Annotated in this window: 758 protein-coding genes, 10 tRNA genes, 6 rRNA genes, 6 pseudogenes and 2 riboswitches (2 of these 782 cut by a window edge); of the genes and pseudogenes, 469 read left to right on the forward strand and 311 right to left on the reverse strand. The window is 36.2% G+C overall.

Annotation, left to right across the window (positions count from 1 at the left end):
* Together TYM08_RS04920 and TYM08_RS04925 are read right to left on the reverse strand one after the other, a co-directional pair.
* A protein-coding gene (locus tag TYM08_RS04920) for a divergent PAP2 family protein (RefSeq protein ID WP_422381857.1) crosses the window boundary here: on the reverse strand, positions 1–211 show its 5' end (the start). Its footprint begins 215 nt before the window's first position; 211 of the gene's 426 nt are visible here — the first part of the coding sequence; the start codon lies at positions 209–211; its stop codon lies off the left edge, out of view.
* Complete coding sequence (locus tag TYM08_RS04925; protein ID WP_422381858.1) at positions 212–1,108, reverse strand: decaprenyl-phosphate phosphoribosyltransferase; 897 nt, start codon at positions 1,106–1,108, stop codon at positions 212–214. It abuts the gene before it with no gap.
* A 20-nt stretch (positions 1,109–1,128) separates the two neighbouring features.
* On the opposite strand from TYM08_RS04925, the gene TYM08_RS04930 reads away from it, so the two are divergent.
* From TYM08_RS04930 to TYM08_RS04945, 4 genes are read left to right on the forward strand one after another with little or no spacing between them, the layout of a single operon-like run.
* Complete coding sequence (locus tag TYM08_RS04930) at positions 1,129–1,545, forward strand: GtrA family protein (RefSeq protein ID WP_422381859.1); 417 nt, start codon at positions 1,129–1,131, stop codon at positions 1,543–1,545.
* On the forward strand, positions 1,535–2,857 hold the full coding sequence (locus TYM08_RS04935) for an FAD-binding oxidoreductase (protein WP_422381860.1): 1,323 nt from the start codon (positions 1,535–1,537) through the stop codon (positions 2,855–2,857). The genes TYM08_RS04930 and TYM08_RS04935 overlap by 11 nt, the downstream gene beginning before the upstream one ends.
* On the forward strand, positions 2,854–3,594 hold the full coding sequence (locus TYM08_RS04940) for an SDR family oxidoreductase (RefSeq protein WP_422381861.1): 741 nt from the start codon (positions 2,854–2,856) through the stop codon (positions 3,592–3,594). The genes TYM08_RS04935 and TYM08_RS04940 overlap by 4 nt, the downstream gene beginning before the upstream one ends.
* Positions 3,595–3,617: 23 nt before the next feature.
* Positions 3,618–5,408: a glycosyltransferase family 39 protein gene (locus TYM08_RS04945; RefSeq protein ID WP_422381862.1), complete on the forward strand. Its 1,791-nt coding sequence runs from the start codon at positions 3,618–3,620 to the stop codon at positions 5,406–5,408.
* Between the two features lie 85 nt (positions 5,409–5,493).
* Here TYM08_RS04945 and hisF read toward each other — a convergent pair whose 3' ends face one another.
* The 4 genes from hisF to bfr (TYM08_RS04965) form a co-directional block, all read right to left on the reverse strand.
* Positions 5,494–6,255, reverse strand: a complete 762-nt coding sequence (hisF, locus tag TYM08_RS04950) for an imidazole glycerol phosphate synthase subunit HisF (protein ID WP_422381863.1) — start codon at positions 6,253–6,255, stop codon at positions 5,494–5,496.
* A 2-nt stretch (positions 6,256–6,257) separates the two neighbouring features.
* Positions 6,258–6,908: an imidazole glycerol phosphate synthase subunit HisH gene (gene hisH, locus TYM08_RS04955; protein ID WP_422381864.1), complete on the reverse strand. Its 651-nt coding sequence runs from the start codon at positions 6,906–6,908 to the stop codon at positions 6,258–6,260.
* Between the two features lie 188 nt (positions 6,909–7,096).
* Positions 7,097–7,687 (reverse strand): imidazoleglycerol-phosphate dehydratase HisB, encoded by a 591-nt coding sequence (gene hisB / locus TYM08_RS04960; protein WP_422381865.1) that lies wholly within the window; start codon positions 7,685–7,687, stop codon positions 7,097–7,099.
* 196 nt (positions 7,688–7,883) lie between these two features.
* Entirely contained in the window at positions 7,884–8,354 is a 471-nt protein-coding gene (bfr, locus tag TYM08_RS04965; protein ID WP_422381866.1) for a bacterioferritin, read from the reverse strand.
* Between the two features lie 308 nt (positions 8,355–8,662).
* Between bfr (TYM08_RS04965) and bfr (TYM08_RS04970) the strand changes: the two genes are divergently transcribed.
* Both bfr (TYM08_RS04970) and TYM08_RS04975 read left to right on the forward strand, forming a co-directional pair.
* On the forward strand, positions 8,663–9,130 hold the full coding sequence (bfr, locus tag TYM08_RS04970; protein WP_422381867.1) for a bacterioferritin: 468 nt from the start codon (positions 8,663–8,665) through the stop codon (positions 9,128–9,130).
* 177 nt (positions 9,131–9,307) lie between these two features.
* Positions 9,308–9,517: a bacterioferritin-associated ferredoxin gene (locus tag TYM08_RS04975; protein WP_422381868.1), complete on the forward strand. Its 210-nt coding sequence runs from the start codon at positions 9,308–9,310 to the stop codon at positions 9,515–9,517.
* A gap of 9 nt (positions 9,518–9,526) precedes the next feature.
* Here TYM08_RS04975 and TYM08_RS04980 read toward each other — a convergent pair whose 3' ends face one another.
* From TYM08_RS04980 to TYM08_RS05000, 5 genes are all read right to left on the reverse strand, one after another.
* A complete protein-coding gene (locus TYM08_RS04980; RefSeq protein ID WP_422381869.1) occupies positions 9,527–9,946 on the reverse strand; it encodes a bleomycin resistance protein in 420 nt (139 codons plus the stop codon).
* A gap of 93 nt (positions 9,947–10,039) precedes the next feature.
* Entirely contained in the window at positions 10,040–11,341 is a 1,302-nt protein-coding gene (eno, locus tag TYM08_RS04985; RefSeq protein ID WP_422381870.1) for a phosphopyruvate hydratase, read from the reverse strand.
* Between the two features lie 280 nt (positions 11,342–11,621).
* On the reverse strand, positions 11,622–12,125 hold the full coding sequence (locus TYM08_RS04990; RefSeq protein WP_422381871.1) for a DUF2867 domain-containing protein: 504 nt from the start codon (positions 12,123–12,125) through the stop codon (positions 11,622–11,624).
* Between the two features lie 28 nt (positions 12,126–12,153).
* Positions 12,154–12,684: a DUF1439 domain-containing protein gene (locus TYM08_RS04995; RefSeq protein ID WP_422381872.1), complete on the reverse strand. Its 531-nt coding sequence runs from the start codon at positions 12,682–12,684 to the stop codon at positions 12,154–12,156.
* Between the two features lie 191 nt (positions 12,685–12,875).
* Positions 12,876–13,691: an SDR family oxidoreductase gene (locus TYM08_RS05000; protein WP_422381873.1), complete on the reverse strand. Its 816-nt coding sequence runs from the start codon at positions 13,689–13,691 to the stop codon at positions 12,876–12,878.
* A 315-nt stretch (positions 13,692–14,006) separates the two neighbouring features.
* Here TYM08_RS05000 and TYM08_RS05005 point away from each other — a divergent pair.
* A pseudogene (locus TYM08_RS05005) lies at positions 14,007–14,108 on the forward strand (group II intron maturase-specific domain-containing protein); the annotation flags it as partial.
* 272 nt (positions 14,109–14,380) lie between these two features.
* Here the strand turns inward: TYM08_RS05005 and TYM08_RS05010 are convergent.
* The gene (locus TYM08_RS05010; RefSeq protein ID WP_422381874.1) at positions 14,381–15,061 is read right to left on the reverse strand and encodes a hypothetical protein; all 681 of its coding nucleotides are present in this window, start codon (positions 15,059–15,061) and stop codon (positions 14,381–14,383) included.
* Between the two features lie 2,002 nt (positions 15,062–17,063).
* On the opposite strand from TYM08_RS05010, the gene ltrA reads away from it, so the two are divergent.
* Positions 17,064–18,413, forward strand: a complete 1,350-nt coding sequence (gene ltrA, locus TYM08_RS05015; RefSeq protein WP_422381875.1) for a group II intron reverse transcriptase/maturase — start codon at positions 17,064–17,066, stop codon at positions 18,411–18,413.
* Positions 18,414–18,488: 75 nt separating this feature from the next.
* Here ltrA and TYM08_RS05020 read toward each other — a convergent pair whose 3' ends face one another.
* From TYM08_RS05020 to TYM08_RS05035, 4 genes are all read right to left on the reverse strand, one after another.
* On the reverse strand, positions 18,489–19,013 hold the full coding sequence (locus tag TYM08_RS05020; RefSeq protein WP_422381876.1) for a hypothetical protein: 525 nt from the start codon (positions 19,011–19,013) through the stop codon (positions 18,489–18,491).
* A 126-nt stretch (positions 19,014–19,139) separates the two neighbouring features.
* Complete coding sequence (locus TYM08_RS05025; RefSeq protein WP_422381877.1) at positions 19,140–19,430, reverse strand: DUF7684 family protein; 291 nt, start codon at positions 19,428–19,430, stop codon at positions 19,140–19,142.
* A 93-nt stretch (positions 19,431–19,523) separates the two neighbouring features.
* Positions 19,524–19,973 carry a hypothetical protein gene (locus TYM08_RS05030; RefSeq protein ID WP_422381878.1) on the reverse strand — a complete coding sequence of 150 codons (450 nt, stop codon included), beginning with the start codon at positions 19,971–19,973 and terminating at the stop codon, positions 19,524–19,526.
* A 465-nt stretch (positions 19,974–20,438) separates the two neighbouring features.
* A complete protein-coding gene (locus TYM08_RS05035; protein ID WP_422381879.1) occupies positions 20,439–20,756 on the reverse strand; it encodes a hypothetical protein in 318 nt (105 codons plus the stop codon).
* Positions 20,757–21,217: 461 nt separating this feature from the next.
* On the opposite strand from TYM08_RS05035, the gene TYM08_RS05040 reads away from it, so the two are divergent.
* A complete protein-coding gene (locus TYM08_RS05040) occupies positions 21,218–21,649 on the forward strand; it encodes a site-specific integrase (protein ID WP_422381880.1) in 432 nt (143 codons plus the stop codon).
* 3 nt (positions 21,650–21,652) lie between these two features.
* On the forward strand, positions 21,653–22,144 hold the full coding sequence (locus TYM08_RS05045; protein ID WP_422381881.1) for a tyrosine-type recombinase/integrase: 492 nt from the start codon (positions 21,653–21,655) through the stop codon (positions 22,142–22,144).
* Positions 22,145–22,304: 160 nt separating this feature from the next.
* Here TYM08_RS05045 and TYM08_RS05050 read toward each other — a convergent pair whose 3' ends face one another.
* Both TYM08_RS05050 and TYM08_RS05055 read right to left on the reverse strand, forming a co-directional pair.
* Entirely contained in the window at positions 22,305–22,937 is a 633-nt protein-coding gene (locus TYM08_RS05050) for an alpha-ketoglutarate-dependent dioxygenase AlkB family protein (protein WP_422381882.1), read from the reverse strand.
* A 127-nt stretch (positions 22,938–23,064) separates the two neighbouring features.
* Positions 23,065–23,928, reverse strand: coding sequence for a methylated-DNA--[protein]-cysteine S-methyltransferase (locus tag TYM08_RS05055; RefSeq protein WP_422381883.1), 864 nt, complete (start codon positions 23,926–23,928; stop codon positions 23,065–23,067).
* 105 nt (positions 23,929–24,033) lie between these two features.
* Here TYM08_RS05055 and TYM08_RS05060 point away from each other — a divergent pair, with 105 nt between their 5' ends.
* The 6 genes from TYM08_RS05060 (at position 24,034) to TYM08_RS05085 (ending at position 31,620) form a co-directional block, all read left to right on the forward strand.
* On the forward strand, positions 24,034–25,206 hold the full coding sequence (locus TYM08_RS05060) for a GNAT family N-acetyltransferase (RefSeq protein ID WP_422381884.1): 1,173 nt from the start codon (positions 24,034–24,036) through the stop codon (positions 25,204–25,206).
* A 159-nt stretch (positions 25,207–25,365) separates the two neighbouring features.
* The gene (gene gcvT, locus TYM08_RS05065; protein ID WP_422381885.1) at positions 25,366–26,469 is read left to right on the forward strand and encodes a glycine cleavage system aminomethyltransferase GcvT; all 1,104 of its coding nucleotides are present in this window, start codon (positions 25,366–25,368) and stop codon (positions 26,467–26,469) included.
* Positions 26,470–26,471: 2 nt separating this feature from the next.
* The gene (gene gcvH, locus TYM08_RS05070) at positions 26,472–26,858 is read left to right on the forward strand and encodes a glycine cleavage system protein GcvH (RefSeq protein WP_422381886.1); all 387 of its coding nucleotides are present in this window, start codon (positions 26,472–26,474) and stop codon (positions 26,856–26,858) included.
* Between the two features lie 414 nt (positions 26,859–27,272).
* Positions 27,273–30,146 carry an aminomethyl-transferring glycine dehydrogenase gene (gcvP, locus tag TYM08_RS05075; protein WP_422381887.1) on the forward strand — a complete coding sequence of 958 codons (2,874 nt, stop codon included), beginning with the start codon at positions 27,273–27,275 and terminating at the stop codon, positions 30,144–30,146.
* Between the two features lie 209 nt (positions 30,147–30,355).
* The gene (locus tag TYM08_RS05080) at positions 30,356–30,853 is read left to right on the forward strand and encodes a glycine cleavage system protein R (RefSeq protein ID WP_422381888.1); all 498 of its coding nucleotides are present in this window, start codon (positions 30,356–30,358) and stop codon (positions 30,851–30,853) included.
* A 71-nt stretch (positions 30,854–30,924) separates the two neighbouring features.
* The gene (locus TYM08_RS05085) at positions 30,925–31,620 is read left to right on the forward strand and encodes a hypothetical protein (RefSeq protein ID WP_422381889.1); all 696 of its coding nucleotides are present in this window, start codon (positions 30,925–30,927) and stop codon (positions 31,618–31,620) included.
* A 57-nt stretch (positions 31,621–31,677) separates the two neighbouring features.
* Here TYM08_RS05085 and TYM08_RS05090 read toward each other — a convergent pair whose 3' ends face one another.
* The 7 genes from TYM08_RS05090 to TYM08_RS05120 all read right to left on the reverse strand — a co-directional run bounded on the left by TYM08_RS05090 (position 31,678) and on the right by TYM08_RS05120 (position 38,479).
* Positions 31,678–32,994, reverse strand: coding sequence for an ATP-binding protein (locus TYM08_RS05090; RefSeq protein WP_422381890.1), 1,317 nt, complete (start codon positions 32,992–32,994; stop codon positions 31,678–31,680).
* Between the two features lie 32 nt (positions 32,995–33,026).
* Positions 33,027–33,695 (reverse strand): response regulator transcription factor, encoded by a 669-nt coding sequence (locus TYM08_RS05095; protein ID WP_422381891.1) that lies wholly within the window; start codon positions 33,693–33,695, stop codon positions 33,027–33,029.
* Between the two features lie 2 nt (positions 33,696–33,697).
* Positions 33,698–34,015, reverse strand: a complete 318-nt coding sequence (locus tag TYM08_RS05100) for a hypothetical protein (protein ID WP_422381892.1) — start codon at positions 34,013–34,015, stop codon at positions 33,698–33,700.
* Between the two features lie 266 nt (positions 34,016–34,281).
* Positions 34,282–34,605 carry a hypothetical protein gene (locus TYM08_RS05105; protein ID WP_422381893.1) on the reverse strand — a complete coding sequence of 108 codons (324 nt, stop codon included), beginning with the start codon at positions 34,603–34,605 and terminating at the stop codon, positions 34,282–34,284.
* A gap of 238 nt (positions 34,606–34,843) precedes the next feature.
* Positions 34,844–36,814 (reverse strand): glycoside hydrolase family 3 protein, encoded by a 1,971-nt coding sequence (locus TYM08_RS05110; protein ID WP_422381894.1) that lies wholly within the window; start codon positions 36,812–36,814, stop codon positions 34,844–34,846.
* Complete coding sequence (locus TYM08_RS05115) at positions 36,795–37,349, reverse strand: hypothetical protein (RefSeq protein ID WP_422381895.1); 555 nt, start codon at positions 37,347–37,349, stop codon at positions 36,795–36,797. The genes TYM08_RS05110 and TYM08_RS05115 overlap by 20 nt, the downstream gene beginning before the upstream one ends.
* Positions 37,346–38,479 carry an exo-alpha-sialidase gene (locus tag TYM08_RS05120; RefSeq protein ID WP_422381896.1) on the reverse strand — a complete coding sequence of 378 codons (1,134 nt, stop codon included), beginning with the start codon at positions 38,477–38,479 and terminating at the stop codon, positions 37,346–37,348. Before TYM08_RS05120 ends, TYM08_RS05115 begins: the two co-directional genes overlap by 4 nt.
* A gap of 695 nt (positions 38,480–39,174) precedes the next feature.
* On the opposite strand from TYM08_RS05120, the gene TYM08_RS05125 reads away from it, so the two are divergent.
* Positions 39,175–40,653 (forward strand): FAD-dependent oxidoreductase, encoded by a 1,479-nt coding sequence (locus tag TYM08_RS05125; RefSeq protein ID WP_422381897.1) that lies wholly within the window; start codon positions 39,175–39,177, stop codon positions 40,651–40,653.
* Between the two features lie 90 nt (positions 40,654–40,743).
* Here the strand turns inward: TYM08_RS05125 and TYM08_RS05130 are convergent, their stop codons facing one another.
* The 12 genes from TYM08_RS05130 to tcdA all read right to left on the reverse strand — a co-directional run bounded on the left by TYM08_RS05130 (position 40,744) and on the right by tcdA (position 55,076).
* The gene (locus TYM08_RS05130; protein ID WP_422381898.1) at positions 40,744–41,415 is read right to left on the reverse strand and encodes a prepilin-type N-terminal cleavage/methylation domain-containing protein; all 672 of its coding nucleotides are present in this window, start codon (positions 41,413–41,415) and stop codon (positions 40,744–40,746) included.
* A gap of 47 nt (positions 41,416–41,462) precedes the next feature.
* Entirely contained in the window at positions 41,463–42,140 is a 678-nt protein-coding gene (locus TYM08_RS05135; RefSeq protein ID WP_422381899.1) for a type II secretion system protein, read from the reverse strand.
* 4 nt (positions 42,141–42,144) lie between these two features.
* On the reverse strand, positions 42,145–43,248 hold the full coding sequence (locus TYM08_RS05140) for a hypothetical protein (RefSeq protein WP_422381900.1): 1,104 nt from the start codon (positions 43,246–43,248) through the stop codon (positions 42,145–42,147).
* Between the two features lie 9 nt (positions 43,249–43,257).
* Positions 43,258–43,932: a hypothetical protein gene (locus tag TYM08_RS05145; RefSeq protein WP_422381901.1), complete on the reverse strand. Its 675-nt coding sequence runs from the start codon at positions 43,930–43,932 to the stop codon at positions 43,258–43,260.
* Between the two features lie 7 nt (positions 43,933–43,939).
* On the reverse strand, positions 43,940–44,542 hold the full coding sequence (locus TYM08_RS05150) for a hypothetical protein (RefSeq protein WP_422381902.1): 603 nt from the start codon (positions 44,540–44,542) through the stop codon (positions 43,940–43,942).
* Complete coding sequence (locus TYM08_RS05155; RefSeq protein WP_422381903.1) at positions 44,535–46,196, reverse strand: hypothetical protein; 1,662 nt, start codon at positions 46,194–46,196, stop codon at positions 44,535–44,537. The genes TYM08_RS05150 and TYM08_RS05155 overlap by 8 nt, the downstream gene beginning before the upstream one ends.
* 3 nt (positions 46,197–46,199) lie before the next feature.
* Positions 46,200–47,402, reverse strand: a complete 1,203-nt coding sequence (locus TYM08_RS05160; RefSeq protein ID WP_422381904.1) for a type II secretion system F family protein — start codon at positions 47,400–47,402, stop codon at positions 46,200–46,202.
* A complete protein-coding gene (locus tag TYM08_RS05165) occupies positions 47,395–49,092 on the reverse strand; it encodes a GspE/PulE family protein (protein ID WP_422381905.1) in 1,698 nt (565 codons plus the stop codon). The genes TYM08_RS05160 and TYM08_RS05165 overlap by 8 nt, the downstream gene beginning before the upstream one ends.
* The gene (locus TYM08_RS05170) at positions 49,085–51,058 is read right to left on the reverse strand and encodes a tetratricopeptide repeat protein (protein ID WP_422381906.1); all 1,974 of its coding nucleotides are present in this window, start codon (positions 51,056–51,058) and stop codon (positions 49,085–49,087) included. Before TYM08_RS05170 ends, TYM08_RS05165 begins: the two co-directional genes overlap by 8 nt.
* 9 nt (positions 51,059–51,067) lie before the next feature.
* Positions 51,068–52,696, reverse strand: coding sequence for a pilus (MSHA type) biogenesis protein MshL (gene mshL / locus TYM08_RS05175; RefSeq protein WP_422381907.1), 1,629 nt, complete (start codon positions 52,694–52,696; stop codon positions 51,068–51,070).
* The gene (locus TYM08_RS05180) at positions 52,693–53,691 is read right to left on the reverse strand and encodes an ExeA family protein (protein WP_422381908.1); all 999 of its coding nucleotides are present in this window, start codon (positions 53,689–53,691) and stop codon (positions 52,693–52,695) included. The genes mshL (TYM08_RS05175) and TYM08_RS05180 overlap by 4 nt, the downstream gene beginning before the upstream one ends.
* Positions 53,692–54,299: 608 nt before the next feature.
* Positions 54,300–55,076 (reverse strand): tRNA cyclic N6-threonylcarbamoyladenosine(37) synthase TcdA, encoded by a 777-nt coding sequence (tcdA, locus tag TYM08_RS05185; protein WP_422381909.1) that lies wholly within the window; start codon positions 55,074–55,076, stop codon positions 54,300–54,302.
* A 152-nt stretch (positions 55,077–55,228) separates the two neighbouring features.
* Between tcdA and TYM08_RS05190 the strand changes: the two genes are divergently transcribed.
* The 8 genes from TYM08_RS05190 (at position 55,229) to TYM08_RS05225 (ending at position 60,183) form a co-directional block, all read left to right on the forward strand.
* Entirely contained in the window at positions 55,229–56,419 is a 1,191-nt protein-coding gene (locus TYM08_RS05190; protein ID WP_422381910.1) for an aminotransferase class V-fold PLP-dependent enzyme, read from the forward strand.
* Between the two features lie 3 nt (positions 56,420–56,422).
* Positions 56,423–56,815: a SufE family protein gene (locus TYM08_RS05195; RefSeq protein WP_422381911.1), complete on the forward strand. Its 393-nt coding sequence runs from the start codon at positions 56,423–56,425 to the stop codon at positions 56,813–56,815.
* A gap of 21 nt (positions 56,816–56,836) precedes the next feature.
* The gene (locus TYM08_RS05200) at positions 56,837–57,265 is read left to right on the forward strand and encodes a hypothetical protein (protein WP_422381912.1); all 429 of its coding nucleotides are present in this window, start codon (positions 56,837–56,839) and stop codon (positions 57,263–57,265) included.
* Positions 57,266–57,390: 125 nt separating this feature from the next.
* Entirely contained in the window at positions 57,391–57,681 is a 291-nt protein-coding gene (locus TYM08_RS05205) for a TfoX/Sxy family DNA transformation protein (RefSeq protein WP_422381913.1), read from the forward strand.
* Between the two features lie 181 nt (positions 57,682–57,862).
* Positions 57,863–58,297 (forward strand): ribose 5-phosphate isomerase B, encoded by a 435-nt coding sequence (gene rpiB, locus TYM08_RS05210; protein WP_422381914.1) that lies wholly within the window; start codon positions 57,863–57,865, stop codon positions 58,295–58,297.
* 99 nt (positions 58,298–58,396) lie between these two features.
* Complete coding sequence (locus tag TYM08_RS05215; RefSeq protein ID WP_422381915.1) at positions 58,397–58,996, forward strand: 3'-5' exonuclease; 600 nt, start codon at positions 58,397–58,399, stop codon at positions 58,994–58,996.
* An 18-nt stretch (positions 58,997–59,014) separates the two neighbouring features.
* Positions 59,015–59,713: an alpha/beta fold hydrolase gene (locus tag TYM08_RS05220; RefSeq protein WP_422381916.1), complete on the forward strand. Its 699-nt coding sequence runs from the start codon at positions 59,015–59,017 to the stop codon at positions 59,711–59,713.
* Positions 59,714–59,727: 14 nt separating this feature from the next.
* Positions 59,728–60,183, forward strand: coding sequence for a DUF6557 family protein (locus TYM08_RS05225; RefSeq protein ID WP_422381917.1), 456 nt, complete (start codon positions 59,728–59,730; stop codon positions 60,181–60,183).
* A gap of 4 nt (positions 60,184–60,187) precedes the next feature.
* On the opposite strand, the gene TYM08_RS05230 is transcribed toward TYM08_RS05225, so the two are convergent.
* Positions 60,188–60,772, reverse strand: a complete 585-nt coding sequence (locus tag TYM08_RS05230; RefSeq protein WP_422381918.1) for a pyridoxamine 5'-phosphate oxidase family protein — start codon at positions 60,770–60,772, stop codon at positions 60,188–60,190.
* 90 nt (positions 60,773–60,862) lie between these two features.
* Here TYM08_RS05230 and TYM08_RS05235 point away from each other — a divergent pair, with 90 nt between their 5' ends.
* Positions 60,863–62,326, forward strand: a complete 1,464-nt coding sequence (locus tag TYM08_RS05235; protein ID WP_422381919.1) for a PLP-dependent aminotransferase family protein — start codon at positions 60,863–60,865, stop codon at positions 62,324–62,326.
* A gap of 57 nt (positions 62,327–62,383) precedes the next feature.
* On the opposite strand, the gene TYM08_RS05240 is transcribed toward TYM08_RS05235, so the two are convergent.
* The gene (locus tag TYM08_RS05240) at positions 62,384–63,895 is read right to left on the reverse strand and encodes a di-heme oxidoredictase family protein (RefSeq protein ID WP_422381920.1); all 1,512 of its coding nucleotides are present in this window, start codon (positions 63,893–63,895) and stop codon (positions 62,384–62,386) included.
* A 475-nt stretch (positions 63,896–64,370) separates the two neighbouring features.
* Between TYM08_RS05240 and TYM08_RS05245 the strand changes: the two are divergent.
* The 4 genes and pseudogenes from TYM08_RS05245 to TYM08_RS05260 all read left to right on the forward strand — a co-directional run.
* Positions 64,371–64,607: pseudogene (locus TYM08_RS05245) on the forward strand (flavin reductase); the annotation flags it as partial.
* Positions 64,608–64,613: 6 nt separating this feature from the next.
* Entirely contained in the window at positions 64,614–64,748 is a 135-nt protein-coding gene (locus TYM08_RS05250; RefSeq protein ID WP_422381921.1) for a hypothetical protein, read from the forward strand.
* 1,114 nt (positions 64,749–65,862) lie between these two features.
* The gene (locus TYM08_RS05255; RefSeq protein WP_422381922.1) at positions 65,863–68,250 is read left to right on the forward strand and encodes a BspA family leucine-rich repeat surface protein; all 2,388 of its coding nucleotides are present in this window, start codon (positions 65,863–65,865) and stop codon (positions 68,248–68,250) included.
* Between the two features lie 91 nt (positions 68,251–68,341).
* Positions 68,342–71,026, forward strand: a complete 2,685-nt coding sequence (locus TYM08_RS05260; protein WP_422381923.1) for a BspA family leucine-rich repeat surface protein — start codon at positions 68,342–68,344, stop codon at positions 71,024–71,026.
* 536 nt (positions 71,027–71,562) lie between these two features.
* Here the strand turns inward: TYM08_RS05260 and TYM08_RS05265 are convergent.
* The 6 genes from TYM08_RS05265 to TYM08_RS05290 all read right to left on the reverse strand — a co-directional run bounded on the left by TYM08_RS05265 (position 71,563) and on the right by TYM08_RS05290 (position 75,309).
* A complete protein-coding gene (locus TYM08_RS05265; RefSeq protein ID WP_422381924.1) occupies positions 71,563–72,081 on the reverse strand; it encodes a DUF6942 family protein in 519 nt (172 codons plus the stop codon).
* Positions 72,082–72,086: 5 nt separating this feature from the next.
* The gene (locus TYM08_RS05270) at positions 72,087–72,497 is read right to left on the reverse strand and encodes a sirohydrochlorin chelatase (protein WP_422381925.1); all 411 of its coding nucleotides are present in this window, start codon (positions 72,495–72,497) and stop codon (positions 72,087–72,089) included.
* A gap of 13 nt (positions 72,498–72,510) precedes the next feature.
* On the reverse strand, positions 72,511–72,708 hold the full coding sequence (locus TYM08_RS05275; protein WP_425325076.1) for a Trm112 family protein: 198 nt from the start codon (positions 72,706–72,708) through the stop codon (positions 72,511–72,513).
* Positions 72,701–72,988, reverse strand: coding sequence for a membrane protein insertion efficiency factor YidD (gene yidD / locus TYM08_RS05280; protein WP_422381926.1), 288 nt, complete (start codon positions 72,986–72,988; stop codon positions 72,701–72,703). Before yidD ends, TYM08_RS05275 begins: the two co-directional genes overlap by 8 nt.
* 15 nt (positions 72,989–73,003) lie before the next feature.
* Complete coding sequence (gene cysS, locus TYM08_RS05285; RefSeq protein ID WP_422381927.1) at positions 73,004–74,377, reverse strand: cysteine--tRNA ligase; 1,374 nt, start codon at positions 74,375–74,377, stop codon at positions 73,004–73,006.
* Positions 74,378–74,451: 74 nt separating this feature from the next.
* A complete protein-coding gene (locus TYM08_RS05290) occupies positions 74,452–75,309 on the reverse strand; it encodes a 6-carboxytetrahydropterin synthase (RefSeq protein WP_422381928.1) in 858 nt (285 codons plus the stop codon).
* A gap of 239 nt (positions 75,310–75,548) precedes the next feature.
* On the opposite strand from TYM08_RS05290, the gene TYM08_RS05295 reads away from it, so the two are divergent.
* Complete coding sequence (locus TYM08_RS05295; protein WP_422381929.1) at positions 75,549–79,652, forward strand: PKD domain-containing protein; 4,104 nt, start codon at positions 75,549–75,551, stop codon at positions 79,650–79,652.
* Positions 79,653–79,908: 256 nt separating this feature from the next.
* The gene (locus TYM08_RS05300; protein WP_422381930.1) at positions 79,909–80,709 is read left to right on the forward strand and encodes a hypothetical protein; all 801 of its coding nucleotides are present in this window, start codon (positions 79,909–79,911) and stop codon (positions 80,707–80,709) included.
* A gap of 97 nt (positions 80,710–80,806) precedes the next feature.
* Here the strand turns inward: TYM08_RS05300 and TYM08_RS05305 are convergent, their stop codons facing one another.
* The 3 genes from TYM08_RS05305 to TYM08_RS05315 are packed head-to-tail and all read right to left on the reverse strand — an operon-like array spanning position 80,807 to position 83,639.
* On the reverse strand, positions 80,807–81,607 hold the full coding sequence (locus TYM08_RS05305; protein ID WP_422381931.1) for a YciK family oxidoreductase: 801 nt from the start codon (positions 81,605–81,607) through the stop codon (positions 80,807–80,809).
* Positions 81,608–81,617: 10 nt separating this feature from the next.
* The gene (gene ubiG, locus TYM08_RS05310; protein WP_422381932.1) at positions 81,618–82,316 is read right to left on the reverse strand and encodes a bifunctional 2-polyprenyl-6-hydroxyphenol methylase/3-demethylubiquinol 3-O-methyltransferase UbiG; all 699 of its coding nucleotides are present in this window, start codon (positions 82,314–82,316) and stop codon (positions 81,618–81,620) included.
* Between the two features lie 12 nt (positions 82,317–82,328).
* Positions 82,329–83,639, reverse strand: a complete 1,311-nt coding sequence (locus TYM08_RS05315) for a TRZ/ATZ family hydrolase (protein WP_422381933.1) — start codon at positions 83,637–83,639, stop codon at positions 82,329–82,331.
* Positions 83,640–84,206: 567 nt separating this feature from the next.
* Between TYM08_RS05315 and TYM08_RS05320 the strand changes: the two genes are divergently transcribed.
* Positions 84,207–87,179 carry a cellulase family glycosylhydrolase gene (locus tag TYM08_RS05320; RefSeq protein ID WP_422381934.1) on the forward strand — a complete coding sequence of 991 codons (2,973 nt, stop codon included), beginning with the start codon at positions 84,207–84,209 and terminating at the stop codon, positions 87,177–87,179.
* 100 nt (positions 87,180–87,279) lie between these two features.
* On the opposite strand, the gene TYM08_RS05325 is transcribed toward TYM08_RS05320, so the two are convergent.
* Both TYM08_RS05325 and TYM08_RS05330 read right to left on the reverse strand, forming a co-directional pair.
* Positions 87,280–88,161, reverse strand: coding sequence for a J domain-containing protein (locus tag TYM08_RS05325; RefSeq protein ID WP_422381935.1), 882 nt, complete (start codon positions 88,159–88,161; stop codon positions 87,280–87,282).
* Positions 88,162–88,167: 6 nt separating this feature from the next.
* Positions 88,168–89,412 carry a cystathionine gamma-synthase family protein gene (locus TYM08_RS05330; RefSeq protein WP_422381936.1) on the reverse strand — a complete coding sequence of 415 codons (1,245 nt, stop codon included), beginning with the start codon at positions 89,410–89,412 and terminating at the stop codon, positions 88,168–88,170.
* 162 nt (positions 89,413–89,574) lie between these two features.
* Between TYM08_RS05330 and TYM08_RS05335 the strand changes: the two genes are divergently transcribed.
* From TYM08_RS05335 to TYM08_RS05380, 10 genes are all read left to right on the forward strand, one after another.
* Positions 89,575–91,353, forward strand: coding sequence for a hypothetical protein (locus TYM08_RS05335; protein ID WP_422381937.1), 1,779 nt, complete (start codon positions 89,575–89,577; stop codon positions 91,351–91,353).
* Positions 91,354–91,882: 529 nt separating this feature from the next.
* Positions 91,883–93,422 (forward strand): 16S ribosomal RNA (locus TYM08_RS05340).
* 96 nt (positions 93,423–93,518) lie between these two features.
* Positions 93,519–93,595, forward strand: a tRNA-Ile gene (locus TYM08_RS05345).
* 130 nt (positions 93,596–93,725) lie between these two features.
* Positions 93,726–93,801, forward strand: a tRNA-Ala gene (locus tag TYM08_RS05350).
* 384 nt (positions 93,802–94,185) lie between these two features.
* Positions 94,186–97,087: ribosomal RNA gene (locus TYM08_RS05355) — 23S ribosomal RNA — on the forward strand.
* A 333-nt stretch (positions 97,088–97,420) separates the two neighbouring features.
* A 5S ribosomal RNA gene (rrf, locus tag TYM08_RS05360) occupies positions 97,421–97,535 on the forward strand.
* The 16S, 23S and 5S rRNA genes sit together here with 2 tRNA genes alongside, the layout of an rRNA operon.
* A gap of 199 nt (positions 97,536–97,734) precedes the next feature.
* Positions 97,735–98,031 carry a DUF1244 domain-containing protein gene (locus TYM08_RS05365; RefSeq protein WP_422381938.1) on the forward strand — a complete coding sequence of 99 codons (297 nt, stop codon included), beginning with the start codon at positions 97,735–97,737 and terminating at the stop codon, positions 98,029–98,031.
* 52 nt (positions 98,032–98,083) lie between these two features.
* On the forward strand, positions 98,084–98,971 hold the full coding sequence (locus TYM08_RS05370) for a flagellar protein MotY (RefSeq protein ID WP_422381939.1): 888 nt from the start codon (positions 98,084–98,086) through the stop codon (positions 98,969–98,971).
* A 25-nt stretch (positions 98,972–98,996) separates the two neighbouring features.
* Positions 98,997–99,386 carry an MAPEG family protein gene (locus TYM08_RS05375; RefSeq protein WP_422382813.1) on the forward strand — a complete coding sequence of 130 codons (390 nt, stop codon included), beginning with the start codon at positions 98,997–98,999 and terminating at the stop codon, positions 99,384–99,386.
* Positions 99,387–99,457: 71 nt separating this feature from the next.
* Positions 99,458–100,804 (forward strand): hypothetical protein, encoded by a 1,347-nt coding sequence (locus tag TYM08_RS05380; protein WP_422381940.1) that lies wholly within the window; start codon positions 99,458–99,460, stop codon positions 100,802–100,804.
* On the opposite strand, the gene TYM08_RS05385 is transcribed toward TYM08_RS05380, so the two are convergent.
* The 3 genes from TYM08_RS05385 to TYM08_RS05395 all read right to left on the reverse strand — a co-directional run bounded on the left by TYM08_RS05385 (position 100,801) and on the right by TYM08_RS05395 (position 104,543).
* On the reverse strand, positions 100,801–102,723 hold the full coding sequence (locus TYM08_RS05385) for a M48 family metallopeptidase (protein ID WP_422381941.1): 1,923 nt from the start codon (positions 102,721–102,723) through the stop codon (positions 100,801–100,803). The genes TYM08_RS05380 and TYM08_RS05385 overlap by 4 nt on opposite strands.
* Before the next feature lie 79 nt (positions 102,724–102,802).
* On the reverse strand, positions 102,803–103,396 hold the full coding sequence (locus tag TYM08_RS05390) for a LemA family protein (RefSeq protein ID WP_422381942.1): 594 nt from the start codon (positions 103,394–103,396) through the stop codon (positions 102,803–102,805).
* Between the two features lie 97 nt (positions 103,397–103,493).
* Positions 103,494–104,543 carry a coproporphyrinogen III oxidase gene (locus tag TYM08_RS05395; protein WP_422381943.1) on the reverse strand — a complete coding sequence of 350 codons (1,050 nt, stop codon included), beginning with the start codon at positions 104,541–104,543 and terminating at the stop codon, positions 103,494–103,496.
* A 159-nt stretch (positions 104,544–104,702) separates the two neighbouring features.
* Here TYM08_RS05395 and TYM08_RS05400 point away from each other — a divergent pair, with 159 nt between their 5' ends.
* A complete protein-coding gene (locus tag TYM08_RS05400) occupies positions 104,703–108,035 on the forward strand; it encodes a DUF2126 domain-containing protein (protein ID WP_422381944.1) in 3,333 nt (1,110 codons plus the stop codon).
* An 85-nt stretch (positions 108,036–108,120) separates the two neighbouring features.
* Here the strand turns inward: TYM08_RS05400 and TYM08_RS05405 are convergent, their stop codons facing one another.
* Genes TYM08_RS05405 through TYM08_RS05420 form a run of 4 tightly spaced genes read right to left on the reverse strand, consistent with a single transcriptional unit; the run spans position 108,121 to position 114,121 of the window.
* Positions 108,121–109,029, reverse strand: coding sequence for a transglutaminase family protein (locus TYM08_RS05405; protein ID WP_422381945.1), 909 nt, complete (start codon positions 109,027–109,029; stop codon positions 108,121–108,123).
* 9 nt (positions 109,030–109,038) lie between these two features.
* Complete coding sequence (locus tag TYM08_RS05410; protein WP_422381946.1) at positions 109,039–111,672, reverse strand: circularly permuted type 2 ATP-grasp protein; 2,634 nt, start codon at positions 111,670–111,672, stop codon at positions 109,039–109,041.
* A gap of 38 nt (positions 111,673–111,710) precedes the next feature.
* On the reverse strand, positions 111,711–112,673 hold the full coding sequence (locus TYM08_RS05415; RefSeq protein WP_422381947.1) for an alpha-E domain-containing protein: 963 nt from the start codon (positions 112,671–112,673) through the stop codon (positions 111,711–111,713).
* Entirely contained in the window at positions 112,673–114,121 is a 1,449-nt protein-coding gene (locus TYM08_RS05420) for a circularly permuted type 2 ATP-grasp protein (protein ID WP_422381948.1), read from the reverse strand. The genes TYM08_RS05415 and TYM08_RS05420 overlap by 1 nt, the downstream gene beginning before the upstream one ends.
* A 414-nt stretch (positions 114,122–114,535) precedes the next feature.
* Between TYM08_RS05420 and apbC the strand changes: the two genes are divergently transcribed.
* A complete protein-coding gene (gene apbC / locus TYM08_RS05425) occupies positions 114,536–115,360 on the forward strand; it encodes an iron-sulfur cluster carrier protein ApbC (RefSeq protein WP_422381949.1) in 825 nt (274 codons plus the stop codon).
* A 408-nt stretch (positions 115,361–115,768) separates the two neighbouring features.
* On the opposite strand, the gene TYM08_RS05430 is transcribed toward apbC, so the two are convergent.
* The 4 genes from TYM08_RS05430 to TYM08_RS05445 all read right to left on the reverse strand — a co-directional run bounded on the left by TYM08_RS05430 (position 115,769) and on the right by TYM08_RS05445 (position 118,679).
* Positions 115,769–116,608 (reverse strand): HDOD domain-containing protein, encoded by an 840-nt coding sequence (locus tag TYM08_RS05430; RefSeq protein ID WP_422381950.1) that lies wholly within the window; start codon positions 116,606–116,608, stop codon positions 115,769–115,771.
* 96 nt (positions 116,609–116,704) lie between these two features.
* A complete protein-coding gene (gene cpdA, locus TYM08_RS05435) occupies positions 116,705–117,499 on the reverse strand; it encodes a 3',5'-cyclic-AMP phosphodiesterase (protein ID WP_422381951.1) in 795 nt (264 codons plus the stop codon).
* A 119-nt stretch (positions 117,500–117,618) separates the two neighbouring features.
* On the reverse strand, positions 117,619–118,068 hold the full coding sequence (locus TYM08_RS05440) for a DUF1249 domain-containing protein (RefSeq protein ID WP_422381952.1): 450 nt from the start codon (positions 118,066–118,068) through the stop codon (positions 117,619–117,621).
* Complete coding sequence (locus TYM08_RS05445; RefSeq protein WP_422381953.1) at positions 118,056–118,679, reverse strand: NUDIX domain-containing protein; 624 nt, start codon at positions 118,677–118,679, stop codon at positions 118,056–118,058. Before TYM08_RS05445 ends, TYM08_RS05440 begins: the two co-directional genes overlap by 13 nt.
* A 63-nt stretch (positions 118,680–118,742) precedes the next feature.
* On the opposite strand from TYM08_RS05445, the gene TYM08_RS05450 reads away from it, so the two are divergent.
* Positions 118,743–120,074, forward strand: coding sequence for a TolC family outer membrane protein (locus tag TYM08_RS05450; RefSeq protein WP_422381954.1), 1,332 nt, complete (start codon positions 118,743–118,745; stop codon positions 120,072–120,074).
* Positions 120,075–120,149: 75 nt separating this feature from the next.
* Here TYM08_RS05450 and TYM08_RS05455 read toward each other — a convergent pair whose 3' ends face one another.
* Positions 120,150–122,735, reverse strand: coding sequence for a penicillin-binding protein 1A (locus TYM08_RS05455; RefSeq protein WP_422381955.1), 2,586 nt, complete (start codon positions 122,733–122,735; stop codon positions 120,150–120,152).
* A gap of 186 nt (positions 122,736–122,921) precedes the next feature.
* Here TYM08_RS05455 and pilM point away from each other — a divergent pair, with 186 nt between their 5' ends.
* The 11 genes from pilM (at position 122,922) to TYM08_RS05510 (ending at position 137,229) form a co-directional block, all read left to right on the forward strand.
* A complete protein-coding gene (gene pilM / locus TYM08_RS05460) occupies positions 122,922–123,086 on the forward strand; it encodes a pilus assembly protein PilM (RefSeq protein ID WP_422381956.1) in 165 nt (54 codons plus the stop codon).
* A 19-nt stretch (positions 123,087–123,105) separates the two neighbouring features.
* A complete protein-coding gene (locus TYM08_RS05465; protein ID WP_422381957.1) occupies positions 123,106–123,993 on the forward strand; it encodes a pilus assembly protein PilM in 888 nt (295 codons plus the stop codon).
* Positions 123,980–124,546, forward strand: a complete 567-nt coding sequence (locus TYM08_RS05470; RefSeq protein WP_422381958.1) for a PilN domain-containing protein — start codon at positions 123,980–123,982, stop codon at positions 124,544–124,546. Before TYM08_RS05465 ends, TYM08_RS05470 begins: the two co-directional genes overlap by 14 nt.
* The gene (locus TYM08_RS05475) at positions 124,543–125,154 is read left to right on the forward strand and encodes a type 4a pilus biogenesis protein PilO (protein ID WP_422381959.1); all 612 of its coding nucleotides are present in this window, start codon (positions 124,543–124,545) and stop codon (positions 125,152–125,154) included. The genes TYM08_RS05470 and TYM08_RS05475 overlap by 4 nt, the downstream gene beginning before the upstream one ends.
* 10 nt (positions 125,155–125,164) lie before the next feature.
* Complete coding sequence (locus TYM08_RS05480) at positions 125,165–125,695, forward strand: pilus assembly protein PilP (protein ID WP_422381960.1); 531 nt, start codon at positions 125,165–125,167, stop codon at positions 125,693–125,695.
* Positions 125,696–125,706: 11 nt separating this feature from the next.
* The gene (gene pilQ, locus TYM08_RS05485; protein WP_422381961.1) at positions 125,707–127,926 is read left to right on the forward strand and encodes a type IV pilus secretin PilQ; all 2,220 of its coding nucleotides are present in this window, start codon (positions 125,707–125,709) and stop codon (positions 127,924–127,926) included.
* A 3-nt stretch (positions 127,927–127,929) separates the two neighbouring features.
* Entirely contained in the window at positions 127,930–128,463 is a 534-nt protein-coding gene (aroK, locus tag TYM08_RS05490) for a shikimate kinase AroK (protein ID WP_422381962.1), read from the forward strand.
* Complete coding sequence (gene aroB / locus TYM08_RS05495; protein WP_422381963.1) at positions 128,438–129,535, forward strand: 3-dehydroquinate synthase; 1,098 nt, start codon at positions 128,438–128,440, stop codon at positions 129,533–129,535. Before aroK ends, aroB begins: the two co-directional genes overlap by 26 nt.
* A 32-nt stretch (positions 129,536–129,567) precedes the next feature.
* A complete protein-coding gene (locus TYM08_RS05500; protein ID WP_422381964.1) occupies positions 129,568–131,088 on the forward strand; it encodes an AAA family ATPase in 1,521 nt (506 codons plus the stop codon).
* Between the two features lie 205 nt (positions 131,089–131,293).
* Entirely contained in the window at positions 131,294–135,748 is a 4,455-nt protein-coding gene (gene gltB / locus TYM08_RS05505; protein ID WP_422381965.1) for a glutamate synthase large subunit, read from the forward strand.
* 59 nt (positions 135,749–135,807) lie between these two features.
* Positions 135,808–137,229, forward strand: a complete 1,422-nt coding sequence (locus TYM08_RS05510) for an FAD-dependent oxidoreductase (RefSeq protein WP_422381966.1) — start codon at positions 135,808–135,810, stop codon at positions 137,227–137,229.
* 201 nt (positions 137,230–137,430) lie between these two features.
* Here the strand turns inward: TYM08_RS05510 and TYM08_RS05515 are convergent, their stop codons facing one another.
* Positions 137,431–138,120, reverse strand: coding sequence for an ABC transporter ATP-binding protein (locus TYM08_RS05515; RefSeq protein ID WP_422381967.1), 690 nt, complete (start codon positions 138,118–138,120; stop codon positions 137,431–137,433).
* Positions 138,110–139,360: a lipoprotein-releasing ABC transporter permease subunit gene (locus TYM08_RS05520; RefSeq protein WP_422381968.1), complete on the reverse strand. Its 1,251-nt coding sequence runs from the start codon at positions 139,358–139,360 to the stop codon at positions 138,110–138,112. The genes TYM08_RS05515 and TYM08_RS05520 overlap by 11 nt, the downstream gene beginning before the upstream one ends.
* Positions 139,361–139,463: 103 nt before the next feature.
* Between TYM08_RS05520 and TYM08_RS05525 the strand changes: the two genes are divergently transcribed.
* Positions 139,464–139,991: a hypothetical protein gene (locus tag TYM08_RS05525; protein WP_422381969.1), complete on the forward strand. Its 528-nt coding sequence runs from the start codon at positions 139,464–139,466 to the stop codon at positions 139,989–139,991.
* 22 nt (positions 139,992–140,013) lie between these two features.
* Here the strand turns inward: TYM08_RS05525 and TYM08_RS05530 are convergent, their stop codons facing one another.
* Positions 140,014–140,325: a PilZ domain-containing protein gene (locus TYM08_RS05530; RefSeq protein ID WP_422381970.1), complete on the reverse strand. Its 312-nt coding sequence runs from the start codon at positions 140,323–140,325 to the stop codon at positions 140,014–140,016.
* Positions 140,326–140,437: 112 nt separating this feature from the next.
* On the opposite strand from TYM08_RS05530, the gene rlmB reads away from it, so the two are divergent.
* On the forward strand, positions 140,438–141,199 hold the full coding sequence (gene rlmB / locus TYM08_RS05535; RefSeq protein WP_422381971.1) for a 23S rRNA (guanosine(2251)-2'-O)-methyltransferase RlmB: 762 nt from the start codon (positions 140,438–140,440) through the stop codon (positions 141,197–141,199).
* Between the two features lie 54 nt (positions 141,200–141,253).
* Here rlmB and TYM08_RS05540 read toward each other — a convergent pair whose 3' ends face one another.
* From TYM08_RS05540 to rpoE, 4 genes are read right to left on the reverse strand one after another with little or no spacing between them, the layout of a single operon-like run.
* The gene (locus tag TYM08_RS05540; RefSeq protein WP_422381972.1) at positions 141,254–141,706 is read right to left on the reverse strand and encodes a SoxR reducing system RseC family protein; all 453 of its coding nucleotides are present in this window, start codon (positions 141,704–141,706) and stop codon (positions 141,254–141,256) included.
* Complete coding sequence (locus TYM08_RS05545; protein ID WP_422381973.1) at positions 141,703–142,671, reverse strand: MucB/RseB C-terminal domain-containing protein; 969 nt, start codon at positions 142,669–142,671, stop codon at positions 141,703–141,705. Before TYM08_RS05545 ends, TYM08_RS05540 begins: the two co-directional genes overlap by 4 nt.
* A 5-nt stretch (positions 142,672–142,676) precedes the next feature.
* Positions 142,677–143,246 carry a hypothetical protein gene (locus TYM08_RS05550; RefSeq protein ID WP_422381974.1) on the reverse strand — a complete coding sequence of 190 codons (570 nt, stop codon included), beginning with the start codon at positions 143,244–143,246 and terminating at the stop codon, positions 142,677–142,679.
* A 9-nt stretch (positions 143,247–143,255) separates the two neighbouring features.
* On the reverse strand, positions 143,256–143,840 hold the full coding sequence (gene rpoE, locus TYM08_RS05555) for an RNA polymerase sigma factor RpoE (protein ID WP_422381975.1): 585 nt from the start codon (positions 143,838–143,840) through the stop codon (positions 143,256–143,258).
* A 164-nt stretch (positions 143,841–144,004) separates the two neighbouring features.
* On the opposite strand from rpoE, the gene nadB reads away from it, so the two are divergent.
* Together nadB and TYM08_RS05565 are read left to right on the forward strand one after the other, a co-directional pair.
* Positions 144,005–145,570, forward strand: a complete 1,566-nt coding sequence (nadB, locus tag TYM08_RS05560) for an L-aspartate oxidase (protein WP_422381976.1) — start codon at positions 144,005–144,007, stop codon at positions 145,568–145,570.
* A 531-nt stretch (positions 145,571–146,101) separates the two neighbouring features.
* Entirely contained in the window at positions 146,102–146,344 is a 243-nt protein-coding gene (locus TYM08_RS05565; protein ID WP_422381977.1) for a hypothetical protein, read from the forward strand.
* A gap of 60 nt (positions 146,345–146,404) precedes the next feature.
* Here TYM08_RS05565 and infA read toward each other — a convergent pair whose 3' ends face one another.
* On the reverse strand, positions 146,405–146,623 hold the full coding sequence (infA, locus tag TYM08_RS05570; RefSeq protein WP_422381978.1) for a translation initiation factor IF-1: 219 nt from the start codon (positions 146,621–146,623) through the stop codon (positions 146,405–146,407).
* 75 nt (positions 146,624–146,698) lie between these two features.
* Complete coding sequence (aat, locus tag TYM08_RS05575) at positions 146,699–147,406, reverse strand: leucyl/phenylalanyl-tRNA--protein transferase (protein WP_422381979.1); 708 nt, start codon at positions 147,404–147,406, stop codon at positions 146,699–146,701.
* A gap of 82 nt (positions 147,407–147,488) precedes the next feature.
* Between aat and TYM08_RS05580 the strand changes: the two genes are divergently transcribed.
* The 6 genes from TYM08_RS05580 (at position 147,489) to cysG (ending at position 155,143) form a co-directional block, all read left to right on the forward strand.
* Entirely contained in the window at positions 147,489–149,834 is a 2,346-nt protein-coding gene (locus tag TYM08_RS05580) for a DNA translocase FtsK (RefSeq protein ID WP_422381980.1), read from the forward strand.
* 16 nt (positions 149,835–149,850) lie between these two features.
* The gene (locus TYM08_RS05585; protein ID WP_422381981.1) at positions 149,851–150,591 is read left to right on the forward strand and encodes a LolA family protein; all 741 of its coding nucleotides are present in this window, start codon (positions 149,851–149,853) and stop codon (positions 150,589–150,591) included.
* The gene (locus TYM08_RS05590) at positions 150,591–151,895 is read left to right on the forward strand and encodes a replication-associated recombination protein A (RefSeq protein ID WP_422381982.1); all 1,305 of its coding nucleotides are present in this window, start codon (positions 150,591–150,593) and stop codon (positions 151,893–151,895) included. Before TYM08_RS05585 ends, TYM08_RS05590 begins: the two co-directional genes overlap by 1 nt.
* A complete protein-coding gene (locus tag TYM08_RS05595; RefSeq protein WP_422381983.1) occupies positions 151,892–152,299 on the forward strand; it encodes a fluoride efflux transporter FluC in 408 nt (135 codons plus the stop codon). The genes TYM08_RS05590 and TYM08_RS05595 overlap by 4 nt, the downstream gene beginning before the upstream one ends.
* 53 nt (positions 152,300–152,352) lie before the next feature.
* Positions 152,353–153,633 (forward strand): serine--tRNA ligase, encoded by a 1,281-nt coding sequence (serS, locus tag TYM08_RS05600; protein ID WP_422381984.1) that lies wholly within the window; start codon positions 152,353–152,355, stop codon positions 153,631–153,633.
* A 139-nt stretch (positions 153,634–153,772) separates the two neighbouring features.
* Complete coding sequence (gene cysG, locus TYM08_RS05605) at positions 153,773–155,143, forward strand: siroheme synthase CysG (RefSeq protein ID WP_422381985.1); 1,371 nt, start codon at positions 153,773–153,775, stop codon at positions 155,141–155,143.
* Between the two features lie 97 nt (positions 155,144–155,240).
* Here the strand turns inward: cysG and TYM08_RS05610 are convergent, their stop codons facing one another.
* The 4 genes from TYM08_RS05610 to gloA are packed head-to-tail and all read right to left on the reverse strand — an operon-like array spanning position 155,241 to position 158,277.
* Positions 155,241–156,455 carry a hypothetical protein gene (locus TYM08_RS05610; protein WP_422381986.1) on the reverse strand — a complete coding sequence of 405 codons (1,215 nt, stop codon included), beginning with the start codon at positions 156,453–156,455 and terminating at the stop codon, positions 155,241–155,243.
* Entirely contained in the window at positions 156,452–156,958 is a 507-nt protein-coding gene (gene moaC, locus TYM08_RS05615; protein ID WP_422382814.1) for a cyclic pyranopterin monophosphate synthase MoaC, read from the reverse strand. Before moaC ends, TYM08_RS05610 begins: the two co-directional genes overlap by 4 nt.
* On the reverse strand, positions 156,952–157,851 hold the full coding sequence (locus TYM08_RS05620) for an SDR family oxidoreductase (RefSeq protein WP_422381987.1): 900 nt from the start codon (positions 157,849–157,851) through the stop codon (positions 156,952–156,954). The genes moaC and TYM08_RS05620 overlap by 7 nt, the downstream gene beginning before the upstream one ends.
* Positions 157,852–158,277 carry a lactoylglutathione lyase gene (gloA, locus tag TYM08_RS05625; protein WP_422381988.1) on the reverse strand — a complete coding sequence of 142 codons (426 nt, stop codon included), beginning with the start codon at positions 158,275–158,277 and terminating at the stop codon, positions 157,852–157,854.
* A gap of 111 nt (positions 158,278–158,388) precedes the next feature.
* Here gloA and TYM08_RS05630 point away from each other — a divergent pair, with 111 nt between their 5' ends.
* A complete protein-coding gene (locus TYM08_RS05630) occupies positions 158,389–160,050 on the forward strand; it encodes an alpha-glucosidase (RefSeq protein ID WP_422381989.1) in 1,662 nt (553 codons plus the stop codon).
* A gap of 64 nt (positions 160,051–160,114) precedes the next feature.
* Here TYM08_RS05630 and ptsP read toward each other — a convergent pair whose 3' ends face one another.
* Positions 160,115–162,394: a phosphoenolpyruvate--protein phosphotransferase gene (ptsP, locus tag TYM08_RS05635; RefSeq protein ID WP_422381990.1), complete on the reverse strand. Its 2,280-nt coding sequence runs from the start codon at positions 162,392–162,394 to the stop codon at positions 160,115–160,117.
* A 3-nt stretch (positions 162,395–162,397) separates the two neighbouring features.
* Positions 162,398–162,889: an RNA pyrophosphohydrolase gene (locus tag TYM08_RS05640; protein WP_422381991.1), complete on the reverse strand. Its 492-nt coding sequence runs from the start codon at positions 162,887–162,889 to the stop codon at positions 162,398–162,400.
* Positions 162,890–163,031: 142 nt separating this feature from the next.
* Here TYM08_RS05640 and TYM08_RS05645 point away from each other — a divergent pair, with 142 nt between their 5' ends.
* Positions 163,032–163,685: an HAD family hydrolase gene (locus tag TYM08_RS05645; RefSeq protein WP_422381992.1), complete on the forward strand. Its 654-nt coding sequence runs from the start codon at positions 163,032–163,034 to the stop codon at positions 163,683–163,685.
* Between the two features lie 75 nt (positions 163,686–163,760).
* Here TYM08_RS05645 and TYM08_RS05650 read toward each other — a convergent pair whose 3' ends face one another.
* The gene (locus TYM08_RS05650) at positions 163,761–164,741 is read right to left on the reverse strand and encodes an IS1595 family transposase (protein ID WP_422381993.1); all 981 of its coding nucleotides are present in this window, start codon (positions 164,739–164,741) and stop codon (positions 163,761–163,763) included.
* A 253-nt stretch (positions 164,742–164,994) separates the two neighbouring features.
* Here TYM08_RS05650 and TYM08_RS05655 point away from each other — a divergent pair, with 253 nt between their 5' ends.
* Both TYM08_RS05655 and TYM08_RS05660 read left to right on the forward strand, forming a co-directional pair.
* Positions 164,995–167,040, forward strand: a complete 2,046-nt coding sequence (locus tag TYM08_RS05655; RefSeq protein WP_422381994.1) for an FAD-dependent oxidoreductase — start codon at positions 164,995–164,997, stop codon at positions 167,038–167,040.
* A 254-nt stretch (positions 167,041–167,294) separates the two neighbouring features.
* Entirely contained in the window at positions 167,295–168,194 is a 900-nt protein-coding gene (locus tag TYM08_RS05660) for a DMT family transporter (RefSeq protein WP_422381995.1), read from the forward strand.
* A gap of 43 nt (positions 168,195–168,237) precedes the next feature.
* Here the strand turns inward: TYM08_RS05660 and TYM08_RS05665 are convergent, their stop codons facing one another.
* Entirely contained in the window at positions 168,238–169,278 is a 1,041-nt protein-coding gene (locus TYM08_RS05665; RefSeq protein ID WP_422381996.1) for a PstS family phosphate ABC transporter substrate-binding protein, read from the reverse strand.
* A gap of 298 nt (positions 169,279–169,576) precedes the next feature.
* Here TYM08_RS05665 and TYM08_RS05670 point away from each other — a divergent pair, with 298 nt between their 5' ends.
* From TYM08_RS05670 to TYM08_RS05720, 11 genes are all read left to right on the forward strand, one after another.
* Positions 169,577–170,338 carry a DUF3450 domain-containing protein gene (locus tag TYM08_RS05670; RefSeq protein ID WP_422381997.1) on the forward strand — a complete coding sequence of 254 codons (762 nt, stop codon included), beginning with the start codon at positions 169,577–169,579 and terminating at the stop codon, positions 170,336–170,338.
* Position 170,339: 1 nt separating this feature from the next.
* Entirely contained in the window at positions 170,340–171,731 is a 1,392-nt protein-coding gene (locus tag TYM08_RS05675) for a MotA/TolQ/ExbB proton channel family protein (RefSeq protein ID WP_422381998.1), read from the forward strand.
* A gap of 2 nt (positions 171,732–171,733) precedes the next feature.
* On the forward strand, positions 171,734–172,237 hold the full coding sequence (locus tag TYM08_RS05680) for a MotA/TolQ/ExbB proton channel family protein (RefSeq protein WP_422381999.1): 504 nt from the start codon (positions 171,734–171,736) through the stop codon (positions 172,235–172,237).
* A gap of 44 nt (positions 172,238–172,281) precedes the next feature.
* Positions 172,282–172,689: an ExbD/TolR family protein gene (locus TYM08_RS05685; RefSeq protein ID WP_422382000.1), complete on the forward strand. Its 408-nt coding sequence runs from the start codon at positions 172,282–172,284 to the stop codon at positions 172,687–172,689.
* A 2-nt stretch (positions 172,690–172,691) separates the two neighbouring features.
* Positions 172,692–173,324 carry an energy transducer TonB gene (locus TYM08_RS05690; protein ID WP_422382001.1) on the forward strand — a complete coding sequence of 211 codons (633 nt, stop codon included), beginning with the start codon at positions 172,692–172,694 and terminating at the stop codon, positions 173,322–173,324.
* A gap of 20 nt (positions 173,325–173,344) precedes the next feature.
* Positions 173,345–174,616 carry a tetratricopeptide repeat protein gene (locus tag TYM08_RS05695; protein WP_422382002.1) on the forward strand — a complete coding sequence of 424 codons (1,272 nt, stop codon included), beginning with the start codon at positions 173,345–173,347 and terminating at the stop codon, positions 174,614–174,616.
* Positions 174,617–174,810: 194 nt separating this feature from the next.
* Positions 174,811–176,118, forward strand: coding sequence for a hypothetical protein (locus TYM08_RS05700; RefSeq protein ID WP_422382003.1), 1,308 nt, complete (start codon positions 174,811–174,813; stop codon positions 176,116–176,118).
* A gap of 155 nt (positions 176,119–176,273) precedes the next feature.
* A complete protein-coding gene (locus TYM08_RS05705; protein WP_422382004.1) occupies positions 176,274–179,027 on the forward strand; it encodes a TonB-dependent receptor plug domain-containing protein in 2,754 nt (917 codons plus the stop codon).
* A 243-nt stretch (positions 179,028–179,270) separates the two neighbouring features.
* Positions 179,271–181,409, forward strand: coding sequence for an ATP-binding protein (locus TYM08_RS05710; RefSeq protein WP_422382005.1), 2,139 nt, complete (start codon positions 179,271–179,273; stop codon positions 181,407–181,409).
* Complete coding sequence (locus TYM08_RS05715) at positions 181,406–181,756, forward strand: response regulator transcription factor (RefSeq protein ID WP_422382006.1); 351 nt, start codon at positions 181,406–181,408, stop codon at positions 181,754–181,756. The genes TYM08_RS05710 and TYM08_RS05715 overlap by 4 nt, the downstream gene beginning before the upstream one ends.
* 9 nt (positions 181,757–181,765) lie before the next feature.
* Positions 181,766–182,212 (forward strand): chemotaxis protein CheX, encoded by a 447-nt coding sequence (locus TYM08_RS05720; protein ID WP_422382007.1) that lies wholly within the window; start codon positions 181,766–181,768, stop codon positions 182,210–182,212.
* Positions 182,213–182,258: 46 nt separating this feature from the next.
* On the opposite strand, the gene TYM08_RS05725 is transcribed toward TYM08_RS05720, so the two are convergent.
* From TYM08_RS05725 to TYM08_RS05755, 7 genes are all read right to left on the reverse strand, one after another.
* The gene (locus tag TYM08_RS05725; RefSeq protein ID WP_422382008.1) at positions 182,259–183,257 is read right to left on the reverse strand and encodes a cytochrome d ubiquinol oxidase subunit II; all 999 of its coding nucleotides are present in this window, start codon (positions 183,255–183,257) and stop codon (positions 182,259–182,261) included.
* Positions 183,250–184,593 (reverse strand): cytochrome ubiquinol oxidase subunit I, encoded by a 1,344-nt coding sequence (locus tag TYM08_RS05730; protein WP_422382009.1) that lies wholly within the window; start codon positions 184,591–184,593, stop codon positions 183,250–183,252. The genes TYM08_RS05725 and TYM08_RS05730 overlap by 8 nt, the downstream gene beginning before the upstream one ends.
* A gap of 81 nt (positions 184,594–184,674) precedes the next feature.
* Entirely contained in the window at positions 184,675–185,208 is a 534-nt protein-coding gene (locus tag TYM08_RS05735; RefSeq protein WP_422382010.1) for a GbsR/MarR family transcriptional regulator, read from the reverse strand.
* A gap of 202 nt (positions 185,209–185,410) precedes the next feature.
* Positions 185,411–185,839 (reverse strand): potassium channel family protein, encoded by a 429-nt coding sequence (locus TYM08_RS05740; protein WP_422382011.1) that lies wholly within the window; start codon positions 185,837–185,839, stop codon positions 185,411–185,413.
* A 94-nt stretch (positions 185,840–185,933) separates the two neighbouring features.
* A complete protein-coding gene (locus TYM08_RS05745; RefSeq protein ID WP_422382012.1) occupies positions 185,934–186,374 on the reverse strand; it encodes a hypothetical protein in 441 nt (146 codons plus the stop codon).
* 51 nt (positions 186,375–186,425) lie between these two features.
* Positions 186,426–187,472, reverse strand: a complete 1,047-nt coding sequence (locus TYM08_RS05750) for a CNNM domain-containing protein (RefSeq protein WP_422382013.1) — start codon at positions 187,470–187,472, stop codon at positions 186,426–186,428.
* A gap of 417 nt (positions 187,473–187,889) precedes the next feature.
* Positions 187,890–188,804, reverse strand: a complete 915-nt coding sequence (locus TYM08_RS05755; RefSeq protein ID WP_422382014.1) for a methylenetetrahydrofolate reductase — start codon at positions 188,802–188,804, stop codon at positions 187,890–187,892.
* A gap of 182 nt (positions 188,805–188,986) precedes the next feature.
* On the opposite strand from TYM08_RS05755, the gene TYM08_RS05760 reads away from it, so the two are divergent.
* The 7 genes and pseudogenes from TYM08_RS05760 to TYM08_RS05790 all read left to right on the forward strand — a co-directional run bounded on the left by TYM08_RS05760 (position 188,987) and on the right by TYM08_RS05790 (position 194,908).
* Positions 188,987–189,646: an NADPH-dependent FMN reductase gene (locus TYM08_RS05760; protein WP_422382015.1), complete on the forward strand. Its 660-nt coding sequence runs from the start codon at positions 188,987–188,989 to the stop codon at positions 189,644–189,646.
* 149 nt (positions 189,647–189,795) lie between these two features.
* Positions 189,796–190,017: pseudogene (locus TYM08_RS05765) on the forward strand (hypothetical protein); the annotation flags it as partial.
* Positions 190,018–190,177: 160 nt separating this feature from the next.
* Positions 190,178–192,100 carry a tRNA uridine-5-carboxymethylaminomethyl(34) synthesis enzyme MnmG gene (gene mnmG / locus TYM08_RS05770; RefSeq protein WP_422382016.1) on the forward strand — a complete coding sequence of 641 codons (1,923 nt, stop codon included), beginning with the start codon at positions 190,178–190,180 and terminating at the stop codon, positions 192,098–192,100.
* Positions 192,100–192,744, forward strand: a complete 645-nt coding sequence (gene rsmG / locus TYM08_RS05775; protein ID WP_422382017.1) for a 16S rRNA (guanine(527)-N(7))-methyltransferase RsmG — start codon at positions 192,100–192,102, stop codon at positions 192,742–192,744. The genes mnmG and rsmG overlap by 1 nt, the downstream gene beginning before the upstream one ends.
* A gap of 53 nt (positions 192,745–192,797) precedes the next feature.
* Positions 192,798–193,565 (forward strand): ParA family protein, encoded by a 768-nt coding sequence (locus TYM08_RS05780; RefSeq protein WP_422382018.1) that lies wholly within the window; start codon positions 192,798–192,800, stop codon positions 193,563–193,565.
* A gap of 20 nt (positions 193,566–193,585) precedes the next feature.
* Positions 193,586–194,470: a ParB/RepB/Spo0J family partition protein gene (locus TYM08_RS05785; protein WP_422382019.1), complete on the forward strand. Its 885-nt coding sequence runs from the start codon at positions 193,586–193,588 to the stop codon at positions 194,468–194,470.
* 15 nt (positions 194,471–194,485) lie between these two features.
* Positions 194,486–194,908: a hypothetical protein gene (locus TYM08_RS05790; protein ID WP_422382020.1), complete on the forward strand. Its 423-nt coding sequence runs from the start codon at positions 194,486–194,488 to the stop codon at positions 194,906–194,908.
* Positions 194,909–195,028: 120 nt separating this feature from the next.
* Here the strand turns inward: TYM08_RS05790 and rsd are convergent, their stop codons facing one another.
* Positions 195,029–195,505 carry a sigma D regulator gene (gene rsd, locus TYM08_RS05795; protein ID WP_422382021.1) on the reverse strand — a complete coding sequence of 159 codons (477 nt, stop codon included), beginning with the start codon at positions 195,503–195,505 and terminating at the stop codon, positions 195,029–195,031.
* 289 nt (positions 195,506–195,794) lie between these two features.
* Between rsd and TYM08_RS05800 the strand changes: the two genes are divergently transcribed.
* From TYM08_RS05800 to TYM08_RS05855, 12 genes are all read left to right on the forward strand, one after another.
* Positions 195,795–196,184 carry a flagellar basal body-associated FliL family protein gene (locus tag TYM08_RS05800; protein WP_422382022.1) on the forward strand — a complete coding sequence of 130 codons (390 nt, stop codon included), beginning with the start codon at positions 195,795–195,797 and terminating at the stop codon, positions 196,182–196,184.
* A gap of 188 nt (positions 196,185–196,372) precedes the next feature.
* A tRNA-Gly gene (locus TYM08_RS05805) sits at positions 196,373–196,447 on the forward strand.
* Between the two features lie 19 nt (positions 196,448–196,466).
* Positions 196,467–196,540, forward strand: a tRNA-Cys gene (locus TYM08_RS05810).
* Positions 196,541–196,614: 74 nt separating this feature from the next.
* Positions 196,615–196,700 (forward strand) — tRNA-Leu (locus TYM08_RS05815).
* 247 nt (positions 196,701–196,947) lie between these two features.
* The gene (gene gltX / locus TYM08_RS05820) at positions 196,948–198,444 is read left to right on the forward strand and encodes a glutamate--tRNA ligase (protein ID WP_422382023.1); all 1,497 of its coding nucleotides are present in this window, start codon (positions 196,948–196,950) and stop codon (positions 198,442–198,444) included.
* Between the two features lie 1,590 nt (positions 198,445–200,034).
* Entirely contained in the window at positions 200,035–203,868 is a 3,834-nt protein-coding gene (gene putA / locus TYM08_RS05825; RefSeq protein WP_422382024.1) for a bifunctional proline dehydrogenase/L-glutamate gamma-semialdehyde dehydrogenase PutA, read from the forward strand.
* A gap of 544 nt (positions 203,869–204,412) precedes the next feature.
* Positions 204,413–205,855, forward strand: a complete 1,443-nt coding sequence (gene putP, locus TYM08_RS05830) for a sodium/proline symporter PutP (protein ID WP_422382025.1) — start codon at positions 204,413–204,415, stop codon at positions 205,853–205,855.
* A 751-nt stretch (positions 205,856–206,606) separates the two neighbouring features.
* Positions 206,607–208,820: a BspA family leucine-rich repeat surface protein gene (locus TYM08_RS05835; RefSeq protein WP_422382026.1), complete on the forward strand. Its 2,214-nt coding sequence runs from the start codon at positions 206,607–206,609 to the stop codon at positions 208,818–208,820.
* A gap of 160 nt (positions 208,821–208,980) precedes the next feature.
* Positions 208,981–209,915 (forward strand): IS5 family transposase gene (locus TYM08_RS05840; RefSeq protein WP_422382027.1). Its coding sequence is split into 2 segments (ribosomal slippage): positions 208,981–209,287 and positions 209,287–209,915, totalling 936 coding nucleotides; the frame shifts between segments, so codons are not numbered across the junction.
* A gap of 587 nt (positions 209,916–210,502) precedes the next feature.
* A complete protein-coding gene (locus TYM08_RS05845; protein ID WP_422382028.1) occupies positions 210,503–215,659 on the forward strand; it encodes a hypothetical protein in 5,157 nt (1,718 codons plus the stop codon).
* A 434-nt stretch (positions 215,660–216,093) separates the two neighbouring features.
* Entirely contained in the window at positions 216,094–217,569 is a 1,476-nt protein-coding gene (locus TYM08_RS05850; RefSeq protein ID WP_422382029.1) for a hypothetical protein, read from the forward strand.
* Positions 217,570–217,740: 171 nt separating this feature from the next.
* Entirely contained in the window at positions 217,741–218,310 is a 570-nt protein-coding gene (locus TYM08_RS05855; RefSeq protein WP_422382030.1) for a hypothetical protein, read from the forward strand.
* Between the two features lie 232 nt (positions 218,311–218,542).
* Here TYM08_RS05855 and TYM08_RS05860 read toward each other — a convergent pair whose 3' ends face one another.
* Positions 218,543–219,424: a LysR family transcriptional regulator gene (locus TYM08_RS05860; protein ID WP_422382031.1), complete on the reverse strand. Its 882-nt coding sequence runs from the start codon at positions 219,422–219,424 to the stop codon at positions 218,543–218,545.
* Positions 219,425–219,579: 155 nt separating this feature from the next.
* Here TYM08_RS05860 and TYM08_RS05865 point away from each other — a divergent pair, with 155 nt between their 5' ends.
* The 3 genes from TYM08_RS05865 (at position 219,580) to TYM08_RS05875 (ending at position 220,968) form a co-directional block, all read left to right on the forward strand.
* Positions 219,580–220,302 (forward strand): outer membrane protein, encoded by a 723-nt coding sequence (locus tag TYM08_RS05865; RefSeq protein ID WP_422382032.1) that lies wholly within the window; start codon positions 219,580–219,582, stop codon positions 220,300–220,302.
* Positions 220,303–220,401: 99 nt separating this feature from the next.
* Positions 220,402–220,689, forward strand: coding sequence for a siderophore-interacting protein (locus TYM08_RS05870; RefSeq protein WP_422382033.1), 288 nt, complete (start codon positions 220,402–220,404; stop codon positions 220,687–220,689).
* An 87-nt stretch (positions 220,690–220,776) separates the two neighbouring features.
* Positions 220,777–220,968: an SIP domain-containing protein gene (locus TYM08_RS05875; RefSeq protein ID WP_422382815.1), complete on the forward strand. Its 192-nt coding sequence runs from the start codon at positions 220,777–220,779 to the stop codon at positions 220,966–220,968.
* 648 nt (positions 220,969–221,616) lie between these two features.
* Here TYM08_RS05875 and TYM08_RS05880 read toward each other — a convergent pair.
* On the reverse strand, positions 221,617–221,883 hold the full coding sequence (locus tag TYM08_RS05880; protein WP_422382034.1) for a hypothetical protein: 267 nt from the start codon (positions 221,881–221,883) through the stop codon (positions 221,617–221,619).
* Between the two features lie 519 nt (positions 221,884–222,402).
* Here TYM08_RS05880 and TYM08_RS05885 point away from each other — a divergent pair.
* The 13 genes from TYM08_RS05885 to TYM08_RS05945 all read left to right on the forward strand — a co-directional run bounded on the left by TYM08_RS05885 (position 222,403) and on the right by TYM08_RS05945 (position 249,776).
* Entirely contained in the window at positions 222,403–223,419 is a 1,017-nt protein-coding gene (locus TYM08_RS05885) for a phospholipase D-like domain-containing protein (protein WP_422382035.1), read from the forward strand.
* 405 nt (positions 223,420–223,824) lie between these two features.
* Positions 223,825–224,292, forward strand: coding sequence for a hypothetical protein (locus tag TYM08_RS05890; RefSeq protein WP_422382036.1), 468 nt, complete (start codon positions 223,825–223,827; stop codon positions 224,290–224,292).
* A 417-nt stretch (positions 224,293–224,709) separates the two neighbouring features.
* Positions 224,710–225,444 carry a DUF4238 domain-containing protein gene (locus tag TYM08_RS05895; protein WP_422382037.1) on the forward strand — a complete coding sequence of 245 codons (735 nt, stop codon included), beginning with the start codon at positions 224,710–224,712 and terminating at the stop codon, positions 225,442–225,444.
* Between the two features lie 679 nt (positions 225,445–226,123).
* On the forward strand, positions 226,124–227,659 hold the full coding sequence (locus tag TYM08_RS05900; RefSeq protein WP_422382038.1) for a hypothetical protein: 1,536 nt from the start codon (positions 226,124–226,126) through the stop codon (positions 227,657–227,659).
* Between the two features lie 1,163 nt (positions 227,660–228,822).
* Positions 228,823–231,660: a discoidin domain-containing protein gene (locus tag TYM08_RS05905; RefSeq protein WP_422382039.1), complete on the forward strand. Its 2,838-nt coding sequence runs from the start codon at positions 228,823–228,825 to the stop codon at positions 231,658–231,660.
* A 2-nt stretch (positions 231,661–231,662) separates the two neighbouring features.
* Positions 231,663–233,126: a DUF1501 domain-containing protein gene (locus tag TYM08_RS05910; RefSeq protein WP_422382040.1), complete on the forward strand. Its 1,464-nt coding sequence runs from the start codon at positions 231,663–231,665 to the stop codon at positions 233,124–233,126.
* A 422-nt stretch (positions 233,127–233,548) separates the two neighbouring features.
* The gene (locus tag TYM08_RS05915) at positions 233,549–235,819 is read left to right on the forward strand and encodes a carbohydrate-binding domain-containing protein (RefSeq protein ID WP_422382041.1); all 2,271 of its coding nucleotides are present in this window, start codon (positions 233,549–233,551) and stop codon (positions 235,817–235,819) included.
* Between the two features lie 397 nt (positions 235,820–236,216).
* Entirely contained in the window at positions 236,217–238,289 is a 2,073-nt protein-coding gene (locus TYM08_RS05920; RefSeq protein WP_422382042.1) for a discoidin domain-containing protein, read from the forward strand.
* A 155-nt stretch (positions 238,290–238,444) separates the two neighbouring features.
* Complete coding sequence (locus TYM08_RS05925) at positions 238,445–240,466, forward strand: discoidin domain-containing protein (RefSeq protein WP_422382043.1); 2,022 nt, start codon at positions 238,445–238,447, stop codon at positions 240,464–240,466.
* A 416-nt stretch (positions 240,467–240,882) separates the two neighbouring features.
* The gene (locus tag TYM08_RS05930) at positions 240,883–244,443 is read left to right on the forward strand and encodes a discoidin domain-containing protein (protein ID WP_422382044.1); all 3,561 of its coding nucleotides are present in this window, start codon (positions 240,883–240,885) and stop codon (positions 244,441–244,443) included.
* A gap of 4 nt (positions 244,444–244,447) precedes the next feature.
* Positions 244,448–245,893, forward strand: coding sequence for a DUF1501 domain-containing protein (locus TYM08_RS05935; protein ID WP_422382045.1), 1,446 nt, complete (start codon positions 244,448–244,450; stop codon positions 245,891–245,893).
* Between the two features lie 327 nt (positions 245,894–246,220).
* Positions 246,221–247,537: an IS4 family transposase gene (locus TYM08_RS05940; protein ID WP_422382046.1), complete on the forward strand. Its 1,317-nt coding sequence runs from the start codon at positions 246,221–246,223 to the stop codon at positions 247,535–247,537.
* 547 nt (positions 247,538–248,084) lie between these two features.
* Positions 248,085–249,776: an RluA family pseudouridine synthase gene (locus TYM08_RS05945; RefSeq protein ID WP_422382047.1), complete on the forward strand. Its 1,692-nt coding sequence runs from the start codon at positions 248,085–248,087 to the stop codon at positions 249,774–249,776.
* A 31-nt stretch (positions 249,777–249,807) separates the two neighbouring features.
* Here the strand turns inward: TYM08_RS05945 and TYM08_RS05950 are convergent, their stop codons facing one another.
* Both TYM08_RS05950 and TYM08_RS05955 read right to left on the reverse strand, forming a co-directional pair.
* Positions 249,808–250,404, reverse strand: coding sequence for a YqiA/YcfP family alpha/beta fold hydrolase (locus TYM08_RS05950; RefSeq protein ID WP_422382048.1), 597 nt, complete (start codon positions 250,402–250,404; stop codon positions 249,808–249,810).
* 83 nt (positions 250,405–250,487) lie between these two features.
* Positions 250,488–251,816 carry a cyclic peptide export ABC transporter gene (locus tag TYM08_RS05955; RefSeq protein ID WP_422382816.1) on the reverse strand — a complete coding sequence of 443 codons (1,329 nt, stop codon included), beginning with the start codon at positions 251,814–251,816 and terminating at the stop codon, positions 250,488–250,490.
* Positions 251,817–251,958: 142 nt separating this feature from the next.
* Here TYM08_RS05955 and TYM08_RS05960 point away from each other — a divergent pair, with 142 nt between their 5' ends.
* The gene (locus TYM08_RS05960; protein ID WP_422382049.1) at positions 251,959–252,927 is read left to right on the forward strand and encodes an IS30 family transposase; all 969 of its coding nucleotides are present in this window, start codon (positions 251,959–251,961) and stop codon (positions 252,925–252,927) included.
* On the opposite strand, the gene TYM08_RS05965 is transcribed toward TYM08_RS05960, so the two are convergent.
* The 7 genes from TYM08_RS05965 to purL all read right to left on the reverse strand — a co-directional run bounded on the left by TYM08_RS05965 (position 252,892) and on the right by purL (position 263,235).
* Positions 252,892–253,224, reverse strand: a complete 333-nt coding sequence (locus TYM08_RS05965; RefSeq protein WP_422382050.1) for a hypothetical protein — start codon at positions 253,222–253,224, stop codon at positions 252,892–252,894. The genes TYM08_RS05960 and TYM08_RS05965 overlap by 36 nt on opposite strands.
* Positions 253,225–253,429: 205 nt before the next feature.
* Entirely contained in the window at positions 253,430–254,050 is a 621-nt protein-coding gene (locus TYM08_RS05970) for a hypothetical protein (protein ID WP_422382051.1), read from the reverse strand.
* 98 nt (positions 254,051–254,148) lie between these two features.
* Positions 254,149–254,661, reverse strand: a complete 513-nt coding sequence (locus tag TYM08_RS05975; protein WP_422382052.1) for a hypothetical protein — start codon at positions 254,659–254,661, stop codon at positions 254,149–254,151.
* Positions 254,662–255,489: 828 nt separating this feature from the next.
* On the reverse strand, positions 255,490–256,482 hold the full coding sequence (locus tag TYM08_RS05980; RefSeq protein ID WP_422382053.1) for a hypothetical protein: 993 nt from the start codon (positions 256,480–256,482) through the stop codon (positions 255,490–255,492).
* Between the two features lie 372 nt (positions 256,483–256,854).
* The gene (locus tag TYM08_RS05985; RefSeq protein ID WP_422382054.1) at positions 256,855–257,427 is read right to left on the reverse strand and encodes a hypothetical protein; all 573 of its coding nucleotides are present in this window, start codon (positions 257,425–257,427) and stop codon (positions 256,855–256,857) included.
* 51 nt (positions 257,428–257,478) lie between these two features.
* Complete coding sequence (locus TYM08_RS05990) at positions 257,479–259,083, reverse strand: AAA family ATPase (protein ID WP_422382055.1); 1,605 nt, start codon at positions 259,081–259,083, stop codon at positions 257,479–257,481.
* Positions 259,084–259,314: 231 nt separating this feature from the next.
* A complete protein-coding gene (gene purL / locus TYM08_RS05995) occupies positions 259,315–263,235 on the reverse strand; it encodes a phosphoribosylformylglycinamidine synthase (protein WP_422382056.1) in 3,921 nt (1,306 codons plus the stop codon).
* Between the two features lie 488 nt (positions 263,236–263,723).
* Here purL and TYM08_RS06000 point away from each other — a divergent pair, with 488 nt between their 5' ends.
* The 3 genes from TYM08_RS06000 to mltF all read left to right on the forward strand — a co-directional run bounded on the left by TYM08_RS06000 (position 263,724) and on the right by mltF (position 268,150).
* Positions 263,724–265,061, forward strand: a complete 1,338-nt coding sequence (locus tag TYM08_RS06000; protein ID WP_422382057.1) for a GGDEF domain-containing protein — start codon at positions 263,724–263,726, stop codon at positions 265,059–265,061.
* A 48-nt stretch (positions 265,062–265,109) separates the two neighbouring features.
* Positions 265,110–266,540, forward strand: coding sequence for an MATE family efflux transporter (locus TYM08_RS06005; RefSeq protein ID WP_422382058.1), 1,431 nt, complete (start codon positions 265,110–265,112; stop codon positions 266,538–266,540).
* 119 nt (positions 266,541–266,659) lie between these two features.
* Positions 266,660–268,150 (forward strand): membrane-bound lytic murein transglycosylase MltF, encoded by a 1,491-nt coding sequence (gene mltF / locus TYM08_RS06010; RefSeq protein ID WP_422382059.1) that lies wholly within the window; start codon positions 266,660–266,662, stop codon positions 268,148–268,150.
* Between the two features lie 95 nt (positions 268,151–268,245).
* Here mltF and TYM08_RS06015 read toward each other — a convergent pair whose 3' ends face one another.
* From TYM08_RS06015 to TYM08_RS06025, 3 genes are read right to left on the reverse strand one after another with little or no spacing between them, the layout of a single operon-like run.
* Positions 268,246–268,683 carry a DUF2069 domain-containing protein gene (locus tag TYM08_RS06015; RefSeq protein WP_422382060.1) on the reverse strand — a complete coding sequence of 146 codons (438 nt, stop codon included), beginning with the start codon at positions 268,681–268,683 and terminating at the stop codon, positions 268,246–268,248.
* An 18-nt stretch (positions 268,684–268,701) separates the two neighbouring features.
* A complete protein-coding gene (locus TYM08_RS06020) occupies positions 268,702–270,072 on the reverse strand; it encodes an MATE family efflux transporter (RefSeq protein WP_422382061.1) in 1,371 nt (456 codons plus the stop codon).
* Positions 270,069–270,608 carry a DUF2239 family protein gene (locus tag TYM08_RS06025; protein ID WP_422382062.1) on the reverse strand — a complete coding sequence of 180 codons (540 nt, stop codon included), beginning with the start codon at positions 270,606–270,608 and terminating at the stop codon, positions 270,069–270,071. The genes TYM08_RS06020 and TYM08_RS06025 overlap by 4 nt, the downstream gene beginning before the upstream one ends.
* Positions 270,609–270,954: 346 nt before the next feature.
* Between TYM08_RS06025 and TYM08_RS06030 the strand changes: the two genes are divergently transcribed.
* Genes TYM08_RS06030 through TYM08_RS06040 form a run of 3 tightly spaced genes read left to right on the forward strand, consistent with a single transcriptional unit; the run spans position 270,955 to position 273,034 of the window.
* Positions 270,955–271,371: an HIT domain-containing protein gene (locus tag TYM08_RS06030; RefSeq protein ID WP_422382063.1), complete on the forward strand. Its 417-nt coding sequence runs from the start codon at positions 270,955–270,957 to the stop codon at positions 271,369–271,371.
* A gap of 38 nt (positions 271,372–271,409) precedes the next feature.
* On the forward strand, positions 271,410–271,946 hold the full coding sequence (locus TYM08_RS06035; protein ID WP_422382064.1) for a phosphatase PAP2 family protein: 537 nt from the start codon (positions 271,410–271,412) through the stop codon (positions 271,944–271,946).
* Positions 271,943–273,034: an MJ1255/VC2487 family glycosyltransferase gene (locus TYM08_RS06040; RefSeq protein WP_422382065.1), complete on the forward strand. Its 1,092-nt coding sequence runs from the start codon at positions 271,943–271,945 to the stop codon at positions 273,032–273,034. The genes TYM08_RS06035 and TYM08_RS06040 overlap by 4 nt, the downstream gene beginning before the upstream one ends.
* A 141-nt stretch (positions 273,035–273,175) precedes the next feature.
* Here the strand turns inward: TYM08_RS06040 and mutS are convergent, their stop codons facing one another.
* Complete coding sequence (gene mutS, locus TYM08_RS06045) at positions 273,176–275,809, reverse strand: DNA mismatch repair protein MutS (RefSeq protein WP_422382066.1); 2,634 nt, start codon at positions 275,807–275,809, stop codon at positions 273,176–273,178.
* A 353-nt stretch (positions 275,810–276,162) separates the two neighbouring features.
* Here mutS and TYM08_RS06050 point away from each other — a divergent pair, with 353 nt between their 5' ends.
* The 8 genes from TYM08_RS06050 to TYM08_RS06085 all read left to right on the forward strand — a co-directional run bounded on the left by TYM08_RS06050 (position 276,163) and on the right by TYM08_RS06085 (position 293,493).
* Entirely contained in the window at positions 276,163–278,958 is a 2,796-nt protein-coding gene (locus TYM08_RS06050) for a cellulase family glycosylhydrolase (RefSeq protein WP_422382067.1), read from the forward strand.
* 619 nt (positions 278,959–279,577) lie between these two features.
* Positions 279,578–282,448 carry a glycoside hydrolase family 5 protein gene (locus TYM08_RS06055; protein ID WP_422382068.1) on the forward strand — a complete coding sequence of 957 codons (2,871 nt, stop codon included), beginning with the start codon at positions 279,578–279,580 and terminating at the stop codon, positions 282,446–282,448.
* Between the two features lie 286 nt (positions 282,449–282,734).
* Positions 282,735–286,190 carry a cellulase family glycosylhydrolase gene (locus TYM08_RS06060; protein ID WP_422382069.1) on the forward strand — a complete coding sequence of 1,152 codons (3,456 nt, stop codon included), beginning with the start codon at positions 282,735–282,737 and terminating at the stop codon, positions 286,188–286,190.
* A gap of 236 nt (positions 286,191–286,426) precedes the next feature.
* Positions 286,427–287,335: a sulfate adenylyltransferase subunit CysD gene (gene cysD, locus TYM08_RS06065; RefSeq protein WP_422382070.1), complete on the forward strand. Its 909-nt coding sequence runs from the start codon at positions 286,427–286,429 to the stop codon at positions 287,333–287,335.
* The gene (cysN, locus tag TYM08_RS06070; protein WP_422382071.1) at positions 287,336–288,925 is read left to right on the forward strand and encodes a sulfate adenylyltransferase subunit CysN; all 1,590 of its coding nucleotides are present in this window, start codon (positions 287,336–287,338) and stop codon (positions 288,923–288,925) included.
* 973 nt (positions 288,926–289,898) lie between these two features.
* Positions 289,899–291,038, forward strand: a complete 1,140-nt coding sequence (locus tag TYM08_RS06075) for an SEC-C domain-containing protein (protein WP_422382072.1) — start codon at positions 289,899–289,901, stop codon at positions 291,036–291,038.
* 567 nt (positions 291,039–291,605) lie between these two features.
* Positions 291,606–292,553, forward strand: a complete 948-nt coding sequence (locus TYM08_RS06080; RefSeq protein ID WP_422382073.1) for a fumarylacetoacetate hydrolase family protein — start codon at positions 291,606–291,608, stop codon at positions 292,551–292,553.
* A gap of 118 nt (positions 292,554–292,671) precedes the next feature.
* Entirely contained in the window at positions 292,672–293,493 is an 822-nt protein-coding gene (locus tag TYM08_RS06085) for a fumarylacetoacetate hydrolase family protein (RefSeq protein ID WP_422382074.1), read from the forward strand.
* A 68-nt stretch (positions 293,494–293,561) separates the two neighbouring features.
* Here the strand turns inward: TYM08_RS06085 and TYM08_RS06090 are convergent, their stop codons facing one another.
* From TYM08_RS06090 to TYM08_RS06105, 4 genes are all read right to left on the reverse strand, one after another.
* Positions 293,562–294,233, reverse strand: a complete 672-nt coding sequence (locus TYM08_RS06090; RefSeq protein WP_422382075.1) for an energy-coupling factor ABC transporter permease — start codon at positions 294,231–294,233, stop codon at positions 293,562–293,564.
* Between the two features lie 22 nt (positions 294,234–294,255).
* Positions 294,256–294,401, reverse strand: a riboswitch (cobalamin riboswitch).
* 110 nt (positions 294,402–294,511) lie between these two features.
* Positions 294,512–298,039: a glycoside hydrolase family 6 protein gene (locus TYM08_RS06095; protein ID WP_422382076.1), complete on the reverse strand. Its 3,528-nt coding sequence runs from the start codon at positions 298,037–298,039 to the stop codon at positions 294,512–294,514.
* Between the two features lie 225 nt (positions 298,040–298,264).
* Entirely contained in the window at positions 298,265–300,433 is a 2,169-nt protein-coding gene (locus TYM08_RS06100; protein ID WP_422382077.1) for a glycoside hydrolase family 6 protein, read from the reverse strand.
* 576 nt (positions 300,434–301,009) lie between these two features.
* A complete protein-coding gene (locus TYM08_RS06105) occupies positions 301,010–301,600 on the reverse strand; it encodes a pentapeptide repeat-containing protein (RefSeq protein WP_422382078.1) in 591 nt (196 codons plus the stop codon).
* 281 nt (positions 301,601–301,881) lie between these two features.
* Between TYM08_RS06105 and TYM08_RS06110 the strand changes: the two genes are divergently transcribed.
* From TYM08_RS06110 to TYM08_RS06120, 3 genes are all read left to right on the forward strand, one after another.
* Positions 301,882–304,437: a c-type cytochrome gene (locus tag TYM08_RS06110; protein WP_422382079.1), complete on the forward strand. Its 2,556-nt coding sequence runs from the start codon at positions 301,882–301,884 to the stop codon at positions 304,435–304,437.
* 66 nt (positions 304,438–304,503) lie between these two features.
* Positions 304,504–305,925 carry a DUF1501 domain-containing protein gene (locus tag TYM08_RS06115; RefSeq protein ID WP_422382080.1) on the forward strand — a complete coding sequence of 474 codons (1,422 nt, stop codon included), beginning with the start codon at positions 304,504–304,506 and terminating at the stop codon, positions 305,923–305,925.
* A gap of 193 nt (positions 305,926–306,118) precedes the next feature.
* Positions 306,119–307,015: a hypothetical protein gene (locus TYM08_RS06120; protein WP_422382081.1), complete on the forward strand. Its 897-nt coding sequence runs from the start codon at positions 306,119–306,121 to the stop codon at positions 307,013–307,015.
* Positions 307,016–307,097: 82 nt separating this feature from the next.
* Here the strand turns inward: TYM08_RS06120 and trmL are convergent, their stop codons facing one another.
* Complete coding sequence (trmL, locus tag TYM08_RS06125; RefSeq protein ID WP_422382082.1) at positions 307,098–307,562, reverse strand: tRNA (uridine(34)/cytosine(34)/5-carboxymethylaminomethyluridine(34)-2'-O)-methyltransferase TrmL; 465 nt, start codon at positions 307,560–307,562, stop codon at positions 307,098–307,100.
* A 171-nt stretch (positions 307,563–307,733) separates the two neighbouring features.
* Here trmL and TYM08_RS06130 point away from each other — a divergent pair, with 171 nt between their 5' ends.
* The 10 genes from TYM08_RS06130 to TYM08_RS06175 are packed head-to-tail and all read left to right on the forward strand — an operon-like array spanning position 307,734 to position 318,440.
* Positions 307,734–308,678 (forward strand): hypothetical protein, encoded by a 945-nt coding sequence (locus TYM08_RS06130; RefSeq protein ID WP_422382083.1) that lies wholly within the window; start codon positions 307,734–307,736, stop codon positions 308,676–308,678.
* Positions 308,675–309,403 (forward strand): PilN domain-containing protein, encoded by a 729-nt coding sequence (locus tag TYM08_RS06135; protein WP_422382084.1) that lies wholly within the window; start codon positions 308,675–308,677, stop codon positions 309,401–309,403. The genes TYM08_RS06130 and TYM08_RS06135 overlap by 4 nt, the downstream gene beginning before the upstream one ends.
* Entirely contained in the window at positions 309,400–310,050 is a 651-nt protein-coding gene (locus TYM08_RS06140) for a hypothetical protein (protein ID WP_422382085.1), read from the forward strand. The genes TYM08_RS06135 and TYM08_RS06140 overlap by 4 nt, the downstream gene beginning before the upstream one ends.
* Positions 310,043–310,543, forward strand: a complete 501-nt coding sequence (locus TYM08_RS06145; protein ID WP_422382086.1) for a hypothetical protein — start codon at positions 310,043–310,045, stop codon at positions 310,541–310,543. The genes TYM08_RS06140 and TYM08_RS06145 overlap by 8 nt, the downstream gene beginning before the upstream one ends.
* The gene (gene mshL / locus TYM08_RS06150) at positions 310,536–312,131 is read left to right on the forward strand and encodes a pilus (MSHA type) biogenesis protein MshL (protein WP_422382087.1); all 1,596 of its coding nucleotides are present in this window, start codon (positions 310,536–310,538) and stop codon (positions 312,129–312,131) included. Before TYM08_RS06145 ends, mshL (TYM08_RS06150) begins: the two co-directional genes overlap by 8 nt.
* A 12-nt stretch (positions 312,132–312,143) precedes the next feature.
* Positions 312,144–313,253: an ExeA family protein gene (locus TYM08_RS06155; protein ID WP_422382088.1), complete on the forward strand. Its 1,110-nt coding sequence runs from the start codon at positions 312,144–312,146 to the stop codon at positions 313,251–313,253.
* Positions 313,254–313,272: 19 nt separating this feature from the next.
* Positions 313,273–314,418, forward strand: a complete 1,146-nt coding sequence (locus TYM08_RS06160) for a hypothetical protein (RefSeq protein ID WP_422382089.1) — start codon at positions 313,273–313,275, stop codon at positions 314,416–314,418.
* Complete coding sequence (locus tag TYM08_RS06165) at positions 314,415–315,320, forward strand: tetratricopeptide repeat protein (RefSeq protein WP_422382090.1); 906 nt, start codon at positions 314,415–314,417, stop codon at positions 315,318–315,320. Before TYM08_RS06160 ends, TYM08_RS06165 begins: the two co-directional genes overlap by 4 nt.
* Positions 315,317–317,230 (forward strand): GspE/PulE family protein, encoded by a 1,914-nt coding sequence (locus TYM08_RS06170; protein WP_422382091.1) that lies wholly within the window; start codon positions 315,317–315,319, stop codon positions 317,228–317,230. Before TYM08_RS06165 ends, TYM08_RS06170 begins: the two co-directional genes overlap by 4 nt.
* Positions 317,196–318,440: a type II secretion system F family protein gene (locus TYM08_RS06175; RefSeq protein WP_422382092.1), complete on the forward strand. Its 1,245-nt coding sequence runs from the start codon at positions 317,196–317,198 to the stop codon at positions 318,438–318,440. Before TYM08_RS06170 ends, TYM08_RS06175 begins: the two co-directional genes overlap by 35 nt.
* A gap of 79 nt (positions 318,441–318,519) precedes the next feature.
* Here TYM08_RS06175 and TYM08_RS06180 read toward each other — a convergent pair whose 3' ends face one another.
* Complete coding sequence (locus TYM08_RS06180) at positions 318,520–318,702, reverse strand: hypothetical protein (RefSeq protein WP_422382093.1); 183 nt, start codon at positions 318,700–318,702, stop codon at positions 318,520–318,522.
* A gap of 347 nt (positions 318,703–319,049) precedes the next feature.
* Here TYM08_RS06180 and TYM08_RS06185 point away from each other — a divergent pair, with 347 nt between their 5' ends.
* The 9 genes from TYM08_RS06185 (at position 319,050) to TYM08_RS06225 (ending at position 332,476) form a co-directional block, all read left to right on the forward strand.
* Positions 319,050–320,822: an acyl-CoA dehydrogenase C-terminal domain-containing protein gene (locus TYM08_RS06185; protein ID WP_422382094.1), complete on the forward strand. Its 1,773-nt coding sequence runs from the start codon at positions 319,050–319,052 to the stop codon at positions 320,820–320,822.
* Between the two features lie 437 nt (positions 320,823–321,259).
* On the forward strand, positions 321,260–322,999 hold the full coding sequence (locus TYM08_RS06190; protein WP_422382095.1) for an acyl-CoA dehydrogenase family protein: 1,740 nt from the start codon (positions 321,260–321,262) through the stop codon (positions 322,997–322,999).
* 120 nt (positions 323,000–323,119) lie between these two features.
* Positions 323,120–323,692 (forward strand): hypothetical protein, encoded by a 573-nt coding sequence (locus tag TYM08_RS06195; protein ID WP_422382096.1) that lies wholly within the window; start codon positions 323,120–323,122, stop codon positions 323,690–323,692.
* A complete protein-coding gene (locus tag TYM08_RS06200) occupies positions 323,692–325,725 on the forward strand; it encodes a hypothetical protein (RefSeq protein WP_422382097.1) in 2,034 nt (677 codons plus the stop codon). The genes TYM08_RS06195 and TYM08_RS06200 overlap by 1 nt, the downstream gene beginning before the upstream one ends.
* A complete protein-coding gene (locus TYM08_RS06205) occupies positions 325,726–326,205 on the forward strand; it encodes a GNAT family N-acetyltransferase (RefSeq protein ID WP_422382098.1) in 480 nt (159 codons plus the stop codon).
* Between the two features lie 18 nt (positions 326,206–326,223).
* Positions 326,224–328,326, forward strand: coding sequence for a hypothetical protein (locus TYM08_RS06210; protein WP_422382099.1), 2,103 nt, complete (start codon positions 326,224–326,226; stop codon positions 328,324–328,326).
* 193 nt (positions 328,327–328,519) lie between these two features.
* Positions 328,520–330,289, forward strand: coding sequence for a CHASE domain-containing protein (locus TYM08_RS06215; RefSeq protein ID WP_422382100.1), 1,770 nt, complete (start codon positions 328,520–328,522; stop codon positions 330,287–330,289).
* Entirely contained in the window at positions 330,286–330,714 is a 429-nt protein-coding gene (locus TYM08_RS06220) for a response regulator (protein ID WP_422382101.1), read from the forward strand. The genes TYM08_RS06215 and TYM08_RS06220 overlap by 4 nt, the downstream gene beginning before the upstream one ends.
* Positions 330,715–330,748: 34 nt before the next feature.
* The gene (locus tag TYM08_RS06225) at positions 330,749–332,476 is read left to right on the forward strand and encodes an EAL domain-containing protein (protein WP_422382102.1); all 1,728 of its coding nucleotides are present in this window, start codon (positions 330,749–330,751) and stop codon (positions 332,474–332,476) included.
* A 45-nt stretch (positions 332,477–332,521) separates the two neighbouring features.
* Here TYM08_RS06225 and hemN read toward each other — a convergent pair whose 3' ends face one another.
* Entirely contained in the window at positions 332,522–333,886 is a 1,365-nt protein-coding gene (gene hemN / locus TYM08_RS06230; protein ID WP_422382103.1) for an oxygen-independent coproporphyrinogen III oxidase, read from the reverse strand.
* Positions 333,887–334,034: 148 nt separating this feature from the next.
* On the opposite strand from hemN, the gene TYM08_RS06235 reads away from it, so the two are divergent.
* A complete protein-coding gene (locus tag TYM08_RS06235; RefSeq protein ID WP_422382104.1) occupies positions 334,035–334,529 on the forward strand; it encodes a hypothetical protein in 495 nt (164 codons plus the stop codon).
* A gap of 59 nt (positions 334,530–334,588) precedes the next feature.
* On the opposite strand, the gene TYM08_RS06240 is transcribed toward TYM08_RS06235, so the two are convergent.
* The gene (locus tag TYM08_RS06240) at positions 334,589–335,407 is read right to left on the reverse strand and encodes an aldo/keto reductase (RefSeq protein ID WP_422382105.1); all 819 of its coding nucleotides are present in this window, start codon (positions 335,405–335,407) and stop codon (positions 334,589–334,591) included.
* An 84-nt stretch (positions 335,408–335,491) separates the two neighbouring features.
* On the opposite strand from TYM08_RS06240, the gene TYM08_RS06245 reads away from it, so the two are divergent.
* The 7 genes from TYM08_RS06245 (at position 335,492) to TYM08_RS06275 (ending at position 342,919) form a co-directional block, all read left to right on the forward strand.
* Positions 335,492–336,688 (forward strand): sugar efflux transporter, encoded by a 1,197-nt coding sequence (locus TYM08_RS06245; protein ID WP_422382106.1) that lies wholly within the window; start codon positions 335,492–335,494, stop codon positions 336,686–336,688.
* Positions 336,689–336,779: 91 nt separating this feature from the next.
* Positions 336,780–337,730: a hydroxymethylbilane synthase gene (gene hemC / locus TYM08_RS06250; protein ID WP_422382107.1), complete on the forward strand. Its 951-nt coding sequence runs from the start codon at positions 336,780–336,782 to the stop codon at positions 337,728–337,730.
* Positions 337,727–338,458, forward strand: a complete 732-nt coding sequence (locus TYM08_RS06255; protein WP_422382108.1) for a uroporphyrinogen-III synthase — start codon at positions 337,727–337,729, stop codon at positions 338,456–338,458. The genes hemC and TYM08_RS06255 overlap by 4 nt, the downstream gene beginning before the upstream one ends.
* Positions 338,451–339,728, forward strand: a complete 1,278-nt coding sequence (locus TYM08_RS06260; protein ID WP_422382109.1) for a uroporphyrinogen-III C-methyltransferase — start codon at positions 338,451–338,453, stop codon at positions 339,726–339,728. The genes TYM08_RS06255 and TYM08_RS06260 overlap by 8 nt, the downstream gene beginning before the upstream one ends.
* A 2-nt stretch (positions 339,729–339,730) precedes the next feature.
* Entirely contained in the window at positions 339,731–340,861 is a 1,131-nt protein-coding gene (locus tag TYM08_RS06265; RefSeq protein WP_422382110.1) for a heme biosynthesis HemY N-terminal domain-containing protein, read from the forward strand.
* 298 nt (positions 340,862–341,159) lie between these two features.
* Positions 341,160–342,263, forward strand: coding sequence for a Fic family protein (locus TYM08_RS06270; protein ID WP_422382111.1), 1,104 nt, complete (start codon positions 341,160–341,162; stop codon positions 342,261–342,263).
* A gap of 68 nt (positions 342,264–342,331) precedes the next feature.
* Positions 342,332–342,919 (forward strand): hypothetical protein, encoded by a 588-nt coding sequence (locus TYM08_RS06275; protein ID WP_422382112.1) that lies wholly within the window; start codon positions 342,332–342,334, stop codon positions 342,917–342,919.
* A 54-nt stretch (positions 342,920–342,973) separates the two neighbouring features.
* Here TYM08_RS06275 and TYM08_RS06280 read toward each other — a convergent pair whose 3' ends face one another.
* The 3 genes from TYM08_RS06280 to TYM08_RS06290 form a co-directional block, all read right to left on the reverse strand.
* The gene (locus tag TYM08_RS06280) at positions 342,974–343,345 is read right to left on the reverse strand and encodes a glutaredoxin family protein (RefSeq protein WP_422382113.1); all 372 of its coding nucleotides are present in this window, start codon (positions 343,343–343,345) and stop codon (positions 342,974–342,976) included.
* An 83-nt stretch (positions 343,346–343,428) separates the two neighbouring features.
* Positions 343,429–344,175, reverse strand: coding sequence for an HAD-IIA family hydrolase (locus tag TYM08_RS06285; RefSeq protein WP_422382114.1), 747 nt, complete (start codon positions 344,173–344,175; stop codon positions 343,429–343,431).
* Between the two features lie 67 nt (positions 344,176–344,242).
* Positions 344,243–344,731: a hypothetical protein gene (locus tag TYM08_RS06290; protein ID WP_422382115.1), complete on the reverse strand. Its 489-nt coding sequence runs from the start codon at positions 344,729–344,731 to the stop codon at positions 344,243–344,245.
* A gap of 188 nt (positions 344,732–344,919) precedes the next feature.
* Between TYM08_RS06290 and TYM08_RS06295 the strand changes: the two genes are divergently transcribed.
* From TYM08_RS06295 to TYM08_RS06330, 8 genes are all read left to right on the forward strand, one after another.
* Positions 344,920–346,056, forward strand: a complete 1,137-nt coding sequence (locus tag TYM08_RS06295) for a porin (RefSeq protein ID WP_422382116.1) — start codon at positions 344,920–344,922, stop codon at positions 346,054–346,056.
* 130 nt (positions 346,057–346,186) lie between these two features.
* Positions 346,187–347,218 (forward strand): mechanosensitive ion channel family protein, encoded by a 1,032-nt coding sequence (locus TYM08_RS06300; RefSeq protein ID WP_422382117.1) that lies wholly within the window; start codon positions 346,187–346,189, stop codon positions 347,216–347,218.
* A 141-nt stretch (positions 347,219–347,359) separates the two neighbouring features.
* Positions 347,360–348,445 carry a D-alanine--D-alanine ligase gene (locus TYM08_RS06305; RefSeq protein WP_422382118.1) on the forward strand — a complete coding sequence of 362 codons (1,086 nt, stop codon included), beginning with the start codon at positions 347,360–347,362 and terminating at the stop codon, positions 348,443–348,445.
* Positions 348,446–348,452: 7 nt separating this feature from the next.
* Positions 348,453–350,204, forward strand: a complete 1,752-nt coding sequence (locus tag TYM08_RS06310; RefSeq protein ID WP_422382119.1) for a lysophospholipid acyltransferase family protein — start codon at positions 348,453–348,455, stop codon at positions 350,202–350,204.
* Positions 350,197–350,706 (forward strand): hypothetical protein, encoded by a 510-nt coding sequence (locus TYM08_RS06315; protein WP_422382120.1) that lies wholly within the window; start codon positions 350,197–350,199, stop codon positions 350,704–350,706. The genes TYM08_RS06310 and TYM08_RS06315 overlap by 8 nt, the downstream gene beginning before the upstream one ends.
* Entirely contained in the window at positions 350,706–351,443 is a 738-nt protein-coding gene (locus TYM08_RS06320; protein ID WP_422382121.1) for an NRDE family protein, read from the forward strand. Before TYM08_RS06315 ends, TYM08_RS06320 begins: the two co-directional genes overlap by 1 nt.
* Positions 351,444–351,471: 28 nt before the next feature.
* Positions 351,472–351,912: a YHS domain-containing (seleno)protein gene (locus tag TYM08_RS06325; protein WP_422382122.1), complete on the forward strand. Its 441-nt coding sequence runs from the start codon at positions 351,472–351,474 to the stop codon at positions 351,910–351,912.
* A gap of 878 nt (positions 351,913–352,790) precedes the next feature.
* Entirely contained in the window at positions 352,791–353,177 is a 387-nt protein-coding gene (locus tag TYM08_RS06330; protein ID WP_422382123.1) for a hypothetical protein, read from the forward strand.
* 27 nt (positions 353,178–353,204) lie between these two features.
* Here the strand turns inward: TYM08_RS06330 and TYM08_RS06335 are convergent, their stop codons facing one another.
* Positions 353,205–353,330 carry a hypothetical protein gene (locus TYM08_RS06335; protein ID WP_422382124.1) on the reverse strand — a complete coding sequence of 42 codons (126 nt, stop codon included), beginning with the start codon at positions 353,328–353,330 and terminating at the stop codon, positions 353,205–353,207.
* Positions 353,331–353,684: 354 nt separating this feature from the next.
* Here TYM08_RS06335 and TYM08_RS06340 point away from each other — a divergent pair, with 354 nt between their 5' ends.
* The 5 genes from TYM08_RS06340 to TYM08_RS06360 all read left to right on the forward strand — a co-directional run bounded on the left by TYM08_RS06340 (position 353,685) and on the right by TYM08_RS06360 (position 366,577).
* Positions 353,685–356,882 (forward strand): c-type cytochrome, encoded by a 3,198-nt coding sequence (locus tag TYM08_RS06340; RefSeq protein ID WP_422382125.1) that lies wholly within the window; start codon positions 353,685–353,687, stop codon positions 356,880–356,882.
* Between the two features lie 11 nt (positions 356,883–356,893).
* A complete protein-coding gene (locus tag TYM08_RS06345) occupies positions 356,894–358,273 on the forward strand; it encodes a hypothetical protein (protein ID WP_422382126.1) in 1,380 nt (459 codons plus the stop codon).
* 173 nt (positions 358,274–358,446) lie between these two features.
* Positions 358,447–361,716 (forward strand): discoidin domain-containing protein, encoded by a 3,270-nt coding sequence (locus TYM08_RS06350; protein WP_422382127.1) that lies wholly within the window; start codon positions 358,447–358,449, stop codon positions 361,714–361,716.
* Between the two features lie 9 nt (positions 361,717–361,725).
* On the forward strand, positions 361,726–363,096 hold the full coding sequence (locus TYM08_RS06355; RefSeq protein ID WP_422382128.1) for a DUF1501 domain-containing protein: 1,371 nt from the start codon (positions 361,726–361,728) through the stop codon (positions 363,094–363,096).
* Positions 363,097–363,217: 121 nt separating this feature from the next.
* Complete coding sequence (locus TYM08_RS06360; RefSeq protein WP_422382129.1) at positions 363,218–366,577, forward strand: discoidin domain-containing protein; 3,360 nt, start codon at positions 363,218–363,220, stop codon at positions 366,575–366,577.
* Between the two features lie 154 nt (positions 366,578–366,731).
* On the opposite strand, the gene TYM08_RS06365 is transcribed toward TYM08_RS06360, so the two are convergent.
* Complete coding sequence (locus TYM08_RS06365) at positions 366,732–366,980, reverse strand: hypothetical protein (RefSeq protein ID WP_422382130.1); 249 nt, start codon at positions 366,978–366,980, stop codon at positions 366,732–366,734.
* A 1,008-nt stretch (positions 366,981–367,988) separates the two neighbouring features.
* Between TYM08_RS06365 and TYM08_RS06370 the strand changes: the two genes are divergently transcribed.
* Positions 367,989–368,234, forward strand: coding sequence for a hypothetical protein (locus TYM08_RS06370; protein ID WP_422382131.1), 246 nt, complete (start codon positions 367,989–367,991; stop codon positions 368,232–368,234).
* Positions 368,235–368,677: 443 nt separating this feature from the next.
* On the opposite strand, the gene TYM08_RS06375 is transcribed toward TYM08_RS06370, so the two are convergent.
* Both TYM08_RS06375 and TYM08_RS06380 read right to left on the reverse strand, forming a co-directional pair.
* Positions 368,678–371,539, reverse strand: coding sequence for an HD domain-containing phosphohydrolase (locus TYM08_RS06375; RefSeq protein WP_422382132.1), 2,862 nt, complete (start codon positions 371,537–371,539; stop codon positions 368,678–368,680).
* Positions 371,540–371,840: 301 nt separating this feature from the next.
* On the reverse strand, positions 371,841–372,104 hold the full coding sequence (locus TYM08_RS06380; RefSeq protein ID WP_422382133.1) for an oxidative damage protection protein: 264 nt from the start codon (positions 372,102–372,104) through the stop codon (positions 371,841–371,843).
* 229 nt (positions 372,105–372,333) lie between these two features.
* Between TYM08_RS06380 and TYM08_RS06385 the strand changes: the two genes are divergently transcribed.
* The 12 genes from TYM08_RS06385 to coaE all read left to right on the forward strand — a co-directional run bounded on the left by TYM08_RS06385 (position 372,334) and on the right by coaE (position 382,010).
* Positions 372,334–373,449, forward strand: coding sequence for a GGDEF domain-containing protein (locus tag TYM08_RS06385; protein ID WP_422382134.1), 1,116 nt, complete (start codon positions 372,334–372,336; stop codon positions 373,447–373,449).
* On the forward strand, positions 373,403–374,209 hold the full coding sequence (gene cobK / locus TYM08_RS06390) for a precorrin-6A reductase (RefSeq protein ID WP_422382135.1): 807 nt from the start codon (positions 373,403–373,405) through the stop codon (positions 374,207–374,209). The genes TYM08_RS06385 and cobK overlap by 47 nt, the downstream gene beginning before the upstream one ends.
* Entirely contained in the window at positions 374,199–374,597 is a 399-nt protein-coding gene (mntA, locus tag TYM08_RS06395; protein ID WP_422382136.1) for a type VII toxin-antitoxin system MntA family adenylyltransferase antitoxin, read from the forward strand. Before cobK ends, mntA begins: the two co-directional genes overlap by 11 nt.
* The gene (gene hepT / locus TYM08_RS06400; RefSeq protein WP_422382137.1) at positions 374,584–375,006 is read left to right on the forward strand and encodes a type VII toxin-antitoxin system HepT family RNase toxin; all 423 of its coding nucleotides are present in this window, start codon (positions 374,584–374,586) and stop codon (positions 375,004–375,006) included. The genes mntA and hepT overlap by 14 nt, the downstream gene beginning before the upstream one ends.
* A 39-nt stretch (positions 375,007–375,045) precedes the next feature.
* On the forward strand, positions 375,046–375,687 hold the full coding sequence (locus TYM08_RS06405; RefSeq protein WP_422382138.1) for a precorrin-8X methylmutase: 642 nt from the start codon (positions 375,046–375,048) through the stop codon (positions 375,685–375,687).
* A complete protein-coding gene (cbiE, locus tag TYM08_RS06410) occupies positions 375,687–376,931 on the forward strand; it encodes a precorrin-6y C5,15-methyltransferase (decarboxylating) subunit CbiE (protein ID WP_422382139.1) in 1,245 nt (414 codons plus the stop codon). Before TYM08_RS06405 ends, cbiE begins: the two co-directional genes overlap by 1 nt.
* Complete coding sequence (gene cobI, locus TYM08_RS06415; protein ID WP_422382140.1) at positions 376,928–377,635, forward strand: precorrin-2 C(20)-methyltransferase; 708 nt, start codon at positions 376,928–376,930, stop codon at positions 377,633–377,635. The genes cbiE and cobI overlap by 4 nt, the downstream gene beginning before the upstream one ends.
* On the forward strand, positions 377,635–378,402 hold the full coding sequence (locus TYM08_RS06420; protein ID WP_422382141.1) for a cobalamin biosynthesis protein: 768 nt from the start codon (positions 377,635–377,637) through the stop codon (positions 378,400–378,402). Before cobI ends, TYM08_RS06420 begins: the two co-directional genes overlap by 1 nt.
* A 130-nt stretch (positions 378,403–378,532) precedes the next feature.
* Entirely contained in the window at positions 378,533–378,988 is a 456-nt protein-coding gene (locus tag TYM08_RS06425; RefSeq protein WP_422382142.1) for a DUF695 domain-containing protein, read from the forward strand.
* A 16-nt stretch (positions 378,989–379,004) separates the two neighbouring features.
* The gene (locus TYM08_RS06430; RefSeq protein WP_422382143.1) at positions 379,005–379,505 is read left to right on the forward strand and encodes a hypothetical protein; all 501 of its coding nucleotides are present in this window, start codon (positions 379,005–379,007) and stop codon (positions 379,503–379,505) included.
* 91 nt (positions 379,506–379,596) lie between these two features.
* Positions 379,597–380,124 carry a hypothetical protein gene (locus TYM08_RS06435; protein WP_422382144.1) on the forward strand — a complete coding sequence of 176 codons (528 nt, stop codon included), beginning with the start codon at positions 379,597–379,599 and terminating at the stop codon, positions 380,122–380,124.
* Between the two features lie 38 nt (positions 380,125–380,162).
* Positions 380,163–382,010 carry a dephospho-CoA kinase gene (coaE, locus tag TYM08_RS06440; RefSeq protein ID WP_422382145.1) on the forward strand — a complete coding sequence of 616 codons (1,848 nt, stop codon included), beginning with the start codon at positions 380,163–380,165 and terminating at the stop codon, positions 382,008–382,010.
* Between the two features lies 1 nt (position 382,011).
* On the opposite strand, the gene TYM08_RS06445 is transcribed toward coaE, so the two are convergent.
* On the reverse strand, positions 382,012–382,401 hold the full coding sequence (locus tag TYM08_RS06445) for a hypothetical protein (protein ID WP_422382146.1): 390 nt from the start codon (positions 382,399–382,401) through the stop codon (positions 382,012–382,014).
* A 368-nt stretch (positions 382,402–382,769) separates the two neighbouring features.
* On the opposite strand from TYM08_RS06445, the gene ychF reads away from it, so the two are divergent.
* Positions 382,770–383,864: a redox-regulated ATPase YchF gene (ychF, locus tag TYM08_RS06450; RefSeq protein ID WP_422382147.1), complete on the forward strand. Its 1,095-nt coding sequence runs from the start codon at positions 382,770–382,772 to the stop codon at positions 383,862–383,864.
* Between the two features lie 55 nt (positions 383,865–383,919).
* Here the strand turns inward: ychF and TYM08_RS06455 are convergent, their stop codons facing one another.
* The 3 genes from TYM08_RS06455 to prfB form a co-directional block, all read right to left on the reverse strand.
* Entirely contained in the window at positions 383,920–386,466 is a 2,547-nt protein-coding gene (locus TYM08_RS06455) for an EAL domain-containing protein (RefSeq protein ID WP_422382148.1), read from the reverse strand.
* A gap of 459 nt (positions 386,467–386,925) precedes the next feature.
* On the reverse strand, positions 386,926–387,135 hold the full coding sequence (gene rpoZ / locus TYM08_RS06460) for a DNA-directed RNA polymerase subunit omega (RefSeq protein WP_422382149.1): 210 nt from the start codon (positions 387,133–387,135) through the stop codon (positions 386,926–386,928).
* 113 nt (positions 387,136–387,248) lie between these two features.
* Positions 387,249–388,344 (reverse strand): peptide chain release factor 2 gene (prfB, locus tag TYM08_RS06465; protein WP_422382150.1). Its coding sequence is split into 2 segments (ribosomal slippage): positions 387,249–388,271 and positions 388,273–388,344, totalling 1,095 coding nucleotides; the frame shifts between segments, so codons are not numbered across the junction.
* 666 nt (positions 388,345–389,010) lie between these two features.
* On the opposite strand from prfB, the gene TYM08_RS06470 reads away from it, so the two are divergent.
* Positions 389,011–390,333, forward strand: coding sequence for a mechanosensitive ion channel family protein (locus tag TYM08_RS06470; protein WP_422382151.1), 1,323 nt, complete (start codon positions 389,011–389,013; stop codon positions 390,331–390,333).
* Between the two features lie 197 nt (positions 390,334–390,530).
* On the opposite strand, the gene TYM08_RS06475 is transcribed toward TYM08_RS06470, so the two are convergent.
* Positions 390,531–391,523, reverse strand: coding sequence for a hypothetical protein (locus TYM08_RS06475; protein ID WP_422382152.1), 993 nt, complete (start codon positions 391,521–391,523; stop codon positions 390,531–390,533).
* A gap of 73 nt (positions 391,524–391,596) precedes the next feature.
* On the opposite strand from TYM08_RS06475, the gene TYM08_RS06480 reads away from it, so the two are divergent.
* Entirely contained in the window at positions 391,597–392,229 is a 633-nt protein-coding gene (locus TYM08_RS06480; protein WP_422382153.1) for an SDR family NAD(P)-dependent oxidoreductase, read from the forward strand.
* A 110-nt stretch (positions 392,230–392,339) separates the two neighbouring features.
* On the opposite strand, the gene TYM08_RS06485 is transcribed toward TYM08_RS06480, so the two are convergent.
* From TYM08_RS06485 to TYM08_RS06505, 5 genes are read right to left on the reverse strand one after another with little or no spacing between them, the layout of a single operon-like run.
* Positions 392,340–393,347 (reverse strand): aminotransferase class I/II-fold pyridoxal phosphate-dependent enzyme, encoded by a 1,008-nt coding sequence (locus TYM08_RS06485; protein ID WP_422382154.1) that lies wholly within the window; start codon positions 393,345–393,347, stop codon positions 392,340–392,342.
* Positions 393,344–394,306, reverse strand: coding sequence for an adenosylcobinamide-phosphate synthase CbiB (gene cbiB / locus TYM08_RS06490; protein ID WP_422382155.1), 963 nt, complete (start codon positions 394,304–394,306; stop codon positions 393,344–393,346). The genes TYM08_RS06485 and cbiB overlap by 4 nt, the downstream gene beginning before the upstream one ends.
* Positions 394,303–395,832: a cobyric acid synthase gene (locus TYM08_RS06495; RefSeq protein ID WP_422382156.1), complete on the reverse strand. Its 1,530-nt coding sequence runs from the start codon at positions 395,830–395,832 to the stop codon at positions 394,303–394,305. Before TYM08_RS06495 ends, cbiB begins: the two co-directional genes overlap by 4 nt.
* On the reverse strand, positions 395,825–399,655 hold the full coding sequence (cobN, locus tag TYM08_RS06500) for a cobaltochelatase subunit CobN (RefSeq protein WP_422382157.1): 3,831 nt from the start codon (positions 399,653–399,655) through the stop codon (positions 395,825–395,827). Before cobN ends, TYM08_RS06495 begins: the two co-directional genes overlap by 8 nt.
* 23 nt (positions 399,656–399,678) lie before the next feature.
* Positions 399,679–401,370, reverse strand: coding sequence for an AAA family ATPase (locus tag TYM08_RS06505; protein ID WP_422382158.1), 1,692 nt, complete (start codon positions 401,368–401,370; stop codon positions 399,679–399,681).
* Between the two features lie 166 nt (positions 401,371–401,536).
* Here TYM08_RS06505 and arfB point away from each other — a divergent pair, with 166 nt between their 5' ends.
* Together arfB and TYM08_RS06515 are read left to right on the forward strand one after the other, a co-directional pair.
* Positions 401,537–401,947: an alternative ribosome rescue aminoacyl-tRNA hydrolase ArfB gene (gene arfB / locus TYM08_RS06510; RefSeq protein WP_422382159.1), complete on the forward strand. Its 411-nt coding sequence runs from the start codon at positions 401,537–401,539 to the stop codon at positions 401,945–401,947.
* 175 nt (positions 401,948–402,122) lie between these two features.
* Positions 402,123–404,579, forward strand: coding sequence for a hypothetical protein (locus TYM08_RS06515; protein ID WP_422382160.1), 2,457 nt, complete (start codon positions 402,123–402,125; stop codon positions 404,577–404,579).
* A 65-nt stretch (positions 404,580–404,644) separates the two neighbouring features.
* Here TYM08_RS06515 and TYM08_RS06520 read toward each other — a convergent pair whose 3' ends face one another.
* Both TYM08_RS06520 and TYM08_RS06525 read right to left on the reverse strand, forming a co-directional pair.
* Entirely contained in the window at positions 404,645–406,264 is a 1,620-nt protein-coding gene (locus TYM08_RS06520) for an HD domain-containing phosphohydrolase (protein ID WP_422382161.1), read from the reverse strand.
* A 184-nt stretch (positions 406,265–406,448) separates the two neighbouring features.
* Entirely contained in the window at positions 406,449–408,722 is a 2,274-nt protein-coding gene (locus TYM08_RS06525; protein ID WP_422382162.1) for a hybrid sensor histidine kinase/response regulator, read from the reverse strand.
* A gap of 309 nt (positions 408,723–409,031) precedes the next feature.
* Between TYM08_RS06525 and fabA the strand changes: the two genes are divergently transcribed.
* Complete coding sequence (gene fabA / locus TYM08_RS06530) at positions 409,032–409,550, forward strand: bifunctional 3-hydroxydecanoyl-ACP dehydratase/trans-2-decenoyl-ACP isomerase (protein ID WP_422382163.1); 519 nt, start codon at positions 409,032–409,034, stop codon at positions 409,548–409,550.
* A 17-nt stretch (positions 409,551–409,567) separates the two neighbouring features.
* On the forward strand, positions 409,568–410,785 hold the full coding sequence (gene fabB / locus TYM08_RS06535; protein WP_422382164.1) for a beta-ketoacyl-ACP synthase I: 1,218 nt from the start codon (positions 409,568–409,570) through the stop codon (positions 410,783–410,785).
* 89 nt (positions 410,786–410,874) lie between these two features.
* Here the strand turns inward: fabB and uvrD are convergent, their stop codons facing one another.
* Positions 410,875–413,013, reverse strand: coding sequence for a DNA helicase II (gene uvrD, locus TYM08_RS06540; protein ID WP_422382165.1), 2,139 nt, complete (start codon positions 413,011–413,013; stop codon positions 410,875–410,877).
* A 487-nt stretch (positions 413,014–413,500) separates the two neighbouring features.
* On the opposite strand from uvrD, the gene TYM08_RS06545 reads away from it, so the two are divergent.
* A complete protein-coding gene (locus tag TYM08_RS06545; RefSeq protein ID WP_422382166.1) occupies positions 413,501–414,379 on the forward strand; it encodes a phosphatase PAP2 family protein in 879 nt (292 codons plus the stop codon).
* Positions 414,380–414,392: 13 nt separating this feature from the next.
* Complete coding sequence (eptA, locus tag TYM08_RS06550; RefSeq protein ID WP_422382817.1) at positions 414,393–415,985, forward strand: phosphoethanolamine--lipid A transferase EptA; 1,593 nt, start codon at positions 414,393–414,395, stop codon at positions 415,983–415,985.
* On the opposite strand, the gene TYM08_RS06555 is transcribed toward eptA, so the two are convergent.
* The 5 genes from TYM08_RS06555 to rne form a co-directional block, all read right to left on the reverse strand.
* Positions 415,986–416,495, reverse strand: a complete 510-nt coding sequence (locus TYM08_RS06555) for an RNA methyltransferase (protein WP_422382167.1) — start codon at positions 416,493–416,495, stop codon at positions 415,986–415,988. It abuts the gene before it with no gap.
* Positions 416,496–416,580: 85 nt separating this feature from the next.
* On the reverse strand, positions 416,581–417,498 hold the full coding sequence (locus TYM08_RS06560) for a transaldolase family protein (protein ID WP_422382168.1): 918 nt from the start codon (positions 417,496–417,498) through the stop codon (positions 416,581–416,583).
* Between the two features lie 70 nt (positions 417,499–417,568).
* Entirely contained in the window at positions 417,569–418,267 is a 699-nt protein-coding gene (locus TYM08_RS06565; protein WP_422382169.1) for a M48 family metallopeptidase, read from the reverse strand.
* Between the two features lie 20 nt (positions 418,268–418,287).
* On the reverse strand, positions 418,288–418,500 hold the full coding sequence (locus TYM08_RS06570; protein ID WP_422382170.1) for a DUF3820 family protein: 213 nt from the start codon (positions 418,498–418,500) through the stop codon (positions 418,288–418,290).
* Between the two features lie 45 nt (positions 418,501–418,545).
* The gene (gene rne / locus TYM08_RS06575) at positions 418,546–421,146 is read right to left on the reverse strand and encodes a ribonuclease E (protein ID WP_422382171.1); all 2,601 of its coding nucleotides are present in this window, start codon (positions 421,144–421,146) and stop codon (positions 418,546–418,548) included.
* Positions 421,147–421,695: 549 nt separating this feature from the next.
* On the opposite strand from rne, the gene rluC reads away from it, so the two are divergent.
* Positions 421,696–422,679, forward strand: coding sequence for a 23S rRNA pseudouridine(955/2504/2580) synthase RluC (rluC, locus tag TYM08_RS06580; protein ID WP_422382172.1), 984 nt, complete (start codon positions 421,696–421,698; stop codon positions 422,677–422,679).
* Positions 422,679–423,686, forward strand: a complete 1,008-nt coding sequence (locus tag TYM08_RS06585; protein WP_422382173.1) for a S49 family peptidase — start codon at positions 422,679–422,681, stop codon at positions 423,684–423,686. The genes rluC and TYM08_RS06585 overlap by 1 nt, the downstream gene beginning before the upstream one ends.
* Positions 423,687–423,728: 42 nt before the next feature.
* Here TYM08_RS06585 and TYM08_RS06590 read toward each other — a convergent pair whose 3' ends face one another.
* A complete protein-coding gene (locus TYM08_RS06590; RefSeq protein WP_422382174.1) occupies positions 423,729–424,613 on the reverse strand; it encodes a hypothetical protein in 885 nt (294 codons plus the stop codon).
* Between the two features lie 120 nt (positions 424,614–424,733).
* Here TYM08_RS06590 and topA point away from each other — a divergent pair, with 120 nt between their 5' ends.
* Positions 424,734–427,412 (forward strand): type I DNA topoisomerase, encoded by a 2,679-nt coding sequence (gene topA, locus TYM08_RS06595; RefSeq protein ID WP_422382175.1) that lies wholly within the window; start codon positions 424,734–424,736, stop codon positions 427,410–427,412.
* A 54-nt stretch (positions 427,413–427,466) separates the two neighbouring features.
* Here topA and TYM08_RS06600 read toward each other — a convergent pair whose 3' ends face one another.
* The 5 genes from TYM08_RS06600 to flgJ all read right to left on the reverse strand — a co-directional run bounded on the left by TYM08_RS06600 (position 427,467) and on the right by flgJ (position 434,851).
* Entirely contained in the window at positions 427,467–428,366 is a 900-nt protein-coding gene (locus TYM08_RS06600; protein WP_422382176.1) for a carbon-nitrogen hydrolase, read from the reverse strand.
* Between the two features lie 8 nt (positions 428,367–428,374).
* On the reverse strand, positions 428,375–429,421 hold the full coding sequence (locus TYM08_RS06605; protein WP_422382177.1) for an agmatine deiminase family protein: 1,047 nt from the start codon (positions 429,419–429,421) through the stop codon (positions 428,375–428,377).
* A gap of 72 nt (positions 429,422–429,493) precedes the next feature.
* Positions 429,494–430,747: a flagellar hook-associated protein FlgL gene (gene flgL / locus TYM08_RS06610; RefSeq protein ID WP_422382178.1), complete on the reverse strand. Its 1,254-nt coding sequence runs from the start codon at positions 430,745–430,747 to the stop codon at positions 429,494–429,496.
* Between the two features lie 49 nt (positions 430,748–430,796).
* The gene (gene flgK / locus TYM08_RS06615; RefSeq protein WP_422382179.1) at positions 430,797–433,817 is read right to left on the reverse strand and encodes a flagellar hook-associated protein FlgK; all 3,021 of its coding nucleotides are present in this window, start codon (positions 433,815–433,817) and stop codon (positions 430,797–430,799) included.
* On the reverse strand, positions 433,817–434,851 hold the full coding sequence (gene flgJ / locus TYM08_RS06620; RefSeq protein WP_422382180.1) for a flagellar assembly peptidoglycan hydrolase FlgJ: 1,035 nt from the start codon (positions 434,849–434,851) through the stop codon (positions 433,817–433,819). Before flgJ ends, flgK begins: the two co-directional genes overlap by 1 nt.
* 258 nt (positions 434,852–435,109) lie before the next feature.
* Here flgJ and TYM08_RS06625 point away from each other — a divergent pair, with 258 nt between their 5' ends.
* The 3 genes from TYM08_RS06625 (at position 435,110) to TYM08_RS06635 (ending at position 441,206) form a co-directional block, all read left to right on the forward strand.
* Entirely contained in the window at positions 435,110–436,516 is a 1,407-nt protein-coding gene (locus tag TYM08_RS06625; protein ID WP_422382181.1) for a rhomboid family intramembrane serine protease, read from the forward strand.
* A 1-nt stretch (position 436,517) separates the two neighbouring features.
* Entirely contained in the window at positions 436,518–438,254 is a 1,737-nt protein-coding gene (locus TYM08_RS06630; protein WP_422382182.1) for a hypothetical protein, read from the forward strand.
* Positions 438,255–438,413: 159 nt separating this feature from the next.
* Positions 438,414–441,206, forward strand: coding sequence for a DUF2339 domain-containing protein (locus tag TYM08_RS06635; RefSeq protein ID WP_422382183.1), 2,793 nt, complete (start codon positions 438,414–438,416; stop codon positions 441,204–441,206).
* Positions 441,207–441,275: 69 nt separating this feature from the next.
* Here the strand turns inward: TYM08_RS06635 and gshA are convergent, their stop codons facing one another.
* The gene (gene gshA, locus TYM08_RS06640) at positions 441,276–442,835 is read right to left on the reverse strand and encodes a glutamate--cysteine ligase (protein WP_422382184.1); all 1,560 of its coding nucleotides are present in this window, start codon (positions 442,833–442,835) and stop codon (positions 441,276–441,278) included.
* 124 nt (positions 442,836–442,959) lie between these two features.
* Here gshA and ppc point away from each other — a divergent pair, with 124 nt between their 5' ends.
* Positions 442,960–445,578, forward strand: a complete 2,619-nt coding sequence (ppc, locus tag TYM08_RS06645) for a phosphoenolpyruvate carboxylase (protein WP_422382185.1) — start codon at positions 442,960–442,962, stop codon at positions 445,576–445,578.
* A gap of 641 nt (positions 445,579–446,219) precedes the next feature.
* Here ppc and TYM08_RS06650 read toward each other — a convergent pair.
* From TYM08_RS06650 to TYM08_RS06670, 5 genes are all read right to left on the reverse strand, one after another.
* Positions 446,220–451,013, reverse strand: a complete 4,794-nt coding sequence (locus TYM08_RS06650) for a sugar-binding protein (RefSeq protein WP_422382186.1) — start codon at positions 451,011–451,013, stop codon at positions 446,220–446,222.
* 278 nt (positions 451,014–451,291) lie between these two features.
* On the reverse strand, positions 451,292–451,858 hold the full coding sequence (locus TYM08_RS06655; protein ID WP_422382187.1) for a YcbK family protein: 567 nt from the start codon (positions 451,856–451,858) through the stop codon (positions 451,292–451,294).
* 269 nt (positions 451,859–452,127) lie between these two features.
* Positions 452,128–452,203, reverse strand: a tRNA-Phe gene (locus TYM08_RS06660).
* A gap of 20 nt (positions 452,204–452,223) precedes the next feature.
* A tRNA-Phe gene (locus TYM08_RS06665) sits at positions 452,224–452,299 on the reverse strand.
* A gap of 155 nt (positions 452,300–452,454) precedes the next feature.
* Positions 452,455–453,510: a 3-deoxy-7-phosphoheptulonate synthase gene (locus TYM08_RS06670; RefSeq protein WP_422382188.1), complete on the reverse strand. Its 1,056-nt coding sequence runs from the start codon at positions 453,508–453,510 to the stop codon at positions 452,455–452,457.
* Positions 453,511–453,645: 135 nt separating this feature from the next.
* On the opposite strand from TYM08_RS06670, the gene TYM08_RS06675 reads away from it, so the two are divergent.
* Positions 453,646–454,080 (forward strand): hypothetical protein, encoded by a 435-nt coding sequence (locus tag TYM08_RS06675; RefSeq protein ID WP_422382189.1) that lies wholly within the window; start codon positions 453,646–453,648, stop codon positions 454,078–454,080.
* Positions 454,081–454,428: 348 nt separating this feature from the next.
* On the opposite strand, the gene nhaB is transcribed toward TYM08_RS06675, so the two are convergent.
* A complete protein-coding gene (gene nhaB / locus TYM08_RS06680) occupies positions 454,429–455,964 on the reverse strand; it encodes a sodium/proton antiporter NhaB (RefSeq protein ID WP_422382190.1) in 1,536 nt (511 codons plus the stop codon).
* A 253-nt stretch (positions 455,965–456,217) separates the two neighbouring features.
* On the opposite strand from nhaB, the gene TYM08_RS06685 reads away from it, so the two are divergent.
* From TYM08_RS06685 to thiE, 7 genes are all read left to right on the forward strand, one after another.
* Positions 456,218–457,885: a hypothetical protein gene (locus tag TYM08_RS06685; RefSeq protein ID WP_422382191.1), complete on the forward strand. Its 1,668-nt coding sequence runs from the start codon at positions 456,218–456,220 to the stop codon at positions 457,883–457,885.
* Positions 457,875–458,387, forward strand: a complete 513-nt coding sequence (locus TYM08_RS06690; protein ID WP_422382192.1) for a hypothetical protein — start codon at positions 457,875–457,877, stop codon at positions 458,385–458,387. Before TYM08_RS06685 ends, TYM08_RS06690 begins: the two co-directional genes overlap by 11 nt.
* 136 nt (positions 458,388–458,523) lie before the next feature.
* A riboswitch (TPP riboswitch) is annotated at positions 458,524–458,638 on the forward strand.
* Between the two features lie 73 nt (positions 458,639–458,711).
* Complete coding sequence (gene thiC / locus TYM08_RS06695; protein WP_422382193.1) at positions 458,712–460,541, forward strand: phosphomethylpyrimidine synthase ThiC; 1,830 nt, start codon at positions 458,712–458,714, stop codon at positions 460,539–460,541.
* 2 nt (positions 460,542–460,543) lie between these two features.
* Entirely contained in the window at positions 460,544–461,641 is a 1,098-nt protein-coding gene (locus TYM08_RS06700; RefSeq protein WP_422382194.1) for an FAD-dependent oxidoreductase, read from the forward strand.
* Positions 461,634–461,849, forward strand: a complete 216-nt coding sequence (gene thiS, locus TYM08_RS06705; RefSeq protein ID WP_422382195.1) for a sulfur carrier protein ThiS — start codon at positions 461,634–461,636, stop codon at positions 461,847–461,849. Before TYM08_RS06700 ends, thiS begins: the two co-directional genes overlap by 8 nt.
* A gap of 3 nt (positions 461,850–461,852) precedes the next feature.
* Positions 461,853–462,641 (forward strand): thiazole synthase, encoded by a 789-nt coding sequence (locus TYM08_RS06710; RefSeq protein ID WP_422382196.1) that lies wholly within the window; start codon positions 461,853–461,855, stop codon positions 462,639–462,641.
* 13 nt (positions 462,642–462,654) lie between these two features.
* A complete protein-coding gene (gene thiE, locus TYM08_RS06715) occupies positions 462,655–464,070 on the forward strand; it encodes a thiamine phosphate synthase (protein ID WP_422382197.1) in 1,416 nt (471 codons plus the stop codon).
* On the opposite strand, the gene TYM08_RS06720 is transcribed toward thiE, so the two are convergent.
* From TYM08_RS06720 to TYM08_RS06755, 8 genes are all read right to left on the reverse strand, one after another.
* Positions 464,071–464,400: a hypothetical protein gene (locus TYM08_RS06720; RefSeq protein ID WP_422382198.1), complete on the reverse strand. Its 330-nt coding sequence runs from the start codon at positions 464,398–464,400 to the stop codon at positions 464,071–464,073.
* 114 nt (positions 464,401–464,514) lie between these two features.
* Positions 464,515–465,123, reverse strand: coding sequence for an urease accessory protein UreG (ureG, locus tag TYM08_RS06725; protein ID WP_422382199.1), 609 nt, complete (start codon positions 465,121–465,123; stop codon positions 464,515–464,517).
* A 39-nt stretch (positions 465,124–465,162) separates the two neighbouring features.
* Positions 465,163–465,834 carry an urease accessory protein UreF gene (locus TYM08_RS06730; RefSeq protein WP_422382200.1) on the reverse strand — a complete coding sequence of 224 codons (672 nt, stop codon included), beginning with the start codon at positions 465,832–465,834 and terminating at the stop codon, positions 465,163–465,165.
* Entirely contained in the window at positions 465,834–466,352 is a 519-nt protein-coding gene (gene ureE, locus TYM08_RS06735) for an urease accessory protein UreE (RefSeq protein WP_422382201.1), read from the reverse strand. Before ureE ends, TYM08_RS06730 begins: the two co-directional genes overlap by 1 nt.
* 90 nt (positions 466,353–466,442) lie before the next feature.
* On the reverse strand, positions 466,443–468,143 hold the full coding sequence (ureC, locus tag TYM08_RS06740; protein WP_422382202.1) for an urease subunit alpha: 1,701 nt from the start codon (positions 468,141–468,143) through the stop codon (positions 466,443–466,445).
* 10 nt (positions 468,144–468,153) lie between these two features.
* Complete coding sequence (locus TYM08_RS06745; RefSeq protein ID WP_422382203.1) at positions 468,154–468,462, reverse strand: urease subunit beta; 309 nt, start codon at positions 468,460–468,462, stop codon at positions 468,154–468,156.
* Positions 468,463–468,477: 15 nt separating this feature from the next.
* Positions 468,478–468,780, reverse strand: a complete 303-nt coding sequence (locus TYM08_RS06750; RefSeq protein WP_422382204.1) for an urease subunit gamma — start codon at positions 468,778–468,780, stop codon at positions 468,478–468,480.
* A gap of 10 nt (positions 468,781–468,790) precedes the next feature.
* Positions 468,791–469,669, reverse strand: a complete 879-nt coding sequence (locus TYM08_RS06755) for an urease accessory protein UreD (protein WP_422382205.1) — start codon at positions 469,667–469,669, stop codon at positions 468,791–468,793.
* Positions 469,670–470,069: 400 nt separating this feature from the next.
* Here TYM08_RS06755 and urtA point away from each other — a divergent pair, with 400 nt between their 5' ends.
* The 6 genes from urtA (at position 470,070) to TYM08_RS06785 (ending at position 476,664) form a co-directional block, all read left to right on the forward strand.
* Positions 470,070–471,359, forward strand: coding sequence for an urea ABC transporter substrate-binding protein (urtA, locus tag TYM08_RS06760; protein WP_422382206.1), 1,290 nt, complete (start codon positions 470,070–470,072; stop codon positions 471,357–471,359).
* A gap of 82 nt (positions 471,360–471,441) precedes the next feature.
* The gene (gene urtB / locus TYM08_RS06765) at positions 471,442–473,061 is read left to right on the forward strand and encodes an urea ABC transporter permease subunit UrtB (protein ID WP_422382207.1); all 1,620 of its coding nucleotides are present in this window, start codon (positions 471,442–471,444) and stop codon (positions 473,059–473,061) included.
* A gap of 3 nt (positions 473,062–473,064) precedes the next feature.
* Positions 473,065–474,213 carry an urea ABC transporter permease subunit UrtC gene (gene urtC / locus TYM08_RS06770; RefSeq protein ID WP_422382208.1) on the forward strand — a complete coding sequence of 383 codons (1,149 nt, stop codon included), beginning with the start codon at positions 473,065–473,067 and terminating at the stop codon, positions 474,211–474,213.
* A complete protein-coding gene (gene urtD / locus TYM08_RS06775) occupies positions 474,213–474,971 on the forward strand; it encodes an urea ABC transporter ATP-binding protein UrtD (RefSeq protein ID WP_422382209.1) in 759 nt (252 codons plus the stop codon). Before urtC ends, urtD begins: the two co-directional genes overlap by 1 nt.
* A gap of 27 nt (positions 474,972–474,998) precedes the next feature.
* Positions 474,999–475,694: an urea ABC transporter ATP-binding subunit UrtE gene (gene urtE, locus TYM08_RS06780; protein ID WP_422382210.1), complete on the forward strand. Its 696-nt coding sequence runs from the start codon at positions 474,999–475,001 to the stop codon at positions 475,692–475,694.
* Positions 475,695–476,067: 373 nt separating this feature from the next.
* Positions 476,068–476,664 (forward strand): CIA30 family protein, encoded by a 597-nt coding sequence (locus tag TYM08_RS06785; RefSeq protein WP_422382211.1) that lies wholly within the window; start codon positions 476,068–476,070, stop codon positions 476,662–476,664.
* A 93-nt stretch (positions 476,665–476,757) separates the two neighbouring features.
* Here TYM08_RS06785 and TYM08_RS06790 read toward each other — a convergent pair whose 3' ends face one another.
* On the reverse strand, positions 476,758–478,002 hold the full coding sequence (locus TYM08_RS06790; protein WP_422382212.1) for a DEAD/DEAH box helicase: 1,245 nt from the start codon (positions 478,000–478,002) through the stop codon (positions 476,758–476,760).
* A gap of 1,327 nt (positions 478,003–479,329) precedes the next feature.
* On the opposite strand from TYM08_RS06790, the gene TYM08_RS06795 reads away from it, so the two are divergent.
* Together TYM08_RS06795 and TYM08_RS06800 are read left to right on the forward strand one after the other, a co-directional pair.
* The gene (locus TYM08_RS06795; protein ID WP_422382213.1) at positions 479,330–480,004 is read left to right on the forward strand and encodes a hypothetical protein; all 675 of its coding nucleotides are present in this window, start codon (positions 479,330–479,332) and stop codon (positions 480,002–480,004) included.
* Between the two features lie 658 nt (positions 480,005–480,662).
* A complete protein-coding gene (locus tag TYM08_RS06800) occupies positions 480,663–481,073 on the forward strand; it encodes a hypothetical protein (protein WP_422382214.1) in 411 nt (136 codons plus the stop codon).
* 111 nt (positions 481,074–481,184) lie between these two features.
* Here TYM08_RS06800 and TYM08_RS06805 read toward each other — a convergent pair whose 3' ends face one another.
* Positions 481,185–481,586 carry a DUF3592 domain-containing protein gene (locus tag TYM08_RS06805; RefSeq protein ID WP_422382215.1) on the reverse strand — a complete coding sequence of 134 codons (402 nt, stop codon included), beginning with the start codon at positions 481,584–481,586 and terminating at the stop codon, positions 481,185–481,187.
* A gap of 18 nt (positions 481,587–481,604) precedes the next feature.
* Positions 481,605–482,300: a hypothetical protein gene (locus TYM08_RS06810; RefSeq protein WP_422382216.1), complete on the reverse strand. Its 696-nt coding sequence runs from the start codon at positions 482,298–482,300 to the stop codon at positions 481,605–481,607.
* Between the two features lie 105 nt (positions 482,301–482,405).
* On the opposite strand from TYM08_RS06810, the gene TYM08_RS06815 reads away from it, so the two are divergent.
* The 4 genes from TYM08_RS06815 to TYM08_RS06830 all read left to right on the forward strand — a co-directional run bounded on the left by TYM08_RS06815 (position 482,406) and on the right by TYM08_RS06830 (position 487,664).
* Complete coding sequence (locus TYM08_RS06815; RefSeq protein ID WP_422382217.1) at positions 482,406–482,939, forward strand: hypothetical protein; 534 nt, start codon at positions 482,406–482,408, stop codon at positions 482,937–482,939.
* 425 nt (positions 482,940–483,364) lie between these two features.
* Positions 483,365–485,830 carry a PKD domain-containing protein gene (locus tag TYM08_RS06820; RefSeq protein WP_422382218.1) on the forward strand — a complete coding sequence of 822 codons (2,466 nt, stop codon included), beginning with the start codon at positions 483,365–483,367 and terminating at the stop codon, positions 485,828–485,830.
* Between the two features lie 582 nt (positions 485,831–486,412).
* Positions 486,413–486,898, forward strand: coding sequence for a Fic family protein (locus tag TYM08_RS06825; protein ID WP_422382219.1), 486 nt, complete (start codon positions 486,413–486,415; stop codon positions 486,896–486,898).
* Positions 486,899–487,226: 328 nt separating this feature from the next.
* On the forward strand, positions 487,227–487,664 hold the full coding sequence (locus tag TYM08_RS06830; protein WP_422382220.1) for an HpaII family restriction endonuclease: 438 nt from the start codon (positions 487,227–487,229) through the stop codon (positions 487,662–487,664).
* A gap of 724 nt (positions 487,665–488,388) precedes the next feature.
* On the opposite strand, the gene TYM08_RS06835 is transcribed toward TYM08_RS06830, so the two are convergent.
* Together TYM08_RS06835 and TYM08_RS06840 are read right to left on the reverse strand one after the other, a co-directional pair.
* Positions 488,389–488,964, reverse strand: a complete 576-nt coding sequence (locus TYM08_RS06835; protein WP_422382221.1) for a hypothetical protein — start codon at positions 488,962–488,964, stop codon at positions 488,389–488,391.
* A 587-nt stretch (positions 488,965–489,551) separates the two neighbouring features.
* Positions 489,552–489,782 (reverse strand): hypothetical protein, encoded by a 231-nt coding sequence (locus TYM08_RS06840; protein WP_422382222.1) that lies wholly within the window; start codon positions 489,780–489,782, stop codon positions 489,552–489,554.
* Between the two features lie 189 nt (positions 489,783–489,971).
* Between TYM08_RS06840 and TYM08_RS06845 the strand changes: the two genes are divergently transcribed.
* A complete protein-coding gene (locus tag TYM08_RS06845; protein WP_422382223.1) occupies positions 489,972–490,805 on the forward strand; it encodes an HNH endonuclease in 834 nt (277 codons plus the stop codon).
* A gap of 128 nt (positions 490,806–490,933) precedes the next feature.
* On the forward strand, positions 490,934–491,806 hold the full coding sequence (locus tag TYM08_RS06850) for a hypothetical protein (protein ID WP_422382224.1): 873 nt from the start codon (positions 490,934–490,936) through the stop codon (positions 491,804–491,806).
* Between the two features lie 369 nt (positions 491,807–492,175).
* Here TYM08_RS06850 and TYM08_RS06855 read toward each other — a convergent pair whose 3' ends face one another.
* The gene (locus TYM08_RS06855) at positions 492,176–492,766 is read right to left on the reverse strand and encodes a DUF2971 domain-containing protein (protein ID WP_422382225.1); all 591 of its coding nucleotides are present in this window, start codon (positions 492,764–492,766) and stop codon (positions 492,176–492,178) included.
* Between the two features lie 16 nt (positions 492,767–492,782).
* Positions 492,783–494,354 carry a DNA cytosine methyltransferase gene (locus tag TYM08_RS06860; protein ID WP_422382226.1) on the reverse strand — a complete coding sequence of 524 codons (1,572 nt, stop codon included), beginning with the start codon at positions 494,352–494,354 and terminating at the stop codon, positions 492,783–492,785.
* A 257-nt stretch (positions 494,355–494,611) separates the two neighbouring features.
* Between TYM08_RS06860 and TYM08_RS06865 the strand changes: the two genes are divergently transcribed.
* Together TYM08_RS06865 and TYM08_RS06870 are read left to right on the forward strand one after the other, a co-directional pair.
* A complete protein-coding gene (locus TYM08_RS06865) occupies positions 494,612–496,186 on the forward strand; it encodes a DUF262 domain-containing protein (RefSeq protein ID WP_422382227.1) in 1,575 nt (524 codons plus the stop codon).
* A gap of 4 nt (positions 496,187–496,190) precedes the next feature.
* A complete protein-coding gene (locus tag TYM08_RS06870) occupies positions 496,191–496,694 on the forward strand; it encodes a HEPN domain-containing protein (RefSeq protein WP_422382228.1) in 504 nt (167 codons plus the stop codon).
* 261 nt (positions 496,695–496,955) lie between these two features.
* Here the strand turns inward: TYM08_RS06870 and TYM08_RS06875 are convergent, their stop codons facing one another.
* Complete coding sequence (locus tag TYM08_RS06875) at positions 496,956–498,617, reverse strand: glycoside hydrolase family 3 protein (protein ID WP_422382229.1); 1,662 nt, start codon at positions 498,615–498,617, stop codon at positions 496,956–496,958.
* A gap of 93 nt (positions 498,618–498,710) precedes the next feature.
* Positions 498,711–499,244, reverse strand: a complete 534-nt coding sequence (locus TYM08_RS06880) for a DUF2798 domain-containing protein (RefSeq protein WP_422382230.1) — start codon at positions 499,242–499,244, stop codon at positions 498,711–498,713.
* Between the two features lie 133 nt (positions 499,245–499,377).
* On the opposite strand from TYM08_RS06880, the gene TYM08_RS06885 reads away from it, so the two are divergent.
* The gene (locus tag TYM08_RS06885) at positions 499,378–499,806 is read left to right on the forward strand and encodes a MarR family winged helix-turn-helix transcriptional regulator (RefSeq protein ID WP_422382231.1); all 429 of its coding nucleotides are present in this window, start codon (positions 499,378–499,380) and stop codon (positions 499,804–499,806) included.
* A gap of 643 nt (positions 499,807–500,449) precedes the next feature.
* Here the strand turns inward: TYM08_RS06885 and TYM08_RS06890 are convergent.
* The 5 genes from TYM08_RS06890 to TYM08_RS06910 all read right to left on the reverse strand — a co-directional run bounded on the left by TYM08_RS06890 (position 500,450) and on the right by TYM08_RS06910 (position 505,493).
* Positions 500,450–501,016, reverse strand: coding sequence for a hypothetical protein (locus TYM08_RS06890; protein WP_422382232.1), 567 nt, complete (start codon positions 501,014–501,016; stop codon positions 500,450–500,452).
* Positions 501,017–501,505: 489 nt separating this feature from the next.
* The gene (locus TYM08_RS06895) at positions 501,506–501,793 is read right to left on the reverse strand and encodes a hypothetical protein (RefSeq protein ID WP_422382233.1); all 288 of its coding nucleotides are present in this window, start codon (positions 501,791–501,793) and stop codon (positions 501,506–501,508) included.
* A gap of 668 nt (positions 501,794–502,461) precedes the next feature.
* Positions 502,462–503,373 (reverse strand): hypothetical protein, encoded by a 912-nt coding sequence (locus TYM08_RS06900; RefSeq protein WP_422382234.1) that lies wholly within the window; start codon positions 503,371–503,373, stop codon positions 502,462–502,464.
* Positions 503,374–503,511: 138 nt separating this feature from the next.
* A complete protein-coding gene (locus TYM08_RS06905; protein ID WP_422382235.1) occupies positions 503,512–504,210 on the reverse strand; it encodes a hypothetical protein in 699 nt (232 codons plus the stop codon).
* Between the two features lie 497 nt (positions 504,211–504,707).
* Entirely contained in the window at positions 504,708–505,493 is a 786-nt protein-coding gene (locus TYM08_RS06910) for a hypothetical protein (protein ID WP_422382236.1), read from the reverse strand.
* Between the two features lie 484 nt (positions 505,494–505,977).
* On the opposite strand from TYM08_RS06910, the gene TYM08_RS06915 reads away from it, so the two are divergent.
* The 6 genes from TYM08_RS06915 (at position 505,978) to TYM08_RS06940 (ending at position 512,189) form a co-directional block, all read left to right on the forward strand.
* Positions 505,978–506,241, forward strand: a complete 264-nt coding sequence (locus tag TYM08_RS06915; protein WP_422382237.1) for a hypothetical protein — start codon at positions 505,978–505,980, stop codon at positions 506,239–506,241.
* Positions 506,242–506,331: 90 nt separating this feature from the next.
* Positions 506,332–506,532 (forward strand): hypothetical protein, encoded by a 201-nt coding sequence (locus tag TYM08_RS06920; RefSeq protein WP_422382238.1) that lies wholly within the window; start codon positions 506,332–506,334, stop codon positions 506,530–506,532.
* Positions 506,533–507,031: 499 nt separating this feature from the next.
* On the forward strand, positions 507,032–508,015 hold the full coding sequence (locus tag TYM08_RS06925) for a M28 family peptidase (protein ID WP_422382239.1): 984 nt from the start codon (positions 507,032–507,034) through the stop codon (positions 508,013–508,015).
* A gap of 176 nt (positions 508,016–508,191) precedes the next feature.
* Positions 508,192–509,634, forward strand: a complete 1,443-nt coding sequence (locus TYM08_RS06930) for a TldD/PmbA family protein (RefSeq protein ID WP_422382240.1) — start codon at positions 508,192–508,194, stop codon at positions 509,632–509,634.
* Positions 509,634–510,980, forward strand: a complete 1,347-nt coding sequence (locus TYM08_RS06935; protein ID WP_422382241.1) for a TldD/PmbA family protein — start codon at positions 509,634–509,636, stop codon at positions 510,978–510,980. The genes TYM08_RS06930 and TYM08_RS06935 overlap by 1 nt, the downstream gene beginning before the upstream one ends.
* A 411-nt stretch (positions 510,981–511,391) precedes the next feature.
* A complete protein-coding gene (locus tag TYM08_RS06940) occupies positions 511,392–512,189 on the forward strand; it encodes a hypothetical protein (protein ID WP_422382242.1) in 798 nt (265 codons plus the stop codon).
* 193 nt (positions 512,190–512,382) lie between these two features.
* Here the strand turns inward: TYM08_RS06940 and TYM08_RS06945 are convergent, their stop codons facing one another.
* Positions 512,383–512,601 carry a hypothetical protein gene (locus TYM08_RS06945; RefSeq protein ID WP_422382243.1) on the reverse strand — a complete coding sequence of 73 codons (219 nt, stop codon included), beginning with the start codon at positions 512,599–512,601 and terminating at the stop codon, positions 512,383–512,385.
* Positions 512,602–512,834: 233 nt separating this feature from the next.
* Entirely contained in the window at positions 512,835–515,399 is a 2,565-nt protein-coding gene (locus TYM08_RS06950) for an FG-GAP-like repeat-containing protein (protein WP_422382244.1), read from the reverse strand.
* Between the two features lie 576 nt (positions 515,400–515,975).
* Between TYM08_RS06950 and TYM08_RS06955 the strand changes: the two genes are divergently transcribed.
* From TYM08_RS06955 to TYM08_RS06965, 3 genes are all read left to right on the forward strand, one after another.
* On the forward strand, positions 515,976–517,535 hold the full coding sequence (locus TYM08_RS06955) for a hypothetical protein (protein ID WP_422382245.1): 1,560 nt from the start codon (positions 515,976–515,978) through the stop codon (positions 517,533–517,535).
* A 192-nt stretch (positions 517,536–517,727) separates the two neighbouring features.
* Entirely contained in the window at positions 517,728–518,348 is a 621-nt protein-coding gene (locus tag TYM08_RS06960; RefSeq protein WP_422382246.1) for a PaaI family thioesterase, read from the forward strand.
* Entirely contained in the window at positions 518,341–519,246 is a 906-nt protein-coding gene (locus tag TYM08_RS06965) for an SAM-dependent methyltransferase (RefSeq protein ID WP_422382247.1), read from the forward strand. Before TYM08_RS06960 ends, TYM08_RS06965 begins: the two co-directional genes overlap by 8 nt.
* Positions 519,247–519,507: 261 nt before the next feature.
* On the opposite strand, the gene TYM08_RS06970 is transcribed toward TYM08_RS06965, so the two are convergent.
* From TYM08_RS06970 to TYM08_RS06985, 4 genes are all read right to left on the reverse strand, one after another.
* On the reverse strand, positions 519,508–520,242 hold the full coding sequence (locus TYM08_RS06970; RefSeq protein WP_422382248.1) for a sulfite exporter TauE/SafE family protein: 735 nt from the start codon (positions 520,240–520,242) through the stop codon (positions 519,508–519,510).
* A gap of 257 nt (positions 520,243–520,499) precedes the next feature.
* Positions 520,500–520,991 carry a hypothetical protein gene (locus tag TYM08_RS06975; protein WP_422382249.1) on the reverse strand — a complete coding sequence of 164 codons (492 nt, stop codon included), beginning with the start codon at positions 520,989–520,991 and terminating at the stop codon, positions 520,500–520,502.
* The gene (locus TYM08_RS06980) at positions 520,988–521,527 is read right to left on the reverse strand and encodes a flavodoxin (protein ID WP_422382250.1); all 540 of its coding nucleotides are present in this window, start codon (positions 521,525–521,527) and stop codon (positions 520,988–520,990) included. Before TYM08_RS06980 ends, TYM08_RS06975 begins: the two co-directional genes overlap by 4 nt.
* A gap of 374 nt (positions 521,528–521,901) precedes the next feature.
* Complete coding sequence (locus TYM08_RS06985; protein WP_422382251.1) at positions 521,902–522,216, reverse strand: hypothetical protein; 315 nt, start codon at positions 522,214–522,216, stop codon at positions 521,902–521,904.
* A 579-nt stretch (positions 522,217–522,795) separates the two neighbouring features.
* On the opposite strand from TYM08_RS06985, the gene TYM08_RS06990 reads away from it, so the two are divergent.
* Positions 522,796–524,997, forward strand: a complete 2,202-nt coding sequence (locus TYM08_RS06990) for a TonB-dependent receptor domain-containing protein (protein ID WP_422382252.1) — start codon at positions 522,796–522,798, stop codon at positions 524,995–524,997.
* Positions 524,998–525,162: 165 nt separating this feature from the next.
* On the opposite strand, the gene TYM08_RS06995 is transcribed toward TYM08_RS06990, so the two are convergent.
* Genes TYM08_RS06995 through TYM08_RS07015 form a run of 5 tightly spaced genes read right to left on the reverse strand, consistent with a single transcriptional unit; the run spans position 525,163 to position 529,817 of the window.
* Positions 525,163–525,924, reverse strand: a complete 762-nt coding sequence (locus TYM08_RS06995) for an ABC transporter ATP-binding protein (protein WP_422382253.1) — start codon at positions 525,922–525,924, stop codon at positions 525,163–525,165.
* 56 nt (positions 525,925–525,980) lie between these two features.
* The gene (locus TYM08_RS07000) at positions 525,981–526,994 is read right to left on the reverse strand and encodes a FecCD family ABC transporter permease (protein ID WP_422382254.1); all 1,014 of its coding nucleotides are present in this window, start codon (positions 526,992–526,994) and stop codon (positions 525,981–525,983) included.
* Complete coding sequence (locus TYM08_RS07005; protein WP_422382255.1) at positions 526,994–528,004, reverse strand: FecCD family ABC transporter permease; 1,011 nt, start codon at positions 528,002–528,004, stop codon at positions 526,994–526,996. Before TYM08_RS07005 ends, TYM08_RS07000 begins: the two co-directional genes overlap by 1 nt.
* Before the next feature lie 22 nt (positions 528,005–528,026).
* Positions 528,027–528,941 (reverse strand): iron-siderophore ABC transporter substrate-binding protein, encoded by a 915-nt coding sequence (locus TYM08_RS07010; RefSeq protein ID WP_422382256.1) that lies wholly within the window; start codon positions 528,939–528,941, stop codon positions 528,027–528,029.
* Positions 528,942–528,956: 15 nt separating this feature from the next.
* Entirely contained in the window at positions 528,957–529,817 is an 861-nt protein-coding gene (locus tag TYM08_RS07015; RefSeq protein ID WP_422382257.1) for a siderophore-interacting protein, read from the reverse strand.
* A gap of 168 nt (positions 529,818–529,985) precedes the next feature.
* Here TYM08_RS07015 and TYM08_RS07020 point away from each other — a divergent pair, with 168 nt between their 5' ends.
* The 7 genes from TYM08_RS07020 to TYM08_RS07050 are packed head-to-tail and all read left to right on the forward strand — an operon-like array spanning position 529,986 to position 541,036.
* Positions 529,986–531,212, forward strand: a complete 1,227-nt coding sequence (locus TYM08_RS07020) for an isochorismate synthase (protein ID WP_422382258.1) — start codon at positions 529,986–529,988, stop codon at positions 531,210–531,212.
* Positions 531,202–532,866, forward strand: coding sequence for a (2,3-dihydroxybenzoyl)adenylate synthase (locus tag TYM08_RS07025; RefSeq protein WP_422382259.1), 1,665 nt, complete (start codon positions 531,202–531,204; stop codon positions 532,864–532,866). The genes TYM08_RS07020 and TYM08_RS07025 overlap by 11 nt, the downstream gene beginning before the upstream one ends.
* 47 nt (positions 532,867–532,913) lie before the next feature.
* A complete protein-coding gene (locus TYM08_RS07030; RefSeq protein WP_422382260.1) occupies positions 532,914–533,816 on the forward strand; it encodes an isochorismatase family protein in 903 nt (300 codons plus the stop codon).
* A 12-nt stretch (positions 533,817–533,828) separates the two neighbouring features.
* Positions 533,829–538,232, forward strand: coding sequence for a thioester reductase domain-containing protein (locus tag TYM08_RS07035; RefSeq protein ID WP_422382261.1), 4,404 nt, complete (start codon positions 533,829–533,831; stop codon positions 538,230–538,232).
* The gene (locus TYM08_RS07040) at positions 538,229–539,032 is read left to right on the forward strand and encodes an SDR family oxidoreductase (protein ID WP_422382262.1); all 804 of its coding nucleotides are present in this window, start codon (positions 538,229–538,231) and stop codon (positions 539,030–539,032) included. Before TYM08_RS07035 ends, TYM08_RS07040 begins: the two co-directional genes overlap by 4 nt.
* Positions 539,025–539,750, forward strand: a complete 726-nt coding sequence (locus TYM08_RS07045; protein ID WP_422382263.1) for a 4'-phosphopantetheinyl transferase family protein — start codon at positions 539,025–539,027, stop codon at positions 539,748–539,750. Before TYM08_RS07040 ends, TYM08_RS07045 begins: the two co-directional genes overlap by 8 nt.
* Positions 539,751–539,761: 11 nt before the next feature.
* Positions 539,762–541,036: an aminotransferase class III-fold pyridoxal phosphate-dependent enzyme gene (locus tag TYM08_RS07050; protein ID WP_422382264.1), complete on the forward strand. Its 1,275-nt coding sequence runs from the start codon at positions 539,762–539,764 to the stop codon at positions 541,034–541,036.
* Between the two features lie 50 nt (positions 541,037–541,086).
* Here TYM08_RS07050 and TYM08_RS07055 read toward each other — a convergent pair whose 3' ends face one another.
* Positions 541,087–542,160, reverse strand: a complete 1,074-nt coding sequence (locus TYM08_RS07055; protein ID WP_422382265.1) for a hypothetical protein — start codon at positions 542,158–542,160, stop codon at positions 541,087–541,089.
* A gap of 31 nt (positions 542,161–542,191) precedes the next feature.
* Complete coding sequence (locus TYM08_RS07060) at positions 542,192–544,087, reverse strand: TonB-dependent receptor plug domain-containing protein (RefSeq protein WP_422382266.1); 1,896 nt, start codon at positions 544,085–544,087, stop codon at positions 542,192–542,194.
* Between the two features lie 88 nt (positions 544,088–544,175).
* Here TYM08_RS07060 and TYM08_RS07065 point away from each other — a divergent pair, with 88 nt between their 5' ends.
* The 6 genes from TYM08_RS07065 (at position 544,176) to TYM08_RS07090 (ending at position 550,381) form a co-directional block, all read left to right on the forward strand.
* A complete protein-coding gene (locus TYM08_RS07065; protein ID WP_422382267.1) occupies positions 544,176–545,303 on the forward strand; it encodes a hemin-degrading factor in 1,128 nt (375 codons plus the stop codon).
* Positions 545,296–546,096, forward strand: coding sequence for a heme/hemin ABC transporter substrate-binding protein (locus tag TYM08_RS07070; RefSeq protein ID WP_422382268.1), 801 nt, complete (start codon positions 545,296–545,298; stop codon positions 546,094–546,096). Before TYM08_RS07065 ends, TYM08_RS07070 begins: the two co-directional genes overlap by 8 nt.
* A gap of 1 nt (position 546,097) precedes the next feature.
* Positions 546,098–547,111 (forward strand): FecCD family ABC transporter permease, encoded by a 1,014-nt coding sequence (locus TYM08_RS07075; RefSeq protein ID WP_422382269.1) that lies wholly within the window; start codon positions 546,098–546,100, stop codon positions 547,109–547,111.
* 9 nt (positions 547,112–547,120) lie between these two features.
* On the forward strand, positions 547,121–547,909 hold the full coding sequence (locus TYM08_RS07080; RefSeq protein ID WP_422382270.1) for a heme ABC transporter ATP-binding protein: 789 nt from the start codon (positions 547,121–547,123) through the stop codon (positions 547,907–547,909).
* A gap of 186 nt (positions 547,910–548,095) precedes the next feature.
* Complete coding sequence (locus tag TYM08_RS07085) at positions 548,096–549,646, forward strand: sensor histidine kinase (RefSeq protein WP_422382271.1); 1,551 nt, start codon at positions 548,096–548,098, stop codon at positions 549,644–549,646.
* Positions 549,647–549,676: 30 nt separating this feature from the next.
* On the forward strand, positions 549,677–550,381 hold the full coding sequence (locus tag TYM08_RS07090; protein ID WP_422382272.1) for a response regulator: 705 nt from the start codon (positions 549,677–549,679) through the stop codon (positions 550,379–550,381).
* Between the two features lie 55 nt (positions 550,382–550,436).
* On the opposite strand, the gene TYM08_RS07095 is transcribed toward TYM08_RS07090, so the two are convergent.
* Both TYM08_RS07095 and coaD read right to left on the reverse strand, forming a co-directional pair.
* A complete protein-coding gene (locus TYM08_RS07095) occupies positions 550,437–550,688 on the reverse strand; it encodes a YfhL family 4Fe-4S dicluster ferredoxin (RefSeq protein ID WP_422382273.1) in 252 nt (83 codons plus the stop codon).
* 1 nt (position 550,689) lies between these two features.
* Entirely contained in the window at positions 550,690–551,175 is a 486-nt protein-coding gene (gene coaD, locus TYM08_RS07100) for a pantetheine-phosphate adenylyltransferase (protein ID WP_422382274.1), read from the reverse strand.
* A 201-nt stretch (positions 551,176–551,376) separates the two neighbouring features.
* On the opposite strand from coaD, the gene TYM08_RS07105 reads away from it, so the two are divergent.
* Together TYM08_RS07105 and TYM08_RS07110 are read left to right on the forward strand one after the other, a co-directional pair.
* The gene (locus TYM08_RS07105; RefSeq protein WP_422382275.1) at positions 551,377–551,931 is read left to right on the forward strand and encodes a cytochrome b; all 555 of its coding nucleotides are present in this window, start codon (positions 551,377–551,379) and stop codon (positions 551,929–551,931) included.
* Positions 551,932–551,998: 67 nt separating this feature from the next.
* Positions 551,999–552,556 carry a YceI family protein gene (locus TYM08_RS07110; RefSeq protein WP_422382276.1) on the forward strand — a complete coding sequence of 186 codons (558 nt, stop codon included), beginning with the start codon at positions 551,999–552,001 and terminating at the stop codon, positions 552,554–552,556.
* 79 nt (positions 552,557–552,635) lie between these two features.
* On the opposite strand, the gene TYM08_RS07115 is transcribed toward TYM08_RS07110, so the two are convergent.
* Positions 552,636–553,184, reverse strand: a complete 549-nt coding sequence (locus TYM08_RS07115; RefSeq protein WP_422382277.1) for a YqgE/AlgH family protein — start codon at positions 553,182–553,184, stop codon at positions 552,636–552,638.
* Positions 553,181–554,110, reverse strand: coding sequence for an alpha/beta fold hydrolase (locus tag TYM08_RS07120; protein WP_422382278.1), 930 nt, complete (start codon positions 554,108–554,110; stop codon positions 553,181–553,183). The genes TYM08_RS07115 and TYM08_RS07120 overlap by 4 nt, the downstream gene beginning before the upstream one ends.
* Before the next feature lie 95 nt (positions 554,111–554,205).
* Between TYM08_RS07120 and TYM08_RS07125 the strand changes: the two genes are divergently transcribed.
* Positions 554,206–555,006 (forward strand): S1/P1 nuclease, encoded by an 801-nt coding sequence (locus TYM08_RS07125; protein ID WP_422382279.1) that lies wholly within the window; start codon positions 554,206–554,208, stop codon positions 555,004–555,006.
* A gap of 161 nt (positions 555,007–555,167) precedes the next feature.
* Entirely contained in the window at positions 555,168–555,374 is a 207-nt protein-coding gene (locus tag TYM08_RS07130) for a cold-shock protein (protein ID WP_422382280.1), read from the forward strand.
* Here TYM08_RS07130 and TYM08_RS07135 read toward each other — a convergent pair.
* Complete coding sequence (locus tag TYM08_RS07135) at positions 555,371–556,042, reverse strand: pseudouridine synthase (protein WP_422382281.1); 672 nt, start codon at positions 556,040–556,042, stop codon at positions 555,371–555,373. The two genes, TYM08_RS07130 and TYM08_RS07135, sit on opposite strands and share 4 nt — an antisense overlap.
* Before the next feature lie 158 nt (positions 556,043–556,200).
* Here TYM08_RS07135 and TYM08_RS07140 point away from each other — a divergent pair, with 158 nt between their 5' ends.
* The 7 genes from TYM08_RS07140 to fliJ all read left to right on the forward strand — a co-directional run bounded on the left by TYM08_RS07140 (position 556,201) and on the right by fliJ (position 565,477).
* Positions 556,201–558,417: an NADP-dependent isocitrate dehydrogenase gene (locus TYM08_RS07140; RefSeq protein WP_422382282.1), complete on the forward strand. Its 2,217-nt coding sequence runs from the start codon at positions 556,201–556,203 to the stop codon at positions 558,415–558,417.
* Positions 558,418–558,935: 518 nt separating this feature from the next.
* Positions 558,936–559,379, forward strand: coding sequence for a flagellar hook-basal body complex protein FliE (fliE, locus tag TYM08_RS07145; RefSeq protein ID WP_422382283.1), 444 nt, complete (start codon positions 558,936–558,938; stop codon positions 559,377–559,379).
* A gap of 17 nt (positions 559,380–559,396) precedes the next feature.
* Positions 559,397–561,112: a flagellar basal-body MS-ring/collar protein FliF gene (gene fliF / locus TYM08_RS07150; RefSeq protein WP_422382284.1), complete on the forward strand. Its 1,716-nt coding sequence runs from the start codon at positions 559,397–559,399 to the stop codon at positions 561,110–561,112.
* Positions 561,113–561,128: 16 nt separating this feature from the next.
* Positions 561,129–562,181 (forward strand): flagellar motor switch protein FliG, encoded by a 1,053-nt coding sequence (fliG, locus tag TYM08_RS07155; RefSeq protein WP_422382285.1) that lies wholly within the window; start codon positions 561,129–561,131, stop codon positions 562,179–562,181.
* A gap of 34 nt (positions 562,182–562,215) precedes the next feature.
* Entirely contained in the window at positions 562,216–563,661 is a 1,446-nt protein-coding gene (locus TYM08_RS07160) for a FliH/SctL family protein (RefSeq protein ID WP_422382286.1), read from the forward strand.
* Positions 563,654–565,033, forward strand: a complete 1,380-nt coding sequence (fliI, locus tag TYM08_RS07165) for a flagellar protein export ATPase FliI (RefSeq protein ID WP_422382287.1) — start codon at positions 563,654–563,656, stop codon at positions 565,031–565,033. The genes TYM08_RS07160 and fliI overlap by 8 nt, the downstream gene beginning before the upstream one ends.
* The gene (gene fliJ, locus TYM08_RS07170; RefSeq protein ID WP_422382288.1) at positions 565,034–565,477 is read left to right on the forward strand and encodes a flagellar export protein FliJ; all 444 of its coding nucleotides are present in this window, start codon (positions 565,034–565,036) and stop codon (positions 565,475–565,477) included.
* Positions 565,478–565,523: 46 nt separating this feature from the next.
* Here the strand turns inward: fliJ and TYM08_RS07175 are convergent, their stop codons facing one another.
* Positions 565,524–565,871 (reverse strand): carboxymuconolactone decarboxylase family protein, encoded by a 348-nt coding sequence (locus tag TYM08_RS07175; RefSeq protein ID WP_422382289.1) that lies wholly within the window; start codon positions 565,869–565,871, stop codon positions 565,524–565,526.
* Between the two features lie 425 nt (positions 565,872–566,296).
* On the opposite strand from TYM08_RS07175, the gene TYM08_RS07180 reads away from it, so the two are divergent.
* From TYM08_RS07180 to TYM08_RS07240, 13 genes are all read left to right on the forward strand, one after another.
* Positions 566,297–567,970 (forward strand): YncE family protein, encoded by a 1,674-nt coding sequence (locus tag TYM08_RS07180; protein ID WP_422382290.1) that lies wholly within the window; start codon positions 566,297–566,299, stop codon positions 567,968–567,970.
* A gap of 1,270 nt (positions 567,971–569,240) precedes the next feature.
* Positions 569,241–569,780: a TetR/AcrR family transcriptional regulator gene (locus TYM08_RS07185; protein ID WP_422382291.1), complete on the forward strand. Its 540-nt coding sequence runs from the start codon at positions 569,241–569,243 to the stop codon at positions 569,778–569,780.
* Between the two features lie 10 nt (positions 569,781–569,790).
* A complete protein-coding gene (locus TYM08_RS07190; RefSeq protein ID WP_422382292.1) occupies positions 569,791–570,351 on the forward strand; it encodes a hypothetical protein in 561 nt (186 codons plus the stop codon).
* Complete coding sequence (locus TYM08_RS07195) at positions 570,344–570,973, forward strand: GNAT family N-acetyltransferase (RefSeq protein ID WP_422382293.1); 630 nt, start codon at positions 570,344–570,346, stop codon at positions 570,971–570,973. Before TYM08_RS07190 ends, TYM08_RS07195 begins: the two co-directional genes overlap by 8 nt.
* Before the next feature lie 115 nt (positions 570,974–571,088).
* Positions 571,089–571,529 (forward strand): GNAT family N-acetyltransferase, encoded by a 441-nt coding sequence (locus TYM08_RS07200; RefSeq protein WP_422382294.1) that lies wholly within the window; start codon positions 571,089–571,091, stop codon positions 571,527–571,529.
* Positions 571,530–571,767: 238 nt separating this feature from the next.
* Positions 571,768–572,232: a GNAT family N-acetyltransferase gene (locus TYM08_RS07205; RefSeq protein WP_422382295.1), complete on the forward strand. Its 465-nt coding sequence runs from the start codon at positions 571,768–571,770 to the stop codon at positions 572,230–572,232.
* Positions 572,233–572,499: 267 nt separating this feature from the next.
* Complete coding sequence (gene vapB, locus TYM08_RS07210; protein ID WP_422382296.1) at positions 572,500–572,778, forward strand: type II toxin-antitoxin system VapB family antitoxin; 279 nt, start codon at positions 572,500–572,502, stop codon at positions 572,776–572,778.
* Between the two features lie 11 nt (positions 572,779–572,789).
* Entirely contained in the window at positions 572,790–573,185 is a 396-nt protein-coding gene (gene vapC / locus TYM08_RS07215; protein WP_422382297.1) for a type II toxin-antitoxin system tRNA(fMet)-specific endonuclease VapC, read from the forward strand.
* A 459-nt stretch (positions 573,186–573,644) separates the two neighbouring features.
* The gene (locus TYM08_RS07220; RefSeq protein WP_422382298.1) at positions 573,645–574,484 is read left to right on the forward strand and encodes a nuclease-related domain-containing protein; all 840 of its coding nucleotides are present in this window, start codon (positions 573,645–573,647) and stop codon (positions 574,482–574,484) included.
* A 27-nt stretch (positions 574,485–574,511) separates the two neighbouring features.
* A complete protein-coding gene (locus TYM08_RS07225; RefSeq protein WP_422382299.1) occupies positions 574,512–574,652 on the forward strand; it encodes a topoisomerase DNA-binding C4 zinc finger domain-containing protein in 141 nt (46 codons plus the stop codon).
* A 198-nt stretch (positions 574,653–574,850) separates the two neighbouring features.
* Positions 574,851–578,678, forward strand: coding sequence for an SIR2 family protein (locus TYM08_RS07230; protein WP_422382300.1), 3,828 nt, complete (start codon positions 574,851–574,853; stop codon positions 578,676–578,678).
* A 621-nt stretch (positions 578,679–579,299) separates the two neighbouring features.
* Positions 579,300–579,530: a TA system antitoxin ParD family protein gene (locus TYM08_RS07235; RefSeq protein ID WP_422382301.1), complete on the forward strand. Its 231-nt coding sequence runs from the start codon at positions 579,300–579,302 to the stop codon at positions 579,528–579,530.
* The gene (locus TYM08_RS07240) at positions 579,505–579,828 is read left to right on the forward strand and encodes a type II toxin-antitoxin system RelE/ParE family toxin (RefSeq protein ID WP_422382302.1); all 324 of its coding nucleotides are present in this window, start codon (positions 579,505–579,507) and stop codon (positions 579,826–579,828) included. The genes TYM08_RS07235 and TYM08_RS07240 overlap by 26 nt, the downstream gene beginning before the upstream one ends.
* 60 nt (positions 579,829–579,888) lie before the next feature.
* On the opposite strand, the gene TYM08_RS07245 is transcribed toward TYM08_RS07240, so the two are convergent.
* The 4 genes from TYM08_RS07245 to TYM08_RS07260 form a co-directional block, all read right to left on the reverse strand.
* Positions 579,889–580,230 carry a DUF6635 family protein gene (locus TYM08_RS07245; RefSeq protein WP_422382818.1) on the reverse strand — a complete coding sequence of 114 codons (342 nt, stop codon included), beginning with the start codon at positions 580,228–580,230 and terminating at the stop codon, positions 579,889–579,891.
* A gap of 267 nt (positions 580,231–580,497) precedes the next feature.
* The gene (locus TYM08_RS07250; protein WP_422382303.1) at positions 580,498–581,424 is read right to left on the reverse strand and encodes a hypothetical protein; all 927 of its coding nucleotides are present in this window, start codon (positions 581,422–581,424) and stop codon (positions 580,498–580,500) included.
* A 1,391-nt stretch (positions 581,425–582,815) separates the two neighbouring features.
* Complete coding sequence (locus TYM08_RS07255) at positions 582,816–584,159, reverse strand: IS1380 family transposase (RefSeq protein ID WP_422382304.1); 1,344 nt, start codon at positions 584,157–584,159, stop codon at positions 582,816–582,818.
* Positions 584,160–584,245: 86 nt separating this feature from the next.
* On the reverse strand, positions 584,246–585,235 hold the full coding sequence (locus TYM08_RS07260) for an IS110 family transposase (protein ID WP_422382305.1): 990 nt from the start codon (positions 585,233–585,235) through the stop codon (positions 584,246–584,248).
* A 339-nt stretch (positions 585,236–585,574) separates the two neighbouring features.
* Between TYM08_RS07260 and TYM08_RS07265 the strand changes: the two genes are divergently transcribed.
* A complete protein-coding gene (locus TYM08_RS07265; RefSeq protein ID WP_422382306.1) occupies positions 585,575–586,309 on the forward strand; it encodes a hypothetical protein in 735 nt (244 codons plus the stop codon).
* Between the two features lie 200 nt (positions 586,310–586,509).
* Here the strand turns inward: TYM08_RS07265 and TYM08_RS07270 are convergent, their stop codons facing one another.
* Positions 586,510–586,692 carry a hypothetical protein gene (locus tag TYM08_RS07270; RefSeq protein ID WP_422382307.1) on the reverse strand — a complete coding sequence of 61 codons (183 nt, stop codon included), beginning with the start codon at positions 586,690–586,692 and terminating at the stop codon, positions 586,510–586,512.
* A gap of 298 nt (positions 586,693–586,990) precedes the next feature.
* Here TYM08_RS07270 and TYM08_RS07275 point away from each other — a divergent pair, with 298 nt between their 5' ends.
* Positions 586,991–587,311, forward strand: a complete 321-nt coding sequence (locus TYM08_RS07275; protein WP_422382308.1) for a hypothetical protein — start codon at positions 586,991–586,993, stop codon at positions 587,309–587,311.
* 2 nt (positions 587,312–587,313) lie between these two features.
* A complete protein-coding gene (locus TYM08_RS07280) occupies positions 587,314–587,838 on the forward strand; it encodes a hypothetical protein (RefSeq protein ID WP_422382309.1) in 525 nt (174 codons plus the stop codon).
* 374 nt (positions 587,839–588,212) lie between these two features.
* Here TYM08_RS07280 and metF read toward each other — a convergent pair whose 3' ends face one another.
* The 5 genes from metF to TYM08_RS07305 form a co-directional block, all read right to left on the reverse strand.
* Positions 588,213–589,055, reverse strand: coding sequence for a methylenetetrahydrofolate reductase [NAD(P)H] (metF, locus tag TYM08_RS07285; RefSeq protein WP_422382310.1), 843 nt, complete (start codon positions 589,053–589,055; stop codon positions 588,213–588,215).
* A gap of 283 nt (positions 589,056–589,338) precedes the next feature.
* A complete protein-coding gene (ahcY, locus tag TYM08_RS07290; RefSeq protein WP_422382311.1) occupies positions 589,339–590,742 on the reverse strand; it encodes an adenosylhomocysteinase in 1,404 nt (467 codons plus the stop codon).
* A gap of 74 nt (positions 590,743–590,816) precedes the next feature.
* A complete protein-coding gene (gene metK / locus TYM08_RS07295) occupies positions 590,817–591,980 on the reverse strand; it encodes a methionine adenosyltransferase (RefSeq protein ID WP_422382312.1) in 1,164 nt (387 codons plus the stop codon).
* Between the two features lie 30 nt (positions 591,981–592,010).
* On the reverse strand, positions 592,011–592,964 hold the full coding sequence (locus TYM08_RS07300; RefSeq protein ID WP_422382313.1) for an ArsR/SmtB family transcription factor: 954 nt from the start codon (positions 592,962–592,964) through the stop codon (positions 592,011–592,013).
* A gap of 247 nt (positions 592,965–593,211) precedes the next feature.
* Positions 593,212–593,694 carry a DUF2798 domain-containing protein gene (locus TYM08_RS07305; protein ID WP_422382314.1) on the reverse strand — a complete coding sequence of 161 codons (483 nt, stop codon included), beginning with the start codon at positions 593,692–593,694 and terminating at the stop codon, positions 593,212–593,214.
* A gap of 131 nt (positions 593,695–593,825) precedes the next feature.
* Here TYM08_RS07305 and TYM08_RS07310 point away from each other — a divergent pair, with 131 nt between their 5' ends.
* The 3 genes from TYM08_RS07310 to TYM08_RS07320 all read left to right on the forward strand — a co-directional run bounded on the left by TYM08_RS07310 (position 593,826) and on the right by TYM08_RS07320 (position 595,460).
* Positions 593,826–594,236: a MarR family winged helix-turn-helix transcriptional regulator gene (locus TYM08_RS07310; RefSeq protein ID WP_422382315.1), complete on the forward strand. Its 411-nt coding sequence runs from the start codon at positions 593,826–593,828 to the stop codon at positions 594,234–594,236.
* Positions 594,237–594,335: 99 nt separating this feature from the next.
* Complete coding sequence (locus TYM08_RS07315) at positions 594,336–594,764, forward strand: thiol-disulfide oxidoreductase DCC family protein (RefSeq protein WP_422382316.1); 429 nt, start codon at positions 594,336–594,338, stop codon at positions 594,762–594,764.
* Between the two features lie 57 nt (positions 594,765–594,821).
* Positions 594,822–595,460 carry an HAD family hydrolase gene (locus tag TYM08_RS07320; RefSeq protein WP_422382317.1) on the forward strand — a complete coding sequence of 213 codons (639 nt, stop codon included), beginning with the start codon at positions 594,822–594,824 and terminating at the stop codon, positions 595,458–595,460.
* A gap of 265 nt (positions 595,461–595,725) precedes the next feature.
* Here the strand turns inward: TYM08_RS07320 and TYM08_RS07325 are convergent, their stop codons facing one another.
* Together TYM08_RS07325 and TYM08_RS07330 are read right to left on the reverse strand one after the other, a co-directional pair.
* A complete protein-coding gene (locus TYM08_RS07325; protein ID WP_422382318.1) occupies positions 595,726–596,007 on the reverse strand; it encodes a hypothetical protein in 282 nt (93 codons plus the stop codon).
* Between the two features lie 21 nt (positions 596,008–596,028).
* Complete coding sequence (locus TYM08_RS07330; protein ID WP_422382319.1) at positions 596,029–597,678, reverse strand: sulfatase-like hydrolase/transferase; 1,650 nt, start codon at positions 597,676–597,678, stop codon at positions 596,029–596,031.
* 99 nt (positions 597,679–597,777) lie between these two features.
* Here TYM08_RS07330 and TYM08_RS07335 point away from each other — a divergent pair, with 99 nt between their 5' ends.
* The 9 genes from TYM08_RS07335 (at position 597,778) to TYM08_RS07375 (ending at position 608,680) form a co-directional block, all read left to right on the forward strand.
* A complete protein-coding gene (locus TYM08_RS07335; protein ID WP_422382320.1) occupies positions 597,778–598,680 on the forward strand; it encodes a DUF1853 family protein in 903 nt (300 codons plus the stop codon).
* Positions 598,677–599,438 carry a HesA/MoeB/ThiF family protein gene (locus TYM08_RS07340; protein WP_422382321.1) on the forward strand — a complete coding sequence of 254 codons (762 nt, stop codon included), beginning with the start codon at positions 598,677–598,679 and terminating at the stop codon, positions 599,436–599,438. Before TYM08_RS07335 ends, TYM08_RS07340 begins: the two co-directional genes overlap by 4 nt.
* Before the next feature lie 399 nt (positions 599,439–599,837).
* On the forward strand, positions 599,838–600,410 hold the full coding sequence (locus TYM08_RS07345) for a hypothetical protein (protein ID WP_422382322.1): 573 nt from the start codon (positions 599,838–599,840) through the stop codon (positions 600,408–600,410).
* 162 nt (positions 600,411–600,572) lie between these two features.
* Positions 600,573–601,559, forward strand: coding sequence for an inorganic triphosphatase (locus TYM08_RS07350; RefSeq protein ID WP_422382323.1), 987 nt, complete (start codon positions 600,573–600,575; stop codon positions 601,557–601,559).
* Positions 601,552–603,330: a GspE/PulE family protein gene (locus TYM08_RS07355; RefSeq protein ID WP_422382324.1), complete on the forward strand. Its 1,779-nt coding sequence runs from the start codon at positions 601,552–601,554 to the stop codon at positions 603,328–603,330. The genes TYM08_RS07350 and TYM08_RS07355 overlap by 8 nt, the downstream gene beginning before the upstream one ends.
* Positions 603,331–603,398: 68 nt before the next feature.
* A complete protein-coding gene (locus TYM08_RS07360; protein ID WP_422382325.1) occupies positions 603,399–604,316 on the forward strand; it encodes an SPFH domain-containing protein in 918 nt (305 codons plus the stop codon).
* 9 nt (positions 604,317–604,325) lie between these two features.
* Positions 604,326–604,763 carry an NfeD family protein gene (locus TYM08_RS07365; protein ID WP_422382326.1) on the forward strand — a complete coding sequence of 146 codons (438 nt, stop codon included), beginning with the start codon at positions 604,326–604,328 and terminating at the stop codon, positions 604,761–604,763.
* Positions 604,764–604,851: 88 nt separating this feature from the next.
* Positions 604,852–607,710 carry a bifunctional [glutamate--ammonia ligase]-adenylyl-L-tyrosine phosphorylase/[glutamate--ammonia-ligase] adenylyltransferase gene (gene glnE, locus TYM08_RS07370; protein ID WP_422382327.1) on the forward strand — a complete coding sequence of 953 codons (2,859 nt, stop codon included), beginning with the start codon at positions 604,852–604,854 and terminating at the stop codon, positions 607,708–607,710.
* Positions 607,711–607,747: 37 nt separating this feature from the next.
* Positions 607,748–608,680 (forward strand): branched-chain amino acid transaminase, encoded by a 933-nt coding sequence (locus TYM08_RS07375; protein WP_422382328.1) that lies wholly within the window; start codon positions 607,748–607,750, stop codon positions 608,678–608,680.
* Positions 608,681–608,754: 74 nt separating this feature from the next.
* Here the strand turns inward: TYM08_RS07375 and TYM08_RS07380 are convergent, their stop codons facing one another.
* The 3 genes from TYM08_RS07380 to TYM08_RS07390 form a co-directional block, all read right to left on the reverse strand.
* Positions 608,755–609,675: a sensor domain-containing diguanylate cyclase gene (locus tag TYM08_RS07380; RefSeq protein ID WP_422382329.1), complete on the reverse strand. Its 921-nt coding sequence runs from the start codon at positions 609,673–609,675 to the stop codon at positions 608,755–608,757.
* A gap of 180 nt (positions 609,676–609,855) precedes the next feature.
* Complete coding sequence (locus tag TYM08_RS07385; protein WP_422382330.1) at positions 609,856–610,872, reverse strand: methyltransferase; 1,017 nt, start codon at positions 610,870–610,872, stop codon at positions 609,856–609,858.
* 75 nt (positions 610,873–610,947) lie between these two features.
* On the reverse strand, positions 610,948–612,975 hold the full coding sequence (locus tag TYM08_RS07390) for a methyltransferase domain-containing protein (protein WP_422382331.1): 2,028 nt from the start codon (positions 612,973–612,975) through the stop codon (positions 610,948–610,950).
* 257 nt (positions 612,976–613,232) lie between these two features.
* On the opposite strand from TYM08_RS07390, the gene fliS reads away from it, so the two are divergent.
* Both fliS and TYM08_RS07400 read left to right on the forward strand, forming a co-directional pair.
* Positions 613,233–613,652: a flagellar export chaperone FliS gene (fliS, locus tag TYM08_RS07395; protein ID WP_422382332.1), complete on the forward strand. Its 420-nt coding sequence runs from the start codon at positions 613,233–613,235 to the stop codon at positions 613,650–613,652.
* An 11-nt stretch (positions 613,653–613,663) separates the two neighbouring features.
* Entirely contained in the window at positions 613,664–613,999 is a 336-nt protein-coding gene (locus TYM08_RS07400; protein ID WP_422382333.1) for a hypothetical protein, read from the forward strand.
* Between the two features lie 118 nt (positions 614,000–614,117).
* Here the strand turns inward: TYM08_RS07400 and TYM08_RS07405 are convergent, their stop codons facing one another.
* Positions 614,118–615,908 (reverse strand): DEAD/DEAH box helicase, encoded by a 1,791-nt coding sequence (locus TYM08_RS07405; RefSeq protein WP_422382334.1) that lies wholly within the window; start codon positions 615,906–615,908, stop codon positions 614,118–614,120.
* Between the two features lie 147 nt (positions 615,909–616,055).
* On the opposite strand from TYM08_RS07405, the gene TYM08_RS07410 reads away from it, so the two are divergent.
* Positions 616,056–616,385: a hypothetical protein gene (locus TYM08_RS07410; protein ID WP_422382335.1), complete on the forward strand. Its 330-nt coding sequence runs from the start codon at positions 616,056–616,058 to the stop codon at positions 616,383–616,385.
* On the opposite strand, the gene TYM08_RS07415 is transcribed toward TYM08_RS07410, so the two are convergent.
* From TYM08_RS07415 to TYM08_RS07425, 3 genes are all read right to left on the reverse strand, one after another.
* Positions 616,367–617,329 (reverse strand): hypothetical protein, encoded by a 963-nt coding sequence (locus TYM08_RS07415; RefSeq protein ID WP_422382336.1) that lies wholly within the window; start codon positions 617,327–617,329, stop codon positions 616,367–616,369. The genes TYM08_RS07410 and TYM08_RS07415 overlap by 19 nt on opposite strands.
* A gap of 143 nt (positions 617,330–617,472) precedes the next feature.
* On the reverse strand, positions 617,473–618,153 hold the full coding sequence (locus TYM08_RS07420) for a TetR/AcrR family transcriptional regulator (RefSeq protein ID WP_422382337.1): 681 nt from the start codon (positions 618,151–618,153) through the stop codon (positions 617,473–617,475).
* Between the two features lie 204 nt (positions 618,154–618,357).
* A complete protein-coding gene (locus tag TYM08_RS07425) occupies positions 618,358–619,248 on the reverse strand; it encodes a nitrilase-related carbon-nitrogen hydrolase (protein WP_422382338.1) in 891 nt (296 codons plus the stop codon).
* 570 nt (positions 619,249–619,818) lie between these two features.
* Here TYM08_RS07425 and TYM08_RS07430 point away from each other — a divergent pair.
* Positions 619,819–620,283 (forward strand): annotated as a pseudogene (locus tag TYM08_RS07430) (methyl-accepting chemotaxis protein); the annotation flags it as partial.
* Positions 620,284–620,385: 102 nt separating this feature from the next.
* Positions 620,386–620,769, forward strand: a complete 384-nt coding sequence (locus TYM08_RS07435; RefSeq protein ID WP_422382819.1) for a CZB domain-containing protein — start codon at positions 620,386–620,388, stop codon at positions 620,767–620,769.
* A 79-nt stretch (positions 620,770–620,848) separates the two neighbouring features.
* Here the strand turns inward: TYM08_RS07435 and TYM08_RS07440 are convergent, their stop codons facing one another.
* Together TYM08_RS07440 and TYM08_RS07445 are read right to left on the reverse strand one after the other, a co-directional pair.
* Positions 620,849–622,204 carry a sigma-54-dependent transcriptional regulator gene (locus TYM08_RS07440; RefSeq protein WP_422382339.1) on the reverse strand — a complete coding sequence of 452 codons (1,356 nt, stop codon included), beginning with the start codon at positions 622,202–622,204 and terminating at the stop codon, positions 620,849–620,851.
* Positions 622,205–622,206: 2 nt separating this feature from the next.
* Positions 622,207–625,155 (reverse strand): ATP-binding protein, encoded by a 2,949-nt coding sequence (locus TYM08_RS07445; protein WP_422382340.1) that lies wholly within the window; start codon positions 625,153–625,155, stop codon positions 622,207–622,209.
* A gap of 71 nt (positions 625,156–625,226) precedes the next feature.
* On the opposite strand from TYM08_RS07445, the gene TYM08_RS07450 reads away from it, so the two are divergent.
* Genes TYM08_RS07450 through TYM08_RS07470 form a run of 5 tightly spaced genes read left to right on the forward strand, consistent with a single transcriptional unit; the run spans position 625,227 to position 629,823 of the window.
* A complete protein-coding gene (locus tag TYM08_RS07450; RefSeq protein WP_422382341.1) occupies positions 625,227–625,982 on the forward strand; it encodes a YIP1 family protein in 756 nt (251 codons plus the stop codon).
* An 18-nt stretch (positions 625,983–626,000) separates the two neighbouring features.
* The gene (locus TYM08_RS07455; protein ID WP_422382342.1) at positions 626,001–626,294 is read left to right on the forward strand and encodes a GIY-YIG nuclease family protein; all 294 of its coding nucleotides are present in this window, start codon (positions 626,001–626,003) and stop codon (positions 626,292–626,294) included.
* A gap of 25 nt (positions 626,295–626,319) precedes the next feature.
* A complete protein-coding gene (locus TYM08_RS07460) occupies positions 626,320–627,405 on the forward strand; it encodes a glycosyltransferase family 4 protein (RefSeq protein ID WP_422382343.1) in 1,086 nt (361 codons plus the stop codon).
* A 5-nt stretch (positions 627,406–627,410) separates the two neighbouring features.
* Entirely contained in the window at positions 627,411–628,589 is a 1,179-nt protein-coding gene (locus TYM08_RS07465) for a hypothetical protein (protein ID WP_422382344.1), read from the forward strand.
* Positions 628,582–629,823, forward strand: coding sequence for an O-antigen ligase family protein (locus TYM08_RS07470; protein WP_422382345.1), 1,242 nt, complete (start codon positions 628,582–628,584; stop codon positions 629,821–629,823). Before TYM08_RS07465 ends, TYM08_RS07470 begins: the two co-directional genes overlap by 8 nt.
* On the opposite strand, the gene queG is transcribed toward TYM08_RS07470, so the two are convergent.
* Positions 629,816–630,916, reverse strand: a complete 1,101-nt coding sequence (queG, locus tag TYM08_RS07475; protein WP_422382346.1) for a tRNA epoxyqueuosine(34) reductase QueG — start codon at positions 630,914–630,916, stop codon at positions 629,816–629,818. The genes TYM08_RS07470 and queG overlap by 8 nt on opposite strands.
* Before the next feature lie 87 nt (positions 630,917–631,003).
* On the opposite strand from queG, the gene tsaE reads away from it, so the two are divergent.
* The 10 genes from tsaE (at position 631,004) to TYM08_RS07525 (ending at position 642,333) form a co-directional block, all read left to right on the forward strand.
* Positions 631,004–631,525 (forward strand): tRNA (adenosine(37)-N6)-threonylcarbamoyltransferase complex ATPase subunit type 1 TsaE, encoded by a 522-nt coding sequence (gene tsaE / locus TYM08_RS07480; protein WP_422382347.1) that lies wholly within the window; start codon positions 631,004–631,006, stop codon positions 631,523–631,525.
* Complete coding sequence (locus tag TYM08_RS07485; RefSeq protein WP_422382348.1) at positions 631,525–632,841, forward strand: N-acetylmuramoyl-L-alanine amidase; 1,317 nt, start codon at positions 631,525–631,527, stop codon at positions 632,839–632,841. The genes tsaE and TYM08_RS07485 overlap by 1 nt, the downstream gene beginning before the upstream one ends.
* Positions 632,842–632,882: 41 nt before the next feature.
* On the forward strand, positions 632,883–634,826 hold the full coding sequence (gene mutL, locus TYM08_RS07490) for a DNA mismatch repair endonuclease MutL (RefSeq protein WP_422382349.1): 1,944 nt from the start codon (positions 632,883–632,885) through the stop codon (positions 634,824–634,826).
* A 2-nt stretch (positions 634,827–634,828) separates the two neighbouring features.
* On the forward strand, positions 634,829–635,800 hold the full coding sequence (gene miaA, locus TYM08_RS07495; RefSeq protein WP_422382350.1) for a tRNA (adenosine(37)-N6)-dimethylallyltransferase MiaA: 972 nt from the start codon (positions 634,829–634,831) through the stop codon (positions 635,798–635,800).
* A 470-nt stretch (positions 635,801–636,270) separates the two neighbouring features.
* Positions 636,271–636,897, forward strand: coding sequence for a bactofilin family protein (locus TYM08_RS07500; RefSeq protein WP_422382351.1), 627 nt, complete (start codon positions 636,271–636,273; stop codon positions 636,895–636,897).
* 92 nt (positions 636,898–636,989) lie between these two features.
* Positions 636,990–638,228, forward strand: a complete 1,239-nt coding sequence (locus TYM08_RS07505; RefSeq protein WP_422382352.1) for a hypothetical protein — start codon at positions 636,990–636,992, stop codon at positions 638,226–638,228.
* A 29-nt stretch (positions 638,229–638,257) separates the two neighbouring features.
* Positions 638,258–639,673 (forward strand): MotA/TolQ/ExbB proton channel family protein, encoded by a 1,416-nt coding sequence (locus TYM08_RS07510; protein WP_422382353.1) that lies wholly within the window; start codon positions 638,258–638,260, stop codon positions 639,671–639,673.
* Complete coding sequence (locus TYM08_RS07515) at positions 639,670–640,365, forward strand: OmpA family protein (protein ID WP_422382354.1); 696 nt, start codon at positions 639,670–639,672, stop codon at positions 640,363–640,365. Before TYM08_RS07510 ends, TYM08_RS07515 begins: the two co-directional genes overlap by 4 nt.
* 10 nt (positions 640,366–640,375) lie before the next feature.
* A complete protein-coding gene (locus TYM08_RS07520) occupies positions 640,376–641,830 on the forward strand; it encodes a hypothetical protein (protein WP_422382355.1) in 1,455 nt (484 codons plus the stop codon).
* 83 nt (positions 641,831–641,913) lie between these two features.
* Positions 641,914–642,333 (forward strand): DUF3127 domain-containing protein, encoded by a 420-nt coding sequence (locus TYM08_RS07525; protein ID WP_422382356.1) that lies wholly within the window; start codon positions 641,914–641,916, stop codon positions 642,331–642,333.
* Between the two features lie 74 nt (positions 642,334–642,407).
* Here TYM08_RS07525 and TYM08_RS07530 read toward each other — a convergent pair whose 3' ends face one another.
* Complete coding sequence (locus tag TYM08_RS07530) at positions 642,408–643,055, reverse strand: hypothetical protein (RefSeq protein ID WP_422382357.1); 648 nt, start codon at positions 643,053–643,055, stop codon at positions 642,408–642,410.
* 143 nt (positions 643,056–643,198) lie between these two features.
* The gene (locus TYM08_RS07535; protein WP_422382358.1) at positions 643,199–644,128 is read right to left on the reverse strand and encodes a sodium-dependent bicarbonate transport family permease; all 930 of its coding nucleotides are present in this window, start codon (positions 644,126–644,128) and stop codon (positions 643,199–643,201) included.
* A gap of 135 nt (positions 644,129–644,263) precedes the next feature.
* Here TYM08_RS07535 and TYM08_RS07540 point away from each other — a divergent pair, with 135 nt between their 5' ends.
* Together TYM08_RS07540 and TYM08_RS07545 are read left to right on the forward strand one after the other, a co-directional pair.
* Entirely contained in the window at positions 644,264–645,196 is a 933-nt protein-coding gene (locus tag TYM08_RS07540; protein WP_422382359.1) for a LysR family transcriptional regulator, read from the forward strand.
* Between the two features lie 180 nt (positions 645,197–645,376).
* Complete coding sequence (locus TYM08_RS07545; protein WP_422382360.1) at positions 645,377–649,048, forward strand: PKD domain-containing protein; 3,672 nt, start codon at positions 645,377–645,379, stop codon at positions 649,046–649,048.
* A gap of 101 nt (positions 649,049–649,149) precedes the next feature.
* Here the strand turns inward: TYM08_RS07545 and uvrA are convergent, their stop codons facing one another.
* The 5 genes and pseudogenes from uvrA to xseA all read right to left on the reverse strand — a co-directional run bounded on the left by uvrA (position 649,150) and on the right by xseA (position 655,787).
* Positions 649,150–651,984 (reverse strand): excinuclease ABC subunit UvrA, encoded by a 2,835-nt coding sequence (gene uvrA, locus TYM08_RS07550; protein WP_422382361.1) that lies wholly within the window; start codon positions 651,982–651,984, stop codon positions 649,150–649,152.
* Between the two features lie 100 nt (positions 651,985–652,084).
* Positions 652,085–652,339, reverse strand: a pseudogene (locus TYM08_RS07555) (DHCW motif cupin fold protein); the annotation flags it as partial.
* Positions 652,340–652,538: 199 nt separating this feature from the next.
* Complete coding sequence (locus TYM08_RS07560) at positions 652,539–653,405, reverse strand: DMT family transporter (RefSeq protein ID WP_422382362.1); 867 nt, start codon at positions 653,403–653,405, stop codon at positions 652,539–652,541.
* A gap of 168 nt (positions 653,406–653,573) precedes the next feature.
* Complete coding sequence (locus tag TYM08_RS07565; protein WP_422382363.1) at positions 653,574–654,086, reverse strand: fasciclin domain-containing protein; 513 nt, start codon at positions 654,084–654,086, stop codon at positions 653,574–653,576.
* 390 nt (positions 654,087–654,476) lie between these two features.
* The gene (gene xseA, locus TYM08_RS07570) at positions 654,477–655,787 is read right to left on the reverse strand and encodes an exodeoxyribonuclease VII large subunit (protein ID WP_422382364.1); all 1,311 of its coding nucleotides are present in this window, start codon (positions 655,785–655,787) and stop codon (positions 654,477–654,479) included.
* A 200-nt stretch (positions 655,788–655,987) separates the two neighbouring features.
* Here xseA and guaB point away from each other — a divergent pair, with 200 nt between their 5' ends.
* The 13 genes from guaB (at position 655,988) to thrC (ending at position 668,326) form a co-directional block, all read left to right on the forward strand.
* Positions 655,988–657,472 (forward strand): IMP dehydrogenase, encoded by a 1,485-nt coding sequence (gene guaB, locus TYM08_RS07575; RefSeq protein WP_422382365.1) that lies wholly within the window; start codon positions 655,988–655,990, stop codon positions 657,470–657,472.
* Positions 657,473–657,702: 230 nt separating this feature from the next.
* Positions 657,703–659,283 carry a glutamine-hydrolyzing GMP synthase gene (gene guaA, locus TYM08_RS07580; protein WP_422382366.1) on the forward strand — a complete coding sequence of 527 codons (1,581 nt, stop codon included), beginning with the start codon at positions 657,703–657,705 and terminating at the stop codon, positions 659,281–659,283.
* Entirely contained in the window at positions 659,274–659,747 is a 474-nt protein-coding gene (gene tadA / locus TYM08_RS07585; protein ID WP_422382367.1) for a tRNA adenosine(34) deaminase TadA, read from the forward strand. The genes guaA and tadA overlap by 10 nt, the downstream gene beginning before the upstream one ends.
* Before the next feature lies 1 nt (position 659,748).
* Positions 659,749–660,111, forward strand: coding sequence for a hypothetical protein (locus tag TYM08_RS07590; RefSeq protein WP_422382368.1), 363 nt, complete (start codon positions 659,749–659,751; stop codon positions 660,109–660,111).
* Positions 660,112–661,245, forward strand: coding sequence for a cell division protein ZapE (gene zapE / locus TYM08_RS07595; protein WP_422382369.1), 1,134 nt, complete (start codon positions 660,112–660,114; stop codon positions 661,243–661,245).
* 106 nt (positions 661,246–661,351) lie between these two features.
* Positions 661,352–662,350: a rhodanese-related sulfurtransferase gene (locus TYM08_RS07600; protein WP_422382370.1), complete on the forward strand. Its 999-nt coding sequence runs from the start codon at positions 661,352–661,354 to the stop codon at positions 662,348–662,350.
* Positions 662,351–662,630: 280 nt separating this feature from the next.
* Positions 662,631–662,882 (forward strand): 30S ribosomal protein S16, encoded by a 252-nt coding sequence (rpsP, locus tag TYM08_RS07605; protein WP_422382371.1) that lies wholly within the window; start codon positions 662,631–662,633, stop codon positions 662,880–662,882.
* Between the two features lie 17 nt (positions 662,883–662,899).
* Positions 662,900–663,430 (forward strand): ribosome maturation factor RimM, encoded by a 531-nt coding sequence (gene rimM / locus TYM08_RS07610; RefSeq protein ID WP_422382372.1) that lies wholly within the window; start codon positions 662,900–662,902, stop codon positions 663,428–663,430.
* A gap of 9 nt (positions 663,431–663,439) precedes the next feature.
* Positions 663,440–664,207 carry a tRNA (guanosine(37)-N1)-methyltransferase TrmD gene (gene trmD, locus TYM08_RS07615; RefSeq protein ID WP_422382820.1) on the forward strand — a complete coding sequence of 256 codons (768 nt, stop codon included), beginning with the start codon at positions 663,440–663,442 and terminating at the stop codon, positions 664,205–664,207.
* Positions 664,207–664,572 (forward strand): 50S ribosomal protein L19, encoded by a 366-nt coding sequence (gene rplS, locus TYM08_RS07620; protein ID WP_422382373.1) that lies wholly within the window; start codon positions 664,207–664,209, stop codon positions 664,570–664,572. Before trmD ends, rplS begins: the two co-directional genes overlap by 1 nt.
* A 145-nt stretch (positions 664,573–664,717) precedes the next feature.
* Entirely contained in the window at positions 664,718–665,557 is an 840-nt protein-coding gene (locus TYM08_RS07625; protein ID WP_422382374.1) for a DsbC family protein, read from the forward strand.
* 71 nt (positions 665,558–665,628) lie between these two features.
* Positions 665,629–666,930 (forward strand): homoserine dehydrogenase, encoded by a 1,302-nt coding sequence (locus TYM08_RS07630; protein ID WP_422382375.1) that lies wholly within the window; start codon positions 665,629–665,631, stop codon positions 666,928–666,930.
* A 4-nt stretch (positions 666,931–666,934) separates the two neighbouring features.
* Positions 666,935–668,326 carry a threonine synthase gene (thrC, locus tag TYM08_RS07635; RefSeq protein ID WP_422382376.1) on the forward strand — a complete coding sequence of 464 codons (1,392 nt, stop codon included), beginning with the start codon at positions 666,935–666,937 and terminating at the stop codon, positions 668,324–668,326.
* Positions 668,327–668,393: 67 nt separating this feature from the next.
* On the opposite strand, the gene TYM08_RS07640 is transcribed toward thrC, so the two are convergent.
* Positions 668,394–669,059 (reverse strand): TVP38/TMEM64 family protein, encoded by a 666-nt coding sequence (locus TYM08_RS07640; protein ID WP_422382377.1) that lies wholly within the window; start codon positions 669,057–669,059, stop codon positions 668,394–668,396.
* On the reverse strand, positions 669,056–669,865 hold the full coding sequence (locus TYM08_RS07645) for a sterol desaturase family protein (RefSeq protein ID WP_422382378.1): 810 nt from the start codon (positions 669,863–669,865) through the stop codon (positions 669,056–669,058). Before TYM08_RS07645 ends, TYM08_RS07640 begins: the two co-directional genes overlap by 4 nt.
* 68 nt (positions 669,866–669,933) lie before the next feature.
* On the opposite strand from TYM08_RS07645, the gene TYM08_RS07650 reads away from it, so the two are divergent.
* Positions 669,934–670,902 (forward strand): serine protease, encoded by a 969-nt coding sequence (locus TYM08_RS07650; RefSeq protein ID WP_422382379.1) that lies wholly within the window; start codon positions 669,934–669,936, stop codon positions 670,900–670,902.
* On the opposite strand, the gene TYM08_RS07655 is transcribed toward TYM08_RS07650, so the two are convergent.
* Positions 670,798–672,234, reverse strand: coding sequence for an aminotransferase class I/II-fold pyridoxal phosphate-dependent enzyme (locus tag TYM08_RS07655; protein WP_422382380.1), 1,437 nt, complete (start codon positions 672,232–672,234; stop codon positions 670,798–670,800). The two genes, TYM08_RS07650 and TYM08_RS07655, sit on opposite strands and share 105 nt — an antisense overlap.
* Before the next feature lie 134 nt (positions 672,235–672,368).
* On the opposite strand from TYM08_RS07655, the gene TYM08_RS07660 reads away from it, so the two are divergent.
* A complete protein-coding gene (locus tag TYM08_RS07660) occupies positions 672,369–673,277 on the forward strand; it encodes a PhzF family phenazine biosynthesis protein (protein ID WP_422382381.1) in 909 nt (302 codons plus the stop codon).
* Between the two features lie 16 nt (positions 673,278–673,293).
* Here the strand turns inward: TYM08_RS07660 and TYM08_RS07665 are convergent, their stop codons facing one another.
* Genes TYM08_RS07665 through TYM08_RS07680 form a run of 4 tightly spaced genes read right to left on the reverse strand, consistent with a single transcriptional unit; the run spans position 673,294 to position 676,589 of the window.
* The gene (locus tag TYM08_RS07665) at positions 673,294–674,400 is read right to left on the reverse strand and encodes a class I SAM-dependent methyltransferase (RefSeq protein WP_422382382.1); all 1,107 of its coding nucleotides are present in this window, start codon (positions 674,398–674,400) and stop codon (positions 673,294–673,296) included.
* Entirely contained in the window at positions 674,400–675,512 is a 1,113-nt protein-coding gene (trmA, locus tag TYM08_RS07670; protein WP_422382383.1) for a tRNA (uridine(54)-C5)-methyltransferase TrmA, read from the reverse strand. The genes TYM08_RS07665 and trmA overlap by 1 nt, the downstream gene beginning before the upstream one ends.
* A gap of 58 nt (positions 675,513–675,570) precedes the next feature.
* The gene (locus tag TYM08_RS07675; RefSeq protein WP_422382384.1) at positions 675,571–676,143 is read right to left on the reverse strand and encodes a hypothetical protein; all 573 of its coding nucleotides are present in this window, start codon (positions 676,141–676,143) and stop codon (positions 675,571–675,573) included.
* A gap of 5 nt (positions 676,144–676,148) precedes the next feature.
* Positions 676,149–676,589 carry a DNA polymerase III subunit chi gene (locus tag TYM08_RS07680; protein ID WP_422382385.1) on the reverse strand — a complete coding sequence of 147 codons (441 nt, stop codon included), beginning with the start codon at positions 676,587–676,589 and terminating at the stop codon, positions 676,149–676,151.
* Positions 676,590–676,646: 57 nt separating this feature from the next.
* Between TYM08_RS07680 and TYM08_RS07685 the strand changes: the two genes are divergently transcribed.
* From TYM08_RS07685 to TYM08_RS07720, 8 genes are all read left to right on the forward strand, one after another.
* The gene (locus TYM08_RS07685; protein ID WP_422382386.1) at positions 676,647–677,249 is read left to right on the forward strand and encodes an NUDIX hydrolase; all 603 of its coding nucleotides are present in this window, start codon (positions 676,647–676,649) and stop codon (positions 677,247–677,249) included.
* A 61-nt stretch (positions 677,250–677,310) separates the two neighbouring features.
* Positions 677,311–678,276, forward strand: coding sequence for a DUF4062 domain-containing protein (locus TYM08_RS07690; RefSeq protein ID WP_422382387.1), 966 nt, complete (start codon positions 677,311–677,313; stop codon positions 678,274–678,276).
* A 7-nt stretch (positions 678,277–678,283) separates the two neighbouring features.
* Positions 678,284–678,703, forward strand: coding sequence for a helix-turn-helix domain-containing protein (locus TYM08_RS07695; RefSeq protein ID WP_422382388.1), 420 nt, complete (start codon positions 678,284–678,286; stop codon positions 678,701–678,703).
* 290 nt (positions 678,704–678,993) lie between these two features.
* Positions 678,994–679,374, forward strand: coding sequence for a glutaredoxin family protein (locus tag TYM08_RS07700; RefSeq protein WP_422382389.1), 381 nt, complete (start codon positions 678,994–678,996; stop codon positions 679,372–679,374).
* Position 679,375: 1 nt separating this feature from the next.
* Positions 679,376–679,624, forward strand: a complete 249-nt coding sequence (gene tusA, locus TYM08_RS07705; RefSeq protein ID WP_422382390.1) for a sulfurtransferase TusA — start codon at positions 679,376–679,378, stop codon at positions 679,622–679,624.
* A gap of 82 nt (positions 679,625–679,706) precedes the next feature.
* Complete coding sequence (locus TYM08_RS07710) at positions 679,707–680,603, forward strand: hypothetical protein (RefSeq protein WP_422382391.1); 897 nt, start codon at positions 679,707–679,709, stop codon at positions 680,601–680,603.
* Entirely contained in the window at positions 680,600–681,490 is an 891-nt protein-coding gene (locus TYM08_RS07715; RefSeq protein ID WP_422382392.1) for a hydrogen peroxide-inducible genes activator, read from the forward strand. The genes TYM08_RS07710 and TYM08_RS07715 overlap by 4 nt, the downstream gene beginning before the upstream one ends.
* Positions 681,491–681,719: 229 nt before the next feature.
* Positions 681,720–684,104 carry a carbohydrate-binding protein gene (locus TYM08_RS07720; RefSeq protein WP_422382393.1) on the forward strand — a complete coding sequence of 795 codons (2,385 nt, stop codon included), beginning with the start codon at positions 681,720–681,722 and terminating at the stop codon, positions 684,102–684,104.
* 86 nt (positions 684,105–684,190) lie between these two features.
* Here the strand turns inward: TYM08_RS07720 and smpB are convergent, their stop codons facing one another.
* Positions 684,191–684,667 (reverse strand): SsrA-binding protein SmpB, encoded by a 477-nt coding sequence (smpB, locus tag TYM08_RS07725; RefSeq protein WP_422382394.1) that lies wholly within the window; start codon positions 684,665–684,667, stop codon positions 684,191–684,193.
* A 45-nt stretch (positions 684,668–684,712) separates the two neighbouring features.
* Here smpB and TYM08_RS07730 point away from each other — a divergent pair, with 45 nt between their 5' ends.
* Genes TYM08_RS07730 through TYM08_RS07740 form a run of 3 tightly spaced genes read left to right on the forward strand, consistent with a single transcriptional unit; the run spans position 684,713 to position 686,964 of the window.
* Positions 684,713–686,185, forward strand: coding sequence for a hypothetical protein (locus TYM08_RS07730; RefSeq protein WP_422382395.1), 1,473 nt, complete (start codon positions 684,713–684,715; stop codon positions 686,183–686,185).
* Between the two features lie 33 nt (positions 686,186–686,218).
* A complete protein-coding gene (locus TYM08_RS07735) occupies positions 686,219–686,650 on the forward strand; it encodes a type II toxin-antitoxin system RatA family toxin (RefSeq protein ID WP_422382396.1) in 432 nt (143 codons plus the stop codon).
* A gap of 38 nt (positions 686,651–686,688) precedes the next feature.
* On the forward strand, positions 686,689–686,964 hold the full coding sequence (locus tag TYM08_RS07740) for an RnfH family protein (RefSeq protein ID WP_422382397.1): 276 nt from the start codon (positions 686,689–686,691) through the stop codon (positions 686,962–686,964).
* Between the two features lie 40 nt (positions 686,965–687,004).
* Here the strand turns inward: TYM08_RS07740 and TYM08_RS07745 are convergent, their stop codons facing one another.
* The 5 genes from TYM08_RS07745 to TYM08_RS07765 form a co-directional block, all read right to left on the reverse strand.
* Complete coding sequence (locus TYM08_RS07745) at positions 687,005–687,706, reverse strand: response regulator (RefSeq protein WP_422382398.1); 702 nt, start codon at positions 687,704–687,706, stop codon at positions 687,005–687,007.
* A gap of 1 nt (position 687,707) precedes the next feature.
* Positions 687,708–689,126: a tetratricopeptide repeat protein gene (locus TYM08_RS07750; protein WP_422382399.1), complete on the reverse strand. Its 1,419-nt coding sequence runs from the start codon at positions 689,124–689,126 to the stop codon at positions 687,708–687,710.
* 1 nt (position 689,127) lies between these two features.
* Positions 689,128–689,718, reverse strand: coding sequence for a hypothetical protein (locus TYM08_RS07755; RefSeq protein WP_422382400.1), 591 nt, complete (start codon positions 689,716–689,718; stop codon positions 689,128–689,130).
* Positions 689,715–691,286, reverse strand: coding sequence for an ATP-binding protein (locus TYM08_RS07760; protein ID WP_422382401.1), 1,572 nt, complete (start codon positions 691,284–691,286; stop codon positions 689,715–689,717). The genes TYM08_RS07755 and TYM08_RS07760 overlap by 4 nt, the downstream gene beginning before the upstream one ends.
* 155 nt (positions 691,287–691,441) lie before the next feature.
* On the reverse strand, positions 691,442–691,810 hold the full coding sequence (locus tag TYM08_RS07765) for a hypothetical protein (protein WP_422382402.1): 369 nt from the start codon (positions 691,808–691,810) through the stop codon (positions 691,442–691,444).
* Between the two features lie 498 nt (positions 691,811–692,308).
* Here TYM08_RS07765 and TYM08_RS07770 point away from each other — a divergent pair, with 498 nt between their 5' ends.
* From TYM08_RS07770 to mazG, 6 genes are all read left to right on the forward strand, one after another.
* Complete coding sequence (locus TYM08_RS07770; protein WP_422382403.1) at positions 692,309–693,073, forward strand: hypothetical protein; 765 nt, start codon at positions 692,309–692,311, stop codon at positions 693,071–693,073.
* Positions 693,074–693,102: 29 nt separating this feature from the next.
* Positions 693,103–693,363 carry a hypothetical protein gene (locus tag TYM08_RS07775; RefSeq protein WP_422382404.1) on the forward strand — a complete coding sequence of 87 codons (261 nt, stop codon included), beginning with the start codon at positions 693,103–693,105 and terminating at the stop codon, positions 693,361–693,363.
* 100 nt (positions 693,364–693,463) lie between these two features.
* Positions 693,464–694,372, forward strand: coding sequence for a cysteine synthase CysM (gene cysM / locus TYM08_RS07780; RefSeq protein WP_422382405.1), 909 nt, complete (start codon positions 693,464–693,466; stop codon positions 694,370–694,372).
* Positions 694,369–695,754 (forward strand): 23S rRNA (uracil(1939)-C(5))-methyltransferase RlmD, encoded by a 1,386-nt coding sequence (gene rlmD / locus TYM08_RS07785; RefSeq protein ID WP_422382406.1) that lies wholly within the window; start codon positions 694,369–694,371, stop codon positions 695,752–695,754. Before cysM ends, rlmD begins: the two co-directional genes overlap by 4 nt.
* A 101-nt stretch (positions 695,755–695,855) precedes the next feature.
* Entirely contained in the window at positions 695,856–698,096 is a 2,241-nt protein-coding gene (relA, locus tag TYM08_RS07790; protein ID WP_422382407.1) for a GTP diphosphokinase, read from the forward strand.
* An 11-nt stretch (positions 698,097–698,107) separates the two neighbouring features.
* Positions 698,108–698,920 carry a nucleoside triphosphate pyrophosphohydrolase gene (mazG, locus tag TYM08_RS07795; RefSeq protein WP_422382408.1) on the forward strand — a complete coding sequence of 271 codons (813 nt, stop codon included), beginning with the start codon at positions 698,108–698,110 and terminating at the stop codon, positions 698,918–698,920.
* On the opposite strand, the gene TYM08_RS07800 is transcribed toward mazG, so the two are convergent.
* Genes TYM08_RS07800 through rsmI form a run of 3 tightly spaced genes read right to left on the reverse strand, consistent with a single transcriptional unit; the run spans position 698,917 to position 701,130 of the window.
* Complete coding sequence (locus tag TYM08_RS07800; RefSeq protein ID WP_422382409.1) at positions 698,917–699,810, reverse strand: lipase family protein; 894 nt, start codon at positions 699,808–699,810, stop codon at positions 698,917–698,919. The two genes, mazG and TYM08_RS07800, sit on opposite strands and share 4 nt — an antisense overlap.
* Positions 699,811–699,818: 8 nt before the next feature.
* Positions 699,819–700,241 (reverse strand): CopD family protein, encoded by a 423-nt coding sequence (locus TYM08_RS07805; RefSeq protein WP_422382410.1) that lies wholly within the window; start codon positions 700,239–700,241, stop codon positions 699,819–699,821.
* A gap of 34 nt (positions 700,242–700,275) precedes the next feature.
* A complete protein-coding gene (gene rsmI, locus TYM08_RS07810; protein ID WP_422382411.1) occupies positions 700,276–701,130 on the reverse strand; it encodes a 16S rRNA (cytidine(1402)-2'-O)-methyltransferase in 855 nt (284 codons plus the stop codon).
* Between the two features lie 67 nt (positions 701,131–701,197).
* Here rsmI and TYM08_RS07815 point away from each other — a divergent pair, with 67 nt between their 5' ends.
* From TYM08_RS07815 to TYM08_RS07855, 9 genes are all read left to right on the forward strand, one after another.
* A complete protein-coding gene (locus tag TYM08_RS07815; protein ID WP_422382412.1) occupies positions 701,198–703,048 on the forward strand; it encodes a penicillin-binding protein activator in 1,851 nt (616 codons plus the stop codon).
* On the forward strand, positions 703,032–703,460 hold the full coding sequence (locus TYM08_RS07820) for a YraN family protein (RefSeq protein WP_422382413.1): 429 nt from the start codon (positions 703,032–703,034) through the stop codon (positions 703,458–703,460). Before TYM08_RS07815 ends, TYM08_RS07820 begins: the two co-directional genes overlap by 17 nt.
* 2 nt (positions 703,461–703,462) lie before the next feature.
* Positions 703,463–704,038: an SIS domain-containing protein gene (locus TYM08_RS07825; RefSeq protein ID WP_422382414.1), complete on the forward strand. Its 576-nt coding sequence runs from the start codon at positions 703,463–703,465 to the stop codon at positions 704,036–704,038.
* A gap of 1 nt (position 704,039) precedes the next feature.
* Entirely contained in the window at positions 704,040–704,627 is a 588-nt protein-coding gene (locus TYM08_RS07830; RefSeq protein WP_422382415.1) for a BON domain-containing protein, read from the forward strand.
* Between the two features lie 93 nt (positions 704,628–704,720).
* Positions 704,721–705,896 (forward strand): DUF2868 domain-containing protein, encoded by a 1,176-nt coding sequence (locus TYM08_RS07835; RefSeq protein WP_422382416.1) that lies wholly within the window; start codon positions 704,721–704,723, stop codon positions 705,894–705,896.
* Positions 705,896–707,302 (forward strand): GTPase/DUF3482 domain-containing protein, encoded by a 1,407-nt coding sequence (locus TYM08_RS07840; RefSeq protein ID WP_422382417.1) that lies wholly within the window; start codon positions 705,896–705,898, stop codon positions 707,300–707,302. Before TYM08_RS07835 ends, TYM08_RS07840 begins: the two co-directional genes overlap by 1 nt.
* Before the next feature lie 61 nt (positions 707,303–707,363).
* Positions 707,364–707,786, forward strand: a complete 423-nt coding sequence (locus TYM08_RS07845) for an MAPEG family protein (protein ID WP_422382418.1) — start codon at positions 707,364–707,366, stop codon at positions 707,784–707,786.
* A gap of 335 nt (positions 707,787–708,121) precedes the next feature.
* Positions 708,122–709,366 (forward strand): malic enzyme-like NAD(P)-binding protein, encoded by a 1,245-nt coding sequence (locus TYM08_RS07850; protein WP_422382419.1) that lies wholly within the window; start codon positions 708,122–708,124, stop codon positions 709,364–709,366.
* A 103-nt stretch (positions 709,367–709,469) separates the two neighbouring features.
* Positions 709,470–709,907 carry an SRPBCC family protein gene (locus tag TYM08_RS07855; protein ID WP_422382420.1) on the forward strand — a complete coding sequence of 146 codons (438 nt, stop codon included), beginning with the start codon at positions 709,470–709,472 and terminating at the stop codon, positions 709,905–709,907.
* 80 nt (positions 709,908–709,987) lie between these two features.
* On the opposite strand, the gene TYM08_RS07860 is transcribed toward TYM08_RS07855, so the two are convergent.
* On the reverse strand, positions 709,988–710,995 hold the full coding sequence (locus TYM08_RS07860) for a tryptophan--tRNA ligase (protein ID WP_422382421.1): 1,008 nt from the start codon (positions 710,993–710,995) through the stop codon (positions 709,988–709,990).
* 324 nt (positions 710,996–711,319) lie between these two features.
* Between TYM08_RS07860 and TYM08_RS07865 the strand changes: the two genes are divergently transcribed.
* From TYM08_RS07865 to TYM08_RS07875, 3 genes are all read left to right on the forward strand, one after another.
* Complete coding sequence (locus TYM08_RS07865; protein ID WP_422382422.1) at positions 711,320–713,119, forward strand: hypothetical protein; 1,800 nt, start codon at positions 711,320–711,322, stop codon at positions 713,117–713,119.
* A gap of 302 nt (positions 713,120–713,421) precedes the next feature.
* Positions 713,422–714,012 (forward strand): transglycosylase SLT domain-containing protein, encoded by a 591-nt coding sequence (locus tag TYM08_RS07870; protein WP_422382423.1) that lies wholly within the window; start codon positions 713,422–713,424, stop codon positions 714,010–714,012.
* Positions 714,012–714,236 carry a DUF350 domain-containing protein gene (locus TYM08_RS07875; protein ID WP_422382424.1) on the forward strand — a complete coding sequence of 75 codons (225 nt, stop codon included), beginning with the start codon at positions 714,012–714,014 and terminating at the stop codon, positions 714,234–714,236. The genes TYM08_RS07870 and TYM08_RS07875 overlap by 1 nt, the downstream gene beginning before the upstream one ends.
* 77 nt (positions 714,237–714,313) lie before the next feature.
* On the opposite strand, the gene TYM08_RS07880 is transcribed toward TYM08_RS07875, so the two are convergent.
* Together TYM08_RS07880 and TYM08_RS07885 are read right to left on the reverse strand one after the other, a co-directional pair.
* Positions 714,314–715,084 carry a phytanoyl-CoA dioxygenase family protein gene (locus TYM08_RS07880; RefSeq protein WP_422382425.1) on the reverse strand — a complete coding sequence of 257 codons (771 nt, stop codon included), beginning with the start codon at positions 715,082–715,084 and terminating at the stop codon, positions 714,314–714,316.
* 65 nt (positions 715,085–715,149) lie between these two features.
* Complete coding sequence (locus tag TYM08_RS07885) at positions 715,150–717,159, reverse strand: RecQ family ATP-dependent DNA helicase (protein ID WP_422382426.1); 2,010 nt, start codon at positions 717,157–717,159, stop codon at positions 715,150–715,152.
* 501 nt (positions 717,160–717,660) lie between these two features.
* Between TYM08_RS07885 and TYM08_RS07890 the strand changes: the two genes are divergently transcribed.
* The 3 genes from TYM08_RS07890 (at position 717,661) to TYM08_RS07900 (ending at position 719,098) form a co-directional block, all read left to right on the forward strand.
* Positions 717,661–717,942 carry a hypothetical protein gene (locus TYM08_RS07890; protein WP_422382427.1) on the forward strand — a complete coding sequence of 94 codons (282 nt, stop codon included), beginning with the start codon at positions 717,661–717,663 and terminating at the stop codon, positions 717,940–717,942.
* 13 nt (positions 717,943–717,955) lie between these two features.
* Positions 717,956–718,624 (forward strand): cupin domain-containing protein, encoded by a 669-nt coding sequence (locus TYM08_RS07895; RefSeq protein ID WP_422382428.1) that lies wholly within the window; start codon positions 717,956–717,958, stop codon positions 718,622–718,624.
* 108 nt (positions 718,625–718,732) lie between these two features.
* Positions 718,733–719,098, forward strand: a complete 366-nt coding sequence (locus tag TYM08_RS07900; protein ID WP_422382429.1) for a YacL family protein — start codon at positions 718,733–718,735, stop codon at positions 719,096–719,098.
* A 68-nt stretch (positions 719,099–719,166) separates the two neighbouring features.
* Here TYM08_RS07900 and TYM08_RS07905 read toward each other — a convergent pair whose 3' ends face one another.
* Positions 719,167–719,955, reverse strand: coding sequence for a DUF547 domain-containing protein (locus TYM08_RS07905; protein WP_422382430.1), 789 nt, complete (start codon positions 719,953–719,955; stop codon positions 719,167–719,169).
* 202 nt (positions 719,956–720,157) lie between these two features.
* On the opposite strand from TYM08_RS07905, the gene TYM08_RS07910 reads away from it, so the two are divergent.
* Complete coding sequence (locus TYM08_RS07910) at positions 720,158–721,384, forward strand: DEAD/DEAH box helicase (protein WP_422382431.1); 1,227 nt, start codon at positions 720,158–720,160, stop codon at positions 721,382–721,384.
* A gap of 133 nt (positions 721,385–721,517) precedes the next feature.
* On the opposite strand, the gene TYM08_RS07915 is transcribed toward TYM08_RS07910, so the two are convergent.
* From TYM08_RS07915 to TYM08_RS07930, 4 genes are read right to left on the reverse strand one after another with little or no spacing between them, the layout of a single operon-like run.
* The gene (locus TYM08_RS07915; RefSeq protein WP_422382432.1) at positions 721,518–722,093 is read right to left on the reverse strand and encodes a DUF6151 family protein; all 576 of its coding nucleotides are present in this window, start codon (positions 722,091–722,093) and stop codon (positions 721,518–721,520) included.
* 55 nt (positions 722,094–722,148) lie between these two features.
* Positions 722,149–722,445, reverse strand: coding sequence for a hypothetical protein (locus tag TYM08_RS07920; RefSeq protein ID WP_422382433.1), 297 nt, complete (start codon positions 722,443–722,445; stop codon positions 722,149–722,151).
* 1 nt (position 722,446) lies between these two features.
* Positions 722,447–723,001, reverse strand: coding sequence for a MepB family protein (locus TYM08_RS07925; RefSeq protein ID WP_422382434.1), 555 nt, complete (start codon positions 722,999–723,001; stop codon positions 722,447–722,449).
* Positions 723,002–723,003: 2 nt separating this feature from the next.
* Entirely contained in the window at positions 723,004–723,201 is a 198-nt protein-coding gene (locus tag TYM08_RS07930) for a hypothetical protein (RefSeq protein WP_422382435.1), read from the reverse strand.
* 1,209 nt (positions 723,202–724,410) lie between these two features.
* Between TYM08_RS07930 and blaVMB the strand changes: the two genes are divergently transcribed.
* The 7 genes from blaVMB (at position 724,411) to TYM08_RS07965 (ending at position 729,951) form a co-directional block, all read left to right on the forward strand.
* Positions 724,411–725,166 (forward strand): VMB family subclass B1 metallo-beta-lactamase, encoded by a 756-nt coding sequence (blaVMB, locus tag TYM08_RS07935; protein WP_422382436.1) that lies wholly within the window; start codon positions 724,411–724,413, stop codon positions 725,164–725,166.
* Positions 725,167–725,251: 85 nt separating this feature from the next.
* On the forward strand, positions 725,252–725,587 hold the full coding sequence (locus TYM08_RS07940; protein WP_422382437.1) for a hypothetical protein: 336 nt from the start codon (positions 725,252–725,254) through the stop codon (positions 725,585–725,587).
* A gap of 518 nt (positions 725,588–726,105) precedes the next feature.
* Positions 726,106–726,549 carry a hypothetical protein gene (locus TYM08_RS07945; RefSeq protein WP_422382438.1) on the forward strand — a complete coding sequence of 148 codons (444 nt, stop codon included), beginning with the start codon at positions 726,106–726,108 and terminating at the stop codon, positions 726,547–726,549.
* A 782-nt stretch (positions 726,550–727,331) separates the two neighbouring features.
* Positions 727,332–727,862 carry a GNAT family N-acetyltransferase gene (locus TYM08_RS07950; RefSeq protein ID WP_422382439.1) on the forward strand — a complete coding sequence of 177 codons (531 nt, stop codon included), beginning with the start codon at positions 727,332–727,334 and terminating at the stop codon, positions 727,860–727,862.
* A gap of 263 nt (positions 727,863–728,125) precedes the next feature.
* Positions 728,126–728,527, forward strand: a complete 402-nt coding sequence (locus tag TYM08_RS07955) for a hypothetical protein (protein WP_422382440.1) — start codon at positions 728,126–728,128, stop codon at positions 728,525–728,527.
* Positions 728,528–728,987: 460 nt separating this feature from the next.
* A complete protein-coding gene (locus tag TYM08_RS07960) occupies positions 728,988–729,377 on the forward strand; it encodes a hypothetical protein (RefSeq protein ID WP_422382441.1) in 390 nt (129 codons plus the stop codon).
* A gap of 280 nt (positions 729,378–729,657) precedes the next feature.
* Positions 729,658–729,951, forward strand: coding sequence for a YciI family protein (locus TYM08_RS07965; RefSeq protein ID WP_422382442.1), 294 nt, complete (start codon positions 729,658–729,660; stop codon positions 729,949–729,951).
* A gap of 504 nt (positions 729,952–730,455) precedes the next feature.
* On the opposite strand, the gene ftsE is transcribed toward TYM08_RS07965, so the two are convergent.
* Both ftsE and ftsY read right to left on the reverse strand, forming a co-directional pair.
* The gene (gene ftsE, locus TYM08_RS07970; protein WP_422382443.1) at positions 730,456–731,124 is read right to left on the reverse strand and encodes a cell division ATP-binding protein FtsE; all 669 of its coding nucleotides are present in this window, start codon (positions 731,122–731,124) and stop codon (positions 730,456–730,458) included.
* A 16-nt stretch (positions 731,125–731,140) separates the two neighbouring features.
* Entirely contained in the window at positions 731,141–732,280 is a 1,140-nt protein-coding gene (ftsY, locus tag TYM08_RS07975) for a signal recognition particle-docking protein FtsY (protein ID WP_422382444.1), read from the reverse strand.
* 71 nt (positions 732,281–732,351) lie between these two features.
* Here ftsY and TYM08_RS07980 point away from each other — a divergent pair, with 71 nt between their 5' ends.
* The 7 genes from TYM08_RS07980 to TYM08_RS08010 all read left to right on the forward strand — a co-directional run bounded on the left by TYM08_RS07980 (position 732,352) and on the right by TYM08_RS08010 (position 739,405).
* Positions 732,352–733,305: a hypothetical protein gene (locus tag TYM08_RS07980; RefSeq protein WP_422382445.1), complete on the forward strand. Its 954-nt coding sequence runs from the start codon at positions 732,352–732,354 to the stop codon at positions 733,303–733,305.
* Positions 733,289–733,933: a 16S rRNA (guanine(966)-N(2))-methyltransferase RsmD gene (gene rsmD, locus TYM08_RS07985; protein WP_422382446.1), complete on the forward strand. Its 645-nt coding sequence runs from the start codon at positions 733,289–733,291 to the stop codon at positions 733,931–733,933. Before TYM08_RS07980 ends, rsmD begins: the two co-directional genes overlap by 17 nt.
* Before the next feature lie 421 nt (positions 733,934–734,354).
* The gene (gene rpsU / locus TYM08_RS07990) at positions 734,355–734,570 is read left to right on the forward strand and encodes a 30S ribosomal protein S21 (protein WP_422382447.1); all 216 of its coding nucleotides are present in this window, start codon (positions 734,355–734,357) and stop codon (positions 734,568–734,570) included.
* A gap of 80 nt (positions 734,571–734,650) precedes the next feature.
* On the forward strand, positions 734,651–735,100 hold the full coding sequence (locus tag TYM08_RS07995) for a GatB/YqeY domain-containing protein (RefSeq protein WP_422382448.1): 450 nt from the start codon (positions 734,651–734,653) through the stop codon (positions 735,098–735,100).
* 31 nt (positions 735,101–735,131) lie between these two features.
* Positions 735,132–737,120: a DNA primase gene (dnaG, locus tag TYM08_RS08000; protein WP_422382449.1), complete on the forward strand. Its 1,989-nt coding sequence runs from the start codon at positions 735,132–735,134 to the stop codon at positions 737,118–737,120.
* Between the two features lie 181 nt (positions 737,121–737,301).
* Entirely contained in the window at positions 737,302–739,140 is a 1,839-nt protein-coding gene (gene rpoD / locus TYM08_RS08005; RefSeq protein ID WP_422382450.1) for an RNA polymerase sigma factor RpoD, read from the forward strand.
* A 188-nt stretch (positions 739,141–739,328) separates the two neighbouring features.
* A tRNA-Ile gene (locus tag TYM08_RS08010) sits at positions 739,329–739,405 on the forward strand.
* 279 nt (positions 739,406–739,684) lie between these two features.
* Here the strand turns inward: TYM08_RS08010 and TYM08_RS08015 are convergent.
* The 3 genes from TYM08_RS08015 to TYM08_RS08025 all read right to left on the reverse strand — a co-directional run bounded on the left by TYM08_RS08015 (position 739,685) and on the right by TYM08_RS08025 (position 743,499).
* Entirely contained in the window at positions 739,685–741,904 is a 2,220-nt protein-coding gene (locus TYM08_RS08015) for a beta-glucosidase (protein ID WP_422382451.1), read from the reverse strand.
* Between the two features lie 140 nt (positions 741,905–742,044).
* Positions 742,045–742,485: a DUF2147 domain-containing protein gene (locus tag TYM08_RS08020; protein ID WP_422382452.1), complete on the reverse strand. Its 441-nt coding sequence runs from the start codon at positions 742,483–742,485 to the stop codon at positions 742,045–742,047.
* A gap of 78 nt (positions 742,486–742,563) precedes the next feature.
* Positions 742,564–743,499 (reverse strand): NAD-dependent epimerase/dehydratase family protein, encoded by a 936-nt coding sequence (locus tag TYM08_RS08025; RefSeq protein ID WP_422382453.1) that lies wholly within the window; start codon positions 743,497–743,499, stop codon positions 742,564–742,566.
* Positions 743,500–743,589: 90 nt separating this feature from the next.
* Here TYM08_RS08025 and TYM08_RS08030 point away from each other — a divergent pair, with 90 nt between their 5' ends.
* From TYM08_RS08030 to TYM08_RS08045, 4 genes are all read left to right on the forward strand, one after another.
* Entirely contained in the window at positions 743,590–744,510 is a 921-nt protein-coding gene (locus TYM08_RS08030) for a LysR family transcriptional regulator (protein WP_422382454.1), read from the forward strand.
* A 1-nt stretch (position 744,511) separates the two neighbouring features.
* Positions 744,512–745,165, forward strand: a complete 654-nt coding sequence (locus tag TYM08_RS08035) for an SOS response-associated peptidase family protein (RefSeq protein WP_422382455.1) — start codon at positions 744,512–744,514, stop codon at positions 745,163–745,165.
* A gap of 342 nt (positions 745,166–745,507) precedes the next feature.
* Entirely contained in the window at positions 745,508–746,308 is an 801-nt protein-coding gene (locus TYM08_RS08040) for a hypothetical protein (RefSeq protein ID WP_422382456.1), read from the forward strand.
* A 70-nt stretch (positions 746,309–746,378) separates the two neighbouring features.
* Complete coding sequence (locus tag TYM08_RS08045; RefSeq protein ID WP_422382457.1) at positions 746,379–747,275, forward strand: mechanosensitive ion channel family protein; 897 nt, start codon at positions 746,379–746,381, stop codon at positions 747,273–747,275.
* A gap of 160 nt (positions 747,276–747,435) precedes the next feature.
* Here the strand turns inward: TYM08_RS08045 and TYM08_RS08050 are convergent, their stop codons facing one another.
* Entirely contained in the window at positions 747,436–748,284 is an 849-nt protein-coding gene (locus tag TYM08_RS08050) for a LysR family transcriptional regulator (protein ID WP_422382458.1), read from the reverse strand.
* 158 nt (positions 748,285–748,442) lie between these two features.
* On the opposite strand from TYM08_RS08050, the gene rimK reads away from it, so the two are divergent.
* The 6 genes from rimK (at position 748,443) to TYM08_RS08080 (ending at position 753,074) form a co-directional block, all read left to right on the forward strand.
* Positions 748,443–749,354 (forward strand): 30S ribosomal protein S6--L-glutamate ligase, encoded by a 912-nt coding sequence (gene rimK / locus TYM08_RS08055; protein WP_422382459.1) that lies wholly within the window; start codon positions 748,443–748,445, stop codon positions 749,352–749,354.
* 58 nt (positions 749,355–749,412) lie between these two features.
* Positions 749,413–750,441 (forward strand): succinylglutamate desuccinylase/aspartoacylase family protein, encoded by a 1,029-nt coding sequence (locus TYM08_RS08060; protein ID WP_422382460.1) that lies wholly within the window; start codon positions 749,413–749,415, stop codon positions 750,439–750,441.
* Between the two features lie 70 nt (positions 750,442–750,511).
* The gene (locus TYM08_RS08065; RefSeq protein ID WP_422382461.1) at positions 750,512–750,961 is read left to right on the forward strand and encodes an ATP-dependent zinc protease family protein; all 450 of its coding nucleotides are present in this window, start codon (positions 750,512–750,514) and stop codon (positions 750,959–750,961) included.
* A gap of 162 nt (positions 750,962–751,123) precedes the next feature.
* Positions 751,124–751,864 carry a sterol desaturase family protein gene (locus tag TYM08_RS08070; protein WP_422382462.1) on the forward strand — a complete coding sequence of 247 codons (741 nt, stop codon included), beginning with the start codon at positions 751,124–751,126 and terminating at the stop codon, positions 751,862–751,864.
* Between the two features lie 193 nt (positions 751,865–752,057).
* Positions 752,058–752,426 (forward strand): MerR family transcriptional regulator, encoded by a 369-nt coding sequence (locus TYM08_RS08075; protein ID WP_422382463.1) that lies wholly within the window; start codon positions 752,058–752,060, stop codon positions 752,424–752,426.
* Positions 752,427–752,492: 66 nt separating this feature from the next.
* Complete coding sequence (locus tag TYM08_RS08080; protein WP_422382464.1) at positions 752,493–753,074, forward strand: NAD(P)H-dependent oxidoreductase; 582 nt, start codon at positions 752,493–752,495, stop codon at positions 753,072–753,074.
* Positions 753,075–753,122: 48 nt separating this feature from the next.
* Here the strand turns inward: TYM08_RS08080 and TYM08_RS08085 are convergent, their stop codons facing one another.
* The 7 genes from TYM08_RS08085 to TYM08_RS08115 all read right to left on the reverse strand — a co-directional run bounded on the left by TYM08_RS08085 (position 753,123) and on the right by TYM08_RS08115 (position 760,370).
* Positions 753,123–753,446, reverse strand: coding sequence for a Bor/Iss family lipoprotein (locus TYM08_RS08085; RefSeq protein ID WP_422382465.1), 324 nt, complete (start codon positions 753,444–753,446; stop codon positions 753,123–753,125).
* A 13-nt stretch (positions 753,447–753,459) separates the two neighbouring features.
* On the reverse strand, positions 753,460–753,747 hold the full coding sequence (locus TYM08_RS08090; protein WP_422382466.1) for a Bor family protein: 288 nt from the start codon (positions 753,745–753,747) through the stop codon (positions 753,460–753,462).
* A 123-nt stretch (positions 753,748–753,870) separates the two neighbouring features.
* On the reverse strand, positions 753,871–755,304 hold the full coding sequence (gene gatB, locus TYM08_RS08095) for an Asp-tRNA(Asn)/Glu-tRNA(Gln) amidotransferase subunit GatB (RefSeq protein ID WP_422382467.1): 1,434 nt from the start codon (positions 755,302–755,304) through the stop codon (positions 753,871–753,873).
* A 12-nt stretch (positions 755,305–755,316) separates the two neighbouring features.
* Positions 755,317–756,768, reverse strand: a complete 1,452-nt coding sequence (gene gatA, locus TYM08_RS08100) for an Asp-tRNA(Asn)/Glu-tRNA(Gln) amidotransferase subunit GatA (protein WP_422382468.1) — start codon at positions 756,766–756,768, stop codon at positions 755,317–755,319.
* Positions 756,769–756,783: 15 nt separating this feature from the next.
* Entirely contained in the window at positions 756,784–757,071 is a 288-nt protein-coding gene (gatC, locus tag TYM08_RS08105) for an Asp-tRNA(Asn)/Glu-tRNA(Gln) amidotransferase subunit GatC (RefSeq protein ID WP_422382469.1), read from the reverse strand.
* Positions 757,072–757,281: 210 nt separating this feature from the next.
* Positions 757,282–758,859 (reverse strand): 4Fe-4S binding protein, encoded by a 1,578-nt coding sequence (locus tag TYM08_RS08110; protein ID WP_422382470.1) that lies wholly within the window; start codon positions 758,857–758,859, stop codon positions 757,282–757,284.
* 14 nt (positions 758,860–758,873) lie between these two features.
* A complete protein-coding gene (locus TYM08_RS08115) occupies positions 758,874–760,370 on the reverse strand; it encodes a 2Fe-2S iron-sulfur cluster-binding protein (RefSeq protein WP_422382471.1) in 1,497 nt (498 codons plus the stop codon).
* A 317-nt stretch (positions 760,371–760,687) separates the two neighbouring features.
* Here TYM08_RS08115 and TYM08_RS08120 point away from each other — a divergent pair, with 317 nt between their 5' ends.
* Complete coding sequence (locus tag TYM08_RS08120) at positions 760,688–761,938, forward strand: GGDEF domain-containing protein (RefSeq protein WP_422382472.1); 1,251 nt, start codon at positions 760,688–760,690, stop codon at positions 761,936–761,938.
* On the forward strand, positions 761,939–763,270 hold the full coding sequence (locus TYM08_RS08125) for a GGDEF domain-containing protein (protein ID WP_422382473.1): 1,332 nt from the start codon (positions 761,939–761,941) through the stop codon (positions 763,268–763,270).
* A 41-nt stretch (positions 763,271–763,311) separates the two neighbouring features.
* On the opposite strand, the gene TYM08_RS08130 is transcribed toward TYM08_RS08125, so the two are convergent.
* The 3 genes from TYM08_RS08130 to TYM08_RS08140 all read right to left on the reverse strand — a co-directional run bounded on the left by TYM08_RS08130 (position 763,312) and on the right by TYM08_RS08140 (position 766,335).
* Entirely contained in the window at positions 763,312–763,554 is a 243-nt protein-coding gene (locus tag TYM08_RS08130) for a GlsB/YeaQ/YmgE family stress response membrane protein (protein ID WP_422382474.1), read from the reverse strand.
* A gap of 204 nt (positions 763,555–763,758) precedes the next feature.
* Positions 763,759–763,968 carry a DUF3185 family protein gene (locus TYM08_RS08135; RefSeq protein WP_422382475.1) on the reverse strand — a complete coding sequence of 70 codons (210 nt, stop codon included), beginning with the start codon at positions 763,966–763,968 and terminating at the stop codon, positions 763,759–763,761.
* 15 nt (positions 763,969–763,983) lie between these two features.
* A complete protein-coding gene (locus TYM08_RS08140; protein ID WP_422382476.1) occupies positions 763,984–766,335 on the reverse strand; it encodes a GH36-type glycosyl hydrolase domain-containing protein in 2,352 nt (783 codons plus the stop codon).
* Between the two features lie 151 nt (positions 766,336–766,486).
* Here TYM08_RS08140 and TYM08_RS08145 point away from each other — a divergent pair, with 151 nt between their 5' ends.
* From TYM08_RS08145 to hisG, 3 genes are all read left to right on the forward strand, one after another.
* The gene (locus TYM08_RS08145; RefSeq protein WP_422382477.1) at positions 766,487–767,338 is read left to right on the forward strand and encodes a helix-turn-helix domain-containing protein; all 852 of its coding nucleotides are present in this window, start codon (positions 766,487–766,489) and stop codon (positions 767,336–767,338) included.
* Positions 767,319–768,128: a DUF4380 domain-containing protein gene (locus TYM08_RS08150; protein ID WP_422382478.1), complete on the forward strand. Its 810-nt coding sequence runs from the start codon at positions 767,319–767,321 to the stop codon at positions 768,126–768,128. Before TYM08_RS08145 ends, TYM08_RS08150 begins: the two co-directional genes overlap by 20 nt.
* Positions 768,129–768,193: 65 nt before the next feature.
* Positions 768,194–769,036 (forward strand): ATP phosphoribosyltransferase, encoded by an 843-nt coding sequence (gene hisG / locus TYM08_RS08155; RefSeq protein WP_422382479.1) that lies wholly within the window; start codon positions 768,194–768,196, stop codon positions 769,034–769,036.
* 59 nt (positions 769,037–769,095) lie between these two features.
* Here the strand turns inward: hisG and TYM08_RS08160 are convergent, their stop codons facing one another.
* Entirely contained in the window at positions 769,096–769,479 is a 384-nt protein-coding gene (locus tag TYM08_RS08160) for a hypothetical protein (RefSeq protein ID WP_422382480.1), read from the reverse strand.
* A gap of 3 nt (positions 769,480–769,482) precedes the next feature.
* Positions 769,483–769,764, reverse strand: a complete 282-nt coding sequence (locus TYM08_RS08165; RefSeq protein ID WP_422382481.1) for a hypothetical protein — start codon at positions 769,762–769,764, stop codon at positions 769,483–769,485.
* A gap of 64 nt (positions 769,765–769,828) precedes the next feature.
* Here TYM08_RS08165 and dapE point away from each other — a divergent pair, with 64 nt between their 5' ends.
* Complete coding sequence (gene dapE, locus TYM08_RS08170; protein WP_422382482.1) at positions 769,829–770,965, forward strand: succinyl-diaminopimelate desuccinylase; 1,137 nt, start codon at positions 769,829–769,831, stop codon at positions 770,963–770,965.
* 66 nt (positions 770,966–771,031) lie between these two features.
* Here the strand turns inward: dapE and TYM08_RS08175 are convergent, their stop codons facing one another.
* From TYM08_RS08175 to TYM08_RS08185, 3 genes are read right to left on the reverse strand one after another with little or no spacing between them, the layout of a single operon-like run.
* Complete coding sequence (locus tag TYM08_RS08175) at positions 771,032–772,636, reverse strand: HD domain-containing phosphohydrolase (protein ID WP_422382483.1); 1,605 nt, start codon at positions 772,634–772,636, stop codon at positions 771,032–771,034.
* Positions 772,623–774,203, reverse strand: a complete 1,581-nt coding sequence (locus TYM08_RS08180) for an ATP-binding protein (protein WP_422382484.1) — start codon at positions 774,201–774,203, stop codon at positions 772,623–772,625. Before TYM08_RS08180 ends, TYM08_RS08175 begins: the two co-directional genes overlap by 14 nt.
* Entirely contained in the window at positions 774,200–775,033 is an 834-nt protein-coding gene (locus tag TYM08_RS08185) for a phosphate/phosphite/phosphonate ABC transporter substrate-binding protein (RefSeq protein ID WP_422382485.1), read from the reverse strand. The genes TYM08_RS08180 and TYM08_RS08185 overlap by 4 nt, the downstream gene beginning before the upstream one ends.
* 735 nt (positions 775,034–775,768) lie before the next feature.
* Here TYM08_RS08185 and TYM08_RS08190 point away from each other — a divergent pair.
* The 7 genes from TYM08_RS08190 to TYM08_RS08220 all read left to right on the forward strand — a co-directional run bounded on the left by TYM08_RS08190 (position 775,769) and on the right by TYM08_RS08220 (position 782,169).
* Positions 775,769–776,185 carry a type IV pilin protein gene (locus tag TYM08_RS08190; protein WP_422382486.1) on the forward strand — a complete coding sequence of 139 codons (417 nt, stop codon included), beginning with the start codon at positions 775,769–775,771 and terminating at the stop codon, positions 776,183–776,185.
* 11 nt (positions 776,186–776,196) lie between these two features.
* Positions 776,197–776,724 (forward strand): prepilin-type N-terminal cleavage/methylation domain-containing protein, encoded by a 528-nt coding sequence (locus TYM08_RS08195; protein ID WP_422382487.1) that lies wholly within the window; start codon positions 776,197–776,199, stop codon positions 776,722–776,724.
* Positions 776,724–777,149, forward strand: coding sequence for a PulJ/GspJ family protein (locus TYM08_RS08200; protein ID WP_422382488.1), 426 nt, complete (start codon positions 776,724–776,726; stop codon positions 777,147–777,149). Before TYM08_RS08195 ends, TYM08_RS08200 begins: the two co-directional genes overlap by 1 nt.
* Complete coding sequence (locus TYM08_RS08205) at positions 777,146–777,757, forward strand: PilW family protein (protein ID WP_422382489.1); 612 nt, start codon at positions 777,146–777,148, stop codon at positions 777,755–777,757. The genes TYM08_RS08200 and TYM08_RS08205 overlap by 4 nt, the downstream gene beginning before the upstream one ends.
* Before the next feature lie 15 nt (positions 777,758–777,772).
* Positions 777,773–780,052 (forward strand): hypothetical protein, encoded by a 2,280-nt coding sequence (locus TYM08_RS08210; RefSeq protein WP_422382490.1) that lies wholly within the window; start codon positions 777,773–777,775, stop codon positions 780,050–780,052.
* 192 nt (positions 780,053–780,244) lie between these two features.
* A complete protein-coding gene (pykF, locus tag TYM08_RS08215; RefSeq protein ID WP_422382491.1) occupies positions 780,245–781,654 on the forward strand; it encodes a pyruvate kinase PykF in 1,410 nt (469 codons plus the stop codon).
* A 221-nt stretch (positions 781,655–781,875) separates the two neighbouring features.
* Positions 781,876–782,169 (forward strand): hypothetical protein, encoded by a 294-nt coding sequence (locus tag TYM08_RS08220; RefSeq protein WP_422382492.1) that lies wholly within the window; start codon positions 781,876–781,878, stop codon positions 782,167–782,169.
* Between the two features lie 69 nt (positions 782,170–782,238).
* Here TYM08_RS08220 and TYM08_RS08225 read toward each other — a convergent pair whose 3' ends face one another.
* The 3 genes from TYM08_RS08225 to TYM08_RS08235 are packed head-to-tail and all read right to left on the reverse strand — an operon-like array spanning position 782,239 to position 784,010.
* Positions 782,239–782,694 carry a DUF6691 family protein gene (locus TYM08_RS08225; protein ID WP_422382493.1) on the reverse strand — a complete coding sequence of 152 codons (456 nt, stop codon included), beginning with the start codon at positions 782,692–782,694 and terminating at the stop codon, positions 782,239–782,241.
* A gap of 5 nt (positions 782,695–782,699) precedes the next feature.
* Positions 782,700–783,128, reverse strand: a complete 429-nt coding sequence (locus TYM08_RS08230) for a YeeE/YedE family protein (RefSeq protein ID WP_422382494.1) — start codon at positions 783,126–783,128, stop codon at positions 782,700–782,702.
* A gap of 9 nt (positions 783,129–783,137) precedes the next feature.
* Complete coding sequence (locus TYM08_RS08235; protein ID WP_422382495.1) at positions 783,138–784,010, reverse strand: MBL fold metallo-hydrolase; 873 nt, start codon at positions 784,008–784,010, stop codon at positions 783,138–783,140.
* Between the two features lie 423 nt (positions 784,011–784,433).
* Here TYM08_RS08235 and TYM08_RS08240 point away from each other — a divergent pair, with 423 nt between their 5' ends.
* The 3 genes from TYM08_RS08240 to TYM08_RS08250 are packed head-to-tail and all read left to right on the forward strand — an operon-like array spanning position 784,434 to position 786,890.
* The gene (locus TYM08_RS08240) at positions 784,434–786,101 is read left to right on the forward strand and encodes a SulP family inorganic anion transporter (protein ID WP_422382496.1); all 1,668 of its coding nucleotides are present in this window, start codon (positions 784,434–784,436) and stop codon (positions 786,099–786,101) included.
* Between the two features lie 25 nt (positions 786,102–786,126).
* Positions 786,127–786,456 (forward strand): beta-lactamase hydrolase domain-containing protein, encoded by a 330-nt coding sequence (locus TYM08_RS08245; protein ID WP_422382497.1) that lies wholly within the window; start codon positions 786,127–786,129, stop codon positions 786,454–786,456.
* Positions 786,453–786,890 carry a YiiD C-terminal domain-containing protein gene (locus TYM08_RS08250; protein WP_422382498.1) on the forward strand — a complete coding sequence of 146 codons (438 nt, stop codon included), beginning with the start codon at positions 786,453–786,455 and terminating at the stop codon, positions 786,888–786,890. The genes TYM08_RS08245 and TYM08_RS08250 overlap by 4 nt, the downstream gene beginning before the upstream one ends.
* 24 nt (positions 786,891–786,914) lie before the next feature.
* Here TYM08_RS08250 and TYM08_RS08255 read toward each other — a convergent pair whose 3' ends face one another.
* Genes TYM08_RS08255 through TYM08_RS08265 form a run of 3 tightly spaced genes read right to left on the reverse strand, consistent with a single transcriptional unit; the run spans position 786,915 to position 788,115 of the window.
* The gene (locus tag TYM08_RS08255) at positions 786,915–787,376 is read right to left on the reverse strand and encodes a GNAT family N-acetyltransferase (RefSeq protein ID WP_422382499.1); all 462 of its coding nucleotides are present in this window, start codon (positions 787,374–787,376) and stop codon (positions 786,915–786,917) included.
* On the reverse strand, positions 787,377–787,805 hold the full coding sequence (locus tag TYM08_RS08260) for a DUF1801 domain-containing protein (protein WP_422382500.1): 429 nt from the start codon (positions 787,803–787,805) through the stop codon (positions 787,377–787,379).
* Positions 787,806–787,809: 4 nt separating this feature from the next.
* Positions 787,810–788,115 carry a DUF1330 domain-containing protein gene (locus TYM08_RS08265; protein WP_422382501.1) on the reverse strand — a complete coding sequence of 102 codons (306 nt, stop codon included), beginning with the start codon at positions 788,113–788,115 and terminating at the stop codon, positions 787,810–787,812.
* A gap of 241 nt (positions 788,116–788,356) precedes the next feature.
* Between TYM08_RS08265 and pheS the strand changes: the two genes are divergently transcribed.
* The 3 genes from pheS (at position 788,357) to TYM08_RS08280 (ending at position 792,329) form a co-directional block, all read left to right on the forward strand.
* Entirely contained in the window at positions 788,357–789,373 is a 1,017-nt protein-coding gene (pheS, locus tag TYM08_RS08270) for a phenylalanine--tRNA ligase subunit alpha (RefSeq protein ID WP_422382502.1), read from the forward strand.
* Positions 789,374–789,384: 11 nt separating this feature from the next.
* Positions 789,385–791,766 carry a phenylalanine--tRNA ligase subunit beta gene (gene pheT, locus TYM08_RS08275; protein ID WP_422382503.1) on the forward strand — a complete coding sequence of 794 codons (2,382 nt, stop codon included), beginning with the start codon at positions 789,385–789,387 and terminating at the stop codon, positions 791,764–791,766.
* A 104-nt stretch (positions 791,767–791,870) separates the two neighbouring features.
* The gene (locus TYM08_RS08280; RefSeq protein WP_422382504.1) at positions 791,871–792,329 is read left to right on the forward strand and encodes a DUF6174 domain-containing protein; all 459 of its coding nucleotides are present in this window, start codon (positions 791,871–791,873) and stop codon (positions 792,327–792,329) included.
* 5 nt (positions 792,330–792,334) lie between these two features.
* Here the strand turns inward: TYM08_RS08280 and TYM08_RS08285 are convergent, their stop codons facing one another.
* The 6 genes from TYM08_RS08285 to TYM08_RS08310 form a co-directional block, all read right to left on the reverse strand.
* The gene (locus TYM08_RS08285) at positions 792,335–793,501 is read right to left on the reverse strand and encodes a glutathionylspermidine synthase family protein (protein WP_422382505.1); all 1,167 of its coding nucleotides are present in this window, start codon (positions 793,499–793,501) and stop codon (positions 792,335–792,337) included.
* A complete protein-coding gene (locus tag TYM08_RS08290) occupies positions 793,502–794,113 on the reverse strand; it encodes a DUF1190 domain-containing protein (RefSeq protein WP_422382506.1) in 612 nt (203 codons plus the stop codon).
* 24 nt (positions 794,114–794,137) lie between these two features.
* Positions 794,138–794,539, reverse strand: coding sequence for a DUF350 domain-containing protein (locus tag TYM08_RS08295; RefSeq protein ID WP_422382507.1), 402 nt, complete (start codon positions 794,537–794,539; stop codon positions 794,138–794,140).
* A gap of 15 nt (positions 794,540–794,554) precedes the next feature.
* Positions 794,555–795,220, reverse strand: a complete 666-nt coding sequence (locus TYM08_RS08300) for a YjfK family protein (RefSeq protein ID WP_422382508.1) — start codon at positions 795,218–795,220, stop codon at positions 794,555–794,557.
* Between the two features lie 170 nt (positions 795,221–795,390).
* The gene (locus TYM08_RS08305; protein WP_422382509.1) at positions 795,391–796,083 is read right to left on the reverse strand and encodes a PspA/IM30 family protein; all 693 of its coding nucleotides are present in this window, start codon (positions 796,081–796,083) and stop codon (positions 795,391–795,393) included.
* Positions 796,080–796,484, reverse strand: a complete 405-nt coding sequence (locus tag TYM08_RS08310; RefSeq protein ID WP_422382510.1) for a DUF2170 family protein — start codon at positions 796,482–796,484, stop codon at positions 796,080–796,082. Before TYM08_RS08310 ends, TYM08_RS08305 begins: the two co-directional genes overlap by 4 nt.
* 136 nt (positions 796,485–796,620) lie before the next feature.
* Here TYM08_RS08310 and TYM08_RS08315 point away from each other — a divergent pair, with 136 nt between their 5' ends.
* Positions 796,621–796,893, forward strand: coding sequence for a DUF6471 domain-containing protein (locus TYM08_RS08315; protein ID WP_422382511.1), 273 nt, complete (start codon positions 796,621–796,623; stop codon positions 796,891–796,893).
* A 16-nt stretch (positions 796,894–796,909) separates the two neighbouring features.
* Here the strand turns inward: TYM08_RS08315 and TYM08_RS08320 are convergent, their stop codons facing one another.
* The 6 genes from TYM08_RS08320 to TYM08_RS08345 all read right to left on the reverse strand — a co-directional run bounded on the left by TYM08_RS08320 (position 796,910) and on the right by TYM08_RS08345 (position 802,961).
* Complete coding sequence (locus TYM08_RS08320) at positions 796,910–797,317, reverse strand: YkgJ family cysteine cluster protein (protein WP_422382512.1); 408 nt, start codon at positions 797,315–797,317, stop codon at positions 796,910–796,912.
* 1 nt (position 797,318) lies between these two features.
* Positions 797,319–798,653: an MATE family efflux transporter gene (locus tag TYM08_RS08325; RefSeq protein ID WP_422382513.1), complete on the reverse strand. Its 1,335-nt coding sequence runs from the start codon at positions 798,651–798,653 to the stop codon at positions 797,319–797,321.
* A gap of 58 nt (positions 798,654–798,711) precedes the next feature.
* Positions 798,712–799,200 (reverse strand): 2-amino-4-hydroxy-6-hydroxymethyldihydropteridine diphosphokinase, encoded by a 489-nt coding sequence (folK, locus tag TYM08_RS08330; RefSeq protein ID WP_422382514.1) that lies wholly within the window; start codon positions 799,198–799,200, stop codon positions 798,712–798,714.
* Between the two features lie 6 nt (positions 799,201–799,206).
* Positions 799,207–799,602 (reverse strand): dihydroneopterin aldolase, encoded by a 396-nt coding sequence (folB, locus tag TYM08_RS08335; RefSeq protein ID WP_422382515.1) that lies wholly within the window; start codon positions 799,600–799,602, stop codon positions 799,207–799,209.
* Positions 799,599–800,627: a tRNA (adenosine(37)-N6)-threonylcarbamoyltransferase complex transferase subunit TsaD gene (gene tsaD / locus TYM08_RS08340; RefSeq protein WP_422382516.1), complete on the reverse strand. Its 1,029-nt coding sequence runs from the start codon at positions 800,625–800,627 to the stop codon at positions 799,599–799,601. The genes folB and tsaD overlap by 4 nt, the downstream gene beginning before the upstream one ends.
* A 174-nt stretch (positions 800,628–800,801) precedes the next feature.
* Positions 800,802–802,961: a beta-propeller domain-containing protein gene (locus tag TYM08_RS08345; RefSeq protein ID WP_422382517.1), complete on the reverse strand. Its 2,160-nt coding sequence runs from the start codon at positions 802,959–802,961 to the stop codon at positions 800,802–800,804.
* A 93-nt stretch (positions 802,962–803,054) separates the two neighbouring features.
* On the opposite strand from TYM08_RS08345, the gene TYM08_RS08350 reads away from it, so the two are divergent.
* The gene (locus TYM08_RS08350; protein ID WP_422382518.1) at positions 803,055–804,338 is read left to right on the forward strand and encodes a retropepsin-like aspartic protease family protein; all 1,284 of its coding nucleotides are present in this window, start codon (positions 803,055–803,057) and stop codon (positions 804,336–804,338) included.
* Between the two features lie 10 nt (positions 804,339–804,348).
* Here the strand turns inward: TYM08_RS08350 and TYM08_RS08355 are convergent, their stop codons facing one another.
* Complete coding sequence (locus TYM08_RS08355; protein ID WP_422382519.1) at positions 804,349–805,692, reverse strand: anthranilate synthase component I family protein; 1,344 nt, start codon at positions 805,690–805,692, stop codon at positions 804,349–804,351.
* Between the two features lie 110 nt (positions 805,693–805,802).
* On the opposite strand from TYM08_RS08355, the gene TYM08_RS08360 reads away from it, so the two are divergent.
* From TYM08_RS08360 to TYM08_RS08390, 7 genes are all read left to right on the forward strand, one after another.
* The gene (locus tag TYM08_RS08360) at positions 805,803–806,663 is read left to right on the forward strand and encodes an alpha/beta fold hydrolase (RefSeq protein WP_422382520.1); all 861 of its coding nucleotides are present in this window, start codon (positions 805,803–805,805) and stop codon (positions 806,661–806,663) included.
* Positions 806,664–806,665: 2 nt separating this feature from the next.
* A complete protein-coding gene (locus TYM08_RS08365) occupies positions 806,666–807,208 on the forward strand; it encodes a disulfide bond formation protein B (RefSeq protein WP_422382521.1) in 543 nt (180 codons plus the stop codon).
* A gap of 189 nt (positions 807,209–807,397) precedes the next feature.
* Positions 807,398–807,841, forward strand: a complete 444-nt coding sequence (locus TYM08_RS08370; RefSeq protein ID WP_422382522.1) for a type IV pilin protein — start codon at positions 807,398–807,400, stop codon at positions 807,839–807,841.
* 1 nt (position 807,842) lies between these two features.
* On the forward strand, positions 807,843–808,355 hold the full coding sequence (locus TYM08_RS08375; RefSeq protein ID WP_422382523.1) for a pilus assembly FimT family protein: 513 nt from the start codon (positions 807,843–807,845) through the stop codon (positions 808,353–808,355).
* Positions 808,355–810,139, forward strand: coding sequence for a PKD domain-containing protein (locus tag TYM08_RS08380; RefSeq protein ID WP_422382524.1), 1,785 nt, complete (start codon positions 808,355–808,357; stop codon positions 810,137–810,139). The genes TYM08_RS08375 and TYM08_RS08380 overlap by 1 nt, the downstream gene beginning before the upstream one ends.
* A complete protein-coding gene (locus tag TYM08_RS08385) occupies positions 810,139–810,765 on the forward strand; it encodes a PilW family protein (RefSeq protein ID WP_422382525.1) in 627 nt (208 codons plus the stop codon). The genes TYM08_RS08380 and TYM08_RS08385 overlap by 1 nt, the downstream gene beginning before the upstream one ends.
* Before the next feature lie 19 nt (positions 810,766–810,784).
* Positions 810,785–813,208, forward strand: a complete 2,424-nt coding sequence (locus TYM08_RS08390) for a hypothetical protein (RefSeq protein WP_422382526.1) — start codon at positions 810,785–810,787, stop codon at positions 813,206–813,208.
* A gap of 602 nt (positions 813,209–813,810) precedes the next feature.
* On the opposite strand, the gene TYM08_RS08395 is transcribed toward TYM08_RS08390, so the two are convergent.
* Positions 813,811–816,081 carry a glycosyl hydrolase family 28-related protein gene (locus tag TYM08_RS08395; protein ID WP_422382527.1) on the reverse strand — a complete coding sequence of 757 codons (2,271 nt, stop codon included), beginning with the start codon at positions 816,079–816,081 and terminating at the stop codon, positions 813,811–813,813.
* A 594-nt stretch (positions 816,082–816,675) separates the two neighbouring features.
* On the opposite strand from TYM08_RS08395, the gene TYM08_RS08400 reads away from it, so the two are divergent.
* Positions 816,676–817,227 carry a hypothetical protein gene (locus tag TYM08_RS08400; RefSeq protein WP_422382528.1) on the forward strand — a complete coding sequence of 184 codons (552 nt, stop codon included), beginning with the start codon at positions 816,676–816,678 and terminating at the stop codon, positions 817,225–817,227.
* 31 nt (positions 817,228–817,258) lie between these two features.
* Here TYM08_RS08400 and TYM08_RS08405 read toward each other — a convergent pair whose 3' ends face one another.
* Positions 817,259–817,432 (reverse strand): DUF6435 family protein, encoded by a 174-nt coding sequence (locus tag TYM08_RS08405; RefSeq protein ID WP_422382529.1) that lies wholly within the window; start codon positions 817,430–817,432, stop codon positions 817,259–817,261.
* Between the two features lie 96 nt (positions 817,433–817,528).
* On the opposite strand from TYM08_RS08405, the gene TYM08_RS08410 reads away from it, so the two are divergent.
* Together TYM08_RS08410 and TYM08_RS08415 are read left to right on the forward strand one after the other, a co-directional pair.
* The gene (locus tag TYM08_RS08410; protein ID WP_422382530.1) at positions 817,529–817,867 is read left to right on the forward strand and encodes a 5-carboxymethyl-2-hydroxymuconate Delta-isomerase; all 339 of its coding nucleotides are present in this window, start codon (positions 817,529–817,531) and stop codon (positions 817,865–817,867) included.
* 37 nt (positions 817,868–817,904) lie between these two features.
* Positions 817,905–818,711 (forward strand): D-hexose-6-phosphate mutarotase, encoded by an 807-nt coding sequence (locus TYM08_RS08415; RefSeq protein WP_422382531.1) that lies wholly within the window; start codon positions 817,905–817,907, stop codon positions 818,709–818,711.
* On the opposite strand, the gene TYM08_RS08420 is transcribed toward TYM08_RS08415, so the two are convergent.
* A complete protein-coding gene (locus TYM08_RS08420; RefSeq protein WP_422382532.1) occupies positions 818,708–820,315 on the reverse strand; it encodes an ABC transporter permease in 1,608 nt (535 codons plus the stop codon). The genes TYM08_RS08415 and TYM08_RS08420 overlap by 4 nt on opposite strands.
* A 156-nt stretch (positions 820,316–820,471) precedes the next feature.
* Entirely contained in the window at positions 820,472–821,485 is a 1,014-nt protein-coding gene (locus TYM08_RS08425; RefSeq protein WP_422382533.1) for an extracellular solute-binding protein, read from the reverse strand.
* Positions 821,486–821,732: 247 nt separating this feature from the next.
* Between TYM08_RS08425 and TYM08_RS08430 the strand changes: the two genes are divergently transcribed.
* Positions 821,733–824,429 carry a DUF1592 domain-containing protein gene (locus TYM08_RS08430; RefSeq protein ID WP_422382534.1) on the forward strand — a complete coding sequence of 899 codons (2,697 nt, stop codon included), beginning with the start codon at positions 821,733–821,735 and terminating at the stop codon, positions 824,427–824,429.
* A 5-nt stretch (positions 824,430–824,434) separates the two neighbouring features.
* On the forward strand, positions 824,435–825,706 hold the full coding sequence (locus tag TYM08_RS08435; RefSeq protein WP_422382535.1) for a DUF1552 domain-containing protein: 1,272 nt from the start codon (positions 824,435–824,437) through the stop codon (positions 825,704–825,706).
* 819 nt (positions 825,707–826,525) lie between these two features.
* Here TYM08_RS08435 and TYM08_RS08440 read toward each other — a convergent pair.
* The 7 genes from TYM08_RS08440 to TYM08_RS08470 all read right to left on the reverse strand — a co-directional run bounded on the left by TYM08_RS08440 (position 826,526) and on the right by TYM08_RS08470 (position 832,907).
* Positions 826,526–826,717 carry a hypothetical protein gene (locus TYM08_RS08440; protein WP_422382536.1) on the reverse strand — a complete coding sequence of 64 codons (192 nt, stop codon included), beginning with the start codon at positions 826,715–826,717 and terminating at the stop codon, positions 826,526–826,528.
* A gap of 369 nt (positions 826,718–827,086) precedes the next feature.
* A complete protein-coding gene (locus TYM08_RS08445) occupies positions 827,087–828,292 on the reverse strand; it encodes a glycosyltransferase (protein WP_422382537.1) in 1,206 nt (401 codons plus the stop codon).
* On the reverse strand, positions 828,289–828,729 hold the full coding sequence (locus TYM08_RS08450) for an RDD family protein (RefSeq protein WP_422382538.1): 441 nt from the start codon (positions 828,727–828,729) through the stop codon (positions 828,289–828,291). The genes TYM08_RS08445 and TYM08_RS08450 overlap by 4 nt, the downstream gene beginning before the upstream one ends.
* Positions 828,729–830,717, reverse strand: coding sequence for a carboxy terminal-processing peptidase (locus TYM08_RS08455; protein WP_422382539.1), 1,989 nt, complete (start codon positions 830,715–830,717; stop codon positions 828,729–828,731). The genes TYM08_RS08450 and TYM08_RS08455 overlap by 1 nt, the downstream gene beginning before the upstream one ends.
* Positions 830,718–830,873: 156 nt before the next feature.
* Positions 830,874–831,299 carry a phosphoribosyl-AMP cyclohydrolase gene (gene hisI, locus TYM08_RS08460; RefSeq protein WP_422382540.1) on the reverse strand — a complete coding sequence of 142 codons (426 nt, stop codon included), beginning with the start codon at positions 831,297–831,299 and terminating at the stop codon, positions 830,874–830,876.
* Positions 831,289–832,107: a metal ABC transporter permease gene (locus TYM08_RS08465; protein WP_422382541.1), complete on the reverse strand. Its 819-nt coding sequence runs from the start codon at positions 832,105–832,107 to the stop codon at positions 831,289–831,291. The genes hisI and TYM08_RS08465 overlap by 11 nt, the downstream gene beginning before the upstream one ends.
* The gene (locus tag TYM08_RS08470) at positions 832,107–832,907 is read right to left on the reverse strand and encodes an ATP-binding cassette domain-containing protein (RefSeq protein WP_422382542.1); all 801 of its coding nucleotides are present in this window, start codon (positions 832,905–832,907) and stop codon (positions 832,107–832,109) included. Before TYM08_RS08470 ends, TYM08_RS08465 begins: the two co-directional genes overlap by 1 nt.
* A gap of 66 nt (positions 832,908–832,973) precedes the next feature.
* On the opposite strand from TYM08_RS08470, the gene TYM08_RS08475 reads away from it, so the two are divergent.
* On the forward strand, positions 832,974–833,933 hold the full coding sequence (locus TYM08_RS08475) for a metal ABC transporter solute-binding protein, Zn/Mn family (RefSeq protein WP_422382543.1): 960 nt from the start codon (positions 832,974–832,976) through the stop codon (positions 833,931–833,933).
* 52 nt (positions 833,934–833,985) lie between these two features.
* On the opposite strand, the gene TYM08_RS08480 is transcribed toward TYM08_RS08475, so the two are convergent.
* From TYM08_RS08480 to TYM08_RS08490, 3 genes are all read right to left on the reverse strand, one after another.
* Positions 833,986–835,044, reverse strand: a complete 1,059-nt coding sequence (locus TYM08_RS08480; protein ID WP_422382544.1) for a mechanosensitive ion channel family protein — start codon at positions 835,042–835,044, stop codon at positions 833,986–833,988.
* 114 nt (positions 835,045–835,158) lie between these two features.
* Positions 835,159–835,356 carry a CPXCG motif-containing cysteine-rich protein gene (locus tag TYM08_RS08485; protein WP_422382545.1) on the reverse strand — a complete coding sequence of 66 codons (198 nt, stop codon included), beginning with the start codon at positions 835,354–835,356 and terminating at the stop codon, positions 835,159–835,161.
* A gap of 13 nt (positions 835,357–835,369) precedes the next feature.
* Positions 835,370–836,248, reverse strand: a complete 879-nt coding sequence (locus tag TYM08_RS08490; protein ID WP_422382546.1) for an alpha/beta hydrolase — start codon at positions 836,246–836,248, stop codon at positions 835,370–835,372.
* Positions 836,249–836,594: 346 nt separating this feature from the next.
* Here TYM08_RS08490 and TYM08_RS08495 point away from each other — a divergent pair, with 346 nt between their 5' ends.
* The 10 genes from TYM08_RS08495 (at position 836,595) to TYM08_RS08540 (ending at position 848,769) form a co-directional block, all read left to right on the forward strand.
* On the forward strand, positions 836,595–837,407 hold the full coding sequence (locus TYM08_RS08495) for a formate/nitrite transporter family protein (protein ID WP_422382547.1): 813 nt from the start codon (positions 836,595–836,597) through the stop codon (positions 837,405–837,407).
* Between the two features lie 55 nt (positions 837,408–837,462).
* On the forward strand, positions 837,463–839,202 hold the full coding sequence (locus TYM08_RS08500; protein ID WP_422382548.1) for a protein kinase domain-containing protein: 1,740 nt from the start codon (positions 837,463–837,465) through the stop codon (positions 839,200–839,202).
* A 49-nt stretch (positions 839,203–839,251) separates the two neighbouring features.
* The gene (gene cynS, locus TYM08_RS08505; protein WP_422382549.1) at positions 839,252–839,701 is read left to right on the forward strand and encodes a cyanase; all 450 of its coding nucleotides are present in this window, start codon (positions 839,252–839,254) and stop codon (positions 839,699–839,701) included.
* A 394-nt stretch (positions 839,702–840,095) separates the two neighbouring features.
* Positions 840,096–843,593 carry a chromosome segregation protein SMC gene (smc, locus tag TYM08_RS08510; RefSeq protein ID WP_422382550.1) on the forward strand — a complete coding sequence of 1,166 codons (3,498 nt, stop codon included), beginning with the start codon at positions 840,096–840,098 and terminating at the stop codon, positions 843,591–843,593.
* A 21-nt stretch (positions 843,594–843,614) separates the two neighbouring features.
* The gene (gene zipA / locus TYM08_RS08515; protein ID WP_422382551.1) at positions 843,615–844,568 is read left to right on the forward strand and encodes a cell division protein ZipA; all 954 of its coding nucleotides are present in this window, start codon (positions 843,615–843,617) and stop codon (positions 844,566–844,568) included.
* A gap of 2 nt (positions 844,569–844,570) precedes the next feature.
* The gene (ligA, locus tag TYM08_RS08520; protein WP_422382552.1) at positions 844,571–846,700 is read left to right on the forward strand and encodes an NAD-dependent DNA ligase LigA; all 2,130 of its coding nucleotides are present in this window, start codon (positions 844,571–844,573) and stop codon (positions 846,698–846,700) included.
* On the forward strand, positions 846,697–846,906 hold the full coding sequence (locus tag TYM08_RS08525) for a YheU family protein (protein ID WP_422382553.1): 210 nt from the start codon (positions 846,697–846,699) through the stop codon (positions 846,904–846,906). Before ligA ends, TYM08_RS08525 begins: the two co-directional genes overlap by 4 nt.
* The gene (locus TYM08_RS08530) at positions 846,903–847,376 is read left to right on the forward strand and encodes a DUF2489 domain-containing protein (RefSeq protein WP_422382554.1); all 474 of its coding nucleotides are present in this window, start codon (positions 846,903–846,905) and stop codon (positions 847,374–847,376) included. Before TYM08_RS08525 ends, TYM08_RS08530 begins: the two co-directional genes overlap by 4 nt.
* Positions 847,377–847,378: 2 nt before the next feature.
* A complete protein-coding gene (locus TYM08_RS08535; RefSeq protein ID WP_422382555.1) occupies positions 847,379–848,062 on the forward strand; it encodes a zinc metallopeptidase in 684 nt (227 codons plus the stop codon).
* Entirely contained in the window at positions 848,038–848,769 is a 732-nt protein-coding gene (locus tag TYM08_RS08540) for a DUF445 domain-containing protein (protein WP_422382556.1), read from the forward strand. Before TYM08_RS08535 ends, TYM08_RS08540 begins: the two co-directional genes overlap by 25 nt.
* Before the next feature lie 75 nt (positions 848,770–848,844).
* On the opposite strand, the gene TYM08_RS08545 is transcribed toward TYM08_RS08540, so the two are convergent.
* Positions 848,845–850,167, reverse strand: coding sequence for a DUF1501 domain-containing protein (locus TYM08_RS08545; protein WP_422382557.1), 1,323 nt, complete (start codon positions 850,165–850,167; stop codon positions 848,845–848,847).
* A gap of 7 nt (positions 850,168–850,174) precedes the next feature.
* Positions 850,175–852,904, reverse strand: coding sequence for a hypothetical protein (locus TYM08_RS08550; protein ID WP_422382558.1), 2,730 nt, complete (start codon positions 852,902–852,904; stop codon positions 850,175–850,177).
* 175 nt (positions 852,905–853,079) lie between these two features.
* Here TYM08_RS08550 and TYM08_RS08555 point away from each other — a divergent pair, with 175 nt between their 5' ends.
* From TYM08_RS08555 to dapD, 14 genes are all read left to right on the forward strand, one after another.
* On the forward strand, positions 853,080–855,650 hold the full coding sequence (locus TYM08_RS08555; protein ID WP_422382559.1) for an efflux RND transporter permease subunit: 2,571 nt from the start codon (positions 853,080–853,082) through the stop codon (positions 855,648–855,650).
* Between the two features lie 491 nt (positions 855,651–856,141).
* A 16S ribosomal RNA gene (locus TYM08_RS08560) occupies positions 856,142–857,681 on the forward strand.
* Positions 857,682–858,053: 372 nt separating this feature from the next.
* Positions 858,054–860,955, forward strand: a 23S ribosomal RNA gene (locus tag TYM08_RS08565).
* Between the two features lie 333 nt (positions 860,956–861,288).
* Positions 861,289–861,403 (forward strand): 5S ribosomal RNA (gene rrf / locus TYM08_RS08570).
* A 758-nt stretch (positions 861,404–862,161) separates the two neighbouring features.
* Entirely contained in the window at positions 862,162–863,691 is a 1,530-nt protein-coding gene (gene lysS / locus TYM08_RS08575) for a lysine--tRNA ligase (protein WP_422382560.1), read from the forward strand.
* Positions 863,692–863,703: 12 nt separating this feature from the next.
* The gene (locus TYM08_RS08580; RefSeq protein ID WP_422382561.1) at positions 863,704–864,183 is read left to right on the forward strand and encodes a hypothetical protein; all 480 of its coding nucleotides are present in this window, start codon (positions 863,704–863,706) and stop codon (positions 864,181–864,183) included.
* A 130-nt stretch (positions 864,184–864,313) separates the two neighbouring features.
* Positions 864,314–867,031, forward strand: coding sequence for a helicase-related protein (locus tag TYM08_RS08585; protein ID WP_422382562.1), 2,718 nt, complete (start codon positions 864,314–864,316; stop codon positions 867,029–867,031).
* 15 nt (positions 867,032–867,046) lie between these two features.
* Positions 867,047–867,544 carry a gluconokinase gene (locus TYM08_RS08590; protein WP_422382563.1) on the forward strand — a complete coding sequence of 166 codons (498 nt, stop codon included), beginning with the start codon at positions 867,047–867,049 and terminating at the stop codon, positions 867,542–867,544.
* Complete coding sequence (locus TYM08_RS08595) at positions 867,537–868,433, forward strand: SMP-30/gluconolactonase/LRE family protein (protein ID WP_422382564.1); 897 nt, start codon at positions 867,537–867,539, stop codon at positions 868,431–868,433. Before TYM08_RS08590 ends, TYM08_RS08595 begins: the two co-directional genes overlap by 8 nt.
* Before the next feature lie 93 nt (positions 868,434–868,526).
* The gene (map, locus tag TYM08_RS08600; protein WP_422382565.1) at positions 868,527–869,303 is read left to right on the forward strand and encodes a type I methionyl aminopeptidase; all 777 of its coding nucleotides are present in this window, start codon (positions 868,527–868,529) and stop codon (positions 869,301–869,303) included.
* Positions 869,304–872,000: a [protein-PII] uridylyltransferase gene (gene glnD, locus TYM08_RS08605; RefSeq protein ID WP_422382566.1), complete on the forward strand. Its 2,697-nt coding sequence runs from the start codon at positions 869,304–869,306 to the stop codon at positions 871,998–872,000.
* A gap of 5 nt (positions 872,001–872,005) precedes the next feature.
* Positions 872,006–873,199: a succinyldiaminopimelate transaminase gene (gene dapC / locus TYM08_RS08610; protein WP_422382567.1), complete on the forward strand. Its 1,194-nt coding sequence runs from the start codon at positions 872,006–872,008 to the stop codon at positions 873,197–873,199.
* Entirely contained in the window at positions 873,196–873,549 is a 354-nt protein-coding gene (locus TYM08_RS08615) for an ArsC family reductase (RefSeq protein WP_422382568.1), read from the forward strand. The genes dapC and TYM08_RS08615 overlap by 4 nt, the downstream gene beginning before the upstream one ends.
* 22 nt (positions 873,550–873,571) lie before the next feature.
* Complete coding sequence (gene dapD / locus TYM08_RS08620) at positions 873,572–874,591, forward strand: 2,3,4,5-tetrahydropyridine-2,6-dicarboxylate N-succinyltransferase (protein WP_422382569.1); 1,020 nt, start codon at positions 873,572–873,574, stop codon at positions 874,589–874,591.
* Between the two features lie 57 nt (positions 874,592–874,648).
* Here dapD and TYM08_RS08625 read toward each other — a convergent pair whose 3' ends face one another.
* Entirely contained in the window at positions 874,649–875,335 is a 687-nt protein-coding gene (locus TYM08_RS08625; protein WP_422382570.1) for a hypothetical protein, read from the reverse strand.
* Positions 875,336–875,630: 295 nt separating this feature from the next.
* Here TYM08_RS08625 and TYM08_RS08630 point away from each other — a divergent pair, with 295 nt between their 5' ends.
* Positions 875,631–876,857 carry an argininosuccinate synthase gene (locus tag TYM08_RS08630; protein ID WP_422382571.1) on the forward strand — a complete coding sequence of 409 codons (1,227 nt, stop codon included), beginning with the start codon at positions 875,631–875,633 and terminating at the stop codon, positions 876,855–876,857.
* 117 nt (positions 876,858–876,974) lie between these two features.
* On the opposite strand, the gene dksA is transcribed toward TYM08_RS08630, so the two are convergent.
* A complete protein-coding gene (gene dksA, locus TYM08_RS08635) occupies positions 876,975–877,382 on the reverse strand; it encodes an RNA polymerase-binding protein DksA (RefSeq protein WP_422382572.1) in 408 nt (135 codons plus the stop codon).
* A 230-nt stretch (positions 877,383–877,612) separates the two neighbouring features.
* On the opposite strand from dksA, the gene purU reads away from it, so the two are divergent.
* Both purU and TYM08_RS08645 read left to right on the forward strand, forming a co-directional pair.
* On the forward strand, positions 877,613–878,467 hold the full coding sequence (gene purU / locus TYM08_RS08640; protein WP_422382573.1) for a formyltetrahydrofolate deformylase: 855 nt from the start codon (positions 877,613–877,615) through the stop codon (positions 878,465–878,467).
* A 183-nt stretch (positions 878,468–878,650) separates the two neighbouring features.
* Positions 878,651–881,095, forward strand: a complete 2,445-nt coding sequence (locus tag TYM08_RS08645; RefSeq protein WP_422382574.1) for a GH36-type glycosyl hydrolase domain-containing protein — start codon at positions 878,651–878,653, stop codon at positions 881,093–881,095.
* Between the two features lie 88 nt (positions 881,096–881,183).
* On the opposite strand, the gene TYM08_RS08650 is transcribed toward TYM08_RS08645, so the two are convergent.
* Positions 881,184–881,624, reverse strand: a complete 441-nt coding sequence (locus TYM08_RS08650; protein ID WP_422382575.1) for a hypothetical protein — start codon at positions 881,622–881,624, stop codon at positions 881,184–881,186.
* A gap of 237 nt (positions 881,625–881,861) precedes the next feature.
* On the opposite strand from TYM08_RS08650, the gene TYM08_RS08655 reads away from it, so the two are divergent.
* Positions 881,862–883,721, forward strand: a complete 1,860-nt coding sequence (locus tag TYM08_RS08655; RefSeq protein ID WP_422382576.1) for an autotransporter assembly complex protein TamA — start codon at positions 881,862–881,864, stop codon at positions 883,719–883,721.
* Positions 883,721–888,382, forward strand: a complete 4,662-nt coding sequence (locus TYM08_RS08660) for a translocation/assembly module TamB domain-containing protein (RefSeq protein ID WP_422382577.1) — start codon at positions 883,721–883,723, stop codon at positions 888,380–888,382. Before TYM08_RS08655 ends, TYM08_RS08660 begins: the two co-directional genes overlap by 1 nt.
* Positions 888,383–888,976: 594 nt before the next feature.
* Here the strand turns inward: TYM08_RS08660 and TYM08_RS08665 are convergent.
* Both TYM08_RS08665 and TYM08_RS08670 read right to left on the reverse strand, forming a co-directional pair.
* Entirely contained in the window at positions 888,977–890,107 is a 1,131-nt protein-coding gene (locus TYM08_RS08665) for an ATP-NAD kinase family protein (RefSeq protein WP_422382578.1), read from the reverse strand.
* Positions 890,108–890,113: 6 nt separating this feature from the next.
* Entirely contained in the window at positions 890,114–890,476 is a 363-nt protein-coding gene (locus tag TYM08_RS08670; protein ID WP_422382579.1) for a VOC family protein, read from the reverse strand.
* 46 nt (positions 890,477–890,522) lie between these two features.
* Between TYM08_RS08670 and TYM08_RS08675 the strand changes: the two genes are divergently transcribed.
* The 3 genes from TYM08_RS08675 (at position 890,523) to TYM08_RS08685 (ending at position 891,331) form a co-directional block, all read left to right on the forward strand.
* Positions 890,523–890,969: a cyclic nucleotide-binding domain-containing protein gene (locus tag TYM08_RS08675; RefSeq protein WP_422382580.1), complete on the forward strand. Its 447-nt coding sequence runs from the start codon at positions 890,523–890,525 to the stop codon at positions 890,967–890,969.
* A gap of 90 nt (positions 890,970–891,059) precedes the next feature.
* Positions 891,060–891,135: transfer RNA gene (locus tag TYM08_RS08680), tRNA-Glu, on the forward strand.
* A gap of 121 nt (positions 891,136–891,256) precedes the next feature.
* Positions 891,257–891,331: transfer RNA gene (locus TYM08_RS08685), tRNA-Gly, on the forward strand.
* 214 nt (positions 891,332–891,545) lie between these two features.
* Here TYM08_RS08685 and TYM08_RS08690 read toward each other — a convergent pair.
* A complete protein-coding gene (locus TYM08_RS08690; RefSeq protein WP_422382581.1) occupies positions 891,546–892,529 on the reverse strand; it encodes an IS1595 family transposase in 984 nt (327 codons plus the stop codon).
* A 370-nt stretch (positions 892,530–892,899) separates the two neighbouring features.
* On the opposite strand from TYM08_RS08690, the gene TYM08_RS08695 reads away from it, so the two are divergent.
* Positions 892,900–893,832: a hypothetical protein gene (locus TYM08_RS08695; protein ID WP_422382582.1), complete on the forward strand. Its 933-nt coding sequence runs from the start codon at positions 892,900–892,902 to the stop codon at positions 893,830–893,832.
* Between the two features lie 55 nt (positions 893,833–893,887).
* Here the strand turns inward: TYM08_RS08695 and glgB are convergent, their stop codons facing one another.
* The 4 genes and pseudogenes from glgB to TYM08_RS08715 all read right to left on the reverse strand — a co-directional run bounded on the left by glgB (position 893,888) and on the right by TYM08_RS08715 (position 898,199).
* Positions 893,888–896,077 (reverse strand): 1,4-alpha-glucan branching protein GlgB, encoded by a 2,190-nt coding sequence (glgB, locus tag TYM08_RS08700; protein ID WP_422382583.1) that lies wholly within the window; start codon positions 896,075–896,077, stop codon positions 893,888–893,890.
* Between the two features lie 133 nt (positions 896,078–896,210).
* Positions 896,211–896,957, reverse strand: a complete 747-nt coding sequence (locus TYM08_RS08705; RefSeq protein ID WP_422382584.1) for a phosphoadenylyl-sulfate reductase — start codon at positions 896,955–896,957, stop codon at positions 896,211–896,213.
* A 153-nt stretch (positions 896,958–897,110) separates the two neighbouring features.
* A pseudogene (locus TYM08_RS08710) lies at positions 897,111–897,956 on the reverse strand (ISAs1 family transposase); the annotation flags it as partial.
* Positions 897,957–897,971: 15 nt separating this feature from the next.
* On the reverse strand, positions 897,972–898,199 hold the full coding sequence (locus TYM08_RS08715; RefSeq protein WP_422382585.1) for a transposase family protein: 228 nt from the start codon (positions 898,197–898,199) through the stop codon (positions 897,972–897,974).
* 432 nt (positions 898,200–898,631) lie between these two features.
* On the opposite strand from TYM08_RS08715, the gene TYM08_RS08720 reads away from it, so the two are divergent.
* Together TYM08_RS08720 and TYM08_RS08725 are read left to right on the forward strand one after the other, a co-directional pair.
* Positions 898,632–900,647: a PKD domain-containing protein gene (locus tag TYM08_RS08720; protein WP_422382586.1), complete on the forward strand. Its 2,016-nt coding sequence runs from the start codon at positions 898,632–898,634 to the stop codon at positions 900,645–900,647.
* Entirely contained in the window at positions 900,644–901,798 is a 1,155-nt protein-coding gene (locus tag TYM08_RS08725; RefSeq protein WP_422382587.1) for a hypothetical protein, read from the forward strand. Before TYM08_RS08720 ends, TYM08_RS08725 begins: the two co-directional genes overlap by 4 nt.
* Before the next feature lie 76 nt (positions 901,799–901,874).
* On the opposite strand, the gene TYM08_RS08730 is transcribed toward TYM08_RS08725, so the two are convergent.
* Positions 901,875–903,611, reverse strand: a complete 1,737-nt coding sequence (locus tag TYM08_RS08730) for a proline--tRNA ligase (RefSeq protein ID WP_422382588.1) — start codon at positions 903,609–903,611, stop codon at positions 901,875–901,877.
* A gap of 134 nt (positions 903,612–903,745) precedes the next feature.
* On the opposite strand from TYM08_RS08730, the gene TYM08_RS08735 reads away from it, so the two are divergent.
* The 7 genes from TYM08_RS08735 to TYM08_RS08765 all read left to right on the forward strand — a co-directional run bounded on the left by TYM08_RS08735 (position 903,746) and on the right by TYM08_RS08765 (position 909,919).
* A complete protein-coding gene (locus TYM08_RS08735) occupies positions 903,746–904,030 on the forward strand; it encodes a pyrimidine/purine nucleoside phosphorylase (RefSeq protein ID WP_422382589.1) in 285 nt (94 codons plus the stop codon).
* A gap of 174 nt (positions 904,031–904,204) precedes the next feature.
* Positions 904,205–905,173 carry a DegV family protein gene (locus TYM08_RS08740; protein WP_422382590.1) on the forward strand — a complete coding sequence of 323 codons (969 nt, stop codon included), beginning with the start codon at positions 904,205–904,207 and terminating at the stop codon, positions 905,171–905,173.
* Positions 905,174–905,320: 147 nt separating this feature from the next.
* Positions 905,321–906,079: a DeoR/GlpR family DNA-binding transcription regulator gene (locus TYM08_RS08745; protein WP_422382591.1), complete on the forward strand. Its 759-nt coding sequence runs from the start codon at positions 905,321–905,323 to the stop codon at positions 906,077–906,079.
* A 16-nt stretch (positions 906,080–906,095) separates the two neighbouring features.
* Positions 906,096–907,943 (forward strand): glutamine--fructose-6-phosphate transaminase (isomerizing), encoded by a 1,848-nt coding sequence (gene glmS, locus TYM08_RS08750; protein ID WP_422382592.1) that lies wholly within the window; start codon positions 906,096–906,098, stop codon positions 907,941–907,943.
* Positions 907,944–909,092 (forward strand): saccharopine dehydrogenase family protein, encoded by a 1,149-nt coding sequence (locus TYM08_RS08755; protein WP_422382593.1) that lies wholly within the window; start codon positions 907,944–907,946, stop codon positions 909,090–909,092. It abuts the gene before it with no gap.
* Positions 909,093–909,569 carry a DUF2269 family protein gene (locus TYM08_RS08760; protein WP_422382594.1) on the forward strand — a complete coding sequence of 159 codons (477 nt, stop codon included), beginning with the start codon at positions 909,093–909,095 and terminating at the stop codon, positions 909,567–909,569.
* Positions 909,569–909,919 (forward strand): DoxX-like family protein, encoded by a 351-nt coding sequence (locus TYM08_RS08765; RefSeq protein WP_422382595.1) that lies wholly within the window; start codon positions 909,569–909,571, stop codon positions 909,917–909,919. Before TYM08_RS08760 ends, TYM08_RS08765 begins: the two co-directional genes overlap by 1 nt.
* 305 nt (positions 909,920–910,224) lie before the next feature.
* Here TYM08_RS08765 and TYM08_RS08770 read toward each other — a convergent pair whose 3' ends face one another.
* Positions 910,225–910,995, reverse strand: a complete 771-nt coding sequence (locus TYM08_RS08770; RefSeq protein ID WP_422382596.1) for a substrate-binding periplasmic protein — start codon at positions 910,993–910,995, stop codon at positions 910,225–910,227.
* A 292-nt stretch (positions 910,996–911,287) separates the two neighbouring features.
* Here TYM08_RS08770 and TYM08_RS08775 point away from each other — a divergent pair, with 292 nt between their 5' ends.
* Together TYM08_RS08775 and TYM08_RS08780 are read left to right on the forward strand one after the other, a co-directional pair.
* Positions 911,288–912,556, forward strand: a complete 1,269-nt coding sequence (locus tag TYM08_RS08775) for an ABC transporter substrate-binding protein (RefSeq protein WP_422382597.1) — start codon at positions 911,288–911,290, stop codon at positions 912,554–912,556.
* Positions 912,557–912,558: 2 nt separating this feature from the next.
* On the forward strand, positions 912,559–914,967 hold the full coding sequence (locus tag TYM08_RS08780) for an ATP-binding protein (RefSeq protein WP_422382598.1): 2,409 nt from the start codon (positions 912,559–912,561) through the stop codon (positions 914,965–914,967).
* 23 nt (positions 914,968–914,990) lie between these two features.
* Here TYM08_RS08780 and TYM08_RS08785 read toward each other — a convergent pair whose 3' ends face one another.
* On the reverse strand, positions 914,991–917,567 hold the full coding sequence (locus TYM08_RS08785; protein ID WP_422382599.1) for a DUF6055 domain-containing protein: 2,577 nt from the start codon (positions 917,565–917,567) through the stop codon (positions 914,991–914,993).
* Positions 917,568–917,869: 302 nt separating this feature from the next.
* Here TYM08_RS08785 and ndk point away from each other — a divergent pair, with 302 nt between their 5' ends.
* The 6 genes in view from ndk to TYM08_RS08815 are tightly spaced (at most 21 nt apart) and all read left to right on the forward strand, a layout consistent with a single transcriptional unit that may run on beyond the window.
* On the forward strand, positions 917,870–918,292 hold the full coding sequence (ndk, locus tag TYM08_RS08790) for a nucleoside-diphosphate kinase (RefSeq protein WP_422382600.1): 423 nt from the start codon (positions 917,870–917,872) through the stop codon (positions 918,290–918,292).
* Positions 918,293–918,297: 5 nt separating this feature from the next.
* Positions 918,298–919,446, forward strand: a complete 1,149-nt coding sequence (gene rlmN / locus TYM08_RS08795; protein WP_422382601.1) for a 23S rRNA (adenine(2503)-C(2))-methyltransferase RlmN — start codon at positions 918,298–918,300, stop codon at positions 919,444–919,446.
* An 11-nt stretch (positions 919,447–919,457) separates the two neighbouring features.
* A complete protein-coding gene (locus tag TYM08_RS08800) occupies positions 919,458–920,261 on the forward strand; it encodes a tetratricopeptide repeat protein (RefSeq protein WP_422382602.1) in 804 nt (267 codons plus the stop codon).
* Positions 920,262–920,282: 21 nt separating this feature from the next.
* Positions 920,283–921,401, forward strand: a complete 1,119-nt coding sequence (gene ispG / locus TYM08_RS08805) for a flavodoxin-dependent (E)-4-hydroxy-3-methylbut-2-enyl-diphosphate synthase (protein ID WP_422382603.1) — start codon at positions 920,283–920,285, stop codon at positions 921,399–921,401.
* A 7-nt stretch (positions 921,402–921,408) separates the two neighbouring features.
* Positions 921,409–922,689: a histidine--tRNA ligase gene (gene hisS / locus TYM08_RS08810; RefSeq protein WP_422382821.1), complete on the forward strand. Its 1,281-nt coding sequence runs from the start codon at positions 921,409–921,411 to the stop codon at positions 922,687–922,689.
* A 16-nt stretch (positions 922,690–922,705) separates the two neighbouring features.
* A protein-coding gene (locus TYM08_RS08815; protein ID WP_422382604.1) for a YfgM family protein crosses the window boundary here: on the forward strand, positions 922,706–922,746 show its 5' end (the start). The gene runs 607 nt beyond the window's last position; the window shows 41 of its 648 coding nt (coding positions 1–41); its start codon is at positions 922,706–922,708; the stop codon falls past the right edge of the window.

Below are 922,746 nucleotides of genomic sequence, written 5' to 3' on the forward strand. Positions count from 1 at the left end.
CGACGGCAAAGGCAGGGTGTTCTATGCCTTCTTTTAGTCCAATTAAGCAAGTTGTAGAACTGACAATCGCACTGTGGTTACTGGGCATGCCACCATAACCAATTAAATCAAAAGCAAAACGTTTTGCTCGAATACAGTTAATTAAAAATTTACTGACACCAGTAACAAACCAAGCAACGAATGGAACGAGTAAATAAGAATAATCCATCATTTAAACTGCCACTGATATAGCTGATGGCCATAGTGCCCACATGCTGACACCGATCCAGCATAAAATACATACTATTAATTGCCAATCTGAGTAAAGCGCATCCGTTGGTGATTCACCTTCTTCGTTGGCCTCCACAATAAACCAGTATCTAAATAAACCAAATAATACAAACGGAATCGTCAATACCATGTCTTCATGTTTATCCATAACGAATAAACTATAAAATAAAAGTGCTGCAGTGGCGGCCATTTCAGCATAGCGCTCTACTAAACTGACTGTGTAATGCTCTAAAACTTTACGACCTTGGTCTCCTGATAATTGTAATTCTTGGCGGCGTTTAACGGCAGCTAAAAATAACGCCAGAGACAGGGTAGTCACAAACATCCAAGAAGATAAATCTACATCTAATGCCTCAGCGCCTGCCCATGTTCGTAAAACAAACCCAATGGCAATAATAAAAATATCCACAACAGGCTGATGTTTGAGCACAAAAGAGTAAGCTAAATTGAGAACTAAATATCCAGCAATCACTAGAATACTTTGAGGGTGAAATACAAACCCTAGCCCTAAACATGCATATAAAACCACTAATAACATAATGCCTTGGGCAGGTTTGACTATGCCTTGAGCCAAAGGGCGTGTTTTGGATTTTTTGGGATGTTTTCGATCCGCTTCAATATCGTGTAAATCATTTAATATGTATGTGGCTGATGAGGCACAGCAAAATAAAATCATCACAATTAAGGACTGCGTCACACTATGAAAATCTAGAAATAATCCAGTAAACATCAGCGGAGCTAAAACAAATGTATTTTTAATCCATTGTTTAGGTCGCATTAATCGTAATAAACCCAGTACAACGGTTTTCTTGCTAGGGGTATCAGTGGTAAAGTGCATGTTTTTTTAGCCGTAGTTCTATGAAAAGTTCAGTAAAATACACTAAATTAGTGTTGTTTGCCATCATCGCGATAATCAGCAATCTACTTGGTCAAGAGCTAAGTTTAACTTTTTATTCACAGCAATATTCGATAATGTTGTCGATTTTTATCGGCACTGGAACGGGCTTAATAGTAAAATACTGGCTTGATAAAACATTTCTATTTTCCTATCAAACCACAAGCGTAAAGCACGAAGGTAAAACGTTTTTCTTGTACACATTAATGGGAATCGTCACAACGTGTATTTTTTGGTTAACCGAATTGAGTTTTGAATGGATCTTTCAAGATAAAACCATGCGATATATAGGCGCAGTTTTAGGGTTAACTTTAGGGTATTACATCAAATATATTCTTGATGGAAAATTTGTATTTGTAGAGCAAAAAAATGAACAATGACACTCAAATAAGCAAAATCCAAAGCTGGGGAAATTTTCCCCAGGTGCAGTCTAAGCAATCTTTTTCTCGTTATATTGAAGATGTAAGAGCACAATTACTTAAACCTGAATCGTTAATTGCTAGAGGTCAAGGCCGAAGTTATGGCGATAGCGCGCTTGCCCCGGATACATTAAACACAACGTTAATGAATCAATTTATTGATTTTGATTCCCAAGCGGGTGAGTTAACTTGTTTTGCTGGCACTACCCTTGAACAAATATTAACTAGCTTCACCCCAAAAGGCTGGACGTTATTAGTGACCCCTGGCACTAAATACATAACAGTTGCTGGTGCAATCGCAAGTGACGTGCATGGAAAAAACCATCATTTTAAAGGCTGTTTTAGCCAGTGCGTAAAATCCATTACATTAATGTTGGCAAGTGGTGAGTTAATTGATTGCTCAAGTACATTAAATGCCGATCTATTTAAAGCAACCTGCGCGGGTATGGGATTAACAGGTGTTATTGTTAAAGTTACCCTGCAATTAAAAGCGACTCAAACCAGTTATTTTTTACAAGACACCTATAAAGCCAATAACATCAAACACGCTTTAGAATTGTTTGAGCAAAATCAACATTGTGATTATCACGTTGCGTGGATAGATTGTTTGGCAACCGGTGATCAATTAGGTCGATCTGTAGTAATGACGGCAACAGATGCAAACCGACAAGAACTTAAAATACATAAACCAGCTAAATTGAATGTCCCATTTTTTATGCCAAATATCACCATGAATTCGTTATCAATTGGTGCATTTAATAAATTGTATTTCAACAAAGCCTCAAACACACAAAACGAATTAGTGCATTACGATAGTTTTTATTACCCGTTAGATGGCATATTAAATTGGAATCGTTTATACGGTAAAAACGGCTTTGTGCAGTATCAATTTGTAGTGCCAAAACAAAATGGCTTAGAAGCATTAACCTTAATACTAGAAAAAATCGCCGCCTCCAAACAAGGCTCGTGTTTAACGGTATTAAAAGAATTAGGTGAAGCGAATGAAAACTATTTATCGTTTCCCATGAAAGGCTACACGTTAGCCTTGGATTTTAAAGTGACTCCCAAAATTTGGGCGTTATTGGATGAACTTGATGAATTGGTTTTAAAATACGGCGGACGTTTGTATTTATGCAAAGACGCACGTATGAGTGAACAAACCTTTAAACAAAGCTACCCTCAGTGGACACAATTGCAAAACGTACGTAAAGAGTATGGCAGTTTGCATAAATTTAATTCAACACAATCGAATAGACTAGGATTACACCCATGAAAAATATCGTCATTATCGGTGCAACATCAGCAATGGCCCAAGAAGTCGCAAAACAATATGCCGATCAAAGCAACCGTTTATATTTAGTGGCTAGAAACGAAGAAAAATTAAAAGTCATCGCCCAAGATTGTCGTGTCAGAAGTGGCCAAATGGTTGATGAGTTTATTGCAGATTTAACCGACCGTACCCAAATTAATAAAATGTTTGAAGACATTCAAACAAAGCTTCCACATATTGATGTCATGTTAGTTGCCCACGGCACATTACCAGATCAAAAACAGTGCGAACAAAATGTTGATAAGGCATTAAGAGCGATTGCTGAAAATGGTCTAAGTGCAATTAATATTTTGACCATTGCAGCTAATATATTTGAATCACAAAAAAGAGGAACAATTGCTGTTATTTCATCTGTAGCAGGCATGCGTGGAAGACAGTCCAATTATGTTTATGGCAGCGCAAAATCGATGGTTAGCACGTTTGTACAAGGTTTGCGTAATCGTTTATGTAAAAGTCATGTTCATATTGTGGATATTAAACCAGGGTTTGTAGATACCCCAATGACAGCTCATATTACTAAAAAAGGCGCATTATGGGCCTCAAGTGAACAAGTTGGCACAATCATCATAAGCGCAATTGATAAGAAAAAGAACACAGTATTCGCCCCATTTTTTTGGCGATATATTATGCAGATTATTACGTCAATTCCGGAATCCATTTTCAAAAAACTTTCTCTCTAATTTAATTACAATAAAGGTTTGTTATGAATCCACATTTCACTAAATACGGTTATTGGTATTTAACCGGAATATTATTTTTATTACCTGCTAGCTGGTTAATGGCAACATTGGTTAATTCATTCCAAGATGTGAATGGTCGAATGTTGTTTACTCATGCGCCTTTTCTCAAAACTAGTTTTACGCATTTTAGTTACTTTATTATGCTCACAGTTTTGGTTGTGTTTTTTATTTTGAATCTTTTATATTTTCAAAAAAAACAGATAGATTTTTTTAGAATATTAAAAACCCACGCCCTTGAACTTTCCTTTTTATTATTGGCAACAGTATTAGTTTATTTTTCAGTAGAACAAGAGCTTCGAGTCTTTGCTGATGAATCAAATTTAGCTGCCATAGCTAAGTCAATGACATACGACAACACCGTGTATAATTCGACAATGGGTAATTATTATTATCAAGATTATCGCTCTTTTAGTAATGTCACACCTAAACGCCCTTTGATATTTCCAACGTTAGTCGCAGTATTACATACTATTTCTGGTTATCGAATTGCTAATATATTTATATTAAATTCAATGGTGTTATTTGCATTGTTGTCCATTATTTATTTTATGGTCAAAACCCGCTTTGGACTAATTGCTGCGATTTCATCGGTATTTTTAGTATTAGCGCAACCCGTTGTTTCCATCACGTCTTCTTCTGGTGGATTTGATATCCTATCCACTTTATTTGCATTATTAACCTGTATTGCATTTGCCCGTTACTACAAAGAGCAAGATGCATTTTCATTAAGCATCTTAATTGTAACGTTTATTATTTTTGCTAACATACGTTATGAATCATTAATGTACGGCGGGTTAATGCTTGTAATGTTGTTGGTATTTAAACGAGTAAACTGGCTTTCTATCAAACAAAATTTAATATTGGTAGGGCCGATTGTTTTATGGTTGTCACCTACAATATGGCAGCGAATACTGACAGCCGGCACTTATGAAAATCCAGATGATCGTGGTGTGTTAGCGTTAGATTCATTATTTATGGATCATGTGAGTGGGATGCTGAGTAGTCATTTACGCTTTGATTTCTTTTTACCTTATTCGCCGATATTAACTTTTATTAGTATTGCAGTAATAATATTTTGGGTAGGGTTCCTAGTTATTAAAAATCAAACGGATAAAGCTGTGTTAGATGTATTTAAATCACCTTTAACATGGTTTTTAGTGTTGTGTTTAATAATTAATCTAATTGTGTTTTTAATGCATCATAATGGCCGATTCGATCACCCAACTTCTTTTAGATTTTATTTGATATTTTCAATTGCAATGTCGTTAATTCCCATTACTTTGTTCTATTTTAAAAATAAAAACTTTCAATATTCGTTATTAGGATTAAGTGTTGTATTGTTTTTGGGTTATCACTCAGCTGCGATTACCGATCGAAGTACCAAAAGTTTAACGTCTGAGCGAATTGTGAATTTTGTGAATGAAATTATTGATGAACAACCTAATAATAACTATATGTTGGTGGTTGATATTCCAGGACGATTTACTCCTCAAGATATTGCTGTGGTAAGTTTAGGCCATGCTAAAAATAATCATCATAATTTACAAAGAAATTTAGACACTTATTTATATCAACGAACAATCGTATTTCAACGAGTAAATTTATCTACCAAAGAACCTATTGAAAGTGATCAATTACCTGAAGGTTATGTTTTACAAGAGTTAGATGGGCTTAAAATCTCTGGAGGAGAATATTTAAGAGCCTCCAAAATGTTAAGAACCCCAAAAATTGAAAAAGAAGAAAGTAGCAAGTAAATAAATAGGAATAAAAAATGCCCTTTAAAGTAAGGGCATTTTTTTGTCTAAAAAGAGTAAATGTAATTGATCAGATTGAATTAATTCACAATCGCATTTCAATGCCAGCATCTTGCATCGCAAGTTTGGCCTCTTCAATACTGTATTCACCAAAATGAAAAATACTGGCAGCTAATACTGCATCTGCGTGTCCTTCAAGTACACCATCAATTAAATGCTGTAAATTACCTACACCGCCTGATGCAATAACCGGAATATTCACTGCATCTGAAACCGCACGAGTTAACGCTAAATCAAAGCCTTTTTTAACGCCGTCTTGATCCATTGATGTTAATAGAATTTCACCTGCGCCATAGTTTTCCATTTTGATTGCCCATTCAATGGCATCAATACCTGTGTCGTTACGGCCACCGTGAGTAAATATGTCCCACTTGTTTTCGCCAACTTGCTTAGCGTCTATCGCCACAACAATACACTGGTTACCAAAACGCTCGGCTGCTTCTTTAACAAATTCAGGGCGTTTTACCGCAGCTGAATTAATACCCACTTTGTCAGCACCGGCTCTTAGCATTCTTTGAATGTCGTCTAATTCACGAATACCACCGCCAACCGTTAAAGGTATAAACACTTCAGCTGCCATTTTACGAACGGTGTCTTCCATCGTATCTCGGCCTTCATGTGTAGCAGTAATATCTAAAAACGTAATTTCGTCAGCGCCTTGTTCGTTATAGCGTTTGGCGACTTCAACAGGATCGCCCGCATCTTTAATATCTAAAAATTGCACGCCTTTTACAACGCGGCCATTATCAACATCTAAACAAGGAATTATTCGTTTTGCTAAACCCATGATTATACTTTCCCATTCCAGTTGACGAAATTTTTCAATAATTGCAAACCTGCATCGTGAGATTTTTCAGGATGAAACTGAGTGGCAAATACATTGTCCTTTGCAATCACAGCACAAAAATCTTCACCGTAAGTGGTTTGACCCATCAAGTATTGATTGTCTTTTAAATGAGCGTGATAAGTATGCACATAATAAAAACGCGTGTTGTCTTCAATGTTGTTCCACAACGGATGCTTTTGAGTTTGCTTAACTTGATTCCAACCCATGTGAGGAATTTTTAATGCACGACCCTCTACATCATTGCCTGCATCAAAATGCACAACATCGCCTTCAAACACACTCAAACAGTTCACACCGTTGTTTTCTTGAGAGTGATTTAATAACGCTTGCATGCCCACACAAATACCTAAAAATGGCGTGCCTTTTTTGATGACTTCGTGAACGATTTTATCAACATTAAATTTAATCATTTCGCCCATGCAATCGCGCATGGCGCCAACGCCCGGTAAAATAACATGGGTCGCATTTAAAATAGTGTCGTGATCATTAGTGATGATTAGCTTCGCATTAGGCGCGACTTTTTCAATGGCTTTGCCAACACTGTGCAAATTGCCCATTCCGTAATCGATCACTGCAACAGTGGTTTGATTCATATTAGTAATTCTCAATTAATATGGTATTGAATATTTAAGGATAGGTGTAATCATGTTTGAGATTGTTCAAACAATGACAGTATTTAATTTTATGTAAAACGACGCCTAATGCGCGGCATAAAAACGGGAGTTTACACTTGTAAATGACCGTTTTTATAACAAAGCAGAAGGAGGTGTTTTATATGAAATTATAGAGCGCCTTTTGTTGAGGGTAGAATACCTTGCATACGCTCATCAGGCGTTGCCGCCATACGCAGTGCGCGACCAAATGCTTTAAACACGGTTTCGATTTGGTGGTGAGCATTGTGCCCACGTAAATTATCGATGTGTAATGTTGCGCCTGCATGGTTCACAAACCCTTGGAAGAATTCATAAAACAATTCGCAATCAAACCCGCCAACCGCACCTTTAGTAAAAGGAATATGATATTCCAAACCAGGGCGACCAGAAAAATCAATCACAACTCTTGAAAGCGCTTCATCTAATGGTACATAAGCATGGCCATAACGCGTAATGCCGACTTTATCGCCTAAGGCTATTTTAAACGCTTGGCCGATGGTAATACCTAAGTCTTCAGCCGCGTGATGATCATCAATGTGGTGATCGCCATTGCAATCAAATGTAATATCAATCATACCGTGACGACAAATTTGGTCGATCATGTGCTCTAAAAACGGCATTTTAGAGGTGAAATCTTTTTTGCCTGTGCCATCTAAATTGATACTAACGCTAATTTGCGTTTCTGATGTATTGCGGGTGACTTGCGCAGTACGAGCCATAACGTGCTCCTAAAAAAAGGGAAAAGTGAGATAAATGATAATGGCGGCAATTATAACTGGTTTTGTGGGTAAATTTCACCCTTTCTTGCGTTTTGTCAGGTGATCGATAAATCTTGAATAATAGGGGAGGGGATGTGCTTTAAAATAGAGAAAAGCGCTTATTATAATTGCTTATAAAAGCGCTAAACAAATGAGGTTATTCGCCCATTTGAGATTGTAAGTAATTAGCTAACCCTGTTTTTTCAATTAATGATAAATGCGTTTCATAATCATCAATCAACTCTTCTTCATCTTCTAATAATTCTTCAAGTAAGTCTCTAGAAACATAATCTTGCAATTGTTCACACAATTTAATGCTTTCACGTAATGTGCTTACGCAATCCAGAGTTAAGGCTAAATCACACTGCAACATTTCTTGTGCATTTTCGCCTATTTTTAATTTACCTAAATCTTGTAAATTGGGAAGACCTTCTAAAAACAAAATGCGTTCAATTAATTTGTCAGAACGTTTCATCGCATCAATGGATACTTTGTAATCAAACTTATTTAACGCATGTAAGCCCCAGTTTTTGAACATACGAGCATGTAAAAACGTTTGGTTGATGGCAATTAATTCATTAGATAAAACTTGATTTAATGCAGCGAGTACTTGGGTGTCACCTTTCATTTTTGGCCCTATTTAGGATTGAAAATATTCAATAATCATAGTGGTTTTTCAAATTAGCGCAACCTTAATTACTTGTTATATATGATTGTTGGCAACTGTTGGTGCATATTGGAAATGATAACGATTTTTATTCCCTCAAAAGGTCAAAAGTTTAATGAATATTTAATGGAAAAAAACGTATTTATCCGCTAATGTGTTGATCAGAATTTAGTATTTCATGTAATTGATTTTTTATTTGTAATAAATGATTGATGTTGAAATAAATGATTGATGTTGAAATAAATTTTAAAAATTAAAGAGGCCTGATTATGAAAGGTAACCAAATTATTATCGACGAGTTAAACAATTTACTTGAAGGTGAATTAACAGCAGTGGATCAATATTTCATTCATTCACGTTTGTATGAAGATTGGGGGTTAAGTAAATTATACGAGCGCATCAATCATGAAATGGAAGATGAAAAACATCATGCCGACTTAATGATTAAGCGAATTTTGTTTTTAGAAGGGCATCCAGACTTAACCAAACGCTCGCCTTTAAATGTAGGCACTGACGTAAAAACCACGCTGGAAAATGATCTTCAACTTGAATACTCGGTAGTAAAAGAGTTAAAGCGTGTCATTGGCATTTGTGAAGAGCTGCAAGATTATCAAACACGCGACATGTTACGTCAACAGCTAGAAGATACCGAAGAAGATCATACTCACTGGTTAGAACAACAATTGCGCTTAATTAAGTTAATTGGCATTGAGAACTATATTCAATCTCAAATGTGAGTTTAACGGGAATTAAAGTCGTCGCTTAATGTGAGCGACCCTTGAAATATAAGGCCTGCAGAGATGTAGGCTTTTTTTTGCACAAAATATATTTAATTTATTTGATAATCGTTATCATTTGCATTACCATTACCATTAGTTTAAATGTGATGTTAAGTACTTTTTAAGTGAGATGTTATGTACGTATGTTTGTGTAAAGGGATTACTGACTCCCAAATCAAAAATGCCATAGACGATGGCGCAACCAGCTTGCGTGCCATTAGAAAAGAGCTAGGTGCCATGACACAGTGCGGAAAGTGCGCTTGCCTAACTAAAGAAATCCTTAAAGATCAGCTTGCCACCAATAAAATGATGACAGCTAATGATCTGTTTTATGCTGCGATATAACTGAGTTTCTTAAGCATTTTGCCCGCGAGCATCGCAACAAAAACGAAATAAATACCCATCAGGATCTTTCACAATAAACTGTTTTTGCACAGCCACTTGGTCATTACACTGGTATTCTTTAATTTCCATTTCTAAATAAATATCATCCTTAGCGTGTTCTAATACTCGCTGATACATCAAATCTATTTCATTTACGTCCCACTGAAAATTCACACCGCGTCCGTAAGGTTTTTCCATTTTGTCAGTCAGCCATCTGCGACCAACACCGTCTATGCCTTCTGCCATAATGTCCACGCCATCAAGGGTGAAGTAGGCAAATTGTTCTTCTATGCGTTCGTATTTTACGGTAAAGCCTAATACGTTCACGTAAAAGTGCTTGGTGATGTTTATGTCTGAGCAATACAGTTCAGGTACTAGCTTGAGTGACATATTTTATTCCTAATGTCATTATTGTTATTTTTTATTTGACCCATAAAAAAACCACTCAATAGAGTGGTTTTTTTTTAATCTAACTAACAGTAATTACTTACCGCAGTTGATTTCTTTTAAGCCGTTGTAGATTGCTTTTTCGCCTAATTCTTCTTCGATACGTAATAATTGGTTGTATTTAGCAACACGGTCAGAACGACATAAAGAACCTGTCTTAATTTGACCAGCAGCAGTACCAACCGCTAAATCTGCAATCGTTGCATCTTCAGTTTCGCCAGAACGGTGAGAAATGACAGCAGTGTAACCCGCATCTTTAGCCATTCTGATTGCAGCTAATGTTTCTGTTAAAGAACCGATTTGGTTGAATTTGATTAAGATAGAGTTAGCAATACCTTTATCGATGCCTTCTTTGAAGATCTTAGTGTTAGTAACGAATAAATCATCACCAACGATTTGGCATTTTTTGCCTAATAATTCAGTTTGGTATTTGAAACCATCCCAATCAGACTCGTCCAAACCATCTTCGATAGAAGCGATTGGGTAATCGTTGCAAAGCTCACCTAAGAAGTCAGAGAATTCGTTAGATGTGAATTTTTTGCCTTCGCCTTTAAGGTTGTAGATGCCGTCTTCATAGAATTCAGAAGCTGCGCAATCCATCGCTAACGTGATGTCTTTATCAAAACCTAATTCGTAACCCGCAGCCGCAACCGCTTCTTTAATTACAGCTAATGCTTCAGCGTTAGAACCTAAGTTAGGAGCGAAACCACCTTCATCACCCACTGCAGTGTTCATGCCTTTTGCAGACAATACTTTTTTAAGTGCGTGGAAAATTTCAGCGCCCATACGTAATGCTTCAGAGAAGTTTTTCGCGCCAACTGGTTGAACCATAAATTCTTGGATATCAACGTTGTTATCAGCGTGCTCGCCACCGTTGATGATGTTCATCATTGGTACTGGTAAGCTGTAAACACCAGGAGTGCCGTTTAAATCAGCGATGTGAACGTATAATTCAACACCTTTTGCAATGGCTGCTGCTTTAGCTACTGCTAAAGATACGGCTAAGATTGCGTTTGCGCCGAATTTATCTTTGTTTTCAGTGCCATCTAAATCGATCATGATTTGATCGACTTTAGCTTGATCTAATGCGTCTTGACCGATCAATGCTTCAGCAATTGGGCCGTTAACAGCAGCAACTGCTTTTAATACGCCTTTACCTAAGTAACGAGACTTGTCGCCGTCACGTAATTCTAATGCTTCACGTGAACCAGTAGATGCGCCAGAAGGAGCAGCAGCACGGCCTTTAGCGCCAGTGTCTAATGTTACGTCAGCTTCAACAGTTGGGTTGCCACGAGAATCCATGATTTCGCGAGCTATAATCTTTACAATTTTAGTCATAATTGACTCCTAAGTTGATTCAACGGCAAGTGCCGATAATAAATAAATGTAATAAAACTACCAAAATAAGCAGATATATAACTCAATTGTGTTGTTTAGTTACAAAAAACAATGGCGCGCATTATAGAGAAAATTGAGTTAAAAAGCGATGCTTTGGTCAAATTTTGTCTGTAGCATTAATAGGTAGGTGTGTGCGGCAAGGGCGAGTAAAACGGCATATAAATGAGGTGATGAGTAAAATAGCGATTTTGCTAGTGCGGGTTGTTGTTTACGACAACCATCACACTTGTAATTTAGCCTTCAATTTACGCACAATAATTTCATGAATGGGTCTAACAGGAATCATATAGACACGACCAAAAAAGTTTTTGTTTTTAACGCTTGTTGTAATGATCAATTTATTAGTTTTGGCATCTTTAGAGGTCGTTTGAATAGAAACGAGTACGCCTAAGTGTCGATCAACCGAAGTTAACACCAACTCGTCAGTCTCACTGTATTGCACATCAAAGAAATCTAACTTGTCACCAATATCAGGTTTGGTAGTGGGTCTTATTTTAGAAAATCCATTAATCTGTTTAACACCAAATACTCGACTGATTTTATCTCTGATGAAAAAAGACGTGCTAAGCCACTTAGGTGTATCGTCCGTCATTTTTGCAAACGCACTAATTGCATCGATTCCTATTTCAATATGACACGAGTCCTGATGATAGTAATCAAGCTCTGACTTAGGGGCAATCAAAGCAATGTGCGTGTCGTTCTCTCGAGTGAAATTCAGTGTCATGTATTCTTATCTCTATTTTTTTAAAATATTACAAACCCATATTCATGACAACAATTAACGCTTCATCGACAATAGCCACTGATTTGATGCTTGCTTTAGCAAATTTTTGTTTTTGATCCTTTTCATCTAAAGTAAATATCGGATTTTTTTTAAGGCTGCTTTTTACAACAACATGTAATAGTTTTTTAAATATTGGAATATGTTTGTCTTTTACATTATCCATTATTAATTCCTCTATCACAGTCTTTCGTAGATAAAATTCACCTTCATCATGATCGTAAAATAATTTTGCTGAAACTTTACTTTTACCTATGGCTTGAAATTTTTTAAATATCAAAGCATCAAAATCAACCCAAAATTCTATTTGATTTAACTGTCCATTTAATGCTAGTAAAGGGTTGTTAATAATGGCTTTGCCAATTAAATTAGATTTTTCGACAGGCATGGATTTCTCAATTTGAGTTTGAATTGTTTGCTGTTTAATAGTCAACATATAAGGCGCGCAGAACAAATTCGATGAGGTAACTAACAATATTATTAAAATTAAATAGTATTTCATAAATGGCCTTTGAATAGGAATTAAATAATATTGATGAATATACCATGTTTTAAAATATCTAAGCATAGGTAGTCAAATATAAAAGAAATTTAAAACACAATAATTGAGCCTGAGTTATTAAAAGTAGGGTGGATTTAATGCGAAAAAAAAGCTGGATTTCAATTAAAATCCAGCTTCCAAAATTAGTTGAATTAAATAGTAGCAGCTGTCATTTTAGCTTTGATTTTTTTACTCACTTTTTTAATCAATTTAAAATATAAAGCAGGAATAAAACGCTTAATTTTCCAAAGTGTTTTTTCCGTACTATGAGTGAATATATACAACTGTTTATTTTTAACTCCGTCAAATAATGCTTTTGCCACTTCAGGAGCTTTAATTTTAGACGATTCCATCATTGCATTCACTCGTTCGATACTGCTTTTTTCGGTCACTCGCATTGTCTTAGTTAAATCTGTTTTGAAAAAAGCAGGGCATAACACGCTGACATGCACATTATGGGTATCTAACTCAGCATACAACGTTTCGGACAATGCAATGACAGCCGCTTTAGATGTATTATAAGCGGCCATAGATGGTAGATGTAAAAAACCAGCCATTGAAGCGACATTGACAATAGTCCCTTTACTTTGTTTGAGCATTGGAATAAAAACATTACAGCCATTGGCGACACCCATAATATTAACATCTAATGTCCATTTAAAATCCTGAATCAACAGTTTATCCATGTCACCACTTGAGGCAACACCTGCGTTGTTTATCAGGCAATCAAGCCCATTCCAGCGAGAGTGAATTTCTTGGCTTGCTTTTAGCCATTGACTTTCACAAGTCACATTCAATTCTAAAAAGAAGCTGTTGTTATTAAATTCAGAATTAAGTTGCCCAACCAATGCCTCACCTTTGTCTTTTAAAATATCTGCTACACAAACTGACCAGCCTTGTTGGTTATAATATTTTGCGATTTCAGCGCCTAATCCACTTGCCGCCCCTGTGATTAAAACTCGTTTCATGGTGTCCCTTATTTTTTGATTATGAAAGCCTGAGATAATAAATACTTTTCTTTAAAATACAATACTTTAAAATAAAACACTTTAAAATATAACATTAACGTACTTTTTTGTTTTCATATTTAGATAACATAAAAGGAACAAAATAATTTAATGAATGCGAGTTTAATTAATTTAATGACACTCATATACTAAATTTAAGAATGATTTTTGAAGTGTCTTGTTAAAATAGTGTCTTGTTAAAATAGTGTCTTGTTAAAATAGTGTTTTGTTAAAATAGTGTTTTGTTAAAATAGTTGAGTATCTAAAACCAGCGAATATATTCGAGGATGGATAAATTATTTTGGCATCGTAAAATATTATCAACTGTACTGTGATCTACATAACTGGATACACGCAAGAGTGAGAATGACATATTGACGAAAGTGACGAAAACCACGAACCAAAGTCGGAAATTTAATGAAACCCTCTTTGTTTTTTAAGAAGGAAAATGATTATTTAAAGAAAGCGGGTGGTGGTGGGGGTAGTTTCACTGCGCAACGGATGGATGAAACTTCACCACACTAAATGAAACGCCCTGTGCAATATGCTCCTGCATTGCTCTATTTCCTAAATCCATTTAGTCGAGTGCAAAGCCGCATGAAGGGTGTTGTAGGGCTGAGAGTGAGAGACTCTCGGCTACCCGATTAGGTTTACAATCCAAATACACTATTTAAATCTTGCCCTTGCTTAAGTTTTTCTAAGTTCCCATATAAGCTTGATTTATCAATGCTATCAACTAAAACTCTAGAAGCTTGATAGCTGGCAAGAGAAAAGTCGAATCTATTATTTTTAACAGACTCGATGTCCTTTAAGGATAAATCTATATTTTCTAATAAATAAAGATTCCTGTAATCAACCAGTAACGCCACCCCTTCGTTAAACCAAATAGGGACATTTAAGAAATGATTTAACCAACCAACCCTATGATGCACTTCTGCGTGTGTATACTCATGCGCAATAACATCAATATTTTGCCCTTTATGGCCAATAACAATACATTGACCAAGTGGAGTCAGTAATGCTTTACCGTAAGCATTTGAACCAAAATCAGCTGCTTCACTTTCATTTGTAGTGATAACCACTTTAGGATTAGAGATCATTTTACCAAAAGTAGTGTTAACTCTAGATTTACCAAGAGTGATTGTAGAAAGTAAGGTTTCTTTCTGATCAAGATTAAATGAGCTGCTAACAAAAATATTAGGTGCGATCTCAGAATAATTAGAATATTCAATAAACTCACATGCCAATGCATGCCTTTGAGTGAGCCCCGTTAAAACCAAAATAGCTCCAAAACAGAGTATCGGTATTAAAGATAATTTCAATTTTGACACATAACCTCCAAGTAAAAATAACGAGACTGTAGAAAAAATAACTTTCTTCAACATTCATTTTTAATTTAATTAATTTCAAACAGTATATTCATTCTTTGGACATTTTAGAAATGTTAATTTCATAAAAATATTTGAATTGCGCAACACAAAGAAGGTGGAGTGTTTTGCGTCGGTTTTAATTAGTTTGTTATACGTTTTTCGACTTAAACTTCAATATTTTATTATATATTAAATGAAATAAAATTGAGAACACTAATAAAATGGAAAAGCCAATGGACGCAAAATACAAATACATTCCAGTGTAAAAATAGATATATGGTGGATCTAGTCCATAGATAGACATTAAATATTTACCTAAAAAATAGGATAACAATATGAGACATGCAGAAACAATATAAATTAGATATTTTCTCATTGGTGCCCCCAGACGTATAACGAGGCTGTAGAAAAATTAACTTTCTTCAACACTCATTTTTAATTTAATTAATTTCAAACAGTATATTCATTCTCAGAACATTTTAGAAACGTTAATTTCACAATAAAATACTTAGATTGATTATCGTCATTTTCTTGAAAATTCGACGCATTCAAAATAACCGCTCTGAAACCCAATGATATCAAGGCGTACTAAGGGATTGTAGGTTGAATGATTGATATCAACTCCATCAAACCATCATTTCTTGTTCTCGATATTTCCATCCAATTCTTTTTAGAGAGCTTCCAAATTATGAATCATACAAAACATTAACCACTGACCATTTACTTTCTTCAGGCCCACAAATTCAATTTAGCCAACTTTTATCACAAATTAATAAAATACGATGGAACAAGTCTTTCATACTCTCATAAATTAAGAGGCACTATCCCGCTATGAGAACTAACGAAATCGGCGATGGTTGTAAAATGCGGTTGTTTACCCGCTGCAAGTGCAATGAATTTTAAATCAGTCTTACACTTGCACAGGGATGTGAATGGTAGAGCTAAGTCTGGAACAATTACCCGAAACGCGTTCACGCACTTCATAAAAAGCCACGACTTGAAATCATGCCACGGTAATAGGCATAAAAAATAACGCGAAGTAATAATGCTGGGTGATAGGCTTTACGACCGACTTTACTATTTTTATATGTGTCTAGGAATGCGGTTAAATCAATTTCATTTTCTAGAAGCTGATAAAGAAAGTACTCAAATGTATCATCACCTAAAACTTCTAGATACCAAGAAAAATTAAAGAGAAATCGAAAAAGAGGGATTGCTGATTTTAAGGGGAGAGGAATTAGTAGGAATAAAATTAGACATAAAATCGTTAATAATCTGAATTATGTCTATTTTACTAAAAAACAACTATAAAATCAGTGGTTTTTTAATTTTTCTAAAGCCTGAACGCTCTAATAAGCCGCGCAAAAACGCGGAGCCTTCATTGTGTATAATTCGCGAAGCGAAACACAATGAAGGCGGAGTGTTTTGCGTCGGTTTTAATTTGTTTTGTGTACGCCCAGCATGGGCATAATCTTATGAGGTGAAAGTCCTCTGTAGGAAAATCACCGTCGAAATAACTGTGTTATTAGACGATAACTACTAGTGAATGGCAAGGGCTTAACCGCGAGGTTTGGTCTGAAGGAAGCCGGACGCAAAATTGCGAGCTGATGAACAAGAACATCATATTAGGCGTAGGCTGGAGGCGAGTTGGCACAAGGCGACGAAGCCACGTGATTTAACGGCCACCGTAAATGATGCAGCAGTGCAATGAAAGTTTATGCTCTTATCTGGGGAGATCTGTTTAACAAGCGATCAGTAATTTACCAGTAAGACTCTGGTCAATAAGTGTCTTGGCTTTTGGGTGTCATCAACCCAAAAGAGCGAACCGATGAAAACCGATAGCGTCTTTGGGAGCAATCTCAATGATGATTAAACAGAAGTCAGCAGACGGCATAGTAGCCAAACGCCCATCGTAATGGTTGGGACAAGGTGAAGGCCTGAACATTTAGTGAAAGGAGGAGCCTTGTCACACTTGAAACAACGAATGCCGAACGGCAGTGACGTGAATCAGCGTATTGATATGAAGCCAGCCTTTAGCAATAATTTATTCGAACAGATGATGCGCCCAGATAATTTACAACAAGCGTGGAAACAAGTTCGAGCCAACAAAGGCGCGCCAGGAATTGACGGCATGACTGTCGATGACTTTCCTGAGTGGGTGAAAACAAACGAATGGCAAAAGGTAAAAGCGCAACTCAATTCTGGTGCGTATCAACCCCAACCTGTTCGGCGTGTAGAAATTGAAAAACCCGATGGTGGCAAACGAATGCTTGGCATTCCAACTGTCATCGATCGAGTGATTCAACAAGCCCTCACCCAAGTGCTTACTCCCCTTTTTGATCCCGATTTTTCTGAAAACAGTTTTGGGTTCAGACCGAATCGAAGCGGTCAACAAGCGGTAAAACAAATACACCAGATCATTAAACAGAATCGGAAAATTTCCGTGGATGTTGATCTGTCAAAATTCTTTGATCGAGTGAATCATGATTTATTAATGTCGTTAATTGGACAAAAAGTTCAGGACAAACAAATAAAGAAATTGATCGCAAAATACTTACGAGCAGGTGCAATGGTTAACACTAACGCAAGCCAATCGTACTTCCAAGAAACTCGAGAAGGTGTACCACAAGGCGGCCCATTATCGCCATTGCTGGCAAACATCATGCTGGATCCATTGGACAAAGAACTCGAAAAACGTGGACACCAATTTTCCCGATATGCAGACGATTTTATGATCGTAATAAAAAGTCAGCGTGCAGGTGAACGAGTGTTAAGCAGTATCACAAAGTATTTGCAGAATCGTTTGAAGTTATCAATTAACCTCAAGAAAAGTCAGGTAGTTAATGTCAAAGACAGTCAGTTTTTAGGGTTTACCTTTAAGCGCGGACATATCAAATGGCACGAGAAAACTTTGCATAAATTTAAGCAAAGAATTCGAAGACTCACCAACCGAAATTGGGGTGTCAGTATGAGCTACCAACTTTTTAAAACCAGTCAATATATTCGAGGCTGGATAAATTATTTTGGCATCGCAAAATGTTATCAACTTTGCTGTGATCTAGATAACTGGATACGCAGAAGAGTGAGAATGGCATACTGGCGACAGTGGCGAAAACCACGAACCAAAGTAGGAAAGTTAATGAAATTGGGAGTTCATTATAAGATGGCTATTAATTGTGGGACAACCAGTAAAGGCCCATGGCGCAGTGCGAAAACGCTCGGAATTAATGAAGCATTATCAAATGATTATTTAAAGAAGGCGGGTTTGGTTTCACTACGCGATGGTTGGATTAAGGTTCATCACACTAAATGAAACGCCCTGTGCGGAGCCGCATGCAGGGTGTTGTGGGGGCTGAGAGTTAGAGACTCTTGGCTACCCGATTAGATTCTAAGACCAGAATTTCCACCAAGGTTTTTTCGGGGTTTCAACGGGTTTTGGAGTCTCTTGTAAAATTACTTCAACATGCCGAACCTTTTCTTGAGATTTGCTAGATACTACATCTAAGTGTTCATCTGAAAAGTCACCACTAAAGGCAACCAACATTTCTTCAAGTGTTTCAGATAACATTTCGTCTGGACCGTTAGTCGAAATATTACCTATCGGACTCCCTTCAATTTCAAGTTGCCAAATTATATTTGATTCCTTGGAGATAGTTGCAAGAATTTCAATTAAATAATCAATGTCTTTCATGACTTTAGGCGATTCTTCTGATGGATCGAGTTCATTTCCTTCATCATCAAATAAATGAAATAATTTTGATGATCCAGATAGATCTCCATCAGATTCAAATAATGCGAAGGGTTCTATATACCAATCATATGATGATTCAAGATCTTTTACACTGTCTGCAATCTGCTCAATAGTTTTGTTGTTCGGATTTTCTTCAATATTATAATATATTGCCACGCCCATAAACTTTACTCCTAGAATCTAACGCTCAAATAAACCGCGCAAAAACGCGGAGCCTTCTTTGTGTATACTTCGCGAAGCGAAACACAAAGAAGGTGGAGTGTTTTGCGTCGGTTTTAATTTGCTTTGTTATATGGAAAACTCGCGAACTATACATTTAAATTTAGTTGAGAAGTTATTTGCAAATTCAATGACATCCTCAATAGATTCATCTGGATGACAAGTTGTAGTAATATACCGTGATTTTATACCATCACCTATTGCAAGTTCATCCATTACATTTTCCCATACTTCACAATCTTTACCAACTGCGCAAAATAATTCAACTTTATCATCCAAAAAAGTTAATAATAATTCGTCATGTTTCGGATCATAACCACTTTCAGAAATCAGAACGACTTTATACATTTTATTTGCCATATAACGCCCCAATAAGGGGCTAAAAATTGTTTGCTAAAATGTGTAGCGAAGCGAAACCGAGCAAACTGTTTTTAGTCCCTCTTAATTGGCTTGTTATGTTTTTACTGCGCTGATATATGACCAGTTTGATCTGATACCCGCAGCGTAAGACAAGCCGATTGCTAGCCAAACGGCTGAGCTTGATACCCAAAACCAAATACCTAAACTTACAACGTACGGACTATCAAATAGCATAGGGATGAAAAAACCGTACGAGCCTCTGATTATACATAAGGCGGCAATTAATATTAGGAATAACTTTAAAAATGGAAGTTTACGAATTATACCTGCACCAGAAAGTGCGTATAAAGACCAGCCTAAAAAGATACACGCTAAAATTAAACCAACAAAAGCTGGATACATAGAGCCAGATTCAGCTTGTTTAGCTAAATTTTCACCTGCTCCTGACGCTAAATACCAATCTGGTCCACCAATTATTATTGCTATGTGAAGTAAGCTACCAAGAAAGGTTAATACTGCACCAAAAATAAAACTCTGCTTCATCAGATGACTCCTTCCTAGAATGAAAACATAACGCCTCATTAAGAGGAAATTTATAGTTGGCTAATATGTTGAACGCAGTGAAAACAGCCAACTGTAAATTTTCCTGCTTTAATGCCTTGTTATATATTTTTTAAAAGCTTAACTAAATTAACCCGTTAAACCATTATTTGCAATATGAACTGCATCACCCACCACAACGTAAACCCGAACCTGATTAAAAGGAATTTACGCATTACATTATTTTATAAACTTAAGGTTTGATTAATACAAAACCAAAAGAATTACACACCAACTTGCTTGAAATACACAAATGCTCAGAAGCAATTAAAATAGAATTAGTTGTGGTATATAACGCTCTAATAAACCGCGCAACAACGCGGAGGCTTCTTTGTGTATACTTCGCGAAGCGAAACACAAAGAAGGCGGAGTGTTTTGCGTCGGTTTTGATTAGCTTTGTTATACGGGTTAGCTAGTGAAAAATTTTATATAGTATTCTTCATCATCGTCTTCATAATATTCTGATAATTCTCTAATTTCATTTAAAAATTCAGCACCTTCCAGCTTACGTATATCAGCTGTATACTTTATATTATAAGTTAATACTGCATCATCAAGTAATCCATCTAGATAATCTGGTTTCTTTACTAAAAATACTAAATCATAACCAGACTTTCCATATATTTTGGCTTGGTCTGTTGGGTAGAAGTCACCCATAAAATCTTTGATTTTTTCTTTAATCGTATCTTCTGCATCAATTATTGCTAAATATAAATACGCTGACATTTTTTATTTTTCCTGATAATTTATCGTATAACAGCTATATATACGACAAACGAAAAAAAATCCATTTGTCGTGTTATTTTTAAATTTAAGAGCGAACTATACCAATTGAGTATTCTCAAGTCTAGGCGGTAAAAGGGGGCGTGGCTTTATGGTTGTCTTTTATGTGTGATAATTACAAAAGAAAACACGTCATATTTATAAAGGGTGTCCGTTTGTACTAGATATAGCGTCATGTAATTGTGCTTTGAATCACCTATTTTTACTGGTTTACATTTCGTAATGTCGGTTGAACAAAGATAGTGCGTCATTGAAATTTCAAGCTGATAAAATTTTCTAAAACGACAGGTTTGAACAATCAGGATTGTTTAAATTACATTTATTTACAAAATTAACTTCTATATTTTTGCGTTATTTCATTTTACTGTTACTGTTTATATATACAGTATTGGGGGGTAGGTTTAATGAATTATAATCAGTTAGAAGTAAATAATGATATTGCTAAAGTAATACCTGAAAAGCCTATTAAATTGATGGATCAATTTCGTTTTTTCATAAGAGCAAAAAACTACGCGTTGAAAACTGAAAAGACATACTGCTATTGGGTAGTATCGTTTATTCGTTTTCATAAATTGCGACACCCCAAAGAAATGGGAGCAAATGAGATTGATCAATATTTATCCCATTTGGCAGTTAATGAGCATGTAAGTATCAATACTCAAAAAACAGCATTGAATGCTTTAATTTTTTTGTTTACTAAATATTTGAAAATTAAAATTGAGAAATTGGATTTTAGGTACAGTAAGCAAACCGTTAGATTACCGACTGTTTTTTCACACAATGAAGCAGTCAGTATTATTAATGATTTAACTGGAAGTACCGCATTGGCTGTTTAACTGATGTATGGCTCGGGTTTAAGGGTTATGGAGGTATGTCGACTCAGAGTGATGGATATTGATTTTGAGAATAATTATATTATCGTTCGTACATCAAAAGGTAATAAATGGAGGAAATGTTTATTACCTAATAATTTAATAGAAGACATCAAACAACGAATTATAAACACTCAAAAGCGGCACGAACAAGATTTAGAAGAGGGTTATGGAACCGCTTATTTACCTAGCGCGTTATCCAAAAAAAGTCCTAACGCCAGTAAAGAATTTAAGTGGCAATATTTATTCCCATCAAGGAAGCAAAGTGCAAATAGAATAACAGGTGAAATTCAAAGATTTCACATGCATGAACGAAAATTACAACGTGCGGTTTCTCAGGCTATTGCAAATAATCATATCCACAAAAAAGCAAATTGCCATACATTCAGACATAGCTTTGCAACTAGGTTATTAGAAAATGGCACGGACATTCGTAATATTCATGCCTACAGGACGTAGGTAGTAGAACTGTGTCTGGAACTAACAGTCGAAGAGTTAATGGGGCATTCGGATTTATCAACAACTGAAATTTATACTCATGTAGTCGGGGTCAAAGACCGCTCTATTGTGAGTCCAATTGATTTGTAGGTTACCTATAACAGTTTAAAAAAATATGCACTTATCTAACAGGATCAATAGTCGTTTTCCGTCCATCCGTAATCGTCCTAAACGTCAAATTAATTCGAGGCAGCTTACTCTTTAAATTAATAGGCAAGCTATGTAGCCAATATATTTGAGTTTTACCTTGCATCATCAACAAGCTACCAGCTTCTAATTCGATAGAGCAGGAGTGTTTTTTTGTTTTATGTTTGAATGAGAACTTTCGTGGCTCTCCTAAACTCAGTGACGCAATGCTCGTTTGCTCACCCAATACCGTTTCATCGTCACTGTGCCACGACATACCCTGTTCACCATTTTCATATAAATTGAGTAAACATGAGTTAAATTTTTGATTGGTTTTAGCTTCAACTATGGATTTTAATTCTAATAACTCATCTGTCCACTGATTCGCTTGTTTGGTGGTGCCAGAATAATGATAGGCATAGTTTTTATTTCCATACCAAGCAACTTTACGCTTAGTGGTTACGATCTTGCCATTAATTTGGACTTGATCATGTTGCCAGTTAATTTCTTTTAATAACGTTTCAAAATAATGTTGTGCTTCTTGTGCTGACAATATAGCGCCCAAGTAATTCACTTCACCCTGATAAAGCAAAAGGTTTAAATCTGGATCATTCTCAAATAAATTCATTTATTAACTCTGTGTGTATTTAAAGTTTTTACCTTAACTTATTTTCAGCCTCAAGCCTCAAGCCTCAAGCCTCAAGCCTCAAGCCTCAAGCCTCAAGCCTCAAGCCTCAAGCCACTTTCTTCATGCCTCAAACATCCGACTTTCTAAATCCCTGTTCCCACCCAATCATGGCTGTCTTTCTTGTAGTGCCCCACATATACCCACCCATTAAGCCCGATTGTTGTATCACTCGATGACAAGGGATTAAAAATGAAACAGGGTTGCTACCAATTGCAGTGCCAACTGCGCGAGATGCTTTTGGGTTGTGTATGCTCTGCGCGATATCACCATAGGTGCTTAATGCACCATTAGGAATAGTGAGTAAGGCTTGCCAAACTTTTAGCTGAAACGCTGTCGCTTTTAAATGTAATTTAATAGCGGGTAAATCATTCCAATCTTGTTTAAAAAAACTCAAAACATGGTGGTGGCTAGGATGCGTTTGTTGAATCAACGTTGCCTGTGAAAATCGTTTTTGCAGATCTAAAAACGCTGGTTGATTGTCATCATCAAAGCCCACATAACAAATACCTTTTTCAGTGGAAGCAATTAACACGTTACCAAAGAGACAGTCATACACATCGTATTGGATTACTAATCCTTTGCCTGATTGTTTGTATTGCCCAGGAGTCATCGCCTCAATATTAATATACATGTCATGTAATCGAGCTGGGCTTGAAAGGCCGGTTAATTCACTGGTATCTAAAATAGAGCGTTGCTTTTTAAGTAATGCTTTCGAGCTTTGCACATTGGTAAATTGTAAAAACTGTTTGGGGCTCACTCCCGCCCAATCACTAAACAATCGCTGAAAGTGAAAAGGGCTTAAATTTACATGCTTGGCAATGTCATCTAACGAAGGCTGTTGGGTTTGTTTATCTAATATAAAATCAATGGCTTTAGCAATGCGTGTATATTGCGAAGCGTGCTTGTTGTGTTCAATTGAATGAGGCTTCATAAGTAAGCTGTGTTTATAAGTTATCCACATGATAAAGGCACAAAGCTGGTTTTCCCACCCGAATCTTGCTTAAATTGCATTACTGTAGAATTAAGTCAGATTATTATGAGCAACCACGCAATACAATACCAAATTATCACAAGCATTAATGATGTTTCAGCGGCACAGTTAGATCGACTAAACACTCAAAACTGCCCATTTTTACAGCACGCATTCTATTTAAATTTAGAACAATCAGGTTGTATTGGTGAAGACTCAGGTTGGATCGCGCATTATGTCATTGGTTTATTAGATAATGACGAAAGCAAGTTAGTTGTGTTTGTCCCGTTATTTTTAAAAACACACAGCTACGGCGAATTTGTATTTGATTTTACATGGGCGCAAGCATACGAAAACAACGGGTTACAATACTATCCAAAGCTTCTTAACACTTTACCCTTTACGCCAGCGGTCGGCCCCAAACAATTAATTGATGTTAGTTGTGATGTGTTTGAGGTTAAACAATCTCTAAAACAAGTATTCAAACAAATTTGCAACCAAAACCAATTTTCATCCTGTCATGTATTATTTGATCAAGACGCAAAATCCTTTGCCGATGATGACTTTATGCTACGCCAAGACGTGCATTTTATTTGGCATAATCAACAATACCAACACTTTGATGATTTCTTAGCGTTATTTAAATCTCGTAAACGTAAAAACGTAAGTAAAGAGCGCAGAGTATTAAAAGAGCAGGGCATCAGTTTTGAAATTAAAGAAGGCGATTCAATAGAGTCTGAAGATATGAGTGTCTTCTATCAATTTTACCAACGTCAACATGCCAAATACAGCCGTTATAGAAGTAATACAGGGTATTTAAATCAGGCGTTTTTTAATCAATTATTACAAACCCAATCAGACTCATTAGTCATGGTGTGTGCAAAGTTAGATGGGCAAACCGTCGGTGTCGCCTTAAGTTTTAAAGATAACGATACGCTTTATGGTCGATACTGGGGTTGCTCTGAAGAGCATGAGTTTTTGCATTTTGAAACCTGTTATTACCAAGGTATTGAATATTGTATTAAAAACAATTTAAAAACCTTTGATCCAGGCGTGCAGGGCGAACATAAACTTAATAGAGGGTTTGTGCCTCATAAAACATTCTCAACTCACTACATTACCCATCCTGAATTTAAAGCCGCTATTCAAAATTTTGTGATTGAAGAAAGACAGCATTCTGATTTGTATTATGATGAGAAGTTAAGTGAGGTTGTGTTTAAGCTTGAAGTACAAAAATGAAATTTGTATTTTGAAGTTGGTTTTTGCGCCATATTTCGATTTATATCGCATTTTAAGGTTTCAATTATTATTGAATATACACACCTTTTTACATTGCAGAAGTGGTATTTAAGGCCAAAATGACTATAATTTGCATCCGATATTTTTATTGAGTTTTTTATGGGTTTTCAGACGGCACTTTTTGCCGCTCACGTAGCGGCAAATGCGAAATTAGTCGATTTTGGTGGTTGGGATATGCCCATTCATTATGGCTCGCAGTTAAAAGAACATGAAATCGTGCGTACCGACGCAGGTATGTTTGATGTGTCACATATGACTGTGGTTGATGTGGCAGGCCCACAAGCTAAGACGTTCTTACAGCGTTTATTAGCAAACGATGTAGACAAACTAAAAACAACCGGTAAAGCGCTTTATAGCGGCATGTTAAACGCAGATGGCGGAGTAATTGACGATTTAATCGTATATTTACTTGAAGATATGTACCGTGTTGTCGTCAATTGTTCAACTCGCGAGAAAGATTTGGCGTGGATGCAGCAAATTGGTAAAAAGTTTGACGTGAGCATTACTGAACGCCCAGAATTAGCAATGATCGCCGTTCAAGGCCCTAAAGCCATTGAATTGACTGAAAAAGTCATGAAGTGTAATGCTTTAGAATTATCCGTATTTCAAGGTGCGTTTTTAAACGATGCCCGTTTTGCTGATTGTTTTGTTGCCCGCACCGGTTATACAGGTGAAGAAGGCTATGAAATTATGGTGCACCAAGACAACGCTGAATCCATGTGGAATGCATTGTTAGAAGTAGGCGTAAAACCCTGCGGTTTAGGCGCACGTGACACGTTGCGTTTAGAAGCCGGTATGAATTTATACGGCAACGATATGGACGAAACCATATCACCAATGGCGGCCAACATGGCTTGGACCATTGCTGCAAAAGACGAGCGTAACTTTGTGGGTAAAGAAGCCGTTTTAGAAGAAAAAGAATCTCAACAACAAGGCAAATTAATTGGCTTGTTGTTAGATGGAAAAGGCGTCATGCGTTCTCATCAATCGGTTGTTGGTGAAAATGGCGATGTAGTTGGTGAAGTCACCAGCGGTACGTTCTCTCCATCATTACAAAATTCCATCGCAATGGCACGAGTGACAGGTAAGCTACAATCTACTTACCAAATTGATATGCGCGGACGTTTAGTCAACGCAAAACGAGTTACTATGCCGTTTGTTAGAAATGGTCAATCCATCTATAAATTAACTGAAGAGTCATAAACATGAGCAATATTCCTGGAGATTTAAAATACGCAGCCACTCACGAATGGGTTCGTGAAGAAGGCGATAACATTGTAACCGTCGGTATTTCTGATTTTGCTCAAGAGCAATTAGGCGATATCGTGTTTATTGAATTACCAGAAGTCGGTACTTCAGTTGAAGCAGGCGACGCAGTAGCCGTAGTAGAATCCGTTAAAGCAGCATCGGATATCTACAGCCCAGTAACCGGTGAAATCATCGAAGTAAACCCAGCATTAGAAGACGCACCAGAATCCGTAAACGAAGATTCTTACGACTACGGTTGGTTCTTCAAAATCCGTCAGTCTGAAGGTGGCGATTTAGAAGAGTTAATGGACGCAGAGTCCTACCAAGATCAATGCGAAGAATAATTTAACGGCATTCTTCACGTTTAAAATCGCTCTGCTCTTCGTTGGAAAATGCTCACCTACTCCAGTAGGCTCACATTTTTTGCCTCGATCAAAACGATTTTAAACGCAAATTATTGCCGTTAAATAGTTTGGTTTTCACGCAAAAATGACGCCTGCTCTTCGTCAGAAAATGCTCACCTCACCAGTAGGCTCACATTTTCTTTCTCGATCAGACGCCATTTTTACGCAAACTAAAGCGTTAAATAAGCGGTTTTAATTTAAAAAAAGCTTAATCTGTGAATTTGTTAAAATACAATTTCTAGCTTCTAGCTTCTAGCTTCTAGCTTTTCGTTTTAACACTGTTATACCACCCTTAAACCTCAGCGAATTTCGTCTGGGGTTTTATTATATTTACCTACCCAAAGATTTTTTCCTATGAACAAACACAATTTATTTTTTAACGATGATTTTTTATCTCGCCATGTTGGTAGTGATTCTGATGCGCGCCAAATCATGCTTGAGCGTTTAGGTGTTAGCAGCTTAGAGGCGATGATTGATCAAATCATTCCTAGCGATATCCGAATTTCGGCTCCTTTAAATATGCACCCTGCACAAAGTGAATTTGCGGCAATGGATGTGTTACGTGATATCGCTAAGCAAAATAAATTGGCGAAAAATTATATCGGGCAGGGATATTATGAGTGCATTACGCCACCAGTAATTGGTCGTAATTTGTTTGAAAATCCGGGTTGGTATACGGCTTATACACCTTATCAGCCAGAAATCGCTCAAGGTCGTTTAGAGTGTTTGTTAAATTATCAACAAATGGTTGTGGATTTAACCGGTATGGAAATGGCAAACGCATCATTATTAGATGAAGCAACAGCAGCTGCTGAAGCCATGTCGATGATTAAGCGTGCTAATCGTAAAAATAAATCAAACGTGTTTTTTATTGACGAACAATGTTTTGCTCAAACCATCGACGTTGTTAAAACTCGTGCGCCGGGTTTTGGTTTTGAAGTGGTTGTGGGTAATTGGGAACAAGCAAAAGACGGCGATTATTTTGGCGCGTTATTGCAATACCCAGGTAAAGAAGGACAGGTACAAGATCCAACAGATTTGATTGAAGCGTTACATCAAAACAATTGTATGGTGGCAGTGGCAACAGATTTGTTAGCGTTAATGGCGCTTAAATCTCCAGGGCAATGTGGTGCCGATGTGGTGTTGGGTAACTCTCAGCGCTTTGGTGTACCAATGGGGTTTGGTGGTCCACACGCGGCCTTTTTTGCAACAAAAGATGCGTTTAAACGTAATTTACCTGGCCGTATTATTGGTGTGTCAAAAGACACAGACGGTAACTTTGCATTGCGTATGGCGTTGCAAACTCGTGAACAACATATACGCCGCGAAAAAGCGAATTCAAATATTTGTACTGCGCAGGTGTTACTTGCAAACATGGCGGTGAGTTTTGCGATTTACCACGGTCCAGCTAGATTAAAAACCATTGCTCAACGTGTTAATGCATTAGCGAATTTGTTTGCACATTGCTTGCGTGATAGCGGTTTAAAAATTCAGCACGAACAATTTTTTGATACAGTGACGGTGAATGTTGGCGATCGTATTGATGCCATTAAACAACAGGCTAGTGAAAAATTAATTAACTTAAATTATTTGTCAGGCTCTAAAATCAGCGTGTCATTTAACGAAACAAACACAGTTGAAGACATTTTAGATTTAGCTGAATTATTTGTGGGTCCTCATTCTATTAATGGTGAATCATTAATAGAAAGTTTTGAGGCGTTTGCAACGTTAGATAATTCAGTTTTACGTCAAGATGATATTTTAACTCATCCAGTATTTAATACGCATCACAGCGAAACTCAAATGATGCGTTATTTAAAATCCTTAGAAAATAAAGATTTAGCCTTAAATCACAGTATGATTTCACTGGGTTCTTGTACCATGAAATTAAACGCAGCATCACAAATGCAACCTGTAAGCTGGCCTGAATTTTCAAACATGCATCCGTTTGCGCCAAAAGATCAAACCAAAGGTTACTTAGCATTAGTTGACAGCTTAACGGATTACTTAAAAGCCATTACCGGTTTTGATGCAATTTGTATGCAACCTAACTCAGGTGCGCAGGGTGAATATGCAGGTTTATTAGCCATTCAAAAATACCATGAAGCAAATGGACAGCCACAGCGTAACGTTTGTATCATTCCACAATCTGCTCACGGTACTAACCCAGCCTCTGCTCAAATGGCAGGCTTAAAAGTAGTCGTTAGTAAATGTGATGATTTAGGTAATGTTGATTTTGCAGATTTAAAAGCAAAAGTATTAGAAGTAGGGGATAACCTGTCATGTTTAATGGCAACGTACCCATCGACTCACGGTGTATATGAAAAAGGCATTAAAGAAATTTTTGCTTTAATTCATGAACACGGCGGTCAAGTGTATATGGATGGCGCAAACTTAAATGCACAGGTTGGTCTTGTACAACCTGCGCAACTAGGTGCCGATGTTTCTCACATGAACCTACATAAAACCTTCGCTATACCACATGGCGGCGGCGGACCTGGCATGGGCCCAATTGGTGTGAAAGCGCACTTAGCGCCGTTTGTTGCTAACCACAGCGTGACACCCATTGACGATGCCAGTGTCGGTAATGGTGCAGTCAGTGCAGCAGCCTTTGGTAGTGCCAGTATTTTGCCTATTTCTTGGATGTACATCGCATCTTTAGGTCAAAACGGTTTACCGTTTGCTACGGCTAATGCATTGTTAAACGCTAACTATTTAGCACAAGAATTAAAAGAAGATTATCCAATTTTATACAGCAACACAGAAGGTTGGGTAGCACACGAATGTATTATCGATTTACGTCCAATTAAAGCGCAAACAGGTGTAACAGAAGTAGACATCGCCAAACGTTTAATGGATTTTGGTTTCCACGCACCAACCATGAGTTTCCCAGTAGCCGGAACCTTTATGATTGAGCCGACAGAAAGTGAAAGCAAAGGCGAGCTAGATCGTTTTATTTTAGCCATGCGTACAATCAAACAAGAAATTCAAGACATCCATTTAGGTAAAATTGAATTAACTGACAGCCCATTAAGTTTTGCACCGCATACACAGCAACAAGTGCTTAACGATAACTGGGATCATAAATACACTCGCGAACAAGCAGCGTTCGGTGCGCCATACTTAAAAGAAAATAAGTTCTGGCCAACGGTTTCAAGAATTGATGATGTGTACGGCGATCGTAATTTGTTCTGTACCTGTCCCGCTATTGAAGATTACGAGTCGTAGCGCACATATCACTTGAAAAATCGCGCATTACTGCGTTGGGAAATGATCACTTACATGTGTAAGCTCACATTTCCCGCCTTGTTCTGCACGATTTTTTAAGTAATCAAAGCTACTTGATGTGGTTCGATTTATAAATATTGCTCTGTTTTTAATAATTAAAACAGAGCGCGATGAAAAAGAACATTAAACAACTCACTGAGGAATAAAAAATGGAAATGATTTTAACGGTCATGGCTGATGATAAAACCGGTATTGTTGAGAAATTGTCAGATATCGTAGCAAGTGAAAAAGGCAATTGGTTAGACAGTCGTTTAGCTCATATGTCAGGTAAGTTTGCTGGTATTATCAAAATTAACTGCGTTGATTCAAATGTGGATGAGCTCACTAAAAAATTATCAGACTTAAAAGCGGATGGTATTTTAGTTCAATGCGAAATGGCTCAAGCTAAAACTGAATCGCTTGAAGGGATTAAAATTGAAATCACAAGCCACGACAGAAAAGGCATTGTAAAAGAAGTGACAGCAACACTCGCATCTTTGAATGTGAATATTCTTGAGCTGCATACTAAATGTTATATGGCACCCATGAGTGCTGAATTGATGTTTAGCGCTGTTTTAGATATTCAAATGCCACCAGGGGTTGGTTTTGATCAAATCGAAGGTGCCCTTGAATCGTTAAGTGCTGAATTAATGGTTGATGAAATATAAATTAACCTTTTATAACTAATTTAAATTGTATAAATAGGCGATTCAATCGCCTAATTACTAGGAGTATTATCATGAAGTATATTGTTTTGTGTGTCTGTTTGTTTGTGTTTCAAAATGCATTTTCAAAGTTCAATCAATATGAATCGGAAGATTCAGTATTTTATAATTATATAGGGTTGGGGGATGTAAGATTATCTAGTGTAGAAATAGTCGGAGGTATTTATTCATTATTAAAAGAGAATAATTACAACTCTGAAGAAGATTCTTTTGGTATTAATATTAATGCAGGCTATTTAATTAATAAAAACCTATTTACTCAATTTTCCCATAATCACTTTAATATTGATCGACCTGATTTCACAAACCTAAGTTCAACTTCTATTTTGATAGGAGTACGCTCTGTATCTCGTTTAATTGATCCAATTGTAAATATTGCATTGATTCATTCTCAAGATTTTTATGACAATCAAATCACAAATGTATATTCCGCTAATATGTATGCAGGGATAAAACTAAAGGCTCCTCTTTTTGATCAAGTTAAATTATCAAGTGATTTAAAACTGAAGTACGGTATCTCGCAAAGAAACGGTGATATGTTAAATGCAAGAGGATTATTAATTGGTTCCGATTTATATTTATTGAATCATCTTTCGATTTTTGTGGATGTGCAATTGAATATTCTGAATTTTATCGATTACAGTGAAGTGGAGGATAGTTTGTTTATATTATCCTCAAGCGCAATAGCAGGGGTGAAATACGTTTTTTAATTTTTATGCTTAAAAGCTTGTGATCAACAATCGCAAGCTTACTTTAAATTATAATGTTTAAAAACTCATAACAAACTTAGCGCCACCCAAATCAGACTGCTCAATGCTAATCCCTGCATTATAGGATGATAATATATCCACAACCACAGACAATCCAATACCTTGCCCAGTTTGTTGAGTGTCAGCACGTTCCCCTCGTTGTAAAATTACCTGTCTGCTTTCTTGTGCAATACCTGGTCCATTATCTTCAATGATGATTTGCGTCACATCACTTGCTTCATTACAGGAAATTTTAATTTGATTGTCGGTGTATTTAAATGCATTTTCAATTAAGTTTCCAAATACTTCCATAGCATCGTCTTCATTAATAGGAACCATACAGTGATCAAATGCGACGTCAATTTTAACGCCTTTGTCTTGATATGCTTTATTCAAAGCATTCACAATACGCTCTACGCTACTAAAAATATCAATTTGGGTGATGCTTTTGTTTTTGTGAGAAATAACCGCGCGGTTTAATTGATAGCTAATGATGTCATCCATGCGTTTAATTTGTTCATGGATAATCGATTGTTTGTCTGCCACTTCAAGTGAGTTCATGACAGCTAGAGGGGTTTTTAAACTATGGGCTAAATCCCCTAGGGTTTTTTTGTAGCGCTCACGTTGCGCGCGTTCTGCTTCAATTAACGCGTTTAAATTAGTGATTACAGGTTCAACTTCGCTTGGATACTTACCTAGTAAAAATTCAGATTTACCCTGTTTAATGCGTTTTAAATCAATGGCCACTTTGCCCAATGGTTTAAGTCCCCAAAAAATAATCGTACCAAGTACTAATAATAAAAATACAGTTAGTGAGGCAAGCCATACGTACATTTGTTTGCGAAATGCTTGTTGTTGAATATTGAAATTTTCTAAAGATTGAAATACAACAAGTCGAAACGTGACTTGATTGCCTGCTAAATCTGTATTGGTGACTAATTCGTTGATATAAAAATAATCTTGAAACGTACCTGCTTCAACTGAGGGGTCAAAATTATTTGTAAAATTATCTAAATCCGGCACCCATCGTGAGGACCAGCTTTTCCAAACAAGGCTGTCTTTGTCATCAAAGGCTAAACCAAAGATTGATGAATTTTCATCATTAAATGCAAGTAATCCAATTGGGCGTAAGGGTAAATAAATATTGTTATCTCTGATTTCAGAGAGTTCTAAAATATTAATTTTTTGTTCGTGTAGCGTGTCGGTGCCACTTGCAATCACTGAATTATACAGTGCTTTGTTTAAAGCAAAACCTGTTGAAATACAAAAGATTATTAACAAAAAAAAGGCTGAAATTAACAGCCTTGATTGTAATGAATTAAAAATTTTACTCATTGACGCAGCCTTTAAAGAGTCTTTAAGGACAATTAATAATTGATTCGATAACCTTGTCCACGAACCGTGGTAATGGGTTTTAACTCACCGGTTGGATCAAGTTTTTTACGTAATCGACCTACAAATACTTCAATGACGTTACTATCTCGATCGTAATCTTGATCATATAAATGCTCGGTCAATTCAACTTTAGAAATTACTTTGTCTTTTTTTAGAATTAAATACTCTAAAGTGTTGTACTCATAAGACGTTAATTCAATTTCTTCGCCATTAACGCTTGCAACTTTTTTAGCGGTATCTAAACTGATTGCGCCTGCTTCAATTATTGGTGTCGCGCTTCCTGCACTGCGTCGCACTAATGCGTTTAATCGGGCAATTAACTCTTCATTAATAAAAGGTTTCACTAAATAATCATCGGCGCCTACTTCTAAACCGATTACTTTTTGTTGCCAGTTGGAACGTGCAGTTAAGATAATAATAGGGAAGGTTTTGCCTTCGGCTCGTAATGTTCGAATCAATTCAATGCCATTTACTTCAGGTAGCCCTAAATCAACAATCGCAACATCATAGTCGTATTCACGTCCGTGAAATAAACCGTCACGGCCGTTCATAGCTATGTCTACCGCGTATTTATTTTTTGTTAAAACTTGTTTTAACGCTTCTACTAGTCTTGGTTCGTCTTCGACAACTAATACACGCATGTTTATTGTTCCTCTTGTGCAACGATGGTTAAACCTGTTGAAAAATGGATTTTAATTACTTTTAATTGGCCCTTTTTATAAAGTTTCACTTCAGCGGTGTCTCTATCGTTTGGGCTGCGTTTGAATTTGATTATTTCCATTTTTGGATAATCACATTGTATCGCTTTAATTACCTCAGCTTCATTAATCAATGGTAAGTCAGCTTGGGTGCAAGGTTGAACTTTAAGCGTTTTGCTAAGTGATTGGTCGTACACAACCTTTGGTTCGGCAAATGCCCAGCTAGAAAAGGTTGCCAAAAATAATAAACTATAGATTTTCATAATGGCCCTAATTGCTTGAAAGTTAGGTAAGTGTGCCAATTTCGGCTCACTGATGCAATAACATGCTTTACAGTATGTTATCAGTTTAGTCTTTTTGGATGAACTTTAGCTGAACTCAGTCGAGGGAATTAGAAAAAGTGAATTTTTAATAAAATTGAAGTGTTTGTTATTATCAAAGAAAAAGCCCTATCAATATTCTAGGGCTATTTTAAAAAGTTGTTCGCTTTTGTATTAATTTTATCAACTATAAAATTTTAGGATACTCATTATTTATCTTCAGGGTCTATAGTTAGTCCTGTCTCAAAATCGACAATAATGTGTTTCATTTCACCTTTTGCGTATAACTTAACTGTCACGATCTTTTCGTTTTTATCTTCAAAATCCATTTTAATTACTTCCATACCTTTGTAATCGCATTCAATGGCTTCTTTTACTTGGATTTCTTTTGATAACGGTAAATTTTCATTTGTGCATGGCTGTTTTTTAAGCTGTTTAGCTAGCACTTTGCTGTAATACAGTTCGGGTTCTGCTATTGCAAAACTTGAAACAATAATCAGTAATAATAAAAATATTTTGTTTGGTTTAATCATAATTCTCACATGGTTTTAAGTGTTTAACCTAGTTGTAGCTTGATAATTTCGCCAACTTAACTTGTTTGGCGAACGCTAGCAGGTAAGGCAAAAATCTTCATTTAATAAGCCATCATTTAATAAGCCATCAATTAATAAGTCATTATAGTAGACAAACAATGAATTTTGGCTGAATGACCAGTGTTAGTTCATAATTATCCACTTGATTGATTTGAGTGTTTTATTAAACTCAAATCATTCAATAACCATTCATCAAATAATTAAGCCCATAACCAAAGGGGTACAGTGGATCATAAACATCGTTTCCCACATTTAATTCAGCATCAGTAGGGTTTTTTGGCCAGCTAAAAGAAAGCTTACCTTTAAAATCAAAATTCACTTCACCTGCATTATTTTTAAATATCACTTCTGCAATGCCATTACCTTCGCTACCAGGAAGCCATGCCGCTATAAAGGCATCCATTTGTTCAATTTCTTGGTTTAATACCATCGGTCGGCCTGATACAAAAATTCCCACAACAGGAATGCCAGCTTCTTTAAAGCGGGTTAATGCTTTTAAATCACGTTTTACACGCTCTTGGTACATCATTGTTATGCCGTCTTGGCTGCCTTGAATAATGCCAGATTCATCGCGGTCGCCCATCATTTCAGCGTATGGCGATTCGCCAAATACATAAATTACTACATCGGGCTTTTCATCGGGTTTAAATGCGCCAATGCGGTTGTATTTAGCTTGGCCACCTGCATCTGTGACTAGCTTTTCAATCCCATCAAAAATGGTACTTCCATTTGGAAAGTCTGAATTTGATCCTACATTACCTTGCCAATCTATTGTCCAGCCACCTGTTTGGTTGCGCATGCTGTCTGCTGATAAACCCGCCACTAATACATTTAAGTTTCGCTCTAGAGGTAATATTGCATTGGTGTTTTTAAGCAACACTAATGATTCGCGCACAGCTTGGCGTGCAACTGCTCGGTGATCAGCAGAACCTAATAATTCAGTTTTGTTTGCATAAGGACGTAATGACGGTTTGGTTTGCTCAAACATACCCATACGCATTTTTACGGTTAAAATACGTGAGACCGCTTCGTCGATACGCGCCATAGTGATTTTGCCAGATTTCACATCTTTGATCGTTCCTTCAATAAATCCTTGCCAATCATTAGGTACCATCATCATATCGATGCCTGCGTTAATGGCTTGAGGGCAAGACTTAGTGTTGCAACCTTCTACTTGAGCATGACCGTCCCAATCGCCAATCACAAATCCATCAAAACCTAATTCGCCGCGTAAAACGTCAGTTAACAATAGTTTGTTGCCATGCATTTTTTCGCCTAATGCTTTTGAATACGACGCCATAACCGTTTGAACGTTTTCATTAATAGCAGGCAAATACCCAGGCATATGGATGTCTTTTAATTCTTGGAGGGTAGATTGATTGTCACCTTGGTCATCACCATTTAACGTACCGCCGTCACCCACAAAGTGTTTTGCTGTTGCAATAATGTGGTTGTCAGCAAGAATGTGGTTGCCAGCAAGAGTGTTGGTTTTAAAATCGTTGTCACCTTGAATACCACGAATAATATCATCAGCTAAGTTCACTACAATACTTGGGTCTTCGGAATACGCTTCGTAAGTGCGGCCCCAGCGATCGTTTCGAGCCACGGCTAATGTCGGGGCAAAGGTCCAATCTTGCCCTGTAATGCGAACTTCAAGTGCTGTAATCTCACCAATTTTTTGCATTAGTTCTGGGTTATTAGCTGCTCCTAAGCCTATGTTATGGGGAAATATCGTTGCGCCAATGACATTGTTGTGTCCATGAACCGCATCGGTGCCCCAAATAATAGGAATACCGATTCGGCCGTTTTCTTTAGATATTGACGCTTCATAATATCCGTCAGCATAGGTTAGCCAATCTTCAATACTGGCTCGCGGATTATTATAAGGTTTGGATCCTCCGCCATTTAATACGCTACCTAAATGAAACTCTTTAACTTGGGCGGCAGTAATATTTGGGATATCAGCTTGAGTCATTTGACCGACTTTTTCAGCAAGGCTCATGGAAGCTACAAGGGCTGCTACTTTTTGTTCCATAGTCTGTGCGCGATTGCTTGTAACCGATGTGGTTTGTTGAGACTGAAAATTGGTTTTGCAAGCAAGAACACTGGTCGCTAAAATGGCAGCTGTACTAATCAGTTTGAGATTCATTTGTGCGTCTCCAGAAATTAAATTTTAAACTAAAAGGAAGGATCAACCATAAAAAAGGATCAATCAAATAATCAAATAAATTTTGGCTTTCAAGTTTGTTCAGTGTATAAAAAATAATAGTCAATATTAAGCAAAAAAACATAAACCAATAATTAAATATTACACATAAGCTGAGTATTAAAAAACAAATCAGAAGCGTATTGAAATTTCCAAAACCCAATGCATATAACGAATATTGATTTGAAAATAAAAACATCCCGTACAATAACGCCCCTAACATAATTATACTTAATTTAAAGTGTAATAATTTTTTAGGGTCTAATGCAATTCGCCAATCAAATAACCAGTAAACATAAAAAATGACACTTAATATGGATAGTTGAGAGAACCATCCCGTTAAGAAAAAAGATAACGAATTTCCCATGTATATAGGTGTAAAACAGACAATGGCAGACATACCAATTAACCATAATAAGGGCAGTTTTGTATGAAATGTTTTGATTAAAAACGAAAAAATAATCCAACTAAAAATCATGATGCATCCTCACTTAATAGCCAAGCTAAATTAAATTCAACTAAATAAATACTTTTTCGATTATGTGTATAACTTAATGCGATGTCGCCATTTTTTTTCATTTTTAAGCTTGGGTACGAATACTCAATTTTTTTACTTTTAGGTTTGGTTACACGTTTTTCAACCCATTTTTTGTGCATCCATGTTTTACCTTGATCAACACTTATAGCAAGTCCTAACGCTTGGCGTTTTAAATCTAAAGGATTGTAAGCCATTAACCATAAATTTTGTGTAATTGAAATGACATCAATAGACGCATTTGGATTGGTAAATACAGGGTTTTGAAAGTCATTAACTTTTATACCTGAATTATTTAAATTGATTTGCGCCACTTGAATATTACCAGCGGGTTTAGGGCGTTGAAGTACTTGAATGTTATGATTGTCCTGTATAACCAAAACAGGCGCTAAGGCTTCATTGGGTGATTTTATGCCTTGAATAAAATGAATGTTATTGTCAGTGTCTAGTTTTATTATCTGACTGGATGTTTGGGCTAGCTCATAATAAGCTGGTAACCATATTTCATTTTGTTGATTTAAAATAGGATGTGCACGTACTAAAGTACTGATATTAAAAAATGGAGTTGTAACTATGCGTTGTGCCTGATTCCAGCTAAAGCCATTATCATAAGAGTGCATAACATTTAACTGGCTAGTGGCCCAACCGCCAACACTGACCGAAACATAAATCATCATTAAATGATTGTCCTGTATTTCAGTAATAACAGCATTGCCCACTTTTTTTATGTATCGGTTTAAATCAACACTGGTTCTTTGCCTGTTGGTGACTAAAAATGGCGCATCCCATGTTTGGGTGTCGTGTGTAAATCGTTGGGTATATAGCCCCACATCAGTGTGACCTTCACGGGTACCTGCAAACCAAGACACTAATAAATCTTGGTTATGTAACTCAATCACATTAGAGCTATGAAGTGCAGGCCAAACATCCAAACCCAGTTGCGTCGATTGAAAAAATACTTCATCAGTAAATGCAATGGAATCAGTAAGTGAAGGAGTGAATTCATCTGATGTTCGTGGTTGATAGGCTGTCCAGCAGATAATAAGGCTAAATAGGATGAATAAAAGTTTCACGATGATCATGGCCGATAAAAAAGTAACGCTATTATATACGCTTTGAGCTTGATATGAATGGGCAGGGAATAAATTGAAGCAATTCTTTAGGATTTTTTAAATAAAAAAAACAAACGCTCATATATCATAAGGTTGCATTTAGTTGCATGGGTATAAAAATAATTCGAACTAATATTTAGCTTATGTTTTAAATTATTACTGTTGTTTAAATATTGCCCTTCTATGTGGTCGATTTTGAAGAAACAGTCGCCTTAATTTCTAGAATTTACTTGAATCTTTAGATTCTCTAAAATCAGATAGTTACATTCAGAGCAGTAGGAATTCAAAACATAGCCACTATTATTGTTTTTTTAATTCTAATAGTATAAAAAATAGACACTTATAGGGTTTAACTTATTGTTTTATATCATTTTTTACAGTGGTGGTTATAAAGTAAACAATTGGAATTATACTACTCTAGAAGTAATCAATGCTTTTAAAAACTTGTTACAAACACAGTTATCCACAGAAAATGTGGACAGATTATTTGACAAATCCACAATGCTCGACTTTTCGACACTCAACAAAGTTGATTTAGGCTTAAGTTTGGTTTTTAACTCTCTGTTAAATGTAGGTATAAGTTATAATATTAACAATAAGCTGATTTATCATGCCGCTAAAATGTATTGTCAATTCTGAAAAAGGCCCTTAAATACGTGTGTACCCATTCAAGTGATCAAGAGTCAAACAATTCTGAGTCTATCCAGTGGAGCATTTGCCAAATTTGCAGAGGCACCAGCAAAATCAATAAAGGTATTCGCAAAAAAGTGAAGCTACGTTATCAGCGTGAATTGTTAAAATTTGAACAATCAAACCATAAAGGCAATGGACCGATTAAGCCAAAAGGGCATTTAGAGCCTTGTAATAATTGTCATGGATCGGGTTTGGTGAAGGTTAAAAATAATCCTGAATCGCAACAAAACCAACCTCTAAATGATTATCCACATGTTGCAATAATAGGGGGAGGTATTGGTGGAGTGGCGTTAGCTGTGGCGTGTTTGCATCGTGATATTCCCTTTACGTTATATGAGCGTGATGTCAAGTTTACTGCACGTGCACAGGGTTATGGATTAACATTACAACAAGCAAGTCGTGAAATACAAGGGTTGGGTATTAGCGGGTTAAAGCAAGCAGTAATATCCACACGTCATGTTGTGCATGACACCCATGGTAAAATAATTGGTGATTGGGGGGTGAATGATTTAGATCCAGCAAATATTAAAGCGTCAGTGAATCGAACAAATATTCATATATCAAGACAATCACTGCGCTCGGCGTTAATTGAGCAATTAGGAGCAAATGAAACCATTAAATGGGGGCATCAATTACTTGATTTTGAACGCAATAAAGACAGTTCAATCTCATTACGATTTGAAGTGGGCGGCCAAATAAAACATTCCACTGCAGATCTTGTCGTAGGTGCTGATGGCATTCGAAGTTGCGTTCGAAAACAATTATTTGATGATCAAAAGTCTCCTCTGAAATATTTGGGTTGTATTGTGATATTAGGAATTTGTCAGTTAGATAATATCCAATGTGATGATCGAACGTTATTAAATGGATCGACCGTATTTCAAAGTGCTAATGGAAAAGAACGTATTTATATCATGCCCTATGACGAACAATCTGTGATGTGGCAATTAAGTTTTCCAATGCATGAAACTGAAGCAAAAATATTAAGTGCAAAAGGCGCACTTGTTCTTAAACAAGAATCCTTAAAAAAATGCCAATGGCATGATCCCATTCCTCAAATATTAAAAGCCACTCAAACTGATTTGGTTTCTGGATATCCTGTTTATGATCGGGAGTTGTTGCAATCAAATCAATTTGAAAAAGCAGGTAATACCACATTAATTGGTGACGCCGCTCATCCGATGAGTCCGTTTAAAGGGCAAGGAGCGAATCAAGCATTATTAGATGCTTTAGCGCTTGGGCGTGCAATAAAAAGAGGTTGCCGACCTGAATCTAATTGGCGAGAGAAGGGTATAAGAGAAACAGTTTTGAAAAATTTTGAATCTGAAATGATTGAACGTACTCAATCAAAAGTAGTTGAGTCTGCAAAGGCGGCGCAGTTTTTACATTCAGATGTTGTATTGGTTGAGGCGAATGAACCAAGAGGGCGGTGCTTAAAATAATAATATTTTTTTAATAGTTATTTTCAAAAATACAGTTGTGAAAAAGTGCTATTAAACACGTCCATGTGTCTAAACAATATATTAAATAATCTAGATTTTCATACAAACTGTATATAAGACTGCTTCACTATAAGGTGCGGCTAATACCGTTGTAGCTGGTGGTGTTGGTGCATTCCCTCCAGCATCGAGTGTTGCACGAAATGAACCCGTTGCGCCATTGCCATCATCCATTTGGTTGTCTAATGACATCGCCGCTTTTCCGTTTACAGAATTCAAACACACTTTCAATCCACCTAAATCACCATTAATTACACCTGTAGTAATACCAATTAATCCACCAAATGCATTTCTTGGTAATGCAGCTGTATCTTGGCTTCCAACTTCACCGGTAATAAACCCAGATGCTTTTAAATGCTGCCAAAAATTGTCATGCTCTCCACCTCCATCAAATGTATCATTAATCGCAGCGGTTAAAATACCATTACGGTTGCCCGCTTGTGTCACGTTAGCCCATGAACCACCGCGAGCTTGAATCGTTGCTAAGTTACCATCATCACCAGGAATTGCTCGGTAACGATCAATATAACCATTGTAAGCGGCGGCAATTGAATTCATATCGTTCACGCCTTTTTTAACTTTTGAATTCTCAATTAACTCGGTGCCTTTAAGTACGCCACCTAATAGCAGGCCGATAATTACCAATACAATGGCAATTTCAACAAGTGTGAAACCAGATTGCTTGTTCAGGGATATATTTTTCATAGTACTTTCTCGCAATTTATAGTCGTTCACTTAAGAGTAGTTACAATTTATAAATTTGTTTGAATAAATTGCAACATTAATAAATTAGGTGAAATCCAGCTTACAATGTCATCAAATTCAGACCCGGTAAGCTCTGTAGGAAATTTAGAAATAAATACATTATCAGCATCTAGGTTTTCTAACTGATCGGCAGAATTATAAATATTACGATCAGGCCCTACAGAAAAAATAACAGCCACCACCGATTGCGCAACCACATTACCAACTGTGCATGTTGAGTTTGTGCACACGTTAAAAGGTGAGGTTTGATTGTTTAAAGAAAGGCCCGTTGCAAACTGCCAAGCATTGACATCACTCAAGCTATATCGAATAGGCGATGCCCAGTAATCAATTAATTGTTGGTTGCTATCAAATTGGCCATTAATAGACAGCGTAACAGCAGGCACAAACCCATGTTCAGTGGTACAGGAAGAACCTGCTCCAGCAGTTCTGGATTCTAGGCCATTTGATGCAGCAGTGGCAGGGCAGGGTAAAAAACCGTTAATGGCACTGTAACCAATAATTGCATCGTGTATTTCATTTAAAAGTTGTTCTGTTTTTTTAATATTTTTATTTTTTTGTTGCGCGCTTAATGGTCCTAAAATACTGCCCAATAATAAACCCACCACCACTAAAACTATGGCTAATTCAACTAACGTAAACCCTTGGTTATTTTTGAAATTCATAACATTACTCCAAGACAATGATCAGCTGATCATTAAAAGTTGAATCTAAATGACGTGATAAAGAAAACTCAAAGGTGGCATCTAAATCATTATTGTCTCTTTCAAAATAGTCGACCATTGCAGCACTTGGGCGATTTTGTCCGCTTAATGGATTACCAGGTAAAAGGATGATTGAATTTGCAGAGAGCGTTTTAGCATTAACTAACGAAATACATTGATTCCCACTTGGCCCACAAAACACATAATGCAATTGAGCTTGCCAGTGCCTTTGCACCCACAAAGGTAAATTTAAACTTGTAGGACAGCCTGCCGCATTTGCAAAGGCATTGGCTTGGTCGGTAGGTAAAAATCCAAACTCAGTATTGATGTCACTATCAAAAGGCGATGCGGTTTGAGTTGACGCCCAAGGGAATTCATTGCAACTAGGTTGATTATAATAAGTTAATAAAGATTGTTTGACGTTAGCCCCTACAAACGATTCAACATGTCGCCAATAGTCAGTTAAAGACACGCTGAATATTTCATCGTTAAAATCGGTATTGGTTGAGGTGCTAATAAATTGAGTAAAATCATTATTAGCATTGATATCTTCAAAATAATTGATTGGATTATTGTTAGAGCGCACTTGATTATTAACTGGGGTATTTGCTTTTAATAAAACAAAAGCAACCGATTGATTATCAACAAAAATATTTGAATCTAAAGACGAATTTAAATTAACCCCAGTGATTATTCGCGTGTATTGTGGATCAACCCCATACCATAAAACGGCGCCAGAGGAATCTAAAATTCGCTCAGCGGACAGTGTGACATAAGGTAAATATCCTAGATTTCTCGTGCAATTTGATCCTTGTAAGTCAGAAATGCCATCGCCATTGATGTCAGGGCAGGGCAATAAACCAGGAGTAGATTGATTAATTGCGTATCCAATTATTTCTTTTTGGATATTAGAAATGGTTTTTGAATACACCTGTGATTGATCTATTTTTTGTCTATTGAGTGAAACAGATGTAATGATAGCACCAGTAAAAATAATCATTATTACCGCTAACATGGCAAGTAACGCGATGCCTTTTTGGTTGTTTAGAGTGTGTATTGTATTATTCATAATAGTCACTTAATTATCTTGTAATAATAATCGAGTGGTATCGTTTGTTTGTTTAATTAATTCTAATGTTTGTAAACTTGAGTTGGATATGGGTTTTTCGTCTTCTATATCATCTATGTAGTCATCTATGTAGTCATCTATATAGTCATCTTTTAAGTCATCAAATTTTTCATCTTTCATTGATTCAGGTTTAATGTCGTTTTTAGGAATCACTCTTTCATATAAGTACGATTCCACCACTTGGTTTTTATTAGCACTCCATATTTGACCAGGTTTGAGTACTTTTTTATTCGCTAATTCTTTAATTAATACTTCTGATTCATCAGATGAAAACGTAACGTTGTGATCTTTATTAGTCTGATTATCAACGCGTTTGCCATTGATCCAAACCACTTTAGTGCCATCTTCGCGGATGATCATGCCAGATACAATAATATCCTGAGCAGGTGCGCTTGTTTCAGTTTGAAATTTATCGATAATTTCTTTTTTAGATTCAGAATTAACTGGCGAGCCAGAAAACTCACCATAAAAATCACTTCTTGTTGCGTTTAAAATAACGCGCTCTTGTTTGGATGTAAATAATTTAGAAAAAGGCGTATCCCAAGATGTGTTTTCAGCACTTAATGCATGTGTTGATATAAAAACAAATATAACCAAATGAAGATGTTTAAATAATTGATTCATAATCCACCTACAAAGTTGTCCATTGTGTTGTGAAATCTTCTAAATAAAACCATTTTAATTTACAACTACCCGCCATGCCTGAATAGTTAAATTCATTAACTAAGCGTAATTCACAACTTTCTACACTAAATAATCCATCGGCATTATTGTGTAAATACTGTACCAAATGGTAAAAATCCCCTTCATGTAATATTTGAAAGTTCAAACTCATAATGGCAGTTTGAAAAGACACTTCAGGGTTTTCATATAAATCAATAAGTGAATCCGAAGGCGAAGACTGCTCTAATGTGAAATTTAATGCCGGTATATTGTATTTTTCTGATGCAGTCTTAAGGGTTTCTAGCCATTGCAATCGATTACCTTGGCCTATTAAACCCTGTTTTTTTAATTCTAAATAACGCGGGTAATACTCATTGAATAACTCTAATTGAGATACCGCTTGTTCATTGATATGCACTTGGGAAGCTACTCTGGTTTTTTGATCTTTATTTTCTTTGTAAGTGCCTATAAAAAAATATAATGAAAAAATCAAAAAAACAAAGGAAGTAGATAATATAGACAATCCTATAATATGTTTTTTATAATTGATTTCTTTTATTATATTATTCATAGACACCTACCAAACTTTCATCGATCGTCACTTCTGGGTCAAAAAATGGCGTGCCTTTTAATAATAAAAGTATTTCAAAACTATCGGCACCTAGCGCTTTAAAAACAAGATTTCTATCGGTTCCTTGTTGATCTGAAAAATTAGCGTGGTTTCTGATATCAACAGGGGCTTTAATTAACCAAAGCTTTTCAATAAAATCACTATTGTTAAACTGTTCAGTGAGTTGGTCCATGATCAAAACAGTTTGTCGATAACTTAAGTTGTTTTGGTTTAACCGCCCTTTAATAGTAAGCATAGGGTAACGAAGATTGTATTGGTCGTAATTGGGTTGGTCATAATACCCATTTCCATTATTAGAAGACTTCTCTTTGTCGACATCTTGTAATATTTGAATCAATGAGAGTCCGTGTAATTTTTCCCATGCAATATTTGTGATTTTGATGCGTTCAAACGAAGGCTTACTTAAAATATTACTTAATGGAATAAATGCATTTTCTAAAGATTGATTCGCTTCCAGTTGTAATTGATTTGAAAATAAAATATGTTGCTGCACTTTTTGTGCTGTATCAATTTGATTTTGCAGTAAATCGTATTGCTCTTGATAAACATTAGATAATGCGATTTTTTCTTTTTTTAACTCTTTGGTTTCTATGCTCATATTGTTGTTGATTGTGCCAATGCTGACAGCGGATAAAAACAAAGCAAAACTGCCCATGTAACTTAAGTTGTGAATAAATCTATTTAATGAGTAAACAAAATAGTTAGCCTGATCTTTTTTGTTACCATAAGGGTTTTCTCTAATAGGGTGGGTTGAACACAAATAAGAGAAAATAGCATCTGCATGCAAAACTTCATGAGTTTTGATCGACAATTTTTTTTGTACTTCTGACAATCCATAAAATCTAAAAGTGTATTCTTTGCTATCAATGTAATGACTTTTTGCTTCATCAATAAAATTGTCAGGTAAAATACAAATAACATCTAAATTATCATTGTATTTAATATACTGTTTATTAGTTAAAAATTTCTTTATCTTATCAACACTATGATCCATGTAGGATTCAGCGGTTTCTGAAATCACATCTTCATGGGAGAGCCTTACAATTCGAGATAAAATAAGTTTGCCATCTCGAATGTAGGTTTCTCTAAAAGCTGAGCGAATTTGACGCGAGATTAAGAGTGAATTTTTTTTCTTTGGAAATAATTTTTTAGCTAACTCTTCGCATAATATCGGTAAAGACCAAATGCCACTGACGGGTACTTTATTTTTTTCAATCACACCCATCCATGAATCGATCGATTCATCATTGGTAATGGCAGTAAACAGTAATTCTTCTTCTTTTCTGTCCCCTTTTAATATACGGATTTTTTGATGGTAGACAAAGTGTGCATTTCTATAGTGACGTTTTGTCATACGTTCAATCATGGATTTACGATCTTTACCTCGCAAAAAAGGCACATTAACAATTAAAAAATCTTCTTCAATAAGCTCTAATAAAATTTGAGTAGGCACCACATCACTTGCATGAATATATTGCTCAAATCCAATATGGCCTTGTTCGTCATTTTCAAATTCAAACGAATCAATTAAGGTGGAACCTTGCCATTCAAAAACTTTTAATCGATGGCTTGTGATGAAAAAATTACGTTTCATTAATCATCCTATATTGCCAATGGCATCCCAAACAGGCCCTAAAACCGACATCATAATCCAGCCTAATAATGTCCCCATCACCACAGACAAAATAGGCGATATAGCAGGCTCTATTTTGTCAATGGCACCTTGCACTTCACGATTATAAAAATAACTGATGTTTAATAACGACTCATCTAAGTTACCTGTACTTTCACCTACTTTTACCATTCTAATGACTAAAGGTGGAAATATTTGTGTTTGTTTAAAACTGTCACTGATGCCTTTGCCGTCTCTTATTTTTTTACCCACTTCACGTAATGCTTCTTCTAATACCGCATTGTCCATAAGGTTTTCACATATTTGTAATGCTCGTAATACATTAATACCTGAGGCATATAAAAGTGACATGTAATTAGCAAGGCGAGCCAGTTTTATTTTTAATAAAATATTACCAAAAATAGGAGCTTTTAATTTAAGGTAATCAAGTCTGTATTTTACTTTTTTACTGCGTTTACCCATTGTTTTTAATGTGTAAAATATAATAAAGGGCATAATAAAAATCGCCCACCAATAATTAATAAATACCCCAGACACAATAATAAGTGCTTTGGTATGAAAGGGCACTTCGCCACCCATCTCTAAAATAAACGGTAATATTTGAGGGACTAAATACACCATTAAAAACCCAGTCACCGCTAAAACAACAAGTCCCACAATGGCTGGATACGTTAATAATTTAACCGTTGCTGAAATTAACTCATCAATCCAGCGTAACGATGCACCCATATCTTTAAGTATTTTGTCTAATTCACCTGACTCTTCACCAATTTCAATTAACGAAATAAACACTTGGTCAAAATCATTTTCAAAATCTTTTAATGCCTCTGAAAAGGTTTTACCCCCTTGAATGGACTCTACTAAGCTAGACAATAAATCTCGATAATAACCTTCATCAGCGCTGTCACGTAAATCGGATAATCCATCTAATAACGGCACACCTGATTTTGTTAATTGCTCTAACTGCACCACCATATTGATGATGTCTTTTCGATTTAATTTTCTGGCGCCTAATCGAAATGCGCGTTGTTTGACTACTTTATAATTAATTAAATCTTGATCTTGATTATTAATTAACGCCTCAAGTTCAAACACATTATTGGCATGCATTCGACCTTCAAAGCTTTTGCCGTATTCGTCCATAGATTTGTATTTATATTCACTCATTTTGATTTAACCTTGCTGTTAAATCCACAACACGATTAAGCTCTTCTATGGTTGTGTCGCCTTCAATAATACGCTCAATGCCACTGTCAGCCATGGTTTTGAATCCCATTTTTTTGGCTTTGCGTTGCATTTCAATCATGGTGGCGCCTTTAGCAATTAACTCATCAATTTCACTGTTAACCTGTAAAACTTCCAATATTGATAAACGACCTTTAAATCCAGTTTGATCACAAAGCTCACAGCCTTTTGCGCTGTATATGGTTATGGGATCACTCACACCTAAAATAACCTGTTCATATTCTTCAGTGGTTTTTGCTTCTTTACAGTGTTTGCATAATGTTCGAATTAATCGCTGTCCTATAATCCCAATGATATTTCCTGCCATGATGTCGGGTTTTACACCGATGTCTTTTAAACGCGAGAATGAACCAAGTGCCGAGTTAGTATGCAAAGTAGTAAATACTTGGTGACCTGTCATCGCAGCACGAAACGCCATTTCAGCGGTGGCTTCGTCACGTACTTCGCCCACTAAAATAATATCGGGATCTTGGCGCATTAACGAGCGAATACCGCTGGCAAAATCCATTTTAGACACTTCATTAATAGAGGTTTGGCGAATCATATCCATTGGATATTCCACAGGATCTTCCAGTGTCATGATATTCACTTCAATGGATTTTCTAAAATTTAACATCGAATAAAGTGTGGTGGTTTTACCAGAACCCGTAGGGCCAGTAACTAAAATAATGCCTTCTGGTCGATTCATTAATAATTTTAATAATTGAAACGACTCTTCACCCATTTTCAAATTTTCTAATGGGACAATGCCTTTTGAGCGATCAAGTACACGTAATACAATATTTTCACCGTGGGTGGTGGGTTGCGCCGACACACGAAAATCAACAGGCTTACCAGAAATACGCAACGAAATACGACCATCTTGCGGTGTGCGTGTCTCGGCGATATTCATTCCCGCCATCACTTTTAGTCGTACCACAATGGCCGACCAATAATCTTTATGTAATGATCTAATTTGACGTAATACGCCATCTATTCGATAACGTAATCTTAAAAAGTTAGCTTCGGGTTCAAAGTGAATATCCGATGCGTCTTTTTTAACGGAGTCAGCCAAAATAGCATTCACTAATCGCACTAGCGGGTGAGAGTATTGACCGCCTTCTGCTTCTAATGCGTTGTAATCAATTTCACCGGTTTCAATTTCTTTTAAAATTTCATTAACAGATAATTCGTAACCATAAAACTGATCAATGGCTTGTCGAATATCCGCTTCGGTTGACAGCACAGGCGTAATTTCAATATCACGTGGTAAGGCTGCACGAATTCGTTCCTGTGCAATTAAATCTAATGTGTCGACCATGGCGATCACTAGATTATGGTTTTCTTTGTCATAACTAACAGGCACCACAGAATGTTTTTGTGCAATGTTTTTTGGGATGCAATCTAGGGCTTCTTTTTCAGGTAATAATGTTTTTAAATCAATACTGTCATTACCAATCACTTCGCCTAACACATCGCGCATGATGGATTCGGTCACAAACCCTAAGTCAGTAATGATTTGACCAAGTGGTTTATTTACCTTTCTTTTTTCTGTAACGGCAATATCAATTTGATCTTGGGAGATCAAACCACGCGCTAGTAATTGGTCGCCAATTCGAGGAGCATTACTCATAGATTTTTACCAGTTGGGTAACACGATTAGTTAAAATAACACTGTCTATAAAGTGTTTACTTTGATCATCTAAGGATTGAGCTTGCTTATAAAAACCCAATGCTTGTTTGGGTAAATTTAATTGCTCTAAACTAATTGCCAGATTATAGGCGTAGACTGCTTTGTCTGGTGAGTACTGCCATGCTGTAAAAAAGGCTTGTTGCGCGTCTACCCAATTTTGTTGTCTTGCGTGTAATGTGCCTTGTATAAAGTGTAAATGTGACGCTTTAGGATTTTGAAATAATATTTCATTAAGTTGTGATTTTAATTTATTAATATTTTCAAATTTACTCGCCGCTAAAATCATACCTGACAATGCAAGGGCGTCATTTGGTTGAATATTAATTCGTTGTTGATAATACTCAATCGCCATTGAATAATTTTGTTGTGCCATGGCAATGCCCGCTAAACCAAACTGAGCGTCACTGCTTGTAGGCTCAATGGATAGCGCATTTAAATAATGTTGTTTTGCGTTTTCAAAATTACCCAGTTGGTAAAACTGATAAGCGGTATAAATCGCATCTTGATAGGGGGAAATCGTTTCTTGTTTAATTGATAATGCTTTTGTTTGAATAGGTTGGGCAGTAATGACAGGTGTTGCTTTTATTGTTTTTTTTACTTTTACAGTGGCGGGGTTATTTTCTATAACGGTTTTTTTAACTGTGTTTACAACTGCAACAGGTTTAGCTGTCACTGGATCTATTTGACTAGATTTAATTGGTAAATCTAATACTTCAGTATTTGTGTTGCTTTTTAATGTGTTGGGACCATCTTTTATATTGGTTGATTGCTCAATATAGGTATTATTTAATTCAGGCTGAATTGTTGAGGTTTCAACACCATTTGAATTCAGTAGGTTTTTAGTGGTGCTTTGAACCGCATCTGACACAACAATAACGGGCGTGTCTACTTCAATGCTGTTATTGATATAATACTGATAACCTGTAAATGTCACTAACCCAATAATGCCTAATGAATACATCGCTATTAACTGAATTTTGTTATTTCTAGTTTTATTTAGGTTTTTCTTTTTAAGGTCGATGAACGCGATTGTTTGATTTTCTTGATCTCGAATAGATTGTTGTTTACGCTCATTTCTAACATCGTCATTAGTCGGCATTACAGGAACTTCATCTATTTCAGGTTGAATAATTTCCTGATCAGTGATGTTTTCTTGAATGTCTTGTAAAGGAGCTTTTACTATTTGAGGTGTTTGAGTTTCTTTTTCAGTTAAGTCACCAGTGGACTCTGTATGTATTTCAATAGTTGATGTGCTTTGGTTTGAATCTAACGGTTCGTTATGCGCTTCTATGGATATGGATTTGATCTCATTATGGGTATCATCAATGTTTGATTGATCAAAGGTCACATCATGATTTATGTCATCTGGTGTAGCCTCAATTTCATTATTTTTATTATCTAAAAATATTGAGAACTCTTCGTTTAATTCTAATTGATCATCTAAATCAAGATCTTCTTTTTCTAATTGCAACTCGCAAACGGTTGATATGTCTGTCTCTAATTCTTGTTTTACATCTAACATTTCTTGTTTAGGTTCGATATCACTTTTAACCAAGTTTTCATTAATGACTGCACTTGCGGATGCCGTTTTAATTGGAGAAGGGCTTTCAAAATCTTGATCGGTAATATCATCTGGTAAAGTCGGTGTTTTATGGGCGCCCATATGGCTTAAAAACTGATCTTTAATAAGGTCGGAATGTCTGAGTTTTTCTAATTTATTTTTATTGTTGTTTTGTTTAGAAATGGATTCTTGTTCACTTAAAAATGAGTTAATGGATTCTTCGTCAGATATAGAATCATCAACTTCGTTTTTATTTTGTGCCCCAGGTTCATTCACCGATAGCAATGCATCTCTTTTTTTCTTTTCTAGGGCTGCATTTTTCAAGGCATCTAATAAAATACTCATGATTCTCTCCTAATTAGTAGGGGTTAAATTAGTTTGAGAATTTGATAGAGGAAGATATTGATTAAATTGTTTAAAATCCCCGTTTAAATTTGCCTGATTCACCACAGTTGGGCGAATAAAAATTACCAACTCTGTCTTTTTAATTCGTTCGTCTTTATATTTAAATAACGAGCCAATAATGGGAATGCGACCTAAAAAAGGAATGCCTTTGTCGCCAGTTGACGATTCGTCCTGCATTAAACCACCAATGACCGCTATGTCTCCGGTTGCTACTTTTAACATAGACTCCACTTCGCGTACTTGAATAATTGGCACTTCGCTGATGACACCCACACGGGCAAGTTCAGGATTAGGGTCGCGAGCTTGGCCAATCACTCTTGAAATAGTAGGGCGAATATTTAACGTCACGTTTTCAGATTGCGAAATAAATGGCGTGACACTCATAACAAACCCTACAGGAACAGTCTGTATGGTTGTTTCATAAGTGACCACATCTGATGAAGTATCGTCGCCTGCTTCAATATTGACCCCTACTGTAAAGTACACCAAGTTATCGACCACTTTTAACAATGCAGTTTGGTTATTCAGTGCCATCACTTTGGGGCTAGACATAATGCTGACATTACCAAAAGTTTCTAAAGCGGTTAATGTTGACTGAATGGAGTCACTGCCTGAGTTATTGGTTTGTGACAGTGTAAAGTTTGAGCCTGCTGTTAAAGAGGTATCAATAAAAGATTGAGACACATTGGTAATGGTGTCTGATAACTGATCGCCTACTAATGACCAATTAATACCCGCTTGATAGCCTTTACTTAGAGTGACTTCAGCAATGGTGGCTTCAATTAATACTTGGCGTTGTGAGCTGTGTAAAATTTCATTTATAAATTCACTGATCACACGATGTTGTTTATTGGTTGCACGCACCGCTAAAATGCCTGTTTCTCTATTTGTGATGATGTTGTTATTGGATTCACTACTGTCTGAATCTTCTTGATCACCAGAAATAATCATAGCGACATTGTTTTCAATGCTTTGCCAAAACTGATTGTCACTGGTATTGCTTACATCGGTTGACGAATTGTTGCCACCAGAGCTGTTTGATTCTGCACCCGCACCTTGTCCTGTAGAGTTTATTTGTGTGGATACGGTTGAATTACTAGAGCTGGTACGGCTCATGTTTATATAATCAATGCTGTAGTTTTTTATAAAAGGCGTATCCATTCTTATTTTTAAAACGTCATTTTTTATGGAATAAATAATATTACTGTTATCTGCAATGCGATCTAAAATTGCAATTAATGGTTGTTCGATTGCATTAATAGTAATCGTGCCTGTCACATCATTATTAATATCTAAATTTAATTTTGCATCACGAGCTAATGAAAATAAAAGCTCATTAATAGGCACGTTGGATACAACCACTGTGTGTTTTTCTTGCTGTTTTAATAATTGTGGTTGTTGCAAAATTGGTGGGCTTGCCACAATTTGAGGTATCTGGCTTTTATCAGATTGCGGTTGTTGGTTTAAATGCCCAGTTGATAGACCATATAGATCGTCTATTTTTTTTTGCGAAAACATTTGAGATTGGCAACCCAATAATAAAATGGTCATACCGATTAAATAACTGATTATCTTCACAATGATTCCTCTGCTAAAACGATGGCGTCGGGTAAGGTTGACTGAGGTGTGGTTTCTATTGACAGTAAAGCGTCAACACTCGGATTTTGCAGTGTGATATATGGTTTTAAAAATATGGATGCAAACGCTAAACTTAATGCTAAAAAGAACATAATCATAAAGGCGGTGGTAATTGAAAAAGTTTTTTTATAAAAATCATGATCCATCGCCGCCAGTTTGACGTCACGTTTGGTAATGTTATGGCGATTTTCATTAAAGGCCATTAACAATATTTTATCTGCAATTAAATTCACTCTTCGGGTTAATCCAAAAGAATATTTTAAAATGGTTTTGGCTATTTTTTTATTAAAAATATCAGGGCCGGTGTAACCCACGCTGCGCATTCTAAAGTTTAGATAGTTGTGCACATCGTTTAGTGACAAGCTGTCAATGTTAATAGAATGAATAATGCGTTCACGTAATTGACGAATTTGTGGGTCTTTTAACTTTTCATCTAACTCAGGCTGGCCAAACAAAATTATTTGTAAAAGCTTATGCTCGTCGGTCTCTAAGTTACTTAATAAACGTATTTCTTCTAACGTCTCTAAGCTCATGGCCTGGGCTTCTTCTACTAATAGCACCACCCGTTTGTTTTCTAGGTGCAGGTTTAATAATGCCTGTTGGATAAGGGCAATGTGTTCAAATTTTGTAAGGTTCGAATCAATGGTTAAGCCCATTTCATGGGCAATAGCTAATACAGTTTGGTCAGGCGTAAGGCTAGGTGTGGATAAATACAGCCATTGGATATTGTCTTGTGAACGAGTAGGTAGCATACGACACAACATGGTTTTACCCGTGCCGACTTCACCCACCACTTTAGTGATGCCTTCGCCTTGTTCCACCGCGTAAGTCAGCAGTGACAGTAAAGCACCACGATCTGAGCCTTCAAAAAACAAGCGCGTATCTGGGGTGATATTAAATGGCGTTTTGTCCAAACCAAAGTGTTGCAAGTACATAGCCGTCTCATTAATTAATATAAAATTACATATATTTACAATATGTAATTTCAGTATAGACAATGATTTGGATTGTAAAGGTTTGGCTTTGTTTTATTTGGGTTGGAGTGAGGGAGAATCGGTGTTTAGGTTGTTTGGTTGTTCTGTAATTGGATAGGCTTAAAATAGAGATCTTTTTTTTGCATCTAGATTTGAGTCACGGATTCATTTGAAGGTCGTTTGTTTATATCTAATCAAGGCACTATCCCTTTGGATATTAATGAAGCTAATAGAGATTTTGATTGGGATTTTGATTGGGACAGGCAACCTAAGATGATCAAGGTTGAGTCTTATATTTGACATAGTCATTTAAAAATTAAAAACAAAGCCTCTGGATCTCCAACGATGATTTTAATTGGGACAGGCAACCTAAGATGATCAAGGTTGAGTCTTATATTTGACATAGTCATTTAAAAATTTAAAACAAAGACTCTGGATCTCCAACGATGAAACTGTTGAAGATGACGTGCGGGAAGATGAAAGCGGTTTAAAAGGCAAAATGAACAGGACAGGCAACCAAAGATGATCTGACATCCTTAGTTATTGTCATTGATTAGCAGTATAAAAAATTAAACCTCAACCTTCTTAGCTATTTTATTCAATATATGCCCAACAGCGCGCATACCAAAACTAGCGGTCACCGCCGTACTTGAGCCAAATCCAGTAGAACAATCCAATTTAATATTGCCTTCCATTTCCGATTTAGAATGACAAACCGTGCCATCAGCTTTGGGAAATCGTGCTTGCTCGGTTGAAAACACAAACTCAACGTCTAACTTACGCTTAGGGTTAGTAGAGTAATTATACTCACGACGTAACCAGTTACGGGTTTTTGCAGCCAATGCATCGTTAAAGGTTTTGAATAAATCGCAGATCTCAATTTTACTTGGATCAACCAAACCACCCGCGCCACCTGCGCATAACAATGGAATCTTGTTGCGTTTGCAGTGCCATATTAATTGCGCTTTGGGTTTAACCGAATCAATGGCATCAAAAATATAATCGTATTTTTCACCAATTAATTCACGAGTATTTTCACGTGTTAAAAAACAATCTTCTATATTGACTTTAATATCAGGATTAATGTCTTTTAAGCGCGCAGCCATCGCCTCAGTTTTTAACTCACCCACATTACTGGTTAATGCGTGTATTTGACGGTTGATGTTAGTGACACAAATATCGTCCATATCAATCAGGGTGATTTCACCAATGCCAGAGCGTGCAAGGCCTTCAGCCACCCACGAGCCCACACCACCAATACCAATGATACAAACATGAGTCTGCAAAAATGCTTGAAATACCTGCGTGCCGTACAAACGCTCAATGCCACCAAATCGCTCTTTCATAACCGTCTTAAAACAAAAAATTGGAGGGGGATTTTACATGGTTGTTTGCGGTATTGGTAGATAGCGCTCAATTTAAGTCATAGCGCTTTGGACAAGTGCGCAACAAAGTGAAATAGCCTACAATATGCCAAATTTCAAATTGGCCAAATGTTATGAATTTACGCGATGAGTTTCCTTTTTTTGCACAACCCAATGCCCCTGTATTTTTAGACAGCGGCGCCAGTACGCAAAAAACCAAATCTGTATTAGATGCCCTAGCACGCTCAAACGGCGTAGAGCACAGCAGTGTCCATCGCGGAAACTACGCATTAAGTCGTAAAAATACCGATGCGTTTGAATTAACCCGTAACTTGGTCACCCAATTTGTCAACGCACAAAAAGACGAAATAGTCTTCACAGCAGGCACCACCGCCAGCATTAATTTAGTCGCTTACTCATTTGTGCTACCCAACATTCAAGATCATCAGAACATCGTCATTACAGTAGCTGAGCATCACGCCAATTTAGTAATATGGCAACGCATCACGCAGCTGACTGGCTGTGAATTACGCTTTATAGAATTAGACGCACAAGGCCAGTTTGATTTAATACAAGCGGACAACCTAATAGACGAAGACACCTTTTTAGTGTCCATGACCCATGTCTCCAATGTATTAGGCAACCTACAGCCTGTAAAAGACTTAATCGACATCGCCAAACAAAATCAAGCTTACACATTAATAGACGGTGCTCAAGCAGTGTCGCATGTTGACGTCGACGTACAGTTTTTAGATGTGGATTTTTACGTATTTTCAGCACATAAAATGTATGGCCCGACAGGTTTAGGTGTATTGTTTGGTAAAAACGAATTATTAAATTCAATGCCACCGTTAATATATGGCGGCGCTATGGTAGCCTCAGTCAGTCGAAAGCAAACCACTTTTGCCAAACCCCCACACAGATTTGAAGCGGGCACAGCACCTATAAGCTCAGTTATAGCCTTTGCACACGCCATCGAGTTTTTAAACGAACACACCTTAGAAGAAATTCAAAACCATTCACAACAATTAACCGATTATACCTTTGAGCAATTAAACCAAATTAAAGACATTCAATTTTTATCTCCTAAAACAAGCATGGGCATCGTCGCATTTAATATTAAAGACATCCACCATGCAGATATAGCTATGTTGCTGGATGAACAAAATATAGCACTGCGCAGCGGGATATTTTGTGCACAGGTCTTGTTTGATTTTTACGAATTAAAAGGTGCATTGCGAATAGGCATTGCGCCGTACAATACCAAACAAGATATCGACTTATTTATCACCGCCCTTAAAAAAAGCATCGAGATGTTGAGTTAAATTATGTCAAACCAATTAAACGAATTTAAACAACAGTTCTCCCAAGTAAACGGGTTTGAAAATAAATATATGTTGTTATTAAAACTTGCCAAAACAGGTGAGTTTTTAGAGCCTGAATTATGTGTTGATGAAAATGAAATAGCAGGTTGCGAAGCTAAGGTTTGGATGTGCTCCAGCATGGTTGATGGGAAGGTACATTTCAAAGCCAATAGTGATTCACGCTTAATTAGAGCCATATTATGGATTGTGGTGAGTTTGGCTAATGATTCTGATCAGGCTGAAAATATTGACTATGTTTCTATTTTATTGGGATTTGGATTGGGCAATGTGGTGAGTCAGTCTAGGCAGAATGGAATTATGAAAATTCAGGAATCGATAGAAATGATATTGATTTGATATTTTTGAGAGTTTTATTATATGAACGTTGACATTAAATTTGATAATTTAAATGATTTTTTACTTGACAATAAATGTGTTGATTTTGCTTGTTACACTTATGAAAGTGGATATAGACAATGTGTTAGTAAAGAAAATTTTTTTGACGAAAAATTATTGGAAAGTAAGGTGAAGTATACATTTAAATCAGATTTTATGAATCCAATATTGTTTCCATACTACGTTCTGTATATCCCGAGTAAAGCATATCTAATGTTTGAGCGTAATAGCGAAACAATAATGGTCTGGGTGTGTTATACAGAAGAGGGATCTAGAAAAAATGGATATATGACTACTTTATTAAAAAAGTTAAAATTATTGAATCCAATAAAAGTAATTAAAATAGAAACGAACAGTAAATTTTTAAGAGAATTTTGTCCATCTATCGGTATTAAGTTAATAAAAAAATAGCTGTACGTTAATTTTTTACAAAGACATACTGGTTTAAGATTGTCGATATTAACAAACTATATTCTTAAAGTTATGCTTTGTTAGTTACTATTCACTTCTCAACTTTTTCTAATACAAGTAAAACTATGATAATCGAAGCATATAAAAATGAACCAAAAAGATTAAAAGACTTAAATGGATTCGGACCTCGTAGCGAAGAAATTTTAGCTTTAGTGGATATTCATTGTATTGAAGATTTTATGACAATCGAACCCTATGAGTTATATGCCATTCTTAAGCCGATGAAATCAATGGGTTTGAACTCGATTTATTCAATATTAGGTGCTAGAGAAAACATATCATGGTTAGAAATTAAAAATACACGAAAAACAGAAATATTAATGCGTCTTGATGATTTAGGGTTAGCGCCTAAGTAAACAGTTTCTATTGATGGAATATCATGGTTTTTCCAATTTAAGCTCTACAATCTAGTATAAATTGATGTGTTATACAGAGGGCTAAAGACGGTTTATATTAAAAAACAGGCCTCTTTTACAATGGCTCTAGCCCCAAATTTATAGTAAAATGCGCCAAAATTTAAACCCAACGAGATAACTCATGTCATTACCAAAAGTATTTTTCGCGAACGATCACGGTGCAAACGAACTTAAAGATGTTGTATTGGCTTATGTAGTAGAGCTTGGCTACGAAGTTGAAGATTTAGGCTGTGACGGATCTGAGAGTGTTAACTACCCAGACTACGCCGATTTAATGGCACAAAAAATTCTTTCTACTGAAAACTCGTTAGGCATTTTAATGTGTGGTACGGGTATTGGTATCAGCATTGCGGCTAACAGACATAAAGGCATTCGCGCGGGTTTATGCATGAATGAATTTATGGCAGAAATGACTAGAAAGCATAACGATGCCAATGTATTGGTGTTAGGCGGACGTGTTGTTGGGTCTGATTTAGGTAAAAGCATTGCTAAAACATTTTTAGAAAACGAGTTTGAGGGTGGCAGACACCAAACTCGAATCGATATGTTAGATTAATATCGATGTATAGAATTTCAAAAAAAGGGGTTCAAGTAATTGAATCCCTTTTTTTATGCTTACTGCATTATCAACTTATTAATCAATAGAACTTAAATTATGAAACCAATCGTCGTACTGGATTTTGAAACATCGGGCATGTCACCTGACTTTAATGATCGTGCTATTGAAATAGGCGCGGTAAAAATTGTGGATGGCGCGATCGTGGATGAATTTCAATCGTTGATGAATCCTGGTGTGTACATCAATGGATTCATTCAAGATCTAACAGGTATCAGCAATGACATGCTAAAAGATGCGCCACACAATTCACAAGTAATGACTCAATTCTATGAATTCATACAAGACAGTCATATCGTTGCGCATAATTTGAGTTTTGATAAAAAGTTTTTAGATGCTGAATTAGGTTTGGTTGATTTAGAATTTACAGGCAGTGCAGGTTGTTCACTTTTACTAGCAAGAAGAATATTACCAGACAGCCCAAACCATAAATTAGGCACGTTAGTGAATTATTGTCGTGTTCCAAAAAGTGGTCAATTTCACCGTGCATTAGACGATGCTAAAATGACGGGTTTTATTTGGTTAGCGATGATCGATAAAATTGAATCTAGCATTGGTAAAACCGTTAGCTTTGAAATGATTCAAAAAATATGTAAAACCCCAAAGAAAAAAATACCCGAATTATTAGCTTCAATATAGATATCAGAGGAAAAAAATATGTCTACTAAAATTTACGCCATCCCGGGCACATTTTGTAATGAAAATGTATGGGACGAATTAAAAAATAATTTACCGTCTGATATCGAAATAATTAATATTGAAATACCGTTTAAAAAATCTGTTGATAATATTGTAGATTCTTTAAATACTCTGTTACCAAAGGGTGCATTTAACTTATTGGGTTTTTCGTTTGGTGGCTATTTGGCCTCTGCGTTTGCAATTAAATATCCACATCGTGTTGAAAAATTAATGGTGGTGTCAGATGCATTAGACAAATTAGAAAATGCAGAAATAAACAATCGCAAACAATACGCTGAAATCATCAAAGAAGATGGGTTTAAAGGCTTAGACTCTAAAACCGTAATGGGTGTGTTACATCCTACTAAAAAATACAATACACAATTACGTGACAAAATTATTAGCATGAGCCATTCAATGTCCGACGGTGCAGCACAAAATCAATTATTAGCCACTAACACTCGAAAAGACTGTTATAAAAAAATCGGTCAATTAGCATCTCCTGTGTGGTTTGTAGTGGGTGACACTGACAAAACAGTAAACAATAAAATAATTTCGAAGGTGGTCAGTAAAAGTCATAATTTTGAATTAAAACAAATTAATCAGTCGGGGCATTTTTTACCGTTAGAGCAACCTGAAAAGTTGGCTGAAATTGTGACTAACTGGTTGGTGTCATAAAAAAAGGACAAGTAATGAAATTAAATGATTTGGTTGCGCAATATTCATGGAACGATATAGAGCAACCTTTTATTGATTATTATGGTTTTTATTTTAAAAAACATAATAAGCGAATTAAAAAAAAGAGATTGAACCGATTTAAATCTGCTTATGAATTGCTTCAAACGCTTAAGTGTCATGAGAATCATTGGCGAATACTGGTAACCAGTACTTTGGAAGATGGCGAGAATTATGTAGATGTCTCAAGTTTAAATGGAGAGCTTGTTAAAGATCAGTCCCATTATAATGCACAAAGAGATATTGAATATGCAGAAGATGAAGTCGGTTTTGATATAACGTTTACTTCGTGGGAGCAATGGCTAGGCATGCGTATTGAAAAATCTTCATTTGATGATTTTTCAAATGAAGAAATTGTCGCGCATTGCTTGTGGGAAATGACATTTAATACATTCGATAATCAAATTTCATAATTCACTATTTATGAAAAGGACAGGCACTGATCACACCGCTCCAAACAGGTAAGTCCATGTCTTCTTTTTCGTCAGTAGCACCGCCTGTTCTTGCTTTAAACGATCCTTCGTTAATAGTGAGCTTCATCAGTGCCGTGCCTTTACGCTCTTGTTTGCTGGGTGCCCTTACTTTCTCCCATCTGTCGGGTTCTATATTATTAATAATCTCTTTAAACGCATGATCAAAATCAACATCGTTTATCACACGCGTACCTGTGCAAAATAAAACCGCCGAACGATAATTAGCACTATGATGATAGGCCGATTTCGCCATGACCCATTCATCGGTTTGCGCGACACTCACACAAATTTCATTACCTTGCTCTAGCATTTTTTGTAATCGACTTTTATTAGCCACATGAAAATACAAATGCTGATCCACCGCCCAAAGTGTAATGGGAATAATCACAGGGCGGTTATCGCTTATAAAACCTAGGTGTCCCAATTTCACTTCATTAACTAATTGCGTCACTTTTTGTATGTCGTAACTGGCTCGTTTGGGTGCACGTTTGATTGTGCTGTGGGGACTGTGATTCATTAACTGGTTCATGTCTATTTCCTAATCTTAAATTATGTACAGATTATGATTCGAGATTGGAGTAGTATAAAGATCCAATTTTGTAATTTCTATGGTACCAATATGGAGGTGGCGTCTTTTCCTGCCTTTGACTTAAATAGCAACGAGCCCTTACAGCATCAAATTCACCAGCAATTTGTGAGCTTAATTGCCCAGGGTCGGTTAACCTCAGGCTTAAGATTACCCTCTACGCGAAAATTAAGTGAAATATTACAAGTCAGCCGAAACACCATTGTATTGGTGATCGAACAGTTAAAAATGGAAGGCTTTGTTTACAGCCAAACGGGGCGCGGCACGTTTATATCAAATGACATACCTGATGTAATATCCATTTCTAACACTCAAAAACAAGCATCAAAAACAACCAAACCTGAAAAACGATCTCAATTTATGGCGCTTTCGCAATTGGGTGAAACCATGAAAAAACTCAGCGTGAGTAGTGCGTTAACATTACCATTTACGCCTGGTGTACCTGATCTTAAACATTTCCCCCATAAAATTTGGCATAAGTTAGTAAGGCAACATCAAGACCGAACGGTGTTGATGGGGTATGACGACCCTCAAGGGTATTTGCCTTTACGTGAAGCGTTGGTGTCCTATTTGTCATTATCTCGAGGTGTAAATTGTAAAGCTGAAAACATATTAATTACTCAAGGCTCTCAGCAAGCTATTTCATTATGCAGTCAAATTTTATTAAATGAAGGGGATATGTTGTTACATGAAAACCCAGGTTATCAAGGAGCGAACCGTGCGTTTTCAACATCGAAACCGTTTGTGCAACCCGTACCGTTAAAAAATAACAGCATCGATGTGGATTGGATGATCAATCATTGTGAAAAATTAAGTGAATCAAAAATAATATACACAACCCCCGCGCATCAATACCCAATGGGTGGCTTGTTGCCTGCAAGTGATCGCTTGAGATTAATTAACTGGGCGACAGAAAATAATAAATGGATATTAGAAGACGACTACGACAGCGAATACCATTTTAACCATAAACCGATTGCGGCTATGCAGGGTATGACCAAACACAATAACGTGATTTACATGGGAAGTTTCAGTAAAACGTTATTTCCTGCATTGCGTTTGGGGTATCTTATTTTACCAGACGAATTAATAAGACCATTCACGGTTGCAAAGTCGTATTTAACAGGAGACTTGCCATTATTAAATCAAGCGGTGGTTGCCGATTTTATTATGCAAGGGCACTTTGTTAGACACTTGCGTAAAATGAGAAAACAGTACAAAGAAAAGTTTTTACATTTTGAACAACTTATCAATACAGTATTAAAAACTAAAGTAAATATTATTGCAGAAAGTGCAGGCATGCATTTGGTAATTGAAATTCCAAATATTAATGATGTGCAATTAAAAAATAAATTGTATGAACATGGATTTGGCAGTTCTGCATTGTCATCGTATTATTTAAATGATGAGATCAAAACGGGTTTGGTTTTAGGCTTTGCCAATACAACGGAAGAAAACAGAATGGATTTAGTTGAATTGTTAGATAAAATTTTATGATTTATTTAATAATAACAAGGCGTAATAAATACGCCTTGTTATAAGTATTAAAACAAATTACATAGGTTGATCATTCACTGTCATTGATTTTAAAAACTCAATAATGGCGTCTTGAGAGTATTGATCTAAATCAAAGTACGCATCACGAGATTCACGAGCGTCTCCACCATGAAAATGAATCGCTTCGGTTAATGTTGATAAATCACCACGATGACCATAAGGTGCTGAATCGCCAGCGTCCCATAATTTACGAGTTAAGAATACTTCAGTTGGGCGAGGGTAGGGTGTTTGGGTAAAATCATTAGCGTCGGCATAACCTAATATCGAACCTTGAGTTAATTGTTCATTACAAAAATGATCAAAATCTTCATCACAAAGATTATGACGTTTTAAATCTGTAAATGCATTGACCACAGCGCCTTGTTGGAATTTTTTAAGTTTGGCACCTTGTTGACCATCGTTAGTCATGTCCCAAGTATATAAATTGGCAACCTCATTTTGTTGTAAATTTCCTGCAGGGTTATATGGACTTGGTTCAACAAATAAACGAGACTCTAAAACTAATTCAGTTTGATGACACTCATTACAACCAATATCGCTAAATATTACTTCACCATCAGCTACGGCTTGTTTGGCTAATGGGTGGTTAGGAATATTTTGAGTTGGAATCGGTAATGATGCTTGGAATACTGTTATTGCAGTTATATCCCCCACGGTTAATTCATTTATTACACCATCTTGATCCGGGTCAGTATTTTCACCAAAGCGTTCAACAGTTTGCATGCCATGATGATGGTTCATTGCGTTGTTAGTAAATTCACGCAAACTCACAACCGCCCCTTTTTGATGAAACGGTTTAATGATTAAATCCCAATCAACCCCTTCAATTCCAGATGGATCAATTAATCCGTTCGCTAAAACGCTAATTTGACCAAACGATACACCTTTAGTGATTAAGTCTACAGTTACTGCTTGTCCTGTAGCTTGTGCTTGTTCAATCGCGTTGTCACGAATGTTGTGCATGTCTGCAGTCATTTCGCGAGATAACATCTCGATTGCACCCGCGCCAAACATGCCTAACGTGTTTCTTTCGTTTGAAAAATTAGGATCAATGGAAAATGTTACTGGATCTAATATTTGAGCTAATACAAACACGTTGGCTACAAAATCTCCAGCACCACCAGAAAATGGCTGACTATGGCAGCTTGCACATGAGCTACTGTCAGGGCCAGATGTTCTTAAAAAATCCGGTTGACCGTGTGGGTCACGAGGTGCACCGCCACCAGTGGAAGCTGGACGACCACGGCCATCTAAAAAGTTAAAGCGCGCATCAAAAATTAAGCGGCCTTGTTCGATTAAATCAAATTTATGAATCGAGCCATCTTCAATATCTTCTTGATCTAAATGAGTTTGCACCGCTGGAGTTTCACCTATTACAAAATCAGATTGATTGTTTTTATCGTTTTTAGCGAAGGCTGAACTTGAGGCTGCAATTAGTGCAATACATGGCAGTCCTTTTATTGTTTGTTTGATTGTTTGGGTAAGTTTATGTGTTGTATTAGTTTTCATGTGAATCCTCTTCTTTAATACTGCATCTCAGGATTTGAGAAGCGTACAGTTTAAAAGGATGTTTATGAATAATGAATTCTTTTTTTTTGTTATTGGGTTATTAAATTTTTATAAAAGGTAAATGCACATTAAATTGCTCAATTATCATGCGTTTTTGATGTGGTGCACCAAATTGATTTTAAATTTTAAATTTTTTATTTGGCAATTATATTCTTAACAATGTCAGTATTGGTATTTTGTCGATAATCAAAAGACGTGGTAATAAACGTGTTGGGATAATAACTGTTTTTCACATGAGCAATTTTGGGTGTCAGCCATTGCACTTCTTGATCATCAAAAAAACATAGCCCAAAACCTTTGCCCATTATTAATTGCAGGTTTTTCGTTTTTTACGGAAGCGAGATGTAATCCGCCTGTTTTACTTTATACACAGTCACTCAAAAATTGCAGTGGATAAAGACACCTTACCAACTTACTTGAGGCAGGTGATTGCGTAGTTAATATTGTAAATTCCGATCTACTCGAAAAAATGAATAAGACAAATGTAGCTGTTGAAAGCGATCAAAGTGAATTTGATTTAGCCGATATTAAAAGTTGTGCCAGTAATCAAGTTAACGTGTTATCCGTTAAAGACGCGCCCATTCGGTATGAATGCACATTAAGAGAAACAATGAGTGTCAGTGAATTACCAGCAGGTGGCACGGTAGTGTAATTGGATGTGAAAAGTATTTACGTACGAGATGATTTATATGTGGATAAAAATATTAATCAAGCGTTTGTTGATTCTGTGGGTAAGATGGGTGGAGATTATTTCAGTTTAACTGAAAAGCAAGTGGCACTTGGACGTCCTTAAAATTTGGCAAACTTATTTATGCTGTCTGCAAACATGTGATGTCTGCATTATTAACCAAAAGTTACCATCAGTTATGGCTTGTCGTTGATTACTAATAATAATCCCGTCATCTTCAACTGTTTTATCGTTGGAGATCCAGTAGCTTTGGTTAGTAACTAATGATTAGAATTTGCTGTTCTTTTGATGTTCGTAGGGTCGATATTTATATCGAAAGTAACAAATGGATGACCTTTCCGATTTTTTTGTCGGGAAGTTAACCTATATCACTGTAGACTAGTCATTAACAATGCTAATTTTGGATCCGACCCCAAATTATCAAAAGTGGGTGTCCCTTTTGGAGCTTTCCCTTTTGGAGCTTTATATCGAAAGTAACAAATGATCTTTTCGATTTTTTGTCGTGAAGTTAACCTAGTTCACCGTAGCCAAGACATTTCCAACGCTAATTTTGGATCCGACCCCAATATTTACGACCCCAATATTTACTTCCAAAGTAAAAAGTGGATGTCACTTCAGGTCTTACTTCAGGTCTTCGACAAAACTAATATGAGTTTAGTGGTGTAAAAGTGGATGTCCCTTTTGGTCTTTCCCAAATTATCAAAAGTGGGTGTCCCTTTTGGAGCTTTATATCGAAAGTAACAAATGATCTTTTCGATTTTTTGTCGTGAAGTTAACCTAGTTCACCGTAGTCAAGACATTTCCAACGCTAATTTTGGATCCGACCCCAATATTTACTTCCAAAGTAAAAAGTGGATGTCACTTCAGGTCTTTTTGATGTCACTTCAGGTCTTTTTACAAATGGACCCAGTGGCTTCGTAATTGATTTAGTCAAAAGTGGATGCCCCATTGGTTTTAGATGTCCATTTTGGTTTTATTTCTCGTCTCATTGAGTTTCCCTTTTGGTTTTTACTGGTAAATCTACAAACTTGCATGGGTCACTGTGATGGTTATTTCTAGACTATTCATCCCTTATGCATAGTAACTGTAAGTTGCAGTATCAATTTGTATACGAACAAAATTTTATGAACCTATAGGCTTTATTTAAAACATTAATATGTTTTAATCCACAGAATATACATCATTTAGAACGACATCTTTTAACAAGGAATAAATAACAATGAAAATTTTGTTAACACAGACACTAATTGTGGCTTTTGCACTAGTTTGTTGTGCTTGTATACCTCCTCCCGAACCTCAACCTGTTCCCATTCCTATCCCTGAAAATGATACAACAGCACCTGTGATTACATTATTAGGTGAAAAAGTCATTGAATTAGAAGTTTACACTGAGTTTCAAGATCCTTATTTCTTTACTAGTGACACCCAAGATTATGAAATTACCCAATCAGTATCAGGTGAAGTCTACACCCATGTATTAGGTAGTTATACCTTAACGTACCACGCAACTGATCGTTCAGAAAATCATGCTTTGCCTGTCACTCGTACTGTCAATGTCGTTGATACAACAGCACCTATTATAACGTTGAACGGTTTGGGAAAAATATTTTTTTATGCTCAAGATGAATACGCAGACTTAGGTGCAACCGTTAGTGATAATTACGATAAATCCGTCGTTATTAAAACATCAACGAATGTAGATTCAAAAAAGCAAGGTAGCTATATAGTGAGCTATCAAGCCATCGACTCATCAGGTAACGAGTCAGTAATTGAGCGTAATGTAACGGTGTTTGTTAGCGAACTACCAGAGCTCAGCATAAATGGAGATTCACACATTGAGGTTATTGTAGGCACGCCCTATATCGAATTAGGGGCCAATGCCACAGATGATTTTGATGGGCGGTTAGACGTAGCAATAATTGGTGAAGTAGACACACAAACGGTAGGTGAGTATGAATTAATTTACCAAGTCACTGACAGTCAGTATCAGCAAGTGGAACTAAAAAGAAACGTTACGGTAGTCGATGGACTAGAAAATTTTACCACTATCTGGCAAACCGATAATGAAGGAGTAAGTGAAAACAATCAAATCAAACTTGAAGTAAACCCCCAGCTTAATTATGACTACAACATAGACTGGGGTGATGGACAGGTTGATACAAATGTAAGCAGCGAAATCACTCACAGTTATGCTCAAACAGGGCAATACAAAGTTAGTATTACAGGGGGTTTTCCTCAAATTTATTTCTCTAATGGACCTTTATTGTCAGACGCTAAAAAAATAGAGTCAGTAGAAAGCTGGGGCGATAATATTTGGTTGTCGATGAAACAAGCCTTTTATGGCACTGACAATATACAGTTCAATACAACTGACAATCCAAACTTATCGATGGTGACGGATACGTCATATATGTTTGCAGATTCTAATTTTAATCAAGATATCAGTAGTTGGGATGTGTCTTCTGTTTTGGATATGAATCATATGTTTAATGCCGCAGTGGATTTTAATCAAGACTTAAACAGTTGGGATGTCTCTTCAGTGACAAATATGCAATCTATGTTCAAACATGCAACGGCATTTAATCAGGAACTTAATAATTGGAATCTGTCTTCGTTAACAAATTTGGCGGAGATGTTTTCGGGTGCCAGTTTTTTTAATCAAAATATAAATGATTGGGATGTTTCGTCTGTGACAAGTATGTTTAATATGTTTACTGATGCATACAATTTTAATCAACCCTTAAATAGTTGGAATGTTTCATCGGTTACAGACATGCACCAAATGTTTTATAACGCTCATCTGTTTAATGAAAATATCAGTGCTTGGGATGTATCCTCTGTGACAACAATGGCATTTATGTTTTATTCAGCAACCGATTTTAATCAGGATATTAGCCTTTGGGACGTGTCGGCAGTGACAAGTATGAACGCCATGTTTAAGGAAAGTAATTTTAATCAAGATATAAGTGATTGGGATGTTTCGTCAGTAATTACAATGTCAGAGATGTTTGCAACGGCGCAAAGTTTTAATTCAAATTTAAATGACTGGGATGTATCCGCAGTAACTGATATGAGAAGTATGTTTTCTGGTGCAGTGAGTTTTAACTCAAACTTAAGTAATTGGGATGTATCATTGGTAGAACAAATGGACGCAATGTTTTTTAGTGCTATAAAATTCGATCAGCCTTTAAATAATTGGAACGTGTCATCGGTTGGGAATATGCAAGGTATGTTTTCAAATGCCATAATTTTTAATCAAGATTTAAGCAGCTGGGATGTGTCATCGGTTAAAATAATGGGAGCCGGAGCCTGGTATGGTGATACCGGTATGTTCGATGGTGCCACAAGTTTTGATCAAAATTTAAGTGCTTGGAATATTTCTAATGTGGAAGAAATGGGTAAAATGTTTAAAGAAGTGACGCTCTCAACTGAAAATTACAATGCGTTATTACTGTCGTGGAGTAACCAAATACCACAAACAAACGTTGAGTTTGATGGTGGTAATAGCCAATACACTCAAGGCTCAATGGCTGAAATATCACGAACTGCATTAATGGATACCTTTAGCTGGGAAATTACAGATGGTGGGCCAGTCGTTTTACAATAAATCATTTAAAACGACGTACTTTTTAAAGTTAAATAATATTTATAGTTTTACAAATTTGTAGAAAACATACTTTTCAATTAGGAAAGAAATAATGAAATTTTTGTTAACCCCCATGCTGATATTGCTTTTTTCAACTGTTTTGAACAGCTGTGGAAATTCACCCGATACAACTGCGCCTGTGATGACCTTATATTATTTTTATGATAATACAGATGAAATAGAAGTGTATGGCACGTATATAGAAAACTCAGTCTTATTTTCTGATGAACAAGATTATGAAGAAGCCACAATGTGGATTACAGGTAAAGTAGACACTAATGTAGTTGGCAGTTATACATTAACCTATCACGCCAAAGACGAAGCTGGTAATTATGCCGCCCCCATTTCACGTACTGTTACTGTAGTAGACACAACTGCGCCCGTTCTAACATTAAACGGCAGCGAGCAAGTCACAATAGTAATGGGAAGTGAATACCAAGACATGGGTGCAACTGCTTATGATAATTACGATCAATCGGTGAATATCCAAACATCCATAAATGGTGACTTGCAAACAAAGGGCAGCTATATCGTTACCTATCAAGCAACAGACTCTTCAGGTAATCAATCACTAATTGAACGAAATGTAACCGTTTTAGACAGCCTGCCTCCCGAGATTTATTTAATTGGCGAACAACTAAAAACGGTATTTGTGGACACAGTTTTTGTCGATAAAGGCGCCATTGCATTCGACGATGTAGACAGTGAGTTAGTGATTACAACAATCGGTGAATTAGATATGCAATCTTTAGGTGAGTATGAATTAACATATCAAGTCACTGACAGTCATAATCAGCAAGTTGAAATAAAAAGAATCATAACTGTAGTGGATGGACACAATTATTTTAGAACATTATGGCAAACTGATAATGAAGGGTGGACAGAAGATAATCAAATTAAACTAGAAGTGAATCCAGAGTTTACTTATGACTTCAGCGTAGACTGGGGTGACGGATCGATCGATAGCCATGTAACAAGTGACATTTATCATGACTATTCTGAGCCAGGGCGGTATATGGTGACGATTTCAGGGCTTTACCCTCAAATGTATTTTAGAAAAAACATTAAAAACAGTAAATTCACAGATGCAAAAAAATTACTTTCCATTGAAAATTGGGGAGGAAATAATTGGTTATCAACGAAGCAAGCATTTTATGGGTGTAGCAATCTGGTGCTAAACGCCCAAGATGAACCGAATTTTTCTTTGGTTACTGATATGTCATATATGTTTGCAAACTCGGATTTTAATCAAGATATCAGTCATTGGGATGTATCGTCAGCGACTAATATGTCCTATATGTTTGCAAACTCGGATTTTAATCAAGATATCAGTCATTGGGATGTATCGTCAGTGACTAATATGTCATATATGTTTGCAAGCTCGGATTTTAATCAAGATATTAATAATTGGGATGTGTCATCGGTCACTGATATGTCCTATATGTTTTATGACGCCAAAAACTTTAATCAACCATTAGACGCTTGGGATGTTTCAGCAGTAACCAAAATGGCAGGCATGTTTAGAAATGCCCAAACGTTTAATCAAACATTAAATGATTGGGATGTGTCATCGGTGACAAATATGGGTGATATGTTTTATCAAGCCAGTAATTTTAATCAAGCGTTATACAGTTGGGACGTGTCATCGGTGACATCTATGAATGAAATGTTTTACGAAGCGGGCAGTTTTAATCAAGAATTAAATAATTGGAATGTGTCATCGGTAACGGATATGTCCCATATGTTTAAAAATTCTATATTTTTTGACCAAGCGTTAAATAATTGGGATGTGTCCTCAGTGACTGTTATGGATGGGATGTTTATGGGCGCAACCAAATTTAACCAAGATATAAATAATTGGAATGTGTCTTCTGTGACCAATATGGAAAATATGTTTAATAATGCCAAAATTTTTAACCAAGAATTAAATAATTGGGATGTATCTTCAGTTACGAATATGGGGGCCATGTTTCATTCTGCCAGTAGTTTTAACCAAGATTTAAGTAATTGGAATGTGTCATCGGTGTTAGATATGCAAGGTATGTTTCGTTTTGCCAGAATATTTAACCAACCTTTAAGTAGTTGGGATGTATCTTCAGTGAAAAGTATGGCTTCTATGTTTAGCTATACCGACAGTTTTAACCAAGAATTAAATAATTGGGATGTGTCCTCAGTGACCAATATGAGAAGCATATTTTATACAGCCCAAAGCTTTAACCAAGATCTAAACAATTGGGATGTGGCTTTGGTAACCGATATGTCTGGTATGTTTTATTCTGCTAGTCGTTTTAATCAAGACCTAAGCAATTGGGATGTGTCCTTAGTGACCAATATGAATGGCATGTTTGCACTTACCGATGGTTTTAATCAAGATCTAAGTAACTGGAATATTTCCTCAGTAAAAAGTATGAAAAGCATGTTCTATAATGCCGAACTTTCAACTGACAATTACGATGCGTTGTTAATGTCATGGAGTAATCAAATACCCCAGGATAATGTCTCTTTTGATGGAGGCCGTAGCGTATATTCAATTGACTCATTAGCGCAAACAGCTCGAACCACATTGATGGAAACCTTTGGTTGGAGAATTATTGATGGAGGGTCGACTGAAATGGCACCCGAAATCGAACCCGAACCCGAACCAGATTTGGGCAGTTTTAATCGGTACTTATTACTTTTGTTATTATGCTTAATAGGCTTTAGATCAAAGCAACGATCCCGACAGATAATCAGATAGCTACACAGAAACACAAAATAGGCTAAAAGCCCTTATGTTTTGTTTTTCGATTAGGGCTAGTACTTCAGTACTGGCCTTTTTTTGTTTCAAAATCCTTAAGAGAAGTAAAATCAACATCTAGGTTGAATAGTCATCAAGATTTCTTTGAATCTGAACCTTAGAATTCAGACCAATTGACTCATTGCCCATCATCTTCAGCAGTTTTATCCGATAAGTGCATCGTTTTACTTACCACATTCTTGTGAATATCCCGATATCTACTCTGACTTTTTTCTTTTAAATTTGTGAAAAATCTAGAGCAAGCGCTCGCCCACATCTCTGCATATGCAGTTTTAGTTTTTCGACATAAATGTCGACCCTACACGAACTAATATGTGGTAAGAACCAAGAGAGTTGGGGGTGTTGAAAAGTCGTTCTGATTTTTGTTTTCTTTTGATTTAATTAGAAACGAGAGCAAGCGCTCGCCCACATATTAGATTCCTATATCTCTACTGGATGCTTTTTAGTTTTGCTGAATAGCAATGACAGTTAAGTCTTCAAAATTTGGCAATGTTTTTTATGATGTTTGCAAATTCGGTGATGTCGGCATTATTAAATTGGCGGTAATCAAAATACGGGGTAATGAATGTGTTGGGATAATCGGCAAGTTTTACATGCGCGATTTTGGGGGTGATCCACTGAATGTCTGGTTCGTCAAAAAAAGATAAAGCAAAGCCTTTGCCCATTATTAATTGTACGTTTTGTGTTTTTGTAATGTCTATCGGATTTAAAATAAGGCTGTGTGCGCAGTGTGTTTGTAGTAAATATTCATTGCGTAGGCTTTGCCAGTCTTTAAATGTCATTGAATTGATTTCAAATAAAATTTTGGCGTATACGTTAAAAATTTTGCGCCAGCCATTGCCGTTATCTGAGTTGATCTGTTCGATGTCTTGATAACAAATAGGAGTGATTTTGTGAGGGTCTAGTGCTGTTGTAGAAGGAGTGTTGGCGCAATATACGGTAAATGTGCCGTCTGTTGCGCCAAAGCCTGTGTGCGGTGTTTTTAAAGGTGTCACTTTTTTTAATCGGATTGTAATGCGTTGACTAAAAAAGCATCCCAATCTTTTAATTCGGCTAGGTGTTCTATTAATTCAACGTCACAATCTACAAAGCGTGTTTGTAATTGTTGTTGAATCTTTGGTAGGTCGCTCACTAAGTGGTGACCCGGTGCTAAAAAATATGGAAATAATGTAATTTTTTTGCAGCCTTTTTTTATTAATACTTCAGCCTGTGCTTCAATTTTAGGATCGGTTAATTCTAAAAAGGCAGGTAATATTAAATCAAATTTGTTTGTTAACTGTGGTGCTACACGTTCTACCAAGTCAGCGACTGCTTGATTAGACTCAACGCGTTTACTGCCATGGGCAATCCAGATTAGACCATTCATTGTTGACTGGGTCATTGTTGGCTGGGTCGTAGTCGACTGGTTCATAGTTGTCCTGTTTTTATGCTTTTTTCAATTGTTCGTACTCTTCCAGTTCAATTTTACGCGCTTGTTCTTCAAGCAATACTGGAATACCGTCTTTTATTGGATAAGCTAAACGACTTGATGTGCATAGTAATTCTGTTTCATCGGCGCTTAAAGTGAGCGGTGCTTTTGAAACAGGGCAGGCCAAAATCGTTAAAAGTTGCTTATTAATCATTGGAATCTCTCTTGTGTGATTCGCATGAATGTTTTTCACATTCAGCTTGTTTACGTAAGTTTTTAGGAACTGGATCATATCCACTTCCACCCCATGGGTGACAACTTAAAATACGCTTAGTGCTTAAGTAGCTGCCTTTGATGGCTCCGTGCTCTTTTAATGCTTCTATGCTGTATGCAGAGCAGGTTGGTTCGTAACGACAATTTTTACCCAATAACGGGCTGATAAATAATTGATAAAACCGAATCAATTTAATTAACAGCCAGTTTATTGGGTTCATGTGAACTCTCTTAAATTATCTAACGCGCTGCCAAATTACACCTTCGCGGGTGTCTTTGATTTCTACGCCTTGGGCCAATAAGTCATCACGAATTTCATCAGACTTGGCAAAATCTTTGGCTTTTTTAGCTTCTTTGCGTTGTTCTATTAAGTCTAAAATCGTTGCTTCATCAATGCCGTCACCGGACTTAAAGTAACTGTCTACTTCTGTGGTTAATATGCCCATCAATTGCGCGCCTTGTAAAAACTGAGCTTTTAATAATGCTGTGTCGCCTTGTTTTTTATTCAGGTCAGTACTTAATTGATGCATGGCCGCAATGGCTTGTGGTGTGTTGATGTCATCAAATAATGCTATTGCTACTGGGTTGGTGGTAATGTCACTTGTGCTTGCTTCAATATCTTGAGTGTCACGTAATGTGCCGTAAAATTTATCTAATGCTTGTTGCGATTGCGTTAATAAATCTTTTGTCCAGTTAAGGGTGGTGCGGTAGTGAGAGGTTAATAATGCAAAGCGTAACAACTCACCATCGTGCTGTTCTAATAAATCACGTACCGTAATAAAGTTGCCTAATGATTTAGACATTTTTACGCCGTCGATATTTAACATGCCGTTGTGTAACCAGTAATTGACGTAATCTTGGGGTTCACTTTGGCAGCACATGCCTTGAATTTGTTCGTTCTCGTGATGAGGGAATAATAAATCGCGTCCGCCACCATGAATATCAATGGTTTTACCTAAGTGCTTGTTGATCATGGCAACACATTCTGTGTGCCAGCCTGGACGGCCAAAACCAAACGGGCTGTCCCAACCAGTGGTGCCTTTTTCTGATGGTTTCCATAATACGAAATCCATCGGGTGTTTTTTATAGCTTGCTACTTCAACACGCGCACCGGCTTGCATGTCGTCTAAGTCACGGTTAGATAAGTTGCCGTATTCGTTATGTGCCGTAACATCAAACAATGCGTGTCCTTCACTTTCGTAGGCATAACCTTTGTCGATTAACGACTGAGTAATGTCTAACATTTCTTGAATATGGTCGGTAGCTTTTGGCTCTAATGTAGGGGGTAAGTTACCCAAGTTTGCCATGTCTTCTTGGTATGCAGTGGTGTAGGTTTGAGCAAATTCGTAGATGTCTAGATCTTGCTCAGCCGCTGCTGCATTAATTTTGTCATCCACATCGGTGATGTTACGAGCGTAAGTTACTTTAGGGTACGCACTGTTTAAAACACGAAATAGACAGTCAAAAATTACCGCAGGACGTGCATTACCAAAATGAATGAAGTTATAAACCGTTGGGCCACATACATACATGGTGATGTTGTTTGCATCGATAGGTGTGAATACTTCTTTTTGCTTGCTTGCGCTGTTGTATAGTTTTATCTGTGTCATGTTTTATTTTCAGTTTTATAGGTGTGAATGGTAAATGTGTTTATAAATAGTAATCATCGTTGATCTGATTGTGATCAGCGGATGATTTGTGATATTGCGCCTTTTTGCACGCCTTCAAATGCTTTCACTAAAATGTCGTCATTTGGGTATTGCTCACCAAGTAAATCACATAAATGTTGCGCAATTAATTCAACCGTTGTGTCTGTTTGCATTAAATGACAGCGGTTTTGGTTTAAGCAAATACTGAAGAAACCCTGTTCGGCTTCATAGGCAAATTCATAAAATGATTGTCCGTCTTGCTCAAACGTAGATTTGATGTCTTCTTGGGTGCCGATGTAAATATCGTGAAACCACGTGGCGACTAAATTTTCAGCATCGCTATTTCGTTTTTGATCAATATTCACTTCGATTTTACTGCGATGACCATGGGCAATACGCTGACAATCGCCGAGGTGTTTTTTCAAACCGTGTGCGTAATGATAAAAATCCGTTGGAATGTCTTCGCAACGTAATTTAATTTCAACGCGTTTGACGTTACTTGGCATTAACGTGTTGAGATATTCTTCTAACATGCGTTCAACGGTTTTGATCTGTACGTCTTTCGATTCTATTAAATACACAGCCTCGCGAGGCGATTGGTATTTTAATGTCAGCACGCCATTGTGGTGATGTTCGATAAAAATCTCGTCATCTTTTTCAACAATGCTTAACCCTTCAGCTTGAACAGGCACAACCAGTTTATGGTCAATGCCAGAGTCGATGGCTTGTTTAATTTGTTTTTTAACGTGGCCAAAGTCAAATACCATGCCTTCGTCGTTTAACTCGCCAAATAATTTTACATCTACGATCCAGCTTTCACCAATGACGCCACGCTGGCGGTCAAAATAACAAAAATCGATTACGGTGAGCAGATCTACAAATAAGGTGGACATGGGCAAAATCGGATTATTTAAAGGGCGCGTATTCTACCAATTTCTTTGCTTTGTCGCGATGGTTTTTTAATAAGGGGCAGTATGTGATGACGTATATTCGTCAATTATTGTAAGGATTGTTGTAGTTTTGTGTACTGCATCAGGGATGAGTCACATTTTTGTCGAAATACACTATAGGTAAACACTCAGAGGTTGATAGAATGGAGATATTTTTAAATTTGTATAATTAGGTCTAAGTTATGTTAAAACGAGCCTGTATTTCATTAATTTCTGTATCTTTATTTTTCTCAAGTTGCGATCTTTCCTTAAAAGGAAGTGGCGGTGTAAATAAAGCACCATTAGCTGCTTTTACAGCAGTTGCCAAAGATGGACCGAGACAATTTTATTTTGATCCTTCTTCGTCTATTGACCCAGAAGGTAAGCAATTACAATTTACATGGGACTTTGGCGATGGACTGGAGTCGTCGTCATCTGCTGTTTTTCATACTTTTAGAACCTACGGAACCTTTACTGTTAAGCTTCGTGTCACTGATGATAAACACCAAACAGACACTGTCACACGTTTGGTTAATGTATTAAATACGAAGCCTGAGCCTTCTTTTACGATTGATTATCAAGATGGTACGGTTTATTTAGATGCATCTGAATCTTCTGATCGAGATGATGAATTTTCTGATTTGACCTTCAGTTGGCAATTTGGCGATGAATCTCCTGTGCAGCAAGGCGTAAAAGTGAGTCATGTGTATGCGTTAACGGGAGATTATCAAATTAGCTTAACAGTGAAAGATAGTTTTGGGGCGCAGAAAACCATACGTCAACGCCAGTTAGTGGATATAGCAAATGGTAATCATGCTCCAAGTGCAGAATTTACTAGTGAAGTGGATGACAAAACAGTCAGTTTTGATGCCAGCTTGTCAGTAGATGCTGACGATGATGAATTGACCTATTTGTGGGATTTAGGCGATGGGAGTATCTCTGATCAAATCCAATTTACTCATACTTATGAAGAATATAATGCACAGCCGTATCTAGTGTCTTTAACAGTCACAGACTCAGTGGGTAATAGTGATATTTATAATAAAAGTGTTGCGGTGTTCAGCAGCGCCCCCGTTATCGATACGCAAACTAACACAGATACTAATACCGAAACTAATACTAATACCGATTCCTCTACAATCACTGATACTTCTACCAATACTCAAACCGATACTCGTATTAATCAAATGCCAGAAGCCGCTTTTGAATTGTCATTGTCAAATCGATTAGTCAGTTTAGATGCATCCGATTCAGTTGATTTAGACGGGGATGTTCTAAGTTATACATGGGATTTTGGGGATGATTCTGTCAGCCAAACCTCTCAAAATTCTGAGTTTGAATACACTTATTCCGCGCCAGGCAGTTACACCATTACACTTATTGTGGATGATGGGCAACCTACAAACAATCAGGACAGAATCACTCAAAATGTCACGGTGATTAATACCAAACCCGTTGCAGATTTTAATTTTGTAAAGACGGATCAAACCGTAGAATTTTCAAATTTAAGTCAAGATATGGATGGCGATGTATTGACGTATTTATGGACATTTGGAGATGAACAAAACTCGCAAGAAAACTCGCCGATTCATGCATTCTCTGAATCCATTGCCTATGAAGTAAGTCTGACAGTGACTGACTCTTTTGGTGATCAGGATGTTACAGTTAAGGTGATTGATTTTTCAATTAATGAATCACCTAATGTTAAGTTTGAATTGGTTCAACAGGGCTATGTAATATCGTTAGATGCAAGCGCAACCACTGATCCTGAAAATGATGCCATGACGTATTCTTGGTCAATGGGTGAATCCACCATGATCAATGATGTCATCAGTTTTGAATTTATCTATGACCAACAAGGTGAATATATCATTGAGTTAACAGTCAGTGACGATCAAGGTAATAGTGCGTTGGTTTCTCAAGAAATCACCATCGCTTTAGAAACACTCTCTTATAATGAATTGTCACAAAAAATGGCAACCGATGTGATTGATGGATTAGGTTGTATTAATTGCCATGGTGAATCGCCTATGCAAGATAACAACTTGAGTTTTGCAGATGTCACACCTGTTTCATTACAAAACGGTGTGTTTGCGTATTTTGAATTAGATTTTAATGGCGATATTCATTTAAAGGGTAAGCCAAATGGGCAGTTTACTCATGATGGTGGATTTGTTTTTGAATTTTTGCCTCAATTGCGTGATTACTGGTTTGAATATGTGGATCAAACAAAAATTATTTGGAGTAATATCAACCGGGCACCGGTTGCGGACTTTGTGATTGCAAATCAAGTTGATTTATATGTTGCTGTTGATGCCAGTTCATCTTATGACGAAAATGGCGATTCATTGAGTTATCAATGGGTCTATGACAATCAAACATTAACAGGTCGTTCAGCTATTTTACAATTTTCACAAGCCGGCACATTTGATGTGATATTAAATGTAAGTGATGCTGAATTTACAAGTAGTAAAACACAATCGGTAACGGTTACAGATGACCCAAAAAATACCGCCCCGCGAGGGATTTATTCACTAACGCCCAACGATTTAAATGTGAATTTTGATGCAAGTGATTCAGACGATGCACAAAATGATCCATTGACTTTTGTGTGGGACATTGACGGTGTTATTTATAATGATGCAATTGTCGATCATGCTTTTGCACAAGCTGGTACTTATGCATTCGCCCTAATGGTAAGTGATGGTAATTTGACTGATAGCGTCACAGGTTCTATACAGGTGACTGAGTCCACAGTGGAAAATCAAGCACCATTAGCCTTATTAGAAGTGACATTAGAGGGGTCGAATTTACTTTTAAATGGATCTGGTTCCACGGACCCTGAAATGAATCCTTTAACTTATGTCTATTCGGTAGATGGGCAAACTTATTCGGGGGTGAATGCTACCCACCCAATTACTCAAACTGGCAGTTATGAAGTGCAAATGACAGTGACAGATGACGGTGGGTTAACCGACCAGGACAGCCAAACAATTATTGTAGAACAAATAAATCATCCGCCTGTGGCTCGATTTGTTTCATCAACCGATGGATTTGACATGCATTTAGATGCGAGTACTTCCAGTGATGAGGATGACGATGATCTAGAGTACATTTGGCAATTCAACGGACAAAACCCAACAGGGGTAATCGTCGACTACACGTTTAAGTTTGCAAATACCTATGCTGTTAAACTAACTGTGCGTGATGAATTTGGTTTAGAAGACACAATAACAAAAAACGTTTCCATTTCCGCACCTAGTAATTACAAACCAATAGCCAGCTTTGTGATGACGCAAAACTTTATGAACGTTTCTTTAGATGCGACAATGTCATCCGACCAAGATGGAGAAGTGGTCAGTTATCGATGGTTTATAGATGGCAAAACGTTTAATGGCAGTATGGTGGATTATACATTCAATGCTGAAGGAACTTATACAATCTCGCTCACCGTAGAAGATGACGGAGGTAAAACCGATTCATTTAGCGAAGATGTCATGGTTATGATTGATCAAAATGCAAATGAAGTGCCTGTCGCAGTAATTCTAACTTCAGTGCAAGCAGGGCAATACATTTTATTTAACGGACAAAATTCCTTTGACTCAGACACCGATGACACTTTAAATTTCACTTGGATCTTATCAACGGGTGATGTTTTTTACGGATCAAAATTTTATTACGAAGCAACCAATACTGAAGAAATTACCGCTCAATTAACGGTTAGTGATGCAAAAGTGTATACCACAGAGAATGAATCAATTACACCAAACGTTGGTACAATTGATCGAGATTATGATATTGAAATGTTTGAAATGGCATCTATAACATCCTGTGCAAGCACATGCCACACTGATTCACATCCATTTATTAACCGAAATGATATGACTGATTGGGATAGTGATTTTAGGGAACAATTAGCTAAAAGAGGAGCAACCTCATTATATGAATTTCCAACAGGTCAATCTGGTGGTCACGAAGGTAATAATGCAATTGGGACTGACAATTGGGAAAAGTGGCAAAACCTAATTCGTTTGGTCGAAGCAGATATGGACTCAACTAAAAATCAGCCGCCGGTTGCAGATTTTGACGTAAGCGTCACTGGTGACACGGTGACAGTCATTAATAAAAGTTTTGATCCAGAAAATGCGACATTAACGTATTTATGGGAATTTGGTGATTTTGAAACCCAAACTCAAGCGAATCCTACCCACACATATGTAACCGCTCGCCAATATGTTATTAAATTAACAGTTGATGATGGGTATACAACTAAATATAAAACTAAGTTAGTTGATATTAATTTTTAAGCTATTGATCTAACTTTTAAAAATAATAAAAAAGGTCAATCTCAATTGAGGTTGGCCTTTTTTATTGCATCAACTGTTTATCAATTCTTTTATAACAGCGTATTTTTTTTTCGTAACGAAACCGCTCGTTATTGCTTTTTATAATTTTTATTTTTAGGTATAGATTTATATTTGATGTTCAAAGACTTATCAAAAAGGTAAAGTGCATGAATACAATTTTTTGAAACAATTTGAAACAAAGTGATAGGTAACTTTTATGCCAGAACAAATAATCGACACAAAATTTATTCAAGCCGCCAAACAATTATTAGCCCGTAGGGTAGCTGGAACTAAAGCGAATGGTTTGCCAAATAATATTAAGCCTAACAATATTGAAGATGCCCTTGATATACATCAAGCAATGATTACGCTTTGCGAACAAAAAAATATTAAAGCAAATGCATGGAAATGTTTGTTGCCGATCAATGCTGACAAAATAATTATTGCGCCTATTTTTTCTGATACTGTTCAAACAGGCGATCAGTGCAAATTGATGTGTGATGACGCTAAGGCGAAGGTTGAACCTGAAATTGCGTTTGTTTTAAATAAAGATTTACCAGCAAAAGCGTTAGGGTATTCAAAAGGTGAAATAAATGATGCAATTGGCTCTGCTCATATGGCGTTAGAGTTAATGCAAAAACGCTTTGCTGATGATACGGATGTCAGTTTTCCTGAAATGCTTGCAGACTGTTTGGTGAATCAAGGTTTGTTTATTGGGCCACAAATTGATAAAGCATTAGCCTTTAAAGCCAATGTTATTTCATTGTCGTTTAAACAAATTGATAAAAATGGTGAAATAAATGAGCAAATATTTGAGGGTAAACATCCCAATGCGTTACCGCAATTACCTGTGTATTGGGCGATTGATTTTATGAGTAAACGTGGTACGTCATTTAAAAAGGGCGATGCGTTTACTACTGGATCGTTTGCAGGAATTGTTGAGGTGGATTTTGATAAAAAAACCGACATTGAATATGTTGGGTTGGGTAATTATAAAGTGGAGTTTAAAGAGTCTTAGTTCATTTAGTAACAGAAATGCTGATCGATATTATAATTATTTTGTTGATCAGCAATTCAAATTTTTTGATATAAAATGTTAGACCTATATTTTAAATTTACAATTCTTCAGTTAAAAAATCATCCGCATTAAATCGAATAGAATCGTAACCACGTTGAGTATTATTCACTAACAAACCATAAATAGCTGTTAATGTACTTGGCGGTTTTACCGAAGATGGATTTTCGCTAGGGTAGGCTTGTACGCGCATGTTTGTGCGTGTCGCTCCTGGGTTAACTGTAAATACTTTTGTACTTGTCGTATTTTCTAACTCATCATTTAATACTTGAGCAAAGCCTTCAATGGCAAATTTACTGACGCTGTACGCCCCCCAATATGCACGACCTTGATTACCTACACTGGATGTATTAAAAATTATACTGCTATCTGGTGTGTTATTTAATAAGCTCAATGCGTGTTTAGTTAATAAAAATGCGCCCTCAACATTGGTTTGCATAACCTGTTGCCAGCTTGATAAATGGATATTACTAATTGGAGTTTGTTGACCCAATACGCCAGCACAATGTATCAATGAATCAACTTTTTCAAACTGCTCACCAATGGCTTCAAAAATAGTTAAGGCTTGATTGTCATCTAATTTTTTAAAATCAATCGGTAATAAAACAGGCTCAGTGCCGCCTTGTTCAATAATTAAATCGTAAATGGCTTCTAGTTTTTTTTGTGTGCGTCCAAGCATAATGACCGTTGCGCCACGTTTGGCAAAGTCGATACTCAGTTGTTTGCCGATGCCATCTGAGGCACCAGTAATCACAATCACTTTACCGTTTACGGCTTGTTGATTATTAAAAAAACTTTTTTGATTAGTTTGACTTAAAAGTTGTTGGTAAAATTCGCTCATGTATTTTCCCTTAACCTTTGCATGTCATTAAATAATTTACGTCAACGTTGTCGCCTAAATCAAACGTCTTAAATAAAGGATGATAATGCATGCCTTTAGTGTCGATGCATTGTAATTTGGCAACACGCGCCATGCTTGAAAGCTCTGACGGTTTGATGAACTTTTTATAATCGTGTGTGCCTTTAGGGACTAATTTTAAAACGTATTCTGCACCTAATACCGCTAATAAATACGACTTAGGATTACGATTAATGGTAGAGAAAAAAACCGTGCCGCCAGGTTTTAAAAGTGCACGAACCGCATTAATGATCGATTGAGGATCGGGTACGTGTTCTAGCATTTCCATGGCGCAAATTACATCGTATTGTTGTGGCTCACGTTCTGCTAAGTCTTCAGCGCGAATGTGCTCGTAGTCGATGTTGTCGACTTGCTCGCTTAGTGCGTGTAATTGCGCGACATCTAATGAGGCTTTTGCCATGTCGATGCCTTTTACTTGCTTGGCGCGTTTGGCTAGGCTTTCGGTTAAAATGCCGCCACCACAACCTATGTCTAAAACGGTTTTGCCTGTTAGGTCGACTTGGGAATCAATATAAGCGACACGCACAGGATTTAAATCATGTAACGGTTTAAATTCGCTTTGAGGGTCCCACCAGCGGCTGGCTAATGCGGAGAATTTTTCTATTTCATGTTCATCGACATTGGTAGTCATGTTTATTCTCTTCTATTGTTGGCTGAGCTTATCTTGCCAGCTTAATACTGTTTGCATTAATGATGGCTCATCAATACTTAATAGGGTGTTGTTCTGCATTAAACACACGCCATTTACATACACGTCGCTGACTTGATGTGCTGACGTATTGTAAACCAGTGCCGATGCTATGTTGTACATTGGGGCATGGTTGAGGCTTTGGGTGTCAATAATACACAGGTCGGCTTGTTTGCCAATTTCTAAGCTGCCTATTTTAGCATCCATTTGTAAAGCTTTCGCCCCATTTATGGTGGCCATTTCGATCGCTTGTCTTGCTGACACGGCCGTTGCGTTTTTACTGACGCCTTTTGCTAATAATGCGCCAGTGCGCATTTCGCTGAACATGTCTAAATTGTTATTGCTGGCCGCGCCGTCGGTGCCTAAACACACGTTGACGCCTGCTTCTAATAAATCAAATACCGGGCACATGCCGGAGGCCAGTTTTAAATTGCTTTCAGGGCAGTGCACAATATGCACGTTATGCTCAGCAAACCATGATATTTCTTGGGCATTAAGTTGTGTCACATGCACCGCTTGTAGGTTTGAGTTTAATAAACCCAAATCTTTTAAGCGCTCAATCGGGCGTTTGCCTGATTTTTCCATGGCGTCATTTACTTCAAACTCGGTCTCATGAATGTGCATTTGAATCGGTAAATTATGCTGTTTACTTAATTCTAAAATATCAGTAAGTGGTTGGTCACTTACTGTGTAAGGTGCATGAGGTCCGAAGGCGATTTGGATTCGATCATGCGATTTGTATTGGTCTGCTAAAGATAGTGTTTTTTGAATATGGTCTTGCGCGTCTTTGGCCCAGTTGTTTGGAAAGTCGATAACAGGCGGGGCAATTTGCGCACGAATGCCTGACTGGTCTACGGCTTTTGCACAATCTTCTGCAAAGAAATACTGATCACTGAAAGTCGTCGTCCCGCCTTTAAGCATTTCTGCTATGGCCAACTGTGTGCCTGTATACACAAACTCATCGTTTACCCATTTACCTTCTGCTGGCCAAATGTGTTCGTTAAGCCAAGTGAATAGAGGAAGGTCGTCTGCGTAGCCTCGAAGCAAACTCATAGCTGCATGATTATGTGCATTAATTAGCCCAGGCATCACAATGTGTTTGGTTTTATCAACAATGGTGTTTGAGGTGTATTGGGTTTGCTCGTTTGGCAAAATCGCTTCAATGATGCCTTGGTTGATAATTAAACAGTGGTTTTTGAGGATATCAAATTCTGAATTAACAGTAACAATGTAGTTAGTTTGAATGATTAGCTCGGCGTCTTTCATTAGAGTGTCTGCTTTGTATTAAATGGCGCAAATAATACTGGAAATACCGACAAAAAATGAAGTATTTTTTCTTAAGTATCATGAAAGAATCTAAGCCAATATAGATAGAAACTGGTTTGGATTCATAAAAAACGTCGAGTTAGGTGTAAAGTTAATGAGGGATTTATGTGATGGTACTCTCATAACTGTAATTAATATGGTTGTTTACAAAAAAAATGAAAATATAAGGAGTAATCGTCTAAGTTGTGATGGGATTCGGGTTTTTTAATATTGACATTGTGAGAATAAATTTTAAATTTTTTTTATGTTATTTATCAAATTTTATTTTTTGAAATTAATAAAAATGGGTAATGATTGATGTTTAGTGGTTGCATATTGTTGCAATGATTTTGAAGGTTCCCCTTATATTATGAGTATGTATGATTTAAGTAAGCTTGGGATTGTTACTAATTATTGTTGAATTCAGACATTTGAACGGTTTATATCTTATTTTTCTCATTGCGTGAAATTGCTTGAAAACCCCCCTTTATAATAGAATGGAGTGATATTTATAAAGAAGGCAATATTATGATTAAGCATATAGCGACAGCATCTTGTGTAGCACTTTTGCTAGCAAGCTGTGATTCACTTCCTTTTAGTGGTGACGATACAGAGACTCAAACCAATACAAATCAGACGAATTCATCTCCAGTTGTGATGGATGCTACATTTACTAATGGCCAATTCATAGCTTCTGTAAGTGATGCTGATACACCAATTAATCAATTAACTTACACCTGGTATGTAGGTACTGAAGAAATCGGAACTGGTTCTGAGTTAATGTTATCAGATGTTACTGTTGCTCTGAGTGGGACTCATAATGTTCGTTTAGTAGTGAGTGATGGCTTGAATGTGTCAATTGAAACTATTCACGATGTTAATTTTGGCTCTGCATCTAATACTGGCAATACAGCACCAACTATCAGCTCTGCTAACTTTAATCAAAATACCAAACTATTAACTGCTGCCGCCTATGATAAAGAAACTGCCTCTTCTGAATTAAGTTATGAGTGGTCTGTTGATTCACAGGTGATTGGCAGAGGTGCGTCATTTAATATTGATAATTCTTTTGTCACACTTAACGGTACAAAATCCGTACTTTTAACAGTGAGTGACGGTGATAAAACGGCAACTCGACCAGTTAATAACGTGAATTTTGGTGATGACATTGATCCAACAAATGCAGCGCCTACGATTTCATCAGCAACGTTTAATAACAATGTGTTAACCGCTATAGCGACGGATGATGCAACAGGGGTTAATCAACTAATTTATGTTTGGTCAGTAAACTCGGTGGAGATTGGGCGAGATAGAATATTTAATATTGATAATTCACAGGTTGATTTAACGGGTGATCAAACTGTTACATTGGTAGTAACAGACCAAGGCGGTAAGTCTGCATCAACAACCGTGGTTGCAAATTTTGGTACAATTGTTATGCCTGCTGGTGATGAGAGTTATTCATCATTGAATGACAATTATGCGCAATATGACCTTTTTGAGATTGTTAACTGTGGTGTCAATCCTACGTATATTTATGGTGATTATTCGTCGGTGACGAGTGCGTCGGGGGCATCATTTGGAGATACTTGGAATCATATTGATTCTACAACTGGTCAGTGGGCAGGAATTGCTAAACAACCTAGTGATTATGCGATAGCGACTTCTTTAAGTTCAAATGCTGCAAATTGTAATAATCAGTCCACCCTTAATAATATTTTAGTTAAAAAATTCGGCGATTGGGATATGCAGCATGCGAATGGTTTCAATATAATTGTGCCTAATGATCCGACTTACGCTGATTTAAATATGTTGGTGATGGATATTTTTGTTGATTCATCTAATTCTGTGCTGCCAACGCCTGCAGAAATTTCTGCAACTTTCGGTTCAGTAATGTCTCAGTCCGATATTAATGAAATGACTGATGGTCAGTTTCATGTTGATGTGCAATTAACTTCGGATAATGCCTACTCAGCATCTATTGATTTAACTTTAGATGTTGCTACGCAGTTGGATAAGTGGATTCGAGTTGAAGTGCCAGTTCAAGATATGACTTTTTGGCAAGATGTTAATTATAATCGTGTGGGCCAAAATTGGGCTGATATGAAAAATATGACAGTTAATACTATTTCATTTGTAGCTGAAACAAAAAATCGTTTAGTTTATAGAAATTATAATCAAAACGGTTTTGATGCGAATACCGCTCCAAAATTATTTAAAGAGCAAGCTATTCAAATTAAGTACATTGAAATAATTGGATCGAATCAAACGAATCCAACTAACAATGCGCCAACTGTCAATATTGGCTCTAATCAAACAGTCAATGTTGGACAAATTGTTTCAATTAATTCAAATGTTAACGATGTAGATGGTGATAATTTAGATTATCAATGGAAAATCAATAACAATAATCATTCCACATCAAATAATTTCTCTGATTCTTTTGATCAAGCTGGTAATTATGATGTGTCTCTATCTGTTTTCGATGGAACGGTCACTACTACTGAAACTATCACTATAAAAGTTGAAAGTGTTGGATCTGCTTGTGCGCAAAGTGGTACACCTGTAGAAATGTACGGCGATCTTTATACTGACGGAAACAAGCTTAAAGGTTGTGGTGGTAAAGATGTTCAACTTCGAGGCATGAGTATGTTCTGGAGTCAGTGGTCAGGACAATTCTATAATAGTGGTGTGGTTGATACTTTGGTTGATGACTGGAAGGTAAATGCCGTTCGCGCTGCAATGGGTGTTGATGCAGATGCTGGATATTTGGACGGTGGTCAAGCAGCTGAGCTTGCTAATGTAGAGACTATGATTAACGCTGCTCTTAACAGAGGTGTTTATGTGATTGTCGATTGGCATACTCATCACGGTGAAGACGCTAATATTAAATCCAGTGCAATTACCTTTTTCGAAGACATTGCGCGTCGCTATGGTGATAATCCAAATATCATTTATGAAATCTATAATGAGCCTTTAGATGTAACTTGGGATGCAGTATTAAAACCTTATGCTGAAGATGTGATACGAGCGATTCGAGCAATCGATCCTGATAACTTGATTATTGCAGGTACTCAAAATTGGTCACAAGAAGTAGATGATGCGGGTCGTAATCCAATCACTAATTATCCAAACATTGCATACACAATTCATTTTTATGCTTGTACACATAAAGACGATATTCGTGCAAATGTTCAATCTGCAATTGATAATAACGTTGTGGTATTTGCAACAGAGTGGGGTATGAGTCAAGCAAATGGTGGTACTAACGGAACTTACCCAAATACTACTAATGACAATACAATTTGTGCTGATGAAACGACTAAGTGGTTAGATTTATTCGATGCTAACAATATATCTTGGTTTAATTGGTCGTTAATTGATAAAGAAGAGTCTTCAGCTGCATTGAAGCCCGGTGCATCAGTGACAGGTGGTTGGAATCCAAACTCGGATTTATCGCCTTCTGGACAATGGGTGCGAAATAAATTACGTAGCTATTAATAATAAGCCCCCTCAACGTTACTTTATTTTGAGGGGTACTAATTAAAATGTTACCCATAAAAAAAGCCTCAATTGAGGCTTTTTTTATGGGCTGAAAAAATTAAAAACTCAAACCATATTCTTTTTCAAATGCATCCACAATAAAATAGGTCAGCTCATTAAAGTCATTAAAATTATGGTTATTGTTTTCAAGTTGGATTGAATACCGTCCGCGCCAATTCTTTTTTAATGTCGCCTTTTGGTGTTTAGCAAAATATTCTATGGATTCTAGTGCAAGGGGTTGGTTTGTTTTTATAGGATGTTTGACGTAGCGATATAGGTTTTTAAAATGTTTTTCTTGTACTGATACGGAGGTGGGTATATTGATTTGAGGGTAAAGCTCATTGATCTTTTCGCGAACAGAACCAATTGTAATGCTTTTGCCCATAACTTTAATGTAGTTATTAACATTAAGTGCAGCTTGAACATGCTTGTTAATAATCAACTGTTCTGCAAACCATAAAATATCAGGATTTTTTCCAAAATATTTTGATAAATAAGCAAACTTCATTTCGTTAAAAATACGTTTGGATTCTGAAAACTTTTGACTGTCCAATAATTCTAGGCGAAATGCAAAAGCTAAGTTCCATGAAATTTTTGACAGGTGCGCAAATTGTGTTTTCAAAAGTGGAAAAAATCCTTCAGCGACATACCAATCTTGCTCAATAGGGTCCTTACTAAAAGGTTCTTGTGTTGAAAAATGAGTGGGGGTTGCATTATGTTTATTCGGATTGCGTTCTAGGTCATAAGCTCGACGTTTTTCTGTGTCCGACAATACATCATAGGCTTCATTGATTTCATAAATTTTTTCAGCAGAATTTGGGTCGGGGTTACGATCAGGGTGGTAAATGCTAACCAATGCTTTATAGGCAGCTTTAATTACTTTTAAATCGGCGTCTTCAATGACGCCAAGAGTGTCGTAATAATTTCTTTCTACTGACATATTTATTTAATCCTTTAAGGCCTGGGTGAAATCATCAATCAAATCTTGAGTGTCTTCTATTCCAATTGTACAGCGAATCATTTTATCGCCAATGTTCATTTTTTTGCGATTTTCTGGACCCATTTCATAAAAGATCGTTTGTGCCATAGGAAGTATTAACGTTCTATTGTCACCAAGGTGTGTCGCATTAATTGCTATGTCTAATTTATTTAATACTTTAATGACATCCACATCATCTTCAAGATCAAAACTCAATATTGCACCAAAATGTTTAAAGTGTTTTTTTGCAAACTCGTGTTGTTCGTGGGTTTTTAAACTTGGATGGTACACTTTTTTAATTTTAGGATGTGAATCTAAAAAAGCGGCGAGCTTGTTAGCGCTGTCGCATTGTCGATCCATACGAAGCGCCATAGTTTCACTAGCAAGGGCAATTTGATATGCGCTATCGGAACTAAGCGTGCCACCCATGTCGCGCAATGATTTTTTCTTTATTTGTTGCAGTCCCCAACTCTGAGAATTCCCTGTGCGGTAATTTTCAAATATATGTGGGTAGGTTTCCCAATTAAATAACCCTGTGTCGCTCACTGCTCCACCCAACACATTCCCATGACCAGAGGTATATTTTGATAAAGACGTAATAATTAAATGGGCATTGACGGATTTAGCTGAAAATAAATAGCTGGATGTCATTGTGTTATCGACTATATATAGAAGTCCATTTTCTTGGCAAAATTGTCCAATATTTTCTAAGTCAGGAATTTGGGTTCCAGGGTTGGCTAAAGTTTCTACAAATACAATTTTAGTTTGTTTAGTGGTTGCAGTTTTAACAGCGTCAACGCGGCTTGTGTCTACAAAGCTTACATTAATTCCAAAATTTTCTAGTGTTGTAAAAAAAGAATATGAATTGCCGAATAAATATTGGCTGCAAATTATATGATCACCTTGTTTGAGTAGGCTTAAAAACGTCGCGCTAATTGCAGCCATTCCGGTTGCAAAAGTCAATGAGCCGATTGAATCGTCAAGCATGGCTAATAAGTTTTGCAAGCTGTCGGTAGTTGGGGTTGATTGCCTAGCGTATGCGTGTCCTTTAGATTTACCTTGAAAAACATCGATGATGTCTTCAACTTTTTGGTATCCATATGGAACGCTATTGTATATAGGAGTATGAATGCTTCCATAAGAGGCATGATTATTCTGATTGTCTTGTTTAAATTGAAAATGAACAATCTTGGAAGTAAAGCCTTTAGCCATAATGAACTCGATTACTAAATATTTAGTTGTATCTTAGCTGAAATAATTCATTTTTTTTAGCATTTTATATTATTTATCGTTACACTGGCACACTAAAATTTGGGAGCCTCAATACGTGAATTTTAAGGACCCAGTTCATTTATCCTTTTCAAGGGAATTATTATGTTAAAAAAAATCGCAATTTTATTATTAGTAGTATTAAGTGGCTTAGTGGCTGCTAAGGTATTGAATTTACCTATCCCATTTTTAAATCCTAATCCAGGCGCTGATTCTGCATTAAGTAAATCTGATGCAAGCGACTCAAATAAAGAATCAAATATTTTGAATTTTGTGCCATCAGATAGTGTGGTTTATTTTAAAAGTGACACAAAATTAATGCATGCTGCAATGAAAGCTTCTAATGTGAATGCTATGTTTGAAAATCTAAAAGAAGAAGTTGGTTCTATGTCTGAATCAGAAGAAAAAATCATGGATTCTGTGATTACAACTTTTCTTGGTGTATTTTCTGAGCAAGGTGCCATTGAATTTGGTTTTGCAACTGATGGTGAATTGGCATTTTATATGGATGGCTTGTTCCCTGTTTTTAAAATTTCAGTTGCAGATCAAATAAAAGTTCAAGCTAAAATAGATGCATTATTAACTCAGTTTGATCAAGGTGTTGATAAAACTGAATTAAATGGTCAATTAATTCAAACATTAAATATTGAAGATGAAGCAAAAGTTGCATTTTCAGTTACCGATCAGTATTTAACTGTCACTTTTGCAGCAGCTGAAGTGGATTCTTCTTCTATTGCTGCTTTGGTTACTAATCAATTCAATGATCAGTCCGTAATTGCAACAGGTTCATTTTCTGCTGATAAATTAAAGTATGGGTTTAATGATAGCTTTGCAATGGTTGTTAATTTTGAGCAAATCGCATCAGCAATTGTTAACCCACAATCTAATAAACTGGGTCAACAGTTAGTGCAGTATGTACCTGAATCGCAAATGAGTTTTGCACAGGTTCAATCAGCTGAGTGTCAGGCCGATATTATGAGTGTAGCTTCGGCAATGCCTCGTTTAATAGCAGGTTACTCAATGTTAAATTTCGCTGAAAATAGAATTGAATCTAAAAGTTCGGTTGTTTTAGAAATATTAAATCCTGAAGTGACTAACATCTTAAAAATGTTTGTAGGGCATATTAGTTCAAATGCATTTTCACAAGATTCGCTTTTAAGTGTGGGTGCTGGGGTGGATGTTTCTAATTTAGCATCCGCTTTGGATCAATTAACGCAATTGATTCAAACAACAGAGTTTACATGTATGCCGCTTGCAATGGGTAAAATGTTCCTTCCTGAAGTGCCTTCTGAATTAGCATTTTTCGCAACAATGGCAGGATCTGTGAAGGGTTTGAGCGCTTCGATTATTGATGTTGATGTTGATTTTAGCCAAGGTATGCCAGCTCTTAAAACCTTAGATGCAATTGTTACTGTATCTACCGATGATGCTCAATCATTGGCCTTGATGGCGGCTGGTAATATGTTCGTAAGTTTTGATCCTTTAAATGGTGACGGGACTCCTAGTCAGCTGCAATCAATGTTCTTGCCGCCTGAGATTGAATTGTTTGCTGCGATTAAAAATAATTTCTTAACGGTTTATTCTGGCGATCAAGGTAAAAAAGTTGCGAATTCACTGGTGAATGAAACTTTAGAGCCAAATGCTTTTTTAAGTGTTGCAATTAACTTAGGTAAGCTATGGGCAAAAGAAGAATTATTACAAAATGCAATTGCAATGAGTGGTGGAATGGTTTGTGATGACCCTTCTGTTAGTGAGGCGGTTGAGATGATGACTAAAAATCATGGATCTGAATCTATGCAATTTACAATTAACGACTTTGGTATAGTTATATCAGACGAAGGAAATTTAATTACTTCAGATTCTGGTTTAACTATATGTCCTTAATGTAGTTGTTAAAGGCTTAAAGTCTATCATGAAATAATTATATAACCCCATCATTATGGGGTTTTTTTTGGATGATAATTAAGGTCGCACAATAAGAAATTATTATCTCCGGCTTTATTGGAGATTAAGTGATAATAATTTAAATTAATGGTTGATCTTTAAAGTAATTAGCGTACTATTCGCCTCCCTGTTAACGCAGGTGGATCAAAGCGAAGCACTTAGTGCTCTAAGCCATTGATTCAGTTGATAATTTTTTAAATCTAATTTGAAATTAAATTTAAAAAACATATTGACAAAGGTTTGCAACTCTTTATAATGCGCGCCTCGCTTAACGGCTCCAAGTGAACAGTTAAGCAAACGTTCTTTAATAATTAAACCAAACAATTTGTGTGGGCACTGGTTGAAGTCGAATAGCCGCTCCATGATCTACTTGTAGATTATGAGAGAGGCACAAAAAATTTGACTCAATTAGAGCTTACATAGTGAATTTTATTTACAGTAGTTTTAATAATAATGAGTATCTAGATATAAACTGAAGAGTTTGATCATGGCTCAGATTGAACGCTGGCGGCAGGCTTAACACATGCAAGTCGAGCGGAAACGATTCTAGCTTGCTAGAAGGCGTCGAGCGGCGGACGGGTGAGTAACGCGTAGGAACCTACCTAATAGAGGGGGATAGCCCAGAGAAATTTGGATTAATACCGCATAATGTCTACGGACCAAAGTATGGGACCTTCGGGCCATACACTATTAGATGGGCCTGCGTCGGATTAGCTAGTTGGTGAGGTAATGGCTCACCAAGGCGACGATCCGTAGCTGGTTTGAGAGGATGATCAGCCACACTGGAACTGAGACACGGTCCAGACTCCTACGGGAGGCAGCAGTGGGGAATATTGCACAATGGGCGCAAGCCTGATGCAGCCATGCCGCGTGTGTGAAGAAGGCCTTAGGGTTGTAAAGCACTTTCATTGGTGAGGAAAAGTTGATGGTTAATAGCCATTAGCCGTGACGTTAACCAAAGAAGAAGGACCGGCTAACTCCGTGCCAGCAGCCGCGGTAATACGGAGGGTCCGAGCGTTAATCGGAATTACTGGGCGTAAAGCGCGCGTAGGCGGTATGTTAAGTTGGATGTGAAAGCCCAGGGCTCAACCTTGGAACTGCATCCAAAACTGGCATACTAGAGTATTGTAGAGGGGTGTGGAATTTCAGGTGTAGCGGTGAAATGCGTAGAGATCTGAAGGAACATCAGTGGCGAAGGCGACACCCTGGACAAATACTGACGCTGAGGTGCGAAAGCGTGGGGAGCAAACGGGATTAGATACCCCGGTAGTCCACGCCGTAAACGATGTCTACTAGCCGTTGGGAAGCTTGTCTTCTTAGTGGCGCAGCTAACGCAATAAGTAGACCGCCTGGGGAGTACGGTCGCAAGATTAAAACTCAAATGAATTGACGGGGGCCCGCACAAGCGGTGGAGCATGTGGTTTAATTCGACGCAACGCGAAGAACCTTACCTACTCTTGACATCCAGAGAATTTAGCAGAGATGCTTTAGTGCCTTCGGGAACTCTGAGACAGGTGCTGCATGGCTGTCGTCAGCTCGTGTTGTGAAATGTTGGGTTAAGTCCCGTAACGAGCGCAACCCTTATCCTTATTTGCCAGCGAGTAATGTCGGGGACTATAAGGAGACTGCCGGTGACAAACCGGAGGAAGGCGGGGACGACGTCAAGTCATCATGGCCCTTACGAGTAGGGCTACACACGTGCTACAATGGAGCATACAGAAGGTTGCTAACCCGCGAGGGGGCGCCAATCCTCAAAGTGTTTCGTAGTCCGGATCGCAGTCTGCAACTCGACTGCGTGAAGTCGGAATCGCTAGTAATCGTGGATCAGAATGCCACGGTGAATACGTTCCCGGGCCTTGTACACACCGCCCGTCACACCATGGGAGTGGGTTGCAAAAGAAGTGGCTAGTCTAACCTTCGGGGGGACGGTCACCACTTTGTGATTCATGACTGGGGTGAAGTCGTAACAAGGTAGCCCTAGGGGAACCTGGGGCTGGATCACCTCCTTAAACGATAAGACTTTGATCAGTGTTCACACAAATTGTTTGGTTTGACGATATAGAGAAATGGTTTTCTAGACCAGAAAGTTCGGTCTAAGAATATCTAGGCCTGTAGCTCAGCTGGTTAGAGCGCACCCCTGATAAGGGTGAGGTCGGTGGTTCAAGTCCACTCAGGCCTACCAATTTTTTCGAATTACTTCGTTAGTCAGCTCGTCGCATAGTAAACTATGCTTCCTCGCTAACTGGCTCGTACTTCAAAAAAATAACCAGATGTTTTAGTTGTGTAATTATTGCAAAATTAAAAGCCATCATGGGGCTATAGCTCAGCTGGGAGAGCGCCTGCTTTGCACGCAGGAGGTCTGCGGTTCGATCCCGCATAGCTCCACCATTATCTATATCATTATTGATTTGAGATATCAGTTTTAACTGGATACGAAGTCGCTTAATTTCATTTAAGCAGTGTCTATTTAAAACTGATTTTTTATCAGTATCGTTCTTTAAAAATTTGGAAAATGAAAACAAGTTTTATGTATTGAAAGACTGTAAGCGCCATTTATGACACTTACATGAAACAATTATTTAAAAACTGAGTTTATATACAAGCGTTGTGCGAAAAAATATCGTTATAAAATGTAATAAATGAAAAAGAGAGATTGAGCGAAAGCTCAAAACCTTGAGTATCACCAAGAACATTATTGGCTTTGTGCATATAACCTAAGTCTTGTTGATCCAATCGTAAGATTGAGTCAATGCAGACTGTTTAGGGTTATATGGTCAAGTGAATAAGCGTACACGGTGGATGCCTAGGCAATTAGAGGCGATGAAAGGCGTGGAAATCTGCGAAAAGCTCGGGGGAGGCGATAACATCCTATAATCCCGAGATTCCTGAATGGGGAAACCCAACCGTCATAAGGCGGTTATCTTTACCTGAATACATAGGGTAAAGAAGCTAACCCGGAGAACTGAAACATCTAAGTACCCGGAGGAAAAGAAATCAACCGAGATTCCCTAAGTAGCGGCGAGCGAAAGGGGACTAGCCCAAAAGTTTGTATAGTTTTAGTAGAAGGCTCTGGAAAGTGCCGCCATAGTGGGTGATAGCCCCGTATACGAAAGAACTATATACATGATACACGAGTAGGTCGGGGCACGAGAAACCTTGACTGAATATGGGGGGACCATCCTCCAAGGCTAAATACTCCTAATTGACCGATAGTGAACCAGTACCGTGAGGGAAAGGCGAAAAGAACCCCTGTGAGGGGAGTGAAATAGATCCTGAAACCGTGTACGTACAAGCAGTGGGAGCCTACTTGTTAGGTGACTGCGTACCTTTTGTATAATGGGTCAGCGACTTACATTCAGTAGCAAGGTTAACCGAATAGGGGAGCCGAAGAGAAATCGAGTCTTAATAGGGCGTTGAGTTGCTGGGTGTAGACCCGAAACCGAGTGATCTATCCATGTGCAGGTTGAAGGTTGAGTAACATCAACTGGAGGACCGAACCCACTACCGTTGAAAAGTTAGGGGATGACGTGTGGATAGGAGTGAAAGGCTAATCAAACTCGGAGATAGCTGGTTCTCCTCGAAAGCTATTTAGGTAGCGCCTCGGACTTATACCACAGGGGGTAGAGCACTGTTTGGGCTAGGGGGTCATCCCGACTTACCAACCCCATGCAAACTCCGAATACCTGTGAGTACTATCCGGGAGACACACGGCGGGTGCTAACGTCCGTCGTGGAAAGGGAAACAACCCAGACCGTCAGCTAAGGTCCCAAAATCTATGTTAAGTGGGAAACGATGTGGGAAGGCTTAGACAGCTAGGAGGTTGGCTTAGAAGCAGCCACCCTTTAAAGAAAGCGTAATAGCTCACTAGTCGAGTCGGCCTGCGCGGAAGATATAACGGGGCTCAAACATAGTACCGAAGCTACGGATTCTTATTTATAAGAATGGTAGAGGAGCGTTCTGTAAGCTGTTGAAGGTGAATCGAGAGGTTTGCTGGAGGTATCAGAAGTGCGAATGCTGACATGAGTAACGATAAAGGGAGTGAAAAACTCCCTCGCCGGAAGACCAAGGTTTCCTGTCCCATGTTAATCAGGGCAGGGTGAGTCGACCCCTAAGGTGAGGCTGAGAAGCGTAATCGATGGGAAACGGGTTAATATTCCCGTACTTGTTATAGCTGCGATGGAGAGACGGAGAAGGTTAAGTGATCCAGGCGATGGTTGTCCTGGTTTAAGGTAGTAGGTAAGGGGATTAGGCAAATCCGGTCCCCTCTCTTTAGTGAGAATACTGAGAGCCGAATACGGTGAGTCTACGGACTCCGAAGTCACTGATACCATGCTTCCAGGAAAATCTTCTAAGCTTCAGGCTATAACGAATCGTACCCCAAACCGACACAGGTGGTCAGGTAGAGAATACTAAGGCGCTTGAGAGAACTCGGGTGAAGGAACTAGGCAAAATGGTACCGTAACTTCGGGAGAAGGTACGCTGTTGCCGGTGATGGGACTTGCTCCCTAAGCTAGCGACAGTCGAAGATACCAGTTGGCTGCGACTGTTTATTAAAAACACAGCACTGTGCAAACACGAAAGTGGACGTATACGGTGTGACGCCTGCCCGGTGCCGGAAGGTTAATTGATGGGGTTAGTCTTCGGACGAAGCTCTTGATCGAAGCCCCGGTAAACGGCGGCCGTAACTATAACGGTCCTAAGGTAGCGAAATTCCTTGTCGGGTAAGTTCCGACCTGCACGAATGGCGTAACGATGGCCAAACTGTCTCCACCCGAGACTCAGTGAAATTGAAATCGCTGTTAAGATGCAGTGTATCCGCGGCTAGACGGAAAGACCCCGTGAACCTTTACTATAGCTTCGCAGTGGACTTTGAATGTATTTGTGTAGGATAGGTGGGAGGCTTTGAAGCAGCGACGCTAGTTGTTGTGGAGCCAACCTTGAAATACCACCCTGATACATTTGAGGTTCTAACTCAGGTCCCTAATCGGGATCGAGGACATTGTGTGGTGGGTAGTTTGACTGGGGCGGTCTCCTCCCAAAGAGTAACGGAGGAGCACGAAGGTTGGCTAATCCTGGTCGGAAATCAGGAGGTTAGTGCAATGGCATAAGCCAGCTTAACTGCGAGACAGACAAGTCGAGCAGATACGAAAGTAGGTCATAGTGATCCGGTGGTTCTGAATGGAAGGGCCATCGCTCAACGGATAAAAGGTACTCCGGGGATAACAGGCTGATACCGCCCAAGAGTTCACATCGACGGCGGTGTTTGGCACCTCGATGTCGGCTCATCACATCCTGGGGCTGAAGCCGGTCCCAAGGGTATGGCTGTTCGCCATTTAAAGTGGTACGCGAGCTGGGTTTAGAACGTCGTGAGACAGTTCGGTCCCTATCTGCCGTGGACGTTTGAGATTTGAGAAGAGTTGCTCCTAGTACGAGAGGACCGGAGTGAACGAACCTCTGGTGTTCCGGTTGTCACGCCAGTGGCATTGCCGGGTAGCTAAGTTCGGACGGGATAACCGCTGAAAGCATCTAAGCGGGAAGCCTCCTTCAAGATGAGATCTCACTGGAATTTAATTCCCTAAAGGGCCCTGGAAGACTACCAGGTTGATAGGCAAGGTGTGTAAGTGCTGTGAGGCATTGAGCTAACTTGTACTAATTGCCCGTGAGGCTTGACCATATAACGCCTAAGCTGTTTACTAAAATCGTTCCATACGATTTTGAGTATTTCCTCCATCCGTGGAGGGCATACAGACTTAGCGTTATATGAGCTGAATTGTAGAGATATGATGAAGTGAATGAAGCTAAGAAAGATATTTTAAGCACGAAGTTTGTGTATAAACTAAAGATAAATACTGTATAATGAGCGACGTAAGTTACTTGAAGTACAGACATAAAACTTAAACTTATTTTCCGAATTTGGATGAAGGTTGCATATTGAGATGAAGGTTAAATACGAAAGTGTTTAATAAGAGTTAAAATAGCTAAGACAACTGAAACCCATAAAGAATTGTTTGACGACCATAGAGCATTGGTACCACCTGACCCCATCCCGAACTCAGAAGTGAAACGATGCATCGCCGATGGTAGTGTGGGGGTTCCCATGTGAGAGTAGGTCATTGTCAAACGCCAATTAAGTCTAATTTATTCATCCGTGAATAAATTAGAAGCTTGGTAAACAAGACAGCGGAAGGAAACCTTCCTAGCTTGTTTAGTCGCAAGACAGGCTCCAAGCCCGAACATGAAGAGCCCCGTCAGGTTATCCTGGTGGGGTTTTTTATTGCCTTGCGTTTAATGAATTTTAAATAAATTTATATCGAGAATAATATGAACATAGATAAAAAAACTCAAACTGAAATAGAAGCGGCGACGTTTAGAAAATTACTGCAGCATTTGGATAACCATAAAGAAGTTCAGAATATTGATTTAATGATTACAGCTGACTTCTGTCGCAATTGTTTAAGTAAATGGTTTGTAAGCGAAGCTGAAAAATTAAACACAGAAGTTTCCATTGAAGATGCACATCAAATTGTTTATAAAATGCCTTACATTGAATATAAAGAAAAATTTCAAACACCTGCTACGGTTGAACAATTGAAAGCATTCAACTCAAAAAAGAAATAGTGGCAAACACTTTGCAAATAGTTAAATGAATACCGACTAAGAGCAAAACAGAATGTGGATTTCTAGATCATTGGCAATAAATTGCCTAATAATATGGTTAGGTGTTTTATGGGTAGGGCAAACTGTTGCCCAGACACGTGAATTTAATGTACCTATTCAAGATGCTGTGTGGCAAACAGAGTCTTCTATTTTTTCTTGTTATTTTAGACAGCCTATCGCGCAACTTGGGTTTGCAACATTTTTCCATGAAGCAGGGGAGGAACTATATTTTTATATTGAATCAGAGCACGAACCGTTAGCTAAATCAAAAGCAAATTTAACCATTGAGGCACCCAATTGGCGAGCTTCAGCTCGTTCTGTATTTTTGACAGAAATAGATGTTCAATTTGAAGAAAAAAAATATGTTAAAATTTCATCCGAATTTTCACGTAGAATGATGGCTGAATTGATCCAAGGAATGGCTCCAACAATTACAGGACAGGCAAGATATCAAAACGAAAGTGTGCGTATTCAAGTTTCACCTGCTAGTTTTAATAAATATTATCCAGACTATCAGGCATGCCAAGCGCTATTGCTTCCGGTCAATTTCGGTCAAGTTGAACGAAATATTTTATTATTTGACCCAGGTAAAGAGCAGTTAAGTAAAGATGTCAGGGATAAATTAGATGATATTGCTTTATATATTCTAAGTGACCCTAAAGTAAATGCGATCTACATAGAAGGTCATACTGATTCTGATGGAACTCGATACTTTAACCGTCGTTTATCTGAAAAACGATCTAATTTTGTGTATGACTATTTAATCAAAAAAGGCATCGGTTCAGATTTAATTAAAGTGGACTATCATGGAGAGCGATATCCGGTTGCCAATAATGATACTCGTGAAGGCAAAACTCGAAACAGAAGGGTGACCCTTCGTTTAGAGCGCGAAGAAGATTAAATGAGAAAGTAATATGTTTATTCCTATGTTTGTTTTAGTACTGTTAACGTTTGTTGTCGGTGGGTTTACTTTATTTTTCAGAGTAAAAAGTGTAGTCAATAAACAACTTAGCATAAAATTCTTTCAAACTATGCAATCTGAGCAAGTGCCACAAAATGTTATAAAATCAACAAGGTGTTTTAATAATCTATTTGAAATACCTGTCTTATTTTATGTGGTGTCCAGTTTGTATATAACACAAAGCATCCAAAATGATTTGGTTCTAATATGTGCATGGGGATTTGTTGTTTCAAGAGTTGTTCAGGCTTGTATACATTTGACTAATAACAATGTGATTCACAGAATGCTTTCATTTTGGTTAGGGTGTTTTTTTATTCTAGCAATGTGGATTAATTTGTTGTTTTATTTTTTATAAATAGGATACACTTGTCGCGCCTTTTCACAGAAGGCATAAAAAATGCCTTCAACTATTGCTTGGGGGCAAACATGAAACACTTCCTACCTTTGTTTTTTACGACTTTTGTTCTAACACTTCCTTTATTGATTTCTTCATTTTCTGCGCAAGCGGCCAACCTTATTAATTCGATTTTAACCGGACGATATTCTTATATTGATTTGGCTGCGGTGTCTTATGGTTTTTTAATGGTAATGAGTATTGGTTCAATTTCCCAAGGCGGAATTGGTGCTTTGTTACCTAGCATGCAAAAAGCCATTAAGGAACAATCGCATTTAGCTTTATATGCCAATATCATAGCGTTGTTGGGTTATGTATTGGTTTCACTTTTAATATTTGTAGGATTCTATTTACTTACATTTTATTTAAATGTCACGAATGAATATCAACAAACCATTCGTTTGTACTTGTTACCTATGATCATTTTTTTAATTGCATTACAATTGTTAAGTTTTGCTGTGAATATTTTAGTCATTACTGAAAAAATTAAAATTATAGCCATGTTTGGGTTGTGTGCAACAGGGTTGGATATCATTACAAGTAGCGTTTTGGTGCATGGAGTTGTTATAGATCAAGTGATTTTTATTCAGCAGTTAGGTGCGACTGGCGCCGCAATGGGTTCGATGTTCGGTAGTTTATGTGTGACGTATTTGGCCTATGCGTATTTATATAAAACAAAGGCGATTCAATTTAAAATTACAACTGAATTGTTTCAGTTATCTCATTTTATTCAAGCATTTCATTTACTAAAAATGTCATTACCAGCGGGTGTTGCTGCATTATTTGGTTGGGGGTTGATGTTTATTATCACAATTTGTTTAACCTTTACATTTTCTGCTGAAAAAAATATTGCAGCAAATCAAGTGTTATTAATTTTAAGCGGATTGTTACTTGTGTTTATTAAAGTCAGTTCATCGATTATGGTCAGTCAGTTGTGTAAGCGCACAGAGCAATCGTTGGGAAATAAACAATTTATGATTCAACATTTAATTGGTTATCCTTTATTTTATGCAATATTATTGGTTGTTTTATTATCTAATTTTGAAATAATAGTTCAGTTAATCACTCGTGAAGCAGGGGTTATTTTATTACTTGAGTCCATAAAGTATGCACTTGCTTGTTATGTATTATTAAACTGTTTTGATAATATTTTAAATAATTATTTAGTAAGTAAGCAAAAAAATAGCTTTATATTAAAGGCCCAAATCATAAGTTTAATTGTATTTTTAGGATATCTAATAATAGATTATGTTTTATTTGGCTGGACGTTAAATAGTTTGTGGGTAGGGTTGTTAGTTGAACGAAGTGTTTTACTTATTTTGAAAATAATCCGTTTGAATAAAGACCAACCTTTGAGTTGGTTTTTTAAGTTAATTTAGTTCACTAATAAAACGGGCATAGGGCAATCTAAAATGATGCCCAATGCTCTAAAAATTTGAGCTTCGTTTTCATCTAACACACCATCAAATTCAATGGTTTTTGCAATGCCTTTTAATAAAATAGGTTGCTCCAACGCTTTAAGTTGTTTGATTTTAGAAATACTTGATTCTAAAAATGAAAGTGCTGAGGTTTTTTTGTCGAATATTTCAATAATGCCTTGTGGGTAAATTCTTTCAAACCCTGCTTGGGCTGCTTGTTGTTGATGCTCACTGCTAGTGCTTTGTATTAGGGCATAAAATAAGTCCCTTACTGCCTGCTCACTTTCATGCAAACTTAGAGTTTGTTTGGTAACTTTAGGTGTATAAACGGCGTGTAATATTTGAAACACACACCATTCAAAAATATCAATTTTATGATCTGCATGAATTAAATGTTTGCAGTGGTGCATAAAGTTTTTAAATTGTTCAGGGGATTGATCTTTTAGCGAGTTGGCGGCTAATTGAATCAGTGTCAACTTATCTAGGGAGTTTAATCCTTGTGATTCTGGTAATAATTTTAGATAAGCACTAAAAAGATTTGAATTTATGTTTGTTTCTAAATATTTATTTTGAGTATTTAAAACGTCCAAATTATTATGGGTTAATATTGTAAATACTAAACATTGAGCATCAAATGGGTGATGACACGCTTCTTTTAATATTAAAGGAAGGCCAGTTAAAATAATTTCAGCTTGAGCCAAATGTGCATGATCAAACTGTCCGATATTTTCAATTGTTTGCCCAAGCGTGCTTAACGGTACAATACTTTGTTGTGGGTCTAACTCAAAAACGTCATTGACTGTTTTTGTGGGTTCAGGTTGTGTTTTGTGTTGAATGTTTGTCTCGTTAAACAATAATGCTTCGCTGTAGCCATGCGGATAAATACGTTTAATGCGATCTTTAATCGGTGGGTGAGTGGCAAACCATCCTGAAAATAAACCCGTTGCACCAGCACTAAAATAGAAGTGTCCAAATTCTTTTGCATTTGATGACTCCAATATACTGCTTTGGCTTTGTTTTCCAATCACATAAAGCGCAGATCCAATGCCCTGTTTATTGCGTGTAAATTGGACTGCAGAAGCATCAGCTAAAAATTCACGCTGTCTTGAAATTGCCGCTTTAATTAAATTTCCAAAAAACACACCAGCATAACCAAACACTAATAACAGTAATCCTAAAATGGCTATTTTAGAACTGCCATCACTTCTTTGGGAGCGGTTCGATGAATGTCTAGAATATCGAGAGCGTCGTGAGCCCACAATTAATTCACCTAATAAACCAATCATTAATATACCGTGTAACACCGCTAATAATTTCATGTTAATGGACATATCTCCATGATAGATATGGCTAAATTCATGGGCGATGACACCTTGTAGCTGGTCTCTATTTAGTGCATCTAACAAACCTTGAGTGACACCTATAATGGCATTGTTTGTACTGTGTCCTGCTGCAAAGGCATTTAAACTAGGCTCAGGTAATACATAAACCTTTGGCATGATAATGCCAGAGGCAATAGACATTTCTTCGACAATATTTAAAAGTACTTTTTGTTGAGCGTTGGCATTATCAAAATTGATAGCGACGCCGCCAAGTTTTTGCGCGACATAACTGCCTCCTTTACTGACTTCTATATATTTAAATAAACTACCTGCCCCTACCACAATTAAAATGCCAAAGGTGATGTAAAACATTTGTAATGAAAAAATTCGATCGTTTAATCCCGTTATAAAACTGCCATCGTGATTTTGACCAAAATAAAATAAAGCGTGAATGGCTATGACAGTCACTAGAATTAAAGACAATACAGCCAATACAAACAGTATGATCAGTTTATGTGTGGATCGTCTTGCTTGATCTTGTTCTTCAAAAAAATTCATAATAGTCTTAGTTCACATGAAGTTGGTGAAAACGGATGAATGCATTGCAAAAAAAAGACGCACAGGGCGTCTTCGTTGATCAAAAAGAAACTTTTGGCGCTTCTTGGATAAGTTGAGTGTCTGCAAATTCAAGTAATTGCGCATCTTTAGTGTGTCCAAAATTATTAGCAATAATAATATTTGGAAAACTTTGACGATAGGTATTGTATTGAGTCACAAAGTCATTAAAGCCCTGTCTTGCAAATGCGACTTTGTTTTCAGTGCTGGATAACTCTTCAGTTAATTGCATCATGTTTTGATTCGCTTTTAGATCAGGATAGCTTTCAAACACCACATTTAATTTACCCATTGCTTGAGTCAGTGTGTTTTCAGCACCTGCTAATCCTTGAATCGCACTTGAATCAGAAGGATTTTTTGCCGCTTCTTTTAAACCCGAAACGGCACCGTTTCGTGCTTCAATGACTTGAGTCAATGTTTCTGATTCGTGATTTAAATACGCTTTTGCGGTTTCGACTAAATTAGGTATTAAATCATAACGACGTTTAAGTTGAACTTCTATTTGAGCAAACCCATTTTCATAACGGTTTTTTAATGCCACCAGTTTATTGTATATGCCAATGAGCATAAATATGACAACAACGATGATGGCTAAAGTGATCAGTGAACCAATCATAATACTTCCCTTGCTATTAATAAATTGTAAACAATGATCATAAAAGCATCTGGATATAAATCAAGTAACTTTATACTAATTTGCGAGAGCGATACGCTTAGCTTGTTTTGCCATTATGATTACGAACAGTAGGTGGAACAACAAATCCTTTTGCTTGTAAGTGAACAGCATCGGGATTATTTTTGTAAAAAAGGCGTAATTGGTCAACTAGTGCCTGTTTTTGCTTGTCATTGATTAAACAATGTTCTGATTCATCTAACACTGACAATAAACCCTGCATAAGTGGCTTGTGTATGTCGGGTAATTTTTCTATCCAGCTTTTTAGTAAAACTGTATTTATTGTCGCAGGAATTGAGCCTAATGTTCCTACATCGTTTTGATTATGGGCCAATAACCCTGAAGTCGTGCCACGATCTAAAGTGAGTACTTGCAAAAAATACAACGAATGGTAATTCAGCTGATTAATTGATTCTTCTGTTGTGGCTTTGCGCTGTTCAAAATTAGAGTGATAGAAAATTTCACAGTAAGCATCTATGACTGCTTTACCAAATTCCAAGGCTAATTTTGAATCTTGTTCCCAATCTCCGCTGTCATGTTGCTCTAAATAAAAGTGGGTAACACCACGATGTCGATCCAACGCAGGGATGAAAAAATACGCATCACCTTGTTTTTTTGCAAAGTCATACAGGTCTTTTGCGACGGTTTTCATGGCATTTACAAAAATATTTTCAAATAAATCGTTTTTATTTGAAGGGTTTAAATCCGCCATTATTCGCCAATAACCATTGCCTTTTTTTCTTTCAGTAAAACTGATATGCATGTGCATAGACGGTGATAATGGGTGAGCAGGATGAATAATAGTTGAGACGGCTGTTGCGCTATTTAAGGGCTTTTGTGGCGAATCTTCATAAAATACTTGGGACAAATTAACCGATGCACGGTTAAATAATGTGTCCGTTGCCATCATACGACAGCCCCCGCCATGTAAGCCTTCATCGCGTAGCCATTCAACTGGTTCAAAGTCAGAAAAATCGCTTTTTAATAATGCACCTTTTTGAGACAAACCCTGCACAAAATAATGCTGTAAATGTTCAATGATTTTATATGTTTTTTGTGCCAATTCTGACTGAGCAAGTAAGCGAGACATGCAAACCCTTAATAAATAAAATAGGAAATGAAGTCTGCCTTTTTCTTAATCGACTCGCAAGGCCATTTGTGGGTATATACATCAATAAAAAATCATACTCATTGAATGCAAACTGTGATTTAATTCAAATTATTATCTATAAAGAAGTTGAGGAAAAATATGGCTGTTACAGTTGGTATTACGCATCACACTGCTTATGAATATGATAAACCTATTAACATGGGCCCTCATGTTTTTCGCTTAAAACCCGCCGCACATTGTCGAACAACGATCAAAAGTTACTCTTTAAAAATTACACCCGAAGATCATTATATAAATTGGCAACAAGATCCGTTTGGAAATTATCTTGCTAGGGTGGTATTCCCAGAGAAAACGAAAAGCTTTTCATTTACTGTGGATGTGGTCGCACAATTAGACATCATCAATCCGTTTGACTTCTTTTTAGAGACCACTGCTGAAAAATTTCCTTTTAAATACGAGGAGCGTTTAAAGGCCGACTTAAATTCCTATTTAGAGTTAGAAGAAACAGAAGAAGCGTTTAAGTATTTTGTCGAAGGACTAAAGCCTGAAAAACCAATGGTGACTGCGGATTTTTTAGTGGCGATTAATTCTAAAGTAAATCAATTATTAGATTATACGATTCGATTAGAGCCGGGTGTTCAAAGTTGTGATGAATCTATGGATAAAGGGTCGGGTTCTTGTCGAGATTCTGCTTGGTTATTGGTACAAGCATTTCGTTATTTAGGATTAGCGGCTCGATTTGTTTCTGGGTATCTTGTTCAACTATCCCAAGACGAAAAATCTCTTGATGGTCCAAGTGGTCCAGATGAAGACTTTACGGATTTACATGCTTGGTGTGAAGTTTATGTGCCAGGAGCCGGTTGGATTGGCTTAGACCCAACTTCAGGTCTATTTGCACAAGAAGGTCACATACCATTAGCATGTACACCAGAGCCATCAAGCGCGGCTCCAGTAACAGGCGGCATTGATGAGTGTGAAAGCGAATTAGATTATTACAATAAAGTGACACGCTTAATTGAGACACCTCGTATCACTAAACCTTATCGTGACGATCAATGGCAAGATATTGAAGAATTAGCCGTTCAAGTTGAAAAACAACTGGTTGATCAAGATGTGCGTTTGACTATGGGTGGCGAGCCTACTTTTGTGTCTGTCGACGATATCGAATCCGACCAATGGAATACTGATGCCGACGGTGAAGATAAACGTAAAATGGCTTACGAGTTATTTTTAAAAATGCAGGCGCATTATACAAAAGGTGCCATGCTGCATTTTGGTCAAGGTAAATGGTATCCAGGTGAGGCACTGCCTCGTTGGCAGTATGGGTGTTATTGGTTAAAAGATGGACAAAAAATTTGGAAAGATCAGCAATATTTAGCTGACATCAACAAACAGTATCCAATCAAAGATTCCAATGTAAAATATTTTCCAATTTTATTAAGTAAGTTGTTGGGCCTTGCTCCAGAATGCGTTGTGCCTACTTATGAAGATGTGCTTTATCATTTATGGCAAGAAGGGCAAATGCCTGTTGACCCAAGTCCAGAGCAAGACGGTATGTTGGATTCAATGAGTCGTAAAGGCTTTTTGCAAAAATTAGAAAAAGGCTTAGATAAAGTCGTCGGTTACGTGCTTCCCATTACTTGGGATGAAACCGAAGAAAAATGGCAAAGTTGTATTTGGAATTTTAGGCGCGAATATTGTTTCTTAGTGCCTGGTGAATCACCAGTGGGTTATCGGTTACCGTTATCTAGTATTGTAGAAGATGAAGAACTACAAGAAAATGATCCGTTTGCAATTGAAGGGGCGTTGACACTCAATAATCACAAATATAAAGATCGTGGTTATGTGAGTAAAAGTATCATTAAAACGGCGATGTCATTTGAAATTCGTGATCAAAAATTATATGTGTTTATGCCGCCACTTAGTAAAATTGAGCCGTATTTGGCACTTGTAAATTGTGTAGAAGAAACCGCGGTTAAGCTTAAAATTCCTGTTGTATTAGAAGGGTATGAGCCACCACACGATCACAGAGTACAAAAATTTGCAGTGACACCAGACCCTGGTGTGATTGAAGTGAATGTGCATCCTGTTGGCAGTTGGAATGAGCTGAATAAAAACATGACAGACTTATATGAGCTGGCGCGTTCTTGTCGATTAAGTACTAACAAATTTATGGTTGATGGTAGACACACAGGAACAGGTGGTGGTAATCACGTAACTTTAGGTGGCTCTTCGCCAAAAGACAGTCCGTTTTTACGCCGCCCTGATGTCCTCAGAAGTTTTATTACTTATTGGCAACATCATCCAGGTTTAAGTTATTTATTCTCTGGTTTGTTTATTGGTCCTACTTCTCAAGCACCTCGTGTGGATGAAGCAAGAGATGAAGCATTATACGAATTAGAAATTGCCTTTGCTCAAATGAAAACTGGTGAGAGTGATCAGCCGTGGTTAGTTGATCGATTATTAAGAAATTTATTAACGGATTTAACCGGTAATACTCATCGTGCTGAATTTTGTATTGATAAATTGTATTCACCAGATTCGCCAACGGGTCGTTTAGGTATTGTGGAATTTCGTGGTTTTGAAATGCCGCCGCATTCTAAAATGGCCTTGATGCAAATGTTATTAATTAGAACGTTGCTTGCGTGGTTTTGGAAAAAACCTTACCACAAACCATTGGTTCGTTGGGGCACACAATTGCATGATAAATTCTTGTTGCCGCATTATGTAGAGCAAGACATTCAAAACGTTTGCCAAGACTTACAACAAGAAGGGTTTAAGTTTGATGAATCGTGGTTTACGCCATTTTTTGAATTCCGTTTCCAAATTTGCGGCATTCGTCAACTTGAAGACATGCAAATTGAATTACGTAATGCAATCGAACCTTGGCACGTATTAGGTGAAGAATCAGGCGGTGGCGGTATGGCTCGTTATGTGGACTCCTCACTAGAGCGTGTACAAATTAAAATAGATAACATGACAACCAATCGTTATATTTTAAGTTGTAACGGACGACGTGTACCATTAAAAGAAACCACCACAAAATCTCAAATGGTTGCAGGTATTCGCTTTAGAGCATGGCAACCACCAAGTGCATTACATCCAACTATTGGCGTACATGCACCGTTGATATTTGATTTGTATGATACGTGGAACGGCAGAAGTGTCGGCGGATTTACATATCATGTGACGCATCCTGGTGGACGAAGCTTTGAGCAAAAACCGGTGAATGATTTTGAAGCAGAAGGCAGAAGACAAGTTAGATTTGATCAAAACGGTCACAGCATTCCTCCAAAAGACACACCTGTTCAAATGACGTATGACGAAGCTGGGCAGTATCAATCTGAATTAGTTCGTAACGTCACCACTCATGAAGCGAAGAAATCATTTACTGTACCTGCTGAGGAATTAGGCAATAGCGATTATCCAAATACTTTGGATTTACGTAGAAATGCACATATTGTTAGTTAATATGACAGGCATAAAATGAAGACAAAAAAATGCGGATAAATTATCCGCATTTTTTTGTTCTAAATTTAATAAACTGTCTAAAAAATTAGAAGTTAGTCAGTAAGGTTTTTAGTCTTTCTTTGGGAAAACGATGTACATCTACTCTGACATTTAATATCGGGTTGGCATTCCCTAAATAAACACCTTTTAAAGGTGTCACGTCATCAAAGTCTCTTCCACGAGCTACCACAATATGTTGGCCATTTGGGATGGTGTTGTTTGTGGGATCAAAATCTAACCATCCAAAATCTGGAATATACACACTAAACCATGCGTGGGATGCATCGGCACCGCGAAGTTTTTTTTCACCTTTAGGTGGGAGTGTTTCAAGGTATCCACTCACATAAGCACAGGCAAATCCCATTGATCGCAAGGCACTAATGGCTAAATGTGCAAAATCTTGGCAAACCCCTTTTTTAGTTTTTAACACATCAGCGACAGTGCTATTTACGTTTGTTGAATTAGATGCATAAGTGAATTGTTCAAAAATGGTTGTCATCAAAGCAGAGGTCGCTGCAATCATACCTTTGTGCTGAGCAAAACAGGTTTGGGCTAAAGTAAATGCTTCAAGCTCTAACGGGATGCGATTTGAAGCAAAACAAAATTGACGGGCAAATAAGTCATCTTCAGATTTTATTTTTTTTAATCGGTCCAAAATGAATGCATGGTCCACATCATCTACAGGAGGAATCAATGCATTGACTTCTACAATGCTTTTTGAGGTCACACTTAATTTTTCATGGGGCTCATCTAAGGCAAAGTATATTTTTTCATTTGAAAAATAATCTAATGAGCGAGTGTATTTATCTACATTGGGTGTGCATTCTAATTTCCAAGCTAAACAAGATTGGCTGGTTTCATTTCTTGGGATTAAATATCCAACATTTTGGGCTTGGTTAATATCAAATGGATACACATACTCAGTGGTGTGTTCTATTTGGAAAAAATCTGACATGGGTTTTCCTTATCGCATAGAACGTGATTTTTGAGTATGTATGAAACATTTGGCACCAATTTCATATGCGACATTCTCTAAAATAAGTTGAGTATGATTAATTAACGTTTTTAGGGATTGAATATCATCACTAGGAATCGTTAATATTTTTTGGACATCAATAAGTTGTACCTGTGTATAAGCATTTAAAATTGATCGTTCTGCATCGGTTATTTGACCATTTTTTTCATCAAATATAATGCGAACATGCTCTAATAATCTTGCCAAACCAAATGCCATGCCTCTTGGGTTAAATTTGTTCAATAAAATATAATTTAAGACACTATAGCTGTCCATATCGGCTCGATAATAACGTCTAAAGTTCATGGTGTTATCATTGCAACTTAAAATGGCGGCAAGTAATTCATTTTCGTTATCTTTATGTTGATCAATATCCTGTGCAATGGTGTTCGAAACTAAATGACTTAAATTGATAGAGCGCTCCAATAATCGACCTACATCTAACATGCGCCAGCCATCATCGTGATTCATAGAATCCGCAATTAATCCATTTAAAGCTAAAAGTGAAGTTAATAACGTTTCACAAGAGCGTAATAATCCGACTAATCGATGGTCTTTTGCAGCGTCACGGGTGAAGTTTGATATATCATCAATGAGTCGCCAGCTATCATTGGACCAAACATCACGGCTATGAAATGCCGACTGATTAAATAAATTCAATACATTAAATAACCCACCAGAGACCTCTGGATTTAATGCAATGGTAAAAATATCATCGGTAAAATCAGAATCTTCGTCGTTATCGTCATTATTAGAATTTAATTGTGCTTGTCGTTGTGTCTGTTGTTGGAGTTGTTGCTGTTGTTGACTTTGTTTAATGTTTTCTGCATTTATTTCAGGTTCAACAATGACTTCTTCAGCAGGCTCAACATAAAATGTAAATTCTTTTAAGGAATTTAAAATACTTAATCCTGTATCGTTTAATCGACCGTCTTCGTTAAAGTTTTCAAAATAATTACGAATAATTTGACGAATCATTCTTGCAATGATTTCAGCTCTTTGAGAGTAACGCCCCAACCAAAATAAATTTTCAGCAGTACGACTGGTGATCGAACGCGTATTTGGCGGTGCAAATTGTTGTTTCGATTGGTTAGAAACAAAAGGCAATAATGGACGGGATTCACTTGCGCGAACCCATGTGTCTTTATTAATAGCGCCATTTTGTGTGCTAACCACACCTTGATTATTTTTGGTTGCCACACAGGCTAATCCACCAGGCATTAAACTGTATGTTTTATCTTTAGCTGTTAAAAATGTACGTAATACCCCATTTCTTGGTTCGAGCTTATCGGTTTTCCAAGTGGGCATTGTGGAGACGTTTAGCATTTGTTGAGCAACATATAATGTTGGGTTTTTTAGAATGGTTTGAATTAATGATTCTTTTTCAAGTTCGGATAAGGTATTACCAAATTGAATCAATTCGCGCTTGTAAATGTGTTTGATTACCATGCTATCAATATTTTCAAATACGTGTTTTTGCGCTTTTTGTTCACCACACCACCAGGTTGCAACACTGGCAATTTTTAATTTTTCTTTTAATAAAAATTCGCAGCACCCTTCTAAGTAAGGGTAGAAACCAGGGTTCTCTAAAATCCAAGAGCCAATTGGGTTCACGACAATTACTTTTTTCTGACGAACGGATTCTAATAATCCCGGGACACCAATAAATGAGTCGGGTCTTAATTCTAATGGATCTGAAAATTGATCACTGATTCGACGTAAAATTACATCAACTTTTTTAAGTCCTTGTAGGGTTTTAATCCAAACATAACCATCGCGAACCACTAAATCGTCGCCTTGAACTAACGTATAACCTTGATAGTTAGCAAGATACGCATCTTCAAAATAGGTTTCGTTTGAGGGTCCTGGTGATAATAAAACAATAGTAGGGTGGGTGTTTTGTGCAATATCAATTAGGGTTTTGTGGGTTTGTTTAAAATACGTTGCAAGTCGGTGTACTTCACAGTGACGCATTAAATTTGGATAAACCTGACTCATTGCAATGCGCGTTTCTAAAGCATAACCTGAGCCTTGGGTGACTTGCATACGATCAGATAATACCCACCATTGATTGTCAGCGCCACGCACCAAATTAAATGAACACTGTAAAATTCGGTGAATACCAGGTAATTCAATACCCATTGCATTTCGGTTGAAACCAGGGTGTTGATAAATTAAATCAGCAGGTAATATACCTTCTTTGATCAATCGTTGTTCCCCATAAATATCTTTGTACATTTCATTAAATAAATGTGCGCGCTGTACTAGCCCTTCATCTAATGAGTCCCATTCGACGCCGTCTAATATTAAAGGGCAAGGATCTAAATCCCATGGTCGATTTTGACTGCTGTTTTCGGTATAGGCGTTAAAAGTTACCCCATTTTCATCGAGTACATTTTTTAATTCTTTTTTACGCATTTTAATTTCATTTACACCCAATTTTTCTTGGGTTTTCATGAAATCTCGCCAATGGGCACGTACATTACCGTTTTCGTCAACTAGTTCATCAAACGTCAAAGGGCTATCTTCACGATAGCCCTCTGCGATAGTTGAGTATTTTTTTAAATCACCTTCAACTGCCATGGTGTAATTTCAACTCTGTATTAAGTAGGGTTTTAACATTAGGATGCTTCTTCATAAACCATTGAAAAGTATTGTTTATAAACCACATCGTGTAATTTGCCTAATTTTAGCTGTAAATCATCCATTTGTTCAGTAATATCGTCAAATGAAGATTCAGCGCATTCGTGTACCCACTGTTTAATTGTTAAAATTGTGAGTTTAACTTCATCGCTATTAGGTAAACTGTCTGTAAGGCGCTCAAGTTTTTCAAGGCTAAACATAATCGTTTTAGGAAGGCGTATTTCTTCTAATAAAAAACGTATAACACTTTCTTTATTCACATCATCTGGATTTAAACGTCTAAATGATTGCGAACAGCCCAGTGCTTCAAGGGCATTCAACCAAAATGCACTATGGAAGCTTTCACTGGCTTCTTGCATGGGTTTATTTTCAAAAGCGACCAGGGTTGCTTTGGAGTCGATTACACGACTGATCATATCAGCGCGCTCTATTAATTGACCTAATCGAAAAAAATAATAACAATCACTTCGTTCCATATTATTAATAATAATACCAATGAACTGCTCGCAACTATTACGTAATTTATCACAATAGCGTATGCGACCTTGGCGTGTTTCTAATAAAAGTTGGTTTTCTTTAATGAAATAATACGCATTATTGATCACTTCCCAGCTAGCTTGAGGTAATAATTCTTTACTGTTTCGTACGATCTGTCTTGTGGATACTATTGATGAATAAATGGAGCTTATATTATCAATGTCACCGATAATATTTTGCATCACAAAACTTTCAGAAGATTGACTGCTTTGAGCTTGGCTTTGAGATTGACTCTGCTCAGGCCAGTTCCCCAATACCTCAAACAATGACGTCCATTTTAAATCAACTGATCTTGGGGTATCCAACATCATGTCATAAGTAGATTTAACTAAACGAGAGGTGTTTTCAGCTCGTTCGATATAACGACCCAACCAATATATATTTTCAGCGACTCTAGCTAACATTATGCTTCTCCCGTATTGATGATCCAAGTGTCTTTACTGCCGCCACCTTGTGATGAGTTTACAACCAAGGATCCGCGTCTTAATGCCACACGAGTTAATCCACCGTTAGTTACGTACGTGTCTTTGCCTTGTAAAATAAAAGGGCGTAAGTCAACGTGACGAGATTCAATAGCATCGCCGCATAAAGTGGGAACAGTTGATAAGCTCAATGTTGGTTGGGCAATATAATTACGTGGGTTTTCTTGAATTAATTTTCTGAATTTTTCAATTTCAGCTTTGTCGGCATGTGGACCGATTAGCATGCCATAACCACCAGATTCACTGGCGGGTTTAACCACTAATTTTTCTAAATTTGCCAATACATATTCCATGTCTTCAGGTACAACACAAAGATAAGTAGGCACATTTTTTAAGATCGGTTCTTCTTTTAGATAATATTCAATCATCTGAGGCACATACGAATACACCACTTTGTCATCTGCCACACCGGCTCCTGGTGCATTAGCAATGGCGACATTGCCTTTTTTCCAGACATCCATAATATGTTCGACACCCAACATCGATTCTTTATTAAAAACAGCAGGATCTAAAAACTCATCATCAATTCGACGATAGATAACATCCACTTTTACAAGTCCATAAATGGATTTTAAAAATAGAAAATCATCTTTAACGATTAAATCATCACCTTGAACTAAATAGGCACCCATTTGCTGTGCTAAATAACTATGCTCAAAATAAGCTGAGTTAAAAACACCAGGTGTTAACACTGCAATGGTCACATCTTTTGTTGTATTTTGTGAAATATCAATCAGCATTTTACGTAATTGATTAGGGTATTCGGCATTGGATAAAATATCTTGTTCGGCAAACACTTCGGGAAATATTCGCTTCATCACGTTTCGGTTTTCAAGCATGTATGACACACCAGAAGGTACGCGAAGGTTGTCCTCTAATACGTAAAAATCGCCTAAATGATCACGAACTAAATCCGATCCACAAATATTTGCCCACACACCATTATATGGTGAGATGCCTTTGCACTCTGGACGATACCCTTTAGATTGCTCAATCACATATAGCGGAACAATGCCGGCTTTCACAATATTTTGATCGTTATACACATCATCAATAAAACAATTTAATGCTTTTAAACGTTGAGTTAAGCCTTTTGTGGTTTCTTGCCATTCATTTAACGGGATTAAACGTGGAATTAAATCAAATGGCCATTGACGATCTATGTTTTCGCCTTCGCTATAAACTGTAAAACTAATGCCCATTTCTTTGATGCATAGTTGCACGTCTTTTTGTCTGGCGACAAGTTCAGAGGGTGTCATCTGGTCAAGAAAATCACCAAGTTTGGAAAATTGTTTACGTGTATTACCATTAGAATCGATTAATTCGTCAAATATAGGGATAGGATTGTTTGATTCATCTATCAGTGACATTCGAATAACTCCAGTAAGAAAGGGTAAATGATACTTGTTTAGGTAATAATCAACTTTTGTGATAGTCCGATTATTATTAAAGAGTACAAAAAATAATTCTGTTTAATCTATAGATAAAAGGGATCTTTTACAAATGATTAAACATAATCATTGGAATATTAGTAACTTAGCAATGGTTGAAAGATCCATTATTTCTTACTTAAACAATATACATGCCATGATTTTTCATTCCTTTTATTATAAAGATTAATAAACAAATAAATGCATAACATTAAAAAGCAATATAAAAAATCAACCATTTTAAACTCGTTTACAAAGCTGTTATTCAATGCAACGGATGCTTATAATACCGCTTAAGTTTTTTCTTAATCTTTATAAATACATAATCAAACCATATCTCAAATAGGTTCAAAAATGAAAAATCAAAGCATTGCGTCTTTAGCAAATGTAAAAAATATTGTTGCGGTGGCATCAGGTAAAGGTGGGGTGGGTAAATCCACAACGTCAATCAATTTAGCATTAGCATTAAGTAAGTTAGGATTAAAAGTAGGTTTGTTAGATGCGGATATATATGGGCCAAGTGTCGCTAAAATGCTGGGCGCGCAAGATAATGTGAAGTTGGAACCGTTTAACGAAACCTCATTAAACCCATATATGCAGTATGGAATTAAAGCCATGTCCATTGCGTTTTTGTCCAATTCAAAAACACCGATGGTTTGGCGTGGACCGATGGCAAGCAGTGCATTAAATCAAATGATTGCACAAACCTACTGGGGCGAACTTGATTACTTAATCATCGATATGCCACCAGGCACCGGAGACATTCAATTAACCATTTCACAAAAAATAGCTCTAACCTGTGCCGTGATTGTCACCACGCCTCAAGAGATTGCTTTGCTAGATGCGCAAAAAGGCATTGAAATGTTTAAGAAAGTTAATGTGCCTGTGGCGGGTATAGTTGAGAACATGAGTCTACATATTTGCACCAATTGCGGTCACAAAGAAGCCATTTTTGGTTCAGATGGAGGCGCGCGCCTAGCAAAAGAATATGAGACACAAGTATTGGCGACCATGCCTTTAGATAGAAGTATTCGAGAAAATGTAGATTTAGGTAAGCCAACGGTTCAAGCGGACCCTGATTCAAATATCAGTAAATTATATGAATCAATGGCCAAAAACTTAATTCAATATATTGAGCAAAACACTTCAGATGAAACAGTAAACATCTCTTTTGAGTAAATTGGTTAAAGTGCTTTAAGAAAAAATTGAAAAGAAGATGGAATTAAAAGGATGAAAGAATTAAGACACCTAAAGTAATACCAGAGTTAGTTTGGCTGTCTTAATTGAACTTTATTAATTGAACTTTATAGTATTTTTTTTGTGAAATTAACTTTTTTAAAAAGTGTTGTGAGTATGAATTTACTGTTTGAAATTAATTGTGAGGGATTGAAGTTTTTACAGTCTCTCACGTTAGGATTCACCAACGGGTAGCAGACTATTGCGACCGTTTCAATTTGGTGGACGAAACTGTCAAGGTGCTTTCCAAACGAGATACTGGTGTTTTTTCTATATCTTAACTTCGTTACACCAATATATACCTAATTTGTTACAGGGTTCATTATAAGTCAAATATTCTGATTTTCGAGCTTAATCGAATTGATGTTCTGTTTGAAATATGAGTTCTTCTAAATCTGTTTCATCAATCTGTAAAAACGATTCTATTCCTTCTTTTATCGCACTCCATTCACTTTCATTTTCAATATTGCAATGTTGAAAAACACAACGACGAGCAATTTTTAAAATTGTGAAGATAGTTAAAGCTTCTTGGCTTAATTCGTCGCTCTCAAATATTCCATCACAATCAAATACATAAAATATCGCTTCAACCTGTGAAGGAGTTAAATCCCATTGTTGAGCAATAAATGCGGATAAAGTAGTGTGAGACGTTTGATAAAGTGAACGTTCTTGTTTGGCGACGGCATCCCATCCTTGGCATTGATGGATTTCAAATGTGTTTTGATATCCTTCAAAATTCTCATAGAGTGTAGGCACGCCAGACATATGAAATAAACCTAAAACATAGGCGCTATCGCCATATTCAGGTTTATCTAAAAAATGCGCTATATTAATCGCCGTATGGGCAATTTGAGCTGAAAGTTGCCAAAATGTGCTTAATTTATGTGTGTTTGTGAATGTGCCTTTAAGTGCAACTGTTTTAACAATTGAAAAAACTCGATTAAATCCTAAAAGCATCACAGCTTGTTGTATGGAAATAATATTCGTTTGTCTTGCAAATAATGGGGAGTTAACAATTTTTAACACGGCGGAAGCGACCCCAACGTCTTCAGATATCCATTGGGAAATTAAGTACATGTTTGGCTCATTTTTTTTAGCTTCAGTAATGATGTTTACTAATATTTTAGGCCTTACAGGTAAATGCATTTTGGACAAAAGGATTTGTTCGGATGTTGTGATTGTGATTGGCATTAAAACTCAACATATTTATTAATAATATATTGAGCATAGTCTAAAAGAAGAAACTTTATGTGAAATATAAAAAACACAATACGTTTATTATATAGGCTAATAACCTTCGCTTTGATGATCAACATGGTAATTGTCGATATGGACTCGATCAATTCCAGTTGTAAATGTGCCGTCTTGATTTAACTCAAACCAACGATAACCAGGTAGAAGGTCATCTAGTTGATATTGCTGTTGTTTGGGTTTGAATTGAAAACAAGTCGAAGGCGTAGACATGTATTCAATTTTATTGATTTGTTTTTGGCTTTCTTGATGTACATGCCCCCAAGTTATGATTTTAACTTGATCATGTTGATGAATTTGACCTAACAAAAATTCGCTGTTGCGAATGCGTTGAGTATCAATCCAAGCGCTATCCATTAAAATTGGGTGATGATGAAAGCAAACCAATGTTGGTTTTTTATGTTCATTTAAATACTCATTCATTTGTTCAATACTAGCAGGCTCTATATTGCCATGGACTTTTCCGTAAACACCAGAATTAAGCATGATGAATTGCCAGCCACCCAATTCAAAATTTGGGTTTTCAAAACCTTGAGTGTCTGCATCTCGCATCGAAGGTAGGCTATCGTGATTTCCCGGTATCCAATGAGTCGGGCAATCAAAGTTTTGGCACATGACTTCAATGAATTTACGATAAGTGTGTAAATTGTGATCTTGTGCGATATCTCCTGTCACCAAAATCAGATCGATTTTAGGGTGATTTTCTTTAATTGACTCAATAGCCAATGAAAAACTGGCAAATGTGTTGATACCCTGCAATGAACAAACTTCATCTTGAAATAGGTGGGTATCGGTAATTTGTATCACTTTTAATTTCTTTGGCTCAGTCACTTTGAATTTTTGCTCTTATTTCCAATTAGGGGCTGTTTTTTATGTTGTGATTTTTACACAACTAAAAACTAATATATAGACCACTGTAAGAGATTATTCCTTTGTTTGGTCGATTTAATTTAGCTTATGCTTATTTTTTTGCTGTGTATCCCAAATTTCACTATAGACATTAGCCATTGTTCTAGTAAATCATTTAGCTGTTCTTTTTCATTTACCTGATGCATTTGTTCGTTTGGGTACGGGTACGAACCTTTAAATTGTTTTCCATGTTCGCAAGCAACTATTTCTGCCATTTTGACATCAAAGTACATTCTTAAATGTAATGTGAAATTATGAAATGCGTCGGTTAATGTTTCATGTTTGATTTCAAATGACATACAAAGTGTGTATTTGTTTCTCTCTGTAATATTAAAAATCGCACGATGGTTTGAGGTTTCCAATCCAATACAATGGGAGTCTTGATCATGGATGGTAGGTAGTAATTTAATCAGACGCCAAAAATTTTGCTCTTGTTTTGCATTTTGAGCAGCTATATCAGGGATGTATTTTTTTTTATTCAAATAAGCCATAGTTTACGTATTTTTTCTTCGTTGATTATTAACCATTGTAGACTGATTAAGGTGGAGGCATTATTTATTTTGCCTTGGTTAATCATGTCAAATGCTGCTTGCTTTTGTAATACGACCACTTTTATATCTTCGGACTCTGCTTCAAGTCCATGTGTGCCAAAGGCTGTGTTTGAATCTACCTGGGCAATAAATAGATGAATGGTTTCGTTTGTGCCACCCGGTGATGACTGATATTGCGTGATTTTACTGAGATTTTTAATATGAACACCTGCTTCTTCAAAGGACTCACGGTGAGCCACCTCTTCAGGAGCTTCATCTTTATCTATTAATCCAGCTACGACTTCTAAAAGCCATGGATTTTGTTGCTTAATTGCACCCACTCTAAATTGCTCAATTAGCACTACTTTATCCAACACTGGATCAAATAACAGTACACATACTGCATCATGTCGCAGCAGTAACTCTCGTTCGATAGTTTGTTGTTTTCCGTCATACCGTTCATGCTCAATAGTTAATTTATCTAATTGATAAAAACCTTCGTACAAAACGGACTGTTGTTTGATGCTGAATTTCATATTATGCGGTGACTTATGGCAGTTGATTTCATTCATATTTAAGGCAAACTGAGCGCCAATTTGCGAACCAAAGAATTTGGCCAATAGGATAACAAACTTATGTTTAAAAAACTCACTTTAACTGCTTGTGTAGCGATAGGTGCACTTCCTGCTTTTGCTCAAGACGATTTGTTAGGTGTGTATAATCACGCTTTGGAAAATAACCCAACATTAAAAATGGCTGTTATACAAAATGAAATGAGCCAATTAGGGGTGAAAAGCGCATTTGGTAATTTATTGCCTTCTATTGGTGCAAGCGTTGGGTATTCTGTTGGTGGGAATGCAGATAATAATAGAAATGCAAATATTGATTTAGATGATTTTGAATTTAATTTATCAGAGGGTAGCCTTGATTATAATATTAGTGTTTCACAAAATATTTATAACAAAGCAGCAATTGATGCTTACGCCGCCGTAAAAATAAATGCAAGTAAAGCCGAGTTAACTTTGTTAAAGAGCCAGCAAGATTTAATTATGCAGGTAGCGACCCAATATATAACGACGTTAAAAGCATATGATAGTTGGATGACCGCGAAGACAGGTTTAACAGCCTCTTTGCGTCAAAAAGAGCAAGTTGAAAAGCGATATGAAGTCGGTTTGGTTGCTATTACGGATTTGCAATCTGCAAAAGCGAATTATGATTCAATGAGAGTTAGTGTAATTAGAGCGAGAGCGACTTATGATCAATCCCTATTAGCACTTTCTAATATTGGTGGTCAAAAATATAAAGATATTCAACCACTTAGTGCTGAATTTATGCCGTTAACTGAATTAAAATCGCTAGGTGTTTGGGTAGATTCAGCTTTAAAAAATTCGTTAGAAGTGAATATTGCTCAACATGAACTGAACCAACAACAAAAATCTTTACAAGCTTATAAAGCAAAACTTTTACCTTCTTTATCTGGTAGATTAAGCTATAGCTATTTTGACAAATTTGAAAATAATTCAAATGGAGATAACTCTTCATCTACGAGGTTGGCCTTAAGTTTGGATATTCCAATTTACAATGGAGGTGCTTTTAGAAACGATATTAAAACCGAAGAATTAAAGTTAAGTTTAAATTCTGAAAGTCTTTCTCAGACTGTCTTAAATGTACAGGCAACAATTGAAAATTTGTATCGTCAAATTTCTGCGGATTTTGAAAACATAGAAGCCCAAAAACTTGCAATTGAGTCAAGCCAAAGTGCTCTGAAAGCGACTCAAGTTGGTTACGATCAAGGCAGTCAAACAATTGTAGAATTGTTAAATGCACAATCAAATTTGCTCAATGCTAAATTGACTTTATCCAATGCAAAGTACGATTTAATTATTAATCAATTTAAATTACGCCAAAGTGCTGGAGTTTTGTCGTTAGCTGATATTGAGCAGTTAAATGCTTCGTTAATCCAATAATAATTGGTTAGCGTACCCTAAAAAACCTGACTTCAGTCAGGTTTTTTTTGCTTTAAATTTAAGTGAAATAGTGTTTTAAAATAGCATTTCAGGACTTTGTATTTCAGATGAGTCCTCAGTTGTATCCTCTCCATTGATTTGTCTTTCAAGTCGTTCCGTTTCATCAATTATGATATCTACTTCAATGTCAGATGCTTGATTGGATTGGGAGGTGGGTGCAAAAGATTCTCTAAATATTTCTTGTGTAGAGTTACTTTGACCAGGGTGCGCAAGCAATCCAGTAGAAGGGTCTATTCTTAAACTAATGATTCCTGGGGGTTGAGAGAGTTTATTGCTGGGTTTGCCCTCTAGGGCCACTTTCATAAAATCAATCCAAGCTGGAAGTGCGGCGCTGCCACCAAATTCACCAGTACCAAGTGGGATGCTTGAATCGTGACCTATCCAAACGCTTGCTACGTAATCACCATTAAAACCCGTAAACCACGCATCAACCGCATCATTGGTTGTACCGGTTTTACCTGCTAAATCGTCTCGATTAAGTGCTTTATTGGCTCTTGTCGCGGTACCTCGAATAACGACATCCTGTAATATGTTTTGCATGATAAACACTTCTTGCTCAGATAGAACTCTTGGTGCATATGGATTTTCTTTTAATGAAATCGGTTCAAATACAATCGGATCTTCAAGGGCGAAAGTTGTACCAGATGACTCAGAAGTAGGTGAGGGTTGGCTAATTTGATCTTTTTTGTTTTCTCCCATTGTTAATTCGTAAGGTGTTGGGGTTTCTAAGCAGTCAGAGCAAATTTGTTTTGGATTAGCTTGGAATAAAATATTGCCGTGCCTGTCTTCAATTCGATTAATAAAATAAGGCTCAACTTTGTAACCTCCGTTTGCAAATGTGGCATAGCCTGTGACAATTTGAAGAGGTGACATAACTGTTGAACCAAGAATTAATGTTAAATCTTTATTCAATTCTGATGCATTAAATCCAAATCTTTGAGTAAAGTCCGCAGCATAATCGATTCCTATATCCCTCAGTAATCGAACTGCAGGAATATTTCTTGATTGGTAAAGTGCTTGGCGAAGGGGGATTAAACCTAGATAGCGATCTCCTGCGTTTTTTGGTCGCCATATACCAGCATCTCCGCCATTATTTAAGATTAATGGCGCGTCGTTAATTAACGATGAGGCAGAATAGCCTTTGTGTAATGCTGCGGTGTAAATAAACGGTTTAAAGTTGGAGCCTGGTTGGCGTTTTGCTTGAGTCACGTGATTAAATTTGTTGGATTTGAAATCGTAACCACCAACTAGTGAAACAACGGCACCAGTTTGGGGGTTTAAAGCAACCAATGCTCCAGAAACTTTAGGTATTTGAGTTAATTTCCATTTTTTTATACTGGGATCAAATACAACTCTTATTAAATCACCAGATTGTAAAATGTCCGAAGCGCTGTTTGGTGCTTCAGATTTTGAAAAAGTGGTTAAAAATCGACTTGCCCATTTTAATTCGTCCCAGTCTATATTGATAACTTCGTCATTTTTTAAAATTGCTTGGATGGATTTTTCATCGACATTGATCACGACTGCAGGTGAAAGTGATGCGACTTTAAATTCTTTTTTTAAAGATTGCTTCCAAATGTTTAATTTATCGTTAAAACTTAAAGTATCTTCAGTTTCAAAGTGTTGCTCTGCACCGTGATAACCGTGGCGAAAGGTGTAGTTGTCTATGGCATTCTCTAACCCAAAATTACCAGCATTTTGTAATTTAGACTCTATGGTTGTGTAAACTTTAAAGCCTTCAGTGTAAGCACTTTCTAGTGAATAATTTTCAACAACATAGGCTCGTGCCATTTCAGCTATGTAATCAGCACTTAAATCTGGTGTGTTGTTAGATTTTGATGCCGTTACAGGTGAATTAACTGCTGTGTCGTATTCTAGTTTAGATATGAAATTTTCATCTAGCATTCTACCTAAAACAACATTCCTTCTTTTTTTGGCATTTTCTGGGTAGGAGATTGGGTTGGCATAAGAGGGTGATTGATGAAGTCCTGCAATCATCGCAAGTTCTGCTAAAGTTAAGTTGTTTAAGTTTTTACCATAATAGACATCGGCGGCAGCTTGTATGCCATAAGAGTTATGCCCAAGAAAATGTTTGTTTACGTATAATTCAAAGATCTCTTGTTTTGACAGGTCTTTCTCTATTTGAATGGCTGTAATGATTTCGGCAAATTTACGTTGAAATGTTTTTGCTCTGGTAAATAAAATGTTTTTAACAACCTGTTGAGTGAGGGTAGATCCGCCACCTTGTTGTTCGCCTGTTGATAATAATTGTGCAATTGAGCGCAGTATACCGTTTAAATCAATACCATTATGGTATTCAAAATGTTTATCTTCAGTGGCAATAAGTGCTTGAACAAATTTTACTGGGATTTGTTCGTAGGTGACAGGGGTTCTGCGTTTTTCTCCAAATTCTGCAATAAGGTGATTGTCGTTTGAATATACACTTAATGGGATTTGTAATTTATGTTCTTTTAATTTGTTAATGTCTGGAAGCTCTGGAGCTAAAACAATGTAGATACTAGAACAAATGAGAACGATGACACAAACAGACATAAAAATAGATAATGATATAAACTTTGCAAAAATGATGGTTAATTTCATGTTTTTCCTATAAAACTAGGGGAATCGGTTGAAAGTTAGTAAATTAGGGGGGTATTATAAAGCAATCCCCAGTTTTTTATAGATTGCGAATTAAACAATAGTATTATCTAATAGTTCATAATATTAATTAATTGTAACTAATTAAAGAAATAACAAGTTTTAGTTATTAATAGGAAATCACCTGTAATGGCTTCATTGAAAAGTAAAGATAAAAGAATTTTAGGTGTTGATATTAGCTCGACATCCGTAAAAATGCTTGAAATTAGTCGAGGCACTGATGGGTTTCGCGTTGAATCATATGCGGTAATGCCTTTGCCTGAAAATTCTGTTGTAGAAAAAAAATGTAAATGACATTGACGCAGTCGCCGATGTGATTAAACAAGTTTTGACTAAAAGTCGTACCAAATTAAAGCAAACAGCGGTTGCTGTTGCCGGATCTGCGGTAATCACTAAAACCATTGAAATGAATGATGGTATGACTGAAGATGAAATGGAGTCCCAAATTCAAGTCGAAGCAGATCAATATATACCATTCCCTTTAGATGAAGTTGCTTTAGATTTTGAAGTAGCAGGACCAAGTCCAAAAAATGATGGCATGGTTGAAGTGTTATTGGCTGCATGTCGAAATGAAAACGTTGAAAATCGCGAAGCTGCTATTGAATTGTCGGGACTTCAATCAACTGTGGTTGATATTGAAGCTTTTGCAATGGAAAGATCGGTAGGATTACTTCAACCTCAATTCGAAGATGAAGAAAATTTAACCGTTGCCGTAGTAGATGTAGGTCATACCATGACTACTCTAAGTGTGATTGCTGATGGTAAAACCATTTATACTCGTGAGCAATTATTTGGTGGTAAACAGCTTACTGAAGAAATTATGCGCCGATATGGTGTGACTCACGAGGAAGCGGGTAAGGCTAAAAAACTTGGCGGTTTGCCAGATGATTATGAATCTGAAGTATTAAGACCATTTAAAGATGCTGTAGTGCAGCAAGTCAGTAGATCTTTGCAGTTTTTCTTTGCCGCTTCATCTTATAACGATGTGGATTACATAATTTTAGCTGGTGGAACAGTTGCAATATCGGGCCTTTCAAACTTAATTGAAGAGAAAATCGGTACTAAAACGATTATTGCAAATCCATTTGCAAATATGACGGTGGCACCTAGAGTGAACGCCGTTTCCTTGACTAATGATGCTCCCTCGTTGATGGTTGCTTGTGGACTTGCATTAAGGAGCTTTACAGATGGCAAATATTAATTTACGCCCTTGGAGACAAGAGCGTCGCGATCGACTTAAAAAAGAATTTATTAATATATTGGTTTTAACCTTTATTTTAAGTGCGGCAACCGCTGCTGGGTGGTACTTTTATGCAAATAAAGTTCTAGCAAATCAAAAAACACGGGTTGAGCTGATTAAATCAGAAAATAAGGTGTTATTAGCTAGAATTGAAGAGATTAAAAAACTTGAGCAAAAGAAAGCGAATTTACTTCGACGTATGACTACCGTTGCACAGCTAAATAGTAATCGATCTCAACCTGTTGAAGTATTTCAAGAGTTTGTCTCGCTTGTTCCAAAAGGTGTGTATCTTACTGAGTTAACCAGAAAAGGTGATGGAGTGTATTTGTCAGGTATTGCTGATCGAGTAAGTTCAGTATCGGATTTCTATCGTTCAATCGAATTATCAACTTGGATTAAAGAGGAATATGTACCAGGTTCCGTAAAAAGTAGAAATCCTGGTAACCCAAATGATGAATCTGTTGTATTTAGTATAAATTTGCAACTTGAAAACAATCAAGAGGGCGAAAAATGAATGCCAAAAAAATGATTGATGAGTTAAAACACTTTGATGTAAACACATTAAACGATCCTCAAACTTGGGGTACTTTGCCAGTTATAGTAAAGGGTATTTTTTGTATTTTACTAATAGCCATCGTTTTTGCTGCTGGATATTTCGGTATAATTAAAAAAACCTATGAAGATATTGAAACTCAAATAAAGAACGAAGCAAATGAAATGAAGACCTTAAAAGTTAATGCAGGTAAAGCTGCGGGACTTGAAAGGCTTAAAGAACAATTAAGTGAAGTAGAAGCAAAAATTCAAGATTTTACTGGTAAGCTTCCTAAAGTTGTGGATATTCCGGGTATGATGGATGATTTAAATTCATCCGCAACAGAAAACGGTTTGGAAATGGGGGATTATAATTTCTTAAAATCCGTGCAAAGTGATGAGTATAAAGTTTCTCCAGTTACAGTTAATTTAAAAGGCAGTTATCACGAATTTGGTACCTGGATGTCCTCGGCAGCATCATTACCTAGGATTGTAACGTTGCATGACTTTACAATTAAAAAACGAAATAACTCAGATGTGCTAGACATGGTTATTACCGCAAAAACTTACAGCTCGAAAGATGAAGAATAAGGGGGATAACATGAAAAAATTACTAATCGTTTGTGTGCCGCTTATTATTACAAGCTGTATGAATTTAAATAACAATGAAGATCTTAAAAAAGAAATTCAAGATTCTATCAAAAATGCACCCATTAAAATAAAACCAATTGAAACGCCAGAGGATCCAGTTGAATTTGTGTATTCAGCTTCGGGATCTAGAAGTCCGTTTCAAGCTGAAAAAGCGTTATTACCAATTGAGGAAGAGCAGGCAAGTTCAGTATTTCCTGAAGCGGATCGTACTCCCGAACCATTAGAGGGTGTTCGAATTGAAAATATTAGCATGGTCGGAACGCTAAAAAATGAAGATGGCGAGTTAATTGCTTTGGTTAGAGTAAGTGGTTCAGATCATTTGACAGGTGTACATCCTGTTAAAACCGGTGATTATTTAGGTTTGAATCACGGTAAAATCGTTTCAATTCATCTTTCGCATATTGCGATTAATGAAATTGTGTCTCAAGGTAAAAATCGCTGGCAGAATCGTGCGAGAACATTACAGTTAATCAATCAGTAGTTGGTGGAAAAATGAAAATAATGAACTTCAACAATCTTAATACAGTGAAACAAAATATTTTTGTTCGTTTTTTTACTGTCTTGTCTATGACTTTGGCTTTTACTCAATCAGCATTTTCTGCAGATCTAGTAAATATGTCAGTCAGTAATACATCTAATGAAACTGCTGAGGTGCGCATGGTGTTTAATTCAACTGCACCGCAAATAGAGCATTTTCTTATTGATAACCCAGCTAAACTTTCAATTGATTTAATTGAAGCTACCAGTGCACTGGATAAAAAAAGTTTTAGCTACAATAGTGGTTTAGTCACATCTGCTTTTGTTTTGCCTGTGGATGGCAAAGTTCGAGTGGTTTTATCTTTAAATGATTCTGTACAATTTAAATTAAATAAGTCCAATCCTAATGAACTGATTTTTGTATTAGGAAAATTATCCGCTGCAGATTTACTGTCTTCAGTTCCTGGAAATGATGTAGTAGCGGATTTGGTGATTGAAGATGATGCCTCTGAGGGGGTAGTGATTTCAGATACCACATTAAATTTAAATAACGCTGCCAGTGCTTCAAGTATATCAGTAGGTGGTAAACCTATGATTCAAGATATTGACTTCAAGCGAAGTGAAGATGGTTCAGGTCGGATTTTAGTTAAATTTAATTCTTCAAAAGTGAATTCGGACATAAAAAAAGACGGCACAGATATTATAGTTTCTTTTGATCAAGTTAGTGTTCCACAGTCCATTGTTCAAAAATTAGATGTGGTTGGTTTTGGTACACCTGTTCAAACATTTGAAACTCGTACTAACGCAAACGGGACGTCAATTATTATTAAGGCTACAGGCGATTTTGACCAAATTTCATATCAAATTGAAAATCAATTAGTAATTGAATTTAAACCCTTAAGTGTTGCTGAAGCCGACAACTTAAGAAAAGAGCAGTTCCCATTTACAGGTAAACGTATCAGTATGAATTTCCAAAAAATTCGTGTTTATGAGGCGTTAAACATTCTGGCTCAATACAATAATTTAAATTTAGTTGCGGATGATATTGAAGGTGAAATTAGTTTAAAACTTGATGATGTACCTTGGGATCAGGCGCTTGATGTGATTTTGAAAATCAAAGGGTTAGATAAGCGTAGAACTAAAAATGTGTTATTAGTGGCTGATGCTGACAAATTGGCGCAAGATGATTTGAAAAGAATTGAATCTGAACAACAGGCCGTTGAGTTACAGCCTCTTTATACCAAATATATTAAATTAAATTATGCGGATGCATCGGATATACGTTCAATTTTAATGAATATTTCAAGCGTGCAAAGCTCAGCTGCGGCAAGTGCTTCTGAAATCTCGGGTGGTGCTAGTTTTGTTTCATCTCGTGGTACATTATCCATTGATGATCGTACAAATATATTAATTGTGAATGACACAGCGGAACACATTGCACGAATTCAAGAAGCTATTGAAATCTTTGATGTTCCGGTAAAGCAAGTTTCAATTGAAGCGCGTGTTGTAGTGGCGAGAACATCAATTGGTAAAGAATTTGGTGTGCAATGGGGTACTGATATCGCTCCAATAGGTTTAGGTGGAACGAATAATCTATTACTTGGCGGTAATTTAACGACAACTAATGATATGCGTGACGGTGCTTATACTTATAATGCTCCAAATAGCTTAACTGTCGGTTTACCTGCTACAACAGGTGCTCAGAACTACGCATTTGGTATTGCATCAAATAACTTTGCACTTGATTTAGAATTATCAGCATTAGAAACAGCAGGTAAAGCTGAAGTGGTTAGTCAGCCAAAAATTGTGACTGTTGATGGTCAACAAGCGAATATTCTATCTGGTCAACAAGTACCATATCGTTCTTCTGACGGATCTACAGCATTTAGAGATGCTGGTTTGTCATTAACTGTAACTCCTCGTATTACTCCTGATAATTCGATGTTTTTAGAGCTAACAGTGACTCAGGATTCTGTTGGCGCACAAACAAGTGACGGGTTGTTAATTGACACTAACAAAATTCAAACCCAAGTATTGGTAAAAAATGGTGATACTTTGGTGCTTGGTGGTGTTTATCGTGTTGAAAGTGTTGAGCAAAAAGAACAGGTTCCGTTTTTAGGAAATTTACCAATTATTGGGAATTTATTTAAACGCTCTTCTATTCTTGAAGAAAAAAATGAACTATTAATTTTTATTACACCACGTTTAATTGATGATGGAATCGTTTCTCAATAAATCATGAGTAAAAATATTATACTAATTGGGCCGATGGGTGCTGGCAAAAGCACCATCGGCCTTTTGCTTGCTGATGTGATCGGGTGTGAATTTAGAGACTCTGATAAAGAAGTTGAAGATAAAGCCGGTGCGAATATACCTTGGATTTTCGATGTTGAAGGTGAATCTGGTTTTAGAGAAAGAGAATTTCAGGCCATTGAATATTTAACAAGCGAAAAGAATATTGTCATTGCAACTGGTGGCGGTGCTGTAATTAGAAAAGAAAATAGAGATTTGTTGTCTAAGTATGGTTGTATTGTATACTTGAAAACAAGCGTTGAGCAGCAACTCTTAAGAACCCACAAAGATGCAAACCGACCCCTGCTGCAACAAGATGATCCCAAAAAAGTATTAACACAATTGTTAAAACAAAGAGAGCCACTATATATTGAGTTAGCGGATCTTATTGTAGATACAAATGCCAATACTCCCAAACAAATCGTAGAAAAAATAACTGAATTTAAACAAACATATGACTTATCAAACCCTGAATGTTGATTTAGCTGAACGCAGCTACCCTATTTTTATTGGTCCAGATTTATTAAATAAATCGGAATTATTCACACCTTATATTTCTGGAAAAAAAGTATTAATTGTCACAAATCAAACGGTCGCCCCTTTATATTTAGAACGACTTAAATCCAGCTTATCAAGTTTTGAATTAGATGAAATTATATTACCTGATGGTGAACAGTATAAAACGTTAGATACTGTGAATTTAATATTCACTCATTTATTAGAGAAAAAGCATTCACGAAAAACAACTTTAATCGCTCTTGGTGGTGGTGTAATTGGTGATATGACAGGGTTTGCAGCAGCTAGTTTTCAGCGGGGGGTGGATTTTATTCAAATTCCTACCACCGTATTGTCCCAGGTAGATTCCTCTGTTGGCGGTAAAACAGGAGTTAATCATAAATTGGGAAAAAATATGATTGGTGCTTTTAAGCAGCCAAAAGCAGTGTTTGCAGATACTAATACCTTAAAAACCCTACCAAATAGAGAATTATCTGCTGGTATTGCTGAAGTGGTTAAGTATGGACTGATTACTGATTATTTGTTTTTTGAATGGTTAGAGAAAAACATTTTAGAGCTTTATTCTTTAGATGAGCGAGCTGTACAGTATGCAATAAAGCAATCTTGTTTAGTGAAGGCCGACATTGTTAATCAGGATGAAATGGAGTCTGGTGTAAGGGCATTGCTCAATTTGGGGCATACATTTGGTCATGCCATTGAAACTTCGCTTGGTTATGGGAAATATTTACATGGTGAAGCGGTTGCAATTGGCACAGTAATGGCTTCTTATTTAAGTGTGCTTGAGGGCAATATAAGTTTTGAAGATCATCTTAGGATAATTAACCTGTTTGAAAAAGTGAATCTCCCCGTTGATTCTCCAGTTGAAATGCAAGTTGATGATTTTGTTGAAAAGATGTCAATAGATAAGAAAGTAGTGGATGGCAAGCTAAGATTGATATTGTTTAGTAAAATGAGTCAGGCAATAATTAGCGATACTTTTGATCACGAAAAACTAATGAAAACATTGGCAACTAAGAATTTTCGTAATTTAGATTAATATAAAAAATTGTTAATTAAAAGGGATTCAAAATGGAGTATCTTGATTATTACGGCCTTGAATTTAATCCATTTGAATTGCCTGTGGATGCGATGTTTTCAACAGCAGGTGGTAGAGGACATTTGCTGGAAAAGATAGAGCACCTTGTCGCTTTTAGTGAATTTAATGTGTTTATTTATGGGCAGCAAGGTATTGGTAAAACTAATTTTTTAAAAAATCTGGTTTGTGTTCCTAGTTCTATGTGGAAAAGTGTTTATCTTCCTGTTACAAATGAAACGAAATTAGATGATATTTTAAAATCCGTATTATTAGAATATGAATTAACCCTTTCAAAAAATGCTTCACTTGAAGTTTTCGCTGCAGAAGTTTGTGAGAATCTACAGTCTGAAGGTTGTTCAATTTTATTATTATGCATTGATGATGCTCATCTATTGAATTCAGAAATTTTTGAACAGTTCATTAAATTAAAAATGAATTTTGAAAAGTTTGAAATACAATTGAAAGTTTTATTTGCAGGTGAGCAGAGTTTATTGGAGGCAAATTGTGAATATGCTGAAGATACAGATCAATCTTATCATTTATTTTTAAAATCATTGTCTATTGAAGAAACTAAATCCTATTTGACTTTGTACTTTCAAAAAGCAGGTCGTTCGGAAAAAATCCCCTTAAGTTCGTTCGATATAAAAAGAATTTATGAAATGAGTCAAGGGATTCCTGCAAAAATAAATCTTTTAACTCCTGAGTATTTAATTCAATCACTTGATCAGCCTGTTAATCGTTCACAGTTACCTATTATAATAGTGTCTGCGGGTGTTTTTGGGTTAATACTTTTAATTTCAGCTTTTTATTTTAATCAACAAAATCAATTGGAAGATCAAAGCTCAAGTCAGACTACTCAGTTAGAATTGATATCACAGCCTACTAGTGATGAAGTTTTAGCGAAGGCAAATTCTGTGTTAGAAAAGCTTCAACAAGCTAGTGAACATCAATTACTTTTAGAAGAACAGAAAGAAGAAGTGGTGCAGCAAAACCCAGAAATAATAAAAAATGAAATGGAAAATATAAAAGAAATTAATCCTGAATTAGAGTCAAAAATCACCCAATTAAATGAAGTTGATGAGTTGGATATAATTATTAATGAACCTGGAGCTGGTTTGCAAGTTGAAAATAAAATTGCAAAATTACCCGTCGAAGAGGTTTTAGATATTGCACAACCTTTAATAAAACTTTCGCAAAGTGATCCGCAAATTGTTGAAAAAACGGATCAAGAAAATGAAAACGATTGGTTTTATGTTAACTCAGGTTGGACTGTGCAAGTAATTGGATCGTATAACGAGCAGAGTATTGTTGATTTTATAAATGATTATAAACAATTTGAATGGCATAAATACAGACGAGTTTTAAACAATAAGGATTATTATGTTGCCGTTTTAGGTTTATTTGAAACGAAACAGCAAGCGCAGCAAGCTTTGTCTCAAGCCCCTAAAATCATACGAGATATGGATACTTGGACGCGCACAATTGATTCAATAAGACCTTTGTTAGATCCCTGATAAAAAGTGACCAAACACTCATAAATTTGAATATAACATGATCTGTGTGTATTATACCTTGCCCATTTCTGCGTTGCTTATTAAAAACCGATTGGGGAAGGCGCATCTATTTATGTTCATTTATTGATTAAGACGCCAAGAGATTATAGGTATGTTCCTTAGGATGTATCTGATGTATTTGATTTTGAATTAAGAGTCCTATCCGATGAGTAAAGGTTTGTATAACCCAAGCGAATTTAAAGATAACTGTGGTTTTGGTTTAATTGCGCATATGCATGGCAAGCAAAGCCATCGTTTGTTAAAAACTGCAATTGAATCCCTAACTTGTATGACCCACCGTGGCGGTATTGCTGCAGATGGTAAAACAGGTGATGGTTGTGGTTTATTATTACAAAAGCCCGATGCCTTCCTTAGAGAAGAGTCCACGTCTTTATTTTCCCATGAATTAAATGAGCGTTATGCCGTAGGCATGATTTTTTTAAATGCTGACGATATCAAGGCAAATATTGGTCGAGAAGCGGTAAATGCTGCTTTAGCTAAAACAGGGTTGAATGTCGTGGGCTGGAGAGAAGTGCCTATTGATACTTCTTTTTGTGGCCCAATGGCTTTAGCTTGCTTGCCAAAATTTGAGCAAGTTTTTGTGGAAGGACCAGATTTAACTTCTGAAAAATTTGCTGTAGAGTTATTTAGAGCTCGTCGCTTTGCTGAGCAAGCAATGGTTGCAGTTGCCGACTCGGATTTTTATATTGCGAGTTTATCTGAGCAAACAATTTCCTATAAAGGGTTGGTTATGCCAGTGGATTTACCTGGTTTTTATCAAGACTTGGGTAATGAAAAGCTAGAAACAGCAATCTGTGTTTTCCATCAGCGTTTTTCTACCAATACCGCTCCAAAATGGCCTTTAGCACAACCTTTTAGAATGTTGGCTCACAATGGTGAAATTAATACTGTTGAAGGCAATCGAAACTGGGCGCGTTCTCGTGATACAAAATTAGTCAGTAAATTAATTCCAAATGTTGAAGAGTTATTACCGATTGTAAATACAACGGGATCGGATTCTTCAAGTATGGATAATTTACTTGAAATGCTTGTTTTGGGTGGTATGAACATATTCCAAGCTTGTCGAACAATGATTCCACCTGCATGGCAAAATGTTGAAACTATGGATTCTGACCTACGAGCGTTCCATGAATTTAATTCAATGCATATGGAGCCATGGGATGGCCCTGCCGGTGTTGTATTAACTGATGGTCGTTATGCTGTATGTTTATTGGATCGTAATGGTTTACGTCCGTCACGTTGGGTCATTACTAAAGATGGCTTTATTACTTTGGCATCTGAAATTGGTACATACAATTACAAGCCTGAAGATGTGATCGCAAAAGGTCGTGTAGGACCTGGCCGCATTGTTGCTATTGATACGCAAACTGGTGAATTTCTACAAACTGAAGAAATCGACAATAAATTAAAGTCGACTCATCCATATAAACAATGGTTGCGTGACAATGCAGTTCGTGTAACAGCAAGACTTCATGAAAATGAAAATGAAGAGAAAAAAGTCGATAAAGATCAACTTAAATTTCAAATGAAATTGCATCAAGTATCTTTCGAAGAGCGCGATCAAGTTTTGCGTCCATTAGCCGAAACTGGTCAAGAAGCAATTGGTTCGATGGGTGATGATACACCCATGGCGGTTTTATCTGCGCGTATTCGAAATGTAGGCGACTATTTCCGCCAACAATTTGCCCAAGTAACCAACCCACCAATCGATCCTCTGCGTGAAGCAGTTGTCATGTCTTTAGAGACAATATTAGGTGGTGAAGGTAATTTATTTTACCCTGAAGCGCATCATGCAAAACGTATAATCTTAGGTACACCAGTATTATCGCCTTTGAAATTCAAACACATCCTTTCTCAAAAAGATCCATTGTTTGCAAATGCTAAAGTTGAGCTTGGTTACGATCGAAACTTAGATCTTAAATCTGCAATTGAAGCAGTATGTGATCAAGTTGAAGATCTAACTCGATCAGGTAAGGCGATTATTGTGTTATCTGATAGAAGCATTAGTAATGATCAGTTAATGATTCCTGTCTTAATGGCTTCTGGTGCTGTTCATCACCGTTTATTAGATAAAGGATTGCGTGCTGATTGTTCTATTATTTTAGAAACAGGCTCAATACGTGACCCGCATCAATTTGCTGTAGCATTTGGTTTTGGTGCAACTGCTGTATTTCCATATTTAAGTTACAAAGTAATTGATGACTTATTGGACACAAAAGAAATACTAGGAGACCGATTTGAGCTGCATAAAAATTATCGTAAAGGCATAAATAAAGGCCTTTATAAAATTATGTCTAAAATGGGTATTTCGACCATTGCCTCTTATCGCGGTGCGCAATTATTTGAAGCGATTGGTCTAAACGAAGACATTTGTAATATCTGTTTTAAAGGGGTTGTATCACGAATTAAAGGTGCAAGCTTTGATCATTTCAATCAAGAGCAAATCATGCTTAATGATTTTGCTAAAAAAGCAAGAAAACCGATATTACAGGGCGGGAATTTAAAATACGTTCATGATGGCGAGTATCATGCATTTAACCCAGATGTGGTTAAAGCAGTGCAAGATGCCGTTCAAACAGGTGATCGTAAGTACTACAATAAATATCGTGATTTAGTAAACTTGCGTCCGACAGCAACAATTCGTGATTTATTATCAGTTAAGTCAGATCGTAAACCTATTAGAATTGATGAAGTAGAGCCTTTAGAATCAATGTTTAAACGTTTTGATTCAGCAGCAATGAGCCTTGGTGCATTGTCACCGGAGGCCCATGAAGCGTTAGCTCAAGCAATGAATGAATTAGGTGGTCGTTCAAACTCAGGTGAAGGCGGGGAAGATAAACGCCGTTACGGCACTATTAAACGTTCAAAAATCAAACAAGTAGCATCAGGTCGTTTTGGGGTGACCCCAGAATACTTGCGCAGTGCTGAAGTAATTCAGATTAAAGTGGCTCAAGGTGCTAAACCTGGTGAAGGTGGTCAATTACCAGGTGGTAAAGTGAACCAATTGATTGCATCTTTGCGATTTTCTGTTCCAGGTGTGACATTAATTTCTCCGCCACCGCATCATGATATTTATTCAATTGAAGATTTAGCTCAATTAATTTATGACTTGAAGCAAGTAAATCCGAATGCATTAATTTCAGTTAAGTTGGTATCTGAACCAGGTGTAGGCACGATTGCCGCTGGTGTTGCTAAAGCATACGCTGATTTAATTACTATTTCTGGCTATGACGGTGGCACCGCTGCTTCTCCTTTGACATCTATTCGCCATGCAGGATCTCCATGGGAGCTAGGTTTAAGTGAAGTTCACCAAACATTACGTGGTAATGATTTGCGTGGAAAAGTTCGAGTTCAAGCTGACGGTGGTTTAAAAACGGGTTTAGATGTTTTAAAAGCCGCTTTAATGGGGGCTGAGAGTTATGGTTTTGGCACAACACCAATGGTTGCATTAGGTTGTAAATATTTACGTATTTGTCATCTAAATAACTGTGCAACAGGCGTGGCAACTCAAAACGAATACCTTCGTGAGAAACATTACATCGGCACCGTGCAAATGGTTAAACATTTCTTTACGTTTGTAGCTGAAGAAGTGCGTGAATTGTTAGCATCAATGGGTTATCGATCCATTCAAGAAATTGTTGGTCGAACTGATTTACTTGAACAAAATAGTGGTCAAACGGATAAGCAAAAACACATTGATTTAAGTGCTTTGTTATTCAGTGATCAAATTCCTGCTGAAAAACCACATACTTGTGAAGTTGTTAAAAACGAGCCATTTGATAAAGGCGAAAAAGCCGAAGCCATGGTTAATGAAATATTGCCAGCTATTCAGGCCAAATCAGGTGGAGAATTTGAATACCATATTGGCAATTGTGACCGTTCAATCGGTGCAAGATTATCTGGTGAAATAGCTGCGTTATATGGCGATTTAGGTATGGTCGACGCACCAATTAAATTGAATTTAAAAGGTATTGGAGGACAATCATTCGGCGTATTTAATGCAGGTGGTCTAAATCTAAGTCTTGAAGGCGATGCAAACGATTATGTTGGTAAAGGCATGGCTGGCGGAGAAATATCCATTTTCCCTCCAAAAAATTCCGATTTCCAAACTCAAGAAACTTCCATTATCGGTAACACCTGTTTGTATGGTGCTACAGGCGGTGAATTATATGCTGCGGGTTGTGCCGGTGAACGATTTGCTGTGAGAAACTCGGGTTGTGTGGCAGTGATTGAAGGTGCCGGAGATCATTGTTGTGAATACATGACAGGTGGTCAAATTACTGTGTTAGGTGAAACAGGCACTAACTTTGGTGCGGGTATGACTGGCGGTTTTGCTTATGTGTTAGATATTAAAAATGATTTTCACGATCGAATTAACAGTGAATTGATTGATATTCATCGTATCAATAACGAAAACACTGAAGGGCATCGTGAACATTTACGCGCTCAAATAGAACGATTTGTTGAAAAAACAGGTAGCGCATGGGGACAGGAGATTCTAGCTAATTTCGATGATTATCAAGCGAAATTCTGGTTAATTAAACCTAAAGCCGCAAGTTTAAGTAAGTTATTAAACCACACCCGCGCTCGTTCAGAGTGATAAAGTAGTAATGGTTCATCTGAACGGATACTCATGAGAGTTGAAGTAGGTAAAAGAATATGACAAAAAGATTAAATAACGATTTCCAATTTGTAGATGTTGGACGTAAAGACCCTAAAAAAATTGCATTATCAAAGCGAAAGCATGAATTTGTTGAAATATACGAACCTGCAAGCCTTGATCATACAGCTGATCAGTCACACCGCTGCTTAGAATGTGGTAACCCTTATTGCGAGTGGAAATGCCCCGTGCATAACTACATTCCAAACTGGTTAAAACTGGTCAGCGAAGGCAATATTATTGAAGCGGCTAATTTAAGTCACGAAACTAATTCTTTGCCAGAGGTGTGTGGGCGTGTTTGTCCACAAGATCGTCTGTGTGAAGGTGCTTGTACATTAAATGATGGTTTTGGTGCCGTATCTATTGGTAATACTGAAAAATATATTACAGATACTGCAATTGCTATGGGTTGGAAACCAGACATGAGTCAGGTGGTTAAAACTGATAAACGTGTTGCCATTATTGGTGCTGGACCAGCTGGATTAGGTTGTGCGGATATACTTATTCGTAACGGTGTAACGCCTGTTGTGTTTGATATGAATCCAGAAATTGGTGGATTACTAACATTTGGTATTCCTGAATTTAAATTAGAAAAAACAGTGATGTCTACGCGTCGCAAAATCTTTACTGAAATGGGTGTTGAATTTAAATTAAACACAGAAATTGGTAAAGATGTGCAAATGCAAGAGTTGTTGGATAACTACGATGCAGTGTTTATGGGCATGGGAACATACACATACATGAAAGGTGGTTTCCCAGGTGAAGATATGGATGGTGTTCATGATGCACTTCCATTTTTGATCAGTAATGTTAATCGTTGTTTGGGTTTTGAAAAAGATTCAAGTGATTACATTGATGTGAAAGGTAAAAAAGTGGTTGTACTAGGTGGTGGTGACACTGCTATGGACTGTAACCGCACATCTATTCGTCAACAAGCAACCAGTGTTACCTGTGTTTATCGTCGTGACGAAGAAAACATGCCGGGTTCGCGCAAAGAAGTCACTAATGCAAAAGAAGAAGGCGTTAAATTTAAATTTAACCGTCAACCAATTGAAATTGTTGGTGAAAATGGGGTGTGCAAAGGCATTAAAGTCGTCACCACTAAATTAGGTGAACCTGATGAAAATGGTCGTCGTCGCCCAGAAGTTGTAGAGGGTTCTGAAGAAATCATTGAAGCAGATTCTGTGTTAGTAGCGTTTGGTTTCCGTCCAAGTCCGGCTGCTTGGTTTGGCGATTTTGATATCCAGTTAAATGATTGGGATGGCGTAATCGCTCCAGAAAAAGCGGAATTCCCGTTCCAAACGACCAATAAAAAAGTATTTGCTGGTGGAGATATGGTTCGTGGATCTGACCTTGTGGTAACCGCTATTTGGGAAGGTCGTGAAGCTGCAAAAGGTATTTTGGATTATTTAGATGTTTAAACTTTCTTAAACCTAAAAAACTTAAATAAAAAAGCACTCAATTGAGTGCTTTTTTTTTGCTTATATGAAAAATTCACTTGCAAATATAAATGATAATCATTATCATCTTTGTTGTTAGTCATTGGGTTGGTTTATTTGGGTCGAATAAATAAAATGTCTAACTGCCCTGATCTTGCTGGGTCCAAGATCGGGGCTTTTTATTTAAAAATCTTCAGTCACTTCAATGAGTTGACCATTTTTAAGTAAATAGCGCTTGGGCAAACCATTAGCTAAATCACGGTTGTGTGTCACAATAATAAACGTGGCTGGGTGTTGTTGGTTAAGTTGCACGATCAATTCATGGACTTGCTGTGTATTGTCATCATCTAAATTTCCTGTAGGTTCATCCATTAAAACCACATCTGGTCTGTTAACCAGGGATCTTGCAATTGCAACACGTTGTCTTTCTCCGCCAGATAATTCAGACGGTTTATGGTTATAACGATGGGAAAGTCCAACTTGATCCATTAATTTTTTTGCGTATTCAGTTTGATCATTACTTGGTTTTTTTGAAATGGAAATAGGCATTAAAACATTTTCTAATGCAGAAAACTCGCTTAACAAATGATGGCCTTGAAAAACAAACCCCATGTGTTTATTTCGAAGGGAGCTGATCTTTGTTTCATTTGTCTTATTATAAGATTGCCCAACTAATAACACTTCCCCTTCAGTAGAAATATCTAAGCCAGCAAGCATGTTTAATAATGTTGATTTCCCTGATCCAGAAGCACCCATAATTGCAATAATTTCACCCTCATTAAATGAGGCGTTTATATTATTTAATACAACTTGAGTTTGGCTGCCAATTTGGTATGACTTGGTTAAATTAACGCATTGTAAATTACACTTCATAACGTAATGCCTCTGCTGGTGGAACATGTGCTGCTTTTCTTGAAGGTATGATTGTCACTAAAAAACTTAACTTTAAGGAGAATAAACAGATTAAAAGAATATCTTCCATTCTTGGGTCTGAAGGAAAAGTTGAAGTGAAATAAACGGTTGGATCTAATACCTGGAATCCAAACGCTACTTCCAAAAACCCAATGATTTCAGATAAATAATAGGCACATAAAGTGCCGATTAACGCGCCAGCAAAAGTACCAATGACACCAATGAACGTCCCTTGAACTAAAAATATTTTCATAATTTGATTTGGTGTTGTGCCCATGGTTCTTAAAATGGCGATATCACCTTGTTTGTCATTTACAACCATCATTAAACTGGTCAATATATTAAAAGAAGCCACCGCAATGATGAGTGAAAGTAAAAGGACAATCATTTTTCGTTCCATTTGAATCGAGGCATATAAGTTACCATGCATTAATGTCCAGTCATTGACTCTAAAGTTTCGATCAAATAAGTCTCGTACCTCTCTTGCATATTGATTTGCCATAAATAAATCATCCGTTTTAATCTGAATGCTCATGGCGCTATTCTTAGGTAAACGTAGCAGACTTGCAGCATCTCTGATGTGTATTAATGCGCCATTTTCATCAATTTCTGAGCGAACGTTAAAAGTGCCAATTAAAGTAAATCGTTTGTCCATCAGGTCAACGCCGCTAAAATTAATACTGGTTTGTTCGGGTACAATCAATTTAACTTTATCGCCAATAAATAACCCTAAACTTGCTGCCATCGACTGGCCAAGAATAATGCCAAAGCGATCATTTTCTAATTTATCTAATAACTCTTGGGAAATGGTTGATTCATCAAATCCTGTATTTTCATAAAGATCAGATGGTTGAATGCCTTGAACTACGGCACCACGATTATTTCTATTGGATGCAAGTAATCCTTGAACTTCGGTAAAGCCGCTTGCGGCGGTGACATGAGGATGAGATTGTGCTTTTTTTGCACTTTCCTGCCAGTTTTCAATAGGAAATTGATCAAATAAAACCGCATGAGGGACAAAAGAAAGTACTTTGTCTTTTAATTCTTTTTCAAATCCATTCATAACGGATAACACAATAATGAGTGCCGCAACACCCAAAATCATCCCGAGCATTGAAAAAATAGTTAAAAAAGATAAAAATCCATCTCGTCGTTTCGCCCGTAAAAAGCGCAATCCAACGTACCAGTGAAAATGATTCATAATATTCCTGAAATTAATAAAAGTTAGGTATTATCGCCTACACTTAAAAGAAGCACAAAGCTAAATACAGTATTGTTTTAATGGTTTGAATTAAGGGTAAGGTATGGACAACGAAAGAAGAGAATATTTCCGTGTAACGACCAATGCATTTGTTGCGGTTGCCCCAATTGATCAAGACCATAATTCGATCCCCGAATATTTTCCTAAAATCAGTCAGTTTACGCTACACCAGCAATTAGAAGAGATTAACAATGATTGTTTTGAGCAGCTTAATTTATTAAAGGACAAAACTGCTCATAAAATTTTAAATTTACAAAATCAAAAAATCGATATTGTATTAAAACTGGTGCAACAAAAAGCAATTGAAAGTGCTAATTTAGTCACTCAGTCAATTGAAATTGGTGAGGGTGGGATGTCTTTTGTTTCAAAAGACGTTTATGGATTAAATACTGAATTAGCAATAATGGTGATTTTTACACCCAGTTATCAGGTAGTGTATTGTCAGGGTACTTTGGTAGATCAATCCTCACAGGATAAATGCCATATCCAATTTGAGAAATTAGCTGAAACACAAAGACAAAAATTGGTTCAACATTTAATGAAAGAGCAAACGGCTCAACGTTCTAGTTGAGCCAATTAAAGTCAATCAATAATTACTGAATAGTATTTTCTATTAATTGCCCATCTTGGTAAGTATCTAGCAATAATAAACCACAACCTAATCTATCTTTTCTGACCACTTCAGCAGTCATGACCGGTGGTGTGTAATTTAATCCTTGAAACTGGATTCGTACAATATTTCCAATATTCAAATGTGAACTTTGGTCTTCTTCTAAAATGACATAAACGCCATTTTCTGAAAAGTCAAAGGATCGTGCAATAATATCGGGTTGATTGTTACATAAAATTGAAATCGGAGCGTTTAAATTGACGCGCTGAAATTGTCTTTGGTTGGTCGGGTTCATATTTCACTCTTTATTAATTTATGCCGTTAACAAATTTATAAAATAATTATTAAATTCGTCACCAATTTAAGTATTCCTTAAGTATAATGACTTTTTTTAAAAGGGTAGTGAAATGTCGGAAGAAATTGTATTTGGTATACATGCGGTTAAGTCGTTATGTGAAAGTCCTAACCCTAGAGTTCGTGAAATTATCGTGCAAGAAGAGCGGAAAGATCAGCGGGTTAAGGCCCTTTGGGATTTAGCAAAAGAGAAAAAAATTCGCATTAAACGCGTGAATAAACAAAGCTTTTTTAGATCCATTGATTTACATAAACTTGGGGATTCAACTCACCAAGGTGTGTTAGCGTTTTGTACGCAAATAGAGCAATTTCAAGAAAGCCAGTTAGATGAAGTACTTGGAAAAGCAGGGAAAGATCCATTGGTGCTTGTATTAGATGGTGTAACGGATCCTCATAATTTGGGTGCATGCTTACGAAGCGCGGATGCTGCGGGGGTTGCTTGTGTGATTGTGCCAAAAGATAACTCAGCTCAACTAACGTCAACGGCGTTAAAAGTAGCTTGTGGTGCAGGCGAAAACATCCCTTTATTTTTTGTAACCAATTTGGCTAGAACTTTAAATGAATTAAAAGAAAAGGGGTTTTGGTTAACTGGGACCGCCGGAGAAGCGACAACTTATTTATATGATGCTGATCTTTCTGGATCTCGTATTATTGTGATGGGTGCGGAAGGCGACGGCATGCGTCGATTAACGAAAGAAACCTGTGATGAGTTAGTAAAATTACCAATGCATGGTTCAGTTAGCTCTTTGAATGTTTCAGTTGCAACGGGCATTTGTTTGTTTGAGGTGGTTCGACGTAGAATGAAAAAAGCTTAATATTATGTTTGTAGTGCAATCCAATAAATCGAGATTGCCTAAAATTATTCGTATTTAGGCAATTTTAATTAATTTTCGACGAAGTTTTGGTTCGAAATTCTCACCAGTATTTATTTGATTATTTAATAAAGTGATAGATGCAAAACCCATAGCTAAGCCAATTAAGCCAATTAAGCTAACTGCAACATCATGTAAATTTAATAATGATGCCGTTAATGCAAAAAACATCATCATCAATAAAGGCATTAAGTACATTATTAATGCGGCTAATACTAAGCTGTTTTCAGGTAAAATTAATTCTACTTCTTCGCCAATGGAAACTGTTTCATCTGAAAAAATAGTGATATTATTTTTTTTAACCTGTTGTTCTTCATCGCCAATTTTGGATAATAATGCTTGTCCGCATCCACTTTTTGCTTTGCAAGACTGACATGAAGCACTTCTTACGGTTTGTAAAGTGATTTGATTGTCAATTATTGATTCGACCCAAGCATTTTCAACGATCATGGTGTTATTTCTTCATCAGTAAATTCAACAGATTGTGCTATTTTTTGCAAAGCTTGTATAGGAACTTCGCCTAATATGGATATTAACTTTTGATCTTTAACCGTTACTAAAATATTTGTAGCGCCCATCGTTTTAATTGATTCTTCAATAACACTTGAATTGTTTGTTTTATTGGAAATAAACACCGAGAAATTATTTAAACCATCACTGTACGTATAGTTTTCATAATGATCTGATCCAGAATGAATGGTCAAACTATTCACTAACACAAAATTGTTCGGACGCCATGTAATTGGTGAAACTAACCCAGGTTGCATCCAGCTATCAGATTGTTTGAGTTTTGAAACAATTGTGCTGTGTTCATGTGTTTTTTCATAAGTGGGCAGAGTAACAAACTCCCCCTGTTGTTTGATTTCAATATCTATGAAACGATATTCTTCAATGGTTTGATTTTTAGAGTCAACCATAGCAATTTTTAGTGGCAATGCGGATGACTCTTCAATCCATATTCGATAACTATGACGCCACTGGTCTGCATTTAATTCTAATACGATTGCTTGATGGCCGCATATTCGCTCTTTTGGTTGCAAGCTGATTTCATAATTATTGAGCAATTGATCGCTGTTTAAATTGGCAAATATTGAAAAGGGCGAAGGTTTACTTATGTGAGTTAATTGAGGTTTTAATTGAGATGGTGTCACTTGAATAATCGAAGTTTCATTAGAAATGATTTCAATACCATCTTGGTCTAATTGTAAAATCCGTTCAACGGATTGATTGTTTTTATATGTGTGTTGTAGGTAATAGGCAAAGAGTTTATCTTCGCCTCTAACAATATACGTGCCTTGATAATCGCGCTCGGTTATGGCGTTACCCATGCGATCAAACCACATGGTTGCCATATTGGCTTGTGAGTAAGCGCATACTAATAGTCCAATAATCAAACCAAAAGCTAGTCTACGCATTTTAATTACTCAGCCGATTTCCATTTAACTTCAACTTGTGTTGAAGGATCAATTGTCGTACCAAATGAAGTTTGAGAAGAGTGCTGTTGGAAGTGCTCTTTTAATTGTTGCTGAATGAACAAACCTTCTTTGCCAATTGGTGTGGCAACCGGATTGCCAGTTGCCATCACACTGGTGTTTTGAAGTTGTCCAGTTGGCTCAATTTCAAAACTATTAATGCCAAGCACAGTCGCAGCGCAAACACTTGCAGCAATCGTTGCTGAACCAATCCATTTTTTAGAACGAGTGAAAAAAGTGGCATTGGCCGGTACTTGTTGTTCAACAATAGGCTTGGCATTAATTTGATGAACAGCAAGCGTGTCAATTTCCCCTTGAGCGTAAAGGGCCTGGTTAACTTGACTTAAAACATCAAAACTCTGCTCACCTTGACATGAACTATGTCCAGCAGCTACTTGCTTCCACTGAGTGATTTTGTCTGGGTGACTGTCCATCGCTTTTAGAAGGCGTTGAATGTCAATTGAGCTTGCTTCATCATCTAATAGAGCGGAAAAGCTTTCGTTTATTGGGTCGGTCATTATCGGCTCCTATGCAGTTTTACTGCTTAAATGGTGAATGGATTGGTCAACTGAGGCGCGTGCTCTGAAAATACGCGATCGAACGGTGCCTATCGGTGTTTCCATCGCAACAGCAATTTCTTCATAACTTAAACCGTCAAATTCACGTAAAGTTAATGCGGTTTTTAAATCTTCGGGTAATTGCGCAATTGCTTTATACAATTGGTCCTCCAGTTGTTGAGTAGCTAAAGCATTTTCAGGAGTTAGGCTATCGGCTAATTTTTCAGCGCCTTCATAAGAGTGCGCATCGCTGATATCTACATCCCATTGAGGGACTTTTCTTGAACGTGCCATTAAGTAATTTTTAGCGGTGTTAATTGCAATACGGTAAATCCAAGTGTAAAAAGCGCTTTCGCCGCGAAAATTATTCAAGGCTTTGTATGCTTTAATAAAAGCGTCTTGCACCACGTCTTTGATTTCATCGTGGTCCTTTATATAGCGGCTTACTACGCTGCCTAATTTGTTTTGATATTTAAGAACTAATAGGTCAAATGCGCGGTTATCACCTTGCTGAACGCGTCGCACTAATAGCAAATCCGGGTTTTCAACAATCATGAGATAATCTCGTTTTTAAAAGTAATGTTATGACTGGGGTCGTCGTTAAAAGTTCTTTATTTTGATGAAAACTTTTGGATTTACCACTTCTTTTTGTAATAAGTTCTATAAATTCACAGTTAAGTTGCATAAAATCAGCGTACTTTTATAAAAATGATGATGTTATGGATTTTGATGTTCTTATTATTGGTTCAGGTGCTGCGGGTCTAACGCTTGCCTTAAATCTTGAATCCACTAAAAAAATTGCGATTGTGTGTAAAGCGCAATTACTGGATGGCTCCTCATCTAAAGCGCAAGGTGGTATTGCTGGCGTATTAGATGAGCTAGACAGTTTTGATGAACATATTGCTGACACATTAAACGCAGGCGCAGGATTGTGTGATAACCGTGCTGTGAAATTTACCATTCGAAATGGCACTGACGCATTAAATTGGTTAATCAATCAAGGAGTGCCTTTTAGCTTAGAAGGCAAGCAACTTCATTTAACTAAAGAAGGTGGACATAGTCATCGTCGAATTATTCATGCTGCAGATGCGACAGGTTATGCAATTAGCTCAACTTTGATAGATAAAGTCAAAAAACGCCATAATATCACATTACTTGAACATCACAGTGCTGTGGACTTAATTACCACGCGTAAATTAGATTTACCTGGCAATCGATGTATTGGTGCTTATTTATATAATATAAAAAAAGAGTCCGTTGTGACCATGCGAGCGCACCATGTTGTACTAGCAACAGGTGGTGCAAGTAAAGTGTATCTATATACCTCAAACCCAGATGGTGCCTCTGGTGATGGTATCGCAATGGCTTGGCGAGCTGGATGTCGCGTAGCTAATATGGAGTTTAATCAATTTCATCCCACTTGTTTATATCACCCAAAAGCCAAAGCCTTTTTAATCACGGAGGCCATTCGAGGTGAAGGTGGGCATTTGACATTACCCAATGGTGATCGATTTATGCAACATTACGATGAGCGCAAAGAGTTAGCGCCACGTGATATTGTCGCCCGAGCCATTGATAATGAAATGAAGCGAAAAGGTTTAGATCACGTATTTTTAGATATTAGTCATAAATCCAGTGAATTTGTCACTTCTCACTTTCCAACTATTTACCAAAAATGTTTGAAATATGGCATAGATATGACAAAAGACCCAATCCCAGTAGTGCCTGCTGCCCATTATACTTGCGGTGGAATTATGACCGACTTAAATGGTAAAACAGATATTTCTGGCTTGTTTGCAATTGGTGAATGTACATATACGGGATTACATGGCGCGAATCGATTAGCAAGTAATTCATTATTAGAGTGCATTGTATTCGGCAGAAGCGTGGCAAAAACCATTAACAACAGTTTTGATGAACAAGAGTTTGATGATGTACCTTTATGGGATGAGTCATTAGTGACCGATTCAGATGAAAACGTAGTCATCTCACATAACTGGGACGAAGTTCGTCGATTTATGTGGGACTATGTCGGTATTGTGAGAACGGATAAACGTTTATTGCGTGCCCAGCATCGAATTAAACTATTACAAACTGAAATTCAAGATTTTTATAGTAACTTTAAAATCAGTAATGATTTATTAGAATTGCGAAATCTTGTTCAAGTAGCAGAATTGATGATTGAGTCAGCTTTAAAGCGAAAAGAAAGTCGAGGATTGCATTTCACTTTGGATTACCCAGAAACCAAAGATGTGGCAAGAATTACTGTTTTAAGGCCAAATTGATTTGTAAAAAATAGCATGTTGAAAGTATTGTATTGTGGTTATAAAACATTTGATTAAATTTGAATTTGTTGCAATTACAGAGTAAAACAAGCTTTGATCAGCGTTTTTAGTGATTTAAATTCATTATTACCAGGTTGATTGAAAAAGTTAGTTGTTAACTTTTACAGTCAAAAGCCGCATTTTTGTGGCTTTTTTTTGCGGTGTAAAATTGAGCAAAGCAGCAGTTAAGGGTAAATAATGGAAATATTTTTGAGTTTTTTCTTTTCAATTCAAAACATAACGAAATATATTTAAAATAATATGTAAATTTATGTGAACAATTTTTTCCTCTGCCAATAAAACGTTACAGAAATTAACCTATAATCCGTCAAAAACCCTAAAAAAATAGAGAAAAAACGGACAGTTTTGACCCACATAACTAATCGAACTTAAAACAGTTTTATTAACGTTTTTTATTACATTCAATTTAAAAAAAGTTAACTATCTTTCTTACTATGAATAAATTGTTCGATTTTGTAAGGGAAAGTAATTATGACTAAAACAGCAGAAACATCATTAAAATTTAAATACGCAGATACTTCTTTTATTGGCAGTAAAGAAGAAGAGTCATTAGTAGAACGCACACTTACTTCAAGGACACGTTTACGTGATGAAATGGAGGCAGATATTGAGGCGTTTATTAATGGTGGAGGAGAGATTCAATTGGTTGCTAAAAATATGCGCACCGATATTCCTAAAAAACCACAATCCAACTATGGTGCAAGACCCATTTAAACGATCAGATACAAAAAAGGCCGCTAATATAGCGGCCTTTTTTATGCGTGCTCGTTAAAATTAACGTGCGCGGTATGTGATACGGCCTTTGGTAAGATCGTAAGGTGTCATTTCTACTTTTACTTTGTCGCCAGTTAAAATGCGAATGTAGTTTTTACGCATTTTACCCGAAATGTGTGCGATAACGACGTGGCCGTTTTCTAATTCCACACGGAACATTGTGTTTGGAAGTGTATCAATGATCTCACCTTCCATTTCAATGACATCTTCTTTAGCCATGTTCAAACCTTAATTTGTTAATAAAATATTGAAAGGCGCGCATTCTGCCTGAAAAGTGACCATTTTTCAAAGGTTTTAAATAAAACATTCATTAACAGTCAAAAAAGCTTCAGGCCAAGGTCTTTTTTTATGGTTTGTCAGGGTGTTTATTTGATTTTCGAACAAATTGCGTGAAATTTGTACAAATCCTAGTGAGTTTAAATAATCGTTTTCAACTTGCCCATCAATTAATTCAATACCTAATGTTTTGCAAAGTTTGCACAAACCCACAAACGCATATTTTGAGGCATTGGTCTGAAGGCTAAACATTGACTCTCCAAAAAATACACCACCAATATGCAGTCCATATAAACCCCCAATCAATAGATTATCTTGCCAAACTTCCACGCTGTGAGCATGACCGAGTTTATGCAGTTCAGTGTAAGCATCAATGATATCTGGACTAATCCAGGTATTGTCTTCGCGAAGATCACAGCAATATTGAATGACTTCTTCAAAGGCGGTGTCCCATTTAATGGTGTAATCGACCTTTTTAGCGGATTTTTTTAAACTTTTACTAATATGCATGTCACAGGGTAGGCATACGGTTCTTGGATTTGGTGTCCACCATAAAATGGGCTCTTCGGGGCTGAACCATGGGAAAATCCCCTTCTTATAGGCATTGAGAAGGCGTTGTGGGCTTAAATCTCCCCCAAAGCATAACAGGCCGTCAGGTTCGCTCAACGCTAAACTTGTTGGGGGAAATTCAAGATTGGTTAAGCTTAATTGTGCAATATTAATCATGTTAATGTTTTTCGTGTACCGATTACCTGTTATAACAGGTAAAATGTTTTATTTCGTTAATTTATTATCATAAGGTAACTTTGTGTCAGTAAACAATCAACTCAATGAAGAGCAATCTACAGAACATCGGGCCGTTACTAATCGAATTGAGCTTGGTATTCAAGAAGGATCTGCACTAATTTTCCTGTTGGCAGGTGTGTTTTTATTTTTATGTTTAGTCAGTTATGACGCAAATGATCCTGGTTGGTCGCATATTGGTGACTCTCAAATAGTACAAAATTGGTTAGGCTCATTTGGCGCTAAATTGTCTGATGCCTGTTTCAGTTTATTTGGTGTGGTGTCTTATTTATTTCCATTTTTATTTTTATCCCATACTTTTCAAACCGTAATTTTACGCAATCGAAGTGGCCAAATTGATTTTAAGATGGTTGCGCTGCGTGCTTTAGGGGGCGGCGTTGCTGTGTTGTCTGCTTGCGCATTAGCAACAATGCATTTTATTGAAACTAATGTGAATTCATCCGGCGGAATTTTAGGACTTGCAAGCTCACAAGGGGCATTAAGTACTTTGGGTGTATTAGGTACAACCATGATTTATTTTGTGTTGTTACTTGCAGGACTCACATTAAGTTTAGGGATATCTTGGTTAAATGTAATTGATAAAACTGGCGATATTACAATTGGTATTGCTAAATGGTTTGCGCAAAAAATTAGAAGCTATCGTTTAAAGCGTGTTGAGATAAATAATCAAAAAACAGCATTAGAACAACGTAAAAGCAATGTCGAGATAAGAATTGCAGAGCAGCCAAAGCGAAAAGAGCCACCTCGCATCGCACCTTTAAAACCAAAAGCTGAAAAATCTGTTCGAATCGAATTAGAAAAACAGTCCCCTCTTGATTTATTTGAAGAAACTTCCAAGCCTGAAGGTGAGTTACCTTCATTAGGTTTATTGCATCCAGCGGATAATGACCAAACCCAAGGGTATAGTGCAGAGTCGTTAGAGGCCATGTCGCGTTTACTTGAAATCAAGTTAAAAGATTTTGGTGTTTCGGTTGAGGTGGTTTCTGTGGCGCCTGGACCAGTCATTACCCGATTTGAAATTCAGCCAGCTCCAGGAGTGAAAGCCAGTAAGATTTCAGGATTGTCTCAGGATTTAGCGCGCTCGTTAGCAATGGTTAGTGTACGAGTGGTAGAAGTGATTGCAGGTAAAACCGTTCTTGGGATTGAAGTGCCAAATGAGCACAGAGCAATTGTTAGATTGTCTGAAGTACTGGAAACTAAAATGTTTGATGAGGCTAAATCCCATTTAACCATTGCGTTAGGCCATGATATTAGTGGTGCGCCAGTGATTGCTGATGTGGCTAAAATGCCACATTTATTAGTGGCAGGTACAACAGGCTCCGGTAAGTCGGTCGGGGTGAATACCATGTTGTGTTCACTTTTATACAAATCAACACCAGAGGATCTTCGTTTAATTTTGGTTGATCCAAAAATGTTGGAATTGGCAATTTATGAAGGTATCCCCCATTTATTAACACCAGTAATTACCGATATGAAAGATGCCGCTAACGGCTTGCGTTGGGCTGTGGGCGAGATGGAACGACGCTATAAATTAATGTCTAAAGTAGGCGTGCGTAACATGGCAGGCTTAAACAAAAAAATTGTCGATTCATTAAAAAATGGTGAGCCTTTAAAGGATCCACTTTGGGATCCGGCTCAACATATTGATGGTTCTGTTCATCCAATTTTAGTAAAACTGCCTTCCATTGTGATCGTAATTGATGAATTTGCCGATATGATGATGATGGTAGGAAAAAAAGTGGAAGAGTTGATCGCACGTATCGCACAAAAAGCGCGTGCAGCGGGGATTCATTTGATACTTGCAACTCAACGTCCATCTGTGGATGTGATTACAGGTTTGATTAAAGCGAACGTACCGACCAGAATGGCGTTTCAGGTTTCCAGCAAAATCGATTCAAGAACAATTTTAGATCAAGGCGGTGCAGAGCAATTATTAGGTCACGGTGATATGTTGTATTTACCACCTGGTTCTGGTTTACCAATTCGTGTCCATGGTGCATTCGTTGACGATGATGAAGTGCATAGAATTGTGGATGATTGGAAACAGCGCGGACGCCCAGATTACATTGATGAAATTTTAGCGGGCGATGCAGAAGAACAATTAAGCGTCGCAGGTATCGATGCTGCGCCTCGATCTGAAGACCCAGAAGCCGATGCTTTGTTTGATGAAGCCATCGCTTTTGTTACTACAACAAGAAAAGTCTCCATATCTTCAGTTCAACGTAAATTACGTATTGGCTATAACCGAGCTGCTAACTTAGTAGAAGCCATGGAAGCGGCAGGGGTCATTACAGGCCCAGGTCATAATGGTTCACGAGAAGTCATTGCTCCGGCTCCAGTAGAATTCTAAACAGGAAAAAACCAACATGAAAAATAATTTAAAAAAACTGACATTAGCATTAACTGTATGTTTACCAATTTGTGCATTTTCAGGTGTGCAAGGTGATGTAAACATTCAATCAACTCAAATTCCATCACCATTAATGCCAGCCCAAGAATCGCAAGCACCTGTCAATAATGAAATATTGATTGATCATTCAGAACAAGACACTCAATTGTTTATTGGAATAATCAGTTCCATGCAAACAATGGAAGCAAAATTTGAACAACTGAGTATTAATAATTATCGCCAAACACAGCAAAGTTCATCGGGTGTATTTAAAGTAAAAAAACCTGGGAAATTCGCTTGGCTTATTGAAAAACCGTACGAGCAATATATTTTAAGTAACGGTAAAAAAGTATGGGATTACGATGTGGATTTAGAAGAAGTGAATATTTCTAAAGTGGATGCACAAAACAGTCAAATGATGGATTTATTGCAAAGCGATAAAGAAGCGTTATTACTAAGCGATTACGCTATAAGTGCCGATCGATACGCAAGTGAAACCGTATTTACCTTTGTACCAAAATTAGAAAATAGTGAAATTGCCCAAATTTATATCAGTTTTGTAGGCAATGTTTTAAATTCTATTCGAATACAAACGGATTTAGAGCAGGCAACAATTTTTGAGTTTTCAGATGTACAAACCAATATTGAAATCAAAGACAGTGTGTTTGAATTAGCCATACCTGATGGAATTGATGTTTATGATGAAACGCTTTTCTAATGGATTTATTTGAAACAACTAATGAATTTGCCCCTTTAGCTGAACGTATGCGCGCAAACTCGTTAAATGAATACGTCGGCCAGCAACATATTTTGGCCAGCGACAAACCTTTGTATAAGGCGTTAACTCAAGACAAAATACATTCCATGATTTTGTGGGGGCCACCGGGGGTGGGTAAAACCACCTTGGCTAAATTATTTGCAAAGCAATCTCAGTGTTATTTTCATAGTATCAGTGCAGTATTGGCTGGTGTAAAAGAAATAAAAGAAGCGGTCGAACAAGCCAAAATGCGTTTGCATCAAGGTCGTAAAACAATCTTGTTTGTAGATGAGGTGCATCGGTTTAATAAGTCTCAACAAGACGCTTTTTTACCCCATGTTGAAGCGGGCACCTTTGTGTTTATCGGTGCTACTACTGAAAATCCCAGTTTTGAATTAAACTCGGCATTATTGTCTCGAGCTCGAGTGTATGTATTACAATCGCTTCAACCAAGTGAATTAATTCAATTACTGAACCGTGCTAAAAATGATGAGCAATTAAAAAATAAATCCATCAGTGATGATGCAATAGAATTAATTGCTCAGGCCGTTGATGGCGACGCTAGGCGCGCATTAAATCTATTGGAGCTTGCCTGCGATTCTTCTGATGATGTGAACATTGAATCGGTAACGGGGTTGTTAGAACATTCTCCAAAACGTTTTGATCAAAAAGGCGACCGTTTTTATGATCAAATTTCTGCATTACACAAATCCGTGCGTGGCTCCTCTCCAGATGGTGCGTTATATTGGTTTTGCAGAATGTTAGATGGCGGCTGTGACCCTATTTATGTAGCAAGGCGAGTCGTGCGAATGGCCAGCGAAGATATTGGTAATGCCGATCCGCGTGGTTTAAATCTAGCTATGAGCGCATGGGACGTGCAAACTCGCTTAGGCAGTCCAGAAGGTGAGTTAGCTATAGCGCAAGCTATTATTTATTTAGCCTGTGCACCCAAAAGCAATGCCGTTTATAATGCCTACAATCAAGTGCGCAAACAAATTCAAACTCAGCCTGATTATGATGTACCATTACATATCAGAAACGCACCAACTAAGCTAATGAAAGATTTAGATTACGGCGCGCAGTATCGTTATAGTCATGACGAAGAGCATGCCTATAGCGCAGGCGAAAATTATTTACCTGAAGACATCAAACGCAGTGAATTTTATAAACCCGTTGATCGAGGCTTAGAAATTAAGTTAAAAGAAAAACTTGATTGGCTAAAACAATTAGACCTACAAAGTCCAAATAAAAGATACGAATCATGAATTTTCAAATATTAGCCATTGCCTTAGGTGGCGCAACAGGCGCATTAGCGCGTTATGGTGTTGGCACTTTAGTGCATAAAACTTGGATGCCATTTGGAGTGTACACAGGTACATTTATAGCAAATAGTTTAGGTTGTTTCATTATGGGGTTGGCTTTTGTGTATTTTGATTTAAAATACAGCGCATTAACTTCATCAAACGAAGCGCTAGTGGCCATTCGACAATTTTGTATGATTGGATTTTTAGGCGCATTTACCACCTATTCATCCTTTTCGTTGGACGCATTTAAGATGTTACAACAGGGGCAAATATTTCATTGGGGTATTTATATATTTTCCACATTAATTGTGAGTATTGTGTCCTTAATGATCGGTGTATTCATCGCAAAATTTTTACTAACATAATTAAAATTGTTCAATATGAATTGGACACTTACCTTTAATAAACAGGATTCTCCATGCTAGACGTAAAACTGATTCGTAAAGAAACCCAAAAAGTTGCGGATTTACTTAAGAAAAAACATTTCACATTAGACGTAGAAAAATTCAACGAATTAGAAACGAAACGTAAATCCGTTCAAGTAGAAACAGAAAGTCTACAAGCTGAAAAGAAACGTCAATCCAAGCAAGTAGGTTTGTTAATTAAAGAAGGCATGTCACCAACTGATGCCAAAGCACAAATTGCCGATGAAATTGCAAAAATCAGCAAGCAATTAGATGAAAAAGAAGACGCGCTAAAAGTAATCCAAGCTGAGCTTGAACTGTTTTTAAACGACATTCCTAATATTCCATCCGTTGACGTACCAGAAGGCAAAACAGAAGAGGACAATCAAGAAATATTAAAATGGGGCGAACCTGCCACTTTTGATTTTGATGTGTTAGATCATGTGGATTTAGGTGAACAAAATGGCGGGCTGGATTTTGAATCCGCCGCTAAATTAACAGGCAGTCGCTTTAGTGTTATGACAGGCACAGTGGCAAGAATGCACCGTGCGTTAATTCAATTTATGTTAAATACCCATACAAACGAGCATGGTTATAACGAAATTTACGTACCATACATGGTTAACGCCGATTCTCTAATGGGAACAGGACAATTACCAAAGTTTGCTGAAGATTTATTTAAATTAGAAGGTGAGCAAGAATATTATTTGATACCTACCGCTGAAGTGCCTGTTACTAATATGGTTCGCGGCAAGATTTTAGATAATAAAGAATTGCCAATTCAGTATGTGTGTCATTCACCTTGCTTTAGATCAGAAGCGGGAAGTTACGGTCGTGATACTCGCGGTATGATTCGTCAACATCAATTTGAAAAAGTAGAATTATTACACATCGTCAAACCTTCAGAATCTGATGCTGCATTAGAAAAATTGGTCGGTGATGCTGAAAATATTCTTAAACTTTTAAATCTACCATACCGTAAAGTGATTTTATGCGGTGGAGATACTGGTTTTAGTGCATACAAAACTTACGATTTAGAAGTATGGTTACCCGCACAAAATCAATATCGTGAAATTTCTTCATGCTCAAACATGGGGGATTTCCAAGCACGTAGAATGAGTGCACGCTACCGTGATGAAGATGGTAAAACACAATTGCTACACACATTAAATGGATCAGGCCTAGCAGTAGGTCGTACATTAGTAGCGATTCTAGAAAACTACCAGCAAGCAGATGGTCGCATCGCCGTGCCAGAAGTGTTAAAACCTTATATGGGTGGTGTTGATTTTTTATAAGCTAAAAAATTGATAAAATTAAGACTGCTTTCGCAGTCTTTTTTTTGGCTTGAAGAAAAGCGAGAATAATGAATATCATAAATTGGCTAACGCCGTCGTATTTGCTAAAATCGCGCTTTATTTTTAAATAGTGATTTACATGTCTCAATCATACATTCCATTATCAATCAGCTTAACCCGCCAACCATGTTTAGTGATTGGGGCAGGTAATATTGCATCCAGCCGAGTTGAAAAATTAGTTGAAGCTGGCGCGGTTGTGACCGTGATTGCATCGAATATTGACGCTCGAATCGAACAAATGAGAGATGTTGAAATCATAAAACAGCCATATGCGAGCATGGATTTATCAAAATATAAATTAGTAGTGATTGCTACCGATAACGATGAAGCAAACCAAACAGCGTTAAAAGACGCGCAACGCGGCGGTTGTTTAATCAACAGTGCGTTTGATGGTTTGCAAGGTGATGTGATTTTTCCTGCGATTATCAAGCGTGGATTGTTTCAATTAGCATTAACCAGTCAAGGCGTGACACCCACATTAACTCGTTTATTACGTGGATGGTTAGAAGCACGCATTCCGTTTGGTGTGTCTAACTTGGCTCAGTTTGCCAGCGAAAACGCAGGCACAATTAAGAAACGATTCAAAACCGAACAACGTAAATATTTTTGGCAGTCATTGTTTCATGGAATAGCAGGGCAAAAATTAATGGATGGCGATCAATTATCATTGTCAGAAGTTGATGACTTAATTGAAAAGGCCGATGAATATAAACACAAAGGCGAAGTGTATTTAGTAGGGGCAGGTCCAGGTGACCCTGAGTTATTAACTTTTAAAGCGCTTCGTTTAATTCAGCAATCTCAAGTGGTGTTATACGATCGTTTAGTGTCCCAAGAAATTCTAAACATGATTCCAGCTGATGCGAAAAAAATTAATGTCGGCAAAGAGCGCGACATGCATTTAGTGCCTCAAGGTGATATTAATCAGTTATTGGCCGATGAAGCGAAAAAAGGCCAGCGTGTACTTCGCTTAAAAGGCGGTGATCCATTTATTTTTGGTCGTGGTGGCGAAGAGATCGAATTGTTATTTGATCAAGGTGTCCCATTTCAAGTGGTGCCAGGCATTACCGCAGGCGCAGGTTGTTCAAGTTATGCAGGCATTCCGTTAACTCATCGTGACTATTCACAATCAGTTCGTTTTATTACAGGACATTTAAAGAACGGAACATCTGATTTGCCGTGGCATGAATATCAATACGGTAATCAAACCTTGGTGTTTTACATGGGCTTAAAATCGTTGCGAATTATCTGTGAGCAGTTGATATTAGCTGGCAAACCCAAACAAACACCGATTGCATTGATTCAAAAAGGCACCACTAAAGATCAAAAAGTTTGGACAGGCACATTAGAAACTATGGCTGATGATATCCAAAACGAAAAAATCCAAGCTCCGACATTAATTATTATTGGCGAAGTAGTGAAGTTGCGTGAGAAGCTTGCTTGGCGAGGGTAAGATTTATTTGTTTTGAATTAAGTGTTTAAAGTTAATGTATTTTCTTTGTATTAAACGTTACGAATTTTCAAGAATGGTAATAAAATTGATAAGGGAATTATTGATATATGGGTAATTTCCAAAGGGCTTGTTTTATCAATTCAATCTCAAAAGATTGTTTGGATTTAGCAGGCGCTTCGATCCCGTCTTCAAATAAATCATCTTCTAAAGTTAATTTACTAGTTGATACGTTAATAAAAAAATCACCTTGTTGATTTGATTTTATTTTATTAAATAAAACATCCGAAAATACAATCCCTGCTTGATTGGCCATGACGTCGCTGTAACTAAATTTAGTCGCACGGGTAGTTGCGTCGTTATTTTCTTTTACTTCTCCCATATATTCTGAAAAATTACTGCCACCGATTTGCTCTAAAAAAGCGGAGTAAATAAAGTGTTTTGCCAAATCATATCGGTTTTGTAAAGTAAGCTTCACTGATGGTGAATTTAAATTCAAATTTAATAAACGGTTTGCTTGCGCAGTGTCAACACTTGCAAATAAAACAGACCAAAATACAATTCGATCCGATGGGTGTTTTAATTGATTGGTTAAATTAAATAAAACTAGCATCGCCTGTTGTAAGCTGGATTTCGAATTACCCATTGTTTTTAATTGATTTTGAAAAGTAATATAAATGTTAGTAATTTGGGTGTTTGTATGGTTGTTTGATTGATTTAAACTATTTGAAAGTCTTTCATTCCAAGTGTATTTAATGATTAATGTGGAATCTAAAACGGTTAAAAATATATTTTCTTTAGTCAGTATTGATTCTAAACCCTGTTGTTGAATGTGATTGGTGATTTTTTTGTTAAAAAAGTTTTTAGTGAAAATTGGAAAAACATGATGTTTTATTTCAATGGAATCAATTGGTGTTTGAAAGTTATTTAATTTAATTGAAAATTTTACTGGGATGTACCGGGTTGTAAAGTATAAATCAATAGGGTGTTCGATAGATAAATCTATTGAATCTTGGTTTAATAAAAGTGTTGATCGGGTGTCTGTGTTTTTAAACGTTTGAATTAATGAAAATATCAATGCTGTTTGTAATTGAGCTTCAGTGAATTCAATTACATAAACTTGCCCATTAATATGATAACGATTGTTAAATGTGTCGATTGTATTTTTGATTTCTAAAGATTGTTGAAAACTTAAAGTATTTTTATTGATAGTCGCATTGGATGACGTGAAGTAAAAAAAACCTCCCACTGCAAATAACAAAATAAGAATACTAATAAATAATATTCGTTTAAAAAGTGTCTTCAGTAATCTCATTTTATATCGCTTGGTAGAGATGAATTTGGATCAAATTTCCAATCACCACTTTTTCCACCGCTTTTTTCTAAAACACAAATTTGATCAATGCGCATTGTTTTATCTACCGCTTTGCACATATCATAAATTGTCAATGCCGCAACGTTAACGGCACATAAACTTTCCATTTCGACGCCTGTTTGCGCTGCAATTTTGCAAGTAGCAAAAATTATTACGCTGTGATTTGAATGATCCAATTCGATATCTACTGTCACTTTTGTCAGCATAATAGGATGACACAATGGAATTAAGTCCGGACATTTTTTCGCAGCTTGAATGCCAGCAATACGAGCAATAGCTAATACGTCTCCTTTTTTATGACCCCCAGTTGCTAGTAATTCAAACGTATGAGCTTGCATACTTACAATTGCTTGTGCTGTAGCACTTCGGCTTGTAATGGCTTTATCGCTCACATCCACCATGTGTGCCTGACCTTTTTCATTTAAGTGAGTAAGATTCATGATTCGTATATCGTATTTAATGTTCGTTGAAGGCCGCGTCGCCATGGTAATTGCTTAATGCCAAAAGTATGTAATAGTTTGGTGCAATTAAGGTTTGCATATTTTATATGAGTTAATTGTGCCACTGTCGGATTAGATGCAATTACTTGTTCTGTAATAATTGAATCGTATTTTTTGGATCCGTTTATAATCGCTTTGGAAAACTCTAAAAAGTTAGTTTGATCCGATCCACCATAATGGTAAATTCCCCAAAGCGGAACATCAGCTTGGCAATTTATTTGATCTAACATCGCAACTATGACTCGGGCACAATCTACATTATGGGTTGGATTAAAATAATGCAATTCAGAAAAATATAATGTTTTGTTATCCTTGGCTAAAGTCAGTACGTTACTTAATAAATTATTGCCATGTTCACTAAAAATCATTCCGGTTCTTAAAATAATGGCATTCCCGCCCACTTGCATGATTTTTTGTTCGGCTTTGTGTTTTGTTACACCAAAATGATTAATTGGATTTGGGTTATCGCGTTCTGTGTATCCTGCTTTTCGTTCTCCATCAAATACTTGGTCGGTAGATAGCTGAATCAAAACCTTGTCAGTACGAACACATAGTTTTGCGATGTTTTCACAGGCTAATGTGTTCACCTCAATGGCTTCTTTGGCATGTTCTTCTACGTATTGCATATCATTTAGTGCGGCGCAATTAATCACAAATAACGCATCGGATTCTGTAATGACCCGCTCTAAAGCAAAAACATCTGTAATGTCTAATCGGTGAACTCTAGGAAGGTTTGGTTTAATATCAAATGCTTGAAAAAAAATACTGTGCTCATCAAATTTTCGCATTAATGCCGTGCCGACTTGGCCACTTGCACCTAAAATTATGACATTCATTTACCAGCTTCCTGTATTAGGCATAGACGCCCATGGCTCTGTAATGGGTAAATCATCGCCTTTTTGTAATAGTTCGATTGATATACCATCTGGACATTTAATGAATGCCATATGACCTTCTTTAGGTGGTCTTAAAATGGTAATTCCATTTTCAATTAACGAATCACATAATTTATAAATGTCATCAACTTGATAGGCTAAATGACCAAAATTACGACCATTATCATAAGGTTCTGTTTGATCCCAGTTATAAGTAAGCTCTAATGCAGGTGTGTCAGGATGTTCATCGGTTGCCAAAAACACTAAAGAAAAACGACCGTTTTCAAAGTCTCGGCGATTGATTAATTTTAAACCCAATAAATCGCAATAAAAGTGAAGGGAGGCGTCAAGGTCAACAACGCGAATCATGCTGTGTAAAAATTTCATAAGGTTCTTAATTGATTTGCAATGCTACATAATACTCCGCTGATGAAAAAATTCTAGACTCAAGTTCGAACCAATCTATAATGAACCTAATTATTTCAATAAGGCAAGCATATGACAGTTTCAAATAATTCAAATTGGTGGCGTGGCGCAGTCATTTATCAAGTGTATCCTCGCAGTTATTTAGACAGTACAGGTACTGGTGTAGGTGATCTAAAAGGGATAACAAGTAAATTAGAATACATTGCTAGTTTGGGCGTAGATGCTGTTTGGATCTCACCATTTTTTACGTCCCCTATGAAAGATTTTGGTTACGATATCTCAGATTATTGCGATGTGGACCCTATTTTTGGCTGTCTTGCTGATTTTGATGTCTTAATTGAAAAAGCCCACTCATTAAATCTTAAAATAATGATCGATTTAGTATTGAGTCATTGTTCAGATGAACACAAATGGTTTAAAGAATCCCGCTTAAGTGATAACAATGATAAAGCCGATTGGTTTGTTTGGGCTGATGCAAATGACGATGGCAGTGTACCAAACAACTGGCAGTCAGTTTTTGGCGGTGCCGCTTGGACTTGGGACTCTCGTCGTAAGCAATATTATTTGCATAACTTTCTTACCAGTCAGCCTGATTTAAATTTCCATAACCCTGAAGTGCAACAAGCGTCATTAGATACGGCTGAATTTTGGTTAAAGCGCGGTGTGGATGGATTTAGATTAGATGCAGTGAATTTTTATTTTCATGATCAACGTCTTCGTAATAATCCACCAAGAGTTGAAGTAACCGAAGGGGCTATTGGGGTGCGACCTGATAATCCATACGGATTTCAAATGCATAAATACGATAAAAGCCAGCCTCAAAATGTACGCTTTTTAGAAAAATTTCGTTCACTATTAGATCAATACCCAGGCAGTGCTACAGTAGGTGAGATTGGTTGTGATCATTCCATTGAAACTATGGCTGCTTATACAAGTGGTAATAATAAATTAAACATGGCGTATTCATTTGATTTATTAACCGAAGAAAAAGGAGCACCATTTTTAAAAGGTACGATTTTAAGACATCAAGAAAAATTATTGGATGGTTGGCCTTGCTGGTCAACAGGTAATCATGATGTTCAAAGAGTCATGACTCGTTGGGCCGATAAAGGCACAGTTGAAAAGCAAACGGATTATGATGCTAATAATCAAAAAGATATCGAACGCGGTTTGGCATATTTGGCCAGTACAACCTTGGCACGTGGTTCGGTATGTTTGTATCAAGGTGAGGAGTTAGGTTTTACCGAGGCTAAGTTAACTTATGAAGATTTGGTTGACCCTTATGGGCTAACTTTTTGGCCTGAATATCAAGGTCGTGATGGGTGTCGTACACCTATGGCTTGGACAACGGATCAACCAAATGGTGGCTTCTCTACTGCGAAGCCATGGTTGCCTGTAGCATCGAGTCACATTAAAAATAGTGTAGAGGCTTTAGAATTACAGCCTGAAGCGATTTTGCATCATTATCGAGATATTTTAAATTGGCGTAAACAGCATGAAGTATTGCTTGATGGTGATATGGAATTTATTGACGGTCCTGAGGATGTTTTATTTTTTGTTCGTAAAAATGATAAACAAACATTGTTGTGTGCGATTAATTTATCAAATAAAGAGCAAACTATCGATGCGACACATTATGAATGTCAATTAATGGCAATTCCTAAATCCTTTGCATTGCTGGAAACGGGCAAAAATACTTTGGCACCTTGGCAGGTGAAAGTTTGTCAGTTGTAACTTTCACGAAAAAGCCCCTTAACTGTTGTACAGTTAAGGGGCTTTTTTATTGCTACGGATTTAATTAATTACTATCTCGAATACCAAAGTGTTTGAGATTCATTCCAGAGCGTTTCAATTCTGCTTTTACAATTGCTTGTACAATAGACTCATCGTCGACTTTCATTACTTTTTCAACTAATTGTTGAGCAAAAGTTAAAGAGGTTTCACGGATGACCGCTTTTATTTTCAATAAACTTGCGGCATTCATTGAAAGCTTTTGATATCCCATGCCCATTAACAATATTGCTCCAACCGGATCACCTGCAATTTCACCACAGACACTTACAGGTGTATTTGTTAATTTTGCTTGGTCAATTATATGTTTAAATGACATCAATACAGCAGGGTGTAACGATGAATATAACTCAGCCACACGAGGATTATTTCGATCGACAGCCAATATGTATTGAGTTAAATCATTTGAGCCAACGGATAAAAAATCACATTCTTTTGCAAGATGATGAGCTTGATAAACCGCTGCGGGTACTTCAATCATTACTCCAATTTCTGGTTCAACAATTTCTAATCCGTCTTCTCGTAATTCATTAATGGAGCGATGAATTAAATATTTAGCAGTTTGAAGCTCGCTAATAGAAGTGATCATAGGTAGCATGATTTTTAGATTATTTAACCCTTCACTTGCTCGAAGCATAGCGCGAAGTTGAACCAAAAAGACTTCAGGGTGATCCAGTGTGATTCTAATACCGCGCCACCCTAAAAATGGATTGTCTTCCACAATTGGTAGATAGGGTAAAGATTTATCTCCCCCAATATCCAATGTGCGCATAGTCACAGGGTGAGGGGCAAAGATTGATAATTGTTGGCGGTAAATTTCTGCTTGTTCAATCTCAGAAGGGAAACGACCAAATGTCATAAACGGCACTTCGGTACGATATAAACCAACACCTTCAGCACCTAAATCTTGTGAGCGTACAACATCACTCATTAAACCTGTGTTCACAACTAATGACATTTTATGATTATCAGTTGTGATGGCTGGCTTGTCTTTTAGATTTTCCAATCCTTTAACTAGGAGCTTTTCATCTTCAACTAATTGTAAGAATAAGTTACGTTTTTCATCGGTTAAATTCGCATAAACATGGCCAGAATAACCATCAACGACTAACTCTTTACCTTCTAAAGCGCGAAGCGGTAAATCCACGGCCCCCATAACAGTAGGGATACCCATTGCACGGGATAAAATGGCTATATGAGAATTGGCAGAGCCTTGCATGGACACTAAGGCAACCACATTACGTGCTTGAAACTCTCCAAGCATGGAGGGGTTAACTTCTTCACCTATGACAACCGCACCGTAAGGGATTTCTGTTGGAGCTGAATGGTTTTTTTGTAAATGGCTTAAAACTCGTTGACCTAAATCACGAATATCCGAGGCGCGTTCTCGTAAATACGCATCTTCCATTTCATTAAAATGTTGCTCATAACCTTTAATCACTTCGCATAATGAGCCTTGAGCCCAATTGCCTTCGCGAATGCGTTTCACCACTTCTCCACCAAGTGCGTGATCTTCTAACATACCTAAATAGACATCAAACAATGCACGTTCTTCAGGTCGTAATGCATCTGCTAAACGCTCTCCAGCTTTGGAGATATCCTCACGAACTGCATCGAGCGCTTTCATAAAAGCTTGTTCTTCGGTGTCAATATCGGTTATGGCTTTTGTTAAGGATACGGATTTTAAATCTGCAGATGGAGTACAAACGTAAGCAATGCCCACTGCGATACCAGATGCGCCACGTACACCATCAAAGCGAGAGTTAAAAGCAATTTGACCCGAGAAATGCTTTCCTTCAACCACACCTGATGCTTCAGCTTGCGCAATCGTGCCTGCAATTTGGGCTGAAAGGGTGACTAAGAAAGCTTCTTCAGATTCATTAAACTTACGAGTATCAATGTTTTGAATAACCAAAACACCCAACACTTTACGTTGATGTATAATTGGTACAGCAAGCATCGATTTAAATTTATCTTCACCAAGACCAGGAAGATAGTGGAATTCAGCATGGTTTTGAGCATCTTCAAGGTTAATAGGTTCTTCACGAGAACCTGCTAACCCTACAATACCTTCAGTTTCACCTAAAGATACTTGGCCGATAGCGCGTTTATTTAAACCATCGGTCGACATCAATACGTAACGACGTTCTTCAAAATCAAATAAGAATAAAGAACATACATCGACTTCTAGGTTTTGTTTTACGCGTGAAGTAATCAAATGCAGAATCGCGTCAAGATTTCCTGCGTTTGATACTTCTTGAATTATTTTGCGTAAAATCGTTAACATTATTTAGCCATTTTGTTGTGTTATTGTATTAACTCTTGGAGCAAGCTCTTTAAGCGCCAGTCTGTATACATCTTTTTTAAAAGAAACTACCTGTGCCAAAGGGTACCAGTAGCTCACCCAGTCCCAGCCATCAAATTCAGGAGTATCACCTAAAGTTAGATCGATTCTGCTGTCAGGACAATTAATTTGTAGTAAAAACCACTTTTGTTTTTGACCAATGCAAATAGGGAGGTTTTGGTACCTCACCATTTTTTTCGGTAAGCGATATTTTAACCAACCGCGGGTACAAGCAATAAGTTTTACATCATCAGGGTCTAAACCGACTTCTTCGTTAAGTTCTCGGTACATCGCCTGTAATGGGGTTTCATTAGGATGGATGCCGCCTTGTGGAAATTGCCATGCATCCTGCCCAACACGTTTTGCCCAAAGTACTTGCCCTTTAGTATTGGCTAAAATAATACCGACATTAGGTCTAAAACCATCGGCATCTATCATATCTCAGCCCTTATAAATTTATCATTACCGCCATTCTTCCATATATAGAATAAAACACCAAGTAATTGTTGGCAATTTACGTAAATTGTTGTTTATTACCGAAATCGACAGTATTGTACTCATTTTTTTTCGGTGAAATTCAATGGCATTAGCAATTTTTGATTTAGATAACACATTAATTAATGGCGACAGCGACCATGCGTGGGGCAACTTTTTAGTTGATCAAAAAAAGGTAGACGCTAAAGTTTACGAACAAGCCAATCATCAATTTTATTTGGATTACAAAAATGGTGTGTTAGATATTAATGAGTATCTACATTTTTGTTTAAAACCTTTGGCAGTGTATTCGCAGGATGAATTAACAGAATTGCATCAATTATTTATGGATACAGTTATCAGTGACATGATGCTTGATCAAGCAAAAGCCCTATTAAAGAAGCATAAAGACCAAGGGGATTATTTGTTAATCATTACAGCAACAAATGAGTTTGTGACAGGCCCCATAGCAAAGGTTTTGGGTGTCGATGATTTAATCGCCAGTCAATGTGAAATAATAGATGGTAAATACACAGGCAAGCCAACAGGTACACCTAGTTTTCAAGATGGTAAAATCACACGATTAAATGAGTGGCTAAAATCAAATCCTATGGATTTAGAAGGCAGTTATTTTTATTCAGACAGCCATAATGATTTACCATTGTTAAAAATGGTGACCCATCCAATCGCTGTGGATGCCGATGAAACATTAACGCAATATGCGAAAGGTCAAAATTGGGAAATCATCAGTCTTCGATGATTATTTGTAATCGCTTCAATTTTGTATCTATTCAGCACAACCCGTAACTGCTCAAATTGTAATCAAATTATATGGCTATGTTTCAAATTTATGTTGCTGCACCTGTAACAGTTTGAATTCAAACAGTTTTTCGCTTTCGCTCTTAATGTCGCTAGAAAAGGTCTGATATTTGTGCCAGTCCAGCATTCTAAACCAACCCAAATACTTCGCTAAATACTTACTGGCCACTCCATGCATCTTCAAATACCAACGCTTTAACTGACTGTGATAATTATTGATATTTTGAATATGATACAAACTTTGCTGTGTTTGATTGTTGGTTATCACCACATGATGCAAATGATGTTCTTTACAAATTTGATTATAAGCCGGCTGCCCATCGGTACATAAAACAGATTCGTCGGCAATTTTGCAGCCTAAACATTGATTGATTTCAGCGCCATTTACATGGGTTAATATTTGATCAAATTCATGATGATTTCGATCTTTAGCGGTTAACACTGCCACCCAATCGTGCTGATTAATGCCAGGGGTGGATGCTTTAGATCCTCGCTGCCTTGCAGGTCGGTTTAAGTTTCGCTCGCCTTTTTTAGATTCTCGAAAATACGTTTCATCTGCTTCAATAACACCTTCAAGCCTTGATTCATAGGTGTTTTGAGTAGCATTCATAAAACGATGACGCCAATTAAAAGAGGTGGTCACACAAATATTTAAATCTTTTGCGCAACGCCGAATGCTATCTTGGTCAAGCATGTGCTCTAAGTATTTTTGCCAAAGCTCAGGTTTGTGCTGATAAAAATAAGCACTGCCTCGAGTGCACACAAAACTTTTGCGACATTCGTTGCAAAAAAATCGCTGCCGGCCATTACTAAAACCGTATTTTCGCAAGCGGTTGCTTTGACAATGAATGCATTTTGAGTGGGTAATCACTTCTTTAGACAGCCGTGTAAGAATGGGATTTTCTTGTGCAGATAAAGCGGTGGTTAGAGTTTGTTTTTGAACAGGATCGAGCTTGCTTACCTGCTTAAGTATGTTTTGAAAATGCTGTGGATTCATAGGCTATGTCATTGTGGGTGTATAAATCTCAGCTTAGATCAGCATTATGATTTTGCATCCTGCCACAACAATTTAAAACATAGCCAAATATATTCCAATCAACTCCAGTTTTTAATTCCTCTTTTTTATCACATACCAAAACACGATAATAAAATAGCCACGTAACAATCCAGCTAAAATTCCAAAACAAAGTGAAAAACACTATTTACGACTAAACTGAATTCTATTAAACGTATAAATATGGGAGTACTGCGTGAGTCAATCGAGTTTTAATGTTTTGTTTAAGCCAATTAATGCATTAGACGTCAGGATAAAAAACCGCTTTATTATGGGCTCGATGCACACTGGGCTAGAAGATCATAAAAAGAATTTTGATGAATTGGCGCAATATTACAAACTCCGTGCTCAGGGCGGTGTGGGTCTGATCGTTACAGGTGGTTTTGCTCCAAATGTTACGGGGTGGGCAGTGCCTTTTTCTGGTACGTTACAATTTTCATGGCAGGTGAAAACCCACAAAAAACTTACCGATGCAATTAAAGGTTATGACTGTAAATTGGTTCTGCAAATTTTACACACAGGTCGGTATGGGTTTCATCCGTTTATTAAAAGTGCAGACACATCAAAAGCACCTATTAATGTGTTTACTGCCAAAAAACTCTCGACCAAACAAGTTCAAAAGCAAATAAATGCGTTTGTGCGCTGTGCTGATTTGTCAGCTCGTGCGGGATACGACGGGGTTGAGGTGATGGGTAGTGAAGGTTATTTAATTAATCAGTTTTTATCCAAAAGAACCAATAGTCGAGATGATGTGTACGGCGGCTCATTAGAAAACAGAATGCGCTTGGCCGTTGAAATCGTCTCAAAAATCCGTGCAAATCATCCTAAGCAGTTTCTAATTATTTTTAGATTGTCGATGGTGGAGTTAGTTGAAAACGGTCTAACATTACCTGAAATAATAATTGTTGCTAAAGCAATAGAACAAGCCGGTGCCAGTATCATCAATACAGGTATTGGCTGGCATGAAGCGCGTATTCCTACCATTGTGACTCAAGTGCCCAAAGCGGCCTATGCGCATTTTACTGCGGCTATTAAACAGCAAGTGAGTATTCTGGTTTGTGCCAGTAATCGAATTAATACCGCTGAAGTTGCAAATGAAATTGTGCAAACAAAACAGGCCGATTTAGTCTCTATGGCAAGACCCTTTTTGGCAGATCCTGATATTGTGAATAAAATTAAGGACAATCAATTAAGTGATATCAATCATTGTATTGGCTGTAATCAAGCCTGTTTAGATCATGTGTTTGTTAAAAAACGCGCTAGCTGTTTAGTGAACCCGCTGGCTTGTTATGAAACCCAGTTTGATTTAACGAAAGTAAAACAGCCAAAACAGATTGCCATTGTTGGAGCGGGACCAAGTGGATTAGCCGCTGCATACTATGCGGCACTTAAAGGTCATTATGTCAGTTTGTTTGAAAAATCCAATCAACTAGGTGGCCAGTTTTTATTGGCGCAAAATATTCCTGGTAAAGAGGACTATTTATTTACCATTGAATATTACGAGCAACAATTGGCTAAATTAAACGTACAGGTTTTTTTAAATAAACCGATTTTAGATAACAGTGAGTTAGATCAATTTGATCACATACTGAATGCCACAGGAATAATACCGCGAGATTTAGGCTCAAAATTTAAAGGTGAAAACGTATTCAGCTATGAGCGATTATTAAAGTGCGGATCTGCAGATGAGTTAATTCCTAAGCAGTCATCAGTAGCGGTTATTGGCGCTGGAGGCATCGGTTTTGATGTATGTGAATTTTTATTAAGTGATCATATTAATGAGGGCGAGCATAATAATAAATCCATTGATCAAAATAAAATCAAACATTATTTTAATTACTGGGGGGTAGATCAGCAATCGGGTTTATTAAAAACAGACGTGAGTCCAATTACTCCTATTAGAAATATAACTTTATTACAGCGTAAAAATGAAAAATTAGGTAAATATTTAAGTAAAACAACCGGCTGGGTGCATCGTCTAAACCTTAAAAAAGAAGGGGTGAAACAAATAGCGGGGGTGAGTTATCAAAAAATAGATGAGCAAGGTTTACATATAATCAAAGATGACAAACCTGACATCATCAAAGCGGATTATTTTGTTATTTGTGCAGGGCAAGTCAGTGTTGAACTTAATATTCAAAACGACAAAATGCAATCGATTGGTGGGGCACTTAATGCAAATCAATTGGATGCGAAAGTGGCTATTAGGCAAGCGTTAGAATGGGCCATTAGTATAAATTAAAATTAATAACTTGATCTATTTAACTTTTAAAGTTATTTTTAAAAGACGTAGCACATTATTCAATTATTTTTTCAGAGAATCACATGAACATTCAACACTCACATAACCGAAAATGGCAAGCCAGTAAACGTAAACGTTAATTCGTGGCATGTTATTTCGTGCTGCGTTTTTTTGCGGCATGATGTGAGTTCCTTTTAAATATCTTCCCCTCCTAAAACGCAGCCAACTCTTTTTATATCTATAAGAATTAAAAAATGAAAATTGGCTTTATCTATATCGTAAGTTACACCTTTATCATGGCGTTTAAATCCGTGATAATTAAATTATTGATGGCACAGGGTTTTAATACTGTCGAAATCATGATGTTAAGAAATATCATTACTTTTACAGTAGTAAGTATTGCGCTTTTTATTATGTATAAACTCAAAAAAATCCACATCGAGTCTTTTAAATCCATCGCTTATTTATTGGTCATAGGTTTATTAGGTTTTCATATCAGCAGTTTTTTAGACTTATACAGTTTAAATTATATTTCAGTGAATCTAGAACGACTAATTGTGCATTTGTATCCGTCATTGGTGTGTTTGTTTTTAGTGATTAAAAATGGAAGACAGGCAGTAACTAAAGATCAGTGGCTGGCAATGGGTATTATTTATTTGGCAACGGTTGTGTTTTTTGGTTTTGAATACAAAGCGAATGAATTTGCGTGGTTTGGAATGTTGCTTGCTTTTTTTGCCGCTGTATTTTATGCACTCTATTTTGTACTTATTGAGTCCAGTGTTAAAAAATACGGAGGCACTCAGGCAACGTTGTTTTCTTTGCCTTTGGCAAGTATGACAATTATGGGGCAATTTATTATTGTAGATGGCGACATAGATTTTGATTTGTTTGGTCATCAAACTTTATTATTAATTGTAGTATTAGGGGGTGTAATTGGGGTGGGGTCTATGTGGTTAATTAATAGTTCTATTACACGTTTTGGTGCCTCTAATACGGCTATTATTTCTAGTTTAGGCCCATTTGTGACTGCTGTTATTGCCTGGCTTATTTTGGGTGAGACTTTAAATGTTTATCAAATGTTTTCAATGGGTGTCGTCGTAATAGCCATGTTTAAACTTAGTAAACCACAACGTACCACAATTAAACCCGTTTAATAAATAGTCCCATTAATGGGACTATTTTAAAAGTAAATTGTACTTAGAATGAAATAGGCGTTAAGTTTTTAACATTACTTCTAGCTGTCGCCTTTTCATCTTCACTTAAACTAATAATGCCTTTGTCTAATAAATAACCATCATCACCAATGGATTTTTCGCTGACAAATTCAGTCATAAATTGTCTTAAACCAGGAATGACATCCACATGTTTTTTCTTGACATAAAAATATAACGAACGTGAAATAGAGTATTCGCCACTGGCAATGGTTTCAAAGCTTGGATACTGACCGTTGATAGACGAAGCTTGAACTAAATCTCTGTTTTGATCTAAAAATGAGTAACCAAAAATACCTAACGCTTCAGGATCCGCCACTAATTTTTGCACGATTAAATTATCGTTTTCACCGGATTCGATAAACGCACCGTCTTCACGAATAGAATGGCAAACGGCACGGTATTGTTCAGTGCTTTTGTATTTTAATTTGTCTAACCAATCAAAAGATTTACAGCCATCTTCTAATGCAATTTCATTAAACGCATCACGAGTACCAGAGGTTACTGGAGGACCTAACACTCGAATTTTAATATTCGGCAAAGACGGATTCACATCTTTCCAAGTTTGATAAGGATTATCAATTAACTTGCCTGGTCGTTTACCTGGCACTTGACGCGCTAAGGCTAAAAATATATCCCGTGTAGTTAAACGAAAACGTTCTGCTTTGTTTGAGTTTGCCAAAGCAATCCCATCGTAACCGACCAATACTTCAATAATGTCATCGATACCATTTTTTTTACACAATCCAATTTCTGATTTTTTTATACGGCGTGATGCATTGGCAATATCAGGATAATCGCTGCCGACACCTTGGCAAAATAATTGTAAGCCTCCACCTGTTCCTGTTGACTCAACAGTTGGTGTACTGAATTCAGAAGTTTTACCAAAACGCTCTGCTACTGTAGTAGCAAATGGATAAACCGTTGATGAACCCACAATGTTGATGGTATCACGAGCTAGGGATAATCCGCTGCAAACTATGGTAGTTGCAAAAATAGTGAGATTGATTATTTTAAATTTAGGCATGTTATTTCTCTAATAAAGATTGTTAATTTTTTGCGCATAATATGACACTTATGTGACAGTTTTCTTACAGCTATGAAATAAAACAAGGTGAGTTTGCAATGACTGATATGAATAAAAAATGAATAAGTGTCGCTGTCATTTTTTTGTAATAAATTTTTAACAAATCTGTCATAAAACCTTCAATAAACTGTCATCTAAATCCTCATAATAGCGCGGAATAAATTAATCATTAAATTCAAATTACAAAAACAAATACAAAATCAAATACCATTAAAATCAAAATACATTAGGCATCTCCATGAAATTACGCAACGCGTTATTGGCTGCAAGCATTTCCATTGCATCAACGCCATTATTTGCTCAAGTTGAACCCGCACAAATTATGACTGAAATTGAAAAAAATATTAAAGACAGTCAACAATCTCAAGTAAAAATTGATACATTAAATCAAAGTACTTTAGCCTTATTTCAAAAGTTTCAATCTGAATTAAAATTGGTTGAAGGGCTTCAGGTTTATAATGTTCAATTAACTGAACAGGTAAACGCGCAACAACAAGATATTAATATTTTAGATGAATCAATAGATAAAGTGACACACATTGAACGCCAGTTAATGCCTTTGATGCTACGAATGATTAAAGCATTAGAATCATTTGTGATATTAGATCTTCCTTTTTCGTTAAAAGAGCGTAATGAGCGAATTGTATTTTTAGAAGAGGCGATGATTAATCCTGAAATTACAGTTTCAGAAAAACTTCGCCAAGTATTAGAAGCTTACCAAGTTGAAATGCAATATGGATCTATGATTGAAGCGTATCAAGATAATATCACAGTTAATTCACAAAATTTGGAAGTAGACATATTAAGAATAGGCCGAACAGCTCTGTATTTTCAAACCCTTGATAAAAAACAAAGTGGAATTTGGAATGTGCAGGATAAAAAATGGACAACGGTTAGTGATGATTTTAATAATACCATTCGAGACGGTATACGAATTGCGCGTAATCAATTACCAGCAAGTTTAATGATGTTACCTGTCGCTGCAGTTAAGGAGCAATAAAATGAAAAAAATATTCGCATGTATATTAATTTGTGTGTCATTTTCAAGTGTTGCGCAAACTGATTTAGAAAAATTGATGCAATCTGTTAAGCAGGGAAATGTTGCTACTACTGAAATAAATAAAAAGCGTGAACAAGAATTTTTAAATGAAAATGATAGCCGTGAAAAATTGTTTGAAAATGTTCAGGTAGAAAAAGAAACTCAAGAATCATTATCAGATTCTCTAGAAAGTCAATTTGAGAAAAATGAAATTGTATTAGTTGAAAAACAAGAATTATTAAATAAACGCCTGGGTACGTTAAAAGAAATGTTTGGTGTGGTTCAAGGATCGGTTGGGGATGCTTCAAGCCACTTATCAAACAGTTTAACCAATTCCCAGATTAAAGGTCGCCAAGATTTTTTGATGCAGCTAAACGCTAAAATGGGAAAAAGCACTCAATTACCCGAGATTCATGAACTTGAAAAACTATGGTTAATATTACAAGAAGAAATGACTCAATCTGGAAAAATAGTGCAATTTACAGCCGCAGTTTCAACACCAAGCGGGCAAACGGTTGAAAAAACAGTGACACGCATTGGTGGATTTAATGTGGTAGCTGATGGTAAATATTTAAGTTATGACGTCATCACCGGATCATTAGTAGAACTGGGTCGTCAACCATCATCAAGATTTTTAAATGGTGCAAAAAATGTTGAAAAGTTTGATGGATCTATTACTGGATTTGGTTTTGATCCAACAGGTGCTAAAGGAGGTGGATTATTAAAAGCACTTATTAATGCACCTAACTTAAAGGAGCGAATCAAACAGGGTGAGCTAGTCGGTTATGCAATTTTAACCATGTTAGCATTTGGTGCAGTAATTTGTGTGTGGCGTTTGTTTTCATTATTTATTATGAGTATGAAAGTGAATGCCCAATTAAAAGATATTAACAAGATAGATATTTCTAATCCACTAGGTAGAGTGTTATCCGTTTTTAATGCTAACAAAACATTGGACACGGAAAGTTTAGAGTTGCGAATTTCAGAACAAGTACTTGCTGAAATGCCAAAAATTAATGCAGGTCTTTCAATGATTAAATTTATGTCGATGGTAGCACCATTAATGGGATTACTTGGCACTGTAGTGGGTATGATTTTAACATTCCAGGCGATAACCATATTTGGCGCGGGCGACCCTAAAACAATGGCTGGTGGAATTTCTAGTGCATTGATAACAACAGTTTTAGGTTTGGTCGCTGCGATTCCATTATTATTTTTCCATTCATTATTATCATCTAAAGCACGTGAGATGATTATGATTTTAGATAAACAGTGTTTGGGGTTAATTGCTCAACAAATTGAACAAAATCATAACCAAAATGAAAACTCCACACAAAACAGTGTAAGAGTGTAATCATGGAATGGATGATTGCACTGGAAGGGTTTTTTAATAAGGGAGGCAATGTTTTATGGTTAATTTTTTTTGTTGCTACCTGTTTGTGGATGTTGTGTTTAGAGCGTTTTTTGTATCTTTGGGTATTTATCAAACAAGATGAAAAAACTATATTTGAAACATGGAAAAAACGTTCGGATCATACAAGCTGGTTTGCATTGCAAATAAAAGAAAACTTAAATAATCAGTTAATAGTGATGTTACAAAAAAATATTAAATTAATTGCAACACTTATTGCGCTGTGCCCTTTATTTGGTTTATTAGGTACCGTGACAGGCATGATTGAAGTGTTTGATGGAATGAGTGTGAACGCTGCAGCAGATGCAAAATCTATGGCTTCAGGGGTTTCTAAAGCAACTATTCCCACTATGACTGGTATGTCCATTGCGTTATTTGGATTAATAATGAAAACATTTATTGATCGTAAAGTAGAGCAGTTAACTCATAAGATTGAAATCGAAAAATAAATTTAAGTAATGTTGAATAAAAAATTCGAAAAAGGTGAATTATTATGGCTAGAAAATTAGCCTCTCAAACAATAATAGAAGAAGAAACCGCCGTAGATTTAACCCCAATGCTGGATGTGGTTTTTATTATGTTAATTTTCTTTATTGTGACGGCGTCATTTATTAAAGAAACCGGTGTGGATGTTCGACGTCCTGAATCATCTAGTGCTAACCAGGTGCAAAATTTAAGTATATTGATAGCCGTTAAAGAAAATGGTGAAGTATGGATGGACCGTCGTCGTATAGATATTCGTCAAGTGCGTGCAAATATTGAACGACTACGTGCTGAAAACCCTAAAGGTTCTGTGGTGATTCAAGCAGATGGCAAGTCGACAACCGATGTAGTGGTTAAAGTATTAGATGCTGCACGCGAAGCTGGTGTGTTAGATGCTTCTTTGGCGACGAGTGAATAAGCATGATCAATCAATCTGGATTAATTCGTTATGCAGTTTCAGGTAGTGTAGCTTTAGCCATCAGTTGCGCATTATTTTTACTTTTAAACTATATGATTTTAAGTAAAGATCATTTGGATTTGGATAACAAAGCAGAGCGTATTGTTGATTTTATACAAATACAAACTGAAATTACGGTTATCGAAAAAGAAATTCAAAAACCACAAAAACAAGAAGTGTTGGAGCCAATGGATTTAGATATTCCATTAGCGCCGATGGATAACAATAATAATGTGGATAACGGTGTGAATTTTTCAGTTTCTGATTTTTCAGCAGGCATTGATATTGGTATGGGAAGTTCATTAACCCCTGGAGATGAAGATGGTGACGCTATTCCAATAGTGCGTGGGCAACCAATTTACCCACAAGCAGCTGCAAAAAAAGGATTGGAAGGATATGTGACACTTAAATTTACTATTTCTGAAACGGGGTCAGTAAGGGATGTCACAGTAATTGATGCTAATCCTCAAAATGTATTTGAGCGTTCAGCAATTTCTGCGGTGATGCGATATAAATATAAACCGAAAAAAGAGAATGGTGTGGCAATACAGTCTGTGGGTGAAGTTGTAACATTGAACTTTACACTGCAACAATAAGAGAAGAGCAGAGAAGAAAAATGAATAACAATATTAAAATGAAGTCTATTTTTGCGGTTATTTTGTTGTGTGTGTTGTGGTTAAGTGTACTTCCTGCAATTGCAATTGAGCGAACAGTTAAACCAATTACAGCAAAAGCATTGCGTAATTTATCCTTAGCTCAACAATATATTGATGAAAAAAACTTTGAGTCAGCATTAAAAGAATTACATATATTGGAAGCAGGTGAGGCGCGTTTAAATGAGCATGAAATTGCAATGACTCATAGTTTACTTGGATTTATTGCTTACACAAACGAAGATATCCCAAATGCAATTTCCCATTATCACAAAGTGATACAACACGCTAAATCCATCCCTGAAAATTTAGAATACTCAACGGTATTTGGTTTAGCTCAATTGTATTTTGCGCAAAAAAAATTCGATGGTGCAGTAAAGTTTATGCGTCATTGGTTAAGGTTGACTGAAACTGAGTCAGTGCAAGCGCAATTATTATTGGCGCAATCATATTATCAATTAAAAAAATACAAACTGGGTATAGCTCCAATCAAGGAAGCCATACGCATTAATCAAATTAAAGATAAGCCCATTGATGAAAACTGGTTACTACTTTTACGTGTTTTGTATTATGAAAATAAACAACCAGACATGGCGATTAAAACCATGCATGATTTGATTAAGTTAAATTCAAAAAAAGAATACTTTATTCAATTAGCATCGTTATATGGCCAGCAAAATGAAATATCCAAGCAATTAGAAATATATGACGCACTATATAAAGACAATCGTTTAGATAAAGAAAGTGAAATCATTACCTATGCAATGTTACTTGGAAATAATCAATTGCCATTTTATGCAGGTAAAGTGTTAGAAGATTCAATAAATAATGAGCTTATTGAAAAAAATTATAAAAATATTGTGATGGCAGCGGATCAATTTGCAGCCGCTTATGAAACTGAAAAAGCAATTAAATTTTATAAGATGAATCATCAATATTTTGATGAAACAGGAAAGTCTGCTTATTTTGCAGGACGATTATCCTCAGTTTTACAAAATTGGGAGCAAGCTAAAGAATATTTATTCATGGCGATTAATAAAGGTCAGTTGGATCGCGAAGACCAAGCTCGAATTATGCTTGGTGTTGCATTAATGAATTTAAATGAGTTTGATGCCGCAAGAGTAGAATTTTTAAAAGCAAAAGAAGATAACCGCTCCTTAAAAATAAGTAATTCCTGGGTGAAATATTTAAACTCTCAGCAGCGTCATGTGGAGTCTATTGAAAAATACCTTTAAATTTATCAATAATTAAAGCCTGATTGATATCAGGCTTTTTTTTACTCTGTAAGAAAATAGAAGGGAAATAATTTAATAAAACTGTCATAAAAAATCACTCATTTTGTCATATTAAAAATTTAAATTAGCGCCAACTTTTGAAAGAAGAATCTTTTAAAACTTAATTTTAAAAACATTAATTAATAGGTAATAAAATGAAATTTAATAAATTAACATCAGCGATTCTTTTGTCTGCTTCAGTATTAGCATTGGCATCTTGTGGAGAAGAAGATGACAAAGTGGATGAAGTAGTAACTGGTTGTGGTGGAGTAGCAACAGCAACAGCAATGAAAGATATGTTAAATGGAAAAGAAGTATGTAAATTAAGTGGTGTAATTAATGAAGATATTACATTAACCAGTGATAAATACTGGGCATTAGAAGGCGTAGTAAAAGTGGGCGATGATAATAAGACATCTACTCAAGAAAAAGACACGACAATCATAATTGAAGCAGGCACAACGGTTGTTGCTGTTTCTGGTCAAGATGTGTTGGTTGTCAGTCGTGATGCACAGATTCAAGCGGTCGGTACGCCAGCTGATCCAATTACATTTACTCATTGGGATGATGTAAAACTTGGAGATAATTTTGTTGAAGCTAAAGGTTTATGGGGTGGCTTAGTAATTAGTGGGTACGGTGTTTCTAACCAAGGTGTTAACCCTGAAGGTGAAGGTAACTCAGGTTTTTATGCAGGTACTAACAATGCAGATGATTCAGGTACTTTAAAATATGTAGTGGTTAAATACTCTGGTCAAAAAATTGGTGAACTAAACGAATTAAATGGTATTGCATTTCAGGCAGTAGGATCTGCAACAGAAGTAGATTATGTTCAAGTGCATATGTCTCTTGATGACGGTGTTGAATTTTTTGGCGGTGCAGTGAATGCTAAACATTTAGTTTTAACCGGTAACGATGATGATTCTCTAGATGCTACTCATGGTTTCCAAGGTAAATTGCAATACGTTTATATTGAACAAGACGCTTCTGGCGATCGTGGTATTGAAATTAACTCTGAAGAAGATGATGGTTCAATGCCAACTGAAATCTCTATGCCACAAACTGATGTGAAAATTGCTAACTTAACGGTTATTGCAAAATCAACAAACGAAGATGGCGATGCTGTTAAATTCCGTGCTCGTGCAATGGCTACTTTAGTCAACGCATATATCACTTCAAACGGTACTAAAAAAGATTGTTTAGAAGGCGGATCTGAAGCAGTTGTGACTGCAACAGCGACTGTTGTTTCAAACTGTACTGCTAACTTATCAAAAGGTGCTGTGACTTACACTGATGGTGAAGTTGAAGGAACAGATATGAACACAACATGGACTGGAAATGAAGTTGTTGTGTCAGGTGTAACGGCTGTTGATGCTTCTATTACTGATGCATTCTTTGATGCTGCTCAATTTACAGGTGCGGTTGGATCAACTGACTGGACTTCTGGTTGGACTGTTGGTTTATAAAAACTAACGTTTAAAAAAAGGAAGGCTTTGCCTTCCTTTTTTTGTTTGTATAAAACAATTAGGTTTCAAAAATAGCTTTCTAAAAAAAGTTTTTATAACAAGAATTTTTCTTAGAGAACCATAAAAAATATTAGATATTTAGAAAAGGCCTAAAAATGAAGTTTAAGAAGTCTGTGCTAGCAATGGCGATTATTTCAACACAATTGTTGGTAGCGCAATCCGTTTTAGCAGAAGAAGAATTTTCAATTGATGATTATTTTAGTGATTACGATGATCTGTATGAGGAAGAACAAACTGGTGAATTAGACAAGCCAAGCGATCAACGCAATGAAGAAGTGATAGCAGAAGAAATAGAAGATGCAGAAATTGTCGAGCCACAAAATCTAGAACAAAATCTAGAACAAAATCAAGACATACAATATTCACAAGCAACCGATGATGAAATTGAAAACGCAGAAGAATTAGACGTAACGGGTTATTTTATTCCCGATGAGAAAAAAGAAACCTCACAAATTGCCAATGTATTAAGTTTCGATGACATGGCAAAAACTGGCGATTCAAGTGCCGGTGATGCCTTAAAGCGTGTCTCTGGTTTGTCACTTGTGGGTGGCAAGTTTATTTATGTGCGCGGGTTAGATGATCGATATTCATCTGCATTATTAAATGGAGCCGTATTACCTTCACCCGAGCCAAATAAAAAAGTGGCACCAATGGATATATTTCCAACCAACGTGTTAGAAAGTGTACTAGTGCAAAAAACCTACTCACCTGAATTTCCAGGAGAATTTGCAGGGGGTATTATTCAAATGCGCTCTAAAGCCTTACCTGATTTACCGTTTACAAAAATATCCTTTGGGGGCGGATTTTTAACCGGCTCTACTTTTGCAAATGGCAGTTATAACCCAGGTGGAAATTATGATTGGTTAGGGTTTGATGATGGCACCCGAGGTATGTCTGACACTCTTTTAACGGCCATTGAACAAAGTGGAACACGTATTATTTCCACAGGCCCTGATGCCGTTGATAATATAGAAGAAGTCGGCGAGTCATTTTATCGAAAATATACACCGTCACAAAATACAAACTTACCGCCAGTTTCATTTAATATAGCCTATGGTAATCGCTGGGATATGGGTCAAAATTCTTATGGTTTAGTAGGAAGTTCGTCCTATTCGTATTCTGCTAAAAATCGCGAAGAAAAACGCTTTAAGTTTTCAGGTGACGGCGAGCAAACTGGTTTTTATGATTATAATTACACAACCGAAGAAGTCAGTTTAAATGCAATGTTAACTGGTGGGGTTGAGATTGGATTTGATCACGCTATTAAATTTACAAGTTTATTTATTCAGGACGCTCAAGATACCGCTTCGATGAAAGTCGGAAACTGGAGTCAAGATACCGACCCTGAAGATACCCGTGAAGATTATTTTGTGGAGTATATTTCAAGACAGCTAATTTCTAATCAAGTGGACGGTAAACATCAGTTTGATTTGTTTGATGCATTTTGGAAATTAAATTATTCCCAAGCCAATCGCGAAGCGCCTAACACCGTTGCCTATGGTTATGTTGTCGATGAAAACGGTGATAGTTCTTTATACACTAACACTGATGATATTAAACATGCATGGTTTGATATGAAAGATAGCGTTTTGGATATTTCATCGGATGTGGAGCATCATATTTATAAAGGGCAGTTAGAGGGTTCAGTGAAAGCTGGTGTGGGGTTGTTATATAAATCTCGATATTCAGATGCACGTCGTTTTCGCTTTGAGCAGCAGGTACCAGGTTCAATCAATATTACTAACGTGACACCTGAAGAAATTTTAATTGATGAAAATATTCACGGATCGAACTCAACGGGATATTTATTAAATGAAACAACGACACCTACTGATAATTACACTGGGGATAAATTTGTATTTTCTGGCTATACACAGTTAGATTATCCTTTTGATGAAACTATGCGAGGTACGGCAGGCGTTAGAGTTGAAAGTGTGAATCAATCGGTTATTACAAGAGATATTTTTAATTCCAATGCAGACATCAAAGGTACCTTTGAACAAATTGATATTTTACCTGTAATGACAGGCACGTATATTTTTTCAGATGCACAACAAATGCGCTTTGCATATAGTCGTACAGTAGCAAGACCTGATTTTAGGGAAATGTCCAGTGCGCGATATTATGATGTGGAAACAGGCAATCCAGTTGCAGGTAATCCTGATTTATTGCCAACGACAATTGACAGTATTGATACCCGTTTTGAATGGTATGGAAAAAATGATCGAGAATTTACCTTTGGTGCCTTTTTTAAATCCTTTGAAAATCACATTGAAAAAAGTGTAAGAGCGGGCTCTGAAGGTCTAGTCACTTACATGAATTTATCAAGAGCAAATAATTTTGGTTTTGAAATTGAAGTAAAAAATGATTTAGGTTTAGCAAAGAGTCGACTATCTGATTTTTATGTGTCCAGTAATTTAACTTATATTAACTCAACACTTTCATTAACCGATGAAGAAAAAGGTGTGATGACTAATAACAAAAGACCGATGCAAGGTCAGTCGGATTGGCTAGCTAATATTCAAATGGGTTATGACAATATAAATACAGGCACACAGGGTACATTGGTATATAACTACACAGGCAAGCGTGTAGATGAAGCCGGTCGTGACGGTTATGAAGATGTGTATGAAGATGGACGGGGTACGTTGGATTTTATTTATAAGCAAAATATTCCAGGTCAAGTAGGTTTGGCTGTGTCTTTTAAAGCTAAAAATATGTTAAACGGAGCGCATACTTACTCTCAAGGTGGAAATGTTGTGCGTGAATATCAAGAAGGGGCGAAGTTTACGATCTCTATTTCTAAAACTTGGGAAGCGTTACCAATTGATATTTGGTCAGATGACTAAGTTTTTGTTTCAATTGTTTTAAAGGAATTGTTTTAAAGGAATTGTTTTAAAGGAGTTGTTCTACAGAAATTGTTTTATGTTAATAAGCATAACTAAAGAAAGGGGCTTCTGCCCCTTTTTTAGTTATATTGTCATATAACTGTCATGTTTTTTGAATACAATCCGCGTTTTATTTTAAATGAGATGGGTTATGAAAATTTTCTTTGGTAAGTATCGATTAATTGTTTTTCAATACTTGCTTTTGTGATATTCGACGCTGCAGTATTATTTTTAAATATCAATCAATCCTATAAATTAGCAAATGATGCCCATGCGATACATTTAGCCAATCGTCAAGAATCATTATTGCATAAAATGCATGCGGGATTATTGAAAGCTCAAAATGATATTTATACCAATAGTATTGATGCGAATTCGGATTTTGAAGAGTTAGAAATACCCTATCGACAATTTGATGAAGTAATTGATTCTTTTTATTATGGCGCATCTTTAATAGGGCTAGATCAAGGAAATGATCAATTATTAAACGAGCAAGATTATCGACAGGCAAATGAGCAAGCATTAATTCAAATGCAATCCATGTGGCAGCAATATCGACATATTATTTCATTGATTGCATATTCCAACTACACAATGGATTTGTCAAATCCTTACGAGGTGGCACAGCTTAAGTTGAAAATAGAAATGGCATTGCAGATGTCCGATCAATATGTGGGTAAGTTAGCAACGTTATCCACAGAGTTTGCCAATTCTGTTGAATCCTTTGCAGAGCAAAAAACAAAAGACATGCGTTTGTTACAACAGATATCAATTGTATTATCAATTTTGTTTTTGGTGTTCATTCTATTTTATGCAGTTCGTAAAATGAGTAAGTCAGATGAAGTAACTAAAAAAGTCCAAAAAGAATTGGTCTTAATTTTAGATACAGTGGATGATGGTTTATTTTTGTTAGATGAAGATAATATTATTGGTAATCAATATTCAAAAAATTCTAAAAAAATAATATTTGAGAATAAAGATGAAAATGATTTTGTTGGTCATGATTTCTTAGAGTTAATCAAGTCGCAAGTCAGTGAGCAAACATTACAAGAAGCTGAATCTTTTTTACATGTTATGTTTTCGCAACATGCTGAGGTGGAGCTGTTAACTCAATTAAACCCACTGAATAAAATACAAACGCAAATGTATGATGCTAAAACTCAAAATTTTGTCACACGATATTTGAATTTTGATTTTATCCCAGCGAAAGAAAAAGGGCGTTTGAAGCACTTATTGGTTAAAGTGACTGATATCTCAAAACAAATAGAATTGGAATCAGCATTAAAGAAAATTGATGAAAGTTCGAATATGGATTTTCAATTATTATTATCTTTACTTGATTCTAATTCTCAGGATTTATTTGATTTTATTAAAAATATTCAGAATTCATTAACAAAAATAAATTCGGTATTGCAAAATCAAGACAACGATTCATTTAGTTTAATTCGAAAGTTAAACGAAATATCAGCAATTACGCATAAAGTGAAAGGTGAAGCGACAACGATTAATTTGCCTGTTTTTGTAGCCCAAATTCATGATTTTGAGCATATTATTGTGACGCTACGAGATCAAAAAAATATTCAAGCTAATGATTTGTTGCCAATTACTGTAAAACTAAAACAAACAAGAGAATTCAGTAATAAGGTTTTACAGTTAGTAAAAAGCTTAAATGGTAATGATCGTATTATTCAAAATGAAAATAAAATATCTAAAGTTTCTGCCATTGATAGTGCTATATATCCATTTCATCCATTTGAAAATTTGGCGAGTGTGGTTTCTAAAGATATGGGTAAGTCCTTAAGATTGGATTTGAATGAGTTTAATAAAAAGGATATTCCTAATTCAATTAAAGAAGATGTGGATCAAATATTAACTCAGCTAATAAGAAATAGTGTGTGTCACGGAATCGAGAGTAAATCTTTGCGGTCTGCTTTAGGTAAATCTTTTGAAGGCGTGATTAAAATTACTTCTAAAGTTGAAGGTAATCAATTAATACTGAGCATTAAAGATGATGGTCAAGGTATTAATGTAATGAAAATTAAAGCCAGAGTATTAAAGTCTAAATTAATGGATGAAAACACTTTAAGCAAAATTTCACATAAAGAATTAATACGATATTTATTTAATCCAGGTTTTACCACTGTTGACGCTCAAGATACTACCCATGCAGGTCACGGAATAGGGTTATATAGTGTGAAGCACTTAATTAATAATTTGAATGGGAAGCTCTTTTTGAAATTTAAGCCACGCGAATATACAGAATTTAAAATATCTATAAATTTAGATGCTAAAGATAATAAAGAATTATCTAATTTTTTTAACATTTCATCGGAGGCAGTATGAAAATTTTAATTGTGGATGATTCTTTAATTATTCGTAATAAAGTTGAGAGATTTTTAGGAAGTGAGCACAGTTATGAAATGGCAATTGATGGGGTAGAAGCGCTTGAGTTTTTTAATCAACAATTACCTGATTTTGTCACTATGGATTTAACAATGCCAAATATGGAAGGTGTTCAATGTATTGGCGAAATACGTAAAATTAACAGCAGTGTAAAGATTTTAGTGATCTCTGCATTAGATGATAAGTTAACCGCGCTTGAAGCCATTAAAAGTGGTGCAAATGGATTTCTAGGAAAGCCTTTTACAGAAAAAGAACTAGCAAATGCGTTAACTGTATTATTTAAATAAGAGGCAATAATGAAACAACAAGAGATTCAAGTGTTTATAGAGGGTGTTAAACATTATTTTAAAAAAGAATCCAATATTGAGGCAAGTGTAGGTACGCCATACTTGGTTGATTCTAAAGATTCTCCTGCGTTATCTTATACTGGCATTATCGGTATTTCAGGCGAGCGTAAAGGCTGCGTATATTTTACAGCGCCTTCGGTAATGTTAAGACACTTATTAGTGAGTATGGGTGAATCAGTGCAGTCGGATCATTATATTAGTGATTTAACTGGCGAAGTAGCCAATACTATTTCAGGAAACGCAAAAAAATCCTTTGGCTCACAATTTATGATCAGTGTGCCCATTGTGGTTAAGGGTGTACCCGATCAATTACAGTTACCCAAAGACATTGATGTGTATGTCGTGCCTATGAGTTGGAAGTCTTATGATGCAAATTTGGTTGTGTGTTTAGAGTAAACAGTAGGCAAAAAAAATCACTCAAAAGAGTGATTTTTTATTTATATTAATCGTAATTTAAATCTGTTGCCTTACCTCTAAATATCCAATATGAAAATAAGGTATAAGCAATTATTAAAGGCAATACTACTGCCACACCATAAAAGATGATACGCAACGATTCTATGCTAGAAATACTCTCTGATGCGAGCATTTGTCCTGGTACGACGTATGGAAAATAACTGAAGGCAAAACCGACTGCAACTATTAAATATAAAACGATGGTCATTAAAAATGCACTGTAATCATTTTTTATTTTTTTGTTTTCAAGGATTTGTTTAAAGTGGTAATCAATGGTCATGTACATATAAAAAGACGCCATTAATAAACCCAACATTAACATTAATCCTGTAAAGCTTAACCAACGTTGTGCGACGTCTTCTTTAAAATATAGATTGGTACTGCTGATAATGATCATGCCAATAATAAATACGTATCCTGCAAACTTTCCCCATTTAGCTGCTTGTTGTTGTAATTCGCCTTCTGTTTTATACACCAACCATGCACTGCCAATTAACATATAAGCGGCACTGACACCTATTGCACTGAGTAATGAAAATACGACACTTTGTATTGTATTTTCAAATCCCATGACATACATACCTAGCATGTAACCTTGCATTAACGTAACGACAAGTGAGCCAATTTTAAATACACGGTCCCATCTGTTTTTGTATTGCGTTGGGGCTTTTGCTCTAAAGTCAAAAGCGACACCACGCATAATTAAACCAATTAATAAAAACGTAGCGGGTAAATATAAGTGGCCTAAAACCAGTGAGTGTGCATTTGGAAACGCAATTAATAATATGCCGACCGCAAGTACTAACCAGGTTTCGTTTGCGTCCCAAAATGGCCCAATGGTGGCAATCATTTTGTCCCGTTGCGGCTCGTTATCCATGGGCATTAAAATACCAACACCCAAATCATAACCATCTAAAATTGCATAAATAAATATCGATAACGCCATCAGTCCTAAAAAAATGGTAGGTAAATATTGATCAAACATAATTTGCTCCTAATTCATCGGGGGTATGATTATCTTTTGCCAGCTGAATTTTTTTACGTGTTAAATAATAAATGGTATGAATATAGGCCACCAATAATAAAGCATAAACTGATAAATATAATATTAGTGAAAGTCCAACATGAGAAGCAGGTTGGTCAGTTACCGCTTCAGCGGTAGTTAAAATACCTTGAACTAAGTAGGGCTGTCTGCCAATTTCTGTGACATACCAGCCTGCCAAGCTTGCGATCCAACCTGAAAAAGTCATAAGCGTGAATAATCTTAATGAAAAGGTTGGGAATGCTTTTTTTCTTACTAGATAAAATACACCTATAAGTGCACTTAAAAGCATAAGTCCGCCCATGGCTAACATGATTCGAAAACCAAAAAACAACGGCTTAACAGGTGGGTGTTGTTCAAAATCATTTAGACCTTGAACTACGCCTTTTACATCATGTTTTAAAACCAAGCTGCCTGCATTAGGAATAGCAATTTCAAACTTATTTGATCGTGTTTGTTCATCTGGAATAGTAAACAGTACAAAAGGAATATGGCTGTCTGTTTCCCATATAGCTTCCATGGCGGCGATTTTTTGTGGTTGGTGTTCTAAAGTGTTTAAGCCGTGCATGTCACCGACAATAAATTGTAAAACAATCAGCACTGCTGAAAAACTTAATGATGTTTTTAAAGATTGTTTCGCATCGTCTTGATTTTTATATTTCAATAAACGATACGCACTGATTCCAATCACAAGAAAACAAGCGGTTAAACCTGAAGCAATAAGAGTGTGAGTTAAACGATATGGCATGGAAGGATTAAATATAATTTCAAACCAACTGGTTGCATGTGCCACGCCGTCGATCATTTCAAACCCTGCTGGTGTGTGCATCCAAGAATTAAGGGCGATGATCCAAAACGCCGAAAGGGTAGTACCAAATGCCACTAAAAAAGAGGCAAGTGTATGTAGCCAACTCGGCACACGTTTCATACCAAATAACATGATACCTAAAAACGTCGCCTCTAAGAAAAACGCAGTTAATACTTCGTAACCTAAAAGCGGCCCTGCGATATTACCGACTTTTTCCATAAACCCTGGCCAGTTAGTACCAAACTGAAACGACATGGTAATGCCAGTTACGACACCAAGGGCAAAAGACAGGGCAAAAATTTTGACCCAAAATTGATAGATGTCCATCCAAATTTGTTTCCCTGAAAGGTTAAAACGTAATTTGAAATAAAATAACATCCAGCCAAGGGCGATGTTAATCATGGGAAATAAAATATGGAAGCTAATGTTCGCTGCAAATTGAATACGAGAAAGCATCAATGTTTCTAACATGTTGTGCACCTGTTTATAAAAAAATTTTCTAACGATTCAAAATTTGAGGAAATAACTTTGAATCGTTACAGAATGTTTCTATTAAAAGAACTTATCTTTCAGTTTTAAAACTTTTCCAACCTGTCCTCCAATTTTTAAAAGAGTTTTGATTTGGTCAGGCTCTAGGTATTGAATTTGCTGTAAGGACTGATCCACCATTTCTAATAATTCTAACGACTCTTTCATTTTTTCATGAATATAAGTATCAGGATTGGATGTGGAGGACATCATTTGGCGACGTAACATAGTCAGTGTCGGCTCAATTTCACGCTTACGTCGTTGATTGGCAATTTGCATCGACAACTGCCAAATATCACCATTGGCTTTGTAATAAATTTTACGCTCACCACTGACCGGTTCAGTGCTGATTAACTGCCAGCTTTGTAATTCTTTAAGCCCCATGGATGTATTGCCGCGTGAAATAGTCAGCATTTCACTGATTTGATCGGCATTAAGCGGGGCTTCATTAAATATCAAAAGCGCAAGCATTTGACCAACGGTGCGGTTAAAGCCCCAGTGACCACCCATTTGTCCAAAGTGTACGACGCAGGTTTGTAATTCTTCGCTTATTTTCATTTGTTTGAACTTTCAGTAATTTCTGAAACTTTAGTATTTAATTGTGAGTAGTGCAAGTTCTTTTTAGGGTTATTTGGTGGGTAGATTGAATGTGTGGTGATTAAGGAGGGGGGAAGTGTGTTTGTGCAGGTTGTTCTTTAACGTCAACAAAGCAATTTAGTTTTGTTCCCGTAAACGGCAACCTACTATGGTTTGAATGGGGTTACTCTTTTTCCCAATGACGCTGCATTTCAAGATATAAAAATGAGGCGGTCCAAGTGATTAACACAAGTCCTGTTAACGATTCAATTCCAGTTAAGTAGCGAAGATTGCCAACAGGTTCAATGTCGCCAAAGCCTACGGTGCTAAATACGGTAAATGAAAAGTACGCGCAATCCATGAGTGTGCCTGTGAAATTCCCTGTTAATTCTCCCCAGCTGTCACTGTGGTGCATAAAATAATAGGCAATGGCAAAACACCAAATTTCAACTGCATGGGCGACAAGCGCAACCAAGACACCCACTACAATTCGGTAGCGATGAATAATTTTCATTTTAGGCATAATGAGGGTGATGCGATATAAAAATTCATAATGAATAATCACCGCTAAACCAACGACGAGACTGTGAATGATGAAAACGTAAAAGATCATGTTTTGGTGACCGTAAATTTGTATTGATTAATAATAGCAGTGAATGGTTTATTTGCCTGTCTCACAAATGTTTAAAATAGCTTGGGCGGTTTGCTCAATGCTCATATTTGAATTGTCTGCTATGTCCAAAGCTGGGTTGCACAAATCCTTGTTGGTTTAATTCGTCGATTCTATTTAGTACCCAATTAGATAACGCTCTATTACCGCGATTGGTTTTTAATACATCTAACCCAGAAAATAATGTCACAGCTACATGTTTGATTTGTGTGTCTTTTAATAACGCGCAAGCAAAGCCGTAATTTTCGTCATTAATGGGATAGCTTATAACCGAATGTATAGAGGCTTGGTCAAAATTGATCGTAATATCGATGGCATTTTTTAAGGTTAAGTTGATGGATTTTTCTATTGGCATCCTGCGGGTAAATTCCCTTAAATCATCCCCTTTAATGTGGGTAAAACCACAGTCCAAGTCTTTTATATACTTGGCTGTAGTGGTTTTACCTGAGTTGATGCATCCATTTAAAAATATAATCATGGTTAATAAATAGGCTTAATTAAAAGAGGGGGGCCTGAATATTATAAAATACTATTCATGCAGTTTGTTTTTTTGTGCACGAAGTCGTTCTCTATATTTTCCTTTTGCTAAGGCTTGCATATCGGTAACGGTATCGCTTTCGTCTATTATTTCACGACCTATCAATGTTTCAATAGCGTCCTCTAAAGAAACAATCCCTGAGGTTTGTCCGTATTCATCTTCAACTATAAATAAGTGCATCCTATTTTTTAAAAAAAGATCGAGTAATTTTGTCACTGCCAGTTTTTCGGATACGCGTTTAATTGGAATGACAAAGTCTGTAATGGGGGCGTCTGCATGCCCTGAGCGTTCGGCTTCATATAAGCTGTTTCGTAATATTTTACCTTTAATATCGTCAATGTTCTCGCCAATAACGGGTATCCTAGAAAACTGAGTGGTCGATGGTAGGTCTAGGGCTTCTTTAACTGTGAGGGTGTCCTTCAATATATGAACGACGGTTCGCGGCGTATAAATATCGACTGTTTTTATTTCTCTTAACGTTAATAGGTTAGCTAAATAGTCATTCTCTTGGGTAAATAATGTGCCATCTCGATGGCTAAGCGATGCCAGGGCGATAATTTCTTCACGTGTGATTTCGTTATCTATATTACGGTTAAATACACGTGTAATGCTTGTGGCTAACCAGACTAAAGGGAAAACTAATTTTACTAACCATAAAATAACAAATGCAGAGGGTACAGCCAGCGTTCTCCAAAAAGTAGCCCCTAAGGTTTTAGGTATGATTTCTGAAAAATACAGGATTGCTAGTGTTAATAATACAGCTATAAACGTTTCCCATTGTGTGCCAAAAACTTTTACACCTTGAGTACCTACGCCTGCCGCCCCCATTGTGTGAGCAAAGGTATTTAATATTAGAATGCTCGATAGGGATTCATCTAATTTATCTTTTACTTTACTTAGAATTTTACCCGATAACGGTTTTGATGAACTCACTTGCTCAACATAGCTGGGAGTGATGGAAAGTAACACAGCTTCTAAAATTGAACATAAAAATGATATGCCAATGGCGATTAATAAATATATAATTAAAAGTGTCATGTTTAAGCCTTAAATAAAAGGGTATTTTACCCAGTATTGAGTTGTAAAAATACCAAGTAAACGAAAAAATCGTGAATTGTCATTTTCAGCTTAAACTGGGCCAGATTAAAGGCGCCTCATAACAACACAACTAAAATTTCTTCAGTGAGACAGTGTTGCATAAATGTTGCTGCGGTTGACGATGCGAAATGACAGGTCCTTTCGAGTCAACGTACAAAGTGTTTATGCCACTGCCCCTACTAAAAGTTCCTCTCCAGTAGGGGAGGAGAAACCTTAATACACTCGACTTTGTGCTCCTGCAAAGTCTAATTTGATGTTTCCTTAAATCGATTCGTTGCACTACTTTGAAATACGCCGTTATTACTTCATCAGCAAGCCCCGACTAATAAAATGTCTGAAAGCCTGAATTTATCTTAGTTATTTAGAGGCTTTAATTCCTTGAATACGCTTAACTAAATCGATAGATGCTTCAATTTCGACTTTACGTACGGATACTGATTCAATGTTACAACCAATCGTAATGCCTTTATTATCAGCAAATTCTTTTAATTCTTTAAAGCATTTTTCGCTGTAATCGACGCTGGTTTGTAAAATATCCCCCGAATTTAATAATTCATTTTCTAGCCAGCGAGGAATGCTGATGCCTAACCATTTCATAAACTGTAATGTTTTAGCAGAACCACAAGGCGTTAGGGTGAATAAAATCGGGGCAAGTTCTAAGTTGTTGGCTTTTGCGTGATAGTAATAATCACTTAAGAAATTTTTAGACGCTTCCACATCGTAAACCCCTTGGGAGATAAAAAATGAACAACCCTGTTCGATTTTTTTAAATACACGTAAATGCTCGTCTTTTTTAGAGTCATGACGCTCTGAAATCACAACACCACCCATTAATGAGTCGGCATGAGTTTGTTTTTTAAGCTCGTAAGCTTCATTCATTTTCATGCTAACAGACTGGCTTTTAGATGCTGCACCTACAAAAACCGATAAGTTATCTTTGTTGGTTTCAATAAAATGGCTTAATTCGGGTTTGGAGTATTTGCCCACTGCACGATAAATCACCTGTTGAACGGACAAATCTTGTAAGTAGTCTTTGCCATATTCAAAGGCGTCTAGTGTTTCCATAAAAGGAAATGGGCGCTCGTCTTGTGTGCGAGTCTCTTCGTCTTGAATGTCGTAAATGACCAGACCGTCTACGTTAAGCGGTAATAAACGCTGTTTTTGTAGATCTGCAATTTCTTTTACTTTAGCCGGATCAGTGCCTTTTTTAGGAGGCGTGATGCCATATAGGATGATGCCAGATTCTTTGTTTTTGATTTTTTCAGATAACATGGGTTGAGCCAAATTCGTTGAGTTGGGGGTATTTTATATGATGTGGTGAATTTTGCTATGGGGTGGGGGATTTGTCTCCTAAATTAGAGTGTTATTTTATTTTGAGTTAGTTAATGTCACTGTAGCGACATAAATACTATTCAAGTAAAGTAATCGCTAATATTGGATTGAAAATAAAGAGTATGAAATTTTTACTTATATTAGGCTCGGTGCGAGATAGTTCGCCTCCTAAACCTGCGCGCCTTGGTTTGCGAATCGCTCGTGCCTGTCTTAAATGTTTGAATGCACATTACGCTGAGCATCAATTTGAATTAATTGACCCCCTTGATTATCCATTTGAGTCTATTTTTAAACCGCATTTTTCTTATGCAAAAAATAAAGTGCCCGACGCATTAGAGCTCGTTTCTAAAAAAATTCAATCAGCGGATGGTTATATTATGTTGAGTCCTGAATATAATCATAGTATGAGCCCTGCGTTAGCTAACTTATTAAATCATTTCGGCAGCTCATTATTTTCATATAAACCCAGTGCGATTGTTACGTATTCTGCAGGGCAATGGGGCGGGTTACGTGCTGCAGTGGGTATGCGTAGTTTTTTAAGTGAGCTTGGGTGTCTTCCTGTTTCGGCGATGATTCATGTGCCTAATGCGCAAAAGGTATTTATGGAAGATGGTAATATGCAAAGTGATGAAAGTCAGAACTCATGGTTTGATTATTTTTCACGTACGTTTAATCAATTGGTTTGGTGGGCGCATGCATCACAAAATCAGCGCGAGGTGATTGATCCGAATAAAATGATTGGTGATTTTAAGAAAGATCCTTCTGAACGTAATGGGCCTTAATTGTTTGTTAGCCTTAGCCTTAGCCTTAGCCTTAGCGTTAGTTGTCAAGTCATTAAGTAATTACTCTGGCGTAGGCTATGTTTTGAATTGTTGTGGCAGGATGCAAAATCATAATGCTGATCTAAGCCAACAATCAAACGCAGCAAAGTTTGTATCATATTCAAAATATCAATAATTATCACAGTCAGTTAAAGCGTTGGTATTTGAAGATGTATGGAGTAGCCAGTAAGTATTTGGCGAAGTATTTGGGTTGGTTTAGAATGCTGGACTGGCACAAATATCAGACCTTTTCTAGCGACATTAAGAGCGAAAGCGAAAAACTGTTTGAATTCAAACTGTTACAGGTGCAGCAACATAAATTTGAAACATAGCCATGGCGTATTTAACTACACTTTGCGTATTCAATATCATGTATCTAGCGTCATGAACTGTCCCTTAAATATTCTAGCTTATCCGTTAATAAATCTTTACTGCCAAACACTTGAAACTCACGTATAATAGCGCCCTTTTCTATATTTTGTGAGTAAGATTGTGGATTTTCCTACACGTTATGATGTGATTGTGATCGGTGGTGGTCATGCGGGTACTGAGGCGGCTTTGGCTGCAGCGCGCATGGGTTCTAAGACTTTGTTGTTGACCCATAATACTGAAACCATTGGGGTAATGAGCTGTAACCCTGCTATTGGTGGTATTGGTAAGAGTCATTTAGTTAAAGAGATCGATGCATTAGGTGGTGCGATGGCAACCGCTACGGACAAAGCTGGGATTCAATTTCGTGTATTAAATTCACGTAAAGGCCCTGCGGTTCGAGCGACTCGTGCCCAAGCGGATCGTTCATTATATCGAGCGGCTATTCGTGAAATTGTGGAAAACCAAGAAAATTTACAAGTTTTTCAGCAAGCCTGCGATGATTTAATTGTTGAAGGCGACACTGTAAAAGGTGTGGTTACGCAAACAGGCATTAAGATATTTGCTGAGACCGTTGTGTTAACAGCGGGTACGTTCTTAGGTGGTGTGATTCATATTGGTATGGACAATCATCAAGGTGGCCGAGCAGGCGATCCGCCTTCAAATGCATTGTCTAAGCGTTTACGCGAATTACCATTTAAAGTCGATCGCTTAAAAACAGGCACACCTGCTCGTATTGATTCTCGTAGCGTTGATTTCTCTGTGATGACGGAACAGCCTGGCGATACGCCATTACCTGTGATGAGTTATATGGGTAATGTTGCACAGCATCCAAAACAAATCAGTTGTTTTATTACTCACACAAATGAAAAAACCCACGATATTATTCGCTCAAACCTTGATCGCTCACCTATGTATGCAGGTGTTATTGAAGGCATTGGCCCACGTTACTGTCCGTCTATTGAAGACAAAGTCATGCGTTTTGCTGATAAAACCAGCCATCAAATTTTTGTTGAGCCCGAGGGCTTGAGTACGTTTGAGTTATACCCAAATGGTATTTCAACAAGCTTGCCGTTTGATGTGCAAATGGATTTTATTCGCTCAATGAAAGGGTTTGAAAATGCTCACATTACTCGTCCAGGTTATGCCATTGAGTATGATTATTTTAATCCACAAGATTTGCGTCAAACCTTAGAAACTAAATTATTAAATAACCTGTATTTTGCTGGCCAAATCAACGGCACAACCGGTTATGAAGAGGCGGGTGCTCAAGGGATACTTGCAGGTTCTAACGCAGCATTGCGTGCTCAGCAAAAAGATCCTTGGATGTTGCGCCGTGATGAAGCTTATATTGGTGTATTGGTTGATGACTTATCCACATTGGGTACTAAAGAGCCGTATCGTATGTTCACAAGCCGCGCCGAATACCGTTTGATTTTACGTGAAGACAATGCCGATTTGCGTTTGACTGAAAAAGGCCGTGAAATTGGTTTAGTTGACGATAAGCGTTGGAGAGCATTCAGTGAAAAACGCGAAGCCATTGAAATTGAAAAACAACGTTTAAAAGACACATGGGTCAGACCGAATACCGAGCTAGGTGATGAGGTCAGTAAATTACTTGAAAGACCGATGGCGCGTGAATATTCAATGATGGACATTTTAAAACGTCCAGATGTAAGGTTTAAAGATTTGCAAAATATCCATGGTGCGAATCCTTTGGCGGATGATGTGGCTGAGCAAGTTGAAATTTCAGCTAAATACGACGGATACATTAAGCGCCAGCAAGAAGAGATTGATTTGTTACGTCGCCAAGAAAATATGCCATTACCTGATGATTTCACTTACGACAATATCAGTGGTTTGTCCAACGAAGTGAAACAAAAATTAAACGATATTCGCCCTGCAACGTTAGCGCAAGCGTCACGAATTTCAGGTGTGACACCAGCTGCGGTGTCTTTGTTGTTAATTCAATTAAAAAGACATACATCAAGTAAAGCCAATACAGCAACCGCTTCTACGCCATCTACAGCAACAGGGTCAGTTTGATGTCACAAGATTTTAAAGCAAGATTAGAGCGTGGGTTTAGTGAATTAAAACTAGCAACCACGCCTGAGCAAGTAGAGCAATTACTGGCTTACCACACGTTATTAATTAAGTGGAACAAAGCTTATAACTTAACGGCGATTCGTGACCCAATGGAAATGATTGATCGTCACTTGGTGGACTCGTTAGGCATTATAGATTTTCTAGATGACATTAAACGTTTAATTGATGTAGGTACAGGCGGTGGCATGCCGGGTATTATTATTGCGATTATGCGTCCTGAGATTCATGTCACATTGTTAGACAGTAACGGTAAAAAAACACGTTTTTTACAGCAAGTGGTTATGAGTCTTAAGCTTTCAAATGCCAAAGTGGTTCAGTCTCGTTTAGAATCGTTTCATGTTGAAAACGAAGATTTATTTGATTGCATTACATCAAGAGCGTTTGCGACGTTACAAGATATGGTCGATAAATCCCATACTTTGTTGGCATCTAGCGGACAATATTTGGCAATGAAGGGAATTAATCCCGTTGATGAGATATCTCAATTGCCTTTAGGCTTTAAAGTGAATAAAGTGTGTCCTTTATCTATTCCTTTTGCCGATGGTCAGCGTCATTTAGTTAGTATTGTAAGAGACGCAAGCTAACCTCATATATTTTGGATTCATCGAGCAAAACTATTTAACGGATCATCAAGCGCATGGCAAAAATTTACGCAATTACCAATCAAAAAGGGGGTGTAGGTAAAACCACTACATCCATCAATTTAGCCGCTTCTATGGTCGCAATGAAACGTAAAGTTTTATTGATCGATTTAGACCCACAGGGAAATGCGACTATGGGCAGTGGTGTTAACAAACATGATGTAGAATTAAGTGTCTACGATTTATTAACCAGCTCTGTGCCATTGACTGACATTATTTGTTCAAGTGAATCAGGTATTGATGTGATTCCGGCTAACTCTGATTTAACCGCTGCTGAAGTTGAGCTTTTAAATTTAGACAATAAAGAAATGATATTGGCTAACAAAATTAATGAAGCGAAGGGTAAGTACGATTATGTATTTATTGACTGTCCACCTTCATTAAATATGTTAACCGTGAATGCCTTGTGTGCATCTGACGGGGTGATTATTCCTATGCAGTGTGAGTATTTTGCGCTTGAAGGGGTAGCGGATTTAATTCAAACCGTTGAAAATATATCGTCCGTTGCCAATACAAAATTAGAAATTGAAGGGGTGTTACGTACAATGTACGACCCTCGAAATTCATTAACCAAAGATGTTTCAGAGCAATTAACTGGCTTTTTTGGTGACAAATTATACGAAACGGTGATTCCACGTAATGTGCGATTGGCAGAAGCGCCAAGTTACGGTATGCCTATCATTCAATACGATAAAGCGTCCAAAGGTGCGATGGCTTATTTGGCTTTAGCGGGTGAAATTCTTCGACGTCATAAAACTAATTAAATAGTAAAAGGGAGACCGTAATGTCTGTAAGAAAAAGAGGCCTTGGTAAAGGGTTAGATGCTCTTTTAAGTAGCCGAAATGACATCAGTCTAATCAGTGAAACAGCAGTTGAAAAAGTAGCTGATGGCACATTGAGGCAGGTACCAGTAGAGTTTATTCAGCGTGGCAAATATCAGCCGCGACGTGATATGTCAGCAGATGCATTGGAAGAATTGTCAGCGTCAATTAAAGCACAGGGCGTGATGCAGCCAATTGTGATTCGTCCTATTGATTCAAAAGACGAGCGTTATGAAATTATTGCCGGTGAGCGTCGTTGGCGTGCAAGTCAATTAGCAGGGTTAGATTCAATTCCTGCTGTGATTCGTACAGTCAGCGATGAAGATGCTATCGCGATGGCGTTAATTGAAAATATTCAGCGTGAAAATTTAAATCCAATGGAAGAAGCCATTGCGTTACAGCGCTTAAAACAAGAGTTTGAATTAACTCAGCAGCAAGTTGCTGATGCGGTGGGTAAGTCTCGAGTAACTGTGACGAATTTATTGCGTTTAATTGCGTTAACCGATGATGTTAAGCGTATGTTGGAGCATGGTGATCTTGAAATGGGGCACGCTCGAGCATTATTAAGTCTGTCTGAAAAAGATCAAATTCATGCAGCCAAACAAGTTGTAGCAAAAGGATTGACGGTTCGTCAAACTGAATCATTAGTGCGTAAGCTTAATCAACCAGATGTGGAAGTGCAGCCAAGTCAGCAAATGACTGCCAATGTTAAATCATTAGAAACCAGTTTGGCGCAAAGATTGGGTGCAAGTGTGGATATTAAGCATAAATCGAAAGGTAATGGACAGTTAGTGATTAAATATAATAGTCTTGCTGAGTTAGATGGCATTTTAAAGCACATTAAATAAAAGATAGGTGAAGAAATGAAAAAGGTTGTTTGGTTGGTTGGATTGTATGCGGTGATTACAATCGTGCATGCAGGTAAAAAACTAACTGAAAATGAAATTTATGATTTAAAAAATCCTTATAAAGCAGAGCTTAAGTATAAGCGATTTGAATACTGCAAAAACGGATTGATTCCTTTTCGTTCGATTGCTACTACGCCAAAAGCTGATCTTGACTCCAGTGTTGGGTTTTATGAATTTGATGCTGAAGATTTAAAATACGCTCAAACCAGAGTGATTCAGTTAGCTGTGACTCAAGGAAAAAAATACAACGGAAAAAAAATCGATAAAGTGATCGGTAATTTTTGGAATGAATGTCTTGAGTTACCATTAGAATTTTTTAAAGACGATCAAGTTGAATCAGATGCTTTAGAGTATGAAGAACTTGAGTCTTTGTTGTAACAAATAGGTTTAAAAATTATTGAGAATGTCTGAATGTTCTGTGTAGGTATTCTTGAGGTAATAAAAAAGGAGGCGATGCCTCCTTTTTTGTGCCTAACTAACTAAATTGATTGTATCTGGTTAAGCAATGAGTTCACGATGTGACTCGTGCAAACTATGAATTAATTGGTCTTCTTTTTGAAATCTGTCTTCTAATAACTCACCAATTGTCGATAATTCTAAATGCAGCTCGTTTAAATGTTCGCTGGTGTTTTTATCGTTGCTGTATTTATCATTAAAATCTAATAAATCTTGCGTATTCACTTTTAGTTGTGGGTAGATTTCTTTTGCAAGTTCTATTGAACCATCATCGAATTCTTTCGCCTCTTTAAATAGCTGCTCATACACTTCAAAGTGACCAGCAGAAACGTAATCCATCATCATTTGACAGAACGCTTTTGTTTTTACTTCTATAGAGGCGTCAATTGGTGTGTACTGATCTAAACCTTCAATTGCACAGTAAAGTAAAATTACTTCTTGGCGCTCATTTAACCAACGATCTATTAACTCGTGGACGCCACCCCATAGTTCTTTAGCATTTTTACAACGTTCTAACATAGTGTGTATGCTCCCTAATTAAATAACAGTGGATGGAATATAAAGATTGCAGGTCGCAGGGACAAGCATTTTATTTTGTTATTTCACATATATTTGAACTTGATTTATTTTGGATTTGAACATTATGCTGTTTCAGCCTATTTATGCTAACTAGATGTTATATAAATTAAGGTTTTTAGGTCAAAATTGTTTTAACTTCTTAAGTTGCAAATGGATAGTTGGGCATGAGTCTTTCGTTTTAATCGAGCTGTGCTAATCTCAATATAAGTTAAATATAATTGGATAGGCTATGTTTAAAGTACTAAAAAGCGTCAGTTTGGTTATTTTGTCTAGTTTGGTTTTAACGCCAATGGCATTTTCTAGAGAGTACGTGGAAATCAAACCGGAATTTATTGTGAATTACGGTATGGATCAAAAACTGCATTTTATGAAATTTGAAATGTCACTTAGGTTAGAAGACAGTGCAGATGCGTTAGATGTAAATATCCATGCTGATTTAATACGGCATGAAATGATTATGTTAATGAGTCGCCAGGAAACTTCAGCCATAAATTCAGTAGAAGGTAAAATCGAAATTCAAGAACAAGCATTAGAGGCTATTCAAAAAGTATTTTTGGAAGAATTTGGAAAAAAAATGGTTGATCGTGTGTTGTTCCTAAATTATATCGTTCAAAAATAAAGTATAAAAATCAAATAGTTACATCATTTATGGTGAAATTTGATTAAATAATAAACAAAATGATAAATAAATCACCTAAGTTGTTATTTTTAAAAGATTTTTTAAAAAATATGGTTGACTCTGCCAGTAAAAACATTAATATACGCACCACGTTAACGCAGTGACCCACTGAGTTAACAAGTTTGTAAGCGGGAATAGCTCAGTGGTAGAGCACAACCTTGCCAAGGTTGGGGTCGGGAGTTCGAGCCTCCTTTCCCGCTCCAAATTATAGGCCATGTTAGTGGCTGGATAGCAAAGTGGTAATGCTGTGGACTGCAACTCCGCCATCGTCGGTTCGATTCCGACTCCAGCCTCCAATTGCAGTCTAAAGTATGTAGCAATATTAGTTACAAGTAGGACACCAAATCCTACTATAAAAAAGTCCCTCGATGCCCGGGTGGTGAAATTGGTAGACACACAAGACTTAAAATCTTGCGACTTCTGGTCGTGCCGGTTCGATTCCGGCCCCGGGCACCACGTTTTAAAAATCCCCTATTATAAAATAATTATTTCAATCTGAAATACATTAACTTCCCATTATTATCTATTAAAAATTTCAAATGTTCATTTATTACGTTCAATTAAATATTCAAAAGTCTTAATTGTGTCTAGCTCATTTTATTAAATTAGCTACTTGATGCATGTTGTGAAAAGTTTTCTTAATTTTTGGTGGTTGATTGCGTATAATACGCCCTTTTTCCAAACTGAATTTTGAGAGCTCTAAATGACAAAAGTTCGTACTCGAGTAGCGCCTTCCCCAACAGGTGATCCGCACGTAGGCACAGCCTATATCGCTTTATTTAACCGCGTATTCGCAAAAAGCCAAGGCGGTGAATTTATATTACGTATCGAAGATACGGATCAGTCGCGCTCCACGCCAGAATCAGAGCAATCCATTATGGATTCTCTAAAGTGGTTAGGATTGGATTGGGATGAAGGGCCGGATTGTGGTGGTCCTCATGAGATTTACAGACAGTCAGAGCGTAAAGAAATTTACCAAAAGCATTGTGCAGACTTAGTTGAAAACGGCCATGCCTTCCATTGTTTTTGTAGCACTGATCGTTTAGATCGTTTACGTCGCGAACAAAAAATCAATTCACAACCAACAAAATACGATGGTTTGTGCAAAGGTTTAACAAAAGAAGAAATTGCTAAGCGTCATGCTGCAGGCGAAAAATCCGTAGTGCGTATGGATATTCCTGTTGAAGGCGAATGTATTATTCATGATGAATTACGCGATCCCATTGCTGTTGAATACAAACAAATCGACATGCAGGTTCTTTTAAAGTCTGATGGTATGCCGTCGTATCATTTAGCCTGTGTGGTTGATGATCACTTAATGGAAATTAGTCATGTGATTCGCGGTGAAGAGTGGATCTCATCGACACCTAAACATCTGTTGTTATACCAATACTTTGGTTGGACTCCGCCAAAATTCTTCCACTTACCTTTATTGCGTAACGCAGATAAATCAAAGTTAAGTAAACGTAAAAACCCTACTAGTGTGGATTATTATCGTAAAATGGGTATTTTACCTGAAGCGTTAATTAACTATTTAGGCATGATGGGTTGGACGATGCCAAAAGGCGAAGAGAAATTCTTATTACAAGAAATGATCGATAACTTCGATATTTCTCGTGTTTCTCTTGGTGGTCCTGTTTTTGATGTTGAAAAACTAGAGTGGTTAAATGCTCGTTACATTCGTGAAAACTATTCAACGGATGAGTTTGTAAGTGTATTAAAAGAATGGGCGTTCAATGAAAAGTACATCAATCAATTTATGCCATTAGTGCAAGAGCGTGTGACAAAATTGTCTGATGTGGCACCATTGGCAGCATTTTTCTTTTCGGGTATGCCAAAAATTAACGAAGAAAGTTTTGCTCATAAGAAAATTGATTTAGACACCATTAAGAAAATTTTGCAATTAACATTGTGGAAACTAGAAACTCAGCGTCATTGGGATAAAGAAAATATCATGGCCGATGTAAAAGCCATTGGTGAACATTTGGAAATTAAATTCCGTGATGTGTTGTTTCCAATGTTTATCGCAATAGCTGGCACAAGCCAATCAGTATCCGTTTTAGAAGCGATGACGATATTAGGGCCAGACATCACTCGCGGTCGTTTGCGCTTTGCTGTAGATCTTTTAGGTGGGTATTCTAAGAAACAATTAAAAACATTGGAATCAGAATTCACAAAGATTGCTGCGTTTTTAGATTAATTGAGCAGTTTTAATTAAAAACTTATTGAGTAGTTTTATATCAGGGGTTTCCAAATAAGGCTGAAATTTGCACATAAATCAAACATTAATTGTATTTTGTTTGATTTATGTGCATTTTTTTTGCCGATTCATAATCACTCATTGGCATAAAAAATTCACCTAAATATTTAAGCGTTATTTCAGGTTTTAAATAATCCTTGGAATCATTTAAGGATTATATTTATGTTACTTCGTAATACGTTATCACTTTTTTATAATGGTACGTCATTTCTTTTTTCTTTCCTTTTTTCTTTCTTTTTTTCTTTCTTTTTTGGTTTACATTAGTTTTAACTTAAAAGCAGGGTCGATAATAATTAATCTGAGGGTTGGGTATTTTATTGTTAGCGCCATTAAAAGTACTCGATCTTTTTTGAAGAATATACCTGTATCTGTGGGGTGTTTCTAATTACTGATTCGGTTTTTTGCTCGTATGTTGTTACTTGAGTGTCTTTTTTTATTTTATAAGCTTGATCTAGAAATTATTTAATAACTCTTCTGCTTTTCGATTGACATATTCTGAACCAAAATGACTTTGAGTCCTTTAAATTTTGGAAGTTAATGATTTGATCTTATTTTCTTATTTTCTTATTTTCTTATTATGGAATTAAATATTGTTCACGGATTTTTTATCGATTCTTTATTTTTAAATTGCGTAACCTTATCTACTGGGTCGATTTGATACACACTTTTTTCCAAAATTGACTTGGTACACCTTGCTAATCCTTATGAAGTCAATATTTTTTTGCCTGGTGTTAACTTTGAATATTTTGATTTTGTGTTGTGAATGTTTGCGCTTGTTGTATGTAGGTTTTTGATTGACGAAACTTTTGTTTTTGGACGGGGTATTTTTGGACAAGGTATATTGGGGCGATGTATATTTTGGAAAGGAGTATCTAAAATTTTTAATTTTATTATTTTTCAAAAGTATGTTTGTATAATTTTTTTATAACATGTTTACATGGATGTTAAGAAGATGTTTGGTCTTTAAGATTATTAATATATCGGACTAATTTTTTTTACTTCATTTATTTTTGTGGGTGTCAATTTTGCATTTATGGTTTGTTTATGTTCTATTGGTAAGGCGAGTTAATTACTGGCAGGATGGAAGTGATTTTTTTCATTAGAAATTGAATAATTGCACCTTTTTTATACGTGTTCCTGTTATGTTATAAAATTTTATAGGTTTTTTTGATAAAAGATACCATACATTTTTTATCAAAATTACGAAAAATGTAACGTTAATATTTCCTTGATAAAAGATTCAAGGGCTTGAAGCTTTCAGGTTGTTTGAATTCATAATCGGTTTCATTGTATGGTTATGAACGAAATACGCTCTTTATATTCATTTCATGGTGTAGTGAACTAATAAGAGTGAGCTAATAAGAGTGAGCTGATTAGATTTAGCTCATTTTATGTTGGACAAGGCTGGGGGATCTTAATCCCGTAAATAAGGTTTTAATCGACTAGGCTGAAATGAAGGAATATAAATTCAGTAACGTGCTGGGTACTCCAGCAAACTATAAATACAACAATTCTTTTAAGGGCAAACTTATGCTGTATAACGAACCGTTCAATACTGACTGTCCTATACGTCAGAAAATCCGCGAGTATTATCATATCGATGAAAATGTGGCCGTTGATCATATATTGCCTTTAGCCGAAGTAAACGTCAGTGCTCGAAGTCGCGCTTGGGAGCGCGCTCGTAAGATGGCGTTACAAATTCGTAAAGATGAAGCAGGTAATGGTGCAATTGACGCGTTATTAAAAGAATACACATTATCAAGTGAAGAAGGTGTGGTGTTGATGTGCTTGGCTGAGGCTTTATTGCGTGTCCCCGATCATCATACTCAAGACACATTGATTCGTGACAAAGTGTCTCAAGGTAAATGGAGCAGTCATTTAGGCAGCAGCGATTCGTTATTTGTTAACGCATCTTCATGGGGACTATTAATTACAGGTGCCATGGTAAATTACAGCGATTCACGTAAAAAGGACAGTTTTGGTTTATTAAAAAAAGTCATTGGTCGATTGGGTGAGCCCGTTATTCGTAAATCAATGAACTATGCAATGAAAATTATGGGCAAGCAGTTTGTTATGGGTGAAACCATTAAAGATGCAACCGTAAGAGCAGCAACAAAAGAACAGCAAGGTTATGTGTATTCTTATGACATGCTTGGCGAAGGCGCGCGCACCATGGCGGATGCTGATCGTTATTTTAAATCCTATCAAAATGCCATTGATGTGATTGGCAAAGTGGCTCAAACATCTGGAAAAAATGACCCTCGTAAAGTGCCTGGTATTTCTGTGAAACTTTCTGCGATTCATCCTCGTTATGAATTTGTGCAAAACGAACGTGTCATGAATGAAATAGTACCCAAGCTTAAAGCACTATGTTTACAGGCTAAAAGTTATAATATTGGTTTAACGGTTGATGCAGAAGAGTCTGAGCGATTAGAGATTTCTTTGGATGTCATTGAAGCTGTTTTTATGGATAAAGAATTAGGCAATTGGGCAGGGTTTGGTATTGCTCTACAGGCGTATCAAAAACGCGCATTGTTTGTGGTCGATTGGTTAAGACAATTAACCTTGCGTGCGGATCGAAAAATGATGGTGCGTTTGGTGAAGGGCGCATATTGGGACAGTGAAATTAAACATGCGCAAAAAGATGGACATCAATATTTCCCAGTGTTTACACGTAAGTCTTCAACAGACGTGTCGTATCATGCTTGCGCTAATAAATTATTAGAATACCGAGACAGTATTTATCCACAATTTGCCACTCATAACGCTTATACCGCCGCCACCATTGTTGAATTAGCAGGAGACGATAAAGACGGTTTTGAGTTTCAGTGTTTACATGGCATGGGAGATTCTTTGTATGATCAAATTGTACTGAGTGAAAGTATTCAATGTCGTATTTATGCACCCGTAGGACGACACGAAGAATTATTGGCTTATTTAGTTAGACGTTTACTTGAAAACGGCGCGAACTCTTCTTTTGTTAATGCCATTGTTGATGAGTCTCAACCGGTTGAAACGTTATTGGCCGATCCAGTTGAAAAAACTCAGCGCTTAAAAGACAAAACCAATCATCAAATAAGTAATCCGTTAGATTTGTATCAAAACACAAAAGGGTTAGGACGTGAAAACTCTAAAGGTTTAGATTTAACAGACATTCAAAAAATTACTGAATTAAAATATACATTAGATACTTGGTTTGATAAAAATCAGTTAAATAATACAACGACTGACAAAGATGCAGTAGCGGTTAAAAATCCTGCTAATCATAATGAAGTGATTGGATTCGTGCGTTATCACAATAAAGATGACATGCAAAAAATGATTAATACCGCACAAGGCACATTTGAATCTTGGTCGCATACTCCAGTCGAAGAGCGTGCAAGATTATTAAATAATATTGCAGACATACTTGAAAGACACACACATGAATTAATTGCGTTGTGTATTAAAGAAGCAGGCAAGGTTGCACAGGACGGCATTGACGAAGTAAGAGAGGCGGTTGATTTTTGTCGTTACTACGCAAACCAAGCCATTGAACTTGAAACAGATGAGCGACTACAGGCTCGTGGTGTCGTGTTATGTATTAGCCCGTGGAATTTTCCGTTGGCAATATTTTTAGGTCAAATTGCAGCGGCTATTTCTACAGGTAACACTGTAATAGCCAAACCTGCTGAACAAACCAGCTTGATTGCACTGCGCACCATTGAGTTATTGCATTCAGCAGGACTGCCGCAAGGTGTGGTACAAATAGTGATTGCAAGCGGTAAATTAGTTGGCGAAATTATTGTACCTAATGACCATGTTCAAACGGTGATGTTTACTGGATCCACACAAACCGCCACAATTATTTCACAAATTTTGGCAAATAGAGGTGGTGATCAAGTGCCGTTTATTGCAGAAACAGGTGGTCAAAATTGTCTGATTGTGGATTCGACTGCCCTGCCTGAGCAAGTGGTTGACGATGTGATTTCATCGGGTTTTCAATCTGCGGGACAGCGTTGCTCTGCTTTGCGTGTCTTGTATTTACAAGAAGATATTGCTGATACTGTGATCACTATGCTGACAGGCGCCTTAAAAGAATTAACAATAAGTGATCCACAAAAATTAAGTACCGATGTCGGTCCTGTTATTGATCAAAAAGCGTTAACCGCATTAACGTTACACAGTGATTATATGCAAACTCATGGACAGTTATTATTTCAATGTGAAATTTCAGATGAAGTTAGTGCTAAATTATCTGAAAATGAACATTTCTTTTTTGCTCCAAGACTTTACGAAATTAAAAATATTAATGTATTAAAGCATGAAGTATTTGGCCCCTGTGTGCATGTCATAAGATTTAAGGGGGAGGAAATAGAGCAGATTGTTGATGACATTAACAGCACTGGTTTTGGTTTAACTATGGGTATTCATACTCGAATAGAGCAGCGCGCATTTGATTTGGCTAAATTGTCACGAGCAGGCAATGTGTACATTAATCGAAATATGATTGGTGCCACAGTAGGTGTACAACCGTTTGGCGGCCGAGGTCTGTCAGGTACAGGACCAAAAGCAGGCGGGCCCAATTATTTAACGCGACTAGTAAAAGAAAATGCGACACCGACAATTGAACAAGCTAATTTAATACCTTCACAAATGGCGGTATTTGATGGTGATGAGCAATCTCAAAAACAAGCTAATGTGTTTATGCAACAAGCTAGCAGTGCAGAAAAAAGCTGGCGCTTAACTGAATTAAACACACGAATATCCTGTATGCGCCAATGGCTTGCAAAAATTGCTCGTGTAGAAAGCGTAGATGATTTTGCCGATGATTTAGAGCGTACATTAACTGATGCACGCTCTCAATTAATAGACATTGAAAAACGATTAAAAACCCCCACAATTTTACCCGGGCCAACAGGTGAAACGAATGTGTTGTTTTTAGAAAATCGCGGCAATATTACCTGTTATGCAGATGAACATGTGAGTTTTCATTTTTGGTTATTATCTATCGTAACGGCATTAGCAACAGGTAATACAGTGATTACGGTTGTCTCAGATTTGTATTACGATGAAGCCATTGCCTTTAGAGAAAAATTCAGAGACATTCACGACGATGAACATATATTTCAAGTTGCCAGATTATGTCATTTATCAACATTGTTAGCGCATCCAGATTTAGCGGGAATAGTAGTAAACGGAAAATGTCAGTGTAAACATTATATTAGTGAGCAACTGGCAAAACGAGAAGGTGCAATTTTGCCTGTCATTAGTTCTGAATATTATGATAATTTGATTCAACGATTATTAACTGAAAAGACAGTGAGTGTCGATACAACTGCGTCTGGTGGTAATACATCACTTATGACCTTGGAAGAAGATTAAGAATTAAGTCTGAAGTATCAATCCTACAAAAAAATGTAGGGTTGATATTTATATCAAAAAAATAAATTAAAAAATGAAATGGATGCATGAATAATTATTATTACCTAGAAAAAACACATTGAGTTCACAATAAAAAAATATTAATTAATATAATGGGATAAGTGTATTTTTTTCATTTTATATTAAACCTTTTTTAGTGCTTGTTTTAGTGTATGGTTTAAAGGGAATTTAATATTCATTAACTATGTGTTTGGAATCGGCTTTATTATTAGCAATATTTCATAGCATATAAATTAATGAGAAATGAAATAAATTTTTATTTTGGGTAACTTGTCACTGTCTAATACTTGTATTAAGACAAGAGTTTTTTATTGTTGTTCAATGAGTCAGCATAAAAAATTGATAGTTTACAAATTTACTTTGAGTAAGTTTTTATACTTTTTTGGAGAGATGCAGCACTGGTTAATGTTAATCAGATTGCTCAAAACACGCTGGCTAGTGAATGCTCGCTATGCCAGAAAAAATTAATCAACTGGAGACAATTATGACTTTATTGTATGCACAATTTGGCTTGTATTTAATTATGATGCTGGGCATCGGGTATTACTCGATGTTAAAAACGAAAAATAACGAAGGGTTTATAATTGGTGGGCGAACGTTAGGTCCAGTGACAACAGCCGTCAGTGCTGGTGCATCAGATATGAGTGGCTGGTTAATGTTGGGCTTACCAGGGGCGGTATTTGCTGGAGGATTAAGTGAAGGACTATGGATCTCTATAGGCTTAATTATTGGTGCTTATACCAACTGGGTTGTGGTTGCAGCAAGAATTAGAACGTTTAGTGAACAGCTTAAAGCGTTTACATTACCCACTTACATAAGCAATCGATTTGAAGACAATACAGGTGTACTTAAAATAGTTTCTGCCGTAGTTATTTTATTTTTCTTCACGCTTTACGTAGCATCAGGTCTTAAAGGTGGCACGTTATTATTTGCACATACATTTGATGCAAGTGAGCAAACTGCAATGATCATTACAACGTTAGTGATTGTCTCGTATACATTCTTAGGTGGTTATTTAGCAGTATGTTGGACCGATTTAGTTCAAGGTATTTTGATGTTTTTTGCATTAGTATTTTGTGCGTTACTGGCTTATTTTGCCATTGCAGGATCAGAAGTGAGCATTGCAGAAATAAATCCTAAAGCGTTTGCATGGAAAACCGGCTCGTTGTTAACGGGTGCTTCATTAATGGCATGGGGTTTAGGTTATTTCGGACAGCCACATATTTTAGCTAGATTCTTAGGTATTAGAAGTGCAGAAGATGTTCCTGCTGCAAGAAGAGTGGGTATGACTTGGATGATCGTTGCTTTGATTTTGTCAACTTGTATCGGCCTAGTCGGTATTGGTTATGCAGAACTTAATGGTTTAACGGGTTTGACAGGTGAAGGTGGAAATAGCGAGCGAATTTTCTTAGCACTTTCAAGTGCGGTATTTAGCCCATGGATCAGCGGTATTATTTTAGCAGCTGTATTAGCGGCGGTAATGTCCACTGCAGATTCACAATTATTAGTGTTAAGTTCTTCGTTAACAGAAGATTTATCATTATTTAAAAATGTGTCTGACGAGAAAAAAGCATGGATCAGCCGATTTGGTATTGCTGGGTTTGCATTAATTGCGTATGTGATTGCTGCGAATGATACTGGTAGTATTTTAGGTATGGTGGGTTATGCGTGGAGTGGTTTTGGTGCTGCGTTTGGACCGTTAATTATTCTTTCATTAGTTTGGAGAGACACAACAAAATACGGTGCCATTGCAGGTATTGTAATTGGTGCACTTTCTACGTTTATCGTTAAGAACTTTGTATCATTTGAAGGGCATTATTTCTTTGAACTATTACCAAGTTTCTTTATTGCATTTATTAGTATTATTGTGGTTAGTACATTCACTGCTAAGCCAAGTGAAGCGTTATTGAATAAACTTAAGCTATAAATCACAAATCTTAAATCACAAATTTAGAATTGTTTAGAAATTAAAACAAAAGCGTATAATCCAAAAGGGTGTGCGCTTTTTTCAAAAAAATTGAGCAACTTAATAAAACACTAAGGTGGCCCTTGTTTAGAATCTCAAGCATCCAATAAAAATTCTAATTTTTTTATTTGAAATATTGACTCAATATTATACCGATTACTTTTACCTGTATTTATTCGAAATAAAGCATAGACTTAATTAAGCAAAAACTTCTGCATAATTATAGTGGTTTTAATTGAAATCCTTCATTTCTAAAACTGTCAATATTTATTTGACCTTGTCCGCATCCAATAATGTTTTAATTAATATTTGGTTTAACAACTGCAAAGGTAAAATGATTTATAATTATTGAAGAATTATTAAATGAGTAAAGTCTCTCATTGCGCCAGATGATGAAAATTTCTATATTGATTGGTTGATTGGTTGATTGGTTGATTGGTTGATTTTGAAATTAATGAAAAAAATCACCATAATTTTTTGGATTACTTAGTTGTTTAAATCAAAAGGCCTATCAGGTTTGAATTATAAATATATGACATGCAAATCATGTATCATTTTTGCTATGAACAAAAAATATGCATCATATTAGACTGAGATTGAATTTTTACTAATGTCGAGGTTTGTGAAACGCTTCCAATTCTTTTATTTTTATTAAAAATATATTGTGATAGCATTGTTTTTTTACTCATTCAGAGTAAATAAGGAAGGATATATGAAACGCTTATTCAATTGTGTACTTGTGTTAAATTTTTTAATTATTATTTCCTCGTGTGTTGGTAGTAATAATCAACCAAATTCAACAGATACCCAAACAGATACCCAAACAGAAAATAGCAAACCTACTATTTCACTAAATGGTAATGCTGTGATTGATATTTCTGTGTTTACTCAATACACCGACCAAGGTGCAATAGCAAAAGATGAAATGGGTGGAACCGTTTCAGTGGTTACATCCGGCTCAGTGATCAATGATGTAATCGGCACTTATATCCTTACTTATACCGCCACTGACTCCCAAGGTAATCAATCAAGTTTAACTCGTACAGTAAATGTCTTGGATACTACCGCACCTAGCATTGAACTGATTGGTCAGAGTAGTACCGACTTGTTAGTCGGTAACATATATTCTGAACAGGGTGTGGATGCAGCAGATAACTATGACAACGAATTGCAGTTGGTGGTGTCTGGTCAAGTTGATAATACCTTGCTGGGCGCTTATGACATTACTTATCAAGTAATGGATCAGTCGGGTAATGCTTCAAATATTTTGACACGAACTGTTAATGTTATTGACACCATTTCGCCAAGTATCGAGTTGATTGGTTTAAATGAAGTTAATATTGAAGTGGGAACTGAATATCAAGAATTAGGTGTCAATGTAACCGATAATTACAATACTGACCTACAAGCCAGCCTAACAGGTCAAGTGAATGCTGCACTTAAAGGACGTTACGTCATCAGTTATCAGGCAGTGGATTCATCAGGTAATGTCTCAAATATCGTGACACGCACAGTGAATGTTCGTGATCCTGCCTCTCCTTTAATTACATTAATCGGAGAAAATAATATTGAATTATTAATCGGTGAAAATTATCAAGAACTAGGTGCACTGGCTAAGGATAATTCTGGGGCAAATATAAACGTTGTTATTTCTGGCGAAGTTAATAATCAAATAGCGGGCAGATATGAAATTACCTATCAAGCAACCGATCAACAGGGAAATCAAAGCAATATCTTGCGTACAGTTATTGTTAAAGAATTCAGAGCGTTCATTACCACCTGGCAAACAGATATGGATGGTGGAGTTGATAAAGAGATTACACTAGGGGTTAGCTCTGATTATGATTATAACTTCACAGTAGATTGGGGGGACGGTCAACAGGAATCTAATATAACATCCAGCATTGTTCATGCCTATGATCAAGTTGGCACTTATTCAATCAGCATAACAGGCTCGTACCCACTGATTAATTTTAGTGATGATTGTAGTAAGTTAAAGTCCATTGAACAGTGGGGGGATATGCAATGGCAGTCTATGCATCAAGCATTTATGGGCTGCACGGATGTAAATATTGTGGATATTGACGCCCCAAACTTATCCGAAGTGTCGGATATGTCCTATATGTTTTCACTGGTGTATTTATTTAATCAAGATATTGGTCATTGGAATGTATCTTCAGTAACAAATATGGAAGGTGCTTTCAAATATGCGTTTAGTTTTAATCAAAATTTAGATAATTGGGATACGGCTTCTGTGACGAATATGCAAGAGATGTTTTTTTCAGCCGCTGATTTTAACCAGAGTATTGAAAGTTGGAATACTTCTGAAGTAACTAATATGAGTGGAATGTTTAGAGAAGCGAAAAGCTTTAATCAAAATATTAATAACTGGAATGTATCATCGGTAATCAATATGAATGAAATGTTTAATAACTCAGAGCATTTTAATCAACCATTGGATAAATGGGATGTGAATTCCGTAAAGTCGATGTCTAGAATCTTTAGAGGGGCTGTTAATTTTAATCAAAATATCGCAAATTGGAATGTATCTAATGTGACGAGCTTTAGTGGGGCATTTAATGGTGCAACTCAGTTTAACCAAGATTTAAGTGCTTGGGTTGTATCTTCTGTTACTGAAATGAGTTCAATGTTTGCCTATTCAGGTTTTGATCAAGATATCAGTCTTTGGGATATTTCAAGCGTTAAATTTATGAATGGTATGTTTGATGAAACCGAGCTTTCAACAGTAAACTACGACCTGTTATTAGTATCATGGAGCAATCAAATGCCACAAGATGGTGTAATATTTGGAGCTGGAAGCAGTCGCTATAGTGCAGGGTCAATAGCTCAGACTGCTCGTACTGCTTTGATTGAAACTTTTGGTTGGGCTATCTCGGATGGTGGTGTAGTTGATAATGTTCAATAATCCTAAAATTTGAATTATTGATAAGATCCGTTAAATTAAAAAAATTAACGGCTCTTTTATTTGGAAAATAATATTAGTCATTTTTTAATTTAAGGAAACTCTGTTTAAATAATGCTAAAATATGAGTGTCTATTAATTTTAAATAAAACCTATATATCACATGAAACAACTCAGCTTTACAGACGCAGAATCCCATTTAAAACGAAAACAAACTCGAAAAGAAAAATTCCTTAATCAAATGGAAGGACTTGTTCCTTGGGGCGTTTTTCTGCCTATCATCGAGCCATTTTATCCAAAAATGTATAAAAAAGGTCGTCAGCCTTACCCGCTTGAAACGATGCTTCGTGTTCATTTAATGCAAAACTGGTATACGATGAGTGATCCATCAATGGAGGATGCACTTTATGAAATTGCATCCATGCGACAATTTGCTCGATTAGAATTAACACATAAAATTCCTGATGAAACACCATCTTAAAATTTAGGCATTTGCTTGAGAAGCATAAATTACAAGAAAAAATGCAACAAGCCATGAACCAAATTATGGTTGATCAAGGTGTATTATTAAAAGAAGGGACACTGATGGACGCCACAATTATTCACGCATCACCTTCAACCAAAAACAAATCGAAAGCACGCGATCCAGAAATGCATTCCTGCAAAAAAGCGAATCAATATTATTTTGGAATGAAAGCGCACGTGGGTGTCGACATGTACACAAGCGTGGCGCACAGCATGACATTTACATCGGCTAATCATCATGATGTGACCGAAGCGCATAATTTATTGCACGGTGATAGCGGATATTTAGGTGCGGATCAGCGTGAAGAAAATAAAGATGTTTCAGCCCAATGGCTGATCGCAGAGCGACCAAGTTCATTGGTAAAAAAACACGGGACGGGCACAATTTACAATGACAAAAAAGCCACGGAAAAAATAAAGGCGCAATTAAGAGCGAAGGTGGAACATATTTTTAGAATCGTAAAGTGTCAGTTTGGATTTCGAAAAGTGAAATACAAAGGGCTGGCAAAAAATGCGGCACAGCTGACGATGTTATTTACGTTAGCCAATATTTATATGATGAGGAATTTATAAATGAACTAGGCGAGTTACGCCTAGAATTTGGCAAACCAGCCAAATTCTAGGAAGTATGCGAGTTTTTTCGCAATTTCAGGGTGTTTTTTAGAAAAAAATTGTAAGATTTTTTTATTGAGTCTTTAGGATTCTAAATCAGAGATTCCTTAATATTATTTAAAGTATAAATTAATTTCTACTTTATACTAACAATCAGGTAACAAAAAAATTGATTAAAATATTAAATATAATTTATTAATAACAATTATGTTATAAACTTAATACATAACAGATTGGAACTTACTATTTTGATATAAATAATTAGCTTTGAAATATTATTGATTTATTACATGTTTATTACAGTTCTATTAAATTTTAAATATTTAATTGTCTTTAAATAATTAGTGTTGGATAAGCTTTAAAAATAGTACTTAAATTACGCTTCAATCTATTACAAATAACTATGTTTATATATGTTCATACTTTATAATTTATATGCATGTCTATATTTTTGACCAAAGGTTTGGTCAATTAAAATTTTAACCAAAGGTTTGGTGGATAAAGTATAGCTTGCTTAAATCATATAAATAATAAGGTAAGGGTAAGTTATGGAGTTTTTAAAGATTGTGGAAAATATATTGTTTTCCCAAAACAAAACTAAAATTAAGAGGATGTTGTTTCGAAAGAAAATGTTTGCTTCAAAAGGAAGTCATTTAATTCTCAACGCAAAAAAAAAGTTTGATGCATCGGAGAATATATTTTATAAAAATAGTTTGAGTCATTTAGGTACATTTGTATCTAGCGTAATATTTGGCGTAATCGCATTACTAGTTACACCTGTTGCTATTGCTTTGCCATTAGGTACAAATTGGGTTGATTCAAGGGACGATTTTCAATCAGCTGATGAATGTTCAGGTTGTCATAGCACTCAATTTGAACAATGGCGTTCTTCAATGATGGGGTATTCATCTATTAGTCCACCTATTCATGCGCTTGAAGCTGTTGAAAATCATGAAAATGCTTTTGGTGCAGGTCATGGTCGATTAACTCGAACCGATGGTGCAGATTACGGTGTATTAAGAACTGAAAATCAACTATTTTGTCAAAAGTGTCATGCGCCTGTAGCCGTTCTCACAGACGCATTTGAAGATGTTGTTTTTGATGCAAATACGCTAATTGGAAATAAAGATATGGATGGTAATCCGTTGATTCCTGATTCGCATACACGATTGGTTAATATTGCAAACGACACAAGTGAAAACTTTACAGATATACAAAAAAGTAATGCAAAAGTCGCCACTGAAGGCGTGACCTGTACTGTTTGTCATAGTATGGATGGACAAAATATATACAATGGAGCAATAGATAATCGACCTGGTTTTGAGGTGGGTACAGCTAATAGTGGTTATTTAATTGAGCGCCACAAATCAAATGATACATCTAACCGAATGTATTTTGGACCATTTGATGAAATTGCTGGTGGCGTTTTTGCCGATTTATCAAGTGCATTTCAAATGTTTGCCCCTCACTTAGCAGATGTAACAGAGTTCGCGGCACTACCAACTTCCCCTACTTCACATACAAATTTACAAAATGTTAAATATATTGGTGAAGATGGCTTGCAACGGCCTTATATTAAAACTGGTGAAATGTGTGGCAGTTGTCATGATGTACGTATACCAGCACCAGACTTAAATGCCGATATTGCAGATTCTGATAAAGACCCATTTAGACGCGTAGAAAATTTATTTTCGGAGTGGCTAAATAGCCCGTGGAATAATAATGATAATACGTTTAACAAAGTCAAAATAGACAATTCAGCAGCTAATCAGCCTGGCAATAATCGATTTACTTATTATACCGATAGTATCCACCGTTATGCCTATGATGAGAATAGTGATATTTATGATGAAAACTTGGCTTACGCAGCATTTATCGATCCTGGGTTACGAGAATTAGAAAATCATATAGCAAATCCGCGCGAACCCGCTAAAACTTCCACTGGTGCTCAAGTTTATAATGCCGCTGGTGATAAAATGAAACGAATTACAACCTGCCAAGATTGTCATATGTCAACTTACATGACCGACCCTGATGCTAAACCTGGTGACTACAAAATGGGTAAAGTTTCAACCTTTTCTGATGATATTGAAGAAATTAGTAATCATCGCTTTATTGGTGTTGATCGGTTCTTAACTCATGAATTGCCAGCGATTGATCCAACCGCTCCAGGCAATAATGGTCTAGCGAATTTCGATATCTCAGAAATCCCTATTGGAACAACAGCTTTCAATGATTTTATGGATAAAGATAATGTTAACTCAACTTTAGATTTTGATGGTGGTGATATATTTGACGCTCGTGAAATTCTATTACAAAAAGCGGTGGATTTTAAAGTTATCTCAGCTGAAGTGGATACAGTAACTAACACTTTGCCAATTAAAATCTCAGTAGAAAACGTAGGGGCGGGTCATAATATTCCTGCAGGTTTATCACAAGAGCGTCAAGTTTGGATTGAATTGGAAGTGTTAAAAGGTGAAGGTACCGAAGATTCTCCATATATCAATGTTTATACATCAGGTGCATTAACTCAATTTTCACACAATGCAGCAGATGAGATAATAGATAGTAATGGTCAAACATTATCCACACAAAACCAAGTTGCAGCTACAGAATTTAATCCATTTGGGCCTGAGCGTTATAATAAAAGCCATTGTGGTGAATCCAACGGTGAAAAAGAATATGAATGTGATTTAGGGGCATTTTACGCGAAATTGGATGAGCGATTTAATATTAAGGTGGATAATGGTGTTTATCAATTATTTGATGGTTTGGATGCTAACTTACGTGATAATGGTGTGAATTCAGGGATATTAGCTGACGGCACCAATTTAGGTCTTGTGAATTATCAAAATGGCTTTACGTTAGGGTTAGATGTAAATGGAGATCCAGCCTCGCAAACTCAATTACCTGAAGTATCAAGAGTTAAAGTAATGACTCAATTTATTGCCGACAGCATTGTGAACTCTAATGCATTAAAACCTTTTGAAAAGCGTATTGAGCAATATGATGTTCCACTTGATGGTCATACTGGACCGTTTACGATCAATGCACGTTTGCGATTCCGTCCATTACCTGCTGAATTTTTAGAAAACCTAAGTAGAGAAAATGGTTTGGCTGCTAGTCGAATTGATGCAGAAGTCATTAAGAAAAACAAAGTAATCGAAATGGAAAATGACAGTTGTATCAGTGGAAGTCGAGCGACTGCAACCCATCGTGCTTGTAGCCCTGTAAAGAGTGTTGATATGGCGTATAGCAGAAGCTGTGCTATTTTAGAAGATAAAACAGTGCAATGTTGGGGCAGTGGTGCATTTGGCGTGCTTGGAGACAGCATTACAACCTCTCATTTCGTATCGACACCACAGTTAGTGCCTAATTTGAGTAATGTCACTATGCTCGCAGTGGGACTCTCAACGAGTTGTGCATTATTATCAGATTCACGAGTTAAATGTTGGGGACTTGCTAGCTATGGCGAATTTGGTGATGGGAATACAAATAATCATTATAGCTTAATTCCTAAAACCGTAAAAACCACATCAGGTGACGAGCTAACTGGAGTTAAGGCTATTTCTGCTAAATCCAGAACAGTTTGTGCAGTTATGAATGATGATACCGTACAATGTTGGGGCGATAATCGAGATGGAATTCAAAATAATGAAAATGGATACCCTGTTGTAGTGCCAGATTTGTCAGGTGTAACACAAATGGATACTGGATTTAATAATAGCTGTGCAATCATCTCCACTGGTGAAGTTAAATGTTGGGGGAATGGGATTTCTGGATCTTTAGGGGATAATGATTTATCAAATCATTTTGAGGCTTCGCCTGTCACGGTTCAAGGGATAGATTATAGAGCGGTAAATATTGATACTGGATATTATAATTCGTGTGCAATTCTTGAGAATGGTTCGGTAAGTTGCTGGGGACAAGCTCATCTAATACAAACCAATTCCCACACTGCAAGAACTGTAGATAATTTACTTCTAGAAGCAATAGATATTGCTGTGGGTCAAAGTCATGCCTGTGCAGTACTTATTGATGGTTCTGTGAAATGCTGGGGAGCTGACAGTCATGGTCAATTGGGTCAAGATACTGTAACAGGTGCATCTGAACTTTCGCCTGTTCCAGTACAAGGGGTAAGTAATGCTGTTGCAATTTCTGCAAGTGATAAGCAGACATGCGCGATTTTAGCTGATGATTCTGTAAAATGCTGGGGCTTAGGTGAAAGTGGTCAAATTGGTGATGGCGGACCGATATCTGTTGGTAAAACATTCCCTACACCTACCACTGTTGTGGGTTTAGATCTTAGTGTTGAAATGACTAGCTGTGAAACTGAATCTGATAATATGGTACCTGATTGTGACATGAGTATCGTAAGTTCAGTAAATTGGATCGCGATGGCTAATTCATCTGCGGTGGTTCAAAATGTATTTGATGGAAATGAAATGCAAATTGATATTGGTAATGCCGGTAATGAATTTTGGCATGCACAGTCTGTGATTTCAGTACCAACTCAAGCAGGAACTTACATCCTTAATTTTGAAGCACGAGCAGAAAGCGATCGAAATATAACGGTTAATTTCGGTGAAGGTGGGAATGATTATACGAGCTATTTCCGTGAAGAAATTGCACTCACTACGCAAATGCAATCATTTACTCGGGTAATAGAAAATGTTCCAGTTGATAATCTTGCACGCTTAGATATTAATGTTGGTGCGAATGGTGGTTTAAACGAAACTGCCGATGTTTTTCTTGATAATGTCTATTTATCATTACAGCAAGAAACAGGAACGGGAACGGGAACAGGAACAGGAACAGGAACAGGAACGGGAACAGGAACAGGAACGGGAACGGGAACGGGAACTGGAACGGGAACTGGAACTCAAGATTGCAAGACTATAACAAGTAATATTATCCCAAATTGTAGTTTTGACAATCCGTCTGCTACAAATTGGCAGTATTTTGCTAATGAGGGTGGTTCAGGTCAGAATATTTACGATGGAAATGAATTACAAATCGCCGTTTATAATCCTGGTAATGTATTTTATGGAGTGCAGGCAGTCACTGCCTCACCTACTCAAAGTGGTGATTATACGTTAACGTTTGAAGCTCGAGCTGAAAGCAATCGAGTCATGACAGTAAACTTGGGTATGGGCGGAGGCGCTTGGACATCTTACTTCCGCGAAGAGGTAAATCTTACGACTCAAATGCAGACTTTTAGTTTTAACATTCCAAATGTTCCTACTGATAATATTGCTCGTTTAGACTTTAACGTAGGTATTCATTCTAGTGGCAATAATAATGCGAATGTTTTCCTAGACAACGTTAATCTGGCGATAGTCGGTACAGGCACAGGTACAGGCACAGGTACAGGTACAGGTACAGGTACAGGTACAGGCACAGGTACTTCATTTGCATGCGACTTAAGTAACTCCGTCAGTATCTCAGCGGGAGGACAATTGTCAGTCACACAAGGCGATTGCATTAAATATGGCCACAATTCGGGTAATCTTCAATTAGGCACTTGGAGTGGTAGTGGAAGTATTTTGTATGATGTACAAAACTGTAATGGTGTTGTTCAAGAAAATGTTATGCAAACACTGAATTCGTATACAAGCATCAATACTGGTACGAATAATTGTGATCATTATATTCTTGTTAAACAGGCATCGAGTAGTTTCCAACTTCAATTTAATAGTTGGTAGTATGAGTTGAGCATAGTCAAGGTTACGCTCAGTATTTATGTTTTATGTGAATTACTGAGTGTAAGAATTGATTTAGTTTTTACATAATAAATAGAGTTATATAAATTATTTATTTTTGGCTTTTGCTTTCGGGCAAAGGCCTTTTTTATGAAATTTCAACATACAGTGAATAATAGTTTGTACTCCTTCTGTAATCCATAAATTAAGTGCAATGATGTAGTTCCTGAGCCCATTCAAATATTGAATGTATTGGTTTAGAAAAATAAATTGATAAAATACAAATTACTTTTTATTCAGTCATATTAGACATTTAGATATTCCATACGCACATAAAATTGGTTGTTAAATTTATTAATATTCAATTATGAGACGAAACGCTGTATATAAAACTTGATAGTTTTATATAATTTGTTTTTTTTGAATGGATAATCAAAATGCGAACAATCATTACTTTTTTTCTACCTTTGATTTTGGTAATAATGCCATCAATAGTGTCGGCACATATCTACTTAAAACCAGACGGGAATGTGATACCCAGAAATACAAATGGTGTAACCTGTGATGTGCCAGGGACTTATCATGCAATCTTTGAGTCTAACTCAACGGTTGATATTTTGTATTCGGTGGGTATTCAACATGACCCATTTGAAATGTATTTAATTGATAATACAGATGAAAATATTATTTATACTTTAGTTGAAAATATACCCGACATTAAAGGATTAAATACTCAAAGTATTACTTTTCCTGATATTGAATGTGCATCCTGTACATTAAAATTAAGTCAAAATGCGAGCTATTCTTCTTGTGCAGATATTACGTTAACTCGTCGTGAAAATATTTTGCCGACAAACTCTGTCAGTCACATTATAAGTACGCAAACAGATCAATCAGTATTTTTAGAATGGGATAACCCTGATAATATTAATCAGGTCATGATTTTACAATCTGATTTTTATATTGAATCTACACCGGACTCGACAAAACAATATCAAAATGGTGATGAGATTGATGGTGCAACTGTTATTTTTTTAGAAATTAATGACACTTATAATGTGAATGGATTGATTCCACAAACTGATTATTATTTTCAGTTTTTTACTAGAAACATGGCCGGTAATTATTCAAAAGTGAATCCATACAAGGCTACAACGGCTGAAGTAATTAATAATCAACCGATGATTTCTCTTGAGGATATCAGACTACAAAGTGATGGTGTTTGTGAGCAGGCCATTAATATTGTTGCCACAGTGACTGATGTAGATGCCGGTGACATGCATCAGATTCAGTGGGTAACGAACCCAGTATTAGAAAATCAAAGCACTGATCCGTTAGAGTTTTATAATTCTTCAAGCATCAATGATGGTACTGAAAAGCAATTCGAAATAACTGCAGTTGTGACTGATAATGGCGCGCCCATTAAAACGCATTCTCAAGTATACAATTTTAGCTGCGCAGCAGATCCTAACTTAATAGAAGATGAGCCAATAGCTGAAGCTAATCATGCACCTAAAGTTGTATTGATAGCAGGTATTCAATCTATTTATGGTTGCGAAGATATCGTTGAGGTATTTGCTGCAATTGAGGATGAAGATGAAAACGATACGTTTACAGTTAAGTGGTCAGTAGAACCAGAACTAGAAAATCAAAGCCTAGATCCCCTTGTGTTTATGAACAGCACCGACACGAGTGGGTTACAATCTAAGCATTATAAATTTACGGTAAATGTGACTGACTCAGGAGTACCTGCTCAAATAAGTACCAAAGAGTTTGATTATGTCTGCGAGCCTCATCCCGATCAGGGGCTGGTAATAGTTGATAATGAATTAAGTTTAGGTGGGTTGTCTCATATTTATTTGTGGATACTAGCGATATTTGCAATGGTTATGAGATTAAAACGTAAAGTTTAAACTTGCTTTGGGCGAGAAATCGCCCAATTTTCAATTTTTTAACAATTTTATGCCTGCACCTTAAAAAATGAGAAATCTTCAGCAACCCCTCATCAAAATATCCACTAAATTTTACATTTTGTAATTTTTTGACTTAACTTATAAATGAACATTCATTAAATGAGGTTAAGTATGTTAAGTAACTTTCAAAGTGAAGTGGCTAATCGGATTGTAAAATACCTTCCAATCGAAGGGCAGTTATCCATGCATTTTTACGATAATGGATTCAATTGTGCTCGAGCCCAGCAACGGATTTTAGATCATTCTTTACAAACTAATTACAATGCAATTTCAGGTTCTACTGAAAAGCAATTTGTATTATTTACCTTACCCAAAGATAAAAATCACATGTTTATAATGTTCTGTAATGGTGATAATCGGTTATTAGCAAAGGATTTGGCTAATTTACAGATGTACAGCGAAGCAAAAGAGCAAATAAGCAGTGGTCATTCCATTGAAGCCGACAACTGGTATATCAAACAATTTGGTTGGAGCGATTATTTGATAGCGCCTGTGGATTTTTCAGGACATGCACTTCCCGATGTTTTAGAAATTCAAGAGCGAAAAGTGCAAGTCAATTTAATCTTTCCTATTTCAAGTAAAGAAAAAGCATTAAAAGATGAAAAAGGCACTGAAGAATTGTTAGAGCAATTTATGTTGCAAAATCGTGATATTTCGAATGTGACGGGTCTGATGCACTAGCGTATTTTAAAAATTAGAAAGTTAAAGATTGATATGCTGAAGTGAGTAATTTAAATACATGGATGTTCAAGAAAAACACTTATTTCAATTTTTAGTATTAATATCTATTTAAATATGACACTCAATAAATTCGAGTCGAATTTTATAAATCACTTTTTATGAACGATGCATGTTTGCAAGGTCTACTTGGAAAAAATGTTCTTTCAGCGTTGACTTAATTCTTTTTTAATTTTCACTCACTACGTCCCGCAATAAATCGAACCAACATTAATGTTAAGTTTTCTCTGCGTGATTGATCAGGCCATATGGCGTAGTAACCTAATGGTTTTAAATCCCATTGCGGTAATATTTGCACAAGTTCACCGGTTTCTAAATGAGACTTTATTGCGTGTTCGGGCAATATTGTGAGTCCTAAATTTTGTAATGCTAAATTTAGTAAAGCTTCGGCGCTGTTGGCGCTGATTCTTGAATGTTCTGAAATACTGACGGCTTCGCCTGCTTTTGATGTGAAATCAATAGTGTTGTTGCGCATTTGAAATCGTACCCAGTCGGCGTCTTTTAAATCCGTTGGATGTTGCACCTGCGCAAATTGTTTTGCGTATTGTTTGCCCGCCACGAGCATGCGTTTACTTTCACCTAATTTACGCGACATCATCGAGCTGTCTTTTGGCCAGCCTACTCGAATACTTAAATCGAGCCCTTCTTTGACAATATCCATGACTTGGTCGGTATAAAACAATGACAGCGACACCTCAGGATACAACTTAGCAAACTCGACGATGGCGTTGGTGATTGTGGAATGCGTTAAAAATGCAGGCAGCGACACTTTAAGTGATCCCGCTGGTTTTTGTGAAGTGGCATTTAATTCGTTGATGCCTGCCTCAGCATGGCGAGTGACTTGAGCGGCATGTTCATAAAATTTACTGCCTTCGGTGGTTAAACTGAGTTTTCTTGTGGTTCGATAGAAAAGCGTCACCCCTAAAAATTTCTCCAAATCTGAAATGGTTTCACTGACTCGCGACGGCGCAAGGCCAAGTGATTTGGCCGCTGCGCGAAAGGATTGTTCATCGACCACTTTTGTAAACACCGCCATATGGCGTAAATAATTAATCATTGTTCTGTTTTTCGGAATTATAAAATCTAATTATTGCATATATTCAGATCAATAATTAAGAGATATATTTCATACCGTCTTATTAACTTAATCAAAAGCGCTTTGCCAGCAACCGTTGGCAGCGAAATGATTGAATATTCTATTTTGGAGAATGTATGAAAACGTTAAAAAATACTGTCTTATTAAGTGCTGCGATGACTCTGGCTGTTCCTTCTTTTGCTTTGGCTGAAGGCTTGTATGTGACGGGGCAATTAGGCGGCAATTTACAAACAAGTGCGGCAATGCCTTTTGGTCAAAACATTGCAACCGATGCGGATTTTCCAGCAGAGTTTGATGGCGGCGCAGGTTTGCAAGCAGGCTTAGGTTTAGGTTATGCCATCAGTGATACATTGCGTGTTGAAGCACGTTTGGCTTATCAAAAAAGCCGCTTTGATGACACGCAAATGGGCACGGGCGCACGTGATGGCGAAGAGTATATTTTAAATGGTGGTGTGGCCAGTACGTCGTTTACCGTTGAAGGGTTTTACGATTTTGATTTAAGTGGATCCATTACGCCATTTGTGAAAGCTGGGCTAGGGGTTTCAAGTAATAGTGTCACTGCGCGTTTAGGTGGCGAAGGCGTGGCTGCATTTGATGCATTTGATGGAGAAGAAGATGGCTACTATGATGCATATGCAGATGAAACCAGCACCGCGTTTACTTGGAATATTGGTACAGGTGCCAGTTTCGATGTATCTGAAAAAGTCGCGCTATTTGGTGAATATCAATTTGCATCTTACGGTGATGTGCAAACCGGTCAAGACTCTTTTACTGATGGCTTTAAAATTGATAACGTGTTGCGTCACTCAGTTGTCATTGGCGCCCGTTTTAATTTTTAAGCATCATTGACATGCTTAATCATCGTACTTTAGAAGTGAGATATTTTTGAATGTAAATGTCTACTTCTAAAGTGATCTGAACTCAAAGAGGAATAAGAAATGGGACCTAAAATGAGAATGACTCAAGTGAGTCGAATTGAAAATTTAAGCCAGCATATGACGCGTATTGTTTTAACAGGGGATGAGCTGAGTGATTTTCCTGTTGCACAAGAAGGGGCGCATGTTAAATTGATTTTTCCAACATCGGGTCAGTCCAAACCGAAATTTAATTTGTTGACAGGCAAAAAAAATATGCGCTCGTATACCATTCGAGCGTTTGATCCACACACAAAAGAATTGGCAATTGATTTTGCTGTGAATGATCATCAAGGCTTAGCTTCAAACTAGGCATTAAATGCAAAAATAGGCGATTTTTTAGGCGTAGCGGGACCTGGGCCAACAAAATATACCGATTACTGCGCACAATGTCATTTAATCGTGGCGGATTTAACCGCATTGCCAGTAGCGGCTGTGTCATTAAAAAAATTACCAGATCATGCAAAAGGGTTTGCGTTCATTCAAGTGCCAAAAAAAGACGACATTCAAAACATTAAAGTGCCAGAATGTGTGCAACTTGAGTGGGTCATTGGTTCGTATGAATCACGCAATGTGTTATTAGAAAAGTAAAAGAAATAAAATGGTTAGACGGGCATCCTGCTGTGTTTATTGCCACTGAAGCATCCCATATGAAAGCGATTAAAGCGTTGATAAAAAACCAACCGTTTTACCAAAAAGCACTCACCTATGCATCAGGTTAGTGGAAGGAATAAATCAATTACAGGCGCGGATTCCAAATCCGCCCTGACAAATCAAAATGTAGGTTGCGGATTCATTCGCAAAAAAACAAACCAACATGTTCACCTGTAGGTTGCGGATTTATTCGCAAAAAACACTATCATCATTTTTCGGAATGAATCCCGAACTTACAGTCCGTGACTATCATCATTTTTCGGAATGAATCCCGAATCAACATATGGATGCCGTATCCAACGAATAATTGTAGGTTGCGGATTCATTCGCAAAAAAACAAACCAACATTTTTACCTGTAGGTTGCGGATTTATTCGCAAAAAAACAAACCATTATTTTCACCTGTAGGTTGCGGATTCATTCGCAAAAAAACAAACCAACATTTTCACCTGTAGGTTGCGGATTTATTCGCAAAAAAACAAACCATCATTTTCACCTGTAGGTTGCGGATTCATTCGCAAAAAAACACATCAAACCGCAGGGCGCGGATTCCAAATCCGCCCTTGCGAACCATTCCAAATCCGCCCTATGTAATGTGGAGCATTAAAAACCAAAAACTATCAGGCTTTATATTCAACCCAAACAATGGCAGCGCTGCTTGAGAAATTAAAATGCCGCTGATCGTCACAAAGATCATTAATGCGTAGAGTAAAAAATCCCAAAACACATTAAAGCGATTTTCAATGGAAAGTTGTTGAAAGAAACGTTTGGGGATGGCTTTGATCCAGTCCCAATGTAATAAAATATGAATCACAAAAGGAATCAAATAAATAAATGATACCCACTCATGCACGACCGCCAGTTGCCATTGGTGCAGAGGCGATGACAAAAAATAGTAACAGTAACAGTAACAAGTCAAATACGTATCGCACTTTGATCGGGCGATGGGTCCAGTTTTTCATATTAAACCTTAATTGAATTAGGATTTTTAATTGTAGAAAGGTAATGTGTGAAAAATATGGATATTGTTGGCAATGAAAGACGAGATCCTGTTATTTAATCATCATAATTAGTTATGCGGTATAAAATAAAAATCCCTTAAATAAATATGCATTAATTTTTAAATCAAATATCTAAAAGTACGCTATGCAGCATTGATAATAATCAACCTGCGCCACATCGCTTTACACAGTATTTAATTTTGTAATTAAAAATTAAATAAAGCAACGAGTTAAAAAAACACTTGCTCAATAGACTTGATTAAATTTCACAGGTATAGTCCAATTTTTAAATTAACAGTAACCCCGTAAGTGATGTGAAATGTCAGTTGTGGTATATATCTGTAATGTACTATTCGTAATCTGAGTGAGTCATGGCATCCTTAACCGATAGAATAAAACATCTAATTAATGAAATTCAGAAATTTCCACTAGGGGAGTGTTCTCCTTCTGATGATCCTGATAAACAATCTGCTTATGTCTACGCTTTTCTTGATCTAGCTCGAAGATTTGTTGGTTCTGCTAAGAGAATAGACAGTGAATTATTAGTAATTGAACTAAATAAAATAGATCTAGATATTCAAGTAATAACTGAGGCATACGAACTTAAAGCCGAATTACTGAATGTATCAGATCTTATTGAAGATTTAAGTGATGACCCAAATTCAAAATTAGAAGCAAAAATTACAATATCTCCTGCAACTGCAAACGAATTACTTAAAATTATAACTAACAACTTAGTAAGTGAGTCAGCAAATAACTTGCCGTTAATAAGCGTTGGTTATGGTTTAAAAGAAGGTGATATATCTGAAGCATTTGTAAGTAAAAAGAATTATATCCACTCTAGAACCTGTCATTTATCGCCAGCTGAAATTTTATCCATTGCCGAAAAAATGGCGTATAAATACCCAAATACTGAGCTTGAAGTTATTCTTAGTAATATTCGAGACTCCAATGAACGTTTAAATGTTATTTCCAAATTTGATGATATTAAATCCCTTTTGACTAATGAATTAACTAAAGCAAAGTTCACAATATGGGTTGCTGTAGCATGGTTCACTGATAAGGATTTAGCTAACCTTCTATATAAAAAGTCGAAAGAAGGACTGAATATTCAGATTATAATTAATGGAGATAAAATAAACTCAAAATTATCTACAAAACTAAGTAGTTATTTTGAAACATATCTTGTACCTGAAAGTAATCGAAAACTGATGCACAATAAGTTTTGCGTCATTGATCTTAATAGAGTTATTCACGGTTCATATAATTGGACAAATAAAGCGCAATACAATAATGAAACAGTTAGTCTTATTGAAAATAGGGCTGTAGCCGTTGACTTTGCAAACCAGTTTGTAAAGTTAAAAAAAGAGCTAAAATTTCCGAATTGAATTAACATAAACAGCGCATTAAATCTGACGTCATACATTGTCCTATTTTTTCTTAAAAAGACAATAATGAAAAAAGTCAATCAATATATTTCACGAGCGTTTAGGCTGTATAAAATAAAAAGTCCACTTATTTTATAGTGATTTTTCAGTAAAATATTCATAATTCAGATCATTAACCATTTTATGATTTTTTGAATGTATCATAATTTGGTGGTTCATTTAAAATGGTTGGAAGTAATTGAAGTAAAATTATGATGTTTAAATTAAATGCCATTTTGTGAAATTAACGTTTCTAAAATGTTCTGAGAGTGAATATACTGTTTGAAATTAATTAAATTAAAAATGAGCGTTGAAGAAAGTTAATTTTTCTATAGGCTCGTTATGAACTGAGGAGAGATCGTGCAGATGTTTGATATTTCATGGATGGCTATATTTAAGATAATGGGAGCTGGTGCTTTCACTTTTGTTGTCCTTCCTTTATTGCTCGTCTTAAGAGACATGCTTCTACATAAAGCTATTAGCAAGTGGGTATTGACGGATGACCTTAATAGTCTCATTAGAATGTGTGAGAATGATCGTTGGTTCCTGAATAACAAATACAACAAAACAAATGGTGTGGTTTACGGTTCCGAGTCAACAATCTACAATATTGATGATAAGCCAGTGACAATTGAGGAATTTGATACATACGAGAAAGGTAGAAGTTTTCATTCAAAGCGTTTTGAATTTGCAGATTCAAAAATTGTTATGAAACACAATCTGATCACTTGGCTTACAAGGCACTACAAACAAGCGGGTGGTGGCAATCCAATTCCATCTCTACGGGAATCATATTACAAAACTGCTGGTGCACATGAAAATAATAAAACCTAACAAGGCACTCAAGCAGGGAAAATAACAGTTGGTTTTTGCTTCAGCGTCGCTTATTTTAACCGACTGTTATTTGACTCTTAGTGAGGCGTTCAGGTTGTAGGGAAATTAAAAAACGACTAGGTTTTTAGTGAAATAGTCGTAATTCAGTTAATTGATTTATGCTTAATTTCATTCCCTGCCATTCCTCTCCCTTAAAATCTACAATCTTTTTAATCTCTCTTAATTTTAATATGTCTAGAGTTTTTGAATGTATCGAACTTTCAAAAAAATGACGATAATCAAATTAAATATATTTTTGTGAAATTAACATTTTAAAAGTGATTAGAGTATGAATATACTGTTTGAAATTAATTAAATTAAAAATGAGTGTTGAAGGAATTGGTTTTCTACAACCTCGTTAAGTGTTTGGATAAATCGATGAGTAAAGATCACTATGTTCCCCAATTTTATCTACGCAGATGGGCTAGAGATGGTATTATCTGCTCTGCAAAATGGGAAAAAAAGAAAGGAGAGTTATATTGGAAAAGTCTTTCAACAGCATCTGTCGGATATAAGTCAAATCTATATGAACAAGTAGAAAAAAAGTTCTTCATGCCCCTAGATACTAAGGCAGCTAAGTTCATTAATCTCTTTAACGAGTTTGATGGACAGAACCCACGAAAGAAAATTTTATCTAAAGAGGATTCTGAATTATGGGCGAAATACATACTGGCTCAATATATTCGGACTCCAAATAACGTTGATTCCATTTGTAATAATTTTGCAAAAGTAGGCATGGATATAATTTCAGCAAAAGATCAGCTGCCAAGTATTATTGAAAATAAGCGTGCTGTAAGAGATCTTTGTAATATGCAGTGGGTTTTTGCCACAATTTCCACTGATTGTGAAATTATTACTTCAGACAACCCTCTAATTTTCAAGCCCAATAATTTAGCACATAAAAGTTGTGTAATAATATTGCCTATGGGACCAAAGTCATTTTTCTTAGCCACACACTCTCAAAATATGCCACATTTTGAAATGAACCAAAGAAAAATGGTAGCTTGCATTAATCAAGAGATTTTAATATCAGCTAAAGAAAGAGTATTTATCCGAAGTAAGTCATCAATACAAGAAAGCTTTATTAAAAAGCATTGGCCAGTATGCACCTAATAAATATGTAACGTAAATTTATCAGATCTTACATGTTACATATCAGTCTTTATTTTCAAATTTTTAACCGATCGACTTACTGTCGCTTAGCTCACACCAAAAAATAAAATTAAAGTAACTGTCATGTTTGGGCTCGGCTATATATGTAGGTCGCTAGCTTGCTGCGACAAAGCTAGCTAGTTTGTAGAAATAATAGCGGGCAAGTCGCTTGTATTTACAATACTTTTTATTATGCACTGCCTCTTTCTTAGGAATGGGATTTTAGTTTGAAAATTGCCATTCAAAAAATGATTAGTTTTGTCGCAGCAAGCATACGACCTACAAAAAGGAAAATATTAAGTTCACCCATTAGAAAAAAACCGTCAATAGCGAAGTAAATTTCTTTACTCTTTTTCATATCGCCTAAAAGACATGCAGTCTAATCAATTTTTAGGGTCGCCCTCTCTATTTGAAATCGACACTCAATCCAATAGTTAATTAATTTATTTTACAATTCTTTAGAAAGGTTCATTTAACTCAACCCCCAATCTATCTTGCATGTTGTTATATTTTGAGGGCATTGATCACACTTAAATTATAAACTGTCTAAAAACTGTAATATCTTGTGTCATACAGTTCTTTTCCAATAGGTTATTAAGTATTATCTGTCATATTCAATTTATCAAAAAACTGGCAACTTATGATGACAATTCAAATGTTTCGCAATCAACTAATTGGCACGGCTCTTCTAAGTTTCATTCTATTATTAAATGGGTGTATTGAATCTTTACCGACAACCGATCATTCAGAAACAAATGACTCTCAGACTCAAACCGATATAAATGTAGAGACTGAATCTGAAACGATCATTGGAACGGGCACAGAGACTCAATCTGAAATCGATACCATCATGCAGACTGATACAAACATTGCAACACAGTCGCAAACCCAAACCCAAACCCAAACCCAAACCCAAACCCAAACCCAAACCCAAACCCAAACCCAAACCCAAACCGATGTAACAGTGAATGAAAATTATTTGTCGGTGCCATTGTCTGCCAGCATTACAAAAGTACAACCCATGACTGGAATCGTTTTTTGGGAGTCTAATTCTAATGCGTTACAAGAACTTGGCGATGCTGTGCAACTTGAGTTTTCTTATTTAATTTATAGCGATGTGATTCAATCAGAAGGCGTTTATGATTGGTCTGAATTTGATGCATTATTAAATAAAGTTGAAAATAGAGGGCATCAATTAGTTTTGCGTTTTCGTTATACCTACCCAGGTGAAACCGTTGTGTCGGTGCCTGAATATATAGTCAATCAAGATGAGTATAATTTAACGTATGCCAATGTTGAATCACAAAATACATTTTTACCTGATTGGAGTTTTTCAGGATTAGAAGATTTTACTTTAGAGTTTTTTGAAGTGTTTTCAAATCGCTATGATGCGGATCCAAGACTTGCAAAGATCCAAGTGGGGTTTGGCTCGTACAGTGAATATCATTTATATGATGGGCCTTTAGATTTAGGTGTGAATTTTCCAAGTAAGCAATTTCAAACAAACTTTTTAAATCATCTGAATGATAGTTTTGAAACCACACTTTGGTCAATTTCAATTGATGCAGCAAGTGACGAATATTCCCCTTTTGCAAATCAAAATGAATTATTAGAGTTAGACTTTGGTTTATTTGATGATTCGTTTATGCATGAAACCCACTCTGAAACTGATCGCGAATATAATCGAGCGTCATGGTTGTTTTTTGGGAATGATCGTTATGAAAATAATATGCAAGGTGGCGAATTTAATTATTACAGCAATTACGATCAAAAAAATGTTTTAACATTACCCAATGGTCCTTGGGGCACAGATTTTGAAACGTTTTCAAGCTTATATAATTTATCTTATATTATTGGCAATGATCAGTTCGAATATCAAAGTGTGGCAAGAATTGAACAAGCAAGTCAATCAATGGGATATAAATTTAATGTGGATATTTTTGAAGCATCGGATATAAAAACAAGAGTAGTAATTACCAACCAAGGCATCGCGCCCATTTATTATGACGCGTATCCAACAGTAGATTCAATTCGATCCGAAACATCGTTAAAAGGACTATTACCTAATGAAAGTCGTGAATTTATAATTGAAACAGGAGGTGAAAACCCAACATTAACAATTGAAAGTGATCAAATACTGGATAGCCAAACAATTGAATTCTCAGCTTATTTGTAAATAAGTGCGATTAAATAAGTGCTATTTAAAAGGTGCCTTTTAAAAAGATGACAGTCAGGGCGAAAAAGGAATTTGCCCCTACGGAAAATAGGTATTCATCCCGGCCAGGACGATGATCTATTATGACGCTTATAAAAAAATTGCCATACTTAAATTAGAAGGGTGGTATAAAATTAAGCGTTGCCTCTAAGTGTATTAAATAAAAAGACGTGAGATGATCAATCAAATATAAACTAACGTTTTAAAAACCTGCTATACAGGTAAAAAGATCATCAACCTGCATCAGGGCTTTTTACAGGCAAAAATTTTCTTGACTATGACACCCGAACAAACATTTTAAACATTTATTTGGTCATTAGGTATAGCCGGATTATTGTTGTTTTCTGCCATTCTTCTCTCTGCTGTAACTAAGTTAAACGGCAATTCGGTAACTGCTGAAAATGATGGTATTGCATTTGATAACTCAGGATTTGTCAATATTTTTAAGTTTTTTAAAAATAAATCGGATGATAAATAATGGCTAGTAAGGAAATTAAAGCAGGGCGAGGGAGTCTGGCATATGATGGATTTGGCATAAATAATAGCCCGAACTTCAACCTGAATCACATGGCTAGATTCGGCTCACTACTTAACCCTTTCTAATTTCGTAACTTACAAAAATTTAAAGAAACCTTTCATGTCTGTTCATAAATTTAGGTTTTTAAAAATTTATGACTTGTCATAAATAAAATTATAAAAATAAATCCGATCACTGACTTTTTATCGTAATAATTATAGGAGGAATTATATTTAAAAATTCTGAATTTAGATGATCCTGTAAATATATTTGGGAACTTAAAATTCCTTATCTATAGTTCTTGTCTATAGTTCTTGTCTATAGTTGTATTTTGTAAATAAATCTATTTTATATAGCTGATTTTCTTTAAATATGTCTCATTAAAAAAACTCACAAAATGTTACACTCTGTTAGATATATTCTATGCATATAGATATATTTCTTTTTCCCTCTGTGACACTCTGTCACATATCAACTGAGTCTCATTCTTTAAAATTGATTGTGTTTGGTTTGTTAAACAGAACACAATTCAACAGAAGTTAACAAGTAACTGCTGGGGTTTTGCATGATACTTAATGCTTCTTTTTTAGTCCTAAGAATAATAATTATGCAAACTCAATTAAGAACTCTATTTAAATATTTGTGCAGCTTTTGTGTGTTTTTGTTTTTGGCAGGTTGTGGTGAACCTACTCAATTACAAACCGGCGATAATATTGCTACAAATACCCAAACAGATTCAGTTACTAATACTGATGAAGCCACACAAACTGACACCGATACTGAAGCTTCGAGCACAGTGACTCAAACTACAACTGAGACTGAGACTCCAGTTGAAATTACCCAGCTGCCAAGTGCTGATTGGATCTTAAATGCATCTAGAAATGTTGAAGAGTTAGGGCTATTAATTGATGGCGACATCACTACACGTTGGGCAACTAAGCAAGTTCAAACACCAGGGCAATGGATCAGCATTGATTTACAAGATGCATACCTGATTGAATCCATTGATTTAGACATGGGTGCAAGCGTAGATGATTACCTGCAAGGCTATGAAGTTTACATCTCTGATGACGGTGTAAATTGGGGCGACGCCATTGCAAGCGGCGTGGGTTCTGCTGTGATGACCATAGAGTTAAATCAGGTAAACACACAGTATATTCAAATCGTGCAAACTGGCAGTTCGACTAATAAATGGCTATCGATTCATGAGCTAACCATTAACGGTGCGCCAACAGATGGCGATATAACAGAAACGATCACTGATACAGAAACCGATACAGACACAGGTGCTTATATCTGTCCAACGATGGAAACCTTATTGTCGGATCTTAACTGTACAAACTCCGCGTGTCATAGTGTGACACCAAGCCAGGCAGCTAAAATATCCTTAACCGGTTCTATTGAAGATTTAGCGATTCGTTTTAATGATACCGCGTCGGTAAGTTCGAACTGTTCCGAAGAAAAAGTCATTGATGTCGCTAACCCAAGTGAATCTTTATTACTTAAATTAGTGAGCCCTCATTCTGGAAGTCAATGTTCAAACAAAATGCCAGTGGGTTCTGACGGCGTAACCGATGACCAATTTAAATGTTTTGAAGCTTGGGTAGAAGAAATTGCCAATACCAATGTAGATATTGAAGATCCAGATGCTGAGCCATTTGTATCATTAACGGGGTTTTCTTCTTTAAACAAAGTGAAGTCCTTTTTACATGGTGGTGCAGTCACTGATGCTGAAATGAATACCGGATTAAATGATAACGGCGATTTAGACATAGTTGAGCTTCGCTCAATGATCCAGCAATGGATGTTAACGTCAGAGTTTGATGCAAAAATCAGCGACTTTTTACAGTTAACGTTACAACAAGAAAACACAGGCACCGACGGTGGGTACGTTGCAACATTGGATGCGTTAAGTAATAACTTAGCTCTGGGTGGATTCTTAGGCTTAGAAATGATTGCTGACCTTGAAGAGAGTTTTGTTCGTACTGCTTTGCGCATTGTAAAAGACGGCAGAGACTTCAGAGAAATTGCGACCACCACTACTTGGGATGTGACCACATCGGTATTAGTGGCGATGTCCTATCACGATTACCAAAACCGTCGTCCGTTTTTACGCGATGAAGAAAATCCAGGTATTTTAAGACAGTATTCGTATTTTGAAGATGGCGATTTTGATGACTGGCGTCAAATTACGTTTACCAAAAGTGATACTCAGGCTTATTTCAATTTAGGTGACCCAGCAACGGCCGGTAACTTACGGGCCCTTGTTGATGGTGATTCTGTTGCATTTAAATCACCACGTGTTGGCTTTTTAACCACCATTCCTTTTTTCCAAAACTGGGACAGTAATGTGGGTAATAAATTTAGGGTAACCACCAACCAAGCAATGATTGTGGGTACAGGTTTAACTTTTGAAGCAGGGGACATAACTGAAGAAGGTGATCTTTCAGGGTTGGATGTGGAACACGCGGGCGCAGATGAATGTTTTGCCTGTCACAGACTCATGGACCCAATGGGGCAAGTGTTTAGAAATACTTATGGCATCAATGGTACGCGTGCTTTAAATACTATGGGCGACACACCTGCTGCGTTTGCATTTTTTGGTGCAACCAGTGAATTAAATGACATGTACGATTTAGCCCAAGCCATTCACGATCATCCAAACTTTGCAAAAGCTTGGACAGCCAAATTATGTAACTGGGCAACGTCAACGCAATGTGATCAAACCAGCGATGAATTTAAACGTTTAGTCAGTGCATTTGTTTCGAGTAATTATCAATTAGATGATTTGATTTTAGAATTATTCTCATCGCCATTGGTGACTTACAGCGAATACATAGATGGCATTCAGCCTGCGCCAGCAGTGATATTAAATAGAACGAATCACTTCTGCCAAAACATGCAAGTGCGTTTAAAACAAGTACGTACAGCAAACGGTGTCGGTGAATCGAATTCAACAGATTTATGTAATCTGTCTGCGAATATTCAAGAAAAAGCTGGGCTGTTAGCGCAAGACGAATTTTCTCGCGGTGCATTATTTTTAACTCAAGCGGTCACGTTAGATCCGTTTTTAACTTCGGGTTACAACCAACTGTGCGAAGAAACGCAAAGCTATATGGTGGCGGCTAACGCAGGAGTAGACGGTAATAATAATTACAATAAATTCTTTGATCAAAATGATGAAACCACGTCCATAGAAAACATGACGTCGTTTATTTTGGGATATCCGCCTTCTCATGCTCAGCATGATATCTTTAAAGATTCTTTGCAAAAAATGTATGACATTCATAGAAGCGGAACGCTTTGTTCGGACACTGGGCAAGATATAGTAGATGCAAATGCTGACGGTGTGGTTTGTGGTTTAGGTTCAAATAGAGCCACTGCACTAAAACAAGTTTGGATTGCTGCCTGTTCAGCGCCAAGTGTTATGTCGATAGGGTTTTAATTATGAAAAACATATTTAGTAAAAATAAAAAAACAAATGCACCCAAGCTTAATCGAAACATAAGTCGTCGCGATATATTAAAAAACGGCATGAGTGGCGCAGCTGCATTTTCATTACGCTCTATGGCAACAGGTTTACCTGTCGGCTTTTTATTAAGTGGCGCTATGCCTGCATACGCCGCACAAGCAAAAGATCAAAAATTAATATTAGCCATGAGCGATGATGGTGAGTCTATCAATTGTTATGCACCGGGTACGTATTCATCTGATGCATCCAATGCATTATCAACCATTGAAAGACCCACTACAGCACAATTAGGCACAGGCGTGTTAGGCACCATAAATGGTAACGATGTGACTGCTCTGGATTTTTCAGAGATGGCTTCGTTTAATTTGGGTGACACTCAAGTGGATGCAGCAAGATATTTGTCGTATTTACCAGAAGACTTACGTGAGCGTTTAGGATTCTTTCATTTACGCACAGCGGCCAACGGGCATCCAGAAGGTCCAAATGTACATGGTGTGCATGGTGGTTTAACGGCAGTAAACGGGCGTGGGGTTGAAGAAATTCAATCTGCATTAATGCAAGAAATGCAGTTAAATTCACTGAACCATAACAGCTTATTAACCACACCGATGGTGTTGGGAAATGGCCGAGGCTTAGCGACACTTAAAAATGAAGGCATCGCCATTACCCGTTATTCACCTCTTGATATTAAGAATTTATTTTTAGGTGGCGAGGCAAGCGTAGATTTAAATAATATGAAGCGTTTGTATGAAAATACAATTGACTCAATGTATCGTGATATCAAACAAAACGGCAGCACGGCGCAAATGAACTTTCTAGATGCTCATGCGTTATCACGTTCGCAAGCGGTAATTTTAGGAGAGGAGTTAGGGGATTTATTAAGCAGTATTACCGGTGAAACCAATACCGACCAAGCATTGGCATCTGTCGGATTAATAAAAGCCAATCTAGCGCCAGTGGTTGTCATCCGATATGCATTCAGTGGCGATAACCATAGTGATACCGATTTAAGTGGTGAGGTTGCAGCCAGTATTGAACAAACTAATGCCATCGTTCAGTTATGGGATTTATTAAAAACCGAAAACTTACAAGACGATATTAACTTTGCCACTTACGATATTTTTGGTCGAACCTTTGGCAGAAATTCAGAAGGTGGGCGTGATCATCACAACAGTCATTGTACCAACTTTATGTTTGGCTCAAACGTAAAAGCTGGAGTGGTTGGTGGTGTGGAAGCATGGGATAATTCAGGTATCCGCATAGCACGCGCATCGGGCATTAACTCCACAACGGGATTAATGGCTGACGCCGACATATCACTTGACGAAACATTAGTGGCGTATTGTCGAACATTAATGGCCATGCAAGGTATACCAGAAGAGCGAATTGCTATTCGATTGCCAAGCAGTAAAACCGTATATGGTGCATTGAAATCGTAAATTGTATTTGAATTAAAAAAGCCATCTTTTTAGATGGCTTTTTTTTGGATGATATTTTTTGAAGAGATAATTAAAGTGTCACTTTTTTAAATATAAAAAGTCCTTTAAAAGATAAAATCATCATTCGTTAATAGCAGTATTAGTTGCTAATTTTTTTAACTCTTATTATTTATAATGCATTATATATTCGCTTTAACGTTCGCAAAAAAATTACAAAACATAACATTTGATGGCTTTATTTTTAGTGTATTTCTTATTTTATGGGTGACACGGTGTAATTTGTTTTAAAACTCATTCTCATTTTTTATTATTAACCCAAGGCTGTTGATAAACCCTTCTCAGTTTAAGTTTTTATAAAAGATTTATGTATCCTTAAGATTTAACATTTAAATCTATTAAAACTTAAAACTGGGCTGGCTTATATGAAATTTATCACTACATTAAACTTAACGTTATTGGCCATTGCCATAAATGGTTGCCAAGTAGAAAAAGATAATGTTCCTGAAGAGAGTCAAACTCAAACAGACACCCGTTTTGAAACACAAACACCTACTGAAACCGAAACAGTGACTCAAACTGTAACTGAATCTGAAACGCAAACCGAAACAGTGACTCAAACTGAATCTGAAACAGAAACAGAAACAGAAACAGAAACAGAAACAGAAACAGAAACAGAAACTCAAACAGAATCTGAAACTGAAACTGAAACTGAAACTGAAACAGAAACAGAAACAGAAACTGAAACTGAAACTGAAACTGAAACTGAAACTCAAACCGAATCTGAAACCAAAACCGAAACCGAAACCGAAACTCAAACTCAAACTCAAACTCAAACTCAAACTCAAACTGAAACTGAAACTGAAACTGAAACTGAAACTGAAACTGAAACTCAAACAGAAACAGAAGTTGAAATTCCCTCTATTTTTACAGTACCAGCAAGAATTGAAGCTGAGTATTTTGGACGGTATTTTGATACAGAAGGCTTAAATAAAGGTCGTGTATTCAGAACCGATCAAGGCGTAGACATTCAAGTTTGTGAAGACACTGATTGCGGCTATAACATCGCATGGACAGAAGATGGTGAATGGCTTGAATATGACATTAGTGTTGAATCAACCGGTGTTTATGAAGCGCAAATTCGATTAGCCACACCCAATGATTCATCACACTTAAATGCGTTAATTGATGGCAATATTGTAGGCAACCATTTAGTGCGATCTACAACTGCATGGCAAGTATGGGACACCCAAACTATTAATCTTGGGTTGTTAAGTCAGGGCGATCATACGTTGCGTTTAAATATAATAACCGGTGGCGTTAATATTAATTGGTTAGACATTGTGGATGTTAGCGATGCAAATACACCACAAGGCTGTACTGAAATAAACTCACTTGAAGCGCTTGCGCAATATTTAGATGTCAGTGATGCCTGCATCAAAATGCAACCAGGTACGTATCAATTAGACACCAGCAATGTGGGTGAAGGTTTATTATTTTCAAATCCATCGGTTCTACTTTTTACAGGATCAAACAATACATTTATTTTTGATGGCGTCACATTTGAATACGACACCAATGTCTTTCGTCAATTTGGCAGACTGGCTGTTTGGGAATTTCATGTGGTGGGTAATAACAACCAGTTCAGAAATTTAACCATAGTCGACATCGGAAATATCGCCCCTTATCAAACAGCTGAATCCATTATTATGGATGGTGAAGATAATTTAATTGATGGGTTCAGCGTAACGGTAAGAGGTTCATACCCTTATGGTTATGGTGATATTTTTGGTAAAGGTTCAACACGAGTGCTCAATCATAGAAAACACGCAGGGGTGTTATTGCGCGGCGAACGTAATCACTTAAAAGATCTTGCTTTATATATGCGCGCTTACGGTCATGGTGTGTTTGTACAAGGCGGCAACGATGTATTAATTGAAGGGGTTTATGTTGAAGGTGAGCTTAGTACGGTGAATGCGGTGCTAGCAGAAGCCGGGACAGGCACAGATGCAGATAATGTTGATTTCTTAACGGTTTGGGGATTTAACTTAGATGAGCAAACAGAAAATTATCATTTTAGTTTACAAGAAGATGGCATTCGCTCTTATGCAGATGGTTTAAATTACGCAACAGGCGAAACCAAAGATTCAGGCAACGTATCAGTGATCGATTCCAAAGTGAAATTCATGCGATCAGGGGTCACCATTGGATGGGCGCGTGGTGAAAAATTTGTTGATAACGCAACCGTACTTGGCAATGAATCTGGCTTTTGGGTAGGCTCAAATGCAACCGTATTAAACTCTCGCGGCGACACATCTGTTGGACCATTAATTTCAGAAGATGTGTATAGAAATGACTCAAACATTGAAGTGACCATTTTAGATAATGTGATTGAAAAAATTGGCAACACGCCATCGTTTTACATAGGAGGTAATGGACATGACATTACAATTAAAGATGGCACAACCACTGTTAATTCAGGCATTAATATTCAAGTGGGAGGGATTCGATACGGTCACAGATGGTTGTCTGGTTCAGTACAATTACCGCCAGAATTTGCAGCGGACAATATTGCACTTGATAACCAAAGTGAATACCCCGTAACTTTAGAAAACACATCATCAAGCACAAGTGGCACATCATGTGGTGCAGTGACTGATTTGGGTATGAATAATGACGTGCAAACATGTGATTAAAATATATTAATTATAGGTTAAATGAGAAAAACCATTCCTGAAAAGGCACGTTGGTTTTTCTCATTTTTTTTGATTTTGTTTCTCGTGTTTTTGAAAAGACAGTTTGAAATTGATTCAATTTACTCTCATTTATTTCTTGTTTTTAATGCTTACTATTAAAGCGCACCCTTACAAAGAATTACACCGTGTAACAAATTTGAACTGTATAGATAGGTTATTTCTAATTATCGATATGACACTCTGTCACATCTTTTAAACTTTATTCTCACTTTTAACTAATATCCTCAAGTTGATGTTAAACCCTTCTCAGTTTAAGTTTTTATAAAAGATTTATGTATCCTTAATATTTAATATTTAAATCTATTAAAACTTAAAACTTAAAACTGGGCTGACTTATATGAAATTTATCACTACATTAAACTTAACGTTATTGGCCATTGCCATAAATGGTTGTCAAGTAGAAAAAGATGATGCTCCTGAAGAGAGTCAAACTCAAACAGACACCCGTTTCGAAACACAAACACCTACAGAAACCGAAACAGTGACTCAAACTGTAACTGAATCTGAAACAGAAACCGAAACAGTGACTCAAACTGTAACTGAATCTGAAACGCAAACCGAAACAGTGACTCAAACTGAAACCGAATCTGAAACTGAAACTGAAACTGAAACACAAACGATTACAGAAACAGAATCTCAAACTGAAACCGAATCTGAAACGCAAACGGTTACAGAAACTCAAACCGAAACCGAAACCGAAACCGAAACCGACGTCGACGTCGAAACTCCTGCCGATCCTATCGTAATTTCAGGGCAATTAGATCGCCAAGCTTGGGTGTTAGATGCCTCGCACAATACAGCAGACTTATTACTTTCAGTAGACAGCGTTGCCAGCACAAGATGGACAACCAAAGAATTACAAGCGGATGCGCAATGGCTAAGCATTGATTTAGGCGACTATTACACCATCAACACCATCAAACTATCTCACACAGAAAGTAGCGAAGATTACCCGCGTGGTTATATCGTACTCACTTCTGTTGATGGAATAAATTGGGACACAACCATTGCAACTGGCGTTGGCACAAGCGGTGTGACAACCATTAATTTTGAAGACACTGATACTCAATATATTAAAATTGACCAAACAGGCAGCGATGAAAACAGCTGGTGGTCAATCCATGAAATTGATGTGATCAATCAAATTGATACCAAAGCTGATTGGACAGTTCAAACGTTAAGCGAGCTTCGTGATGCCATTACCCAAGATAATCAAACCATCATTATGCGCTCTGGTAACTATTCAATTGCAGACCTACCAGAAGGCTCAAGAAACTTATTATTTTCAGGTTCCAACAACACCATTGATTTAGTGGATGTCTATGTTGATGTGCCAGTTGGCAGTACAGCGCGTGAAAATTATTTAGTAATGGAAGGCTCAAACAACACACTTCTTGGTGGCACATTTGAAGACACCTACGCAAGAGAAGATCAAGAAATCACTGATTTTGTAGGCTATAACATTGATGGTTCATTATCTTATGGATTGAGAGGCGATCCAGTTATGGCAATACGAGGCGACGCTAATTTAATTGATGGCATTCACTTAACGGTGCGTGGTTCATTCCCTTATGGCTATGGCAGTACATTTGGTATTGGTGCTGGCAACACATTTGGTTTAAGTAAGCGTTGCGGAATTGTGGTTACTGGTGTGGGCACAACGATTGATCATGCTGTATTACAACAGCGATCATTTTGTCATGGCATCTTTATGCAATCCCCAGCTGATAACACGACAATCAGAAATACTTTAGTTGAAGGCGCTGTTCGTGAAACCAACGACATGTTAGCTGAAACGTCAACCGACAGTTTACCTTATCGAAATGGTTATTTAGACAATGACGGCAATCCAATTCCTGTAGATGAAATGCACTCTTTATCTGAAGATGGCATTCGAGTTTACTCAGGCGGCGGAAGTGTCGTCGTAGAAAATACAGTCGTTAAAAAAATGCGTGGTGGTTTCAGATTGTGGTTAGCAACTGAGGTAACCATTACCGATTCAAGTGCCATTGATTGTGGATTATCTAATTACAATCTTCCAAGAAATGCAAATGTGATTAACTCAAGTGGTAACTTCTCAAATGGTCCATTACATGATTTTGCGGGTGCAAATCGAAGTGGGCAAAATTTAGAATTAACCTTATTACCTTCACCTGATGCAGTAGGTGCTCATGACATTATGAATATATTACATGACAGTCATACTATTGTGTTCCATCGTGCAGACGGCCCAATCGACAGTGACGAAACTCGAGTCATTAGGGTTTCAGGAAATAACTCAACCATCACAAACGAAACCGAATACACGATTATTTTAGAAGAAGGCACTAGCGGTAATACAATTATTAGTGCGGGTGACGTAATTGATAATGGTGATAATGATGTGACGTTAGTTGAACTTGAATTATAAAAAAAATGATAAAACCTGCTCAAATTATTTTGATTGGGTTCTAACAAATTTTAAATGTTTTTCAAAAAATCCCGTTTTAATATTTTAAAAAAATTAAAAAAAATTAAAAAAAATTAAAAACACTTAAATTATTTCACGCTAAATGGAGCGCAACGATGAAACTCATAACCTCATTAAATTTAACCTTGTTGGTAATTGCTATTAATGGCTGTCAAGGTCTAAATGACGATACACCAACTAAAAACGACAATTCTAATAACGAGAGTCAAACAGATTCTGAATTAAGTACACAAACTTTGACAATGACGCAAAGTGAGACAGCCACACAAACGGATACATCATCAGAAACTCAAACTCAAACTCAAACTCAAACTCAAACTCAAACTCAAACTCAAACTCAAACAATGACCGACTCAGAAACGGTTACTGAAACAATAACAGAGACAGTCACTGAAACTATCACTCAAACAGATACGCAAACTCAAACAGACACAGCGACCGACCCAATTATTGTCGATGGTCAATTAGATCGAACAAATTGGATTTTAGATGCGTCCCACAATACTGACGATTTATCATTAGCAGTAGATAAAAGTGCAGGCACAAGATGGACAACAGGCGAAGTACAAAATGACACTCAATGGCTAAGCATTGATTTAGGTGACTATTACACCATCAACACCCTCACTCTTTCTTATGTAATCAGCAGTGAAGATTATCCTCGCGGATACAACGTATTAACTTCAACTGACGGCATCACTTGGAACACCACCATCACAACAGGGGTGGGCACAACTGACTTCACCACCCTCACTTTTGATGACATCAACACTCAATATATTAAAATTGAACAAACCGGAAGCGACGCAAACAGCTGGTGGTCTATCCATGAAATTTCAGTGGCTAATCAAAGTGACACCTTACCCGACTGGACAGTGGCAAACTTACAAGAATTACGCGAAGCGGTAACGTTAAATGATCAAAATATTGTGCTTCGACCTGATATTTATTCCATTGAAGAATTAGCGGATGGCGAGCGACATTTTCTTGTGTCAGGTAGCAATAACACCATTAACATTACGGGCTCTTACATTGAATTTCCTGTCAGCATCAATGCCAGCGTGGCGCATTTTTATTTTTCAGGAACAGGCAATACATTAATAGGTGGTACATTAGAAAATACCTATGACAGTGGGTTGTTAGAAGTAACCGATTTTGTAAGCTACAACAAAGACCGAGATAATCTTGCTCAAGGTGGCAAACCCCACATGGTAATAGCAGGTGATGACACGACCGTCTTAGAAACAAAAATGATTGTTAGAGGATCGTTTCCTTACGGTTATGGCAGTTATTTTGGCATTGGTGGAGGCAATAGTTTTGGCTTAGACAAACGTGCTGGCATACAAATTAACAGCGCCAATACAATTTTGGACGGCATAGAGCTTTACATGGAAGCGTTTGGTCACGGTATTTATATTGGACCTGGCGAAGGGGTAATTTCAGATAATACAATTATTCGTAACACCCATGTAGAAGGTTTAATACGTCATACCAATGACTTACTAGCAGAGCGCGGCGGGTTAATGGAAACCAATAACTATCTTGATAGCGACGGCAATCCTATTCCTGCAAACGATGCAGAATCATTATCTGAAGACGGTATTCGAACCTACCCAGATGCAGGCAGTGTGATTGTTGAAAATTCAGTTGTTAAAGGTATGCGTGGCGGAATTCGTTTGTATAACGCAAGTGTTGCAACCGTCACCAATTCAGCAGGTATTGATAACCGACTAAGCAATTTCCAAATGAGCAGAAATGGCGTGGTCACTTCATCATCTGCAAACTTTACATACGGCCCAGCTTTATGGGTGTCTAACTTTAAGCAAACCCAAGAAGTCGACATAACAATTATCCCTTCACCAAACGCGGTAGGTGAGCATAACATTGCGAATATAGAACGTGAAAACAATAAAATTATATTGCGTCGAACACCTGGTCCAGAAGACACTCAAGAAACACGAGTAATTAGTGTCACAAATAATGGATCAGAAATTACTAATTACACAGAATACACAATAGTATTAGCAGAAGGTACAAGTGGAAATACAATTATCAGTGCAGGTGAAGTGATTGATAATGGTGATAATGATGTGACGTTAATTGAATTAGAATTATAAAAAAAATGTTAAAACCTGCTCAAAATATTTTGAGTGGGTTTTAACAAATCTAAATTGTTCCTCATAAAATAATACACCTTATTGTTTTAATTATTTCCAATAAATTTAAAATCAAAATGTTACACGATGTAATACAATAATACGGTATAAATAGTGTATTTCTGATTGTGAATGTGACTTGGTGTCACAGGTGCGCCCGTCACAGACTGAATCTAAAGGCTTTGATAATTTGCTTAATCGTTCTCGTTTTGATTTGTTTGCGTGTGAAATATAATTTTTTTTATAGAATAATCACCCAAAGTGTTAAGCGTTATTTTTAAAACGTCATTCGGCTTTTGAATCGTCCTCACAATAATAAGTTGTGTATCGATGTAATTAAATATCATTTTTTTCATAAACATGAAACAGGCAAACACATGATCAATACACTATCGCTACCAATAAAAATTATTATTCCTTTATTGATACTGTCCCTTGCAGCTTGTCAGCCTAGTACGGTTATTGATGCCGATCCAATTGAAGATGGCAAAACTCAAAGTACAACCGATATCAGTACTGGAACACCTACCGATACAAGCGCACAAACAAGCACACAAACAAGTATCGTGACCAATACGGACTCAAATACCGAAACGCAAACCGATGCAACACCGTCACCTAGTAGCGACTCAGTTGTCACAATTTACTCTGAATGTGACTATAAAGGCGAGCGTGTTGAATTGGCTTTAGGCAAATTGAGCACCAGTGATTTAACTGCTAATGCTATTGGAAACGATGCTATTTCATCCATCTCTATTCCAAGCGGCTACATTGTGACGTTGTTTGATAATGATTTAGAAGGGGATGCCATTGTTAATACTCAATCAAGCAACTGCTTAGACAATGAGAATTTTAATAATCAAACCAGTTCTGTCTCTGTGGACATTAATCCTGACAGCGTGAGTTTATTACAAGGCCAAAGTGATTATGCCGCTTGTACTTTATGTCATGGCGATGAAGGTGATGGACTTTATAAAATTGAAGTGAACGCCTGTGTTAAAACTGACTGCACAGATTTAACTGTTCTTGCGTTGTATATCGAATCTGATATGTCTTCAAATACCACAAATGGTTGTGGGTTAGATGTAGAAAACATTGCATCAAGCTGCGCTGCGACGACTGCCGCTTATATTCAAAATCACTTTAGTACTGACCGCTCAAATACGACCCCTAATCCAGAAACAAATACTGAAACCGATTCAAACACCCAAACGGATACTGTCATTGAAACAGAACTAGAAACAGACACCCAAACAGAAACAACGGGTGACCCGATTGAAGTTAGCCCAATCGATCACTCCGCTTGGCTGTTAGATGCCTCTAGTAACACAGCCGATTTAGCATTATTAATTGATGGCGATATTTCTTCGCGCTGGACATCCAAACAATATCAAACGCCGGGTCAGTGGATCAGCATTGATTTACAAGATGTTTATGTTGTGAGCACAATTGAATTAGACATGGGTACAAGTGTGGATGATTTCCCGCAAAGTTATGAGGTGTACGTATCTTATGACGGTGCTAACTGGGGTACGGCCATTGCAACGGGTGTGGGCTCGGCTGTGACTGTTATTGAATTTGATCAAGTAAACACTCAATATATCAAAATCGTTCAAACTGGCACCTCTTCGACTAAATGGTTGTCCATTCACGAAATCAACATAAGCGGTGCGAATGCTTTGGATTCAACGGATACTCAAACCGACACCACTGTCGACCCAGAACCTTACGTCTGCCCAGACATTCAAGCGCTCATGTTGCAGTCCGATTTAAACTGTACCAATGCTGCCTGTCACGCATCTAGCCCAAGTCAGTCTGCACAAATTTCATTAACTGGCACCGTTGACAGCATTGCTCTTCGTTTGGCCGATGCAGATTCGATAAGCAAAGCCTGTTCGGATCTTGGTGAGAAAGTCATAGACAGCCAAAACCCTGAAAATTCATTGTTATTAAAATTAGTGGACCCCAACTCTGGCGATCAGTGTTCTCGTAAAATGCCAGTAGGCAGCGATCACGGCGTAACCGAAGATCAATTCGCTTGTTTTGTTAATTGGGTGGATGAAATTGCTGCGGCAGCTCCGACAATAGTTGAGCCTGAACCGATATTTGAAGCGGTTCCTGCTTTAAGTGCATTAACCAAAGTTAAAGAGCTTTTACATGGTGGCGCATTAACCATTGAAGAAGTGGACAGCATTTACATTTCGGACACGCAAATTAATCAAGATCAGTTAAAAGCGGCCATTGAAGATTGGATGACCACGCCTGCTTATGAGCAAAAGTTTAAAGCGTTTTTACAATTAGCTTTACAGCAAAAAAACGTGAACACCGATATGGTTTACGCCAACCAATTTGACACCATTGTGACGGCAGCCAAAAACAACGGGTATATCAGCAACACAAAAATGAAAGCCAATTTTGAAGAAAGTTTTGTGCGTACTGCATACAAAATCGTGTCACAAGGTGGCGACTTCAGACAAATTGCCAATACACGAGATTGGGAAGTGACCACTGCATTATTGTGGGCATTAAGTTATGGCGACGAACAAGCCAAAAATCCAGGAGGTACACGCTTTAGAGCATTTGTGCATCTTTGTGGTGATTTATATACAGATGAAGATGTGGATTGTGGTGAGACAGACGATTACGCCGATTGGCGTACCGTCACGCTTACACAAGGCACGGCAAAAGCAGACATTGAACAATCGGCCGCCCTTGCACAAAGTCTGCGCGAAGTCCCTGCTGGTGGAAGCTTTGCATTATTAGCACCACGTGTTGGTTTTTTTACCACACCTGTATTTTTCCAAAGTTGGGAATCTAATGTGGGTAATCAATTTCGAGTCACGGCAAACCAAGCCATGATTGTCGGTTTAGGTTTAAGTTATGAGTCAGGTGACGTGACGCCATCAGGTGATTTATCAGGTTTAGATGTCGCCCATGCAGGCGAAGACAACCCAGAATGTTATGCCTGTCATCGAATGATGGACCCAATGACACAAATCTTTAAAAACCATTATCACGTGTTTAGATCTCGTGCGATTCCCACTGCTGGTAACACGCCTGCGTCATTTGCATTTCATGGCTATGAAGCGGATCTTGATACCATTGATGATTTGGGCCAAGCGATTTTTGATCATCCCCATTTTTCTACCGGATGGACAGCCAAATTATGTAACTGGGCATCATCCAAAATATGCGACGAAAGCGGATCAGAATTTAAACGCTTAGTAGGCGTGTTTGAACAAAGTGATTACAACTTAACAACCCTAGTCATCGAAATGATGTCGTCGCCTTTAATTACAGGCATCGACTATGTTGATGATTTTGCAACGACTCAACCAAGCATTGTATTAAATCGCACCAACCATTTTTGTACCACCCTAGAGACACGCTTAAACCAAGTACGCGCCAGTCAAGGCTTACCTGATTCAACGTATGCGAACATTTGTAACTCCACTGCAGACTCCATTGCTGCTTCAAGTTTATTACCAGAAGACGGCTATACACGCGGTACGATTGAGTTTGTACAATCGGTGAGTTTCGATCCGTTTTTATCCGCAGGTTACAACCAGCTATGTGAATCCATGGAAGTGTATATGGTACGAGCAGGAGCAGGAAGCGGTGGCGATGCTAAATACAATGCTGTATTTAACTCCAACCAAGTTGACCAAAGCATTAATGAATTAATCACTTACATCATGGCGATACCACAAGCATCAAACGATTATGAACCAACCTATACCGCTCTAAGAAGAATGTATGACATTCACAATCATCAAACCAGTTGCCTCGACGCTGGACTTGATCCGGTGACAGCAAACCAAGGGTTAAGTGGAGACGATTTACAATGTGGATTTGCAGCTGCAAGCACAGCAGAAGCGTTTAGACCACTTTGGAATTTTGCATGCTCATCTCCCTCTCTACTTGGCTTAGGACTATAAAACGATGATTACTAAAATAATGAAAAAATCGACCAAACAAGCATTAAATCGTCGTCAGTTTTTAAGTGGAAGCATGAAAGGCGCCGCCAGTTTATCGTTAAAATCCTTAGCGACGGGTTTGCCAATTGGATTTATATTAGGTGGGCACATGCCAGCGATGGCAGCCGAAGGCGACAGTAAAAGTTTAATATTGGGTATGTCAGATGATGGACAACCATTAAATGTATACGCGCCGGGTAGCATAAGTTCAGATTCAACCGACCCATGTTTTGTGATTGAACGTGCCGATGAAGCAGGACTTGGCGTCGCAAGTTTAGGCAACATAAACGGTAACGATATTTTCGCGTCAGACTTCTTTACACCTTCAACAATCAGCATGGGTGAACAATCAGTAGTGGCACCTAATATTTGGTCAAATGTGTCACAAACATTGTTAGATAGAATGCAGTTTTTTAATTTAAGAACTGGAGCAAATGGACACGCAGAAGCACAGCGCGTCAGAAACGTAAACGGGACACTTTACGGTGCAGACGGTCGAGGATCCGAACAAATACAATCCGCCATCATGCAAGAATTAGCCTTACAAAACGCAAGCTTAAACAGCGTATTAACCACACCATTAATCCTAAGTGGCGAAGGTGGACGACTATTAACATTAAGCCAAGAAGGCGTGCCCATAAACCGCTACACCCCACTGGATATAAAGTCATTATTCTTAGATGAAGCGGCCGCCGAAATTGAACAGATGAATCAAGTGTACGACGAGACGCTTGATCAGGTGTATAACAACATCAAACAAAACGGCACCGCCGCCCAGAAAAAATATCTAGACACTTATTTGTCATCAAGAGTGCAAGCAAGTTTATTAGGTGATCGTTTAGGAGACTTATTAAGTGACATCAACGGCGAAACCAAAAACGACCAAGCACGAGCGGCCGTTGCATTAGTAGAATCAAACCTATCACCTGTGATTGTCATACGATATGAATACGGCGGAGACAACCATGGTGACGAAACCTCATCAATCGAAACCAGCCAAACGATTGAACAAATAAACAACCTAGAATCCATGTGGAGCTTAATCCAAACCATGGGATTAGAAGACAAAGTGAACTACGCCACCTACGACATATTTGGGCGAACACTTGGTAAAAACTCAAGAGGCGGACGCGATCATCACAACCAAGCTTGTGTAAACATGATGTTTGGCTCAAACATACAGCCGGGGGTTATGGGCGCAGTAGAAACATGGGTCAATTCAGGAGCAAGATTGTTACGTGCATCGAGCATCAACTCCACAACAGGCCAAAGTGTTGATACCGACATAGACGCAAACGACACATTAACTGCATATGCCAGAACATTAATGGCAAGTGTGGGGGTGAGTGAAGAACGCATCGATTTACGTTTTAGTAGTGCAAAAACCGTTTATGGTGCGTTGAAATCTTAAATTGTATTTTGAATAAAATAGCCATCTTTTTAGATGGCTTTTTTGTGGGACAGTGTCAAATCGTTAAAACAAACATGCTTGTAATTGCCCTGCATTGATCCACTTAACGACATCGTGTCGTCATCGGCAACAATCCTGGGGTCTGGTCTGAATGGCACTGCATTAAGCAACTAATGGCTTATACATAAATAAAGGACAGCTAGGAAATATAGTATAATAGATTCACCACAAACCAATACTATATGACCTAGCTGATGAAATATTCTAACACTAAATCTACTAAAAACCCCCCTTAAAATAATTGATAATTTTAACTTCATCGATATCATGAGTGACTCGACTATCAAACCTATTATTGAACAATTCCTACCCGAGTATAGAGAACGAATTTTCACCCCAACAATTACTCTATCACTATTCTTAAAACAAGCATTTAGCCCAATTAGTTCCTGCACCAATGCCGTAAATAATTTTATAATTGAAAACAAAGAAAAACTGCCTAATAAAGTGAGTAACTCCACAGGATCTTATTGCAGAAGCAGGCAAAAGTTGCCTATCGAAATGATTCAAGCATTAACCAAACACACAAGTATGGAAGTGAAATCTAATCTAGAAAAAGAATATGATGTTAGAGGAAATATTTATCTAATTGATGGTACTACATTTTCGCTTCCTGATACTGAAAAAAACCAAACTAAATACCCACAACAAAAAGCACAAGCGGAAGGTTTGGGCTTTCCCATTTGTCGTGCATTAGGTGTATTTTGCCTTGAAAGTGGTGTTGCAATAAATGCAGAAATTGCACCTTTCAAAGGTAAAGATGCAAGCGAGCACCATATGCTAAGAAAATTAATAGACACCTTCCAAGCAGGTGATTTAATTGTTGGAGACTCCTTGTATAGTAGCTTTTGGCTAATTGAACACTTTCAGCGTAATGATATTGATTTTGTATTTCAGCAAAATGGTCAGCGCAGTAAAAAGTCTGATTTTAGAACAGGTAAAAAGCTAGGGAAAAACGATCATATTATTGAATATAAAAAACCTCCAAAGCCAGAGTGGATGAGTGCTGAAAAATATGAAGGCATACCCAAAACAATCAAGGTTCGTGAATTAAAAGAGCAGTATAAAATATTAGTTACTTCGTATAATGATGTTAACGAATACCCTTCTGAAAAAGTAAATGAAATATACAAAAGACGATGGAATATTGAATTAGATTTTAGAAATTTAAAAACAACTATGTCACTATCTCAATTAAGTTGTAAAACGCCTGAAATGTGTGAAAAAGAAATTTGGATATATCTATTGGCTAATAATATTATTCGAATATTTATGATGCAAACTTCAATTAATTATAAAATAAAACCAAGAACGATTAGCTTTAAATGCACACTTCAAATATGGAATAAAATACTGGATAAGTTTGAAAATCCATTGGCTGTAGTCGCTGATTTTTTATATTTAATGACGAGAAATAGAGTTGGAAATCGACCAGGAAGAATAGAGCCTAGAGCAAAGAAACGACGATCGTCTGCTTACACCTTACTGATGGTTCCAAGAGAAGTGGCGAGAGAGAATGTACGTAAAAACGGGCATCCCCCTAAAAAGAGAAAAAACACTGGTGAACGTGGTGGTAAAGCTTAATGCAGTGCCATTCAGGCCTGACCCCTAAATTCTGATGTTTGCAAGAGGTGGTTTTGTTGAATTGACGAATAACTCACTTTATTGATTAATCAATATATAGATCGACTCAAGTCATTTTATTTTCATCACCATGATTTTCTTTGCATTGTCATCAACGGTTTGTTTGGCGTTGGCTGAATACGCAGTATTGGATTTTATATCAATTGAACAGATAAGTAATATTTTCAACCCTTTTTCGGCAATGTAAAAAAGGAAGGTGCAATCAAATAATGAATAACCAAATAACGAAAAATATACACAAGATAAAAAAAATAAATCCCATATATACTTAGTGCCCTATGAGCGGAGTGATTTCTGCTGATTCTAATAAAATTTCTAAAGTAAATAATATGAATGTAATTGTCGTTGCTATTTTACGTTCGCTGATCTATTGGTCACCATGAAAGTTGCTGAAAAAATTTAATTAAAAAGTTAAAATAGCTTAAATTCTGATAATGATTGTATTAATAATGTTGAATTATTTATTTTTAATTGAGAAACGCATTCCATGGATCTAACAAACCAGACAAAACCACATTGCTTTACAGCATTTAAAACATCAATTGCGCATTGTGATATACCTACAAGATTTACGTTTCCTTTTTGCTACCAGCCAAATGAATTAAGCTTAATTGCAACGCAAGAGCTGCAAACCTTTTTGTCAACTGACTTAAAATGGTCAACAGGTGATCGAGGCTTGGGTAGAATGTTTGGTGTGTTGGTGGTTAAAAATAAAAACAACGACATCGGATATCTCAGTGCTATTTCAGGTAAGACAACCAATGAGATGACATTAAATAATTTCGTACCCCCTGTGTTTGATATGGATATCACCACACAAGATAAATCTTATACAGGCGAACAAGCCGTTATCAATCAAATAAATACTGATATTAAACGATTAGAAGGTAATCCAGACCTTCTTAAATTTAAGCAAGACTTAGACAATAAAACCAAAAAATATGAGCAGGATATTGAACTTAAAAAAAGACAAATGACTCAAGATAAAAAATCGAGAAAAGCATTACGTTTAACTCAAAAAGAAACACTGTCTGCTGATGATTTTAGAGAATTTAGTCAAGCGTTAGATAAAAATAGCGTTGAACATAAATTGCAATTAAGGGATTTAAAAAATAGTTGTCAAGCCAGTATTGATGATACCCAACAAAAACTTAATACCCTTACAAGTGAAATAAATCAATTAAAAGAACGTCGAAAAAATAAATCATCGGCATTACAAAAATTAATTTTTCAACAATTTAAATTTTTAAATAGTAAAGGAGAAATAAAAAACTTAATAGACATATTCGGCCCAACACCAAGAGGTGTACCTCCATCGGGCGCAGGCGGTTGTGCTGCACCTAAATTATTACAATATGCCTTTCAGTGGGATTTACAGCCAATAGCCATGGCTGAGTTTTGGTGGGGCGAAGCACCGAAATCAGAAATTAGACAGCATGGTAATTTTTACGGAGCCTGTTTAGGAAAGTGCGAACCAATATTAGCTCATATGCTAGAAGGGATGGTTTTGGATGATAATCCATTATTAGATAATCCAGCAGAAGGTAAAGAGTTAGTCATCATTTACCAAGATAAAGATTTGTTGGTGATCAACAAACCCGCAGAGTTTTTGTCGGTGCCGGGTAAAAATATTCAAGATTCAGTGTATACAAGAATGAAATCACTTTTTCCAAACAATGAGAGTCCATTTATTGTGCACAGACTCGATCAATCCACATCTGGATTAATGGTCATCGCACTAAACAAAAAAGTCCATAAAAAACTACAAAAACAATTTATAGAACGAAGTGTTAAAAAATCTTACGTTGCTTTAATTGAAGGCGACTTGAAGCAAGATCAAGGTGTCATTAACTTACCTTTACGTGGTGATTTAAATGACCGACCTAGACAGTTAATTTGCCAAGTCAATGGTAAACCATCTGAAACATCATGGAAGGTGCTAGAGAGAATTGAGACTACAGGACAAGTAAGAACCAAAGTACAGTTATTTCCAATTACAGGACGCACCCACCAACTACGAGTACACTGTGCGCATTCATTGGGTTTAAATATGCCGATAGTGGGTGACGATTTATATGGAAAAGTTGAAAACCGATTGCATCTACATGCGAATACATTGGAGTTCATGCATCCTAATACCAAAGAAAATATGACGTTTGAAATTGAGAGTGAGTTTTAGCTGTTCAAAAATCAGAGTAGTTCGGGATCTTCTACTTTTGAGTACTATAAAACCGATGTTTGATTGATTTTTCAAGACGTTCAAAATTCTCAAAACGATGACCGCCAGTTTTAAAAATTGCACAGGGGTATCGATTACCAACTAGTTTAAGTGATACATTGCTATCCAATATTTCGTCATCAAGGGCGAATATATGAAGCACGCTGGTGTTAACTTCCTCGATACTGACACTGTATTTGGGATAAGCTTTTAAGTCTTCCTGCGTTACCTCAATATTCACTTCATTGCTTGGATCGTTATCAAACTTACTATAAATCCCTGTTTTAAGTGTCTTGTATGGTGCAAGTGACGGGTTAATCGCCACAGTGATTAGATCATGTTTGACGGCGGCCCAACGCGCCCAAAACCCGCCAAGTGAAGTACCAACAAAACCTTTGATGTTTTTAGCACCAATTTTTTCAACAATATCTTTAATGGCCTTAGCCGCATCTACTGGTTTGTGTGGCTCATATTTCAGACCAAAGACTTCACATTCAGGAAAGAAGTTTTTAATGTGTCCAACTTTAGATCCGTTTTCGTTACTTCGAAACCCGTGTAAGTAAATGATGATTTTTTTTTGTGGGGTCATTTTGTTCTCATTTGATTAATGCAGTATTTTAAAAAGAGGGTGTTGTATTTTAGATATTCAAAAAGTATTTTATTTTTTGTTTTTTAAATTTTAGTTATTTTCCCTGCTTCAAATTTAATGAATTTATCGGCTAAATGAAAATAATTATCATCATGAGAAATGATCACTACAATTTTACCCTGTAGTTTAAGCTCAGGTAATAATTTAGAATAAAAATATTTTTTAAATACAGGGTCTTGATCTGCAGCCCATTCATCATATACACAAATTGGTGCATTTTCTAAGTAAGATTGTAATAACGCGATTCTTTTTTTCTGCCCCTGGGATAGATCCATTGTTGATAATATTCCATTTTTTGATTGTAATTTTTCATCTAATTTAAGAACTTTTAAATAGTCCATTATGATTGAGTCATCTGCTGGATTACCTTTTTCATCCAATAATTGTTGGAATAATGCAAAGTCTGAAAATATAGTAGAGAAGTAATTTTTATATTGCGCCTGACTCATGCTCTCACCTAATAATTCATCATTAACATAAATATTGCCTGATTGAGGGGGGTACAAACCAGTTAATAACTTTACAAATGTTGATTTACCACTTCCATTTCCTCCAGTTATAAATGTTATTTCGCCAGACTTTACTGTTAATGTTATTGGGCCAAGAAAGAAATCATCCCTTTTATTTTCATGTGTTTTACTATATTTAAAACAAACATTTTTAAAATGAATAGAGTTTACTTTCTTTTTAATTAATTCTTTAGTTTCTGAATCTGTTAATGTGAATTTATCAACTTCTTCTAATTCCAAATTGTCTATTTTTTTTAAAGAAACACGCACTTTAGCGATTTCTCCAGATATACTAGCAATATCTTTAAGTGGTGGAACTATGTACATAATCAGTAATACGAAAGATATAATTATGTTTATTTCCATGTTGGGTAAATATTTGCTGCTGCCATAAACTATGACACCAATTAATAAGAAAAATATTACGCCTGTAAAACTATTGTATAAAACAATTATTGATTGTGATGTGGTACTTGATTTTCTTATTTTTTCTAAAATTGGAGACACTTCGTTATCATGAAAATATTGTCGTCTATTTTTATTTAAGTGGATCTCTTTGCCTCCATTATTAATAGCTTCAATATTTGAAAAAAATGAATCTAAGTTTTCACGTAATTTTTTTAGATTAGGTATCAATATTTTTGTCAGAATTTTAACTATTGCCGAAGTCACCACTAAACCAACAACAACCACTAAAAATAATATTAAGGATTGATGCATCATGTATCCAAGACATACTAAAATAGTAATAACATTAAAGGTAAACGACGGAATCATCATCAATCCATGTCCAAGGTTAGTTACATCCTCTTGCATGACAGCCATTATTCGATGATTTCCAATTTATTCTACTTTTTCATAGCTAGTGGATATTATTCTTTGTATCGCGGATTCAAATCCGAAGTGCATCATCTAACAAGGTAGAAAAAGAGGTCAGCTGAAGGTAAGCTCATAATCTTTTTCTCCGGCAAGAGATGAAGTGATTATGAGTATAAACCCACAGCTAACCTATGAACAAAGATGCCAGATCTACGCATTAATTAAAAGTGATTTTTCACAAAGAAAAATTGCAGAAATTATTAATGTCAATCAATCCACAATTAGTCGAGAGCTTAAACGCAACACAGGCGAACGCGGTTATCGGTACAAACAAGCACAGAAATTGACTGATAATCGAAGGGAAAATGCTTGTAAACCAACAAAGATGACTAAAGAATTGATCTTAACTATAGAGACTAAAATTAGATTGGATTGGAGCCCTGAACAAATCTCAAATTGGCTTCTTAAAGATGAGGCGACACTCATCAGCCACGAAAGCATCTATATTCATATTTGGAAAGATAAGCGTGCAGGTGGTGATTTATACACACACCTTCGTCGAGTTGGAAAAAAATATGATAAACGCCGTAATGGAAAATCAACACGTGGACATATTAAAAACCGAATCAGTATTGATGATCGGCCATCCATTGTTGATTTAAAATCCCGCGTGGGTGACTGGGAGATTGATACCATAATAGGAAAAGGACACAGTGGTGCATTAGTTACTATTGTTGAGCGTAAAACAAAATTTACAGTCGCTGCACAGGTAAAAAGCAAAAGTACAAAAGATGTAACAGCGGCAACAATTAGGCTACTAGAACCTTACAAAGACCTTGTTCACACGATTACAGCAGATAATGGAAAAGAGTTTTCTGGACATGAAGAAATTAGTAAAGCACTTAACGCAGAAATTTATTTTGCGCACCCATATAGTTCCTGGGAAAGAGGGTTGAATGAAAATACAAATGGATTAATTCGCCAGTATTTTCCAAAATTCACTGACTTTAAAACTGTTAAGCAGCAAGAGGTAGATTGTGCGATTAAAAAAATAAATACAAGGCCAAGAAAAATACTGAATTATGAAACGCCATATGATTTAATGCATGAATATCAAGCAGCATTCGCTGCATAGATTTTGATGCACTTCGGATTTGAATCCGCGTATTAAAGATAAACGGATTTCTTTTAAAACTTTACCACTTAAGCGTAATAAGATGTTCTGTGCAATTATATTGGTTGAAATTACCATAAAAGAGGCAAGTGCAAATATTAAAAATGAGTATTTAGGTATACCGTTTAATTCTTTAAAACTAGCAATAACTTCTGAAATTATTGTTAGCATTGCAATTCCAGAAAATGCACTGACACCACTAAAAAGTGCCGCTATTATTAAGCTCCATTTAAAACGTTTTAATAAATTTACAAACATACATCCTCGTTAGTTATCCAATTCTCAATCTGATTTTATAGTAGCAAATTATTTTTCCTATGTCGCAATATTGTTCAGTTGTACAGCATTCTTTGACATTGCACATAGAGTTGGATGCCACTTATAGCTATATGGATTATGAATGGTTGTGTCAGATTTGTGATGCAACCTGCGTTGATGTTAATAAGCATTAAGTAATATAAATTTATCTATTAAATGCGAGTTTTAAACCAAAGGCAGAGTTTTGTCCGACACCATAATAATAATTGAAAGGGATGATGTTAATGTTTAACGATAATCCGTAAAGGCTGATTAGTTGCAAATCTATTTGAGTATTTATGCCGTAGTGTGTACGTGTATAGGATTCAGAATTGTCGTAAGTTAAGATGCCATATTCGTAGATTGTATGAGTATCATCAATATCTGCAATTAATAATGCTGGACCAGCGGATATTGAAATATTGTGATAATTGTATTTGTATAATAAATTTATACGGTTGAATGAATCACTAATGATAATGCCTTTAGTTTCATGATAAGGATCTGGTGGTGCATTCGGAAGTGCTCCAGCACCTTGTATAGGTTCATACTCTTTAAGGTGAACTCCTTCTTGCTCAATTAAAAAATGCATCTCATTTATACTGAACTCAAGCCCAATTGCAATTGAGTTTCCATGATTAACGTCATTAAGCCATTGATTGTCACGTTGCAGATATTTATTGTAATTCATGAGAAAATCAGTATTAGCTCTAAAGCTAACACCTTCTAGTTTAAAAGCATGTAGCTTGGGACTTAAAATTAATAATAAAAAAAAGATGTATTTCATGGGGTTCACCTAAAATATTTTTATATATTTAATTGTTTTTAATGTCCATTTATTTTGGCGTAAAATCTATGTTTATCTCGAATTAGTGAACTGGGTGGCTAAGAATTCGTAAGGTTGGTTGATAGATTTTTCATTTTTCTAGAAGATACAAAAGTTGGTGCGATGCAAAAGTGGGTGTAAAAGTGGGTGTCACTCTTGGTCTCAATATCTGCAATTAATAATGCTGGACCAGCGGATATTGAAATATTGTGATAATTGTATTTGTATAATAAATTTATACGGTTGAATGAATCACTAATGATAATGCCTTTAGTTTCATGATAAGGATCTGGTGGTGCATTCGGAAGTGCTCCAGCACCTTGTATAGGTTCATACTCTTTAAGGTGAACTCCTTCTTGCTCAATTAAAAAATGCACCTCATTTATACTGAACTCAAGCCCAATTGCAATTGAGTTTCCATGATTAACATCATTAAGCCATTGATTGTCACGTTGCTGATATTTATTGTAATTCATGAGAAAATCAGTATTAGCTCTAAAGCTAACACCTTCTAGTTTAAAAGCATGTAGCTTGGGACTTAAAATTAATAATAAAAAAAAGATGTATTTCATGGGGTTCTCCTAAAATATTTTTATATATTTAATTGTTTTTAATGTCCATTTATTTTGGCGTAAAATCTATATTTAACTCGAATTAGTGAACTGGGTGGCTAAGAATTCGTAAGGTTGGTTGATAGATTTTTCATTTTTCTAGAAGATACAAAAGTTGGTGCGATACAAAAGTGGGTGTAAAAGTGGGTGTCACTCTTGGTCTTATGCAAAGATGCAAAAGTGGGTGTCACTCTTGGTCTTATGCAAAAGTGGGTGTCACTTTTGGTCGTAACATACTCAATCAAATCGTCAACCAGATGATCGTATGTTTAAATTAATATCAAAACGGCAAGTCTGCAATCAAACCAGAAGGATACAAAAGTGGGTGTTACAAAAGTGGGTGTCACTTTTGGTCTTACTTTTGGTCTTTCATCACTTTTGGTCTTTCACTTTTGGTCTTACATTTGATCCATATTAGTAAGATTAATAGTTCGGCAATAGCGGGATATACTACTTAAATAATGAGAAGGTGCCTGCCCCGCTGCCAAGACTTTTCTCACTTTGCTGTTGCCTGCCTAAAGTCAGTTGGTTTAACCGCGTGTTATATAAGTTGTTATGTTGATACCAAACTAAATGACAGTCAAATATACATTCCGGGCAAAGATGTCTTTCATGTACGGTTTGGTGTGTATGATCCTAATTTAGGTGATCCTACTAATAATATGTTAGTTGAGGATAGGCACATTCGAATGGCTTATGGAAAAGATTATATTGACGTTTGGCCTTAAAAAGGTAGGGCTGACTCCAAAGGAAGTGATTCACTTAAAGTAAGTGTGAATGTTGATTGTATTATCCAAATAACGACTTCGCCTTTTTCATACCTGCAGTTTTGTTGATGTCGCAATGCTTCATTGCATTACAAATACTTTTAATAGAGCCAACCATCCTATGAAATTGACTGCCATAATTTTGTGCACTATATAAAAATTCATTGGGGTCAATATTAAACTCTAATAGCACCGATGGTGTGTTTTTATTGATCGAGGATTTATTGTCTCGTAATTGTTTTCCTGTCCATTCTACTAATTCAATATAAGAACTCACTTTAATCGGAATGTCATTTTTTTTGGTTCTAGAATAATTCCCAGTTAATTTTGATAACTCTTTAGGTTGCGTGTTTACATTATTAATATTTTTGGCTTGTTTTGCTTTTTCATAACGTTTTTTAATAGACGTAAATTCTGATTTTTGAATGGTCTTACTCATATTTGCACGAATAGGGTTTAAGTCCACGTATGCCATGCACGTTAATAATGCTTGCTCATCTAATAACGCTTGTGACTTAAAACGAGACTCCCAAAAACGACCTTTACAGTCGTCTTCTTTGTTAGCAATACGCGCCAAAGGCTCGTTAATATTACGCATAAACCAACTAATATCATGTAGTTTCTTACGGCAGTTTTCTGCAAATTCTAAAACTAAATCAGATTCAATTTCAGTTAAATTTTTCCCTTTTACATAAGACTTAGATAATTCCGTGCCTTTGTAAATTTTGTGCCAGCGAGTTACCACCTCCAATGGAGTCCATATATCAGAAACGCTTTTGTGTACATCCAAAATAACATGGTAATGGTTACTCATCACCGCATAAGCGCAAACATCAATGGCAAACACAGTGGTTAAAAAAAGAATTCGATCTTCAATCCATTTTCTACGATCAATCTTGTTTGGGTCATCTTTTGAATGATCATCAAGGATGAATGCTTTTCTAACCGTGCGTGTACAACAATGGAATTTAGAAGTTAAAGATAGATCTATCTGGGCGGAGCGTTTAACAGCCATAATCGAAGTCATTTAATTGGGTGGTTTATTTAAATGTAGATGATATTGGCTATTTTGCACATTCATAATTGTAATGATTTGTTTCAAAAGTGGGTGTCACTTCTGAACTTGTTTGGTGTCACTTCTGAACTTGTTTGTTCACTTCTGAATCTCTTTGCGGCTTCGAAATCTGGCAGAAAGAATATAGTTAGCATAAAAGATAGCGCGCATAACACGAAAAATAGACTGCAAATCCATTTTAAGCCTGTGATGATTTTAATTTTCATATTTATACTTTCCTAGGTTACTGATATTCAAAAGTGGGTGTCACTTCTGAACTTTGTTTCAAAAGTGGGTGTCACTTCTGGTCTGACTCTTCTGAATCTTTGTTTATTATTGCTCAAAGGAGGTGGCACTTCTGAGTTTATAATAAATGCGACTAGTTTGTTGTTCATCGTTTGTAATCAGGAATCTATTAATTTTTACTTCACTGTCTGCGCTTGGGAAATTTTCAATAAGACGTTCGGCCACAGTCTCATTGCAGACTTTTGTTTTTTTAGTATGTTTATTAATGTTTTTTAAAGATTCAATTAAACCTAAAATTTGATGTTTCGTACCAATAAGAATAGCTTCATCCCAACCGAATTCACAGGTGATAATGGGCCCAATCAAAACACTTTTCTTGCATATATCAACCAAACCTAAACTGATTTTTTGATGTAATCTACTTGTTTGTTGATCATCTGTAGAAATAATTAGCCAATCGAATGATATATCTCCAAAATCACTTTCAAGTTGATAATTCAATATGTTTTCATCGCTTAATTTTTCTTTAGTCAGGTTGTTTAATGCTGTCGTTAAAAGGTTTATAAATTGTATTAATTCACTTTCTGTAAAAATAAAAGATACCAAACCTTCTTCGTTCGGGTAAGTCATCATAGGGCCTTGGTATAAATCATCAATCATATAGCTCTCTAATATTAAAAGTGGATGTCACTATTGGTCCTATTCTGAACTTTATATTTCTGGTAGTAATGAATTTAGAAAAGCAATGCATTCTTTTTCATGAAGTGAAAGGTTGTTAGGTCGAGAGTTAAAAATTTTCCATAATTGTTTTTTGTAAATATCTTCGGAAACTCCTAGTGTTGATATTGCTTGGCCAAGTATAGTTTTTCCAGGGAATATTTTAAGAGTGTCTTCAAAATCTTCAAGTGCTGAATTACAATCAGCTAATATCTTTGTGAAAATGGAATTTGGATTGAATCCCCAGTTTGATGGATCTAACTTTTTATTGAAATCATTTTCTATAGTTTCTAAATCTTTGTTAGGTTTAACAGAATTTAAAATAGGTGTTAGTTTGAATTCTACAAATTTTTTACTACGTTCAAGAACAGTTTTGTTGAAATCAATACCAGATAATACCTTTTCTATTTTTATTTTAAATTCCTTCCACTTATTCTCTATTTCATGTGATTCATTTCCAAGTGATTCAGCAACTGCAAAAAATATTTTCTTGTGTGTTAAAATTGACTCTAATTCATGATAGGGTAAAACGTTAATATTTGAAGAGAATTTTGTAAAGTATTCATCAGGCCAATAATCTCTATCAATAATTCCAGAGACTTTTAAGCTAGAGAAAATATTATTGTCAGTCATGGCTTCAACACATTGGATTACGCGTGAACAACTTTCAACGGGAATGACTGCAATATCAGAATTATACCATTTAGAATAAAAGTCAATATCCATTTTGTTTGTAAGAGTGCCTTCACAAAAAAGAATTTTACTTGTTGAAATTGAAAAGGATGCGGCACCTAAAATTGTTTGAAAAATTGAATCTGGTAATATATTACTATATTCAATTATCTCTATGTCATTAGGGTTGTTTACTGCAATAAAACTTGCATTATTACGAGTTAGTGCAAAGTGGAGGTCATGTGTAACATAAATGAATCTGCAATCTTGACGATAATTTTCTAATGTGTCCCAGATTAATCTCGCTAGTTGGGTATGAAAGTGTATTTCAGGTTCATCAATAATTATAATGCCCTCTTCTGCAGAAATAACGCGGACTATTAAATATAATGCAGCTCTTTCTCCAGCAGATAGACGACTTATACTGAAATTGGTTTTGGATATGTGTGCTGCATTAGCGGTAGGGTTGTTAGTGCTAAAATCAATTTTCCGTTTGGGGAATAACTCTGCCCATATTTTTTCAACTATATCAAATCTAGTTTGAGGGGCTATTGTTTCAGGGTTTAATTTGTGATCTCTCAGAAATTTAATTGCGATATTACTTTCTTCTTCCTTGAATTTCTCGGAAAATGCTTTGAAGTCATTTGCAAGCCCCCAAGGGTGAGATTTTTGTTGATCTGTTATTTGTGAATATGATTTGGTTCGGTCGTTTGTATAAGGGTCCATTGTGATTTTATCGGGTAAAGAGATATTTCTATGTGCACCTATATAGTCACATTTTTTTTGTTTAGATAGTTTGACTGCAAAAGTTGTTTTCCCTGAACCATTTGCTCCAATAATAACAATTGGTTTTTTTCCTTCCATAGTTTTTTGATTTACATTTACTCCATATTTATCATCAGATTTTGTATTATTTGGCTGAGTCATAATTTTTTCCTTTTAACGTTGTTAAATTAATCGTTATTCAATGGCAATTTTATTTACTAGAAAAAATGTCAAGGAGTAATTTTGAAGTACATTTTATCATTTTAAGCATACTAAATACTTTTCAATAAAAAACCCCAATAAGCAAAGCCGCTTGGGGTTCTTTCTTTTTTAACTAATCAGCACAGGGATGTGCGTCTGCGTTAGCTTTTAATTTCTTCAGGGAAGAAGAAATTAAACTTGAGAGCCAACCCACTTACGCGCATTACGGAACATACGCATCCAAGATCCATCTTCTTCCCAAGCATCTGGTGCCCATGAAGTAGTCACTGATCTGAATACACGCTCTGGATGAGGCATCATGATTGTTACACGACCTGACTCGTTAGTTAAACCTGTAATGCCGTCAGCTGATCCATTTGGATTCAACGGATAGCTTGTGGTTTTTTCGCCACGGTTATCAACAAAGTTGACAGCCACTAAACCTGAATCAATGGCTGCTTGCTGTGCTGCGTCTGATTTGAATTCTGCGCGACCTTCTCCGTGTGCTACGGCGATTGGCATTTTAGAGCCAGCCATGTCGCTGAAGAATACTGAAGGGCTGCTTTGTACTTCAACCATTACTGTGCGCGATTCAAATTGCTCTGATTCGTTTTTAACAAAATGTGGCCACTGTGACGTACCCGGAATGATTTCTGCCAAGTTTGATAACATCTGACAACCGTTACATACGCCTAGTGCAAATGTGTCTTCACGCTCAAAAAACGCTTTGAATTCGCTGCGTGCTAACTCGTTAAATAAGATTGATTTTGCCCAACCTTCACCAGCGCCTAATACGTCACCGTATGAGAAACCGCCACAGGCTACTAACCCTTTAAAGCCTGCTAATGACACACGACCCGAAAGAATATCGCTCATGTGTACATCTACTGCGTCAAAGCCTGCTTTGTCAAAGGCTGCTGCCATTTCGATTTGGCCGTTGACACCTTGCTCACGTACGATGGCAATTTTTGGTGGTTGCTCGCAATCTTCATTAATGTCAAAACAGATGTCTTCGTTTACGTCATAGGTTAAATCAGCAAACAAACCTGGGTTGGATGCGTCTAGGTGTAAATCAAATTCTTGTTTTGCGCATTCTGGGTTGTCACGACGTGCTTGCATTTGGTAGCTGGTTTCTGACCAGAAACGTAAATACTGTGTACGCATGTTGGCTAGCACTTCTACTACACCAAAGTTAAAGCGAACATGGTCGTCTTGGTTTAATGTACCTATAACGTGTGTGCAATCGCCTAAGCCTGCGCCTTCAAATTGGTACAATACTTCTTCAAGTTCGTTGTTATTTACTTGAATCACCGCACCTAATTCTTCGTTGAACAATACGTCTAAGCATTGGTCCTCGAAGTCAGTTAATGTTTCTAACTGAATGTCGACACCCACGCGACCTGCAAATGACATTTCACAGATAGTGGCAAATAAACCGCCATCAGAACGGTCATGGTAAGAGATGATTTTGTCATCGCCATTTAAGCCTTGGATCACAGCAAAGAAGGCTTTTAAGTCTTCTGCGTCATCTAAATCAGCGGGCGTGCTGCCGATTTGGTTAAATACTTGAGTTAGGGCAGTGGCACCTAAACGGTTTTGGCCACGACCTAAATCAATTAATACTAACGACGTCTCACCTTGGTCAGAGCGTAACTCTGGTGTGATGGTTTTACGTACGTCGGTGACTGGTGCAAAACCGGTTATGATTAATGAAAGCGGAGAGGTGACTGATTTTTCAGCGCCGTCTTCGTCCCATTTAGTACGCATGCTCATTGAGTCTTTGCCTACTGGAATAGTCACGTCTAGCTCTGGGCATAATTCCATGCCGACTGCTTTAACGGTTTCAAACAATGCTTGGTCTTCGCCAGGGTGACCGGCAGCTGCCATCCAGTTTGCTGATAATTTAATATCGGCTAATTTTTCAATTTTAGATGACGCTAAGTTGGTGATGGCTTCGCCTACTGCTAAGCGACCACTTGCTGGTGCATTCAAAATAGCCACTGGCGTACGTTCGCCCATAGCCATTGCTTCGCCTGTGTAACCTTCATAGCCTGAACAGGTTACCGCAGCGTTAGCTACTGGAATCTGCCAAGGGCCAACCATTTGGTCACGGTTAACTTGACCGGTAATCGAGCGATCACCAATGGTGATTAAGAACGACTTACTGGCAACAGCAGGTAATTTTAATACGCGTTCTGCGGCAGTCATTAGGTCGATATTTTTACGAATGAATTCGCGTTTTTTGTAATCGGTTGTGTCAAAGCTGCGTGACATTTTTGGTGGTTTGCCAAGTAATACGTCAAGGGGCATATCCACTGGGTTGTTACCAAAATGCGAGTCACTTACGGTTAAGTGTTTCTCTTTTACTGCTTCGCCAATCACGGCAAACGGACAACGCTCACGTTCACAGATTGCTGTGAATTCTGCTAGCTTGTCTGGAGTAATGGCTAATACATAACGCTCTTGAGATTCGTTACACCAAATAGCCAATGGCGACATACCCGGCTCGTCGTTTGGAATGTTACGGATTTCAAAACGACCGCCTAAGCCGCCGTCGTTTACTAATTCTGGGAATGCGTTAGACAAACCACCTGCGCCCACGTCATGAATAAACGCGATAGGGTTGGTCTCGCCTTTTTGCCAACAACGGTCAATCACTTCTTGGCAACGACGTTCCATTTCTGGGTTGTCACGCTGAACCGACGCAAAATCTAAATCTTCGTTGCCGTCTTTTGAATCCATTGAAGATGCTGCACCGCCACCTAGGCCGATTTGCATTGCTGGGCCACCCAGTACAATAAGCTGAGAGCCTACGGGTACTTCGTCCCATGCTTTATCAACATGATCGGTTTTGATGTTGCCGTAACCACCTGCGATCATAATTGGCTTGTGGTAACCACGTACTTCCATACCGTTTACTGTGTCGACTGTTTGCTCATAAGTACGGAAATAACCGTTAATAGCAGGACGACCAAATTCGTTGTTAAACGCAGCGCCACCTAGTGGGCCTTCAATCATGATGTCAAAAGCAGACACAATACGTGTTGGCTTGCCGTATTTAGATTCCCATGGTTGTTCGAACCCAGGAATGTTTAAATCCGAAACCGTAAAACCGTTTAAACCTGCTTTGGGTTTACCGCCAGTACCGGTTGCGCCTTCGTCACGAATCTCGCCACCAGAACCCGTCGCCGCACCAGCAAAAGGGGCAATAGCCGTTGGGTGATTGTGTGTCTCAACTTTCATTAAGATTTCTACGCTTTCAAAGTTATAACCGTATTGATGGTCTTCGCCTTGAGGATAAAAACGCGATGTTTCAGAACCACGAATAACCGCAGCGTTATCTTTATAAGCCGACAGAATATCTTCTGAATAGTTTTTGTAAGTGTTTTTGATCATTTTGAATAATGAATGATCCTGTGCAACGCCGTCTACTGTCCAGTCTGCGTTGAAAATCTTATGACGACAATGCTCAGAGTTGGCTTGAGCAAACATCATTAATTCGATGTCGTTAGGGTTACGCTCTAATTTGATGAAGCTTTCTACAAGGTAGTCCATTTCGTCATCAGCTAGGGCTAAACCTAAGTTACGGTTAGCTTCTTCTAATGCAGGTTTGCCTGCATTTAAAATATCAACGCTGGCAACTTTGGCAGGCGTTGCTTGCACAAACAACTGGCTCATTGAGCTTTCATCAGTTGTGATGGTTTGCGTCATACGGTCGTGTAGAAACGATTTCAAAATTTTTGTTTGCTCAGCATCTAATGCTTGGCTGGCATGAACCGTATATTTAACCGCACGTTCTAAACGTTTGATTTGGGTTAAACCACAGTTGTGCGCGATGTTGGTCGCTTTACTTGCCCAAGGCGAGATCGTGCCTAAACGAGGCGTGACATAAAATACATCGCCTTCAATTACTTCGCTTGATTGCTTTGGTCCGTAAGTCAGAATCTTTTCTAATACTTGTGTTTGCTCGTCATTCAAGCTTTCGGTGGTGTCTGCTAAGTGTAAAAATTCAGCATACACTGCCTGTACACTTGGTAATTGAGTTTGAATTTGAGTCAGTAAACGTTGACGACGAAAAGTTGATAGAGCCGGTGCTCCACGCAATTCAAGCATGTTAGATACGCCTTAAGATAGTTGGCCAAAAGTTGTTGATAGAAGGCTAAGAGTCAATGAAATCAGAGCCTAAAAATTTGCGCGCTATTCTACCTGATATTTAGAACAAAAGCAGTAGGGCAGTTGGGTTGATTACGAACTGTTACCAAGAGTGTATTTTACGAAGAAAAGACGGATATAACACTGGGGTAAAGGTGGTTTTGTCTCAATAGTTTGAAGGGTAAAAAATGATGGGCAAGAATTGATTTGGTTTCAGTGGCTGTTTTGATTTAGTTTCAGTGGTAGTCGATTCATAGCAAAGAAAGTGAAAGGTTTTCAAATGATTGACTTTTCATTGATGAGTTTACAACAAAAAAGCAATAAATTTAACAGGGTTCATATTTTACATTCTTAGATCAATATGCGTAAATGAGCAAAACGGTTTAAGTGGATGTGAGGATGTGCATTCGTTTAATACAATGGAATTATTAAATTAACCTGGTTAAATTATGCGTCAATTTATTAAAAGCACAGAATTAAAGTCAATTTCAATTTGGATGATTAGCACTTCAATTTTATCTGTAGTTGCGTTGTTTTGTTACACCTTAATCCCAAATAAAGTATTAGAACTTGTTCCTATTAACCCTGAAGGAAATATCCTGTTTTATGATGGGTTATCAAATGGAACAACCACTGGTAAGTGGATAGATAAATCCAGTAATAGTTTTGAATGTATTGTCACAAAAGGCATTCAGTGGAATTATTGTGGTTATCAATTTGATGTGGCAGATTTTTTTATGCCTGTGGATCTATCTCAATATAATATTTTAAAAACTAAAATTAATTATTCGGGAACCCAGCTTAATAAAGCGGTACGTTTAACGTTTCGTTCAGTTGAACCGTCAATCTCAAAGCCAAATATTATTAGTTCATTTAAACATATGAACGTTGAATTAGAAAAAAATGAATTAAAACATGAGGTGGTGTTAACTAAGCAAGAATGGTCCATTTCTCGTTATTGGGTGGACAAAAATACAGTACCAAGAAGTAAGCATAATCTAGATTTTAGTAGAATTATTCAATTATCAGTCGATTTAACGCAACCGATCGAACTGGGTCATCACATGATTTCTGTGGAATACCTTACCTTAGAAGGCGCATGGATTTTAAAAGAAACTTGGTATTTAGTGATCATCATTCTTTGGATGGGAATTAATTTTTTTATTATTTCTCATCGAGTCGTAAAGTTAGATTACCGTGTTCATAAAGATATTGAGCAAATCACAGCATTGTCGGGTTATACCAATATCTTAAAAAATCAGTCTGAGAAATATAAGGCATTATCAGCAACTGATAGTTTGACCGGCGCTTTAAATCGATACGGGTTAAATAATTTCGTGACCGATCTATTTCCTAATAAAATTTTGACAGGCGAAGTGTCAATTTTGATATTAGATTTAGATCATTTTAAAAGCATTAACGATTCTTATGGTCATAACATTGGTGATGTAGTGCTGAAAAAAATATCTAAAGTGATTATTAGTATCATCCGTTCAAGTGATGGTTTTTGCCGTTGGGGCGGTGAAGAATTTATAATGTTTTGTCCAAATACTGATGAAAGCGAGGCAACAAAAATAGCTCATAAAATTCGTAAATCCATCAGTGATTTGATATTTTACACGGATAATAGAGTTGATTTTAATGTAACTGTCAGCATCGGTGTTGCTCAAGCGTATTTAAATGAACATTTTGATGAATTATTTAAACGTGTCGATAAAGCGCTATATGTAGCCAAGCATTCTGGCAGAAACCGAGTTGATCAGGCTGAGTCTGAAGAGGTTTATTAAGCCTCAATTCTAAATTCTAGATTAAATTTTTTGTAAACGGGTGCACTAATGAATGAGTTTGATAATAAACCAATAGGTGACACTCAATCCCTTACTCAATCCCTTACTCAATCCTTTACTCAACCCCTTTCTGAATCCCATTCCCACGAAAATACAGCGATAAATGGGCCCATTTTTTCTACTTTTCTTAAATTTTTAATACCTTCTTTAGTTGGCATTATTGCAATGTCAACTGCAGCAATTGTCGATGCGATATTTATTGGCAATTATGTAGGGGCTCAGGCATTAGCCGCTGTCAATTTAATTATGCCGTTTATGTCGCTGTTATTTGGTATAGGCCTGACTTTGTCAATTGGTGGTTCAGTACGTGCAGGTAAGTATATAGGTGAAAATAATAATCGTGCTGCCAGTGCTATTTTTAGTAAAACCTTAATTGTCATGAGTGCACTGGCTATTTTAATTTGCGTAACAGGGTTTGTTTGGCATGAATCTTTGTTTAAATCCTTTGGTGCAAATGAAATTGTATTACCATTAATGGCTGAGTATTTTTTGCCGTTACTGCCATTTTTAGTGGCACAAATTATTACCATTGTGTTGTATTTTTTTGTAAGAATAGATGGACATCCAAACTTGGCAGCTACTGCATTGGCATTAGGCAGTGTTCTTAATATTGCATTGGATTATCTTTTTATTGTGGAATTTGGCTGGGGCTTAAAGGGGGCTGCTTTAGCAACAGGATTAGCTCAGTTGATACCCATGCTGATATTAATGAGCTATTTTTTAGATAAAAATCGAAAACTAATGCTTTCATTTAAGCAAACTAAATGGTTTGAAGTGTTCAGCGCTTTATATAACGGATTGTCTGAGTTTGTTAGTGAAATTTCAGCAGGGGTGATTGCATTTATTTTAAATTGGTTATTAATAACCTCTGTAGGGGTCGAGGGGGTTGCAGCCATTACGGTTGTAAATTATTTGATCATGGTTGGATTTATGATGTTTTTTTCAGTTGGGGATGCTTGTCAGGTCATCATCAGTCAGAATTTTGGTGCTAAAAAAATAAAACGAATTGAGCACTTTTTGCGGTTGGCGTTTATCATAACTGCCCTGGTAAGTGTTATGTGTATTGTCCCATTGTTAGTATTTACTGAAGTTTTGATTGCGGTGTTTCTAGAGCAAACAGCCCTTGAAACTATGATTTTAGCCAAACAATATGTTGAAATTATTTGGATACTGTTCTTGTTTGTTGGATTTAATATGGTGATCAGTGCTTATTTAACTGCTGTGCATTTGCCTGCTCAATCAGCCTTTGTTGCTATATTTAGAGCGTTAATTTTACCTGGTGTGTTATTACTTGTGTTGTTTTTATTCATAGAGGATGTGCATTTTTTATGGGCATTGCCATTGGCTGAGATATTGAGTTTTGCGCTTGCGTTAGGGTTGTTTGTTAACCATCAACCTAAAAAACGAATCAGTCAATGACTGAGGCTGCAAATCTGAATGTTTAGGTCGATTGTCATAACCTGATCGTTAAGAGAACAAATCATTGCAAATCAAATAGGTGCAATTACAATACAAACACTCAATTAAAAATCAATTTTATGATCTTTAAACACTACGCCATACAGCAATTATCTATATTCCTTTTTGGGGTAGCATTGTTGTTGGGGGTGCTTTACCTGGGTTATGAAAAGCGAAATCATTTAAATGAGGTTACTGCAAGGCAAACATTGCGCATTGCTGTAGTGGTTAACCCTTCTGTTTATTGGCCTGAAAGCACTGGCACAAAAGGTTTTGAGTTCGATTTAGTTGAGCGTTTTGCGAAGTCTAAAGGTCTAAAAACTCACTATCAAGTGGTCGATACTCGAGAACAGTTATTACGCGCAATTAATTTAGATACCGCCGACATTGCTATGAGTGGGCATACGGTGATGTTTAATCAAAAAAAACCTATAGGTTATGCTTCTTATCTTGATAAAAATCATTTAGATCGATCCCAAACAACGCTGCCTATTTTTCCAGCAATTGCTCAAGTGTTATATCACTCCACCTATTTACCTCAAGGCTCAGAAATCAACAATATAGAACAGCTTCAAGGTTTAAATATTACCGTTGCAAAGGGCTCCCCCTATTCAAAATTAGTAGAAGTATGGAAACAACAATGGCCTGAAATTAAATGGCATGAGCTTGAAGGTCATAGTATTGATCTTATGAAATTATTGGATGAAGGGTTAACGGATATTGTGATATTACCTTCTACTGAAGTGCGTATAAATGAAGTGTATTTTCCTGATTTAGATATTGCATTTGATGCCACCGATGAGCTCCCAATTGTGTGGGAATTAGGCATCGATCGAGATTCGTCATTGCGCATCAGCATAAATAATTTTATTTTAGAGATGAAAAATAGCGGTGAATTAAATGTCATGATTGAACGTTATTTTGGACACTTAGATCAAGGGCCATATTATGTAAATCCTGTTCGATTTGAAAAACTTATTAAATCACGTCTAACCCAGTATCTTCCTTTATTTCAAAAATCAGCTGCAGATAATGGCTTAGACTGGCGTTTGTTAGCGGCGATCAGTCACCAAGAATCCCATTGGCGCACCAATGCTATTTCACCAACAGGGGTGCGTGGTTTAATGATGCTCACAAGAGCCACCGCTAAAGATATGGGGTTTGATAATCGTATTAAACCTGAAAACAGTATTGAAGGAGGCGCTCGTTATTTGAAGTCCCTTAAACGACGGTTATCAGATGAAATAGTAGAACCTGATCGTACTTGGTTTACCTTGGCATCGTATAATGTTGGAATGGGCCATGTAAATGATGCACGAAAAATTTGCGAAGCGTTAGAAAAGAACCCTAATAGTTGGTTAGATGTGATGGAGTGTTTGCCGCTGTTAAGTGATCCAAAATGGTATAAAGATACAACCTATGGAAAAGCAAGAGGAAATGAGCCAGTCACCTATGTGCAAAATATTAGACAGTATTACGATTTACTTAAATGGCATTTTGGTGAAGAGCTAGAAATAGAAAGTAATATCAGTAAACCTCAAATAGAAATTTCAGTGCCTTCGGGGTTGTGATTTTTCAGTTTGAAATCCTTGACTTAAAAATAGTAAACATCAGCAATCCCTTGCGCAATGTTCCAAAAATTTTATCACTTTTCACATACTACTTATCATTTACCAATAATCAAACCTAACTTAATTTTTTCTTTACGAATATAAATAGAGGTTGCAAAAAACTGAACTAAAAGTGTGACACTTAACAAACCACCAATAATACGATCAGAAAACTGCTGGGCAGATTCAAGTATGGTTGGCTCGCCATAGTATGTGTTAAATGCAACCACGCATGTATAAATCAAATACAGCATAATCACGTAACACATCCAAGACAGGCTTTTGATGTTTTTGCTTAAATACGCAGGAATAAACGCCAATAAAAAAATCACTTTAATTAACGAAAATATCACCACACCACTGATTAAACTCGATTGAGGCATGTCATTATATTTAACCTGAATTAAGCCATTACTTAATGTATGACCAACAAACAATAATACGACAGCAATTAAGCTTGCCACTGAAATTTTGAAATAAGTTAAACTGCTCACGATTGATTTGCCTTTAAGTTAGTTTGAGAAAGAAAGTTGATCGTTAGATTTTACACTTAAATGCTTGAACGCTATAGCGATAAATGCCAGCGAAATCACAAAGGTAATAATGTCAGAAATTGGAAATACCCACCAAATTTTAGTGACATCAAATACAATAGGCACAATTAATAACCCAGGAATAATCAATAGATACGTTTTTAAAATTGATAGAAGAAATGCAGGTAATGCTTTACCAATTGCCTGAAAATAAATAGCAAACAATCCCGTCGCACCGGTCACAGCAAAGCCTAAATAAGAATACTTAACAATGTGAATGCCTTCTTGAATCATCATTGGATCATCGGAAAATAATCGAAAGATGGGTTGGGCAAAACTAAGCATAATTACACTGATCACTGTGCAATAAATACTGGTGACGATCACTGCAAAATTTGTGGATTGCTTGACTCGATCAAATTGATTCGCTCCATAGTTAAAGCCGCAAATTGTTTGGTATGCGATGGTCATGCCGATCATTGGGAAAATGAAAAACATATATAATCTGCCATTTAAACCATAGGCACTAATGATATGATCTGAATTTTCTAGATTAGAAAACAAAACCAAATTCACTATAAAAATCATCAATGCAATACCAAAATGACTAAAAAATATAGGCAAACCTAAGGAGATAATATTTACAGTTCGCTCAAGTGAAAAATCGAAAATTTTAAAATTTAATTTAACGTATGTTTTATTATTGAGATAAAAATACAGCATCAATGCTAATGAAATACTTTGCGCTAATATCGTCGCTAATGCGACACCCATCACACCTAAGTCCAAAACGTAAATCGCAATCGGATCAAAAATAATATTTAAGATGGAAGATAATAAAATAGACAGCATCAAAAACTGCATTTTTCCTTCGGCGCGCACTAAATCATTTAAAGCACTTAATAGCATGATAATGGGGGTGCTGTAGATAATTGGATATAAAAAATCAGTGGCATACGGACGCAATTCATCGGATACATTGTTTGCTAAAAAATGCGCACCAAACAATAATAAAACAGGAATTAATACTGCGCTTAAAATCAATGCCATCCATATTCCGCTCATGGCTGTTTTTTGTGCCTGCTCCAAATCTTTAGCCCCTAATAATCGAGCGACAATAGACGATGTACCTGCGCCAATTAATCCAGCAATGGCAAACACCGCCATTTGAATTGGAAACACTACCGACACGCCACCCATGGCAAATTCGTTTACGCCTTTGGTGACAAAATACGCATCGACAATGTTATACAACCCGCCGACGATTAATCCTAAAATAATAGGAATCGCCATTTTGAAAAACAGCGGTTTAATTGGCTCGTTACCTAATTGAAACGTTTGTTTACTCATGATTCTAACTCAGCAAATTTCTGTAAAATAAATGATTTTAACGTGGGTTCCCAAGACTCAATCGCGTCAACAAACTCATCGTATTTTAATTGATAAATCGCGCGGCTGCATTGCTCAAACCCTGGTTGATCGCCCACGCATTGATACAAAAACTGATCCAATTTTTGTTGTTTAATCAGCATTAAGTCCGACTCAGGCGAGACAAGCATGGCTTGGTCTATTAATTTACGAATGGCCCCAGATGCGCCGCCTTGTTGAATCGACAACCACTCCCAATGCTTGGGTAATAACGTCACTTCTTTAGAGCGCACGCCCAATTTAGGTCGTCCACGTTTAGCGGTGGGTTGGATTTGTTCGCTGTCTAATACCTGCTGTTGACTAAGGTGCCAAGGAGCATTGATGCGTTGTAATGTGTCGCATTGTATAACAAATGGCTCGTTTCCATTGCGTGAATGTTCGTAACTTTGTGTTACCACCTCATCCCACGAACCCTTAAACCACTGGTTTTCAATGGATTTTACAAAATATTGCTTCATTTTATTTTACCCAGATAAAAATAATAAAATAATTTTACCCCGATAAAATAAAAATGCAAGAATATTCATTTAATTAGAGCAAAATTTAAATACTCCTTTTTATAACTCTGCAGCTTACATCCAAGATTGCACAGTTTCGGGTTGTGCAAATAGTTACCGCTTTTTTTTAAAATACGGTTTCAACCTTTCAAATAACTGCTTATTATGAGGAAAATAATTTGGTTGAATATTATTTTCAGATTCATAAATATTCACCAAACTGTCATAAAAAAGTCATATAACCCTGTTTAAATGTTGATCATTGTTTAAAACTAATGCTCAGCATTTAACTGTTTTAGGAGTCAAAATGCTGGATAAACGTTTACAAAATGATTGTTTAATTATTGCGCAATCATCAATGAATTATTTGTTGCTAAATAAAGATGCAAATTATCCTTGGGTGATTTTAGTACCCAAGCAAGAAAATATAAGTGAACTGTTTGAGTTAAGTGAGCAAGATCAATGGCAATTAAATTTAGAGGTTAATCTGGTTGCTGCGCGATTAAAAAAAGCATTTCAAGCAGACAAAATGAATATTGCAGCAATTGGCAATGTAGTGAATCAATTGCATGTTCATATTATTGCGCGTTTTAAACTGGATTCGGTTTGGCCAAAACCAGTTTGGGGGGCAATTGAAGCAAAACCGTATGCAGAGAAACAACTCAAAAACACAGTTGAGTTAATCTTACATGCAATAGATGATTTAGATTTTTCACGCGAATGAGACACTAACCAAAACGTGCTCATTTGAAGGAGATTGACATGAGCACAATAAAAATTTTTCAAAAAGTACATGGATTTGACTGTATTACTTTTAATTGGTGTATGGCATTAAAGCACCGTGAGTTGATCACACAATTTAGCAAACTTTTATCAAAATCAGCGGACGGATTAAGCTATTTAGTTTTGGGCGTGATTTTTTTATTAATCAATTATCCTAATAATAAATATGTATTTATTGCTTTGTGCGTTGCTTTTATTATTGAACGTAGTATTTATTTTGTAATAAAAAATGGATTTAAACGCAACCGTCCAGGCAGTGCAATTGAAGGATTTGAAATGTTTATTAAACCCAGTGATCAATTTAGTTTTCCTTCGGGTCATACCTCTGGGGCGTTTTTGTTTGCAACGTTTATTGTTTTTTTATTCCCTGAATTTATTTGGGTGGCTTATACATGGGCGGCATCCATCGCCTTTTCAAGAATATTTTTAGGAGTGCATTTTCCAACTGATACCGTTGCAGGAATGGTAATTGGCACGGTGGTAGGAAAACTAGTTATAACAGGATTATTAGTATGAATATTTTATATGCAGTACAGGGTACAGGAAATGGACACATTTCAAGAGCGCGTTCGATTGTTGGAAAATTAAAAGAGCAAGGTGCATCGGTGGATTTTGTTTTTTCAGGGCGCGATAACAAGGAAGATTATTTTGATATGGAAGAATTTGGCGATTTTAAGGCGTTACATGGTGTGCGTTTATGTATGGACAAAGGTCGATTAAATATTTTAAAAACGATAACAACATTTAGTTATGCAAAACTCAAAAAAGAAATAAAATCGTTGGATTTATCTAAATATGATTTGGTATTAACTGATTTTGAACCAATCTCTGCTTGGGCGGCAAAACAACAAAATGTGCCTTGCGTGGCAATTGGACATCAATATTCATTTGGATATGATGTGCCATGTGAAGGGGACAGTTTATTAAGTCGATTTATTTTTAAATATTACGCACCAGCTGATCGTCATATTGGATTTCATTGGCATCATTATAATGCACCCATATTACCACCATTGATTCATATCATTGATAAAAAGATTCAAGCAAGTGTTGTAAAAACCAATCAATGTTTAGTGTATTTAGTCCATGAAAACAGCCAAGAAATGATAGTGTTGTTACAACAATTACCTGAAATACAATTTGTATATCACTGTAAAGATATAGATCCTGGTATATACGCAAACGTGACAGTTAAGCCTTTTAGCCGCGAAGGATTTCAAAGAAGTTTACTTAAATGTAATTACATTATCACAGGTGCAGGATTTGAATTTCCATCTGAAGCGCTGCAACTTGGTAAAAGTATTATGGTTAAACCCGTTAAAGGGCAGATGGAACAGTTATCTAACGCTAAGGCATTAACGCAATTGGGTTACGCTACAAGGATAGAAAAATGGGACATTCAAACGATTCGTGATTGGTATCAATCCAGTGAACAAGTAAAAGTCAGTTTTCCAGATATTACTGAGGATATTGCAAAATGGGTGATTGATCCTAATTTTGAAAGTATTGACAGCATTACCAAACGATTATGGAAAGAAGTGAAAGTCAGTAAAGTTGAAAAAGAAGAGGAGTTTAATCTTTCGGCAATTTTAGGGATGGCGTAAAGTCGTATAAATACGCAATTAAAATATTTTAAAAGGAAGGAAGGGCTGCAAATTTTTTGTTGTTCTTCATTTATTTATTTATCACCATTTGCTCGAACCCCTTTATGAAAATAATGGGGTTCGAGCTTTTTTTAAGTTGAATTAAAGTGTGTTTTTCAATTGATAAATTAAATCCAACGCTTGTCTTGCAGTTAAATCATCGGCATCGGTATTGTTTAATAAATCCAAAGCAGGGTGCGACACTGAAAATAAATCATTTTGCAAAAACTCAGCGGCTGCTTTTTCTTTTTTGGTTTTGCTTTTTGGTGCCGGTCTTTCTTGTTCTTTTTCTTTTTCTTTTTCTAAATTCTCTGATTTATTCGATTCACTTAATGCCTGTCCAATTTCTAACTCATGTAATTTTGCTTTCGCTTGATCAATCACATTAAACGGAACGCCTGCTAGTTTTGCTACTTGTAAACCGTAACTTTGACTCGCGGCGCCTTTTTCTACTTTGTGCATAAAGATGATTTTGTCATCGTGTTCGTGGGCTTTTAAATGCACGTTAGATGCTAGTGAAAACTGATCAGGTAAGTGGGTCATTTCAAAATAATGCGTGGCAAACAATGTGAAACTTTTGGTTTCTCTTACTAGTTGCTCGGCACTTGCCCAGGCTAATGACAAACCATCAAATGTGGATGTCCCGCGTCCTACTTCGTCCATCAACACTAAGCTGTTTTGCGTGGCGTTGTGTAAAATGTTGGCAGTCTCTGTCATCTCAACCATAAATGTTGAACGGCCAGATGCGGAGTCGTCGCTTGATCCCATTCTTGTGAAAATACGATCAATAGGACCCACTTTCATACTTTGTGCGGGCACGTAACAGCCTGTGAACGCAAGTAATGTACAGATCGCAGTTTGGCGCATATAAGTGGATTTACCGCCCATGTTTGGACCGGTGATGATCAACATTTTATTGTCTTCATCTAACAAACAATCATTAGGAATAAACGCACCGTCGATGATTTGTTCAATCACTGGGTGTTTGGCTTGTTTCATTTCTAAGCAGTTTTTGCTCGTTAATTCAGGGCGAACTAAGCCTAGAGTTAAGCTTCGTTCGGCAAAACAAGTTAATGTATCTAACGTGGCTAAGCCTAAGGCGCATTGTTGTAATCCAACAATTTCTTTCGCACATATTTGAACCAACTCGTCGTAAAGCATTTTTTCGCGGGTTAATGATCGGCTTTTTGCGCTCAGTGCTTTGTCTTCAAATGCTTTTAATTCTTCGGTAATAAAACGCTCTGCATTTTTTAATGTTTGGCGGCGCGTGTAATTTGCTGGCGCATTGGCTGATTGCGCTTTACTGATTTCAATGTAATAACCGTGTACTCGGTTGTAGCCCACTTTTAATGTCGAGATGCCTGTTTTTTCGCGCTCTTCATTTTCCATTTTTAATAAAAAATCATTCGCGTTGGTATTCAGTCCGCGTAACTCATCTAATTCTTCATCATAACCTTGTGCAATCACACCGCCGTCACGCACAACCATTGGTGGGTTTTCGATGATGGCTTTTTCAAGTAAGGAGACTAACTCATCAAACTGTTGAATTTGTACGCTTAGATTTTTAATTAAAATTTGGTCGATGTTTGATAATTGGGTTTGTAATTCTGGTAAACGAGCAAGGGCATCACCTAAACGAGATAAATCTCTTGGGCGGGCTGAGCCTAATGCGATGCGCGATAAAATTCGTTCAATATCACCAATGGGTTTGATGGTGGATTGAATCGCTTCAAATTGATATTGATCAAGTAACGATCCAATCGCATCTTGGCGCATTTGTACGGCTTTAATATCGCGAAGCGGTCTGTGTAACCAACGCTTTAATAATCGGCTACCCATTGCGGTACAGGTTTTGTCCAATAACCAACTTAATGTGTATTTGTCTTCGCCTTGAGAGTTAACGTCAATTTCAAGATTTAAGCGTGTCGCAGGATCTAAAATAATCGCCTGATCATTGTGCTCATACTGAATGGCTTGTAAATGAGGTAAGTCGCCACGCTGAGTTTGCGTCACGTAATGAAATAACGCACCCGCGGCCGATACAGCAATGGCTTTGTCGCTTAAATCAAAACCTGATAAATCTTTGGTTTTGTATTGGTCGGTTAGTAATGTTGTACAACTGTCTAAATCAAATAACCAAGGGTCGAGTGTTTTTTTATGTTCAAAATCTAAATCTTCATTTTGTTCACACAGACTTTCTGTAGTTGGGCAAATTAATAACTCGGCAGGTTTTAAACGTTCTAACTCGGCATTTAATTGCTCAGTATTACTCAGTTCAGTCACAATGAATCGACCGTTACTCACGTCCATGGACGCTAATCCAAATTGATCGTTTTTACTAAAAATACAACTGATCAAATTGTCGCGACTTTCATTTAAAAATGCTTCGTCGGTAATGGTGCCGGGCGTCATAACACGCACCACTTTTCGCTCAACCGGACCTTTAGAAGTAGCAGGGTCGCCTACTTGTTCGCAAATGGCGACGCTGATGCCTGCTTTAACTAATCGGGCGATGTAATTTTCGGCGGCGTGATACGGCAGGCCACACATGGGTGTTGGGTTAGCGCTGCCTTTACCGCGCGCGGTGAGCGTGATGTCTAAAAGTTGAGAGGCCTTAATGGCGTCTTCATTAAATAGCTCGTAAAAATCCCCCATACGATAAAAAACCAAATCATTTGGGTGATCTTTTTTAATCGAATTGTACTGAATCATCATTGGGGTGAGTGGTTTTGACATGACTTGCCTGAATACTGTTAAAAGAAGGGGCGCATAGTACTAAATAACGAGGTGGTTTTTAAGCTGGTTATTCATAAAAGTTCAAAATTACAGAGAAATTGAAAATTAACACATCAAAGCAATTGTTAGAAAATTACTACTTTGTACAGAAATACTTTAGTAATGTACGTTTATTTCATTCTTTGGTATTGGTTGGTAATTATACAAATACAATTTTGGAAAGTTACTAAGGAAGTATTTTTTGAATGTGGATAATTGTTCGCAGCATGTGCATAAAGATCAAAAGTGAACTAAATGTTTCGATATGATTTATGTCGGGTTTAACCCCTAAAATTAAATTTAAGGTGAACATTATGATTTTTAATAAAACAGCTTTGGCCATTGGTTTGGCTTCAGCGCTTGTACTTGCTAGTTGTGCTAAGAAAGAAGTAAACCAAGCACCAACAATGAGTATAAGTGCAAATAATAGCACTTACATTGTTACAGCTAATGATGCTGATGGTGATACGTTAATTTATTCGTGGTCTATTGGTGGTGCAAGCTACGTAGATACGCCAGTTTTTGATACTGAAGACGCCAATATACCTTTTACAGGTATTCAAGTTGTAACTGTTAAGGTGATGGATAGTGCTGGAAATTCAGTTTCACAAGAAGTGACGATGAATTTTGGTGGAACTGGCTCTGGCACTGGCACTGGCACTGGAGCTGGAACTGGAACTGGAACTGGAACTGGAATTAGCACTGGAACTGGAACTGGAACTGGCACTGGAACTAGCACTGGAACTAGCACTGGAACTAGCACTGGAACTAGCACTGGAACTAGCACTGGAACTGGCACTGGTGTAGGTCCTGTGGTAGACGGTCCTGCCGATGTAGTGGTCGATGCTAATGATTTGGCAGCTGCGATTGCAGCTGCGACCGGCCCTGGTGAAGCAGTGTCTGGTAATGTGATCTATACACCTTTAGCGGATGGGCAAGTACCTGAAGATGTACCAGCGCCAAGAGTAATCACAATTGATGAAAACGATAATGTAGTCGAGTATAAATTGCCTCGCCCTCATACGTTTGATTATGGTTTACCCCTTGGTTCGGGTTATGTTTTAGATGATTTTAATGATAATGACCACCAAAATAACGTGGGTGGCGCAATGGGAACAATGCATTGTGAAAACTACACTGAAGGTGGCGGGTACTGGTATGTGTTCGCTGGTGAATCATCAACCATTACCAATAAAAATGGTCTGCCAATTAATGCTTATAATATCATTGAGGCAGTACAAGATCGTAATCTAGAAGTGAATATGAAAGCAGGTTCTGGTGATAATGGATATGCGGGAGTAGGCACCAATATTGTGTTTGAAGAATACCCAGTGCCATTAAGTGGATTAACATCGGTGACGATTGTGGCAAAAGGTTCTGGTGAGGTGGTTCCTATGTTTGAACCGGATCGCGTTTCTTTAGGTTTAGATGCAGCTTCACTGGGTCAAGCAGAGCCTGACTGGGGGAATTACGCAGCTGGTCCAATAACTTTAAGTAACTCGTGGAAAACCTATACTATTTCGGCAAGTGATTTTATTGGTGAAAAATATTCATTATTAGGTGGTGAGGATGGTGGTGATACTACTTTATTGGGTGAAGGCACAGCGACTAAGTTCTTCTTCCAAATTAAAGATGGTGCAACCGCAACGATTGCAATTGATTCAATTAAGTTTAACGGCAGTTTAAGTATTGCTGATATCGACTACAAAAAAGAAGGCGTGCCTTCGGTTGAAGATTGTGGGTTGATAGCAAGTCTTGAAGATGGCTCGTATGTACAAGGTACACCGTCATTGATTCCTGATTATTACATTGATTGGGCAGCGACAGGTGATATTGCAACTCCTGATGCAGTAACTGCTGAAGATTCCCCTGTTGCAAATGGATCTACTGGTAAGTCTAACTGGTTACGTGTTGATGGCTCTAAAATGTACGATAGCAACGATAATCAAGTGCGCTTAACGGGTGTGAACTGGTTTGGTTTTGAAACACGCGCAATGATCCCGATGGGATTATGGTCTGCAGACGAAGATGGTCGTACCTATAAAGAAATGTTAGATCAAATCAAAGCGCTTAAATTTAATACAGTGCGCATACCATTTTCTGACGAGGTGATAACTCGTTCTACAAATGGTGATTTAAACTTTGAAGATCACCCTAAAGTGTTCTCAATTGATTTAGCGGCTAATGGTTTAGAGCCAGGAGATAATCCGTTAGACTTGATGGATCTTATTGCTAATTACGCTCAAGAGATTGGCCTTAAAATCATCTTAGATTCCCATTCACGTGGTAGTGATGGCTATTTAGTAGAAGGTTACTGGTTACCTGAAGAAAGTGCTGAATTCCAAATTACTTATGAGCAATGGGTTCAAAACTGGAAAGATTTAGCGGATCGTTATAAAGATAACGACGCGGTTGTTGCTATGGATCTAAATAATGAGCCACATTTTGATGCTTATTGGGCAGATGCTGGTGAAAACGGTAAGACTATTGATGAAACCCATAACTGGAATGAAGTGGCGCAAGAATTGGCTAAAAATATCTTAGATATTAATCCAAATGTGTTAATCATTGTTGAAGGCGTTGAGCGTACTCATGACGGCGCAACGGCACTGAATTCATACTGGTGGGGTGGTAACTTGCAAGGTGTAGAGCAAAACCCAATTAACTTAGGTTCTGCTGCACGCAATGCGAAACTAGTTTACTCGCCACATGTATATGGCCCTGAAGTGTATGTTCAGCCTTGGTTTAAAGACTCTAACTTCCCTAATAACTTAAAATACATCTGGGAAGACCGTTTTGGCTTTATTAATACAAACAATACAGGTCATATGTTGATCGGTGAGTTTGGTATAAAAAATGATATTCCAGGTTCGGTTTCAAATGCATGGTTTGAAGAGTTCTTAGCCTACATGGGTGAGCGTAAAGATGGATATTCTTGGACGTTCTGGGCTTGGAATCCAAACTCAGGGGATACTGGTGGTATTTTGAAGAATGACTGGGAAGCGGTTAATGACTGGAAGGTTGAATATTTAAATGGGACGCGCTCAATTAAAGGTCAGCCAGGAGTTAACTTAATGGCACCGTTAATTGGTAACTTAAATGGAAAGTAAATAGTTTCAATTTTAAATAAGTAAATATGTAGCCCTGAAATTCACGTTTCAGGGCTTTTTTTTGCCAGTTTTTTAAGGTTAAGATCAAGTTTGATTTGGATATGAAATATATTAGAGCAGTGTCTTTGAATTCATATTCACTGTTTCTCAGTTTTAAACGCTTTTAATTATATTATTAACTGAGAAATAAAAGTCTCAGGCGAAGGGGGGAAGGCTTTTTTGTTTGTATTATTAAATGGGTTTTTATGTATAAATTGTAATTTAAATTGGTACTACTAATACAAAATAATGTAAAGTGGCAAATATACACAGTATGTGCCTAAAAGGGTGTCAAATATGTCGATTTTGACAGAAAAATATTGACAACTTGATTAAATTTACTCAGATGGAAGTGAATGTGGCTACAAAAAAGTAAGAAAGTGTAAAGAAATAGCGCTTATTTGTAGTGATATTCGTTATTTGAGTAAAGGTATGAAAGTTTAGTTGATAAACTGGGTACGTAAAGTCAAAATTGTGCCAGATAGTTCACAAAATGTATAAAAAAACAGAAACAAATGAGTAAAGTTCGATATCATTCGTCTCGGATTTACTCCCTGATATGTAATTTTAAGGTGAAAATATGATTTTTAACAAAACGGCTTTGGCCATTGGTATGACTTCAGCACTAGTGCTAGCGAGTTGTTCTAAGAAAGAAGAAAACCAAGCTCCAACAATGAGCATAAGTGCAAATAATAGCACTTACATTATTACAGCAAGTGATGCTGATGGTGATGCATTAACTTATTCTTGGTCAATTGGTGGTGTAAGCTACGGTAATTCACAAGTTTTTGATACTGAAAATGCTAGTATCCCTTTTACAGGTAGTCAAGTTGTTACTGTTAAAGTAATGGATAGTGCTGGAAACTCAGTTTCACAAAACGTAACTATGAATTTTGGTACTGTTGGTACAGGAACTGGAACTGGAACTGGTACAGGAACTGGTACAGGAACTGGTACAGGAACTGGAACTGGTACAGGAACTGGTACAGGAACTGGTACAGGAACTGGAACTGGTACAGGAACTGGTACAGGAACTGGAACTGGAACTGGTACAGGAACTGGAACTGGAACTGGAACTGGTACTGGTACTGGAACTGGAACTGGTACAGGTACAGGAACTGGTACTGGTACAGGAACTGGAACTGGTACAGGAACTGGAACTGGAACTGGCACAGGAACTGGAGATAATTCGCAAGCTGTAATTGATGCTTTGGAAGATTACGATAGTTCTGTTGCTGTTAGCTCTGAAACAAAAACGGCGGCACAGGCAGTATTAGCTGCATATGATGGATCTGTTCCAGTTCCTGCTGATGTTCAAGCAGCTGCATTATTGCTTAAAGTTGAAATTGGTGAAGAAATTTCTGGTAACGTAATTTATACGCCAGTCCCAGACGGTCAGGTTCCTGATGATGTTGCAGCACCAGTTACAGTTACTGTTGATGCTGATGGAAATGTAACTTTAGTTGAGCTGCCTCGTCCTCATATCTTTGATTACGGTACTGACGAAGGATTTATTTTAGATGACTTTGCAGATAACGATCATCAGAATAATTTAGGTGGAGCAGTGGCTACTTTGCACTGTGAAAACTACACAGAAGGTGGTGGTTATTGGTATGTGTTTGGTGAAAAAGGCGAAACACAAATTGAAAATGCTGCTGGTTTATCAATCAATGCATATAACATCATTGAAGCAGTTGATAACCAAGAATTGCATATCAAAATCAATGGTGGTGCTTATGCTGGTGTTGGTACGAACTTAGTTTTTGAAGAATACGAAACTGATTTAGCTAATCTAGAGTGGATTGAAGTAACAGTTAAAGGTTCGGGTACAACTTCTGCAATGTTAGAGCCTATTCCTGAATTTAAACCAGATTGGGGTAACTACACTGCGGGTGAATTCACTTTAACCAGTTCTTATCAAACCATTCGTTTTGATGTAGCTGACTTTGTTGGTGAAGAATATGATCCTTCTATTGCAGATCATAATTTTGTAGGTGATGGTAAAAAAGCAACTAAATTCTTCTTTCAATCTAAATCAGAAAGTGGCGTAAATGTTGAAATTTATATTGATAAAATTGAATTTGGCGGAACGAATTTAAAAATTGCTGATATAGATTATAAGAATGAAGAAGCTAAATCAGTAGCTGAATGTGATTTAGATCAAACTACTTTAGATGTTCCAGCTGTTGCAGAATACCCAGCTATTGATTACGCAGATTTTGCTGCCACTCATGGTGAACTTGGACAGCCAAATGATGTGATTACATCTTGGCCTGTACATTCTTTAGCCTCTACAGGCCAGCCAAATTGGTTGACTCGTGATGGTCGTATATTACGTGATTCGCAAAGCCGTCCAGTGCGTTTAACTGGTGTTAACTGGTTTGGTTTTGAAACTAAAGCGTTAATCCCGATGGGTATTTGGGAAGGCGGTCGTACAATTGATGGCATGCTAGGTGATATGGTTACTCAAGGTTTTAATACTGTACGTATTCCATTCTCAGATGAAGTGATTGCTGGTTCATTAAATGGTTCTATCATGTTAGGTGACTTAGATATCGACCTTTCAAATAATGATGGTTTGACCGCTACTGATACGCCATTAGACTTGATGGATGTAATTATTGAGAAAGCATCAGCACTTGGCTTGAAAGTAGTTCTAGATTCTCATTCTCGTGGATCGGATAAATACTTAGTTGAAGGCTACTGGGAAGGTGATTATGGCACTCCTGATTTTGGTTCAGAAGAAAAATGGATTGAACATTGGGTGATGTTAGCTAATCGATATAAAAATGAAGATGCGGTTGTAGCATTCGATTTAAATAACGAGCCTCATTTTGAATCAGCTTGGGGATCAATGGATTCTGATTACAACTGGAATGAAGCGGCTGAGCGTGCTGCAAATGCAATTCAAGCTGTTCATTCAGATGTGTTAATCATTGTTGAAGGTGTTGAACATTTGCTAGGTAATCAAGAGCCAGATGATGCACAAAAAACATTGAACGCATACTGGTGGGGTGGTAACTTGCAAGGTGTGCATGATAACCCAATTAATATCACTGATAATAGTAAGTTGGTTTATTCTCCACATGAATATGGCCCTGAAGTTTATACTCAACCTTGGTTTAAAGATTCAACATTCCCGCGTAATATGCCTTATCTATGGGAAGATCGTTTTGGCTTTATTTATCAAGAAAATATTGGTCATATGTTTGTAGGTGAATTTGGTATTAAAAATGATATTCCAGGTTCGGCATCTAATATTTGGTTCGATAATTTTGTTAAATACATGTGTGATCGTAAAGAAGGGTTTTCTTGGACATACTGGGCTTGGAATCCAAACTCAGGAGATACAGGTGGTATCTTAGGTAATGACTGGACTGAAATTAACGACTGGAAAGTCGATAAAATTAAAGACTGTCAAGCACCAATGATTGGTAACAATAACGGTTAATTATAAATTAAGCGTTAATTCCCTAAAGCCTCAATGCTCTGGCATTGAGGCTTTTTTTTGTCTAAAGAACAGATATTACATTCTAATAACATTTGGGGTAATTTAAAGATAATTAAGTAGAACCTTTTTAAACATTTGTAAAGTTGATACAATCTCGGCGATTTTTTTGAACTGCGTCTCAAATTTTTTCATTTTGCAAATGATTAAATTACTTGAGCGCCCAATGGGAACAATTTAAATAATCTATTTGAATGTTCACTGTGCATCTAATTAAAAAGTGATAAATATGATATTTAGCAAAAAAGCACTAATAGCAGGGCTTTCATCTGCTCTAGTTTTTACTGGTTGTATAAAAGATTCAGATGAGTCTTCTGAAATAAAGAATAAACCACCCACTGTGCAAATAAATGTAGGTGATGGTTTTTATACGGCTGCAGCAACTGATCCTGAAGAAGATTTGTTGACTTATTCTTGGGAGGTCGCAGGTTTAAGTTATGGGCAATCTGAAACTTTTACACCGAGTCAAACAGGATTACACGGTGAAAAGTTAGTTTCTGTTATTGTTACAGATGCTGCGCAAAACCAAGTTACAAAAATAATTTCAATAGATTTTGGTGCTGTTATAAATCTTGCACCAACTGCTGATCCAATTTTATCAGGATCTATTTTGACGGCTAATGCAAAGGACCCTGAAGGTGGCAACTTAACTTATGTTTGGAAAGTTGGTGCTGTAGAATTAAGCGAACAAGAAACATTTGATATTAATGATGCGCCAGTAGAAATTTTTGGTGTTCAAAATGTTGTATTAACAGTTAATGATGGTAACTCTGAAGCGCACTTTACAGTTGATGATGTCGATTTTGGTGAAGCACCCAATAATCTACCTGTAATTGTGATGGGTAATTCAATTACAGCATTAACCGGTGAGTTGTTCCAGCTGAGTGCTTCGGCAACGGATGCCGATCAAGACATGCTGACATTTAGTTGGGTATTAAGTGATGGTCAAACCGCAATGGGAGAAACTCCTAGTTTTACTATCAATGTTGAAGATGAATACATCGCAACATTAACTGTTTTTGATGGGGCTGATACGGTAAAGCAAACAGTTAATATCTCAATTACAGAACCAAATAGCATTCCAGTTATTACATTGGCAGAAGCAACGGATACTGAATTAAATGCCGCTGCAACCGATGATGATGCAGAGGATGTATTAATCTTTACTTGGTCAGTTGGTCAAGCTGAAGTGGGTGTGGGTACAACAGTATTATTATCCGATGCGCCATTTTCAATTGTTGGCGTGCAAGATGTGTTATTAACTGTTACAGATGGCGAAGACTCAGTTTTCTCACTTTTAACAGGTGTGGATTTTGGTACGCCAACGAATGAAGAAATTGTTGAAGAATATAACGGTGAGCTTCCTGTTGTTGATCAAACCATTATTGATTCCGCTGAAGCAATTTTGGCTGATTATGATGGATCATTACCTGTTCCAGAAAACGTCACAAAGGCAGCTGCATTAATTTTAGCTGATACAACCGGTCAACAAGTTTCAGGCGGTGTGATTTACATACCAACTGAAGAAGGTGGTCAGCCAACGGCTCCCTATTTAGTTCAAGTCAAACAAAATGGCGATGTTGAATTAGTGGCATTACCGGTACCACATATTTTTGATTACGGTACTGAAAATAGTTTTATTTTAGATGATTTTGCAGACAACGATCACCAAAATAATTTAGGTGGCGCAGTCGGTACCTTGCATTGTGAAAACTATACCGAAGGTGGGGGTTATTGGTATGTGTTTGGTGATGCGGCAACCACTATTGTTAATAATGTGAATATTCCTATCAACCCTTACAATATTATTGAAGCGGTGAGTAACCAAGAATTGCATTTGAAAATGAATGTTAATAAATATGCAGGTGTTGGCACTAACTTAGTATTTGAAGAATATGAAACGGACCTAACGGGAATCGAAACAATTGAATTAACGGTTAGAGGTTCAGGTAAATTTATACCTATGTTTGAACCGATTCCAAGTATAAAAGGCAATTGTGATGATTGTTGGGGTAATTACGCTGCATATAATGGAGCAATCGGCACACCCTATGAGTTAACTTCATCTACCAATAAAATAATAATTAATGCTTCTAGTTTTGTTGGTGAACAGTATTCCCAGCTTGATGGATCAGCAGATGGTGGTACACAGCATGATTTTATTGCTGATGGGTCAAAAGCGACTAAATTCTTTTTACAGACAAAAGATGAAGGTCAAAATTTTGAAATTTATATTGAAAAAATTGAATTTAAAGGAACGGGTTTAAGTATTGATGATGTTGGCTATAAAGGCATGACTAAAGCTGAATCTGAAGCAGAAATTGCTCATTGTGATTTAGATAAAACCGCATTAGATGTACCTGTTGTGGCTGAACATCCAAACCTTGATTACGATGCGTTTGCCATTAAATACGTTGATTTAGGTCAGCCAGATGAAACAGTGAATACTTGGGTTGCCCCTTCGTTAACAGATACTGGCACGCTTAATTGGTTAAGTGTTGATGGTCGTGTGTTAAAAGATTCTAAAGGTAATCCAGTGCGTTTAACAGGTGTAAACTGGTTTGGCTTTGAAACCAAAGCATTAATTGCAATGGGTCTTTGGACTGGTGGTCAAACCATTGATGATATGTTGCAGTCTATTGTAGATGAAGGGTTTAATACAGTGCGTATTCCTTTTTCTGATGAAGTCATTGCAGGGTCACAAAACGGATCAATTTTATTAGAAAATCTAGATATTGATTTAACCGCTAATCCAATTGCTGATCAAGATGGTGACAATATGCTTACCCCACTTGATTTATTAGACGTAATCGTAGCAAAAGCCAGTGCAAAGAATTTGAAAATTGTTTTAGATTCTCACTCACGTGGATCAGATCAATACTTGGTTGAAGGTCATTGGGTAAGTGATAATCCAACTGCCACATTTGGCACAGAAGAGCAGTGGATTCAAAACTGGGAAATGTTAGCGTTACGTTATAAAAATGAAGATGCTGTTGTGGGTTTTGATTTGAATAACGAGCCACATTTTCAGGCAGCTTGGGGTTCTAATGAGGCTTCTGATAACTGGAATGAAGCAGCAAAACGAGCAGCGGATCGAATCCAAGTGATCAATGAAAACGTGTTAATTATTGTTGAGGGTGTTGAGCATTTAAATGGCGATCAACAAATGGATGATATGCAAAAATCACTAGAGTCATATTGGTGGGGCGGAAACTTACAAGGCGTAGTAAATAACCCGATTATCCTTACTAGAGATCAATCAAAATTGGTTTACTCGCCACATGAATACGGGCCTGAAGTGTATACTCAACCTTGGTTTAAAGTAGCAGGATTCCCACGTAACTTACCTTATTTGTGGGAAGATCGTTTTGGCTTTATCTATCAAGATAATATAGGTCATCTGTTTGTAGGTGAGTTTGGTATCAAGCATGATATCCCAGGTTCTGCTTCAAATATTTGGTTTGAGAGCTTTTTAGATTATATGTGTGCTCGTAAAGAAGGTTTCTCTTGGACTTATTGGGCTTGGAACCCTAACTCAGGCGATACAGGTGGTATCTTAGGTAATGATTGGGAGCAAATTAACGGTTGGAAAGTTAATCTGCTTCAAGGCTTAAATGCCGATGGATCAAATAATCCAAACAGAGAGAATTGCCAAGCACCATTAATTGGTAACAATAACGGTTAATTATTAATTAAACGTGAATTACCTAAAGCCTCAATGTGAAAGCATTGAGGCTTTTTTTTATGGCTGGAATAATCAGGTTGATCAAGCTTTTGGCTATCAATATATAACCTGTGCTTATACATACTCAAAATTTCATAACTCTAGTACAAACAAATATAAGACCGAGCTTTTTATAACTCATTGATATTGATACAATCCGCGCCAATTTCCACTATTCACATTTATAGGTTTGCAGTATGAATGATCATCGCTTAACCCATTTAAAACAGCTTGAGGCAGAAAGTATTCACATTATTCGTGAAGTGGCTGCTGAATTTGATAATCCAGTAATGTTGTACTCCATCGGTAAAGATTCCGCTGTGATGCTGCACTTGGCTTTGAAAGCGTTTTATCCTAGTAAATTACCGTTTCCAGTGTTGCACGTAGACACTAACTGGAAATTCAAAGAGATGATTGAGTTTCGCTCAACCATTGTTGAGCGTTACGGTTTAGATTTAATTGTTCACCAAAACCAAGAAGGTTTGGATATGAACATCAACCCATTTATTCATGGTAGTGCCAAGCACACAGACATCATGAAAACCCAAGGTCTAAAACAAGCTTTAGATAAGCACGGTTTTGATGCCGCCTTTGGTGGTGCACGTCGTGACGAAGAAAAGTCTCGTGCAAAAGAACGTATTTATTCGTTCCGTGATGCTAAACACCGTTGGGACCCAAAAAACCAACGCCCAGAATTATGGAACATCTACAACGGTAAAGTGAACCAAGGCGAATCCATTCGTGTATTCCCATTGTCTAACTGGACAGAGCTAGATATTTGGCAGTACATTCACATGGAAAACATCCCATTAGTGCCATTATACAAAGCAGCAATGCGCCCTGTGGTTGAACGTGACGGCACGTTAATCATGGTTGATGACGATCGTTTTGTCTTTGAAGAAGGCGAAAAACCCGTTGATAAAATGGTTCGCTTTAGAACATTAGGCTGCTACCCATTAACCGGTGCAGTTGAATCAGAAGCCACGACATTGCCTGAAATTATTCAAGAAATGTTATTAACCTCAACATCAGAACGTCAAGGTCGTGTAATTGATAGCGACTCATCGGGCTCGATGGAGAAGAAAAAACAAGAGGGGTATTTCTAAATGTCACACCAGTCTGAACTGATCGCACAAGATATTAACGCGTATTTAAAACAACATGAAAACAAAGAGCTATTGCGCTTTTTAACATGTGGTAACGTTGATGATGGTAAATCCACATTAATCGGACGCCTACTTTATGATTCAAAAATGATCTACGAAGATCAACTAGCCGCCATTGAATCAGACAGCAAAAAAGTCGGCACAACCGGCGAGAAAATTGATCTAGCATTATTAGTAGATGGATTAGCCGCCGAGCGCGAACAAGGCATTACCATTGATGTGGCTTACCGTTATTTCTCAACAGAAAAACGCAAATTCATCATTGCCGATACACCGGGCCACGAACAATACACACGTAACATGGCAACCGGTGCATCAAACTGTAACGTAGCGATTATCTTAATTGATGCGCGTTACGGCGTACAAACACAAACAAAACGTCATAGTTTTATTGCGTCATTACTAGGCATTAAGTCAGTGATCATCGCAGTAAACAAAATGGATCTTTTAGATTTTTCTGAAGAAAAATTTGAAGAAATCAAAAAAGATTACAACGAATTTTCAAAAGATCTAAACCTAACGGACGTGCATTTTATTCCGATGTCAGCACTAGATGGCGACAACGTAGTAAACCGCTCAACGCGTTCGCCGTGGTACACCGGCCAAACCCTAATGGAAACATTAGAAAGCATTGAAATTGATGTGGAAATTGAACAAAACTTCCGTATGCCCGTGCAATGGGTGAATCGTCCCAACCTAGATTTCCGTGGATTCTCAGGCACCATCGCAGCGGGTGAAGTTAGCGTTGGCGATACATTAGTAGTGATACCATCGGGTAAAACCTCTAAAGTAAAATCCATTGTCACCTTTGATGGCAACTTAGAAACGGCCTTTGTAAAACAAGCCGTTACGATTTGTTTAGAAGATGAAATCGACGTATCACGTGGTGATATGTTAGTGAAACCAGGCCAAGAGCCGTTAGTGGACAACAAAATTCAAGCGAACATGGTTTGGATGATCGAACAGCCACTAGTTACCGGTAAACAATACGATTTCAAATTAGGCGCAACGACATCTTCTGGTGCAATCAGTGACATCGAATACAAAATCGACGTAAACACATTAGAAAAACAAGACGCAAACAAATTAGAGTTAAACGAAATTGGCGTATGCCAAATTAACCTAAACAAAGCGTTTGCCTTTGATGCCTACAGCACAACACGTGGCACAGGTTCATTCATTGTGATTGACCGTCTAACAAACGTCACCGTGGGTGCGGGCATGATCCTACAAGGATCATCTAATGATGAAGTGATTGCAGTAAGTGATACCGAACGTGAACGTCGTTATTCACAAACTGGCGCCATTATCAAAGCAGCCAACGAACAAGTAGCCACAGAACTTGAACGTCGTTTATTTGATGCTGGACACCTAGTTGTTAACCTAGAAAATGCAGATCAAGCACTATGCGAAACCTTCAGCGCACAATCCATGTTAGCGATTACGTTAGCCGATGTGAAAGCCGATATAGAAGCAAAAACCGCAATGGACGCATTTGTAGAATTAACCGCTAAGAAAATTTTGAAGTAATTTTTTTAGATTTAAAAAAGCCTTCGTTTAGAAATGAACGAGGGCTTTTTTGTGGGTGGGTATTTTTGATTTATATTGATGTGGGTGATGGCTTGCCTTCACAACTAACTGTCTTGAAAAGTAGGTATTCAATTTAGCTTGATTAGTAATTTTGGTTATGAAGTAATTAGACTCATTTTCTTGGTTGTCAACTTGAGCAGTTTTATTGTTGCTTACAGGAGGTAAGTAAGGAGTGAGAGCATGCTTAAAGGGATTTAAGTTGTAGTAATTGTAGGAGCATATTGATAAGGACATGGAAGTTTGGCTTTGGTTGGGGAGGTAAGTGAACGTTTTGCCAGTTGAATAACTAGGTGTTTAAGAGTTTGCTTTTTGCTAAAGTGGTATGAAACAGCGACTTGATTTATTCTGTTTTTTAGCCGCTCTGACCTTCTTGAAATTAACAAACGGAGGTTTTTTTGGCGGGAATAAATTGAATTGGTGTATTTGGTTGTAGGTCAGAGGTTTGCCCTGACAGCTAATATGTTTTGGAAGGTGGGGAGGGCTTGCACTTATGATGTGTTGTGGGTGTCTATGCCAGGTTTAAAACTTTGACCCTATGCATTGCTCGTTTTCTTGGTCGTCATTTTCAACAGCTTTATTGTTGGATGTCCAGTGGCTTTGAGTGGTAAAGTGCGTCGATCACTTTTCTATGCTTAGTAAGGATTTAATAACAAGGTGTCTAGTAGGTTATTTTTTGCTAAAGTAATGTGAGGTAAATGAATTGACTCCTTTGCTTTTACTTTTTCGACTATTCATTGGTTATTAGTATTTCGTTATAATCCATATTTAATTACTGAACGATAAATTATTTATAATAAGGAGTGTTGTTATTAAAATTTTCATTAATAATTTCCCCAAACCAGTTAGCAAGCTAGTTCCAGTTGGAAATACTGGAGAGAGAAATGTAGGTCCTACCATTTTAATGGGATTTGATATGGGTGGTGATATTAAAGAGATGTATTACAATGCATTAAGTAAATTCTTTTTAAGCTTTATTATTTATGATGAAGTTATTATTACAGATAGTGATTTTAAAATACTAGTATCTAAAATAGGGATAGAAAATTGTCTTGCTCTGTTAGATTCTAAAAAATTAAAATTAATATATGATAAAATTGACGTAGGAATGGAATTTTTGAATTCAAATGGTTCAAGATTAAAATTTACAAATCAATTTACCACGATACCATTTATAGAATATATTGATAGAAACTATAAAGAATTTTCAAATAAAAAGTCATTAAAACCCAAGTTTATTCAATATATGGATAACGCTTTATTAAAAAATATTCAATCATTAGACGCAGGTGCTGATAATAGTGTTTATGATAATGCATATAAAGAATTGATTAATGAGGTTAATTCATCGGATATATCTAAAGAATTTCTTTCAGGTGTTGAATCGATCCATGATATGGATCCATTCCAATCAACGAAGACAAATAGATTATTCAATGCTTTAAAAGGATTTTCTTTCCAGGATAAATGTGGTGCGGAAGTTATTTTGCAAGATGCTTTTTCGAAAGAGTATCTTAATAGTAAGTTAGCTTTTTTATTTAGAGGTGAGTCTATAGATAAAGTTGATTTATTTAGTGAAATAACAAAATCGAAAGGAATACCCGATTTTTATCATTTATTGCAAAAAAATATTATTGGTATTCATGATATTGTTGAGTTTGCAACTTCGAAAAAATCTAAATTTTTCATGGATTGGTTTGCTGATGAAAATGTTTCTAAAGAGGATGTGTATTTTAAATTGATGGCCTCTAAAAAAGAAAGAGTAACCAGTAAGGGAGTTAGATGGTTGTTTCCTAATATTGTGGGTCTTGTAAACCCTGTGTTAGGTGTTGTTGCGTCAGGTGTCGATAGTTTTATTGTAAATAAAATAGTGAAAGGATGGAATCCTAATATTTATTTAGATGAATTCCTTAAGTCTAATATTGATATTCTGATAAATGATAATGAAAAGAAGTTGAAAAAACGTGACATAATAAATCGCTTTGGTTCTGTAAAGCCTAATTCACCTTGTCCTTGCCAAAGTGGGTTGAAATTTAAAAAATGCCATGGATATTAAACCACTGGGGTTGAGTCCCCCATCACCCAAATGGTGTTTGGTGGACGCGACCCTAAATCACGCGTAAGCTAGATTAAAAAGAGCCTTCGTTTAGAAATGAACGAGGGCTTTTTTGTGGGTGTGTAATGTGACAAACTAATATGAATTGGAAGCTGGGTGGGAGCTTGCTCTTGATAGTTTTATGGGGCTATGAGACCTGTAGCTAAAGATATGCCAAGCTAACAACCAACACTGGGGTCGCGTCGTACGCCGTTACCGGCAATATATCTAGCAGGTTAAAGTCCTGTCCTAGGAATTACTCATTCACCTAGGTAGCACTGAAAAGTAGTGTTCAAGTAATTGGATGCTGTAAGAAATCAACGGGGTCGCGTCTTACAATTGACATAGACACCCACATAAATAAAGGTCAGCACTTCAGTGTCGGCCTTTTTTGTTTATCTAAAGCGTAAAGTCGTTGATTGGGTTTAGCTTCTAAATGACGGATGATTTCTCAAAAAATAAGTAGCCATATAAAACTAAAGCAGTTAAGTTTTCGTATAGTTAAAAAATACAAAACGAGAGATGCATATGAAATTTTTAATCGTAATAGTAACACTGAGTTTAGCTGGATTTAGTTTTGCCAAAGATAACCAACCCCCAGAATACTTTGCAAGGTATCAAATAAATCAAACTATCGGTTTTGGTCAAATATTAGATGATAAAATTCAACCATTAATTGGTGATTTATTTCAGCAATTTGAAAAATCAGGCGAGCCGATTTCTTTAAAAGACGTCACTTTATTATTACCCACACAACCTCAATCGGTATTTGCAGTGGGCATGAATTTCGCCAGTCACTTGTCATCACCTTCTAATGCGCCGCCTCCGTTATTCTTAAAATTACCTTCCTCATTGATTACGGCAGGTAAGAATATCGAATTACCTAAAGATGCCACAAACGTGCATTTTGAAGGGGAGTTGGTGTTAATTATTGGCAAACAAGCTAAAAACATTTCAATAGAAGAGGCAGATGATTATATATTTGGAGTGACCGTTGGTAATGATATTACCGAGCGAAATTGGCAGAGTTCAGACTTACAATGGATGCGTGCAAAAGCAATGGATGGATTTGGTCCAGTAGGTTCAATCATGGCAACAGGGTTGGATTATAACAATCTGTTATTAACCACCAAACTAAATGACAAAATCGTTCAGCAAGAAAATACAAAATTTATGATTCACAAACCTGCAAAGGTAGTGAGTTATTTGAGTCAGTATTTTACATTGATGCCAGGGGATTTAATTTATATGGGCACACCTGGGCGCACGCAATCTTTAAAGCATAATGATAAAATATTGGTGAGTATTGAAAAAGTTGGAATGGTTGAAAATATGATAGTAAGAAAAAATCATCGAGGTCGCGTCTTACAATTGACAAAAAAATCATCGGGGTCGCGCCTTACATTTGACATAGACACCCACATAAATAAAGGTCAGCACTTAGGTGCCGGCCTTTTTTGTTCATCTAAAGCGTAAAGTCGTTGATTGGGTTTAGCTTCTAAATGAAGGATGATTTCCCAAAAAATAAGTAGCCATATAAAACTAAAGCGGTTAAGTTTTCGTATAGTTAAAACATACAAAACGAGAAATGCATATGAAATTTTTAATCGTAATATTAACACTGAGTGTTTCAGGATTTAGTTTTGCCAAAGATAACCAATCCCCAGAATACTTTGCAAGGTATCAAATAAATCAAGCCATCGGTTTTGGCCAAATATTAGATGATAAAATCCAACCATTAATCGGTGATTTATATCAACAATATGAAAAATCAGGCGAGCCGATTCCTTTAAAAGACGTCACTTTATTATTGCCCACACAGCCTCAATCGGTATTTGCAGTGGGTATGAATTTCGCCAGTCACTTGTCATCTCCTTCTGATGCGCCGCCTCCGTTATTTTTAAAATTACCTTCCTCATTGATTACGACAGGTAAAAATATCGAATTACCTAAAGATGCCACAAACGTGCATTTTGAAGGAGAGTTGGTGTTAATTATTGGCAAACAAGCTAAAAACATTTCAATAGAAGAGGCGGACGATTATATATTTGGAGTGACCGTTGGCAATGATATTACTGAGCGAAATTGGCAGAGTTCAGACTTACAATGGATGCGTGCAAAAGCAATGGATGGATTTGGCCCAATAGGTTCAATCATGGCAACAGGGTTGGATTATAACAATCTGTTATTAACCACCAAACTAAATGACAAAATCGTTCAGCAAGAAAATACAAAATTTATGATTCACAAACCTGCAAAGGTCGTGAGTTATTTGAGTCAGTATTTTACATTGATGCCAGGGGATTTAATTTATATGGGCACACCTGGGCGCACGCAATCTTTAAAGCATAATGATAAAATATTGGTGAGTATTGAAAAAGTTGGAATGGTTGAAAATATGATAGTAAGAGAATAAATAAGAGCGAGTCAGAAATAAAAAAGCCCTCAACTGTTTCCAGAAGAGGGCTTTTTTATGAGAAATAATTAAGCTTTATAAAGACGAGTATTCACAAACAAGCTAGAAATTGGTTTTAAGCGTTTAGCTGCAAACAACAGTGCTAAATCTGCAACCGGCTCAACAATAATTACAGTTAAGTATGCTGCAGCAAATACACCTACATTCACAAACGTTTCAACCGCAAAACCTTGGCCGTAAAACGCCCAAAACATTACCCACGCCACAATACCTGATTGGTAAATCGCCGATAATTTTAAAGTCTGTGTGTATGTTAAATCACTATATGCGGTGTTAGGGTCAATAAATTTAGGCGCGATGGCGGCCATTGCAAATAATGGTACTAACAATGTGGTGATATTCATGAAGTACTGAGGCAAGTCGGTTTGTGCAAAAAATAAACTTTGTATCAATAAACCAAATGTTAAACCCAAAGCGGCAGGGGCCAATGAAAATAACAAGAAGATTGAAGAGCCCAAAATCAAATGCACTTCTGAAACGCCAACTGGTTGTTTAGGGAAAACTTCAAAAAACACCAATACCGCAACGGTAGCTAATAGTGTTTTAGTGGCTAATGATGCGACGCCATTTTGCTTAACATGGCTAGTAATGTGTTTGCTAGAAACCACAAAGGCAGTAGCGGCAGTAGCAAGGCTTAATAAAATTTTAGCGCCGTCAACGACACCTGGTTCGATATGCATAATAATTTCCTGTATTTCGTGCGAATAAATAATTAATGATACGGTCATCTGACTTGCATGTTCAATTAATGGACAGGCTCACAGTTGCGCAGACAGCGTAGGATTCACACCTACTTCCCCGATGCTCTGTAGTGTAATCGTTTTGATGTATAACGCAATTTTAATATTTTTGGTTTAATGGTTTTTTAACCGGTAGGAGTCGTTATATTTTTTAAAAAATTAGAAATGGCCCAATAAAAAAACCGACATAAGTCGGGTTTTTTGATTAAACTTTTAGATTAGTCGTAATCCGACTCACCAAGCGCTGGATATGCATGTTCAATTAAATTTAAAAATTGGTAATGGAACCATTCGCCTGCATGAGGAGCTAAATAAGGCGCGACATTTATAGGTTCAAATTGACTTTCCCCTGGCATGCACATTGGATCCAATGCTTTAAGTGAATAATCAGGGTTAGTTGCAGAGTCATAGACATTATATTCTATTGGGTCTAATGCATTGATTTGGGCATTAGTGAATGAAGCATAATCAAATGAAACTCCGTCTGATACGCCAGGTAAGGTTACCCAATAAAATGCATCCAAATGAGGGCGTGAAGAATCAGGTGAAGATTTTGGGGCTTCGCCAATGCCTGCATTTTTAGGATTGCACCAGTGCTCACGATGAGCTCGCTTATCGACACGCTGTGATGAATCCGTACCTTTAAAGCCTTGTCCAACAACCGGGCGGTTATTTGATCCCCAACCATTTCGCGATGTATCGATAATAAACCCGGGATCAAATGTAGGTTTTAAGTTTCGAATGCGAGCATTAAATGCATCAATATAAGTGAATTCATCCACCGCTTGATTCCATTCATAGAAGTCAGACAATGCTTCGCGATCATCTGCTAAATTTGAAATTAATGGTTCTTCAATTGGAATGTAATCAGAGGTGTTGCTTGAAAAACCTCTTACTTTATCAAATCCTGATATTCCATCGGCATTAGCGCCATCAATCAATTTTAAGAACCCATCCACACTACGTTTTAAGTTTGTTCCTTCTGAAAGGGAATTATCCCAGCCAAGTTTGGCTGAATGTGCTATGTCGATGTATTGATAAACGTTACCGACATGAGCTAAATCGTTGATTGCTATTTGGATACCTGCTCCATAAACACCTAAGTCAGATTCTAATCCTACTTGAGTGTAATTTAATAAAGTGTCGCAATAGGGTATGCCGTCTGTTGTTGTAAAACCAGGAATAACGTAAGCAGGGCCATCAGGATTTATATTACTGTTAATGATCATATTAGGATAAGAATTAGGTTCAAGAATTGTCACAATCCGTAGATTTTGATATTCGACTTTAGATTGTAATACTTCCACAATTTTACCAATGTAATGAACTTTGTAATTGTACAAACCATTTAAGTCACCAGGCAAAGTGCTGCCATCTGGTAAACCTATTTCAAACAATTCACGATTAGATGAATAAGAAGCACAATCCCGATCCGGTAGATTGTAAAGTACTAATACAACACTCATAGGTGAAATGGCGTCAGCGCCATTGTTAGAGTCAATTTGGGCGAAATAGTTTTGTTGAGAAATTGCAGCATCTAAATGCGCTTCTAGCGAACGTTGTCCTTTATCAGATGAGCCTGAAATCATTTCAATAGAGTCAAGCCAAATAGCAGAGGGTTGACGTTGAAGGTATTTAATTTTTTCAGCCATTGCGTGGTTGTTTTCAGTTAGCATAAGTTCTAATGAATAATCCATTTTGGCTAGGTTATCTGGGTTGATGTAAAAGTAGGCATTATCAAATGGGTTGTCAGCAGTTTGTAAGCTTGCTCCTATATTACCGATCATTTGTTGGTTTAAAGGGATGCTGCCATCGTAATTACTGACGGCTTCAATGGCATCGATTACAGGTGTTGCAAAGTTATATGTGAAAATATCCACAACGGATAGCCCCCTAGAATCGGTAACAGTAAGAACGATGTTTTGGGTTGTCATCAATGCATCAAATATTTCAGAATTTAGATCTAAAAAGGATTCTGTGCTCACAGTGGTGTCATTGATTTCCCATTGATATGACAAAGTATCATTTTGTGCATCGAAGGCATTTGCAAAAAGCACAGAGTTTACATTTTGAAAGTTAATAGTTGGTGCAGTGTTGGTTTGTGTCGTTGTTCCAGTACCAGTACCAGTTTCTGTATATGTTTCAGTTTCTGTCAGGGTTTGGGTGTTTGTTTCAGTAGAATTGCCAAAATTGTAAAAAATATCTACTACTATAAATAAGCCCTTAGCGTCGGTTACGGTTAATTCAATTTGTTGATTCCCCGAAAGTTCAGTTGTATTCGTATCAAAAAATGGATTTGTGCCATAATTCACTTCATTAATTACCCAAGTATAAAAAAGTGCATCATTTTGTGCATCTTGAGCATTAGCAAAAATTATTGCTCCAGAGATGAAAGGTGTAGCAGTAGGTGCTGTATTTTCTGGTCCAAAATCATAGTTTATGTGCGAAATAAATACCCCACCGCTCGGATCCGAAACAGTTAATGAAATCGTTTCAATACCATATAAATTTGTCAGTTCAGCTAAATCTAATGTGCCACTCGTACCAATTTGGACTCCTTGAATTTCCCATAAATAGTTCAGGACTTCATCATCAGGATCCGTTGCATTTGCTAGTATTGTGGTGCCAATAATTATTGGATTAGCTGAAGGTTTGATGTTAGGTGCTGCACCAAAATCATAAATTAATGATTTGGATTCACTTACGCCGAATTCATCTGTCACCGTAAGTGTAATTATTTGCGTCCCATAAATATTTATGTCAAAAAGTGGTAGCGTTTCATTATTACCGACGGATATATCATTTACAGTCCATAAATACGATAAAGTATCATTTTGAGCATACTGAACATCAGATGAAATGAACGCCCCACTTATTTCAATATTAACAGTAGGGGCTGTATTGGGGGGGCGGCCAAAATTGAAAGGGATTTCTTTGGTTACAAAAAGACCTTCAGGGTCAGTCACAGTCAGAACGATTGTTTGTTCGCCGTAAAGATTTAATATCGTTAAGTCTAATATTTCATTGCTACTAACTTTTATATTATTAACCTCCCACGAATAAATTAAAGCACTATCTTGTTCATCATTTGCATTCGCAAAAATAACAGCACCTGAAATTGATGGTTCAGCGGTAGGTGCAGTATTGGGATTAGGGCCAAAATCATAAATAATAGGAAAAATGACTTGGTGTCCAGCAGAGTCATTAATAATTAATGAAATATTTTTTTTGCCATAAACACTTAATGTAGTGGTATCAAGTATTGTTGCAGTTGAAATGACAGAGCCATCCATCAGCCATAAATATTTGAGATTATCGTTATCAGCATCAACTGCATTAGATATGATGGAAGTACCTTCTATATTAGGCTGCGCAGTAGGTGGATAATTTTTTGGAGGCGTTTGTATTATTGGTTTAGGTGTATAACTAATATGTTTAACAACCTTTAATCCTTCTTTATCGGTCACGGTTAAAGTGATTTTGGTTGTATCTGTGATATTAATTAAATTGTTCATATCTAAAGTAGAGTCGGTACTCACTACTTTATCATCGATGCTCCAAGAATATATTAAAGAATCTTTTTGAGCATCCACTGCATTAGAGCTAATGACAGATCCAGAGATTTCAGGAGAAGCGGTAGGAGCAGTGTTCGTCTCAACTGAGTTGTTATTTGTTTTTTCTTCACAACTTGAAAAAATGAGTGCTGCGCTCAATCCTAAAACGAGTACAGATTTATTAGATATCATATTATTAGCCTTATAAATGAAATTTACACAGAGCTTTTTATGGATGAAAGTTGTGCTGTTTTAAAAAGTGTTGATCATTGTCCATGGTTTACATTGGTTATTTTATATTATTTAATTTTTTTTTCATAACGTGAATTTTATGTTTGTTTTGGCCATTAATTAATTTTGTCAATTCAATAAAAAACCCGACAAAAGTCGGGTTTTTTTGGTTTTAATACTTAAGAGTTAGTCGTAATCAGACTCACCTAATGGTGGGTAAGCTCTGTCAATTAAATCTAAATACACTTTATGGAACCAGCCACCAGCATGTGGCGATAATCCATCAAACGGCGCAGTTGGAACACCTTCACGATCAGAGTTTGCAATACACATAGAGTCTAATTGTTTACCTGCATAGATTTCTAAATTAGCACTATCAACTACAGCTTTATCTATATCATCCAATGCGTTGTACTTAGCATTTGGAACGCCGTTATCAAAGTATTCATTCACATCAAATGAGATACCATCGGCTTCTCCAGGTGGTTTCATCCAGAAGAATGTATCTAAATGAGGGCGTGAAGAATCTGGGTTTGGTTTTGGAACTTCCCCAACACCAGCATCTTTAACATTACACCAGTGGCCACGATGTGGGCGTTTATCTACACGTTTTGAATCGTCCGTGCCTTTAGTTCCTTGACCAGGAACTGGGCGATCAGGGCCACCCCAACCATTTCGAGCAGTATCAATGATGAATCCAGGCTCAAAACCAGGTTGTTGTGAACGCACACGAGCATTAAACATATCAATATAAGATAATTCGTCAACTGCATGGTTCCATTGATACCAATCTTGTAACAACATACGATCAGCTTCAGCATTAGAAATTAAAGGCTCTTCTACTGGCGTATAGCCTGAAGTATTTGAACCAAAGCCGCGAACTTTATCAAATCCACTTTTACCATTAGCATTAGCACCTGCAATTAAATCTAAGAAGCCTTTTACACCACGCTTAAGGTTTGTATCGTTATCCATTGAATTATCCCAGCCTAACCAGCCGGCATGTCCAATGTCTAAGTATTGGTAAACATTACCTACGGTGTCTAATTCGTTAATAGCAATTTGTAGACCTGCACCATATACCCCTTGGCCTTGAGCTAAATCTTGCTGTGTATAAGTTAATAAAGTATCACAGTAAGTATCGCCACTTGGCGTAGTTAGACCAGGTACAACAAGCGATGGCCCGTCAGGATTTAATTTAGTGTTTGTAATCATATTTGGATAGGAATCTGGTTCTAACATTGCAACGACACGTAGATTTGCGTATTCAGACTTAGATTTTAGAACCTCTACAATTTTACCGATATATTCTGTACGGTATTTATTTATTCCATCTAGATCACCAGGAGGCGTAGAACCATCAGGCTTGCCAATTTCATACAATTTACCGTTTGATGCATAAGCGGCACAATCGCGATCAGGTAAGTTATAAATAATAATTACAATGGTCATTGGCGCAATTTGGCCATCTTTTTCAGCATAAAAGGCTTGTTGTTCTACAGCTGCATCCAGATGACCTTCTAACGTACGACGACCTACATTATCAGCGTCAGTGATCGTTGCAGTAGAATCCATCCAAACCGCAGAAGGTTGGCGCTGCACATAGCGAATTTTGTTCGCCATATCTGTATCGCCATCAGCAAGAACGATATCCAATGAATAATCCATCATTGTTGAGATGTCAGGGCTCAAATAGAAGTATGTATCTGCAAATGGGTTTCCTGTAGTTTGTAAAGACGCTCCGGGTTTACCAATTACTTTTTGACTTAATGGGATCGTGCCTTCATACGTTGAGTCATCAATGATGGCTGTATTTGGAGTGCTTGTGCCTGTTCCAGTTCCAGTTCCAGTGCCAGTGCCAGTGCCAGTGCCAGTACCTGTTCCAGTTCCAGTGCCAGTGCCAGTGCCAGTTCCAGTTCCAGTTCCAGTTCCAGTGCCTGTTCCAGTTCCAGTTCCAGTTCCAGTTCCAGTTCCAGTGCCAGTGCCAGTTCCAGTGCCAGTTCCAGTACCAGTACCTGTTCCAGTGCCTGTTCCAAAATCAAATTCAACTGCCTCAACAGTTTGTAATCCACTTGAATCAGTAACTGTTAATATGACTGTTTTTTTACCAGTCATTTGTGAAAATTGAGACATGTCAATTATTGGATTGCTACCAATTGGTGAATTATTCATTTCCCATAAATAAGTTAATGTATCACCTTCAGCATCCTTAGCATTTGAATTAATTGCACTGCCAATAATCATTGGTGAGGCAGTAGGTGCTGTATTAGCAGGAGAGTCATCAGGTGATGAGCAACTGGCTAAAATTAATGCCGAACTTAACCCAAGGGCTAATGCGGTTTTATTAAATATCATATAATGTACCTTCAATTAGATAGAGGGATTTTTAAATTTTAAAACACGTTAAACTATTAACACAGCATTGTGCTTTGAGAAATATTCTACTTTAAAATTCTGGAATATCCTTTAGAAGAAAACGTTGCAAAATGTTGCATAGAGATTTGTTGCACAAAATAAATCTTAAAAAGTGAACTGGTTAAAACTTTTTTGTGTTTTTTGTGAGTTGGATTTGTATTTATTAGTAATAAAAATATATCTTTTAAATTTTTTTTATGTTTGTTCATTGAATGTGTGTGGGTGTTACTTTTAAATTTAAAATCAAAATGAATTTACCTTTAAAGTAAATTGAATGTTTATTTTTCGTAATATGGTTCTATTAATGTTAACTACTTTTATATGGGGTATTTCGATATATTAGTTATAAGGCGAAGTTAAACGAGTTTAAGTGCCTGATTTATAAGCGGTGTTTTTTTTGAATAAGGATGGGGTTTTTTTAGTATTTATAGATATGTTTTTGAATGTTGTATTTTATAATAATAAAGCAGAGTTTAATGTGGTTAACTAAACTCAACTTTGATCATTGTGTAGAAACTAAATAATTTCGATTTCCAATCCAAATAGTAAATTAATTGCTTCTTCCTTACTGAATTTTGCCTGTTTAATATTGTTGATTCTGACGTCAATTTGATATTCGTAAGCAGATTCAAAATTTGTTGATTCTAAATTGGTATTTGAAAATTGACTAAACGAAAAATCACTCGAACTAAAGTCGGATTTAGAAAAATTTCCTTCTCTAAAATCTACTCGATGCACACGACAATCGTGTAAAACAATTTCACAAAGTTTTAATGCGTAAAATGAATTATCGGATAAATTGCATTCAAAACATTTAATAGGGCTGGTTGTATTAAATTGTGACCACCCCACTTTTGTCCAGTCAATCCCTATCATTTTACATTGAGCAAATTCCACATCACTAAATGTTGAAAAACTAAAAGCTATGTTGGATAAGTTGCAGTTTACAAATTGGCAATTTATAAATTTACAACTGCGAAATTCAGCAAATTCAAAATTGCAGTTTTCAAATGTGCAACAATCAAACTCAATGGATGAAATTTTGTTGTCACTTTCGTCTATTTTACTAAACGTCTGTTCGTAATATTCAGGTTGATCAAAGCTCATAAAGCGGCCTGTTAAATAAAAATAATTATGTATTATCAGTGTAATCATGCATTTAGCAATTGAAGTTTTGTGTTTGTCCGACACTTTTAGATTGAAACAGTTATCAAAATTCAACAAAAAACCATTCATTACGCTTACTTGCAATGAATTACAAATTAGTTAACTTGTTGATTTTAAACGGTTTTTTTGGTTTTTTGAAGATGCAGAAATATAAATTTACGAATGCAGGATCAGTTATTGTTTGCTAGCTTTATAGCACAAAATTACTTTTGAGGTCTGATATGTCTAAATCAAATTTTACTAATACGATGCAGTTAATAGTGATGCTCTGTTTGACTGTATTTTTAGTCAGTTGTGGCGTGGACGAATTAAAGGATGAGTTTGATAGTGATTTGGACGCAACGGATCAGCAAAGCGACAATACAACCACTGACTGGGAATTTTCTGCTCAATTGGTTGCATCTGGTGAGCAAATTTATATCGCACAGTGCACCACATGTCATGCATCCGATGGCAGTTTACCAAGTAATGGTAAATTAATTGGTTGTGCAAGCTGTTCAAATCAATCGACATTATCCGCGCGTATCAGCACAACGATGCCGCCTTCTGATTCTGAACTAGTGACAGGAAGTGATGCTGATGCTGTAGCTGCGTATGTGCTAACTCAATTTAATAGCGAACAGGCCAATCACGACACAACAGAAAGCTCAATTTTAAAAATTACCAATAAAGAATCGGCATATAAAATGGCATTTGATTTAGTCAGTAAAGTGCCAACAGCTGATGAAGTGGCAGCCTTTGAAGCAGGTAATCGATCTGAGGTGTTGGATCAATGGCTCGATAGTGAGGCATTTTATACGCGTTTAATGGACATCTATAATGACCAAATGCATACGGATCGTTTTCATTCTAAATATGAACGCGAATCTAATTATTCAAATGGACGTGATTTACTAACACTTTGCGATCGTGGACGAGCTGGCACCTGCAATAATTCAAATGCCGAAAGAATGCGTTATTATCCAGATATTTATTGGTGGGAAGATTTACCATATGAAGGATTGCTTGCGGATTTAACCAACGACGCCATTGCAAATGAGCCACTACAAATTATTCGATATGTTGCCAAAAACGATCGACCTTTTAGTGAAATATTAACCGCAGATTACGCATTGGTAAACGCATTTTCAGCAAGGGTGCTTCATCCAAATACTTTAGATGGTGAGGCATTGAGTCTTGATGCATTTGATAAATTTGCTGCCCCATTAATTGATGTAGAATTCACAGATGAACAAACCATGGAAGTTTCAACTATTCAAGTTGCAGACGTGACAGAAATTAAAGCTGGATTTAAAACATTAAACTTATCGCGTTCATCAGATTTACAGCTACGACCAAGTGATGGAACCGATTCAGATTTCAGAGATTTTTTAGTGGATTACCCTCATGATCCAAGTCATTTTATTCCAGTAAAAGTGTCTCAAAACGGCACCGCGCTTCCACATGCGGGTATTTTATCAACCCCTGCATTTTTAAATTTATACACCACGACCCCTACAAATATGAATCGTGCACGAGCGCGTTTTGTTTATAAGTTATTTGCAGCTACCGACATTTTAGCCATTGAAGGTAATCGTGATGCGAGTGTCATTGATTTTTCAGATTCTATTGGTTCAATGGATCCAACTAAAACAAATGAAGACTGTTTAGTTTGTCATCGCCGAATTGATCCGGTTGCCGATGCATTTAAAAACTGGTTATACAGTGGCGCGTATAAAAATAGCGCGTGTTCAGTGTCCAGTAATAATTATGAATGCACGACTATTCCAAGTGTGGGTATCGGATTTGAAGGCACATTGGCACCTGTATTTGGAACTAATTCTGTGGATGCGAATGCTTTACAATGGTTGGCAGGGCAGGTTACTCAAAATCCATTATTTGCCAAAAGTGTAGCAAGTACATTGTTTACCGGTTTTACAGGGCGAGAAGTCTTATCTTTAAACAATGACATGAATAATGCGTACCAAGCAAGTTATGAGCAACAACAAACCGTCATTAACGCAATGGTTAAAGCCTATAACGATAGTGGCGAAAACGTGAAAGCCGCTGTAAAAGTGTTGTTAACCAGTGATTATTATTTAGCGGATGCCGTCGAGGGAAGTCAGCTGGATTATCAAGTAATTGGTTCTGACCGTTTATTAAGCCCAGATCGTATCCAAGCAAAAATACATGCAATTACAGGACACCTATGGTCTCAAGTAGAAGTCGATGACAGCTTTAGAATGCATTTAGGCAATCGAAGTACTTGGCGATTATATGGTGGGGTGGATCATAACAACACCAAAACCGCACCAAACGAACAGGGTGGAATTATGGTGGCGATGCAACAACGAATGGCCAATGAAATCGCCTGCTTTATGACCGCTCAAGATTTTTATCGAACACCTGAAAATCGAAAACTATTTGAATTGATCGCATATGAACCAGCACGAGCAGATACAGAAGAAAACTTTTATATCGCTACTGAAACGCAAGTTAAACAAACCTTAGTGAATTTACACTTAACTTTATGGCATCAAGAAGTAGCAATTGATTCTGATGAAGTGGATATGGCTTACCAGTTATACCAAAGTGTTTTACAACTGGGGCAGCAAAAACGCTTAGTTGGACAGGCAGGTCGCGATTTATCCTACTTATGTCGTGTGGATTACGATCCTGACAGTAATGAATTACTTGAAGGTGAAAACAGAGTCTACAAAGATACTTCATATGCAATTCGAACTTGGGCGGCGGTACTTAACTATTTCTTAAAAGATTTTGAGTTTTCACATTTATAACATCACATAAAACGTGACAGTGAAAAACAAACATCAAATAGTTAACCCAATTTAATAGGTAATATTATGAACACAAATCGTAGAAACTTTATTAAAAACATGACCCTTTCAAGTGGGATGATGACCATGCCATTAGTGGCACAAAATGCTGTAGCAGCTGGCAGTAAACCTGATCAGTTTTTTGTATATTATCATTGTTCAGGTGGATGGGATCCAACCAGTTTTATTGATCCAAAAGGCGATGCGGATCGAGGTGATAACCGAGGTGATGACAGCCGTGTAAATAAATTTACAGCCGATCAAATATTGCAACGAGGCAATTTACGCTATGCACCGTTGTGGATTAATAATGCGTATGTCGATGATGCCAATATAGGTGTCACTGATCCTGATGAAATCTTAAGCGACGATGAATTTGCATTAAATACATTAAATGATGCGTTAAATGCAGATGCTACTATTCGAACTGCTGCACAAGAAGGATTGTACAACGCCTTTGTGTATCGTTATCAAAATAAATTACGTTTTATTAACGGCGTGAATCATCAGACCAACAGTCACCAAACTGGTGCGCGTAACGCAACCAGTGGCACTAATGGTGATGGGTATCCAAATTTTTCTGCGTTATATGCAGCGATGTTTGATGGCGAATTACCGATGGCATTTATTACAGATGGGCAGGGTTATAACTTTACCGCAGACTTGGTGCCAGAAAGCCGATTAGATGATGTAAATAATATCAGCTACATCACAGACACCAACAAAATTGATGCAAATTATAATTACTACGACGCGGATATTTACGATTTAATTGAAAACAGTCGTGAGCAACGCAATCAACATTTGTTAAGCAAAACAGAATTACCTTCAAAGTTACGCAGGGTTCAATTAACTCAAGCAGCAAAAGCAGGAGGCGAATTACAACAATTAATTGATGCATTAAGTGTGGATGGGTCATTGACTGTGACAGGTTTAAATAATCAACAACGACAAATGTCTATTGCCGCTGCCAGTTTTGCAAATGGCCTTGCCGCAAGTTGTCATATTGCCAGTAATGGTGGATTTGATACTCATTCAAACAGTGATAATGGGCAGTCAGCAAATATGCGTGAAGTATGCGCTGACTTACATCATTTGTGGCAGCAATTAGAGTCCAAAGGCATAGCAGATCAAACCACTGTTATAGTGGGCTCAGACTTTGGTCGTACTCCGTGGTATAACACCAATAACGGCAAAGATCATTGGAATGTTAGCTCCATGATCGCAATGGGAAATGGTGTGACAGGCAATAAAGTGATCAATGGCACCGATGCATTAGTAAATGCAGTACCAGTCAACTCTAATACATTAGAGCCAGATGCTAATGGTGTCATACTTACCCCAGCTCACGTGCACCAAGCGTTACGACAATTATTTAATGTCACAGGTTCAGGTGTAGATGCTGCCTTTGCATTAGATGCTCAAGTGATTCCTATTTTAAATGGTTAAAAATAAATATCTCAAAAAAGGCTGACTACATAAAACGTAGTTGGCCTTTTTTTTTAATTTTTAACATCTAGAAGTTAGTTTAATGTTTGATCACAGAAAAAATCAAAATATAATAAGTAATGTTTTTTATTTACTTATTTGTGGCAAGAATATACCATGCACGAATTCATTAAACAGTTAAACGAGAATCAACATGGAAAACATTATACAACAAGGGATATTTGCCTTAGCAAGTACGAACAATAAGCAAAAAGACAATTGGTTTTTAGGTCATATTGGAGCTTCTATTATTGCAGGTGGTTTGTTTTTACATAGAAAGTTTGTAGAAAATCAAGACACTTATCAGGCAATTTTGACCAGAGCTGAAGACGAAATAAACAAAAACAAATCATTTATTATTCAGTTTGATAATAATAATTTATTAAGCTATAAACAGTCGATGCAGATCATTGTTAATGCCATTCAAAAACAAAAAAATCAACTAATGGTCGACGGACATAATGTGATTTTTGCCGCATTGGTAATCGATGCCATTAATGAATTTAAAATTTCACTAAGCGAAGAAGTGATTAACAATATCGTTAACGTACTTGAAAATTGTCAAAACGACAACCCAAAACGATATTATTCAATAGATGATCACACAAAAATACCCGCCCCAAAAACGGATATAATTGACTGGAATGGATTTTATAAAATGGTGATTGATAAAAGTGTCACTAATGTTTTTCACGATATTGACGGGTATTTTTTAGCAGGTTGCAAGTTACACGGTATTACCTTTGCCCATGCTATTTCTATTTTCAAAAAATTAGAGCATCATCAATTGGCGAACTCGTTAGCTAAACAACTATTAAAGAAAATAGAATTAAGTGAATTGCATCCAAAAGAAAATGTTACAAAACTTGTACCTTATAAATTTGATGTAAATGAATTAAGGGTTTGGCGTGATGTTGAAGGTAATGATAATGCGCATCAAATAAAATTAGTGCATAGTTTTTATGAATTAGCTCAAACATTAAATGTACCTACTTCAAAATTAGATGGATTGTGGGGAGTGTTTAAAGCCGTTAGAAACAATGAAAAATAAAACTGAATATTAAAAACAAACTCACTTTTAAGCGAGTTTGTTTATTTTCACACATTTAAGTTAAATGTGATTTTTTGTCAAATTAAGCCCCGCCAACAAACCCCATTTGTCTCCAAGCTTCATAAACAATAATCGCTGTGGTATTAGATAAGTTCAAACTGCGACTATCTTGTTTCATAGGTAAGCGTAACCAATAGGGTTGACCAATTGCATCAAGAACATCTTTTGGTAATCCACGAGATTCAGGGCCCAACACTAAATAATCGTCGAGTTTAAAACCTGCTTGATCGTGTCCGGTTTGGCCTTTTGTCGTGAGCGCAAACATTCTTTTTGGCTGGCAGGTGTCCACAAATGCTTGAAAGTCTTTGTGAATTTTAACATTGGCAAATTCGTGGTAATCCAAGCCTGCACGTCTGAGTGCTTTATCATCCATTTTAAACCCTAAAGGTTCAATCAGGTGTAGCTGTGCACCAGTATTAGCGCATAGGCGAATTATATTGCCGGTATTTGGTGGAATTTCTGGTTCAAATAAAACTACGTTTAACATCATTTCTCTTTATATTTTAAAAAAAGTTTACATCGTAAATTTTCGTCTATGCTGATTTATAAGGGCTCAAAAACCTATCGGTGTGAGATCTTAAAGAATTAGGCTTATAAGCACAAAAAAAGTGATTAAAAGCATGGCATAGATGTTTTAAAGAGGAAGTTTACTCTGAAAATGAAGTTCAAGCCAAATAATCAACCCACGCGCATGATTTGTTTTGAAATAAAACAAGAAGGCATTGCGATGGCAATGGTTGAAATTAAACGAAATGAACCGGCGATTATTCATGCAAATGCATGGATTGAGACGAAGAAATTCACTGTGCAAGAAGTGCAAAAAGTGATTGCTGAGTACAATTTAAAAGATTGGCCAGTAAGCATATTGTTACCAGAAGAGCAGTACCAAATTCGCTTGGTTGAAGTGCCTGATGTGGACGAAGATGATGTCGTTGATGCTATAAAATTAAAAGCTAATGACTTTATTTCTTATCAAATTGATGATGCGTTTGTTGATGTGCTGCCTATGCCTGAAAAAGCATTTCATGGGCGTCGTAAGATGGCTTTTGTTGTGATAGCAGAAGCAGAGCCAGTAATGGCAACCATCGATATTATTAAGCAAACAGGCTTAAGTGTGCATAGCGTAGATATAGCAGATCAAGCGCTGAGGAATTTGTCTAGTTATTGTAATAAACATCATAATTCAGGATTGTTATTAATCAGTTGGCAACATAGCCAAATCAACTTATGTCACGATCATAATTTAGTTGTGAATCGAAAAATTGATATTGGCAGTTTAGGATTGTTAGCAGAAGATCAGCCAGTAGAAAATCAACTGTCAGACAAAATTCAACACGATTCATTGGTGTTGGAAATTCAACGATCAATGGATTACTTTGAAAGCCAATTAGGATTAGGGGTGATCAATGAAATTTCGATTCTTTCGTTAATGGAATTGCCCAATTCTATCTATAATTTTTTAAATGATAATTTTAATGCAAATATTCATTATGTTGATATTGACGATGTATTTGTAATGGGCAAACAAAGTCAGCCTGAAATGTTGAGTCAATGTTATCAGGCACTAGGAGGGGCATTGCGCTATCACGGTGGAGTAGCATGAGTTCAATTCATAAGTCTCAAGTTAATTTATACCGTGAAAATGAAATCCAAAATAATGTTAAATTCAGCACATCCGCTTTATTTAAATTATTTATATTTCTAATGGTGGTGTTTGTAAGTTGGAATGCCTTTTTGTATATCCAACTTAATTTAGCCAAAGTGAGCACCCAGCAAGCATTTATACAGCAGCAGAATCAATATCAAATTTTAATTGACTATCAACAGCAGTTTCCAAATAAAATTACAAGTCTTAATTTAACGAATGTCCTGGAGGCCAAACAAAGTATATTGGCTGAAAAACAAATGATATTTGATGCGTTAACCTTTAGTGAAAATTCATCATTTATTGGATTTTATTTGTATTTTGATGCATTGGCAAAGGCTGATATAAATAATTTATGGTTAACAAATTTTACATTTTCCGATGCAATGCAATCAATGAAAATCAATGGTGTTGCTAAAAAAGCTACCGATGTAACGGATTATCTAAAATCTTTGCAACAAACTATTTTTTCAGGCTCAACTTTTAATGGGATTCAACTTTTTCCATTAAATGAAACTCAAAATGCCATCAGTTTTGAAATTAGTACGTCACAAGATTTCAAAGTCTCTAAAGAAAATACTCAAAAAAATGTAACCATAAAAACACCTAAGTGGTCTTCATTGGAAGAAAATTCAATCCGTGCTAAAAAATTAAGTGACAGTTTAATTGGAGGTGAACAATGATTAAATTGAAGGCACAAATTTATAAAATTACCACCAAATTAAATGAGGTTCCCATTGCGCATCGATTGTTTATTGCATTTATGCTGTGTTCAGCTATTTATGGGTTAAGTATCTTAACAGCAGTGGTGTTAAATTTTAATACATTGGAGCAAGTAAAAAAACAAGAAACTAAGTATGTGAATCAAGCCAAGCAGTTTGAATCTGATTTAACAAAATTAAAAGCCTTGGTGAATCAACCAGAAAAAGCATCATTAGAAGAAAAAATAAACATCACGGAATCAAAAATAAAAGAAGTGGACAGTCAAATAGAATTGATTACACGATTATTAATTGATCCAAAAACCATGACGTTACTTTTAGATTCTATAGTCAGTAAACAAGATCATCTTACGCTGGTTTCGTTAAAATCTGTTGACCATATCAAACAAGAAGCGCTGGGTTTATATCAGCACCAATTAGAAATAACGGTTGAAGGCAGTTTTTTAGACGTTGCTAAGTACTTACATGATTTAGAAGGTATGCCCTATAAAGTGTATTGGAAAAGCATTGATTATCAGACGATTAACGGTGCCAACACTTCACCTAATGCAGTGGTTGTATTAACGATTTATACATTAAGTCGTCAAGGAGGGTGGTTGGGTGTCTAATAAAAAAGGTATTCAAGATATTAAAATGATTAGAGGTGGGTGTTGTTTAATTATTTTATCTGTTTTGTGGGTATTCAGTGTCGAGTCATTTGCTCATACAAGCGCACATATTAAAACTGATCCAACAAAAAAAGATTTTAATTTAAACGAGATGGCAACAGTAAAAGCTAGCGTTCTAGATAAATCCGACTCTACTAAAGTTAAAAATAAAATAATAACTGAGAAACCAGTGATACCAATAGATGTGCAATACCATTTAGATTCAATTAGTTCAATTGGCGATAAAAAGCGCGCATTAATCAATAATAAATGGAGCGAAGTCGGCACAAAAATAGGTGTTATTGAATTGATGTCAATTCACACAACAAGCGTGATTGTAAAAAAAGACGATCAAACTTATGAATTGAAATTAAAACAATCAAAAAGTGTATTTGAAAAAAATAATCAAAATAAAGAATCAACCATTAAAGCAGTAGGTGATGAAAATGAATAACCCACATTCAGAAAGTTTTTATTCAAAAAGGTGGAGTTCAAATAGTATGTATGTCGTGTTATTGATGATGTCGTTTTGTTTGTTTGGCTGTGCTTCAATTGAAAAACTCGATATTCAACAAGAAAACTTTATGGATTCAAAAAATGAATTTGATCCAAATTTAAATGATGGTATTGATTATGATGGTATTGATGATGATGCAATGTTGAATTTGTTGGATGATAATATTATTGAAGAACAACCTGTTGAATTAAAATTAAGTTTTGATGTAAAACAAATGCCCGCTGCAATGTTTTTCGAAGATTTATCAAATAGCATTGAAATGAATATTTTGGTTGATCCAAGTGTGAGCCAGCGAATTACATTAAAACTTGATCAAGTCAGCTTGTCGTCTATTTTTAATGCCATTGAAGATAGTTATCATTTGGATATTAGAAAACACGAATATGGATATCGTGTGTTACCAAATTCTATTCAAACTCGAATTTTTACCATTAATTATTTGAATATTGCACGTAAAGGTAAATCCGATACGGGTGTCAGCAGTGGCAGTATTTCTGGTGAAAATACTCAGTCAAGTAAAGTAGAAACAAGTTATAACAGCGACTTTTGGCAAGAGTTAGAGCAAACTTTAAAAATGATGGTTTCTAATCCGTCCCCAAATTCTGTTGTGGTAAATCCACAAGCTGGCATGGTGATTGTGAATGCATTAACCGATGAACTAAAAACCATTGAATACTTTTTAAATAAAACAGAATTAAGTTCCAATAAACAAGTGATTATTGAGGCAAAAATATTAGAAGTCAGTTTGTCAGATCAATATAAAACAGGCATTAATTGGAATACATTTGCAAGTCAAGTTTCGCAAATTGGCAGTAATATTTTTAGCGGTAATCTTGATGGTAATATCGTACCACCAGTTAGTGATATAGGGGGTGTGTTTAATTTAAATGTGAATGCTGGAGATTTTTCAGGCATTTTACAATTGTTACAACATCAAGGAGAAGTTCAAGTGTTATCTACGCCAAGAATTTCTACTGTGAATAATCAAAAAGCAGTCATTAAAGTGGGCACAGATGAGTTTTTTGTGACGAATGTTTCGACAAACTCTTCTGATTCTTCCGATGACAGTGCATCAAGTACACCAAGCTTAAGTTTAACACCTTTCTTTTCTGGTATTGCTTTAGATGTGACACCACAAATCAGTGAAAATAATGAAGTGATTTTACATATTAAACCTTCCGTTACGGAAGTCGTTGAAAAAACGAAAGTCATTTCAATAGATAATAAAACTTACCAACTGCCTTTAGCATTTAGTTCGATTCGAGAATCCGACAGCATCATACGTGCTCAATCTGGTGAGATTGTCATATTAGGTGGATTATTACAAAACAAACAAAATAACAGTCAAACAGGGTTGCCTTGGTTTGCAAGGTTACCCATTATCGGAGGTTTGTTTGGCCAAACACAAGATGTGCGCGCAAAAAGTGAATTGGTGATTTTGCTTAAACCAATGGTCGTTGATGCCGATACATGGCGTCATGAAGTAGAAAAAACATTTGAGACTACTCAGTTTATTGAGAAGTAATTAGGAGTCAATATGTATACTAAATTTTATGGTCTTGAACAAATGCCATTTTCCATCAGTCCGGATACTTCATTGTATGTGAATTTACCTTCTCATAATCATTGTATGGAATTAATGAAATTCGCTATTGAATCAGGTGAAGGTTTTTTAAAAATTACTGGGGACGTTGGAACAGGTAAAACGATTTTATGTCGTAAAATTTTACATTATTTGAAACGTTGTAAATCAGAAGTAAGCGCTGAAATTGAACCAGTCAGTATTCAAAAAAGTGAAGTCAAACAGAAAAATAAAGTCGCGGTTAATGCAGGTGGTCAATATTCTTCAGGCACAATTCAAGTTAAATCTTCAATTAAAGATTGGGTGAATGAATATATTAATATTCCCAATCAAGAGAAAACTTTAAAACAGCAGGAAGAACAAAATAAATACGTTTGTGTTTATATTCCAAATCCTACCCTAAGCAAACGAGGTTTATTTCGACTTTTAGCAAAAGAATTAAAAGTGGATATCTCAGATCACATTACCGTTGAAGTTTTAATAGAGCGAGTGCATGCAAAGATATTAAATTTAAACTTAACCCATTCAAGTGTGGTTATTTTAATAGATGAAGCTCAATCGTTACCTGAGGAAACTCTGGAAGCGTTGAGGCTGATTACCAATTTTGAAACTGAAACTCATAAATTAGTCCAAGTGATTTTGATGGGACAAAGCGAACTGGATGAGTTATTAAATCAACATCGTTTTAGACAGTTGCGCCAACGAATTACGTTTAGTTTTCACCTTGACTCATTAACGGTTGCTCAAACTAAACAATATATTATGCATCGGTTAGGTCGATGTGGTTACAATTCAACTGGGATTTTTACAGAAAAACAATTTCATTTGATTCATAAGTATTCTAAAGGAATACCAAGAATGATTAATGTCTTATGTCATAAATGTTTATTGTATGCATTCTCACAAAACAGGAAAAAATTACAAAATACAGATATTAAACTTGCCATATATGACGATGAATTATTTGAACAACCTTCATATCAATCGGCTTTTTATTATTCAATTTTTGGTTTAATGACATTGAGTATTTTTACTTTGGCATTATGGTATAACTTCATTGTATAACTTCATTGTGTAGGCTGATATGAGTCATTATTCTGATATTTTAGATAATATTCATGCATTAAAAGCTACGAAACAATACGTAGGGTTTAACCCTATGTCGCAAAAAAATACAGCGCCTGATAATTTGAAGTTTATCTATGTGATTATGGCAGTGATAGCTTGTTTTTGTTTGGCTGTAATAATTTATATATGGGTACATAATTCTCAAAATGTTGGGGTGAGTTTGTCAAGTGTTGATTTAGTTACGAAAAATTCATCACTACAGAATATGCAACATAATCAAAGTGATATTAACCAAAAACAAGCAGGTGTTGAGTATGAGAATTTTGAAAGTTATGAGAGTAATGAAAGTTATGAGAGTAATGAGAGTAATGAGAGTCATGCGGAAACTTTTAATGAAACTTCTAACGAAAGTTCAAGTGCAGCTATAAATAAAAAGTCATCAAAATCAGTTGATTCCAAAATTAGTTTAATAATCCGAGATCCAAAAAATAGCATTGATCGTGAAAAAAATGAATCTGTATTTGGTGATGTTTATCCAAAAGTTACATCTGATGTGATAAATAAAAATATATTTGAAAAAAGTGACATAAACAATAAAGACAATTTAGATAATCGTATAAAAGAATCAAAAGAGTATTCTTCATTTGAAACCAATTCAGATTCGAATGTTTTATTTAGAACCAGTAATCAATCAAAACGCTCTGAGTTAAGTTCAGCTGAATTAAATTCAGCTGGGTTAAATTCAGCTGGGTTAAATTCAGCTGGGTTAAATTCAACTGAGCTAAATTCATTTGTTCAAACCTCTGCAAAAATGGATGTTCAACAAATATTGAATATGGTAAAAGATAAGAAATTTGATCAAGCTTTAGCGCAATCAGTGTATTTAAGTAATATGCAAAAGATGATGGTCCAAGCTAAAGTATTTGAGCAAACTGATCCAGATCAGGCAATTTTGCTATATCAAAAATTAATTCTAAATGAAAATAGCCCCATTGAGTATGTGTTAAAACTGGCAATATTAAATGAAAAGGTAGGTAATATTAACCAGGCATATTATTTTTATGACATGTTTGAAAGACACAATACTCAAGTAAATAAAAAAGTCCAGATTTTTGTTGAAAATAAAATACATAATTTAAAGAAGATTAGGAGTCGTCAATGAATTCTGATTCCTCAAAAGATAAAGAAAAACAATCCCTTTTAAGGGTTGAAGAAGATTCTGTGTTAGCGAATATATTGTTGGACTTAAATCTTGTTACAGAGACTCAAATTGATTTTGCAAACGATAAAATTATGCAAGGTGATCCAAGGCATATTGGATCTATTTTAGTTGAAGAAGATCATATTTCAAAATCCAAACTGATTACGACGATTGTAAAATATATTAATTTGCCTAAAGCACAGACCATGCTTGAAAAAAAGATTCTCCAACGTCAACAGCGTAATAAAAATGTAATAGGAAAAGGAATTGAAAATAATGTATCGCCCTATGTAATGGACGATTCAAAAGTGAAACAGGATTTATACTTTCATAATGGAAATGTTGAAATACTAGGGCCGGAATTAGACATTACACCATTTAAAAAATGCAAAATGGATGAGTTGCAAGTAGCGCAAATGGCACTAATGTTATTAGCGGAACAACAATGGGAAGAAACAGAAGAATATCTTATTGAAGCGATACATGACTTTCCTCAATCTGTCATTCTTCGTTATCAAATTATTTGGCTTTATAACGTTACTGGATTTCAAATCAAAGCCATTGAACACATTAGACTGATTGAAAATCAAGAAGTTGAAGAGGTGGTCGTATTTGAATTATTAGCCTGGACGATGCTTAAAAATAAAAAATATTTAGAGGCCATTCGCTTATATCAGCAGTTAAGTAAGTCAGAAGAAAAACAGTCAATTTGGTTTTATTTATTAGCGTATTGTTTATATCAAGAAAAACTTTATAAACAAGCGCGTAAAGTATTCAGTTATTTTTTAACTTTGGGATACGATTCAAATGATGTTATCAATAATGCAAATCAATATTTGGAAAAAATACAGGGGCAGTTATGACACAACAAAAACGGATTCGAATCGGTGATGTATTAGTTGACGAGAATATAATCTCTAATGACCAGTTAATGCTTGCTTTACAAGAACAAAAAACATCGGGGCACAAAATTGGACGTGTTTTGGTTGATATGGGATTGGTTGAAGAAAAACAATTATTAGAAACATTATCCAAACATTTGCGTTTACCATTTATAGAACTTAGACACTTTCAATTAGATCAAAAAATCATCAAACAATTACCTGAAAATAATGCACGTCGTTACCGAGTATTATTGTTGTCTAAATTAAATGATCAAACCATGCAATTGGCAATGGCCGATCCTATGGACTTGATGGCCATTGATGAGATTCAACGCATTATTGGTAAAACAGTCAGTCCAGTTATTGTCAGAGAATCTGAATTATTAGCGACGTTAGATATTGTTTATCGCAAACAAGATGAAATTGCTGAAATTGCAACTGAATTAGAAGGGGAGTTAAGCGATAGCGATTTTGATTTAAATAACTTAGCGGAACAAACTGACGTAACAGAAGCGCCTGTTGTGCGTTTATTACAATCTATTTTTGATGACGCAGTTCAAGCGAAAGCCTCAGATATTCATATTGAACCTGATGAATCTTCTATTCGAGTGCGTATGCGTATTGATGGCGTACTGCAAGAGCAAATAATGAAAGAAAAACGCATTGCAAGTGCCTTGGTGTTGCGTTTAAAAATTATGTCAAATTTGGATATTTCAGAAAAACGACTCCCACAAGACGGTCGATTTAATATTCGAGTTCATGATAAATCCATGGACGTACGTTTATCGACATTGCCCACTCAATATGGTGAGTCTGTGGTCATGCGTTTATTGGATCAATCTAATGCATTATTGACATTAGAAAAATTAGGCATGCCCGAGGATATTCGTAAACGTTATGAATTATTAATTGAGCGTCCTCATGGTTTAATTTTAGTCACTGGGCCAACGGGCTCTGGTAAAACCACTACCTTGTATGCCTCTTTAAATAAATTAAATAGCCCTCATCGAAAAATCATTACCGCTGAAGATCCAATTGAGTATCGTTTGTCTCGAATCAATCAAGTCCAAGTGAATAGTAAAATTGAATTATCATTTGCAAGTATTCTACGCAGCGCATTACGTCAAGACCCAGACATTATTTTGGTAGGGGAAATGCGAGATCAAGAGACCATTAATATTGGTTTACGTGCGGCATTAACCGGTCATATGGTGTTATCAACCTTGCACACAAATGATGCTATTTCTAGTGCTTTACGATTAGCGGATATGGGGGTCGAGCCATTTATGGTGGCTTCAGCATTGCGCGGAGTTGTCGCTCAACGCTTAGTTAAAAAAGTTTGCATAAATTGCAAACAACCCTATACACCTACTGCTCAAGAAAAAATGTGGATGGGACATTTAGAAAAATCCTTTAAAAAAGATATATCCACAAGTGATAAAATTCAAATTAATGATCAACTGACGGATTTAGACCCAACTGAAATGTTAACGATGGATCAATCGGTGGAGATAAATAATGAGATTTTGGAACTGGATGAACCAGATGTGATAAGCCATTTAGAAAAAGAAAATATCGATTCAGTTAGTAATCCAATCACTACACAAACGCAGTTTCAATTTTATAAAGGAACGGGTTGTTATCAATGCAATAACACAGGGTATTCTGGGCGAATTGGGATTTATGAACTACTTGAGTTTAATGATGAAATGTTAACGCATTTAAGAAATATGGATCATAACGGATTTATAAGATCTGCAAATAACCATCCTTATTTTATTAGTTTGTCTGAGCGAGCATTAATGTATGCACGAACTGGTGAGACGGATTTGACTGAAGTATTTAGAATCAGTAGTGACTTGGAAGATCGAAGCAATGATGAAATATAAATACAGAGGCCAAGATGGTTCGGGAAATTCAGTTACAGGACAATTACAAGCAAAATCCAAACACGATGTGCTCAATGAATTAAAACGAAAACAAATTATTCCTATTTTAATTTCACAAGACAATGGCGGTTTTGATTTAAGTTTTGATATTTCATCTGTTTTACCTAAGCCTAAAATCAAAGAAGATGACTTGATTATTTTTTCAAGACAGATGTATGCATTAACTCGATCGGGTATTGCCATAACAAGAGCCATCAGTGGATTAGCTCAGTCCTCACGATCCGCTCATTTAAGAGAGATATTGATTAAAGTAAATAGCAGTCTAACAGGGGGTAATACACTAGCAAACAGTTTGTCTGCTTATAAATATGTATTTGGAGAGCTTTTTATTTCAATGGTGCATGTAGGTGAAACTACTGGTCGATTGGATTTAGCCTTTAAACAATTAATTGATCATCTTGAGTTAGAAAAAGAAACACAGAAAAAAATGAAATCCGCCACGCGTTACCCAATGATGGTCACCATTGCAATTGCTATTGCATTAGTTGTAGTTAATTTATTCGTGATTCCAAAATTTGCAAAAATATTCAGTAAATTTGGTAATGAATTACCAATGCCTACCAAAATATTAATGGGCACCAGTGAGTTTTTTGTACAATTTTGGCCACTGCTTTTAGCGGTGTTAATCATCAGTATAATTTCTTGGAAGATTTACGTTCGTACTGAAAAAGGCATTTTATTTAAAGACAGCTTGATATTAAAAATTCCAATCGTAGGTCCTATTTTTACAAGAATCACCCTTGGAAGATTTGTAAGGCCCTTTGCTATGATGCTGCATTCTGGTGTGCCAATGTTACAAGCACTAAGTGTTACTGCTCGGGCAGTTGGGAATCAAAAAATAGGCAATGCAGTATTGAGTATGAAAAATGGTATTGAACGGGGCGATACTCTTTTAAAAACAGCAGCCAGTACAGGTGTTTTTAATAATTTAGTATTACAAATGATGGCCGTAGGGGAAGAAACTGGGCAGGTAGCTGAATTATTAGAAGAGGTTGGGGATTTTTACGAGCAAGAAGTAGAGTACGATTTAAAGCGACTGGCTGAATCCATAGAACCAATTTTGTTGGTGTTTATGGGGGTTATGGTTTTAGTGCTTGCGCTGGGTATCTTCTTGCCAATGTGGGATTTAAGTTCAACCATGGGTGGGTAATAATTTTATTTCAAGCAAAAAAAACGAGATTAAATTCAACATTTAATCTCGTTATAGGGATATACAATCCATTAAAATTTCAAATAGAAGCAGTGTAGCGAACTTTTAGTGACGCTTTGTTAAATAACTGCCCATTAATAGGAAATGCTAATAAATACCCGTCTTTTGGGTAATTAGCGCTGACCATATAACGATGTCCTCGTATTTTTATTTCATCACCAATGTATTTTTTATGCCATTGTTCTTTTTGCATTGTTTCCATTGTCCCTTCCCCTAATGCTAACTGTGGAATGTTATATTTTCTATATCGGCATTTTGTTATTTGGCTTTAATATTATTTTTACATTTGTTAACTCATCTTCCTTTTTTATGATGATTACACACTCGATGTTAGTCATGAAAGTATAAATGAGAATATAAAAAGAAGTATAAAAGTGACTTTAAAATGACTTGATTCACTATTTACACAGATATTCGTTTGTAACTCGGCATAGTTAAAATCACTGACTATACTTATTGTTACAAATCTGATTGTTACAAATCTGATTGTTATAAACTTATTGTTACAAATATTTTTCTTAACTTATTTGACCATATTCTGGAGTCAATATGCACCAATACAAAGCGCCCATAGAAGACATTCATTTTGTTTTAGATAGTTTAGATTATTCAAAACACTGCCAAACCATAGGAGCAACAGAGGCCAGCGATGATATGGTTGAAGCCATTTTGGAAGAGGCTGCAAAATTTTGTGAACAGGTATTAGCGCCTTTGTATCAAGTGGGAGATCAAGAAGGCTGTCAATTTGATAACGGTGTTGTAACAACGCCTACTGGTTTTAAAGCTGCTTATGAACAATGGGTTGAAAATGGTTGGCCATCTCTTGCACAAAAAGAAGAATTTGGTGGGCAGGGTATGCCTGAGTCGTTAGGCAATGTGATCAATGAATTAGGTGGAAGTGCAAACTGGGCTTGGGCTATGTATTCAGGTTTAAGTCATGGGGCAATGAATACTTTAGAAATGCATGGAACAGACGAACAAAAAGAAGAATATTTAACTCCACTAGTGAGTGGGCAATGGACAGGCACAATGTGTTTAACAGAACCTCATTGTGGAACAGATTTGGGATTATTAAAAACCAAAGCGACACCACAAGATGATGGCAGTTATAGCATAGAGGGAACTAAAATTTTCATATCTGCAGGTGAGCATGATTTAGCAGAGAACATCGTTCATATTGTAATAGCAAGGATGCCAGATTCTCCAGAAGGCAGTAAAGGGATTTCTTTATTTGTGGTACCAAAGTTATTAAATGGTGAAGCCAATCATGTTAGTTGTGGGTCGTTAGAACATAAAATGGGCATACATGGCAACGCAACCTGTGTGATGAATTTTGACGGTGCAAAAGGGTTCTTAATAGGTCCGAAAAATAAAGGGCTAAATTGCATGTTCACCTTTATGAACTTCGCAAGATTGGCAACAGCGGTTCAAGGTTTAAGTACTATGGAACTGGCGTATCAAGGTTCACTTGCCTATGCAAAAGACCGTCGTGCTATGCGTGCGATGACAGGAACAAAATCCCCAGACCAACCGGCAGATTTAATTATCGAGCATGCAGATGTGCGACGTATGTTATTAACACAAAAAGCCTTTGCAGAAGGTTCGCGTATGTTGATATACCAATTAGGTATGTTTGTGGATATTGCCAAACAAGAACAAGATAGTCCTGAAAAAACAAGAGCCGATGAATTTTTAGGATTATTAACGCCAATCGCTAAAGCATTTGTTACTGAGGCAGGGTTTGAATGTGCAAACTTAGGAATGCAAGTGTTTGGTGGGCATGGATATATTAAAGAATGGGGCATGGAACAAATTGTTCGTGATAGCCGTATCTCAACATTATATGAAGGCACAACAGGGATTCAATCTTTAGATTTACTGGGGCGAAAAGTGCTGTCTAATCGAGGGCAGGTATTAAAAAAATACACAAAAGAAATGCAAAGTTTTTGCAAACAAGCTAAATCCATAAAAGAAATGAAACCTTTTACGAATCGCTTAATAAAAATGAGTAAAGAATGGGGGTGGATGACACTTAAAATCGGATTAAAAGCGCGTAAAAATCGAGACGAAGTCAATGCAGCATGCGTTGAGTATTTAATGTATTCAGGTTATGCAGTACTTGCTTATATGTGGGCGCAAATGGCATATAAAGCGATGCAAGCATTAGAAGATCCAAATTGTGAAAACAAACAACAGTACATTAATAAAATACAAACCTGTGAATTTTATTATGAGCGTCTATTGCCAAGAACCCGCGGATTTAAAGATTGTTTGTTAGGTGGATCAAAAACATTGATGCAAATGTCTGCGGATGATTTTTAAGTTGCTCTTTAAGTTGCTCTTTAAGTTTAATTAATCGAAAAGATGATTAATTAAACGCTTGGTGAACATTCTGGCTGAAGGGAACCTTCTTTGAATGTTCAGTCGCTCTTTAAGTTTAATTAATCGAAAAGATGATTAATTAAACGCTTGGTGAACATTCTGGCAGAAGGGGACCTTCTTTGAATGTTCAGTCGCTCCTTAAGTTTAATTAATCGAAAAGATGATTAATTAAACGCTTGGTGAACATTCTGGCAGAAGGGGGACCTTCTTTGAATGTTTAGTCGCTCTTTAAGTTTAATTAATCGAAAAGATGATTAATTAAACGCTTGGTGAACATTCTGGCAGAAGGGGACCTTCTTTGAATGTTCAGTCGCTTTTTGTGCTTTTGTGCTTTCGTGCATGGGTAAGGTTTTTTATATTATTGTTTAGAGGTTTTTATGAGTATTTACCAAGCGCCTATTGAAGATTATCAATTTTTATATCGTGACGTTTTTAAGTTAAACGAGTTTTGGCAGCATTCTACTAACTTTACCGATGCCACTGACGATATGGTGGATTCTATTTTAGATGAAGCTGACAAAATTTGCAGGCAGGTATTGTTGCCTATTAATGCCTCAGGTGACGCAGAAGGTTGTCATTTTGATTTAACACAAACCCCACCTGTGCATACACCCAAAGGATTCGTAGAAGCCTATCAATCATTTTCTGAAAACGGCTGGTTTGGTTTGTGCGGTTCTCAAGAATATGGTGCCATGGGATTTCCAAAATCCGTAGGAGTTATGTTTGAAGAAATGCTTTACGCAACAAATTGTTCATTTACGTTGTATTTGGGGTTAACCACAGGCGTTTCACAAGCATTACTTAATCATGCAAGTGATGAATTAAAGCAAAAATATCTACCTAAGTTATACAGTGGTGAATACTCAGGAAGTATGTGTTTGACTGAACCCCATGCAGGTACAAATTTAGGATCCATTCGTACTAAAGCGGTACCAATTTCAGCAACAGACCAATTTGAAATTACAGGTAATAAAATATTTATAACAGCAGGAGAGCACGATCTAAGTAAAAATATTATTCATTTGGTTTTAGCCAGAATTGAAGGTGAGCCTGAAGGAAATAAAGGCATTTCATTATTTTTAGTCAGTAAATTTAATGAAGATGAGCAAGGTAATTTAACCAATAATAATCATGTGCAATGTACAAATATTGAACATAAAATGGGCATCAAAGCCAGTGCTACCTGTGCGTTAAGTTTTGAGAAATCCAAAGGAGTGTTAATTGGTAAAAAAAATCAAGGGCTACAAGCGATGTTTACCATGATGAATTTTGAACGATTATCTATTGCCGTACAAGGTTTGGGATTAGGGGATATCGCATGGCAAAATGCACTTGAATATGCAAAAGAGCGTGAGCAGGGCCAAACCAAATATGGGAATAATTTATTAGCATTTGGCGATGTGCGCAGAATGCTTAAAGTTCAAGAGGTATTATCTCAAGGCGCTCGTTGCTTAGCGATATTTATTTCTCACAAATTAGATCAATACAAAGACACTCAGGATGAAAAAATAAATAGTCAGGTGGCTTTGTTAACCCCAGTTGTTAAGGCTTTTTTAACCGACAGAGGGTTTGAATCGACAGTGCTAGCTCAACAAATATATGGCGGTCATGGTTTTATACAAGAAACCGGAGCTGAGCAATATGTGCGTGATGCACGAATTGCTCAAATTTATGAAGGAACAAATGGTGTCCAGGCTCTTGATTTTTTAGGTCGAAAAGTGGCTTTTGATCAAGCTGTTGTATTGAAAAAATTCACAAATGAGCTATTTGCTGAAATGCAAACGTGGCAATTAGAGGATCAATTTGTCAATTACAGTGAACAATTGGAGTTGGGCTTTACTGAGTTTTTGAGTTGCACGAATAAGTTATTAGCGCAAAAGGATAAATTGGATTTTACAATTAATGCAGTTTGCACCGATTATTTGGATGGGTTTGGGTATTTGATGTATGGTTATTTTTATTTAAAAATGATTAATCAAATTGACTCTGGCTCTCAGCGAACTGAATTTATTGAAAATAAAAAGCAAAACACACACTTTTATTTCCAAAAACTCTTCACACGAATGAAAATGCATGTCCAAAATGTGAATAACGGTGCACAATCTTTACTGCATTAATATCCAGTTTTTATTTTGAGTATAAAAATATACTCTAAGTTTTGATTATAGCGTTGTAATAGCGTAGAAACCCTTGCCTGTAGTATGTTAAAGTGCCATCTTTTGTTAGGAAAACACAAGATGGCACATTTAATATCTAAAACCCTTCCCTTCTTTGTGTTGGGTGCTTTCTCCAGTTCCCATGTATTCGCTGAATCTGTTACTCGTTCAATTCACTTTGATGCCTATCAGGCATATTTAGGTAATGTTGCCATGGAAATTAATTTTCCTATTAGCGATAATATTTTATTTGGTGGTCAGGTCAATTCTGGGAATCATTATTTTGATAATGAACCCAATCATATAATTAAACAAAGACAGTCAACAAATGGATTTAGGCTGGAGTACAATTTCAGTGGAATAGGACAATCTGGAATAATTGCAGACAGTACTTTTGGCAAAGGATTATTAGTAGATCAATTTTCAAAAGATGGAAATAAATGCGAACAAATTCAAGATTATTTCTATTCAAGTTTTGGCGTGGGTTATAAAGCAATGATCACCAAACAAATAGTGATTCGTGCTTCTTTAAAATACCAATCCACGATAGAGCCTAAAATCAATACGGTGTGTCAATCTACCAGTTACAACGAAGTGATTTCTCAGCCCGTTGCTGAAGTCATTCCTGAAATCACAATAGGAATGCAATTATAATGATAAGTTTAAAGAAGGCGAGTATTGGGATTTTCAGTTGTTTGTGTATTAGCGTTTCTGCATTTGCGGCAAAAACAACACAGGAATTTTTTGATTTTTCAAAGCAAAATGCCCCAATAGATACCTTGATGTATATTCAATCGAGCTTTTCCAAAAATAATTTAGATCAAACAATTGAAAATTTAAACGACGAGCGTGTTTTTCATAATGAACAGTTGTCTGAATTAACTAAGTTTTATAGAAGTATATTGTTAGATATGAAAAATTATATTTCTAACGATCAATTAAATCAGTTAATTCAAGATTATGGTTTTACCCAGACTATCGATTATGCAGTTTACTTTGAAGGTCCTGCTCCTGTTTTGCATATATCACTGAATGATGCCAATAAATTTTCAAATAAAGTTCAGGAAAATTTAAAAAAAAATGAAATAACTTTTACAAATAGAAAAATTAAAGGGCGTGATTTTTTAGTATCGGATATCCTCTTAAAAAACGTTGATGTGATGAATGTAATATACATTCAGGAATCAGTTGCAACATTTGCTGTTATTCCTAAAAACTATAGCGATGAACAAATATTAAATGTAATGGGGGTGATAAAAGGTGAACATAGTTTATATACACAACAAACCATAACTGTAATGGAGAATAAATACGGTTATAAAGACGTTTCTTCAGGGTTTTTTAATATCAAACAAATAGCTCAAACACTTTTTGGAAAAAATGAAAGCATTAGTAGTGAATTTTTATTCGGTATTGATAAAAAAATTGATAGCCAATTAAGCCAAGATTGTAAAAATGAAATACTGACATTAATAGATACTACGCCAATATTTATGTTTGGATATAAGCAAAACTCGCTATCGGCTACCAATATGTCTTTTGATGTTTCAGGATTATTTGAAATCAATGAATCTTCTTTAAGAAATGAGCTGAGTTCATTAAGTGGGCATTTAATGCCGATTAATCCAGATGCTGCGTTTTCACTTTCAGTTGGTTTGAATATTAATAATTTAATATCAACTGCAACTGCATGGCAACAACGAGCTAAAAATACTAAATATAAATGTAACGCTCTAGCAAATATTATGACGGTGCTAGCAGATGAGTCTTATTTACAATTTGTAGCGCTATTAAGTACGGTACAAAGTATAAAAGGTCTGCATGTTTCTTTTTATGACTTAGATCTTTCTGAATTTTTAATTGGGAAAATGAAAACCGATATGCTTGTAAGTGTGACAAGTGAGTATCCACAATTATTATTGTTATTAAGTAAAACCGTACCGTTTTTATCTAATATTAAAATTCCAATGGATGGCAGTTCAACAATTGTACCCACTTCTATTAACTTTGATCCACCTTTAAAAGCTTCGATGCAAGGCAAACATATTTTTGTTTATTCAGGTGACCAGTCTGAGCAATATGTGTCTCAATTAGCCAATGTTAAAATTAATAAACAAGGAATCACTAACGCCTCTGTGGATTATGTAAAATTTACAGATGTCTATTTGAATAATTTACAATATATTGCTCAAAGCTCAAATAAATCTCAAAGTAAATGCATTGACGAGTATAAAAATTTTCTAGATTTTAAAAACTTAGAAGCTAAAATGGGATTTGAATTTAAAGCAGACAATCAAGGAGTGTTCAGTGATTTAAATATGAGCACCAATAATGAAATTGTATTTGATTCGATCAAAACTGGTAAGTTAGATGTGATGCATTTAAATACAGCTTGTCAGTGGGAAATTCTTGGTAAAGAAACATTTAATAAAGATAACACCGGTGGATATCAAGTCAAAGATTCAAACAATCAATGTGATTTATCAGTTGTTGAATACTCATGGAGTATCAATGAAAATGCAATTGATATTGTCGAACATAAAAGTCAATCTCGCGAACATTGCCAGCAAGAATTACAAGCGAGTGAAAATAATCAATACAGTTGTTTATTATTAGAAAGCACACAGGACGGATTTATTTGTTATGTTCAAAAAGACGGGATTGTGGATTTATATAGGTATCAATAGATGTTTCATATCGAAAAAGTAAATTATGAAGATGCAAAGCAAGCAGAAGAGTTATTGTTTCTATTAAATGAATACGCAATGGATGTTATGGGCGGCGGGGAGCCAATTTCAGCTTACTGTCGAATCCATTTAATTGATCAGCTTAGAAAAAATGATTCTGCAGTTTCATTTATTCTGTACGATGAAAAAAAAGCAATTGGTTTTGCAAATTGTTTTATGGGATTTTCAACGTTTGCCTGTAAGCCATTATTAAATATCCATGATTTTGCTGTAATAGGAGATTACCGAGGTAAGCACTTAAGTCAAAAATTATTACATGAAATAGAGCAATACTCTGATTTAAAAGGTTGCTGCAAAATAACATTAGAAGTATTAGAAAATAACGTAGCAGCTAAAAAAGCCTATTTAAATTACGGATTTAAAGGTTACGAATTATTAGAAGACAGTGGGCCAGCTGAATTTTGGCAAAAAATAATTTAAACAATAACGAGAAAAAACATGAAAAAAATGAAAATATTAGGAATCGTATTAATTATCGCTGTATTTGGATATGTAGTAGGTGCTCGTTATACAAACGACTCTAAAAATGTATTAAATACCATGCGTCAACATGCACCTGCACATACATTAATGTATTTAGAGAGTCAGTCTAATTCTGCATTTATAGAATTTATGGATCAATATATAGAAACCATCAATCAATTAATCCCTGAATTAACTGAGCAACTAGATACTTCTCTCATGCCAGAAAAATTAGCTGAATTTTATAGTGGTTATTTTGAATTATTCAGTACTTTATCTAAAGATGGTATGGCTGGAATGTATGAGAAATTTTCCATTGCATTAGATGGATACAGTGTATTTTATTTAGATGGTTTAATGCCTGTCATGCATGTTGAAATTATCGATAAAGAAAAATTCGAAATGACTTTTAACGAATTTTCAAAATCTTTGCAATCTATTACTGTGGCATCAGTAAACGTAAAGGCTTGGCCAATTCCTGGTACCGATTTAAAAGTGGTAATTCATAACAATGAACAATTCGTTACCATTGCTTTGATTGATGATAAATTTGATGAACAACGAAAAGCCAAAATATTAGCACTCACAGCAGAGGAACAATCTATTATTGATACTAAAGAGCTTGTGCGTATTAATGAGCAATATCAATATAATATGGTTCAAGGCTTTATTAATATTGAACAAATTGTTGCTTCTTTATTAGGAGAAAATTTAAACGTTGAGCAAGATATTAATGCATTTGGTTTTGACAGGTTAGATAGCATCAATGCTTCAATTAGCAATGAATGTAAAAATGAATATTTACAAATTATTAAAACGACACCTAAAATTGTTTTTGGAGCAAAAAACATTGTTTTGACTCAAGATAATTTAACAATGGATTTTAATTCAACATTAGAAATTCATAATTTGGAATTAGCTCAAAGTTTAATGACGTTAAATGGACATATTCCAGAATATGTGAATTCGACGGATGCGATGTTCAGTTTTTATTACGCATCTGAACTTTCCAATGTGGTGGGTTTTATGAATAAATGGGTTCCAGTATTAAGTTCAAGCACTTTTGAATGCGATCATTTATTAACCTTGCAAGAAAATGTGTCCCCTTCTTTAATTTCAAAAGCTGCATTAGGCATGCAAATGGTTAAAACAATTAAATCAATTGGCGGTACTTTATTTAATGCAGACTTGGGTAAAATGAATGACTTTAAAGGTTTGGATGCATTAGTGTCTGTTCATTCTTCAGATCCTAAAAATTTAGCATTATTAGCTTCGAATGTTCCGCAATTGCAAGGAGTGAAAATCAGCCAAACTCCCGCTGAAATTCCTTTAATGAGCATGATGTTTTCAGATGAAGAAGCATTTGTACAAATAGCTGGTAATGCAATTGTTGCTTATTCAGGCGATCAATCACAATTATTAGTTGAACAAATAAGCGCTGAATCTTTAAATCAAAATGGCCTAATAGCGATGCGTATTGATTATGCCGATTATATGGATTTGATGATGGGCGCAATATATAGCGGAAATTTAAGTGGTGTATTAAGTGCTGATCAATGTTTGAACTCTTACAAAAGCATGAGTTTAATGAAAGATTTCATAGGTTATATGACAATGAATTTCGCATTTAGCGAAAATGGCTTTGAAATGAATTATTCTTTGGAATATAACAAAGTGCAATTACAAGACAGAATTGAACCAGGCACTTATGAGCTAACGATTTTTGATGATTGTTCTTGGACCGATCCAGATAAAGAAATAATTCATTCAAATGGGACTGGATATTATGAAGTAACCGAAATTGATGAGTACAGTGATGAGTCTTGTATCATCATTCAGGCCGATTACAATTGGACCCAAGAGAATAATAGTTTTAAATACACAGAAACTAATTATGAGTATCGTGATTATTGCGAAGATGAGTTCATAAAAGAGGACGTTAGTGTGCTTGAATCTTACGATTGTGAAATATACAAAATTAATGCAAGCGGGTTTGAATGTACCTATTATGATGAAGAATATGACATGCGTTCTTTATATCGATATCGTTTAATGGACAAGGAAATACAAACTCAATAAATTAGAGTTAAATAAATAAACGAGCAGGCTTAGAAATAAGACCTGCTTTTTTTATACCTTGAATTTATATTAAAGCTGGTTTTGAGCTTAGAGTTTAGTAAAGATAAAATAGAATAACAAAAACATACTAATTATTTCATAATCTTTCGCATGTACTACACTTTATATATGGTCGTTTTTAACAAAAATTTATATGAAATTAGGGGCTGAATTGGAATATATTGAAGATAGTGATTATAAACAATTAGTGAAATCATCAAAGTTAAATAAAGTGCATTGGTTTATTATTAGTTTTTCTTTGATTCTCACTCTTTTTGTTTGGCAATTTTTAAAGTTTCAAGTTGAAATTCGTAAAGCTGATAAATTCAGTCTTTATGCGGATCAAACTATTTTATTAATAGAAGAGCGTTTAAATTTATATAAAAATGCACTCACAAGCGCAAAGACCTTTGTAGACAATGCCGGAAAGAGTTTCGATCACTCTAAATGGCAGGAATTTTCAAATATCTTAAAAATAGAAGAAAACTATCCCGGTGTGAATGGAATAGGGGTGATTTTTAAAATTAATGAAGACAATCTCGATGCGTTTACAAAACAACAGCAACAAACACGTCCATATTTTGGGGTTTATCCTAATACTGAATCGAAAGAAAAATGGCCAATTACGTTTATTGAACCAGAACTTCCAAATTTTAAAGCGATAGGGCTTGATGTTTCTTTTGAAAAAAATAGGTTGGCGGGTGTAAAGAAAGCAGTTGAAACGGGGCAGCCGACTATAAGTGGCCCTATTGTGCTTGTTCAGGATGCCAAACAAACACCAGGGTTTTTATTTTATGTGCCTTTTTATAAAGACGGGCTGACGTATAACTCCAAACAAATGCGTGAAGACAATGTTTTGGGGGTGGTTTATGCCCCGTTTATTATGAGTGACTTAATGATCGGGTCTATTTCTCATGATAATTTATTTGTAAGCTTCGCTATTTTAGATGGTGATGATGTGTTGTATCAAGATGAGAATTTACCTACTGCTCATGAAGCCTTTTTAACAAAGAGTATAACTAAAAATGTGTTTGGCAGACAGTGGGTATTTAGTGTTACAACAAATGATAGTTTTGAAAATTCGAACACCAATAATCAACCATTATTTGTTTTGATAGGTGGGTTGATAATTAATATTTTATTATTTTTATTATTTATATTTTTAGCAAAATCTAACAAGCTTGCATTAAGTTATGCCGATTCCGCATTAAAAAAATTGAATGAAAAAACAGTGATGCTAGAGAACTCAAATCACGATCTTGAGCAGTTTTCATATGTGGCCTCTCATGATTTAAAGTCTCCTATAAATAGTATTAATCAAATTGGACAGTGGCTAGAAGAAGACTGTGGCGATATTTTACCTGATAAATCTAAGGAGCATTTAAAGCTGTTACGATCTCGTACTGCCCGCATGATGAAGTTACTTGATGATATTTTGAACTACTCAAGAATCAAACAAATTAATTCTGATTATGGGGAGGTTAATTTGCGTGAATTTGTGGAAGATATTTTAAGTGTGTATGACTTAAAGGAGCGATACGTTATTGATGTGGAGAATAAAAGTATTTTCGTACAAAAATCCCCATTAGAAATTATCTTAAGAAATTTAATAACTAACTCAATTAAACATCATGACCAAGACCATGGAACGATCGTCATCCATCACGAACTTTCAAGCTTAAACCATCATGTTTTTACTGTGAGTGATGATGGACCTGGAATACCTGAAGATTTATACGATAAAGCACTTGAAATGTTCCAAACTTTAAAATCAAGAGATAAAGTGGAAGGAAGTGGGATGGGGTTGACGATGATTCAAAAAATCATTTCTCAAAATAAAGGAACCTTTGAGCTGCTTCAAAATAAACCTAATGGGTTAGTTGTTAAATTTTCATTACCCAATCAAATTGAGGATAAAGCATGAATACACCTGCACAAGAAGTCACATTGTTTCTAATTGAGGATGATGATGTTGATGCTATGATGATAGAACGTAGCTTCGAAAAAAACAAAATTGCCAACAAAATTGTAAGAGCGATTGATGGCGTGGATGCATTTGAGAAGTTAGAAAGTAATTTTGTTACTAATCCTTTTGTGATTTTACTGGACTTACAAATGCCGCGTATGAATGGATTAGAATTTTTAACGAAACTTCGCGCAAATGATAAATACAGTGCTTTGGTGGTATTTGTATTAACCACTTCTGAAAATGAAAATGACATTCTAGCGTCATACAAACAGCATATTTCCGGTTATTTTGTAAAAGGTAAAGTAGGCGATAATTTTATAGATATTGTGAATACGTTAAATAGCTATTGGAAAATTGTACACCTTCCAAATCCCGTCTAAGCTTAATATACTAATACTAAAAGGTTTTGTGTTAATGAAAATATTAATTGTCGATGACGACCCCGTTGACAGAGAACATATTTACCGTAATTTAAAATTTTCTGATTCTAATATGGATATTCAAGAGTCGGATGATTTAAACGATGCGCTGGAGCGTATAAAAACCAATGAATTTGATGTGGTGTTATTGGATTATAATTTACCGCCTACTAATAGCTTAGAATTGATTTTAGAGACTAAAAATAATCATGCCATTGCAACTGTGCCTATTATCTCAATCAGTAATAGCTCAGATGAAAGCATTGCGCTTAAATGCATACAATCCGGTGCATTAGATTACTTAGTGAAATCTGAAATCAATTCATTTCGATTACATCGATCCATCATTAATGCTAAAGCTCGATTTCAACTTGAGCAAAAGCTATTAACGAGCTTTGAAAATGCTAAGGAGTTATCTGAGCACGATGCTTTGACGGGTCTAGCTAATCGTTATATGTTTGATTTAACCTTAAAAAGTAATATACAGCTGCATTTTCGTGAAACTAAAAACCTGGCCTTGTTGTTTCTAGATTTGGACCATTTTAAATATATTAACGACGAACATGGGCATGATGTTGGGGATGTTTTTCTTATAGAGGTCGTGAAAAGGATGAACTCATGTATACGCTCTAATGAGTTCTTAGCAAGGATAGGGGGGGATGAGTTTGCAATCACATTAACCAATTTATCAGACCCGCAATACGCAAATAAAGTCGCTTTACGTATTTTGGATTCATTAAATGATCCCATTCAAATTGGCGAGTTGTCATTACAAGCCAGTGTTAGCATTGGAATATCCGTATTTCCAAGAGACGGTAACGATTCTCAGGATATATTAAAGCACGCGGATGTCGCTATGTATCGCTCCAAAAGTAAGGGGCGTAATCAACTTTCATTTTATGCTGAAAATATGCAAGAGGCATTTTTACAACAATATGAAATGACAAATAGATTAAAAAATGCATTAGTAAGTGATGAATTTCATCTTGTTTACCAGCCCGTTATCGATATGAAAAGTGCTGGTTTAGTTGGAGCTGAAGCGCTGTTAAGATGGAGTTATGATTCTAACGATATCAGCCCTGATATTTTTATACCGATCGCTGAAAAGTCAAAAACCATCAATGAAATTGGTCAGTGGGTGTTAGATAACGCATTAAAGCAATTGTCGGTTTGGCATAAGATTGATAATTCAATGTTTATGTCGATTAATTTGTCGCCAATTCAATTAAGTGATCAGAGTTTGATCCCTTTTATTAAAGCGTGTTTAGATAAGTATAAAATTAATCCTGAAAAAATTAAGTTAGAGCTTACAGAAACCGCTTTATTATTGGATAACGAAAAGAATCTATCTATGATTCAATCGTTAAAAAAACTCGGATGTTTAATTGCCCTTGATGATTTTGGCACAGGATACTCATCGGTGACGCACCTTTATTCTTTTCCAATTGATACGGTTAAAATTGATAAGTCTTTAATGCCTACGTTTTCTAAACACCCGGATACATTAAAGGTTACTAAAGGATTAGTGGCGATGATAAATTCATTGAATTTAGATATTACAGTAGAAGGGGTAGAAACGACGTATGATCTTAATTTTTGCCAAGGTTTAAATATTAATAATATTCAAGGGTTTTATTATGACCAGCCGTTAGAGCCTGATGCGTTTAAAGATAAATATTTAATAAAAAGCAAATTTCATTATTTATTTAGCAGACATAAATAGTGGGTTAACGAGCACTATTTATGTCTTAGTTTAAACGGTCTCTAACTACAGCACTTTAGAAAAACTAGGAATTATATTGTTCAAATAGGCATCAAATTTCATGCAAATTGGACGAATCATTAATTTACCAATATTGGTGACTTCAATACTCTCATCATCCACTTTAATTAACCCTGAGCGAATTAAATCATCTAACGAGTTTAACTCTGATTTAAAGTATTGCTTGAAGTCGATATTAAATTTCACATTTATTTCATGAAAATTAACCGTTTGAGCGCAACTTAATAAGTTAATGACTTTTTGTCTGACTAAATCATCATCACTTAAACTCACACCTTTGTTTATTGGAAATAAACCATCGTCTACGCTTTGTTCATAAAGCGCTAAATCTGAATGATTTTGCCAATAAAATGGGCCCATTTTACTGATGGATGAACAACCTAAAGCCAATAAATCTAAGTTGCCACAGGTTGCGTAACCTTGAAAATTTCTTTGTAACGTTCCATTTTGTTGAGCTTGTACTAACTCGTCTTCTGGTTTTGCAAAATGATCCATTCCAATGTATCTATACCCTGCGTTTTCCAATTTCACAATACTTTGGCTCATCATCTCAAGTTTTTCCCCAACTGAAGGTAATTGATTAGTATCGATTCGTCTTTGCGGTTTAAAACGTTCTGGCAAATGAGCATAATTGTAAACAGCAATGCGATCTGGATTTAAATCGATGACTTTATCGATAGTATTTAAAAAGCGTTGAGTTGTTTGTTTTGGAAGGCCATAAATCAAATCAAAATTTATGGATGAAAAATCAAGTTTTCGCAGTTGGTTCAATAATGACTTAACCATCGATTCTGGTTGAATACGGTTAATGGCTTGTTGAGTCAGTACAGAAAAATCTTGAACACCAATACTTGCTCGATTAAAGCCGAATTTCTTAAGCACTAATAAATGTTCGTCACTTGTTGCACGAGGGTCCAACTCTATTGAGTATTCCCCTTGGTCGGACATATTGAAATATTGTTTGATTAAATTTAATAATCGAGTGAGTTGATTAGGAGTTAAAAAAGTAGGGGTACCTCCACCAAGATGCAATTGCTCAATAACTCGATGACCGAAGGTGGTACTGTATATTTGCATTTCTTTTTCAAGCTTGTCTAGATAGTGATCTGCTTTGGTGTGATCTTTTGTTGCCACTTTATTACATGCGCAATAAAAGCAAATATGCTCACAAAAGGGAATGTGAATATATAACGAAAGCGGCTCGGTACGACCAATCTGCAAATTTAACACTCTTTGAATGTTATTTTGCGTGATTGGGTCAAATTGCAAGGCCGTTGGGTAGCTTGTGTATCTTGGGCCAGAGACATTATATTGTGTGACTAATGTTTTAATTTGTTGGTTGTTATACACAGAAGCATCTTCAATTATTAAAAATTAAAGTTTAATGTAATAATAGGCATTCACAACGCCTATAAAGTGGTATAAATGGCGCTCATTATTGGTCATTGCTCTTTTTTGCTGAATTCATCACAGCTTTGTTTTTATAAAGGTTTTAATTATGAGAAAAATACTAACAATCGGTTTGTTTATGTTAATTGTGCCTTTTGCATTTTCTAAACAGTCCATTTCCGATGCAGAAGCATTGAATTTCTTTAATTTGTATCAAAAAATGATTCAAGAACGTTCCACCAATGTGATGCAATTACTTAGTAAAGATGTGCAGCTATACAGTAAAACATTGACCGCTAATGGCACAACCTATGTCACGCAATATGATATTGAAGAGGTTTTGAAATTTATTAGGGCTGTCCAAGCTTTTATTTATTTAAATAAAGAAGAAAGTGAATTTGAAAAAATCGCACTAACTAGAAAAGCCGATCAAGTTATAATTCGTGCGCAGCGCTTTTCTACAACCAATTGTTATCTAGATAAAGAGTATTACGTCATTATTGAGCGTGAGCGTAATTTTATAAAAGTAATGGAAGAAATGATCACTATTGATCAAACCAAAAGTTGTGAATCGTTAGAGAATATTGATTTAAAAATTAAATAAATAAAATTGCATTAAATGTAAAACCAGAATCTAAAAAGATTCTGGTTTTTTTTTAGGTATTAATAATTATCCCATTGTGGACACCAAGGTCCATCAACTAAACGTTTTTTCTCATCTATTGTTTTAATGGTTTCAATTTCAGAAAAACTTAGTTTAATTTTTATCGCATCAAAATTTTCTTTTATACGATCAAAAGATCTAGCAGCAGGAATAACACTGTAATTTTGAGACATTAAAAAAGCTAAACTTATTTGCGCAACGGTTGCATTATGATTTTTCGCAATTTCTGTAAGTACTGGGTGTCCCATTATTTCACCACGGGCTAGGGGCGAATAAGCTGTCAGTGGAATACCTAAAGATTTACAATGTTCAACGATAGGGGTGTTTTGCATTAATGGATGTATTTCAACTTGATTAGTGATGATCTTTCGATCCCCAAGTAACGAAATAGCTTGATCTAATAAGCTAATTGTGAAATTTGATAATCCAATGTTTTTACATAAACCCATGTCATACACCTGTGCAAATTGCGCGATGTAATCTTCCATATCGTATTCACCACCAATAGATGGGTAATGTAATAATAATAAATCCACTTGTTCTGTTTGAAGTTTTTCTAAACTTTCTTTTACTGTACCTAATATTACATTAGGTCCAAAGTTTTCAGGTTTAACTTTTGTTGTAAGAAATATTTCTTTTCGATCAACTTTGCTTTCTGCAATTGCTTTGCCTACTGCTTGTTCATTATCATAACCTTGAGCGGTATCAATATGACGATACCCGATTAATAATGCATCTTGAACACTTTGATACGTTTCCAATTCGGTACGATTCCACGTACCAAAACCCATCAATGGTAATTTGTTTTCTGAATTCATTTAAAAACCTGATTTAATTTACGTTGTGCGTGTATTTTAAAGTATACTGCGCGCTTTTTTTGTATGTGGGTTAACAAAAATTTTATGCAACGATTGCAATTTTTTTCAAAATTTGGCCGGGCTGGTAATTGGTTATTATTGGCAAATGTTATGACCGGTTCCACGTTTGCTTTTATTATACCTGTGATGAGTTATTTCTTTTTGGATCAAAAGGGAGATGGGTTAAATGCAAGGCCCATTGATTTTTTAATTTACCTAGTGGCGATTACTTTTTTTGGTACACTTTGTAATCAATTCATGGGTCGAATGGCTGATAAAGGGCATAGTTCTAAATGGATTTATATTTTTTCTATGGCCTGTTCGGCGATTGCTACATTGCTTTATGCCAATATTGAATCGGTATATTTAATTTTTGTTGTAGGTATTGTGTTTGTAAGTTTAGGCAGCGCAGCAGTGCCTCAAATTTTGACTGTATCGAGACAGTATGCTGATCAAGCAAATATTGATGTCAATCAATTTAATTCAGTGTTAAGAGCTTCTTTTGCTGCAGGGTGGGTGATCGGTTCAAGTTTTTCCTATGAATTGATTGCTCGCACTGGGTTCTCTGGTGCGTTTTATGGGTCGAGTATTGTCAGTGTACTCGCGATTATTGTGGCACTGTATGCGTTGCCTAATTATCACAAATCCAAAGAACATCGTACAAACGGTAAGCCTGATTTTGTTCCGTTGGGGTTTTGGTTATTAATGGGAGTCATGATTATTGGAAATGTAGCAAATAGTTTGTATATGTTGTCGATCCCTTTGATTATAACTAATGAATTGTTATTGCCCGAATCGTTGCCAGGAAAATTATTTGCAATTGTCGCATTTTTAGAAATCCCTTTTATGTTGTATTCGGCAAAATTAGCCATTCGCTTTAATCGATATCACCTTGTTATGGTCAGTTTTTTAATGGGACTTATCTTTTATTTAGGCATTTATTTTGCGACTCAAAGCTGGCAATTTATGGTTTTGCAAATATTTAATGCAGCGTTTATTGGTATTTATGCGGGGCTTGGTATATCCATTGTGCAGGATCAACTACCAAAATTTGTAGGGTTTACTTCTACAATGTATACCAATTCATTAAGAATAGGCTCAACATTAGGGGCGGTTGGTATATTTGTTGTGGGTGAATTTTTCACTTATCAGGCTGCTGTTTTAGCCGCATTAGCCTGTATGTTACTGTGTTTGATTGGTTTGATTTTATTACAAGCCAGTCCTACACAAAAAAGCGTTTGAACCAAAGCACATAAGTTATATGGGTATATGGATTTACCCTGTAAAATCCGTATGATAGTGGCAATATTATTTAAGTGTTGAGCCATCTATTATGAAAGAGTTACGAATCGCCACCCGCCAAAGCGCCCTTGCTATGTGGCAAGCAGAAGATCTTCAAACAAAATTACAAAATTTATACCCAAATATAATCATCACTTTAGTACCTATGGTCAGTCGTGGAGATCAAATATTGGATGTCGCGTTATCTAAAGTGGGTGGAAAAGGATTATTCACAAAAGAGCTGGAAGTCGCCATGCTAGAAAATCAGGCGGATATTGCTATGCATTGCATTAAAGATTTGCCGATGTACTTTCCTGAAAGTTTAGATTTATACACGATCACTGAAAGTGAAGATCCAACGGATGCATTTGTATCGAATAAATACGATCATTTTGATCAATTACCACAGGGTGCGATTGTAGGAACTTCAAGCTTACGTCGGCAGTCTCAAATTTTAGCGAAGCGACCAGATTTAAAAATCGAATTTTTGCGCGGAAATGTTGGCACACGTTTAGGTAAATTAGATGATGGCCAATACGATGCCATCATTTTAGCAACCGCAGGTTTAATTCGTTTAGAGCTGCAAGAGCGTATTAAACATAAATTAGATACTCACATGTGTTTGCCAGCTGCAGGTCAAGGTGCATTGGGTATTGAATGTCGAATTGCAGACACTGAAATTCATAAATTATTAGCCCCCTTGCACCATGTGGATACTGCCATTCGAGTCTATGCAGAACGTGCGTTAATTAAACATTTAGAGGGCGGTTGTCAAGTTCCAATAGCTGGGTATGCACAAATCGAAAATGGCAAAATTTCTATGGAGGCTCGAGTAGCAGAAGTTGATGGTTCAGTGGTTTATATAGAAAAAGCTCAGAGTGATTTAACGGATTCTTATGAACAAAATGTCATCATTGCTGAAAAAATGGGGAAAGACTTGGCGATAAAATTAGTCGAACAAGGTGCAGATGCGATTCTTGAAAAATTAAAAGCCGATTTATGAGTCAAATTTTCATAACACGGCCAGAAGGGCAAGCTGATGAATTAATGCATTTGCTGAATCAAAGCAAACACAATTCAAAATCGTTTGTACATTGGCCTCTTTGTAAAATTGAAAATATTGAACTCACTGGAAAAGGGCAAACATGGTTGTATGAATTTGATTTATACGACTATGTATTTGTTGTTAGTAAACATGCTGCGTATTTATTGTGTGAATTTTTAGATGAGCGTTGGCCAATGTTACCCATTGGGCCAGAGTTTATTTGCCCAGGAAGTGGAACAGCAAGCGTTTTGAAAAAATATGGAATTATTGCGAAATTCCCTGATCAACAAATGGACAGTGAAGGTGTATTAAATCTAGCGATGTTCACGGATGAATCATTATCAGAGAATAAAAAATGGTTAGTGGTTTCAGGAAAAGGTGGGCGAAGAAAAATATCTGCAAAATTAATGGAGCATAACCAACAAATTGATGAACTAGATTTGTATGAACGTATACTTAAACAAAACCTACCAAACAAAGCATTTAATAAAAATGACGTGATCGTCATTACATCTAAAGAGTCATTGATACAAGCACAAAAATTATTAGGTGATCGAACACAACAATTAAATTTATGGGTACCAAGTAATCGAATTAAACAATCTGCCCAGAACTGGCAAAATGTTTTAATTATGAAAAATGCCTCCGATCAAACAATTATTCAAACGGTTGAAAGTCATGAGTGATCAAAAAGATTTAAACGAAAAACAAAAAAAAGAAGCCGCTGAGGAAAATATAGCGCAATCAGCACAAAACCATGCTGAAGAAATCATCGAACAAAAACAAACTCCAGAAAAGGGAAATGACGAAATAGACTCTGATGATATTTTAAAATCTGAAGAAGATTTAGAAATCAAAAAAAATGAATCCACCAATACTCAATTTGATGATTTATCCGAAAACCCCTCTGGTGCACAAACAAGCAAATCTAAAGAAAATGAATCCAAATCCAAAACACATCCCTTAAAATCATATAAATTTATAGTGATTTTAATATTGATAGTTATGTGTGGTGTGATTGTTTTTTACCTTTCGCAAAATTTTAAAAAACAAGATCAGGAAATTTTATTATTAAAAAATGAGTTGAATACTCAAATTAAAACGCTTGATGCAAAGTATAATTATCAGCAGGCCATTGATAAATTAATTGCTCAAGATGCAAAGCTTCAAGCTAATATTATTGCTGTGTCAGCAATTGATAATACAACATTGCAAACTCAGTTAACTGCGCAAAATAAAGAACTTGAAATACTTCGCCAGCAATTAATTCAAGCTGCTACTCAATTTAATCGTAGTGAACAATTCAAAACCATCGAATGGCAGTTAGCGGAAGCTAAATATTTATTAAGAATTGCACAACAAAGAATAGTAATGGAAAAAGATGTAAATAGTGCATTGTCGGTAATAAAAGCAGTGGATGATTTATTTGTGAATACAGGCGATGTGAGTTTGTATAATTTACGTGAAGTCTTAGCGCAAGATAAAGCTGCATTAGAATCTGTTAAGTCTGTTGATTTAGAAGGCGTTTATATTCAACTTGGTAATATACGTAATCAAGTAGAACAATTTAATTTCGTATTGAATTTAAACACTGAAAACACTCAAGAAAACAAAAGTTTTATGCAACGAGTTATGTCTTCGATTAAGGTTCGTGATATCAGTGAGCAATATGTTGGGCAGTTAGATCCTGTTTTGCACAATATTGCCAAACAAACATTGGTGTTAATGCTTGAGCAAGCACAGGCGGGTTTATTAAATAATCAACAAGATGTATTTGAATTGGCCGTTAAAAAAAGCAAAACACAATTAAATCAATATTTCTCAAATGAAGCTCAATTTGATTGGATGACTCAACAATTAAATTCCATTCAATCACTACGTTTAAATCAGAATATTCCTGATGTTTTAAATAGTATAAATGCGTTAGACCAATACCTAATTAACTTGAGTGAATGAAAATGAAATTAATTATTAAAGTAATTTTGTGGTTATTATTTATCGGTTTGATGGCATTTGTTGGTCAAAATATGATGAATACTCCTACACATGTTCAAATTATATTAGGATCAAAACTAATAGAAATGAGTTTATGGGTGATGTTGGTTGCGGTATTAGCAATTAACTTATTTATTTATTTAGTTGTAAAATCTGCCAGTTTAATTCGCCCTGTTGAAACTTATTATCGTTGGAGAGAAAAAACAAAAACCAAAAAAAGTTATCGTTTTTTAGCTGAAGGATTATATCAATGGTTTGACGGGAAAGAAAAAACAGCTGAAAAACAAGTTCTAATGGCAAAAGTACAACAGCCAATCTTATCTCAATTAATGTTGGCGTACCTAAAGCATAACTATCAGGATGCCATAAAAGAAGTTGAAAAAGTCGATGCTCGATTTGTGCCATTTTTACATTGGATGCAATTACAAAATTTAAATTCCCATGCAGATTTTATGAGCGTATTGCCTATTTTAAGAGAAGATACATTAATTTATAAAAAAAATGCGCATTATCTAAAAACCGCTGTACACATTTTTTTAAATACAAATCAATATGAACATCTAGTCGGTTTATACAGTAATATTGAAAAATTATTACCACAAAATAGCGAAGCCTTAAATACTCAAATTTCAATTGGCTATCTGACTCAATGTCAACATGAGCCTAGCGGTTCACAGATGTTAGTAAAACGATTTAAGAATTTGAATACAACTATGCAAAAATCAAGTGCAGTGTTAGAGCAGTATTCCATTATCGCTGCAAAATTATTAGAGCCTGCACTGGGTGTTAAAATCATTCATAGTGCTGCTAAAACAGTATTAACGACAAAAATGGTGAATGCGTTTCATCAATTACCAATTGAAGCTCATGAAAAACTTAAACAGATTGAAATTTGGTTACAATCTCATCAAAGTTTATCTGTGTTGCATTTGGTTGCATTTGAAAATTGTGAAATTTTAGATTTAGCCGCCAAAGCCCAGGTTTATATTGTCAGTTACCACGAACTTGAAAAAACAATTGAGTCTAAAATGCGATTAATGTCCTATTACAACGAAAAAAATCAGTCTCTGCAGGCATTAAAGTTATTACAGTGATTGTGTTTAAAATTTGAACAGGTATTATTCAATCTAAGACGTGTTATTTAATAACACTGTTTTGAATCGTTCATGTTGAATGCTTCATGTTGAATGCTTCATGTTGAATAGTTCATGTTGAATAGTTCATGTTGAATAGTTCATGTTGAATAGTTCATGTTGAATAGTTCATGTTGAATAGTTCATGTTGAATAGTTCATGTTGAAGGGATAGCCCAAGTGTCATGTATTCGCTTATGGTTTAAACAAGTAGATTTTTTAACTTCCCCAAAATCCGCATTAAAGTTTAAGGTTAAAGTATGTTTATATGGCAGCAATCGAATTGGCCAAATTTTGAATATAAAATTGAAGAATTAGACGATTTACTCAATGAAATTGTGAAATTACAAAATCGAATCAGTAAACAGGTTATTTCTCTACATTCTCAAGATTTATATGACATCCAAAAGAAAAGTCTAGTAAATAATGTGTTTTTATCAACACATTCTAAAGATGAAGGTGTTGATCTTTTAAGTATTGAAGATTGTGTAAGTGTTTACTTACTAAAAGAAAAGGCCACGCATACTGCTTTAAGTATTGAGAATCCATTGTTAATTCAAATGTTTTCTAAAGTGATGGATGACTTGCATTTACCCATCACTCAGTCCAAATTGTACCAGTGGCATGCCACATTATTTGCGCAATCTACAGATCAAAATATAGGTGAGTTAAGAAGACAATCCACTCATGAAATGTCTCATAAAACCTTAAAATATATAGCCCCTCCCAAAGAAGAATTAACCAATCAAATTCAAAAATTTAAATTTTGGTTTAATGAACCTTTTGAAAATGATAAGCAAAATATTGTAAGAGCTGGCATTGCGCATTTCTGGTTTATTACACTGCATCCTTTTGAAGATGGAAACGGTCGAATTGCTCGTGCATTAACGGATCGAGCATTGGCTCAAGCCAAACCTGAAAATGCACATTTATATTCCATGACCCCCGCAATTGATGCAAATAAAACCAAATATCAGTCGTTATTAATTCAAACACAACGATGTCAGATGAAAAACCAACAATCAAACCCAATGGATATCACTCAATGGCTTGAATGGTTTTTGCACAATTTATATGAAGAAATGCTTAAAGTATTACCTTTTATTGAATATAAAAATGCTCAAGATTCTTTCTGGTTATCTCATTCTCAAACGGTGTTAACTCAACGGCAAGTTGATGTTTTAAATAAAATTGCAAAAAATGCAGATTTATTTGTTGATGGGATTAATGCAGGCGGTTATCAAGAGTTAACAGGAGTCAGTAAAGCCACTGCAACTCGTGATCTAACAGGGTTGCAAAAAAAAGGGTGTTTAAAAAAAATGTCCAGAGGTGGACGCAGTACTCGTTATCGACTCAAATATTAGACAACAAACCACCCAAAAGCGTAATATGTATCAATTACAAAATAGTAACAATCTAACAGGGGAATAAGATGAAAAAAGCACTCGTTATTGCAAGTTTATTAGCATCAATCAGTGGTTTCACTCAAGCTGAAGGTGCAGATCCAATTGAAGCAAGAACTTTTTTTGAAGTTGAAGCGGGTTTGGCAAGTTTAAATCAAACACAAGCAACAACTGAAGGCTTTGATTCCAATGCAATTTCAGTAAGTGGTTCTGCGGGGATTATCCTAGGATATTTTCGTGGTGGTATTGGTGCAATCGGTATTTTACCTAACGACTCCGACATTGGAAATTTATTCGATGATGAAGGCTATGTAGTGGCAAATCCATCAATTGCATTTGCGGGTTTTAACGCGTTTGCTGGGGGTCGTTACGCATATTTAGATAAGTATGAATTTAATTTTGATGTAGGTTTATCAACTATGAGTCATTTTCAACAGGGAAATGATGTAAATATTCAGCAAAGCTCACTAGAATCAAATGGTGGATTATTCATTCGCCCAAGCTTCAATTATTACATTACGTCATTTTTTGGTATTCACGCATCTTATCAACAAATGATTGGTTCTGAAACCACACTAAAATCCACATTTTCTGCTGGTACTGTATTTAAGCTTTAATCAAAAAAATATCAAAAAAAAACCAATCTTTGATTGGTTTTTTTTTGCAATTCATTAACTGGCTTTAGGATCTTGTTCAATATTTAATAATTTTCTAATTCTAGATTCATCAAATCCTTTAATCACTTGATTGCCAATAATGATTAACGGCGTGCCACGACCTTCAAGTTTTACAAACGTATTATAAGCTTCTTTGTTAGATGATATGTCGTATTCAAAATACGCAATAACATTTTGACTTAAAAGTTTGCGGGTTTTTTTACAATAATGACACTGAGGCGTCCCATAAATAATGACTTTTGCTTGTTCAATAGAATGCACTTGCGTTGATTCGTAGCTTGATGTGGTTGCAGCTACAGCAATAAACGCTATCAGTCCAAGCAACAAAATAAAAAACATGGCATAAATTGTTTTTGTAGGGTTCATAAGTTATTCCAATAAAATTAAAAATATAAAACTATAGAGTTAAAAAGAGCCATTTAGTTACAATTGTTTGTAAATAAAAACTATTATTCAAAAAAATGTAAATCGGTGAATTCTGTAATGCAAAAATCCGGCTGGCAATGTTTTTCATCACCTACGTGATACTTTCCTGATTGAACTAAGGCAGTTTTAAAGTTAACTGCTTTTGCACCTTGTATATCAGTTTGATAATCATCGCCTATTACCAATATTTCTAGATCTTGATTTTTAAATGAGTGGCTTGCATTTATAAAATAATCAGTCGATGGTTTACCAATCACGTCAATTGTTGTTTGAGTGATCGATTCAATCAACGCGACAAAGGCACCAGTATCAATTTGTTTATGACTGTTTTTTAAATAAAATAAAGAACGCGACGCAGTTATGATCGGTATGCCTTTTTGCGCAAAGTCGATGATGTTTTGTAATGTACAATAGCCTGCGTCGTTTTTTTCAAAATCTAATAAAATGATGATTTCTGGACAGATTGAATTATGCTCACAGTGAATTTGCTGCACTTCTAATGTTGACCCAATGATTAATCCAGTTTTAATGCGTTGAGTAGCTAAATAAATATTAATGGCATCGATCGGTGAATAAAGTTGATTGGCAGTTATATTAATACCTATGGCATTTAATCTATTAATTTGGGACGGTTTATCAATAATGGAATTGGTCGCCAACAAAAAATCATAATGTTGATTTTGTAATTGTTGAATAAATGCGACACTATTATTAATGGGTTGATCATTTTGAACAATGGTCCCATCAATATCAATAATGAAATTGTACATACAAAATCCTTAGGTTTAGAAAAACAGGTCTTTTAAGGCAAGCTAAAAAGACCCATCATCGGGTTATTTATGCTTCGTCGTCGTCTTCTTCATCGCCTTCAAACATATCAAAAAATACACCTGCAATATCTTGCGGCATAACTTCTAACCAGCGAGGCATGACCTCTTCGTAACTTTTACCATCTTCATCTTCAAAATCTACTAAGTCACGAAAGGTTTTAGAATGATCATTAATGGCGAAATACTCTTGATATCCTTCTTCGTGTTCGATTAATGCGTAGATCTCAATGCCTTTACCTAATTCTACGATTTTATTTAATAACTCAATCCAATTTGTACCCATCGTATCAATAAACAAATATTCATCTATAGACTCTAAGCCCTCTTGCTCAAATTGTTGGGAAGTAAAACTTTCAATGATTGCTTCGTCTTGAATGTTCGCGTGTTTAAGTAGTTTTTTGATCAAATCAGCAGCAATGATTTGCTTGCTTTTTAATAAATTACTATGAAGGATTAATGGAAGTTTTACTGCAATTGAGCCAAATGCTTCAGCCATGATGGTATCTCGTTATATTAGTAGTATGAAAAATGCCATATTATCACATTAGATTCAAAGGTATGAATGTTGTTTTATAAGGATAAACGCTCAAACGGCTTAACATGTATTATTTGATGTTCTAACATTTTTCATATTGAATGCACTAAACCTAGGCTTTATATTGACTGTCATTATGAAAATATTAAGTGAATCGTAAAATGTATGAATGTTTTAGAAAATTACCTCTATTAGTTATTGGGTTGACATCAATTACATCATTTGGCTTTGCATTTGATAGTGAGGCTGAATCTTTATCAAATCAACACCATAACAATCAAGAAACGCCAATAAAAATATCTGGCTCAATATCATTTGATGGGTCTTTATTAACCAGTCAAATGGCCAGCGAAAATTTAACTCAGGATTTGTATTTAAGAAAACTAAAATTAGGCTTTGAAAAAGAATTTATTGAAAATTGGATGGTAGAGCTAACGCTAGATTTAGAAGAAGATGCCGATGTGAAATTGGACGATTATGCCATAAGTTATGGCGCAATAAACGATTTAGATATTGCAGTAGGGGTCGTTGATATTGAATTAGGGTTACAAAATAGCACAAGCAGTAAAGTGTCCAGTACATTGGAAAAAGATCTAGGTACCAATGCGTTAATTCCCAAAGGAAAATTTGGGCTAGCACTTCAGTGGCATCAAAAACACTATTCGGCTTTTTTTAATATGTTTGAGTCCAACCGTGATTTTAATACGGGAAATAATACATATGGGCTTTCGGCAAAATTGAATTATGTATTTTCCAAAGATTATCATTTTGGGGTGAATGTCGCGTTAGTGGATTATGGCAGCCAGCTTTTTGAGATTAATGCAAAACCTGAATTAAATCTAGCTGATGATTTGATTCAAAGTGATGCCTTTAGAGCGCGTTCATTACGCTTTTTTGCATTAGAATACGCACAACGATATAACCAATTAAATCTACAATCTGAAGTTATGTGGTTATTTGTAACAGCGGATCAAGAATTTAATCCAGTCAATCCTAATTCCAGTCATTCAAGTGCGTATTTACAAGCTAGTTATTTTGTAAAAGGCGATGCCAATAAATTCAAAAAAGGAAATTATGCAAAGCGATCAGATACCCAGCATGCTTTAGAGTTAGTCACACGATTAAGTGGTTTGTATTTGCAAAATGAATCGATCACTGAGTCTATGGTGAATGTATTGATTGGCGTAAATTATTATGTAAATGATGATATTAAGTTAATGGGTAATATGGTGATTGTAAAAGATTATGGGCCAGGTTTTGCTGCACGAGCGCAAATCGCGTTTTAAGTCAAGATGACAGCTAAATGTTTATTGATCAAACATTCGGTTTCTTAATAAAACGGTTAATGTTATCGTGAAAAAAACGCCTAGGTATTATACTTAGGATTATGTCCATTTAATTATATAGAATTGAATTATGCTTATAGATTGGTTAGATAATATTTTTCAACATTTCCCGACACTAATACAACTGAGTGTATTTGTAGGCAGTATATTTTTTGTTAAATGGTGGATGCTAGGATCACGTTTGCAACTGGGAGCTGAAGCAAAACTTCCTCGTCAGGTTTTATTTTTCTTTATTAGTATCGTTATTTTTGTTGGTTTGATTTTAGTGCTGAATGTACCAGAATCCATCAAAGGGCAAATATTAAGTTTATTAGGGATTTTATTGACTGCTGTGATTGCATTGTCTTCTACAACATTTGTGGCAAATGCAATGAGTGGCCTGTTATTAAGAATGATCAACAGTTTTAAGCCTGGTGATTTTATTAAAGTGCAAGGGCAGTTTGGTCGAGTCACACAACGAGGGTTATTTCACTGTGAAATTCAAACAGAAGATCGAGATTTAACTACAATTCCTAATTTATATTTAATGACGAATAACGTCAGTGTAATTCACAAATCTGGTACGATTGTGTCAGTGAGTTTGTCATTAGGTTATGAATATCATCATCAAATTATTGAACCATTATTATTGAAAAGTGCACAGGACACCCAATTAACTGATCCATTTGTGATGGTGACTGAGCTGTCGGATTTTTCTGTTTCTTATAAAGTTGCGGGTTTTTTAGAAGATGTTACTAAAAATTTAACAGTTCGTTCAAAATTACGTAAAAACATTTTGACAGTTTTGCATTCAAATAATATTGAAATTGTCTCTCCAAATTTCGTTAATCAACGAGTGTATGATTTGGCGGCACAATTTATTCCTAAAGCTCAGCCTACAATGAATCAAGTGTTAAAAAATGAATCCATAGCAGAAGATATTATGTTTGATAAAGGCCAATTAGCTGATGAAATTGAACAATTAACTTATGAAAACTCTATCGATCAAGCCCATATGATGCTTTTACTTACATCTGTTGAAAATCTAGAGGATGAAACAATTAAAGATCAACTTTTGAAAAAAGTAGAATCATTAAAAGAGTCTAAAGACGCTCAGTCATAGAGCAGGGCGAAATACTTAATACCGCATAAGGAAAATGCAATATAAATCAATAAATACAAAACTGTGTAAATAATTTGACATTTTTTTGTAACAAAGCTTAATAAGGTGAATCTTATAGTCAACTATTAAAGATGTATGACTATGAATTCACCATTTATCTCACCTGGAATGCCACCACTAGATCAAAAAGGTAAGCAAACTTCATTTTTTGAATTTTGGCCAATGTGGCTGATGTACCTGCCTGTTTTTTTTATGTGGATTATTTGGGCCATTCGATATCGTTCATTAACTTTACCTTTAATTGCCAATCCAAAAATTAATTTATCTGGAATGGTCGGTACTCCAAAAAGCGACATATTTAATATGGCGGGTGAATTTGCAAAATCGTCCATTCTGGATTGGTTTGTGGTTCATCAATCTAAGTATTCATATCAACAGATCGTTACTCAAATGCAACATAAAGGTTTTTCATTTCCGATTGTGGTTAAGCCAGATATTGGCTGTCGTGGAACCGGAGTGAAATTGATTAAAACCGAGCAAGAATTAAAAACAGTTTTAACTACTTACAGCGAAGATTCACCGATAATGGTACAGAAATTGTCGGATTTTGAAGCAGAAGTAGGTTTGTTTTATGTGAAATTGCCTGGGCAAAAAACGGGCACCATTCAAAGTATGGCATTTAAATATAGCCCTTATGTGGTGGGTGATGGCACTTCAACGCTTGGAGAGTTATTGCAAAAAGATGATCGTGCAAAAGATCTTTTGGATATTTATCAAAACAGTTGCGATTTTGATTTGGTGTTAAAACCTGAAGAACCGCATAAACTGGTTTTTTCTGCTAGTCATTGTCGCGGTGCAATTTTCAGAGACGGTATTGAATTTAATACTCCAGAGCTTGAAGCGCAACTAGATAAAATTATGTCGGATATTCCCGATTTCAATTACGGTCGATTAGATGTGAAATTTAAAGATTTAATGTCTTTGCAAAAAGGTCAGACATTGCAAATTGTCGAAATTAATGGTGCAGCGTCAGAGTCGCTTCATATTTGGGATCGTAATGCGAATTTAAATCAAGCATTTTGTGCGTTGTTATGGCAATACAAAACATTATTTTTATTGGGTAAACAGGCTCGCGAAAAAGGAGTTAAGACGCCAGGAATAAAAGCGTTAATCAAAGCATGGTTACACGAACGAAGTTTAGTTAAATTTTATCCAGTTAACGATTGAGAATGATATGTCAGTAAATAACCCATTTAGAATTCCGTTAAAAAATAATTTAGTGGCGAAATCATTAGAGATGATTTTAGGTTTAAAGCCGTTGGCGCAGCATTATGATCTTCGTCCACAAAACCTAGATGCAACTGCATTTTTAGCATATACCCAAGACGCATTAGGTTTAGAAAGTTGCAGAATTAATTTTGAAGAAAATCTGAAAAAAATTCCAAAAGACGGACCGTTAATTATTGTGGCAAATCATCCTTTAGGTGGATTAGAAGGCGTAGTATTAAGTCAATTATTACTTAAATATCGTCCAGATTTAAAAGTATTAACGAATAAATTACTGACACACATTCCTGAATTTAAAGAATTATTCATAGGTGTAAATGTACTTGCCAAGGACGCAAAGGCTGAAAATTTTAAAGGCATTAAAACGTCAAGTAAGCACTTATCTAACGGTGGTGCGTTGTTGATTTTTCCTGCGGGAAAAGTCTCGTCGTTAAATATTAAAAAATTGCGCATTGAAGATATAGCATGGAATCGACAAGTGGGACTTTGGGCAAAAAAATACGAATCTAATGTATTGCCAATTCGAATTAATGGCTTAAATAGTTTTAAATTTTATCTATCGGGTTTAATTCATCCACGTTTACGAACCTTATTATTGCCTCGTGAATTTGTAAATAAACGCGGTAAACACATTGATATCTCAATTGGTAATATCATTGAACCAAAAGAAATTAAAGGTTTAAGTGATGCCCAAGCCCTCACAAATTACTTTCGGTTGTGTACAGATTTATTAAAAGACAATACTTCAAAAAAAGGCATCATCCCTGAAGGGCAAAATCATTTGCCTATCTCCAAACCACCAGAACGAGATATATTAGACTGTGCAGTGAATCAATTATCAGAATATAGGTTAATAAAGTTTAAACATTATTCAGTTTATTGTGTGCCAGGTAGTGAAATTGGTGTCATCAGAAATGAATTGGCATTTGCAAGAGAGCTCACATTTCGCACCGCCAATGAAGGAACAGGGCAGCTTGAAGATTGGGATGAATATAATGAATATTATCTTCAGTTGTTTGTTTATGACCATACCAACAAAAAATTAGCAGGTGCTTACCGTATGGCTGAAACATTTAAAGTGTTAGACAGTCATGGTGTGAAAGGGTTGTACAGCAATAAAATGTATAACTACGATGAAAAATTATTACGTGACATTGGCCCTGCTTTAGAAGTTGGTCGCTCGTTTGTTCACCCAGATTACCAAAAAAGAACCGCTGTTTTAGATTTATTATGGAAAGGCATAGGTACCTATGTTGCTCTAAATAATCAGATTACTACGGTATTTGGTGGTGTAAGTATCTCTCAAGAATATTCAGAACAAGCCCGTGTGTTTATTGCAGATTCTATGCTGTCGAGTTTTAAATTCGATCGAGTAATTTTTAATGTAGCGCCTAAAATTCCTTTGAAAGTAAAAAGTAAATTATGGAGCTCTGAGCACCTTTATAGTATTGGTAATGTGCCGTTATTTAATAAATTATTAGGTCAGTTTGAGCAGGGAAAAGTGATTCCTATTTTGATCCGACATTATTTAGCGCTCAACGGAAAGTTTGTTTGCTTTTCAGTGAATCAAGATCTAAATGAATCATTAGATGGTTTGATTTTGGTTGATTTTGCGACCATGCCGGCTAAGTATTTAAAACGATATTTAGGTGAGCAAGGCTCAATAGAATATAAAAGAAAGTGGAGTATTAATGATTGATTTAGTAAGAGCGAGCGTAGAAACAATACAGGAACTCGAATATATTTTAAATAATTTAGACGAGCAAACCTACGGGGAAATTGGCACTAAAACCAGTTTTAGCGTGGGTCGTCATCTGCGTCATATCGTTGGATTTTACATTGCACTGCAAAAAAGCAATCAAGATGGTGTGGCGGATTATACCGTTCGCCAACGAAATAACGTGATCGAAACCGATCTTAGTATTGCAAAAGAACAGGTTGAATCTATTAAAAACTGGTTGCCTACACTTGAAAAAGACAAGTCTATTCAAGTTAAAACTGAGATTCAACAATCGCAAACAGTAGACTTAACAATTACATCTTCATTAATTCGTGAACTTGCATATATTAGCGAACACAGTATTCATCACATGGCCTACATTAACTTAATGCTCAAAACCATGGGTATTAATTTAGAAAAAGAAGTGGGCGTCGCTCCAAGTACGGCAAGTTATCTAAGAAATCAAAAGGCAAATGCATAATGTGTACAGTTAGCGCATTTTACGATCAAAGTGGCTTAGTGGTTACAATGAATCGGGACGAGCAGCGCACAAGACATGAAGCTTTGCCTATAGTTAGTCAAACTATGTTATATCCGGTAGATGAAAAACAAGGTGGCACCTGGATGGGTGGCAATCACAATCAAGTCATTATGTGTTTGTTAAATTTATATGAGCACGAGTATTTTGTTGGAGAACAATCAAGAGGTAACATCATCCCTGAATTATTGGAATTAAAATCCTTTGATGCTATTACTGTTTTTTTGCAATCTCAGTTTGACCCATATTTATATTCTGCTTTTTCACTGTTAACATTTTATAAAAACCAAGTATTTAAAAGCAAATGGGATGGCATAAGTTTTACTCATGAATTAAGTAACTTAGATCCTTGGTATTTTTTTACATCTTCAGGGTTAGATTCACTGAATGTACAGTCAGGTCGGCATATACTGTTTGATCAATACAAAACAAAAGGGGCGGACTTTAAACAAGCGAGCAAACCCACATCAATACCCAGTATTCACTTAACCTATGTTAAAGGCAATGAAACCCAAAGCTGTTTTGTGCAACGTTTAAAAGTGCATACCAAAAGTATTTGTCAGTACTATGCTGATGAAAAGACTATTAAGTTTCATTATTACCCTGAAAATTTAATAGTTGAATATATTAATAATCCAACCATCAATCCAAGTTTATCAAAGGTGTTTTTCTTGGAATAACATTCTGCTAAATCAAAAGAGAGTCATTATGAATAAATTTTTAGTCGCAATTTCTGTATTAGTTGTCAGTGTATTTAGTCATGCAAAACAAGATGTATATACGTCTTTTGCTAGTGATGAAGCCATTAAAGGTTACGATCCTGTAGCATATTTCACTCAAAATGAGGCCGTACAAGGCAGTGATGATTTTAGTTTTAATTGGATGGACGTAACCTGGTTATTTGCTTCCAAACAAAACCTTGATTTGTTTAAATCGAATCCTGAAAAGTACAGTCCTCAGTTTGGTGGGTATTGTGCTTTTGCTATGGCAAGTGGTAAAAAAGTAAAAATTAACCCTAAAAACTTCTCAATCATAGATGATAAATTGTATTTAAATTACAACTCTAAAGTGCAACAAAATTGGTTGAAAGACAGCGAAGCGTTAATTAAAAGAGCAAATGATGTTTGGGTGGACTTTGCTGAATACTGACATGTTGGTAGCAGCTTATTTTTCGCTATGTTTTACATTTGTGTTGCTATAAACGTAACTGTTTGATTTTAAATGGTTTTTAACAATAGCAAATCTTACTCGAATATTGCATGTATTGTACTATTTATCATGGCTTTTGCGGGGTTTGTAAAAAATGCGTTGAATGCTGCAACAACAATTTAAAACATAGCCTTATTTTTTAATTAGGCTGCTTTTTTATTGGTGTCAAAATACTTCAATAATTGCTTTCGTTCCTAAGAAAGTACGCCTCAAAATCACTACATAATGTTAAATGAGAATAATTAGATTGTGATTACTTTAAATTAATAATGTAACCGATTGTGAATAGATATATTTATTACTTATATTAAATGTAAATTAATTTACTTTTAATTTATGAGTTTTGTATTATTAGTTATGTATTATTTGTTTTATTTTATATTTATAATGTATTTTTTTTGGTTAAAGTGTAATTAAAATATACCATTTAAGTAATAATTATTATGATTTTTCAAAGTTAATGACTAGTTAAATGACTAATTAAATTGCTGAATTACAACTAATGATGGTTGTATATGTTACATTAATGACACAGGGTGTAATATATGTAATCGTTTTAATGCTCGGTTTCACAAATAGTACTTTAATTTATATTCCAAATGAAAAACATCCTATATATTCGGCGCAACTTCTTTAGAAAGCATAATTTAAAAGTAATAAAAATAGTAAATTATTTTCTTGTTACTTTTTATATTTTTAAGTGATTTTTTGATAAAAATTTTTTTCACGATTTTGCTTTGTTTAGTCTTAATACTTAAAATTAATCATTGATTGAAGTTAACGAAAATTAGTATTTATCAAATTTATTGAGGTCAGTTGTGAAAAAATCAGAAGATAATGAAGGTGTTTTAGAGTCCAATTATGAGAAAATTTCGAGCCATGATATCCAAGATTCTGAGCAGATAAATTCTTTGCAACTGTTGCAAAATATCGAAGTTGAATATATACAATCCGACAAGGTACTAGATTGTGAAAATGTAATTAATAAATATGTGATTCCAGATAAATATTTAGTCAAAGATGAAGGGGTAGATTTGACCCAAGAACCAAATTTAAAACAATTACTAAAAAAAGAACTTTCTCAAGAATTGATCTTAAAGGAAAAATTAAAAAGAGATATAGGGCTAAAACAAAGATTTAACAGAAAGCTTATTCGAAAATTAAAAAAAGAAATGACAGTATTAAAAAGTCAATATATTAAATAAAAAATTTGACGGTTGGAGTTATTAAATTTATTTGTTTAACCATTTTATAATGTCCATGTCCATGTCCATGTCCATGACCAAATCCAAATCCAAATCCAAATCCAAATCCAAATCCAAATCCAAATCCAAATCCAAATCCAAATCCAAATCCATGTACTGGTCCTAACTTGATCCTAAAAGGAGAATTATCTGTTGTTGAATAATTATTTATAAATACGATTGTCTTAAAATTTTATTGTAATTATGTTTTGAATTGTATTTTTTATTTTTTTTGTCTGGAGTAAGTTTGTTTTAAGTAGGGTTTTGTTCGGGTGTTTTTTATTAAAAATGTGCAAATTATGTAATTTTTATTAAATTTATTTACTCGTATTGTGATCAAAAGTATGTGTTTTAAGTTTTGGTTCACAATTTATTTATTAGGTGTATTGATTGAATACTTTTATGAGGTATGTTTTCAAAATAGTTCCATTTTATTAATTTAAATTTTTTATTTTTTGAGGTGTTCCCATGAACAAAATTATATTCTTATTTGTAATCATTTATAGTCTTACTGGATGTGGTTCGGATACGAAAATTGAAAGTGTTGATAATTATTCGAATAATGATGCAGAACAAACAAGTGTTAATTCTGAATTAGAAACTGATTTGAATACAAGTATATTAAATCCAAATGAGACCGAAACTGGGAGTGGCTTCGATATTAATAACGGCCAACGCCTGTTTGCATCCTCTGACTGCTCTGGTTGTCACATCGACAAGCAAGACGGTACAAGTGCTGGGGTTTTTCCTTTTGATGTAAATGCCCTTAAATTTCCAAATAGTGATGATTATTCGCAAGCCACCCAAGCAGAGCTGGCTCGTTATATAGAGCTAACCATGCCCACTACAGACCCAACGCAATGTGACGCAGCTTGTTCAGCCGATATTGCGCAATACTTATGGTCATTTTACGTAGCAACGCAAACACCTGTTAAGACCGAAACGCCTGCTGAAACCGAAACACCTGTTGAGACTGAAACCGATACTTCTGTTGACCCATTAATGGGTTACTCACTTAAGTCATCCGAAAAAGAATCTTTTAATTTAATTGGCATTTATAATGTTGCCTACGGTGCTAATGGTGAGTTTGAATTTTTAAATAATCAAACAGGCCAACTTACTTGTGCAAATGAAACATTTGGCAAAGACCCAATTCCTGGCGTTAAAAAAAGCTGTTACGTAGAATTTGTAGCGCAGTTTTCAACAGATTCTGAAAAATTATTTAATGAAAAAACCTGTAACCTTTGTCACTCACAAGGCAAACAACTCCCTAATTTAGCGCAATTAATAAATAACAATACCCTTGTAAATGTAATTCATACACAAATGCCAGTTAATAATATTACTGCCTGTGTCGATGACTGTGCAGAAATCTTGGCTCAATACATTATCAATAGATTTTCTTCAAATATAACTGAAACAGAAACGCAAACTGAAACTCAGACAGCAACAGAAACCATAACCATAACTGAAACTGAAACTGAAACTGAAACTGAAACTGAAACTGAAACTGCAACTGCAACTGAAACTGAAACTCAGACAGAAACGCAAACTGAAACAACTGCCGACATTGGAAATGGAAAACGTTTATTTGCCTCTGCTGTTTGCTCCCAATGCCATACCGATGAATTAAACGGAAGTGTATCTGGTGTATTTCCTTTTAATGTTAATAATTTAACATTTTCAAAAGGCGATGCTTACGAAAAAGATTCTGAAGCTGAACTAGCGCGTTACATTAAAGAAACGATGCCTAATTCTGATGCCACTGTGTGTCGAGAAATTTGCGCAAGAGATATTGCTGCTTATCTATGGACGTATTATTCACCTGAATCACAAACTTCTGAAATTTATGAATTACGCCCTGAGTCTTACTTACGTAAAGCAAAAAATATTTTAACGGGCCTTGCTATTACACAAGACGAATTAGTCGCGGTTCAAGAAGATCCTGCTGCTATGGATTTATTAGTGAGACAGTGGGTAGAGCATCCTAATTTTATGACAAAAATTGAGCCTTTTATAAAAGACAGTTTACAAAGTCATACTCAAGTTGGTCGCTTGCAAGTCCCACCGTTTATTTTAGGAACCGAAGCGGCTGCTGCCATTATTTTAAGAGGGCAAGACCAAGACATTTATGAAAATATTAGTAGCTACGCTCATCGTACCTTTATGAAAATTGTTGAAGATGAACAACCTTTTACTGATTTTGTCACAACCGAGCAATGGCAAATGACCCCTGCATTAATGAGTTTTATGATTGCAGGTGATGCAAAGCCTGCTAAAGATGATGAAACATTAACACTTAAAATTTCAGATTGTGACCAAACGGTTCCACTGGCTAAAATGGTAAGAGATCGTTTTTATTGCATACCTCAAGCAACCGTTTCTTCTATCCAACGAGATTTTATAAACAATAGAGACATAGGTGGCATGTGGGCAAGAATCATGACTGCAAATGGTATTGGTCAAAACGGTACGGTTAAAATAATGAAACCAAGTGATTTTAATACTTGGAAAACCGTAACAATAAAACCAATTACTGCTGACACACCAAAAGATGCCATCATATCACCTTTTGATTTAGCGGAACTACGAAATGCAGACACAATTTATGTGAATGTACCTCGCCCTGGATTTTTTAATACGTTCCCATTTTTAACTAAATGGCGTACCAACGTTGATAACGAATTTCGTGTAACGGTTAACCAAATGTTAATTGTGGCTTTAGGTAGCCCAATATCTATTGGCGATGACTCAATTCCATTTAGCACCATTGGTCTTGATGAAGAACACGCAAGCCAACCTGATTGTACTGCGTGTCATCAATTACTTGATCCGATGCGTGACTACTTTATGCGTGTCTATGATGCGAACTGGTCAAAACCTTTAAATAGAATATCGCCTCGCATGCCAAGCTTTACCTTTTCTGGACACTCTGATGATAGCGGACCAGAGCTAACTGATTTAGCACGTGCTATTTCTGAGCATCCTCAATTTGCTGAGGCCTGGGTTGTGAAACTTTGTATGTACACAAACTCAACACCATGTTCAACAAGTGACGACGAAGTACAGCGTGTTGCTCAAATATTTAAAGATTCCGATTTTAACTTTAAAGAATTAGTGATTGCGTATTTTAGTTCTGACTTAATTAAAACCCTTGTTGAAAATCAAACAACACTGGCAACCCCTTCAATTACGTCTGTTACCAGAAAAAATCATTTTTGTTTCAACTTAAAATCGCGCATGGCAAAAGTGGCCGGCAAAACCAATAATTTATATGAGCCATGTAATGACTCAAAACTGAATGTAAATAAAGTAGCGGCAGGTTTGCCATCTGATGAATGGGTTCGTGGTAATGAACAACCCGATCAACCGACGATTCCTGATTTATTTCATTATTCAGCTAGTGAAGGTATTTGTTTGAATGTTGCAAAAAATAAACTAGGCAGCGCTGAAATGCCAAACGGAACGTACCCGGAATTTAGAGATTATTTACTAGAAGACATTATGGGTGTCGTGCCTGCTGATGCTTATTACGACAGAACAGCACAAATTTTAAATCAGCATCACAATGCTGCTCGCGAACTTGGCGCTGATAAAACACAACGCTTTGTATCGTTATTTACATTGGCTTGTAGCTCGCCATTTCTAATTTCAATTGACTTTTAAGGGGCATTGCCATGAATGAATTACGTAGAGATTTACTAAAATACATAAGTACTGGCAGTGCAACGGTTCTATTAAGATCAGTTGTCTCAGGTATTCCTGCTGCTGCATTACTGACTATGTCAGCACCATCAATGGCGGCTAACTCTAGAAATGAAGAGGCCATGCCTCCGCAATTTTTAATGTTCAGTATGCGAACTGAAGGCGACCCAATGAACATTAACTGTCCTGGATCTTACGATTCAGGTGTTGATGTTGTGGTTAATAATCCTAGCCCTAAATTAGCACCTGTTGAGGTTTCACTTGGTGGTCAAATACATAGAGCATCGACGCCTTGGAGCACTTTACCCCAATGGGCTTTAGATCGAACGGCATTTATTCATCACAGAACTTACCAAGGCATTCATTCGCAATTTGGTAACGTGATGGAAATGGTGGGTAAAACGCGCGGCCCAGAAGGCGAAGCGAATTTTCCAGATCATTTGTCCTCAATCATTTCTCATGCAATGGCTGAACCTGATCGTTTTGGCACCATTCAAAGTCGCCCTATTCGTTTTGGCGGTGGCGGAGTTAAATACCAAAACCAATCCGTACAAGAAATGTCGCCTTCTGCATTACAAAGTTTGTTTGATGCGCCTAGCGGTGTTGAAAAGCAATTGCAAGATTTACGCGACCAAGAAGTTAATAAATTTTCAGACATGCTTAAACAAACGGGTAATAAAAAAGCGAGTAAATCTCAAACATTATGGCTTGATCAACACATTCGCTCTAAAGAAGAATTGCGTTCGTTAAACATACAGTTACTTGAAGGTTTTACTAAAATAAACAGTGGCGATTTACATGACCAAATTGATGCAGCGCTGCTTTGTTTTAAATTAAATCTATCATCTGTTGCAACCATTGGCATTCCATTTGGTGGTGACAACCATAACGATGAAGATTGGGAAAACGAAATTAACGGCACAATAAGTGGCTGTAATGATATGACATATTTTTTCAATCGTATTGAAGCTGAAGGCTTAAAAGACCAAGTAACCTTAGCAAATTTAAATGTATTTGGTCGTACATTCAGACAAATAAGAACAGGGCGTTCACATAATGCTGAGCACCATATGATGGCGATTACAGGAGCCAATATTAACCCAGGTGTCATCGGTGGGTTAATGCAAATAGGTAGTGATGCTGGTGCAACGGGCATTAACAGTTTAAGCGGTGCCTCAACCAATAGCGGTGATATACCTGCAACAGAAACGTTAGAGTCAGCAGCAAAAACATTAGCCTTTGCTGTAGGTGTTTCAAAAACTGTTATTAATACTCGTATTCAAGCAAAAGGTGAAAATTCACAAGGTGCGCCTGTAGGTAAAATTATTCATGCTGCAATAAAAAACACCTAGTTTAAAAAAGCCGTGTTCAACATTTTACACGGCTTTATTTTGATATTTTAAAATCTAAAAAAATCACCACTGATTTGAGTTGTAATAAATATCAATAAAAATGGATGATGGTATAAATGAATATTCATCTATGTGACTTAACACCCTAATCAATAATAAAATCGAGAACTGATATGAAAAATATCTTAGCTATTTTTGTTATGACTTTTATTTTTATAAGTTGTGATACAAATACATCCCCCGTACTAGATCCCACCAATAATAATGGTGATTTTATTTCAACAATTTCAGAAACTGAAACAGCAGCTGAAACCCAAACACCTGTTGAGACCGAAACGCCTGTTAACACTGAAACACCCGTTGAGACTGAAACGCCTGTTGAAACCGAAACACCTGTTGAGACCGAAACACCTGTTGAAACCGAAACCGATATTTCTGTTGACCCATTAATCGGTTACTCACTTAAGTCATCCGAAAAAGAGTCCTTTAATTTAATTGGCATATATAATGTTGCCTATGGTGCTAATGGCGAGTTTGAATTTTTAAATAATCAAACAGGCCAACTTACTTGTGCAAATGAAACATTTGGCAAAGACCCAATTCCAGGGGTTAAAAAAAGCTGTTACGTAGAATTTGTAGCGCAGTTTTCTACAGAGTCTGAACAATTATTTAATGAAAAAACCTGTAACCTTTGCCACTCACAAGGTAAACAACTTCCTAATTTAGCACAATTAATTGATAACAATACTCTTGTAAATGTAATTCATACAGACATGCCAAAAAACAATGTGACTGCCTGCATTGATGAATGTGCAGAAACATTGGCTCAATACATTATCAATAGATTTTCTTCAAATCTAACTGAAACTGAAACAGAAACGCAAACTGAAACTCAGACAGAAACAGAAACAGAAACAGAAACAGAAACAGATATTAATCATGTAACGATCGAATCAACAAACTGGATATTAACCTCAAGTCACAATGAAGCAGATATTTATAATCTAGCTGATAAAGACATGAATACTCGTTGGGCTACAAAAGCAACGCAAATACCTGGTCAGTGGATTAATATAGATTTGGGTGAGTCTTATTTTGTAAGTAATATAGTAATGGATCACAACCTAAATCCGGACGGTTTTCCAAGAAGTTATGACGTTTCTTATTCTAATGATGGCATAAATTGGATTGATGCACTTACCGATCAAATTGGCACATCCCCTAAAACAATCATCAGCCTTGATAATATTACTGCGCAATATATTACCATTACGCAAACCAGCACTTTTGATAGTAGATGGTGGTCGATTCATGAATTAAGTATTCAAGGCGAACTTAGTGGAATGACGGTTGAACCACCCAAACCAGTAGAACCTTCCGTTTTATTTGAAACAAAAGGTTGTGCTAATTGTCATGCTGGTGGCGCTCAATTACCTAATTTAACCAGTCGAGTTGAAAACGATACTTTAATTTCTACAATCACTAATAACATGCCACCGACAAATCCAATTGACTGTATCGACGACTGTGCAACCTCATTAGCGAACTACATTAAAGAACAATTTTACGTACCCACAAGCACAGAAAGTATTCAAAAATCTGAAGTGCCTATTGAATCGGTGATGCGTAAAGCAAAATTGTTAATCAATGGTTCAGCATTAACCAATACCGAATTAAATACGGTTAAACTGGATGCATCAGCAATGCCTGACTTAATTCGTCAATGGCAACAAACCGCTGGCTACACTGAAAAAATGGAATGGTTTTTAGAAGAAAACTTACAACTTGCCCATGAGCTAGGCCCTGATGAATATATTGGACAATTACGCGGGTACATAAGAGCAAACATACCAACACGATATATTAATCAAACCATTTATGAAAACGGTCATGAGTCTGCAATTAAAACAATTATGGAATTAATTGTTCAAGAAAACAAACCGTTTACAGACATTGCTACTCAAGACGAATGGATGATGACACCTGCGCTTATGAGTTTATTTTTAGCCATTGATCACCCGAATGAAAAACAATTATTAGATTTTAAAATTGGCGTAGATTTATCTGAAGAAGAAAAACAATACACCATGCAACAAAAAATCAATACCCGTCGCTTTTACTTTCCAGCACCACAAGGGCAAACAGGGTTTATTAATCAAAGAGGCGATTACGACACGCTTATAACTCGTCCTGAAATTGCATTTGTTTGGGGAGCATTAAATCAGTATTCCGATCAAACAAGTGGGGGGAATCAATTTAAATTATTTAAACCTCAAGATTATACAAATTGGAAAAAAGTCAAAATTGTTAAAGCAACCGATGAAAACAGACCTATACGTTTTTGGGATTTACCCGCAATTCGTCAAACTGATACCTTGTATTTAGACACTGAAAGATTAGGATTTTTTACGCACCCTAACTTCTTTGCACGCTGGGAAACTAACGATGACAATCAATGGCGAGTTACCATTAACCAGGCATTAATTACTGCATTAAATCAAAGCTTTGCTGGTGATGATGTGTCGATCACTATTAATGAAGATGCCATTACACCTGACCATGCGGCCCCTGGTACTGATTGTTATGGGTGTCACCGTTTGTTAGATCCAATGCGAAATTATTTTAGAAATAATTTTGATGACAGTTTTGGTAAACCAAGAACACAGGCTGAAAAAGCAGCCATTAAACAGTCTGCATCATTTAGCTTTAATGACCATGTCGAAATGGGCAGTTCATTAAAAGACTTAGGTAACGCACTTGCTACGCATCCAAACTTTGCTAAAGGCTGGGTACAAAAATTGTGTTTTTATGCTAACTCACAAGACTGTGTTGAAACAGATGAAGATTTTATTGCGGTAAGTGAAGCATTTAAAACGTCTAACTTTAATTTTAATGAATTAATTGTTGAATTTTTTAGCTCAGATTTGATAGCAAAAAATATTGAAGAACAATCAGATCGCGCACAACCTGCCTATGCGTCAATCACTCGCAGACAGCACATGTGCGAATTATTGCAACAACGTTTAAGTAATTACTCTGGAAATGATGTGGACCCCTGCGTTGACACTAACAATCAAATTAAAATATTAAGTGAAAGTATTCCTGAAGATACTTGGACTCGTGGCGCATTAAAACCTGCCACTCCCACACGCCCTAATATGTTCGCTTATGCCACGATGGAAAATATGTGTCGACGCATTGCTGTGTACTATTACAACAAGCCTGAATTTCCTGTTCTTGCTATTGACGATTTTTTAGATCAATACTTATTGCCTGAAATTATGGGTATTGCTTCTAATGATTCAAGATTTGATGTGATTCGCGCAGGTTTGAAAAATCATAATGACAACCTTGCCAGTATTAATGGAAATTTATACGAGCGCTTAATTTCAGTTTTCACTTTAGGCTGTACGTCTGCCTTAATATCTTCAGTCGATTTTTAGGAGACACTCATGAAAAAATTAACATCACGCAGAGCACTTTTAAAAGCAATGAGCGCACAGGGCGGGTTATGGACAACTCGATCTTTTGCAACCGGACTGCCAATGGGCGTTTTACTTGGTGCAATACCATCAGACGAAGCCATTGCAGCAACAATTGATCATCCACAGTATTTAATGATGGCACTGAGTCATTTTGGCGAACCAATTAACAATAACTGTCCTGGAGTTTATGACACAGGATTAGATGGCGTGCATCACAACACACAACCAAGCATGGTCGCTCAAAATGTTGAGTTAGGCTCTGGCACTTATCGAGCAGCGAAACCTTGGGCTGATTTGCAAAAAAGCGTACCTTGGGCCATGGATCGAATGAGTTTTATTCATCACGATACACGCACTAATATTCATGCACAGTATTCAGGTGTCATGAAATTAATGGGCAGCTCTCGTGGACCAAACAGTGAAACCAATTCGCCTGAATTTTTACCATCGATATTATCAGCAGCTTTGCAGCCAATTCATCAAACCATTCAAGCACCACCATTATATTTAGGTGGCCCTGAAGTGGATTTTGAAGGACAGGCAATTGGTCAAATCAACCCTAGTTCTATGAAAACATTATTTCCTTCTTTTAATAATAGAGATCAATTAATTCGAGAAATGCGTGACGCGGATTTAATGGCGTTAAATGAACAACTCAAAAAAACAGGCACTCGCAAACAAAAAGCATGGCTTGATGATCAGGTGCAATCGTTAGTAGAAGTTAGAAAACTCAATGAAGAACTTATTGCAAAATTTTCAGAAGTAAAATACGAAGATAAAAATTTAGGGTTAATCGATGCTTCAATTATTGCCTTTAAATTAAATATGACCTCAGTAGTAACACTTAATTTAAATTTTGGTGGCGACAATCATATTGACCCTGGTTTACTAGATGAAGCCAACGGCACAGTGCAAAGTTGTAAAGAAATGGTACACATGTTTGAAAGTCTTAAAACACATGGTATGGAAGACAAAGTCACTTTTGCAGCCTGTGGCGTTTTTGGCCGTACATTACGAAAAGTAAAAAACGGTGACGGTCGTGATCATAATTTACATCACCATGTGACAGTACTAGCAGGTAAAAATGTGAAGTCAGGTGTTATTGGTGGATTGCGCGAATTTGGTGGAGACTTTGGTGCGATGCCAATTAATTCCACAACGGGGGCTGGTGATATGAATGGTGATATTCCACTTGATGAATCATTAGAAAGTGTGGCTAAAACCATTGGCGCGGCATGCGGCTTAAAACCCTATGCAATGAATCGACGCATTAAACGTGCAGGCGCAGATGGTGACTCAAACGTGGGTAAAATAATTACGGCTGCGATAGTGAGTTAATTAACAATAAAGGCATTTTTTAATTTTAAAAAATGCCTTTTAATAATTATAAACCCTCTATCTAAAGTCCAAAAAAATCTAGAAAGGATTATTTTAAAATAATTTAAAGAGTAATAACAACATGAATAATCATATAGTACTAACGAGTGCACTTTCTACCGCTTTAATATTTTCATCCTGTGGTGATAGCACTGAAGATGCCGTTACACCTACTGATGTAACTGATACTCAAACTCAAGAAACAACAACACAAACTGGGTCAGAAGTTTTAACACAAACTGAATCAGAAACTAAAACCGATACACCAACTGAATCGGAAGTACCAACACAAACACAAACTAAAACTAAAACTGAAACTGAAACTGAAACAGAAGTGATAACCGAGACTCAAACAGATACAACCATTGCTCCTGTTTTAATAAATGGCGTTTGGATCAGTGCTAGTGCAAGTGACGAAAATTTACCTGTTAATGTTTATGATCAAGACATTAACACTCGCTGGTCTGCTCAAGGTATTGGTCAATGGATTCAATTTGAATTTAACGACACACAAACTCTTGAAGGATTAGATATTGCTTTTGTAAAAGGCGATGAACGCACCACTGATTTTACTTTTGAATATTCATCAGATGCATTGCAATGGACTGAAATTTCAACTCATACATCAAGCGGCGCATCGTTAGATTTTGAATACTTTGATATTAACCCAACGAATACTCAATTTTTAAGAATAGTGGGTGGCGGTAATTCAATTTCAGATTGGAGCAGTTTAGCTGAAGTAATCTTTTATTTTGACGAAGATAAAGTGATTACACCTACTCAAACAGAAACAGAAACAGAAACAGAAATTACCGTTGAATATGATTTGTATTCACAAACCGGTGAAGATGATCTTTGGATGGATGTGCTTGCCAAAGATAATTTACAACCATTAGGGCAAACCAGTACTACCGGTGTTACAGGATCCATTATCAATGTTAAAAATGCATTAGTTGAAACCACGCCTTATGCTAAAAATGCACAACTTGGTGAGCATTTAAAATTACATACAGTGGCAAATTCAGACATTGATTCCAATGATTTTTCTAAATGGAGTCGTTGGTATCAAGAAGATGGCGACACTCAAATATTTCGATTATTTAAGTCAGAAGAAAACACAAGAAACTCAAGAGCACTTGCCGCTAGAAGCGAGGTATATAGTCCACAAAATCGTTGGAATGTTGAAGCTGGGGTTTGGCGAGAATTTCAAGCACGCTTTACAATTATCAACGCAAAAGGCTGTGGGTTTGAGCATACTTGTTCGTTGATGCAAGCCAAAGGTAACGAAGTAGATCACTGGTCGGTAATGTTACGTTTAGATGGTGATGGACACTTATGGTTTAAACCAAGAGTGGGCGATACTTTTATTGTTGCGCGTAATATGGAAGGCAAAGGCATTGATTTACGAGTGCGTGATAACGGTTTAGATTATGAAATGTACGTTGACGGTATTTTAAAAGGCACCGGTCAATGGGAACGTACTGATGAAATTGGCTATCGTTGGGGTCTTTATATTGGCGCAAGCGAAGTGGTTGATGATGTCATGATATTTGTGTCGGGGGTTAACATGTTTTCATCTCAACCGCCTGCTGGATATATTTTTGCCGCTCATCCTAATGAAGAAATACACATCAAAGGACAGATGGATATTGCATGGGGCATTGACGGGGATTTTGTTTATTTAAATAATCAAACTGAAAATATAACCTGCGAAAATTCTTCTTTTGATTTTGATCCCGCTGTTGGTAAAACAAAGCAGTGTTTCACAAAAGTATCCGACAACAATGATGCTCCAGACGGCTTTACTTTTATAGCAAACGGACAAGCATATTTTGATGTTGTCGGCACAATGGATATTGCATTTGGTGCAGAAGGCAAATTTAATTATCGCCGCAATCTTCATGCTGACTATCCAAACACACTGACACTTCAATGTAATCGTGCAAACTTTGGCGACCCGATTCCTAGTGTTAATAAAAAATGTTATTACAAATCCGTGCCCGCTTCACAAGCACCCAGTGGTTACGAATGGGTAGCTGACGAAGGTAAAGAGGTTATTATTAATGGCGAGGCTAATCTTGCTTTTGGTACTAATGGTGAATTTGTATATTTAAATAATCAAATCGGAAGCGTGATGTGTAACAACGCAAGCTTTGGTAGTGATCCTGTACCTGGAGTACGTAAAGCGTGTTACCTACAAGATTTATTTGTAGTTTCTACAACCCCTACTCCAGATCCCGATCCTGAAGAAGTCACAACTAACGGCATTAAACATCCTGGAATGATGACACCTATTTCTCAATTAAATATTTTAAAAACACGCTTTGCGAATGGCCATGCTGTGACAATAGCGCGAGTTCAAGAAATGTTTGATTTAATTAATCGAAATGGACGCCGTATTAGAAATCCTGAACAAGAAAATTTTGCAGCAGGTGGCGCAGGGTTAATTTATTGCGGCAGTTACAACAAAGATAAAAACGGTGAGCGAACCGTGCAAGCTTGTAATTGGCCAACTGAAGATGGCATTGACGTTTACACCCTAGCGTTATTAGGGTTTATTACAGGTGATGCACAGTACTCTGAAGAAGCCATGGATTATTTAGAATCTTGGACAAACACAGATAATTTTCGAGGCTTTGATCCAGAAGGCTCAAATGCAGCATTGCAATATGGCTGGGTATTACCGTGGTATGCAAATGCCGCTGAAGTGTTACGTTACACTTATGATGGCTGGACAAATTCCCATACTCAAGATATGAATGCATTCACCAATCTAATGCTACCTCGCGTGACTGGCGACAAAGATGGCGCAGCTAATAATTGGTTACACGCTCGTATTGAAGCGCATATGAGTGCTGCCATTTGGTTAAGTAATAAAAACATGATGGACAAAGCGATCAGTCGCTGGAAAGAACACACGCCATCTTATATTTATATTGCCGCAGATAATGGCATACCCGTAATGCCTACGTCGTCCAAAAGTGCAGAAAAAGGTATTCGTGCTTGGGACACAAATAAATTTGTACCGGGCATGACTTTAGAAACCTGTCGTGATTTAGTTCATCAAGATTTAGGAGTACGTGCCATTATCAATACATTGGTGTTAGCAAAATCACAAGGCATTGATATCACCCAAGGCAATGATAATGCCGAACGAATTAGAAAATATATGGAAGTGCAACCAAAATGGGGACAGTCACGTCAATCAAATCCAGATGGTGTTTGCAAAAATCCAGTGGTCATTCAAGGCAATGATACATCGGGTCGAATGCTAAAAGACAATACCGTGCGTTTTCCAATGCCACTTGCTCATGTATTATTCGCCACAGACAACCGACCTTTAAATTTAGCGTTACAAGATATTGAAAAAAGCTCAGCTACCACTGCTCAACGTTGGATTAAAAAATGGGAATCTTTATATGCGTCTACTTATTTTGATTAATTTATAGATTTTTTATTTCAAGCTTCGCATCATTAATTGATGCGAAGTTTTTTATTAGAGATAATTATTTTATAACCTTAAACTCTCCCTCCTGATTTCGAAACCCAAGTACAAACCCAAGTAGCACTTTTACTTACATTTTAAAAAATAACAATTAATTATACGGTCTTGAGCTGCCTGTCCAAGCAGCGTCTATGTAATTATCAAACATCCACGCTACTTTTTGTCGGTCTTTTAAATCATCACTAAAGGCCATATCTGCACAATCTTTAGCGAATATTTCATCAGATTTGTCAATCCAATTTGTTTCACATAATTCAACGGGGCTCTGGGCACAGGCTGAACTGGCGATACCCATTGCAACAGCAGTGGACATGATCGTTTTTTTAACACTATTGAACATACATTTTCCCTTTCTAATATATTAGAAACCAACTAATTGTTGGTGTTTGTTTAATTGAAAAGCAATTTTATATTGGCTATGTTTTAAATTGTTGTTGCAACATTCAAATCACTTTTTACAAACTCAGCAAAGGCATTGTAAATAGTACAATGTATACAATATTTGAGTAAAGTTAGCTAATACACAAAACCATTTCAAATCAAACAGTTACGGTAATAGCAACACAAATGTAAAACATAGCGTTTATATTGCTTGAGGCAGCTTTACTTTGAAAGTTAAAAAATATTTCTAACTAAAGCTCTTAAAACATTCTAAAGGATTATGCATGTCAGACAATAGCAAAGATTCATCTAAATAGACTTCAATCATGATTCAATTATTAGGCGATGAGACAAAAATCAACTCCTGAAGAAGGGGATCATAATGTACATTTCTGTGCTACATAAACTCAGTGTGCGCAAATGTAATGATGGCAGCATCGGTAACATGGGGCCGGCACATTTGAAGATGAAGTACTTTGTAAAATGAATTACAAGAAATATTTTTAAAAAGTAGGGCTGAGTTGCAGTATTTAGTAAATGTTTGCGTTATTATGTAAGCGCTTACATAAAAAGGTGAGGAGGGGGGGAATTCATCAAAAATATATGTTCTTACAAATAAACTCTAGGCATGAATTTTTAGCGAAACCGATGTATTTAGTGTTTTTTGCTGATTCCTTTTTGGTGTAGAGCAATAATTAAAATCAAGTTCCATAAATCTTTCACTACCGACTATAAGCATCAATTGTAATGGCTTTGATACAAATGAAGGCGAAGTCTTTGCTGCAACAGGCCATATGAATTTGGCTAGTAGGGCTGACGTAAATTATTCTTATTTATTAAATCCACTCGAAAATGCTGACTGTCTTGTATTTTGGATTGGTGTTCGACTTATTTAAGGTGTTTACCATGCATGTTATACAAAATGTGATGTCAGAAAGAGAAACATCACCCATACAGGATCAAAAAAATGAATCAAATACTTAAGCAAAAGCTGCAACAGGATCATAGTCACAGACAATCACAGTCAAAGGATTTAGAATTGAAACTTCGACTGCAACAGGAATTGAATCTGTTGCAGGGACTTCCAAAAGAAATGTTACCAACACCTATTTTGAATTCAGATCCTACAGAGGCAAAGACACTGTTAGAAAAATTAAAACTGGAATTGAAGCAGCAAGGGCAGTGCAAACAATTACATCATCCGATTCTTTAGGTTTTTATAAATAGTCCAAGTTGATGAATTAATTGTGCGTGATATTTTTATGACTTAAGACGTTGAATCTAGCTTCTAACTTTAAATAACTAAACAGTTAAATTTTTATCTCAACGAGAAAAATGTCAATTTATCAAACGAATTCTTTATAACAGGATAGATGTATTTTAATCTTAGTAAATATTCGTCAAAATTCATAAAATTGGTTTGAGTTTAGATAAAAAAATAGAGCTTTAAACCCTAAGTGATATGTTTAGTTGATGTGTTTGAGGGTATGTGTTTGAGGGGATGTGTTCGCTCATTTATCCAATGGAAAAGATTCAGAAATCAATAGATAAATGAGGAAATTTTAGACTGTATTTTTACGCAGCAGACAGGAAATATTAGTTAGTTGCAATTGAATAAAAAAGTACGTATTCGATTTCTATTTTGAATTAAGCTATTCAATGTATTCCAGCGATATTTAATATTTCTGTAGTATTTACCTCATCAATTTGAGAAGGCGATAAATATTTTTCAGCGTATTGTTTGTAGGTACCTGTGGTAACAAATAATGAAAAAATCGATGCATCAATTTGATTATGTTTCACCATATTTGCCATGATGGATAACGATTGGGTTAAATTTTTAGCCTCTTTATATGGGCGATCACATGCGGTTAATGCTTCGAAAATATCCGCTACAGCCATAATGCGTTCTGGAATGGTTAATTCACTTGCTTTTAATTTTCGTGGATATCCTGTTCCATCCATTGTTTCATGATGATTCCCTGCAATGTTAGGTACATTTGCTAACTCTTCAGGTAACGGTAACGATTGAAGCATTTTTATGGTTTGCACCATGTGGTTGTTCATAATAAAGCGTTCTTCGTTAGTTAACGTTCCACGTTGAATACAAAGATTATAAATTTCTCCACGATTAAATTCGTATTTAGGTAACTCCATATCAAATCCCCAAATATTTTTAGGATCATCTTTTTCAACATGAGGTTTTCGTGCGCCCCATTCAATCAGTTGTTCTGGTTTATCATCTATTAAATATTCAGTGGCAGGAAGGTGGTCGGCTTTTTTAATTCGACTGGCTTCATCGTAAGACAAACCAATGGTTTTACTAAAATGTCGCTGCCAAGTTTGCATGCCAATTTGTTTGATTTCTTCAATGGTTTGCTCATCTGTAAATTCCGCTCCAATGTTGGTTTTGGCTAATAATTCAAACTCTTTTTGTAATTTTTGCTGTTGTTGTGCACGTTTAAACAAGAGCGTAGTTTCGTCTTTATTTTGATTTAATCCTTTTAAATATTCGATTTCTACATCGCGCCATAATACTTCAAAGCGAGTGCGTATTTCGTGAATGCGATTATAAATTGTTTCCAGTTTTGTTGCTTTATCCACAACGTATTCCGGACTTGTGATTTTCCCACAGTCATGTAACCAAGCTGCGGTTTTAAATTCGTGACGTTGTAATTTATTCATTGTGAAGTGTTCAAAATCTACAGCGTCAGAGTCAATTGCAGCATCTACGATTAATTCTGCTAGGACAGGCACACGCTCGCAATGACCACTTGTATATGGGGATTTTGCATCAATGGTGTCTGCAAGTAATTTTACGATTGAATCTAATAGGGCTTGTTGCGCTTGAATATGATTGCGTGTTGAAATTGCCGTTGCTGCTGATCCTGCAATTTCTTGAATGAAGTTATCTAACGAAATATTTTTTGAAACAATATGATCTGGCAATTCTAATATTAAAGCACCAAGCATTTTTTCATTGTGATCAATTAATGGTGCAACAAACAAATGCTCATTATTAATTTCAATGGTATTTTTTAGTTGGGACTTTATTTTTTTCCAATTCTCATATTTAAGATCTATGCTGTCTGGAAAAATCAAATCAGTGCTGGTTGCTTTTATCATTTTTGACTGATCATTGTGAAATAAATACACCACACCAGATTTAGCAGAGGTAATGGCCATTAAATGTTGAGCAATATGATCAAGAGTCATTTCTCCATTGGGAGCTTGGGCTAATTTATTTGAAATCGCTTGAAAGTTTTTAATGGCTGCAGCCATGTGAGAAGTTAAATCTGCAAGCAGTTGTACTTCTTTTACATTGGATTTCACATCAATTTTTGTATCGAAATTAAATAAACTTAACGCAGTGACTTGTTCAGCCAAGGCTAACAGTGGGCTTGAAACTTGTTTGGCAATGATGCCACTTAAAGAAATTAAAATTAAAATGATGACACCTGATAATGTCAGTTGCTTAATCATATGAGCATTCACTTCAGAAAATAATTCTGATTCCGACACAGCAAATAATAATCGCCAGTCACTCATATTTTGCCCTACAGCTAAACTTAGGCCATACCAGTTGCTTTTATTGACCTCTAGTTTTGTTAATTGCGCAATGGTTTGAGTTTGTTCAGATAATTGAGTTAAAACAGAAACATCTAAATCTGTAATTTTGGCTAGATGGCTATTGCCTTGTTCATCTTGCTGAATCAGTTTTGAGCTGTCTGAATAAGCAATAGCATTGGATTGAACATCTATTAACGCAAGTTGTGTGTGCTGTGAAGGTTGTAATGCTTTTAAAACATTAGATAGATCTCCAAGCGCCGCATCCACACCTACTATAGCACCGGTATTAATATTACGTTGTGCAAACGTTAGCCCTACTTCTTGAGTGGTAAAAAAGATATAAGGTTTAGTGATGATTGTGTCAGTGCTGCTGGATGCAGATTGAAACCAGGGTCTTAAGCGAGGGTCATATTGATAATCTTCAGGTTGAATTTTATTGATGATATTTAAATTTTCATCATAGACAAACCAATTGACTTCTTGAATTTTTCCATCAGATTGACGATCGATGGCTTGTAATAAAAATTTTGCTTGTGGACCTAATCCGTATTGATCTTTTAATGCTTGAGAATTAACAGTGCGTAATAGAAAAAAATCTCCATCGTCATAGCCAAAATAAATCGCACTGAGCAGTTTGTTCATTTCTAATGTTCGAACCAGCACTTTTATGCGCAGTAATCGAGATTCAAAATCCGTTGAAGCAGCAAGTGGATCAAGTTCCAGTAATTGAACCATTTTAATGACAGGATCTGTGATTTGCACAATGCCACTATCAATGGCTTCGGTCATAATTAATGCGGTGCGTTCTACTTGTTCAATTAAAGTGTTGCGATTATTTACATAAGAGATGCTTACAAGTGCTACGGCTAATACAAGCATGCACATAATAATTGAGGCACCAACAAATGCCTGCAAACTTATTCCCTTTTTTAAAAACGGCTTAATCATGATTATTCCTAATTAAATTACTGGATAATTCTAACTATCCCTTTTTCACTAAATGAGATAAATATTGGCTCGAAGTAAAGGCTGTTTGATAGGAGGTAACTGATTTAGAGTTTAGCCGAACATTATTAGAATTGTGTATAGATAATGTGAGAAATTTATAGGATTTTATATGGAAAAGAAACGAGAAATTTACAATCAAGTGGTTTAAAAATATTACTCTTATTGAGCAGTTTTGTTTGGGTTACAACATAAAAAGGATGCATCATTACATTTAATAGCATCCTGATTTAGTTAAATTGATTTATTCTTTGAACCCTTCAGCCTGATCAAAGTCTTCATTAGTAAGAAATTTGTCCATCTGTTCTAGTAAGTATTTTCTGTGTTCAGGATTCATAAGGCTCAATTCTTTTTCATTAATTAAGCGAGTTTGATGATCTTGCCACTGTTTCCATGCTTGTTTGGAGTAATTGGCCAATATTTCATCGCCTTTGGCGTTAGGCATAGGCGCAAAATCTAAGCCTTCTAATTCTTTGTTTAGTTTTTTACAAAATACAATATTACTCATGATTGTGTTCTCTTTTATTTAGGCAGCATAGGTATTAAACTATAGTTGCCTTTTATATGGCATGAAACATGAAGGATAACGTCAAAATAACTTTACTTCATCAATTATATGTATCAAATTGTTAAATTAGACACTTTGGACAATGTTATCAGTTAAAGGTGTGTTACTTTGGTACAATCAAATATTTGGCGTTATTTTATTAGTCACTTAAGGGTTCATTTGGGGCATTATGAATATTAATTTAAGGAGAGTGCGTTCACGTAGAGTGGGGCGTGCAATACTATACGCATCATTCATCAAACATGTTTTTTTGTATATTGTCTTTTTGCTTAGCGGCTGGTCTGTGATGGGGGTAATGGGGGCAATGATGCTTTTATTTATCAGCGCGTCAATGTACTTTGAAAGTATAGAGAAAAGACGTTATACCTTCTTTTTGATGTTGACCTCCATGTTATTTTATTGGATTGGAGCCGAGATTTTATTGGGTTCTCAATATGGTTATCATCATGTTATTTGGCCTTTAGTCGTAGTGATGGTTTTACTGGATGTATTACATGGTAAACCATTATATGCAATGCTAGGATTATGTGTGGCAGTGTTAGTGGGTACTTACTTTTTGCCAGAAGTTGGTATTTTAAATGTCGCTTCCGACAATTTAATGACATTTTTCAACCTTTTCTTTCTTTTGGTATCCTGTTTGATTGTGATTCCAGTGATGGTTTACTTCCATCAAAGTAATATTGAAGTGCTTCATAAGTTGAACGAACAAGCCAATACTGATGAATTAACCAGTCTGTATAACCGCCGAAGAATGCTAGAAGACATCAATTTGCAGCAAGCGCTTAGTGAACGAAATGATGGAAGTTTTAGTTTGATTTTGGGAGATATTGATTTTTTCAAGCAATTAAATGATACCTTCGGCCATGCTGCAGGCGATGCCGCTTTAAAACATTTAGCAAAATTACTTAAAGATACAGTACGCAAAACAGACAGTGTGTCTAGATGGGGCGGTGAAGAATTTTTAATATTATTGTCTGGGTCCCACGAAAAAGAAGCCTTGCACTTTGCTAATACTTTAAGAGAATTGGTTGAGAAGCAAAAAATAGAATACGATCATAAACAATTACAAATTACATTAAGTTTTGGGGTGGCGCATTATAAAATGGGTCAAACTATTGAACGCACCATACATAATGCAGATTTAGCGCTGTATCAGGCTAAAGTTCATGGCAGAAATAGAGTAGTATTACACCAGCCATCCATGAAACATATGCCTAGTTCTGTCAAACAAAATGAAAATGCAATCAAAAATAACGCCCACCAAAAAGACGTTGAGTCCGTATAAAATATTAATATTAGGCGGGACTTCTGATGCCAGAAGACTCGCCACCTCTCTTATCAACTCCCAAATTGCTGTTATTTATTCCATCGCGGGATTAGTGCGCACTCCAGATTTAGCCTGCCAGATTCACATTGGCGGATTCAGTCAATATGGTGGAATGCAACATTATTTAAAAGATCAAGACATCCAATGTGTACTAGATGCCACTCATCCATTTGCTGTGAATATATCCAATAAAGCTCAGCAGGCCTGTAGTCTTTGTCAAACCCAATACATTCGATTTGAAAGGCCGCAATGGAACCAGTATCCCAATGATAAATGGACATCAATAATTCAATGGTCAGAAGTGTTTGGGGCACTCAAACACCAAAAAAACGTCTTTCTAACCGCAGGGCAAACCCCTCACGATATTCTTGTTAAATTATCTAAACAAACCAAAAATCTATTTTTACGTACTGCAGTTCAACCCAAAGAAGCATTACCAAACAACGTTAATTGGATAAAAGCAATCGGCCCGTTTGATCAAGTAAGTGAACAGCAATGGTTGAAAGATAACCAAATCGATTTGATTATCAGTAAAAATAGCGGAGGGCAGGCCACTTATGGCAAAATAGCCGCCGCACGCGAGCTGGGTATTGATGTGATCATGTTTCAGCGTCCAGCTATTTTACATGTGCCATCTGATCAATCGTTTGCATTTAATACTCTAGATCAATGCATCGAACATATCTGCAATCTAAATGGGTCGATTTATGAACATTAAAAATATCATTGTTGAAAAATTAATCTTAATAGAGCCCGAAATTGAACTGATTTATTTATTTGGTTCGATGGCCTCTAATACAAACAAAGCCCAAAGTGATGTAGATGTGGCTTTTTTCTCTCAAAAGAAAATAGACAATGTACAGAGATGGGAGATAGCACAGTCCTTAGCGTTAGTGCTTAATATGGATGTCGATTTAGTTAATCTTGATGAGTGCTCAACCGTAATGCGTTTTCAAGTTGTGACGGAAGGTATGGTGTTATATGACAAATTTGATAAAGCTGATATGTTCGATACTACAACCATCAGCATGTACCAACATTTACAAGAAGCAAGAAAGCCAATGATTGATGATTATATGGAGCGAATGAGTCATGCAAAAAGATAAATCAAACATCGATGGTGTTCTGTTAAATAAGTCGGCCACCATTGTTCGATGTTTAAAAAGAATCAACGAAGAGTTTTGTGATTCTGAAGAATTTAAAATGAATTTTACCAAACAAGATTCCGTCGTTTTAAATTTACATCGCGTATGCGAAGCCAGTATCGATATGGCAAATCGTTATATCCGTTTGCATAAGTTAGAACTCGTACAAAGTGCACGAGATGCATTCGTAATTTTGCATAAAAATCACATCATTGATCAAGTACTTAGTGAAAACCTACAAAAAATGGTTGGGCTTAGAAATATAGCGGTACACGATTATCAGTCTTTAAATATTGAAATCGTGAAATCAATCGTAAATAAACATTTAGTTGATTTCGAAAACTTCAATCAAGTCATGTTAAGCGCTTAATTTTCTTATTTTAAACACCCTTTAGAAAACTATTAAAAAATGAATTTTATATACGAACCCAATCCTCAAAAAATTGAAGAAAAAAGCTTTCAGTTAATTCGTGAACAAACGGATTTAACTAGCTTTGACAAAGAGCAAACACAAGTTGTGATGCGTATCGTACATAGCGTGGGTTTGCCTGAAGTCGCCACATTAGTTCGCTTCAGCCCCAATGCTTGTCAAAAAGGATTAGAAGCCATTAAAAATAACGCCGCCATTTTGTGTGACGTTGAAATGGTCAAACAAGGCATAACTAAACGATTGATTTCAAAAGAACCCTATTGTTTTTTGAATCACCCAGACGTACCAGCGCTTGCTAAAAAAATTAAAAACACACGCACCATGGCGGCAATGGATTATTGGACACCCTATTTAAAAGACTCCATCGTTGTGATCGGAAATGCCCCCACTGCGTTATTTGGTTTATTACAAAAAATAAAAGAAGGCGCAGACAAACCCGCTTTAATTATTGGCATGCCAGTAGGGTTTGTAGGCGCGGCAGAATCTAAAGATGCACTGTGGCAACACTTTGAAGAGTTAGGGTTAGAATGCATTACCTTATTAGGTAAACAAGGTGGCAGTGCGGTTTCTTCTGCTACTGTTAATGCGTTATTACGTTGTCATGCAGGAATGTATTTTTAATGAAAATTTATGTGATTGGCTTGGGTGTACAACAGCATTCTGATTTTTCAAAAGAAGTGGTTGCTGTCTTAAATTCTGCAGATGTCATTTTTGGCTCACCGCGCCAACACGAAGTGATCAATCATCAAATTAATCATACGCGTACACAAGCCTTACCAAAATTATCAATGCTGAAAGAACAAATCACAGAACATAAAACCATTGTGATATTAGCCTCGGGCGATCCGCTTTATTATGGCATTGGTCGATGGGTGTCACAGCAGTTTGAGTCTGATCAATTAGTTTTTTACCCTGCTGTTTCAAGTATTCAATCTGCCTGTCATCAATTAGGTTTGTCATTACAAGACTGTGAAGTCATCAGTTTACACGGCCGGCCTTTATCAAATATCAAACGCAAATTGTTAGCCCATACTAATCTTGTAATTTTAACGGATCAAAACAGTCAGCCCAAACATTTAGCAAATGAGTGTTTAATAGCAGGGCTAACCGATGCGATTATTTATGTGTGTGAACAATTAGGGTATGCCGATCAAAAAGTAAAATCATTTACGGTTGATGAATTATTAAAAACCGATATTAAATTTGATCCACTGCATGTGAGTGTTATAAAAACAGGACAACAAACTTCAAAACTACCCAGTTTTCCAGGGTTTGAAGATCATCTATTTATTACCGATGGTGAATCAGGAAAAGGTATGATGACCAAGCGCGAAGTGCGTTTGAATATACTGTCGTTATTGTCAATTCAAAACCAAGATGTAATTTGGGATGTGGGCGCAGGGTGTGGTTCAATTTGTGTCGAATTGGCGTATTGGAATAACAATACAAATATTGTAGCCATTGAGCATCACCCAGAACGTTTAGAGTGTCTACAAGCTAATAAACAAAAATTTGGTGTGAATAATTTATCGATTGTTAATGCTAAAGCACCAAGTGGTTTTGCGAATCTTCCTAAACCCAATAAAGTATTTATTGGTGGGAGCGGGGGGGAGTTAAACGAAATTTTAAAACAAGTTTGGCAAACTTTACCCATTGGCGGACTACTTGTAGCCAGTGCCGTCACTGAAAATACAAAACATCAATTACTTGAGTTTATGCAAGCACAACAACTCCACCAACAATGCGACAGCCAAACCTTTCAAATTGCAGTAAGCCAGTCAAAAAAATTAGCAGGGCAAATTATGTATCGACCAAATTTACCAGTGACCCTGTTCAAGCTAACAAAAACGGAAATCACACAATGAGTGTATATATAGGCTGTTTTGTAGGGGTAGGCGTGGGGCCGGGTGATCCAGAATTAATGACACTTAAAGCGGTAAGGCATATTGAATCAGCCGACGTGATTGCGTTTTTAGTCAACGATAAAGGCCATTCTCAAGCCAAAGACATTGCAAATTTATTTATTGAATCACAAACGCTATTGCCAATTTTAATGCCTATGGCTGATGATGCAAAAGTAGGCGATGCCGTTTACGACCAAGCAAGCGAACAGATACAATCGCTTTTAGATGACAACAAAAAAGTGGTGTTTTTATGCGAAGGCGATCCGCTTTTTTACGCGTCATTTACTTATTTATTATCACGCTTAGATCATAACTCAACTTTAGTTGTACCAGGCATCAGCTCACCACAATCTGCTGCCTGTGCATTACAACATCCATTAACTATGTTAACAGAATCGTATTGTGTGATTACAGGTAGGCACGATGACGCGTTTATTGAATCGACTTTAAAAAATTACGATTCAATTGTGATTATGAAAGCAGGACGCGCACGAGTTAAAATACTTAACTGTCTAGAAAATTCCAACCGATTAAATGAGGCCAAATATTTAGAATACATCGGTCGAGATAATGAATTCATCGAAGAAGACGTCACGCAATTAGACAAACAGGCCGGGCCGTATTTTTCAATGTTTGTAGTAACCAAAAAAGATAGGCCAAGATAATGAGCGTATTAAAGGTGTGTATTATTGCGCTAACGGAACAAGGGTTAATTCTTGCTAATCGCTTAAATTCATTAGTTGAAAACAGTGAAGTATTATACAAACCAAAACCGTTTACCCAAACCGTTCAAGAGCATTTTAAACAGGGTCATCGTTTAATATTTATCAGCGCAACGGGTATTGTGGTTCGAACATTAGCGCCAGTATTGCAGGACAAATATAAAGATCCCGCAGTATTGGTATTAGACGAACAGGGTGAGTTTGTGATTCCACTGTTAAGTGGGCACGAAGGTGGCGCCAATGATTTTGCTGCAACAATTGCAAATAAAATAAATGCTAAGTTAGTACAAACTACCGCTAAAGCTTACGTTAAACCTATTTATACAATTGGATTAGGCTGCGAGCGAAACTGTCCTATTTCTTTTGTGCAATCGTTAATCACACAAGCACTCTTCGATGCCAATCTAGAACTAAGCCAAATAAAAAGCATCAACAGCATCGATATTAAAGCGGATGAACAAGCGTTTATGGCATTAAGTACATTGCTCAATATTCCATTCAATACATTTGATGTACCTACATTACAAACGGTAGAAGATCAGTTAAGCATTAAATCGGATTATATATTTCAAACCGTGGGGGTGTATGGCGTGGCAGAATCTTCCGCACTTTGTGGGGCGAGTAAGATCACAGGTAATGAATCAGAATTAGTCTTAAATAAAATCAAAAATACAAAAGCCACTGTGGCCATAGCAAGAAGTTACCCATAACCTACCCGAAATTTACTGTAGGTTCGGGATTCATTGTGAAAAAACATTCAAAAATCAAAACCATTGAACTCAACCCCAAAAACTGGATAATTCCCCTCCAAATCAATCAACCTAAAAAGTGATCAAAATCGTGTCAGAGCCTAAAAAAGTAAGCATTACCGTCCCTGTAGAAAGTTATGAATTAGTTGAATTGAAGGGTAATAATAAACCAGCAATTTGCTTAGTTAATAAAAGCTTAGTCGCGTTTAAACACCAAGAAGTATTTCCATGGTTTTGTACTCTTACATTAGATTTACAAAATTTAGATGACAAAGACATGCCGACGGATGCTGAAAAAGAAGTACTAAATACGTTTTTTAAAAAATTAGATGTCGAATTAAAGAAAAATCACAACGCATTGTTTGTTGCCCGTGTAACATGGAATAAAACACAGCAACTTGTGTGGCGTTTGCACGACCCTGTGATTGCCGATGATTTTATTCAAAGCATTATTGAAACTGAAGATCACCCAAGAGCATTTGATTACGCAATTAACCAAGACCCAACTTGGAATAAATCAAAGTGGTTATTGGATCCTTTGAAATAATATTGAATCATAATTTATGAATACATTAATATTTCAAATACATATTGAACAGTGGGATAAAGGTCAAAAAGCACCAGATGAAGTAATGTTAGGTGAATACAAAACTCGATGCTTTCCCATTCAAGCCAAACCCAAATTTTTCATATTAAATTCAAACTGCATAATTGATCGTCATAGTAATAGTGATGATCAATCAACAGATGCAATAACACGCAAGCTTAAAACCAGTTTGTTAAAAGATGGCTCTGTGATGTTAGAGCAATTTTTAGTTAAAGCGTCTGATGGAATTATTGAGTTAAGTTATCAACATAAAAATGGACAGTTAGAGTTAATAGGACAATTGAATGATGGCTGGTTACAAGCGAGTTTTACTTGGCGTAAATCTGTGGAGCAAGATAATCAGATTTTTTGGCTTTATGAGAAAGTGACACTTAATGCTGCTTTTGTGGAAGAATTTGAATGTGATTATTTTTTAAGTCATGGCCCTCAAAAAAGTATACAGATTGAAAGTGAGTAAGGCGGTTTGGTTGGCTTACCCTTGTTTATTGTTGCTAATTAAAATCTAAGTTAGAATGTCCATCCATATATTAAATATTAATGGATACACAATGCGTATTACGATCACCTTTATTTTAACACTTCTAATCAGTCTAAAATCATTTTCAAACCCACCTGAAATTATTAAATTAACCGATACGCTTTCATCAATACCCGGTGTTATAGATGTTGAAATTGGTAAATTAGATATTGAAGAAATAGAAGAAGATCATTTTGGTTTACTTCCGTTTGCTGAATATCCATTAGGTGCCATATCTCGAACGCAAGGTGGTAAAGATAAAGAACTAGTTATTTATATGGATTTCAAAATCACTCCCGATGCAAAAGGACTTCGTGCACTTGAATTTATTTCTTGGTGGGTCAAAGATGAAGCACGCGCAGGATCACCTATGCAAATTAGAAGTGTTGCTCTTCCACCTATTATAGGTCAATTTGGAAATACATTGAAATTCACGATTGATTATTTTTATATCGATCCTAATCAAGATATTAAAAAATTGATATCAACCATAGGTGAAATAGCTGATGATTTAGAATTAATGATTGAGCTATATAAAGATGTTATCTTTAAAGACTAATATCAACAATCTAACCTCTCAATGCTGGGTGTAATTAAATGATTAAAATCGGAATAACCGGATCAATTGGAAGCGGCAAATCTACTTTAGCCAAGCACGCATCGGTTGAATTAGGCATTGCTGTTTTTGATGCAGACCAAATAGTTAACGATCTGTATTCTGATAATGATGATTTAAAGACATTCATTAGAAATAATTGTGGTGATGATTTTATTCAAAATAATCAAGTGGATCGCAATAAACTAAAAACAATTTTATTAGACCCGAAGCAAATCGCGCTTTGGAAATCCATCGAGCAAGAAGTACATAAGCTTGTTTGGCAACAATATGAATTATTTGTTGCGCAACAAATCAAAGCCGGCGCATCCTTTATAATCGCAGATATTCCGTTTTTATTTGAAACAAAAAGCGAATCGTATTTTGATTACAGTATTAATGTGTTCTTACCTTATGAGCAACAAAAAATACGAGCACTCAATCGTCAGACACCCAAATTAACGTCAGCCGATTTTGAAAAACGTTATTCTGTATTTATGCCAATTGAACAACGAAATATCCGAGCAGATTTTGTTGTCGATAACTCAGGTGAGTTAGAGGCAAGTGTATTGCAGCTTCGATTGTGTTTAGCTCAAATGGTTGATTGTCATAAAATTGAATCCGAGCCATTAAATTATAATACCTCTGCTGTTTATGTCGGTTCGTTTGACCCTATGACACTTGGACATGTAGATGTTGTAAAAAGTGCTGCAAAAATGCCATATCCTAAATTGTATGTGGCCATTGGAATTAACCCAAATAAAAAACCGATGTTTACTGTAGATCAACGACTTGCCATGATCGAGCGAGAAATGGATCGCGATGTTCGTCCGTTTTTAGGCGCAAATCAAGAAGTGATCGTGACCGCATACGAAGGCTTAACGGTCGATTTTATGGAAAGTGTCGGTTCGTCATTTTGTGTGCGAGGTTTACGTGGCATTAAAGACCTTGAAGAAGAAGGGGATTTAGCGGCGGTTAATAGAGGTTTGTTTGCAGATTCTTTAACCGAGCCTGGGGTACAAAGTTTTTCACAAGCTTATTTTGCTACGACTAATCCAGATTTACGTCATGTGTCCTCTTCGTTTGCTCGTGGAATTTGTTTGAATACCAACAAAGACTTGTCGTTATTACGGTATGTGTCTTCTGATGTTGCAGCTAAAATGATTGCAAAGCGCGATCAAATCAATAGAGCTAAAAATAGTTACAGAACACCCACAAAACAAGAGGTGAATCAGCTTGAATTAATTTGGAATGCATTACCAATAGGTGATTCATTATTAGCGAATCAAATATTTTTAGACCTAATGAATCATTATAGTGAGTCACACCGTACCTATCATAATATAGGGCACTTAGTAGAATTGTTTGAGTATTTTGAACAGTATAAATATAAACTAAATGATCCTACTTCTGTTGCAATGGCTTTGTTTTTTCATGATGTGATTTATGACGTATCAAGTTCAAGTAACGAAAAAAATAGCACAATATATGCACGTAAAGCCCTTAAAAAATTAAATGTAGATGTAAAAATTATTGATCGTGTTGAAGCGCTTATAAACATGACGGCTTCACATGATGTGACTGATAATGATGAAGACTCGAAACTGTTTCTTGATATGGATATGGCAATATTAGGTGTATCAAATACCCAGTATATTAAATATTGTAAAGCAGTGGAATGTGAGTATTTATCTCATTATTCAATCGAACAATTCAAAAAAGGACGAAAGGATTTTTTATCAGTTTTTAAAGAAAAAGATAGAGTGTTTCTAACGGATGAGTTTGAAAATACACTGGGTGAAAATGTGTTTGTGAACATTAAAAGTGAGTATCTTAAATTGCAGGGGTAATTTAATTTTTATTTATAACCCAATTTAGATCAGCGTTTTTATTAAAAAAATCTTCCTTTGAATGGTAATTAGCATGTAATCGAGTTACCCATGCTTCATAAGCTGGGTAAATGGTTTGATAGTCTTTTATTAGGTTTATTGACTCATCTGAAGAATAGGCGATGACAAACCCATTGGTTTGATGATGTAAATCTATAATGATGAATTCATTGTTTGTGAAATTTATTCTCTTACCATTTAATGGTGTGAAATATCCCTCTGTTTTAAATGAGTGTTTAATTGTTGATATGGATTTTTTAATGTTTCTTGATTGTGATGTAAAGTGTGAAGTGGCAAGTATCATTATGCTGATAATAATTAAAATTAAAGAATATGCTAAAGGTTTATTCATTTCAAATTGTTAGTTAGTAAAGAGTGTCAGGATTAGGCTTGATTTTATTAAGTTAGTTCCGTGTCAAAAGAACAGTACTCTGGGTTTTAAATAGTAATAATGACTAATTTAAATTATTTAGGATTAAAAGTTGGATTCAGTCTATAAAATCAACTATTTTCAGAACCTTTGACCAGTATTAAGTATTAAGCTTGGGATTATGTGTGCTGCTCTTGATATCATAATTAATTGATTAATATTGTAACTCAGTGTCAAGTCCAAACACCTCAAAACCACCTCTATATTTCCCCTCACTTTTTGCGTACAATGCGCGTTTTTTTTACAGCAATAACGGCTGTATCTACACACAGAACATAGAGGCGATCAAAATGGGTATTAAATGTGGCATTGTTGGACTTCCAAACGTTGGTAAATCCACGTTATTTAATGCGTTAACTAAATCGGGTGTTGGGGCGTCAAACTTCCCATTTTGTACCATTGAGCCAAACACGGGTGTGGTAGCCATTCCTGATCCTCGCTTAACGGCATTGGCTCAAATCGTTAAACCTCAAAAAACCATCGCAACTACAATGGAGTTTGTTGATATTGCAGGTTTGGTTGAAGGTGCATCTAAAGGTGAGGGTCTTGGTAACCAGTTTTTAGCTAATATCCGCGAAACAGATGCCATTGCGCACGTTGTACGTTGTTTTGAAGACGATAACGTGATTCACGTTGCTAACAAGATTGACCCTGCTGATGATATCGACATCATCAACACTGAATTAGCATTAGCGGATTTAGAGTCAATTGATAAGCAAATTTTTCGTTTAGCGAAAAAAGCAAAAGGCCAAGACAAAGAAGCCATCCGTCAGATTGAGATTCTTAAAAAAGCTAAACCACATTTAGAAGCTGGAAAGCCATTACGTTCTTTAGAGTTGGAAGAAGAAGAAGCGTTATCGTTAGATAAAGAATTCCACATGCTAACGATCAAAAAGACTATGTACATTGCTAATGTTGATGAAGATGGTTTTGAAAATAACCCACATTTAGATGTTGTGCGTAAAATTGCTGAAGAAGAAGGCGCAAGTTTAGTTGTAGTATGTAACCAACTTGAAGCTGAAATCTCTGAATTAGAAGACGAAGAAAAATTAGAGTTTTTAGAAGGCATTGGCATGACAGAGCCTGGTTTGGATCGTGTGATTCGAGCAGGTTATGAATTATTAGGTTTGCAAACTTACTTCACAGCAGGTGTACAAGAAGTACGCGCTTGGACTGTGAAAAAAGGCGCTACTGGCCCACAAGCCGCTGGTGTTATCCATGGCGATTTCGAACGTGGATTCATTCGAGCTGAAACCATCGCTTATGATGATTTTATTGAGTTTAAAGGCGAGGCGGGTGCGAAAGAAGCCGGTAAGTTACGCGCTGAAGGTAAATCTTATATTGTTAAAGATGGTGATGTCCTTCATTTCTTGTTTAATGTTTAAGCATTAAGTATTAAACAAATAAGGGCTTTCGCCCTTTTTTTGTATCTGTCATTTATTAATTATTCTTTAAAAAGTCAGGCTGATCCATGGGTTGTTGGACATAGTATCCTTGAAAGTATCGAATGCCACTGTCCCATAAACTTGAAAACTCATCGGCGGTTTCTACGCAACTTGCTACGATATGAATGTTATTTTCTATTAAATGTTGAATCACCGATTGTTGTAATTGGGTTTGTGCATTCACTAATTGTGGTTTGATTGTGGGTTCAATTTTTATATACGACGGTTGTAAAATATTAGTGATTTTTACTGTGGTTTCATTTAAATCACTATGATCAATACAAATTGAGCAATTAAGTTGTTTGACTTTTTCTGTAAAAATTCGTGCTTGTTCAAAATGTTTGATTACCCAAGGTTCGGTTAATTCAAATATGATTCTATTTTTTCCCATTAATCGATGACTGGTTAATTGATTGCTAAACCAGGGTAATATTTTATTTAAATTGTCTTCTTCAGTATTGTTTGATGGTAGTAATTTTAAAATTAAATCCGCTTCTTGAGATATTTTATTATGGGAGCTTAATTCTGCTAGTGCTTTTTGAATGATTTTACGATTAAACTCATGGGCTAAATCCTGTTGGATGATAATAGGGAAAAACAAACCAGGATCAAAGCAAAGGTTATGGTTGTCACATAATCGCGCATAGGCTTCAAACACTGCGAGATTTTTCTGAACATCTACAATTGGCTGATATTTCATAAAAATACCATCGTTTTTAAATGCTGAGACAATATCTGCTTTTGTTGGATCTTGCTGTGTGGAAATTACTTTTTGTCCTTCTAAATTTGAATTTTCTGTGTTGCTATGATGGTCTGGTAAAATGTTTTCTGTCTGGATCGCATTGTTTGTTTCGTTTAATAAAGTAAGACTAGAGGTATTGATTGAATTTGAGATACGCATGATTTTTATCGATTGTGAATTACTTGGTATTTGTCTAAGTACTGAATCGGTGAAATCAATTATGGTATCTAAATTATGAGTATCGTTTATTTCTGATCCAACGCATTGGAATATAAGTTTTAAATCATAAGGTTTGGCAAAAAAATGTAAATTTGAAAGTGTGTCTGCAAGTACTGTTAACTCTTCAATGGCATGATGTTCATCAATAATTTCTTTAATTAATAAATAATCAAATATTCCATTTTGGCAAACAATATCATTGTTTAATAATAATGCTTCTAAAGTTTTTTTAGTGATGTTTGCAAGTTTTTGTTTTTGGCTGAACCCTAAATGATCAATAGGATTACCATTTGATAAATAAGAAATTTTAATATTAAAACAAAAATGTGAGGCTGATTTTTGGTCTATTTTTAAATGATTGAATATATATTGATACTCATTTAAAAACGATTCTGTGCTGAGAATTTTTGGAAATTTTTCTTCGTTAATATCAATGTTGTACATGGATGTTAAATGTTGTGCTAACGGTTGTGCTAAATGTTGAGTTAAATGAATTTGATGCTTACCTAGTATATAAATTCTATTGGTTAACTGATCAAAACGTTTTGCGCAGTCTGTCATATTGTGAACCGCATATTTTATTAACTTTTCACCAATGGTGTTATTAGGTTTGGTTGATGCATAAAATATTGGTAATAAACAGGTTTGTGGGTGGCTTTGTAACAGTTCAACTAATTCAATGGTGATTCTTTGTTCAATATCAAATAATAAAACGATCTGTGCTTTTTGCTCGATGCAGTCATAAACTAACTCTAAGGGGGTCATTGCACAATGTAGATTGATTTTGCGCTGTTGCATAATTGAACATAACGCATCGGTTTGTTTCGCGTGAATAAATAACCCAACAACATTAATTGTGGGCGACTCATTTTGCGAAGGATCAATTAATGCATTGAATTGACTCTCCAAAATTGGGACTTGTAAAAAGTCGGTACATTTAAAACGAATGGCATTTAAACGAATATGTGCATCAGTTCTTGGGCTTACGGCAATAACGTTTTTGCATTTTAAATGAATGTCTTTAATGTAAATGAATGAATCTTGATTAGGAATACTTTCATCTAAATAAACAAGTACGGCATCAAAGGATTGTTGTTCAAGTTGTTTTTGTAAAAGTTCAAAGGTATGAAACACAGAAATGTTAGCGTTGGGTTTTTCGGTAAAAATATGATCAATCTTTTCTTTATTTTTAGATTTAATTAATAGAGCAACGTGAAATTTTATTTGTTTTGGTTGGCTTTTTTCACTGGTAATGGATTCAATGGTTTTTGAGCCGCAAAGGGTATCTATTTTTTTTTGGATTTTTTTAAACTCATTAATATCTGGTGAACGTTTTTCATTTAAAATATCTGAAAATAGGCGATGGATGTCCACTGTTTGGTAATATAAATCAAAATATTGTTGCTGCTCGCTGATACTAATTAGCTTAAGAAGGGTTTTATCAAGATTATTGAAAGTGGATTCAACCCAGCCAACGTTTACTAGTTTATTCCAGATTGTCTGTATTTTTTGTAAGTGCACAGGCAGTTGACTCAAAAATTGAGTGTTGTCATGTTGTTTGTGATTCAACATATTGCTCATTGAAATCTCTTTTTTAAAAATGAATGTTGAAGTATTTATCTATGACCATGTAAAGCTAGGTCATAAAAATTTAGGCTTTTATTAATGTGTATTAATAAATCGTTTTTAGCTTTAGTAAGTATAGGAATTAATCGGATTAAAAAGGGTAAAAAAGTGTTAACGCAAATGAATATGGCGCCTAGAAATCTAAGGTGTGAATATCTAAAAAAGTCAGAAAACTGTTATTAGAGAAGGGTGTATGTAATAAATTGTAAATAAATTTTAATTTAGGTTAAGCAGTTGATGCTTAATGATTTGATTGGTTATTTGTTGTCATCAATGGTGGCTATGATGTTTTGATTAGTGATCGTGTGATTTAATGGAAATCAGGAGGGTGGCAGTTGTTTTTTACTTTGAGTTGTTCAAAAAAAAGCCAGTATTCACTGGCTTTTTTTATTTGATACTCGTTAATTTAAAAATTTACGATTCAATTCTTTTTAGTATGCTTGGTCCAACTTTGCCTTCTGCAATTTCACGTAAAGCGATAACAGTCGGTTTGTCGTTTTCTTCAGGAACCATTGGCTCGTGGCCACCTGTAGCAATTTGGCGCGCACGTTTTGATGCAACCATGATTAATTCAAAGCGGTTATCAACGTTTTCTAAACAGTCTTCAACAGTAACTCGTGCCATGTTGGTGTTCTCCTCAATGCTGTTTGCGCAGCTTAAATTAATAAACAGCGCATTTTACTGATTGTAGCTAAATGTACAAGTAAAATTACCATTTAGCTGCAATCTATGTTAACTCAAAGCCCTTTTTTAAGGGACGCTTCAATAAACTTGTCCAATCCGCCGTCTAATACGTTCTGTGTGCTAGAGCTTTCAACGCCTGTTCTCAAGTCTTTTATGCGTGAAGAGTCAAGCACATACGAGCGAATTTGGCTGCCCCAACCAATGTCGGATTTGCTGTCTTCTAACGCTTGGCTTTCAGCATTTCGAATTTGTAATTCACGCTCATATAATTTTGCACGAATTTGTTTCATGGCTTGGTCTTTGTTTTTATGCTGAGAGCGCTCGTCCTGACACTGAGTAACTACACCTGTTGGTACGTGAGTAATACGTACCGCAGATTCGGTGGTGTTAACGTGCTGACCACCGGCGCCTGATGCACGGTATACATCAATGCGTAAATCCGCAGGGTTAATGTCGATTTCAATATCATCATCAATTTCAGGGGAAACAAACACCGAACAAAACGAAGTGTGACGTTTGGAGTTAGAATCAAACGGCGATTTACGAACCAAACGATGCACGCCTGTTTCGGTGCGCAACCAACCATAAGCGTACTCGCCTTCAAAGTGTATCGTAGCTGATTTTACCCCTGCAACATCACCGGCTGAACATTCTGTTAGTTTGACTTTAAAGCCTTTTTGCTCGCCAAATCGTAAAAACATACGCAGTACCATTTCGGCCCAGTCTTGTGCTTCAGTTCCGCCTGAGCCCGATTGAATATCCAAATACGCATTGTTGGGGTCCATAGGGTTTGAGAACATACGGCGAAACTCAAGCTTAGCAAGCAATGCTTCTGTTTTACTTAGCTCAGATTTGACTTCATCTACACTGTCGATGTCTTCTTCTTCTACGGCCATGTCTAGTAATTCTTCAGCATCAGACAGCGCTTGATCCATTTCTTCAATGGTTTTCACAACCATTTCTAAAGAAGAGCGCTCTTGGCCTAAGGCCTGAGCTTTTTCAGGATCGTCCCAAATGGCAGAGCCACCTAGTTCTAATTCAACTTCGGTTAAACGTTCTTTTTTGACATCAAAGTCAAAGATACCCCCTGAGAGTATCAGTACGGGTTTGTTGGTCTTTAATTTGTTCGCGAATCGGATTAACTTCCAAGGCAAGGCTCCAGAATAAATGTATGGTTTAAAAATGCGCGATTTTAACGGTTGGCGGGGAATTAGGGAAGGCTATATTGATTTAATGATAATTTTTGGATCTGACCCTAGGCTAAGAAATGGATGATGACTTGCCTTTACAACAAAGCAGGGATCGATTAAAACCGAATTTGGATCTGACCTTAATACCTGAAAGTGGATGTCACTTCTAGTTATCTAAAAGTGGGTGTCACTTCTAGCTTCACTTCTAGCTATCCTAGTTAATATCTAAAAGTGGGTGTCACTTCTAGCTTCACTTCTAGCTATCCTAGTTAATATCTAAAAGTGGGTGTCACTTCTAGCTATCGGTGTCACTTCTAGTTATCTTTACAGTGTATCCAGAAATTAATAAGTCATATTTTTGGGGTTGGTAAAAATAGACTCAAATTACTTCGTAGAAACGATTGGTAATGCTGCAACTGAAGATTTAGTTAGAAAGTTTGTACAAAATCTATCAATTAATCGAAATGTGGATTGTAAATAGATTCATGCGACCAGCTTGACTTGTTTTAAAGCACGTCGCTTATAGCGGGATAGGCAGGATTTTTATGTAGATTTCATCGGAGGTTTTATTATAGTCTGTATGGGATTAAGTAAGCACTTTGACTGTTTTTTATAGGAAAAATACATGAATTTTGAATTTCTAAATGAGTACTTCGCGCAAATAATACAAAGCGTTGCTCAACATATGTCTCAATCCACTACTTATTTTCAATTAGTCGCGATGCTCGCTGTGTATCTGATCGCTTATTTGTGTTCAAAACACATTCGCAAAAGACTGAAAATAACCAGAGATGAGCCGATTATAGGAGCACATATATTACTTAAATTAATCTACCGAATAGGTGGGGCTTTTTTTCCTATTCTGACTATTTTGTTGCTGCGAATTATGATGGAAGTGATGCAAAACTTACATTATCCCGTTTGGATTATTAACGCTGCTTTAATAATAGCGGTATTATTGTTTTACAATTCAATGGTGAAAGTGTTTGTGCCTACTAAAGGTGTCGCATTTTTATTTCGTTTGGTTGGTTTAATCATTTTAGTCCTACATTTTTTGGGTTTTTTAGGTCCTGTAGTTTCAATACTGGAAACCATATCGCTATCGATAGGTAATTTTGAATTATCTGCTTATGGCGTGGTTAGAGTATTTATTTTCGGTGGATTTTTATTTTGGCTAGGAAGGGTGTCAAATAGTTACGGCCAAGAAGTGATACGTAAACAAAACTCTTTGGATGTTCGCACCAAAGAAGTGTTCTCAAAACTTTATGCTGTCGGGTTATTCTGTGTTATTGCCATTTTATTATTGAACGTGATGGGGGTGAATTTAACCACTTTAGCAGTATTTGGTGGGGCAGTAGGGGTGGGATTGGGATTAGGGTTGCAGTCCATCGCTTCTAATTTTATTTCAGGAATTATCATTTTACTTGATCGATCATTAACGGTAGGGGATTTTGTTGAATTAGATGATGGGCGCAAAGGGTTCGTACGCGAGTTTTGCATGCGTTATGCCGTTTTAGAAACTTACGATGGTAAAGATATTCTTGTCCCAAATGAAAAATTTATTTCGTCATTATTGATTAACTGGACACATAAAGATCCAAAGCAGCGTTATCGAGTGGATTTTACAGTGCCCTATGTAACCAATGTTCGTGAGATGGTTGAATTTATAAAAGTTGCAGTCGCAAAACACCCGCAAGTCATTGCTGAGCCAGGCACGCCATTTGAGGAATTACCCGATTGTGAAATTGACAGTTTTGGTGATTCAGGCGTAAATATGTTTGTTGAATTTTGGATGGCAGGCATAGATGATGGGAAAAATCGAGTAGGTGGTGATTTGATGTTAATTATCTTGGAAACATTAAAAGAAAACGGGATTGAAATGCCGTTCCCTCAACGAGAAGTTAAAATTTTAAATGATAATATGCAGGCTGTTAAAAAAGTGGAATGATCTCACTTTGATTTTACATTTGCAGTGCGATTGAATTTTATGATTCTTCTAATAAATTCGATCGTACACAAAGTTTGTAATTATTATGGTTAAACAGTCAAAGTTGGCAAAAGGATGCATTAGGCACCATGTGAACTTGTAAGTTGTTCGAAAATATAAGTGAGTAACTTTCTCTTAATTTTCCCTTAACTCGTTGATTATCCAAATAACGACTTCGCTTTTTTCATGCCTGCTGTTTTATTAATATCACAATGTTTCATCGCATTGTAAATACTTTTAATTGATCCAACCATGCGATGAAATTGTTTACCATAATTTTGCGCACTATATAAAAACTCATCAGGGTCAATATTCAACTCAGTTAATAATGAGGGCGTATTTTTGTTGATCGACGCCTTATTGTCTCGTAATTGTTTTCCTGTCCATTCCACTAACTCAATATAAGCGCTGACTTTAATCGAAATATCATTTTTCTTGGTTGTAGAATAGTTTCCCGTTAATTTTGATAACTCTTTAGGTTGCTGATTAACGTGATTAATATTGTTGGCTTGTTTTGCTTTTTCATAGCGTTTTTTAATTGAAGTGCATTCTGATTTTTGAATGGTTTTGCTCATGTTTGCACGAATAGGGTTTAAGTCTACGTAAGCCATGCAAGTTAATAATGCTTGTTCATCTAATAATGCCTGTGACTTAAAGCGAGACTCCCAAAAACGACCTTTGCAATCATCTTCCTTGTTAGCAATACGCGCCAAAGGTTCGTTAATATTACGCATAAACCAACTGATATCATGTAGTTTTTTACGGCAGTTTTCAGCAAATTCTAAAACTAAATCAGATTCAATTTCACTTAAATTTTTGCCTTTTACATATGATCTAGATAATTCAGTGCCCTTGTAAATCTTGTGCCAACGGGTAATTACCTCCAATGGTGTCCATTCATCTGAATTGCTTTTGTACACATCCAAAATAACATGATAATGGTTGCTCATCACGGCATAAGCACAAACATCAATGGCAAACACAGTGGTTAAAAAAAGAATACGATCCTCAATCCATTGTCTACGATCAATTTTGTCTGGATCATCTTTTGAATGATCATCAAGGATGAAGGCTTTTCTGACTGCGCGTGTACAACAATGGAATTTTGTGGTTAAAGTGAGATCAATCTGTGCGGAGCGTTTAATAGCCATAATCATCGTCATCTAATTGAGTGGTTTATTAAAAGATAGATGAATTAGGCAGTTTTGCACCCTTATAATTGTAATGAATTGTACAAAAGTGGATGTCACTTCTGGGTATCTCACTTCTGGGTATCACTTCTGGGTATTCTTCCAAAAGTGGGTGTCACTTCTGGGTATTTTCACTTCTGGGTATTTCACTTCTGGGTATTCTCAAAAGTGGGTGTCACTTCTGGGTACAAAAGTGGGTGTCACTTCTGGGTATCCTTATAATGCCGGTATTTTACGTGACGAAACATTAGGTGTGTTAAATGTTCAAAGCATAAACGATCAATTTCAAACCAATAGTCTAGCGCCGTTATTAGTCACTGAATCGCTGTTAGATTCATTAATGGATCAGCAAACTCTAAGCAAGGTAGTATTTATAACCAGCCGTATGGGTTCAATTACCGACAATACTTCGGGTGGTCGTTACGGGTATCGTATGAGTAAAGTGGCATTAAATATTGGCGCTAAATCTATGAGTGTCGATTTAAAAGACAATAATGTTGCGGTTGCTATTATTCACCCTGGTTTAGTGGGCACGGATATGATCGGTGGAGTGGGTAATTTAACACCCGATGAAGCGGCTCAAAGTATTAACGAAAGAATTGATGGTTTAAGCCTAGATAATACTGGTACTTTTTGGCATTCAAATGGTGAAGTGTTGCCTTGGTAGGATGTTGAAAGTTATAAAATATAGAAACTCAAAAGCTAGTATTTAGCTGCTAGCTTTTTAGTTTTGTCAGAGCAAGCTCATGACCTACATTGTTTAGCTAAAGCTATGTTCTAACCTAGACCTACTCGAATCAAACTACTTGAATCATCCACCTCAATCAACCGCAACAAAACCCCACGTTTAGCATAATCCTCAAAAATATCTTCCGCCTGAACACGATCCAATAAATAACTAATAAACAACTCACTAACAAATACCTGCGAAGCAACTGCTTGAATGTTTTTAAACTCGGCTTGTGTGTCTTTATTTTTTTGTAAAATGTTATGCAGGGTTTGCTTGTGAAACTCGGTGTCTAACAGCGCTTGTGTGGCGATGAATTGAGTGGGGCTACTAACGGTCCATTTACCAATCTGTTCGTTTAATAGGGTCAATATAGATGGTTGAGCGAATACAAAACCTAAGCGCAATCCTGCCAAACCAAAGAATTTACCCACTGAGCGTAATACAATTAAGTTTTTGTGTTGATTGAGTTTTTCTAAAATACTAGGGCGTGAACTTGAATCAATAAACGCTTCGTCGATAACTAAAAAAGCATCGTTGTGTATTTGTTTTAAAATGGTTTCGATCTGTTCAAAACTAAACACTATGCCCGTTGGATTATTCGGTTGAATAATTAATACGTGGCTAGGTTGTTTATTTAATGCGTTTTTTATTTCGTCAAAGGCTTTATCCACATTAAAGCTTGAATACATGTCTGTTTGAAATTGTTGTTTAGCAAAATGAAAGCGGTGTTCTTGATAACCGGCAAATGGAATGAGTACGTTATCCACAGTACTTATTTGTTTGAGTAATACGGGCAATTGTTCGATGGCGGTTTGACTGCCGGGTACAGCTAAAAAGTGATCCACTTTGTAATATTGTTTGACTGCCTGTGTGAATTTAGGACACTCATATGGCAGTCTTGCGTAGATTGATTGCGGCACTATAGGCACCGGGTATATAAACGGACTGATGCCTGTGGATAAGTCTGTCCATTGATCGATTGGAATATTATATAGCGTGCTTGATTGTATTAAGTTGCCACCGTGATTTAACGTTTTGGGTGTGTTGTATTTCAAAATTGTTTCCCAAATAAGTCAACGATCAAAACTAATGCCACCCATAAATACACACTTCTGTTTAATAACCCACAAGCGTCGATTATTTTTTTAGGAGTGGCTTTGGTGACTGTGGTTTCTTTTGGGCCTAATACGTCTCGGTCTTGCCATTGGCCATGATACAAAGCACCGCCACCTAATGAGACGTTTAATGCACCCGCGCCTGCTGCCATTACCGGACCTGCATTTGGGCTTTTCCAATTGTTGCCCTGTTGTTTCCAGTAAACAATTGCGTCGCTGTAGTTGCCCATTAATGCATAACTTAATGCGCTGATTCTGGCAGGTACAAAATTTAAAACGTCATCCAGTCTTGCGGCAAACCAGCCAAAGTATAAAAACTGATTGGTTTTGTATCCCCACATGGCATCGAGTGTGTTGACCATTCTGTAAAACACGGTCATGGCGCAGGCCGCTTCTATTGAGAAAATAAAACCAAACGCAATAAACCAAAAAATAGCTGAAAACACAGCGTCTGCTCCGTTTTCTAATATGGATTCTATGGTGGCTTTGCTTATACTTTTTGCATCTAACTCTTGGGTGTCACGGCTGACTATTTTACCTAATTCAATTCTTGCTTGTTCAATGTCGCTGTTTTGTAATGGGGTGATAATGTTTTTGGCGTGTTGAATTAAACTTGTCCAACCAATGCATAAATATAAAATTAAACTCGCAATGATGATTAATGCAATTTGATTTTGAATAAACATGAGCGTGACATAAATTAAAACGGCTACGGGTAAGGTGATTAATAAATGTGAAAAAACACCTAATATTCTAAGCTTAAAATGATGGGCGTGTTTAATATTGAATTTTTGTTCAGCCCAATTTGCTAAATTGCCAAACCCAACAAGAGGATGATATTTTTTAGGCTCACCAAATAATCGATCAAACAATAAAGCTAATACAATATAAATAATCATGGGTTTATTCCTAGGCATTGTTTTATTAAATGGACATCAAATACTTTTTCAACTTCTTGGCTTAAGTATTCGATTTGTTGTTCTTTGAATGCTTGATAATCAAAATTTACTGCACTTTCTATGTTTGTGTTTGAGCTGAAGTCTGCCCATTTTAAAAATGCTGGCATAAATTGTTTAGAGTCAAATATGCCGTGTAAATAAGTAGCAATGATTTGTTTGTCTGTACTGATAGCACCTTCTTTAATGCTATTAATTAAACAAAACGGTTGATCAAATGCTTTGCCTTCACTGATGCCTGCATGAATCTCATAGCCGGTGACATCAAAACTTTCGTCATTTAACACGCAGGTTGCATTCACTTGGGTAAGTGTTTTTTGATCGGTTAATGTGGTTTGAATATCTAGTAAATTTAGGCCGTCTTTTTGTGCTACTTCAGACTCAATATGCTTAGGGTCTAAAATTTGGTTGCCTAGCATTTGTAAGCCACCACAAATCCCCATCACTTTTCCGCCATAGCGTAAATGTTGGTTTATTTTTTTGTCCCAGCCATTTGATGTTAACCAAGTTAAATCGGCAATCACAGATTTACTGCCCGGCACAATAATGACATCGGCATTAATGCATTGCTCTGGAGTTTTACATAAACTTAAATTAATTTGAGGGTGCACAGACAGTGCATCAAAATCTGTGAAGTTACTGATTTTAGGTAATGCGATGACACATACATTTAATGCATCTTTTGAATTGTTTTTGGAGTTGTTGTTAGAATTTAAATTACCTAACTGCATCGAGTCTTCTGCTTCGATGTGTAAGTTTTCAATAAATGGAATCACTGCTAATACAGGTACGCTTGTTTTTTGTGTTAACCAATCGAGTCCCGATTGTAATAACGACACGTCACCGCGAAATTGATTGATCACAAACCCTTTGATTCGACTTTTTTCTGAGTCAGACAATAATGCGTAGGTGCCGTATAAATGTGCAAACACGCCACCACGGTGAATGTCTGCCACTATAATTACCGGACAATCAATGGCTTCTGCAAAACCCATGTTAGCCAGATCATGTTCACGTAAATTAATTTCAGCAGGACTTCCTGCGCCTTCAACAATAACAATGTCGTGCAAATCGTTTAATTGTTTGTGACTGTCGATGACTTCATTTAATAAATTGGGTTTGTATCCGTGATACACCTTCGCGTCCATGTTACCAATGGATTTACCGTGTACGATCACCTGCGAGCCTGTCTGGCTGTTTGGTTTTAATAAAATAGGATTCATTAACGTGCTGGGTTCTAATTTACAGGCTTGAGCTTGTACGGCTTGTGCGCGTCCTATTTCCCCACCTTGAGCCGTCACTGCGCTGTTTAACGCCATGTTTTGAGGCTTAAAAGGCGCGACATTAAAATTGTTGTTTCTTAAAATTCGGCAAAGGGCAGTCACCAAAATACTTTTACCCGCATCAGAGGTTGCACCTTGCACCATTAATGTGGCTTTTTGATTGCTTTTTTTTGCGGTGTTATTCATTGCTGAACCCTTCTTTTTTCTGATCAATGTCTGCTAATAATTCTTGTAATTTTTGTTCGTATTCTTGACTGTCTTGCCACATGCCACGTTGAATTGCTTCAAGCATTCTCTCGCTCATTTCTTCTAATGCGTTTATGTTACTGTCTTGCATAAAGGCTTGGTTTTGTTCGTCAAAAATTAAACTGTCCGCGACTTTTTTATATTGATAGTCATCAATAAAATCGGTGGTGGCATCAAATGCAAATAAATAATCCACGGTGGCGGCCATTTCAAATGCGCCTTTGTATCCGTGAGTTTGCATCGCTTCAATCCATTTTGGATTTAATACACGCGAACGTAAAACTTTGTTTAACTCTTCTTTTAACGTGTTTATTTTTGGTTTAGCAGGATTAGAATGATCGCCATGATACACCTGAGGTTGTTTGCCACTTAATGTAGTAACCGCGTTTGCCATGCCACCTTGAAATTGATAATAATCATCAGAGTCTAAAATATCGTGTTCACGGTTGTCTTGATTTTGGACGACTGCCTCTAATTTACTTAAGCGATGTACGAAGGCATCTTTAGCCTCAACGCCTTCATTAAAATGATTACTATAAGCAAAGCCACCCCAATTGACATAAGCGGTGGCCAAATCAGATGACTGCTCCCAACAACGTTCGTCGATTAAGCCTTGTAGGCCAGCGCCATAACTGCCGGGTTTGCTACCAAATACTCGAAAGCTGGCTTGTTGTTTGGCTTCAATTTTTGAATACCCTTCTTGCAGTAATTCTTGTTCGCGCTTTTTGATGTTGGCTTTAATGGTATTGGATTGATCGGGTTCTTCATATTGGGTTAACGCAATGACCGCGGCATCAAATAATTTCATCACACCCAAAAATGCATCTCTAAAAAAACCAGACACTCTTAAGGTAACGTCGACTCTTGGTCGATTAAGTAACATACAAGGAATGATATTAAAATCGATCACACGGTTAGCGTGCTCGGACCAAATTGGCTCGATGCCCATTAATGCAAACGCTTGGGCAATATCGTCACCGCCAGTACGCATGGTAGACGTACCCCAAACAGAAATACCAATTTGATTTGGGTAGTCGCCTTCTTCTTGTAAGTGTCGATCAATTAATGCTTGAGCAGACAGTTTACCTAATTGCCAAGCGGCAGGAGTAGGGATGTTTCGATTATCTATAGAGTAAAAGTTTCGTCCTGTGGGTAGGCAATCTAATCGGCCTCTTGTAGGCGCGCCACTTGGTCCTGGCGGCACCCATTGATTATTTAATCCTGAAATTAACGCTTGAATCTCTTGAGTCTCTGATTGCTTTAACCATTGTAGAAGTTGGTTTTTAGCAAACAAAAGTGTCTCAAAAGTATTAGGGAAGTCTTGTTTAATTGAATTTAAATCATTGTTTTGTTGATTAATGTTTAAAACAAAATCCTGCATCCATTGTAATGCTAACGCTTCTAACCTGTCTTTAGTATGTTGCTGATGAAACCAAGTTTGATCGCTTATGTTGGCTAGAATATCAGGTCGTTTAGATTGCCAAATTTGGGTGTCTGCGTCTAACGGATTAAACACTTCGCCATCTACTATTAAGTCTAAATCTTTACTCAAGTTATTTAAAATACCTTGAGTATGAATTTGCGTACCGTGAGGTAAGCGTAACAACGCGACCATGGTATGAGCGATTTTGTCTTGGTTGGGCAGTTTGCCTAAAATATGCAGGCCATAACGAATTTGTGAATCTTTGATTTCACATAAATAACTGTCAAGGGCTTCTAGGCATTCTTGTTCGTCAGTGTCATTGTCTCCGCTTAAAGATACTTCATCTAATAAATTTGTGCTTTTTGCCAGTTTTAAAATTTCTTCTTTTAGCCAATTTTCACGGCGTGGATCTAGCCCCATGGCTTGATAATATTCATCCACTAATGATTCTAACTGCGCCAATTCTCCATAGCTTTCTGCTCGAGTCATGGGCGGCATTAAATGATCGATAATAACTGCTTGCGTGCGGCGTTTGGCTTGAGATCCTTCGCCGGGATCATTAACAATAAACGGATAAAAATTAGGCATAGGGCCTAATATTAAATCGGGATAACATTCGTCAGACAATGCGGTGCCTTTGCCCGGTAGCCATTCTAAATTACCGTGTTTGCCCACATGCACAAACGCGTGCACGTCATAAATAAATCGTAACCAAAAATAAAATGCCAAATAATTATGCGGTGGCACTAAATCAGGGTCGTGATAATTAGCCGATAAGTCTTCGTTGAACCCACGAGCAGGTTGAATACCAATAAACTGTTTACCCAAACGAATGCCCGAAATCATAATGCGATTGTCTCGGCATTTAGGATCCGTTTCAGGCTCGCCCCAGCGCTGTATAATCGCGTCTTGATTTTTTTGTGGTAATTGTTTGAAGTAGTGTTTGTAGCTGTCTAACTCCATTGATTGCCAGCAGGGTAAATAATGCAGGGAATTTGGATTGTTGGTGACCACTTCTAATAACGCTTTTATTAAGCCGTCGCCATCGTTTGGAATATTGTTGATGTCGTATTTGTTTTGCTCTAATGCGTTTAAAAATTCGATAACAGAATTGGGTGTGTCTAGTCCAACGCCATTGCCGATTCGGCCGTCTTTGGTTGGGTAGTTGGCAAGAATAATGGCAAGTTTTTTATCTTGGTTTTGAGTGTCACCTAACTCAATCCATTTTTTTGCCAGTTCAATAATAAACGTGGCGCGCTCTTGATGTAATTGATAATGCACAATATTTAATTGGGTAGTTTCATCAAAATGATTGTTTTCTTTGAAGCTTAAACTGCGGGTAATAATGCGCCCGTCCATTTCAGGGAGCACCACTTGCATGGCTAAGTCGCGACCAAATAACCCTATGTTAGAGTCTTTCCACGTTTGTGAGTCTGAGCTTGATAATATTAGTTGTAAGACAGGTAAATTGTTTACAAATAACGATTCATTATTTTCAATATGACTGCAAAACCCTGTAGCGTTTAATACAATTTTTGCGTTTGTCTGTTCAATTAATTCATTAATTAATAATAACGAAAAATTATCTTTTAAGGATGTAATGGCAATTGGCAGAATATTTAAATTTGTATTATTAGCCGTTTCTATAAAGGCATCAAACATTTTTGTGTGTGCATTTAATACATGGCTTTTATAAAAAATAAAAATAGCTGTGGGTGCTTGCTTATTTATTTGTGCTTGCCAATGTTTAACATGTGTTTGTATTAATTGTTTGTTGTATATAAATGCATTGGGTGTCTGTTTGGCCTGAGGCGTTGAACACAATTCAAAGCTTTGGTTGTTGACACAATATTGTTCGATGAATGTATAACAATTATGAATGTTGTCCACGCCACCTTCACGAATGTAACGCCAAATTAAATAAGCGGCGCTTTTGTGTTGTCCGTTTAATTCAAACAGGGCAGGGTCGTCTTGGTCGTCGCCTGCAATTATGATTAACGTACGATTTTTGTTTTTGTGTTGAAGGGATAGTGCCCAATTTTGTAAACGTTCGATACCATAAGTGAAATAATTTACGCCACCTAATAAAGAAATAATGACGACTTTAGATTGGTCTAATACTTTGTGTTCGTACAAATCAAACGCGGCAGGTTTGGTGAGGTTCATCCAATTGGCAAGGCGTAAACTGAAATTAGGTTTAAACGAATTTATGCCTGCACTTAATAAAGATAATTGACTGTCAGCCGCACTTAATATCACCACGTCTGCAGGTGATTGGTCTAAGTCGATGATGCCTTCTTCGTCGGTGAAACCGCCGGGACTTGCTGCTAGTAGATGCATCTACATGTTCCAAAAATTAAGTTTTACAGTGAAATATATTGAGCGTTTAAGACTTTTGCAATGTGTTCGCATTTTGAACGTTTAACGACACTTGAATCTAAATCTACGACAACCATGTTCTCGATCGGTTGTAATGAATTAATATCTTCATTAGTACGACCATCGGTTAACAGATAAGTGAAAATGGTTAATTCTGGCGTTTGTTTGATGAGTTTTTTTTGCCACAAATGAAGTTGTAAAAGGGATTGCACAACAGGGGTGCCACCACCTACGTCAATGGTGTTTAAAAACGGCTCAATATCTTTGGGGCTTTTGACAATGTTGAGTTGTTGTTTGAATAATTCTTTACCAAAACTATGAATGCAAATCTTTTCTCTTGCTAAGTACGCTTGATTAGCAATGGCATGAATCACACCTTTGGATTTACTTAAGGTCTTGTTTTGTAGGGTAGATGCGGATGTGTCTAGCAATACCATGTGTAATACACTGGCTTGTTCTTCATTTTTATTAAACACTAAATTGTTTTTTAATTTAGATGTGTCTGTGCTTTTGCTTTTTTTAAAACTTTCGATCCAGCTTATATTATTTATGCTGGTCTCATTTTTATTTGATTTTAAATGTTGAGAGGATTCGGTTTTATCTTTTTTTTTAATCTCAATATTTTTGATATTGGGTATGGTTAAATTCTGTTTTAGGATCTCGTTGTGGGATTTTTTTTCCATGCTTCCCCAGTCTTCACCTTCGCCTTGATTTGAATTTTTGTTATTTTGTTCGGGCGAAGTGTTTTGATCTTTATTGTTGCTTTGAGTCTGTTCGTTTTCTTTTTTTGACGGTGGTGTTTGAGGATTAGTTGGCGGTATTGTTGGTGGTGTCGTTCTTCTGTGGTTTAAAACAAAATCTGATACCGCATCAATATCTGTTTGATCAACGCTCAATTTACCAGACCAAGCCGCATGTGCGGTTGCCGCTTTACTTAATATAATGTCAGCGCGCAGACCTTCTACGCCAGCGTCAATACAGATGTTGGCAATGATTAATAAATGCTTGTCGTCTAATTCTACTTTAGCTAATACTGATTGTGCGTCTTTTATTTTTTGTTTTAATTGGGTTTGTTCAGCTTCAAAAGTTTGCACAAAAGTTTGTGGGTCTGAACTAAATGCCTGTGTTTTTTTAATAATATTGACACGGCTTTGGGCGCTGTTGTTGTGGGTTAAATCCACCTGAAAAGCAAAGCGGTCTAATAATTGGCTGCGAAGTTGGCCTTCGTCTGGATTCATGGTGCCCAGTAATATAAATTGTGCGTCGTGTTCGTGGCTGATGCCGTCACGTTCAATTTTATTTACACCGCTTGCCGCGACATCTAATAATTGATCCACCAAGGGATCGGGTAATAAATTGACTTCGTCGACATACAAAATACCTTGATGGGCTTTTGCAAGAAGCCCTGGTTTAAAGTCGACTTGTTTGTCTTGAAATACTTTTTCTAGATCCATGGTGCCAAGTAACATATCGACACTGCAACCGAGCGGCAAAGTGGTAAAATTTGCATGTTGTTCAGTGGTGATCAGATCGGCCATTGAGCGCGCTAATGTACTTTTTGCACTGCCTTTGTCGCCACTGATTAATACGCCCCCAATTTTAGGGTCAACGGCATTTAACAATAATGCTAATTTTAAAGACTCAAGGCCTTCTACTGCGGTAAACGGAAATATCATAACAAAGACAGGTTTGGTTAAAGTGAGGCGTAGTTTAATGGGTACGTGTTTATTGTCCAGACAAAGCCATCATTTGGCTGTTTTTTGTGTACAATTGGCGCATTAAATCAGCCTAAAATACAAATGCGCGTTCATAGCTCATGTAATTGATGAAACAGGAAAGACGATGAATATTAATTCTCACCTTGTATTACGAGAATCGGATTATGAAATTACCCCCATTCGCGCCCAAGGTGCGGGGGGGCAAAATGTCAATAAAGTGTCTTCCGCGATTCATTTGCGTTTTGATATTCATGCTTGTAGTTTGCCGGATTATTATAAGCATCGTTTACTGCAAATTAAAGACAGTCGCATCACCAAAGAAGGGGTGATTGTGATCAAAGCGCAACAACATCGTACGCAAGCAAAAAACAAAGCAGATGCCATTGAACGATTGGCTCAATTTATTGAAGAAAATACCCGCCCCATTAAACGTCGAGTGGCCACTAAGCCTTCTCGAAACTCTATGCGTAAAGTGTTGGACAAGAAAAAACAACGCGGGCAGACAAAACAGAATCGACAAAATTACGGTTATTAATAATTTGCAAACAATTAATAACAAAACAGCAAAGAAAAGTGCTTGAAAATCTACTAAGTTACAAAATATTGACGGTATTGTGCCGTTAAGTTCACAATATATCGTTCTGCTTATAGACGTATGGTTTCAGTTTTATACAATCGGCCAGATATAATACAAACCATAGGTAATTCTAATGTATAACAAAACCCTAAGCGCACTTTTAACCAGTGCTTTATTAATTAGTTGCACGCCTGAAGTCGAAGATGACAATAAAGCGCCTGTATCGAAATACACAGTTAATAATAATTTACTTATTGCAAGCTCAACGGATGATAGTAATTCTGGTTTAAAATATGAATGGAGTGTAGGTGGCACTTCAGTCAGTACAGGAAATTATTTAGATATCTCAGGTTTTCCGGCTGGTTCATTAGTCATTTTAAAAACTACGGATTCTCAAGGTTTATTTAATGAAACTATTTATATGATTCCTGGGGTTGGTTCTCAAACAACCACTGAAACTAATACTGACAATACATCTGAGACTCAAACTGAAACTAATACTGATGATACATCTGAGACTCTAACGCAAACCAATACTCAGTCTGATACCGATACACAAACTAAAACTGTTACTAATACTCAGTCAGATACAGATACAGATACAGATACAGATACAGATACAGATACAGATACAAATACAAATACAAATACAGAACTGCCGATTAACCTTCCTCCGGTTGCAAAATTTACTATTGCAGCAACAGACTTGACAGTAATGGTTAACGCCAGTACTTCATCGGATCCTGAGATGTTCAATCTTACCTATGCATGGGAATTTTATAATGCAAATGGTCAATTAGTGAAAACCGATGATACTCCATCTTCTAGCTTTACATTCGCAAATGCAGGGTTGATGAATGTGAAATTAACGGTTACTGATTCAGAAGGTCAGTTAGATGAACTATCAAAACCGATCGATATAATAGTTGAAACAAATACTCAAACACAAACAGATGATTCGATTGGTGATTGTTCTGATAATACTTTAGATTTCTGTGCCGATTTTGAAGATCAGCAATTGCCTAATGCATTATCTGCTGCAAATAACTATTCTTTCGATAATATTGGTTATAACAGCGATTACTCAGTAAAAGTGACCGCTGCAAATAGTTCTAATCCTGGTTTTTTCCAAATTGTTCCGCCTGCTGCAGATTTTTGGACACGTGTATTTATGCGTTCTAGTGGTGATTCAGCTGGAAATGGTTGGGGAGGCGATGATGAAGGATTTGCAAGAGCACACGGTGTTTTGCTTAAAGGTGTTGAAGGTAATGCACAAATGCGTGTTGGTGATCATCGCTGCCAGTTGGAGATTAATCGTGATGGTGGTTCTGGACATTTAGGTGATGATTTAGAAATGACATCAGGTAATTATGGGGCAGATGGAACAATATGTAATGATACGATTGGTGCACGAATGCAGCCTAATGAATGGTATTGTTTAGAAGTGCATTTCAATGGTCCAGAAAGTGAAATTCAAGTATTTTGGGATAATCAAAATGTTGAACAATTACACGTAACTGCTGATCGTACTTGGACTAATGAAGATAAACCACCAGGAGGTCAGTATTCGCAAAATGCAGATCAACCTTGGGGTCCATATAACTACGATTATTTTGCCTTTGGATATGAAAGTTTTAATAATAATGGTGCACCAAATATATCATTTTGGTATGACAATGTTGCCGTTTCAACACAGCGCGTTGGGTGTGGCGGTGATTACACAATCAATGAAACATTAGATGAATCAACTAAGTTGCAACCAACCAGTAATGGTTATCCGTATACTGAATCTACAGGTGGTAACACTGATACAGAAACCATGACAGATACTGATACCGATACTGAAGTGAGTACTGGTGATTTAGGTAATGGAACGATTATAGCCTATGAAAACTTTGAGGATGTAGCTGTAAATGCAATACCTTCTGATTGGTCTGTTTTCAAGCAAGCGCATTTAGATTCAAATGTATATGTAGTAGATGATAAATCTGCTTATGGTAATAAATCATTAAGATCAACCACTAAACCTAATGATGGCGATCAAGCTATTATTAAAGAATTACCAGCTGATCAAGATACTATTTATGTGCGTATGATAATGAACTCTGCCTTTGATATAGGTGCGCCATCTACTGGTAAAAACCATAGTCATTTCACTACTTTGCAAACAGTACAAACAAATCAATACGATATTTATTCCGTTGAACAACAAATTCGAGTTGGTGATGCGAAAGGTACTCTTGGATTAAATGAAAAACATACAGATGGTGTATATCCATTATATGAACATTGGAATGGGCATCCTACAAATTATATCCATGCTGATACATGGACATGTGTAGAAGTGGCATATTTAAATGCTGACCCAGTAAAATCCGCATTTAAAATGTGGGTCGATGGTGAGCTTTTTGTTGATGTATTGGGAGATGAATTCCATGTAAACCTTGCAAAAGGGGATAAATGGTTAGATGGTGTTTTTCAGTTTGTTGGTATTGGGTGGTATGACTGGGGCTTTAATGAAATAAATACAATTTGGTATGATGAAGTAGTTATTTCTACAGACCGAATTGGATGTAATCCTCCTGGTTAATTGATTCATATTAAAAAAGAGCCGAAAGGCTCTTTTTTTTGTAAAAATTTCAATTCAAATAAAGGTTAAATATAATTTTCTACATTATCCATAGTTACATCCAACTGAAAATCCAACATATGGGTTTTTGCATAACCTACCCACTTTCCGCTTTTCAAAAATAAATCAAATACATCAGGATCAATATGCCCTTCATTTTTCATACGTTTTAAAATTGAAAATGCTTCAGATAGTGCCATAGGCTTTTTATACGGACGTTCTTTTGCTGTAAGGGCTTCAAATATATCGGCAACCCCCATAATGCGTGCGGGAATAGAAAGTTGGTCTCTGGTTAATCCTTTAGGGTAGCCTTTACCGTCCATTCTTTCATGATGGCCGCCTGCGTATTCTGGGACTTTTCGTAGATTTTTAGGAAACGGTAAAGCTTCTAATACTTCAATAGTAATGTCGATATGACGATTAATGGTTTTGCGTTCTTCTTCGTTAATGGTGCCACGGGTAATACATAAATTATCAATCTCATCTTGATGTAACATGGGCTCTAAATCTCCCTCGATATTTTTGTATTGATATTTAGCTATTTTACGAACCCTTTTTTTAAATTCTTCACTCATGAATTCTCCTCCTTTGTTGATAAGGCTTAAAAATTCAAAATCCGACCGGTATTGTTGCTTTATTTGTTTGATATCAACTTCTAAGTTTTCACTGTTACCATCAATCATTGCTTGTTTATAAAGTTGAATCTCTGCGTTACTGATTAATGCGGCAAATCGTGCTTTGATAGAATCGATGCCATCTAAAAGTGTATTGAGTTTGGTACCTTTATTGATTATCGAATCGGGGGTGGCGAGTTTTCCGCAATCGTGCATCCAAGCTGCGACTTTTAATTCATACCATTGATCTTGATTGAGGTTGAATTCTTTAAAATATCCGTTTGTATCTTCGCAAGCCGCCTGTGCGATTAATTCAGTTAAAATAGGTAATCTTTGGCAGTGGGCTGACGTATGAGGCGATCGCACATCGATTATTTTTGCTAATGATTGAATAAAAGCATCAAGTAATTCTTTGTGGCTGTGAAGTAATATTTGATTTTCAAGTGCTGTTGCTGTGTAACCGGCCATGGCTTCTATTAATGCTTCATTATCGGAGCTAAATTCAATAATTTCGTCCGTTAAGTCGTCTTTGGCATTAATCAGTTGCAATACTGCGATGACTTCATTGTTATGATCTAATAAAGGAATAGTCATAAATGATTCAGATCGATATCCATGATTTCGATCAAAACGTTTTGTTCCAGAAAAATCAAATTCGTCGGTCAGATATACATTTTTTATGTTCACAAGTTGTTTGTTTAAAGCGACGAAGGTAGCCACATTATGGACATTAGGCTCACCGTTTTCATAAAGTTTTAGATGATCAATATTTATATCATCCCCAGCGTAAGCGTTTAGTCGGATGCCTAATGACTTGTTTGACATTACAGAGAATTTCAATTTTGCTTTTTCATCTTCACCTGACATGACGTACAGTGTGCCGCCATCAGCGTTTGTTAAACGCTGTGCTTCTATTAAAACTGCCTCAAACAATGAGGGTAAATTTTTACATTTGGCGAGATTTATCAGAATAGCTTGAGTATTAGCAGTGAAATCAATATCTAGTGCCATAAAAGATTGTGGATTGCTCATAGTGGTTGTCTTCATCGTCAATGTCATTACCTGCTAGACAAATTACGCCTTGGTCTTTGAATTAATTATAAAAAGTTAGTAAAAATAATGAGTATTCATTTAATACTAACTTAATTTGTTTTTTAAGATTTGAACTAAGGCTCAAAAAATTAAAAATATAACTATATTTAGGTATAGCGGTTAATTAATGATCTTGCCTTAAAATCATATCGAGTTCTTTTGGTTTTATGGGTTTTAAAATTTGTTGATCCATTCCACAATCAAGTATTTTTTGTTTGTGTCCTTGATAGGCATGAGCGGTTAAAGCAATGATTTTGAGGTGTGGGAGATGGTTTGCTTTTTCATATTCTCTCCACTGAATTACTGCGTTGTAGCCGTCTAAAACAGGCATATCACAATCCATGAGGACTAAATCATAGGTTTTTGATTTGAGTTCATCTAGCGCTTGTTGGCCATTATTTTTGATCGCATATTTGTGCCCTAAATTACTTAGGAGTTTGGATATGATTAATTGGTTTATTGAATTGTCTTCTGCAACTAAAATGTCTAAGCTTTTTTGCGGTTTATTATGGATTTCAATATTTGTGTCAATGTCATCGCACTTTTCAAGCTCAATAGTAAACCAAAAAGTCGAACCTTCATTGATGGTGGATTCTACATGAATTTCTGCCCCCATCGCTTTGGCTAATTGTTGAGTTATAAAAAGCCCTAAACCCGTGCTAGTTTGAGATGAATTACCATTAGAATCTGCCTGTTCATAAGGATTAAAAATACGTTGGATATTTTCTTCACTAATGCCAGCGCCTGTATCAATAACTTTAAACCGATACATATTATGTGTACGGTAAACTAAATCCACATCTAGGGTTATGCAGCCTTGTTGCGTAAATTTAATGGCATTACCTAATAAATTTCCAATAAGTTGTCTTAAACGATCTGAGTCAGCTTGAACAAATTTAGGTACGCCTTTTCCAATTAAAATTTGAGTTTGAATTCCACTTCCATTTAATTGAGTAAATAAACTGCTGCAAATTGAATGAATTAAATCATGTAAATTAGTAGGGTGTAGATTGATTGAAAATTTACCTGCATTGATTCTGGAAACATCTAATAAATCATTTATAACAGTTAATAGTGCCGTCGCACTTTGATGAATCATGTGGTTGTAAGTTTTTGTTTGCCCTTTAAGCATTGGAGTCATCAAATGACTGAGTCCTAAAATACCATTTAAGGGGGTTCTTAGTTCATGGCTGACTTTTGCAATGATTTCACTTTTAGCCTTGCTTTCATGTAATGCCTTTTTTCGTTCTTTGTCGATGTATCGAATTCTAAAGGCGATTGCGCTAGCAAAAATTAACATTTGGGCGCCCATGACAATTTTTAATGTATTCCATAAATTATTAATATCAAAGGGCATTAAGCCGATAATGCTCATTGTTATAATTATGCATAGGATAATAAAACTGGTAATGGAACAAATAAAAATTAGGCTAATAGGGTCTTTGTGGATGTAATAATGAATTAAAGAAATAACTGGGACGCATAAAAAAGTAAGTAATAAAATACACAGTGAGATAAAAATTGAAACATGAATAGATACAAAAAGTGCAATAAACAGTGCAGTGAAATTTAAATATAAAATTGCTTTGGAAAAGTATTTGAATAGTTTATTTTCTTTTTTGATATTTAAGAAATTTAAGCATAATAAAATAATTGAAAGTGAAACCAGTGGAACTGCTATTTTTCCAGATAACGCATTTAAAGTAGGGGTGTGTGGCCAAATATACTGAAATAAAATACCATCCATATAACCAAATTGAAGCGCAACTCCAACTGTAAAAAAAACATAACTTAAGTAAATAGGATCTCTAATAATACTTAAATAAAATAAATGATAGAGCGTTAATGCAAGGAAGAATCCATAGAATAAGCTTGAAGTAAGGTTTAAGCTTAGTCGTTCATTAAATGCATGTTTTGGTGTGTTTAAAGTTAAGGGTAAATCAAAATAGCCATTTTGCTTGATTTTGATCCAAATTGAATGGTTACCCTTTAGGGATAAATCAATATCAAAATGATTGTGTGATGTTGACATGAATTGATCAGTATTGAACGCAAGGCTCATACCTATTGGTCCCATGTGGAATAATTGTTGATCAGGTGTTTGATGGTAAAGCTCTAAATAAGTTAATGTTGAATTGCCAAATGCTATTACGTAGGTGTCTGAAATTGCTTGATTGGTGACTTCTAATTCAAATTTCACCCAAACTGTTTTATCAATTAATCCAAGTGATAATGCGGTATCGGGACTGGGGAGCCATTTTGTTGTTGTATCTTGTTGGATATCAGTTATCGATTCAATTTCGGCAAATCGCCACGATACATCATCAATTAATTTAAATTGCTCACTTTGGTCAATTACTACCCGCGCAAAACCGTACGAATTTATCGTAAAATACATTAGTGGAATTGATAGTAGCAACATCAGTTTTTTGAAACGCAATTTACTCTTCTCTTGTGATGGTAAGCATCTTCCTTGAACCTTATTCAATAGTTTGTCAAATTTTTTCAAATGAACAGATTCATGGATCTTTTTAGTATAGAACCTAAATTGAGGAATTTGTTTGAATTGCAGCTTTTAACGTAAAAAATCATAGCAAAATATAGTGAATTACTTTATTGTTGGCGCTTTTTTTGCGATGACTACTAGGTTGGCGAACGTTTAAGTTTACCTGCTGTCCACATAGAATATTTTAAAATGGGAATCAAAATGAGTGAAAGACCGAGTTCTTTAGAAAAAGAGCAATTATTAGATTGTGGTTATGGGCGTATGTTTGGCGAAGGTAATGCAAAATTACCAGTTGGTAACATGCTAATGATGGATCGCATTACAAGTATTACTGCCGATGGCGGTGAGTTTGGTAAAGGCGAAATTATTGCTGAATTAGACATTAACCCTGATTTGTGGTTTTTTGCATGTCATTTCCCAGGTGACCCGGTAATGCCCGGTTGTTTAGGTCTAGATGCTATGTGGCAGCTAGTTGGTTTTTTCTTAGGCTGGAAAGGTAACTTAGGTAAAGGTCGTGCTTTAGGTGCTGGCGAAGTTAAATTTACTGGTGAAGTATTACCCACTGCTAAAAAAGTCACTTACCGTTTACAAATGACACGTGTTATCGAGCGTAAATTGGTAATGGGTATTGCTAACGGTACCGTTGAAGTAGATGGCGAAGTTATTTACACAGCAAAAGATTTACGTGTTGGTTTATTCACTAAAGATCAGTCACAATAAATAATAAAGGGGTGAGCATGAGACGTGTAGTTGTTACGGGTATGGGTATTGTTTCTTGTATAGGAAACGATTTATCTACAGTTACTCAATCTTTGAAAGAAGGCCGTTCAGGCATTAAATTTAAAGAAGAATATAAAGAAATGGGCATGAGAAGTCATATTGCAGGTAGCTGCGATATTGATTTGTCAGAACACATAGATCGTAAAAGTTTACGTTTTATGGGTGAAGCTGCTGGTTACTCTTATGTCGCAATGCAGCAAGCAATTATTGATTCTGGTCTTGAAAAATCAGAAGTGTCGAACGTACGAACTGGTTTAATTGCTGGTTCTGGCGGCGCTGCAAGCTCATCTCAAGTTGAATCTGCTGATATTTTACGTGAACGTGGATTAAAGCGAGTGGGTCCTTATCGTGTGACTCAAGTAATGGGTTCTACGGTTTCGGCTTGTTTAGCAACACCATTTGAAATCAAAGGTGTTAACTATTCAATTACATCTGCATGTGCAACCAGTGCACATTGTATTGGTAACGCCGTTGAGCAAATTCAACTTGGCAAACAAGATGTTGTGTTTGCCGGTGGTGGTGAAGAAGAGCATTGGACATTGTCTGTATTGTTTGATGCCATGGGTGCGTTAAGTACTAAATATAATGACACTCCAGATAAAGCGTCTCGTCCATATGACGCAGATCGTGACGGGTTTGTTATTGCAGGCGGCGGCGGAATGGTCGTACTTGAAGAGTTAGAACATGCATTGGCTCGTGGCGCGAAAATCTACGGTGAAGTCACCGGTTATGGCGCAACAAGTGATGGCTACAACATGGTTGCTCCTTCTGGTGAAGGCGCGGTACGTTGTATGCAACAAGCAATGAGTACAGTTAACGGTCCAATTGACTACATTAATGCTCATGGCACATCGACTCCTGCAGGTGATACTGCTGAACTTGGTGCAGTAAATACTGCATTTGGTGATAACGTTCCAATGGTTGCATCAACTAAATCTCTAACGGGTCACTCGTTAGGTGCAACAGGTGTTCAAGAAGCAATTTATTCATTATTAATGATGGAAAATAACTTCGTAGCGGCATCTGCAAACGTTGAAAACTTAGATCCTTTAGCGGTTGACGCAAACATCGTAACTAAAATGCGTGACAACATGACACTAAATCGTGTGATGTCTAACAGCTTTGGTTTTGGTGGCACTAACGCGACATTGATCATGGATAAATACAACGCTTAATTATTTAGCGATTATTTAATCCAAAAAAAGCCTGAATGTTTCGATATATTCAGGCTTTTTTTTGTTTGAAATTTGATGCTGTTAGTTTGTTAAACAGCTTCGAGCTTAGCAAATTGGAGCATCAGCCATTTGGTGCTTTCTATAAATTGAACTTCAACTCGCGCATTAGTACCAATACCTTCACAAGATAAAATAACGCCTCTGCCAAATACAGGATGGTTCACATCTTGACCCAATTGAAAGCCCGAGTCACTCATGATTTCTTTTGGCGTTTCTGTAAACATAACAGGGCGCGACACTTGAGAATTTAATCGAATCTCTTGTAAATGTTCATTTGGAATTTCTCTAATAAAACGCGATGAAGCATTGAATTGCTCGTTACCATATAAGCGACGACTCTCTGCATAAGAAATGCACAAATGTTTGCGGGCGCGAGTGATGCCAACATAACAAAGACGGCGCTCTTCTTGTAAACCGTCGGGGTCATCCATCGACATTTTATGAGGAAATAATTGTTCTTCTAGTCCTGCTAAATAGACTCGGTCAAATTCTAACCCTTTGGCGCTGTGCAATGTCATTAAACTCACTGCTTGTTCGTGAGTGTCTGCTTGATTGTCTCCTGCATCAAGTGATGCCTGAGAAACAAATTCGGATAAATCACTATTGTCGCTTTCATTTATAAAACTGGCAGCAGCCGATACAAGCTCTTTTAAGTTTTCTACGCGAGTGCGGCCTTTTTCGCCTTTTTCTTTTTGGTGATGCGCAATTAGGTTGGATTGTTTGATGATAAAATCGGTGATTTCTGCCAAATTCATTTCATCGCTTTGGCTGTCGATGTCATTAATTAATGTTAAAAACCCTTCAATTGCCGAGCAAGCGCGATTGGGTAAAATTTTATGTTCAACAATTTGTGATGCTGCTTGCCAAAATGATATGCCTTGGTCACGTGCAAATATTCGCATTGTATCAATGGACTTATTACCAATGCCTCGAACAGGCAAATTAATAATGCGTTCCATGGCGGTGTCGTCATGACGATTTAACATCATGCGTAAATAACACATTGCATTTTTAATTTCTAAGCGGTCGTAGAATCGATGCCCACCAAAAATGCGATAAGGAATCGACATGCGAATTAAATGCTCTTCAATTACACGTGATTGTGCGTTTGAGCGATACAAAATTGCCATTTCATTAAACTCATCGCTTTGCCCGTCAATGTCATCGGCTATAAAACGCGCTTCATCATGTTCGTTATAAGCGGCATATAAACGAATGGTTTCGCCATCTTCATCATCGGTCCATAATTCTTTACCTAAACGACCAGAGTTATTATCGATCACGGCATTGGCTGCTTTCAAGATATGTCCGCTTGAGCGATAGTTTTGTTCAAGTTTAACGGTTTCTACTTTTGGAAAATCTTCGCTGAAACGTAAAATGTTCTCAACTTTTGCACCGCGCCATCCGTAAATGGATTGGTCGTCATCACCCACTACCATTAAATTTGCGTTTTCTCCACAAAGCACTCGAAGCCAAGCGTATTGAATGCTGTTGATATCCTGATACTCGTCCACCAATACATGACGAAAGCGTTCTTGGTAATGTTTGAGTACCTCTGGATTGTTTAACCATAATTCATGGGCGCGAAGTAATAATTCTGCAAAATCCACCACGCCAGTTTGCTGGCAGATTAATTCATATTGTTCGTAAATTTTGAGCATGCCTTGTTCATGAAAATCAGAAGAAGGTGGAATATGTTTGAATCGTTTGCCTTCATCCTTTTGGCCGTTAATGAACCATTGAGCGGATTTAGGTTGCCATTTTGTGTCGTCTAAATTTAAGTCTTTTACGATTCGCTTTACAAGACGCAATTGATCATCGCTGTCTAATACCTGGAATTGCTCAGGTAATTTGGCTTCAACGTAATGGGTTTTTAATAATCGATGAGCAAGGCTGTGAAATGTGCCGACCCACATGCCCTTTGGTGGTTGCATCATTAATGATTCAATTCGAGAGCGCATTTCCTTGGCAGCTTTATTAGTAAAGGTAACGGCTAACACGCCAAAAGAGCTGGCTTGACCGGTCTCAACTAAATAAGCAATGCGATGCGTTAATACTCGAGTTTTCCCGCTACCGGCACCTGCAAGCACTAAAGTGTGTTGACTGTCGGTACAAACCGCTTGGCGTTGAGGTTCGTTCAGTGGGTCAATAAGGCGAGAAATATCCATTGCTATAAAATACCTGTACAAAAATACAGGTAGTTTAGCATTATTGGGTTTTAAGGTTAAGCAAAAAAATAATAAGTGAGAAGTAACTTTAACTTTTTATTCTTTGAATAATATTCTAATTGAGCCAGGTTAACACAGTGGATTTGTGAAACTTTCTTATAAGTCTTTGGGGGGGCTGTCTCCTTTTTAATTATTAATATAAGTAGGTGTATTGCTTGATTCTACACAATATCACTAGAAGTGATGTCATGGCAGTTTGTGCAGGAGGTTGATTTATTAGCAGAAAGCCTATTAACACAAAGCCTTTTAACACAAAGCCTATTAACACAAAGCCTATTAACAAAAACAACAGCTTCTCAAATTTTGCTTATTCTGGATTAACTTCAATATTGTCAGTTTATTAGTGAATCAACTTGATTCAAAGATCCTTAAGTATCAATTTAGAAAAGGACTAATTATAATAATTATTTTTTATCGACACTTAATTATGAAGTCACTTGAAATTCTGCAATCTATAAACTCAACGCATTATAATGCTAAGTGGACACTTAGTACTTGGTTATATTGGTTAATTGTGCCTGTCATGTTGATAATATCTGTATTATTCGTATTTTTACTCAATGCAGATGAGATTACTCGAGCTGGATATTGGGGGATGCAAATTGATTTTTTTATAAAAATGAATGAAGTATTGTCATTTTTACCAGATTCGCTTTGGTTAAATATGACATATTTAGGTGATGGTGCGGTGATTTTTGCATTGTTCTCATTTTTAATCATTGTTAGAACCCAGATTTGGGCAGCTATGTTTGGATCAGCAGTCTGTGCTGGATTAATGTCTTATTTTGGAAAAAAAGTGTTACATATTCCAAGACCCGCAGGTGTGTTGGATGTTGAATTATTTAATGTGATTGGGCGCACACTTAAAGGATATAATAGCTTGCCCTCAGGTCATTCAATTACTATATCAGTGACTGCAATAGCCATTCTAGCTACATTGTATGCTCATCCAAGTTTGTTAAAACATAAACTCATATTGGGTGTTGGTTTGTTGATAACATTAGTATTTTGTTTATCTCGTGTGGCTGTTGGTGCGCATTGGCCATTAGATATTATTAGTGGGTTAGCCTGTGGTTGGATTGCAGCATTAACTGGCGTCACTTTAGCGCGCAAATATCCTAGGTGGTGGCAAAGCATGCTTGAAGGTAAAAGATTATATATTTCAGCAGTAATTTTATTATTGTGGGCGCTAGGGTTAATTGTTCGAGCGTTTGATGAAATCGCAGCGGCTCCTGTTTTGATGGTGTCCGCATTTATGGCACTTTGTGTGTCGTGTGTATTATTTAATAAATCAATAAAAGGATAATCCATTGTCCAGAATGTTTGTATTTAAAGAATCTAATCCAAAGGGATTATTTGCAAATTGGAAAGTAGGGCCATATCAATTTATATTGTTGGTGTCTTTTATTAATGTTTTAGTTTTCCACAAACCATTATTTGACTTCACCTCTACTAATCTAAATATTTGGTCATTTAATGGTTTGCAAACGTCAATAACGCTTATATTGGTCCCCTTTATTTTCTCAGCTGTTTTTTTATATTTTGCAATGATGATACACCGTCATGTAGCAAAAACATTGTTCATCCTTTTAATAATTACCAATTCTGTCTTTTTATACTATATCGAAACTTATAACATTATCTTAGATAAATCTATGATGGGGAATATTTTTAATACTGATCGTGAAGAGGTTGCTAATTTAATTACTTATAAAGTATTTGTTTACCTTTTCTGTTATGGCTGTATACCCAGTTTTCTGTTGTTTAATTTAAAATGCAAACCTGTAAAACGAATTAAGCTGACTATTCAAATCATAGGTACTTTCTTTGGTGTCCTATTGTGGATATTTTTAACTTATAAAACAACTTTGTGGATCGATAAAAATGGTAAGCGATTGGGGGGCTTGGTGCTTCCTTGGTCTTATGTAGTAAATGGTCTAACCGTCCAAATTCCAAAATATTTAACGCCTCCAGAATTAATTTTATTGCCCGAAGCTACTATAAAAGCAACGGATAAGACTGTAGTTGTGCTTGTGTTTGGCGAAACCGCGCGCGCTAAGAATTTTGAATTTTATGGATATGAGCGTGACACTAATCCTAAATTAAAAGAAGTAGGAGCAATTGCGTTAAAAAATGCAAAGGCGTGTACAACTTACACCACTGGTTCATTAAAATGCATGATGAGCCATGTTAAACCCAGCTCTAAAAATTACGAACCACTACCGAATTATATGGTTAGAAATTCAGTAGAAGTATGGTGGCGTTCTAATAATTGGGGGGAAAAAAATATTGAAGTTAATGATTATAAAAAAGCAAAAGAGCTTCGTGAAAACTGTAAAAGCGATGGTTGTTTTACTGATGAAGTGTTGATGCGTGGCGTAATTGAGGGGATTCAAAATTCATCGAAAGATCAAATACTCGTCATTTTGCATCAATCTGGAAGTCACGGACCGACTTATTATAAAAAATATCCGAAGTTTTTTGAAAAATATACGCCAGTTTGCAAGTCTGTCGAACTTAATACTTGTAGCGAACAATCGTTGATAAATGCCTATGATAATACAATTTATTATACTGACTTTGTTTTGACATCCGTTATTGAGCAATTAAAGCAACTGAATGATTATTCGACAGTTATGATTTATGCTTCGGATCATGGTGAGTCTCTAGGGGAGTCGGGGTTGTATTTGCATGGTACACCAAAGCAGTTTGCTCCTGATGTACAAATTGATATCCCTTTTATTGTTTGGATGTCTGATACCTTTAAAGCGTCGCATCAAATTACTGAAGCTCAGTTGTTGGAAAAAGAATCTCACACTCATCAAAATATTTTCCATAGTGTAATGGGTGCATTTAAAATGCAAAGTGATATTTATCAACCTGAGTATGATATTTTCAATCAAAAACAATAATTATTTATCAATCTTTAAATGGTTATTTACATCACGACTTTTCTTAATTAATGCATCGTGATCGATTGGTTTTTTTTGTTTAGCCATTCGGTCATAAAGCACAACATTGGTTGTTGCTGCTAAATTCATGCAACCAATGGTTGGAATATATACAACATGGTCTGCTGATTTTACAATTGACAGATCAATGGATCCATCTTCTGGACCAAATACATAAATAGCCTGTTCGGGGTGTTTAAAGTCTGGTAAAGCAATTGCTCCTTCAACTAATTCAATACAAACGATTTTTGATTTACTTGTTTTTAATGTTTGAATGTTTTCGATTTTATTTAAGGGGATTGTTTGGCTGTGATTTTTGGTGTCTTGTTGGTATTTTTGTGCGCGTTCAAACCGATCACCTGTGTAATAAATTGCTTCAGATGCATAGCAGCCTGCCGCCCGCATAACTGCACCCACATTTGATGGGCTTTTCGGGTTGCATAATACTATGGTGCTTTTGGGTCTATTCATATCAATACTAATTTTGAAAGTGTTTAAAAATTATAAAGTAATTAATTTTTTGTATGGGGATAAGTTTAACATTTCTACACGATGATTAATAAATACTAATTAACGTCTCTAATTTGATTTGGTCATTGATGAATCCTTCAATACCCTGGGCGAGTTTTTCTTTGGCCATTGTGTTTTGTTCCATGGCCGCTATAAAAGACTGTTTGTCGAGTGCTTTGTTTCTAACTGATGATGTTTGTGCTTTAAGTTGGCGTGTTAGTGGTTGTTCTATCTGTTTTAATTCATCAAGAAGTACTGGGCTGATGGTTAATTTATCACAACCTGCTAATTGAATAATTTGCCCAGTATTTCGAAAGCTCGCTCCCATAATAATGGTTTGAATGCCTTGTGATTTAAATTGTTCGTAAATACTTTTAACCGATTTTACGCCTGGATCATTTACGCCGTTTTCAATTTTCTGTCCCTGTGCTTGATACCAGTCTGTAATTCGCCCAACAAATGGAGATATAAGTGTTGCATTAACATCTGCCGCAGCAAAAGCTTGGGTGTCACAAAAAATGAGTGTGACATTACAATGAATACCCTGTGATTCTAAAATATTAACCGCTTGTATTCCTTCCCATGTTGCTGCAATTTTAATTAATATTCTTGATGTGTCCACGCCTTCTAATTTGTAAAGTTCAATTATTTCTTTAGCTTGAATAATTGTTTTTTCAATATCAAATGAATATCTGGCATCCACTTCTGTAGAGACTAAGCCTGAAATACTATTAAAAATATTGGTTCCAATTTTAACGATTAAACGATTGGTAATATCGCTTATTTGAGAGAATTCTTTGCGTAATTGTACGATGTATTCATCATATAGACCCGATTGAATCGCTTTTAATACTAATGATGGGTTAGTGGTGGCATCTTGAGGGGTAAGTCTTTGAATGTCATCAATGTCACCAGTATCGGCAACTATCTCTGTCATGGTTTTTAATTGAGTTAAAATGTTCACGGAAATTACCAGAAAATTATGAATAAGTTATCCCAATACTTACTTGAATGACAAAGGTTGTAAAGGAGTTTTAAGCTCGCATGAGCACTTCTGCATTTTTCTTGAGCCATTGTTCAGCGTATTGAGTGTGCTCACATAAAGAGTGAGTTAATCGCCAAAATTTTTTGGAGTGGTTTTTTTCAATTAAGTGTGCGATTTCATGACAAATTAAATATTCCAGTATCATCGGCGGAGCCATCAAAATGATCCAATTAAATTGCAATCGTTGATCACTGGTACAGTGCCCCCATTTTGATTGAGTACGCTTGCATGTAATGGATTTTACTTTCGGATGTTTGTTGTCGTTAAGTCGAGTAAGACAGTGAGTCACTAAATCAGGCATCATACGATTTGCTTGATGGTGTAACCACTTTAAGTATTGTTGTTGAATTTGGGTTGCATCATTAGGGTTTGCTTTGAGTGTGATTTCATTATTTAGCAGTAGTCCAATGTTTTTTTGCTTGGTATTGCATAAGATTTTATATTGTTTTCCCATATACCAAACCAAACCATTTAATTGGTATTGATTGAAGTCAATATCTGGTTTAACTCCAATCATTTTTCGTTTTATCCATTCTTGTTTACTGAGTACAAAGTTATGAATGTAATTTTGATCAGCATCGGTTGGTGCTTTGACAATTACATCTTGGAAATGAATTTGAATAGAAATGGATTTTCGTTTAGCAGAAAGTTGGAGTTGGTACTGGATGCCGTTAGGTAGGGTAAACATAGAAGTTTTTTAATGAGATTTTATTTATTTTTTAATGGTTCAAGTAAGTGTTCTAATCCATTAATGCGAATTTCGATCATTAATTGCATTAATGCACCCAATTTACCAGCTGGAAAGCCTTTTTTTGAAAACCAAATTAAATAATGCTCAGGAATATCACAGATAAGCTTGCCTTTATATTTACCAAAGGGCATCGTTGTTTTTGTGGTTTCTAATAATAGTTCAGGTGTCATAGGCAAATACAAAAAAGCAGCACTTTTCAGTGCTGCTTTTTATAATCAGTTAGCTGATTTATCTTTTTCAGATTGGTTATCAAATAATTCTGGTTGAGAATTATTCTTTGCTGCTGCTTCTAATTCACGACGCTTAACTTCGCGTGGGTCGTTATAGGCGCGAGCGCGTTTGCGTGGTTTAGGTGCATCTGCTTTCGCTTCTTTTACTGCTGGTTTGTTATCTGCAACAGGTTCTGCTTTAGCAACGGGGGCTTTTTCAGGCTCGGCACTTGGTTTGATTTTAGGAGTCGTAGCCACTTTTGGTGCTTGTTCTGCTTTTACTTCTTTTTTCTCAGCTACTTTTTCAGCCGTCTTTTCAGACTTAGACACTTTTTCAGGCTTAGGTGCTTTTTCTGTTTTAAGGGCTCCATCTTTAACTGCTGTTTTTTTAGCTTCAACCGGTTTAGTTGATTCTGTTGACTGAACTTCAACAGCAGCAACGTTTGCAGTATTTTCTTCTAAAAATGAACCCGCATTAGCTTCTGTAACTTTTGGTTTTGACTCAGGGCGTTTGCGACGATTTGGAGAGCGTTGCTTACGATTCGCACCTACATCTTTGTTATCAATGCGACCTTGTTCGTCACGTTCTGGACGGCGATTTTTTGAAGGGACGGTTTTTTCAGTACCTTCAGGTTGGTTCGTACGGTTGTTGCGACGATTGCGTGTGTCTTTTTTAGGTCTTGCGTTTTTTGACTCTTGAACAGTTGATTTTTCATTTGCTTGAGTCGGTTTTTCAGCTGCAATATTTGGTTTTACATCGTTCTTATTGTCGTAACGTTCGTTGCGATTGTTGCGGCTATTGCGATTGTTGCGGCTATTGCGGTTGTTTGGCTTTTTGTTTGAATTACGACGATTCTGGTAGTCTTCTTTTTTCGTTGATGTGGTCTTTTTTGTGTCGCTTGTTTCATCTGAGCTGAAGATTGATTTTATTTTCGACCAAAAGCCTCCTGTTTTTTTACTTTCTGCTACCGCAGGTACTGCAGTTGTGGCTTGTACAGGTGTAGGAGCATTTGCAATCGTCGAGCTAATAGCCGCTTCTTGATGATGTGTTTTATGCTGTAGTACTTCTTCTTGTTCTGCGTTAGTGTTGTCTTCAAGTTTAATTGCGAAGCTATCCTCAGGATGAGAAACCGTTTCATCGTCATCACGTAGGCGAATTACTTCATAATGCGGAGTTTCCATGTGTGGATTTGGCACAATTAATACATGAACTTTATTGCGTTTTTCAATTTCAAAAATTTCCGCACGTTTTTCATTAGACAAGTAAGTGGCTACTTGTAATGGCACGATAGTACGAATTTGAGCGGTGCGTTCTTTTGCGGACTCTTCTTCGATTAAGCGTAAGATCGCTAAAGATAATGACTTAACATCACGGATTGAACCTTGACCTGAACAACGCGGGCAGGTAATGCCGTTTGATTCACTCAAAGATGGGCGCAAACGTTGGCGTGACATTTCTAATAGGCCAAAACGAGAGATACGACCAATTTGGATGCGTGCGCGATCCGCTTCAGCGACTTCTTTGATTTTGTTTTCAACTTCACGTTGATGACGAGACTGTGCCATATCGATGAAATCAATCACAATCAGTCCGCCCATATCACGTAAACGCAATTGACGAGCAATTTCTTCGGCCGCTTCAATGTTTGTATTAAAAGCGGTTTCTTCGATATCGGTGCCTTTTGTAGCACGAGCCGAGTTAATATCGATTGAAACTAATGCTTCTGTCGGATCAATAACGATTGAGCCGCCAGAGGGTAATTTAACTTCACGCTGGAAAGCAGTCTCAATTTGAGATTCAACTTGGTAACGGTTAAACAATGGCACATCATCTTCGTATAATTTAACGCGAGCTTCGTAATGAGGCATCACTTTACGTAAAAATGCGATGGCATAATCGTAAGTTTCTTTGTTATCAATTAATACTTCAGAGATGTCTTTGCGTAAGTGATCACGGATCGAACGCATGATGATGTTGCTTTCTGCAAGGATCAAAAATGGCGCTGGTTTTTTAGCGTTCTCTTCTTTGATTGAATCCCAAATGGATAACAAAAAGTTTAAATCGTTTTGTAAATCTTCGCTGCTTTTACCAATTCCTGCAGTACGAACAATGATGCCCATACCTTTTGGGATGCTTACGCCATTTAATGCTTCGCGTAACTGTTGGCGCTCTTCGCCTTCAATGCGACGTGAAATACCGCCAGCTCTTGAGTTGTTAGGCATTAATACTAAATAACGACCAGCTAGACTGATCATAGTTGTTAAAGCTGCGCCTTTGTTGCCACGCTCTTCTTTATCAACTTGAACAATTACTTCCGTGCCTTCAGCAAGGGCATCTTTAATTGAGATACGACCCGATGGTGCGCCGTCTTTGTAGTATTCGCGAGAGATTTCTTTAAGTGGAAGAAATCCATGACGTTCTGCCCCGAAGTCAACGAATGCGGCTTCTAAGCTGGGTTCAATACGGGTGATTCTGCCTTTATATATATTGGCTTTTTTTTGCTCACGAAAACCTGATTCGATATCTAGGTCGTACATTCTTTGCCCATCAACAAGGGCAACACGCAACTCTTCAGATTGAGTTGCATTAATTAGCATTCTTTTCATGCGATTTTACTCGATTAAACAAGTTATCGCTTGCCGGATTTGTGCTTGGCAATTAAATTACCTGCGCTCACGCGCAACCCCAGATTTAGTACCTCTGGCGGTTAAATGTACAATGTATCTATGTTGTAGTTACAAAGTGATTGACAGTTTGTGTCATGTAATAAAATTGGCCTGATGTTCTTTGTCATGCGGATAGAGTCTGATGTTAGGAATTAATGTCACTGAAATCTTTATTAATTCAGGCTTCCTGTAGTTGCTCTTTTTATTTATGGCTTAATCTCGGTGCAAAAAAGCGACCTCTGCATCCATAATTGTCCGCTGCTTTCATCAGCACAAACCATAAGCAAGCAATATCTTGGTATGGTTTGTAAAGGAACTACATAAGTGTAGAGTTCCATATAATTTTTGGCTTGTTGCCTAGCTTGGTGCTCGATAAATTAAAGTGCGAAGATCAAAATTTTTATGTACAACTGATCTTTTTCCAAGGTGAATGGAATATAGCAGTAAAAACCTTATGCTTCAAACATCTATATGCATTAAACTATGCAGATGAGTAAATTAGACCCCAAATTTAGTGTTGTCCAATATTTGGACATTGATGAAAATCATCATAATCAACGCGTCGATAATTATTTATTAACATTATTGAAACGCGTTCCCAAAAGCCACGTTTATAAACTTTGCCGTAAAGGTGAAGTAAGAGTGAACAAAAAACGTGTTAAACCCGATTACCGTCTGCAAGAAGGTGACATCATTCGACTTGCTCCTGTTAAAATGGATGAGAAAACCGTGAAGCCAATCGCAACGGCAGGTTTGTTCATGAAAGATCAAATTTTAGATAGTATCTTATATCAAGATGATTTTATTTTAGTGATTAACAAACCTTCTGGACTTGCAGTGCATGGTGGATCTGGCATTAGCTTAGGATTGATTGAGTCCTTAAGACAAATTTTTCCAGAGCAACGTTACCTAGAATTAGTGCATCGGTTGGATCGAGATACTTCAGGTGTTGTCCTACTAGCTAAAAAGCGCTCCGCATTAACTTATTTGCATGAATGTTTTAGAGCCAAAAAAGTCAATAAACAATATTGGTGCTTTGTAAAAGGTACTTGGCCCAATCGCGTGACTTTAGTCGATGCCCCTCTTAAAAAGAATGATTTACAAGGTGGTGAGCGAATTGTTGTTGTGGATGAAGAAGGTAAATCCTCACAAACTCGCTTTAGAATTCTTAAGAGATACGAGCGATACACGTGGGTTGAGGCTTCGCCGATTACAGGTCGAACCCATCAGATACGTGTACATTGCGCCTCTCAAGGACACCCTATTATTGGTGATGTAAAATATTGTGATGAACCAACAAATAAAATTGCAAAATCAGTAGGGGTCAAACGATTGTTTTTACATGCCGCTTCATTGCGATTCCCTCATCCGGATACAAGAGAGTCAATGGAAATTAAAGCGCCCCTTGATAATAAATTACTGCAAGTGTTAAATAACTTACCCGAAAAAACAGCACAAAATAGGAAACCATAATGTTGAATGATTCGAATTTAGAACAAAATGCACAACCTGATTCCAAAAATGACCAAATGGCAATTATGTCAAAACAAATTGATATGATGGGGTTGACCCTTAATCAAGTCATTAAAGAACAGCGTTCAAGTCGGCGGTGGAAAATTGCTTTGAGGGTTGTGAAATATATTTTGGTGATGTTTGTTGTGTTTGCTTTAATTGGATTAAGTGATCAAGGTGCAGATAAAACAACAATCAGTACTGGAGGGCATGTTGCCGTTGTCAGTATCAAAGGCACTATTGCTGATGGTGAGCAAGCCAATGCATCAGATATTAACAAAGGTTTACAAAAAGCGTTTAAACATAAAGATTCAAAAGTGATTGTGCTATTGATTAATTCTCCAGGTGGATCACCGGTGCAATCTAATTATGTAAATAATGAAATATATCGATTAAAAGCACTTTATCCTTCAAAGAAAGTTTATGCGGTAATAAGTGATACCGGAGCAAGTGGTGCTTACTTTATTGCGGTAGCAGCAGATGAAATATATTCTGACCCGGCCAGTATTGTTGGTTCAATTGGTGTTACTGCTGCAGGTTTTGGCTTTGAAGGTCTGATTGAAAAGCTTGGTATTGAGCGTCGTAAATTTACTTCAGGTGAGCATAAAGGGTTTTTAGATCCATTTTCTCCCGTAGATGAGGCCGAGCGTGAATTATTTGCTAAAACTTTACAAACCGTTCATGACCAATTTATTGCAAAAGTAAAAGAAGGTAGAGCAGATCGATTAGTTGAAAACAGTAAGATGTTCTCAGGATTGTTTTGGAGTGGAGAGCAAGCTTTAGAATTAGGATTGATTGATGGTTTTAAAACATTAGGAGATATCACAAGAGAGGCCGGGGTATCACAAGTGATTGATTTTACTGTGCAGCAAGATCCATTTGAAAAGTTTTTTGGAAGTGTAGGTGCCAGTATCTCTTTAAAAGTGATCAATGAGCTGTCTGAGCAAAAAAGCACCATTCAATATTAATTATTTATAAAGAGTCTAATAAGTTTGACTCTTTAATATTCCTCATTCGTTCCCATCGTTACCTTCAGTTTTTTTTACTGTTGTTAATGGGTGGGAGTTCTCTTCCCTTTCTAAGCGTTTTTCTTTTTCTCGTTTTTTCTCTTCTTCTTCTGAATTAAAAATTTTAGATATTTTTTTTGAAATACTTTTGATTTGTTCAGTTTGATTGTCAAAATTAACATCCGTACTTAGTAATAATTCTTTTGCATGTTTGTAATAAGATGCGGCTGTGATTTTGTCGTATTTTTGTTCGCATTTGTTCCCTTGTAATAAAAATGCATCGACTTCAGATTGCACTTTGAGGCGCCTTAAGCGTGTAATATGTTCAGATCCTTCATATTCGTTTAATAATCCTTGTGCAATAAATCCCTTTAAATAGGTAATTGCTTTACCTGTATGTCGTTTTAAAATACTGATTTGGTGATCATTTTCAGGTACACCAACTTTAATAGGCAAAGTTTCTGCTAGTTTATTTTTTTTATTTTCGTAGTGTTCGAGTAAAATGTGATTTTCTTGGGTGTTTTCAAGTGAGATGACTTTTTGCATCAGGGATATGATATGACTATATATAGTAGTAAGAAGGCTGACATTTGCATCATACATATTTAAGGTGGTGCAAATATCTTCAATGTCGGTAATCTGTTGTTTGACGGTGCGCGCTTTGGATCTTGCTTTTTTGGCAAGCTCTTCTCTGTGTAAGATTTGTTTGCTAAACCATAGCCCAGAAACCAGTAAGAAAAATAGTATAAATCCAAGTACAACAAATAGCATAATGATACCTCTATCGCAAAATCTCACATTCTTAAGCTTAGCAGTTAGAAATTTATTTTTTAAAAAATCTTGACCCCGCGGGGGGAAAAAGGCGATAGTCTGCGCGAATTTGTCCATAAGGATGCGTCCTTTGCGATAAAATAGTGCATTATATTACGTTCAATTAACGCTAAATTGTAAAAATGCATCTACAGTTAATACAAAAAATTACGAAAAGAATTGGAAATATATAACGTCATGGGTAAATCATTAGTTATTGTCGAGTCACCTGCAAAAGCCAAAACGATTAATAAATATCTTGGTTCAAATTTTGTAGTTAAATCATCAATTGGTCACATTCGAGATTTGCCAACTTCTGCTAAATCAGAACCAGTGGATCCAAAAGAGCGCGCAAAAGCTGCAGCGATCACACGTAAACTTTCGCCTGATCAAAAAGTTATTCATAAAGCGAAAAAAGCAAAAGAACAATTAATCAATCGTATGGGGGTCAATCCTGAAAAAGACTGGGAAGCCAAATACGAAATTTTACCAGGCAAAGAAAAAGTCGTTGCCGAATTAAAAAAATTAGCTGAAAACGCTGATTTTGTCTATCTCGCGACCGATTTGGATAGAGAGGGGGAGGCCATTGCGTGGCATTTGCGCGAATCTATTGCTGCCGCTCCTGAAAAATACAAGCGCGTTGTGTTTAATGAAATTACCAAAAAAGCAATTACAGAAGCCTTTGAAAAGCCAGGCGAGTTAGATATGGCAATGGTGAATGCTCAACAAGCACGTCGATTTTTAGATCGGGTTGTTGGCTTCATGGTTTCACCACTTTTATGGGCAAAAGTGGCTCGTGGTTTAAGTGCGGGTCGAGTTCAATCGGTTGCAGCTAAATTAGTGGTTGAGCGTGAACGTGAAATTCGTGCATTCATTCCCGAAGAGTTCTGGGATTGCCAAGTTAATACCAATTACAAAAATAAGCAGTTATTGTTAGAAGTAGCACGACAGGGTGACTCTGCTTATAAGCCAACCAATAAAGAACAAAGTGATGCCGCAGTTGCCGTATTAAACGCAAGTGACTTTATTATTAAAGCGCGTGAAGATCGTCCAACAAGCTCAAAACCTTCAGCACCTTTTATTACTTCAACGCTTCAACAGGCTGCAAGTACGCGCTTAGGTTTTAGTGTGAAAAAAACCATGATGATGGCACAACGTTTATATGAAGGCGGTTATATTACTTATATGCGTACTGACTCTACAAATTTAAGTGCTGAGGCAGTTGAAAGTGCGCGTGATTATATTAATGGGCAATATGGGGAAGAATATTTGCCCGCAGAGCCAATTCGTTATGGTAGTAAAGAAGGCGCGCAAGAGGCCCATGAGGCGATTCGTCCATCGAATGTTGAATTAACCAAAGACGATTTAGTTTCTCAAGAAAATGACGCACTTCGTTTGTATCATTTAATTTGGGCGCGTTTTTTGGCTTGCCAAATGACACCGGCAAAATATTTAAGCTCAAATATTATTGTTCAAGCCAGTGAATTTGAATGTAGGCTAAAAGGTCGTATTTTAAAATTTGATGGTCACACTCGTGTATTACCGCCAGGTGGTAAAAAAGAAGAAGATGTAATTTTACCAGATGTGAATGTATCGGATAAGTTAGAGTTAGTTGAAGTATTACCCAAACAACATTTTACAAAACCAGTCGCGCGTTTTACAGAGGCTGCATTAGTAAAAGAATTAGAAAAACGAGGTATTGGCCGACCATCTACTTATGCATCGATTATTTCTACGATTCAAGATCGTGGTTATGCCAAAGTTGAAAGTCGTCGTTTCTTTGCCGAAAAAATGGGGGATATTGTTACCTCTCGTTTAGATGAAAGCTTCAACGAATTATTAAATTACAATTTTACAGCGTCAATGGAAGAGCGTTTAGATGACGTAGCTAAAGGTCAAAAAAATTGGAAAGATGTATTAAATGAATTCTATTTAGACTTTACCAAACAACTTGAAAAAGCATCTGGTGAAGAAGGTGGAATGCGTTTGAATGAACCGACTTTAACTGATATTGAATGTCCAACTTGTTCGCGCCCGATGACGATTCGTACAGGCACAACAGGGGTTTTCTTAGGTTGTTCGGGTTATGCATTGCCTCCAAAAGAACGTTGTAAATCAACGATCAACTTAGTTAGTGGAGATGAAATTGTTGATTTAGACGCAGAAGATGAATCTGCCGAAACAAAAGCACTAATGAATAAACGTCGTTGTGATATTTGTGGCACAGCAATGGAAAGTTACCTAATCGATGAAAAACGCAAATTACATATTTGTGGTAATAATCCAGATTGTGAAGGGTTTCATGTTGAAGCGGGTGAGTACAAAATTAAAGGTTATGATGGTCCTTCATTAGACTGCGACAAATGCGGTCATGAAATGCAATTAAAAGATGGTCGTTTTGGTAAGTATTTTGGTTGTACGGCAGAAGAGTGTAAAAACACCCGTAAACTGTTGAGAAACGGAGAAGCAGCGCCACCTAAAATGGACCCAGTGCCAATGCCTGAGCTTAAATGTGTGAAGGTGGATGACACATATATTTTAAGAGATGGTGCCGCTGGAATGTTTTTAGCTGCAAGCCAGTTTCCTAAAAATCGTGAAACCCGACCGCCTTTGGTGAAAGAAATTTTACCACACAAAGATGCCATTGATCCTAAGTATGAATTTTTATTCAGTGCACCTGTGAAAGACAAAGCAGGTAATCCAACGGTAATTCGTTATAGTCGTAAAAATAAAGAACAATACGTTATGACAGAAGTGGATGGAAAAGCCACGGGTTGGAAGGCGACGTTTGAAAGTGGTAAATGGATCATTGATGATAAAAAAGTCAAAGTTGTAAAAAAAGACTCAAAGGCTACTAAAGAAAAAGCTAAAAAATAGGTTTTCTATTTTAGCAACAAAAAAGGCTTCTTGTTTTGGCAAGAAGCCTTTTTTTTAATCTCTAAATCGTTGAGTTAAATCATTATAAGCATCAATTCTACGGTCTCGCAAAAAAGGCCAAATTCTTCTGACGTTTTCACTACGCTGCATATCTAAGTCCGCTAAAAGTGTGGTTTGAGATTCACTATCAGCTTTTACTAATATTTCACCTTGAGGCCCACAAATAAAACTATTTCCCCAAAATTTAATGCCATCATTATCATCGACAGCCGCTTCACTTTTTTCAAATCCTACACGATTAGCTACAACCACAGGCACACCGTTTGCCACAGCATGAGATTGCTGAATAATTTGCCATGCGTTTTGTTGACGAATTTGTTCATCAGACTCGTCGTTTAAGTCCCAGCCAATTGCAGTTGGGTACAATAAAATTTCAGCGCCTTTTAAGGCCATTAAACGAGCCGCCTCAGGATACCATTGATCCCAGCAAACTAAGACACCCAATTTTCCGACACTTGTCTGAATCGGCAAAAACGGGTTTTGATGATCCCCAGGGGTAAAATAAAATTTTTCATAAAATCCTGGATCATCAGGAATGTGCATTTTTCGATATTTACCAATGACACCTAGATGTTTGTCAATCACCAAGGCTGTATTGTGATACAAACCTGCACTTCTTTTTTCAAAAATACTGATCACTAAAACAATATCCAACTCTAAAGCAATCGCACTAAAATGCTGTGCCGATTTTCCATCAAGGGCTTCTGCTTGATCAAAGTGATCGGTGTTTTCTGTTTGGCAAAAATATAAACCAGAATGTAATTCTTGTAACAGAATTAATTGCGCACCATCTTTAGCCAGTTTACGAATTTGAGATTCACTATGGTTGTGATTGTCTTGTTGATTGTCATTGCAGCATTGTTGAACAACACCGACTTTTAATGTATTTTTCATAGGTTTTTTTAAAATTCAGGGTTTAATGTGTGTTGAGGCAATTGCATGGTAATACAGTGCAAAGAGCCGAATTGTTCAATCAAGGTTCTGCAATTAACAGGCACAATTGTGTATTGTGGTAGTTTTTTTGTTAATAACTCAATTACAATTTTATCATTGTCACATTGATAAATAGGGACAAATATATGTTGATGACTGATTAAAAAATTCACGTAACTAGCTGGTAGCCGTTCACCATCTGCATCAAATTGAGCTTGTGCTAAGGGAAGTTCGATTAAATTATATGCACAGCCATCTAGTGTTTTAAATGATTCAAGTTCAAACTTCATTTCGGTTAATGCATCAAAATGCTCATCATTTTTATCGGTGCAACCTTGAAACACAATAGTGTTTTCGTTTACAAATCGTGCAAGGGTGTCAATGTGTGCATCGGTATCGTCTCCAGCTAAGTGACCAGATTGTAACCATAAAACACGCTTAACATTTAAGTGTTCAATCAGTTGTTGTTCGATCTGTTGCTTGCTTAAATGTTTATTACGATTGGGATTTAACAGGCAAATTTCACTGGTTAATAATGTGCCTTTTCCATCTGTTTCAATGCTTCCGCCTTCTAAAATAAAATCAATATTTTTTAAAGGTTGATTGAAAAACTGGATTGCTTCGAGTTTGGAATTAATTTGATTGTCCTGTGAACTGCCAAATTTATCGCCCCAAGCATTAAACGTAAAATTTAAACTTTGTGGAATAACTTTGTTTTGAGTATCAGTTAGGGTGATCACCCCAAAATCACGTGCCCAGGTATCATCATAATTAATATTGATAAAACGGATATTTTGTAAGTTGACTTGTTCAGATAATAAAGATTGCTCGATGCTGATTTGATCTAAACAATCATCAATTAAGACGATCATCTTGGTAATCGGGCTGATTTTACTAACTAATTCAATATAGGTTTGATTCACCTGTTCAAACCAAGGTTGCCAATCTGTGTTTAGGTGAGGCCAAGCAATTAAAATGGCATCTTGATTTTGCCATTGGGCTGCAAAACGAAGCATACAGTCATCCAGTTTTAAAAGGACGAATTGTTGTGCTAAACGCGTTTAAATTCAAGTGAAAATTAAAAGCATTTACCTTAAATAATCAAACAAACTTAATGCAGTGACTTTTGCGTAAGATTGTTGAGAAGCCTCTAAAACAAAACTTTCCATTTGTAATTGACTGACGGCCTCAGCAAAATCGATGTCTGCAATTTTGGATCTTACTTCTTGTGCCACTAGTTTTAATTCGGCATGTAAGTTTTCCGTAGATTCCGTTGTGTTAAGTCTTGCACCGATTTGCGCGCGAACTTCAGAAATATTAACCGTTGTGCTATCCAAATTTGTTAGCGTGTCATCCAGTAAATTGCTTAAGGTATTTCTGTCATCTGGATTATCTTCCAGGTTTTCAAGGCCGTATAAGAATTTTTCAAAGGTATCTAAAATGCCCTGTTTTTGCGTGGTTTGAATTACAAAGTTGTCCCCAGTATTGGGTGAGCCTGTAATGGATATTTGCATGCCTGAAAACTCAATGGTGCCATTACTTGAAAAAGGCACATTATTTAAGCCGTCTATCACATGATTATCGCTGCGTCTTCTAACGGTGTAATTGGCTTTTGGAGGCTCTACATCAAACTCGTGATTAAATTCTATAATTGCATCATCTGGAAATAACGCATCAAGTTTTTCTTGGTCTGTTGTGATGCCAGAGGAAATTACTGGTGTCGGTTTACCTGTGTTGGTATCAAACCCGTAGGTATTAAATGTATTTTTCGTGGCGTCAATATCTAAAAATAATGATTTTCCTGAATCACTGGTTGCAACTGTGGTTGTGGTGGCAATTTGTAAAAATCGCTGTCCTTCATCACCTTGATATTTGTATCCACCACCTGGATTTTTAACAAAGGGTTGTGTTTGTCCATTAAATCCAGAAAATAAATATTCACCATTTGAATCTTTTTTGTTCATGTTGGTGAATAATTCTTCAACACGTTGTTTGACTTCAAGTGCAATGGATTTTCGATCATCCATCGTGTACGCGCCGTTACCTGCTGCAACCGTTAATTCTCTGATTCTTGAAATGCCATCTTCAATGCCTGAAATAATGCCTTCTTCTTGTTGTAAGCGTGATGTGACATAAATGGTGTTATTTTGATATTGATTAGTCAAAGCAATTTCTTGGTCAAGTTGTAGCACACGAGTAGACGCGACAGGATCATCTGCGGGGGTTAAAATTCGCTTACCTGTTGAAATTTTTAATTGCGTGTCATTCACCGCCTGAGTGAGTGACATCATTTTATTGATACCCTGACCAAAAATTTGATTGGTTGAAATACGTCCTGTCATAGCAGTCTCGCTTAAATTATCTGTTCAATTAATGGTTATCTGATAATGATTATCTGAAAGTTGAAATCAGCGTATCAAATAATGATTGTGCAATTTTGATTACTTGAGCAGCAGCATTATACGCCGTTTCAAAACGAATGAGTTTGGCTGCTTCTTCATCTAAATTGACGCCACTTACAGCATCACGATCATTGGTGTTTTGTTCTAAAACCGATTGTGCGGCTTCTTTATTAATTTGTATTTGTCGCGTTCTTGTACCGACTTTGCTGACTAATTCTGAGTACGATTCATTTAATGTCTGTCCACCATTTTGTTTGTTCAACACATCTTTTAATTCAATCGCAACCATTTGCAATGCATTTCGATTATCACTGGATCCATCGTGGTTAAAATCAATTGTAAATTGATCGCCTTCTTCTGGGCGCCCATTAATATTAAATTGAAATCCAGGAAAAATGGGAAGTGCTTCGGGAGTGCCTGAGAATAAATTACCAAAAGGTGGTTCAGTGTTCATCGTCAGTCCGTCAGCTAAAACCACATCAAGTTTGCCCCCAATGGTGATTTTTTCAGAATCATTGGTGCTCCAGCCCTTTAAGGTTTGAAACGTTTGAAAACTTAAGTTGCCTTTATTAGTGATTGATACTTTTATATCGGCAGGGTAGGGAATTTGTTCATTAATTTGTTCGTGAATTGCTTGCATGACTTCATCGCCAGTTGCAAACGAACCGGTGATCTCAATTTGTTTTGTGCCGTAACCTGGTAGATTAAATTCGTATAAATAAGGTCCTGCATCATCAAAATTAAACCCTGCATTTTTAGATAATAAACCGCGCGTACTCTCGCCAACATTGGTTAAATTGATCAACTCCCCATTGCCAACTTCAAAGCTATCTCCAGGCACCGATAACGATGGATCGCTGCGATCACCTTTCATTTCAATTTCAATATCTAATCCAATATGTTGAAAAATGGTCACTGTTTCACCGTCACTTTTCGCAGTAAATCCTAGATTTTGTAATTCGACATTATGGTTGATTCGATTTGCAATAAAATCCGGCGTAATGGGGTCTGGTACGATCTCTTCAAAACCTGCTAAAAAATCACTTTGAGACGGACCGAAATTTGTTTGAGTGATTTCAACACCATTGATGTAAATATCCATAGGATTGTCAGGGGCATAGGGTGGGGTGCCAGAAGTGAAATTTGTCATCACAACTTGATTACTTGCACGAGCATTCACGCCTTCAATGGTATTTAATCGTGCAGCGGTTTCATTGGCCGGCAATCCTCCAGGCAATGAAAGTACAGGATCTTGAGTTACAACTTTAGTGATTGGGTCAGTTCTAGAAATATAAATGCGTTCAGGGTTAAAACCATTGGTTGGGGTTGTGACTTCGTCATTCACATCTTGATAAAATGGCCTTACAGGTAACCCACCTCGAAAAGATTGCAATAATGTTGAGCCATCATCCTCGGGCATAATTGCGTTACTTACTCCTGGCACAAAGTTTAAATGTTCCAAGGGCGGGTTTAACGATTTTGGATTTAACGGGTCTGTGTTGTCAAAAATGGAATACCGATTATCACTTTCAAACACAACAATTAAAGGAGGAGATAAATCATTGCCTTCTTTAAACATGGCAGTATCTTTACTGATCATGACACCTTGGTCAATCACTCCAGAGCCTTGATTGCCTAAACTAGTGCTTGCTTTGACTGGCATTGCAAGGGCAACTTGAGAGGGTTCAGCAATGACAGCTTTAAATTGTGCGGCTGCATGGCGTAATGGTTGAATTCGAAACACATCTTTTGCTTGAAACGACCCTGCTTCTAAAGTGAGTTTTAAGCCTTCAAACTCTATGCTTTCAGGGAAAGACCCCATAAATGCGCCTTCTTTTACAACGGTATCATCGCTGATTCTTGTTACTTTATATTCAAAATCTTTTGGGCCAGTGAATTTCAATTCATAATCTGAAGTAGTCAGCAGTGTATTGTCGGTGATCTCTACGCTTAGTATTCTGTCATTGGGCATTTGATTTTCGCTACTTGCTTGAACACGATCACGAGTTAATTCAGGTGCGTTTAAATCTTGAAAAATATCCTCACCAAAATTCCCATCTAGATCCAAGCCTAGTCTGTGTTGTTCGTTTAATTCAGAAGAAATAGCAATGGCAACACGACCAAGGGCATTCATAGAGGTATCTAACATTTGAGCACGAAAAGTAAGTAATCCGCCTAGTTGTCCCCCAGTAATTTTTTCAGTTAAATTTAATTGTTCAGTAGGAGAAGTGAACGTGACATCTTTTCTTGATGGATCAGTATCTCCAGCAATGGTGTCCAACCGTCCTGTATCAAATTTCAAAACCAATGACTGCCCATTACCTATTGAAATATCGTAAATACCATCGTTATCAATTACTTCAATATTGATCTTTTCGGATAACTCTCTTACCAATTCATCTCGTTTGTCTAGTAAGTCATTAGGCGCTTTGTAATCTAAATTCCCTGTTGAAAATGCAATACTTTGATTTAACTCAGCAATGCCTTCTGCAAGCACATTAATTTCATCTGTTAATGCCAACACTTGCCCGTTTATGACTTCGTTTTGTGAATTGAGTTTTTCATGAATGGTATTAAATCGATCAGCTAATGACTGAGCTTGTCCAATAAATACCTGTCTTGTTGGAATGTAAGCTGGATTATCTGCCGAGGATTGTGCTGCTGCAAAAAATTCAGCCAATGCGGGAGTCAAACCCGTTCGTTCATCCGCCATTAATCGATCTATCTGTTCGACATTGGTTTCGTAAGATTCCAGAGAATTAAAACTTTGAGTGCTGTCGCGAATTTCGGCAGTTAAAAATTCATCTGTAATGCGTCTAATTTGAGTGACTTCCACCCCTGCGCCAATATAGCCTGCGCCAGTGTATTGAGCATTGGCTGTATGAGTTACCACTTCTTGTCTTGTGTAGCCTGCGGTTGTGGCATTTGAAATATTATGCCCAGTTGTTGCAAGTTGCTTTTGATTGGCTTGCAAGCCTGAAATACCGATACTCAATAAAGAAACGCTCATTAGAACTCTCCTTTATCAGTATCACTGCTTGAGATATCCATCGCCAAAATCATTTCATTAAACATGGCGCTTTTGGAGATGGCGCGAATTTTTTGGCTATAATTAGGATCCGTTGCGTACCCAGATTGTTGAATATTTTCAATGTATTGATTTGGGTTGGCTAGGGCATTTTGATAACGTTCACTGCCTTTAATAAATTCAACATAATCTTTAAACGATTCAGAAAAATTATCATAGACTCTAAACTCATCCATTACATTTTTTTTGATTCCGTTTTCATATTCATGAGTCATGACTTCTGCTGTTTTGCCTTCCCATGAATCTTTGCTTTTAATACCAAATAAATTAAAACTTATTTCTCCATCATTATTGTTAAATATTTTTTGACCCCATCCGGTTTCTAATGCTGCTTGAGCTAATAAAATTTTAGGATTGATATTTAAGTTTTCTGCTGCATCTTTTGCCATTGGCCAGAGTGTTTTTACAAAATCCATAGGTGAGTCAATGGTGCGTTTTTCATGATATTCTTGAGCGGTTGAATCGGTTTTTCCAAGTTTGGGTTTATTAATAAAAATATCCAATGGATTTAAATGTTTATAATGATCTAATCCTTTGTAATCTTTATCGTTCAGTGTTCGAATGGAGTTGTCACCAAGATTAAAGCCTTGATTTGCTTCATCAATAGTATTTAATTGAATGGATGCTAAATCTTCAGGGCTTGATGCTTTTGATTTTAATTGTTCGTATAAAACATCAGCAACGCCGAATCCACCTTGTTGGGACAGAGTTAAACTTAATTGTTCATCATACATGTCCTGATAAAAATCCGTCTCTTGCGAGTTAAACATAGAATCTTTACCTAATACTTCGTTTGCTTGGCGCATAGAGCTGAGCATCATGTTCACAAACATTGATTCGAATTGCTTTGCCACTTGTTGTAAAGCGCCATCTTCATCACTTTTACTTTGTGTTTTTAAGCTGTTTAATCCTGCTAAGTCATTGTAGACAAAGGCACGGTCAATATTTGCTGTCATGTGGCCAACTTTTGCCGCTGTGGGCAGATTGTCAAAGATATATCTTCCAAAGCAAAAGCTGTTCCTAATAATTAAACTCAATGAGTGTAAAAATAAAATATCCATACGGTAAGTAGCATTTAATTTACAGTTAAAGGACATTAAGTTAGATAAAACGCTGGTAGAATAGGGTGAATCGAATTTCACTCGTTGGAAAATAATGTGAAATCTGTCACAATGCGTAAATTAGCGATTTAAAATTTAACTTAGGAAAAGTGCATGATTCTATTACCTACTGAAAAACGCTTAGATTGGTTGCGTGCGCCAATAGTGTTAATGAGTATTGTTTTTTTAAATATTGCTGTATTTTTTTTGTATCAAACTCAAGATGCTAAAAAATATTCTGATGCTTTACATCAATACACTCAAGGACAAACCAATTTTTTTGCAAATGAACGATCTGCTTATTTTGATTATTATCCTGATTACTATGATTCAGTGGATCAAATCACTCCTTACGAAATTTTATTTGACGATGAGTTTTATATTTATTTTAAGGAAAATTCTTATATTGAAATGGATCAATGGCAATATGATAATTATTTTTATCAAAGAGATGAAATTCAAAAATTAATATTATCAAACAGTGCATCGTCATTTGGTTATATACCCAGTAATTTCGAAATCACTCGTGTATTTACTCATATGTTTTTACATGGGGATATATTTCACTTGTTGGGTAATTTATTTTTCTTGGTACTGTGTGGGTTTGCAGTAGAAGCAGCTATTGGGCATTTACGTTTTTTATTATTTTATATGATTTCGGGCATTGGGGCTGTATTCGCTTTTGCATTATTTGATTTAAATAGTACTACTGCGTTGATTGGTGCGTCAGGGGCCATTTCTGGTGTGATGGCAATGTATCTTGTTGTTTTTAAACTCAAAAAGATAGAGTTTTTTTATTGGTTTTATTTTTTCGTTGGATACTTTAAAGCACCCGCGTTATTAATTTTACCCATTTATATTGCAAATGAAATCTATCAATATTTGACTATGGAAGGATCGAATGTCGCGTTTATGGCCCATGCTGGTGGGTTTGTAACTGGTGCGATTTGTTTGGGGGGAGTGCAATTAATATATCCTAAAACAATTGATATCGAATATATCGAAGAAGATGATGTTGAATTTGAGCGTTTGCAAAAACTTGATGCTATTTATAATCGCATTGAAGCTTATCGATTTAAAGAGGCAAGTCGATTAATTCGTACTTATCAAATGGAATATGAAGACGATGAAAATTTAAAGTTAATTCATTACCATATGCTTGGTCTGCAACAGACGCAAGAGGCTAAAAATAGCAGAACACGACTTGCTATAAATTTGCTATCGCAAAAGAAAATCGAAAATAAAAATTTACCTACAATTGCTAATATTTGGTCAAATAATTCAGAAGTAAAAAATCAAATGGATTTAGAAAAGTTACGCCGATTAGCGTGGCGTTTATGCGATTATAAAGATTTACAACACGCTGAAGAAATTACTGTACATCTAGTAGAAAACAAAAATGACGATTCGATTATTGCATTACTACAAAAACTAGCTAAAGAATTTGCTGAACAAAATAATCAACCTAAACGAATAAAATACTTAAAGTTAGCTCAATCTATTCACGCTCAGGGAATGTAACATGATTCATTGCAAATACCACCCAAGTAAAGACGCGACCTATTTTTGCAAAGTTTGTAATGTGGATTGTTGTGACCAATGTACAGATGTGAGCGAATATTTGGACGAAAACCGCTGTTTTAAATGTAATAGCCATATGCAACAGGTGAAACAAAATCAAATAAAAAAACCATTTTGGCGTAGACTTCAAGCCAGTTTTCGTTATCCATTAGATATTAAAACTTTAGGTGTCATTGCATTGTTTGTTTTGATATCGGGTTTGATTCCTTCATTGCCATTTAAATTTATTCTTAGTTTGATTGTGTTTGGCACATTATTTAAGTATTTATTTACCTGTCTTAAACATACCGCCATGGGAGAGTTTAACCCACCTGATCCAATAGATGCGATTGAAGGTGGCTTTGTACTGGCATTAAAAGTAATTGGTCTTTTTGTGGTGTTGGCTTTTGTCATTAAATTTATGTTTGATGTGATCAATTATCAACTTGCAGCAATTGTTACGTTTGCCATTTTTCTATTATTGCCAGCAATCGTTATGGTGTTAGCTTTGACAGATTCCTTAGTTGAAGCGTTAAATCCAATGAATGTCATTCACGCTGCCGTTCAATTGGGATTACAGTATCTTGTGTTTCTAGGTTTTATATTTGTCATGATCGGTTCCGCTGAAGTATTGAATTCAACGATATCTTTAGTGTTTCCTCAAGCTTCCAGTTTTTTATCGGCATGCGTGGGTATTTATTATTTAATAGTTGCGTTTCATATTATGGGTTATATGGTTTATGAAAACCAAGGTAAGCTTCTAAAGCAAGAATCCATGTTAAATGATAGCGATAAGGATCAAAGAACTCCGGCTCAACGAGCATTAGCTAAGGCAAATATCTTTGTAAAAGAAGGATTGTTTAATCATGCTGTTAGTGTATTTGATCAAGGTATAAAAGATTCCCCACAGGATTATCATCTACATACTAAGTATTTTGAATTTTTAATGGCTTGCCATGCATCAGATCAAATGTCTAAATTTGGTGGAAGATATTTAAATCTACTTATAAAAACTCACCGGAATGAACGAATTTATTCAACCTATAGAAATATATTAGAGTTGACGGGTTCTTTTCAAATTAATTTATTACAAAATAAATTAATTGTTGCTAGAGCATGTTATGAGAGGGGGAATAATGTTCAATGTGTGAAGTTGTTAAATGGCGTCCAAAATTTACACAAAGACGATCCGGATTTAATTGAAGCATTTCAATTATTACATGATGCATTGATATTTATACCAGGACAGGAAGAAACGGGTAAAAAAGTAAGAGCGCATTTGAAGGCGCTAATTTCAAAGAAAAAAGGTCAGGATTCATTAGTTGATCGTAAAGGACTTGTTACTGATACTCGTATAGCTGCAATTAAAAATACAAATGAAACCATGCGTAATCAAACATCAGAATCGTTAGATGATAAAATCAAACTTACAAAAAAAGATATGGAACAAGCAAGAAATGAACTTTCTAGAAATCTCAAAATCTCACCTGAAAATTATTTAAAGCAACAAGAAGATTTAGATGCGCCTTTGACTTTAGAGGGTGAAACTGATCAATCATCAACTTCAAAAGTTCACACGTCCCCCTTTGATTTCGAGTCAACTGAAAAAGAGGAAGGTTCAGATTCATCAAAACGATCGAATACGTCCAAATCAACCAATAAATATCAAGATGATTTCTCACCAATCGAATTTAATTAATATCCGAATGCCTTACTCAGTTTAAAAATGCGCTCAATTTTTATTGTAAACTCATTTTTTGCTGATTTTCCAAATCGTTACTTCACAGATTTTAATATTGAAGTAGTGCAAAAATCATTCAGCTGATAAGATCTTTCTTTTTAAAATTAAGGTTAGGGCGTGTTTGAATTATTAGGATTACTTGGGTTTATCTTTACAGGAGCCTTATTGTTAGGAGTTATCTTTGCTTGGATTGTTTTTTTTGATCATAAAAAAACAAAACTAAGACTATTTCAGTTAGAGAGTGAACTTGCACAACTTAAATTAAAAAACATTTCTGAATCCAATTCTGAATCCATTTCTGAATCCAAAGTTGAAGAAGTTGAAGAAGTTGAAGAAGTTGAAAAAGTTGAGCAAATACAAAACTTAATAACCAATTTAAGTGACACTCAAACACTAATAGATGAAACGACAAAGGTTGACGATGAACAACTATTGCCAAAACCGATCCTTAATGAAAAAGTCAAAAAAAATCCTTCAGAAAATAGTTTACAACTATCAGAAGTAAACACCTCCCAAGCGTATAAATCGTCTCAACAATCCCGCTTATTCTCTACAACTGAGTCAAAGGTTCATCAACCTAATGCAATTGAGCACTTTGTCGCTTGGGTCATTACAAATTGGATGGTGAGTGTTGGTGGTTTAAGTGTTGCCATAGCGGGTGTGTTTTTAGTTAAATATTCAATGGATCAAGGTTATTTAAGCCCAGCTTTAAGAATTAGTTTTTCTATTATGTTTGGATTGATACTTCACGCTGGGGCATATTATTGGATGAAAAAGTCCAAACAAGTAATAGCATCGATCTCTGCTTTAGCAGGTGCGGGCAGTATCACTATGTACGCTGCCATTTTAGCAGGGTTGCGAATGTACGATATGTTCCCATCATTGATTGTATTTTTATTGTTGGCTGTCATTTCATTATTAACTATGGCTTTAGCGCTTGTATATGGGCCTATACTAGCGGTTATGGGAATCATTGGTGCTATGGTTGTTCCATTATTAGTTGGTAGTGATTCTCAGGGCGGTATTAATGATATTTTAATTTATATTCTTGTGATCAGCGCATCGGCTCAATTTTTAATTAAAAAAGTGAATCGTTCTTGGTTGCATATTTTAGTATTAGTGGGTGCTTTAATTTGGTGGGCACTGACGTTTACTCATTTTTTAACGCCTTTTAGTCATCTATATTTGACCGGTTTATTATATTTGTTTGTCTCAATACCCTATGCAAATTATTCATTAATGCAATGCTTTATGCCAATCAATATTCAACCAGATCAAGTTTCGACAAATGTCTTTCAAAAATTAACATTAGGATGTCAGCTGTATTTACTACCAATAATAACCATTGGTGGTATTTTAATTGCGCAATGCATTTCAATTATTTATGAGCCTAATTGGACGCGTTCACTATTGATTTGGTTGCCTATGTTTACAATTTTATTGTTTATATATAGAGCTAACTCCGTTTTAAGATTGTTGCCTTGGGTGATGTTTTTAGGTTATTTAATCAGTATCTTTATTACCAGTTTATTTGCTTCAAATTTACACACAGACAATATAATAGTGCTGTATTTAAGTATTGCTTTATTGATGTCTTTGACACTGTTTACTAATAGAGTGAATTTAATAAATCAAGTAAACAGGGTGATTTGCTATGAAGATGCCATGCAATCTGCACTGATGGTATTTGCTCCGTTAATGAGTATCGCTTTAATATATTGGTCATTTGAATCTCAATTAACCTTATTTAATTGGGCGATTTTGAGTTTATTAATAGGTTTAAGTTATTTGGCTTCATCGCTAAATCAATTACAAAAAAACAATCCATCAATATTAGTAATATGGAGCATGATTGCCTCCCATTTTGCGTTTGCTATGACATTTGTAATGTGTTTTGAACAATTCTATTTAACTTTAGCATTGGCTTGTCAGGTACTTTCGTTAGTGTGGATGTTTAAACGGTATCAACTAAATCATGTGAATTTTTTAGTAAAAGCACTTTTGGCTGTCATTATAATTCGTTTAACTTTTAACCCTTGGTTGGCGCAGTATGATAGTACGGTTCATTGGACATTATTTACTTATGGCGGCTCTGTTTTATTGTTATTTATAGCAAGTAGAATTTGTGTTGAAACTAAATTAAGACAATGGCTAGAAGCAGCCACATTACATGTCTTTGTATTATTTTTTAACGCAGAGATGCGTTACTGGTTATATGATGGTGATATTTTTAGTTATGCATTTAGTTTTACAGAGGTGTATTTAAATATGCTGATGTTTGGCTCTGTGGCTTGTGTGTATCACGTGCGTAGTAAATTTGCACAAAGTCTTAAAGCAATCTACCAAATAGCTTCACAAATATTAATTGCATTAAGTGTGGTGAGTTATTTTATTATTTTAATTCCTAAAAACCCATTGTGGAATGTTGATGCCATTTCATCTTTTCCAATTTTCAATGGTTTATTGCTGTCATTTGGGTTGGCTACGGTATTGTGGTTTGCAGTTAGTAAAGTGTTTGAACAAAAATATCAAACTGGATTTAAAGCTTTAGCTGCTTTTTCGGGATTTGTTTATATTTCTATGAATATCCACCATTTATGGCAGGGGCAATTAAATATTGAAGCGAATATTTCAATAGCAGAACAGTACACGTATTCCATAGTCTGGTTGGTTATAGCGGTGTCAGTGTTTGTTCGTTCAATTTTAAAAGATCAAACTGCGCTATATAAAGTGGCGGTAAGTTTTTTGTTATTTGTTATTGGTAAAATATTCATAATGGATATGAATGCTCTGGAAGGGATTTTAAGAATTTTATCATTCTTAGGACTTGGATTATGTTTGTTAGCTTTAGCTGCATTACATAATTGGTTAAAGAATTTGAATAGCTCAGATGAGAAAGCGCTAAATTAAATGGTTTAGGTTGTGTGTGAATAAAAAAACGAGCCACCGATCACGTTGACTCGTTTTACATGTAAAAAATCAGCCGTTTAAGTATTCTTTTAAAAATACATCAAAACTCACATTATCAGTAGATTCAATCTCTTTTTGATCAATGATTGATTGCTCACTGAGTTGATTAAATGCCTTTTGGGTAACCTCAGGTAAGTCTAGTTTTTGAAAATACGCTTTATGTTCATTCGCCAAACTTTGTCCTGCTTTTAAAAATGAACCTTGATGTGCGCTTATATGTTTAAGCAATAAATAAGATGGCGTATATTTATTATCATGAACTTTTTTAAACTGTTGTTGGATTGCCTCTTTAGTACCAGTTTCAAAATTTTCAACAACATCTGCAATATCATTTAAACTTTTGAAAATAGTTTCAGCTTGTTTAATCAGAGGTGTTTCTACATTATCAATTAGCAGTGTTAAGTTTTGATCACGGCCACGTTGCGTGACTCTTTTTGTATTTTCAGCCACTTCTTCACATTCAATGTCATCTATTTTGTCTTGTTCGGATAATAAACAATATGTTAAAAAGACATCGAGAAATTTCATTTGGCTTTCGTCTATCCCGCAAGGCATGAACGGATTTAAATCTAAACATCGTACTTCAATATATTGAACGCCTCGGTCTCGTAATGCTGCAATGGGTTTTTCACCGGAATTAGCAACACGTTTTGGGCGAATATCGCTGTAATATTCGTTCTCGATTTGTAAAATGTTTTCATTTAATTGCTTGGCTTGATCTCCATCTTTTAATCCGATTTTTTGATATTTAGGGTAAATGGTTTTGATGGCTTTGCTTAATGACGCTGTATAATTTTCTAGCGTGTTATAACAAATATTTAAAGATGATTGTGCGTTGTTTGAATAACCAATATCACTCATACGCAAACTTGTGGCCATAGGCAAAAAATCGGTGTCTTCGCTTAATGTTTCTAATTTAACTTGTTCGCCAGTTTTAAAGCTTTTGTCTAAAGCTGGTGATGCACCAAATAAGTAAAGTAGTAACCAAGAGTGGCGACGAAATCCACGAATTAAATGAAAATATTGTCTTGATATGAAACTTTGCATATCTTCTGTGTTGCCTTTGTGTTCACTAAAGGCTTTCCAAAAATCATCAGAAAATGAAAAGTTAAAATGCAAACCTGCAATTGCTTGCATCATTCTGCCATAACGATGCCATAGACCATGGCGATATGCCGTTTTTAGCTGTCCTATATTAGAGCTGCCATATTGGGCGATATTTATAGCAAGCTCATTAGGCACAAAATTTGGCATGCTAGCAGGCCATATTGTTTGTTCGCCAAGATGTTGATAGGAGAATTGATGCAATTGAGTTAAATGCTCGATGGCATCTTTTGGTTTTTTAAAAACAGGGGTAATAAATTCAAGTAAGCTTTCTGAATAATCAGTGGTAATACTTGGGTGCGTTAATGTAGAACCTAATGCTTGTGGATGTGAATTGTCGGCAATTTTACCGCTTGCTTCGGTACGTAGACCTTCTTTCTCGATGCCATGAAAAAAACTTACGACATCTTCGCTTTGCTTGGAAAGCCAATCTAAATTACTTTGAAAGTCCAATAGGATACCCATTGTAGAATTTTGTCAAATGAAGCCCTGATATAGGGCGAAAGAACTATTTTTCAAGTCAACCATTTAAAAAAAAGTGAAACACCCTTATATTAGGGTTTCATAAATATTTTCAATGAGGATCAAAATGTCTTTAATTCCAGAAACGTTACGCGATAATGTCCGCTTATTGGGCGATTTACTTGGGGAATCCGTTAGTAATTATGAAGGATCCGACATTTTAAAAATCGTCGAAGCCATTCGCCAGTTTAGTAAAAAAGCAAGCACAGATGATTCGATTGGAACGGATGAATTGCATGAAGTATTGGCTCAAGTAGAAGACAAAGACATTTTACCTGTTGTGCGTGCATTTAATCAGTTTTTGAATTTGGCGAATATTGCAGACCAAGAACATACGGCCAGTCAAAAACCAAATGTTGATGAGCTAGATCAGTTATTTAAAAAATTAAGTGACTCGCACGGTAAATCCAAACTGCAAGAAGTATTAAGTAAAATCAAAATTGAGTTAGTGCTTACTGCTCATCCTACAGAAGTATCACGCCGAACGTTAATTCACAAATACGATCAAGTCGCGACAAGTTTATCTAACTTACGCCGCACAGATTTATTAGATTATGAAGTGAATGAGCAGCAACATAATTTAAAGCGTTTAATTGATGAAATTTGGCAAACTGATGAGATTCGCACCGAACGTCCAACTGCCTTTGATGAAGCAAGATGGGGATTTGCAGTCATTGAAAACAGTCTTTGGAAAGCTGTGCCTCAATTTATGCGACACTTAGATTCCGTTGCTCGCAAACGCGTTGGCCAAGGTTTAGATTTAAGTGCAACGCCATTTTCGTTTTATTCTTGGATGGGGGGCGATCGCGATGGTAATCCAAATTGTACACACGACATCACACAAAAAGTGATTTATTTAGGTCGTTGGATGGCAGCAGATTTATATTTAAATGACATTCATGCTTTAGCTGGTGATTTAAGTATGACCGATGTCAGTGCTGAAGCAGCTGAATATTTAGGTCAACCTTCAAGCACGCCTTATCGAGAATTATTAGTATCTGTTAAACATCGTTTGGAAATGACCAAACAATTTTGTGATGATCAATTAAGAGGAAAAGAAAACTTTACCCATGAAGATCAATTATTGACCAAAAAATCTCAAATATTAGATATTTTAGAATTATGCTACCGCTCCTTAAACGAAGTTGGCTTAGATAAAGTTGCTAATGGACCATTGCTAGATAGTATTCGTCGAGTGTATTGTTTTGGTATCAATTTATCACCATTAGATATCCGTCAAGATGCGCAGCGACATGTTGAAGCTATTTCTGAAATTTGTAATTGTCTTAATATTGGCGATTACGCCAATTTCACAGAAGCGCAGCGTCAAGAATTTTTATTAAAAGAGTTGCAATCGAATCGTCCATTATTACCTATTCATTTTGAACCAAGTGCAAATGTTAAAGAAGTATTGGATACCTGTTTTGTTGTGTCTAAACAACCTCAAGAGTGTTTGTCCCATTACATTATTTCAATGGCGCAACAACCATCAGATGTGTTAGCTGTCGCGTTATTATTAAAACAAACTGGTATGAAATGGAATATGCCTGTCGTGCCATTATTTGAAACGCTTGACGATTTAGATCGTGCGCCAACTGTAATGGGTAAATTATGGCAAAATGAATGGTATCGTGAATATTCAGCTCAATGGCAAACGGTGATGATTGGGTATTCTGATTCCGCAAAAGATGCTGGCAAATTAACAGCTACATGGGCGCAATATAAAGCACAAGAACAATTAGTAGCATTAGCTGAACAAAACAGCATTGAGTTAGTGTTGTTCCATGGACGTGGTGGTACGGTTGGACGTGGTGGAGGACCAGTAGCTAAAGCAATGGCTTCACAACCTCCAGGTTCTGTAAAAGGTGTGATTCGAGTGACAGAGCAAGGCGAGATGATCCGATTTAAATTTGGTCGAGCAAGGGTCGCGTTTAATTCATTCAATGACTATATGATTGCAAATATTCAAGCAACACTTGCTCCAGATGAAGCGCCTAAACAACAATGGCGTGATCTAATTGAACAAATGAGCACCGAATCTTTAAGTGCATATCGTAAAGTGGTAAGAGATGATCCTAATTTTGTGCCTTATTTTAGAACTTTAACCCCCGAGCAAGAACTAGGTAAGTTGGCATTGGGCAGTCGTCCAGCTAAACGAAAAGCAACAGGTGGTGTAGAAAGTTTGCGCGCAATTCCGTGGATTTTTGCTTGGATGCAGGTTCGATTGAATTTACCTGCTTGGTTAGGTGCAAGACAGGCATTGCAATTTGCACACGAAAATCAAAAAGATGTATTAGACGATATGATTAAAAACTGGCCATTTTTTAACAGTTATTTAGATCTATTAGAAATGGTGTTGGGTAAAGCTGATTTACCAATTAGTGCACATTATGAAAAAGAGCTCGTAGCAAAAGAGATTCAATCATTAGGTGTCACATTACGTACAGATTTAGCTGAGTTAATTAATTTAATGAATCTGTTAAAAGGACAGTCACAATTACTCGAAGGGGACAAGATACTTCAAGGTAATTTAAAAGTGCGTAAACCTTATATTGATCCATTAAACTTAATGCAGGTTGAGTTGCTCAAACGTGAACGTCAGTCTGGTCAAATTAGTCCTGAGTTGGAGCAGGCACTTAAAGTGACGATGACAGGTATATCTGCAGGTATGCGTAATACTGGCTAATAAATGTTTGAATTTTGAATTAATATAAAAGAGGCGAAAGCCTCTTTTTTTTGGTTTTTGACTAAATATTAAAAAAAACGATTCGAAAATATTTTGCATGATCAATGTTAGCTTATTTCGAAGGTATTTATTTAACACAATTCTAAGATTATCCATTGTGATTTTGTGTACTATTTTATTAAACCATATATTTGATTTAATAATGTTTTTAAAGTCGCTAATAGAGAGGAATTATTTTTCTGTTTTATCGTTTGGGCTCTGAATTAGTTCAATTCTTGATATAGTGATTGATTGACTATGCCCATTGTTTGATCGTCTAAGTTTGATTGACCATGTTTGATCGACTGTGTTTATCGACTAAGTTTGATTAACCATGTTTGATCAGTCATTTTTGATAGACCATTCACATTAGCTATAGCTAAAAAAACGAGTAAGCATAAGACCTGTTTTGTTATTTCATGGTGTTGCACAGTTTTCGTGTCTTCTATAGTACGCTGTTTGTTGAAAAATTCGGCAATTTTTTTAGAGAGTAAAATGCACTAGAGCAAAAGAGGTGAATCATGACTGGCTTCTTTAGGGTGAACCATTTGAGTTTTTAAAATAAAAATGGCGCTAAAAAGCGCCAATTTAAATAGAGTTTATTATTTAACTAATAAATTTAAAGTACCGTATCCATCAGCATTTAAGTATCCCTCATTGTTTGTGTGACCTTGTGAGTCTACAGAGCCAATAAAGTGCTCTCGATTTCCGCCTGTGTCACTGTCGTTGTATGATGCAGTAAACCCTAATACTTTATTTTCATATAACACTTCAGGATCAATTGGGCTGTGTGGTTGGCCATAGGGATTGAATTCGTCAGAATAAACTTGAATTTTAATTTCCCAAATATGAGTATTTCCCGTGCTTAATAACACTTTAGATATATGCTCTTCTGGAAGTGCGACTGATGTTCCAAATGGAGAATAAGGCGCATTTTCAATTGGGAGGTGATATGCGAATGCATTAGCCTTTCCACTTTCGTATACAGTGCCACCGGATTTGTCTTCGTCTAAAAATATTTCAACGGTGTCGTAAGTGTGGTCGTGACCAGCAATTAGTTTGTCATCAATAATTTCAAACAGCATATACAAATAGCCTTCGTCCCAAATCACTTTAAATTTACCTGTGAAATCTTCAGGAGTTGGTTCGTTTAGGTTTAACCAAAGCACATCAATCACTTGCCATTGTGAAACGTTCCAAGCGTTATCATCAATAATGCCGTCTATAACAGGTGGTGTGCCTGTTTTGTAAGCGTTATAGGTATTGCTTTGTGCTAACGGGGTATTTGTGTCACAGGTTTGTTGTGTTACTACTGGCAGAACTGACATGGAAGGATTGTTGGCCTTAATGGCTAAAATATCTTCACAATTTAATAATGTGTTACTAACATCCAGTGATTCTAATACTGGGAAATCTAACCAATCAAGATCACCAATGGCGTTTTCTGAAATATTTAATTCAGTAAGGTTGATTAAGTTTGTATTGGTGAAGTGAGTAAAATTATTATTTTGAATATTTAAAATCTTAAGTTCCGATAAGTATTCAAAAGATAATTGATTGATATTGTTTCCTGAGATATTCAACTCTTTTAATGCAAGACTGCTATTGATAGTTAAGCTTTCTATATTTGCATTACTTAAATCTAGAGTGATTAAATTTTCAAAGTTTTCTAAACCTTCCAGCGAACTTACCGTTTGATTTGCACAATTAAGCGATGTGATTTCTAATGCATAGCTTAAATTTGTATTTAATAAACAGGCTTTTAAGTTTTGATCGGTCACTTGCTCAGCGGCATCGGAAGTTAAAAGTAAATAGGGGTCGGTATTATTTGAAATAATCTCAATGGAATCGGTAATACTCTGGCCGCTTAAATGCGTCACGCTTAATTCAAACGTAACGATTTCTTGGCTGGTGGATTCTGGAGTCATAAAAGAGGTGGTTAGCTGATTATTTGTTGTTAAAAAAGTAGCAATGCCAGATGTTTGTGTCCATTTTACAGAAAGGATTTCATTTAAATTTAATGATGACTGTCCAGTTAAATTAATAAGTGTATTCTCATCGGCAGAAATATCTTGTCCAGCATCAACAGAAAATACATAGGTCAAAGGATTGATTGTTATAACGATGTCTTTACTTGCTGTTTGATGATCGGAATTCATTACCGTCAGGTTAAATCCATAGCTACTGGTTTGGTAAACTTCATCAGCATCAAAACTTAGAGTTAAAAAATCATCGTTATCAATAGTTATTAAATCACCTGAAGTTTGTGTCCATAAAATTGAAGTTAAATTGTCAGTGTCTTCATTTACAAGAGCGCTGATATTGACAGTTGAAGTGGCAAGAAATTGATACTCATTATTTAAGCTAATTGTTAATGGGGTAGTCATATCTTCAATGGTAATGATCACTTCTTTAGTGGTAGTGAGTAATTCATTGTCAGTGACCGTTAAAGTAAAGGTTACTTGAGTTTGTTGAGTCACTTCTGGTGCGGTAAATATTAATGTGCCATATTCATCGCTTGTAAAATTTATGGTTGTCCCGCTAGTTTGGCTCCAATAAAAATCAGTTACGCTTCCGTTTGTGTCATAAAACGATACAGGAATTGAAACTTCATCGAAATTATTAACAGTAACTGGATGGATATCTTCAATAACAGGGTAATGCAAAATTGAATCAACTAATGTTAAATCACCAAAACCGTCTGCGTTTAAATATCCTTGGTTTGCTAAGTGGCCTGGGCTGTTAACCGAACCTATGAAGTGTTCACGAACTGAGGAGCCATCATTGTCGATATAAGAGGCACTAAAACCTAACTCTTTACCTGTGTATAAAGTAACAGGAGTATGTATTTCAGCATTTTGATTGGCAGAGTTATTATCATAGTTATAAGTGTCATCATAAATATTGATTCTTACTTCCCAAGTATGATGAGTACCATTGCTGATAATTTGACTTGTTATATGCTCATCAGAATATGTAATGGGTGATCCGTTGCGAATATCAATAGCACGACCATCTAAGCCAATGTGATAAGCAAATGCATTTCCATCTGAATTGTATCCATTATGATCGCCACCTGAATGGTCTTCGTCAATGAATAATTCAACGGTGTCGTTAAAGAAATATTCATGACTAGAATCTAATGAGTCATCGATGATGTCGAATAACATATATAGCGCATTTTCGTCCCAAATCACTTTGAACTTTCCGCTGAAATCATCTGGAGTCAAGTCATTAGAATTACCTTCCCATATTACTCCAATAGACTGCCAATTCGCTTCATCCCAAAGTTGTGAGTCCATGACACCATCAATAATTGGTGCTCTAACCGTTTTGGGTGCACTGTATGAATTACTTAAAACAGGCGGTTGATCATTACAGTTTGTAAAAGTAGGAGTGAATGTCACATTTGGATATTGTGTTATTAATGCATTAATTTGATTACAACTAAAATCGGTGTTGTTTAAATTAATGCTTTGTAATGAAACCAAATAATCAAAACTTAAAACGCTAATAGGGTTGCTTGATAAATCTAAATGGACAATGCTTTGCATGTTGGTTGTATTAATTTCAGTTAATGCATTGTTAGATAATACAATGGTGCTAATGGCATTATGGTCAGCAAACATAAATGTATTATCGGTGTTATTTAAATTGTGGTTATCAAAACGGATACTTGTTAAGTTTTCAAAAGCATCTAAACCTGTTGTGTTATTTACGCTTAAAGTTGAGCAGTTTAATGTCGTCAGCTCATTTGTGTAAGTTAGATTAAGATCATTAATACATTGTTTTAACTCATCATCCACAATATTAATTAACACTGATGAAATTAATGTATCTTGCTCGAGAAGATTATTCACTGTCACGTTTACTGTATCTGTAATGCTGCCACCATCAATGTCAATTAATTCAACTTGAAACTCTAATGTTTCAGTTTCCATAACATTAGGGGCTATAAATTCACTTTCAAATAAATTATTTGTAATTAAATTTACCATCGTTCCAGAAATCTGTGTCCAATTTACGCTTTGAATCTGCGACTGGTCCATTAAAGAGCTTGCTAAAAGTGTAACTACAGATAGTTCATCTGTTGTCATATTTTCTGGAGCCATTACCAAAGGTATGATCGTTACCGGATTTGCAGTAATAGTGATGGTTTTTGATGCAGTTTGATTGTCATTATCTTTCACTGTAAAGGTGAATTGATATTCAGTTTCAAGGCTTATATCAGGAATGCTAAATGTTAATTTGCCGTTCGCATTATCGGTAAATAATATTGGATTTCCAGAAGTTTGAGTCCAATGCGCAGATATGATTGAGCCATTGCTGTCTGCATAAATTGCGGATATTGAATGTGTTGTAATTTCATCAACAGATAAATCACTTATTGCTTCGATAGTTGGTTCAATATTAACTTGAGCAATGTTTAACAGCGTTGTGGCTGTGTTGGTTAATCCGTCATTATCTGTGACAGTTAGACTGAAATGCAATTCAGTGGTTTGATTTACTTCAATTGCATCAAAAACTAAGTGCTGTTGATTCAAAATAGAGTTGCTTAAATTTAATTGAATTGTGTCGGACGCATCTTGTGCCCATTGATAATTAACGATGCTGCCATCAGTATCGGCTGAAGTTGAGTTGATTGTAATTTGCTCTAATTCGTTAAAGGTATAAAAAGTATCTAGCGAAACAGAAGGCTTCTTTGCTTGGAATAGTATCGTAATAACTGTGTTAGCCTTTGCGGTGAGTTGGTCGTTATCAGTAATGGTTAATTCAAAATTGAATTGAGTATCTGTTGTTACTTCAGGGGCTGTAAATATTAATAAGTTGCTTTTTAAAGTAGGGTCACTTAAATGTAGTTGGATTAAATCGTCCTCAGATTGTTTCCATAAATATTGTTCAATTGTGCCATCTTCATCATAAGCTTCGATATTAATGACGACTGTACTTAATTCTTTGGCTGTCACAGATTCGTTTATTAATAAAGTGGGGGGAATAAATGATTGTTCTGATTTTTTAATTGAAACAAATATCTGTGTTTGATCGGTTTTATTTTCATTATCAGTGGTGATAATTAAAAAAGTAACGGTTCGATCAATTTTAGATTCTGGAACATCTAAAATTAGCAAAGTGTTATTAATAATGTTTGCATCAATTGGAAAATCTAAATGGGTTTGTTGTGTGGCTGTCACGGACTTGATGCTGCCATCTGAATCCGAAGCAGTAAATGTGATGCTGTCTTTTTTTCCAGATAAAACATTAATTTGTGTTTCTATTTCAATAGTTGGTGCTTGATTAGAGTTGGTAGGTGTTTTTTCAGGGTTGATCATTTGGTTAACTGTATCGCAGCTGTTTAGCGCAAAACATACAAATAATAGTGAAAGGTGCTTAAGCATTTAGAATCCTTGAGAGTAATAAAACTCGATAATTTGATGTACTAATTCATTTTGCTTTTAGTGCAAAATTTGCGAGGGAGATTGTATATTTTTGTGATAAATATCTCAATTGGGTTTGAGGTGCTTTTTTGATGTATTGGAGGGTGTATGTATTTGTTAAATATTTTTAAGTCATAGTTTTGTTTGTTTCTTTAATGATATGTAGGTTTCTAGTGGGGGGATTCTTGTTGATCGTTTATTTGATTGTATTGTTTTAAAGTCTTGTAGCTTGCGAAAAATCAGCCCCAGCTTCTTAATCTGCCAGTATCTAGGTGTATAAATCCGCTAGAGGTGTATTTGCCGGTACCGCCAATTTTCATAGATTGGCTAATTTTGAATAAATCCTGAGTGCGAATACCCTCAACTCTAAAGTCTATTGCGCGCCCTTGCATGTGTAAGGATTTTTTTGCAACACCAGTGGAGGTGGAGTTTAACATTTTGTTAGTAATTGGGCTTCTGTAACCTGAAATGATTTGAATGGGGGTGTCGGTGGATTTGGCTAAAACAGAAGTGCAATGTTGTTTGATGTTGGCAAGTCCAAGTAGTAGCTTTATATCCATTATTGCACTTTCGTTTTGGCGAAAGTCTCTTAATAAATGATGTACTTTTGCTAGATTCTCTGTAATGGGTTGGTTGTCACTAAAAATGACATCGTTAAAGTGTTCACCTGTATGGATGTTATACAGGTTTAACTCAATATCCTCAGCTTTACTTTTTGATTGTAGTAGGCTTTTTGTTTGCGCAAACACATTGGTTGGCAATATAAAACATGATGAGCTTAAAATTAATTGACGACGATTTAACATTAAATTACAAATTCAAAAAATAAAAATCGAATTCTATCAGTACTTGTATTTTAGGAAAGCCTAATTTGTTAGCTAAGTCATTGAATTTACAGTTATTGGTGTGAAATTGTTTCGTAGGCTAGGTTGAGTGCGGTCTAGAGGGTTTGTAACGGAAGGTTATTAATTGTAACAAGATGTAACTGATGTTTAGTTGAGGATGATTTAGTGGCGTAAAGCGTCTTTTGCTTTTTGATGGGCGAAAAAAAACCGCATTATGCGGCTTAATAAAATGGTGCCCAGACACAGAATCGAACTGTGGACACAAGGATTTTCAATCCTTTGCTCTACCGACTGAGCTATCTGGGCACGTTGCGATGAAGTATAAATGGTGCCCAGACACAGAATCGAACTGTGGACACAGGGATTTTCAATCCCTTGCTCTACCGACTGAGCTATCTGGGCGACTTCAAAGCGAGGCGTATTAAACGAATTTTTGAACCAAACGTCAAGGGCTTTTTTGCTAAATGATTGATTTTTCTGTGTTTTTTATTAAAAAATCAAATTTTGAATAAAAAAAGGCCAGTAAAAACTGGCCTAAGTTAGAAATGTTTTAAAGATTAACGGTTTGGTAAAACGTCTTTTAATTTAGCGTGCATATCTAAAATCATTTTTTCGGTGGTATCCCAAGCAATACACCCATCTGTTACAGAAACGCCATATTCCATATTATCTGAAATACTTTGATTTCCAAAGCCAATGTTACTTTCAACCATTAAGCCAATAATGGATTTATTGCCTTCTACTATCTGATTCACAACGTTCCCGGCTACAAGTGGTTGTAAGCTTGGATCTTTGTTGGAGTTTGCGTGTGAGCAATCAACCATGATGCTAGGTGTGATTTTTGCTGCTTCTAACTCTTTTTCACAAATGCTGACATTTACAGAATCATAATTAGGTTTTCCTCCGCCACCGCGAAGTACGACGTGTCCGTATTTGTTACCCTTGGTTTTAATGATGGCCACTTGGCCTTCTTCATTAATACCTAAAAAGCGATGCGGATGGCTAACGGATTGTAATGCATTGATCGCAACAGTTAATCCGCCATCGGTGCCGTTTTTAAAGCCTACAATTGAAGATAAGCCAGAAGACATTTCACGATGAGTTTGCGACTCAGTTGTGCGAGCGCCAATTGCAGACCATGCGATTAAATCCTGTAGGTATTGCGGGGAAATTGGGTCCAATGCCTCAGTTGATGTTGGGATGCCCATTTCAGAAACATCTAAAAGTAATTGACGTCCGATATGTAGACCTTTTTCAATTTGAAAAGAATCATCCAAATCTGGGTCATTGATTAGCCCTTTCCAGCCTGTTGTAGTACGTGGTTTTTCGAAATAAACACGCATCACTAATAAAAGTGTGTCATCGACTTTTTCACTTAATTCTTTTAAGCGTTTAGCGTAGTCAATTGCTGCATCTGTATCATGAATAGAGCATGGGCCGATAACTAAAAAGATACGCTTATCTTTGCGATCTAAAATGTTACGAATATCTTGACGACCTTGATCGACAACGGCTTGTGCTTTTGCAGTTAAAGGGATCTCAGCTTTAAGCTGGTGAGGTGTAATAAGTAACGCTTGAGATTCAATATTGATATCTTCTAATTCTGTTGACATGTTTTTTCCAAATAAAAATTGAAAGAATAAAAAGGGATAGTTTACTGATTTTTACGTTTAAAACCACGGAAAAGTGGTAAAAATGTCAACAATTGCTATAAAGAAGGGGTAGGTTTTGTTTTTAAAGGCTCGAATATGGCTAAATCGAATGATAATTGGTTGTTTGGTGTTGTGATCGCATTAGGAATATTTTTTTTAGTGCTGGTTTTGACAATTTTTTTAAAAGGTGTGATACAAGAGCGTAAAGCTAAAGAGGTAAGTGAAAGTGGGTTGCAATTTGGGCCTGAGGGAGTGAAAAAAGGGGATTATTCGTTGCAGCAAGCCTATTTGGTTTGTAAATCTAAAGTAGAGTCCTTAGATTATTTGGATATTCATTCTTTGAGGTTAGATGGGCAGTCAAGTCGTTTTGACTCAAAAGCTAATCAATTTATTGTATTTTTAGATGTTGATATCATTCGAGATGATGAAATAATCGATGAATTTGCACGATGCCATATTTCAGCTTTAGATAACTCGATCACTGAATTTCGTTTAAAAGGCAATCGCAGTCTTTTTGGGGGCCTTAAATGAAATAGATTAAATTCAATAATCTAAATGATTACAAGGAGTAACCATTTTTTTACCATTGTAATAGTGTTTTCCTATCGTTTGATTTTCAGTATTCTTTAATTGTATTAATTTATGTTGATCTGTTTAATTATAAACATTTCACTGGGTTGTTTCGCAAAGGTTAACTTTTATTAATTTGTGATCAGGTTATAAGTGTTTTAAGTGTAATGATTTAATGCAAGGCTGGAGGGTTTTAAAGAGGGTAATAAAATAGCTAGTAAAAGGGTATGTGATTGCTAACTAATTAGGAAGGCTAGCTAAAGGTGTAACTAAAAAGGCGTAACTTTAAAGTTACGCCTTTTTAGTTAGCTAAAGAAGAAATGTCACGCAGATATATCCTAATGTGCCCATCACAACCGTGTAGGGAAGTGCCATCCAAACCATTTTTCCGTAGGATAATCTTAAAAGTGGTGCGGCGGCAGAGGTTAATAAGAATAAAAATGCAGCCTGCCCATTTGGGGTTGCAACACTTGGCAGGTTGGTACCAGTGTTAATAGCCACGGCAAGTAGCTCAAATTGTTCTTTGCTGATACTTCCTGCTTGTAATGCTCTATCAATTTCACCTATATATACAGTTGCCACAAAAACATTGTCACTTATTGCCGATAACACACCATTAGCAATGAAAAACATCCCAGGCTGGGAAGCTTCAGGTAAGGTAAGAACCCAGGTAATCATTGGAGTAAATAAGTGTTGATGATCAATTACAGCAACTATGGTAAAAAATACAACAAGCAATGCGGTAAATGGCAGGGCTTCTTCAAAGGATTTTCCAATTTGATGTTCGTCAATGGCTCCTGTAAATGCGGTTAATAGTATAATGACTGCAAGGCCAATTACCCCTACTTCTGCAAGGTGAGTTGCAAGCGCTACCACTAAAAAAACGGCAACAAGAGCCTGTATTATTAAATTGGCTTTTTGGTGGGTGGTTTGTTTCTTTTCCTTTAAAGTTTGGTCATCTAATAGTATTTGATACACACTTTTTGGAATCGTATCGCCGTAACCGAATTTTTTAAATACTTCTAAAGCAATACAAGTGAGTAAACCTGCAAACAACACTGGAACGGTAACAGGAGCCATACGTAACGCGAATTCAATAAAATCCCAATGGGCCTTACTTGCAATGAGTAAATTTTGTGGTTCGCCAACTAATGTCATTGATCCACCTAATGCCGTTCCAATTGCGCCGTGCATAATTAATGATCGAAGAAAGGATCGAAATTGATCTAAGTCCGCTCGGTGAATTTCTTGTAAGTGCTGATCATCTGAATGATCGTGACTGTGATTGAAATGTTTACCAGAAGCAACTTTGTGATAGATAGAATAAAAACCAACTGCCACGGAAATTAAAACGGCTGTAACGGTTAAAGCATCTAAAAATGCTGAAAGTATTGCGGCTGAAAAAGAAAAAGTCAGTGCAAGTAGGATTTTATTTCTGATTTTTAGAAGTAATTTAGTGAAGGTGTAAAGTAATAAATCCTTCATAAAGTAAATGCCAGCCACCATAAACATAAGCAATAACAACACAGGAAGGTTGTTTTCAATTTCATGCATTACCGATAAGGTTGCCTCGAAGCCATGTCCAGACTCGTTACTCCATGACCCCGTCATTCCAATTGCAACTGATTCAATTGCAAGTAAGCCCCCTGGAATTAATGGGTAACATTTAAGCGCCATGGCGAGGGTGAAAATAAACTCAATCACTAAGATCCATCCAGCTGCGGTGTGATTGATCGTAAATATTATTGGATTTAGGATTAAAAATCCGATAATGGTTAACTTATACCATTTAGGGGTATTGCCCATGAAATTGTGGAAAAACGAAGCGGATAGTGAGTGTTTCATACTGTGATCCTAATTTAATTGATTTTGATAGAAAAAAAATCTGCAAAATCGGCGTCAATTATATAGTATATGGTTCAAATTCAATGGTCGGCATCAGAAATAACCAGTCAAACTTTGACTGAGGCTACAATTTAGGAAATCGTAGCTGTTAATTTATGCCCCTATATAGCACGATAGCACAAAATAATTTGAGAGTGGTTTTTCCGCTTCTTTACAGCACATTAAAACGATATTCGATCTTTAAAGGTTTTCAATGGCAAATACAGCGTCTTTTAAAGCAGTAAAACAGGAATTAGAAAATACGTTAACTCAAGCTCAAATAGCGCTTGAGGAATTTTCGACGGATTTAAACAATTTATCAGCAATTGAGCGCTGCATAGAGCTTATCAGTCAAAGTCGAGGTATTTTTGTAGTCATCGAAGATAAAGGCGCATCGCTTTTAACTGAAGAAATGATACATTTGCTAAATATGTTACCTATTGATGGTAAAGTGGATAAATCAGCATTAGCAGAACAATTTGATGCAATCAGTCAAGCAATGATTATTCTTCCTAGATATTTAGAGTATTTGGATGCTAATCCAATCGATTTACCTTTATTGCTAATTCCTACTATCAATGGCATTCGTAAAATAAGAAAACTATCTTTATTAAAAGAAAGTCATTTCTATGAATACCAATTAAAAGATTTCAAAAAGCCTGCAAGCAAAGCATTTAAATTCACTGATCAAACCTCAGTACAATTGCGTAGTTATCGTCAAATGTACCAAGCAGCTTTTTTAAGTGTGTTAAATGGCGAAAGAACCAAAGCGGCATTAAAATATATGTCCCAAGCTTTGTTGCGAATTGATCAAATCTGCGCAGATAGCGAGATTGCGCCCATGTTTTGGGTGGGCAGTATTGCATTAGAATGCATGGCACATTCAAATGCACAGATGCAATTTGAGCGTAAAATATTTTTAATTCAAATCGATAGAAGTATCGCAAGATTAATTAAAAATGGTGAATCTGAATTTTCTATTGAACCGTCACGTTCTTTAGTGAAAGAAATGTTGTACTTGATTGCAATTATGAATGAAGATAATGCAAACGTAATCCAAGTCAAATCACTTTATCAATTAAGTGAAGTCAAATATTTTGAAAATCAAATACAGCAGCAGCGTGAAATGTTGTTCAGTCCTGGTAAATCAACTACCAATTCTTTATCAAAAGCCATATATGAAGATTTAGAAATCATTAAAGATATGATTAATACTGCGGCAAGGGCTGAAGGTAAAGACTTTGATTCAAAGTTGGCTGCTCAGTTGATGAATAAAATAGTTGAAGTATTGGCGATAATTGGATTGCCAAGTCCAAGTAATGTATTAAAACAGCAGTCTGTAATCGTTGATAAATTAGATGAGTCTAAAGCAGTAAGCTCTGAAACTCTAAATGGTGTGGCAGATGCAGTGCTATATTGTGAAACGGCAATTGCTCGAATCAAAAGCGGAAGCCAAGAGCAATATACAGGAATGGATGAAAAACAAATTGCGATTTTGACGCTTGTTAAAGAAGCTAGAGTTGTATTAATCGATGAAGCTGAGTCTGGTTTGTCTCAAGCTAAACGTGCTATTTCATTATTTGTTGACTCACAAGATGATAAAAATCATTTAACCAATGTTCTTGAAACTTTAAATAGTGTTCGAGGTGCATTGATTTTCTTAGATTGTATCGATGCTGCAAATTTAGTCGCAAAAGCCATGAATTTTGTTCACCTTAAATTATTAGAGGGGGATCAATTTCCGGCAAGTGAAAAGCTAGAGGCTTTTGCAGATGGTATTTCTAGCTTAGAGTTTTACCTTGAAGGGTTGTTAGTTGAACAAAAGCCAGATGAAAAAGTATTGGCCATGACCACAGAGAGCTTAAATCAGCTTGAATACTAATAAATTAAATTCAGTCCCACTTTTTATTGATTTAGAAGCGTCAGGTTTTGGGCGTGGTAGTTATCCCATTGAAGTGGGTGTGGCTGATGAAAATCAAAAAGTAATGAGTTTATTAATAAAACCAGAAGATCATTGGACTCATTGGGATGAAGGTGCTGCTGAAATACATGGAATTTCAAGAGATGTATTAATGAAAGCTGGAATCAGTGCGAAAGATGTTGCTTTAAGCTTAAATGAAAAATTTATTGGTAAAATTCTGTATTCAGATGGTTGGTCGTTTGATAGCAGTTGGTTAGGGTTGCTGTATAATGATGTGGGGATTTTTCAGCGTTTTAAATTAGAGACCGTAACAAAAATATTAACTCAGGCTCAGTTAGAGATTTGGGATAAAACCAAAAAAGAAATCGGCGATGCCATGAATCATACTCGTCACCGAGCAAGTGTTGATGCAAAAATATTGCAGCAAACTTATATTAAAACCTTAGAAATCACTTCAAAATAAGACTGATTCGTTCTGGTTAGTCTTTCTAAAATTTCAAAAAAATCTTTTAAATAAATAATTAGATCGAATCTATAAAATAAAATAAAATAATTATTTTATTACGTGAGTTCGATATTTTTTATGTTACAATTTTCTCAAGATCTTGTCGGGGTGCCCGTTTGCTTAAATGCATAAAGGGCTGAGACCAAAATATTGGACCCGTTGAACCTGATCAGGTTAACACCTGCGTAGGAAACAAGAAAGAGCCTCAATGTGTCTCCAAATTTGGCATTCTCTTATTTTGTTCGTGCGCGTTTTCTTTGTATTATTTTAAAGAGTAACGTTATGACTTCTCCTATTTCTAAAAACGCTAAAATCACCCGTGAACCTTTATCTGGTTCAAAAAAAATCTATATTGAACAAGACAATATTCGTGTTCCGATGCGCGAAATTACGTTAAGTGATACTAAATTATCCAACGGCACCGTCGAAAAAAATCCGCCTGTACGATTATACGATTGCTCCGGTCCTTATACTGATCAAAACATTGAAATCGATGTAAAAAAAGGACTGCCCCGTACTCGTGATCAATGGGTAAATGATCGTGAAGATACAGAAATATTAGACAGTCATACCAGTAGTTTTGGTGCTGTGCGAGATCAATCTTTATTATTTGAGGACATTCGTTTTCAATCAAAGGCAAAAATTCGCAAAGCAAAACCAGGCAAAAACGTCACCCAAATGTATTATGCACGTCAAGGAATAATTACTGATGAAATGAAATACATCGCACTGCGTGAAAACTTAGTAGCCGCGCAATCTGATGATGTAGGTCAGCACCCAGGGCAAAACTATGGCGCTAATACGCAAAAAGAAATCACAGCAGAATTTGTAAGATCAGAAGTCGCGGCAGGTCGTGCCGTGATTCCAGCAAACATTAATCACCCAGAATTAGAACCGATGATTATTGGTCGTAACTTTTTAGTTAAAGTAAACGCAAACATTGGTAACTCTGCGGTTACATCAAGCATCGAAGAAGAAGTTGAAAAATTAGTTTGGTCTACACGCTGGGGCGCTGACACGGTAATGGATTTATCAACCGGTCAAAATATTCATGAAACACGCGAATGGATTATGCGTAACTCGCCAGTGCCAATTGGTACGGTTCCCATTTACCAAGCACTAGAAAAAGTAAACGGCGTCGCTGAAGATTTAACGTGGGAATTATTTCGTGACACGTTAATTGAACAAGCAGAGCAGGGTGTCAGTTACTTTACCATTCACGCAGGTGTTCTTTTACGTTACGTACCAATGACTGCTAAACGAGTGACAGGTATTGTTTCGCGTGGTGGTTCAATCATGGCTAAATGGTGTTTAGCGCATCACGAAGAAAATTTCTTATTTACACACTTTGAAGAAATTTGTGAAATCATGAAAGCTTATGATGTGACATTTTCATTAGGTGATGGTTTACGTCCAGGTTGTATTGCCGATGCAAACGATGAATCACAATTTTCAGAATTAAAAACATTAGGTGAGCTTTGTAAAATTGCATGGAAACATGATGTGCAATGTTTCATTGAAGGTCCAGGTCACGTGCCAATGCACATGATTAAAGAAAATATGGACGAGCAATTAAAACACTGTGACGAAGCGCCTTTTTATACATTAGGCCCATTGGTGACAGATATTTCTCCAGGTTACGATCACTTTTCATCAGGTATTGGTGCGGCCATGATCGGATGGTTTGGTTGTGCGATGTTATGTTACGTGACACCTAAAGAGCATTTAGGTTTACCTAATCGTGATGATGTTAAGCAAGGTTTAATTGCTTATAAAATTGCAGCCCATGCCGCTGATTTAGCAAAAGGACACCCAGGTGTTCAAGTTTGGGACAACGCAATGAGTAAAGCGCGTTTTGAATTTCGTTGGGTAGATCAGTTTAATTTAGCGATTGATCCTGATACTGCCATTGCTTATCACGATGAAACGTTACCAAAAGATTCTGCTAAAGTGGCGCATTTTTGTTCGATGTGTGGCCCGAAATTTTGTTCAATGAAAATCTCTCAAGAAGTACGAGATTATGCCGCTGCTAAAGAAGAAAAAGAAAAAGGCATGTTAGAGCAATCTGAAAAATTCAAAAAAGAAGGCAGCGAGTTGTACCAAGAAGTTTAATTATGATTGAGTCAATGAAACAGGTTGCCATTGTAGGTGCAGGTTTAGTTGGGAGAATGCTTGTTTGGCGATTGTTAAACGAGTACCCCGATTTAAATATTCACTTGTTTGATAAAGATGATTTATCACAATCAACAAGTGCTGCGCAAACAGCCGCTGGTATGATCAGTCCATTAAGTGAATTGTGCGTCAGTGATCGAGCAATTTACGATATGGGGTTGGCAGCTTTAACTCAATGGCCAAATTGGCTTAAAAAGTTAGAGCAGCAAACTGGGCGAAAAGTCGATTATCAATCTTGCGGTTCCATCGTGTTGGCTCATGCATTAGATCAAAATGAATTAACACAGTTTCAACAGGAAATTGATTTTAAACTCACACAACATGATCTAAATAAGCAGCCATACAAGTGGTTAGATAAAACTCTGCTTCTTGAAAAAGAATCAATGATTGGTCAAAATTTTGAGTCAGGATTATTTTTAAACGACGAAGCCTATATTGATAATCGTGAATTATTGACATCACTTAAAACATTTATTTTAAACAATCATATTACTGTTATTGATAATTGTCAGTGTGACATTGTGGATAACGTTGTTGAATTTGACGATAAAAAATTAAAGTTTGATTTTGTATTTGATTGTCGTGGAATAGGCTCGAATGTGGAAAACTTACGCTCTGTGCGCGGCGAAGTGATGCATGTTGAATGCAAAGAAGTAAACATCAAACACGCGATTCGATTTATGCATCCAAGATATAAGCTATATATTGTGCCTAAACCGAATCATCGTTATGTAATTGGTGCGACTGAAATTGAAAGTCATGACAACAGCCCGATGAGTTTACAATCCATGATGGAATTAGGCAGTGCACTTTATAGTGTGCATCCTGCCTTTGCTGAAAGTCGAGTGTTAGAAATTGACGCTAATTTACGACCTGCTATGTTAGATAATAATCCTGTCATAAAAATTAGTAATAATGTGATGTGTGTAAATGGTTTATATCGACATGGATATTTACTGATTCCCGAAGTGATTAATACAGTAATGAATATTCTAAAAAAACAATCACATCAATATCATTGGATGGTGTCCTATGAATGAGAACAATATAAATATAAGTGTCAACGGCGAACAAAAAACCGTAGAAAAAAATAAAAATTTGAGTGAAATTTTAACATTTTTAAATATTGAAAAACGCATGATATCCATTGCGGTCAATTCCGATTTTGTGCCTAGAGAACAATATAAAGAATTAATCATTAATGAAAAAGACGCCATTGATATTTTAACCCCTATTGCAGGTGGTTAAACGATGGAAGATTTGAAGTTATATTCAAAAACGTTTTCAAGTCGTATTTTAATTGGTACAGCCATGTATCCTTCGCCACAAATAATGTTAGATGCAATCAAACAATCAGCATCAAACATTGTGACGTTAAGTTTGCGTAGACAAAACCCAAACGAGCAGGGTGGAGAACAGTTTTGGAAATTAATTCAACAAACAGGCTGTGAATTATTACCCAACACCGCAGGGTGTAAAACCGTTCAAGAAGCGGTGACATTAGCTAAAATGTCTCGTGAAATATTTAATACCAATTGGATTAAATTAGAAGTGGTGGGGGACGATTACAATTTACAACCTGATCCATTTTTAACCGTAGAAGCGGCTAAAATATTAATTAAAGACGGGTTTGAAGTGTTGCCATTTTGTACTGACGATTTAGTATTTAACTTAAGATTATTAGATGCAGGTTGTGAAGTATTAATGCCGTGGGGCTCACCCATTGGCACAGCTAAAGGTTTAATGAACCCTTATGCATTGCAAACATTACGTGAACGTATAGATCATGTACCTATGATTATTGATGCCGGTTTAGGTAAACCTTCTGATGCCTGTCTTGCTCTTGAAATGGGATTTGATGCCGTATTATTAAACACCGCCATTGCCAAGGCAAATGATCCCGTACGTATGGCAAATGGGTTTAAGTCGGCAGTAGATGCCGGAAGAGATGCGTATCTTGCTGGAAAAATACAATCCAGACAAACCGCGCAAGCATCGACACCTACAATTGGTATGCCGTTTTGGCATCAGCAAAAATAATAGACACATTAATATGAAAACCATTTGGACCATTGCCGCTTTAGATAGTGCTGGTATTTCTGGAATATCAGCAGATACAAAAGTATTTAACGCCTTTGATTGTATCACTTGTAATATTGCCACAGCAGTAACTGCACAAAGTGTCGATCAATCTGTTTCATTACAAAAAATAAACGCTCAAATATTAAAAGATCAATTAAACGTATTGTTAAAAAAACATAAACCCGATGCCATTAAAATGGGTGTGTTGGTCGATGTTGAGCAAGTAAACGTGATAGCGGGATTCTTAGCACAACATCAATTAAATGTTCCAATTGTTTACGATCCTGTTTTAAGTGCCAGCAGTGGATTGTCTTTTAATCAATTAAGTTTGCAAGATTTAAAACCACTTTTAAAATTTTTCACAATCATTACGCCAAATTATGATGAGTTTGAATGGTTGTGTCATAAAAATATTGAGCAATTATTTCAAACGGGTGTGAAGGCTGTTTATGTCAAGGGCGGTCATCATGATGTTTCTCAAGACTATATTGTGGATCAACTTTGTATTAAAAGTGAACCCGATTTATATTTCCATAATATTAAACAAGCTAAAAAAGTTAGAGCCACAGGTTGCAGCTTTTCAAGTTTGTTGGCCGTATTTCTTTTAGAGTATCCAATCAATGATGCCATCACCATGGCAAATGCAAGTTTACAAAAATCAATTAAAGACACTCACGTTTCAATTGATGGGTTTTATATTTTAAAACAATTTAGTAAAAGTGAAGATCTAAATGATTTTCCAGATGTGTCGCATCATGTATTAAATAAACAGCAAATACCGTTTGAATTGTGCGAGCCACTTGGATTATATCCCGTGGTAGACAGCGTTAAATGGATTAAGACCTTAGCGGGCTGGGGAGTTAAAACCCTTCAAATACGCATTAAAGATCAAGCAGGCGAGCAATTAGAACAGTCGATTAAACAGTGCGTTGAGATATGTCACAAACATAATATTCAATTTTTTGTAAACGACTATTGGGAATTGGCAATTAAATATCAGGCATATGGTGTGCATTTAGGGCAAGAAGATATTCAAATTGCAGATATCGAAGCCATAAGAAAGGCGGGTGTTAAAATTGGAATTAGCACGCATGGAGAGATGGAGTTTTGCATCGCTAAAAGTATTAAACCGAGTTACATTGCTATTGGTGCAATATTCCCAACAAATACAAAAGAAGTGCAAGTGGTAGGGTTAGATAATTTAAATAAATGGGTGACTATTTTAAAAGTGCATTATCCATTATGTGCGATTGGGGGTATTGGGTTTAATAATATTGAGACAGTGTTGAAATCTAATGTGGGTTCAGTTGCATTGGTGAGTGCTATTTGCAGTGCGGATAATCCAGAATTAGCTACACAAAAATTATTGAGTTATTTTAATTTATAATTAATTTTGAATTACCTTATCATTTGTAATCCAATTACTTTGTGTCTTTTTCCCTAATGGTGTTAATTCATTTACGGTAAGTGGGCCAGTATGGCATGAACTACAAATCAGGTCAGGTTGAGTATCTGATTTTGATTCTACTACGTCATGTTCATACGAAGTAGTAGGAAGAATTCCTCCAGTTGAAACATATTTAGATTGAGATTCAGCATGGTGTTTTCCATTCAATGACGTGAAACCATTTGTAATAGGTGTCGGTTTAATTTTTTTATCACAACCAAGTAATATGACTGAACTGATCAAAGTGAAAACTATAAATTTTGTTGGCATGTTAACTTCCTTTATTTTTAATTTGTCATCCTCGGTATCTTTTCGTCGGGGATCCAGTGACTTAAAATTACTATCACCTTCGACGATTTAATTGTCAAAGGTGATAATAATAACTTACAACATTCCTTGAGTTTCAATAAACGTAATAATCTCATCAAGGGCAGTTTGGTTTTTCATGTTGGCAAACACAAACGGTTTGTCGCCACGCATTTTTTTAGCATCACGATCCATCACATCTAACGACGCACCAACTATGGGTGCTAAATCAATCTTGTTTATGATTAATAAATCCGATTTAGTAATGCCAGGGCCACCTTTACGTGGAATTTTATCACCAGCTGAAACATCAATCACATAAAGGGTTAAATCTGATAATTCAGGACTGAATGTCGCACTTAAATTGTCACCACCACTTTCAATAATCACTAAATCTAAATTTGCATGGCGTTGTTGTAATTCGTCAATGGCCGCTAAGTTCATGGAAGCATCTTCGCGAATGGCGGTATGAGGACAGCCACCGGTTTCAACACCCATAATACGATCTTCTTCTAACGCATCATTACGCAATAAAAATTGAGCGTCTTCTTTTGTATAAATATCGTTTGTCACTACGGCCATATTGTATTTGTTTCGAAGTTTTAAACACAGCTGAGTGATTAAAGCGGTTTTACCAGAACCCACGGGTCCACCGATGCCGACGCGTAATGTTTGTTTTGATGACATGTTGTTTACCCTTTTTAAATTTGTTAAATATTTTGTTTGTTATGAACGAAATAATCGACTGTACTGATGTTGGTGTAGGCTACTTGATAACGCAAAGATAGGTAACGAATTACCCATGGTTTCAAAATTTAAACCATTTGCTATCTGTATTGCTTGTTCTATATCAGGCATTAATTTTTGTAAAATTCGTTGCATTTGTGTTTGGCCAAGGGGTTTTATTTTGCCTGATGCCGCCACTTGGTTTTCACACCACGCCCAGCAATATCCCATTAAAATACTGTGAGTATCCATTTTGTAATGAGAGCTGGCTAATGCAAACCCTAGTGCCACAGTAGGTTTGTTTAAAAAATCAGCATCATATTGAATGTCTTGATTTTTTAACAACAACAATAATGCTTTGCCTACTTGCTGGTCTTCAGTCCACAGTTCTTTGGTTTCTCTACTGGCTAATAATGTGAAATTAATTTCTTTTAATAGATGCGCATCATTATTTTCAATGGCTGTTTTCATTTGTGCAATGCAAGGTAAGTCCCAGTGAGATATAGAATGAACTAATACAGATTGAATCCATTTATAAATGTCTTCTTCTGTTTTTAGCCATTGTTCATCAATGGCATATTCAATGCCTTGAGAATAAGCAAAATTACCAATAGGTAATGCTGGCGATATTAAATTAAATAATTGCAAAGAGCTTAATAGCGAAGTGTTCATTAATGGCTGTGCTCACTGGTTACTTTGTTAGCTAATGTGTGTTCTGCAGAATGATCTAAACCGTCGTTATGAGAGTGTCCGCCAAATTCACCATAAGCACCGTTTAATGGATTAAACGGTAATTCAACTTCAACTATTTTTAAATTGTAATGTTTACACAAATCGGCCAAGACATGATCCGATTGAAATAAAAGCGTAAGAGGTTGTATTTCAAGGGTTAAATGACGATTTCCTAGGTGATAACACACGGTTGAAAACGTTAACCAGTCATCACAGGTTGCTTGCATGACTAATTCTTTTTTGGCTTTGATTTTGTAAAACTGATTATCTTCAGTCGCTACAATAAATCCATCAGGTAATACATTCCCGCGAGGTAAAAATAAACCAATGTCTGTACCGTCAGTGGTTTGTGTTTTTAAGCGTGCTTTTTTTCGATCATCAAATGTTAATTCAATGACACCTTGGATTTCACCATGACAGTGGTCACCAATGACTTTTGTTATTTCAATGACAGACATACATAACCTTTGTAATTTGTAAGCTCGGGATTTATTCCGAGACTAATATCGTTTTTAAAATATTTTCACAATTAATTTCGAACCTACACATCAAAATAAAAAATATCGTTGAGCTAACGGCAAATCTGTTGCTGGCTCACAGGTTAATAACTGTCCATCAGCTTTTACTTCGTATGTCTCAGGGTCAACCGTAATGTTTGGTTGATACGTATTATGAATCATATCTTGTTTGCTGATGTTTCTTGTATTTTTACAGGCAACTAAATTTCGTTTGATATCAAACTTTGTTTGAATATCCAAATCAATTGAGGCTTGTGAAACAAAGTGCACAGAAGTTTGCGATGGTGTTTTACCATATGAGCCAAACATTTTACGATAATGTACAGGTTGAGGTGAAGGAATCGACGCATTTGGATCGCCCATTGCAGCCACTGCAATCGCGCCACCTTTTATAATGAGTGTCGGTTTTGTTGCAAAAAATGCAGGTTTCCATAACACTAAATCTGCAAGCTTGCCTTCTTCGATTGAACCCACTTCATGAGAAATACCATGAGTGATACAAGGGTTAATTGTGTATTTAGCAATGTAACGTTTAACACGATTGTTATCACTAAATTCACTGTCGCCCTCTAATGGACCACGCTGAACTTTCATTTTATGAGCGGTTTGCCAAGTACGTATCACGACTTCACCTACACGACCCATTGCTTGAGAATCAGACGCAATCATCGAAAAAGCCCCTAAATCATGCAGTATATCTTCAGATGCAATGGTTTCTTTACGTATTCTAGAATCTGCAAATGCCACATCTTCTGGAATGTTGGCATCTAAATGATGGCACACCATTAACATATCTAAATGCTCGTCCACTGTATTAATAGTGTACGGGCGAGTAGGGTTGGTTGATGACGGTAAGACATTTGATAAACCACAGGCTGTAATGATATCCGGTGCGTGTCCACCACCTGCGCCTTCAGTATGGTATGTATGAATCACACGATCTTTAAATGCACCAATGGTGTCTTCTACAAACCCGGACTCATTTAATGTGTCGGTATGAATCGCCACTTGCACGTCGTATTTATCTGCGACACTCAAACAGGTATCAATTGATTGTGGTGTGGTGCCCCAATCTTCATGTAATTTTAAACCCATGGCGCCAGCGTCAAGTTGCTCTTCTAATGCCATTGGTAAACTTGCGTTGCCTTTACCCAAAAAACCAAAGTTCATAGGAAAGTCATCACAAGACTGAAGCATCATTTTTAAATGCCAAGGCCCTGGTGTGCATGTTGTTGCATTTGTGCCTGTCGCAGGTCCTGTTCCGCCACCAATCATGGTGGTCACACCAGAGGCTAATGCTTCATCAATTTGTTGAGGGCATATATAGTGAATATGACTGTCTACGCCACCTGCGGTTAAAATATTGCCTTCACCTGCAATTACTTCTGTACAAGGGCCAACAATAATATCAACGTTATCTTGAATGTCAGGGTTGCCAGCTTTACCAATTTTACTGATACGACCGTCTTTTATGGCAACGTCGGCTTTGACAATACCCCAATGATCAATGATTAGTGCATTAGTAATCACTGTGTCAGGGGTGTGTTTTGAGTCTAATTGTGACTGTCCCATACCATCACGAATGACTTTGCCTCCGCCAAATTTAACTTCGTCGCCGTAAGTAGTGAAATCTTTCTCAACTTGTACCCATAATTCAGTGTCGCCTAATCTAACGCTGTCACCAACGGTAGGGCCAAACATGTCTGTATAACTTTTACGATCAATTTTCATAATGTACCCCTTAAGCTAATTTGCCTTGCACAAGACCACGAAACCCATAAATGGTTTTGGTGCCTGCATATTCCACTAATTCAATTTCACGAGTTTGGCCCGGCTCAAATCTTACTGCGGTGCCTGCTGCAATGTTTAAGCGAAAGCCTTTAGTGGATTCACGATCAAAATCTAATGCAGCATTGGTTTCATAAAAATGATAATGACTGCCTACTTGAATTGGGCGGTCACCCGTATTGGCAATAGTTAACGTTAAAGTTTTACGACCGACATTTATTTCAATGGCCTGATCTTTAATTTTGTATTCACCTGGAATCATGATTCGCTCCTTAATTTACACAATGGGATTATGAATGGTGACTAATTTAGTACCGTCAGGAAATGTTGCTTCGACTTGTACATCGTGAATCATTTCAGAAATACCAGGCATCACTTGTTCAATACTTAACACTTCACGACCTTCACTCATTAATTGAGCAACGGTTTTGCCATCACGTGCGCCTTCCATTACCCATGCACTTATAAAGGCAATAGATTCTGGATAGTTAAGTTTTACGCCCCGAGCTAATCGGCGTTCTGCTAATAAAGCGGCTGTGAAAATTAATAGTTTATCTTTTTCTCTAGGTGAAAGTTCCATAAAGGAGTCCTCATGTATTCCAAATTCGTGGTGGACAGGCAGGGGTGTTTTTTGCAATGGGGCGTAATGTTTCCCAGACCTGTTTAAAAAGTGTTTGTGCGTGTGCGGCATTATTGCCTAAATATCGGGCAATTAATAATCCGTTTTTTTGTGTCAGTGCTATATAGAAGTCTTCGTTTTTTTGAATTTCGAATAATTTCTTTTCAAGATTTTCAATCAAAACAGAGTTTTCTTTATTTAAAAATATTTCGCTGTAAGCATAGAATGTTCCAAATACAGGATAGTTAGAAAACCCAGCGGGGCTTTTAAATAATTCACTTTGTGCATTAAGTTGATTTCTTTCGATATGAATTAATTGATCATCACAAAAAATACGCACATTTTGATTAATGTAACCTGTAGAAAAGTGCTCACCACTTTTAAGTCGACCTAAACAAAAGGTGTCCCAGTAAAATAACGTAGCTGACTTGTGTAAATGAATATCGCAAAAGTTATTGGCTTTTGCGCTATCAAATACAATGGTTTCTTGGGGGAGGTATTCAATACAACTTTGTTCGTCAAGGATAAGTGTGGTTTTTTGTAGTTGAGTTTGTTCTAAGGTTTTTGCACCATAAAATTTTCCAGCAGCGGGGGTGGTGAGCAAACATTGTGCATTGTTTTGTGCATGTACATTAATTTGCACATCATCCCCTGCAACAAATCCTCCTGGGGGGTGAAGGATGTACAAATGTGGGCATAAATCCGATTCTGGATAAAAAGGACGTTGTATGCGTAAAGGGCCATTATGGTGGCATTTTGTTAATACGGATTTAGATAATTTACGCGTTAAGCAAAGCGATAAACTGGCCTTCCAGTATTTATTTTGAATAATTTTAGTTGCTATAGTCATGACACTATTATGCCCATTATCAAATTCTTCACAACAATATTTTTTACTAACAATGTAAGAAATTGGGGATAATTAAAAACAAATCGCACCAAAAAGAATAGATCAATCCAGACAAATAAAACTTTGTCTGGATTTGGTGCGTTTTTTCTAGATCGTTACTTTAAGTGTTTTTTTTTGGTGCACGATAAAATAAGACTGATCAATGAGTATCGTCAAATTTGAATGAAATAATTAAGAAATTAAAGTCTTCAAAGTTTTTTAAACCCTTTAAATACAGGGGATTTAAAATAATATTTGTTTTAAATATTTAAAATAAATAAATTGGCACAGCATTTGTAATAGGCTACTTCGAGGAAATATACAAATTTCTTATTTCATAAACTTAAAGGTGAGAATCACAATGAAAACATTGATAAAAAAAGCAGCACTTTGTGGTGCAATTGCATTAACTGCAGGTGTAAGTGTTGTAGCACAAGCGGCTGATACTATTAAAGTAGGTGTCCTACATTCACTATCTGGCACCATGGCCATTTCTGAAACCACATTAAAAGATACCGTTTTGATGATGATTGAAGAACAAAACAAAAAAGGCGGTTTGTTAGGTAAGCAACTTGAAGCGGTTGTGGTTGACCCTGCATCTAACTGGCCTTTGTTTGCTGAAAAAACTCGTGAGTTAATGGAAAAAGCAGATGTGGATGTTATTTTTGGATGTTGGACTTCAGTTTCTCGTAAGTCAGTATTACCAGTAATTGAAGAATTAAACGGTTTATTATTTTACCCAGTACAGTACGAAGGCGAAGAGTCTTCTAAAAACGTTTTCTATACAGGTGCTGCGCCAAACCAACAAGCGATTCCAGCTGTTGATTACTTAATGAATGAAGTCGGTGTGAAACGTTGGGTGCTTGCAGGTACAGATTATGTTTACCCACGTACAACAAACAAAATCTTGGAAGCTTACTTAAAATCTAAAGGTGTTTCTGATGCTGACATCATGATCAACTACACACCTTTTGGACACTCAGATTGGCAGACAATTGTATCTGACGTTAAAAAATTCGGTTCAGCTGGTAAAAAAGCAGCCGTAGTTTCTACTATTAATGGTGATGCAAACGTTCCTTTCTATAAAGAATTAGGTAACCAAGGTATTTCTGCTGAAGACATTCCTGTTGTTGCTTTCTCAGTTGGTGAAGAAGAATTATCTGGTTTTGATACCACTCCATTAGTAGGACACTTAGCAGCATGGAACTATTTCATGAGCGCTGAAAGTGATATCAATGACGAATTCATTGATGCATGGGTTGAGTTCACAGGTGATGAAGATCGTGTAACCAATGATCCAATGGAAGCAACTTATATCGGTTTTAAAATGTGGGCAGAAGCAGTTGAAAAAGCAGGCACAACTGATGTGGATACAGTTCGTGCAGCAATGTATGGAATCACAGTGCCTAACTTAACCGGCGGTTATGCAGTTATGAATACAAACCACCATTTAACTAAGCCAGTATTAATTGGTGAAATCACTGCAGATGGCCAATTCGATATTGTTTGGGCAACTAAAGGTGGCGTAATTGGTGATGCTTGGACAGATCATTTAAAAGAATCGGCTAAGTTAGTTGCGGATTGGACTGCACCAATTTCATGTGGTAATTACAACATCTCAACAGGTGTATGTTCTGGTCAAAATTATTAAGAAATAAAAAAAGAAAAATATACAAGGCAGCTTTAAGCTGCCTTATTTTTTACAAGAAGTTAAAGAGTTAAGGTTGTTTTCTATGATCACATTTTTAAGAAATGGGTTAACAAGAAGCTGTCAAATTGCATGTATGATGTTATTGGCTGTTAGCCAAGTTACGTTTGCTGATCAGTTTGATGAAATTACACAAAAATTATTAGACAAAGATTTCGATGTAAAGGCCGCGGCAATAGATGAATTAGCGGTTATCGAAGATGAGCGTGTTAGAGCATTATTTGAAGGATTAACTGAATCTACCGTTTATTATATTAAAAAAACAAACCAAATTGGTTATTACCAATTAGATGAAAAATCAGTGACATTCACCACTTTATTAGAAGGTGAGGTTATTGATGATTTATCAAAGCGTTCTTATAAAAAAATCACCACAAATAATGCATTACGTGGCCAAATAAAATTGCACTTAGCGGCATTGAATATCTTATCAAAAGAAGCAGATGTGCGTTTAACCGCAATTGATTCAATGTTGAAATCTCCTGATCCTTTGTTATTAGATATATTAATTAAAGCGCAAAAAATCGAACAAAACAGAAAAGTAAAAGCGCTTATTGAATTAAATATTGCTTTGATTCATGTAGAAAGTGAAAACGAAACTGAAAGAAATGTGGCATATAAAGTTTTAAGTGAATCATTGCATGAAGCTGCAAGAATTAAGTTAACTGAAATAAAAGATAGTGAAACTCAAAGTTCAGAAAATATAAAGTTTGCAACCAAGGCTTTATTAAAAATTGAAGATAAATTGAAATACTTAAAATTCACCGAAAACGTATTTTTTGGTTTAAGTGCGGGTTCGGTTTTATTATTAAGTGCCATCGGTCTTGCTATCACGTTTGGCGTGATGGGAGTAATCAATATGGCTCACGGCGAAATGATTATGATTGGCGCATACACAACGTATGTGGTGCAGTTATTAATGCCTGATCATATTGCATTAAGTATTGTCGTTGCTATTCCAACTGCATTTTTAGTCAGTGGACTCATTGGTGTGATTATAGAGCGAGGCATTATTCAATTTTTATATGGCCGGCCTTTAGAAACATTATTAGCTACATTTGGCGTAAGCTTGTTTTTACAACAAGCCGTACGTAGTATTTTTTCAGCGTTAAACATGCCTGTTATTACTCCAGACTGGATGAGTGGTTCTATCGAAATTAACGATGCATTATCTTTCACGTTTAACCGTTTATACATCATTATTTTTGCCTTAATGGTATTTATAGGTTTGCTCATTATATTAAAACGTACATTCTTTGGTTTACAAATGCGAGCTGTTACACAAAATCGTAAAATGGCGCGTTCAATGGGGATTCGTTCAAACTGGGTTGATGCAATGACATTTGGTCTAGGTTCGGGTATTGCAGGAATTGCTGGGGTGGCATTAAGTACCATAACTAACGTAGGTCCAGATATGGGACAGGCATATATTATTGACTCGTTTATGGTCGTGGTATTTGGTGGTGTCGGTAATTTATGGGGTACGTTTGTAGCTGCAATGAGTTTAGGTGTAGCCAATAAGTTTATTGAACCATTTGCAGGTGCTGTATTAGCAAAAATTATTATTTTGGTTTTTATCATTATGTTTATTCAAAAAAGACCTCGAGGTTTATTCGCCTTGAAAGGTCGTTCGGTGGAGGGGTAATTTATGCAAGCTTTAAAATCTATATTTTTTCCATCAATAAACGATGCAGCAAGCCGTCGTATGATAATGACGTTAGCTGCAATAATGTGTGTCATTCCAATTTTAAATTTGCTATTTGCAGAAGACAGTTTTTTTCATGTGAGTAATTATACAATTAACTTACTAGGAAAATATTTTTGTTACGCTATTTTAGCAGTCGCTCTTGATTTAGTTTGGGGATATTGCGGTATATTAAGTTTAGGTCACGGCGCGTTTTTCGCATTAGGCGGTTACGCAATGGGCATGTACTTAGTGAGACAATACGGCGTGACCATCGAGGCTACCGGAGAAGTCATTCCTGAATTTATGATCGCAATGGGAATAAGTGAATTGCCATGGTTTTGGTATGGCTTTGATAACTTTTGGTTTGCGTTATTAATGGTGGTATTAGCACCAGGATTATTAGCGTACTTGTTTGGTTATTTCGCTTTTAAATCTCGAGTTTCAGGTGTGTACCTTTCTATTATTACTCAAGCGATGACGTTTGCTTTAATGCAAGGATTCCGTTTAGGTGAATTAGGATTTGGCGGCACAAATGGTTTAACAGCGTTTAAAGAAATTTTAGGGTTTGATATTACATCGGATATGACACGTTTGGTTTTATTTATGTTGACTGTCTTTGTGTTATTGTTAGCACTTATGTTGTCCAAATTTATTACTAAATCCAAAGCAGGTCGTGTATTAGTTGCCATTAGAGATGCAGAGCCTAAAACACGATTTATTGGTTATAGAGTAGAGCATTACAAATTATTTGTGTTTGTTATTTCTGCTGCACTTGCAGGTATTGCTGGTTCATTATTTGTCTCGCAAGTGGGAATTATTAACCCAGATGAATTCAGTCCATTAAACTCAATTGAAATTGTAATTTGGGTTGCCTTAGGCGGTCGTGCCACCATTTATGGTGCCATTATTGGTGCGGTATTAGTAAATTACGCTAAAACAGTATTTACAGGTTTGTTCCCAGAATTTTGGGTGTTTTTATTAGGAGGCCTGTTTGTTGTTTCAACACTGTTCTTCCCTAAAGGGATTGCAGGCATGTTTTCAAATACAAAATTTCAATCTTTAATGGGTGGCATTAAACAAAAAATGTTCTCTAAAAAAGGAGACGCATAATGGTTAATAAGCATTTAGATAATAATGGTATTTTGTATTTAAGTTCTGTGAGTGTCAGTTTTGATGGGTTTAAAGCGATTAATAATTTAAACCTAATTATTGAACCTGGTGAAATGCGCGCGATCATTGGGCCAAATGGTGCGGGTAAAACCACAATGATGGATATCATTACTGGTAAAACCCGACCAGATGAAGGTGATGTGATTTTTAAATCAAAAGTCGATTTAACAAAATATGATGAAGTACAAATTGCAAACATTGGTATTGGTCGTAAATTTCAAAAACCCACTGTTATAGAAACATTAACCGTATTTGAAAACTTAGAAATGGCCATGGCTGGACGACGTACAGTTTGGCAGTCATTAATTCATAAATTATCAAATGAAGACACTCAAAAAATTAATGAAAACCTAGCGTTAATTAATTTAAGTGAAGACGCACAACGTTTAGCAGGAGATTTATCTCATGGTCAAAAACAATGGTTAGAAATCGGCATGTTGATTTTAACGGAACCAGAATTGTTATTAGTGGATGAGCCCGCAGCGGGAATGACTGATGAAGAAACCATGAAAACCGCCGAGTTATTAAAAGAAATTAATAAAACTCGATCAGTTGTTGTGGTTGAACACGACATGGATTTTATTCGTGCTTTGAACTCTAAGGTGACGGTTTTGCATGAAGGTCATGTATTAGCCGAAGGCACATTAGATCAAGTGCAAAGTAATCAACAGGTCATCGATGTTTACTTAGGCCGATAAACCTAAGTTAAAATATAGGTAAATAATATGTTAGAAGTTAAAAATATGAATTTACATTACGGCGCTTCGCAAGCGTTGTATAACGTAAACTTAAAATGTGAAATCGGAAAAGTAACCTGTTTGCTTGGTCGTAATGGTGTTGGTAAATCATCAACACTTAGAAGTATTACAGGGCAACATCCGGCATCATCCGGTGAAATTATTTATGACAATAAATTAATTAACCAAATGAGTTCAGAGATCCGTGCAAAAAACGGCATTGCCTCTGTGCCTCAAGGGCGTGAAATATTTTCACAATTAACGGTGCATGAGAATCTAATGACCGGTTTTTCAGCATTACCAAGAAAACAAAGAAAAATCGATAGTGAAATATATGATCTATTTCCTGTTTTAAAAGATATGTTACACCGTCGAGGTGGCGATTTATCAGGTGGACAGCAACAACAGCTTGCCATTGCTCGTGCATTAGTTATGAAGCCAAAATTGTTAGTGTTAGATGAGCCAACAGAAGGCATTCAACCATCTATTATTAAAGACATTCAATTTGTTATTGGTTATTTACGTGACCAAGGCGAAATGAGTATTTTGTTGGTTGAGCAATTCTTTGAATTTGCATGGGACCTAGCCGATGACTTAACGGTTTTAGATCGAGGTCAAGTGGTATTAAGTGGCGCAAAAGCAACATTAGATAAAGAAAAAGTAAGACAGGCAGTAATGGTTTAATATATTAGTACAAAGGTTTGGGCTATTGTTCAAACCTTTATTTATTGTTTATGCAATTTAAATTTAGTTTCATCAGCCAAATCTAATTTCTCCATATTTTATACCTATTCAGAACAATGTGTCACTGCTCAGAAAGTGATTAAATTTTAACTGAATAGTTATCTTGTTATCAAATTGATATTCTCTATACCTTCTACAATAAAATTGTAAATCATAATATTACATTGTTACTCAAATGCTTATAAGAAACTTTGATCAAATTAAATAAAACCAAAATTGAATACTTCACGTAAAAGCATATTCATAACTCCTAAATATTTGAATATTGGCAACTAAGTAAAAAACTTGTCAATATGCTTAGAGGTAAAAAAATATGCATGCTTGGGTAGCAATATCAAAACTTTTTTTAATATTTATATTAATTATCATCAGTGGGGCGTCTTATGCTCAAAACAAATTTACAAATACCTTTGTTCTAAATTTTACAAATGATCTTAGTTTAGAAAGAAAAAATTGGTTGATTGTAAATGACAGTGTAATGGGTGGTTTAACAAACAGCGATATTGATTTGGAAGTTGGTAAATTAGTGTTTGCTGGGAAGTTGTCTTTAAAAAATAATGGTGGGTTTGCATCGGTCAGAAGGCGCTTGATTGATAACGAAACCAATCAAGCGGATTATGTGAAACTGATTATTAAAGGTGACGGTCGAGCATATAAAATTCGTTTTAGGCTCAATGGTTATTTAGATGGTCTCGCTTATGAACAAACTATACAAACTAAATTAAATGTTGTTGATACCTATGTTTTACATGAAAAGGATTTTGAAGCGGTTTATCGCAGTCGAATATTTAACGGTGACGATGCGTTTGATCTTCAGGACGCACTACAGTTTGAGATTATGTTGACTGACAAAAATGAGGGCGAATTTTATTTAGAATTAATTGAACTTAATTTTTTAACTAACAAATAAATCTAGGCAAACCTTCATTGAAAATAGACTTAACGTGATATTTATTGAAGGTTTGACATAAATTTAAAATACAATTTTAAATATAGGTACACATTATCGGCGAGGACGGCGACCTTTAGAATTGTCTGAGTATTTTTTCTTATGGCGTTTTTTATCTGATGCGTTTTTGTTGTTGTCTTCAAATGAATTTTGCCCAGGCTTTTTAGTTAAATCTAACTCGTAACCGGGTAAACATTCTTGAGGTAATTTACTGTCTAGTACTTTTTCAACGGCCTCTAATAACCATTCTTCACCACGGCTTAATAACGAGACAGCCAAACCTGTTTTGCCTGCGCGTCCTGTTCGGCCTATGCGGTGGATGTAATCTTCTGCTATATAAGGCAACTCAAAATTGATGACGTATTGTAAATCGACTATGTCTAATCCACGTGCTGCGACATCGGTTGCTACTAATGCACGTGCGCTGCCTTCTTTAAATTGGGCTAATGCTTTGTTTCGTGCACCTTGAGTTTTGTCACCGTGAATCGACACGGCTTTGATGCCGTCTTTGCACATTTCTTTGGCTAACAAATCGGCGGTTTGTTTGGTGCGGGTAAAAATTAATACCTGTCGCCAATTTTTCATGCCGATTAAATGCGACGTTAATTCTCGTTTTCTGTCTTCATCCACTGTGTAAACAATTTGTTCAACTTCAGCTGCCGCAGCATTTCGCTCGCTCACTTCAATCAGTTTTGGATCATTTAATAATGTTTTACTCAAATCAAAAATTGCATCGTCAAAGGTGGCAGAGAATAATAATGTTTGGCGGTTTTTAGGGGCACGTTTGAGTATATTTTTGATTTCTGTTTGAAACCCCATGTCTAACATTCTGTCGGCCTCATCAAACACTAAATACTGTAAATCTTGTAACGAAACAGACCCATTTTCAATGTGATCTAATAATCGACCCGGTGTGGCAACGAGTACTTGAGCGTCGTTTGCAATTTGTTTGGCCTGTGGTTTAATGCTGACGCCACCGTAGGCAAGGGCGATGTTTATTTGAGTAAACTGTGAGTAGTCTTCAAAACTTTTAAATACCTGTTGGGCAAGTTCACGAGTAGGGGTGAGCACCAATACGCGTAATTTTTTATCAACGGATTGTTTTTTATCTAACAAACTTAATAACGGCAAAGCAAACGCTGCGGTTTTACCTGTGCCGGTTTGTGCACCGGCCATAATGTCAGAGCCCGCAAGTATGGCAGGAATGGCTTGTTCTTGAATGGGGGTGGGGGTTTCGTAGCCAGATTGCGTGACGGCTTTTAATAGATTGGGGTTAGAAATTAATGATGAAAAGGTCATGTAGTGTTTCGCTTGTATATAATGTGCGCATTATACCAGTTATTACTTAGTTTCCGAGTTTGGTTTTGTAGTCACTCAAAAGAAATGCATTTGTACTGGTATATGTATTTTATCGATATGTTATTTATACCGTTATGATATTTTCGGTTGGATTAAAAATGAAGGGTTAAAGAATTTGCAGGGTGAACAGCCACGCCCAAATAATCGAAAACTGCATCGTAACTTGTCCAGCATTTATGCAAGTAAACACTCATCTCGCAGATAGCAAATAAAAGTGGGTGTCAGTTTAAAACCATCAGTTTAAAACCAAAAAGGCTAATCCTTTTGGTTAACAATGTAGAGTATATTCAACCTGTAAGTTCCGGATTCATTCGGAAAAAACAAACCACACTCTGTAAGTTCCGGATTCATTCGGAAAAAAACAAACCCAATCTTTTAAACCCACTATCAAAAACACCATCAAAACACACTCGATAAATACGAGGAATATAAATAAAAAGTGAAAAAGGGTGATCCTTTTGGTTGACGATGTAGAGTATATTCAACCTGTAAGTTCCGGATTTATTCGGAAAAAATAAATCCAATCTTTTAAACCCCCTATCAAAAATACAATCAAAACACACTCGATAAATGTGAGGAATATAAATAAAAAGTAAAAAAGGGTGATCCTTTTGGTTGGATCGGGAACCAGAGTTGGGCTGTATTAATCAGTACTTATTACTTTTGTTATTATGCTTAATAGGCTTTAGATCAAAGCAACGATCCAGGCAGATAATCCAGAGGGTTTGAAATTGAAGCGGGCGTGGGGTTGATATTGATATCAATGGAATTCATAAATGGATGTCACTTTAGGCTTTTCACTTTAGGCTTTTTTTTGGATCCGACCCCAATTTATCCTACTCCTGGTTCTCAAAAGTGGGTGTCACTCCTGGTTCCATAAGTGGATGTCACTTTAGGCTATAAGTGGATGTCACTTTAGGCTTATCTTCATTTTCAGCAGATTCACCCCAGATAATCCAGGGGTTTGAAATTGAAGCGGGCATGGGGTTGATATTGATATCAATGGAATTCATAAGTGGATGTCGCTTTAGGCTTATCACTTTAGGCTTAGAAACAAGGATGCTAACTTAGACGTTATGCACAAATTGGTTTTTGCTATTTTGGGTTGAGTTAATAAAGATAACAAAGCAATATAATAAAAAGCGGCTAAATTCCACATCACTTTTGAGTCGTTTAAAAATTGCAAATCGTATAAATTACTAACATTAAAATAAAAAACGACTGCTATTATTAATGATAAGATTTTTTTAAATTTACAGGTTAATACATGAAATTATTATTTATATTTGGATTGGCACTCTTAAGTCAGTTTGCCCATGCAAAAATCAGCGTTGCAGTTGATGAAGGATATATCAATAACTCATTGGCAATGGATGATGATCTAATTGAGGCTTATCGGCGAGTGGGGGTTGAGGCCGAAGTTTTCGTACTGCCACCAGAACGTGCAATCGAGCGGACAATATCAGGTGCATTTCAAGCCCTTGATGCACGGTTGCTCAACCCACAATCTTTACCTGGATTAATTGCAATACCCGAACCCATATATAAAAGCCTGCATTTTCACATTTACTCACTAAATAACCTACCACCAATAAATAATTTTAAAGATCTAGAACAATACACAGTTGGGTATGCACGAAACCAAAAAATATTTGAACAAATTCTTATTGATCAGCCAAATTTAAATACCTATGAAGCAACTGATTATGCGAAATTGTACCGTGGGTTAGAATACGGGCGTGCAGATGTGGTATTTGTTTCAGAAGAAGCTATGAATGGCATTTGGACAGATGCGCAAATTCAAACTGTATTTCAAATAAGTCCAGAGCCGATATTAACTGCAAATTTGTACCATCATATTCATCCTGATATCGCGTACTTGTTAGAGCCACTTACTAAAGTAATTAGACAAATGAAGCTTGAAGGCTATTTTGGTGGGTAATTTTTTGCAGTTAGTGTTAGATTGATTAAAATTTATAATTGATATAAAAGTGGGTGTCACTTCAAAATATCACTTCAAATAGGTGTCATTTCAAAATACGCCGTTTGCTTAAAATGCAATCTACATCAAAATTTGCACTTAAATTAATCTGTGCAATGAACATTTCAAAAGTGTTTTGAGAATGAATATACTATTTTAAAATTATTGAAGAAAAAGTAGGCGAGGTGTATGGTGCGTTTGATGAGATCTATGCGCCAATGCGAAAAGCCTCGATGACTTACTTACCCGCTTAGGAGAAAGTTGAAATGAATAAGCAAAATTCAAACAAGGAAACTGAATCTGTTGAATGTGTATTTCCTAAGGAGCGATGCTGATGTATAGAAATGTACCAGGCTTATATTGTTTTCCCGACTTTTTTTCAAGTATCGAATGTAAATCAATACGAAACGATGCATTGGCCATTCATGGCAAGTTGCAAAATATGATAGGTTCGAGTCAAAAGAGTGAATCGACTTCTGTCCCGCAACCAGATTTAGTCAAAAGTAACCAACATAACCTAGCAAGTGAACAGAAGTTCATTCGGGCTAGATTACTTGATAGCGACCAGCGCGAACTTAAGTGTGAATACTTTACCGAATACGGTGATCAAGGGCACGAGTTGGCGTATTTTCGGGGCAATGGAAATCTGCCTCAGTTTGCATTGCACATGCTGCCATCGATTCAACAGATGATCGATTCCTTAGAGAATGAAATAATTGTTGTAAAAAAACAGTGGCGTTTGACGATGAACTTCTACAAGCAGGTCGAAGGCGCGGTGTCGGGCTTTGCGTTTCATGTGGATATTCCTGCAAATGGTGTTGTGACGATGATTCTGAATATTCAACGCCAAGCCAATTTTCAGATTACAGATGGCAATAGAGTCGAGGATATAGTGTTGCCTGTCGGGGCGTTATTATTGCTAAGTGGCGAAAGCCGATATCAATGGAAGCATAGAGTGTTGGCATCACATAACCCTCAGTCTGCAAACGGTGAAATAGAGCGTATTTCTTTGGTTCTTGGTGTCCAGTAATTATTATTGCACACACTATTAATGGGTCGCGTTCATCTACATAGACAACCAAATAGTGACATCCGCTTTAGTTGTTCAATTGCATCTTAGACACAACAAATATTCCTAAACTTACAAACGCAACCACAACAAACATAACAAAGACGAGCACGAGCCAGTTAATCGAACCGCTTCGCGTGTCAGAAGTAGTGCCGACTCCGCTGGGTTTTTAGGATTGTAATAGGCTTTTGTTTTTTGGCCGGCTGGAAATTGTTGACTGAGTTGTTCTGCTTCTAATTTTGAATCAAAAATTTTAGGCAACCCCGCATATAAGGTATTACCTGTGTAGTTTTGCCCTTTAACGCTATAACGGTAGTTTGTAGTAAGCTTGTAATCAGTGGTGTTGCTGTTAGCCATTGCACTATTGGGGCTGTAGTAAAGCGCAGCTATGTTGTTATTTACAGCTGTGGCATCAATAGGTGTCCAGTTTTTACTTTTTAACAGGATTACGATACTCACAATGGCTGTAAACATGGCTAAACCGACGGTTTTTTAAAATGCGTATTTTAAACCTAAATCCATACCTGTCATGCTATCTTCAACTCGAATGTTAAATTCTAAATAGGGTTGAAAATGTTCAAAGTCCTCTAGGTAACCCATGAATTTAAATTTTAGTTTAGAATTTAATCGTTCATCTTGAATATTTCTTTGGCTGAATCCCAAAATTAAAAACCCATTTCTACGTACTTTTTTATCAACCATTACAAAGGTGGTTGATAAACCATATTCATAACCGGCTTTGAAATGATCGCCCATTAATGATGGCATGATGCTCTCTATTTCTGGGTTTGAATTTCTCTCTAATACAGTGACCAAATCCGCGTAGGCGGATAGTTCTAATTCTTTACTACGATTAGATAAGAAATAAAAAATAATGGGTTTTCTTAAACCTAAACCTGCATTTAGTTCGGTTCTGCTTCCTAAATTATAAGATTCATTTTTAAAATCTAAATATCTTGAATATTGACGGATACCTCCATGAGTATACACATTATTAAGCAGGAGATAATGGCCTTGAGCACTGATTCCAAAACCACCGGTTGTGGTCTGTGTATTAATATATTGTCTGTCTACAACAAAACCAACATCCACAGAATTGAAATAGCGTTCCGTATAAAGGGAGGTGTTTTTAGTGGCTAAACCGAAGGAAGAAAGTGAAACTAAAATAATAAATAGCAGTGTTTTCATTTTAACATTCTATGTAATTGTTTGATGTTATGTTAGCATTAATCAAACATTTAGACACTGAAATTTAAACGGTTTTATAATCTTAAAATGAATTTGGAGCATCACGTGAAATTGTCAATATTTTTAATACCTATCCTGTTTTTAGCAAGCTGTTCATTTATTCCGGTGTCTAGTAGCCAACATTACAAAAGTGATGAAGTAAAAAGTGCTGAGTTTGCCACTATTACGACTGAGACCAGTTTCTCACAGAGAATCGATATCAGTGAAGCCATGAGTAAAAAGTTAACACATTATGATGTCACGTTAGTAAAAAACCCCATAATCACTAAAATTAATGACATGCCTTACAAAAATAAAAATGGCAAAACCAAAGATGCATTTAAATCACGATTTAATTTAGACGTGCCTATTGGCGAAACGTCCATTACACATGCTAATAAAAATTATTATTTTGAATTGACAAAAGACCATGTGTACGTCGTGATGAATATTTATTACGACAGTTCGACAGGTATTTCAAGTTACACAAGTCGATCAACTACTTTTAGAACGAAATGGAAGTCACAATTTATTGTATTCGATTTAACCGATAATAAGTTGGTGGATATCAGGGTTGTTCGTAGCAGTAGCGACATATAATGGTTTTATTTAATATTTACATACTTTCGTTATGCCGGAAAAGTCGGTAGAGCAAGTTATTGAGAGTATTAATAAAGATCACTTGGTTAAGTGGGGATAATTTGTTGTATTCTCTCTTAAAAATCAACTTAAAAACTGTCATTTTATGAGTGCTTCAACCTCATGGTTTGATATAAAATATCCATGGTTTGACTAAATATTAAGTGACGATATTGAGTCACTAACATGTACTTATCAAACAAAAATTAATCTATTCAATTCGTCTTCCAGCCATTCCACTAATACATACATCATCATGCTTTTGTATAATATCTGTTAGCATCTTAAGGGTATACTGTTGTAAATACAGACAGAGTTCTCACTAATACTTTTCAAATTAATTATAATTAGCGCCTCATAATTAAATTATATTAAAAGGCATTAATATGAAATTACTACCCATAACCATGTGCATAAGTGCAACATTATTTCTTAGTAGTTGTTTAGAGGATTTAAGAAATAGCTTAGTTGACGATACAACTACAGATGTAAGTACATCAACACTAAGCACGACAGACACTTCTACTCAAACTTCAACCGACATGACAACTGACACGCATACTCAAATTTGTGCAGCTCTTGCTTCCCAGGTCATATTTTCTTATCAAATAGTTGAGAACAACGTAGTTAAATTTGATGCGTCATCTAGTTATATTGCCGATTGTTCAAATGCGGTATTGTTTGATACTTATAATTGGGATTTTGGTAACGGCACTCAAATACAAACCAACTCACCCATCACAACGGTTCAATTTGACGATGCTTCCGTTTCATATTTAGTGACACTTAGTCACGAAAGTGGTATTTCGTATTCAGCGACTATTCAACCACAGCTTGAAGATTCAGTGTCTGATTTGGAATGTGCGCAAACCACTTCAATTATTCAATCTCAAAACGAATCAGTAATTACTTTAAGCGCACAACTTGAGTCTAATTGTGAAAATACATCCTTAGGTTTTTCATGGGATTTAGGGGATTCTAATTTTGCTGATGGGCAATCTATAACACACGAATACAATCAAGGCGGCCAATATAACGTGATGTTAACCGTTGAGGCGAATGAAGGGATTGCTACTCACCAATCAGCGGTTTTTGTACCTGTTATTGATTCATGTTCTCAAGAGCTACGTAATCTTCCACCAATTAGCGCTTTCCAATTTTCTGCCAACTCAACGGTGCTCACATTTGAAGCCAACTCAACAACCGATTGTGATGAAGTATTAAATTACCTTTGGGATTTTGGTGATGGCAACACGCACATCACTGATTCAGAAACGATCTCCCATACATACTCTGGTGCTGGCACTTATGTAGTTTCACTAAAAACAATAAGCTCTTCTGGGGAATTTAATATTTCCACTCAAACCATTACGGTTAATGAATTAACTTACGAAATTAAATACGAATCTTTATTTCCAGGAAGTGATGAAGTCAGTTTCTATATTGACATACCACAATACGAAAACAGCGAATTAATATTTGATTGGTATACAACAGGTGGGCATGCAGGTACTCAAGCAGAATTTAATGTGCTATTTCAAAATGTAGGCACTTATATTGTAGTGGGATCTGTATATGGCCCCAATGGTTTTAATTTACGATTAGAATTAAATTATGACGTGTCCATCACTTTTTGTTCTTATGCACCCATAGCTGCACCGCAGCTTCCTGTTTTGAACACCCTTGTAACGGACTTGACTGTCGAGCTATCTATAAATTCATTAACCTCAGAGTGTCATAATCCTTTTATAGGTGTCGACTTTGGAGATGGATCGGAAATTGTAGAAAATAATGATCCCAGTGCAAGCGAGTCATTCACTCATGTTTATGAACAAGCAGGTCAGTATACAATTCAAGTTATGACAGAAGCAGGCGTGGTCGATGCAGTCGTTGAAGTAACAGAGCCTCTAGTGTGTGTGCCAAATGATACTGCATATTTTACAGTTGAAATGCTAAACGCACATGATTTCAAATTTGAAGCCACTTATGGTGTGGGTTGTTTAAATCATTTTAGTTGGGATTTTGGCGACGGCACAACACTTAGCACAAATGAAGGTACCGTTGAACATCATTTTGAAGAATTAGGTGAGTACAATGTTATGTTGTCACGTGGTGGTGAGCAACACTATGTTGCAAAAGTAGTCGTGACTGATGAGTTGTCTTCCTCAGAATACATAACATTGGACTTTAACTATGGGGTTGATGACCAATCAACGTTAAGCATGTACGTTATTGCAAGCATTCAAGAGTTTAATAATATGATACCCCCCATTGACATTGATCCGTATATTTATGAAAACGAAGCGCTAGCGATAGATGAATCAGAACCGTTATCTGAATTAGTGCTCATCGTACCACCATTAAATAATTACGAATTTAATTATTCAATCAATACCGGTGAGGGTATGACATACGCATCTTATCCATATTCTGCATATGGGTATTCTATTTCACATGAATACGTAGCAGGGGGGACTTACCCAATAAATATTTCAGCTTCCAATTATCTAGGACAAATGATCAGTGTAGATTTAGATATGTACATTAGACATGAAGATAAAATTTTAAGCGACGTCACATCAAGTGTGGTGGGTGGGCAAGTATTTTTAAATGCTGAGACTTCATTTAATTTTGATGAAGAAATTGCCGTAGCGGTCCAATACTCATGGGATTTAGGCGATGGCACTATTTATTCAGGCTTAAACTTAAATCAGCTTCAACACGTGTATTCAGAAGTTGGCCAATACGATATAACCGTAACCATGCAAACCGAATATAAATCATTGGAACTGGTTAAAACCTTGAGTGTCGACATCATAGATTTAGACGTACCCATTATTATTGTTCATTAATATAAATTATTTTTAATAAATAGTAATAAAAATCAAAGCCAATCTAAAATATTTTTAGATTGGCTTTTTTATTAATAACAAAAAATAATGATTGTAGGTTGGGGATTTATTCCCAAAAAGTCAGTAAGTGCATCCTAAGGTATCAAATATTTTCTGTAATCATCATTGATCAATAACACTCCATCACATTCCCTTCTAAATACTCACCCAACTCCCATTAAAACTCAAACAGAACATCATCTTTATTCTTACTGGAGAGTCTGGTTCAAAAAATATTAAATGAAGCTAATACATTGTGAAAAATAAAAATGCAGCCAGTTTTACTTGATTAAAAGTTAGTGTTGGCCTGATATTATTGATGACTGAAATGGATTCTAGAAAGGGAGGTGTAGGATTGATATTTATATCAATGGAATTAAAAAGTGGATGTTCCTTTCGGTATGTTGCAGTGAAAATTTTGGATCCCCCCCTCAAATTTTTGAAAAGTGGATGTCCCTTTTGAATGTTATCCAGGCAGATAATCCAGAGGGTTTGAAATTGAAGCGGGCGTGGGGTTGATATTGATATCAATGGAATTCATAAGTGGATGTCACTTTAGGCTTTTTTTGTATCCGACCCCAATTTATCCTTTTGGATCCGACCCCAATTTATCAAAAGTGGGTGTCACTCCTGGTTCTTCACTCCTGGTTCTATTATGACAATATTCAAAAAGTACGTGACACTCAAGATTGGGAGGCTTGGTTGCTATACATGCTAGAAGGACTGATTGATACAGCTAAAAATACAATCTCATTAATCAGCGAAATTAAAACACTCATGGCTGATTACAAAAAAAGAATGAAAACCGATCTGAGTAAAATTTATCGCCAAGAATTACTCAATAATTTATTTTACCACCCGTACACCAAAATCGAATTTGTGATGGACGAATTAAACGTCACACGTATCACCGCCACCAAATATTTAGAACAATTAGTTGAGCATGGCTTTTTACAAAAACAAAAAATTGGCCGCGCAAACTATTACATCAATCAACCATTATGCTCGCTTTTAATGAGGCACAGTTAAAGCCGATGTAATGCAAACAGTGGAATATGAATTGGATTGGATTGGATTGTGTCGATTAACGCATGCAATCTTCTGTGACAAATAAAACCAAGCCCTCAATTGAGGGCTTTTTTTTGCCTGTTTGAAAAGGATGTTGCAGGTAAATGCAGTCAATTAAACCCCGTTAATCTTTGTCATACCTTTTTGATCTCAGGTACGGCTGTCCATCTTAATTAAATCCTATTTAAACTCATGGTTAACCAACCAGTAATGCTAACTATAGTCTGTAGAAAACATAAAAAAATCGTTCAAACTCATTATCAAACTAGACATAAAATAGAGATACTGAATGATTAAATTTGAAATAAAATCCAATAACCAAATCATCCAATCCAAAATCTTGCATTGTAATTTAACTCTTATAGATAGTGATTTACCTGAAATAATTATTTTTATCATGAATCTCAATTTCAAACATATCAGCCTGTTTGATTTAATAAAATTATTAGAAAATGAAAACCCAATTAAATACGACGACACTCAGGGGCATTGGTTTTATTATGCAAAACTTATTAAATTTGTGAATGCGGTGTTAGGTGGTGTGAATGCAAATGATGTCTGGACAGGTATAGAAAACAAAAGGTTTAGTTTGTTTGAGTGCAATAACCTTCATTGTGATTTTGACTTGGCTGTTTTGGATTGCGCCTATTTTGAGCGAGTGTTGTTGGGTGATGGTACGTGTAAATTGTTGGTGCATTTGAATATTGAATGCAGGGAATCTGACTAACTGCATAATCTAATGGGTGTTGCTAATTGTTTGCGTAGGTCTGCCTTTAGGCTGTCAAACTAACCATGTTTGAAGTTAAGCCACGGTTCTCACGTTCAATTCAACACAGTAACAAACTCACCAACCACCCGCATACCCTCACAATCCTCTTCATGAATCACAATGTCTTTAAATTGTGGATCGGTTGAATTGGGTTTCAGCAATATAAATGGAGAAAGTTTTGGATCCGACCCCAAATTATCAAAAGTGGATCTTCCTTTTGGATCTTGCCCGTCATCTTCAGCAGGTTGATCGCTGGAGTTCTAGTGGATTTGTGACTGATTTGGACAAAAGTGGATGTCCCTTTTGAGTTACTGTAGGTCGAAAGCTTGCTACGACAGAACTAATATCGGTTTAGTGGTGTAAAGTGGATCTCAATTTTGGATGTTTTATAATCCAGTTATCTTCAACTGCTCTATCGTTGGAGATCCAATGACTTTGGTTGTATACAATGAAATGTAGGTTGTCGCTTGCCCTGACAATTGTCTGAATGATCAAGGTTGAAAAGTGAGTGTCACTTCAGGTTACTTCAGGTTAGTCCTTTGATAGTGGCCTTGCGATCAATGACTCTGCCCCTTAGATTTACTGAGATTTAGAGCCAAGGACAGTATTGTGAAGAAAGTGACTTGACCCTGCGCACTTATTTATCAAGACGTCATTAAAAATAAGAAATAGTCACAATATGTTATAAGCCAGTAGTGATGCCGAAAGAGAACTGATTCCCCAAAAGACTCTCAGTAATGCTTATTTTGCAATCTATATAGAATCCGAACCTAGTAGAAAAATTATTATCAAGTAATTGCGTCGGGCCCCAAAACCGAACTAATGGTTTTAAATATAAGCCTTCAGGGACAGAAAAATTTATATCATTTCTTGAAATAAATATTTTTTCTGTGCCAAGTAAAATACTCCAATTAATCCGCTTTTTAGGAGAGGCAATCAACCCAGCTTCAAAATAAAATATGTGCGCATTTAGAATACTTGAACCGGAATTTTGACGATCACCTATATAAGTATAGTTATATCCAATAGAGGTTTCAAATCGATTGTTAAATAGTACATCAAAATTTCCGCCCATAGCAAACCCATAATCTGCTAATGAATTTGATGCTGCAATCTCTTCATCAAAATTTAGAAAATTGATTCCCATAGCATAAGGAGCTGCGATGTTAACGCCCGTAAATTCTAAACCTTTAGATATGGAATATAAAGGGGCTAGCAGAATTAGTATTAACAGTATTTTTTTTATATTCAGAATCATATTTCTAGCCCACTTCCCGATTGACGGAATTAGAAACCTAAATTATCTAATAAAACTGGGAAGGAGAATAGCATCTAATAAGTAAAATAACCTTTCATTTATGGGAGGCAGCACAAACCTTATTCTATAATAAGGTCGCTATTGAGGCCTTTTTCATTTCTATAGGAGCAACAAATGTCACTTAAATTAAAACTTAAAACACTACCAAGACTGCAACTACCAAGACAGACTGAATTAAAAACTCACGCTATTAACTTTTTGTATTTACTATGTGTGTTAATCTAGGTGATTACTGATTTTGAAAACATATTTGAAAGTTTTTAATAATTTATCACTAATTACTTTATTCTAAATATTACATTAAGAATAAAGTAAAACAGAAAAGTTTCAGCAGTTTTGGATAGAGTGTGTTTGGAGCTAGTGTTGGGTGATGCTTTTAAGTTGGTGCTGCATTTGAAATAGAATGATTCGGATTAATTTAAAAACCAGAAGTTATCGAGGGCAAGCACTCGCCCACAATGAGTAAATAAAATAGTAGGCTGCCTTCAGGCTGTCAAACTAACCCTATTTGAAGTTAAACCATGGTCTCAATGTAAATCAATTAACACAGTAACAAATTCACCAACCACCCGCATACCCTCACAATCCTCTTCATGCAGCACAATGTCTTTAAATTGTGGATCGGTTGAATTGAGTTTCAGCAATATCACTGAATGTTCCCACTCACCAGTATCAGAGATTCTTTTTTCACTGGCGTAGGTTTTAATTGTAAATGATGAGTTATATTCTTCGTCATGTTTACCGTAATTTTCAATCAATACAATTTTACCATTTTGAGAACCTCCGCGAGATTGTTTTTGAATAAAAGAAATAATAAGTTAATATGAGTGTCCATTTAAGGTATGCAGTAGCAGGTCTGGTTGATTTTTAATTAGAATGAAAAATATGAATGACACTGTTTAACTTTCATTAATTAAACGTAAAAGTAAGCTTCAAAGGGGTAGGGTATGGATTCGAATGTAGCAGTTAAATTATCTAAAGTTATTGAGAATTATAGTAATTCATCAGATTCTTTAGTTATTGAAAAAAAAGAACCTAAAAAATCATTAGCTAAATTTCATCATTGGGCAAATGGAAAAACATTTGAAGCTGGTTTTTTAATTAGTAACTCACAGGGGCAGAATATTTGGTTACTACTCATGAAGTGGCATACAAATAATGGGTTTTATTTGGTGTTATATCCAGAGGATAGATCAGGTCCTGTCGCAGAAATACACGCCATAAGTGATGATTTTAATTCATTAACATGGAAGTATATGCCTTCAAAATCAGATGGAAGAAATATAGAAAGAAAAGAATACTTTGAAAAATTTAATCACGATTTAAATATAAGTTTTCATATACCATCAAATAACTATGAAACAAGTATATTTCTTGAAAGTCTAACAGGGCTATTTAATCTTAGGTTGAAATCAGATGAATTAGATGAGGATACACCAGCATATCGAGATGGATTTCCTGAAGGGCTTTTAAAAGAAAAGTTGCACAAATATAAAGAACGCAATACCGAGCTAATTAGAGAAGTAAAAAGAGAGGCGTTAGATAAATATAAAAAATTAGAATGCGAATGTTGTAATTTTAATTTTTCAGATACATATGGAGATTTAGGGGCTGAATATATTGAGGCACATCACCTTAAGCCCATTAGTTCATTGAAGGATGAGGGAGATTTAACAAACAAAGCCGATATTGCACTAGTTTGTTCAAATTGTCATCGAATGTTGCATAGAAAGAGACCTTGGTTAGGTATTGGTGAATTGAAAGAATTATTAAATAGCTAATATACTCGATGTACTTAGTTAGCTATTGTTGGACTGGTTAGTTCTTGTTTTGTTTCATAAAATAAGCAATACAATTAACTGGCATACTTAGAATGAAGATAGTCAAAATTTTAATATTGGAAATAAAAATGAATGAAGTAGACGAAAGAAAAAAAGTAGATAAAGTAATTGTAAGTGGTAGGAAGTTATGGGCGATTTTAGGTGCTATATTAGCATTGAGCGCTCCGTATGCTCACTATTATGGGTATTCATATTTGAAGGGGAAATTATTAGGTGTTGGCTTCTCTGACCCTCAAGTTAATTTAAATTCATTTGATATGTTGGGAATATTTTTCTCAACTACAGTAAATCCTGTACTTGATATCTTAAATGGTTTTTTGAATTTCCAAGATTTTAAATTTTTTGTAGTGATATTTATTATTTCGGTTCCATTTGTATTACTTTATTTGAAATCTAAAAAACAAAAGAGTAAAAAGATAGATGAGTTTAATAAGGGAAATGAAAAAACTGAAGATAATTTCTATAAAAAAGATGTGCGAAAAAATAAAATAAATAGTAAGAATAAACTGAAAGATTGCATGCTTCTATCTTTAGATGTGATTGATATTTGGCTTCGAGGGGTGTTTGTATATCTTTTAGCTATACTGGTAATTAGTTTAATCGTATGTATACCTTGGTTATTCGGTTTAAGTGGTAAGATGGTTGGTTATCAAGAAGGTCGAGAAATGTTGGAGGCGAACCGTTGTGAAATAATCCCAGATGATAAACTGGAAAGTTATAAAAAAACAAACTCACATAATAAAATACTATTAAACTGTGTTGTGGTTTATTTTAAGAATAGTAATGATAAAGAAGTTATTAAATTAACGGGTGTAAAATTACATCGAAATAAGAATGGTATAGTATATTTTTTGACGGAAAATAAAGCTATTGAAATAAATTCAAAAGATATTATAAGTACCGAACGATATTTTTTTGAAAATGAATTTTATGTAAAATAAGAGTGACCCCCACAATCCAATAATCAGAAATTAGTGATTTTTTGAACAAGTATGTATTGTTATTTTTAATAAAATGGGTGGAGGGGAAAGTATTCCTAACACTCATTCAAACGCCAAAATATAATTAAAAATTTACTATCTCAATATTGTAACTTTCTTTCTTTAATTTTGCCTTTTTTAATATGATATTAGGGTTAACTGAGTGGGCTATATTTTTTATCAATGTTTGTTGGTCGTCTGGCATTTTATCACCGACGACTATTTCTAATAATGAGTTTGGGGTGTAACTGTGTGAGTTGTTTTTATTAAGGCTGAGGATTCTAATTTCGTTTTCGTATTTCCATGATTTTGATTTTGTGGAAATTGAAGTTAATAACTCATCCAAAATGAAAAGTCATTAGTTCCAAATAGGGAGCTTGATTTAAGAAGTTTGCTTATTTTAAAGGTGTTAGGTTTTTCTTTATATTTTACTTCAGCGAATGTTTGTTTTTGATTTTGTGAATAAGTAAATTTCGATTTAATTTTTTCTCTGTCAAATACCATACAAAATCCTCGTAATCCATCGGCATAATGGGACCACATTAAGTTTTCATAAATAGGATCATTATTTTGTGTGTGTTGAGACATACAGAATATTTTTGAAGATTTCATTATATCTAATGCTATTTCCATTTCTTTTTTTGCTGCTTCCACTAGGAATTTACGAGTTCCAATTTCGTCTTCTGTACATTGTATGTCATTTAAGAATTTTTCTTTTTCCTTTGTATTAATGTTTTTGTCTTCATTCCATGAAATGGTTTTAAACTTTTTAAATTCAGGTTCAGTTATTGACTTATCAATTTTGCATGCCCCTTCAAAGGGATCATTAAAGTCATTTAAGCTTGAGAACCAAAAATTCGAATTAGCTAATGAGCTTAAACTATATGTATCGACAGATCTGAATTTATACAACTTAGACATTTATTGTATCCTTTGATTAGTCGTTTGTTTTATCTAATAACTCTTTGATAGTTTCACCAAGCGCAAGCCCTAGTAGCGGAGGTACAGCATTACCAACTTGAGTATATTGAGGTACTTCAAATCGTCTCATCTTTCCACCAGTTGTAACTTTAGATCTAAATTCATATCCATCAGGAAACGATTGGATTCTAGCCATTTCACGTACTGTTAGTGTCCGTAACTCGTTTTCATCGTAATGACAGCCGTCATCAGGTATAGAGAGTGCAGCAGGTGCGGGCAGCTCTCTTATTAATGCTTTTTGTGTTTGTTTTTTTGTTGAATGCGATTGAAAGAAGATAACTAGATCAAATGCAGTTTTGATTTTTTTTAACTTACCGTCTTCTTGTAAAAATTTAAACCCTTTTAATTGGCTCCATGCTAAATCCGTTAATACGGTAGTTTTGCCTTTTAAAACATCGGTGACTTCTTTTCTAATAGGTTTGTCACATTCGTTTAGTATTTGATAAATTCTAAATCTGCGTTTAACTAATTCATTATTATTACGTGGTTCGTGGTTTGATAAAGGTTGATCTGTAGGGATTATTTCACTGAAAGTTTCATTTAATTGTTCGATATAGTTTGAAACAGGGTCAGGGTGTTTAAATTTAATATCTCCTAACGCATCTTCCACTGAAACTTGATCTTTGTTTACTAGATTATGTAGAAAAGATTCTTCGAAGTAATGTAAATCAAGTGGTTTTTGAGCATCAAAATATCTGAAGTCAGTAATGTTGGTGTCTACACCTTTTTTACAGTTTTTGAGCAGGTTTAATCCATAAGAAAAAAGTTCAGTTTCTAATTCATCAAAATTTTTAGAAATTTCATTAAATACATTTTTTCGAACACCAATCATAATAAATCGTGGTCGGTTTTGTGCAACTCCTGCAAGCCTTGCATTGATGTGCAAACATAAAGGCACATAGCCTTTTTCAGCAAAAGCTTTAGACACTTCAAACCAAGCATGATAGCTAATGCCGTCTTCTTTAAATGGTCTTAGTATTCCAGTGACATTCTCTAGTAGTACAATTTTAGGGCGAACGTGATCCACGAATTGTGCAAATTCCCATGGTAATGAGTTTTTATCACAATCTTTTTTGCGTAAACCAGCAAGGCTAAAGCTTTGGCAGGGTGGTCCACCAGACACTAGATCGACACCTGTACTCGCAAATCCTGTTTTAAGGGCGTTAGAAAACTTCTTGTTTTTAGCTAATAGTTGATTCAAATGAATGATGTTACCCACTACTAAATTGCCTTTAAGCTCATTGATATTCGACGGTATATCTGAAATACCTTCATTAAGCTCAGGGTAATGGAGTGGGTTTTCTCTCAAGCGCTTGGTAAGGCTGTCGTGTCGACTGCTAATCCAGAAGGTTCTTTCTGCTTTCCTGTCAGATTCTCCTAATTCCTTTAGGTTTTCATTTAATAGGTTGTATGCAAATGTCTCAGAGGCCATTGGTGATAGTTCATTGGCTAGTTTTAATGTGAATCCTGCTTTCTCTAGGCCTAGACTTAATCCGCCGCAACCAGAAAATAACTCAATATGGTTCAATTTCAATACCTCTAATACTTGATTGGAGGTATTCTAATTCAAATTGTTCTGTAAGTCCAGGATTGTTATGTTGCGTTGTATAAAATAATATAGGGCAATAATAGATTGTTTTATTATTTACGAGTTCAACAAATAGGTTTAAATATTAGGTATAATAATTTTGCTTGACTATATATCTATTGGTGTTGAGCCGAACAGTTTTATTACCCTCGAATTATTTCAAAATCTTGTTATTGATCAAAAAAGGACCCTTAGTTATGAATGTTAGAGATCTTACCCCTGCTGAATCTGAAAAAATTGAAGTCTTAAAAAGTTCAAAAATCGATTTTGAATTATTATTCTTAACTGATACAGCGCTAAATAAAAGTATTTTAGATGCTACAGCACCTGTAGTTGAATTATTAAAAAATAAACAAGTACATAACTATGATTCTCAGGTTAATGGTTCTGAACACAAAGTAATGCTGCCATGTATTATTTTGAGTAATGGTGTTCTTGAGGAAACTAAAGCTTCGCTATACCGAGCAAATACTAGGGGGGATACACGCTTTTGGCCTGGGAGATTTCATAATTTTGCCTCACACGATCAGGTTTTTGCATTATTTATCGAAAATAACAATATTGTAGTTTTAAATTTATCTGACGGTGAAGTGCTTGATTCAAGTGAAAACTCTGCCGTATTTGAAATATTAGATCGTATTAAATACGATTCAACTGAATTTATCGGTGTTCCAGAATTTGGGGATGAGACAGAAGTTGATGACCCAGTTAGTAGTGAACTTGATGAGCCATCTAGATTCGAAGTGTCAAGTTATGGTTGGGATAGTGATGTTGAAGGACTTGTGAAAAGACTGAATCGAGGTGATATTAAATTACCCCGTTTTCAACGTGGTTTTGTTTGGAGCCCTGTAGAACAATCTAGATTTATTGAATCCTTGATACTCGGATTGCCTGTGCCAAATATCTTTCTTGCACTTGATCGTGACACCAAAAGTTTAAATATCGTAGATGGACAACAACGACTAAAGACACTTCAGCGATATTTGGGTGGTGAATTTGCAATATCTAACAGCAAAAAAATTCATGAGGATCTTCGTGGTTGTTATTACAATCGTAATGTTGCTAAAGGGAAAAAATCTAAAATATTAGATGATGCTGATGAGAGGACATTAAGTGATTCTATTTTACATAGTATAGTGATAAAGCCTGATCCTTCGTCGGATAGCCTTGAATACGGTCAGGAATATAATAACGCAGTAGTGCAGATATTCAGAAGATTGAATACGAGTGGAAAAGCTTTGCAACCTCAAGAGGTAAGATCGTGTATTTTTTATGGTGCATTTGATGAACTTATCCATGAGTTAAATGATAACAAAGCGTGGCGTGAATTTTTCGGTGCCGTACATGGTAGGTATAAGGATGTTGAAACTATTTTGCGTTTTTTTGCATTGTATGAAAATTTCGAAAATTATAAAGCGCCGATGCCTAGTTTTCTCGATAAATATATGGAGAAAAACCGTAGTATAGATAATGTCAAGAAATCAGAATTGAAAGATATTTTTGAAAGTGTGATAACACTTCTTTTGGATGCTTGCGGTCCATTGTTATTTAAAACAAGTACAACTTTTCTTTTATCAAAATTTGATGCAATAACTGTTGGTTTAGCGAAAGCTTTACATGAAGGTGTTACTTTTGAAAATTCTGAAATTATTTCTAAAGTAGAGCAGTTACTTGAAAATAAGGCTTACATAGACTCTACAGTTGAGTTTATAAATGATACTGGTAATGTAACTGGTAGAATTAAAGCAGCAATAGAAATATTTAAAGGGTAGAGTTATGGCATCTCAATCTCGTTCACGTTCACGTCATCAAGCTCATGACAAATACAGGCAAAGAATTAATCAATTATTTAATACCTATGAAAAAGTTGTGGATCTAGAGGAACAGGCGCATAGCGCAAAGTATCTGGCGGTTCTAATATCTGGGTATCTAGAGCAAGCGATAAAGGAATTGTTATTGCATTATACATCTCAGGGGGCTATGTCTCAGATATCAAATTATGTTGAACAAACATGGCCAATATCTAGAAATATGAAAACCCAAAATATAAAAATGATTCTTAGTCAATTTGATGAAAAATGGGGTGATGATTTTCAGTGTTTATTTGTAAATGATGAGAAAAAAAAAGGGCATATTAATTCAATAGTTGAATGGCGTAACAGTATTGCTCATGGCAAAGAAGGTAATACCTTAGGTGTGACAATTGTATCTGTTAAACAAGCATTCAAAACAATTATAGAGTTAGTTACATTTGTTGAGAGTAAAGTCAAACCACAATAATAAACAGGCCTAGGGTCTAATAAACAGGCCGAGAAGTGAAGGGGTTAGAAGTGAAGGGGGTCAAGTCGCTTGCTTCACAAAGGAAACCAATGGGGTCAAGACGTAAATTTTATATAGACACCCATAAATAATCTTCATCGGTGTCGATTCTATAATCTTGACTATTTTAAATTAAAGGTTTTAGATTCCCCTCCCCTCAGGTAGCATAAATAAGATAACTTTATGTACAACTAAATGAGAAAAAACAGTTGTGTTATGTCATTAATATTTCAACTGATCAAGTCCGCAAAATGGATCAATGGCCGCTTGATCATTAAAATTAATTTCACCTACTAATGCATCCACCACTGCTTGTTGTACATCAGAATTCGGGCAGTATGCATTAATATAGACAGGCACAGAAGGTGCGTCATACAGTAAATATGGATGTCCAAATGATACCATTACTGTTGGTAAGTCAACCCAAGGACGGTACATTGATTCCATAAACCCTGCGTGTAATGACAACCAATCTATGTATATTCTGGATTTTAATAAACCTGATTCATTAGAAAATAAATATAAAATCCAATCATAGTTTTCGGGTTGTAATGAAATGCCTGCTTTAAACTCTACTACCTCAAATCCTTTTTTAATTAACATTTCATTTACTTGTAATGGGATAGGGTGCGGTGAAAAAATATTTTTGATGCCTTCGGATATAATTAATACTCGTTTTTTTGATTCAACAGTAATGGGTAAGAAATCGGATTTATTTTTAACGAGATGTGGTGTGCTTCGATTTATTTTTTTAATGTTTTTGGCGTAATCCGATTGGGTTAATTGTTTGAAGGCATCAACTGATAAATCCTGTGATGGGTGATGTAAATTTAAAGAGGCTTTCATGGCTAAAATTCGTAATACTGATTGCTCTAATCGAGCTTCAGATAATTGACCGTTCCGTAATCCATTTAATAAAAAGTCAAAATCTTGTAATGGATCTTGGCAAAATAAAAGCATGTCACATCCGTTTTCTATGGTTTCGACGCACACTGTTTCTCGATTACTAAAGCTGCTCACGCCAGCCATGGTAGAAGCATCAGAGACGACTAATCCATTAAAACCAAGTTCATCACGTAATAGGGTTTGATTAAGGTGTTTGTTAATGCTCGCTGGACGCCACCATTGTTCTTGGTTGTCTTCATATAATTTTGTGTATTGTGGTAGTGCAATGTGGGCAGACATAACGGCTTTTACATCATTATTAATCGCGGATTGATAGAGTTTGCCAAAACTTTGATCCCATTGATCTTTTGTCATGGGGTTAACCGTAGTAACCAAGTGTTGATCTCGGTCGTCGAACCCTTCACCGGGCCAATGTTTAACGGTGGCGGCAATATTATTTTGTTGTAAAATCTTAATGTTTGCCTGACTCATGCTTTTAATTAAATGGATATCACTGCCATAAGAGCGAGTGCCTACAATGGCGCTTTTAAATTTTTTATTGATGTCTATCACCGGTGTAAAAGACCAATTAATGCCAAGTAGTTTGGCCTCTTGTGCAATGACATTGGTGCAATAATCAACCGCTTTTTTATCGTTTAATCCGGCTAATGCTAATTGATTAGGCACCTGAGCACCAAAAGAAAAACTCATGCTGCCCCCTTCTAAATCAGAACTGATTAATAATGGGGTGTTAGATAAGTGACGAATTTTGTTGATGGTGTTTATTTCAGTTTCTAAACTGCCTGTGACAAATTTGGTAATAGCACCAGGTTGAATTTTTTTAATCATCGCTAATTCATCTGGTGAGTTTTGCATCACCATTAAATTAAATAGCTGACCTATTTTTTGTTCGGTTGTAAAGTTTTTGTAAGTATCTTTTACCCATTTAATTGCTTGTTCATCTAAATAAAATGGGGCTTGTTTAAATGTGTTTAACATAAATATCTCTTTTTAATAATATATAAAGGTAAGTGGCATTGTTTTAGTCGTTTAGAAATATTGAATTATTCGTTTGATGTTCATGAGGTGTTTTTAACTGGCCATGAATTTTTCTAGTTTGGGTTTGATCGTTATCGTCATCACCACACTTAATAATATTCCAATAGGAAGCGCAGTTAAAAATCCATTAAGCCAAGCATCAGCGTATAAATTAATATCCGAAAACCCAATATTACTTGCCGCAGTTGTCGCCGCCATAATGGATTCCATCATGATTGCCATCATCACACCCACAACTAAATTCTTTTTAAAAGTGGATAAATTAGGTAATAATTTTCCGACTATATAACTATTTGCTGTCATCAAAATAAAACCTGAAGGCACTAAAAAACAAACAGCTAATGCAAATGAGGTTAACCAATTTATAAAAAAGAGATCGGTGTAGCCTAAATTGACAAGCGTCATAATCCCCGTTAAAGAGCCAGCCATTACCGTCACAATCGAAATGATCACCATTATTTTGTACAAGAGGGGTGTTTTCTTTCGTTTGTTTTTTATTGGCTGCGATGAAGAATTAGAATTAAATGTTGAAGTAGCCGATGGTTCTGTTTGTGAAGATTGGTTCATATCTAACGTCCTGATTGTGTTTGCTGTTATGCAAACTTGAATTGCTATATAATTTATCTTATTTATTATATAGTTGACATCATCAATCATAATTGAGTTGGTTGACTTCGTCAATCAAATACAAGGTAATTTTATGTCACAGCTTAACCCCGTCGATGTTACATTTCGTTTAATGTATGAATTAAAGAAAAGTATTCATCGTCAGATGGGTTACTTAGATTGCAGTCTAAACCCTGGGGATATTAATGTATTAAAGGAAATTGCATCCCATGATGGAAACATTACAGCGAATGAAATTGCGAATTTATTAAATCGAGATAAAGCACAAATTACACGAATACTTATTTTATTAATTAAAGAAAACATGATTGAAAAACAAGCCAACCCCAATGATAAGCGTAGTCAATTTTTAGTTATGACCAACAGAGGTAAGGCGATACATCAACAGATTTCAAAAGTAGATCAATTGATGTTAGAGCAATTAGGTGAAGGTTTAAGTAAACAAGAATTGCAGACTTTCCAAAATTTGGCTGAGAAAATGATTTTGAATTTAGAGGTTTGAAGTCTCTTTACAGTCAAAATCCATCACATCGTCAAGGCTTGCAAACACCAAATGTAAGTGAAGGGGTCAAGTCGCTTGCTTCACAATACTTTTGAAATGAAAGAAAATCTTAGGCGTAGAGTGGCCGAGGGTCTGGCTTTATGTTTGACATAGACACCCAGAAATAAATAAATGAGATCTGGTTTACAAGTGAAGGGGTCAAGTCGCTTGCTTCACAATACTTTTGAAATGAAAGAAAATCTTAGGCGTAGAGTGGCCGAGGGTCTGGCTTTATGTTTGACATACACACCCAGAAATAAATAAATGAGATCTGGTTTACAATTTACATGACAGTTAAAAAAGGCTGAGATATTAAGCTATCTCAGCCTTTTCTGTTTTAGGTGTAGTATCAGGTGTTGTATTAGTTTTTTGTACAATTGAAGTTTTTAATTCAGAGTTGGGCGCGTGTTATTATGGCCGAGGGTCAGGTCTTTATTTTGACATAGACCCCCAAATAAAATGCTTACTCAAAACCTAGAGTAAGCATTTAAACACCTAATAAACCCAGCCACATACCCAATCAACTCGAACACCGGGGGGGCAAGGCTCAGGCCTTTAGTTTGACATATGAATGGAGGTGATTACTTTTTCTTTTATTAAGGTTCTATAAGCTCAATATCTCCTTGCATTGTTCACATGTTTTACCGAATTCGTTTGTTTTTATAGGAGTGAGTTTATTATCAGAATAATCTTCGTAAGATCGAATTGAAATTAATATTCTTTCAAAATCTTTAGAGAAAGATTTGTGATTCAATGCTGCTATTTTCATCATTTGTACATCAAATTTTAATTCATCATTTTTCGTTCTTAACATTAGGCTATTAAAATTACTAAATTTCTTGTCTTTCTGGTATAGGTCTGTTTGTTTAAATACTTCAATATCAAGCACATATTTAGATAATACCATTGATAAATTGTCTATAATTTCAATTATTTGATCATCTGTAAAATGGGTATAGTACAATCCAGCTTGATACATATATTCTGTAATATATATAGTGTTACTACTATTTTCTAATTTCAAAATATCATTATAATGAGTTAAAAAATGATCGGCGCCCTCGATTGAATTAAACCCTCTGCCATGTTCATGCTTGTGTTCAACCTCAAGTAAGTCAGTCATTCCGAATTGAGAAAAAATGCACAATAGAAAAATTAGTAAAGCTTTCATTTCAATATCCGTTAAAATTAATAAATCTTAATAATTTTATCAAATAAAAAACTCGGAGTCACACATTAGTAAGTCGAGGAGGGCATGCCTTGCATTTTAAATGCAGGCCAGTGGTGTCAGAGTAATTGAAATATTTAACCGCGAGGGGGGCAGATAGTCGTTTGTGTAGCTGAAAAAATAAAGGGATCAAGTCGCTTGCTTCAAAATACTTTGGAAATTAAAGAATAACTTAGGTGTAGAATTTTGATCAGTTTTTAGCAAACTAGTACTACGAAGGCCGTGCCCTCCAATAGTCTTTTATGTAGCTTAGAATGGTTGAGGTTGGTTTTTAGATTAACACACAAACACTTGGTCAGTCAGGTGAATGATTAGTCCGTTAGATAGGTTAGATTTTACTTGCTCAGAACATGATTAAAAACATCAAAATTAAGTCTTAAAAAAGACCTGTAATAAAAATCAATACAGGTCTGTAAAGATAAAAATTAGCAATTAAGGAGCCATTACTTTTGTCTTTTCTTCTTGAGCTGCTTCTGCAGTATAAACCGTATCAGAGTCAATAAGAATGCTGTTTGCAGGCTTATTAGTTGATTTGTCACAGTCTTCGCTTGATTTACCCATACCACTTCGGGTTTTAGTTATTGTGTCCCAATTTCCATCTCCTGTTGTATCCCAAAAACAACGAGTTGTGCCACTACTTTTTGAAGAAGTCACTAGATCGGCTGCTAATGCCATATTAGAGCATAATAAAATGGCTGTCATTGATAAAACGGCTTTCATATTTTTTCCCTTATTTAAAGTATGAGTTCAGTTTCTAAGAAACTTGTTGATTGTAGTAAGCATTTTTTTAAATTCCATAAATGCTCTTATAAGTTAAAAATAAAAATGCCAGAAGTCAAGCCTTTAGCTTGATCTAAACACTTAAAAATCAGGCAGTTTGGTATGAAACTAATGTCCGGTAATCGAAAAGGTCGTGTCGCCCATGAGCCATATATTAAGTGGGGGGATGCGACGCTAATGTTAGATAGTCTAAGATGATCATAATAACTTGAAAACTAAAATCTAAGTCTCGCCCTATAGATTGGACTATTCTGGCAATCAATAGCTATGAATTTATATTTTGACGATATAAATGTCGATTATATCGTCAAATAAAGAAGAGACATTTTTATAAGGGGTTCTTTTTACAGTCTCCATTTTCACGTATTCATACCTTCACTACTTAAATAGCTTCTCCGATGCACACAATGGTTCAACATGGACACTTAATTAATTACCAATCATAGGTTTAAGCAGCAAGTTGATATAGGTGATTTTTATAATTATTCAAAACTATCGAGAGCAAGCGCTCGCCCACATTGTTGGATTGTTTTCCCTGTATTGTTTTAATAAATAACTTCCTTGTTGCTATAAGTACTGGCACAGCGATCAATTAATGAATGCTCGTTTTAAATGGGCATTCCGTAATTTAACTGATGTATTAATATTCTAAATTGATTGTGTTTGTCTTTTGGGTATATTAGTTGAGTATCTGAAACTTGCTGGCACCAGTTTTTAAGTTTCGGTGCGCTGGCGATGTTTGTGGCGACCTCTTTTGACTGACAGGTGACTAATTTAAAGTCCCCTTTATTGTTTACTGCACTTTTATTTGATTCCATTGTTTTAAAAAATGACTCAATTGAATTAGAGAAATATGGCTGGGTGTCTCTATTTTTTAAAAATGATTGTAACTCATTAAGGTCGCCACCATTTTCTAGGTATGACAAAATTTTATCACTGGATAATACCCATAAGTTTTGCTTTTTTTCTTCTGCGTAATTGGTTAGAAATATTTTTTCATTCACACTGGGCGGTTGTTTAAATTGAATGTTGTGCCGACCAACAAACTCTAAATTGGTTTGAGATACTTTTTTAGTTTGTATATAGCTGTCCTTTATTTTTAATACATAGGCACCTAGTGGTGTTAAGCGTAAATAAGCCAAGCCGTCATAGCGTGACAGGCAGTCTAAATCCCAATAATTTTCACTACTGAAATAATTGTCTGTTGATTCTGTTGGGTGACAATAAGCGATATCAATTAAGCCTAACGTAAAAAAATACTCCATAAGTAAACAGCGCATATAGGCTGTGACTAAAAATTCACCATCATAAATTTCACCATAGTGTTGATCACCTATGTATAAAAAACTAGGCTCCTGTGTAATAGGTAGAAAATCTTTGTTTGCGATCATCAGTCGTATAAACTCGTTGATATGCAGCCATTGATTAATAGGGCATTGTTTCAATGTATTAATGCAATTTTCTCTTCTTAATAAAGCGGGAGTGAAATATTTTTGCCCTTTGCCTTTTTGGCCTTTCACTTCATCGATTCGACTGAATTCATCCTGTTTGCTTTTTTGTTGCCAATCCCAAAATAACGCCTTAATGATTTCATGAAATGCTTGGTCAGTCGGGAATTTTTTTGTATTGATCGTTAATTCAGTTGTTGTCTTTTTTATCTAGGTGGATGTGCTTAATATTTGTATCCAGCCAAATGAACAGATTGAGGTTAAATGAATGTCACCGTTATTTGTTACTTTATTGTACGGTTCATTAACCTGAATAGATAAATTGTCAAGTAACGCTTTTGAAGGTAAACCAGTTTTTGCGCTGACTTTTAGTTTATTCAGTTTCATCATATTAAGAAAAATATTGAAGTCATTTTCAATATGGTTGATTGAAGTATTAACTTCTAAGGTGTCATCTTCTAATTGGGTTACGGTTTCTAGTTTAAATGTGGGTGGTAATTCAATGTGTGGTTTTATGATGGTTAATAAATCTTGGGGAATGCGATAACTATAAGTAATTCCTCGTTCAGGGTAAAAAAATACAGAAAATATACTGTCATATCGGCCTGTATAAGCGGTTTTCGACGTGTTAGTAGGAAATGGCTGCTTATATTTACTGCTAAAGCTAAATTCATCGATATAACCATTATAGTTATGAACTGATTCTTGTAATGCTAACTTTTGATGTGGAGTTAACGTTTTGTAAAGGGTGGTTAGTATTTTTTTATCGCTTAGGTTTGAAAATAATAGCTTTGCAATATCTGCCTTTCTAGTTGGTTTGGCAGCGCTATTTAATATTGGTAATGCCTTCAAACGTTTTTTAAGTTCGTTTACAGTAATATTATCAATAAGGTCGTTAAAGTTAGTCATGTCATTCCAGCTGGTTTGAATTTTAAGCGTATTTTACCTGATAAATTTAACGAACGTTAAAAAATAAGAAGGATTGTGAAAAGTGAAAACTGTTCTTGGAAGATGTAGAATCTGCGCTCTACGTTTTTGGATTTGTTTTTGCGAATAAATCCGCAACCTACATTTTGACACATACACTCATAAATATTACTTACTTAATTCATAGAAAGAGAATAATGAAGTAATATTTTTTACAACGATTAGAGGTGGATTTGATTTATAACGTCAAAATTTTAACTTATTTATTCTTTTTAAAGCATTCGACTTTTTCTTGATTTTTATTTTGTCTTTGTTTAAACGGTTATGTATTTTATAATTTGATCATTATTCACTCCCTTAAATGTAGTTGTTATTTATGTCCTATTCTTCGTTTCAAAAAACAGATCATTCACTTAACCCTAAAATAATTAAAATTTATCAAAAAGGCGAAATCACCGATTACACTTATGCGGCTTGGCTTATTTTTTAATGCGTTCTTTATAGAATAAGTCTAAGCATTGAATCATAGAAAGTGCTGGATGGTTTTCTAAATAAGTAGTTAATGAGCTTTTAACAAAATTAGTATTTTGTTTATGTTTTAATGCGAACGCCTTACACAATTTCTCTTTTTGTTTTTCAATAATAAGCTCTTCCATTTCTTGATGATAAGCATTGATCGCTTGATCAAAATCGATATTGTTATCAAGCAATCGTTTTTTCAAAACACTGATATTGATTCGATATTGCTTGGCAGCATACTGAAGTGCGGATCTAAATTCTTCAAACTCTTCACCAAATACTGTAAACGTTTTAGGCTTACTCGCTTTATTATGATACACAGTACCGTCTAGTTCATATTCATAACCTGCAAACTGTATTCTGTCGTCTGCTTCTTTACCTAGTGCTATTCCTGCTTTTATGGATTTTATAAAATCGACAGATAAATCGTCTAATTCATCTACTTCCCAACGTTCATAAATATTGAGTGCTCGTTTGTATGTTTTCTTTATGGATTTATTAATGTGTTTTTTTCTATTTTCGATTACGGGAATACGACAATCCATTAAAAACGAATGGCATTCTTTACAGCATTGGACAATGGCGAATGCGCATTCCTCGTTTGTTTCTAAATAAAACGTTAAGTCACTTTTTTGCGGGATGTAATCGTCAAATTTTGATTCAGCTTCGCAGCCACAGTAATAACATACACCATGATACTTAACGTTTACAGGAATTGCTTTGGAATAATACTTATTTTCTTCCATTGTTTTACTTATTCTCTTTTTTTGCGATATTTGGTTGGTGCAAATTTGACAAGGATTATAAAGGGTTGTTTTAGCAGATTATAGGGTGTGGGTTGAATGTTAATTATTTATTTCGATTTTTATAATTTAAATAGGTGCTGTAAAAGAATAGGGTGCAACTATTAAGTGGTGGACGTACCCCTATTGGGGACTTAATTTTTCATGGCATCTTCAAAATACGAGGGCAAGCGCTCGCCCACATTTTTTGATTTTTTCGATATCGATAATTTCTTCTGCATTATTCTAATGGATTACTCCATGTAGCTATAAATATCACCCTACAGATAAATATTTTATTACCAAGTAGGTCGTTGCAATTTCGCACAATCAGCTTGTCTAAGGGCTAGGTTTTATCTTTAATATCGAGTATAAATAGAAAGGTGAATGTATTAGTTGTTGTCAGTTGATTTTGGATAAATGGTCGGTGTCATTATAGGAGTAGGTTATGCAAGGTAAAATAAGTAAACCCAATCAAGCAATCATCGGTAGTGCGTTTGGCGTGGTGGTGTGTTTGGGGCTGTATATGTTAATGATTAATAGAGGGTTGCCCTTTTTAAAAGATGAATTTGTTGTGATGCATGGACAAAATATTGCAACGCCTGTTTATATTGAATCCACAGCGCCTATGTTTTTATATGCAATACCTGTATTTGTTATTGTGGGTTTGGTTAATTTTTTTATTTTAAAAAAGCGTGAAAACAAAGGTTAGTTTTTAGGGCGGGTATCTATTCTTTACATTCAATAAAAGTAATGCTGACGTGTTGTGTTTTTTATAATCGCGGCACGAAGATAGAAGTTTATGTTTCTTACTTTATCAACCAATTATTACGATGCTTTGTTGCTGTCATGGGCTAATCAAATTCCACAACAACATGTCATGTTTGATGCGGGTAATAGCCAATCTACAAAAGATTCCCTTGCGCAAACTGCGCGTAATGCATTGGTGGATACATTTGGTTGGACAATAATGGATGCGGGTTCTGTGGAGTCTGTGCGGTAAACGCATAGTGATGAATGTGAATTAATTTAAATGAAGGGTTAAGTTTGTTGTTTCAAAATGATAATTGCTAATCCTGTTTCGTTAAGTCGTAATGACTTAACGACATCATCAAATTTTGATGAATTAAGACAGTGGCATTTTGATGTCCAGCCAAAGTAGATAAATAAATGGACACTTATAAGTTGTTGTGCATTGTGATCTACAATAAGTTGCATCAACTCGTGATCTATTTGTTTACGTATAGTAGACCTTTAGCAGGCGATTCTACAGAAATAGTTATTGATTTTGTTATCGTTACCTTTAAAGCACAGCCCTATTGGTGGCTTTAAAATCTAAGTTAAATTTGTGAGGGTATGGGATGTAAAGGGAAATAAAAATTACAGCGTTAAGAAAATAGATTTATCAATTATCGCAGTATGTTGACCTGACTCAGGTGGTAAGTTTAATATAGCGCGATGAGTATACATGATTTAAAAATAACTAAGATAGGATTAATTTTATGTTAAAAAAAATAGGTAAGAGTGCATTATTTTTCATCTTAATGTTAGTTATTAGTGCTTTGATTATTGTGATAGCCGTTAGCAGACCAACATTGGTCAATAGCGTAGAGGATCAAACTGAATTGTTTGTAGATAAGGATATATTACAAAAGCATGTCATCTATTTAAGTGAAACTGCTTATCCAAGAAATTATATTAATACTGATAATTTAAATATAGTAGCTGATTACATTAAAAATGAGCTCAGTCCTTACTCTGAAGATATTAGTTTTCAACCCTATAAAGTAGGTGAGCGTACTTACAAAAATGTGATCGTAAAATTTGGCCCAGATACGGATGAGATTATTATTATCGGTGCACATTATGACACCCATTCAGACTTACCCGGAGCTGATGATAATGCCAGTGGCGTAGCAGGACTTATAGAGCTGGGGCGTCTGTTAAGTACAATAGAATTAAAACGACAAGTATTACTGATAGGGTACACCTTAGAAGAGCCGCCTTTTTTTAATACTGAACATATGGGCAGTTATGTGCATGCCGCTTCAATAAAAAATAAGACAGTTAAACTTATGGTGTCACTTGAGATGATTGGTTATTTCAGTGATGAACCAAATTCTCAAAAATTTCCGATAGATCTTATGGGATTAATATACCCTACCGTTGGAAACTATATTGCTGTTGTAGACACATTATTGGCAAATAATGCTGCTGGTTTAAAATCTTCGATTAACAAATATACCGATTTACCTGCTTATTCAATTAATGCCCCGAGCACTATCGTAGGCGTTGATTTTTCTGATCATAAAAATTATTGGGCGTTTGGTTATCCCGCTGTGATGCTAACAAATACCTCATTTTACAGAAACACGAAATATCACACGACACAAGACACCCACGACAGGCTTAATTACGACTTAATGGCTAAAGTGGTTTATGGGTTATTTAAGTATGTTGAAAAAATTGGACGTGAGTCGTTATAAAGTTGATAAAATAACAATTCATTCAAATATCAAAAAAGGTCACGAATATTGTGACCTTTTTTACATCTGTCAAAACCTATGGCGCAAGTCATTATCTAATCAACATGCATCCAAATCTACCCGCACTGTATCGATAAGCACTAATTTACTATCAACCCAAATCTAAGCTAAACTCAATGCCAGTAAACCTACTGTTTTCCAATCCATTATCGATTAATGAAGGAGTCTCTATTTTGTTAGATAACCATGTTGCACAAAAAGTCATCGACCATGCTTTAAGCTTAGGTGCCGACTTTGCTGAAATTTTTATTGAACGCCATTTAACCAGTTCGGTTAATACTTTAAGTGACAAAGTAAAAACCGTAAATTCCGGTATTGATTTTGGTATTGGTTTGCGTTTGTTTTTTGATAACAAAGTGCTTTACGGTTACACCAATGATTTAAACGAAGAAGAGTTAAAACGCATTGTCAGCGAGTTAAGCGCTAAGGATCGACGCGACCCTAAAACCACAAGCGAAAGTTTTAATTACTTAAAATTTGACGACATTCACCCTGCAACGATGCCTTTAGAAAAAGATTTTTGCGTGCCACAAAAGGTAGAGTATTTATTAGCGGCCAATAGTGCAGCTCAATTACAGGCTGACAAAATATCTCAAACTATGGGATTTTGTGTACAGCGCCAACAAAATATTCAAATTTTTAACTCTTTAGGTTTAGAAGCTAAAGACAGTCGTCATTATACACGAGCAGGTTTAACCGTTGTGGTCAGCTATAACGGCGAGCAAGCCACGGGCAGTTGGAACGACGGCGGCCTTGTGGGTTGGGAATTAAACCAAGGCATTGATGCAAAAGCGACAGGTGTCGAAGCTGCGCGCCAAGCCATGGTGAATTTGTCTGCCAAACCCTGTCCGTCTGGCAATATGCCTGTGGTAATTGGCAATGGTTTTGGCGGAGTGATATTTCATGAAGCCTGTGGACACTTATTAGAGACCACTTCGGTGGCTAAAAAAGCATCGGTATTTCACGATCAAATGGGTGAAATGATAGCAAGTGAAGTGGTGAATGCAGTGGACGATGGTTGCATGGCAAACGAATGGGGGTCTATCAATATTGACGATGAAGGCATGCCAACACAGAAAACCCAATTGATTAAAGATGGCAAACTGAGTAGCTTTTTGGTTGATAAAATGGGCGCACAACAAACCGGGTTTGAACGCACAGGATCAGGTCGTAGACAGTCATATAAATACGCACCAGCATCACGTATGCGCAACACGTTTATAGAAGCCGGTAACGACTCGTTAGACGATATGATTGGCAGCATTGAAAAAGGCATTTTTGCGTCCCACATGGGAGGCGGTTCGGTGCAACCGGGTACGGGAGAATTTAACTTTGCAGTAACCGAAGGCTATTACGTTGAAAACGGAAAAATTCTTTATCCTATTAAAGCGGCCACGCTTATTAGTACTGGCCCTAAAGTGTTAAAACAAATTAGCATGGTCGGTACGGACTTTAAACTGGCCTGTGGTATGTGTGGATCGGTCAGTGGGTCAGTGCCCACAACCGTAGGACAACCCGCTATTAAAGTGGATGATATTTTAGTGGGAGGTAACGCGTAATGAGCCAAACTAATCATGCAAACCACGCTAGACAAGCACAAAAAATACTAGACAGTATCAAAAAAAATAACGCCACAGGTGACGTTATTATTGATGCGGGTAATTCTTTATCACTTAAAGCCAATAAAGGGGAACTAGAAGAATACAAAGTAAGCTCTAGCCAAATCTTTGGTGTGCGTGTCATTAAAGACAATAAAGTAGGCACTGCTTATAGTGAAGCAAGTGACGATGATGCTTTAGAGTTAATGGTGCAACAAGCGATTCAAAACGCGGGATTTTCACAGGCTGAACCATTAGAGATGATCAATGCACAAACGGATCAATTAAGCTCTGATGAGCGTATTTTAAACCCAGAAGACAATACATCAACCGATGAAAAAATTGCGTTTTTGTTTGAATTAGAATCAAGCGTATTGGCAGGTAAACATGTTCAGTCGGTGCCATATAACGGTGTAAATAGCACAAGCTCAAGTCGATCCATTTATACAAGCTCTGGTTTAACCGCGTTTACACAACAACGTTTCAGCAACGCTTATGCATACGCATTAGCTAAGCAGGGTGACAACAATACCATGCAAGGCCACGGGACATTAGGCCGAAAATTTAGTGAATTAGACTTAAACAGCGTTACTAAAAAAGTGCTGAATGATTGCGAATCAATGTTGTTGGGTAAACCCATAGCGTCTAAAAATTACGACGTGATTTTTGACGAAGAAATGATTGTGAATGTCTTTAACGTATTTTCAATGGCCCTAAATGGACGCAGCGCAAAAGATGGCGTTAACCCATGGCGTGAAAAAGTCGCTAAACAAGTAGCGAACAATCAATTAACTATTTTGGATAATCCACTAAACAAACAGGGTTTTGGTTATCAAACCTTTGATGCAGAAGGCTTTGCCAACCAAACCACTCATATCATTAAAAACGGCGAACTTAAAACGTTGCTACACAATTCAGTGACAGCAAAACACTTTAATGTCGCAAATACATTTAATGCCAGTCGTGGACCTAAATCAACATTGGGCGTCAGTGGCGTGCAAATGGAAATCAAACCAGGTACAGGGCAGGGTGAACTTTATGAGGGTGAGTATTTATTGATCACAGATCTTACAGGCATGCACTCTGGCGCTAATGCTATTTCAGGTGATTTTAGTTTTGGGGCGTCGGGGTATTTGTGTAAAGACGGTGAAAGATTACAAGCTGTACGTGGTATTACAGTGGCGGGTAATTTTTATCAAATGCTTAACAATATTAAAGCAATTGGCAATATTCAAAAATGGAATTGGACAAAGTCTGATTTGGTGGTGGATATTCGTTTTGCTGATTTGTCGGTGAGTGGTAAGTAGGGTTATTTATCTTGTAGGTTGATAGGACTAATATGGGGTAAATGGTTTACTCTCTGACAACCCAAAAGTGAGGACAACCCAAAAATGAGTGTCACTTTTGGGTTGTGGGTTGTGACGTTGAAATTATTTTGATGGGTGAGTTATTTAGTGCGTTTACTAAAATAAAATTACTGGATAACTAAGAGGTTTCAGTACAATTACGCAGCTACTTTTAATTGTTTATCGCGATATTTACTTTCTCAATCTATTAAAAATAACGATGGATTTAAAGAATGGGGGTGGTAACTGTTGATATGAGTATTTGAATGCGTTTAAATATACTATATCGATAAAGTTATTATGTCGTTCATTCAGTTCATTCAGTTCATTTAGACTATGGATTGAAGTAATATTAATGGAAATTGTAAAAACATGTTCTTAATAAATAATGATATACAAAAGTTAGTACCCTTTAATAAATTATCTATTAAATTTTTTGTTAGATTCTGGAATGCTCCTTTTAATATTTGTTTGAAATTCTTCTTTCGATTTTCGATAGCATCAATACTATTAGTATTAATTTATAAGAGCTACGCCGAGTTTGCGAAGTCTTTTATTTGGCAGGATGAAATTGATTATTCATTTGATATAAAACCGAGTTTTATATATAAATATGTAATTGATAGTTTAGATTTTATTGTGTTTGTATTGATGTCTGGTTTTATTGTTTTTATTAAAGAATACGATAATGATAATGCATTTATACTTAAACAGATTACTTTAAGGATTGTTGTATGGATTAAAAAAATTTTTGTTCTTTGTATTTTATATTTCTTACCCATTTCGATAATTTATTTATTGAGTGATCTTTTAAATTTGTTCGATGTGATTAATAGTAACTTTGCTATAAAAATTATTTTAAATTTATTTCTTTTTACATTGCTTAGTTTGGTCGCTTTTGCACCGTTATTGTTGCTGATGAAATCTGAGTTAAGTGTGGTGCAATCAATAGTGGTTGGAACTAAAGCTTTATATGCTAATGCTGTTTATGTAGTTTTATTTGTATTGTCACAGTTGATGTTATTAGTAACAGGATTGTTCTGTGCTATCAAATTACTCGATTTTTTTATGGTTTCTTATCAGGTAAAAGGTCTGTTTACATATATTTCATATTTTTATTTATATGGGGTATTTTCCGTGCTTTTTATTGAGTTGTTTGATGAAAAGTGATTTATTGTAATGATTAGTTTGACAGTATAAATACAGACCTACAATTTTGTATATCGATAATTACTTGGCTTTGGCAACTTGCGTCTAACTACCAAATACATCACTTTATAAGCCTTGCATTCTCCTAATAAACCACTTCCTGTGAAACTAATCAAGGTGATCCACTTTTAATAACATAATTATTTCAAAACAATCAATCATCATCCTGCAAAGGGATTGAAGATTCTCCAGAATCCAGACTCATCAATTTTTGTGCAATGCCTGATTTATCATCACTTGATAAAATAATTGTCTCGGATGCAGGATAAAAAATATGCTGATCTTTTGCAGCATTAAATTTAATTCTGCCTAAGATACTGCCTTGATCGTTTATGCAATCTAGATCGTTTTGAATTGGCCAAAATAGCACCATTTGACACCTCTTTTTTATGTTGATTAATTACTTGGTAAATAATCGATGATTTTGGCGTGCAAATTATATAGTTTGTTTATTAAAATCAAGGGTTAATGTATTTCTATAGTTTTTAGATTGATTAGTTTGACTGCATAAATACAGACCTACGATTTTCCGGTCCTATGTTTTTCGGTATAAATATCGACCCTACGTTTTGTGTAGGGTTGATATTTATATCAATGTTTTTTTTGTTAATCCACCCAAAAATTATCAGGATCGGCATCATCAATATTTAGCACACCATCACCATCTTTATCAGGATCTTGTGCATCGGCAAGACCATCTAAATCAATGTCTGACACGATTACTATTTCAAATATTTTAGAGGTTTCATATCCTCCTTCTATTGCAATGATTTCAACAAAATAGCTGTCATTGATTCCATAATAATATACGGATTCTCTGAAGGTTATGGTTTGGTTATAAACATCAATATCAAATAAATCTTCGTCATGACCAAAACCTGTTTCATAAATAATACTGTCAGAGTCTAAATCTAACGCTTTGAATTTGAATGATGTTTGTGTGCCTTCTAGTTGATAAAATGTGCCGTAACCAAAGTTTTCGTAAAAGGCAAAGTCTGTATTGTTTGATGTTGCCATTACGTCCATGTCACCGTCTTGGTCGTAATCGGCGGCTACGGCATTAATGGTTGTCCCGTTTAACATCTGTGGCTGAACGTAGTCAGAGTTAAGGCTATAATCGGTTGCTATGTCGTACACTAACCATTGTGCAGTTTGTTGATCGTAGACTGATCCAAATAAATCTAAATCGCCATCGCCTTCTACATCTAGTGCGCTTAATTTTGTGCCTATCACATTTTTAGCAAAACTTTGTTCAATAAAGAACCGATCATCGTCATGATTTTTGATTACGGTTAAATCTTCTGATGTATTGGCAATAATATCGACTAAGCCGTCTGCGTCATAATCTACCGCAGTTAAGTAGGCGGCTTGGTAGTAATCGGTATTTAAAAAATTGTCTGTAAAATCTCCAGTTGAATCTTGTTTTAAATAACGGATCGCTAATAATTCTGTGTCGCTGTAAACAATGTCTTGTAATCCATCGCTGTTGGTGTCGGTTATGACAAAATCAAAAACAGGATTACCACTATTTAAAAGTACATTTGGTGTAAAGTTTGCGCGACCGTCGTTTGTGTATAACACAAATCGGTTGTCGTCTAATAAACGAATAATGTCTAAATGTTGGTCGTCGTTTATGTCGGCTAATTTAAAGGTTACGCCTGTGTATAAATCATCAACTAACAAGTACTCTTCAAATCTATAATCGTCAAATCGTTGGTTGTATTGATTGTCAAAAATCCAAATGGCACTGTCGTTGTTGGCGCTTAATATAAAATCTATGTCGCCATCTTTATCAAAATCCATTAACTGCATAGTGTTAAGATCTAATGAAGTGGTGAACAATAATTGATGATCAAATTGTCCCTGTCCGTTATTTTCTAATAAAAATACCTGTTCGTTGTAGTTGCTACCAACAATGTCCATGTCGCCGTCAAAGTCAAAATCGATATTGTATAAGTGTCTATCTATTAACGTGTCACCATTGTAAGTGCTTTGATGATGAAAAAAACCTTCAACAAATTGGGGTACTTGTGATTGTCTTGAATTAAAACTGTCGATGTCAGATGCGTTTAATACACCGTCGTTATCAATGTCAGGATCTGAATTGTCACCAATTAAATCTCGATCAAAATCTGCCCACTCTAATGGATCCGTTGGAAATAAATCTGAATTGTTGCCTACGCCATCATTGTCGGTGTCGTATTGTTCGGTTGGATCATTATCAAAACGATCTGCGTTGTTGCCCACACTGTCGTTGTCGTTGTCGTATTGTTCTGAAGGGTCGTTATCAAATACATCTGCATTATTACCCACGCCGTCTAAATCGCTGTCTAACCATTCTGTTTGATCATTTGGAAACGCATCTGCATTGTTGCCTACGCCGTCGTTGTCGGTGTCAAATTGTTCTGTCGGATCGTTATCATAACGATCAGCGTTATTACCCACGCCATCTAAATCGCTGTCTAACCATTCTGTATTATCATTTGGAAACGCGTCTTTGTTGTCGCCAACGCCATCTAAATCAGAATCTTTTGTTTCGGTTGGATCATTTGGAAAAGCATCATTTTGATTTAAAACCAAATCGCCGTCTCGATCAGTATCAGAATTATCGCCAATTAAATCGTTGTCTAAATCTGCATGTTCTGTTGGATCATTTGGAAAACGATCAATGTTATTACCATATCCGTCTGAGTCAGTATCTAAATGCTCGCTTCGATCAAAAGGGAAGGCATCGATATTGTCACCATATCCATCACGGTCGCTGTCTTTTTGTTCGGTAGGATCATTTGGAAAGACATCTTTATTGTCGCCAGTGCCATCTGAGTCACTGTCTTTTTGCTCGAAAGGATCATTTGGAAAGGCATCACTATTGTTGCCTAGGCCATCTAAATCGTTATCATATTGCTCTGTTGGATCATTTGGAAACACATCTTTATTGTCACCGATTCCATCTAAGTCGGAATCTTTTGATTCCGTTCTGTCATTTGGAAACACGTCTTTATTGTCGCCCACACCGTCTGAATCGGAATCTTGAGTTTCAGTGGGATCATTTGGAAAGGCATCAAATTGATTGCGCACACCATCATTGTCAGTATCTTGGTTTGAGGTTGGGGTTTGATAACATGATGACAGTGCAAGAATGCAAGTTAAGGCGATCAGTGAGGTTTTCATGTGGGCTTTCCGAATTAAGAATTTTTTATACAATAGCGTTTGGATGCTGAATAACGGCTTAAGAACTAAAAATAAATTTCGTTAAAATAGGGCAATACTTTGAAAATAATTAACTTATTTTTTTTGTTGCACAGATCGCCCAATTGTTTTTTATGTATATAAAAGAGACAGGTATCGTTTGACTATTTGAAATTATGGACTAAAGTTATGACGTTTTTTAAACAGGAGGGAGTGTGTTGAATATAGATGTTAAGGAATATTCACTCATTTTCAATAATAAAATTAATAATTAATGTAACTATTTAGCTCACCCTAAATTTGCACAGATCTGCGTTTAAATATCATCAAAAGTTTGTCTGGAATAAACATTAACGATGATTGTTCGGCTCTAAGGGGAGTACAGGATGTGCGCAATATTTACCTAACTGAACCCAGATTTTTTGCCCTGTTCTGTACAAATTTGATCGCAGCAGGAATGTAACTTATTAGGGCAATTCAGGAGCACATTGCCGATCGCAATCTGAGCAGTTATGGACTGCGCTGAATAGATACAAATTAATTAAAAGGGAAACCAAAATGAAGCAATTTATAATTTCAGTAATTTGTGCAAATTTTTTAATATTAAGTAGTTGTATGTGGGCGCCATTAAATGGTGCGGTACTTTCTGGCAACAGCCAAACTATACCGATTAATATAAGTGGCGCATATTCAAAGCCGAATATGCCAATTACTATTGAAGGTTATAATATGGCAAATGCCAGTTGGGAGGTAATTGGTCAGGCAACCACTAATTCAACAGCTAACCTTGATAATGATAAAGGACAGTTATATTTTTTTAATCAAACAGTCACTGCAGGCAATCTTTGGGAGCAAGATGGTATTATGCAAGTACGAGCATATTCTATCGATGGAGGAAGAAAATTCTATTTAGTTACCTTTGATGATTTTGGTTGTTTGGTGGATAGATTAAATGCGGGTGACACATATAGCGATGCAGGCATTGCTTGTGCAAGTTATAACACTTCTATTGTTACTCTTAATGATTCAGGCAATACACCCGATTATGATATTAGTGTTAACCCTTTCTTGTCTGTGCGAACACCATCAGGAAATATTGATTATGATTGCAGTGATAATATTTGTGAGCAAAAAGAATATTACGCAGCGACTAATACGCCAAGCACGTTTACTGGTTGGTATTTAGATAGTACATTTTCTGAACCATTTTTGATTGTTAATAAGCCTATAGTGCAAAGCTTTTCCCCTTTAGTTCAGTTTTTATCAGCTTCAGCACAGTATTATAATGCGTTTGATTTAGGATTTGGACGCAACATGAATTGTAAAAAGTCTTTTAATACGGGTCGAGTATCCTGTTATGTTAAAAACCATGGACAGGTAGTCATAGATGATCATGTTACGGCTATTGCGGATGCCATCAGTGGTAATAATTTAGTTGCAACGGTTGTTATGAATTACGAACCAACGAGTAATAATAACGCCGTTACTTTTGCTGCATATAATTCAGCAGGCACGTTACTTAATGATGTTCAGTTAGATAATCAAGGCGTCAAACCTATGCCAGGGTTATGTTTAAATTGTCATGGTGGCAATTATAATGCTGCAACTAATTCAATTACAGGGGCCAATTTTTTACCTTTTGATTTAGATAATTTTTTATATTCAGATGTTGATGTTACTAAATCCCAGGCCGCCCAAGAAGAGTCATTTCGAAAGTTAAATCAAATAATTTCATTAACTAATGTACCAACTGACATGGCTGGTATTATTAATGGGTGGTACGATAATAATTTACAAACAGCTAACCAAACATTTAATGGAGAGTACTATCCAAATGATTGGGTAAATTATAAAGTGGTTTATGATGAAGTGGTAAAACCTTATTGCAGAACTTGTCATGTTGCAATGGAGCCTTATCGGGATTGGGATAGTGCATCTGAATTGGCAGGATACTCTAGTTATGCGCTGGATTTAGTATGTAATGATAATGCAATAAGTAGAATGCCTCATGCAGAATTAACCATGGATAAATTTTGGAAAAGCAGTGGGCGTGCGCATTTAATTGCATTTATGCAAAAAGAAGCGGGTTATCAAGTCACTGAGTCTTGCGCTCCCTAAACATTAACAAGATAAGAACATTTAAGCTAAGCACATTTAAGGTAAGGATAATTAAGTCAAACATTAAATATGTTTGGCTTAATTTGTTTCTTAATTGTATTTTTAATTGTGTTAAATTATATGTTTGTGTATTTTTGAATTTAGGTCATGGATACTTGTTCCGTTAATCAAACCAACTTATATGGATTTTTGATGTTTAGTAATTTTCCCGATGTAGCAATGTGTTTAGTATTAATAAAAAAAATGGTTTTAAAATTTAAAAAATCAAAAAATATAAAACCAGATAAGATTGAATTGGAAAATATATTTATCCCACCTGGAACTCAATCTCAAGTATTTAATGGGTTTGTGACCTCTCAATCGAATGCGTATGGATTGGCAATTAAAATTCATCATGAAAAAAATGGGGGGGTTGGATGCAAATGGCAACCTTCGTCGAATTATGAAGGGTATCCAAAAATATTGCATGGTGGAATTAGTTTTGCAATTTTGGATGAATTGCTAGCCTATGCCATTTTTAAAAAATTTCAAACCTATTCAGTTACATTAAACAGTAAAGTGACATGGCTTGGAAAAGTAAATATTAATTCTGAAATTTCAGCGAAAGCACAAATTAAGAAAAGGTTTTGGCGATTTGTTCGTGTTCAAGGTGAAATTCATAACCATAGAGGGCGTAAAGTGGTCGATATGAATAGTTTATTTTATATACCCTCAAAAGCAGAGTTTAAAGGATTGGTAAATATTTCTATGCTACCAAAAGAAATATTACCTTTTTGCGGCAGCGATCAAATAAAAGAGAGTGATTATGAGTGAAGAGCTTTATGAAATACTTAAAGAAAAACAAGGATTAGATAGAAATTTATATCAAAATTTTAATAAAAAAGAGCAGGAGCGAAGGGTTGCTTACCATTATGAAGTGGACGCTAATTTTTTTAAAATATTAACGGGAGGAGAATGGAATGTGTATTCCTCACCAATGGGGTCGTCCGAATTTTCGTTAAACGATGCCCAAGAAAGAAAATTAGATGAGTTTGCAAAATTAATGAAATTAAAACCAGGGATGACCATTCTTGAAGTTGGATGTGGATGGGGCGGTCCGTTAGTGTATTTATGTCATAAATATCATGTAAAAGGTGTGGGCATAACATTATCTGAAAAAGCGATTCCTGTGGCGACGCAAAGAGCAAAAGACTACGGGGTGGATGCACAATTTTTTGTTAAGAATTGGCAAGATTTAGATAATGATAATAAGTTTGATGCTATTTATACTGACGAAGTGATTGTGCATTTTAGTGACTTACAGGGATTTTTTAATAAAGCTAAAACAATTTTGAATCCAGAAGGTATATTAGTTAATAAAGAATTGCATTTTAAACATTCAATTCATAAGCATTCCATGGATAATTTAAGTGCCCATATTAATCGTATGTATGGTTATTCTGGAAATTATCGGACATTATTGGATGAACTGAGTATGATTGATCATGCAGGTTTTCAATTAGAAAAAATTATTGATATACCAATTGAAGATTATCGTTATGCGATAGAAAATCATTGGATTAAAAATATTAATAGAAATAAAAAACACCTTGAAGAATTAACCAGCAAACGACATGTATATGATATTAAACTGTATCTAAAAGGCATAAATAAAATATTTCTAGCTGATGTTTTCGGTTTACATATAGTCGCTGTAAAACCTAATTTTTAAATTTATAAAATACTTCGATAAAAAAGTCTTTTTTATCGAAGTAAATTTGTGTAAGGAATAGCTAGGTTGAAAGTGTTCCTTTTCAATTTGAATCAATAAAATGTAAGTCTCATGTGAAACAAATTTGTTATCGCTGTATTGTTACAAGTTGAATGAATTTTTCAGGAAACGAAACTGTTAGTGAATTTAATAGTAATCTGTTAAACACATTCTAAATTTTCTAGTATTATCTTTACTTTTATACATCCGCGATCTTTATAATTATTCAGTAAATTGTATAAAATGTTGTACCACCCCAAGCATTGCAATACTTGCACTGAAAATACACACTATTAATAATAATTGTCTGAAATATTTTTCAGTATAAATTCGTAATTTTTTACCGATATAAAATGCAATAAACGCAATGGGGGTGAGTGTTAAACCAGTAATCCATAAGTGAGAATCCATCAGTCCAGCAAGTTGATATCCCACTAATGAAGTAAAACAAGCAAACACAAAATACCCTGATAAATTAGCTCGAGTGTGATTGGATTTTCCATGTTGCATGACAATGGCCATTGGTGGGCCACCAATAGATGTTGCAGAACCTGCGATGCCTGAAAAAAAACTGGCCACTGACATATTTAAAACAGTGGAGTTAAAAGGTTTAATAAAAATAGTAACGAAAATTGCAACAAACACCATCAGTGTGATTATAAGTTGTAATATAAATGTTGGCATTAATGCAACTAACGCAACACCGATTACGGTTCCTGGTACGCGAGTAATATAGGCAGGTAACATAAATTTCCATTGAATATCGGATCGTAAATTAGTGGCATTTTGTACGCTTAAAAACAGTGCAACAATGGTGATCACGCTTGGAACATATTGCGGCGCAAACAACATGATAATAGGTGCTGCAACAATAGCCATGCCAAATCCAAGAGCAGTTTGAAGTACACAACCAATAAATAAAGCTAACGCAGTGCCTTGCCAATATACATCAAACATAACATGCCTTTAAATTTTAATAATTGAAAATCATCACTTTGCCAGCTCCTTTAATTGGATACAACTTGTATTTTTATAATCCATAGTAATGCAGTATTTATCCATAAACTGACACTTCATTGTGGAAACATCATTGTCGACATATCATGTCGCTGTCTGCTTAACATCTGTTTTTCATATTGCTCGTTTAGGGAGGTCGCAATATAAAAAATCCAAACAAACCAAACAAACCAAACAAACCAAACAATCCAAACAATCTAGTTTAAAACATATTGTTGTTTTTCTTCCATGGCAAATAAAATATCAATCCAGTGTTTACAGTTTTTTAAATCAGAATATAAAATGTCCATTAATGGTTTTATGTTAGCTTTAATTTGAGACTCACTTATGTGTTCTTTCAACATAAAATATATGACATTTAAATAGTCACTATTTGAAAAATCTGTATTTTTATTTAAATATGTGTTTCTAAAACAATAAGCAATTTCAACGCTAATCATCATAAACTGATTGATGACTGTTTTATGGTTATTCGATAAAACAAGCATATGTTCGCTAATATGTAATGCTTGTTGGTATAGTTTAATAGCATGAGACCACTTATTGTTTTTAACATGTGTACGTGCTTCAAAAAAAAATTGAGACCACATAGACTTTAATTCTGTACTGCTTAAATCATTACAATGGCAAGTTAAATGATTAGTAAAAGACTGATCATGATGTTCTATTTTTTCATTTTTAATGTTCATGAAATACTCTCAAATTCGTTAGTTATTTTACTAATCCATTGCTGGATTCGTATATCTGATAAATCAAATTGTTGATCTTCATCCAGTGCCAATCCACAAAATTCTTGATCGTTTTCAATACAAGCCCTTGATGCATCAAATTCATAACCCAGCGTGGGCCATTTTCCAATAAAATTTGCCCCAGTAGGAAGTAATTTTTCATATAACCAACCCACAGCATCAATGAAAAAATCTCCATAACCAAATTGATCGCCTAATCCATAAATAGCAACTTTTGATTGGCTTAAATCTAATTCAGATAACTCATCTTCTAATTCTTCCCAGTCTTCTTGTATGCCACCAAAATCCCAAGTTGGAATGCCAAAAATCAATAAGTCATATTGATAAAACGTGTGTATATCAGCATCAATAATATTATGAATATCAATTTTTATATGAATTTCTAGAAAATAGGCGGCAATTTTTTCAGCCACTTCTTGGGTGTTGCCAGTATCGGTTCCATAAAAAATAACAATTTTTGCTTGTTGTAGAATCATGTCAATCTCGAAGAATACTTTGTTTTAGGGTGAATAAATTCAATAAATAAAATTCGTATAGTAATTATTAATATGCCTATTAATAAACAGAAAATAACGGATGCAAAATATTGATACAGCACTAAATTAGAATGCGAAAATTCAAATAATGGAACATTAAAAGGTATTATTAATAATGTTGAAAATAATAGAAATAAATAAAAATATTTTGATTTCATTTTAAACTCCGTTATTTGAAAAATTATGAAAATTATAAGCCGAACATAAACTTTTAGCATATCGTCTGATTATTTTGAATTCAGGTAGGCTGTGTCTATATTTTTTTAAAGAATCTATCCAGCTATGTTTTAGCTGCTTGGTTGCTTTTAATGCACTTAATTGTCTGTACTTAAAATGATGGCAGATTTTAAAAATTGGTATGCAATTTCATATTGCTCGCAGCCTTTTTTTGACCAATTTAACTCAAAATAACAATTTGCTAAAAGACAATGGCTTATTAAAATTCTATTCACTTTAACTTGCATTTGAGTATTGTCGATAAATGAAGTTACACAATGGATGTTATGCTTTGTATGTAGCATGGCATTAGCTTGTTTTAAAGCTTGTTCATAATGACCTAGTGCAAATTCAAAATTTTCATCTTTAAATTCACGATTGCCATTGTGTATAAATGCGTCCCAAATTTGCATGATTCACCTCTATGATTTAATGCCTAAACTGTGTTTAAAAAATTTATAAGTCTGTTGGAACTCATAAAATATGGAAGTATTAATTACTTTGATTTGACAATTTGTCTTACCAGATAACCCTTTTTTTTGTTCATATTCTTCACACTCTTTTAATCTAAAAAGAGGGATGTTGATTAAGTCTAAACAGTTTTGTCGATATGAAATGGGTAAGCATTCATCGCAAATAACTTCGAGTAATAGGCAGTATTGGTCTATATACATGCGGTGATATTCTGTATTGGAATCGCAAGGAACTTCACAAAACTGAAGCCAATGTTTAATGGTGCAATAATAATTGTCATGTCTGTTATTAGGAATTAATCCGTTCCTAATAGCGTGACGTAATTGCCCCTGACTTTGAAAATTCCTGTTTAAAGCGGCGGTATGTTTCATTTGGCTTTTCTCTCATTAATCTTAATGATAATCATTATCACTAAGGTAATCCTATTTGTCAACTACGGAAATTAAAATAAATAAAAATTGCAATCTAAATGATAACCATTATCATTACTGCAAATTCCAAACTAAGAGTATTAATAAATGAACTACAAAAACGTACCGTCGACATTGTTGGGGGCATTGGCTATTTATGGATTTGCTGGTGTTGCCATTGCAGAGCAATTGCAGGCTACAGAACAATCTCAACCTATAACTGTTGAAGCTGTTGAAGCTGTCGAATCTATAGCAACTGTTGAACCTAATGCAGCTCAAAAAGGTGAAGCAAATACAAATTCAGTTATCCTTGATGAAGTACAGGTGTATGCACCTGCAATTGAGTCAGATGTTTTGATTTCGCAACAGCAGTTCAACAAAAAATCCCCTTCAACTCTGGCTGAAATTTTTGATAATACCCCTGGTGTTGGTGTGGGTGGTGGTGAATTACCTATGGCTCAAAAAATATTTATTCGGGGTATGGATGATATTATGCTGAATGTTATGGTTGATGGTGCATCTAGAAATGGTGAAATTTTTCACCATCAATCACGCATAGCTATTAATCCAGATATTTTAAAAGCAGTGGAGGTTAATGCTGGTGTAAGTTCTGCTTTAAATGGGCCAGGTGGATTAGGTGGGAATGTAAATTTTGTAACAAAATCGCCTTATGATTTATTAGCAACAGAGCAAAAATTTGGTGGCACAGCAAAAGTTGGTTATGACTCTACCAATGATGGGTTGCAAACAAATTTAAATGTATTTGGCACTATCACTGATTCCGTCGGTTATTTATTTTCCATCACTAATAATAGCGCCGATTCTTATGAAAACGGAAAAGGCGAAAGCACTAAATATACTGATTTTAATCAGTTAGATTTGTATGGAAAAATCGATGCTTTTATTGGTGAATCCCAAAACTTAATTTTAAGTGTAAATAAATTAACAGATAATGGTAAGCGTAATGAACGAACTCAATTTGATATTGATTATCGAGGAGCGGGTACACCTGTTGATCAAGAATTTTCTACTTCAGCAATGACAGCAAATTATTCTATTGAAACAGACATTCTAAATTTAGAAGCCACTTTGCACTCAAGTGATTCTGAATTGAAAATGACACGAGCAGATGACTCAACATTAGGTGGTACCAACAAAACCATTGGTTTTGATGTACGTAATGCTATGGATGTCCAAGATCATTTAATTGTTGGTGGATTTGATTTAAATAGTAATACAAGTACGCCATTAAATGACGCTTATACACAATGGGCGCAGCAGGCACAATTAAACGACCCTAGCGCTGTTAATATTCCTCAAAGTATGAAATCTGATGAAGCCCTTGTAATTGGGTTGTATGTTCAGGATAAATGGCAAGCACTAGAGAGTCTTGTTTTAGATTTTGGGACACGTTTAGATTTTTATTCGTTAAATGATAATTTGGAAAATGAACATAAAGTTTCGGGTTTTAGCCCTAATTTGTCAGCTGTGTATTCAGTGACTAACAATTTTGATGTGTTTGCTAGTGGTGCGCATGTTGTCAGAGGTGTGGGTGCAAAAGAGGCGTTATTAATAGATTATCCAGGTCCTACTCCACCGATTCCAGGATTTACTGCAATTAACTTTACCAATGTATATGTTGAGGATATTGAAGCTGAAAAAACAAATACATTTGAAATAGGAAGCTCGTTCGTTATTGAAAATTATTCAATTAAAATAAATGTTTTTCAAACAGAAATTCAAAATTTTGTAGGATACTTAGGTCGCGAATTAGCAGTTGACGCAAACGGTGATAGCACGACAACATGGTTATATAACACTAATGACAATATTGGTGATGCTAGCATGTCTGGTTTTGAGTTGAGTGTTGGGTATAAAAATGAAACAATTTCAATCCAAGCGAATGTTTCTGATAGCGCTGGTACAATCACAAATGAGGCCGGTGAAGAGCGTGTGCTAAATGATGGTGATTTTGGTTTAGGAACAACGGTTGGAATGAGTTCAAATTTAGCGGTTGATTATTATATTAATTCTATGTATTTAACATTGGGGTTAAATACTAAGCATGCTCAAGAAGAATCCTATGATATGGATGGAACTGAAATTGTAAAAGAAGCGTACCTGGTTCATGATTTATATCTGTCATGGAATCCTAAGAAAGTTGAAAACTTAAATTTAAAATTAAATATTGATAATGTGACAAATGAATATTATTTTGATCACACTACTTATCATTCTGGAACTACTCCTAATTATGGATTGGCAGAAGCTGGCTTAAATGTTGGGTTAACAGCAAGTTATAAATTCTAATATTTAAAATTAAAAAAAAGACGCAATTTGCGTCTTTTTTTTGTTCTGTAATCTTTATAACTTAACTTTTATGGGTCCATCAGTTCACATTCAAATTTGCAAAATTTTATCACAAGTTGAATTACTACGGATAATGCTGAATAAATACACGTTAATTAAAAAAACCTAGGAGGCAACAATAATAGGGGCGTGGTTATGTTGTACAAAATCACAATTCACATCAAACAAGTCACTGATTAATTTTTGATTCATTATCTTATTTGTTGGGCCAAATCCAATCTGCTTGCCTTGTTTTAATGCAAGAATTTTATGGCTAAATCGTACCGCGCAATTAAGGTCATGTACAACCATAATGACGGTTTTGCCATGATCAGCAAGGGTTTGAATCATTTGCATGACTTCATGTTGATGACCAATATCCAATGCACTTGTGGGTTCATCTAATGTAATAATTTGAGTCTGTTGCGCTAAAATCATAGCAATCCAAGCGCGCTGTCTTTGCCCTCCAGATAAACTAGACACTAGTTTGTGTTTAAATTCCAATAGCCCAGTTTGGTTTAATGCCTCTTCGACTATTTTTTTATCTTGATTGGTAAATTGATTAAATAATCCTTGATGTGGATGCCTTCCATAACTGACTAAATGAAAGACATCCAAACCTTCAGGGGTATAAGCAGATTGTGGCAAATGGGCTAAGACAGTTGCCAATTCTTTTTGTTTGTATTGTTTTATTGATTTCTCGTTAATGCTAACTTGCCCAGAATCAAAGGGAATTAAACGACACATTGCTTTTAATAGGGTGGATTTTCCACATCCATTTGGGCCAATGATGCTGATTATTTCTCCAGGTTTTGCATCAAAATTGATGTCATGTAAAACCTTAGTTTGTTGGTAGCTAACATTTAAATTTTGTATGGATACATTCATAATGTTGATAACTTTTAAAATGGATTTCAATATTTATTTCGAATTAACAGTGCTGTTTATTTTTTTAGCAGTATAAATAATAACAGAGGCCCACCAATTAATGTGGTCATAATACCTGCTGGAATTTCATTGGGCAGTACTGTGCGAGCGATGGTATCTGCTATTAATAAAATAATGGCACCTATTAACATGCTTAAAACCAAAGCAATGGCTGGTGGTTTAATAATACCTGTTGCAATAATGGGGGCTATTAATGCTAAAAAGGCAATTGGGCCTGCGACGCTTACACTAAAACTTGCAAGCATTAATGCTATAAAATATAAAATAAATTGCAGTAAATTTGTGGACACTCCTAGGCTTCTTGCAGTATCTGTATGAAAATTTAACATTGGTAATTTTTTTTGTAAAAAAAATAAAACGGGAGTAATCGCGATTAATGTTATTCCAATGCCCCATAATTGTTTGAATTCTACGGCATTTAATGAGCCAAGTGACCATAAAAATATAGCGCTTGCGTGCTGTAAATCTGTTGTGGCTAACATTAAATCATTTAATGCTCGGATCAGAGCGCTTACACCAATGCCTAGCATGATAAATTTATATCCGCTTTTGTCTGAGCGTCCTGTTAATAATAAAAGAGTAACACTTGTTAAAATGGCTCCAAAAGGTGCTACCCACCAAGGTCCAAGTTGTGCAGTAGCGCTAGTGACAATAAAAATCATTAAAGCAAAAATGGCTCCATCAGTGATGCCTAAATATTCTGGGTTTGCTAGTTTGTTACGTGCCACTAATTGAATTAAACAACCACTTAATGCCAAAGTGGAACCAATGACAACTGCGGCCAGTACTCTTGGAAAACGCAATTCACCAATTATAAAATTTGTTTTAAAGTTGGCTTGATCAATTAGCCCTAACATAGATTGCAATGGACTGATGTATTGATTACCAACACATAAACATCCAATAAATATAATGGCTAAAAGTATAAAAAAAATAAGATGGATATTGAATTTTAATAAACGCGATTGCATGACAGAAACGACGATGTCTTTTTGATTGGAGTCGTGCATTATAATTTTCCTTTTTTATTATTAAAAACGATATATATTAAAAAAGGCGCGCCAAATAAAGCAAGTAAGACACTCAAAGGAGCCTCAAAAGGTTGGATGATTAAACGTGATACGATGTCAGCACTTAAAATTAATAATGATCCAATAAGCATGGAAAATAGCATTTGATTATTAGGATGATGTCCAAAAAAGAAACGAGCAAGATGTGGTGCAATTAATCCTAAAAATGCAATAGGTCCAGCAATAGCTACTGAGGCTCCTGTTAGTAAAGCGACACTTAATGCAATAAAAAATCGAATGCTGTCGGGGTGATGCCCTAAACTTTTGGCGTTATCATCACTTAATAAAAGTGCTTGTAAATGCTTGCTTAAAATAAACACAATACTGATGGCAATTAAAATTGCAGGAATGATCCAGATAATATTCTCAAATTGAACGCCAGATAATGATCCTAAAACCCAGAAGCGATAATGATCAAAACTGAATTGGTAAGTCAGCATGATTAAAGCACTGATGCCACTAAACATAGCTGAAATAGCAATGCCTGATAGAATTAGACGTATAGGTGTCATTAACTCACTGGTTCGAAATTGAGCAATTAATAAAACGGTAATCGTACCTATTAGTGCACCAATAAATGCAAATATTAAATAAGTTAAGCTGCTTTGAGCTGAAAAAAAAGTAATGCCAATAATCACTCCAGTTGAAGCGCCGGCATTCACACCTAATAAACCACTTTCAGCTAAAGGGTTACGAGTAATGATTTGCAATAATGCACCGGATAAGCCAAGTGCACTGCCAACTAAAATTGCAGCTACTAATCGAGGAAGGCGATACTCAAATATTACCATGTGCAGATGAGCGTTAGTTGTGTCACGAGTTATAAACTGATTGATGCTATCAAATAAGCTATATTGACCTGCACCTAATCCAATTGATAGAAACGAAAAAACGCAAAGCAAAAGCAATGCGCTAATTAATGACACCTTAAAATACAAAGGTTTTTTCATTTTAAATACATTAAATTAAAGTTTATAAAAGATTCAATTCAATAAAATCAAGAATTTGCATGGCACCAATTGGCCCACCTAAACTGGTCCATACAGAACCATCAACCGCTAACGCTTTTTTATTTTTAACTGCATTTAATTGCATAAATGCAGGACTTTTAAATCCATCAAGCATTGCATCAACGGATTCGCCATGATTGTCTAATGTGCCTATGAATAAATAATCCGCATCAATTAAATGCAAATTTTCAAAACTTAATGGTTGAGAATGGGCTTGGCCATCTTGATGTTGTGCCTTTGGTCTGTTTAATCCTAATTCTTCTAAAATGGTGACCGCAAAGGCTTGATTTAACATGTAAGCTGGACCTTTTGGGTTCCATCTAACAATGCTGATTGTCTCGATATTTTTTTCAGATAATCGATTTTTTATATCTGCAACTCGTGCATCGTATTTTTGCATAAATGCTTTGTGTTCAGCTTGTTTATCTAACACGTTTGCAATTTTTTTAAATGATACCTTCCAGCTTTCACCTAAGCTATAAGTTGCAACGGTAGGTGCTAATTGACGTAATTTTGCCATAACAGGTGGAATCGGAACGCCGCCGGCTAGTATTAAATCGGGTTCTACTTGTAGTATTTTTTCAGCATCTGGCTGGTAGAAATTACCCACAATGACTAAATCATTATTATAATTTTCTAAATACCGTGATGGGACATTTTGTCCGCGTCCATTTGTCGTTCCATATGGTTTCATTCCTAATGCATACATTGCATCTAAATCAATTTCGCTGACAACTAATATTTTTTTAGGTGCATCAGGTATGGTAACTTCAACAGACTGGTCGTCAATGATTGTTCTGTTTGCCAAGGCACTTAACGTGATAAGACTTGATAATAAGAATGTGGAGCTTGATTTTATTACTGTATTAAATTTCATATTTTTTCCTCTAAGTTAATATTCTTCATCCATCACAACATGGCGTGCTTGATGATATTGCTCTTCGTTTTGGCCATTTGCCCAATAGGGTACGGCGTACAATAACGATTTATTTAAATTGTATTTTTGCTTCAATGTGTCACGTATTGCCACTACTTGGCTGTGTTCCCCTCCAATAAATGCACTGACAGATTCAGCAAATTCAGGTTTGATTGCATTGATGGTTTGTTCAATTAATAAGCTTGGTTGATTATTTTTTTTGACAAGCCATGTAACATTAATGCATTCACTTACATTTAATTTTTGAATGTCTTGTTTATGTTTTACTTCAAGAAAAACATCGGCATGTTGGTTGGGTGGCATGTTTTCTATCAATGCAATAATTGCTGGAATGGCGGTTATATCGCCAGCCAAAATATGCCAGTCAGCAGGGGCTAATATTGGATATGGGCCGCCAGGTCCTGCTACACCTAATTTATCACCGATTTGACATTGCTTGACCCAATCGCAGGCAGGGCCTGGGTGGTCATGAAGTGCAAATTCAACTTGTAACGTCAGTGTGGTTGGATCAAATTTTTTAACTGTGTAGGTGCGAGTTATGGGTTTATTTTGCTTACTTGGCCACATAACTTTGCCCTTTTCTAAGTAGGGTAAATCCGGTTGAGTTTGATGAGGCAACGGCAAAAAAACCTTTATATGATACGCATGACTGTCAATTGGAAAACCAAGTAATGGATCACCGGATAAGTAGACACGCATTAAACTATTACCAACAGATTCTAATTTACTCACAGTTAATAGCATCGGTGGTCTGCGAGCAGGTTGGTGGTTGGCTTTTAGCTGAGTGATTAATTGAGTTTGTTGTTTTTTGTTCATAGTAATAATCTAAATGAGAATTATTAACATTTATATCATCTTATCCATATAGTTACAATTGGAAAACTGAAAATCGTAATTATTTTATCTAACATCACCATATGTATTGATAATCTAAATAATAATCATTATCATTCATTTAATTCGTATTTTTAATAAGGGAATTTTATGAGTAATGTGATTGATCAAGTATCAGATAAAGTAAGATCTGTTCGTTCTGAAAAAGAGTCGAATAACCTGTTAAGCCAATTTGTCAATAATGAGGATGTGTATTTTTCTACCACACAATACGCTTTATTAGTTAAACCGCCATTTGCTGCAATGGGTTCAACTAAGCATTCCACTTTAAGTAAATCGGTTCATGACGGATTAGATTTTCTTAAAAAAATAGGGGTTGAAGATTGTATATTGGTAGGGGCTGTTTCATTTGATGTTGAGCACGAGTCGCAATTATTTGTGAGTCGTAATTTTAGTTTTGATCATAATCATACTCGAACCTATGTTAATGATAATTCAAGGGCACCATTAATAGCCAAGTCAATTGTAGAAATTCCGAGTAAAGCAGAATTTAAAAAGGGGGTAGAGAATGCATTATCTCGTTTTGAGCGAAATGAGTTACAAAAGATGGTGTTGTCACGCACTTTAAATATTAAATTTGATCAGGATATTCAGATCAAAAAAACAATAGAAACTTTAGAGCAAACTAATCAATCCGGTTTTGTGTTTGGAGTGAAAATGTTCAGTGAGCATTTGCAGCACAATCAAACCTTAATTGGTGCGAGTCCTGAATTATTATTATCCAAACGAGGAAATAAAATTTCTGCTATGCCGCTTGCAGGGTCAGAACCTAGAGGAAAAACGGATTCTGAAGAAACGATATTATCACAAAGATTGTTGACCTCTGAAAAAGATCTACGCGAGCATGCGTTAGTTGTTGAAAGCATCAAACAGGTACTTACTCCTTTTTGTAAATATTTAAATATTCCTGATTCCCCATCATTGATTAATACTCCTACTATGTGGCATTTAGCTTCAAGTATTGAGGGAGAATTAAATAATGCTGATGTTTCATCGTTAGATGTCGCATTAGCCATGCATCCGACACCTGCAGTTTGTGGGTTTCCCAAAGCAGTAGCAAGACAGGCAATCAGTGAAATTGAGAGCCATGAACGTGGTTTGTTTACAGGTATGGTTGGGTGGAATGATGCAAACGGCGATGGAGATTGGGTAGTGACTATTCGATGTGCAACAGTTGAAGGAAAAAATGCAACATTGTACGCAGGCGCTGGAATAGTAGCGGGCTCCTCTGCGGAAAAAGAATATCAAGAAACAGGGGCTAAATTTAATACGATGCTGAATGCATTTGGTTTAAAAGGACGGTTAAATGAAAAATGAATTAAATGGTTTTGTCGATTGGCCTGAAGATTTTAAGCAAAAGTATAAACAACTTGGTTTTTGGTCTGGCGAGTTTTTAGGCGATATGATTGCGCAATCTGTTATTAATTGTCCAGAAAAAATTGCTATCATTGATGGGAGTCGGGCTATTAGTTACCAGCAATTAAATCAAAAATCTAATCAATTGGCGTTAGGTTTTAAATCAATTGGTTTGGTTATGGATGATGTCGTGGTGTTGCAATCACAAAATCAAATTGAATTTTTTGAAGTGTTGTTTGCATTTTTTAAAATTGGAGTTAAACCAATTTTGGCGTTGCCAGCTCATCGGTATTTTGAAATTGATGTATTTTGTAAGATTTCTCAAGCTAAAATGTATTTGGCAATTGGTAAGGAGCAATCCAATCAGTACGCGCAAATTGGAAATAAGATTAAACAAAATTACAATGATAAATTAATTGTGTGTCTGTCAGATGAACATTTAATTGTAAATGACTTTATTCAATTAAATAGTTTATATCATGATGATTCATATCAAAAAGATATGACAAATTTAAATGCAGAAAAAATAGCATTATTCCAATTGTCTGGTGGCACAACAGGGATGCCAAAATTAATTGCTAGAACACATAATGATTACCACTATAGTGTCAGAGCAAGTAATGAAATTTGTGGCATCACTCAATCTACTGTGTATTTATCTGTTTTACCGGTTATGCATAATTTTTCATTAAGTTCACCAGGTGCGCTTGGGGTTTTGTATGCGGGTGGGACGATTGTTTTATCAAGCCCTACAATTGCTAACCAGGCTTTTGAGTTAATTGAAAAATATAAAGTGACAATAAGTGCCTTAGTGCCTCCTTTGTTATTAACATGGTTGCAACAATTAAAATCTGATTCTAAATTGGATTATTCTTTAGAGTCATTGGAGGTGTTACAAGTAGGTGGCGCTAAGTTAAGTAAAAATGTTGCTACTGAAGTTAATAAGATATTTGGTTGTCAATTACAACAAGTGTTTGGGATGGCGGAAGGGTTAGTCAATTACACTCGATTGTATGATAGTGAGGATATTGTAAATTCAACACAAGGACGTCCCATCAGTGAAGCTGATGAAGTGATTGTGGTAGATGATAATGATCAACCACTTGAATTTGGTCAAAGGGGACATTTGTTAGTAAGAGGTCCATATACAATTAGGGGGTATTACAAAAACGAAGTTCACAATAAAACAGCATTTACTAATGATGGGTTTTATCGAACAGGGGATATTGTTACGCAAAATCATAATGGATATATTACGGTTGAAGATCGAAGTAAGGATCAAATAAATCGTGGAGGTGAAAAAATTTCAGCGGAAGAAATTGAAAATCATTTAATAAATAATATCCAAATATTTGATGCGGCAGTTGTGGCAATGCCTGATGAATTTTTGGGTGAACGCAGCTGTGCGTTTTTAATTATGGATACGTCCTATGAATATGTAAGTGATTTTATTTTGAAAAAAACACTGCTTCAATATTTGAGGTCCATAGGAATTGCCGATTATAAAATACCCGATCGATTTGAGATTTTAGATGCGTTTCCAAAAACGAAATTTGGAAAAGTGAATAAAGTCGCTTTGCGTGAAATGATCAATAAAAAAATAAATTTAATTTAACAAATAATAAATCTACACACTTAATAATATTCTTTATAGGCTTAGCTATGTCAATCCCAAAAATAACACAATATCCATTGTCAGGTGCACTTAACAATATCGAAAATAAAACCACGTGGAAAATTGATCCAAAAAAATCCATATTGTTGATTCATGATATGCAAAATTATTTTGTTAATTTTTATGATGATAATGGTGAATTAATTAAAACCATCGTGAATAATATTGTTGAATTAAAAAAATGGTGTGTACTACATGCCATTCCTGTTTTTTATACAGCACAACCAGGAAATCAAGATCAAAAAGAGCGTGCATTACTGACTGATTTTTGGGGTAAAGGGTTAGATGGATCTGATAATAAGCCTGATATTATCGATCAACTCAAGCCAACAGATAACGATGTCGTATTAAATAAATGGCGTTATAGCGCCTTTAAAAAATCTAATCTTGAACAAACAATGAAACAAAGTGGGCGCGACCAATTAATTGTTTGCGGTATTTACGCACATATTGGTGTGCTATCAACTGCATTAGACGCCTTTATGTATGATATTAAACCGTTTGTTATTGCTGATGCCGTAGCGGATTTCACACAAGAAGAACACACAATGGCCATGCAATATATTTCAAAACGTTGCGGTAATGTGTATACGCTTGAGCAATTAAAAAAACAAATACCGTCTAAAAATAAAGTAAGCCTTGAAGCTATTTGTAATGACGCAGCGGTGGTGCTTTCTATGCCTGTTGATGAAGTTGATGCAGATGAAGAGTTTATGTATTTAGGGTTAGATTCGATTCGTATGATGACTTTAATTCAACAATGGAATGAAAAAGGATGGGGTGGCGATTTTTCACAATTAGCTCAAGCGGCAACCCTACGGGAGCTATACAATGTATTGGTAGCACAAGCGTCTATTGATCATGATGAAATTCATTCTGAGTTAGCTTAAGTGAGTAAAGTCATGAAATCGTATGAATTATTAGATTCTCAGTTAGGTATTTGGTTAGGCCAGCAAAAGGTGGGCGATTCATCTATTTATAATGCCGCTGAATACTATGAAATTAATGGACAGATTGATATTGATAAGTTTATCTGCGCGACAAATTTAGTAGTGAATCAAGCAGACTGTTTGTTTTGTGTATTTACAATGGCTGATACACAGTTACAGCAAACGCGATTAGAATCTTCCTTTGAATTGCCTGTCATCGATCTTAGACAAAAAAATAACCCAGAACAAGAAGCGTTACGCTGGATGCAAGTTGCAAGAAAACAAAGATTTGATTTACAACATGGCCCTATTTTTTCAATGGCATTAATTCGTCTTGATAATGAGCGTATGTACTGGTTTCAAAATATCCATCACATAGCCAGTGATGGGTATAGTTTTTCATTACTCAGTCAAAAAGTAAGTGATGTATATCAGGAATTAATAGTTGAAAATTCTATTAATGAAGCTGCTTTGTTTGGTGAGTATGAGTCATTGATTGAAGAACAAAATAAATACAAACAATCCAAAGCATTTGAAAAAGATAAAGAATTTTGGCATAAACAATTAATTAATATGCCAACGCCTCATTCATTGTGTGAGTCTTTAGATGATAATGTTGGTTTTGCTTCTCAAAGCATTAAATTAACTTATGAATTTAGTCAGGCAATTTTTAGTAAAATTCAACAGTGCAGCACTGAGCATAAAGTGATGTGGTCTGATTATATCTTAGCAAGCGTTGCTATGTTAATTGCAGAATTTAATGCTCAACCACATGCAGTTTTAGGCCTGCCTGTTATGTCACGAATGGGCTCAAAAGCAATTAATGTTCCGTCTATGATAATGAATATCGTGCCGATTACATTATCGTTTTCAATCCAATCCACCTTTGAAGAAATATTAGCCTTAACCAGTAAAACCGTTTCTAAGACTCGCCCTTATTTTCGTTATCGATATGAAAACATGAAAATGGATCGGTTAAATTTAGAATCACAAGACAAAACGGCCAAAAAATTATTTGGTCCTGTTGTGAATATTATGCCTTTTTCAAGACGATTGATTTTTTCAGAAGCGACGGTTGATTATCATAATTTAAGTGCAGGCCCCGTTGAAGATATTTCCTTTGGTTTTTCTCTTAATAAAGATCAACGATTGATATTAAATTTAGAGGCAAATCCTGAACGATATACACAGACTCAACTAGAAAAAATATTAAATGATTATTTAGTGTTAATCGAAACCGTCGCCTTTAATGTTTTATCAAAACCAAAAATTAAAGTAGATGATTTGTCGTTTTATCAATCTGATAAAATATTGGATGAAAAACTTGGGGTATATCCATTATTATTACAACAAGCGAAGGCGTATCCGTTTAAAGATGCCCTTTTATTTGAACATTACCAATACAATTTTTCTCAATTAATTCAAGCAATTGACCGTATGGTGTATGTATTAGAGCAACATTATGTCGACTCTGGTCAAAATGTAGCCTTTATAGTCAATCGATCAGATATTGCCATTATAGGGATGTTTGCTTGTTTAAAAATGAAAGCCAATTTTGTTTTTTTGGAAACCACCGCGCCAACAAATAGAAATGATCAAATTTTAAATTCAACTCAACCTGCTTTGGTTATTATTGATGATAATGAAAAATATAATAAGTTAGAATTTTCAACGTTAACAATTGACACAATAAGAAAGCAATTAAATAAAACTTCAGATTATTTTATTAAAGATTACGGATCATATGAAAAATTAAGTGATTATACTGCCTATTTAATTTTCACATCAGGTTCAACAGGTCAACCAAAAGGCGTAGTGATCAATCAACAAGCATTAACAGATTTTGTGCTTGCATCCAAAAATGAATATAAATCAGTGTATAACGATACTTGGTTACAGTTTGCTCCATTACACTTTGATGCTTGTATTGAAGAGATATTTGTCAGCTTATGCAGCGGTGCTAAATTAGTTGTACGAAATGATGACATGATTCAATCACCTTCTACTTTTATAAAACAATGTGAATTATTTTCGTTAACTGTATTAGATTTGCCCACAGCGTATTGGCATGAGTTAGTTTATGCCATGCAAGATCAAAACTTGTGTTTACCTTCTTTAATGCGAGTTGTGATTATAGGTGGTGAGGCGGTATCACAAACAACCGTAAAAACTTGGCTGTCATTAGATACACAACATATCAATTTATTTAACACCTATGGGCCAAGTGAAGCCACCGTTGTCGCCACCGTTGCTAATTTAACTAAACGCCAACAAGGAATTGGTTTGCCATTAAAGGGGCGGGCAGTTGCGGTTGTGGATGCCAAGTTAAATGTAGTACCAAAAAACCAAGAAGGAGAATTATTGTTATTAGGTGTAGGTTTAGCGGATCAATATTTAGATAATTTTGAACAAACAAAACACGCATTTATTGATTGGGTGCATCCTGTTACGCAAAATATTATGCGAGCTTATCGCACTCAAGATCGTGTGAAAATGCTAAAAGATAATAATATTGAATTTATTGGGCGAAAAGATGATCAAGTAAAAATAAGTGGTGTACGCATAGAGCTGGGTGAAATTGAAACAACCATTGCAAAACTTGATGGCATCAAACAAGTGGTGGTTTTAAAACATATTCACCTAGATGTCGCATATTTAGTCGCTCATATTGTTTGTTTGGATAAAACGTACACAAATCTTTATAGCGATATTTCAAATTTAAGACGGGCTCTTAATACTCGATTGCCAAAAGCGATGTTACCTTCATCGGTTATGATGCATCATTGTTTTGATAAAACAGCTTCAGGTAAAGTGAATAAAAAAATATTAGCCCAAAAAAGTGTTGTTACACCTAACAATCAACAACAATATGACGATGAAGTATTAAATAAAATAATTAAAGTATGGTCAGAAGTATTGGGGAATCCTCATATTAAACCACAGGATGATTTTTTTGTGTTAGGTGGTCATTCGTTACAATCTATCCAAGTTGCTAATCGACTTAGTAAGATATTTGAACTTAATATTTCAATGAATGTGATTTTTAAAAATCCAACGGTTTTAGACTTAACCGATTATATTAAATCCAATTTAAGTAATTATGACACAGTTCCAATGGATGATTTAAAACAAAAAAATGAAGTACATCAATTAATAAAAAATGATTTAGACTATTTTAAAAATAGTACTTTTATAAAACAAAATATTGATAACTCTTCTAAAATTAATGATAAAAAACAATCTATTTTACTGACTGGTGCAACTGGTTTTGTTGGGGTTAAGTTATTATCCAAGATATTAAATACGACTCAATTTAATGTAATTTGTTTTATTAGAGCAAAAAGTATTGAAGACGCTAAATTAAAACTGCATAACGCTTTAGCGCAACAGTCAATTAACATCAATACAAATAACATCAATACAAATAACAGAATAACTATTGTATTAGCTGATTTAGAGTTAGAAAATTTTGGGTTAGATTCGATCTTTCTCAGTGAACTGGCCAGTCAGTGTGTGGCGATTATTCATAATGCAGCCAATACCTCAGTGATGCGAGATTATCAATCCTTACGAAAATGCAATGCAATCAGTACGCAGCAGTTATTAAATTTAGCACAACAATACGATATAAAATTTAATTTAATTTCGACAATTTCAGTTTTGGCAGGTGCACATAAAGATAAAATAGATTCCCAAGGGTATGTAAAACAACACGATGGTTTGCAAGATGGATATCAACAAAGTAAGTGGGTGTCTGAAGAATGTGTTCGATTAGCTTCTGCTAATGGTTTGCATACATCAATTTATCGACTTGCACGAGTGACGGGTTCATTGAAAACCGGTTATGTAAATAGTAAAGATATTGTGTGGTCGATACTTAAAGTAGGATTAAAACATAAAGCTTTGCCAGATTTATCTTTTGAAGAGCCTTGGAGTACTGTGGATGATGTGGCTGCTTTTGTGATCAAAGATGGTTTGTCTGAGTGTGTTAATAGTGTGTTTAATGTATTGCCTAATCAAGATGTGGCACTTAAATGGGTGTATGACAATATTCAAAATCATGCATCATTTGAACGTACTAAGCTTTCGATTGTATCGGTGTCTAGTTGGTGTGAGAGCATTCGTGCTCTGGGTGATGATGAGGATTTGCCAATTCTTAATTTTTTTGAGCAACGAAAAAGTTTACCAAAATTACATGAAAGTCATTTTAGAATAAATCAAATAGGTTTAAATGAACGATTAAATCACTTAAATTTAAGTATATTAATGATAACTAAACAGCAATTTTATCAATACCTAGAGTATGCCATTAAACACAAATTAATTGATTGTGAAAATAATGAAGACATAATAAATAATAGCAGTGTGTTGATATGAGCTTAGTTGAAACTAAAAATGAAAATACGATGCGCTATAAATGTTTTAATAATAACATTGCTTTGGTGACAGGGGCTCAACGAGGTATTGGTTTAGAAGTTGCCAAACAATTGCATTCACAAGGTGCCATTGTAATCTGTTTGGATGTTAATTATCCCAATAAAACATTAATTGAAGTCTCTACTCATTTTTATAATGTGTATGCTGATGTAGCGGATATAGATTCAATACATTCACTTATTGAAACTATTGAAAAAGATATTGGGCCAATAAACTACTTAGCATCGGTGGCCGGTATATTAAGAGTCACGTCACTTTTAGATATTGATGAGAACACATTAGATGCTTTAATAGAAGTGAATACTAAGGGTGCATTTTTTATTTGTCGTAATGTTGCATTAAAAATGAAGTCGAGAAAAAAAGGAAGCATAGTGGCAGTAAGTTCAAATGCCGCAAGCACACCAAGAATAAATATAGGCGCTTATGGCGCATCAAAATCTGCACTGAATATGTTAATTAAAACCCTGGCATTGGAAGTTGCGCCTTTTAATATTCGTTGTAATTTGGTTTCACCTGGTTCCACATTAACTAAAATGCAAACCGATTTTGCAAGTGGACCAGATGCACAAAAATCCATTTTAAACGGAAGTTTAGAACAATTTCGTTTAGGTGTGCCACTTAATAAAATGGCAACGCCAGAAGATATTGCAAACAGCATTGTATATTTATTATCTGAGCAAGCCTTGCAAATAACCATGCATGATTTGGTGGTGGATGGTGGGGCAACGTTAGGTGTTTAATTTAACTAATGATTATTCATTACAACGTGTAAAGATTGATGATTGTCATTTATCGTTATATTTGAATACCTATCAAAAGTCCTATCTGAATGTTAATGATATGGCATTTATGGCAATGACATATCTTTCATTATTTGAGTTAAATACATTTCATAAATTTAATTACTTATTTTTAAAGTATGACTATTTGGTAAGGTGTATTTTTTTAAAAAAAATATTTAAAAATATATTCGGTATAGAAATATGTGAAGAACATTTACACAGAAATAAATACGGAAAACCTTTTTATTATGGTCAATCTAATCTTTTTCAATTTAATATTTCTCATAGCACCAATGATAGAGAATCTGCCATTATTTTTGTATGTCTAGAAAAAATGAGTGGATATGAGCAGGATATACAAATAGGGGCTGATATTGAATTGAATTGCTGTTCAGTCGAACATTATGAGTTTATCAGTCAAGTATTGAGCCAGATGAATTATGAATTAACCATTGAAATGCATCACTTGAATCGATATTGGTCGATCATAGAAGCTTTGGGTAAATGTATGGGTAAGGGACTAAGTAGTCAATGGGAGCAGTTAACCGTAAAAGATATTTCACAAAAACGATCCGTATTTATAAATAAATTTGATAATAATGAATACGTGGTCGAATCCGTTTTTATTAAAGATTTAAATCACTATGCATATATATGCATTAATCGAAAAGTATAGAGAGGCTAGTCATGACCGTATTAGATAAGCAATTTATGAATGAGGATGTTAAAGAATTAGACTTAACACAATCCATTGCATTAGCAGAAAAAAATAAGCAATACATCGCTGGGTTTACTCAGTCTATGATGAAAAAACCAGAGCAATTTGCATTAGGTAAGTTTCCTGTTTTTATAAAATCAGGACATGGAGCGGTGGTTGAGGATTTAGACGGCAATCAATATGTCGATTTTATCTGCGGATTAGGCGCGAATATGCTTGGGCATAATCATCCTGTTGTGAATCACGCAATTTTAGAAAACTTAACCAATGGTATTTTACATTCATTACCCGCACCTGTTGAAGCAAAAACAGCCGAACGTTTAGTGAATATGATTCCTAATGCACAGATGACCCGATTTTTTAAAACCGGGGCAGATGCCAATTCAGCAGCGATTCGATTAGCAAGATATCATAATAAGAAAAACGAAATCATAACGGTAGGCTATAACGGATGGCACGATCATTTTATGTATGACACACCAGGGGTGCCTGAATCTTTAGAGTCATACACAACACGCTTGCCTTTATTTACGCCACCAGATGAAGCAAAATTATTTGAAGCGATTAATCAAAAACATGAATCTTTAAGCGCGGTGTTATTATCGGTACCTTATAATCGAGAATTAAGTCAGGAATTTTTCAAGACATTAAGAACATTGTGTACTGAAAAAAATGTTTTGTTGATTATAGATGAAGTGGTCACGGGATTTCGTTTAGCGCGTGGCGGTGTGCAAGAATATTTTAATGTGAATGCCGATCTTGTTACTTTTTCAAAAGGCATTGCTGCAGGTATGCCGTTGTCGGCAGTAACCGGTAGTACTGAATTAATGAATAAATTAAATGATTTACAGGTGTCCACTACATTTGGTGGTGAAATGTTGTCCCTTGAAGTATGCGATGCTGTTTTAAAAGAGTATCAAGAATCTGATTATATTTCCCATATCCATCAATTAGGAAAACGTTTAAAAGATGGTGTGAATAGCGTTGCTCAATCGTTAAATGTATCATTAAAAGTAGTGGGTTATGATTGTATTCCTATGTTTTTATTTGCACCTAATCCTGTAGAACATGTGAAAATGGCGGAACCTTTTTTAGCCGCAATGGCTAAGCGAGGAGTCATTATGAGACGAGATGTTAATTTTATTTGCACGGCTCATACGGTTACTCAAATTGATCAAACCATTGAGTCTGTTAAGGGTGCTTTACAAGAAATGATTAAAAATGGAAGCTTGACTGTTCAATAAAAAAAGTAAAAAAACCGATGATAATCATCGGTTTTTTTTAATTGTTATATTTATTTTATTTCTTGGAAATTTATTGTGATGACAGCAGAAGTCCCATCTATTTCGTCGTAATAGTTAGCCACTTGAAATGCATAATTAGTGCTAGCTTCATCACTTGCATCTGTATCAATTACGTATGTTCTAAAGTTTGGCCATAATTCATGTCCACCTGCTACGCCATATGCATACCAGCTGTTTTCAGAAACCGCACCTTTCAAAGCGTCAGCAAAAAATGAATAACCAAGGCTTGCCATTTTTTGTGCTTCGGTTAATTCTGCATCATCTATTAAATCAGATGCCATGGTTAATGCATTTGCTGTAGCTTGATCAATCACTTGATAATACGCAGAACCTGATACAGAAATATTAATTGAATATCCATCAACGATTGATCTGATGTCGTAGTTTTGTGTTGCACAATCTACTGTTGCAGCTTCGCTTAAATTAAAACAAACATCGCCAGCAAATGACACTTCAAAGGTAGAAGGTGTTGTTGAAAATTGAGTGTCATCGTTTAATTGTGAAAATACTTCAAATGTGTATGTGCTTGTTTCTGCGTCATATTGCGTTGCATGTATTTTTGCAAACTCATTAAATGCACTATTAGCTACCACATACCAGCTTTCTGGGTTTGCTGTAATGGCGTGTGTGACTGGGTTGTAGATGTACCAGCTAGAATCAATCGCGTAACTCATTTCATCTTTTAAAAATGATAGTGTTGATAGATCATAAGCGGTGGCTAATGCCATTGCTTCTTGTTCTGCATCTGCTGACACAAAAGAGCTAGCGATTGCGGCTCCATCTGCATCGTAAAAACTTTCAGGGGTATTGGCTAATGCTATTTGTGCTGAATCGGACCCAGAGATGGCTGTTCGTTTTACCATGATGTCCCAGTCATCAGCATCGGTTACTTCCCTTGAAGTATCAAAATCAACATAAGCAAATTCAGTTTGGCTGGTCGCATCAATGACAATGCTTGAATACGCATGGGTCGTTGTTTGTGTTTCTGTCTGTGACGTTTCTTCTTCTGGTTCACACGCTACAAATACGGTGGCAATGCTAGATAGTAATAATAGTTTTTTCATAATGGTTCTCGTTTAGTTTTTTACGTTTGATTTAAGGATTAAATGAAATATGCACGGCGAGTTCTAAACCTGAATTGGGTCTACTATCGCCTGTTATTTCAGGGTTTTTGATTTGATTGGTTAAATTATTAAGGGCAACATTCATGGATAACGTTTTGCTTAAGTCTTGTTGCCAGCTAACATTTACTAATACAACATCAGGTTTAGTTTCAAGCACTGAGTTAATGGCGTCTGATTGCCAAGCAATTTGTGTTGTGAAAAATTGATTGTTTTTTAACTTCCATTTGGCGTCTGCTTTTATTTTTTTATTAGGCTTGTTGATCATTTTTGTTTGATCAATTAGGTACGTTGCTTGTAATAAGTTTGTCGACCATGAAAGATCTAGAGCGTCATTGCCTGTCCATTTTATTTGACTGTCAATACCTATAATTGAAGCTTTGCCATTGTTTATATTGATATAAGAGTCGATGCCATTGTCGATGCTGTCATCTAATGTTTGTTCAATTAAATCGTCTAAGTAATGTGCGTACAGGGTATGAGAGAGATCAAAATTATGAGTAATGTATTGCCATTGTAGTTGGCTTGAAAACGACGTTTCTGGTGTTAAATCTTTATTACCAATGACTTCATAACCATAAATACTGTGATCAAATATAAAATGTCGTTCTTTTAAATCGGGTACCCGATAACCAATACCTGTGGACGCTTTGATAATATTGTTAGCGTTAACGTCCCATCTAATAGCCATGTTAGGACTATTAAATACACCAAAATCAGAATCAAATTGAACGCGAAGACCGCTTTGTAGACTGACATAATCTGATAGGTACCAATCATGTTGCGCGTAAAGTTCAATAGATGATTTATTTTGAGTTTCACTCAGTTCATTCGTTAGGGTAGTGATGCCTCTTTTTGTTTCCTCTTTTATTTGTTCTAAGGATTCTGCGTGACTAAATGCACCAACTAATACCGAAGCAGTGGTGAACTCGATGTTTTTTTGAACGTTTGCTTGAATAAAATGTGAGGTGATTTCTCGATTAAAATCGTTTGAATCCGTTGTGGATATTACATCTTGAATGGATTGTGCATTTAAATATTGATATTTTGAAGATGCTTGCCAATCTTTTTTATTGTAATTAAGTTGTAGAAACCCTCTATTTTCATTTTCAATTTTATGTTTATCAATGGTGTTGGTTGCTACTTGGTATTCAAATGGACGAGTCAGTCTTTTTATATTTAATTGGGTTTGTAATGTTAAATTCTCTTTTGATATTTTTTCATTTAACAGTATTCGATATCCGCTGGATTGCTCTGATTCATTAGACTCTTTGTTTAGTTGGCTTTGAGAATAATTATTCACCTGAACATGATGAGAAAAATTCAGGTCATTTATGCTTTGTGCGTAATGTATTTGCGCCGATGTATCACCTAAAATACTTGTGTGTTGTTTGTGGGTTTTGTAGTGAACCGACCCACTTGGAAGTGCGGAAGATGCAGTAGGTTTACTCACCAAATTTATAACGCCACCCAATGCTTGCGATCCATATTGACTCGACGCATTGCCTTTAATTATTTCAATTCTTAAAATATTTGCCATGTTGATGTCGTTTAAATTAACCGCTTGCCCGCTTGGGTTAATGGCCAGTCCATCAAGAGTAATCAGGACATGATTACTATCCATACCATTTAAATTGACCGCTGTTCCATCTTGTCCGTGCATGGAATAGGTATCAATAGACCCACTTTTTTGCAGCACATCTTGTAATGAAATGCTGTCACTGGTGATGTTTATCACCTCAACATTTAAATTACTTAAATGTATAGGTACGCCCGTTTTGTCTGCCTGAATCGTTACATCTCCCAAATCATAGGCATGACAGAGTGCTGAGAAAGGAATGAGTAACGCTGATAAATGTGAAGATTTCATAATGTTATTGCAAATGCTAATGATAATGATTATCATTTAAACTTAAAGTTTGGCATCGGTCAACTATTTTTAACAAATGAGGTCAGTTATGAGTGTTCAACAACAAATTATTCAATCAAATTTAAAACAGCAATCCCTTAAAAAACAATGGGATGATTTTTTAATTGAAAACCCTAAAAAACGAATTCGTGATGTTGCTAAATCTTTAAATGTCAGTGAAATGGAATTACTGGCTACTGATTTAACTAAAGGCGTTTGGTGTTTAGTGGGTGATTTAAAATTAATGGCTAAAGAATTTAAAACCCTGGGTAAAGTGTTCTCATTAGTTAGAAATGAATGGGCCGTAAATGAAAAAACAGGCACGTTTAAAAAACTTGCAGGCATGGAGCATGTGGGTTTATTTTTAGGCGAAATGGATCAACGATTATTTTTTAAACAATGGGCTTATGGTTTTTTTGTGAATCAAAATGATAAACAAAGTATTCAAATTTTCGATAGAAACGGCGATGCGGTATTAAAGCTTTATAAAAAAGATGAAACGAATGAATCAGTATGGAACGATTTAATTGAAAATTTTAAAGATGAAGTGATTGATATACTTGAATTTACAGCGCCTGAAATTGAAGAAAAAGAAAAGCCAGTGGATATCGATGCCGTGCAATTTTCTAAACGTTGGGCGGCCATTAAAGATGTGCATCAATATGCTCAGTTATTACATGAATTAAACATGACTCGCCAGCAAGCATTCGAAAAAGTGCCCAAAGAATTTGCACACCGTTTATCTAAAGAAGATGTATTACCTTTGATTCAAGACATTCAAAAACAACAAGTACCCGTTGTATTGTTTGTGGGTAACAAAGGCGCCATTCAAATATTTACGGGTAAGTTTGAAAAAATCGTATTAATGGATAAGTGGTATAACGTATTTAATAAAGACTTTACGTTGCATTTAGATAGCTCAGGTATTGATCAGTTTTGGTTAGTCAGACGACCAAGTGCGTATGGTGTGATTTCATCCGTTGAAGCATTAGATAAAGACGGCAATACCATTATGCAAATTTTTGGTGAGCGTGCGCCTAAAGATTTAGAGTTAGAATCTTGGAGAGAAATTTTAAAAGGTTTCCAAATCAATAGTGTAAACGATACACAAGCATTATTAACGGATATCAATAAAAATAATGAATTTGTGACAACCAAAGAGGTGGCTCATGGGTAAGTTAATTTTAACGTTGTCGTTATGTTTAACCTGTTTTGTTGTTGCTGCAAATGAACGATTAGTTACCATTGATGGTGCCGTGACTGAAATAGCGATTGCATTAGGATCTCAAGAAAATATTGTGGGAAGAGATTCTACTTCTTTGTATCCAGCATCTATTCAAGTTTTGCCAGATGTAGGGTATTTAAGAGCATTGTCTGTTGAGGGTGTATTGTCTTTAAAGCCCAGTATGATTTTAACCACTACTGATGCAGGCCCAATTGAAACATTAGACACCCTTAAAAAAATGGGAGTCGATATGCATATTTTGGAAAATACCTATTCGGTCAATGGCGTGTTAGATAAAATCAAACAGGTCGGGCGTATTTTAAATAAAGACACCCAAGCCATTGCGTTAATTAAAAAAATACAAACCAATGTTGATAAAATTGAAATTGCTCAAAATAATCCAAGTGTTTTATTTGTTATGGGTGGAGGTGACCGTGGTTTTATGGCGGGAGGTCAACATACCAGAGCAGACGCTATGATTAATATTGCTGGCGGTAAAAATGCGATGGCATCAATAGTGGGGTATAAACCCATTACACCAGAGGCGATGTTAACGATTAATCCTGATGTGATATTTTTGCTTAGGAGCAGCCAAAGTGCAGATCAGTTTTCACAAAACTTCAGTATTAAAAATACGAAGGCAGCCAAAAATAATAAAATATTTGATATCAGCGATTTAGACTTATTAACCTTTGGTCCTCGTATTGATGAGTCTATCAAAACGATGGTTGAATTGATTAAATAACATGAATATAAAAATGGTCAGCACAGGGTTAATTGTAATTTTATTGAGTGTCTGCATTTTATCATTAATGATTGGTGCCTATCCCATTGAGTTTAAATCCATTTTACAGATTGTATTTCGATTTAATGTTCAAAGTATTTACCCTACCGATGAGGCTGTTCTATTACAGGTGCGTTTACCTAGGTTAATAATGGCTATGTTAATAGGTGGCTCATTAGCAATTTGTGGCGCTGTCATACAAGGGTTATTTCGTAACCCTTTGGCAGATCCTGGGTTGATAGGGATTAGCACGGGAGCGATGTTGTTCGCCATTTTTACTATTGTGTTTGGTGGAGTTTGGTTAAGTGCTTCAGTGCAAGCATACGCATTACCTATTTCGGGTTTTGTTGGAGCCTGTTTGGTGACGTTTATGGTTTATCGATTATCCACAACCAATAACCATACAGATATAACTATTATGCTTTTGGCAGGCATTGCCATTACCGCTTTAGGTGGCGCGTTAACGGGCATCATTATTTACATGGCGGATGACAACCAATTACGGGATATTACTTTTTGGAGTATGGGCAGTCTTGCTAATTTAGATTGGCATGATGTGATGATCACTGCTCCTGTCTTGTTGGTGTGCGCTTTTGTGTTGACTCGCTTCGCAGGCCCATTAAATTTAATGTTAATGGGGGAATCAGTATCTAAACACTCTGGTGTGGATGTCATTAAATTAAAAAAACGCATTATCATGATTGTCGCATTAATGGTCAGTATCTGTGTGTGTTTAAGTGGGTTGATTGGTTTTGTAGGATTGGTTTGTCCTCATATTGTGAGATTAGCCGTGGGTCCTGATCATAAAAAAGTGATTCCATTAAGTGCTGTTTTGGGTGCTTGTATGTTGTGTGTCGCCGACTTATGTTCAAGAGTGATCATCGCCCCTGCTGAATTACCCATCGGTATTATTACCGCTTTAATTGGTGCGCCATTTTTTATGTGGTTATTAGTGAAACAAAAACAAACGAGTTAAGAGAATACAATGCTTAAATTAAATCAAGTCAGTTTTAAAATTGGAAAGCGTATAATTTTTAATGATGTCAGCTTTGAAGTCAAACCCGGTGAATTAGTCTGTTTACTAGGAGCAAATGGCGCAGGTAAATCAACCTTGCTTAAAAGTATTTGTGACGATGTAACATTCAGTGGCGATATTTTATTAAATGATGTCAACCTTAAGAATTTCAACTTGGCTTCACTTGCCAAAATACGATCCGTCATGCCTCAAAAAGTAAATCTTAATTTTGCCTTTTCGTGTTATGAAGTAGTGAGTATGGGCAGAAGTGCACATAATCAAATATTAGATGACACTGACAAACGTATTATTAAAAAATGTATGCTGTTATGTGGCGTGTGGTCATTTTGTGAGCGTCGTTATCCTTATTTGTCTGGTGGTGAGCAACAGCGTGTTCAATTAGCACGAGTGCTTGCGCAAATATATTTAGACGGAGGGGATTCTCAATCGCAACCTAGGTTGTTGTTACTTGATGAATGCACCTCCAGTTTAGACCCTAAGTTTCAGCATCAAGTGTATCGAATTTTAAAATCTCTAAAAAATCAAAATATAGCCATTTTGAGTGTCGTGCATGATATTAACTTGGCAAGCCAATATGCCGATCGAATTTTGTTGTTAAGTGACGGACAGTTGATAGAAGATGCGAGTCCTTCTTATGCGATTAATACACAAAGCATGCTGCAAACCTATGATTTACATACACAGGTAATAAAGCATCAATGTGTTGATCGCCCAGTGGTGATTGCGTTGGAGCAGTAAAATGAATCAATGCATTATTTATGTGTAAACAAAGATGTTAGGGTTATGTAAAGCTGTCTGATAATTCTCAAAAATTTATAATACTATGCATTTTGATAATTTTGACTGGCGCTCATTTTGAAATTGAAGAATAATGCAAGGATGCGAAAATTATTTTTAAAACTCTATTTTAAGATGTTTCTGACTATGTTGTTGTTAGCGGCTATTGGTGTGTTGGCATTTACAATGTTATCACAGCGTCAGCAGCAACACTTTTTACAGAAACAAACCCTCATTATGGTTGAACAGATTCAAGGGTATTTTGCTGCCAAATATAAAGATAAGGTGTTGGTTGGGAATGTTTCAGATAGTTTGTCAAATGAATTACTCGTTTTACAGCATTCATTTGGAATGCATATATCACCGAGTAAAAAACAAACTGGCATAAATTCTTCTTTTTTAATGATCGTAAAACCTAACAATGTAATCGATGTTTGGTTTGATGTACTTTTAAATAATCAAAAACAAGCGGTAAAGTGGCGATACAGTTACACCCAACATCAGTGGATAACTCAATTAAGTGAATTAATTTCAGCACAATTTCAATTGGAGACCTTTGACTCTCAAAATCAATTGTTCAATTGGGTCGCGCAATATCCTTCTAATGATCAATTAATGATTTCTTTAAAGCCTTTTGATTCTAATCAATTAACCGAACATCAAATAAATCAAATGTTAATGCAATTGCCTGTTTTTGAAATGGGTGATGCTAATAATCAAAATATTGTTGTGTATAAACGGTTAGATAATCATTGGGTGTTAACAATTGAAATGCCTGTGTATTTAGGTAGACAATCCATTGAAATTTTATTGTATACATTAGCCATGGTTATGTTTGTTGGGTTGTTTGTGTGTATTTTATTTATTCGACCTATTGAAAGTAAAATTGCTAGACTGTTAAAAAGCTTAGACAAATTTGAATCCGCCAAAGATGAGCCTTTACTGCCTATGCAATTAGAGGCCATGCACAAACCTGAAGATGAGATTGCTCAAATAAGTAATAAGGTATCGCAAATGATGCAAAGAATGCATCAACTAGCTAAAGATCAGCAAGAAATGACGCGAGCAGTATCGCATGAGTTTAGGACTCCCATCGTAAAAATGGGATACCATGTTGAATTATTAGAATGCGATTTGCCAAAAGACGATTTTAGTATTTTGGGTATAAAGCAAAATATGAAAGAGTTGCATAGTTTAGTGGATGAACTCTTGTTATATTCAAGTTTGGAACAAGGTTTTCAAGTTCGATTCGAAGAATTTGATATTAAACATGCTGTTGAAAATTTAATCGAACAATTGCATACAATCAATCAATGTAAGTTAAATTTAATGATGTCTGAACAGTTTATCATTAAAGCCCATGAAGGATATTTAGTGCGTGCATTGCAAAATTTAATCACTAATGCACAGCGTTATGCTCAAAATCAAATCAATATTTATGTTGAACAAATTGGCAGTCATGTTCATATTCGAGTAGAAGATGATGGGCCTGGTTTAACAAATGAACAAAAACAAACGGTGTTTGAGCCATTTACTGTCATTGAAAAAAGCAGAAATAAAAAATTAGCAGGTCATGGTTTGGGATTGGCAATTGTTAAGCGCATTGTTTTGTTTCATGGTGGAAAAGCATTTGTTGATGAACCTAAACAATTAACCGGTGCAAGTTTTGTTATGGTGTTTCCAAAGCGTGCTATTTGAATTAATCCCTGAAAAACACAGGAGAATAAAATGAACCCACATATTGTATTAGTTGAAGATGATGAGGATTTAGCAAAACTCACTCAGAATTTTTTAATTCGTCAGGGGTTTGAAGTCAGTATTGTCACTGATGGATTATTAGCGATTGAACATATATTGAAAGTAAATCCTGATGTGGTGTTATTGGATATTATGTTACCAGGTTGTGACGGTTTAGAAGTGTGTCGTAAAATTCGTTCAAGATTTTTTAATCCAATAATAATGCTAACAGCAAGAGATGATCAAATTGATCAAGTATTGGGTTTGGAAATTGGCGCGGATGATTATATTTCTAAATCCGTAGAACCTCGTTTGTTAGCAGCACGCATAAAAGCAATTTTACGTCGTGATGAAGTGGTAAAACATGGTAAAAAAGCGTCGGTGTTAGATTTTGGCAATTTGGTGTTTCACTCAGGCGCGCGTGAAGTTCGTGTGTTTAATAAACCCATAGATTTAACGACACCTGAATACGATTTACTTTGGATGTTGGCAAAAAATGCAGGGTTTGTTTTATCAAGAGAGAAAATATTTGAATCGTTAAGGGGGATTGAATACGACGGGCAAAACCGATTGGTTGATATTACAATTTCTCAAATTCGTGCAAAATTAGATCATCCAAAACGAATTATTACTGTACGAAATAAAGGATATTTATTTTCAGATCAGACAGATTTAGATGAACATTCAAAGCAGTAAACCAAAGAAGATCAGGCTCTTTATTACATTATAATGTGATAAAGAGCCGAATGAATTAGATTTGATCCGTTAATACTAAATATTTAGCCATTAACTCATCTTTGGACTCAACATGGTTTTCATCTTTAGGAATGCAATCGACAGGGCAAACTTCAACACACTGTGGTTCGTCATAATGCCCCACGCATTCAGTGCATAAATTTGGATCGATCTCATATATTTCAATGCCTTCGGTAATTGCTTCATTTGGACATTCTGGTTCGCACACATCGCAATTAATGCATTCGTCGGTAATTAATAACGCCATTTTATTTCTCTTGGTATTTAACTTTTAGTGCTGTTTGTACAATAGGATGAACAAACTTGGAAACATCGCCATTTAACATTGCAATTTCTCTAACAAACGTAGAAGAAATAAAAGAATGTTGTTCGTTTGGTGTCAGAAATATGCTTTCGATTTGAGGGGCTAATACTCGATTAATATTTGCCATTTGAAATTCATATTCAAAATCACTGACCACTCGAAGGCCACGAATAATGCCGCATGCATGGTTATTTTTAGCAAGCTCTACAAGCAATCCAGTAAAACCGATCACTTTTACATTTTTAATATGGGATAGGATTTTAACGGATAAATCGACGCGTTCTTCAAGGGTGAATAACGGCTTTTTACTCGTGCTTTGGGCAACAGCGACGATGACAGTATCAAACATTTTTGCCGCTCGTTCAACAATATCCATGTGGCCAAATGTAATTGGGTCAAACGTTCCAGGGTAAACTACCGTGCGAGTCATGTTGTGTTCTTTAAGAAAAAAGCGGATTCTAACTCACTGAACTGCAGTACTCAACTATCTATATAACTCTCTATATAACTCACTATATGGTTGAGCTGCTGTACTCATATTGCAAATATGCACAATATGATTGGCAAAATTAGGCTTTGCCTTTGCACAAAAGCCTATTAATCTTATTACACGTTTTTAAGGGAAAGACCGATGATTAAAAATACAGAAACTTCTTATGGCTTAGTTGCAAAATTGCTCCATTGGCTTAGTGCTTTAGTGATAATTTTTATGTTTGGCCTTGGGTTATACATGATGGATTTATCCTATGGTCATCCATATGAAAAAAGCTCATTAAGTTTGCATCAATCCATAGGTATGAGTTTTTTCATTTTGTGGACAGTAAGACTTATTTGGAAGTTTTTGAATCTTTCACCAAAACTGGCTCAAGCTGACTCAACAATTAAAAAATTGGAAAACTTCGCTGCTCATGCAGTACATGGGTTGCTTTATGTAATGATGTTTATAATGCTGTTTTCTGGCTACTTGCTTGCCATTACTGATGGGGCTGGCAGCTCATTTACCTTTTTTGGATTATTTGAAGTGCCTTCGTTGGGCGAGTTTTTTGAAGAACGCGCTGATATAGCCGGATTGATACACGAAAAAATGGCATGGGCTTTGATTGTATTAGCCGGATTGCATGGCCTTGCTGCTTTAAAACATCACTTTATTGATAAAGATGATACATTAAGAAAGATGACACGCTAAAATTTTAACCGCCATTAAGGCAAACCATTAACTGACTATTAAATTTGATTTAATACTGGAGAGTTTCATGAAAAAATTACCATTGGCTTATGCATTAGTTGCAGCTTTAACTACATCGATTGCAGCAAATGCTGCTGATTATAATATTGACCAAACTCATACGACTATTGAGTTTAAAGCCAGTCATTTAGGCTTTAGTTATGTGATTGGTCGATTTGATGATTTTGAAGGCACATTCTCTTATGATCCTGCAAAACCTGAAGCTTCTAAAGTCATGGCAACAATTGATACCACAAGCATCAACTCAAACCATACCGCTCGTGACAAACATTTAAAAAGCGATGATTTTTTAAATGCAGCTAAATTTCCTGAAGCGACGTTTGTTTCAACTAGCTTTAAGGTGACTGATGAAGATAATGCGGTAATGATGGGTAATTTCACTTTAAATGGTGTGACTAAGCCTGTATCTATTGATGTAGCGAAAATCGGCGAAGGTAAAGATCCATGGGGCGGATATCGCGCAGGATTTGAAGGTTCTTTTGAATTTGGAATGGATGAGTTCGATTTTAAAAGTAATTACGGTAAAGTGATGATCGATATTACTGTTGAAGGTATTAAAAAGTAAGTTAGTTTTTATTTGAGTGGCACGAATCATAGAGAGGAGTTTCTGTGATCGTGCCATTTTTTTGTTAATTGTTTATGAATTAACAGTTACCACCAATTTCTGAGAGCATGGATTCATCGATTTTTAATTTTTTAAGCGCGTGCTTTCGTAAATCTTCGATTGGGCTATCCCAAATTAATTTACTGTCCGCTTCAACACAAAGCCAAATGTTTTCTGCTATTTCTTCCTCTAATTGATTTTCTGTCCAACCGGCATAACCTAAACAGCTAATGTATTCAAATGGCCCTAATCCAAAGGCAATCGATTTTAACGTTTCCATCGAATTGCTTAATGCAATGTCAGGATTAAATAAATTTGCACTGTGATCAACACTGGGTTTGTATAATACAAATGCCTGATCTTGACCAACAGGGCCTCCGTATCTTAAATTTTGATTGTCATCTAATTGCGTTTCTATATCTGCCTGTTGCATTAGCATTTGCATATTCATATTAATGGGTTTGTTTAAAACAAATCCAAACGCGCCTTTTTCATCGTGTTCGGCAATGTATATAACAGAGTGTTGAAAATGTGGGTCGTCCATTTTAGGCATGGCAATTAAGAAGTTATGATTTAAATATTGAGTCATAATTGATTTCCTATCCAGTTAAACAAATCGCTCATGGCATCTTGAGCGCTTACGTCGTTAAAAATCTCGTGCCTTGCATTTGGGTAGGTGAGAGATTCAAATTGATTATTTTGTTTACTAAGTGATGTTTTTAATCGATCAACGCCACCTTTTAAATGTGCGTTACAACAAAATTCCCCTTGTTGTAATAATATTGGAAAGTGGAAATGATGGTTTTGTACTTGATTATCTAAGCTGCTTAAACAGGATAATAGCCCACTCCACATGCCATTAGTTGGTATAAAACCACATAATGGATCTTGTAAGTATAGGTCAACTTCTTCAGTTTTTGAGGACAGCCAATCAAAAGCGCTTCGATTTGGCTTAAAAGGTTTGTTAAATGCTGAAAATGTTAGCTCATCAAAAAATTCACTTTTTGCTGTTTTGCCTTTGATTTTACATAAAGTTTTATTAATCAATGTAGCGGCTAAAATCATGGGTTTAGTATTATAACCGCTTCCTGAAAGTATTAACCCATCAATAGATGGGTTATTTCTAATACAGTAATCCAGGGCTATATATGAGCCCATTGAGTGGCCTAATAGGAATGTTTTTAAATTAGGTGCGATGCTCTCGCGTAATTCTAAAATAAACTGAATGCGCTCGGACATTTGGGTAAATGGACCGTCTAAATGGCCTAACTGTTCGCAGTGCTCACCATGACCAATGTGATCCCAAGCTAACACGTTGATATTTTGTTGGTTAAAGTACTGGGCGAATCTTTCATAGCGTTCGCTATGCTCAGCAAGGCCATGTGCAATTAGCAGCCATGCTTTAGGTTTTGCTACTAACCAGGCTCTATAGTGAATGTCGTCGTTTTCTTGTTCTAACCAGTCAGCTAAATATTGCATCGCGTCCTTTCCTGTAAAAAATTGTAATTCTGACAAGCTTTACTTCTAAAATACATCAGAATTTTTAAAAATGTGTAAATGGTCTAGTCTTAAAGAGAATTATTGAAATTTTGAGGTTGATTTTGCACAAATTGAAAGCTGTATTTTTAATTATATTTTTGTTCTTTAATGTGCAATGTGTGCATGCTTTTGATGAAAATGGCCATAGAGTGATTGCGCAAATAGCTTTATCATATTTATCTAGTGACGCTAAAAAAAGATTAAGTGTTATTTTTGGTGAAGATTATCAGCAACTCTTTTTAGAAGCTCCGGATTATATTGCAATTAAAGAGCAAAATTTAGACAGTAAATGGATGAAAAATCTGCATTATGTCTTTTTTAATGCAGAGGATGAATCCTTTGATCCTCAAACACATTGTCCACATAATCAGTGTTCTGTTGCTGCGGTTTTAGAATCTAAAGTGGTGTTGCAAAAAGCCAAATATTCCACCACACAAAAACGGCAGGCTTTACGTTATTTGGTGTATTTTATAGGGGATATTCACATGCCAATGAATAATGGCTTTTTAGTGGATCGAAGCGGAAATAAAATTCAACTGCAAAAAAATGATTTGTCATATGTCAGTTTAAACTGGGCTTGGAATAAAGGCTTGATGATCGAAAAGGATCAAAAATGGTTTGCATTAAGTGGTCAATACAGAAAAAGTATCGACAGGGAGCAAATCCAATTATGGAGTGAACAGGTAGAACCAGCTCAATGGGCAATTGAGTCACATCTATTAGCAAAAGATTTTGGTTATAGATTAGCCCAAAATAAACGTTATGATTCTGTGTTTATAAAGGAAGCTATGCCTGTCTTTGATTTGCAGTTAAAAAAAGCAGCAATCCGCTTGGCAACTATGCTCAATCAGCTTTATTCTGCAATTGATTAAATGTGGCGTTGAATAATATTAGAACTGGGCTATAATAAAAATGCTTGAAATTAAGAATAATTTTTGTGCTCATTGTTATTCACGTTTACGTAAATGTCTCTGCTCATAAATAGTGATTTCTTGTTCTTGCACGTTTAAATTTTTATTTACAGGAAAGAGTTATGTCTAGCAATGTCGGAACCGTAAAATGGTTCAATGAAGCAAAAGGCTTCGGTTTTATCGAACAAGAAAATGGCCCAGATGTGTTCGCACATTTTCGTGCAATTAACGGTTCAGGTTTTAAAACGTTACAAGAAGGCCAAAAGGTTACTTTTGAAGTAACTCAAGGCGAAAAAGGCCCACAAGCTGAAAACATCGAAGTAGTTTAATCTTTTTTTGATGTCTTGAATTTTGAAGGTCTCTTCTTCTGGAATGGGCCTTTTTTTGTGGCTGAGTGTTTTGTATTTCTTGGATGATTCATGTTTTTAATTGCACTTTTGATTATTGCAGGCGCAGGGTCATCAACCATTAATACCTTTAATTCTCCAGGAGCCAAATCTTGTACTTGCCAGTCACCAATGGCACTTCTTACTAAACGCAAACATGGAAAACCAACATTTGCGCACATTCTTCTTACTTGTCTGTTTCTGCCTTCTTTAATTTTTAGCTCAATCCAACTTGTGGGGATATTCTTGCGTTCTCTAATTTCTCTGTGCCATAACCAAGTAGGTGGCTCGATGATTGTGCACTTTGCAGGAAGTGTGAATCCGTCCTTGAGTTCTACGCCATCTTGCAAGGATTGTATGGCTTGATCAGTGATTTCACCTTCAACTTGCGCTAAATAGGTTTTTGCGGATTTGAATTTTGGGTTGGCGATTTGTTGATTAAGTGCGCCGTTGTCAGTGAGCAGTAATAAGCCTTCACTGTCGTAATCTAATCTACCTGCTGGATACACTTTTTTGATTTTTATAAATTCAGCTAAAGTTTGTTTGCCATCAATAGGGCTAAATTGAGACATCACTTTAAACGGTTTATTGAAGAGAATTAATTGTGCCATATTTTGATCTTTTTTTAGACTATGTTAGCTGGTTCACATCTGATATAATACCGCGCCTAAAACAAGCGGTCTATCAACCTCTTAAATAGACTTAGATTTATAAGCCAAAAGCTTATAAAAACAAGCAAACTTCAACCCTTTTTATTCTAGGAACACTCATGACATCGAAGATTATTTATACGCAAACTGATGAAGCACCTGCGTTAGCAACTTACTCATTTTTACCCATTGTACAAGGCTTTGCAAAAACAGCCGGTGTATCGGTTGAAACCCGTGATATTTCTTTATCCGGTCGTATCATTGCTACGTTCCCTGAAGTATTAACTGCTGACCAAAGAATCTCTGATGCACTTGCTGAGCTTGGCGATTTAGCTAAAACACCCGAAGCAAATATCATCAAATTACCTAACATCTCTGCTTCGGTTCCTCAATTAATTGAAGTTATTAAAGAGCTTCAAGCTAAAGGGTATGCATTACCAAATTACCCAGAAGAGCCAAAAACCGACGAAGAAAAATCCATTCAAGCACGCTATGACAAAATTAAAGGCTCAGCCGTAAATCCAGTTTTACGTGAAGGTAACTCAGATCGTCGTGCTCCTGGAGCGGTTAAGCAATTTGCTCGTGTTAATCCTCATTCAATGGGTGCTTGGTCTAAAGATTCTAAATCATCAGTAGCAAGCATGACTTCAGGGGATTTCTTTGAAAGCGAAGTGTCTACAACGATTGAAAAAGCAGGTTCAGTTAAAATTCAATTAAATACAGGTTCACAAACCGTTGTATTAAAAAAATCAGTACCTGTACTTGAAGGTGAAATCATCGATGCCGCGGCATTAAGTGTTTCTAAATTACGTACATTTATTGCTGAACAAATTGTTGAAGCTAAGAAAAATGATGTTTTGTTTTCATTGCACATGAAAGCTACCATGATGAAAGTATCGGATCCAATTATTTTCGGTCACGTTGTTGAGGTGTTCTTCGCACCCGTATTTGAAAAATACGCCGAAACATTTGAAAAGTTAGGCGTAGATACCCGTAACGGTTTGGGGGATGTGTACTCTAAAATTAAGTCTTTAGATGAAGCGACTCAAACGCAAATTAAAGCGGATATTGATGCGGTTTACGCAGATGCACCTTCAATTGCGATGGTAGATTCTGATAAAGGCATTACAAATTTACACGTACCAAGTGATGTGATTGTTGATGCATCTATGCCTGCAATGATTCGTGGTTCGGGTCAAATGTGGAATGCCCAAGGTAAGCAACAAGATACAATGGCTGTGATTCCAGATCGTTGTTACGCGGGTATTTATCAAGCAACTATTGATTTTTGTAAAGAAAATGGAGCGTTTGATCCCTCAACAATGGGTACAGTTCCAAATGTTGGTTTAATGGCTCAAAAAGCTGAAGAGTACGGCTCGCACGACAAAACTTTCCAAATGCAGCAAAGTGGTACAGTTGAAGTGGTAGATGACTCTGGCGTGGTATTACTTTCACAAAAAGTAGAAGTAGGTGATATCTTCAGAATGTGTCAAGTTAAAGACGCACCGATTCAAGACTGGGTAAAATTAGCGGTTAACCGTTCTCGTTTATCTGGTATGCCTGCAGTATTTTGGTTAGATGCGAATCGTGCGCATGATGCGCAGTTAATCAAAAAAGTAAATGCATATTTACCAACTCATGATGTATCGGGGTTAGACATTTCAATCATGGCACCAAATGAAGCAACCGTTCATGCTTGTGGTTTAATTAAAGAAGGCAAAGATGTTATTTCGGTAACAGGTAACGTATTACGTGATTACTTAACCGACTTATTCCCAATTTTAGAATTAGGTACTTCGGCTAAAATGCTGTCTATTGTCCCACTAATGAATGGCGGCGGATTGTTTGAAACAGGCGCGGGTGGTTCAGCTCCTAAGCATGTTCAGCAATTAGTTGAACAATCTCATTTGCGTTGGGATTCACTGGGTGAGTTTTTAGCATTATCGGCATCATTTGAACATTTAGGTTTAACAACTGATAACGCGAAAGCGATGGTTTTGGCTAAAACATTGGATACTGCTACAGGTACTTTCTTAGCAAATAACAAATCACCTTCTCGTAAAACAGGTGAGTTGGATAACCGTGGTTCTCACTTCTATTTAGCTATGTACTGGGCTCAAGAATTAGCAGCGCAAACTGAAGATGCTCAATTAAAAGCATTCTTTGATAAAGTTGCTGGTGAGTTAGTTGCTAATGAATCTGCAATTGTTAAAGAGTTAAATGATGTGCAAGGTGTTGAATCTGATTTAGGTGGTTACTATAAATTAGATGAAGCAAAAGCTGAAAAAGTCATGCGTCCAAGTGCGACACTTAATAAAATCGTTGATTCAATCTAAGCATTGATCCATTCTAAGCATTGATTCAATCTAAGCATTGATTCATAAATAGTTAAAAAAAGGCTGATTTAATCAGCCTTTTTTGTGCCTGTCGTTTATAAATTTGATATGAAATTATGGATGATATAAGAAAAAATCTCGTTTTATAATAATTAAGTGTCCCCATTCTATAGCCCTTCTTTTATTTTCGATTAACTGAAAATCGATTCTTTTAACTTAAAAAAATACATGACTCAATTTTAAAGTGACATTCTTTTCCTGTACGGCAACTCTTGGCCTTGTGTTTGCATTTGACGTTTTACGAAGAAAATTAGTCAATGTAATGACAATTTAATATTTATATTAAATGGGGTGTAAAAACCGGGAACAAAAGGGACTTTCTTTGTGGCTTGGTTGGGACGAATCAAGTGGGAGTATGGAGTCAGGATGATTGCTTTATTTAAAGCGACACCTACAAAATAACAGGGCAAGTGTTGAGTAGGTGAATTTTTTTATTTGAGATAAGTTAGGGGGCCGAAATGAGCGTAGATCGAATGGACATTAGTCAAGTGTTATCACAAATGCGTGCATTAAAAGCTCAGATGCCTTCTCAACAATTAAATATTAATCCCGTGCAAAATGATGCGTTTAAACAGCAACTTAATCAAGTGCAGCAAGAAGTTTCAAACGTAAATAAGCCAGATTTTTCCCGAGTGAATTCAAATACAGATGGAATATTACCTGTAGAAAAAGATGAAGGACCTTCGTTTGGTGATATGTTCAAATCTGCAATTGATTCTGTAAATGATAGTAAAAGTCACGCTAATGATTTGTCATCTCGTTATGAGCAAGGCGATCCAAGTGTTGATTTACCTGAGGTTATGATTGCCCTTCAAAAATCATCCGTTAGTTTTCAGGCCATGACTCAAGTACGCAATAAAATGGTAGAAGCGTACAAAGAAATCATGAATATGCCTTTATAACCGAGTAATAGATAATTATGGATCAAGCACAAGCGTCACCTGGTGATATGGAGGGATCAAACCCTCCAATGCTCGATACAGTCAACGCTGAAAGCGCGGCGGTAAGCACGAAAAAAATACATCCTATTGTAGCGGGTTTTAGTAAGCTTACTATGTTGCGTCAATTGGGTTTATTAATTGGCCTGTCAGCTGCCATTGCATTAGGCATTGGCATGGTGTTATTTACTCAAAGCGAAACTTATAAACCGCTTTTAAATTCTGCTAATTCCTATAATACAAAAGAAGTGATTCAACTTCTGCAACAACAAGACATTGATTTTAATATGAATCCAGTATCTGGGGTGATATTGGTAACACAAAGTGATCTTCATAAAGCTCGTTTAGCTATAGCGGGCGCCGACTTAGCTACCGATGACTTATTGGGTTATGAATTATTAGATCAAGACCAGCCACTTGGTACCTCTCAGTTTATGGAAAATACTCGTTACATGAGAAGTGTAGAAGGGGAATTAGCCAGAACCATCGCATCCTATAATTCTGTAAGATCTGCACGCGTGCATTTAGCATTACCAAAAAGAAGTGTGTTTGTGCGTGATAAACGTAAGCCTACTGCATCGGTTATGGTCGAATTATTTGCAGGTGGACAGTTAGAATTTGATCAAGTCAAAGCCATTAAAAATATGGTGTCTGCTTCTATTTCAGAGTTGAATCCTGAAGATGTAGTTGTGACAGATCAAAAAGGACATTTATATGAAAACAACGAAGAACAAACCCAAGAAGAGCTCACTAAAAAACAATATGACTTTACACGTAAAATTGAAAACGATCGGATCAGTTCGATTAACTCTATTTTATCGCCAATTTTAGGAGCCAATAATTTTGAAGTATCCGTTAATGCACAGGTTGATTTTACAAAAGTTGAGCAAACGGATGAATTATATAATCCTGATTTATTAACCATTCGATCACAACAAACTTTAAGCGAAACCAAAACCGGAGAACAAAATGGTGGGGTGCCTGGTGCGTTAACCAATCAGCCGCCATTAGATGCACAAGCCCCAGAAGAAGCTGGAGCAGGTGACGCAGCAAATGCGCCTCCTACAAGCACAAAAGACCAAGCAACCACCAATTATGTAAATGATAGAACATTGCGTTATTCAGAACATGCAACCGGACAGGTAAAAAGATTAACAGTAGCCGTGGCGATTAATAATTTAACCACAGTGGATGCAGAAGGAAATTCTGTCACAGAGCCTTGGCCTCAAGAGTCATTAGATAAATTAAAAATCATTGTTCAAAATACAGTTGGGTTTGATATTTCTCGTGGCGATTCTGTTGATGTGATTAATTCAGAATTCAGAGCCCCGATTGTTGCACAGGAGTTACTTAATTTTTGGGAGCAACCTTGGTTTTGGGATAACGCAAAACAAATATTAGGCGGCTTGTTTGTATTAATTATGATTTTTGGTGTGCTTCGCCCAGCAGTTAAAAACCTAATGGAAAAAGGTGAGGATGAAGAGTCGGATGAAGACGATGCACTTGAATTATTAAATATTGATGAAGAATCCATAACCGATGATAAGGTGACACTTTCAGGCGCAGATGAGTTTTTATTGCCTGGACCTTCAGAGACATTTGAGCGAAAACTCGATGCACTTCGTGGGTTGATTGCTGAAGACCCAGGTCGTGTGGCTTTAGTATTGCGTAAATGGATTATGGCCGATAAACAATGATAATAAGCAGACAGTCATGAGTGAAAATAAACCACCAGATAGCCAAGAAACCGCTTTAGCTAAACGTGTACTTGAGCCTGTCTCAAATCTTGAGCGTGCCTCGATATTATTGATGAGTATTGGTGAGTCCGATGCTGCAGAAGTGTTAAAACATATGGGCCCAAAAGAAGTGCAACGTGTGGGGACATCCATGAGTGCATTAAATGAAATTAGTCAAGAGCAAGTCGAAAGCACCGTGCATTTATTTTTAAATGATGTGGGGGGGCAAACCAGTTTAGGTATTGGTGCGGATGAATACATTCGAGCAATGTTAACCAAAGCATTAGGTGAAGATAAAGCAGTTTCATTAATTGATCGAATTTTATTAGGCGGCAATACCACAGGTTTAGATACCTTAAAATGGATGGAAGCGCGAGCGGTTGCCGATATTATTCGTCACGAACATCCGCAAATTCAATCCATTGTGATTTCCTATTTAGAGCCGGATCAATCCGCAGAAATTTTATCGAATTTTCCTGAAAAAGTGCGTTTGGATATCATCATGCGTATTGCTGCATTAGATACCATTCAGCCTGCTGCATTAAGTGAATTAAACAGCATTCTAGAGCGTCAATTCTCAAGTTCTGCTGGTGCGCAACAAACCACATTGGGTGGTGTGAAAACAGCGGCTGATATTATGAACTTCCTAGAAAGTGGTGTTGAAGCTGAAATTATGGATGGCATCAAAGAGGTGGATGAAGATTTGGGTCAAGAAATCGCCGACTTGATGTTTGTGTTTGATAACTTAATTGATGTGGATGATCGCGGAATTCAAACATTATTACGTGAAGTATCAACCGATGCGCTTAAAATTGCACTTCGTGGTTGTGACGACTCATTGACTGACAAAATATTGGGTAATATGTCTAAACGTGCTGCGGAATTATTACGTGATGATATGGAAGCGTCAGGCCCAGTTAAAGTCAGTGATGTTGAAACTGCACAAAAAGATATCTTGTCAATTGCTAGAAGAATGGCAGATGCAGGTGAAATTATGCTTGGTGGTGGAGGTGGCGAAGGCATGCTTTAAATGCCTTCTTCGCTTCAATTAAAAAGAGAATAAAATGCCAGAGATTCCTCTAAAACCAGAAGATCAAGAATTGTGTCGTATTCATGATTATGAATACGAACAATGGGGAGAGCAAAAAGAAAAAGCCAAACCAAAAGCAATGAATGCTGAAAAAAAAATAAAACCAGAAGAGAAGCCAAAGTATCCAACCATTGACGAGTTGCAGAAAATTCGTGACGATGCTTTTAATGAAGGATTTGAGTTAGGTTATAAAGAAGGTATTGCAAAAGGAAAAAAACAAGGCGAGGCTGATGGGTTTGAATCAGGTAAAAAAGAAGGTCATGAAGAAGGATTAAAGGCAGGAACCGAAAAAGGGTTGAAAGACGGTTTTGACCAATCAAAAAAAGACGTTGAAGACACCTATTTAGTAAAATTTAAAAAACAAAATGAAATTTGGCAAAGCGTGATCGATCGATTAAAACAAAGTATTGATGAGCAAGATGAAAACATAAAATCATCTTTGACACAGTTGATTGTTCAAATTTGCCGCGGCATTTTTGTGAAAGAAATGGCATTAAAACCCGAGCATATTTTATATATTGTGAAGCAAGTATTGGATGCGTTACCAAATGACGAACAAAAATTACAAATATTTGTAAATAGTGATGATCATGCAGAATTAGAAAAAGTTATGGATTTTCACCCTAATCAAGAACTGCAATACAATATTGATGATGCATTACAAAGTGGGGGGTGCATAGTTAAAGCTAAGTATTCTTATGTGGATTATTCATTATCAAAACGTTTTCAAAACCAGTTAAAAGATTTAATGGAATCCGTGACAGAGTTAGATTGGGATTGCATCATTAACTTGCAAAAACCATTGCCTGAAAATGACATCATTGAAGAACTTGAGAATGAAGAACTTGAGAGTGAAGAACTTAAGAGTGAAGAACTTGAGATTGAAGGTGAGTTAATAGTTGAGGATGAAATAGAAACTGAAGAACCTCAAATCGAAGATAAAGAGTCCGTTGAATATGATGGATCAGTTAAAGACGAAGAAATATCAGCAGAGTTAAATGAGCCGACTACTAAAGAAGAAAGAAATCAAGAAGCTGAAGAGCTTGTAACTGAAGAGCTTGAAACTGAAGTTGTACAAAGTGCTGAAGATAATAAAAAAGAACTAGACAACAAAGAACAAAGTCAAGAACCATCGTTGACAGAAACAGAAACAGAAACAGAAACAGAAACAGAAACAGAAACAGAAACAGAAACAGAAACAGAAACAGAAACAGAAACAGAAACAGAAACAGAAACAGAAACAGAAACAGAAACAGAAACAGAAACAGAAACAGAAACAGAAACAGAAACAGAAACAGAAACAGAGCAAAGTAAAGCTGAAACATTAGATCAACAAGAACAAGAAAAAGAACAAGAAAAAGAAAAAGAACAAGCCGAACAACTGAAAGACGAAATAAAAAAGGACGATAAAAATGTCTGAAGTCAGTGACTTTTTTACCAAACAATCTGAGATGATGGGGGAACAAAAACCCTTAGTAGAAGGCAGATTAACTCGAATGGTTGGGTTAACAATGGAAGCTTTGGGTTTGCAAGTCACCGTAGGCGATCGTTGTTTAATTGATGACGGAACAAAAAAAATTGAAGCTCAGGTCGTTGGATTTGATGCAGGTAAAACATACTTAATGCCGTTGCAACCTTTGGTCGGTTTAAAATCTGGGGCAAAAGTCATTCCTATCAATCAAGATGAACCGCTAGCCATTGGGGATGAATTATTAGGCCGAGTAGTCAATGGTTTTGGTGAGCCAATTGATGGCAAAGGGCCTTTAACCTGTCGTACGCATCGCTCATTAGATGGCGAATATATTAATCCATTACATCGAGAACCTATTAGACAACCACTAGATGTTGGCATAAAAGCGATTAACGCCATGTTAACCGTAGGACGTGGACAGCGTTTAGGATTATTTGCAGGCTCAGGTGTAGGTAAATCAGTTTTGTTAGGCATGATGACAAAATTCACAGAAGCAGACATTACCATTGTGGGGTTAATTGGTGAGCGTGGACGAGAAGTAAAAGAATTTATTGAAGATATTTTGGGCGAAGAAGGGTTAGTCCGATCTGTGGTTGTCGCGTCTCCTGCTGATGACGCGCCATTATTACGATTACGCGCCTCCCAATATTGCACCACCATCGCAGAGCATTTTCGTGCTCAGGGTAAAAACGTTTTATTACTGATCGATTCATTAACCCGTTATGCCATGGCGCAACGTGAAATTGCCTTAGCCATTGGCGAGCCACCTGCAACAAAAGGGTACCCGCCATCGGTGTTTGCAAAAATCCCTCAATTAGTTGAGCGAGCAGGTAATGGAGAAGCAGGGGGAGGATCGATTACTGCGTTTTATACAGTATTAACAGAAGGGGATGATCAACAAGATCCAGTAGCGGATTCTGCCCGCGCAATTTTGGATGGCCACATCGTTTTGAATCGAGCGATTGCGGAGCAGGGGCATTATCCAGCAATAGATATTGAGCAAAGTATTTCTCGTGCTATGCCGCAAGTGGTTGACGAGGTGCATTTGCAAACGGCTCAACAATTTAAACAGATCTTTGCTAAATATCGACAAAACGAAGATTTAATCACCATCGGTGCGTATCAAAAAGGCAGCGATCCACAGCTTGATCAAGCAATTTTAATGGTGCCGCAAATGAAAGCGTTTTTACAGCAAAGTCACAAAAAAGCAGAACCCTTTAAAGAATCACTACAACAATTTGTTCAAGCCATGCAACCTCCAGCGCCACAAAAACAACCATTAAAATCAGGACAAAAACAAGCAGGGGGCGTCAGACGATAAATGAAACCACAATCCCAGCGTTTTTTAATGGTCTTAAAAGTATATGAACAAAAAGAGAAAAAAATGTCAGACATGTTGCGTGAACTCACCATTCAAAAGCAACAAGAAGAAGAGAAGTTGACACAGCTTTATGACTATCAAAAACAATACGAAGCCAATTTTCAAATAGAAGCAAAAAAAGGCATTACAGGGTCACAGCTGCATTCACAACAACATTTTATGGCGCAACTAGATGATGTAATTAAAGGTCAACACAAAGCACTAAACGATCAAAATCAGTACTTAGAATCTGTAAAAGAAAAATACATGCAAATGTTATTTAAACGGCAAAATTTTGAAAAACTCATCACTAAAATAAAAAATAAAGAACAGTATCAATTAGATAAAGTTGAACAAAAACTAATGGATGAACTGACCTCACAAATGATGCGACGTCAGTATTAAACGAAAAACCAGCGATTGCTGGTTTTTTTATATTCAAATACCCCCTTTAGTTATTTTGCGTAAACTCATCAAAAGCGCGTAAAGCGTCCGCGGCATACATCAACGCAGGACCGCCTCCCATATAAACACACATCATTAATACTTCAGCGATTTCATCACGAGTAGCACCTAACTTAATTAACGTTTTGATATGAAACCCAATACAGCCATCACAATGCTGTGTGATTCCAATTGAAAGCGCGATAAACTCCTTGGTTTTTTTATCAATTAACCCGTCTTTAGTCGCCGCAGCCGACATCGCATAAAACCCTTTCATCCCCTCTGGCATAGCCTTTTGCAATTCACCCGCATATTGAGAAATGTCTTTGGTGATGGATTGATAGCTTTTAGTCATGGGTTGCCTTTATATTAAGTTTAATTTAATAGTTACATTTAATATTCTATTCGGATTTAATTGTATAGCTTTATGGCATAAGTACGATATGCCTGAATGGGTAGGTGGGTTGTTAGCCGTAGGGTGGATTCCATATCCGCCATTTTCTACGCGGCCGATATAAAAATTGTAAGAAATATTTATTTTTCATTATTGTCCATGTCAAATATAAAGCCCACCCGAGATAACAATGTGAGTGATAGTTTCTAGTCATCTTCAACTGTTTTATCGTTGGAGATCCAGTGGCTTTAGTCTTTGCTTTCAGATTAAAAGTGGATGTTTGTTTTGGTTTTACGATATCTTTACTTGTGAATAAATGATTAAGTAATGTTATTATGGTATGAATCTTCAAACCCATTAAAATAATAGTTAATCAAAGGAAAATAATGAAATCGGTATTTGTTTTTTTAATCCCCTTTATTGCGATAATGACATTCATAGGCTGTTCAGAAATTGGTAATGATAACGCAGGTAATGTGCTTGCTGAGCAAGACGTTAAGGCAGACTTTTTTCAATTTACAGACGCAAATGATGTGCAGCCAACACAATTAATTGAAAGTAATGAAGTAGTTGTTACTGGAATTAGTGGGAACGTGGCAGTCAGTGTAATTGGAGGGAAATATAGTATTAATGGTAGTAATTATACTAATAATAATGGTTACATTAATAATAATGACTCGATCAAAGTTCGAGGGGTGTCTTCTGATCTATATGGTGTCTCGAATAATGTAGAATTAAGTATTGTCAATGCTTTTTATAATTTTAAAATCACCACAAAACAAGTTCCTGTTATTGGTGTTGAAGATGTTAATTATGAAAGTAATAATGAAATATCTACATCAATTACTGCTTATAAAGATGAGGTTTACAATGATTTAACTTTTGTTATTAGTGAAAATATAGTTGATGTGGATCATTTTGAATTTTCAGTTAGCTTTGAAGATCAGGAAATAATTGCGGATCAAAGTATTAATATAATTGATAATGGACACTCTAAGAAGATTAGCTTTACTCCAAGTTCAGTTGGTCAAACTGTATTAACTGGACTATTAGTAAATACATTAACGAATGAATCGTTAATAACGACATTGACAGTGAATGTCGTTGAATTACAAATCAAAGCAAATTTGTTTGCTGCATCTAACTCTAGAGATATGGTTCATAACCCAGCTAACAACACTCTATACATTACAGATGGGAGCGATGTGCTGCATTATGACTTGTTATCTGGCCAGTTACTGGAAAGGATAAGTGTCGGTGGAAATTTAATTGGTATCGATATTAATCAAAATAATTCACAGTTAGTTGTGGCTGACGGAACAAGATTTGAGAATACAAGTAGTCGATTTGATGATGAAGTTAACCTTTATTTTATTGAAATTGATTCTCATGTGGTTTCTTCTATGGTTATAGACGCAGAGTTTGGTGAGTCGGGATCTTATTCAGTGTTATATTTACCCGATAATAAAATAATGTTTACCACCGATTATGCTGGCTCTGGTGGTGTTTTAGTAAGGATTGTTGATTTAGGGTCAGATGCGGTTTTATATGAAAGAAGCATTGAACAACGAACAATGTTAAATGCTAATAATGACAGATCAATCATCGTGCTTTCTGAATCAAATAGTAGTGCTGGGCCATTTGGTATTTATAATATTGAGACCAATTTAACAAAGCGGGGTCGAACCGATTCATTTTTGTATGATATTTCCATCGATCGAAATAATGAGTTTGTGGCAATTCCTAGTATTATGTCTTTGAAAATATTTGATAATATTGGGAATTTAATAATAAGAATTGATTCAGAAAATTATGGCATACCTTTGGGGGTGGCTTATAGTCCTGTTTCAGATTTGCTTTTTGTTCCATGGGCAGATAAATCTAGTATTGGTATATTTAATTCAATAACAAATGAATTTGTTGAGAATATTTCAATTCCGCATATTATGAATTGGCATAATAATAAAGGTATGAATGACGGGCGTATTAAAATTTCAAAAGATGGGTCTCTAGGGTTTGTTCAGGTTGTGGGGGGGATTCATAGTTTTATAATTCAATAAAAAAACTAATGGGGTCGAAGCTGAATGAGACTATGTTAAGCCCCGAAGGCATATAAAAAAGGTCTGCAGAGCTAAAACTCCCTTAAAAAGTAACAAGACAGTCAGTGATTACGATCCAGTCAGTTTCATTGATTTTTTTCATAAAAGGTTAGTGTAATTAATTTAAGAGATAATCCAGTTGGTTTTTTGGGTAACTATGTCAAATGTAAGACTCGACCCCGACATACTGAATCGAGTAATATTAAATCAGTAAATATTGTTAGTTATTAGCTATTTTAGAAGGTCAAGTTATAGCTTAATTCTTAATAAGATGGATAATAAATGAACATAGAGCATCTACTTTGAATATGATTGAATTAATTGGCAATTCGGTACTGGGGGGAAGTGAATATTGAAATATTTTATTTGTCCTTGTTGTGATAAAAAAACATAACAATCAAGCAGAAAATAATACTGATTTTTAAAATTGAGTATAAATGCCATGAATGCAATGAGGCGATATCCGTCTGGAGTGGATATGAAATAATAGGTCGCTTTTCAATTCCGGGGATCGCAATATACATATATTCAATTATGCCAATTGTTAAGAATGAGTGGAATTTATTAACAATATTTATTTCATTAAGCCTTTCTACAATACTATATTTCATAATCGGTGTTTTATTTATATCAATTAACAAAAAATAAAGTACAAAAGTGAGTGTCACTTTTGAGCGTCTTGTGAGCATCTTTCTAATGGGTTAGTTGTGAGTCAATTATGGATCCGACCCCAATATTACGACCCCAATATTAACCTGTAGGTTGCCTTTTAAGGGAACAAAACAACGGTAAGTCAATATGGATAATTACTCGTCATCTTCAGCAGGTTTATCGCTGGAGATCCAGTGGCTTTGTAATGGGTATGGCGAAATGAGCATCTTTCTATTGGGTTGGCGTGTGTCAATTTTGGATCCGACCCCAATATTATTAAAAATAAAAACGTAGGGTTGAGCTTTAGCTAAAACACTAAAGTGGGTGTCCCTTTTGATCTGTGTGTCAATTTTGGATCCGACCCCAATATTATTAAAAATAAAAACGTAGGGTTGAGCTTTAGCTAAAACACTAAAGTGGGTGTCCCTTTTGATCTGTCCCTTTTGATCTGCTTTTGGGTGGTTGATAGTCTTATTAATGTTAATCTTGAGATGGTTGTGAAATAGTTATTTTTATCATGTTGACCGATCGGTCAGTAGTGGGTAGTATTGTGCTTAACTTAATGTAAAAAACAAATCAAATGCATACTACAAAATTGAAAATATTAAATCACACTATCCAATTGATTGGTGAGGAAGGACTATCAGGATTAAGTGCAGGTAACTTAGTCAAACAAATAGGCATAAGTAAATCAACAATATTTCACCATTTCGAAAGTATTGACCAGCTCTTAATTGAATCGTTTGACTTGCTTATTGAGCAATTATTTATACAACAAGATGTAAAATACCCTTCATCGCAAGAGTATTTAGATGCTTTGGGTGAACAAACATTATATGCCTGTGAACATTATAATAAATTCATTACTGCTTATTTTATGTTTTTCACGAAATCTATTTTCAATAATGACATTAAACAAAAACTAAAAAGATCAATTAATAAATTTAAATGCAATATGAAAAATGACTTGTCAGCCTATTTTTCTAAAGAAGAGGCTGAAGACTATGCCGAATTAATATTCACTAGTTTAGATGGTATGGCTATTCACTTTTTAATCTTTAAAAATAACCAAAAATTCATGAAGTCTTGGAAACTTTTATCAAATAAACTAATAACGTAGGGCTTTAATTATGTGGTTAACAAATGATATAAATATCATTAAATCTATGCATGATGTGTTTGGGTTAAAACAGAGTGTATTTTCAATTCTTTCCATTTTTAGCTTCTCTATACTCAGTACCATTTTATTATTGTATATCGGATGGGATTTTTTAAGTGAATTAGCGTTATGGAAAACAATCGTTGCAATGGTGATTGTTTTAGATATTAATGCTGGATTAATTGCCAACTTTACAAAGGGTACTAATGATTTCTACCAAAATGAACCTAAAAAAAGATGGATCTTTATCTCGATTCATTTCCATGTATTAATTGTTGCTTGGCTGTTTGAAGTTGAAAGTTATAGTGCAGTCGTTATTTCTTGGGTGGCTACAATATCAGTTGCGTCGATGCTGAATATATTGAAAAGTAGCGCGTGGAGTTCAATGCAGAGAATAGTCGCTGCAGTGTGTCTAGGGTTGGGCTTAATTTTAATCATGGTTTTAAATTGGTCGAATTTAGTTTTACAAATAGTGGCTATGTTGTTTTATATTAAAGTGGCTTATAGCTTTTCGGTTAACCACTATGAATAATATACAGTATTATGAATTAACAAAAGCAGACGTAAAGCAAGCTGTTGATTTAATTGAATTAAGCTTTAGGCAGGATCCAATGTTTTTGTCTATATTTAGAAGTATAAAATGTCGAAAGTTTTTTATTCATTATTTAATCAAACAAAATAATATTATCGGTGGAGCAACAACTGTTGCGATTAGTCAAAATAAAATGGTCGCTGTTTATTTATTAAAACCCTATATTGCTAATCGATTTATTAATTTTCTAAAAGAATGCCAAGCGTTTATAGTCTTTTTACCACTTTTATTTAAGATTGGATTAAAATCAAGCAAACAGTTAAATGATTATTATAAAATAATTTCAAAAACAAAACCTAAAGGCCCACACTCATACCTCACTTTAATTGCGGTGAGTGATCATGCGAAGGGGCGAGGTGTGGGAAAAATGGTTTTACAAAATATTATTGAGCGACTACAAATTGAAAACAAATCTCAGGCATTGTTACTAGACACTGAAAACAAAGAAAATATCGGATTTTATGAACATTTAGGTTTCACACTAACTCAAACTAAATCCGTCAATGAACTTAATATTTACTCTATGAAAAAAGTTAGTTCAGACATCCAAAATAAAAACTAGGCTAATCCCCAAAAAAGAGCATTTTTTGTCCAAAATCTCAAAATCAAAACTAATCAAGATACCCAAGGTAAACCCTATAAGTTATTATGAATATCTAATTAATGTGGAAATAAAAATGGAATTCATAGAATTTAATAGCAATAGCCCACTGTATGAAGAAACAATGGAGCTTCGATATCACACCTTCTTTAAAAATTTTGGTTTGCCTAAGTCAGTCACACCCGATGAGCTAGAACCAGAAAGCATTCATTTGGCGTTGCTAAATCAATCAGAAATTCTGGCTTATGGTAGGTTGTCACCACTTGAAAATGGTGTGTTTAGAATCTCTCAAATCATAGTGCCTGAAATGCATCGTAAAATCGGCTATGCGACAGCACTGCTATTAAAGCTCATAAAACGTGCTCAGTCACTTGGGGCGACTAGCATTCAATTGAATGCTCAAGTATCGGCACAAAAGCTCTACGAAAATTGTGGTTTTGTTGCTAGTGAAAAACCATACAAAGTAAAACTAACAGGCGTTGAACACGTAAAAATGGTGGCGACACTATCCACGTAACAGGCAGGTAGCATTGCCACTTTGTGGTCACAATTTTTGGTGTAACAACCAAATTGATAATCTAGAAAAAGTAAATGAATACGAGAAACGCTTTCAATTGAACTTGCACAAAAATCCTATAACAAAGACGATTAAAACAAGGCAATTAAAGCGGACACCCAAATCTTGGCTGGTGCTCGTTGCTCATAACCATTATAGCCAAGTATTTATTGCCGTTTATTACGGCGTCAGGTGTTTGATGAAAACGATTGAAAAAATCTCTTACCGTAAGGCGACTGAGAAAGACATTCCACAGCTTATTGAACTTCGTATCAAACAGCTTATAGATGAAGGATACCCTGAAATCAGAGACATTCGTCACGAGTTGCAAACGTATTTTGCAAACAGCTTAAGTAATGGCTCGCTGGTTTGTTGGCTTGGGCTCAGTAACGATATAATTATCGCCACTGGTGGGCTTTGTTTTTATCAACTCCCTGGTTCTTTTTCTAATCCAACTGGAACCAATGCGTATATAACCAATATGTACACTGACGATCAATTTCGTAAACAGGGCATTGCATCATTATTAATTGATAAACTTTTAGTTGAGGCAAAAGAACGAGGCTTTGTATCTGTAAAACTGCATGCATCAACCCATGGAAAAAGTGTTTACGAAAAAGCGGGTTTTGTAAAAGCGGACGGTTATATGGGATTGACGTTTTGAGTTTTACCATTAAGTAAACTAATTAATCCTATGCGTTAAAATAGGGTGAATCGATAGCAAGCTAAACCAGACAACCAAAGTAAAACTTAGGCTAATCCCAAAAAGATTAGCCTTTTTTTGTACAAAATTTCAAAATCAGGACTAATCAAGCCGCCATAAAAAAACCAACAAATCATTATGGTCACCTCACAATCCATGCTCATCAACCGCCAATATCCATGATGTACAAGAATAAATGGAACAAGTTCGAAATAATGTACATACTTGGTGAATATAGCAATTGTGTTGCAACAACAGATAGGCGGAACCATCATGGCTAAAGGCAGTATTTTTACAAACAATCGAACCCAAGCAGTGCGATTACCTGCGCAAATGCGTTTTGATGATGATATAAAGCAGGTAAGTGTCAGAATCGTAGGTAAAGAGCGTATTCTTTGCCCATTAGAGAACACCTGGGACAGTTTCTTTATGCAGGATCAAAGCGTAGATGACGATTTTATGTCAGAGCGTGCCGAGCAAACTGAAACAAAGCGTGAGTCGTTTTAATACTCAAATATATGCGCAATACAAACATTGTCATATACATTATAAAGCGCCGCCCAATTGAAGTATTGACTCAGTTTAATAACCACCAAGGACAATTATGCATTAGTAGCGTGACCTTGGCGGAGTTAATTCATGGGGTTGAAAAAAGCGAAAGACCTGAGCACAACCTTAAGCAAGTAGAAGATTTTATTTCACGCTTAGAAGTGCTTGATTATCAAAGTGGTGCCGCGTTTCATTATGGTGAAATACGAGCGAATTTAGAAAAAAAAGGCACCACCATAGGTGTGAATGATTTGCATATTGCAGGGCATGCTCGAAGTGAAGGGTTGATTATTGTCACAAATAATTTAAAAGAATTTGATCGCGTAGAAGGATTGCGTTGTGAAAACTCGGTGGCAGAGCACTAGTTTAATATTGGCGCCCAATAAAATAGAGCTCGATTTAATCGAGCTTTTTTTGTGCCTGTTGGTTATAGAAGAGGAAAGCTTCACTCGTCATCTTCAACTGTTTTGTCGTTGGGGATCCAGTGGCTGCGGTTTTAGTTTGATGGTTAAAAGTGAAAGGGCAGTCAAAATGTGGGTGATGGCTTGCCTTCATAACTATCCTAAAAAAAATTTGGATCCGACCCCAATATTGCAAAAGAACAACAAGAAGTACCAAAAGTGGATGTGAATTTGGGTTCTTGTTTTCCTCTAGATTGCCTTTTAAGAGAACAAAAGCAACGGTAAGTCAATGTGGGTGAGTGCTTGCCCTCATGGGAAATAATTCAAAAGTGGGCGTCGCTTTTGATAGCTATTGGGTTTTTTGAACGCTCTTTGTTGTATAATTAGATTCACTAAAAAACAAGACACTCTCAAAGGGAATGCATGGAAATCGAAACGTTATTAACCCCACTGATTAAACCCTTTGTATATTTTGTAATATTTTCAATTTTTGTGGCAGTGATCAAGTCTGCTTGGTTCAAAGGTAAACTAGGGGAGTTTAAGGTTAATCTATTGCTGAAGTTGTTTCTAAATAAAGCACAGTATCATCTAATTAAAAATGTCACGTTACCGACCTTTGATGAATCAGGTCAGCACAGCGGAACCACACAGGTTGATCATATTGTAGTGAGTGCATTTGGTGTGTTTGTGATTGAAACCAAACATTTTAAAGGTTGGATATTTGGCAGTGAGTTCCAAAAGCAGTGGACACAACAGATTTACAAACATAAATCGAGATTCCAAAACCCGTTACTGCAAAACTACAAACATTGTAAAACCATAGAAAACCTGTTGGGTTTAGATGGCACTGACAAACAAGACAAGACCAAACGTTTGATCAAAAGCTTGGTGGTATTCACAGGCAGTGCTGAGTTTAAAACCGAGCTTCCAACGAATGTGTGTTATGACTCAAAACTGATTAAAACAATTAAAGGATTTAAAACCCAATTATTAGACGCACAGCAAGTGGCAAAAATAATCGAACAGATAGAATCTGGCCGATTAAAGCGTGGGTTTGTTACTGACAAACAACATGCCGAGCATGTGAAGGTACTTGTTAAAGACAGTCAGTCAAGAGGCGGGAAAAGAGATAGTCAAAGAGTTACCCAAAGAGTAACGTCGTCAGGTAAACATGACAGACAGGGTGGTTTGAAGCGGGGTAGTAGAGTGGGTAGTGAGGTGGTTAGGTCTGAGATTGCTCGTGAAACTAGCGCTCAAGACTAGGCTAACCATAATTCAACTGATGGTGTTTTGATTGCTGATGTTGAACCTGAGTGTCCTAAATGTGGTGGGGGGATGGTGAAACGTCAATCTAAAACAGGTCAGTATGCAGGTGTCCCGTTTTTTGGGTGTTCGGCTTTTCCTAAGTGTCGAGGTTTGGTTCGGGATTGAAGTTGGCTGAAGCCTGAAATCGTGATTTTATAACGCTTTTCCGTTGAACTTAATGGCTGATGGGGGACGCGACTTCGTTATTTCCGGAAAGAGCTCAGTTGCTCAGACTCATTTCATGTTGGACAAGGCTTAAGCTCTTGATAAAGAAGTCTTTAGTGTAATATATTAACGGGAATATATATTTAATAAGACTTTTTTATGAACGATATCCAAATACCTGACTTTCTAAAAAAGTCCTTAGCTAGTGGCGAAGTTATTCCTTTGATTGGTGCTGGTGTTTCAATGTCAATTAAAACCAAGGAAGGTGAAAAAGCATTTCCTTCTTGGTCCGAATTACTTTTTAATGCAGCAGAAAAGCTAGAGAAAGAAGATAGTCAACTTGTTAAGCTTCAAGTAAAAAGAGGGAAGCTGCAACGCGCGGCTGAAGAAGCACAGGAGCTTCTAACAGGTCGTCCTTGGGGGGACTTTCTTAACTCACAGTTTTCTATTAATTTCAAAGAATTAGATGTTAGAGGTAAAGCGCTTCCTAAAGCTATTTGGCGATTAAGTAATAGAGTTGTCACTTTGAATTATGACAAGGTTCTTGAATGGGCTCACGAAGAATCTGCAAATTTATGTGTTTTTGACAATTCTAATTGCACTCAACTTTCAGAGTTTTCAAGACCAAGTCAACAAGAGATGCTCTGGCATTTGCACGGCACAATTGAACACCCAAAACACATGGTACTTACTCCGCAATCATACCACCGCTTATACGAAGAAGAAGCTGAAAAAAACTACAAAGCAGCGCTTACCAAGTTTAGAGAGGTGATTAGCAATAAGATCATTCTTTTTATTGGTTGCTCACTTGATGACGCAGAACTACTCGCTGAAATAGTGAAACAAAACGAGCTATTTGATGGGAATACTGGCCCTCATTATGCGCTGGTAAGAAAAACGGATGAACAGGAAATCAAGTCTAAGTTAACAGATAGTCATGTTCAAACCATTACTTTTAGTGATTTTGGTCAACCACTTATTGATGCTGTCACACAATTAGCTGAATGCAAAAAACAGCAACAGCTAGCAATCAATAATGAAAAAGAACTTAACCAACAACCTAAACTTGACAATGACAAAGAACAAAAAAAGAAATTCAATAAAATAAGCCTGTTTACGGCCTCACCTTTAGATAAACCATTAGATGAAATTGATATCATCGCAAAACTTAAAAAATATAAATACCCTATTTTTCAACAAGCTTTCACCGAAAATAACCTAATGCAAGCCGATGATTACTCAATTATTTTATTACTCGCCAAGAAAACGAATGGCGGACTTCTAATTGAAGATGATAATGCTTGTAGTGATTATTTAACTATTGAGGAGTTAGAACAAAACTTGCCAGTGAATGCTAAATTAACAGTATTGATAACGGACAAGTTACTTAGTGAGCAAGAACTAAAAACAATTAACTTTCCTTTGCTTGTTTTACCTGTATTAAATAAGCAGGGGAAAGATTTAAACATTCTAGATAAATTAACTCACCAGCTGTTTAAAAAACAGGATATTAAACCCTTTGTTGATAAAGAAGACATTCAATTAGTACAAGTTAGCGACGAGTTATTGAAGTCACTTAACCCTGAAAATCGAAAGGATTGGTTGAAGCATAATCCTGTATTACCCCGTGATATTAACTCAAGTGAGCTACAAGGTTTTACTGGGCGATTATCTGATTTAGCTGATATTAGTCAAAAACTTACCAAAGCGGCGAATGGCCAAAGATTATTAACCATCAAGGGGAGTGGCGGGCTAGGAAAAACTACGATAGCAAAAAAAGTTGCATTAGAATTAGCCAATCGTGGCCGCTTTGATGCAGGCGTTTACTTTGTTGATTGTGAAAGTATAACCAGCGTAAATCAACTTGAAATGCATATAGGTGAAGCTTTTAAATTACGCTCCGCTGATGATTTATTTGGCTACTTGGCGCAACATCACGATCAGCTTAGTCGCTTGTTGATTTTTGATAATTTAGAAAGTTTGCTGTATTTAAAAAAATCTGACAAACAGCAAAACAAACAAGCTGTAGATCAAGTTAAAATTTTGTTATCACGTACTTTGATGTATGCGAACGTATTAGTGACCTCAAGAGAGATTATGAACACTGAATGGGAAGATGTGCTGTCGTTCAGGCAAATGGAATCTGAAGAGGCGCTAACCCTATTTAATCGTTTAACCAAAAATAACTATCTCAACGAAGATGATCAGGGCTATGTACGTAGGAAAATTTTAGAGCCGCTACTTAACAATAATCCGTTAGCTATTAAACTTATTTGTGATGGCATGCCTAATGGTAAGTGCTTAAAAGGGTTGAAAAAAGAGTTAGAAGATGACTTTTTTGGTAAGGTCAAAGAAGAAGATTTAATCTTGATGTTTGACGATGAAGTTGACGCTAATATTAACCGCCAAGAATCGCTTTACGTTTCTATTCTATATTCATATGAAACGCTAAATAATAGTCAGAAGAGAGCGCTTGAATCATTTTCTCTATTTCCAGATGGTATTGACTTAAAAACCTTTAAGGCTTTGGTAGCAGAAAGCAAAAAAAGTGACCGAAACCAATACGAGAATAAATTTAAAAAACCCGTTAGCGACAAAGATATTACGGTACTTGCAAATAAATCATTAATTGAAAGTAATAATGGAATTTATTCTCTACAGTCTGTCATTCAACGTTTTTCCCGTTTTCGATTTGACCAAAACACTCAAGAAAAAGATAAGATTGAACTTTTTAGAGGAGCACTTCGTTATAATGAGAAAACGCTGGAGTTTATTCAAAAATTAGAGAGAGTAAATAAAAAAGCAATCCCTCTATTTCTTTCAATCGTAAATAACTTATTCGCTGCAATTACCTATGGAACTAAAGAAAATGTTGTGAGAAATTCAGAAGAAATAGAAGATTATTTTCATATGGTAAGAGCAATTAAAAACTTATCAATTACATTGAACTTATCTCACGACTTTTTAACCGTACTTAATGAAAATGCTATTGAACATCTCATCACTGAAAATAATAAAGAACAGCTAGAATTAGCATGGCAACTATTTAAAGTTAGCTCTATGTATTATAACGGGGAATTTGATACTGCGTACAGCCAGTTAAATTCATTAATCCCTGTTAAGCTATTAATGACTATCTATGAAAATGATGAAAATGATGAACTTAATAATATAATTTATCATACGGCGCAACACGTATATTCCATGGAAGGTGATATTATCAATAATGTTTTGCATATTGAAAAGTTTAATCAGTATCGCTATTTTACGTTAGTAGCATCTCAAGTACAAACAGCAATGAATGTTGAGCCATTGATGAAGCTGGTTATTCCTGACTTAGATTACTTCGAAGCGCAAAGTTATTTAAGTGAGGGTGTAGACCTTAATCAAATAAATAAAGTGATTGATGAGTTGCACGAGAATGAACATTTAGACCGAGTAAATTTAACTTATATTAAGTCACGTGATGAGTATGTGAATTATGAGGTTATCGAAAAATTAGTTAATGTAAACCCTTATACGAGAGGTTTAAAAAGACTGATGTATGCACTTTCATTTGAACATAAATTACTTGCTGAAGAGGCTAACCCTGAAAAGAGTATTCCTGACGAGCATAATATCGAATTAAATAATAGGGTTATCGGTTATTATCAATCAGCATTAACTGATTTAAAGCATATCAAATTTTACTACGTGCAAGCACTTTATTTTTATGCGAGGTTTCTACAAAAAACAGATAATAAAAATTTCGAAAAAGTCTATGAAAACGGATTACAATTAACGAAAAAACACCATTATCGTCTTTGGCAACATAAGTTTCATTTGTTGAAACAGCCAGCATTAGGGCCCTATAAACCTGAGAACTATCCTCTACCTGATAATCTTGACCTTTCTCCATTAATTGAAAAACAAGTAAAATGGATAAAGGATAATTATGGTACAAGCTTGAACCCTTTTAACAAAATAGGCCGAGGATCAGGCCTTTAGTTTGGAAAGCTAATTAGAGTGTAAAGGGGTCAAGTCACTTGCTTCACAATACTTTAAAGAGAATTAATTGAGACTTCCACTTTTAGTTTTCTAAATCAAACTAAAAAGCCTCGGTCATGCATGTGACTGGGCTTTTTTTGTGGATTGTCGTTTACGGCAACAAGACTAATGATGATTCTGTGTTCCCCTGAAGGGCAACCTACAAAAGATCAAAAGTGACAGCCACTTTTGAATGTTTCCTCATTTGCTTTTCACACCCCAACTATTTCAACTTACTAGAAACAGCCAACAATATATCTGCCAAATCTAAAACCCGTGCAACGTAACCATCTTTATAGTTATGAGTTTGTTCTGACTGTCCTGTTAGATTTTGTTCAAGTCCATCAATAGGCCGAGGGTCAGGCCTTTAGTTTGACATAGACACTCAAAAACCAAGAGGGACAGTGTAACTTGAAAACTAAAATCCAAGTTTCAACCCTCTAGATTGGGTCTGTCTGACACTGAATAGCCAAGTATTCATTCCTCAAATTACATAATGTTACATAATATCGAAACAAAAGATTTGAATATGCGATCATTTGTCGCTATTATCGACAAAACCTTGAAAATTTGGAGGCCGTTATGGCTGTAAGCGTTAGATTAGATGATGAGTTCGTTCAGCACGCAAGAGTGCATGCAGAAGCTGAAAGTCGCTCTGTGCCTAAGCAAATTGAATATTGGGCTAAAGTGGGACAGATGATGATGGATAACCCCGATCTGTCTTATGAGTTTGTGCATGAAGCGCTATTGGCGACTTCTGAAATGAATCTAGGTTTGGTGAAACGATATGAGCGACGATCTAAAAAAGTTTGAGGTTTATGAATCGAGACGTTTCACTAAAGCTTTGGATAAACTTTCTGAATCGCATTTAGTGATTGTGGAAGATGAGATTGAAAAAATTATTGCCGATCCTGAACTAGGGACGCAAAAAAGGGGCGACCTATCACATCTTTGGGTGCATAAATTCAAGATGGATCGGCTTGAGGTGTTGTTAGGGTATAGTTGGTTTGAAGGTAAGCTGGAAATGTATTTATTAAATTTTTCTTCTCACGAAAACTTTTATGATGGAATGAAAAAAAGTCGTAAGGCTGATATGAAATTAATGAATTAATATACGATCAAAAGTGACAGCCACTTTTGAATGTTTCCTCATTTGCTTTTCACACCCCAACTATTTCAACTTACTAGAAACAGTCAACAATATATCTGCCAAATCTAAAACCCGCGCAACGTAACCATCTTTATAGTTATGAGTTTGTTCTGACTGTCCTGTTAGGTTTTGTTCAAGTCCATCTATGAGTTTGTGTAATTTTTTATCGTGCCAGCCTAGGGATTTTTGTAATGGGTCGGTGAACATGCCTGTGTACGATGCGATCATGCCTAATACTATGGCCACGCCTCCTGTGCTAAACATCACTGCCATTTTGCTGGCCGCTGTTGGCAGTAATGAATAATACACCGCGCCCATTGAGTTACCCAGTGCAAATGGGAGTACGGCAGAATAAATAATGATTGGTGTATTTAATTAAATAACTTCGAGAGCAAGCGCACACCCACTTTTTTAGTTTTTTTTCGACTTGAATGTCTACCCTACGAATATTTGTTTAATGTTGAATTGTTAATGTTTATTTTTATTTTATATAAGTGAGAGGGGGGGGATTGGTTAAATCACTTGATGAACAATACTTTCCATCTTCCACAAAAAAGACCTGACAACCAGGCCTCTATACCAACATACCAACAAATTATCCAAAATCAAAAAACATAGATCTTTTGTAATCTAACCTGTTTTGGCAGGTAAGGGGATGCCCATTTTTCTTCGATGGTAGCCAATTATTTGTGGGGGGATGTCGGTTGATCTTGATATGTCGCTGTCTGGTATTTTGCCTAATTTTTTAATGATTGATGCAGTGAAGTTATATTTACTTTTTCTTGTTCGCTCAAAAATTGGGATGCCGCGTAATTGACGGTGCAGCCTAATAATGTAACGCGCTCGTTTGTATTTTTTTGATATATTGAAATCGGTGTCGTTGCCTAATTCTTGTATCGCCTCATCACACAAATGGGGTGTGCGTGTAAGATTGCCTGTGCCATAGCTCGGTATTTTCATTAATATTCGTTTTGTCGATGTACTTAGCTCACTGATGCCAAATGTTTCGGCAAATTCTATATCGGGCATTTCGCCTAAATATCGTAACATTTGATCAGTCCAATTGATGGGGGCACGCTCACTAAAAGGCTCAATGCCTATTGAATTTCGAAATGCAGTGATGGAGCAGCCAGACAATCCGATAATAGGCGCAAGCTCTGTGTCATGCATGGTGCCTAGTAATGATAACTCGTGTTCAGTCCAGTGATGTGGCGAATATGAACCTTTAAATTTTGCAAGAGGGGGCAGGCTGTAAGGTTTGATACCTAATTGTGAGCGTTTATTTTGGATGACGTGTTTTTTTGTACGCCATTTGGCGGCAAGGTTTGTGTCATAAGTAGTGCCTAGTAATTTGATTTTACTAGGGCTCCATACAAATTCAATTTTTGTATCGTTAAATATTTTAATACTCTTGCTTTGGCGTAATCTTTTAACGTGGCGACTTGAGAGGTTAAACTTACCTGCTAGGTCTTCGTCACTGAGCTTACCTAAAAGTTTAATGAATTTATTAAATTGTTTTTTGGGTAAATCTTGAATTTTAAGGTGATTGTTTTTCATGGTATTCCTTCTTATTCTCAGTATTATTGAAATGCATATTAATTAGTTAGCAAATTTTATACCTGCTTGATTTTTATGTGTTTTAGGAAGGGGGGGGGGATTGAGATAAATTAATAGTGAATTTGTATTAGATTTTTATACCGTTAACTTTAAGGGTTAAACGGGACTTCTTGATATACCAATATTGGGCGCAGTATGATTGATCAAAATATTAAAGAGGTTACATGTGTTTTCGACTCAATGTGGATTGGGGTTTCCCTAATGGATCGAATGTTGAAAATAATGTTCATTTATAATCTAACGGATACAATACAAAAGTGGGTGTCACTTTTGAGAATACTTGCTACTAGAAATTGAGAAAAACACTGAGTAACAATGTGAATACAGAATAGGGCGGATCGCTTGTTTCATGATACTTTGCAATTAGTATTGTGAAGCAACTGATTTACCTGTTTTTCTGTGGAATGGGCGACACAATCCCGTGAATGTGCGCTGCTCTTCAAAAGTGGATGTCCCTTTTGGCTAATTTGTTGATTGATGTGTATACATTTATAGAGTAGTTAATTAAAATATAGATTACTTTGGCTGTGTTACAATCCCAGAAATGTTATGAATTGTACAAAAGTGGGTGTCACTTCTGGTCCCACTAAAGTGGATGTCACCCATTAGAAAATCCCGGTCAATAGTCGAAGCGAAATTCTTTACTCTTTTATAGTAAATTAATAATTTCATCTTCGGTTCGTTATAACAAGTATGGCCCTAAAATTTACTATTGTTGGTGTCACAAATACACACCAGTCACCCATCTGAATTAAGGCACTTGAATGAAAACGATAAACGGTAACATTCGCCCTTGGCTTTCGCTTCAGTAATTATTTAGTACCTCAATAATGTCCAAGTGATTTGCAATTTCTTGCATGACACTTTTTATAGGATTCAAACATATTGTTTGTCCTAACACTTTATGGCTCACATCGAAGGCATATTTGCTTTTTCAAACGCTTTAAATGAAGGTTAAACGAACGGTTTAATCACTTTTATGGTTTTACCAACACCCACTATGAACTCGTCCGTTTAACCTAACTGGTTTAGTTATTCATTTTGAATAACCAAATGCTTTTTCGACATCAAATTCTATGCCGTCTTTTAATATGTCCTGAATCCAAAGCATCGATCATTTAATATCGTAAGAACAACCATATCTTTTAAAAATAATATAAACCAATTAATAAACCAAACTTTAAACCAATTTTTAAACTTATTTTATTTTTAAATCTGTGCAATCATACTATTTTAACCGCCATTGCTACACTACAAAAACAGATATACATGACCCAATCATTTTGATTAGTCACATTTCAATTCTATCTGTTTGTTTCAATTTTTTTTTGTTAATTCATTAATAATTTACGGTGCAATTTTTCGAATATAATAAAATTTACATTGTACCGACCAAATGCGAGTTTTATACGCCGACTACTTTTAATAATTCGTACCGCTACATACATCAATTCTTGAATGACTGTTTTTATTCTTCGTCTTTTCGCTTTTTTTCGTTTCGGAGAATCGGGTCCTAATAATCCATTTTGACCAATCCAGCGCAAAATATTATAGGCCAACATGCTGCATCCTAACACCAATGCGTTTGTGTCAAACTTTCCTGATGGCAGTCGCTCTATATCCATATCGGTTTTAAATTCACTATGAAATTGTTCCGATGTTCCATGATCACAATATAATTGAATGATTTCTTCATCACTGAGCAGTAAACTCGTCCACCAACCTTGTATTTCTATTTCAGGAATTAAAATATACTGACCAAATTTATCAATACTACGTTCAATTACTTGCATGACACGTTGAATTTTATAAGTGTGGCCACGCCAAACTCGCTCTTCTTCAATGCGAAATAAGGAGACACGTTTGCCTTCTCTAGGATATGTCCATGTGTTTTGTTCGTCTGCAAATTTTAGCCATTCATCTTTATTTTGTTTTCTTGGGTTCCATTTAATTAAAAAATCAACATCATTTTTTTCAGCATTATTTGCGTTGTGATCAAGAATTACATCAATATTTTCGATGGCGTCATTACCACTATCAAGCCGTAAAAGTATGGGCTGATTTGTGATTTTCTGTGCTGATTTAAGTGCATCTTTAAGAAATTCAGGCGTGCCACTTTGGCAGTGTTGCTTACCTTCGCGTAGTTCAAATTTAATACAATATCCTTCCTGTCCTAAATATGCAGGCATGGGTGCATAGCCATCATGGCCCTTATAAGTTCTGGACACGCCTTCTTTTTTACTGCCACTATTATCCATAGGTGTCACATCAACATCCAGTGGTCTGTGTCCTGTATATATGGGTGTTAATTCTGGTTTGATATTTATTAGAAAATCTAAATTTGCTTTTTCAACTATAGGTAAAAATGATTTTGCGTAAGTGTCCATGCGTTGGCGCAACGTAGATTCAGAAGGAATTTCTTGAACATCCATTGCATGAGTAAAATAATATTCACTCTCAATAGTGTTAATCGCTTCGAAGTCATTTTTGCCAATACACAATAAAGCCGTATAGATTTTAATAATGTCGGAATGTTTTGTTCCGTGACGAAGTGGTATGAGTTTATCAATGCTATTTGTTAAGTTTGTGTATTTTTTAATTGCTAGACCAATTAAAGATAGGCCACCATGACTGATTATGTCTGCATCGGATTTTTCTAGAATAAACTGTTTCATATCGCACTTATTGGGTGAGTTTTAATGCGGGGTATTTTAACAAAAAAAATACTTATATTAAGAGATTAATCTGTGAATCATGCAATTTAAGTTACGGATTCAGGTATGTAATAACACGCTCTTGCTAATTTATGCGCGACTGCCTTTCTAGCAATGACGGCATTCGTTTTTGCTAATTTTCTTTGATAGAATCTTTTGACTGTGTCATTAAATCTTATTGCAAAATTGGCGGCTTCAATAAATGCCCAGCAGAGATATTTGTTGCCATTTTTTGTATTGGTTTTCGCTTTTTTCTTTCCGTTACTGTATCTGGCACCTGAAACTAATCTGCAGTATGACGCATATTGACCCACTTTATTAAATCTAGAAATATCAACCGTCTCAAGTGTGATTGTTAAACCCAATATTAATCCTATCCCGTTAATGCTGGTTATTCTGACATATCGATCGTCCAGCTTGAGTTGAGTTTTTAACTTATTTTCAATCAATTTTATCTGTTGTGTTAAGCATTGAAGAATACTTAAATTACTGATGACAGCCAGTTGTGTATTGGTGTCTTCAAAGTCTAATTCTACTTTATCGGATTTTAATTTTTTGATTTCATTATTTGTCATTCTAAGATTAATATGTCGCTCATATAAACCTTGTATAGATAGTAAATGTTTTGTGTTTTCTTGAACAAGTTGCATTCGTTTTCTAAGTAAATCACGTTGCATTCGTTGTTGTTTTGGGTAGATATAACCAGTAGGTAAAATATCAAGTTTTAACATTCGAGCAAGCCAATTAGCATCACTATCATCATCGGCATATTTCAAACCAGAATATTGCTGGATAGCGGTTGTGTTCGCCAGGTGCATTTTAAAGCCTGCATTCATTAATCCATCAACAAGCCAGTACCAGTTATAAGTGGATTCAACGACAAGTCCGACTAGGCCATCTGAATAAGGTTGTAAAGTTGAAATCATTAAGTCGATATTATTTTTAATCTTCTTCTTAAAGATCACGGTTTCGTGTTCGTCGATGATATTGATAACACAATTATTTGAATGCAAGTCGATTCCACCATATAGTTGCATGTTAAGCCCCTTTGTTTTTCGTTAAATTAATGTATTTGCACACTTATTATAACGAAGCTACTTAGGGGCTTTTCTATATGATTATCACTTCTGGGTTTGCTAAAGTGGATGTCACTTCTGGGTTTGATTTAAACTTGAAAAAGACGGGTATTTGATACTAAGTGATGAGAGTTAGTCAAAAGCGTTATTTTAGATGTAATTATTAGCAAAAGTAGGTGTTATTTATGGGTTACATTGATGTTTAATTCTATAAGAGGCTAATATTGACCTGATTGGTTTTACAAAATATGTAAGATTAAGGTTGGTGGAAATGTAAATCGGAATTATAAAAAGGTAAATATGAAAATAATAATGATACTAAATTGTATGTTGCTATTAGGTTGTCAGCAATTAATCACTAAGCAAGAGCTTGTGCCTCAAAGAGAAAATACTCTGGTTTTGTCAGATGAAAATACGAAATTGATTGCATCTATAAGTAGCGGAATAGTAGGGTTGAATCTCAGTTTAAAAGATATATACATTGCAAAGGATGAAAGTAAGTACAGTAAATTAATAAAATTTCGTTGTACAGATAATGTTTCAGAAACACGTTCAAATAAAACATTTGAAATAGTTGTATCCGAAAATAACGAATATTTAGGTAGCTTTCAATGGAATCGATGTTTAATAAATTCAATAGCTGGGAATTTAGGTTCCATATATTTTAAAGGGCTGGGTCTAATTGAAATTTATGAAAGTAATGAATATGAAAATGGTATGAATGCAATTAGAGATGTTTTAGATTTAAATGCTAAAAACATTAGTATAGGACGCGAGTTTGGTTCACAGGCCATTGTATTGACGAAACTTGAAGTTGAATATGTGCATAGTGGTAAAAGTAAGCTTTCTTTTAAGGCTGAAGGTTATTTGAAGGATGATATTAATCAAAGGTTTGAATTGAAAACAAAAATGCCATTTTTTATTAATTCATTAGGTGTAATTGTTGAGCAAGGTGAAATTTTGTTAATTGGTAAAGATCAAAAGTATATTTTATTTAATTATGATTCAGGTGGTAATGTGAGTTTATTTAAATAATTATCCCTCAAAAATGGGTGTCACTTCTAGATGTTATATATAGCTTGTATTTAGTGAGTGTCTAGTTGACAGATATTTGCTAAGGTACTGTGTAGTAATCGATCGATTCCTTGTGCGTAAGTGGTGCTCATTATAGGGTACTGATAAAATTTAAAATAAATCTGGACTGATATACATGTTTTTTAAAAAAGGGAAAATACTTAATTCACTTCAATACAATATTGATAAAAATATTGACGAAACTCTGTATAAGAATAATGTACAAAAGTGGGTGTCACTTCTGGTCCGTTTAAATAATTATACCTAAAAGTGGGTGTCACTTCTGAGTTTTCTTTTCTTGAGCCTATTTTCTGGATGTACCAATGTACAAAAGTGGGTGTCATTTCTGATTTACATGATTCTAATCAGCTTATATTTTTTGAATAAAACCTAAGCCTTTTTTCTATATTTGGCCGATGGTTATTCTGATACCTCTCTTTGCGAAGCAAATTTCGCCTTAGCGAAACCCTTGGGGCGGGTAGTTCACTTTTTTCTGATTTTCCTGGCACTTCATACAAAAAAGTTTATAAAAATTTTGAAATAAAATATATTTACCTGTCTATCTTTTAGTATCTGATGATTGATATTTGTTAAAGTGATCGGTACTATTAATACTCAATTTTTAATTTATGGATTTATTAAATGGGTATTAATGAAAGAGAAAACATATTAGCAGTTATTAATTTTTTTTGGGGAAATGGAATGACTACTTCCTCTGCGATAAATGATAATGTAGCTCTAGTAGTATATAAGGCATTAAAAGAAGCAGGAATTTGTTCGGATTCTATGGATCTTGTTCCTAGACCTGCATCAGGAATCCCTTCTACAAAATGGGTTGTTAAACAAGTCGCTAAAGCTGGTAAAAGAGTGTTAGATGGAGATCCTTCTGTTTATAATTCGTGTAAAAATCAAGTGGCAGCTTTGTATGGGACAGAGCTTCGAATGGCGCTATCAGGGTTGTAATTATGAAAAAGCTCCTTTATGTTTTAATTTTTGCATTAATTTTAATTTCAGCAATTTGTGCAAATCTATTCCTTAATCAAAATTCCGAATCAAGAGTGGATGTTCACTACTTGGGGATGAATTTCAGTGTTCCAAGCAATCATATGTTAATTGGATTGATTCAAGGAGGGAATGATTTATTGGTTTTAAAGTATGGAGATGAACTTAGTAAGCAATACATTGGGTTTACCAATGAGTCTAAACCTTCAGGCATTGATTACCAATGTGAGTTACAAGAATTTTATCATGATGTTTTTACAGAAGCTGTAAATTCAAATTGTAATGCAGAGGAAATGGGCGCTTTTAAGAAAGTGTTTTTATCAAATAATGAATTTGGTCAATGGAAAAATAATGATTTTATTTCATATTATATTTCTGGTGATAAAGGTGTGTTCTTATTTGTTATACTTAAGGAAAAAGTAATTCGAATTAATTCAGATTATCTTGCTTTGCAAGAACTTAAAGAAATCGTTCTGCAACATCTATGAATATAAGTGAATTGGAATAAATTTCCACTCAACGATCCCGCACCTTGATGCGGGATTTTTTTAGCAATCAAATTTATGAAACTATTTCTTCTTGCAATCGCCTCTCTAAATTAAATTGTTTAAATTTATGATTTTCAAGTAAATACTTTAGTCGTTTACTTCGAGGTATGAGCCTATCCAGTTTATCCGAAAAAATATCTAGAAATACAGGATGAAAAACAACAGCCACAATCGTGGATGTTTGTAATCAATGGAGGCTTGCGAGTAAATTGAAAGTTGAATTTAATGGATAGAAATTTATTATCAATAAAAACCGAATTAAACAACAATTAATTCGGTTTTTTCTATAAGGAAAAATTATCAACAACAAGCAACTAAACACTAATCCCCAAATTCTTACAAATCTGTAAGTTAGGCTCAACCGAGTTCATAGAATAAAAATGCAACCCAGGCGCGCCACCTTTAATAAGTGTCTCACTCAACCGAGTAACAATCTCAACACCCAACTTTTGAGCACTATCCGCATCATTTTCATAAGCCTCAAACTGCTTAGACATCCATATTGGAATATCCGCACCACATGACTTTGAGAATCTAGCTAGATTTTTAAAGTTTGTGATTGGCATGATTCCGGGAATGATATCAATCTCTACGCCTTGTGCGTGTACTTTGTCTCTAAAATTAAAATACGCATCGGCATTAAAAAAGTATTGCGTGATGGCACTGTCTGCGCCCGCTTTTACTTTTGTCACAAAGTTGTTGATGTCTTGGTTGTAGTTGTCTGCCTGTGGGTGCATTTCAGGATAGGCTGCGACTTCTAGGTGAAACTGGTCGTTGTAGTTTTCTTTTATGAAGGTTACTAAGTCACTTGCGTAATCAAATTCGCCTGCGGTTGAGTCCATGCCTTCTGGTAGGTCTCCGCGTAGGGTGACGATTCGGTTGATGCCGTTGTCTTTGTATAAATCTAACAACTTAGTTAAGTCTTTTTTGCTGTTGCCGATGCATGTTAAATGCGGGGCAGTGGCAATGCCTTTTTTGTGAAAATCCAAAACCGTGTTAATAGTACGTTCTTGCGTGGTGCCGCCTGCGCCGTATGTCACACTAAAAAAGTCAGGATTTAATTTACTTAGCTCGGCATGTACGCCTTGAAGTTTTGTGTGTCCTGCGTCAGTTTTTGCGGGAAAAAACTCAAAACTGAATTGGTTTACTTTGTTCATTTTATTCACTTTCACATTTATTTATCATTTTCGAGGCGAAAAAATAGAGTGCTGTTTAATCATCGTTAAACAGAAAATGATAAGTTTTTAAATTGAGTTAAGCAGAAGATAAAACTTAGCGGCTGAAACCGCTAAGTTTTTGGAATCCTTTATATAAAGAATTCCATTTGGAATAGAGTATATTTTTTAAGTTCGAGGCATAAAATGTGAGCTTACCCATTTCTTAAAAAAGAGTTAAGTGATCATTTTAAAACGAAGAAATTAGAAAATATAATCGTTCCAATTAGTACTTGTAGCTTTCTGGCTTGAAAGGGCCGTCCACCGGTACGTTAATGTATTCTGCTTGAGTTTTCGTTAACTTAGTTAACACACCAGCAAAGCCTTTCACCATTTCTGCTGCTACTTCTTCATCTAATTTTTTCGGTAATACTTTTAGATAAAGGTTTTGTGATTTTTCTGCTTCTGGTAAATCTGCAAATTTTGCCTCGAAAAGATACATTTGAGCCAATACTTGGTTAGCAAATGAACCATCCATAATACGTGATGGGTGTCCCGTTGCATTACCTAGGTTCACTAAACGACCTTCTGATAATAAAATCAAATAATCATTTTCTGCTTCGTTACGAATGACTTTGTGAACCTGTGGTTTTACTTCGTCCCACTTGTAGTTTTTACGTAAAAACGCTGTGTCGATTTCGTTATCAAAATGACCGATGTTACATACTACTGCTTTTGATTTGATGCTTTGTAACATGTTGCTGTCACATACATTTGCGTTACCAGTAGTGGTTACGATCAAATCAGTTGAACCTAAAAGTGTAGTGTTGATGCAATCGATTTTGCCAGTGTTTATTCCGTCGATGTATGGAGAAACCACTTCAAAGCCGTCCATGCATGCTTGCATTGCACAGATTGGGTCAATTTCAGATACACGAACAATCATGCCTTCTTGGTTTAATGATTGAGCAGAACCTTTACCCACGTCACCGTAACCAATGACTAGTGCTTTTTTGCCTGCTAATAAATGGTCAGTACCACGTTTGATTGCATCGTTTAAAGAATGACGACAGCCATATTTATTGTCATTTTTAGACTTAGTTACCGCATCGTTTACGTTGATTGCAGGTACTTTTAATTCGCCTTTTTCTAACATTTCTAATAAACGGTGAACACCAGTGGTTGTTTCTTCAGAAATACCGTGGATGTCGTTTAATAATTGTGGGAAACGGTTATGCACCATTTCTGTTAAGTCGCCGCCGTCATCAAGAATTAAGTTTGGCTCCCAAACCACGCCTTCTTTTTCTACAGTTTGTTCGATACACCATAAAAATTCTTCTTCAGTTTCGCCTTTCCATGCAAATACAGGAATGCCCGCTGCTGCAATGGCTGCTGCTGCGTGGTCTTGAGTAGAGAAGATGTTACAGCTAGACCAACGAACACTTGCACCTAATGCAACTAGTGTTTCGATTAAAACCGCAGTTTGAATTGTCATGTGGATACAACCCATAATGGTTGCGTCTTTTAATGGTTGCTCGCTTAAATAACGTGTGCGTAATGCCATTAGTGCAGGCATTTCTGATTCAGCGATTTCAATTTCTTTACGGCCATAAGCAGCCAGTTGATCAAATTCTTCTTGAGTTTTTGCGCTTACTTTAAAATCTGTAAACCCATTTGCGTTAATAGTCATGTGTTATTCCTGTAAATAATAATTAAGTTTGTAAAAAAAGGCGGATGTTCTGTCCGCCTTTTTAGAAATATGAATTAAAGCTTAGCTGCTTTTTTTAATGTGTCAGCTTTGTCTGTTTTTTCCCAAGTGAAGCTTTCTTCTGTACGGCCAAAGTGTCCGTAAGTTGCCGTTTTTTGGTAAATAGGGCGACGCAAATCTAACATTTCGATGATGCCATGTGGGCGTAAATCAAAATGTTCACGTATTAATATAACTAATTCGTGATCAGGAAGTTTGCCTGTGCCAAATGTATTAACAGAAATTGAAGTAGGCTCTGCAACACCAATTGCGTAAGACACTTGAATTTCACAACGATCCGCTAAGCCTGCTGCTACGATATTTTTTGCTACATAACGACCTGCGTATGCTGCTGAGCGATCCACTTTTGAAGGATCTTTACCCGAGAACGCTCCGCCGCCGTGACGCGCCATTCCGCCGTAAGTGTCCACAATAATTTTACGACCGGTTAAACCGCAATCGCCTACAGGACCGCCAATTACAAAGTTGCCAGTAGGGTTGATGTGAAATAATGTATCAGCGTGTAGCCATTTTTCTGGTAATACAGGTTTTATGATTTCTTCTAAAACCGCTTCACGTAAATCGGCTAATTTAATGTTTGGGTTGTGTTGTGTTGAAAGTACAACTGCATCAATGGCAACGGGTTTTCCGTCAGCGCCATAGCGAAATGTCACTTGAGATTTAGCGTCTGGACGTAACCAAGGCAATGTGCCGTTTTTACGAAGCTGCGCTTGTTTTTCAACTAAACGATGGGCGTAAGTAATCGGTGCTGGCATTAACACGTCAGTTTCGTTTGATGCATAACCAAACATTAAACCTTGGTCGCCTGCGCCTAAATCTTTGTCGTTTGCTTCATCAACGCCCATTGCGATGTCAGATGATTGCTTACCAATTGCGTTTAATACCGCACAGCTTGCGCCGTCAAATCCAACGTCTGAAGAGTTGTAACCAATGTTGGTCACTACGTCGCGAACTAAGTCTTCTAAGTCAACATAAGTAGACGTACGAACTTCACCTGCTAATACAACCATGCCTGTTTTTACTAACGTTTCAACGGCAATACGTGAATGCGGATCGTCTTTGATGATGGCGTCAACCACAGCATCAGAGATTTGATCGGCCATTTTGTCTGGGTGTCCTTCTGATACTGATTCAGAAGTAAATAATTGATATTCGCTCATAGTTTGAACTCTCTTAAGTTTTGAAAAAATTTATATATTTGTTTTTGAAAAAAGTAAGCACTGCACTTGAAAACCATTTCGCATGGCAACAAAGCTTGTTTTCGTTAAATTAAGTCGGGCTTTTTGTGCCCAGTTTTCTAATTGTAATTGTGAGAATCCAAGCCACAGATCAGCGCAACTTTCTTTTGCCCATTGCTGATCGTGCTGACATAGATCCGTAATCATTAAGTGTCCCGTTTGTTTTAATAAACGAGACGCTTGTAAAATAAACGCTTGAGGTCGAGTGATATGATGCAGCACCATATTTAATACGATTAAATCCGCATTTGGTTTACTTAAATTTTGTAAATCGTCTAATTTAAATTCAATATTGTTTAAATTAGCTTGTTTACAGGTGTTTTGCGCAATGTCTAATAATGCCTTAGATACATCCAACGCTAACACCTTTTTATATTGTTTGGCTAACGCTAATAAAAACTCACCTTGACCCGGGCCAATTTCAATGGCGTGGTCGTGGGGTGCATTTAAAGACAACATCATCTCTTCGCAAAGAGATTGGTACGATGCATATTGGGCAATTAAATCTTGTTGTTGTTTAAATTGCGTTGCGTGTTTGGCAAAAAACGCTTGAGAATTTAGCTCTCGCTCATTTTCAATTACGTTTAAATTCGTTAACACTTGTTCATCAAAAACCGTGTCATCAATGGCAGAAAAAATAGTTTGCTGCACATCAAATGCGTCTTCTAAACTTCGACGGTAAAAAATCGAATTACCTTCACGCTGTGTTGTCACTAAATTGGCCGTGGCCAAAGTTTTTAAATGATGGCTCATGCCCGATTGTTTCATTGTAAAAATTTGGCTTAATTCTAGTACGCCAAAACTGCTTTCGCCCAAAACTTTTAATACCTGAATGCGTAATGGATCTGCCATAGCTTTTAACACTAAAGCAAGATTGTTACAGGTAGGTTTGGGTGCATCGGTCATATTGTTAAATAGGCAGTTTTATGATTTTGCGGATTGTAGGGGAGTTTTCTTTGAATTGCAAACCTATATCAAAATAAATTGATATAGGTTTGCTGGTGGTTCATAAAAATCAATTTTGAGGCGGATTACAAGTATTTTTAATTCGGAGGTATGGGGGAGAAAAAGCAATGAATCACAAGAGAGTTTAAGAGTCACCGATTGAAGAACAAACAATTAAAGACACCTAAAATCATGCAGTTATCGCTCCTTAACTTGCTAAATATTTCTCTAATTTAGGTTTGATGGTAGTTGACATTAAAACGGATAACACTAACCCAAGTGGCAGCGCCCAGAGTACACCGTTGATCCAGGCAGAGGTAAAGATAGTTATGCTGTTAAAACCAACATTAGTAGCAGCGGTCATTGCAGCCATGATTGATTCCATAATGAATGCCATAAAAACAGCAAAAATTAAATTTTGAATGAGATAAGATGTCCTTTTAAAGGTTTTCGTGACTAACTTATGTAATAAAAACGAAAATAGCGCGCCACATGGAGCCATTATTAAAGCAGACAATCCAAATGCTTTTAACCAGTTGGGTAAGAATTGTGAGGTTAACCCCGTATTGCTAAACGTCATTATTGCTGTGATCGTGCCTGAAAAGGTTAATATCAAGCTTGCAATGACCAATGTTTTTTGTAATTTACTCGGGGATGGTTTATTTGAGTTCAACGCGGTGTGTTTGCTCATATTTATGCCTTTGTGAATGGTTTAAAAAATCGGGTCGATCTATTTTGGTGTTAGTTGATGAAGTCAACTAACTCTGGAAACTATATGGAAACTGATTGATAATATCAACTATATTTTGTGAGGAAGTGTAAATGGCCAACCAGCCAATCCCAGAAGCCATTTTCAAAATGGTGCATTTATTAAGGCGTAATTTGCATGAAGCGTTTGCTCAAACAGGGTCTGAATTGGCTTCGATGCACATCAATACTCTATTTATTATTAATGCTAATCAGCCTTGTACCGCTGCAAATATTGCGCATATTCTTTATCGCGACAAAGCGCAGGTCACTAGGCTAATTAATGATTTAATCAAAAGTGATTGGATCGAAAAAACAGAAAATCCCGATGATAAGCGCAGTCAATTTCTTCAGTTAAGTGGAAAAGGGTTGGCAGAATTAAAAAAAATACAACTTGCTGAAATTCCCGTTATTGAGCAATTAACTCAAAATTTAACCGATAAAGAAATCTATGAATTTGTAAGATTGACTAAAAAATGGCATTAAATTTAAGTAATAATGAAAGTTGATTACTTATTTTAATATCAAGTTTTATGTTTTATGTTTTATGTTTTATTGAAATTAAATTAAACAAAGAGAGGGAAAATGCAGGTTCCTAAGAATTTACAAAATAATGATCGAGTTTTGTTGTTTGATGGTGTGTGTAGATTATGTAATTTTTGGAGTAAATTCATAATTAAGTTTGATAAAAATCAACAGGTTAAGCTTTGCAGTGTGCAATCAAAAGCGGGACAAGAGATATTAAAGTATTATGGTTTTTCATCCGATGTATTTGAAACGATGATCTATGTTGAATATGGCCAATGCTATCAAAAAAGCGATGCATTTTTTAGAGTTGCATCTGTTTTAAAATTACCTTGGTCACTACTCGTTGTGTTTAAAATTATTCCTAAAATTTTGAGAAACTGGGTGTATGATCGCATTGCTTTAAATCGCTATAAAATATTTGGTCGTTATGAGGTTTGTGTCTTGCCTAAAAATAAAGATAAACACCGATTCTTAAATGAGAATTGAGAATTGAGAATTGAGAATTGAGAATTGAGAACTGATAAATAGTGAATAAGGTCTGCTTTGATTAACTGTATAATATTTGATTGTGACGGAACATTGGTTGATAGTGAGTTGCTTTGTAATTTAGCGCTTGTGATTTTGTTGAAAAATTATGGGGTGAATGCATCGGCCGAATTATTTTTGGATAAATTTCGTGGCGGTAAATTGTCAAAGATCCTTAAAATAATTGAACACGAATATGATATTAAATTGAATGAAAACTTTGTTGCAGACTATCGATTATTGGTAGAAGAGTTATTTGAAAAACAATTAACTGCATGTGATGGTGTTGTTGACTTGCTTTATGCTCTTAAAATACCCATCTGTGTGGCATCAAGTGGTCCAATGCAAAAAATTAAAAAGGCATTATCAATTACAGGGCTTTCACAATTTTTTAATAATAATATATTTAGTTCTTACGATGTGGGTTCCTGGAAACCTGAGCCTGGTATATTCTTACATGCAGCGAAAAAAATGAATGTTGAACCTGAAAATTGTTTGGTTATTGAAGATAGTTTATTAGGAGTTAACGCTGCAATTGATGCAAATATGACCGCAGTTTTATATGATCCAAATGGCGTCCATCATTCTAAAATGCATTTAAAAGTGATCAATCATATGAGCGAATTAAAGAATATTATTCAACTATTGAATTCATAAAATCTTAAATAAAACTTAAGGTGAACCCATGAATGAAACTGGGCTATTGATTATTTTTTGTGGAAAAGTGGGCGCAGGAAAATCCACGACATCAAAAATGCTGGCAGCACAAAAAAAGCAATCGTCATTAGTGAGGATTATTGGTTGTCATCGTTTTACCCTAATCAAATTCACGCATTCGATGAATATTTGAAATATTCAGCATTGATCAAACCGCAGGTTAAATCCCATGTCCAATCTTTATTAAGAATTGGGGTTCATGTCATTATGGATTTTCCTGCAAATACTGTGAAGCAACGTGCTTGGTTTTAACAATTATGTGATGACATTGAGTGTGAACTTGAATTGACTTACCTAAATGTAAGTGACGAGCAATGTTTAAAACAGATTGCAAAGCGTCGAATTGATCAACCTGAACGAGCAAAGTTTGATAATGAATCCGTTTTTTTTGCAAGTTACTAAATTCTTTGAGGCTCCAAGTGAAAAAGAGGGCTTCATTTAATTGAATATAAGCATGAGTGAAAGTATTAGAGCGCTTACTATTCATGCTGTTAATCAAACAAACGGTTCATTGTAAAGCAGAAGAAATGACGTGCTTATAATGCTCAGACAAATTCGTTTTATCTCTTTTTGGTAGGCATTCTGGTTTCAGGCATTTTGATTGGGTTAAATGACTAATAATTAAATCCGCCATTTGATAATGATGAAATACATCCTGTGTTTCCACTATGTTTGAATCATTAAATAAGTAAAAAATATTCACAAATGTATTGTTGTTATGGCTTGGTAAATAATCAAGCTCAGCGTACACATCACTCATGCCTTTCATTGGGGGAAGGTGGTCGCTGATCACTAATATTAAACTGTTTGGGTCGATAATATGTAATTGTTGAATATGAGTTTCAAGCGCCACCATTCGATAATAATACTCATTCACTATGTTTTGCATTTCAGTATTATGTTCGCTTAAATCCAATTCAATTACATCTGGAAATCGCTGTTTGTCCCTAATGTTCGGCCAATGGCCATATACACCAAGCATGTAATTGAATAAAGGCTGCTTATTGGGTGAATTAATGTGAGCTTGTACAAATGCTCGATTTTGTTCAAATAAATCCCCGTCATACATAAATTGAATGTCATCTTCTAGGCGTGTTTCAAAATAACTTGAGGCATCAGGTTTGTATTCTTTAGCAAAATAAATTTCATCGAATTGTAAGCCCAGATAGGCCTTTTCGCGATTAAAAAAACTAGGTTTGTATGCATGCGTGGCGACAGTTTTCCAGCCAGCCTGTTTGAGCCATGCAGGTAAACAACTGGTCGGTGCCCCAGTAAAAACATTAAATTCAATAATGCTGGTTTGTTGTAAAGCCGGTACATTGCATAAGATTTCAAATTCAGCCTGTGGTGTTCGATTACCAAAAACGGGTGAAATAGACATGCCTTTTTTAGAATTTATTTTTTTAAAGAAATCAGGCATGGCGGTTTGTATGTTTGGTAATTTGTTTAGTAATGTCGGATCTAGAAACGATTCTAAAACTATAATGTGAACATTTTTATGCTCTGCAATGAGTAATTCGTTTGTTTTTAAATTACTTCTTTCATCTTGCCAATTTTCAGGGTGGCTAAGTGAATTTAACGCATGACTTCGGACTGCTTCAAAATATAATAATGTCACCCAGCGACCGTTTTCACTTGTTTGTTCGTATTCTTGAGGTGTGTTGATTGACGGAGATATAAATTGAATGACATTGATATATTGCGCTGGAATAAAATAAGCAAAAAATGCCGTTAATGCTAAAGGCGAAAAGCCAGCAAGTAATAACCCAGTTCGTTTTAACAAGAGGTTTTTTAAGAATAACCAGGTTAAAAAGCCAAATAATAATAAGGAGCAAACAGTGAAATAAGTGGGTAAAATATCGTACATTTCGGGTAGTTCAAGAAATTCTACTAACTTAAATACTCGATTAAATAGAATGTAATAAATATCCACTATGGAATAAAACAATAACCAAGGAATCATGGCCACCCATGTACGAAAATGCGTTTTTTTGTTAAGTGCAAAATAAAAGCAGCCTGTTGATAATAAAATTAATGGGACTTCCATTAAAAATTGTTGCCAATTAGCCACAATGCCCTTTAACAAATAAGCCAAAGAATTATAAGCAATAAAGGTTAAGATCACTTTTAAGACAAAAGGGATGAATTTGTGTAACATGGAAAAAACAAAGGCGTGCATAATTTATTTATCAGAATAGGTAGGTAAGGTATTTCAGGCGCGCGATTATAGTGACTTCTGTAGGTAAAAGGTAATTTTTTGTCCGTTTTTTATTCAGACTTGCAATGGTTGACCCAAAATCACGATTTATTATGCTTAAAACAGAATAAACATGATTTATTGACACCCAATCAAACGTGGTTAGATTCTGTTTCTAAATTCGATCTTGATCAATTTATGCAAACTCAAAACACGCATATGTTAGGCACCTATTATGAAGCATTGTGGGCATTTTATTTGAACCATCACCCAAGCACTCAATTAATCGCACAAAATATCCAAATAAATGATAAACAAAGAAAAATGAATCCTACTGTGGGTGAAATGGATTTTATTTATTTAGATAGACTTACTCAACATTATGTTCATCTTGAAGTAGCGATTAAGTTTTATTTAGAAGTGAATCCAATTGATCCAAATGAGCCATTAAGTAAGTGGATGGGTCCTAAAAAAAATGACCGTTTGGATATTAAATATCACAAATTAATGGATCGTCAAACCAAGATATTAGATTTTGCGTGCACACAAGCTACTATCAAACCCTTGATTCAAAATAAACCTATTCGTGCGGCTGCAGCTCTTCAAGGTAGGTTGTTTCATCAATTTATTGATAATGCTGATTTTGAATCAAGTTTTAATAAACCTAATTGTCAAAAGCATGTTTGGTTCACCATAGATCAATTTAAAATTTGGTTTGTTCAACATCACAATGCTTATAACGTCCAATCCATAATTAAACCCCATTGGTTAAATTTAAAAATGTATTCAGATTATCTAAAATATCCATTGCTATCGTTGACCCAAATTATTCAAAAAGTCATGGATCATGATTATGCTCAGCCTTTTGTTGTATCGACTTTACAAACTCAATCTATACAGCGAATGATTTTTATTGCGCCAACAACTTGGTTATCACCGCTGGTAATAAAGGAAAATGTATGAAAATAAAAACTGAATTAACTGATGATCAATGGTTGCGTTATTCAAGACACTTACTGTTGCCTCAATTTGACCAATCACATCAATTGCGCTTAAAAAACGCAACGGTTTTTGTTTATGGTGCAGGTGGGTTGGGCAGTCCATTATTATTGTATTTGGCAGCAAGCGGGGTTGGAAATATTATTGTCAACGATTTTGATGACGTTGAATTAAGTAACTTACAGCGTCAAATAATTCATAAAAATGAATCAATTGGTGTCAACAAATCTATTTCAGCTAAACAATCCATGCTCGATTTAAATGATGACATTCATGTAGAGAATATTGATAACAAATTAAATGAAGCACAACTAAAACAAGCAATACAATATTGCGATTTGGTTTTTGTGGGCACCGATAATTTTGATAGTCGATACTTAATAAATAAAGTATGCGTTCAACTCAAGAAACCACAAATCAGCGCGGCGGCTTTAGGGTTTGAAGGTCAGCTTTTTGTAATGGATCCCAATAATGATCATAGTGCTTGTTATCGATGTTTGTACCCAAATGCAGGTCAGCAAGAAATTACCTGTTCTGATGCGGGGGTGTTTTCACCAGTAGTGGGTGTCTTGGGAACTATGCAAGTTTTAAGTGGGCTTAAGTTTTTAACTAAAATAGGTGATAGTCAAATTTCAAAGTTACAGTTGTTTGATGCTTTATCAGGGCAGTGGAGAATTATAAATGTCACTAGAAGAAAAGATTGTCCTGAATGTTCTTCCTGATTATTCGTTTTGAATGTCCAAAATAAATTTTACGACATTGAAATTTTTTAATGTATATCTATCCAGTGAATTGCTTTGGTTATAAATAAGAAGTATCGCTAATACTCAATCAAAGTAATGTGTTGCTGAAGTTAACTGGTTGATTTTTAAGGTTTAATTAATGTCATGGTTTTTATCTATATTAAGGTGAATTTATAACATGGTGAATTCAATTTTTTTAATGTTCAAAAAATTGAAAATTAACTTAATCAGATAGGTTGACATCTAAAGAATTGTTAACTATTTTTGAATTAACCTAATCGTCGGTTTGCATCTCGTTGTTAAGACATTCACATGTTATAGTGCTGTTCTTAGAGTTAAAGTCCGTCAAACTTTAAAAACAAAAAAGGCTTAAATGAAATGACTAATAAACAAATCATTAGTAAAGTTAAGGCAGCATTTAAAAATGGTGCGATGCTACGTGAAGCGTTAGAACAAATTTCCATTACCGATAATAAATGGAGAGCCGTTTTAAGAGAAGAGGGTATCACTGTTTCAGCGCCTCGCGCTAATAGTGCAAAAACATACACTCCAGAGCGCATTAAAGAAGTTCAAAAAAGACTGAAAACGGGTGAGTATTTAAAAGACATCTGTCAAGCTATGAATATGGACCCGCGAAATTTGGCGCGATATTGTCGTGTGAATGGCATTACATTATTTACAGCCAAACAAAAAGCCGAAAATTATAAAAAACGAGGTGCTTCTCGACTAGGTTCTAAAAATAAAAAACGTACAGCCACTTCCAAAAAAGCCACCGAGAAGAAATCGACTGTTAAAAAAGCAGTCACAAAAAAAGCAGTCACAAAAAAAGCAGTTACTAAGAAATCGGCCGTTAAGAAACCAGCTGTTAAAAAAGCAGCAGTTAAAAAGGCAGTCACAAAAAAAGCACCCGCTAAAAAAGCGATGGCAAAAAAAACCTCTAAAAAGAAATAAGCATATATATACAGATAAACCCAGCTTTTGCTGGGTTTTTTCGTTTTAGCAATGCTGTATGTGAATAATGCTATCAAAACCATGAAAATTACGAATTAGCTATGGTAAAGTGAGGGATAAATAGATTTTTAGAGTAAATTGATTGTGCTAAAAGAAATAGAGTTGAAATTACAAATCCATCCAAAAGATGTAAAACAATTATTAGAATTAGATTGTTTAAAATCTAATCAAAAAGATACGTTTGTCCTAAAAAATACCTATTTTGATACTGTAGAAACGATATTAGCCAATCATAAGATTGCCCTTAGAATTAGGCAAAAAGGCAGTCGATATATTCAGACACTCAAAACACAGGGTGAAAATCATGGGGGATTACATATAAGAAGTGAATATGAAAATGATTTGAGGGGGTATGAATTAGAGTTGGGGCTAATTGAAGCCCCATTAAATCAATTGTTAACCGATCATACTCTTTCTGATTTAGAGTTATTGCCCATTTTTTCAACCGATTTTACACGCCATGAAATTCAATTAAACGCAATGGAGTTTGTGCTTGATCAAGGTTGTGTGACTTATAAAAATTTAAAGGATCAGATTTGTGAGGTGGAATTAGAGCTTAAAGTAGATGCATCAATCGATTTTTCACAGAAACATCATATTCAATTAATATTTCAATTGGCGCAAAAAATCGCACAAAACATTAGTGTCATGCCAAGTGATACCTCTAAGGCATTAAGGGGTGAGCGTTTAAAATTATTAGAACAAGGGAAAAAGTACCAAGTAAATTTTGAAAAAATTCCAGAAAAATCAACTATCCAACAAAAAGTTGCATGTTTTTTGCAGTTCATTCAATCCAATTGGGAGGCGTTTTACTTTTTAAAACAAACTGCCTATTTAGCAAGCGCAATTGATGCAATTGGCTCGCTTTTAGATTTGTTAAAGCAACAACAAAACACCTATTATGCACACATGAAAATTCCATTACAGGCAATTATTGATAAATGGCGAAAGCTTTTAATTGAATGCAAACCATCATTAAATGAGGTTCAATTAAATCAACTTATAGATTCAATATTTCAGGATAAAGAAATTGGACAGATTTGGTTATCTATGAGTATGTGGTGTCATTTAGGGGGAAATCATGAGTAAATTATTTGAAAATATAACCGGAAAACTCACATTTGCGCAAATTACCCATGCACTGGTTCAAGATCAATTATTAGACATAGAAAAACTTGAGCATGCTCGAAAATTAGTGGACGCTAACAAATTAGCTCATATAAAGCATCCTATTTCCCAGTTAGCAAAAATTAAAGTCGAAAACAAAAAAAATCCCCTTGAAGTATTAGATGAACAGTTTTTAATACAATGGTTGGCAAAAGAATCTGGATTAGAGTGTTTCACAATCGATCCATTAAAAATTGAAGTGTCCAAGTGTACTTCGGTTATGAGCTTTGAATATGCAACACGACACGTTTTATTGCCTGTAAAAGTAACTGACGAAGAAATAGTGATCGCGTGTGCAGATCCATTTGATGAAACCTGGCAAGATTCAATTCATCAAGTCAATCGTAAAGTTGTTACTAGTGTCATGGCGTCACCTGCAGATATTTTGCGATACAGCACTGAGTTTTATACATTAGCTACTTCAATGTACGGTGCAGCAAATAAAAATAAATCTTCTCAAGGGCAAAATTTTGAGCAGCTGTTAGAGCTTGGAAAATCGGGCAGCGCTGATGCAAACGATGAGCATGTGGTGAAAATTGTAGATTGGCTTTTAGAGTATGCATTTGAACAAAGAGCCAGTGACATTCATATTGAACCTCGAAGAGAGAATCATAATATTCGATTTAGAATTGATGGAGTATTACATGCGGTGTATCAAATGCCTGTTCAAGTTGGTATGGCAGTGACCAGTCGCTTAAAAATATTAGGCCGAATGAATGTAGCTGAAAAAAGAAAACCTCAAGATGGGCGAGTCAAAACAAAATTTAAACAAGGTTTAGAAGTAGAATTACGCTTGGCAACAATGCCAACTGCTTTTGGCGAAAAAATGGTCATGCGTATTTTTGACCCCGAAGTGTTAGTCAGAAGTTACGAACAGCTTGGTTTAAGTGATGAAGATTTAACGTTATGGAATAAAATGACAAGCCAATCAAATGGAATTGTTTTTGTCACAGGTCCAACTGGTTCAGGTAAAACCACCACTTTATATTCCACATTAAAACAACTGGCCACTGACGAAGTGAATGTTTGCACTTTGGAAGATCCTATAGAAATGATTGAACCTGCTTTTAATCAAATGCAAGTTCAACATAATATCGAACTTGATTTTGCAACTGGAATAAAAGCATTGTTGCGTCAAGACCCTGATATTATTATGTTAGGTGAAATACGTGATTTAGAAACCGCGCATATGGCAATTCAAGCGGCCCTTACTGGACATTTAGTGATTTCAACTTTACATACAAACGATGCGCCTTCAGCAATTACTCGATTGCAAGATTTAGGTGTCCCTGCGTATTTAATTCGCTCAACATTAATAGGTGTGATGGCGCAACGATTAGTGAGAACGTTGTGCTCTCATTGCAAACAAGAAATTCAAATTAATGAAGATCAATGGAAAGAAATGATTCGACCTTGGAAGGTGAGTGTCCCTAAGGTGATTTATGATGCTGTGGGGTGTATTCATTGTCGAAATACTGGATATAGTGGGCGTGCTGGATTATATGAAGTATTTTCACTCTCTGATCCATTGGCACATTTAATAACTGAAGAATCTAATATTCAATTGTTTACCGCTCAAGCGATGAAAGAAGGCATGAAAAGTTTACGATTAAGTGGTGCATTAAAAATTGCAAAAGGGGAAACAACAGTAGAAGAAGTATTGAGGGTGGCGCCAATTTCAACTCGGCTCTAAATTAATTTACGCGAACGTGTAAAACGAACATAATTAATTATTTTATTTTATTTACAGGGGATCAACCAATGGAAAATAATATCATGACAATCGCAGTCATAATTTTTGTAATTTTTATTTTATTTTTTGTCTTTAAAGGCATTAAATTTGTCCCGCAGGGATATCACTATACTATTGAACGTTTTGGTAAATATACTCGAACATTACAACCTGGATTAGGGTATTTAATTCCTGTAATCGATTCGGTAGGCCATAAAATAAATGTGATGGAGCAGGTATTAGATATCCCTCCTCAAGAAGTAATTTCTCGAGATAACGCAATGGTAACGATTGATGCAGTTTGTTTTTTTATTGCAACCGATGCTGCTAAAGCATCTTATGAAGTCAATCATTTAGAACATGCGATTCGTAATTTGACGATGACAAATATTCGAACTGTCTTAGGCTCGTTAGAGTTGGATGCCATGCTTTCTCAGCGTGACAATATTAATGATCGATTATTAAATATTGTGGATATGGCGACCAATCCGTGGGGTGTAAAAGTGACACGTATTGAAATAAAAGACATTACGCCACCTAAAGACTTGGTTGATGCAATGGCAAATCAAATGAAAGCTGAGCGTAATAAACGTGCGTCCATTTTAATGGCAGAAGGGGAAAGACAGTCACAAATTTTAGAAGCTGAAGGTTTTAAACAGGCGGTAATTTTAAAGGCTCAAGCGGATAAAGAATCCGTTGTGCTTGCTGCAGAAGCACGTGAGCGTCGAGCTGAAGCAGATGCGAAATCTACACAAATGGTTTCAAAAGCAATTGCAGAAGGGGATATTAATGCAATTAATTTCTTTATTGCCGAAAAATATACAGACGCATTAGCTCGAATTGGTGATGGACAAAATTCTAAAGTCATTATGATGCCCCTTGATGCATCGGGTTTAATGGGATCAATTGGTGGTATTCAAGAGTTGTTAAAAGGCGTTTCTAAATAGGAGTGACATATGTTTGAACTTGTTTATTGGCATTGGCTTGCTTTAGGCTCATTTTTGCTTGTCTTAGAATTAGCTGGAGCGGCGGGGTTTTTACTTTGGGCTGGCTTAGCTGCATTTGTTTCAATGGTCATTTCTTTTGTATTCCCTCAATTAGATTGGAAAATTCAAGGGGTAATTTATGGAGTGATTACTTTGGGTATCAGTTTTTTTTGGTATTACCGAATAAAGTCGCGTCCAACTATGACCGATCAGCCTAATTTAAATAATCGCTCACAAACATTAATTGGCCGTCAAAGTGAATTATTAAAGGATACGTTAGGACAAGAAGGAAAGATTAAAATTGATGATGCAAATTGGAATGTTATTGGAGTTCAAGGGGTAAAAGGCGATATGGTTAATATTGTAGGTGCTAAAGATAGTCAAACTTTGATTGTTGAAAAAGTATAAATTAAATAAATATTTGGATCTTCGATGATTTGTAAAAATGATTCGAAGATCCTTTTTTTTGGAAATGAGTTGTAGAAATGAGTTGTAAATGTTAACTGAATTTAAATCGTTAGAAATTTCCCACCTAAATATACCATCGGATTTTGAAATACAATTTGCAAAATCTTGTTTTTGTAGTGAGTTTTTTAAAAATAATCTGTTAGATTTTGATCAAAATGCATTAAATATTTTTTTAGAACGTATTGATTGCAATGAAATTGAAAAGACATTGCAAGTGGGCGTGTTGCAATTAATAGATTTTGTGAACACTTCAGAGGATGAATTTAAATCTGCATTAAGAATTTGGCGCAATCAAAATCAAATGTTGATTATTTTTATGGATTCCAATCAATTGTGGTCTTTGGAACAGGTATTAACTGCAACAAGTAAAATGGCAGATGTGGCAATTGAGCTGTCTCATAATTATGCACAATTTATTATCGAAAATCGATTCGGTAAACCTTCTTCAAAAACAAATGAAATAAAAAATTCATTGTCGGTGTTGGCAATGGGTAAATTGGGTGCGTTTGAATTAAATTTATCTTCGGATATAGATTTGATTTTTGTGTATCCATTTTCAGGTAATACGATTATTAATGGTTCAGATCAAAAAAGTATTTCAAATCAAGAGTTTTTTATAAAAGTAGCAAGGAAAATAATAGATTATTTACATCAAGTGACTCAAGAAGGGTTTGTATATCGTGTTGATATGAGATTGCGTCCTTGGGGGCAAGGTGGCGAATTAGTATTAAATCAAACGGCATTTTTTAAATATTATATTGAACATGGACGCGATTGGGAGCGTTTTGCTATGGTAAAAATGCGACCGGTTTGTGGAGATCCTCTGTTTAATGAATCGGTTATTGAATTTATTAATCAATTTGTTTATCGAGCTTATGTGGATTTTCAAGCCATTGAAGCATTAAGAGACTTGAAAAATCAAATTAATAAAGAATCCTTAAAGTTACCTAATTTAAACGTAAAGTTAGGTCGTGGCGGAATCAGAGAAATTGAATTTATTGTTCAATCATTTCAGTTGGTTCGTGGAGGAAATGTACATGCATTACAAACCCCAAATTTATTTGAAGTGTTGAATGTGTTAAATAACAATGCATTATTAGATGAGCAATCTCTAGCTGAAATAAAAGTTGCTTACATTTGGCTTAGAAAAATTGAACATGCTATACAAGCTTATCAAGATAAACAGGGCCAAGTATTACCAAATGATGCTGGTTTGCGAATTAAAATTGCAAAGTATATTGGTCTTGAGACTGAAGAAAATTTACTTGAAATACTAAGTGAACAGACGAAAATTGTGACCAAGCATTTTGAAAATTGTATCCAAAAGGAAAATAAACCCTATCCATTGGATAAAACGCTTGAACAACTGTTAGTACAGTCTATATCTAATAATATGAAGAGATCTGAATTGTCAAATTTAAGCGAGCAATTAAATGTTGTGCTTGCTGGATTTATTAATAGCCAAGCATTTGAAAAATTAACACCGCAAGTGCGAGATCGTGTTTTAATCACTTTAAATTACATTCTACAAGAAATAAAATCTCTGCCTGAAATGTCCCAAGAAACGACCTTTAATAATTTGATTTTAATTTTAGAATCCGTGTTACGCCGATCTAGTTATTTGACTTTGTTAAATGAACATCCATTTGCCATTTTTGAAATGGTTCGTTTGGTTTATCGTTCTAAATGGATAGCCCAGCAATTAATTGAAAAACCCTTTCTATTTGATGAGCTGATTGATCATGATCGTCTATATCATTTACCATCCGAACAAGAATTAAGTGCACAATTGCGTTTGATGATGTTACGGATTGAACAAGATGATCTAGAGCAGCAAATGGAATCGTTGAGACAATTTAAGCATGCACGTGTGTTTCGTGCCGGCGCATGTGAAGTGATGAAAACATTAGGGTTAGGCAACGTCAGTGATTATTTAACTCAGGTTGCAAATGTAGTCGTTAAATATTCTTTGCATTTGGCATTTGAGCAAATGATCGAACGGTTTGGCTTCCCTGAAAAAAATGAAAATGAAAATGAAAATGAACAGGATCACTCTTTTGTTAATTCTAATGAAGACTTATCGATAATTGCATACGGTAAAATGGGTGGGTTTGAATTAAATTATCATTCAGATTTGGATGTTGTATTTATTTATAATAGTTCGATTAATGGAAAAACTGATGGCGTAAAATCCATAGAAAATATTGTATTTTACACAAAGGTGGTTCAGCGTTTTATGCATATTTTAAACAGTAAAACCTACAACGGTCAGTTATATGAAGTAGATATGCGTTTAAGACCCTCTGGAAATTCTGGCTCTTTGGTTTGTTCTTTAGATGGATTTAAAAAATATCAATTAAATCAAGCTTGGACATGGGAGCATCAAGCTTTAGTTCGGACTCGAAGCGTAGCAGGTATGGATGATCATTGTTATGTACGTTTAAAAACCGAAATTTTGACTCAGGTTGATAAGCAAGATCTGCGTGATAATATTGTCAACATGCGCAATAAAATGATTGATCAACTAGGATCAAAGTCTAACCATTCTGATAAGTTCAATATTAAGCAAGATCGCGGTGGATTAGTTGATATTGAGTTTATGGTTCAATATTGGGTGTTAAAGCATTGCGAAGCCATACCACAATTATGTCTATTTAGTGATAATTTGAATATTTTAGACTGTCTTGCCATTAATAATGTGATCTCTAAAGAAGATTCTACAGCGTTGGTGCAAGCATATATGACGCTGCGTTCATTATTGCATGCTCAAATTTTGCAAGATCATAAATCCCAAGTAATCGATATTCAAAGGGATGAAAAAATTACCAATACAATTAAAAATGTTGAGGCATTTTGGCATAAATTTATGGTATCCTGCGCGCCTTAATTTTACATACATAATCACAGAGTTTTAGGGGAATCTTATGGCAGCGCCAAACATGGCAGATCGTGAAGGTCTAATTTGGTTAGACGGAAAATTTGTAGATTGGAAGGATGCGAAAGTCCACGTTTTGACTCATACATTACATTATGGAATGGGTGTTTTTGAAGGGGTGCGTGCCTATGAAACTGCCGATGGTCCTGCTATTTTCCGTTTGCAAGATCACACCGATCGTTTATTTCGTTCTGCGCATATTTTACAAATGGATATGCCGTATACAAAAGAAGAAGTAAACCAAGCGCACATTGATGCGATTAAATCGAATAACTTAAATCATGCGTATATTCGTCCGATGGCGTTTTATGGATCGGAAGGAATGGGATTGCGTGCGGATTCTTTGAATGTCCACTTGATGGTTGCTGCATGGGAATGGCCGGCTTACATGGGCGAAGAGGCTCGTGAAATTGGCATTAAAGTAAGAACCTCATCTTACACTCGTCATCATGTAAATATTAGTATGACTAAAGCCAAAGCAAACGGTAACTACATGAACTCTATGCTTGCGTTACGTGAAGCATTAGCATCTGGTTGTGAAGAGGCATTATTGTTAGACCCAGAAGGGTTTGTTGCTGAAGGCTCTGGCGAGAATATCTTTATTGTACGAAATGGTGTGATTTATACCCCTGAATTAACGAGCTGTTTAGATGGTATTACGCGTAATACGATTATGCAGTTTGCTGAAGAGTTAGGTTACAAAATGGTAGAAAAACGCATTACACGTGATGAAATATACGTGTGTGATGAAGCGTTCTTTACCGGAACCGCAGCAGAAGTCTTGCCGATTTGTGAATTAGATGGTCGTAAATTAGGTGAGGGTCGTCGCGGCCCTGTGACAACTATTATGCAGGAAAAATACTTTAAAACTGTATTGGGTCAAGACCCTGCAAAATCTGATTGGCTAACGTTGTGTAAGTAGTTAATTAGGATCAAAAAAAAGAGGCGAAAGCCTCTTTTTTTATGTTTGTGAAATTTTTTCGCGACTATTTGTAACTATTTACACCATACGACTTGGTTTCTGCCATTATTTTTTGCTTTATATAAAGCATTATCAGATTTTAGTGTGAATTTACTTGCATTTAATTCGCTATTTGACGTCATGCCTCCAATTGAAATCGTCACTTTTAAATCTGGAGATATTTGTTTAAAAGTGAGCTTTGCTAGTGATTGTCTGATTCGTTCGGCAATCATTTGGCCTTCATGCATATTGGTGTTTGGTAAAATGATTGCAAATTCTTCGCCACCCATTCTAGCTGCCAAATCATAAGGGCGGATTAATTTTTTAATTAATTTTGCAAATGTAACGAGCACTTCATCACCGCCTTTATGGCCATATTGATCGTTTATCTGTTTAAAGTGATCCAAATCTAACATGATGACACTGATGAATTTATCCGTACGTTGGTAACGGTTAATTTCATCTTTTAATCTCATAAAGAAAAAGCGGCGATTATATAAATTAGTTAACGGGTCCGTCGTGGCTAGTAATGTTAATTTTTCAGTTGTATTTTTTAATTCAATTTCAAGTTGTTTGCTGCGAGTGTTTTCGATGCCATGAAATACAATATAACCCTGTTCATTGGTCGTTTCATTGCATAAATACCAGCGATCTTTGAGGGTATTGATTTCAAACGTTCGTTGTATTTCGGAGCGTCTTAGTTTATTTGCTTTGTGTAACCAATTCTCAATATTATCTGTATCGTATTTTAAGCCAGTTTCATTAATATAAGAATGTTTGACGCAATCCTGCCAAAGTTTACCGTTGACTTCATTTACGCTTAAGTCATATAAACCAGCAAATGTTTTATTGCTAAATAAAATGGCGTCATTAGGGCCAAACACTGCTATGGCATCATTTGTATTTAAAATATTATCAAGCAGCATAGCTTGAATAATTGAAGGTATATTTTCCATGTATCAACTAAAAGGTTATGTAATTTGGGATATATCCATTATTGGGCATCACACAGCTAAGTTAGCTTGAAGAAGGAAAATGTATATGGATAAAGTATTTTTGAGGAAGTTTAAACAAAAACCTTACGCAATGTAAGGTTTTTAACTGAAAATGATAATTTGAGGAACAAATCTTTGATATTACTTGGTGGCTTTGATTATTTTAAACCCTTTTTGGCTGTAAAGGATTTCTATTTCATTGAACGATTCTTTTACAGTACTTTCGTAATCCAAAAAGTCATTCACAACCATAAGTAATTTTCCATTTGGTTTTAAGTGATGAATGCTTTGTTGGATGAATGTTTCTGTAATGGAATAATTTGTGCGTTTATTTTCATGAAAAGGTGGATTGGAAATTATCCAATCATATTGATCAATAACGTGTTTAGGAAGTCCATTTGATGTGATGTATTTAATACTGGTTTTGTTTTGAGCGTTAGCATTATTCGCACAATAGATTGATAAATAATCCGTATCTAATCCTGTGATAGATGCGCTGTACTGAGTACAAAATTGAGCAATCACTCCACACCCACAGGCAAAATCTAGAATATCGCCTTTTATGTTTTGTGGATTTTGTTTCAGAAAGGATATTAATACCTGGGTGCCTTTATCTAAATGACCATGACTAAAAACGCTCGGTAAAGTAGAGAGTTTTTTTCCCTCAGATTCAAAGGATTTAAGATGAGCAGTTAGGTTAAATGGTTTGTCAACTTTAGAAGCTGGGTATAGTTCAAATATTCTGCAACGCCTTGCGGTGTCCACTAAATTACTTTCAAAATTATAGATTTTAGCCAGTTTATCAAAACTCTTGGCGCCTAAATCATTTTCGCCGACGACCCACAGATTGGTGTGTTCTAAATTTTGTTGGCTAAGCCAATGTAATAAAATTTCCGTCAGTTTTTTTGCTTTTGGCAAAATTAATATCAATTCAGATTGATCTATTTTAGGATCATTTAAAAAATCAATAATAGACAGGTGCTGACACTGCGCATTAACTTGATCTTCCCTTAAACAAACATACGTAACCTGTTCAAAAAACGGGGTAATGGATTGGAAAATGTTTTCCGGATTGATGACAATTGCGTGATTGTGATCGAAAATATTGGTATTTTGTTCAACGAATCTTTGAATAACTGACTGAATAGGGGTGTTCAAAATAGGTGCTCTGTTTATAAAAAAACCTATGTTATCAATAGTTGTTTACCAAGCGTTAGTGTTTAACTGTATTTATTATTGTTTTTGCACATAAAATTGATACATGCTCTCAAAACAGTTATGTGTTTTCTCAAAACTTTCCCAGTTGTTCAAATTTACCATCATCGGATCATTAGGGTATTTTGTTAAATAAGCTTGTTTTACATCATCAGCCACACGAACAAACCCTAAAAATCTCACGTCATTGAGCTCGCATAATTGTTTTATTTGCTTGGGAGTGGAGGTGATTTCACTTACATGAAAAAGCAAATCTCGACATCCACTTAAACTATAAAAGTCCGGTGATTTAAATAATTGTTCAAAAGCTACTTTACTGGATTGTATTAATGCAAATCGAAGTAAACGAATGCCATTTTGATCAGATTGAATTTGCTTGATTTCAATTAAATTACGCATTTTATCAATGATTTTTCTAGCTTGTTTTGAATACAAACCTACTTTCATTAATCCGCCAGGAAGCAGCTGATCCTTTAAAATCTTAAATCCAGTTTGGATATCTTGCATGTGATGTAGCACACCCGAACATTCGATGACATGGTATTGTTCAGTTTTAGGCAGTTGTAAAATATCCATTTGTTGGAAGTGAATGTTTTGGATATTTAATTTGTCTGACATTTGTTTTGCATATGCTAATGATCGACTCGACAAATCGATTGCATTGACCTGGGTATTTCTAAAATACTTAGCTACTTTTAAAGCATGTTGGCCGGTTCCACAGCCTGCGATTAACACTTTTAATTCACCTCGATTAAAATAATCAGGTGCTCGGAAGCCAAAAAATTCTTTCTCTAATGCTCTGCCGTAATTGGTTGCCGTGTTATACCCAAGCTGTAACCATCTTGGGTATGGGTGGTGTTCGTATTGTTGTTGTACTTTTATTGAGGTTTGATTGGTAAGTGGGTTATCTAAATGGAATTGCTCAGATAGTTCTATTTCTTGTTTCACATTCCATACCGCCCGGGTGATCAAAGGACGAATATTTGAAGCCCATTTGTTGATGGGATGATCCATAATTTTGTGCCAATTCTTTAAATTGGAAATTGGTTGGTACATTGCAAATAGCAGTAATGCGCTGGATATAGATTTGCAACTCCATTGTTGTTGTAAATCAGATTCAATCACAGCTTGAATATGATTAAGCATGATGTCTTCTTGGGCGTCAATATATAAAATTTGTTCATCATTGATGGCTTGTTGAGAAATTGCAGTAATTAATGGCATCCATTTAGTGTAGTTCTTTTGGCTTTCTAAGCATTTAAATAAAATTTGTTTACGCAAGCTTAAAATGAATTTTTCGATGTATTTATTGGTAAACAATAAATGGGTTAACCCATTTAATAACACTTTGTTATCTACTAAGTCATTGATGTCAATACAAGGTGGGTATTCTTGATCTAATTCGTATTGATGAATAAGCAAACTGCTGGTTAAACTGTGAAGTTTTTGAAAGTCTACTCCTGTAAATTCAAAGAATGCATTTAAATCATTATATAAACGTAAAGTGAATCGATCCGCTTGAATTTTAGAGCTGGCTTCAAATAATTTAGATTTAATATGACTGTCTTTTGGGTGGTTTTGCACCAATTCACGATAATTTAAAAAAGCTTGTTCTGGTAAATTTAAGGCTAAATAACAATACGCTAATGAAGATTGGGCTCTTGTGCTATCAGGAGCAATAGAGTGGGCTTTTTGAAAATATTCAATGGCGGTTTTTAGTTGTGCTTTTTGTAGAAAAATATGCCCGTAACTGTATAAAAAACCCGCATTTTTAGGCTCAAGTACAATGGATTTTTCAATATACATTTGAGCTTTATCTATAAAACCATCATCTAATGCGACACGGCCAATTAAATTATAACTGACTGCTTTGTATTGATTGGTTTGACCAAGATCCATGGCTAATTTTACGATGCGCTTGCGTAACTCACTTACATGTTCACTTGATAGTGAAAGGCTCAATGACTGTTTGTACATCTGTTGTAACTTATTAACCAGCGCTTCATTGTGTGCGTTGTTTTGTGAATATTTCGTAAGTTGCGTCATTGTCATTGCCCTTGATTCGGAAGTGAATTGCCGAATTAATTTTTAATGTAAGTATTTGGGAAGTTTGCAACGAATATGCCAGTTAATTTGTAATAATTTATTAAAGGTTTTTGGGGGAAGGCCGAGAAAGAGGAAAGAACAACTTGAGAAGTATCAATTTGCAAAGAGTTAAAGCAAAAAGTTTTACTGTTGCATTATGCGGATTGAGGCGTTTTGAGGGAAAAAATCTTAATACATAACATCAAGGTGGTTTAACTATGTACTCAAATGGCGCAAAACAATATCAACAAATGAGTGCTCATACAGCTGTAATGGATGCCGATCCGCATCGTCTGATTCAGTTGTTGTTTGAAGGGGCATTAGCTCGAATTGCTAAAGCAAAAGGGCATATCGAACGATCTGAAATAGAAGCTCGAAATGAAACAATCAATTCGGCAATTCGTATTGTTGGAGGGCTTCAAGAAAGTCTAGATATGGATGCCGGTGAAATCGCACAGAATTTAGAAAATCTTTATGATTATATGATTCGTCGATTGTTTGAAGCCAATTCCAAGAATTCAACTGTAATGCTTGATGAAGTGGCTAAATTGCTAATTGAAATCAAATCTGCATGGGATGATATTCGTCAGGATGCATTAGATATTCTTAATAAAAGCGAAAAACAAAAAGTACAATAAGGGAGCGATAAATGAATCATTATCCAGAAACAGAATTACTTAATGAGCTCATTAAAATTCAAGAGCAAATTGAGCTATGTTTTGATATGAAGCAATGGTCTCAAGTTGAATCCATCGATACTCATTGTCGATCTGTTTTAGAAAAAGTAAACGAGTTTGCCAAAACTGGCGCATCTGTCATGTTAAAGCTTCAAGTGGAGGCATTAATTAAAAGTTATCGTGAATTATTAACTCAGAGTATTTTTGAACAAAATGCCTTAAAAGATAAGCATGATCAATTGGCAAAGCAGCATGAGTTTACCGATCTTGTGAAATCTGAGTTAACACCACAGATGAGTGTTCAGTAAACGCCAAATGAGTTTATAAAAAGGTTACAAAAATATTGGATGCTGGGATAGATGTTAAAAAGGCGATAACTTAAACAAGTTACCGCCTTTTTTGTATCTAAAAGAAATCAGTTAATTGCTAATCTCTTGGAGCTGGTTTGCTTCTGCGTTGACGCTTGTGATGAGTGTTCGAGCGAGGCTTTCTTGGGCCGCCTTCTCCATGGTCATTACCGCGAGGTGCTTTTTCAGGACGTTCACCAGAAAATTCAGAAATCTTGATTTTTTGACCTGAAATCATGGTATTTTTCAATACATCCATCACTTCTTTAGGCATGCCTTTTGGAAGATCAACCGTCGAGAATTGAGGATAAATTTCGATACACCCAATGTATTGGCTATCAATGTCTGCTTCGTTTGCAATGGCTCCTACGATATTACCTGGCTTAACACCATGGTTTTGTCCCACTTCTAATTTATAAGTCGTGGTTTCCATATCGGGATGGCCTTTTAAGCCTTTAGTGCGTTCTTTACGTTCACGACGAGGACGTTCACCGCGTTCTGAGCGAGAACCACGATCATCGCGATCATTATCATCAAATGAACGATTGTTAATGCGTTCGTTCTCATCTAATAATAATGGGGTATTGCCTTGAGCCATTGATGCTAAAGCTGCACATAGTTTTGTTTCATCAACTTCATTTTCTTCTTTGTATTGAGAAATGATGTCGAAAAACATATCAAGATTGGCTTGTTCAAGTGTTTCACTAATACGAGACTTAAAACGATTGATGCGCTGTGTGTTGATGTCCGATGCCGTTGGCATGTTCATCGGCTCAATCAATTGCTTTGTCATACGTTCGATGTTTTTAAGTAAACGACGCTCGCGTGGTGCCACAAACAAAATTGCATCACCAGCACGACCAGCACGACCAGTACGGCCAATACGGTGAACATAAGACTCTTGATCGTATGGAATGTCATAGTTGATAACATGGCTAACACGAGGAACGTCAATACCACGAGCGGCAACATCAGTTGCAATCACGATGTCTAGTTTGCCATTTTTCAAACGCTCAACGGTACGTTCACGAATTTGTTGTGAAATATCACCGTTTAATGCAGCAGCAGCAAAGCCCCGTGCATTTAGTTTTTCAGCTAATTCAACCGTTGCCGTTTTAGTACGTACAAAAATGATAATGCCATCAAAGGTTTCTGCTTCTAGAATACGGGTTAATGCATCAAGTTTATGCATACCCGAAACGATCCAATAACGTTGACGGATATTTTCAGAAGTTTCAGTTTTTGTTTTAACTTTGATTTCAACTGGATCGTTCAAATGCTTTTGAGCAATGGTACGAATTTCTTTTGGCATTGTCGCTGAAAATAATGCAATTTGGCGTGTTTTAGGTGTGTGCTCCAAAACCCATTCAACATCATCAACAAACCCCATACGAAGCATTTCATCTGCTTCATCTAGTACTAGAGCTTGAAGATTATCTAATTTTAAAGTGCCTTTACGGATATGATCCATTACACGACCAGGGGTGCCGACAACAACTTGAACGCCGCGTTTTAACTGGCGTAGCTGTGTGTCATAACCTGTGCCACCGTAAATAGGCGCCACATGGAAGCCCTTAATATGGCGACAATAGGTTTGAAAAGCTTCAGAAACTTGAATGGCTAATTCACGAGTGGGCGCTAAAACTAAAATTTGGACGCCTTTGGCTTTTGGGTCAATATTTGTCACAAGTGGTAATGCAAACGCGGCAGTTTTACCCGTACCCGTTTGTGCTTGACCAATAATATCTCGACCTTCTAATAACACAGGAATACTTTGTTCTTGAATGGGCGAGGCGGTTTCGTAACCGATTTCACTAATGGCTTGTAAAATTGGTTCTGCTAAACCGAGATCTTGAAAAGATGTGGACATGTTTTTCCTGTATTTTAAGAATGATCGAGGTAATGAATCTTACCTGATTTGAAAGGGCGCGAATTGTACGCGTTTTTTCGTGAAAAATCTTGTTATTTTATGTATGTAGCTAAAATAAATAGTATATAAATGAATTGTGGTGGTTTTATGGCAGAAAAAAAGTCCAATTTGTGGGTTAGAATGATGCTTTTGCTAGGAGTAATCCTTGGTTTGCTTATTTATTATGTGAGTGGCCCAGGTATTCAGGCGAAGCAAATATTAATTGATGTACAAAGGTATCAAAAAAGCCATGAAATGACCCCAACGGTTGCGCAATTGAGAAAACAATCCGCTACTTTTCGAAATTTAAAAGGAAAGTGCCCTTGTTATTCTCAATTAAGTGTTGATCATTTTAAATTGAAGTACAGGGGTGCTTTTTGGCAAACCTATGAATTCCATAGCGTGCATGGAAAATGGGCTCAATCAAGTCCGAAATAAGATTGCGCGGCTATAATGTCGTCCCATTTAATGTATTGAAATAATATTCGTCCATTTACATATATATCTACTGAGTCTAAATAGACTTTTAATTCAAGTTGATTATTTGTGCGACCATCTTGAATGATAATTGAGCCAGAATACGGGTGAATAATGCCAAGTTCAGTTTGTAGAGTGTTTTGTGTATGAATTGAAAGATTGCCTTCTATTTTTCTAGAATGATCATGTATCGATAAATTAGATGAAAATTCAGTCCAAACAATTTGATCGTCAAAATGCTGATACGTTACTTGGCTTTGGAAGTGATCAATATCCCAGTAGCCTAAATTGTCATTTTCTAATGACCAATTACCACTTATTGTCGCAATCAATTCATCGGTTTGTGGTGAGTTTTGATTGGAAATATAGTTTTTAAAATAGATGTTGTAATTTAATGCCCCATCAAGAATCGATGGTGTGTATTGGGTTGAATGAGAATTGGTAATGTCGCATTTGTTTTGTGTGTAAAAAGTAAAATCCCCTTCATATTCGTCGAAAACCTGATTGTTTAATGTATAACGATCAAAATAGGGTGTTTGATTATTTGAAACCGCCACTGAACCATAATCGCAGATATTATTAATAGAATTGTATTTAAAGTCATTTGATTGAATGCCAAGCATGTCCCCATCAATCAAATTTGTCATTAATACGCTTTTATTTAAAAGATTGTCATTATTGGCTATAACCGCCAATTGATGAGGTTGGTTACTCAGTGTATATAGCTGCATTGCATAACCAGACAATAATAATGCGCGGTTGTAGCTCAGTGATTGATTAATAGTGATTTGAGTGAATGGTGTGTTTTCGTTGGAGTTGTAATCGTGATGATGCGAATCCGTCACTTCAATATAACAACTGCTTAGAAATAGGCTTACACCTGATAAAAATAGAAAGTTCCGCATAGTGATTCTCGTAAAATAACTGTATGGGGTAATTAAAGCACGAGTTATATGAATACAAGCTTACTATTGGAGTGGGAATTTTAAAATTTAATATAGATATAAAAGGATCAACCCTGCTGTATGCAGGGTTAATCTTTTGAGAGTTATTTTTGATAAGAAGGTAAAGTAGATACTATCCCGTTAACTAAAATTGGAATGAGTATTTGAATATCTTCGCTAGAATAGTCTTGTTCTTCAATAAAAACCGATTCACGAAATATTACTCGTTGAGCAACGCCTAAAATGCAATGGTGCAAAGTGAAAAAGAATTTTCGAATTAATTGGTCGTCGACATTTAGCTCTTTTTGTTTGCATATTAAAGCAATGATTTCCATTGCTGGGTTGTTTGTCATATTGCGATCTTTCATGATTTTATGATAGCGATCTAAATTATCATCCATTGAAAAGTGTCTAAAATGGTAATCAAATTGTGTAATAAAAATAATATAATTTTTATTATTTAAAAATCGTTTGATGTAAGTATCACAGTAACTTTCAAGCTGTTTGGTGTAATCTAAATCATGATTGATTTTAAATTCTACTGTAGCGCCATAGTTTCGAAGATATTCAATTTGAATATCAATGGCCATCTCTTCCTTGTTATTGTAATAGTTGTACAGGGTTCTTCTTTCAACACCGGCAATTTTTGCAATATCAATCATGCTCGTTGACGCAATTCCTTGGGTTCTGAAAATTTCTTCTGCTTTAGTGAGCAATAGTTGACGTTTAGAACGTTTTGTTCTGCTTTCGTCTTTAAAGCGCTCAGGCTCATAAAGTAATGTCATAAGAATCTCATGGAAATTTAAAGCGAGGGATTTTGTCAGAAAATGAAGGGGTTTTATAGTTAAAAAGTGAATAAAAATTTAGAATGTTGGCTAAGTCACTGTTTTTAGTGTTTTTTTGTGTGTTTTTAGAGGGTTGTGAACTTGGTATTTGTTAAAGTTCTTAAAAAATGTGCCAAAAAGGTAAGTTTTTGGCACAAGTTGTTGTTAAATTAACTCTTTGTGTGTATTTAATTCGATAGGTGAAGACTCTTTCACTTCTACAATTTCACTATATGAATCTGATGTTTTTGGAAATTGAGAATTTTCCTGAAGTGCACGTAAGCCATTTGCGCTTAATCTTTCAATCAACCAGCCAGATTTATAAGGTTTGGCTTGATTAACGATTCCATTTTCTGGAAATCCTTCGTCAATTGGGCCAAAAAGACTGGCTTCACCAATCGCACTTTCAATTATGCCTGAATGTTCAAATCGTCCAATTAATGGAGACCATGCAACGTAAATGTTGTGTTGCATTGCACGCATTTGAGCGGCGATTTTTGCACGATTGTAAGATTGAGGGTTATCCGTTGCAGCAGGCATGATAATTAATTTGATGCCTTGCTCAATCGCTTGGTTAATCACAGCATCATATTCAATGTCAATGCCTAGGCACACGATGAATTTTAAACCTTTGCAATTAAATACTTTTAATTCTTTGCCGCCATTTACACCAAGAAAATCTTGTTCGTAAATAGATGGATGTAATTTATCTTGGAAATCGATACCTTCAGGGCTAACTACCCATGCACGATTACGCCATCCCTCATCGCTTCTGAAAATAAAGCTCGGGGTGCAAATACATAGATCTAATTCTTTTGCTAATTTTGCGTAAAAATCTCTTAGAGGGAATGCAAATTCTTGCATCGCATCTGCTTGTTCATCAATTGAATATTCAGAATCTAAAAGATTAGTCAGTTCGTAGCTACCAAATTCTGGCATACAAACCACACTTACTTTTTGCATTTTTAATCGCTGTAAACGTTGTTCGACACGGTCACAATAATTTTCAAAACTACTTACACCCGAAATTGGATGTTGGCTAATTGCTATTTTCATGTTTTCTCCGATATCAGCATCCATGCCTCAATAGTATTGGTTAAGCTTATAAAATTATAAGCAATAATTATATTTAAAATATGGAACTTAATGCCAATCTTAATTCGTAATAAATTGAACAGATTATATTTGTTAAATTATTGGAAATTCGACTAAAAACTGGATTGTTTTCCATCTTATCTTGACCAAGATCCGTAAATTAAGGTCAAAACGGTAAAACTCATTTATCGAGCGTAATAGTAATTAAATATAAAAATAAGTCCAGTATTTAACTAAAATATTTTATTTAATATGTTCAGATAACTTAGTGTTAATGAAAAAAAAGTCTATTCTAATTAAATAAGGTGAATTTAGGATATCAAATTTATGTTTTTTTCGAAGAAAAATTTAGAAATTGCGGATTTAAATCAAACAATTAAGGAGCTTAAAGCAGAAATTTATGAGAAAAACTCACAATTACAGTTATTAAATCAAGTGAAAATTGTTGCAGATATGCGTGCAGTTCATATCGATCAAGCAGCATTTGAAAATAATAGTCTATTAAGTCAGATGTTTCAAAATACATCATCAATGAATCACATTCGCGAAACCGTTGTTGAGAATGCAAATATATTAAATAAAGAGAAAGAAAAATTATCTGAATCCCATGCTACTTTTAATCAAATAGGACAAATTCTTAATTGCATCACCGATGATTTAAAAGAAATCGATGCTCAAGCAAATACAACGTCAAAAGCAATGGAGAAACTAAAAGCTTCAGCTGAAAATATTGAAGGTTTTGTTGGACAAATAAAAGGCATTTCTGAGCAAACTAATTTACTTGCTTTAAATGCGGCAATTGAGGCGGCAAGAGCAGGTGAACAGGGGCGGGGGTTTGCAGTAGTTGCAGATGAAGTTCGTAATTTGGCTAAGCGCACTAATGAAACTACTGAGGAAATTTCTAAAATTATTAATACCATCACATTTGAGATTAATAATGCAGATCAAGGGATTCAAATTATTGGAAAAGAAAGTGATAAATTAGCTGAAACAACATCTTCTGTGTCCGACACTGTAGTGGAAATTACAAGTATTTCAAAACATATGTACCAAATCATCGATCGCACCAATAGTGAAGGGTTTATTCAGTCTGTAATGATGGATCATATCGTTTGGAAAAATACAATTTATCAAAAATTCACATCTAGAAATTATGAAAAAATCGAAAATATTGCCAATCACCACCAATGCCGATTAGGGAAGTGGTTTTATGAAGGAGAAGGGCGGGCTTTTGAGCATTTAAAAAGTTATTCACAGCTTGAGGGCTATCATAAAAATGTTCATGATAATGGTGTTCAAGCATTGGAGTTAATAAAAAATGATGAATTAACCCAATCTTTAGAAAAATTAAAGCTTATGGAATCTGCATCTGAAAAGGTCATGTCCGTGTTATCACAATTGAGCCATGAGATAACAGACGAGTTAGCTAAAAACGATGATATGGAAGCGAAGCTGGGTAATAAAGAGGATGAATTGTTTTAATGTGGATATGAAAAATTAAATACATGCGTATATACTGGTTTTAATTGGGAAAGACAAAAAAGAATCATTTTCCCAGTGTTTAATTTTTATTTCGAGGCACATCGAATCGTTGCCTTCTTTCCCAAAGGCATTTTCTAGAAACCCCCATTTGTTGAGCCAACTGGGTCTCACTTAAATTGTTTTGGTAAGTCATGACATATTGAGTGAAAATTTCTTTTTCAGAAAAATCTAAATCTTGAGTATCCATAGCAGTTTGATCTAGTTCGGAAAATTCATAATCGATCCCTAGGTCAACTGGTTCAATATTCACACCATTAGATAAAATTAACGATCGTTGTACCGCATTTTCAAGTTCACGGACGTTTCCAGGCCATGGGTATTGTCTTAATATGGATAAGCTATCAGTAGTGAACGTTTTATCGACAAGTATATTTAATTTTTTGCTATGCTTTTTTAATAAATATTGAGCAATTTCAATGACATCATTTCCTCGATCCTTTAAAGAGGAAAGGTGAAGTTCAATCACTTGAATGCGATAGTATAAATCCTCTCTAAACAAACCCTGTTCTACTAATTTTTTTAAGTTGCGGTGAGTTGCACATAGAAAGCGGACATTGATTTTTTTTGAAATACTTGACCCAACTTTTCTAATTTCTTGTTCTTGCATAACGCGTAATAATCGCGCTTGAGCTTCTAAGGGGAGTTCACCAATTTCATCTAAAAATAAAGTACCATGATTTGCCGCTAAAATAAGGCCTTCGTTTGTGTTGACTGCACCTGTAAATGCACCTTTTTCGTGCCCGAATAATTCTGACTCTATTAATGATTGCGCAATGGCAGCGCAGTTGACGCTTACAAAGGGCTTTTCATTTCTATTGGAATGTAACGCAATGGCTCGAGCCGCCAATTCTTTTCCTGTGCCTGATTCCCCAGTAATTAATATAGTGACATCTGTTTTCGCAACTCTTTCACATTGTCGATAAAACGTTTTCATTACTTGAGAGCTTCCAATAAAATCTGAGAAATTGAACTCATTGGATGGTTTTGGGGAAGGTTTGGTTTTAGGTGACTCACTGATGGTTTGAGGCTTGAAGTCTTGTAATATTTTGTTAACGCATTCGATCATTTCTTGATGATCAAATGGCTTAGCTATGTAGTCGATGGCTCCAAGTTTAATCGCATCTATTGCCGCTCGCATGCTAGCAAAGCTGGTCATTATTAATACAGGGGTGTTTGATGCAAGATTGATCAGTTCAGTTCCTAGGCGTCCAGGCATCCGGACGTCACTGATAATTAAATCAAAATCATCAAAGTTATACTCGCAGGCTTGATCAACATTTTCAGCTTGACTGGTTTGAAATTTATTTCTTTCAAGTAATCTAGCTAAAGTACTGCGAATAATACTTTCATCTTCAACTATTAAAATTTTATACATGTTTAGGCCAATGGTAATGAAATGGTGAATCGTGTGCCAATATTGGTGTTATTTAATGTGTCGCATAATACAGGTGAGTGAGCACTTAAATGTCCTGAGTGTTCTTCAATAATGCCATATGCTAATGATAATCCCAACCCAGTTCCACTGCCAACTGATTTTGTAGTAAAAAATGGATCAAAAATTTGTTCAAGGTATTCAGGGATGATGCCCTCACCGTGATCTATTATGTCAATAATTACTGTGAAATCATCTGTATGAGTTTCAATAAAAATCTTTTGTCCATCTGAGCTAGCATCCTTTGCATTATTTAATAAATTAATAAAAACTTGAGTAAGCTTTTGGCTGTCGCAAAATATATTTAAATGCAATTTGTTATTGTTAATAATTTGAATGTCAGCTTGTTTGTCAGCTAATTCCACAAAGTGAATAGATTGCTCAATAATGGTGTGAATGTCATGCTTTTGATTGATAGATGCATTAGATTGATCATTGGAGTGAGAAAAATTTACTAATGATTGAACGATTTGATTGACTCTATTAGCTTGTTCGCGAATTTGTGAGGAAATTAATTTTAAATCATCACTGCTCACTTCTTCGTCAGCCATGTAGTTTAATTCTTGAGCTAATGAATCTATTGCTGTAATAGGGTTGCCTATTTCATGAGCTACCCCTGCTGCTAATCGACCGATGGAAGCCAGACGTTCGTTATGAATCAGTTCTTGTTCCAACATTTGAGTGTCTGTTTGGTCTTCAACTAATATAATAGTTCCATCAAATTGGTGTTTGTTTTTTATGTTTTTATTTTTCGTTAAGCTGAGCCATTTGGGTTGACCGTTTATGTTTACTTTGCATTTTTTATTATTTTGCGAGTCAATAATGAAATCACTTAGTAATTGATCAAATGGATCGTTCAATTGCGAAACGTGATACCCCACAATATTGGAAGAAGGGATATTGCTGATAAGTGTCATTGCTTCATTCCACATAATGATTTCATTATCATCGGATATTGAGCAAACGCCTAGTGGTAAATCGATTAAGGTTTGTCTATGGTATTGACGTAATTGATCTAATTGAGCAGCAAGGCCTGTAAATTGTTTGTTGAAGCCTTCTAAATGGCGCTCCACGAAATATAATTCTTCTTGCACAGGAAATTCTTGTTCTGTTTTATGGGGTATATGTTGCTTAATGATACTTTGAGCCGCGCTTCTTCCCATAATGCCAGAAATGTTTGTTTCTATGGTGTCTCGAAGTTTTTGAAGCGCAAAGGGTCTGAATTCACCGATATTATAATTAAGTTGTTTTAATGCGGTTTCGACTTCTCGTTCAGCAATCACTTGACCTAGAGGTTTGCTCAGTTGTTGAATGAACTCAAGGGGGGATTGCGCTTTTAATTCTCGTTTTAATGAACGTTTAATTGTATTCGCATTGCAGGCGTTTGCCGCGTTTTTTTCGTCTTCAGTTTGTTTGGTAAAAAATGAAACTGCAATAAAAACTATTGAATTGATCGCTAAGGAAATTGTCGCACTTTTTACCCAAGCATCAGTAGTTAAAAAACGCATGGGTTTTCGAAAAATTAATTCCATTGCTTCGTTATTTAATCCTTCAAGAATTAAAGGTGCAATTGAAAATAGTATCCAAATACTCATTCCAAGACTTAATCCAGAGATAAATCCTTTTTTAGTGGCTCTTTGCCAAAACAAAATTGCAATTATGCCAGGCAAAAATTGCAGGGTACCAATAAAAGCAACAAAACCTAAGTTAGATAAATTTTGTATATTGCCAAATAGTAAATAACTTAAATAAGCAATAAACAGTGTGAAAATAATGAGTTTTCTGCGTGTCCATAAAATCCAGTCATAAATATCGGTTTGATTCTTTGGTTGGTAAAATGGAAGAATAAAGTGATTAAGCATCATAGATGACATAGCAAGTACAGCAACAATTACGATGCCTGTTGAAGCTGCAAATCCGCCAGTGTATGCAATTAGATTGATTAATGGTGATTCATGACCTAACCCAAAAATTGCAAATTCTTCAAATGCCCCAGGTTGATTTCGTTTTCCGCCCCATAAAATCGGTAAAACGGTTGCTGCCATTAAAGCAATATAAATGGGCGCCACCCAAACAGCCGTTTTAAATTGAAAGCTGCCTCTGTTTTCTTTTAATCCAATTTGAAACATATGTGGCATGACAAAAGGAGCGATAAAAAACATGAGTGTCATAAGAAACCAAGGAGTGGGAGAGAGCGTTTGGAGATTATCTAAACGAAAAGCAGAACTTGAAAGCCATATATTAAGTTCACTTACCCCGCCAAAAATATGAAAAATTGCGTAATAAGATAAAAACAATAGGATGACGAGCTTTAGAATTGACTCAAACGCAATGGCAACGACCAATCCTGGATGTTTTTCAGTAGAAGATAAAGTTCGAGCACCAAACAATAAAGTAAAAATACAAATCAAAAAGCAATAACACAATGCCATCCATGAAAAGCCTGTAGTGTTCCCTGATAATAATAAAGTGGCATCAGTTACTGCTTGGATTTGCATGGTTAAAAAGGGGAGTACTGCTAATAAAATTGCGAAAGTGCTTAATAAACCTGCAATTTTAGAGCGAAAACGAAAGGCAAATAAATCCGCAATTGAGCCAAGTTTGTATGTGCGTACTATGCTTAAAATGGGTCGGTACAAAAGAGGGAAAAAAATAAAAGACAAGCAAAGTCCAATATAGGGAGCAAGGTATCCAATTCCATATCGATACGCCATCCCTGTTGATCCATAGAACATCCAAGATGAGCATAAAATACCAAATGATAATGAGAAAACTATTGGGTTTTTAGCAAGCTTTTGACTGATCCAGCCTTTTTCAACGCTGTAAGCGATAAAAAAAAGTCCTAATAAATAAATAAATGCAATCAATAATAAGGTGGTGAGGTGAATGGTCATAGTTTCAAAGTATTGGGATTTAATTAAGCTTGAGTTAAGATGGTTTTTTGATTCATCAGTGAGTGTTCGTTATGTCTAAGCAATTTTATACACCCCATCAAGAAAATATGGAAGGTCCAAGCCAACAAAAAGCGAAATTACCGCTGTTTATTTCATTATTGAATGTATTGATTGCCCCAAAAAAAGTTTTTTTTGCATTGATAGATAATGGATTCAGTTTTTGGTTGCCATTATTAATGCTGCTTGCATTTAATTTTGGATTTTTATTCATCTATTTTGATACTGTTGCGCCTGTAGAATTTTTAACCGATTTAATGAAAACGTCACCAGATCTAGACTCCACTGGGAATTTTGATGTATTGCTGGTGAATTTCGAATTTGTTAAATACCTTTTTATATTTATGTATAGCGCGGCATTGATTATTTCTTTTTTACTTAGTGCCTGGGTGTTTTATATTATTTCTAATATTGTAAGTTATAAAAATATTAGTTTTGTCAGTTGGTTGGCTTGTGTTAGTTGGGCAAATTTACCTATGGTGATTGCATCAATAGTGCAAATTGGGTTGTTTTATGGTTATGGCGCAAATGACAGGTTTTTTTCAATTGATGATTTGAAAGTGCCAAATTTAAACAGTTTGATTGTGCATTTAGAAGTGACGGATTTGGGCTATGATTTATTAATGAAAATTCAGCCATTTTACATTTGGGTTCTTTTTTTGAGTGTGTTTGGATTTAAGCAAATGACCCAGTCCAATTGGCTTAAAAGCTCGTTACCTGTTATTGCTGTGATCGCTGTAACATTTGGTCTGTCCGTAATAATTGGTTGATGCGCCTGTAAAATTGAAATGAAAGAAAACACAATCTTAAAACAAGACTCGCAAAAAACATGGTTTGTGTATTTGTTATATTGCGCTGATCAAAGTTTGTACTGCGGTATAACCACAGATTTAAATCGTCGCTTAAATGAGCATAATAGTGATAATGTCAAAGCAGCCAAATACACACGAGCCAGAAGGCCTATTACTTTGGCATTCAACCTTGAGTGTAAAAATCGATCTGAAGCTTCAAAGCAAGAATATCGAATAAAAAAGCTGACGCGCAAACAAAAGTTGGAATTGATTGCACAAAACACAGTATAATCTCGCAATTTTTTGAGGCAATAATATGGCAGAGTCAATGGCAAAGCTGCCAAAGCGAACATTTGAAATTGAACAAACTGAATTGATATTGGGTAATTCCAACTCAAACTTTTCAGGTGTGACGTCTACAATGTTGCAAAATCTGCCTTATCAATTAAAACATATGAATGTCATGGTGATGGGAAAGCATCACATTGACAATGCCGAATATATATTAACATTTTGGCAGGCAGTTAAATTGTGTTTTACTTTTCCTGAAAATGGCAAAAATAGAATATTCCATGCTCGAAGAAATAATGAAATGATTCAGGCATTAGTTCTCAAATATGTATTTTTTGCCAAAATTAAAATTGTATTTACCTCTACAGCCCAACGACATCATTCAAAATTTACCCGTTTGTTAATGAATAAAATGGATGCAATTATTTCTACATGTACCATGGCAGCACAGTATTTAAGAAATAAACCCGATATGATAATTGCACATGGAATTCAGACTGAAGTTTATTGCCCAGTACAAAATAAGCGACAGATTTTTGAACAATTTAATATTAAAACCTCCCACTGCGTAGGAATATTCGGTCGAGTGAGGTCTCAAAAAGGGGTCGATTTATTTGTTGATGCGCATTTAGAAGTTTTAAAAACAAATAAACATATCACCGCGATCATTTGTGGAGCTATATTGCCAAGTGAAATGACTTTTGTTGAAGAATTAGAACACAAAATTAAACAACACAATTTACAGGATCGAATTGTATTTTTAGGTGAACAACCATTTGAAAGCATTCCTAAAATAATCGCTTCCATGGATTTGGTGTGTGCTTTAAGTGTTAATGAAGGTTTTGGTTTGACTGTATTAGAGGCGTTAAGCTCTCAAGTTCCTGTTGTTGCAACTAACGCAGGTGCTTGGAAAGATATAATCGTGGAAGAAAAAAATGGATTTGTTGTAGATGTGGGTAGTGCATCACAATTGATAGAAAAATTAGAATACTGTTATTCGAACCTGAATCAATTAAAAAGTATGGGTGAGCATGGAAGGGCACACATTTTACAAAATTACAAAGTTGAACATGAAGCTAAGTCTTTATGTGATTTTTTTAGAGGGCTATAACAAGTATGAAAAAGTATTTTTGTGTGTCGCGTAGTTTAATTGCACCTGTAGTGAGTAATTCTGAAGAATATTATATTTGTCAGTCTAAATTACGATTTGTGTTTGGGTTTTATATCAAACAAGCCAATTTGTTTTTATTTATTAAACAATACCTTTCTATTTTTCTAAGTAACGACAGTCAATATGATTACTTGTTTAAAACCAATTATATTCGAAGAAAAATGCGTTTTCCTGCATTTAAAAATATTGAATTCATCCATGGATTCTTTTTAAGAGCCAAGCGAGCAGAAAGGTATTTTTATGATTTGTATTTTAGATCAGAATTGCAAACTTCAAATTGTTCTACGGTATTAATTTGGAATGGCTCGCCAAGTCCATCGTCAATTTTAAAAGAAATTGCTCTATCACTAAATTTAGAATGTTTTTTTTGGGAATTGGGCTACTTTCCAGGAACGGTTCAAATTGATCCTAATGGTGTGAATTATGAAAACTCATTACCAAGAAATCCTGATTTCTATTTCAAAAATAAGGCTAAATTGAATCAATATGAACGTCCTGAAATTATAGGAATACGAGAGTCAAAGAAAAAATTAGAAGGTGAGATAGAATTGCCTAATCAATATATTTTCGTACCTTTTCAAGTGCCAAGTGATTCTCAAATATTGGATTATTCTAATTGGATCAAAGATATGGAACATCTATATCAGGTTATTTTCGAACTTGCCTGTGCTTTTGATCATTTAAATTTTGTTATTAAAGAGCATCCTAGTTATAAAATTTCCATTATCGAAAAAGTGAAAAAACATAAACGAATACTATTTGCAAATAGTAATAAAACACCGGATCTATTGGCGCATTGCGATTATGTGATAACGGTTAATTCAACTGTCGGTATTGAGGCGCTAGTTTACAATAAACCAGTTATTACACTAGGTAGTGCTTGTTATAATATCCAAGGATTGGTTGAAAATTGTAGTAACATGGATCAGCTGAATTTCGCTGTTTCAAATTTCGATGTAAATAATTTTGATAATGAGTTAAGGGATGTATTTTTGAAGTATTTGAAACATGTTTTTTTAGTGCCATTAAGTATTAAAAGTGGCCATTTTAATGAGATTGATATTACAAATGTTGGAAGAAGATTAAAAGATAGTGATGCTAACTCGGAATTTATTTATGACTAATATTAAAAAATACTTAAATTCTAAATTTATTTTTCTAAGTATCAATGTTCTTGTTTTGGCCGTTTTTTTTATATTGGTTCCATGGGTAAATCATGTTTTTGCTGCACCGGTAATTTTATTTGCGTTGTTATTATTTGTTTCTTTGTTTGATAAAAAAAATAAACGTCCACTGATAGATTGGGAACGTTGGTTGCTGGTGTTGTTGGTATTATTTTTCGTGTCACAATTTATTACCAAATATTTTATTGATGGGTATCGTAATCCTGCCAGTTTCGAACAATCATTTCGTTTTTTTATTGGGGCATTGGCGTATTTGTATTATCGAAAATATCCTATTAATTGGAATGTGCTAGCACCTCTTGTTGCTATTGGATGTATTTCTGCGGGAATACAGGCTATTGAGGCTCCAGCACATCGATTAGTAAGTGTGATGCCTGCAATAAAATATGGAACTTACAGTGCATTGATTTCAGTTTTAATGTTTTATGCAGCCCTTCATGCAATAGCATCGCCTGGAAAAATCCACAAAATTAAAGCAGTGATTTATTTTATATGTATGATTGTTGCTGCTTATGTCAATGTGCGTGCTGAAAGTAAAATGCCAGTCCTTGCAATGTTTTTTGGTTATATGGCAGTTCTAATAATATTTATTATTCCTTTAATTAAAGTCTTAGGTTGGAAAATTATTAGTGCATTATTGGTTGTGTTCATTAGCCTAATTGCTGTCAGTGGCATGTTTATTATGAAAAATAATATAGGTAAGCGTTTCAATAATGCGGTAGTGAATTTTAATAATTACGAATTCGGTAAAAAATCTACAGCATCCACTTCCTTGCGTTTAGATATGTGGTCAATCGCAAAATTACATGCGACAGATTCAATTATTTTAGGTAATGGTCAAACTGGTGTTCAAAGGCTTTACAAAAAATATTCTGACGAAAAAATGGTCAGTCCATCCTTGAAGCGATTTCAGCATATGCATAATGATTACATTGATATTTATATGAAAAGCGGATTATTTGGGTTGATGGTATTATTAGGGCTTTATTTTGTATTATTAAAAGTCAGTCTTCAATATCAATCGATGCCAATATTTTTATTTGTATTGATTAATATGCTCTGTGGTTTAACGGATATTACATTCTCACATATGATTTCTATTACAGTGTTTTTGACTTTTTTAATCTTATTGTTGCCTAATCTTTCAGCTGAAAAAAGTCGATCTCTTAATTAATTAAAATTGGACGTTTTAGTTGTTGCTGTTCAATCGCCCACAAGATATGTTCGTCCACCATGTTTGAAGTATTTCCTAAGTGATCATTTAATGCTTGAATGATCACTTGGCTAAATGGTGCGTTACCCAGCGCAATGGCAATATTACGTTGCCAGTTTTCAAACCCTGTTCGTCTTATGGCAGAGCCTTCTGTATTTTTTAAAAAGGTCGGTTCGTCCCAATCAAATAAATCTAATAAATCCAATTGATCTAAATCATGGCGTGGCCAAAAATCCGTTTCGTTTGTGGTTGGGCTGAATTTTGTCCAAGGGCAGAATATCTGACAGTCATCGCACCCGTAAATTCGATTACCCATTTTACTGCGCAACTCAATTGGGATACTGCCTTTGTGCTCAATAGTTAAATAGCTGATGCATTTTTTTGCATCCATTACCCAAGGCGATACAAATGCATCGGTCGGACAAACATCCAAACATGCGGTGCAACTTCCACAGTGATTGTTTTTTTGTTCAGCATCGATTTCTAACGGCAAATTAATAAATAATTCACCCAAAAAAAACCAGCTTCCTGCTTTTTCGTTCAAAATTAATGTGTTTTTACCAATCCAACCTAAGCCTGCTTTTTTAGCAATAGGGCGCTCAAGTACCGGTGCAGAATCCACAAACGCACGATAATCCAATGTGCCACTTAGCGACTCGATGAATTTACCCAGCAGTGTGATCTTTTTGCGCATCATTTTGTGATAGTCGCGACCCAGTGCGTAACGAGCAATGTAGCCTCGGTTTTTGTCAGCAAGCGCGGTTTTGAGTTCGACATCAGGCAGATAATTTAAACGTACACTGATGATTCGACAGGTGTTAGGGTGTAATTCAGCCGGTGCAAAGCGTTTGTCTAGGTTGTTTTCTAGATATTGCATGCCACCTTGATAACCTTTTTGTAACCAAGATTCGTAATTTTGTTGGTAATCACTCACATCCGTATCGGTGATTTTTATGTCCGCAAAACCAAGCGATAGACCATGTTCAATGACCTGTGCTTTTATTTGAAGTAATTGATCGCTGTTTAATGTTGGAAATTGCGCTAAGTCGTTCATTTTTCAGGCTTATTTATCGGTAAAGTAAATGATACACTTACGCGCTTGATTAACACAATTTAGTTTCGTATTTTAAGAGCACCCTTTATGAGTAGTTTACCTGTTAGTTTGACCTTAATTGCAAAAGATGAGCAAGTGATGACTCACATAGCACAGGCCTTGGCTAAGTTTATGCCAAGTAAAGCCATTGTGTTTTTAGATGCAGATTTGGGCATGGGTAAAAGTTTTCTAACTCGTGAGATTATTCGCAGTTTTGGCTATTCAGGTGCCATTAAGAGTCCAACCTATACATTAGTTGAGCCGTATCATGGTGAAAAACAAAACGTATTGCACTTTGATTTGTATCGATTAAGTGACCCCGAAGAGCTTGAATTTATTGGTATTTGGGATTATTTGTCAGAAGATGCAATCAGTTTTATTGAATGGCCAGACAAAGCAACAGGTGTATTGCCAAAGGCTGATTTGTTAATCGAGATAACGGATTATGAAGCAGGCAGGCAGTTAGTGTTCACCGCGCAAACTGAACAAATGCAACAAACATTGGAACAAACAAGACAATGGTTATCTAAACATAAAGATGTAATTCACTTAACAACGGATTTTAAATAATGGTTTCATTTTTCAATCGCTTTTTATTTTTTATATTGATAGTTAACATTACATCTACAAGCTATGGTGCAACTGATGTAAAACAACTTCGTATTTCTAATACTGCCAATTCCGTCAGAATTGTTTTAGATTTAACCGACCAAGCGGAATATAAAATTTTTACTATTGATAACCCATATCGAGTAATTATTGACTTAAAAAATACTCATTTAAATACTTCTATTGCGCAACCTGATGTAGAAAAAACGGGTATTCAGTCGATACGAAATGGTGTCCAAGATTCAAATAATTTAAGAATCGTATTTGATTTAAAACAAAAAATGACAGTCAGTAGTTTTGTTTTGGCCCCAGAGGGTAATAATATCCATAGATTGGTGTTGGACTTAAAGCATTCGAAAACCGTTCAAGCCAAATCGGTTAGCCAAATCAATCAAGGTAAACGGGATGTTGTTATTGCTATTGACGCAGGGCATGGTGGAACCGACGGTGGAGCAACGGGCAAATTTTTAAAAGAAAAAGATGTAGTGCTGTCTATTTCAAAAGAAATTAAAAAAATTATTGATGGTGTACCTGGTTATTCCGCATTTTTAATCCGTGATGGGGATTATTATATTCCTTTGGATCAAAGGCCTGCCATTGCCCGTGAGAAAAAAGCAGATTTATTTATTTCCATTCATGCTGATGCATTTACAACTCCTCAGCCACGTGGGGCATCTGTTTATAGCTTATCTTTACGTGGCGCCAGTGGTGCAATGGCCAAATTCATAGAAGACTCTGAAAACTCAGCGGATGAACGTGGTGGTTTAAACTTATCAGAGCGATCGGATATATTAGTGCAGGTGTTAGGTGAGCTAACTTTGGACGCGACTATGGATGCAGGCGTAGACGTGGGTGAATTTGTGCTTGGGTCATTAAAAAAAGGCACAAAAATGCATTCTTCCGTTATTCAAAAAGCGAATTTTGCAGTGCTTCGTTCACCGGATGTGCCTTCAATTTTGATTGAAACGGGTTTTATCTCTAATCCGGATGAAGAAAAAAACTTAGGATCCGCAAAATATCGAAAAAATCTGGCTTCTGCAATTTTTAAAGGAATAGATCGATATTTTCAAGCCAATCCTATTCCTGGGACTTACATCGCATGGTCTTTAGAAAATAAAAACAAGCTGATCGATTATACCGTTAAATCAGGTGATACTTTATCGGGTATTGCTTACAAACATCGCATTAATATGAGTCAAATAAAAGCCATTAATCACCTTAAAAGTGACTCATTGAGAATTGGACAGGTATTAAAACTGCCATTAGTGTCCAATTAATTCAACTCGAATTTTATAAACCAAATAAATAAAGAATTATTATGTCGTCAACTATCCAAAAATTAAGTCCACGTTTAGCTAACCAAATTGCCGCAGGTGAGGTAGTCGAAAGACCCGCATCGGTGATCAAAGAAGTAGTTGAAAATGCATTGGATGCAGGGGCAACTCGAATTGAAATTGATATCGAACAAGCTGGCGTAAAATTAATGCGCATCAAAGACAACGGCAAAGGCATAATAAAAGACGAATTAGACTTAGCTATTTCAAGACACGCCACCAGTAAAATAGCCAATTTAGATGATTTAGAAAACGTACAAAGCATGGGGTTTCGTGGAGAGGCTTTGGCCTCAATCGCCTCAGTATCAAAATTATTGTTAACTTCTAAACCTGAGTCGCAAGAAGATGCGTGGAGTGTGTTGGCTAAAGGTCAAGACATGGACACTCAAATACAGCCCGCTGCACACCCTGACGGCACGACATTAGAAGTGACGGATTTATTTTTTAATACACCCGCGCGACGTAAATTTTTAAAAACCGAAAAAACAGAATTTAATCATATTGACGAAGTATTTAAACGTTTAGCGTTAAGTCGATTTGATGTGTCATTTCATTTAAGACACAACCAAAAAACCATTTACGCATTAAATGTGGCGCACAATCAATTAGAGCAAGAGCGCCGAATCGCGCAATTGTTATCTAAAGATTTATTACAAAATGCCGTTGTGATTCATGCAGATGATCAAGGTATTGAGTTAAAAGGTTGGGTTGGATTACCGACGTTTTCAAAAGCCCACGCGTCTATGCAATACTTTTTTGTGAACGGCCGAGTCGTGCGCGACAAAGTGGTGAGTCATGCGATTAAACAAGCGTATCGTGATGTGTTGTATCACGGTCGTCACCCTTGTTATGTACTGTATTTAACGATGAATCCTAATATGGTCGATGTGAATGTGCACCCGACTAAACATGAAGTGCGCTTTCGAGAACAGCGTGCCGTGCATGGATTTTTGTTTCATCATTTGCACAAAGCATTAGCAAGCGTTCGCCCTAATGCGCAAATAGAATCGCAAGTGCATTACGCTAATCAAAATACAAATCCTGGGCAAAATCCCGAACATAGTCCTGCACATAATAACTACGCACTTTCCACTGCTTCATTAAATCAACCTGAAAACATGCGTGAACAAACCGCCATGAGTTTAACTAACTCTGGATCAGGTTCTGGATCTTCAGCCGGTTATGGTAATCAGCCATTAGCCAAAGGCGAGGCGCAATCGCAAGTGCATCACTACGCCAATTTGCATCCGTCTGAACCGATGCAAATGAACGAAACTTATAACGGGACAGGCACAGATTCAATAGTGAATCAAACAGGTTTGCCTGTGGTCGATGAAAATGAAGGGCATCCTTTAGGTTATGCATTAGCGCAATTAAAAGGCATTTTCATTTTGGCAGAAAACGCCAAAGGTCTATTAATAGTAGACATGCACGCCGCTCATGAACGCATAACATATGAGCGTATGAAAACCGATTACGCAAGAAGTGGCATCGCATCACAGCCAGTTTTAGTACCACAAAATATTAATGTCAGCGCCCATCAAGCAGACGCTTGTGAAGAGTTTGCTCAATACTTTTCACAATTAGGTTTTGACGTCAGACGCACCGGTCAAGAGTCGGTGATGGTGCGTGAAATTCCCGTGTACCTTTCACAGTCTGAGGTTGAACCGTTAATTCAAAAAGTATTAATGGATTTACATCAAGCAGGCAACAGCGATTTAATTGAAGCCACACGAAATGAAATACTTTCAACCATGGCCTGTCATGGATCGGTTCGCGCGAATCGTCGATTGTCTATCGCAGAAATGAACGCATTATTACGAGACATGGAAATCACAGAGCGGTCAGGTCAATGTAACCATGGTAGACCCACTTTTGCACAGCTAACCATGCCTGAGTTAGACAAACTATTTATGCGTGGCCGATAATTATGAGTGCTGTAGAAAAACAACAACAAAAACCAAAAGCTATTTTTTTAATGGGCCCAACCGCGTCAGGCAAAACCGATTTAGCCTGCACATTAGTTGAAACACTAAATTGCGAAATTATAAGTGTGGATTCAGCTTTAGTTTATAAAGACATGAACATCGGTACAGCAAAACCTGACGCGCAAATGTTAAAACGCGCACCGCATCATTTAATTGATTTAATTGATCCAACCGAACAATACAGCGCAGCAGATTTTGCCGAACAAGCGTTAGAATTAATGACCGACATTACAAAACGAGGCAAAACGCCATTATTGGTCGGTGGCACGATGTTGTATTACCGCTCATTATTAATGCCATTAGATGACATGCCATTAAGTGATCAAAACTTAAGAGACACTCTAAATAAACAGTGGGAAGAATTAGGTGCACAAACCATGCACCAAAAGCTTCAAGCGGTGGATGCAAAAAGCGCAGAAAAAATTCACCCCAACCACAAACAAAGATTATTACGCGCCTTAGAAGTATTTGAATTAACAGGCGAAAAATTAAGTGACATGCAAAAACAAACAAAAGACTTTGATGAAAAAATCATCGAAGCGTTTGCTTATGACGTGACACAAATTGTGGTCAATCCAGAACCAAGAAAAAAACTACACGAGCGCATCGCATTACGTTACGAAATTATGATGCAGCAGGGTTTTGAGCAAGAAGTGCGCGCATTGTATGAGCGAGGCGATTTAACCGCAGAGCACAACGCAATACGCTGTGTGGGTTATCGTCAAATGTGGCAATACCTAGAAGGCGAGATCGATTTAGAAGAAATGGTTGAGCGTGGAATTATAGCAACCAGACAGTTAGCAAAAAGACAGTTAACCTGGCTTAGAGGTTGGCCTTGTTTGACTTGGTTTGATTCTATGGATAACGATATGACTGAACAGGTTATGCTATTTTTGAAAACCCGTGGATTTTAAATTTCTAATCACGTACTAGAAATAAATACTGAGCGCAAATATAAGTTTGAGTTAACAAATCTAATAGATCGATTAGGAATATAAATCAAAGGTTGATAGATTTATTTTGTATAAGGTTTGTTTAAATTGGCTTAAAAATAAGTCAAAAAATAGGCTAAATGATTAAAAATGGTGCGAAACTGATTGCAAATTGTTTCATAATAATCAATTGAAAGGTGTCAAAAAAATTGCAAAAGTAGCTCGATCCCTTTAAGCACGGGTATAAGGTGTTAACAAGGGGGGAATGCATTGATATATTAAAAATATATGACACTCATTGTGTTATTTAAAATTATGGGTGTTTAAAAAATAGGCTGATTTTTTTTCTTATCGCATTTTGGTTTTATTTTTACTACTATCAGCGATGGAGGTGCGTCGTGACAGACAGGGAATCACAAATTTTATTCACTAACTGTATTTAAGAGGCACCTATGTCAGAGAACAAATCATCAGCCAATTCTTTTTTATCTGGCTTAAAAGAAGAATCCAGCGCATCAACATCCAGTTCATTCACTAAGCCCGTTTCAGACACACCAGCTCAAGCTCGTTCTACAATCGGTAAAGGCATCAGTTTTCGCGGTGAATTAATCGGCACTGAGGATCTTCATATAGAAGGTAAAGTAGAAGGTACGGTTATTATGGCTGGGCAAAACCTTTCAATTGGAAAAGAAGGCGAACTTAATGCAAACATTCACGTGCAAAATATTTGTATTCACGGCAATTTAACCGGTGATGTGTTAGCAGAAGAATTGATTGAAATTAAAGAATCAGCGATAGTAAAAGGCAATCTAATTGCTCCTCGTATTCAATTAGAAGACGGTGGTAAGTTCCGTGGTTCTATGGATATGATTGATTCAGAAGAAGAAAAACGCCAACGCAACGAAGAATTCAAAGCGAAATTAGTGCACCCTCACTTACCTCAAGAAGAACGCTTAGCACCGGGTAAAGTTGATGCAAAACCATCGGTGACTCAATCAAATAACCAACCTGAAAAGAAACACGATTCTAATAAATCCGATAAACATGATAATAAAGATCCGCTAGCTAAAAAGAATTAATTTAATTTAAATTAATTTATATTTTGTTGTAAAACCTAGCCTTTGGTTTTACAACAAGCTTAATTCGCAGATTTTTACTTTGTTGCAATTCAATGGATAAACATTATTCGTCAAGTTTAGCTACGGTACTTACTCAATTAGTACCAACAGGCGGTGCTGTGCTCGATTTAGGCTCAATGAGCTCAGGAACCACCGAGGCGTTTTTACAAAAAAAGTGTCGATGCTATGTCGAAGACTTACTTGATTATTTAGATGACATTCATAAAACAAATGCTGAGCCCATCGCAGCATTAAACGCGCATTTGTTACCTAAAGATGCCTCCCAGAAATTTAATGTGATTTTATGCTGGGATTTATTGAATTTTTTAAGTTTAGAAACAATTTCCAGTTTATTTGAAACCCTTAAGCCGCATTTGCAACCAGGTACGTTACTTCATTTTATAAAATATTCTGGCAGTAAAATTCCAGCCTATCCAAAAAGATTCAGATTATTGCAAGATTTTACTTTTGAATTATATGGAACCGCAAATGACCAATCGTTAATTAGCTTTCCCCATTCAACAATTAAGCTTTTAAAACACTTGGATTTATTTTCTATTCGCAATACCTCAATGAATCAACAGGGTATGCAAAAAGATATGGTTGAATATTTGTTAGAGTTTTCTGAGAACGGATCAAGACCCTCTGCGCATGGTATTAAGCAAAGCGGATTGGTCTCGTACTTTCAAAGCACACAAGCTCAAAATGTCTGTGAATTTCATGCATTAAATTCATTGTTAGATTCAGTGGAAGATAAATCCATTACAACGATTTTGGATTTAGGAAAAAACACAAATAGAAGTTTGGAATATTTAGACAACCATTGTCAAAAATTATTGGTTGAAGATGTCTATTCCTCTATGACATGGCAGCGAAAACTTAAAGGCAATAACGATGATGTGATCAGTGATGGTTTGTTAACATTACCTAATGCTACTTCTTTAGATTTAGTGTTGATTTGGGATTTATTTAGTTATTGTTCACCAAAGCAATTTGAGCGATTAGCGCAAATAATCGCCAATAAAATGCAGGCCGGTGCATTACTTCATCTTGTGATGCATCGAAATAAAATGATTCCTGAAAACCCGGCCACTTTTGAAGTGATGTTAAATAAGCAGGTAAATATCAGTGGTAATTTACAATGCAAAAATAAAAATGAATTTATTACCATAACGGGATTAATGAAATTGTTGCCACAATTTAAAATCAAAACACATAACACAATTCGCTTGAACGATGATATTGCTTATCAAGAATTGTTGTTGCAATTTACGCCTAATAGAACTTTTTAATTATGATGTTTGAACAAATGATTTTTGGAATGAATGTTATCACTTTTTTATTTTTATGCTTGATGCTGATGATTTTTATGTCAGGTGTACTGCTGTCTTGGTTTAATAAAAAAAATACATTTGGCGATTTTATTCAATATATTCCAAGCGCATTAACATCAATTGGTATTTTGGGGACATTCACAGGCATTGTAATTGGACTTAGATCTTTTAATTTAGATCAAATTGATTTGAGTATTGCATCGTTACTAGAAGGTTTAAAAACCGCATTTATAACCTCTATATTTGGTATTTTACTTTCAATTGTATTCAGGATGATTGGTTATGTTTTACCTAAGCCCGATAGCGCTTATCAGCCTGCTTCGCAAAAAACCATTGATGATTTATATCATGTATTAGAAAAATCTCTTGTTTTTCAACAAACCAATCAAACTATGATTAATCAGCAAAATGAAAAACAACACACTTTTTTACAAGAATTTAATCAAGATTTTTCAGAGAAATTTACCCATGCTATCGTCACTAAGTTAAATGATTTAGTGGGTAGTTTTAATGAAAATCTCACGGTTCAATTTGGTGATAATTTACAGCAGTTTTCAGCCAGTTTTAAACAGGTAGAAACAGTGTTTGTAAATGCGAAAGCGCAAATTGAAAAACAACAACAGGTATTAGATTTACATCAAAAAAAGTGGGAAACCGCTCAAACTCATTTCGACACATTTGAATCTGTCATTGAATCAGTTAACTTAGGCATAAATAAGTTAGCGCAAACCTATGAAACGTTAACGCCAATGTACGACAATCAAATGAATCAATTTAAAATCATCCAATCAGACAGTGAAAAATTCAGTGCAACTCTTACAAAGTTAGATAGTGTGTTGCCTGATATGGGTGATAAAATCTCCAGTTTGGAAAAATGTTTATCACTACTTTCAACAGATTTGACGCAAAATTTATTAAAGTACCAAAAAGATTTCCAAGTGCAAACCATACAACAAAGTGAATTATTTGAGGCAAATATTAAACAATGGACAGGCTCTGTAGAAAAAACACAGCGTGATTTTGTAATAGCTAATGATGCGCTAGAAGGATTTATTGAACATACTCAAAATATAAAAAGTACCTCGTTTGAAAAAATAGCCAATTTAAATATTGAACAATTTGAAAAAAACCTAGAGCAAAATTCGATATTGCAGCAACAGTTGCATGAGAAAATAAGCGAAGGGCTTAATCAATCGTTAGAGCAACAATTGCATATGGCAAATGGGTTTAGCGCAAAACAGCATGATAAAATTGAAGAGCTATTACAACGTGAATTAGATGCAGTATTTAGTCAAATGGGAGACGCATTAGGTGAAATCAGTGGACAGTTTACACGAGATTATCAATTGTTGATTCAGCAAATGCAGCAGGTATTGAATAAAAATCAGGCTTTATTAAAATGAGCCTGTTGCCTCAGGTCAAAACGCAACCAGAAGATTCTCATTGGCTTAGCTTGTCGGATTTAATGGCAGGACTAATGATGGTGTTTTTATTGATTTCTGTTTTGATGATGCGTTCGGTAATGCTTGAGCGCGAAAAAATTAAAACCATTGCGGTTTCATATCATGAAACTCAATTAGCAATATATCAAGCGTTGATTGATGAATTTGAATACGATCTTAATCGGTTTGGTGTGAATATTGATCAGCAATCTTTAACAGTAGTATTTACTCGCGATGATGCGATGTTTGAAACCGGAAAAGATATAATTAGCGATGATTATAAAATGATCCTTGCTGAATTTTTTCCAAGATACTTAAGTGTAATTTTACACTTTAAAGATTCAATTGAAGAAGTACGTTTAGAAGGGCATACAAATTCTCAATGGGCAGGTTCATTAAATGAAAACGACGCGTATTTTAAAAATCTGGAGTTGTCTCAAGATCGAACGCGATCGGTTTTGAGTTTTTTGTATTCACTAGAGCAAACCATGGTGCAGCAAAATTGGATCAAATCCCATTTAGCAGCGGTGGGGTATTCCTCATCCAAAGCGATCATAAACGATAATGTAGAGGACAGGTTGCAATCCAAGCGAGTCGTGTTTCGAATTATCAGTGATTCGCAATTAAAAATTAGAAGTATATTAGAACAATGAGACATTCATTATGACAAATAGTAAAAAGCGTTTTGGCTTATCAAGTTTAACTGCAAGATTTAAAAAGAAATCAATTTCTACTCAGGTGGAAGAGGATTTTTTAGATCAGTCTTTAGATGCGAATCAAAAAGCGCAATTTCAGTCATTACCAGAAGAAGACAAAGAAACATTAGATGAAGCTCAACTAGCGCATTTAAAATCGTTACCAGAAGAAAATGAAATTGAAAAACTAGATGCTACCAATATGGCAGCATTAAATGCGTTACCTGAAGACGGCGAGCTTGAAAAACTCGAGTCCGCTCAAATGGCTCAGTTTGAACAATTGGATGAAAATAAAAACCAACAAATGCTTTCTGATTTAAACGATGATAATCAAGAGTCAATTGAAATAAAAAACGAAGTAGATCAACTAACTGATATTTCTAAAACGGAAAAAGCCATAAAAAAAACGGTTGAAGTTTCTAAAAAAGAATCAGCACCTAAAAAATATAATGATTCAAAAGATAAAAAAATAGAAAACAATACAGGAAACAATACAGGAAACAAGGAACAAACTCAGCGAAATTTTGAACATTCATTACAGCAAGGTTTGTCTGTTCAATTAAAAAACCTACAATTTAATGGCAAAACTTGGTCCTATCGTAAAATTCCAGTGTTTGTATTTCTTTTTGAAAATTCAGAAAACACACAATTAAAGCAGCCCGTTAAAAATGTTGCCCATATTACAACCTGTGCTGATGAATTAGAAAATTTAGATTTATGGGTTTGGGTGTCTTCTAATATCGAACGATGTAATGAGCATTCAAACCAAGCGCCAATAGAGGTGTGTTCATATTGTTTATCCTCTGTGGATTTCAATGGATTTTCATTGTTGGATGATGCTCGAAAATTTGAACTGATTCAAAATTTTGAATTTAAACGATTTGTGGCTCGTTTTAGTGAATTTTATTATGCACATGGCTTGGTTAAAAAATGGAGTGAAAACCTAGCGATTGATTCGGTCCAAACCGAAACAGGCCTTGAAACCTGTGATAATTGCCAATGGACACCTAAAAACAAAGACTATTTATTTGGAAAAACAACCTTTGATGCTGATGTGACATTGTGCGTGTGTTGTATTACTGAATTACCTAAATTAAATGTAATCGTGCCTAATAATATATCCGTTGCGGCCAAACAAGCACGCTATGAACAACAGGGTGGATCTGTTCAATCTTGGGATGAGGTGCGTGTTCACTTACCTGTTAAGTGGCATCAATTAAGCTTTCATTTGCAAGTGGCCGATATGCCATTTCCAGAATTGTATCAAAAAATTAAAAGTCACTCTCAAACTGAAATCACTACCGTTATGTCTTGGCCTCAAGCCAATCGACATGTAATTGATGATGAATTATTGAATAATGAATTTGATGAAGAGCTAACAGTTTGGGGCTATCAACAGGTGCTAAGTGATGTGAAGCCTTAAAACTAATTGTTGTTAAGATTCTTTGGCTACAAAAAAAATTACTCAATGTTATAATCATTTATTTTTCACATGAGAACTCACAAATGTCAGCAAGTTTAGAAATAACCGGTGAAATTCACTCGATGGGCGAGACCACGCAATACGGACAAAATGGATTTACAAAGCGTGAATTTGTCATAAAAGTAACAGGAGAGGGTGTAAACCCAGACTACCCAAACTACGTTGCACTTGAATTAATTAAAGATAAATGTGCACTGTTAGATCAATATTCAGTGGGCACTGAAATTAAAGCGCACTTTAATTTGTCTGGTCGTTTATGGCAGCCAGCAGGTAAACCTGAAAAATGTTTCACAAGCTTGCAAGCTTGGAAAATTGAATCAATAGGGGCGGCACAACCATTCACACAACCATTAGCACAAGCAGCGACTGCACCGCAAGCTGCAACAACCTTTGACAATTTTGATCAAACAAACTCTGCATTTGATGATGATATTCCGTTTTAATTAATTCAATTCCGTTAAAAAACACTGACATTTATAAAAACCTTAATGTCAGTGCTCCTCTTAAATTACTTCCTTTATAAACTTAATCCAATCGAGACAATTGGTGGTCTAACCATTAATTCATTTGTGGATGCATTGTTGATTACAGGTAAACGTATTTCGTAAATTACATTTTCTACTTTATGTCCGAAGGTTAAACTGTATCCAAGGGAAAACCTGCGCTCTTCATCACTTGAGCCAAATCCAATGTCAGGTATTTGTGCGTAATGTGAAAATACGGAAGCATAACTATTTTTATTTGAAATAATAAATCCCAAATTGGCAGAGGAGGCAAAGGATAAATTAATACCCGCATCAAAAGCCATATCAAAATTGTCATTACTTAAAAATTGAAGTTTTAAATCTGCTCCAATTGAGGGTAATAATGGGGCGATTGGCGGCGTGTCTTCTGAGTTAATGCCAAATATTACCGGTACATTTAAATGATAACCAAAATCCAATTTTTGGTTGATGCCATGTCGAGCATTATATTGTAGGACACTAAAAACGATCATTTCGGATGTGTTTTCATCAAATACCGGTGTAGCACTTAACCCAATCACAGATTCTTTTTCGCCAACAGGGGTAATGGAAGCGCCTTGCATTTGTTGCATCGAGCCACAAGCAGTTACAACAGCGCCAAAAATAGTTAATAAAAAGAGGTTGAGCTTTGAAATATTCATCAGGACTTTCCACTAAGTTTAAAATTTGATCATAACAAACCGTACTTTAAAAATCATTCTGAATGCTAATAGCTTGGTGCTAGTTATCTTTTTATAACTTTAAAAAATAGAGGTCTGCTCAATGCAAATCTCTTGATTTAGATTTAATGGGTTAATAAAAGGGCGACTTTACTATACAGCTCAATTCCCCAAATCACGTTAAAACTGAACGTGATCGCAAGTGAGGCAAATAATGCTTGTGCCACATTAGCTTTAGGGTGCGCTTGTTCAAATACTGCTGGCACTGCTATATATGATGCACTGGCACCAAGTACTGCTAATAATGTGGCACCGCCATGGCTTAGGCCAATCATCCAAGCTACAGCTAAACCTACAGCGGCCCCCAGTAATGGCATGCCAATCCCAAAGCTAATAATGAATACTTTGTTTGAACCAATGTCTGCTATTTTGCTTCCTGCTAATGCGCCCATGTGTACTAAATATAAAGCCAACATAACACCAAACATCGGTTTTAAATTTTCTACCAATGGCTTGGAAAACTCGCCGTACAATCCACCAATTATCATGCCTATAATAATCAGTGCCAAACTTTTATGAGCAAAAATTGTTTTTAAATCAAGTTTGTTTTGTTTATTTCCTAATAAATATAACCCCAGCACAATGGCGGGCAGTTCAAGTAATGCCACAAATAAATTAAGAGTTAATTCATAGGAAATATTGTGTAATTCTAAAAAACTCACTGCAACAGCAAAGGTGCCCACGCTGACCGAGCCGTAATGTGAAGCCAATGTTATGGTATCTAATTTATTTAGCTTGGAGCCTACTTTTATAATAAGCAGCGCAATGAGTGTAATTATTAATCCCATAACAATAATCAAACCGCTTTGACCAATTAACGAAAAATTAGCATTAGAGGTAATGGCTTGGCCGCCTTTTAAGCCAATTGTAATTAATAATATATAGGTTATTAATTGATAGGCGGCATCGGGCAAACGTAAATCAACTGAACATCGTTGGGCGATGAGTGCGGTGATAAAAAAGGCGGCAAGAATATCTGGAAGAAATTGAGACATAATATGTACTGCTATGTAATGAATGATTTGGCTATAGTATGATTTTTATAAGTATAATAAAAATACATATTTTTAATTAAAACTATAGATATTTGTCTATATACTAAGGTTCGGATTTTTATTTGGAATAAGACTATGAGAACGCCAACATTAAGACAGTTACAGATTTTTATGGCATTGGCAGATGAAAAAAATATTTCAAAAGTGGCGCAATCCTTACATATTTCTCAGCCATCAGTGTCGATTCAATTAAAAAATTTAACGGATTTAATAGGGTTGCCATTATATAACATAAATGCACGAAACATTGATTTAACTGATGCTGGTAAATCCGTTTTAAAAAATGCTCATGAAATGTTCTTTTCATTAAATAAACTGAAAATTGAAATAGAAGATTTAAAAGGCATTAAGTCCGGTACTTTAAAATTAGCTGTTGTTTCCACGGCAAAATATTTTTTACCTATATTGCTGGGTGAATTTTGTAAGCGTTATCCGTTAATTGATGTGCAACTAAAAATTGGCAATCGTCAGCAAATTATAGAACGCTTTAATCAAAATAAAGACGACTTCTATGTATTTAGTCAGTGTCCTGAATCTGAAAATTTAATTGCTGAGCCTTTTGTTGATAACCCATTAATTGTAGTGGCACCAGTAGGGCATGCATTAACCAAGAAAAAATCCATTACATTAAAACAACTCAGTCAATTCCCATTTTTAATGCGAGAGCAAGGATCCGGCACCAAACGAAGCATTGATGACTTTTGCAAACAGCATCAATTGGTTTTGAAAACGAAAATGACCATAGAAAGTAACGAAGCGATTAAGCATTGCGTGTCCGCTCATTTAGGATTGGCGATTTTAAGCAGTCATACATTAGATTATATGGAAGACACTAGCTTAGTGCGATTAAAAGTGGCGCATTTTCCTATTAAATCTCAATGGTATTTGGTGCGAACAAAAAATCGTGGCCAAACCGTATTAGCAGAATTATTCCATGATTATTTACAACAAGAAGGGTTGTCTACTTTAAAAGAAGTGGCGGTTAATCGAAATCGATCGACGTTCTGAGGCTTTTTAATATTTGATTAATCAATTCATTAACAATTGGTGAACACAGGTAACTCTTTTAATTACACATCAAGAGTTAATTGTGAGGTTGCTCACAACTTTTTTGATCAAAAGATATTCAAAACGCACATTAAGTTAATATGCGTTTTTTTTAAATCTTTCCGATTAGGAGATCCGCAAATGTTAAAGAAAATATGTTTATTGTCGAGTATAGCATTACTTGGAGCGTGCGACATAATTGATAACACCCCTGATGATACAAACATTGAACCCGTCGCATTAATTAATATAGACACTCAAATATATCTTGTAGATGATTTTGTAGGCTTAAACGGTTCAGCATCTTTTGATGAGGACGGTACGATTCAGTCCTTTAGTTGGAAAGTAGACAACCAATTAGTATCAACTAGCAATTATCATAAACATCAATTTTCTGAGGCAAAAAAATACTCCATTGAACTCACTGTAACGGATAATGATGGTGCAAAAAATACAGCCTCTCAAATGATTACAATAGAGCAATTACCAAAAATCGTAACGTCGCAATATGATTCAATGGTTATGCTTGGATCGGTTGCTGTAATCAACGCAAATCTTTCAACGGATAATGGCTCAATTCAGTCCTATATATGGACATATAATGGTGATGTTATTTCCAATGATTCACGTTTAGAGTTCACTCCCTCAGCACTGGGCGAGTTTACTGTGAGTTTAGAATTGATTGATAATTTGGGGCTATCCAGCACTCAACATTTTATCATTACTGCAACAGCTGATAATTTACCCCCTGTTGCTGAATTAACCTCATCGGTTGAAACCGCATTAATTGATACAGATATTTTATTTGATGCAAGTGGGTCCACAGATAATGAAGACGGAACAAACTTAACATTTGCTTGGAAAGTCGATGGAAATTTAATTTCCCAAACACAGTCTCAAGTGCAATTAAAATTTATGGCAGCAGGCAAACATACTGTTGAAGTGAGTGTGACTGATTCTTCAAATCAAACACGCATCGCTGCAAAAAGCGTCACGATTACCGATCCTCAAAACATGGCTCCAACAGTAATATTAAACACTGATAGTGTGATTCCTGAAATTGGCGATTATGTGAATTTTGTGGCCAGTGCGAATGATGTAGATGTCGGTGACACATTGACTTATCAATGGTTTGTAAATGATGTGGATGTGAATGTTGATTTAAATACGTTTAGTTATCAGCTAAATAATTATGATGCAGTTAATGTAAAAGTGGTAGTGACTGATAATCATAATGCCCGTGCAGAAGGTGCGTTAATGATAAGTGTGCCAGAAGTAACCGATCCAACTTGGGTGGTCAGTGCACCAAATACTGCTGTTGTGAATGAGTCGGTAAGTGTCGTGGTTACATCAGTTGAAAATATTGAATCCTTTGAAACATTAAATTATCAATGGCGCGTAAATAATCAACTGGTTACTGAGTCCAGTAATACATTAACTATGTCGTTTGAATCAATTGGTGAGAAAAATATTTCCGTTTTGATTTCTAATTCAAACAGTCTTTCTAATACAGTTAATCATACAATTAATGTGACAAGTACCTTTGTTAATTCAAATCCAAATGCGGTTATCGTTGCGCCAACCCAAGTGAATCAAAATACCCAAGTATTATTTGATGGATCTGGCTCAAGTGATCACGATGCTAATGACAGTATTGCTTCATACAAATGGTGGATTGATGGAAATTTGATTATCACAGAATTTAACTCTCAGTTGAGTCATACTTTTGTTGAAGCAGGTGAACACAAAGTTAAATTAGAAGTTACGGACACTCATGGTGCGGTAGATGATGTCGTTCATACTATTAATATTTTGCCCGTTGAAGATCCAGTAGCACCGGTTGCTGTTATGAAATTATCAAACGAAGATATTTCAGCAAAAATGACAGTGACACTTGATGGTTCAACTTCAACGGATATGAATAACGATATTGTAAAATATCAATGGTATGCCGATGATATGTTAATTGGTGAGCAAGCAATATTAGATTACCGTTTTGAATCACAAGGCGATGTTGTAATTAAATTAGTCGTGACAGATTCACAAAATTTATCTCATTTTGTGACAAAAGAGATTAATGTAACTGTTGAAGTAAACGTGCCACCTATAGCTGTAATTACTTTAAATGGGCAGGTGGTAACGGGTGAAATATATGTGACACCTGGTGAGGAATTAATATTTGATTTAGATGCGTCTTTTGATCCAAATACTAACGGCGGAATTGGAGATAAATATTGGAGTTTTGGTAATAATGCGTTTATTCGAAACAATACGTTTACTCAAAGTTTTACTGAAGGTACTCACAGTTTAACCTTAACCGTCTTTGATTATACAGGCTCACAAGGTGCCACGACTTTATCGATTGTGGCGGCCTATGAAAATGAATTACCTGAAATTGTGTTAACAGGTTTGGCAAATAAATATGACATCAACAAAGAAATTGTTGTGGCTGATGCGTCTAATTCTAATGATCCAGATGGGGCAAATTCTAGTTTAGTTTATCAATGGTATTACAATAATATGCTCATCAGCAGTGATCCCATGTTGATGTTTAACTTCAGCGTCGAAGGTACTTATGATTTTGAATTAACAGTGATTGACGTTAGAGGTGCGCAGGTGATGCAAAGCATTTCGGTAGAGGCACAAGATATTCCAGAAACCGCACCTGTGGCTGTCATCAATGTATCAGCACAAACAGGCTTTGCGCCATTTACAACACAGTTTGATGCATTAAATTCTACTGATGTGAATGGTAACAATACTATTGTCAGTTATGCATGGTCAGTAAATGGTGAACAAATCAGCACCCAAAGTGCGTTGGAATATACCTTCGAAGAGGTGGGGGATTATGAATTAGCATTAGTGGTCACCGATGCAACTAATATGAGTTCGCAAACGGAATTTACAACAATCACAGCTGAAATGTTAGATCCAAACCACCCAGAAGTGTTTACATTATTAGAAGACACAGGGTTAATGAGTATATACAAAATTAATAACTGTGGAGTGAGCGAGCAACCTATTGAAAATAGCGGAGCAATCTTAGTTGATCAAAACGGTACCAGTGTGACACAACCAGGATGGAATCATATTACTGCTTCCAACTCGCGCTTTGCAGATATTACAGCGAATAATTACAACATGTATACCAATGTCAGTTCGCCTTCTACAGGGTGTGCATCAGCATTAACCAATGCCAACATATTAGTAAAACGTTATTCTGATTGGCATAACCAGCACGCAAACGGTTTAGATTATTCTGTATTAAACAACATACAATTTGGAGACATCCATTCATTTGTTATAGACCTATACATTAGTTCACAAAATACAGAATACCTAACGCCACAACAATTAATGGATATTTATGGTCCTGACTCAAGTATTGCATTTCCATTAACTCAAGCAGAAGTACAGGATATGGATGTAGGACATTTAAATGTTGCATTTGAAATTGCAAAAGGTGATGGGCCAGGTGCAAAAGTAGCATTAGCAAATTTAAGTATTGATCCAAAATACATGGATCAATGGATCCGCATTGAAATGCCATATGAAAATATGTGGTTATTTGAAAAAGATCAAAACTACATTCCTGTAGATCGAACAGCGGCGCAATTAGCGAATGAATCCGTTGATGAAGTAAAAATGGTAGCAGAAACGCAAAGTACCGATGTGTATCGTAACTATCGTCAAAATGAAATTCATGCAGCAGAAGGGATAACAGCAAATGATGATATGCCTAATACATACCCTAAAAATTATAAAATAATTGATTTGAAAATTAAGCGAATGGAAATTATTTTGAAGCCGTAGTTGTAGTAAGATTATGTTGTAGTAAGATTATTTTGAATTTTAAACAAAAAAGCCGATATCTATTTAACCAGATATCGGCTTTTTTGTTTTAGCTAAAATTTTTACCCAATCATTTGTTTTAAAAATCCACCGGTAATACTTTTTTTATTATTGGCAACTTCTTGTACGGTGCCGGTTGCAATAATTTGTCCGCCTTTTGATCCGCCTTCGGGTCCTAAATCAATCACCCAGTCGGATGTTTTGATGACATCTAAATTATGTTCAATCACTACTATGGTGTTGCCGTGATCACGTAAACGATGTAATACATTTAATAGCATTTGAATGTCTGCAAAGTGCAAACCTGTGGTGGGTTCATCCAAAATATATAACGTATTGCCTGTGTCGCGTTTAGATAATTCTTTGGCTAGTTTTACTCGTTGTGCTTCACCGCCTGATAATGTGGTGGCACTTTGGCCGATGCCTATATAACCCAAGCCTACATCCATCAAGGTTATTAATTTTCTTGAAAGTTGTGGGATGTGGGTGAAAAATTCACAGGCGTCCTCGACAGTCATACTTAATACTTCGTGGATGTTTTTGCCTTTGTATGTGACTTCTAAGGTTTCGCGGTTGTAACGTTTGCCTGTACAGGTGTCGCAGGGTACGTAAATGTCGGCTAAGAAATGCATTTCTACTTTAATTAAACCGTCGCCTTGGCAGGCTTCACAGCGACCGCCTTTTACGTTAAAGCTGAATCGACCTGCTTTATAACCGCGAGCACGAGATTCTTCAGTACCTGCAAATAAATCACGAATACCTGTAAATAAACCAGTGTAAGTCGCGGCGTTTGATCTTGGTGTGCGGCCAATAGGGGATTGGTCTATGTCGACGACTTTGTCGAAATGCTCGAATCCGCTTACTTTTTTGTGAGGTTTAGCGTCTAACGTCGTCGCTCGATTTAATACGGTTGCGGCTAATGGATATAATGTTCCATTTATAAGTGTCGACTTTCCTGATCCTGATACACCGGTCACACTTGTAAATAATCCCACTGGAATTTCAAGGTTTACATTTTGTAAGTTGTTTCCTGATGCGCCAGTAATTTTTAATACTTTTTCAGGATTAAATGGGGTGATTTTATCAGGGCCTTTAATGACACGTTTGCCTGATAAATATTGTCCTGTTATTGAGTTAGGGTTTTTAATCACTTGTTTGGGTGTCCCAGAGGCAATGATGTTGCCGCCATGTACACCCGCGCCAGGTCCAATGTCTAAAACGTAATCCGCTTGGCGAATGGCGTCTTCGTCATGCTCAACCACAATCACTGTATTACCTAAATCACGTAAGTGAAATAACGTTTGAAGTAAGCGCTCGTTATCGCGTTGATGTAGGCCAATGGAGGGTTCATCTAATATGTACATGACACCTACTAAACCTGCGCCAATTTGGCTGGCTAAACGTATGCGTTGAGTTTCGCCACCAGACAACGTATCTGCTGAGCGATCAAGAGATAAATATTCAAGCCCGACATTCACTAAAAAAGACAAACGCTGACGAATTTCTTTTAAGATTTTATCGGCAATTTGACCTTTAGCGCCTTTGAGTTTTAATTTACCAAAGTATTCATTAGCTTCACCAATCGGAAGGCTGGTTGTATCGGATATGGTTTTATTGTCAATGAATACATTGCGCGCGCTTTCTTTTAAACGACTGCCGTTACAATCTGGGCAATGTTGTTCTGCTAAATATTTGGTTAAGTCGTCACGTACTGATTGAGAATCGGTTTCGCGATATCGACGTTCCATATTAGGCACCACGCCTTCAAACGGATGGTTTCGCTTGTACTCGTCGCCACGGCTATTGATATAAGAAAATGCAATCTCTTGATCGCCTGATCCGTGAATTAAAGCGTTATAGAATTTTTTAGGTTGTTTCTTAAGGGGTTTGTCAATGTCCACTTTAAAGAAATCAGCAAGGCCTTCAACTTGTGAAAAGTAATACGCGCTTCTTCGATCCCATCCTGAAATAGCGCCTTCGGCCATGCTTAAATTATCGTCAACAATGATGCGTTTTAAATCAAAATATTGTTTAACACCTAAACCGTCACAGGTTGGGCAAGCACCTGCTGGGTTGTTAAACGAAAACATACGAGGTTCTAACTCTGCTATGGCGTATCCACAAACAGGGCACGAGAATTTGCTTGAGAATAAAAGCTCTTCGCCGGTTTCGCCTTCCATCGGCATCACAATCGCTAAGCCATCTGACAATTCTATGCAGGTTTCAAAAGATTCTGATAAACGTTGTTTTATATCACTGCGCACTTTGAAACGGTCGACGACCACTTCAATGCTGTGTTTTTTACGTTTGTCTAATTTGGGTAAATCATCAATGTCACAAACCGTTCCGTCAACACGCACTCGAACAAAACCATCGCGTTGTAAATTGGCAAACACATGAACATGCTCGCCTTTTCTATCGCGAATTAAAGGCGCAACCAACATCACTTTACTGCCTTCGGGTAATTCTAAAACTTGGTCAACCATCTGTGAAATGGTTTGAGCTTGAAGATGCTCGCCATGTTCAGGACACTTTGGATCACCGGTGCGAGCAAATAATAAGCGCAGGTAATCGTATATTTCAGTGGTGGTGCCTACGGTTGAGCGAGGATTGTGGCTTGTGGTTTTTTGTTCAATTGAGATTGCAGGAGACAGGCCTTCAATATGATCAACTTCTGGTTTTTCCATCATTGATAAAAATTGACGAGCATAGGTAGAAAGGGACTCAACATAACGACGCTGACCTTCAGCGTATAACGTATCAAACGCTAATGACGATTTACCCGAACCCGACAAACCCGTAATAACGGTTAATTTGTCACGGGGAATTTCAACGTTTACGTTTTTAAGGTTATGGGTGCGTGCGCCTTGCACAATGATATTTTTTAAACCGCTCATGGATGCCTATCTCTCAAAAAATAAAGGATGGCACTATACTGGATTTTTATACAGTGGTCTAGGGTTGAGCTTGTGACTGTGTTGTTTGTGAAATTCAAACTTATGATAAGCAATCGCCATCAATAATTAGTAGTTTTACGCCTTTTTTAGAAAGAGATCGATGCGAGCTAAGATTGTCTGAAACAATATAAGACATTCCTTTTTTTAATACCGATTGGGTGCCATTTTTAAATTCATTGATGACTTCGCCTTCTATACCTTCTATACCTTCTATACCTTCCTGACAATAAACAATATGGCGAAGTTCACACCAGTGATCCGCTTCATAGTTTTTTGAATATTCAACATGTCTAACGCGTAATCCTGAAAATTAAATGGTTTTCCAATATGCGATTCCTGTTGTACCGAAATGTTCAGTTTGGGGGATGCTTTTTCAGTCAATGGTTTGGAATGGGATGTTTGATTTTTTCATAATTAATTTCCGGTATTATTAGCAAAATATTAATAGGTGATAAATAATTTTATTGATGATTGTAAATAATTTATCGTTTGAACTATTGTTTTTTTGTTGAAAACACCACAAGTGCCGTTCCCGTTAAAATCACAATAATCCCCAATATTATTTGCAGCGATAAGGTTTCATTTAGCAATAAAACTCCCCAAGAAATAGCAAATATAGGAACTAAAAATGTAACGGTAGAGCTTGCCAGTGCGCCGAGTTTTTTAATTATTTGGAAAAAAATCAAAAATGCGATCACCGTACATAATATGGTTAATGCAAAAGCTGATAACCAGCTTTGTGTGCTTGGTATTTGTTGTGGCCAATATATAACCCCTGGAATAATTAAATACAGGCCACCAAAAAATAATCCTCCAGCGGTCATTTCAAGGGCTTTTAATTCGTGTAGATATTTTTTTGCATGTAATAATGAATAGCCATAACCGCTTGTTGCTATTAATCCTGCAAAAATTGCTAACAATGTTCCGTTTAAATATAAAGATAATGATTGTATAGAAACGATATAAATGCCTAAAAACGCTAATAATAAACCAATGATTTGTTTAACTTGAATTTTATTTTGAAAGAAACTGACACCTATTACTGCCGTTAAAATAGGCGTGGTTGCATTTATTAATGAAGTGAAACCAGAGTTTAGTGTCAGGCTTGTGTAAGAAAATAATGTAAAAGGAATGGCGTAATTGGTTGCACCTAATAGCATAAAGTGCGACCAGTATTTTTTAAGAGTTTGCCTAAAGTCGGGTTTTAAACACAGGGGTAATAAAATTAATGCAGCCCCCGTTATGCGAATTAAGTTTAATGCAAAAGGACCAAATTCGGGACTGGCGACACGCATAAATAAAAATGATGCGCCCCAGATAGCGGCTAAGATAATCAGTCCTATAAAATAGATGAGCTGCATGTTAATTCCATTTCTAAATAGTGAAACAATGATATTAACGTACAGGTTTGTAATAACGAAGAGAAAATAATTGGGAGAGGGGTGATAAAAGGACAAAAACAAGAAGGGGGTGCTTGTTTTTGTCCACTGATTTTAACTTTGTCATTAATTTTATTAATGAGTTAAAATTTATTTTGGTAAAATTACCGAATCTATTACATGAATAATACCGTTGCTTGCTTCAACATCGGCTAATACTACTGTTGCGCCATCAACCATTACTCGACCGTTTACTACATTGATAGAAACACTTTGACCTTGGACGGTTGTTGCGCTTTTAAAGTTTAATGCATCAGCAGCTCTGACTTTACCAGCTACTACATGGTAAGTTAAAACGGCGATCAATTGATCTTTGTTTTCTGGTTTAAGTAATGATTCAACGGTGCCAGCTGGAAGCTTTGCAAAGGCTTCATCGTTAGGTGCAAATACTGTAAATGGGCCGTCACTTTTTAACACATCAACTAAATCTGCAGCTTGAACGGCTGCAACTAATGTGTTGAACATGCCTGTTTTCACCGCTACATCAACGATGTCTCGTTTCATGCCGTGATCAATCATGCCTTTGTCGGATGCGACAGATAAAGTAGAAAAAGAAATTGCGCTTACACAGATTGCGAATGTAGAAATGATTTTGTTGAACATGGTATAGCCTCGTTTAATTTAATTTTTTAGTAACTATTCAGCTCACACTAAAATTTGCACTGATCTGCGTTGAAAAATGATCATTTACATGTGTAAGCTCACATTTTCCGCCTTGCCCAGCACAAATTTGAGCGCAATCTGAACAGTTACGGATTGTGCTGAATAGTTACATTTTTTATTGGATTAAAAGTGAATCTCTTAATCACATAATAAGTACCTGAATAATTACGCGAGGTTTTTTAAGTTGGATGTTAAATAATGGAAGCTTATGACTTTTGGTTGGTTTTTATTTGTATGTGATCTGAATTTTTTAGTTTTCGTATTGTGAATTTAAAAGATCATCCTAGTCTGGTTAGAATGATCGATTATGAAATATTTAGTTGGTGTCGTTTATTTTACGATTGAAATGATTGATCCATCTTCAAATTCAGTACTTAACTCGTCACCCGATTTAAGTTGTTTGGCGCTGGTCACCACAGTTTTACCTGATTTGGCAATACTGTAACCGCGCTTTAAAGTATTAAGAGGTGACAATGCATTTAAGGTTAACATTTGATCGTGATGTTTGGTTTGTTTGTGTCTAAATACCTGATTGATTTTGATGTGCAATAACTGACTTAAATGATCGAGCTGGTTTTGTTGTTCGCTTATGATTGTCTCTGGATTATTAAGCGCAAGGCGATGTTGTAAATCAATTAAATGGGTTTGCAGTTCTGCTTGTTTGATTTGAACCTGTGATCCAATTTCTTGCATTGCATCGTCTATACGTAAACGCGCTTGTTGAATGATGGATTCTGGTTTTTTAAGTGCGCGTGTGGCGCTTGATATTTGCCAAGTGTATTTTTGCAATTTTTGTTTGATGCTTAATGTCAGTCTTCTGTTTTGGTGTTCTAGCATCTGTAAAATATCTTGCTGGTTTTTACTGATTAATTCTGCAGCTGCCGTTGGGGTGGCCGCTCTTACGTCTGCTGCAAAATCACTGATGCTGAAATCTACCTCGTGCCCGACTGCACTAATCACTGGAATGTCGCAGCTTGCAATTTGGCGGGCGAGCATTTCGTCGTTAAAACAAAATAAATCTTCTAATGAGCCGCCGCCACGCGTCAGTAAAATACAATCTAGATCCATATTTTGTGACGCTTGGGTAAACGCAATGTTTAAACTTAATGCTGCGTCTTTGCCTTGTACTAAAGAAGGATATAAAAATATTTCCATCATTGGCCATCTGCGTCTAATGGTTGTTAAAACGTCATGAATGGCGGCGCCAGTATCTGAGGTGATAATCCCTACTTTTTGAATGTTGTTAGGCAATGGTTTTTTGTTGTTTATATCAAATAGTCCTTCGCCTTCTAATTTGTTTTTAAGTTCGATAAATTGTTGTTGCAGTGCGCCGTCACCTTTAACGGTCATAGACGACACGATCATTTGGTAATCGCCTCGGCCTTCATACAAACTCAGTTTTCCGGTAATTACTACTTGGTCGCCATTTTTAGGGTGAAAGCTTGTTCGGGCCAAAGATGATTTGAACATGGCGCATTTAAGTTGGGCGGATGAATCTTTTAATGTGAAATAAATATGACCAGAGGCGGGGGTGGCTAAATTGGATATTTCGCCTTCAACGGCAATATGGCCGAACTGGGTTTCAAGTAAAAATTTTACTTGGCGATTGACTGCGCTGACACTTAATGCCGAAGGTTGCATGAATCGATCTCTAAATAGGTTAAATAACAAAAGAGGTGACACTATATAGAAAAGCGAATAAAGATTGAAATGCGTTAAGGGTAATTTTCTTTAGGGGTGATTAATGTTTGCAGGTTGATAGCCTACAAATTATAATGTGCAGTTAATCAAATTACACCCATTCATACATTTAACTGTATGAGTCAAAATAAGGTCCCACAATGTTACGTATCGCTCAAGAAGCACTGACTTTTGATGATGTGCTATTAGTTCCAGGTTATTCTGAAGTACTGCCAAATCAAGTGTCTTTGAAAACAAAAGTTTCAAAAAACATCGAGTTAAATATTCCGTTAATGTCTTCTGCGATGGATACGGTAACCGAAGCGCGCCTTGCTATAGCAATGGCTCAAGAAGGTGGAATTGGAATTATCCATAAAAACATGACCGCTAAAATGCAAGCCAAAGAAGTGCAAAAAGTAAAGCGTCATGAAAGTGGTGTGGTGGTTAATCCTATTACAATTGAGCAAGACGCTTCTGTTGAGCAATTGATTAATTTAATGCGTAAACACAATATTTCAGGTGTACCTGTATTAGATAATGGCAACTTAGTGGGTATTGTGACTCGTCGTGACTCACGTTTTGAAAAAAACTTAGAAGCAAAAGTTTCCACAATTATGACCACTAAAGAGAAATTGGTCACTGTTAAAAAAGGCGCATCGAAAAAAGATGTAAAAGCTTTGTTGCATGAAAATCGAATTGAAAAAGTATTAGTGGTTGATGATAACTTTGGCTTAGTTGGATTAATGACTGTTACTGATATTGAAAAAGCCAAAGCGTTTCCAAATGCATGTAAAGATGAAAATGCACGTTTACGTGTTGGCGCTGCGGTTGGTACTGGTGCTGATACCGATGAACGTGTGCAGTTGTTGGTTGAAGCCGGTGTGGATTTAATTGTTGTGGATACATCACATGGTCATACAAGTAATTCATTAGGAAAAGGCGTGATTGATCGCGTTAAGTGGATCAAGGCAAACTTCCCTCATGTTGAAGTTATTGGTGGCAATATCGCAACGGCTCAAGCGGCGTTAGACTTAGTTGCTGCTGGTGCTGATGGTGTTAAAGTGGGGATTGGTCCTGGTTCAATCTGTACCACTCGTATTGTTGCAGGTGTCGGTGTGCCACAATTAACTGCCATTTCAAATGTAGCTGCTGCGTTAAAAGATTCGGGTATTCCACTGATTGCTGATGGTGGGGTGCGTTATTCGGGTGATTTGGCCAAAGCCATTGCAGCAGGCGCTTATGTGGTAATGGCTGGCGGAATGTTTGCGGGTACGGATGAATCTCCTGGTGAAATCGAATTGTTCCAAGGTCGTTCGTACAAGTCATACCGCGGTATGGGTTCTATTGGCGCAATGGGTCAAAAACAAGGATCATCTGATCGTTACTTCCAATCAGCAGATGAAGGTAATGAAAAATTAGTACCAGAAGGTATTGAAGGTCGTGTTGCGGTTAAAGGTCCATTGCATGCAGTAATTCATCAACAAATGGGTGGGTTACGTTCTTCAATGGGCTATACCGGTTGCGCAAATATTGAACAAATGCGTACTAAACCTGAGTTTGTAAAAATTACCAATGCGGGTATGAGTGAATCTCATGTGCATGATGTGCAAATTACACGTGAAGCCCCTAACTATCGCGCTGGCTAATCTTGAGATTGACCTGCTAGCGCTCAAATTTGCGTATGTCTTCGTTGAAAAATGATCATTTACAGTTGTAAACTCACATTTTTCGCCTCGACCTACACAAATTTGAATCCCATCAGATCAATCCCAAATTGAATTAAATTAGTCTAATTGGATTAATTAACATAATTAAGTATTTCTACCACGCTGATGAAGAGATTGATCAGCGTGGTTTATTTTTTTGAGGAAAGTAAATGTCTAACATCGATATCCATAGCCATAAAATTCTAATTCTAGATTTTGGTTCTCAGTATTCTCAGTTAATTGCTCGTCGTGTTCGCGAAATAGGTGTGTTCTGTGAATTGCACCCATTTGATATGACTCAAGAAGATATTAAAGCATTTGGCGCAAGCGGTATTATTTTAGCTGGTGGTCCTGAGTCGGTAACGTTGGAAGACACACCGCGTGCACCTCAAATTGTATTTGATTTGGATATTCCAATTTTAGGTATTTGCTACGGCATGCAAACCATGGCGTTACAAATGGGCGGTGAAGTATCCAGCTCAGACAAGCGTGAATTTGGTTATGCAGAAGTAAAAGTAGAAGCACAGGATGCGTTCTTTAAAGGTACTCACGACAAGCAAACTGAAAATGGCGCAGGTCTTTTAGATGTTTGGATGAGTCATGGTGACAAAGTAAGTACGATGCCTGAAGGGTTTACTATTTCAGCAAGTACACCAAGCTGCCCAATTGCGGCAATGAGCGATGAAAAGCGCAAATACTACGGCGTACAATTTCACCCTGAAGTGACGCACACTAAACAAGGTGGTGTTTTACTTGAGCGTTTTGTGCGTGAAATTTGTGCAACTGAAGCGTTGTGGACGCCTGCCAATATCGTCAGTGATTTGATCGAAAAAGTTCAAGCACAGGTTGGTGATAAAGAAGTGTTGTTAGGTTTGTCAGGTGGTGTGGATTCATCGGTTGTGGCTGCGCTTTTACATAAAGCCATTGGCGACAAATTAACCTGTGTATTTGTTGATAACGGATTGCTTCGTAAAAACGAAGGCGATGACGTGATGAAAATGTTTGCTAAAAACATGGGTATCAAAGTGATTCGCGCTGATAAAGAAGAATTGTTTTTATCTAAATTAGCAGGTGAGTCGGATCCTGAGAAAAAACGTAAAATCATCGGTAATGCATTTATCGAAGTATTTGATGAGGAGTCTACTAAGTTAAACGGCATTGATTTCTTGGCGCAGGGTACAATTTACCCAGACGTGATTGAGTCTGCTGCTGCAAAAACAGGCAAGGCACACGTTATTAAATCTCATCATAACGTAGGTGGGTTACCCGATGACATGAAAATGGATTTGGTTGAGCCATTACGTGAATTGTTTAAAGATGAAGTGCGCAGAATCGGTCTTGAGTTAGGTTTGCCGTACGATATGGTTTATCGTCATCCATTTCCAGGGCCTGGTTTAGGTGTGCGTATTTTGGGTGAAGTGAAAAAAGAATACGCCGATATCTTGCGTGAAGCCGATGCGATTTTCTTAGAAGAATTACATGCAGCAGATTGGTATCACAAAACAAGCCAAGCGTTTGTTGTGTTTTTACCTGTTAAATCTGTAGGTGTAGTAGGGGATGCTCGTCGTTACGAATGGGTGGTTTCTTTGCGTGCTGTTGAAACCATTGACTTTATGACGGCTCGTTGGGCGCATTTGCCTTACGAATTATTAGAAAAAGTGTCAAATCGTATCATCAATGAGATTTCTGGTATTTCTCGTGTTGCTTATGATGTGTCATCTAAGCCACCCGCTACGATTGAATGGGAATAAAACCCGATCAACACTGGATGCGTTTTGCTTTAGAGCAGGCGCATCTTGCTGCTATTGAAGGTGAGGTGCCTATTGGTGCTGTGATGGTTTATAAAAATGAAATCATCGCAAAAGGGTTTAATCAGTGTGTGGCTAAAAATAATGCAATGTTACACGCTGAAGTGGTGGTGATAGAGCAAGCTTGTAAAGTGCTTAATAATTATCGTTTGAATCAATGTACATTATACGTCACGCTTGAACCTTGTATGATGTGTTGTGGTGCTTTGGTTCAATCTCGTATAGCGCGAGTGGTTTACGGTGCTAAAGAATCCAAAACAGGCTGTGTTCACAGTCATTTAAACTTACTAGAACAATCCTTTTTAAATCATAAAATATTAATTACATCTGATGTTTTAAAAGATGAGTGTCAAAATATTATGATTGATTTTTTTAGTAAAAAACGCAAAACAATAAAGGTTGAATAATATGAAATTTGTTTATGTTTTATTAATTTCTTTGGTGTTATTGGTGGGGTGTAAAGACAAACCAATGGATGCTCAAAAAAGTGGCGAAGCGTATTTAAAAGCGATGTTTATTGATAATGACATCGATGCGATTAAAAAAATGACGCACCCCGATCAAGTTGAAGATTTTACCCGTTCAATTGGCGGTTTGGCTAATATGCTTGTGTTGATGGATGATGCGAGTTATGAAATTAAATCCGTTAAAGAGGATGGTGATTTAGCAGTAATTGCATTTGATATTTCAATGACATCCAAAGGTAAGACTGAATTCAGTTCTGAAACCATGACTTTGCAAAAAATAGATTCTGTGTGGTATGTGAAGTAAATGACCTCTTTAGCCGTAAATAAAGCAGTAGATTTAATGACACCAATACAAAAATATAAATACGATATTGAGCATAACGGGTTTTCTTATGATCCGGCTCAAGAAGAGGCGATTGAAGCGTTAGATCAGTTGTTTCATAAAATCATTAATAAACCTGCTCCTAAAAACTCAATGTTTAGTAAATTATTTGCTAAAAAAACAGTTGAGCCAGAAATTGGTTTGTATTTTTGGGGTGGAGTCGGTCGTGGTAAAACTTATTTAATGGATTTGTTTTTTGACGCATTACCGTCGGACAAAAAACTAAGAACGCATTTTCACCGTTTTATGAAATTGGTTCATGAGCAGTTAGTGGGTTTAACTGGGCAAAAAAACCCATTAGAAATCGTGGCAGATGATTTGGCTGGTAAATATCAAGTGCTTTGTTTTGATGAGTTTTTTGTATCAGACATTGGTGATGCGATGATTTTAGGTACATTGATGGAGCATTTATTTGCCCGTGGTGTATGTCTGATTACTACGTCGAATATCGTTCCAAGTGGTTTATATAAAAACGGATTGCAGCGTAAGCGTTTTTTGCCTGCTATTGCGTTATTAGAAAAATACACAAAAGTCATGAATGTTGATGGCGGTACGGATTATCGATTGCGTACCCTAGAGCAAGCAACGTTGTATCATCACCCTCATAATGATGAGGCGATGCAAAAATTAGAAGAAAGTTTTAAAAAGTTATCGCCAGATTCTGATTTAACCGTTGTTGATGCAAAAGTTGAAATTTTAGGTCGTCACTTTTTGGCGCGTCGTATGTGTGAAGATGTAATTTGGTTTGAGTTTAATGAATTGTGTGACGGTCCTAGATCGCAAAACGATTACATTGAATTGGCAAGAATTTATCACACTGTTGTTTTGTCAAAAGTCCCTCAATTTGGTGAAAAAAATGATGACGTTGCGCGTCGTTTTATTTATTTGGTTGATGAGTTTTACGATCGCAATATTAAATTATTAATTTCAGCTGATGTGTCCATTACTGAGATTTATACAACGGGCAAGCACGAATTTGAATTTGAGCGAACACAATCAAGATTGTTGGAAATGCAATCTAAAGAATATTTAGCACGAGAACACTTGGGAGCTTAGTTCCTAAATTTAAAGTTGTGATCATTTTGATTGCAACTTCACTGGCTCAAAAAAGAGTCGACTTTCATAGCACTGGATTTACGGTTCAGTAAGCGGAGATAAAAAAATGTCTAATACATCTAGTAATAAAGTAGTGGTGTGCGCGTTATATCACTTTGTCACTCTTGAAGATTATCAAGAAATCCAACCCAATTTATTAAAATTATTAAACGACAACCATATTCGCGGTACGTTGCTTTTAGCCAAAGAAGGTATTAATGGCACCATTGCCGCAACACGCGAATCAATGGATGTGTTTTTAAATTGGTTAAAATCAGACCCTCGTTTTGCTCCTACTGTTTATAAAGAGTCATACGTAGATGATATGCCGTTTTTGCGCTCTCGTGTAAAACTGAAAAAAGAAATCGTGACCATGGGTGTAGAAGGGATTGATCCAAAACATATTGTGGGTACGTACGTAAAACCTGATCAATGGAATGATTTAATCAGTCAAGATGATGTGTTGTTAGTGGATACCCGTAACGAATACGAAACTCAAATTGGCACGTTTCAAGGTGCTATTGATCCTCATACTGAAACCTTTCGTGAATTTCCTGAATACGTCAAACAAAATTTTGATCCAAAAAAACACAAAAAAGTCGCGATGTTTTGTACTGGTGGTATTCGCTGCGAAAAATCAACAGCGTATATGAAAGAGCAGGGTTTTGATGAGGTGTATCACTTAGAAGGTGGTATTTTAAAATATTTAGAAGAAGTACCTAAAGAAAAAACCATGTGGGAAGGTGAGTGTTTTGTATTTGATGGGCGAGTATCGGTGAATCACGATCTTGAAAAGGGTATTTATGATCAATGTCATGCCTGTCGTAGACCCATTTTAGAAGAAGATAAAGAGCGAGCTGAATATCAAAAAGGCGTCAGTTGTCATCAGTGTTTTGATAAATTAACGCAAGATCAAAAAGATCGATTCGCACAGCGTGAAAAACAAATCGAATTAGCAAAAGCTCGTGGCGAAACCCATATTGGCCAAGATTATAATCAAGTCATGCAGCAGCGTCGCGATGAAAAGTTAGCTAAAAAAAATCAACAACGAAAATCCGATCAATAAAATAATTCAAATACCCAGTTAGATGTTATCTATGGGTATTTTTTTGTTTTTAAAAACGTGTAAAAGTGCCGATGTATGTGCGCGATGGCGATTTTTGGGTAAAAATTATTAATTAATTATATGGTTTATGCATTTAAAAAAACGTTTGGATGTAGTTTGTTGGTTGTTATTTTTGTGAAAAGACGTATAATTCGCGCGCTATTTTAAGTGGGTCGAAATTCCTTTGATCCCAAACAAGAACGATAGGTAATTTCAAAACCTATCCAAATAGGAGATACGAATGGTTGTTATTCGTTTAGCACTTGGGGGCTCTAAGAAGCGTCCTTTTTATCATATCAATGTAGCTGATAGCAGAAATGCTCGTGACGGTCGTTTCATCGAACGTGTCGGTTTGTTTAACCCTGTTGCTCGCGGACAAGAAGAGCGCCTTCGTGTCTCTTTAGATCGCATTGAGTACTGGGTAAGTAAAGGGGCTCAGACTTCTGAGCGTGTATCAGTTCTATTAAAACAATATAAAAAGAGTCAAGCATAATCTAAAGGGCTCTTAACATGAACAAGTATCAAGATTTGGTGATTTTAGGTCGCATTACGTCGGTCTTTGGCATTAAAGGTTGGGTGAAATTATTTTCATATACTGACCCTATGGATCAAATCTTAGACTACACCGATTGGCAAATCAGTAATGGTGGCCCTTGGCGTAGTATTGAAATCGATGCAGGTCGTTCTCATGGCAAAGGTATGGTTGTTCATATCGTTGGTTGTGATGATCGTGAAATTGCCAAAGAGTTTGGTGGTTACGAAATAGCGATTCATAAATCGGCATTACCTTCTTTGGATCGTGATGACTTTTATTGGCATGAACTGGAAGGCTTAATTGTCTGGACAGTCGATGGAAAGAAGCTTGGTCGTGTTGATCATATGATGAGCGCAGGCGGTGCTAACGATGTAATGGTGATAAAAGCCAATCGCGATAGTATTGATCAGCGTGAACGGATGATCCCTTATCTATTTGGTGAGGTGATTAAATCGATTAGCTTAGAGGAACGTAAAATCGAAGTTGATTGGGATCCGGATTTTTAAGTGAGTAAAATGTGGTTTGGTGTCATTACCCTGTTTGAATCCATGTTTGATGGGTTTTGTAACGAAGGGGTAGTGGGAAGAGCAATTCAATCTGATTTGCTAAAAGTGGATTTTTTTAATCCGCGCGACTTTACTACAGATGCACACAATACCGTGGATGACCGACCGTTTGGTGGTGGTCCCGGAATGTTGATGAAGGTTGAGCCTTTGCAAAAAGCCATCGAAGCTGCAAAATTGCAGATCGGAAGCGATGCAAAAGTGATATATCTTTCACCTCAAGGTCAACCATTGGCGCAAAAAGGCGTTGAAAAGTTGGCACAAACTGACAAATTGATTTTTATTTGCGGTCGTTACGAAGGTATCGATGAGCGAGTCATTACACAGTTTGTAGACGAACAATGGTCTCTTGGAGATTTTGTTCTCAGTGGTGGTGAAGTTGCGGCGATGGCGTTTATGGATGCTATTTCCCGTCAAGTACCTGGTGTACTTGGAAAGCAATCGTCAGTATTAGAAGATTCGTTTGTCGAAGGTTTATTAGATTGTCCGCATTATACGCGTCCAGAAGAATTGAATGGCCAGACTGTGCCGAAGGTTTTGTTAAGTGGTCATCACGAAAATATTCGTAAATGGCGCTTAAAACAGTCGTTAGGAAATACTTGGGTAAATCGACCAGATTTACTGGAGAAACTAACGCTAACCCCAGAGCAGTTAATATTATTAGATGAATTTAAATGTGATTTTTTAACATTAAATCGCGCAGAACAGGAGTTGTCATAATGAGCAACAAAAACAGCATTATTCAGGCTATCGAAGCTGAACAAACTGAAAAGCAAATCCCAGCTTTTCGCCCAGGCGATACAGTTGTTGTACAAGTTAAAGTAAAAGAAGGTACTCGTGAGCGTCTTCAAGCATACGAAGGTATTGTAATTGGCGTTCGTAGTCGTGGATTAAACTCTGCGTTTACAGTACGTAAAATCTCTCATGGTGTTGGTGTTGAACGTACGTTCCAAACTTACAGCCCATTAGTAGAAAGCGTTGAAGTTAAACGTCGTGGCGCAGTACGCCAAGCTAAATTGTACTACTTACGTGAGCTTTCTGGTAAAGCTGCTCGTATTAAAGAGCGTTTAAACCGTAAAGGTTAATCGTTATTGGATAAAATAATTGATTTTTTTTGAATCAATTTGCTAATCCGCAAAAAAAAGGTAGCTTAGGCTACCTTTTTTTTTTGAACCCTATAAACTATTGCGTCCTTTTGCTGTCAAAACCCTTTTGGTTTGGAGAAATAAAATGAAGTTAACAATCGTCTCAATAATTGTGGCAATACTTATCGGGTTTGTATCCTTAGGTTTTGTGCAATCTAAAGCAACAGAAACACAGCAATCCGTCGCACCTCATATCGAAGCCGCAGCTGCAGTATCTGCACCAATATCTGAAAAGGATTTAAAAGTCCAACTCACTAAATCGCTTTCGGCTGTTTTTTCTAGAGATGCGGTGATCACCAATGCTAAAGCAACGCCTATTGATGGTGTCTATGAAGTGTTATTTAATGAAGGTACGATTGTTTATACTACATTAGATGGAAGTTATTTCTTTTATGGCAGTAATTTGGGGTTGTTTCAAAATAATAATGGCGAAGTGGCAAATTTAACTGCTAAAACTCTAGAGATTGCAGAGCAAAGTAAATCTAAAGATCGATTGCCATTGCTAAATCAAATGAGCCGCGATGATCTTGTTATTTTCTCCCCTAAGGGTGAGGTGAAAGCGTCAGTGATTGTATTTACCGATGTTGATTGCGGATATTGCCGAAAATTACATTCTGAAATAGAGTCATACTTAGATCTAGGGATTGAAATTAAATACGCTGCATTCCCAAGAGCTGGTCTAAGTGGCAACTCCTTTGATAAAATCGTTACTGCATGGTGTGCGCCTAATCAGCAGCAAACGATGACAATGCTAAAAAGTAATCAGTCAGTAAAAATGCAAACTTGTGACAATCCTGTGGCGCAACAGTATCAGTTAGGTCGCCAAGTGGGTGTGACAGGTACACCTTCTATCTTTACTGAAGATGGACAAATCATACCTGGATATAGACCGGCTGCTGATTTAGCAAAAGTGTTGGGTATATAACAAATAATAATTTTTATGTATAGGCATCTTCGGGTGTCTATTTTTTTGTATTTAATTTTTGAGGTAATACATTGAAATCGGTAAATGTTGGATTGTGCGGTTTAGGTACCGTTGGTGGAGGCACATATCGTGTTCTTAGAGATAACCAAGCTCAAATTAGCGCGCGAGCAGGTTTTCCAATTAATATTACGCACATTGGTATGCGTACTGTTAAAGAAGGCTATGACTACACGGGCATTACGGTTTCTCAAGATTTACTAGAAGTGACTATAGACCCAAATGTTGATGTGGTTGTAGAATTAATTGGCGGCTACGATTTAGCAAAAGAAATCGTAATGAGTGCCATTGAAAACGGAAAGCACGTTGTAACAGCAAACAAAGCATTAATTGCTGTACATGGTAATGAGATTTTTGCAGCAGCGTCTAAAAAGGGCGTAACGGTTAATTTTGAAGCAGCGGTTGCTGGTGGTATTCCAATCATCAAAGCAATGCGTGAAGGTTTGGTTGCTAATAAAGTAACAAGCTTGGCAGGTATCATTAACGGTACAGGTAACTTCATTTTGACTGAAATGCGTGACAAAGGTCGTGCGTTTGAAGATGTATTAAAAGAAGCACAAGAGCTAGGTTACGCAGAAGCGGACCCAACATTTGATGTTGAAGGTATTGATGCGGCACATAAATTAACGATTTTAGCGTCGATCGCTTTTGGTATGCCATTACAGTTTGAAAAAGCCTACACAGAAGGCATCAGCAAAATTACAGCACAAGATGTCAATTACGCTGAAGAGCTAGGTTATAGAATCAAACACTTAGGTGTAGCGGTTAAGCGTGAAAACGGCATTGAGATGCGTGTTCACCCAACGTTAATCCCTGAAAAATCATTAATAGCTAACGTAAATGGCGTGTTAAACGCAGTATTAGTTAACTGCGATGCAGTGGGTCAAACTATGTATTCTGGCGCAGGCGCTGGCGATACAGCAACGGCTTCATCGGTGATTGCTGATATCGTAGATGTTGCAAGATTAGTCGGCACAAACGCTCGCCCAGTACCGCATTTAGGCTTTGGTGAAATTGATGATTCAATTGAAATTTTAGATGTAGATCAATCTGAAACGGGTTTTTACCTTAGAATTGAAGTCTCAGACAAAGTCGGCGTAATGGCGAAAATCGCTCAAATTATGAGTGAAAACGCCATTAATATTGAAGCGATTTTACAAAAAGAGCCTGCTGAAGACGCAAAAACATTACCTGTGATTATGTTAACGCATAAAGTAAAAGAACAGGATATGAACACAGCAATCAAAAAATTAGAAGCATTAGACGATGTGGTTGAGCCAGTTGTCCGCATTCGTGTTGAACATTTAAACGGTTAAGAAAATGAAATACATAAGCACAAGAGGCCAAGCGCCAGAATTAAATTTTGAAGACGTATTATTAACAGGCTTAGCAAGCGATGGCGGCCTATACGTTCCAAAAGACATTCCACAATTTAGCCAAGAAGAAATTCAGTCTTGGGCAGAATTACCGTACCACGAATTAGCATTTAAAGTGATTTCGCCATTTGTGGGTGACAGCTTTGATGAAAAAACCTTAAAGCGTATCTTAAAAGAAACCTACACAGGTTTTGCGCATAAAGCCGTCGCGCCATTGCAGCAAATTGATCATAACGAATACGTGTTGGAATTATTCCACGGTCCAACATTAGCGTTTAAAGATTTCGCATTACAATTGTTAGGTCGTCTTTTAGATGAGTCTTTACAAAAACGTGATGAGAAAGTTGTGATCATGGGCGCAACATCTGGTGATACTGGATCTGCGGCTATTGAAGGCACAAAAGCATGTAAAAATGTTGATATCTTTATTTTGCATCCGCATAACCGTGTATCTGAAGTTCAGCGTCGTCAAATGACCACCATAAAAGGTGATAATATTCATAACATCGCCATTGAAGGTAACTTTGATGATTGCCAGCAAATGATTAAACAATCCTTTGCTGATCAGTCTTTCTTACGTGGCGAGCGTCGTTTAGTTGCGGTTAACTCAATTAACTGGGCGAGAATTGTTGCACAAATCGTTTATTATTTTTACGCGTCACTGAACTTAGGTGGCCCAAAACGCGAAATGGCATTCTCAGTACCGACTGGTAACTTTGGTGATATTTTTGCGGGTTACATTGCTAAGAAAATGGGTTTACCTATTAAGCAATTAATCGTAGCAACCAATAAAAACGATATTTTACATCGTTTCTTAAGCAAAAATTTATACGAAAAGCACCCTTTACAACACACGTTATCGCCATCAATGGATATCGTGGTTTCTAGTAATTTTGAGCGTTTATTGTTTGATCTTGAAGATCGCAATGGCGAAAAATTAGCTGAACTAATGGAAAAAATGGGATCTGAAACCGTTTCTTTAGACGAAGCTAAAATGTCTAAAGCACGTGAATTATTCGATTCATACGCAGTTGATGATCAAACCACCTCTGACACCATTAAAGAAGTGTTTGAACAGTCTGAATACTTGCTTGACCCTCATACGGCTATTGGTGTTAAAGCCGCTCGTGAAACACGTCGTGACATGAATATTCCAATGATTACATTGGGAACAGCACATCCAGTTAAATTTACAGATGCAATCAAAAAAGCGGGCTTAGTTTCGCCAAGCTTGCCAGCGCATTTAAGTGATTTAATGGAGCGTGAAGAGAAATTCAGTGTGTTAGAGAATGATCTTAAAGCGGTTCACAACTTTGTAGAAAAGACTATTTTCTAAATGTGAATTTGAGATTGAAAAAATAAAAAAGACCGAATATTCGGTCTTTTTTTTGTTTAATAAAAAATTAAGCTTGTTCGGCTTTTTTAAATTTCTTAATGATTCTTGGAATATAAATAACAAAAGCCAATAAACCAATGGCTATAAAAATACGTGAAATCGTTTGTGGCAGATCGCTCTGGCCATTTAACGACTGAGCCGTTGCGTGTCCTAAATAGTTGTAAGCAAGACTGCCTGGTGCCATACAAATAAATGAGGTGATGGCATACACGCTCAGACGAATACGAGTTAGGCCAAGTGCGTAATTAAGTAATGAAAAAGGAAATACAGGCACTAAGCGTACAAAAGCAATGAATCGCCAGCCTTCTTTATCGACCCCAGCTTGTAATTGGTTTAATCGGTCACCTGATTTTTTTTCAATCCAATCACGAGCGACAAATCTAGAAATAATAAATGCAATGGATGCACCGATTGTAGCGCCAATTAATGTAAATAATGTACCAAATATAGGGCCAAATAATGCACCACCAGCAAGCGTGATCAGTGAGCCTGGAATGAAAAATACAGTCGAGACAATGTAGATACAAATGAATATAACCGGTGCCCAATATCCTAAGCTTTTTAACCAAGTTTGAAGTTCTTCAAAATTAATGTGTTCGCGAAAAATAAACACACAGGTAATGGCTGTGATCAGTAGAGCTAGAATTAATAGTTTAATTATTTTTGATTTCATGAGCGCTTCTTAAAAGGTAAAGTTAATATCGAAAAAATAGGTTGAGTGTCTTGTTTGTCTTGTAATTCTTCTAAACCTATCACAAAATTTTCATCATCTGCTTGGACTTTATAGCTGCCAAATAATATGTCCCACCAAATTAAATGAAAGCCAAAATTTTTCTGACTGTCTTTTAAATTTGTACTGTGATGAATTTCGTGAACGTTTCTTGTCACAATTGCGTATCTCAAAATTTTATCCAATTTAGTCGGTAGGCGAATATTGCTGTGATTAAACATAGCTAATACGTTTAATAATGTTTCAAATATCACCACAGCAATAACCGGTGCGCCTAACACTAAAATGGCTAATAATTTAATCATTAAAGACATAACCATCTCTATTGGATGAAACCTAACGGCAGTTGTTACATCTATATCCAAATCAGCGTGATGAACTTTGTGAATGGCCCACAAAAAATCGATCACATGGAATAATCGATGTTGCCAATAAATGAATAAATCAAGCAAAATCACGCATAAGATAACATTCAATGTTAATGGGATTTCGAAATAATTAAATAACCCAATTTGATGATTTTGAGCGTAAATAGCTGCGCTGATCGCTGCAATGGGGGTGGCAAAACGTAAAATTACACTATTTATTATCATTAAAAATAAATGATGCAGCCAGCGTGAGGTTTTATTTTGAGTGAGGGGGCGGTTAGGATGAATCCTTTCAATCAACCCAAAAATAAACAAGGCTAAAAAAAAGAAGAATAAGCGGATGTAGGATTCATGTTCAATTAAAAAATTACTTATATTCATAGTCAGTTGGCTTTTTCTGGTTGGCTGTCGCTATACTGAATTTAGATGTTTTTATAAAGTTTGTATATATGAAAAAATTGTTTTTGAGTTGCATGCTGAGTTTAATGGTATGTCATATTGGATATTCTATTTCAAGTGATACTAAAACAAACGGCATTAAAGGTAAGATTTTGTCTGGCCAAGATGTGAACCTAACGCTACCTTGGATGGCGGGAATGTATGTTTCCCATAATAACTCTGTTTGCTTACATGCTGATGGTTGCTTTGACAGTTTTGTTTTTAGCTGCGCGGCTGCTTTAATTCATCAGCAGTGGTTAGTAACAGCAGCGCATTGCGTCACGGTTTCATCTGAAGTGATTGAGCCCCAAGCGTTAAATTTATTTTTGGGGGAGTATCAATTAGGGGAGGTTGTGGAATTTGAGCCTGTCGAACAGATAATCGTACATGAGTTATATGCAAGCTCAGAAGACTATAAGTACGATATTGCATTGATTAAATTAGTTGAGCCTGTGTTATTTAACCCCATTGAAATAATAAGTGAGGGTAAAGAATCATTGATAACACCTAGTCATTATTTGTTATTAGCCGGTTGGGGCAGAGATTTACGTGATGGGTTTTACTATTATCCTGATCAATTACAAATGACAAACCTAAGTTATGTTTTGCCGGCTGCTTGCAAAGAAATATTTGATCCGTTTACTCAGTTAGAGGACACTCAAATGTGTGCTGGTGGGGATGGCATTCATGATGCCTGCGACGGCGATAGCGGTGGGCCGTTAATTATTAATATAGCCGGTAGATGGAAGTTGGTGGGATTAGTCAGTTTTGGTGTTGAGATTTGCGCCCTTGAGGGTTATCCAACTGTATTTACACGTCTATCTCAGTATAAAACATGGATCACAGGAAAAGGCGTACCAGCAAATAATATAGAGTTAGGGCATATTAACTTGGTTTGGGTATTGATGATTTCTATCATGTCGCTGATATTGAAGCGATGGGCTCAAATCAAACAAGCATTGGTCTATCAAAAGAAATAATTTATCAATTTCTGGAAAGGGTAGATGAGCGAAACATAATCTTACACCATACATTGCCTCAGAGTTAAATGGCTTTAACCACTGGGGCTGATAATCAAAAAGAAAAATCTCTTGGGTTAAACTGATAATTTCTTGATTACCCAATGCCATTTTTAATTGTTCGCTGCTTTGTTCGTCTTCGCATTCAATCCACATTATACCTAGAAAAATATTCACATTTTGCTTAAGTGAGGCAATTGTTTTGCACTTAGGAAATACGTGAGTAAAAACAAAATCATTTAATTGACTGTGTTTTGCTTGCCAGGAATTAAAAAAATCTCCATTTGTAAATAGTTTTTTCAAATAAGAGTTGGCGTGAATTTCATTAATATTTGATTGGCTTTGAATGATATTTTGGAAGTCAAAATCCCAAACATTTGGGTATTGAATCGCGCAATAGTGTGTGATTGAATCGAATAAAACTGTTGTAGAACAAAGTGAAATAGTCGTGTCAGGCAAAAGGTTTGAAAAATTAAGTTTAGGTCTTTCAAGCCAGTTTAAACTGGCATCTTCAATAATAAAGACTTGATATTTTTTGCAGAGTACAGCAATTTCATTTTTTTGAGTGTTACTAAGCGTCAGCCCAGTAGGTGTATGGGTGTGGCTGTGTATAAAGAACGCTTTAGGCTGATAAATTTTACAATATTGTTCTATAACAGCAATATTCAATTCATCATTTTTAAAAGAAAGGGATTTTAATTTTACTTGGTGATTTAATGCGATTTTTGAAATTCCTGGGTGCGTTAAATTAAGACATAATACTGTGTCTTTTGAAGTGAGAAGTGTTGAAAAACAAAAATCTAAGGATTCATAAATATTGGAAGTCAATCTGGTTTTACGATCTTGGGATGGCATGTGTAATTGATCAAACCAAATATCCAGTATCTGTTGTATATCAGTGTTTATAGTGTTTGATGATGAAGAAGCAAATGAATTATCATTCATCAAAATGCAGCGAAGTTTGCGGGTATCAAAACGAAGGGATGATTCATTGATAGAATTTGATTGGGTTTGAATTTGATAACACGTAAAACTGCCTTTTCCAGGAAGGTTTTGAATGAAACTTAGCAATGCTAAATGTTGATACACCCGATTGATAGTCGCCAATGTTAAATTCAGGGCACTAGATAATTGTCGTTGCGAGGGTAATGCTGTATTAATTGAAACGTCATTTGATTGAATTGAGTTTTGAAAACAGTTAGCTACTAATATGTATTTTTTATCTTTATTTGTGCAAGTTTGTAAGCTGTAAATTGCTTGATTTATGGTGTTATCCCAAATTGAATCAATCATTTTTGTGTCCATTGTTGTTCTATAACGGTTTAAATAAAGACCATAAGTACAAAAAAAGCCAGTTTGGGGTGGAAAATTATCTGAAAATAGGTAGATTGTACTTTTGATAATTAATTTATGGGGTTCACTAAATAATGAGTTTATCTTACTTTGTTGTTGATATTTTTGCAGATCAAGCTTTTGAAGGGGCGCCAATGACAGTAATTGTGGATGATCAGCAATTAACTGATTACCAGATGCATACACTGGCTCAAGAAAATCCACTGACATTAACTGTTTTTGTTAAATTAAGTGATGGCGCTGAAAAGAATGCAAAAGTTTTTTCACATACAGGAGAAGTGCCGTTAACCACTCACTGTGTTATGGCGGCCACACAAATTCTTGCAAATGAATGTGAGGGGCAAATTCCAGATGATGGAAAGGTAAAGTTTATTATTCCAAATGGACATTTTTTTGATACTCATGTGCTAGCTCAAAATGGAGAATCTTTTGTCACCATCGCTCAAACTGTAAAAGCAGTTGAGGATCGAATGGCGCCAACAAATCAACAAATTGCCGATATTTTGAATTTAATTCCTGAAGATGTTTGTTTTGAGAGGTTTGAACCTATGGTTGTAGACTCTCAAGGCGCTTATCTTATTGTGCCCATTAAATCTTATAATGCAGTTCGAGCGGCAAGAGTGAATCAAGATCTTTGGATTCAATCATCGTTAACTTCGTCGTTAGTGAAAGGTATGTTTTTATTCTCAAATAATACGGATTCAAATACAGCGGATTTTCACTCAAGAATTGTGAGTCCGGATTTTGCTAATAACTTTGACCCACCAACGGGTTCATTAATGCCAGGATTTGCATCGTATTTGTGTTACCACGATTCTGTGCAAGAGGGTACTCATTCTTTTGAAGTGCAGCGTGGTGCAACTCAATCTCGACAGTCTCATATTCATGTTGAGATGGATAATAAAAAACAAGCTGAAATTAATGTCAGAGTTGCAGGTGGCGTAGTGACTGTAATCAAGGGTAAAATTAAAATACCTCAATAAATAATTGAGGTGTTAATTAGTTATATGCTACAAAAATCTTAAATTTCGCATTTTGATTGACTAATTTTACGTCTTTAAAGTGCGATTTTAATTCACCTAAATAAGGCAATTGTCGATTCGCAATCACCCAAAATTGCCCGTCTGATTTTAAACTAAAGTTAGCCTGTTTGATTAAGCTTTGAGTGATGTGAATGCCCACTGTGTGGTTTTGATGAAACGGGGGATTACAAAGTATAAAATCGAAAGATTGCGCTTCTTGATTTAACAGTCCGTCATTTTGAATAAACTGCGCACTGTGCGCACTTTCATCAAACTTATTTAACATCCAATTTTGCTTTGCGCAATCGACTGCCTGTTTTGATTCATCAAATAACACAAAATCTAACGCATGAGCTTTTGTCATGTTTGCCATCAATAATGACAAAATACCATTTCCACAACCTAAATCTGCAATCTTTGCTTGGTTGTGTGTCTCAATCTTTTTGAAGTTTTCGATAAAAAAACGCGCACCAATATCAATGTGCTTTTGGCAAAATACACCGGGTAAATTGTTCAATTGAACCCCGTTGTATTCTAAGCTTGGATTTTTTTGACTGATTGATTGTTGTTTAGGTTCAGACAAAATCATACAGCGTGCTTTTTTTTCAGCACGGGAGACATCAATGGATTCAAAATATCGATTCATTAAATCGATGTGTCCGTTAGATATGTACTTCACCATACCGGCCAAAACAATAGGGCGATTAAGTTGGCTCAGTTTTTCTAATTGCCACTGAAAAAAACTCAAGGATTTTGGAATTAATCCTGCAATGACATCGCCTTTAAGCGCGCTTAAATCATTATTTAATTCAATGCTCTTTTTTTGATTCGCTTCAATATTAATGGACGTTGCGCATTGAGACAAAAACGAATCATTGTAACTGTCTTGTATTTTTTCATTAAACACACAGCTTAATGCACCGAAGTTTTCATTAATTATTGACAATGAGACTTGATTAAATTGTTCATCTAATTTTTTAGCAAGCAATACTTCAGCTTGACTAAATGCCGTTAACGACGCGTCACTAGAAACGGGGTAGCGTTGTAATGTTAATTCGTTAAATAATAAAGCAGCATCAGTCATTATTTACGAACCAACTTCACAGCAGATTCTACATGGTGTGTATAAGGAAATTGATCAAACATCGCAAAGGAAACAATTTTGTGGGTGTCGCTTAATTGTTCTATGTTTTGCTCTAATGTGTCTGGGTTACAAGACACGTATAAAATACAATCAAATTGTCTAACTAATTCACAACTGTCGATATCAAGACCGGCTCTTGGTGGATCTACAAACACCGATTGGAAATTAAATTGAGACAAGTCCATGCGCGCAACGCGACGTGAAATGGTTTCGTCTTCTTTTTTGGCTAATAACGAGTTTGAAAAATCTTCCGCTGACATTTTATAGATATACACATTATCTAAATGATTTAGCGCAATGTTTTCATTGGCAGCATTCACAGATGTTTTAGAAATTTCAGTGCCTAAAACCTGTTTGAAATTCATAGAAAACGGCAAAGTGAAATTCCCATTACCACAATACAATTCTAATAAATCGTCGGTGCGATCTTTGGTTTGTTCTACCGCCCAATTCAACATGGTTTGGCAAAGCGTTGCGTTGGGTTGAGTGAAGCCGTTTTCATATTGACGATAATCAAAAGTCTTACCGTTTACTTCAAATGATTCTTCAATGTATTCTTGAGAAATCACAATTCGTTGTTTGCGTGAACGACCAATCACATGAATATTTAATTTTGCTTCAAGCTCGCGGGCGATAACTTCCCAATTTTCATCTAATTTACGATGATAAATAAGCGTCACTAACGCCTGACCTTTTAGGGTGGTCAAAAACTCAACTTGAAATAAACGCTGGCGAAGTTCGTCGAATAAATGAATTTCAGCGAGTAATAAAGGCATTAAATGCGTGATGAGTTTTGAGCCAATACTGAAATTGGTAATTTCAACAGGGGTTTTTCGATCAAGGGGATTAAACATTGCGTAAAATGAACGATCGCCTTCGTGCCATATTTTGAACTCTGCGCGATAACGAAAGTGACTCGGTTGTGAAGGGTGAACCTCAAGCTCTGGTGGATTGAACCGTGCAAATTGCTCGGTTAATCGAGTGGACTTCTCTTGAATCTGAGTTTGATATTGTTCAGGTTGGGCTTGGCCAATTAGGCATTCGTCGCTCATAATCTACTACGCAAAAAAGGGCGTATTCTAAAGGATGAGGCAAAAGATATAAAGTTGATTATGCCTGATCGTCAGATAGCTGCTGTTTGATGATTTTTTGTGCGCTTAATGTCAGGCGATGACGGATGATTTTTTCAACTTTAGGTAGGTATTCATCAAGGGTTTTCTTAATGATGATGTTACTTTCTTTGATGATTTCGGCCTCAATATTTTTGATGCTCTGTTGTTTGCCTGATTCTTCAAGGGCATCTTTATGCTGTTTGATAATGCCGTCAAGGGGCAATCCAATAGGTTCAAGGTCTATTAAGTCAATAGCAAAACGTTGTTCGTCTTCCTGGCGCTTATGAATTAGCTGAGTTAATGAAGGGCTTGATAAAAACGGATTAAATGTAGTTTTGGAGCCTTCTGTTTTAGGTTTTAACGGGTATAAAGGAGTATCGATTGTGTTAATTTGTTTTGGGATGCAGTTTTCTAAATCTTTTTGAAGCGCGAGTAGTTGTTGAATTAACTCAATAGGGGGTTCGATTTTATTGGACTCTATAGGCTCATAAAACAATGGCGTTTGATTCTCTACTTTTTGATAGTCTACTTTTTGAGAGTGTTGCTTTTTATCAAATGGCATATTGCTCATAATTTTTACCCTGCAGGTCTTAAATCATGTTGGATTAGCGGGTAACCACGAGATTGATAAAAACGATAATGTTCACGGGTTGCTTTTAAAGTAGTCTCATTTTGGCAAACTATTTCTAATAAACGATTAAATTGACCAAACCACACTGGAATATGAGTGCTTAAATTGATGCATACATCATGGAAATCATGCATTGCTTCATAATTTTTATCGTGAATTAAGAACTGGATGCTACTTGATTCTTTAAATTCAATTTCATGTGGAATAAACGCATCTTCTTTAAAATGCCATAATAGATCACTAAGCTGTTTGGCTTGATCTAGATCATCACACACTACAATGACATTTAAAGATTGTTTGAAAATTTTATTTATTAACCGACAAGTATAGAATAAACGATCTTGCTCGTTGGGTTGGGCGAGTATGTGAAAGTCAATTTCAGTCATATTAATAATTGTTTACCTGTTGGGTTTGCATTGTATTTTTAATTTTGGAGAAGCTCAATGAGTAAATCAATGAATGCCAGTATTGCTACCGAGCTTTCTATGATCATTAATAAAAATGAAAAATCAAAAGCCAGCGCTTCTGTGCTAATCATAGTACGTGAATTTGAACAAAAACTTCAAGTGTTACTCACGTTGCGAAGCGAAACTTTGCGAAATCATTCAGGTGAATGGGCACTGCCAGGTGGGAAATGTGATAAAGGTGAAACTTCTGGTCAAACTGCAATGCGTGAAAGTAATGAGGAAATCGGTTTAAATATTGATCAAATTAAAATTGTAGGACAGTTAGAAAGCTTTCAGTCTAAAGATGGATTGGAGGTGGATGTTTGGATAGGTGTGTTAAAGGATAAAGATTTCCGACCCATATTAAATGAAGCTGAAGTGCAAAAAATATTGTGGTTGGATTTACACCATCTTTTAAAAAAAGCGGATCGTACTCATAAATTAAAAAGAAGTCATACCTATGTGTCGATACCATTTTATGATTTTTTGACACCCAGTTTATGGGGGTTAACAGCAATGATACTTCATGGTTTGGGGAAAAAGATAAATAGAAATATGAATGATTTACCTGTCTTGCAAATGCTTTTGAGAGAGAAATGAATGTGCTATGATGTTTTTTTAATAATAATTCTTAAAATATATGTCTCAAAAGCGATATACAGTGGCAGTGTGTTCCACAACTTTAAATTTAGAAAAACAGCGTAACATTGTCTATGAAGCGCTGGCGGCAAATAATTGTATCGCTACCAGTTTTCCTTTTCCTAATCCTACTGATCCATATTTATGGAAATTATGCCTGCGTGCTATCGCTGAGTGTGACTTTTGTGTGATTTTAATAGGTGATCATTATGGTGCGTTAAATCAATCTGGAGTAGGGTATGTTCATCAAGCGCTATCTCAAGCCAGTGCATTTAAAAAACCCATACATAGTTTGATTTATTCAGGGATGGGGCGATCCTCTTTAAATGCAGATGATCAAAATAGATTGCAACTTTTTACTCAAGGGTTAACAAAAACAACGTTGCACTCTTTTTGGCGTGATGATGAACAGCTGCGAGATGTATGTGAAGGCATGGTTGAAAGCATGCTTGATAAATACGATTTAAAAGGTTGGTTACCAGCCAATCAAGTGAATACTGCCCAAGCTCAAACTAAGCAAGATACCGATTTAAAAAAACAAGTTGAGCTTTTAACCGCTGCATTAAAAAAAGAACGAGAGAAAAATTTACATTCAAGCGCAGATTTTGAACAGCAATCCCAACTGTTTGAAATGCCTTATCAGTGTAATGCGTTTAGAGGTGGGACGCTTATTAAGGTTGAAGAAAGCTGTCAATTAGGATTGAAAACTTATTTTGATATGTTTGCTTCGTCGTTAAGTTTGGGCTGTACTTCAAGTAAAATCAGAAATGCTCTCAATGCTTTTTTGCAAAAAAATGAAATCGAAAAGGTGAAGTCAAAGGTCAAAAAAGCCCATGCTATTACTCAAATGCAAGCTGATGAAGATCACTTTGAAAAATTACTATTAGCATTACGAGCTTATGGATTAATAAAAGTTGAAGGAAAAGTATGGACACTGACCAGTTTTGGTGAACATTTAGCTTTAAAAACTGCATTAAAATGGCGTTAGAGTTGTCATGTATAAGGAAATGAATGCATTGCAGTTTAAACATACCTTCGTACAAAATTTAAAAAAACTATGTGATCAATCATCTGTAAGTCAGGTTGCAAGACAAACAGGAATAGGCGAGAGCACTCTGCGTAAATACTTAAATGGGAGTGAACCAACACTTAGTAAGTTTGAGCAAATTGTTAAGCATACAGGACATTCAATTATTTGGTGGTTGCAATCTAATCAAACGGTAGATCAATTATGGGGAAGTATTGATCAGGATATTTGGGAAAAAAGTGAAGGTTTTACTTTGCTTTATTTTGAAGATATCAAACAGGTGCACCCACAGTTTGGTGTTGGACGAATATTATTCACTGTCTACCACTTATTGTCTAGCGGCTGGCAAATAGAAGATTTACTTGGTTTGTTTAAAGTTAAACAATAAATCAATTTAACACTTAACTAAAATGCGTTGAATTTAAAGCAGGTGTGGATTGTACTGATTATTGAATGAAAGTTGGAAGTCAATGGCGGCTAGGTGGTTTTTTATACCGTTATCTTTTTTGTGTGGTAAAGATAATATTTTTTCGGTTACTGTAAAATAGGTGTTGAACTGAGCTTTTGACATTAAAAAAATATTTTTAAGCATAAAACACTCTAAGCAAATGATGGAAATATGCTGAATCTGAACTATTAATCTGTACAATACGGCCAAATTTTTCGAAGCGTAGAATTATGTTGTTGATGCGAAAAAGTGCCGGTGCTTGCTCCTTGTTTGTAGAGAAAATATGTGTAAAATTTCTTTTTAAACCCGTTAATCGAACCCTGCCTGAACAGAAAAAAATGGATGAAAAAGCAAGGCAATTTGTTTTGTATGAGCTTAAACACTGTCCAGATTGCTCAAAACTTCGCAGAAAGCTTCATCAAAATCAAATTAATATTGATACGCGTAATGCTCAAAAGTATCAGTGTTATCGAAATGAAATGCTTAAAGGTGGTGGTAAGATTCAATTTCCGTGTTTAATGGTGCAAAATCCTGATAATACACAAAAATGGATTTATGGTGGTGAAGCGATTTATAATTGTTTACAACAACAATTATTAGAAGTCGCATAATATGTCAAAATTGGACCTTACGACCAATACCATTTTATTAGATACAAAAGGGTTGTATTGCCCAGAACCCGTTATGATGTTGCATAATGCAGTGCGTGATGTTGATGATAAAATGCAAATCAAAGTGGTCGCCACTGATCCATCCACTCAGCGTGATATCCCAAAATTTTGTCAATTTTTAGGGCACAGCTTAAAATCTCAATCCCATGTAGCAGACGAATTTATTTATTTAATAGAAGTGAATAAATAATTAGAAATTTAAAAACAGTTCGCTAGCCAACTCTTAAATGTCTCAGTATGATGCATGTCTGGTATTTTTTTAACGAGCCGATATGCAATCAAATTTCAATGAAGAAACCTATAAAATTCAAACCACAAATGGAATGCAGGTTTTATTGTCTAGAGTGAACACTCTTGGGCATAAAACACATGCCCCCTGTGTCTTTATGCTTCACGATATTGGTCAATCTTCAGCGTTGTTTAATCACCCTGATGGACTGGCACACTTTTTAGCGCAACATGGTTATGATGTTTTTATGCTTGATTTGATGGGTCGTGAGGGTACTTGGCCAAGAGTCAGTAAACACATGAATTATTCAGTGAATCAAGCTATAACGGTGGATTTGTCGAAGGTTATGGCAAAAATTGAGCGCTTAAATGCCTTGCCAAGTATTTATGTTGGTCATGGATTTGGTTCTGTATTGCTGTCTAGTTTTATTGCACGTATGCCTGAGTTTAATAAAAATATATCACATTTTATTCATTTTAATGCCCGTCGATTGATGACCTTGCCTTCTAAAGAATATAGTTTTTTTAAGGATGTTGCGTGGTTTCATTTGGCTAAAATTCAAGCATCTTTGTTTGGTTTGATTAATAGCAAAAAAATCATGTTAGGTGATGCCATCGAAAGTAAGGTGTTTTATGAGCAATATCTAATGTTAACAAATGGTCGCTGGGTTGATCCAATAGATGAGTTTGATTATGCCTGCGCGCTAAATAAAATTAAATTTCCTAAAAGTATGTATTTAGTTGAGCAAGATAATGATTATTTGGCCCATCAGCAAGATGTTCGTGCTTATATTAAAGAACTTGGCAATCATAATGCACAAGTGATTTGGTTAAGTAAAAAAAGCGGAAGTTTGCAAAACTATAAAGGAAATAAAATATTAAACGATCCAAAAGCGAAGGACGATCATTTTTTAAAATTGGCGCAATGGCTTAAATCGTGATCACTCTTAAGCAAATTCAATACGCATTGAATGTAGAGAAAACCAAACATTTTAAAAATGCGGCTCAGCAGTGTTTTGTGTCTCAATCGGCATTAAGTACGGCAATTTCAGAAATGGAAAACCAATTAGGTGTGCAAATTTTTGAACGTGATAATAAGCAGGTTTTAATCACTGCAATTGGTGTGAAAGTGTTAGAGCATTTTAAAAAAATCAAACAACAAACTGATGACTTGTATACGGTTATTGCTAGTTTAGATCAACCGTTAAATACTCCGATGAGCATTGGAGTGATTCCGACAATTGGCCCTTATTTATTGCCTAAAATTTTACCTTCCGTTAGAAAGAAATATCCTGATTTTAAAATGACCATTATTGAAGAACAATCTCATGTATTGGTAGATAAGGTTAAAAGTGGTGAATTAGATACTGCAATATTGGCTTTGCCTTATCCAACTGAAGGGTTGCATGTGTTTGAGTTTTGGCAAGAGGATTTTTATTTTGTTTGTTCAACTATGCAATCGATGATTACAAATATTTCTTCTGATCAAATACAAACTTCTGAATTGATGTTATTACAAGATGGGCATTGTTTAAAAGATCATGCGTTAGCTGCTTGTTCGCTGCCTATGTCTGCCTATAATCAATCCCTTGGGGGGACAAGCTTGTATACGTTGGTTCAAATGGTGGCAGGTAATATGGGGGTGACATTAGTGCCGCAAATGGCGTTGTCATCATTGGTTGAAATTAATACAGAATTGCAATTTACCCACTTAAATGAGCCTGGCCCACATCGAAAAATTGCGATGATTACGCGATTAAATTATCCAGCTGTTAATAATATTGAGTTGTTAATGTCGCTGTTTAAACAGTCTTTGCAAAAAGATTAAGCGTTTAACTATTCAAAATTGATCCTGTTTTATTAAAATTCAAACTATGTATTGGTTGTTTTGCTATTTCTTTTAGTGTGATCGATTAAAGAATACACTGCTTCACATTTTTATTTCTCTAATTCTATATACTCATAAACGTTTTTAAATGTTTGTATTTTGTTATCATGATGTATTTGTTGTTTTGGTAATGATTAATTGCGTAATTAATGTAATTGGGAAAAATAAAATGAATTCGAAATTATTAATGCTGTCATGTATAGGGATTACTGTGGCAACCTCTAGTTGTTTTGTTGACTTAAGCGAAAACAATCCGCAATCTGATTCAACCTCAACCTCTAGTCTTGTAAATACAGAGGTTGCAACGGATTCGCAGTTAAACACCGATATTGTAACGAATACCCAGTTAGAAACGGATTTATACACCCAATCTCAAACTCAAACTCAAACTCAAACTATAACTCAGGTTCAAACTGAGACTATGACCCAAAGTCAAACTCAGACTCAGACTCAAAGCCAAACTCAGACAGAAACAAATACCCAAACTCAAATTATTGTAAATACGCCACCTGTTGCAGAGTTTTCTTATGTCAGTGATGGTGATTTAGTTCAATTTAACAATGAATCTACGGATGAAGATGATGATGGTTTGTCGTATGTTTGGGATTTTGGTAGTGCACAAACAAGTACGGATCTTAATCCATTAGTTAAATTGGGTTATGGTAGTTTTGTTGTGCGATTAACTGTGTCCGATGGTATCGATTCCCATTGGATTGAGCAGACTATTGTGCTTGAAAAACCGGAAGTTTTTCGAGTTGAAGCAGAGTCTTATTCTAATGCGACCGGTGAAGTTGCTTTAGAGAATGCAGGTACTAGCGTTGGTTATTTTAAAGGTGGGGATCATATTATTTATAGTCAAATCGATTTGAGCGATGTGACCGCTATTTCTGTTTCGTATGCTTCTAATACAGGAACGGGTTCAATTGAATTACGAGCTGACGGCGTAGAGGGCGAATTAATTGGCGTGCTTTATTTAGAGTCTACAAGTGATTGGCAAGCCTATGTTGAAATCAATTCGGATGTTATTAATTCACTAAGTGGCTTGCAAGTTGTGTACGTATTAGCAAAAGAGCCTGATCAGAATTTTATCGCCAATTTCGATTTTTTTGATTTTCACCGTGGAGATAAAAAACAAATTGGTAATAATCAAACTGTGATCGAAGAGCAAGTAGATGGATTTTGTTTTGCAAATGGCGTGACTGAAACTGAGCATGGTGGCCTAGGCGGATATACTAATGTTGTAAATGAAGTCGGTTCATCGATTCATTGGGCAGTTAATGCCGCTAATGCTGGGGTATATGAGCTGAAAATACGTTATGCGCTAGGTGCGACTGATGCTCGACCAGGTGAATTAACAGTCAATCAAATTGGGCAGCAAACCTTTGATTTTAATCCAACAACTGCATGGACTGATTGGCAATATGAATCTATGAATGTGATGCTTAAACAAGGCGATAACTCCATAGAATTAAGCTCATTAATTGCAGTAGGTTTGGGTAATGTTGACAGTTTGACGATTGTTGGTGATGGTATTAGCCCAATAGATTGCGAGCAAATAGTTGAGCCGCCAGTTGTCGAGCCACCAATTGTCAAGCCGCCACAGTCAGGGCAAGTTTTGAAAATTACTGATACACCAATTGGATGGGCAACTCAAAGTGGTGGCACAACAGGTGGTGGCACCAATTTGTCCAATGCCGTGACAGTCAGTAATATGAGTTCACTGCAAAATGCAGTAAAAGGCAGTGGCGCAAAAATAGTATTGGTTTCGCCAGGTACGTATACCGGTGAGTTAAGACCTGGAGCAAATACAACTATTATTGGAACCGCACCTGGCGTGATCATCCAAGGCAATGTAAAAATCAGTGGTGAAAATTACTATAATATTATCATTAGAAACATTGCGGTACGCGGTGATTATTGTGGCAGTTATCAAGAGTGTAAAGATGGAAAGGATGCTTTTTATATTGGTAATAAAGCGCATCACGTTTGGGTCGATCATGTGGATGTGGCAAATGGTCAAGATGGGAATTTTGATATTACACAAGAAGGGGACTTTGTAACGGTTTCATGGACCAAGTTTTCTTATACATATGATAAAGAACATCGTTTTTCAAATTTAATTGCAGGTAGCGATAATGAAACAAACAGTGAAGGTAAGTTAAGAATTACATATATGAATAGCTGGTGGGCCGATCGAGTGGATCAGCGTCAGCCACGAGGACGATTTGGTAAAGTGCATTTACTGAATAATTTATTTAGCTCTCAAGAAAATGGCCAAATTGTACATGGACCTGGTCTGAAGATGTCCATGATTATTGAGGCAAACTATTATGACTTGCCATCAAATGTATATACCGTTAAAGATGAATACGGCACAACAAGCGGTTGGAAAGCGTTTAATAACGAAGGCACTGCTAGAGAAATGAACGATTCAGCAGGTGGGGCAACCTTTACTATTCCTTATAATTACACGCCAATCAATGCATCTAGTGTAAAAGCAGTCGTGAGTAGTACTCAATGTGGGGCAGGTAATACCTGTGTGTTTGAACAATAATTTTGTCCCCTGCAACCTTAAATGGTAAGGGGGGTAGACATTAAAAAAGCAGATTAGGGAAATCCTAGTCTGCTTTTTTGTTTGGGCTAGTGGTCGTTTTTCAAAACCCGACGTTTTTCAATATTCCATTCACGTTCTTTAATTGAAGCGCGTTTATCGTGATCTTGTTTACCTTTAACAAGGGCGATCTCGCTTTTTACTTTATTGCCTTTCCAGTACATATTCAAGGCAACCACTGTATGGCTTTCTTGCTGGTTTCCTCTGACCAATTTTGCAATTTCTTTTTTATTTAATAACAGTTTGCGGGCACGGCGTGGCTCTGCAATTACATGGGTACACGCGGTGCTTAATGGTGTAATATGGCAGCCGATTAACCAAAGTTCACCGTTTTGAATGTGTACATAGGAATCCACAAGCTGTATTTTACCAGCGCGGATTGATTTAAGTTCCCAGCCTAACAAACACATGCCAGCTTCGTATTTATCTTCAACGTGATAATCGAATTTGGCCTTTTTGTTTTGGCAAATGGTATTGGACGATGTTTTACTATTCTTTTTACTCATGGCGCAAGATTATACGCCCAAGTCTTCAGATAAGGTAGATGATTTTTGGCAATTGAAGATATTCGTTGGCGATCCAATTTCACTTTTGTGATGGTCGCGCTCGCAGCAACATTAGGATTGGGTAATTTCTTTAATTTACCCTATTTAATGGCCACGCATTCAGGTGGCACAATATTATTATTGTTTGCCTTGGCAAAAATAACTATAGCGCTGCCGTTATTAATCGCAGAAATGTGGATGGCAAGGCGCACCCGTGCCATTGCAAGTGTGGCATTTACTTGTTTGGCTGAAGCGCATAAATTATCAAATATATGGATTTGGTTTGGCAGGTTGTTTTGGTTTTCAGCATTTGGTTTGCTTGCTTATTATGCGGTAGTGACTACTTGGGGGGTCGTATATACCTGGCAATATAGTCATGTATCCTCATTTGAAATTGAGCAAGTCTGGTTTCAATTTCAAACCATGACAAGAGATGTGCCCACATTATTGTTAACTCAAACTGTTTTATTCGGTGTTTTAGGTGCCATTATGCTGTTAGGTATCAGTCGAGCGATGCAGTCCGTTGCAATTATTATGGTTGCGGTGCTTTTAAGTATTATTTTATCAATGTTTGTTGTTATGAGTTTAAATGCAGAATATATCAGTAGCTTAGGTGCATTTTTAACGGTGGATTTTTCAAATGTCGATCAATCATTGGTATTTGTGATATGGCAACATGCATTTTTAAGTACGGGGTTGGGAATCGGTGGTGTATTTGCGTTCAGTATGTTTGCCCCCAAAACCGTTCCAATTATGAAATCCTCGATGATCATTGTGGTGATTGATTATTTGTTTGGTGTATTGGTTGCGCTTGTGGTTTGGTATTTTATTTACAATATTCCACCAGAATACACAAATGGGGTTGAGTTGTTTTTCCAATCGATATTAATTGGTGCAATTGAGGTTGAATCTTCATATTTTCTTTTGCCCCTATTGTTTGTGGTTTTTGTCATTAGCACGTCAATGGCGTTAATGTTTTCAATGTTGCCAGTTGCCATTGCTATTCGTTCGCATTTCCATTTGAATTTTAGAGTCAGCGTGGTATTAACGCTTGTGTCTGTATGGGGAATCAGTGCGATCTGTATGCTGTCCTTTAGTGTGTTTTATAACCACTTATGGTATGGCATGACGATCTTTGAGGTGGTGTCATATGGTACCACTCATATATTGGTTCCTATTTGTGCTTTAGGTGTCAGCGTATTTGTGGGTTGGCGTTTGGCGTCTGGTAATTTGGAAAAAGATCTGCATTTTAAGCGTACTTTCTATTATTATTTATGGCGCTTATTATTGAAATTTGGAGTGACCTGTTTTTTGTTTTTATCAGTGCTGGCTAATTTACCTTCAGCCTGGCAACTTAGCTCGGATTGGCAAATGCTGTTAGTGCTCGGATTGGCAAATGCTGTTAGTGCTCGGTTTGTTTTTGGTGTTAATATACTTACAATGGGTTCACCCAAAGTGGTTCTCTGTCGAAGATTCTGAGCAAATTTCAAAACAAGAAGTAGATTGATTATTATGACTGAAGTGAAACGCGAAGCATTGGTGATGTATAGTGCCAAGCAAATGTATGACATTGTGAATGACGTGAATGCTTATTCAAGTTTTTTGCCAAATTGTCAGTCTTCAGTTGTTTTGGACAGTTCAAAAGAAAAGTTAATCGGCCAATTAACCTTAGGTAAAGGAGCGTTGAATTTATCCTTTGTGACAGAAAATACTTTAAACCCTTTTGATTCGATTCAATTGAATTTAAAAGAAGGGCCGTTTCAATCATTAAATGGTGTTTGGTATTTTGAAAAATTAACCGATCAGGCTTGTAAAGTGCGTTTTGAATTAAATTTCCAAGCCAATGTATTATTTAAATTTGCTGCAAAAACACTGCTAACTCAAATGGCCGATCAAATGGTTCAGTGTTTTATTGCTCGCGCACAAACTATATATACCAAATAATAATCTATATAATTCATTAATTTTAAGAAAGTGTTTCCATGAAAGTAGAAGTTGCATACGCCACCCCCAAAAAACAATTAATTGTAAGTGTCGAGTTTCAAGAAAGTATGACCATCAGAGAGGTGGTGCTGAATTCAAAACTTGATTTGCAATTTGACGGTTTGGATTTACAGACTGTGCCTATCGGAATTTTCGGAAAGAAAGTTATGAAGCCGCAAGAGCAAGAGGCTAAAGAAGGGGAGCGTTATGAGCTATATCGACCTTTGTTGATTGATCCTAAGCAAGCTAGGGCAAATCGAGCCGCTAAAAAATAAAACAGCCGTTTGGCTGTTTTTTTTGATTCATTGAGTTTGATTATTTTTGAATGACTTGATTGGTAAATTGATAGCCTTTATTTCTTACTGTTTTAATACGATCACTGAAATCCAGTTTGGAGCGCAATTGAGAAATGGTGATATCAATAATTCTATTTTGACCGTCGTATTGAATACCGCGTAAGGATTCAAAAATTTGTTCACGACTTAATACCACCCCAGCATTTTGTGCCAATAATAATAATAACTCATATTCTGGGTTGCTGATTGTGATTGGTGCTTCATTTACCACCACCACGCGAGAGCCGGGGTCAATTCGAATCGTACCAAAATCAAGTAACGTGACATCCATTGTTGTAGGAAGTGCTGAAGCATTGATTTGGCTTCTTCTTAATAATGATTTAATTTTAGCTAAAACAAGTCTTGGTTCTGATGATTTAAATACATAATCATCTGCTCCAATTTCTAATCCAATAATTTGATCAATTTGATCTTCACGTGCAGTAAGCATCATAATAGGACCTTTATACTGGTCTCTAACTTTACGACAAACTTCCATTCCGTCTAATTTAGGTAGCATGATATCAAGTAATACGATATCACTTGGTTGGCTTAAAATCGTTTCAACGCCAGCTTCACCATCATGCACAGTTGTTACTTCAAATCCATGACTTGTTAAATATTCGCTCGTTAACTGCGCTAAATCAATGTCATCTTCGACCAAAATGATACGGTTACTCATCTTAATTTACCCATTGTAATGTTAATTGATGCTTCCACTGATTGTATTGAAAATAAACATCGGTAGAAGTTTTATATTTGTACTGTTGCGTTAAATACAACAACCATTGGTCGTTGATTTTATAGCTCAATTTATTTAAAAATCGGTTTTCTAAATCTGTTCGCTCATCTTTATTGATAACTTGAAAGCGTGTATAAAACTGAGTTGCCCACGCAAGCTTTTGGTTAAACTCGTAAGCGGCACCGATAAACTGTTCCAAACGTACGTACTGAGTGTCGCTGTCTGCAGAGCTAATTTTGCTTTTCCAGTTCAATGATAACTCATTTGGCAAAGATTTAAATCTATGTACTAAAGAGCTTTGATATTGAGCGCCTATTATCCAGAAATTATCTTTTTGTTCACTAAAAATATTATTATTATTGTCAGTGTCTTCAATATAAGTCTCATAGCTTTGCCAATGATGCTTAGTAAAAGCGGAAAACTGCTGTTTTTTCCAATTATAATTAAATTGAGATAATATACTAGGTTCCATAAATGAATCGCTTTTAATCCAATAAATGGAAAAATTCAATCCTATTAATTGGTTTGAATCTAAAATTCGCTTCAATTCTACATCATAGTTCGTATTAATGATTGAATAAATTACATCATCAACGGAATAAAAATCTTTATTTTGATGTAAGTTGAATGTTTGCTCGAATTTCCAAGGGGAGTCTGGGTGGTAATATTCATGATTCAAAAACACAGAATATCCGATACCAATTAAACTTTGTTTTTCTTGATTTAACTCGGAAGGGATCTGAGTGGCATTTGAAATCGATGTAATTGTACTTGAAGCTAATAGATTAATATTATTAATTGAATCTGGATTAGTTAACTCTTCGTTTGGTTGATCTAGGTTTTGCTCAGATAACGTTAATAGCATTGAAAGGACCGTTTGATAAAGATTGCCCACGTTTGTTTTCACTTGATCCGGTGCGTTTGCAAATGATTTGTCAGCTGTGACCGTTTCAATTTCGATTTTGGCTAATTCATATTGTTGAGTGTAAAAATAACTCAGTGCTAGATCAAGGCGTAATGTTAAGTCATTAGGCTTGATCTTTAAAAGCGAAAGATAAAGTACAATCGATTCTTTGTACTGTTTATTAGACTGATATTCAGTGGCCAATTTGCGTAATTTAGAATATTGCTGCGCATTTGTGGACGTAAGTGTAGATTCTGATGTCACTGACGCAGTATTAGATTCACTTTGAGCAAGGCTTGTTTGACTTATCAGCAGGGTAAATAAAATTATGCAGTATAAGTGAACATTTTTAGAAATATCAAAATGCTTCATACATCCTCTAAATAAAGACAATAATTCAATATCCAATAAAGTATGTTTTATTAATGATATTAAGTGAAGGGGTAAATTTATCATATTAAAGCCCTTCTTTATTAGTATTAATTAATATTTGTAAATGAATTGTGCTTTTTTGAGTGTCATTTTCGTTAACTATGGTCGTTTTTTTGAAATTTTGAAATTTTGGAGACAGTTTAATCTTTTTTTCCGCTTCATTGGGTTTGGGGGTATTGTTCGGAAGTGGCGAATGAGTAAAAGGTGTGGGAATGTTATTTTCTGAATCTTGAATGTATGTTGGGCTGAGTTCAGGAACGGTTTCAGTGCTAATATCATTTGCTAAATTTGATTGGGCAAGCCATTTTAGATAAAGAATTTTATCATTTTCATTTAATTGATCGATATCTACAAATTGATGGCCATTTTCTAATTGCCATAATTCAAATAAAATATCATTAGGGATTGTTGTAGTTGATGTATGTGTTTCGGTGCTGGTTTGTTTTGGAACACCATCTAATTTGTTAAGTTGATTAAATGTTTCATTTGTAAATTGTTGATCACTCATGTCCTCGCTCACCCATTGGCCCCAATCATCAGTAGACCACTGTTCGCAAAATACAAAATTAGGCATCATAAAACATAAGAAGCAGACAAGGGATTGTTTATATTTCATTTAACCTCCGTTTGCTTTATTTGTGCAATACTTGCATCAAATGTTAAATTAAATTGCGCGCCACCTTGGGTATTATTTCTCGCTTCAATTTTACCTTTTTGCAATAATGTCATACGTTGTACGATTGATAGACCAAGACCATGCCCAGCCATTTTTTTATTTCTTGATTGCTCTTCAACAAAAAAAGGTTCGAATATATTTTTGACATTTTGTTGTTGAATGCCAATGCCATCATCAGAGACAGTAACAGTTAATTGTTTTTCGTCTAATAAAACTAAAATATCGATTTTAGATTTTGCGTATCTTTGGGCATTTGTTAATAAATTTTGTAATATTGTTTTCCAATACTGTTCAATTCCAAGGATGTAAATTCCCTGTGGGCATTGAATATTGATGTTGGATCGACTTAAGGGTTCTAAATCATTTTTTAAACTAGTGCATAATGCAAAAAGATTAAATTGTTTAGACTCGGTAGTGGGGTTAAATTCTAACGAGCTGTAAAGCAATAGTTCATCAACTAAATTGTGTAATTCAGTCATATAGACTTTTAATGTTTGAGCGTGGTGACTAGTTAATTGGTTGGATTCTTCTAGCATTGCAATTCTGTATCCCATTTTCACAATTGGGGTGCGAAACTCGTGGGAAATTGAACGGCTAAGTTGCTGTTGGTCTTTTACTAATGTAATGACGCGTTTTGCCATTTGGTCAACTTCCTGTGTTAACACAGAAAGTGCGTCATCACCTTGCTGACTGATCGTAATATCAAGGGAAGTGTTTCCAAGTTTATCTAAAATAGCGACATTATTGACATCTTCAGCTAATTTTTTTAATCGACTTGCAAAGGGTTTGAATAAAAACCAGCCTGTAATTAAAGATACAATTAACACAAAAATTGTGAGGATAAATATCCAAAACATAGGATAAGGGTTGAAATGTTCAACAGGGCCCACTTTTAAAATCATGGGAGATTTACCAAATTGACTGAACGTAGTGATTCCATCTGATTGGTTAAAGCGATAAACCACTATTTTATTAATATCTAGCTGCGCTTTTTCGTAGTCAGTTAAAGCAAGTTTGTCTCGATGAATTAAGCCAATATCGGTGACAAACCATTCTTTAATTTTATTTAACTGATGTTCTCTAAGGGGTGGTGGGGTTTGGCCGAGCTCATTGAGTATGAAGTTATTGACACCTTCAAAAAGCTGCCTGTTAAAACCTTGGAATTCAAATGAGATTAGCTGGGAGTCGTTAATTGAATACTCAACATGTTTTAAGTCGGAATTCACCAAACTGACTGAATAATGATCTGGTGATTGGTTGTTGGCGTTGCTTAGTTTCATATTTAAGCCGGTGGCTTTGATGGCTAATTTAAACCACTCTTGCTGTGCATCACCTTCATGTCTATTTAACCCATTTTTAATTAACGCCATAACTCCTGATAATTGTGACTTTGTATATTCAAGGTCTCTCTTTTTACTTAATTCATTAAACGCAAATAGCCCACCTAAGCAGACTAAAATAGTTACTACAAGCATTCTGGAGTAAATACGTAAAAATAAATTATTCATAAAATTTTAAATTCAAAAGAAATCGATTATATCTAAAATCAATCTGGTTTATTGTTTTAAATAAAATATTTTGAAAATTGAATTGTGATACAGGCTGGGTTTTGTTTGAAGTGTGATTCAGTTCTAATTTTTTAAATGGGTAGATAAAATAGAAATTATTCTGTTGGCTCAATCATTGGTTGTTCGGGAGCTTGAGTGGGGTCTAAATTAATTAATTCACGTTTGTTTTCAAATTCAGGAAGTTCAAATCCACGGTTGTGCTCAATTAGTTGAAAATTAGGCATTTGTAAATCTTCATTGAAACCTGGTGTTGAACTTGAATGAGCTTTTGTTGTGTCGGATTGATTGGCTGTTGCTTTTCTAAGATCTAGGTGTTCTTTCGCAGATTCATTAAGGCTTTGAAGCATTTCAATAGAGAATTTTTCATCTTGCCATTGTCCCCAGTCGTCATTAGCTAAACTGAAGCTTGAACTTAAGCTTAGTAAGGATAATGTCACTAATTGGTAGCTGCGTAAAAAAGTCATTTAATACCTATTAAATAAATGTTCAAAGTCATTTACTGGCTTTGAAATTGTTTGTTAATTGTATTATGCATATATTTATGTAAATAATGTCTAAATCTTGTATTTATATTGTAACTGGATGATTTGACGAACCAGACATTTTAATTTTGAATGGACAAATAATTCATCTAAAACAATAAATCATCTAAAACATTGTGCCTATCAATTGTGCCTATTAATAGTGTCTATTTCTTCATCGTGCCAATTATATTCTTCATAGTGCCAATTATAACTATCTTGAATGGCTTAATAAAGGTGCAAAACTTTTCAAAAATAGCGCTGTAATCCTTTTTTATAGTTGTAACTTGTTTGGGTGGCCGTAATATATGGGGCTGAGGCGTAATTGGTTATTTAATTAGTGAAATAGTTATTTTTTGTAATCGGTTATAATGAGAAATAATTCCGTATTTGAACGTTCAATTGATTTTTGAACGATTGCTTTTATTAAGAAATAATAAAATGAAACCATTAAATTTACAGTTGTTGTTAGATGTCTTGCTTGATTGCAATTCCGAATTACCCCTTCGAAAAAAAGTTTTGGATGAGTTTGTAGAGTACTGTGCCTTAATCACAGATATAGACGCGGATGTGACTTTTAATGCTTTTGCGCCTGACACGCATTTGCCATCGGGGATGGCAATTAACCCCCAAGCTGCTGCAATGTGCGTGACAGACTATGGGCGCACAACAGCATTTATAAGAGCAGTGCATGATGCGATGGAATATTTATTAGCTCAAACCCGAAGTAATGCACTTACAACCTCACAAACTCTTAATGTGCTTTATGCTGGGTGCGGCCCTTATGCCACATTGATGCTTGCTACCATTGTGAAATTTCAAGAACACTCTATTAATTTTCATATGTTAGATATTCATCAATCTTCATTGGATAGTGTGCAAATACTGCTTAGGCACTTTGGTGTGGATGTGCAAAAAATTCAGTTTTTTTGTGCCGATGCCTGTGAGTTTAAACCAAAAATTAAGTTTGATTTAATAGTTGCCGAAACCATGCAAAAAGCATTAGAGCAAGAGCCTCAATTCCAGCTAACTGTAAATCTCAAACAATATTTAACCGAAAAAGGGGTTTTTATTCCTGAGGCGATACAGCTTCAATTAGCATTAATTCATTGGAAGCAAGAGCTTGAAATAACCCTAAAATATAAACAAAAATTGCTTCAAACGGATATAAAACAATTTGACCGAGTGTTAATTGGGGGGGATTAACACTTTCAATAGATTCGGTGGATCTTTGGTTGGAAAAGCATAATCATTCTGTTGGGGGATATTTGGATTTTGGCCAGATTTCCTTGCCTTATATTTCAGGTAATATTCAATATGATGTTGCAATTTTGACTGAGATTACTTTGTTTAAAGGGCATAAATTAAAGGAGTATGAAAGTGATTTAACCCTTCCTACTAAAATGCATGAAGCTTCTCCTGCAGTCTCTCAAACAAATTATCAATTAATCTATCAGTTGGGTAATTACCCTAAGTTTGAGCTGAATCTAAAATAAAAACTCATCTAAATGCATTAACGATATAAATATTAATCATTAGTCAAAATCATTGAGCAGGGTACAATGCTTTATTTTTTGACTTTATAGATTTGATATTATGACTGATTTTTCTAAAGCCGATTTCCCTACTATTGAACAATTCATTGGAAATACGCCATTAGTGCGCTTACAACGCTTGGTGCCACAAGATTCAACCAATGTTGTACTGGTGAAGCTTGAAGGCAATAACCCAGCAGGTTCTGTTAAAGATCGCCCTGCCATGAATATGATTGTTCAGGCTGAAGCTAAAGGTTTGATTAAACCAGGGGATTGTTTGATTGAAGCTACAAGTGGAAATACGGGCATTGCCCTTGCTATGGCTTGCGCCATTAAGGGCTATAAAATGATTTTGATCATGCCTGATAATATGAGCGAAGAGCGTAAAGCGTCGATGCGTGCTTATGGTGCTGAATTGGTTTTAGTCACCAAGGAGCAGGGTATGGAATACGCACGAGATTTAGCCTTAACCATGCAAAGTGAAGGTAAGGGAGTTGTTCTAGATCAGTTTAATAATGGCGATAATCCTAATGCGCATTATTTAACAACCGGTCCTGAAATATGGGAACAAACTAAAGGCGAGATCACGCATTTTGTCAGCGCGATGGGCACAACTGGCACCATTATGGGTAACTCTACGTATTTAAAAGAGCAAAACCCAAGCATTCAAATTGTAGGTTTGCAGCCTGAGGATGGTGCGTCCATTCCCGGTATTCGTCGTTGGCCAAAAGAATATTTACCGGGCATTTTTGAAGAGGCCAAAGTCGACAGTGTGATCGATATGGACCAATTAAGTGCTGAAATCACCATGAAACAATTAGCCAGCCAAGAAGGCATATTTTGTGGTGTGAGTTCAGGTGGCGCCGTTGCCGGTGCATTAAGATTAGAAAAACAACTCACCAACAGTGTGATTGTTGCCATTATTTGCGATCGCGGTGATCGCTATTTATCGACCGGAGTGTTTAATTGATTCGTAAACGATTACCAAAAAAAACCAAAAGTGCTGTGAGTAAACAAGCGCTTAAACCCTTTGATGCCACGCAATTAATCGATATTGATCGATTGAGCCACGAAGGCGATGGGATTGGTTTTTCTCAAGGCTACACAGTAACTGTGCCGTTTAGTCTGCCTGGTGAAACAATTTTAATTAAGCACCCTAAATACGATGAACGCTCTGTTTTAGCGGTTATTGATAAAATCGAAAAAGTAAGCGACAAACGAATCGAGCCTGCTTGTGAATACTTTGCCCAATGTGGTGGCTGCGATTTACAGCATGTTGATTACCAAGAGCAAATCGAATTAAAACAATCGCAATTTTTATGGCAATTTAAAGACCTTTTATACCAAGATTTAAAAGGCAAAAAGAAAAGTAAAATTGAAAAGCCATTGTTAAGCGAGCCGTTTGAATATCGCCACCGAATAAGATTGTCTGTTAATGATGGCAAGATTGGCTTTAAACAAGCAGGCAGCAATAATGTCATTCAAGTTGATTCTTGTTTGATTACCCACCCTTTGCTTCAAGCTAAATTGTCCGTCTCACAAGATGATGTCGTGACTCAATTGCATTCTTTGCAATCCGTTGAATGGTTAATTGATGATAATGAACAGATTGCTATTCGTCTGATTTTGAAAAAAATGCCCAACGCCACCAAACTTGCTCAATTAAGCGAGTATTTGGCCGAACACGAGGTGCACAATATTCGTGTAGAAGGTGGCAGTGAGATTTGGCAAAACAGTGAAAACCTCACCCAAAAAATAGAATATTTAACTTACCAATATCGTCCAGGTCAATTTACTCAAGTAAATACTTCAGTTAATCAAAAAATGATCGCTCAAGCGCAGCGTTGGATTTTAGATAGTGTTGGCAAAAATGAGGCAAAACTGAATCAAGCACTGGATCTTTTTTGTGGAATGGGTAATTTTACATTGATGTTGGCAAAGCACTTTAAACACACTATTGGAATGGAAGGTGCTAAAGAGTCTATTCAATGCGCGTTGCAAAATACAAAAGAAAATCAAAAACAGTCTGAACCCGATAAAAAGTCTGAACTAAATGAGTTAACATTTCTCAAACAAGACTTATTTGATCCGTCTTGGCATGAACGATTAGGCTTTAAAACCTTTGATTTGGTTGTGTTGGATCCACCAAGAGCAGGTGCTAAGCAGATTTGTAGCGATATAGATAAAATAGATTGTGACTACTTGTTATACATCAGTTGTAACCAAGCAACATTAAAGCGTGATGCGCAGTTACTAAAACGAAAAAACTTTGTTATAGAACGGGCAGGCATAATGGATATGTTTGCACAAACGCACCATATTGAAACGATGGTGTTGTTTAAGAAAAAATAATAAAAGTGATTGGGTTTTTAGTGATGAATACATTTAATGTGAAATTGCTTAGTTAATCGTCATAAAAATCCATTCACCATAACTTATAGGTAAAAGGGATAATGGTTAAAGTAAGAGAAGAGCATCCAGTATTTAAAGATGGAACCGTTGATATTGATCAGTGGATGATTCGTTTGCAAGAACGTATGCCAATAGTGGATGAAGAGTCATTACTTCGAGCGTGTAAAATTGCTCGTGTAGCACATGAAGAAGGATTAGAACGTCAGGAAAATGCTTGGCAAAATGGGACTTCTAGTTATCATACAGGCCTAGAGATGGCGATGATTTTATCGGATTTACATCTTGATGAAGAATCATTAATCGCCGCTATTTTGTATCGCTGTGTGCGTGAAAATACACTTGCAATCAGTACAGTAAAAGATCAATTTGGATCGAAAGTGGCCTCTTTAATTAAAGGCGTTTTACAAATGGCGATGATCCATACAAAATTTCGTTCCACTCGAGCAAAATTGTTGGGTCAAGATGACACTCAAGGTGAAGCCATTCGTAAAATGCTTGTCACGATTGTGGATGATGTACGCGTCGCCTTAATTAAGTTAGCTGAACGAACCTGTGCCATTAGAGCGGTAAAAACCGCGACGGCAAGTAAACGTTATCGGGTTGCTCGTGAGGTATTTGATATTTATGCACCATTGGCTCATCGATTAGGGGTAGGGCACTTAAAGTGGGAGTTAGAAGATTTATCCTTTCGCTATATTGAGCCTCAAGAATATAAGCGAATCGCTAACTTAATTTCCGAAACCCGATTAGATCGCCAAGAATATATAGATCGTGTACTTAGTGATTTAAAAGATGCTTGTACCAAGCAAAATATTGAAGCCCAAATCTATGGCCGAGCCAAACATATTTATTCAATTTGGCGAAAAATGACTAAGAAAAATATTAATTTCTCTCAGGTTTATGATATTCGTGCCGTCAGAATTATGGTTGAAAACGTCACGCAGTGTTATCAGGTATTAGGGATCGTACACAGTTATTGGCGACATATACCTAAAGAGTTTGATGATTACATCGCCTCTCCAAAACCCAATGGATACAGTTCTTTACATACTGCAGTGATTGGACCTGAGGGTAAAACTTTAGAAATACAAATTCGTACTCCTGATATGCATCAAGATGCGGAACTAGGTGTTTGTGCGCATTGGAAATATAAAGGGACAGACACAAAAGGCAGTCAAGCAAGTAGAAGTTATGAAGAAAAAATAAATTGGCTAAGAAGTGTTTTAGAGTGGCATGAAGAAATCGGCGATTTGGATGGATTTTCTAATCAAATGGCCGAAGATTCATCCGCAGAGCGCATTTATGTATTAACACCTGAAGGGCATATTGTTGATTTACATAAAGGCGCAACGCCTTTAGATTTTGCTTATAAAGTGCATACAGAGATTGGACACTCATGTCGAGGGGCAAAAGTTGCTGGGCAAATAGTGCCGCTTTCATATGAATTACAAATTGGTGATCGAATTGAAATATTAACCACCAAAAATGGAACACCTTCAAGAGATTGGCTAAATAAAGAATTAGGGTTTGTGACTTCATCAAGAGCAAGAAGTAAAATCAAACATTGGTTTAAATCTCAGAATCGAGATCAAAATATTATTGATGGCCGAATCACATTACAACGAGAAATACAACGGTATCACTTTGATAATATAGATTATAACCTCATTGCCCTTGAGGTGAATTTTGATAAAGACGAAGATATGTTTGCAGCAATCGGTGCTGGGGATTTAAGTGTCATGCATGTAATACATGCAGCTGAAGATATTTATAAAGAAAAACAAGAATCTTTTCCAATTTTTAAAGATGTTGTTACAAAACCGTTATCTACTTCTGATATTAATATTCAAGGTGTCGGTAATTTATTAACAAATATTGCTAATTGTTGTTTACCAGTTCCAGGGGATGCCATTGGAGGATTCATTACACAAGGTCGTGGTGTAACTATTCATCGAGCCGATTGTGTGAATTTTTTGCAATTAGAAAACCAAGAGGCACAGCGAATTATTTCTGTTAATTGGGGGCATGAACCAACAAGTGTTTATCCAGTTGAGATTCATATTTCTGCTTATGATCGAACGAATTTATTAATGGATATCATGAAAGTGTTATCGGTACTTGGGGTGAATATTACAAAAGTGAATACAATTTCTAATAAAAATGAATCGTTAGCTGAAATGAGATTGACAATTGAAATTGAAAATATTCACTCACTTAGTAAAATTTTTGCTCATATTTCAAAAATATCCAACATTATTAATGTTGAAAGAGCGGTCGTTTAAGGTTTGAAAAAATGAAAGATCTGTTGTACTTAATGCAAAGATTACGTGATCCAAAAGATGGCTGTCCTTGGGATTTAGAACAAGATTTTAAATCCTTAAGACAATATTCTTTAGAAGAAGTATATGAATTGGTTCAAGCAATTAACTTAAATGACCATGACAATCTAAAAGAGGAACTGGGGGATTTGTTATTTCACATCACCTTTTATGCTCAAATCGCTCAAGAGAAAAATTTATTTAAATTTGATGATGTCGTACAAACTGTTGTTGAAAAACTAGTAAGACGCCATCCCCATGTATTTCCTGAAGGTACGTTGAAATCAAGACGCGATCCAAGTCTCCCAAAATGGACCCACGATCAAATTAATACAATGTGGAGTGAAGTAAAAGCAAAAGAAAAGCTAAGCTTAAATTCAAAATCGATTAAGCCTAAAAGTCAATTGGATATTTTAAAACAAGGATTACCAGCGCTTAAATACGCACAAGACATGCAAAAGCTAGCCAGTAAAACAGGATTTGATTGGACTGAATTAAACGATGTGATTTCAAACTTAGAAGGTGAGATATTGGAGCTTAAAGAAGCCATCGCATCAAAAGATGAAGATCATATCGAAGATGAATTGGGCGATGTTTTATATAGCGTTGTGAATGTTGCAAGACATTTAAATAAAGACGCCGAAGCCAGTTTAACCAGAGCCAGTACCAAATTTAGATTGCGTTTTGAACAGGTTGAAGTCTTAGCAGAAGATCAAAACTTAAATCTAAAAGAGCTTGAATTAACTCAATTAGATTTATTGTGGAATGAAGCTAAAAACCGAATTTAATGCCTGTTAAATTTCTCTTTTAATTGCAAACACAGTCTTTCGTATTCAAAAATACTGTGTTTTTTTCCTACATTTTTAAATAAGAATACATTAATGATCGGCACCAACCCAATTGCATATTGGGTGAATAAAATAACATCTGAAAAATAATGTGACAGTTTATTAAGTACAGAGAAGTCAGTAGCTGAAATGAGTTGTTCTTGATTATTAAAAAACTTTAATGTGAATGCGTTTTTATATCCTGCAAATCTATGTGGGGTTCTTGGTACTAAATCCCCATTTTTAACCACTCTATAAATAGTTTGCCCAAATTTTTGTGTGATGTAATTGGCTAATTTTTTGGATGCAAATCTTGGAGCAGCAAATACATAAGACTCCCGTATCACGACGTTTTCTGGTAATCCAGTTAATAAAAAGCGTGTACATGCAAGTTGCGCCAGTCCGCCACCTAAGCTATGGCCTGAGAACCATAAATTGGCGACTTCATTATTTTCATGAATTCTTTTAATTTCACGTTCGACTTTAGAGTTGATTTTTTCCCAAACAGAATCCACCGCGTTATAAAATCCGCTGTGTACTTCACCTTTTGCTTCATGATATGGCCAAGGCATTTTTTTATAAGTGAAATTGGTTTTCCAGTCTACGGCTTTTGCTTCACTGCCACGAAAAATAATAAATATATGGGTTTGGTAACTGAACACAAAACATTGGGTGTCTGTGTCGTTATTTTCAATAAAAATATCCGAAAATGGAATATCGATACTGTGTTCTTTTAATGTTGCCAACATGGCTTGTTCATTAGAATAAGCAGTTTTGGATAGTTGAACAAAAAAGTTTAAATGATCCACTGAAAAATCAGTGGATTCAGGGGTAAATAACGATAACGACATAGCGATCCTTAAAAGGGCTTAGCGACAACCAAATACACAATAGGAATTAATAATAAAAGCGGCGCTTCATTTAAAAAACGAAAATACACACCGGTTTTGGTATTGCGACCTAGTGTAATTTGTTTTAAATGATAAAAACAAAATCCATGATAACCGATCATAATCAAAACCAAGCTCAGTTTTGCGTGTAACCAGCTGCCTGATTGAAACCAGTTAACGTAATAAATTAACGCAGATCCAAAAATGAGGGTTAATACTAACATGACAACCATAAACTTATTCAGCTTTTGCGCCATAATCAATAAGCGTGACGTGTCTTGGTTGTTTTTTTGTCCATCGGCAAAATGCACAAAAATACGCGGTAAATAAAAAATACCCGCCATCCAGCTCATCATAAATATGATATGAAATGTCTTAATCCACTCGTACATAATACTCTCCTGTTATTGATCTTCTATTTTACTTCTATTGATCTTCTTGCCAGCTTAAAGCTAATTTATATAATTTGTTTTTCTTTTCGCCACAGTGTTGTGCGGCTATTTTTGCAGCAGTTTTTAAGGGGATATTTTCGTCAATTAATAGTTTTAAAAGCATTTCTGACTCGTTGTCATCTTCGGATTTTGCACAAGTTGCCCCTTGCACCATAATTACAAATTCCCCTTTGGTTTGATTACGATCTTCATCCATCAACTTTAATATGTTTTCAATGCTGTCTTTTTTTATGGTTTCAAAGGTTTTGGTTAACTCACGGGCAAAACAAATGGTATGTTGAGGGCCAAGAACTTTTTGCAAGTCTTTTAGGCTGTCTTGAATGCGGTGAGGAGATTCGTAATACACCCAAGTGTGTTCAAAATCTTTTAATGATTCAAAACGTGCCACACGGTTACTTGATTTTGCAGGCACAAATCCTTCAAAATAAAAACGATCCGTCGGTAAGCCTGATACACTTAAAGCGGCAATAATGGCACAAGCTCCGGGAATGGGATAAACCTCAAATCCCGCTTCTTTTACACAGGTGACTAAAAAACAACCTGGATCAGAAATCAGTGGCGTACCGGCATCGCTGATTAGTGCAATTGATTGACCCGATTCAAGCCATGCAACAATTTGAGCCGATTTATCTTTTTCATTATGATCGTGTAAAGATTGTAATTGTCCTTTGATGCTAAAATGTTCTAATAATCGTTTAGAATGGCGAGTATCTTCGCAACAAATAATGTCTACTTGTGAGAGAACTTCGATTGCCCTTGCGGACATATCCTGTAAATTACCAATTGGAGTGGCCACAATGTATAAACAAGAGGCTTGAATGTATGACATAAGCGCTTACAACAGTTAAAATAGTCATTTTGCCTACATCACAATTTATTTCTAGAGTTATTTAACAATGAATCAAAAATTTTTATGTTCAAGTGTCATTAAAAATCTTTCTATCATGCTGTTTGGTGTTGCTTTTTTGTTTGGTTGTCAAACCCAGAAAACCCAGTCGCAAAATAATCAAGGGGCGAATCAACCCATTTATACGATGGAGCCACAAAATTTAGCTGACGATGGTCAAGCGATTATGTTGGCCCGCGATATGATAAATGAAGATGCCATCAATGATGCCATAAGTATTTTAAAACCTTTATCATTTGATCAATTGGCTGAAAATGAAAAACAGCTTTATATTTTGGCTCGAGGAGAACTGGCCATTGCAAGATTTGATGTCGAAGAAGCAAATTATTGGTTAGCTGGGCAATATACTTATTTATTTGATCGTGCCTCTAAAGTCAAACAAATCAATTTACGTTTTTTAAAATCCGATGTGGCTGAAATGAATCAAGATTATTTATCAGCTGCCCGTGAAAGGATTTTTGTGGATGTCGAGTTAAGCGGTGCAATCAAACAACAAAATCATGATGTGATTTGGGAAAATTTATTGAAATTAGGTCCTGAGCAAATCAGCTATTTTTTAAAATCCGCAGGTAATCAATACAGTGCGTTTGATTTAACAGGCTGGTTACAGCTGGCTTTTCAAATTCAAAGTGTGAAAGGTCAAATTTACGTTCAAAATCAAGTGTTGAATCAGTGGTTGTCTACTCATTCATCCCATCCAGCTGCAATGATGTTACCAACCTCGTTGTCCATGTTAAGTGAAGCGCTTAAAAATCAGCCAAAGCAAATTGCAGTAATGGTGCCAATCACTGGTAAATATGGGATTGTGGGTCGATCAATTCAGGCAGGTATTTTGTCTCAATATTATCATAACGTCAGCCAGTCAAACCCAGTAGGTAATATTCGATTTTATGATACGGGGGGAGATAATTTAAATATTATTAATTTATATAATCAAGCAGTGAGCGACGGAGCTGAATTTGTCATTGGCCCATTTTTTGAAAAACCAGTTAATGAATTAGCCAATTTCGAGGGGATAACCGTCCCTGTTTTATTATTGCGCAGTACCAATCAGCCGGCCGTTGTAGCAGATAAAGTCATGCAGTTTGATTTATCCTTAAATCATGAAGTTACCAGAGTCGCAGAACAAGCCATTACGGATGGGCATAGAAATGCAGCAATTATCTATACAAAAGATTCCACTCGAAGACAGGAGTTTGCCAAAATATTTGAACAACGATTCACTCAACTAGGTGGAAGAATTGTTGCAAGAACCCCGTTGGATACAAAGCAAAAATTCATTTATTCCGTTAAAGAATTAATGGGAATTGATGATTCTGAAAAACGCGCGCAAATGGTGTATCAATTATTAGATCAAAGTATCAATAATTTTGAAGTTCGCCCAAGGCGTGACATAGATATGATTTTTATGGTGGTTTCTCAAGATGAAAGCGTACGTTTAAAACCGATTTTTAATCAACAGTATGCCTCTGAAATCCCATTTTATGGGTTAAGTGATATTTATTCTGGTGGTCAATTACCCAAACAATACGATTTTGATAACATCAGGTTGCAAACTATGCCATGGCAATTACAAGGGGTGACGCATAATCAGCTGCCTGAACGCAACGAATTAACCACCGCTTATCAAGCAAATGAAGTATCGGTAAGTATCGCCGCTCAAGGTGTAGATGCCTATAGCATTATGATGCAGTTTGATATTTTTAAGCAGTTTGAAGCTAATACAATTTCAGGTGTGACAGGTAATTTGCATCAACCTACCCCTGGTGTGATTCACAGTAATCGCGATTGGATAATTATTGAACGTAATAAAATTAAACCTTATGAAGTGGATCAATAAATTACTTGCCTTTTGGCCGTTTTCTAAGCGTTCGTCGGGCAATCAAGCAGAAAATATTGCTTGTCGGTATTTAAAGTCAAAAGGGTTGAAACTTAAAAATAAGAACTTTTCCTGTAAAATGGGTGAAATAGATTTGATTATGTTTCACAAAGAAGTGTTAATTTTTGTAGAAGTGAGAATGCGTAGCCGAAAAGATTATGGCGGTGCGTTATTATCAGTGAATCGTGCAAAACAGCTTAGAATTATTAAAACTGCTCAAATGTATTTAAAAAAATATGGTGCTCATCCTCCAAAATGCAGGTTTGATGTTATTGCGATTGATGGCAATCAAATGCATACTGCTAAACATTTTCAATACAATGATAAAACCTATGAGTTAACATGGGTAAAAAACGCGTTTAATTTGGGGTAGTGATGAGCCAGCATGAGTTAATAGTTAAGCATTTTGAACAAAATATCCAGACAAGTATGTACGCTCAAGATATGTTGGTTGAACATATAGAACAAGTGGCACAACTTTGTACGGATGTGTTGGTCTCAGATTCACATAGAATATTTACCTGTGGCGTTCAATTAAGTGAAATTGTCGCACAATATTTTACAGCAGCATTACTAAAACGCGCACCGGGAGTGAAACCTGCACTTCCTAGTATCAATTTGAATCTAAACAGTTTTATGCAAATGGGCGCGGGAGTAGATGCACATATCGACACATTACGCGCATTAGCCCGTCCAAAAGATGTGTTATTAGTATTTGCTTTAGATGGCGATGATCCAATGATCATACAAACCGTAAGAGTAGCGAATGAATTAGATATTCAAGTTGTGGTGGTTTTGGGGCAGCATGGTTTTGGTGTGAATAATGAATTAACTGCGCAAGATGTTGAAATACGCATTCCTGCTGATGATGATGCCTCAGTGATTGAGCATCAAATATTGATATCCAATACATTTATAAAATTAATAGACAATCAATTATTTGGGTTTTAAAGTGAAAATCAAACAAACTTTTTTAACAATCAGTCGCATTTTAGTCATTGGGTGTGTGATCGCATCGGTTATGAGTAGCTGCGCGATGTTTAAAAAAACCGAGAGCATCGATCTTAAAAGTGAAGCTCGAACCACCGATCAATTGATTGATGATAGTCAATTAGAACGCTCTATTGAAAAAACATTAAAAAATACATCTGAAAAATTTGATCAATCTAATATCAGCGTATTATCAAGTAACGGTTGGATCTTACTAGTAGGTGAAGTTCCTGAAGCGTCCATGATTTTGCAAGCCGAGACCATTACCAACGAAGTACCTGGGGTTGTGGCGGTACATAATTATATAAAAGTGGATGAAAACCGTACCTTATTAGAGTCTGCTCATGACAATTGGATTAAATTAAAAGTGAGAAATCATTTAGGCATTGATCCTAAATTTCCTTCGCAAAAAATTACAGTGCATACTGAAAAAGGCATCGTTTATTTAATGGGGCAGATTAGCTCTGAACATGTTTCAAAAGCCGATGCAAACGCACGTGAAGTCAAAGGTGTGCAAGATGTGATTAAAGTGTTTGAAGTGATTGAATAATAACTTTCTATCGTCTTAATATCGTTTAATGATTTAATTGGTCGCTTTTAATTGATATTAAAAGTGACATAACCATTTTATGGATTCCCATTTATGTTGAGTCTCAATCAACGCGCACTTTTAATATTATCCATTATTACCCATCCCAATACGTTAATTTCAAACAAACACGCGCCCAGCCAATTTGAATATTCAACCCTGCCAAATCGTATTTTGCAATTTAATCAATTAGGTTTGGTTGTATTACTTCCTTGGTTGTCTGCTATTTTGGCCATCATAAGTACGCAAAGTATTTTGATGTTGTCCGATCAAAAACCGCTTAATTTATTCTTTTTATTATTTATTTTGTTAGTGATGCCTTGGTTAACTTACCTTTTAATGCTTTGGCTTAAATTTCAAATAGTAAAAATTTTACCTTCAACACAAATAACGCCAACGGGTTTATTAAGCGGTTATATAAAACACATGGCCAGTGAAGCGGCTTTTGTTTTTTCGTTGGTGTCTTGGGTGTGTATTTGGCTTAATTTATTATTAACGGATATTCCGCTGGGCTGGAGCAGTACTTTTAGTTTGTCATCAGGGCAATTGGCGGCTGTTGCGAATTCGATCGCTTTTTTATGGTCAGGTTGGCTTGAGTCTTTTAGTTTGGATGTCTCTTGGTTTGAAAAAAGCCAATATTTTCATTTAGAACAACCCCAATTACATGACGCTTCTCAAAGTGCACAGGGTTGGCGTTTTATCATGCTTGGTGTTTTAGTGTATTCATTATTACCAAGATTGATGATATATGTATTTCATAAAATTAAATTAAATACACAATTAAAAAAATGGATTCAACTTCAGTGGCCATTAATGATTCAACAAATGAATCAAAGTACTGGCAATTCACCTAAATCAAAAGAATTGGTCGAGTTAACTCAAAAAGTATTTGAAATCCATCAATATGACCAAGTTTTAGGCTGGCAAACCAAGCTAGATGGCGAACATTGGGTTGAATTAGGCACTCATGCATGGCAGCACGATTTAGACTTAATCAATAAAATAAAATTAGATAATCAAATAAAAACCGTCGCAATCGTTGTGAATTCAGCTCACGCCCCCGTGGCAGAATTGTCTGATTTATTAAGTTCATTGAAAGAATCTAACCCTGCTAAAACCATAACATTGGTGGTGTTAACTTCTAAAAAAGTACGAGACGGTCAAATTTATTCTTGGCAAAGCTTTGCAAAAGAATTAAATATTCAAAGCTATATGGCGGATAAATTATAATGAATAACCACCCACCCACCTTTGCTGTTGTCGGTCAGCCCAATAAAGGTAAGTCTAGCGTTGTGGCAACATTAGCTAGATTAAGTGACATTGAAATATCAGCACGCTCGGGCACAACACAAAAAAGCGATGGTTTTGATGTAAAAACTAACGATAACGTTTTGTATCGATTATATGATACACCTGGATTTCAGCGTGCAAGACAGGTGATGCATTGGTTGTCATCACAAAACCCTGATGCGTCACAACGCGCACAAACGGTGCAAGACTTTATTCAATATGCAAAATCAACTGACCAGTTTCATGATGAATGTGAATTACTGACACCCATCTTTTTGGATAAATCATCGACAGGCATTATTTATGTGGTCGATGGTTCTTGTGAGTATCATCCAAGCATCGAGGCCGAATTAGAAATTCTACAATGGACAGGACAGCCAAGAATGGCACTGATCAATCCTATTGAATCCGATGAATTTGTCGAACAGTGGAAGCAAGCATTAGGGCAATACTTTTCAATAGTAAGAGTGTTTAATCCCGTGAGTGCTAATTTTGATGAACAAATGCAATTGCTAGATGGCTTTATGCAATTAGAAGGGAATTGGCAAGGGGCTTTGCAAAATGCAAAAACACAATTAAAAGCAGAAAAACAATCTTTGGTGACTTTGAGTTCTTACCAAATAACATTGATGATTGAACAAGTATTGCGCTTACAAATCAAACTGCCCATTGTGCATGAGTCTATGATCGAGACTGAAAAAAATGCCTTGTTAGCAAAATTTAAAAAACAAATCATCGAATTGGAGTCCAATTGTTTTTTGCAGTTGGGTTTGTTGTTCAAGCACCATATTCAAATAAGTAGTGAAGCAATCCAAATGGACACTGATGCATTATTTGATAAAGAGCAGTGGTTTTTATGGGGGTTAAATCAGACACAGTTAGTTAAGTATTCCGCAATGGCCGGTTTTACATTAGGTGCAGCTATTGATCTAAGTGTGGGTGGGGCGTCATTGCTATTGGGTGCAATCAGTGGTGGGGTTGTCGGAGGTGTGGGCAGTTTAGCGGCTATGAAATATTCTGATAAATGGCTAAAGGACATTCATTTAGTAGGAGAGAAGATCGTAATTGGGCCAATTGGTAATCAAGCGTTTATGTTTGCTTTATTAGGTAGAAGTATCTCGTTTTTAAATACACTAAACAAACGTAATCATGCAAATCAAAACAATCAAATCGCAATAAACGATATAGAAGTTAAAGCCACTAATTGGTCAAAATCATTAAGTTCTAAACAATTATTAGAATTAACTAAATTATTAAAAGTCGTCAATAAGCGCGCTTGGAAGTTGTCCGAACAATCTAAAATGCAAAGCTTGATAGTGAAAATATTAGACAGTCAAAGCTTATAGTGATTGAGATTTTTAACGTTGTACGGTAGATTGGCTTTTTTTATTATCAAAGGGAAACAAAATGGAAATTAAATCAGAATTGTTCAACATGGGTATGCAAATGAGCACAGAATTATGGTCACTCATTTATATGGGAGTATTTTTATTAGCGCTAGGATTATTGCCATTAATTGCTAAGTTTATTCAAAATGGACTTGGTAAAATCATTACTCGAAAAGATTTACCAGCCTTAGAAGGTTGGGGCGACAGAGCTGAACGCTCAGTTCGTAACCTTTATGAAAGCTTACCTTTATTTACAATACTTGCCTTAATTGTTCATTTTCAAAATTACTCAAATGAAACAACCGCAATGGGTGCAATTGTTTTTTGTGTGAGTCGCACGCTGCATCCTGCTACTTATATCTTCAATCTATATCCTTTAAGAACATTAACGTATGTTACTGCGATTGTTGGAATGGGGATGATGGGGTCGGTATTTTTCTAAATTGTACTGATTAATAAGCCAAGCCAGAAGTTTAACTCTGGCTTGGCGAATGTTTTTGATTTCTTGGGACTATTCATTTTAATAAACTTTTAAGCCTCTAAACCCCTTCTTTTTAAATTCACTCTAAATAAATACAGTCAAATTTGATTAGAATATTTCTATTGTTAAAGCTATGTTCTACGCTTGGTGGAGCTGTAAATTCTATGTTAAAAAGTAGAAAACAAAACCAGTTAAAAAAAAACATATTTTTAAGGGCGTGGTCTGTAATTATTTGTTATTATCTCGCCACTTTAAAATTGCCGCTGTGGCTCATTTCTTAATTGATGGGAATCATTATGTCTAACGATTTAAAACAAGATGCGCTGGATTACCATGCGTACCCAACACCAGGTAAGTTATCAATTGAATTATCAACTGATGCGTTAACTGCTCGTGATTTAGCATTAGCTTATAGCCCAGGTGTCGCTGAGCCAGTAAAAGCGATTGCTGAGAATCCAGAAGATGCATACAAATATACGATGAAAGGCAATTTGGTTGCGGTTATTTCTAACGGTACTGCTATTTTAGGTTTAGGTAACTTAGGTGCATTGGCCTCTAAGCCTGTAATGGAAGGTAAAGGTTTATTATTTAAACGTTTTGCTAACGTGGATTCAATTGATATCGAAGTGGATACAACTGACGTTGACGATTTTGTAAAAACTGTTGAAAACATCGCCGAAACATTTGGCGGCATTAACTTAGAAGATATCAAAGCACCTGAGTGTTTTGAAATTGAAAAGCAGTTAATTGAAAAATGTAATATCCCTGTTTTCCATGATGACCAACACGGTACCGCAATTGTTACAGTTGCCGGTATGTTAAACGCGTTAGAGATTCAAGGTAAAGACATCAAAACCGCTAAAATGGTCTGTTTAGGTGCAGGTGCTGCGGCATCAGCTTGTTCTAAATTATTGATTACAGCGGGCATGAACCCACAAAACATCTTTATGTTAGATCGCCAAGGTGTGATTCACACAGGTCGTACTGACTTAAATAAATACAAGCAAGAATTTGCAGTAGATACTGATCGTCGTACATTAGATGACGCAATGGAAGGTGCTGATATTTTCTTAGGTTTGTCAGGTCCTAATCTGTTAACACAAGAGCAAGCTAAAAAAATGGCACCTAAGCCAATTATTTTTGCATGTTCAAACCCTGATCCAGAAATCGCACCTGCTGAAGCATTAGCAGTACTTGACGATTTAATCATGGCAACAGGTCGCTCTGATTTCCCTAACCAAGTAAATAACGTGTTAGGTTTTCCTTTCATCTTCCGTGGTGCATTAGATATCCGAGCAACCCGTATTAACGAAGAAATGAAATTAGCTGCGGCTCACGCAATTAAAGATCTAGCTAAATTGGAAGTGCCACAAGGTGTAGTTGATGCATACGGCGGAGATCCATTGTCATACGGTAAAGAATACATCATTCCAAAACCAATGGACGAGCGTTTGTTAAATGCAGTTGCCGGTGCAGTCGCGCGTGCTGCTGTTGAGACAGGTGTTGCTAAGTTAGCACTTCCAGAAAAGTACAAAATTTAATCAGATTTTTTAAATTAAATTGACTATTATCAAGCCTAGCTATATTTGTAGTTAGGCTTTTTTTTGCCTACCATAAACTCAAAATATCCACCATGGAGCCAACATGAGAGAGATTAAGTCAGAGAGTCAAATAAACGCACCGATCGATAAAGTATGGAGTGTATTAACTGATATCAACAATTGGGAAAGTTGGAATCCCGGTATGAAAGGAAGCGGACGTACAATAGAAGGCAACAGCGTCACCATTGAAATGATCGATGAAAACGGCAATACCACCACTAAATATGAGCCACTAATTTTAGATGTAAACGCCCCTAAATACTTTCGTTGGAAGGCAAAAATGATGGCAGGCTTTATGTTTACCAATGAGCGTGTTTTTGAATTAAGTGAAAACGAAAATGGCGTATTATTAATTAACAAAGAAACCTTTTCAGGATTAATGGTGCCATTGTTTTGGGGTAAAATGCAGGGCTTTGTTGGGCCGACGTTAGATAAAATGAATGTGGCGTTGAAAGAGAAAGTAGAAAAAATAGAAAAATAGAAAAACTGTAATTAAATCAGTTAGGCACAAAAAAGCCCCTTTTATACAAAGATAAAAGGGAATTTTTTATAGAGTGGGATTTACAAAATACCCATACCCAATTTCTTACGAATATCACTCATAAAAGGTCCGCTCACAGCACGTGCTTTTTCAGCGCCTTTTTGTAAAACAGACTCTAAATACGCAGAATCTTGCATTAATCGGTTGTACTCTTCACGAGGGCCAGAAAGCTCTTCGTTGATTAATTCAAACAATTCTTTTTTCGCGTTGCCCCAACCGATGCCTTCCACAAATTTTTGCTTCATGCTTTCAATATCAGACTCGCTAGCAAACGCACTGTAAATATCAAAAACGGCTGAATCATTAAAGTCTTTTGGTTCACCTGGCTCTAACGAGTTAGTGACAATTTTGTTGATCGCTTTTTTAAGCTTTTTCTCTGTTTCAAACAATGGAATGGTGTTGTCGTAACTTTTGCTCATTTTACGACCATCAAGGCCGGGTAAAATCATAGAGCTGTCATCAATCACCGCTTGTGGTAGTGCAAACGTATCACCAAAGTGATGGTTAAAACGACCGGCAATATCACGGGCCATTTCAATGTGTTGAATTTGATCTTTGCCTACAGGGACTTGGTTCGCATTAAACATCAGCATGTCAGCGGCCATTAAAATTGGGTAGCTAAATAACCCCATATTAATGCCTTTGTCGCCGTCTTGTTCGCCGCCGTCTAAGTTGTCTTGTACTGCTGCTTTATAAGCATGCGCACGGTTCATTAAACCTTTGGCTGCATTACAAGTTAACACCCAGCTTAACTGTGGAATCTCAGGAATGTCCGATTGACGATAAAAAGTCACATTGTCAGTATCTAAACCCAAAGCTAACCAAGTAGCAGCAATGGCTTTACTTGATTCAGCAATACGCTTTGGATCTTGACACTTAATTAATGCGTGATAATCAGCCAAAAAGAAAAACGAATTAACGTCTGTGTTTTTACTTGCTTCAATAGCGGGTTTAATCGCCCCTGCATAATTGCCCAAATGTGGAATGCCCGTAGTGGTGATCCCAGTTAAAACGGTTTGCTTAGTCATAATTACAACACTTAAAAAAATTTTGCGAAGAGTAGCAAATATGCGGGAATAAATCGAATATCCTCTTTGGAATTAATGAAATTATGTTTGTATGCAGTGTAAATTAAGTGAAAACAAACTCTATTTAAAGACAGTTTTCTTGGCAGGCTAGGGCGCTCAATTTTATTCATCTGATAGATGAAATTACGTTTGATGATATTTATTATAAATGGCTAAAATACATTTTTATTGTTATATTTGGCGCCTTGTAAAAATCGCGATTTGATTTTTTTAATTAACACAATATACATTTCGAATTTGGATATTGATCAAAGGAAAAAATATATGAATATCAAGAATTTACTAGCCGGTTCAATATTAATTGGCAGTCAACTAGTTTTAAGTGGGTGTAAAGAAACACCTGTCAAAGATAACACTCCTACTCAAGCAGAAAAACAAGAGGCTGCATTAGTTCAAGCCAAATCATTCACAGCCAACATGCAAAGTGATATGGCTGCCATTGTTGATGTTGAAGACGAAGTGATGAGTTTTTTTGAAGGCGTTGAACAGGATGCTGAAAACATCAATACACTTGCACTAGAGGCTCATTTTAAAGCCATTGCGCAAGCTACAATTTTAACAGCTCAGTATTTAGAGCCTTCCGTAATAGAGATATATGATGACAGCGGTGAATTTGAAAGTGTAGCGCTAGATTTCTCTCAAATACCGTTAACTGCCTCAATTGAAAGTTACAATACTGGTGATTTAGAGTCATTATTATCTTATGATTATGAGGAAGTATGTGAATACTTTAGCAGCTACATAAATGGAGATGTTTATGATGACGAAGGGAATTTAGTCAGTGTTGGTCGAATTGAGTATTATAACGAAAATTATATAGATAGCATTGATGGTAATTATGTCACTTCAACAGATTCGATTTTTGACCCGCAAAGTGGAGAATATTATACCAGTTATGAAACCTGCTACGAACAACCACTATATCCTGTAAGCGAAGATGGATTTGCAAACGCATTCACAGGTGATTTTGTTTTTGATCCGCAAACGAATATTTTAACCGTAACAAATGCAACAACATCAGTCACAACCGATGATGGTGTTGATAGTGTGACTGCGGATGTGATGTTTAGTTATGAGGTTAAATTACCTTCATTTGATCAGGATGGTAAATTCACTGTAGCATTAACGAACTTTCAATCTTCTGATAATTACAATAACAGTTTAACCATTGATAATTTATATTTTAATTTAGAAGCGGGTGTTGGTTTTAGTAATTATGAATTGACTTTCTACGAAGATACTATTGAGGCAGAAGGCGAGCGTTTGCTAAATTCACTCACTGCTTTTTCTGTTGGGTTAGATGCTATTGAATTAGATTTAAATGGCTTAAAAATATACGGCTCTGGTTCATTATCTATGTCAGGTATCGAAATTGATACTGAAATCCTAAATACAAAAGTAGGTGCTTTTGAATTAAATATATCAGGTGGTATTGAAAATAGTTCTGGTGCTAAAGTTGAAGTGAATGCGGCATTATCAATCTATGAAACATATTCTGATGGTGCTTCAGTTAGAAATACAGTTATGGTGAACCTTCATTTAGATGCAATGTTATACAAAGCAAATAATACTACTCCTGAAATTTCAGCAATTTTCGATTTTGCATTAACATCAAACCTTACAGACTCTGCAAGTGACATCGACTCTGATATGTGTGGAATTGAAACATACAATGAAGAAACTGATGAATATGACTATACGGCGTGTGATTATGAATTTATCTCACAATATATAGAGTCTATTCAAATCCAAGCGGATTACCAATTAATTATTGGGCAAAACGTTTATGAATTTGGCGGTTATTTAGATTTAAATCTTGTTAATGAATCTGCTGATTTTACATTAACTCAAGTGAAAGGCGGTTCAACGACTCAGTTGGTTTTATATCAAAATGCAGATGCTGATTTTGATGTTGAGAAGCTTGAAATTGGGGTAATCAAAACCAATTCAATTGAGGTAGGCACTATTTATTTGAATATGGATACAAGTAATATCGAAGTTGATTTCATAGATGGGACAACTGACACCATGTTTGATGCTAATGAATTTTTAGAAATGATGTAATCCTCTAAATATTAGCTTATCAGGCTAATTCTTTATTGATTATTAAGACCTATGTTCAAAATTGAATATAGGTCTTTTTTTATGCGTAAGGATGTCGTAGTTAGATGTTGTAGTTAATAGAATTAAGTTGCGGCTACGCGCAACCTATTCTTATTTATTAGATTTTGTAGTTAGATTTTAAAGACTCAAGTTGATTTTCTGTTATTACCTCCATGTTAGTTTTCGTCATCCATAGAACAAGAGATCCTTGACCTAATCCATTTAAAAAAGGAAAATGAGCGTTTTTTAACACTTGAATATACATGAAAACTCCGTTTAATTATTTGCTAGTTGTTTTTCTGATTTTACTTTCCATTCAATTTGCCCATGCTCAAGCATTTGCTAAATACAAAAAACATGAAAAATACGATAATTATTTTGCAAAATATTCCAAGCGTTTTTTTGGGCCAGCATTTGATTGGCATGTATTTAAAGCACAGGCCATTGCCGAGTCTAACTTGATGCCTGAGGCAGAATCTTATGTAGGCGCGCAAGGAGTGATGCAAATTATGCCCAGAACCTATCAAGAAATTATCAATAAAAATCAATTTATTACGGGGGCGGCCACCGAGCCAAAATCCAATATTGCAGCTGGTATTTATTACGATAAACAAAAATGGGATTTTTGGACAGCAGAACGCACATTAGAAGAGCGATTAAAATTTATGTTTGCTTCCTACAATGCAGGGGCAGGAAACGTATTAAAAGCTCAAAAAAAATCCGAACAAAATGGCATTCAAGCCAGTACTTGGGAGCCAGTTTCTGAAAGTTTAAAAGAAGTAACAGGCAAACATAGTACAGAAACAATTAACTATGTCGAAAAAATTTTTATAATACACGAGGATATAAACTGATGGATTTCACAATCATCTTGATAAACTTTACATACGCAATAATAGGGTCGTTTGTTGCCATTTTTATGATGGTAATTGGCTATAAAATGTTTGATAAAATCACACCGTTTGATACAGCAAAAGAATTGCAATCTGGTAATTTAGCAGTGGGTGTTGTGGTCGCGGGTATCTTTATTGGATTGGGTTTAACTTTTGGGTTAGTGATGGGGATGGGTTTAAACTAATATACGTTACTGCGCAATGACTTCGATTATTGCGCTATTTTTTTATCTTAAATCTAAGGAATCTCTGATTTAGAAAGTTAAATTCTGGTTTTCAGATTCATTGTATTTAAAAATAACCTTGGGTCATGAATTTTTTCAAGTAATGCAGTATTTGGCAAACAATCATCGTCCACATAGTCTGCATAATTGCCTCTAGAATCAAACACTAAAATATCAAACGCTAATCGATCTAATCCATAAACGCCACGATGAATCATATCCGCTGAAAATAATAAAAGATCTCCAGCGTCTAGTTTGATTTGGGTGCTGCTGCTTAACTCTTCGCAACTCGTTCGGTTTTTTCGCTCCATGCGAACATCCAACTCTTCCATTGTGTCCCAGCGTTTGTGGGTACCTGGCACTAACTGCATACCTAATTCATCAAAGATCGGAACCCGTAGATGCATCACTTGAGGTTCAAATATGACTCGTTTTTGATCTTCTAAATCAAAATCGTATTGGCAGTCTCGGTGCCAAAACGTTTTTAGTTGTTTATTAAATGGATTAAAAAATAACTGGGTATTCATAAATGCAGGTGTGGCTGTAATGATCGACTCGATGGTTGTCATCATTTTTTTCGAACTGATGAAATTAAATAATATAAGTCTGTCCTCGTCATTTAAATACTGGCTGCCTGTGATTAATGATGAGTTAAATGCTTCGGTTTCATAAAAGTCTTTATTATCTGTTTTCCATGCTTCATGAAATTTTAATATCACGTTTCTAATGGTGTCCATTTCACAAAGGGTAAAAAAATTTCGAATGACCACATAACCTTGATCGTTATATTGCATTGAGTTGTCTTTCATATGCGAAACCGTCTTTTTGTATTTTCATGTATTAGATTGTATTGGGTTGGAGTGTATTACACTCACTATTTAGAATAATGACTCACCATTTTTTGAACTTCCTCATAACGAATCTGTTCGCATTTTCCAAAACCGGCCAATTTTCGTGCTTTTAATTTAGTGAATATTGGCATAGTCATACCGACTAAAAACCGTGTTTTTTCATCTAAACTTAACGCGTCTATTTTTTTGTCTGATACTAATTGGTTAAGTTCGCTTAAATAAATTGATATTTTTTCTACGCTTGGTGCTTGGTGAGTCGCACTTTTAAATAATTGCACAGTTTGGTTTTTACAAACACTGCAATGCCCGCATTGATCTGGAGAATCGTGGTCATCAAAATAAAGTGATAAATTTTTAGTTAAGCATTTGTCTAGTTCAAAAAAGCGTACTAGGGTTTTGATGCGTTTGATTTCTTTTATTTCGTTACTTTTAAAATAATCAAATAACGACAAAGAGAGTTGTTCAATGTCTTCTAGTTTTTTTAGATTCACGGCATACACATCGGTTATTAAACTGCTTTGTATTTCGATCATTTGCTGATTTTGCAAATATTCTAATGCGTTAATGATGCGTTTTCGACTGCAATCAAATGATTGATGGTTCGCTTGATAGATAGCGTCAAAATCGACTTGACCCCATGTTTTTTTAAATAAAGTGTATTGAAATATGGCTTGTAAAAACAGTTTGCGTTGATCGTTAAACTCACTGAATATTTTGTTAGAGTCTACTAATAGCTTTATTTTAAAATCGGCGTAATAACTGTATAAAGGTTTGATGACATTTAATAATTCTAACTGAACTAAGCATGTTTTAAGGGGCAGTTGTTTTATATTACTTAATTGTGAAAGTTGATAGATTTGCATTTCCCACTGTGGGTGTTGGCCGTGTTTATACTCAAGATTTTGCTTGATATCATTTAATACAGTACGAATGTTTTTTTGCTCGGGTGTGTCGCCATACACAAAATTTTCAATGGTATTAATACCGTCTAAATTTGCAAGTGTCGTACAGTGTGAGGGCAAGCCATCGCGTCCCGCACGGCCAATTTCTTGGCTGAAATTTTCAATGGATTTAGGTAAGTCATAATGCAGTACAAAACGAATGTTTGATTTGTCGACACCCATTCCAAATGCGATGGTGGCAACGACCACATTGATATTATTACTCATAAAATCCATCTGAATTTTTTGCCGAACGTCGTAATCTAATCCAGCATGATAGGCTTGAGCATTAATGCCTTGGTTTGTTAAATGATCAGCGATAATCTGTGCGGTTTTTTGTAGCGTTACATACACAATGCCAGCTGTTTGCGGATCGAGTTGAAGTTTTTCTGAAATGTGCTGGCTTACAAAATTCATTTTGTCAGACTCAGCAATGGCTTTTATATCGACCTCTAAGTTAGGTCGATAAAACCCAGTTTGCACAATATGGTTAGGCTCAATATTAAATTTACTGGCCATATCCAATTTTACTTTTTTGGTGGCCGTGGCGGTTAATAATAAAACTAAAGGTATGTTTAATTCTTCACGGTATTTAGGTAATTTTAAATAGTCTGGTCTAAAATTATGTCCCCATTCTGAAATACAATGTGCTTCATCAATCACGAGCATTGAAATATTCACTTGATTAATAAACTGGCGAAAACGTTCATTTTTAAAACGCTCAACAGACACCATTAACATTTTAATGTCGCCGCTTTTTACTTTTTGAATGGTGTCTTGATATTGTTGAGCTGTTAATGTCGAATCTAAACTTGCCGCATTAATGCCTTTCGCGTTCAAAAAATCTACTTGATCTTTCATTAACGCTAAAAGAGGTGACACCACCAATGTGACGTGTTCTAAATGCAAAGCTGTAAATTGATAACACAGAGATTTACCAGAGCCCGTAGGAAAAATAGCTAAGGACGATTGTTGCTTAAGTAATTGCTCGATGCATTGTTTTTGACCTGTACGGAATTGATCAAAGCCAAAATAATTGGACAGGGATTGTTCTAAGTTAATAAAGTCGTTGGTTGTATTTTGATCACTCATTGTGATTCCTTATCATAGTTTGTAAGTCATTAAATATCGTGCTTATAGTAAATTGAAAGTGAATTGAAAAAGGTGAGGGTGTTAACATGTAATTTATAAAAGTCGCTCAAAGTTTTTTGTTCTTTTTATTGCCACAACGTATACATACATAAACACTGATTAATTTGCCTTTTTGGCTGTCAAAGGGGTTGGATTTTTGTAATTCCCATTTATGAAACCCACTTGAGCACAGTGTTTTACCAGCTTGTTTTTTCTTTTTGATTTTTTTAGGAGAAAACGCAATGATATCGCCCATATATGCCTCGTTGATTATTTCTCTAAATATCATGCACGGATTTTAAATGTGAATCAATGAAAGATCATACCAAGGGTGGTGTTCATTAAAGGTATTATTAATCATTTACGAATCAAAGGTTTCTTTATGTTCGAGTTTATTGATTGAATGTCGTTTAAATCAAGAGGACAATGATTTTTTTATAACTGAATAACTTTTGGAATAGTATGAATATTGATAAATCAACAAAGCGCATTGAAAAAAGAGTGAAAAAGGGATTTCAAGGATACCCACAAATCACATTGTCCTATTTTGGTGAAACAATCGATTGCGCCACATCTGTCGTAGTTGGGTTTATCGAGCAAGAAGGGGCGCCAACTCAAGAGCAAAAATTAGTCAGCATCGCTGATGCAAAAAAAGACGAAACCATCCAAACCACAATTTTAAAAATTATTGAACGTGCTGATGCTAAAACTGTTATAGAAATTGAAGGCATATCGATAATTTAAATAGGTGTCTATTATGCGTTTACATGCAGATTTTACAAAAAAAGTGGTCATCCGACCCAATGATTACAGTTGGATTGACTCGCCAATAAAGGGCGTCACCAGAATGATGCTAGATAGAATTGGAGATGAAGATGCTCGTGCCACCAGTCTGGTTCGATATCAGTCTAATAGTGAATTTACCGCCCATACCCATGTGGGTGGTGAAGAGATATTGGTGCTAGAGGGGGAATTTGGGGATGAGCATGGATTGTATCCGGCAGGTACTTATTTGCGAAATCCAATCGGTTCTAGCCATAAGCCTAAAGTAGGTGATCAAGGGGCGCTGATTTTGGTTAAGCTGCAGCAGTTTGATGTGAACGATACTGAGCAAAAAATAATAGACACTAATATTCAGCCTTGGTTACAAGGTTTAGTTGCTGGGTTACAGGTTTTACCATTACATGAATTTGAAACTGAGCATGCAGCATTAGTAAAATGGGCGCCTAATACGTTATTTAACACACACAAACATTGGGGTGGCGAAGAAATTTTTGTGCTTGGTGGCACATTTTATGATGAACATGGCGTTTACGAAAAAGGCAGCTGGATTCGCAGTGCGCATTTAAGTCAACATCAGCCGTTTACTAAACAAGATGGCGCGTTAATTTTTGTGAAAACTGGGCATCTAAGTGAATCGTTATGACAATAGGGTGGATCTGTGGGAATCAGGTAAATCTTTGCGCTATTTAAATTTAAACAAACCGACTAAACTAAAGCCTTAATAAGTAGTAAATGTAAATAGAGGTATATTGTGGATTACGATTTTTTTAAAGACGAATATGAACAACCCTGTGTGCAATGTTCAATGGAATACGAAGCAATGGGTGTGTATTTAACTGAAGAGGTGAATACCGCTGAAAAAGTAAACGTGTTATTGGAAGATATACAATCGATTCAAGCAAAAAAGATTGCTTCAAAAACTTATGATGGAAAAGAATTTAAGTTGTTTCTGGATTTAGACGATGCAAGCGTGAAGTCTAATTTATTAGAGTCTATGCCTGATGACGAAATTCCTGAAGAACTTGAATATTATGACAGCCAATCAGAAAGTATTTGTGGGTTGGATGATTTTTTACAGTTATTAGAAGATTGGTTGGCGTTTTTAGGGGAAAGATAAACTTGAAAAACTCAAGTTGAAAATATAGCTAAGCCAGAAAATATTCTGGCTTTTTTTATGCCTAAAAATTACTGATTTAAATCCCAATCATACTTATATTGAACTGATGATCCATTTTTCAATAATTCCGGCTTGGCATAATACTGTGCCACATAATTTAAAACATCGGGTTCATTTTGGCCAAAGTCATCAGCATACCACTCAAATATTTTAGATAATGTAATTTGATTATTTTGAACTAAAACACCTCGTGGATGATTCATGAATTCATGAGCGGATTGTTCTAATAAGGTTTCAATATTGCTTGCAGTAAAGGCAATAGGTTGGAGGTTAGGGCAACCTAAACTGGCGCAGTTAACGGCAAAATGAATGCGTGGATCTTTAAATTTTGGTCTTAAAATATTGTGTTCAATATCATTTAAACTTAATTTTTCTCCCGATACTTTAATAATGTTTTTGTCCCAAGGGCCAAAAGGCGAAGTTAAAAAACGGATTTCTTTTATGGAGTCCACGGGGTATTTATCTAAAATTAAATTTACGGTGACAGCATTGTAAGTATTAATCCAATAGCTGAATTGCTCATTTTGATTCAAAGTAGCAGGTTGGATGGTTTGTAGGTAATTAATGTATTTTTCTAATGATTGTTTGTCTTTTTTTGAAACCATAGAATAGTTAAATCGGTTAATGCCTGACGGATCTTCAGAATTTAAATATTGATCTAAAAGTGCTTGCCATGAGCTATGGTCTACCATTTTTTTGCTGGTTTGATCGTGAGTTTGCCAAAACTCAAAATCGAATTTGGCTATGCTTAATGAGGTAAAAAGTAAAAGACTTAATAATAAAGTGACGGATCTCATAAATAGTGATTTTGTAATGAATGTCTCAATTAGAGATAAAACCTGCTTAATTGTTACAACAATTGTTACAACATTCGTTTTAAATCTATTTAAAGAAAACACAGTAACAACAAACAACAGCAACTTAGGCAAGCTTCTGCTATGATGCGCGCCTTTAAGGCTCTATTTGTCGGTGCCTTTCGTATTTATGAGTTGTATATACATGAGTTTTGACACTTTAGGTTTATCACCTGACATTTTATCTGCCGTAACCAGTAAAGGTTACACCACACCATCTCCTATTCAAGCCAAAGCGATTCCTGTTGTATTACAGGGTAAAGACGTTTTAGCCGCAGCGCAAACAGGCACGGGTAAAACCGCAGGTTTTGTGTTGCCAATATTACAATTATTATCAGGCGGACAGCCTGCTAAGCCAAACAAAGCGCGTGTTTTGATCTTAACCCCAACCCGCGAATTGGCCGCCCAAGTTTATGACAACGTACAAATGTACGGCGCAAAATTACCTTTAAAAGCAAACGTAGTATTTGGTGGCGTTAAAATTAACCCACAAATGATGAAATTACGTAAAGGCACCGATGTGTTAGTAGCCACGCCAGGTCGTTTATTAGATTTGATCAAACAAAACGCATTAAGCTTAAACGAATTAGAAATATTAGTGTTAGATGAAGCCGATCGTATGTTGGATATGGGGTTTATTCACGACATTAAACGCATCATTAAAATGTTGCCGCCACGCAGACAGACATTGTTGTTTTCAGCAACGTTCTCAGCAGACATCCGTAAATTAGCCAAACAGCTAGTTAAAGATCCCGTTGAAATTTCAGCAACTCCAGAAAATCAAACCGCACCTACCATTGAGCACAAAGTGTATCCCGTTGATAAAACCAGAAAGCCTGCTTTATTAACGCACTTAATTAAATCTCAAGAATGGACCCAAGCGTTAGTATTTACCCGTACTAAACACGGTGCTAACAAGCTGGTTAAATTCTTAGAAAACAACAAAATTACAGCCGCCGCCATTCATGGTAATAAAAGCCAAGGCGCAAGAACCCGTGCATTAGCCGAATTCAAAGCCAATGAAATCCGTATATTGGTAGCAACCGATATCGCCGCTCGTGGGATTGATATTCACCAATTACCGCAAGTCGTGAATTTTGAATTACCCAATGTTGCAGAAGACTACGTACACAGAATTGGTCGTACAGGCCGTGCTGGGCACAAAGGTAATGCGGTATCGTTAGTATGTAATGATGAATTCAAAGATTTAGTTGGTATTGAAAAACTGATTCAAGAAGTGATCGAGCGCGAAGAAGTAGAAGGGTTTAAACCACAAAATCCATTGGCTAATTCAACCCCTTCAAATAAACCGAAAAAGCCAAAAAAACCAAGAAATCCACGTACGTTCGCTAAGAAACCTAAGCAAGATTAAAAGAATTCGTTACTTATAAAGCAGGCCCAGATTAACCAAGTTAATTTGGGTTTGTATTTTGAAGAAATGGCGTGCTACTTTATATTTTTCCTTTCCTTTCCCTTCCTTAGCATTTGGTTTTCTAACCATCGAATTAAAAAATCTTTTGAACTTTTACCACAGGTTCTTTTCCAGCAAAAAACGGCGAAGGTGTATGTTTTCTCAAAATAAATCCCTTCAACATAAATCCCATAATTTTTGGTAAATATGATTTTGGAAATGTTGGATGTACATCATCAGGCATCGTTCCAAGGGCATACATACCAAACGCTTTCATTGTAATAGGGCCTAGCAAATCTTGTTTTTCTTGCTCGTTTGAAAATTTCATTAAACTTACTGGCACACCCACAAATGGCATTTTAGCTGAAGTCATAGTGTTAGCTAAAGGCATATTACAACAAGAAACACTCCATCTAAAAATACCACCCTGTGTTTGTTGAATGGCGCAAATTTTATCGTGACCCTGTGTGATTGTCATGTATTCTGGATAAGTTTGAACCAAATCAGTCGCACCATGCATATCTAAGATATGCGCTTTATTGTTTAGATGTCCTGCAAAACTCTGACAGTCACAACACAAACACTGCACATGCAATCGAGATCTTTTTACAATTTTAAGTGAGCCTTTTACAGTACCGCAGCGACATTCTAATTTAACTGAATTTGACATATTTATTCTCTATTTATTCTCTATTTTTTTTATTTTTGTAATTAATTAACATCGACTATAGCGCTTCTTTAAGCATTATATAATACAGCGAAATTACCCCAGCTTGAATCAAACAGGGTAATACAGTAAATAGAATTGCGAAGTATCGAATGTCATTTGCAACGAATTTACCGATCATCGATAAAGCAAGCACACAGCTACCAATCAACCCTGCAATTATCACCCCGAAAGTTAAGCTGGCAAAAGTTTGATCGTAGGGTTTACCATAAGCGTGGGCATAGGTTGCTATCGAAATAAACCCGCTAAAAACAGGAATTCCATAAATTGATAGAAATTGCAAAAGAGTAGTCATGTTATATCTCGATTAATTTTTGAATGATTGAAGGCTCGATCCACCCATCATTATTTATGTTTACAAAAAAAGGCAATTGCCAGGCTTGGGTTTTTTTACCCGACTGGGAAAATACCCTTGTTTTAATACTTCCACGATCGGCACTCCAAGGCGCAAATACGCGAAACCCTGTTTTTCCTTTTTTATTATCAGATTGAACAATACCGCGTTTGATCAATTCTGAAACAGGAAATATAAATAATCCACTTTGAGTTTGATCGACATCGTTTACTTTTACAAATAAATAATCCAATTCATCAATACTTAATGGCTTCGGTTTTGTATTTTTACCTTCAACTGGTCGTTGCCAAATAGCCAAAAAGGAGCCTGGGCGATCAGGGGTAATGTTGGCTTTTCGATAGACGATTTTTTTATTATTGAGTGCAAAAACCAATGCATCGTATTTAACGCTTTCAACGACAGAATCTAAACACACCGATTGGGTAATTTCAAACCCAGCAGGAATAAAATTAAACTGTAATAACGTATTCATTTGATCAAGATAATTATTGTTCATATTCAAAAAAAACGATACAAAAACAAGAAAGTAAACCCAGCAGTAGCAATCGTGCCACCCCATTTAACAAAGGATTTATAGCGCTCCCATTTTACTTGGTTATGTTGTGCAATTTTAATTTTCACTATATCCCAACCAATTAATGCCGCATACAACGGTAATGCAATATTGATTAACCCACTTACCATTTCAGCACTCATATTTAGTCTCCAACATTCGAAAATCAAGCAGATAACTTTGCTACTTGTAGAAATAATAAATAAACGGATGTTAACATATTTAATAATTAAAATTTTAAAAAGGTAGCAAAGCACCATTCGGGTCAGTGAAAATAAAGATCATACAATCGAGCCCGCGATTTATGATACTGGCCATTTTTATGATTACCTCCTTAGGTTTTGGTTTATCAAGAATATTAAACTGCTGTTTTATTTGTTTGATAATTCGGCCAAAGTTAGAGCGTTGAGTTGTGCACCATCTTTGCCCGAACAGAATTCAATTTAATATATCGACTGACAGTTAAAAATTAATGGTCAGTGGCAATGATTGTAGATTTAAAACAACCTTTAGCGACAGTGATATAGTATTTTGTTTGCAGGATAATTAAGGTGTCAGTTTTATAGTAAGTTTGATTGATATATCGAACATAATAACGCCCGAGATTGTATTAATTTACTGATTGCCGATTTTGTTTATTGGGTTAATAAATGAACATCGTTTGTCATTAATACTAATGCACATTTTAATTTACCCTGACCCGAAAGTTCACTCTAACCCGAAAGATAAATTCCTCGTCATCCTAGGTATCTTTTCATCGAGGACCCAGCGGCTTCAACAAATTTCTAAAAGTGCCTGTCAAACTTTCCAAATCTGTAGGTTCGTGATTCATTACGAAATAAAATCCAAATCAATACGAAAAACATCGCCCACACTTAATCCTCGAAATAGAAATTAATCTCACCTGTAGGTTCCGGATTCATCGTCACAGGGATGTGACTAATCAGAATTGTGCGCACCTAAATGGACTTAGGCGGTAGAGCGACGCAGGGATGCCAAAGCCGAAGAGCATGCAATCGTTCGGAAAAAAACTATCCAAATCATAAAAAATAAGGCATTGCATATTTTTTACCTACCATTAGTGCAACTAGATATACAGATTTGGAACACAGCACCTTGTAAAATGAAAAGTCGACAGAAATAGTAGGCAGTTTCTGCTCGTTTTGAACTCACTGCATTAATGCATCCCTGCATGTCAAATTTTCTGTATTTGTCTCAAAAAAATAGTAAGCAATATTTTGAAAACAGAAAATAACTGGGTATAGTGAGGCCTTAAACAAAATGACGGAATTTATTTGAAATGTTTAGAACAGATTTTTTCCGTCTAATAACATGTTAGAGGCCACTCAAGTATGAGTTTCATCCTGAAGTATATTATTCTATTCGCTCTCTTTATTCCTTGTATTGTATTTGCAAACAACAAAATCACTAAAGAACTTAAAATGAAAAAGTTAAGCGATAACGTTTATCAACATATCTCATATAAGAAGGTTGATCCATGGGGTTTAATTGGAGCCTCAGGTCTAGTTGTTATTAATGGCACTGAAGCGCATATAATTGATACTCCTTGGACAACCCAAGGAACAGAACAACTAATCGAATGGATTGAGGTTAGAGGACTAACTATAAAAAGTGCAGTAGTTACTCATTTCCATGAGGATGCTAGTGGAGATATACCACTTTTAAATGATTTAAAAATAAAAACCTATGCAACAACACTAACTAATAAACTACTTAAATTAAATCAGAAAGAAGTGTCTAGTGATGAAATATCAAGTAATACCTTTGAATTTATTGACGGTGTTGCGAGTGTATTTTATCCCGGAGCGGGTCATACAGAGGATAATATTGTTGTTTGGCTACCTAATGAAAAGATATTGTTTGGAGGTTGCTTTGTAAAAAGCCTTGATAATAAAAATTTGGGTTATACGGGCGATGCAAATATTAGTGAATGGCCAAACTCTATGCAAAAAGTCATTAATCGTTATCCTGATGCCAAATTGGTTGTTCCAGGGCATGGTAAAGTTGGAGATGTTAGCTTACTAAAGCATACACAAGAATTAGCTTTGTCTGCCAAGGTCTCGAACAAGCAAATCAACAAGGACTAAAAGCAGCGGGTTGTTCGCTGCGCTCCATTTTAGCCCACTATTTTTAGCCGTTAGAGAGTTGTTTGGGCGTTATCTGGTGAATACTATGTATAAATTTAAAATTAGGCCCGGCTATAAATCGTCAAATCTACTTATTGATTTCACTATTGATAATGCGGATGATTTATTTTTTGGCACTCTATATGATGCTTTAAGTCCGTTAAATATATCAGAATTAGATCTTACAGATTTGTGGGTTAATGACGAGATTATATTTCAATGTAATAGCGATTTAGGGCGTTTTGAAATCACCCGAGATTTTTATGATTTAGTATTTATATTGGCTGAAAATAATCAACGTGTAATAAAGAAAATTAGCGAATTATTAAGTAACCATAAATCATTTTCTAATCAAAGTTTTAATTCGAGTGAATATAGCTAATAAAGCTAATTAAAACCGCCGCAAAACACTCTTTCTCACTCAGATGGAGCCTGTAAATTAATATTGTGCACACAAATGTTAGCGCTGAGTTTGTGCGAAGCCGCGGCTACATTGGTTTTATCCGTTATTTGGTATCCTGCTGTCTTGCCATCGTATCCATGCACGTCTTTAGTTGTGTTTTCATTTATAGTGTATTTCTGCTCTGTGATTATGCTTGCTTCAACTTTGCCATTTTCAAAATTTAAGAGTTAGCTTTACTCCCATTCCATCTCTTAAAAACAGCAGTCTCTCTTTTTCGATTATTCTTTAATTTTTCTGGGTATCTAGAAGTTTTTAGTGATGATATATTCGAATAATTTCTTAACTCGTTGTTAGAAAATGAAATTGATCAAAAAATCACTTTCAAGTGAATTGGTGAAATTAACGTTTCAAATATCTTGTGATAATGAATATACTGTTTGAAATTAATTAAATTAAAAATGAGTGTTGAAGGAAATTAATTTTTCTACAGTCTTGTTATGAGTAAAGCCATGCAATGGAGTAACATCAATAAATACCTTGAAGGTGAGCCTACAGATTTATTGGAAGTGTTCTTTTTGGATTTGTCTGCTTCGTCTTGGAAAGACCTATTTATATGGATGTCGGATAGAGTGATCGTTCTTGATTGTCAGTTTGGCCGTCTAAATATCGATGAATTAAATGTCGAATCATTTTTAAATGGCAGTATGAGTTACGTCGCTCATATAAAAGGTAGCTCTGGAATTGAATTGTCGATATCGGCCATTGATGAATGTGAAGCATCTATTGACGTTGAAATAGAATCTATTAATAATGAAGAAAGTTTTCGTGTATTTTTGGAAAATATTTCAGAAATATCACGAGTGATTCATTGTAAAAAATACATTGTTTGTCAGGAGTTTAAGAGAGAAAAACCTTTTATTGTTAATGGTGTTTTGGTATGAATTTACTCATTACAATTTGGTCAATCCGACCTACACGACGTCGTCCCGGCGGGTTACCAATGCGTTCGAAAAAACTACCTAAATCAATACGAAAAATATCACTCACACGTAATCCTCGATATAGAAATTAATCTCACCTGTAGGTTCCGGATTCATCGTCACAGGGATGTGACTAATTAGAATTGTGCCTGGAGCGTGCAATCGTTCGGAAAAAACTAACATCATTTTCACGTCGACCTCGATATCTTTTCATCGGTGACTCAGCGACTTCAACAAATTTCTAAAAGTGCCAGCCTAGTTTTCCAAATCTGTAGGTTCGTGATTCATTACGAAAAAACAATCCAAATCAAAACGAAAAAATCACCCACGCGTAGACCTCGATATAGAAATAAATCTCACCTGTAGGTTCGTGATTCATTACGAAAAAAACAATCTAAATCATTAAAAAATAAGGCATTGAATATTTTTTTACCTATCATTAGTGCTGACTGGATATACAGATTTGACCAAAAAAATAGTAAATACAGCAGATACACAGCACCTTGTAAAATTAAACGCAGACAGAAATTGTAGTCAATTTCTGTTCGTCCTGAACTCGCTGTATTAATGCATGTCAATTATTCCGTATTTGTCCCAAAAAAATAGTAAGTAAAATTTTGAAAATAGAAAATAACTGGGTATAGTGTGATCTTAAACCAACTGACGGACTTTATTTAAAATACGCGATATTTAAAACAGATTTTTTCCGTCTAATAACATGTTATGTTTAAGGAGAGTTACTATTGTTCAGTTTAGAAGTAGATAATGAAATAAAGTTGTCATTGGTTCAAAAGTCTTTTTCGCCAATATTCGCACAATTAGTCCAAGAAAATTTACCTTATCTTGAGCAGTGGTTAGCATGGCCTCCACACTGTAAAATTGAGCAGGACTTTGCTTCATTTATACGTAAATCCCTTCATGATTACGCCGATGGAAAGTCAATGGTCTGTGGCATATTCTATGATGAAGTATTAGTTGGTAACGCATCTTTTAATACGATTAATAATGAATTAAAGAAAGTCGAAATCGGTTATTGGCTTACAGAGTCAGCTCAAGGCAATGGTATTATTACTCGTGTTTGTAAAAAACTTATAGAAATAGCATTTGATGAATTACTAATGGATAAAGTTGAAATATCGGCCGCTACTGAAAATTTGGCTAGTAGGGCCGTCTGTGAGCGTCTAGGTATGCAGCTAGAAGGTGTTATTTCTAATGCTGAAAATCTAAATGGGCGAATTGTTGATCATGCTATTTACGGCCTTCACCGCATATAAACATAACAAACTAATTAAAACCGACGCAAAACACTCCGCCTTCTTGCGTGGTTTATTAGAACGTTCAGGCTGTAGGAAAATTAAAACAATAAAAATTATACGTGCGCAGAGTGATCTAAAATTATTTTTAAGGGTTTCAACCTATCTAGAATTTGAAATACGAGGCTATTTTTAGCCTATAAAACAAACAATTTTTAAACTGACTGTAGAAAGTTAATTTTTCTACAGCCTCGTTAGTTATATACGAATGTGAGCATTTATACATGAATGGTACTTTTAAATTTTTGGCTCTATTAGTAGTAATGATTTGTGGATACGCGTTTTATAACTATTTTCCGATCACAAAACATAGGGTTGTTGGGAAGTATGAAATTGATACTAGTTTTTATAGTGGAAAGAATGCCGAGTGGCAAAAAGAACATTTTAAATTTGAAATTACATCCGATGACAAATTCATATTTTTTGAAAAGTTAGTTGATGGTAGTTTTAAAAAAACATATGCAGATGTCCATTGGTATCGCAACTCGCCGCCAATGTTATTTAGGCTAAATCTAAATTCACCTCATGAGCTTATTGATACTTACCCTGGGCTTTATCGGGGAAACCGAAAGTTTTATTATGTTTTTGAAACTAAATTCGGAAATATGTTTTACCGTAAAATATAGCTAATAAATAAGAATAGGTTGCGCGTAACCGCAACTACTTTGATTTAATTAACCTATTGTTGGTCATTCCAAAGCATCCTGCTATTTCTTTTTTAATTTTAAATTAACTCAGTGTCTTATATTTTTTTAAATCCAAGCTAATGTTTTGTATGCCCCATAATTTGAAAGCATTCTAAAAAGAATTGGATGGAAATATGGCAAATATGAAATGATGGCTTGATGGAGTTTATATCAATCATTCAAACTACAATCCCTTAGTACGCCTTGGTATTACTGGTTTTCAGGGGGGTATTTTGAATGCATTGAATTTTTATGAAAATGACGATCATCAATTCAAATATTTTTTTGTGAAATTAACGTTTCAAAAGTATCGTGAGAATGAATATACTGTTTGAAATTAATTAAATTAAAAATGAGTGTTGAAGAAAGTTAATTTTTCTACAGCCTCGTTAGGTATCACATGCTAATCGTCATCCTAATAGTTGGAATTCTGCTAGTTGTTTCATCTAAATTTGATATATTTCTACCACGGGAATACCGTAATCGGAAATGTATGGGGCAGCAATGGCGGGCAGAATTTCCAAATTTATCAAATGAAGAAATAAGAAAGTTTTTGATTATTTTTGTAGATGCTTTTATGTTTAAGCATAAAGATAAGTTGAAATTTGAGCCAAGTGATAAAATACTTGAAATATACAAATCAATCTATCCAAATAGTGGTGGTGCGGATCAAATGGAGTTCGAGTTTTTTTCAGATGATATTAAGGAAACATATGATGTAGCATTGAATAAAGTTTGGCATGACAATATTACTTTGGGCGAATTATTATCCGTCTGTGTTGCCCCCTAAAAGACTATTTAAAACCGACGAAAAACACTCTGCTTTCTTTTTTTTTAATATCAAGACTTAAAAAAGTTGGCAATTTCGGTTCGTTCTGAACTCTCTGCATCAATACATCCCTACATGTCAATTATTCGGGATTTATTTCAAAAAAATAGTAACTAAAATAATTTTAATTGTGCTCGAGCTCATGTATATTGCGGACTTTAAATAAGTTGATGTGAATTATTCAAAATGTCAATTGCAGAAAATTTACTTTTAATTATATGGTCTATTCAATGGAGTATTAATGTTTATAGTATCCCTAACATACAAATCGGACTTATCCGAAGTTGATAAGCTTATCAGTGAACATGTCACTTTTCTGGAAAAATATTATGCTTCAGGTAAATTCATTGCATCAGGTCGTAAAGTACCTCGAACTGGTGGAATAATCTTAGTAAATGCATCTAACAAAGACGAAGTGATTGCAATTGTAAAAGAAGATCCATTTTACATCGCAAATTTGACAAACTACGAAATTATAGAATTTGTTCCAACTATGGCTGCAAAAGAGTTCGAAGCAATCAAAAATTGCATTTAATAAATAAGAATAGGTTGCGCGTAGTCGCAACTACTTTGATTTAAATTATCCTATTGTTGGGTATTCCAAAGCTTCCTGTAGTCATGCCGTTAATGCATTCATGCACGTCATCACCCCGGTCTTCATTTTCCGAAGAATTAGAAGTTTAGAGTTTACAGTCGATGAAGCGACAGCGATTGTTTATGGTGTGGAAAATGTATTAATGAAGTACCCTAAGAGTTCAGAGTTCAGAGTTCAGAGTTTAAAGAAATAAAAAAACTTTATCATCATGCGCAATGTGTCATATAGCGTTTTAAGTATCAATCAGTATTCATCAACTGCAATTATTCAAGCGTACAATCCTTTTGTCGAATTTTAACAATAAAAATCTTTATTCTTGAAGTAGTATTAAAATGAATTAAGTGTTTTTTTTAATTTTGTTTGGCGTTTAAAAGACATTCAGCATCCATTTTGAACTGTCTTTTATTTAATTTAATTTATTATCAAGGATTCTTGTTCAAAGAATCAATCAAACATGCCGCCACCAATCAACTTTCCATTTTTAAGTGTCAACGCTCTATAAGGCAATCTAGCAATTAATGCCAAGTCATGGCTGGCAATTAATACTGATGTTCCTACGCGGTTAAACTCGGCAAATAACGCCATAATGTCTTTGGCTAATTGCGGGTCTAAGTTACCTGTTGGCTCATCGGCTAAAATCAGTGCAGGTTTGTTTACTACTGCGCGGGCAATGCCTACACGTTGTTGTTCACCGCCAGACAGTTGAATTGGGTTGAATTTTTCTTTGTTTAGTAAGCCTACTTTATCTAATGCGGCGCGTACGCGTCTTGGAATGTCTTTTGGCGACTCGCCAGAAATAATTAAGGGTAGGGCGACGTTATCAAAAACCGTGCGGTCAAATAATAAACGGTGGTTTTGAAATACCACTCCAAATTCACGACGCATAAATGGAATCATTTTGTCGCTGGTTTTGTTGGCGAGTTGTCCGTTTACTCGTACCTGTCCTGAACTTGGTCGTTCCATTAATGAGATTAATTTTAATATGGTGGATTTTCCTGCACCTGAGTGTCCTGTTAAAAATGCCATTTCACCCTGTTTAAGGTGAAAGCTGACACTGGACAATGCTTCAAACCCGCCGTCATAACGCTTGCTGACTTGGTCAAAAATAATCATATAAATAGTCCGTTATTTAATGGGTTTCAAAAAGCGCTTTGACAAAATCTTTGGCATGAAAATCTCGAAGATCTTCGGCTTGTTCACCCACACCAATAAATCGAATCGGTATATTTAATTGCTTAGCCAAAGCGAAAATAACGCCGCCTTTTGCTGTGCCGTCTAATTTGGTAAGGGTTAACCCTGTGACGTTGACGCATTTATTAAATTCGCGCGCTTGGTTGATTGCGTTTTGGCCGGTGCCAGCATCTAACACTAACATGACTTCGTGCGGTGCATTAGGGTCTAGTTTTTTCATGACACGAACAATTTTTTCTAGCTCGCCCATTAGGTTGTCTTTGTTGTGTAAGCGTCCTGCTGTGTCGGCTATTAATACATCCACATTACGAGTTTTGGCGGCGTTTAGTGCGTCAAACAAAACTGATGCGCTGTCGGCGCCTGTGTGTTGTGCAATCACGGGTACTTCGTTTCGATCGCCCCAGGCTTGTAGTTGTTCGACGGCTGCTGCACGAAATGTATCACCCGCAGCTAGCATCACTGATTTGCCCTGTGCTTTGTATTTTTTAGCTAGTTTGCCGATGGTGGTGGTTTTACCTACGCCATTAATACCTACCATTAAAATCACAAACGGTGTGTTTGTTGAGGTGACTTCAAGTGGTTTGTCGACACTTTCTAGCATGTCGGCTAACGAGGTTTTTAAACTTGTAAACATCGCCTCAGGATTCGCTAATTCTTTGCGAGCGGATTTGTCTGTTAAATCTTTAATAATGCTAGAGGTGGCTTCAACACCAACATCGGCAGTTAATAATTGCGTTTCGATGTCTTCTAATAATTCATCATCAATGACTTTTTTGCCCAAAAAGACATTAGCAAGTCCGTCGCTGAAATTGGCACGAGTACGACTTAGGCCTTTTTTAACGCGAGTGAACCAGCTTTTCTTTTCCGGGGCGGGCTGTTTTGTTGGTGATTCAGTGATTTTTGCAGTTGAGTCTTTTTCAGTCATTTCTGACGTTTGATTTTGTGCTGGTTCGTCTATTAACTGATTAATTGCTTGATCTACAGGTGTTTCACTTTCAGCGGGCTGTTGATCGATAATCTGTTCTTCAATTTGTTCCTGTTTAACAGGATTTTTCTTGCGTTTTATAAAACCAAACATGGCCACTCACTTGCTTATAATTACAGAGATTTAGAAAGCGCGGGATTTTAACAGAATATGAGTGGAAATACATGACACAAATTGATCCATACGAACCATTTGAATTTAAAGAGAGAAAACGCTTTTTTTCCAAGAAAATGTTGTGGGCATTAAACCTAGTTTTATTGCCTTTAATTTATGTGTTATCTCAAGTTGGTGTTGAGTCAAATGATGCGTTGGTTGAAGATAAAATGCCCACTGAATTTTATAATTTGCAAGATGTGGTTTTTCATAAGGATAGATTTAATGGGATAGGGCTGCATTGGGCTGAATTTGATAATGCGCAAGAAATTTATTTTGGTTTTGTGATCAATCGGCAACCTATTGCCTCGGTTTCTATACCCGAATTCGTTGAGGTGCACACACAGGTGCAAGGTGGCAAACTTTGGATTAACGTAAGTATGCCAAATAATCGTGACATTATTTATGATGCATTATTGTTTATTCAGTTGTGGCTGCCAAAACTGACACAATCAGATGAAATCATGATTGCCGGTGAGGTTAATGAATCAATTGTGGCCACATTAGTAGAAAATCTTATGCATAATCAAGGTGACTTTGTTGCGTTTTTCGCAGCTTCGTCGAATTCTAATAATATAATCCCGGCGCCACAAATTGGTGATGAAAATTTCGAATCCTTTTATGTGGCTTACCTTTTGTTATTGCAGCGTACTCAAAAAACATCGGTCAGTTTACGATGGGATGTTAAAGGCGGTCAGCGTTTTTTGATTCTTGATGGTGTGGTAGATGCAAAATGGTTTTCAGATGTCACTTTCCAGGAATTTGATCAATTAATGAGTGAGCTTATTAAAAATATTGAAAATCAAAAAACCAAACGCTCAGGGTTAGTGCGTTACTTAATGCATCAAGCAGGGTACAATTTGCCCGTTGATTATTTTCAATCCCGTCCTTTGCGCTACCAACAAGTGACTATACAAAGGGTGAATGAGCAGTTAAATAAAATAAGCCATGATAAAAAAATCTAGACATAAACGCACTGATACACCTGATCAAATTGAAGCTCCGGTTAAACGCAAAAAAAAATCAAACGCTACTGAAGTGATCGGAAATATCCGCATTATTGCAGGGGATTGGCGTTCTCGTAAAATCAATGTGATTGATCAAGATGGGTTAAGACCCACCACAAATCGCGTAAAAGAAACGGTATTTAACTGGTTGCAAGTAAGTTTATCAGCAGCAAAGGTGTTGGATGTTTTTGCCGGCACAGGATCATTAGGTCTAGAGGCGTTGTCTCGTGGTGCGCAGTCGTGTCACTTTAACGAATTAAGTGCGCCCGTTAGCATAATGCTTAAACAAAATATTGAATCGCTAGGTGCGCAAGATAAAAGTAAGGTCACTAGTCAAAATGCGCTGATGCTTTTAAAGGGGTCTTGTGTAGATTCTATGGATTTAGTATTGCTTGATCCACCGTTTGGTTTAAATATTTACACAGAATGTTTTGAGTTAATGCTGCAAAATGGCTGGGTAAAACAAGGCTCGTTAATCTATTGTGAGTCGGGTCGTCGTGTTGATTTTGATGTGCCTGCTGGATTAAAACTTAAAAAAGAAAAAGTCGCAGGCCAGGTGTGTTGTCGATTGTTTGAAGTGATTTAATTTAAAATTAATGTGGGTTGTTATTTATGACAACAAAACAAATATTCGTAGGTAAGGCTTCAGTCTGTCTTTACAGAATAATGTAGCATTAGTTGAATAATGACAAATCCATAAAGTAAAACAGAGTGATGTTATGTATTAATTGCTCTGCTCATACGCTAAAAAATGATTCATGAAAATATGAGTTAATATGCTGTCTAAACCCACTTTTGAAACTGAAAAAATCACCGCGATTTGAGCATTGTTTGAATGCTTAATTCCCCTTATATTTCAATCGCTTAGCTAATTTATACCGATAAACTGTTTAAATGGCTTTACAGTGCTTTATCCCTTCTTGTATAATCCGCGACCCTTGTTTTAGGTGAAGGTTCATCTAATGTGAGCAGGGTTTTATTCAACAATTAAATTTTAAGGTAAACACATGCCAGCTGTAAAAGTAAAAGAAAACGAACCATTTGACGTTGCATTACGTCGTTTCAAACGTTCTTGTGAAAAAGCAGGTGTACTTTCTGAAGTGCGTCGTCGTGAACATTATGAAAAACCAACTTGGGTTCGTAAGCGTAAAGCTGCTGCTGCTGTTAAACGTCATGCTAAAAAGGTTCAACGTGAATCTAAACGTATGGTTCGTTTATACTAATAAGTCCAAAAATTTGTTGAATACGTTTGCCGGTCAATTAGTTTAACTGACCGGTTTTCTACTTTTAAAAAGAGAATATTATGTCTGCGATTGTTAAAGCTGTAAAAGACGCTATTAAAGATGCGATGCGTGCCAAAGATAAAGAAACATTATTGGTATTGCGTGGAATGTCCTCTGAATTTAAAAAAGTAGAAGTTGATGAACGTATTGATGTGGACGAAGCAAGAGCAATTACAATTTTAGATAAAATGCAAAAACAACGTCGTGATTCGATCAGCCAATATGAATTAGCTGGGCGCGATGATTTGGCCGCAATTGAGAAAACCGAATTGGAGGTGATAACAAAATTTTTACCCGCGGCGTTAACAGAAGAAGAATTGGTTGATATGGTTGCAAGCGCAATTGCGCAAGTAAGTGCAACTTCAATGGCAGACATGGGTAAAGTCATGGCTATTATCAAACCGCAAACGATTGGGCGTGCAGATAATGCTGCTGTCAGTAAACAGGTTAAGGCTTTGCTAACCGCTTAACTTAAACGCCAGTTGTAGGAAAACATACAAAATGGCGGGTTCCATTTCACGTGGTTTTATTGATGATTTATTAGCTCGTACCGATGTGGTCGAGGTGATCTCCTCATGCATCGACGTCAAGAAAAAAGGCCAAAACTATTGGGCCTGTTGTCCTTTTCATAATGAGAAAAGTCCATCATTTTCTATTAATTCATCGAAACAGTTTTATCATTGCTTTGGCTGTGGTGAATCAGGTGATGCGTTAAAGTTTTTACAAGAATACGAACGATTAAGCTTTGTTGAGGCAATCGAAGCCCTTGCTAAAATGGCAGGTGTTGAAGTCCCTAAAGTGATTGATCCAGTTCAAGAAGAAAAGCAAAAAAAGCGTACTCAATTAACCGACTTAATGGATGATGTGTCGGAGTATTACTATCAAAATTTATTAGATCACCCCAAGAAAAATCAAGCCGTTACCTATTTAAAAAACCGTGGACTAAGTGGTCAAATTGCCAAAATGTTTCAAATTGGTTTTGCACCAGATGGTTGGCAAAATCTTATTGATAAATTCGCTAAAAAAGATGAAATATTACATCAATTATTAGCAGCCGGTATGATCGTCGAAAAAGAATCGGATCCAAAATCTAATAAAGCCAGTAGAGTGTACGATCGTTTTCGCTCTCGAATTATGTTTCCTATTCGAAATAATCGCGGAAAAACCATCGCATTTGGTGGTCGTGTATTAACTGATGAAAAACCCAAATATTTAAATAGTCCCGAAACCCCAATTTTCTCAAAGGGCCAAGAATTATATGGCCTATATGAAATCAAAAAATACAGCAAAAATGTCGAGCGCATTATAGTTGTAGAAGGTTATATGGATGTGGTGGCCTTGTTTCAAGCAGGTGTGGGTTATGCAGTGGCTACATTGGGCACTGCAACCAGTGTGACCCATATTCAAACCCTGTTTAAACAAGTGGATGAAATTGTATTTTGTTTTGATGGTGATGAAGCCGGTAAAAAAGCCGCTCATCGCGCATTTGAACAATGTTTAAATGAAGTAAAAGACGGTCGCCAAATTAAATTTTTGTTTTTGCCTGAGGGGGAAGACCCGGACAGCATGGTTCGAAAAATTGGCAAAGATGCGTTTGAAGAACAAGTTAAGCAATCTAAAACACTGTCCGATTACATGATTGAATATTTACAAACTCAAGTCGATGTAAATAGCGAAGCGGGCAGAGCAAAGTTAGTGGAATTAGCGAAACCTTATATGATCAGTTTGCCTGATGGTATTTTTAAGCAATTGTTGGGTAAGCGATTCTCTACGTTAGTTGGAGTGGAATTACAATTTGGTGCGTTTGAACCGACCGTTGTGAAAACATTTGAACGAGCAACAAAGCCAAAAATTACACCCAAGCCAAAAGCAAGCGATAAAACTGAGCAACCAATTGCTCAAGAAATGGTCAATGACATACCAAGTGATTACGGGCAGTCATATGACCAACCTGATTACGATGAAGAAGATAATTTTCTAGCCCCTGATGATTATTGGGAAGAGCCTGCTGATCAAAATTGGGTTGAATCGATTCCAACACCTAGTGCCAATAAGCGCATTCCCATTAAGTTGTCTCGTTCTGACAAAGTGGTAGCGTTATTAATTCGCGCACCATTTTTATCAACGGATTATATTTTCGATTCAAGATTGTTGATCTTGCCAGATTTTCAATTAGTGGCTCAAGTGATTGGGGCATTAAAAAAATTACCAAAATCGGATTATTTTCAAGCTTATCAATTTTTAAAAGAGCAGAATTTATCCGATAGAATTCACGATATAACACACAGCGAATATTTTTGGTTACCAAGAAAATCAGATAATTTTAAAGAACTTATCCTTGATGAGCTTGAAAATATTTTAAGTGCCCTTATAGATGGGTTGCCCAATGAGGCCTTTGATCAATTGAAAAGACGAGTTTTAGCTCGTGATCCTTCCTTAAGTGAAGAAGAGAAGCAGCAATACAAACAGATGTTGTTGCAAAAAAAGTAAAAGATTTCGCAAAATTATTATTATTTCAAATAATACACGCGAGCATCCCTGTAAAATTATGCTATTATGTTTGGCTTGTTTGCGTTCATCTGTATTCAAGTTTTGAACATATTTATTAAACCTGAGGCGCCTGAATTTATACCCGTAAATCAGAGGCTCCATAAATAAAAGCAGAGAAAATATGACCACTGGGCAAAATCAGCAACAGTCTCGTCTGAAAGAACTTATTAGTCGCGGTAAAGAGCAAGGTTATTTAACCTATGCGGAAGTAAATGATCATCTTCCAGAAGATATCGCAAGTCCTGACCAAATCGAAGATATCATCGCGATGATTAACGATATTGGTATTAAAGTATATGAAACTGCTCCAGATGCCGATGATTTAGTAATGGCGGATGAAGGCGCGTCTGATGATGACGACGCTTCTGAAGAAGCAGCAGCTGCATTAGCAGCAGTAGAAAATGATGTAGGTCGTACCACTGACCCTGTGCGTATGTATATGCGTGAAATGGGTACCGTAGAGCTATTGACTCGCGAAGGCGAAATTGTCATTGCTAAGCGTATCGAAGAAGGGTTGCGTGATGTGATGCATGCCATTGCATTTTATCCAGGCAACGTGGAGCGAATCCTAGAAGCTTACGAAGACTCAAAGTTAGAAGAAGGGCGATTATCAGATATTCTTGTATCGTTCTTAGATCCGGATTCTGAAGAGCCTGTTATTGCTGAGCCAGTTGAAGAAGTTGTGGCTGAAGATAGTGATTCTGAAAGTGACGATGATGACAGTGTTGAGGATGAAGACGAAGCGCCAACGGGTCCAGATCCTGAAGAAGCAGCTGAACGTTTTGGTCTTTTGGAAGCCGCTCATAAAAAAGCTTTAAAAGCAGTTGAAAAACACGGCTATCAATCTAAAGAAGCAAACAACGCATTTAATGAGGTGGGTGATTTATTTGCACCACTTAAATTAGCAAATAAAAAATTCGAAGAAATCAGTAATCGTGTTAAAGATGCCGTGATTGAAATTCGTGCTCAAGAACGTTCTTTGATGGACTTGATTGTTCGTCGCGGCAAAATGCCACGTAAAACATTCTTAAGACAATTTCCTGGTAATGAAACTGACGCAGATTGGTTGCAAGGTTTATTAGACAGTGACGAATACGGCGATCGATTATTTCCGTATGAAGTAGAGTTAAAAAGAGCGCAACGTAAAATTCGCACAGTTGAAGCTGGTTGTGGTTTGGATATGTCATATATTAAAGACATAAACAGACGGGTAACAATGGGCGAAGCAAGAGCGCGTCGTGCTAAAAAAGAAATGGTTGAAGCTAACTTACGTTTGGTTATTTCCATTGCTAAAAAATACACAAACCGTGGTTTACAATTCTTGGATTTAATTCAAGAAGGTAACATTGGTTTGATGAAAGCGGTTGATAAATTCGAATACCGTCGTGGTTATAAGTTCTCAACTTATGCGACATGGTGGATTCGTCAAGCAATTACACGTTCTATTGCTGACCAAGCGCGTACAATTCGTATTCCGGTTCACATGATTGAGACAATCAATAAATTGAACCGTATCTCTCGTCAAATGCTTCAAGAAATGGGTCGCGAACCTACTCCTGAAGAATTGTCAGAACGAATGGATATGCCAGAAGACAAGATACGTAAAGTATTGAAAATTTCCAAAGAGCCTATTTCTTTAGAAACACCAGTTGGTGATGACGAAGATTCAAACTTAGGTGACTTCATCAAAGATGAAGGAATGGAAGCGCCAATCGACTCTGCAACTGTTGAAGGGTTAACTGAAGCAACTAAAGAAGTGTTGTCAGGTTTAACGGCAAGAGAAGCAAAAGTATTACGTATGCGTTTTGGTATTGAAATGAATACCGATCACACGTTAGAAGAAGTGGGTAAGCAGTTTGATGTAACCCGTGAGCGTATTCGTCAAATCGAAGCGAAAGCGTTACGTAAATTACGTCACCCTACACGTTCTGATCACTTACGTTCATTCTTAGACGATTAAGAATTAGACTGTAAGATTAAAAAATAGACACTTTATGTGTCTATTTTTTTGTCTAATGAAGCTGTCTAAAAATATATTAAAAAAAAGTTAAAATAAAAACTCTTTTTAAATCAAAAAGTTGGCGTTGATTGTAACCTTTGGTTATACTAGACGCCGTTTTCGCATATAGCTTCAAAAATATGCAATTCGGGCCCGTAGCTCAGTTGGTTAGAGCATCCGACTCATAATCGGCAGGTCCCCAGTTCGAGTCTGGGCGGGCCCACCATTTATCAATACTCGAATCCTTTCAAAATTAGAGCGTTCAGCTCAAATTCCAAAATTCCAAAATTCCAAAATTCCAAAATTCCAAAATTCCAAAATTCCAAAATTCCAAAATTCCAAAATTCCAAAATTCCAAAATCAATTTGTATGTGCGAAAATATCTTTCTTTACTATTTGTGACTGTCCTGCAATAAATTAGCAATATATTACTTTTAATACAGACGAAAAAAAGCCCAGACTAACTGGGCTTCTAACTTCTAACTACTAACTTCTAACTTTACAGCTATTTCTCATATTTCTCATCATGTTTATCAACAAGTGCCTTACATTCAGCCCGAATTTCGTCAGATACGGGCAGGCCATTTAAAATATCTAATGCATGTTCAACGGGTGAGCTTTTCATAATTCCCCAGAAAAAATGACCAGGTTGAATGCCTACTAACTTCATGATTTGATCTACATCATCAAACGTTCGTTCATCTTCAAACCACTCAAAAATTGTATCGTTGCGAGTAGGTTTAATACGAACCGCATCGGTAGATTCAATATTAACAGTTTGAGTTAAACGTACGTCTCTGCTTGAAGACGATGCGCGAATCACATATTTTCCAGCTTCAGTAGCAAAGCGGTTTAAGTGTGGTACAAAATGTTCAAACGCTCGATCACATAATTGTATTGTGACTGACTTTGATTCATTAGGTGCTAAGTCCGCTTTCACAAACCCTTTAAGCTCTTGTTCTGCACGCATTAGGTAAGGCTTGTTAGGCGATACATAAATTTGTACGGTTTCTTTAGCTTGAACCTGTCCTGTATTTTTAACTGTAACCGACGCTGTGTTTTTAGCTAAATCTACGTTTAAGTCTGAATATTCAAACTCGCTGTAACTTAAGCCGTGTCCAAATGGAAACTGGACAGGTAATTTTTTAGTATCGTAATAACGGTAACCTACAAGTGTTTCTTCTTTGTATTCAACGTTTTCTTTGTCGCCAGGAAAACAATCAAAACTAGGATTGTGCTCTAGGCAAATAGGGAAGCTTTCAGATAATTTACCACTTGGCGATACATCACCAAACAATACTTTAGCAATGGCGCTGCCTGATGCTTGGCCGTTGAACCAGTTCATCACAATAGCTGGAGTTTTATTGACAAACGACTGCATGTCCACCACGCTTCCGCAGTTTAAAACAATAACCGTATTGGGATTTACCGCTAACACTTCATCTATTAGCTTAATATGACCTTCTGGTAATAATAAATCCGTACGATCAAACCCTTCGGTTTCAATCGCGTCCGTTGTGCCTACAAATAAAATCACCGCGTCTTTGTTTTTGGCCGTTTCAATAGCTTGGGCTAATTGTGTGTCACTTGTGGTTTCTTCTGTGTAACCTTCAGCAAATTCAACCTGTGCGTATTTTTCTAATTCTGGTAATGCGTGGGTCACCATTTTAGGGGTTAATGACGAGCTTCCGCCGCCTTGAAAACGAGAGTCTTTAGCAAACTGTCCAATCACTGCGTAGCTTTTGTTTTTAGCTAACGGTAATGTTTGATTGTCATTTTTTAATAAAACGATGGACTCGTTAGCTACTTGCTCGCTTAACTGGTTATGTTTGTCCCAGTTTATTTCGTTGACTTCTTGTTTGCCATCTACTGCTTTTTTAATCAGGTTTAACACATTTAATGCACGTATATTGATGGTGTCTTCTGTGATTTTACCAAGATTAAACTGCTCTAATAAAAATTCATTTTTACGAGCCGGCCCTGGCATTTCAATATCTAAACCATTGTTGTGTGCTTCTAATTTATCTCGTGTAGCTACCCAGTCAGACATCACCGCGCCATCAAATTTCCATTGATCACGTAAAATTTCATTTAATAAATAGTTGTTTTGGCAAGCTGGAATGCCGTTGACTGCATTGTATGCACCCATAAGCGTCCAAGGTTTTGCTTGTTTCACTGCAATTTCAAAGGGACGCAAATAAATTTCATGTAATGCACGCTCGCTGATCACACTGTTAATTAAAAAGCGACGGGTTTCTTGTTCGTTACCTGCAAAGTGCTTAAGTGAAGTCCCCACGCCTTGAGATTGCACGCCATTGATAAATGCAGCTGCAATTGAGCCTGATAAAAAAGGATCTTCAGAATAGTATTCAAAATTACGACCAGCAAGAGGGGAGCGTTTACCATTTACACCAGGGCCAAGTAGAACACTTACATTATAGAAGTGACATTCTTGAGCGATACTTTGGCCAACTTCATGAATTAACTCTGAGTTAAAGGTGGCAGCCATTGCCGCTTCCGCTGGAAATACGGTAGAAGGTAAAAAAGTAAATGGGGTAGTGGCTTCGCTGTCATCAAGGCGTACACCATGTGGGCCGTCTGTTACGGTTATACTTGGTACGTTTAGGTGTTCAAAGCCTTTTAATTGCCAAACTTTGTCACCACATAATAATGATATTTTTTGTTCGATAGAAAGTTGTGAAAGTACATTTTGAGGGTCAAACATAAATCATTGTCCTGTTTCTTAAATTATTTTTTATGCAATAAGTTGCATGAAAGTCAAGGAATACTTAAGGATTTTAGAGCAATGATTTACATTCTTCTATGAATAATTAAACTAAATTAAACATATGGGGTACAAAGTTTTTAATTTGTGGTTTTTGTATCAACTACGCGATGCCATACTTGAGTTCTACCTAATAATGCGAACCCAATAAAGCCTCTTACTTTTAATTCGTTGTCGTTTTCAAGTTCCATCACTAACGAATAAAGTTTGCCATTGCCAGGGTCTAATATTTCACCTTTTTTGTATTTTGATCCATATTTTTTAGCATCAAAAATAATTTGCATTCCCAATATTGGTTGATCTTTTTGAACACCTTCACAAGCAGTGCAAATTGGATTTTCTTCTTTTGGGTCTAATAGTTCAATGATTTTGCCTTGATACTTTTTACCGTCAAACCAAACTTCAATTAACGACTTTGCTTCACCTGTTTCATCGTCAATGGTTTTCCACGTGCCTTCAATGCCTTGGGCAAATAATTGACCACTTAATACAAGTAAAAATATTGCGAGTAGCGTTTTCATAGTTCACCTTTTTTGGAGCGTTAAAATAAGACTAATTATAGTCAGTTAAAATAGATGTGCGTAGTTTAATGGATTCCATTATTTTTCATAGGATATTAATTGTGATTCTACTAAAACTTGTGTAAATACGGTTTTGGTGCAGGGCCTGCCAAGTTGTTTGCTTAATTTATTATCATTAATGCGCATGTCAGTATTAAATAAATATCGGGTGACATCCAAATACTTCATTTTACGAATAAATAACGACATGATCTTTATGATTCCCCACGGAAATTTTGCCATTTTCACGCTTAATGGCGTGTGCTGTTCGATATTTTGTTTCATGTCATTAAATGAAAGGTGGTGTCCTGCAAAGCAAAATTCTTCAAAGTCATTCAAGTTTGTTTCTAATACATCGGCGGTATCCTTGGCCAAATCAGGCAAAAAGGCATAGGAAGTTGGGCTATCAGGATTTCCAGTTGCGCTAATAGTAATCTGTTGTTTGGATTGTTTTACTAAAAACCTTAACCAGCTGCTAGGTGCCTGTGCACCAATGTAATTTCCTGCTCGCATGATTAATACATTCAAACCGTTTTTGCTGGCTTGTTTAATTTGTGATTCCATTTCAATGCGCACATCTGCTAAAAAATGCAGAGACTGTTGTGGGGTTTGCTCATTAATTTGGCTATGTTGAATTGGATTGTAAGGGTATATGTTAGCTGGAAAAACAAATCGTGCTTTTGATCCTTCACACGCTTTTAACGTAGCGCTTAAATATTGAATAGCTTTGGTTTGCCAGTCGGCATAAGGCACATTTACCCCGTAAACAATAATGTCATGTGCCTGACAATTGGATTTTAAACAGGTCTTATCTAATAAATCCCCTTCAACAAAACTTAAATGTGTGTGCTGATATAAGTCACGTTGCTTGCTGTTACGAATGAGCGCCGTCACTTTATACCCTTTTGCTAATAATGCTTGAGTCATGGCAAAACCAAATGAGCCGCTAAACCCTAATACAAATGCTGTTTTCATAATATTCTCTTTTTATTTGGTAGATGTAAGCAGTATGGTTGGTTTATTATTGTATGAGAATAGAAGTAATTCTTTATCAGGTATACAAATATGAATAGCGATATTAACTGGCAGTGGCTTCAATTGTTTTTAGTAGTGGCAAAACAGGGGAGTTTTTCTAAGACGGCTAATGTGTTGAATTTGTCACAACCCACAGTGAGTAGGCAGATTCAACAACTTGAAAAGCAGGTGGGTAAACTGCTGTTTCATCGCACACCAAGCGGGTTAACCCTAACGAATGACGCGCAACATTTATTTGAAAAAGCATTGATTATGCAAGATGCTCATGATGCCGTATTGCGTTCATTAAACGGGCAAGACGAAACCTTAATGGGCTCGATTCGTATTAGTGTCAATGAAGTGATGGGATTTTATGCCCTGCCGCCGATTATTGCTGCGTTTTCAAAATTGTACCCTTCCATAGAAGTGGAGTTGGTGGTGACTAATCAATCAAGTAGCTTAAATAAACGAGAAGCAGACATTGCTTTAAGAATGTATCAACCGGTGCAACCGGATTTAATCGCGCAAAAAATCACGGATTTAGCGTTATGCGCATATGCTTCCCAAGACTATATTGATGTAAACGGCACGCCAAATGATATTGCTGACTTAGTTCGTCATCATAAATTAATAGGTTTTGATAAAGACCTACAAATGATCAATGGATTCAAAGATGTTGGCGTGCACGTCACACAGTCAGATTTTAACTTTCGTTGTGATCATTTGTTATTGCAAGTACAGCTTCTTAAACAGGGTTGTGGTGTTGGGGTGACCCACAAAACGTTAGGTGAAAAATATGGGTTGGTTGCTTTGTTTGACGGTATGGAAATAGGGCAGTTGCCACTTTGGGTGGTGTGTCATCAAGAGGTAAAATTTAATAAAAAAATACGGGTGTTTAAAGACTTTTTAACTCAAAGTCTAAAGCGCGATCCTTATTCTTTTAATTTTAATCATGATATAGAAGCGATTTAATATGTGTGGGTATTTTGCAAATATAGACTTAACTCCTGAGATTATTGAGGTGTCGAATCAGCTTGGCTTAACGCTTCCTAATGAAACTCAAAGAGCGTATCAAAGGCAAAATTTTAACGCGCTGGTGACAAAATCTGGCAGCATTTCGCAAAGCTCTGCGATGTGGTGGTATGCTTTAAAATCCTCAGATAACGGATTTGTTGTAGATGAGCGAATTACCAGTTTTAATGCACGAGATTTAACGAAACCTTTATGGTCTGAAGCGTTTAAATTACGTCGGGGATTGGTGTTTGCTAGTGAGTTGGGTGAGAGTCAAGGTAAACAACAGTATCTGATGCAATCAAAAACAGGCTTTGCTCTGGGTTGTATCTATAAAGACTGGATACAGGTGGATGGCAGTGTGACTCGATCATTTGCAGTGATTACTCGCCCACCTCACAAAAGATATAGTGAATATCATTCTAAATCTACGCCGTTATTTTTGCCATTAGATGCAGATGTGTTAACTCGCTGGCTTGATCCCGCACCGCTGTATACCGATTTAAATCAATACGTTGAACAGGCAGTATTAACTACAGATTTTGATGTGTATCCAGTTAAAACCTATCGCTCACCAGACAGTCTTTTGCCACCATTTGAATTACTGCGGGATTAAAATCACAAAATCTTACATTGAGGCTAGTACAAAGTGTAAAACCTCTGTGTGCTGATTATCAAATTTGCACGGATCTGCGTTTAAAAATAATCATTTACCCTGGTGAATTCGCATTTTTCCGTCTTGTTCTGTATAAATTTGATCGCTACTTATAGGTAGCTTATTAGAGCAATGCAGCGCATATTGCAGATCGCAATTTGAACAGTTAAGGAATATGCTGAATAAATACAGTGAATCAAATACTCAGCTCAAATAATATAGCAATTGCATTGTCTTATCGTTTGATATTTAATCTTGGTTTAAGCTTTTTGAACTTATCTAAAAGCGCTAAGTGAGAAATAAATGATCAAGCAAACAGACGACAGTCATTCAAATTGGTGGGAGCAAAATACCTTAGAAATTGGTGAAATGTGTCAAATTCAACTGGGTGATATTTGTTTAAAGCTTTCACGTCATCTTAATGAGTGGCATTGTTCCTACGACTATAGTGAATCCGAAAGCGATATTAAATTTTGTAAAATGCAATTTGAACAATCACAAATGGAGTCGAATCTTAAGCGTTTAGCCAATGTTGCCACACATGGTACATTTATGATCAAACCGATGGTTTCTGATAAGCCATTTGTGATTCAACCCACTTCGCCAATTCATTTGTTTGCTAATGAAAGCACAACTATTTACATGAGTTCAATTATTTGGCTGCAAATTTGTATTGGCGAATCCTTACAGGAGTGGTTCAGTGTACCCGTGCAAATCCCAATGGAGACTTGGGTGGGGGAAAACACAATGGTGGGTGAACTATGTTACGCCAGTAAAACCGCAGGTAGATTGCAATTAGAACTTCTGCCAAAGCGTGTGTTTCGTGTGATCACACCTGTGACAATCATAAATAAAGGCACGGATATATTGTTAATTGATAAAATTAATTTACCGTTACCTTATTTATCTGTTTTTTCAGATCAATTTGACAATTTTTGGACGGAATCAATTAGCATTACACGAAATGTGAATCTACAAGCTGCAAAACTTGAAATTGAAAATTATAAAAAATCCGACACTCAACAATTAGTTCTTGTAACTAGTCCAAGAAAATCACAACAAAGTAATCAATTCATTAAAACGGTACATCAATTATTTGGTTAATTAAAAGGCAAAGTATTGCTTATTAAATTAAAAAAATAGATTTTTACACTATTACTTAAATGAGAATAAAATGAACGAACCTTCAATGTTAACTGATAATTTGGCAAATGTGATTGGCTGGAGCAATTGGTTAAGAGCTTTTATATATATTGCCGTTGGCTATGTGTCTGGAAAATACATCAGCAAAGCCATTGAAAAAATATTGTCCCCTCATATGGGGATGCACCATAAAACGTTAATCGTTCGAATCGTATTTTATACATTACTTATTTTATTTTCAGTGTCGGCATTACGTGAATTTGGATTTAAACTGAGTGTGCTTTTAGGAGCAGCAGGTTTACTTACGGTGGCGTTAGGATTTGCGTCGCAAACTTCGGCCTCTAATTTTATAAGTGGCCTGTTTTTATTAGGGGAACGCCCATTCAGTATCGGTGATATTATTTTAGTTGATAATGTAAGAGGGGAGATCATCACAATTGATTTGTTGTCTATTAAACTTCGAACATTTGATAATCTATTTGTTAGGATCCCAAATGAAACCATTATTAAATCCACAGTGACCAATCTCAGTCGATTTCCAATACGCCGTGCAGATATTAAAGTCGGTATTGCTTATGGGGAAAGCACACAAAAAGCCCGTAAAATTTTATTAGAATTAGCAGAGAAAAATCCGTTATGTTTAAATAATCCTGCGCCATTTTGCATTGTGACGGACTTTGGTGCCTCATCAGTGGATTTACAATTATCAGTTTGGACAGATCGATTAAAGTTCCTTCAATTTAAAAACGATATTATGGAAAATATAAAAGATGCTTTTGATTCAAATGGCATTGAAATACCATTTCCTCATACCAGTTTGTATGCGGGCAGTAAATCCGCTCCCATTCAAATTCAATTGGTTGAAGCAGTAGAGACAGAAAATCCATTTATGCAAGATAAAGTAAAAGAAAATCAAGCTAACAAGTGAAAATTCATTAATTATTGTGCAATGAAATTAGTCAGAATGGGTAATTTCATTAGTTTGATCAAAAAAATTGATTAAACTGAATAAAATAATCGATTAATTTTATTAAAATCTGATAATTCAATTAGCAGTTTCATGTTATTAATATAAGGCGTATGCAACATTAAGCCCTTACATAAGGAAATAACTGAATAGCCTGTTCAATAACTTCGGCTTTCTGGCTTTTAGCTAAATAATTGGCATAAATATCCCTTGAATACACAGGGGCATTTTCAACAATATGCAGTTTGTTTTTTCGCACATGTTCAAACGTCATTTGTCTAGGTAAATACGCACTGCCGCCTACTTCTAATATAAAATTCAAGGCGACAATAGGTTGATTCATAGAATGTTTTGCCCCGGGCGCATCTTGAAAATCACGTAAATACTGTGAGTTTACAGACTCTCCATACTCGACCATGATAAAATTATTTAAATCTTTTACGTTGTCTATGTCATTGATTTCTGTTGAAACTAGGTGCAGTGCAACCGTACCAATTTTTTGGGTAATCAAGTCTTTAACGTAGATAGGTTCGAATAAAAATGCGATATCAACCACTCGATTAAGTAGGCTTTTTCTTAATTCAAAAGGGCTGTAAGTGGTTGTTAATAAGCTGCAATCATCCATATTACGATGGATTTTCTGTAACCAATCCTGTAATGAAATATCCCAAATGGACATGATTGAACCCACTACTAATTGCATGGAATGAGATTGGGCAATGCCTACATCTTGTTTGGTTTTTTGCCACATAAAAATTAATTCATTGGCATGTTTAATAAGTCGGTGACCTTCTGCGGTAAGTTTTAAATGTTTTTGACTTCTATCAAACAGGGATACTCCTAAATCATCTTCAAGCAATTTAATTCTGGCACTCACTGCTGATTGGGTGATGAATAAAGATTCTGCTGCTAGGCGAAAGTGGAGTGTGCGACTGACTTCTAAAAATGTTTTTAATAACTCAACTTTCATAAAAAGTTCTCTTTAATTAATATGTTTGATCAAAAAAATTGATCAAACAGTATAAAATATTTAATTTTATTGTCCAGTGAATAGGTATTATACTGAGTTTCATTAATATAAGGCGCTGCATTAAGTCGTGTCATTGTTCACATTCGGAATTTAATCCTATGAAAATTGCAATTTTATCAAGAAACCCAAATTTATACTCAACTCGTCGATTAAAAGAAGCGGGTGAAGCCCAAGGTCATGAAGTTGAAATCATTGATACTTTGCATTGTTATATGGACATTACAAGTAGTCGTCCTACGGTTCGTTATCACGGTAAAGAACTGCCAACTTACGATGCAATCATTCCAAGAATTGGTGCATCAGTCACGTTTTACGGCACTGCAGTCGCGCGTCAATTCGAAATGATGGGAACATTCAATGTAAATGAATCCGTCGCAATTAGCCGTTCACGCGATAAATTACGTTCATTACAATTATTGTCACGCAAAGGCATTGGCTTGCCACGTACGGGTTTTGCAAGCAAGGCAGACAACATTAAAGATTTAATTAAAAACGTGGGTGGCGCGCCATTAGTAATTAAATTATTAGAAGGCACTCAAGGTATTGGTGTGGTATTAGCAGACACTGCAAAAGCGGCTGAAAGTATTATTGAAGCATTTATGGGTTTAAAAGCGAATATTTTAGTTCAAGAATACATTAAAGAATCAGGCGGTGCGGATATTCGTTGTTTAGTGATTGGCGATAAAGTAGTTGCTGCAATGAAACGTCAAGGTGCTGAAGGCGAATTCAGATCAAACCTTCATCGTGGTGGTTCTGCTGAAGTGGTTAAGCTTTCTAAACAAGAAAGAGAAACGGCTGTTAATGCAGCAAAAGCGATGGGTTTGGGTGTGTGTGGCGTGGATTTATTGCAATCAGTGAATGGTCCGATGGTTATGGAGGTGAATTCTTCACCTGGCTTAGAAGGCATTGAAAAAGCGACAGGTAAAAATATTGCGGGAATGGTATTTGATTTTATTGAGAAAAAAGTAAATTCAAATGCTACTAGCAATAAAACACGCGGTAATGGCTAATAACATTGAAATCCATTAATAGTCGTTTTAAAAAGTTAGAAATTAAAAAGGTAAGAACATGACTGTACTTCGAATTGGTGAATTTGAAATATATCCAGGTGAACAGCGTCAAATAGAATTGCCCGTTGCAAAATTATATACCGATGCGGATGTGTCACTGCCTGTATATATTATTCGAGCGAAAAAACCAGGGCCGACTATTTTTATCAGTGCAGCCGTGCACGGCGATGAATTAAATGGCATTGAAATTATTCGTCGATTAATTGGGCAAAAGAACTTTAAAATCATACGAGGTACCGTCATAGCAGTGCCGATGGTAAATGTATATGGCGTGGTGAATCAATCTCGTTATATGCCTGATCGAAGAGATTTAAACCGTTGTTTTCCAGGCTCCGCAAAAGGCTCATTAGCCGGTCGTGTTGCGCATATTTTTCTAAATGAAATTGTTAAGCATTGCGACTATGGTATTGATTTACATACAGGTGCTATCCATCGATCCAATTTGCCCCAAATTCGTGCAAATATTAATGATGATGAAACCCAAATATTAGCAAAAGCATTTGGAGTGTCGGTGATTTTAAATTCCGATGTGGTGGATGGTTCATTACGTGAAGCTGCTGTTAAAAATGATACTAAAGTTTTGTTATATGAGGCTGGTGAAGCGTTACGTTTTGATGAGTTTTCAATTCGTTCTGGTATAAAAGGGATCGAAAACGTATTAAAACATTTGGGATTAATGCGTAAAACAGCAAGCAAAAAGAAATTACGTGAACCTTATATTGCTCGAAGTAGTGGTTGGCATCGAGCAAATGCAAGTGGTATTGTGAATAATAAAGTAAACCTTGGTGATCAAATTACAAAAGGCGACGTGCTTGCTGAAATTGGATCCCCTTATGGTGAAGTGATTGGCGAAGTTGTCGCAACACGTTCTGGTATATTAATTGGAAGGCAAAATATTCCGTTAGTTCAGGAAGGCGAAGCGATGTTTCATATTGCTTATTTTACTGAAGATGATGAAGAAATTGCCGAGCATATTGAAATTGCACAGGATACTTTGTTACCTGAAAGCGAATCTATAATAATTTAAATACAAAATAACTGTTCAATTAATGGATATGTTTTTAATTGAACAGTTAGAATATTTTTAAGGGAAACTTATGAATACAGAAAATAAAATTATCATCGGTCGACTGGAGTCAATTGATTTACCATTACTTAAAATTAAAGATTTGCAAGTAAGGGTGGATACTGGCGCAAAAACTTCATCAATTCATGCTGACAATATTGTAAAAATTATCAAAGATGGAAAAAAATGTGTGTCATTTGATATCCATCCTGATATTCATAATGTGAATAAATTGATTTCATGTGTGGCACCAATTAGTGATATTCGTAAAATAAAATCTTCAAATGGTGAGTCAGAGCAACGTTATGTAATTAAAACGCCAGTGACGTTAGGTGCTCAAAAATGGGAAATAGAAATTACCTTGACTAACCGCGCAGATATGAATTATTTAATGCTATTTGGGCGTGAAGCATTAGGCACTCAATTTTTAGTGGATGCCTCTGAAGTATTTTTACAATCCACAGGCGATGCAGCAGAGTAAGTAAATACCTGTGATGCGTTTTATTAAGGCCTTTAAATTTTATTTAAGGGCCTTTTTTGTGTTCGGGATTTCATTTTTGAGAAATTAAACTGGTCCACTAGACTGGTGTAAGCTGTGGACGTATAGTTCAATCAATATTAATTTAAAACTAAGTGAGAAAAAATGGAGCTTTTGACATTAACAATTGTGGCATTGACATTAATGATTGTCTTTACTTTGGAAGTGATTGCGCCAGCCTCTAAAAATCACTGCGATCGTCGTTGGATGATTTTGTCTGGTGTTATTACTGCTTTTCAATCGGTATTCACAATTGGTTCTGGAATCGTGTTTGCGCAAACATTTAAAGCCATTTCCTTATTTCATTTTAATAACTTTCACATGTTTATTCAGGGGGTGCTAGGATTTTTACTCACCAGTTTCGTGGCATATTGGTGGCATCGTGCTATGCATAAATTTGATGTGTTATGGCGCGTATTTCATCAGTTGCATCATAGTCCAAGTAGAATTGAATCCTTAACTTCATTCTATTTGCATCCATTTGATGGTATTGCCGCTACTTTATTAAATGCACTGTGCTGTTACCTTGTTTTAGGAGTAAATGCCTATGGGGCTGCTGTGAGTTTAATCATTGCGGCTGTTTATAATATTTACATTCATTCAGATTTAAAAACACCATTTTGGATTGGGTTTATATTACAACGTCCAGAAATGCATCGAGTGCATCATAAGCGAATGCATCATTCTCAAAATTATGGATTAGCAATTTGGGATGGTATGTTTGGTACTTTTTTGAATCCGAAAGAATATATTCAAGAAGTTGGATTTGATCAACAAAGAGAGCATCGAATTTATGACATGCTTAAAATGAAAGACGTTTATAAAACCAAAATGAAAACTAAATGAAAAACTAAAGGAGAGTAATTTTCAGATGCCACAGCGAACTTTGATCGAATAGATATAATGCGTTATTGTGCAGAACAAATCCATAATGTTTATCTTGCTAGTTCAAATCGGGAGTTTTGTGTGGTTCAATCAACAGTTGAATCGTTTCAATTAATTGTAACTAGTTTTTGTGATCACAAAGGTTGATTTTAATATGTATATCGGCGACGTCAGTAAATTAACCGGTTTGACTGTAAAAACGATACGGTTTTATGAACAAAAAAAGTTGATATCTATCCCTGAAAGAAAAGGACGATATCGAATTTACAATCAAAAAATAATTGATCAATTATTTTTGATAATTAAAGCAAAGTCTTTAGGATTTACATTAAATCAATTTTTTGAAATTCAGAAATTATCTAGTTCAAAAAATATGTTGCAAGATAGTGATTCAATAGACTGGTCTGTTGTATTTGAATATTTAGAAAATATGCAGTTAACAAAAAAACATACAATTTTAAAAATAGAAAACGAAATTAATGAAATTGAAACAATGAAATTGGAAATCAAAGAGTGTTTTTAATTTAATTTGACTCTCCCCGTTAGGGGAGGCTCTATTATAAAATGAATTTATAATAGAGTAGAAAAAATGCCTAATTCACAACCAATCACATTACTGATCAATGCTAATCCAAAATCAACCAGCTTTTGTCATGCAATCATTAAAACCATACACGCGCAACTGATTTTAAAAGATGAAGTTGTTCATCTTTATGAATTAAATGATTTGAGTTTTAATGTGGATTTGCCTGAAGGTTACGCTAAAGCTTTGACATTAGAGGCGGACTTAATTCGCTTTACTCAATCTTTACAAAATGCATCCAATATTATTATAGTGACACCGGTTTGGTGGGGTGGTTTGCCTGCAAAATTCAAAGGATTAATTGATCGAGTGTTTGTTCCTGGTGTTGCTTTTCGTTTTGAGAAAAACAAGTCTTTACCCATTCAATTGTTAAAAGGTAAAACGGCTCAGTTAATTTTTACTTTAGATACACCTGTGTTTTATTTTAAATTTTGGCAAAAAGCGCCAGCGGTAAATGAACTTGAAAAGACGATTCTTAATTTTTGTGGAGTGAAGGTAACTAAAAAAATATATTTTTCACCTCTTGTTAAATCGAATGCTGCCGATCGTAATAAATGGTTGAAAAAAGTAGGGGAGATATTTAAATGAATAAAAAAACCAGCCTAGGCTGGTTTTATAAATAAATTATATTAACGTTTATTCAGCACTGACAGATGCACAAGAAATTTCAGTGTTGTTCATTGACCATGAACCTGGAATTCTAATTGCCGAGGTAAGAATAGAATTTAACAATGCAGTTCCGAACTTTGTTTCTACTTTAACTGATGACCACTCTTTATTGTCACCACATGTGCCTTTTAAATCTAAAGGAGCTGAAACTTCAACTAAAGCAAATACTGCATGATGATGTATACTTTTTTTAACGACATGACCAGTTTTATTGCCGTTATCGAAATAAATAGTTGAGCAGCTTGAACTAATAAGGATAGTTGCTAATAAACCTAATTTTAAAATATTCATATAATTTCTCCTATTAACACCAAACTTCAACGGTTTTTGGTGTATAAATTCCTATAGTTAAGCCAGCCAAGAGACCATTTACGAATGAGGTTTTTGCTCTCATTTGTTTTGGAGCTACGTTTCCACAAATTGATACAACATCAATATGGCGTTCACCTAACGGTCCACCAAAATAGAAAGGTACAGTTGCTTTGTAAGTAGCAGGACCGCTTACTTCAACAGGAGAGGGTTTGATTGTTACGTTTGAACAGCTAACTGTTGTTGCTATTATTATCGTTCCAATTAAAAGTTTTAGTTTCATTTTTTATTCCTATATTAAAAAAACGTGAATATATATTAAATTGAGATAAATCTCAATTTGATATTATCGATAAAAATATGACACTTATATAAAGTGGATGTGAGCTATAAGTGTCGTATTTTTTTAACCTTGCAGTTTAGACTTCAATAATCCATTAACCTGACCCGGATTCGCTTGACCTTTTGATGCTTTCATCACTTGACCTACGAAGAAACCGAAAAGCTGTTCTTTACCGCCACGGTATTGTTCAACTTGGCCTGGGTTGTTAGCAATTACGTCATCAATTAATGCTTCAATTGCACCAGAATCCGTAACTTGTTTTAAGCCACGTTTTTCAATGATTTCATCAGTGGTGCCTTCACCTTCCCACAATCCTTCAAATACGGTTTTCGCCATTTTAGATGAAATGGTATTGTCTTTGATGCGGTTGATCATGGCTGCTAAATCATCAGAAGATACTGGGCTGTTTTCAATGTCTATTAAGTTTTTGTTTAACAAACTTGCAAGATCACCCATGATCCAGTTGGTTGATAATTTTGGCTCAGATGTGATTTTGGCAACTGCTTCAAAATAATGGGCCATTTCTTTGGTTGCGGTTAATACAGACGCGTCGTATTTGCTTAATGAATATTCATCCATAAAACGCGCTTGTTTTGCCTCTGGTAATTCAGGCAAAGTTGCACGAATCGCTTCAACGTATTCTGTTGTAATCACAACGGGCAATAAATCGGGTTCTGGGAAATAACGATAATCGTTTGCTACTTCTTTTGAGCGCATTGGACGAGTTTCATTTTTCTCTGAATCATACAAACGTGTTTCTTGTGTGATTGTGCCGCCGTTTTCTAATATTTCAGCTTGGCGTTCCACTTCTACTGCAATCGCTTTTTCTACAAAACGAAATGAGTTTAAGTTTTTAAGCTCAGTACGTGTCCCGAATTCTTCTTGACCTTCTGGGCGTAAAGAGATGTTTACATCACAACGCATTGAACCTTCAGCCATGTTACCGTCAGAAATTTCTAGGTAAGTGATGATTGAGTGAATTTTTTTCAAATACGCAACGGCTTCTTTTGCGTTACGCATATCTGGCTCAGATACGATTTCTAACAATGTTGTAGAACAACGGTTTAAATCGATACCGGTTTGACCAGGGAATTCATTGTGTAATGATTTACCTGCATCTTCTTCTAAATGCGCGCGGGTCACACCAATTTTTTTGGTGCTGCCGTCGTCTAACATCACTTCTACTTCACCGATGCCCACAATTGGGTAATCCATCTGTGTGATTTGGTAGCCTTTCGGGCAATCTGGGTAGAAGTAGTTCTTACGATCAAATACAGAGGTATAGCCAATTTCTGAATCGACGGCTAAGCCGAACATGACGGCTTTGCGAAGGGCGTCTTCGTTAAATACGGGTAACGCACCAGGCATTGCCATGTCAACGATTGACGCTTGTGTGTTCGGTGCAGCACCAAATTTAATGCTAGAACCTGAAAAGATTTTTGTGTTGGTTAAAAGCTGTGCGTGGATTTCTAATCCAATGACGATTTCCCATTTCATATTAAATCCTCCTTATGCTTTCGCTGGCGTAAGTGTGTGCCAGTTAGTTGCTAGTTGATATTTATGCGCAAGATTTAATAACTTCGCTTCGTCAAAATAATTACCGACAATCTGTAAACCCACTGGTAATCCGTTTGCCATACCTGCTGGTACTGACATGCCTGGAAGACCGGCTAAGTTTAATGACACTGTGTAAATGTCTTCTAGATAGGCAGAAACTGGATCTGAGTTTTTGTCACCAATATTCCAAGGAGAATTCGGTGTCGTTGGACCCATAATGACGTCCACTTCTTTAAACGCGTTTTCGTAATCGTTTTTAATTAAGCGACGTAATTGCTGTGCTTTGCGGTAATATGCATCGTAAAATCCAGCAGAAAGTGCGTAAGTGCCCACCATAATACGGCGTTTCACTTCTTCACCAAACCCTTCTTGGCGAGTACGGCAGAACAAATCGTCTACGTCTTTTGGATCTTCACAACGGTAACCGTAACGTACGCCATCGTAGCGAGAAAGGTTCGTTGATGCTTCAGCAGGCGCGATGATGTAGTAAGCAGGAATCGCTTCAGCGGTGCGAGGTAAAGAAATTTCTTTTACGATCGCGCCTTGTTTTTCAAATTCTTTAACGGCTAATTCAATCGCTTTTGCAATTTCAGGATCTAAACCTTCACCAAAGTATTCTTTTGGTAAACCGATTCTTAATCCTTTGATGTCGTTATTTAAAGTGGCGGTGTAATCCGGCACTTCTTTATCTAAACAGGTTGAATCTTTAGGATCAAAACTCGCCATCACGTTCATCATTAATGCCGCGTCTTCAGCGGTTTTTGTCATTGGACCGCCTTGGTCTAATGATGATCCATAAGCAATCATGCCCCAACGAGATACACGACCATAAGTCGGTTTTAAACCCGTTAAACCACAAAATGATGCAGGTTGACGAATCGATCCGCCCGTATCTGTACCGGTTGCAGCAGGTGCTAATTGAGCAGCAACGACAGCTGCTGATCCACCAGAAGAACCGCCTGGTACTTTGTTTAAGTCCCAAGGATTTTTAGTTGGGCCGTAATAACTAGACTCTGTTGATGAACCCATCGCGAATTCATCTAAGTTCGTTTTACCTAAAGTAACGGTGCCCGCTGCGTTGAAATTTTCAACAACGGTAGAGTTATAAGGCGCTTTGAAGTTGTCCAGCATTTTTGAGCCACAAGAAGTACGAACGCCTTGAGTACAAAAAATATCTTTGTGAGCAATCGGTACACCAGTTAAAGGTGCTGCGTTGCCCGCTTTAATACGCGCATCGGCTGCTTTTGCTTGCTCTAGTGCTAATTCTTCAGTCACGGTGATGTAACCGTTAATGGCTGGATCTTCTTTTTTAATTTTTTCTAAGTAGGCGGTAGTTAACTCAACAGAAGAAAACTCACCTTTCGCTAACGAATCTGAAAGCGACTTTAAGGTTTTATCAAACATTTTGATTCCTAATGGTTATTCAACAACTTTCGGTACTAAGAACAAGCCAGCTTCAGAAGAAGGGGCGTTGGATAGTAGGTTTTCGCGATCGTTTTTCTCTGTAATCACATCTGCACGTAAACGCTGTGTCGCATCAAGCGGATTGGCTAACGGCTCGATGCCATCGGTATTCACAGATTGTAATTGATCCACTAAGGATAAGATTTTGTTTAAACTTTCTAGGTTCTTTGGCAAATCTTCTTCAGAAACCCCAACACGGGCAAGATATGCAATGTTTTTCACTTCATCTATTGTCAGACTCATGATCACTCCTACAGGTAAATTGTGGGCGGTATTGTACCTATAACTTCATGTAATTAAAACGTTCTTTATGCAGTGGGGCAGTTGATTTGAAAAGGTGAGATCTGGTGAATAATATTTAGCGCTTTAAAGTGAAGAGGGGAATCTAAAATTTTTAAAAACACCAAGTTTATAACACTTTTAAACTTGGTGTTTTTAGGGTTTTTGGTGTTTTTAAATGTTATGAGTTGTAATATTATTTGAAATCAAATCGTTTAAAAATGCTTCATGTTGTTTTTGCGAAATATGCAGTTTTGTTTTTAAATCATCAATGATCATTAAACCTTGTTCTGTTTTTAAATCCCCTCGATAAAAGGCGTCACTTAATGCTTCTTTGTAAATAGTACTTGATTCGCTTTTGCTTATTTTAGGCATGATGCGCGCTAAGGCATAAATTTCGTGGTGAGACAAATCCACAACGGATCGATTTTCTAGTACTTCATTCCAATTTATAGGAGATCGCTTGATGTTATTGCGTAATGTGTTACCAACAGACTCGATTTTATATTCTTGTGCCGTACGTTTAAATGATTTAACGAGCCAAATTGTACTGAAAGCAATGAGTGAAAAATCGATTATGTAAGTTAAATAAAAGGGCAGCGAGTTTAAATTAGAGCGACCGCTAAAAATATAAAAGACATTAAAGGTAATAAAAACACTGATATTAAATGCAGCATGTAAATATTCTTTTTCACTTAATGGACTGCCTGCTTTTAATCGAAGGTTTTGATAATGGTTTTGCAGGGTACGCCCAATGATATTTGTCAATAAAATACACAATGCAATCACACCCGGAGCAGCAATAATTTTAGGGATTTTGATGATCTGATTGTTAATAAACAATCCTGGATTTAATAATGATTGTATTTGATTGATATCTTTTACTGGCTGACCGGTAAATACATACTCCCAGTTGCCAGAATATAAAAAATAATAAAGATAAAACCCAATTACCAGACCAGGAAACCCAAAATAAAAGAATTTACGTCCGTTTTCGGTGATTTCAGACCAGTAATTTTTTTCTAAGTCAATATCGGGGCAGTCTGTTTTACATGCAACGCAATTACTTTTATTGTCTGATGTTCTGCACATAGATTGAGTGATGTTGGAGTTAGAAAAGTGTGCCTTTTGTTCTAAAAGACCGCTTGTTCCTGAATAAAATTTTTGGACAGGTCCCATTGGGCAAATATAATGGCACCAAGTTTTACCGGAAAATAAATATCCCATAATTAATGCGGAAATGATTAAAGTAGAAAAAATCACCAATAATCCAATCGGATCAGCATTATAAAATAAAATGCGTCCCGTCACTGCTGAAAAAAGTATAAAAAATTGCAAATACCAGTAATTTTTGGCCAGCCAAGAATTTTTGTTAACTTCTAGTTTTGATCGGGTGATTTCACCATCTTTTGAAATGATTTTTTTCGAAAATTGAATATTAAGCTTTCTAGGTATTTGCATGATTGCTGATAAAGGACATATTCTTCTCCAAGTGCTGTGTCCAAATAATAATAATGAAACTGGTATCAATGGGATGATGATTGTCCAAAATATTTTATTAAATAACGAAAAAGGTTCAATATTTATTGGCTGACCTTGAAATAGGACTGAGCTTTCAATTGTAATAATTTCATTTGCTGATTGATTTAAACTCAATGCATCATTTAATAGCATTGTTGCAATAAAGGCCCAACCTAAAACCATGCCCCATCTTATTACGCTTATTTTTCTTTCTGAAATTTGACTAATCATTTTTAATTCCTTTTTTAAACTTCTAATTCAACATCTTCAACACTGGTGTGACAACAAGCTAATACAGTATCTTGACTGTCTACTTTTTTTCCGCTTTTAAGTGAGATTACCTTTCCCGATACAACTTTCACTTTACATGAGCCACATGCCCCTGCTCTGCATGCATTAGGGATGGAAACTCCAGCTGATTCTGCACATTCTAATAAGGATTGTGGGCTGGTTATGTTTGCAACGATATCCGAAATATTAAAAATAATTTTGGATAAAGTGGATTCTCCATTAAACGTGATTTCAGTATTGCCGCCAAAGCTTTCATAAAAATAATTATCAAAATTGAAGTTTAAGGATTTCAAAACCGCTTCGATTGAATCTTTGAACTTATCGGGGCCACATAAATAGATATGCCTGTCATGTAGATCAATAGCTGCTTGTTGTAGTAATTCTGCATTCAATCTCCCAGTCATGCCTTTCCAAGATTTTCGACATTGCCCAGTTAATGAATAATGAAATTTCAAAAGCGGCATTTTTTTACTATAAAAATTAATTTCGTCTTTAAATACAATGTCTTTTTCTGTACGGCAACTATTTAAAAAAATAATATCCATATTTCTATTAATATCATATAAAGAACGGAGCATTGACATTACCGGAGTAATGCCACTACCAGCACTGATGAACAAGGCTTTTTTAGTGATTGAATGATTAAATATAAATTCCCCTGCCGCTTTTTTAGCGTTGAGTTTTGAGCCTTGGTGGATGTGACTTTTCATCCAATTGGAAACCAGTCCACCTTCAATAGACTTAATGGTGACTTCTAAAATGTCTGGACGAGTAGGGGTTGATGAAATGGTGTAGGAGCGACTTACTTTTTTTGAATCAATCATTAAATTAAAAGTAATGAATTGACCTGCTTGATAATCAAATAGTCGATTATTGATTTCTTTGAAACGAAATGTATGAATGTCATTGGTTTCTTGATTGACACCAATGCATATTAAATCAATGGATTCAGCAGAACAAAATCGGTCAGATGATATTTGTCTTTCAATTTGAGAGGGTTCATTTTTACGTGTGTCACTTTGAAATATTAATGTTTCATTAATTAATGTCTCAATAACTATGATTGCATTAGCCTCAGAAGTGCTGATTGTATTAATGCCAAAAATTCCCCCATCTGTTTTAGCAATTGCTTCGCAAATTAGTAGTAAATCATCTTTGATATTTTGACAATCAGAAATTGGATATTGAAACTTGATTTTTTCCAATAGTATTCGAATATCTAAAGAGTTTAATTTAAAACTTCCATCTTGATATTGCTTCCATACGGTTTTGAATATCTGAGAACTTAAATTGACGTGTTCGATTAAGTAACGGCTTTTACACCAACTGGTTTTGTCTATTAAGCGGTGAAATGTTTCTATTTCTTTAGGAGATATGTCGTCATCGGCTCCTGCTATCCATAAAAATAAGTAAATTGGGAGGCGCGCAAGTTGTTCATTATTATTATTCATTATTAATCCTTAAGATAATGCTTGGATGCTCAGTAATGTGCAATAAAATGTAAAAAAATGCAACAAGGTTCTCAATTTTTATCATGATAGAAATGAATGCAAAACAATGATTGTTTGTAAAAAAGCATGAATTTATGTCGAGTTACCTGTAAATATGGAAAAATTTAATTAATTTCAAAAATTGACCAAAAGCTGTGTATCCTCTAACGTTAAAGGAAGCTTCGTAATTCTATTAATACATTTAGGTCAAATTAATGCAGCAAAATGCAGTACCTATAAAGACGATTTTATTCATAATGAGTACGGTGCTGATATTAATGTCAGCCACGATCTCAGCACTTAATAATTATGAAAAATACTCCTATGAAACGACCACCATAAATGTGGCGGACAATTGGGTGAAAGTCTATTCGGATTCAATTTCTCAGGGTAATAGTTGGTCTAAAAAAGTTGAAGAGGGGGCGAGTCAAGGGTTTGATTGTGAAATTAAAAAAGGAGACCCACACCCATATTGCATAATGCTGAATTGGATTACCCCTAGTGAATTTCAAGGGTTAAATTTAAGTTTGTATAAGTATATGACTATTCATGGAACTTATGATTCGCCCAGTATGAATGATTTTTTAAGAGTCAGCTTGAGGCAATTTGATTTGGGTTATACCCAAATGAATAAAGTACATACCTATAAATATAACTTGATTGAAATTCAGCGTAAAAACTTTAAAGATGAAATCAGGATCGATTTAAGTGATCTGAGTGTGCCTTTTTGGTGGATGTCGATGATGAAAGGACAAAAAGTCGATAGTTTCGTTGCTATTAACAATGTACCTTTAATAGAAGTTTCCACAGGAACACATGCCACAATTGGTGAACATAAACTTCGGATATCGTCATTTGATTTTGATCGTGAAGTGGTGCCAATTACCAAGGTTTATGAGTATATATTGCTTGTTTGGGGCTGTTTTATCTTTTTAATTTTAATGATTGTTTCAATATATTTTGCCATTTTACTTCGAACGAAAGTCGATAATGAAAAGAATTTAATTCAAATCAATACTGCGTTATCTCTACGTTCAGCAGAGCTTGAAATTTTTAATAAAACCGATGAATTAACAGGTGTACTTAATCGAGCTGGTATGCAAAATAAGATGATGGATTGCATGAGCCAAGATGTATTGCCTCTTACCGTTGTGATGGTGGATCTGGATCATTTTAAAAAAATAAATGACCGTTATGGCCATCAAACAGGGGATGTGGTTTTGGCTAATTTAGGTGAATTATTAAATAAATTCATAAAAAATGATGAAAGCGTTTCTCGTTTTGGGGGGGAAGAATTTATGATATTAATGCCAAATCAAACATTTGAAATGGTGAAAGAAAGAATTGAAGCATTACGAGTCGAAATTGAAACTTATGATATGCCAATTGATAAGCCCGTTACGGCAAGTTTTGGGGTAGCAACTTCTATCTATAGAATTGAATTTAAACAATTGATTGAAAAAGCTGATAACGCATTATATGTTGCAAAAAATAATGGCCGAAATTGTATTAAGCATGAAGGGGACTAGATGCCTAAATTATTCAATTTAATAAATGCCCTTGTACTTATTCCAATTATATTGTTTGTATGTTTGTTGGGGTCGGTATTTTTAGTTGTTTTTTATCCATACTATTCAATTGATAGAATGTATATAGAAGTAAACGAATCAAACACCATTGCAGCAATTGAAATTGGCAGTGAAGGATTTACAGTCATTAATAAAATGGCAAGTGATCAATTTTCAGGTTTTGATTGTCAGATTTTAGATGAAAAGTCTGATCCTACCTGTCGACTTGAAATATGGATAACAGAAAATAAAACTAAGGGGATAGATTTATCCAAATTTGAAGAAATGACGGTTTTTGGTAATTTTATTTCACCCACCTCTGAAGATTTCTTAAGGGTAAGTCTTCGAAATTATGAGGTAAATGTTAATAAATTAAATGAAGACCCTGACACGTTTTATAAATTTAATTTAGTCGAATTATTAAAAACAGAATTAGGGCCTCCGATTCATTTGGAGCTTAATCGATTGATTGTGCCAAATTGGTGGCTTACAAAGGTGAGGGATGAAGACGTTAAAAGCTCAGTTGATTTAACTAATGTGCCAATGATTGAAATTTCAACGGGTTCTCATCCGTCTGTTGGCTCATTTAGTTTAAGAGTGTCGGCGATTGAATTAAAGCGAAGTATATTCACAATTGAACAACTTTATGAATATTTACTTTTATTTTGGGCGGCAATTTTAATCTTATCTTTTTTAATAATTTCACTGTTTTTAGGGTTTAGAATTTGGCGAACCAATAAAAATGAAAAGATACTTATTGAAATTAATGATTCATTATCTGAAAGAACTGAAAATCTAGAATTAATTAACAAAACTGATGAATTAACCAGGGTGTTAAACCGAAACGGAATGAAGCAACAAATGATGTTGTGTCTAACCAATAATTGGTTTCCGTTGACTGCTGTGATGGTGGATATAGATTTTTTTAAAAAAATTAATGATAAATTCGGTCATCAAAAAGGGGATGTTGTTTTGATGAATTTGGGGAGGATATTAATGGATTTTACGCATGATTATGAAAGTGTGTCACGTTTTGGTGGAGAAGAGTTCATTATTTTGATGCCAAATAAAAATAAAGCTCATTTTGAGCATAGATTGGAAAAACTGAGAAGAAATATTGAAAGTTTTGATATGGGTCTAGGATATCCTGTTACGGCGAGTATTGGGGTGGCAACTGCAAACAGTAAATCTGAATTTAAAGATGTAGTTGAGCATGCTGATCAAGCATTGTATCAAGCTAAAAATAATGGTCGCAATTGCGTGAGGTATTTTCAAAAAAGCAAAATGAATTAAGATCTAAACTAAATAGTGTATTTTACTTTATTGAAATCACTTTATGGTTTTGTAAGGATGCGGATTAAATAAAGTAATAAACATGCCCCAACGGTAGAGGTGATGATTGAGCCAATTATGCTGTCAGCATAAAAGCCTGCGAGTCCAAAAGTAAACCCGCCAATTATCGCACCGACTATGCCTACAACGATATTGCCAATTAAGCCAAACCCTTTTCCTTTCATGATATTGCCAGATAACCATCCAGCAATGCCACCGATAAATAATGATGCAATGATGCTCATGTAAACTCTCTTTTTGTAGGATTTATTGTAACGATACAGTACATGTCAGCGTTACACAAAACTGCGTTATAAGTGAATATTGACCACGTAAATTCATACCTGTCGCCTGATATTGCCGATTGCTACATGGAAGTAGCTTATTAGGCAATGCAGATGCTATTAACAATCACAATTCGAGCAGTTGCGGATTGCACTGAACAAACATTATTTTTTAATAATTAAAAACATCCCAACAACTGTGGTGATAGCACTACAAATATAAAGCCACATCACTTTATCTGTATGAGCACCGGTGATAACTTGGGTGACCTTGGATCCTATGGAATCTGAAAGTTGAACCCCCCAAATTCCAAGTCCAATTCCTGCAATCAACAATACTAATCCAATAATTTTAATGCGTGTATGGGTATTCATTTAATGCCTTAATTATTAAAAGTAAACCACAACATCATAAGTAGTATTGGCTTTGATATCACGGATTATTGAGTCTGTTATTGTTTCAGCGTTAACATCCACGCGTAAAGCATCATTGTCAGATTTGATATAGCGAACATTAAAAATAGCGCCTCTAAATTCACGAGTACAATGAGCTTCTTGCCATTGACTTGGTAATTTAGGTTGAATATTTAAGCCTTCAGGGCAGCCTTTTAATCCCATCATTTCTTCGCAAGTTAAACGGTAGAACCAAGCGGCAGTACCTGTATTGAACAGGTGACTTGAGCGGCCTGCAGTTCGAGGAAATTGATAATATGCGCCGCGATAATAATTAGGAATATAAACCGGTAATTGGCCGCGTTGTTTGATATCGGCGTCATTGGGTCCTGAAATCATTTTTCGTAATACATCAAATGCTTTATCGGACTCATTTAATTGATACAAGCTTGATGCATAAAACGCGGCGGCATGGTTATAAACGGATCCATTTTCAGCACTGCCTGGCCATTTTTGTGTGACTCGACCCACATCATCACGCATGGCTGTATAAGCAGGTGCGTACATCATCACACCATATGGTGTGTTTAGTTGTTCATCAATGGCGTTAAACATTTTTTGTTTTTGGTCATCAGAAGGGGCGCCACACATAAGTGCCCAGCTTTGTGCATTTAAGAAAATTTTACCTTCTTTGTCTGCATTTACGCCAAAAATGACGCCGTCATCAGTGATGCCACGACCATACCAATTGCCGTCCCATAATTCGTTATTAATGCATTTGTTAATTTCTTGGGCAGTTTGATTCAGTTGATCCGCTTGGGTTTGATCGTTTTTAATAACACAAACTTTAGCCCATTTTTGAATCGCAAAACTGACCGCTTCAGTTAACCAGCCTGATACGCCTTTGCCTTTGTAACCCACCATGTTCATAGGGTCACACCAATCGCCTTGAGCGATGTAGTTAAGGCCTCGATGATCACGCTCTTTGATTAAAAATTGCATGGCTCGTGATAAATGATCGTACACAGAAGTGATTTCATCGCTATCGCCCCATTTAACTTGTTCATCTAAAATAGCCCAGTCAGCGGTTTCATTTAAATACGCTTCAATCACAATGGTTAACCAAACAGGGTGGTCAGTGTGAGGGATTTGGTTTATGTATTTAAGCTCAGCTTCATCGGTTAGCAAAATACCATCTGGCATCGCACCTGATGATTCTTGTTGGCTAAGAGCATGTAAAATAGATGCGCGAGTGCTGTCGGGTTTGATGTACGCCATACCCATTGCATCTTGTAAATAATTACGAGTTTGCGGGTCAGTTGATAAACGATTGGAATCGCCATGATAAAACACTTGGCGCGGTAACCAATTATTAACAAAATTATTTAATTGATCATCCGGTGTGTGAATATCAAAACAGCCATTTCCTGAATGAATATAATCTTCATAATCATGGATTTTGTCGTTTAAACTGCCATCAAATAACTTCGCTTTAAGATTTTTAATTTCGGCTTTATCAAATGCTGGGCCAAACAAAAGCGTGGTATCTTCTTGTTGGTTTGATGCTAATTCCAATTCAAATTGCATGATACAAGCAGGCATTTCGTATAAAGCATTGCCGTTTGTAAGATTTTGCTTGTCTTGTAAGGCAGAAGGGTTGTGCAAGCCACCATCGCCTTCGAATTTTTGAAGTGCCACTTCATACGAGTTAGGCGTACGATCCGCTGTTAAATACGTGATGTCTTTAAAATGCTTTTGCTTGAAGTGATCTTCTACTTTTTGATAAGGCGAAATACAAGTACAAACCACCGCGTTTAGTTCTTTATCAAAATCGCCCCCCATATTCATCCAAGATGAATATCCAACAGGGAAATAAGGGATTAAAGAAATTTTACGAGGTTTGTTCGATAAGTTTTTAACACTCACTTGGTAGACTTCTGCGACTTCGTCATTCACTAATGTTAAACGTATTGTGATTTCGATTCCAAATTTTTGTGCCACCCAGGTCACATCGCTCAAGCCAGGAATAAACTTAAAGTCATCTAGCTTAACTTTCATAGGCTCATAAGGCGCTGAGAACATTTCACCAGTTTCATCATCGCGTACATAAAAGAAACGACCAGGATGATGGGAGAAATAAGGTTGTTCAGGTTGCATGAAGCTTTTGGCGGCAAGAGAAGGTATGTGAGCGTATTTTGCAGGTTCAGGTTGCATGAATTGGCCAACTGCGTATCCTCGGCAGCTAACTTGCACCATCATTTTTTTATTCCACAAATAGGCTGCGCTATTTGGAGCAATATCTGGATTGTCTAAAAGGTACTTTGCACCGTCTTCAATAAACTGACTCATCTAACATCTCGCTTAATTCAATTACCTTCAACACTGCTGTTTTATACCAGTATTGATTTTTTAATGGGTTTTATGTGAAAAACGCGCACTATAAAGTAAACTGAACTAAAAACAATATTTTAAACTCTTAATAATATGTGTGAAACTCTCAATGAAAATCATAATCGATAATCAATTGGTGCTTGGTGATAAGTCAAAAGAGCGATTTATGACCCCAAAAGAGGTGCCTATTTTAACGTCAATGGGGGTCTCAATGGCGGGTATGACGAAGGTTGTAGATAAATACCTTTGTTCCAGAAGTGCCCCCCATCATCATCGATTATTAATTAGTGTCGAAGGCTGTGCATCAATTAATAGTCATAGAGGGCATTTTGAAATTTTGCCCGAACAATCTATTTTATTCCCCGCTGGACAAGATTTTGTGTATTACGCAAATCAACCTTGGGATTTTATATGGTTTATGTTGCCCAAAGAATTATCACCTGATTTGTTGCCTCAAACGTTAAAAGTTGAAACGTTTGAACACAGTGAAGAGATTTTCCATATATGTGTTTTACTGCAAATCACTCAAACTTCATTACTCAAAGATACGTTAAGCCAGCGGTTACAATATTTAGTAGAGCAGGCATTAAAGCGGTCAATTGTTGCAGGAAATGGAGCGATAAAATTACATCGACTTTTTGCAAACGTCGAACAACAATTGCATCTCTTGTGGACTGTAGAGGATCTATCTACTCAAATGCATTGTTCAAAAGCCTCATTACATCGTCATTGTATGAAAGAATACGATTGCTCACCCATGCATAAAATTACCCAGCTTAGAATGCGCAGAGCCTGTGATTTATTAAATCAAACAGATTGGTCAATTAAGCAAATTGCACAACAAGTCGGCTTTAAAGATCCATTAAATTTTTCACATCGTTTTAAACAATGGCATAATCTCAGTCCAAAGCATTATCGAGCAAACAAAATCGAGCCAACAAATGACAATATTAACAATTAGTAACAACAACCTAAGCATGGGTATTTCAACTTCAGGGGGCAGAATAGTCTCGTTTAAAATCGATGATCAAGAGTCATTGGTGCAACAAGGGATTCAAGTAGGTTCAACTTTTTGGCCTGCACCTCAATCATTGTGGGGGTGGCCGCCTCCAGCAATTTTGGATGAAGAACAATATGATGTATTAGAGCACAGTGAAACCTGTATTGTGTTGCAATCTAAAGCAGATGATAAGTTAGCAGTGAAGCTTCAAAAAATCTTAACATGTAAGAAAAATGGAATTGAAGTGACTTATAAGTTAGTCAATATTAGTGAAAAGCCAAACCAAATGGCGCCTTGGGAGATCACTCGGTTAGAAGGTGGTGTGACGTTTTATGAAAGTAGTTGCCAATTAGAGTCTCAATCCACATGTGATATTGAACAACTGGGAAAGTACCAATGGTATGATTATCAGCCTGAATTACTTGCCGATCCTGTACCTAAAATTTTTGCAAATGAATCTACAGGTTGGCTTGCAAATGCGCACAAAGGGTTGTTGTTAATAAAACAATTTACCCCAGTTGAAAAGTGCAACGTTGCCCCTGGTGAAAGTGAAGTTGAAATATACGCTCATCAAGATGCAGCGAATGCTTATATTGAAATTGAGCAACAAGGCGCCTTTGAAGTCATTGAATCCGGTGAGTCTTTAAGTTGGTCGGTATTGTGGTGTTTAAGCCGCTTAGATAAGCAAGTTACTATTAAATCTGGAAATCAATTATTAATTGATCATGTACACAATCACTTAAAGCTGTGAACTCTATTGTGAACCATGTAGAATACGCCACTTTTTAAAATTGAATGAGTGTTTGAGGATTCATTATGATCAAAATTGCCGTACCCAATAAAGGTGGATTGTTTGGGCCAACGTTAGAATTATTAAGTGAATGTGGTTATCACATCAAAAAATCTGAGAAAGCGTTGACGTGCATTGATCATAAAAACAACGTTGAATTCTATTTTATTCGGGCAAGTGATATCCCAATGTATTTATCTGCTGGCATCATTGATATTGGAATTACGGGTATTGATTTTTGTGTTGAGCGCCAATCCAAAGCGGTTAAAGTGTTGGATTTAAATTTTGGTCATTCTAAATTATGCGTTGCTGTGCCAAATGAAAGTGAGATTACATCTCAGGATGAAATTCAAAATTTACGCATAGCAACTAGTTTTGTAAATACGACACAAGCATTTTTTGCAGGAAAAAATAATACTACTGTTGAGTTAGAAGGTGCCGTTGAAATTTCGGTTAAATTGGGTATTTCTGATGCGATCGTAGATATTGTAGAAACAGGATCGTCAATTAAGCAAGCAGGTTTGCGTATCATTGGTGAGCCAATGAGTTATTCAAATGCGGCTATCTTTACTCGCCCAGAGTACAAAGAAAATGATGAAATTAAAAAACTTACATCAAGAGTGGCAGGTAAAATTGTTGCTTCTCAATTTGTGATGATTGAATACGACGCACCAAAAGCCGTTTCTGAAAAGGCGTGCCAGTTAACTCCTGGTATTAAATCACCAACGATTACACCTCTAAAAGACACAAGTTGGGTGGCGGTTAAATCGATGATCGAGCAAGATAAGGTCAATGAGGTGATGGATCAACTAGAGTCATTAGGTTGTGAAGGGATTTATACAACTAAAATATTAAGTGCTCGTATCTAATTGAGCAAAAGCAAAAAAAGCAGCCATTGGCTGCTTTTTTTATGTCAGAAATAAAAGAATTATTTCCAGATGATTTCAGTGGTTTTTTCATTATCAATATTTAGCCAGCAGTCAGGGTTTTCTGTTTCATCTTCTTCCCAACTTGATTTTATGCATCGAGCTTGAATTTGAGTGTCTTGTACAAATTGTTGGGCGCAGGCTAAATCGTTATTCCATGTTGTGTTTTGGCTATCAAACCAAATGCTTGAAAAGCCAGATTGTGCCTTTAGTAGGACATTCACATCGATAATATGGTCTACAACAAAAATTTGAGTGCTAAGCATGTCGCCTTTTTTGCTAAATTCAACCGTTCGACTTGAAAGTGTGCTTAGCCAGTTTTTGATAGTTTCAGCGTCTTTCGTTTTTACGTAAATTTCAATATCGGGTTGGTTTTGACTGGACATGGTTTACTCATCTAAAAAGTATCTAAGGATGCGAAATACGCTCAACGCCATATATCCGCGAAAGCTGATTATGATACCAAATATTAATACAATTAACCCAACTAAAGTAATCAGTTCCGCTTGCAAAGAGGGTTCTGCCAAGGTGTTGGTCCAAACAATCACCATCATGCCAAGGGCAAACAGATAGCTGCCTTTTACTAACAAAGCAAAATTTTCAGTTGGTTTTTCCGATTGCTCAATAATCCATCGTTTACTAGATTGTTTAAACTGTTGGAAGTTAATCATGATTTATCCCTTTAAAAATCGTATAATGCGCCACCTTTTTTAGTTTAGTTGAAATATTTACGTTATGTCTGACTCTCGCACAATACAATATACCTACGATCTTTTATCTCGCCAGTCTGTGACACCAGAAGACTGCGGTTGCCAAGAATTTATTTCTGATACATTAGCGCCATCTGGTTTTGTGTCTGAACAAATGAATTTTGAAGATGTGAAAAACGTCTGGATTCGAAAAGGCACACAGTCTCCCGTATTTGTATTTGCAGGTCATACTGATGTTGTGCCAGTAGGCGATGCATCAAAATGGGATTCAGATCCGTTTGTGCCAACGCTTCGTGATGGAATGATTTACGCACGCGGAGCCGCTGACATGAAAGGCTCAATTGCCTGTTTTATGGATGCTGCTGAGCAATTTGTAAAAGATTTTCCTGACCATAAAGGTTCGATCGCGATGTTAATTACGTCCGATGAAGAGGCTGATGCCATCAACGGCACCGTTAAAGTGGTTGAAGTATTAGAAAAACGTAATGAAAAAATGGATTACTGCTTAGTGGGTGAGCCTTCAAGTAGTGATGTCGTTGGTGATACCATCAAAAATGGCCGTCGTGGTTCAATGATTGGTCGGTACACGTTCCATGGCGTGCAAGGTCATGTTGCATACCCTCAATTGGCCGATAACCCTGTACATAAAATATTGCCATTTTTACAAGAAATGGTGGACACAGTTTGGGATGAAGGTAATGAGTTTTTCCCAGCAACCAGCTTTCAAATCTCAAACATCAACAGTGGTACAGGCGCTACTAACGTCATTCCTGGTGAATGTCACATGATGTCGAGCTTTCGTTTTTGTACTGAATCGTCACCAGAATCATTGCAAAAACGTGTTCAAGATATGTTAGATAAATACGGCATTAATGCTGAAGTAAATTGGGAAATTTCTGGTTTGCCCTTTTTAACTGGTCGTGGAAAATTTGTAGATGCGGCCATGAGTGCCGTAAAAGAAGTGATGGGTTTTGAGTCAGAACTTTCCACTGCTGGTGGAACATCTGATGGTCGCTTTATTGCGCCAACGGGTACTCAGGTTATGGAGTTGGGCCCTGTAAATGCAACCATTCATAAAGTGAATGAATGTGTGAAAAAAGACGATTTAGAGAAACTAACAGAAATTTATTATCAGATTTTGAAAAACATGTTGGTAGATTAAACGTTTAACTCTCTATAAATATTAAGCCAGAGCATATTGTGACTCTGGTTTTTTCGGCTTTTTTGTCTAGTTTTTATTATTTTCTATCTCTGTATCGATTTCATCGTGCAGTTTCGCTTCAATATGAATCACAAGATGGTGGTTGATTTCTTTTTCAAACTTTTTAATGTTTTCAATGTTCACTTTGCTAAGTTGTAATCCCTTTGGTAATAAAATTACACCCATGTCAGTTTTTATATCTTGAGTGAGTATCATCTCTGGTTTTAATTGAAATACTTCGACGCTTTTAGAGTGGGTTTGATCTTTAAATTCTCCTTGGTTGATTAAATCAAGAAATGCTTCAACCAAATGTAAATCATATTTACTGCCTTTATGTTTATGTAAATATTCATTTGCTTGAGTTTTTGTCATTGGTTTATTGAAAAAACGACCTGAAATTATCGCGTCATAATCACTGCATAAACAAATGATACGTGCACCAATGTGTATAGATTTCGCCGTTAGTGCATTAGGGTAACCGCTACCATCTAAGTATTCATGATGTTGTTTGATTATTTGAGCTGCTATTTTTAAATCAGAATTTTTACTTAAAAGTGTTTCCCCTAAAATTGGGTGTTGTTGATACAGCTCCAAATTTTTTCCCTTTAAGGATTGCGCAGGTTTTGCCAAAATATCATCTTTTAAACCCAGTGTACCAATATCATGAAGATACGCGGCTATTGTTATTTGTCGAACTTGTTCGTCATCTAATTTTATTTTATGTGCAATGGCTGTGGCAAATTCACATATACGTTTGCTGTGACCTATGGCGTGATTTTCACGCATTTGTACCACGTCATTTAATAATTGAGTGGTTGAATCAAGATGTGATTTTAGCTGGTCATTAATCTGTTGCATGATGATTAAGCCTTGCTCAACTTCTGCAGTTTTTTGTTTGTTCTCTTCTAATAATTCTTGATTGTGTTTGTTGATTTGTTCAAGAATTAATAAACCCTGTTCTACTTCTGCGCTTCTTTGAATGTTGTCTTGGGTTAAGCTTTGTTTGTGTCTATCGATTTGTTCTAAAATAATTAATCCTTGCTCCACTTCGGCACTTTTTTGTATGTATTCTTGTTTAAGGTTTTGATTGTCACCATCAACCATATTTAAAAGTAACAGGCCTTGTTGAACTTCTGCTGTTTTTTGCTTGACGTCTTCTTTTAAATGTCCGTTTAAATCAATTAATTTAATGTTATTTGATTTTAATAATTTATTCTGTTCAACCAATAAATACCTTAAGCGTAATTTTTCTAATTCACTTTTTCTATATTCAATCGCCATTTCTATGGTTTGAATTAAGGTTTCATTGTTCCAAGGTTTATGTAAATAATTAAAAATTTTTCCGTGATTAATGGCACGGGCGGTATCTAAATCATTTGAAAAACCTGTTAACAAAATGCGAATAGTATGGGGATGAATTTTTGCAATTTCTGTAAATAATTCAGCGCCATCCATATTGGGCATTTGCATGTCACTAACGATGACCCAAAAATTATGCTTCTCCACTAATGTTAAAGCAGATGCTGCACTATCAGCAGTAAAAATATTCCATGAAGTATCAATGCAGGTTCTATTCAAGGCTCTTAATACACCAGGATCATCATCGACAAATAATATTTTAATTTTGCTCATTATTTTTTTCCGTTTCTAATATTGAATTCTCATTGTTTAAAAATCTAATTGTAAATTTAGTGCCACTGGCAGGTTTGCTTGCTACACAAATATTTCCATTAAATTCTTCGATGATGCCATATACAATACTTAATCCAAGGCCAGTGCCTTTTCCGATAGGTTTAGTTGTAAAAAAAGGATCAAATAATCGATTTAATGTCAGCTCGTCCATGCCATTTCCATTATCTTCAATTTCAAATAATACATAATTTTTTTCCTCCAATGCCGAAATTTTTATTAATCCTGATTTTGAATTGATATGATTTTCTAATTCATTGATTGCGTCACAAGAATTAATAATTAAATTTGTCAGTAATTGAATAAATTTACTGTCGTTTCCCATAATTGTGATGTCTTTAGAAATTTGAAAATCAAAGTGAATATGATTCGGTAATGCGCTCTTCATCAATACAAACGCGTTGTCGATATTTTCTTGAATATTAATTGGATGCAGTTGGGTTTGTGTTTGACTGCTTGAGAATGTTTGTAAGCCTTTCACAATTTGACCGATTTGAATTAATGCACTTTGGCAGTCTTTGATTAATTCAGGTAAATCTGAAAAAATAAAAATGGATTTTTTGTCTTTAGGATTAATATGTTGACATAAATGTTCCGTGTATTTTTGCATGCTACTGAGGTTGGCTGTAACGCTGCTTAGTGGTGTGTTTATTTCATGGGCAACCCCTGAAGATAATAATCCGATCGATGCCAGTTTTTCTTGTTCAACTAATTGTTTTTGGGCTTTTTTTAATTCGTCATTTGTTTTTTGTAATGCTTGAGTTCTTCTATTTACTCTGTCTTCAAGTTCGGCATTTATGGTTTTTAAGCTGTGTTCGTAATCATCTCTTTGATGTTTAATCTGTAATAATTGGGCTCGCATGTGATTATAAGTGTTGGTTAATTCACCGATTTCATCTTTGCTTGTTGTGTTTATTTCTACTGAATAATCGTCATTTGCGATGGCGATACTTGCTCGATTTAAATGGGTCAATTGGGACGTTAAATAACAACCTAAAATATATGAAAATAATGCAACTAACATTATTTCAATTCCTGCAAATATAAATAAATTCTTTTGTGTGTTTAAAATAGATTGCTGTAACGACTGTACATTAAAACCTAGTTGGGTTGAGCCAAAGGGTTGAATGCCCGCTAATATGTCAGATTCAAAATCGTAGACACCATCAGTGACTCGACTTAATTCCAAGTCAGCGATAAAGGGTTTATTAAGATTGGTTGAGTCACCTAATTCTAAAATTGGCTGTTGATCAATGTTAAAAATTTTAATATAAGCCACGGAATTATTTTCAATCATTTTTTCGCTGATATCTAATACAGTAGCTTGATCATAGGAAAGCAATGCGTCGTTAATTGAAGCGACATACAAATTACTTAAGCTATAAATACGTTCATTAATTTGAGTTTGATTGGTTTGTTTAAGGTTATTTAATACAGTCATAATAATGATTGCTAACAATACAAATTCAATGGATGCAATGCCTATTATGGTTTTATATCGAAATTTCATGGTGAGACCAAATGCTGTAATAGATCAATGTTTAATGCCCGTACATCATTCCAGTCAGCATTTGTTGCTATTTCTAATTCAGGAATATTGATGCTCATCAGTGCTTTTTTTCCTTTCTCACTTGATTGCATATCTAACATAATTTGTTGAAATAACAACATAGTGCTTTGTGGCACGTTAGGGTGTGCTGCAAAAGCATGGGGTGTGTACTTTGGGCTACTCCACAGGATTTTGAGTTGTTGGAAGGTCTCGCTTCGGGTATTTTTTAATGTTCGAACAATGCCGCCACCTGCAATAAAGTGATGTTGTGCAATATTTAAATACACGGAGTCATGTGAAGAGACGTATACAGGCTGATAATTTACGCCAATTTGCTTAAGTTTGGCTTGTAAAATAATCGACGCTGCAAAAGCTGCGGGTGAAGGAAAGGCAATGTTTATGTGCTCAAACTGTTTTAATTGCTCAATGTCATTAAGTTCACTGTCTTTAGATACAACAATGATGCCTTGAATGCCTTTGTTTTTTTGTTTGAGTAGGGCTTGATATCCCGGGTTTTCGTTAAAAACCGTGAAGTGATAAGGGTTCATATAGGCAAAATCGTATTCTGAATTTGCTAAACGTTTCTCAAAAGTAGGGATGTCCTTAGCGGTACTAAATAAAAACGTGTCGCCAGTTTGCTCACTTAATATAGACAATAGTGGGCTCCAAAGTTGAGCCAGTTTCGTCGCACTTTGTTGAGGAACGATGCCAAATGTATAGGTATCTGCAAAACTCACATTGTAATGAAATGTAAAAATGAAAAATCCGATTACGAAGCGTAATTTAGTCATTTTGGTATCTAATTTTTTTGAATGATGAATTCAGTATAGGAACGGCTCATGGTTTTCGCTTAATTAATTTTAAAGGGATTATAAGATTGTATGGTTAAGAAGGCGCAATTACATAACTCAAAAAAAAGCATTGTAATTTTTCAAGGTAAAGTCTTAATAAAAATTAATGAGTGGCTATTTATTTTATTACTTGAAAAATCAATCTGTAAAATGTAATCGATAACATTTCTTTTTAAAAAATATAAGATATTTTAATGAAGCCTTATGGGTATTGGATTTGAGTTTGGTTAACACTGTGTACTATTTTTTATTAAAAGGATGCTTATAAATTATTTAAAAACATAGAATATTTTATGTTTATTTATAGTGTATGTTCCTGATATAAAAAAACTTAAGCGCATAATAAAAATAAAATATGTGTTTAAGATTATTTTACAAATTTATAACTAAGCGTAATAGATAAAAAATAGACACAGTTTAACTGTGTATGATTTTTTAATAATTGAATGTGGTAATAGTCTTATATTTTAGTGTATTTCTATTAATTATAAATTTTTTTGTTTTTTATTTAAATACAAAATTAAGACAATGTGCATTTTTTTGTTTTTAATATAAACAAAAATTAAACGTACTAAGAACTTAATTTCACTGCGGGTGAAATTAGTTGTGGTAAAATGCTCGCGAAATTTGGCCTGATCGATACTTTAAAAGTATAGATTAAAAGAGCAGTAAAAAATGTTAAGTAGTAAACAAATTGAAAACGGTTTTACATTAATTGAATTAATGATTGTTGTCGCCATTGTGGGGATTTTAGCTGCAATCGCATTTCCTAGTTATAGTAATTATTTACGAACGGGTCGAATTGATACTGTTCAAAATGATGTGAAATTATTAGCCAATAGTGTCGATGCCATTTATGCACGACAACTTTCCTATCCTAGTAGCGCCAAAGATGCATCGACTGAAACTGAGATCCGAACAAAATTATCCGTCAATTGGCACTCTGCTTCTGGCAGTGATTTTGAATTTTCTATTGAATTTAATAATGGCTTTAAAATAATAGCGACAGGTAAACATGCTTCGGTATCTGACTGCATTATTGAATTAGATGATCAAAATGACTTGGATTTAACTCAATGTGTAAACGGTTAATGAGGGGCGTAATGAATAAAAACACAGGATTTTCATTAATTGAGTTGATGGTTGTCATTGCGATTATAGCAATTTTAGCTGGCATAGCAGTGCCCAGTTTTATTGCTCAAATTAATCATACTCGAATTGACGATGCGCAAAGTGCGTTAATTCAGGCAGTAGGTCGAGCCAGAGCGATAGCACTACGAAATGAAGTAGGTAATTTTGAAGGCAAACAAAGCACTGTTGTGTGTTTTGACTCAAGTACGACTGCGATTTCATTACATGGTGCTGTTCGAAATGTTGCAGGCACTTTGGTCGATGCAAATTGTACTGATAATCAAATTTGGATCCACAATACTCTGCATTCTGATATTAGAATTTATACCGTAACCTATGATGCTTTGCGTGATGAAAAGGCATTTTTGCAAATTGCATTTGATAATAAAGGTCGAATTGTTATTGGTTGTCCAACGGGAATACTATGTGCCCAAAATAATTTATTTTTAGTTAAATTAAATGGCACCTCGTATCAATCCGATGAAAAGGTGATTTATTAATGAAATACCCAATTAAAAAACAAATAGGTGATGCGTTATTAGAAGCATTAATTTCAATTGTTTTGATGGCAATCATCGTTTTGGGTGTTGCGTTTATTGGTGGGCAAGCTGCAAGAAATTTAGCTGAAACTAAATCCAATATTTTTGTGGTGAATCAATTAAAACAAAAGCTTGCAACATTAACTCGTGATGATATTTGCAATGGTGCAGGTGCGGGTAATTTTGCAATGCCAAATGGCACTGAAATTGAAATCAGCGAATCCAATTGCAACACACCTATCGCCATCACAATTAATGCCCAAAAAAATAATATTGATGTGACCGGTGTTAATGCGCCAACGTCTATGGATGCGCCGATTGTATTTGCAGCTTCGATTAATGGTTTGGAGTATCGAGTTGGCGGTGTGGTTAGAGGGGCGCCATGAATAATTTACAATCCATTAAATTAACATTTAATCAGCAAGGCGTTTCGTTAGTTGGGCTGATGATTGCGATGGTGATTTCATTGATGACACTGGCAGCTGCGAGCATGTTGTTTCAACAATCTTATCGAATATCTCATTCATTATCTAATGAGGCGATAATTGAAGGGGCGATTAGTACGGCTTTTTCGCAAATACAGCTTGAAGTTTTGAATGCAGGTTTTGGTTTGACCTCAAATGTGCCTGCTCATTTTGTCATTAAAGATGGGAATAGCATTTATTGGCGGTATGATTTAAAAGATTCAAATGGTGTGATTTGTAAAGGATTCAAACAAATTTCAAGTTCTAATCAATTAGAATTCCAATGGGTTGAGGCGACTTGTGATGAAACCACTGAGTTAACTGCCATCAATACTTGGTCAGCAAGTGGTGAATCGAACATCTTAGAAAAAAGCTCAAATACCATTTTAGTTTTTTCAGCCTCTTCAAGTGAGTGTTGGCCCTATGTGGATGGTACCGTTGCCACTCATATCAATTTTACAATAAAAGCAAAAATAAATAACGAAAGTGGCATCGAATACATTCAAAGTGTGTGTCTTGTTAATACATAATCTTAAGGGGTTATTATGACTGTTATCTCAAGAAAAAAATTCCCAAATATGGCTAAAAAACAAAGCGGCCTTGCAACCATTTTGGTTGTGATTGTCATTGGTATGTTATTGACTACTGCAACATTGGCGGTGATTTCAAATAATCGAAGTACTCAAGAAAGGCAGTTAGCAACTCATGCAATTGTGCATTCTCAAGCAGGATTATGGTCGGGGGTTGAATTGTTAAAGGATTATATTAAAAAGTTAACCGATGAAGAAAAACTGAACTTAACAGATCAAACCATTAACATTGCATTAGCAGATACAAATAGCGCCTATAAAATTGATCAAATTTCCTATACGCAAGCCACATTAACTGAAGTAGAAAATGTCAAAGCCCATATTTATTATCAAGACGTCGATGCAAAATCTAACTCTGCAATGGAAGTGTATTTTGAATTTGTAGAGTTAGGTTGTGATGAGAATGTAGAAAGTTGTTCGGATTTAGACGGTAATATTAATTTGTACGGTGATTTAGATCTAAAACAAGCCATTGAGATTGATGTTGGGGAAAACACAAAGGTGAATGTGGCGGGTAATATCACGTTTTCTGATGATGGTTCAATGCAAGGTATTGATGATTTAAATGCAACGGGTAATATTGATTTAGGCTCATCAACCAATCACTTTGAATTTATTAAATCAAACGGTACGTTTACAGCGTCTGGTGGGTCGGCTACATCCGTCAGTTCCAGAGGAGCAATCACGTTACTGGGCACATTTGTAACGGATTTGGCTCATTCTAATTCAACCATCACAAGTGCTTCATCAGAAGAAAATCTGATCTTTTTAGCTCAATCTAATATTTTCTTAGAAGCAGGGTCAAATGTTGATTATGTTCGCTCTAACGCAAAGGTTGATGTGAAAGGGGAGGTGGTTAATGTTGAAGCTCAAGGAGACGTCGACGTAGCGGCAAACATCCATAACGTTGAAACCATTAAATTATACGGTGATTCCTACTGTATAGAAGGCACAAATTGGGATAGCGGGCCTGAAGAGCTAACAATTAATCAAAACCCAGTGAATGTTGTGAGCCCAACAATGGGGTTGTCTACATCAAACTGTGCCGAAAACGATGAACTTATTTTTGATGACACCTTGGTGGTTGAAACAGTGCCAGAGGTTCCGCTTTATGAAATGAATAAGCCCAATGTAAATATTTGGGAATTAAAAGAGTTGGTAAATTATGCGTTTTCTTATGATCAAACGCAGGTGATTGATGCTCACAAAATCAGAGTGTATGTGAAAAATATTAAAGAAAAAGCGCAGGGGTCTTATTATGTTGTGGGTGCTGGTTCGCAACAAAAATTTTGTTTAGCTTTAACCATGGGGCAATGTGATTTAACTCAAGACTATATTTTGCCGTGTTTGGGTGAAGGCAATGAGGTTGTGAATTCTTGTTTTGCAGTTGAGTTAATTGAAGTAACACCTGAAATAGATCTGACAAATGATGACTTGGAAGGCAGTGTAATAGTGCAGGGTGCATTAGAAGAAGGTGAAGTGACTACTGATCCTGTGGAGGAAGAAATACAGGAGCAAGAGTATATTGTCACTTGGAAATTACAAGGACATACCATCGCGCCGGGGTCATATTTTTTTGAAGGTGATGTGATCGATAACACCCAGTTTTCTATTACAACCAAGCTGGCTACAAATAATTATTACAGTGGTGGCGTATTTAAAGATGCAATGGCACCAAATTTTGCTGGATACAAAGCGCTTTGTTTGAATAATTACGAAGATCTTGCTTTGTTGCCACAGGCTAGTACTTGGCAGCAAAGTACTAATTTTATCAATTATAGTCCGCTTCAATTTTGCGATTTTTCCGAAGAAGAAGCCATTAATACTAAGTCGGGTAATATCGTGATTGGCTCAGGTGGAACCAATCCAAGTGTGTCGCCATTAATATATGAAGGTGGAATAGTGGATTTCACTTTGGGAACAAGTTCTCGAGTATTTGGCACTATTATGGCCGGTGATCATCTTGTGACCGTAAATGATATTGGTATTCATGGGGCAGTGGTGGCGTTAAATGATAATGATTCCATGACGGTAGCAAATGAATTAAGTGGGTCTTCAGCAATTACTTATGACTCAGCAATTGGTGGCTATGATCCTACAATATTGCCAACTTCAAATTGTACTGCTCAAGACGGAACTTGGATACTTGATGAAAATGGGGACTCAACCTGTGTAGATGCCGTGATTCCTAAAGATGAAATAATTCCATCCGTCTCTTGGGCACGATTTTTATAAATTTAACTGCTGTGGGTTTGGAAATACCAAACCTGTACAGACCTTTAAATTCCCTACTCTATAAAAAAAAGCTGCACAAGACTGCCAACTCAAAAGCAAATCTGCTAGAATCCGCGCCATTCAAAAGTTGGGTGTCAAAATCCAACGAAAACACAACGTTTTTGGCAAATAAAGCCACTGGAGAGACCCACAATGAGAAAAACAAAAATTGTATGTACGATTGGACCTGCTTCTGAATCAAAAGAAATGCTAGGCAAGTTAAGTGAAGCGGGCATGAACGTAATGCGTTTGAACTTTTCCCATGGTGACTTTGATGAACACGGTGCTCGTATCACTAATGTTCGTGAAGTTTCAAAAGAGCAAAACAAAAAAATCGCAGTATTATTAGATACTAAGGGCCCTGAAATTCGTACGATCAAACTTGCTAATGGCGATGTTGTGCTAGAAGCGGGTCAAGAGTTTACATTAACAACTGATCAGTCGGTGTTAGGTGATAACACTCGTGTTGCGGTTACTTATGCCGATTTCGCAAAAGACTTAAGCGTTGGCAACACGATTTTATTAGACGATGGTTTAATTGAATTAGTTGTTACGTCTATTTCTGGTAACGACGTAATCACTAAAGTATTAAATACTGGTGAATTAGGTAACAACAAAGGCGTTAACCTTCCTGGTGTTAGCGTTAACCTTCCTGCATTATCTGAAAAAGATAAAGGCGATTTAGTTTGGGGTTGTGGTCAAAAAGTTGATTTTGTTGCTGCTTCTTTCATCCGTAAAGCATCAGATGTAACTGAAATTCGTGAATTGTTAACGGCTAATGGCGGCGGCGACATTCAAATCATCTCTAAAATTGAAAACCAAGAAGGTGTTGATAATTTCGATGCAATCTTAGAAGCGTCTGACGGTATCATGGTTGCTCGTGGTGATTTAGGTGTTGAAATTGCTGTTGAAGAAGTGATCTTTGCACAGAAGATGATGATTAAAAAGTGTAACGCGGCTCGCAAGCCTGTAATCACTGCAACACAAATGTTAGATTCAATGATCAAAAATCCACGTCCTACACGTGCTGAAGCTGGCGATGTAACAAATGCTATCTTAGACGGTACCGATGCGGTAATGCTTTCTGGTGAGTCTGCTAAAGGTAAATACCCAACTGAAACAGTAGGTATCATGGCAACAATTTGTGAACGTACAGATGATGCAATGAAGCAAAGCAAAAAAGCAGATGTTGCGGATGAAGAGGGTGCATTACGTGTAACTGAATCAATCTGTAAAGCAGCGGTTGCAACTGCACAGCACTTAGATGCTCAGTTGATTGTTGTAAGTACTACTGGTGGTAAAACAGTTAAGTCTGTTCGTAAATACTTCCCTAAAGCAATGATTTTGGCGTTAACATCTAATGCTAAAACTGCACAACAATTATGTTTAACTAAGGGTGTTGAAGCGCTTGTTGTTGACACTTTTACAAATAGCGATGAGTTCTATGTAACTGCTAAAAAATTAGCGGTTGAATCTGGTTTAGCTAAAGCTGGCGATACTATTATTACTGTTTCTGGTGCGTTAGTGGGTTCTACAAATACATCTTCAGTACACGTTTTATAATTTAAAACGCTGTTCTATAAAAAAAGCGAGCTTATGCTCGCTTTTTTTATGTTTGCGTGTTTGCTTTTGAGAAGTAAGTCGATTCAATTACGTGCATTTTTTAAAAAAGCAGATATGATACGTGCAAATTTTGATCGTACTATTTAAGTAATAGTAATAAATTATGTGCACAATGAATGTGCACATGCGTGACAGCAAATTGATAGAAAGGCAGTAATGTAATGAAAACAACAGAAGAAATTTTATTGGAAAAAATTAAAACAATCGTATATGCAGCACCTGAAAATTTAGCCGCAGAAATTAAATCTGCAAAAGATATGATTGAAAATGGTAAATTTATTACCCGTGGTCCAAACACTCAAGAGTTACACGAACAAATTAAAAAGTTAATTGCGGATCCGAAGAAATTTGCTAAATTAGGTGGATATTGGGCAAATAACATCTTTACGTTTGAGCATTATAAATTTGATGAAAAAACGTTAACGGATTTGTTGGCTAAAATCGAAGAAGATTAATTCCGATTCTATAAAAAAAAGCCTCTGTTTTGTACAAAACAGAGGCTTTTTTTTGCTCAAAATAAAAGATTAACCGGTGCAGGCATCTTCTACTTTTGCTTTGCGTGTTTGATAATGGCTCATTGCAAGTTTGGTTGCTAACGTACCAATGCTGTATGCTGCAATAATGAGCCAAACGTCTGTCCCACCAAAACTGATACTTGCAAACATCGGTCCTGGGCAGTAGCCCGCAATGCCCCAGCCAATACCAAACAGAGCTGCGCCAATTAATAACGGTTTATCAATGTCGGTTTTAGCAGGTTTATGGAAAATTTCACCTGCAATTAAGGGCGCTTTTCGTTTTGAAATTAATCGATAGGCAATCAAATTAACAAGTAATCCGCCACCCATTACAAAGGCTAGACTTGGATCCCAAGTACCTGCTAAATCTAAAAAGTTAATGACTTTAGTAGGGTCAATCATTTGGGAAAATGCCAAACCTAAACCAAATAAAATGCCCGTTAATAACGCTGTTAATAGTTTCATGTCAGTTATCCTAATAGGTGTCTAATAATGAAAACTGAAATAAACCCAGTGGCCATAAAGGAGAGGGTGGCAAAAAGGGATCGAAGTGAAAATCGACTTAAACCACAAATGCCGTGACCGCTGGTGCAACCAGAGCCTAGTGTGGTGCCTACGCCTACAATAATGCCGCCAATAATGATCCAAGTAGGTGATACAGCCGCTTTTATGGTGGTGCCGTCACCTGTAATTAAATGCCAAATAAACCCGCCAATCACAATGCCTAGAATAAAAACAACGCGCCAGCTTAGGTCGGATTTAGTAGGGACTAAAATCCCGCCAAATATTCCAGAAATGCCTGCGATGCGACCTTTAAATAAATATAAAAGTGCGGCTGAAAGCCCGATTAATGCGCCGCCAAAGAGGGCGGAATAAGGAGTGAAATTTACAATGGTCATATCTGTTGATTATCCTGCAAATTGAAAAGTTAGGTTTAATGGAATTTTTAAATAGTGTTTGTTGTTGTCCTCTTGTTTTGGTAAATGTCCTGCTTCAATATTCACTTGAATACTTGGAAATAATAAAACTGGGGCGGATAAACTGCTGTCTCGGGTTTCGCGCATGGTGACAAATTCTTCTTTAGTTGTTTGATCGGTTAACTGTTTGTTTGAAGCTTTGGAGTCTTTAATGCTGGTTGTGTATTTTAATTCTCGGCCATTAGGTAAATAATCGTGCCCAACAAAAATACGAGTGTTGTCATCTAGCTGATACAGCACTTCAGTTACGCTGTGATACAGTGCATTGGCATCGCCTTTAGGAAAATCACAACGGCCAGTGCCATAGTCAGGCATAAACAATGCGTCGCCAGTAAAGACTGCATCGTCTATTAAATAAGACAAACAAGCCGGTGTATGTCCTGGTGTGGGCAGTGCTTTTATTGTTAATGATCCAGCTGTTAATATTTGATTGTCTTTAATTAATAAATCAAATTGTGATCCGTCTGTTTGATGGTTTGATAAGTTGTAAATAACTTTAAATGTTTTCTGCACTTCACGAATATGCTCGCTAATGGCAATGTTTACATCAGGATAAATTTCTTTAAATAACTGACTGGAAGATAAATGATCAGCATGGGCGTGAGTTTCTAAAACTAAATGTAAATTTAGATTGTTTTGCTTTAAAAAATCCACCACTTTACTGAAAGATCGGTTTTCAAGTTTTGAGCCTACAGGTTGATAGTCTAAAACTGGATCAATGACTATTGCGTCTTTTGTGGATTCATCATAAACCACGTAGGTAAGGGTGAATGTTTGTTGATCATATAAAGCGTGGATGTTCATTTTGTTACTCCAAATACAGCTAAGCCAATATTTATTTGTGTATGATTAATTTTAATATTTAACAGTGGTTTCCAATAACTGTGCCAAAGTTGAATTCAAGCGTGATACAAATTAATGTATTAATACTTTAAAGGCTCGAAGACCAGTTACTATAAGTGTTCTGGGTTGATTTAAATGTGGATTAATATTTTGAATGGTGAGTTTTTGTAAAGGCAAACTTGATTTTGCCCTCAATTTAATTTTTGATGTATCAATAAATGAAACGTTTTTGATTTATGGTGAAGCGTATGGGTGATTAGAATTTACATCTAAACTTAATTTGTGAGCGATAGAGCCTGATATCATCGGGTATATAAGGTGTTTAGAAGGTTGGCATGTTACTTGAACTATAGTAATGAAATACATGAATAAAGATACACATATATGCTCAAACAATTTTATGAAACCAGTCGATTATTTCACTACCAAAAAAAATGGTTAGCAGGAGATGTGATCGCGGGATTTACCATTGCTGTGATGTTAGTGCCACAAGCCATGGCGTATGCAATGTTGGCTGGATTGCCGCCAATAATAGGTTTGTACGCATCCATTGTGCCTTTGATTATTTATGCTTTTATTGGAAGTTCCCATCAATTAGCTGTTGGTCCTGCTGCAATGGTTGCTTTATTAATCAGTGCTGGAGTGTCTCAATTAGCTGCGCCATTTTCTTCTGAATTTGTGTCCATCGCCATTACGCTTTCTTTAATGGTGGGAGTCATTCAATTTTTAATGGGAGTGTTTCGTTTAGGGTTTTTAACAAATTTTATTTCCCATCCTGTTGTATCGGGTTTTACAAGCGCAGCTGCAGTTATTATTTTGGTCTCACAACTTAAATCGTTACTAGGTATAAATGCGCCACGCACTGAAGGCTTTTTAGAAACAATCGAAGTGTTATTGCAAAATATTGGAAACGTTAACGGATATGCATTGGCATTAGGGTTGTTATCAATAGCTATATTACTAATAAGTAAAAAATTACATGTGTTAGTGCCAGGGGCATTAATTGCAGTTTTGATCACTACTGTTTTAACTTGGTGGTTTAACTTAAATGAAAAAGGCGTAGAAATTGTTGCTGATATTCCAACAGGGTTGCCAGCTTTTACAGTCCCAATTTTTTCATGGGATCAAATTATTAGCCTTTTACCTTTTGCTATTACGATTTCATTAATTGGGTTTATGGAATCCTATTCAGTTGCACAAAAATTCGCGATTAAAAACAAATACGATTTAAATCCAAATCAAGACTTAATAGGGTTGGGTCTTGCTAATATTGTCGGGTCATTCTTTAAAATATTTCCTGTAACCGGTGGGTTTGGTCGCACCGCTGCTAATGCAAATGCTGGGGCAAATACACAGCTGGCGGCGATTATTACCGCATTGTTAATTGCGATGACGTTGTTGTTTTTAACCCCTGTGTTTTATTATTTACCAAAATCAGCACTGGCTGCTGTGATAATCGTTGCTGTATTAAGTTTAATTGATATTCATGAAATACATCATCTTTATAAAGTAAAGAAATCGGATTTGGTTCTACTATTAATTACTATTTTGGCAACTTGGTTTTTAGGAATAAAAGAAGGTGTATTAATTGGAGTGGGTGTATCAGTTATCTGGTTTGTTTATAAAACCAGTCGCCCACATGTCGCTGTTTTGGGTAAGTTGCCTAATTGCAAAGACTATCGAAACATTACAAGACACAAAGAGGCGATTGAGCCAGAATGCGTGTTGGTTGTTCGAATGGATGCGCAATTATATTATGCCAATGCCACTTTTTTTAAAATGACCATAAAGCAATTGCTGCAAAAAACATTACGTCATCGATTAATTAAAGCGGTAGTTATTGAGGCAAGTGGTATCAATCAAATTGATTCAAGTGCTATTTCAGTTTTACTGACACTTAAAGAAGAATTGGAAAAACAAAATATTAAATTAATGTTAAGTGCCGTAAAAGGCCCTGTAAAAGATGTGATGCAACTTAGTGGGTTTTGGGATGAGGGTTGCGAGTATTTAAATACCCATAAAGCTGTAAAAAATGCACAATCCAATAATTAATCAAATGACAATAAAGGTGAACAATATGAATATTGAAATCATAAACGATCAGTTTTCAGTAACGGCCCAAATAGAAGTTGAAGATTTAGAAAATTTACAATTAGAGGGGTACGATTCTATCGTATGTAATCGCCCTGATGATGAAGAGTCAGGACAGCCAAAAGCCTTAGAAATTAAAGAAGCTTGTGATGCATTAGGTTTGAAATTTTTACATATTCCTATGACAGCACCTATTTATAATGAAAAAGACAAAGTGCCATTTAATGAATTTTTAAGTGACTGTACAAAAACATTAGGGTATTGCAGAACCGGTCGACGTGCATTGGTATTATATAAAGGGGCGAATGATTTATGATTCCTACCCAGTTTGAAACTTGGCAAAAACAAATTCCCATGATTGATTTGATGGGGGTGAAACCTTTGTATACATCGGAATATGTGTTGGAAAATCAAGTAAAATTTGAGCCTAATGAAAATGAAAAACATTCAGTATTAGGTGGCAGTTTAACCTCAGCTTGCGCATTAAGTGGTTGGATGATTTGTAGTGGTTCATTTGAAAAATCAAGCGTGTCCATTATCAAGCAAGACAGTGAATTTACTGCGCCAGTTTCACGAGATTTTATTGTAAGGGTGACGGTTTCGCCAGATGAATTAGATGTAGTGAAGCAAAAAATGCAAGTTCGAGGAAGATCAAGTATGAAAGTTACCGCACAGGTGTTTGAGGTAGGCAGTCCAACCGTAGCGATGCAGGCCAATATGGTTTATGTAATTGAAAAATTTAAGAATTAATGTAATTAATGTAATTAATAGACATCAACTAATTTGAAATAGCATGCCTGTTTCATATTGGTTGCTGTCTTTTTTTATGGGCGTCCAGTTTAGTTTTTGTGCCAAGCGTAAACTGCCTATGTTGCCGTCGGCAATGAATATTTTAACTTTATTAAAATCAAAATCTGGTTTTAGTTGATCAATTGCCAGTTCACACATTTGTGTGGCAAACCCTTTGCCCCAAAATTTCTCTCGTAAAAAATAACCAAAATCATCCACGCCATCTGATTTTGCAATGCCGCAAAAACCAATTAATTCCAATGTGTCGGATGTTCTAAAAGTGAAGCGATACGGCTCATTAAAGGCATTTTCAAACCATTGTAATGCCTCATCATTCGATAATACTCTGCGTGGGCCTAAAAAATTCATGACGTTTTTGTTTTGGATTAAATCAAATACAGCGGGTTTATCATCAAGTGTTAATTTAGAAATAATAGGTGAATTCATTTAAATACCCAATAACGGTAGATGTTTAATATTGTGATAATTTAAAGCCAAAGCAAAACAATGACGTAATACATCTAAATCAATCGGCTGATTAATGTCCATAATTAACGCGCGATTTCCATCAAAATCAAGATTGATGGTCTGGCTATGAATTTCTTTTATGGATTCAACTAATTTACTTTTGCAGTTAAAAAACACATAACACTTATCGGGTGTTTTGGGTTTGAAATCAATACGGATGGTGCTGCCTGTTTTACACAAATAACTGGGCTCGCCCCATTTTAACGTTTCTTCCAATTTTTGAATGCCTAAATCGTTTGCCGCAATAAAAACTTGGTTACGAATGACGTCCATAATTAATTGAATGGAAGTAGGGTAGCTGTCCCATTTTTGTTGCACGTCTTTTGGTTTTTTAGTTTGAGTGATCATAGAATTAATCGTCCGTAGAATATAAAGCAATAACCGTTTTGCTTGATACGCTTTTATCAAAATGTTGTTCGCGTATTGTTAAATAGTCAGCACTGCTAAAAAAATCGTCCATCACCTGTTTAGAATCAAAACTAAGAGTGAAAACACGATTGATCGGCTCATCCGTTTTTGAGCGTAACACCTCTGCAATTTTAAAATCAAAACCAAAAGATCCGCCAATTGAAATCAAAAGTGGCTCCATGGCTTCGCGGTATTTTTGGTATTCAGTCTCATCGCTGACTTGAATGCCCATTATTCTTTCATATGACATAAATTGTCCTGTGTTTTTCGCGTTAAATGCATTTAATTGCTGGCTTTGTAATAACCAATTTTAAAGATGTTTACTTCGAAGGCAAGCCATCAACCCCAATGGGTTAATTTAACTCTTTTTTCACAATGAGCCCAATCATTCAAAAGATTCCCTTTCTAAGGCCAAGGTTAACTTTCAATTGTGTCCATAAAAGACTAAAATACTGCCTTTTTAATTTTTGTTGCTAAGGCCAAACTCCATCATGGAAAATCTTGCTGAATTAGTTGCTCAAGCCAAACTAGCCGTGGACGCATCTACTGACGAACAGTCTTTAGATCAAGTACGCGTATCGTTTTTAGGTAAAAAAGGGCAAATCACGGCGTTGTTAAAGACGTTGGGTAAATTATCAAACGAAGAGCGTCCGGCTGCGGGCGCTAAAATCAATGAAGCGAAAGAAGCGGTGGCTGAGTATTTAAATACTCGTAAAACATCGTTAGAAAACGCGAAATTGGACGCTTTGTTGTCTTCTCAAACCATTGATGTGACGTTACCTGGTCGTGGAGAATCAAACGGCGGGTTGCATCCTGTTACCAAAACCATGGAGCGCATGGTGTCGTTCTTTACAAGTATGGGTTTTGAAGTGGCACATGGTCCTGAAATTGAAGACGATTATCATAACTTTGAAGCGTTGAATATTCCTGATCATCATCCAGCACGTGCTATGCACGATACGTTCTATTTCGATCCTACTACATTGTTGCGTACTCACACTTCTGGCGTGCAGATTCGTACGATGGAATTAGGCGAGCCACCATTTGCTATTGTGGCGCCTGGTCGTGTTTATCGTTGTGATTCTGATTTAACGCACACGCCTATGTTCCACCAAATGGAAGGGTTGTTAGTTAAAGAAAATGTCAGCTTTGCTGAATTAAAAGGCACCATTGAAGAGTTTCTTCGTGTGTTTTTTGAAAAAGATTTACCTGTTCGTTTTCGTCCGTCTTATTTCCCATTTACTGAACCGTCAGCAGAATTTGATATTGCCTGTGTGAATTGTTCAGGTAAAGGCTGTCGTATTTGTTCTCAAACCGGTTGGTTAGAGTTAGGCGGTTGTGGCATGGTGCATCCAAATGTATTGGAAAGCGCAGGCGTAGATAGTAAGAAATATTCAGGTTTTGCTTTTGGTTTAGGTATCGATCGTTTTGCAATGTTGCGTTACAACGTAACCGATTTACGTACTTTCTTTGAAAACGATCTTAAATTCCTTAAGCAATTTAATTAATAGGGCCGCATATGTTATTTAGTGAAAAGTGGTTAAGAGACTGGGTTAACCCAAGTATTTCCGCACAAGAATTAATGGATCAAGTCACAATGGCTGGTCTTGAAGTAGATGGATCTGAGCCTGTAGCGGCGGGTTTTAACGATAAAATAGTTGTCGGTGAAATCTTAACCGCGCAGCCTCATCCAAATGCAGACAAGCTACAAGTGTGTACGGTTTCAAATGGTACGGACACGTTACAAGTTGTGTGTGGTGCACCTAATGCACGCGCGGGTATTAAGGTTGCGTTTGCACAAATTGGTACCGTCTTTTTTGAAGATAATTTCAAAATCAAAAAAGCTAAACTGCGCCAAGTTGAATCATTTGGTATGTTGTGTTCTGAAAAAGAATTAGGGTTAAGCGACAGTCATGACGGCATCATGGAAATTGCGCAAGATGCGCCACTAGGGTTAAATATTCGCGAATATTTAGATCTTGATGATATTTCTATTGAAGTGGATTTAACCCCTAACCGAGCAGATTGCTTAGGTGTGTTAGGTTTAGCTCGTGAAGTAGGTGTCCTAAATGAAATGATAGTGACACAACCTGAGATTAATCCGGTTGCGGCACAAATTGATGACACGTTTGCAGTTAATGTGACTGCTGAAGAAAACTGCCCGAACTATGTCGGTCGTGTTATTAAAAATGTTGATGTAACAAAAGCATCGCCATTATGGTTAAAAGAGCGTTTACGTCGCAGTGGCTTACGCTCAATTGATGCGGTTGTGGATGTCACAAACTATGTATTAATTGAATTAGGTCAACCGATGCACGGTTTTGATTTAGCACAATTAAACGGCTCAATTAATGTACGTATGGCAGACGGCGAAGAAAAAATCGTGTTGTTAGACGGACAAGAAATTCAGCCACGTACTGATACCCTTTTAATTGCTGATGACAATGGTCCATTAGCATTAGCCGGTATTATGGGTGGCCAACACTCAGGTGTGAGCGAAACAACGAAAGATATTTTCTTAGAGTCTGCGTTTTTCACACCTAAGTTAATTGCGGGTAAAGCAAGATCTTACGGTTTGCACACGGATTCATCTCATCGCTTTGAGCGTGGTGTGGATTTTAAATTGCAACAAACCGCGATTGAACGTGCGACTCAGTTGTTATTAGACATCACAGGTGGCCAACCGGGTCCATTAGTGATTAAAGCATCTGACACTCACATGCCAAAAGACAAGCAAGTAGTGTTGCCAAAAACAGCAATCAAACGTTTGTTAGGTGTTGAATTGGAAGAATCGGTAACTGAAGGTATTTTAACCCGTTTAGGTTTGACGCTTTTAGAATCAAATGACACGCAATGGACTTGGGATATTCCAAGCTGGCGTTTTGATATTTCGATTGCTGAAGATTTAATCGAAGAATTAGCACGTGTATATGGCTATAACAACTTGCCAGTAACCGTGCCTAATTTAGCATTAGAGTTACCGAGAAAACCAGAAACGACATTAAGCTTAAATAGCATTCGTGGGCAGTTGGTAGCAAAAGGTTATCAAGAAGCCATCAACTACAGCTTTGTTGATGAAAAAACACAATCAATGATCGAGCCTGAATTTGAATCGGTTAAATTGATTAACCCAATCAGTTCTGACTTAGCCGTCATGCGTACGTCGTTATGGACAGGGTTAGCTAAATCATTACAGCACAATTTAAATCGTCAACAAGATCGTATTTTGTTTTTTGAAACGGGTTTACGTTTTAGAAAAGACGGCGATAAAATCTTGCAAGAAAACGCAATTGCAGGTATTGCATACGGCGCGAAATACGACAAAAACTGGTTTGAAACCGGCGAACAAATAGATTTCTTTGATGTGAAAGCGCACTTAGAGTCAGTGTTAGATTTAGCCATTGGTGTTGAATTTACCTTTGTACCAGGCAAACATCCAGCGTTGCACCCAGGTCAAACTGCTCGCATTGAAAAAGACGGTAAGTTAGTGGGGTTAATTGGACAGTTACACCCAGCGATTCAAAAACACCTTGGCTTAAAACAAGCTGCGTTTGTATTTGAATGTTTGATTGATTTAATTACTGAATCTAAATTGCCGCAGGCAAAACCATTATCTAAATTCCCAGCATCTAAACGTGATATTGCGGTTTTAATTGATGCAGCAACGCCAATTCAAGACGTGCTAGACAGCATTAAAGGGCAGTCGGGAGAGAACTTAGATAATCTATCGATCTTTGATTTGTATCAAGGTGAAGGCATTGAACCTGATAAAAAATCAGTGGCAATGAGAATGTCTTGGCAGCATCCAGAGCGTAGCATGATTGATGATGAAATTAATGAGATTATGCAAAGCATTGTCGAAACATTAATTAGTCGTTTTGGTGCGGTTTTACGAGGTTAAAATTTAAAACGATAAGGTGATGTAAAAGTCATTATTTTAAAATTGTAAAAGGCAGGATAATCTATTATTCTGCCTTTTTTTTAAATCAATTTAGGTGTGCGTCAATGAATATTTTATCATTTTTCAAACTAATATTATTATTGGTTGTTGCTTTAAGTGTGACAAGTTGTCGTTATATTTTAACTTCTGATTTAAAAGAAGAAGTTGAAAAATTAGACGCTGCTAAAATATTGTGGAGTCAAAAAAATACGGGAAGTTATCAATTTACTAAAACTTACGCTTGTTATTGTGATGCGGTAAGTATTACTATTTTTGTTGCAAATAACCAAGTAAGTCAGGTGATTGATGCAAATAACGGCGAGATGCTTTCATTGGATTCTGCAGATACAATAGATGAAATTTTTAGTTGGATTGACAAACAGCTTTCTGAGATCCCTTATCCAAGTAAATTTGATGTAATTTATGATGAAGAAAATGGCTATCCTGTAAGTATTTATAGAGACACAGATGAAAATGCCAGCGATGATGAGACTAGTATTTCGATCACTGAATTTTCATTTTAATTTTTTTATAAAATAATATGGGGTAAAAAACGGCTCATGTCCTGAGTGATTTTATCTTTGTCTTCACGAATACAGATGCCTGCACTTTGGTTGTCTACTAACCAACTGCCAACCAATGTGTAGTTGTCACCAAACATCGGCAGTTCATGAAAAGCCTGATAAATAAATCCTTCTTCGCCATATGGGCCGTCTGAATCACTAATTACTTCAGAATTTTCAATAATAGATATGTTCGAGCCTTCACGGGAAAATAAAGGTTTGCGCACCCATTTTTCACCATTATTATTTGCTGCAAAATCTTCTTCGAAAAATGCAGGTAATAAATTAGCGTGGTTAGGATAAAGTTTCCAAAGCATAGGTAGTAATGCTTTGTTTGAAAGGATGCTTTTCCAGGCGGGTTCTAGCCAAATGGTTTTTTCTCTTAATAAAAATTCACCAAATTCTTCACGATACATAAATTCCCAAGGATATAATTTAAACATCCAATTTATGACGCGATCATCTAAATCTGTAAACTCACCTTCTGGGCTGATGCCGATATCTTCCACATAAACAAAATAATGTTTAATGCCTGCCTCGGTTGCGCAATCTTGTAAATATTGAACCGTACCACGATCTTCAATGGTGCCTTTGCAACAAGCAAAATGAAGTGATTGTTGTGGATAAAAAAGTGCCATTTCTTTAAATCGATTAACTAGTTTTTCTTGCAAGCTATTGAACTGATCGGCGTTTCTGGGAATGTTGCCTGCGTCGACTTGTTGTTCTAACCAAAGCCATTGCCAAAAACCAGATTCGTATAAGCTAGTAGGGGTGTCTGCGTTATTTTCTAAAAACTTAGCGGGCTCTTTGCCATTATATGCAAAATCAAAACGAGAATATAAACTGGGTTCTTGGCTGTCCCAAGATTTTCTAACCATTGGCCAGTATTGTTCAGGTATGGCAAATTTCTTTAGTAATTGGTCATCCTTAACTACCACATCCACAACTTGTAGGCACATTTGATGAATTTCTTCTGTGGGATCTTCAATGCCTTGTTCGATTTGTTGCAAAGAGAATTGATAGTAAGCAGATTCATCCCAATAGCGGTCACCATACATAGTGTGGAATTTAAAACCAAATTCCTCGGCTGTTTGTGTCCAGTCTTTTCTTTCTTCTATTGGGATGCGAATCATTTATCCGCCCCAACTGCTTGAGGATTTTTTAGAGCTGCCCCAGCTAGATTTACTAGATGAGGTTGAGCCAAACCCACTTCGCTTAATTGTGCTTGTGAGTTTTTCGCTGCTTGACTTTACTGTGCTGGAAGGCACTTTTACATTTTTTAAGTTAAAGTCCCCTAAAATGGAGCCATTACCTAAACGGTATGAATTACGGTAGCGTGAATCATTTCCGTAATAGCGATACACTGGATTATTAGAGCTGAATCGATTTGAGATTACTTGAGAAACTAAAAAGCCACTCATAAAAGGAATGAATGATCCACCTGATGATTTACATTGATTGGCGCCGTAATCTTGTTCGCATAATTGTTGTGACGTAAAACGAGGAGCGGTTTTTGCCGCTTCTTCTACCGCACTTTTGTAAGCTGCTTGGCATTGTGCTTGAGATAGTTCTGTATTTGATACGCAATCATCTACACTACTTGCTACGTAGGCTTTTTCTTTGCTGCTTCCAAAAGTTGAAATTAAAAATGCGCCACTTGCTATGGCAAGAACCAAAGGTTTAAACCCCGGTGAAGAAACAAATTTGCGCATTTTGTCTAATGATATATCTTCTGATCTTTTCATTAAAATATCCTCAATGTCTGTTTATTAATAGCTCATACAAGCCGCATTTAATAAACCAACAGCAACGTTAACTGCAGCCAACATTACACCAGCACCAATTTCATTGTTTTCAATGCGTGTTACGATTTTAGGCATAAACACTAAACGAACAATATAAAAAGCAGCAGTTTGTGCAATAAGTGCAACGCCTGTCCAAATTAAATAATCAGTGAATGAAACCGAATTTGAAATGGTGCCTGATACTGCCAAAGCAAAGCCTAAAATTGCGCCGCCAAAACCAATGGCTGCTGCAATATTTTTTTCTTCCTTAATTAATTTCCATTCATCATGCGGGGTGATGAATGCGTAAACGTATTTAAAAATAATTAAAAACGCTAACGCTGAAAAAAAGTAAATAGCAAAATTGATAAGATTATTAATATCCATGAGTGACCCTTTTTATTAACCGTGAATTTTTATTTGTGTAGGAGAAAGCGACATGCCAGTACTGATAACTAAACAGCGCTCATATTGATTGTGTTTGTTGATTTTTTCTTCTGCTGATAAATACAATGCTTCAAAATCGCCAGTTTCTAATTCGCGTTCATACAGCATGGTAAATTGATCCGTTTGATCAAAATCATTGGCGTCAACTGATGTTGCGTCATAAGTTTTTTCTTGCATGGCAACTGGTTTATGGTAGTCACTTGTGGATGTCCACACTCGATTGTATGTATGTCCATTTAATTCATAACTGGCATTGCCCATTTTTTTGAATAATAACTCGTCCCAGTCAGATTGGTTTTCAATATTTAGTGTATCGAAATAATGAAACATTTTGACATCAATAACATGTTGTTCAGCGGTGCCACCTTCGGATACAACCTGCAAAAATCCTTCATCATCGGTGTAAAAACGAAAGATATGATTACCATCTAATTTAACATAACCCACCGCTTGAATAATTTGAGTAGGTGTACATTGATTGATCGTTAGGTGAGGTTCCAATAATTTTAAATGTAATGCGTCAATTTCAAAGCTGGCCTCTAAGCGTAATCCCATTATATGGGGGAATAGTCCGCGAGTATCTTCTTTTTCAATACGAAATAATTTTTTAAAAAATGACATGGTTTCTCCTTTTTCTATTGAACAAATTAGTCAATAAAATGATTTAAAATCTGTCGGATATCATACAGGATTAAGGTTTGATTGGAACTGATTAAATGTTGTAATGTTTATTATTTACACACAAAAACGCCGAATTAAATTCGGCGTTTTATTGGTGGTAAGCGAAGGCTTTACGCTTTCTTTTTTGCCAATAATTGAGCCAGTTTATCTTGGCCCGATTTAGGAGTATTACCAGAAAGACCAGCGGCTTTTAATTTATTATCTAAATCGCTGCCAGACTCTTCGTTTGCAAGTTCTTCTGCAGCTTCAAGCTCGGCACTGCGTTGGTTTTGCTTTTCTTTGATGCGTTCTAATGAATCAAGAGCGGTTTTGACTTTATTGTTCGCGCCAATATGGCGAGAAGATACTGCTGTTTGAGCACGTTGAACTGACTCAGTAGCTTTAACTTGATCAATCTGCTGTTCCATTTTACGCACATTGGTTTTTGCTTTTGCAATGTTCGCTTTTAATGTTTTTTCAGATTTTAAAAAGCTATCGCGAATTGACGTTTCAGTTTCAAGTGTCGATTCTAAATCGGTCACACGATCCGCACATTCTAAAGCTAAGTCGTTATTGCCTTGTTCGCTTGCTGTAATTGCGTGTTGCGTATAAGTGTCTACATCTGATTGAACAGATTTGATCTTTTGATCAGACAATTTACGTTTTGCCATAATACGCGTTAAGTTTTCATCACATTTTTGTAACTCAACTCGCGCATCGCGTAATTCTTGGTCCAAAATGCGAATAGCTTGTGTGTCCGCTACTGCTTCTAAACCTTCGTTTGTCGCACCGCGTAATGCGGTCCATAGTTTTCTTAAGCTCATGCTAATGCCTCTTGTTTTAGGTATTGACCATAGGTTTCTAAAAATTCACCAACGTTATCAAACAAGGTTTCAATTTCTTCGATAACAACTTCTGCTTTACTGTTAACCGATAACGATCCGAATGCCACGTAATATTCTTCGCCATCAATTGAGTGAATGCACACAGTGGTAAGTGGCATCAATTGGTGAGTGCGTAAAATAATATCGTTTAATGCATGGGGGTCGCTTACTAAGTTTTTTGGAAACAAGGTAGATTCAACAATCAATTGCGCTTCACCTGCATAAATAAAAGCATCTAAGCCTTCATCGTTTGAGATGCTTATGCAATCGCCTTCAGTCTCAATCACCCAGTTTTGATTTTCGTTTAGTAATTTAGCTAACGTTTCTTGGTTCCAATTCACTGTTTGGCTCCTTTAATTAAAAAATTGTGGAATATTGGTAACAAATCTAGCACTATAGTTATATAAGTCAAGAATTTATTTTCATTTTTATGTTAAATAACCCTTTTATGTGTCATATAGGTCACGGTTGAGTATTATGAAACACGAGCAAAGCATACATAACAAAAACGCCCTTAAACCTTATAAACAGGCGATCAGTCGATATATACGATCAGCCATGGTACTAAAGGGAATGAAATATGACCAGCTCTCAGAGCGATTGTTGGACAAAGGTATTGATTTAACCTCTGACAATTTAAGAAGCAAAGTCAGTAAGGGGATGTTTTCTGCAGATTTGTTGGTGGCGATCATTGATATTTTGCAAGTTGAAGAGGTGGCGATGAGCGAAATTTTAAAGTTGATTGATTAAGTCAAAAGCTCGCGCGTTATTTTAAAGCAGGACGAGAGTCACGCATTAAATAATCGAGTGCTTTTTGTGCTTTGGTTTGATCTAATAAGTCCACAGCTTCTATCATTTCGCAATCGTCGCGAATCATTTCATTAATGCTTGTTGGGTAGTGCCTGCAATCTTCAGGTCGATCGTAATAAATACTGCATGTATAGATCGATGGTTGATTTTGGTTTTTAATGTTTGGATTGGGTAATTGCTGCAGAAAAGGGCAGTAAGATAATTTCTCTCCAGATATTGGGTCGACCCAAATTTCACCGTTTAGGGTGTACTGTGCAATATGCGGTTGAAATATTTCCCACATTTTGATTTCTTCTTCGCTGGCATCTAACGCGCCGTCGGCGTATTTAATGCAACATTTGCCACATTGAGTGCAGTCTTTCATTTTACGCTTCTTTGTTGAAGGCTAATTTTAAGCGCCATAATAACCCAATCCAGGCCAGGGTTAATCCGCAAGTTAAACCCACCCAAAAACCTCTTACCCCAATATTAAAATCTGAAAAATACGTTAAGTAATAACCAAGTGGTAAAGCAATCACCCAAAATGCGACAAACGCAATGGCCATTGGCCAGTTGGTGTCTTGGTATGCGCGAAGTGCGCCTGTGGTAGTCACTTGTAAACAATCAATGACTTGAAATGCGCCACCAATAAATAAAATGGAGGTGCCCAAAGTGATAATGGCCGCTTCTTTACTGTATAACCCAATTAAAAATGGAGCGGATATAAAGTACATACTCATTAAGCTTAAACCTAAGATCAGGCTAATTAATAATGACATCCAAATAGTGCGTTTGGCTTGAGCAAAATCTTTTGCGCCTAAATGATGACTGATACGAATAGTCAGTGCCATCGACAAACTTAATGGAATCATAAACGTTACAGATATAATATTTAAAGCAATTTGTTGGCTGGCAACAATTTCATTGCCTAATTTTGCAATGAAAATAGCAATAAAGCTGAATGAGCTGACTTCTATTAAAAGTGAAAAACCAATGGGAGTCCCGATTTTAATGATTTGAAATAAGCTTTGAAAATCGGGCTTTTCAAACGTAAAAGGCACGTTGTCTTTTTTTAAATATACGATAAAGGCAAGTAACGTGATATTGGTTGCAATGCTACTTGCCACCCCGCAACCCACGCCACCTAATTCAGGCAAACCAAATAACCCAAAAATAAATACATAGTTTAATGGAATATTAATTAACGCCATAAACAATGACATGTACATAATGACTCGGGTTTGACCTAAACCATCACAGTACGCACGCATAAACTGAATAATAATTAATGCAGGAATACCGTATTTAAACGCATTTAAATAATCGTTAGCAATGTTTAAATCATCAATAGGGGTTTGAAAATATAACAGGACAGGTTTAAAAAATGACAGGGCTATGAACGACAAAGGAATTAATAAAATGGGTAAATACAAAGACTGGGTGAAAAGGGTAGCGATTTTATGAGTTTGCTTAGCACCAAATAAATTGCCAATTAACGCCGTAGACCCAATGCTGATACCCATAATAATTAATAAAATCGGTAACCAAAAACTGCTACCTAAGGCGACAGCGGTGACATGCTGGGCGCTTACTTGGCCTGACATCATGACATCTGCTACACCTAATCCCATTTGCGCTAATTGCGTAATAAGAATGGGCCATGCAAGTTTTGAAAGTGTGGAGAATTCTTTTTTATAACTTGAAAAAGATGAAGTGTTCATAATTAAATCGATGAATAAAAACAACAGTGTAACGAGTGATGGCTGTTTTTACGATCTTTTACAGAAATTCTATGCGAGATTTATGAGGGTAGTCCTTCCAGAGCTCTTTTGCAGATTGAGTTTTGCTGGGCAATATTAAGTCAGGTAAAAATTGCGCAAGTGGCCCTAACACATGGGCATTATAAAACACTTCTTTGCGCGGTAGGGTTAAATGAAAATAAGTACCTGCCCAGTTATTAAAGCTGATGATGTCGATGTCGCATTTTTTATTAAAACAGCCCGATGGATTACTGATAATACCAATAGATTGCTCAATGGATTTCATTTTTGTTTTTAAATCCACAACCGACAACTGCGTATGAATCGCGATAACCGCATTAATAAAATCCGCGCCATCAAATCCCACTGCTTTTGATTTAACGTATTTTGAAATCGTTAAATCAGCGTCCATTTGTTTAAGGGCTTGCAATCCTAGTTCAAGATTTAATTCAGGTTCGATATTGCTACCGATGCCTAATAATACAAAATGTTGAGAGTTGTTTTTCATAATGTCTTAATAATCAACTGCGTGACGAACGATTTTAATGCCGACGGTGTTGGCCTCTGGAATGATTCCGACTTTTGCGATTTTTAATTCTAATTCGTTAATACTGAATGTAGCAAAAAGGTGGGCGCAAATTTTTTCTGCTAAAGATTCTAAAAGATCATTATCTTGAGTATCGCTAAACGTTAAAATGGATTCACATAAACTGGCGTAATTCACCGTGTCTTTAATATCGTCTGACTGACTGGCCGCTTTAATATTATGAGTGACTTGAATGTCCATTTTTAATACTTGGCGGGTAAGTTTTTCCCAATCAAGCATACCAATGCGCGTCGGTACGTTTAATTGTTCAACAAATATAACGTCGTCACCAGAAGAGTTGAAGAAATGGTTAAATTGACTCATGACAAAGGCTCCAAAGTATCGATCGGCCAGCGAGGTTTGACATCAACAGACTGTGTGCTGGATTGCCCTGCGTTTAAACGAAGTGCGCCAGCAAGGGCGATCATCGCACCGTTGTCTGTACAAAATTCAGGACGGGCATAAAACAGTTTTGAGCGTTTAGACTGGCACATCGTCCCCAGTTGCTCGCGTAATCTGACATTGGCACTGACGCCGCCTGCAATCACTAATGTTTTGTGGCCTGTATGTTCTAATGCGCGTTTGCATTTAATGCTTAACGTTGAACAAACGGCGTGTTCAAAACCAAAGGCAATTTCTTTTTGGCATTGCTCGTCAAAAGTTTCGTTTTCAACTTCTTTTTTAATGGCATTTCGCACAGAGGTTTTTAAGCCTGAAAAACTCATGTCCATACCCGGGCGATCAATCATCGGTCTAGGAAAGGTAAATCGAGACGCATCCACACTTTGTGCAAGTTTGCTTAATAGTGGTCCACCAGGGTAGGGCAGTCCCATCATTTTAGCGGTTTTATCAAACGCTTCACCTGCGGCATCATCAAGGGACTCGCCTAAAATTTCGTATTGACCAATGGCTTTTACATCTACAAGCATCGTGTGACCGCCAGAAACCAATAACGCAACAAATGGAAACTCAGGCGGGGTATCTTCTAACATGGGCGCCAATAAATGGCCTTCCATGTGATGCACACCTAATGCAGGCACGCCAATACTTTTAGCAAAGGCAGTGGCAAAACAAGCGCCAACCATTACGGCACCAATCAGCCCAGGGCCTTGCGTGTAGGCTACGGCGTCAATGTCTTTTTTGCTTGTATTGGTTTGATCAAGAAGTTGATTGATTAATTGAGGCAATTTGATGATGTGATCACGCGATGCCAGCTCTGGAACCACTCCGCCAAATTCTGCATGCATTTTTATTTGAGAAAATAATGTATGGCCCACCAGCCCATTATCAGTGTCATACAGCGCAACACCGGTCTCATCACATGAGGATTCAATACCTAAAACTAACATCAAAACACCCTAATAAAATTTGGTGCGTATGATACAGCAGAACGCACAATGGCACTACAGACAATAATGTGTAGAAAAGGTAACTGAATATTATTTTAAAAATTGAAGAAGAGGGAGGGTGAAAAAAGGACTATTACCACCAGCCCCAATCCCGAGGCTGATGGTAACAAAGGGTTATTGTGCGCTTGAGTGAACGTCAGTGGTTTCTGAAAAATCTACAGAAAATACTTCACCATTAATTGCATAATGCACGGCACTGCCACGAATCACTGCACGAGACTGATAAACATCTCTTGGTTGATCCGTGACTTCAATTTCATTTACTTGAGTAATAGTAGCTGGTGAGGTTGAATAATCTACTTGAATTAACCAAATACCTGCCATATTTGTGTAATACGTCTCACTATTGACTGTCCAGTCATTATAACCCCAGCGCTGAATCGGAATGGCTATTCTGAATAATTGGTTTTCAGCATCATTAATGGAGGTGAATGCTTTGTAGTCCCATGTTGCAGGGCTGTAAGTTCTTGAGTCTAATTCGATGGTTCCTAGTACAGAAGAATCGGTACCTGTTTGATCGTAAAGCTCAATTTTTAAACGACGATCATCTGTTTGGCCTAAACCTACTGTTAATTCAGTGTCTTCGATATTGTGTAAATAGGTTGAAAAACCAGGTATTTCTAATTCAGATTCCATCCAAATATTACTTGGATCTGAAATATTAAATTCATATAAAGGATCAGAATTTAAATACGTCACAATTTGCACGCTGTTGCCATCAATGCGTGCGCTGAATATATCTTCACGCTCTTTACCAATCGCTTTTTCGCCTGCTTCAGGGTACACATCAAGTTGCGTAAACTCACTGCCGTTTACTTCAAAGTTACGAATGTAATGCTCTCGGTTGTTGCTGTTTTGTTCGGTTAAAATCAACGTTAATACCTGTTGCTCATTTAGGGTTTGTTCTTTGATTCTGAATTTAGAATCAATGCCCCAGCCTAAGCTGCCATCCGTATATAAGCTGCCAGTGTAGTTTAATGTGTTTAAATCAAATCGATCTAAATTGGTTTTGACGCGGTTGTCGTCGTTTCTCCAGTTATAATCTGTTGTTAAAAAATACACTGCTTCTTCATTCATATAAATAGAATGCATAGGTGCTAACGTACAAACCGTTTGGATGTTAGAAGGATCTGTTAAATCAATTTTGGTTAGATATGTAAATGTAATGCCCCAAGCAGGGCGTTCATCTTTAGGTAAAAGACAGGTTTCAATAGGTGATAATAATTGAGGTGCTTCATCGTTTAATTGAATGGTCCCCATTAACTTATTAGTTGGAATGCTGTTAAGGGCGTCTGTATTTAATGTGTCAGCAAATTGATAAAACTCATAAGGCGAACGACGGCTAACCACAAATAATTCATCATTTAATACACGGGTGTCCACAATATAACCATCCAGTTTAATGCTCCAGTTAGCTTGAGGATTAATTGGGTCCGAAACATCGATCATGTCAATGCCAGACTTGTTGTGCCACCAGCCATAGTTGCTGCGCATTTCGGGTAATTCATCGCTTAAGGAGGATAAAACCAATAAACCTGTATCATCCAATACGTCGTATAACCCTGACACATAATTAGAATACGGATTCAGTTTTGTGTTGGAAATAATCGCACTTGAGGCCGGTGTTTGAATCATTTCAAAAACTTTTAATTCACCTTCAGTGATATAAATGTCATCTAATTCCCAGCGGCCTTCACACCAATTATAAAAATAAGGCTCCGAAGTTTTAGAATCTATTTCAATGGTGTCTACTATGCTGTCTACTTGCACGGAAGGTTCAATAAAAAAGCCACCGTCAAAGTAATTATCTTGGCAGTCTTGTTTTTGCTTGGCTGTGTTTTCTTTCCACACATATTGGTAATCGACTTTAGGTTGTTTAGGTGTCGCTAAATAACGATTGTCGATGACTTTTACCCAATCAGACTCATCCACACCGTCTTCAATGGTGTTGGTTTCGCTTGCTTCAATGTTATCAGTTGCAGGAGCAGCAACAGCATCAAAATCTTGCACAGTCTGAACGCCAGCTTCTGCGCTATTAAGTTCATAGACAACATTGCGTTGTTGGTTTTCAAAATTTTTGGCTAACCAATCGATCACTTCACTTTGGTTGGCTTGGCAAAGTCCATTTTGCAGTGTTTGACTTTCACATTGTGTTGCAGCAGTAGGGGTATCATCCTCAATGTCAAACTCAGTGAAACATCCTGTTAATACTAAAGTGGATGCACAGGTCGCAAAAAGAACAGCAGTTGGTGTGCGTTTTGTTTTGTGTATCATGGTTTACTCGCGTTGATTGGAATTAAAGGTTAAATTATACCTCTAATATAAAAAACAAATGTAACGGTATTCTCAAAGTAACAAGGTAATTTCATGATTAAGTGGTTTTTAGGTTGTAGTTTGTTGGTTTCTATTTTTTTAAATATAGTGTTTGCTGTTGCATTAACGGATCAAACTAAAGTGGAGTCTGTTGATGTTCAATTTTCACAGCAATTTTCACAACAATATTCACAACAATTTTCACAGCAAGCGCAATCATTAAGTGAGCCAAATAAGCTAACTTTAATTGAAATTGAACCACTTAATTTGGCTGTTGAAAAAAAACAAGAAAACCAAATGTTGTTCGAGCAGGATCAATTAACTCAACTTATTGATCAATTCAATCAATTTTCTGATCAAAGTGATTGGCAAAATATGTTGGATACTCAACAAGCTTTATTTGAATTGGTTTTAAATGAAAATGATGAATTATTATCAAAAAAGGTAACGTCTTTAATTCATGCAAATTGGTTAAGTCAACTAACGCTGAATCAGAAATCTAATTTAAATGAAAGTTGGATCGATGCGATGTTGCAGTACATTGATCGTCAGCCTAATGATTTAGCTGTTGGGTATGTGTATGTCACTTATTTAATAGATGATGGGCAGTTTGACGAAGCTGTCAGTTATGTAAATTATTTAAAACAGGTTTCAACTAATAATATTGATTTAGAACAAATAACGCATGCATTTAATCAACTTGTCATTGATCAATTAAATGAATTGAAAGCTCAAACCAATTACACACAGGCGTTAAGTTTATTAAATGCCGTTTTGCAATATGAAGTATTAAATGTGCCCTTTTTGATTCAAAAAACCGATTTGCAAATTTTGTTAGGGGACTTTTTAAGTGCTGAGCAAACATTATCCATGTATGAATTTGAATCTGAATATCAAAATCAAGTGGAACAATTAAAATTACGTATTGCAAATGCACCCAAAGATCATTCTATAGCCCTTAAAAGTTACGGTGGGCAATTTATTGTAAATACAATCTTTGATGACGGATATCAAGAAAATACCATTGCATTATTAATTGATACCGGTGCGAGTATTTCTGTGATTAATGAACAAATCTTCCTGCAATTTGTGGATTCTCCAAATATTCGTTTTAGACAGAATATTTCTGTGGATACAGCAGGAGGTAAAGTGATAGCGAAATTGTATGACATAGAACGCATTAAAATCGGTGAATTTGAAGTATTACAAACTCAATTTATGGTATTACCCATGGCAATTGATAAACAATATCAAGGATTGTTAGGAATGAGTTTCTTGCGGATGTTTGATTTTAATATTGACCAAAAAACCGCAAGATTGCATTTGAAAGTGCTATAAATCCGTGGTGTTAAAATTTTAAAATACTGACTTTGGATAAAGACTCTTGATATTCATTTTCAGCAATTGATTCCATCACAATTCCTCCGCCTGCGTAACAGCGCAATTGGTTGTTATGATAAATAAAACTGCGAATTAATATATTGCTATGCAATTGTTTGTTTTGACTTAATGCAATCATACTGCCGCAATATAAACTTCTGGATTGATCTTCTAATTCATCAATAATTTGCATGGCGCGTTTTTTAGGCGCTCCTGTAATCGAACCTCCAGGAAAAGAATGTTTTACGACATCCATTAATGTAAATTTTTTTTCATCTAAAACCGAGCTTACTTGGCTAACTAAATGATGCACGTTACTGTATGAATGTACTTTGCAAATTTCAGGACATTTCACACTGCCAGTTTTTGCAGTTATGGATAAATCATTACGCAGTAAATCGGTAATCATGATATTTTCTGCGCGATCTTTTTCACTGCTGGCTAATTGCGATTTTAAAAGTGCATCTTCTATCGGGTCGGTTGAACGCTTGATAGTGCCTTTAATTGGGAATGTATTAACTTGACTGTCTTTAATTTGAATAAAAGCTTCAGGAGAATGGCAGCTTAACGTTAACTCGGGGGTCGTGATGAATCCACTAAATGGAGTTGGGCATTTGCGTTTGCGCGATTGATACAAAGCAAGCGTATCGAGATTATCAGTGTTAGTTTCCCAACATTGAGTGTAATTGGTTTGGTAGCAGTCACCGTTAATGATGTAATCTAAAATCCTTTGGATGTTGGAAATATAATCGGTTTTTTCAGTTAATGCTTGCCAATGAAATTCTGGTAATTGTTTTTTGTTATTTGCTTTTACCGTGTTAAAAATCGATTCGATTTTAAATTGTTTGTATTCGGAACAATTAAACCACAAATAGGACTTTTTTAATTGATGGTCATTAATGCAGGCCCAGTCATAAAACCCTAATTGCGCAAGGGGAGTATTAAAAGCGCGTGTTTTATTACTGGTTTTATTTAAAATTCGTTGCTGCCCTAAATCATAGCTTAAGTATCCAAGCCAACCACCAGTAAATGGAATTGTATTCGGATGAGTGTCCTGATATTCAAAACCATTTAAATAGTCAAAGATATCTTGTTGGATTTCATTGGATTGAATTAATGTTTGTTCGTCATTATAAATCTGTTCTAGTAACGGTGTATCAGAATTTAACGTGATGGTTTTAGTGGGTAAACCGCTAAACCAATCAAATCGTTCTTGTTGGCAGCTATCAAATAACATCGACCAAGCAAACTGGTTAAAGTGTGAAAAACGTTCTGAGATATCTGCCTGATAAGGCAATTCAATCAATGACATGGTAAAGTTCAAATTATTAAGTTGTGCGGTATTTTACCTAGTAGCGCAGCTTAGTAACAGCGAAAGTAGAAACGAATCTGTATCAATTGAAAATTAGATAAAGTGAATCAATGAAATCCACAAATAAACAAGTGACCCATGATGGTTATCATGTGTTTTATAAACGTATAGAATACTCAAATTTTGAAAGCATCAAACAGCCAAAATGTGTTGTATTGCTGCACGGTGCTGGGGTAGCTGGTGAGTTAACCTGGTTGTCTATATCAAGAATGTTAAAACAGTTTGATCTGTGTTTAATTCCTGATTTACGTGGTATGGGAAAATCATTTGCTATAGATGAGCAAGAGCGTGCATTTAGCATTAATCAAATGGTTATGGATGTTGCGAAAGTATTGCAGCAAGAAAATATACATGCAACTGATGTAGTAGGGTATTCATTAGGCGGTCTGGTCACAATGGAGCTTAAACGACAATTTTCAGATTTAATACATGATTTGGTGTTAATCGAGCCTGCCATGTTAGAGCGTGAAGATATTGAATTGTCTAAACAAATTCGAAATCAATATTCGATAGCAGCACAAAAAATGCGTGTCACTCAAACCATGACTGAAGGCGTTCGTTTTTTCATTGAAGCAGTGTCGCCAATACGAAATCGACCTGCAGGTGCGCAACTATCTATGGAAAAAAGATTATCAGCGCGCGCGGTTGGATTTTCTTATGCGTTGGATAGTGTAACCGAACACATGAATTCTCACGATCGAATGGAATTGTTAAATGAAATAACACGTATTGGGCACATAACAAGTTTAGTTGGCGCCAAATCACGTGAGACCATGCATGAGTTTCATGAAAATTTGCAAAGCAGGTTCAATAATTGGAAATATATAAATGTTCAAGGCTGTGATCATTCACTTCCTTATCAAAAACCGCGTAAAATCGCTCAACTTATTGATGAATCATTAAAGAGATGAATATGAAAACTCTACTTACCCACTTAGCGCAATCACGTTTATTCTGGTTGGCTGTATTTATTATTTGTGCCTGTCTTGAAGGAGGTGCGTTATATTTTCAACACGTTTTAGGAGTGAATGAGGACGGGCAAAAAGTATTTTATCAGCCTTGTGAACTATGTATTTACACGCGAGTTTGGTTGGCTTTAATTGCAATAGTTGCAATTATTGGAATGATAACCTGCAAAGCTAAATGGCTTAGACGAGCAGTTTTAAGTATTCAAACATTATTAGTAATTGGATTAAGTAATGAGGTATACAGTTTATTAAAAGTGGAATATCAATTTGGCGATGGTGGCAGTTGTAAATTCAGGGCGAATTTTTATGATTGGATGCCGTTAGATCAATGGTTTCCAAATGTATTTGAAGTAAAAGATATGTGTCAGGCAACCCCAGCCGTGTTTGGTTCTTTTACAATGGTACATGGACTGACTTTGGTCTGTGGTTTGTTGTTGAGTGTTTTTGTCATCAGCGCGTTTCAAGAATGGCAAAAATCCAAATCCTGAAACAAAGTGTGAGCTAAGTTCACAAAAAATGACGAATAATTCCGCTTAACGACAAAAGCCTAACATTAATACCGTTCACAAGATGGCTTGGTTTGTTAATATACAACTTGTAAGTACTGGGTGTAAGTACTGGGCGACATTAACTGATATAACGCCCTTAATTATTTTAAAACAGATTTAGGTGTAAAAATGAAAACAATAAATAACAATAAAGGGTTTACTTTAATCGAGCTAATGATTGTCGTTGCGATCATTGGTATTTTATCAGCAATTGCGGTACCTAGTTATACAGAGTATCTGGATGAAGGAAGAATTTCAGTTGCTCAAAGTGATTTAATTTCATTGTCTTCAGCAATTGAAAGTAAGTATCAAAAAACACTTTCATATTCAAGTACTTCTTTGGCGACTTTATCAGACATTAAAGGTGCGTTTACTGACTGGCAACCTGCCTCTAAGGATTTTGGTTTTGTTTTAACGTATACAGTTACTTCAGGTGTGACTACAGGTTATACATTACAAGCAACCAGCAATGCAGGCAGAACCAGTGGCTGTGTTTTGTCTTTAACAAATACCAATACTCGTACATTAAATACCGATGTTTGTAATGTGGGATCAAATAGTGGGTGGCTGTAATATGAACCAACTTCAATCAAATAAAGGGTTCTCCCTTGTAGAATTAATGGTTATTGTTGCAATAATGGGGATTTTGCTTGCTATTGCTGTTACTTCTTCGAAGTCATCATTTGATATCAACAAATTAAACGAAGCAGAGGCCAATTTTTCTCAAGCGATAAGTCGAGCTAAAGCAATATCAATACGAAATCAACATGGTGGTAGTGGAAATCAAATTACTGCAATTGTGTGCTTTAGTTCAAATACAATCTCAGTGAGGGAAGCAACAACAGTCGGCGGAGCATTTACTGCAGCGACGTGTAGTTCGGCATTGAATTGGTCAGGCACTATTGATGATGGTATTTCTGTTAAACATACCAAAGACTTAGATCAAGACTTTGGAGGGTTATGTTTTAATAATCGTGGTCGTATAGTTCGAATAGGTGACTGTTCTGCTGATGCATTATCTGAATATAATTTATTTTTATTCACATTAGCAGGGTCAGATGAAACTCTACAAGGGGCAATATTCTAATGAATAAATACAATTTAAAATCGTGCACAAAGCAAACAGGCGACTTTTTAATCGAGGCATTAATTTCCATTGTGTTTATGGGGATTGTTGTTATGGGAGTAACGTTTGTTTTAACTAAAAGTGCTTTAAATGCCGCTGAAACAAAAAAAAATATAGTTATTACAAATCAACTTAGAAATATATTACTCAATTCAAGCGCGGGTGGTAATAATTTATGTAATGGTGGGAGTGCTAAAGTAACGCTTCCTGGAGGAAAAGAATTTCCTGTTGATGTTGAAAATTGTAATCCAATATGGCCTGTTGAATTAGATGGGCCTGATGGAGAAAAAATACTCGTTCCTGTAAAAGCGCCATTAGTACTTGTTGTAAATATTGATGGTGATGAATATAAAGTTGGAGGTGAAAGTCTCGAAGAACAAGGAACAGGAACCTGGGTTGATACATGGACGCGCGTAAATAGTAGTACAGGTAATGGTGGTGGCAGTACAAATACTGATGTAGTAACTCAGACAGATAGTGAAACCGAAACAGAGGAAGTGACTGATACTCAAACAAATACAGAAACTCCGACTGAAACAGAAACAGTGACAGAAACTCCGACTGAAACTGAAACTCCGACTGAAACTGAAACTGAAGTTAATATAGCACCAGAAGCGAAATTTACATTTGCTCAGCGAGATGATGGTTCATATGCATTTGTTAATCAATCAACCGATTCAAATGAGGATCCATTGACATTTACATGGGCGGTAGATGGAGCAATAGTATCCAATGATGTGACATTAAGTAAAACATTCACAACAGGTAGCTATGTTGTGACATTGACTGCTTCTGATGGATTGTTGAGCGATGATTATTCATTCACAGTTAATGTAAAAGTGAATACACCACCTTTAGTGGGTATTGAAACATTTAATCTGGGTGACGGAAAATATACGATTAAAAGCACGTCAACTGATGACGATGGTGATACGTTAACGTACATTTGGAAAATTGATGGGGAGCAGGTCAGCACACTAGAAAGCTTTACCCAAGTACTCGAAGCAGGAACGTATGAAGTATTACTTACTGTTTCTGATGGTATTGAATCGGTTCCTGGGGGAACAACCGTTACTGTTGACGCACCATTAACTGTGAGTATAAATACTGTTACTTCTGATTTGGGTACTTATAATTTTACGGCAAATGTGTTTAATGAATCTGGTAATGCATTGACCTACGAATGGATTATTAATTATCAATACTCCTATGAACCAACTGCGCTATACACTTTTGATCGAAGTGGTGAATATACGATCAAACTAACAGTGAAAAGCGGAGCAGACTCAGTAACCGCAACTAAAGTGATTCAGGTTGATGGTCTAGATGCTCAAACTAGAGATGATGCAGAGGCTAAAATCGCAGAAGTCAAAGTAGCGTTAGAGGCATTAAATGCAAATATTACGAAATATGAAGAAGAAGCAGCGGCAATTAAAGTCGATGTAGTGACCATTCATAATAATAATGCTTATAAAAGTGGAGAAGGAACAAAAGATGCTCAATCTCAAGGTTATGTAGGAGATATTGACACACAAACTGGAGCGATTTCATTTGGATTATGGTTGGCAACTGGCCCCAATGAACAATCAATAGCAGCGTTTGATAATGGCCAATATGACAGTGCGCTTGCTCTGGCTACTACGGCTTTAGCTGAAATAGAGAAATTGAATACCTCATCTGCTACGGCAATTGCAAATGTGAGAAAAGTACTTACCGATATCAAAGCTTTATGGGGAGTGAATTAATGCGCCCGACCATTACAAAAACTCAGCAACAAGGCTTTAGCTTAATCAGTATGATGGTAGGAACCATCATATCAATGTTGACAATCGCAGCGTCATTTATCCTTTTTCAGCAAACTTCTAACAGAGCTAATAATCTAAATACAGATATGCAATTAGAAGGGCAAATGGCAACTATACTGACAACAATACAACTTGAAACTCAGTCAGCGGGCTTTGGTATCAATGATCCTATTTCTGAAAACGCAACGGGCGCTTTTTTTTCTAGAACTAATAGCGGGATGAGTGAAATATATTGGCGGTTTGTTGATGTAGGAGTTCAATGTCGAAGTTTCGTTGAAGTTCAAGATGGAACCACTGTTGAAATGCAATGGCGAGAGCCAGCAGATGCGACTCAGTGTACCGTTGATTCTAATTTTTTGACAGGCATAACAAGCTGGAAAGTGATAGAAATTGCTGCTCGTTTTGAGCGAACAACAGGTAGCTTAATTTCATTTAGTACATCTGATTCAAATTGCTGGCCATATAATCAGGGTATTGAAAGTTCGCACACAAAATTAACTGTAACTGGAACGAGCTCAGTTGAAAGTGAAACACATAGTTTCACATATTGTTTAACTAACTTATAAGTTAAGTGGAAGGTATAAAATGAAATACGCAACCAATCTTAAAAAACAAAACGGTGTGGCTACGTTAATGATTGTACTGGTTATAGGTATGATTCTTACTGTTTCCACTTTAACAGTGATGTATTCGAGCAAAGGGACGCAACAAAAGCAAATATCCACCCATGCCTTAACTCATGCTCAGGCTGGTGTATGGGCTGGAGCTGAAGTGTTTCGAAATTATTTTGATCGTTTAGGGGTAGATGGGCGAGTTGAATTAGAAGGTATGGAGGGAACCACTTTACCTGATATCCCAGCTGGTATTGGTAATGGTAATGTTTATAAAATAAAAATTACAGATTATACCCCTGCATCTGTTGGTGTTGAAGAAGCTGCTACGGCTATTGTGACATTTAAAAACGCAGCTGCTAAATCCTCTTCTCAATTGGAGGTAAGAGTACAAGCCGAGGTTGATGTGATTAAAACGAATAGTAGTGGCGGTGCACTTAACTTTTATAGTGATGTAACTTTTAGTGGTGGAATTCATGTTAATACTGACCCAGGTAATTCTAAGATCAGAGTTGATGGTGATGTGAATCTATCTAATATTGGTTTAGATGGTTTGGAAAGTATTGAAGCAACAGGAACTATCACAGCAAACAGTAGTTCTAAATTTAAATATTTGAAATCAAATGAAGATATTATTCTACCAGATGCTTCTACTTTCGAAGCATATGCATTGGGTAAAATTGAAGTCGGTAGTGGGGGTTCTGGTTTAGCATACATCAGGGATGTTGGTTATGCTAATGAGTCAATCACAATTTCAGGTACAGCTGATGCAGGCACCATGTCTGCAGATATGGATACATTTCAACAAGCCTTATATTTGGGGGCTGAATATTATTCAGCGGCTAAAATCAGAACAACAGACGTTAATGGTGAGTTTGTGTACGATGCAAATAAAGATTATGTCTATGCTGATATGGAATCTGCAGATAATTCGGTATTTATAAATAGTACCACAAGTTATTCAAAGTCAATTACGTCAAATGGACGAGTTGGAGCTCAATACAGGTCGGTTATCAATGATAAAATATCCGCAAAAGGCGATGTAATATTAAATCCCTATGGTGAGGTATTTATTAAATCAGTTGAAACGGAATCCTCAATCGTTTGTGATAACACTTCTTGGACTGAATATGAAGAATTGACTGCAGCTGGCACGATTACAAATTGTAAAAAAGATCCAGACGCTTTTACTTATAATGATAACAGGACATTTATTAATGCGCCGTTTACAAATACCACTTCTGCATCAACGCCTGTAACGGTTCCTGCAGTTGCGTTATTAGAAAAATTTGAAATTGATCCAAAACCTAAAGTCGATGTTTGGTCGATTCAAGAATATGCCAATTATTCCTTTGAAATTTTTGAAAACACTTTCATTATACAAATTAAGAATGTGAATAATATTAATGACGGATATTATGGGTTTTATGATGGGGCCGATCAAAATGGGGATGATGCAAATCAAGAGCAAAGGATTTGTTCATTACAACTAGATACCACAACGAATACTCCATTGGTTCAAGGCGGAAGTTACGTTTGTGAAACGAAATTAGATGAGCGAATTTGCGTCTCTTCTCATTCAAATTTAAATCAAGGTTGTATAGGTTTTAATAATGGGACTAATCAATTTTCAATTGGTAATGGATCAGATACATCTTTGGCGCCGGGTGTTTATTTTTTTGAAGGCGCATTAAATATACAATCTATATTTGCTCAAGCATCCATTTATGCAGCCTTAGATATTACAACATCAGGCGCAGCGATTGTTAGGTCAATAAATTATTCAACATTTGACTCTATATGTAGAAATGATTATGGAATGAACGGGTTGTCGCTACAAACTAATCAAAAAGGCGCAGCTGAAGAAATTGAAACATTTTACTCCTATGATATTTTTAATGGTCAGTACCCAACAAATTATTGCGAAATTTCAGACGGGGTATTAGGTTCGGAATTTAATTATAACTCCATCGGCAACGTTGTTTTAGGGGCAGGTGGTTACAATCCTGCTGACACACCTGCGCCAACTGTTGCTAACCCAGATCCTGATGATGTTTATAGTGGCGGGGATATAAGTACAGGTGCTAAATTTGTAGGTTATGGTACTGTTATGGCTGGTGATAATTTTTCTGCAAGTGGTTCCACTATTATTCATGGTCATTTAATTGCGCTAAATACTGAAGAAAACTCAATTGCATTAAATGATAAAAATGATGTAACTGCATATTTTGAAATTGATTTAGAAGACGCGCCTGTATCATTTAAGCCAAATGAAATACCAACTGTTGTAGATATTTGTCTTACAGATGAATCTAATGAAAAAGCTTGTGATATAGCTAAAAAATCATCAACTGTCATTGAATCTGATCCAGTTGTACTATGGTCTAGGTACCTTTAAAACCTAATTAATAAATACTTTAAAAAACCGATTTTCTATGTAGAAATCGGTTTTTTTTTAAGTGTAGAACGAGAAGAATATTCATTGATTACCATTTCAGAACAATAATTCCTGTTTAGTAGCGGGTGGTTTTTGCCCACACGTGCATGCGCTAGGATTATTTAAGTAAGCATAATTTTTTAGTAACTAAGTAATAAGAAAAATGAATAGGCTGATATAACACTCAATTAAATAGTCAAACTTTGTGCGGTTGAGACAATAATTCTATTTCTGGCTGTGTAAGAAAAATATGGAGTAAGTCAGTTTTAAGCAAAAAAATATTTGAATCATTTAAATAAAGGTTTGATAAAAATAAAGTAACGCTAAAAACGGATTTGGAAAAAGTAATTAGCAATATACATAAAATGTGGTTAATTTCGTAAGCTATATCGAATGCGTCAACGATTGATGAGATCAAAATATTATGCTTTTGGAATGTGAAAACCGTGGTTAGTTAATTGCTCGATTTAACTCTAAAACGCAACATTCCCAATGAATATTCGATTCAATAAAAAAGGGAATACCCATTGGGATATTCCCTTTTTTATACAGCGATGTTTTTGCTATTGTTTACCTAAACGACGCTCTCGTTGAGCTAACCATATATTAGGTGGGTAAATGTTTTGTGCGGATATATCTTCAAACAACCAATCTAATGGTGAATTTTGCGAGCCTTTCATGCTCATGCCTGCAAATAGCATTTTAGGACCATAATCTTCATCGGGCCATTCTATAAATTGTGTGCCTGTGATATTCCATAATGTGCTGTAAATGCCTGTTTGGTAACCACGGTTTTTACTGCCACCGGCATACCAAGGGCGATCAGCCTTGCCAATATCTATCTGCGTAAATAAATTAGCAAATGAGGCGGCACGATGATGGTCAAGGGCAATATTATTTGCTCTGCCTTGTGTGAATACGTTACCAAATGCAAACCATTCAACGGTTAAGTCATGGCGTAATTCAGCTTGAATATCAAACCCACGAACTAGGTTATCTGCGGATCGGCCAATACTGACGCCATGATGACCACCACGATTATTTTCGTTAATAATAGTTAAATCAAGAATACTGACAAAATATGAGTTTTTAATACCAACCCCATAATCAATATTTTTCATTACCACATCTCTTACCCATGAGTGTTGAGCGCTGATATCAATACCATTATATCCATCTTCTTCTAAGTGTGGTTTAGCTTCAGTTTGAGGAAATTCAATGGTTAGCCCTTCTACGCCTACTTCACTATAGGGGCTTGTCGTACTATAAATCTCAGCATCGTATATAGGGTCAAACGCGATAGGTAATGGGCGTTCAATGTTGATAGTTTGACCATTTATGCTTTTAATTCGACTGAAAAAGCGCATTTCAACTTTACCCTCAAGATCATCATAATCGCCTAGAACGTTAGTGTGCCCGTCATAGAGCTCTTCTAATAAAAGTTGATCGCCTGCATCTTTTTGTCTGATTTGAATCCAATCGCCATTATTTAAGTTAGAAATATTGTCGACTTTGATTTGTTTGCTACCGCGTTCAGCTTTAGCGGTTATATCGGTTATTTTGCTACCACTTGAAGTGGAGCCTTTCATTTCAATAAACCCACCTTTAAACGATGGATCAATTCCAGTGACGTCAAAATAATTAGTTGGAATATAAATTGTTGTTAATTCGCTGCCAGCACCTTGTAAAACGACACCATTTGGTATTTTTAATACATTTGTCAATAAGTAACGACCAGCAGGGATATAAACCACATCACCATTTTTTGCAGCATCTAATGCGTTTAAAAAAGCCTCCGTATCGTCTGTGTTGTCATTTGGTGTTGCGCCATGATCAGTGACAGTATTGATAGTAGGGTTTTTTACAGGTGGTTCTTCTTCACCCCAATGGTAGCCCGCATAGGAAAAATCTGACAAATAACCGCTTGGATCATGAATTGCTCCATTGTTACCCCATAGGTTTGTCGTTTGCCCGTATTGATTGTGCTGAGTAAATTCAATGTATTGTAAATTAACAGAACCGGTCATCCACACCACTTTTAACTGGTGGTCACCAGAAGGTAGGAAAATGTCGTTTAGTGACACTGTTTGTAATGAATCGTAATCAGAACCTGACACACTTATTGTTCCAATGGTTTTATCATTTAATTGTATTTTTAACCCTCTGGAATTTTGATTAGACGATACTCTAAAATGGATATCCATTTTTTGTGAATTAACAACGCTAACATCGAACGCTAACCATTCTCCAGGTTTAGTCCATCCCACAACACAAGCAGAGTGATTGTCATCTGGAGCATTTTGCATATCCACTGCACCATTGCCGCATGTGCCCAAGTTTGTATTGTCACTATCATAAGAATCAATATAATTTTGAGCCCACACCAAACCCGGTAACGTTGGAATAGAATGATTAGTTTCAGTTTCAGTTTCAGTTTCAGTTATCGTCTGAGTTGAGGAAGTTGTCACAGTCTGAGTGTGTGTATCAGTTTGACTTTGGGTATTAGTGGTTGTATTTAATTGAGTTGTGTTTGTGTTTGTGTTTGTGATTGTAGAAGTTTTGGATTGTTGATGTGTCTGAGTTGTTGTATCAGAATCCACAGAAGTTGAAGACTCAGTATCAGTTGAAGACTCAGTATCAGTTGAAGACTCAGTATCAGTTGATGACTCTAGTTCAGTGTTAATATTGGAATCCGTTAGCGTCGAAATTGATTGATTGTGATTTGTGTTAGTTGAATTATTTTGATCCGGATCTTCTAATACAATGTCGCAAGATGTGAATGTGATTGTAGAGGAAATTAAAACCGTAAGTATGAATTTAGAATAAATGGGCATGCAAATAGCTCGTTTTGAATGTTGGTTGTTTGATAATTATAAAGTGAATTTTATAAATTAAATTGCATGGTGTCACATAAAAATTAAAAATACAAAATAGATTTATTGCTCATATAATGAATTATTTCTATTTTAATGGTTTTTTTGGTTCGTTATATTTTGATTTTTTAGTTTAGATTCTTTGGGTTGAATTATTGTTTTTTATGTAATCTTTTAAGTTTAAAAGTTGGTGTTATGTAAGTTGTGTATTTTGAATATATATTTTGTAACTTAAGTGATTTAGTATTAAAAGCAATGAATAAATAGTTCGAATATTTTATAAAACCGTGATTATATAACGGTTATATAAACTGGATTGTTTTTAACAACGTTTTTAACAAGTCAGGCAAAAGTAATAAAAATTAGGGTTTATTATGAATCTATAACAATGAAATAATAAATTTTTTTTTTTGCATGTTTTTTAAACATTATTATGAATTGTTCAGTTTAAAATCCCGAGTTTGCTTCCAATTTAAATTAATTATCCTAACAAAAAGATTGCAATTAATATTCAGTCTATTAAGTTGATTATAAATATTAATTAAAGGTGAAACAGTGGAGTTTAGAATAGCGACGTTGAGTGAAATTGATGAAGTGTTAACTTTGCATCAAAAATACCAAATCGACAGCATTAATGAAAATGATAAATCCGATGGTTTTATTACCACAGCATTCACTAAAGCGCATTTAGTTGAATTGATTCAAATTGAACAAGGTTTGTTTGTGGCCATTAATGATGATGTTATTGTGGCTTATGCTATGTCTGCTTCCTGGAACTATTGGTCAAAATGGCCAATGTTTGAATATATGATAAAAAAATTACCCGAATTAAGTTATGAAGGTATTGAATTAAATATAAATAATTCATACCAGTATGGTCCTGTGTGTGTTGATAAATCTATTCGTAATAGTGGTGTATTTGAAGCGCTTTTTGAGTTTGCTTTAACTGAAATGTCAAAGCGATATCCCGTTTTAGTAACGTTTGTGAATAAAATAAACACACGCTCATTTGCAGCCCATACACGTAAAGTGAAGTTGGATGTAATTCAAGAATTTGAATTTAATAATAATTACTATTATGAATTAGCTTGTAAAACCGAGCGTTAACCTAATATTCAATGACACAGTTAGCTCGTTACTATGAATTAGATTTTAGTTCTAATATCTGTTTGTATAAAGCATCTGCTTCAAATGATAATTGAGAGTAGCTTTTTATATCTCCATTTCTTTGACAAAACATGGCTTGTTCAAGTTTCGCTTCGTATTGTTTTTGAAGCTTTTTAATTGGATTGGATTTAAAGATTGAAAACATACAACACTTACTTAATTGATTGATTATTCATTGTACGTCGTATTTTACGTTTTCGATGAGTCGTCGTGTGTAAATGTTTAATAAAGGGGGGCGTAAATGCCACATTGTATCGTAGAGCATTCTGGAATACATGAAATTGATACCGTCATGGGGGTGGTGAATAAATGTGCATTAAATTCCAAATTGTTTTCTAAAAATGGAGAGGATATTAAGGTGAGGGCAGTACAATTTGATAAATATTTAATGGCCGATGGATCTGCCAATTTTATTCATATTGTCTTAAAAATTCTCGCTGGGCGGTCGTCTGATCAAATATCACAGTTATTAAACAATACAATGGAAGCGTTAGATGATTTACAACTTTCAAGTATTACCATAACCATTGAAGTACTCGTCATTGATAAAGCGCGTTACCTAAAACGAATAATCACGTAATATCTTAATTACCCTATTGTTTTAAGTGACGATTTAGATGAAAAAAATAACATTAGTAAATAAAAACGCGAGCGCTACTGTTTACGACTACGCAGCTCATGTGACCAGCTGGGTGGGTCAGTCGGGCCATCAAAGAATATTCACAAGTAAACAGGCTATCTTTGAAGCACCCAAAGCCATTCGTGGTGGTGTGCCGATTATTTTTCCGCAATTTAATGAAGTGGGGGAATTTCAGCGTCATGGTTTTGCTCGAAATGTGTATTGGAATAAACTGGATACTCAAACATCTTCTGCGCACTTTCAGTTAAATAGCGATGCGCAAACCCGTGAAATTTGGCCGTTTGAGTTCAGTGCCGATTATAAAGTGGATTTGAGTGCGCAAGGTTTGTCTTTAAGTTTGAGCGTTAAAAATACAGATTCAAAACCCATTACGTTCACCGTGGCTTTGCACAGTTATTTACAAATTAAGTCATTGAAAACCTGCTCAGTATCAGGGGTGAAAAATCTAAGTTATTGGGATAACGATGGCACTGATTTTTCAATTCGCACAAAAGCGTTAACGAATGAATTAACCTTTACCGATGCCATAGATCGTGTGTATTTTGATGTGAAAAACGATGTGGTGTTAGATACTGGAAATGGACAGTTAAATATAAGTCATAGCGGTTTTGATGACATGGTAATTTGGACACCTGGAAAACAGGCTGCAAAAGATATGAGTGATTTTGCTGATGATGAGTTTGATAATATGCTGTGCGTAGAGGCCGCTCAAATAGCGAAACCCATTACGTTACTGCCCAATGAAACTTGGACAGGCAAGCAAATTCTTACAGAGGTGTCTTAACTCTTTTGACTTTTAGACACTAAAAAGATCACAGGAATCAATCCTGCGCACACTAAGGTAAGCGCAGGCACTGCTGCTAATTCCCATTCGCCCTCGCTTGTGTATTCAAATATTTTTACCGCCAACGTATCCCAGCCATATGGTCGCATTAATAATGTGGCAGGCATTTCTTTCATGGTGTCTACTAATACTAATAAAAATGCAGTGTAAACGCTGGGCCTTAATATAGGTAAGTGAATGCGTCTAAATAATGTAAATCCCGATGAACCTAACAATAATCCCGCTTCAGTAATCGAAGGGCGAATACTACCAAACCCAGAATTCATTGGTCCAAACGCAACTGCGTTAAAGCGAATGGCGTAGGCTATGATTAAAGCAAATACACTGCCTAATAAAATGGGTTTAACAGGCAGTTCTAATGCAGTTTGAATCGGTATAAAAACACTGTGATCAATACCGGCAAATAACATCATAATGGCAATGGCCAAAATTGAACTAGGGAGCGCATACCCCAGAGTTGAAATAGCAATCCAAATTTTAGTTTGAACAAACTGTTGATTGATCCAAGCTAAAAACGTTGCAATCACTAATGTCAGGCATGCGGCCAATAGCCCTAGTGTGAGTGTATTGCCTACCCATTTAAAATATCGAGGGTCAAAAAAGAAATCGCTTTTTTTAATAAACCAAACAATTAACTGTGCTACAGGCAAAATAAACGACAACGAAAAAATTAAAAGACAAAATCCGGTCATAATTAATTGTTTGAGTTTGCTTGTTTGCATTAATTGTTGTGTGCTTATATTTTGTTGGCGATAAGAGGCATTTGCACGAGAGCGTTTTTCTAACACAATCATAATCAACACAAACATTAATAATAATGAAGCGATTTGCCCAGATGCGTGAATATTTTTAAAGTCATACCAACTTTTATAAATGGCCGTGGTAAAAGTATCAAAACTAAAGACACTCACCGCGCCAAAATCTGCCAACGTTTCCATTAAAGCAAGTGCAATACCAGCAATGATAGCGGGGCGGCATATCGGTAGTGCCACTTTAATTAAAGCTTGAAAAGGTGAAAAACCTAATGTTTGTGCGGCTTGTATTGTGTTTTGACCCTGTTGTAAAAAACTCGATCGTGCCAGCATATAAACATAAGGATATAAAACCAAAGAGAACACAATAATCGCACTGCCACCATTGCGTACTTGAAAAAATGAATAACTGTTGCCAAACAGGCCTTTTAAAAACTGTTGCACAGGACCTGAAAAATCAAAGATACCCAAATACACAAATGCCATGACATAAGCAGGCATGGCAAGAGGTAACATTAATGACCAACTAAAAAAACGTCGTAAAGGAAAATCATAAAAACTGACAAATAAAGCTAACGACACGCCTAAAAACGACACGCCTATGGCCACGCCTACACATAAAAATAATGTATGGCTTATCCATCTAAATAATAAGCTGTCTAGAAATCGTTCCCCTAAATAATGATTCCAAATGCTCAAACTTTCAAACCCCCAGCTTGCAATAATCACAAGCAACGGCATCAAGCTAAATATCACAATCACAGCTAAAAAGAATTTAGATTTAATGGGCATAAATTGAATACTTACAAATAAGAAAACCCCACTAACAAAATATGTAAGTGGGGTTTTGAAAAAATTTTATTAATATCAGTAGGGTATTATATCACTTCTTATTTTATTGATGTCATCAAATAGAAGTAATTGATGACAGCAAAAGCAAAAATAATTCTATTGATATCCAGCATTATCCATCAGCATTACCGATTGAGATTGCAATTCTCCGGCGGTTTCAATGCTTAATGGATCTTTTTTGAATTCACCCCAAGCTTGAACTTCAGCGCTTGATTCAATGGATGCGTTGGCTGGAAATTCTTGATTTAACTCAGCGAATAATTTTTGTGCATCTCCCTGTGCTAACCATTCTAAAAACGCTTGAGCTTGTTTTGGATGTTTGGCGTGCTTAGTGACACCTGCTCCAGATACATTAACATGAGTGCCTGTAGTGTCTTGGTTTGCCCAAAAAATGCCCACATTAAAATCTGGGTTTTCTTTTACTATGCGTCCGTAATAATAGGTGTTCGCAATACCAACTTCACATATGCCGCTATCGATGGCTTGTAGCATTTTGGTGTCATTTGCAAATACAGTGGTTGCTAAATTATCAACCCAGCCTTTAACTGCTGTTTTTGCATTCTCTTCACCTAAATTTTTAATAAGTGAAGCCACTAATGATTGGTTATACACTTTTTTAGAGGTGCGTAAACACAATGCGTTTTTCCAGCGTGCATCGGCTAATTGTTCATAAGTAGATAATTCAGATGGGTCCACTAAATCTTTATTATAAAAAATAGTACGGGCGCGTAATGACAACCCAAACCAGTCATTATTGCTTGAGCGATATTGTTTGGGAATGGATTGATTTAAAACAGATGAGTCAATGGATTTCAACACACCACTTTGAGATGCGTGCCAAAGGTTGCCACCATCAACCGTGATTAATATATCCGCTTGTGTTGCACTGCCTTCGGATTTTAAACGTTCTAATAATGGCGCTTCTTTGTCTGTAATTAATTCAAATTTAGTGCCTGTTTTTTCCGTATACGCTTCAAATAACGGCGTTAATAATTGTTCATTACGGGCAGAATAGATCACAAGTGTGCCGTCATCTTCTTTTTTTGAACAGCTCAAAAGCAATGAAGTAAAAACAGCTAACGCTGCAATGGAAAGTTGTAGGGATTTCATGGGTAAAGCCTTGGTTAAAAATAATTCGTGGATAATAATGATAATGGTTCTTATTTTCAATGCTATTAAGTAAAAAAAACATCAATTCTTAATTTTGAATGATTATAGTGTTGTAAATGCTGTTATTTTGTTAGTTTATGATAAGTACTCGGTCAAATAGTGATCATTAACTTAACAAAAAAGCACAATTGGCGTATTCTTACTTCAAATAATTTTTATAATAGGGTTGCCCATGGATAGGTTACGAATGCTCGTAATATGTTCACTTTGTTTTTTTGTGTTCGGATGCGAGCCAACAGAACAAAGAGCTGGATCTTGGTTTGGTGGAGAAAGTGAAAACCAAGCGCCAATTATTGAATTTAATGCGCAATCTGACGGATTGACCTTAAATTTAAAAGCCACAGCCACCGATGCTGAATCCGATGAATTATCCTATTTATGGAAAATTGAAATTGGTGAGGAAGAGCCAATTCAGTTAGAAGGCTCAACTGTCTCTTTTCAATTTGAATCAGTAGGGGAATATTCAGTTGAATTATTTGTTAATGACGGACATGGATATGTCAACTCAAGTAAAGTGGTTTTAATTCAAGAACCCGTACCTATTACAGGTGAATCTTTATTTAATGAATTATGTACCACATGCCATAGTGCCGATGGGCAAGGTTCAATCGCTCTAGTATTTTCAAAATATCCTGATCGCCCCTCTCTTTCCTCGTATATTCAAAATTTTATGCCACAAGGCGACGCTGTTAAATGCGATGAATCCTGTGCTGATTTAATTTCTCAATATTTAAAAGAGTTCAACCAACTTTATTCTGAAGTAGAAGACTTGCTTGTCGCAGAGCAAATGTTTACTAATTCAGAATATGGATATTGTGATACCTGTCATGAAGGCACTGAGGGTCGCTCTATTAAAATCAAATTAGGCAGTACAGAATTGCGTCCGTTTAATTGGAATCGATTTGATACGGTTGAACAATTAGTTCAATTTGTAAACAATGCAATGCCATATAACGATCATGAAGCCTGTACAGAAAAAGATAACTGCGCATTGTTGGCAGGTACCTATATGTGGAGCCAAAAAGAAGTTGTTGAAACCATCGTAAATGTAGAGGGTAAGGCGCTTTTTGAAAACTTATGTGTGGGCTGTCATCGAGATAATGGAATGGGCACCCGAACCAACACAGAGTTAGGAGACGGCTATACCATGATTCGATTTAAAGCAGGCATCGATCCGAGTGATCCAAATAATATTGAATACCCCGATAAAGATTCACTAATCAATAAAGTTGCCCTAAGTATGCCTCAAGGAGCAGCATCCGATACCTGCGAAAGTGAATGTGCTGCAAACATTGCTGATTATTTATGGGAAATAAACGATCTTGGATTTGAAGCGGATTATTCCTGTTCTAATCCTAATTATGTACCAAAGCAGGTTCGACTATTAACGTCATTTGAATACCTCAATACACTAAAAGACTCTCTATCTATTGATGTCAGCGAAATTATCGCCTATTTTCCAAAAGAAATCGGTGGAGATAATTTTGAAAATGATGTGTCCAGTGCCAATGTAGATTCAGCACGGGTTCAAGAATATTGGAATGCTGCGTTAACCATTGCCCAAAGTGCGATTGCGTTTCAAGATTTATCGCCTTTGTATGAATGTGATATTACCACTGACAGTTGTGTGTCTGAATTCATAGCTAATATGGGAAAAACATTATTTAGACGACCATTATTGGTTGAGGAACAACTTAAGTTTGAAGCATTGTTTGAACCGTCACTTACACAGTCCGACCCAATGATGGGGGTGCAATTAACCTTGCAAGCAATGTTATCTTCTCCGCATTTTTTATATCGCTCTGAAATTGGTGAGTCTGAATCCGAAACAGAAATTTCAACATTAACCGCTTATGAAACAGCAAGCTTGTTGTCTTATACATTTACAGCTTCGTCTCCTGATGCGTTATTAATTGAGGCAGCGGATAATGATTTATTACAAACCCCAGAGCAATTAAGCGCGCAAGTCACAAGGTTGTTAGAAACCGATCGTGCTAAAGAGCAAATGGCGCGTTTTGCCGCGCAATGGTTCGGTGCCGATGAAATTATGGAATTACCACGAAATTACGTGCAATTTACTGACTTTACTCAAGAGGTCAGAGAATCCATGAAACAAGAATTTGACCTGTTTGTAAAAGACATCATTTTCAACGATTTACCCGTGTCGACTTTATTAAATGCCAAATACTCCTATTTGAACCAAACCCTAGCGAACTACTATGGCGTGAATGCACAAATTGCAGACGAGAATTTTGTCAAAACCGATTTTGGGTTAGCCAAACGTCAAGGCGTCGTCACCATGGGTGCTGTGATTTCAAGTCATGCAAAAGGCGATGAAAACTCACCAGTATTTAGAGGCATATTTGTGCGCAAAGATTTGTTATGCCAAGACTTGCCAAGTCCCCCTGATATTTCAGGTCAAGGCGGTGGGTTTGATCCAAGTTTGCCAGTGCGCGAACGAATGGCGCAACACGCTAACATTGCAAGCTGTTATAACTGCCATAAAGTGATTGATGATTTAGGCTTTGCCTTAGAAAATTACAACGCCATTGGTCAGTATTTAGAGCAAGAATACATTGCAAGTACTGGCCAAGTGGTCGAAGGTAATATTGATTCCTCGGGTATTTTAGTAGGCATTGAAAGCTTTTTAGATGATACATCCGTACCGTTTGCCAACGCCTTAGAACTGGCAACCGTCATCTCACAAGACGATGTTTCCAAACAATGCGCCATCGAAAAATGGCAACAATACAGTTATGGTCGAACAGAAGACATTGCATGCCAAAAAACAACCTTGTTTGATTTATGGCAAGACAAAGCATTTACCATGAAGCAGCTATTAATCGAGTCGGTGAAAGTACCCGGCTACTTGAATAGGCAGTAAGAAATATGATGAAACGACGCGCGTTTTTAAAACAGACTATTTCCAGTGCCAGTGCAGTGCCTATTTCATTGGGAATGCTAAATGCCGCTAAGGCAGCAACTTCAGGTACAACGCCTACCAACTTTGTTTTCTTTTATGTGCCAGACGGCTGTACACCAGATCGTTGGCATCCTACCGGTGAAGACGGTAATTTAAACTTCCCCAGTCAAACTGCAGGTTTGGCAGATATTCAAGACAAGCTGATTTTTCTAAAAGACATCACCATGTATGGCCGCGACGGCAATCCAGGTGGTGGTGGACACGAGGCTGGCATCAAACGCATATTAACTGCCAACGCGACAGAATCACTAGATTTGTATCTAGGTCGTCGTATTCAAGAAGCGCAGACGCCCGTTCCATATTCAAATTTATTTTTAGGTTTATACGCTAACTACCAAAGTACCGCACAAAGTAAAATGAGTTACAACAAAGCAGGCTCTGAACCGACGTATTTAGACGATCCACTGCATGCGTACACCACTTATTTTGGTGATATGGGCACCACGCCAACCGGTATATTGCAAAACAAAGCCGTCATCGACAGCATCAGTGCAGACTTAAATGCCCTTAAAGGCAAAGTGGGCTATGAAGAATACCAGCGATTAAATACCCACACAGAATCACTATTTGAAATGGAGCAACGTTTAACCAAACCCGCAGACACTGATGGTGATGCCTGCTCACAAAATGTATTTAACCCAGGTGGGTTTGACAGCTCAAACAGCGCGTATTATGAAGAAACCAACGCCGATACCTTGTTCAGTTTACAAACTGACGTAGCCGTTCAAGCATTAGCCTGTGGTGTCACCCGAGTAGTGAGTATTTCAGTCTCGCACAAAGTCAGCCCAAACCATTTTGGCTTAGCCTTTGGTCAGCATCATCCAATGAGCCACACAACCGGCTCAAACGAATTTGACGCATTAAAAAGCTACACCAACGCTAAATTTAAACAGCTTGTCCAAAAATTGGACAACGAAGGCTTACTAGCATCAACAGTAGTGTTGTTGTGTTCAGAACTTGGTGATTCAAACAGCCACTCGCAACAAACCATGCCATTTGTATTAGCAGGACAAGGTGGGCAGGGCAGTAAAATGCCAACAGGACGATTAGTGCAGGCCGACGCCCACACTAACTTGCTTGTCAGCTTAATACACATGGCAGGATTCACCGATGTGATTAAATACGGGGACGATGGCATAAGCCAAAATACAGGGCCCATGAGTGGTTTGATTTTGTAAATGGAGTGCAATATTAATTAAGCTTTTTTGTGTCAGTCCTGTAGGTATTAATTGAATGTGGTTATTCTGCCAGTATCGGTGTCGTTATGGTTAGTTTCTAGTGTCGAGCGTTCTAGTTGAATCCCGTTTGCAACCCATCACCAAAATCGATAAAGTCTTGCCAAATATAACGGCTGATTTATTGTCAAAAAAATAGAATTATATTCAAAAAAGATGCATGTCCTTATTTTTGCCACTTATTTTTTACAAACCGTCCATCAAAATGAATAATCAGTAAAATCAACAGGTATCTATAACTAGGAAAGTTAAAATCATCACGAAGTTAGTAGAAATAACTAAATTTCAAACTGAAGAAATATTTCAAATTAAGGATGAAAGTAGAAAAAACGCAAATGTTTAATGGAGTTTCCCTGAGATTAATCAATATAGAAGCACAATTTAAATTGCCTATATGAACGAAGGTAAATAGATTATGTTTAAACAATAAGTCTAGTTAATTTTTGAAAGATTAGGTGTTTAAAACAATCATGAGATGTTTTTGATATTGGTAACGATGTTTGGTTTTGTGACCTTAAAAAGCAATATTTGATTTGATGCTGATGTGATGCTTCTGATGTGAAGTTGTTATGTCTTAAATAGTGAGTATGAACAACGTGCAAGGTCTATAAAGGAGCCCCCAAAGTTTGTTTATTTGGCTGTGGGTATGCATCAAAACATCAAATAAGGAGTATGAACTTAAACACGCACATTCTTTAAAGCGATCGCCCTGATCGTAATTTGAAGGTTTCATCACGAATTAAACAGGGCTGTATCAAATGGTTATTGTGCTTTTTTTAGATCAGGCAAGGATTGTTTATAGTCTCTAAGTGCTCGTCGAGCGCGCTCAACTTGGTTGTATATTTTGTGTCTTGTTTGTTTGTCGCCGGCACCAGCTGGATTATTCGCTACAAAGTCGCGTTTAAGTTGCTCAGCTTGTGTGATTGCATCTTCCAATTCTTTTAAACGATCCATAATTTACCTTTACTACTTGGTTAAATGGGTTGATTCATTAATTTAAAGGTAGTTAAAACCTAAATAAAATGTTTGAAAATGAAATGGAAATACGGCTTAAATTATCTAACTGGTTGTTTTTTAAGAGATTTTTATTTGTAATGATTCGTCAGCTAGGGTGTGTTTTCGTAAATTTTTCATTTTTTAATACGCCTATTGTATCTGAATCGTAATTATTCGAACGTGGTTAGAATTGGTTTTTTAATTTGACGTTAGATTTTGTAATGTCTACTAGGTCGATGGGTGTCGCGTTGGTAATTTTTTTATGATGATTTAATGCAAATGTGGTAGGCGAAATTTGATGAGTTTTCCATTTAAATTGACAAAAAATTATTTGTTTTTTTCTTCTATCCATTTGGACAGATACTGTTCAGCTCGAAATTGTTTTTGCCATAAAAGTTGTTGGTAAAAGTCATTGGCACGATTGAGCTCAAGGTGAGTTAAGTGTTCGGTTATTTTGATTTTTAAAGCAGGGGAATGCTCTTTGTTATCAAAATGGTTTGTTAATTGGGTGAATCCAGAGTCAACAAGTTGATTAAAATAATTTGAATCGCTATAAGCGGCTTGAATTTGACGTGCAATTTGTTTTGGTTCAATACTTGGGCGGTAACCTAAATCTTCATCAAATGTCATTGATTCAAGGGCAATAGGGGAGCCAATAGTGGCGGTGCCTGTCAACCAGCCTTCTAATACTTTGCCTTTTTGTCCAGCACCAAAACGTAATGGCGCAAGATTGATTCGATATTGTTTAAAGGTAGAAAGGGCATTTTCGCAGTGGCCTTTTAAATGTATGCCTAGTTTGGGTTGATGCAGTTGTTGATGTTTATCACTTGAGTAAGCCCCATAAATATGCAGCTCTAATTGTGGTAATTGTTTTCTAACCAAAGGCCATATAGATTGAACTGCAAAGCGCGCAGCGTCCCAATTAGGCTCGTGTAAAAAGTTACCAATCATCATAACGTTTGCGCGTTGTTCAAAATTTGGAAGCTCAGGTTCAATGGCATCGCAATCAATCACAAAGGGAAAATAATGAATTTTATTCGAATCAATTTTGAAGTGTTCTTGTAAAATACGCATTTCAACACTCGAAATCATTAATGTTAGATCGGTGCGTTGGATGGATGCAATTTCCCTAAGGGCTATGTCGTTATTAAGATTTAGCTCTTGAGCAGAATTTAAAGCAACGTGCCTGGCATATCGTAAGCTATGTAAATCACTTGTATCTAAAATTGTCATCGCATTCGGGCAGGTTTGTCTTACGCGCCAGGAAAATTGTTCTTCGATCATAAATCGGTCGTAAATGACTAAATCAGGATTTAAATCTTGGATAAAATCATTGAAACTTTGGTCATTGAGTTTGATTTGATAACAGGATATGTTTTGTTGTTCTAGGCGTTCACAATGTTCTGAAATTGCGCCACCACAGGCAGCGTGAATTTCAAAATTACTGAGCACATTTAATATATCAAATGTGCGTCTGCCAGCTGCCGTAGCGTTAGGCTCTGGCCAATGTTTGGCAATCAATAATGCTTTCATATTTTTAAAATGATTTGAGTTCCAGAGTATTTATCTGGGATGCTTCTTGAATATTCATCTTTAAACGCAGTGAAATAACCGATACCGCCTAACCAAAAGCTTGGCCAAGCTAGAAGGTATCTCACTAATGTTTGTGATAATTTCAGTTTGCCCGTGGTGCTAATTAATTGGATTTTCCATGCTTTCATTCCAATGGTTTGACCACCATGAGTGAAGCTAAAGTGGTAATAAAAAAAGTAACAAAGCATTAATGTGATTTGCATTGGGATTTTTAAAGGGCCGACGCCGGATTTTAAATAGGCTTCATCAAATTGTTCACCTTGGTAAAAAAATAAGTGGTCTGCCCATTGAAATAGTGCAGCCACTAACATGGTAAAACCAATTAAAATCATCACGTCATAACAAAGAGCGTAAAATTGTTTGCTTAACAACTTCATTATTTTTGCTCAGCTAACCAATGTGCCACCACATTTAAAGTCTGATTTAAATTAATGTCATTTGCATAGTCATATAAGCTCGAATCTTCTTCTAAATCCAAATCTTTTAAAATCGCTTCTCTTTGAGTTTTACGCATTTGTGATTGTTTTTTGCGCGTTTCCAAATTTAAGCTCAACGTCTCTTGCTCAGCACGCTCTTTTAAAATGGCACTAAATGTTGCTTGCCAATTTTCATTGGCTGCAAATTCTTGTTGTTGAACAAGGGTTAATTTCTCAACTAATTCGGGAGTAATAATATTCAACGCTTCAATTTCAGGTGCACTAATTTGATTAAAAGGTAGGGCATTATCTAAAGACGATTCACCAATTTTATCGTGTTTGATATAACTATTTAAAAATAGATGAGGCTCAACACCTCTGTGCTGTGTGCTCATTCCCGATACGCGGTAGAACATTGCAAATGTCAGTTTGATTTGACCAAAGGTCACAGCTTTTAAAGTTTGAACCGTGCCTTTTCCATAAGTGGTGTCACCAATAACCAAGCCACGGTTGTAATCTTTAATGGCCCCTGCAAAAATTTCAGATGCAGATGCACTTAAACGGTTGGTCATAACAGCTAAAGGGCCATCCCAAGCAATTGCTGGGTCTTCATCATTATTAACAGCGATGTGACCATTTGAGTATTTCACTTGAACAATTGGGCCGTCTTTGATGAATAATCCAGAAAGAGCAATCGCTTCACTTAACGCACCGCCTCCATTGTTACGCACATCCATTATCACTGCATCAATTCCGTCTTTTTTGTATTGAGCCAAAATTTTAGCCACATCAAAAGTGGTGGATTTAAAGTTTTCATCCCCTCGTCTAGCAGCTTCAAAATCGTAATAAAAACTAGGAACGGAAATTACTCCGACTTTAAGTGTTTTGCCATTAAGTGTGACTTCTTTTACTTCATGCTTTGTGGCTTTGTCTTCTAAAGTGACAACTTTACGAACGATTGGGACAATTTTTTGATTATCTGCGTTGCCAAGTTTTCTAACTTTTAAACGAACAGTGGTATCGACTTCTCCACGAATCAGCTGAACCACATCATCTAAACGCATGCCCATAATGTTTACGAATTCTTTATTGCCTTGCGCCACTGCAATGATTTGGTCTTCTTCTTGAAGTAGGCCACCTTTTTGCGCAGGCCCATTTTCAATTAATCGCTTAATAGTTGTGATGTTTTTATCAAGTGATAATTCCGCGCCAATACCTGTTAAAGATAGACTCATGTCGATATTAAAATCTTCTTCACTAATTGGGGTGAAATAAGAGGTATGGGGATCAAAAAGGCTTCCAACGGCATTTAGGTACTTTTCGAAAATATCTTCTTGTTTGGTTAATTTAATTTGGCTTAAATAATTTTCATAACGCTCTAATAAGTCAGCGGCCACTTTTTCTTGAGTGGTTTCGTCATCTCCTAATATATTTTCAATGATGCTTGTTTTGGCTAATTTGCGCCAATATTCATCGCTGTCTTTTTGAGTGGAAGGCCATGACTTGCGCTCTAATGGAATGGATTCATCAATGGTGAAATCAAATTTATTTTCTTTGAATAGTGCAATGATAAATTCATAACGATTTTCAATACGAGTTTGGTAGCGTTCATGAATAATAAAGGCGCTTTGTGAATTGCCTTGTTTAAATTCGTCGTCTAATTTGTGGGAAAATCCTTGGAACTCATTGATATCACTTTGTAAAAATATGCGTTTGTTCGGGTCGATTTGCTCTAAATAAGCGGCTAATAAATGCTCGGAAAACACATCGTCGATGGGTTGTTTTTTATAGTGCATTTGATTTAAATTGGACAGTAACTCAACAGTGGTGCGGCTGAAGTTTTTTTCGGATGCTTTGACTTTTTCTTCATTGGCAAAACACGCAGTGCTAGAAAGTAAAACAGCGGAGGCGACTAAAATATTAAGAGGTCGGTTGAAAAAATGAGTCATAAAAAGCCTATTATTATAGATATAGTGGTCAATATAGTGATTGATTGAGTTACCAAGCATAGTGTACCTAAGATTACACAGATGGGGTTTTTTCAAAAAAGTTCAATGCTTTGGCTGATTTTATGCCATTTATTGGACTTGGATTGCAATAAATAGTCATATCTGATCCGCATCAGAGTTAATTATCACTTGAGCTTCACCTTGAGCATTTTCATTAATTTCTAGATAAAAGCAGCTGGTGCGATTGGTGTGGCAAGCCGCCCCTTTTTGGTGAACTTGCATCAAAATACAGTCTCCGTCGCAGTCAAAACTTAAAGACTTTAGGGTTTGTCGGTGTCCTGATGATTCACCTTTGCGCCAGTAACAATTGCGTGAGCGAGACCAGTAACACACTTGTTTTGTCTCTATGGTTTCTTTTAATGAGTGAATATTCATCCAAGCAAGCATTAACACTTCTTTAGTTTTATGATCTTGTGCAATAGCGCTGATCAAACCGTCTTCGTTAAATTTAACTTGTGACAATACTTTGTCCAGTTCTATAGCTGATCCTTTGGTTAAGGATTCGAATGATTTAAATGTCATGGAACGACTTCTTTTGAATTGAGTTAATAAAATAAGAAACACCAAGGGTTAACGCAAATAAACTGGCACAACTTACTACGATAGAAGGGCCGCTTGGTGTATCAAATGCGTAGGACATAAATAAACCAAGTAACACTGAGCTTATGGCAACTAGAGCTGCATATAGCGCCATTGAAAATGGAGTTTTGGCTAATAAACGTGCGCAAGCAGCGGGCATAATTAGCATCGCAGTAATTAATAGAACCCCTACTAATTTCATAGCCACGGCAATTAATAGTGCAATTACAAAGGTAAATGTTAATGTGTAACGAGTTACTTTAACGCCTTCTGCTTTGGCTAATGATTCATTAATACTGATTAATAATAACGGCTGCCAAATGATTTTTAGGGTGATTAATGCAATGCCTGCCATAACAGCACACACTGCCACATCTATCCAGTTCACGGTTAATAAATCACCAAATAAAATGCTTTCAATATTGGTGCGCTCGTTGGGCATGAGTTTTAAAACGATGATGCCTAATGCTAAAGCCAGGTGAGATAAAATACCTAATAAAGTATCACTTGGAATTTTCTTTTGTTGTTGTAATCCCAAAAGAAGTAGGGCGCATAAGAAGCAAACCATCACAACGCCAACAGTTACGTTGACATTAAAAAACAAACCAATAGCAATGCCTAGTAATGCGCTGTGTGCCATAGTGTCACCAAAATACGCCAAGCGTCGCCATAACACAAAGCAGCCTAAAGGACCTGAGGCTAAACCTAAAAAACTGCCAACCAGTAAGGCGCGAATAATAAACTCTTCCATTATGGTTGCTCGCTATTGTTTGAGTGATTGTGTTGATGAATGCTGTGGTTGTGGTCGTGAGTACAGGCTTTAACTTGCCCGTCTAAGGCATGATCGTGGTCGTGGTCGTGTTGATAATAACCCACATTTTTTGCGATTTTATCACCAAAAATATTTATGAATTCAGGGTGTTTAGATATGGATTCAGGCTCACCAAAACAGCAAATATGTTGATTTAAACAAATCACTTGGCTGGTTTGTGCCATGACCACATGTAAATCATGAGAGATCATCAAAACGGCGCATTTTAATTCTTTTTGAATTTGGTGAATGAGTGCGTAAAGTTCCGCTTCACCATGAAAATCAATGCCTTGGGCGGGTTCATCTAAAATCAATAATTGAGGTCGGCTCAAAATCGCACGGGCTAATAACACGCGTTGTAATTGACCACCGGATAAACCTTGAATTTTTTGATCTTTTAAATGCGCAATGTTTAATAACTGAAGCGTTTCATCTAATTTATCGGTTTTGGTTTGATTAAGTAAAATAAATCCAGCCACATTAATTGGTAAACGATCATCAATATGAAACGCTTGGGGGACATAACCGACACTTAAATTGTGTGATTTAACGATTGTTCCACTTGTTGCACGGGTAATACCCAATATGAGTTTGACTAAGGATGATTTACCCGCGCCATTAGGGCCAATGAGTGTAATGATTTCATTGGGTAAAATATCAAAACTGACATTTTGCAAAATAGTCTTATTTTGAAGGATTAAATTGAGATTTTGGATTTGCACTAAGGCTTGGGAATTCATCTAAGGGCTGAATATATAACGAAAAAATGATATTGTAACCGATTGTCTTTGTTTAGCGAATGAAAAATGAAAATGCCTAAAAGATTCTCTCTTAAACCCTTATTTATGATTGTTTGTGCTCTGTTTTTATTCAGCTGTAGTGAAAACAAACAAACAGTAGTACAGGATGATCAAACAATCCGTGTGGTCAGTACCATTAAACCGCTGCATTTTATTGCCGATGCATTATTAAAAGAGGTGGGAGAGTCAACATGGTTAATAAAATCCCCTGATGTACACGGATATCAATTAACACCATCTGATATAAAACTGATTAATCGTTCCGATATGCTTATTGGGATTGGGGAATTTTTTGAGGGCAATGTGACTGAATTGTTTACAGAAAAAGATTTTTCCTTTGATGATTATCAAGCGAAATTAGCTTTATTGCCATTAAGAGATGGATTGATTTGGGGGGATCATGATCATGTTTCTCACGATGAGCACGATGAGCATGAAATCCATGCTAAACACATCGACATGCACTTTTGGTTGTCGAGCAAAAATGCGCTTTTGTTTGCTAAAGCGTTGTCAGAAAAGTTAATTCAGATCTTTCCTCAACATGCGTTTAAAATTGAGCAAAACCTTGAGCACTTTGTACAAGAAATCAATGCACTTGAAATCAGTATAAAACAAAGACTTGCTCAATCTGAACCACCAAGTTTTATGGTGTTTCATGATGGGTTTCATTATTTTACCCATCAGTTTGGGTTGGAGGAGCAAGCGGCAATTGTTAGCGATCCTTCACAGCAGGTTGGTATTAAAACGTTACTTGAATTAAAAGATTTGATGGTGAAAACAAAGGTGAGTTGTATTTTTGTAGAACCGGGTTTTAATGAATCGCTTACCAAAACATTATTAGAGTCCGTAGAAAGTGAGTCGAAAGTTAAAGTAAAAATACTGTATTGGGATCCAATTGGTATGAAAGCTGAGCGTTATCAAGATTTAATAATGGGTTTGTTTGATGGGTATTTAGATTGTAAGTGATTTATAAAAATGGACTAGCCACAGTGGCTAATCCATTTTGCTATTAGGTCGGTTATTTTTGTTCGATGTTGAAAAGTGTTTGTGTTGGAAATGCAAATTCTAATTTTGCTGCATTAAACTGAGTCAAAACGCTTAAGTTAATTGCGCTTTGAGTTTTGGCAATATCTTGCCCTTTTGTAATGTAATAAATAAACATGACATTCAAAGAAAAATCCCCAAAGCCATTAAATGACACAATTGAGTTTTCTTCAGTTGACGCGTTTTGAGTATTGATCTGAGTTAAAATCTCTAAAGCCTGTTGAATTTTTTCTGGTTGTGTATCGTAAGTTAAACCTAAGTTTAAAACCACTTTTCGTGATGGCTCCAGAGTAATGTTTTCAACAGGTGCATCTGAAAATTTTGCATTGGGAATGGTGACAATGCGACCCTCTAAAGTTTTTAATCGAGTGCTGCGTACTCCAATTTCTATGACTGTCCCGTCATATCCTGCAATTTTAATACGATCTTGAATTCTAAATGGTTTGTCCGTAAAAATAGTGAAGCCACCAAATACATTGGAAACCGTATCTTTAGCTGCCATGGCCAGTGCTAAGCCACCAATACCTAAGCCCGCAATCAGCGCGGCGACATCGTAGCCGGCATTATTTAATCCAATAATAATGGCCATGGTCCAGATAATAAGTTTGACGCCTTTACTTAAAATAGGAGCTAACTGATCATCTAAATCGCTTTCGGTTTTGTCGGTAAAGGGAATGATGTATTGATTATATAAGGCATCAAAAAGCCGACTAAGCAACCAGCCTATTAATAACGCAACGATTACCTGATAAGCATTTGATAAAATTTTGCTAAAAGTTTCAGATAGGACGAGTTGGTTTAAAGCAAACCAAAATCCGACAACAATCACCATAAATACTGCAGGTTCTTCTACCATATCAACAATGATATCGTCTAATTTGCCTTTGCTTTTATTGGTAAAAATTCGCACGAATTTAGAAAAAGCCCAGTAAATAATTTTACCAAGCAATACAGAAAGTACGATTAATGAAAGAGAAATTATCCAGCTTTGAATAGTGTTGCCATAATAGGTTTGGGATAGAAAATCGAACATATGAAATCCTTAAAATTTCAAAAAATTATGTGTTAAACACGAATATATTTGGGGCGCGTATAATAAGAGTTGTTGCTCATAAAGGCAATGATCATGTTATGAGCTCATTATTTATTAAAAACTTTCATTTTCACTGCGAACATAAACATTGACGGATTCATCGAATTCGATTTGTATTTGAAAGATGATAGGGCGACAACATACTTGGCAGTCTTCGATGTATTCTTGATTTTCATCTAAAACTTCTATGATGACATTGATGGTTTCACCGCAATAAGGGCAGGATACATTTTTTTCTATTAATCCATTCATGTGGGGTCCTTGTTTATTTGGTCGTATGTAACTCAAAAAATGGAATGATTTCATCTAATATTGATTGTTTTGTAGGCAGCATCCACATCATATTTTTAATCATATCGACATGATTCATTTGAGTATAAAATTTAGTAGTGACAAGGCCGTTTTTTTCAATAATTTTATTGGATAATAATTCGATATTTCTGCGATAAACCAATTTGTCTTGTTCGCCCCAAATTAATAACATGGCAGGCTCATTTCCTTCTATAAAATGGGTTACTTGCATTTGGGAATAGTCATCTTCAACAGGTGAGAAAATGGCTTTTAGATTATCGGTGTTTGGCTCAAAGTCGTATGGGCCTGCTAATCCTGCAAAGGCATTAATGATAGAATGATCCAGTCCATATGGCGCCAAGTATTCATTGTTGGCGCAGATCATCGCCCCAATATATGCCCCGGCCGAATGGCCAGAGATATAAAGTTGATTGGAGTCTCCTCCATATTGCTCAATGAATTGGTGTACCCAGGCGACGGCTTTAGCGCCATCTTGTATAAACTCAGGAAATTTCACTTTTGGGAATTTTTCATAATCTGCAATTACAGTGATGTATCCTTTATTGGCAAAGGCCTCTCCCATAAATTGATACATCTGTTTATTGCCATCTTCAAAACTGCCACCATAGAAAAATATCACAACGGGTAATTTGGTTTGTGTTTTTATATTCTTGGTAGTTGACGGCTCAGGGATATAAATGTCCAGTAATTGCCATGGCTGACTGCCGTAGCTGATATTTTTATGTTGTTGGTTGTTAGAAAATTTTGCAGGAACATTAGCAACAAAAAGTCCAATTTTTGCGCAACCAGAAGAAACTAGTAGCGTGAATAAAAGCATGCTTTTTTTTAACATTTTCTACTTTCTATAAAAATAACAAGGGTCCAGAGTATCATACATAAATATGACAATCAGAAAATATCAATTTGAAATATGGAAGAAAATCCTGAAAAAATAATGCTTTGCGCACTAAAATGTGGCCTGAGGTTGTTTCTAAGTTTTTTATTGTGCGTTGTTGTGGTGCGCCTAGATTGTTTGATGTTTTTCCTATTTTGTCTATTTGGTTGTATTTTTTAAGAATATAGCCGTTATTTTAAGTTATTTTGAGTGATTTTGAGTGATTTGTTGCGTTGGCATGTTAATGGCTTTGTGGGTATCAGACCCCATGTCGGGGCATTATTGTTGATAAGAGGAATCTAAAATGGCGTATATCGAACCTTCTGAATTTGTCACCAAAATGGTGGATAACGGGGAATCTAAAATTTACATGTCTGTAAAAGACACAATCATTCGTGCTTTTATGGCGGGGGCAATTTTGGGTTTAGCTGCTGTATTTGCTATTACAGTTGCAACAAAAACAGGGTCTCCAATTTTGGGTGCGTGTTTGTTCCCTGTTGGTTTTATTATGTTGTATTTAATGAAATTTGATTTGTTGACCGGTGTTTTTACACTTGTTCCATTAGCATTGTTGGATAAACGTCCAGGTGTCACCGTGGGTCAAGTGTTAAGAAACTGGGGTTTGGTGTTTGTCGGTAATTTTGGTGGTGCATTAATGACTGCTTTTTTTATGTCATTCATTTTAACTTATGGTTACAACACCGATGGTGGCGCAATCGCAGCTAAAGTGGCGACGATTGGTGAATCAAGAACTGTAGGTTACCAAGAGCATGGCTTTGCTGGTTGGATTACGATTTTCATTCGAGGCATGTTGTGTAACTGGATGGTATCTATGGGAGTAGTAGGTGCAATGATTTCAACGTCTGCAACGGGTAAAATGGCTGCAATGTGGATGCCTGTAATGTTGTTCTTTTACATGGGTTTTGAACATTCAATTGTTAATATGTTCTTGTTTCCATTTTCTATGATTATGGGCGGTGATTTCACGGTAATGGATTATTTAGTATGGAATGAAATTCCAACTGCATTGGGTAACTTAGCTGGCGGATTCTTATTAGTAGGTTTGCCTCTGTATTTAACTCATGTTCGTACAAGTCCTCAGCGTAAAATTGCTTAATTAAAAATCAATTAACTAAACAAGGAGATCTTCGTTAGCGCGAAGATCTTTTTTTATGACAAAACAACTTTTAATTCAAACCGGGCAAGCAACCGATGCAGGCCGAAAAAAAATCAACCAAGACTATATTGGGGTGAACCTTCCTAATGATTTGCTTGTTAATAACAAAGGCATTGCGATTGCGATTGCTGATGGTATTAGTAGTAGTCAGGTGAGTCAGGTGGCCAGTCAAGCCGCAGTAAATGGATTTTTGGAAGATTATTTTTGCACAAGCGATGCGTGGAGTGTAAAAACTTCTGGCATAAAAGTATTGTCTGCTTTGAATTCTTGGTTGTTTTCACAAACACAAAATAGTCCGCACCGTTTTAATAAAGACAAAGGTTATGTCTGTACGTTTAGTGCATTAGTTTTAAAATCCAATACCGCTCATATTTTTCATTGTGGCGATTCACGAATTTATCAATTAAGTGGGCAGCAAACAAAAAGTCCAAAATTAGAACAATTAACAATGGATCATCGAACCATTATCTCTTCGACTGAAAGTTATTTAGCAAGAGCGTTAGGGGTTCAGCAGCAACTGGATTTTGATTATCAATCCGTCCAATTAAATGTAGGGGATTATTATATTCTCACAACAGATGGTATTTATGAATTTGTTAGCGAGCAATTTATTATTGAACAAATCCATAAGCATCATCATGACTTAGATCAAGCGGCTAACTCTATATTAAAACAGGCGTATGCAAATGATAGTGGTGACAATCTGAGTATTCAGATTGTAAAAATCATCGCTTTGCCTGATTTGGATTTAGAAGAAATCAGTCAGCAAATTTTAAGCTTGCCCATTGCACCAAGTTTAAGTCCTCGCATGGAGTTTGATGGGTATTTGATTCAAAGAGAGATTTATATAAGCAGTCGAAGTCATGTGTATTTAGCTCAAGATATTGAATCGAAAAAGCAATATGTCATCAAAACGCCATCAGTTGAACTGTGTAAAGATACGGCGTATTTAGAAAGTTTTTTAACCGAAGATTGGATTGCAAAGCGTATTGATAATGCGCATGTATTAAAAGCACCGAACAGTATACGGCCTAAAAACTTCATGTATTTAGCCTGTGAATACATCGAAGGTAAGTCCTTGTCTCAATGGATGCGCGATAATCCTAATCCATCTATTGAAAAAGTACGGGATATTGTTAATCAAGTTGCTAAGGGGTTACAGGCATTTCATCGACAAGAAATGGTGCATCAAGATTTACGTCCTAATAACATCATGATTGATCAACAAGGTTTGGTCAAAATTATTGATTTTGGATCGACCAAAGTGGCAGGTATTTTAGAAACTAAAAATATGAAAGAAGATAACCGTATTCAAGGTACCGCATTATTCAGTGCACCGGAATATTTCATTGGTTATGGAGGTGATAGTCGCTCAGATTTATTTTCATTGGCAGTGATTACCTATCATTTGCTCAGTGGCAAACTTCCCTACGACACAAAAGTGTCTCGGTGTACTAATAAAAAAGATTTACAAAAATTGCAATATCAAACATTACAACATTTTGATGAGTTGGGTGTTGCACCTTGGGTAGACGAAGCAATCAAAAAAGGGTGTCATCCAGAGCCTTTAAAGCGATACCAGGAAGTCAGTGAATTTATTTACGATTTGCATCATCCTAATAAAGATTTTTTAAGAAAAACCAGGCCTGCATTAATTGAGCGTAATCCAGTTGCTTTTTGGCAGGGGGTGAGTGCCATTCTATTAGGTGTAGTGGTTTTTTTATTAGCGCGTTAATCACAAACGAAGCAAAACTTCGAATTTTCCATCAGAAGAGGTAAAAACTATGATTCAATCAAGAGATGAAGTCACGAAAATTATTTGTTCAACCAAAGTGGCCAAAGGTATAAAGTGGAGCGACGTTGCGCATAAATTGGAGTTGTCTAAAGAGTGGACGACAGCTGCCTGTTTAGGTCAAATGGCTTTAACAAAAGAGCAGGCTACCATTGTGGGAGAGGTGTTTTCACTGTCGGATGAAGCGATTGCTTGGTTGCAAATAGCTCCATACAAAGGCTCATTACCAACGGCTGTTCCAACTGATCCATTGATTTATCGTTGGTATGAATTGGTAAATGTTTATGGCACAACCATTAAAGAGTTAATTCATGAAGAGTTTGGTGACGGGATTATGAGTGCGATTGATTTTTCAATGGATATTCAGCGTGAGCCTGACCCAAAGGGCGATAGAGTTAATGTTGTGCTTTCTGGTAAATTCTTGCCTTATAAAACGTATTAAATTTGGATTAGCAGGTCTTTTGGCCTGCTTTAATATTTGATTCTATGGTGTCTCAGTATTTTATTATTCAATAAATTTCATAGAATTATTCTGATTTAGAGAAACTTAAAAAAGTGGATTCAAGTAAAATAATATATCAAAAAAATTCAAATACCTGCTTAAAAAACGGAATCAATTAATATAAAACAACGCTTATTAAATAGGGTTTTAGATAAAATTGTCCCACTGATTAAGCCAATATTGATTAATCGAACAATATTCAAATAAAATGATAAAAAATTATCTTACGACTATTTAGCGAAATAAAGCCTAAATTATTGAATTCCTTATCAAAATTGCATATTCTGTCCAACTTTTACACTAATCGTATTGTTGTGCGTAGGATAATGCCATTATGCGCTTAAAGGCCATAAAACTTGCTGGGTTCAAATCGTTTGTAGACCCAACTTACATCCCATTTCCATCTAATTTGTCTTGTATTGTCGGCCCAAATGGCTGTGGAAAATCAAACACGATTGATGCTGTACGCTGGGTAATGGGTGAGTCATCGGCTAAAAACCTTCGTGGCGAAAGTATGACTGACGTTATTTTTAACGGCTCAAATGCTAGAAAACCCGTCGGTCAATGTACCGTAGAATTGATTTTTGATAATACTGATGGGAAATTACGCGGTGAATATGCCTCGTTTACAGAAATTTCCATTCAACGTAAAGTGACCCGTGACGCTCAAAATACTTACTATTTAAATGGCACAAAATGTCGTCGTAAAGATATTACCGATATTTTCTTAGGCACCGGTTTGGGCCCAAGAAGTTATGCGATCATTGAACAGGGCATGATTTCTCGTTTAATTGAGTCCAAACCAGAAGAGCTTCGAATATTCATTGAAGAAGCCGCAGGTATTTCAAAATATAAAGAGCGTCGGCGCGATACTGAAAATCGTATGCGTCGAACGCGTGAAAATTTAGAGCGCTTAACGGATATTCGTGAAGAGTTAGGCCGACAGTTATCACATTTGCATCGCCAAGCCCAGGCTGCTGAAAAATACACTGAGTATAAAAAACAAGAGCGTCAAGAAAAAGCGCAATTAAATGCCATGCGTTGGCAGTCACTAAATGTGCAGGCGCAACAAGAAAATGCACAAATTGCTCAATTTGAAGCACAGATTGAAGAGCAACGATTAGGGCAATCTAACGTTGATTTAAAAATTGAAGAATTTCGTGAATCTAATTATGAGGTAACGGAGTCATTTAACCAGCTTCAAGCTAAGTTTTACGAGGCAGGTCAAGAAATTGTATTGTTTGAACAAAATATGAAATTCAAGCAAGAACGTGCAGGCAAGCTTGGTCAAGATATGGCCGAAGTGGATCGTGATATGGCTCAGGTTAATCGTGATTTACAACAAGATAAAGACGCGTTAGAGCAATTAATCGAACAACTAGAAATGCTAGAGCCTGAAGTGGAAATGGCCATTGAAGAAGAAATGATGGCAAGCGAGGCGATTGCTGAATCAGAAGAGAACATGAATCAGTGGCAACAAGCTTGGGAATTATACAACTCAGGTGCGGCTGGCCCACAAAAACAAGCGGAAGTGGCGCAATCGCGTATCCAACATTTAGAGCGTGTGATTGAACAAATTAATCGTCGTTTAAGCACTTTGCATTCTGAAAAGTCAACCTTAGTAACCGGTCCTGAAGCGGAATTAATTCAGGAATTGCTTGAAAAATCCGAAGAATCTCAGGAGCAGCAAGAACAATGTGCGTTGCAACTTGAAGGCTTGAATGAAGACCTACAAACAACAAAAGAAACCGTCGAGAAAAATCGAACCAAACTGCAAACCAAGCGTTCTGAAGAGCAACAAGCAAAAGGCCGTAAAGCAACATTAGAAGCATTACAAAAGGCTGCCAAAGATGAACAATCCGGGGAGGTAGCAAAATGGTTAGAGTCTCAACAACTTAATAATTTACCTAGATTAGCCCAAAGCATTCAAGTGCAAAATGGCTGGGACAAGGCCGTTGAAGTGGTACTGGGACAATATCTTCAAGCGGTTTGTGTGAATGATATTCATGCAGGTCTAACTGAATCGTTGCTGCAGTTAAGTGAAGGTAAATTAGTACTGACAACTCATTCGACTAATCCGAACCAAAGTAATTCATTAGCTTCACAAGTCACGTCTTCGTTTGCTTTGGGGAAAGATTTAACTCAAGTTTTGATTGCTGATAATATTGAGCAAGCTTTATCCTTAAAAGCCAGTTTGCAGCCTGGACAGTCAGTGATTACCAAAGAAGGTATTTGGTTAAGTAAAGACTGGTTCAGAGTCAGCAAAGACAGCGATTCAAGTGCGGGTATTTTGTCTCGTGAAAGTGAATTAGAAAATTTAGAGTGTGTTTTGGATGAACTGGATGCTGAAATCGAAGAATTAGAAGTCGATTTAGAAACTGCTATATTGCGCCAGCGCTCCCAAGAACAAGAAAAAGAAACCACTCAACGTGAATTAAATGAATTGTCTCGTCATTTTTCTCAAATATCAGCAGAGTTAAGTGGTAAACAGGTTCAAGTAGAGCAGGTTAAAAAACGATCTGTTCAGGTCAATGAAGAAATTGAAGAGCAAGAACTGCAGCTTGAGCATGAACGTGAACAAATATCCGATTCGCGAATTGAGCTACAAGAAGCTTTAGATGCGATGGAAGGTGGTGTTGAAGAGCGTGAGAATTTATTGGCAAAAAAAGATGATGTAAAAATGTCATTGGATGAAGCGCGTGATCGTGAGCGTGATTGCAAAATGAAAGCTCAAACGTTAACGGTTGAAAAAAATAAAGTTCAAACGCAAATTGAATCCAAAGAGCATGCTAAACAGCGTTTGCAAGAACAGGTTGAGCGTTTAAATGAGCGTAAAGAACAAATTTTAATGTCAATGGAAGAGTCAGACGATCCATTAGATGAAATGCGTTTAGAGCTTGAAGAAAAATTAGAACGACAGCAAGAAATTGAAGAAAAAGTAAATCAAGCTCGTGGTCAAATGACACAGATTGATGCGCAAATGCGTGAACTTGAAATGTCCAGAGGGGATTTTGAGCGTAAAGCATTAGCCTTAAGAAATGATTTAGAACAGGTGAGAATGTCTGCGCAAACAATTATAACAAGGCGTCAAACATTACAAGAACAGCTGGCGGAACAAAACTTTAATATTGATGCCGTGTTAGAAACTTTGCCTGAAGATGCAAATGAAGATCAGTGGCAGCAATCATTACAAGAGATTGGAAATAAAATTCAGCGTTTGGGTGCTATCAATTTAGCAGCAATTGATGAATATAAAGCACAAGCTGAGCGTAAACATTACTTGGATGCGCAAAATGAAGATTTAGAAAAAGCCATTGAAGTATTAGAAAATGCCATTCGTAAAATTGACACTGAAACACGTAATCGATTTAAAGAAACCTACGATAAAGTAAACGCTGGTTTACAAGAATTATTTCCAAAAGTATTTGGTGGCGGGCATGCTTATCTGGAACTTACAGGCGATGATTTACTCGATACAGGGGTTGCCATTATGGCAAGACCACCTGGAAAACGAAATTCAACCATTCACTTATTAAGTGGTGGAGAAAAAGCACTAACAGCCATAGCGTTAGTCTTTTCGATATTTAAACTGAACCCAGCCCCATTTTGTATGCTAGATGAAGTTGATGCACCTCTTGATGATGCTAACGTTGGGCGTTATGCTCGGTTAGTTGAGGCGATGAGTGATCATGTTCAATTTATTTACATTACGCATAATAAAATCGCAATGGAAATGGGACATCAATTAATGGGCGTAACCATGAACGAACCGGGTGTGTCCCGTTTAGTAAGTGTAAACGTTGAAGAAGCTGCAAAATTAGCAGCATTGTAAATTTAAATTAGGTATTTAAAAATGGAAACACAAACGATTTTTTTTATTATAGGTGTAATCGTTTTATTGGTTTTAGTGATAGATGGTATTCGCAGAATGAGAAATGCAAGTCCTAGATATCAACAAAAAATGTATGCCAAACAAAAAGTAGAAGTTGACGATATTTCATCTGCCGAACTTCCTAATGGTGGATCTCGTATTGTTAAAAAAGAAGGTCAAGATACTGAGTCAATGGCACACATAAAAGGCATCGATGATTTAGAGCAAGACTTAGATGAGCATGTACCCGTCTTGATGGATTCCGTTGAGCATATAATTGAGCAGTTGGATGAACAAGAACCAAACATGGATATTGCCCAGCAAACCAGTTTGGATTTGCAACAACCTGAAATAGACGAAGATGATGTGTTGTTACAACCAAATAATTATAATCATTCAGCAAATGAAGTTTCTAGTGAGTTTGAGCAAGATAGTTTTTCTGCGGTTGAAACTGAATATGAAATTGATGCCGTGACTGAGTCGAAATCAGAGAATAGTACACAGAAAAAAGAAACGGCTCAGGATGTATTAGTCTTAAATATTACATCAAATGCAGAGACGTTTAATGGTCAAGATTTATATCATGCCATGATTGCAGGCGGTTTACGTTTTGGTAAGATGAATATTTTTCACAGTTCAACACAGGCAGGAAAAACACAATTCAGTTTAATTAATTCTGTGCAACCTGGTACGTTTGATTTGGAAAGTATTAATCAATTTAATACGCCAGGGGTGTCTTTGTTTATGCAATTGCCATGTGAAGTTGATCCTGTTTCTGCATTTGAGCAAATGAAAAATGTTTCAGTTTTTATTGCAAATGAATTAAATGGTCAAGTGAGAGATGATGCACAAAACCGTTTGACTGAACAAACTATTGAAAGTTATAGAGATCGTATTCGTCAATTTCAACGCTCACAATTATTAGAACAAGCTTAACTATGACTCCTGATTTATTTGAACAATCCAATAAAAAAGAAAAACAAGACAATCAAACAATATCAGAAAAAATAGAATCACTCAGGCAACAAATTGAAGGGCATAATTACCGTTATTATGTCCTTGATGAACCATTTGTGTCTGATTCAACCTACGATAAATTGATGCAAGAGTTAATTGCATTAGAATCTAAATACCCAGAATTTCAATCCAATGTTAGTCCCACCCAAAAAGTAGGCGCAGAAGTCAAAGCTGGATTTACAACTGTAAATCATGAAATCCCAATGTTGTCATTAGATAATGCATTTAATGAACAAGACATGCATGAATTTTCTAAACGTATCGATAACCGAATTAATAATACTCAGACACTTAAGTTTGCCTGTGAGCCAAAATTAGATGGTATCGCTGTTAGTTTATTATATATTGAAGGCCAATTAACCCGAGGTGCTACACGCGGTGATGGCGCAACCGGCGAAGATATAACAGCCAATGTTCGTGCTATACAAAATATTCCATTAAGATTAATGGGAAGTGGATATCCAAAAATTTTAGAAGTTCGTGGCGAAATTTACATGCCGAAAAAATCATTTGAAGCATTAAATGTATTGGCAGAAAAGCAAGGTACGAAAAGTTATGTCAATCCAAGAAATGCAGCATCTGGCAGTGTGCGTCAATTAGATGCAAATATTACAAGTCAGCGTAAATTGGAAATGTGTGCATATAGTGTCGGGTTAGTTGATGGTGATGGACTTGCGCAAAACCACAGTGAAATATTGGATCAATTAAAAAGCTGGGGAATAAAAATAAATGAAAACTCAAAAGTGGTTGATGGAGTAAATGGGTGTCTTGAATACTTTGATCACTTAAGTAATATCAGGAATTCGTTAGATTATGAAATTGATGGCGTCGTTTTTAAAGTAGATGATTTAATTCTACAACAACGATTGGGATTTGTTTCGCGTGCGCCTCGTTGGGCAATTGCTCATAAATTTCCAGCTCAAGAAGAAAGTACCATAGTCGAAAAAGTTGAATTTCAAGTTGGCAGAACGGGAGCGGTGACTCCTGTGGCAAGATTAAAGCCTGTATTTGTTGGTGGTGTGACTGTTTCAAATGTTACGCTACATAATATGGACGAAGTAGAGCGGTTGGGTTTATATGAAGGCGATACAGTATTAATAAGTCGTGCTGGAGATGTGATTCCAAAAGTAATGGCAAATTTAAGCAAACGTTTAATGGATCAAAATGAAAGCGATTCAAAAGGGGATTTAATAAAATCTGAATTATGCAAAGTGGAAGAGCGATCTAAAAAGGTTGTTGCCCCTGACTGCTGTCCAGTTTGCTCGACAAAATTAGTGCGTATTGAAGGTGAGGTGATTATTCGCTGTATGAATTCTTTAGAATGCAGTGCACAAAAAACCGAAGGGTTTAAACATTTTGTTTCAAGAAAAGCATTGGATGTCGATGGGTTGGGTGAAAAACTTATAGAAGTGTTAGTTGAAAAAGAACAGCTTAAACATTTTGATGATTTGTTTTATTTAGAATTAGAACAATTAGCAAATTTAGACCGTATGGCTGAAAAATCCGCTCAAAACGTGCTTGATGCCATTGAAAAAAGTAAAGCTACTACGTTAAATCGATTCATCTATGCCTTAGGTATACGTGAAGTGGGTGTGGCAACTGCAAATAATTTGGTCACGCATTTTTTAACGTTAGATAATATAATGACAGCCTCAAAAGAGGCATTACTTGAAGTGGATGATATTGGTCCTGTGGTCGCTGAATATATTTTGCAATTCTTTGCAATTGATTCCAATGTTGAATTAGTGAATAAATTAGCGACAATCTTAAATTGGCCTGAAGTAGTTAAAAAAGAAGGCTTGCCATTAAATGGTCAGTCTTGGGTGGTGACAGGTAAGTTATCTGTAATGAGTCGTGACGAAGTAAAAGATAAACTGATTTCATTGGGTGCAAAAGTAGCAGGCTCAGTTTCAAAAAACACCCATACATTAGTTGCTGGTGAAAAAGCAGGCAGTAAATTAGCTAAAGCACAAACATTAAATGTGTCCATTTTAAATGAACAACAATTTATTCAATGGTTAGACAACTTAATCGGAGAGCAAAATTCATGATGATTATACCGTTTAGACAATTGTCAGAAGAGGCACTTGATAATTTATTAGTGGAATACGTAACACGAGATTCCGATGCATCTGAAATTTCAATTGAAACTAAAAAAGGGCAAGTATTGCAACAGTTAAAAAATGGACAGGCATCGATTGTGTTTGATTCGCAAACCCAAAGTTCCACTATTATCAGTGTGGATGAATTAGTATGATTTGGCTTCTTTGTGGATTGTTGATTGTTCTTGGGTTGTCAAGTTATGCTTTTATTTTATGTTTGCAAGTTTATAAAAAAAATAATCATGCAAAAGAGCAGTCTTTCAAGTTAGAAAACGAACGTCATATTGCCAATACAAAACACCAAAATTATCTGCAAACCAGTTTACATGTAATTGCGCAATCTTATTTAAAAGGTGAGTTAAATATTTCTGAAGCCTGTATTCGTGTGAAAGTGTTACTTGATAATTTGGAAATGGAAAATTTAGACAAAACACCATTTAGTATTTTTGATGAAGTCTACGAAAAATTACAAGATTTTGATACGCACCAAGCAAGAAATGCATTACCAGAAAAAGAAAGAAAAATTCAAGATCGTAAACGGCATTTTATAGAAATGAAAAATAAAGAATCACTCGAGGCTGCGTTTAAAAAAGTAGCTAATCAATTTAAAATTATTAAGGACTAACCATGCCATTTGTTATTTTATTGGTTCTATTTGTTTTTTTATTAAGTAGTTTACCCACTCTTTGGATTAAGTATCAACTTAATCGATTTTCAAAACATCGCGAGGATTTACCCGGTACGGGTGGCGAGTTTGCTCAGCATCTAGTAGAAAAGCTGAAACTTGTTGAAGTTCAAGTATTACCAGGTGATTCTGATTATTATTCGCCAGATGAAAAAACAGTGTATTTATCTTCTAGAATATATAGTGGACAATCAGTCGCTGCCGTTGCTGTAGCTGCTCATGAAGTTGGTCATGCAATACAGCATGATAATGATGAAAATATGTTTAACCTTCGATTAAAAATGGCACCTTTTGCTTTGTTATTTCAAAAAATCGCTGTGTTAATTATTTATATGCTACCAATACTTGGGTTTGTAATTAAGTCACCCATTGCAATATTGTTTTTTGTGATTGTTGCTATAGCTTGTTTTCTTGTTGCGGTATTATTTCAATTGATTACTTTGCCTGTTGAAGTGGATGCCAGTTTTAATAAAGCATTGCCAATTTTAGAAAAAGGTCAATATCTAGATGATAGTGACTTGCCTGGTGTTCGAAAAGTTTTACGTGCTGCGGCATTTACTTATGTTGCAGCTAGTTTGTTAAAAATGATTAATGTGTATACGTGGATGAGAATTTTAAAAAGATGATGAATAAGTCGTTACTCACCAATGTCGTTGTTTTTATTGTCGTAATTGTTGCCGTGGTTTTGGATCAAACTATTTTATTGTCAGTTGGATTATTCGCACTGTCTGGCAGTTTAACAAATTGGTTAGCGATCCATATGTTATTTGAAAAAGTACCAGGCCTATATGGTTCGGGAATTATTGAAAAAAACTTCAATCAATTTAAATTGGCTATTTCTAAAATAATGATGGAAGAGTTTTTTAATGTTGAGAATATTCAAAAATTCTTAAGTCAGTCAAACGGTAAGAAAATTGATTTATTACCCGTTATTGAAACCATGGATTTAACGCCTGCTTTTGAGGCGTTAAAACATGCGGTAATTGAATCATCATTTGGTTCTATGTTAGGTATGTTTGGTGGCGAAAAAGCGCTGGATCCTTTAAAAGAGCCGTTTATCAAAAAAATGAAAAACTCTTTGGAGGTCATTGCTCAAAGTGAGTCTTTTCAAGAGTCCGTTGAAAAGCAGTTATCAAGTGATGATTTAAGCGAAAAAATTCAACAAAAAATTGAAGTGATCATCCAAAGTCGTTTACAAGAATTAAGCTCTGCTCAAATTAAAACCATCGTGCAGCAATTGATTAAATCTCATTTAGGTTGGTTGGTAATTTGGGGTGCAGTATTTGGTGGTGTGATCGGTTTAATGTTTGAAGTGCTTCGTGTGTATTTATAAATCAATCGATTATTATTTACTAGACTCTTGAACTGCTCAAGTTACATCAAATTTTGATGTGATCTGAGTAATAAACTAAACAAACACTTGAGTTAAATCTAAATCATCCGCGCCTAAATCAAACTGAGCGCAAATTCCCTCAGCATCATTATTTATTCCTGCCCAATGCCTAAGTGCATGTTGTACATGTCTAGGTTCTATAATTATTCCCGTTTCTTGATCGTCAGCAACACTTAAATTTGAATTTAACGAAAGCGCTAAATGTTTTTCATCTGTTTTACCAATGACCTGTGTTGACCAAGTAGGACTTTTTTGCATAAACATGGCAGAGCCAATTGGCCAATGATCTTTACCGTCTCCTTCATTATATTGAGGGGTGCGTGAAAAATCAGAGGTCATGAAAACACGCAGGCGATCTGCAATCCCTAAACGTTCAGCCTCTTCCCATAAATAATTAATGCCTTGAGTTAAATTCGTTAACGCAATGGAATGTTCTTCATCGTGTGTGGCGTGAGTATCAAAACCACCCAGAACTAAATCGGCCGATACGGTTAAGCCTGCTTTAGCCGAGGCTAATACCATTTGGGCTTGAGGTAGAAGTGGGTTGTAAGTACCGTATGTATTTGCATTAATGAGTGTCTCTGGAATATGCGCTTCCAAAGCACTTAATTGAGATCTTGCCGCAATGGCCGCTTGCATTTGAATTAACGAATGTTTGGTTTTTGGTAATAATAAATCGTTTGCTTCTAAGCGATTAAAACGTGCAGATTTAGCCGATTGAATTAAATCCATTTCACCGGGGCGTGTCAAATTTTGAGGGCCAATGTAAGTTGGTCTGTTTGTATTAACTAGTGAGCCTAATGTGTTTGGGTTGGACATTAATGTAAATGGAATAAGGCCTGCTGTTTGACGATATCCTCCGTTACTTAAAAATGCTAAGGGTAACCCCTGTCCATAAATTCTTGCGGCAAGAGCGGTAAATGAAGGATAACCATCTGCAATTTGTCCACTCCAATTATGTCTAACGCCAACTTGATGTGCATTAGTTTGAGCGTCAATGCCATTTACAATGAGCATTTTGTCTCCATGGTTTGTAAATAATTCTGAGTTCAAAGCAAAAGGCGCATATTTAATTTCAGAGTTGGTCACACTTTGTATGTTTGAAAAATTAGGATTATTTGGATTTGCCCAATTATTTACCCATACTTGGTGGTTGTCTTCGTTGGTGTAAGACGTCTTTGGGTCGCAAAAGCTGGTTACGTCCCAGCCACCTTCACAAGAAATACAAATGAATATCGGGCCATTATATGCGCTTGATGTCGCTGCATTGATATTGGGAATATATGACGCACTTAAACTTGAAGCTGTCATTAATTGTAAAAATGATCGTCTTTGCATAGTTGGCCTATTGGTACATAAAAAAGTAATCGGTCATTAAGTAAATTAAGATCGCAGACCAAGGGCGAATGGTGTGTTCAGGATTATAGAATTCGCCTAAATTAGCTTTAATGTTTTCGATTTTTGAATAATCTACATCATCCCAATTTAATTCATCCCAATTCACTTCGCAAAATTCCTGCAGCTCTGTATTTTCGTTGTCACTATTGTGTAATGAGCTAAAATCAGTTGCATTTTCTAAACGAGACTGCCAAATGTTTTGCCATAATTGGTAAATAGCCAGTACCTCAGGGTCGTCAGCACTAAGTTGTTGATTCCAAAATAAATGCACTAAATATTGAATTTGTTGAATGATGTTGTCTTGGGATACTTCGACATAATCCAGTACTTGTTCGTTTAAGTTGTCATTGGTTAAAAATGCCGATAGAGGTAATTCTGGAATGGTTTTGGCGTTTACAAATGTGAATAGTTTACGTGTATTTAAATCAGCATTAAATTCATCGAGTACAAGTTTGCAACTCATCTCTTGTGCCATACGTTCAATAGTTTGAACCATCATCGTATTTATTTCTCTTGTACGTTCGGTGATTTTGTCAGAATCAATACCACCCAAAAATAAATAATAATCGTCAATTAATTTATGGGTGTCCAAAGACCAGTTGTAGGTCCAGTGTTTACCCGTGATCGCGATCATTTTATTGTCAATTTGCTCTGGAGTTAATAAATTACCCAAGCCTAAATTTTTAAATTCAATATCATGTGAAGATGAGGCGTTTTTAAATTGTTTTGCAGCAAATAAATCAGTGAGTGTCATTTCAATTAATAATGTTTTTAAATCATAATTAGATTGTACAAATTGATCGGTTAACTCTTTAATAATATTTTGTTGAATTTGATAGGCAAGAAATGCAGGAGAGTCTGTGTCTTCAGGTTTTAATAATAAATCATGGGACATAACGGCAGGGTACCAAAATTCAACAGTGGCAGAGGCAAAGCGTTTGTCGTTAATAATGTGTTTGCCAAGCCATTGAATAGGATCAACAAATTGAGTGTCTTCAATTTTCCCGTATAAGTTTTGTGTGTTTATATTCTTGCCGTTTAAACCAGGTGGTATGTTAGAACGATACCATCGATCATCTTGTTCATAACTTTCATGATTACCAATGTAGTCCCAAGGTAAAGAGCTTGTGCCTGCAGTTTCTAAATAGGCGCCAGAATCTCCAAAACTTTGAAAAGCGCCTGCAACAGGATCCATAATAATATGACATCCATAACACGAGCTATTTTCAGAACCAGGGTCCGTTATCTTCGCAAGTTCATCTGGGTCTTGAGCGCGTTGTACTAGTCTTTCTATATCGACACCTAAAAAGAACTTATAAGTCCATCGTGCACGTGCACGATTTTTATTGGTGTCTGTAGATGGAAATCGCATTAAAAAAGCAGGGCTTGATAAAATACCGCTATTTGGCACATGACCTTGTTCGTATTGGCTGAAATCTTTATCTGCTTGTGCAATTTCACCATATTGATCAATAGATAAAAAACGATGAGAGGCAATGTAGCCTTCAGCCCATGTTTCATGATCATCCTCTGCTAAATCTTTAATTGCATGCTCACCATTAAATGCTTGGTTGCTATATCCGTTGACCATCATATAGTCGGCAGTCAGTATTTCTGTATACGGTCGGTCATTTTGCACAACATGATCTATTAGTCTTAGGGGTTCTTCTGCAATAGCGCGATTAATTTTTTTGCGCATATCCCAATTTTCGTCGGCTAGCGTTTGATAATGCAGTCTGGCTTGAATCACTTTTGGGTCATCTTCTGGTGGGGTGACGGTTGATGCATCAATAAGGTCTTGCATAGCTTTTTGAGCAAGATCTCTTGCAATGTCACTTTCACCTAATTTTGTATAAATATCTTGATAAATCCAGGAGTTAATACTGTCAATTGCGAAACTTTGCGAGTTGGCAAATTTTAAAGTGAGTAAGCGATCATTTGCTCCATTGATCAAAAATGCAGTAAAACCATCCTCTGATAATTGGCTACGAAGAGATTGTTTGAATTGTTGTTCGGTGGTTATTTGGTTAATACTTGTTAAAGATTCTGTTTTACCTGTTAAAGTAAATAATGCTTTTTGATAGTTTTGCGAAAGAGATAATCTTGTAATATTGCTTAAACGCGCATCGATCACCTCGTTATTAATGATTAAATCTGTTGAAGTACATTGAAAGGGCAGTTGTTCGGTTAAATGGATAAAATCAGAAAATAGCGATTCGGTATTTGAATCGGTATCAATTTGATATCCACCATTATGCATAACTTGATTGGTGGGTTTTAAAACAAAAAAATTGGCATTTGGGTTGTCGTATAAATAATCAAGAGTGCTTAGAAAAGCTAACTCACTGGATTGGTTATTAAATTTATAAGGCGTTTCAAAAGCGGAGTTGCTTATGTGGCAACTTTCGCATGTACTAGATAAAACTGGGAAAATACTCTTTTTAAATTCTGTAAATACATCGTTGCATTGAATATTAGGTGTTTCTATTTCAGTTTCAGTTTCAGTTTCAGTTTCTGTTTTTGTTTTTGTTTCAGAAGTTATGTCAGTAGAATCTGTTTTTGTATCGATTATTACAGGCTGGCAAGATTGAGTGAAAATAAATAATGTCAGAAAAGGTATGAGTGCTACTTTTAAAGTGTGTTGTGTATGCGGTAATTTGTGTTTAAAAGAATGCATAGCTGGCTCAATATATTCAATTGTTTATAAATATAGCAATTTATTTCAAGCTCATTGAATTTGAGCGGCTAAACTTGGTTACACTATGTAAATTTGATGTGTGCTTTGATAAATCGTGTGCGCTACTAAGCAATTATGATAAAGTCGCATTTTTAAGTATTGTCTAGGGAAAAATATGTTAAATCTTGTAAAGCACTTTGTTGAAGATCAACTTTTGAAAAAGCCTTTATTGATTTTAATTGCGGTGATCGGTGCACTTGTTGTTTTTACTAGTGGCTTGGATGATTTTGAGTTGGATGCATCGGCTGAAAGTTTAATTTTAGAAGGGGATGAAGATCTTCAATATTTTAGACAGCTTTCAAAAAGATACGGTCAGCAAGAATTTTTAGTTCTAACATATACACCAGAAGCGCCGTTATTTTCAGTTGAATCTTTAAAAAATCTTACTCAATTGCGTAACGATTTACGTACTGTTACCGGTATTGAATCGGTAATTTCGGTAATGGATGTCCCTTTATTATCTAACCCACCTGTACCCATTGATCAATTAGTCAATAATATTAAAACATTAGAAGATCCTGATGCGGATATCGAGCTGGCTAAAAAAGAGCTGGCTAATAGTCCTTTATATGTAAATATGTTGTTAAATCTTGATAAAAACACGACAGCATTACAAATCAAATTCCCTATAGATACCGTAAAGGAAGAATTACTTGCCGCAAGACAGACTTATTATGCGCTTTATGAAAAACAGCCTTCCAAAAATCTACAAGTTAACATCGATGGCGCAACGGAAACCATTAAAAGGCACAATGCAGAGCAGTCTGCTAAAACAAGAAAACTAATTAAGGATGTTCGAGAAATATTAGAGAGATATCAAGATAATGCAGAGATTCATTTAGGCGGTGCGCCAATGATCATTGATGACATTATTCGATACGTTCGAAATGATTTAATTAATTTTGGTGTAGGGGTGCTTGTCTTTTTAATTGGGATGTTATGGTTAATTTTTAGAAAGCTTCGCTGGGTGATGATTCCTTTAATTTGTTGTGCTGCTGTAGTCTATAGCATGATTGGATTGCTTGGAATATTGCATTGGCAGGTAACTGTGATTTCCTCAAACTTTATCTCGTTGTTATTAATTTTAACTTTGTCAATGTGTATTCATTTGATAGTACGGTATCGAGAAATTTATGCGCGTGAGTCAATTAGTCATATTGAACGTGTTCGTAAAACTTTAGAGCAAGTTTTTGTACCCTGTTTATATATGTGTTTGACCACCGGTGTGGCTTTCATGTCATTGCTTGTCAGTGGTATTCGTCCTGTAATTAATTTTGGTTGGATGATGACGCTTGGAATTATTGCATCATTTACACTTACTTTTATTATTTTCCCAGCAATTGTGATGTTACTAGGTCCGAAATCTGAAGACGTTGAACAAGAAGGTAAAAATAAAGTTACCAAGTTTTTGGCAAGATTAACTTTGCGTTTTGGTAGTTCGGTGTTGGCTATTTCTGTATTGATGGTTGGGTTTACTGTAATAGGTGCGTCTAAATTAATAGTTGAAAATAGTTTTATTGATTATTTTGATGAAAGTACTGAGATTTATCAGGGGATGACTGTTATCGATCAGCGCTTAGGTGGGACGACGCCATTAGAGGTTATTATAGATTTTCCAGCAGGGCCGGATATCACCAAAAAGTCAGTGCCTAAAAATTTGATTCTAACAGACTCAGACGAGGATGAATTTTTAGACGAAGGTTTTCTGGATGAAGATTTTCTTGATGGCGATATAGAATTGGGGTTTGCTGATGATTTTGTCACTGATATTGATCCTGAAAAATATTGGTTCACCGCTGAGCGCGTTGCCACTATCAAAAAAGTACACAACTATTTAGATGCCCTGGAAGAGACTGGAAAAGTAATTTCTTTGGCAACGATGATTGAAATTGCAGAAGGATTTAATGATAATTCAGCGTTCAGTACCATGCAACTTGCTTTATTATATGGTGTGATTCCTGAAGAGTTTCGTGAAATTGTGATATATCCCTATGTAAGTGTTGAGCAAAACCAAGCAAGAATTAATGTGCGCATGATTGATTCCTCTCCAACATTGAATCGAGCCAATTTACTTGAGCAAATTCAGTTGGATTTATCGCGAATAGTTGAGGAAAAAGAAGGCACGATCAAAATTTCTGGAATGATGGTACTTTACAATAATATGCTGCAAAGTTTATTTGATTCTCAGATTTTAACGTTAGGTGCGGTTTTTGCCGGGATCATGATTATGTTTTTGATCTTATTTAGAAATATTAAGTTGGCTGTAATTGCAATTATTCCAAACTTATTAGCCGCAGGTTTCGTTTTGGGGGTTATGGGTTGGCTGCGAATCCCGTTGGATATGATGACTATAACCATTGCCTCGATAACAATTGGCATTGCAGTAGATAATACAATTCATTATATAGTGAGATTCAAGCAAGAATTCGCAATCGATCACAATTATCAAAAAGCAGTGTTTCGGTCTCATGCAACCATTGGTAAGGCTATGTTTTATACGTCCCTCACTATTATTGCGGGTTTTTCAATTTTAGTGCTGTCTAATTTTAAACCTACCATTTATTTTGGGATGCTAACTGCAATTGCAATGTTTATTGCGTTACTTGGCTCTTTAACTTTATTGCCAAGGATGCTTCAGGTATTTAAAGCTTTTGATGAAAAGCCAAAAAAAGTTGAAGAGAAATAGTTTGTTCAGTTTGAAATTTAATCAAATATTAAAATAAACGGTTAAAAAACAAACTAAAAAACAAGCTTGCCATTTTATTTTAATAAAATGGCATTTTTTTTTGGTTAATTGGTTGACTAAAAATCTAAAGCGCGTATTATTCGCCTCCCTGCTGAGACAGAGGGGGATCAAAGCGAAGCCGAAGCGTGCTAAGTACTTGATTCAGTTAGTAATTTTTAAAATCTAATTCAAAATTAAATTTTAAAAAAGATTGACAAAGGTTCGCAACTCTATATAATGCGCGCCTCGCTTAACGAAGCCAAACGGCTACTTAAGCAAACGTTCTTTAACAAACAAAAAAACAATTTGTGTGGGCACTGGTTGAAGTCGAATAGCCGGTCCATGATTTACCTCGGTAGATCGTGAGATCGGCACAAAAAATTTGACTCAATTAGAGCTTACATAGTGAATTTTATTTACAGTAGTTTTAATAATAATGAGTATCTAGATATAAACTGAAGAGTTTGATCATGGCTCAGATTGAACGCTGGCGGCAGGCTTAACACATGCAAGTCGAGCGGAAACGATTCTAGCTTGCTAGAAGGCGTCGAGCGGCGGACGGGTGAGTAACGCGTAGGAACCTACCTAATAGAGGGGGATAGCCCAGAGAAATTTGGATTAATACCGCATAATGTCTACGGACCAAAGTATGGGACCTTCGGGCCATACACTATTAGATGGGCCTGCGTCGGATTAGCTAGTTGGTGAGGTAATGGCTCACCAAGGCGACGATCCGTAGCTGGTTTGAGAGGATGATCAGCCACACTGGAACTGAGACACGGTCCAGACTCCTACGGGAGGCAGCAGTGGGGAATATTGCACAATGGGCGCAAGCCTGATGCAGCCATGCCGCGTGTGTGAAGAAGGCCTTAGGGTTGTAAAGCACTTTCATTGGTGAGGAAAAGTTGGTTGTTAATAGCAATCAGCCGTGACGTTAACCAAAGAAGAAGGACCGGCTAACTCCGTGCCAGCAGCCGCGGTAATACGGAGGGTCCGAGCGTTAATCGGAATTACTGGGCGTAAAGCGCGCGTAGGCGGTATGTTAAGTTGGATGTGAAAGCCCAGGGCTCAACCTTGGAACTGCATCCAAAACTGGCATACTAGAGTATTGTAGAGGGGTGTGGAATTTCAGGTGTAGCGGTGAAATGCGTAGAGATCTGAAGGAACATCAGTGGCGAAGGCGACACCCTGGACAAATACTGACGCTGAGGTGCGAAAGCGTGGGGAGCAAACGGGATTAGATACCCCGGTAGTCCACGCCGTAAACGATGTCTACTAGCCGTTGGGAAGCTTGTCTTCTTAGTGGCGCAGCTAACGCAATAAGTAGACCGCCTGGGGAGTACGGTCGCAAGATTAAAACTCAAATGAATTGACGGGGGCCCGCACAAGCGGTGGAGCATGTGGTTTAATTCGACGCAACGCGAAGAACCTTACCTACTCTTGACATCCAGAGAATTTAGCAGAGATGCTTTAGTGCCTTCGGGAACTCTGAGACAGGTGCTGCATGGCTGTCGTCAGCTCGTGTTGTGAAATGTTGGGTTAAGTCCCGTAACGAGCGCAACCCTTATCCTTATTTGCCAGCGAGTCATGTCGGGGACTATAAGGAGACTGCCGGTGACAAACCGGAGGAAGGCGGGGACGACGTCAAGTCATCATGGCCCTTACGAGTAGGGCTACACACGTGCTACAATGGAGCATACAGAAGGTTGCTAACCCGCGAGGGGGCGCCAATCCTCAAAGTGTTTCGTAGTCCGGATCGCAGTCTGCAACTCGACTGCGTGAAGTCGGAATCGCTAGTAATCGTGGATCAGAATGCCACGGTGAATACGTTCCCGGGCCTTGTACACACCGCCCGTCACACCATGGGAGTGGGTTGCAAAAGAAGTGGCTAGTCTAACCTTCGGGGGGACGGTCACCACTTTGTGATTCATGACTGGGGTGAAGTCGTAACAAGGTAGCCCTAGGGGAACCTGGGGCTGGATCACCTCCTTAAACGATAAGACTTTGATCAGTGTTCACACAAATTGTTTTTTAGATTTTTTGACATAGCTTGGCTAATTTAGTCAGGCTGTATAAAAAATCATGTTCTTTAAAAATTTGGAAAATGAAAATAAGTTTTATGTATTGAAAGACTGTAAGCGCCATTTATGACACTTACATGAAACAATTATTTAAAAACTGAGTTTATATACAAGCGTTGTGCGAAAAAATATCGTTATAAAATGTAATAAATGAAAAAGAGAGATTGAGCGAAAGCTCAAAACCTTGAGTATCACCAAGAACATTATTGGCTTTGTGCATATAACCTAAGTCTTGTTGATCCAATCGTAAGATTGAGTCAATGCAGACTGTTTAGGGTTATATGGTCAAGTGAATAAGCGTACACGGTGGATGCCTAGGCAATTAGAGGCGATGAAAGGCGTGGAAATCTGCGAAAAGCTCGGGGGAGGCGATAACATCCTATAATCCCGAGATTCCTGAATGGGGAAACCCAACCGTCATAAGGCGGTTATCTTTACCTGAATACATAGGGTAAAGAAGCTAACCCGGAGAACTGAAACATCTAAGTACCCGGAGGAAAAGAAATCAACCGAGATTCCCTAAGTAGCGGCGAGCGAAAGGGGACTAGCCCAAAAGTATATATAGTTTTAGTAGAAGGCTCTGGAAAGTGCCGCCATAGTGGGTGATAGCCCCGTATACGAAAGAACTATATACATGATACACGAGTAGGTCGGGGCACGAGAAACCTTGACTGAATATGGGGGGACCATCCTCCAAGGCTAAATACTCCTAATTGACCGATAGTGAACCAGTACCGTGAGGGAAAGGCGAAAAGAACCCCTGTGAGGGGAGTGAAATAGATCCTGAAACCGTGTACGTACAAGCAGTGGGAGCCTACTTGTTAGGTGACTGCGTACCTTTTGTATAATGGGTCAGCGACTTACATTCAGTAGCAAGGTTAACCGAATAGGGGAGCCGAAGAGAAATCGAGTCTTAATAGGGCGTTGAGTTGCTGGGTGTAGACCCGAAACCGAGTGATCTATCCATGTGCAGGTTGAAGGTTGAGTAACATCAACTGGAGGACCGAACCCACTACCGTTGAAAAGTTAGGGGATGACGTGTGGATAGGAGTGAAAGGCTAATCAAACTCGGAGATAGCTGGTTCTCCTCGAAAGCTATTTAGGTAGCGCCTCGGACTTATACCACAGGGGGTAGAGCACTGTTTGGGCTAGGGGGTCATCCCGACTTACCAACCCCATGCAAACTCCGAATACCTGTGAGTACTATCCGGGAGACACACGGCGGGTGCTAACGTCCGTCGTGGAAAGGGAAACAACCCAGACCGTCAGCTAAGGTCCCAAAATCTATGTTAAGTGGGAAACGATGTGGGAAGGCTTAGACAGCTAGGAGGTTGGCTTAGAAGCAGCCACCCTTTAAAGAAAGCGTAATAGCTCACTAGTCGAGTCGGCCTGCGCGGAAGATATAACGGGGCTCAAACATAGTACCGAAGCTACGGATTCTTATTTATAAGAATGGTAGAGGAGCGTTCTGTAAGCTGTTGAAGGTGAATCGAGAGGTTTGCTGGAGGTATCAGAAGTGCGAATGCTGACATGAGTAACGATAAAGGGAGTGAAAAACTCCCTCGCCGGAAGACCAAGGTTTCCTGTCCCATGTTAATCAGGGCAGGGTGAGTCGACCCCTAAGGTGAGGCTGAGAAGCGTAATCGATGGGAAACGGGTTAATATTCCCGTACTTGTTATAGCTGCGATGGAGAGACGGAGAAGGTTAAGTGATCCAGGCGATGGTTGTCCTGGTTTAAGGTAGTAGGTAAGGGGATTAGGCAAATCCGGTCCCCTCTCTTTAGTGAGAATACTGAGAGCCGAATACGGTGAGTCTACGGACTCCGAAGTCACTGATACCATGCTTCCAGGAAAATCTTCTAAGCTTCAGGCTATAACGAATCGTACCCCAAACCGACACAGGTGGTCAGGTAGAGAATACTAAGGCGCTTGAGAGAACTCGGGTGAAGGAACTAGGCAAAATGGTACCGTAACTTCGGGAGAAGGTACGCTGTTGCCGGTGATGGGACTTGCTCCCTAAGCTAGCGACAGTCGAAGATACCAGTTGGCTGCGACTGTTTATTAAAAACACAGCACTGTGCAAACACGAAAGTGGACGTATACGGTGTGACGCCTGCCCGGTGCCGGAAGGTTAATTGATGGGGTTAGTCTTCGGACGAAGCTCTTGATCGAAGCCCCGGTAAACGGCGGCCGTAACTATAACGGTCCTAAGGTAGCGAAATTCCTTGTCGGGTAAGTTCCGACCTGCACGAATGGCGTAACGATGGCCAAACTGTCTCCACCCGAGACTCAGTGAAATTGAAATCGCTGTTAAGATGCAGTGTATCCGCGGCTAGACGGAAAGACCCCGTGAACCTTTACTATAGCTTCGCAGTGGACTTTGAATGTATTTGTGTAGGATAGGTGGGAGGCTTTGAAGCAGCGACGCTAGTTGTTGTGGAGCCAACCTTGAAATACCACCCTGATACATTTGAGGTTCTAACTCAGGTCCCTAATCGGGATCGAGGACATTGTGTGGTGGGTAGTTTGACTGGGGCGGTCTCCTCCCAAAGAGTAACGGAGGAGCACGAAGGTTGGCTAATCCTGGTCGGAAATCAGGAGGTTAGTGCAATGGCATAAGCCAGCTTAACTGCGAGACAGACAAGTCGAGCAGATACGAAAGTAGGTCATAGTGATCCGGTGGTTCTGAATGGAAGGGCCATCGCTCAACGGATAAAAGGTACTCCGGGGATAACAGGCTGATACCGCCCAAGAGTTCACATCGACGGCGGTGTTTGGCACCTCGATGTCGGCTCATCACATCCTGGGGCTGAAGCCGGTCCCAAGGGTATGGCTGTTCGCCATTTAAAGTGGTACGCGAGCTGGGTTTAGAACGTCGTGAGACAGTTCGGTCCCTATCTGCCGTGGACGTTTGAGATTTGAGAAGAGTTGCTCCTAGTACGAGAGGACCGGAGTGAACGAACCTCTGGTGTTCCGGTTGTCACGCCAGTGGCATTGCCGGGTAGCTAAGTTCGGACGGGATAACCGCTGAAAGCATCTAAGCGGGAAGCCTCCTTCAAGATGAGATCTCACTGGAATTTAATTCCCTAAAGGGCCCTGGAAGACTACCAGGTTGATAGGCAAGGTGTGTAAGTGCTGTGAGGCATTGAGCTAACTTGTACTAATTGCCCGTGAGGCTTGACCATATAACGCCTAAGCTGTTTACTAAAATCGTTCCATACGATTTTGAGTATTTCCTCCATCCGTGGAGGGCATACAGACTTAGCGTTATATGAGCTAAATTGTAGAGATACAATGAAGTGAATGAAGCTAAGAAAGATATTTTAAGCACGAAGTTTGTGTATAAACTAAAGATAAATACTGTATAATGAGCGACGTAAGTTACCTGAAGTACAGACATAGAACTTAAACTTATTTTCCGAATTTGGATGAAGGTTGCATATTGAGATGAAGGTTAAATACGAAAGTGTTTAATAAGAGTTAAAATAGCTAAGACAACTGAAACCCATAAAGAATTGTTTGACGACCATAGAGCATTGGTACCACCTGACCCCATCCCGAACTCAGAAGTGAAACGATGCATCGCCGATGGTAGTGTGGGGGTTCCCATGTGAGAGTAGGTCATTGTCAAACGCCAAATAGTGAAGAGCCCTGTTAGGATTATCCTGACGGGGTTTTTTATTGCCTGTAGGAAAGTAAAATGATTAAATATAAGCATGAAAGTTGGTGTTTTATTAGTTTAACCGTATTATTCATCCCTGAATAAATTAGAAGCTTGGTAAACAAGACCGCGGAAGGCAACCTTCCTAACTTGTTTAGTCGCAAGACAGGCTCCAAGCCCGAACATGAAGAGCCCCGTCAGGTTATCCTTGTGGGGTTTTTTATTGTCTTGCGTTTTATATATTATTTATATTTAAATTGTTTTGATAAAACAAAGAGCTAAAAAAGAGTGTTTTGCAAAAATGAAAAAGGCTTTTTCAAAATTAAAACTAACAAAAAGTAAATAATGCGCCATACTGAGTTAAAGTAGTTTGCAATAGGATCTTTCAACGGATTGGAAAAAGTTGGGAAGTGCAATTTGTTTTCAAACAAAAGGACAGTTTGAAATCGCGTAAAAGCCTCTTTTGAGGCTTTTTTTTTAATTAATGTTTATGTTTGTAGAATTGAATCATGTTTTTAATATGTATTAGGCTAAGTATTTATGTGGTGATTAAATAATATTAAGTTGGAAAATTAAATTGTTATTGTATATTTTTGATTATTCGTCATTTATAAAAAAATTATAATAAAATAAATATAGCGCCTTCTTAGCGTATATTTTAATAATTAATTAAAGTAAAATCCGCACTCCTTTTCCTGTATATATTTTAATTAATAGAGAATATATTTTAATGTCAGATATAAACGATAACACACAGTCACAACTGCAAGATGAAAATAAATTAATTGCGCAACGAATAGAAAAGTTAGACAGTATCAAAGCTCGTCGTAACGCATATCCTAATCATGTTAGACGCACTCACACTGCAACACAGTTGCAATCTGAGTTTGGTGAAGAAACCAAAGAAGATTTAGTGGGCATTAATAAATCGATCACGATAGTTGGGCGCGTAATTAGTCGTCGTGGCCCATTTGTTACTTTGCAAGATGAGTCAGGCACAGTACAGGCCTATTTAGGTAAAGCATTGCAAAAAAGCAATGAGGATTGGGCTGTATTAGATTTGGGTGATATTATTGGTTGTTCAGGTATATTAGCTAAATCAGGTAAAGGGCAATTATATTGTGAAATGTTCACAGATGACGATTTTATAATTTTAAATAAAACGTTACGTCCATTACCAGATCAATGGTCGGGTTTAGCTGATCAAGAAATTAAATATCGTCAGCGTTATGTAGATTTAATTGTTTCAGCTGAAACCCGTAAAACTTTTTCAATACGTTCGAAAATAATTTCTCAAATACGTAGCTTTTTAACAGAGCGTGGGTTTATGGAAGTAGAAACCCCTATGTTGCAAACTATACCAGGTGGTGCGTCAGCTAAGCCGTTTGAAACGCATCATAATGCAATGGATATCGATATGTTTTTGCGTATTGCTCCAGAGCTATATTTAAAACGTTTAGTTGTAGGTGGTTTTGAAAAAGTATTTGAAATCAATCGTAACTTTCGAAACGAAGGCGTATCAACCCGTCATAATCCAGAATTCACTATGCTTGAGTGGTATCAAGCCTATGCAGACTATAACGATTTAATGGATTTAACTGAAGAAATGTTACGTCATCTAGCTAATTCAGTTCTTGGTTCAACGACACTTACTTATGCTGATGAAGAATATGACTTAGCCGTCCCATTTGAGCGTTTAAGTATGCTTCAGGCTGTACTAAATTATAATGAACAATTTTCAGTATCGGATTTTGCAACATTAGAAGCTGCTCAAAATGCAGCAAAATCTATTGGAATAGAACCTAAGGTAACTTGGGGGATTGGAAAACTATTGTGTGAAGTATTTGAAGAAACGGTTGAAGAAAAACTAAAAGGGCCAATCTTTATCACAGAATATCCAGCAGAGATTTCTCCGTTAGCGCGTCGTAATGATGACAACCCTGAAATTACTGATCGTTTTGAATTCTTTATTTCTGGTCGTGAAATTGGAAATGGCTTCTCAGAATTAAACGATCCAATTGATCAAGCTGAGCGCTTTAAATCTCAAGTTGCCGAAAAAGATGCAGGCGATGACGAAGCGATGTTTTATGATGAAGATTATATAAATGCATTAGAGTACGGTTTGCCTCCAACAGCTGGTGAAGGCTTAGGGATCGATCGTTTAGTTATGTTTTTTACTAATAGCCAAACTATTAAAGATGTCATATTATTTCCGCATATGAAACCTGTTTCTAAAAATATTGAAAAAGAAGATAACTAAAAGGAGCCGAGTGTGAGTGATTTAGATCGTAAAATATTAGAAGCCAAACGCTTAATTGAAGAATTAGAAGAGCAAAAAAGAAAAGAAGCTCGTCGTAATGAAGGGATCGAAGCGTTTGATGCCTCTGTTCGTGAAATTTTTTCAGAATATGGATTAACTGAGCGAGATTTGTTTTTATTAAAAAGTACTCCAATTGTAGAGTGGATTAAAGTGGTGGGTGAGCAATCATCTAAACCAAGTTTTTTTGAAGATTTAAAAAATTATTTTTCAAAAATAGTTGAGAAAGAAATTAAATCTGAATTAAAAGCGAAGGTTGAAAAGAAAACCAAAAAATCGATCCCAAAACCTACGTTGGTAATTGGTAAATATCGTAACCCAATCACTGATGAAGTGATTGAGAAAAAACGTCGCAATCCTAAACCATTGGATGACTGGATAGAAGAGTTTGGTCTAGATATGGTTCAGTCTTGGCAGGTTCCTGTTGAGGCTTAAATGTTAATTGTTCAAAAAGCCTCTATATAGAGGCTTTTTTTATTATATATTTTTACACTTTTTGATGTCGTTAATTATAAAAACATATTTCAAAAAGTTTACATCCATTAAATTTTTAATTAGGTAGTACATGTCAAGTTTTGTTCAAGGTCAACGTTGGGTAGTAGATAGCGAACCGGAATTAGGTTTAGGTAGTGTGGTTCAGTCAGATGTAAGAACCGTTACATTATTTTTTTCAAAAAGTGATGAAGAGCGTTTGTATGCTATTAAACAGGCTCCTTTAACGCGAATTCGATTTGAACAAGGCGAATCAATTCAAATTGATACAGGCGAAACATTAGAAATTAAAGAAGTGTTAGATCATGAAGGTTTTTTACTTTATGACTGCATTAATGGAAAGGGTGAAGATCAGCTTATTCCTGAAACCGCCTTAAGTGCAAATATCGAATTAAATTCACCATTGACAAGACTGATTACTTCGCAATTAGATCATCCGAAATGGTTCGGAATAAGAAGACAGTTACAAAATGGCGTACAACAAGTTTGGCAGCAACAATTAAATGGTTTAATTGGTGCGAGAGCGGGTTTGCTTGCTCATCAATTGTATGTGGCACAACAAGCCACTCAATTAGAGCAAACTCGTGTTTTACTTTCTGATGAAGTTGGCTTAGGTAAAACCATAGAGGCGGGTTTGATAATTTCACGTTTGTTGCGCTTAGAGCGTGCCAGCCATATTTTAATTTTAGTTCCAGAAGCACTAAAAGTTCAATGGTTAGTTGAGTTGATGCGTCGATTTAGTTTAACTGTTCAAATGTGGGAACAAGGTATTCCAGTTGATGAAAAAGCAATTTATATAGCCAGTCATGATGTACTTGATGATTTAGGGGCTTTTGTGGAAATATCAAGAGAGCGATGGGATTGCATTGTAGTTGATGAAACGCATCATATTGAATATACAATCGATGAACCTTCTATCGCCTACGAGTCATTAGATCAAATGGCGCAAGAGGCCAAACATTTAATCTTGTTGTCAGCAACGCCGGAGCAGCTTGGTATAGAAGGGCATTTTGGTAGATTGAAATTATTAGATCCAAATAAATTTTCAAGTTTAGAGTCCTATTTAGATCAAGAGAAGCAGTACTTAGATTTAACTGAAATTATCAATGATATTGAAAATGATCTTTTATTAGATTCTGAAAAACTGAAAATTTCACAAAAATATAATGTGGATTTTGATCAAGATACTTCAAATATTGTTAATGAATTAGTTGATCGTTTTGGAACAGGTCGGGGGATTTTTAGAAATACTCGTAATGCAGTCAAAGGATTTCCTAAGCGTACTTTTAAAGAAGTAATTTTAGATGCGCCTTCAATTGAAATAGATGATGTATTAGATGCAAAATTAGAATGGTTATCAAATTGGTTGGACCAGCAAGATAAAAAAGACAAACATCTTTTAATTTGCCACGATTTAGAAACAACATTGTTAATTGAGAAGTATTTATGGGATAAAAAAGGATTAAGTTGCGCAGTATTTCATGAAGATTTAAGTTTGATTGAGCGAGATCGTTCTGCTGCATTTTTTGCAGACTCAGAGCAAGGTGCTCGAATAATGTTGTGTTCTGAGATAGGCTCTGAGGGTCGTAATTTTCAATTTTGTCACAATTTAATTTGCTTTGATTTGCCTGCTCAACCAGATTTATTGGAGCAGCGCATTGGCCGACTGGATCGAATTGGTCAAACTCAAGATATTAAAATTTGGATACCCTGTGTAAAAGACACTCAAGAATCTCATAATATTAACTGGTTTCATACCGTTCTGAACTGCGTAGAAAAATCAAACCCTGCCGCTGGACAGGTTCATAAAGAATTTTTTGAAGCCTTTAGCAGTCAAACTGATCCTAAATTGAAACAAGTTATTGCGAGTGAAGCACGAGCTTTAAGTGAAGATTTATTATGTGAAATACAAGAAGGTCGCGATAAGCTATTAGAAATTTCAAGTTGTCGACAACCAGATGCGGATGCATTGGTTGCAAAAATCAAAGAGTTTGAAAAGCAAACACCATTCGAATTATTGGAAGTTGCATTTGATGCGTTAAATGTGCACTTCGAAGAGCTTGGTAACGGTTTTTACACATTACAACCAAGCGATAATATGTTGGTACCTTTTGTGCCAGGCATTCCAGAAGAAGGCGCTGAAATTACCTTTGATCGTGAACTTGCTTTAAGTCGTGACGAAGTTAGATTTGTGACTTGGGATAGTCCTATTGTGTTAGGGCTGTATGATTTATTAGAAACCAGCGAAATTGGAACTGCAACATTAGCGTTATTTCCAAGTGATGCATTACCCGCAGGGCTAGTGTTATTGGAAGGTATGTATCAATTAAGTGTCCAGCACCCATTGATTCATCAAGTTCAACCGTTTTTAGCCCAAGCATCTATTCGTGTTGTCAATTTAGAAAATAACCCGAAAGATTTTGATCAGGTTTTAGCAGAAGATAAGTTGCAAGACTCCTTAACAAAAGTGAAAGGGCAGCTTGCAAATCAAATTGTTCAAAGTAAAAAAGAAGACATTAAAAAACTTGGTCAAACTTCAGAACAATTAGCAAAAGATAAATTGGCAGATTTAATTGTAAAAACGATTGATAATGCTAATGGTTTTTACAATAAAGAAATTCAACGATTGCAATCAATTAAAGCTCGATTTAATGAGCAGCAGGATACAACTGAAATAGACGAAACTATTTCGCGTACTGAGAAACAATTTGATGATATTATTACTGTAATTAATAATGATATCGTATTGGTTCAGAGTTCATTACGATTAATTGTGACAACACAAGCTTAATAAAAAGGGTCTGAGATGAAAGCATTAATCAATCCAGTCATTGTTTTTGGTGTGAGTGGTTGTGGAAAATCTACCATTGCAAATGAAGTGTCAAGAAATTTAAGCGCTGAGTTTTTGGACGCAGATGATTTTCATCCGCAATCTAATATCGACAAAATGGCTTCAGGACAACCATTAACTGACGATGATCGTGCGCCTTGGCTAGCGCATTTGAATCAATTGATGATTGAAAAAGCAAGTCAGAATCAGCAGGTTGTCTTAGCTTGCTCTGCACTCAAAGAGCAATATAGAGTCATTCTTTCCGATAATTTGAATCCTTTTTGGTGCCATCTTGCTTTGTCTGAGCAAATGGTAATTGAGAGAATGATGCGCAGACAGAATCATTTTATGAAGGCAAATATGGTTCGATCGCAATTTGAAGCATTAGAAAAACCCGAATATGGATTAATAGTCGATGCAACTCAGTCCGTTGAAAATATTGTTAAAATTATTTTGGAGCACATAAATGAATAAGCTAGAGGTTATTTCGATTGAAACACTTCCTGTTGATCCTTGCAGTTTAGGTGAAGGGCCTACTTGGCATGAACCTGAGCAATCTTTTTATTGGGTTGATATTTTAAAAAATCGTTTGCATAACTGGCATCCAATTAAACAAACACACAGAAGCTGGACATTTGAAAAAATGATTGGCTGCGTGGGTGTCTGTGAATCTGGGAAATTAATCATTGCATTAAGTAATGAAATTATCTTTTTTGAACCTGATTTAGGTATGCCTTCACGTAAACAATTATGTTTATTAGATGAAGATATTCCAGCTAATCGTGCAAATGATGGAAAAATTGATCCATGGGGTCGATTATTTGTTGGTACGATGTCCACAATTGATGGTAAAGCTACGGGAAGATTAAGTTGTATTGATTCAAATGGACATAAAATCACTATTGAAGAAAATATTGGTATATCAAACACATTAGCTTGGAGTGCGGATAAAACGAAATTTTATTTTGCAGATTCAACCAAACAAACGATATGGGAATATCCTCTTGATACGAATGGGTTACCAATTGCGAAACAAAAGAAAGTATTTATTCAAACTGAAATTGAAAGTGGTGCGCCTGATGGATCTAGCATAGATAATCATGATAATTTGTGGAATGCACAATGGAATAACGCAAGGGTTCAATGTTTTAATCCTCAAGGCGATTTAATTGATGAATTACATTTACCAGCCTCCCTTACAACCAGTGTTTGTTTTGGTGGGGATGATTATCAAACAATGTATATCACCACAGCAAGTATCGGTCTTTCTGAACAAGATTTAAATGATAAACCTGAAAGTGGTAAAGTATTTTTAGTTAAAACTAATATTAAAGGTCCTCAAATTAACGTATTTAAAGATTAATCTAAAATGAAATTACTATAGGTGACTTTGCTCATTAGACTTATTCAAGCAGAACGACTAAAATTCCAACCTTTAAAATAAATGTGTGCGTATATGACAATTTCCATCAAAACCCCAGAAGAAATAGAAAAAATGCGAGTTGCAGGCAAACTAGCGGCGCAAGTGTTAGAAATGATTGCCCCATTTGTCGTACCTGGAGTCACAACTGGAAAACTGAATGAAATCTGTCACGATTATATGGTAAATGTTCAAAACAGTATTCCTGCTCCTTTGAATTATCATGGATTTCCGAAATCCATTTGTACTTCGGTTAACCAAGTGATTTGTCACGGGATTCCAAGTGATGACAAAGTGCTTAAAAAAGGAGATATCGTAAATATTGATATCACCGTAATTAAAGATGGTTATCATGGCGATACCAGCGAAATGTTTTTTGTTGGGGATGTCCCTGAGCATACAAAAAGATTATGTCGTATTACCCAAGAATGCTTATATAAAGCTATTAAGCTGGTTAAGCCAGGTGCGCGTTTAGGCGATATAGGTGCCGTTATCCAGCAACATGCTGAAAAAAATTATTACACTGTCGTACGTGAATATTGCGGTCATGGTATTGGTAAAGTGTTTCATGAAGAGCCACAGGTTTTGCACTATGGTAAAGCAGGCACGGGTGTTGAGTTAAAAGAAGGCATGACATTTACAATTGAGCCAATGATTAATGCGGGTAAACGTGAATGTAAAGTTCTGGGTGATGAGTGGACGGTTGTGACAAAAGATCGTAAAAACTCTGCACAATATGAACATACATTATTAGTGACAAAAGATGGGGTAGAAATTTTAACCCTTCGTCAAAATGACACGATCGAGTTATAAATGAAAAACGAAACTTCCTCTAGCGAATCGGATGATTTTTCTTTACCTCCTTCTATTTTAAATATCGACATGATCAAGTCTCAACTTGAATCTGGTCGATCTCCAATTGTTACTTATAAAGAAGCATTAAAACAATTAGATCTTGAACTTGAATCTGTTTTTGACCCTTTATCTCAAATTGATCAAATAGTATACGCACGAAGTAATGCCCTTGATAAATTAATCACTCATATTTGGTTGTCGTTTATTAATAACCAAGAAGTGTGCTTAATTGCCGTAGGTGGTTATGGTCGTTGTGAAATGTTGCCTAAATCCGATATTGATTTGTTATTATTATTTGAAGACGAAGCGGTAATAGAGCAATACAAAAGTAAAATTGAACAATTCTTAATGCAGCTTTGGGATATAGGATTGGACATCGGTTCAAGTGTTCGTACTTTCAGCGACTGTGAACGTGAAGCTTCAAATGACATTACAATTACGACCAATTTATTGGAAACTAGGTTAATTGTAGGTAATCACGCTTTATTTGCCCGTCTACGAACAAGAATGCGTGATGATGATATATGTGATAGTGAAACTTTTTTTTATGAAAAAGTAAAAGAACAAAAAGCGCGACATGCAAAATGGGAAGATACCGATTTTAGTTTAGAACCAAACGTCAAAACGGGAGTCGGTGGGTTGCGTGATATCCAAACCATTGGCTGGGTAGCAAAGCGACACTTTGATGATAATCATCTTGAAAATCTAGTTTCCTGCGGTTTTTTAACTGAAGAAGAACTGACAACTTTATTAGATTGTCAGAATTTTTTGTGGAAAATTCGATATCAATTACATCGCATCACAAAAAAAGAAGAAGACCGTTTATTATTTGATTTGCAAGAAAAAGTTGCTGAGGTTTTAGGGTTAATAGATAGTGAAAATCTTTTAGCTGTAGAGCAATTAATGAAAGAATACTATCGATGTGTTGGTAAAGTTTCAGAGTTGAATGAAATTTTATTGCAACATTTTGAAGAAGCTATTTTAAAAATAGACCCTACCTTATCTTTAATTCCTATAAACAAAAAAGTAAACCGTCGTAATAACTTAATTGATTTTAAAGATGAGCAAACCCTGTTGGATGAGCCTTCTTTAATATTAGAAATTTTTGTAATGCTATGTGATGACCCGACTTTAAATGGAATACATTCTCATACCCGAAGAGTCATACATCAAAACTTAGATTTAATAGATGATGAATTTAGACAGTCAGAAAAAAATAAATCATTATTTAAACAGGTGTTATGTTCTTATCTTGGTACATCATCAAGTTTAAGAAGAATGGATCGATTGGGTGTTTTAGGGAAATACCTCACTGAATTTGGCCGGGTAATTGGTCAGATGCAGTATGATTTATTTCATATTTATACAGTAGATGCCCATACTTTGCTCACCATTCGAAATATTAGGAAATTTCGCCATATTGAAAACACAGAAAAATTTCCAACAGCCACAGCTGTGTATCATCGAATTGATCGAGTGTATGTATTAATAATTGCAGCTTTGTTTCATGATCTTGGAAAAGGTCAAGGAGGCAATCATAGTATCATTGGTGAAAAATTTGTCATCGAATTTTGCCAATCTCACGGGTTTAATACAGATGATACGAGTTTAGCAGGATGGTTAGTAAAAAATCATTTATTGATGTCATTAACTTCTCAACGAAAAGATATTTCAGATCCAGAAGTGATTGCAGACTTCGCAAGAGAGGTAGGCAGCATTACAAGACTTCAATATCTATTTATTTTGACTGTGGCTGATATTAGTGCAACTAACCCTGATTTATGGAATGCGTGGCGTGCTGAGTTATTAAGAAAACTATTTAATGAAACCTATCGAGCACTTCGTCGGGGGTTAGATAATATGCTTGATCGACAGGAAGTCATCGAACAATGTAAGCAGCGTGCAATAAAAATCCTTATAGATGATGGGTTCGATGAAGCGTCAGTTCGTGATTTTTGGGATAATCCAGGTGATGATTATTTTTTACGTGAATCACCTGAAAATATAGCATGGCATTTTAAAGAAATAAATTCGTCAGGTTTAAATAATCCCAAAGTATTAATTAAAGAAATGCATGGATCGCACTTTAGTGGTGCCACGCAAATATTCGTTTATGCACCCGATCGAGATCAATTATTTACGGATATCGCTACAACATTATCGAATTTAAATTTAAGTATTCAAGATGCAAGAATCATCACATCCACATCCTCAGATTTCTCATTGGATACATTTATTGTATTAGACGAAAATGGAGAAAGTATAGGCGATGATTTTGATCGAGTACGAGACATTCAGTTTAAGTTGTTAATGGCCATTCAAAATCCCGACGAAGTGAATCGTCAAATTAAAAGAATCAGTCGTGCTAAAAAGATTTTTGCTGTAGAAACGATTGTGTCTCACTCGGTAGATGAAGAGAATAATCGAAGTATTTTAGAAGTGACCAGTTCAGATCGCCCAGGATTATTAGCTACATGCGGGCGAATTTTAAATGAATTAGATATCCAAATTTTAAATGCTCGAATTGCCACCTTAGGTGAGCGGGTTGAAGATATTTTCTTTGTCCAAACTCGTGATAGAAAACCAATTGAAGATCAGAACCTTATTAATCAATTATGCATCAAGCTTAAAGCTGCGTTAGATAAAGAATCCTAATCCATATGAATCCTAAATTAAAATTATTACAACCATATCCCTTTGAAAAGCTAGCGAAATTATTTTCAGCCGTTAAACCTAATTCAGAGTTGGACTTAATTGCATTAACTGTTGGAGAACCAAAACATAAAAGTCCAGAATTTGTTTTGGAATGTTTTAATGACAATAATTCCAAATTAGCGAATTATCCTGCTACTGCTGGCACTGCTGAATTAAGATCGTGTGTTGCGACTTGGCTTAAAACACGGTTTTCTTTAGGGCAGGTTAACCCTGATACTCAAGTGATTTCATGTAATGGCACACGTGAAGCATTGTTTGCTTTTACCCAAGCTATGTTTGATGACACCAATAAAGAAAAACCTTATGTGCTAACCCCTAATCCTTTTTATCAAATATACGAAGGTGCGGCTATTTTAGCAGGCGCTGAACCTTATTTTGTCGATTTAGATAAAGACACATTTTTAGCGGATTTTTCAAATATTGATGAGTCAGTATGGCAAAAAACGCAAATCGTATTTTTATGTTCACCAGGGAATCCAACCGGAGCAGTTGTGGGGTTTGATCAATTAAGACAATTATTAGAATTGTCTGATCAATACGATTTTATTATTGCCAGCGATGAATGTTACAGCGAAATTTATTTTGAAGATGCCCCAATTGGTTTGTTGGAGGCATGTGCAAAATTAGGTCGAGATGATTATAAAAATGCCATTGTGTTTCACTCACTTTCAAAGCGATCTAACTTACCGGGTTTGCGCTCTGGGTTTGTAGCAGGTGATGCACAGATTATTCAAGGCTTTAAGTTGTATCGAACCTATCATGGTTGTGCCATGAGCTTAACTAATCAAGTTGCAAGTATTGCTGCATGGTCAGATGAAGCCCATGTGCAAGAAAATAGAGATTTATACCAAAATAAATTTAAATCATTTTATGAAATTGTATCTGAATATTTACCATTAAAAATGCCTGATGCGAGTTTTTATTTTTGGTTGCCAACTCCTGAAAAAGGCACTGTGTTTGCTAAAAAATTATTAGAAAGCCAAAATGTAAAAGTGTTACCGGGTGAATATTTAGCCCGTGAAGTAAATGGGGTAAATCCTGGTCAAAATTTTGTTCGAATCGCATTAGTTGCCACTGAAAATGAGTGTCTAGAAGCTGCAAATCGAATTGTCAATTTTATAAAAGAGGAATACAAATGAGTTTAATTATGTACGGAATCAATAATTGCGACACCATTAAAAAAGCCAAAAAATATATGGAAGCGCAAGAAGTGGCATTTGAATTTTATGATTATAAAACCAACGATGTGCCTGTTGAATTATTAAAGCAGTGGATTGCACAGTTTGGTTGGGAAGAAATATTAAATAAACGTGGTACGACGTTTAGAAAATTAGAAAAAGAAGATAAAGAAAATATCGATGCACAAAAAGCACTTGCTTTATTGACGGAGCATTCCTCAATGATCAAGCGACCAATTTTTAGTAACGGTGAAAAAACATTAGTCGGTTTTCAATATTCTGCATTTAATGCATTTGTTGAAAGCTTATAACATTTAAACACAGGAAAAAATTATGAGTTACGCATTAGCGCTGGGAACCACCACAAAAAATAAAGACGGTAAAATTATTGAAGCTTATTTTCCAGCGCCATTATTAAATCCTTCTGCTGAGTTAATCAGTAAAGTATCTGCTGTTTCAGGTTATACATCAGGTAATGCTGATATTGAAATTTCAAATACGCAAGCAGGTGAATTGGCAGCGGCATTTGAAGATTTAATCAATCAACGTTTTGCAAAAAAAGCATCAACATCAAATGCTTCTTTAGTATTAGTGGTGTTAGCTACAGATGAAAAGCCAAGCTCTATCTCTGAAGGTTTTTTAAAGTTGCAGTTAATTTCTCATCGTTTGGTTAAACCACACGGTACAGTATTAGATGGTATTTTTGGTTTGTTGCATAACATTGCTTGGACAAATAAAGGCCCAATCGACTTACCAGAATTAGCAGAGCGTCAAATGGATGCTCGCTTAAATGGCGAAACCTTAACGGTTGATTGCGTGGATAAATTTCCAAAAATGACTAACTACGTCGTACCAACAGGTGTGCGTATAGCTCATACTGCTCGTGTACGTTTAGGTGCGCACATTGGTGAAGGCACAACGATCATGCATGAAGGGTTTGTTAACTTCAATGCGGGTACAACGGGTGTATCAATGGTTGAAGGTCGTATCTCTGCGGGTGTCGTAGTAGGTGATAATTCTGATATCGGCGGCGGCGCGTCTATTTTAGGTACATTGTCAGGAGGTGGTTCAATTGTAGTTTCATTGGGCGAGAATTGTTTATTAGGAGCAAATGCCGGTACAGGTATTCCACTTGGTGATCGTTGCACGATTGAAGCGGGTTTGTACATCACTGCTGGCACTAAGGTGGCGATGTTAGATGCAGATCGTAAAGAAGTTGAAACTGTTAAAGCCCGTGAATTAGCGGGTAAAAGTGACTTATTGTTTATTCGCAACTCGTTAACAGGGCAGGTTCAGTGTTTGACTAATAAATCGGCAATTGAATTAAACTCTGAATTGCATTCAAATAATTAATTATTTGATAGGCATAAAAAAACCAGCTAATTAGCTGGTTTTTTTGTTTTGGGAAAATTAAAGTGCGTTAACTAAGTTTGCCCAAGTTGCTTGATCTGCAGAATCCCATGTGAAGTATCCATCACCACCATGATCTGGATTAGTAGGGTAAGTGCTAATGTCTCGAGATGAGCTGTTAATTGCGCTTTGTAAAGTGGTTGTTACACTTGCGTTTGTTGCTGTAGCTCCAAAGGCTAAAGTTGCGTCACCAGATAAACCGTTATCTGCCGTGTTGTGGCAAGTTGTGCAATTTGATGCATTAACTAAAGTTGTAACTGATGTTGTCATATCATCTAAAACATTTTCAGATATTTGTTCAACTAAATCTTCGTAATTTGTTTTTGAACTTGCAAAATCATTCCAAATATTACCACCAATGTGCGCAGTTCCAGCTGGTTTACTTTTAATTAGTGCGGAATTTCCAGAAAAATCACTAGAAATGTAACTAGCTATACTGCTTTCAATAGCAGAATCAGTTGTGGATGAAAAAGTTAATGCTGGGATAGTTTCACCATTTGCATGGCAGCCAGAATCTGTACAACCTAGATTCATCCTAATATCTTGTCCTACTGTGGCTAATAACTGATCATATGTTAGTGATGTGTTGGTGTTGTTTTCCATCTCCTCTTCTTCTACAGGCAAGCAACTAGAAAAAGCAGTAGCTACAGAAAGGGTCAAAATACTAAGGCCTAATTTTTTATTCATTTTTATTCTCCAGTGTGGGTCGTTTTAGATCGATGTTATAAAAAATTGAACATTGGTGAATCAATTTAGTCCCTAATCGATCATTTTACTAATTTTGAGCATTATAATTATTATATAAATTCATAGTATGTGTATTACTGCACAATGTGATGTAGTCCATAACTTTTCAAGAAAATTTGTGTGAATGTCATAAAATTGTTCGAAAATGTATTGTTAAGCCTTAGGTAAAGCACTCGCTATTGATTCTGAATTCTTCTATAATTTGCCCCTTTAAAATTGTTGCTGTGGAGTACACATGTCGGATATCAAAAAAGTAGTGTTAGCGTATTCTGGTGGTTTAGATACATCGGTGATTGCTAAATGGATTACTGAAACATACAACTGTGAAGTGGTAACTTTTACAGCGGATTTAGGTCAAGGTGAAGAAGTAGAGCCAGCTCGTGCAAAAGCACAAGCATTAGGCATTAAAGAAATCTACATCGATGATTTACGTGAAGAATTTGTTCGTGATTTTGTTTTCCCCATGTTTCGCGCGAATGCAATTTACGAAGGTGAATATTTATTAGGTACGTCTATTGCCCGCCCTTTAATTTCCAAGCGATTAATTGAGATTGCAAACGAAACCGGCGCAGATGCCATTGCTCACGGAGCAACGGGTAAGGGTAATGATCAAGTGCGTTTTGAATTAGGTGCATATGCACTTAAGCCTGGCGTTCAAGTGATTGCGCCTTGGCGTGAATGGGACTTAACCAGTCGTGAGAGTTTAATGGCGTACTGTGATCAACACGGTATTGAAGTTGAAAAGAAAAAAGGCAAAAAATCTCCTTACTCAATGGATGCAAACTTATTACACATTTCTTATGAAGGGGATATTTTAGAAGATCCTTGGAGTGAGCCTGAAGAAGATATGTGGTTATGGTCTGTTAGTCCTGAAAACGCACCAGATGTCGCAACATATTTAGAAATTGAATATGTTAAAGGTGATATTGTTGCATTAAATGGCGAAAAAATGAGCCCTGCAACTGTGCTTGAATATTTGAATAAAGTGGGTGGTGAAAACGGTATTGGTCGAGTTGATATCGTAGAAAATCGCTATGTGGGTATGAAAGCGCGTGGTTGTTATGAAACACCGGGTGGCACGATTATGATGCGAGCGCATCGCGCAATTGAATCGATCACATTAGATCGTGAAGTGGCGCATTTAAAAGACAGTTTGATGCCAAAGTATGCTGAGTTAATTTATAACGGTTACTGGTGGTCACCAGAGCGTCGTATGTTGCAATCTATGATAGATGAGTCTCAAGAATTTGTTAATGGTACGGTTAAAGTGAAATTATACAAAGGGAATGTGAGCGTTGTTGGTCGTAAATCCGATGATACATTATTTGATGAAAGCATTGCGACATTTGAAGATGATGGTGGATCTTATGATCAAAAAGATGCAGAAGGGTTTATTAAATTAAATTCATTGCGTTTACGTTTGGCTGCTTTAAAAGGTCGTTCACCTTTAGATCGTGAATAAGTCATAAGTGTTGCCTTTAAAAAACCGATGCGAAAGTGTCGGTTTTTTTATGTTCAAACAAAAGCGATGGGTCAAAAAAAACCGCAATTGATTGCGGTTATTAAAAAGAATTAAGTATTAAGCGTCTCTGTAACTTTTTTCTTTCATCTCTTGGCGTTGTTTTTCTTCAGCACATAACGTGGCAGTAGGGCGTAATAATAAGCGTTGAACCCCAATAGGGTCGCCAGTAATTTCGCAGTAACCAAAATCATCATGCTCAATACGTGCAATGGCTTGTTCGATTTTAGGCAGTAATTTAGTTTGTCGATCTAAAAATCGTAATTGTAAGCGACGATCTTCTTCTTGAGCCGCTTTGTCTAGTTCGTCAGCTTCATAAGATTGAGAGGATAAATTTTCACGTGCTTCTTTTAAGTGATCTTTAATGTCTTGAGCTTCCGTTAAAAGTAAATGTTTAAAATACTCATGCTGCTCATCGTTCATGTAGTCATCTTCTGACATTGCGAGTAATTGTTCTTTTGTTAGCATCGCTTGTTTCCTATATAAATGACGCCAAATCGGGGTAGCTGCAAAGCAATACCGTGGCGTTTGAAATTTAATGGACAAAGTTTAGACCAATTTTATATAAAATGGTGAAAAACTTGTTCCAATAAAGATTGCGCTTATCAAGCGGGCGCACATCTTATATCATTATGTAAACAATTGTGAAGAAATTTTATAAAAACTCACTTAAACGTCGTTTAAATTCTAGGAATCATATGGAACCTGTATATCGTTTAACCATCTCTTGCCCTGATGCAGTGGGCATTGTGGCTAAGGTTAGTCAATTTTTAGCTCAATATAATGGCACTATTACTGAAGCAAATCATCATGCTGATTTAAACAGTGGTTGGTTTTTTATGCGAAATGAAATCAAGGCGGATTCTATCCCCTTTGATTTAAACACCTTTTGTGACGCGTTTAATCCTATTGCTCAATCATTAAATATGAAATGGCAAATTACGGATTCAAGAATCAAGCCTAAAGTGATTTTAATGGTAAGTAAGCAAAATCATTGTTTGGCGGATTTATTAAATCGCTGGCACAACGGGGAGTTAGATTGTGAAATTTGTGCTGTGATTTCAAACCACAATGATTTAGAAGAACAGGTCAATTGGTATGGATTACATTTCCATCATGTGCCTGTTGATCCAAAAAACAAACAGCCGCATTTTGATGAAGTATCGAAATTGATTGATCAATATCAAGCTCAAACGATCGTGTTAGCTCGTTATATGCAAATTTTGCCTGAAACCGTTTGTAAAAAGTATGAAGGGCAGATTATTAATATCCATCATAGTTTTTTACCATCATTTGTAGGGGCAAAGCCGTATCATCAGGCCTATGAACGTGGTGTGAAGTTAATTGGTGCAACCTGCCATTATGTGACTGAACAATTAGATGCAGGCCCGATTATAGATCAAGATGTTGCACGCATTTCACATCGAGATACCGTTGAGGAAATGGTGCGTCTTGGTAAGGATGTCGAACGAAGTGTCCTTGCAAGAGGATTGCGTTGGCATTTACAGGATAGAGTGATAGTACATGGTAATAAAACCATCGTTTTTAGCTAAAATAATCACCTAATTGCATCTTTATTGAAAATATTAAACTGTGATATATGTCGAAAAAAGTTGATTTTTTGCCATATTTCTATATAAAGGTGCACAATTTTTTATATGCGAAAATTAGACAAAATTTAAATACTTGTTTTGTATATATTTTTTAACCAAACCCAGCATTTGAGGAAATCTGTAATGCAAGAGAATGAATACGGTTACTTTGACGACGCAAACCGAGAGTTTGTGATCACGACTCCCTACACACCAACACCTTGGATTAACTACTTAGGCAACGATGGTTTTTACGCGTTAATGTCTAACACAGCCGGCGGTTACTGCTTTTACCGTGATCCAAAATTCCGTCGTCTTACTCGTTACCGTTACAATAACATTCCAGCCGATTCAGGCGGACGTTACTTCTACTTCAATGTAGACGGTGAAACATGGGCTGCAGGTGGTCGTCCAGTTGATACTAAATTGGATAAATACGAATGTCGTCACGGCATGGGTTACTCTAAATTCAACGTTGAAAAAAATGGCATCGAGTCAACATTGACATCTTTTGTCCCATTAAAAACAACCGGTGAAGTACACCGCTTGCAAATCACTAACAACAACGATGTGGCTAAAACCGTTGATTCGTTCTCTTTCATCGAATGGTGTTTGTGGAATGCTGAAGACGACGGTGCAAACTTCCAACGTAACCTTTCTACAGGTGAAGTTGAAGTTGAGAAGAACACCATCTTCCATAAAACTGAATTCCGTGAACGTCGTAACCATTACGCGTTCTACAGCTGTAACCGTGATATCGATGGGTTTGATACAGACCGTCAAGATTTCATTGGTACGTACAACAGCTTTGCAAACCCTAAAGTGGTTGCTGATGCTCAATCAACAAACAAAATTGCTCACGGTTGGTCTCCAATCGCATCTCACCACAATAAACTTGAGCTTGCTCCTGGCGAAACAGTCAGCTTAATCTACGTATTAGGTTATGTTGAAGTTGAACCTGAAGATAAGTGGGAATCAAAAGCGGTTATCAATAAAAAGCCAACTTGGGCATTCCAAGAGCAATTCGATACAGATGAAAAATTCGAAAACGAATTGGCTAAATTAGAAGCTTACTGGACAGGTTTATTAGAAAATATCGTAGTAGATACTCCAAGTGATAGCTTAAACCGTTCTTTGAACATCTGGAACCAATACCAAAACATGACAACATTTAACTTGTCACGTTCTGCTTCGTTCTACGAATCAGGTATTGGCCGTGGCATGGGCTTTCGTGATTCTAACCAAGATACAATTGGTTTTACTCACATGGTACCAGGTGAAGTACGTCAGCGTATTTTGGATCTTTCTGCTATTCAAATGTCAGATGGTTCCGCTTATCACCAGTATCAGCCGTTAACTAAAAAAGGTAACGCAAACGTTGGTGGTAACTTCAACGATGATCCAATGTGGCTAGTACTTTCAACAGCAAACTACATCAAAGAAACGGGCGATACGTCAATTCTTGATCAAGAGCTTGCGTTTGAAGATACACCTGATGTTAAAAACATCCATTTTGATCACTTAACGGCTTCTTTCAATCACGTAATCAATAACTTGGGACCTCACGGTTTACCATTAATTGGTCGTGCTGACTGGAATGACTGTTTGAACCTTAACTGTTTCTCGACTGAGCCAAACGAATCTTACCAAACGACTCAACGTGGCGACTCAAAAGTTGCTGAGTCAGTAATGATTGCTGGTCAGTTTGTACTTTACGGTAACGAATACGCACGTATTTGTGATCTACGTGGTTTAACTGATGAAGCAGCTCGTGCTCGTGCTGAAGTGGCTAAAATGGTTGCTACTGTTGATCAACACGGTTGGGATGGGGAATGGTTTATTCGTGCATACGATTCACGTGGCGAAAAAATCGGTTCTAACGAAAATGAAGAAGGCAAGATCTTCATCGAATCTCAAGGTTTCTGTTTGATGGCCGGCATCGGTTATGATGATGGACGTGCAATTCAAGCCCTTGATTCTGTAAACAGCATGTTATTAGCTGAGCACGGTATTGTGTTAAACAACCCTCCGTTCAGTGAATACAACAAGTTTATCGGTGAGATCACTTCTTACCCACAAGGCTACAAAGAAAACGCAGGTATCTTCACGCACAACAACCCTTGGATTGTTGTCGCTGAAACAATGGCTGGCCGTGGTGATCAAGCATTTGATTACTTCTCACGTTTCACTCCATTGTTCCGTCCACAAGATATGGCTAAACATAAAACTGAGCCATACTGCTACAGCCAAATGATCGCGGGTAAAGATGCTGCGATTCCTGGTGAAGCGAAAAACTCTTGGTTAACCGGTGCGGCTGCTTGGTCTTTCTATACAGCGACTCAGTACATCTTAGGTATTATGCCGGATTACTCAGGTTTATTAATTGAGCCTTGTATCCCAACTGATTGGACAACATACAACGTGAAACGTAATTTCCGTGGCGCGTCTTATGACATCACAATCAACAACCCGAATGGCGTAAGCAAAGGGGTGGTTAGCATTGAAGTAGATGGTAATGCAATTGAAGGTAATATCATTGATTTCGCTACTTTCTCAGGTACGCATAAAGTTGTGGTAACAATGGGTTAATATTTAACTTATTGAAAAGCCCTGATCAAGAAATTGGTCGGGGCTTTTTTGTGGAATAAATAGAATAAGAAAATAAAAAACAAGCAGGTTAAGGTTTAGATTTTAAAGATTCAAATTTCGGTCGTTCTTTAATTAACTTTAATTGGTTTTCTATTTTTTGATTGCGTGAATCAATGCTTATGAAATGTTCTTTAGCTTGTGTAGGGCTTAATTGGTCTTGGATTTTATTATATTGAGTTTGAAGGTCAACCTGAGCCATTTGTAGTTTTTCTAAGGCTTCTTCTTGGGATGTTGAAATCACTAGCATCTCTTCTGTTAGTGTTGTCTTTTCTTCATCACTTAAATTTGATGTTTCACTTAGGGTTAAAATTTTAGCTTGTAAAGCCAGAACCTGTTCATTTAATACTGTAGTGGCTTCAACAGATGCATCATAAGCGTCATCAGTTGTTCCATTAAATAAGCTGTAATATGAGTCGATCTCTTCAGAATCTAATGTGTACCCTAAAAACGCAATACATAGGCAAACCACAGTGACTGATACCGTTCCTTGCTAAGTACTAGGGTAGGCTAATTTTTGACCAAGAATTTCTATTGAGCTTTCTGACATGTTGACGTCCTTAAATATAGTGAAAGCAAATATTCTAACAGTGTGATTGTACCTGTCAAAATATATTATTAGGCGTCTAAAAGTCTTAGAAATTATTTTTAAGCGTAAAATAATCCATTAATGGTATGATTAAGGCTTCAAATAAGGGTGAATGAAAGCATGAAAGCAGTATCTTTAAAAAAAATGGGTATATTACTGCTGTGTTGTTTGTTTTTGAGTTTTTCACATTCTGCCGATTTAAATAAAATTACAAAAAAAAATATTCAATTTGAACAATATTCACAATTGGATACTACGATAATAAAAAAAATGACAGGAAATTTGAATTTCTATCGATCTCAGGTGAAAGACCCCAAACAAAGTGTGTCGGTTGGTCGTCAAATTAAAGATGAAAAAAATATTTTAAAAAAAGTACTGAATGCTTATGGATTTTATAATGCATCTATAGAAGTAAATATCATTAATGAAAATTCTGATATTTATGCCGATACCTCCTTAGAACAATTTAATGATTTTGTTCAACAAAGTGATGAAGGTGAAGTTGAATTATTTAAAAAAAGAGGGTTTAGAATTCAATATAATATTGAATTGGGTAACGTGTTTTTAATAAAATCCATTGATTTTAACAATGTATTAGAATTGTCTAAAATCGATACTAATCAACTTCCCATTCAAGAAGGGTATATATTACGGGCACAAAATATTTTAGATGCATTTGAATTAATTAATGAAGGCATTAATGAGCATCAATGTTTTGTTGATGGAAAACTGCATTATGATGTACGTATCGATTCAAAAACAAACTCAGCGTTCGTAAGTTTTGATCACGATCAATCCATGCAAAGTTATTTTGATAAAGTCAGTATCACTGGTTTGGAAACTATTCAGGAAGCTTGGTTTATTAAAGAGTTGGGATTAAAAAAATCTCAATGTTTGACTAAATCCTCAATTAATAATGCAGTGTTAAAATTATATGCCACGAATCTGGTTGCGAAAATTAATACCCAAATCATTAGGCGACAACAAGATGGTGTACAAATTATAGAATTAAAATTAAATATTACTGAACGAAAGCATAAAACTGTTTCAATAGGTGTGGGAGTCAATACATCAGAGGGGTTATATGTTAGTTCTGGTTGGCAACATAGGAATGTATTTAATAAAGGCGAGCAAATAAATATAAATGGATTTATAGGTAGTTATGAACAATCCCTTTTGGGGGATATCACGTTACCCAAAACTCATTTTTTTAATACTAGTTTTAATGCTTCTACTCGTTTGCACCGAGAAAATTATAATGAAGAAATTTCTATTGAATTAGTTAATCAAATTGGTTTAACTAAAAAAATAGATAAGTATACAAGATTTAAAACTGCCATCGAACTGTCCAATAAAATTCAAGATATAGATGAATTTCAACAAAGGTTAGATCAGGTGTTTTTACCAAATATACTCACATGGGATATTAGAAATGACGCATTAAATACGACGCAAGGACAATATGTTCAAGTAGGTTATACACCTGTTTGGGATGTACAGCATAAATCCTTTGGATTTATTGATTATCAAATACAAGGTAAAACCTTCTTTACAATAGATCTTTCAATTCCTATAACCTTCGCTTTTAAATATGAAGGTCACTATATTTCAGTTAACGATACAAATTTGTTACCTAGAGATGAACGAATTTTTTTAGGGGGGGGGAATAATTTAAGGGGGTTTGGTTTTCAAAAAATTGATGCACAGGGTTTAGGTGGAATTAAATCGAATGTGTTTAATTTTGAATCAAGAATGCGATTTACTGACACCATTGGAATTGTCGCGTTTTATGATACAGGGCAGCTAATCACAGAAGGGGAAGCGTTCAAAAATTCAGACCTGTATTCTGCAGTAGGGTTAGGGGTTAGATATCACACTTCTTTTTTCCCTATTCGGATTGATGTGGCAGTGCCTGTTAAAAAATACACTGTTGATACAGGAAAATTTCAATTTTATTTAAGTATTGGGCAGTCTTATTAATGAAGTTTTTAAATAAAATAAAACATCTTAAAAAAATAGTATTTCAGATATTGATTGTAATGTTTTCAATGATTGTTTTGCTGGTTATTTTGTTGATTGGCTTAATGAATCTTTCATCGGTGAGAGAATCTGTAGTTTCATGGGGTGCTCATAAATGGTTGCCAGAGTTTGAATTGTCTAATATTTCAAGCCCAAAATTTTCAGTATTTAATATTGAAGCTGTTAAATATGATGAAGCGATGATAGAGGCCGTCAATATTCAAATGAATTGGATGTCATTGTTTGCTAAAAAAATTCATATCACTTCATTAGAGGTTGGGGCTTTTTCACTGGACGATTATTTTAATAATAGTCCATCTACAGAACCTCTTCAAAGTTTGGAAGAATATGCGGAGTATCTAGAGCTAAGTTTTCCAATTAATATTGATGTTGATCGTTTAAGAGTTGATCAATTCATTACAAATGATCAATCATTAGAGGTTATTGGAGAGCTAAAATGGAACGCTTATCAAAATTGGCCAAATGCAAATTTAAGTGTATCGATTGATAATAAGCGCATAAGTGCGAATATCTCTCAATCAGTAATAAATAAAAAAGATGAGTCAATTAAATCAATGTTTGATTTTAAAATTGATGTAGAAATGGATCAATTATTTGGGTACCAAAATATAAAACAAACAAGCAATGGACGTATCGTTTTTAATCATAATAATACTGCTCATATAGTAGTTTACTCAAAAGATTCAAAGGTTCAATATAATAATTTCGATTTAGATACATCGTTTGATTTGAATGCTTGGCTGTCATTAGATTTTAATAAAAATCAAAAAATAAAAATGGATTTAAAAGTGAATGAAGCAGTCGTGATATTAAACTCAATATTTGAAAGTGGTACAGTTGATTCTAAGCTGAGTGTAGATGCTTTAGATGTCAAAACAGTATTGCCATATTTTGATGTACAAATGGATGATGTTACTGGAAAAATACAGGCCGATATGGAAGTGAAAGGAAATATTTCTAGTCCAAATATTATGACAAATATTGTTCTTGATGGCTTTTTGAAACAACAGCCAATGTATTTGGATTTTAATGTAAATAATATTGCATCTAATTTGTATTCTATTAAAAGTGAAATTAAATCCAGCTTTTTAAATGCTAATTTAATAGGTGGTGTGGATTTAAAAAACAGTTTGGCGGATTTATCACTTGATATACATTCATTTAATGAGTTGGTCTATGGGTTGAAATTGATTGAAATTATAAAGCCCTTTGATCGAGGGCAATTTTTTACATCAGGCAATATGGCCGCCAACATTGATTTTTCAAAAGAATTGGGTGTGAAATGGACAGCAGATCTTAAAGGAAAAATTATAGATGAAAAACAATATTTGGATGTCTCTTTTAACGCCGAAGGCAATCTAGATGAAGTAAATATTAAGAAAATAACATTAAAGAATTTAGAAAATACAACAATGATCGATGGGCATTATCATATATTTAATGATGCACTTAATGTTGATGCAAAATTTAATCTGACTCAATTAAAAACATTGCCTTTTTACAACGAGTTTGTCTCGGATGTGGCGCTACAAAAAATATTTTTGATTGACGAAAATATGGCGCTGTTTTATGAAAATGTATTGCCAGCAAATGATGTATTAAATGCAAGTTACTTAGGGCAAACCAATTTTGTCATGAATGCCGAACAATTTATGCTTAATGATATCGAGGTCTTAACAAAAGGGGTTATCTACAATAATAAACAATATAAACTAGATTTTAATGCTGACTTTATTGATTTGGAACTAATGGATGCCATTAATTTTAAGGCTGATTTAACATTAGGTGATTCAAAAGCAAAAGCAAAAGGATTGTTTTCTTTGGAAGGTGAAAATGACTTTGTAGTTGATTTTACTAAGGTAGATTCAGTTGATATTCAAGCCCTACTTATGGATTATGATTTTCATTATACACAATCTTTAAGGTGGTGGTTAGACGGGCAATTGGATGTGTTAGATTCCTTTGATCAGTTTCAATATATTACTAACTTGCATGCAATGGTTATTGACGAATATGAAAATGAGACTTATCAAGCTGATATTTATTTGAATGCTGTTGGAGATTTAAACAGCATTACGCTCCATTCTTTCAAATTGAAAAATAATGAGAATACTTTAAAGATAGAAGGAGAATATTCGTTTTTAGATGGCTCAATCGATATCAAAAATAAATTAAATATTCAAAAAATCCAATCAATACCCTGGGTGTATCGTGCCTTAACAGATTTAGAATTTCAAAAGTGGGTGGATATTGATCAGTTAGTTGGGGGGGTAAAGTCTGAAGTGTATGGGTATCAAGATTTTCTGAATGCAAAGATCAAGGGGGGATATCAATTACATTTCGATGACGAACTATTTAAATTAAAATCTGTTGATTTAAATATCAATACAACTATTAATTCTCAAAATGTGATGGCTGAGATTCAAACAGACTTCATTGATTTAAATAATATCATTATTGATAATTTGAATTTGAAAATTACGCATACTGATATGTTTTTAAATGCGAAAGGTACAATTTCATTGGATGGTGAAAATGATGTTCAAATTGAGTTTGATCAAATAAATTCAGATTTTGTAATTGATATATTAGGGTTTTATGGCATGGTTGAGCAGCAGCCTTGGTATTGGGTTGTTAGTGGGGCTGCAGGGTTAACTGGTACGTTTCAAGCCCCAAATATTAAAATACATAGTAATAATTATATAAATTATGAGTCTAACGAAGTCACTGGTGATATTAATATTGATGTCAGTGGAGAAGTATCAGACCCCACGGTTTTAATAAATGTGAAATTATTAAGTTTAGAAAAAGACGTCCCAATTAAACTAGTAATCGATAGTCGATGGAATACTCAGTTTTTGGATGTGAATCAATTCCATCTGACTATGTTGGATCATGTAGAGGTGGTTTTAAATGGTCAGTATGTTCATGATTTTCTAAGTGAAGATTTACTTTTAGGACAAGCAGATTTCAATTATGTATTTGATCTAAATGTAGGGGCGATTTATCCAATAATTAAATCGCGCTTGAATTTGGATTTACCTTTGTTTTTAGTAGAAGGAGAAATAGCTTCGAAGGGGCGAGTATTTGGTGAGTTGTCAAATGTACAATTAAATTTAAATACTCAATCTACAATTAAGGCAGCCACGAGATTAACTGCAAAACCTTCTGAGTTTTTGTTTGAGCATAACGTGAAAACAGAGGATAAGAATATTTTTCAAACATTAAGTTTGACCATTGATCAAGAAAATCAAATCAATTTAACAGCGATTCATGATCGGGATTTTGAGGTTATGGTGAGTAGCCCTCAAAATTTTAATTGGGAGGTGTTGTTGGGTTTAAAGGGGCAATTAAGGTCTTTGTCTAAGCTGGTTCCAGAGTTTGGCGATGGGTTAAGTGGGGCTTTGGATCTGACATTAGATGCCTCAAATAAACAATCTAAATTTCAAATAAACAGTCAAATGGGTGTTAAAAAAGGTAAGTATTATAATGAAGAGTTGGGATTATCAATTGGTCAATTTACGATTGACTCCAAAATGATTGATAATTTAATGACACTTGATGTTAAATCTAAATTGGATAATCGAGGAAGAATTAATGCTAGTGGGCAGGTTCGATTAAATGAATTAAGTTCAACTGCTTTAGAGATTTTACAAGATGTGAATTTGAAAGTGGAATTTGTGAATGCTCAGTTAATAGATCGCCCTGATGTGGATAGTAAGTTAAATGGGGTGTTAAACGCTCAGGGAAATTTTGAAAAAATGTTGGTGTCAGGAAATTTGGATGCGACAGAGTTGTCTGTATTTTTGGACCGAATTCAAATTATTGGTGTGCCAGAAATAATCGTAACTGAAATGCATTTAAATGATGAAGCATTATTGCCTGATTTCTATGAAAATATCAAACTAGATATTCAGGTGTTTGCAGATAAAAAAACTAAAGTCTCGGGCCGTGGAGTGAATATGGCTTTAACGGGAAAAGCGTTAATAAATGGTGATTTAGAAAATACCAATATATCCGCTCAGTTTGATTTATTAAATGGAAGGTTTGATCTATTTACCCGAGTATTTGAAATTGAAAAAGGTGTGTTTCGCATTGAAAATGATGATATTTTTGTCGATATTAATGCATTCCATCAGCGTGAAGGGATTGAATATTATGCAAGGGTTGTAGGAATTGAAGGTCGATATGATATTCAATTAAATTCGAACCCGGTGTTTGATCAGGATCAATTAATATCGCAATTAATGTTTGGTCGAACAGTTGAAAAAATCAACGCTATTCAAGCCATTCGATTAGCCAGAGCGTTATCATACCTTAAAAATAATGGCTCTCAACTTGACGTTATTAGAAGTACGGCAGATTTTTTAGATGTCGATAATATTGATGTGCAAACCATAGATGGCGCGATGCAATTATTAATTGGTAAATATATTAATGATAAAGTATATGTGCAACTGGGGACGTCACGCTCTCAAGATCAATCCAATGTAAGTGGATTGATAAATATAGAGTTGAATGAAAATGTAGAGCTTAAAACGTATAGTGGAACAAACGAGCTGGATAGTGGTGTTGAGTTATTTTGGAAAAATGATTATTAAGATCTCACGTTAATATGTAATGATATAGAATCAATTTTGTCATGTTATTTTTATCAATTAAATTTTTGACTACTGGAATTGTGTTTGGAGGCGATAATCATATAGGGTTGACTAAAATTGAATCTAATTTTGCAAAATGAACGGTATTGTATGAAAGTGCTTTTTCTTCGGGAGCCAATGCTAATTTTCAAATTTATAATTTATAATTTAATGATTCAAATAACCGTGACGTTTTAAATACATTTGATTTAAACGCAGAGCAAGTAAATGAGACTTTGTTAAATTTAAACTATTCTACTGCAATGGGTGCAGCATTTGTTTATAAAAAAACATCAGATTAAGTCGTTATATGCTGTAAATTATTTAATAAATACTAAAACTTAAACTCAGTGTAGCGAGTGTGAGCTTGTTATTAATGAAATAATTGACGGTGATTATCTTCAGTCAATGATTAAATTTTATTTATGGGAAGTTGATCCTTTAATAAAATTTGGTAATACCGGAGCTTTTAAATGGTTCATTGAGCAATGCTTGGTTTGTTGGTTGGTTTGTTGGTTGGTTGGTTTGTTAGTTTATTTATTAAGTAATATTCATTCATCTAATTGGATAGGACACCCATTGATCATAACCCGTTAAAATGGTTATACGGTTATTGAGTTTATTTTTGAAATTTTCATCAAATGAATCAATAATTAGCGGTCGATTATTTAAATTCAATAATTTTCGTTTATGGGCAATGACTGTTAAGTTACTTGGGCTTAATTTTTCTAATACAGATTGATTAAATTGATGGTTGCCACGTCCAAATATATGCCCCTGTCCACCTATAACACTCAATAATAATTTATGAGTATGTTGATTCATTAAATTTAAAACGTTATTGGCGGTTAAGTCAGATTGAATGATTTTTTGATTCATAATTGCATCAACCCCCAATAGAGTATTGGGTAAATTTAATTTTTGCATCATGCAGTCTAATGTTTTCCCTGATCCTATAAAATACAAAGTATTTTCATCTAAAGTTTCAATTAAAAAATCAGCAATTTCTTCATTGAGTAATTCGTCGCTTTCAATACCGCATGATTTAACCGCTTGAATGTATTGCGGTTTACTTGGTGTATGCATTAGACCAAAAAAACGAGTTTGAACTTTGTTCGCTCTAAAGGCTTCTTCGTTGATGTCACGAACTTCTTGTTCGGTTATTTGCATCATTGGGTTTTGGGTTAATTCTGCTAAACACCGTGCGGCATCTTGAGGGGTAATAGCGTAAACCCCAGAGTGTATTTTTACTCCTGCAGGAATACCTAAAACAGGAACTTTATTACCAATAATTGTATAAAGGTCGCGTGCGGTTCCATCTCCTCCTGCAAATAAAATTAAATCAACTTTTTCTTGAATGAATAATTGAGCAATTTTTATTGTGTCAGCTGAAGTACTGGGGCTGTGCGCATTATAATTAATTGGATTAAATGGGATGTGCATTTTTTTAAGTGTGTGGCCTCCCATTTCTCCAGGTGCGCAAATCCATTGAATTTTTGAATTGTCAGTTAGTTGTTTGAATAATGTAAAGCATTGCTCTACTTTTTTTTCACATGAGGGTGTTGCGCCTCTTTTAAGCGCTTCATTAACAATATTGATTCCATCTGAACCTTTCAAGGCAACTTGGCCGCCAATTCCAGCCCAAGGGTTTATTAGTAACCCAACTTTTAATATATGTGTGCTCATTTGGCTTTAATTATCTAAGGGTTCATGAAGCGCAATGCGGTTGCCCTCACTATCTAAAATGATGGCTCGTTTACCATAAGGTTGAATTTCATGAATAGGGCGTATGATTTTACCTCCATTAATTTCTACCTGTTTGATAGCATTTTCGATGGATTGAGAAAGGTTAATATAAATTAGTGCGCCTTCTTTGGATGGGGATTCATCTGTTGATTGAAATAAACAAATTGAAGCGTGGCCAGATTTATGATCAAGCGCGGCGACTTGTTCACTAAAGTGATGAAATTTACTCGCGGTAATAGCACTATAAAATGTCATAGCGCGTTTTAAATCTGTCACGGGTAAATCCACCCAAACCACTTCACTTGTCATACGGTTCTCAAAAAATAAGCTATTCTATTAAAAAAGAGGGGCCATTATGAAACGTACTACCAACTTTAGCCATGCCAAAATGATCTTTATTTTGGAAAAAATACCGTTGTTTAGAAATTTCTCACCAACTGAGCGTGAAAAAATAGTAGCACATGCGCATTTTTATCATGCAGTACAAAATGACAAGCTAATTGAACAATCGACATTAGATACTTCGTTTTATGTATTGATGAGTGGAAAAGCCGATGTTTTTATAGAGGGGGTGGGTCATAGTATTGCCGAAATTTCACCCGGAGAGTTTTTTGGTGAGCTTTCTTTTTTATTAAATAGACCTAGATCTTCAACCGTTGTGGCAACTAAAGAATGTGTACTTTTACGATTGGATCGACAGCTTTTAGGTAAATTAAATGCTGAAATTAGAGAAAAAATTAAAGATCAAATTATTGTAAAAATGGCCAAAATGTTGGATGCGAAAAATAAGAAAGCGTCCTAAGATGTTGTTTTTTAAAAATATTTTCAAAAAAAGCTTGCGTCGATTAAAAATATCAGTAATATACGCACCACTTTTGAAGTGAAGCAAAATGTCCCCTTCGTCTAGTGGCCTAGGACACCGCCCTTTCACGGCGGTAACAGGAGTTCGAGTCTCCTAGGGGATGCCATTTACAATCATAAATATGATTTGAATGACTTCAAGATACAAAGAGTTAGTTAACTAACTTTCTTTGCGCTAAAGAAGTAATTCTAAAGTGTACCATTGAAATTTTTAATTAAATTTTAATTGCGGGAATAGCTCAGTGGTAGAGCATAACCTTGCCAAGGTTGGGGTCGGGAGTTCGAGCCTCCTTTCCCGCTCCAAATTTTTATAAAGAAAGCCGATTTGAAAAAGTCGGCTTTTTTTTGCCTTGTTGAAAAGTATTCCTGATTTACAGTCGTAGCAGTTTATATGGAATGTTTTCAAATTTTGAATCCTGAGGACATCATTGTTAATCGTTGTTAATGAAGCGTTGTTTTTGAGAAAAGTGTTATTCAGCTTTTTATTTCCTTACAACTACAAATTGAATAGCTATGTTTAAAAATTATGTTGCTGTATCTGCAACAGCTTGAATTCTAACAATTTTTCCTGCTCATTTAAATTTTCAGAAAACACCTGATATTTATGCCAAGCCAACATCCTAAACCACCCCAAATATTTCGGTAAATACTTACTCGCCACCCCATGCATTTTTAAATACCACTGCTTCAATTGTGAGTGATAATTGTTGATATTTTGAATATGAAACACGCCTTCTTTAGTACGCGCATTGGTTAACACCACATGATGCAAATGATGATTTTCACAAATTCGATGATACGCAGGCTGGCCGTCAGTACATAAAATGGATTCATCCATAATTTTTGAGCCTAAATACATCTCGATTTCGTCACCGGTTATCTGTTTTAAAACATGATCAAACTCGTGATGATTCCGATCCATCGCGGTTAACACTGCCACCCAATCTGTATTATTAAGGCCTTTTGTTGAGGCTTTTGTGCCGCGTTTTCGCGCTGGCCGATTAAGATATTTCTCGCCTTTTTTAGATTCTCGAAAGTAAGTTTCGTCAGCCTCAATAATGCCTTCAAGCCTGTCTTCAAAGGTGTCTTCAAAGGTGTTTTCGGCTGCATTCATATAACGGTGGCGCCAGTTAAAAGACGTCACCGAACTGATGCCCACTTTTGTAGCACAAACCCGAATGCTGTCTTGGTCCAGCATGTGCTCTAAATAGGTTTGCCAGTTATCGGCTTTATGCTGATAAAAATACGCGCTGCCTCTTGTGCAAACAAATGTTTTTTGACAATGATTACAATAAAACCGTTGGCGGCCGTTGCTTTTGCCGTATTTTCGCAAACGCTCACTTTCGCAATGAATGCACTTGCCATGAGAAATGCACTCTTTTGCTAGGCGCTCTAAAATGGGGTTTTCTTGCAATGTTAGTGTTTGGACAAGCTTTTGTTTTTGTACCGGGTCTAATTTAGCGGCTTGTTTAATTAATTTTTGAAATTGTTGGCGGTTCATACTTCGATCTACATTAAGGTATAACTTTAGGATAGATCGTGAAATGAATTTTGCTAGTAGCAACAAAAATGTTAAACATAGCCACTAGAATGGTTGATTTAAATGGGGTTCAAATATTTGTTTATTCATTTGAAAATTTTAACGTTATTTACTATTGTTTATTTTGTTGAGTTTTTAATTTAAAAACACATTTGATAATGGTTTGAAAATTAAATACCTGTATCTTAGTCATTGGGTTGTTAAGGAAAATAGCTCATCAAGAATTCATAATTCATAATTCATAATTCGTTTTTACGTATTGATACATTTATTAATCAAAATGTTACGGTGAAATTTAAGGACAAACCTAGGCTTATAATAGGAAGTAAATATGGTATCAGTTCCCATGAGAATTCAATGGTGTGCAAATGTTGGTCGTTTGAGTGTTCTGTTAATTGTGTTTTTGTTCAATACAAATATTGCAATTGCGAATGTTTTTGAAAGTTATAATGAAAATGGACATGGCAGTTTCACTGATTATGGTTATCAAATTAATGAGCATGAAACCTATTATGAGGATGCGGGATTATCCTTTAAATCTGTTAACCCTCAAATTACTGTTCAAATTGAATCTATTGGTTTTGAGCTTTCCGAGCAATTTGAGCGCGATATTAAACTGCAGGTGTCGATCGCATATTCTGTCATAGAAGGCTATTTTTTCCCTCAAATAGATAATAATCAATCATTAATTGTGAAAATAAAAGTTGTACACGATTTTGATACTTTTATTAACATGCAGCAGTCCAAAATTGGTCGGATAATCAGTCACTCAGGTTATTATACTTTGGGTGATAAAGTAATTACAGTTTTACGCCAAGCATCCAACCAAGAGACCTTTAAGACCATTAAACATGAAGCCTGTCATAGAGTATTGCATCAATTTACCCAGAATCGGGTGAGATGGTTAAATGAAGGTATTGCTGAAAATTGTGAAAATGCTGAACAAAATGGAAACTTTGTAGAGATAAATCAAAATATTGAAAATAATCGTTATATCAATAAGATGGCAATATCCTCTCGTTTAATACCAATGGATGAAATGCTTACATTGGAAGCGAATCATGCACAACAGGGGAATAATGCTATTTTAAGTCAGATTCAAAGTGGCCAATTTATATATTTTTTATTAGAAAGGCCTGAGTCAGAATATTGGTTAAGTCAGTTGCTTTTGTTGGAGCGTTCTCAAATTAATATCGGACATGTGCAAATACGAGAACGTTTAATTGATCTAGAGGATGAGTTTGTAAGGTGGGCTAAACGATAAAATAGCACTGCCAAGTATAAGCTGTATTTGGCCGTGCTATTTATAAGGGCATTTGTTATTTCTTTTTTAATATAACGGTGGCTAAAGGCGGGATATTTAAACAAATTGAATGAGCGTATCCCTGTGCCGCAATTGGATTGACTTGATATAAAATTTGTTTAGTAAACCCACTACCACCATATTTTTCATCATCGGTATTAATGATGATTTCGTAATTTGTCAGTGTTGAATCACTGTCTACGCCAATATTGTAGTTGTCGTGGGTGACTGGTGCTAAATTGGCAATGACCAGTACTTCATTCTCAAATTTTTCATCAAAGCGCGCAAAGGCTAAAATATTTTGCTGATGTCCAATGCGTTCAATCCATTTAAATCCTTCATAATTAGCATCGGTTTCGTATAATGCTTTTTCACCTTTATAAAAATGATTTAAATCTTTATAGAGAGTTTGGATTTGTTTGTGATGATCAAATTCTAATAAATGCCAGTCTAATGATTGTCTAAAATTCCATTCTGAAAATTGGCCAAACTCAATGCCCATGAAATTTAATTTTTTGCCCGGGTGTGCAAACTGCCAAGCAGCTAACGCACGTTGATTTGCGCATTTTTGCCATAAATCCCCAGGCATTTTATCAATAATTGATCTTTTACCGTGTACGACTTCATCGTGAGAAAGGGGTAAAACAAAGTTCTCATCAAAACAATAAACAAAACCAAAACACAGTTGTTCATAATGATGAGACCGATAAATTGGATCTTTTTGAAAGTATGAAAGCGTGTCGTTCATCCAACCCATGTTCCATTTAAAACCAAAGCCTAAACCACCACTTTCAATAGGGGATGAAACTCCTGGGTAGGCGGTTGATTCTTCGGCAATCGTGATGGCTTTAGGAAAACTTTGGTAAACTAAACGGTTAAAGTTTTTCAAAAACTCAATGGCTTCTAAATTTAAATTGCCGCCGTTAACGTTTGGTGTCCACTGCCCATCTTCACGAGAGTAATCAAGATATAACATGGAGGCAACGGCATCAACGCGCAGGCCGTCGATATGGAATTCTTCTAACCAAAACAATGCAGTGGATAACAAGAAATCACAAACTGATGTTTTACCGTAATCGTAAATATACGACTTCCAATCGGGATGCCAGCCTTTTTGGCTGTCTTCATATTCATAAATACAGGTCCCGTCAAATTTGGCTAAGCCGTGTGCGTCTGATGGAAAGTGCGCAGGCACCCAATCTAAAATAACAGCAATGTTATTCTTATGGCATTGATCGACGAAAAATTTAAAATCATCCATGCTGCCTAGGCGTGAAGTAGGTGAGAATAATTGAAGTGGCTGATAGCCCCAGCTGTCATCTAATGGAAATTCTGCGACAGGCATTAATTCTAAGTGGGTATAACCCATTTCAACCACATAGTTTACTAGCTGATCGGCCAGTTCAATCCAAGATAATGGATCTGCTTGATCGCCATTTGGGTTTTGGCGCCAGCTAGGTGCGTGAACCTCATAAACATTCATTGGGCTTGCGTGTGGTGGTGTTACATCACGGTCAGTCCATTTTTGATCCTTCCATTTGTAGCGGCGTTGGTTTTCAACTTTGCTTGCAAATGAAGGGTATTGTTCGGTGCTAAAACCGACAGGGTCAGATTTTTGAGTTAATACTTGGCCGTATTGATCTTTAATTTCGTATTTATAAAGCGCGCCTTCAGGAAGATTTGGCATAAATATGCGCCAAATGCCATCAACATGACTGCTCATTGGTGTCGCGTTGCCATTCCAAATATTAAAATCACCCACTAAACTGACGCTGCGGGCATTAGGTGCATAAACGGCAAATCGAACACCGTCTAACATGTTTGGTTTTTGCTCAGTGCCAATATTTACTTGGCAGCATTGTGCGCCTAAGTTTTTATATTGTTGATAGGCTGTGTGTTCAAAATCTTGAAACGCACGATCGCCAAATTGGTAAGGGTCAAAATATTTGTGTTGGTTTTGATCTTCGTAGTGGGCAATTAAATAATACGTGCCTATCCATTTGTCTAATTTAATAGAAAACAAACCACGCACATCATCACAACTCATTGTGCCGATGTGCTCGTCTGTATGATGGCAGTACACTTCAATTTTTATAGCGTGAGGTTGCCATGTGCGAATGACCCAGCTGTCTTTGAGTGGGTGTAAACCTAATTGGTCAAAAGGGCGCGTTTCTAAGGTGTGAAATAATGAATCAGCCAGTGACATAAACAAAAATCCAAGATGGTCAAAAAAGATCGTTCCATCATAGACAAAAGATTACGTAATTACATGCTTTTTTATTAAAACTACCAATTTTGAGTTGGATGGGAAATTAACCAAATCCTTATGGTTATTATTGTTAGCCTTTTGCGATTGTGTCTGTCACTTTATTGGTGGCATGCAGTCCGCATTCTTTGATGGTGTCTTCTTCCCACCACCAACGGCCTTCACGTTCGTGTTGATTAGGCAGTACAGGGCGAGTACAAGGTAAACAGCCAATACTTGTAAAGCCTTTTTGATGTAATGGGTTAAATGGAATTTCATTACCGCGAATGGAGTTCCATACATCCGTTGAGCTCATATTGGCTAATGGATTAAATTTAACAAGGGTTCTGCCTTCGCCAGCAAACGCCTTGTCTTGCTCAATTAAATTCACCATAGAGCGCGTGCTAGGGCTTTGATCTTTTCGCTGTCCTGTTATCCATGCATCGACATTCGCCAATTTACTGCGAAGTGGTGCAATTTTACGCACGCCACAACATTGTTTATGGCCGTCTTCGTAAAAGCTAAATAAGCCTTTTTCTTGGGTAAATGCTTCAAGGGCTTCTTTTTCTGGGGATAGTACTTCTAATTTGATATTAAAATGTTTGCGAACTTGTTCTAAGTATTCATAGGTTTCAGGGTGTAATCGCCCCGTATCTAACGTGAATACCTGTACATTTGGATTAAATTGAACCGCCCAATGAATTAATATTACATCTTCTGCGCCACTGAATGAAATGGCGATGTTGTCGAAGGATGCCATTGCGGTTTGGATGATTTTACGACTTGAGTAGTTGTTGAAGTCATCGTTTAATTGTTCAATTTGGGTTAAATCAAAAGCCATGGGTCTCTCTTATTGGGTCGGTTTTTTTGAGGAGGGTAAGATTATCAGAAAATGCAAAAAGTTGAAAAAATCAATTGATTATATAGTTAGACTCATCGGCATTCAAATTGGTATCTGAATCAAAGAAGGTTATGCAGGGCCTCCTAGTAATAATCATACAGACATCAATACTTTTTCTCGATAATCATCATCAATTGCGGCAGCCATCACTCGATGTTTCATACCTCGCTTTGTATTGTCTTTTGTTGTTAATAAATTCATGCAAAAGCGCTTGATGACAGCCATGCTCATCGCACCACTATTCATACGACACTCATCTTCTCGAAAGATCACGTCAAGTCGCCAATGTAGATTATTCTCAACCCCCCAATGCCCTCTAACAGCATGACCTGCATGCTTCGCATCCACATCCAATGAACTTAAATACCAAGACACTTCTGTCGACTCTTTTTCATTTATAATTCTTTTTCGTTCTGCTCGAATAATTGTTTTTGCTCCCTCCCATTGTTGTGTTGATTCCATCCAATCGGTGAGTGCTACATGGTGGTAAATTCTTTGTTCAATTCGTCCGTGCCCTTTTGTTACTTCTTCAAAAAAATCATGTTCAATTCCAATAAAACCTTCTCTTCGTGCTTTATGATAAAACGCTTGTATTTCAGTGTTTAAACACTTTTGATTACCTTTAACTTGTAAAACATAATCTCCTTTTTTATCCATTATTTTTTGAGCAATTGCACGCTGACAACCCATCGCGTCAGTTGTGATTGTCGCGTTTTTTATATCAATAATATCCAGCAGTTTTGGAATGGTTTTTATTTCGTTAGATTTGCCAACAGATTCAAGTGCAGCCAAAGTAATGCCCTGCTTATTTGACCATGCACTGACGACATGAATGGCTTCAAATATTGAATTGCGAGTACCACGCATTGTCTTTCCATCAATAGCGATGCAGTCACCTTCGGCGGATTCTTGAACAAATGCTTGGAACCCTTTTATAAGCTCATCAGGTGAAAGTCATGCAATAAAAAAACGTAATGTTTCTGCGCAGGGAATGGAGTTGAGGGTGACATATTTTTGGAGCCAAGTTTGCTTGATTTTGGCAAATTCCGCCATAGAGTTGGGAGTATCGTAACCACTTATCACTGATGAAAAAATAATCAACATCAGACTTTCGAGAGAGTATTTTTGATTTTTTGTTTGTCGTGAATCTGTAATGTGGGCTGTACAACTAGAAATATTCAATTTAAAGAGGCTGTAGAAAAATTAACTTTCTACAACCAGTTAAAAAATTGTTTATTTTATAGGCTAAAAATAGCCTCGTTTTTTAAAATCTAGATAGGTTATGGCATTAAAAAATAATTTTAAGCCACTCTCCGCACGATGATTTTTTGTGGTTTTAATTTTTCTACAGCCTGAACGCCTTAAATTGACGGGATTTTAATATTATTGGTTATTTATTGCTAGGTGGCCCTGGAAGGTTATGGGGAGATAGGGTATTTGTAATGGGAATGTTTATAATTTAGTGGATTTATAAAAAATAAAAAAAGAAATCGCAATTGCTGTCACAAATTTTAATATCAAAATCATTATTTAAAAAATTGTTGTTATTATTTTATAGCCTAGGGACTAGGTGGGTTTTCAATTGGAAAAACGTTAATCGCGCAGGAGTTAAAAATGAATTATAAAATAATAATGGGAATGAGTGCTGTGTTATTAAGCTCAGGCTGTTTCTCAGATCTAGAAGCTAATAAAAATGATGGTTCAAGTAATGAGGTTGTAAATACGCAAACCAATATTCAGTCAGAAACTAGTGAGAATAATGAATTATCCACTTCAACTGAAAGTCAAAATCAAACAGATACACTGACGCAAAGTATCACTCAAACACAGTCAGATGTGATGACGCATTCAGATGTTGAAACTAAAACCCTTACTCAAACCAAAACAGAAACTCAAACCCAGTCAGATGTTGAGACCTTAACAGTTACACAAACACAATCAGCCACGCAAGGCCAAACAGAAGTTGGTCAAACTGGTGAACTTTCCATCACTCATACCCATCAAGATGACACTTATGTGTTTAGAGCCAATGCATTTGAATTCCCTGATGATGCGAATCTAGAATATGTATGGTCAATTGTAGGTTCAAATATTACCGATGAGGGGCGTGTGTTCACGCATACATTCGATTTTACCCTGCAAGATGAATTTGAATTGTTGGTGTCTTCAATGTATGAGGGGGTGCAATATACTGCAAAAGTTACCGTGTATGCTTCGGTGTGTGAGCAGGAATATTCAGCACAAATTGTGATCAATAGTATGATCGATCAGCAGGTTGTTTTGGAAGGCAAAGGTCTAAATTGTTCGGATGCGGTAGAAATTTCGCAATACCAGTGGGATTTTGGTGATGGTAATGTATTAACTACCGCTGAATCTTTAGTAAGTCATGAATACGCCCAAGGAGGTGAGTATACCGTTCAATTTACTTACGAGTTTGCCAGTACCACAAAAATAATTGAAATTGCTGATCAGCCATTAAATGTCAGTTGTGAGCAATCCCATAATTACGGTCAAAAACAATCCACATTATTATCCTCCGATGAATATAATAATGCGGTATTAGATCTAACCGGTATCGATAGTAAGCTGGCGTATGATGTCAATAATGTTTCCTTCTCATTATTTACTGAGCAGGCTAAATTAATAGCCAGTCTTTCAGAGACACAAAATTTTGAAAATATTGTTAACTGTGAGTTTATAACGCAAAGTGCGTGTTCACAAAAATATTTAAACAACGTATTGCCTCTTATTCACAGACAATCCAAACCGTTAACCCATACATACGATCGTTTGTACGATCACGACTTTCACGCTGACTTTTTTGAACAATATGATTTTAACATGGCGATGAAATATTCGTTGGTAAGCGCACTGAGCTCTCCTCAATTTTTGTTTCATTCATTATTAGGTGAAACAAAACAATCCATAATAGAGGGGATTGAGGTTCTGCAGAGAGTTGATTTTGCTCAAGTGCTTGAAGTTGGCTCACCCATCATTCAATTGGATTTAGATGAGCAAGGTATCCCGTTATATCAAAGCTATTCAAACTCTAGTATTGATGTGGAGCAAAGCGGTGAATATGCATTGAGTGTCTACCTTAAGGGTATGCCTTATGGTGGGTTGAATCCGTACCTCGAATTGAATGTGAATCACCAATCGGTTGAAACCATTGAAGTTGATTGGCAAACCATTGTTCGTTTAGATTTAAATGTGAATCTAACTGCGGGCTCTAATGTGATCTCAATTGGCAATGTCACTGGGCAAGAAGGGTATAACTCGAGCTCTTTAATCCTAGATAGAATGGATATCAGTCCTTGGGTGTCGATTCCTTTTAATGTTAGATCTAACACTGCATATTTTGATTTGTATGATAATAATGATTTTGTTTTAAGTAATTGGGAAATAGCAACGTTATTGTCCTTTAATTATTTAGGGACCGTGCCAGATACAGAATTAACTGAATTGGCCATTACTAAGGCGTTGGATGACACTGCGATTGTGCAACAACAAATAGAAAGACTCTCACAAAGTGATCAATCGATGACTTGGGAACAAATGCATAATGTGGAGCAAATCGAAATTCCATTACAAAATTGCATGGATCAACAATCACAGGGAGAAATGAAATGAGCCATTTATTAAACGCTAAAATAAACCGTCGTCAATTATTAAAACAAACCGTGTTAACTTCATCTGTTGCAGCATTAAGTTCAGTGGCATTGCCTTCAATTTCTAGACAGGCAAATACAGCAAAAAATGTGATTTTCTTTTATGTACCCTACGGTGCGCCTGCTGGAAAATGGGGGCCAACTCAAAACTCTGCGGGTTTAGTTATGAATGAAGTGAGTGCGGTGTATGAGTCTGTAAAAGAGCATTGTGTGTTTTTTACCAACATGGAAACCAAAGGCGCGCAAGGTCGTGATTTGGGGGGCTTGCAAGTAGACAATGATAATATTGATGATCCAACACTTATTGAAGTATTTTCTAAAGAGTTTGGTGTGTATTCAACCATTAATTTTTTGTCATTAACCAGTAATCGATATACGGCGTTTTTAGATGTGTTAAATGTTGCTCAAATATCAGACCCATGGCAAGCTCGCCAGTGGGTAATGAGTCATACAACGAATCCATTTGATACTATCTTGCAGGAAAATATTCAGCAGGTGCAAACGTTAATTGATCTGACTGAAGGCAAAGATCAAAGTGAATTAATGCGTTACCAAAATGAATTGAATGCACAAAAAAATAATATTGAATTACAAAGTGTCAGTTGGGATTTACCTGAGAAAACAGGGGGGGAGTCCTTTAATGATTTAACGGATTTACAAATTACGAATATGGTAAATACATTAAAATTTGGTATGACGAATATTGTGCATTTTTCAACCGGCGAAACGGAAAATCAAGAAGTTTTAGATGGCAGTGGTGAGTATCACAATATACTTCATCGTACTGAGGCGGATTATATTCAACATAGAATGGCTTTTGATCAAAAGGTGGCTAATTTAATCCAGCTATTAAAAGAGACTGAAGATACAAATGGCGAGTCGTTATTAGAATCAACTTTAGTCGTGTTGTATTCAAATGAAGGTAACGCTGAGGCCCATGATCATATCAGATCGCCATATCTATTAGCTGGGGGAGGATTTTTGAATGGCGGGCAAATAAGTAATGAGTCAAGTAATGATCGATTTATTGATACGGTTATCGATTTGATGGGTTCTTCGACGCCATTTTCCACGGGGCTCGGGCCAATAGCAGGAATTAAAGCTGCGCTATAATTGACTCATTATCCGTTCATAAAAAAAGGGCGACTATTGCAGTCACCCTTTTTTTTTATGCTAGTAAACTATCGGGTTATTTACCTAATAACTTCAATAACATCGCTTCAATATCGTCAGCTTTAACATTTTGGCTGTCTTTATCTTTTCTGAATTTGTATTCCACTTCGCCTTCTTTTAATCCACGATCAGAAATCACAACACGATGCGGTGTGCCGATTAATTCCATGTCTGCAAATTTAACCCCTGGGCTTGTTTTTTTATCACGGTCATCTAAATATACGCTGATGCCTTTTTCTTTTAGGCTGTTATATAACCCTTCTGCAAGCTCGGACACTTCTTTAGATTTATGGGCATTTAATGGCACAATGCCGACGGTAAATGGCGCTAACGCTTCAGGCCAAATGATACCGTTGTCGTCGTAGTTTTGCTCAATTGCAGCAGCCACAATTCTTGAAATACCAATCCCATAACAACCCATGTCCATCACGGCGCTTTTGCCGTTTTGATCAAGCACGGTTGCATTTAATGCCGCGCTGTAGGTTTTACCTAATTGGAAAATATGACCCACTTCAATGCCGCGTTTAATTTCGATAACGCCTTCGCCACATGGTGATGGGTCGCCCGCTTGAATGTTACGAATGTCCGCAACGCTCGAAAGTGCAATATCACGCGTCCAATTGGCACCCGTTAAATGTTTGCCATTAATGTTTGCGCCACACACAAAATCACTGGATACACTTGCTGCACGATCAATAATGACGCTGATGTGTTCATTTTGAATGTTTGGACCAATGCAGCCCGTATTGCAATTTAATAACGCTGCAATTTCTGCATCTGTTGCAAACGTAAGGGGCGCTAACACAGACTCTATTTTTTCGGCTTTAATTTCGTTTAATTCATGATCGCCACGAACCACTAATGCCACTAATTTTGTTTGTTCTTCACTGTGATCGGCTGCTAGCACCATTAAGGTTTTAAGAGTTTGCTGCGCTTCGATATTTAAAAATGCACAGATTTCTTCAATGGTTTTATGCTCGCCAGTATCCACTTCTGCTAGTTCTTGGGACGGTGCGTCTGCTTCTGGTTTTGGTAATAATGCTTCTGCCATTTCGATGTTTGCGGCATAGCTAGATACACTACTAAAGGCAATATCATCTTCACCTGAATCGGCTAATACATGAAACTCATGAGAAGCGTTGCCGCCAATTGAGCCTGTATCTGCTTGCACAGGGCGATAATCCAAACCTAAACGATCAAAAATTCGGCAGTAAGTTGCGTGAATGTTGTCGTATTCTTCTTGTAGGCTTTCTTGGCCTACGTGAAAGGAATAGGCATCTTTCATGATAAATTCACGTGAACGCATCACACCAAAGCGAGGGCGGGTTTCGTCTCTGAATTTGGTTTGCACTTGATAAAACGTCATTGGCAGTTGTTTGTAGCTGGCTAACTCATTGCGCGCTAAGTCTGTTATGACTTCTTCATGAGTCGGGCCTACACAAAAATCACGACCATGACGATCTTTTACTCTTAATAATTCACCGCCGTATTTTTGCCATCTGCCTGTTTCTTGCCATAATTCAGCCGGTTGAATAGCGGGCATTAAAATCTCTTGAGCGCCTGATCTGTCCATTTCTTCACGTACGATCGCTTCCACATTACGTAATACTTTTAATCCAAGGGGTAACCAGTTGTACAAGCCTGATGCGACTTTGCGGATCATTCCGGCACGTAACATTAATTGGTGACTGATCACAACAGCATCTGAAGGGCTTTCTTTTAAAGTAGAGATTAAAAAACGACTGGCGCGCATGATGGCATCCTGTTTGAGTATGAAAAAAACGCGTATTTTAATGGCTTTGAGTTAGATGTCTATTGAATTAAAATTTGGGTGCGAATATTTGTTCAATACGGTAGAATCCGCGCTTTTTAACTAAGGGTAATCTCATGTTTAAAGTAAACGAATATTTTGACGGTAAAGTAACCAGTATGGCTTTTGAAGAAGCAACCGGTTCAGCTACTGTTGGTTTGATGGCTAAAGGCGAATATGAATTTGGTACAGACAAGAAAGAAATCATGCATGTGGTTTCTGGTGAGTTAGTTATTCAGCTTAAAGGTGAAGAAAACTGGACGTCTTATAAAACGGGTGAGCATTTTAATGTGGATGGATCATCATCGTTTAAATTACAAGTACCTGTTGATACCGCTTATCGTTGTCAGTACATTGATTGATTGAATAAGTTAATCGTTCTGTATTTAAGCCATTGTTTTTCAATGGCTTTTTTTTGATCTAATTAAAAATAATACATGTTCAAAGTTGGATTCTGAACAAATTCTGTTTTACTTCTAATGCATACACTGTTAAAACTCTCGTAAAATAATAAAATATAAAAGCAGGTGCACGTTATGTCATTTACACTCATTGTTGATTCAAATTGTGATTTATCTCAATCAATGTTGAAGCAATATAATGTAGGTGTGATTCCTATTCATTACTATATTAAAAAAGAAGAGTTTCAAGAGTTACGTGACACTGACGAAATTAATGATTTTTATAATACAAACAAAAAATTAAATGCCAAGCATTATGATACAGGGCCGAGTTCGGTCAATACGATCAAAAACATACTTTTGCAAAAAATTGATGAAAATCCGAAGAATGATATTTTAATTCAAACGGTGATGCGAACCCGCTCTAAAACCTACGAAAATGCAAATCTAGCCATTGCAGAAATACTCGCCCAAGACAAATATAAAAAACTGAATATTAAAGTAATGAATACTGGAACTGCTTATGCAGGCCAGGCATTATTTGCCTGTCATAGTATTGCGCTGCGTAAAAAAGGCTTAAGTATGATTGATACTCGACGCAGAGTTGAGGCTATGGTTGATTATATGCAGTCATTTGTGATGCCTCCGAATATTAAATATGCACGTGAGCAGGTGGTCAGTCGTGGTTTAACCGCAGATGGTGGCGTAAGTTGGTTGACTGCTCAAGTGGGCAGTGCATTAAGTGTTGTGCCTGTTGTGTTACTTAGAAAAGATGCATCCACAGCATTAGTAAAAGCTAGAGGGATCGAAGCGGCTTTAGAAAAAGTCATTGATGATATACAAGTGAATATCGATAACCTAATTTCTCCATTTATTTGTATTTCTTATGCAGGGAAAATGGAAGAATTACAAAAAAATTCAAGTTATAAAAAATTACTCTCAATTGTTGAAAATAAAAAAATCAAAGTGGTTTCAACGCCAATGTGTGTGGCAGGCGGTATTGTTTTGGGATTAGGTTGTATCAGTGTTGCATACGCAACTCGAGCGCCATTTAATGAAGATGCTAATAAACTAGTTTCTTCAGATGAGTCTGTAACCGTTTAAAAAATATTAAATTTAAAAACGCAATATAAGGTTAACTTTATTGCGTTTTTTTGTTTTTTGATGGAATAAAAATGAATATTAGGTTGGGAGGTTGATTATTGTTAGTTTCGATGTATAGTGCCTAACTTTCAAAACGAAACTTAAAAGATGTCCAAACGTAACACCCAACAACGTCGTCATAGTATTTTGCAATGTGTCAATACGCAACTAGAAGTCAGTGTTGATCAATTAGCTCAAATGTGCGACACCTCAGAAGTGACTATACGTAAGGATTTAAGTGCCTTAGAAAAAAGTGGGTTATTGCTTCGTCGTTTTGGTGGGGCCCTTGCACTTCCTTGCGAAATTACATCAAACGAAAACAAAAAAGTTTCAATTCAAAAAAAACGAATCGCCCAAAAAGCGGTGTCGTTAATCAAACCTCATCATCGCATTGTATTGGATTCAGGTCGCACAACTTTATCAATGATTGAGCATTTTGATGCCATTGAGGGGTTGTTGGTGATGACAAATTCATTGTTAATTGCAAATAAAATAAATGAATTAGAAAGCGAGCCTACGTTGTTAATGACCGGTGGCACTTGGGATCCACATTCAGAATCTTTTCAAGGACAGGTGGCTGAATCTGTATTACGCGCTTATGATTTTGATCAATTATTTATTGGTGCAGATGGAATCGATCCATCACGTGGCACCACTACGTTTAATGAATTATTAGGGTTGAGTCGTGTAATGGCGCAATCTGCTCGTGAAGTCATCGTGATGGTCGAGCATGAAAAAATAGGGCGTAAAATTCCAAACTTGGAGTTGTCCTGGGAATTAGTCAGTGTATTGGTAACCGATGAAAAATTGGATCAAGATACTGAAACATTAATTGAACAAGCAGGGGTAAAAATCCTGTATGCATAACTTAAGGTAAATATATATGTGTGGAATAGTTGGCGCCGTGGCGCAAAGAGATGTAATGAGTATTTTGGTCGAAGGATTACGCAGACTGGAATACCGTGGGTATGACTCGTCGGGAGTGGCAATTATTGATAAATATAATGCAGTACAACGAACGCGTAGAGTTGGCAAAGTTCAAGAATTAGCCGATGCATTGCATGCTAATCCGTTATCAGGTGGGACGGGGATTGCTCATACGCGCTGGGCAACCCACGGTATTCCAAGTGAAAGTAATGCACACCCTCACGTGTCTGGTGATGGCGCGCAATCTGCGAATATCGCAGTGGTACATAATGGCATTATTGAAAATCACGGCCCCTTAAGAGAAAAATTAAAAAAAGCAGGATACGAATTTACCTCTCAAACTGATACTGAAGTGATTGCACATCTGGTGCATTTTGAATTGCAAACCAGTGAAACTTTGTTAGAAGCAGTACAAAAAACAGTCAAACAATTTGAAGGCGCTTATGGAACGGTGGTGCTTGATTCTAATACACCCGAAAAAATGGTTGTTGCTCGCTCAGGTAGCCCATTAGTGATTGGCTTAGGTCTGGATGAAAATTTCATTGCATCGGACATGATGGCGCTTTTGCCAGTTACTCGTAAATTTATGTTTTTAGAAGAAGGGGATGTGGCTCAGGTAACCCGTTTTGACGTTTCGGTTTATAACAAAAAAGGCAAATTGGTTGAACGTGAATCAAAAGAACACGACATTTCACATGAAGCAAGTGATAAAGGCGAATATCGTCATTACATGATGAAAGAAATTTTTGAGCAACCCACGGCCGTTAGAAACACTTTGGAAAATGGATTTAATGGAAATGATATCAATTACGATGCATTTGGTCATAATGCTGAAGAAATTTTCAAAGGCATCGAGCATGTTCAGATTATTGCCTGTGGCACCAGTTATCACTCTGGAATGGTCGCGCGCTATTGGCTGGAATCATTAGCAAATATTTCTTGTTCAGTCGAAATTGCCAGCGAATTTCGTTATAGAAAATCCTTTGTTCCAAAAAAATCTTTAATCGTTACCCTATCCCAATCTGGTGAAACCGCCGATACTTTGGCTGCATTAAGATTGGCCAAAGAAATTGGTTATCAATCCAGTTTATGCGTGTGTAACGTACCGGGCTCTTCGCTTGTGAGGGAGTCGGATTTAACCTTTTTAACTAAAGCTGGGGCGGAAATTGGCGTGGCTTCAACCAAAGCGTTTACGACTCAGTTAGTCGGTTTATTAATGATGACCATTGCGATTGGGAAAACTCGAGGCATGGATGAAACGCAACAAAATAACATCATACAATCATTAAAAGCCCTGCCAAATACCTTGGAATCCGCATTAACTTTAGATAAACCTATTGAGGAATTAGCAGAAGATTTTGCTGATAAACATCATTCATTATTTTTAGGTCGTGGCGCGCAGTATCCAATTGCAATGGAAGGGGCATTAAAGCTTAAGGAGATTTCTTATATTCACGCTGAAGCTTACGCAGCTGGAGAATTAAAACACGGTCCACTTGCATTAATTGATGCAAAAATGCCTGTGATTGTGGTGGCACCTAATAATGAGTTATTAGAAAAGCTTAAATCCAATGTTGAAGAAGTGCGTGCTCGTGGTGGATTAATGTATGTGTTTGCAGATGTTAACGCACATTTTGAATCCGATGACACCCTTAAAGTGCTTAATGTTGTGCATTGTGACGACGTGGTTGCGCCTATTGTTTACACATTGCCATTACAGTTGTTGTCCTATTACGTAGCCATCATTAAAGGTACGGATGTGGATCAGCCACGTAACTTGGCAAAATCAGTAACGGTTGAATAAATGAGCGTTAAAACCATAGTGGTTTTAGGTGGTTACGGAAATTTTGGCAAGCGGATCTCAGAGTTTTTCTCTGAAGATCCAAGCTTAAAAGAAAGGGATTTAACTGTGTATATCGCGGGTCGAAATATACAGTCAGCTCAAAATTTTTGTAACACATTTGAGTCAAATCAAATGACTACCTATCTTCCTTTAAAAATTGATATCTTCGCGGACAATTGTTTTGACATTCTTCAAACCATTCAACCAGATTTAATCATTCACACATCGGGGCCGTTTCAAGGCCAAGATGCATTTATTGCAAAATATTGTTTGCAGTTAAATTGCCATTACATTGATTTAGCCGATGACAGAAAATTTGTTAATCACATTACAGATTTAAATAAAATTGAAAACATTAATCCAGATTTATTAATTGTGTCAGGTGCCAGTAGTGTGCCAGGGGTGTCATCAACTGTTGTGTGTGAATTAGCAAAGCAGTTCAGTGAATTGCATGTCATTGATATTGCCATTGCACCAGGAAATCAAGCGGAGCGAGGTAAAGCCACATTAAAAGGCATTTTGTCTTACACGGGGAAACCCTTTTTAATTTGGAAAAATAAAAAATGGCAGCAAGTTTTTGGTTGGATGGATTCAAGAAAAGTTGATTTTAAATATGGAATTGGTAAGCGACATTTAGCGAATGTGGATGTCCCAGATTTAGAATTGTTTCCAAAATATTTTCCAGCATTAAAAACCATGACGTTCCAAGCGGGATTAGAGTTGGGTTGGTTGCATAATATTATGCTGCTAATGGCAAAATTGGCAAAACATAAATGGATTAAAAATTGGGCAAGTTACACTGGGATTATTTATTATCTAGCATGTAAGGTTGAAAGGTTCGGCTCTGGTGATGGTGCAATGCGTGTAAAATTATCGGGCTTAAATCATCAAAAACAACAACAAGAAATAATTTGGACGCTGGTGGCCAAAGATGGTATTGGTCCATTTATTCCAACTTTTGCAAGTTTGATATTAGCCAAAAAATTGATTTTAAACGAGGGCGTTTATAAAGGGATTACCCCTTGTATGAATTTGTTTTCATTAAAAGAGTTTGAAGATTTTGCATTTTTAAAAAATATTCAGTCGCATATTGAGTTAAAGGATAAGTAAATGGAAAGTATGTATTTTACAATGAAACTGTTGCATATATTAGCGGCGGTTGTGGTGATGGGTACCGGTGCAGGTATCGCATTTTTTATGTTAATGGCGGTAGTTTCAAAAAATAATACAGTCATTAAAGTGATTACAAAACATGTTGTGTTAGCGGATTGGTTATTTACTTTTCCCTTTGTGTTATTGCAAATTTGTACAGGAGGTTGGCTTATGCAATATTTAGGATTTTCATTTCAATCTCCTTGGTTTCAAACAGTAGGCAGTTTGTACCTATTAATTGGTTTATGTTGGATGTTTGTCGTTTGGATTCAGTATCGACTTAAAAATATTGCGCAGCAAGAAGGTTTTAATGTGTTGGATAATCGTGCTTTTAAACGAATGTTTCGTTGTTGGTTGTTTTTAGGTTTTGTTGCATTTTCTGCCTTAATCATTGTGTTTTATTATATGGTTTTTAAACCTGCTAAGTTTTTTTAATGATTCGATTCAGTCTTTCCTTTTTATGGCTTTTTACTGCGCTTACTTCTGCATTTTTTGCCTTTGAAATCAGTTTGGAGATTTTAGAGCAAACGATCATCCCAATGAAATATCATGTTTTTTTAATTTATTCAGGCAGTGCTTTAGATGGAATAATTGGGATTTGGTTATGCTTTGCAAAAAAAATTAGATGGGTAATATATTTGCAATGGATCGTTATTTTAGGGTTTACCTTAATCATTAGTTGGTTAGTTCCGAATTATTGGTTGCATCCTTTTGGTCCTGTGACTAAAAATATCCCTATTTTCGTATTGTGCTGGGTGTGGTTGAAGCAACATGATGATGAATAAAAAATTAGAAATGCATTTTATTATATCCTCATCAAATTATTGAACCAAATCAATTTGTTCCACCTAAACATGTAGCAAAAAAATTATTACTTTTCGCTCTTTTTTAAATTTTAAATATCTGCGTTAACTGTATTATTTTCCATGTAAACTCATAGGTTTCATCTTATTCTGTTCAAATTTGATCGCTACATAGCGGTAGCTTATTGGAGTAATACAGAAATATTGCTGATCGTAATCGGAATAGTCACAATTGAGCTGAATAGATTTATAAATTTTCACATTTAACTTTTATGCTTTTTATTCAGTTATTTAATTTCAGATGAAACTCCCTTTAAGGGCAGGGCGATGACTGTTTTGTTATTGCTGGCTTTTTGTATTGCAAGCTTCATTTTTAATACTAAATCATCATCAGTCTGGTTATTAAATACTGTCCATAACCCTTTTTCTAATTCTTTTATATAATAAACCAGCTCAATTTCATTAATGTCATAGCCCATGGCAGCGGCTCGGCTTAAAAAACCATGACTGCTTGCTGGAATGATATCCACTCTGCCACGCATTAACATATGGGTTAAAGAATCACTTTCTCCAACTAATTCAAAATTATTAAAGGATTCTTGTTTGAAAAAATGATGGATCGCACTATCAATAAATACGGCACTTGTGTATTTTTCAATGTCTGAAGTTTTAGTGATGTGAATGTCGGTTCTATTTTTTAATTTAAAAATCCCCACTTGAATGTAACCTACTGGTGCCACCCATTTAAATAAATCTTCTCTAGCAGGGAATCGAACCACTGAAAATAAAAGAGTATTAGGTTCAAGTTCGCCAATTTGATATGCACGTGCCCAAGGATAAACTTCAATATCAGAAACTCTCATATCAAACTCTTTCAAAGCAGGCGTCATCAAATCAATCACAGTGCCTTGTAATTCATTATCAACTAAATAATGAAACGGAGGAAAGTTCTCAGTGACAACTTTGATTTGTGTCGAAATAGCAAATGTCGCCATAAATCCAATACAAAAACAAAGAAATATCGAACTTAAAAAATTAGAAAATCGTGGTAAGGTCATTTGTTTTTTTTTCTTAATTATGTTCATTTTAGATTAGTTGAATAAATGAATAATTTAATTGAGGATGCAAATTAAATTAATATTTAACAAACAATCACATCAAAAGTCTGGCTTATTTTCATTTAATGTCTTTGTTTTCAGATCACTGTGTCATTTGGTTATGTTTGAACTATGCTAAATACATTCATTAGTATTTTATTAACCCTCTATAGGTTTCGAACTTGGTATCGAACTTGGTTTTGAGCTAGGTTTGAGCAAGGTATCGAACAAGATATCGAACAAGGTATTGAGCATGGCATCGTCTTTTAATCGAAGAAAATTTCTTATCAATTCTATCAAAGGTACATCTGCGGGTATTGCCGCGGTAAATGCTCCTTATGTCTTTGCAAAATCAAAAACCACATTACGTGTAATGGGTACCCATGTAACATTGCAAGAAGAAATTCGTAAACAAGCTATGAGTGATTTAGGGATTAATCTTGTGTTTGAAGCAAGAGGCGAATCAGAGTTGTTGCAAAAAGCTACAACTCAACCAGAAGGATTTGATCTTTATGAGCAGTGGTCAGATAGTATTAAAACACTTTGGCAGGCAGATGCCATTCAGCCCATTGAAACGAATAGGCTCAAGTATTGGAATGAGATTAATGATATTTCAAAAAAAGGTCGAATTATACAGGAGGCATCAATTGGCAAAGGTGATGCCCCTTACAAAATTTTAAATATACAACAAGATGGTGAATTAGGTTCAAAGTTCACAGGCAAAATCAGCTTTTTGCCTTATGTACATAATGTAGATTCCTTCGGTTACAACACCGATATCGTCCCTGTTGGGGTGCCGTACGAAACTGAAAGCTGGGCTTGGTTATTAGATGAAAAATGGTCTGGAAAAGTTGGAATTATTAATGCGCCCACTATTGGATTGTTCGATTTGGCTTTGGCAGCACAGGCAAAAGGATTAATAAATTTTGTTGATATTGGCAATATGAGTATTGTTGAAATTGACAAACTTTTTGAAATTTTACTGCAATATAAAAAAAGAGGGCATTTTTCAGGTTTTTGGAATTCAGTGCCTCAATCCGTTGATTTTATGACCACTAAACGAGTAGTTATTGAAAGTATGTTTTCTCCTGGTGTCTCTGCTGCAAATGGCTTGGGGACACCAGTAGCATATGCTGCCCCTAAAGAAGGGTATCGTGCATGGCATGGTGTGATGTGTATGTCAAAAGCCTGTGATGGTCAGGTTAAAGATGCTGCTTATGATTATATGAATTGGTGGTTAAGTGGGTGGCCAGGGGCCTTTATTGCTCGTCAAGGGTACTATATTTCTAATCCACAGCGGTCCAAGCCATTATTAACGACTAATGAATGGGGGTATTGGTATGAAGGAAAGGCAACAAATATTGCACTTCGAGGAACTGATGGAAGTATATCAGTGCCTGCAGGCGCAGTAAGAAGAGGTGGCTCCTATATAGATCGATTCAATAATGTCGCAGTATGGAATACAGTAATGGATAACTATGACTATACATTGCAAAAATGGTATGAGTTTTTGGTGGCTTAAGTATGGATATTAAAAAGAATGCATCTTTATTTAATTTAAGTATTAGGCGAAGAATAATAGTTAGCTTTGTATTGCTTTTTTGTGCGAGTTTTTCGGTGACGGTTTATAATTTATCGGGAATGACTGAAATTCGACAACTGTTTAATGATTTTAGAAAAGTCAGCTCAGGAACCAGCTTAATGTTAAAGGTTGATAATAATATTTCAGAATTACAACGAAATATTCTTATATACAGCCATACACAAAATAAAACCGTTATCTCTCAAATAATTGATATTCATCTGGAGTTGCTTGCTGATATTGACAAGTTGAGTCAAGAATACCCAGAAAAAATTAAAACCCCTGATTCACTTTTACTGCAATTTCAAAAAGGTGCGTCTCAATTTTCAGAAAAAATAGAGTCATTGCAACAACAACGAGTGAGTCGCGATCAGTTAGTGGAAGTGGATTTGCTGACTAAAATGGATTCTTTGGATCGAACATTTACTCAGTTAGAAATTATTGAAAGTATTAAAGGTGATGATGAAATTTTTGATCAAGTTACCCAAGCGAAGTTAAGTCTATTACAAACTGAGTTGTATATAGTTCAATATTTTGTCAATAAAAAAGCAGAATATAAATCGTTGATTGGGAAAAATATTAAGCAAACTAAATTAGTATTAAATGAAATTAAAGTATCAAATAATGTTAAAGACGTTCAAGTAAAAATCGAAATGATTGGTGAATTATTAGATGATGTGAATAAAATATTTAAAAAATCTGCTCAAGCAGAGCGAAATTATTTATTTTTAGTTAATGTGGTTATTGCTGGTGAAACCTCAGAATTAAGGATTTTGGCAGATAAATTAACCGATGAATTTTTAAAGGATGAAAAAAATGTGTTTGAAATTACAGATCAAGAATTATCATTTATCCAAAAAATATTATTAATAACCTCTGGTGCAGGTGCTTGTTTTGTTTTGTTTGTAGCAATTGTGACAGGAAGATCCATTAGTGAGCCTTTAAAATCCATTACTCAAATATTTGAAAAATTAGTCAGAGGTGAAAGTGTGGATCAAGTGCCAGGTTTTGATCGTAAAGATGAAATCGGGACCCTTGCCCAAGCTGCCAATGTGTTTCGAGCAAAGAACGAACAAACTAAATTGTTGTTAGAAAAATCTGAAATTGATAAACAGGAGTTGAGAAAAAGTGAAAAAGCGCTTCAATTGGCGGTTGTTACTGCAGAAAATGCGAATCAAGCAAAAAGTGAATTTCTTGCAAATATGAGTCACGAAATTAGAACGCCAATGAATGGCGTGATTGGTATGACAAATATTTTATTAGGTACAAAATTAGATTCAAAACAAACCACTTATACTAATACGGTTAAAAATAGTGCAGAAGCCTTGCTTGCAATCATTAACGATATTTTAGATTTTTCTAAAGTGGAAGCGGGTATGTTAAATATTGAAAACATTGAATTTAATTTATCGCAACTAATTGATGAGGTCGGAAGCACTTGTTTTTATCGGGCAGAGGAGAAAGGATTAGCTTTAAATTATTTCGATAATACAAACTATGATAAATGGTTATATGGTGATCCAGGAAGAATTCGCCAGGTTTTGAATAATTTAATTTCCAATTCTATTAAATTTACCGAGAAAGGAAGTGTCACAATTCGATGTTTACTAGAAGATGTTGAGCATCATCACTCTCATATACGAATTGAAGTTTCAGATACTGGAATTGGATTAAGTGATGATCAAAAAATGAATTTATTTGAAAGATTTAGCCAAGCTGATGGGTCCACAACACGAAAATATGGTGGAACAGGATTAGGGTTGGCAATCAGTAAGCATCTTATTGAATTAATGGGGGGAGAAATTGGAATTAGCAGTACTCTTGGTAAAGGCTCAACATTTTGGTTCACATTATTGTTAGAAAAATCGACTCATACACATCGTAATACTAAAACTGAAGAAAAAAACTCAACCGATGTACTTCTGGAAAACATTGATTTAAATTCCGATATATATTCAGCTAAAGTGCTTGTGGTTGAAGATAATTTTACGAATCAAATGGTTGCACAATGTATGTTAGAAGAGTTTGGAATTGTGCCAGATATTGCAGAAAATGGGCAAGAAGCGCTCGATGCAATGAGTGAAGTTCAATATGATATAGTCTTCATGGATTGTCAGATGCCAGTGATGGATGGTTATCAAGCAAGTCGTACTATTCGAAACCCAGAATCAAAGGCATATAACAAAGATATTATTATAGTGGCGATGACAGCCAATACTATGGAGGGTGATAGGGAGAGGTGTTTGGATGCTGGGATGAATGACTTTATTCCAAAACCGGTTGTCAAGGAGCACCTTAAAGGGGTGCTTAATAAATGGTGTCACTCTAATAAAGTAAAACCAACCCTTTAATTTAAAGGGCTGAAGGTGAGTGTTTACCAATAGTATGGAGGTTTGATGGTGATGTCATTAACGTTATTTAATCCTGTGCTGTTATCATCGACTAATCCGTAGTACCAGCCACTGTTTTTGTTTTGTGAGTAATATTCAATATCGCCAATAAATCCTGCAGTACCTGAAATACCTCCTCCTGGAAACCAGCCCATTGGGTACATTGTGGTTAATAAAGTTGCGTTGTCCAAAACATTAAAATTTGCCGCGCCATGGTGTGGATTGCTTGCTACTCCTACAATTGAAAGTGCACCTACTGTTGCATTGTCACCAATTTCACCATTAATGATCGTTGCGTGATCTTTGATGATAGCGTTTGCTCCAATTTGTCCTCCTAATACTTTTGCATATTGACCTACATATGCCGTGGCTGGAGTATTTGGTGTTGCGCATCCGTTACCATTTCCATGTCGTTGTGTGCCAGCAGGGCATTGTTCTAATTGGCCATCACTAAACCCTTTAGGCCAGGCGTTCTCAAATTCAACTAAATATGGATAGCGGTAAATGCTAGGATAAGCAGTGCCGTCAAAAGGCTGATTCCACTGGATTTTTTGATATTCAGTTGGGGTGGCAACGACAACTAAAAATAATCGCTCTCCAGGGGTAAAGCAAAATTGCATTTGACCTTCGTTTGAAGTTTGCAATTCACTGTAACGTGCAGTATCTAAATTTTGGTTGGTTGCAACCACTGCCCAGCGCCAGCCTGAATTGGCATTTTGTTGTTCAATTCCTTTAAAATGAATGGAAATGTCAGTTTCACCTGATTCTGGTATCAATTCAATTACGTTATATCCAAGTCGTTGAGGCGCCCAATGATAAGGTGATTGAAATCGACGATTTTGTTGCCAATTATTGTCTAATGATTCAAGTTGGGTTAAACGTAAACGTCGTTGAGAATAGTTGCTTTGCGTGTCATCAATAGCGCCATAATTACTTCGATAAATGGCGCCTTGATTAATGCCGTCAGGACTTTGGTAATCCCAAATAACGTTTTGCATGGCAAATTGCGCAAACTCATCGTTGAACCTTGCTATATCCCAGCCTTGCTGATACATCAGTTTTTGCCAAATATCTCGTTGTCCCACAGGGGCGGATTTTTGCCATATATCGTTCACAGCCGCTGGACAATAAGCGTCTTTTATATATTCAAAAAATTGCCAGTTACAGTATCGGTTACGAGTGTTGCCGTAATGTAAGTGGGTGCTGTTTGCAAGCATTTCTGAACAATGCACTTCATCGGGCCATATTTGATGTGGCGCCCAATTTGCGTGACTTTCATATGCCCAGCAGGACACACCGCCGCATTCTTTGATCCCATCTGATAGTATTTGTACGCCATGGACAAATTCATGAGCAAGGCCCCATTTATCTGCTGAAGCGCCAGACCCTATCCACATGCCTGCATAGGTTTTTCCATCACGTACCCAAATGCTTGCCTCCAAACCTTTTTTATCATCAAAGTGAACCGTTGCTTTGTATTTTTCAGCTGAATGACAAAATGGTGGCTCCATATTGATTGGCTCTGAAAAATATTGTGACCAAATAAACTCTAAATTTTCAAGGGCTAATTGTACTTGAGCATCAGTGACGGTTGAAATATTGACGCCACGATCTAAGTGGGCTTGAGTGATGCTGTTTTCGTCATGCCAATACACCGCAAAGTGTTCGCTTTCTGCGCGAAAAGGTCGATCTTGATCACCTGTCGTCCCAATAGGTCTTAAGTATTCTCCATCAATACAGCTTACTGTTGCCTCGCAGATTTGAGCGCGTTTTGGCATGGATGGATCAATCGAGCAAGCGGTGCTTATATCTGTTTCAGTATCCGTTCCTGTAATAGTGGCAGTTATAGTATTTGTTTGAGTGTTGGTATCGATTGTAGTTGAAGTTGTAGTTGAAGTTGTGCCATCAGTTACAGAATTTGTTTGAGTTTGAGTTTGAGTGTTGCAATCTAGTGATTCTAAATTAACGTTCATTAAACCCGTGCTGGAGATTTTAATTTCATCAATATTTGGTAAGCCTGATTCATTATTTGCTTGCAAAGTGATTTCATAGTTGCCTGATGAGGTGGCTTCAAAATTTAAAGTTTCAGTTTGCCATACAGTCCAATCATTATTGGCTGCAAACACTGCATTTTTGCTTTGTCCCGCAAGTGTGATGTATGAAGGTCTTTCTAAATTTGATCCATTACCAAATCGTATGGTGACTACTAAGCTCTGCCTTGATTCAATATGTATTTTCCAAGTAAACGCTGCACCATTTTCATTAGGACTATTTAATGCACCTGTACCATTTGGTGAATACTTGGTTTCAATGAATTGCTCATAATCACAAGCATGAACATTGCTTTCATCTAATATCAACTCTGACGGTGTATTTTGTTCAGTTTGAGTGTTTGTAGTGATTTCAGATTCTGTTTGTGTGAGGGTGTCGGTGGAGGTATCCAGTTCCGCTGTCGTGGTTGATTGATTCGTATTACTGATTGAATCCAATTCATTTGGTTTTGTTAAATCACAGCTTAAGATTGCAAGGGTTAATATCAAAGGTAAGTAAGGAAGTCGCATGGTATGCTCCAAAAATTGTTATTGAAATTATATTGAAATTACAATTTAAAACTGTGAGGTAACATCCAAGTAACAAATGTGGTTATTTATACCGAATTTGTAATTTTATGAAAAACTCTGAAAACCATATTTGCTGACTTTAAAATAGAAAACAATTTTTGAAAAAAATCTAAAGGAGTTAACACTTTAGCAATATTGCCTTTTGTATCGTTGAGTAATCAGATCGTGAATTGAATGGCATAAAGAGTGGATTGTGCGTATAATTCGCGCGATTTTATTTCTGTCAAACCTATAGGTATTTTATGTCAATTGAACGTACTTTTTCTATCGTAAAACCTGATGCAATCAAGCGTCAGCTATTTGGTCAAATCGAAGCGACAATTGAGTCTAAAGGCTTAAAAATCATTGCGGGTAAATTTTTACAATTAAGTCAAGAGCAAGCTGAAGGGTTTTATGCTGAACACGAAGGTCGTGAATTTTACGCTCCTTTAGTTGAATATATGACAAGTGGTCCAGTGTTTGTGCAAATATTAGAAGGCGAAAATGCCATTACTGCATACCGTGAATTAATGGGCACAACCAATCCAGAAACAGCCGCTGAAGGCACCATTCGTAAATTGTTTGCTGTTTCTATGCGCGAAAATTCAGTGCACGGTTCTGATTCTCAAGAATCCGCAACTCGTGAAATAGAATATTTTTTCCAACCTTCTGAGATCTGTGCCTAATCCTTATGAATGATGTCATTATATCAAGCGCTAAAACGAACCTTCTGGGGATGACGCTTCCTCAATTACAATCATATTTTATTGATGAACTTGGCGAAAAGAAATTTCGTGGGGCGCAAATCATGAAATGGATTCATCAACGTGGGGTTGATAATTTTGATGATATGACCGATCTATCCAAAGCATTGCGTGAAAAATTAAAAAACCATGCTGACATTATTTACCCTGAAGTCTTGGTTCAAAAAGAGTCTGTTGACGGAACGCGTAAATGGGTCATGAAAATGGATGGTGGCAATTCCGTTGAAACCGTTTTTATTCCTGAAGGTGATCGTGGTACGTTATGTGTGTCTTCACAAATTGGTTGTTCGTTAGATTGTTCATTTTGTTCGACAGGCAAGCAGGGGTTTAATCGAGATTTAACCAGTGCTGAAATTATTGCGCAGGTTTGGGTGGCCGCTAAAAGCTTTGATATTCCAGGTCAAGACCGTAAACGTCGTGTGACTAACGTTGTGATGATGGGGATGGGCGAACCTTTAATGAATTTTCAGCCTGTAATGGATGCCATCAATATTATGATGGAGGACAATGCATACTGTATTTCTAAACGTCGTGTCACATTAAGTACATCAGGTGTGGTGCCTAATATTGATAAAATGGCAGGATTAACTGATGTGTCATTGGCTATTTCGTTACATGCGCCTAATGATGAATTACGTAATCAATTGGTTCCTATTAATCGTAAGTATAATATTGCGATGTTGTTGGAGTCTTGTGCAAACTATTTGCAACATTTGCCAGACAAGCGAGTCATTACCATTGAATACACATTGATCAGCGAAATAAATGATGAGCAAGAGCATGCGCATCAGTTGGCAGAATTATTAAAAGACACACCATGTAAATTGAATTTAATTCCGTTTAATCCATTTCCAAACTCTGGGTATAAACGACCAAGTAATAATCGTATTCATCGCTTCAAAGATATAATGCATGAAGCAGGATACAATGTGACGGTTCGTAAAACTCGCGGAGATGATATAGATGCAGCTTGCGGGCAGTTAGTTGGTCAATTTGATGACCGAACAAAACGAAGCGTGAAATTTGTTGATGCAGTGGCTAACGGTCAAACCGCCAGTCAAATTGCCCATAAATAATAGGAAACATCATGAATAAATTTATCGTAATGAGTTTTTGTTGTGTATTGAGTGTCACCTTAGCAGGTTGTTATGCTCCAGTGAATAAATCAGGCGGAAAAGCCCTGGTTTATGAAACACCGAGATCCGAATCTCAAAAAGCGGCGGATAATTATATTGCATTGGCTTTTCAATATATTAATGCAGGTCAATTAGGAACTGCGCGTTCAAAATTGGATCAAGCGAAAAACTTTGATTCTACTAATCCAAAGGCTTATTTAGGTTATGCGTTAATCTATGATCAAGAGCAAGAAACTCGATTAGCTGAAGAAAACTTTAATAAAGCGGCAGCGCATGGCGGTGGGGCAGAAGTGTCGATGTATCATGCTTTGTTTTTATATAACCAAGCTCGATTTACTCAGGCCCAGGTGCATTTTGATAAATGCATCAATGATGCAACGTTTGATAAGCGTGCATTATGTTTTGAATTGGCGGGTTTTAACCAAATGCGATTGAATAATCCACAAAAAGCCATTGCTTCATTTATTAAAGCCACACAGATTAATCCTAATATGCCTGTTTCTTATTTGTCTTTGGCTAATTTGTATATTCAAAGTGGTGAAAATAAATTAGGTTACGATGCCTTCAAACAATACGATCAAATGGCTATTTATATTGAATCTGTTAATCATACCGCTCAGTCTCTTTGGATCGGTATTCAATTAGCAAGTGCAGTAGGTGAAAAAAGTGAAGTATTAACGTTTGCTAATAAATTAAATAAGCAATTTCCAGGAAGTGAAGAAGTGAAATTGTATAATGCTTGGTTGCAAAATTAAGTGGTGCGAGTGAATAAATAGATGAACAAACAAGGTAAAAGTCCAATAATTCGCAGGTTGTCGCGTAAAATTTACGTAGGTGATGTGGCTGTCGGTGGAGATGCACCGATTTCTGTACAGTCTATGACCAATACAGAAACTTGCGATGTACAAGCAACTGTTAAGCAAATTAATGATTTAGTAAATGCCGGTGCTGATATTGTGCGTGTCTCGGTACCTTCAATGGAAGCGGCGGAAGCTTTTGGTAAAATCAAAAAATTAGTTAATGTGCCTTTGGTCACCGATATTCATTTTGATTACAAAATTGCATTACGTGTGGCGGAACTGGGCGCGGATTGTTTGCGAATCAATCCAGGTAATATTGGTCGTGAAGATCGTGTGCGCCAAGTGGTTGATGCGGCAAAACATCATGGCATTCCTATTCGTATTGGTGTGAATGCAGGCTCATTAGAAAAAGATCTACAAAAAAAATACGGTGAACCTACGCCTGAGGCGATGGTTGAATCTGCCATGCGTCATGTGGATATTTTAGATCGATTAAACTTTCCTGATTTTAAGCTAAGTTTAAAGGCCTCGGATGTGTTTATGACCGTGGCAGCGTATCGTCAAATTGCAGGACAAATCGAGCAGCCTTTGCATTTAGGTATTACAGAAGCTGGTGGCTTGCGTTCAGGTACAGTCAAATCCGCTGTGGGTTTAGGTATGTTATTAAATGACGGCATCGGCGATACGATTCGAATTTCATTAGCGGCCGATCCTGTAGAAGAAATTAAAGTGGGTTTTGATTTATTAAAATCATTACGCTTGCGCTCAAAGGGGGTGAACTTTGTTGCTTGCCCAAGTTGTTCGCGTCAAAACTTCGATGTGATCAGCACAATGAATCAATTAGAGTCGCGCTTGGAAGACGTGCTGACACCCATAGATGTGGCCGTGATTGGTTGTATTGTAAATGGGCCGGGTGAAGCAAAAGAAGTGGATGTGGGTCTAACAGGTGGTACACCTAATAATTTGATTTATTTAGATGGAAAACCATTTACAAAATTAAAAAATGAAGAGTTAGTTGACGGGTTTGAAAAATTAATTCGTGAACAAATAAAAATAAAAGAAGCGTTGTTAGAAGACGTCATAATAAAGTCGTAGAGGAATTATTTTGAGTAAGATTCAAGCCATTAGAGGCATGAACGATATTTTACCAGGCCAATCAGAGATCTGGTTATATGTAGAAGACACCATTAAACAAGTATTAAAAAACTTTGGTTATCAACATGTTCGTATGCCAATTGTTGAAAAAACAGGTTTATTTACCCGTGGTATTGGTGAAGTAACCGATATCGTCGAAAAAGAAATGTATACCTTTTTGGATCGTAACGACGAAAGCTTAGCGTTACGTCCTGAAGGCACTGCAGGTTGCGTACGTGCTGGTATTGAACATGGTTTGTTTCATAATCAGATTCAACGTCTTTGGTATACTGGGCCGATGTTTCGTTATGAAAAACCACAAAAAGGGCGCTACCGTCAATTTCATCAAATTGGGGTTGAAACCTTTGGTATGGCCACCGCACAAATTGATGCTGAGTTAATTATTTTAACAAGCAATATTTGGAAAGCGTTTGGTATTACTGATTCGTTAGAATTGCAACTCAATACATTAGGTTCAAACGAAGCGCGTGCAAATTATAAAGTGGCGTTGGTTGATTTTTTAAACGGCATCAAAGCCGATTTAGATGAAGACAGTCAAAACCGTATTGATACGAACCCTTTACGAGTATTGGACAGTAAAGAAGCCACGACGCAAACATTATTAGACGGCGCACCTGATTTTAATGACTACATCGATGATGAATCAAAAGCGCACTTTGAAGAATTAAAAGCCTTATTAGATGCATCAGGTGTTGTTTATACATTAAATCCTCGTTTAGTTCGTGGTTTAGATTATTACAATAAAACCGTTTTTGAATGGGTCACTAAAGAATTAGGCTCGCAAGGTACAGTTTGTGGCGGTGGACGTTACGACTCTTTAGTTGAACAACTAGGTGGGAAATCAGTTCCTGCTTCTGGTTTTGGGATGGGGGTTGAGCGATTTATTCTATTATTAGAGGCGATGGATGCTTTACCTGAAGCCATTAAAGCTACGCCAGATGTGTATTTTGTGGCAGCAGGAGACGGTTGTAGTGTTGCTCAGTTCAAATTAACGCAACAATTACGTGAACATTTGCCAAATATCCATATAATCACCGACTGCACAGGTTCTAAGTTTAAAGCTCAAATGAAAAAAGCCGATGCCAGTGGTGCAAAAGTATGTTTGATTTTAGGTGAAAACGAATTAAGTGAGCAAACTATTGCGGTTAAAGATTTACGTAATGGTGAACAAAATGTGATTCAGTGGGACAAGCTGAATAACGAATTATTAATAATATTAGAAAAGTAAATTTAAGGGGAAAAGTGTGAACGAAACAGATCAGGAACAAATCGAATCATTAAAGCA

Origin of the sequence: Marinicellulosiphila megalodicopiae (genome assembly GCF_045862395.1) — a bacterium.
In the GTDB taxonomy this organism is placed as follows: domain Bacteria; phylum Pseudomonadota; class Gammaproteobacteria; order Pseudomonadales; family Natronospirillaceae; genus Marinicellulosiphila; species Marinicellulosiphila megalodicopiae.

Excerpts from the sequence above, each read along its gene's own strand:
- TYM08_RS04925 (WP_422381858.1), bottom strand. The coding sequence starts at position 1,108 with ATGCACTTTACCACTGATACCCCTAGCAAGAAAACCGTTGTACTGGGT.
- TYM08_RS04930 (WP_422381859.1), top strand. The coding sequence starts at position 1,129 with ATGAAAAGTTCAGTAAAATACACTAAATTAGTGTTGTTTGCCATCATC.
- TYM08_RS04935 (WP_422381860.1), top strand. The coding sequence starts at position 1,535 with ATGAACAATGACACTCAAATAAGCAAAATCCAAAGCTGGGGAAATTTT.
- TYM08_RS04940 (WP_422381861.1), top strand. The coding sequence starts at position 2,854 with ATGAAAAATATCGTCATTATCGGTGCAACATCAGCAATGGCCCAAGAA.
- TYM08_RS04945 (WP_422381862.1), top strand. The coding sequence starts at position 3,618 with ATGAATCCACATTTCACTAAATACGGTTATTGGTATTTAACCGGAATA.
- hisF (WP_422381863.1), bottom strand. The coding sequence starts at position 6,255 with ATGGGTTTAGCAAAACGAATAATTCCTTGTTTAGATGTTGATAATGGC.
- hisH (WP_422381864.1), bottom strand. The coding sequence starts at position 6,908 with ATGAATCAAACCACTGTTGCAGTGATCGATTACGGAATGGGCAATTTG.
- hisB (WP_422381865.1), bottom strand. The coding sequence starts at position 7,687 with ATGGCTCGTACTGCGCAAGTCACCCGCAATACATCAGAAACGCAAATT.
- bfr (WP_422381866.1), bottom strand. The coding sequence starts at position 8,354 with ATGAAAGGTGACACCCAAGTACTCGCTGCATTAAATCAAGTTTTATCT.
- bfr (WP_422381867.1), top strand. The coding sequence starts at position 8,663 with ATGAAAGGTAACCAAATTATTATCGACGAGTTAAACAATTTACTTGAA.
- TYM08_RS04975 (WP_422381868.1), top strand. The coding sequence starts at position 9,308 with ATGTACGTATGTTTGTGTAAAGGGATTACTGACTCCCAAATCAAAAAT.
- TYM08_RS04980 (WP_422381869.1), bottom strand. The coding sequence starts at position 9,946 with ATGTCACTCAAGCTAGTACCTGAACTGTATTGCTCAGACATAAACATC.
- eno (WP_422381870.1), bottom strand. The coding sequence starts at position 11,341 with ATGACTAAAATTGTAAAGATTATAGCTCGCGAAATCATGGATTCTCGT.
- TYM08_RS04990 (WP_422381871.1), bottom strand. The coding sequence starts at position 12,125 with ATGACACTGAATTTCACTCGAGAGAACGACACGCACATTGCTTTGATT.
- TYM08_RS04995 (WP_422381872.1), bottom strand. The coding sequence starts at position 12,684 with ATGAAATACTATTTAATTTTAATAATATTGTTAGTTACCTCATCGAAT.
- TYM08_RS05000 (WP_422381873.1), bottom strand. The coding sequence starts at position 13,691 with ATGAAACGAGTTTTAATCACAGGGGCGGCAAGTGGATTAGGCGCTGAA.
- TYM08_RS05020 (WP_422381876.1), bottom strand. The coding sequence starts at position 19,013 with ATGGGCGTGGCAATATATTATAATATTGAAGAAAATCCGAACAACAAA.
- TYM08_RS05025 (WP_422381877.1), bottom strand. The coding sequence starts at position 19,430 with ATGGCAAATAAAATGTATAAAGTCGTTCTGATTTCTGAAAGTGGTTAT.
- TYM08_RS05030 (WP_422381878.1), bottom strand. The coding sequence starts at position 19,973 with ATGAAGCAGAGTTTTATTTTTGGTGCAGTATTAACCTTTCTTGGTAGC.
- TYM08_RS05035 (WP_422381879.1), bottom strand. The coding sequence starts at position 20,756 with ATGTCAGCGTATTTATATTTAGCAATAATTGATGCAGAAGATACGATT.
- TYM08_RS05040 (WP_422381880.1), top strand. The coding sequence starts at position 21,218 with ATGAATTATAATCAGTTAGAAGTAAATAATGATATTGCTAAAGTAATA.
- TYM08_RS05045 (WP_422381881.1), top strand. The coding sequence starts at position 21,653 with ATGTATGGCTCGGGTTTAAGGGTTATGGAGGTATGTCGACTCAGAGTG.
- TYM08_RS05050 (WP_422381882.1), bottom strand. The coding sequence starts at position 22,937 with ATGAATTTATTTGAGAATGATCCAGATTTAAACCTTTTGCTTTATCAG.
- TYM08_RS05055 (WP_422381883.1), bottom strand. The coding sequence starts at position 23,928 with ATGAAGCCTCATTCAATTGAACACAACAAGCACGCTTCGCAATATACA.
- TYM08_RS05060 (WP_422381884.1), top strand. The coding sequence starts at position 24,034 with ATGAGCAACCACGCAATACAATACCAAATTATCACAAGCATTAATGAT.
- gcvT (WP_422381885.1), top strand. The coding sequence starts at position 25,366 with ATGGGTTTTCAGACGGCACTTTTTGCCGCTCACGTAGCGGCAAATGCG.
- gcvH (WP_422381886.1), top strand. The coding sequence starts at position 26,472 with ATGAGCAATATTCCTGGAGATTTAAAATACGCAGCCACTCACGAATGG.
- gcvP (WP_422381887.1), top strand. The coding sequence starts at position 27,273 with ATGAACAAACACAATTTATTTTTTAACGATGATTTTTTATCTCGCCAT.
- TYM08_RS05080 (WP_422381888.1), top strand. The coding sequence starts at position 30,356 with ATGGAAATGATTTTAACGGTCATGGCTGATGATAAAACCGGTATTGTT.
- TYM08_RS05085 (WP_422381889.1), top strand. The coding sequence starts at position 30,925 with ATGAAGTATATTGTTTTGTGTGTCTGTTTGTTTGTGTTTCAAAATGCA.
- TYM08_RS05090 (WP_422381890.1), bottom strand. The coding sequence starts at position 32,994 with ATGAGTAAAATTTTTAATTCATTACAATCAAGGCTGTTAATTTCAGCC.
- TYM08_RS05095 (WP_422381891.1), bottom strand. The coding sequence starts at position 33,695 with ATGCGTGTATTAGTTGTCGAAGACGAACCAAGACTAGTAGAAGCGTTA.
- TYM08_RS05100 (WP_422381892.1), bottom strand. The coding sequence starts at position 34,015 with ATGAAAATCTATAGTTTATTATTTTTGGCAACCTTTTCTAGCTGGGCA.
- TYM08_RS05105 (WP_422381893.1), bottom strand. The coding sequence starts at position 34,605 with ATGATTAAACCAAACAAAATATTTTTATTATTACTGATTATTGTTTCA.
- TYM08_RS05110 (WP_422381894.1), bottom strand. The coding sequence starts at position 36,814 with ATGAATCTCAAACTGATTAGTACAGCTGCCATTTTAGCGACCAGTGTT.
- TYM08_RS05115 (WP_422381895.1), bottom strand. The coding sequence starts at position 37,349 with ATGATTTTTAGTTGGATTATTTTTTCGTTTTTAATCAAAACATTTCAT.
- TYM08_RS05130 (WP_422381898.1), bottom strand. The coding sequence starts at position 41,415 with ATGAAAAATATATCCCTGAACAAGCAATCTGGTTTCACACTTGTTGAA.
- TYM08_RS05135 (WP_422381899.1), bottom strand. The coding sequence starts at position 42,140 with ATGAATTTCAAAAATAACCAAGGGTTTACGTTAGTTGAATTAGCCATA.
- TYM08_RS05140 (WP_422381900.1), bottom strand. The coding sequence starts at position 43,248 with ATGAATAATACAATACACACTCTAAACAACCAAAAAGGCATCGCGTTA.
- TYM08_RS05145 (WP_422381901.1), bottom strand. The coding sequence starts at position 43,932 with ATGAATCAATTATTTAAACATCTTCATTTGGTTATATTTGTTTTTATA.
- TYM08_RS05150 (WP_422381902.1), bottom strand. The coding sequence starts at position 44,542 with ATGAATAATATAATAAAAGAAATCAATTATAAAAAACATATTATAGGA.
- TYM08_RS05155 (WP_422381903.1), bottom strand. The coding sequence starts at position 46,196 with ATGAAACGTAATTTTTTCATCACAAGCCATCGATTAAAAGTTTTTGAA.
- TYM08_RS05160 (WP_422381904.1), bottom strand. The coding sequence starts at position 47,402 with ATGAGTGAATATAAATACAAATCTATGGACGAATACGGCAAAAGCTTT.
- TYM08_RS05165 (WP_422381905.1), bottom strand. The coding sequence starts at position 49,092 with ATGAGTAATGCTCCTCGAATTGGCGACCAATTACTAGCGCGTGGTTTG.
- TYM08_RS05170 (WP_422381906.1), bottom strand. The coding sequence starts at position 51,058 with ATGAGTATTTTATTAGATGCCTTGAAAAATGCAGCCCTAGAAAAGAAA.
- TYM08_RS05180 (WP_422381908.1), bottom strand. The coding sequence starts at position 53,691 with ATGTACTTGCAACACTTTGGTTTGGACAAAACGCCATTTAATATCACC.
- tcdA (WP_422381909.1), bottom strand. The coding sequence starts at position 55,076 with ATGAAAGAGCGATTTGGTGGCATTGAGCGTTTGTACGGCACGCAGGTA.
- TYM08_RS05190 (WP_422381910.1), top strand. The coding sequence starts at position 55,229 with ATGAATTTACGCGATGAGTTTCCTTTTTTTGCACAACCCAATGCCCCT.
- TYM08_RS05195 (WP_422381911.1), top strand. The coding sequence starts at position 56,423 with ATGTCAAACCAATTAAACGAATTTAAACAACAGTTCTCCCAAGTAAAC.
- TYM08_RS05200 (WP_422381912.1), top strand. The coding sequence starts at position 56,837 with ATGAACGTTGACATTAAATTTGATAATTTAAATGATTTTTTACTTGAC.
- TYM08_RS05205 (WP_422381913.1), top strand. The coding sequence starts at position 57,391 with ATGATAATCGAAGCATATAAAAATGAACCAAAAAGATTAAAAGACTTA.
- rpiB (WP_422381914.1), top strand. The coding sequence starts at position 57,863 with ATGTCATTACCAAAAGTATTTTTCGCGAACGATCACGGTGCAAACGAA.
- TYM08_RS05215 (WP_422381915.1), top strand. The coding sequence starts at position 58,397 with ATGAAACCAATCGTCGTACTGGATTTTGAAACATCGGGCATGTCACCT.
- TYM08_RS05220 (WP_422381916.1), top strand. The coding sequence starts at position 59,015 with ATGTCTACTAAAATTTACGCCATCCCGGGCACATTTTGTAATGAAAAT.
- TYM08_RS05225 (WP_422381917.1), top strand. The coding sequence starts at position 59,728 with ATGAAATTAAATGATTTGGTTGCGCAATATTCATGGAACGATATAGAG.
- TYM08_RS05230 (WP_422381918.1), bottom strand. The coding sequence starts at position 60,772 with ATGAACCAGTTAATGAATCACAGTCCCCACAGCACAATCAAACGTGCA.
- TYM08_RS05235 (WP_422381919.1), top strand. The coding sequence starts at position 60,863 with ATGGAGGTGGCGTCTTTTCCTGCCTTTGACTTAAATAGCAACGAGCCC.
- TYM08_RS05240 (WP_422381920.1), bottom strand. The coding sequence starts at position 63,895 with ATGAAAACTAATACAACACATAAACTTACCCAAACAATCAAACAAACA.
- TYM08_RS05255 (WP_422381922.1), top strand. The coding sequence starts at position 65,863 with ATGAAAATTTTGTTAACACAGACACTAATTGTGGCTTTTGCACTAGTT.
- TYM08_RS05260 (WP_422381923.1), top strand. The coding sequence starts at position 68,342 with ATGAAATTTTTGTTAACCCCCATGCTGATATTGCTTTTTTCAACTGTT.
- TYM08_RS05270 (WP_422381925.1), bottom strand. The coding sequence starts at position 72,497 with ATGAACCAGTCGACTACGACCCAGCCAACAATGACCCAGTCAACAATG.
- TYM08_RS05275 (WP_425325076.1), bottom strand. The coding sequence starts at position 72,708 with ATGATTAATAAGCAACTTTTAACGATTTTGGCCTGCCCTGTTTCAAAA.
- yidD (WP_422381926.1), bottom strand. The coding sequence starts at position 72,988 with ATGAACCCAATAAACTGGCTGTTAATTAAATTGATTCGGTTTTATCAA.
- cysS (WP_422381927.1), bottom strand. The coding sequence starts at position 74,377 with ATGACACAGATAAAACTATACAACAGCGCAAGCAAGCAAAAAGAAGTA.
- TYM08_RS05290 (WP_422381928.1), bottom strand. The coding sequence starts at position 75,309 with ATGTCCACCTTATTTGTAGATCTGCTCACCGTAATCGATTTTTGTTAT.
- TYM08_RS05295 (WP_422381929.1), top strand. The coding sequence starts at position 75,549 with ATGTTAAAACGAGCCTGTATTTCATTAATTTCTGTATCTTTATTTTTC.
- TYM08_RS05300 (WP_422381930.1), top strand. The coding sequence starts at position 79,909 with ATGCCAGAACAAATAATCGACACAAAATTTATTCAAGCCGCCAAACAA.
- TYM08_RS05305 (WP_422381931.1), bottom strand. The coding sequence starts at position 81,607 with ATGAGCGAATTTTACCAACAACTTTTAAGTCAAACTAATCAAAAAAGT.
- ubiG (WP_422381932.1), bottom strand. The coding sequence starts at position 82,316 with ATGACTACCAATGTCGATGAACATGAAATAGAAAAATTCTCCGCATTA.
- TYM08_RS05315 (WP_422381933.1), bottom strand. The coding sequence starts at position 83,639 with ATGAAAGACGCCGAGCTAATCATTCAAACTAACTACATTGTTACTGTT.
- TYM08_RS05320 (WP_422381934.1), top strand. The coding sequence starts at position 84,207 with ATGATTAAGCATATAGCGACAGCATCTTGTGTAGCACTTTTGCTAGCA.
- TYM08_RS05325 (WP_422381935.1), bottom strand. The coding sequence starts at position 88,161 with ATGTCAGTAGAAAGAAATTATTACGACACTCTTGGCGTCATTGAAGAC.
- TYM08_RS05330 (WP_422381936.1), bottom strand. The coding sequence starts at position 89,412 with ATGGCTAAAGGCTTTACTTCCAAGATTGTTCATTTTCAATTTAAACAA.
- TYM08_RS05335 (WP_422381937.1), top strand. The coding sequence starts at position 89,575 with ATGTTAAAAAAAATCGCAATTTTATTATTAGTAGTATTAAGTGGCTTA.
- TYM08_RS05365 (WP_422381938.1), top strand. The coding sequence starts at position 97,735 with ATGAACATAGATAAAAAAACTCAAACTGAAATAGAAGCGGCGACGTTT.
- TYM08_RS05370 (WP_422381939.1), top strand. The coding sequence starts at position 98,084 with ATGTGGATTTCTAGATCATTGGCAATAAATTGCCTAATAATATGGTTA.
- TYM08_RS05375 (WP_422382813.1), top strand. The coding sequence starts at position 98,997 with ATGTTTGTTTTAGTACTGTTAACGTTTGTTGTCGGTGGGTTTACTTTA.
- TYM08_RS05380 (WP_422381940.1), top strand. The coding sequence starts at position 99,458 with ATGAAACACTTCCTACCTTTGTTTTTTACGACTTTTGTTCTAACACTT.
- TYM08_RS05385 (WP_422381941.1), bottom strand. The coding sequence starts at position 102,723 with ATGAATTTTTTTGAAGAACAAGATCAAGCAAGACGATCCACACATAAA.
- TYM08_RS05390 (WP_422381942.1), bottom strand. The coding sequence starts at position 103,396 with ATGATTGGTTCACTGATCACTTTAGCCATCATCGTTGTTGTCATATTT.
- TYM08_RS05395 (WP_422381943.1), bottom strand. The coding sequence starts at position 104,543 with ATGTCTCGCTTACTTGCTCAGTCAGAATTGGCACAAAAAACATATAAA.
- TYM08_RS05400 (WP_422381944.1), top strand. The coding sequence starts at position 104,703 with ATGGCTGTTACAGTTGGTATTACGCATCACACTGCTTATGAATATGAT.
- TYM08_RS05405 (WP_422381945.1), bottom strand. The coding sequence starts at position 109,029 with ATGTCAGATTTTTTCCAAATAGAACACACCACTGAGTATGTGTATCCA.
- TYM08_RS05410 (WP_422381946.1), bottom strand. The coding sequence starts at position 111,672 with ATGGCAGTTGAAGGTGATTTAAAAAAATACTCAACTATCGCAGAGGGC.
- TYM08_RS05415 (WP_422381947.1), bottom strand. The coding sequence starts at position 112,673 with ATGTTAGCTAGAGTCGCTGAAAATATATATTGGTTGGGTCGTTATATC.
- TYM08_RS05420 (WP_422381948.1), bottom strand. The coding sequence starts at position 114,121 with ATGTCACTGATAGATGAATCAAACAATCCTATCCCTATATTTGACGAA.
- apbC (WP_422381949.1), top strand. The coding sequence starts at position 114,536 with ATGAAAAATCAAAGCATTGCGTCTTTAGCAAATGTAAAAAATATTGTT.
- TYM08_RS05430 (WP_422381950.1), bottom strand. The coding sequence starts at position 116,608 with ATGCCAATCACAATCACAACATCCGAACAAATCCTTTTGTCCAAAATG.
- TYM08_RS05440 (WP_422381952.1), bottom strand. The coding sequence starts at position 118,068 with ATGGCTTATTTGAATAAAAAAAAATACATCCCTGATATAGCTGCTCAA.
- TYM08_RS05445 (WP_422381953.1), bottom strand. The coding sequence starts at position 118,679 with ATGAATGAAATCAACTGCCATAAGTCACCGCATAATATGAAATTCAGC.
- TYM08_RS05450 (WP_422381954.1), top strand. The coding sequence starts at position 118,743 with ATGTTTAAAAAACTCACTTTAACTGCTTGTGTAGCGATAGGTGCACTT.
- TYM08_RS05455 (WP_422381955.1), bottom strand. The coding sequence starts at position 122,735 with ATGAAATTAACCATCATTTTTGCAAAGTTTATATCATTATCTATTTTT.
- pilM (WP_422381956.1), top strand. The coding sequence starts at position 122,922 with ATGGCTTCATTGAAAAGTAAAGATAAAAGAATTTTAGGTGTTGATATT.
- TYM08_RS05470 (WP_422381958.1), top strand. The coding sequence starts at position 123,980 with ATGGCAAATATTAATTTACGCCCTTGGAGACAAGAGCGTCGCGATCGA.
- TYM08_RS05475 (WP_422381959.1), top strand. The coding sequence starts at position 124,543 with ATGAATGCCAAAAAAATGATTGATGAGTTAAAACACTTTGATGTAAAC.
- TYM08_RS05480 (WP_422381960.1), top strand. The coding sequence starts at position 125,165 with ATGAAAAAATTACTAATCGTTTGTGTGCCGCTTATTATTACAAGCTGT.
- pilQ (WP_422381961.1), top strand. The coding sequence starts at position 125,707 with ATGAAAATAATGAACTTCAACAATCTTAATACAGTGAAACAAAATATT.
- aroK (WP_422381962.1), top strand. The coding sequence starts at position 127,930 with ATGAGTAAAAATATTATACTAATTGGGCCGATGGGTGCTGGCAAAAGC.
- aroB (WP_422381963.1), top strand. The coding sequence starts at position 128,438 with ATGACTTATCAAACCCTGAATGTTGATTTAGCTGAACGCAGCTACCCT.
- TYM08_RS05500 (WP_422381964.1), top strand. The coding sequence starts at position 129,568 with ATGGAGTATCTTGATTATTACGGCCTTGAATTTAATCCATTTGAATTG.
- gltB (WP_422381965.1), top strand. The coding sequence starts at position 131,294 with ATGAGTAAAGGTTTGTATAACCCAAGCGAATTTAAAGATAACTGTGGT.
- TYM08_RS05510 (WP_422381966.1), top strand. The coding sequence starts at position 135,808 with ATGACAAAAAGATTAAATAACGATTTCCAATTTGTAGATGTTGGACGT.
- TYM08_RS05515 (WP_422381967.1), bottom strand. The coding sequence starts at position 138,120 with ATGAAGTGTAATTTACAATGCGTTAATTTAACCAAGTCATACCAAATT.
- TYM08_RS05520 (WP_422381968.1), bottom strand. The coding sequence starts at position 139,360 with ATGAATCATTTTCACTGGTACGTTGGATTGCGCTTTTTACGGGCGAAA.
- TYM08_RS05525 (WP_422381969.1), top strand. The coding sequence starts at position 139,464 with ATGGACAACGAAAGAAGAGAATATTTCCGTGTAACGACCAATGCATTT.
- TYM08_RS05530 (WP_422381970.1), bottom strand. The coding sequence starts at position 140,325 with ATGAACCCGACCAACCAAAGACAATTTCAGCGCGTCAATTTAAACGCT.
- rlmB (WP_422381971.1), top strand. The coding sequence starts at position 140,438 with ATGTCGGAAGAAATTGTATTTGGTATACATGCGGTTAAGTCGTTATGT.
- TYM08_RS05540 (WP_422381972.1), bottom strand. The coding sequence starts at position 141,706 with ATGATCGTTGAAAATGCTTGGGTCGAATCAATAATTGACAATCAAATC.
- TYM08_RS05545 (WP_422381973.1), bottom strand. The coding sequence starts at position 142,671 with ATGCGTAGACTAGCTTTTGGTTTGATTATTGGACTATTAGTATGCGCT.
- TYM08_RS05550 (WP_422381974.1), bottom strand. The coding sequence starts at position 143,246 with ATGACCGACCCAATAAACGAAAGCTTTTCCGCTCTATTAGATGATGAA.
- rpoE (WP_422381975.1), bottom strand. The coding sequence starts at position 143,840 with ATGATTGTTGAAAACCCGGATTTGCTATTAGTGCGACGCGTTCAGCAA.
- nadB (WP_422381976.1), top strand. The coding sequence starts at position 144,005 with ATGGATTTTGATGTTCTTATTATTGGTTCAGGTGCTGCGGGTCTAACG.
- TYM08_RS05565 (WP_422381977.1), top strand. The coding sequence starts at position 146,102 with ATGACTAAAACAGCAGAAACATCATTAAAATTTAAATACGCAGATACT.
- infA (WP_422381978.1), bottom strand. The coding sequence starts at position 146,623 with ATGGCTAAAGAAGATGTCATTGAAATGGAAGGTGAGATCATTGATACA.
- aat (WP_422381979.1), bottom strand. The coding sequence starts at position 147,406 with ATGATTAATATTGCACAATTAAGCTTAACCAATCTTGAATTTCCCCCA.
- TYM08_RS05585 (WP_422381981.1), top strand. The coding sequence starts at position 149,851 with ATGAAAAATAATTTAAAAAAACTGACATTAGCATTAACTGTATGTTTA.
- TYM08_RS05590 (WP_422381982.1), top strand. The coding sequence starts at position 150,591 with ATGGATTTATTTGAAACAACTAATGAATTTGCCCCTTTAGCTGAACGT.
- TYM08_RS05595 (WP_422381983.1), top strand. The coding sequence starts at position 151,892 with ATGAATTTTCAAATATTAGCCATTGCCTTAGGTGGCGCAACAGGCGCA.
- serS (WP_422381984.1), top strand. The coding sequence starts at position 152,353 with ATGCTAGACGTAAAACTGATTCGTAAAGAAACCCAAAAAGTTGCGGAT.
- cysG (WP_422381985.1), top strand. The coding sequence starts at position 153,773 with ATGTCTCAATCATACATTCCATTATCAATCAGCTTAACCCGCCAACCA.
- TYM08_RS05610 (WP_422381986.1), bottom strand. The coding sequence starts at position 156,455 with ATGAGATTACTGAAGACACTTTTTAAACGAATATTATTTATTAGTATT.
- TYM08_RS05620 (WP_422381987.1), bottom strand. The coding sequence starts at position 157,851 with ATGAATGTCATAATTTTAGGTGCAAGTGGCCAAGTCGGCACGGCATTA.
- gloA (WP_422381988.1), bottom strand. The coding sequence starts at position 158,277 with ATGAAATTTTTACACAGCATGATTCGCGTTGTTGACCTTGACGCCTCC.
- TYM08_RS05630 (WP_422381989.1), top strand. The coding sequence starts at position 158,389 with ATGACAGTTTCAAATAATTCAAATTGGTGGCGTGGCGCAGTCATTTAT.
- ptsP (WP_422381990.1), bottom strand. The coding sequence starts at position 162,394 with ATGTTAACGATTTTACGCAAAATAATTCAAGAAGTATCAAACGCAGGA.
- TYM08_RS05640 (WP_422381991.1), bottom strand. The coding sequence starts at position 162,889 with ATGATAGATGCCGATGGTTTTAGACCTAATGTCGGTATTATTTTAGCC.
- TYM08_RS05645 (WP_422381992.1), top strand. The coding sequence starts at position 163,032 with ATGGCATTAGCAATTTTTGATTTAGATAACACATTAATTAATGGCGAC.
- TYM08_RS05650 (WP_422381993.1), bottom strand. The coding sequence starts at position 164,741 with ATGAATCCACAGCATTTTCAAAACATACTTAAGCAGGTAAGCAAGCTC.
- TYM08_RS05660 (WP_422381995.1), top strand. The coding sequence starts at position 167,295 with ATGAAAATTGGCTTTATCTATATCGTAAGTTACACCTTTATCATGGCG.
- TYM08_RS05665 (WP_422381996.1), bottom strand. The coding sequence starts at position 169,278 with ATGCCTAAATTTAAAATAATCAATCTCACTATTTTTGCAACTACCATA.
- TYM08_RS05670 (WP_422381997.1), top strand. The coding sequence starts at position 169,577 with ATGAAATTACGCAACGCGTTATTGGCTGCAAGCATTTCCATTGCATCA.
- TYM08_RS05675 (WP_422381998.1), top strand. The coding sequence starts at position 170,340 with ATGAAAAAAATATTCGCATGTATATTAATTTGTGTGTCATTTTCAAGT.
- TYM08_RS05680 (WP_422381999.1), top strand. The coding sequence starts at position 171,734 with ATGGAATGGATGATTGCACTGGAAGGGTTTTTTAATAAGGGAGGCAAT.
- TYM08_RS05685 (WP_422382000.1), top strand. The coding sequence starts at position 172,282 with ATGGCTAGAAAATTAGCCTCTCAAACAATAATAGAAGAAGAAACCGCC.
- TYM08_RS05690 (WP_422382001.1), top strand. The coding sequence starts at position 172,692 with ATGATCAATCAATCTGGATTAATTCGTTATGCAGTTTCAGGTAGTGTA.
- TYM08_RS05695 (WP_422382002.1), top strand. The coding sequence starts at position 173,345 with ATGAATAACAATATTAAAATGAAGTCTATTTTTGCGGTTATTTTGTTG.
- TYM08_RS05700 (WP_422382003.1), top strand. The coding sequence starts at position 174,811 with ATGAAATTTAATAAATTAACATCAGCGATTCTTTTGTCTGCTTCAGTA.
- TYM08_RS05705 (WP_422382004.1), top strand. The coding sequence starts at position 176,274 with ATGAAGTTTAAGAAGTCTGTGCTAGCAATGGCGATTATTTCAACACAA.
- TYM08_RS05715 (WP_422382006.1), top strand. The coding sequence starts at position 181,406 with ATGAAAATTTTAATTGTGGATGATTCTTTAATTATTCGTAATAAAGTT.
- TYM08_RS05720 (WP_422382007.1), top strand. The coding sequence starts at position 181,766 with ATGAAACAACAAGAGATTCAAGTGTTTATAGAGGGTGTTAAACATTAT.
- TYM08_RS05725 (WP_422382008.1), bottom strand. The coding sequence starts at position 183,257 with ATGTTTGATCAATATTTACCTACCATTTTTTTAGGACTGATGGCGTTA.
- TYM08_RS05730 (WP_422382009.1), bottom strand. The coding sequence starts at position 184,593 with ATGTTAGAAACATTGATGCTTTCTCGTATTCAATTTGCAGCGAACATT.
- TYM08_RS05735 (WP_422382010.1), bottom strand. The coding sequence starts at position 185,208 with ATGAAAATAAGCGAAGAATTACAAACCTGCGTCGTACACTTTGGACAA.
- TYM08_RS05740 (WP_422382011.1), bottom strand. The coding sequence starts at position 185,839 with ATGATCTTTTACGTTTTCATCATTCACAGTCTCGTCGTTGGTTTAGCG.
- TYM08_RS05745 (WP_422382012.1), bottom strand. The coding sequence starts at position 186,374 with ATGATTATATTTTTAAATGGATGCATCAACTCAGGTAAAACCACTACA.
- TYM08_RS05750 (WP_422382013.1), bottom strand. The coding sequence starts at position 187,472 with ATGACACTTTTAATTATATATTTATTAATCGCCATTGGCATATCATTT.
- TYM08_RS05755 (WP_422382014.1), bottom strand. The coding sequence starts at position 188,804 with ATGTTATCTGAAAAAATCAAAAACAAAGAATCTGGCATCATCCTATAT.
- TYM08_RS05760 (WP_422382015.1), top strand. The coding sequence starts at position 188,987 with ATGAAATTTTTACTTATATTAGGCTCGGTGCGAGATAGTTCGCCTCCT.
- rsmG (WP_422382017.1), top strand. The coding sequence starts at position 192,100 with ATGTCACAAGATTTTAAAGCAAGATTAGAGCGTGGGTTTAGTGAATTA.
- TYM08_RS05780 (WP_422382018.1), top strand. The coding sequence starts at position 192,798 with ATGGCAAAAATTTACGCAATTACCAATCAAAAAGGGGGTGTAGGTAAA.
- TYM08_RS05785 (WP_422382019.1), top strand. The coding sequence starts at position 193,586 with ATGTCTGTAAGAAAAAGAGGCCTTGGTAAAGGGTTAGATGCTCTTTTA.
- TYM08_RS05790 (WP_422382020.1), top strand. The coding sequence starts at position 194,486 with ATGAAAAAGGTTGTTTGGTTGGTTGGATTGTATGCGGTGATTACAATC.
- rsd (WP_422382021.1), bottom strand. The coding sequence starts at position 195,505 with ATGTTAGAACGTTGTAAAAATGCTAAAGAACTATGGGGTGGCGTCCAC.
- TYM08_RS05800 (WP_422382022.1), top strand. The coding sequence starts at position 195,795 with ATGTTTAAAGTACTAAAAAGCGTCAGTTTGGTTATTTTGTCTAGTTTG.
- gltX (WP_422382023.1), top strand. The coding sequence starts at position 196,948 with ATGACAAAAGTTCGTACTCGAGTAGCGCCTTCCCCAACAGGTGATCCG.
- putA (WP_422382024.1), top strand. The coding sequence starts at position 200,035 with ATGCTGTATAACGAACCGTTCAATACTGACTGTCCTATACGTCAGAAA.
- putP (WP_422382025.1), top strand. The coding sequence starts at position 204,413 with ATGACTTTATTGTATGCACAATTTGGCTTGTATTTAATTATGATGCTG.
- TYM08_RS05835 (WP_422382026.1), top strand. The coding sequence starts at position 206,607 with ATGAAACGCTTATTCAATTGTGTACTTGTGTTAAATTTTTTAATTATT.
- TYM08_RS05845 (WP_422382028.1), top strand. The coding sequence starts at position 210,503 with ATGGAGTTTTTAAAGATTGTGGAAAATATATTGTTTTCCCAAAACAAA.
- TYM08_RS05850 (WP_422382029.1), top strand. The coding sequence starts at position 216,094 with ATGCGAACAATCATTACTTTTTTTCTACCTTTGATTTTGGTAATAATG.
- TYM08_RS05855 (WP_422382030.1), top strand. The coding sequence starts at position 217,741 with ATGTTAAGTAACTTTCAAAGTGAAGTGGCTAATCGGATTGTAAAATAC.
- TYM08_RS05860 (WP_422382031.1), bottom strand. The coding sequence starts at position 219,424 with ATGATTAATTATTTACGCCATATGGCGGTGTTTACAAAAGTGGTCGAT.
- TYM08_RS05865 (WP_422382032.1), top strand. The coding sequence starts at position 219,580 with ATGAAAACGTTAAAAAATACTGTCTTATTAAGTGCTGCGATGACTCTG.
- TYM08_RS05870 (WP_422382033.1), top strand. The coding sequence starts at position 220,402 with ATGGGACCTAAAATGAGAATGACTCAAGTGAGTCGAATTGAAAATTTA.
- TYM08_RS05885 (WP_422382035.1), top strand. The coding sequence starts at position 222,403 with ATGGCATCCTTAACCGATAGAATAAAACATCTAATTAATGAAATTCAG.
- TYM08_RS05890 (WP_422382036.1), top strand. The coding sequence starts at position 223,825 with ATGTTTGATATTTCATGGATGGCTATATTTAAGATAATGGGAGCTGGT.
- TYM08_RS05895 (WP_422382037.1), top strand. The coding sequence starts at position 224,710 with ATGAGTAAAGATCACTATGTTCCCCAATTTTATCTACGCAGATGGGCT.
- TYM08_RS05900 (WP_422382038.1), top strand. The coding sequence starts at position 226,124 with ATGATGACAATTCAAATGTTTCGCAATCAACTAATTGGCACGGCTCTT.
- TYM08_RS05905 (WP_422382039.1), top strand. The coding sequence starts at position 228,823 with ATGCAAACTCAATTAAGAACTCTATTTAAATATTTGTGCAGCTTTTGT.
- TYM08_RS05910 (WP_422382040.1), top strand. The coding sequence starts at position 231,663 with ATGAAAAACATATTTAGTAAAAATAAAAAAACAAATGCACCCAAGCTT.
- TYM08_RS05915 (WP_422382041.1), top strand. The coding sequence starts at position 233,549 with ATGAAATTTATCACTACATTAAACTTAACGTTATTGGCCATTGCCATA.
- TYM08_RS05920 (WP_422382042.1), top strand. The coding sequence starts at position 236,217 with ATGAAATTTATCACTACATTAAACTTAACGTTATTGGCCATTGCCATA.
- TYM08_RS05925 (WP_422382043.1), top strand. The coding sequence starts at position 238,445 with ATGAAACTCATAACCTCATTAAATTTAACCTTGTTGGTAATTGCTATT.
- TYM08_RS05930 (WP_422382044.1), top strand. The coding sequence starts at position 240,883 with ATGATCAATACACTATCGCTACCAATAAAAATTATTATTCCTTTATTG.
- TYM08_RS05935 (WP_422382045.1), top strand. The coding sequence starts at position 244,448 with ATGATTACTAAAATAATGAAAAAATCGACCAAACAAGCATTAAATCGT.
- TYM08_RS05940 (WP_422382046.1), top strand. The coding sequence starts at position 246,221 with ATGAGTGACTCGACTATCAAACCTATTATTGAACAATTCCTACCCGAG.
- TYM08_RS05945 (WP_422382047.1), top strand. The coding sequence starts at position 248,085 with ATGGATCTAACAAACCAGACAAAACCACATTGCTTTACAGCATTTAAA.
- TYM08_RS05950 (WP_422382048.1), bottom strand. The coding sequence starts at position 250,404 with ATGACCCCACAAAAAAAAATCATCATTTACTTACACGGGTTTCGAAGT.
- TYM08_RS05960 (WP_422382049.1), top strand. The coding sequence starts at position 251,959 with ATGAGTATAAACCCACAGCTAACCTATGAACAAAGATGCCAGATCTAC.
- TYM08_RS05965 (WP_422382050.1), bottom strand. The coding sequence starts at position 253,224 with ATGTTTGTAAATTTATTAAAACGTTTTAAATGGAGCTTAATAATAGCG.
- TYM08_RS05970 (WP_422382051.1), bottom strand. The coding sequence starts at position 254,050 with ATGAAATACATCTTTTTTTTATTATTAATTTTAAGTCCCAAGCTACAT.
- TYM08_RS05975 (WP_422382052.1), bottom strand. The coding sequence starts at position 254,661 with ATGAAATACATCTTTTTTTTATTATTAATTTTAAGTCCCAAGCTACAT.
- TYM08_RS05980 (WP_422382053.1), bottom strand. The coding sequence starts at position 256,482 with ATGGCTGTTAAACGCTCCGCCCAGATAGATCTATCTTTAACTTCTAAA.
- TYM08_RS05985 (WP_422382054.1), bottom strand. The coding sequence starts at position 257,427 with ATGATTGATGATTTATACCAAGGCCCTATGATGACTTACCCGAACGAA.
- TYM08_RS05990 (WP_422382055.1), bottom strand. The coding sequence starts at position 259,083 with ATGACTCAGCCAAATAATACAAAATCTGATGATAAATATGGAGTAAAT.
- purL (WP_422382056.1), bottom strand. The coding sequence starts at position 263,235 with ATGCTTGAATTGCGTGGAGCACCGGCTCTATCAACTTTTCGTCGTCAA.
- TYM08_RS06000 (WP_422382057.1), top strand. The coding sequence starts at position 263,724 with ATGCGTCAATTTATTAAAAGCACAGAATTAAAGTCAATTTCAATTTGG.
- TYM08_RS06005 (WP_422382058.1), top strand. The coding sequence starts at position 265,110 with ATGAATGAGTTTGATAATAAACCAATAGGTGACACTCAATCCCTTACT.
- mltF (WP_422382059.1), top strand. The coding sequence starts at position 266,660 with ATGATCTTTAAACACTACGCCATACAGCAATTATCTATATTCCTTTTT.
- TYM08_RS06020 (WP_422382061.1), bottom strand. The coding sequence starts at position 270,072 with ATGAGTAAACAAACGTTTCAATTAGGTAACGAGCCAATTAAACCGCTG.
- TYM08_RS06025 (WP_422382062.1), bottom strand. The coding sequence starts at position 270,608 with ATGAAGCAATATTTTGTAAAATCCATTGAAAACCAGTGGTTTAAGGGT.
- TYM08_RS06030 (WP_422382063.1), top strand. The coding sequence starts at position 270,955 with ATGCTGGATAAACGTTTACAAAATGATTGTTTAATTATTGCGCAATCA.
- TYM08_RS06035 (WP_422382064.1), top strand. The coding sequence starts at position 271,410 with ATGAGCACAATAAAAATTTTTCAAAAAGTACATGGATTTGACTGTATT.
- TYM08_RS06040 (WP_422382065.1), top strand. The coding sequence starts at position 271,943 with ATGAATATTTTATATGCAGTACAGGGTACAGGAAATGGACACATTTCA.
- mutS (WP_422382066.1), bottom strand. The coding sequence starts at position 275,809 with ATGTCAAAACCACTCACCCCAATGATGATTCAGTACAATTCGATTAAA.
- TYM08_RS06050 (WP_422382067.1), top strand. The coding sequence starts at position 276,163 with ATGATTTTTAATAAAACAGCTTTGGCCATTGGTTTGGCTTCAGCGCTT.
- TYM08_RS06055 (WP_422382068.1), top strand. The coding sequence starts at position 279,578 with ATGATTTTTAACAAAACGGCTTTGGCCATTGGTATGACTTCAGCACTA.
- TYM08_RS06060 (WP_422382069.1), top strand. The coding sequence starts at position 282,735 with ATGATATTTAGCAAAAAAGCACTAATAGCAGGGCTTTCATCTGCTCTA.
- cysD (WP_422382070.1), top strand. The coding sequence starts at position 286,427 with ATGAATGATCATCGCTTAACCCATTTAAAACAGCTTGAGGCAGAAAGT.
- cysN (WP_422382071.1), top strand. The coding sequence starts at position 287,336 with ATGTCACACCAGTCTGAACTGATCGCACAAGATATTAACGCGTATTTA.
- TYM08_RS06075 (WP_422382072.1), top strand. The coding sequence starts at position 289,899 with ATGGGTGGTGATATTAAAGAGATGTATTACAATGCATTAAGTAAATTC.
- TYM08_RS06080 (WP_422382073.1), top strand. The coding sequence starts at position 291,606 with ATGAAATTTTTAATCGTAATAGTAACACTGAGTTTAGCTGGATTTAGT.
- TYM08_RS06085 (WP_422382074.1), top strand. The coding sequence starts at position 292,672 with ATGAAATTTTTAATCGTAATATTAACACTGAGTGTTTCAGGATTTAGT.
- TYM08_RS06090 (WP_422382075.1), bottom strand. The coding sequence starts at position 294,233 with ATGCATATCGAACCAGGTGTCGTTGACGGCGCTAAAATTTTATTAAGC.
- TYM08_RS06095 (WP_422382076.1), bottom strand. The coding sequence starts at position 298,039 with ATGATATCTAATAAATCTGTACTCGTTTTAGGATTGAGCGCAGCACTC.
- TYM08_RS06100 (WP_422382077.1), bottom strand. The coding sequence starts at position 300,433 with ATGATATTTAATAAAACCGCATTAGCCCTTGGGTTAAGTTCGGCATTA.
- TYM08_RS06105 (WP_422382078.1), bottom strand. The coding sequence starts at position 301,600 with ATGAGCTTTGATCAACCTGAATATTACGAACAGACGTTTAGTAAAATA.
- TYM08_RS06110 (WP_422382079.1), top strand. The coding sequence starts at position 301,882 with ATGTCTAAATCAAATTTTACTAATACGATGCAGTTAATAGTGATGCTC.
- TYM08_RS06115 (WP_422382080.1), top strand. The coding sequence starts at position 304,504 with ATGAACACAAATCGTAGAAACTTTATTAAAAACATGACCCTTTCAAGT.
- TYM08_RS06120 (WP_422382081.1), top strand. The coding sequence starts at position 306,119 with ATGGAAAACATTATACAACAAGGGATATTTGCCTTAGCAAGTACGAAC.
- trmL (WP_422382082.1), bottom strand. The coding sequence starts at position 307,562 with ATGTTAAACGTAGTTTTATTTGAACCAGAAATTCCACCAAATACCGGC.
- TYM08_RS06130 (WP_422382083.1), top strand. The coding sequence starts at position 307,734 with ATGAAGTTCAAGCCAAATAATCAACCCACGCGCATGATTTGTTTTGAA.
- TYM08_RS06135 (WP_422382084.1), top strand. The coding sequence starts at position 308,675 with ATGAGTTCAATTCATAAGTCTCAAGTTAATTTATACCGTGAAAATGAA.
- TYM08_RS06140 (WP_422382085.1), top strand. The coding sequence starts at position 309,400 with ATGATTAAATTGAAGGCACAAATTTATAAAATTACCACCAAATTAAAT.
- mshL (WP_422382087.1), top strand. The coding sequence starts at position 310,536 with ATGAATAACCCACATTCAGAAAGTTTTTATTCAAAAAGGTGGAGTTCA.
- TYM08_RS06155 (WP_422382088.1), top strand. The coding sequence starts at position 312,144 with ATGTATACTAAATTTTATGGTCTTGAACAAATGCCATTTTCCATCAGT.
- TYM08_RS06160 (WP_422382089.1), top strand. The coding sequence starts at position 313,273 with ATGAGTCATTATTCTGATATTTTAGATAATATTCATGCATTAAAAGCT.
- TYM08_RS06165 (WP_422382090.1), top strand. The coding sequence starts at position 314,415 with ATGAATTCTGATTCCTCAAAAGATAAAGAAAAACAATCCCTTTTAAGG.
- TYM08_RS06170 (WP_422382091.1), top strand. The coding sequence starts at position 315,317 with ATGACACAACAAAAACGGATTCGAATCGGTGATGTATTAGTTGACGAG.
- TYM08_RS06180 (WP_422382093.1), bottom strand. The coding sequence starts at position 318,702 with ATGGAAACAATGCAAAAAGAACAATGGCATAAAAAATACATTGGTGAT.
- TYM08_RS06185 (WP_422382094.1), top strand. The coding sequence starts at position 319,050 with ATGCACCAATACAAAGCGCCCATAGAAGACATTCATTTTGTTTTAGAT.
- TYM08_RS06190 (WP_422382095.1), top strand. The coding sequence starts at position 321,260 with ATGAGTATTTACCAAGCGCCTATTGAAGATTATCAATTTTTATATCGT.
- TYM08_RS06195 (WP_422382096.1), top strand. The coding sequence starts at position 323,120 with ATGGCACATTTAATATCTAAAACCCTTCCCTTCTTTGTGTTGGGTGCT.
- TYM08_RS06200 (WP_422382097.1), top strand. The coding sequence starts at position 323,692 with ATGATAAGTTTAAAGAAGGCGAGTATTGGGATTTTCAGTTGTTTGTGT.
- TYM08_RS06205 (WP_422382098.1), top strand. The coding sequence starts at position 325,726 with ATGTTTCATATCGAAAAAGTAAATTATGAAGATGCAAAGCAAGCAGAA.
- TYM08_RS06210 (WP_422382099.1), top strand. The coding sequence starts at position 326,224 with ATGAAAAAAATGAAAATATTAGGAATCGTATTAATTATCGCTGTATTT.
- TYM08_RS06215 (WP_422382100.1), top strand. The coding sequence starts at position 328,520 with ATGAAATTAGGGGCTGAATTGGAATATATTGAAGATAGTGATTATAAA.
- TYM08_RS06220 (WP_422382101.1), top strand. The coding sequence starts at position 330,286 with ATGAATACACCTGCACAAGAAGTCACATTGTTTCTAATTGAGGATGAT.
- TYM08_RS06225 (WP_422382102.1), top strand. The coding sequence starts at position 330,749 with ATGAAAATATTAATTGTCGATGACGACCCCGTTGACAGAGAACATATT.
- TYM08_RS06235 (WP_422382104.1), top strand. The coding sequence starts at position 334,035 with ATGAGAAAAATACTAACAATCGGTTTGTTTATGTTAATTGTGCCTTTT.
- TYM08_RS06240 (WP_422382105.1), bottom strand. The coding sequence starts at position 335,407 with ATGAATTCAGAAAACAAATTACCATTGATGGGTTTTGGTACGTGGAAT.
- TYM08_RS06245 (WP_422382106.1), top strand. The coding sequence starts at position 335,492 with ATGCAACGATTGCAATTTTTTTCAAAATTTGGCCGGGCTGGTAATTGG.
- hemC (WP_422382107.1), top strand. The coding sequence starts at position 336,780 with ATGAAAGAGTTACGAATCGCCACCCGCCAAAGCGCCCTTGCTATGTGG.
- TYM08_RS06255 (WP_422382108.1), top strand. The coding sequence starts at position 337,727 with ATGAGTCAAATTTTCATAACACGGCCAGAAGGGCAAGCTGATGAATTA.
- TYM08_RS06260 (WP_422382109.1), top strand. The coding sequence starts at position 338,451 with ATGAGTGATCAAAAAGATTTAAACGAAAAACAAAAAAAAGAAGCCGCT.
- TYM08_RS06265 (WP_422382110.1), top strand. The coding sequence starts at position 339,731 with ATGAAATTAATTATTAAAGTAATTTTGTGGTTATTATTTATCGGTTTG.
- TYM08_RS06270 (WP_422382111.1), top strand. The coding sequence starts at position 341,160 with ATGTTTATATGGCAGCAATCGAATTGGCCAAATTTTGAATATAAAATT.
- TYM08_RS06275 (WP_422382112.1), top strand. The coding sequence starts at position 342,332 with ATGAAAAAAGCACTCGTTATTGCAAGTTTATTAGCATCAATCAGTGGT.
- TYM08_RS06280 (WP_422382113.1), bottom strand. The coding sequence starts at position 343,345 with ATGAACCCTACAAAAACAATTTATGCCATGTTTTTTATTTTGTTGCTT.
- TYM08_RS06285 (WP_422382114.1), bottom strand. The coding sequence starts at position 344,175 with ATGTACAATTTCATTATTGATATTGATGGGACCATTGTTCAAAATGAT.
- TYM08_RS06290 (WP_422382115.1), bottom strand. The coding sequence starts at position 344,731 with ATGGCTGAAGCATTTGGCTCAATTGCAGTAAAACTTCCATTAATCCTT.
- TYM08_RS06300 (WP_422382117.1), top strand. The coding sequence starts at position 346,187 with ATGCTTATAGATTGGTTAGATAATATTTTTCAACATTTCCCGACACTA.
- TYM08_RS06305 (WP_422382118.1), top strand. The coding sequence starts at position 347,360 with ATGAATTCACCATTTATCTCACCTGGAATGCCACCACTAGATCAAAAA.
- TYM08_RS06310 (WP_422382119.1), top strand. The coding sequence starts at position 348,453 with ATGTCAGTAAATAACCCATTTAGAATTCCGTTAAAAAATAATTTAGTG.
- TYM08_RS06315 (WP_422382120.1), top strand. The coding sequence starts at position 350,197 with ATGATTGATTTAGTAAGAGCGAGCGTAGAAACAATACAGGAACTCGAA.
- TYM08_RS06320 (WP_422382121.1), top strand. The coding sequence starts at position 350,706 with ATGTGTACAGTTAGCGCATTTTACGATCAAAGTGGCTTAGTGGTTACA.
- TYM08_RS06325 (WP_422382122.1), top strand. The coding sequence starts at position 351,472 with ATGAATAAATTTTTAGTCGCAATTTCTGTATTAGTTGTCAGTGTATTT.
- TYM08_RS06335 (WP_422382124.1), bottom strand. The coding sequence starts at position 353,330 with ATGGATTTGGATTTGGATTTGGATTTGGATTTGGATTTGGATTTGGAT.
- TYM08_RS06340 (WP_422382125.1), top strand. The coding sequence starts at position 353,685 with ATGAACAAAATTATATTCTTATTTGTAATCATTTATAGTCTTACTGGA.
- TYM08_RS06345 (WP_422382126.1), top strand. The coding sequence starts at position 356,894 with ATGAATGAATTACGTAGAGATTTACTAAAATACATAAGTACTGGCAGT.
- TYM08_RS06350 (WP_422382127.1), top strand. The coding sequence starts at position 358,447 with ATGAAAAATATCTTAGCTATTTTTGTTATGACTTTTATTTTTATAAGT.
- TYM08_RS06355 (WP_422382128.1), top strand. The coding sequence starts at position 361,726 with ATGAAAAAATTAACATCACGCAGAGCACTTTTAAAAGCAATGAGCGCA.
- TYM08_RS06360 (WP_422382129.1), top strand. The coding sequence starts at position 363,218 with ATGAATAATCATATAGTACTAACGAGTGCACTTTCTACCGCTTTAATA.
- TYM08_RS06365 (WP_422382130.1), bottom strand. The coding sequence starts at position 366,980 with ATGTTCAATAGTGTTAAAAAAACGATCATGTCCACTGCTGTTGCAATG.
- TYM08_RS06370 (WP_422382131.1), top strand. The coding sequence starts at position 367,989 with ATGAATCAAATACTTAAGCAAAAGCTGCAACAGGATCATAGTCACAGA.
- TYM08_RS06375 (WP_422382132.1), bottom strand. The coding sequence starts at position 371,539 with ATGATTAAGCCGTTTTTAAAAAAGGGAATAAGTTTGCAGGCATTTGTT.
- TYM08_RS06380 (WP_422382133.1), bottom strand. The coding sequence starts at position 372,104 with ATGAGTAATATTGTATTTTGTAAAAAACTAAACAAAGAATTAGAAGGC.
- TYM08_RS06385 (WP_422382134.1), top strand. The coding sequence starts at position 372,334 with ATGAATATTAATTTAAGGAGAGTGCGTTCACGTAGAGTGGGGCGTGCA.
- cobK (WP_422382135.1), top strand. The coding sequence starts at position 373,403 with ATGCAATCAAAAATAACGCCCACCAAAAAGACGTTGAGTCCGTATAAA.
- mntA (WP_422382136.1), top strand. The coding sequence starts at position 374,199 with ATGAACATTAAAAATATCATTGTTGAAAAATTAATCTTAATAGAGCCC.
- hepT (WP_422382137.1), top strand. The coding sequence starts at position 374,584 with ATGCAAAAAGATAAATCAAACATCGATGGTGTTCTGTTAAATAAGTCG.
- TYM08_RS06405 (WP_422382138.1), top strand. The coding sequence starts at position 375,046 with ATGAATTTTATATACGAACCCAATCCTCAAAAAATTGAAGAAAAAAGC.
- cbiE (WP_422382139.1), top strand. The coding sequence starts at position 375,687 with ATGAAAATTTATGTGATTGGCTTGGGTGTACAACAGCATTCTGATTTT.
- cobI (WP_422382140.1), top strand. The coding sequence starts at position 376,928 with ATGAGTGTATATATAGGCTGTTTTGTAGGGGTAGGCGTGGGGCCGGGT.
- TYM08_RS06420 (WP_422382141.1), top strand. The coding sequence starts at position 377,635 with ATGAGCGTATTAAAGGTGTGTATTATTGCGCTAACGGAACAAGGGTTA.
- TYM08_RS06430 (WP_422382143.1), top strand. The coding sequence starts at position 379,005 with ATGAATACATTAATATTTCAAATACATATTGAACAGTGGGATAAAGGT.
- TYM08_RS06435 (WP_422382144.1), top strand. The coding sequence starts at position 379,597 with ATGCGTATTACGATCACCTTTATTTTAACACTTCTAATCAGTCTAAAA.
- coaE (WP_422382145.1), top strand. The coding sequence starts at position 380,163 with ATGATTAAAATCGGAATAACCGGATCAATTGGAAGCGGCAAATCTACT.
- TYM08_RS06445 (WP_422382146.1), bottom strand. The coding sequence starts at position 382,401 with ATGAATAAACCTTTAGCATATTCTTTAATTTTAATTATTATCAGCATA.
- ychF (WP_422382147.1), top strand. The coding sequence starts at position 382,770 with ATGGGTATTAAATGTGGCATTGTTGGACTTCCAAACGTTGGTAAATCC.
- TYM08_RS06455 (WP_422382148.1), bottom strand. The coding sequence starts at position 386,466 with ATGAGCAATATGTTGAATCACAAACAACATGACAACACTCAATTTTTG.
- rpoZ (WP_422382149.1), bottom strand. The coding sequence starts at position 387,135 with ATGGCACGAGTTACTGTTGAAGACTGTTTAGAAAACGTTGATAACCGC.
- TYM08_RS06470 (WP_422382151.1), top strand. The coding sequence starts at position 389,011 with ATGAATTTTGAATTTCTAAATGAGTACTTCGCGCAAATAATACAAAGC.
- TYM08_RS06475 (WP_422382152.1), bottom strand. The coding sequence starts at position 391,523 with ATGGCTATTAAACGCTCCGCACAGATTGATCTCACTTTAACCACAAAA.
- TYM08_RS06480 (WP_422382153.1), top strand. The coding sequence starts at position 391,597 with ATGAATTGTACAAAAGTGGATGTCACTTCTGGGTATCTCACTTCTGGG.
- cbiB (WP_422382155.1), bottom strand. The coding sequence starts at position 394,306 with ATGATTATTTATATTGTATTAGCTTTATTGTTTGATCGATTATTTGGT.
- TYM08_RS06495 (WP_422382156.1), bottom strand. The coding sequence starts at position 395,832 with ATGAATAACACCGCAAAAAAAAGCAATCAAAAAGCCACATTAATGGTG.
- cobN (WP_422382157.1), bottom strand. The coding sequence starts at position 399,655 with ATGCATCTACTAGCAGCAAGTCCCGGCGGTTTCACCGACGAAGAAGGC.
- TYM08_RS06505 (WP_422382158.1), bottom strand. The coding sequence starts at position 401,370 with ATGATATTTCCGTTTACCGCAGTAGAAGGCCTTGAGTCTTTAAAATTA.
- arfB (WP_422382159.1), top strand. The coding sequence starts at position 401,537 with ATGAATATTAATTCTCACCTTGTATTACGAGAATCGGATTATGAAATT.
- TYM08_RS06515 (WP_422382160.1), top strand. The coding sequence starts at position 402,123 with ATGTATAACAAAACCCTAAGCGCACTTTTAACCAGTGCTTTATTAATT.
- TYM08_RS06520 (WP_422382161.1), bottom strand. The coding sequence starts at position 406,264 with ATGAGCAATCCACAATCTTTTATGGCACTAGATATTGATTTCACTGCT.
- TYM08_RS06525 (WP_422382162.1), bottom strand. The coding sequence starts at position 408,722 with ATGTATTTTACGATAAATTCGTACGGTTTTGCGCGGGTAGTAATTGAC.
- fabA (WP_422382163.1), top strand. The coding sequence starts at position 409,032 with ATGAGTGAAAGACCGAGTTCTTTAGAAAAAGAGCAATTATTAGATTGT.
- fabB (WP_422382164.1), top strand. The coding sequence starts at position 409,568 with ATGAGACGTGTAGTTGTTACGGGTATGGGTATTGTTTCTTGTATAGGA.
- uvrD (WP_422382165.1), bottom strand. The coding sequence starts at position 413,013 with ATGGATATTTCTCGCCTTATTGACCCACTGAACGAACCTCAACGCCAA.
- TYM08_RS06545 (WP_422382166.1), top strand. The coding sequence starts at position 413,501 with ATGAAGTCACTTGAAATTCTGCAATCTATAAACTCAACGCATTATAAT.
- eptA (WP_422382817.1), top strand. The coding sequence starts at position 414,393 with ATGTTTGTATTTAAAGAATCTAATCCAAAGGGATTATTTGCAAATTGG.
- TYM08_RS06555 (WP_422382167.1), bottom strand. The coding sequence starts at position 416,495 with ATGAATAGACCCAAAAGCACCATAGTATTATGCAACCCGAAAAGCCCA.
- TYM08_RS06565 (WP_422382169.1), bottom strand. The coding sequence starts at position 418,267 with ATGTTTACCCTACCTAACGGCATCCAGTACCAACTCCAACTTTCTGCT.
- TYM08_RS06570 (WP_422382170.1), bottom strand. The coding sequence starts at position 418,500 with ATGACACCTGAACTATTATTAGAAACCACAAAAACAACGATGCCCTTT.
- rne (WP_422382171.1), bottom strand. The coding sequence starts at position 421,146 with ATGAAAAGAATGCTAATTAATGCAACTCAATCTGAAGAGTTGCGTGTT.
- rluC (WP_422382172.1), top strand. The coding sequence starts at position 421,696 with ATGAGTAAATTAGACCCCAAATTTAGTGTTGTCCAATATTTGGACATT.
- TYM08_RS06585 (WP_422382173.1), top strand. The coding sequence starts at position 422,679 with ATGTTGAATGATTCGAATTTAGAACAAAATGCACAACCTGATTCCAAA.
- TYM08_RS06590 (WP_422382174.1), bottom strand. The coding sequence starts at position 424,613 with ATGGACAAATTCGCGCAGACTATCGCCTTTTTCCCCCCGCGGGGTCAA.
- topA (WP_422382175.1), top strand. The coding sequence starts at position 424,734 with ATGGGTAAATCATTAGTTATTGTCGAGTCACCTGCAAAAGCCAAAACG.
- TYM08_RS06600 (WP_422382176.1), bottom strand. The coding sequence starts at position 428,366 with ATGAAAAATACATTAAAAGTCGGTGTTGTTCAACAATGCTGCAATGAC.
- TYM08_RS06605 (WP_422382177.1), bottom strand. The coding sequence starts at position 429,421 with ATGCTTCGTTTTGCAGCCCAATGGCAAAATCAAGATGCCATTTTAATT.
- flgL (WP_422382178.1), bottom strand. The coding sequence starts at position 430,747 with ATGACAGGACGTATTTCAACCAATCAAATTTTTGGTCAGGGTATCAAT.
- flgK (WP_422382179.1), bottom strand. The coding sequence starts at position 433,817 with ATGAGCGTTTCTTTATTGAGTATCGGTATTTCAGGCTTGCAAGCCAAT.
- flgJ (WP_422382180.1), bottom strand. The coding sequence starts at position 434,851 with ATGACAGCAAATATTGACCGTGCCTTTGTCTACAATGACTTAGCAGGA.
- TYM08_RS06625 (WP_422382181.1), top strand. The coding sequence starts at position 435,110 with ATGATTCTATTACCTACTGAAAAACGCTTAGATTGGTTGCGTGCGCCA.
- TYM08_RS06630 (WP_422382182.1), top strand. The coding sequence starts at position 436,518 with ATGATTCATTGCAAATACCACCCAAGTAAAGACGCGACCTATTTTTGC.
- gshA (WP_422382184.1), bottom strand. The coding sequence starts at position 442,835 with ATGGGTATCCTATTGGACTTTCAAAGTAATTTAGATTGGCTTTCCAAG.
- ppc (WP_422382185.1), top strand. The coding sequence starts at position 442,960 with ATGTCTTTAATTCCAGAAACGTTACGCGATAATGTCCGCTTATTGGGC.
- TYM08_RS06650 (WP_422382186.1), bottom strand. The coding sequence starts at position 451,013 with ATGCTTAAGCACCTTTCACTATTATTTGTATGTTTTGCGCTAAACAGC.
- TYM08_RS06655 (WP_422382187.1), bottom strand. The coding sequence starts at position 451,858 with ATGTTAAATCGTCGTCAATTAATTTTAAGCTCATCATGTTTTATATTG.
- TYM08_RS06670 (WP_422382188.1), bottom strand. The coding sequence starts at position 453,510 with ATGTCAACAGAATTAGAAGATATCAATATTGAATCTCAAGCGTTACTT.
- TYM08_RS06675 (WP_422382189.1), top strand. The coding sequence starts at position 453,646 with ATGGCTAAATCGAATGATAATTGGTTGTTTGGTGTTGTGATCGCATTA.
- nhaB (WP_422382190.1), bottom strand. The coding sequence starts at position 455,964 with ATGAAACACTCACTATCCGCTTCGTTTTTCCACAATTTCATGGGCAAT.
- TYM08_RS06685 (WP_422382191.1), top strand. The coding sequence starts at position 456,218 with ATGGCAAATACAGCGTCTTTTAAAGCAGTAAAACAGGAATTAGAAAAT.
- thiC (WP_422382193.1), top strand. The coding sequence starts at position 458,712 with ATGACTTCTCCTATTTCTAAAAACGCTAAAATCACCCGTGAACCTTTA.
- TYM08_RS06700 (WP_422382194.1), top strand. The coding sequence starts at position 460,544 with ATGATTGAGTCAATGAAACAGGTTGCCATTGTAGGTGCAGGTTTAGTT.
- thiS (WP_422382195.1), top strand. The coding sequence starts at position 461,634 with ATGAATGAGAACAATATAAATATAAGTGTCAACGGCGAACAAAAAACC.
- TYM08_RS06710 (WP_422382196.1), top strand. The coding sequence starts at position 461,853 with ATGGAAGATTTGAAGTTATATTCAAAAACGTTTTCAAGTCGTATTTTA.
- thiE (WP_422382197.1), top strand. The coding sequence starts at position 462,655 with ATGAAAACCATTTGGACCATTGCCGCTTTAGATAGTGCTGGTATTTCT.
- TYM08_RS06720 (WP_422382198.1), bottom strand. The coding sequence starts at position 464,400 with ATGCCAACAAAATTTATAGTTTTCACTTTGATCAGTTCAGTCATATTA.
- ureG (WP_422382199.1), bottom strand. The coding sequence starts at position 465,123 with ATGTCATCAAAACAAACATTACGCGTCGGCATCGGTGGACCCGTGGGT.
- TYM08_RS06730 (WP_422382200.1), bottom strand. The coding sequence starts at position 465,834 with ATGAACACTTCGCTATTAAGCTCTTTGCAATTATTTAATTTAATATCG.
- ureE (WP_422382201.1), bottom strand. The coding sequence starts at position 466,352 with ATGTCTGTCATTGAAATAACAAAAGTCATTGGTGACCACTGTCATGGT.
- ureC (WP_422382202.1), bottom strand. The coding sequence starts at position 468,143 with ATGAAAATTGATCGTAAAAGTTATACAGACATGTTTGGCCCTACCGTT.
- TYM08_RS06745 (WP_422382203.1), bottom strand. The coding sequence starts at position 468,462 with ATGATTCCAGGTGAATACAAAATTAAAGATCAGGCCATTGAAATAAAT.
- TYM08_RS06750 (WP_422382204.1), bottom strand. The coding sequence starts at position 468,780 with ATGGAACTTTCACCTAGAGAAAAAGATAAACTATTAATTTTCACAGCC.
- TYM08_RS06755 (WP_422382205.1), bottom strand. The coding sequence starts at position 469,669 with ATGACTATAGCAACTAAAATTATTCAAAATAAATACTGGAAGGCCAGT.
- urtA (WP_422382206.1), top strand. The coding sequence starts at position 470,070 with ATGAAAACATTGATAAAAAAAGCAGCACTTTGTGGTGCAATTGCATTA.
- urtB (WP_422382207.1), top strand. The coding sequence starts at position 471,442 with ATGATCACATTTTTAAGAAATGGGTTAACAAGAAGCTGTCAAATTGCA.
- urtC (WP_422382208.1), top strand. The coding sequence starts at position 473,065 with ATGCAAGCTTTAAAATCTATATTTTTTCCATCAATAAACGATGCAGCA.
- urtD (WP_422382209.1), top strand. The coding sequence starts at position 474,213 with ATGGTTAATAAGCATTTAGATAATAATGGTATTTTGTATTTAAGTTCT.
- urtE (WP_422382210.1), top strand. The coding sequence starts at position 474,999 with ATGTTAGAAGTTAAAAATATGAATTTACATTACGGCGCTTCGCAAGCG.
- TYM08_RS06785 (WP_422382211.1), top strand. The coding sequence starts at position 476,068 with ATGCATGCTTGGGTAGCAATATCAAAACTTTTTTTAATATTTATATTA.
- TYM08_RS06790 (WP_422382212.1), bottom strand. The coding sequence starts at position 478,002 with ATGACCTTTTCATCATTAATTTCTAACCCCAATCTATTAAAAGCCGTC.
- TYM08_RS06795 (WP_422382213.1), top strand. The coding sequence starts at position 479,330 with ATGAAATTATTATTTATATTTGGATTGGCACTCTTAAGTCAGTTTGCC.
- TYM08_RS06805 (WP_422382215.1), bottom strand. The coding sequence starts at position 481,586 with ATGTTTACAGCCATTGTGAGTATCGTAATCCTGTTAAAAAGTAAAAAC.
- TYM08_RS06810 (WP_422382216.1), bottom strand. The coding sequence starts at position 482,300 with ATGAAAACACTGCTATTTATTATTTTAGTTTCACTTTCTTCCTTCGGT.
- TYM08_RS06820 (WP_422382218.1), top strand. The coding sequence starts at position 483,365 with ATGAAATTACTACCCATAACCATGTGCATAAGTGCAACATTATTTCTT.
- TYM08_RS06830 (WP_422382220.1), top strand. The coding sequence starts at position 487,227 with ATGATTAAATTTGAAATAAAATCCAATAACCAAATCATCCAATCCAAA.
- TYM08_RS06835 (WP_422382221.1), bottom strand. The coding sequence starts at position 488,964 with ATGATTCTGAATATAAAAAAAATACTGTTAATACTAATTCTGCTAGCC.
- TYM08_RS06845 (WP_422382223.1), top strand. The coding sequence starts at position 489,972 with ATGGATTCGAATGTAGCAGTTAAATTATCTAAAGTTATTGAGAATTAT.
- TYM08_RS06850 (WP_422382224.1), top strand. The coding sequence starts at position 490,934 with ATGAATGAAGTAGACGAAAGAAAAAAAGTAGATAAAGTAATTGTAAGT.
- TYM08_RS06855 (WP_422382225.1), bottom strand. The coding sequence starts at position 492,766 with ATGTCTAAGTTGTATAAATTCAGATCTGTCGATACATATAGTTTAAGC.
- TYM08_RS06865 (WP_422382227.1), top strand. The coding sequence starts at position 494,612 with ATGAATGTTAGAGATCTTACCCCTGCTGAATCTGAAAAAATTGAAGTC.
- TYM08_RS06870 (WP_422382228.1), top strand. The coding sequence starts at position 496,191 with ATGGCATCTCAATCTCGTTCACGTTCACGTCATCAAGCTCATGACAAA.
- TYM08_RS06875 (WP_422382229.1), bottom strand. The coding sequence starts at position 498,617 with ATGTTAAACACATTTAAACAAGCCCCATTTTATTTAGATGAACAAGCA.
- TYM08_RS06880 (WP_422382230.1), bottom strand. The coding sequence starts at position 499,244 with ATGAACCAATCTTCACAAACAGAACCATCGGCTACTTCAACATTTAAT.
- TYM08_RS06885 (WP_422382231.1), top strand. The coding sequence starts at position 499,378 with ATGTCACAGCTTAACCCCGTCGATGTTACATTTCGTTTAATGTATGAA.
- TYM08_RS06890 (WP_422382232.1), bottom strand. The coding sequence starts at position 501,016 with ATGAAAGCTTTACTAATTTTTCTATTGTGCATTTTTTCTCAATTCGGA.
- TYM08_RS06895 (WP_422382233.1), bottom strand. The coding sequence starts at position 501,793 with ATGAAAGCCGTTTTATCAATGACAGCCATTTTATTATGCTCTAATATG.
- TYM08_RS06905 (WP_422382235.1), bottom strand. The coding sequence starts at position 504,210 with ATGACTAACTTTAACGACCTTATTGATAATATTACTGTAAACGAACTT.
- TYM08_RS06910 (WP_422382236.1), bottom strand. The coding sequence starts at position 505,493 with ATGGAAGAAAATAAGTATTATTCCAAAGCAATTCCTGTAAACGTTAAG.
- TYM08_RS06915 (WP_422382237.1), top strand. The coding sequence starts at position 505,978 with ATGCAAGGTAAAATAAGTAAACCCAATCAAGCAATCATCGGTAGTGCG.
- TYM08_RS06920 (WP_422382238.1), top strand. The coding sequence starts at position 506,332 with ATGTTTCTTACTTTATCAACCAATTATTACGATGCTTTGTTGCTGTCA.
- TYM08_RS06925 (WP_422382239.1), top strand. The coding sequence starts at position 507,032 with ATGTTAAAAAAAATAGGTAAGAGTGCATTATTTTTCATCTTAATGTTA.
- TYM08_RS06930 (WP_422382240.1), top strand. The coding sequence starts at position 508,192 with ATGCCAGTAAACCTACTGTTTTCCAATCCATTATCGATTAATGAAGGA.
- TYM08_RS06935 (WP_422382241.1), top strand. The coding sequence starts at position 509,634 with ATGAGCCAAACTAATCATGCAAACCACGCTAGACAAGCACAAAAAATA.
- TYM08_RS06940 (WP_422382242.1), top strand. The coding sequence starts at position 511,392 with ATGTTCTTAATAAATAATGATATACAAAAGTTAGTACCCTTTAATAAA.
- TYM08_RS06945 (WP_422382243.1), bottom strand. The coding sequence starts at position 512,601 with ATGGTGCTATTTTGGCCAATTCAAAACGATCTAGATTGCATAAACGAT.
- TYM08_RS06950 (WP_422382244.1), bottom strand. The coding sequence starts at position 515,399 with ATGAAAACCTCACTGATCGCCTTAACTTGCATTCTTGCACTGTCATCA.
- TYM08_RS06955 (WP_422382245.1), top strand. The coding sequence starts at position 515,976 with ATGAAGCAATTTATAATTTCAGTAATTTGTGCAAATTTTTTAATATTA.
- TYM08_RS06960 (WP_422382246.1), top strand. The coding sequence starts at position 517,728 with ATGTTTAGTAATTTTCCCGATGTAGCAATGTGTTTAGTATTAATAAAA.
- TYM08_RS06965 (WP_422382247.1), top strand. The coding sequence starts at position 518,341 with ATGAGTGAAGAGCTTTATGAAATACTTAAAGAAAAACAAGGATTAGAT.
- TYM08_RS06970 (WP_422382248.1), bottom strand. The coding sequence starts at position 520,242 with ATGTTTGATGTATATTGGCAAGGCACTGCGTTAGCTTTATTTATTGGT.
- TYM08_RS06975 (WP_422382249.1), bottom strand. The coding sequence starts at position 520,991 with ATGAACATTAAAAATGAAAAAATAGAACATCATGATCAGTCTTTTACT.
- TYM08_RS06980 (WP_422382250.1), bottom strand. The coding sequence starts at position 521,527 with ATGATTCTACAACAAGCAAAAATTGTTATTTTTTATGGAACCGATACT.
- TYM08_RS06985 (WP_422382251.1), bottom strand. The coding sequence starts at position 522,216 with ATGCAAATTTGGGACGCATTTATACACAATGGCAATCGTGAATTTAAA.
- TYM08_RS06990 (WP_422382252.1), top strand. The coding sequence starts at position 522,796 with ATGAACTACAAAAACGTACCGTCGACATTGTTGGGGGCATTGGCTATT.
- TYM08_RS06995 (WP_422382253.1), bottom strand. The coding sequence starts at position 525,924 with ATGAATGTATCCATACAAAATTTAAATGTTAGCTACCAACAAACTAAG.
- TYM08_RS07000 (WP_422382254.1), bottom strand. The coding sequence starts at position 526,994 with ATGCACGACTCCAATCAAAAAGACATCGTCGTTTCTGTCATGCAATCG.
- TYM08_RS07005 (WP_422382255.1), bottom strand. The coding sequence starts at position 528,004 with ATGAAAAAACCTTTGTATTTTAAGGTGTCATTAATTAGCGCATTGCTT.
- TYM08_RS07010 (WP_422382256.1), bottom strand. The coding sequence starts at position 528,941 with ATGAAATTTAATACAGTAATAAAATCAAGCTCCACATTCTTATTATCA.
- TYM08_RS07015 (WP_422382257.1), bottom strand. The coding sequence starts at position 529,817 with ATGAACAAAAAACAACAAACTCAATTAATCACTCAGCTAAAAGCCAAC.
- TYM08_RS07020 (WP_422382258.1), top strand. The coding sequence starts at position 529,986 with ATGAGTAATGTGATTGATCAAGTATCAGATAAAGTAAGATCTGTTCGT.
- TYM08_RS07025 (WP_422382259.1), top strand. The coding sequence starts at position 531,202 with ATGAAAAATGAATTAAATGGTTTTGTCGATTGGCCTGAAGATTTTAAG.
- TYM08_RS07030 (WP_422382260.1), top strand. The coding sequence starts at position 532,914 with ATGTCAATCCCAAAAATAACACAATATCCATTGTCAGGTGCACTTAAC.
- TYM08_RS07035 (WP_422382261.1), top strand. The coding sequence starts at position 533,829 with ATGAAATCGTATGAATTATTAGATTCTCAGTTAGGTATTTGGTTAGGC.
- TYM08_RS07040 (WP_422382262.1), top strand. The coding sequence starts at position 538,229 with ATGAGCTTAGTTGAAACTAAAAATGAAAATACGATGCGCTATAAATGT.
- TYM08_RS07050 (WP_422382264.1), top strand. The coding sequence starts at position 539,762 with ATGACCGTATTAGATAAGCAATTTATGAATGAGGATGTTAAAGAATTA.
- TYM08_RS07055 (WP_422382265.1), bottom strand. The coding sequence starts at position 542,160 with ATGAAAAAACTATTATTACTATCTAGCATTGCCACCGTATTTGTAGCG.
- TYM08_RS07060 (WP_422382266.1), bottom strand. The coding sequence starts at position 544,087 with ATGAAATCTTCACATTTATCAGCGTTACTCATTCCTTTCTCAGCACTC.
- TYM08_RS07065 (WP_422382267.1), top strand. The coding sequence starts at position 544,176 with ATGAGTGTTCAACAACAAATTATTCAATCAAATTTAAAACAGCAATCC.
- TYM08_RS07070 (WP_422382268.1), top strand. The coding sequence starts at position 545,296 with ATGGGTAAGTTAATTTTAACGTTGTCGTTATGTTTAACCTGTTTTGTT.
- TYM08_RS07075 (WP_422382269.1), top strand. The coding sequence starts at position 546,098 with ATGAATATAAAAATGGTCAGCACAGGGTTAATTGTAATTTTATTGAGT.
- TYM08_RS07080 (WP_422382270.1), top strand. The coding sequence starts at position 547,121 with ATGCTTAAATTAAATCAAGTCAGTTTTAAAATTGGAAAGCGTATAATT.
- TYM08_RS07085 (WP_422382271.1), top strand. The coding sequence starts at position 548,096 with ATGTTGTTGTTAGCGGCTATTGGTGTGTTGGCATTTACAATGTTATCA.
- TYM08_RS07090 (WP_422382272.1), top strand. The coding sequence starts at position 549,677 with ATGAACCCACATATTGTATTAGTTGAAGATGATGAGGATTTAGCAAAA.
- TYM08_RS07095 (WP_422382273.1), bottom strand. The coding sequence starts at position 550,688 with ATGGCGTTATTAATTACCGACGAATGCATTAATTGCGATGTGTGCGAA.
- coaD (WP_422382274.1), bottom strand. The coding sequence starts at position 551,175 with ATGACTCGCACGGTAGTTTACCCTGGAACGTTTGACCCAATTACATTT.
- TYM08_RS07105 (WP_422382275.1), top strand. The coding sequence starts at position 551,377 with ATGATTAAAAATACAGAAACTTCTTATGGCTTAGTTGCAAAATTGCTC.
- TYM08_RS07110 (WP_422382276.1), top strand. The coding sequence starts at position 551,999 with ATGAAAAAATTACCATTGGCTTATGCATTAGTTGCAGCTTTAACTACA.
- TYM08_RS07115 (WP_422382277.1), bottom strand. The coding sequence starts at position 553,184 with ATGACTCAATATTTAAATCATAACTTCTTAATTGCCATGCCTAAAATG.
- TYM08_RS07130 (WP_422382280.1), top strand. The coding sequence starts at position 555,168 with ATGTCTAGCAATGTCGGAACCGTAAAATGGTTCAATGAAGCAAAAGGC.
- TYM08_RS07135 (WP_422382281.1), bottom strand. The coding sequence starts at position 556,042 with ATGGCACAATTAATTCTCTTCAATAAACCGTTTAAAGTGATGTCTCAA.
- TYM08_RS07140 (WP_422382282.1), top strand. The coding sequence starts at position 556,201 with ATGACATCGAAGATTATTTATACGCAAACTGATGAAGCACCTGCGTTA.
- fliE (WP_422382283.1), top strand. The coding sequence starts at position 558,936 with ATGAGCGTAGATCGAATGGACATTAGTCAAGTGTTATCACAAATGCGT.
- fliF (WP_422382284.1), top strand. The coding sequence starts at position 559,397 with ATGGATCAAGCACAAGCGTCACCTGGTGATATGGAGGGATCAAACCCT.
- fliG (WP_422382285.1), top strand. The coding sequence starts at position 561,129 with ATGAGTGAAAATAAACCACCAGATAGCCAAGAAACCGCTTTAGCTAAA.
- TYM08_RS07160 (WP_422382286.1), top strand. The coding sequence starts at position 562,216 with ATGCCAGAGATTCCTCTAAAACCAGAAGATCAAGAATTGTGTCGTATT.
- fliI (WP_422382287.1), top strand. The coding sequence starts at position 563,654 with ATGTCTGAAGTCAGTGACTTTTTTACCAAACAATCTGAGATGATGGGG.
- fliJ (WP_422382288.1), top strand. The coding sequence starts at position 565,034 with ATGAAACCACAATCCCAGCGTTTTTTAATGGTCTTAAAAGTATATGAA.
- TYM08_RS07175 (WP_422382289.1), bottom strand. The coding sequence starts at position 565,871 with ATGACTAAAAGCTATCAATCCATCACCAAAGACATTTCTCAATATGCG.
- TYM08_RS07180 (WP_422382290.1), top strand. The coding sequence starts at position 566,297 with ATGAAATCGGTATTTGTTTTTTTAATCCCCTTTATTGCGATAATGACA.
- TYM08_RS07185 (WP_422382291.1), top strand. The coding sequence starts at position 569,241 with ATGCATACTACAAAATTGAAAATATTAAATCACACTATCCAATTGATT.
- TYM08_RS07190 (WP_422382292.1), top strand. The coding sequence starts at position 569,791 with ATGTGGTTAACAAATGATATAAATATCATTAAATCTATGCATGATGTG.
- TYM08_RS07195 (WP_422382293.1), top strand. The coding sequence starts at position 570,344 with ATGAATAATATACAGTATTATGAATTAACAAAAGCAGACGTAAAGCAA.
- TYM08_RS07200 (WP_422382294.1), top strand. The coding sequence starts at position 571,089 with ATGGAATTCATAGAATTTAATAGCAATAGCCCACTGTATGAAGAAACA.
- TYM08_RS07205 (WP_422382295.1), top strand. The coding sequence starts at position 571,768 with ATGAAAACGATTGAAAAAATCTCTTACCGTAAGGCGACTGAGAAAGAC.
- vapC (WP_422382297.1), top strand. The coding sequence starts at position 572,790 with ATGCGCAATACAAACATTGTCATATACATTATAAAGCGCCGCCCAATT.
- TYM08_RS07220 (WP_422382298.1), top strand. The coding sequence starts at position 573,645 with ATGGAAATCGAAACGTTATTAACCCCACTGATTAAACCCTTTGTATAT.
- TYM08_RS07230 (WP_422382300.1), top strand. The coding sequence starts at position 574,851 with ATGAACGATATCCAAATACCTGACTTTCTAAAAAAGTCCTTAGCTAGT.
- TYM08_RS07235 (WP_422382301.1), top strand. The coding sequence starts at position 579,300 with ATGGCTGTAAGCGTTAGATTAGATGATGAGTTCGTTCAGCACGCAAGA.
- TYM08_RS07240 (WP_422382302.1), top strand. The coding sequence starts at position 579,505 with ATGAGCGACGATCTAAAAAAGTTTGAGGTTTATGAATCGAGACGTTTC.
- TYM08_RS07250 (WP_422382303.1), bottom strand. The coding sequence starts at position 581,424 with ATGAAAAACAATCACCTTAAAATTCAAGATTTACCCAAAAAACAATTT.
- TYM08_RS07255 (WP_422382304.1), bottom strand. The coding sequence starts at position 584,159 with ATGAAACAGTTTATTCTAGAAAAATCCGATGCAGACATAATCAGTCAT.
- TYM08_RS07260 (WP_422382305.1), bottom strand. The coding sequence starts at position 585,235 with ATGCAACTATATGGTGGAATCGACTTGCATTCAAATAATTGTGTTATC.
- TYM08_RS07265 (WP_422382306.1), top strand. The coding sequence starts at position 585,575 with ATGAAAATAATAATGATACTAAATTGTATGTTGCTATTAGGTTGTCAG.
- TYM08_RS07270 (WP_422382307.1), bottom strand. The coding sequence starts at position 586,692 with ATGACACCCACTTTTGTACATTGGTACATCCAGAAAATAGGCTCAAGA.
- TYM08_RS07275 (WP_422382308.1), top strand. The coding sequence starts at position 586,991 with ATGGGTATTAATGAAAGAGAAAACATATTAGCAGTTATTAATTTTTTT.
- TYM08_RS07280 (WP_422382309.1), top strand. The coding sequence starts at position 587,314 with ATGAAAAAGCTCCTTTATGTTTTAATTTTTGCATTAATTTTAATTTCA.
- metF (WP_422382310.1), bottom strand. The coding sequence starts at position 589,055 with ATGAACAAAGTAAACCAATTCAGTTTTGAGTTTTTTCCCGCAAAAACT.
- ahcY (WP_422382311.1), bottom strand. The coding sequence starts at position 590,742 with ATGACTATTAACGCAAATGGGTTTACAGATTTTAAAGTAAGCGCAAAA.
- metK (WP_422382312.1), bottom strand. The coding sequence starts at position 591,980 with ATGAGCGAATATCAATTATTTACTTCTGAATCAGTATCAGAAGGACAC.
- TYM08_RS07300 (WP_422382313.1), bottom strand. The coding sequence starts at position 592,964 with ATGACCGATGCACCCAAACCTACCTGTAACAATCTTGCTTTAGTGTTA.
- TYM08_RS07305 (WP_422382314.1), bottom strand. The coding sequence starts at position 593,694 with ATGAGCAAACACACCGCGTTGAACTCAAATAAACCATCCCCGAGTAAA.
- TYM08_RS07310 (WP_422382315.1), top strand. The coding sequence starts at position 593,826 with ATGGCCAACCAGCCAATCCCAGAAGCCATTTTCAAAATGGTGCATTTA.
- TYM08_RS07315 (WP_422382316.1), top strand. The coding sequence starts at position 594,336 with ATGCAGGTTCCTAAGAATTTACAAAATAATGATCGAGTTTTGTTGTTT.
- TYM08_RS07325 (WP_422382318.1), bottom strand. The coding sequence starts at position 596,007 with ATGAATAGTAAGCGCTCTAATACTTTCACTCATGCTTATATTCAATTA.
- TYM08_RS07330 (WP_422382319.1), bottom strand. The coding sequence starts at position 597,678 with ATGTTACACAAATTCATCCCTTTTGTCTTAAAAGTGATCTTAACCTTT.
- TYM08_RS07340 (WP_422382321.1), top strand. The coding sequence starts at position 598,677 with ATGAAAATAAAAACTGAATTAACTGATGATCAATGGTTGCGTTATTCA.
- TYM08_RS07345 (WP_422382322.1), top strand. The coding sequence starts at position 599,838 with ATGACTAATAAACAAATCATTAGTAAAGTTAAGGCAGCATTTAAAAAT.
- TYM08_RS07355 (WP_422382324.1), top strand. The coding sequence starts at position 601,552 with ATGAGTAAATTATTTGAAAATATAACCGGAAAACTCACATTTGCGCAA.
- TYM08_RS07360 (WP_422382325.1), top strand. The coding sequence starts at position 603,399 with ATGGAAAATAATATCATGACAATCGCAGTCATAATTTTTGTAATTTTT.
- TYM08_RS07365 (WP_422382326.1), top strand. The coding sequence starts at position 604,326 with ATGTTTGAACTTGTTTATTGGCATTGGCTTGCTTTAGGCTCATTTTTG.
- glnE (WP_422382327.1), top strand. The coding sequence starts at position 604,852 with ATGTTAACTGAATTTAAATCGTTAGAAATTTCCCACCTAAATATACCA.
- TYM08_RS07375 (WP_422382328.1), top strand. The coding sequence starts at position 607,748 with ATGGCAGCGCCAAACATGGCAGATCGTGAAGGTCTAATTTGGTTAGAC.
- TYM08_RS07380 (WP_422382329.1), bottom strand. The coding sequence starts at position 609,675 with ATGGAAAATATACCTTCAATTATTCAAGCTATGCTGCTTGATAATATT.
- TYM08_RS07390 (WP_422382331.1), bottom strand. The coding sequence starts at position 612,975 with ATGACGCAACTTACGAAATATTCACAAAACAACGCACACAATGAAGCG.
- fliS (WP_422382332.1), top strand. The coding sequence starts at position 613,233 with ATGTACTCAAATGGCGCAAAACAATATCAACAAATGAGTGCTCATACA.
- TYM08_RS07400 (WP_422382333.1), top strand. The coding sequence starts at position 613,664 with ATGAATCATTATCCAGAAACAGAATTACTTAATGAGCTCATTAAAATT.
- TYM08_RS07405 (WP_422382334.1), bottom strand. The coding sequence starts at position 615,908 with ATGTCCACATCTTTTCAAGATCTCGGTTTAGCAGAACCAATTTTACAA.
- TYM08_RS07410 (WP_422382335.1), top strand. The coding sequence starts at position 616,056 with ATGGCAGAAAAAAAGTCCAATTTGTGGGTTAGAATGATGCTTTTGCTA.
- TYM08_RS07415 (WP_422382336.1), bottom strand. The coding sequence starts at position 617,329 with ATGCGGAACTTTCTATTTTTATCAGGTGTAAGCCTATTTCTAAGCAGT.
- TYM08_RS07420 (WP_422382337.1), bottom strand. The coding sequence starts at position 618,153 with ATGACATTACTTTATGAGCCTGAGCGCTTTAAAGACGAAAGCAGAACA.
- TYM08_RS07425 (WP_422382338.1), bottom strand. The coding sequence starts at position 619,248 with ATGAAAATAGCAATTAGCCAACATCCAATTTCGGGTGTAAGTAGTTTT.
- TYM08_RS07435 (WP_422382819.1), top strand. The coding sequence starts at position 620,386 with ATGGATCATATCGTTTGGAAAAATACAATTTATCAAAAATTCACATCT.
- TYM08_RS07440 (WP_422382339.1), bottom strand. The coding sequence starts at position 622,204 with ATGTATAAAATTTTAATAGTTGAAGATGAAAGTATTATTCGCAGTACT.
- TYM08_RS07445 (WP_422382340.1), bottom strand. The coding sequence starts at position 625,155 with ATGACCATTCACCTCACCACCTTATTATTGATTGCATTTATTTATTTA.
- TYM08_RS07450 (WP_422382341.1), top strand. The coding sequence starts at position 625,227 with ATGTCTAAGCAATTTTATACACCCCATCAAGAAAATATGGAAGGTCCA.
- TYM08_RS07455 (WP_422382342.1), top strand. The coding sequence starts at position 626,001 with ATGAAAGAAAACACAATCTTAAAACAAGACTCGCAAAAAACATGGTTT.
- TYM08_RS07460 (WP_422382343.1), top strand. The coding sequence starts at position 626,320 with ATGGCAGAGTCAATGGCAAAGCTGCCAAAGCGAACATTTGAAATTGAA.
- TYM08_RS07465 (WP_422382344.1), top strand. The coding sequence starts at position 627,411 with ATGAAAAAGTATTTTTGTGTGTCGCGTAGTTTAATTGCACCTGTAGTG.
- TYM08_RS07470 (WP_422382345.1), top strand. The coding sequence starts at position 628,582 with ATGACTAATATTAAAAAATACTTAAATTCTAAATTTATTTTTCTAAGT.
- queG (WP_422382346.1), bottom strand. The coding sequence starts at position 630,916 with ATGAACGACTTAGCGCAATTTCCAACATTAAACAGCGATCAATTACTT.
- tsaE (WP_422382347.1), top strand. The coding sequence starts at position 631,004 with ATGAGTAGTTTACCTGTTAGTTTGACCTTAATTGCAAAAGATGAGCAA.
- TYM08_RS07485 (WP_422382348.1), top strand. The coding sequence starts at position 631,525 with ATGGTTTCATTTTTCAATCGCTTTTTATTTTTTATATTGATAGTTAAC.
- mutL (WP_422382349.1), top strand. The coding sequence starts at position 632,883 with ATGTCGTCAACTATCCAAAAATTAAGTCCACGTTTAGCTAACCAAATT.
- miaA (WP_422382350.1), top strand. The coding sequence starts at position 634,829 with ATGAGTGCTGTAGAAAAACAACAACAAAAACCAAAAGCTATTTTTTTA.
- TYM08_RS07500 (WP_422382351.1), top strand. The coding sequence starts at position 636,271 with ATGTCAGAGAACAAATCATCAGCCAATTCTTTTTTATCTGGCTTAAAA.
- TYM08_RS07505 (WP_422382352.1), top strand. The coding sequence starts at position 636,990 with ATGGATAAACATTATTCGTCAAGTTTAGCTACGGTACTTACTCAATTA.
- TYM08_RS07510 (WP_422382353.1), top strand. The coding sequence starts at position 638,258 with ATGAATGTTATCACTTTTTTATTTTTATGCTTGATGCTGATGATTTTT.
- TYM08_RS07515 (WP_422382354.1), top strand. The coding sequence starts at position 639,670 with ATGAGCCTGTTGCCTCAGGTCAAAACGCAACCAGAAGATTCTCATTGG.
- TYM08_RS07520 (WP_422382355.1), top strand. The coding sequence starts at position 640,376 with ATGACAAATAGTAAAAAGCGTTTTGGCTTATCAAGTTTAACTGCAAGA.
- TYM08_RS07525 (WP_422382356.1), top strand. The coding sequence starts at position 641,914 with ATGTCAGCAAGTTTAGAAATAACCGGTGAAATTCACTCGATGGGCGAG.
- TYM08_RS07530 (WP_422382357.1), bottom strand. The coding sequence starts at position 643,055 with ATGAATATTTCAAAGCTCAACCTCTTTTTATTAACTATTTTTGGCGCT.
- TYM08_RS07535 (WP_422382358.1), bottom strand. The coding sequence starts at position 644,128 with ATGTCTCAATTTCTTCCAGATATTCTTGCCGCCTTTTTTATCACCGCA.
- TYM08_RS07540 (WP_422382359.1), top strand. The coding sequence starts at position 644,264 with ATGAGAACGCCAACATTAAGACAGTTACAGATTTTTATGGCATTGGCA.
- TYM08_RS07545 (WP_422382360.1), top strand. The coding sequence starts at position 645,377 with ATGTTAAAGAAAATATGTTTATTGTCGAGTATAGCATTACTTGGAGCG.
- uvrA (WP_422382361.1), bottom strand. The coding sequence starts at position 651,984 with ATGAGCGGTTTAAAAAATATCATTGTGCAAGGCGCACGCACCCATAAC.
- TYM08_RS07560 (WP_422382362.1), bottom strand. The coding sequence starts at position 653,405 with ATGCAGCTCATCTATTTTATAGGACTGATTATCTTAGCCGCTATCTGG.
- TYM08_RS07565 (WP_422382363.1), bottom strand. The coding sequence starts at position 654,086 with ATGTTCAACAAAATCATTTCTACATTCGCAATCTGTGTAAGCGCAATT.
- xseA (WP_422382364.1), bottom strand. The coding sequence starts at position 655,787 with ATGCAACCTTCGGCATTAAGTGTCAGCGCAGTCAATCGCCAAGTAAAA.
- guaB (WP_422382365.1), top strand. The coding sequence starts at position 655,988 with ATGTTACGTATCGCTCAAGAAGCACTGACTTTTGATGATGTGCTATTA.
- guaA (WP_422382366.1), top strand. The coding sequence starts at position 657,703 with ATGTCTAACATCGATATCCATAGCCATAAAATTCTAATTCTAGATTTT.
- tadA (WP_422382367.1), top strand. The coding sequence starts at position 659,274 with ATGGGAATAAAACCCGATCAACACTGGATGCGTTTTGCTTTAGAGCAG.
- TYM08_RS07590 (WP_422382368.1), top strand. The coding sequence starts at position 659,749 with ATGAAATTTGTTTATGTTTTATTAATTTCTTTGGTGTTATTGGTGGGG.
- zapE (WP_422382369.1), top strand. The coding sequence starts at position 660,112 with ATGACCTCTTTAGCCGTAAATAAAGCAGTAGATTTAATGACACCAATA.
- TYM08_RS07600 (WP_422382370.1), top strand. The coding sequence starts at position 661,352 with ATGTCTAATACATCTAGTAATAAAGTAGTGGTGTGCGCGTTATATCAC.
- rpsP (WP_422382371.1), top strand. The coding sequence starts at position 662,631 with ATGGTTGTTATTCGTTTAGCACTTGGGGGCTCTAAGAAGCGTCCTTTT.
- rimM (WP_422382372.1), top strand. The coding sequence starts at position 662,900 with ATGAACAAGTATCAAGATTTGGTGATTTTAGGTCGCATTACGTCGGTC.
- trmD (WP_422382820.1), top strand. The coding sequence starts at position 663,440 with ATGTGGTTTGGTGTCATTACCCTGTTTGAATCCATGTTTGATGGGTTT.
- rplS (WP_422382373.1), top strand. The coding sequence starts at position 664,207 with ATGAGCAACAAAAACAGCATTATTCAGGCTATCGAAGCTGAACAAACT.
- TYM08_RS07625 (WP_422382374.1), top strand. The coding sequence starts at position 664,718 with ATGAAGTTAACAATCGTCTCAATAATTGTGGCAATACTTATCGGGTTT.
- thrC (WP_422382376.1), top strand. The coding sequence starts at position 666,935 with ATGAAATACATAAGCACAAGAGGCCAAGCGCCAGAATTAAATTTTGAA.
- TYM08_RS07640 (WP_422382377.1), bottom strand. The coding sequence starts at position 669,059 with ATGAAATCAAAAATAATTAAACTATTAATTCTAGCTCTACTGATCACA.
- TYM08_RS07645 (WP_422382378.1), bottom strand. The coding sequence starts at position 669,865 with ATGAATATAAGTAATTTTTTAATTGAACATGAATCCTACATCCGCTTA.
- TYM08_RS07650 (WP_422382379.1), top strand. The coding sequence starts at position 669,934 with ATGAAAAAATTGTTTTTGAGTTGCATGCTGAGTTTAATGGTATGTCAT.
- TYM08_RS07655 (WP_422382380.1), bottom strand. The coding sequence starts at position 672,234 with ATGATTGATTCAATTTGGGATAACACCATAAATCAAGCAATTTACAGC.
- TYM08_RS07660 (WP_422382381.1), top strand. The coding sequence starts at position 672,369 with ATGAGTTTATCTTACTTTGTTGTTGATATTTTTGCAGATCAAGCTTTT.
- TYM08_RS07665 (WP_422382382.1), bottom strand. The coding sequence starts at position 674,400 with ATGACTGATGCTGCTTTATTATTTAACGAATTAACATTACAACGCTAC.
- trmA (WP_422382383.1), bottom strand. The coding sequence starts at position 675,512 with ATGAGCGACGAATGCCTAATTGGCCAAGCCCAACCTGAACAATATCAA.
- TYM08_RS07675 (WP_422382384.1), bottom strand. The coding sequence starts at position 676,143 with ATGAGCAATATGCCATTTGATAAAAAGCAACACTCTCAAAAAGTAGAC.
- TYM08_RS07680 (WP_422382385.1), bottom strand. The coding sequence starts at position 676,589 with ATGACTGAAATTGACTTTCACATACTCGCCCAACCCAACGAGCAAGAT.
- TYM08_RS07685 (WP_422382386.1), top strand. The coding sequence starts at position 676,647 with ATGAGTAAATCAATGAATGCCAGTATTGCTACCGAGCTTTCTATGATC.
- TYM08_RS07695 (WP_422382388.1), top strand. The coding sequence starts at position 678,284 with ATGTATAAGGAAATGAATGCATTGCAGTTTAAACATACCTTCGTACAA.
- TYM08_RS07700 (WP_422382389.1), top strand. The coding sequence starts at position 678,994 with ATGTTGTTGATGCGAAAAAGTGCCGGTGCTTGCTCCTTGTTTGTAGAG.
- tusA (WP_422382390.1), top strand. The coding sequence starts at position 679,376 with ATGTCAAAATTGGACCTTACGACCAATACCATTTTATTAGATACAAAA.
- TYM08_RS07710 (WP_422382391.1), top strand. The coding sequence starts at position 679,707 with ATGCAATCAAATTTCAATGAAGAAACCTATAAAATTCAAACCACAAAT.
- TYM08_RS07720 (WP_422382393.1), top strand. The coding sequence starts at position 681,720 with ATGAATTCGAAATTATTAATGCTGTCATGTATAGGGATTACTGTGGCA.
- smpB (WP_422382394.1), bottom strand. The coding sequence starts at position 684,667 with ATGAGTAAAAAGAATAGTAAAACATCGTCCAATACCATTTGCCAAAAC.
- TYM08_RS07735 (WP_422382396.1), top strand. The coding sequence starts at position 686,219 with ATGACTGAAGTGAAACGCGAAGCATTGGTGATGTATAGTGCCAAGCAA.
- TYM08_RS07740 (WP_422382397.1), top strand. The coding sequence starts at position 686,689 with ATGAAAGTAGAAGTTGCATACGCCACCCCCAAAAAACAATTAATTGTA.
- TYM08_RS07745 (WP_422382398.1), bottom strand. The coding sequence starts at position 687,706 with ATGAGTAACCGTATCATTTTGGTCGAAGATGACATTGATTTAGCGCAG.
- TYM08_RS07750 (WP_422382399.1), bottom strand. The coding sequence starts at position 689,126 with ATGATAAATTTACCCCTTCACTTAATATCATTAATAAAACATACTTTA.
- TYM08_RS07755 (WP_422382400.1), bottom strand. The coding sequence starts at position 689,718 with ATGAAATATAAACAATCCCTTGTCTGCTTCTTATGTTTTATGATGCCT.
- TYM08_RS07760 (WP_422382401.1), bottom strand. The coding sequence starts at position 691,286 with ATGAATAATTTATTTTTACGTATTTACTCCAGAATGCTTGTAGTAACT.
- TYM08_RS07765 (WP_422382402.1), bottom strand. The coding sequence starts at position 691,810 with ATGACTTTTTTACGCAGCTACCAATTAGTGACATTATCCTTACTAAGC.
- TYM08_RS07770 (WP_422382403.1), top strand. The coding sequence starts at position 692,309 with ATGAAACCATTAAATTTACAGTTGTTGTTAGATGTCTTGCTTGATTGC.
- cysM (WP_422382405.1), top strand. The coding sequence starts at position 693,464 with ATGACTGATTTTTCTAAAGCCGATTTCCCTACTATTGAACAATTCATT.
- relA (WP_422382407.1), top strand. The coding sequence starts at position 695,856 with ATGGTTAAAGTAAGAGAAGAGCATCCAGTATTTAAAGATGGAACCGTT.
- mazG (WP_422382408.1), top strand. The coding sequence starts at position 698,108 with ATGAAAGATCTGTTGTACTTAATGCAAAGATTACGTGATCCAAAAGAT.
- TYM08_RS07800 (WP_422382409.1), bottom strand. The coding sequence starts at position 699,810 with ATGTCGTTATCGTTATTTACCCCTGAATCCACTGATTTTTCAGTGGAT.
- TYM08_RS07805 (WP_422382410.1), bottom strand. The coding sequence starts at position 700,241 with ATGTACGAGTGGATTAAGACATTTCATATCATATTTATGATGAGCTGG.
- rsmI (WP_422382411.1), bottom strand. The coding sequence starts at position 701,130 with ATGTCATACATTCAAGCCTCTTGTTTATACATTGTGGCCACTCCAATT.
- TYM08_RS07815 (WP_422382412.1), top strand. The coding sequence starts at position 701,198 with ATGAATCAAAAATTTTTATGTTCAAGTGTCATTAAAAATCTTTCTATC.
- TYM08_RS07820 (WP_422382413.1), top strand. The coding sequence starts at position 703,032 with ATGAAGTGGATCAATAAATTACTTGCCTTTTGGCCGTTTTCTAAGCGT.
- TYM08_RS07825 (WP_422382414.1), top strand. The coding sequence starts at position 703,463 with ATGAGCCAGCATGAGTTAATAGTTAAGCATTTTGAACAAAATATCCAG.
- TYM08_RS07835 (WP_422382416.1), top strand. The coding sequence starts at position 704,721 with ATGTTGAGTCTCAATCAACGCGCACTTTTAATATTATCCATTATTACC.
- TYM08_RS07840 (WP_422382417.1), top strand. The coding sequence starts at position 705,896 with ATGAATAACCACCCACCCACCTTTGCTGTTGTCGGTCAGCCCAATAAA.
- TYM08_RS07845 (WP_422382418.1), top strand. The coding sequence starts at position 707,364 with ATGGAAATTAAATCAGAATTGTTCAACATGGGTATGCAAATGAGCACA.
- TYM08_RS07850 (WP_422382419.1), top strand. The coding sequence starts at position 708,122 with ATGTCTAACGATTTAAAACAAGATGCGCTGGATTACCATGCGTACCCA.
- TYM08_RS07855 (WP_422382420.1), top strand. The coding sequence starts at position 709,470 with ATGAGAGAGATTAAGTCAGAGAGTCAAATAAACGCACCGATCGATAAA.
- TYM08_RS07860 (WP_422382421.1), bottom strand. The coding sequence starts at position 710,995 with ATGACTAAGCAAACCGTTTTAACTGGGATCACCACTACGGGCATTCCA.
- TYM08_RS07865 (WP_422382422.1), top strand. The coding sequence starts at position 711,320 with ATGAATATCAAGAATTTACTAGCCGGTTCAATATTAATTGGCAGTCAA.
- TYM08_RS07870 (WP_422382423.1), top strand. The coding sequence starts at position 713,422 with ATGAAAACTCCGTTTAATTATTTGCTAGTTGTTTTTCTGATTTTACTT.
- TYM08_RS07875 (WP_422382424.1), top strand. The coding sequence starts at position 714,012 with ATGGATTTCACAATCATCTTGATAAACTTTACATACGCAATAATAGGG.
- TYM08_RS07880 (WP_422382425.1), bottom strand. The coding sequence starts at position 715,084 with ATGAAAGACAACTCAATGCAATATAACGATCAAGGTTATGTGGTCATT.
- TYM08_RS07885 (WP_422382426.1), bottom strand. The coding sequence starts at position 717,159 with ATGAGTGATCAAAATACAACCAACGACTTTATTAACTTAGAACAATCC.
- TYM08_RS07890 (WP_422382427.1), top strand. The coding sequence starts at position 717,661 with ATGAATATTGATAAATCAACAAAGCGCATTGAAAAAAGAGTGAAAAAG.
- TYM08_RS07895 (WP_422382428.1), top strand. The coding sequence starts at position 717,956 with ATGCGTTTACATGCAGATTTTACAAAAAAAGTGGTCATCCGACCCAAT.
- TYM08_RS07905 (WP_422382430.1), bottom strand. The coding sequence starts at position 719,955 with ATGAGATCCGTCACTTTATTATTAAGTCTTTTACTTTTTACCTCATTA.
- TYM08_RS07910 (WP_422382431.1), top strand. The coding sequence starts at position 720,158 with ATGAGTTTTGACACTTTAGGTTTATCACCTGACATTTTATCTGCCGTA.
- TYM08_RS07915 (WP_422382432.1), bottom strand. The coding sequence starts at position 722,093 with ATGTCAAATTCAGTTAAATTAGAATGTCGCTGCGGTACTGTAAAAGGC.
- TYM08_RS07920 (WP_422382433.1), bottom strand. The coding sequence starts at position 722,445 with ATGACTACTCTTTTGCAATTTCTATCAATTTATGGAATTCCTGTTTTT.
- TYM08_RS07925 (WP_422382434.1), bottom strand. The coding sequence starts at position 723,001 with ATGAACAATAATTATCTTGATCAAATGAATACGTTATTACAGTTTAAT.
- TYM08_RS07930 (WP_422382435.1), bottom strand. The coding sequence starts at position 723,201 with ATGAGTGCTGAAATGGTAAGTGGGTTAATCAATATTGCATTACCGTTG.
- blaVMB (WP_422382436.1), top strand. The coding sequence starts at position 724,411 with ATGAGTTTCATCCTGAAGTATATTATTCTATTCGCTCTCTTTATTCCT.
- TYM08_RS07940 (WP_422382437.1), top strand. The coding sequence starts at position 725,252 with ATGTATAAATTTAAAATTAGGCCCGGCTATAAATCGTCAAATCTACTT.
- TYM08_RS07945 (WP_422382438.1), top strand. The coding sequence starts at position 726,106 with ATGAGTAAAGCCATGCAATGGAGTAACATCAATAAATACCTTGAAGGT.
- TYM08_RS07955 (WP_422382440.1), top strand. The coding sequence starts at position 728,126 with ATGAATGGTACTTTTAAATTTTTGGCTCTATTAGTAGTAATGATTTGT.
- TYM08_RS07960 (WP_422382441.1), top strand. The coding sequence starts at position 728,988 with ATGCTAATCGTCATCCTAATAGTTGGAATTCTGCTAGTTGTTTCATCT.
- TYM08_RS07965 (WP_422382442.1), top strand. The coding sequence starts at position 729,658 with ATGTTTATAGTATCCCTAACATACAAATCGGACTTATCCGAAGTTGAT.
- ftsE (WP_422382443.1), bottom strand. The coding sequence starts at position 731,124 with ATGATTATTTTTGACCAAGTCAGCAAGCGTTATGACGGCGGGTTTGAA.
- ftsY (WP_422382444.1), bottom strand. The coding sequence starts at position 732,280 with ATGTTTGGTTTTATAAAACGCAAGAAAAATCCTGTTAAACAGGAACAA.
- TYM08_RS07980 (WP_422382445.1), top strand. The coding sequence starts at position 732,352 with ATGACACAAATTGATCCATACGAACCATTTGAATTTAAAGAGAGAAAA.
- rsmD (WP_422382446.1), top strand. The coding sequence starts at position 733,289 with ATGATAAAAAAATCTAGACATAAACGCACTGATACACCTGATCAAATT.
- rpsU (WP_422382447.1), top strand. The coding sequence starts at position 734,355 with ATGCCAGCTGTAAAAGTAAAAGAAAACGAACCATTTGACGTTGCATTA.
- TYM08_RS07995 (WP_422382448.1), top strand. The coding sequence starts at position 734,651 with ATGTCTGCGATTGTTAAAGCTGTAAAAGACGCTATTAAAGATGCGATG.
- dnaG (WP_422382449.1), top strand. The coding sequence starts at position 735,132 with ATGGCGGGTTCCATTTCACGTGGTTTTATTGATGATTTATTAGCTCGT.
- rpoD (WP_422382450.1), top strand. The coding sequence starts at position 737,302 with ATGACCACTGGGCAAAATCAGCAACAGTCTCGTCTGAAAGAACTTATT.
- TYM08_RS08015 (WP_422382451.1), bottom strand. The coding sequence starts at position 741,904 with ATGTTTGACCCTCAAAATGTACTTTCACAACTTTCTATCGAACAAAAA.
- TYM08_RS08020 (WP_422382452.1), bottom strand. The coding sequence starts at position 742,485 with ATGAAAACGCTACTCGCAATATTTTTACTTGTATTAAGTGGTCAATTA.
- TYM08_RS08025 (WP_422382453.1), bottom strand. The coding sequence starts at position 743,499 with ATGAAAACAGCATTTGTATTAGGGTTTAGCGGCTCATTTGGTTTTGCC.
- TYM08_RS08030 (WP_422382454.1), top strand. The coding sequence starts at position 743,590 with ATGAATAGCGATATTAACTGGCAGTGGCTTCAATTGTTTTTAGTAGTG.
- TYM08_RS08035 (WP_422382455.1), top strand. The coding sequence starts at position 744,512 with ATGTGTGGGTATTTTGCAAATATAGACTTAACTCCTGAGATTATTGAG.
- TYM08_RS08040 (WP_422382456.1), top strand. The coding sequence starts at position 745,508 with ATGATCAAGCAAACAGACGACAGTCATTCAAATTGGTGGGAGCAAAAT.
- TYM08_RS08045 (WP_422382457.1), top strand. The coding sequence starts at position 746,379 with ATGAACGAACCTTCAATGTTAACTGATAATTTGGCAAATGTGATTGGC.
- TYM08_RS08050 (WP_422382458.1), bottom strand. The coding sequence starts at position 748,284 with ATGAAAGTTGAGTTATTAAAAACATTTTTAGAAGTCAGTCGCACACTC.
- rimK (WP_422382459.1), top strand. The coding sequence starts at position 748,443 with ATGAAAATTGCAATTTTATCAAGAAACCCAAATTTATACTCAACTCGT.
- TYM08_RS08060 (WP_422382460.1), top strand. The coding sequence starts at position 749,413 with ATGACTGTACTTCGAATTGGTGAATTTGAAATATATCCAGGTGAACAG.
- TYM08_RS08065 (WP_422382461.1), top strand. The coding sequence starts at position 750,512 with ATGAATACAGAAAATAAAATTATCATCGGTCGACTGGAGTCAATTGAT.
- TYM08_RS08070 (WP_422382462.1), top strand. The coding sequence starts at position 751,124 with ATGGAGCTTTTGACATTAACAATTGTGGCATTGACATTAATGATTGTC.
- TYM08_RS08075 (WP_422382463.1), top strand. The coding sequence starts at position 752,058 with ATGTATATCGGCGACGTCAGTAAATTAACCGGTTTGACTGTAAAAACG.
- TYM08_RS08080 (WP_422382464.1), top strand. The coding sequence starts at position 752,493 with ATGCCTAATTCACAACCAATCACATTACTGATCAATGCTAATCCAAAA.
- TYM08_RS08085 (WP_422382465.1), bottom strand. The coding sequence starts at position 753,446 with ATGAATATTTTAAAATTAGGTTTATTAGCAACTATCCTTATTAGTTCA.
- TYM08_RS08090 (WP_422382466.1), bottom strand. The coding sequence starts at position 753,747 with ATGAAACTAAAACTTTTAATTGGAACGATAATAATAGCAACAACAGTT.
- gatB (WP_422382467.1), bottom strand. The coding sequence starts at position 755,304 with ATGAAATGGGAAATCGTCATTGGATTAGAAATCCACGCACAGCTTTTA.
- gatA (WP_422382468.1), bottom strand. The coding sequence starts at position 756,768 with ATGTTTGATAAAACCTTAAAGTCGCTTTCAGATTCGTTAGCGAAAGGT.
- gatC (WP_422382469.1), bottom strand. The coding sequence starts at position 757,071 with ATGAGTCTGACAATAGATGAAGTGAAAAACATTGCATATCTTGCCCGT.
- TYM08_RS08110 (WP_422382470.1), bottom strand. The coding sequence starts at position 758,859 with ATGATTAGTCAAATTTCAGAAAGAAAAATAAGCGTAATAAGATGGGGC.
- TYM08_RS08115 (WP_422382471.1), bottom strand. The coding sequence starts at position 760,370 with ATGAATAATAATAATGAACAACTTGCGCGCCTCCCAATTTACTTATTT.
- TYM08_RS08120 (WP_422382472.1), top strand. The coding sequence starts at position 760,688 with ATGTCAGCCACGATCTCAGCACTTAATAATTATGAAAAATACTCCTAT.
- TYM08_RS08125 (WP_422382473.1), top strand. The coding sequence starts at position 761,939 with ATGCCTAAATTATTCAATTTAATAAATGCCCTTGTACTTATTCCAATT.
- TYM08_RS08130 (WP_422382474.1), bottom strand. The coding sequence starts at position 763,554 with ATGAGCATCATTGCATCATTATTTATCGGTGGCATTGCTGGATGGTTA.
- TYM08_RS08135 (WP_422382475.1), bottom strand. The coding sequence starts at position 763,968 with ATGAATACCCATACACGCATTAAAATTATTGGATTAGTATTGTTGATT.
- TYM08_RS08140 (WP_422382476.1), bottom strand. The coding sequence starts at position 766,335 with ATGAGTCAGTTTATTGAAGACGGTGCAAAGTACCTTTTAGACAATCCA.
- TYM08_RS08145 (WP_422382477.1), top strand. The coding sequence starts at position 766,487 with ATGAAAATCATAATCGATAATCAATTGGTGCTTGGTGATAAGTCAAAA.
- TYM08_RS08150 (WP_422382478.1), top strand. The coding sequence starts at position 767,319 with ATGACAATATTAACAATTAGTAACAACAACCTAAGCATGGGTATTTCA.
- hisG (WP_422382479.1), top strand. The coding sequence starts at position 768,194 with ATGATCAAAATTGCCGTACCCAATAAAGGTGGATTGTTTGGGCCAACG.
- TYM08_RS08160 (WP_422382480.1), bottom strand. The coding sequence starts at position 769,479 with ATGTCCAGTCAAAACCAACCCGATATTGAAATTTACGTAAAAACGAAA.
- TYM08_RS08165 (WP_422382481.1), bottom strand. The coding sequence starts at position 769,764 with ATGATTAACTTCCAACAGTTTAAACAATCTAGTAAACGATGGATTATT.
- dapE (WP_422382482.1), top strand. The coding sequence starts at position 769,829 with ATGTCTGACTCTCGCACAATACAATATACCTACGATCTTTTATCTCGC.
- TYM08_RS08175 (WP_422382483.1), bottom strand. The coding sequence starts at position 772,636 with ATGAGCAAAATTAAAATATTATTTGTCGATGATGATCCTGGTGTATTA.
- TYM08_RS08180 (WP_422382484.1), bottom strand. The coding sequence starts at position 774,203 with ATGAAATTTCGATATAAAACCATAATAGGCATTGCATCCATTGAATTT.
- TYM08_RS08185 (WP_422382485.1), bottom strand. The coding sequence starts at position 775,033 with ATGACTAAATTACGCTTCGTAATCGGATTTTTCATTTTTACATTTCAT.
- TYM08_RS08190 (WP_422382486.1), top strand. The coding sequence starts at position 775,769 with ATGTTAAGTAGTAAACAAATTGAAAACGGTTTTACATTAATTGAATTA.
- TYM08_RS08195 (WP_422382487.1), top strand. The coding sequence starts at position 776,197 with ATGAATAAAAACACAGGATTTTCATTAATTGAGTTGATGGTTGTCATT.
- TYM08_RS08200 (WP_422382488.1), top strand. The coding sequence starts at position 776,724 with ATGAAATACCCAATTAAAAAACAAATAGGTGATGCGTTATTAGAAGCA.
- TYM08_RS08205 (WP_422382489.1), top strand. The coding sequence starts at position 777,146 with ATGAATAATTTACAATCCATTAAATTAACATTTAATCAGCAAGGCGTT.
- TYM08_RS08210 (WP_422382490.1), top strand. The coding sequence starts at position 777,773 with ATGACTGTTATCTCAAGAAAAAAATTCCCAAATATGGCTAAAAAACAA.
- pykF (WP_422382491.1), top strand. The coding sequence starts at position 780,245 with ATGAGAAAAACAAAAATTGTATGTACGATTGGACCTGCTTCTGAATCA.
- TYM08_RS08220 (WP_422382492.1), top strand. The coding sequence starts at position 781,876 with ATGAAAACAACAGAAGAAATTTTATTGGAAAAAATTAAAACAATCGTA.
- TYM08_RS08225 (WP_422382493.1), bottom strand. The coding sequence starts at position 782,694 with ATGAAACTATTAACAGCGTTATTAACGGGCATTTTATTTGGTTTAGGT.
- TYM08_RS08230 (WP_422382494.1), bottom strand. The coding sequence starts at position 783,128 with ATGACCATTGTAAATTTCACTCCTTATTCCGCCCTCTTTGGCGGCGCA.
- TYM08_RS08235 (WP_422382495.1), bottom strand. The coding sequence starts at position 784,010 with ATGAACATCCACGCTTTATATGATCAACAAACATTCACCCTTACCTAC.
- TYM08_RS08240 (WP_422382496.1), top strand. The coding sequence starts at position 784,434 with ATGCTCAAACAATTTTATGAAACCAGTCGATTATTTCACTACCAAAAA.
- TYM08_RS08245 (WP_422382497.1), top strand. The coding sequence starts at position 786,127 with ATGAATATTGAAATCATAAACGATCAGTTTTCAGTAACGGCCCAAATA.
- TYM08_RS08250 (WP_422382498.1), top strand. The coding sequence starts at position 786,453 with ATGATTCCTACCCAGTTTGAAACTTGGCAAAAACAAATTCCCATGATT.
- TYM08_RS08255 (WP_422382499.1), bottom strand. The coding sequence starts at position 787,376 with ATGAATTCACCTATTATTTCTAAATTAACACTTGATGATAAACCCGCT.
- TYM08_RS08260 (WP_422382500.1), bottom strand. The coding sequence starts at position 787,805 with ATGATCACTCAAACTAAAAAACCAAAAGACGTGCAACAAAAATGGGAC.
- TYM08_RS08265 (WP_422382501.1), bottom strand. The coding sequence starts at position 788,115 with ATGTCATATGAAAGAATAATGGGCATTCAAGTCAGCGATGAGACTGAA.
- pheS (WP_422382502.1), top strand. The coding sequence starts at position 788,357 with ATGGAAAATCTTGCTGAATTAGTTGCTCAAGCCAAACTAGCCGTGGAC.
- pheT (WP_422382503.1), top strand. The coding sequence starts at position 789,385 with ATGTTATTTAGTGAAAAGTGGTTAAGAGACTGGGTTAACCCAAGTATT.
- TYM08_RS08280 (WP_422382504.1), top strand. The coding sequence starts at position 791,871 with ATGAATATTTTATCATTTTTCAAACTAATATTATTATTGGTTGTTGCT.
- TYM08_RS08285 (WP_422382505.1), bottom strand. The coding sequence starts at position 793,501 with ATGATTCGCATCCCAATAGAAGAAAGAAAAGACTGGACACAAACAGCC.
- TYM08_RS08290 (WP_422382506.1), bottom strand. The coding sequence starts at position 794,113 with ATGAAAAGATCAGAAGATATATCATTAGACAAAATGCGCAAATTTGTT.
- TYM08_RS08295 (WP_422382507.1), bottom strand. The coding sequence starts at position 794,539 with ATGGATATTAATAATCTTATCAATTTTGCTATTTACTTTTTTTCAGCG.
- TYM08_RS08300 (WP_422382508.1), bottom strand. The coding sequence starts at position 795,220 with ATGTCATTTTTTAAAAAATTATTTCGTATTGAAAAAGAAGATACTCGC.
- TYM08_RS08305 (WP_422382509.1), bottom strand. The coding sequence starts at position 796,083 with ATGAGCTTAAGAAAACTATGGACCGCATTACGCGGTGCGACAAACGAA.
- TYM08_RS08315 (WP_422382511.1), top strand. The coding sequence starts at position 796,621 with ATGAAACACGAGCAAAGCATACATAACAAAAACGCCCTTAAACCTTAT.
- TYM08_RS08320 (WP_422382512.1), bottom strand. The coding sequence starts at position 797,317 with ATGAAAGACTGCACTCAATGTGGCAAATGTTGCATTAAATACGCCGAC.
- TYM08_RS08325 (WP_422382513.1), bottom strand. The coding sequence starts at position 798,653 with ATGAACACTTCATCTTTTTCAAGTTATAAAAAAGAATTCTCCACACTT.
- folK (WP_422382514.1), bottom strand. The coding sequence starts at position 799,200 with ATGAAAAACAACTCTCAACATTTTGTATTATTAGGCATCGGTAGCAAT.
- folB (WP_422382515.1), bottom strand. The coding sequence starts at position 799,602 with ATGAGTCAATTTAACCATTTCTTCAACTCTTCTGGTGACGACGTTATA.
- tsaD (WP_422382516.1), bottom strand. The coding sequence starts at position 800,627 with ATGTTAGTTTTAGGTATTGAATCCTCATGTGATGAGACCGGTGTTGCG.
- TYM08_RS08345 (WP_422382517.1), bottom strand. The coding sequence starts at position 802,961 with ATGATACACAAAACAAAACGCACACCAACTGCTGTTCTTTTTGCGACC.
- TYM08_RS08350 (WP_422382518.1), top strand. The coding sequence starts at position 803,055 with ATGATTAAGTGGTTTTTAGGTTGTAGTTTGTTGGTTTCTATTTTTTTA.
- TYM08_RS08355 (WP_422382519.1), bottom strand. The coding sequence starts at position 805,692 with ATGTCATTGATTGAATTGCCTTATCAGGCAGATATCTCAGAACGTTTT.
- TYM08_RS08360 (WP_422382520.1), top strand. The coding sequence starts at position 805,803 with ATGAAATCCACAAATAAACAAGTGACCCATGATGGTTATCATGTGTTT.
- TYM08_RS08365 (WP_422382521.1), top strand. The coding sequence starts at position 806,666 with ATGAAAACTCTACTTACCCACTTAGCGCAATCACGTTTATTCTGGTTG.
- TYM08_RS08370 (WP_422382522.1), top strand. The coding sequence starts at position 807,398 with ATGAAAACAATAAATAACAATAAAGGGTTTACTTTAATCGAGCTAATG.
- TYM08_RS08375 (WP_422382523.1), top strand. The coding sequence starts at position 807,843 with ATGAACCAACTTCAATCAAATAAAGGGTTCTCCCTTGTAGAATTAATG.
- TYM08_RS08380 (WP_422382524.1), top strand. The coding sequence starts at position 808,355 with ATGAATAAATACAATTTAAAATCGTGCACAAAGCAAACAGGCGACTTT.
- TYM08_RS08385 (WP_422382525.1), top strand. The coding sequence starts at position 810,139 with ATGCGCCCGACCATTACAAAAACTCAGCAACAAGGCTTTAGCTTAATC.
- TYM08_RS08390 (WP_422382526.1), top strand. The coding sequence starts at position 810,785 with ATGAAATACGCAACCAATCTTAAAAAACAAAACGGTGTGGCTACGTTA.
- TYM08_RS08395 (WP_422382527.1), bottom strand. The coding sequence starts at position 816,081 with ATGCCCATTTATTCTAAATTCATACTTACGGTTTTAATTTCCTCTACA.
- TYM08_RS08405 (WP_422382529.1), bottom strand. The coding sequence starts at position 817,432 with ATGTTTTCAATCTTTAAATCCAATCCAATTAAAAAGCTTCAAAAACAA.
- TYM08_RS08410 (WP_422382530.1), top strand. The coding sequence starts at position 817,529 with ATGCCACATTGTATCGTAGAGCATTCTGGAATACATGAAATTGATACC.
- TYM08_RS08415 (WP_422382531.1), top strand. The coding sequence starts at position 817,905 with ATGAAAAAAATAACATTAGTAAATAAAAACGCGAGCGCTACTGTTTAC.
- TYM08_RS08420 (WP_422382532.1), bottom strand. The coding sequence starts at position 820,315 with ATGCCCATTAAATCTAAATTCTTTTTAGCTGTGATTGTGATATTTAGC.
- TYM08_RS08425 (WP_422382533.1), bottom strand. The coding sequence starts at position 821,485 with ATGAAATCCCTACAACTTTCCATTGCAGCGTTAGCTGTTTTTACTTCA.
- TYM08_RS08430 (WP_422382534.1), top strand. The coding sequence starts at position 821,733 with ATGCTCGTAATATGTTCACTTTGTTTTTTTGTGTTCGGATGCGAGCCA.
- TYM08_RS08435 (WP_422382535.1), top strand. The coding sequence starts at position 824,435 with ATGATGAAACGACGCGCGTTTTTAAAACAGACTATTTCCAGTGCCAGT.
- TYM08_RS08440 (WP_422382536.1), bottom strand. The coding sequence starts at position 826,717 with ATGGATCGTTTAAAAGAATTGGAAGATGCAATCACACAAGCTGAGCAA.
- TYM08_RS08445 (WP_422382537.1), bottom strand. The coding sequence starts at position 828,292 with ATGAAAGCATTATTGATTGCCAAACATTGGCCAGAGCCTAACGCTACG.
- TYM08_RS08450 (WP_422382538.1), bottom strand. The coding sequence starts at position 828,729 with ATGAAGTTGTTAAGCAAACAATTTTACGCTCTTTGTTATGACGTGATG.
- TYM08_RS08455 (WP_422382539.1), bottom strand. The coding sequence starts at position 830,717 with ATGACTCATTTTTTCAACCGACCTCTTAATATTTTAGTCGCCTCCGCT.
- hisI (WP_422382540.1), bottom strand. The coding sequence starts at position 831,299 with ATGACATTTAAATCATTCGAATCCTTAACCAAAGGATCAGCTATAGAA.
- TYM08_RS08465 (WP_422382541.1), bottom strand. The coding sequence starts at position 832,107 with ATGGAAGAGTTTATTATTCGCGCCTTACTGGTTGGCAGTTTTTTAGGT.
- TYM08_RS08470 (WP_422382542.1), bottom strand. The coding sequence starts at position 832,907 with ATGAATTCCCAAGCCTTAGTGCAAATCCAAAATCTCAATTTAATCCTT.
- TYM08_RS08475 (WP_422382543.1), top strand. The coding sequence starts at position 832,974 with ATGAAAATGCCTAAAAGATTCTCTCTTAAACCCTTATTTATGATTGTT.
- TYM08_RS08480 (WP_422382544.1), bottom strand. The coding sequence starts at position 835,044 with ATGTTCGATTTTCTATCCCAAACCTATTATGGCAACACTATTCAAAGC.
- TYM08_RS08485 (WP_422382545.1), bottom strand. The coding sequence starts at position 835,356 with ATGAATGGATTAATAGAAAAAAATGTATCCTGCCCTTATTGCGGTGAA.
- TYM08_RS08490 (WP_422382546.1), bottom strand. The coding sequence starts at position 836,248 with ATGTTAAAAAAAAGCATGCTTTTATTCACGCTACTAGTTTCTTCTGGT.
- TYM08_RS08495 (WP_422382547.1), top strand. The coding sequence starts at position 836,595 with ATGGCGTATATCGAACCTTCTGAATTTGTCACCAAAATGGTGGATAAC.
- TYM08_RS08500 (WP_422382548.1), top strand. The coding sequence starts at position 837,463 with ATGACAAAACAACTTTTAATTCAAACCGGGCAAGCAACCGATGCAGGC.
- cynS (WP_422382549.1), top strand. The coding sequence starts at position 839,252 with ATGATTCAATCAAGAGATGAAGTCACGAAAATTATTTGTTCAACCAAA.
- smc (WP_422382550.1), top strand. The coding sequence starts at position 840,096 with ATGCGCTTAAAGGCCATAAAACTTGCTGGGTTCAAATCGTTTGTAGAC.
- zipA (WP_422382551.1), top strand. The coding sequence starts at position 843,615 with ATGGAAACACAAACGATTTTTTTTATTATAGGTGTAATCGTTTTATTG.
- ligA (WP_422382552.1), top strand. The coding sequence starts at position 844,571 with ATGACTCCTGATTTATTTGAACAATCCAATAAAAAAGAAAAACAAGAC.
- TYM08_RS08525 (WP_422382553.1), top strand. The coding sequence starts at position 846,697 with ATGATGATTATACCGTTTAGACAATTGTCAGAAGAGGCACTTGATAAT.
- TYM08_RS08530 (WP_422382554.1), top strand. The coding sequence starts at position 846,903 with ATGATTTGGCTTCTTTGTGGATTGTTGATTGTTCTTGGGTTGTCAAGT.
- TYM08_RS08535 (WP_422382555.1), top strand. The coding sequence starts at position 847,379 with ATGCCATTTGTTATTTTATTGGTTCTATTTGTTTTTTTATTAAGTAGT.
- TYM08_RS08545 (WP_422382557.1), bottom strand. The coding sequence starts at position 850,167 with ATGCAAAGACGATCATTTTTACAATTAATGACAGCTTCAAGTTTAAGT.
- TYM08_RS08550 (WP_422382558.1), bottom strand. The coding sequence starts at position 852,904 with ATGCATTCTTTTAAACACAAATTACCGCATACACAACACACTTTAAAA.
- TYM08_RS08555 (WP_422382559.1), top strand. The coding sequence starts at position 853,080 with ATGTTAAATCTTGTAAAGCACTTTGTTGAAGATCAACTTTTGAAAAAG.
- lysS (WP_422382560.1), top strand. The coding sequence starts at position 862,162 with ATGTCAGATATAAACGATAACACACAGTCACAACTGCAAGATGAAAAT.
- TYM08_RS08585 (WP_422382562.1), top strand. The coding sequence starts at position 864,314 with ATGTCAAGTTTTGTTCAAGGTCAACGTTGGGTAGTAGATAGCGAACCG.
- TYM08_RS08590 (WP_422382563.1), top strand. The coding sequence starts at position 867,047 with ATGAAAGCATTAATCAATCCAGTCATTGTTTTTGGTGTGAGTGGTTGT.
- TYM08_RS08595 (WP_422382564.1), top strand. The coding sequence starts at position 867,537 with ATGAATAAGCTAGAGGTTATTTCGATTGAAACACTTCCTGTTGATCCT.
- map (WP_422382565.1), top strand. The coding sequence starts at position 868,527 with ATGACAATTTCCATCAAAACCCCAGAAGAAATAGAAAAAATGCGAGTT.
- glnD (WP_422382566.1), top strand. The coding sequence starts at position 869,304 with ATGAAAAACGAAACTTCCTCTAGCGAATCGGATGATTTTTCTTTACCT.
- dapC (WP_422382567.1), top strand. The coding sequence starts at position 872,006 with ATGAATCCTAAATTAAAATTATTACAACCATATCCCTTTGAAAAGCTA.
- TYM08_RS08615 (WP_422382568.1), top strand. The coding sequence starts at position 873,196 with ATGAGTTTAATTATGTACGGAATCAATAATTGCGACACCATTAAAAAA.
- dapD (WP_422382569.1), top strand. The coding sequence starts at position 873,572 with ATGAGTTACGCATTAGCGCTGGGAACCACCACAAAAAATAAAGACGGT.
- TYM08_RS08625 (WP_422382570.1), bottom strand. The coding sequence starts at position 875,335 with ATGAATAAAAAATTAGGCCTTAGTATTTTGACCCTTTCTGTAGCTACT.
- TYM08_RS08630 (WP_422382571.1), top strand. The coding sequence starts at position 875,631 with ATGTCGGATATCAAAAAAGTAGTGTTAGCGTATTCTGGTGGTTTAGAT.
- dksA (WP_422382572.1), bottom strand. The coding sequence starts at position 877,382 with ATGCTAACAAAAGAACAATTACTCGCAATGTCAGAAGATGACTACATG.
- purU (WP_422382573.1), top strand. The coding sequence starts at position 877,613 with ATGGAACCTGTATATCGTTTAACCATCTCTTGCCCTGATGCAGTGGGC.
- TYM08_RS08645 (WP_422382574.1), top strand. The coding sequence starts at position 878,651 with ATGCAAGAGAATGAATACGGTTACTTTGACGACGCAAACCGAGAGTTT.
- TYM08_RS08655 (WP_422382576.1), top strand. The coding sequence starts at position 881,862 with ATGAAAGCAGTATCTTTAAAAAAAATGGGTATATTACTGCTGTGTTGT.
- TYM08_RS08660 (WP_422382577.1), top strand. The coding sequence starts at position 883,721 with ATGAAGTTTTTAAATAAAATAAAACATCTTAAAAAAATAGTATTTCAG.
- TYM08_RS08665 (WP_422382578.1), bottom strand. The coding sequence starts at position 890,107 with ATGAGCACACATATATTAAAAGTTGGGTTACTAATAAACCCTTGGGCT.
- TYM08_RS08670 (WP_422382579.1), bottom strand. The coding sequence starts at position 890,476 with ATGACAAGTGAAGTGGTTTGGGTGGATTTACCCGTGACAGATTTAAAA.
- TYM08_RS08675 (WP_422382580.1), top strand. The coding sequence starts at position 890,523 with ATGAAACGTACTACCAACTTTAGCCATGCCAAAATGATCTTTATTTTG.
- TYM08_RS08690 (WP_422382581.1), bottom strand. The coding sequence starts at position 892,529 with ATGAACCGCCAACAATTTCAAAAATTAATTAAACAAGCCGCTAAATTA.
- TYM08_RS08695 (WP_422382582.1), top strand. The coding sequence starts at position 892,900 with ATGGTATCAGTTCCCATGAGAATTCAATGGTGTGCAAATGTTGGTCGT.
- glgB (WP_422382583.1), bottom strand. The coding sequence starts at position 896,077 with ATGTCACTGGCTGATTCATTATTTCACACCTTAGAAACGCGCCCTTTT.
- TYM08_RS08705 (WP_422382584.1), bottom strand. The coding sequence starts at position 896,957 with ATGGCTTTTGATTTAACCCAAATTGAACAATTAAACGATGACTTCAAC.
- TYM08_RS08720 (WP_422382586.1), top strand. The coding sequence starts at position 898,632 with ATGAATTATAAAATAATAATGGGAATGAGTGCTGTGTTATTAAGCTCA.
- TYM08_RS08725 (WP_422382587.1), top strand. The coding sequence starts at position 900,644 with ATGAGCCATTTATTAAACGCTAAAATAAACCGTCGTCAATTATTAAAA.
- TYM08_RS08730 (WP_422382588.1), bottom strand. The coding sequence starts at position 903,611 with ATGCGCGCCAGTCGTTTTTTAATCTCTACTTTAAAAGAAAGCCCTTCA.
- TYM08_RS08735 (WP_422382589.1), top strand. The coding sequence starts at position 903,746 with ATGTTTAAAGTAAACGAATATTTTGACGGTAAAGTAACCAGTATGGCT.
- TYM08_RS08740 (WP_422382590.1), top strand. The coding sequence starts at position 904,205 with ATGTCATTTACACTCATTGTTGATTCAAATTGTGATTTATCTCAATCA.
- TYM08_RS08745 (WP_422382591.1), top strand. The coding sequence starts at position 905,321 with ATGTCCAAACGTAACACCCAACAACGTCGTCATAGTATTTTGCAATGT.
- glmS (WP_422382592.1), top strand. The coding sequence starts at position 906,096 with ATGTGTGGAATAGTTGGCGCCGTGGCGCAAAGAGATGTAATGAGTATT.
- TYM08_RS08755 (WP_422382593.1), top strand. The coding sequence starts at position 907,944 with ATGAGCGTTAAAACCATAGTGGTTTTAGGTGGTTACGGAAATTTTGGC.
- TYM08_RS08760 (WP_422382594.1), top strand. The coding sequence starts at position 909,093 with ATGGAAAGTATGTATTTTACAATGAAACTGTTGCATATATTAGCGGCG.
- TYM08_RS08765 (WP_422382595.1), top strand. The coding sequence starts at position 909,569 with ATGATTCGATTCAGTCTTTCCTTTTTATGGCTTTTTACTGCGCTTACT.
- TYM08_RS08770 (WP_422382596.1), bottom strand. The coding sequence starts at position 910,995 with ATGACCTTACCACGATTTTCTAATTTTTTAAGTTCGATATTTCTTTGT.
- TYM08_RS08775 (WP_422382597.1), top strand. The coding sequence starts at position 911,288 with ATGGCATCGTCTTTTAATCGAAGAAAATTTCTTATCAATTCTATCAAA.
- TYM08_RS08780 (WP_422382598.1), top strand. The coding sequence starts at position 912,559 with ATGGATATTAAAAAGAATGCATCTTTATTTAATTTAAGTATTAGGCGA.
- TYM08_RS08785 (WP_422382599.1), bottom strand. The coding sequence starts at position 917,567 with ATGCGACTTCCTTACTTACCTTTGATATTAACCCTTGCAATCTTAAGC.
- ndk (WP_422382600.1), top strand. The coding sequence starts at position 917,870 with ATGTCAATTGAACGTACTTTTTCTATCGTAAAACCTGATGCAATCAAG.
- rlmN (WP_422382601.1), top strand. The coding sequence starts at position 918,298 with ATGAATGATGTCATTATATCAAGCGCTAAAACGAACCTTCTGGGGATG.
- TYM08_RS08800 (WP_422382602.1), top strand. The coding sequence starts at position 919,458 with ATGAATAAATTTATCGTAATGAGTTTTTGTTGTGTATTGAGTGTCACC.
- ispG (WP_422382603.1), top strand. The coding sequence starts at position 920,283 with ATGAACAAACAAGGTAAAAGTCCAATAATTCGCAGGTTGTCGCGTAAA.